Origin of the sequence: Serratia sp. SSNIH1 (assembly GCF_002935055.1) — a bacterium.
Classification (GTDB): domain Bacteria; phylum Pseudomonadota; class Gammaproteobacteria; order Enterobacterales; family Enterobacteriaceae; genus Serratia; species Serratia nevei.
Window position 1 is genome coordinate 168,216 of the sequence record NZ_CP026383.1, and the last position, 911,324, is coordinate 1,079,539.

At 59.7% G+C, this 911,324-nt stretch carries 802 protein-coding genes, 25 tRNA genes, 12 rRNA genes, 4 other RNA genes, 8 pseudogenes and 2 riboswitches (2 of these 853 cut by a window edge); of the genes and pseudogenes, 504 read left to right on the plus strand and 347 right to left on the minus strand.

Going from position 1 to position 911,324, the window contains the following annotated elements; all coding sequences use genetic code 11:
• Nucleotides 1-370, minus strand: partial view of a PTS ascorbate transporter subunit IIC gene (gene ulaA, locus C3F38_RS00855; protein ID WP_055316950.1) — the beginning only. Its footprint begins 1,028 nt before the window's first position; only the first 370 of its 1,398 coding nucleotides appear in the window; it begins with the start codon at nucleotides 368-370; the stop codon falls past the left edge of the window.
• Between the two features lie 354 nt (nucleotides 371-724).
• Between ulaA and ulaG the strand changes: the two genes are divergently transcribed.
• The 6 genes from ulaG to glpD all read left to right on the plus strand — a co-directional run bounded on the left by ulaG (nucleotide 725) and on the right by glpD (nucleotide 6,640).
• Complete coding sequence (gene ulaG / locus C3F38_RS00860; protein ID WP_047729671.1) at nucleotides 725-1,789, plus strand: L-ascorbate 6-phosphate lactonase; 1,065 nt, start codon at nucleotides 725-727, stop codon at nucleotides 1,787-1,789.
• Nucleotides 1,790-1,899: 110 nt separating this feature from the next.
• Nucleotides 1,900-2,655: an HTH-type transcriptional regulator UlaR gene (ulaR, locus tag C3F38_RS00865; protein WP_055316948.1), complete on the plus strand. Its 756-nt coding sequence runs from the start codon at nucleotides 1,900-1,902 to the stop codon at nucleotides 2,653-2,655.
• A gap of 84 nt (nucleotides 2,656-2,739) precedes the next feature.
• Nucleotides 2,740-3,066, plus strand: coding sequence for a thiosulfate sulfurtransferase GlpE (glpE, locus tag C3F38_RS00870; RefSeq protein WP_004930790.1), 327 nt, complete (start codon nucleotides 2,740-2,742; stop codon nucleotides 3,064-3,066).
• A 171-nt stretch (nucleotides 3,067-3,237) separates the two neighbouring features.
• The gene (glpG, locus tag C3F38_RS00875; RefSeq protein ID WP_104456905.1) at nucleotides 3,238-4,074 is read left to right on the plus strand and encodes a rhomboid family intramembrane serine protease GlpG; all 837 of its coding nucleotides are present in this window, start codon (nucleotides 3,238-3,240) and stop codon (nucleotides 4,072-4,074) included.
• Between the two features lie 50 nt (nucleotides 4,075-4,124).
• Nucleotides 4,125-4,883, plus strand: coding sequence for a DeoR/GlpR family transcriptional regulator (locus C3F38_RS00880; protein ID WP_004930797.1), 759 nt, complete (start codon nucleotides 4,125-4,127; stop codon nucleotides 4,881-4,883).
• A 248-nt stretch (nucleotides 4,884-5,131) separates the two neighbouring features.
• The gene (gene glpD / locus C3F38_RS00885) at nucleotides 5,132-6,640 is read left to right on the plus strand and encodes a glycerol-3-phosphate dehydrogenase (RefSeq protein ID WP_038878209.1); all 1,509 of its coding nucleotides are present in this window, start codon (nucleotides 5,132-5,134) and stop codon (nucleotides 6,638-6,640) included.
• Nucleotides 6,641-6,703: 63 nt separating this feature from the next.
• On the opposite strand, the gene glgP is transcribed toward glpD, so the two are convergent.
• The 8 genes from glgP to asd (C3F38_RS00925) all read right to left on the minus strand — a co-directional run bounded on the left by glgP (nucleotide 6,704) and on the right by asd (C3F38_RS00925) (nucleotide 19,185).
• Nucleotides 6,704-9,151, minus strand: coding sequence for a glycogen phosphorylase (glgP, locus tag C3F38_RS00890; RefSeq protein WP_055316946.1), 2,448 nt, complete (start codon nucleotides 9,149-9,151; stop codon nucleotides 6,704-6,706).
• 141 nt (nucleotides 9,152-9,292) lie between these two features.
• A complete protein-coding gene (glgA, locus tag C3F38_RS00895; protein ID WP_103767471.1) occupies nucleotides 9,293-10,723 on the minus strand; it encodes a glycogen synthase GlgA in 1,431 nt (476 codons plus the stop codon).
• A 139-nt stretch (nucleotides 10,724-10,862) separates the two neighbouring features.
• Nucleotides 10,863-12,140, minus strand: coding sequence for a glucose-1-phosphate adenylyltransferase (gene glgC, locus C3F38_RS00900; protein ID WP_055316944.1), 1,278 nt, complete (start codon nucleotides 12,138-12,140; stop codon nucleotides 10,863-10,865).
• A gap of 15 nt (nucleotides 12,141-12,155) precedes the next feature.
• Complete coding sequence (gene glgX, locus C3F38_RS00905) at nucleotides 12,156-14,138, minus strand: glycogen debranching protein GlgX (RefSeq protein ID WP_055316941.1); 1,983 nt, start codon at nucleotides 14,136-14,138, stop codon at nucleotides 12,156-12,158.
• Nucleotides 14,135-16,321, minus strand: a complete 2,187-nt coding sequence (gene glgB, locus C3F38_RS00910) for a 1,4-alpha-glucan branching enzyme (RefSeq protein ID WP_038873590.1) — start codon at nucleotides 16,319-16,321, stop codon at nucleotides 14,135-14,137. Before glgB ends, glgX begins: the two co-directional genes overlap by 4 nt.
• Before the next feature lie 475 nt (nucleotides 16,322-16,796).
• Nucleotides 16,797-17,087: a contact-dependent growth inhibition system immunity protein gene (locus C3F38_RS00915; protein ID WP_047729668.1), complete on the minus strand. Its 291-nt coding sequence runs from the start codon at nucleotides 17,085-17,087 to the stop codon at nucleotides 16,797-16,799.
• 8 nt (nucleotides 17,088-17,095) lie between these two features.
• Nucleotides 17,096-17,500 (minus strand): RNase A-like domain-containing protein, encoded by a 405-nt coding sequence (locus C3F38_RS26795; protein ID WP_341533148.1) that lies wholly within the window; start codon nucleotides 17,498-17,500, stop codon nucleotides 17,096-17,098.
• 581 nt (nucleotides 17,501-18,081) lie between these two features.
• Nucleotides 18,082-19,185 carry an aspartate-semialdehyde dehydrogenase gene (asd, locus tag C3F38_RS00925; RefSeq protein ID WP_016930397.1) on the minus strand — a complete coding sequence of 368 codons (1,104 nt, stop codon included), beginning with the start codon at nucleotides 19,183-19,185 and terminating at the stop codon, nucleotides 18,082-18,084.
• A 394-nt stretch (nucleotides 19,186-19,579) separates the two neighbouring features.
• On the opposite strand from asd (C3F38_RS00925), the gene C3F38_RS00930 reads away from it, so the two are divergent.
• Nucleotides 19,580-20,173: a YhgN family NAAT transporter gene (locus C3F38_RS00930; protein ID WP_025159894.1), complete on the plus strand. Its 594-nt coding sequence runs from the start codon at nucleotides 19,580-19,582 to the stop codon at nucleotides 20,171-20,173.
• 30 nt (nucleotides 20,174-20,203) lie between these two features.
• On the opposite strand, the gene gntK is transcribed toward C3F38_RS00930, so the two are convergent.
• The 3 genes from gntK to gntR all read right to left on the minus strand — a co-directional run bounded on the left by gntK (nucleotide 20,204) and on the right by gntR (nucleotide 23,485).
• Nucleotides 20,204-20,731: a gluconokinase gene (gntK, locus tag C3F38_RS00935; protein ID WP_033649350.1), complete on the minus strand. Its 528-nt coding sequence runs from the start codon at nucleotides 20,729-20,731 to the stop codon at nucleotides 20,204-20,206.
• A 101-nt stretch (nucleotides 20,732-20,832) separates the two neighbouring features.
• On the minus strand, nucleotides 20,833-22,149 hold the full coding sequence (gntT, locus tag C3F38_RS00940) for a gluconate transporter (protein ID WP_033636339.1): 1,317 nt from the start codon (nucleotides 22,147-22,149) through the stop codon (nucleotides 20,833-20,835).
• A 340-nt stretch (nucleotides 22,150-22,489) separates the two neighbouring features.
• Nucleotides 22,490-23,485: a gluconate operon transcriptional repressor GntR gene (gene gntR / locus C3F38_RS00945; protein WP_103791744.1), complete on the minus strand. Its 996-nt coding sequence runs from the start codon at nucleotides 23,483-23,485 to the stop codon at nucleotides 22,490-22,492.
• Between the two features lie 229 nt (nucleotides 23,486-23,714).
• Here gntR and yhfZ point away from each other — a divergent pair, with 229 nt between their 5' ends.
• The 8 genes from yhfZ to C3F38_RS00985 all read left to right on the plus strand — a co-directional run bounded on the left by yhfZ (nucleotide 23,715) and on the right by C3F38_RS00985 (nucleotide 31,006).
• Nucleotides 23,715-24,626, plus strand: coding sequence for a GntR family transcriptional regulator YhfZ (gene yhfZ / locus C3F38_RS00950; protein ID WP_055316937.1), 912 nt, complete (start codon nucleotides 23,715-23,717; stop codon nucleotides 24,624-24,626).
• Nucleotides 24,627-24,636: 10 nt separating this feature from the next.
• Entirely contained in the window at nucleotides 24,637-24,993 is a 357-nt protein-coding gene (locus tag C3F38_RS00955; RefSeq protein ID WP_038873597.1) for a hypothetical protein, read from the plus strand.
• Between the two features lie 92 nt (nucleotides 24,994-25,085).
• Complete coding sequence (locus C3F38_RS00960) at nucleotides 25,086-26,249, plus strand: YhfX family PLP-dependent enzyme (protein WP_038873600.1); 1,164 nt, start codon at nucleotides 25,086-25,088, stop codon at nucleotides 26,247-26,249.
• A gap of 48 nt (nucleotides 26,250-26,297) precedes the next feature.
• Nucleotides 26,298-27,527 carry a phosphopentomutase gene (locus tag C3F38_RS00965; RefSeq protein ID WP_038873601.1) on the plus strand — a complete coding sequence of 410 codons (1,230 nt, stop codon included), beginning with the start codon at nucleotides 26,298-26,300 and terminating at the stop codon, nucleotides 27,525-27,527.
• Complete coding sequence (locus tag C3F38_RS00970) at nucleotides 27,520-28,413, plus strand: phosphotriesterase-related protein (protein ID WP_038873604.1); 894 nt, start codon at nucleotides 27,520-27,522, stop codon at nucleotides 28,411-28,413. The genes C3F38_RS00965 and C3F38_RS00970 overlap by 8 nt, the downstream gene beginning before the upstream one ends.
• A 13-nt stretch (nucleotides 28,414-28,426) precedes the next feature.
• Nucleotides 28,427-28,780, plus strand: coding sequence for a DUF2620 domain-containing protein (locus C3F38_RS00975; protein ID WP_038873606.1), 354 nt, complete (start codon nucleotides 28,427-28,429; stop codon nucleotides 28,778-28,780).
• A gap of 10 nt (nucleotides 28,781-28,790) precedes the next feature.
• Nucleotides 28,791-30,101, plus strand: a complete 1,311-nt coding sequence (locus C3F38_RS00980; protein WP_038873609.1) for a YhfT family protein — start codon at nucleotides 28,791-28,793, stop codon at nucleotides 30,099-30,101.
• A gap of 47 nt (nucleotides 30,102-30,148) precedes the next feature.
• Nucleotides 30,149-31,006, plus strand: coding sequence for a phosphatase PAP2 family protein (locus tag C3F38_RS00985; RefSeq protein WP_223294856.1), 858 nt, complete (start codon nucleotides 30,149-30,151; stop codon nucleotides 31,004-31,006).
• 74 nt (nucleotides 31,007-31,080) lie between these two features.
• On the opposite strand, the gene C3F38_RS00990 is transcribed toward C3F38_RS00985, so the two are convergent.
• Both C3F38_RS00990 and C3F38_RS00995 read right to left on the minus strand, forming a co-directional pair.
• The gene (locus tag C3F38_RS00990; protein WP_038873612.1) at nucleotides 31,081-31,968 is read right to left on the minus strand and encodes a hypothetical protein; all 888 of its coding nucleotides are present in this window, start codon (nucleotides 31,966-31,968) and stop codon (nucleotides 31,081-31,083) included.
• A 692-nt stretch (nucleotides 31,969-32,660) separates the two neighbouring features.
• Nucleotides 32,661-33,356: a pirin family protein gene (locus C3F38_RS00995; protein ID WP_038873615.1), complete on the minus strand. Its 696-nt coding sequence runs from the start codon at nucleotides 33,354-33,356 to the stop codon at nucleotides 32,661-32,663.
• A 389-nt stretch (nucleotides 33,357-33,745) separates the two neighbouring features.
• Between C3F38_RS00995 and C3F38_RS01000 the strand changes: the two genes are divergently transcribed.
• Together C3F38_RS01000 and C3F38_RS01005 are read left to right on the plus strand one after the other, a co-directional pair.
• Complete coding sequence (locus C3F38_RS01000; RefSeq protein WP_038871421.1) at nucleotides 33,746-34,261, plus strand: GNAT family N-acetyltransferase; 516 nt, start codon at nucleotides 33,746-33,748, stop codon at nucleotides 34,259-34,261.
• Nucleotides 34,254-35,435 carry a P1 family peptidase gene (locus C3F38_RS01005; RefSeq protein WP_047729664.1) on the plus strand — a complete coding sequence of 394 codons (1,182 nt, stop codon included), beginning with the start codon at nucleotides 34,254-34,256 and terminating at the stop codon, nucleotides 35,433-35,435. The genes C3F38_RS01000 and C3F38_RS01005 overlap by 8 nt, the downstream gene beginning before the upstream one ends.
• A gap of 64 nt (nucleotides 35,436-35,499) precedes the next feature.
• On the opposite strand, the gene iolE is transcribed toward C3F38_RS01005, so the two are convergent.
• Genes iolE through iolD form a run of 4 tightly spaced genes read right to left on the minus strand, consistent with a single transcriptional unit; the run spans nucleotide 35,500 to nucleotide 40,370 of the window.
• Nucleotides 35,500-36,396, minus strand: a complete 897-nt coding sequence (gene iolE / locus C3F38_RS01010) for a myo-inosose-2 dehydratase (RefSeq protein ID WP_047729663.1) — start codon at nucleotides 36,394-36,396, stop codon at nucleotides 35,500-35,502.
• 59 nt (nucleotides 36,397-36,455) lie between these two features.
• Nucleotides 36,456-37,340: a sugar phosphate isomerase/epimerase family protein gene (locus C3F38_RS01015; RefSeq protein ID WP_055313369.1), complete on the minus strand. Its 885-nt coding sequence runs from the start codon at nucleotides 37,338-37,340 to the stop codon at nucleotides 36,456-36,458.
• Nucleotides 37,341-37,380: 40 nt separating this feature from the next.
• Complete coding sequence (locus C3F38_RS01020) at nucleotides 37,381-38,394, minus strand: Gfo/Idh/MocA family protein (RefSeq protein ID WP_038871433.1); 1,014 nt, start codon at nucleotides 38,392-38,394, stop codon at nucleotides 37,381-37,383.
• 35 nt (nucleotides 38,395-38,429) lie between these two features.
• Nucleotides 38,430-40,370, minus strand: a complete 1,941-nt coding sequence (gene iolD / locus C3F38_RS01025; RefSeq protein WP_055316935.1) for a 3D-(3,5/4)-trihydroxycyclohexane-1,2-dione acylhydrolase (decyclizing) — start codon at nucleotides 40,368-40,370, stop codon at nucleotides 38,430-38,432.
• A 545-nt stretch (nucleotides 40,371-40,915) separates the two neighbouring features.
• On the opposite strand from iolD, the gene iolC reads away from it, so the two are divergent.
• Nucleotides 40,916-42,847: a 5-dehydro-2-deoxygluconokinase gene (gene iolC / locus C3F38_RS01030; RefSeq protein WP_055316933.1), complete on the plus strand. Its 1,932-nt coding sequence runs from the start codon at nucleotides 40,916-40,918 to the stop codon at nucleotides 42,845-42,847.
• A gap of 203 nt (nucleotides 42,848-43,050) precedes the next feature.
• Nucleotides 43,051-43,887, plus strand: coding sequence for a MurR/RpiR family transcriptional regulator (locus C3F38_RS01035; RefSeq protein WP_038871441.1), 837 nt, complete (start codon nucleotides 43,051-43,053; stop codon nucleotides 43,885-43,887).
• Between the two features lie 41 nt (nucleotides 43,888-43,928).
• On the opposite strand, the gene C3F38_RS01040 is transcribed toward C3F38_RS01035, so the two are convergent.
• The 4 genes from C3F38_RS01040 to C3F38_RS01055 form a co-directional block, all read right to left on the minus strand.
• Nucleotides 43,929-44,267 (minus strand): type II toxin-antitoxin system RelE/ParE family toxin, encoded by a 339-nt coding sequence (locus C3F38_RS01040; RefSeq protein WP_038871444.1) that lies wholly within the window; start codon nucleotides 44,265-44,267, stop codon nucleotides 43,929-43,931.
• 14 nt (nucleotides 44,268-44,281) lie between these two features.
• Complete coding sequence (locus C3F38_RS01045; RefSeq protein WP_038871448.1) at nucleotides 44,282-44,551, minus strand: hypothetical protein; 270 nt, start codon at nucleotides 44,549-44,551, stop codon at nucleotides 44,282-44,284.
• Nucleotides 44,552-44,725: 174 nt separating this feature from the next.
• Nucleotides 44,726-45,547, minus strand: coding sequence for a 5-deoxy-glucuronate isomerase (gene iolB / locus C3F38_RS01050; RefSeq protein WP_047729660.1), 822 nt, complete (start codon nucleotides 45,545-45,547; stop codon nucleotides 44,726-44,728).
• Nucleotides 45,548-45,623: 76 nt separating this feature from the next.
• Entirely contained in the window at nucleotides 45,624-47,129 is a 1,506-nt protein-coding gene (locus C3F38_RS01055) for a CoA-acylating methylmalonate-semialdehyde dehydrogenase (RefSeq protein WP_055316932.1), read from the minus strand.
• Between the two features lie 556 nt (nucleotides 47,130-47,685).
• On the opposite strand from C3F38_RS01055, the gene C3F38_RS01060 reads away from it, so the two are divergent.
• Nucleotides 47,686-49,128 carry a sugar porter family MFS transporter gene (locus C3F38_RS01060; RefSeq protein ID WP_047729659.1) on the plus strand — a complete coding sequence of 481 codons (1,443 nt, stop codon included), beginning with the start codon at nucleotides 47,686-47,688 and terminating at the stop codon, nucleotides 49,126-49,128.
• A gap of 32 nt (nucleotides 49,129-49,160) precedes the next feature.
• A complete protein-coding gene (locus tag C3F38_RS01065; protein WP_038871456.1) occupies nucleotides 49,161-49,997 on the plus strand; it encodes a TIM barrel protein in 837 nt (278 codons plus the stop codon).
• A gap of 35 nt (nucleotides 49,998-50,032) precedes the next feature.
• On the opposite strand, the gene fetB is transcribed toward C3F38_RS01065, so the two are convergent.
• The 5 genes from fetB to C3F38_RS01090 all read right to left on the minus strand — a co-directional run bounded on the left by fetB (nucleotide 50,033) and on the right by C3F38_RS01090 (nucleotide 53,536).
• Complete coding sequence (gene fetB / locus C3F38_RS01070) at nucleotides 50,033-50,806, minus strand: iron export ABC transporter permease subunit FetB (protein ID WP_038871458.1); 774 nt, start codon at nucleotides 50,804-50,806, stop codon at nucleotides 50,033-50,035.
• Nucleotides 50,793-51,470 carry an iron ABC transporter ATP-binding protein FetA gene (gene fetA / locus C3F38_RS01075; RefSeq protein ID WP_047729658.1) on the minus strand — a complete coding sequence of 226 codons (678 nt, stop codon included), beginning with the start codon at nucleotides 51,468-51,470 and terminating at the stop codon, nucleotides 50,793-50,795. The genes fetB and fetA overlap by 14 nt, the downstream gene beginning before the upstream one ends.
• Nucleotides 51,471-51,660: 190 nt before the next feature.
• Nucleotides 51,661-51,948 (minus strand): FaeA/PapI family transcriptional regulator, encoded by a 288-nt coding sequence (locus C3F38_RS01080; RefSeq protein WP_055316930.1) that lies wholly within the window; start codon nucleotides 51,946-51,948, stop codon nucleotides 51,661-51,663.
• 38 nt (nucleotides 51,949-51,986) lie between these two features.
• Nucleotides 51,987-53,093, minus strand: a complete 1,107-nt coding sequence (locus C3F38_RS01085; protein WP_170310512.1) for an FKBP-type peptidyl-prolyl cis-trans isomerase N-terminal domain-containing protein — start codon at nucleotides 53,091-53,093, stop codon at nucleotides 51,987-51,989.
• Nucleotides 53,094-53,122: 29 nt separating this feature from the next.
• Nucleotides 53,123-53,536, minus strand: a complete 414-nt coding sequence (locus C3F38_RS01090; protein WP_038871468.1) for a hypothetical protein — start codon at nucleotides 53,534-53,536, stop codon at nucleotides 53,123-53,125.
• Nucleotides 53,537-54,293: 757 nt separating this feature from the next.
• Between C3F38_RS01090 and C3F38_RS01095 the strand changes: the two genes are divergently transcribed.
• The 9 genes from C3F38_RS01095 (at nucleotide 54,294) to C3F38_RS01135 (ending at nucleotide 63,315) form a co-directional block, all read left to right on the plus strand.
• On the plus strand, nucleotides 54,294-54,824 hold the full coding sequence (locus C3F38_RS01095; RefSeq protein ID WP_038871472.1) for a fimbrial protein: 531 nt from the start codon (nucleotides 54,294-54,296) through the stop codon (nucleotides 54,822-54,824).
• A gap of 91 nt (nucleotides 54,825-54,915) precedes the next feature.
• Complete coding sequence (locus tag C3F38_RS01100) at nucleotides 54,916-55,467, plus strand: fimbrial protein (protein WP_048232107.1); 552 nt, start codon at nucleotides 54,916-54,918, stop codon at nucleotides 55,465-55,467.
• 71 nt (nucleotides 55,468-55,538) lie between these two features.
• Nucleotides 55,539-58,040: a fimbria/pilus outer membrane usher protein gene (locus C3F38_RS01105; protein ID WP_158006782.1), complete on the plus strand. Its 2,502-nt coding sequence runs from the start codon at nucleotides 55,539-55,541 to the stop codon at nucleotides 58,038-58,040.
• A gap of 24 nt (nucleotides 58,041-58,064) precedes the next feature.
• Nucleotides 58,065-58,811: a molecular chaperone gene (locus C3F38_RS01110; protein ID WP_047729655.1), complete on the plus strand. Its 747-nt coding sequence runs from the start codon at nucleotides 58,065-58,067 to the stop codon at nucleotides 58,809-58,811.
• 11 nt (nucleotides 58,812-58,822) lie between these two features.
• Nucleotides 58,823-59,434: a fimbrial protein gene (locus C3F38_RS01115; protein ID WP_047729654.1), complete on the plus strand. Its 612-nt coding sequence runs from the start codon at nucleotides 58,823-58,825 to the stop codon at nucleotides 59,432-59,434.
• A gap of 14 nt (nucleotides 59,435-59,448) precedes the next feature.
• Entirely contained in the window at nucleotides 59,449-60,453 is a 1,005-nt protein-coding gene (locus tag C3F38_RS01120) for a fimbrial protein (RefSeq protein ID WP_055315447.1), read from the plus strand.
• Nucleotides 60,454-60,470: 17 nt separating this feature from the next.
• Complete coding sequence (locus C3F38_RS01125) at nucleotides 60,471-61,010, plus strand: fimbrial protein (RefSeq protein ID WP_038871490.1); 540 nt, start codon at nucleotides 60,471-60,473, stop codon at nucleotides 61,008-61,010.
• A gap of 108 nt (nucleotides 61,011-61,118) precedes the next feature.
• Nucleotides 61,119-61,742 (plus strand): LuxR family transcriptional regulator, encoded by a 624-nt coding sequence (locus tag C3F38_RS01130; protein ID WP_038871492.1) that lies wholly within the window; start codon nucleotides 61,119-61,121, stop codon nucleotides 61,740-61,742.
• Nucleotides 61,743-61,821: 79 nt separating this feature from the next.
• Complete coding sequence (locus C3F38_RS01135; protein ID WP_055316798.1) at nucleotides 61,822-63,315, plus strand: PLP-dependent aminotransferase family protein; 1,494 nt, start codon at nucleotides 61,822-61,824, stop codon at nucleotides 63,313-63,315.
• Here the strand turns inward: C3F38_RS01135 and C3F38_RS01140 are convergent.
• Nucleotides 63,312-64,229 carry a DMT family transporter gene (locus C3F38_RS01140; protein WP_057523569.1) on the minus strand — a complete coding sequence of 306 codons (918 nt, stop codon included), beginning with the start codon at nucleotides 64,227-64,229 and terminating at the stop codon, nucleotides 63,312-63,314. The genes C3F38_RS01135 and C3F38_RS01140 overlap by 4 nt on opposite strands.
• A gap of 294 nt (nucleotides 64,230-64,523) precedes the next feature.
• Here C3F38_RS01140 and C3F38_RS01145 point away from each other — a divergent pair, with 294 nt between their 5' ends.
• From C3F38_RS01145 to C3F38_RS01160, 4 genes are all read left to right on the plus strand, one after another.
• Nucleotides 64,524-65,771, plus strand: coding sequence for an SrfA family protein (locus tag C3F38_RS01145; RefSeq protein WP_038871499.1), 1,248 nt, complete (start codon nucleotides 64,524-64,526; stop codon nucleotides 65,769-65,771).
• Nucleotides 65,771-68,716, plus strand: coding sequence for a virulence factor SrfB (locus C3F38_RS01150; RefSeq protein ID WP_199767246.1), 2,946 nt, complete (start codon nucleotides 65,771-65,773; stop codon nucleotides 68,714-68,716). Before C3F38_RS01145 ends, C3F38_RS01150 begins: the two co-directional genes overlap by 1 nt.
• Nucleotides 68,713-70,893 (plus strand): virulence factor SrfC family protein, encoded by a 2,181-nt coding sequence (locus C3F38_RS01155; RefSeq protein WP_055316858.1) that lies wholly within the window; start codon nucleotides 68,713-68,715, stop codon nucleotides 70,891-70,893. The genes C3F38_RS01150 and C3F38_RS01155 overlap by 4 nt, the downstream gene beginning before the upstream one ends.
• Nucleotides 70,894-70,992: 99 nt before the next feature.
• Nucleotides 70,993-71,406, plus strand: coding sequence for a VOC family protein (locus C3F38_RS01160; protein WP_038871509.1), 414 nt, complete (start codon nucleotides 70,993-70,995; stop codon nucleotides 71,404-71,406).
• On the opposite strand, the gene C3F38_RS01165 is transcribed toward C3F38_RS01160, so the two are convergent.
• On the minus strand, nucleotides 71,403-72,086 hold the full coding sequence (locus C3F38_RS01165; protein ID WP_055316860.1) for a Crp/Fnr family transcriptional regulator: 684 nt from the start codon (nucleotides 72,084-72,086) through the stop codon (nucleotides 71,403-71,405). The two genes, C3F38_RS01160 and C3F38_RS01165, sit on opposite strands and share 4 nt — an antisense overlap.
• Nucleotides 72,087-72,247: 161 nt before the next feature.
• Here C3F38_RS01165 and C3F38_RS01170 point away from each other — a divergent pair, with 161 nt between their 5' ends.
• The gene (locus tag C3F38_RS01170; protein WP_038871515.1) at nucleotides 72,248-73,189 is read left to right on the plus strand and encodes a nucleoside hydrolase; all 942 of its coding nucleotides are present in this window, start codon (nucleotides 72,248-72,250) and stop codon (nucleotides 73,187-73,189) included.
• A gap of 9 nt (nucleotides 73,190-73,198) precedes the next feature.
• Complete coding sequence (gene add / locus C3F38_RS01175; protein WP_055313436.1) at nucleotides 73,199-74,191, plus strand: adenosine deaminase; 993 nt, start codon at nucleotides 73,199-73,201, stop codon at nucleotides 74,189-74,191.
• Between the two features lie 28 nt (nucleotides 74,192-74,219).
• Here the strand turns inward: add and C3F38_RS01180 are convergent, their stop codons facing one another.
• Entirely contained in the window at nucleotides 74,220-75,419 is a 1,200-nt protein-coding gene (locus C3F38_RS01180) for an NAD(P)/FAD-dependent oxidoreductase (protein WP_055316862.1), read from the minus strand.
• A gap of 300 nt (nucleotides 75,420-75,719) precedes the next feature.
• On the opposite strand from C3F38_RS01180, the gene pitA reads away from it, so the two are divergent.
• Nucleotides 75,720-77,219: an inorganic phosphate transporter PitA gene (pitA, locus tag C3F38_RS01185; RefSeq protein WP_103791745.1), complete on the plus strand. Its 1,500-nt coding sequence runs from the start codon at nucleotides 75,720-75,722 to the stop codon at nucleotides 77,217-77,219.
• A gap of 73 nt (nucleotides 77,220-77,292) precedes the next feature.
• Here the strand turns inward: pitA and uspB are convergent, their stop codons facing one another.
• Entirely contained in the window at nucleotides 77,293-77,628 is a 336-nt protein-coding gene (gene uspB, locus C3F38_RS01190; RefSeq protein WP_016930435.1) for a universal stress protein UspB, read from the minus strand.
• A 433-nt stretch (nucleotides 77,629-78,061) separates the two neighbouring features.
• Here uspB and C3F38_RS01195 point away from each other — a divergent pair, with 433 nt between their 5' ends.
• The 10 genes from C3F38_RS01195 to C3F38_RS01240 all read left to right on the plus strand — a co-directional run bounded on the left by C3F38_RS01195 (nucleotide 78,062) and on the right by C3F38_RS01240 (nucleotide 89,468).
• Nucleotides 78,062-78,835: an SDR family oxidoreductase gene (locus C3F38_RS01195; protein ID WP_055316865.1), complete on the plus strand. Its 774-nt coding sequence runs from the start codon at nucleotides 78,062-78,064 to the stop codon at nucleotides 78,833-78,835.
• A 102-nt stretch (nucleotides 78,836-78,937) separates the two neighbouring features.
• Nucleotides 78,938-79,846 carry a LysR family transcriptional regulator gene (locus tag C3F38_RS01200; RefSeq protein WP_038873838.1) on the plus strand — a complete coding sequence of 303 codons (909 nt, stop codon included), beginning with the start codon at nucleotides 78,938-78,940 and terminating at the stop codon, nucleotides 79,844-79,846.
• A 267-nt stretch (nucleotides 79,847-80,113) separates the two neighbouring features.
• The gene (gene uspA / locus C3F38_RS01205; RefSeq protein WP_004930988.1) at nucleotides 80,114-80,551 is read left to right on the plus strand and encodes a universal stress protein UspA; all 438 of its coding nucleotides are present in this window, start codon (nucleotides 80,114-80,116) and stop codon (nucleotides 80,549-80,551) included.
• 199 nt (nucleotides 80,552-80,750) lie between these two features.
• Nucleotides 80,751-82,094 carry an NADP-specific glutamate dehydrogenase gene (gdhA, locus tag C3F38_RS01210; RefSeq protein WP_055316867.1) on the plus strand — a complete coding sequence of 448 codons (1,344 nt, stop codon included), beginning with the start codon at nucleotides 80,751-80,753 and terminating at the stop codon, nucleotides 82,092-82,094.
• 329 nt (nucleotides 82,095-82,423) lie between these two features.
• Nucleotides 82,424-83,410 carry an autoinducer 2 ABC transporter substrate-binding protein gene (locus C3F38_RS01215; RefSeq protein ID WP_033636379.1) on the plus strand — a complete coding sequence of 329 codons (987 nt, stop codon included), beginning with the start codon at nucleotides 82,424-82,426 and terminating at the stop codon, nucleotides 83,408-83,410.
• Between the two features lie 105 nt (nucleotides 83,411-83,515).
• The gene (locus C3F38_RS01220; protein ID WP_055316869.1) at nucleotides 83,516-85,015 is read left to right on the plus strand and encodes a sugar ABC transporter ATP-binding protein; all 1,500 of its coding nucleotides are present in this window, start codon (nucleotides 83,516-83,518) and stop codon (nucleotides 85,013-85,015) included.
• Nucleotides 85,008-85,997 (plus strand): ABC transporter permease, encoded by a 990-nt coding sequence (locus C3F38_RS01225; RefSeq protein ID WP_047729644.1) that lies wholly within the window; start codon nucleotides 85,008-85,010, stop codon nucleotides 85,995-85,997. The genes C3F38_RS01220 and C3F38_RS01225 overlap by 8 nt, the downstream gene beginning before the upstream one ends.
• 1 nt (nucleotide 85,998) lies before the next feature.
• Entirely contained in the window at nucleotides 85,999-86,952 is a 954-nt protein-coding gene (locus C3F38_RS01230; RefSeq protein WP_055316871.1) for an ABC transporter permease, read from the plus strand.
• 279 nt (nucleotides 86,953-87,231) lie between these two features.
• Nucleotides 87,232-88,869 (plus strand): FGGY-family carbohydrate kinase, encoded by a 1,638-nt coding sequence (locus C3F38_RS01235; RefSeq protein ID WP_038873847.1) that lies wholly within the window; start codon nucleotides 87,232-87,234, stop codon nucleotides 88,867-88,869.
• On the plus strand, nucleotides 88,869-89,468 hold the full coding sequence (locus C3F38_RS01240) for an SIS domain-containing protein (protein WP_042785538.1): 600 nt from the start codon (nucleotides 88,869-88,871) through the stop codon (nucleotides 89,466-89,468). The genes C3F38_RS01235 and C3F38_RS01240 overlap by 1 nt, the downstream gene beginning before the upstream one ends.
• 28 nt (nucleotides 89,469-89,496) lie before the next feature.
• On the opposite strand, the gene rsmJ is transcribed toward C3F38_RS01240, so the two are convergent.
• From rsmJ to C3F38_RS01260, 4 genes are all read right to left on the minus strand, one after another.
• Nucleotides 89,497-90,243 (minus strand): 16S rRNA (guanine(1516)-N(2))-methyltransferase RsmJ, encoded by a 747-nt coding sequence (gene rsmJ, locus C3F38_RS01245; protein WP_049273186.1) that lies wholly within the window; start codon nucleotides 90,241-90,243, stop codon nucleotides 89,497-89,499.
• Between the two features lie 8 nt (nucleotides 90,244-90,251).
• Complete coding sequence (gene prlC / locus C3F38_RS01250; RefSeq protein WP_055316886.1) at nucleotides 90,252-92,294, minus strand: oligopeptidase A; 2,043 nt, start codon at nucleotides 92,292-92,294, stop codon at nucleotides 90,252-90,254.
• Nucleotides 92,295-92,412: 118 nt separating this feature from the next.
• Nucleotides 92,413-92,874: an HIT family protein gene (locus C3F38_RS01255; protein WP_038873854.1), complete on the minus strand. Its 462-nt coding sequence runs from the start codon at nucleotides 92,872-92,874 to the stop codon at nucleotides 92,413-92,415.
• Nucleotides 92,875-92,890: 16 nt separating this feature from the next.
• On the minus strand, nucleotides 92,891-93,295 hold the full coding sequence (locus tag C3F38_RS01260) for an ASCH domain-containing protein (RefSeq protein ID WP_047729643.1): 405 nt from the start codon (nucleotides 93,293-93,295) through the stop codon (nucleotides 92,891-92,893).
• A gap of 135 nt (nucleotides 93,296-93,430) precedes the next feature.
• Here C3F38_RS01260 and C3F38_RS01265 point away from each other — a divergent pair, with 135 nt between their 5' ends.
• The 4 genes from C3F38_RS01265 (at nucleotide 93,431) to C3F38_RS01280 (ending at nucleotide 98,188) form a co-directional block, all read left to right on the plus strand.
• A complete protein-coding gene (locus C3F38_RS01265; RefSeq protein WP_047729642.1) occupies nucleotides 93,431-94,273 on the plus strand; it encodes a 23S rRNA (adenine(2030)-N(6))-methyltransferase RlmJ in 843 nt (280 codons plus the stop codon).
• A gap of 130 nt (nucleotides 94,274-94,403) precedes the next feature.
• Nucleotides 94,404-95,756, plus strand: a complete 1,353-nt coding sequence (gene gorA / locus C3F38_RS01270; protein ID WP_025304617.1) for a glutathione-disulfide reductase — start codon at nucleotides 94,404-94,406, stop codon at nucleotides 95,754-95,756.
• Nucleotides 95,757-95,912: 156 nt separating this feature from the next.
• Entirely contained in the window at nucleotides 95,913-96,407 is a 495-nt protein-coding gene (locus C3F38_RS01275) for a molybdopterin-dependent oxidoreductase (RefSeq protein ID WP_033636391.1), read from the plus strand.
• Nucleotides 96,404-98,188: an ATP-binding protein gene (locus C3F38_RS01280; protein WP_038873863.1), complete on the plus strand. Its 1,785-nt coding sequence runs from the start codon at nucleotides 96,404-96,406 to the stop codon at nucleotides 98,186-98,188. Before C3F38_RS01275 ends, C3F38_RS01280 begins: the two co-directional genes overlap by 4 nt.
• Here C3F38_RS01280 and C3F38_RS01285 read toward each other — a convergent pair.
• The 3 genes from C3F38_RS01285 to C3F38_RS01295 form a co-directional block, all read right to left on the minus strand.
• Nucleotides 98,178-99,029: a helix-turn-helix domain-containing protein gene (locus C3F38_RS01285; RefSeq protein WP_055316884.1), complete on the minus strand. Its 852-nt coding sequence runs from the start codon at nucleotides 99,027-99,029 to the stop codon at nucleotides 98,178-98,180. The two genes, C3F38_RS01280 and C3F38_RS01285, sit on opposite strands and share 11 nt — an antisense overlap.
• A gap of 455 nt (nucleotides 99,030-99,484) precedes the next feature.
• Nucleotides 99,485-102,523 carry an autotransporter serine protease gene (locus C3F38_RS01290; protein WP_055316882.1) on the minus strand — a complete coding sequence of 1,013 codons (3,039 nt, stop codon included), beginning with the start codon at nucleotides 102,521-102,523 and terminating at the stop codon, nucleotides 99,485-99,487.
• A gap of 478 nt (nucleotides 102,524-103,001) precedes the next feature.
• Complete coding sequence (locus C3F38_RS01295) at nucleotides 103,002-103,655, minus strand: TetR/AcrR family transcriptional regulator (protein WP_038874652.1); 654 nt, start codon at nucleotides 103,653-103,655, stop codon at nucleotides 103,002-103,004.
• A 250-nt stretch (nucleotides 103,656-103,905) separates the two neighbouring features.
• Between C3F38_RS01295 and C3F38_RS01300 the strand changes: the two genes are divergently transcribed.
• Nucleotides 103,906-105,123: a Tm-1-like ATP-binding domain-containing protein gene (locus C3F38_RS01300; protein ID WP_055315480.1), complete on the plus strand. Its 1,218-nt coding sequence runs from the start codon at nucleotides 103,906-103,908 to the stop codon at nucleotides 105,121-105,123.
• A gap of 92 nt (nucleotides 105,124-105,215) precedes the next feature.
• Here C3F38_RS01300 and spy read toward each other — a convergent pair whose 3' ends face one another.
• On the minus strand, nucleotides 105,216-105,704 hold the full coding sequence (gene spy / locus C3F38_RS01305; protein WP_038874659.1) for an ATP-independent periplasmic protein-refolding chaperone Spy: 489 nt from the start codon (nucleotides 105,702-105,704) through the stop codon (nucleotides 105,216-105,218).
• A 535-nt stretch (nucleotides 105,705-106,239) separates the two neighbouring features.
• On the opposite strand from spy, the gene pdeR reads away from it, so the two are divergent.
• A complete protein-coding gene (gene pdeR / locus C3F38_RS01310; protein WP_047729638.1) occupies nucleotides 106,240-108,234 on the plus strand; it encodes a cyclic di-GMP phosphodiesterase in 1,995 nt (664 codons plus the stop codon).
• A gap of 16 nt (nucleotides 108,235-108,250) precedes the next feature.
• Here pdeR and C3F38_RS01315 read toward each other — a convergent pair whose 3' ends face one another.
• Complete coding sequence (locus C3F38_RS01315) at nucleotides 108,251-109,117, minus strand: crotonase/enoyl-CoA hydratase family protein (protein WP_038874666.1); 867 nt, start codon at nucleotides 109,115-109,117, stop codon at nucleotides 108,251-108,253.
• A 342-nt stretch (nucleotides 109,118-109,459) separates the two neighbouring features.
• Here C3F38_RS01315 and yhjD point away from each other — a divergent pair, with 342 nt between their 5' ends.
• The 3 genes from yhjD to C3F38_RS01330 all read left to right on the plus strand — a co-directional run bounded on the left by yhjD (nucleotide 109,460) and on the right by C3F38_RS01330 (nucleotide 112,999).
• Nucleotides 109,460-110,479, plus strand: a complete 1,020-nt coding sequence (gene yhjD / locus C3F38_RS01320) for an inner membrane protein YhjD (RefSeq protein ID WP_038874670.1) — start codon at nucleotides 109,460-109,462, stop codon at nucleotides 110,477-110,479.
• Between the two features lie 328 nt (nucleotides 110,480-110,807).
• A complete protein-coding gene (locus C3F38_RS01325) occupies nucleotides 110,808-112,130 on the plus strand; it encodes an MFS transporter (RefSeq protein ID WP_038874673.1) in 1,323 nt (440 codons plus the stop codon).
• A 101-nt stretch (nucleotides 112,131-112,231) separates the two neighbouring features.
• On the plus strand, nucleotides 112,232-112,999 hold the full coding sequence (locus C3F38_RS01330; protein ID WP_047729636.1) for a CDP-diacylglycerol diphosphatase: 768 nt from the start codon (nucleotides 112,232-112,234) through the stop codon (nucleotides 112,997-112,999).
• On the opposite strand, the gene C3F38_RS01335 is transcribed toward C3F38_RS01330, so the two are convergent.
• Entirely contained in the window at nucleotides 113,000-115,039 is a 2,040-nt protein-coding gene (locus C3F38_RS01335; protein ID WP_048232141.1) for an AsmA family protein, read from the minus strand.
• A gap of 90 nt (nucleotides 115,040-115,129) precedes the next feature.
• Nucleotides 115,130-115,921: a cyclic-guanylate-specific phosphodiesterase gene (gene pdeH, locus C3F38_RS01340; RefSeq protein ID WP_047729634.1), complete on the minus strand. Its 792-nt coding sequence runs from the start codon at nucleotides 115,919-115,921 to the stop codon at nucleotides 115,130-115,132.
• Nucleotides 115,922-116,159: 238 nt separating this feature from the next.
• Here pdeH and C3F38_RS01345 point away from each other — a divergent pair, with 238 nt between their 5' ends.
• Both C3F38_RS01345 and C3F38_RS26800 read left to right on the plus strand, forming a co-directional pair.
• Entirely contained in the window at nucleotides 116,160-117,092 is a 933-nt protein-coding gene (locus tag C3F38_RS01345) for a sugar kinase (protein ID WP_055316880.1), read from the plus strand.
• Between the two features lie 243 nt (nucleotides 117,093-117,335).
• Nucleotides 117,336-117,970, plus strand: a pseudogene (locus C3F38_RS26800) (LuxR family transcriptional regulator).
• Nucleotides 117,971-118,017: 47 nt separating this feature from the next.
• Here the strand turns inward: C3F38_RS26800 and ilvC are convergent.
• Complete coding sequence (gene ilvC / locus C3F38_RS01355) at nucleotides 118,018-119,493, minus strand: ketol-acid reductoisomerase (RefSeq protein ID WP_038874693.1); 1,476 nt, start codon at nucleotides 119,491-119,493, stop codon at nucleotides 118,018-118,020.
• 168 nt (nucleotides 119,494-119,661) lie between these two features.
• Between ilvC and ilvY the strand changes: the two genes are divergently transcribed.
• The gene (gene ilvY, locus C3F38_RS01360) at nucleotides 119,662-120,552 is read left to right on the plus strand and encodes an HTH-type transcriptional activator IlvY (protein WP_033636409.1); all 891 of its coding nucleotides are present in this window, start codon (nucleotides 119,662-119,664) and stop codon (nucleotides 120,550-120,552) included.
• An 8-nt stretch (nucleotides 120,553-120,560) separates the two neighbouring features.
• On the opposite strand, the gene C3F38_RS01365 is transcribed toward ilvY, so the two are convergent.
• From C3F38_RS01365 to C3F38_RS01405, 9 genes are all read right to left on the minus strand, one after another.
• Complete coding sequence (locus C3F38_RS01365; RefSeq protein ID WP_038874696.1) at nucleotides 120,561-121,262, minus strand: DUF2461 domain-containing protein; 702 nt, start codon at nucleotides 121,260-121,262, stop codon at nucleotides 120,561-120,563.
• Nucleotides 121,263-121,283: 21 nt separating this feature from the next.
• Nucleotides 121,284-121,817 carry a hypothetical protein gene (locus tag C3F38_RS01370; RefSeq protein WP_055316888.1) on the minus strand — a complete coding sequence of 178 codons (534 nt, stop codon included), beginning with the start codon at nucleotides 121,815-121,817 and terminating at the stop codon, nucleotides 121,284-121,286.
• Nucleotides 121,818-121,870: 53 nt separating this feature from the next.
• Nucleotides 121,871-123,415, minus strand: a complete 1,545-nt coding sequence (gene ilvA, locus C3F38_RS01375) for a threonine ammonia-lyase, biosynthetic (protein WP_038874699.1) — start codon at nucleotides 123,413-123,415, stop codon at nucleotides 121,871-121,873.
• Nucleotides 123,416-123,420: 5 nt separating this feature from the next.
• A complete protein-coding gene (gene ilvD, locus C3F38_RS01380; RefSeq protein WP_033649965.1) occupies nucleotides 123,421-125,271 on the minus strand; it encodes a dihydroxy-acid dehydratase in 1,851 nt (616 codons plus the stop codon).
• Between the two features lie 76 nt (nucleotides 125,272-125,347).
• A complete protein-coding gene (locus tag C3F38_RS01385) occupies nucleotides 125,348-126,274 on the minus strand; it encodes a branched-chain amino acid transaminase (RefSeq protein ID WP_033636413.1) in 927 nt (308 codons plus the stop codon).
• A 23-nt stretch (nucleotides 126,275-126,297) separates the two neighbouring features.
• On the minus strand, nucleotides 126,298-126,555 hold the full coding sequence (gene ilvM / locus C3F38_RS01390) for an acetolactate synthase 2 small subunit (RefSeq protein WP_038874702.1): 258 nt from the start codon (nucleotides 126,553-126,555) through the stop codon (nucleotides 126,298-126,300).
• Nucleotides 126,552-128,198 carry an acetolactate synthase 2 catalytic subunit gene (gene ilvG / locus C3F38_RS01395; protein WP_047729630.1) on the minus strand — a complete coding sequence of 549 codons (1,647 nt, stop codon included), beginning with the start codon at nucleotides 128,196-128,198 and terminating at the stop codon, nucleotides 126,552-126,554. Before ilvG ends, ilvM begins: the two co-directional genes overlap by 4 nt.
• Before the next feature lie 142 nt (nucleotides 128,199-128,340).
• On the minus strand, nucleotides 128,341-128,439 hold the full coding sequence (gene ilvL, locus C3F38_RS01400) for an ilv operon leader peptide (RefSeq protein ID WP_013814970.1): 99 nt from the start codon (nucleotides 128,437-128,439) through the stop codon (nucleotides 128,341-128,343).
• Between the two features lie 133 nt (nucleotides 128,440-128,572).
• Nucleotides 128,573-129,805 (minus strand): MFS transporter, encoded by a 1,233-nt coding sequence (locus C3F38_RS01405; protein WP_038874708.1) that lies wholly within the window; start codon nucleotides 129,803-129,805, stop codon nucleotides 128,573-128,575.
• Between the two features lie 341 nt (nucleotides 129,806-130,146).
• Between C3F38_RS01405 and C3F38_RS01410 the strand changes: the two genes are divergently transcribed.
• Nucleotides 130,147-131,670, plus strand: a complete 1,524-nt coding sequence (locus C3F38_RS01410; protein WP_055316878.1) for a YifB family Mg chelatase-like AAA ATPase — start codon at nucleotides 130,147-130,149, stop codon at nucleotides 131,668-131,670.
• Between the two features lie 28 nt (nucleotides 131,671-131,698).
• On the opposite strand, the gene C3F38_RS01415 is transcribed toward C3F38_RS01410, so the two are convergent.
• Nucleotides 131,699-132,037, minus strand: coding sequence for a DUF413 domain-containing protein (locus C3F38_RS01415; protein ID WP_019455272.1), 339 nt, complete (start codon nucleotides 132,035-132,037; stop codon nucleotides 131,699-131,701).
• Nucleotides 132,038-132,156: 119 nt separating this feature from the next.
• On the opposite strand from C3F38_RS01415, the gene hdfR reads away from it, so the two are divergent.
• Nucleotides 132,157-132,984, plus strand: a complete 828-nt coding sequence (gene hdfR, locus C3F38_RS01420) for an HTH-type transcriptional regulator HdfR (protein ID WP_038874715.1) — start codon at nucleotides 132,157-132,159, stop codon at nucleotides 132,982-132,984.
• Nucleotides 132,985-133,244: 260 nt separating this feature from the next.
• On the opposite strand, the gene C3F38_RS01425 is transcribed toward hdfR, so the two are convergent.
• From C3F38_RS01425 to btuB, 9 genes are all read right to left on the minus strand, one after another.
• A tRNA-Trp gene (locus C3F38_RS01425) sits at nucleotides 133,245-133,320 on the minus strand.
• A 51-nt stretch (nucleotides 133,321-133,371) separates the two neighbouring features.
• Nucleotides 133,372-133,448 (minus strand) — tRNA-Asp (locus C3F38_RS01430).
• Nucleotides 133,449-133,542: 94 nt separating this feature from the next.
• Nucleotides 133,543-133,658 (minus strand): 5S ribosomal RNA (gene rrf, locus C3F38_RS01435).
• 98 nt (nucleotides 133,659-133,756) lie between these two features.
• A 23S ribosomal RNA gene (locus C3F38_RS01440) occupies nucleotides 133,757-136,664 on the minus strand.
• Between the two features lie 207 nt (nucleotides 136,665-136,871).
• Nucleotides 136,872-136,947: transfer RNA gene (locus C3F38_RS01445), tRNA-Ala, on the minus strand.
• A gap of 38 nt (nucleotides 136,948-136,985) precedes the next feature.
• Nucleotides 136,986-137,062, minus strand: a tRNA-Ile gene (locus C3F38_RS01450).
• 74 nt (nucleotides 137,063-137,136) lie between these two features.
• Nucleotides 137,137-138,678 (minus strand): 16S ribosomal RNA (locus C3F38_RS01455).
• A 373-nt stretch (nucleotides 138,679-139,051) separates the two neighbouring features.
• Complete coding sequence (gene murI / locus C3F38_RS01460) at nucleotides 139,052-139,915, minus strand: glutamate racemase (protein ID WP_025921004.1); 864 nt, start codon at nucleotides 139,913-139,915, stop codon at nucleotides 139,052-139,054.
• Nucleotides 139,860-141,737: a TonB-dependent vitamin B12 receptor BtuB gene (gene btuB, locus C3F38_RS01465; protein ID WP_055312965.1), complete on the minus strand. Its 1,878-nt coding sequence runs from the start codon at nucleotides 141,735-141,737 to the stop codon at nucleotides 139,860-139,862. Before btuB ends, murI begins: the two co-directional genes overlap by 56 nt.
• A gap of 68 nt (nucleotides 141,738-141,805) precedes the next feature.
• Nucleotides 141,806-142,018, minus strand: a riboswitch (cobalamin riboswitch).
• Nucleotides 142,019-142,140: 122 nt separating this feature from the next.
• On the opposite strand from btuB, the gene trmA reads away from it, so the two are divergent.
• Nucleotides 142,141-143,244 (plus strand): tRNA (uridine(54)-C5)-methyltransferase TrmA, encoded by a 1,104-nt coding sequence (gene trmA, locus C3F38_RS01470; RefSeq protein ID WP_055317020.1) that lies wholly within the window; start codon nucleotides 142,141-142,143, stop codon nucleotides 143,242-143,244.
• Nucleotides 143,245-143,278: 34 nt separating this feature from the next.
• Here the strand turns inward: trmA and C3F38_RS01475 are convergent, their stop codons facing one another.
• On the minus strand, nucleotides 143,279-143,650 hold the full coding sequence (locus C3F38_RS01475; protein WP_033649905.1) for a YijD family membrane protein: 372 nt from the start codon (nucleotides 143,648-143,650) through the stop codon (nucleotides 143,279-143,281).
• 15 nt (nucleotides 143,651-143,665) lie between these two features.
• The gene (gene fabR / locus C3F38_RS01480; protein ID WP_004931044.1) at nucleotides 143,666-144,298 is read right to left on the minus strand and encodes an HTH-type transcriptional repressor FabR; all 633 of its coding nucleotides are present in this window, start codon (nucleotides 144,296-144,298) and stop codon (nucleotides 143,666-143,668) included.
• A gap of 218 nt (nucleotides 144,299-144,516) precedes the next feature.
• Between fabR and sthA the strand changes: the two genes are divergently transcribed.
• A complete protein-coding gene (gene sthA / locus C3F38_RS01485) occupies nucleotides 144,517-145,914 on the plus strand; it encodes a Si-specific NAD(P)(+) transhydrogenase (protein ID WP_004931047.1) in 1,398 nt (465 codons plus the stop codon).
• On the opposite strand, the gene oxyR is transcribed toward sthA, so the two are convergent.
• On the minus strand, nucleotides 145,897-146,814 hold the full coding sequence (oxyR, locus tag C3F38_RS01490; protein WP_047729624.1) for a DNA-binding transcriptional regulator OxyR: 918 nt from the start codon (nucleotides 146,812-146,814) through the stop codon (nucleotides 145,897-145,899). The two genes, sthA and oxyR, sit on opposite strands and share 18 nt — an antisense overlap.
• 151 nt (nucleotides 146,815-146,965) lie before the next feature.
• On the opposite strand from oxyR, the gene C3F38_RS01495 reads away from it, so the two are divergent.
• The 4 genes from C3F38_RS01495 (at nucleotide 146,966) to C3F38_RS01510 (ending at nucleotide 149,954) form a co-directional block, all read left to right on the plus strand.
• Nucleotides 146,966-147,697, plus strand: a complete 732-nt coding sequence (locus C3F38_RS01495; RefSeq protein ID WP_019452251.1) for a glutathione peroxidase — start codon at nucleotides 146,966-146,968, stop codon at nucleotides 147,695-147,697.
• 72 nt (nucleotides 147,698-147,769) lie between these two features.
• Complete coding sequence (locus C3F38_RS01500) at nucleotides 147,770-149,218, plus strand: dihydrolipoyl dehydrogenase (protein WP_038872702.1); 1,449 nt, start codon at nucleotides 147,770-147,772, stop codon at nucleotides 149,216-149,218.
• A 162-nt stretch (nucleotides 149,219-149,380) separates the two neighbouring features.
• Nucleotides 149,381-149,641 (plus strand): toxin HicA, encoded by a 261-nt coding sequence (locus C3F38_RS01505; RefSeq protein ID WP_048232159.1) that lies wholly within the window; start codon nucleotides 149,381-149,383, stop codon nucleotides 149,639-149,641.
• On the plus strand, nucleotides 149,628-149,954 hold the full coding sequence (locus tag C3F38_RS01510; protein WP_038872699.1) for a type II toxin-antitoxin system HicB family antitoxin: 327 nt from the start codon (nucleotides 149,628-149,630) through the stop codon (nucleotides 149,952-149,954). Before C3F38_RS01505 ends, C3F38_RS01510 begins: the two co-directional genes overlap by 14 nt.
• Nucleotides 149,955-149,990: 36 nt before the next feature.
• On the opposite strand, the gene argH is transcribed toward C3F38_RS01510, so the two are convergent.
• The 4 genes and pseudogenes from argH to argC form a co-directional block, all read right to left on the minus strand.
• Nucleotides 149,991-151,364: an argininosuccinate lyase gene (argH, locus tag C3F38_RS01515; protein WP_055317019.1), complete on the minus strand. Its 1,374-nt coding sequence runs from the start codon at nucleotides 151,362-151,364 to the stop codon at nucleotides 149,991-149,993.
• Between the two features lie 68 nt (nucleotides 151,365-151,432).
• Nucleotides 151,433-152,652 (minus strand): annotated as a pseudogene (locus tag C3F38_RS01520) (argininosuccinate synthase).
• Between the two features lie 25 nt (nucleotides 152,653-152,677).
• A complete protein-coding gene (argB, locus tag C3F38_RS01525) occupies nucleotides 152,678-153,451 on the minus strand; it encodes an acetylglutamate kinase (protein ID WP_038872691.1) in 774 nt (257 codons plus the stop codon).
• A 20-nt stretch (nucleotides 153,452-153,471) separates the two neighbouring features.
• A complete protein-coding gene (gene argC / locus C3F38_RS01530) occupies nucleotides 153,472-154,476 on the minus strand; it encodes an N-acetyl-gamma-glutamyl-phosphate reductase (protein WP_047729622.1) in 1,005 nt (334 codons plus the stop codon).
• 216 nt (nucleotides 154,477-154,692) lie between these two features.
• Between argC and argE the strand changes: the two genes are divergently transcribed.
• The gene (gene argE / locus C3F38_RS01535; protein ID WP_015379410.1) at nucleotides 154,693-155,838 is read left to right on the plus strand and encodes an acetylornithine deacetylase; all 1,146 of its coding nucleotides are present in this window, start codon (nucleotides 154,693-154,695) and stop codon (nucleotides 155,836-155,838) included.
• Nucleotides 155,839-156,096: 258 nt separating this feature from the next.
• Nucleotides 156,097-158,733 carry a phosphoenolpyruvate carboxylase gene (gene ppc / locus C3F38_RS01540; RefSeq protein WP_038872687.1) on the plus strand — a complete coding sequence of 879 codons (2,637 nt, stop codon included), beginning with the start codon at nucleotides 156,097-156,099 and terminating at the stop codon, nucleotides 158,731-158,733.
• A 108-nt stretch (nucleotides 158,734-158,841) separates the two neighbouring features.
• On the opposite strand, the gene metF is transcribed toward ppc, so the two are convergent.
• The 3 genes from metF to metB form a co-directional block, all read right to left on the minus strand.
• Entirely contained in the window at nucleotides 158,842-159,738 is an 897-nt protein-coding gene (gene metF, locus C3F38_RS01545; protein ID WP_033645217.1) for a methylenetetrahydrofolate reductase, read from the minus strand.
• Nucleotides 159,739-159,966: 228 nt separating this feature from the next.
• Complete coding sequence (locus tag C3F38_RS01550; RefSeq protein ID WP_038872682.1) at nucleotides 159,967-162,402, minus strand: bifunctional aspartate kinase/homoserine dehydrogenase II; 2,436 nt, start codon at nucleotides 162,400-162,402, stop codon at nucleotides 159,967-159,969.
• Nucleotides 162,403-162,404: 2 nt separating this feature from the next.
• A complete protein-coding gene (gene metB, locus C3F38_RS01555; protein ID WP_047729621.1) occupies nucleotides 162,405-163,565 on the minus strand; it encodes a cystathionine gamma-synthase in 1,161 nt (386 codons plus the stop codon).
• Between the two features lie 304 nt (nucleotides 163,566-163,869).
• Here metB and metJ point away from each other — a divergent pair, with 304 nt between their 5' ends.
• A complete protein-coding gene (gene metJ, locus C3F38_RS01560; RefSeq protein ID WP_004931076.1) occupies nucleotides 163,870-164,187 on the plus strand; it encodes a met regulon transcriptional regulator MetJ in 318 nt (105 codons plus the stop codon).
• 77 nt (nucleotides 164,188-164,264) lie between these two features.
• Here metJ and rpmE read toward each other — a convergent pair whose 3' ends face one another.
• The gene (gene rpmE / locus C3F38_RS01565) at nucleotides 164,265-164,480 is read right to left on the minus strand and encodes a 50S ribosomal protein L31 (RefSeq protein WP_004931078.1); all 216 of its coding nucleotides are present in this window, start codon (nucleotides 164,478-164,480) and stop codon (nucleotides 164,265-164,267) included.
• Between the two features lie 199 nt (nucleotides 164,481-164,679).
• On the opposite strand from rpmE, the gene priA reads away from it, so the two are divergent.
• The 7 genes and pseudogenes from priA to rraA all read left to right on the plus strand — a co-directional run bounded on the left by priA (nucleotide 164,680) and on the right by rraA (nucleotide 172,735).
• Nucleotides 164,680-166,875 carry a primosomal protein N' gene (gene priA / locus C3F38_RS01570; RefSeq protein WP_048233709.1) on the plus strand — a complete coding sequence of 732 codons (2,196 nt, stop codon included), beginning with the start codon at nucleotides 164,680-164,682 and terminating at the stop codon, nucleotides 166,873-166,875.
• A gap of 291 nt (nucleotides 166,876-167,166) precedes the next feature.
• Nucleotides 167,167-168,194, plus strand: a pseudogene (gene cytR, locus C3F38_RS01575) (DNA-binding transcriptional regulator CytR).
• Between the two features lie 65 nt (nucleotides 168,195-168,259).
• Nucleotides 168,260-169,180 (plus strand): cell division protein FtsN, encoded by a 921-nt coding sequence (ftsN, locus tag C3F38_RS01580; protein ID WP_055317017.1) that lies wholly within the window; start codon nucleotides 168,260-168,262, stop codon nucleotides 169,178-169,180.
• 102 nt (nucleotides 169,181-169,282) lie between these two features.
• On the plus strand, nucleotides 169,283-169,813 hold the full coding sequence (gene hslV, locus C3F38_RS01585; RefSeq protein ID WP_004931085.1) for an ATP-dependent protease subunit HslV: 531 nt from the start codon (nucleotides 169,283-169,285) through the stop codon (nucleotides 169,811-169,813).
• Nucleotides 169,814-169,825: 12 nt separating this feature from the next.
• A complete protein-coding gene (gene hslU / locus C3F38_RS01590) occupies nucleotides 169,826-171,160 on the plus strand; it encodes an HslU--HslV peptidase ATPase subunit (protein ID WP_025304663.1) in 1,335 nt (444 codons plus the stop codon).
• Between the two features lie 96 nt (nucleotides 171,161-171,256).
• Complete coding sequence (locus C3F38_RS01595; protein ID WP_015379416.1) at nucleotides 171,257-172,174, plus strand: 1,4-dihydroxy-2-naphthoate polyprenyltransferase; 918 nt, start codon at nucleotides 171,257-171,259, stop codon at nucleotides 172,172-172,174.
• A 75-nt stretch (nucleotides 172,175-172,249) separates the two neighbouring features.
• Nucleotides 172,250-172,735 carry a ribonuclease E activity regulator RraA gene (gene rraA, locus C3F38_RS01600; RefSeq protein WP_038872664.1) on the plus strand — a complete coding sequence of 162 codons (486 nt, stop codon included), beginning with the start codon at nucleotides 172,250-172,252 and terminating at the stop codon, nucleotides 172,733-172,735.
• Nucleotides 172,736-172,795: 60 nt separating this feature from the next.
• On the opposite strand, the gene zapB is transcribed toward rraA, so the two are convergent.
• The gene (gene zapB, locus C3F38_RS01605; RefSeq protein ID WP_004931092.1) at nucleotides 172,796-173,035 is read right to left on the minus strand and encodes a septal ring assembly protein ZapB; all 240 of its coding nucleotides are present in this window, start codon (nucleotides 173,033-173,035) and stop codon (nucleotides 172,796-172,798) included.
• Nucleotides 173,036-173,560: 525 nt separating this feature from the next.
• Here zapB and C3F38_RS01610 point away from each other — a divergent pair.
• The 3 genes from C3F38_RS01610 to glpX all read left to right on the plus strand — a co-directional run bounded on the left by C3F38_RS01610 (nucleotide 173,561) and on the right by glpX (nucleotide 177,096).
• Nucleotides 173,561-174,406, plus strand: a complete 846-nt coding sequence (locus C3F38_RS01610) for an MIP/aquaporin family protein (RefSeq protein WP_038872721.1) — start codon at nucleotides 173,561-173,563, stop codon at nucleotides 174,404-174,406.
• A 42-nt stretch (nucleotides 174,407-174,448) separates the two neighbouring features.
• Nucleotides 174,449-175,957: a glycerol kinase GlpK gene (gene glpK, locus C3F38_RS01615; protein WP_055317016.1), complete on the plus strand. Its 1,509-nt coding sequence runs from the start codon at nucleotides 174,449-174,451 to the stop codon at nucleotides 175,955-175,957.
• Nucleotides 175,958-176,085: 128 nt separating this feature from the next.
• Nucleotides 176,086-177,096, plus strand: a complete 1,011-nt coding sequence (gene glpX, locus C3F38_RS01620; RefSeq protein WP_048232174.1) for a class II fructose-bisphosphatase — start codon at nucleotides 176,086-176,088, stop codon at nucleotides 177,094-177,096.
• A gap of 40 nt (nucleotides 177,097-177,136) precedes the next feature.
• Here glpX and tehA read toward each other — a convergent pair whose 3' ends face one another.
• Nucleotides 177,137-178,111 carry a dicarboxylate transporter/tellurite-resistance protein TehA gene (gene tehA / locus C3F38_RS01625; protein ID WP_047729618.1) on the minus strand — a complete coding sequence of 325 codons (975 nt, stop codon included), beginning with the start codon at nucleotides 178,109-178,111 and terminating at the stop codon, nucleotides 177,137-177,139.
• 134 nt (nucleotides 178,112-178,245) lie between these two features.
• Nucleotides 178,246-179,430 (minus strand): multidrug efflux MFS transporter EmrD, encoded by a 1,185-nt coding sequence (emrD, locus tag C3F38_RS01630; RefSeq protein WP_004931102.1) that lies wholly within the window; start codon nucleotides 179,428-179,430, stop codon nucleotides 178,246-178,248.
• A 297-nt stretch (nucleotides 179,431-179,727) separates the two neighbouring features.
• Between emrD and C3F38_RS01635 the strand changes: the two genes are divergently transcribed.
• Together C3F38_RS01635 and fpr are read left to right on the plus strand one after the other, a co-directional pair.
• Complete coding sequence (locus C3F38_RS01635) at nucleotides 179,728-180,339, plus strand: metalloregulator ArsR/SmtB family transcription factor (RefSeq protein WP_038872652.1); 612 nt, start codon at nucleotides 179,728-179,730, stop codon at nucleotides 180,337-180,339.
• Between the two features lie 3 nt (nucleotides 180,340-180,342).
• Nucleotides 180,343-181,089, plus strand: coding sequence for a ferredoxin--NADP(+) reductase (gene fpr / locus C3F38_RS01640; RefSeq protein WP_038872649.1), 747 nt, complete (start codon nucleotides 180,343-180,345; stop codon nucleotides 181,087-181,089).
• Between the two features lie 11 nt (nucleotides 181,090-181,100).
• On the opposite strand, the gene C3F38_RS01645 is transcribed toward fpr, so the two are convergent.
• Nucleotides 181,101-181,520: a DUF805 domain-containing protein gene (locus tag C3F38_RS01645; RefSeq protein ID WP_038872646.1), complete on the minus strand. Its 420-nt coding sequence runs from the start codon at nucleotides 181,518-181,520 to the stop codon at nucleotides 181,101-181,103.
• A 199-nt stretch (nucleotides 181,521-181,719) separates the two neighbouring features.
• On the opposite strand from C3F38_RS01645, the gene C3F38_RS01650 reads away from it, so the two are divergent.
• Nucleotides 181,720-182,304: a DUF1454 family protein gene (locus tag C3F38_RS01650; protein WP_038872643.1), complete on the plus strand. Its 585-nt coding sequence runs from the start codon at nucleotides 181,720-181,722 to the stop codon at nucleotides 182,302-182,304.
• Between the two features lie 128 nt (nucleotides 182,305-182,432).
• Nucleotides 182,433-183,200 (plus strand): triose-phosphate isomerase, encoded by a 768-nt coding sequence (tpiA, locus tag C3F38_RS01655; RefSeq protein WP_004931113.1) that lies wholly within the window; start codon nucleotides 182,433-182,435, stop codon nucleotides 183,198-183,200.
• 65 nt (nucleotides 183,201-183,265) lie between these two features.
• Here tpiA and C3F38_RS01660 read toward each other — a convergent pair whose 3' ends face one another.
• The 4 genes from C3F38_RS01660 to cpxP form a co-directional block, all read right to left on the minus strand.
• Entirely contained in the window at nucleotides 183,266-184,255 is a 990-nt protein-coding gene (locus C3F38_RS01660) for a sulfate ABC transporter substrate-binding protein (RefSeq protein ID WP_055317015.1), read from the minus strand.
• A 186-nt stretch (nucleotides 184,256-184,441) separates the two neighbouring features.
• On the minus strand, nucleotides 184,442-185,404 hold the full coding sequence (gene pfkA, locus C3F38_RS01665; RefSeq protein WP_004931116.1) for a 6-phosphofructokinase: 963 nt from the start codon (nucleotides 185,402-185,404) through the stop codon (nucleotides 184,442-184,444).
• Nucleotides 185,405-185,635: 231 nt separating this feature from the next.
• On the minus strand, nucleotides 185,636-186,538 hold the full coding sequence (gene fieF, locus C3F38_RS01670; RefSeq protein ID WP_055317014.1) for a CDF family cation-efflux transporter FieF: 903 nt from the start codon (nucleotides 186,536-186,538) through the stop codon (nucleotides 185,636-185,638).
• Between the two features lie 132 nt (nucleotides 186,539-186,670).
• The gene (gene cpxP, locus C3F38_RS01675; RefSeq protein ID WP_004931122.1) at nucleotides 186,671-187,150 is read right to left on the minus strand and encodes a cell-envelope stress modulator CpxP; all 480 of its coding nucleotides are present in this window, start codon (nucleotides 187,148-187,150) and stop codon (nucleotides 186,671-186,673) included.
• Between the two features lie 148 nt (nucleotides 187,151-187,298).
• Between cpxP and cpxR the strand changes: the two genes are divergently transcribed.
• From cpxR to C3F38_RS01700, 5 genes are all read left to right on the plus strand, one after another.
• Nucleotides 187,299-187,997, plus strand: coding sequence for an envelope stress response regulator transcription factor CpxR (cpxR, locus tag C3F38_RS01680; protein ID WP_004931124.1), 699 nt, complete (start codon nucleotides 187,299-187,301; stop codon nucleotides 187,995-187,997).
• Nucleotides 187,994-189,388, plus strand: a complete 1,395-nt coding sequence (cpxA, locus tag C3F38_RS01685) for an envelope stress sensor histidine kinase CpxA (RefSeq protein ID WP_103767504.1) — start codon at nucleotides 187,994-187,996, stop codon at nucleotides 189,386-189,388. The genes cpxR and cpxA overlap by 4 nt, the downstream gene beginning before the upstream one ends.
• 43 nt (nucleotides 189,389-189,431) lie before the next feature.
• A complete protein-coding gene (trmL, locus tag C3F38_RS01690; RefSeq protein WP_004931130.1) occupies nucleotides 189,432-189,905 on the plus strand; it encodes a tRNA (uridine(34)/cytosine(34)/5-carboxymethylaminomethyluridine(34)-2'-O)-methyltransferase TrmL in 474 nt (157 codons plus the stop codon).
• A 61-nt stretch (nucleotides 189,906-189,966) separates the two neighbouring features.
• On the plus strand, nucleotides 189,967-190,740 hold the full coding sequence (locus tag C3F38_RS01695; protein ID WP_055317013.1) for a CHAD domain-containing protein: 774 nt from the start codon (nucleotides 189,967-189,969) through the stop codon (nucleotides 190,738-190,740).
• A 103-nt stretch (nucleotides 190,741-190,843) separates the two neighbouring features.
• Entirely contained in the window at nucleotides 190,844-191,515 is a 672-nt protein-coding gene (locus tag C3F38_RS01700; protein WP_038872629.1) for a DUF3313 domain-containing protein, read from the plus strand.
• Between the two features lie 61 nt (nucleotides 191,516-191,576).
• Here the strand turns inward: C3F38_RS01700 and cysE are convergent, their stop codons facing one another.
• The 5 genes from cysE to C3F38_RS01725 all read right to left on the minus strand — a co-directional run bounded on the left by cysE (nucleotide 191,577) and on the right by C3F38_RS01725 (nucleotide 194,760).
• Entirely contained in the window at nucleotides 191,577-192,398 is an 822-nt protein-coding gene (gene cysE / locus C3F38_RS01705; protein WP_004931135.1) for a serine O-acetyltransferase, read from the minus strand.
• Nucleotides 192,399-192,501: 103 nt separating this feature from the next.
• A complete protein-coding gene (gene gpsA, locus C3F38_RS01710) occupies nucleotides 192,502-193,521 on the minus strand; it encodes an NAD(P)H-dependent glycerol-3-phosphate dehydrogenase (RefSeq protein WP_038872626.1) in 1,020 nt (339 codons plus the stop codon).
• Nucleotides 193,521-193,991: a protein-export chaperone SecB gene (secB, locus tag C3F38_RS01715; protein ID WP_025304678.1), complete on the minus strand. Its 471-nt coding sequence runs from the start codon at nucleotides 193,989-193,991 to the stop codon at nucleotides 193,521-193,523. The genes gpsA and secB overlap by 1 nt, the downstream gene beginning before the upstream one ends.
• 57 nt (nucleotides 193,992-194,048) lie before the next feature.
• Nucleotides 194,049-194,297, minus strand: a complete 249-nt coding sequence (gene grxC / locus C3F38_RS01720) for a glutaredoxin 3 (RefSeq protein ID WP_004931142.1) — start codon at nucleotides 194,295-194,297, stop codon at nucleotides 194,049-194,051.
• Between the two features lie 28 nt (nucleotides 194,298-194,325).
• Entirely contained in the window at nucleotides 194,326-194,760 is a 435-nt protein-coding gene (locus C3F38_RS01725) for a rhodanese-like domain-containing protein (protein ID WP_038872623.1), read from the minus strand.
• A 297-nt stretch (nucleotides 194,761-195,057) separates the two neighbouring features.
• Between C3F38_RS01725 and gpmM the strand changes: the two genes are divergently transcribed.
• Genes gpmM through C3F38_RS01740 form a run of 3 tightly spaced genes read left to right on the plus strand, consistent with a single transcriptional unit; the run spans nucleotide 195,058 to nucleotide 198,902 of the window.
• Nucleotides 195,058-196,602: a 2,3-bisphosphoglycerate-independent phosphoglycerate mutase gene (gene gpmM / locus C3F38_RS01730; RefSeq protein ID WP_038872619.1), complete on the plus strand. Its 1,545-nt coding sequence runs from the start codon at nucleotides 195,058-195,060 to the stop codon at nucleotides 196,600-196,602.
• 9 nt (nucleotides 196,603-196,611) lie between these two features.
• Nucleotides 196,612-197,946, plus strand: coding sequence for a murein hydrolase activator EnvC (gene envC / locus C3F38_RS01735; RefSeq protein WP_038872616.1), 1,335 nt, complete (start codon nucleotides 196,612-196,614; stop codon nucleotides 197,944-197,946).
• Nucleotides 197,947-197,948: 2 nt separating this feature from the next.
• Nucleotides 197,949-198,902 carry a divergent polysaccharide deacetylase family protein gene (locus C3F38_RS01740; RefSeq protein WP_055317236.1) on the plus strand — a complete coding sequence of 318 codons (954 nt, stop codon included), beginning with the start codon at nucleotides 197,949-197,951 and terminating at the stop codon, nucleotides 198,900-198,902.
• Between the two features lie 40 nt (nucleotides 198,903-198,942).
• Here the strand turns inward: C3F38_RS01740 and tdh are convergent, their stop codons facing one another.
• Together tdh and kbl are read right to left on the minus strand one after the other, a co-directional pair.
• Complete coding sequence (gene tdh, locus C3F38_RS01745) at nucleotides 198,943-199,968, minus strand: L-threonine 3-dehydrogenase (RefSeq protein WP_055317237.1); 1,026 nt, start codon at nucleotides 199,966-199,968, stop codon at nucleotides 198,943-198,945.
• Between the two features lie 9 nt (nucleotides 199,969-199,977).
• On the minus strand, nucleotides 199,978-201,174 hold the full coding sequence (gene kbl / locus C3F38_RS01750) for a glycine C-acetyltransferase (protein ID WP_004931154.1): 1,197 nt from the start codon (nucleotides 201,172-201,174) through the stop codon (nucleotides 199,978-199,980).
• Between the two features lie 239 nt (nucleotides 201,175-201,413).
• On the opposite strand from kbl, the gene rfaD reads away from it, so the two are divergent.
• From rfaD to C3F38_RS01780, 6 genes are read left to right on the plus strand one after another with little or no spacing between them, the layout of a single operon-like run.
• Entirely contained in the window at nucleotides 201,414-202,343 is a 930-nt protein-coding gene (gene rfaD / locus C3F38_RS01755; RefSeq protein ID WP_047729609.1) for an ADP-glyceromanno-heptose 6-epimerase, read from the plus strand.
• 22 nt (nucleotides 202,344-202,365) lie between these two features.
• Entirely contained in the window at nucleotides 202,366-203,412 is a 1,047-nt protein-coding gene (rfaF, locus tag C3F38_RS01760; RefSeq protein WP_055317238.1) for an ADP-heptose--LPS heptosyltransferase RfaF, read from the plus strand.
• A 2-nt stretch (nucleotides 203,413-203,414) separates the two neighbouring features.
• Nucleotides 203,415-204,380, plus strand: coding sequence for a lipopolysaccharide heptosyltransferase RfaC (rfaC, locus tag C3F38_RS01765; protein WP_055317239.1), 966 nt, complete (start codon nucleotides 203,415-203,417; stop codon nucleotides 204,378-204,380).
• Nucleotides 204,377-205,543, plus strand: coding sequence for a glycosyltransferase (locus tag C3F38_RS01770; RefSeq protein WP_047729606.1), 1,167 nt, complete (start codon nucleotides 204,377-204,379; stop codon nucleotides 205,541-205,543). Before rfaC ends, C3F38_RS01770 begins: the two co-directional genes overlap by 4 nt.
• 28 nt (nucleotides 205,544-205,571) lie before the next feature.
• Complete coding sequence (locus C3F38_RS01775; RefSeq protein WP_055317240.1) at nucleotides 205,572-206,813, plus strand: O-antigen ligase; 1,242 nt, start codon at nucleotides 205,572-205,574, stop codon at nucleotides 206,811-206,813.
• Complete coding sequence (locus tag C3F38_RS01780) at nucleotides 206,810-207,787, plus strand: glycosyltransferase (protein ID WP_038872595.1); 978 nt, start codon at nucleotides 206,810-206,812, stop codon at nucleotides 207,785-207,787. Before C3F38_RS01775 ends, C3F38_RS01780 begins: the two co-directional genes overlap by 4 nt.
• Nucleotides 207,788-207,823: 36 nt before the next feature.
• Here C3F38_RS01780 and C3F38_RS01785 read toward each other — a convergent pair whose 3' ends face one another.
• Both C3F38_RS01785 and C3F38_RS01790 read right to left on the minus strand, forming a co-directional pair.
• The gene (locus C3F38_RS01785) at nucleotides 207,824-208,918 is read right to left on the minus strand and encodes a glycosyltransferase family 9 protein (protein ID WP_038872593.1); all 1,095 of its coding nucleotides are present in this window, start codon (nucleotides 208,916-208,918) and stop codon (nucleotides 207,824-207,826) included.
• Between the two features lie 8 nt (nucleotides 208,919-208,926).
• Complete coding sequence (locus C3F38_RS01790; RefSeq protein WP_055311846.1) at nucleotides 208,927-209,883, minus strand: polysaccharide deacetylase family protein; 957 nt, start codon at nucleotides 209,881-209,883, stop codon at nucleotides 208,927-208,929.
• Nucleotides 209,884-210,093: 210 nt separating this feature from the next.
• Between C3F38_RS01790 and rfaQ the strand changes: the two genes are divergently transcribed.
• Genes rfaQ through C3F38_RS01805 form a run of 3 tightly spaced genes read left to right on the plus strand, consistent with a single transcriptional unit; the run spans nucleotide 210,094 to nucleotide 213,403 of the window.
• The gene (gene rfaQ, locus C3F38_RS01795; RefSeq protein ID WP_055317241.1) at nucleotides 210,094-211,176 is read left to right on the plus strand and encodes a putative lipopolysaccharide heptosyltransferase III; all 1,083 of its coding nucleotides are present in this window, start codon (nucleotides 210,094-210,096) and stop codon (nucleotides 211,174-211,176) included.
• Nucleotides 211,173-212,300, plus strand: a complete 1,128-nt coding sequence (locus tag C3F38_RS01800; RefSeq protein ID WP_055311845.1) for a glycosyltransferase family 4 protein — start codon at nucleotides 211,173-211,175, stop codon at nucleotides 212,298-212,300. Before rfaQ ends, C3F38_RS01800 begins: the two co-directional genes overlap by 4 nt.
• 2 nt (nucleotides 212,301-212,302) lie before the next feature.
• Complete coding sequence (locus C3F38_RS01805) at nucleotides 212,303-213,403, plus strand: glycosyltransferase (RefSeq protein WP_055317242.1); 1,101 nt, start codon at nucleotides 212,303-212,305, stop codon at nucleotides 213,401-213,403.
• A gap of 44 nt (nucleotides 213,404-213,447) precedes the next feature.
• On the opposite strand, the gene C3F38_RS01810 is transcribed toward C3F38_RS01805, so the two are convergent.
• Nucleotides 213,448-214,461, minus strand: coding sequence for a glycosyltransferase family 9 protein (locus C3F38_RS01810; RefSeq protein ID WP_038872581.1), 1,014 nt, complete (start codon nucleotides 214,459-214,461; stop codon nucleotides 213,448-213,450).
• A 125-nt stretch (nucleotides 214,462-214,586) separates the two neighbouring features.
• On the opposite strand from C3F38_RS01810, the gene waaA reads away from it, so the two are divergent.
• From waaA to coaD, 3 genes are read left to right on the plus strand one after another with little or no spacing between them, the layout of a single operon-like run.
• On the plus strand, nucleotides 214,587-215,864 hold the full coding sequence (gene waaA / locus C3F38_RS01815; protein WP_025304695.1) for a lipid IV(A) 3-deoxy-D-manno-octulosonic acid transferase: 1,278 nt from the start codon (nucleotides 214,587-214,589) through the stop codon (nucleotides 215,862-215,864).
• The gene (locus C3F38_RS01820; RefSeq protein WP_038872579.1) at nucleotides 215,865-216,638 is read left to right on the plus strand and encodes a glycosyltransferase family 2 protein; all 774 of its coding nucleotides are present in this window, start codon (nucleotides 215,865-215,867) and stop codon (nucleotides 216,636-216,638) included.
• A gap of 3 nt (nucleotides 216,639-216,641) precedes the next feature.
• Nucleotides 216,642-217,127 (plus strand): pantetheine-phosphate adenylyltransferase, encoded by a 486-nt coding sequence (gene coaD, locus C3F38_RS01825; RefSeq protein WP_004931181.1) that lies wholly within the window; start codon nucleotides 216,642-216,644, stop codon nucleotides 217,125-217,127.
• Between the two features lie 3 nt (nucleotides 217,128-217,130).
• Here coaD and mutM read toward each other — a convergent pair whose 3' ends face one another.
• The 4 genes from mutM to radC (C3F38_RS01845) form a co-directional block, all read right to left on the minus strand.
• Nucleotides 217,131-217,946: a bifunctional DNA-formamidopyrimidine glycosylase/DNA-(apurinic or apyrimidinic site) lyase gene (gene mutM, locus C3F38_RS01830; protein ID WP_004931185.1), complete on the minus strand. Its 816-nt coding sequence runs from the start codon at nucleotides 217,944-217,946 to the stop codon at nucleotides 217,131-217,133.
• An 81-nt stretch (nucleotides 217,947-218,027) separates the two neighbouring features.
• The gene (gene rpmG / locus C3F38_RS01835) at nucleotides 218,028-218,195 is read right to left on the minus strand and encodes a 50S ribosomal protein L33 (protein WP_002442576.1); all 168 of its coding nucleotides are present in this window, start codon (nucleotides 218,193-218,195) and stop codon (nucleotides 218,028-218,030) included.
• 11 nt (nucleotides 218,196-218,206) lie between these two features.
• The gene (gene rpmB, locus C3F38_RS01840) at nucleotides 218,207-218,443 is read right to left on the minus strand and encodes a 50S ribosomal protein L28 (protein ID WP_004931195.1); all 237 of its coding nucleotides are present in this window, start codon (nucleotides 218,441-218,443) and stop codon (nucleotides 218,207-218,209) included.
• Between the two features lie 262 nt (nucleotides 218,444-218,705).
• A complete protein-coding gene (gene radC / locus C3F38_RS01845; RefSeq protein WP_038872576.1) occupies nucleotides 218,706-219,389 on the minus strand; it encodes a DNA repair protein RadC in 684 nt (227 codons plus the stop codon).
• Between the two features lie 183 nt (nucleotides 219,390-219,572).
• On the opposite strand from radC (C3F38_RS01845), the gene coaBC reads away from it, so the two are divergent.
• The 3 genes from coaBC (at nucleotide 219,573) to slmA (ending at nucleotide 222,075) form a co-directional block, all read left to right on the plus strand.
• Nucleotides 219,573-220,790 (plus strand): bifunctional phosphopantothenoylcysteine decarboxylase/phosphopantothenate--cysteine ligase CoaBC, encoded by a 1,218-nt coding sequence (coaBC, locus tag C3F38_RS01850; protein ID WP_038872718.1) that lies wholly within the window; start codon nucleotides 219,573-219,575, stop codon nucleotides 220,788-220,790.
• Complete coding sequence (dut, locus tag C3F38_RS01855; protein ID WP_016929680.1) at nucleotides 220,768-221,226, plus strand: dUTP diphosphatase; 459 nt, start codon at nucleotides 220,768-220,770, stop codon at nucleotides 221,224-221,226. Before coaBC ends, dut begins: the two co-directional genes overlap by 23 nt.
• Nucleotides 221,227-221,478: 252 nt before the next feature.
• The gene (slmA, locus tag C3F38_RS01860; protein ID WP_004931203.1) at nucleotides 221,479-222,075 is read left to right on the plus strand and encodes a nucleoid occlusion factor SlmA; all 597 of its coding nucleotides are present in this window, start codon (nucleotides 221,479-221,481) and stop codon (nucleotides 222,073-222,075) included.
• Nucleotides 222,076-222,106: 31 nt separating this feature from the next.
• Here the strand turns inward: slmA and pyrE are convergent, their stop codons facing one another.
• Both pyrE and rph read right to left on the minus strand, forming a co-directional pair.
• Nucleotides 222,107-222,748: an orotate phosphoribosyltransferase gene (gene pyrE, locus C3F38_RS01865; RefSeq protein ID WP_004931204.1), complete on the minus strand. Its 642-nt coding sequence runs from the start codon at nucleotides 222,746-222,748 to the stop codon at nucleotides 222,107-222,109.
• Nucleotides 222,749-222,844: 96 nt separating this feature from the next.
• On the minus strand, nucleotides 222,845-223,561 hold the full coding sequence (gene rph / locus C3F38_RS01870) for a ribonuclease PH (protein WP_025160305.1): 717 nt from the start codon (nucleotides 223,559-223,561) through the stop codon (nucleotides 222,845-222,847).
• Nucleotides 223,562-223,687: 126 nt separating this feature from the next.
• On the opposite strand from rph, the gene C3F38_RS01875 reads away from it, so the two are divergent.
• Nucleotides 223,688-224,551 (plus strand): YicC/YloC family endoribonuclease, encoded by an 864-nt coding sequence (locus C3F38_RS01875; RefSeq protein WP_038872569.1) that lies wholly within the window; start codon nucleotides 223,688-223,690, stop codon nucleotides 224,549-224,551.
• Between the two features lie 73 nt (nucleotides 224,552-224,624).
• Here the strand turns inward: C3F38_RS01875 and C3F38_RS01880 are convergent, their stop codons facing one another.
• Nucleotides 224,625-224,996, minus strand: coding sequence for a hypothetical protein (locus tag C3F38_RS01880; RefSeq protein WP_055317174.1), 372 nt, complete (start codon nucleotides 224,994-224,996; stop codon nucleotides 224,625-224,627).
• Between the two features lie 360 nt (nucleotides 224,997-225,356).
• Here C3F38_RS01880 and C3F38_RS01885 point away from each other — a divergent pair, with 360 nt between their 5' ends.
• Nucleotides 225,357-226,541: a NupC/NupG family nucleoside CNT transporter gene (locus tag C3F38_RS01885; RefSeq protein ID WP_004931212.1), complete on the plus strand. Its 1,185-nt coding sequence runs from the start codon at nucleotides 225,357-225,359 to the stop codon at nucleotides 226,539-226,541.
• Nucleotides 226,542-226,575: 34 nt separating this feature from the next.
• Here C3F38_RS01885 and C3F38_RS01890 read toward each other — a convergent pair whose 3' ends face one another.
• Nucleotides 226,576-227,010 carry a DUF3574 domain-containing protein gene (locus C3F38_RS01890; protein ID WP_055317175.1) on the minus strand — a complete coding sequence of 145 codons (435 nt, stop codon included), beginning with the start codon at nucleotides 227,008-227,010 and terminating at the stop codon, nucleotides 226,576-226,578.
• Between the two features lie 253 nt (nucleotides 227,011-227,263).
• On the opposite strand from C3F38_RS01890, the gene C3F38_RS01895 reads away from it, so the two are divergent.
• The 6 genes from C3F38_RS01895 to recG all read left to right on the plus strand — a co-directional run bounded on the left by C3F38_RS01895 (nucleotide 227,264) and on the right by recG (nucleotide 233,955).
• Nucleotides 227,264-227,881, plus strand: coding sequence for a trimeric intracellular cation channel family protein (locus C3F38_RS01895; RefSeq protein WP_025304704.1), 618 nt, complete (start codon nucleotides 227,264-227,266; stop codon nucleotides 227,879-227,881).
• Between the two features lie 211 nt (nucleotides 227,882-228,092).
• A complete protein-coding gene (gmk, locus tag C3F38_RS01900) occupies nucleotides 228,093-228,716 on the plus strand; it encodes a guanylate kinase (RefSeq protein WP_004931218.1) in 624 nt (207 codons plus the stop codon).
• Nucleotides 228,717-228,770: 54 nt separating this feature from the next.
• Nucleotides 228,771-229,046, plus strand: coding sequence for a DNA-directed RNA polymerase subunit omega (gene rpoZ, locus C3F38_RS01905; RefSeq protein WP_004931221.1), 276 nt, complete (start codon nucleotides 228,771-228,773; stop codon nucleotides 229,044-229,046).
• Nucleotides 229,047-229,064: 18 nt separating this feature from the next.
• A complete protein-coding gene (gene spoT, locus C3F38_RS01910; RefSeq protein ID WP_019452189.1) occupies nucleotides 229,065-231,176 on the plus strand; it encodes a bifunctional GTP diphosphokinase/guanosine-3',5'-bis pyrophosphate 3'-pyrophosphohydrolase in 2,112 nt (703 codons plus the stop codon).
• A gap of 5 nt (nucleotides 231,177-231,181) precedes the next feature.
• The gene (trmH, locus tag C3F38_RS01915) at nucleotides 231,182-231,877 is read left to right on the plus strand and encodes a tRNA (guanosine(18)-2'-O)-methyltransferase TrmH (RefSeq protein ID WP_048232237.1); all 696 of its coding nucleotides are present in this window, start codon (nucleotides 231,182-231,184) and stop codon (nucleotides 231,875-231,877) included.
• On the plus strand, nucleotides 231,874-233,955 hold the full coding sequence (recG, locus tag C3F38_RS01920; RefSeq protein ID WP_055317176.1) for an ATP-dependent DNA helicase RecG: 2,082 nt from the start codon (nucleotides 231,874-231,876) through the stop codon (nucleotides 233,953-233,955). Before trmH ends, recG begins: the two co-directional genes overlap by 4 nt.
• A 42-nt stretch (nucleotides 233,956-233,997) precedes the next feature.
• On the opposite strand, the gene gltS is transcribed toward recG, so the two are convergent.
• Entirely contained in the window at nucleotides 233,998-235,209 is a 1,212-nt protein-coding gene (gene gltS, locus C3F38_RS01925) for a sodium/glutamate symporter (protein WP_038872558.1), read from the minus strand.
• Nucleotides 235,210-235,449: 240 nt separating this feature from the next.
• Between gltS and C3F38_RS01930 the strand changes: the two genes are divergently transcribed.
• A complete protein-coding gene (locus C3F38_RS01930; RefSeq protein WP_038872554.1) occupies nucleotides 235,450-236,850 on the plus strand; it encodes an NCS2 family protein in 1,401 nt (466 codons plus the stop codon).
• A gap of 128 nt (nucleotides 236,851-236,978) precedes the next feature.
• Entirely contained in the window at nucleotides 236,979-238,640 is a 1,662-nt protein-coding gene (locus C3F38_RS01935; RefSeq protein WP_055317177.1) for an AsmA family protein, read from the plus strand.
• A 38-nt stretch (nucleotides 238,641-238,678) separates the two neighbouring features.
• Here the strand turns inward: C3F38_RS01935 and fabY are convergent, their stop codons facing one another.
• The 5 genes from fabY to typA all read right to left on the minus strand — a co-directional run bounded on the left by fabY (nucleotide 238,679) and on the right by typA (nucleotide 243,607).
• On the minus strand, nucleotides 238,679-239,626 hold the full coding sequence (gene fabY / locus C3F38_RS01940) for a fatty acid biosynthesis protein FabY (protein ID WP_004931235.1): 948 nt from the start codon (nucleotides 239,624-239,626) through the stop codon (nucleotides 238,679-238,681).
• A gap of 21 nt (nucleotides 239,627-239,647) precedes the next feature.
• Nucleotides 239,648-240,085, minus strand: coding sequence for a D-aminoacyl-tRNA deacylase (dtd, locus tag C3F38_RS01945; protein WP_025304712.1), 438 nt, complete (start codon nucleotides 240,083-240,085; stop codon nucleotides 239,648-239,650).
• On the minus strand, nucleotides 240,082-240,975 hold the full coding sequence (locus C3F38_RS01950) for a virulence factor BrkB family protein (RefSeq protein ID WP_055317178.1): 894 nt from the start codon (nucleotides 240,973-240,975) through the stop codon (nucleotides 240,082-240,084). The genes dtd and C3F38_RS01950 overlap by 4 nt, the downstream gene beginning before the upstream one ends.
• Nucleotides 240,976-241,026: 51 nt before the next feature.
• On the minus strand, nucleotides 241,027-241,617 hold the full coding sequence (gene yihX / locus C3F38_RS01955) for a glucose-1-phosphatase (RefSeq protein WP_004931242.1): 591 nt from the start codon (nucleotides 241,615-241,617) through the stop codon (nucleotides 241,027-241,029).
• 166 nt (nucleotides 241,618-241,783) lie between these two features.
• Nucleotides 241,784-243,607, minus strand: coding sequence for a ribosome-dependent GTPase TypA (gene typA, locus C3F38_RS01960; protein ID WP_004931243.1), 1,824 nt, complete (start codon nucleotides 243,605-243,607; stop codon nucleotides 241,784-241,786).
• Between the two features lie 370 nt (nucleotides 243,608-243,977).
• On the opposite strand from typA, the gene glnA reads away from it, so the two are divergent.
• The 4 genes from glnA to C3F38_RS26085 all read left to right on the plus strand — a co-directional run bounded on the left by glnA (nucleotide 243,978) and on the right by C3F38_RS26085 (nucleotide 248,287).
• Complete coding sequence (gene glnA, locus C3F38_RS01970) at nucleotides 243,978-245,387, plus strand: glutamate--ammonia ligase (protein ID WP_025304715.1); 1,410 nt, start codon at nucleotides 243,978-243,980, stop codon at nucleotides 245,385-245,387.
• Nucleotides 245,388-245,580: 193 nt separating this feature from the next.
• Nucleotides 245,581-246,630 (plus strand): nitrogen regulation protein NR(II), encoded by a 1,050-nt coding sequence (gene glnL / locus C3F38_RS01975; protein ID WP_055317179.1) that lies wholly within the window; start codon nucleotides 245,581-245,583, stop codon nucleotides 246,628-246,630.
• 8 nt (nucleotides 246,631-246,638) lie between these two features.
• A complete protein-coding gene (gene glnG / locus C3F38_RS01980) occupies nucleotides 246,639-248,051 on the plus strand; it encodes a nitrogen regulation protein NR(I) (protein ID WP_047729595.1) in 1,413 nt (470 codons plus the stop codon).
• A 113-nt stretch (nucleotides 248,052-248,164) separates the two neighbouring features.
• Nucleotides 248,165-248,287, plus strand: a complete 123-nt coding sequence (locus C3F38_RS26085) for a YshB family small membrane protein (RefSeq protein ID WP_015379453.1) — start codon at nucleotides 248,165-248,167, stop codon at nucleotides 248,285-248,287.
• A gap of 34 nt (nucleotides 248,288-248,321) precedes the next feature.
• Here C3F38_RS26085 and hemN read toward each other — a convergent pair whose 3' ends face one another.
• Nucleotides 248,322-249,695 (minus strand): oxygen-independent coproporphyrinogen III oxidase, encoded by a 1,374-nt coding sequence (gene hemN / locus C3F38_RS01985; RefSeq protein WP_038872540.1) that lies wholly within the window; start codon nucleotides 249,693-249,695, stop codon nucleotides 248,322-248,324.
• Between the two features lie 182 nt (nucleotides 249,696-249,877).
• The gene (yihI, locus tag C3F38_RS01995) at nucleotides 249,878-250,417 is read right to left on the minus strand and encodes a Der GTPase-activating protein YihI (protein WP_071890410.1); all 540 of its coding nucleotides are present in this window, start codon (nucleotides 250,415-250,417) and stop codon (nucleotides 249,878-249,880) included.
• Between the two features lie 734 nt (nucleotides 250,418-251,151).
• On the opposite strand from yihI, the gene yihA reads away from it, so the two are divergent.
• The gene (yihA, locus tag C3F38_RS02005) at nucleotides 251,152-251,796 is read left to right on the plus strand and encodes a ribosome biogenesis GTP-binding protein YihA/YsxC (protein WP_019452177.1); all 645 of its coding nucleotides are present in this window, start codon (nucleotides 251,152-251,154) and stop codon (nucleotides 251,794-251,796) included.
• Between the two features lie 516 nt (nucleotides 251,797-252,312).
• On the opposite strand, the gene polA is transcribed toward yihA, so the two are convergent.
• Nucleotides 252,313-255,111 (minus strand): DNA polymerase I, encoded by a 2,799-nt coding sequence (polA, locus tag C3F38_RS02010; RefSeq protein WP_055317180.1) that lies wholly within the window; start codon nucleotides 255,109-255,111, stop codon nucleotides 252,313-252,315.
• A gap of 497 nt (nucleotides 255,112-255,608) precedes the next feature.
• On the opposite strand from polA, the gene C3F38_RS02015 reads away from it, so the two are divergent.
• Nucleotides 255,609-256,505, plus strand: coding sequence for an acyltransferase (locus tag C3F38_RS02015; RefSeq protein WP_033636498.1), 897 nt, complete (start codon nucleotides 255,609-255,611; stop codon nucleotides 256,503-256,505).
• 42 nt (nucleotides 256,506-256,547) lie between these two features.
• Here the strand turns inward: C3F38_RS02015 and dsbA are convergent, their stop codons facing one another.
• The 3 genes from dsbA to C3F38_RS02030 form a co-directional block, all read right to left on the minus strand.
• Nucleotides 256,548-257,171, minus strand: coding sequence for a thiol:disulfide interchange protein DsbA (gene dsbA / locus C3F38_RS02020; RefSeq protein WP_025304721.1), 624 nt, complete (start codon nucleotides 257,169-257,171; stop codon nucleotides 256,548-256,550).
• A 29-nt stretch (nucleotides 257,172-257,200) separates the two neighbouring features.
• The gene (locus C3F38_RS02025; protein WP_047729592.1) at nucleotides 257,201-258,187 is read right to left on the minus strand and encodes a serine/threonine protein kinase; all 987 of its coding nucleotides are present in this window, start codon (nucleotides 258,185-258,187) and stop codon (nucleotides 257,201-257,203) included.
• A 98-nt stretch (nucleotides 258,188-258,285) separates the two neighbouring features.
• Entirely contained in the window at nucleotides 258,286-258,555 is a 270-nt protein-coding gene (locus C3F38_RS02030) for a YihD family protein (protein WP_004931268.1), read from the minus strand.
• Between the two features lie 148 nt (nucleotides 258,556-258,703).
• On the opposite strand from C3F38_RS02030, the gene mobA reads away from it, so the two are divergent.
• Both mobA and mobB read left to right on the plus strand, forming a co-directional pair.
• Nucleotides 258,704-259,294 carry a molybdenum cofactor guanylyltransferase MobA gene (mobA, locus tag C3F38_RS02035; protein WP_038872520.1) on the plus strand — a complete coding sequence of 197 codons (591 nt, stop codon included), beginning with the start codon at nucleotides 258,704-258,706 and terminating at the stop codon, nucleotides 259,292-259,294.
• Entirely contained in the window at nucleotides 259,291-259,809 is a 519-nt protein-coding gene (gene mobB, locus C3F38_RS02040; RefSeq protein WP_038872517.1) for a molybdopterin-guanine dinucleotide biosynthesis protein MobB, read from the plus strand. The genes mobA and mobB overlap by 4 nt, the downstream gene beginning before the upstream one ends.
• Nucleotides 259,810-259,881: 72 nt before the next feature.
• Here the strand turns inward: mobB and rrf (C3F38_RS02045) are convergent.
• The 4 genes from rrf (C3F38_RS02045) to C3F38_RS02060 form a co-directional block, all read right to left on the minus strand.
• Nucleotides 259,882-259,997, minus strand: a 5S ribosomal RNA gene (gene rrf / locus C3F38_RS02045).
• 105 nt (nucleotides 259,998-260,102) lie between these two features.
• A 23S ribosomal RNA gene (locus tag C3F38_RS02050) occupies nucleotides 260,103-263,010 on the minus strand.
• 234 nt (nucleotides 263,011-263,244) lie between these two features.
• A tRNA-Glu gene (locus C3F38_RS02055) sits at nucleotides 263,245-263,320 on the minus strand.
• A 140-nt stretch (nucleotides 263,321-263,460) separates the two neighbouring features.
• Nucleotides 263,461-265,002: ribosomal RNA gene (locus C3F38_RS02060) — 16S ribosomal RNA — on the minus strand.
• A gap of 483 nt (nucleotides 265,003-265,485) precedes the next feature.
• Here C3F38_RS02060 and C3F38_RS02065 point away from each other — a divergent pair.
• On the plus strand, nucleotides 265,486-266,175 hold the full coding sequence (locus tag C3F38_RS02065; protein ID WP_033636503.1) for a FadR/GntR family transcriptional regulator: 690 nt from the start codon (nucleotides 265,486-265,488) through the stop codon (nucleotides 266,173-266,175).
• 67 nt (nucleotides 266,176-266,242) lie between these two features.
• The gene (mdtD, locus tag C3F38_RS02070; RefSeq protein ID WP_015379462.1) at nucleotides 266,243-267,658 is read left to right on the plus strand and encodes a multidrug transporter subunit MdtD; all 1,416 of its coding nucleotides are present in this window, start codon (nucleotides 266,243-266,245) and stop codon (nucleotides 267,656-267,658) included.
• Here the strand turns inward: mdtD and rbsR are convergent.
• The 7 genes from rbsR to kup form a co-directional block, all read right to left on the minus strand.
• Nucleotides 267,655-268,656, minus strand: coding sequence for a ribose operon transcriptional repressor RbsR (rbsR, locus tag C3F38_RS02075; RefSeq protein ID WP_038876052.1), 1,002 nt, complete (start codon nucleotides 268,654-268,656; stop codon nucleotides 267,655-267,657). The genes mdtD and rbsR overlap by 4 nt on opposite strands.
• Nucleotides 268,657-268,660: 4 nt before the next feature.
• Nucleotides 268,661-269,587, minus strand: coding sequence for a ribokinase (gene rbsK / locus C3F38_RS02080; protein WP_047729590.1), 927 nt, complete (start codon nucleotides 269,585-269,587; stop codon nucleotides 268,661-268,663).
• 61 nt (nucleotides 269,588-269,648) lie between these two features.
• Nucleotides 269,649-270,536 carry a ribose ABC transporter substrate-binding protein RbsB gene (rbsB, locus tag C3F38_RS02085; protein WP_025160300.1) on the minus strand — a complete coding sequence of 296 codons (888 nt, stop codon included), beginning with the start codon at nucleotides 270,534-270,536 and terminating at the stop codon, nucleotides 269,649-269,651.
• 24 nt (nucleotides 270,537-270,560) lie between these two features.
• Nucleotides 270,561-271,529, minus strand: a complete 969-nt coding sequence (rbsC, locus tag C3F38_RS02090; protein ID WP_019455467.1) for a ribose ABC transporter permease — start codon at nucleotides 271,527-271,529, stop codon at nucleotides 270,561-270,563.
• A gap of 6 nt (nucleotides 271,530-271,535) precedes the next feature.
• The gene (gene rbsA, locus C3F38_RS02095; RefSeq protein ID WP_038876049.1) at nucleotides 271,536-273,041 is read right to left on the minus strand and encodes a ribose ABC transporter ATP-binding protein RbsA; all 1,506 of its coding nucleotides are present in this window, start codon (nucleotides 273,039-273,041) and stop codon (nucleotides 271,536-271,538) included.
• A gap of 7 nt (nucleotides 273,042-273,048) precedes the next feature.
• Nucleotides 273,049-273,468, minus strand: coding sequence for a D-ribose pyranase (rbsD, locus tag C3F38_RS02100; RefSeq protein ID WP_038876048.1), 420 nt, complete (start codon nucleotides 273,466-273,468; stop codon nucleotides 273,049-273,051).
• A gap of 171 nt (nucleotides 273,469-273,639) precedes the next feature.
• Nucleotides 273,640-275,508, minus strand: coding sequence for a low affinity potassium transporter Kup (gene kup, locus C3F38_RS02105; protein ID WP_038876047.1), 1,869 nt, complete (start codon nucleotides 275,506-275,508; stop codon nucleotides 273,640-273,642).
• A 283-nt stretch (nucleotides 275,509-275,791) separates the two neighbouring features.
• On the opposite strand from kup, the gene ravA reads away from it, so the two are divergent.
• Nucleotides 275,792-277,300, plus strand: a complete 1,509-nt coding sequence (gene ravA / locus C3F38_RS02110) for an ATPase RavA (protein ID WP_048232264.1) — start codon at nucleotides 275,792-275,794, stop codon at nucleotides 277,298-277,300.
• A 2-nt stretch (nucleotides 277,301-277,302) separates the two neighbouring features.
• The gene (viaA, locus tag C3F38_RS02115) at nucleotides 277,303-278,766 is read left to right on the plus strand and encodes an ATPase RavA stimulator ViaA (RefSeq protein WP_049200559.1); all 1,464 of its coding nucleotides are present in this window, start codon (nucleotides 277,303-277,305) and stop codon (nucleotides 278,764-278,766) included.
• Nucleotides 278,767-278,770: 4 nt separating this feature from the next.
• On the opposite strand, the gene asnA is transcribed toward viaA, so the two are convergent.
• Complete coding sequence (asnA, locus tag C3F38_RS02120) at nucleotides 278,771-279,763, minus strand: aspartate--ammonia ligase (protein ID WP_055317700.1); 993 nt, start codon at nucleotides 279,761-279,763, stop codon at nucleotides 278,771-278,773.
• Between the two features lie 155 nt (nucleotides 279,764-279,918).
• Between asnA and asnC the strand changes: the two genes are divergently transcribed.
• The 23 genes from asnC to C3F38_RS02235 all read left to right on the plus strand — a co-directional run bounded on the left by asnC (nucleotide 279,919) and on the right by C3F38_RS02235 (nucleotide 302,549).
• Nucleotides 279,919-280,380 (plus strand): transcriptional regulator AsnC, encoded by a 462-nt coding sequence (asnC, locus tag C3F38_RS02125; protein WP_004933786.1) that lies wholly within the window; start codon nucleotides 279,919-279,921, stop codon nucleotides 280,378-280,380.
• 100 nt (nucleotides 280,381-280,480) lie between these two features.
• Complete coding sequence (mioC, locus tag C3F38_RS02130; RefSeq protein ID WP_016929621.1) at nucleotides 280,481-280,921, plus strand: FMN-binding protein MioC; 441 nt, start codon at nucleotides 280,481-280,483, stop codon at nucleotides 280,919-280,921.
• A 381-nt stretch (nucleotides 280,922-281,302) separates the two neighbouring features.
• Nucleotides 281,303-283,192, plus strand: a complete 1,890-nt coding sequence (gene mnmG / locus C3F38_RS02135; RefSeq protein ID WP_033631384.1) for a tRNA uridine-5-carboxymethylaminomethyl(34) synthesis enzyme MnmG — start codon at nucleotides 281,303-281,305, stop codon at nucleotides 283,190-283,192.
• A gap of 138 nt (nucleotides 283,193-283,330) precedes the next feature.
• Entirely contained in the window at nucleotides 283,331-283,951 is a 621-nt protein-coding gene (rsmG, locus tag C3F38_RS02140) for a 16S rRNA (guanine(527)-N(7))-methyltransferase RsmG (protein WP_047729585.1), read from the plus strand.
• Nucleotides 283,952-284,590: 639 nt separating this feature from the next.
• The gene (gene atpI, locus C3F38_RS02145) at nucleotides 284,591-284,974 is read left to right on the plus strand and encodes a F0F1 ATP synthase subunit I (protein ID WP_025304739.1); all 384 of its coding nucleotides are present in this window, start codon (nucleotides 284,591-284,593) and stop codon (nucleotides 284,972-284,974) included.
• A gap of 22 nt (nucleotides 284,975-284,996) precedes the next feature.
• Nucleotides 284,997-285,773, plus strand: coding sequence for a F0F1 ATP synthase subunit A (gene atpB, locus C3F38_RS02150; protein ID WP_025304740.1), 777 nt, complete (start codon nucleotides 284,997-284,999; stop codon nucleotides 285,771-285,773).
• 49 nt (nucleotides 285,774-285,822) lie between these two features.
• Entirely contained in the window at nucleotides 285,823-286,062 is a 240-nt protein-coding gene (atpE, locus tag C3F38_RS02155; RefSeq protein WP_004093904.1) for a F0F1 ATP synthase subunit C, read from the plus strand.
• Between the two features lie 57 nt (nucleotides 286,063-286,119).
• Entirely contained in the window at nucleotides 286,120-286,590 is a 471-nt protein-coding gene (atpF, locus tag C3F38_RS02160; RefSeq protein ID WP_004933804.1) for a F0F1 ATP synthase subunit B, read from the plus strand.
• Nucleotides 286,591-286,604: 14 nt separating this feature from the next.
• A complete protein-coding gene (gene atpH / locus C3F38_RS02165) occupies nucleotides 286,605-287,138 on the plus strand; it encodes a F0F1 ATP synthase subunit delta (protein ID WP_025304741.1) in 534 nt (177 codons plus the stop codon).
• Nucleotides 287,139-287,150: 12 nt separating this feature from the next.
• A complete protein-coding gene (atpA, locus tag C3F38_RS02170; RefSeq protein WP_004933808.1) occupies nucleotides 287,151-288,692 on the plus strand; it encodes a F0F1 ATP synthase subunit alpha in 1,542 nt (513 codons plus the stop codon).
• A 59-nt stretch (nucleotides 288,693-288,751) separates the two neighbouring features.
• Nucleotides 288,752-289,615, plus strand: a complete 864-nt coding sequence (atpG, locus tag C3F38_RS02175; RefSeq protein ID WP_004933811.1) for a F0F1 ATP synthase subunit gamma — start codon at nucleotides 288,752-288,754, stop codon at nucleotides 289,613-289,615.
• A 32-nt stretch (nucleotides 289,616-289,647) separates the two neighbouring features.
• Entirely contained in the window at nucleotides 289,648-291,030 is a 1,383-nt protein-coding gene (gene atpD / locus C3F38_RS02180; RefSeq protein WP_004933813.1) for a F0F1 ATP synthase subunit beta, read from the plus strand.
• A gap of 20 nt (nucleotides 291,031-291,050) precedes the next feature.
• Nucleotides 291,051-291,470, plus strand: coding sequence for a F0F1 ATP synthase subunit epsilon (locus C3F38_RS02185; RefSeq protein WP_004933814.1), 420 nt, complete (start codon nucleotides 291,051-291,053; stop codon nucleotides 291,468-291,470).
• A gap of 290 nt (nucleotides 291,471-291,760) precedes the next feature.
• Entirely contained in the window at nucleotides 291,761-293,134 is a 1,374-nt protein-coding gene (gene glmU, locus C3F38_RS02190; protein WP_038876038.1) for a bifunctional UDP-N-acetylglucosamine diphosphorylase/glucosamine-1-phosphate N-acetyltransferase GlmU, read from the plus strand.
• Nucleotides 293,135-293,286: 152 nt separating this feature from the next.
• Nucleotides 293,287-295,116, plus strand: coding sequence for a glutamine--fructose-6-phosphate transaminase (isomerizing) (glmS, locus tag C3F38_RS02195; protein WP_047729584.1), 1,830 nt, complete (start codon nucleotides 293,287-293,289; stop codon nucleotides 295,114-295,116).
• 336 nt (nucleotides 295,117-295,452) lie between these two features.
• Nucleotides 295,453-296,493 (plus strand): phosphate ABC transporter substrate-binding protein PstS, encoded by a 1,041-nt coding sequence (pstS, locus tag C3F38_RS02200; RefSeq protein WP_038876034.1) that lies wholly within the window; start codon nucleotides 295,453-295,455, stop codon nucleotides 296,491-296,493.
• A gap of 91 nt (nucleotides 296,494-296,584) precedes the next feature.
• Nucleotides 296,585-297,541, plus strand: coding sequence for a phosphate ABC transporter permease PstC (pstC, locus tag C3F38_RS02205; RefSeq protein ID WP_055317615.1), 957 nt, complete (start codon nucleotides 296,585-296,587; stop codon nucleotides 297,539-297,541).
• Between the two features lies 1 nt (nucleotide 297,542).
• The gene (pstA, locus tag C3F38_RS02210) at nucleotides 297,543-298,433 is read left to right on the plus strand and encodes a phosphate ABC transporter permease PstA (RefSeq protein WP_019455481.1); all 891 of its coding nucleotides are present in this window, start codon (nucleotides 297,543-297,545) and stop codon (nucleotides 298,431-298,433) included.
• Between the two features lie 54 nt (nucleotides 298,434-298,487).
• Complete coding sequence (pstB, locus tag C3F38_RS02215) at nucleotides 298,488-299,258, plus strand: phosphate ABC transporter ATP-binding protein PstB (RefSeq protein ID WP_369916787.1); 771 nt, start codon at nucleotides 298,488-298,490, stop codon at nucleotides 299,256-299,258.
• Nucleotides 299,259-299,269: 11 nt separating this feature from the next.
• A complete protein-coding gene (gene phoU, locus C3F38_RS02220) occupies nucleotides 299,270-300,004 on the plus strand; it encodes a phosphate signaling complex protein PhoU (protein ID WP_016929613.1) in 735 nt (244 codons plus the stop codon).
• A gap of 168 nt (nucleotides 300,005-300,172) precedes the next feature.
• The gene (locus C3F38_RS02225) at nucleotides 300,173-301,012 is read left to right on the plus strand and encodes an ABC transporter substrate-binding protein (RefSeq protein ID WP_019455482.1); all 840 of its coding nucleotides are present in this window, start codon (nucleotides 300,173-300,175) and stop codon (nucleotides 301,010-301,012) included.
• An 81-nt stretch (nucleotides 301,013-301,093) separates the two neighbouring features.
• On the plus strand, nucleotides 301,094-301,807 hold the full coding sequence (locus C3F38_RS02230) for an amino acid ABC transporter permease (protein ID WP_048232277.1): 714 nt from the start codon (nucleotides 301,094-301,096) through the stop codon (nucleotides 301,805-301,807).
• Nucleotide 301,808: 1 nt separating this feature from the next.
• Nucleotides 301,809-302,549 carry an amino acid ABC transporter permease gene (locus tag C3F38_RS02235; protein ID WP_004933841.1) on the plus strand — a complete coding sequence of 247 codons (741 nt, stop codon included), beginning with the start codon at nucleotides 301,809-301,811 and terminating at the stop codon, nucleotides 302,547-302,549.
• On the opposite strand, the gene yieH is transcribed toward C3F38_RS02235, so the two are convergent.
• Together yieH and C3F38_RS02245 are read right to left on the minus strand one after the other, a co-directional pair.
• Complete coding sequence (yieH, locus tag C3F38_RS02240; RefSeq protein WP_048232280.1) at nucleotides 302,546-303,214, minus strand: 6-phosphogluconate phosphatase; 669 nt, start codon at nucleotides 303,212-303,214, stop codon at nucleotides 302,546-302,548. The genes C3F38_RS02235 and yieH overlap by 4 nt on opposite strands.
• Nucleotides 303,215-303,261: 47 nt before the next feature.
• Nucleotides 303,262-303,666 (minus strand): NUDIX domain-containing protein, encoded by a 405-nt coding sequence (locus tag C3F38_RS02245; RefSeq protein WP_038876025.1) that lies wholly within the window; start codon nucleotides 303,664-303,666, stop codon nucleotides 303,262-303,264.
• 235 nt (nucleotides 303,667-303,901) lie between these two features.
• Here C3F38_RS02245 and C3F38_RS02250 point away from each other — a divergent pair, with 235 nt between their 5' ends.
• Nucleotides 303,902-305,239, plus strand: a complete 1,338-nt coding sequence (locus C3F38_RS02250) for an NCS2 family permease (RefSeq protein WP_028128066.1) — start codon at nucleotides 303,902-303,904, stop codon at nucleotides 305,237-305,239.
• A gap of 35 nt (nucleotides 305,240-305,274) precedes the next feature.
• Here the strand turns inward: C3F38_RS02250 and C3F38_RS02255 are convergent, their stop codons facing one another.
• The 9 genes from C3F38_RS02255 to rpmH form a co-directional block, all read right to left on the minus strand.
• On the minus strand, nucleotides 305,275-306,327 hold the full coding sequence (locus C3F38_RS02255) for a hypothetical protein (protein ID WP_038876022.1): 1,053 nt from the start codon (nucleotides 306,325-306,327) through the stop codon (nucleotides 305,275-305,277).
• Nucleotides 306,328-306,404: 77 nt separating this feature from the next.
• Nucleotides 306,405-306,971 carry an NADPH-dependent FMN reductase gene (locus C3F38_RS02260; protein WP_025304752.1) on the minus strand — a complete coding sequence of 189 codons (567 nt, stop codon included), beginning with the start codon at nucleotides 306,969-306,971 and terminating at the stop codon, nucleotides 306,405-306,407.
• 161 nt (nucleotides 306,972-307,132) lie between these two features.
• Nucleotides 307,133-307,858, minus strand: a complete 726-nt coding sequence (locus C3F38_RS02265; RefSeq protein WP_038876020.1) for a 4'-phosphopantetheinyl transferase superfamily protein — start codon at nucleotides 307,856-307,858, stop codon at nucleotides 307,133-307,135.
• Between the two features lie 133 nt (nucleotides 307,859-307,991).
• On the minus strand, nucleotides 307,992-308,792 hold the full coding sequence (locus C3F38_RS02270; protein ID WP_048232282.1) for an MBL fold metallo-hydrolase: 801 nt from the start codon (nucleotides 308,790-308,792) through the stop codon (nucleotides 307,992-307,994).
• A 143-nt stretch (nucleotides 308,793-308,935) separates the two neighbouring features.
• A complete protein-coding gene (gene mnmE / locus C3F38_RS02275) occupies nucleotides 308,936-310,300 on the minus strand; it encodes a tRNA uridine-5-carboxymethylaminomethyl(34) synthesis GTPase MnmE (RefSeq protein ID WP_038876016.1) in 1,365 nt (454 codons plus the stop codon).
• Nucleotides 310,301-310,396: 96 nt separating this feature from the next.
• Nucleotides 310,397-312,034, minus strand: a complete 1,638-nt coding sequence (gene yidC / locus C3F38_RS02280; protein WP_038876014.1) for a membrane protein insertase YidC — start codon at nucleotides 312,032-312,034, stop codon at nucleotides 310,397-310,399.
• Between the two features lie 2 nt (nucleotides 312,035-312,036).
• On the minus strand, nucleotides 312,037-312,294 hold the full coding sequence (yidD, locus tag C3F38_RS02285; RefSeq protein WP_004933881.1) for a membrane protein insertion efficiency factor YidD: 258 nt from the start codon (nucleotides 312,292-312,294) through the stop codon (nucleotides 312,037-312,039).
• Nucleotides 312,258-312,617 (minus strand): ribonuclease P protein component, encoded by a 360-nt coding sequence (gene rnpA, locus C3F38_RS02290; RefSeq protein ID WP_004933883.1) that lies wholly within the window; start codon nucleotides 312,615-312,617, stop codon nucleotides 312,258-312,260. The genes yidD and rnpA overlap by 37 nt, the downstream gene beginning before the upstream one ends.
• Before the next feature lie 17 nt (nucleotides 312,618-312,634).
• A complete protein-coding gene (rpmH, locus tag C3F38_RS02295) occupies nucleotides 312,635-312,775 on the minus strand; it encodes a 50S ribosomal protein L34 (RefSeq protein WP_000831330.1) in 141 nt (46 codons plus the stop codon).
• Nucleotides 312,776-313,457: 682 nt separating this feature from the next.
• Between rpmH and dnaA the strand changes: the two genes are divergently transcribed.
• The 5 genes from dnaA to yidA all read left to right on the plus strand — a co-directional run bounded on the left by dnaA (nucleotide 313,458) and on the right by yidA (nucleotide 320,577).
• Entirely contained in the window at nucleotides 313,458-314,852 is a 1,395-nt protein-coding gene (dnaA, locus tag C3F38_RS02300; protein WP_048232285.1) for a chromosomal replication initiator protein DnaA, read from the plus strand.
• A gap of 4 nt (nucleotides 314,853-314,856) precedes the next feature.
• Entirely contained in the window at nucleotides 314,857-315,957 is a 1,101-nt protein-coding gene (dnaN, locus tag C3F38_RS02305) for a DNA polymerase III subunit beta (RefSeq protein ID WP_047729577.1), read from the plus strand.
• 161 nt (nucleotides 315,958-316,118) lie between these two features.
• On the plus strand, nucleotides 316,119-317,204 hold the full coding sequence (recF, locus tag C3F38_RS02315; protein ID WP_033636531.1) for a DNA replication/repair protein RecF: 1,086 nt from the start codon (nucleotides 316,119-316,121) through the stop codon (nucleotides 317,202-317,204).
• A gap of 18 nt (nucleotides 317,205-317,222) precedes the next feature.
• Nucleotides 317,223-319,637, plus strand: a complete 2,415-nt coding sequence (gene gyrB / locus C3F38_RS02320) for a DNA topoisomerase (ATP-hydrolyzing) subunit B (protein WP_055316926.1) — start codon at nucleotides 317,223-317,225, stop codon at nucleotides 319,635-319,637.
• A 124-nt stretch (nucleotides 319,638-319,761) separates the two neighbouring features.
• Nucleotides 319,762-320,577, plus strand: a complete 816-nt coding sequence (gene yidA / locus C3F38_RS02325) for a sugar-phosphatase (protein ID WP_047729576.1) — start codon at nucleotides 319,762-319,764, stop codon at nucleotides 320,575-320,577.
• A gap of 25 nt (nucleotides 320,578-320,602) precedes the next feature.
• Here yidA and C3F38_RS02330 read toward each other — a convergent pair whose 3' ends face one another.
• Nucleotides 320,603-321,544, minus strand: a complete 942-nt coding sequence (locus C3F38_RS02330; RefSeq protein WP_055312801.1) for an ornithine cyclodeaminase family protein — start codon at nucleotides 321,542-321,544, stop codon at nucleotides 320,603-320,605.
• Complete coding sequence (locus C3F38_RS02335; RefSeq protein ID WP_038876004.1) at nucleotides 321,531-322,499, minus strand: threonine/serine dehydratase; 969 nt, start codon at nucleotides 322,497-322,499, stop codon at nucleotides 321,531-321,533. The genes C3F38_RS02330 and C3F38_RS02335 overlap by 14 nt, the downstream gene beginning before the upstream one ends.
• A gap of 36 nt (nucleotides 322,500-322,535) precedes the next feature.
• Between C3F38_RS02335 and C3F38_RS02340 the strand changes: the two genes are divergently transcribed.
• A complete protein-coding gene (locus C3F38_RS02340; RefSeq protein ID WP_055316927.1) occupies nucleotides 322,536-322,856 on the plus strand; it encodes a hypothetical protein in 321 nt (106 codons plus the stop codon).
• A 132-nt stretch (nucleotides 322,857-322,988) separates the two neighbouring features.
• Nucleotides 322,989-324,269: a DUF3748 domain-containing protein gene (locus C3F38_RS02345; RefSeq protein WP_104456907.1), complete on the plus strand. Its 1,281-nt coding sequence runs from the start codon at nucleotides 322,989-322,991 to the stop codon at nucleotides 324,267-324,269.
• Nucleotides 324,270-324,299: 30 nt separating this feature from the next.
• On the opposite strand, the gene C3F38_RS02350 is transcribed toward C3F38_RS02345, so the two are convergent.
• Complete coding sequence (locus tag C3F38_RS02350) at nucleotides 324,300-324,647, minus strand: YceK/YidQ family lipoprotein (protein WP_016929593.1); 348 nt, start codon at nucleotides 324,645-324,647, stop codon at nucleotides 324,300-324,302.
• 309 nt (nucleotides 324,648-324,956) lie between these two features.
• On the opposite strand from C3F38_RS02350, the gene ibpA reads away from it, so the two are divergent.
• From ibpA to C3F38_RS02365, 3 genes are all read left to right on the plus strand, one after another.
• Nucleotides 324,957-325,370 (plus strand): small heat shock chaperone IbpA, encoded by a 414-nt coding sequence (gene ibpA / locus C3F38_RS02355; RefSeq protein WP_004933919.1) that lies wholly within the window; start codon nucleotides 324,957-324,959, stop codon nucleotides 325,368-325,370.
• Nucleotides 325,371-325,470: 100 nt separating this feature from the next.
• Nucleotides 325,471-325,899, plus strand: a complete 429-nt coding sequence (gene ibpB, locus C3F38_RS02360; protein ID WP_004933922.1) for a small heat shock chaperone IbpB — start codon at nucleotides 325,471-325,473, stop codon at nucleotides 325,897-325,899.
• Nucleotides 325,900-326,066: 167 nt separating this feature from the next.
• Complete coding sequence (locus C3F38_RS02365) at nucleotides 326,067-327,725, plus strand: putative transporter (protein WP_047729572.1); 1,659 nt, start codon at nucleotides 326,067-326,069, stop codon at nucleotides 327,723-327,725.
• A gap of 10 nt (nucleotides 327,726-327,735) precedes the next feature.
• Here the strand turns inward: C3F38_RS02365 and C3F38_RS02370 are convergent, their stop codons facing one another.
• The 4 genes from C3F38_RS02370 to C3F38_RS02385 form a co-directional block, all read right to left on the minus strand.
• A complete protein-coding gene (locus C3F38_RS02370; RefSeq protein ID WP_055317375.1) occupies nucleotides 327,736-328,116 on the minus strand; it encodes a type II toxin-antitoxin system VapC family toxin in 381 nt (126 codons plus the stop codon).
• Nucleotides 328,116-328,337, minus strand: coding sequence for a ribbon-helix-helix domain-containing protein (locus tag C3F38_RS02375; protein WP_038875999.1), 222 nt, complete (start codon nucleotides 328,335-328,337; stop codon nucleotides 328,116-328,118). The genes C3F38_RS02370 and C3F38_RS02375 overlap by 1 nt, the downstream gene beginning before the upstream one ends.
• A 74-nt stretch (nucleotides 328,338-328,411) precedes the next feature.
• A complete protein-coding gene (locus tag C3F38_RS02380) occupies nucleotides 328,412-329,662 on the minus strand; it encodes a valine--pyruvate transaminase (protein WP_038875998.1) in 1,251 nt (416 codons plus the stop codon).
• A 135-nt stretch (nucleotides 329,663-329,797) separates the two neighbouring features.
• Nucleotides 329,798-331,861 carry an alpha-amylase gene (locus C3F38_RS02385; RefSeq protein WP_055317376.1) on the minus strand — a complete coding sequence of 688 codons (2,064 nt, stop codon included), beginning with the start codon at nucleotides 331,859-331,861 and terminating at the stop codon, nucleotides 329,798-329,800.
• A gap of 195 nt (nucleotides 331,862-332,056) precedes the next feature.
• Between C3F38_RS02385 and C3F38_RS26340 the strand changes: the two genes are divergently transcribed.
• Nucleotides 332,057-332,209 (plus strand): hypothetical protein, encoded by a 153-nt coding sequence (locus tag C3F38_RS26340; protein ID WP_164491939.1) that lies wholly within the window; start codon nucleotides 332,057-332,059, stop codon nucleotides 332,207-332,209.
• 1 nt (nucleotide 332,210) lies between these two features.
• On the opposite strand, the gene ghrB is transcribed toward C3F38_RS26340, so the two are convergent.
• The 8 genes from ghrB to C3F38_RS02425 form a co-directional block, all read right to left on the minus strand.
• Nucleotides 332,211-333,188, minus strand: coding sequence for a glyoxylate/hydroxypyruvate reductase GhrB (ghrB, locus tag C3F38_RS02390; protein WP_055317377.1), 978 nt, complete (start codon nucleotides 333,186-333,188; stop codon nucleotides 332,211-332,213).
• A 73-nt stretch (nucleotides 333,189-333,261) separates the two neighbouring features.
• On the minus strand, nucleotides 333,262-334,530 hold the full coding sequence (locus C3F38_RS02395) for an MFS transporter (protein WP_055317378.1): 1,269 nt from the start codon (nucleotides 334,528-334,530) through the stop codon (nucleotides 333,262-333,264).
• Nucleotides 334,531-334,670: 140 nt separating this feature from the next.
• Nucleotides 334,671-335,636 carry a sugar kinase gene (locus C3F38_RS02400; RefSeq protein WP_038876064.1) on the minus strand — a complete coding sequence of 322 codons (966 nt, stop codon included), beginning with the start codon at nucleotides 335,634-335,636 and terminating at the stop codon, nucleotides 334,671-334,673.
• Nucleotides 335,637-335,643: 7 nt separating this feature from the next.
• Nucleotides 335,644-336,396, minus strand: a complete 753-nt coding sequence (locus C3F38_RS02405) for a sugar phosphate isomerase/epimerase (RefSeq protein ID WP_038875991.1) — start codon at nucleotides 336,394-336,396, stop codon at nucleotides 335,644-335,646.
• Between the two features lie 166 nt (nucleotides 336,397-336,562).
• Nucleotides 336,563-337,597 (minus strand): LacI family DNA-binding transcriptional regulator, encoded by a 1,035-nt coding sequence (locus tag C3F38_RS02410; protein ID WP_038875990.1) that lies wholly within the window; start codon nucleotides 337,595-337,597, stop codon nucleotides 336,563-336,565.
• Between the two features lie 126 nt (nucleotides 337,598-337,723).
• Nucleotides 337,724-338,386, minus strand: coding sequence for an OmpA family lipoprotein (locus tag C3F38_RS02415; RefSeq protein ID WP_016929583.1), 663 nt, complete (start codon nucleotides 338,384-338,386; stop codon nucleotides 337,724-337,726).
• Nucleotides 338,387-338,634: 248 nt separating this feature from the next.
• Nucleotides 338,635-339,087, minus strand: coding sequence for an N-acetyltransferase (locus C3F38_RS02420; RefSeq protein ID WP_038875988.1), 453 nt, complete (start codon nucleotides 339,085-339,087; stop codon nucleotides 338,635-338,637).
• The gene (locus tag C3F38_RS02425; protein ID WP_038875986.1) at nucleotides 339,084-339,650 is read right to left on the minus strand and encodes a DNA-3-methyladenine glycosylase I; all 567 of its coding nucleotides are present in this window, start codon (nucleotides 339,648-339,650) and stop codon (nucleotides 339,084-339,086) included. The genes C3F38_RS02420 and C3F38_RS02425 overlap by 4 nt, the downstream gene beginning before the upstream one ends.
• 196 nt (nucleotides 339,651-339,846) lie before the next feature.
• Here C3F38_RS02425 and C3F38_RS02430 point away from each other — a divergent pair, with 196 nt between their 5' ends.
• The 7 genes from C3F38_RS02430 to C3F38_RS02460 all read left to right on the plus strand — a co-directional run bounded on the left by C3F38_RS02430 (nucleotide 339,847) and on the right by C3F38_RS02460 (nucleotide 350,915).
• Entirely contained in the window at nucleotides 339,847-341,835 is a 1,989-nt protein-coding gene (locus tag C3F38_RS02430) for an autotransporter domain-containing esterase (protein WP_047729566.1), read from the plus strand.
• Nucleotides 341,836-342,580: 745 nt separating this feature from the next.
• Nucleotides 342,581-343,498 carry a glycine--tRNA ligase subunit alpha gene (glyQ, locus tag C3F38_RS02435; protein WP_004933966.1) on the plus strand — a complete coding sequence of 306 codons (918 nt, stop codon included), beginning with the start codon at nucleotides 342,581-342,583 and terminating at the stop codon, nucleotides 343,496-343,498.
• A gap of 9 nt (nucleotides 343,499-343,507) precedes the next feature.
• Nucleotides 343,508-345,577: a glycine--tRNA ligase subunit beta gene (glyS, locus tag C3F38_RS02440; protein WP_038875981.1), complete on the plus strand. Its 2,070-nt coding sequence runs from the start codon at nucleotides 343,508-343,510 to the stop codon at nucleotides 345,575-345,577.
• A gap of 308 nt (nucleotides 345,578-345,885) precedes the next feature.
• Nucleotides 345,886-346,605, plus strand: coding sequence for a DUF3053 domain-containing protein (locus C3F38_RS02445; protein WP_055315613.1), 720 nt, complete (start codon nucleotides 345,886-345,888; stop codon nucleotides 346,603-346,605).
• Nucleotides 346,606-347,145: 540 nt separating this feature from the next.
• Nucleotides 347,146-349,065, plus strand: a complete 1,920-nt coding sequence (locus tag C3F38_RS02450) for a PTS mannitol transporter subunit IICBA (RefSeq protein ID WP_038875977.1) — start codon at nucleotides 347,146-347,148, stop codon at nucleotides 349,063-349,065.
• A gap of 58 nt (nucleotides 349,066-349,123) precedes the next feature.
• On the plus strand, nucleotides 349,124-350,269 hold the full coding sequence (locus C3F38_RS02455) for a mannitol-1-phosphate 5-dehydrogenase (RefSeq protein WP_047729563.1): 1,146 nt from the start codon (nucleotides 349,124-349,126) through the stop codon (nucleotides 350,267-350,269).
• A 94-nt stretch (nucleotides 350,270-350,363) separates the two neighbouring features.
• Nucleotides 350,364-350,915: an MltR family transcriptional regulator gene (locus C3F38_RS02460; protein WP_047729562.1), complete on the plus strand. Its 552-nt coding sequence runs from the start codon at nucleotides 350,364-350,366 to the stop codon at nucleotides 350,913-350,915.
• Here C3F38_RS02460 and C3F38_RS02465 read toward each other — a convergent pair.
• On the minus strand, nucleotides 350,912-351,520 hold the full coding sequence (locus C3F38_RS02465) for a LysE family translocator (RefSeq protein ID WP_038875972.1): 609 nt from the start codon (nucleotides 351,518-351,520) through the stop codon (nucleotides 350,912-350,914). The genes C3F38_RS02460 and C3F38_RS02465 overlap by 4 nt on opposite strands.
• Before the next feature lie 148 nt (nucleotides 351,521-351,668).
• On the opposite strand from C3F38_RS02465, the gene C3F38_RS02470 reads away from it, so the two are divergent.
• Together C3F38_RS02470 and C3F38_RS02475 are read left to right on the plus strand one after the other, a co-directional pair.
• On the plus strand, nucleotides 351,669-353,135 hold the full coding sequence (locus C3F38_RS02470; protein WP_038875970.1) for a PLP-dependent aminotransferase family protein: 1,467 nt from the start codon (nucleotides 351,669-351,671) through the stop codon (nucleotides 353,133-353,135).
• Nucleotides 353,136-353,208: 73 nt separating this feature from the next.
• Nucleotides 353,209-353,571, plus strand: a complete 363-nt coding sequence (locus C3F38_RS02475; RefSeq protein WP_004933989.1) for a YibL family ribosome-associated protein — start codon at nucleotides 353,209-353,211, stop codon at nucleotides 353,569-353,571.
• Between the two features lie 11 nt (nucleotides 353,572-353,582).
• On the opposite strand, the gene C3F38_RS02480 is transcribed toward C3F38_RS02475, so the two are convergent.
• Nucleotides 353,583-354,362 carry a class I SAM-dependent methyltransferase gene (locus C3F38_RS02480; RefSeq protein WP_038875967.1) on the minus strand — a complete coding sequence of 260 codons (780 nt, stop codon included), beginning with the start codon at nucleotides 354,360-354,362 and terminating at the stop codon, nucleotides 353,583-353,585.
• Between the two features lie 102 nt (nucleotides 354,363-354,464).
• Nucleotides 354,465-355,136 carry a 6-hydroxyaminopurine reductase gene (gene yiiM / locus C3F38_RS02485; protein ID WP_055317281.1) on the minus strand — a complete coding sequence of 224 codons (672 nt, stop codon included), beginning with the start codon at nucleotides 355,134-355,136 and terminating at the stop codon, nucleotides 354,465-354,467.
• A gap of 130 nt (nucleotides 355,137-355,266) precedes the next feature.
• Between yiiM and C3F38_RS02490 the strand changes: the two genes are divergently transcribed.
• Nucleotides 355,267-355,881, plus strand: coding sequence for a histidine phosphatase family protein (locus C3F38_RS02490; RefSeq protein ID WP_055317280.1), 615 nt, complete (start codon nucleotides 355,267-355,269; stop codon nucleotides 355,879-355,881).
• A 32-nt stretch (nucleotides 355,882-355,913) separates the two neighbouring features.
• Here C3F38_RS02490 and C3F38_RS02495 read toward each other — a convergent pair whose 3' ends face one another.
• Nucleotides 355,914-357,842 carry a methyl-accepting chemotaxis protein gene (locus tag C3F38_RS02495; protein ID WP_055317279.1) on the minus strand — a complete coding sequence of 643 codons (1,929 nt, stop codon included), beginning with the start codon at nucleotides 357,840-357,842 and terminating at the stop codon, nucleotides 355,914-355,916.
• A 125-nt stretch (nucleotides 357,843-357,967) separates the two neighbouring features.
• The gene (gene sodA, locus C3F38_RS02500; protein ID WP_004934003.1) at nucleotides 357,968-358,588 is read right to left on the minus strand and encodes a superoxide dismutase [Mn]; all 621 of its coding nucleotides are present in this window, start codon (nucleotides 358,586-358,588) and stop codon (nucleotides 357,968-357,970) included.
• 417 nt (nucleotides 358,589-359,005) lie between these two features.
• Here sodA and fdnG point away from each other — a divergent pair, with 417 nt between their 5' ends.
• The 10 genes from fdnG (at nucleotide 359,006) to C3F38_RS02555 (ending at nucleotide 369,859) form a co-directional block, all read left to right on the plus strand.
• Entirely contained in the window at nucleotides 359,006-362,053 is a 3,048-nt protein-coding gene (gene fdnG, locus C3F38_RS02510; protein ID WP_100247447.1) for a formate dehydrogenase-N subunit alpha, read from the plus strand.
• 12 nt (nucleotides 362,054-362,065) lie between these two features.
• Nucleotides 362,066-362,968 carry a formate dehydrogenase subunit beta gene (gene fdxH / locus C3F38_RS02515; RefSeq protein WP_033649532.1) on the plus strand — a complete coding sequence of 301 codons (903 nt, stop codon included), beginning with the start codon at nucleotides 362,066-362,068 and terminating at the stop codon, nucleotides 362,966-362,968.
• Complete coding sequence (gene fdoI, locus C3F38_RS02520) at nucleotides 362,965-363,600, plus strand: formate dehydrogenase cytochrome b556 subunit (RefSeq protein ID WP_004934017.1); 636 nt, start codon at nucleotides 362,965-362,967, stop codon at nucleotides 363,598-363,600. Before fdxH ends, fdoI begins: the two co-directional genes overlap by 4 nt.
• Nucleotides 363,600-364,529, plus strand: coding sequence for a formate dehydrogenase accessory protein FdhE (gene fdhE / locus C3F38_RS02525; protein ID WP_038875958.1), 930 nt, complete (start codon nucleotides 363,600-363,602; stop codon nucleotides 364,527-364,529). Before fdoI ends, fdhE begins: the two co-directional genes overlap by 1 nt.
• Nucleotides 364,530-364,643: 114 nt before the next feature.
• Nucleotides 364,644-365,294 carry a DcrB-related protein gene (locus tag C3F38_RS02530; protein WP_047729554.1) on the plus strand — a complete coding sequence of 217 codons (651 nt, stop codon included), beginning with the start codon at nucleotides 364,644-364,646 and terminating at the stop codon, nucleotides 365,292-365,294.
• A 40-nt stretch (nucleotides 365,295-365,334) separates the two neighbouring features.
• Complete coding sequence (locus C3F38_RS02535; RefSeq protein WP_038875954.1) at nucleotides 365,335-365,940, plus strand: glutathione S-transferase; 606 nt, start codon at nucleotides 365,335-365,337, stop codon at nucleotides 365,938-365,940.
• 68 nt (nucleotides 365,941-366,008) lie between these two features.
• On the plus strand, nucleotides 366,009-367,403 hold the full coding sequence (gene selA, locus C3F38_RS02540) for an L-seryl-tRNA(Sec) selenium transferase (RefSeq protein WP_047729550.1): 1,395 nt from the start codon (nucleotides 366,009-366,011) through the stop codon (nucleotides 367,401-367,403).
• Entirely contained in the window at nucleotides 367,400-369,241 is a 1,842-nt protein-coding gene (gene selB, locus C3F38_RS02545) for a selenocysteine-specific translation elongation factor (protein WP_055317498.1), read from the plus strand. Before selA ends, selB begins: the two co-directional genes overlap by 4 nt.
• Before the next feature lie 82 nt (nucleotides 369,242-369,323).
• Complete coding sequence (locus tag C3F38_RS02550; protein ID WP_038875948.1) at nucleotides 369,324-369,584, plus strand: CopG family ribbon-helix-helix protein; 261 nt, start codon at nucleotides 369,324-369,326, stop codon at nucleotides 369,582-369,584.
• Nucleotides 369,584-369,859: a type II toxin-antitoxin system RelE/ParE family toxin gene (locus C3F38_RS02555; protein ID WP_055317499.1), complete on the plus strand. Its 276-nt coding sequence runs from the start codon at nucleotides 369,584-369,586 to the stop codon at nucleotides 369,857-369,859. Before C3F38_RS02550 ends, C3F38_RS02555 begins: the two co-directional genes overlap by 1 nt.
• Before the next feature lie 11 nt (nucleotides 369,860-369,870).
• Here C3F38_RS02555 and C3F38_RS02560 read toward each other — a convergent pair whose 3' ends face one another.
• The gene (locus C3F38_RS02560; RefSeq protein WP_038875943.1) at nucleotides 369,871-370,782 is read right to left on the minus strand and encodes a LysR family transcriptional regulator; all 912 of its coding nucleotides are present in this window, start codon (nucleotides 370,780-370,782) and stop codon (nucleotides 369,871-369,873) included.
• Nucleotides 370,783-370,903: 121 nt separating this feature from the next.
• On the opposite strand from C3F38_RS02560, the gene C3F38_RS02565 reads away from it, so the two are divergent.
• Entirely contained in the window at nucleotides 370,904-371,530 is a 627-nt protein-coding gene (locus tag C3F38_RS02565) for a LysE family translocator (RefSeq protein WP_055317500.1), read from the plus strand.
• Between the two features lie 52 nt (nucleotides 371,531-371,582).
• On the opposite strand, the gene C3F38_RS02570 is transcribed toward C3F38_RS02565, so the two are convergent.
• Entirely contained in the window at nucleotides 371,583-372,830 is a 1,248-nt protein-coding gene (locus tag C3F38_RS02570; protein WP_038875940.1) for an MFS transporter, read from the minus strand.
• Between the two features lie 217 nt (nucleotides 372,831-373,047).
• On the opposite strand from C3F38_RS02570, the gene C3F38_RS02575 reads away from it, so the two are divergent.
• A complete protein-coding gene (locus tag C3F38_RS02575; protein WP_038875938.1) occupies nucleotides 373,048-374,040 on the plus strand; it encodes an acyltransferase in 993 nt (330 codons plus the stop codon).
• On the opposite strand, the gene C3F38_RS02580 is transcribed toward C3F38_RS02575, so the two are convergent.
• From C3F38_RS02580 to C3F38_RS02595, 4 genes are all read right to left on the minus strand, one after another.
• Nucleotides 374,035-374,958: a GlxA family transcriptional regulator gene (locus C3F38_RS02580; RefSeq protein WP_055317501.1), complete on the minus strand. Its 924-nt coding sequence runs from the start codon at nucleotides 374,956-374,958 to the stop codon at nucleotides 374,035-374,037. The two genes, C3F38_RS02575 and C3F38_RS02580, sit on opposite strands and share 6 nt — an antisense overlap.
• Nucleotides 374,959-374,960: 2 nt before the next feature.
• Nucleotides 374,961-375,512, minus strand: a complete 552-nt coding sequence (locus C3F38_RS02585; protein WP_055317502.1) for a cysteine hydrolase family protein — start codon at nucleotides 375,510-375,512, stop codon at nucleotides 374,961-374,963.
• Between the two features lie 100 nt (nucleotides 375,513-375,612).
• The gene (locus C3F38_RS02590) at nucleotides 375,613-377,001 is read right to left on the minus strand and encodes an amidohydrolase family protein (RefSeq protein ID WP_055317503.1); all 1,389 of its coding nucleotides are present in this window, start codon (nucleotides 376,999-377,001) and stop codon (nucleotides 375,613-375,615) included.
• A gap of 127 nt (nucleotides 377,002-377,128) precedes the next feature.
• Nucleotides 377,129-377,983 (minus strand): LysR family transcriptional regulator, encoded by an 855-nt coding sequence (locus C3F38_RS02595; RefSeq protein WP_055317504.1) that lies wholly within the window; start codon nucleotides 377,981-377,983, stop codon nucleotides 377,129-377,131.
• Nucleotides 377,984-378,109: 126 nt separating this feature from the next.
• On the opposite strand from C3F38_RS02595, the gene C3F38_RS02600 reads away from it, so the two are divergent.
• The 4 genes and pseudogenes from C3F38_RS02600 to C3F38_RS02615 form a co-directional block, all read left to right on the plus strand.
• Nucleotides 378,110-379,309, plus strand: coding sequence for a cyanate transporter (locus C3F38_RS02600; RefSeq protein WP_071890395.1), 1,200 nt, complete (start codon nucleotides 378,110-378,112; stop codon nucleotides 379,307-379,309).
• 75 nt (nucleotides 379,310-379,384) lie between these two features.
• Nucleotides 379,385-380,728 carry an esterase-like activity of phytase family protein gene (locus C3F38_RS02605; RefSeq protein WP_055317505.1) on the plus strand — a complete coding sequence of 448 codons (1,344 nt, stop codon included), beginning with the start codon at nucleotides 379,385-379,387 and terminating at the stop codon, nucleotides 380,726-380,728.
• Between the two features lie 99 nt (nucleotides 380,729-380,827).
• Nucleotides 380,828-380,922, plus strand: a tRNA-Sec gene (locus C3F38_RS26090).
• A 162-nt stretch (nucleotides 380,923-381,084) separates the two neighbouring features.
• Nucleotides 381,085-382,047: pseudogene (locus C3F38_RS02615) on the plus strand (tyrosine-type recombinase/integrase); the annotation flags it as partial.
• A gap of 29 nt (nucleotides 382,048-382,076) precedes the next feature.
• Here C3F38_RS02615 and C3F38_RS02620 read toward each other — a convergent pair.
• Nucleotides 382,077-383,197 (minus strand): IS3-like element ISSen4 family transposase gene (locus tag C3F38_RS02620; RefSeq protein WP_085950818.1). Its coding sequence is split into 2 segments (ribosomal slippage): nucleotides 382,077-382,939 and nucleotides 382,939-383,197, totalling 1,122 coding nucleotides; the frame shifts between segments, so codons are not numbered across the junction.
• A gap of 72 nt (nucleotides 383,198-383,269) precedes the next feature.
• On the opposite strand from C3F38_RS02620, the pseudogene C3F38_RS02625 reads away from it, so the two are divergent.
• Nucleotides 383,270-383,509: pseudogene (locus C3F38_RS02625) on the plus strand (tyrosine-type recombinase/integrase); the annotation flags it as partial.
• Between the two features lie 36 nt (nucleotides 383,510-383,545).
• On the opposite strand, the gene C3F38_RS02630 reads toward C3F38_RS02625, so the two are convergent.
• The 6 genes from C3F38_RS02630 to nirA form a co-directional block, all read right to left on the minus strand.
• A complete protein-coding gene (locus C3F38_RS02630) occupies nucleotides 383,546-384,634 on the minus strand; it encodes an ImmA/IrrE family metallo-endopeptidase (RefSeq protein WP_055317507.1) in 1,089 nt (362 codons plus the stop codon).
• Complete coding sequence (locus tag C3F38_RS02635) at nucleotides 384,618-385,244, minus strand: hypothetical protein (RefSeq protein WP_055317508.1); 627 nt, start codon at nucleotides 385,242-385,244, stop codon at nucleotides 384,618-384,620. The genes C3F38_RS02630 and C3F38_RS02635 overlap by 17 nt, the downstream gene beginning before the upstream one ends.
• 135 nt (nucleotides 385,245-385,379) lie before the next feature.
• Nucleotides 385,380-385,820, minus strand: coding sequence for a YgiW/YdeI family stress tolerance OB fold protein (locus C3F38_RS02640; RefSeq protein ID WP_139108051.1), 441 nt, complete (start codon nucleotides 385,818-385,820; stop codon nucleotides 385,380-385,382).
• 159 nt (nucleotides 385,821-385,979) lie between these two features.
• Nucleotides 385,980-387,110, minus strand: coding sequence for a nickel/cobalt efflux protein RcnA (locus tag C3F38_RS02645; RefSeq protein ID WP_055317730.1), 1,131 nt, complete (start codon nucleotides 387,108-387,110; stop codon nucleotides 385,980-385,982).
• A 12-nt stretch (nucleotides 387,111-387,122) separates the two neighbouring features.
• The gene (locus C3F38_RS02650) at nucleotides 387,123-387,392 is read right to left on the minus strand and encodes a metal-sensing transcriptional repressor (protein ID WP_055317731.1); all 270 of its coding nucleotides are present in this window, start codon (nucleotides 387,390-387,392) and stop codon (nucleotides 387,123-387,125) included.
• A 105-nt stretch (nucleotides 387,393-387,497) separates the two neighbouring features.
• Nucleotides 387,498-388,796: an MFS transporter gene (nirA, locus tag C3F38_RS02655; protein ID WP_055317732.1), complete on the minus strand. Its 1,299-nt coding sequence runs from the start codon at nucleotides 388,794-388,796 to the stop codon at nucleotides 387,498-387,500.
• A gap of 274 nt (nucleotides 388,797-389,070) precedes the next feature.
• Here nirA and C3F38_RS02660 point away from each other — a divergent pair, with 274 nt between their 5' ends.
• Both C3F38_RS02660 and chrA read left to right on the plus strand, forming a co-directional pair.
• Complete coding sequence (locus C3F38_RS02660) at nucleotides 389,071-390,024, plus strand: chromate resistance protein ChrB domain-containing protein (protein ID WP_055317733.1); 954 nt, start codon at nucleotides 389,071-389,073, stop codon at nucleotides 390,022-390,024.
• 39 nt (nucleotides 390,025-390,063) lie between these two features.
• A complete protein-coding gene (chrA, locus tag C3F38_RS02665) occupies nucleotides 390,064-391,497 on the plus strand; it encodes a chromate efflux transporter (RefSeq protein WP_080479044.1) in 1,434 nt (477 codons plus the stop codon).
• A gap of 223 nt (nucleotides 391,498-391,720) precedes the next feature.
• On the opposite strand, the gene C3F38_RS02670 is transcribed toward chrA, so the two are convergent.
• The 10 genes from C3F38_RS02670 to C3F38_RS02720 form a co-directional block, all read right to left on the minus strand.
• Nucleotides 391,721-392,479, minus strand: a complete 759-nt coding sequence (locus C3F38_RS02670) for a Tat pathway signal sequence (protein ID WP_104456908.1) — start codon at nucleotides 392,477-392,479, stop codon at nucleotides 391,721-391,723.
• A gap of 53 nt (nucleotides 392,480-392,532) precedes the next feature.
• Nucleotides 392,533-393,453 carry a hypothetical protein gene (locus C3F38_RS02675; RefSeq protein ID WP_055317736.1) on the minus strand — a complete coding sequence of 307 codons (921 nt, stop codon included), beginning with the start codon at nucleotides 393,451-393,453 and terminating at the stop codon, nucleotides 392,533-392,535.
• A gap of 63 nt (nucleotides 393,454-393,516) precedes the next feature.
• Nucleotides 393,517-393,888, minus strand: a complete 372-nt coding sequence (locus tag C3F38_RS02680) for a hypothetical protein (protein WP_055317435.1) — start codon at nucleotides 393,886-393,888, stop codon at nucleotides 393,517-393,519.
• A gap of 141 nt (nucleotides 393,889-394,029) precedes the next feature.
• Nucleotides 394,030-394,716, minus strand: a complete 687-nt coding sequence (locus tag C3F38_RS02685; protein ID WP_055317436.1) for a hypothetical protein — start codon at nucleotides 394,714-394,716, stop codon at nucleotides 394,030-394,032.
• 13 nt (nucleotides 394,717-394,729) lie between these two features.
• Nucleotides 394,730-395,467, minus strand: a complete 738-nt coding sequence (locus C3F38_RS02690) for a HupE/UreJ family protein (protein ID WP_055317437.1) — start codon at nucleotides 395,465-395,467, stop codon at nucleotides 394,730-394,732.
• Between the two features lie 43 nt (nucleotides 395,468-395,510).
• The gene (locus C3F38_RS02695) at nucleotides 395,511-395,876 is read right to left on the minus strand and encodes a hypothetical protein (RefSeq protein WP_055317446.1); all 366 of its coding nucleotides are present in this window, start codon (nucleotides 395,874-395,876) and stop codon (nucleotides 395,511-395,513) included.
• A 267-nt stretch (nucleotides 395,877-396,143) separates the two neighbouring features.
• Entirely contained in the window at nucleotides 396,144-397,937 is a 1,794-nt protein-coding gene (locus C3F38_RS02700; RefSeq protein WP_065772197.1) for an ATP-dependent helicase, read from the minus strand.
• A complete protein-coding gene (locus tag C3F38_RS02705; RefSeq protein WP_055317439.1) occupies nucleotides 397,918-399,702 on the minus strand; it encodes an ATP-dependent endonuclease in 1,785 nt (594 codons plus the stop codon). Before C3F38_RS02705 ends, C3F38_RS02700 begins: the two co-directional genes overlap by 20 nt.
• Before the next feature lie 713 nt (nucleotides 399,703-400,415).
• Nucleotides 400,416-401,090, minus strand: a complete 675-nt coding sequence (locus tag C3F38_RS02715; RefSeq protein ID WP_233211744.1) for an inovirus Gp2 family protein — start codon at nucleotides 401,088-401,090, stop codon at nucleotides 400,416-400,418.
• A 326-nt stretch (nucleotides 401,091-401,416) separates the two neighbouring features.
• A complete protein-coding gene (locus C3F38_RS02720; protein WP_055317440.1) occupies nucleotides 401,417-401,653 on the minus strand; it encodes an AlpA family transcriptional regulator in 237 nt (78 codons plus the stop codon).
• Nucleotides 401,654-402,036: 383 nt separating this feature from the next.
• Here C3F38_RS02720 and C3F38_RS02725 point away from each other — a divergent pair, with 383 nt between their 5' ends.
• The 15 genes and pseudogenes from C3F38_RS02725 to C3F38_RS02795 all read left to right on the plus strand — a co-directional run bounded on the left by C3F38_RS02725 (nucleotide 402,037) and on the right by C3F38_RS02795 (nucleotide 412,225).
• Nucleotides 402,037-402,723 carry a hypothetical protein gene (locus tag C3F38_RS02725; RefSeq protein ID WP_104456909.1) on the plus strand — a complete coding sequence of 229 codons (687 nt, stop codon included), beginning with the start codon at nucleotides 402,037-402,039 and terminating at the stop codon, nucleotides 402,721-402,723.
• Nucleotides 402,698-403,342: a hypothetical protein gene (locus C3F38_RS02730; protein ID WP_158656485.1), complete on the plus strand. Its 645-nt coding sequence runs from the start codon at nucleotides 402,698-402,700 to the stop codon at nucleotides 403,340-403,342. The genes C3F38_RS02725 and C3F38_RS02730 overlap by 26 nt, the downstream gene beginning before the upstream one ends.
• 315 nt (nucleotides 403,343-403,657) lie before the next feature.
• Nucleotides 403,658-404,092 carry a hypothetical protein gene (locus C3F38_RS02735; protein WP_055317442.1) on the plus strand — a complete coding sequence of 145 codons (435 nt, stop codon included), beginning with the start codon at nucleotides 403,658-403,660 and terminating at the stop codon, nucleotides 404,090-404,092.
• A 59-nt stretch (nucleotides 404,093-404,151) separates the two neighbouring features.
• Nucleotides 404,152-404,991, plus strand: coding sequence for a hypothetical protein (locus C3F38_RS02740; protein WP_055317443.1), 840 nt, complete (start codon nucleotides 404,152-404,154; stop codon nucleotides 404,989-404,991).
• 58 nt (nucleotides 404,992-405,049) lie between these two features.
• On the plus strand, nucleotides 405,050-405,241 hold the full coding sequence (locus C3F38_RS02745) for a hypothetical protein (RefSeq protein ID WP_071934095.1): 192 nt from the start codon (nucleotides 405,050-405,052) through the stop codon (nucleotides 405,239-405,241).
• A gap of 442 nt (nucleotides 405,242-405,683) precedes the next feature.
• Nucleotides 405,684-406,505: a DUF932 domain-containing protein gene (locus C3F38_RS02750; RefSeq protein ID WP_023315136.1), complete on the plus strand. Its 822-nt coding sequence runs from the start codon at nucleotides 405,684-405,686 to the stop codon at nucleotides 406,503-406,505.
• Between the two features lie 69 nt (nucleotides 406,506-406,574).
• Nucleotides 406,575-407,045, plus strand: coding sequence for a DNA repair protein RadC (gene radC / locus C3F38_RS02755; RefSeq protein ID WP_055317444.1), 471 nt, complete (start codon nucleotides 406,575-406,577; stop codon nucleotides 407,043-407,045).
• Between the two features lie 12 nt (nucleotides 407,046-407,057).
• Nucleotides 407,058-407,375, plus strand: coding sequence for a type IV toxin-antitoxin system YeeU family antitoxin (locus C3F38_RS02760; RefSeq protein WP_061549934.1), 318 nt, complete (start codon nucleotides 407,058-407,060; stop codon nucleotides 407,373-407,375).
• A gap of 49 nt (nucleotides 407,376-407,424) precedes the next feature.
• Nucleotides 407,425-407,652, plus strand: a pseudogene (locus tag C3F38_RS02765) (TA system toxin CbtA family protein); the annotation flags it as partial.
• 71 nt (nucleotides 407,653-407,723) lie between these two features.
• Nucleotides 407,724-408,844, plus strand: a protein-coding gene (locus tag C3F38_RS02770) for an IS3-like element ISSen4 family transposase (RefSeq protein WP_085950818.1) whose coding sequence is annotated in 2 segments (ribosomal slippage) — nucleotides 407,724-407,982 and nucleotides 407,982-408,844 — 1,122 coding nt in all. Because the reading frame shifts where the segments join, the coding sequence is not laid out codon by codon here.
• 30 nt (nucleotides 408,845-408,874) lie between these two features.
• A pseudogene (locus C3F38_RS26805) lies at nucleotides 408,875-408,970 on the plus strand (toxin); the annotation flags it as partial.
• 216 nt (nucleotides 408,971-409,186) lie between these two features.
• A complete protein-coding gene (locus C3F38_RS02780) occupies nucleotides 409,187-409,699 on the plus strand; it encodes a DUF962 domain-containing protein (protein WP_055317595.1) in 513 nt (170 codons plus the stop codon).
• 1 nt (nucleotide 409,700) lies between these two features.
• Nucleotides 409,701-410,444 carry a nucleotidyltransferase domain-containing protein gene (locus C3F38_RS02785; protein ID WP_233211731.1) on the plus strand — a complete coding sequence of 248 codons (744 nt, stop codon included), beginning with the start codon at nucleotides 409,701-409,703 and terminating at the stop codon, nucleotides 410,442-410,444.
• A 184-nt stretch (nucleotides 410,445-410,628) separates the two neighbouring features.
• The gene (locus C3F38_RS02790; RefSeq protein WP_039568202.1) at nucleotides 410,629-411,795 is read left to right on the plus strand and encodes an MFS transporter; all 1,167 of its coding nucleotides are present in this window, start codon (nucleotides 410,629-410,631) and stop codon (nucleotides 411,793-411,795) included.
• 193 nt (nucleotides 411,796-411,988) lie between these two features.
• On the plus strand, nucleotides 411,989-412,225 hold the full coding sequence (locus C3F38_RS02795) for a DUF4282 domain-containing protein (RefSeq protein WP_019452598.1): 237 nt from the start codon (nucleotides 411,989-411,991) through the stop codon (nucleotides 412,223-412,225).
• A 51-nt stretch (nucleotides 412,226-412,276) separates the two neighbouring features.
• Here C3F38_RS02795 and C3F38_RS02800 read toward each other — a convergent pair whose 3' ends face one another.
• Together C3F38_RS02800 and C3F38_RS02805 are read right to left on the minus strand one after the other, a co-directional pair.
• Nucleotides 412,277-413,026, minus strand: coding sequence for an NAD(P)-dependent oxidoreductase (locus C3F38_RS02800; protein WP_038875909.1), 750 nt, complete (start codon nucleotides 413,024-413,026; stop codon nucleotides 412,277-412,279).
• A 93-nt stretch (nucleotides 413,027-413,119) separates the two neighbouring features.
• Entirely contained in the window at nucleotides 413,120-413,983 is an 864-nt protein-coding gene (locus C3F38_RS02805; protein WP_055313443.1) for a LysR family transcriptional regulator, read from the minus strand.
• 114 nt (nucleotides 413,984-414,097) lie between these two features.
• Here C3F38_RS02805 and C3F38_RS02810 point away from each other — a divergent pair, with 114 nt between their 5' ends.
• The 4 genes from C3F38_RS02810 to C3F38_RS02825 all read left to right on the plus strand — a co-directional run bounded on the left by C3F38_RS02810 (nucleotide 414,098) and on the right by C3F38_RS02825 (nucleotide 419,919).
• The gene (locus C3F38_RS02810) at nucleotides 414,098-414,856 is read left to right on the plus strand and encodes an SDR family NAD(P)-dependent oxidoreductase (protein WP_038875906.1); all 759 of its coding nucleotides are present in this window, start codon (nucleotides 414,098-414,100) and stop codon (nucleotides 414,854-414,856) included.
• A 260-nt stretch (nucleotides 414,857-415,116) separates the two neighbouring features.
• A complete protein-coding gene (bglF, locus tag C3F38_RS02815) occupies nucleotides 415,117-416,979 on the plus strand; it encodes a PTS beta-glucoside transporter subunit IIABC (protein ID WP_055317593.1) in 1,863 nt (620 codons plus the stop codon).
• A 14-nt stretch (nucleotides 416,980-416,993) separates the two neighbouring features.
• Nucleotides 416,994-418,397 carry a glycoside hydrolase family 1 protein gene (locus tag C3F38_RS02820; RefSeq protein ID WP_104456911.1) on the plus strand — a complete coding sequence of 468 codons (1,404 nt, stop codon included), beginning with the start codon at nucleotides 416,994-416,996 and terminating at the stop codon, nucleotides 418,395-418,397.
• A gap of 151 nt (nucleotides 418,398-418,548) precedes the next feature.
• Entirely contained in the window at nucleotides 418,549-419,919 is a 1,371-nt protein-coding gene (locus C3F38_RS02825; RefSeq protein WP_369916783.1) for a carbohydrate porin, read from the plus strand.
• Here the strand turns inward: C3F38_RS02825 and C3F38_RS02830 are convergent, their stop codons facing one another.
• Complete coding sequence (locus C3F38_RS02830; RefSeq protein ID WP_047729488.1) at nucleotides 419,920-420,519, minus strand: HD domain-containing protein; 600 nt, start codon at nucleotides 420,517-420,519, stop codon at nucleotides 419,920-419,922. It abuts the gene before it with no gap.
• 97 nt (nucleotides 420,520-420,616) lie between these two features.
• Between C3F38_RS02830 and C3F38_RS02835 the strand changes: the two genes are divergently transcribed.
• The 15 genes from C3F38_RS02835 to dppF all read left to right on the plus strand — a co-directional run bounded on the left by C3F38_RS02835 (nucleotide 420,617) and on the right by dppF (nucleotide 436,201).
• Complete coding sequence (locus tag C3F38_RS02835) at nucleotides 420,617-421,081, plus strand: MarR family winged helix-turn-helix transcriptional regulator (protein ID WP_038875900.1); 465 nt, start codon at nucleotides 420,617-420,619, stop codon at nucleotides 421,079-421,081.
• Between the two features lie 160 nt (nucleotides 421,082-421,241).
• Nucleotides 421,242-421,667 (plus strand): organic hydroperoxide resistance protein, encoded by a 426-nt coding sequence (locus C3F38_RS02840; protein ID WP_004934114.1) that lies wholly within the window; start codon nucleotides 421,242-421,244, stop codon nucleotides 421,665-421,667.
• A 225-nt stretch (nucleotides 421,668-421,892) separates the two neighbouring features.
• Nucleotides 421,893-423,587 (plus strand): kdo(2)-lipid A phosphoethanolamine 7''-transferase, encoded by a 1,695-nt coding sequence (gene eptB, locus C3F38_RS02845; protein WP_038875898.1) that lies wholly within the window; start codon nucleotides 421,893-421,895, stop codon nucleotides 423,585-423,587.
• 119 nt (nucleotides 423,588-423,706) lie between these two features.
• The gene (gene uhpA / locus C3F38_RS02850) at nucleotides 423,707-424,297 is read left to right on the plus strand and encodes a transcriptional regulator UhpA (RefSeq protein ID WP_038875895.1); all 591 of its coding nucleotides are present in this window, start codon (nucleotides 423,707-423,709) and stop codon (nucleotides 424,295-424,297) included.
• Nucleotides 424,294-425,838 carry a signal transduction histidine-protein kinase/phosphatase UhpB gene (uhpB, locus tag C3F38_RS02855; protein ID WP_055312449.1) on the plus strand — a complete coding sequence of 515 codons (1,545 nt, stop codon included), beginning with the start codon at nucleotides 424,294-424,296 and terminating at the stop codon, nucleotides 425,836-425,838. Before uhpA ends, uhpB begins: the two co-directional genes overlap by 4 nt.
• A gap of 95 nt (nucleotides 425,839-425,933) precedes the next feature.
• The gene (locus C3F38_RS02860; protein WP_038875891.1) at nucleotides 425,934-427,265 is read left to right on the plus strand and encodes an MFS transporter; all 1,332 of its coding nucleotides are present in this window, start codon (nucleotides 425,934-425,936) and stop codon (nucleotides 427,263-427,265) included.
• Between the two features lie 120 nt (nucleotides 427,266-427,385).
• Nucleotides 427,386-427,462: transfer RNA gene (locus C3F38_RS02865), tRNA-Pro, on the plus strand.
• A 35-nt stretch (nucleotides 427,463-427,497) separates the two neighbouring features.
• A non-coding RNA gene (locus C3F38_RS02870) (RtT sRNA) lies at nucleotides 427,498-427,626 on the plus strand.
• Between the two features lie 35 nt (nucleotides 427,627-427,661).
• Nucleotides 427,662-427,790: non-coding RNA, RtT sRNA (locus tag C3F38_RS02875), on the plus strand.
• A 424-nt stretch (nucleotides 427,791-428,214) separates the two neighbouring features.
• Complete coding sequence (locus C3F38_RS02880; RefSeq protein ID WP_047729484.1) at nucleotides 428,215-429,906, plus strand: glycosyl hydrolase family 18 protein; 1,692 nt, start codon at nucleotides 428,215-428,217, stop codon at nucleotides 429,904-429,906.
• 601 nt (nucleotides 429,907-430,507) lie between these two features.
• Nucleotides 430,508-432,115, plus strand: a complete 1,608-nt coding sequence (gene dppA / locus C3F38_RS02885) for a dipeptide ABC transporter periplasmic-binding protein DppA (protein WP_047729481.1) — start codon at nucleotides 430,508-430,510, stop codon at nucleotides 432,113-432,115.
• A gap of 170 nt (nucleotides 432,116-432,285) precedes the next feature.
• Nucleotides 432,286-433,305 carry a dipeptide ABC transporter permease DppB gene (dppB, locus tag C3F38_RS02890; RefSeq protein WP_043129106.1) on the plus strand — a complete coding sequence of 340 codons (1,020 nt, stop codon included), beginning with the start codon at nucleotides 432,286-432,288 and terminating at the stop codon, nucleotides 433,303-433,305.
• A gap of 11 nt (nucleotides 433,306-433,316) precedes the next feature.
• Nucleotides 433,317-434,219 carry a dipeptide ABC transporter permease DppC gene (gene dppC / locus C3F38_RS02895; RefSeq protein ID WP_038874021.1) on the plus strand — a complete coding sequence of 301 codons (903 nt, stop codon included), beginning with the start codon at nucleotides 433,317-433,319 and terminating at the stop codon, nucleotides 434,217-434,219.
• Nucleotides 434,220-434,234: 15 nt separating this feature from the next.
• Nucleotides 434,235-435,215, plus strand: a complete 981-nt coding sequence (dppD, locus tag C3F38_RS02900; RefSeq protein WP_004934132.1) for a dipeptide ABC transporter ATP-binding protein — start codon at nucleotides 434,235-434,237, stop codon at nucleotides 435,213-435,215.
• Entirely contained in the window at nucleotides 435,212-436,201 is a 990-nt protein-coding gene (gene dppF, locus C3F38_RS02905; RefSeq protein ID WP_047729477.1) for a dipeptide ABC transporter ATP-binding subunit DppF, read from the plus strand. The genes dppD and dppF overlap by 4 nt, the downstream gene beginning before the upstream one ends.
• A gap of 299 nt (nucleotides 436,202-436,500) precedes the next feature.
• On the opposite strand, the gene bcsG is transcribed toward dppF, so the two are convergent.
• The 3 genes from bcsG to bcsE are packed head-to-tail and all read right to left on the minus strand — an operon-like array spanning nucleotide 436,501 to nucleotide 439,911.
• Nucleotides 436,501-438,156 carry a cellulose biosynthesis protein BcsG gene (gene bcsG / locus C3F38_RS02910; protein WP_055313129.1) on the minus strand — a complete coding sequence of 552 codons (1,656 nt, stop codon included), beginning with the start codon at nucleotides 438,154-438,156 and terminating at the stop codon, nucleotides 436,501-436,503.
• Nucleotides 438,153-438,356, minus strand: a complete 204-nt coding sequence (bcsF, locus tag C3F38_RS02915) for a cellulose biosynthesis protein BcsF (protein ID WP_004934139.1) — start codon at nucleotides 438,354-438,356, stop codon at nucleotides 438,153-438,155. Before bcsF ends, bcsG begins: the two co-directional genes overlap by 4 nt.
• Nucleotides 438,343-439,911, minus strand: a complete 1,569-nt coding sequence (gene bcsE / locus C3F38_RS02920) for a cellulose biosynthesis protein BcsE (protein WP_047729474.1) — start codon at nucleotides 439,909-439,911, stop codon at nucleotides 438,343-438,345. Before bcsE ends, bcsF begins: the two co-directional genes overlap by 14 nt.
• Before the next feature lie 189 nt (nucleotides 439,912-440,100).
• Between bcsE and bcsR the strand changes: the two genes are divergently transcribed.
• The 9 genes from bcsR (at nucleotide 440,101) to C3F38_RS02965 (ending at nucleotide 456,136) form a co-directional block, all read left to right on the plus strand.
• Nucleotides 440,101-440,292 carry a cellulose biosynthesis protein BcsR gene (gene bcsR, locus C3F38_RS02925; RefSeq protein WP_038874033.1) on the plus strand — a complete coding sequence of 64 codons (192 nt, stop codon included), beginning with the start codon at nucleotides 440,101-440,103 and terminating at the stop codon, nucleotides 440,290-440,292.
• Nucleotides 440,293-440,295: 3 nt separating this feature from the next.
• Nucleotides 440,296-441,036, plus strand: a complete 741-nt coding sequence (gene bcsQ / locus C3F38_RS02930; protein ID WP_047729472.1) for a cellulose biosynthesis protein BcsQ — start codon at nucleotides 440,296-440,298, stop codon at nucleotides 441,034-441,036.
• Nucleotides 441,033-443,636 carry a UDP-forming cellulose synthase catalytic subunit gene (gene bcsA / locus C3F38_RS02935; protein WP_103767499.1) on the plus strand — a complete coding sequence of 868 codons (2,604 nt, stop codon included), beginning with the start codon at nucleotides 441,033-441,035 and terminating at the stop codon, nucleotides 443,634-443,636. Before bcsQ ends, bcsA begins: the two co-directional genes overlap by 4 nt.
• A 62-nt stretch (nucleotides 443,637-443,698) precedes the next feature.
• Entirely contained in the window at nucleotides 443,699-446,005 is a 2,307-nt protein-coding gene (gene bcsB, locus C3F38_RS02940; RefSeq protein ID WP_055317102.1) for a cellulose biosynthesis cyclic di-GMP-binding regulatory protein BcsB, read from the plus strand.
• A gap of 5 nt (nucleotides 446,006-446,010) precedes the next feature.
• The gene (gene bcsZ, locus C3F38_RS02945) at nucleotides 446,011-447,123 is read left to right on the plus strand and encodes a cellulose synthase complex periplasmic endoglucanase BcsZ (protein WP_080213330.1); all 1,113 of its coding nucleotides are present in this window, start codon (nucleotides 446,011-446,013) and stop codon (nucleotides 447,121-447,123) included.
• The gene (bcsC, locus tag C3F38_RS02950; RefSeq protein ID WP_055317101.1) at nucleotides 447,105-450,578 is read left to right on the plus strand and encodes a cellulose synthase complex outer membrane protein BcsC; all 3,474 of its coding nucleotides are present in this window, start codon (nucleotides 447,105-447,107) and stop codon (nucleotides 450,576-450,578) included. Before bcsZ ends, bcsC begins: the two co-directional genes overlap by 19 nt.
• Before the next feature lie 229 nt (nucleotides 450,579-450,807).
• A complete protein-coding gene (hmsP, locus tag C3F38_RS02955) occupies nucleotides 450,808-452,814 on the plus strand; it encodes a biofilm formation regulator HmsP (RefSeq protein ID WP_055317100.1) in 2,007 nt (668 codons plus the stop codon).
• 273 nt (nucleotides 452,815-453,087) lie between these two features.
• On the plus strand, nucleotides 453,088-454,374 hold the full coding sequence (locus C3F38_RS02960; RefSeq protein WP_038874048.1) for a dicarboxylate/amino acid:cation symporter: 1,287 nt from the start codon (nucleotides 453,088-453,090) through the stop codon (nucleotides 454,372-454,374).
• 259 nt (nucleotides 454,375-454,633) lie between these two features.
• Entirely contained in the window at nucleotides 454,634-456,136 is a 1,503-nt protein-coding gene (locus tag C3F38_RS02965; protein ID WP_055317099.1) for a pitrilysin family protein, read from the plus strand.
• 25 nt (nucleotides 456,137-456,161) lie between these two features.
• Here the strand turns inward: C3F38_RS02965 and ppiC are convergent, their stop codons facing one another.
• Nucleotides 456,162-456,443: a peptidylprolyl isomerase PpiC gene (gene ppiC / locus C3F38_RS02970; RefSeq protein ID WP_004934175.1), complete on the minus strand. Its 282-nt coding sequence runs from the start codon at nucleotides 456,441-456,443 to the stop codon at nucleotides 456,162-456,164.
• 109 nt (nucleotides 456,444-456,552) lie between these two features.
• Between ppiC and rep the strand changes: the two genes are divergently transcribed.
• Nucleotides 456,553-458,577, plus strand: coding sequence for a DNA helicase Rep (gene rep / locus C3F38_RS02975; RefSeq protein ID WP_004934177.1), 2,025 nt, complete (start codon nucleotides 456,553-456,555; stop codon nucleotides 458,575-458,577).
• A gap of 32 nt (nucleotides 458,578-458,609) precedes the next feature.
• Here rep and ppx read toward each other — a convergent pair whose 3' ends face one another.
• Both ppx and rhlB read right to left on the minus strand, forming a co-directional pair.
• The gene (gene ppx, locus C3F38_RS02980) at nucleotides 458,610-460,106 is read right to left on the minus strand and encodes an exopolyphosphatase (protein WP_048232357.1); all 1,497 of its coding nucleotides are present in this window, start codon (nucleotides 460,104-460,106) and stop codon (nucleotides 458,610-458,612) included.
• Between the two features lie 5 nt (nucleotides 460,107-460,111).
• A complete protein-coding gene (gene rhlB / locus C3F38_RS02985; protein WP_038874055.1) occupies nucleotides 460,112-461,398 on the minus strand; it encodes an ATP-dependent RNA helicase RhlB in 1,287 nt (428 codons plus the stop codon).
• Between the two features lie 131 nt (nucleotides 461,399-461,529).
• On the opposite strand from rhlB, the gene trxA reads away from it, so the two are divergent.
• From trxA to C3F38_RS26095, 21 genes are all read left to right on the plus strand, one after another.
• Nucleotides 461,530-461,856, plus strand: coding sequence for a thioredoxin TrxA (trxA, locus tag C3F38_RS02990; protein WP_004934187.1), 327 nt, complete (start codon nucleotides 461,530-461,532; stop codon nucleotides 461,854-461,856).
• A 400-nt stretch (nucleotides 461,857-462,256) separates the two neighbouring features.
• The gene (gene rho, locus C3F38_RS02995; protein ID WP_004934188.1) at nucleotides 462,257-463,516 is read left to right on the plus strand and encodes a transcription termination factor Rho; all 1,260 of its coding nucleotides are present in this window, start codon (nucleotides 462,257-462,259) and stop codon (nucleotides 463,514-463,516) included.
• A 296-nt stretch (nucleotides 463,517-463,812) separates the two neighbouring features.
• The gene (wecA, locus tag C3F38_RS03000) at nucleotides 463,813-464,910 is read left to right on the plus strand and encodes a UDP-N-acetylglucosamine--undecaprenyl-phosphate N-acetylglucosaminephosphotransferase (RefSeq protein ID WP_004934192.1); all 1,098 of its coding nucleotides are present in this window, start codon (nucleotides 463,813-463,815) and stop codon (nucleotides 464,908-464,910) included.
• Between the two features lie 20 nt (nucleotides 464,911-464,930).
• Nucleotides 464,931-465,983 carry an ECA polysaccharide chain length modulation protein gene (gene wzzE / locus C3F38_RS03005; RefSeq protein ID WP_048232362.1) on the plus strand — a complete coding sequence of 351 codons (1,053 nt, stop codon included), beginning with the start codon at nucleotides 464,931-464,933 and terminating at the stop codon, nucleotides 465,981-465,983.
• 85 nt (nucleotides 465,984-466,068) lie between these two features.
• Nucleotides 466,069-467,199, plus strand: a complete 1,131-nt coding sequence (wecB, locus tag C3F38_RS03010) for a non-hydrolyzing UDP-N-acetylglucosamine 2-epimerase (protein ID WP_055317098.1) — start codon at nucleotides 466,069-466,071, stop codon at nucleotides 467,197-467,199.
• The gene (wecC, locus tag C3F38_RS03015; RefSeq protein ID WP_055317097.1) at nucleotides 467,196-468,458 is read left to right on the plus strand and encodes a UDP-N-acetyl-D-mannosamine dehydrogenase; all 1,263 of its coding nucleotides are present in this window, start codon (nucleotides 467,196-467,198) and stop codon (nucleotides 468,456-468,458) included. Before wecB ends, wecC begins: the two co-directional genes overlap by 4 nt.
• On the plus strand, nucleotides 468,455-469,522 hold the full coding sequence (gene rffG / locus C3F38_RS03020) for a dTDP-glucose 4,6-dehydratase (protein WP_055313310.1): 1,068 nt from the start codon (nucleotides 468,455-468,457) through the stop codon (nucleotides 469,520-469,522). The genes wecC and rffG overlap by 4 nt, the downstream gene beginning before the upstream one ends.
• A 48-nt stretch (nucleotides 469,523-469,570) precedes the next feature.
• On the plus strand, nucleotides 469,571-470,452 hold the full coding sequence (gene rfbA, locus C3F38_RS03025; RefSeq protein WP_055317096.1) for a glucose-1-phosphate thymidylyltransferase RfbA: 882 nt from the start codon (nucleotides 469,571-469,573) through the stop codon (nucleotides 470,450-470,452).
• The gene (rffC, locus tag C3F38_RS03030) at nucleotides 470,430-471,161 is read left to right on the plus strand and encodes a dTDP-4-amino-4,6-dideoxy-D-galactose acyltransferase (protein WP_055317095.1); all 732 of its coding nucleotides are present in this window, start codon (nucleotides 470,430-470,432) and stop codon (nucleotides 471,159-471,161) included. The genes rfbA and rffC overlap by 23 nt, the downstream gene beginning before the upstream one ends.
• Entirely contained in the window at nucleotides 471,148-472,278 is a 1,131-nt protein-coding gene (gene rffA, locus C3F38_RS03035) for a dTDP-4-amino-4,6-dideoxygalactose transaminase (protein WP_038874070.1), read from the plus strand. Before rffC ends, rffA begins: the two co-directional genes overlap by 14 nt.
• Before the next feature lies 1 nt (nucleotide 472,279).
• Complete coding sequence (wzxE, locus tag C3F38_RS03040; protein ID WP_055317094.1) at nucleotides 472,280-473,530, plus strand: lipid III flippase WzxE; 1,251 nt, start codon at nucleotides 472,280-472,282, stop codon at nucleotides 473,528-473,530.
• Nucleotides 473,527-474,612 carry a TDP-N-acetylfucosamine:lipid II N-acetylfucosaminyltransferase gene (locus C3F38_RS03045; RefSeq protein WP_047729453.1) on the plus strand — a complete coding sequence of 362 codons (1,086 nt, stop codon included), beginning with the start codon at nucleotides 473,527-473,529 and terminating at the stop codon, nucleotides 474,610-474,612. The genes wzxE and C3F38_RS03045 overlap by 4 nt, the downstream gene beginning before the upstream one ends.
• Nucleotides 474,609-475,976 (plus strand): ECA oligosaccharide polymerase, encoded by a 1,368-nt coding sequence (wzyE, locus tag C3F38_RS03050; RefSeq protein ID WP_038874075.1) that lies wholly within the window; start codon nucleotides 474,609-474,611, stop codon nucleotides 475,974-475,976. Before C3F38_RS03045 ends, wzyE begins: the two co-directional genes overlap by 4 nt.
• 14 nt (nucleotides 475,977-475,990) lie before the next feature.
• A complete protein-coding gene (wecG, locus tag C3F38_RS03055; protein ID WP_038874077.1) occupies nucleotides 475,991-476,731 on the plus strand; it encodes a lipopolysaccharide N-acetylmannosaminouronosyltransferase in 741 nt (246 codons plus the stop codon).
• A gap of 366 nt (nucleotides 476,732-477,097) precedes the next feature.
• Entirely contained in the window at nucleotides 477,098-478,501 is a 1,404-nt protein-coding gene (locus tag C3F38_RS03060; protein ID WP_038874078.1) for an amino acid permease, read from the plus strand.
• 135 nt (nucleotides 478,502-478,636) lie between these two features.
• Nucleotides 478,637-478,713: transfer RNA gene (locus C3F38_RS03065), tRNA-Arg, on the plus strand.
• Nucleotides 478,714-478,776: 63 nt separating this feature from the next.
• Nucleotides 478,777-478,852: transfer RNA gene (locus C3F38_RS03070), tRNA-His, on the plus strand.
• A 41-nt stretch (nucleotides 478,853-478,893) separates the two neighbouring features.
• A tRNA-Leu gene (locus C3F38_RS03075) sits at nucleotides 478,894-478,980 on the plus strand.
• 74 nt (nucleotides 478,981-479,054) lie between these two features.
• Nucleotides 479,055-479,131, plus strand: a tRNA-Pro gene (locus C3F38_RS03080).
• 35 nt (nucleotides 479,132-479,166) lie between these two features.
• A non-coding RNA gene (locus C3F38_RS03085) (RtT sRNA) lies at nucleotides 479,167-479,295 on the plus strand.
• A 46-nt stretch (nucleotides 479,296-479,341) separates the two neighbouring features.
• Nucleotides 479,342-479,569 (plus strand): hypothetical protein, encoded by a 228-nt coding sequence (locus C3F38_RS26095; RefSeq protein ID WP_134267497.1) that lies wholly within the window; start codon nucleotides 479,342-479,344, stop codon nucleotides 479,567-479,569.
• Nucleotides 479,570-480,000: 431 nt separating this feature from the next.
• On the opposite strand, the gene hemY is transcribed toward C3F38_RS26095, so the two are convergent.
• From hemY to hemC, 4 genes are read right to left on the minus strand one after another with little or no spacing between them, the layout of a single operon-like run.
• Complete coding sequence (hemY, locus tag C3F38_RS03090; RefSeq protein WP_047729450.1) at nucleotides 480,001-481,197, minus strand: protoheme IX biogenesis protein HemY; 1,197 nt, start codon at nucleotides 481,195-481,197, stop codon at nucleotides 480,001-480,003.
• Nucleotides 481,198-481,200: 3 nt separating this feature from the next.
• Nucleotides 481,201-482,325, minus strand: a complete 1,125-nt coding sequence (hemX, locus tag C3F38_RS03095) for a uroporphyrinogen-III C-methyltransferase (RefSeq protein WP_038874084.1) — start codon at nucleotides 482,323-482,325, stop codon at nucleotides 481,201-481,203.
• Between the two features lie 22 nt (nucleotides 482,326-482,347).
• Nucleotides 482,348-483,088 carry a uroporphyrinogen-III synthase gene (hemD, locus tag C3F38_RS03100; protein WP_038874086.1) on the minus strand — a complete coding sequence of 247 codons (741 nt, stop codon included), beginning with the start codon at nucleotides 483,086-483,088 and terminating at the stop codon, nucleotides 482,348-482,350.
• Nucleotides 483,085-484,026 carry a hydroxymethylbilane synthase gene (gene hemC, locus C3F38_RS03105; protein WP_055317093.1) on the minus strand — a complete coding sequence of 314 codons (942 nt, stop codon included), beginning with the start codon at nucleotides 484,024-484,026 and terminating at the stop codon, nucleotides 483,085-483,087. Before hemC ends, hemD begins: the two co-directional genes overlap by 4 nt.
• Nucleotides 484,027-484,342: 316 nt before the next feature.
• Between hemC and C3F38_RS03110 the strand changes: the two genes are divergently transcribed.
• Nucleotides 484,343-486,895, plus strand: coding sequence for a class I adenylate cyclase (locus tag C3F38_RS03110; RefSeq protein WP_019452546.1), 2,553 nt, complete (start codon nucleotides 484,343-484,345; stop codon nucleotides 486,893-486,895).
• 36 nt (nucleotides 486,896-486,931) lie between these two features.
• On the opposite strand, the gene cyaY is transcribed toward C3F38_RS03110, so the two are convergent.
• Nucleotides 486,932-487,252 carry an iron donor protein CyaY gene (gene cyaY / locus C3F38_RS03115; protein WP_004934237.1) on the minus strand — a complete coding sequence of 107 codons (321 nt, stop codon included), beginning with the start codon at nucleotides 487,250-487,252 and terminating at the stop codon, nucleotides 486,932-486,934.
• A 78-nt stretch (nucleotides 487,253-487,330) separates the two neighbouring features.
• On the opposite strand from cyaY, the gene C3F38_RS03120 reads away from it, so the two are divergent.
• The 6 genes from C3F38_RS03120 to uvrD all read left to right on the plus strand — a co-directional run bounded on the left by C3F38_RS03120 (nucleotide 487,331) and on the right by uvrD (nucleotide 493,008).
• Nucleotides 487,331-487,537, plus strand: a complete 207-nt coding sequence (locus C3F38_RS03120) for a lipoprotein (RefSeq protein ID WP_048232385.1) — start codon at nucleotides 487,331-487,333, stop codon at nucleotides 487,535-487,537.
• Nucleotides 487,538-487,608: 71 nt separating this feature from the next.
• Complete coding sequence (gene dapF / locus C3F38_RS03125) at nucleotides 487,609-488,433, plus strand: diaminopimelate epimerase (protein WP_038874096.1); 825 nt, start codon at nucleotides 487,609-487,611, stop codon at nucleotides 488,431-488,433.
• A complete protein-coding gene (locus C3F38_RS03130) occupies nucleotides 488,430-489,143 on the plus strand; it encodes a DUF484 domain-containing protein (protein ID WP_038874100.1) in 714 nt (237 codons plus the stop codon). The genes dapF and C3F38_RS03130 overlap by 4 nt, the downstream gene beginning before the upstream one ends.
• Nucleotides 489,140-490,051, plus strand: coding sequence for a tyrosine recombinase XerC (gene xerC / locus C3F38_RS03135; protein ID WP_033654013.1), 912 nt, complete (start codon nucleotides 489,140-489,142; stop codon nucleotides 490,049-490,051). Before C3F38_RS03130 ends, xerC begins: the two co-directional genes overlap by 4 nt.
• Nucleotides 490,051-490,767: a 5-amino-6-(5-phospho-D-ribitylamino)uracil phosphatase YigB gene (gene yigB / locus C3F38_RS03140; protein ID WP_038874105.1), complete on the plus strand. Its 717-nt coding sequence runs from the start codon at nucleotides 490,051-490,053 to the stop codon at nucleotides 490,765-490,767. The genes xerC and yigB overlap by 1 nt, the downstream gene beginning before the upstream one ends.
• Nucleotides 490,768-490,845: 78 nt before the next feature.
• The gene (uvrD, locus tag C3F38_RS03145) at nucleotides 490,846-493,008 is read left to right on the plus strand and encodes a DNA helicase II (RefSeq protein ID WP_038874108.1); all 2,163 of its coding nucleotides are present in this window, start codon (nucleotides 490,846-490,848) and stop codon (nucleotides 493,006-493,008) included.
• A gap of 41 nt (nucleotides 493,009-493,049) precedes the next feature.
• Here the strand turns inward: uvrD and C3F38_RS03150 are convergent, their stop codons facing one another.
• The gene (locus C3F38_RS03150) at nucleotides 493,050-493,523 is read right to left on the minus strand and encodes a WbuC family cupin fold metalloprotein (protein ID WP_025160392.1); all 474 of its coding nucleotides are present in this window, start codon (nucleotides 493,521-493,523) and stop codon (nucleotides 493,050-493,052) included.
• Between the two features lie 446 nt (nucleotides 493,524-493,969).
• Between C3F38_RS03150 and corA the strand changes: the two genes are divergently transcribed.
• Complete coding sequence (corA, locus tag C3F38_RS03155; protein ID WP_004934262.1) at nucleotides 493,970-494,920, plus strand: magnesium/cobalt transporter CorA; 951 nt, start codon at nucleotides 493,970-493,972, stop codon at nucleotides 494,918-494,920.
• 16 nt (nucleotides 494,921-494,936) lie between these two features.
• Here corA and rarD read toward each other — a convergent pair whose 3' ends face one another.
• Complete coding sequence (rarD, locus tag C3F38_RS03160; protein WP_047729434.1) at nucleotides 494,937-495,824, minus strand: EamA family transporter RarD; 888 nt, start codon at nucleotides 495,822-495,824, stop codon at nucleotides 494,937-494,939.
• A gap of 66 nt (nucleotides 495,825-495,890) precedes the next feature.
• Nucleotides 495,891-496,361: a thioesterase family protein gene (locus C3F38_RS03165; protein ID WP_033649641.1), complete on the minus strand. Its 471-nt coding sequence runs from the start codon at nucleotides 496,359-496,361 to the stop codon at nucleotides 495,891-495,893.
• 203 nt (nucleotides 496,362-496,564) lie between these two features.
• Between C3F38_RS03165 and pldA the strand changes: the two genes are divergently transcribed.
• From pldA to rhtC, 3 genes are read left to right on the plus strand one after another with little or no spacing between them, the layout of a single operon-like run.
• On the plus strand, nucleotides 496,565-497,443 hold the full coding sequence (pldA, locus tag C3F38_RS03170; RefSeq protein ID WP_038874113.1) for a phospholipase A: 879 nt from the start codon (nucleotides 496,565-496,567) through the stop codon (nucleotides 497,441-497,443).
• Between the two features lie 43 nt (nucleotides 497,444-497,486).
• Entirely contained in the window at nucleotides 497,487-499,319 is a 1,833-nt protein-coding gene (recQ, locus tag C3F38_RS03175; protein WP_038874114.1) for an ATP-dependent DNA helicase RecQ, read from the plus strand.
• A gap of 12 nt (nucleotides 499,320-499,331) precedes the next feature.
• Entirely contained in the window at nucleotides 499,332-499,952 is a 621-nt protein-coding gene (rhtC, locus tag C3F38_RS03180) for a threonine export protein RhtC (protein ID WP_016929486.1), read from the plus strand.
• Between the two features lie 46 nt (nucleotides 499,953-499,998).
• On the opposite strand, the gene rhtB is transcribed toward rhtC, so the two are convergent.
• The gene (gene rhtB, locus C3F38_RS03185) at nucleotides 499,999-500,619 is read right to left on the minus strand and encodes a homoserine/homoserine lactone efflux protein (RefSeq protein ID WP_025304879.1); all 621 of its coding nucleotides are present in this window, start codon (nucleotides 500,617-500,619) and stop codon (nucleotides 499,999-500,001) included.
• Nucleotides 500,620-500,766: 147 nt separating this feature from the next.
• Here rhtB and pldB point away from each other — a divergent pair, with 147 nt between their 5' ends.
• Both pldB and yigL read left to right on the plus strand, forming a co-directional pair.
• The gene (gene pldB, locus C3F38_RS03190; RefSeq protein ID WP_055317092.1) at nucleotides 500,767-501,810 is read left to right on the plus strand and encodes a lysophospholipase L2; all 1,044 of its coding nucleotides are present in this window, start codon (nucleotides 500,767-500,769) and stop codon (nucleotides 501,808-501,810) included.
• Between the two features lie 4 nt (nucleotides 501,811-501,814).
• On the plus strand, nucleotides 501,815-502,612 hold the full coding sequence (gene yigL, locus C3F38_RS03195) for a sugar/pyridoxal phosphate phosphatase YigL (RefSeq protein WP_055317091.1): 798 nt from the start codon (nucleotides 501,815-501,817) through the stop codon (nucleotides 502,610-502,612).
• Between the two features lie 195 nt (nucleotides 502,613-502,807).
• Here yigL and glpQ read toward each other — a convergent pair whose 3' ends face one another.
• Nucleotides 502,808-503,887, minus strand: coding sequence for a glycerophosphodiester phosphodiesterase (gene glpQ / locus C3F38_RS03205; protein ID WP_015376272.1), 1,080 nt, complete (start codon nucleotides 503,885-503,887; stop codon nucleotides 502,808-502,810).
• Nucleotides 503,888-503,970: 83 nt separating this feature from the next.
• A complete protein-coding gene (gene glpT, locus C3F38_RS03210; RefSeq protein ID WP_047729425.1) occupies nucleotides 503,971-505,323 on the minus strand; it encodes a glycerol-3-phosphate transporter in 1,353 nt (450 codons plus the stop codon).
• Nucleotides 505,324-505,687: 364 nt separating this feature from the next.
• Here glpT and glpA point away from each other — a divergent pair, with 364 nt between their 5' ends.
• Genes glpA through glpC form a run of 3 tightly spaced genes read left to right on the plus strand, consistent with a single transcriptional unit; the run spans nucleotide 505,688 to nucleotide 509,791 of the window.
• Nucleotides 505,688-507,337 (plus strand): anaerobic glycerol-3-phosphate dehydrogenase subunit A, encoded by a 1,650-nt coding sequence (glpA, locus tag C3F38_RS03220; RefSeq protein ID WP_048795660.1) that lies wholly within the window; start codon nucleotides 505,688-505,690, stop codon nucleotides 507,335-507,337.
• Nucleotides 507,327-508,595, plus strand: coding sequence for a glycerol-3-phosphate dehydrogenase subunit GlpB (glpB, locus tag C3F38_RS03225; RefSeq protein WP_055313077.1), 1,269 nt, complete (start codon nucleotides 507,327-507,329; stop codon nucleotides 508,593-508,595). Before glpA ends, glpB begins: the two co-directional genes overlap by 11 nt.
• Nucleotides 508,592-509,791: an anaerobic glycerol-3-phosphate dehydrogenase subunit GlpC gene (gene glpC / locus C3F38_RS03230; protein ID WP_055317090.1), complete on the plus strand. Its 1,200-nt coding sequence runs from the start codon at nucleotides 508,592-508,594 to the stop codon at nucleotides 509,789-509,791. The genes glpB and glpC overlap by 4 nt, the downstream gene beginning before the upstream one ends.
• A 35-nt stretch (nucleotides 509,792-509,826) precedes the next feature.
• Here glpC and C3F38_RS03235 read toward each other — a convergent pair whose 3' ends face one another.
• The 3 genes from C3F38_RS03235 to C3F38_RS03245 all read right to left on the minus strand — a co-directional run bounded on the left by C3F38_RS03235 (nucleotide 509,827) and on the right by C3F38_RS03245 (nucleotide 511,611).
• Complete coding sequence (locus C3F38_RS03235; RefSeq protein WP_047729417.1) at nucleotides 509,827-510,390, minus strand: DcrB family lipoprotein; 564 nt, start codon at nucleotides 510,388-510,390, stop codon at nucleotides 509,827-509,829.
• 80 nt (nucleotides 510,391-510,470) lie between these two features.
• On the minus strand, nucleotides 510,471-510,905 hold the full coding sequence (locus C3F38_RS03240; protein WP_103767498.1) for a GNAT family N-acetyltransferase: 435 nt from the start codon (nucleotides 510,903-510,905) through the stop codon (nucleotides 510,471-510,473).
• 46 nt (nucleotides 510,906-510,951) lie between these two features.
• Nucleotides 510,952-511,611 carry a 7-cyano-7-deazaguanine/7-aminomethyl-7-deazaguanine transporter gene (locus C3F38_RS03245; RefSeq protein WP_047729415.1) on the minus strand — a complete coding sequence of 220 codons (660 nt, stop codon included), beginning with the start codon at nucleotides 511,609-511,611 and terminating at the stop codon, nucleotides 510,952-510,954.
• A 220-nt stretch (nucleotides 511,612-511,831) separates the two neighbouring features.
• Here C3F38_RS03245 and tusA point away from each other — a divergent pair, with 220 nt between their 5' ends.
• The 3 genes from tusA to C3F38_RS03260 all read left to right on the plus strand — a co-directional run bounded on the left by tusA (nucleotide 511,832) and on the right by C3F38_RS03260 (nucleotide 512,611).
• Nucleotides 511,832-512,077 carry a sulfurtransferase TusA gene (tusA, locus tag C3F38_RS03250; protein ID WP_025304890.1) on the plus strand — a complete coding sequence of 82 codons (246 nt, stop codon included), beginning with the start codon at nucleotides 511,832-511,834 and terminating at the stop codon, nucleotides 512,075-512,077.
• Nucleotides 512,078-512,138: 61 nt separating this feature from the next.
• Complete coding sequence (locus tag C3F38_RS03255) at nucleotides 512,139-512,336, plus strand: hypothetical protein (protein ID WP_033649649.1); 198 nt, start codon at nucleotides 512,139-512,141, stop codon at nucleotides 512,334-512,336.
• Nucleotides 512,336-512,611, plus strand: a complete 276-nt coding sequence (locus C3F38_RS03260; protein WP_048232401.1) for a type II toxin-antitoxin system mRNA interferase toxin, RelE/StbE family — start codon at nucleotides 512,336-512,338, stop codon at nucleotides 512,609-512,611. Before C3F38_RS03255 ends, C3F38_RS03260 begins: the two co-directional genes overlap by 1 nt.
• 59 nt (nucleotides 512,612-512,670) lie before the next feature.
• Here C3F38_RS03260 and C3F38_RS03265 read toward each other — a convergent pair whose 3' ends face one another.
• The gene (locus tag C3F38_RS03265; protein WP_055317089.1) at nucleotides 512,671-514,983 is read right to left on the minus strand and encodes a zinc/cadmium/mercury/lead-transporting ATPase; all 2,313 of its coding nucleotides are present in this window, start codon (nucleotides 514,981-514,983) and stop codon (nucleotides 512,671-512,673) included.
• A gap of 682 nt (nucleotides 514,984-515,665) precedes the next feature.
• On the opposite strand from C3F38_RS03265, the gene C3F38_RS03270 reads away from it, so the two are divergent.
• Together C3F38_RS03270 and C3F38_RS03275 are read left to right on the plus strand one after the other, a co-directional pair.
• Nucleotides 515,666-517,129, plus strand: coding sequence for a serralysin family metalloprotease (locus C3F38_RS03270; RefSeq protein WP_038874135.1), 1,464 nt, complete (start codon nucleotides 515,666-515,668; stop codon nucleotides 517,127-517,129).
• A gap of 55 nt (nucleotides 517,130-517,184) precedes the next feature.
• Nucleotides 517,185-517,562, plus strand: a complete 378-nt coding sequence (locus C3F38_RS03275) for an AprI/Inh family metalloprotease inhibitor (RefSeq protein WP_038874139.1) — start codon at nucleotides 517,185-517,187, stop codon at nucleotides 517,560-517,562.
• 40 nt (nucleotides 517,563-517,602) lie between these two features.
• On the opposite strand, the gene C3F38_RS03280 is transcribed toward C3F38_RS03275, so the two are convergent.
• Nucleotides 517,603-518,229: a lysoplasmalogenase gene (locus C3F38_RS03280; RefSeq protein ID WP_047729406.1), complete on the minus strand. Its 627-nt coding sequence runs from the start codon at nucleotides 518,227-518,229 to the stop codon at nucleotides 517,603-517,605.
• A 160-nt stretch (nucleotides 518,230-518,389) separates the two neighbouring features.
• Here C3F38_RS03280 and C3F38_RS03285 point away from each other — a divergent pair, with 160 nt between their 5' ends.
• The gene (locus C3F38_RS03285; RefSeq protein WP_055317088.1) at nucleotides 518,390-518,746 is read left to right on the plus strand and encodes a DUF2500 domain-containing protein; all 357 of its coding nucleotides are present in this window, start codon (nucleotides 518,390-518,392) and stop codon (nucleotides 518,744-518,746) included.
• Nucleotides 518,747-518,749: 3 nt separating this feature from the next.
• Here the strand turns inward: C3F38_RS03285 and C3F38_RS03290 are convergent, their stop codons facing one another.
• Entirely contained in the window at nucleotides 518,750-519,022 is a 273-nt protein-coding gene (locus tag C3F38_RS03290; protein ID WP_004934327.1) for a DUF1145 family protein, read from the minus strand.
• Nucleotides 519,012-519,632, minus strand: coding sequence for a 16S rRNA (guanine(966)-N(2))-methyltransferase (gene rsmD, locus C3F38_RS03295; protein ID WP_033636678.1), 621 nt, complete (start codon nucleotides 519,630-519,632; stop codon nucleotides 519,012-519,014). Before rsmD ends, C3F38_RS03290 begins: the two co-directional genes overlap by 11 nt.
• Nucleotides 519,633-519,874: 242 nt before the next feature.
• On the opposite strand from rsmD, the gene ftsY reads away from it, so the two are divergent.
• The 4 genes from ftsY (at nucleotide 519,875) to rpoH (ending at nucleotide 524,251) form a co-directional block, all read left to right on the plus strand.
• Nucleotides 519,875-521,455 carry a signal recognition particle-docking protein FtsY gene (gene ftsY, locus C3F38_RS03300; protein WP_055317087.1) on the plus strand — a complete coding sequence of 527 codons (1,581 nt, stop codon included), beginning with the start codon at nucleotides 519,875-519,877 and terminating at the stop codon, nucleotides 521,453-521,455.
• A gap of 5 nt (nucleotides 521,456-521,460) precedes the next feature.
• Complete coding sequence (gene ftsE, locus C3F38_RS03305) at nucleotides 521,461-522,132, plus strand: cell division ATP-binding protein FtsE (protein WP_004934337.1); 672 nt, start codon at nucleotides 521,461-521,463, stop codon at nucleotides 522,130-522,132.
• Nucleotides 522,122-523,075, plus strand: a complete 954-nt coding sequence (gene ftsX, locus C3F38_RS03310) for a permease-like cell division protein FtsX (RefSeq protein WP_033636680.1) — start codon at nucleotides 522,122-522,124, stop codon at nucleotides 523,073-523,075. Before ftsE ends, ftsX begins: the two co-directional genes overlap by 11 nt.
• 318 nt (nucleotides 523,076-523,393) lie before the next feature.
• The gene (gene rpoH, locus C3F38_RS03315; RefSeq protein WP_038874147.1) at nucleotides 523,394-524,251 is read left to right on the plus strand and encodes an RNA polymerase sigma factor RpoH; all 858 of its coding nucleotides are present in this window, start codon (nucleotides 523,394-523,396) and stop codon (nucleotides 524,249-524,251) included.
• 63 nt (nucleotides 524,252-524,314) lie between these two features.
• On the opposite strand, the gene C3F38_RS03320 is transcribed toward rpoH, so the two are convergent.
• From C3F38_RS03320 to panM, 3 genes are read right to left on the minus strand one after another with little or no spacing between them, the layout of a single operon-like run.
• Nucleotides 524,315-526,333: a hypothetical protein gene (locus C3F38_RS03320; protein WP_369916781.1), complete on the minus strand. Its 2,019-nt coding sequence runs from the start codon at nucleotides 526,331-526,333 to the stop codon at nucleotides 524,315-524,317.
• Nucleotides 526,334-526,376: 43 nt separating this feature from the next.
• Nucleotides 526,377-527,594 (minus strand): DUF3142 domain-containing protein, encoded by a 1,218-nt coding sequence (locus C3F38_RS03325; protein ID WP_055317337.1) that lies wholly within the window; start codon nucleotides 527,592-527,594, stop codon nucleotides 526,377-526,379.
• A complete protein-coding gene (gene panM / locus C3F38_RS03330) occupies nucleotides 527,591-527,983 on the minus strand; it encodes an aspartate 1-decarboxylase autocleavage activator PanM (RefSeq protein WP_055317336.1) in 393 nt (130 codons plus the stop codon). Before panM ends, C3F38_RS03325 begins: the two co-directional genes overlap by 4 nt.
• 405 nt (nucleotides 527,984-528,388) lie before the next feature.
• Between panM and C3F38_RS03335 the strand changes: the two genes are divergently transcribed.
• The 12 genes from C3F38_RS03335 (at nucleotide 528,389) to C3F38_RS03390 (ending at nucleotide 540,943) form a co-directional block, all read left to right on the plus strand.
• Complete coding sequence (locus C3F38_RS03335; RefSeq protein WP_025304902.1) at nucleotides 528,389-529,504, plus strand: branched-chain amino acid ABC transporter substrate-binding protein; 1,116 nt, start codon at nucleotides 528,389-528,391, stop codon at nucleotides 529,502-529,504.
• A gap of 117 nt (nucleotides 529,505-529,621) precedes the next feature.
• Nucleotides 529,622-530,548: a high-affinity branched-chain amino acid ABC transporter permease LivH gene (gene livH, locus C3F38_RS03340; RefSeq protein ID WP_038874154.1), complete on the plus strand. Its 927-nt coding sequence runs from the start codon at nucleotides 529,622-529,624 to the stop codon at nucleotides 530,546-530,548.
• Entirely contained in the window at nucleotides 530,545-531,828 is a 1,284-nt protein-coding gene (locus C3F38_RS03345) for a high-affinity branched-chain amino acid ABC transporter permease LivM (RefSeq protein ID WP_038874155.1), read from the plus strand. Before livH ends, C3F38_RS03345 begins: the two co-directional genes overlap by 4 nt.
• Complete coding sequence (gene livG, locus C3F38_RS03350) at nucleotides 531,825-532,595, plus strand: high-affinity branched-chain amino acid ABC transporter ATP-binding protein LivG (protein WP_038874156.1); 771 nt, start codon at nucleotides 531,825-531,827, stop codon at nucleotides 532,593-532,595. The genes C3F38_RS03345 and livG overlap by 4 nt, the downstream gene beginning before the upstream one ends.
• A gap of 268 nt (nucleotides 532,596-532,863) precedes the next feature.
• Nucleotides 532,864-533,565, plus strand: coding sequence for a high-affinity branched-chain amino acid ABC transporter ATP-binding protein LivF (gene livF / locus C3F38_RS03355; RefSeq protein ID WP_038874157.1), 702 nt, complete (start codon nucleotides 532,864-532,866; stop codon nucleotides 533,563-533,565).
• 44 nt (nucleotides 533,566-533,609) lie between these two features.
• Entirely contained in the window at nucleotides 533,610-534,797 is a 1,188-nt protein-coding gene (locus C3F38_RS03360; RefSeq protein WP_047729390.1) for a PLP-dependent aminotransferase family protein, read from the plus strand.
• A 188-nt stretch (nucleotides 534,798-534,985) separates the two neighbouring features.
• Nucleotides 534,986-536,305 (plus strand): sn-glycerol-3-phosphate ABC transporter substrate-binding protein UgpB, encoded by a 1,320-nt coding sequence (gene ugpB, locus C3F38_RS03365; protein WP_049195230.1) that lies wholly within the window; start codon nucleotides 534,986-534,988, stop codon nucleotides 536,303-536,305.
• A 78-nt stretch (nucleotides 536,306-536,383) separates the two neighbouring features.
• On the plus strand, nucleotides 536,384-537,271 hold the full coding sequence (gene ugpA, locus C3F38_RS03370; RefSeq protein WP_015376293.1) for a sn-glycerol-3-phosphate ABC transporter permease UgpA: 888 nt from the start codon (nucleotides 536,384-536,386) through the stop codon (nucleotides 537,269-537,271).
• Nucleotides 537,268-538,113: a sn-glycerol-3-phosphate ABC transporter permease UgpE gene (gene ugpE / locus C3F38_RS03375; RefSeq protein ID WP_019455301.1), complete on the plus strand. Its 846-nt coding sequence runs from the start codon at nucleotides 537,268-537,270 to the stop codon at nucleotides 538,111-538,113. The genes ugpA and ugpE overlap by 4 nt, the downstream gene beginning before the upstream one ends.
• A 5-nt stretch (nucleotides 538,114-538,118) precedes the next feature.
• The gene (locus tag C3F38_RS03380; protein ID WP_055317335.1) at nucleotides 538,119-539,189 is read left to right on the plus strand and encodes a sn-glycerol-3-phosphate import ATP-binding protein UgpC; all 1,071 of its coding nucleotides are present in this window, start codon (nucleotides 538,119-538,121) and stop codon (nucleotides 539,187-539,189) included.
• Nucleotides 539,189-539,926, plus strand: coding sequence for a glycerophosphodiester phosphodiesterase (gene ugpQ / locus C3F38_RS03385; RefSeq protein WP_047729384.1), 738 nt, complete (start codon nucleotides 539,189-539,191; stop codon nucleotides 539,924-539,926). Before C3F38_RS03380 ends, ugpQ begins: the two co-directional genes overlap by 1 nt.
• Nucleotides 539,927-539,986: 60 nt before the next feature.
• Complete coding sequence (locus C3F38_RS03390; RefSeq protein ID WP_048232414.1) at nucleotides 539,987-540,943, plus strand: AEC family transporter; 957 nt, start codon at nucleotides 539,987-539,989, stop codon at nucleotides 540,941-540,943.
• Here the strand turns inward: C3F38_RS03390 and C3F38_RS03395 are convergent.
• Nucleotides 540,924-541,253 carry a hypothetical protein gene (locus C3F38_RS03395; RefSeq protein ID WP_055313831.1) on the minus strand — a complete coding sequence of 110 codons (330 nt, stop codon included), beginning with the start codon at nucleotides 541,251-541,253 and terminating at the stop codon, nucleotides 540,924-540,926. The two genes, C3F38_RS03390 and C3F38_RS03395, sit on opposite strands and share 20 nt — an antisense overlap.
• 151 nt (nucleotides 541,254-541,404) lie before the next feature.
• On the opposite strand from C3F38_RS03395, the gene C3F38_RS03400 reads away from it, so the two are divergent.
• Complete coding sequence (locus C3F38_RS03400) at nucleotides 541,405-542,265, plus strand: carboxylate/amino acid/amine transporter (RefSeq protein WP_048232416.1); 861 nt, start codon at nucleotides 541,405-541,407, stop codon at nucleotides 542,263-542,265.
• A gap of 36 nt (nucleotides 542,266-542,301) precedes the next feature.
• On the opposite strand, the gene metR is transcribed toward C3F38_RS03400, so the two are convergent.
• Nucleotides 542,302-543,246: an HTH-type transcriptional regulator MetR gene (gene metR, locus C3F38_RS03405; RefSeq protein WP_038874173.1), complete on the minus strand. Its 945-nt coding sequence runs from the start codon at nucleotides 543,244-543,246 to the stop codon at nucleotides 542,302-542,304.
• Nucleotides 543,247-543,336: 90 nt separating this feature from the next.
• Between metR and metE the strand changes: the two genes are divergently transcribed.
• Entirely contained in the window at nucleotides 543,337-545,625 is a 2,289-nt protein-coding gene (gene metE / locus C3F38_RS03410; RefSeq protein ID WP_071845325.1) for a 5-methyltetrahydropteroyltriglutamate--homocysteine S-methyltransferase, read from the plus strand.
• A gap of 84 nt (nucleotides 545,626-545,709) precedes the next feature.
• Here metE and C3F38_RS03415 read toward each other — a convergent pair whose 3' ends face one another.
• Nucleotides 545,710-546,537: a dienelactone hydrolase family protein gene (locus C3F38_RS03415; RefSeq protein ID WP_038874174.1), complete on the minus strand. Its 828-nt coding sequence runs from the start codon at nucleotides 546,535-546,537 to the stop codon at nucleotides 545,710-545,712.
• 486 nt (nucleotides 546,538-547,023) lie between these two features.
• Between C3F38_RS03415 and udp the strand changes: the two genes are divergently transcribed.
• The 12 genes from udp (at nucleotide 547,024) to hemB (ending at nucleotide 557,644) form a co-directional block, all read left to right on the plus strand.
• Nucleotides 547,024-547,785, plus strand: coding sequence for a uridine phosphorylase (gene udp, locus C3F38_RS03420; RefSeq protein WP_004934432.1), 762 nt, complete (start codon nucleotides 547,024-547,026; stop codon nucleotides 547,783-547,785).
• A gap of 130 nt (nucleotides 547,786-547,915) precedes the next feature.
• On the plus strand, nucleotides 547,916-548,698 hold the full coding sequence (locus C3F38_RS03425; protein WP_047729376.1) for a tyrosine-protein phosphatase: 783 nt from the start codon (nucleotides 547,916-547,918) through the stop codon (nucleotides 548,696-548,698).
• 79 nt (nucleotides 548,699-548,777) lie between these two features.
• Nucleotides 548,778-549,308 carry a DedA family protein gene (locus C3F38_RS03430; protein ID WP_004934438.1) on the plus strand — a complete coding sequence of 177 codons (531 nt, stop codon included), beginning with the start codon at nucleotides 548,778-548,780 and terminating at the stop codon, nucleotides 549,306-549,308.
• Nucleotides 549,309-549,448: 140 nt separating this feature from the next.
• Entirely contained in the window at nucleotides 549,449-550,996 is a 1,548-nt protein-coding gene (gene rmuC, locus C3F38_RS03435; protein ID WP_055317334.1) for a DNA recombination protein RmuC, read from the plus strand.
• Between the two features lie 78 nt (nucleotides 550,997-551,074).
• The gene (gene ubiE, locus C3F38_RS03440; RefSeq protein WP_025304918.1) at nucleotides 551,075-551,830 is read left to right on the plus strand and encodes a bifunctional demethylmenaquinone methyltransferase/2-methoxy-6-polyprenyl-1,4-benzoquinol methylase UbiE; all 756 of its coding nucleotides are present in this window, start codon (nucleotides 551,075-551,077) and stop codon (nucleotides 551,828-551,830) included.
• Nucleotides 551,831-551,843: 13 nt separating this feature from the next.
• Nucleotides 551,844-552,452, plus strand: a complete 609-nt coding sequence (locus C3F38_RS03445) for an SCP2 domain-containing protein (protein WP_038874179.1) — start codon at nucleotides 551,844-551,846, stop codon at nucleotides 552,450-552,452.
• The gene (gene ubiB / locus C3F38_RS03450) at nucleotides 552,449-554,080 is read left to right on the plus strand and encodes a ubiquinone biosynthesis regulatory protein kinase UbiB (protein WP_038874180.1); all 1,632 of its coding nucleotides are present in this window, start codon (nucleotides 552,449-552,451) and stop codon (nucleotides 554,078-554,080) included. The genes C3F38_RS03445 and ubiB overlap by 4 nt, the downstream gene beginning before the upstream one ends.
• An 80-nt stretch (nucleotides 554,081-554,160) precedes the next feature.
• Nucleotides 554,161-554,424 carry a Sec-independent protein translocase subunit TatA gene (gene tatA / locus C3F38_RS03455; RefSeq protein ID WP_004934452.1) on the plus strand — a complete coding sequence of 88 codons (264 nt, stop codon included), beginning with the start codon at nucleotides 554,161-554,163 and terminating at the stop codon, nucleotides 554,422-554,424.
• A 3-nt stretch (nucleotides 554,425-554,427) separates the two neighbouring features.
• Nucleotides 554,428-554,997 (plus strand): Sec-independent protein translocase protein TatB, encoded by a 570-nt coding sequence (gene tatB, locus C3F38_RS03460; RefSeq protein ID WP_038874181.1) that lies wholly within the window; start codon nucleotides 554,428-554,430, stop codon nucleotides 554,995-554,997.
• 3 nt (nucleotides 554,998-555,000) lie between these two features.
• Nucleotides 555,001-555,771, plus strand: a complete 771-nt coding sequence (gene tatC, locus C3F38_RS03465) for a Sec-independent protein translocase subunit TatC (RefSeq protein WP_047729370.1) — start codon at nucleotides 555,001-555,003, stop codon at nucleotides 555,769-555,771.
• Between the two features lie 53 nt (nucleotides 555,772-555,824).
• Nucleotides 555,825-556,607, plus strand: coding sequence for a 3'-5' ssDNA/RNA exonuclease TatD (tatD, locus tag C3F38_RS03470; protein WP_038874208.1), 783 nt, complete (start codon nucleotides 555,825-555,827; stop codon nucleotides 556,605-556,607).
• A gap of 14 nt (nucleotides 556,608-556,621) precedes the next feature.
• The gene (gene hemB, locus C3F38_RS03475) at nucleotides 556,622-557,644 is read left to right on the plus strand and encodes a porphobilinogen synthase (RefSeq protein ID WP_033636707.1); all 1,023 of its coding nucleotides are present in this window, start codon (nucleotides 556,622-556,624) and stop codon (nucleotides 557,642-557,644) included.
• Between the two features lie 45 nt (nucleotides 557,645-557,689).
• On the opposite strand, the gene rfaH is transcribed toward hemB, so the two are convergent.
• Entirely contained in the window at nucleotides 557,690-558,178 is a 489-nt protein-coding gene (gene rfaH / locus C3F38_RS03480) for a transcription/translation regulatory transformer protein RfaH (RefSeq protein WP_004934466.1), read from the minus strand.
• A 246-nt stretch (nucleotides 558,179-558,424) separates the two neighbouring features.
• On the opposite strand from rfaH, the gene pepE reads away from it, so the two are divergent.
• From pepE to fre, 3 genes are all read left to right on the plus strand, one after another.
• The gene (pepE, locus tag C3F38_RS03485) at nucleotides 558,425-559,150 is read left to right on the plus strand and encodes a dipeptidase PepE (RefSeq protein ID WP_047729368.1); all 726 of its coding nucleotides are present in this window, start codon (nucleotides 558,425-558,427) and stop codon (nucleotides 559,148-559,150) included.
• 86 nt (nucleotides 559,151-559,236) lie between these two features.
• On the plus strand, nucleotides 559,237-560,733 hold the full coding sequence (gene ubiD, locus C3F38_RS03490; protein ID WP_048232423.1) for a 4-hydroxy-3-polyprenylbenzoate decarboxylase: 1,497 nt from the start codon (nucleotides 559,237-559,239) through the stop codon (nucleotides 560,731-560,733).
• 50 nt (nucleotides 560,734-560,783) lie between these two features.
• Nucleotides 560,784-561,485, plus strand: a complete 702-nt coding sequence (fre, locus tag C3F38_RS03495; RefSeq protein WP_004934474.1) for an NAD(P)H-flavin reductase — start codon at nucleotides 560,784-560,786, stop codon at nucleotides 561,483-561,485.
• Between the two features lie 172 nt (nucleotides 561,486-561,657).
• Here the strand turns inward: fre and fadA are convergent, their stop codons facing one another.
• Entirely contained in the window at nucleotides 561,658-562,821 is a 1,164-nt protein-coding gene (gene fadA, locus C3F38_RS03500; RefSeq protein ID WP_025304928.1) for an acetyl-CoA C-acyltransferase FadA, read from the minus strand.
• Nucleotides 562,822-562,831: 10 nt separating this feature from the next.
• The gene (gene fadB, locus C3F38_RS03505) at nucleotides 562,832-565,021 is read right to left on the minus strand and encodes a fatty acid oxidation complex subunit alpha FadB (RefSeq protein WP_055317333.1); all 2,190 of its coding nucleotides are present in this window, start codon (nucleotides 565,019-565,021) and stop codon (nucleotides 562,832-562,834) included.
• Nucleotides 565,022-565,254: 233 nt separating this feature from the next.
• Here fadB and C3F38_RS03510 point away from each other — a divergent pair, with 233 nt between their 5' ends.
• From C3F38_RS03510 to birA, 11 genes are all read left to right on the plus strand, one after another.
• On the plus strand, nucleotides 565,255-566,451 hold the full coding sequence (locus tag C3F38_RS03510; protein ID WP_055311782.1) for an MFS transporter: 1,197 nt from the start codon (nucleotides 565,255-565,257) through the stop codon (nucleotides 566,449-566,451).
• 112 nt (nucleotides 566,452-566,563) lie between these two features.
• On the plus strand, nucleotides 566,564-567,895 hold the full coding sequence (gene pepQ, locus C3F38_RS03515; protein ID WP_055317332.1) for a Xaa-Pro dipeptidase: 1,332 nt from the start codon (nucleotides 566,564-566,566) through the stop codon (nucleotides 567,893-567,895).
• Nucleotides 567,895-568,509: an IMPACT family protein gene (locus tag C3F38_RS03520; protein ID WP_047729358.1), complete on the plus strand. Its 615-nt coding sequence runs from the start codon at nucleotides 567,895-567,897 to the stop codon at nucleotides 568,507-568,509. The genes pepQ and C3F38_RS03520 overlap by 1 nt, the downstream gene beginning before the upstream one ends.
• Before the next feature lie 35 nt (nucleotides 568,510-568,544).
• Nucleotides 568,545-569,996 carry a Trk system potassium transporter TrkH gene (gene trkH, locus C3F38_RS03525; RefSeq protein ID WP_004934492.1) on the plus strand — a complete coding sequence of 484 codons (1,452 nt, stop codon included), beginning with the start codon at nucleotides 568,545-568,547 and terminating at the stop codon, nucleotides 569,994-569,996.
• 21 nt (nucleotides 569,997-570,017) lie between these two features.
• Nucleotides 570,018-570,551, plus strand: coding sequence for a menaquinone-dependent protoporphyrinogen IX dehydrogenase (gene hemG / locus C3F38_RS03530; RefSeq protein ID WP_025304933.1), 534 nt, complete (start codon nucleotides 570,018-570,020; stop codon nucleotides 570,549-570,551).
• A gap of 391 nt (nucleotides 570,552-570,942) precedes the next feature.
• Nucleotides 570,943-572,484 (plus strand): 16S ribosomal RNA (locus C3F38_RS03535).
• 140 nt (nucleotides 572,485-572,624) lie between these two features.
• Nucleotides 572,625-572,700: transfer RNA gene (locus C3F38_RS03540), tRNA-Glu, on the plus strand.
• Between the two features lie 234 nt (nucleotides 572,701-572,934).
• A 23S ribosomal RNA gene (locus C3F38_RS03545) occupies nucleotides 572,935-575,842 on the plus strand.
• A gap of 105 nt (nucleotides 575,843-575,947) precedes the next feature.
• A 5S ribosomal RNA gene (gene rrf, locus C3F38_RS03550) occupies nucleotides 575,948-576,063 on the plus strand.
• 375 nt (nucleotides 576,064-576,438) lie between these two features.
• The gene (murB, locus tag C3F38_RS03555; protein WP_055313630.1) at nucleotides 576,439-577,476 is read left to right on the plus strand and encodes a UDP-N-acetylmuramate dehydrogenase; all 1,038 of its coding nucleotides are present in this window, start codon (nucleotides 576,439-576,441) and stop codon (nucleotides 577,474-577,476) included.
• Entirely contained in the window at nucleotides 577,473-578,435 is a 963-nt protein-coding gene (gene birA, locus C3F38_RS03560; protein WP_033636716.1) for a bifunctional biotin--[acetyl-CoA-carboxylase] ligase/biotin operon repressor BirA, read from the plus strand. Before murB ends, birA begins: the two co-directional genes overlap by 4 nt.
• 45 nt (nucleotides 578,436-578,480) lie before the next feature.
• Here birA and coaA read toward each other — a convergent pair whose 3' ends face one another.
• Together coaA and C3F38_RS03570 are read right to left on the minus strand one after the other, a co-directional pair.
• Nucleotides 578,481-579,431: a type I pantothenate kinase gene (coaA, locus tag C3F38_RS03565; protein WP_033636718.1), complete on the minus strand. Its 951-nt coding sequence runs from the start codon at nucleotides 579,429-579,431 to the stop codon at nucleotides 578,481-578,483.
• 219 nt (nucleotides 579,432-579,650) lie between these two features.
• Nucleotides 579,651-580,199, minus strand: a complete 549-nt coding sequence (locus C3F38_RS03570; protein ID WP_038874432.1) for a GNAT family N-acetyltransferase — start codon at nucleotides 580,197-580,199, stop codon at nucleotides 579,651-579,653.
• 396 nt (nucleotides 580,200-580,595) lie between these two features.
• Here C3F38_RS03570 and C3F38_RS03575 point away from each other — a divergent pair.
• The 17 genes from C3F38_RS03575 to C3F38_RS03655 all read left to right on the plus strand — a co-directional run bounded on the left by C3F38_RS03575 (nucleotide 580,596) and on the right by C3F38_RS03655 (nucleotide 597,245).
• Nucleotides 580,596-580,671: transfer RNA gene (locus C3F38_RS03575), tRNA-Thr, on the plus strand.
• 25 nt (nucleotides 580,672-580,696) lie between these two features.
• Nucleotides 580,697-580,781, plus strand: a tRNA-Tyr gene (locus C3F38_RS03580).
• Between the two features lie 46 nt (nucleotides 580,782-580,827).
• A non-coding RNA gene (locus C3F38_RS03585) (RtT sRNA) lies at nucleotides 580,828-580,943 on the plus strand.
• 36 nt (nucleotides 580,944-580,979) lie between these two features.
• Nucleotides 580,980-581,054 (plus strand) — tRNA-Gly (locus C3F38_RS03590).
• Between the two features lie 6 nt (nucleotides 581,055-581,060).
• Nucleotides 581,061-581,136 (plus strand) — tRNA-Thr (locus C3F38_RS03595).
• Nucleotides 581,137-581,245: 109 nt separating this feature from the next.
• The gene (gene tuf, locus C3F38_RS03600; protein ID WP_015376315.1) at nucleotides 581,246-582,430 is read left to right on the plus strand and encodes an elongation factor Tu; all 1,185 of its coding nucleotides are present in this window, start codon (nucleotides 581,246-581,248) and stop codon (nucleotides 582,428-582,430) included.
• 260 nt (nucleotides 582,431-582,690) lie between these two features.
• Nucleotides 582,691-583,074 carry a preprotein translocase subunit SecE gene (gene secE, locus C3F38_RS03605; protein ID WP_004929916.1) on the plus strand — a complete coding sequence of 128 codons (384 nt, stop codon included), beginning with the start codon at nucleotides 582,691-582,693 and terminating at the stop codon, nucleotides 583,072-583,074.
• Between the two features lies 1 nt (nucleotide 583,075).
• On the plus strand, nucleotides 583,076-583,621 hold the full coding sequence (gene nusG / locus C3F38_RS03610) for a transcription termination/antitermination protein NusG (RefSeq protein WP_004929914.1): 546 nt from the start codon (nucleotides 583,076-583,078) through the stop codon (nucleotides 583,619-583,621).
• 165 nt (nucleotides 583,622-583,786) lie between these two features.
• A complete protein-coding gene (gene rplK, locus C3F38_RS03615; protein WP_015376316.1) occupies nucleotides 583,787-584,215 on the plus strand; it encodes a 50S ribosomal protein L11 in 429 nt (142 codons plus the stop codon).
• A 3-nt stretch (nucleotides 584,216-584,218) separates the two neighbouring features.
• Nucleotides 584,219-584,923, plus strand: coding sequence for a 50S ribosomal protein L1 (rplA, locus tag C3F38_RS03620; RefSeq protein ID WP_019456443.1), 705 nt, complete (start codon nucleotides 584,219-584,221; stop codon nucleotides 584,921-584,923).
• A 338-nt stretch (nucleotides 584,924-585,261) separates the two neighbouring features.
• Nucleotides 585,262-585,759 carry a 50S ribosomal protein L10 gene (gene rplJ / locus C3F38_RS03625; RefSeq protein ID WP_047729348.1) on the plus strand — a complete coding sequence of 166 codons (498 nt, stop codon included), beginning with the start codon at nucleotides 585,262-585,264 and terminating at the stop codon, nucleotides 585,757-585,759.
• Between the two features lie 63 nt (nucleotides 585,760-585,822).
• Nucleotides 585,823-586,188, plus strand: a complete 366-nt coding sequence (gene rplL / locus C3F38_RS03630) for a 50S ribosomal protein L7/L12 (protein WP_004929903.1) — start codon at nucleotides 585,823-585,825, stop codon at nucleotides 586,186-586,188.
• Between the two features lie 332 nt (nucleotides 586,189-586,520).
• Complete coding sequence (gene rpoB, locus C3F38_RS03635) at nucleotides 586,521-590,549, plus strand: DNA-directed RNA polymerase subunit beta (RefSeq protein ID WP_004929900.1); 4,029 nt, start codon at nucleotides 586,521-586,523, stop codon at nucleotides 590,547-590,549.
• Nucleotides 590,550-590,667: 118 nt separating this feature from the next.
• A complete protein-coding gene (gene rpoC, locus C3F38_RS03640) occupies nucleotides 590,668-594,891 on the plus strand; it encodes a DNA-directed RNA polymerase subunit beta' (protein WP_047729347.1) in 4,224 nt (1,407 codons plus the stop codon).
• Nucleotides 594,892-595,058: 167 nt separating this feature from the next.
• Nucleotides 595,059-595,505: a GNAT family N-acetyltransferase gene (locus C3F38_RS03645; protein ID WP_049202132.1), complete on the plus strand. Its 447-nt coding sequence runs from the start codon at nucleotides 595,059-595,061 to the stop codon at nucleotides 595,503-595,505.
• A complete protein-coding gene (locus C3F38_RS03650) occupies nucleotides 595,505-595,969 on the plus strand; it encodes an oxidoreductase (protein ID WP_055312783.1) in 465 nt (154 codons plus the stop codon). Before C3F38_RS03645 ends, C3F38_RS03650 begins: the two co-directional genes overlap by 1 nt.
• A 1-nt stretch (nucleotide 595,970) precedes the next feature.
• Nucleotides 595,971-597,245 carry a sensor histidine kinase KdpD gene (locus C3F38_RS03655; RefSeq protein ID WP_055317529.1) on the plus strand — a complete coding sequence of 425 codons (1,275 nt, stop codon included), beginning with the start codon at nucleotides 595,971-595,973 and terminating at the stop codon, nucleotides 597,243-597,245.
• Here C3F38_RS03655 and C3F38_RS03660 read toward each other — a convergent pair.
• The 8 genes from C3F38_RS03660 to C3F38_RS03695 form a co-directional block, all read right to left on the minus strand.
• On the minus strand, nucleotides 597,231-597,926 hold the full coding sequence (locus C3F38_RS03660; RefSeq protein WP_055312780.1) for a response regulator: 696 nt from the start codon (nucleotides 597,924-597,926) through the stop codon (nucleotides 597,231-597,233). The genes C3F38_RS03655 and C3F38_RS03660 overlap by 15 nt on opposite strands.
• 815 nt (nucleotides 597,927-598,741) lie before the next feature.
• Entirely contained in the window at nucleotides 598,742-599,875 is a 1,134-nt protein-coding gene (gene thiH / locus C3F38_RS03665; RefSeq protein ID WP_055317530.1) for a 2-iminoacetate synthase ThiH, read from the minus strand.
• Nucleotides 599,875-600,654, minus strand: coding sequence for a thiazole synthase (locus C3F38_RS03670; protein WP_038872925.1), 780 nt, complete (start codon nucleotides 600,652-600,654; stop codon nucleotides 599,875-599,877). Before C3F38_RS03670 ends, thiH begins: the two co-directional genes overlap by 1 nt.
• Nucleotide 600,655: 1 nt before the next feature.
• Nucleotides 600,656-600,856: a sulfur carrier protein ThiS gene (gene thiS / locus C3F38_RS03675; protein WP_038872928.1), complete on the minus strand. Its 201-nt coding sequence runs from the start codon at nucleotides 600,854-600,856 to the stop codon at nucleotides 600,656-600,658.
• The gene (locus C3F38_RS03680) at nucleotides 600,853-601,602 is read right to left on the minus strand and encodes a HesA/MoeB/ThiF family protein (RefSeq protein ID WP_055317531.1); all 750 of its coding nucleotides are present in this window, start codon (nucleotides 601,600-601,602) and stop codon (nucleotides 600,853-600,855) included. The genes thiS and C3F38_RS03680 overlap by 4 nt, the downstream gene beginning before the upstream one ends.
• A complete protein-coding gene (gene thiE / locus C3F38_RS03685; protein ID WP_055317532.1) occupies nucleotides 601,595-602,245 on the minus strand; it encodes a thiamine phosphate synthase in 651 nt (216 codons plus the stop codon). Before thiE ends, C3F38_RS03680 begins: the two co-directional genes overlap by 8 nt.
• Nucleotides 602,238-604,181 carry a phosphomethylpyrimidine synthase ThiC gene (thiC, locus tag C3F38_RS03690; protein ID WP_055317533.1) on the minus strand — a complete coding sequence of 648 codons (1,944 nt, stop codon included), beginning with the start codon at nucleotides 604,179-604,181 and terminating at the stop codon, nucleotides 602,238-602,240. Before thiC ends, thiE begins: the two co-directional genes overlap by 8 nt.
• 114 nt (nucleotides 604,182-604,295) lie before the next feature.
• Nucleotides 604,296-604,420: riboswitch (TPP riboswitch) on the minus strand.
• Nucleotides 604,421-604,459: 39 nt separating this feature from the next.
• Nucleotides 604,460-604,963, minus strand: a complete 504-nt coding sequence (locus tag C3F38_RS03695; protein WP_033655324.1) for an Rsd/AlgQ family anti-sigma factor — start codon at nucleotides 604,961-604,963, stop codon at nucleotides 604,460-604,462.
• A gap of 101 nt (nucleotides 604,964-605,064) precedes the next feature.
• Between C3F38_RS03695 and nudC the strand changes: the two genes are divergently transcribed.
• The 6 genes from nudC (at nucleotide 605,065) to C3F38_RS03725 (ending at nucleotide 609,440) form a co-directional block, all read left to right on the plus strand.
• A complete protein-coding gene (gene nudC / locus C3F38_RS03700) occupies nucleotides 605,065-605,832 on the plus strand; it encodes an NAD(+) diphosphatase (protein ID WP_038872949.1) in 768 nt (255 codons plus the stop codon).
• A gap of 38 nt (nucleotides 605,833-605,870) precedes the next feature.
• Nucleotides 605,871-606,935, plus strand: coding sequence for a uroporphyrinogen decarboxylase (gene hemE, locus C3F38_RS03705; protein ID WP_033636735.1), 1,065 nt, complete (start codon nucleotides 605,871-605,873; stop codon nucleotides 606,933-606,935).
• 9 nt (nucleotides 606,936-606,944) lie between these two features.
• Nucleotides 606,945-607,631, plus strand: coding sequence for a deoxyribonuclease V (gene nfi, locus C3F38_RS03710; protein WP_055317534.1), 687 nt, complete (start codon nucleotides 606,945-606,947; stop codon nucleotides 607,629-607,631).
• A gap of 48 nt (nucleotides 607,632-607,679) precedes the next feature.
• A complete protein-coding gene (locus C3F38_RS03715; protein ID WP_025160203.1) occupies nucleotides 607,680-608,270 on the plus strand; it encodes a YjaG family protein in 591 nt (196 codons plus the stop codon).
• Between the two features lie 189 nt (nucleotides 608,271-608,459).
• Nucleotides 608,460-608,732: a nucleoid-associated protein HU-alpha gene (gene hupA / locus C3F38_RS03720; RefSeq protein WP_004929874.1), complete on the plus strand. Its 273-nt coding sequence runs from the start codon at nucleotides 608,460-608,462 to the stop codon at nucleotides 608,730-608,732.
• A 36-nt stretch (nucleotides 608,733-608,768) separates the two neighbouring features.
• Entirely contained in the window at nucleotides 608,769-609,440 is a 672-nt protein-coding gene (locus C3F38_RS03725) for a DUF1481 domain-containing protein (protein WP_080479052.1), read from the plus strand.
• Between the two features lie 48 nt (nucleotides 609,441-609,488).
• On the opposite strand, the gene purD is transcribed toward C3F38_RS03725, so the two are convergent.
• Both purD and purH read right to left on the minus strand, forming a co-directional pair.
• On the minus strand, nucleotides 609,489-610,772 hold the full coding sequence (gene purD, locus C3F38_RS03730) for a phosphoribosylamine--glycine ligase (RefSeq protein ID WP_055317536.1): 1,284 nt from the start codon (nucleotides 610,770-610,772) through the stop codon (nucleotides 609,489-609,491).
• 48 nt (nucleotides 610,773-610,820) lie between these two features.
• Complete coding sequence (purH, locus tag C3F38_RS03735; protein WP_100247391.1) at nucleotides 610,821-612,410, minus strand: bifunctional phosphoribosylaminoimidazolecarboxamide formyltransferase/IMP cyclohydrolase; 1,590 nt, start codon at nucleotides 612,408-612,410, stop codon at nucleotides 610,821-610,823.
• Between the two features lie 635 nt (nucleotides 612,411-613,045).
• Between purH and C3F38_RS03740 the strand changes: the two genes are divergently transcribed.
• The 5 genes from C3F38_RS03740 (at nucleotide 613,046) to rrf (C3F38_RS03760) (ending at nucleotide 618,182) form a co-directional block, all read left to right on the plus strand.
• Nucleotides 613,046-614,587 (plus strand): 16S ribosomal RNA (locus tag C3F38_RS03740).
• A 74-nt stretch (nucleotides 614,588-614,661) separates the two neighbouring features.
• Nucleotides 614,662-614,738 (plus strand) — tRNA-Ile (locus C3F38_RS03745).
• Nucleotides 614,739-614,776: 38 nt separating this feature from the next.
• Nucleotides 614,777-614,852 (plus strand) — tRNA-Ala (locus C3F38_RS03750).
• Nucleotides 614,853-615,059: 207 nt separating this feature from the next.
• Nucleotides 615,060-617,967, plus strand: a 23S ribosomal RNA gene (locus tag C3F38_RS03755).
• 99 nt (nucleotides 617,968-618,066) lie between these two features.
• Nucleotides 618,067-618,182 (plus strand): 5S ribosomal RNA (gene rrf, locus C3F38_RS03760).
• 173 nt (nucleotides 618,183-618,355) lie between these two features.
• Here rrf (C3F38_RS03760) and actP read toward each other — a convergent pair.
• From actP to acs, 3 genes are all read right to left on the minus strand, one after another.
• Nucleotides 618,356-620,017 (minus strand): cation/acetate symporter ActP, encoded by a 1,662-nt coding sequence (gene actP, locus C3F38_RS03765; RefSeq protein ID WP_038879352.1) that lies wholly within the window; start codon nucleotides 620,015-620,017, stop codon nucleotides 618,356-618,358.
• Nucleotides 620,014-620,325, minus strand: a complete 312-nt coding sequence (locus tag C3F38_RS03770; protein ID WP_004930047.1) for a DUF485 domain-containing protein — start codon at nucleotides 620,323-620,325, stop codon at nucleotides 620,014-620,016. Before C3F38_RS03770 ends, actP begins: the two co-directional genes overlap by 4 nt.
• A 91-nt stretch (nucleotides 620,326-620,416) precedes the next feature.
• Nucleotides 620,417-622,375, minus strand: a complete 1,959-nt coding sequence (acs, locus tag C3F38_RS03775) for an acetate--CoA ligase (RefSeq protein ID WP_055317491.1) — start codon at nucleotides 622,373-622,375, stop codon at nucleotides 620,417-620,419.
• Between the two features lie 900 nt (nucleotides 622,376-623,275).
• Here acs and gltP point away from each other — a divergent pair.
• Both gltP and C3F38_RS03785 read left to right on the plus strand, forming a co-directional pair.
• Complete coding sequence (gene gltP / locus C3F38_RS03780) at nucleotides 623,276-624,592, plus strand: glutamate/aspartate:proton symporter GltP (RefSeq protein ID WP_015376334.1); 1,317 nt, start codon at nucleotides 623,276-623,278, stop codon at nucleotides 624,590-624,592.
• A gap of 276 nt (nucleotides 624,593-624,868) precedes the next feature.
• Complete coding sequence (locus C3F38_RS03785) at nucleotides 624,869-626,212, plus strand: condensation domain-containing protein (RefSeq protein WP_055317490.1); 1,344 nt, start codon at nucleotides 624,869-624,871, stop codon at nucleotides 626,210-626,212.
• 42 nt (nucleotides 626,213-626,254) lie between these two features.
• Here the strand turns inward: C3F38_RS03785 and C3F38_RS03790 are convergent, their stop codons facing one another.
• Both C3F38_RS03790 and C3F38_RS03795 read right to left on the minus strand, forming a co-directional pair.
• On the minus strand, nucleotides 626,255-629,350 hold the full coding sequence (locus C3F38_RS03790; protein WP_055317489.1) for an amino acid adenylation domain-containing protein: 3,096 nt from the start codon (nucleotides 629,348-629,350) through the stop codon (nucleotides 626,255-626,257).
• A gap of 64 nt (nucleotides 629,351-629,414) precedes the next feature.
• Nucleotides 629,415-631,025: a condensation domain-containing protein gene (locus C3F38_RS03795; RefSeq protein WP_055317488.1), complete on the minus strand. Its 1,611-nt coding sequence runs from the start codon at nucleotides 631,023-631,025 to the stop codon at nucleotides 629,415-629,417.
• A 535-nt stretch (nucleotides 631,026-631,560) separates the two neighbouring features.
• On the opposite strand from C3F38_RS03795, the gene C3F38_RS03800 reads away from it, so the two are divergent.
• The 3 genes from C3F38_RS03800 to C3F38_RS03810 all read left to right on the plus strand — a co-directional run bounded on the left by C3F38_RS03800 (nucleotide 631,561) and on the right by C3F38_RS03810 (nucleotide 637,922).
• A complete protein-coding gene (locus C3F38_RS03800; RefSeq protein ID WP_038879335.1) occupies nucleotides 631,561-633,654 on the plus strand; it encodes a TonB-dependent receptor in 2,094 nt (697 codons plus the stop codon).
• Nucleotides 633,655-633,732: 78 nt separating this feature from the next.
• Nucleotides 633,733-636,642: a condensation domain-containing protein gene (locus tag C3F38_RS03805; protein WP_055317487.1), complete on the plus strand. Its 2,910-nt coding sequence runs from the start codon at nucleotides 633,733-633,735 to the stop codon at nucleotides 636,640-636,642.
• 47 nt (nucleotides 636,643-636,689) lie between these two features.
• Complete coding sequence (locus tag C3F38_RS03810) at nucleotides 636,690-637,922, plus strand: YncE family protein (RefSeq protein ID WP_038879328.1); 1,233 nt, start codon at nucleotides 636,690-636,692, stop codon at nucleotides 637,920-637,922.
• Between the two features lie 219 nt (nucleotides 637,923-638,141).
• On the opposite strand, the gene C3F38_RS03815 is transcribed toward C3F38_RS03810, so the two are convergent.
• On the minus strand, nucleotides 638,142-640,436 hold the full coding sequence (locus tag C3F38_RS03815) for a TonB-dependent siderophore receptor (protein ID WP_055317486.1): 2,295 nt from the start codon (nucleotides 640,434-640,436) through the stop codon (nucleotides 638,142-638,144).
• Nucleotides 640,437-640,720: 284 nt separating this feature from the next.
• Here C3F38_RS03815 and fes point away from each other — a divergent pair, with 284 nt between their 5' ends.
• The 10 genes from fes to C3F38_RS03865 all read left to right on the plus strand — a co-directional run bounded on the left by fes (nucleotide 640,721) and on the right by C3F38_RS03865 (nucleotide 654,189).
• Nucleotides 640,721-642,100 (plus strand): enterochelin esterase, encoded by a 1,380-nt coding sequence (gene fes / locus C3F38_RS03820; protein ID WP_164491938.1) that lies wholly within the window; start codon nucleotides 640,721-640,723, stop codon nucleotides 642,098-642,100.
• Nucleotides 642,075-642,281: an MbtH family protein gene (locus tag C3F38_RS03825; protein WP_055317485.1), complete on the plus strand. Its 207-nt coding sequence runs from the start codon at nucleotides 642,075-642,077 to the stop codon at nucleotides 642,279-642,281. Before fes ends, C3F38_RS03825 begins: the two co-directional genes overlap by 26 nt.
• A gap of 32 nt (nucleotides 642,282-642,313) precedes the next feature.
• Nucleotides 642,314-646,258 carry an enterobactin synthase subunit F gene (locus C3F38_RS03830; RefSeq protein ID WP_060433530.1) on the plus strand — a complete coding sequence of 1,315 codons (3,945 nt, stop codon included), beginning with the start codon at nucleotides 642,314-642,316 and terminating at the stop codon, nucleotides 646,256-646,258.
• A gap of 177 nt (nucleotides 646,259-646,435) precedes the next feature.
• Nucleotides 646,436-647,692, plus strand: coding sequence for an enterobactin transporter EntS (entS, locus tag C3F38_RS03835; RefSeq protein ID WP_055317215.1), 1,257 nt, complete (start codon nucleotides 646,436-646,438; stop codon nucleotides 647,690-647,692).
• Nucleotides 647,693-648,077: 385 nt separating this feature from the next.
• A complete protein-coding gene (locus C3F38_RS03840; RefSeq protein ID WP_055311772.1) occupies nucleotides 648,078-649,283 on the plus strand; it encodes an isochorismate synthase in 1,206 nt (401 codons plus the stop codon).
• Between the two features lie 7 nt (nucleotides 649,284-649,290).
• The gene (locus C3F38_RS03845; protein ID WP_055317214.1) at nucleotides 649,291-650,919 is read left to right on the plus strand and encodes a (2,3-dihydroxybenzoyl)adenylate synthase; all 1,629 of its coding nucleotides are present in this window, start codon (nucleotides 649,291-649,293) and stop codon (nucleotides 650,917-650,919) included.
• A 3-nt stretch (nucleotides 650,920-650,922) separates the two neighbouring features.
• Nucleotides 650,923-651,783: an isochorismatase gene (locus tag C3F38_RS03850; protein WP_004930014.1), complete on the plus strand. Its 861-nt coding sequence runs from the start codon at nucleotides 650,923-650,925 to the stop codon at nucleotides 651,781-651,783.
• A 105-nt stretch (nucleotides 651,784-651,888) separates the two neighbouring features.
• Nucleotides 651,889-652,908, plus strand: a complete 1,020-nt coding sequence (locus tag C3F38_RS03855; RefSeq protein ID WP_369916763.1) for a PQQ-binding-like beta-propeller repeat protein — start codon at nucleotides 651,889-651,891, stop codon at nucleotides 652,906-652,908.
• A 121-nt stretch (nucleotides 652,909-653,029) separates the two neighbouring features.
• Nucleotides 653,030-653,650, plus strand: coding sequence for a DUF2238 domain-containing protein (locus tag C3F38_RS03860; protein ID WP_038879304.1), 621 nt, complete (start codon nucleotides 653,030-653,032; stop codon nucleotides 653,648-653,650).
• Nucleotides 653,651-653,808: 158 nt separating this feature from the next.
• Nucleotides 653,809-654,189: a hypothetical protein gene (locus C3F38_RS03865; RefSeq protein ID WP_038879301.1), complete on the plus strand. Its 381-nt coding sequence runs from the start codon at nucleotides 653,809-653,811 to the stop codon at nucleotides 654,187-654,189.
• Nucleotides 654,190-654,423: 234 nt separating this feature from the next.
• Here the strand turns inward: C3F38_RS03865 and C3F38_RS03870 are convergent.
• The 6 genes from C3F38_RS03870 to aspA form a co-directional block, all read right to left on the minus strand.
• A tRNA-Phe gene (locus C3F38_RS03870) sits at nucleotides 654,424-654,499 on the minus strand.
• A 160-nt stretch (nucleotides 654,500-654,659) separates the two neighbouring features.
• Nucleotides 654,660-655,235 (minus strand): transcriptional regulator, encoded by a 576-nt coding sequence (locus C3F38_RS03875; RefSeq protein WP_016929381.1) that lies wholly within the window; start codon nucleotides 655,233-655,235, stop codon nucleotides 654,660-654,662.
• Between the two features lie 247 nt (nucleotides 655,236-655,482).
• Nucleotides 655,483-657,204: a protein-disulfide reductase DsbD gene (locus C3F38_RS03880; protein ID WP_047729307.1), complete on the minus strand. Its 1,722-nt coding sequence runs from the start codon at nucleotides 657,202-657,204 to the stop codon at nucleotides 655,483-655,485.
• Entirely contained in the window at nucleotides 657,180-657,503 is a 324-nt protein-coding gene (gene cutA / locus C3F38_RS03885) for a divalent cation tolerance protein CutA (protein ID WP_004929657.1), read from the minus strand. The genes C3F38_RS03880 and cutA overlap by 25 nt, the downstream gene beginning before the upstream one ends.
• 109 nt (nucleotides 657,504-657,612) lie before the next feature.
• Nucleotides 657,613-658,914, minus strand: a complete 1,302-nt coding sequence (locus C3F38_RS03890; protein ID WP_038879248.1) for an anaerobic C4-dicarboxylate transporter — start codon at nucleotides 658,912-658,914, stop codon at nucleotides 657,613-657,615.
• A 249-nt stretch (nucleotides 658,915-659,163) separates the two neighbouring features.
• Nucleotides 659,164-660,600 (minus strand): aspartate ammonia-lyase, encoded by a 1,437-nt coding sequence (gene aspA, locus C3F38_RS03900; protein WP_004929659.1) that lies wholly within the window; start codon nucleotides 660,598-660,600, stop codon nucleotides 659,164-659,166.
• Nucleotides 660,601-660,969: 369 nt separating this feature from the next.
• Here aspA and C3F38_RS03905 point away from each other — a divergent pair, with 369 nt between their 5' ends.
• The 4 genes from C3F38_RS03905 to C3F38_RS03920 all read left to right on the plus strand — a co-directional run bounded on the left by C3F38_RS03905 (nucleotide 660,970) and on the right by C3F38_RS03920 (nucleotide 664,220).
• Nucleotides 660,970-661,458, plus strand: coding sequence for an FxsA family protein (locus C3F38_RS03905; RefSeq protein WP_019453406.1), 489 nt, complete (start codon nucleotides 660,970-660,972; stop codon nucleotides 661,456-661,458).
• Between the two features lie 189 nt (nucleotides 661,459-661,647).
• Nucleotides 661,648-661,941 (plus strand): co-chaperone GroES, encoded by a 294-nt coding sequence (locus C3F38_RS03910; protein WP_004952634.1) that lies wholly within the window; start codon nucleotides 661,648-661,650, stop codon nucleotides 661,939-661,941.
• Nucleotides 661,942-661,985: 44 nt separating this feature from the next.
• The gene (gene groL / locus C3F38_RS03915; RefSeq protein ID WP_004929662.1) at nucleotides 661,986-663,632 is read left to right on the plus strand and encodes a chaperonin GroEL; all 1,647 of its coding nucleotides are present in this window, start codon (nucleotides 661,986-661,988) and stop codon (nucleotides 663,630-663,632) included.
• 243 nt (nucleotides 663,633-663,875) lie between these two features.
• Complete coding sequence (locus C3F38_RS03920; protein ID WP_025305007.1) at nucleotides 663,876-664,220, plus strand: DUF4156 domain-containing protein; 345 nt, start codon at nucleotides 663,876-663,878, stop codon at nucleotides 664,218-664,220.
• Between the two features lie 81 nt (nucleotides 664,221-664,301).
• Here C3F38_RS03920 and epmB read toward each other — a convergent pair whose 3' ends face one another.
• A complete protein-coding gene (gene epmB, locus C3F38_RS03925; protein ID WP_055317243.1) occupies nucleotides 664,302-665,330 on the minus strand; it encodes an EF-P beta-lysylation protein EpmB in 1,029 nt (342 codons plus the stop codon).
• Nucleotides 665,331-665,372: 42 nt separating this feature from the next.
• Here epmB and efp point away from each other — a divergent pair, with 42 nt between their 5' ends.
• The 4 genes from efp to sugE all read left to right on the plus strand — a co-directional run bounded on the left by efp (nucleotide 665,373) and on the right by sugE (nucleotide 666,904).
• A complete protein-coding gene (gene efp, locus C3F38_RS03930) occupies nucleotides 665,373-665,939 on the plus strand; it encodes an elongation factor P (RefSeq protein WP_004929666.1) in 567 nt (188 codons plus the stop codon).
• A gap of 70 nt (nucleotides 665,940-666,009) precedes the next feature.
• Nucleotides 666,010-666,141 (plus strand): entericidin A/B family lipoprotein, encoded by a 132-nt coding sequence (locus tag C3F38_RS03935; protein ID WP_038879245.1) that lies wholly within the window; start codon nucleotides 666,010-666,012, stop codon nucleotides 666,139-666,141.
• Nucleotides 666,142-666,262: 121 nt separating this feature from the next.
• Nucleotides 666,263-666,394, plus strand: coding sequence for an entericidin A/B family lipoprotein (locus C3F38_RS03940; RefSeq protein WP_033636766.1), 132 nt, complete (start codon nucleotides 666,263-666,265; stop codon nucleotides 666,392-666,394).
• A 192-nt stretch (nucleotides 666,395-666,586) separates the two neighbouring features.
• Nucleotides 666,587-666,904: a quaternary ammonium compound efflux SMR transporter SugE gene (sugE, locus tag C3F38_RS03945; protein WP_004929669.1), complete on the plus strand. Its 318-nt coding sequence runs from the start codon at nucleotides 666,587-666,589 to the stop codon at nucleotides 666,902-666,904.
• Here sugE and blc read toward each other — a convergent pair.
• The 5 genes from blc to frdA all read right to left on the minus strand — a co-directional run bounded on the left by blc (nucleotide 666,898) and on the right by frdA (nucleotide 670,819).
• Complete coding sequence (gene blc, locus C3F38_RS03950; protein ID WP_038879243.1) at nucleotides 666,898-667,431, minus strand: outer membrane lipoprotein Blc; 534 nt, start codon at nucleotides 667,429-667,431, stop codon at nucleotides 666,898-666,900. The two genes, sugE and blc, sit on opposite strands and share 7 nt — an antisense overlap.
• Nucleotides 667,432-667,515: 84 nt before the next feature.
• Nucleotides 667,516-667,875 carry a fumarate reductase subunit FrdD gene (frdD, locus tag C3F38_RS03955; RefSeq protein ID WP_004929672.1) on the minus strand — a complete coding sequence of 120 codons (360 nt, stop codon included), beginning with the start codon at nucleotides 667,873-667,875 and terminating at the stop codon, nucleotides 667,516-667,518.
• A 12-nt stretch (nucleotides 667,876-667,887) separates the two neighbouring features.
• Complete coding sequence (gene frdC, locus C3F38_RS03960; RefSeq protein ID WP_038879241.1) at nucleotides 667,888-668,280, minus strand: fumarate reductase subunit FrdC; 393 nt, start codon at nucleotides 668,278-668,280, stop codon at nucleotides 667,888-667,890.
• A 15-nt stretch (nucleotides 668,281-668,295) separates the two neighbouring features.
• Nucleotides 668,296-669,030, minus strand: coding sequence for a succinate dehydrogenase/fumarate reductase iron-sulfur subunit (locus C3F38_RS03965; protein ID WP_033648713.1), 735 nt, complete (start codon nucleotides 669,028-669,030; stop codon nucleotides 668,296-668,298).
• Entirely contained in the window at nucleotides 669,023-670,819 is a 1,797-nt protein-coding gene (frdA, locus tag C3F38_RS03970) for a fumarate reductase (quinol) flavoprotein subunit (protein WP_038879239.1), read from the minus strand. The genes C3F38_RS03965 and frdA overlap by 8 nt, the downstream gene beginning before the upstream one ends.
• Before the next feature lie 385 nt (nucleotides 670,820-671,204).
• Between frdA and epmA the strand changes: the two genes are divergently transcribed.
• The gene (epmA, locus tag C3F38_RS03975; RefSeq protein WP_004929681.1) at nucleotides 671,205-672,182 is read left to right on the plus strand and encodes an elongation factor P--(R)-beta-lysine ligase; all 978 of its coding nucleotides are present in this window, start codon (nucleotides 671,205-671,207) and stop codon (nucleotides 672,180-672,182) included.
• Between the two features lie 68 nt (nucleotides 672,183-672,250).
• On the opposite strand, the gene mscM is transcribed toward epmA, so the two are convergent.
• The 3 genes from mscM to rsgA all read right to left on the minus strand — a co-directional run bounded on the left by mscM (nucleotide 672,251) and on the right by rsgA (nucleotide 677,631).
• Nucleotides 672,251-675,598 (minus strand): miniconductance mechanosensitive channel MscM, encoded by a 3,348-nt coding sequence (gene mscM, locus C3F38_RS03980; RefSeq protein WP_038879233.1) that lies wholly within the window; start codon nucleotides 675,596-675,598, stop codon nucleotides 672,251-672,253.
• A gap of 13 nt (nucleotides 675,599-675,611) precedes the next feature.
• Nucleotides 675,612-676,505 (minus strand): archaetidylserine decarboxylase, encoded by an 894-nt coding sequence (gene asd / locus C3F38_RS03985; protein ID WP_038879230.1) that lies wholly within the window; start codon nucleotides 676,503-676,505, stop codon nucleotides 675,612-675,614.
• Nucleotides 676,506-676,581: 76 nt separating this feature from the next.
• On the minus strand, nucleotides 676,582-677,631 hold the full coding sequence (gene rsgA, locus C3F38_RS03990; RefSeq protein ID WP_038879228.1) for a small ribosomal subunit biogenesis GTPase RsgA: 1,050 nt from the start codon (nucleotides 677,629-677,631) through the stop codon (nucleotides 676,582-676,584).
• A 240-nt stretch (nucleotides 677,632-677,871) separates the two neighbouring features.
• On the opposite strand from rsgA, the gene orn reads away from it, so the two are divergent.
• From orn to C3F38_RS04010, 4 genes are all read left to right on the plus strand, one after another.
• Nucleotides 677,872-678,417 carry an oligoribonuclease gene (gene orn, locus C3F38_RS03995; protein ID WP_033636776.1) on the plus strand — a complete coding sequence of 182 codons (546 nt, stop codon included), beginning with the start codon at nucleotides 677,872-677,874 and terminating at the stop codon, nucleotides 678,415-678,417.
• 192 nt (nucleotides 678,418-678,609) lie between these two features.
• Nucleotides 678,610-678,685 (plus strand) — tRNA-Gly (locus C3F38_RS04000).
• 66 nt (nucleotides 678,686-678,751) lie between these two features.
• Nucleotides 678,752-678,827: transfer RNA gene (locus tag C3F38_RS04005), tRNA-Gly, on the plus strand.
• A 54-nt stretch (nucleotides 678,828-678,881) separates the two neighbouring features.
• A tRNA-Gly gene (locus C3F38_RS04010) sits at nucleotides 678,882-678,957 on the plus strand.
• A 311-nt stretch (nucleotides 678,958-679,268) separates the two neighbouring features.
• Here C3F38_RS04010 and queG read toward each other — a convergent pair.
• A complete protein-coding gene (gene queG / locus C3F38_RS04015) occupies nucleotides 679,269-680,408 on the minus strand; it encodes a tRNA epoxyqueuosine(34) reductase QueG (protein WP_047729298.1) in 1,140 nt (379 codons plus the stop codon).
• On the opposite strand from queG, the gene nnr reads away from it, so the two are divergent.
• The 16 genes from nnr (at nucleotide 680,407) to C3F38_RS04095 (ending at nucleotide 699,032) form a co-directional block, all read left to right on the plus strand.
• Nucleotides 680,407-681,921 (plus strand): bifunctional ADP-dependent NAD(P)H-hydrate dehydratase/NAD(P)H-hydrate epimerase, encoded by a 1,515-nt coding sequence (nnr, locus tag C3F38_RS04020; protein WP_055311882.1) that lies wholly within the window; start codon nucleotides 680,407-680,409, stop codon nucleotides 681,919-681,921. The genes queG and nnr overlap by 2 nt on opposite strands.
• A 10-nt stretch (nucleotides 681,922-681,931) precedes the next feature.
• Entirely contained in the window at nucleotides 681,932-682,402 is a 471-nt protein-coding gene (gene tsaE, locus C3F38_RS04025; RefSeq protein ID WP_038879220.1) for a tRNA (adenosine(37)-N6)-threonylcarbamoyltransferase complex ATPase subunit type 1 TsaE, read from the plus strand.
• Between the two features lie 7 nt (nucleotides 682,403-682,409).
• Nucleotides 682,410-684,206: an N-acetylmuramoyl-L-alanine amidase AmiB gene (gene amiB / locus C3F38_RS04030; protein ID WP_038879218.1), complete on the plus strand. Its 1,797-nt coding sequence runs from the start codon at nucleotides 682,410-682,412 to the stop codon at nucleotides 684,204-684,206.
• Between the two features lie 22 nt (nucleotides 684,207-684,228).
• Complete coding sequence (mutL, locus tag C3F38_RS04035; RefSeq protein ID WP_055311883.1) at nucleotides 684,229-686,112, plus strand: DNA mismatch repair endonuclease MutL; 1,884 nt, start codon at nucleotides 684,229-684,231, stop codon at nucleotides 686,110-686,112.
• Nucleotides 686,105-687,046: a tRNA (adenosine(37)-N6)-dimethylallyltransferase MiaA gene (gene miaA / locus C3F38_RS04040; RefSeq protein ID WP_055317302.1), complete on the plus strand. Its 942-nt coding sequence runs from the start codon at nucleotides 686,105-686,107 to the stop codon at nucleotides 687,044-687,046. The genes mutL and miaA overlap by 8 nt, the downstream gene beginning before the upstream one ends.
• A 114-nt stretch (nucleotides 687,047-687,160) precedes the next feature.
• Nucleotides 687,161-687,469, plus strand: coding sequence for an RNA chaperone Hfq (hfq, locus tag C3F38_RS04045; RefSeq protein WP_004933678.1), 309 nt, complete (start codon nucleotides 687,161-687,163; stop codon nucleotides 687,467-687,469).
• Nucleotides 687,470-687,567: 98 nt separating this feature from the next.
• Nucleotides 687,568-688,848 (plus strand): ribosome rescue GTPase HflX, encoded by a 1,281-nt coding sequence (hflX, locus tag C3F38_RS04050; protein WP_004933675.1) that lies wholly within the window; start codon nucleotides 687,568-687,570, stop codon nucleotides 688,846-688,848.
• 68 nt (nucleotides 688,849-688,916) lie between these two features.
• Complete coding sequence (gene hflK, locus C3F38_RS04055) at nucleotides 688,917-690,167, plus strand: FtsH protease activity modulator HflK (RefSeq protein WP_038879209.1); 1,251 nt, start codon at nucleotides 688,917-688,919, stop codon at nucleotides 690,165-690,167.
• A gap of 3 nt (nucleotides 690,168-690,170) precedes the next feature.
• Nucleotides 690,171-691,175 carry a protease modulator HflC gene (hflC, locus tag C3F38_RS04060; RefSeq protein ID WP_004933669.1) on the plus strand — a complete coding sequence of 335 codons (1,005 nt, stop codon included), beginning with the start codon at nucleotides 690,171-690,173 and terminating at the stop codon, nucleotides 691,173-691,175.
• A 63-nt stretch (nucleotides 691,176-691,238) separates the two neighbouring features.
• A complete protein-coding gene (locus C3F38_RS04065; protein WP_004933666.1) occupies nucleotides 691,239-691,439 on the plus strand; it encodes a DUF2065 domain-containing protein in 201 nt (66 codons plus the stop codon).
• A 98-nt stretch (nucleotides 691,440-691,537) separates the two neighbouring features.
• Entirely contained in the window at nucleotides 691,538-692,836 is a 1,299-nt protein-coding gene (locus C3F38_RS04070) for an adenylosuccinate synthase (protein WP_033648701.1), read from the plus strand.
• Nucleotides 692,837-693,069: 233 nt separating this feature from the next.
• Nucleotides 693,070-693,495 carry a nitric oxide-sensing transcriptional repressor NsrR gene (gene nsrR, locus C3F38_RS04075; protein ID WP_015376391.1) on the plus strand — a complete coding sequence of 142 codons (426 nt, stop codon included), beginning with the start codon at nucleotides 693,070-693,072 and terminating at the stop codon, nucleotides 693,493-693,495.
• A 59-nt stretch (nucleotides 693,496-693,554) separates the two neighbouring features.
• Nucleotides 693,555-696,029: a ribonuclease R gene (gene rnr / locus C3F38_RS04080; protein ID WP_015376392.1), complete on the plus strand. Its 2,475-nt coding sequence runs from the start codon at nucleotides 693,555-693,557 to the stop codon at nucleotides 696,027-696,029.
• Between the two features lie 61 nt (nucleotides 696,030-696,090).
• The gene (rlmB, locus tag C3F38_RS04085; protein ID WP_038879203.1) at nucleotides 696,091-696,822 is read left to right on the plus strand and encodes a 23S rRNA (guanosine(2251)-2'-O)-methyltransferase RlmB; all 732 of its coding nucleotides are present in this window, start codon (nucleotides 696,091-696,093) and stop codon (nucleotides 696,820-696,822) included.
• Nucleotides 696,823-696,938: 116 nt separating this feature from the next.
• A complete protein-coding gene (locus C3F38_RS04090) occupies nucleotides 696,939-698,567 on the plus strand; it encodes an isovaleryl-CoA dehydrogenase (protein ID WP_047729284.1) in 1,629 nt (542 codons plus the stop codon).
• Between the two features lie 66 nt (nucleotides 698,568-698,633).
• A complete protein-coding gene (locus tag C3F38_RS04095; RefSeq protein WP_015376394.1) occupies nucleotides 698,634-699,032 on the plus strand; it encodes a DUF350 domain-containing protein in 399 nt (132 codons plus the stop codon).
• Here C3F38_RS04095 and C3F38_RS04100 read toward each other — a convergent pair.
• Both C3F38_RS04100 and bsmA read right to left on the minus strand, forming a co-directional pair.
• On the minus strand, nucleotides 699,029-699,304 hold the full coding sequence (locus C3F38_RS04100; protein WP_033638652.1) for a DUF1471 domain-containing protein: 276 nt from the start codon (nucleotides 699,302-699,304) through the stop codon (nucleotides 699,029-699,031). The two genes, C3F38_RS04095 and C3F38_RS04100, sit on opposite strands and share 4 nt — an antisense overlap.
• A gap of 122 nt (nucleotides 699,305-699,426) precedes the next feature.
• The gene (bsmA, locus tag C3F38_RS04105; RefSeq protein ID WP_038879199.1) at nucleotides 699,427-699,735 is read right to left on the minus strand and encodes a biofilm peroxide resistance protein BsmA; all 309 of its coding nucleotides are present in this window, start codon (nucleotides 699,733-699,735) and stop codon (nucleotides 699,427-699,429) included.
• 127 nt (nucleotides 699,736-699,862) lie between these two features.
• Between bsmA and yjfP the strand changes: the two genes are divergently transcribed.
• Together yjfP and C3F38_RS04115 are read left to right on the plus strand one after the other, a co-directional pair.
• Complete coding sequence (yjfP, locus tag C3F38_RS04110; protein WP_038879196.1) at nucleotides 699,863-700,615, plus strand: esterase; 753 nt, start codon at nucleotides 699,863-699,865, stop codon at nucleotides 700,613-700,615.
• Nucleotides 700,616-700,738: 123 nt separating this feature from the next.
• A complete protein-coding gene (locus tag C3F38_RS04115; RefSeq protein ID WP_055311887.1) occupies nucleotides 700,739-701,101 on the plus strand; it encodes a hypothetical protein in 363 nt (120 codons plus the stop codon).
• 96 nt (nucleotides 701,102-701,197) lie between these two features.
• On the opposite strand, the gene C3F38_RS04120 is transcribed toward C3F38_RS04115, so the two are convergent.
• Nucleotides 701,198-701,464, minus strand: coding sequence for a DUF1471 domain-containing protein (locus tag C3F38_RS04120; RefSeq protein ID WP_038879189.1), 267 nt, complete (start codon nucleotides 701,462-701,464; stop codon nucleotides 701,198-701,200).
• Nucleotides 701,461-701,682, minus strand: a complete 222-nt coding sequence (locus C3F38_RS26100) for a hypothetical protein (protein WP_134267422.1) — start codon at nucleotides 701,680-701,682, stop codon at nucleotides 701,461-701,463. Before C3F38_RS26100 ends, C3F38_RS04120 begins: the two co-directional genes overlap by 4 nt.
• Before the next feature lie 236 nt (nucleotides 701,683-701,918).
• Here C3F38_RS26100 and rpsF point away from each other — a divergent pair, with 236 nt between their 5' ends.
• The 5 genes from rpsF (at nucleotide 701,919) to C3F38_RS04145 (ending at nucleotide 703,832) form a co-directional block, all read left to right on the plus strand.
• Nucleotides 701,919-702,317 (plus strand): 30S ribosomal protein S6, encoded by a 399-nt coding sequence (gene rpsF, locus C3F38_RS04125; protein WP_004933634.1) that lies wholly within the window; start codon nucleotides 701,919-701,921, stop codon nucleotides 702,315-702,317.
• Nucleotides 702,318-702,325: 8 nt separating this feature from the next.
• Nucleotides 702,326-702,643, plus strand: a complete 318-nt coding sequence (gene priB, locus C3F38_RS04130; RefSeq protein ID WP_004933632.1) for a primosomal replication protein N — start codon at nucleotides 702,326-702,328, stop codon at nucleotides 702,641-702,643.
• Nucleotides 702,644-702,647: 4 nt separating this feature from the next.
• Nucleotides 702,648-702,875: a 30S ribosomal protein S18 gene (rpsR, locus tag C3F38_RS04135; RefSeq protein WP_000135199.1), complete on the plus strand. Its 228-nt coding sequence runs from the start codon at nucleotides 702,648-702,650 to the stop codon at nucleotides 702,873-702,875.
• Between the two features lie 39 nt (nucleotides 702,876-702,914).
• Nucleotides 702,915-703,367 (plus strand): 50S ribosomal protein L9, encoded by a 453-nt coding sequence (rplI, locus tag C3F38_RS04140; protein WP_004933629.1) that lies wholly within the window; start codon nucleotides 702,915-702,917, stop codon nucleotides 703,365-703,367.
• A 111-nt stretch (nucleotides 703,368-703,478) separates the two neighbouring features.
• Complete coding sequence (locus C3F38_RS04145; protein WP_038879181.1) at nucleotides 703,479-703,832, plus strand: DUF488 domain-containing protein; 354 nt, start codon at nucleotides 703,479-703,481, stop codon at nucleotides 703,830-703,832.
• A gap of 3 nt (nucleotides 703,833-703,835) precedes the next feature.
• Here C3F38_RS04145 and C3F38_RS04150 read toward each other — a convergent pair whose 3' ends face one another.
• Nucleotides 703,836-704,504, minus strand: a complete 669-nt coding sequence (locus C3F38_RS04150; protein WP_055317301.1) for an OapA family protein — start codon at nucleotides 704,502-704,504, stop codon at nucleotides 703,836-703,838.
• A 267-nt stretch (nucleotides 704,505-704,771) separates the two neighbouring features.
• On the opposite strand from C3F38_RS04150, the gene fklB reads away from it, so the two are divergent.
• Nucleotides 704,772-705,392, plus strand: coding sequence for an FKBP-type peptidyl-prolyl cis-trans isomerase (fklB, locus tag C3F38_RS04155; RefSeq protein WP_004933618.1), 621 nt, complete (start codon nucleotides 704,772-704,774; stop codon nucleotides 705,390-705,392).
• Between the two features lie 43 nt (nucleotides 705,393-705,435).
• Here fklB and ytfE read toward each other — a convergent pair whose 3' ends face one another.
• Nucleotides 705,436-706,101: an iron-sulfur cluster repair protein YtfE gene (ytfE, locus tag C3F38_RS04160; protein WP_055317300.1), complete on the minus strand. Its 666-nt coding sequence runs from the start codon at nucleotides 706,099-706,101 to the stop codon at nucleotides 705,436-705,438.
• Nucleotides 706,102-706,217: 116 nt separating this feature from the next.
• Nucleotides 706,218-708,170, minus strand: coding sequence for a bifunctional 2',3'-cyclic-nucleotide 2'-phosphodiesterase/3'-nucleotidase (locus tag C3F38_RS04165; protein ID WP_047729274.1), 1,953 nt, complete (start codon nucleotides 708,168-708,170; stop codon nucleotides 706,218-706,220).
• Nucleotides 708,171-708,425: 255 nt separating this feature from the next.
• On the opposite strand from C3F38_RS04165, the gene cysQ reads away from it, so the two are divergent.
• Nucleotides 708,426-709,166, plus strand: coding sequence for a 3'(2'),5'-bisphosphate nucleotidase CysQ (gene cysQ, locus C3F38_RS04170; protein ID WP_047730802.1), 741 nt, complete (start codon nucleotides 708,426-708,428; stop codon nucleotides 709,164-709,166).
• 1 nt (nucleotide 709,167) lies between these two features.
• Here cysQ and C3F38_RS04175 read toward each other — a convergent pair whose 3' ends face one another.
• On the minus strand, nucleotides 709,168-709,725 hold the full coding sequence (locus C3F38_RS04175; RefSeq protein WP_038879169.1) for a YtfJ family protein: 558 nt from the start codon (nucleotides 709,723-709,725) through the stop codon (nucleotides 709,168-709,170).
• A gap of 330 nt (nucleotides 709,726-710,055) precedes the next feature.
• Between C3F38_RS04175 and C3F38_RS04180 the strand changes: the two genes are divergently transcribed.
• Nucleotides 710,056-710,262 carry a DUF1107 domain-containing protein gene (locus tag C3F38_RS04180; RefSeq protein WP_019453363.1) on the plus strand — a complete coding sequence of 69 codons (207 nt, stop codon included), beginning with the start codon at nucleotides 710,056-710,058 and terminating at the stop codon, nucleotides 710,260-710,262.
• Nucleotides 710,263-710,329: 67 nt separating this feature from the next.
• Here the strand turns inward: C3F38_RS04180 and C3F38_RS04185 are convergent, their stop codons facing one another.
• Together C3F38_RS04185 and msrA are read right to left on the minus strand one after the other, a co-directional pair.
• Nucleotides 710,330-711,661: a hemolysin family protein gene (locus tag C3F38_RS04185; protein ID WP_038879165.1), complete on the minus strand. Its 1,332-nt coding sequence runs from the start codon at nucleotides 711,659-711,661 to the stop codon at nucleotides 710,330-710,332.
• 180 nt (nucleotides 711,662-711,841) lie between these two features.
• Nucleotides 711,842-712,483 carry a peptide-methionine (S)-S-oxide reductase MsrA gene (gene msrA / locus C3F38_RS04190; protein WP_047729272.1) on the minus strand — a complete coding sequence of 214 codons (642 nt, stop codon included), beginning with the start codon at nucleotides 712,481-712,483 and terminating at the stop codon, nucleotides 711,842-711,844.
• Between the two features lie 305 nt (nucleotides 712,484-712,788).
• On the opposite strand from msrA, the gene C3F38_RS04195 reads away from it, so the two are divergent.
• Genes C3F38_RS04195 through C3F38_RS04205 form a run of 3 tightly spaced genes read left to right on the plus strand, consistent with a single transcriptional unit; the run spans nucleotide 712,789 to nucleotide 718,672 of the window.
• The gene (locus C3F38_RS04195; protein ID WP_176602345.1) at nucleotides 712,789-714,507 is read left to right on the plus strand and encodes an autotransporter assembly complex family protein; all 1,719 of its coding nucleotides are present in this window, start codon (nucleotides 712,789-712,791) and stop codon (nucleotides 714,505-714,507) included.
• A complete protein-coding gene (locus tag C3F38_RS04200) occupies nucleotides 714,504-718,322 on the plus strand; it encodes a translocation/assembly module TamB domain-containing protein (protein ID WP_055317299.1) in 3,819 nt (1,272 codons plus the stop codon). The genes C3F38_RS04195 and C3F38_RS04200 overlap by 4 nt, the downstream gene beginning before the upstream one ends.
• A gap of 2 nt (nucleotides 718,323-718,324) precedes the next feature.
• Nucleotides 718,325-718,672 (plus strand): gamma-glutamylcyclotransferase, encoded by a 348-nt coding sequence (locus C3F38_RS04205; protein ID WP_033648686.1) that lies wholly within the window; start codon nucleotides 718,325-718,327, stop codon nucleotides 718,670-718,672.
• A gap of 53 nt (nucleotides 718,673-718,725) precedes the next feature.
• Here the strand turns inward: C3F38_RS04205 and ppa are convergent, their stop codons facing one another.
• Nucleotides 718,726-719,256, minus strand: coding sequence for an inorganic diphosphatase (ppa, locus tag C3F38_RS04210; protein WP_004933594.1), 531 nt, complete (start codon nucleotides 719,254-719,256; stop codon nucleotides 718,726-718,728).
• Nucleotides 719,257-719,516: 260 nt separating this feature from the next.
• On the opposite strand from ppa, the gene C3F38_RS04215 reads away from it, so the two are divergent.
• Nucleotides 719,517-721,070 carry a methyl-accepting chemotaxis protein gene (locus C3F38_RS04215; protein WP_038879153.1) on the plus strand — a complete coding sequence of 518 codons (1,554 nt, stop codon included), beginning with the start codon at nucleotides 719,517-719,519 and terminating at the stop codon, nucleotides 721,068-721,070.
• Nucleotides 721,071-721,115: 45 nt separating this feature from the next.
• Here the strand turns inward: C3F38_RS04215 and fbp are convergent, their stop codons facing one another.
• Entirely contained in the window at nucleotides 721,116-722,120 is a 1,005-nt protein-coding gene (gene fbp, locus C3F38_RS04220) for a class 1 fructose-bisphosphatase (protein WP_004933587.1), read from the minus strand.
• 169 nt (nucleotides 722,121-722,289) lie between these two features.
• Here fbp and mpl point away from each other — a divergent pair, with 169 nt between their 5' ends.
• Nucleotides 722,290-723,669: a UDP-N-acetylmuramate:L-alanyl-gamma-D-glutamyl-meso-diaminopimelate ligase gene (gene mpl / locus C3F38_RS04225; protein WP_033636810.1), complete on the plus strand. Its 1,380-nt coding sequence runs from the start codon at nucleotides 722,290-722,292 to the stop codon at nucleotides 723,667-723,669.
• Between the two features lie 202 nt (nucleotides 723,670-723,871).
• Here the strand turns inward: mpl and yhcN (C3F38_RS04230) are convergent, their stop codons facing one another.
• The 3 genes from yhcN (C3F38_RS04230) to argR all read right to left on the minus strand — a co-directional run bounded on the left by yhcN (C3F38_RS04230) (nucleotide 723,872) and on the right by argR (nucleotide 725,396).
• Entirely contained in the window at nucleotides 723,872-724,135 is a 264-nt protein-coding gene (gene yhcN, locus C3F38_RS04230; RefSeq protein WP_004933578.1) for a peroxide/acid stress response protein YhcN, read from the minus strand.
• A 120-nt stretch (nucleotides 724,136-724,255) separates the two neighbouring features.
• Complete coding sequence (gene yhcN / locus C3F38_RS04235; protein ID WP_038879766.1) at nucleotides 724,256-724,519, minus strand: peroxide/acid stress response protein YhcN; 264 nt, start codon at nucleotides 724,517-724,519, stop codon at nucleotides 724,256-724,258.
• A 406-nt stretch (nucleotides 724,520-724,925) separates the two neighbouring features.
• Nucleotides 724,926-725,396 (minus strand): transcriptional regulator ArgR, encoded by a 471-nt coding sequence (argR, locus tag C3F38_RS04240; RefSeq protein ID WP_004933572.1) that lies wholly within the window; start codon nucleotides 725,394-725,396, stop codon nucleotides 724,926-724,928.
• Between the two features lie 464 nt (nucleotides 725,397-725,860).
• Here argR and mdh point away from each other — a divergent pair, with 464 nt between their 5' ends.
• Entirely contained in the window at nucleotides 725,861-726,799 is a 939-nt protein-coding gene (gene mdh, locus C3F38_RS04245) for a malate dehydrogenase (protein ID WP_004933569.1), read from the plus strand.
• 66 nt (nucleotides 726,800-726,865) lie between these two features.
• On the opposite strand, the gene C3F38_RS04250 is transcribed toward mdh, so the two are convergent.
• On the minus strand, nucleotides 726,866-727,126 hold the full coding sequence (locus C3F38_RS04250) for a helix-turn-helix transcriptional regulator (protein ID WP_038879152.1): 261 nt from the start codon (nucleotides 727,124-727,126) through the stop codon (nucleotides 726,866-726,868).
• 180 nt (nucleotides 727,127-727,306) lie between these two features.
• Here C3F38_RS04250 and C3F38_RS04255 point away from each other — a divergent pair, with 180 nt between their 5' ends.
• Entirely contained in the window at nucleotides 727,307-727,663 is a 357-nt protein-coding gene (locus tag C3F38_RS04255) for a DNA-binding protein (RefSeq protein ID WP_038879765.1), read from the plus strand.
• 48 nt (nucleotides 727,664-727,711) lie between these two features.
• Here C3F38_RS04255 and ispB read toward each other — a convergent pair whose 3' ends face one another.
• Nucleotides 727,712-728,683: an octaprenyl diphosphate synthase gene (gene ispB / locus C3F38_RS04260; protein WP_047729263.1), complete on the minus strand. Its 972-nt coding sequence runs from the start codon at nucleotides 728,681-728,683 to the stop codon at nucleotides 727,712-727,714.
• Nucleotides 728,684-728,953: 270 nt separating this feature from the next.
• On the opposite strand from ispB, the gene rplU reads away from it, so the two are divergent.
• The 4 genes from rplU (at nucleotide 728,954) to cgtA (ending at nucleotide 731,806) form a co-directional block, all read left to right on the plus strand.
• Nucleotides 728,954-729,265 (plus strand): 50S ribosomal protein L21, encoded by a 312-nt coding sequence (gene rplU / locus C3F38_RS04265; RefSeq protein ID WP_004933561.1) that lies wholly within the window; start codon nucleotides 728,954-728,956, stop codon nucleotides 729,263-729,265.
• A gap of 17 nt (nucleotides 729,266-729,282) precedes the next feature.
• Nucleotides 729,283-729,540, plus strand: a complete 258-nt coding sequence (rpmA, locus tag C3F38_RS04270; protein WP_004933559.1) for a 50S ribosomal protein L27 — start codon at nucleotides 729,283-729,285, stop codon at nucleotides 729,538-729,540.
• 105 nt (nucleotides 729,541-729,645) lie between these two features.
• Complete coding sequence (locus C3F38_RS04275; protein WP_055311901.1) at nucleotides 729,646-730,617, plus strand: DMT family transporter; 972 nt, start codon at nucleotides 729,646-729,648, stop codon at nucleotides 730,615-730,617.
• Between the two features lie 16 nt (nucleotides 730,618-730,633).
• Nucleotides 730,634-731,806, plus strand: coding sequence for an Obg family GTPase CgtA (gene cgtA, locus C3F38_RS04280; RefSeq protein WP_004933553.1), 1,173 nt, complete (start codon nucleotides 730,634-730,636; stop codon nucleotides 731,804-731,806).
• A gap of 36 nt (nucleotides 731,807-731,842) precedes the next feature.
• Here cgtA and pmrB read toward each other — a convergent pair whose 3' ends face one another.
• From pmrB to dacB, 3 genes are read right to left on the minus strand one after another with little or no spacing between them, the layout of a single operon-like run.
• Nucleotides 731,843-732,904, minus strand: a complete 1,062-nt coding sequence (gene pmrB, locus C3F38_RS04285) for a two-component system sensor histidine kinase PmrB (protein WP_047729257.1) — start codon at nucleotides 732,902-732,904, stop codon at nucleotides 731,843-731,845.
• Complete coding sequence (gene pmrA, locus C3F38_RS04290; protein ID WP_019453348.1) at nucleotides 732,901-733,563, minus strand: two-component system response regulator PmrA; 663 nt, start codon at nucleotides 733,561-733,563, stop codon at nucleotides 732,901-732,903. The genes pmrB and pmrA overlap by 4 nt, the downstream gene beginning before the upstream one ends.
• An 8-nt stretch (nucleotides 733,564-733,571) precedes the next feature.
• Nucleotides 733,572-735,005, minus strand: coding sequence for a serine-type D-Ala-D-Ala carboxypeptidase (gene dacB / locus C3F38_RS04295; protein ID WP_025305050.1), 1,434 nt, complete (start codon nucleotides 735,003-735,005; stop codon nucleotides 733,572-733,574).
• Between the two features lie 256 nt (nucleotides 735,006-735,261).
• Here dacB and greA point away from each other — a divergent pair, with 256 nt between their 5' ends.
• Entirely contained in the window at nucleotides 735,262-735,738 is a 477-nt protein-coding gene (gene greA / locus C3F38_RS04300) for a transcription elongation factor GreA (RefSeq protein WP_004933539.1), read from the plus strand.
• A 112-nt stretch (nucleotides 735,739-735,850) separates the two neighbouring features.
• On the opposite strand, the gene yhbY is transcribed toward greA, so the two are convergent.
• The gene (gene yhbY / locus C3F38_RS04305) at nucleotides 735,851-736,144 is read right to left on the minus strand and encodes a ribosome assembly RNA-binding protein YhbY (RefSeq protein WP_004933536.1); all 294 of its coding nucleotides are present in this window, start codon (nucleotides 736,142-736,144) and stop codon (nucleotides 735,851-735,853) included.
• Nucleotides 736,145-736,287: 143 nt separating this feature from the next.
• Here yhbY and rlmE point away from each other — a divergent pair, with 143 nt between their 5' ends.
• From rlmE to yedF, 19 genes are all read left to right on the plus strand, one after another.
• A complete protein-coding gene (gene rlmE / locus C3F38_RS04310; RefSeq protein ID WP_004933533.1) occupies nucleotides 736,288-736,917 on the plus strand; it encodes a 23S rRNA (uridine(2552)-2'-O)-methyltransferase RlmE in 630 nt (209 codons plus the stop codon).
• A 56-nt stretch (nucleotides 736,918-736,973) separates the two neighbouring features.
• Nucleotides 736,974-738,905 carry an ATP-dependent zinc metalloprotease FtsH gene (gene ftsH, locus C3F38_RS04315; RefSeq protein WP_004933529.1) on the plus strand — a complete coding sequence of 644 codons (1,932 nt, stop codon included), beginning with the start codon at nucleotides 736,974-736,976 and terminating at the stop codon, nucleotides 738,903-738,905.
• A 92-nt stretch (nucleotides 738,906-738,997) separates the two neighbouring features.
• Nucleotides 738,998-739,834, plus strand: coding sequence for a dihydropteroate synthase (gene folP, locus C3F38_RS04320; RefSeq protein ID WP_038879140.1), 837 nt, complete (start codon nucleotides 738,998-739,000; stop codon nucleotides 739,832-739,834).
• A 4-nt stretch (nucleotides 739,835-739,838) separates the two neighbouring features.
• Nucleotides 739,839-741,176, plus strand: a complete 1,338-nt coding sequence (gene glmM, locus C3F38_RS04325) for a phosphoglucosamine mutase (RefSeq protein WP_047729249.1) — start codon at nucleotides 739,839-739,841, stop codon at nucleotides 741,174-741,176.
• 220 nt (nucleotides 741,177-741,396) lie between these two features.
• The gene (gene secG, locus C3F38_RS04330; protein ID WP_004933519.1) at nucleotides 741,397-741,732 is read left to right on the plus strand and encodes a preprotein translocase subunit SecG; all 336 of its coding nucleotides are present in this window, start codon (nucleotides 741,397-741,399) and stop codon (nucleotides 741,730-741,732) included.
• 70 nt (nucleotides 741,733-741,802) lie between these two features.
• Nucleotides 741,803-741,889, plus strand: a tRNA-Leu gene (locus C3F38_RS04335).
• 60 nt (nucleotides 741,890-741,949) lie between these two features.
• Nucleotides 741,950-742,026: transfer RNA gene (locus tag C3F38_RS04340), tRNA-Met, on the plus strand.
• 217 nt (nucleotides 742,027-742,243) lie between these two features.
• Complete coding sequence (gene rimP, locus C3F38_RS04345) at nucleotides 742,244-742,696, plus strand: ribosome maturation factor RimP (RefSeq protein WP_028127574.1); 453 nt, start codon at nucleotides 742,244-742,246, stop codon at nucleotides 742,694-742,696.
• Between the two features lie 21 nt (nucleotides 742,697-742,717).
• Nucleotides 742,718-744,226, plus strand: a complete 1,509-nt coding sequence (gene nusA, locus C3F38_RS04350; protein ID WP_019453340.1) for a transcription termination factor NusA — start codon at nucleotides 742,718-742,720, stop codon at nucleotides 744,224-744,226.
• 23 nt (nucleotides 744,227-744,249) lie between these two features.
• Nucleotides 744,250-746,937 (plus strand): translation initiation factor IF-2, encoded by a 2,688-nt coding sequence (gene infB, locus C3F38_RS04355; protein WP_004933511.1) that lies wholly within the window; start codon nucleotides 744,250-744,252, stop codon nucleotides 746,935-746,937.
• Between the two features lie 70 nt (nucleotides 746,938-747,007).
• On the plus strand, nucleotides 747,008-747,418 hold the full coding sequence (gene rbfA / locus C3F38_RS04360) for a 30S ribosome-binding factor RbfA (RefSeq protein WP_004933508.1): 411 nt from the start codon (nucleotides 747,008-747,010) through the stop codon (nucleotides 747,416-747,418).
• The gene (gene truB, locus C3F38_RS04365) at nucleotides 747,418-748,362 is read left to right on the plus strand and encodes a tRNA pseudouridine(55) synthase TruB (RefSeq protein ID WP_055317298.1); all 945 of its coding nucleotides are present in this window, start codon (nucleotides 747,418-747,420) and stop codon (nucleotides 748,360-748,362) included. The genes rbfA and truB overlap by 1 nt, the downstream gene beginning before the upstream one ends.
• 124 nt (nucleotides 748,363-748,486) lie before the next feature.
• On the plus strand, nucleotides 748,487-748,756 hold the full coding sequence (gene rpsO / locus C3F38_RS04370; protein ID WP_004933502.1) for a 30S ribosomal protein S15: 270 nt from the start codon (nucleotides 748,487-748,489) through the stop codon (nucleotides 748,754-748,756).
• A 256-nt stretch (nucleotides 748,757-749,012) separates the two neighbouring features.
• Nucleotides 749,013-751,130, plus strand: a complete 2,118-nt coding sequence (gene pnp, locus C3F38_RS04380) for a polyribonucleotide nucleotidyltransferase (protein WP_047729246.1) — start codon at nucleotides 749,013-749,015, stop codon at nucleotides 751,128-751,130.
• A 128-nt stretch (nucleotides 751,131-751,258) separates the two neighbouring features.
• Nucleotides 751,259-752,143 (plus strand): lipoprotein NlpI, encoded by an 885-nt coding sequence (nlpI, locus tag C3F38_RS04385; RefSeq protein WP_004933495.1) that lies wholly within the window; start codon nucleotides 751,259-751,261, stop codon nucleotides 752,141-752,143.
• A 122-nt stretch (nucleotides 752,144-752,265) separates the two neighbouring features.
• Nucleotides 752,266-752,340, plus strand: a complete 75-nt coding sequence (gene yrbN / locus C3F38_RS26810) for a protein YrbN (protein ID WP_223182019.1) — start codon at nucleotides 752,266-752,268, stop codon at nucleotides 752,338-752,340.
• Nucleotides 752,330-754,261: a DEAD/DEAH family ATP-dependent RNA helicase gene (locus C3F38_RS04395; RefSeq protein ID WP_038879128.1), complete on the plus strand. Its 1,932-nt coding sequence runs from the start codon at nucleotides 752,330-752,332 to the stop codon at nucleotides 754,259-754,261. Before yrbN ends, C3F38_RS04395 begins: the two co-directional genes overlap by 11 nt.
• Before the next feature lie 146 nt (nucleotides 754,262-754,407).
• Nucleotides 754,408-755,622, plus strand: a complete 1,215-nt coding sequence (gene yedE / locus C3F38_RS04400; protein WP_057523615.1) for a selenium metabolism membrane protein YedE/FdhT — start codon at nucleotides 754,408-754,410, stop codon at nucleotides 755,620-755,622.
• 5 nt (nucleotides 755,623-755,627) lie between these two features.
• Nucleotides 755,628-755,858 (plus strand): sulfurtransferase-like selenium metabolism protein YedF, encoded by a 231-nt coding sequence (gene yedF, locus C3F38_RS04405; RefSeq protein WP_170310509.1) that lies wholly within the window; start codon nucleotides 755,628-755,630, stop codon nucleotides 755,856-755,858.
• 38 nt (nucleotides 755,859-755,896) lie between these two features.
• On the opposite strand, the gene C3F38_RS04410 is transcribed toward yedF, so the two are convergent.
• Nucleotides 755,897-756,910, minus strand: coding sequence for a luciferase-like monooxygenase (locus C3F38_RS04410; RefSeq protein WP_170310508.1), 1,014 nt, complete (start codon nucleotides 756,908-756,910; stop codon nucleotides 755,897-755,899).
• A gap of 230 nt (nucleotides 756,911-757,140) precedes the next feature.
• On the opposite strand from C3F38_RS04410, the gene C3F38_RS04415 reads away from it, so the two are divergent.
• Genes C3F38_RS04415 through C3F38_RS04425 form a run of 3 tightly spaced genes read left to right on the plus strand, consistent with a single transcriptional unit; the run spans nucleotide 757,141 to nucleotide 760,384 of the window.
• Nucleotides 757,141-758,112, plus strand: coding sequence for an HlyD family secretion protein (locus C3F38_RS04415; RefSeq protein WP_033638900.1), 972 nt, complete (start codon nucleotides 757,141-757,143; stop codon nucleotides 758,110-758,112).
• Nucleotides 758,094-759,248: an ABC transporter permease gene (locus C3F38_RS04420; RefSeq protein ID WP_055317296.1), complete on the plus strand. Its 1,155-nt coding sequence runs from the start codon at nucleotides 758,094-758,096 to the stop codon at nucleotides 759,246-759,248. Before C3F38_RS04415 ends, C3F38_RS04420 begins: the two co-directional genes overlap by 19 nt.
• Complete coding sequence (locus tag C3F38_RS04425) at nucleotides 759,245-760,384, plus strand: ABC transporter permease (protein WP_033648660.1); 1,140 nt, start codon at nucleotides 759,245-759,247, stop codon at nucleotides 760,382-760,384. The genes C3F38_RS04420 and C3F38_RS04425 overlap by 4 nt, the downstream gene beginning before the upstream one ends.
• A 961-nt stretch (nucleotides 760,385-761,345) precedes the next feature.
• Here C3F38_RS04425 and cqsA read toward each other — a convergent pair.
• On the minus strand, nucleotides 761,346-762,506 hold the full coding sequence (gene cqsA / locus C3F38_RS04430; RefSeq protein ID WP_055317295.1) for an alpha-hydroxyketone-type quorum-sensing autoinducer synthase: 1,161 nt from the start codon (nucleotides 762,504-762,506) through the stop codon (nucleotides 761,346-761,348).
• 299 nt (nucleotides 762,507-762,805) lie between these two features.
• Between cqsA and C3F38_RS04435 the strand changes: the two genes are divergently transcribed.
• The 3 genes from C3F38_RS04435 to C3F38_RS26815 all read left to right on the plus strand — a co-directional run bounded on the left by C3F38_RS04435 (nucleotide 762,806) and on the right by C3F38_RS26815 (nucleotide 766,930).
• Nucleotides 762,806-765,808, plus strand: coding sequence for a non-ribosomal peptide synthetase (locus C3F38_RS04435; protein WP_057523614.1), 3,003 nt, complete (start codon nucleotides 762,806-762,808; stop codon nucleotides 765,806-765,808).
• A 198-nt stretch (nucleotides 765,809-766,006) separates the two neighbouring features.
• Nucleotides 766,007-766,519 (plus strand): pyridoxamine 5'-phosphate oxidase family protein, encoded by a 513-nt coding sequence (locus tag C3F38_RS04440; RefSeq protein ID WP_103767451.1) that lies wholly within the window; start codon nucleotides 766,007-766,009, stop codon nucleotides 766,517-766,519.
• A gap of 288 nt (nucleotides 766,520-766,807) precedes the next feature.
• Nucleotides 766,808-766,930 carry a DUF1493 family protein gene (locus C3F38_RS26815; protein ID WP_354626022.1) on the plus strand — a complete coding sequence of 41 codons (123 nt, stop codon included), beginning with the start codon at nucleotides 766,808-766,810 and terminating at the stop codon, nucleotides 766,928-766,930.
• 358 nt (nucleotides 766,931-767,288) lie between these two features.
• On the opposite strand, the gene C3F38_RS04450 is transcribed toward C3F38_RS26815, so the two are convergent.
• Nucleotides 767,289-768,167: a U32 family peptidase gene (locus C3F38_RS04450; protein WP_055317714.1), complete on the minus strand. Its 879-nt coding sequence runs from the start codon at nucleotides 768,165-768,167 to the stop codon at nucleotides 767,289-767,291.
• A gap of 11 nt (nucleotides 768,168-768,178) precedes the next feature.
• Nucleotides 768,179-769,174, minus strand: a complete 996-nt coding sequence (locus C3F38_RS04455; protein ID WP_015376422.1) for a peptidase U32 family protein — start codon at nucleotides 769,172-769,174, stop codon at nucleotides 768,179-768,181.
• A 252-nt stretch (nucleotides 769,175-769,426) separates the two neighbouring features.
• Here C3F38_RS04455 and C3F38_RS04460 point away from each other — a divergent pair, with 252 nt between their 5' ends.
• The gene (locus C3F38_RS04460; RefSeq protein WP_170310532.1) at nucleotides 769,427-769,954 is read left to right on the plus strand and encodes an SCP2 domain-containing protein; all 528 of its coding nucleotides are present in this window, start codon (nucleotides 769,427-769,429) and stop codon (nucleotides 769,952-769,954) included.
• The gene (locus tag C3F38_RS04465) at nucleotides 769,948-770,451 is read left to right on the plus strand and encodes a GNAT family N-acetyltransferase (protein ID WP_055317713.1); all 504 of its coding nucleotides are present in this window, start codon (nucleotides 769,948-769,950) and stop codon (nucleotides 770,449-770,451) included. Before C3F38_RS04460 ends, C3F38_RS04465 begins: the two co-directional genes overlap by 7 nt.
• A 568-nt stretch (nucleotides 770,452-771,019) precedes the next feature.
• On the opposite strand, the gene C3F38_RS04470 is transcribed toward C3F38_RS04465, so the two are convergent.
• The 4 genes from C3F38_RS04470 to speFL form a co-directional block, all read right to left on the minus strand.
• The gene (locus tag C3F38_RS04470; protein WP_139108048.1) at nucleotides 771,020-771,313 is read right to left on the minus strand and encodes a GIY-YIG nuclease family protein; all 294 of its coding nucleotides are present in this window, start codon (nucleotides 771,311-771,313) and stop codon (nucleotides 771,020-771,022) included.
• Between the two features lie 86 nt (nucleotides 771,314-771,399).
• The gene (gene potE / locus C3F38_RS04475; RefSeq protein ID WP_028127578.1) at nucleotides 771,400-772,716 is read right to left on the minus strand and encodes a putrescine-ornithine antiporter; all 1,317 of its coding nucleotides are present in this window, start codon (nucleotides 772,714-772,716) and stop codon (nucleotides 771,400-771,402) included.
• Nucleotides 772,717-772,778: 62 nt separating this feature from the next.
• Nucleotides 772,779-774,941, minus strand: a complete 2,163-nt coding sequence (speF, locus tag C3F38_RS04480) for an ornithine decarboxylase SpeF (RefSeq protein WP_047729236.1) — start codon at nucleotides 774,939-774,941, stop codon at nucleotides 772,779-772,781.
• A 273-nt stretch (nucleotides 774,942-775,214) separates the two neighbouring features.
• Nucleotides 775,215-775,319, minus strand: coding sequence for a leader peptide SpeFL (gene speFL / locus C3F38_RS04485; RefSeq protein WP_004933443.1), 105 nt, complete (start codon nucleotides 775,317-775,319; stop codon nucleotides 775,215-775,217).
• 433 nt (nucleotides 775,320-775,752) lie between these two features.
• Between speFL and C3F38_RS04490 the strand changes: the two genes are divergently transcribed.
• Both C3F38_RS04490 and C3F38_RS04495 read left to right on the plus strand, forming a co-directional pair.
• Entirely contained in the window at nucleotides 775,753-776,193 is a 441-nt protein-coding gene (locus tag C3F38_RS04490; RefSeq protein WP_055317712.1) for a YhbP family protein, read from the plus strand.
• A gap of 30 nt (nucleotides 776,194-776,223) precedes the next feature.
• The gene (locus tag C3F38_RS04495; RefSeq protein WP_033652768.1) at nucleotides 776,224-776,856 is read left to right on the plus strand and encodes an NAD(P)H-binding protein; all 633 of its coding nucleotides are present in this window, start codon (nucleotides 776,224-776,226) and stop codon (nucleotides 776,854-776,856) included.
• Here C3F38_RS04495 and phnP read toward each other — a convergent pair.
• From phnP to phnF, 11 genes are read right to left on the minus strand one after another with little or no spacing between them, the layout of a single operon-like run.
• Entirely contained in the window at nucleotides 776,813-777,595 is a 783-nt protein-coding gene (phnP, locus tag C3F38_RS04500; RefSeq protein ID WP_057523676.1) for a phosphonate metabolism protein PhnP, read from the minus strand. The two genes, C3F38_RS04495 and phnP, sit on opposite strands and share 44 nt — an antisense overlap.
• A 12-nt stretch (nucleotides 777,596-777,607) precedes the next feature.
• Complete coding sequence (locus C3F38_RS04505) at nucleotides 777,608-778,210, minus strand: DapH/DapD/GlmU-related protein (protein WP_015376431.1); 603 nt, start codon at nucleotides 778,208-778,210, stop codon at nucleotides 777,608-777,610.
• Complete coding sequence (gene phnN / locus C3F38_RS04510) at nucleotides 778,207-778,776, minus strand: ribose 1,5-bisphosphokinase (RefSeq protein ID WP_048232511.1); 570 nt, start codon at nucleotides 778,774-778,776, stop codon at nucleotides 778,207-778,209. Before phnN ends, C3F38_RS04505 begins: the two co-directional genes overlap by 4 nt.
• Nucleotides 778,776-779,912 (minus strand): alpha-D-ribose 1-methylphosphonate 5-triphosphate diphosphatase, encoded by a 1,137-nt coding sequence (gene phnM / locus C3F38_RS04515; protein WP_055312193.1) that lies wholly within the window; start codon nucleotides 779,910-779,912, stop codon nucleotides 778,776-778,778. The genes phnN and phnM overlap by 1 nt, the downstream gene beginning before the upstream one ends.
• Complete coding sequence (gene phnL, locus C3F38_RS04520; protein WP_047729228.1) at nucleotides 779,912-780,616, minus strand: phosphonate C-P lyase system protein PhnL; 705 nt, start codon at nucleotides 780,614-780,616, stop codon at nucleotides 779,912-779,914. Before phnL ends, phnM begins: the two co-directional genes overlap by 1 nt.
• A 16-nt stretch (nucleotides 780,617-780,632) precedes the next feature.
• A complete protein-coding gene (phnK, locus tag C3F38_RS04525; protein WP_038879071.1) occupies nucleotides 780,633-781,421 on the minus strand; it encodes a phosphonate C-P lyase system protein PhnK in 789 nt (262 codons plus the stop codon).
• Complete coding sequence (locus C3F38_RS04530) at nucleotides 781,421-782,281, minus strand: alpha-D-ribose 1-methylphosphonate 5-phosphate C-P-lyase PhnJ (RefSeq protein WP_055317325.1); 861 nt, start codon at nucleotides 782,279-782,281, stop codon at nucleotides 781,421-781,423. The genes phnK and C3F38_RS04530 overlap by 1 nt, the downstream gene beginning before the upstream one ends.
• Nucleotides 782,274-783,359, minus strand: a complete 1,086-nt coding sequence (locus tag C3F38_RS04535; protein ID WP_033636846.1) for a carbon-phosphorus lyase complex subunit PhnI — start codon at nucleotides 783,357-783,359, stop codon at nucleotides 782,274-782,276. Before C3F38_RS04535 ends, C3F38_RS04530 begins: the two co-directional genes overlap by 8 nt.
• Entirely contained in the window at nucleotides 783,359-783,940 is a 582-nt protein-coding gene (gene phnH, locus C3F38_RS04540; protein WP_055317326.1) for a phosphonate C-P lyase system protein PhnH, read from the minus strand. The genes C3F38_RS04535 and phnH overlap by 1 nt, the downstream gene beginning before the upstream one ends.
• A gap of 3 nt (nucleotides 783,941-783,943) precedes the next feature.
• Entirely contained in the window at nucleotides 783,944-784,387 is a 444-nt protein-coding gene (gene phnG, locus C3F38_RS04545) for a phosphonate C-P lyase system protein PhnG (protein ID WP_055317625.1), read from the minus strand.
• Nucleotides 784,388-785,116, minus strand: coding sequence for a phosphonate metabolism transcriptional regulator PhnF (gene phnF / locus C3F38_RS04550; protein ID WP_015376439.1), 729 nt, complete (start codon nucleotides 785,114-785,116; stop codon nucleotides 784,388-784,390). It lies immediately after the preceding gene.
• A 227-nt stretch (nucleotides 785,117-785,343) separates the two neighbouring features.
• On the opposite strand from phnF, the gene C3F38_RS04555 reads away from it, so the two are divergent.
• The 3 genes from C3F38_RS04555 (at nucleotide 785,344) to C3F38_RS04565 (ending at nucleotide 787,076) form a co-directional block, all read left to right on the plus strand.
• Nucleotides 785,344-786,399 (plus strand): permease, encoded by a 1,056-nt coding sequence (locus C3F38_RS04555; protein WP_055312195.1) that lies wholly within the window; start codon nucleotides 785,344-785,346, stop codon nucleotides 786,397-786,399.
• A gap of 105 nt (nucleotides 786,400-786,504) precedes the next feature.
• Nucleotides 786,505-786,792 (plus strand): type II toxin-antitoxin system RelB/DinJ family antitoxin, encoded by a 288-nt coding sequence (locus C3F38_RS04560; protein ID WP_013811307.1) that lies wholly within the window; start codon nucleotides 786,505-786,507, stop codon nucleotides 786,790-786,792.
• A gap of 8 nt (nucleotides 786,793-786,800) precedes the next feature.
• The gene (locus C3F38_RS04565; RefSeq protein ID WP_038879053.1) at nucleotides 786,801-787,076 is read left to right on the plus strand and encodes a type II toxin-antitoxin system mRNA interferase toxin, RelE/StbE family; all 276 of its coding nucleotides are present in this window, start codon (nucleotides 786,801-786,803) and stop codon (nucleotides 787,074-787,076) included.
• A gap of 5 nt (nucleotides 787,077-787,081) precedes the next feature.
• Here the strand turns inward: C3F38_RS04565 and nrdG are convergent, their stop codons facing one another.
• The 3 genes from nrdG to C3F38_RS04585 form a co-directional block, all read right to left on the minus strand.
• Entirely contained in the window at nucleotides 787,082-787,546 is a 465-nt protein-coding gene (nrdG, locus tag C3F38_RS04570) for an anaerobic ribonucleoside-triphosphate reductase-activating protein (RefSeq protein ID WP_038879049.1), read from the minus strand.
• Between the two features lie 167 nt (nucleotides 787,547-787,713).
• A complete protein-coding gene (nrdD, locus tag C3F38_RS04580; protein ID WP_055312197.1) occupies nucleotides 787,714-789,852 on the minus strand; it encodes an anaerobic ribonucleoside-triphosphate reductase in 2,139 nt (712 codons plus the stop codon).
• 244 nt (nucleotides 789,853-790,096) lie between these two features.
• Nucleotides 790,097-791,011, minus strand: a complete 915-nt coding sequence (locus tag C3F38_RS04585; RefSeq protein WP_047729215.1) for a LysR family transcriptional regulator — start codon at nucleotides 791,009-791,011, stop codon at nucleotides 790,097-790,099.
• A gap of 106 nt (nucleotides 791,012-791,117) precedes the next feature.
• Here C3F38_RS04585 and C3F38_RS04590 point away from each other — a divergent pair, with 106 nt between their 5' ends.
• Nucleotides 791,118-791,642 carry an NAD(P)H-dependent oxidoreductase gene (locus C3F38_RS04590; protein ID WP_055317379.1) on the plus strand — a complete coding sequence of 175 codons (525 nt, stop codon included), beginning with the start codon at nucleotides 791,118-791,120 and terminating at the stop codon, nucleotides 791,640-791,642.
• A 28-nt stretch (nucleotides 791,643-791,670) separates the two neighbouring features.
• Here the strand turns inward: C3F38_RS04590 and treC are convergent, their stop codons facing one another.
• From treC to treR, 3 genes are all read right to left on the minus strand, one after another.
• The gene (gene treC, locus C3F38_RS04595; RefSeq protein WP_055317380.1) at nucleotides 791,671-793,335 is read right to left on the minus strand and encodes an alpha,alpha-phosphotrehalase; all 1,665 of its coding nucleotides are present in this window, start codon (nucleotides 793,333-793,335) and stop codon (nucleotides 791,671-791,673) included.
• 269 nt (nucleotides 793,336-793,604) lie between these two features.
• Entirely contained in the window at nucleotides 793,605-795,020 is a 1,416-nt protein-coding gene (treB, locus tag C3F38_RS04600) for a PTS trehalose transporter subunit IIBC (protein WP_019453304.1), read from the minus strand.
• Nucleotides 795,021-795,157: 137 nt separating this feature from the next.
• A complete protein-coding gene (gene treR / locus C3F38_RS04605; RefSeq protein WP_055317381.1) occupies nucleotides 795,158-796,105 on the minus strand; it encodes a trehalose operon repressor TreR in 948 nt (315 codons plus the stop codon).
• A gap of 423 nt (nucleotides 796,106-796,528) precedes the next feature.
• Between treR and mgtA the strand changes: the two genes are divergently transcribed.
• Together mgtA and C3F38_RS04615 are read left to right on the plus strand one after the other, a co-directional pair.
• The gene (gene mgtA, locus C3F38_RS04610) at nucleotides 796,529-799,237 is read left to right on the plus strand and encodes a magnesium-translocating P-type ATPase (protein WP_055317382.1); all 2,709 of its coding nucleotides are present in this window, start codon (nucleotides 796,529-796,531) and stop codon (nucleotides 799,235-799,237) included.
• 267 nt (nucleotides 799,238-799,504) lie between these two features.
• Nucleotides 799,505-801,898 carry a beta-N-acetylhexosaminidase gene (locus C3F38_RS04615; protein WP_055317383.1) on the plus strand — a complete coding sequence of 798 codons (2,394 nt, stop codon included), beginning with the start codon at nucleotides 799,505-799,507 and terminating at the stop codon, nucleotides 801,896-801,898.
• 36 nt (nucleotides 801,899-801,934) lie between these two features.
• Here the strand turns inward: C3F38_RS04615 and C3F38_RS04620 are convergent, their stop codons facing one another.
• From C3F38_RS04620 to argF, 6 genes are all read right to left on the minus strand, one after another.
• A complete protein-coding gene (locus C3F38_RS04620; protein ID WP_055317384.1) occupies nucleotides 801,935-804,916 on the minus strand; it encodes a non-ribosomal peptide synthetase in 2,982 nt (993 codons plus the stop codon).
• 204 nt (nucleotides 804,917-805,120) lie between these two features.
• Nucleotides 805,121-805,507 carry a 2-iminobutanoate/2-iminopropanoate deaminase gene (ridA, locus tag C3F38_RS04625; RefSeq protein ID WP_004933379.1) on the minus strand — a complete coding sequence of 129 codons (387 nt, stop codon included), beginning with the start codon at nucleotides 805,505-805,507 and terminating at the stop codon, nucleotides 805,121-805,123.
• 157 nt (nucleotides 805,508-805,664) lie between these two features.
• Nucleotides 805,665-806,129: an aspartate carbamoyltransferase regulatory subunit gene (pyrI, locus tag C3F38_RS04630; RefSeq protein WP_038879023.1), complete on the minus strand. Its 465-nt coding sequence runs from the start codon at nucleotides 806,127-806,129 to the stop codon at nucleotides 805,665-805,667.
• Between the two features lie 12 nt (nucleotides 806,130-806,141).
• Nucleotides 806,142-807,077, minus strand: a complete 936-nt coding sequence (gene pyrB / locus C3F38_RS04635; protein ID WP_038879020.1) for an aspartate carbamoyltransferase — start codon at nucleotides 807,075-807,077, stop codon at nucleotides 806,142-806,144.
• Between the two features lie 297 nt (nucleotides 807,078-807,374).
• Nucleotides 807,375-808,943 carry an ABC transporter substrate-binding protein gene (locus C3F38_RS04640; protein ID WP_055317385.1) on the minus strand — a complete coding sequence of 523 codons (1,569 nt, stop codon included), beginning with the start codon at nucleotides 808,941-808,943 and terminating at the stop codon, nucleotides 807,375-807,377.
• A 195-nt stretch (nucleotides 808,944-809,138) separates the two neighbouring features.
• Nucleotides 809,139-810,158, minus strand: coding sequence for an ornithine carbamoyltransferase (argF, locus tag C3F38_RS04645; protein WP_038879014.1), 1,020 nt, complete (start codon nucleotides 810,156-810,158; stop codon nucleotides 809,139-809,141).
• Between the two features lie 162 nt (nucleotides 810,159-810,320).
• On the opposite strand from argF, the gene rraB reads away from it, so the two are divergent.
• Both rraB and miaE read left to right on the plus strand, forming a co-directional pair.
• A complete protein-coding gene (gene rraB, locus C3F38_RS04650) occupies nucleotides 810,321-810,746 on the plus strand; it encodes a ribonuclease E inhibitor RraB (RefSeq protein WP_025305115.1) in 426 nt (141 codons plus the stop codon).
• A gap of 52 nt (nucleotides 810,747-810,798) precedes the next feature.
• Nucleotides 810,799-811,563 carry a tRNA isopentenyl-2-thiomethyl-A-37 hydroxylase MiaE gene (miaE, locus tag C3F38_RS04655; protein WP_015376459.1) on the plus strand — a complete coding sequence of 255 codons (765 nt, stop codon included), beginning with the start codon at nucleotides 810,799-810,801 and terminating at the stop codon, nucleotides 811,561-811,563.
• A gap of 15 nt (nucleotides 811,564-811,578) precedes the next feature.
• On the opposite strand, the gene C3F38_RS04660 is transcribed toward miaE, so the two are convergent.
• The 5 genes from C3F38_RS04660 to pepA all read right to left on the minus strand — a co-directional run bounded on the left by C3F38_RS04660 (nucleotide 811,579) and on the right by pepA (nucleotide 819,043).
• Nucleotides 811,579-813,186 (minus strand): GMC family oxidoreductase, encoded by a 1,608-nt coding sequence (locus tag C3F38_RS04660; RefSeq protein WP_048232534.1) that lies wholly within the window; start codon nucleotides 813,184-813,186, stop codon nucleotides 811,579-811,581.
• 225 nt (nucleotides 813,187-813,411) lie between these two features.
• Nucleotides 813,412-813,915, minus strand: a complete 504-nt coding sequence (locus tag C3F38_RS04665) for a GNAT family N-acetyltransferase (RefSeq protein WP_055317386.1) — start codon at nucleotides 813,913-813,915, stop codon at nucleotides 813,412-813,414.
• A 193-nt stretch (nucleotides 813,916-814,108) separates the two neighbouring features.
• Nucleotides 814,109-816,985 carry a valine--tRNA ligase gene (locus C3F38_RS04670; protein ID WP_055315506.1) on the minus strand — a complete coding sequence of 959 codons (2,877 nt, stop codon included), beginning with the start codon at nucleotides 816,983-816,985 and terminating at the stop codon, nucleotides 814,109-814,111.
• 12 nt (nucleotides 816,986-816,997) lie between these two features.
• The gene (locus C3F38_RS04675; protein WP_019453292.1) at nucleotides 816,998-817,447 is read right to left on the minus strand and encodes a DNA polymerase III subunit chi; all 450 of its coding nucleotides are present in this window, start codon (nucleotides 817,445-817,447) and stop codon (nucleotides 816,998-817,000) included.
• An 84-nt stretch (nucleotides 817,448-817,531) separates the two neighbouring features.
• A complete protein-coding gene (gene pepA / locus C3F38_RS04680) occupies nucleotides 817,532-819,043 on the minus strand; it encodes a leucyl aminopeptidase (RefSeq protein WP_033636874.1) in 1,512 nt (503 codons plus the stop codon).
• A gap of 282 nt (nucleotides 819,044-819,325) precedes the next feature.
• Here pepA and lptF point away from each other — a divergent pair, with 282 nt between their 5' ends.
• Nucleotides 819,326-820,420: an LPS export ABC transporter permease LptF gene (lptF, locus tag C3F38_RS04685; RefSeq protein WP_055317387.1), complete on the plus strand. Its 1,095-nt coding sequence runs from the start codon at nucleotides 819,326-819,328 to the stop codon at nucleotides 820,418-820,420.
• Nucleotides 820,420-821,490, plus strand: coding sequence for an LPS export ABC transporter permease LptG (lptG, locus tag C3F38_RS04690; RefSeq protein ID WP_019453290.1), 1,071 nt, complete (start codon nucleotides 820,420-820,422; stop codon nucleotides 821,488-821,490). The genes lptF and lptG overlap by 1 nt, the downstream gene beginning before the upstream one ends.
• Nucleotides 821,491-821,550: 60 nt before the next feature.
• Here the strand turns inward: lptG and C3F38_RS04695 are convergent, their stop codons facing one another.
• Complete coding sequence (locus tag C3F38_RS04695; RefSeq protein ID WP_047729191.1) at nucleotides 821,551-822,309, minus strand: DeoR/GlpR family DNA-binding transcription regulator; 759 nt, start codon at nucleotides 822,307-822,309, stop codon at nucleotides 821,551-821,553.
• Nucleotides 822,310-822,510: 201 nt separating this feature from the next.
• On the opposite strand from C3F38_RS04695, the gene C3F38_RS04700 reads away from it, so the two are divergent.
• The gene (locus C3F38_RS04700) at nucleotides 822,511-823,227 is read left to right on the plus strand and encodes a LuxR family transcriptional regulator (RefSeq protein ID WP_047729189.1); all 717 of its coding nucleotides are present in this window, start codon (nucleotides 822,511-822,513) and stop codon (nucleotides 823,225-823,227) included.
• An 841-nt stretch (nucleotides 823,228-824,068) separates the two neighbouring features.
• Here C3F38_RS04700 and C3F38_RS04705 read toward each other — a convergent pair.
• The 8 genes from C3F38_RS04705 to C3F38_RS26105 form a co-directional block, all read right to left on the minus strand.
• On the minus strand, nucleotides 824,069-824,461 hold the full coding sequence (locus C3F38_RS04705; protein WP_055317388.1) for a VOC family protein: 393 nt from the start codon (nucleotides 824,459-824,461) through the stop codon (nucleotides 824,069-824,071).
• Nucleotide 824,462: 1 nt separating this feature from the next.
• On the minus strand, nucleotides 824,463-825,794 hold the full coding sequence (gene fucP, locus C3F38_RS04710; protein WP_049271155.1) for an L-fucose:H+ symporter permease: 1,332 nt from the start codon (nucleotides 825,792-825,794) through the stop codon (nucleotides 824,463-824,465).
• Nucleotides 825,791-827,320 (minus strand): FGGY-family carbohydrate kinase, encoded by a 1,530-nt coding sequence (locus tag C3F38_RS04715; protein WP_055317389.1) that lies wholly within the window; start codon nucleotides 827,318-827,320, stop codon nucleotides 825,791-825,793. The genes fucP and C3F38_RS04715 overlap by 4 nt, the downstream gene beginning before the upstream one ends.
• 66 nt (nucleotides 827,321-827,386) lie before the next feature.
• Nucleotides 827,387-828,100, minus strand: a complete 714-nt coding sequence (gene deoC, locus C3F38_RS04720; protein ID WP_260453045.1) for a deoxyribose-phosphate aldolase — start codon at nucleotides 828,098-828,100, stop codon at nucleotides 827,387-827,389.
• A 193-nt stretch (nucleotides 828,101-828,293) separates the two neighbouring features.
• Nucleotides 828,294-829,679 carry a GntP family permease gene (locus C3F38_RS04725; RefSeq protein ID WP_074027173.1) on the minus strand — a complete coding sequence of 462 codons (1,386 nt, stop codon included), beginning with the start codon at nucleotides 829,677-829,679 and terminating at the stop codon, nucleotides 828,294-828,296.
• Nucleotides 829,679-830,644, minus strand: a complete 966-nt coding sequence (gene denD / locus C3F38_RS04730; protein ID WP_055317390.1) for a D-erythronate dehydrogenase — start codon at nucleotides 830,642-830,644, stop codon at nucleotides 829,679-829,681. Before denD ends, C3F38_RS04725 begins: the two co-directional genes overlap by 1 nt.
• A gap of 30 nt (nucleotides 830,645-830,674) precedes the next feature.
• Nucleotides 830,675-831,442: a DeoR/GlpR family DNA-binding transcription regulator gene (locus C3F38_RS04735; protein WP_033636886.1), complete on the minus strand. Its 768-nt coding sequence runs from the start codon at nucleotides 831,440-831,442 to the stop codon at nucleotides 830,675-830,677.
• Nucleotides 831,443-831,497: 55 nt separating this feature from the next.
• Nucleotides 831,498-831,752 (minus strand): hypothetical protein, encoded by a 255-nt coding sequence (locus C3F38_RS26105; RefSeq protein ID WP_139108047.1) that lies wholly within the window; start codon nucleotides 831,750-831,752, stop codon nucleotides 831,498-831,500.
• Between the two features lie 82 nt (nucleotides 831,753-831,834).
• Here C3F38_RS26105 and C3F38_RS04740 point away from each other — a divergent pair.
• From C3F38_RS04740 to C3F38_RS04750, 3 genes are all read left to right on the plus strand, one after another.
• Nucleotides 831,835-831,919: transfer RNA gene (locus C3F38_RS04740), tRNA-Leu, on the plus strand.
• A gap of 213 nt (nucleotides 831,920-832,132) precedes the next feature.
• Nucleotides 832,133-832,657, plus strand: coding sequence for a hypothetical protein (locus tag C3F38_RS04745; protein ID WP_055317391.1), 525 nt, complete (start codon nucleotides 832,133-832,135; stop codon nucleotides 832,655-832,657).
• A complete protein-coding gene (locus tag C3F38_RS04750; RefSeq protein ID WP_055317392.1) occupies nucleotides 832,654-833,034 on the plus strand; it encodes a putative T6SS immunity periplasmic lipoprotein in 381 nt (126 codons plus the stop codon). Before C3F38_RS04745 ends, C3F38_RS04750 begins: the two co-directional genes overlap by 4 nt.
• A 21-nt stretch (nucleotides 833,035-833,055) precedes the next feature.
• Here C3F38_RS04750 and C3F38_RS26110 read toward each other — a convergent pair whose 3' ends face one another.
• On the minus strand, nucleotides 833,056-833,301 hold the full coding sequence (locus tag C3F38_RS26110) for a hypothetical protein (protein WP_139108046.1): 246 nt from the start codon (nucleotides 833,299-833,301) through the stop codon (nucleotides 833,056-833,058).
• Nucleotides 833,302-833,377: 76 nt separating this feature from the next.
• Between C3F38_RS26110 and C3F38_RS04755 the strand changes: the two genes are divergently transcribed.
• Nucleotides 833,378-833,674: a helix-turn-helix transcriptional regulator gene (locus tag C3F38_RS04755; RefSeq protein ID WP_071934088.1), complete on the plus strand. Its 297-nt coding sequence runs from the start codon at nucleotides 833,378-833,380 to the stop codon at nucleotides 833,672-833,674.
• Between the two features lie 4 nt (nucleotides 833,675-833,678).
• Nucleotides 833,679-834,998 carry a type II toxin-antitoxin system HipA family toxin gene (locus tag C3F38_RS04760; protein ID WP_055317393.1) on the plus strand — a complete coding sequence of 440 codons (1,320 nt, stop codon included), beginning with the start codon at nucleotides 833,679-833,681 and terminating at the stop codon, nucleotides 834,996-834,998.
• A gap of 217 nt (nucleotides 834,999-835,215) precedes the next feature.
• On the opposite strand, the gene C3F38_RS04765 is transcribed toward C3F38_RS04760, so the two are convergent.
• Nucleotides 835,216-838,821, minus strand: a complete 3,606-nt coding sequence (locus tag C3F38_RS04765; protein WP_055317394.1) for an AAA domain-containing protein — start codon at nucleotides 838,819-838,821, stop codon at nucleotides 835,216-835,218.
• A gap of 1 nt (nucleotide 838,822) precedes the next feature.
• Here C3F38_RS04765 and C3F38_RS04770 point away from each other — a divergent pair, with 1 nt between their 5' ends.
• Nucleotides 838,823-839,296, plus strand: a complete 474-nt coding sequence (locus C3F38_RS04770) for a DNA mismatch endonuclease Vsr (RefSeq protein ID WP_071934087.1) — start codon at nucleotides 838,823-838,825, stop codon at nucleotides 839,294-839,296.
• A 178-nt stretch (nucleotides 839,297-839,474) separates the two neighbouring features.
• On the opposite strand, the gene C3F38_RS26475 is transcribed toward C3F38_RS04770, so the two are convergent.
• Nucleotides 839,475-839,792 (minus strand): hypothetical protein, encoded by a 318-nt coding sequence (locus C3F38_RS26475; protein ID WP_055317395.1) that lies wholly within the window; start codon nucleotides 839,790-839,792, stop codon nucleotides 839,475-839,477.
• A 407-nt stretch (nucleotides 839,793-840,199) separates the two neighbouring features.
• On the opposite strand from C3F38_RS26475, the gene C3F38_RS04780 reads away from it, so the two are divergent.
• The gene (locus C3F38_RS04780; RefSeq protein WP_055317401.1) at nucleotides 840,200-840,625 is read left to right on the plus strand and encodes a putative T6SS immunity periplasmic lipoprotein; all 426 of its coding nucleotides are present in this window, start codon (nucleotides 840,200-840,202) and stop codon (nucleotides 840,623-840,625) included.
• 442 nt (nucleotides 840,626-841,067) lie between these two features.
• The gene (locus C3F38_RS04790; RefSeq protein WP_038878276.1) at nucleotides 841,068-842,066 is read left to right on the plus strand and encodes an amidohydrolase family protein; all 999 of its coding nucleotides are present in this window, start codon (nucleotides 841,068-841,070) and stop codon (nucleotides 842,064-842,066) included.
• On the opposite strand, the gene C3F38_RS04795 is transcribed toward C3F38_RS04790, so the two are convergent.
• From C3F38_RS04795 to C3F38_RS04855, 14 genes are all read right to left on the minus strand, one after another.
• Nucleotides 842,050-842,952 carry a LysR family transcriptional regulator gene (locus C3F38_RS04795; protein ID WP_038878277.1) on the minus strand — a complete coding sequence of 301 codons (903 nt, stop codon included), beginning with the start codon at nucleotides 842,950-842,952 and terminating at the stop codon, nucleotides 842,050-842,052. The genes C3F38_RS04790 and C3F38_RS04795 overlap by 17 nt on opposite strands.
• 579 nt (nucleotides 842,953-843,531) lie before the next feature.
• Complete coding sequence (gene yjiA / locus C3F38_RS04800; RefSeq protein WP_038878279.1) at nucleotides 843,532-844,494, minus strand: GTPase; 963 nt, start codon at nucleotides 844,492-844,494, stop codon at nucleotides 843,532-843,534.
• Between the two features lie 21 nt (nucleotides 844,495-844,515).
• Nucleotides 844,516-844,719 carry a YbdD/YjiX family protein gene (locus C3F38_RS04805; protein ID WP_004953088.1) on the minus strand — a complete coding sequence of 68 codons (204 nt, stop codon included), beginning with the start codon at nucleotides 844,717-844,719 and terminating at the stop codon, nucleotides 844,516-844,518.
• A 217-nt stretch (nucleotides 844,720-844,936) separates the two neighbouring features.
• Complete coding sequence (locus C3F38_RS04810) at nucleotides 844,937-847,117, minus strand: carbon starvation CstA family protein (protein WP_055317396.1); 2,181 nt, start codon at nucleotides 847,115-847,117, stop codon at nucleotides 844,937-844,939.
• 261 nt (nucleotides 847,118-847,378) lie between these two features.
• Nucleotides 847,379-848,263 (minus strand): LysR family transcriptional regulator, encoded by an 885-nt coding sequence (locus C3F38_RS04815; RefSeq protein WP_055317397.1) that lies wholly within the window; start codon nucleotides 848,261-848,263, stop codon nucleotides 847,379-847,381.
• A 27-nt stretch (nucleotides 848,264-848,290) separates the two neighbouring features.
• Nucleotides 848,291-848,983, minus strand: a complete 693-nt coding sequence (locus C3F38_RS04820; RefSeq protein ID WP_019453282.1) for an MgtC/SapB family protein — start codon at nucleotides 848,981-848,983, stop codon at nucleotides 848,291-848,293.
• A 111-nt stretch (nucleotides 848,984-849,094) separates the two neighbouring features.
• On the minus strand, nucleotides 849,095-849,250 hold the full coding sequence (locus C3F38_RS26480) for a hypothetical protein (protein WP_233211703.1): 156 nt from the start codon (nucleotides 849,248-849,250) through the stop codon (nucleotides 849,095-849,097).
• Nucleotides 849,240-849,872: an ABC transporter ATP-binding protein gene (locus C3F38_RS04825; protein WP_233211704.1), complete on the minus strand. Its 633-nt coding sequence runs from the start codon at nucleotides 849,870-849,872 to the stop codon at nucleotides 849,240-849,242. The genes C3F38_RS26480 and C3F38_RS04825 overlap by 11 nt, the downstream gene beginning before the upstream one ends.
• Before the next feature lie 586 nt (nucleotides 849,873-850,458).
• Complete coding sequence (locus C3F38_RS04830) at nucleotides 850,459-851,541, minus strand: porin (RefSeq protein WP_055317399.1); 1,083 nt, start codon at nucleotides 851,539-851,541, stop codon at nucleotides 850,459-850,461.
• A gap of 32 nt (nucleotides 851,542-851,573) precedes the next feature.
• Nucleotides 851,574-852,365 (minus strand): ABC transporter ATP-binding protein, encoded by a 792-nt coding sequence (locus tag C3F38_RS04835; RefSeq protein ID WP_055317400.1) that lies wholly within the window; start codon nucleotides 852,363-852,365, stop codon nucleotides 851,574-851,576.
• Nucleotides 852,366-852,380: 15 nt separating this feature from the next.
• On the minus strand, nucleotides 852,381-853,991 hold the full coding sequence (locus tag C3F38_RS04840; protein WP_233211705.1) for an ABC transporter permease subunit: 1,611 nt from the start codon (nucleotides 853,989-853,991) through the stop codon (nucleotides 852,381-852,383).
• A 595-nt stretch (nucleotides 853,992-854,586) separates the two neighbouring features.
• Nucleotides 854,587-855,276 carry a trehalose-6-phosphate synthase gene (locus C3F38_RS04845; RefSeq protein ID WP_047729117.1) on the minus strand — a complete coding sequence of 230 codons (690 nt, stop codon included), beginning with the start codon at nucleotides 855,274-855,276 and terminating at the stop codon, nucleotides 854,587-854,589.
• 13 nt (nucleotides 855,277-855,289) lie between these two features.
• A complete protein-coding gene (locus C3F38_RS04850) occupies nucleotides 855,290-855,700 on the minus strand; it encodes a GNAT family N-acetyltransferase (RefSeq protein WP_055317676.1) in 411 nt (136 codons plus the stop codon).
• Nucleotides 855,701-855,729: 29 nt separating this feature from the next.
• Nucleotides 855,730-857,100 carry a glutamine synthetase family protein gene (locus C3F38_RS04855; protein WP_055317675.1) on the minus strand — a complete coding sequence of 457 codons (1,371 nt, stop codon included), beginning with the start codon at nucleotides 857,098-857,100 and terminating at the stop codon, nucleotides 855,730-855,732.
• Between the two features lie 245 nt (nucleotides 857,101-857,345).
• Between C3F38_RS04855 and C3F38_RS04860 the strand changes: the two genes are divergently transcribed.
• Complete coding sequence (locus C3F38_RS04860; RefSeq protein WP_055317674.1) at nucleotides 857,346-857,654, plus strand: hypothetical protein; 309 nt, start codon at nucleotides 857,346-857,348, stop codon at nucleotides 857,652-857,654.
• Between the two features lie 424 nt (nucleotides 857,655-858,078).
• On the opposite strand, the gene C3F38_RS04870 is transcribed toward C3F38_RS04860, so the two are convergent.
• The 3 genes from C3F38_RS04870 to C3F38_RS04885 all read right to left on the minus strand — a co-directional run bounded on the left by C3F38_RS04870 (nucleotide 858,079) and on the right by C3F38_RS04885 (nucleotide 859,711).
• Nucleotides 858,079-858,477: a hypothetical protein gene (locus C3F38_RS04870; RefSeq protein ID WP_369916762.1), complete on the minus strand. Its 399-nt coding sequence runs from the start codon at nucleotides 858,475-858,477 to the stop codon at nucleotides 858,079-858,081.
• Between the two features lie 287 nt (nucleotides 858,478-858,764).
• Nucleotides 858,765-859,175, minus strand: coding sequence for a putative T6SS immunity periplasmic lipoprotein (locus C3F38_RS04880; protein ID WP_047729107.1), 411 nt, complete (start codon nucleotides 859,173-859,175; stop codon nucleotides 858,765-858,767).
• Entirely contained in the window at nucleotides 859,172-859,711 is a 540-nt protein-coding gene (locus tag C3F38_RS04885) for a hypothetical protein (RefSeq protein ID WP_055317673.1), read from the minus strand. Before C3F38_RS04885 ends, C3F38_RS04880 begins: the two co-directional genes overlap by 4 nt.
• A 448-nt stretch (nucleotides 859,712-860,159) precedes the next feature.
• Between C3F38_RS04885 and C3F38_RS04890 the strand changes: the two genes are divergently transcribed.
• Nucleotides 860,160-860,459 carry a helix-turn-helix domain-containing protein gene (locus C3F38_RS04890; protein ID WP_047572825.1) on the plus strand — a complete coding sequence of 100 codons (300 nt, stop codon included), beginning with the start codon at nucleotides 860,160-860,162 and terminating at the stop codon, nucleotides 860,457-860,459.
• Here C3F38_RS04890 and C3F38_RS04895 read toward each other — a convergent pair.
• Entirely contained in the window at nucleotides 860,449-861,366 is a 918-nt protein-coding gene (locus C3F38_RS04895) for a LysR family transcriptional regulator (RefSeq protein ID WP_047729103.1), read from the minus strand. The two genes, C3F38_RS04890 and C3F38_RS04895, sit on opposite strands and share 11 nt — an antisense overlap.
• Before the next feature lie 168 nt (nucleotides 861,367-861,534).
• Here C3F38_RS04895 and C3F38_RS04900 point away from each other — a divergent pair, with 168 nt between their 5' ends.
• The 7 genes and pseudogenes from C3F38_RS04900 (at nucleotide 861,535) to C3F38_RS04935 (ending at nucleotide 868,888) form a co-directional block, all read left to right on the plus strand.
• Nucleotides 861,535-862,233: a CoA transferase subunit A gene (locus tag C3F38_RS04900; protein ID WP_004933280.1), complete on the plus strand. Its 699-nt coding sequence runs from the start codon at nucleotides 861,535-861,537 to the stop codon at nucleotides 862,231-862,233.
• Between the two features lie 11 nt (nucleotides 862,234-862,244).
• Entirely contained in the window at nucleotides 862,245-862,898 is a 654-nt protein-coding gene (locus C3F38_RS04905) for a CoA transferase subunit B (protein WP_055317672.1), read from the plus strand.
• A gap of 14 nt (nucleotides 862,899-862,912) precedes the next feature.
• Nucleotides 862,913-864,097 (plus strand): annotated as a pseudogene (locus C3F38_RS04910) (acetyl-CoA C-acetyltransferase).
• Nucleotides 864,098-864,115: 18 nt separating this feature from the next.
• On the plus strand, nucleotides 864,116-865,039 hold the full coding sequence (locus tag C3F38_RS04915; RefSeq protein WP_055317671.1) for a 3-hydroxyacyl-CoA dehydrogenase family protein: 924 nt from the start codon (nucleotides 864,116-864,118) through the stop codon (nucleotides 865,037-865,039).
• Nucleotides 865,040-865,207: 168 nt separating this feature from the next.
• Entirely contained in the window at nucleotides 865,208-866,599 is a 1,392-nt protein-coding gene (locus C3F38_RS04925; RefSeq protein WP_055317670.1) for a GntP family permease, read from the plus strand.
• 12 nt (nucleotides 866,600-866,611) lie between these two features.
• A complete protein-coding gene (locus C3F38_RS04930) occupies nucleotides 866,612-867,382 on the plus strand; it encodes a 3-hydroxybutyrate dehydrogenase (protein ID WP_055317669.1) in 771 nt (256 codons plus the stop codon).
• 369 nt (nucleotides 867,383-867,751) lie between these two features.
• Nucleotides 867,752-868,888 carry a porin gene (locus tag C3F38_RS04935; RefSeq protein WP_038878347.1) on the plus strand — a complete coding sequence of 379 codons (1,137 nt, stop codon included), beginning with the start codon at nucleotides 867,752-867,754 and terminating at the stop codon, nucleotides 868,886-868,888.
• Between the two features lie 38 nt (nucleotides 868,889-868,926).
• On the opposite strand, the gene C3F38_RS04940 is transcribed toward C3F38_RS04935, so the two are convergent.
• Complete coding sequence (locus C3F38_RS04940; RefSeq protein WP_019453262.1) at nucleotides 868,927-869,748, minus strand: helix-turn-helix transcriptional regulator; 822 nt, start codon at nucleotides 869,746-869,748, stop codon at nucleotides 868,927-868,929.
• Between the two features lie 120 nt (nucleotides 869,749-869,868).
• Between C3F38_RS04940 and C3F38_RS04945 the strand changes: the two genes are divergently transcribed.
• From C3F38_RS04945 to C3F38_RS04955, 3 genes are all read left to right on the plus strand, one after another.
• Complete coding sequence (locus tag C3F38_RS04945; protein WP_038878350.1) at nucleotides 869,869-870,246, plus strand: hypothetical protein; 378 nt, start codon at nucleotides 869,869-869,871, stop codon at nucleotides 870,244-870,246.
• A 10-nt stretch (nucleotides 870,247-870,256) separates the two neighbouring features.
• Entirely contained in the window at nucleotides 870,257-871,132 is an 876-nt protein-coding gene (locus tag C3F38_RS04950) for a helix-turn-helix domain-containing protein (protein WP_033652832.1), read from the plus strand.
• 233 nt (nucleotides 871,133-871,365) lie between these two features.
• Entirely contained in the window at nucleotides 871,366-872,286 is a 921-nt protein-coding gene (locus tag C3F38_RS04955; RefSeq protein WP_038878352.1) for a L,D-transpeptidase family protein, read from the plus strand.
• 171 nt (nucleotides 872,287-872,457) lie between these two features.
• Here C3F38_RS04955 and C3F38_RS04960 read toward each other — a convergent pair whose 3' ends face one another.
• Complete coding sequence (locus C3F38_RS04960) at nucleotides 872,458-872,760, minus strand: hypothetical protein (protein ID WP_033651388.1); 303 nt, start codon at nucleotides 872,758-872,760, stop codon at nucleotides 872,458-872,460.
• A gap of 529 nt (nucleotides 872,761-873,289) precedes the next feature.
• Here C3F38_RS04960 and C3F38_RS04965 point away from each other — a divergent pair.
• The 5 genes from C3F38_RS04965 to C3F38_RS04985 are packed head-to-tail and all read left to right on the plus strand — an operon-like array spanning nucleotide 873,290 to nucleotide 878,662.
• On the plus strand, nucleotides 873,290-873,697 hold the full coding sequence (locus C3F38_RS04965; RefSeq protein ID WP_055317561.1) for a biopolymer transporter ExbD: 408 nt from the start codon (nucleotides 873,290-873,292) through the stop codon (nucleotides 873,695-873,697).
• Nucleotide 873,698: 1 nt separating this feature from the next.
• Entirely contained in the window at nucleotides 873,699-874,439 is a 741-nt protein-coding gene (locus C3F38_RS04970; protein WP_055317562.1) for an energy transducer TonB, read from the plus strand.
• A gap of 39 nt (nucleotides 874,440-874,478) precedes the next feature.
• Entirely contained in the window at nucleotides 874,479-876,722 is a 2,244-nt protein-coding gene (locus C3F38_RS04975) for a TonB-dependent receptor (RefSeq protein WP_047730797.1), read from the plus strand.
• Nucleotides 876,723-876,768: 46 nt separating this feature from the next.
• Nucleotides 876,769-877,419, plus strand: a complete 651-nt coding sequence (locus C3F38_RS04980; protein WP_019454931.1) for a MotA/TolQ/ExbB proton channel family protein — start codon at nucleotides 876,769-876,771, stop codon at nucleotides 877,417-877,419.
• Complete coding sequence (locus tag C3F38_RS04985; protein WP_055313405.1) at nucleotides 877,412-878,662, plus strand: phospholipase D-like domain-containing protein; 1,251 nt, start codon at nucleotides 877,412-877,414, stop codon at nucleotides 878,660-878,662. Before C3F38_RS04980 ends, C3F38_RS04985 begins: the two co-directional genes overlap by 8 nt.
• A 36-nt stretch (nucleotides 878,663-878,698) precedes the next feature.
• On the opposite strand, the gene C3F38_RS04990 is transcribed toward C3F38_RS04985, so the two are convergent.
• The 4 genes from C3F38_RS04990 to C3F38_RS05005 form a co-directional block, all read right to left on the minus strand.
• Nucleotides 878,699-879,808 carry a P1 family peptidase gene (locus C3F38_RS04990; RefSeq protein WP_055317563.1) on the minus strand — a complete coding sequence of 370 codons (1,110 nt, stop codon included), beginning with the start codon at nucleotides 879,806-879,808 and terminating at the stop codon, nucleotides 878,699-878,701.
• Nucleotides 879,805-881,187, minus strand: a complete 1,383-nt coding sequence (locus tag C3F38_RS04995) for an APC family permease (protein WP_055317564.1) — start codon at nucleotides 881,185-881,187, stop codon at nucleotides 879,805-879,807. Before C3F38_RS04995 ends, C3F38_RS04990 begins: the two co-directional genes overlap by 4 nt.
• Before the next feature lie 143 nt (nucleotides 881,188-881,330).
• A complete protein-coding gene (locus C3F38_RS05000) occupies nucleotides 881,331-882,839 on the minus strand; it encodes a CoA-acylating methylmalonate-semialdehyde dehydrogenase (RefSeq protein WP_055315462.1) in 1,509 nt (502 codons plus the stop codon).
• A 10-nt stretch (nucleotides 882,840-882,849) separates the two neighbouring features.
• Nucleotides 882,850-884,190, minus strand: coding sequence for an aspartate aminotransferase family protein (locus tag C3F38_RS05005; protein ID WP_055317234.1), 1,341 nt, complete (start codon nucleotides 884,188-884,190; stop codon nucleotides 882,850-882,852).
• Nucleotides 884,191-884,325: 135 nt separating this feature from the next.
• Here C3F38_RS05005 and C3F38_RS05010 point away from each other — a divergent pair, with 135 nt between their 5' ends.
• Entirely contained in the window at nucleotides 884,326-885,255 is a 930-nt protein-coding gene (locus tag C3F38_RS05010) for a LysR family transcriptional regulator (RefSeq protein WP_038878382.1), read from the plus strand.
• Between the two features lie 258 nt (nucleotides 885,256-885,513).
• Here the strand turns inward: C3F38_RS05010 and C3F38_RS05015 are convergent, their stop codons facing one another.
• Nucleotides 885,514-886,641, minus strand: a complete 1,128-nt coding sequence (locus C3F38_RS05015) for an iron-containing alcohol dehydrogenase (RefSeq protein ID WP_055317233.1) — start codon at nucleotides 886,639-886,641, stop codon at nucleotides 885,514-885,516.
• A 385-nt stretch (nucleotides 886,642-887,026) separates the two neighbouring features.
• Between C3F38_RS05015 and C3F38_RS05020 the strand changes: the two genes are divergently transcribed.
• Both C3F38_RS05020 and C3F38_RS05025 read left to right on the plus strand, forming a co-directional pair.
• On the plus strand, nucleotides 887,027-888,262 hold the full coding sequence (locus C3F38_RS05020) for a hypothetical protein (RefSeq protein ID WP_055317232.1): 1,236 nt from the start codon (nucleotides 887,027-887,029) through the stop codon (nucleotides 888,260-888,262).
• An 18-nt stretch (nucleotides 888,263-888,280) separates the two neighbouring features.
• Entirely contained in the window at nucleotides 888,281-888,805 is a 525-nt protein-coding gene (locus C3F38_RS05025; protein ID WP_080479038.1) for a colicin-like pore-forming protein, read from the plus strand.
• Nucleotides 888,806-888,823: 18 nt separating this feature from the next.
• On the opposite strand, the gene C3F38_RS26120 is transcribed toward C3F38_RS05025, so the two are convergent.
• Nucleotides 888,824-889,405, minus strand: coding sequence for a colicin E1 family microcin immunity protein (locus C3F38_RS26120; protein WP_139108045.1), 582 nt, complete (start codon nucleotides 889,403-889,405; stop codon nucleotides 888,824-888,826).
• Between the two features lie 45 nt (nucleotides 889,406-889,450).
• Between C3F38_RS26120 and C3F38_RS05030 the strand changes: the two genes are divergently transcribed.
• From C3F38_RS05030 to C3F38_RS05040, 3 genes are all read left to right on the plus strand, one after another.
• The gene (locus C3F38_RS05030) at nucleotides 889,451-890,209 is read left to right on the plus strand and encodes a helix-turn-helix transcriptional regulator (RefSeq protein WP_047729076.1); all 759 of its coding nucleotides are present in this window, start codon (nucleotides 889,451-889,453) and stop codon (nucleotides 890,207-890,209) included.
• Between the two features lie 220 nt (nucleotides 890,210-890,429).
• Nucleotides 890,430-891,731 (plus strand): FAD-binding oxidoreductase, encoded by a 1,302-nt coding sequence (locus tag C3F38_RS05035; protein ID WP_055317230.1) that lies wholly within the window; start codon nucleotides 890,430-890,432, stop codon nucleotides 891,729-891,731.
• Nucleotides 891,732-891,749: 18 nt separating this feature from the next.
• Complete coding sequence (locus tag C3F38_RS05040) at nucleotides 891,750-892,115, plus strand: cupin domain-containing protein (protein ID WP_047729073.1); 366 nt, start codon at nucleotides 891,750-891,752, stop codon at nucleotides 892,113-892,115.
• 39 nt (nucleotides 892,116-892,154) lie between these two features.
• On the opposite strand, the gene C3F38_RS05045 is transcribed toward C3F38_RS05040, so the two are convergent.
• From C3F38_RS05045 to C3F38_RS05060, 4 genes are all read right to left on the minus strand, one after another.
• Nucleotides 892,155-892,961, minus strand: coding sequence for an alpha/beta fold hydrolase (locus C3F38_RS05045; protein ID WP_055317229.1), 807 nt, complete (start codon nucleotides 892,959-892,961; stop codon nucleotides 892,155-892,157).
• Nucleotides 892,962-893,055: 94 nt separating this feature from the next.
• Nucleotides 893,056-894,168, minus strand: coding sequence for a class II histone deacetylase (locus tag C3F38_RS05050; RefSeq protein ID WP_047729069.1), 1,113 nt, complete (start codon nucleotides 894,166-894,168; stop codon nucleotides 893,056-893,058).
• Entirely contained in the window at nucleotides 894,165-895,352 is a 1,188-nt protein-coding gene (locus tag C3F38_RS05055; protein WP_047729067.1) for an MFS transporter, read from the minus strand. The genes C3F38_RS05050 and C3F38_RS05055 overlap by 4 nt, the downstream gene beginning before the upstream one ends.
• A gap of 139 nt (nucleotides 895,353-895,491) precedes the next feature.
• Nucleotides 895,492-896,139, minus strand: coding sequence for a LuxR family transcriptional regulator (locus tag C3F38_RS05060; RefSeq protein WP_038878402.1), 648 nt, complete (start codon nucleotides 896,137-896,139; stop codon nucleotides 895,492-895,494).
• A gap of 482 nt (nucleotides 896,140-896,621) precedes the next feature.
• Here C3F38_RS05060 and C3F38_RS05065 point away from each other — a divergent pair, with 482 nt between their 5' ends.
• The 7 genes from C3F38_RS05065 to C3F38_RS05095 all read left to right on the plus strand — a co-directional run bounded on the left by C3F38_RS05065 (nucleotide 896,622) and on the right by C3F38_RS05095 (nucleotide 904,083).
• Entirely contained in the window at nucleotides 896,622-898,334 is a 1,713-nt protein-coding gene (locus C3F38_RS05065; protein ID WP_055317228.1) for an arylsulfatase, read from the plus strand.
• Entirely contained in the window at nucleotides 898,331-899,515 is a 1,185-nt protein-coding gene (locus C3F38_RS05070) for an anaerobic sulfatase maturase (RefSeq protein ID WP_055317227.1), read from the plus strand. Before C3F38_RS05065 ends, C3F38_RS05070 begins: the two co-directional genes overlap by 4 nt.
• 129 nt (nucleotides 899,516-899,644) lie before the next feature.
• Entirely contained in the window at nucleotides 899,645-901,138 is a 1,494-nt protein-coding gene (locus C3F38_RS05075; RefSeq protein WP_033648536.1) for an APC family permease, read from the plus strand.
• Nucleotides 901,113-901,703: a DUF3156 family protein gene (locus C3F38_RS05080; RefSeq protein WP_055317226.1), complete on the plus strand. Its 591-nt coding sequence runs from the start codon at nucleotides 901,113-901,115 to the stop codon at nucleotides 901,701-901,703. The genes C3F38_RS05075 and C3F38_RS05080 overlap by 26 nt, the downstream gene beginning before the upstream one ends.
• Nucleotides 901,696-902,478, plus strand: a complete 783-nt coding sequence (locus C3F38_RS05085) for an SDR family NAD(P)-dependent oxidoreductase (protein ID WP_033648535.1) — start codon at nucleotides 901,696-901,698, stop codon at nucleotides 902,476-902,478. The genes C3F38_RS05080 and C3F38_RS05085 overlap by 8 nt, the downstream gene beginning before the upstream one ends.
• Before the next feature lie 11 nt (nucleotides 902,479-902,489).
• Nucleotides 902,490-903,287 (plus strand): MoaF C-terminal domain-containing protein, encoded by a 798-nt coding sequence (locus C3F38_RS05090; protein ID WP_055311796.1) that lies wholly within the window; start codon nucleotides 902,490-902,492, stop codon nucleotides 903,285-903,287.
• A gap of 4 nt (nucleotides 903,288-903,291) precedes the next feature.
• On the plus strand, nucleotides 903,292-904,083 hold the full coding sequence (locus C3F38_RS05095) for an SDR family oxidoreductase (RefSeq protein WP_055317225.1): 792 nt from the start codon (nucleotides 903,292-903,294) through the stop codon (nucleotides 904,081-904,083).
• 56 nt (nucleotides 904,084-904,139) lie between these two features.
• Here C3F38_RS05095 and hpaR read toward each other — a convergent pair whose 3' ends face one another.
• On the minus strand, nucleotides 904,140-904,592 hold the full coding sequence (hpaR, locus tag C3F38_RS05100) for a homoprotocatechuate degradation operon regulator HpaR (protein ID WP_004933183.1): 453 nt from the start codon (nucleotides 904,590-904,592) through the stop codon (nucleotides 904,140-904,142).
• A gap of 327 nt (nucleotides 904,593-904,919) precedes the next feature.
• Between hpaR and C3F38_RS05105 the strand changes: the two genes are divergently transcribed.
• From C3F38_RS05105 to hpaX, 8 genes are all read left to right on the plus strand, one after another.
• On the plus strand, nucleotides 904,920-905,552 hold the full coding sequence (locus tag C3F38_RS05105; RefSeq protein WP_038878411.1) for a fumarylacetoacetate hydrolase family protein: 633 nt from the start codon (nucleotides 904,920-904,922) through the stop codon (nucleotides 905,550-905,552).
• The gene (locus tag C3F38_RS05110; RefSeq protein ID WP_038878413.1) at nucleotides 905,549-906,313 is read left to right on the plus strand and encodes a fumarylacetoacetate hydrolase family protein; all 765 of its coding nucleotides are present in this window, start codon (nucleotides 905,549-905,551) and stop codon (nucleotides 906,311-906,313) included. Before C3F38_RS05105 ends, C3F38_RS05110 begins: the two co-directional genes overlap by 4 nt.
• Nucleotides 906,310-907,764, plus strand: a complete 1,455-nt coding sequence (gene hpaE / locus C3F38_RS05115; protein ID WP_033636981.1) for a 5-carboxymethyl-2-hydroxymuconate semialdehyde dehydrogenase — start codon at nucleotides 906,310-906,312, stop codon at nucleotides 907,762-907,764. The genes C3F38_RS05110 and hpaE overlap by 4 nt, the downstream gene beginning before the upstream one ends.
• A 165-nt stretch (nucleotides 907,765-907,929) precedes the next feature.
• Complete coding sequence (gene hpaD, locus C3F38_RS05120; RefSeq protein ID WP_055317224.1) at nucleotides 907,930-908,787, plus strand: 3,4-dihydroxyphenylacetate 2,3-dioxygenase; 858 nt, start codon at nucleotides 907,930-907,932, stop codon at nucleotides 908,785-908,787.
• 9 nt (nucleotides 908,788-908,796) lie between these two features.
• Nucleotides 908,797-909,183 (plus strand): 5-carboxymethyl-2-hydroxymuconate Delta-isomerase, encoded by a 387-nt coding sequence (locus C3F38_RS05125; protein WP_038878420.1) that lies wholly within the window; start codon nucleotides 908,797-908,799, stop codon nucleotides 909,181-909,183.
• A gap of 14 nt (nucleotides 909,184-909,197) precedes the next feature.
• Nucleotides 909,198-910,001 carry a 2-oxo-hept-4-ene-1,7-dioate hydratase gene (gene hpaH, locus C3F38_RS05130; protein ID WP_004933170.1) on the plus strand — a complete coding sequence of 268 codons (804 nt, stop codon included), beginning with the start codon at nucleotides 909,198-909,200 and terminating at the stop codon, nucleotides 909,999-910,001.
• A gap of 75 nt (nucleotides 910,002-910,076) precedes the next feature.
• The gene (gene hpaI, locus C3F38_RS05135) at nucleotides 910,077-910,871 is read left to right on the plus strand and encodes a 4-hydroxy-2-oxoheptanedioate aldolase (protein WP_038878422.1); all 795 of its coding nucleotides are present in this window, start codon (nucleotides 910,077-910,079) and stop codon (nucleotides 910,869-910,871) included.
• Between the two features lie 3 nt (nucleotides 910,872-910,874).
• Nucleotides 910,875-911,324, plus strand: partial view of a 4-hydroxyphenylacetate permease gene (gene hpaX, locus C3F38_RS05140; protein ID WP_038878424.1) — the start only. The gene runs 921 nt beyond the window's last position; 450 of the gene's 1,371 nt are visible here — the first part of the coding sequence; the start codon lies at nucleotides 910,875-910,877; its stop codon lies off the right edge, out of view.

A 911,324-nucleotide genomic window follows, 5' to 3' on the forward strand; every position in this document is an offset into this window, starting at 1 on the left:
TACGCCGCAGCAGTACGTAGAGAATGTTCAGCGCCAATGCCAGCAAGACCGCGTAGCCGACCCAGCTGTAGGCGTCCCCCATACGTTCGATGGTGGCCATCATCGAGGCATAGGTATCTGAAATCGCCCCGTTGATGCCGTATACCTCGGACAACTTCGCCACAACGGGTTTGAACGTGCCGGTCAGGATGCCGGAACCGGCTTGCAGCAACATGAAACCGATAATGGTTTTGATCGTGCCTTTGATAATGACCGCCGCGCTTTTGCGCAGCAACGTGTAACCCAACAGCGTAACCAACCCCAACAGCAGCGGTGCATTGGTCATCACCTGGTTAAAAAAGACGGTGAAGATGGTGTAAAGAGTTTCCATACGGCTCTCCCGAAAAGGTTGGCATGCAGGTAACGCCTTCACCATACCAATCACAATAAATCACAAAAAGATCACAAATGATTATTTGTGAACAACCTCGCAAGTTAAAAATCAATTCCACTAACATTCAATGAATTAGACGACTCACACTTTATTACCCATTGAATTTAATAGCAGTTAATCAAACGAAAAGGAGAGAGAACGCCGGCGCAGCGCGTAAATTCGGCGGCGTTTACGTGTATTTCGATCGTTGTCAGTGGAAAAAAACGGTGCTAAATTCGATCAAAACAAATCACATAAAATCTTTAAATGATTATTTATGATTTTATTATCACCACCAACGAGGAAAGACCCATGAGTAAAGTCAACGACATCACCCGCGAGTCCTGGATATTGAACACCTTTCCCGAATGGGGCACCTGGCTGAACGAAGAGATAGAGCAGGAGAACGTCGCGCCCGGTACTTTCGCCATGTGGTGGCTGGGCTGCACCGGCATCTGGCTCAAGTCCGAAGAAGGCGCCAACCTGTGCGTCGATTTCTGGTGCGGCACCGGCAAGCAGAGTCACGGCAACCCGCTGATGAAAACCGGCCACCAAATGCAGCGCATGGCCGGAGTGCGGAAGTTACAGCCGAACCTGCGCACCACCCCATTCGTACTCGACCCGTTCGCCATCACTCAGCTCGACGCCGTGTTGGCCACGCACGATCACAACGATCATATCGATGTGAACGTCGCGGCGGCAGTGTTGCAGAACTGTCCAGACACCGTCCCGTTTATCGGGCCGAAAAGCTGCGTGGATATCTGGATCGGCTGGGGCGTGCCGCCGGCGCGCTGCATCACCGTCAAACCTGGCGACGTGATAAAAATCAAAGACATTGAAATTCATGCGCTGGACGCCTTCGATCGCACGGCACTCATCACATTGCCGGTGGAACAAAAAGCGGCGGGCGTTCTACCGGACGGCATGGACCTGCGGGCGGTCAACTACCTGTTCAAAACGCCGGGCGGCAACCTTTATCACAGCGGCGATTCCCACTACTCCAACTATTACGCCAAGCACGGCAACGATCATCAGATCGATGTCGCCCTCGGCTCCTACGGCGAGAACCCGCGCGGAATTACTGACAAGATGACCAGCGCAGACATCTTGCGCATGGCGGAATCGCTGAACGCCAAGGTCGTGATCCCCTTCCACCACGATATTTGGTCTAATTTCCAGGCAGATCCGCAGGAGATCCGCGTGTTGTGGGATATGAAAAAGGACCGGCTCAAGTACGGTTTCAAACCGTTTATCTGGCAGGTTGGCGGCAAGTTCATCTGGCCGCAGGACAAAGACAATCTGGAATATCACTACCCGCGCGGGTTCGATGATTGTTTCATCCAGGAACCCGACCTGCCCTTCAAGTCTTTCTTGTAATCAATCGGTGTTGCATACGGATGCGCGCTTTTGAACGGCAATGATTCAAATCGTCAAACGGCGCGCATATAATCGAAGGCAACGACGTTTTTTCTCTCCACGGAGCCCGCATGACAGAGTCCCAACGCCACAACGCTATTCTCGATCTCTTGCAGCGCAAGGGGCAAATCTCCGTGGCGGACGTGATCGCGGCGTTTGACATCTCTCCGGCCACCGCGCGCCGGGACATCAACAAGCTGAATGAAATCGGCAAATTGCGCAAAGTACGCAACGGCGCCGAAGCCACGCAAACTCCGCGCCCGGCCTGGACGCCGCTCAATATCCACCAAACCCAGCACCTCGATGAAAAAATGCGCATTGCGGCGGCCGCGGCACAGCTCTGTCAGCCGGGTGAAAGCGTGGTGATCAACTGCGGCTCCACCGCATTTCTGTTGGGCCGTGAAATTTGCGGCAAGCCGGTTCAGGTGATCACCAATTATCTGCCGCTGGCCAATTACCTGATCGATCAGGAACACGACAGCGTGGTGATCATGGGAGGCCAGTACAACAAAACCCAGTCGATTACTCTGGCGCCTCAGGAAGGCGACGCAACCCTGTACGCCGGGCACTGGATGTTCACCAGCGGTATCGGCCTTACCGCCGAGGGTTTGTATAAAACGGATATGCTGACCGCCATGGCGGAGCAAAAGATGCTCAACTACGTCGGTAAACTGGTTGTGCTGGTTGACAGCAGTAAAGTCGGCCAACGCGCCGGCATGCTATTTAGCCGCACCGAGCAAATCGCCATGGTGATCACTGGCCGGGCCGCCGATCCGGCGATCGTTAAGCAACTGCGTCAGCAAGGCGTTGAAGTGCTGCTGGTGTGACAAAACCATACCCTTGCTCTGGTCTTAAACGCCGCAGAGTTGGTTACAATAGCGGCGTCCCCCAATTACGAGGCAGTCAGCAGTATGGAACAGTTCGAAGCGATCAACGTTGAGCAGGCGTACACCCGCTGGAAAGAGGGCAGCGCCGCCCTGGTCGACATCCGCGATCCGCAAAGTTTTGAAGCCGGGCATACGCCAGGCGCCTTTCATCTCACCAACGCCACCCTGTCGGCCTTTATGCAACAAAACGACTTCGAGCGGCCGGTGATGGTGATGTGCTACCACGGTAACAGCAGCCGCAGCGCGGCGCAGTACCTGCTGCACCAGGGGTTCGACGCGGTCTACAGCATCGACGGCGGCTTCGAGGCCTGGGCCCGTCAGTATCCGCAAGACGTGGAAACCTCTGCCTGATCCCCGCCGCCCGCCGCGCATCGGCGGGCTTCCCCTTCATTTTTATGCGCGTTTTCGCGGGTTTTTCGCAGATCCGTTTGCCAGCGCTCAGGATTTCGACGTTATAATCGGCCGTCAGGGTCGCCGACGAGCAAGCCGCGGCCAAAATCATTCACTTACGACGGAAGAGCAATGGTTAGAGTAATCGCCATATCCAACCCGCGCCTGGCGCTGGCCTTTGTCGACTATATGGCGACCCAGGGCATCCGGCTTGAGCTGCGCAACAGCGGCGAGGCGGCGGAAATCTGGCTGGCCGACGACGGCCACCTCGAACAGGTGCAACACGAGCTGCAGCAGCTTCTGGTCGATCCGCTCAACCGCCGTTATCAGGCCGCCAGCTGGCAGACCGGCCATACCGACGCCGGCCTGCACTATCAGAGCGAATCCTACCTGCACACCCTGCGCAGCAAGGCCGGGCCGCTGACGCTCGGCGTGATGGTACTGTGCATCGCGGTCTACATCCTGATGCAGGCGCTGGGCGACGACACCGTGATGTACTGGCTCTCCTGGCCGCAGGACAGCAGCCAATACACGCAGCTGTGGCGCTGGGTCAGCCATGCGTTCCTGCATTTCTCCCTGCTGCATATCCTGTTTAACCTGATGTGGTGGTGGTATCTCGGCGGCCAGATGGAAAAACGCCTCGGCGCCGGCAAGCTGTTCGTGCTGGCGGTGGTGTCGGCCTTCTTCAGCGGCTGGGCGCAATCGCTGTTCAGCGGCGCGCTGTTCGGCGGGCTGTCGGGCGTGGTCTATGCGCTGATGGGCTATGTGTGGCTGACGGGTGAACGGGCGCCGGAGCGCGGCCTGATGCTGCCGCGCGGGCTGATGGTGTTCTCGGTGCTGTGGTTGGTGGCCGGATATTTCGATATTTTAGGAATGTCGATCGCCAACGCGGCACACGTAGCCGGTTTAGTGTTAGGGTTATTGATGGCATTTTGGGATACGCGTCATCGCGCGCACAACGAACAATAACAGCCGGGAGCTGTGCCCAGCGGGCATAGCGGGCGTTTTAGGGGATTATCGTGAAGCAAACACAGCGTCATGACGCAATTATCGAGCTGGTGCGCCTGCAGGGTTACGTCAGCACGGAAGAGCTGGTGGAACATTTTGACGTCAGCCCGCAAACGATTCGCCGCGATTTGAATGACCTGGCCGACCAGAACAAGATCCAGCGTCACCACGGCGGCGCGGCGCTGCCTTCCAGCTCGGTCAACGCTGCTTATAACGATCGCAAGGTGATGTGGTCGGAAGAGAAAGCCCGCATCGCGCAGCGCGTCGCCAGCCAGATCCCGGACGGCGCCACGCTGTTCATCGATATCGGCACCACGCCGGAAGCGGTGGCCCATGCGCTGATGAACCACAAGAACCTGCGCGTGGTCACCAACAACCTCAACGTCGCCACCCTGCTGACCGCCAAGGAAGACTTCCGTCTGATCCTGGCCGGCGGCGAAGTGCGCACCCGCGACGGCGGCATCATGGGCGAAGCCACCCTGGACTTCATCTCTCAATTCCGCCTCGATTACGGCATTCTCGGCATCAGCGGCATCGATATGGACGGCTCGCTGCTCGAATTCGACTATCACGAAGTGCGCACCAAACGCGCGATTATCGAAAATTCCCGCTGCGTGATGCTGGTTACCGACCACTCCAAATTCGGCCGCAACGCCATGGTCAACCTGGGCAACATGAATCTGATCGACTACCTGTTTACCGACCAGTTACCGCCGCCGAGCGTGATGAAAATCATCGAGCAGTACGACGTGCAGCTGGAGCTGTGCTGATCCGCTGTTAACCTGCGGGGCGCGCCGCCGCCCCGTTTCCTACCCCCCCGCCCCTCTTCATCGACAGCCGTTTGCGCGCTCGCGCCATATCCATATCATTTATGTGACTATCATCACCAAACTGTTACCTCTATCACGCCTAAATGTTTTTGTTTGGTTAAGTCTTGGCTTGCTTGTTGGTTTTTGATTACAATCATGAGCGAAAACGAACACGAAAGAGCTATTTCGAACATCTGGAGGAAGATGACGTGGAAACCAAAGACTTGATCGTTATCGGTGGCGGCATCAACGGTGCCGGCATCGCGGCGGATGCTGCCGGGCGCGGGCTGTCGGTACTGCTACTGGAAGCGCAAGACTTGGCCTGTGCTACGTCTTCCGCCAGTTCCAAACTGATCCACGGTGGCCTGCGCTACCTGGAACACTACGAATTCCGTCTGGTGAGCGAAGCGCTGGCCGAGCGTGAAGTGCTGCTGAAGCTGGCGCCACACATCGCGTTCCCGATGCGTTTCCGCCTGCCGCACCAGCCGCACCTGCGTCCGGCCTGGATGATCCGTATCGGCCTGTTCCTGTACGATCACCTGGGCAAACGCACCAGCCTGCCGGGCAGCAAGGGCTTGCGCTTTGGACCAGAATCGGTGCTGAAGCCTGAACTGAAGCGCGGTTTCGAATATTCCGACTGCTGGGTCGACGATGCTCGCCTGGTGGTGCTGAACGCGCAGGAAGTCGAAAAACGCGGCGGCGAAGTGCGCACCCGCACCAAAGTGACCCGCGCATGGCGTGAAAACGGCCTGTGGATGGTGGAAGCGGTCGATATCGACAGCGGCAAAACCTTCACCTGGCGCGCCAAAGGCCTGGTGAACGCCACCGGCCCGTGGGTGAAAAACTTCTTCGACGACGGCCTGAAGCTGAAATCGCCTTACGGCATCCGCCTGATCAAAGGCAGCCACATCGTGGTGCCGCGCGTGCACGATCAGCCGCAGTCTTACATTCTGCAGAACGAAGACCACCGCATCGTGTTCGTGATCCCGTGGAATGACGAGTTCTCCATCATCGGCACCACCGACGTGGAGTACAAAGGCGATCCGAAGGACGTGAAGATCGACGAGAACGAAATCGCTTATCTGCTGAAAGTGTACAACGATCACTTCAAGAAGCAGCTGGGCCGAGACGACATCGTCTGGACATACTCCGGCGTGCGTCCGCTGTGCGACGACGAATCCGATTCGCCGCAGGCGATCACCCGCGATTACACGCTGGACGTGCACGACGAGCAAGGCAAGGCACCGCTGCTGTCGGTCTTCGGCGGCAAGCTGACCACCTACCGCAAGCTGGCCGAGCACGCGATGGAAAAACTGGCCCACTACTACCCAGGCTGCGGCCCGGCGTGGACCAAAAACGCCACGCTGCCAGGCGGTGACATCGGCGGCGATCGCGACGGCTACGCAGCCAAACTGCGCCGTGCGCACGGCTGGCTGCCGGAAGCCCTGGCGCGCCGCTATGCCCGCACCTACGGCAGCCAGAGCGAGCTGATCCTGGCCGGTGCCAACGGCCTCGGCGATCTGGGCGAAGATTTCGGCCACGGTCTGTATGAAGCCGAACTGCGCTACCTGACCGACAAAGAGTGGGTCGTAGAGCTGGACGACGCCATCTGGCGCCGCACCAAGCTGGGCATGTGGCTGGACGAAGCGCAGCAGGCGCGGGTGAAAGCCTGGCTGGCGGAACACGCGAAAACGAAAGCGCTGTCTCTGGCTTCCTGAGCCGCAGCGTAACGAAAAAAGGGCCGGTTATCCGGCCCTTTTCTTTGCGCTTTCTCTTCCGTCTTACAGCTTCACCGGCTGAATGTGCCAGATTTCGTCCGCGTATTCCTGAATGGTGCGATCGGAGGAGAAGTAGCCCATGTTGGCAATATTCAGCACCGCGCGCCGCGTCCACTCGTCCTGATTGAGATACACCTCGTCCACCTTGTCCTGCGTATCCACATAGCTGCGGTAATCTGCCAGCAGCTGGTAGTGATCCCCCAGGTTCACCAACGAGTCGAACAGGTTGCTGTAGCGCTTCGGTTCGTCCGGGCTGAAGACGCCGGTGGCGATCTGCGTCAGCGCCTGGTGCAGCTCGGGATCCTGCTCGTAGTATTGATGCGGGTTGTAACCGTTGCGGCGCAGTTCCTCCACCTGTTCGGCGGTATTGCCGAAGATAAAGATGTTCTCCTCCCCCACGTGCTCGCGCATCTCGACGTTGGCGCCGTCCAGCGTACCGATGGTCAGCGCGCCGTTCAGCGCAAACTTCATGTTGCTGGTGCCTGAGGCTTCGGTGCCCGCCAGCGAGATCTGTTCCGACAGATCCGCCGCCGGGATAATGATCTGCGCCAGGCTGACGCCGTAGTTCGGAATGAACACCACCTTCAGCTGGGTATGCACGCGCGGATCGTTGTTGATCACTTTGGCCACGTCGTTGATCAAGCGGATGATCTGCTTGGCGGCATAGTAGGCCGAGGCCGCCTTGCCGGCGAAGATCACCACCCGCGGCACGCGCTCGATCTCCGGATCGTCCAGCAGGCGGTTATACAGCGTGATGACGTGCAACACGTTGAGCAGCTGCCGTTTGTACTCGTGGATGCGCTTGATCTGCACGTCGAACAGCGCATCCGGGTTGACCACCACGTTGAGCGTTTTGGCGATGTACAGCGCCAGCCGCTCCTTGTTCTGCCGCTTGGCGCGCTGCACTGCCTGCAGGAAACTCGGGTAATCGACGTTGGCCTTGATCTCGCTCAGCTGGCTGAGATCGGTGCGCCAGGTTTGCCCAATGCAGTCGTCCAGCACCGCCGCCAGCGGCGGGTTGGCCAGCGCCAGCCAACGGCGCGGCGTCACCCCGTTGGTTTTGTTGCAGAAACGATTGGGGAACAGCCGGGCGAAGTCGGCGAACAGCGACTGCACCATCAGCTCGGAATGCAGGGCGGAAACGCCGTTGACCTTGTGGCTGGCCACCACTGCCAGCCACGCCATGCGCACCCGGCGGCCGTTGGTTTCATCGATGATCGAGACCCGCGCCAGCAGGTCGTTGTCGCCCGGCGCCACTTCCTGCACCATCTTGAGGAAGTGATCGTTGATTTCGAAAATCAGCTGCAGATGGCGCGGCAAGATGCGCCCTATCATGTCCAGCGGCCAGGTTTCCAGCGCCTCGCTCATCAGCGTGTGGTTGGTGTAGGAAAACACCTGCTCCACCACTTCCCAGGCGTCGAGCCACTTGAATTTGTGCTCGTCGATCAGCCGGTGCATCAGTTCGGGAATCGACAGCACCGGGTGAGTGTCGTTGAGGTGAATGGCGATCTTGTCCGCCAGGTTGTCGAAGGTTTTGTGCATCAGCCAATGGCGGTTGAGGATGTCCTGCACCGTGGCCGACACCAGGAAATACTCCTGCCGCAGCCGCAGCTCGCGCCCGGAGGAGGTCGAGTCGTCCGGATACAGCACGCGCGACACGTTCTCCGAGTGGTTTTTATCCTCCACCGCGGCGAAATAATCGCCCTGGTTGAATTTGCCGAGGTTGATCTCGTTACTGGCCTGCGCGCCCCACAGCCGCAGGGTGTTGGTGGCGTCGGTGTCGAAACCGGGGATCACCTGATCGTAGGCGATGGCCACGATCTCTTCGGTCTCCAGCCAGCGTGCCTTGGCGCCCTCCTGCTGCACGCGGCCGCCGAAGCGCACCTTGTAGCGGGTGTTGTGGCGCGGAAACTCCCACGGATTGCCGTACTCCAGCCAATAGTCCGGCGACTCCATCTGCTGGCCGTTGACGATGTTCTGCTTGAACATGCCGTACTCGTAGCGAATGCCGTAGCCGCGCCCCGGCAGCGCCAGCGTCGCCAGCGAATCGAGGAAGCAGGCCGCCAGGCGCCCCAGACCGCCGTTGCCGAGGCCTGGGTCGTTCTCTTCTTCCAGCAGTTCACCCAGGCTCAACCCCATTTCGTTCAGCGCGTTGTCGATGTCCTGATAGATGCCCATCGACAGCAGCGCGTTCGACAGGGTGCGGCCGATCAGGAACTCCATCGACAGGTAATACACCTGCCGTACGTCCTGCGACAGCTGGGCGCGGTTGGAGCGCAGCCAGCGTTCAACCATGCGATCGCGCACCGCGAACAGCACGGCGTTCAGCCAGTCGTGCCGGTTGGCGATGGCCGGATCCTTGCCGACGATAAACATCAGCTTATAGGCGATGGAGTGTTTCAGCGCTTCCACACTGACCGTAGGTGAGGTGTAACTAAACGGTGAAGTCATGGCTTTTTGATCCCTTTTAGGGAGCCCAGCCATTCGCCGCGGAATAGCTGGCCCCGCTGAACATGGACGCGGTACGCCGCGCCCCGACAATCAACCCAAACGGCTGCCCGCCGCGCGTCAACCCACGACGCGAAACGCGGGCTACAAACGTTGATAAAGCGACAGATACTCTTTCGCCGCCACCGGCCAGCCGAAGTCCACGCTCATGGCGTGGCGCTGAACGTGGCGCCAGTGTTTCGGCCGGCTCCACAGCACCATGGCGCGGCGGATGGCGTTGCCCAGCGCGACGGCATCGCAATCGTCGAACACGAAGCCGCTGGCGGTGCCGTCGGCCAGATTTTCCAGCGCGCAGTCCACCACCGTGTCTGCCAGCCCGCCGGTGCGGCGCACCAGCGGCAGCGTGCCGTATTTCAGGCCGTAGAGCTGCGTCAGGCCGCAGGGCTCGAAGCGGCTCGGCACCAGAATCACGTCGGCGCCGCCGATGATGCGGTGGGAGAAGGATTCGTGATAGCCGATCTGCACCCCAACCTGCTCGGGATAGTCGGCGGCGGCGGCCAGAAACGCCTGTTGCAGCACCGCATCGCCGGCGCCCAGCAGCGCCAGCTGCCCGCCCTGCGCCAGCAGTTCAGGCAATGCCTGCAGCACCAGGTCCAGACCTTTTTGGCTGGTCAAACGGCTCACTACTGCGAACACCGGCAGCGATTCGTCCACCTTCAGCCCCATGGCCTTTTGCAGATGCAGCTTGTTTTTGACCTTGCTTTTCAGATCGTCGGCGTCGTAGTGGGTACTCAGCCGCGGGTCGTGGGCCGGATCCCAAATCTTGTCGTCCACCCCGTTGAGGATGCCGCTCAGCCTGCCCTGCCGCTGCCGTTCCTGCAGCAGCCCCTCCATGCCATAGCCGAACTCCGGCCGGGTGATCTCGCGCGCATAGGTCGGGCTGACGGCGGTCACGTGGTCGGCATAAAACAGCCCGGCCTTGAGGAACGACATCTGGCCGTAGAACTCCAGGCCATAAACGTCGTAAAACGACGCCGGCAGCCACAGCTCGGTCACGTGATGGGCAGAGAACAGCCCCTGATAGGCCAGGTTGTGCACCGTGAATACCGAGCGCGCCGGGTGGCCGTTGGCGGCCAGATAGGCGCAGGTCAGGCCGGCGTGCCAGTCGTGAGCGTGCACCAGCTGCGGTCGCCAGTAGCGATCCAGCCCCTTGGCCAGCTCGCAGGCCATCCAGCCCAGCAGCGCAAAGCGGCGGTGGTTATCGGGGTAGGCATACATGGATTGATCGTGGTACGGGCTACCCGGCCGGTCATACAGCCAGGGGGCATCGATGAGATAGATGCCCACGCCATGGTAGGTGCCGTAACGCAGGCCGACCCGGCCGGCGAACGAGTCGATTTCCGCCACCAGCACGGTGTCCGGAATGCCGTTGCGTACGTCAGGGAAAGCGGGCAATAGCACCCGAACATCGGCGCCTTCGGCGATTTGCGCCGCCGGCAACGCGCCAACCACGTCTGCGAGTCCGCCCGTTTTCAGCAGGGGGAACATTTCAGAACATACGTGTAAGACCTGCATTATCACTCCTGAAAGTCGGCCAAAGGCCTCTGGATAAGAAATAAATAAAGCAGGCTTGCCGCTGTTATGCGTGCCGCGTTGCGCAAGCCATCGAACCGTTCATCAGGCGGCAGACTATCGTTCTGCCGCCCACGTTAACTCACAATTTTGACAACATTTCGCGCGTCACCAGCACGATGCCGCCTTCCGAGCGATAAAAGCGCTTGCTGTCCTCATCGGCGTTTTCCCCGATCACCATGCCCTCCGGAATGTGGCAGGCGCGGTCGATGATGCAGCGCCGCAGGCGGCAGGAACGGCCGACGTTCACGTCCGGCAACAATACGGTAGAGTCGATGGTGCAGAACGAGTTCACTCGCACGCGCGGGAACAGCACCGAATGCACCACCACCGACCCGGACACGATGCAACCGCCGGACACCAGCGAGTTCATGGTCATGCCGTGGCTGCCGGAGCGATCCTGCACGAACTTGGCCGGCGGCAGCGGCTCCATGTGGGTGCGGATCGGCCAGGCGCGGTCGTACATGTCCAGCTCCGGCGTCACCGACGCCAGATCGAGGTTGGCGCGCCAGTAGGCGTCCAGCGTGCCTACGTCGCGCCAGTACGGCGGCAGATCGGGGTTGGAAGTCACGCAGGACAAGGTAAACGGATGCGCCCACGCCGCCTGTTGCGCGGTGATTTTCGGGATCAGATCCTTGCCGAAATCGTGGCTGGAGCCGGGGGTCGACATATCCTCTTCCAATAGCTGGAACAGGTAGGCGGCATTAAAAATATAGATGCCCATGCTGGCCAGCGACATATCCGGGTTGCCCGGCATCGCCGGCGGATCGGCGGGTTTCTCCAGGAACTCGATGATGCGGTCGCTTTCATCCACCTTCATCACGCCGAATTCGCCGGCTTCGCTGCGCGGCACCGGCAGGCAGGCCACGGTGCACTGGGCCCCCTTCTCGACGTGGTCGATCAGCATGCGCGAATAATCCATCATGTAGATATGGTCGCCCGCCAGGATCACCACGTATTCGGCCTCATAGCGGCGGATGATGTCCAGGTTCTGGTAGACCGCGTCGGCGGTGCCTTTGTACCAATGTTCGGTGCTGAGGCGCTGCTGGGCCGGCAGCAGGTCGACGAACTCGTTCATCTCTTCGTTGAGGAACGACCAGCCGCGCTGAATGTGCTGCACCAGCGTGTGCGACTGGTATTGGGTGATCACGCCGATGCGGCGGATGCCGGAGTTCAGGCAGTTCGACAGGGCGAAATCGATGATGCGGAATTTGCCGCCAAAGTGGACGGCGGGCTTGGCGCGGGTGGAGGTCAAATCTTTCAGGCGCGAGCCGCGGCCGCCGGCCAGGATCAGCGCTACGGATTTAATCGGCAGCTGGCGCGCCAACATCAGGGGGTCTTTATTTTCAAACCTAACCATAGCGGACTCCTTTTATTATTTCCGTACCAGAACGCAAAGCGAGCGCGCGTCCTGGTGCCAGGCGGGTAACACCGCCCGTGAGTCTTCCTGAGTGAACGGAGCGACAACCTGCCAATCGCCTTCCGGCAACCTCATCTCCACCGTTTGCGGCGTGGCGTTGACCAGCAGCAGCCAGCGCTGCGACAGCAGGATCTGCATGAACAGATCGCCTTGCTCCCACTGCTGCGCGTCGAGCACCTGCCCTTGTGCGTTCAGCCACTGCACGCTGCCGTCGTCCTGCTGCCACCAGCGGTCCTGTTGCAACGCGGGGATCCGACGGCGCAGCGCGATCAGCGCCGCGACGTAATCGGTCAGCGCGTCATCCGCCGTGGACCAGTCGAGCCAGGTGGTGGCGTTGTCCTGGCAATAGGCGTTGTTGTTCCCCTGCTGGCTGTGTCCCTGTTCATCGCCGGCCAGCAGCATCGGCGTTCCCTGGGACAGCAACAGCGTGGCAAGCATCGCCCGCTGGCTGGCCCTGCGGCGTTGCACAATGGCGTCGTCGGCGACCAGGCCTTCCACGCCGTGGTTGTTGCTGAAATTGCGATCGCTACCGTCGCGGTTGCCTTCGCCGTTCGGCTGATTGTGTTTCTCGTTGTAGCTGACCACGTCCTGCAGGGTAAAACCGTCATGGGCGGTCAGCATGTTGACGGTGGCGTAAGGCGCTCGCCCGCGCTGGTTGTACACATCGCTGGAGGCGGCAAAACGCCGGGCGAACTGGCCGAGCGACACGCCGCTCTGCAGCCAGAAACGACGCATGTCGTCGCGGTAATGGTCGTTCCATTCGGCGAAGCGGCCGGGAAACGCCCCCACCTGATAGCCGCCGGGGCCAACGTCCCAGGGTTCGGCAATCAGCTTGCAGCGCGACAGCACATCGTCCGCCAGCATCGCCTGGAACAGCGGCGCATCGCGATCGAATCCCGGCGTGCGGCCGAGCACACTGCCCAGATCGAAGCGGAAGCCGTCGACATGGCACTCCCGCACCCAAAAATGCAGGCAGTCCATCACCCAGGCCACGCCCTGCGGCTGATCGAGCCGCAGGGTATTGCCGCAGCCGGTGTCGTTGACGTAGTCCCCTTCCGGCGTCAGCCAGTAGTAGCTCTGGTTGTCGATGCCGCTCAGCGACAGCATCGGCCCGTCCATATCCAGCTCGGCGCTGTGGTTGAACACCACGTCGAGGATCACCTCGATGCCGGCTTGGTGCAGCGCCTTGACCGCGTCGCGAAATTCGTTCAGCGGCGTGCCGTCGGTGCTCAGGCTGGCGTAGCGGTTGTCCGGCGCATAGGGCGCCAGCACGTTATAGCCCCAGTAGTTGATCAGCCCCAGCCGCTGCAGACGCGGTTCGGAGGTATGTTGCTGCACCGGCAGCAGTTCCAGCGCGGTGATGCCGAGGCGTTTGAAGTGGGCGATCATCACCGGGTGCCCCAGCGCGGCGAAGCTGCCGCGCAGCGCCGGCGGAAGCTTCGGGTGCAGCAGCGTCAGGCCGCGTACGTGCGCTTCGTAAATCACCGTCTGCCCCCAGGGCGTGGCGGGCGGGCGATCGTCCTGCCAGTCGTAGCATTGGTCCACCACCACGCATTTCGGCATCAGCTCGGCGCTGTCGTGCGGATCCGGCCGATCGTAACCGCCGTGCAGGTGCGGGTGGTCCGCCACCGGCCCTTCCACCGCGCGCGCGGCCGGATCGAGCGCCAGCTTGTTGGGGTTGAACCGCTGTCCGTTCGCCGGGTCGAACGGGCCGTAGACCCGGTAACCGTAACGTTGTCCCGGCTTGCCGCCCGGCAAATAGCCATGCCAGATATCGCCGCTGCGCGCCGGCAGCGGCAGGCGCACCTCACGCTGCTGGCCGTCGAACAGGCACAGCTCCACCCGCTCGGCATGCGCCGAGTACAGGGTAAAGTTGATGCCTTCGCCGTCGTAATGCGCGCCCAGCGGCGCGGCGCGGCCGGCCGTCAGCTCCGTCATGGTGCCTCCCGCAGCAGATAAATGGTCGCCAGCGGCGGCAGCGTCACGCAGATGGAAAAGTCGCGGCCGTGGCTGCCGACCGCTTCGGAAGAGACCCGCCCCTGATTGCCGGCGTTGCTGCCGTGATAGTGGTGCGAATCGGTATTGAGGATCTCGTGATAGTCGCCGGCGCGGGAGAGGCCGATGCGGTAGCGGTAGCGCGGCACCGGGGTAAAGTTGCTGATGGCGATCAGCTCATTGCCCTGCGAATCGTAGCGCGCGAACGCGAACACCGAGTTGTCGTGATCGTCGACCACCAGCCACTCGAAGCCGTCCGGGCGGTAGTCGCGCTCGTACAGCGGCGCCTGCTGCCGGTAGCAGTGGTTTAGATCGCGTACCAGTCGCTGCACGCCGTTATGCCAGTTATCCAGCCCTTCCAATAAATGCCAGTCGAGGCTGGTATCGAAATTCCACTCGCGCCCCTGTGCGAATTCGCAGCCCATAAACAGCAGCTTCTTGCCCGGATGCGCCCACATAAAGCCGTAATAGGCGCGCAGGTTGGCGAATTTCTGCCAGGCGTCGCCCGGCATACGGTCGAGGACCGATTTTTTGCCGTGCACCACTTCATCGTGCGAGATAGGCAACACGAAGTTCTCGGTATAGGCGTACAGCATGCCGAAGGTCATCTGGTTGTGGTGATACTTGCGGTGCACCGGATCGCACTTCATGTAATTGAGCGTGTCGTGCATCCAGCCGAGGTTCCATTTGTAGTGGAACCCCAGACCGTTGGCGTCCGGCGGCAGGGTGACGCCGGGGTAGTCGGTGGACTCCTCCGCCAACGTCACCGCGCCCGGCTGCGCCTGGCCGATAGTCTGGTTGGTATAACGCAGGAAGGCGATGGCCTCCAGATTCTCGTTGCCGCCGTAGTAATTCGGCACCCATTCGCCGTCGGCGCGGCTGTAGTCGCGATAGATCATCGACGCCACCGCATCCACCCGCAGCGCGTCGATGCCGAAGCGCTCCAGCCAATACAGCGCGTTGCCCGCCAGGTAGTTGCGCACCTCGTGGCGACCGTAGTTGTAAATCAGCGTATTCCAGTCCTGATGGTAGCCCTCGCGCGGATCGGCGTATTCGTACAGCGCCGTGCCGTCGAAGTTCGCCAGGCCGTAGGCGTCGCTGGGGAAGTGCCCCGGCACCCAGTCGAGGATCACGTTGATGCCCGCCTCATGCGCCGCCGCCACGAACGCCCTGAAATCGGCCGGCGTGCCGAAGCGCCGGGTCGGCGCATACAGCCCCAGCGGCTGATAGCCCCAGCTGCCGTCGAACGGGTGCTCGTTGATCGGCAGCAGCTCGATATGGGTGAATCCCATGTCCTTCACATAGTCGATAAGCTGCACCGCCAGCTCGCCGTAGCTGAGCCAGAAGTGGTTGTCGGTGTGGCGACGCCATGAGCCGAGATGCACCTCGTAGATGGCGATCGGCTGGTCAAAATCGTTGGCGCGGCGGCGCGCCTGCGTCGACGGCACCACCTCCGGCAGCGGCGCCACCAGCGAGGCGGTGTCCGGGCGCATCTGCGCCTCGAAGGCGTAAGGATCGGCTTTCAGCTGGGTATTGCCGTAGCAATCGACGATTTCATATTTGTACAGCTGGCCGGCCCGCACGCCGGGCAGGAACAGCTCCCAGATGCCGTTTTCACGCCGCAGACGCATCGGATGGCGGCGGCCGTCCCAGAAGTTGAACTCCCCCACCACCGAGACGCGCTGGGCGTTAGGCGCCCAAACGGCAAAGCTGACGCCGTCGACGCCATCCAGCGTGGCGAGGTGAGCCCCCAGGCGTTCATAGGGGCGCAGGTGCGTGCCCTCGGCCAGCAGCCAGCTGTCGATGTCCTGCAACAGCGGGCCGAACCGGTAGGGATCGTCGACAGTCTGTTGGTGATCGCGCCAGCTGACCTGCAGCTGATAGCGGAAAGGATTTTTGCGCCGCGGCACTACGGCGCTGAAGAAGCCGCGCGGGTCGTCGCAGTTCAGCTGTGCCAACCGCCGGCCGGTTTGCTGCTCAATCAGCCAAACCTCGGTGGCGTCCGGCAGTAGCGCACGCACCTGCAGACCGTTATCGGTCGCATGCATGCCAAGCAGAGCAAAGGGATCGGCATAATGGCCGGAGATGATCTGATCAATCACGTCACGATCGGAAAGTACAGGCATAGTCTTCTTCCTTAGATTAACAGCATGATCTAAGCACGGCTTGTTGGTTATTCCTTGGCCGTTTTGGTCATCATGCAATGCATTCGGACTCTAAAGCGTGATTGCGGTCGGTTATTGACCAATCTTTACTTTGCCGACCTGAATTTCGCTCTTTATGCTTATTTTTTGAAATATTTCAGTCATGGTGAAAAATTGTTCGCCCATGCCTTAAGCATAGCCAATGTCTGTTAAAAACTGCTCAGCATTGCTCAGGAAAATTCTTCATTAAGAAAACTGCCAGCCCGGCGGCTTCTGCATGCGGCGGCCGACGAGGAGATATGCGGGGTGGAGCCCGGTGAAACGAGGCTTGCGGTGACGTTGCCCGGCGCGGTGCGCGGCGAACAAAAAAGCGGAAAATGAGGCTTTAGGGGGCTGAAATCAGCCAGCCCCCAGGAAGTGCGGGTTTACAACAAAGTACAGAAGCAGCAGGTATCGCCTATTCCAAAGCAGAGATCACCTTCTCAAGAAACGATCGCGCTGTGTATCCCCATGGCGCTGGTGCAAACTCCCCATCAGCAAGTTCAGCAACAGCAAGTTCAAGCTGTTGTTCCCCAGGATATTGCGCCAGCAACGCTCGTGCTTCATCGACGGTTTTTCTCACTGTCGCGGTATTTTCCGTCTCCCGATAAGAGGCCAGGATCTCTTCTACAGACTCTCCAAATAAATCATAATCTTGCCCAAAAAAAACACGCACAAGTGTACCGAGATTAGCGACTGAAAAGCCCATAGGGTCCCTTATCTGATAATGGGGTAAGCGGTTAAAATGTAATATGGCTTACCGTTGTAAATCTTCTTTAGCAAGACAACTCGCACACTGTTGGACGTTAATTGAATTGCGCCTCCTTGCCTGTAGCCAAAACCAACCGCTTTACCCGCCTGATACGTGAGTTCAAGCACGTTGGCCGAAGCAGGCTGTTGCGCCCAGTGCTTAATAAGCGAGTGATTCACTCTCAACGCCCGACTAATTGCGTATTCAGCAGTACGTAAATCTGTAAACGCCGAGGCTGATTGTAAACCAGGGCTCTTTGCCAAGCGCTCCAACAATTCCTCTGAGCTTTTAGCGACATGCTTAGCAATGGTGTGCCCGCCTCCTTTGGCACCGGCTATAGACTCGTGCTCAAGCAATTTTAGTTGCCCCACCCGAAGGCAGCCACGCGCGCAACGCCTAAAGCGCTTGCAAACACCAGCGGAACGGCAATATCTACCGTTAAACCGACGTTGTAGGCCGTATCCTCGTCGGCCCCCAACATCTGAGCCAGCAAAACCGCCGACTTGTAAGTATCTGTCGTAAATGATCGACAGGTAATGATCTGATTTTAAGCGGTTTTTATGCTATCCATGCTGTGAGTGCCTACGACCACGCATCCCACTTTGGTTAACAATGTTGGGTCAGGTGCATAGCACATAACCCCAGCCCCAAGAAGTTCGACGACTCCCCCCGCCAAACCCAGCCCCCATGAGCCGATTACTCCAGGTTTCCCCTTCTGTGACCGTGCTATCCGATATCACGGCCGCTAGCTGCACGGGTGAAAGCGCAACCTGCAATCCTTCGTTGGAGATCATATCCCTATACCTGCACTATGTAGACAATGCGTTTATAAATACCACAGCACAGGTTAACTTGTAACCACACTCAGACAATACCGACATGACCCAACTCATATGAAAAAGCCCGCAATAAGCGGGCTTTGAAATACTACAGATGAACTGGCGAGTGGGGTTTACAACAGGATACGCAGCATGCGGCGCAGCGGCTCGGCCGCGCCCCACAGCAGCTGGTCGCCCACGGTGAACGCCGACAGGTATTCCGGCCCCATATTCAGCTTGCGCAGACGGCCGACCGGCGTATTCAGCGTACCGGTCACCGCCGCCGGCGTCAGTTCGCGCATGGTCAGCTCACGGTCGTTCGGGATCACGCGCACCCAGTCATTGTGCGTCGCCAGCATCTGCTCGATTTCCGGCAGCGACACGTCTTTTTTCAGCTTCAGGGTGAACGCCTGGCTGTGGCAGCGCAGCGCGCCAACGCGCACGCACAGACCATCGACCGGGATCACGCTGCCGGTGTTCAGAATCTTGTTGGTTTCCGCCTGACCCTTCCACTCTTCACGGCTCTGGCCGTTGTCGAGCTGCTTGTCGATCCACGGGATCAGGCTGCCGGCCAGCGGCACGCCGAAGTTATCGGTCGGCAGTTTGCCGCTGCGGGTGGCCTCGGTCACCTTGCGCTCGATATCCAGAATGGCGGAGGCCGGGTCCTGCAGCTCCTTCGCCACGTCGGCGTGCAACATGCCCATTTGGGTCAGCAGTTCGCGCATGTGGCGCGCGCCGCCGCCGGAGGCCGCCTGGTAGGTGGCGACCGACGCCCACTCCACCAGATCGTTGGCGAACAGACCGCCGAGCGACATCAGCATCAGGCTGACGGTGCAGTTGCCGCCGACGAAGGTTTTGATACCTTTGTCCAGGCCCTGCTGAATCACCGCGTGGTTGACCGGATCCAGGATGATGATGGCATCGTCCTGCATGCGCAGCGAAGAGGCCGCGTCGATCCAATAACCCTGCCAACCGCTGGCGCGCAGCTTAGGATACACTTCGTTGGTATAATCGCCGCCCTGACAGGTAATAATGATATCGAGCGCGCTCAGCGCGTCGATGTCATACGCATCCTGCAGCGTGCCCTGCTGGCCGCCGAAGGCCGGCGCGGCAGAACCGTGCTGCGAGGTAGAGAAAAAGACCGGGCGAATGGCGTCGAAATCGCGCTCTTCCGTCATGCGTTGCATGAGAACCGAGCCGACCATTCCGCGCCAACCGATGAAACCAACGTTTTTCATAATATCTGTTTCCCGCCCGGATAAGGGCTATGTAGGTGATAACGAGTTGTGTGCAATATCTCTTCACCTTACAAAATGTCGGCGCGGGCGCAAAGTGAATTTATTCGATGGCTGGGGATTTCTCAGCAATCCTTCTTATATACCCGTCGTCTTTCAAACTGCAGCGTTGTTACCTGCACGTAGTTACGTGGCCCATCCGTGGGCCACGCCCCAAGGGGCCGCTGCGAGCAGCGTTCAAATCTGCTCCCGGCAGATTTGTCATACCCCAGTCACTTACTTGAGTAAGCTCTTGGGGATGCGATCGCTGGGCGCCTAGCTGCAATTTGAAATCCATAGGGTATAGGCAAGGACGCGGCCGGAAAGGCCGAGGCGTTTTCCCGATCACGAGGTCACCATGACAGAGATGATTTCCGCTACGGTATTGCTGTTTTTAATTATGGACCCGCTGGGCAATCTGCCGATTTTCATGTCGGTGCTCAAGCACCTGGAACCGCGCAGGCGCCGGGTGGTGCTGATCCGCGAGCTGCTGATCGCCCTGCTGCTGATGCTGATTTTCCTGTTCGCCGGCGAGAAAATTCTGGCGTTCCTCAACCTGCGTACCGAAACCGTCTCCATTTCCGGCGGCATCATTCTGTTTCTGATCGCCATCAAGATGATTTTCCCGTCTCAGGAGGGCAACAGTTCGGGCCTGTCCGCCGGCGAAGAACCCTTCCTGGTGCCGCTGGCGATCCCGCTGGTGGCCGGGCCGTCGATTCTGGCGGCGCTGATGCTGCTGTCGCACCAGTATCCGCACCAGCTGCCCCATCTGGTGGCGGCGCTGCTGATCGCCTGGGGCCTCTCCGCGGCCATTTTGCTGATGTCGAATCTGTTCCTGCGCCTGCTGGGCAGCAAAGGCGTCAGCGCGCTGGAGCGGTTGATGGGGCTGATTCTGGTGATGCTGTCGACCCAGATGTTCCTGGACGGCGTGCGGGCTTACATGAAGCTGTAGGCGCCTGACGGCGCCGACGACGGCCCGCGCTTAGCGGGCGGTGATACGGTTGATGCAGGCGAGCGTGTCGGCGACCACGCCGTCCAGCGGCTGGTTGATGTCGATCGCCTGCACATCCGGCTCCTGCTCGCCCGGCTCTTCCAGCGTGGCGAACTGCGAAACCAGCATCTGCGGTTTGAAGAAGTGGCCTTTGCGCTGTTTCAGGCGCTCCTCAATCACCGTCTTGTCCCCTTTCAGGTAGAGAAAATGCAGGTTGCGATTGCCTTCGCGCAGGCGGTCACGATAGCTTTTTTTCAGCGCCGAACACACCAGCAGCGACACCGGATTGGTGCGTTGCATGGCGAAGATGGCGTCGTTGAGCGCAGCCAGCCACGGAGCGCGATCGTTGTCGTCCAGCGCATGCCCGGCGGCCATTTTGTTGATGTTGGCGCGCGGGTGCAGGTAATCGCCGTCCAGCATGGCGGCATCGGCTTCCCGGGCGACGGCGCTGGCCACGGCGGATTTACCGCTGCCGGACACCCCCATCAGGATAAATACGTGATTCTGCGGATTACTCATTGTGTCATGCCCTTATGGGAACTGGCGCGATCGCGCCAAATGCGTCCCAACTGATAAAGATACTCTGGAACGCCGACGCCCCGCAGGGCGTCGGATAACGATTATACGACCGTCGCCAGCAGCAGGCAGCCTACCAGGCCGCACACCGAGATGATGGTTTCCAACACCGACCAGGATTTGATGGTTTCCATGATGCTCAGGTTGAAGTACTCCTTGAACAGCCAGAAGCCCGGATCGTTAACGTGCGAGAAGATAACGCTGCCGGAACCGACCGCAATCACCATCAGCTCAGGGCTGACGCCGGTGGTGGCGATCAGCGGGGCGACGATGCCGCCGGCGGTGATTGCCGCCACGGTGGCGGAACCCAGCGCCAGACGCAGCGCGGCGGCGATCGACCAAGCCATCAGGATCGGCGAAACGTTGCTGCCTTCCATCAGGCCGGCGATGTACTGCTCGACGCCGCTGTCCACCAGCACCTGTTTGAAGGCGCCGCCGCCGCCGATGATCAACAGCATCATGGCGATGATTTTAATCGAGTCGGTGATGGTGCCCATCACTTCATCCATGGTGCGGCCGCGGTTCAGGCCGAAGGTGAAGATAGCGATCAGCACGGCGATCAGGGTCGCCATCACCGGGTCGCCGAAGAACTCGGCGAAGCGTAGCAGGCTGTGGCCCTTCGGCAACACCATTTCAGCCACCGCGCGCAGCGCCATCAGGATCACCGGCACCAGCGACGTGGCGACGCTGACGCCAAAGCTCGGCATCTCTGCTTCGGTAAAGGTTTTCGGGTTGTACAGGCCTTCCGGCACCGGCTTGTCGATGCCTTTCAGGAAGCGGGCATAAACCGGGCCGGCCAGGATCACCGTCGGGATCGCCAGCAGCGTGCCGTACAACAGGGTTTTACCCATGTCGGCATGGAAGATGGTGGCGATGGCCGTCGGGCCTGGGTGCGGCGGCAGGAAGCCGTGGGTCACCGACAGCGCGGCGGCCATCGGCACGCCGACGTACAGCAGCGGGATGCGCGCGGAGGCGGCGATGGTGAACACCAGCGGCAGCAGCAGCACGAAGCCCACTTCGTAGAACAGCGCGAAGCCGACGGTGAAGCCGGTCAGCACCACCGCCCATTGAATATGTTTTCTGCCGAACTTGTCGATCAGCGTGGTGGCGATGCGCTGTGCGCCGCCGCAGTCCGCCAGCAGTTTGCCGAGCATGGCGCCGAAGCCCATGATCAGCGCCAGGCTGCCCAACGTGCCGCCCACGCCAGCCTTGATGGAGCCGATGACCTTATCGACCGGCATACCCTGTGCGATCCCGACCGCCAGAGCAACCAGCACCAGAGAGATAAAGCCGTTCAGCTTGAAGCGGATCATCAGCAGCAGCAGCAGCGCTACGCCGCCTGCAACAATCACTAATGGCATAATTTTTCTCCAACCTTTTATCGCGACTCTCTTTACGATAGGCGTAAAGCGTGCGGTTGTTTTATTTTTAGGCTCTTTCCCGGTGTTTAAGAAGAGCTGTAGGTGTTGTTGATTCAGAGGTTCAGTCTTGCAGCAAGATGACCGCACACTCGTTGTTACCGGTATCATGATACCGGTAACAACATGAGCGCCGGAACCGGGTAAGCGGCTAAAATTCGCGTTCTGGGACAGAGATCAAACTTATGCCGGCAACGAGCGGCGGGCTTACAGGCGGGATAACCCGCGCGCCTCAGGGCGCGCTGCAAAAAGAAAGGGTGTTAAAACAGAACGTTAAAATGGCTCAGATACTGCCGCCGGAGATCACGGTGAAACCGACGTCCACCATGCGCGGGCACACCGTTTCGCCGCGCAACCGGGCCAGCAGGCGCTCGGCACCGATCTGCCCCATGCGTTCGCGCGGCGTCAGCACGCTGGCCAGCTTAGGCACCATCACCTGACCGATATCATGGCCGTGGAAACCGGCGATCGCCATGTCCTGCGGGATCGACAGCCCCTGCCGCTGGCACTCGAAGGCCGCGCCGATCGCCAGGTCATCGTTGGTGCAGAAGATACTGTCTATCTGCGGATAATCGCGCTGCGCCTGGCGCAGCAGCTCGCCGCCGGCGGAATAGGAGGAAGACCGCGCGATCATGATGCTGTACGGTTCCAGGCCGGATTCACGCATCGCCTGCTCATACCCCTGTTGTTTGATGATGGTACGTTCATCCTGACGGGCGCCGAAGTAGACCACGTGACGGTGGCCGTGCGCGATGATTTGCTGCGTCATCTGGCGCGCCGCCTCGAAGTTGTTGAAGCCCACCGCCAGATCGATGCACGGCGAGACGCAGTCCATCAGCTCCACCACCGGAATGCCCGCCACCTCGATCATTTTCAGGGTGCGCGGCGTGTGATGGCGCTCAGACAGGATCAGGCCGTCGATATTGTAAGAAAGCAGCGAGGTCAAACGCTCTTCTTCACGCTCCGGCAGGTAGCCATAGTGCGCCAGCATGGTCTGGTAGTTGTGCGCGTCAGTGACGCTTTCGATGCCGCGCAGCACTTCGGCGAACACCTGGTTGGTCAGCGACGGCAACAGCACGCCAATCGCCCGGCTGATGGCGTTGGAGAGGATGTCCGGCGCGCGGTTGGGGATGTAGCCCAGCTCATCCAGCGCGACGGCGATTTTTTGCTGCAGGGCGGCAGAAACCTGGTCGGGATTGCGCAGATAACGGCTCACCGTCATCTTGGTCACGCCCACCTTGTCCGCCACATCCTGGAGTACCGGCCGTTTTTTCTTCATTATCAATGAACTGACTAACCGTGAATGGGCAGTCATTTTAGCAAAAAAAACGGCGGGCCGATATTGTCGGTTATGCGACGGTCGACAGAACTCACAGATTCCATTCCCCGCGCCAAGCGGAAACAGATCACCGGTACGTGCACTTCATCACACATTCGCCGTAATTTTTGGATCTCTCTACGCTTTTAGTGTATCTCTGGCATAAATCTTCACTTAAATGAATATTTAAATGAGCCGCAGTCAATTTATAAAAAAAGAAGGGTTATCGCTGAGCTGTCTGGCGATGTACTTGCTGGGATGCCAATCGGGGGATCGATTAAAAACGATTGGCGAACTGGCCCGCGACAACACCCTATCCATCGGTTTGATGCAGGCGGCGCTCAAGACGCTGGAAAGCGCAGGCTGCATAACCGTACAACGCAGCGGGCGCAACGGCAGCTTCTTAACCCATGTGGACTATAAGTCGCTGCTGGATTACGCCAACATTTCCCGCGTTGTTTGCGCCATGCCGCTGCCCTATACCCGCGAGTACGAAGGGCTCGCCAGCGGATTGAAGCGCGAGTTTTCCGACGTGCCGTTCTACTTCGCACATATGCGGGGAGCGGATATTCGCGTGGAATGTTTGCGCAATGGCATTTATGACCTGGCGGTCGTCTCGCGCCTGGCCGCTGAAGAATATGCAAGCAGGCCGGAAAACGGGGTGAAGATCGCGGCGACGCTTGGGGAACAGTCTTGGGTGTCGCATCAGATCATTCGCCGCCGCGGAGATCGCTGCGCAGTGGGTAGAGTCGGCGTGGACTGCCGTTCTATGGACCAAAAGCTGCTGACGGATATGGTCTATGACCCGGCGAGGGTCGCGCGGGTGGAAGTCCCTTACCACGATTGCCTGAGCCGGCTCGAAAACGGCACCATCGATGCCGTCGTCTGGAACGTCGAGAACCGCCAGGTGTTGGCTCGATACGGGCTGGAAGCCACGCCTCTGGAAGGAGATCAACGCGTCGTGCTGGCGACGGAGGCCACCATTTTAATCCGCAGCGATGACCGGAGCACCGGGAAACTGCTGGATACTTTTGTCGATACGCACCGGGTTCGCCAGCACCAGCGTGCCGTGGTGTCAGAAGAGATTGAGCCCAGCTATTGAAGGAGACGTTGTGGAAGAGAAGATGAAGCTGCTTTGCCAGACCGGAGTGATAGATGAAGACATTTTCATCGGCATGTTGCAAGTCATTGACGATCTGGAAACGCACTGGGGGCGCCCGTTACCCGAGGAACAGGGGTGGATGGCCATCGTGCACATGGCTAACGCGCTGATGCGTTCACGGCGTGGCGAAATCATCGAACCGCTGGGCGAAGACTTTCTGCAGGAGATCGCCGCATCGGGCGAACTGACTTACCTGCGGCGGCTAAATGATGCGCTACTGGCAAAGTTCAGCGTACGGCTGCATCCCAATGAAGAAGGCTATCTACTGGCCAACCTGTTTGGCCTACGCGCCCAACAACAGCTTTGATTTTTTCACACCAAATATTCAAAAAAATGAATATTTAGACAACGATCGGTTCGATGTTTCAAAAACCGCTGTATTAAGGAGTCGCCAACCCTATGTTTTTAGATGCGCTACGCAAACAAAATCAGCCGCTGATTGACACTTCGCTCGGGCTGTTGCGACAGCACAAGCTCACGCCGGATACCTGGGTGATCGATGTGGATATGGTGGAAGAGAACGCGCGCCGCATTCTGCAAACGGCGGAAAAATATCGTGTGACGCCGTATGTGATGAGCAAGCAGTTCGGGCGCAATCCCTGGCTGACCCAACAAATTATCGCCTTGGGATTCAGCGGAGCGGTAGCGGTGGACTTCCGCGAAGCGCGATGCCTCGCCAATAGCGGCGTGCCGCTTCGCCATCTGGGGCATCTGGTGCAAATCCCGGACGGGGAAATCGAAAGCGCGCTGCGATGCCGGCCGGAAGTCATCACGGTCTTCTCATTTGACAAAGCGCACAGGATCGCCGAATGCGCCCGGCGTCTCGGCATACGGCAACGCCTGCTGCTGAAGGTATGCCAGACCGGCGACATCGTCTACCCCGGCCAGGAAGGCGGTTTTCAGCCTAACGAACTGCTTGACGTCGCCACCCGCATCACCGCGCTTGGCGGCGTGGAAATCGCCGGCGTCACGCATTTTCCCTGTGTCCTGGCGTCGCCCTCGAACGGTGAAAACCTCACCACGCCGAACTTTAAAACGCTGGTCAACGCGGCGGAAACGCTGCGCGCGGCGGGCTTTCCTATCGAACAGATTAACGCCCCGTCGGCCAATAGCTGCGACACCATCCCTGCGCTTGCCCGCGGTGGCGCGACGCATATTGAACCCGGCCATGCGTTTACCGGCACCATTCCTGCCAACGAATGTGGCGAGCAGCCGGAACGCATCGCCATGCTTTATCTGTCGGAAGTGTCTCATAACGCAGGACCGAACAGCCTGTGCTTCGGCGGCGGCTATTATCGTCGCGGCCGCCTGCGGAATGCGCTGGTTTTCGCAGGGGATGCCCTTCACGAGACGCGGACGCTGCCGTTCAAATCGGACAATATCGATTACTACCTGGGGCTAGAGGGCAATTTCGCGGTTGGCAGCCCGGTCATCATGTGCTTTCGCACACAGATCTTCGTCACCCGCAGCGACGTAGCGCTTATCCAGGGCATCAGCACGGGCCAGCCAACAATAGCCGGGCTCTACGACAGCTTGGGCAATCCTATCGTCTCACGGCAATAGCCAAACGGCACCGACGTCTTAGCCGCCAATGTCATGGGGGAACACAGCATGAACAAATTTGTAGTCCTGGTGCTCGACAGCTTTGGCGTCGGTGCCATGGAGGATGTGCCGCAAGTCAGGCCGAACGACATAGGCGCCGATACCTGCGGCCATATTCTGCAGCAATGTCCCGATCTCCGTCTGCCCGCAATGGAAAGATTGGGCTTAATCAACTCACTGGGATACCGGGCCAACGTGATGGAACCCAATCCGCAGGCAAACGTCGGCAAAGCGGCGCTGCAACATGAAGGCGCCGACTCTTTCATGGGACACCAGGAAATTATGGGAACTCAACCCAAGCAGCCCCTCAGAGTGCCGTTTGGCGAAATCATGGATGAAACAGCCGACGCCTTGCGAAAGGCGGGCTACCGGATACAGCGGCTCCCGGTGACGGCGAATACCGCATACCTGTGGGTTAACGACGCCGTGGCTGTCGGCGATAACCTTGAAACCGACCCAGGCCTGGTCTACAACGTGACCGCCAACCTGAACCTGATCGATTACGACACGGTCAGAAAAATCGGCGCGATCGTTCGGCGATGCGCGCGCGTGAGCCGCGTCATCGTCTTCGGCGGAAAAAGCACCAGCAACGAAGCCATCGCCGCAGCAGCGCAAAGCCGGCAAAACATGTACGCCGGCATCAATGCGCCGCTCTCGGGCGTCTACCGACAAGGCTTCCGGGTCGTTCATTTGGGATACGGCGTCGATGAGACCGTACAGGTCCCCGCCTGCCTAAAACGTCAAGGTATCCCCACATCCCTGATAGGGAAAGTGGCAGATATCGTCGCCAACCCCGGCGGCGACAACTTCGGCGGGATTGTCGACTCCGCGCACATCATGGCGCTTACCCTGAGCGAAGCTCAACGGCCAGGCCCCCGCTTCATCTGCAGCAATATACAGGAAACCGATTTGGCCGGACATGCGCAGGATGTGGCGCGTTATGCGGAGCGCCTGCAACTGGTGGACGGGTATCTGACGCATCTCATGTCGCTGCTGGATAAGGACGACGTGTTGGTGGTCATGGCCGATCATGGTAACGATCCGACTATCGGGCATTCGCAGCACACGCGCGAGTGCGTGCCTCTGCTGGTCTGGCGCCCGGGCGTCACCGGCATCCGGCTGGGTGATCGCGCCACCCTGTCCGACGTGGGCGCTTCCGTTTGCGAAGCCTTCGGCGCTCCCGCACCGCAGAACGGCGCCTCTTTTTTCTCATTACTGCAGGGGAACTCACATGACTGATCGGATTGAATGGCTCAACGCCAGCGGCTACACCTATGCACATGAACATCTGCATATCGATCTTTCACCGTTCAAGCATAACGATGACTGTCGCCTCGACGACTATGCTCTGCTGCGCGATGAAATGAAGGCGTTAATGGCGCGGGGCGTCCGCAACATCGTCGAAGTCACCAATCGCTATATGGGGAGGGATGTCCACTTCATCGCGCGGCTGATGCGCGATACGGGCATCAACGTGCTGCTGTCCACCGGCTATTACCAGCAGGATTTCTATCCCGAACACGTCGCCACCCGAGATGCGCAAACGCTGGCCGCCGAAATGATTGCCGAAATTGAATGCGGCGTCGACGGCAGCGGCCTGCGCGCCGGCGTGATTGCCGAAATCGGCAGCAGCGAGGGCCGCATCACGCCCGACGAAGCAAAAATGTTCCACGCCGCCGCCCTGGCTTACCACGCTACGGGCCGGCCAATCTCCACGCATACCAGTTTCAGCACCATGGGGCCGGAGCAGCTCGCTCTGCTGCAATCTTACGGTGTGCCGGCCGATCGGGTGGTGATTGGCCACTGCGACCTGAAAGACAACCTGGAAACTGTCCTGCACCTGATCGATCAGGGCGCGTGGGTACAGTTCGACACCATCGGCAAAAACAGCTACTACCCGGATGAAAAACGCGTGGCGATGCTGACCGCGCTGTCGCAACGCGGCCTGCTCGATCGAGTGATGCTGTCGATGGATATCACGCGCCGTTCGCATCTGCGCGGCAACGGCGGGCCCGGATTCAGCTACCTGCTTGACAGCTTCGTTCCGCTGTTGCTGGAGGCGGGGATCGGTCAGCAGGCCGTGACCTCAATGCTGCAACACAACCCAAATCGGTTCTTCAAATAATAAGGTGATAGCCATGAAAAAAATCGGAATTGCAGGTTTACAGCGGGAGCAGATCAAACAGGCCATCGAGACCGCCGCCCCAGGCGCTTTTGAAGTCAGCATCTTAAACGACATGGAGGCCGCCGCCCGAGTCAAAAACGGCGAGCTGGATTATTTCATCGGCGCCTGCAATACCGGCGCCGGCGCGGCGTTGTCTATCGCGATTGCCATCATCGGCTTCAACAAATGCTGCACGATCGCCAAGCCGGGCATTCGCGCAAAAGAAGAGCAAATCACGAAGTGGGTAGCGGAAGGAAAAGTCGCTTTTGGCCTTTCCGTCGAGCATGTCGAGCATGCGATCCCGCTGTTGGTTCGGCAACTGTCATAAGGAGGCGAAGATGGACCATATCCTCTCCGTCATTCTGGTATCCCTGCTGACGGGCATGACGGCGCTGTTATCTCACCGTTCGGCGGCAGTCTTTCATGACGGTATTCGCCCTATTCTTCCGCAGCTGGTGGAAGGCCATATGAACCGCCGGGAAGCGGGCAGCATCGCTTTTGGCCTCAGCATAGGGTTCGTGGCCTCCGTCGGCATTTCATTTACGCTGTCCACCGGCCTGCTGAACAGCTGGCTGCTGTTTCTGCCTACCGACATCATCGGCGTGCTGGCCGTCAACGTGTGGCTGGCATTCATTCTCGGTGCAATCTGGGGCATTCTGGTCTTCACCAGCCTGCAGCCCATCAACCAACTCCTGACCTCGCTGCCGGTAGACATCATTGGCGCGCTGGGGGAACTGAGCAACCCGGTCGTGTCAGCCTTCGCGCTCTTTCCCCTGGTCGCCATTTTCTACCAGTTTGGCTGGAAACAAAGCGTGGTCGCCGCCCTGCTGGTGCTGCTGTCGCGCCTGATCGTCGTGCGTTATTTCCCGCATCTGTTCCCGGAATCGATCGAAATCTTCGTCGGTATGGTTTTGCTGTTGGGCATCGCGATTTTCCGCGATCTGAAAGATCGGCGGGCCTCCCCAACGGGTGAAGAGACTTCGACCCCGTCGATGTTTGAGGAGCGCACACAGCGTATCATCAACAACCTGCCGCTTATCGCCATAACCGGCGCGCTGATTTCCGCCGTCGCCAGCATAAAGATCTTCGGCGGCTCTGAGGTCTCGATCTATACGCTGGCGAAAGCCTACGCGCCCGGCATCTCGCCCGCAGAGTCAGACGCCCTCCTACACCAGGCAGCGCTGGCCGAATTCATGCGCGGGCTTGGATTCATTCCACTGATCGCCACTACCGCATTGGCAACCGGGGTATATGCGGTGGCCGGCTTCACGTTCGTCTTTGTCGTCGGTTACCTTTCACCCTCACCCTGGCTTGCCGCGCCGGCGGGAGCGATCGTCATCACGCTGGAAATCCTGCTGCTCCGCTATATCGGCAAATGGCTGGGCCGATATCCTTCGGTGCGCAATGCATCCGACAATATCCGCAACGCAATGAACATGTTGATGGAGTTCGCCTTGTTGATCGGCTCGATTTTCGCGGCCATCAAAATGGCCGGGTACACGGGGTTCAGCATGGCAGCGGCGCTCTACTTCCTCAACGAAGCGCTCGGCCGCCCGGTACTGAAAATCGCCGCGCCGGTGGTGGCGGTAATTATCACCGGCATTCTGCTCAATATTTTCGGCTGGATCGGTCTGTTTGTTCCGCAGTGATCAAACCGGCGCCATTACTGAAACAACATTATGTCAGGAAGGGAATAATGATGGCTACATTAGTTCTGAACATAAGAAGAGCCGTTACCGGGCTCGCCCTGATTTGCCTGCAAAACGCGCTGGCGCATGCCGAGTCCATCGCGCCCAACAGCGATACCCGCGAACGTTGGCGGGTGGACTATGCGGATATCGGCTATCCGAACGTAGGCTTTTCTCCCTATATCAAAGGCTGGATCAACGGTTATCTTACACCTGCGGACTATCCGAACGGCGCGGCAATCCTGCCGCCCCCACCGGTTGAAGACAGCGCGGCCTGGAAAGCCGACGTGGAAATCTTTTACCAGCTTCGCAAACTGCGCGATACGCCCCGGGGCCGGGTGGCGGTGGAGGATGCCAATCTGTCCTTCGATGCCATCGGTCGGGCTTTCTCCGACGCGTTGGGTACGGAGATTTCGCGCAAGCACACGCCGCATACCCATCTTTTGCTGAGCCGGCTGCTCACGGACGCCGGCTATGCTTCCAACGGTGCGAAAAAGGCCTACGCCCGCATTCGCCCCTACTCCGCGCTACGGGTGGACAGCTGTACCCCTAAAGAACACAACGCGCTCAGCAACGATGGCGGCTCCTATCCCTCCGGGCATGCCGTAACCGGTTTCGTATGGGCGATGACGCTGACGGCGATGGAGCCACAACGCGCGACGGAACTCATGCACAAAGGTTATGAGTTTGGCCGCAGCCGGCTGATTTGCGGCGTCCACTGGGCCAGCGATGTCGAAGCCGGCCGCGTGTTAGCGGCCGGTGCCTTTGCCCGATTGCAAGCCAGCGCGGAATATCAGCAGCAATTTCGGGAAGCAAAACGAGAGATAGATCGGCTGTTACTGCAGCAGCAAACGCAAGAGCGGTAACCCTAGCCCGCGTCGATTCCCCCGTGCGCAAGCGCGGGGGAATCATGTCATGCCGTGGCGACTACTGAAGAGCATTAGGGATTAAACGGGGTGTCATATCCTGCGAATTCATAGACATACTGCAAAATCGCCGTGCCGTTTTCATCCGCCCGGTTTTCATGATCGACCAACAGGGCAGTAATGCCCTCCGCACCACGCAGATGGGCGCCGCCGAGTAACCCCGACATAGTGATTTCCACCGCATCCGGCACGCCAGGCGGCGGCGTCAACACGGGATGGCATTCAGACCAACGAATAGTGGTGCCCAAATAATCATTCAGGGTTTTGCCTCTCTCCGCCAGCAAACGCACCATGCCCTCGTACTTATCGACAAAATGATCTTTAGCGACATAGTCCTGTTTATCGGGATCGAGAACATCGTCAAAACTATTAATGCCGTGTTTGCCGGTAAAGGTCCCTTGCCAGGTATTTACATCCGTGACATGCACTTCGCCTTTGCCAGGCAGATTCATGATCTTATCCCGCACGCCGTTGGCCCAATTTGACACCGGCACGTCGGAATAATATTTAGGAAGATGATTTTCATCATAGTGCGTGTAATATCCCAGATCCCAAAAATCCTGTTCGCTGAGCTGATAACCGATAAAGCCGAGATAATTCATCGTCGCGTACTGCATTTGCTTGAACATCTGCGGGTCCGTTGAACCTTGAGTATAATATTTACCAATGCCCAAACGCTCGAAATACTCTCTTATCGAGACATTGCTTTTGGTTGTCGTTCCATCCTGGGCCCGAATAACCCGGCCAGGATACTCCACATCCTGATAAGAAGTCGCGGTTGGGTTATCATAATTTTCGGCATAGTATTGCGCTTTTTGCGGATCGATAGTGCTTTCGAAAGTGAGTATCGCATTTAAGAAATCATCATAAGTGCCGTTACGTTCATTTTTAATTTTCATCATTTTTCCTCTATCTCCAGGTATGAAACTGTTTTCTGCAAACGCCATTCATGCCATAGAAAGCCCATACACCTGAGAGCGTACATCACCAAGGCGAAGCAGTTGAAAGCGAAAATAAATTGACGAATGAAATTAATACTATGTTTAGCACGTAACTTAATTAACGACCATCCTCCAATCAACAAACCGGAACCGCCCTGGAATCGATTTATGGCCGGTTTTCTTTACATATTTCAATCATCAAACGCTATTAATCCATCAGCTCACATACATTTCACCTGAAATTAACGTTATGAAAACATCGGCGATTGCATTATGTTTGCAATTAACACGTTACCAGGAAAATATTAGCTCCTATAATAATTCAAAGACCTTTATTTAGTTGTTCAATAAATGATCTGCCTGTAAATATTATCATCAACAATGTAAAGCACGATAACTTTAATCGTATTCACCCTCGCGCCAGGAGTATAAAAATCACACAGATAAATAGGAATCAAATTTTTCGGTCAAAAGGAAGCAAACATTTTTTTTGAAACCTGGCGCGATGGGGGCGCAAGAAAAGCAGAAGGGAATAGCCGAGCCATAATGCGAAAAACAAACCAGCGCTCCAGGCGAAGCCTGAAGCGCTGGGCTGGTCATATTGCGCCACTCGCCGCATCAGCGGCCGTGCGTTCTTGATATTTACCGCTTAATCACACCGGCGGCAGATCGAACAGCAGGATTTCGCTCTCTTCGTCGGCCTGAATCGTCAGCGCCGATTCATCCCACACCGCAAACGCGTCGCTGATGCCAGCGGCCTGGCCGTTGACCGAGACCTTGCCGCGCACCACCTGGATCCAAATGCGGCGGCCAGCGGCGATCGGATACTCACCCTGTTCGCCTTTATTCAGCGCCCAACGCGACAGCGTCATATCCTGGAACACCTTCAGCGAACCGTCGCGCGCATCCGGCGACAGCACCAGCTGACGGCCCTGCGGCGCGTCGAACATGCGCTGCTCGTAGCGCGGCTCCAGCCCGACCTGATCCGGAATGATCCAAATCTGGTACAGGTGCAACGGACGATCCTGATTGGCGTTGTACTCGGAGTGACGCACCCCGGTGCCTGCGCTCATGATCTGGAATTCGCCGGCCTGGATCTGCTCCTTGTTGCCCATGCTGTCCTGGTGTTCCACCGTGCCGCTCAGCACATAGGTCAGGATTTCCATATCTTTATGCGGGTGGGTACCGAAACCCTGCCCCGCGTCGATCACGTCTTCGTTGATCACACGCAGCGCCGAGAACCCCATAAAGTTCGGATCGTAGTAGTCGGCAAAAGAGAAGGTGTGCCAGCTATCCAGCCAGCCATGATTGGCGTGGCCGCGGTCTTCCGCTTTACGTACATAAATCATATTCAACTCTCCTCAATGTTTTTTTACAGTCTAGTCCTGCGGGCAGAATAAGAAAGCGTAAAAAACTCATGCCTCTGTTCAAAAATTTCGATGGAATGAAGCGGCAGATGGGCAACGGATTTGTTGAAGGCGGAAGCGGTTGAAAAAGGGCAAAAAAAAAGCCAGCACCCGAGCTGGCTAAGTAAACACTGGAAGCAATGTGAGCAATGTCGTGCCTTCGCAGCGAGAGTATCAAGGGTTGATGCCCTCCCCGGAACGCATCGCAATAATAATCATTATCATTCGCACCTGTAAAGCGTTTTTTTTGACCCGTTCAAATAATATTGACTCAAGGCAGTAAACGGATAAATTCAGAGGTTATTCAACCGGTAAACAACAGGAGCAGCGAGATGAGCGAGATCGTGATACGCCACGTGGAAACTACGGATGCGCAAGCCCTGCATCATCTTTATTCTCAGACGCCCGTCTATCGCGATACGCTGCAGCTCCCGCTACCGTCCGTCGAGTCCTGGCAGAAGCGCCTCGCCAATCCCGAACCAGGCACGCATAACCTGGCGGCCTTCATCGACGGGCAGCTTGCCGGCCAGCTGGCCGTCATGCTGAACCAGCGCGTGCGCCGCCGCCACGTGGCCACCTTCGGCATCGGCGTCGATCCGCGCTACCACGGCAAAGGCGTCGGTAGCCGCCTGATGCAGGCGATGATAGACCTGTGCGACAACTGGGCGGCCATCGAGCGCATCGAGCTGACGGTGTTCACCGACAACCCGGCGGCCATGGCGCTGTACCGCAAATTCGGTTTCGAGATAGAGGGCACCAGCCGCGCCTATGCCATGCGCGACGGCGTATTGGTCGACGCCTACCATATGGCGCGTTTGCGCTCCGGGCAGCCGCACGGCGATGCGTAATCGTCCCCATCCGCAGGGGCCGCTGCGCCGGCCCCTGTGCATCAACCGCCGAACCTTTTTACAAGCGCTGGCCGGCCTGACCGCCGCCGTCGGCATATTCTCTCCTCTCACCCCGTTAGGTGCCGCTATGCCAACTTCCGCCGCCGGGCGCCCAGGCGCCCGCAACCTGATTACCGATGTGCCGGGCCTGAAGGTCGGCGCGGCGCAAGACAGCCGGGTGCGTACCGGCACAACGGTTATCCTGCCGGACAGCCCGGCGATCGCCGCCGTAGACGTACGCGGCGGCGGCCCCGCCACCCGGGAAACCGACGCGCTGGGTGAAGACAATCTGGTACAGACCGTCGATGCGCTGACGTTCAGCGGCGGCTCGGTTTACGGCCTGGCGGCGGCGGATGGCGTCGCGGCCTGGCTGGGGCAACAGGGCCGAGGCTACGCGCTGCGCCCGGCCCCCGGCGTGCCTGTCTCCCCTATCGTGCCCACCGCCTGCCTGTACGATCTGGCCAACGGTGGCGACAAAAACTGGCAGCTCACGCCGCCGTATCGCCAACTGGGCATCGATGCGGTCGGCAAGGCCGGGCTGGACTTTCCGCTGGGCACCGTCGGCGCTGGCTATGGCGCCATGACCGGCATGGGTAAGCTGAAAGGCGGCCTCGGCTCGGCATCTATCATTGCCGCCAATGGCGCTACCGTCGGCGCACTGGTAGCGGTCAACAGTTTGGGTGCGGTGGTCGCGCCCGGCACCCGCGCCTTCTGGGCGACCCCCTATGAAATTGACGGTGAATTCGGCAACGGCGGCGCAGCGGCGCTGGCGCAACTGCGCGCGCAGGGCGAAGATTGGATGGAACAAGAGCCGCAGGGCGGCAGAAAGAACACCACCCTGGCCTGCATCGCCACCGACCTGGCGCTGACGCGGGTGGAGTTGAAACGGGTGGCCATCATGGCGCAAGACGGCATGGCGCGCGCCATCCGCCCGCTGCACAGCCCGTTTGACGGCGACGTGGTGTTCGCCCTGTCCACCGGGCAACGCGAGGTTCAGGGCAGCCGCGAACTGGCGGTGCTGCAGATCGGCGCGCTGGCGGCGGACACCCTGGCCCGGGCGATCGCCCGTGGCGTACATGCCGCCACGCCGTGGCCCGGCAGCCAGGTCGCAACCTGGCAAACGCTCGGCGGCTAACGCTAACACGCCGCCACCAAAAAAGGGGCGCTGGCGCCCCTTAATCATGATTAACCCTCGCCGCTTAAATGCCGGCGGTTTCCCGAATATAACGGCGCGCTTTTACCGCATACTCGAACGGATTGGCCAGCGCCGGATCCTGCTCGGCCTCCACCACCATCCACCCTTTGTAACCGCGCTCGTCCAGTAGCTTGAACACCGGCCTGAAGTCGATCACGCCATCACCCGGCACGGTGAAGGTGCCCTTCTTCACGCCGTCGAGGAAGCTCAGCTTGTTGGCTTTCACTTCCGCCACCACCTCATCGCGCACGTCCTTCAGATGGACGTGGTTGATGCGCGGCAGATACTTCTCCAGGATCGCCATCATCGCCTGCTGGCTGCCTTCCGAATAGTAGGCGTGGCCGGTATCGAACAGCAGGTAGACGTCGTCGTTGACCATGCTCATGTAGCGATCGATTTCGGCCGTGGTCTGAATGCCGGTGCCCATGTGGTGGTGCAGACACACCTGCATGTCTTTGCCGGCGGCGATCTTCGCCAGCTCGTTGTAACCGTCAGCCACGCGCTGCCACTCTTCATCGCTGAAGTACGGCTTCTCTTCGAACACGCCTTTGGTGGTGCCCTGAATGCTCTTGCTCTGCTCGGAGCAGCCGATCACCCTGGCGCCCATGGCATGCAGGAAATTCATGTGGTTGATAAATTCATCGATGGTTTTGTCTTTCTGGCCGTCGGCGAAAAAGGTGCTGAACCAGGCGTTGCAGATCTGGATGCCGCGAATATCCAGCATCGGTTTCAGCACCGCCGGATCGCGCGGGTATTTGCTGCCCACTTCGCTGCCGGTGAAGCCGGCCAACGCCATTTCGCTGACGCACTGCTGGAAGGTGTTTTCCTTGCCCAGATCGGGCATGTCGTCGTTGGTCCAACCGATTGGCGCAATGGCCAATTTCACGTTGTCTTTATTCATGGTCTGCCTCGGTCCTTGGAGGGCCGCCGGTGCAAACGCCGCCGGCGAGCCGAATAAGATTATTTGCCCAACAGCTCTCTTTCGATGCGCTCTCTGGTCGCTACCGCCTGGCTCGGCATCTTTTCCGGGTAGCCGAACAGTGAGGTGCAGATGATCGATTCGCCGCCGACCTTGAAGCTGCGGTTGGCAAATTCCATGTCGCGCAGCGTCTGGAACAGGGCGTCGAAATTCACCTCGCCTTCGCCGATGCCGACGTGCTGATGTACCGCGGCGTCAACGCCCGGCGGGTTGACGATATAACGGCAATGCTTGGTGTGATTCATGGTGTCGGCGATCAGCACGTGGGAAAGATCGTCCCCGGCGTACTGCAGCATGCCGGCCACGTCACCCTGCCCCTTGTCGTAGTAGAAGGTATGCGGCCCGCTGTAGAGGTATTTGACGTGGTCGCTGCGCAGCGACTTCACCAGATCGGCGGTTTCGTTGCCCAGCTCGCAGAAGTCCCACGGGTGCGACTGGATCTCCATACGGATACCCTCGCGCTCGACGATCGGCAGCAGCTCCTCCATCGAGCGATACCACAGCTCCTCGCAGATCTCCGGTTCGTTGGGGTTACCCGCCAGTTCGGTGTTAATCACCTGCACGCCCATTTCCACCGCGATTTCGATCATCCGCCGCCAGTTTTTGACCGCCGCCTGGCGGCGATCTTCCCCCGGCCCGGACCAGCGATACACCACGATAAATGAGGAGATCTCCACGCCGGCCGCTTTCAGGGCGTTTTTATACTCCGCCATGATTTCGCGGCTGGCCTTCGGATGCTTGTAAAACGGGTTGATCTGCGGGTGCGGCGACTGCTCGATGTATTTGTAGCCCCAGTCTGCCACCTGCTGCACCATTTTGGTCACGCCCAAATCCCGTATAACGTCGACATCAAAAGCGATCTTCATGGTCACTCCTCTGCAATCGTAGGTATGGGGGACAAGCCGATTATTTGTTGTAGAACACCGGGCGCGCCGGCAAGGTCACCGGCACAATCTCGCCGCTGAGCTGGGCCGCCACGCAGGCGTCGGCGGTCACCGCGGCGGCGTAGCCGTCCCAGGCGGAAGGCCCGGTCAGCTTGCCCGCGGCCACATCGTTGATGAAACCCTGCAGCTCGACGTCATAGGCGTCGATAAAGCGATCTTTCCAGTCGGTCAGGATTTCGGTCGACAGGCGGGCGCCGCTGCGCATCTGCACCGAGGACGGCTCCGGCAGTTTGGCGATGCCGGTTTCCCCCACCACTTCGCACTGAATGTCGTAGCCGTACTGGCAGTTGACGAAGATTTCGACGTCGATGCGCGTACCCTTGGCGGTTTCAAACAGCACAATCTGCGGATCTTTCAGGTGCGGGAACGCCTTCGGGCTCTTACGCGGGAACACCACCTGCACCGACACGTAGTCATCATCGAGCAGCCAGCGCAGCACGTCGATTTCGTGGATCAGGGTATCGGTGATCGCCATATCGGTGGTGTAGGCCTCGCCGACCGTCGGGTTGCGGTGCGCGCAGTGCAGCATCAGCGGTTCGCCGATCTGGCCGCTGGTCAGCACCTGTTTCAACGCGCGATAGCCCTGGTCATAAGGGCGCATAAAGCCGACCTGCACCAGCCGCTTGCCGTGTTTCGCTTCGGCATCGACGATGTTTTTGCAGCCCTGCGCGGTCACCGCCAGCGGCTTCTCGCAGAACACCGGTTTGCCGGCGGCGATGGCCGCCAACACGAACTCTTCGTGGCTCGGCCCCCAGGAAGTGACCAGCACCGCCTGCACGTCGGCGGCCTTGATCAGATCGTGGCCGTTGTCATACACCCGCGCATCCAGCTGCAGATCGCTCACCACCTTGGCGGCGTTGTCGCGGTTGATGTCGTTTACCGCCACCACGCGGGCACCCTGCAACACTTTGCTGCAGCGACGGATATGATCGCGGCCGATGGCGCCGGTGCCGATAACCCCAATGTTCAATGTCATTTTCGCTACCCTCGAGATTTATGTATGAAAACGAATCAGTAATCGCGCGCCTTATCGATGTTTTCCTGCAGCTTGCGCGCCACTTCGACGATTTTCTCGCTGTCGGCCACCTGAGCGCCGCCCACGCGCCACCAGCTGAGATACTTGTGCACCATGGTCTTCGGCAACACCTTGATGTCCAGCAGCGTGGACACGGTTTGCCTGCGGGCGTCGGCCAGCGCGTCGAGCAGCTGCTGCTCGGTGGTGACGCGATAGGTTTTACAGCCGTAAGCCGCCGCCAGCATGGCAAAATCGACCGGCACCAGCTTGCCGTCGAGCTTGCCGCCCTCTGGATTGCGGAAGCGGAATTCGGTGGTGTAGCTGTCCATGCCGTGTTCCATCTGCAAGTTGTTGATGCAGCCGTTGGTCATGTTGTCGAACAGCACCACGTTGATCTTGCAGCCTTCCTGAATCGAGGTGACCAGTTCGGAATGCAGCATCATGAACGCGCCGTCACCCACCATTGCGTACACCTCGCGCTGCGGCTCGGCCAGCTTGACCCCCAGCGCGGCGTTCACCTCGTACCCCATGCAGGAGTAGCCGTATTCCACGTGGTAGCCGTGCTCGCCGCGGTTGTGCCACACCCGCTGCAGATCGCCCGGCAGGCTGCCGGCGGCGGCGACGATCACGCTGTCCGCCGGCAGCTCGCGGTTCAGCCCCCCCAGCACGCGGCTCTGGGTCAGCGCGGAATCGGTCTGGGCGATAAATTCGGCGAACACCCGCTCGCGATCGAGGTGATCGTCGATCTCCGGTACAAAACCCGCGCCGCCGTATTCCACCGCATAAACACGCGCGGTCTCTTCACGCTGGGCACCGCGCGCCGCGGCGATGGCGTCGCCCCAGCCGGCGCGGTAGTCAGCCTGCACCAGCAGCGCGCCCAATGCGTTCAGGGCCTCGCGGGCATCCGCCAGCACCTGCACGCCGTCGAGCTTGCCGGCGTCAAAGGCGCTGACATTGATATTGAGGAAGCTGACGTCCGGGTGTTGGAACAGCCATTTGGACGAGGTGGTGAAATCGGTGTAACGGGTACCGACGCCGATCACCAGATCGGCCTGCCGGGCCAACGTGTTGGCCGCCAGGCAGCCGGTTTCGCCGATGCCACCGAGGTTGAATTCATGGTCGCTCGGCACCGTGCCTTTGCCGGCCTGGGTTTCGGCAAACGGAATGCCGAAGCGCTCGGCAAATTCGCGCAGCGCCCGCCCGGCCTGCGAGTATTTCACGCCGCCGCCGCACACCAGCAGCGGTTTGCGCTTGGCGGTCAGCAGCGCCAGCGCGTCCGCCAACATGCCGTCGGTCGCCGGGCGGCGATCGAGCCGATGCACGCGTTTTTGGAAGAAATAGTCGGGATAGTCGTAGGCTTCACCCTGCACGTCCTGCGGCAGGCACAGCGTCACCGCGCCGGTATCCGCCGGATCGGTCAGCACGCGCATCGCGTTGATGCAGGCGCTCATCAGCTGCTCCGGCCGCACAATGCGATCCCAGTATTTGCTCACCGCGCGGAACGCGTCGTTGGTGCTGATGCTGAGATCGTAAGGCTGCTCGATTTGCTGCAGCACCGGATCCGGCTGGCGGGAGGCGTAAACGTCACCCGGCAGCAGCAATAAAGGAATGCGGTTGGCGGTGGCGGTGGCCGCGGCGGTGATCATGTTGGCGGCGCCGGGGCCGACCGATGAGGTGCAGGCGTAGATCTGCCGGCGCAGCTTCTGTTTGGCAAAGCCGATCGCCGCGTGGGCCATGCCCTGCTCGTTGCGGCCCTGATGTACCCGCAGCTCGCCGCTATCCTGTTCCAGCGCTTGCCCCAGCCCCAGCACGTTGCCGTGGCCGAAAATCGCGAAAATGCCCGCGACGAATTTGGTTTCCACGCCGTCGGCCAGCAGATACTGGTTATCGAGAAATCTGACGAGCGCCTGCGCCATGGTTAGCCTGATCTTGCCCATTTACTCACCCTTTAGATTGAGGGCCGCCCCGGAAAGGGCTCGCGCCGAGCCGACAATCCCGTGTTTGTGTTACGCGGCGGCAGCTATTATCTTGAGCAGGCGATGCCCGCTGCTCACGAAGTCGACAACCTGAAACGTGAAGCGATTATAAACAAATATATTTTTCATAAAATCACATTACAGAAGAAACATTTCATTTTGCGATAAAGATCGCATATTGCATGAAAAGCCCGTTTCATCTCGTGCTTCAGCCTTCGCTGACTTCGCGCCACGCAATGGCGGGTGACCACCGTCAGCACTCAGGATGACAGCCTTTTATCCTGTCCTCGCACTCCTTTTCAGCGCGCGCCTGGCCGCCCTTCCGTGGCCGTTTCACCGCCTTTTCCATCCCCTTACCGATGTTTTAAATGCATCACATTTTTGGGGTGTAAATTTCATTTTATATTGAAATTGAAATTTTCATTCCCCATACTATTCCCATGCTTCCTGCAGGGCGCCACGCTCGGGCCGCCGCCGGAGTTTTGCTTAAACAGAAGGAAACGGGTATGGCTACACAAGAAAAACAGCTTGATGTCATTTGTCTCGGGCGCATCGCCGTCGATTTCTATGCTCAGCAGATCGGCGCGCGGCTGGAAGACGCCGGCACATTCGCCAAGTACCTCGGCGGCTCCTCCGGCAACGTGGCCTACGGCACCGCCATTCAGGGGTTAAAATCCGGCATGCTGGCGCGCGTCGGCGACGAGCACATGGGCCGCTTTCTGCGTGAAGAGCTGCAGCGCGTCGGGGCCGATACCCGCTGCCTCATCACCGACAAGCAACGATTAACCGGCCTGGTGATCCTCGGCATCAAGGATCAGGAAACCTTCCCGCTGATCTTCTACCGCGAAAACTGCGCGGACATGGCGCTGACGCCGGACGACATCGACGAGGCCTACATCGCCTCCTCGCGCGCGCTGGCCATCACCGGCACACACCTGTCGCACCCGAACACCCGCGCCGCGGTGCTGAAGGCGCTGGAATACGCGCGCCGCCACGGCCTGCGCACCGCCCTGGACATCGATTACCGCCCGGTGCTGTGGGGGCTGACGTCGCTGGGCGACGGCGAAACCCGCTTTGTGGAATCGGACCAGGTCACGCGCGAGCTACAGGAGGTGCTGCACCATTTCGATCTGATCGTCGGCACCGAAGAGGAGTTTCACATCGCCGGCGGCAGCACCGACACGCTGACGGCGCTAAAAAACGTGCGGCGGGCCACGGCGGCCACGCTGGTGTGCAAGCGCGGCGCGCAGGGTTGCTCGGTGTTCGAAGGCGAAATCGCCGACGACTGGGCGCAGGTGAAGCTGCACGCCGGCGTGCGGGTTGAGGTGCTGAACGTGTTGGGGGCCGGCGACGCCTTTATGTCCGGCCTGCTGCGCGGCTACCTGAACGATGAGGGCTGGGATCAGGCCTGCCGCTACGCCAACGCCTGCGGCGCATTGGTGGTGTCGCGCCACGGCTGCGCGCCGGCCATGCCGACCAAACGGGAGCTGGACGACTACCTGCTGCGCGAACGGCAGGTCACGCGCCCGGACCGCGACGCACGTCTGAACCACCTGCACCGGGTGACCACCCGCAAGCAGCAATGGCCAGAGCTGTGCGTGTTTGCTTTCGATCACCGCAAGCAGCTGGCGGACATGGCGCGCGAAGCCGGCGTCGGCGAGGAACGCATTCCGCGCCTGAAAACCCTGCTGTTAACGGCGGCGCAACAGGCTGCCGCGCAGGCCAGCCTCAACGGCAACAGCGGCATTCTGGCCGACACCACCTACGGGCAGGCGGCGTTGAACGAGATCACCGGCCAGGGATGGTGGATCGGCCGGCCGGTGGAGCTGCCCAGCTCGCGCCCGCTGCGCCTGGAGCACGGCAATATCGGCTCACAATTGATCGACTGGCCGCAGGAGCACGTGGTGAAGTGCCTGGTATTTTATCACCCGCACGACGCGGCGGAACTGCGCCGCGAGCAGGATGAACTGATCGCCGACGTCTACCGCGGCTGCTGCAAATCCGGCCACGAGCTGCTGCTGGAGGTGATCCTGCCGGACAACAACCCCGACAAGGACGAACGCCATTATCTGGAGATGATTGAACACTTCTACCGGTTGGGCATTCAGCCGGACTGGTGGAAACTGCCGCCGCTGAGCGCGGAAAACTGGCGGCGGGTCGGCGCGCTGATCGACACCTACGATCCCTTCTGCCGCGGCGTGCTGATCCTGGGGCTCGACTCCCCGGAAGCGGTGCTGAAGGCGGGCTTTGCCGCCGCTGCGGATGCGCGCTGGGTGAAAGGTTTCGCCGTCGGCCGCACCATCTTCGGCCAGCCTTCGCGCCGCTGGCTGCAGGATGAAATCGACGACGCCGCCCTGATCGAGCAGGTGAAACAAAAATACCTGACGCTGATCGGTTTCTGGCGCCAGTACCGTCCGCAGGTGGGCGGCGCGCACTGACAGCGAGCGCGAGTTTACGACCCCTTAAGGCCATTTCGCCGCTTTAAGGGGATTTTTTTGCCCCTTTTCTGTGAAGTCGCGCAATGTGCGATCGAATAAATCGCTTTTTGAGGAAATGAAATTTCCGCTCCGTCTGTTAAAATACCCTGTCAATATTTCAGGCGTCAGGCCAATGCGCCTTCACCCCACTGCGAGCCGAATGGATGAACAACCCAACTCAACTTTCGCTGTTACAGGACGAGATCCGCCACCGTTATGAAACGCTGAGCAAGCGTTTGAAGCAGGTGGCGCGCTACATTTTGGATAACAGTAACAGCATCGCTTTCGATACCGTTGCCTCCATCGCCGCACAGGCCAGCGTGCCGCCCTCCACGCTGATCCGTTTCGCCAACGCCTTCGGCTTCAGCGGCTTCAACGAAATGAAGCAGGTGTTCCGTCAGCATCTGATGGAAGAGACGGCGAACTATACCGAGCGCGCACGCCTGTTCCGCCAAACCTCCACCGACGACAACGTCGCGCCGGAGAAACCGGCGGAAATCCTCAACGTGTTCACCATGGTCAACGCGCAGGCGCTGCAGCAGCTGGCGATGCAGATCGCCCCCGAGCAGCTGGAACGCGCCGTCGAGTTGCTCAACAACGCCGAAAACATCTACGTGATTGGCCTGCGCCGCTCGTTCAGCGTCGCCTCTTACCTCACCTACGCGCTGCGCCATCTGGAGCGCCGCGCGTTTCTGATCGACGGCCTGGGCGGCATGTTCACCGAACAGCTGAGCATGGTGAAACCGAAGGACGTGGTGATCGCCATCAGCTATTCGCCGTACGCCCGCGAGGCGGTGGAACTGGTGGAATTGGGCGCCAAGCGCGGCGCGCAACAGATCGCCATCACCGACAGCCAGGTCAGCCCGCTGGCCGCCTTCAGCGACGTCTGTTTCGTGGTGCGCGAAGCGCAGGTGGATGGGTTCCGCTCGCAGGTGGCTTCGATGTGCCTGGCGCAGACGCTGGCGGTCTCGCTGGCGCTGAATAACGCCCGGGACGAGTAAGGCTGGGGTGAACGCGCCCGGCAGGCTCGGGCGCGGCGGGATTATTGCAGCAACAAATAACGGTAGAGCGCGCTTTCCAGATCTTGCTTCATGCTGATGAAAAGCAGAATCTCCACCGTCTGGCCGTCGTAGTCATAAATGACGCGATATTCGCTGTCGGGATCCAATCGCTCGTGCAACCGTACCCCCATGCCCGCCAGCACGGCGTTGAAGCGATAGCGGGCAGGATCGTCCGCGATTGCCGCAAGAGACGATAACAACAGATTATCCACGAACACCCCGGCGGCGGCGGCCCCTATCGTTCCACTCTTGTAAGACTCGATGTCTTTCAGGCTCCATTCCGCCGCCGGCGCGACGGTAAAACGTATTTCCTGGGGCATCCTGCACCTCGGGCCTATTTCCGCGCGTCGCGCAGCCGCTGCAACGTTTCTTCGGGCGACAGACCGCGATGATTTTTAATCTCTTGCTTCGCCATCATAGTCAGTTTCAGCAACGCGTTGGACTGGCGCTCCAGATTGCGTTCCCGAATTTCGGCCTCTCTCTCAGCCGCCGTTTGCACAAACAGCTCAGCAACACCATTTTTTGTGACGTAAACCCCGCCTTCAAACAGATCGGGCGAACCTAATCCTTCGCGCGCCGCTTTTTGGGACATGGTAGTCGTCATGGTTTTTCCTCCTGCGCATAGGCAATCACGCTGTATCACAGCGGTTCTTTGGATTCACTCAGTCGGGGAGCAATCGCATGCGGACAGGTTATCATTTGAGCAAGAGGGAGGGCAAATTTAGGGCAAATTTATACCCTAATATAGAGAAAGCCCGGCAAGCCGGGCCTCAAGCGCTTATTGCGCGGCGGGATAGGCGTCGCCGTTAATCCAGGCGTGGTCTTTTTCCCAGGTGAATTTCCACTGCCGCACCGGCCCGGCCATCACGTTGAGATAATAGTTGTCGTAGCCCGCCAGGGTCGCCACCGGGTGATAACCGCGCGGCACTTTCACCACATCGCGATTGTAGACCGGCATGCACTCGTCGAGCGTGCGGTCGTCGGTATAGACGCGCTGCATGCAGAACCCTTGCTCCGGCTGAATGCGGTGATAGTACGTCTCTTCCAGATAGGTTTCGTCCGGCGAGTCTTCTTGATCGTGCTTGTGGCTCGGGTAGGAGCTGGTGTTGCCCTCGTCGGTGTAAACCTCCACCACCAGCAGACTGTCGGCCGGCTCGCTGTCCGGCAGAATGTTGTGCACCAACCGCTGGTTGCGCCCCTTGCCGCGCCGCTCCACGCCGATATCCGCCGGCGTGATCAGCCGTGAAGGCAGGTGGCCGCTGCCGGGCGCGCTGCACACCGCCAGCTCCAGATCGGTCTCTGCCCGCACGTCGATGCGATCGTGATGCGGCACATACACCGCGTAAGGCGGCGTGCGCTCGAACGGGCTCATGCGCTTGCCGATATGCGGGTACTCGGCGCGCAGCGTGGCGACGGAGGCGATACCGGCCACCAGCACCAGGCACAGCTCCTTATCGCCGCACTCAAGCTGCAGCGACTGCCCGGCGCCCAGGCGATAAACGTCAAAGCCGACATAGCGCCAACCGGCATTTTCCGGCGTCACATGCTGGATGCGCCCTTCGGCGTTCGGCGTCTGACATTTGGCAAGCAGTGAAGACATCTCGATTCTCCTGTTAATGATTCGTGCAAAGGCCGCTGCCCGAAGGAGCAACGGCCTGGCCTGAATATGACAGCGCTTAACCCAGCGTCGGCATGCTGAATTCGGACACCGTCTGCTGCCCGGCCGGCCAGCGCGCGGTGGCGGTCTTCATGCGCGTGTAGAAGCGCACCCCGTCGGTGCCGTGCACGTTCAGCGCACCGAACACCGAGCGCTTCCAGCCGCCGAAGCTGTGGAACGCCATCGGCACCGGTACCGGCACGTTGACGCCGACCATCCCGGCCTGCACTTCTTGTACGAACTGGCGCGCGTAGTGGCCGCTGCCGGTAAAGATGGCGCTGCCGTTGCCGAACTCATGGCCGTTCACCGTGTCGATGGCGGTACGGTAGTCCGGCACCCGCACGATGCCCAGCACCGGCCCGAAGATCTCTTCGCGGTAGATGCGCATATTCGGTTTCACATGGTCGAACAGCGTGCCGCCGACGTAGTAGCCTTCAGGATAGCCCGGCACCTGATAATTGCGGCCGTCGGCCACCAGGGTGGCGCCTTCTTCCACGCCCAGATCGATATAGCCCAGCACCTTCTTCTGGTGGGCGGACGACACCAGCGGCCCCATTTCATTCTCTTCGCCGCCCTGCTGCAAGCCCGGCCCGACGCGCAGCTGCGCGATCAGTGGCTTCAATTTGGCGATCAGTTTGTCGGCGGTATCGTCACCGACCACCACGGCGATCGGCAACGCCATGCAGCGCTCGCCGGCAGAGCCGAACGCGCCGCCCATCAGCGCGTTGACCGTGGCGTCCAGATCGGCGTCCGGCATGACGATCGCCTGATTCTTCGCCGCGCCGAAGGCCTGCACCCGCTTGCCGTGCGCGCTGGCGGTGGTGTAGATATGTTCCGCCACGGTGGAGGAGCCAACGAAACTCACCGCCTGAATGCGCGGATCGGTGCACAGCTGCGCCGCGTCTTCATTGGCGCAGTGCACCACGTTGAACACGCCGTCCGGCAGGCCGGCTTCTTTCAGCAGTTCCGCCAGGCGCACCGAGGCGGAAGGCACCAGCGCCGGCGGCTTGAGGATGAAGGTGTTGCCGCAGGCCAGCGCGATAGGGAACATCCACATCGGCACCATCGCCGGGAAGTTGAACGGGGTAATGCCCGCCACCACGCCCAGCGGCTGCATCAGCGAGAAGCTGTCGACGCCGCTGCCGACGTCCGGCGAATACTCGCCCTTGAGCAGATGCGGGATGCCGCAGGCGAATTCGACCACTTCCATGCCGCGCGTCAGTTCGCCCAGCGCATCCGAGTACACTTTGCCGTGCTCGCTGACGATAAGCTCGGCCAGCTCGTCGCGGTGCTGTTCCAACAGCGCCTTGAAATTGAACATGATGCGCGCGCGGCGCAGCGGCGTGGTGCACGACCAGTCGGCAAATGCCTGATGGGCCACGTCGATGGCCTGTTTGACTTCGGCGGCGGTGCTCTGCGTGACGTGCCGCTCAACCTGCCCGCTGGCCGGGTTGTGCACGTCAACGGTTTGATTACTGCTGCTCAGGCACACCTGCCCGCCAATAAAGTTACCCACGGTTTTCATGTCACGCCCTCTTTTCAAGTCCGCTGTCGCCTGGCCATTCGCCGGCGGCGCGGCGTTAATCGTCCCGCTCGCCAAACCCCGTCGGCAAGCCGGCTAAATCCTGACCGGATACAGCAAACTCTATTTCATTGAAAAAAAAGTTTCAAATAAATTGTTTTGGAAAATTTATTTTTAGTGCGTGAGGTCGCAATTTTGCGGTGTCGATCCGGTTGGCGCTTTCATTACCGTGCCAGGGAAAGCGCAACGGCGGAGAAGAAACCCGGGGTAATGCACACTGACTTTGCTACAGAAAACCCACGCTGTGCCTGCCCTGTCGTTGTTACCGCCAGCCCCCGTTCGCCCAAGGTGCCCGAATCGCTCGCGACGGTTTTTTTTGAACTGGATCTAAAAATCAATATTCCATTATTCACTAATTATGAAATAAATGTTCTTGTTTGTTCCAGCATTTATCGACGACATCGCCTTGATGACAGGCACGGTTCACACCCTTCCGCTCGCCCTCTTCCCGACACCCCAACCGTGCGGACGGAAGCCAGGATAAAAATCGGAGCAACACATGTCATATCAGCGTAAGCACAATACCGGCTACATATTGCGAATTTGCGGCATCGCCGCCCTGGGCGGCATTCTGTTCGGCTACGATACCGCCGTGATCTCCGGCGCGATCGAAGCATTGAAAACCTATTTCAGTCTCAGCCCGGCCGAAACCGGTTGGGCGGTCTCCAACGTAGTGATCGGCTGCGTGGTCGGCGCCTTCGCCGCCGGGCCGCTGGCGGCGCGCTGGGGCCGTAAAAAGGCGCTGATGCTGGCGGCGCTGCTGTTCACCGTGTCCGCCGTCGGCGCGGCCTTGGCCCCGACCTTCACCTGGTTCGTCATCTACCGCATCATCGGCGGGCTGGCGGTCGGCATTGCCGCCACCGTGTCGCCGATGTACATGTCGGAAGTGTCGCCGAAAGACATGCGCGGGCGCGCGCTCAGCATGCAGCAGTTCGCCATCGTCTTCGGTCAGATCGTGATTTTCTACGTCAACTTCAAAATCGCCAGCCTCGCCAGCGAAGCCTGGCTGGTGGAAATGGGCTGGCGCTGGATGTTCGCCTCGGGCGTGATCCCCTGCATTCTGTTCTGCATCCTGGTATTCGTCATTCCTGAATCCCCGCGCTGGAACGTAATGATGGGGCGCGACGATCAGGCGCTGGCGATGTTGACCAAGGTCTCCAACGCCGCCCACGCGCAAAATCTGCTGAAAGAAATCAAAGACTCGCTGCATCAGGATCAACAGCAGCAGCACCGGAAGCTGAACTACGGCGATGTGCGGGTACGTTTCATCCTGTTCGTCGGCTGCATGATCGCCATGTTGCAGCAGGTGACCGGCGTCAACGTAATGATGTATTACGCGCCGGTGGTGCTGAAAACCGTGACCGAAAACGCGCAGGAAGCGCTGTTCCAAACCATCTGGATCGGCGTGCTGCAGCTGGTCGGTTCGGTCATCGGCGCCATGCTGATGGATCGCATGGGTCGCATTCCCTTGATGCGTTATGGCACGCTGGGCGCCATCGCCGGCCTGCTGTTCACCTCGTACGCGCTCTACACCCAGGCCACCGGCTATTTCGCGCTGTTCGGCATGCTGTTCTTCATGGTGTTTTATGCGCTGTCCTGGGGCGTCGGCGCCTGGGTGCTGGTGTCGGAAATCTTCCCGAACCGCATGCGCGCGCAGGGGATGAGCATTGCCGTCGGCTGCATGTGGGTCGCCAACTTCGCGGTATCGCAGTCGTTCCCGATGATCAACGACCACCCGTATCTGTTCTCGCATTTCCACGGCGCCTTCCCGATGTGGATCTTCGCCGCCTGCTGCCTGTTCAGCTACTGGTTCATCGGCCGCTACATTCCGGAAACCAAAGGCGTCTCGCTGGAAAAAATGGAGCAGGTGGTGCTGGCCAAACGCCACCGTCACCCCCTGCCCGACGGCAAGCCGCTGCCGCTGGAAAACGGCAAATCCTGATCTCTCAACTCTGACCGCTGGAGTAATGCCTCATGACACTTGCGCTGGACCGCTTCTGCATTAACCGCAAGATCGCGCCGAATCTCGATCTGGACAGTTTTTTCCGCCTGGTGAAACGCTGCGGGCTCAGCAAAATTGAGCTGCGCAACGACATGCCCAGCGGCAAGGTAACTGACGATCTGAGCGACGCGCAGCTCAACGCGCTCGCCGCGCAATACGGCATCGAGATTGTCACGATCAACGCCCTCGGCATGTTCAATCGGGTAGACGACCCGGCGGCGCTGCTGCAGCGCGCCGAAGCGTTGCTGGCGCAGGCGCAGGCCATCCACAGCCGGGCGCTGGTGCTGTGCCCACACTGCAGCGCCGATGACAAGCGCAGCGAGCAGCAAAAACGCGACGACACCCTCGCGGCGTTGCGGTTGCTGGCGCCGCTGTTTGCGCGCTATGGCGTGCAGGGGTACGTCGAGCCGCTGGGCTTCAGCATCAGTTCGCTGCGATCGTCGCTGCTGACCCAGGCGCTCATCCGCGATTCGGGCGCGCCGTACCGCATCGTGCTCGATACTTTCCACCACTACCTGAGCGATGTGACGCAGGCCGACTTCGATGCGCAAATCCAGGTGACGCAGATCGGCCTGGTGCATCTGTCCGGCGTGGAAGACGGGCGGGATAAAGGCGCGCTGAGCGACGAAGAGCGCATTATGCTGAGCGCAGGCGATCGGCTGGAGAGCCGCCGTCAGGTACAGAACCTGGAACGCCTGGGCTACACCGGCGTCTATGCCTTCGAGCCCTTCTCTTCGCAGCTGGACAGCTGGAGCGAGGCGGATATCGAACGGGAAATCCGCCACAGCATCGCCCTACTGCAAGGGTAAAAAAACGGCCTCCGCGGAGGCCGTTTTTCATGGCGTTACTTCAGGTTGCCGACCACCAGCTGGTGGCGCTCGTTGTAAAACTTACGGTAGGCCATATAGCAGGCGATGATGGTCGACAGGCTGGCGGTGGAAAGCAGCATGAAGGTCACCATAATCTGATATTTGATCGCTTTCACCGGGTCGATGCCGGCGAAGATCAGCCCGGACATCATGCCCGGCAGGCTAACCAGCCCAACGGTTTTCGCCGAGTCCACGGTCGGGATCAGCGAAGCGCGGATGCTGTCGCGGATCAGCGCCGCCGAAGCGAACTTGGGCGTCGCCCCCAGGCTGAGCATCTCCTGAATCTTCTGCTGTTCGCTTTTGAAACGCTGGCCGAGGTTGGTGTAGCACAGCCCCACCGCCACCATGGCGTTACCGGCGATCATCCCGGAGATGGGGATCACCTGCATCGGCGTAAATTCGATGGAGCCGGTCAAGACCAGCACCGCCAGCGTCAGCACCGCGCCGGTGGTGATGGCGATAAACGACGTCACGAACGCGTGTTCGACGTACTTGCTGCGTTTCTTGGCGTTGTAGGCCGCGTTAAAGCAGATGAACAGCACCATCAATACGGTAAGCAGCGCGTTATCCAGGTCGAAAATATACTTCAGCACGTAGCCGACGATGATCAGCTGCACCACCGCGCGGCAGATGCTCCAGATAATGTCCTTTTCCAGCGCCAGCTTTTCCCGGTGGCTGATCAGGATGGCGACCACCACCAGGATCATCGACAAGCCTAAGGATTCGTTGGTGATGTTATGCTGATTCATGCTGTTGCTCCTGTTGCTCGGCGCCGTGCGCGCGCAGGGTGATCACCTCATCCGCATGCGCTATCTCTTCGGTATCGTGCGTCACCCACAGCACCGCCAGCCGGTGCTCCGCCACCAGCTGATGCACTATCTCATTGACGTTGCGTTTGTTTTCCTCGTCCAGCGCGCTGGTGATCTCATCGAGCAACAGCACCCGGGGCATAAACTGCAGGTTGCGGATCAGGGACACGCGCTGCTTCTCTCCACCGGACAGCTCGTTGATGCTTTTGGTCAGCATCGCCTCCGGCAGGCCGAAACGCGTTAGATCGGCCTTCATTTTTCGTTCATCCGGCGACTGTTGACGGATCTGGTAGGGCAGCGCCAGATTGTCGTAAACCGTATTGCCGAACAGCGCCGGCGTCTGGAAGCAGTAAGAAACCTGCTTGCGATACGCCTCCGGCGACATCTCGGCGATCGCCTGGCCGTCGAAATAGAGGCTCCCGCGGGTCGGATCCATTAAGGAAGAGATGATTTTCAGCAGCGTGCTTTTCCCGCAGCCGGAAGGCCCGGTGATCAGTTTAAACTCGCCTTCACCCAGCGTGAAAGAGACGGAGTCCAGGATCACCTGGTTGTCTATTTGATAATGAATATCATCCAATCTCAGTATGTCTTTCTTTTCCTTCATTACGATGCCAGCTCCCTACACCTGTTCCCGTCTGAGCGATAAGTATATGGCCGCAAAAAACATCTTAGCAATGCCTGCGCGGATGGCAGAGAGCGGAGAGGAGGATTGGCGGAGCAAAACGCCCCGCCAAATGATAAGATTATTTAATGATTAGCTGTAGAGATAGTCAAAAGCGACCGCCAGGGTCGAATCACTCTTTTTTTATCGCTGCCTGTTCGTCGCAGCTGTACCAGCGTAGAGAATTGTTGATGCTGCGGTGGGTGCAGTGGACCTTGCCCTCCTTTTCCAGCGCCAGCAGCAGGGTTCGGGTGGTATAAATGTTTTCGCCGCATTTATCCGCCAGCTCGCGCGTCTTCGGCCACTGCTCCGGCGGGGGATGGTGGCCCCCTGACCCTTCGACACGCTCTCTGCACAATCCTTGCAACACATTCAGCATCAGCGATTTTCTACTTTCAAACGTTTTCGGCACCTTGGCCATAGCATTCCTCCTGAGTGGTTACTGCTGAGCTCCCCCGTTCACGGCTGCACGTCAGCGATGCGCAGGGTATAAATCATGGTGGCGTCCGGGGGGATTGCCGGTGGGCTGCCCTGCTTGCCGTACGCCAGCGCCGGCGGCACCACCAGCGTGATCGAGCCGTGGCGCTGCAGCTTCTCGATAGCGGCGCGAAACAGCGGCGGATAGCGCGTCAACGGCTGCGAGATCACCGTCCCTGCCAACTCCATATCTTTGACCACCCGGCCGTCGACCAGGCTTTCGCGCACCACGATATCCACCCGATCGTCGGCGCCAATCGCCCCATTGCCGGCATAGTCCACCCGGTAGTAGAAACCGAGCGCATCCTGCTTGACGCCCTCCTGACGGGCGAAATCGGCCAGATAGGCTTTGTCGTCCAGCGGTGGCGGTGGTGCCTGCGTCTGCTGCAACCGCTGCTGCGCCGTGCGCAACGCGCTGTCGATGGCGGCCTCATCCAGCCGCAACCGCCCGGCCAGGGTATCGGCGATGCCGGCCAGCAACAGCCGGCTGTCCGCCTCCAGCCCCGCGTGCCGGTTCTCCTGCTGCAAATGCACAATGTCGCGCCCCAGAGACACGCCGGCGGCATACGCCTGTTTGTCCGCCTCGCTGGCCAGCAAGGGCGGTTCGGTGGCCTGCTGCCGCTCGGCCAGCAAAGTGTCGATCCGCTGCTGCTGCTGCGCCAACTGCGCCGCCAACCTTGCGCTGCGCTGTTCGGCCTGCGTTAGCGAAGCGGCCAATGCGCCCACCTCAGGCACTGGCGCAACGGCTTGCCGCAATCCCTTCAGGGCATCGGCCAGCGGCCGAATATCGACGACGGCCCGCTCCCGTTTCGGCGCCGCCGCGGCCTGAGCCGCCGCTAACTGCCGCTCCAACTGACGGATTTTCTCCGCCTGCTGTTGCAAAGACTGCTTCAGAGAAGTTAAACGAACGCCGTCTGCCCCGGCGATGGCAGCCGATTTGGCGGCCGGTGCGGGCACCGGTTTACGCGCGGTGTCTTCCCCGAGCGCGGCCGGCGGCGCCTGCCGTTGTTCAGCGAACTTCAACAGGGCGGGAATGCCGTCGTCGGCGGCGCAAGCGGCCCCGTTCGCCGCCAACAGCAAAAAGCCCATCGCCCATCCTTGCGCGCATCGCTTCATGGCTACAGATTCTCAACCCGGCTGGACAGATCGGACATCAGCTCATGCTCGACGTCGGCGCAGAATTTCTCGGTTTTATATTGATAAAGAGCATCAATCGCTTTACGGGTACTCTCATCCACGTTGCCGCGCACCCCGGCATATCCCGAGGCGTTGGAAAGCAGGCCGTTAAAATAGGCAATACGCTTTTGGTAACTTTGCGGATTAATATTCTTTAACGAATTAACCCGTTGTTGGCAAAGCGCGATGCGTTGTTCATCGGATTTATCATTAGGATTGTTCTGTGAAAGTTTTTTCACAGAATTCAGTTTTGTCTTGCTACCGTCCGCACAGCCAGACAGCACCATAAAAGACAGCAAAAATATAGCCAATCCCACCTTGCGGCGTCCGCCGCAAGCATTAATCATCGTTATCATTCCGTTTATAATCCTTTAATTGTCACTTAGGTCATCATTATGTGGCGAACGGCAGCGGCACATGCCTTAATTTGATTAATCAAAAGGGGTTAGACAGCGAAAAATCCCTATACCGCAATGCGATAGAATAATTCACTACCGGTGTAATTGTTATTCAATTGTTAATTAATTAGATCTAAACGCGGGTTAAACGCGAATAAGAAACCCAATCAACCGTGAACAAAAAACCATGAAACAACAATAAAAACAATTAATTATGTTTTATATTTTGTTTCTAAAGAGAAATGCATCATCTGCTGCCTAAGGGCGATATTAGCAAAACAATATTGTGAATTGTAGGTGCACCCCTATTTCCCCCGATCTAATATCTCGCATATCGTTATTTATATAGTGATTTATACTGGATAATATTTGTATACGATCTATTGATTTTAAAGCAAATATATTTCTTTTTCCTTTTGGTTTTATATTCTGAATTTGACTTAATTTAATAAAATCTATTCCCAAGCAATACTATTATTTGCAAGAATATTCCCAGCAACACGCCACACATAAAACTCGTATTTTATTTACCAGAAAATCCATTGTCGATTTTCCAAATCTCGTTATTTCTCATAAATAACGGATGTTGGCGTATTGCCCAGAGCAAAAGGATCTGGCTCCAACCGCACGGCCGGCGACATGGCGTTGCCGCCGCCGCGGGGGATTTAGATGTGCTGTTCTTTTTATTTAAAAACTCTCTACAGGAACCTGAGAAATGAAACTGAATAAATTAATGCTGGCAACCGTGATTGCTTTCGCTTCCGCATCTGTTGCTCATGCCGCATCTAATCAGGGCAGCGGTAAAGTCACCTTTACCGGCGAAATTATCGATGCGCCATGCAGCGTCGCGCCGGAATCCGTTGATCAGACCGTGCCGATGGGCCAGATCAGCAGCCGCATCCTGGCCAACCAGGGTAAATCCAGCATGCAACCTTTCAACATCGAACTGAAAGATTGCTCCATCTCCACCATGAAAAACGTCAAAGTGACCTTTACCGGCACGCCTGATCCGATCAACAGCAAACTGCTGGCTCTGAGCGGCACCGCAACCGGCGCCGGCATCGTGATCTACGACAACCTGCACTCCAAAGAAGTGGAACTGGGCACCGCGACCGACGGCCAGGGCCTGAACGACGGCGACAACTCGCTGAAATTCGCCGCTTACCTGCAGGGCAGCAGCGCCTCAAGCACCGTGGTACCGGGAGACTTCACCAGCGTGGCGAACTTCACCCTGGCTTACCTGTAATACCCCACAGGGGATGTCTCAGGGCATCCCCCGCTTTATTGCATGCCGAGGATACCGGCAAGGGAACAGGGAAAGACAGGGAGACGCCAGTATGACTATCCGCCTTTGCGGCCTGTTGCTCATCGCGCTCAGCGTTGGCAACGCGGTGGCGGCAGCGAAAAATCAGGGCCACGGCAAAGTCAGCCTGGGCGGCACCATCGTCGAAACGCCGTGCGGCATCGCCAGCGACAGCCTGGATCAAACCGTCGATTTCGGGCTGATCTCCATGAGCGACGCCTCGCAGGACGGGCAGTCGGTGCTGATCGGCAGCCGCCGCCATTTCACGATCAAACTGGTGAACTGCGAGCTGGCCAGCCAGGTGAAGCCTGACTTCATCTATCGCGCGGCCAACGTCACGTTCGACGGCACCGCCGACAGCCGGGATCCTTCTCTGCTGGGCGTTTACGGCGAGGCGAAGGGGGTGGCTATCGAGCTGTTGACCGATGCCGGCACCCCGATCCCGCTCGGCAGCACGACGGCGGATTACCAGATTGTCGCCGGCGACAACACGCTGCGCTTCGGCGCGCAGTTGCGCCTGCATCCCGACAAGGCGCGGGCGGGCGGCTTCAGCTCTCTGGCCAAATTCACCCTGTCTTATCTCTAGCGCCGGCGGGCGCTGCACAGCATTACGTATTCAGGTCGTACGGATGACCTGCTATTGGGCGCGGACTTGCCATGAGTGATTATGCTATGACGTCATTACTGACACGGAAACACCTACCTCTCCTCGTCATTCTATCTTTCCTCTGGGTGCGTCCGGCATTTTCCGCCACGGAGTTCAATACCGACGTGCTGGACATCGGCGAGCGCAGCAAAGTGGATCTTTCGCGTTTCTCCGATGCTGATTACGTCATGCCCGGCGCTTATTTGCTGGACATCAAGATCAACCAGAAAACGCTGCCCCAGCGCAGCATTCAGTATTTCCCGTCGCCGGATAACAAAAGCGGCAGCCAGGTGTGCCTGCCGCCTGACCTGGTGGAAAAAATGGCGCTGAAAGAAGAAGCGGCCAAAAAAGTCACCCTGTGGCACGACAACCAGTGCGCCGACATTCGCGGCATCAAAGGCGCGACCGTCTCCGATCGCATCGGCGGCGGCGTGCTGGCGATCACCATCCCGCAGGCGTGGATGAAATACTCCGATCCCGACTGGACGCCGCCCGAGCAGTGGGACGACGGCATCCCCGGCCTGCTGCTGGACTACAACCTGAGCGGCCAGTTAGGCAAGCAGAACCACAACAACAACACCGCCCAGAACCTAAGCAGCTACGGCACGCTGGGCGCCAATATGGGCGCCTGGCGCCTGCGCGCAGACTACCAGGCCAATTACAATCAGCAGGCCGGCGATCGCAGCACCGGTTTCGACTGGAACCAGATCTACGCCTATCGCGCGCTGCCGATGCAGGCCGCCAAGCTGACGCTGGGCGAGATCTACCTCGACTCCGGGGTGTTCGACGCCTATCGCTTCACCGGCCTCAACCTGGCCAGCGACGAGCGCATGCTGCCGCCCAACCTGCAGGGCTACGCGCCGGAAGTGCGCGGCATCGCCAAGAGCAACGCCAAGATCACCGTCTCGCAGGAAGGCCGCACGCTGTACGAAACCACCGTGCCCGCCGGGCCGTTCGCCATTCAGGATCTCAACAGCTCGGTGCGCGGTAAGCTGGACGTCAAGGTGGAAGAGCAAGACGGCACCGTCTCGACCTTCCAGGTGGATACCGCCACCATTCCGTACCTGACCCGACCGGGCTACGTGCGCTACAACGTGGCGCTGGGCAAAACCTCGGCCTACGACCACCGCACCCAGGGGCCGCTGTTTTCCGCCAGCGATTTCTCCTGGGGCCTGAGCAACGCCTGGTCGCTGTACGGCGGCACGCTGCTCGGCGGCGACTATAACGCCTGGGCGCTCGGCCTCGGCCGCGATCTGAACGTGTTCGGCGCCATGTCGCTGGACGTCACCCAGTCGATCGCCCGCCTGCCCGGCGAACCGACCGCCAGCGGCATGTCGTTCAAGCTCAACTACGCCAAACGCTTCGACGAGCTGAACAGCCAGATCACCTTCGCCGGCTACCGCTTCTCGCAGCGCAAGTTCATGAACATGTCGCAGTACCTGCAGGAGCGTTACGGCGATTACGACAAGAATTACAACGGCCGTCAGAAAGAGCTGTACACCATCACCGCCAGCAAAACCTTTATGGCGGAAGACAGCGCCAAGGCGATCACCGCCTACCTGACCTACTCGCACCAGACCTATTGGGATGCGCGAACTCAGGATCGTTACGGGCTGTCAGCCAGCAAGCTGTTCAGCGTCGGCGATATCAGCAACATCACCGCCTCGCTGTCGGCTTACCGCACCTATTACCAGGGCCGCACCGACGACAGCGTGATGCTCAACTTCACCGTGCCGATCGGCGATCGCCGGCGCGTCGGTTATGCGCTGCAAACCAACAATGGCGATGTCACGCAGACCGCGTCGTACAACGACTACAGCGATCCGGACAATACCTGGCAGGTCAGCGGCGGCTTTAATCAGTCCGGCAAATCGCTGGCACGCGGGTACTACACCCATAACGCTTCATTCGGCTCGCTGAACGCCAGCGCCTCTTACCAGCAGGACAGCTACTCGTCGATCGGCGGCTCGTTCCGCGGCGGCCTCACCGCTACCCGGCACGGTATCGCGGCGCACCAGAACTCGAGCAACGGCGGCAGCCGCATGATGCTCGACACCGACGGCATCGCCGGCGTGCCGATCAACAACGGCCGCGCCTACAGCAACCGTTTCGGGCTGGCGGTGATTTCCGACATCACCAGCTACTACAACACCGACACCCGCATCGACGTCAACAAGCTGGCGGACGACGTCGAGGCCACTCGCGCCGTGGTGCAAGGCACGCTGACCGAAGGCGCGATCGGCTACCGCCACTTCGAGGTGGTGAAAGGCAGCAAGCTGCTGGCCACCATTCGCCTCGCGGACGGCAGCGAACCGCCGTTCGGCGCCGCAGTGCTGAGCGAGAAAGGCCGCGAGGTCGCGGTGGTCAACGACGGCGGTTCGGTCTACCTGACCGGCGTGCAGCCGGAGGAAAAGCTGGACGTCGCCTGGGAAGGCCAACGCCGCTGCCGCATCGTGATCCCGGGCGCCGCCAAGCCGCTGGACCAGCTGCTGCTGCCGTGCGCCACCCTGTAATCCGTAACGCTGAGAAATAATGACATGAACAAACACCCGATAACGCTACTGACCGCCGCCGGCCTGGCCCTGAGCGCCGTACTGCCCACCGCCGACGCGGCGATATCGCTGGATCGCACGCGCGCCGTCTATGTGAGCGACGCCAAATCGATCAGCCTGAATATCGTCAACGAAAACAAAGAGCTGCCATTCCTGGCGCAGTCCTGGCTGGAGAACGAGCAGCACCAGAAAATCACCTCGCCGCTGGTGGTGTTGCCGCCGTTGCAGCGCGTGGAGCCGAGCGAACGCAGCGTAGTGCGCATCACCAAGACGCCGGAGGCGGATCGCCTGCCGCAGGATCGCGAGTCGGTGTTCTACTTCAACCTGCGCGAAATTCCGCCGAAAAGCACCAAAACCAACGTGATGCAGCTGGCGCTGCAAACGCAGATCAAGCTGTTCTACCGGCCGAAGGCCATCGTCGCGCCCAAGGGGCAGGTGTGGCAGGAAAAGCTGGTGTTCCGTAAAAGCGGCGGCGCCGTCACCGTCGACAACCCGACGCCGTTTTACATCACCCTGACCGGCATGACGCGGCAGACGCAAAAACAGGGCGGCGGCGCGATCGGCGGTTTTCAGCCGCTGATGCTGAAGCCGAAATCCAGCGAAAGCCTCAAGCTGCACGACACGGGCATGAACAGCTTCGTCATCACCTACATCAACGACTACGGCGGCCACCCCGAACTGCGCTTCGCCTGCAACGGCAACGTTTGCACCGCCGTGCCCGAGAAAAAATAAGGAGGTCCAGCATGGCTGAATTCACCGATCGACTGCGCCCGCTGCTGCTCGGCGCACTGCTGTGCGGCGGCAGCGCGCTGGCGGCAACGCCGCTGGGCGTGATCGAAGGCACCACCGGCACCGTCAGCTTTCACGGCGGCCTGCTCAGCTCCCCCTGCAGCCTGACGCCGGACAGCCGGGATCAGTCCGTCGATCTGGGCGACGTCAGCGCACGCGACTTCCGCAACGCCGGCGATCGCAGCGCGCCGGTGCGTTTTCGCCTCTCGTTCCGCAACTGCCTGCTGGGTGCGCGCGCGTTGGCGGATAACCCGGCCGGCCCGCGCAACGGCGACGCCGGCCGCCTCTATCTGCAGGGAGAGCAGGCCGCGACGCTGGTGTTTCTCGGCGAAAGCGACGTCGACAACCCGTCGCTGCTGAAGTTGAACGGCGGCGTGCAGGGCATCGGCCTGCGGCTGCAAGACCAGCAAGGCCAGGCGCTGGAGCTGAATCAACGCAGCCGCCCCTACATTCTGCAACCCGGCAGCAACACCCTGTGGTTCAGCGCCAGCGTGGAGTCCACCCAGCGGGCGGTGATGGCGGCCGGGTTCGCCGCCGTGGCGCACATTCAGGTGATTTACCTGTGAGGCTCGAGAACGCGATGAAAACTCAACTGACCAAACTCTGCCTGCCGCTGGCGATCGCGCTGGCGGCCCCCGCCGCCTGGGCCAACGGCTACGTCACGCCGGACGGCGGGCCGAAACAGTTCTATATCGATCTGAATCAAAGCAACATCACCAACCAGGTGGGGTTTACCAAAGTGTTCCCTTATTCGTTAGGTGGTCAATATACCGGTAAGGCCTACTGCGATACGCCGATCCCCAGAAGCCCGCACTTTTACAAGTCGGATTCGGCGTTGCCCCCCTCCGACTACGGCAACGGCTATTTAAAACTGAATGACTTTCTGGATTTAAAAGCCGAGGTGTGGATCGCCGGCAACAAGAAGGCCTATGTCACGGTGCCTTTTTACAACGAATCCAACGAGTATCCCAATCACAGCTGTTCGCCGCCCTATGTGCAGGTAAACAACTACGAAAGCGGCTCCAAAGGCCGCATCACCTTCCGGGTGCGCAAAAAGATCATTAACGGCGTCGAGATTAACGATCGGCAGATCATCGAGATGTACGGTCGCCTCGGCTCGACCGACGGCGGTTTCGGCCCCAATCCGATGGCGCAGGTGTTTATCCAGTCCGCGATCCTCTACGTGCCGGATAAATGCGTGGTGAACGAAGGCCAGCTGATCAACGTGGAGTTCGGCGAGATCGGCGGCAGCGATCTCAACGGCTCGAACTACCCGCAAAGCATTCCGGTGCGCTTCCAGTGCGAGGGCGGCAGCTTCGAGGACGGTACGCTGAACATCAAGCTGGCGGTGTCGGGCACGGCGGCCGCCTTCAGCAACGAGGTGTTCAAAACCGACAAGAACGATCTCGGCATCCGGCTGACGCACAACGGCCAGCTGGTTATCCCGAATGAGTTTTACCCGGTGCCGAATATCGGCAACGGCGGCTCCTGGAACCTGGTGGCGGCACCGTTCGCCAACGGCGGCGCAGAGATCGGCGAAGGGGAATTCAACGCATCGGCCACCATCGTGGCGGCATTCCAGTAACCGAGGGAGGAACGAAAATGCGTCTACGCGCTTTAGCGCTGCTGAGCTGCGTGCCCTGGTGGTTTACCGCCATGCCGGCGACGGCGAACACCGAGCTTATCGGCGCGCCGGTGCAGTTCCACGGCACCGTGGTGAGCCGCCCGTGCAATATCGAACCGCAGTCCGCCGACCAACTGGTGGAGATGGGCACGGTGATCGTCAAAACCCTGTACCGCTACGGCCACACCACGCCGGTGCCGTTCAGCATCAAGCTGACCGACTGCAAGACTACGGTGTTCAAATCCGTCAGCGTGACCTTCAGCGGCACTGAAGACGGAGAGCTGCCGGGCAAGCTGGCGATCAACAACGGGGCGAACGGCGCCGCCATCGCCCTGTTCGATCATCAGGGTGCAGATATCGATCTGAATAAGGCCACCAGCGCCGTCGCGCTGCAAAACGGCCCCAACAGCCTGAACTTCACCGCCTATGTGCAGGGACGGCCGAGTGCGATTCAGAACCAAAGCATTACCGAAGGCGAATTCACGTCCGTCGCCAATTTTGTGCTGGCGTACCAATAAGCCCGCACCGCCCCAGGGAAATCAGGAAAACGACCGGTGCGCGAACGCCGGCGATTGGCCGTCACCGTTCGCTCCGGCGCGGTGCCGCGGCCTTTTAAGGAGCCACCCATGCCAGATATTCGCTTCACGCTGTTCGACAGCGATAACTTCTACCAGCAGGGGCTGCGTCTGCTGCTGCAGGACTATCTGCACTCCCTGAACGAATGCCAGCGCCGGTATCCGCAATTCTCACCGCTGGCGCTGCAGGCGTTGGATAACATCGAAATCGTGTTCCGCACGCCGGAAGAGCGCTGGGGCTGCGCCTGCTGCTATCAGAGCCCCTACGGCATCCCGCGCCAGCGGCAGCTGACCCTGCTGATCCTCGACGACACGACCCAGCAACAGGTGAAAAACCTGCCGCCGCTGTTCAGCATCCATCGGGGCGATTCGGCCTACGCCATCCGCCTCAAGCTGCAAATGGCGTTGGAAAAATTCATCCAGCATCCGTGGATGGCGGTGCATGCCGCCGGCATGTGGAAATGCCAGGCCTGCCGCATCGCCGCGCTCAGCCACTGCGAGAAAAAGGTGCTGGGATTGATGAGCAGCGGCATGTCCGCCTGCAGCATCGCCGGCCTGCTGCAGCGCAGCCAGAAAACCATCAGCGCCCACAAGCGTTCGGCGATGCGCAAGCTGAACGTGCGCAAAAACAGTGAGTTGAATAAGGTGCTGCTGAATCAGCGGGGGCTTGGCTGAGCGACAACAGGCTCGCGAGTGACGCCAGAGTGGTTTACTCTGAATACTCATTTTCGCACTGCAAAGCGAGCCGGAATACATGCCCAGAATAGCCAAAGTCGTTGACGTCCCCGCCATCGGCGAGCTCGATCGCCTGGCGGGCCAGCTTAGCCACCAGCTGGCGCAGGCCCTGCGCCAGGCCATCCATCGGGGCGATCTGAAAGCGGGCGATCTGCTGCCCTCGACGCGACGGCTATCAGCGGCGCTGCATCTGGCACGCGGCACGGTATTGGAAGCCTTCGCTCAGCTAACGGCGGAAGGCTTTCTCGAGCCGCAGCCCGGCTCCGGCACCCGGGTCGCTCACTATCAGGCGCCGCGCCGCACGCCGCACGCCAACGTGCAGGCGAGCTCGGCGGTAGCGGTGCCGCTTTCTTCACAGGCGCAGCATCTGGCGCGCTTCGCCGCCCAGGCACGGGCGCTGCCGCCGGTACCGTTCACCGTCTCGGTGCCGATCGGTGATACCGCGCCCGACGATGTCTGGCGGCGGCTCGGTAACCGCGTCCGGGCACGCGGCCCCGGCGCCCCGTCGGGCTACGGCGATCCGCTGGGCGCGTTGCCGCTGCGCGAAGCCATCTGCGACTATGTGCGCCGTTCCCGCTCGGTAAACTGCACGCCGCAGCAAATCCTCATCACCTCCGGCACGCAACAAGGGCTCTATTTGGCCGCCCAGATCCTGCTGGACGCCGGCGACAGCGCCTGGGTCGAAGATCCCGCCTACGCCGGCATTACCGCCATTTTCGACAGCCTGTTTCGCGATCGGCACATGATTAGGGTGCCCGTCGCCGACGACGGCATCGACGTTGCCGCCGGCGTGCGTCTGGCCGCCGACGCCCGCGCCGCCTTTGTCACGCCGTCGCATCAATATCCGCTGGGCATGCCGATGAGCATGGCGAAAAGAAGCGCCCTGCTGGCCTGGGCCAAAGAGCGGCAGGCCTGGATCGTGGAAGACGACTACGACAGCGAGATGCGCTACGCCGGTCACCCGTTCCCTTCGCTGCAGGGGCTGGCGCCCGAACGGACGCTCTATCTCGGCACCTTCAGCAAGATGCTGTTCCCTTCGCTGCGGCTGGGTTACGCCGTCGTGCCGCCGCCGCTGGTCGACGCCTTTTGCGGCGCCAGGATCCTGATGGATCGCCATCCGCCCAGCGCGGATCAACACGTGCTGGCCGCCTTTATCGCCGAAGGGTATCTCGACCGGCATATCCGCAAAATGCGCGGCGTCTACGCCGAGAAACGCCGGGTGCTGATCGAGGCGATCAACACGCATATCCCCCCTGAGCTGGCGGTCGTGCAGCCCTGCGATCAGGGCATGCACATGGTGCTGTGGCTGAGGAAAGATCTCGATGACGTGCGGGTCGCCCAATGCGCCAACGAAGCCGGATTGGCGCTGCGGGCGGTGTCGCCGATGTATGCGCCCGGCCACGGTGAGCCGGGTCTGGTGCTGGGATTGGGCGGTTACGCCGACCGCCAGGTGCAACAGGCGGTGGAACGGCTCGGACAGGTGATCCTGGCCTGCGCCGGCAGCGGCGCCTAGCGGGAAAAACGTTTGGCGCCGAACACGCAAACCAGCACGCCGGCCATCACGGCGATCATCATCGGCTGGACGGTCTCATGCAGCAGCCAGCCCGCCAGCGCCAGGCCGAAGAACGGCTGCAGCAGCTGCAACTGTCCGACGGCGGCGATGCCGCCCTGCGCCAGGCCGCGATACCAGAAAATAAACCCAATCCACATGCTGAACACCGAGACGTAAACCAGCGACAGCCAGGCGGCGCCGCTGATCGCAGGCCAACCGGCCGGCGCCGCCAGCCAGGTGGCCGCCAGCGTCAACGGCAACGCCACCACCAGCGCCCAGGAGATCACCTGCCAGCCGCCGATCCGGCGCGACAGCACCGCCCCTTCGGCATAACCCAGGCCGCACAGCAACACCGCCCCGACCATCAGCGCATCCCCTTGCCAGGCACCGCCGCTCCCCTGGCTCAACGCGAAAGCGCCCACCAGCACGGCGCCGACGCCTGAAAAAGCCCAAAAAGCGGGCTTGGGCCGTTCTCCGCCGCGCAAAACGCCAAAACCGGCGGTCGCCAGCGGCAGCAGGCCGATGTACACCAGCGAATGCGCCGAGGTGGTGTGCTGCAGCGCCAGCGCCGTCAGCAGCGGAAAACCGATGACCACGCCGAGCGCCACAAACAGCAGCGGCGGCAAATCGGCCCGCGTCGGCCGCGCCTGCCGGGTGATCAGCAGCGCACACAGGGCCAGCAAGGCGGCGATCGCCGCCCTGACCGCCGTCAGAAACAGCGGATCGAGCTCCAGCACCGCCACTCGCGTGGCGGGCAGCGAGCCGCTGAAGATCATCATACCGAGGAAGCCGTTCATCCAGCCCTGGGCCGAATGCCCGACGGCGGGATGTGCAGGGGGAACAACGAGAGTTTTTTCAGACTGACTGTCCGTCATGTGAACGCTCCGCACGCCTGAGGCATACCGAAATCGGCAACCCGCGAGGCGATGTCATAGTGAAAGAGAACATCGTTCCCCGGCGTCGCTTGCCGGGGCTAGGCTCTATTTTTCAGATAAAGCGGTTCACAGACAGGTCCAGATAGCGAAATTTTCACTGTGCCGGTTGGCAAAGCGCGCCGCTAACGCCAAAGAAGGGCGTTTTTCGGGCTGTCCTTGGCCGTTTGGCGGCTCTGCCTGCGGGGTATCATGGACTTTTATGCGTTTTTGCAGAACAGGACAAGGTGCGGTGCCGTGGTGAAACCCTTCTTACGCAGTGGCAGTTTGGATGATGTGCTGGCTTTAGGCGAAAACGGGCAACCGGTCTACGCCTGCGCGCAGCAGCTGCGGGAAACCCTGCGTCTTCGCCGGCAGCAGCAGGCCGCCGACTGTCTGGCGATCCCCCAACCGAACGAAAGCGGCACCCGCATCGACTGGTATGCGCCCTTCCCCGGCAAGGTCACCTCCTGGCTGGCGGCAAGCGATGCCCAGCGCGCGCAGGCGGTGCGCCACCTGGAACACTGCCTGACGACCTTTCGCAGCCTGACGGAACAGGCCCAGGCGACCGATCACCCCAGCCATCGCCTGTTCGGCGCGCTGCTGGCCAAAGCGATGCACATGCCCGATCCCAACCACGTTTATCTGGTGGACGACCGGCCGGTGCTGACCTTCTGGGGCTTTATCAAGCCGCAGGCGCAGAGCCCGGACGATCCGTTGGCCTGCCTGCGCCCGATCGAAGCAGAGGTGAAAGTCGAAGTGGAAAAACCGGCGCCGATCGCCGCCGCTCCGCGTAAACCGGCCGTTGTCGAACCGGTAAAACCGGCCCCGGCCGCCGAGCCCGAACCGGCGCCCGCCCCGGCAGCGCCTATCGAATCCCCTGCCGCCGTTCGCCCGCGCCGGCGCTATGCTCTCTGGCTCTTTCCCGTGCTGCTGCTAGGCAGTGCGGCGCTGGCCGCCTGGCTGCACCGCTCGCCGCCGCAACCGGCGATGCCGGCGGAGGTCCAGCATCCGGCCCCGCCGGAAAAAGCCGCCGCGCCGTTGCCCAAACTGCGCTTGCCGCTGGCGCACGCGACGCTGATGCCGCCGCCACCGGCACCGGTCATCCCGCAGCCGGCGGACAAAAATGCGCTGGTGCTGCCGCCCGAGGCGGTGAAGGCCGGCTCCACCCGTTTCCTTAACGGCAAATGGCGCGCCACGGTGGCGCTGAAAGACCCAATCACCGGCAAACGCCCCGGCCTGCAATACCGTCTGAACGGCGGCAAAGGCAACGCCATCATCGCCTACGGCGACGGCGTCAGCTGCCGGGTGGCGGTCGAAGCCGGGCTGATGCAGTCCGGCAATCTGGTGATCAACAGCCGCACCAAGGCGCGCTGCAGCGACGGCAGCCGCTACCAGATCCCGGAGATCGTTTGCCGCCAGGGCGAAACCGGCGCGGCGGAGTGCACCGGCCGCTACGATGCGGACACCACCTATCCCATGACGTTCAAGCGCGAGAGTAAATGATGCTGGCACCCCTTACGGACTACAAACACGGCATTACGCTGATTCAGGACAGCGGCATTCAGTTGCTGGACTTTGCCCTGACGCCGCTGCTGGACGCCGAGTTTCCCGGCAAATTCGTGCGCAAGACCGCCAGCGGCCCGCTGCTGCGCCTGCAATGGGAGGCCGAGAGCGGCAAATACCAGCTGCCGGCCGTGGGCAACCAGGCCGCCGAAGTGGTGCGGCCGGAGTTCAGCTATCCGCTGCAGCAGTCGCTGCGCCTGCTGGATAAGCTCTGGCTGCCGCTGCCCTTCTTGCGCCACACCCCGGCGGGCCTGTTTTTGTCGGGCCCGGACAACTGGGCGCGCCTGCAGGTGGTGCAGCTGGATGAACCGGATCAGGACGGCAACCTGCTGCGCGTGGTGCTGGCCTTCGACACCCGCGCCGCCGCGCCCGGCCAAGAGACTCTGGCGCCGGGCGAAAGCGATCTCGGCACCGGGCTGAACTTCGCGCTGGCGCACCGCAACCACGAGCTGGGCGAGTTTCTCGATCTGACCTGGGTAGACGGCTGGCTGCGCGAAGCGTTCAGCCAGCGCGCCGCCGAGCGGGAGCAGCGCGCCGAAGTGGAGATCAACGCCGGGCTGAAAACCTTCGAGTATCAGGCGCACTACCTCAATCTGCTGCACATGCTCAGCCATCAGCTGGCGGTACCGCAGATAAAAATGGTGGCGGCGACGCTGCAGCAACCGGCGATCGACGTCGATCTGGTGCTGGATGTCGGCAACTCGCACACCTGCGGCGTGCTGGTCGAAGACCACCCGGAAGAGAGCAACGGCCTGAAGCAAACCTACGAGCTGCAGCTGCGTTCGCTGTCCGAACCGCACCGCGTCTACAACGAACTGTTCGAGAGCCGGGTGGAGTTTTCTCAGGCCAGCTTCGGCAAGCCGCATCTGTCGTTCCAGAGCGGGCGCGACGACGCCTTCCAGTGGCCCTCCATCACCCGCGTCGGCCGCGAAGCCGCGCAGCTGGCGCAGCGGCGAACGGGCCACGAAGGCACTACCGGCATTTCCAGCCCGCGCCGCTACCTGTGGGACGAGGAGCGCTATGCGCCCGGCTGGCGCTTCAACGAGCGGCACGAGCCGATGGCCGCCGCCGCGCCGTTGACCACCCTCATCAACGACGAAGGCGTGCCGCTGTCTGCCCTGCCGACGGCGCAACGGCTGCCGGTGTTCGCCGCCCATTACAGCCGCAGCGCGGTGATGACGCTGATGCTCGCCGAGCTGTTGGCGCAGGCGCTGATGCAGATCAACAGCATCGCCCAGCGCAGCCGCATGCCGAACGCCGCCGCGCCGCGCCGTTTGCGCGCCATCATTCTGACGCTGCCTTCGGCCATGCCGAAACCGGAGCGAGAGATCTTCCGCCGCCGCATGCAGGAAGCGATCGGGCTGGTGTGGAAGGCCCTCGGCTGGCACCCGCAGGATGCGCCGTTCGACGGCGCGCACGCCCGCTTCCCGGTGCCTCAGGTGCAGATGGAGTGGGACGAGGCCACCTGTGGCCAGATGGTCTATCTGTACAATGAAACCCAGGTGAACTTCGCCGGCCGCACCGACGCCTTTTTCGCCGCCATGGCCCGGCCCGACCGGCCGCTGGCGCCGGGTGAGCAGGCGGGAAAAACGCTGCGCATCGCCTCCATCGACATCGGCGGCGGCACCACGGATCTGGCGATCACGCACTATTCGCTCGACGACGGCGTGGGCAACAACATCAAAATCAACCCGCGCCTGCTGTTCCGCGAGGGCTTTAAAGTCGCCGGCGACGATATCCTGCTGGACGCCATCCAGCAGTTTATCCTGCCCGCCGTGCAGCAGGCGTTCGAAGCCGCCGGCGTGAACGCCGCCCCGGCGTTGATGGACAGGCTGTTCGGCAACGAAGGGCGCATGGACGGGCTTTCCACCCTGCGTCAGCAGGCCGCGCTGCAGATTTTCATGCCCGCCGGACGCGCGCTGCTCGGCGCCTATGAAGAATACGATCCGCTGGACAGCCGGGCGGAAATCGCCGCCAGCCTGGGCGACCTGCTGCCGCAGCCGCCGACGCCGCAGGTGCTGGCGTTTATCAACGGCGAGGTGCAGCGCGAAGCCGACAGCGACGCCTTCGATATTCTGCACACCCCGCTGGTGATCCGCCTGGCCGATCTGCACGCCGCCTTCTTGTCCGATCGCATCGGCATCGGCCGCTGCCTGCGCCTGCTGGCCGAGGTGGTGGCGCTGTATACCTGCGACGTGCTGCTGTTGACCGGCCGCCCGGCGCGTTTCCCCGGCGTGCAGGCGCTGCTGCGCCATCTGCAGCCGCTGCCCGCCAGCCGCATTCTGCCGCTCGAGGGCTACCACACCCGCAGCTGGTACCCGTTCAACAAACGCGGCCGCATCGACAACCCGAAATCCACCGCCGCGGTGGGTGCCATGCTGTGCCTGTTGGCGATCGACCTGCGCCTGGAGAGCTTTTACTTCAACGTCGGCGATTTCCAGCCCTACTCCACCATTCGCCATCTGGGCATGCTGGACGGCAACAACATGCTGGCGGACGATAACGTCTATTACCGCGACATCGATCTGGATCGCGCCGACTTCGCGCTCGACCCCGCCGGCAGCTTCCAGCTGCGCGGCCCGCTGCGCCTGGGCTTTCGCCAACTGGACAACGAACGCTGGCCGGCCTCGCCGCTCTATACGCTGACCATCAATGACGCCCAGCTGGCGCGCAAACTGGCCGGCGATGCGGTGATCACCCTGCGGCTGGCCATTACCGCCAGCGCCGAACAGGGCGCAGAAAGCGTCAAGATCGCGCAGGCGTTGCTGGCCGACGGCAGCCCCGTCCCGGCGCACCATCTGCAACTGAAACTCAATACCCTGGCTGCCAGCGCCTCCGGCGCGACCCACTACTGGATAGACAGCGGGAGCATTTACCCACGATGAAAGCCACCACTACCGCCCAATCGGCCCCGAACCACGCACTCAGCACCGGCATTCTGCAGGCGATCGCCTGGGTGGACGCCGCGCGCCGGCAGTCCACTCGTTTGGAACAGGAGGCGGATCGCCTGACGCTGCGCCTGCGCCGTTGCCATAACCGCGCGCTGCAATTGGCGAATGCGCAACCTGAGCAGGTCGCTATCGGCCTGTACGGCCACAACACCGCCGCCAAGGCCCACCTGCTGGCGGCGCTGGCCCCCGGCGCAGAAAGGCTGCACGCAGACGCCGCGCTGGCGGTGCGTTACGGCGCCGCCGCGCCGTCGCCGTGCGCCGAGTATCCGCTCGCCCTCGCGCTGCTCGATGAAGCGCAGTGGCTGGCCATCACGCTCGATGCCGCCGCGATGGGCGGCTTCCGGCTGGACTGGGACGCCCGCGCGATCGCCCGCCATCTGCAAGCGTTGGCGCGCCACCGCCAAACCGTCGCCCTCGACGGCCTCAGCGACAGCGATGTGCTGACGCTGTGGGATAGCCAACGCCGCCACGGCGACAAGGGGCAACAGACGCTGGACAGGCATTTCTGGCCGCAGGCCGTGGCGCTGGCGCCGCAGTTGAGCATCGACGATCGCGCGCGCCTGTTTGCGCCGCTGTGGGGAGAGGAAACAACGCTGACGGCGCATTATCGCCAGCTGGCACACACGCTGCATGCCCTCGGCGGCAGCCGACAGGTTCATGCTTCGCACCGCGCCTTGCCGCTGCTGACCGCGAGCGCCGCAGCGGAAAACGCGACGATCGTCGTGATGGCCGAACACGGCGGTGAACGGGAGATCGCGCTGAGCGATCTGACCTGGCTGACCGCCGAAGTCACCACCGTTCTACCGCAAACGGCGCAGGCGGGCCTGCCCGCCGACGTGGCGCTGATCGACCTGCCCGGCAGCCGCGCCTGCCCGCAGGCGGAACCAACGCAGCGGCTGCAACAGGCGAAACGCGCCCATTTGCTGTCCCGCTGCGCAGACGGCCTGCACGCCAACCTGCTGCTGGTGGCCGATGCCGCCGCCACGCCACAGGACGCCGCCCGCATCGGCCAGGCGCTCGCCAACTGGGTCAACCAGACTCAGGGGGAAACCCCGGCGCTGCGCCAGCGCCGCCAGCCTGGCCTGATCTGGGCGATCACACCGTTCGATCAACGCGGGGCAGGCAAAGCGCGCCCCGACGACGCCGTACAGCGCCAGGTCGGCGAGCCCGGCGACAGCTGGGCCACGCTGCTGGCGCTGGATGAACAGGATTGCCGCCGTATGGTGAGCTACCTGGCCGCCCAGGCGCGCCCGGCCCAGAAGCAAGCGCGCCTGCTCGAACAGCGCGAAGAGTTGCAGCGCGAGCTGACGGAAAGCCTGCTCGGCAACTGGCTCACCGCCATCGATCCACACGCGGCGCAGCAACGCGGCCAGCAGCTGCTGCGAGCGCTGCAGGCGCAGGCCGGCCGCCACGGCGAACTGCTGGAACGGCTGTTACCGCAGCGCGATACGTTGCGCCAGCTTTATCAGCAACAGCAGCACGCCGCGCCGGCCCCGACGGTGACGCCAGCGCCGTTCGGGCTCGATATCGATCTGTTCGGCGCACCGGAAACCCCGGCACCCGGCGAGCCCCCCGCGTCATCCTTTGCCGCGCGGGTATTCGCGGATTGGATCAACCATCTGCGCAGCCTGCCGGACAGCCGTCGGTTGCTGGAGCTGCTCGGCGTCGAAAAGCCGCACCTGGAACTGCTGGTTGATGCGCTGATCGGCGCCGCCTGCCGCCTGCGGCTCGATGATGAGCTGGAACGCGCGCTGTGCGCCGGGGGCCTGCCGGACCAGTGCGAAGATCGGCAAATCAGCCAGGCGCTGGCGATACTGGGCGACTTCGTCGCCTGGCTCGGCTTCCAGCGGCGCGATGCGGCAACGCGCCCCGAGAGCCGCGTCAATCCCGGCCAGCCGATCTTTACCCCACCGCCGCAGCCGGCGGTGGACTGGAGCCGCCAGCAGCGGTTAACCCGGCTGGCGCCGACGCCGACCAAAAACACCGCGTTTTATATCTATGACTGGCTGATTGGCCTGCAAACCCTGCTGGCGGAGAATGCGGCGACGGAAAGCGCGCTCGGCGAGGCGCAGCGCGCGGCGTTGGAAGGGATCGTGGCAACCCTGCGCTAAGCGGCGGCTCTGGCAGCAAAGCAATAGGGGGAGAAAACGGGATAAATCGGGCGTTGCCGATTATGCTGATGAGTAACGCCGCGATTCTGGGAGAAAATCATGCCCCCTTTCAGCCTGAAGACTATCGACCATGTGGTTCTGCGCGTGCGCGATATGCAGAAAAGCCTGCATTTTTATACCCAGATCGTCGGCTGTGATATCGCCAAACGGCGGCCGGATTTGGGGCTGATGCACCTGCACGCCGGGGCGGCCATGATTGATCTGGTCGACGTTAACGGCCAGCTTGGAAAAAAAGGCGGCGATGCGCCCGATCCTCACCGGCAAAATGTCGATCACCTCTGCCTGCGCATCGATCCTTTCAACGAAGACGAACTGCTGGCCTATCTGCGATCGCAAGGGATCGCCGTCGATCCTGCTGAATCGCGCTACGGCGCGGAAGGCGACGGACCGTCGATTTACTTCAGCGATCCGGACGGCAATCGCATCGAGCTTAAGGGGCCGGCGATCGGCTAGATCCTGGCGCTCCCGTTGATGTCGGCCAGCCGTTGGCTATCCACCACCCGTAGCGATTTGTTTTTAAACTGAATAATACCGTCCGCCGCGAGCTGCGCCAACGCGCGGCTCAGCTGCCTGACGGAGATCCCTAATCTGCCCGCCAGCAACTCCCTGTTTTCGAGCTGAATCTGCACGCCTTCCTGCTTTATTTTAAATAACAGAAATTTGCGCAACTTATATTCTGCCGTTAAGCCGCCGCTCGCATGCAGCAATGAAGCGTTAAGCAGCTTGTCGCTCAACTGCCGGCACATAAAGGCGAGGAAAACAGGATTGTGCATGGCCCGCTCTTTGATGACGTCAATAGGCAGCCTGAAGATCAGCGCGTCCGTAACCGCCTGAACGGTGCTGAACACCGCCCGCTGCGCCTGGGAGAACAGCTCCAGATCGCCTATCACGGAGAAATCCGTTTCGAAGGAAAAGACGATGTGCATGCCGTTCACATCGTAATTCTCAACCTGCAATTTTCCCTGCACGAGAAAAAACAGGTGGGTCAACCGATCGCTTTGCGTCACCAGGTATTCACCGGCCTCGACCCTGACCAGGCGCAAGGCGGCCAACAGCGGGGGCGAAAGCGCCGTTCGCAGATCGTGAGCTTCGATAAACGCTTCTTTTAGCTTGCTGTCACCGACAGTTTTCACGGCGATTTACTCCCAGGGCTTATCCGTTAACGTCTTGCATCCTATCTTTTCAGCTGCGCCCAGAATAGCCGGCGCGCTTCCGAACGAAACAGGACATCTGACCTTTTTTGCCTCGGACCGTCTGGGTATTTTCTCCGCAGACCCCACCCAAGGAGACTGCCATGCGACATATTTTGATAGATACCGATACCGCCTCCGACGATGCCGTCGCCTTGCTGATGGCGTTGCGCGAGCCTGACGTGAGGGTGGAAGCGATCACCACGGTCGCAGGCAACTGCCCGCTTGAACAATGCGTCAAAAATGCGCTTATCTGCGTGGAAAAAGCGGGAACCTATGCCCCTCCGGTATACGCCGGCATGGCGAAACCGCTGTTCCGCACGCGCTATCACTCGCACCACATTCACGGCGAAGACGGCATGGGCGACATGGCCTTGCCCGAACCGCAGCTGACCGCCGACCCCATGCATGCCGTGGACGCCATCATCGACTGCGCCGCACGACGCCCTGGCGAGTTGGAGATCGTCACTCTCGGCCCGCTGACCAATCTCGCGATGGCGGTGCTGAAAGCGCCCGCGCTGGCCGAACAAGTGAAAAGGGTTTATGTCATGGGCGGTTCCGGGCTGACGCCGGGCAATATTACCCCGCTGGCCGAATTTAACTTCTACGCCGACGCTGAGGCCGCCCATCTGGTGCTGAATGCCGGGCTGCCGCTCACCCTCGTCGGTTGGGAGATCGGGATGGGGGAAGCGTTTATTGACGAGGACGATATTGAACGATTGCATCATCTCGGCAAACTGGGGCGCTTTACCGTGCGCTGCAATCGCACGCTGATGGCGTTCAACGCCGGGCGCAGCGAGCGTAAAGGTTTTGATTTACCCGATCCGACCGCCATGGCGGTGGCGCTCTACCCGGACATCGTCGAGACCAGTCTGGAGGCGTATTCCTGGGTAGAATATAAAAGTGAAAGGTCTTACGGCCATTACGTCATTGATTCCACCCACCTGACCGGCGAACCGGCCAATGCCCGCGTGATCACCCGCATTAAACCCGGCCTGTTTAAAGAAAAACTGTTTTCGTTGTTATCTCAGCCGTTAATGAAATAAGTGGCCCGTATGAAATTCGATCCAAGAATATTGAAGAAAGTGGAATTGCACGTCCATTTGGATACCTGTTTAAGCTACCACTATGTCAAAAAGATCGACCCGCAAATAACCAGAACGGCCTTTAATCGGCAATTTATCGCGCCGAAACGATGCGCCGATCTCGGGGACTTTTTAAACAAGATCGCACCACAAATAGACCTCCTGCAGACGCACCAGGCGATAACGCTGGCCGTCGATGACTTGTTCGCGCAGCTGGCGGCGGATAACGTCATCTATGCGGAAGTGCGCTTTGCCCCGCTGCTGCATACCCGGATGGGGTTAAGCGGTGAAGCGGTGGTCGAGACGGTGCTCGCCGCGATGCGTGACGCCGCGCAAACTTACGGCATCGCCGCCGGGCTGATCCTGTGCACGCTGCGGCATTTCGATGCGGCCGCCAGCCTGCAAACCGCCGGGCTCGTGGTTAACTTTCTGGGCCGCGGCGTGGTCGCGCTGGATTTGGCCGCCGACGAAGCGCGTTACCCGCTGGCCAATCACGTAGCGGCCTTTCGGGCGGTGCGCGAAGCCGGCGGCAACGTCATCGCCCACGCCGGCGAGGCGAAGGGCGCCGACAGCGTACGGGAAACGCTGGATTGGCTGCAGGTGTCGCGCATCGGCCACGGCGTCAGGAGCATCGAGGATACTGCGCTTATCGGGCGCCTGGTAGCCACCGGCGTCCTGCTCGAGATCTGCCCCAGCTGCAATCTCGTCTGCAATCTGTTCGACAGCATCGACAGTCACCCGATAGACCGGCTGAAAAGGATGGGAGTGCGGCTGAACGTGAATACCGATGCGCGCACCGTCGCCGATACCACGCTGAACAAAGAGTACCAGCTGTTGCATGACGCCTTCGGCTGGCAGGATGACGATTTTAACCGCAGCAACCGACAGGCGCTGGAAGCGAGTTTTCTCGACGGCGATACTAAAATAAAATTAATGAATCAGCTCAAGACCGGGCCAATGTGACCCGGTACGTTTCAAGGCTGAGCGGCTTTTAACGCTCCTGCGCCGCCAACGCCTGGGCGCACGCCCAGGCAGAGCTCCAGGCCCACTGGAAGTTGTAGCCGCCCAACCACCCGGTCACGTCCACCACTTCGCCGATAAAATAGAGCCCCGGCGCCTTGTGGGCTTCCATCGTCTTGGAGGAAAGTTCGTTGGTGTCGACGCCGCCGAGCGTCACTTCCGCCGTGCGGTAACCTTCGGTGCCGTTCGGCTGCACGCGCCAGTTCTGCAACAGATCCACCAGCGCCGCCTGCTGCGGCGCATTCAGCTGCTTCAGCGTGGCCTCCGGCAGTTGTCCCAACGTTTGCAAGCATTCCACCAGCCGCTTCGGCAAGTGCAACGCCAGGGTGTTTTTCAGGCTTTGATTCGGATGCTGGCGACGCTGGTCATCCAGGAAGGTCGCCAAATCCAGATCAGGAAGTAAGTTAACGCTCACATACTCACCCGGTTGCCAGTAGCTGGACAGCTGCAGCACCGCCGGGCCGGACAGGCCGCGATGGGTGAACAGGATGCTTTCACGGAAGCTGACGCCGTTCTCGGCGGTGATCACCGTCGGCACCGAGACGCCGGACAGCGTCTGCACATGCTCCAGCAGCGGCTTATGCAGGGTAAAAGGCACCAGCCCGGCGCGCGTCGGCAGCACCTTGAGGCCGAACTGCTCCGCCAGCTTGTAACCGAACGGCGAAGCGCCCAGCCCCGGCATGGACAAACCGCCGCTGGCTACCACAAGTGAGCGAGCACTCACTTTTTCACCATTCAGCGCCAGCGCGTAGCCATGTTCGGTTTTCTCCACGCCCAGCACTTCGCTGCGCAGGCGCATCGTCACCTGGCCCAGTTCGCACTCTTTGACCAGCAGATCCACCACCTGCTGCGCCGAGTCGTCGCAGAACAGCTGCCCCAGCGTTTTTTCATGGTAGGCGATGCCGTAGCGGTTGATCAGATCGATGAAGTCCCACTGGGTATAGCGCGCCAACGCCGACTTGCAGAAGTGCGGGTTGTTCGACAGATAGGCCGCCGGCTCGGCATACATATTGGTGAAGTTGCAGCGCCCGCCGCCGGACATCAGGATCTTGCGGCCCGGTTTTTTGCCGTTGTCGAGCAGCAACACGCGGCAACCGAGTTGCCCCGCCTGCGCGGCGCAAAACATGCCGGCGGCGCCCGCCCCAATCACTACGACATCAAACTGTTCCACCTGAGCCTCACTTATCAAAACCACAATCGCGACAAAAGAGCGCCATATTACGCCGTTTCGCCGCCGGTCACCGCCAAATTCACGGCGGCAGATTGTAAAGCCCCGGCGCCGCCAACGCCATAGTAAGAAAATATTACAGAGGTCAGAGGAGAGTAACGCGTTGATATTCCATATTTTTGTTATAGACACGCCATCATTTCGTCATGTCCAAATCAAAAAAACGTCATATTTTCCTTTTCCCCAGCCCCGGTTGTCACTGATAATGCGCGGCGTTCATGTCCACAAACTGGCGTAACGCTTATGCTGCATTTGTTCGCTGGCCTGGATTTCCATACCGGCCTGATGTTAATTCTCGCATTGTTGTTCGTGTTGTTTTATGAAGCCATCAACGGTTTTCATGATACGGCCAATGCGGTCGCTACAGTTATTTATACCCGCGCCATGCGCTCGCAACTTGCGGTCGTGATGGCAGGTTTGTTCAACTTTCTTGGCGTAATGCTCGGCGGTTTGAGTGTTGCTTACGCCATCGTCCACTTGCTGCCTACCGATCTGTTGTTGAACGTCAGTTCAGCACACGGACTAGCCATGGTCTTCTCCATGCTGTTGGCGGCAATCATCTGGAACCTCGGCACCTGGTATTTCGGTCTGCCGGCCTCCAGTTCCCATACGCTGATAGGCGCCATCATCGGTGTCGGTTTAACCAATGCCCTGATGACCCACACTTCGGTGGTGGATGCGCTTAACGTCCCGAAAATGATTGGTATTTTCCTTTCTCTGCTGTTCTCGCCGCTGGTCGGCATGATGGTGGCGGGAGTGATGGTGTTCGCCTTGCGCCGCTATTGGAGTGGCACCAAGAAACGCCAGCGTATCCACATGACCCCTGCGGAACGTGAAAAGGTCGACGGCAAACGTAAGCCGCCGTTCTGGACCCGTATCGCACTGATCCTGTCGGCGATTGGCGTCAGCTTCTCGCACGGCGCCAACGACGGCCAGAAAGGCATCGGCCTTATCATGCTGGTGCTGATCGGCGTTGCGCCGGCCGGCTTCGTGGTCAATATGAATGCAACCGGTTATGACATCACCCGTACGCGTGATGCCGTGAGCCACCTGCAGCAATATTACCAGCAGCACGGCGACGCGCTGTCGCATGCGGTGTCGCTGACGCCGCTGGTGCCAAGCCCGGATGATGAAGCTGCACCGAACAAGCCGGCTGAGTTCCACTGCGACAGTTCGCGCGCCATGCCGGCGATCGAGCTGGCTCAGGGCATGCTGACCAACCTGCAAAGCTACGATCAGCTGACGGTTGAACAGCGCAGCCACCTGCGCCGCCTGCTGATGTGCGTGACCGACACGGCGGATAAAGTCGCCAAGCTGCCGGAAACCTCATCCGCCGACCAGCGCTTCCTGAAGAACCTGCGTCAGGATCTGCTGCAGACCGTCGAGTACGCGCCGATGTGGATCATCGTCGCCGTCGCGCTGGCGCTGTCGCTCGGCACCATGGTGGGCTGGAAACGCGTGGCCACCACCATCGGCGAGAAGATCGGCAAGAAAGGCATGACCTACGCCCAGGGCGTGTCGGCCCAGATGACCGCAGCGCTGTCGATCGGCGTGGCGAGCTATACCGGCATGCCGGTCTCCACCACCCACGTCCTCTCTTCGGCGGTTGCCGGGACGATGATCGTGGACGGCGGCGTGCAGAGCAAAACCGTGAAGAACATCCTGTTGGCCTGGGTACTGACCCTGCCAATCTCGATTCTGCTTTCCGGTGCGCTGTATTGGGTCGCGTTGAAGCTGATCTAAGCGATAAGCATCATGAGAAAGGCGGCCGAAAGGCCGCCTTTTTTTTGCCTGCATCAAGGGAAACAGGAAGGCATTAATACCAAATCATCAGCGCTATCAGGCTGATGACCACCAGGCCGCACAGGGCCGAGGTCAGCATAAACTGCCCGCGCACCCGCTCGCAGCGGCGAATAAACTCCGGATCGTGGTGCTCGACATAGCGTTGCGCAAAGATATAGCGCACCAGCCTCAGCTGCTTGCTGGGTTGCCCGTGGGCGGTGAAGAAACCGCCGCCGTCGACGTATTGGTACAGCAGCGGGTCACAGCCGCGCAATACCACCAGCAGCGCGCGCAGAGAAGAGTAATACCGCACCATGTTTACCACACACACCACACATAAGGCCCAAAACAGCGCGACGGTACTGATCATGATTGCCCCCTCAAGGCGTTGTTATCCGCGGCCATCCGCCGGGTCCAACCGCCCTACCTCATTACCCGATACTCTGCTGGAGCTTACCGCTCTCATCCCCTTTTTTGCCTGCACGGGCCACGCCCATAACCCACCGCCTCCCGAGACGTTACCGCACCGCACAGAGAGATTTGCACAGCGTGGTTCCACTCAGAGGGGAAATGATGAGGCCCATATCCATCATTGTAGGTTAATGAAACGCAAACTGGCCTGATCAGTGGATAAAATTTACCACCCCGCGCCGAAACGCCCTCCGCCGGGGCGGGCTAACGACTAACCGCCGGCCGGTGATTGGTCGGTTTTTCTGGATAGTCTATCCCGCCCTACGCCGCTGATCTTTCCCCCCACGCTGGCTAGACTCAGGTTTCCATTACGCTCATCCAAGGAAACTGTTATGGCAAACCATTCAATCAAGGGAAAAACCGTCCTCATCGCCGGCGGCGCCAAAAACCTCGGCGGGCTGATCGCACGCGATTTGGCTGAACAAGGCGCCAAAGCGGTGGTGATCCACTACAACAGCGCCGCTTCCCAAGCCGAAGCGGAAAAAACCGTCGCCGCCATTCAGGCCGCCGGGGCGCAAGGCATCGCGCTGCAGGCCGATCTCACCACCGCGGGCGCGGTCGAAAAGCTGTTCGCCGATACGGTCGCCACCGTCGGCAGGCCGGATATCGCCATCAATACCGTCGGCAAAGTGCTGAAAAAGCCGATGGTCGACATCAGCGAAGCCGAGTACGACGAGATGACGGCGGTCAACGCCAAAACCGCGTTCTTCTTCCTGAAAGAGGCGGGCAAACACCTCAACGACAACGGTAAAATCTGCACGCTGGTCACCTCGCTGCTCGGCGCCTTCACGCCGTTTTACGCCGCTTACGCCGGTACCAAAGCGCCGGTGGAACACTTCACCCGCGCCGCCGCCAAGGAGTTCGGCGAACGCGGTATCTCCGTGACGGCGGTCGGCCCCGGCCCGATGGACACCCCGTTCTTCTACCCGGCGGAGGGTGCGGACGCCGTGGCCTACCACAAAACGGCGGCGGCGCTGTCGCCGTTCAGCAAAACCGGCCTGACCGATATCGAAGACGTGGTGCCGTTCATCCGCCACCTGGTCAGCGACGGCTGGTGGGTAACCGGCCAAACCATCCTGATCAACGGCGGCTACACCACCAAATAAGTTCGACGGGGGCACAGATGCCCCCGCACCTGCTCGCGCGCAACCGCGCCATGCGGCTACACTCTCTGTCAGAAACGGCGCCAAGGAACAGCAGGTAACGAGATGGACAGATTCAATCAATACCGCGTATTCGTACAGGTGGCGGAAATGGGCAGCTTTATCCGGGCGGCCCATGCGCTGGAGGTGCCGCGCGCCTCGGTGTCCGCCGCCGTGCAACAGCTGGAAACGCAACTGGGCGTGCGCCTGCTGCACCGCACCACGCGGCAGGTGCGGCTGACCGCCGACGGCGAACAGCTGCTCGAGCGGCTGCGCCCGCTGCTGGCCGAGGTGGAAGACATCGATCAGTCGTTTCAGGCCAGCCAGCGCCAGGCCTCCGGCCGGCTCAGCGTCGACGTACCGAGCCGCATCGCCCGCCGGCTGATCGCGCCGGCGCTGCCCGGCCTGCTGCGGCGCCATCCTCATCTGCAGCTGGTGCTCGGCTCCGCCGATCGCGCCATCGATCTGGTGCAGGAAGGGGTCGACTGCGCGGTGCGCGTCGGCGATCTGCACGACAGCAGCCTGGTAATGCGCCCACTCGGCCATATCGCGCTGATCAACTGCGCCAGCCCCGCTTACCTGGGCGAATTCGGCCACCCGCGCCAGCCCGGCGATCTCGTCGAGGGACACTGGAGCATCGGCTACGCCTCGCCCAAAACCGGCCGCGAATCCCCCTGGGAATACCTGGCCGACGACGGCCATACGCAACGGCTCGAACTGCCCAGCCGGGTGGTGGTCAACAACGCCGAAAGCTATATCGCCTGCTGCCGCGCCGGGCTGGGGCTGATGCAGATCCCGCGCTACGACGTGCAACACCTGCTCGACGCCGGTGAACTGGTGGAAGTCCTGCCCGGATACCGCGCCGCTTCCATGCCGATCGCCCTGATCTACCCCCATCGCCGCCAGCGATCGCGCCGCCTGGCGGTGTTTCATGAGTGGTTTGAAAGCCTGCTGCAGCCGCATCTGGAGCGCTGATTGCACATTTAGCGCTATACTTTGTTTAATAACGCTTATAATTCAAGCGGTCAGACCGTCAGCATCTGCATAATCCATAGGCTTTTACGCCGCGCGGGTGTACAACGAAAGGTATCGGGCGGAGAGATTTTCGATGCGGCGCAGTGTGATCGCCCCAACATATCATTGCGTTATCCGAATGATACTATGGAACCAAAAGCGCCAGGCGGGTAAACGGAACGCCTGCTAACCCTTTTTAATCGGCATGTTTATGGAAGGAGTATTCTTATGGCTTACAAACACATACTGATCGCGGTGGACCTATCACCGGAAAGCAAGATCCTGGTAGAAAAAGCCGTCTCGATGGCGCGGCCGTACAACGCTAAAGTTTCTCTGATCCACGTCGATGTCAACTATTCCGACCTCTATACCGGCCTTATCGACGTCAATCTCGGCGACATGCAAAAACGCATCTCCGAGGAAACCCATCAGGCGCTGACCGAGCTGTCGCAGAACGCCGGCTACCCGATCACCGAGACCCTGAGCGGCAGCGGCGATCTGGCACAGGTATTGGTTGATGCCATCAAGAAATACGACATGGACCTGGTGCTGTGCGGCCACCACCAGGACTTCTGGAGCAAGCTGATGTCTTCCGCACGCCAGCTGATCAATACCGTGCACATCGATATGCTGATCGTGCCGCTGCGCGATGAAGAAGACGAATAAAGTAAGCACTTGCCAACTTAACTGCCCAACGCCCGCGCCCTGCGGGCGTTTTTCATGCCGCTACGCCGATTAATCGCTTGATAATCAACCGCCCTCCGATGATATAGTCGCTAAAGACACAACATCCTCCCCCGGGCATCGCCTATACCCATATCTATAAGAAATAGCGGGGGAAATTTAATGCGAAAAGGAGTTATCCATGGAATATGCCGTATCGGTAGAGTCTTTCCTGTCCTCGTTACAACGCCATAACCCCCACCAGCCGGAATATTTGCAGGCGGTGCGCGAAGTATTCACCTCGCTGTGGCCGTTTATCGAACGCAACCCGCGCTATCGCGAACAGGCGCTGCTGGAGCGCCTGGTGGAGCCCGAGCGCGTCATTCAGTTCCGCGTCAGCTGGGTGGACGATCGCGGCCAGGTGCAGGTCAACCGCGCCTTCCGCGTACAGTTCAACTCGGCCATCGGCCCTTACAAGGGCGGCATGCGCTTCCACCCGTCGGTAAATCTGTCGATCCTGAAATTCCTCGGTTTTGAGCAGACCTTCAAGAACGCGTTGACCACCCTGCCGATGGGCGGCGGCAAAGGCGGCTCCGATTTCGATCCGAAGGGCAAAAGCCAGGGCGAGATCATGCGATTCTGCCAGGCGCTGATGACCGAGCTGTATCGCCATCTGGGCCCGGACACCGACGTGCCGGCCGGCGATATCGGCGTCGGCGGCCGCGAAGTCGGCTTTATGGCCGGCATGATGAAAAAACTGTCCAACAATACCGCCTGCGTATTTACCGGCAAGGGCCTCTCCTTCGGCGGCAGCCTGATCCGCCCCGAGGCGACCGGCTATGGCCTGGTGTACTTCACCGACGCCATGCTGCAGCGCCACGGCCTGGGCTTTGAGGGCATGCGGGTGGCGGTGTCCGGCTCCGGCAACGTGGCGCAGTACACCATCGAGAAAGCGCTGGAGCTGGACGCGCGCGTGATCACCGTGTCGGATTCCGGCGGCACCCTGGTGGACGAAGACGGCTTCACCACCGAGAAGCTGGCACACCTGGCGGAGATCAAAAACCAACGCTACGGCCGGGTGGCGGACTACGCCCGCGAACGCGGCCTGACGTATCTGGCGGGCCAGCAGCCGTGGAACGTGCCGGTGGATATCGCCCTGCCGTGCGCCACCCAGAACGAACTGGATCTCGAGGCGGCGCAAACGCTGATCCGCAACGGGGTGAAGGCGGTAGCGGAAGGCGCCAACATGCCGACCACCATCCAGGCCACCGACGCCTTCCTCGACGCCGGCGTGCTGTTCGCGCCGGGCAAGGCGGCCAACGCCGGCGGCGTCGCCACCTCGGGGCTGGAGATGGCGCAAAACGCCGCGCGCATCGGCTGGCGGACAGAGAAAGTGGATGTACGTTTACAACATATCATGGCCGATATTCACCACGCCTGCGTGGAATACGGCGGCGAAGGCAAGCAAACCCACTACGTGCACGGCGCGAATATCGCCGGTTTCGTCAAGGTCGCGGACGCCATGCTGGCGCAGGGCGTGCTGTAATCCGCCTTAAAGGTGATCTTGTTCACACATCGATTAAATGCTTCAATGCCGGCCTCTGCGCCGGCATTTTTTTATGCTTTCACGCCATCCAAATGATGCCAGTGCGTTAAATTAAAGTTAATAAAAGGTTATTTATTACTTCTTAATCGGTAGTAAATTTACCACCACTAAATAATTAAACATTTATTTAACACTAAATACGCCATTATTTTACCTAAATGTGCGCAGATCACATTTCATTAACTTCAGCTACGCCCCCTCTTCCATTCCTTTGTAATCTGCAGCGGTGGAAAAACCGCCACCCCTACAGATAAAAAAAGGTACAGCTAATGAAATTTAACCTCGCATTATTAAATGCATGTGTGGTTTCTGCGTGCATGTTATCGACAACACCTGTGTTCGCCGCTGATAAGTATGAGATTGCCGTGGTCGCTAAAGTGACCGGCATTCCGTGGTTCAACCGCATGGAAGTGGGCGTCAACGAAGCGGCGAAAAAACTCGACGTCAACGCCTACCAGACCGGCCCTTCTACGCCGGATCCGGCCGCGCAGGTCAAGGTGATTGAGGATCTGATCGCCAAGAACGTCAACGCCATCATCGTGGTGCCGAACGACGCCAAGGTGCTGGAGCCGGTGCTGAAAAAAGCGCGCGACAAAGGCATCGTGGTGCTGACCCATGAATCCCCGGACCAGCAGATCGGTCAGTGGGACATCGAGACCATCGACAGTGAGAAATACGCGCAGGCCAACGTCGATGAGCTGGCGAAAGACATGGGTGGCAAAGGCGGCTACGCGATCTACGTCGGCTCGCTGACCGTGCCGCTGCACAACGCCTGGGCCGACTCCGCCATCAAATACCAGAAAGAAAAATACCCGGACATGTTTGAAGTCACCTCGCGCCTGCCGGTGGCGGAAAGCATCGACAAATCCTACGCAACCACGCTGGACCTGATGAAAACCTATCCGCAGATGAAGGGCATCATCGGCTTCGGCTCGCTCGGCCCGATCGGCGCCGGCCAGGCGGTGGCCAAGAAACGCGCCAAGGACAAAATCGCGGTGGTGGGCATCGCCATGCCGGCGCAGGCCGCCCCTTACCTGATGCGCGGCGACATCAAGAAAGCGCTGCTGTGGGATCCGAAAGACGCCGGTTATGCGCTGGTGACGGTGGCCGACCAGCTGCTGCAGGGCAAGGAAGTGAACAAAGACCTGTCGATCGAGGGCCTTGGCAAGGCTGACGTCGATATGGAACACAAAGTGATTCGGTTTAATAAGATTTTGGAAGTGACCAAAGACAACGCCCAATCGCTTGGATTCTGATTTTTCGCGTAATTTCGCCACACCGGGAAAGTAGTTAAACCCTCGTAGGGGCGCAGCATTGCTGCGCCCAGGGCTTCGGCCGCTACGCAAGCACAGGTTAACGTTATGACAGCCTCCCCCGCATTTATCACCCTGGAGAATATCAGCAAGCGATTCCCAGGCGTGCTGGCATTAGACCAGATCAACCTGACGCTGAATAAAGGCGAAGTGCACTGCCTGGCCGGACAAAACGGCTGCGGCAAAAGCACCATCATTAAAATTATCTCCGGCGTCTATCAGCCGGAAAAAGGCGCCAACATTTCGCTGGAAGGCAAACTCTTCCACACCCTGACGCCACAGCTGTCCGGTTATTACGGCATACAGGTGATCTACCAAGACCTGTCGCTGTTCCCCAACCTGACGGTGGCGGAGAACATCGCCATCCACCGTTACCTGCCCGGCGGCCGCTTCTGGGTGCGCAAGCGGGTGATGCGCCAGACGGCGCTCGACGCCATGGCACGGGTCGGCATACGCATCGATCCCGATAAAAAGGTGGAAAAACTGTCGATCGCCGATCGGCAACTGGTGGCGATTTGCCGCGCCATCGCCGCCGAGGCTCGGTTGGTTATCATGGACGAACCGACCGCCTCGCTGACCCGCCAGGAGGTCGACGGCCTGCTGCGGGTGGTCAACGAGCTGAAGGCGGCCGGCATCTGCGTGGTATTCGTCAGCCACAGATTGGATGAAGTGATGGAAGTCGCCGATCGCATCAGCGTGATGCGCGACGGCAAGCTGGTGGGCACCTGGCCGGCCAGCGAACTGGACAGCCATGAACTGGCGTTCCTGATGACCGGCCAACGCTTCCACTACAGCCCGCTGCCGCCGCTGCCGCCGGCCGAACAGGCGCCGCTGCTCGAGGTGCGCAACCTCAGCCGCGGCGATAAATACCGCAACGTCAATCTGGCGCTACGTGGCGGCGAAATCGTCTCGATCGTCGGCCTGCTCGGCGCCGGCCGCACCGAACTTTGCCTCAGCCTGTTCGGCATGACGCGGCCGGACAGCGGCGAGATCCGCATCGAGGGCCAGGCGGTGCAGCTGCACAACAACCGCGAAGCGGTGCGCCACGGCATCGGCTATGTGTCGGAGGATCGCCTGACGCAGGGGTTGATCATGGAACAATCCATCTACGACAACACCATCGTCACCGTCTTCGATCGGCTGCATACCTCGCTCGGACTGTTGGATCACGTCAAGGCGACCGAGCTGGTCAACCGGCTGATCCGCGATCTGAACATCAAAGTGTCCGACAGCGCGTTGCCGGTGAAAACCCTGTCCGGTGGCAACGCCCAGCGCATCGCCATCGCCAAATGGGTGGCGACCCAGCCGAAGATTCTGATCCTCGACTCGCCCACCGTCGGCGTGGACATCGCCAACAAAGAGGGGATCTACCAGATCGCCCGCGATCTGGCGCAGCTGGGCATGGCGGTGCTGATGATCTGCGACGAGATCCCGGAAGCCTATTACAACAGCCATCGGGTGATGGTGATGCGCAAGGGCGAACTGATCGCCGAATTCGCGCCGCACCAGAGTACCGAGCAACAGATCGCCGAGGTGGTGAATGGATAAGTCATTATTGGCCCGCCTGGCCGGGCGGCACGAGTTTTATCTCGGCCTGTTGGTGCTGCTGCTGGCGATCGGCCTGAGCGCCGGCACCGACGAATTTCTGACGCTCGGCAACCTGACCGACGTCGCCACCAGCTACGCCATTCTCGGCATCCTGGCCTGCGGGCTGTTCGTGGTGCTGATCGCCGGCGGCATCGACATTTCGTTCCCGGCGGTTACCGCCATCGCCCAGTATGTGATGGCCAGCTGGGTGATCCAGCACGGCGGCAGCTTCCCGCTGGCGTTCGCCCTGGCGATTGGCGTCGGCCTGCTGCTCGGGCTGGTGAACGGTTTCCTGGTGTACTGGCTGAAAGTGCCGGCGATCATCATCACCATCGCCACCCTTAACCTGTTCTACGGCCTGCTGGTGTACGCCACTAACGGCACCTGGCTGTACGGCTTCCCGGACTGGTTCATGAACGGCATCAACTGGTTCTCGTTCCAGGGCGCCGACGGCTACGACTACGGCCTGACGCTGCCGCTGCTGTGCCTGCTGGGGACCATCGTCGTCACCGGCGTGCTGATGAACCGCACCCGGCTGGGGCGCCAGATCTACGCGATGGGCGGCAACCGCGACGCGGCGTCGCGCCTGGGGTTGAACCTGCTGCGGCTGCATTTTTGCGTCTACGGCTACATGGGCATTCTGGCCGGCGTCGCGGCGGTGGTGCAGGCGCAGATCACCCAGTCGGTGGCCCCCAACTCGCTGCTTGGCTTCGAGCTGACGGTATTGGCGGCGGTGGTGCTGGGCGGCACCAGCATGAGCGGCGGCCGCGGCTCGTTGACCGGCACCCTGCTCGGCGTGGTGCTGCTGGCCTTCCTGCAAAACGGGCTGACGCTGCTCAGCGTCTCGGCCTATTGGCACCAGGTATTCAGCGGCGCGATCATTTTGATCAGCATCAGCACCACCGCCTGGAACGAAAAACGCAAGCTGCTCAAGGAGATCTGACATGACGCAGTTAACTCGGTTGATCCCAAGCGATCGGATCATTCGCCTGCAGGGCGCGATCATCATCGCGGTGACGCTGCTCTTCGCCGGGCTGCTCGGATCGCGCTTCTTCAGCCTCGGCAACTTCCAGTCGATCGCCTCGCAGCTGCCGATCCTCGGCCTGCTGGCGCTCGGCATGGGCATCACCATGCTGACCGGCGGCATCAACCTGTCGATCATCGCCGGCGCCAACGCCTGTTCGCTGGTGATGGCGGCGATCATCGTCAGCCATCCCGACCAGCCGCTGTTCCTGGCGCTGGCGCTGTTGGCCGGCCTGCTGGTGGCAGTGGCGATCGGCGCGCTGAACGGCGCGCTGGTGGCCTGGATCGGCGTCTCGCCAATCCTCGCCTCGCTCGGCACCATGACCCTGATCACCGGCCTGAATATCCTGCTGTCCAACGGCGCGGTGATCTCCGGCTTCCCGGCGGCGATTCAATTTCTCGGCAACGGGGCCGTGCTCGGCGTACCGGTGGCGCTGATCCTGTTCCTGCTGGTGGCGGCCGGGCTGTGGCTGCTGCTGGAGCACACCACGCTGGGCCGCAGCCTGTACCTGATCGGCTCTAACGAACAGGCCACCCGCTTCAGCGGCGTGAACACCGCACGGGTGCAGATCGCGGTGTATATCCTGTCGGCGCTGCTCGGCTGGGGCGCCGCCCTGCTGATGATGGCCAAGTTCAACTCGGCCAAGGCCGGCTACGGCGAATCTTATCTGCTGGTGACCATTCTGGCCTCGGTGCTGGGCGGCATTAACCCGGACGGCGGTTTCGGCCGTATTCTGGGGCTGGTGCTGGCGCTGATCGTGCTGCAAATGTTGGAAAGCGGCCTCAATCTGCTGGGGGTCAGCAGCTACCTGACCATGGCCCTGTGGGGCGGCGTGCTGATCCTGTTTATCGCGTTACAGAATCGAAAAGTTTAGGTTGCGCCCCGTCATTGAACGTGGCGCCGACGCAGACCCAAAATTCCGCTATCAAGGCGGAAGGTGCAGGGCATAGCGGGTCTATGTCCAAACCTGACAACGAAGAAATCGGGATTTTGGGGCGCGTCCCTTCGGGCTGGGGCCATTTAAGCGCGCAGCATCGTTATTCACCGCTTATTTGGGCCCACCAAACTTCACGGCTCACGCCTTGCTTCGCGCTTAAATGACCGCCAGCGGCGCTCACGGGCAATGGCGAGGCACAACCTTTAGGAGAAAATAATGGCGAGCTATTTTATTGGCGTAGATGTGGGCACCGGAAGCGCGCGCGCGGGCGTATTCGATCTTAATGGCCGCATGGTCGGCCAGGCCAGCCGGGCCATCGATCTGTACCGGCCGAAGGCGGATTTCGTCGAGCAGTCGTCGGATAACATCTGGCAGGCGGTGTGCAATGCGGTGCGCGACGCGGTCAACCAGGCCGACATCAACCCGATTCAGGTCAAGGGGCTGGGCTTCGACGCCACCTGTTCGCTGGTGGTGCTGGATAAAGAGGGCAAGCCGCTGACCGTCAGCCCCTCCGGCCGCACCGAACAGAACATCATCGTGTGGATGGATCACCGGGCGATCGCCCAGGCCGAGCGCATCAACGCCACCAAACACCGGGTGTTGGACTTCGTCGGCGGCATCATTTCACCGGAGATGCAGACACCGAAACTGCTGTGGCTGAAACAGCACATGCCCACCACCTGGGCCAACGCCGGTTACCTGTTCGATCTGCCGGACTTCCTCACCTGGCGCGCCACCCAGGACGCCACCCGTTCGCTGTGCTCGACGGTGTGCAAGTGGACCTATCTCGGCCACGAACAGCGCTGGGACAAGAGCTACTTCCAGCAGATCGGGCTGGAAGACGTGCTGGAACATGACGCGGCCAAGATCGGCAGCGACGTCAAAATGATGGGCGAGCCGCTGGGCCACGGCCTGACCCAGCGCGCCGCCAGCGAGATGGGGCTGATCGCCGGCACGGCGGTGAGCGTGTCGATCATCGATGCCCACGCCGGCACCCTCGGCACGCTGGGCGCCACCGGCGTCTCCGGCGAGGTGGCCGACTTCAACCGCCGCGTCGCGCTGATCGGCGGCACCTCCACCGGCCATATGGCGATGTCGCGCACCGCACGCTTTATCGGCGGGGTCTGGGGGCCATATTACTCGGCGATCCTGCCGGAATACTGGCTGAACGAGGGCGGCCAGTCCGCCACCGGCGCGCTGATCGACCACGTCATCCAATCGCACCCGTGCTACCCGGAGCTGCTGGCGCAGGCGAAAACCCAGGGGCAGACCATCTATGAGGTGCTGAACGCCATTCTGCGCCGCATGGCCGGCGAGCCGGAGAATATCGCCTTTCTGACGCAGGACATTCATATGCTGCCGTACTTCCACGGCAACCGCTCGCCGCGCGCCAACCCGACGCTGACCGGCATCCTGACCGGGCTGAAGCTGTCGCGCACGCCGGAGGACATGGCGCTGCACTACCTGGCCACCATTCAGGCCATCGCGCTCGGCACCCGCCACATCATCGAAACCATGAACCACAGCGGCTACAGCATCGACACCATCATGGCCAGCGGCGGCGGCACCAAGAACCCGATCTTCGTGCAGGAGCACGCCAACGCCACCGGCTGCGCCATGCTGCTGCCGGAGGAGAGCGAAGCGATGCTGCTGGGCGGCGCAATGATGGGCACCGTGGCGGCGGGCGTGTTCGACACCCTGCCGGAGGCGATGAGCGCCATGAGCCGCATCGGCAAGACGGTCACGCCGCAGACCAACCAGATAAAAAGCTACTACGACCGCAAATACCGGGTATTCCACGAGTTGTACAACGACCACATGAAATACCGCCGGTTGATGCAGGAGGAGGCGTGATGCAGCAGGAATGGCGGCAGGCCGTGCAGGGTTGGCAAACCTACAGCCAGGAGCTGGCGCAGCTGGGCGAGCGCCTCGACGCGCGCACCTGGCAACGGCTGCTGGCGCTGCTGGCCGACTGCCGCGGTAAAATCGCCGTCACCGGCGTCGGCACCTCGGGGATTGCGGCGCGCAAGATAGCCCACATGCTGGCCTGCGTGGAACGGCCGGCGGTCTACCTCGACGCCACCGGCGCGGCGCACGGCGATCTGGGTTTTCTGCGCGCCGACGATCTGCTGATCCTGATCTCGCGCGGCGGCAATTCCGACGAGCTGACCCGCCTGCTGCCGACGCTGCAGGCCAAGGGCGTGACGCTGATCGCGGTGACGGAAAACCCGCATTCCGCCATCGCGCAGGCGGCGCAGCTGACGATCGCCACCGGGGTGCAAAAGGAGATAGATCCGCTGAACATGCTGGCCACCACCTCAATTGTGCTGGTGCTGGCGATCTTCGACGCCGCCTGCGCCTGCCTGATGACGCGCAGCGGTTACGACAAGGACACCCTATTGGCGGTGCATCCGGGCGGCGGCGTGGGGAAAAGTTTGCGGGAGGAAAACTGAGGGCCCGACACCGCGGGCCCGGCTGACATTACAGCGGCATGTAGATATCGAAACGGTGGCTTTTGGTCAGCGTGGCGGCGTGCGCCGGCACGTCGGCCAGCGGCGGCGCGTAGTCCGGGCGTTTCACCACCACGCGCTTGGTCGCCAGGCGGCGCGCCGGCTCCAGCAGGCCGTCGGCGTCATCGTCGCTGCCCACCAGCGATTGAAACACCCGCATCTCTTTCTTCACCAGCGCGCTTTTTTGCTTGTGCGGGAACATCGGATCGAGATACACCACCTCGGGGCGCGGGCTGAGATCCGCCAGCGCCGTCAGGCTGGAGGCGTGCAGCAGCGTCAGACGCTCGCGCAGCCACGGGCCGATTTCCGCATCCTGATAGCCGCGCTGCAGGCCGTCGTCCAGCAACGCCGCCACCACCGGATTGCGCTCCAGCATCCGCACCCGGCAGCCCAGCGCCGCCAGCACGAAGGCGTCGCGCCCCAGCCCGGCGGTAGCGTCCACCACGTCCGGCAGATAGCTGCCCTTGATGCCGACCGCTTTGGCCACCGCCTCGCCGCGGCCGCCGCCGAAGCGGCGCCGGTGCGCCATGGTACCGGTGACGAAATCGACGTAGATCCCGCCGAGCTTCGGCTCGTCGCGCTTGCGCAGCTCCAGCCGCTGCGGGGTCAGTACCAGCGCCATCGGCGCGTCGTCGTCGGACGTCAGCTGCCAGCGCTGCGCCAAAACAGACAAGGCGCCGGGATCGGCGCCTGCTTCACACAATAAACACACGCTCACGTGTCGGGTTATCCTTTAATGCCGTAATGGCGCAGCATAGCATCCAGCTGCGGCTCGCGGCCACGGAAGCGTTTGAACAGCGCCATCGGCTCTTCCGAACCGCCGCGCGACAGGATGTTGTCGAGGAAGGATTTGCCGGTTTCGGCGTTGAAAATCCCCTCTTCTTCGAAGCGCGAGTAGGCGTCGGCCGACAGCACTTCCGCCCACAGGTAGCTGTAGTAACCCGCCGCGTAGCCGCCGGCGAAGATGTGGCTGAAGGCGTGCGGGAAGCGGCCCCAGCTTGGCGAAGGCACCACCGCCACCATTTTCTTCACTTCCGCCAGCGTCGGCAGGATCTGCGCCCCTTTTTCCGGGCTGTATTCGAAGTGCATGCGGAAATCGAACAGGCCGAACTCCAGCTGGCGCAGGATGAACAGCGCCGCCTGGTAATTCTTGGCCGCCAGCAGCTTGTCGAGCATGGCCTTCGGCAGCGGCTCGCCGCTCTGGTAGTGGCCCGAGATAAACGCCAGCGCTTCCGGCTCCCAGCACCAGTTTTCCATAAACTGGCTCGGCAGTTCGACCGCATCCCACGGCACCCCGTTGATGCCGGAGACGCCGGCGGTATCGATCTGCGTCAGCATGTGGTGCAGACCGTGGCCGAACTCGTGGAACAGCGTGGTCACTTCGTTATGGGTGAACAGCGCCGGCTGGTCGCCCAGCGGGCGGTTGAAGTTGCAGGTCAGGTAAGCGACCGGTTTTTGCAGCGTGCCGTCGGCCTTGCGCAGGCTGCCGACGCAGTCGTCCATCCAGGCGCCGCCGCGTTTGTTTTCGCGGGCGTACAGATCGAGGTAGAAGCTGCCGCGCAGCTCGCCGTTAACGTCGAACAGATCGAAGAAGCGCACGTCCGGATGCCAGGTCTCCACGTCTTTACGCTCTTTGGCGGTGATGCCGTAGATGCGTTTCACCACTTCGAACAGCCCTTCCACCACCCGCTGTTCCGGGAAGTACGGGCGCAGCTGCTCGTCGCTGATGGAGAACAGGTGCTGCTTTTGTTTTTCGCCGTAATAGGTGATGTCCCAGGCTTCGAGCTCGTCCACGCCATAGTGCTGTTTGGCGAAGGCGCGCAGCTGCGCCAGCTCCTGCTCGGCCTGCGGGCGGGCGCGCTTGGCCAGATCGCTCAGGAAGCCGATCACCTGCTCCGGGCTCTCCGCCATTTTGGTCGCCAGCGACTTGTCGGCGTAGGTATCGAAGCCCAGCAGCTGAGCCAGCTCGTGGCGCAGCGCCAGCGTTTCCGCCATCACTTCGCTGTTGTCCCATTTACCGGCGTTCGGCCCCTGATCGGAGGCGCGGGTGGCGAAGGCGCGGTACATCTCCTCGCGCAGCGCACGGTTGTCGGCGTAGGTCAACACCGGCAGGTAGCTCGGCATGTCCAGCGTCAGCAGCCAGCCCTCCTGCTCTTTGGCCTGCGCCATCGCCTGTGCCTGCGCCAGGGCGCTCTCCGGCAGGCCGCTCAGCTCGGCTTCGTCGGTAATCAGTTTGCTCCAGCCCATGGTGGCGTCGAGCACGTTGTTGCTGTAGGTGGAACCCAGTTCGGACAGGCGCGCGACGATCTCGCCGTAGCGCTGCTGTTTATCCGCCGACAGGCCGATGCCCGACAGTTCGAAATCGCGCAGCGCGTTGTCCACCGCCTTGCGCTGCGGCACGCTCAGCGCCTCGAACGCCGCACCCTCTTTCAGGCTACGATAGGCCTGGTACAGCCCTTCGTGCTGGCCAACCCAGGTGCCGTATTCGGACAGCAGCGGCAGCGCCTGTTCATAGGCGGCGCGCAGCTCCGGGCTGTTTTTCACCGAGTTCAGGTGCCCGATCGGCGACCAGATGCGCGACAGGCGATCGTCCGACTCCGCCAGCGGCTGACACAGATTGTCCCAGGTGAACGGCCCCGGCTGCGCGACCACGCGCTCTACCGCGGCGCGGCAGTCCGCCAGCGCGGATTGCACCGCAGGCACGATATCTTCAGGGCGGATCGCCGAGAACGGCGGCAGGGAAAACGGGGTCAGCAACGGATTTGTCATAGGGCAGTCCTGATTAGCGTTGGGGCCCGCCACGGGGGCGAGCCTTAAAATGCGTATGAATCTCTAACATGGAGCCAGACAACAGGAAAATCAATGCCCGGCGTTGATCGTTCGTGCCTTAAACGGCGCTTTGGCGGATGCGGGCGGCCAGCGCCGCCAGCCGATCGTCGTCGGCGCGCGCGGCGTCGTGGGAGGAGATATAGCCCTCGTAACGTTCGAAAAACTTCGGCGAGGTCGATTCGATCGGCCGCCACTGATCCAGCGACGCGGTGCCGTGCAGCGGGATCAGTTTGGCGTGCACATGATCGACGCCGTAGCCCTCGAACACCATGCCGCAACGGCCGACGTCGTCGAATGCGCGGTCCAGCTGCTTCGCCACCCGCTTGGTCGCCAGCATCAGCGCACTCAACACCTCGTCCGGCAGGTCAAAGGCGTAGCTCGGGTGGTGCGCCTTGGGGATCACCACGCTGAAGCCGTCGGTGTTGGGAAAGATGGACAGGAAGGCCAGATGGTCGTCGTCTTCCCAGATTTTATGGCACGGCGCCTTGCCCGCCACGATGTCGCAAAAAATGCAGCTCATCCTTTCTCCTTGTGATTCACAGCGTTTCAACCCGTTCGAACTCTTCGAACACCAGCCACATGTCCGGCGCAAAAGTGCCCTCGCGGGTAAAGAACGCCTGATGCCCCTCGCGCCAAAACGCCAGGCTTTTGTCGCCTTCGCCCTCTTTGGCCGCCATCTCGGCGGTCACCTGGTCGTAGCGCACCAGGCGCAGCGCCAAGGTTTTGATCACGCAGGCCGGTTCGCCGCGGCCGTCGAGAATAATGCTATCGTCGCCGATCATCGGCGTTTGCTCCCGGCGATAGCTCGCATAGGAGCTGCAGGTAGCGGTCTTTTCCCCGCTCAGCACCAACTGCAGCAGTTCGTCGGCCAACTCGGGGCCATCGCCGAACGCCCAGCGCGCCGCGTCGGGGTAGTTCGCCAAAATCGCCTGTTTGCTCATCGTCCTGTCCCTTTCTGTGAACGTCTGCGGCAACGGAGTCCAGTTTTTCCCGGCCAGACAGTTTATACTGTGCAGATTATAAGCCTTATTGCATTGAATGCTCCGTCTGCGGAGCACAAGGAATCGCCACCCGTCATGTTAAGTTATCGCCACAGTTTCCACGCCGGCAACCACGCCGACGTGCTCAAGCACACCGTTCAGAGCCTGATCATCGAGTCGCTGAAGGAAAAAGAGAAGCCGTTCCTGTATCTGGATACCCACTCGGGCGCGGGTCGTTATCAGCTCAGCGGCGAACACGCCGAGCGCACCGGCGAATACCTGGAAGGCATCGGCTTGCTGTGGCAGCGCGACGATCTGCCGGAAGAGCTGGCGGCCTACATGAGCGTGGTGCACAACTTCAACCGTTCCGGCACGCTGCGCTACTACCCCGGTTCGCCGCTGATCGCCCGCCAGCTGCTGCGCCCGCAGGACAAAATTCACCTGACCGAGCTGCACCCGAGCGACTACCCGCTGCTGCGCAGCGAGTTCCAGAAAGACGAACGCGCCAAAGTGCAGCGCGCCGACGGCTATCAGCAGCTGAAATCCCAGCTGCCGCCCCTGTCGCGCCGCGGCCTGATCCTGATGGACCCGCCGTATGAAATGAAGACCGATTACCAGGACGTGGTCAAAGGCATTCAGGAAGGCTACAAGCGTTTCGCCACCGGCACTTACGCGCTGTGGTACCCGGTGGTGATGCGCCAGCAGATCAAACGCATGCTGCGCGATCTGGAAGCCACCGGCATTCGCCGCATTCTGCAGATCGAACTGGCGGTGAAACCCGACAGCGATCAGCGCGGCATGACCGCCTCCGGCATGATCGTCATCAACCCACCGTGGAAGCTGGAACAGCAGATGAAAAACGTGCTGCCGTGGCTGCACAAAGCGTTGGTGCCGTCGGGCATCGGCCACCATCTGGTGAACTGGGTGGTACCGGAATAATCCCCGGCAGGGCGCGGTTCGCCGCGCCCTGCGTCCACCTATCGCAGCCATCGACGCAATCTTTGCGACAAACCCCGGTCAGGCGTTAAACTCTTACCCTCTTCAAATTCACAACTCATGGAAATCCCAGATGACGAAACATTACGATTATCTAGCAATTGGCGGCGGCAGCGGCGGTATCGCATCGATCAACCGGGCAGCCATGTACGGCCAAAAGTGTGCGCTGATTGAAGCCAAAGAGCTGGGCGGCACCTGTGTAAACGTGGGTTGTGTACCGAAAAAAGTCATGTGGCACGCGGCGCAGATCGCCGAGGCCATCCATCAGTACGGCCCGGACTACGGCTTCGACACCACCGTCAACGCCTTCGACTGGAAGAAGCTGGTCGCCAACCGCACCGCCTATATCGACCGCATCCACAACTCCTACGACAACGTGCTGGGCAAGAACAAGGTCGACGTGATCAAAGGCTTCGCGCGCTTCGTGGATGCGCACACCGTGGAAGTGAACGGCGAGACCATCACCGCCGACCACATCCTGATCGCCACCGGCGGCCGCCCGAGCCACCCGGCGATTCCGGGTGCGGAATACGGCATCGACTCCGACGGCTTCTTTGAGCTGGACGCCATGCCTAAGCGCGTCGCCGTAGTCGGCGCCGGCTATATCGCCGTGGAGATCGCCGGCGTGCTGAACGCGCTGGGCGCGGAAACGCACCTGTTCGTGCGCAAGCACGCACCGCTGCGCAGCTTCGATCCGATGATCGTCGAAACCCTGGTGGAAGTGATGAACACCGAAGGGCCGAGCCTGCACACCGAATCGGTGCCGAAAGCGATCGTCAAGAACGCCGACGGCAGCCTGACGCTGCAGCTGGAAAACGGCAAGGCATTCACCGTCGACTGCCTGATCTGGGCCATCGGCCGCGAACCGGCGACCGACAACCTGAACCTCGGCGTTACCGGGGTGAAGACCAACGAGCAAGGCTACATTGACGTCGATAAGTTCCAGAACACCAACGTCAAAGGCATCTACGCGGTGGGCGACAACACCGGCGCGGTAGAGCTGACCCCGGTCGCCGTGGCCGCCGGCCGCCGCCTGTCCGAGCGCCTGTTCAACAACAAGCCGGACGAGCACCTGGATTACAGCAACATCGCCACCGTGGTGTTCAGCCACCCGCCGATCGGCACCGTCGGCCTGACCGAACCGGAAGCCATTGAGAAGTTCGGGGCGGACAACGTGAAGGTGTACAAATCCTCCTTCACCGCCATGTACAGCGCCGTGACGCAGCACCGTCAGCCGTGCCGCATGAAGCTGGTGTGCGCGGGTAAGGAAGAGAAGATCGTCGGCCTGCACGGCATCGGCTTCGGCATGGATGAAATCCTGCAGGGCTTTGCGGTAGCGGTGAAGATGGGCGCCACCAAGAAGGACTTCGACAACACCGTGGCGATCCACCCGACCGCGGCGGAAGAGTTCGTTACCATGCGCTAACCGCTGCGGTTAGCCCATTCTCAGGCCGGTAAACACCGGCCTGTTCTTTTTGTGCGGTTTACTATTCCCTTCGCACCCGCCTGCTTTTTCTGCCATTATTCTGCCTGATAAATTAGCGGGACTGATACAACCTCCCCGCGCCTCTGGAGAACACCGATGCTGTTCAAACTATGCAAAACCCTTGCGATGGCCTGCGTGGCCCTGATTATCGCCCAGAGCAGCGCGCTCAGCTTTACCCTGGAAGTGGCGGGCAAGATCGACAACGTGACCGACCCGGTCAACAAAAGCTATCTGTTCACCGATAAGCAGCTGTTGGCAATGCCAGTGCGCAGCATCACCACCTCCACGTCCTGGACGCCACAGAGAAAATTCGAAGGGATTTCGGTGGCCGATATCCTGGAGCGCGTCGGCGCCAAGGGCGAGACGCTGACCTTCTACGCGCTGAACGATTATTACATCGACGTGCCGCTGTCCGACGTCAAAAAGTACAACATGATCCTGGCCTACAAGATGGACGGGGAAATGCTGAAGCTCAGAAACTTCGGCCCGCTGTTCCTGGTTTACCCGCGCGACGCCGCCGGGCCTGAACTGAACTCGCCGTTGTACAACTCGCGCTTTATCTGGCAAGTCGACAGGATCGTGATCAAATGAAGCTGACGACCTTTAAGAACGGCAGCAGGCTGGCGATCCCGGCCATCTTCGCCGCGCTGTTTCTGGTGGCGTCGACCGTCACGCTCTATTACTACAGCGCCACCCTGTCGAAGAAAGGGCTGTATGCCATCGCCGGCACGCAGGAGAACTACTCGTGGTCGATCGCCAAGTTCTCCATCAAGCTGGCGGAATTCGACACCTTCGTCGAGCAGCAGAGCCACGCTCCGCAGGTCGACAACGACAATCTGCGGCTGCGGTTCGAAATCCTCTATTCGCGCTTTTACGTGCTGGAAACCGTCTCCGAATCGACCCAGCCGCTGTACGCCGAGCCGGGTTACCCGGAAGTGGTCAAACAGATGCGCCTGCAGATGGATCGCATCGATAAGCTGTTGGACAGCCCGACAATCGACTTCGACCAGGTTTTCGCGGCCATGAAGGCCATCAAGCCTTACGCCATCGAAATGGCCAACCTGACCGACCACGCCGAGGTGAAGCAGCGCACCGCCGCCTATGAGGACTATATCGAGAAACGGCACATCATTTTCTATGGGCTGGTGATCGTCATGTTCTCGGTGATTGCGCTGATCGCCATCACCCTGATCGTGTTCCGTCAGCAGCGGCTGACCATTCGCCAGCAGGCCAAAGCGATCGAGGCGGAGAAAGCGACCCGCACCAAAAACGCCTTCCTCGGCGCCATCGGCCACGAGCTGCGCACCTCATTGCAGAGCGTGATGTCGGCCATCGACGTGCTGGTGAACACCCGGGTGTCGGCGGAGCATGCGGACACTTTCCAGCGGCTGGAGACCGCCGCGCAGCAAATCGAAAGCCAGATGAAAGATCTGACCGACTATGCGCACCTCGACAGCGGCATGATGGAATTGCGCATCGTGCCGTTCGACGCGCAGAAGCTGATCGCGGAGACCGCCAACGAAATCGCCACCCTGACCCGTAAAGAGCAGGTCAAACTCAGCTGCGAGGTGGAGTGCAGCCACCTGCTGGTGCACTCCGATCCGCTGCGCATCCGGCAGATTATCGTCAACCTGCTGACCAACGCCTACAAATACACCGAAAGCGGCAGCATCACGCTGCACAGCTGCCTGCGCCGCCAACCGGGCGGCAGTTCGTTGATCATCGAAGTGACCGACACCGGCATCGGTATCGAAAAAGACCAGCTCGATCAGATCTTCAAACCCTTTACCCAGTTGGATCAGTCGCATACCAAGCAGTATGCCGGCGTGGGGATGGGGCTGGCGATCGTGCACGGCCTGGTGACGTTGCTCGACGGCACCATCACGGTGTACAGCGAAATCAAGAAGGGCAGCACCTTTATCGTCAGCATTCCGGTGCAGATCAGTGAAGACGAACGTGCCGACGAGCCCGCCGCCGCCAATGCCTCTCTGCAGCAGAAGCCGCAGCAGGTCCTGGTGGTGGATGACAACAAGTCGGTGGGTGACGCCTTTGCGGCGCTATTGGACAAGCTGGGCTATCAGCACGAACTGTGCGACTCGCCGGAGCGCGCGCTGCAGAAGCTGCTCAGACGCCCTTACGACGCGCTGTTGCTGGATCTGCAGATGCCGGGCATCGACGGGGCCGCCCTGGCCAGGCAGCTGCGCAACCGTCGCGGCCCCAACCGCCATGTGCCGATCATCGGCATCAGCGCCTACACGCCGGAGCAGCTGACGGCGGACCAGCGCGCCCTGTTCGACAACTACCTGATGAAGCCGGTCCGGCTGGATGCGCTGTCGAGCGCGCTGGCCGAGGTGTTCCCCGCTAAAGATTAAAACAGCGTTGCAGTGCGGCTTCGATCACATGGAGCCGCACCGGCTTTTCATAAGGGCCGAGCACGTCGTACTCGCGCATCGCCTGAGCGATTTCCGACTCGCGTCGGTCGGTCCCCAGCTCGCCGGTCAGCACCAGTACCGGCGCATCCGGGTTGTCGGAGGCGCGGATGGTGGCGATACAGCGATCCGCCGTTTCCTCACCGATCAGCCAGTCCACCACGTAGCCGTCGAACAGGCTTTGCTGCAATGCCTGACAGAAGCTGTCGACGTCGTAAAACGCCACCGCGTTAAAGCCGCAGCCGCCGAGATACTTGGCCAGCTCATCGGCCGCCTGATGCGAATCGTCCAATACCGCGATGCTCAGCCGCTCGTCGTCGCCGAAGCCAGGCCGGATTTCGATCAGATCGACGCCGTAACGCGGGCCTGCCGGCGCCTCATCGGCGCGATAGATATGCCACTGCCCTTCCACGCGCAGCGCCACAAACTCCGCCGGCCGCCCGGCAGCAAGCTCGTCGCCGATGTGCCCGACGCAAGGTATCGCCACCCCCGCCACGACAAAGATGGCATCGCGCGCCATGTTTAGCTCGGGCGTCTCGTGTTCGGCGCTCAAATCGGCGATCGCCGCCGGCGTTTCTCCCAGCGCGGCCGCGACGCTGTTGATCTGCTCCAGCGTCCAGGGGCTTTGCCCTTTCAGTTTGCGGTGCGCATGTGAAAAACTCAGATCCAAGATGCGGCTGAGCTCTCGGGCATGCTGACGTTTTCCAATCCCGTAATGTAAAAACAGCTCCCTGACCCGATTGGCAATCGACTGTGAATCGAATTTTTGGTGATTGTTATCCATTTGTTCCTTCGATTTTTTTTACTGATTTATCAGTCGTTTTGATTATTTCTACTGAAAAAGCCACATCTAAAACTAGCATCTCATGCAATTATGCGTTAAAAACGTTGCTTGACATACCATGTTGCATCGTCAAACATGGTATCAAAAGAGACATACAGCAATACACTATAAAAAATAACACCAGCACGTTTTTTAATAATAACCATAGTAACACCAGGGAAAATTTGTTCCGTTGCCGCTACTGAGACGATGAGCACATCGCTCGGACTGCACAAGCAAAACGGGGCTTGAGCCTTTAGCGCTAATCTGTTTTACCCACTTTTGAGCCGGGATCCGTCAGGGTCCCGGTTTTTTATTGCCCTGGCGCCGCGCCATCATACGGACTCACCCCGCAGCCGCAAATAAAAACGGAGCCGGCATGCCGGCTCCGTTGTCCTTGAGATCGCCGTTGAAGGTCAGAAGCGCCAGGTGAAGCCGGCGTTGACGCTGTTGTCCTGGTGGTGCTGCGACAGCAGCCCGCCGTAGCCCAGCGACAGCGTGGCGTTTTCGTTCACCGCCACTTCCGCCCCCGCCTTCAGCACCATCCCGTCGCGCGACACCGGCACGCTGTCCACCACGAACGGCGCGTTGCCGCCGTTGAACCGCAGCCCGGTGCCTCGCTCCAGACCGCCGTACTGGTGTTGCCACCCCAGCTCGCTGCGCAGCGCCACCGTCGTGCCCGCGCTCACCTGCCATTCGGCGTCCGCACGCAGGCCCAGCGTCGACACCGTCGCATCCGTGTGCTGTTTATCCCCGCGCAAGGCCGCCGCACCGCCGCTTTCCGCGATGCCGTTGTTCTCGAAGTTCACGTACGCCAGGTTCACGAACGGCTCCAGGTTCAGCCACTCACCCTGCACGCTGTAACCCGCTTCCGCGAACAGCTGCTCGGTGCGCGCGCTGTACTTCGCCGTGTCGCGGTCCGACTGCATTCCGTAGTTCACCGACCGCTTGGTGTCGATGCGGTGCCAGGTGTAGCCCGCCCCGCCGCGCAGCGCCAGCGCCCCGAACTGCTTGTCGCCGTACGCCGCCAGGTGGTAGTTGTCGCTGTCCGCCTTCGACCCGTACCCGCCGTGCAGCGAGGTGCGGGTGTAGCCGGTCGCTACCCCCAGCCGCCAGTCGGCCGCCGCCGCCGAGTCCAGCCCTACCAGCACCCCGTAGGTCGAGGCCTGATAACCCGTGGCATTGGCGTCGCCCGACGCGTGGTCCCACGCCCCCAGCAGCTGCGCCCAGGCACCGCCCTCGTCCGCCTTGATGGCCGACGAGCTCGCCAGCCCTTCCGCCTGACGCAGACGCCCGTTCAGCGCCTCACGCAGGTAGCGGCTGTCGTTCACCAGCGCCGACGCGATATCCGCATGGATTTGCCCCGACAGCTGACGGAACGCCTGCCGCGCTTCGCCCGCCGTGCCGCTGCCGAGCAGGCTCTCGTACACCGGGTTGCCCGCCGCCAGCGCATCCGCCGCCGCCGCCACCGCCCGCTCGTTCGGCGTCTGTGCCACGCTGGCGAAGCTCGTGCCGTTGCGCCCGACGCTCAGCGTCACCCCGGTCGGCTGGTAGCTCAGCCCGGTGCCGAGGAACAGGTAGTTCGGCGCCACCGCGTCAAACTGCCCGCTCACCCCCTGCTGCGCGCTCAGGATGGTGTACTGCTGGCCCAGCAGGCTGCGTACCTCGCTTTGCGTCAGCAGGTTGGCGCTGTTCTCCAGCGTCACCGCCACCTCGCCGCCGCCGATCGTCGCCGAGCCGCTGCTCTGGATCCGATCGCTCTGGCCGTTCGGCCCCACTTCCACTGCGTAGCGCGAACCCGGCTCGAAGCTGACGTTGCCCGCCACGTTCAGGGTGCCGATCGAGTTGCCCGGCGCCACGGTACCGCCCTGACGGGCGGTCAGCGAACCGACCGTGCCGCTGCCGCCGACGATACCGCCGTTCTGTACGCTGACGGCCGAGGTGACCGAGCCGTTGACTGCCAGCCGCCCCTGATTGACCAGCGTCGGGCCGGCATAGGTGTTGGTGCCGGTCAGCTCCAGGGTTCCCGCGCCCTCTTTGGTCAGGCCGCCGTGGCCGGTAATGTTGTTGGAGTAGATTTCCCATCCACAGTGGAAGTCATCACATTTCCTGGCGTGCAGCGTACCGGCATCCACCTCGGCGCCCCTCCCCGGAATATTGGCGACAAACTGGGTCGGGCCATAGGCCACGCCCGTCGGATCCGGGATGCGGAACTCCGCAGGAATATCCTCGACGGTATAGAACATGCCCGGACCGTTGATGGCCTTGCCCAGGTTGATCATCCCCCAGCCATAGAGCGCATCGATGCCCGGCGCGCCCATGTCGGTGGCGGTGGTTTTCAACACGTCGGCAATCTGCGCCGAGGTCATGTACGGGAAGCGCTGCAACAACACCGCCACCGCGCCGGTGACGTGCGGCGTCGCCATCGAGGTGCCGTTTTTATTGCCGTAGTCCGACACCAGGTTGGCCGGATCGGAACCGTTGGCCACGGTGCTGTAGATTTTGCTGCCCGGCGACGAGACGCAGAAGCTGGCGGTATAGCCGCAGCGGGAAGAGAAGCTGCTGATGGTGTAAGGCACGCTGTTGGTCGATGCCGCATCCTGCGCCACGCTGGCAACCGACAGCCAGTTCGGCGCGATGTCCGGCACGAAGTAGGCCAGCCCGCTGATCACATCCGGTTGGTTGTAGTTGCCGTCGTTGCCGGCGGCGAACAGCACCAGAATATTTTTGCGCGCTGCGTCGATGGCGCCCTGATAACCTGCGCCGGCCAGGCTGCCGAGCAGCGGTTTGACCTGATCGAATTGTTCCTGCGCATCCTTCAGCTCAAAGTGCAGCGCGTTAGGATCGCGGCCACCGTCGGACAGAAAGTCGGGAATACTGACGCCCCAGCTGTTGTTGATCACCCGCGCACCGCTGTTGATCATCGCCTGCCAGCCGGCATTGGTGACGGCGCCGTCCAGGCCGAGAAATTCGCCGTAGGCCGGGCCGTCGTTATCGTTATCGACGCTGATCACCTGCGAATCGAAGGCCACGCCATGCATGCCGACGCCATCGCGGTTGGCGGCGCTGATGCCCGCGACATGCACCCCGTGATTGCTCAGCATGCCCTGTGAGCCGCTGTAGAAGTGGAAGGTGCCGTCGAAGTAAAAGCGGTCGCCGGCGTTAATGCCCGGCCGGTGCGGGTCGGTGTAGGCGCGATAGCCTTCGGTGACCACGTTGATCAGTTTGCCGTCGCCGGCGAACTCGGGATGGCGGTTGACCGGGGTATCGAAAATGCCCACCTTCTGCCCTTTGCCGGTATAGCCTGCGGCGTAGGCCTCATCGGCGTGGATCGCCCCCAGCCCCCAGTTGGCGTTGAATTCGGCGCTGCGCCAGCTGGCCGGATCGCCGGCTTGGCCGTTCTCTATATAGCTGGCAGCCTGCGCCCCGCCGATCGCCGTCAGGCAGATCAGCATCGCACTCCATTGTGCGCGATGAACGCCGATTTCAGGCCAGCCGAAGGCCGCCCGAGCGGATTTGACTCCTCTAAGTTTCTTCTCCATCCCAGATACCGTCCGTTGTTGTTTGCAAATGTTTTATAAGATTTTTTGTGTAACAGTTTGGTAACACCAAATAAATAAAGCACAACAATCTCAAGTGCGCTTAATGTGTCATCCGGCAGTCTGGAGGGAGGAGAGAAAGTTTCAGGGGTGAATCAGGCGAAGGAGGATAAGAAATGGCAATGACATCTCCCAGCGCCGAAGTCGCGGCATGAGGTGAGAGAAAAAATATTATGATTATGATAAATAAGAACATAATTCAGTAAATAACAAACAAGCAGAACGCCTGAAAAGTGATTAACAGGCGTCTTTTATCACTTTTAATTATAAATTTTGCCAATATTCACTCAGTGAATTATGCTGAATTTTCACTCAGCCATCGGCAAAAACTGGATTATCCTGCTGATGTTTTTTTGCTGTTCATCGCGTCTTCTTCCGCCTGACGAAGGATGGCTTTGGCCATCCATTGCGTGACGTCCTGAATATTATCCAGCTCCAGGCCCCAGATATCTTTCAACACCAGAAACACTTCCGAGCCGTAAATCAGCGAGAAAGCATGAATCACTCTCTGCAGAGAGTCCGACGGCAGTTTGCCCTGCAACGGTTCTACCGCCAGCGCCAGCAGACGCTTGCGGTTGCCGCGCACGAATTTTTCGCCCGGCGTCGCGTTCGCCCACTGCTGTAAAGAGAGCTGCAACGCCGCGCGCAGCGCCCCCTCATGCCGCTCCATCTGAGGATAGGCGAAGCTCAGTAATTGCTGAATACGCTTCAAAGCATCATCGTCTTGCGGGCGCCATTCCAGGATTGGACCCAGGCTTTCCGCCACCACGGCGCTAATCAGCGCACTTTGGGTCGGAAAGTAACGGTAGGCCGTCGCACGCGATACCTGTGCATGCGCCGCCAGTTCGGTGATCGAAGGAAACGCGCCTTCGTCATACAGCGCCATCGCGCTGGCCAGCAACAAACGGTAGGTTTTTGCCCGGGCAGAGGTCAGAGAAGGATCGAGAGGGACGGGAAAAGCATCTATCGGCACATAAACCTCATGCATCTGCACACGCTAGCACAACCGGGGACGATGCCTCTGTTGGCCGGTTGCCGGCAAAGCGCCGGCCACGTTGAAAAGCTCAAAAATGAGACAGAAGTCCCATTTTGCATCGCCTAACCCTTGCAAAAATGATACGGCCGTCTCATTATATAAATACATTAATTACTTTAACTTAATAGCCAGCACCAGGGTTCCAATAAAAATATAACATCATAATTTATAAATAAAAACTAGAAACACTCGGGAAAACCCCATGATTGATACTTCAAGTTTTGTCTATATTGCTACCACAGCAGATACCAAAGGACAAGAGTTGGAGTACGTACGGCGGCTGCTCGCTGCCCTGAATTTACCTACGCGAACCGTCGATCTCTCCACCCGTAGCCTGCCGTTTGATTCCCCCGCCGATATCAGCCCAGAGGACGTTGCCTGCCACCATCCGGCAGGCGCCGGCGCGGTCTTCTGCGCCAGCCGCGGCCAGGCGATCGCCGCCATGGCGACGGCTTTCGAACGCTTTATCCTGACGCGCCGCGATATTGCCGCCCTGCTTGGCCTGGGGGGCTCCGGTGGCACCGCCATCATCACGCCGGCCATGCAGCAGCTGCCGATCGGCCTGCCGAAAATAATGGTCTCAAGCATGGCGGCGGGTGACGTTTCCGCCTATGTCGGCGCCAGTGACATCAACATGCTGTATTCGGTCACCGATCTCGCCGGTCTGAACCGCATCTCGCGACGGGTGCTCGGCAACGCGGCGCGCCAGATAGCCGGGGCAGTACGCTTCGCCGCCATCGACTATCCCGACAACAAGCCCGCGATTGGCCTGACGATGTTTGGCGTCACCACGCCCTGCATTCAGGCGCTGGTTGCCGACCTTGAGCCGCAATGGGATTGCCTGACGTTTCACGCCACCGGCAGCGGCGGCAGAGCGCTGGAAAAACTGATCGATAGCCGCCAACTGCACGGCGCCATCGACTTGACCACCACCGAAGTGGCCGATTACCTGTTTGGCGGTGTGCTGCCCTGCAATGCAGATCGTTTCGGGGCCATCGCGCGTACCGGCATCCCTTGCGTGCTCTCCTGCGGCGCGATCGACATGATCAACTTCGGCGCGCCGAATACGGTGCCGGCTCGCTACGCCAACCGCCTGCGCCACCATCACAATCCGCAAGTGACGCTGGTGCGCACCAGCGCGCGGGAAAGCGCGTTAATCGGACGTTGGATGGGCGAAAAAATCAACGCCTGTACGGGCGAAGTGCGCTTCGTGATCCCGGCAGGGGGCGTATCGGCTCTGGATGCGCCGGGGCAACCGTTCTGGGATCCGGCGGCGCTGGCCGCCTTTACGCAAGCGCTGGAGGAGACGGTATACGCCACCGACAAACGCCGGCTGATAAAAACGCCTTATCATATTAACGACCCGCGCTTTGCACAGGCCGTTGCCGAACAGTTCCGGCACATTGTCGGCGGGGAATGATTATCACTCACTGCAGAACCTGCCGGTGATAACGCCAAATAAAAAAGGCCAGACAAATAGTCTGGCCCTTTTTTATTCACCGCGAGCGGATATTACTGACCGGAGGACATCTGCTCCTTCATTTTATTCATATGGTCCATCATCTTTTGCTCGCGTTTCTGATAATTCTCATTGTATTGTTTTTTCTGCTCAGGAGTCAGCAGGTTATACATTTTATTTTCCGCTTTGGCGCGTTCCAGCATGCGTTCGGATTGCGCTTTGCCCATCGCGTCAATTTGCGCTTTCGCCTTCGCTTCGTCAAAGCTGTCGGAAGCCACCAGATTATGCAGCGCCTGGCGTTCCTCTTTCATGCCCGGCCCGCGCTTCTGGTGCGACTCTTTCATGATATCGCGCATCTGCTGGCGCTGCTGTTCGGTCAGGTTCAGCCCAGCGAACGGGCCGCCTTTGCCTTCACCCTTGTGATGCATCATTTTCATCGGCGCCGCATCCGGTGCCGGTGCCGTCGTGTCTGCAGCGAACGCCGCAGAAGCAGAACCCAGAGCCAGCGTGGAAGCAATAAATAAAGCCGTCAATTTACGCATAATCATTTCCTTAAAAGTTTTTCTTCATCAGGAGCGCTGTACGTTAACAGGCTCATTCGTCGTCGGAGATAATAATAGGCTGATAAAATTCAAGTAATGCGAGGGTGTGTAAACTTTTTAAAACCCGTCTCGGATTTATTCACCAATTATGAGAAAACTATGAAGATGGCGTTTATTTGATGGAAATTTTAATTTCCCGGTAAAAATCCCCCCGGTGGAGTTATTTTTCCGCTTTCCCCTCACCGCTATAATTTACTCGCCTCCACGGCAACCTTGCATCAACCGTTTTCCGATAGCGGGGAGGTCGGTACAAACATCACAGGATCCGATGTTCTCCTACACTTTAAGACAACCGGCCGCCGGGTGACGTTTACACCGCAAAACTAATCATTGCTTATATAATAGTTTCCATCACCCGCCTCGCCTGTGAAAACCTGTTATATGATGCACAGATGCGCACGGCGACCACTTTCGGGCCAACAGGCTGCCCCGGAGCTGTGCTGACCGGCCGCCCGTGCTCTTTTGAGGAATCATCATGCCCGCAGACCAAGGCCCTGAGCTTCTTAACGCCCACTTCGGCACCCAAAGCCCCCACTGGCGGCTGGCGTTTGACAGCAATGCCCTGGAGCTGTCCGCCGTTAAGGGCAAAGCCCACGTCGCGGTGGCGCTCAGCGCCATGGAAGCGGCGAAAATCCGCCGCCTGACCGGCGTCACCGCCAGCCTTGAACTGACCATTACGCTCGCCGGAGAGCCGCTGCATCTGCATCTGGTGGGGCGCCGCGTCAATAACCTCGAATGGGCGGGCACCGCTTCCGCCTTCAGCGACACCCTATCCGTGGCGCGCGATCTGGTGCACGGCCTCTCCTTCGCCGAGCAGGTGGTGTCCGAAGCCAACTCGGTGATCGTGATCGTCGATCAGCACGGCCGCATCCAACGCTTCAACCGGCTGAGCGAGGAGTACACCGGGCTACGCGAACACGAAGTGATCGGCAAAAACGTTTTTCAGCTGTTTATGAGCCCGGAAGAAGCCGCCGCTTCGCGGCGCAACATCGCCGGCTTCTTCCGCAACGGTTCGTCCTATGAGGTGGAACGCTGGGTAAAAACGGTCAAGGGCGAACGGCTGTTCCTGTTCCGCAATAAGTTCGTGCACAGCGGCAGCGGCAAGAACGAGGTGTATCTTATCTGCTCCGGTACCGACATCACCGAAGAACGCCGTGCGCAGGAGCGGCTGCGGGTGCTGGCCAACACCGATCTCATCACCGGCCTACCGAACCGTAACGCGATCCAGGACAAGATCAATCACGCCATCGCCACGCGCGGCGAAGAGAGTTTCGGCCTGGTCTACCTCGATCTCGACAACTTCAAGAAGGTCAACGACGCCTACGGCCATATGTTCGGCGATCGGCTGCTGGTCGAGGTCGCGCTGGCGATCCTCGGCTGCCTGAGCCCGGACCAGGTGCTCGCCCGCCTCGGCGGCGACGAATTCTTGGTGCTGGCGCCGCAAACCGATCGCGAGCGCCTGCAAACGCTGGCGCAGCGCATCATCGACAGGCTGAAAACCCCTTTCCGTATCGGCCTGATTGAGGTGTATACCGGCTGTTCGATCGGCATCGCGCTGTGCCCGGAGCACGGCAACGATCTCGACAGCCTGATCCGCAGCGCCGATACCGCCATGTACGTCGCCAAGGAGCACGGCAAACGCACCTATACCGTCTTCTCGCCGGAGATGAACAAGCGCGTCGCCGAATACATGTGGCTGGACACCAATCTGCGCAAAGGCCTGGAGCAAAATCAGCTGGTGCTGTATTACCAGCCGAAAATCGACGCGCGCAGCGGTGAAGTGCACAGCGTGGAAGCGCTGGTGCGCTGGGATTCCCCGGAGCGCGGCCTGATTCCGCCGCTGCAGTTCATCTCCTACGCCGAGGAGTCCGGCCTGATCGGCCCGCTGGGGCAATGGGTATTGCAGACCGCCGCCGGCCAGGCGGCGCAGTGGCAAGAGCAGGGATTGAATCTGCGGGTGGCGGTCAACCTCTCCGCCCGGCAGCTGGCCGACGACAGCATCGTCAACGACCTGCTCGGGGTGCTGCGCCGTCACCGCATGGCCCCTTGTCTGTTGGACTTCGAGTTGACCGAAAGCAGCCTGATTGAAGACGAGAATCGCGCACGCGCGCTGATCACCCGGCTGCGCGAACTGGGCGCGCAGGTGCATCTCGACGACTTCGGCACCGGCTATTCGTCGCTGGCGCAGCTGGCGCGTATTCCGCTGGACGCCATCAAGCTGGATAAAAGCTTCGTGCGCGGGGTGAATTTCAACCCGGTATCGCAATCGTTGGTGCGCGCGATCGTTGCGGCGGCGGAGGCGTTGGCGTTCCGGGTGATCGCCGAAGGGGTGGAGACCGAGAGCGAAAACCACTTCCTCGACGAGGTCGGCGTGGACGAAAAACAGGGCTTTCTGTTTGCGCGGCCAATGCTCCCGGAACAGCTGGAGCATTGGCTGCAGTCCTACCGCCCGCACTCACCCTCCGCGTGAGGCGGGCGCGTTAACGTTAGCCGGCACGACGCAGGTTCAGGGTATGGCGATCCTGCAACATCACCAGCCGCTCGATGTAGGCGCGGTCTTTTTCCTCAATGGTAAAGGCCGAGTGCACCCAGTCTTCGGTAATGTCCATCAGCTCGGAACGCGTCAGCTGCAACACGCGCTGGCGCGCCCGCAGCATGGCGCGCATGCCGTTGAGCTTCGGCCGGATGGTATCTATGAAGGTGCGCGTCGCCATATAGGCGTCGCCGGGCTGGAACAGCTGGTCTACCAGCCCTCGGCTCTCGAACCACTCTGCGGTGTGCGACTCGCCGCCCCAAATCAGCTCCTCGGCCAAGCGCATGCCCGCCTTGCGCGCCACCAGCGAGTAACCGCCCATACCGGGAAACAGGTTGAACGCGATCTCCGGAAACCCCATGCGCGCGTTGTTCTGCGCCAGCACGAAATGGTGCGCCAGCGCCGCTTCAAAACCGCCGCCCAGCGCGCTGCCTTCGACCATCGCAATGCTGACCGCGCCGGTGTCGAAACCGCGCGCCGCCGCATGTACGCAGTCGATGCAGGCGCGCGCGTAGGCCATCATCGCCTCGCGCTTGCGGTTTTTGATCGCTTCGGCGAAGAACTGCAGATCGCCGCCGACGTTGAACATGTTCGGCACCAGCGAGCCGGTGACCCAGAAATCGAACCGCAGCGAAGACTCCTTCGCCGCCTGCGCCAGCGTCATGATGTCTTCGATCAGCGCCTGGTTAAAGCAGGGGCGCGGCGCAGCGCGCAGCAACATCCACATGATGTGTCGCCCCTCTTCATAGTAGGCGGACAGCTGCGACAAATTGCCCGCTTCGGTAAACGGACGACAGGTGGGGTGATTAAGCAATTTCATAAGACCTTCCAGTTTTTCTGTTGATGACGGATGAGACCGTTCCAGCCCCTACGGCTGCAGCGGAGCGGCGGGCGGCAAAAGCGCGACGCCACATCATGAGTAAACGCTTTCTCGCCGACGAAACAGATAAAAATTGGAGGTAGGGAAGTGAAAAAAACCGAGGCGCCACGGGGTTTTCATAGGAATTTTACCTATCGGCCCCTCCCCGGCATTTCATGCCGGGCGCTAACGCGCTAAGCTCGGAAAATGACCGTTTGCCGCCCCGGCGTTCAAAACGCTGCGGGGCTTTGGCTATAATCAACGCTGAAACATGCCGTTTAACGTTAAGGAAATCGTGAAGTAATGCCTACAGGACCAGACCAGGAACGCCACCAGCCCGCACAAGACACGCCGCCGAAGCCGCTTATCGCCATCAAGACCGGCCATGAGACCCTCGACCGCCGCATCGGTGGTTTTTCACGTCTGATTGAACGCATCAAAGCCTGGCCAAGCGTGGCGCACCTGCTGCGCGCCGCCGAACGCTTTAACGATCGGCTGGGTAGCCAGTTCGGCGCCGCGATTACCTATTTTTCATTCCTCTCGCTGATCCCGGTCCTGATGGTGTCGTTTGCCGCCGCCGGCTTCGTGCTGGCCTCCAACCCGGATCTGCTGGCCCGTTTGATCAACCGCATCGTCGGCAGCATCAGCGATCCGACGCTGGCCAGCACGCTGAAGAACACCGTCAACACCGCCATTCAACAGCGCACCACCGTGGGATTGACCGGCCTGGCGCTGGCGCTCTATTCCGGCATCAGCTGGATGGGCAACCTGCGCGAGGCGATCCGCGCGCAGTCGCGCGATGTCTGGGAGCGCAATCCGCAGGATCAGGAGAAAATCTACTTCAAATACACCCGCGACTTCATCTCGCTGACCGGCCTGGTGGTCGCGCTGATCATTACGCTGTCGCTGACCTCGGTCGCCGGGTCGGCGCAGGCGGCGATCGTCAATGCGCTGGGGCTGGGCGGCATCGAATGGCTGCGGCCGGCGCTGACGCTGATCGCGCTGTCGATCTCGATTTTCGCCAACTATCTGCTGTTCCTGTGGATTTTCTGGATGCTGCCGCGCCACAAACCGAAGAAAAAAGCGCTGCTGCGCGGCACCTTGCTCGCCGCCATCGGCTTTGAGGTGATCAAGTTCGTGATGACCATGACGCTGCCGCAGGTGGCGAAGTCGCCTTCCGGCGCGGCCTTCGGATCGGTGATCGGGCTGATGGCGTTCTTCTACTTCTTCGCCCGTTTGACGCTGTTTTGCGCCGCCTGGATCGCCACCGCCGACTACAAAGGCGACAAAGCGTTGCCGGAACGCGAACCTCCGGCGCGCTGAAGCCATGCGATCGTGCCGGTGTTATCGCACACACCGGCACTTTCCTCTACATACCAACTAAAAAACCAGTCAATACGTCTAAATAACGCGGCTTGTGATCCGAAAAACCAGCATAACAAACTGCCCACTCACTTTTCTTTGCCGCTTTTACAGCCATTCCCTCTGCACGAAAGCCCTTTCTCAACGTTTAACGCTGCAGAAAACAAGCCAGATAAAACATTAGTCTTTTTAACCGGTTAGTGGGGCCATTGTCCAAAGTTCCCGCGTTGAAAAGGCAGAATGCTGTCACTAAGATGGATTTTTACCCCTTCCAACAATAAGAAATATTATGCAAGCCACCATCGCACCCCCACTCGACGCCGACGACGCGTCCACACCGGTGAACTCCCGCGGGAAAGTCATCGTCGCCTCGCTGGTCGGTACCGCCATCGAGTTCTTCGACTTCTACATCTATGCCACCGCCGCGGTGATCGTGTTTCCACATATCTTCTTCCCACAGGGCGACCCGACCACCGCGACGCTGCAATCGCTGGCCACCTTCGCCGTCGCCTTTGTCGCGCGCCCTATCGGCTCTGCGCTGTTCGGCCACTTTGGCGATCGCGTGGGGCGCAAGGTCACGCTGGTCGCCTCGCTGCTGACTATGGGGATTTCCACCGTGCTGATCGGCCTGCTGCCGAGCTATGAAACCATCGGCATCTTCGCCCCTATTCTGCTGGCGCTGGCGCGCTTCGGGCAGGGCCTGGGGCTGGGTGGCGAATGGGGCGGCGCCGCCCTGCTGGCGACGGAGAACGCACCGGCCAAAAAGCGCGCGCTGTACGGCTCCTTCCCCCAGCTGGGCGCGCCGATCGGCTTCTTCTTCGCCAACGGCACCTTCCTGTTGCTCTCCTGGCTGCTGAGCGACCAGCAGTTTATGGAATGGGGCTGGCGCGTGCCGTTCATCCTCTCCGCCGCGCTGGTGCTGATTGGCCTGTACGTTCGGGTGTCGCTGCATGAAACGCCGGTGTTCGCCAAAGTGGCCAAGGCCGGCAAACAGGTGAAAGTGCCGCTCGGCACGCTGCTGAGCAAGCATCTGAAAGCGACCATACTCGGCACTTTCATCATGCTGGCGACCTACACGCTGTTTTATCTGATGACGGTGTATTCGATGACCTACGGCACCACGCCGCAGCCGTTGGGGCTCGGCTACTCCCGCAACAGCTTCCTGTGGATGTTGATGGTGGCGGTGATCGGTTTCGGCGTGATGGTACCGATCGCCGGCCTGCTGGCGGACGCGTTCGGCCGCCGCAAGACCATGATCGCCATTACCCTGCTGATGATCGGATTCGCGTTCCTGTTCCCGACCCTGCTGGGTTCCGGCAACCAGGCGCTGGTGATGGGCTTCCTGCTGTGCGGCCTGAGCATCATGGGGCTGACCTTTGGCCCCATGGGCGCGCTGCTGCCGGAGCTGTTCCCGACCGAAGTGCGCTATACCGGCGCATCGTTCTCCTACAACGTCGCGTCTATTCTCGGCGCATCCGTGGCGCCTTATATCGCCACCTGGCTGGCGGCCCACTACGGGCTGTTCTACGTCGGCATGTACCTGGCGGCGATGGCCGGGCTGACGCTGTTGGCCCTGCTGCTGATGAAAGAAACCCGCCACCAGTCGCTGTGATCCCCTACGGCCCCCTCACTGCGGGGGGCCGCACGCGTTGTTCGTTTCCTGTCATAAAACCGGGCTATGCTGGACGTTTCTCTCGGTAACAGGATTGGCCGATGTCTCTGCGTCGTGGGGTATTTGTCTGCGTTGCGCTGCTGGCGGCTCTCGCCATCGCGCTCTATTACGGGTTGAAGCCCGACCATCCCGATGCGCTGTGGCGCATCGTCAGCCAGCAATGTCTGCCCAATCAGCAGGCGCATGACAACCCGGCACCCTGCGCGCAGGTGGATGTGCCTGCCGGCTTCGTGGTGTTTAAGGATCGCAACGGGCCGCTGCAATATCTGCTGATGCCCAGCGCCAAAATCACCGGGATAGAAAGCCCGGCGGTGCTGGACGCCGCCACGCCGAATTTCTTCGCCCAGGCCTGGCGCGCGCGCCACGTGATGGCGGAACGCTATGGCAAACCGATCGACGACGGCGATATTTCACTGGCGATCAACTCGGAATATGGCCGCACGCAAAACCAGCTGCATATTCATATCTCCTGCCTGTTGCCGGCGGTAAAACAGCGGCTGGCGCAGATCGGCCCCGATTTTATCGAGCAATGGCAACCGCTGCCCGGCGGCCTGTTGGGGCATGACTATCTGGGGCGGCGGGTGACCCCTGCCGAGCTTGAACAGCAGGGCGCCTTTCGTCTGTTGGCTTCCGGCCTGCCGCGCGCCGACGGGCGCATGGGCAGCTTCGGCCTGGCGATGACCGCGCTGCCGGACGGCGATTTCCTGCTGCTGGCGACCGAGCGCAGCCTGCTGCCGTTCACCCTGGCCTCGGCGGAAGAGATCCAGGATCACGACTGCCGGCTGCTTTCACCGCCGCCGCGCGCCTGATTACTTTTTACCTTTCATCTCCCGCAGGATCTGCCCGCACTGGTTTTCCTCGCCGCCTTCACTGGGCGAGACCAGCGCCAGCAGCGCCGCCGCCGGCGTCAGCACCGCCCCCAACGCCACCGCCGCCGCGCCGCGCGCGATCAGCGGCCCGGCTTTCACCCCGGCGTCGGGGTGCTTGAAGGTGCCTTTCACGTACAGCGGCGAGCGCAGAGTCAGCACGCGCATCCCCTTGCTTTCCGGATCGATGGACAAATCCAGCCGTTCGGTGGCGAGGTTGGTGTTGCCGGTAATGTTGATCACCGCGTTCTCGGTGTCGAACACGAACAGCCGCGGCGCGGCGACGCCGCTGCGGATGCCGACGTCCGCCGCGGCGCAGTTGATGCCCACCACGTCGTCGCCGAACAGCTGCGCCACCAAATAGTTGCCGACGTTCAGGCCGAGGATCTCCATCAGGCTACGGCTGATCACCCCGTTATTGATCAACAGGCGCAGGTCGCCGTTGCTGGTCGCCAGCAGCTCGGCCACCGAATTGCCGCTGCCCGTCAGCCTGGCGTCGCCGTTCATCTGCCCGAGGCTGCGCTTCATCGCCGCTACGTTCGGCAACAGCTGTTTGAGCTGGAGTTTGCGCGCATGCATATCCACCTGGCCGCGCATCGGCTTTTTGCCGCCGTCGAGGCGCACCACGGCGTTCAGGCTGCCGCCCGCCATGCCGAAGCGCAGCGGATCCAGACGCAACTCGCCATTGTTCAGCTTCAGGTGCGTGGCCAGATCGCTCAGCGGTAAATCGCTGCCGCGTTCGATGCGCGCGGCGGCAAACTTCACGTCCGCATCCATCTTGCGCCAGCTTTGCGTATCGAACTGTGCGACCGGCAGCACCTTATCCGCCGGTTGGCGGCTCTTCTCGCCGCGCCCGGCTTTGGCGGCGTTGGAATCCGCGCCGATCAACGGCGCCAGATCCGCCAACCTCAGCTGCCGGGAGTTCACCGCGCCGTTCAGCGTCGGCCGCGGCTTACCGGCAACGTATTTCAAGTCGCCGTGAATGTCGCTGTCGCCGATTTTGCCGTCGAACTTCTGATATTCGAACACGGCGCCGCCCGGCTGATGCAGGCGGGCTATCAGATGGCCATCGGTCGCATACGGCGGCGTGTTCGGCAGCAGCACGCCGGTCAGGCCATAGAGGTCACCCAGGCTTTCGCCGGAAAATTTCAGCTGCACGTCCAGGCCGCCGAGGTTCAGCGGATCGGACAAGGTGCCCGCCACCGCAACCCGGGTGCTGCCGGAACGCACGTCGGCCTGCAGCGGGAACGGCAGATCGGCGCTCTGCAGTGACAGCATGCCGCCGATCTTGCCGCTGCCGCTCAGCGGTTCGCCGTTATATTTGCCCTTGACCTGCCAACCGAAAACGTAGTCGGGGGTAGCGGCCTTGCCGCCGCTCTGTTTGCCGGTCACTTCACTGAACGGCAGCGGTTTGCCGAGCGGATCGATAACGGCGCGGAAATCCGCCTTCAGGGCGGCGTCTTTAAAGGCGATCTGTCCCTTGTCGAACACGATGTCGTGAACGGTGAACGACCAGGCGGAAGGCGGTTGCTGCGGATCCTGGCCAGCGGCCAGATCAAACGTCCAGTTGTTGTCGCCGTTGGCCAGGCGTTCCAACGACGCATTCGGCTGCTTGAGCCAGATGCGCGGGATCAGCAGTTCTTTCCTCAGCAGCGCCAGCGGTGCGATGCTGGCGTCGACGCGCTGCAACGTCACCATGCTGTCGCCGGGCATGTTTTTCGGGTTACCCAGCCACACGTCTTCAGCGTGAATATGCGGCCAGGGCACCCAGGCGCGCCAGCCGCCCTCATCCCGGTTACGCGACCAGTCGACGCCCAGATCGCCGCGGATGGCGAACGGCCGCCGCAGTTCGGCCGACACCTTGTCGTTGATGGTGGGTTTGAGTCGATTCCAATCGAAGGTAGCGATGAAGATCGCCAGCGCGACGATCGCCAGCAGCACAATGCCGCCCAGCCAGCTGAAAACCTTTCCTGTTCTTGTCATAGGGCTCCCTCAGCACATAAACCGGGCTGCCGAATGAAAGGAAAAAGAATGAGCAGCCCCGTTTAAGCCTAGCTGAGGATAGACCGGAGTTCACGCCGGCGCGCCGGGCGCGGCGAACAGTGTCGGTACGCTGTGCAGAGTTTCAAAGCACGCCGGGCGGGAAAGATAGTAGCCCTGCGCGGCCAACGCGCCGGAACGCTGCACCAGCCGCCACTCCTGCTCGGTTTCCACGCCTTCGACGATCACCCCGTCGCTGTGCTGGTTCATCATCTTGATCAGGGTGCCGAGCAGCTGTACGCCCTCTTCCGACTGTTTGAGCAAGGTGAACAACTCGCGTGCCACCTTGATGTATTGATAGCGCCAGGCGCCGACGGCGGAGAAGTTGGCCAGCCCGCTGCCGAAATCGTCCAGCCACAGCCGTTCGCCGCCGACGATCTGCTGCAACGGGTGGTTTGACGCCGTTTCGGCGTGCTCCACCAGCTCGAAGCGCAGATAGGGCATCTCGGCGATCTGGCGTTGCAGCTCGCTATGGCGCTGCAACGCTTGCAGCGCGATGCCGTCGATATTGACCGACACCATCACCGCGTGGCGAATGAACAATGCCTGCCAGCGCTGCAACAGCGCCAGCTGTTCCTGGATCACCCGCAAACGCTGGGCAACGCCGAGCGAGGCGAAATACTGTTCCGGGGATTGCCGTTTGTCCGGCTCATTCGGGTGATATACCGCCGTCAGCAGTTCCACCGCCAGCAGCGCGCCGCTGGTGCGATAAATCGGCTGGAAGGTATACAAGCGCCGGCATTGCCGCCAGTAGCGCCGCGATTTGGCGCAGGCATAGAGGGCAAAACAGGGCGCCAGCAGACCCGAGATCAGGTTGGTTATCATCGGTACTATCGCCGTGGCGGAGAAGTGAGAGCGCTGCCGCTGTTTGTTTACCCAGCTTATCGGCCGCACCGCGTAAAACTTTAAGCATGAATTGCCGCGCGCTTTCCTCTTCGCCCTGTTGGCATGGGCCGATCGCGATCATAAAAAATTAAAACACTGTTTTAATTTATTGACTCCCTCACCGCCTTGCGTGGAGACTGGCGGCTGTTGCTTCTTCTTTAGCCAGGGCTTATTGACGATGACTATCCGAAATCTCGCCGTGATCGGCGAATGCATGATCGAGCTGTCGCAGCAGGGCGCGCAGCTAACGCGCGGCTTTGGCGGCGATACCCTCAACACCGCCGTCTACCTCGCTCGCCAAATGCCGGAACAGGCGCTGCAGGTGCATTACGTCACCGCGCTCGGCACCGACAGCTTCAGCGGCGAAATGCTGCAGGCCTGGCGGCAGGAGAAGATCGAGACCGGGCTGATTCAGCAGTTGGAAAACAAACTGCCGGGCCTGTACGTGATCGAAACCGACGCCGCCGGCGAACGCACCTTCTACTACTGGCGCAATGACGCCGCCGCCCGGTATTGGCTTGCGGGCCCCCAGGCCGAGGCGCTGTGCGCCCGGCTGGCGCAGTTCGATTACCTGTATCTCAGCGGCATTAGCCTGGCGATCCTCGCGCCTGCCGACCGCACGAAGCTGCTGGCGCTGCTGCGCCGCTGCCGCGCCAACGGCGGCCAGGTTATCTTCGACAACAACTACCGCCCGCGCCTGTGGCAAAGCCGTGAGGAAACGCAGCTAGCCTACCGCGAGGTGCTGGCCTGCACCGACATCGCCTTCCTGACGCTGGATGACGAAGCGTTGCTGTGGGGCACGCAGCCGGTTGAACAGGTGGTGGCACGCACGCAGGCGCTCGGCGTCGGCGAGATCGTTATCAAACGCGGCGCGGATGCCTGTTTGGTGTTCAGCGTGGGGGGAGAGCGACTTGAGGTACCGGCGATCGCGCTGCCGCCGGAGCGCGTAGTGGATACCACCGCCGCGGGCGACTCTTTCAGCGCCGGTTATCTGGCGGAACGCCTGAGCGGCGGCAGCGCCCAGCGGGCGGCGCAGCGCGGCCATCGGCTTGCCGCGACGGTGATCCAACATCGCGGCGCCATCATTCCCGCAACGGCAATGCCCGCATAGCCAATAAGGCGGCGGCGAGGTTACCCCGCCGCACGCACAATAGTTCCCAGAAACATTGATCAGAGGATGATTGAAAGAATTTCCCTGGCGTTGGCTTATTTCCGCCCAGAGCTGCTAAGCTCGGGTCTTGGCATTGCCGCCTTTTTGAATTTATTAGCCGAGTATAAATTTCAATCCGCCGCACTGACTAGCTGGACTTTGGTGCAGGTCGGGCTGAGCCGCCGAACGACAGGGAGGTTACCGATGGCCGTCGCATTCGCCAACGCCGTCGCCGCAAGACTGCATCTTGACGGCCGACTGCACGCCTTCAGCCAATTCAAATACGCTTATTTGACCTTCAACAAACACCGTCCCGACCGCCATCTGCTGGTCTCGAGCTACCCGCAAGAATGGCTGGACATCTACAGCGCCAATCGCTATCAGCGCATCGATCCCGTCGTGCGCGCCGCCCATAGTCGCTGCGCGCCCTTCATGTGGCACGACACCCCCGTCACCACCGAGGATCGGCATTACCGGAAGATCTTCAGCCAGGCGCGGGAATACGACATCGTGCACGGCTGCAGCTTTGTTTTGCACGATCACGACAACAACCTGGCGATCTTGTCGATCAGCGCCACGGCGGCCGATGACGCCGAGCTGCGGCAGCTGATGGAAGACGAGAGGGCCAGGCAGACCGGCTCTCGCCGCGCGAAGGGGAAATCCTCTACTGGGCCAGCCAGGGCAAAACCTACCATGAGATCGCGCTGATCCTGGGGATCAAAACCGGTACGGTGAAGTTTCACATCGGCAATGCGGTGCGTAAGCTGGGGGTCGCCAACGCCAAACACGCGATCCGGCGCTGCCTTGAACGGCAGCTGCTCGCGCCGCCGGAGGCATAAAAAAACCGGCATCACAGCCGGCTTTGTGTTCTTTACCTTGCGGAAAATCAGCCCGCAACGGCGATGCGTTTCATGTCGGTCATGTAACCACGCAGTTTGCGACCGACGGTTTCGATTGGGTGGCTGCGCACCGCTTCGTTCACGTCGCGCAGCTGCGCGTTGTCCACCGCCGTACCCGCCGCGGCTTTGCCCAAATCGCCCGCCTGCAGGGTGGTCATGAAGTCCTTCAGCAGCGGCACCGCCGCGTTGGCGAACAGGTAGTTGCCGTACTCTGCGGTATCGGAGATAACCACGTTCATTTCATACAGACGTTTGCGCGCAATGGTGTTGGCGATCAGCGGCAGCTCGTGCAGCGACTCGTAGTAAGCCGACTCTTCGATGATGCCGGCATCGACCATGGTTTCGAACGCCAGCTCAACGCCCGCTTTCACCATCGCCACCATCAGCACGCCGTGATCGAAGTACTCTTGCTCGCTGATTTTGCCTTCAAACTGCGGCGCATTCTCGAACGCGGTTTTGCCGGTCTCTTCGCGCCAGGTCAGCAGTTTCACGTCGTCTTCCGCCCAGTCGGCCATCATGCCGCTGGAGAACGCGCCGGAGATGATGTCGTCCATGTGCTTCTGGAACAGCGGCGCCATGATGGTTTTCAGCTGTTCGGACAGCGCATAGGCGCGCAGCTTGGCCGGGTTGGACAGGCGATCCATCATCAGGGTGATGCCGCCCTGCTTCAGCGCTTCGGTGATGGTTTCCCAGCCGAACTGAATCAGTTTCTCGGCGTAAGCCGGATCGGTGCCCTCAGCAACCAGCTTGTCGAAGCACAGCAGCGAACCCGCCTGCAGCATGCCGCACAGAATGGTCTGCTCGCCCATCAGGTCGGATTTCACTTCGGCAACGAAGGAAGACTCCAGCACGCCGGCGCGGTGGCCGCCGGTCGCCGCCGCCCAGGCCTTGGCGATCGCCATGCCTTCGCCTTTCGGATCGTTTTCCGGGTGAACCGCAATCAGGGTCGGCACGCCGAAGCCGCGCTTGTACTCTTCACGCACTTCGGTGCCCGGGCATTTCGGCGCGACCATCACCACGGTGATGTCTTTACGCACCTGCTCACCCACTTCAACGATGTTGAAGCCGTGGGAGTAACCCAGCGCCGCGCCGTCTTTCATCAGCGGCTGCACCGCGCGCACCACGGAAGAGTGCTGCTTGTCCGGCGTCAGGTTGACCACCAGATCCGCCTGCGGGATCAGGTCTTCGTAGGTGCCGACCTTGAAGCCGTTTTCGGTCGCCTTGCGCCAGGAAGCGCGCTTCTCGTCGATCGCTTCTTTGCGCAGGGCATAGGCGACGTCCAGGCCGGAGTCACGCATGTTCAGCCCCTGGTTCAGCCCCTGGGCGCCACAGCCGACAATCACCACTTTTTTACCTTTCAGGTAGCCGGCTTCGTCAGCAAATTCGTCGCGCGCCATAAAGCGGCATTTACCCAATTGCGCCAACTGCTGACGCAGGTTCAATGTGTTGAAATAGTTAGCCATGGTGGTACTCCGGTTTGATGTTGTCTTGCATTGTTATTTTCATTCCCCGCCCTGTCTGTGCGGAGATTCGTTAAACTCAATGTATAACAGGAAATGCGTTGCTTAAATTGATATATTGAGAACGTGATATTGCAATTTATGCAACACTCTCACTGCGAGCGTATCGATATGGATTTACGTGATTTAAAGCTGTTCCTGCATTTGGCCGAAAGCCATCACTTCGGGCGCACCGCCAAGGCGATGCACGTCAGCCCGTCGACGCTCTCCCGCCAGATCCAGCGGCTGGAAGAGATCCTCGGGCAGCCGCTGTTTCTGCGCGACAACCGTACCGTGCAGCTGACCGACGCCGGCGAACAGCTGAAAGAATTCGCCCAGCAAACGCTGCTGCAGTATCAACAGCTGAAGCACTCGCTCGGCCAGCACGGCCCTTCGCTGAGCGGCGAACTGCGGCTGTTCTGTTCGGTGACCGCGGCGTACAGCCACCTGCCGCCGATCCTCGATCGCTTCCGCGCGCAGCACCCGCTGGTCGAGATTAAGCTGACCACCGGCGACGCCGCCGACGCGGTCGACAAAGTGCAATCCAACGAGGCCGATCTCGGCATCGCCGGCCGGCCGGAAACGTTGCCCGCCAGCGTGGCGTTCACCAAAATCGGCGAAATCCCGCTGGTGCTGATCGCGCCGGCGCTACCCTGTGCGGTGCGCAGCCAGGCATTCGCCGACAGGCCCGACTGGGCCGAGATCCCGTTCATCCTGCCGGAGCACGGCCCGTCGCGAAAACGCATCGAGCTGTGGTTCCGCCGCCACCGCATCAGCAATCCGCTGATTTACGCCACCGTCGGCGGCCACGAAGCCATCGTGTCGATGGTCGCGTTGGGCTGCGGCATCGCGCTGATCCCGAGCGTGGTGGTGGACAACAGCCCGGAGCCGGTACGCAACCGCATCTCGCAGCTGGATAACATCTCGATGGTCGAACCGTTCGAGCTGGGGGTCTGCGTCCAGAAAAAGCGCCTCAGCGATCCGCTGATCGACGCCTTTTGGCGCTTGCTGCATCCCCGCTGACGCGAGATTTACAGATCCGCCGGATCGATCTGCTTCATCGTCTCTACCTGCATCAGCCAGTGGTAGAGCGGCTCAAGCTGCAAAAATGCCCCGGCCAGCAGCGGCACCAGATCGGCGCTGAACAGCTTTTCCACTTCGCTGTCGGTCACCATCACCGCAAACGACTTGCGGTTGTACCAGGTGGCGATCTCCGCCGCCTGTTCCTTCACCAGCGGGCGCTTGTAGCTCTCACCCACCAGCTCGAACGGCGGCCGGCAGCAGGCGGCCACCTCAAGGAAAGGCTGCGGCCGCTGCCTCAGCGTATGGCGGAACAGATCCATGGTCGGCTTATTGGCGCTGTAGTAGCCGAGCCCATAGCGCAGCATGTCCGGCCCCAGTTCGAAAAAGTAGACCGGCGCGTCTTTCCAGTCTTTGCTCGGACGCTTGAACGTCAGCCACATGCGGCTGCGGTAGCGCGATTTGTCATGAGAAAAGCGCGTGTCGCGATGAATGCGCGACAGCGTTTTGCCGATCGCTGGGCGAGTCTCGAACTGCGGGTCGATCGCCAACATGCCGGGAGCCAGCTGCTCCACCAGCGCGCGAAACGGCGCCAGCAGCTCGCGATCGTAGATATCGCGGTTGCCGTCGAACCACGCCTTATCGTTCTCGATCCGCACCTGCTGCAGGAAATTCAGACCCTGCTGGCTAAAGCCGGAGAAGGGTTGCGTCATAAGTTTTTCCGTTCTGACGGTTTATCGGGTGTTGCGCAGATCTTCCCTCTGCCAACGGCGTTTGATAAACACGCGCCGACGCGTGCGAAAGTAAGCGACACAGAGAGAGAACACCGCCCAGTTGCTGAATAGTGCACCGCCAACCACGCCCCCCAGCAGCATGGCGACGGTGGCGATGCCGGTCATCTCCGACGCCCACGCCGCCGCGGCGCCAAGGCAAAATAGGCCGAGCATGCCAAGGTAATATTGCAACAATACCACCCCGCTGTTTTTACCCTGCACCAGTTGGAACAGGATCAACGTCATCCACACCGCCACGATCGCGCCGCTGCCCATGAGAACGGCGGCGGAAGTCTTGCCGCTCCAGGCGGCAGCCACGTCCGTGGCCAGGCCCATCACGCCCGCCAGCCCCAACGTCAGGCATACCATCAGCAACATGACATTGCCGACGCCCGGCGGCGACAGCCGCTGGCCCGGCGTCAGGAAATGCTGCTCGAGCTGCGCATCCACGCCGGCGAACAGTGCGCGATCGCGCGCCGCGATTTGGCGTTCCATCTCCCGGCCCTGCGTCAATAAGCGGGCCAGCTGGCCGGGTAAACGCACCGGGCTCACCCCTGCAAAAAGAAGCGGAACGCCGGGTTGTCGGTTTCGTCGTGGCAATCGTAGCCCAGCGCCTGCAGGTGCCGCTCGAATTCCGGCTCGGTTTGCGCCAGTTCGAAGGCCGCCAGCACCCGGCCGAAGTCGGTGCCGTGGCTGCGATAGTGGAACAGCGAAATGTTCCAGTGCGTGCCCAGCGTCTGCAGGAATTTCAGCAGCGCGCCCGGCGACTCCGGAAACTCAAAGCTGTACAGCCGTTCGCGCAGCGGCTTCGACGGACGCCCACCCACCATGTACCGCACGTGAAGTTTGGCCATCTCGTCGTCCGACAGATCCACCACCTGATAACCGTCGGCATTGAGCTCGTCGATGATTTCCCGCCGTTCGGCGTGGCCACGCGTCAGACGCACGCCGACGAAAATGCAGGCGTTGTCGGCATCGGCGTAGCGGTAGTTGAATTCGGTCACCGAGCGGCCGCCCAGCAGTTGGCAGAACTTGAGGAAGCTGCCCTGCTGTTCCGGAATGGTCACCGCCAACAGCGCTTCGCGCTGTTCGCCCAGTTCGCAGCGTTCGGAAACGTAGCGCAGCCCATGGAAGTTGAGGTTGGCGCCAGACAGCACGTGCGCCAGACGCTCGCCCTGAATGTTGTGCTGCTGAACGTACTTTTTCAGCCCCGCCAGCGCCAGCGCGCCGGAAGGTTCGGCAATGGCACGCACGTCCTCGAACAGATCTTTGACCGCTGCGCAAATGGCGTCGCTGTCCACAGTGATTACGTCGTCCAGATATTCACGGCACAGGCGGAAGGTTTCGTCGCCGATACGCTTCACCGCCACGCCTTCGGCGAACAACCCGACGCGCGCCAGATCCACCGGCTGGCCGGCATCCAGCGCCGCGCGCAGGCAGGCGGAGTCTTCCGCTTCGACGCCGATCACTTTGATCTGCGGCATCAGCTGCTTGATCAGCACCGCCACCCCGGCGGCCAGACCGCCGCCGCCGACCGGCACGAAGACCCGATCCAGATGCGCGTCTTGCTGCAGCAACTCCATCGCCAACGTGCCCTGCCCGGCAATCACCGTCGGATGATCGAACGGCGGCACGAAGGTCATGCCCTGCTGCTGGGAAAGCTCGATCGCCTTCGCTTTGGCCTCGTCGAAATTGGCGCCGTGCAGCAGCACTTCGCCGCCGAAACCGCGCACCGCATCCACTTTGATGTCCGCGGTGGACACCGGCATCACGATCAGCGTTTTAATGCCCAGCCGTTTACCGGAGAAGGCTACGCCCTGCGCGTGGTTGCCGGCCGAAGCCGTTACGACGCCGCGCGCCTTCTGCTCCTCGTCCAGCCCGGCGATCATCGCATAGGCCCCGCGCAGCTTGAAGCTGTGCACCGGCTGGCGATCTTCGCGCTTCACCAAAATGGTGTTGCCGAGGCGCGAAGAAATTTTGCTCATGGCCTGTAACGGGGTGACCTGCGCCACCTCGTAGACCGGCGAGCGCAGTACCGCTCGCAGATATTCCGCGCCGCAGGGGGCGCTGGGTAGGGGTTGAGAGACCGCCATGCTGCTTATCCCCCCAGTTTGCTCTTGTCGCGCACCGCGCCTTTGTCGGCGCTGGTGGCCAACGAGGCGTAGGCGCGCAGCGCGAAGGATACCTGACGCTCACGGTTTTTCGGCGTCCAGGCCGCGTCGCCGCGCGCCAGTTCCGCTTCATGCCGCGCCGCCAGTTCCTGCTCGCTGACGTCCAGCTGGATGCCGCGATGAGGAATGTCGATCGCGATCATGTCGCCGTCCTGCACCAGGGCGATCAGGCCGCCGTTGGCCGCCTCCGGCGAGGCGTGGCCGATGGACAGCCCGGAGGTGCCGCCGGAGAAACGCCCGTCGGTAATCAGCGCGCACGCCTTGCCCAGCCCCATCGACTTCAGGTAGGTGGTCGGATAGAGCATTTCCTGCATGCCCGGCCCGCCTTTCGGCCCTTCGTAACGGATAACGACCACGTCGCCCGCCACCACTTTGCCGCCGAGGATCGCTTCTACTGCATCATCCTGGCTTTCATACACTTTGGCCGGGCCGCGGAAGGTGAGGATTTCCTTGTCTACGCCGGCGGTTTTGACGATACAGCCGTTTTCCGCCAGGTTGCCGTACAGCACCGCCAACCCGCCGTCCTGGCTGTAGGCGTGCTCACGGGTGCGGATGCAGCCTTCCTTGCGGTCGGTGTCCAGCGAATCCCAGCGGCAGTCCTGAGAGAATGCCTGCGTGGTGCGGATACCGGCCGGCCCGGCGGAGTACATTTTCTTGACGCTTTCGTCGCGGGTCAGCATCACGTCGTAGGCTTCCAACGTCTGCGGCAGGGTCAGCCCCAGCACGTTGTTCACCTCGCGGTTCAGCAAGCCGGCGCGATCCAGCTCGCCGAGGATACCGATTACGCCGCCGGCGCGGTGCACGTCTTCCATATGGTATTTCTGCGTGCTCGGCGCCACCTTGCACAGATGCGGCACTTTGCGCGACAGGCGATCGATGTCTTCCATGGTGAAGTCCACCTCACCTTCCTGCGCCGAAGCCAGCAGGTGCAGCACGGTGTTGGTCGAGCCACCCATGGCGATGTCCAGCGTCATGGCGTTCTCAAACGCCGCCTTGTTGGCGATATTGCGCGGCAGCGCGCTCTCGTCGTCCTGCTCGTAATAGCGTTTGGTCAGCTCGACGATGCGCTTGCCGGCGTTGAGGAACAGCGCTTTGCGATCGGCGTGAGTGGCCAGCAGCGAGCCGTTGCCCGGCTGCGACAGGCCCAGCGCCTCAGTCAGGCAGTTCATCGAGTTGGCGGTGAACATGCCGGAGCAGGAACCGCAGGTCGGGCAGGCGGAACGCTCGATCTGCTCGCTGTCGGCGTCGCTGACGTTCGGGTTCGCTCCCTGGATCATCGCATCCACCAGATCCAGCTTGATGATCTGGTTGGAGAGTTTGGTCTTGCCGGCTTCCATCGGACCGCCGGAGACGAAGATCACCGGGATATTCAGGCGCAACGCCGCCATCAGCATGCCCGGGGTGATCTTGTCGCAGTTGGAGATGCACACCATCGCGTCGGCGCAGTGGGCGTTCACCATGTATTCGACCGAGTCGGCGATCAGCTCGCGCGACGGCAGGGAATAGAGCATGCCGCCGTGGCCCATGGCGATGCCGTCATCCACCGCGATGGTGTTGAACTCTTTGGCCACGCCGCCGGAGGCTTCGATCTGTTCGGCGACCAGTTTGCCCAGATCGCGCAGATGCACGTGGCCCGGCACGAACTGGGTAAAGGAGTTGACCACGGCGATGATCGGCTTGCCGAAATCGGCGTCGGTCATCCCGGTCGCGCGCCACAATGCGCGGGCACCCGCCATATTGCGGCCATGAGTGGTGGTGGCGGAACGGTACTTAGGCATGCTCTTTTCACTCCAAATGTATTTATGACAGGCGGCGAACGAACCGCCTGGATATTCTTATCTGTCTGTCTTGTCGTTACGGATTTACCGGATCCAGCCAGCCGTATTTGTCTTCTGTCTTGCCGCTGAACAGGCCGAAGAACGCCTGTTGGATCTGTTTGGTCACCGGACCGCATTTGCCGATGCCGACCTGAATGCCGTCCACGCTGCGTACCGGCGTGATTTCCGCCGCGGTGCCGGACATGAACACTTCGTCGGCCAGGTACAGCGATTCGCGCGACAGCACCTGCTCACGCACTTCAAAGCCCATGTCTTTCGCCAGCTTGATGATCGCGTCGCGGGTGATGCCCGGCAGCGCCGAAGAGGTGAACGGCGGGGTGTAAATCACGCCGTCTTTCACTTCAAACAGGTTCTCGCCCGCCCCTTCGGAAATGTAGCCGTGCACGTCGAGCGCGATGCCTTCCTGATAGCCGTGGCGACGCGCTTCGCTGCCCACCAGCAGGGAGGAAAGATAGTTGCCGCCGGCCTTGGCCGCAGTGGGGATCGTGTTTGGTGCGACGCGGTGCCAGGAGGAGACCATCGCATCGATGCCTTGATCCAGCGCTTCTTCACCCAGATAAGCGCCCCAAGGAAACGCCGCGATAATCACGTCCGTTTTGTAACCGGCCGGCGGGTTGACGCCCATGCCGACATCGCCGACGAACACCAGCGGGCGGATGTACGCGCTGACCAGGTTGTTCTTGCGCAGCGTGGCGCGGCAGGCTTCCATCAGCTCGTCGACGCTTTGCGAAACCGGCATGCGGTAGATTTTCGCCGAGTCATGCAGGCGCTGCATATGCTCGCGATGGCGAAACACCACCGGCCCCAAGTGCGAGTCGTAGCAGCGCACGCCTTCAAATACCGACGTGCCGTAATGCAGCGCGTGCGACATCACGTGCACTTTGGCCTCGGCCCAGGGAACCATCTCACCATTGAACCAAATGTAATCGGCTTTCTTTGTCATTGTTATTTATCCTTCTCGGCGCCTCAGGCGCGTATTTGTTGTGATGTTGGCTGCTGGATCTCGACGCAGGAGACGTCCAGCAGTTTGCTTAACTGAGATGACAACAGGGCGACCGGACGTGGGCTGGCAACGGTCAATTCGATATTGATGCTGTCGGCGTTGGCCGGAGAAACCATATTCATAGCACAAACCTGAAAGCCGCGATGACGCACGACCCGCAATACGCGCTCTAACATTTCGGGGCGAAAACGCGCCTGGATAGAGAGTTGATGCTGCATCATGATATTTCCTCCAACATGGTTTCGTTGCCGGCGCCCGGCGGCACCAGCGGCCAGACGTTTTCGAGTTCGTCGATAGAGACCTGCAGCAGATAAGGGCCTTCGGTGTTGAACAGCGCCTCGAGCGCGTCCTCCACCTGATCCTTGCGGCTGATGCGCTGGCCGGGAATGCCGAAGGCGGCGGCCAGCATCAGGAAGTCGGGGTTATCGGACAGGTTGGTTTCGCTGTAGCGGCCGTCGAAGAACAGCTGCTGCCACTGACGCACCATTCCGAGGCGTTGGTTGTCCAGCAGCACGATCTTGAGCGGCAGCTGTTTACGCTTGATGGTGCCCAGCTCCTGTACGTTCATCATGAAGGAGCCATCGCCCGAGACGCAGATCACCGTATCTTGCGGGCGCGCGATCTGGGCCCCCACCGCCGCCGGCACGCCGAACCCCATGGTGCCGAGGCCGCTGGAGGTGATGAAATTCTCCGGGCGTTCGAACGTCATGTGCTGCGCGCTCCACATCTGATGCTGGCCCACGTCGGTGGTCACCACGCTGTTGGCCGGCTTGCGGGCGGACAGCTGGCGCAAGAACAATGGCGCGTAGATCGGCTGGCCGGGGTGATCGTAGCGACAGGCGTGCTCAGCTTTCAGTACCGCCACCTGCTGCTGCCAGGCGGCGATATTCAGCGGGCGCTGCAACGCCGGCAGCAACGCTTTCAGATCGCCCTGCAGGGCCACATGCGCCTGGCGCAGCTTGCTCATCTCCGCCGGATCGATATCCATGTGGATCACTTTGGCATGCGGTGCGAAGGCGTTCAGTTTGCCGGTTACGCGGTCATCGAAACGCGCGCCGACGGCAATCAGCAAATCGCACGCCTGCACCGCCAGGTTGGCAGCCTTGGTGCCGTGCATGCCCAACATGCCGAGGTACAGCGGATCTTGCGCATCCGGCGCACCCAGCCCCTTCAGGGTGGCGACGTTCGGCATGCGGGTCACGGCGATAAATTCACGCAGCGCCGGCACCGCCTGCGCCATGCCCACGCCGCCGCCGACGTACAGCATCGGTTTTTGGGCCTGCGCCAGCAGCTCGGCCGCTTCTGCCAACGCTGCCGCCGGGAACGCCGGCGCTTCGTCGACCGGCATCAGATGCGGGTGCAAGTCGCCCTGCGCCAGCTGAATGTCTTTCGGGATATCGATCAGCACCGGGCCAGGGCGGCCGCCTGCGGCGATGGCGAACGCTTCCGCCATGATGCCCGGCAGGGCGTCCAGCGATTCCACCAGGAAGCTGTGCTTGGTGCAGGCCAGAGACAGGCCGAGAACATCGATCTCCTGAAAGGCATCGGTGCCGATCAGCGCGGAACCCACCTGACCGGTGATGGCGACAACGGGAACGGAATCGAGCAGCGCATCAGCCAGGCCAGTGATCAGGTTGGTGGCGCCAGGGCCGGAAGTGGCGATGCAAACGCCGACTTTGCCGGTGGCGCGGGCGTAGCCGATGGCGGCCATCGCGGCGCCCTGTTCATGGCGACACAGCAGGTGTTCCACACCGCCGTCGTACAGCGCATCGTACACCGGCATGATTGCCCCACCCGGATAGCCGAATACGGTATCCACACCCTGCGCACGCAACGCTTGAACTACCCACTGAGCGCCATTCATAGTTATTTCCCCGCCTTATTTCGACAACCGCAGGATTTTGTTCTGTTTTTCATGCTCTGCCCCTTGCTCCACTTTTCTCTTGCCAATAAAAAACCCCCGGACCTGACGGTGCGGGGGTTCTCTTGCGATTCCGGCTTGTTTGCTAAGCCTTTCTTCGTCCAAGTGCAGCCCCGCACGGTGGGATAATAATCACCACCACGCTAATCACGACTAGGCTAATCACTTGGGCAAAGGCTTTCATAATGGGTTTGTTCACTGTGCTCATTCAGAACTAATGCTTACAGAGGTACCATAGTCGCGCGCGGCATGACAACACTTTTTTTGCGTTATTATTCGGCGCAATCTGGTCATACCTCACGCAAATCCCCCCTCTTTCACACATTGGCGCGCATGTCCGGATTTTTCACCGCGTCGGTGATCGCCTTGCCGCGCGTATCCTTGCCGAAGAACACCAACAGGGCGATCGCCACCGCCACCGTAGCGGCGACGATCGCCATCGCCAGGCCGTAATTATGCCCATGATGCTCGGCGATGGTGGCTTGCAGCGTGGCGTTGACCGAGGCGATCAGATTGCCCAGCTGGTACACGAACCCCGGCAGCACCGCGCGGGTGTTGGCCGGCACCAGTTCGGTCAGGTAGGTCGGTATCACGCCCCAGGCACCCTGCACCATGAACTGCATCAGGAAAGCGCCGATCCCCAACATCAGTGAACCGCTGGAAAACGCCCACAGCGGGATCACCGGCAACGCCAGCAGCGCGGCGATGATGATCGCTTTCTTACGGCCGATCTTTTCCGATAACGAACCGAAGAAAACGCCGCCAATAATGGACGCGATATTGTAGCTTATGGCGATGATACTGACGGTTTTAGGGTCGAAACCGTGCTGAACTTTCAAAAATACCGGATACAGATCCTGCGTGCCGTGGGAGAAGAAATTGAACGCCGCCATCAGCAGCACCAGATAGCAGCACAGCTTCCAGTGGCTCTTCAATACCGGCAGCAAAGCGGTGCTTTCTTTGCGTTCGCGCGCCGCCAGCCACACCGGCGACTCCTGCACGCAATAATAAATAAACGGCAGCAGCAGGATCGGCGCTGCGCCGATAACGAACATGCCGCGCCAGCCGACCGTTTCGAACAGCAGGCCGTACACCACCGCCGCCAGCAGATAACCGAACGGATAGCCAGCCTGGAAAATACCCGACATCAGGCCGCGTGAGCGGTCCGGTATGGTTTCCATCGCCAATGACGACGCCACGCCCCAGATGCCGCCCATCGCAACCCCGTACAACACCCGCAACAGCAAAAAGACCGTCAGCGAGGGCGCGGCGGCGGAGAGCAGCTCAAATACCGAGAAGAAGACGATATTCAACATCAGGATCGGCTTGCGGCCATACTTTTCCGCCGCGCGCCCGAAGATCAGCGCGCCGATAGGCCGCACCGCCAGCGTGAGCAGAATCGCCAACGTGACCTGTTCCAGGCCGACGTGAAAGGATTGCGCGATATCGCTGAGTAAGAATACCAGCACGAAAAAATCGAAAGCGTCGAGCGTCCAGCTTGAAAAGCTGGCGATTGCCGCGTTGCGCTGCAGCGGGGTCCAACCGAACATAGTGTTATCCCTACCGTAGAGTACGAAGTCAGGAGGCTTAGCGGCTGCCGGGCAGAATGCGGCGGCGGTCGAGGTTTGTTAAAGAAGTGATTTTTCTTTTAATCAATTGTTAAATACACCCATCAAGCCTATGGTTGCAATGCGTCTGGGCCGCTAATGTGTTGCAGCCTTCAGCGAATTGTTAATGGGTATTGCCGCAGGCTGCGAGTCTGCTCGCACAATCCCATTCGATGAGATAAAAATCGGTGATTAAGCTGCGAAAACCATCGAAAAAACACCAATAACTCCGCGCACCACCAAGATGAATCGCGCATCATGTCGCCATCAGCAAGGAGAGCGATATGTCACTGGCGGTAATCTATAGCCGCGCCATCATCGGCGTTCAGGCCCCTTCCGTGGCGGTGGAGGTGCATATCAGCAATGGCCTGCCCGGCCTGACGCTGGTCGGTCTGCCGGAAACCACGGTGAAAGAGGCGCGCGATCGGGTACGCAGTGCCCTGATCAACAACGGTTTCACCTTTCCCGCCCGGCGCATCACCGTCAATTTGGCGCCCGCCGATCTGCCGAAAGAAGGCGGGCGTTACGATCTGCCGATAGCGCTGGCGATCCTCGCCGCCTCCGAGCAATTGCCCCTCGCACCGTTGGCACGCTACGAGTTTCTTGGCGAGCTTGCGCTGTCCGGCGCACTGCGCGCGGTCAGGGGCGCGATCCCGGCGGCGCTGGCGGCGGCTGACGCCGGGCGGCAACTGATCCTCTCGGCGGACAACGCCGCCGAGGTCGGCCTGATCGCACAGTCGCGCTCCCATACCGCCCGGCACCTGCTGGAAGTCTGCGCCTTTCTGCTCGGCCAGGGCGAACTGCCGGTGGCGGCCACGCCTCCCGCTGCGGACACCGCCTGCGACAGCGCCGATCTGCGCGACATCATCGGTCAGGAACAGGCCAAGCGGGCACTGGAGATCGCCGCCGCCGGCGGGCATAACCTGCTGCTGATTGGGCCGCCCGGCACCGGTAAAACCATGTTGGCCAGCCGCCTCACAGGCCTGCTGCCGCCGCTCACGGAGCATGAGGCGCTGGAAAGCCTGGCGGTCGCCAGCTTGCAGCACCATATCCCCGCCGCCCTGCCATGGCGCCAGAGGCCGTTTCGCGCACCGCATCACAGTGCATCGATGGCGGCATTGGTCGGCGGCGGCTCACTGCCCCGCCCCGGTGAGATCTCTATGGCGCATAACGGCGTGCTGTTTCTGGATGAGCTACCGGAATTCGAGCGTAAGGTACTCGATGCGCTACGTGAACCGCTGGAATCCGGCGAGATCGTGATTTCACGCGCCAACGCCAAGGTCTGTTTCCCCGCCAGAGTGCAGTTGATCGCAGCAATGAACCCCAGCCCGACCGGGCATTATCAGGGGTTGCACAATCGCACCTCACCGCAGCAGGTATTGCGCTATCTGGCCCGGCTGTCAGGGCCTTTTCTCGACCGTTTCGATCTGTCTATCGAAGTGCCGCTGTTGCCTCCGGGTACGCTCAGTCAGCGGAAAACGCAGGGAGAAAGCAGTGAGCTGGTGCGAAAACGGGTGCAGCAGGCACGCGCCCGGCAGCTCGAACGTGCCGGTAAAGTCAACGCGCTGTTGAGCAACCGCGAAGTGGAACGTGATTGCGTTCTGCAGACGGCAGACGCCGAGTTTTTGGAGACGACATTAAACGCGCTGGGGTTATCGGTCCGCGCCTGGCAGCGCATCTTGAAAGTTGCGCGCACGTTGGCGGATTTGGCGGGGGATGTTGAGCTCAACAGGCGCCATCTCAGCGAAGCGCTGGGCTATCGCAGTATGGACCGTCTGCTGTTACAGCTGCATCGTAGTCTGGAATAGAAAATGGGGCCCGCAGGCCCCATCGTCTTTAGTCGTCGCTGTCGCTGTAATCTTCTACTGCGTCAGCCTGCGGTTTACCGCCGGACAGAGTATGGAATTTCTTCGGGCGACGTGTGCGCGCCAGATATTTAGCCCATACTTTTTCCTGCTCGGTAGCCGCTTCGCGCTCACCGCGGCACACTGCGACGAACAGCTGTTCTTCTTCAGTGGCCGGCTGGCGTTTACCCGAGTCCAACTCGTTAAACGCGTAACCGAAGCGCTCTAGCAATTGCGCCTCTTTAATGGTGAAATCGCCGTGACGGGAGAACCCGCGAGGGTAATGTTTATTATCAAAAAAACGATTGGTCGTGGTGAAGCTATCCGCCATCTGACACGCTCCTAATTCTCTTATGGCCGTGCTGTTTATGGCGCGGAGTATTAGATAGGCTTGACAGCGTGTAAAACAAAACATTTAAATCTTAACGACAAATTTTTTTGGAGATAGGTGTGGATACCGAATTACTGAAAACCTTTTTGGAGGTCAGTAGAACGCGTCACTTTGGCAGAGCCGCAGAATCTTTGTACTTAACGCAGTCCGCGGTCAGTTTCCGCATCCGTCAGTTAGAAAACCAGCTGGGCGCAAATTTATTTACCCGTCATCGCAACAATATCCGCCTGACGCCTGCCGGTGAGCGGCTTCTGCCCTATGCCGAGAGCCTGATGAACACCTGGCAGTTGGCGAAGAAGGAGGTCGTGCGTTCGCTGCAACACACCGAGTTGTCGATTGGCGCTACCGCTTCGCTGTGGGAGGCCTATCTGACCCCCTGGTTGCAGGCGCTCTATCAACAACGCGAGGCGCTACAGCTCGAAGCCAGGGTGGCATTAAGGCACTCTTTGGTAAAACAACTGCATGAAAGGCAGCTCGATTTACTGATCACCACTGAACCGCCGAAGATGGATGAATTGGCCAGCCAGCAGCTGAGCAATTTCTCATTACGCCTGTTCTCATCCGCGCATCGTGATAAACAGGCCCCAATGCCCTACATCAAGCTGGAATGGGGAGCCGACTTTCACCAACAGGAAAGCCGCATGCTGGAAGGCGATAACGTGCCGGTGCTCACCACCACCTCCGCTCACCTGACGCGTCAGCTGCTGGAAACCACGGGCGGATGCGCTTTCCTGCCCAGCCAGTGGGAACAAGAGTACCCACAGCTGGTGGCCGCCACCGAGATCCCACCGATTATCCGCCCCCTGTATGCCGTCTGGTTGCAAAACAGCGATCAACAACCTTTGATTCGGCAATTACTTAAAATACCTTTAAATACCGCAGCCTAAAGCGTTATGGCGGCCTTAAACGCCGCCATCGTGGTCATGGCTGTCTATCACGTTAAAATGCACCCATCGCCCTCTGAGAGAAGAAAATGCAAAACAGCAAGGGAATCAGGAGGTCACGGGGGTAAGGATCGGAAGAGGATGGAGCAACCAGGATCGGGCAAACATCGGCACCTAACGTCCATGTGCTCTGTTTCAAAGCGGTAAGGAAGAAAAATGATAGGCAAAAAAAAACCCTTTGCTTTCGCAAAGGGTTCTTAATATGGCAGGGGCGGAGAGACTCGAACTCGCGACACCCGGTTTTGGAGACCGGTGCTCTACCAACTGAGCTACGCCCCTAAATCTCGCTTAACATTATGCCTGCTAATAAAGCAGGCATAATTAAATAAGTGGCGGAACGGACGGGGCTCGAACCCGCGACCCCCTGCGTGACAGGCAGGTATTCTAACCAACTGAACTACCGCTCCACCGATTCTTTTACGTTGCATCTCTCGATGCCGGCAAAATCGCGCTCTGCGAATTGCGCATTACCAGTCGTCACACTGATAACGTTTATTTGATGCCTGGCAGTGTCCTACTCTCGCATGGGGAGACCCCACACTACCATCGGCGCTACGGCGTTTCACTTCTGAGTTCGGCATGGGGTCAGGTGGGACCACCGCGCTATTGCCGCCAGGCAAATTCGTTTTATTCCAACCGCTTCACTCTCGTGTCGCCATCAGAACCAATCTCGGAACTTCGCTGAAAATCTCTCTAAAAACACCTTCGGTGTTGTAAGGTTAAGCCTCACGGATCATTAGTACTGGTTAGCTCAATGCATCGCTGCACTTACACACCCAGCCTATCAACGTCTTAGTCTTAAACGTTCCTTCAGGGGCCTTAAAGGCCCAGGGAAGACTCATCTTGAGGCAAGTTTCGCGCTTAGATGCTTTCAGCGCTTATCTTTTCCGCACTTAGCTACCGGGCAATGCCATTGGCATGACAACCCGAACACCAGTGGTGCGTTCACTCCGGTCCTCTCGTACTAGGAGCAACCCCTCTCAATCTTCCAACGCCCACGGCAGATAGGGACCGAACTGTCTCACGACGTTCTAAACCCAGCTCGCGTACCACTTTAAATGGCGAACAGCCATACCCTTGGGACCTACTTCAGCCCCAGGATGTGATGAGCCGACATCGAGGTGCCAAACACCGCCGTCGATATGAACTCTTGGGCGGTATCAGCCTGTTATCCCCGGAGTACCTTTTATCCGTTGAGCGATGGCCCTTCCATTCAGAACCACCGGATCACTAAGACCTACTTTCGTACCTGCTCGAGCCGTCACTCTCGCAGTCAAGCTAGCTTATGCCTTTGCACTAACCTCACGATGTCCGACCGTGATTAGCTAACCTTCGTGCTCCTCCGTTACTCTTTGGGAGGAGACCGCCCCAGTCAAACTACCCACCAGACACTGTCCTCACCCCAGATTATGGGGCCGAGTTAGAACATCAAACATTAAAGGGTGGTATTTCAAGGATGGCTCCACGCAGACTGGCGTCCACGCTTCAAAGCCTCCCACCTATCCTACACATCAAGGCTCAATGTTCAGTGTCAAGCTATAGTAAAGGTTCACGGGGTCTTTCCGTCTTGCCGCGGGTACACTGCATCTTCACAGCGAGTTCAATTTCACTGAGTCTCGGGTGGAGACAGCCTGGCCATCATTACGCCATTCGTGCAGGTCGGAACTTACCCGACAAGGAATTTCGCTACCTTAGGACCGTTATAGTTACGGCCGCCGTTTACTGGGGCTTCGATCAAGAGCTTCGCCTTGCGGCTGACCCCATCAATTAACCTTCCAGCACCGGGCAGGCGTCACACCGTATACGTCCACTTTCGTGTTTGCACAGTGCTGTGTTTTTATTAAACAGTTGCAGCCAGCTGGTATCTTCGACTGGCTTCAGCTCCATCCGCAAGGGACTTCACCTACATGCCAGCGTGCCTTCTCCCGAAGTTACGGCACCATTTTGCCTAGTTCCTTCACCCGAGTTCTCTCAAGCGCCTTGGTATTCTCTACCTGACCACCTGTGTCGGTTTGGGGTACGATTCAATGTTACCTGGAGCTTAGAGGCTTTTCCTGGAAGCAGGGCATCAACTACTTCTGCACCGTAGTGCATCGTCATCACGCCTCAGGGTTGATATGCAACCGGATTTACCAGGTCACACCCCCTACACGCTTAAACCGGGACAACCGTCGCCCGGCTAGCCTAGCCTTCTCCGTCCCCCCTTCGCAGTAACACCAAGTACAGGAATATTAACCTGTTTCCCATCGACTACGCTTTTCAGCCTCGCCTTAGGGGTCGACTCACCCTGCCCCGATTAACGTTGGACAGGAACCCTTGGTCTTCCGGCGAGCGGGCTTTTCACCCGCTTTATCGTTACTTATGTCAGCATTCGCACTTCTGATACCTCCAGCAACCCTCACAGGCCACCTTCAACGGCTTACAGAACGCTCCCCTACCCAACAACGCCTAAGCGTCGCTGCCGCAGCTTCGGTGCATGGTTTAGCCCCGTTACATCTTCCGCGCAGGCCGACTCGACCAGTGAGCTATTACGCTTTCTTTAAATGATGGCTGCTTCTAAGCCAACATCCTGGCTGTCTATGCCTTCCCACATCGTTTCCCACTTAACCATGACTTTGGGACCTTAGCTGGCGGTCTGGGTTGTTTCCCTCTTCACGACGGACGTTAGCACCCGCCGTGTGTCTCCCGTGATAACATTCTTCGGTATTCGGAGTTTGCATCGGTTTGGTAAGCCGGGATGGCCCCCTAGCCGAAACAGTGCTCTACCCCCGAAGATGAGTTCACGAGGCGCTACCTAAATAGCTTTCGGGGAGAACCAGCTATCTCCCGGTTTGATTGGCCTTTCACCCCCAGCCACAAGTCATCCGCTAATTTTTCAACATTAGTCGGTTCGGTCCTCCAGTTAGTGTTACCCAACCTTCAACCTGCCCATGGCTAGATCACCGGGTTTCGGGTCTATACCTTGCAACTATTCGCCCAGTTAAGACTCGGTTTCCCTACGGCTCCCCTATACGGTTAACCTTGCTACAAAATATAAGTCGCTGACCCATTATACAAAAGGTACGCAGTCACACCACGAAGGTGCTCCCACTGCTTGTACGTACACGGTTTCAGGTTCTATTTCACTCCCCTCGCCGGGGTTCTTTTCGCCTTTCCCTCACGGTACTGGTTCACTATCGGTCAGTCAGGAGTATTTAGCCTTGGAGGATGGTCCCCCCATATTCAGACAGGATGTCACGTGTCCCGCCCTACTCATCGAACTCACGACCTGTGCATTTTAGTGTACGGGGCTATCACCCTTTGCTGCGCGACTTTCCAGACGCTTCCACTAACACACAAGCCGATTCAGGTTCTGGGCTCCTCCCCGTTCGCTCGCCGCTACTGGGGGAATCTCGGTTGATTTCTTTTCCTCGGGGTACTTAGATGTTTCAGTTCCCCCGGTTCGCCTCATGCCACTATGTATTCATGACATGATAGTGTGTCGAAACACACTGGGTTTCCCCATTCGGGTATCGCCGGTTGTAACGGTTCATATCACCTTACCGACGCTTTTCGCAGATTAGCACGCCCTTCATCGCCTCTGACTGCCTAGGCATCCACCGTGTACGCTTAGTCACTTAACCTCACAACCCGAAGATGTTTCCATCGTTCGCGCTGCAAACATTTGAGAGACTCTATGACAGGTTACTCTTTACCCCAGTACTTCTACGGAGGGATAAATTTCAGCCGTCATGTTTCAATTTTCAGCTTGTTCCAGATTGTTAAAGAGCAAAATACTTCGCAGCATACTGTCGCCAATATACTCTGAAGTATTGAAATACCGGACTATATGGTGGAGCTAAGCGGGATCGAACCGCTGACCTCCTGCGTGCAAGGCAGGCGCTCTCCCAGCTGAGCTATAGCCCCATACAGTCACGCGCAGTACCTTTTCCACTTCCGAGAAGTGGTAGGCCTGAGTGGACTTGAACCACCGACCTCACCCTTATCAGGGGTGCGCTCTAACCACCTGAGCTACAAGCCTATAAAGGTATTTCTGCTCGTTACTTTCTATCAGACAATCTGTGTGAGCACGCCACTCGAACTAATATCTTTAGGTAAGGAGGTGATCCAACCGCAGGTTCCCCTACGGTTACCTTGTTACGACTTCACCCCAGTCATGAATCACAAAGTGGTAAGCGCCCTCCCGAAGGTTAAGCTACCTACTTCTTTTGCAACCCACTCCCATGGTGTGACGGGCGGTGTGTACAAGGCCCGGGAACGTATTCACCGTAGCATTCTGATCTACGATTACTAGCGATTCCGACTTCATGGAGTCGAGTTGCAGACTCCAATCCGGACTACGACATACTTTATGAGGTCCGCTTGCTCTCGCGAGGTCGCTTCTCTTTGTATATGCCATTGTAGCACGTGTGTAGCCCTACTCGTAAGGGCCATGATGACTTGACGTCATCCCCACCTTCCTCCAGTTTATCACTGGCAGTCTCCTTTGAGTTCCCGGCCGAACCGCTGGCAACAAAGGATAAGGGTTGCGCTCGTTGCGGGACTTAACCCAACATTTCACAACACGAGCTGACGACAGCCATGCAGCACCTGTCTCAGAGTTCCCGAAGGCACCAATCCATCTCTGGAAAGTTCTCTGGATGTCAAGAGTAGGTAAGGTTCTTCGCGTTGCATCGAATTAAACCACATGCTCCACCGCTTGTGCGGGCCCCCGTCAATTCATTTGAGTTTTAACCTTGCGGCCGTACTCCCCAGGCGGTCGATTTAACGCGTTAGCTCCGGAAGCCACGCCTCAAGGGCACAACCTCCAAATCGACATCGTTTACAGCGTGGACTACCAGGGTATCTAATCCTGTTTGCTCCCCACGCTTTCGCACCTGAGCGTCAGTCTTCGTCCAGGGGGCCGCCTTCGCCACCGGTATTCCTCCAGATCTCTACGCATTTCACCGCTACACCTGGAATTCTACCCCCCTCTACGAGACTCTAGCTTGCCAGTTTCAAATGCAGTTCCCAGGTTGAGCCCGGGGATTTCACATCTGACTTAACAAACCGCCTGCGTGCGCTTTACGCCCAGTAATTCCGATTAACGCTTGCACCCTCCGTATTACCGCGGCTGCTGGCACGGAGTTAGCCGGTGCTTCTTCTGCGAGTAACGTCAATTGGTGAACGTATTAAGTTCACCACCTTCCTCCTCGCTGAAAGTGCTTTACAACCCGAAGGCCTTCTTCACACACGCGGCATGGCTGCATCAGGCTTGCGCCCATTGTGCAATATTCCCCACTGCTGCCTCCCGTAGGAGTCTGGACCGTGTCTCAGTTCCAGTGTGGCTGGTCATCCTCTCAGACCAGCTAGGGATCGTCGCCTAGGTGAGCCATTACCCCACCTACTAGCTAATCCCATCTGGGCACATCTGATGGCAAGAGGCCCGAAGGTCCCCCTCTTTGGTCTTGCGACGTTATGCGGTATTAGCTACCGTTTCCAGTAGTTATCCCCCTCCATCAGGCAGTTTCCCAGACATTACTCACCCGTCCGCCGCTCGTCACCCAGGGAGCAAGCTCCCCCGTGCTACCGCTCGACTTGCATGTGTTAAGCCTGCCGCCAGCGTTCAATCTGAGCCATGATCAAACTCTTCAATTAAAAGCTTGATTTGCTTCCACTCGAGAAGCGATGCTCAAAGATTTACTGCATGAATTTTACTTCAGTTAGTCACTCTTCAAGACTTGATATTTTTTTGCATCCGAAGATGCTGGATATCGTCTTGTGGAGTGCCCACACAGATTGTCTGATAAATTGTTAAAGAGCAGTGCCGAGAAACTCATCGGCGCGGGCTGCGTATATTACGCTTTTCGCCCTGAGAGTCAAGCGTTTATTTTGCTTTCTTCTCGCTGACCCGGCGGCTTGTCAGTCGTTGTTCCCGGTCAGTGGAGGCGCATTATAGGGAGTTATCGGCGGGCCGCAACCCCTATTTTCAATATTTTTTCCGACCGTTGAATGTTTAACCAAAACACCGTTAAAGCGGCAGTTTTTTCAACGATTTAAAGCCGTAGCCCTGCAAAACGGGCAATAAAGCGTCAGTATCTTCATTTAACGCCATGCAATACGCCAGATTCTCTTCCTGGCTCGAGACCAGATTTTCCTGCGTCGAGATGAGCCAGGCGGTACGACGGGCAATCGCCGCACCGGAATCCACCAGCCGGGTGCCTTCCGGCAACACCTGCATCAGCTCTTCAGCTAATAGAGGGAAATGGGTGCAGCCCAGCACGACGGTATCCGGCGGCTCGCGCATGCTCAGCCACGGATGCAGGATCTTCTTCAGCACCGGCAGCGGCACGGCTTCGCCGTGCAGCTTGGCCTCCGCCAGCTCCACCAGCTCTGAAGAGCCCAGCAGCTCAATCTTGCAGTCGGTAGCGAAACGGGAAATCAGTTCGTGGGTGTAGCTGCGCTGTACGGTGCCGCGAGTCGCCAACAGGCCGACGATGCCATTGACGGTAAGACGGGCGGCGGGCTTGATGGCGGGCACCACGCCCACGACCGGGAAACTGAAACGCTCGCGCAGGGCCGGCAAGGAGACGGTGCTGGCAGTGTTACAGGCAATGACGACAATCGCCAGAGGATGCCGCTGCTGCACTGCACCGACAATCTCCAGCACGCGCTCAACGATAAACTCTTCGGACTTCTCACCGTAGGGGAACGCCACGTTGTCGAAAGCGTATATATAGTGGAGATCCGGCAGCAACTGCCGAATCTCCTGATATACCGACAGCCCACCGACGCCGGAATCGAAAACCAGCACCGTCGGGCGAGGTGTGGCGGTGCTGTTAGAAGGTATAGCTTCCAGTGAGGTAGTATTCTCTTCCTGGAGTAGCGTAGCCATAGGCCGTCTCATAATCTTTATCAAACAGGTTGGCAATTCTACCACGAACTGTCAGATGAGATGTGACCGGATACGAAACTGCGAGATCCCACAGGCTCACACCGCCAAGTTTAACCGTCGGGCTTGGATAAACGCCATAATCCTTGTCGTAGCGCTCACCCAGGTATTGATAGGTCACCGCCCAATCAAAGTCGTACAGCTGCCAATCCAGCTCATACTTCACCTGTTGTTTGGCGCGGCGCAGCAGCACTTCGTTGGTTTTAGCATTGCGTGGGTCGACATAATCGTAGCCAATCTGATGCGTCAACGGACCGGTTTCGAAAGAAGCGGTGGCCTCTACGCCCTTAATGGTCGCCTTACCGATATTGTAATAACGGTAACTCACCGGATCGCTGTCAATCAGGTTATCGATGTCATTGCGGTAGCCGGAAACGCGCCAGGTCACCGGCCCGGTCAAACCTTCGAAGCCGCCTTCCCACTGTTTACTTTCTTCCGGCTTCAAGTTGCTATTGCCATAAGTGGTACTAAACAGCTGGTTCATGTTTGGCGCTTTAAACGCGGTGCCATAGGAAGCGATGAAGCGGTATCCTTCGATGAACTCCCAGGCTGCGCTGGTTTGCCACGTGCCGTGCCAACCGAACTCCGAATTATCGTCGCCGCGCGCGGCGGCCTCAAGCGTCACCGGCCCCACCAGTTGCTGCCCGGTCAGATAGATGCCGGTATTACGCTGGCTTCTCTCACGGCTGACGGACGCGGTGCCCGGTTTGATCTGTTGATCCTGCCAGTCGGCGCCCGCACTGACGGTGCCTTGAGCCACCTTGAAAGTATTGCCCCACTGCAGATTGTATTGCTCAGAATCATCCAGGCTGGAGGAAATCGCATACTGCCCTTTGCGCGGATCGTAATTGTAGTCTTTGCTGTGGCTGTAGCTTCCCACTAACTGCGTGGCGTAAATCCCTTCCTGATAGCGCAGCCCGGTGTCCCAAGTTTGACTATACAGTTTGCGCGTATCCGGCAGCCCGGTGATATTGAAATTTTTATCGTAAGAATAAAAGCCGTCGTAGCCCGTACGGTTGTCGTAGCCATATCCACGCACAAAGCCGCTGATTTGCTCGTTGAACCGGTGCTGTACCGCCCCATATAGCGATTTACTCATGAAGCCGTCGCGATCGGGCTGCGGAATGCTGGTGTTGCCTTCAGCCACCACATCATACCCTTTGGTATAGGTGTAATTCCCTGCCACCGTCGCCACGGTGCTGTCGCCAAGCTGTTGCTGGGTCGACGCGTCATAGGATTGATAGCCGTTGGAGCCGGCACCTGCGGAGAGCGTAGTGCCGTTCTTTTCGCGGGTGGTGATGATGTTGACCACACCACCGATGGCGTCGGAACCGTACACCGCCGAGCGCGGGCCGCGAATGTATTCGACTTTCTGCACCAGCGAAATCGGGATTTGGCTGAGATCGGAAGAGCCGCTGACGCCCGCCTGGTTAAGGCGAATGCCGTCGATCAATACCAAGACATGGCTGGAGTTGGTGCCGCGAATAAACAGTGAGCTCTTTTGCCCCAGCCCGCCGTTTTGGCCGATGTCCACGCCCGGCAAACGGCGCATCACGTCGGTCAGGCTCTTGGCCTGCCAACGATCGATATCGTTACGGGTGACGATGGAAGTCGGCGCCAGCACGGAAGAAACCGGCTGCGGGAAGCGGTTGGCGGTCACCACCAGGTTATCGCCACTCGTGGCTGTCGTGTTGTCTTGCGCCCATCCAGAAAAGGCCGTGACGGAGGAGACCACCGCCAGCAGCGTATTTTTTGTAATTGTCATGAGAAAAGCATCCAAACTTAATTGGCGGATGCCGCAGGATCATGGCCGGTAGTTCGCGACGGCCACGGACATTGCGACGTAACACCGGCAGGTCTTCGGGCTTGGGATTTGCGGGCCGCGGGCGCGACCGGCAACGGGCGATGACTTCCCATCCTGCAGTGGACAGTGTCTGCGTCGAAACGCTATCGCCGTGACTTCCCCTTACCGCTGCGCGTCAGCTCCGGATTCACACCGGATTCCCTTTTCACTCGCTGCTTGAGGCCGGACGGCAATGCTACGATCAATGCAAATAGATGTCTAGACTGCCATTAATGTTACAAATAATAAACGCGACAAAACTGGACTTCACGGGCTGATTCCCTACAATCCCCGCTGATCAAATTTGCCTGACGAGAAGAAACACATGACGCCCGAGAATTTGCCTATTGAACGTTACGATGACCAACTGGCGGAGAAAGTCGCCCGCCTGAAGACGTTGATGTCACCGTTCGCGGCGCCCGAGCCGGAAGTGTTCCGCTCGCCAGTCGACCACTACCGCATGCGCGCCGAATTCCGCATCTGGCACGACGCGGACGACATGTACCACATCATGTTCGATCAGCAGACCAAGCAGCGTATTCGCGTCGATCAATTCCCGGCCGCCAGCGAGCTGATCAACCGCCTGATGAGCGCCCTGATCGCCGCGCTGAAACCGGAACCGATCCTGCGTCACAAGCTGTTCCAGATCGATTATCTGTCGACGCAAAGCGGCAAAATCATCGCCTCGCTGCTGTACCACCGCAAGCTGGATGACGTTTGGCAACGTCGCGCCGAGCAGCTGCGTGACGATCTGCGCGCGCAAGGTTTCGACCTGCAGCTAATCGGCCGGGCGTCGAAGACCAAAATCATGCTCGACCAGGATTATGTTGACGAAGTGCTGCCGGTCGCCGGCCGCGACATGATCTACCGCCAGGTGGAAAACAGCTTTACACAGCCCAACGCGGCCATGAACGTGCAAATGCTGGAATGGGCGCTGGCGGTGACCGCCGGTTCCAAAGGCGATTTGCTGGAGCTGTATTGCGGCAACGGCAACTTCTCGCTGGCGCTGGCGCGCAATTTCGAGCGCGTGCTGGCGACCGAGATCGCCAAACCGTCGGTGGCGGCGGCGCAGTACAACATCGCTGCCAACCATATCGACAATGTGCAGATCATCCGCATGGCGGCGGAAGATTTTACCCAGGCGATGAACGGGGTGCGCGAATTCAACCGGTTGAAGGGCATCGATCTGAGCGGCTACAACTGCGAGACGATTTTCGTCGATCCGCCGCGCAGCGGGCTGGACGATGAAACGGTGAAGATGGTGCAGGCCTACCCGCGCATTCTGTATATCTCATGCAACCCGGAAACGCTGTGCGCCAACCTGGAAACGCTGCAGGCCACGCACCGGGTCAGCCGCCTGGCGCTGTTCGATCAGTTCCCGTATACCCATCACATGGAATGCGGCGTGCTGCTGGAAAAGCGCTGCTGATACGACAGGGGCGCCATCATGGCGCCCCGTTGCATTACGACTCTTGAGTCGGCGCATCCGGCGCCTTGCGCGCCTTCAGTTTCATCCCGATCCACAGCACCAGCGCCACGCAGATCACCGACGGCAGGAAGTTGGAACCGATCTGCGGGTATTCGGCGCGCACGATGGCGCTGTACATCAGCAGCCCCAGCAGGAAACAGGCCGCCGCCAGTTTCGGCATGCCGTCCGGCATGGCGCGGTTCAGGTAACGCTGATGCAGGCAGTACACCGCCAACACCAACGCGATCAGCGGGAAGATCGAAAACGGCACCACCGAGCTGAACAGCGCGGCAAACGAACCGTTGATCGAAAGGCCGGCAATCAACGCCAGCAGTAAGGTGCCATTTTCACGGCCTGGTTTTTCCATCATTTTTTACCTTTTTTATACGTGGGACACAGAAGCTTTTTCTTGTTCGCGACGATACCAGTAATACGCCCCTTTGGAGATCATCCGCAGCTGCAGCACCAGCCGTTCTTCCAGCTGCTGCCGCTGCTCGACGTCGATATCCAGCGCTTCCGCGCCGGCGCTGAACACGATGGTGACCATCGCTTCCGCCTGCGCTTCGGTAAAGCTGCGCGGCATGTGGTTTTCCAACTCGAGGTAGTCCGCCAGTTCGGCGATGAAATGCTGGATCTCGCGCGCCACCGCCGCACGGAATGCCGCCGACGTGCCGGAACGCTCGCGCAGCAGCAGGCGGAAGGCGTTCGGGTTGTTGCCGATAAATTCCATAAAGGTGGACACCGAAGTGCGGATCACGCTGCCGCCCTTGGCGATGCGTTGGCGCGCCTGGCGCATCAACTGACGCAGCATCAGGCCGCTTTCATCCACCATGGTCAGCCCCAACTCGTCCACATCGCGGAAATGGCGATAAAACGACGTGGGCGCGATGCCCGCCTCGCGTGAAACTTCCCGCAGGCTCAGACTGGCGAAGCTGCGTTCGGCGCTCAGCTGGCTGAAAGCGGCTTCGATCAGGGAACGACGAGTCCGTTCTTTTTGTTGTGCTCTGACGCCCATATGCATATCCGGATAGGTTCCATTCTCTCAGTCTAACGCCCTAGACTCGGCAATATAGCAAATTTTATTGCAACAGCATTTATACTAACGCGCTCTATCACACTTCCGCCCTGAGCCGATTGTGCTTTGCCTCAAAAAGCCTAATGGTGATTGGGTGAGCAGCGCTATGATGTTAAGATACCGTTGTAATCTTGTATAAAAAAACAGGTCTCTCCTACATGCAACAGCACTATCAATTTGATGCCATTGTGATTGGCTCGGGCCCTGGTGGTGAAGGTGCCGCCATGGGGCTGGTGAAACAGGGCGCCCGCGTGGCCGTTATCGAACGGTACAACAACGTAGGCGGCGGATGTACCCACTGGGGCACCATCCCTTCCAAAGCCCTCCGCCACGCCGTCAGCCGCATTATCGAATTCAACCAGAACCCGCTTTACAACAACTCGCGCACGCTCAGCGCGACCTTCCCTGACATTTTACGCCACGCCGATAACGTCATCAGCCAGCAGACCCGCATGCGCCAAGGCTTCTATGAGCGGAACCAGTGCAAACTGTTCGCCGGCGACGCGCGCTTCATCGACGCCAACACCGTCAGCGTCAGCTACATGGACGGCACCCAGGACACCATCCGCGCCGACCACATCGTGATCGCCTGCGGCTCGCGCCCTTACCATCCGGCCAGCGTCGATTTCAATCACCCGCGCATCTACGACAGCGATTCCATTCTCGAGCTGAGCCATGAACCGCGCCACGTGATCATTTACGGCGCCGGGGTGATCGGCTGCGAATACGCGTCTATCTTCCGCGGTCTGAACGTCAAGGTCGATCTGATCAACACCCGCGATCGCCTGCTGGCGTTCCTCGATCAGGAGATGTCGGATTCGCTCTCTTACCACTTCTGGAACAACGGCGTGGTGATCCGCCACAACGAGGAGTTCGAGAAGATTGAAGGTACCGAAGACGGCGTGATCGTGCACCTGAAGTCCGGCAAGAAGGTGAAAGCGGACTGCCTGCTGTACGCCAACGGCCGTACCGGCAACACCGATTCGCTGGGGTTGGAAAACGTCGGCCTGGAATCGGACAGCCGCGGGCTACTGAAGGTGAACAGCATGTACCAAACCGCGCTGTCGCACATCTATGCGGTCGGTGACGTGATCGGCTATCCGAGCCTGGCTTCCGCCGCCTACGATCAGGGCCGCATCGCCGCGCAGGCGATCGCTTCCGGCGAAGCCAGCGGTCACTTAATCGAAGATATCCCGACCGGCATCTACACCATTCCGGAAATCAGCTCCGTCGGCAAAACCGAGCAGGAACTGACGGCGATGAAGGTGCCGTATGAAGTGGGCCGCGCCCAGTTCAAACATCTGGCGCGCGCGCAGATCGCCGGGATGAACGTCGGCAGCCTGAAGATCCTGTTCCATCGCGACACCCTGCAGATCCTCGGGATCCACTGCTTCGGCGAGCGTGCGGCGGAGATCATCCACATCGGTCAGGCGATCATGGAACAGAAAGGTGAAGGCAATACTATCGAGTATTTCGTTAATACGACCTTCAACTATCCGACCATGGCCGAAGCCTACCGGGTGGCGGCGCTTAACGGCTTAAACCGCCTGTTTTAACGCGCTGTCGATGTAGCCCTGCATGTGCTCGCGGATCGCTTCGGCCAACTGCTCATAACGGCTGCGCAATGGGGAACCGGGGCGATACACCAATGCGATGGTGCGCTTCGGTTCCGGCTTGTAGCAATCCAGATAGCAGACGCCGTCGCGTTCGCGCTGCGGCGGCACCGCCAGTGACGGCAGTAGGGTAATGCCGCTGCCGGCCGCGACCATATTGCGCAGCGTTTCCAGACTGGTGGCGCGGAAGTGGGTATCCTCGTCCGCGCCCGCCTGGAAGCAAAAGCCCATCGCCTGATCGCGCAGGCAGTGGCCATCCTCCAGCATCAGCAGTTTCTCTCCCGCCAAATCCGGCATCGCCACGCGATCGCGCTGCGCCCACGGGTGATCGGAATACACCGCCAGCTTCATCGGTTCATCGAACAGAGGCACTTCGATAAACGCCTCGGTTTCCTTTACCAATGCCAGAATGGCGCAGTCCAGTTTGCCGCTGTCGAGCTGTGCCAGCAGTTGGTGGGTTTGCGCCTCGTGCAGGTACATTTCCAGTTTCGGGAAGGTTTTGTGCAGCGTCGGGATGATCTGCGGCAGCAGATAAGGCCCCACGGTCGGGATCAGGCCGATGTGCAGCGGCCCAGACATGGCTTCGCCCTGCTGGCTGGCCATCTCCTTCAATACTTTCACTTCGCGCAGCACGGTACGCGCCTGCTCCACCAGCAGCAGACCCGCCTGGGTGAACAGCACCTTGCGGCTGGTGCGCTCGAGCAGCATGACGCCCAACTCGTCTTCCAGCTTGCGGATCTGCCCGCTCAGCGTGGGCTGGCTTACATGGCATGAATCGGCCGCACGGCGGAAGTGCCGGTGCTCGGCCAAGGCGACCAGATACTCTAAATCACGAATATTCATTGTTTCCCTCCATTCCATGATAGCTCATGGCGATAGATAAGATAGCAATGAGCGATTAGATCTATCAAGCCCCAGCGACAATAATGTGTCCCAACGAAGCGATATCGCGCTAAATGCTAAAAATTACTTTTCCTAATTAAGGGGTTAATCAATGTTTACCAGTCAAGAAGGCAAGAAAGTTCCTCAGGTTACTTTCCACACCCGTCAGGGCGACCAATGGATTGATGTGACCACTGATGACCTGTTCAAAAACAAAACGGTCATCGTGTTCTCGCTGCCGGGCGCGTTCACGCCGACCTGCTCTTCGAGCCATCTGCCGCGCTACAACGAGCTGTCCAGCGTATTCAAACAGCACGGCGTCGACGGCATTCTGTGCGTCTCGGTGAACGACACCTTCGTGATGAACGCCTGGAAAGCCGATCAGCATGCGGAAAACATCACCTTCGTGCCGGACGGCAACGGTGAATTCACCAAAGGCATGAACATGCTGGTCGAGAAAGCGGATCTGGGCTTTGGCCCACGTTCATGGCGCTACTCGATGCTGGTGCGCGACGGCGTGGTCGAGAAAATGTTCGTCGAACCGAACAAACCGGGCGACCCGTTTGAGGTGTCCGACGCAGACACCATGCTGAAATACCTGGCGCCGGAATTCAAAGTGCAGGAGTCGGTCTCCCTGTTCACCAAACCAGGCTGCCCATTCTGCGCCAAAGCCAAACAGATGCTGCAAGAGCGCGGCATTCAGTATGAAGAGATCGTGCTGGGCAAAGACGCCACCACCGTCAGCCTGCGCGCCGTCAGCGGCCGCGCCACGGTGCCGCAAGTGTTCATCGGCGGCCGTCACATCGGTGGCAGCGACGATCTGGAAACTTTCCTGTCAGCTTAATAAGTAATAACAAAGCCAACGTGAACTTTGGCGGGCTACGGCCCGCCCTTTTTTTACCTTTCAGGAGCGGATATGAAACTGTTGAACGTTGATGTCGCGGTCATCGGCGGCGGCACCGCAGGGCTCGGCGCCTATCGCGCGGCCAAACTGTCTACCCCCAGCGTGGTGATGATCGAAGGCGGGCCTTACGGCACCACCTGTGCGCGCGTTGGCTGTATGCCATCCAAGTTGTTGATCGCCGCTGCCGAAGCGGTGCATCAAATCGAACGCGCGCCGGGCTTTGGCGTGCACCCAACCGGTAAAACCCGCATCGACGGACGCGAAGTGATGGCGCGCGTCAAGCGCGAACGCGATCGCTTCGTCGGCTTCGTGCTGGAAGGCGTGGACGAGATCCCGGCCGGCGACAAAATTCAGGGCTATGCCCGGTTTATCGACGACAACACGCTGCAGGTCGATGAGCATACGCGCATCGTGGCGCAGCGCATCGTGATCGCCACCGGTTCCCGCCCCAGCTGGCCGGCGCCGTGGAGCGAACTGGGCGATCGTCTGATCGTCAATGACGACCTGTTCAACTGGGATGATTTGCCGCAGTCCGTAGCGGTATTCGGCCCCGGCGTCATCGGGCTCGAGCTGGGGCAAGCGCTGCACCGCCTCGGCGTCGACACCAAGGTCTTCGGCATCGGCGGCGCGGTCGGGCCGCTGACCGACAGCGCCGTGCGCGATTACGCTGCGAAGGCGCTGGGGGAAGAGTTCTACCTCGACGCCGACGTGAAGGTAGAGATGATGCAGCGCGAAGGCGACAAGGTGTTTATCCGCTATCGGGATCTGCAGGGCCAACCGCAGGAGATCCTGGTGGACTACGTGCTGGCCGCCACCGGCCGCCGCCCCAATGTCGATCGGCTGGGCCTCGAAAACACCGGCCTGCAGCTCGACGCTCGCGGCGTGCCGCTGGCCGACCGCCTGACGATGCAAACCAGCGTGCCGCATATTTTCATCGCCGGCGACGCCAGCAACCAACTGCCGCTGCTGCATGAGGCCAGCGACCAGGCACGCATCGCCGGTGCCAACGCCGGCAGCTTCCCGGAGATCAATCCGGGCCTGCGACGCAGCGCGATTTCGGTGGTGTTCTCCGATCCGCAGATCGCCATGGTCGGCTCAACCTTCCGCGAGCTGAGCGAGAAGTTCAGCGCCTGCGGCTGCTTTGAAGTGGGCAACGTCTCGTTTGAGAATCAGGGCCGCTCGCGAGTGATGCTGCGCAACAAAGGCATTCTGCACGTCTACGGCGAGCAAGGCACCGGCCGTTTCCTCGGCGCGGAAATGATCGGCCCGGACGCCGAACACATCGCACACCTGCTGGCCTGGGCGCACCAGCAGCAGATGACCGTCGATCAGATGCTGGACATGCCGTTCTATCATCCGGTGATCGAAGAAGGCTTGCGCACCGCGCTGCGCGATCTGCAGGCGAAACTCAAACTCGGCACGGCCGAAATCGAGCGCTGCCAGCGCTGCCCGGGCGAATAACGCCTCCTTCTCCGTTCACACCTACCGGGCCTTCAGGCCCGGTTTTTTTGCGCAGCGCTTTCCACATTTTCCTCCCTCCTCTTGCCTCACGGCCCTTCTGCGCTCATTTTTTATACTTCAACATTGAAATGATACCAATAATGATACTAAAATGGAGGCGGCATGAACGAGATCAGGGATGACATCGCTGATTTGCAACAGCGGCAGAACAGCATCAAATTCGCCGAGTTAGCGAAAATCTGCGTGCGATGGTTTGGGCCGCCGCGCATAAACGGTAGCAGCCATCACGTTTATCGCATGCCCTGGTCAGGCGATCCGCGCATCAATATCCAACGCGGCAACAACGGCGCAGCCAAGGCATATCAGGTTAAGCAGGTCATCGCCGCACTGGCCAGAATGGAGGAAGAACATGGAAAAGCATGAACACTATACCTATCGCATCACCTGGTCAGCGGAAGAACGTGAATATGTCGGGCTGTGCGCCGAATTCCCCTCGTTGTCCTGGCTGGCCGCCACGCGTACCGGCGCATTGGAGGGTATCGAGAAAGTGGTGAGCGAAACGATCGCCGATATGCTGACGCAAGGCGAAACGCCGCCGCAGGCGCTGGCGGAAAAGAACTTCAGCGGAAAACTGGTGTTGCGCATGACGCCGGAACAACATCGCCGGCTGGCGATCGGCGCGATGGAGGAAGGCGTGAGCCTGAACCGTTATCTGTGCGCACGCCTGGCGGGGTAAAGGTTCAAGGGCGGCGCCGGGCCGCCCTTGTCGTCGTCAGGCCAAACGCTGTTTCGCTGCGGCGATTGCCGTGGCCACCTGCTGCGGTGCGACGCCGCCTTTGGCCGCACGCTTGTCCAGGCAGGATTGCAACGCCAGGATCGGGTAAACGTCGTCACCGATCGTCGCGCTAAACTGCTGCAAATCCGCCAGCGGCAGCGCTTCCAGCGGTTTACCCTGGCGAATCGCTTCTACCACCGCCTCGCCGACGATGTGGTGCGCTTCGCGGAACGGCACGCCCTTGGCGACCAGGTAATCCGCCAGCTCTGTGGCATTGGCATAGCCCTGTTCCGCCGCTTCCTGACAGCGCGGGCGTTTCACCTGGATGCCGTCCAGCACCAGCGCCGCCATCTGCAGGCAGTCCATCCAGGTGTCGAGCGCGTCAAACAGCCCTTCTTTGTCTTCCTGCATGTCTTTGTTATACGCCAGCGGCAGGCCTTTCAGCGTCATCATCATACCGGTCAGCGCGCCCTGTACGCGGCCGCATTTGCCGCGGATCAGCTCCAGCGCGTCCGGGTTTTTCTTCTGCGGCATCAGCGAAGAGCCGGAGGTCACGCGGTCGGACAGCTCAACAAACGCCGCTTCGCCGCTGTTGAAGAAGATCAGATCTTCGGCGAAGCGCGACAGGTGCACCATGCTGATGGCGGCGTTGGACAGCAGCTCCAGCACGTGATCGCGATCGGATACGCTGTCCAGGCTGTTGCGGGTCGCCGAGGCGAAGCCCAGCCAGCCGGCCAGCTGCTCGCGATCGATAGGATAAGCGGTGCCGGCCAGCGCGCCGCTGCCCAGCGGGCTGACGTCCAGCCGTTTCAGGGTATCCTGCAGACGGCTCTCATCGCGCGCCAGCATCTCGACATAGGCCAGGCACCAGTGCGCGAAAGTCACCGGCTGCGCGCGTTGCAGGTGGGTATACCCCGGCATCACCGCATCCTGGTTGGCTTCGGCGGTCTCCACCAGCGCCTGCTGCAGCTGGACGATCGCCTGATGCAGGTCGCCGATCTGCTGTTTGCACCACAGCTTCAGATCGGTCGCGACCTGATCGTTGCGGCTGCGGCCGGTGTGGAGCTTCTTGCCCAAATCGCCGACCTTCTCGATCAGCTTCTGCTCCACCCAGCTGTGGATGTCTTCGGCATCGCTTTGGACGATCGCCAAAGGATCGGCCTGGACCTCCGTCAGTAGCGCATTCAGCGCCTGCTCCAGCTGCAGTTGCTCCGTTGCCGTCAACACGTTAACGGTCACCAGCGCCTTCGACCAGGCCACCGAGCCCACGATATCCTGCTCCGCCAGGCGATAATCGAACCGCAGCGAATCGTTGAGTTGCTTGAACCGCTGATCCGCCGCCTGAGTGAACCGTCCGCCCCAAAGTGCCATATCTTACTCCTGAATTTTTATGCGAAAGGGCGCAGCATGCTGCGCCCTTGCAGAGTCACGCCAATCGATTATTTATTCTTTTTCTCGTTCAACGCACGGATGCGTGAAGACAGAGAGAACAGGCGAATAAAGCCGCCCGCGTGGCTGTGATCGTAAACTTCGTCTTCGCCGAAAGTGGCGAACTCTTCGGAGTACAGGCTGTTGGCCGATTTCTTCTGGGTCGCCGTCACCTGGCCTTTGTACAGCTGCAGCACGACTTCGCCGTTCACCTCTTCCGCCAGCGCTTCGGCAGAAGCCTGCAGCGAGCGGCGCAGCGGCGCGAACCAGCGGCCGTCGTACACCACATAGGACATCTCCAGGCCCAGCTGCTCGCGCCATTTGAAGCTGTCGCGATCCAGCACCAGCTGTTCGACGGCGCGCAGCGCCGCCACCATGATGGTGCCCCCGGGGTTTCATAGCAGCCGCGGGATTTGATGCCCACCAGGCGGTTTTCCACGATGTCGATACGGCCGACGCCGTGCTTGGCACCCAGCGCGTTCAGGGTTTCCAGGCACTGGTACGGCGACAGCGCTTTACCGTTAACCGCAACAACGCGACCTTTCTCAACGGTAACGGTCACCTGCTCAGGCTGATCCGGCGCTTCCTGTGGATCGACGGTCCATACCCAGCAATCTTTGTTCGGCGCATTCCACGGGCTTTCCAGCACGCCGCCTTCGGTGGAGATGTGCCAGGCGTTTTCATCGCGGCTGTAGATCTTCTCCAACGATGCGGTGGTCGGAATGTTGCGCTCTTTCAGGTAATCCAGCAGCGCTTCACGGGAACGCAGGTTCCACTCACGCCACGGCGCCACCACTTTCAGCTGTGGCGCCAGTGCGGTGTAGGTGGTCTCGAAACGCACCTGGTCGTTGCCTTTGCCGGTCGCACCGTGGCACAGCGCGTCGGCGCCCACTGTCAACGCCAGCTCGACCTGCGCCTTGGCGATGATCGGCCGCGCCATCGACGTGCCCAGCAGGTAGCTGCCTTCGTACAGGGCGCCGGTCTGCAGCACCGGATAAACGTAATCGCGGATAAATTCTTCACGCAGATCCACCACGTGACATTCAGAGGCACCGGACTGCAGGGCTTTTTGCTCCACACCTTCCAGATCGCTGCGCTCCTGACCGATGTCCGCCACGAACGCCACCACTTCACAGCCGCCGTAGTTCTCTTTCAGCCATGGAATGATGGCCGAGGTATCCAGGCCGCCGGAGTACGCCAGAACGATTTTTTTGATGCCTTGGTTTTGCATGATCTATTCCTTTCTAATTCTAAAATTAAGCGAGGATCCGGGTGCCAATCGACACGCCGTTAAACAAAGCAGGAAGCTGATCGGCATGGCGCCAGCTGGCGATATCCACCGGGCGGCCGAGGGTGCGGGCCGCGTCGAGCGCCGCATTCACCTTCACCACCATACCATCGGTGATGATGCCTTGCGCGATCAGTTGTTCCGCTTTTTGCGCCGTCATTTCCGCAATGCGTTGCCCCTTGCCGTCGAGGATGCCACTGACGTCCGACAGCAGGATCAGATCCGCCCCCAGCGTCGCCGCCAGCGCCGTCGCCGCCTGATCGGCGTTCACGTTCATTAACTGCCCTTCGGCGGTGATGCCGATGGAGCTGACCACCGGCAGGTAGCCGGCGCTCAGCAGGGTATTGAGCAGCGCGGGCGAACCGGGCTGCGCGTTGCCGACGTGGCCCAATGCCGGATCGAGCGGGGTCACGACCGCGCTGCCGCCATCCGCCAGGCTCAGGCCGACGGCGTTGATTTGATGTTTAATCGCCCACGCCAGCAGCGTTTTGTTGGCGGTGCCGGCCAGCGCGCCGGTGATGATGTCGATCTGATCGGCCGGCGTGACCCGCAGGCCGTTCTTTTTCACCACCGGCAAAGAGAGCTGCTTCATCAGCTCGTCCACCACGCAGCCGCCGCCGTGCACGATCACCAGCGGGCGCTGATGCTGCTGCCGGTAGCTGTCCAGCGCGGTAAACAGACGCTCCAGCGCTTCTTCACTGTCTAATAACACGCCACCTAACTTGATAATTAACGGGTTCATTGCTGTTTACTCACGCTGGTTTAAAGGAGTGACTGGGTTTCCGGGAAGCCGAAACGGATATTCAGGCATTGCACCGCCTGCGCCGCCGCGCCTTTCAGCAGGTTGTCTTCCACCGCTACGGCGATCAGATGCTCGCCCTGCACCGCAAAACCGATGTCGCAGAACGGCAGCCCCACCACCGCTTTCAGCGCCGGCACGCCCTGGTCGTACAACCGCACCAGCGGCTTGTCGTCATAGGCGGCATGATAGGCGGCGGCGACGTCCTGCGCGGTCACGCCGGCCTTCAGGCGGCAGGTGATGGTTTCAAGGATGCCGCGCGGGAAATTGCCCAGGTGCGGCGTAAAGATGACCGGCACGCCCAGGTGCGCGGCGATCTCCGGCTGGTGCCGATGAGTGAAAATACCGTACGGCTGCAGGCTCACTTCGCAGAAGCTGGTGGTCATACTGGCCTTGCGCCCGGCGCCGCTGACGCCGCTGGTGGCGTTGATCACCGGCCACTGGTCGAGGTTCAGCAGCTGCTTCTCGATCAACGGCTTCAGCGCCAGCTGCGCCGCCGTCGGGTAACAGCCCGGCACAGCAATCAGCTGCGCCTGTTTGATCTTGTCGCTCTGCCACTCCGCCAGGCCGTATACCGCCTGCTCCAGCAGGGCGCCATGCCGATGTTCGAAACCGTAGTACTGGCTATAAAAACCGGCGTCCTGCACGCGGAAGGCGCCCGACAGATCGAACACCACGCAGCCCGCCGCCAGGAAGGCCGGTGCGATATCGTGGCTGACTTCATGGGCGGTGGCGAGGAACACCACGTCGATGCCCTGCGCCGCCTTGGCAACGTCGGTCAACGGCTGCAGCGGCAGATCGACGATGCCTTTCAACTGGGGATGAAGATCGGAAAGTAACTTTCCTGCATCTGCACTTTGCGCTGAAACCGCTAAAGCGGTTATGTTCATGTGTGGGTGGCGATTCAGGTAAGCCGTGAGCTCCGCTCCGGCGTAACCGCTGGCACCAACGATCAGCGTATTCAACATGTGGCCTTTCACCTTCTAAACTGACGTGCGGTCGCTTGCGACCCAGGTAACAGGGCTAGCCAGCGTTGTTGCGCCGTTCACCCACGGAGCCAGGCGTTGATGCTTTTATAAACATCCGGGTATCGGGTTCCCTTACGCTTCGGCTTACTGTATTTTTATTCAAAATAAATGCATGAATATTGATACTATCCTAACCAAAGGCTGTCAACAGTGAAGATGAAATTACCTCCATTTATTGAGCTGTACCGGGCGTTGATCGCCACTCCGTCGATCAGCGCCACCGATGCCGGCCTCGATCAGAGCAATGAGGCGTTAATCAACTTGCTGGCCGGATGGTTTGCCGACCTGGGCTTTCGCGTCGACGTACAGCCGGTGCCGGAGTCGCGCCACAAATTCAACCTGCTGGCCAGCATCGGCGAAGGCAGCGGCGGCCTGCTGCTGGCCGGCCACACTGATACGGTGCCTTACGACGAAGGCCGCTGGACGCGCGATCCCTTCACCCTGACCGAGCACGACAACAAGCTCTACGGGCTGGGCACCGCCGACATGAAAGGCTTCTTCGCCTTTATTCTGGATGCGGTGCGCGATATCGACGCGAGCAAGCTGACCAAGCCGTTGTACATTTTAGCCACCGCAGATGAAGAAACGACGATGGCCGGCGCGCGTTACTTCGCCGCCTCTACCGCCATTCGTCCGGATTTCGCCATCATCGGCGAGCCGACCTCGCTGCAGCCGGTGCGCGCGCACAAGGGCCACATGGCCAATGCCATTCGCATCGTCGGCCAGTCCGGCCATTCCAGCGATCCGGCGCGCGGCGTCAACGCCATCGATCTGATGCACGAATCCATCGGCCGCCTGATGGAGCTGCGCAAAACCCTGCAAGAGCGCTACAACAATCCGGCGTTCGCCGTGCCTTATCCCACCATGAACTTCGGCCATATCAGCGGCGGCGACGCGGCCAACCGCATCTGCGCCTGTTGCGAACTGCACCTGGATATCCGCCCGCTGCCCGGCATGACGCTCGACAACATCAACGAACTGATGCATCAGGCGCTGGAGCCGGTAAGCCAACGCTGGCCGGGCCGCCTGACCATCGAAGAGCTGCACGCGTCGGTGCCGGGCTACGAGTGCCCGACCGACCACCGCATGGTGGCGGTGATCGAGGAGCTGCTGGGCACCCGCACGCAGGTGGTCAACTACTGCACCGAAGCGCCGTTCGTGCAACAGGTATGCCCGACCCTGGTGCTCGGCCCCGGTTCCATCGATCAGGCCCACCAGCCGGACGAATACATCGATACCGCGTTTATCGAACCGACGCGCAAACTGCTGGGCCAGCTGGTCAATCACTTTTGCCGGCAATAAACCCGACATTTAACAGGGGAAATGTTTTATGCTTTCCCCTACCTCAAAATAAGTAGTAAACAGCTAAATAAGCCACGCTGATAACCGACGCGGCGTAATTAAATTTCAGAAAATGCGCCGATTTTGATGTTTTTTTGCTAAAAATAGTGTCAATTGACGATTGGACAGGAACGCGATGTGATCAGGCTGGCGGTCTGCGCCTGACGCGTGAAATTTATTTACAAGATAAAAATCATACAGAACTGGGTCAGGGGTTATATGAACGAACAATATTCGGCAATGCGCAGTAATGTCAGTATGCTCGGCAAATTGCTCGGCGATACCATCAAAGAAGCGCTGGGCGAGCATATTCTCGATCGCGTTGAGACCATCCGTAAGCTTTCCAAATCTTCACGCGCCGGCAACGAAGCGCATCGCCAGGAGCTGCTCTCCACCCTGCAGAACCTGTCCAACGACGAGTTGCTGCCGGTGGCGCGCGCCTTCAGCCAGTTCCTCAACCTGACCAACGTCGCCGAGCAGTACCACAGCATTTCGCCCAACGGCGAAGCCGCCAGCAACCCGGAAGCGCTGGCGCAGCTGTTCAGCCGCCTCAAAGACAAAAAGCTCAGCGACAAAGAGCTACAGCACGCGGTGTCGCAACTTTCCATCGAGCTGGTGCTGACGGCGCACCCGACGGAGATCACCCGCCGCACCCTGATCCACAAGCTGGTGGAGGTCAACACCTGCCTCAGCCAGCTCGATCACAACGATCTGGCCGACTACGAGCGCAACAAGATCATGCGCCGCCTGCGCCAACTGGTGGCCCAGTCGTGGCACACCGATGAAATTCGCAAACATCGCCCCTCCCCGATCGACGAAGCCAAATGGGGCTTCGCGGTGGTAGAAAACAGCCTGTGGGAAGGCGTGCCGGCGTTCCTGCGCGAGTTCAACGAGCAGTTGGAAAACTCCATCAATTACAGCCTGCCGGCGGAAGCGGTGCCGGTGCGCTTCACCTCCTGGATGGGCGGCGACCGCGACGGCAACCCGAACGTGACCGCCGAAATCACCCGCCATGTGCTGCTGCTCAGCCGCTGGAAAGCCTGCGACCTGTTCACCCGCGATATCCAGGTGCTGGTCTCCGAGCTGTCGATGACCGAATGCACCCCGGAGCTGCGCGCCCGCGCCGGCGGTGACGAGGTGCAGGAACCGTACCGCGAAATCATGAAGCAGCTGCGCAGCCAGCTGATGAGCTCCCAGGCCTATCTGGAAGGCCGCCTGAAGGGCGAACGCGTGCTGAAGCCGCACGACCTGCTGGTGAACAACGAGCAGCTGTGGGAGCCGCTGTATGCCTGCTACCAATCGCTGCAGGCCTGCGGTATGGGCATCATCGCCAACGGTCAGCTGCTGGATACCCTGCGCCGCGTGCGCTGCTTCGGCGTACCGCTGGTGCGCATCGACGTGCGCCAGGAAAGCACCCGCCATACCGAAGCCATCGCCGAGCTGACCCGTTATCTGGGGCTGGGCGACTATGAAAGCTGGTCAGAAGCCGATAAACAGGCGTTCCTGATCCGCGAACTGAACTCCAAACGCCCGCTGGTGCCGCTGAAGTGGCAACCGAGCGCCGACACGCAGGAAGTGCTGGAAACCTGCCGGGTGATCGCCGAAGCGCCGCAGGGCTCGATCGCCGCCTACGTGATTTCGATGGCGCGCACGCCTTCCGACGTGCTGGCGGTACACCTGCTGCTGAAAGAGGCCGGCTGCCCGTTCGCGCTGCCCGTCGCTCCGCTGTTCGAAACCCTCGACGATCTGAACAACGCCGACGACGTGATGACCCAGTTGCTGAACATCGACTGGTATCGCGGCTTTATTCAGGGCAAACAGATGGTAATGATCGGCTACTCCGACTCGGCGAAAGACGCCGGCGTGATGGCCGCTTCCTGGGCGCAGTACCGTGCGCAGGACGCCTTGATCAAAACCTGTGAAAAAGCCGGCGTGGCGCTGACGTTGTTCCATGGGCGCGGCGGCTCCATCGGCCGCGGCGGCGCACCGGCGCATGCGGCGCTGCTGTCGCAGCCGCCGGGCAGCCTGAAGGGCGGCCTGCGCGTCACCGAACAGGGCGAGATGATCCGCTTCAAATTCGGCCTGCCTGAAGTCACCATTAGCAGCCTGGCGCTGTATGCCGGGGCGATCCTCGAGGCCAACCTGCTGCCGCCGCCGGAACCGAAGAAAGAATGGCGGGCGTTGATGGACGATCTGTCCGAGACCTCCTGCCGGATGTATCGCGGCTACGTGCGTGAAAACCCGGACTTCGTGCCTTACTTCCGCGCGGCCACGCCGGAGCTGGAGCTGGGTAAACTGCCGCTGGGCTCACGCCCGGCCAAACGCAAGCCGAACGGCGGCGTGGAAAGCCTGCGCGCCATTCCGTGGATCTTCGCCTGGACGCAGAACCGCCTGATGCTGCCGGCCTGGCTCGGCGCCGGCGCCGGATTGCAGGAAGCGGTGAAAGCCGGCAAGCAGGCGGAGCTGGAGGCGATGTGTCGCGACTGGCCGTTCTTCTCCACCCGCATCGCCATGCTGGAAATGGTGTTCGCCAAGGCCGACCTGTGGCTGGCGGAATACTACGATCAACGCCTGGTGGATAAATCGCTGTGGCCGCTGGGCCAACAGCTGCGCGATCAGCTGGAAAGCGACATCAAGGTGGTGCTGACCATCGCCAACGATGCGCACCTGATGGAAGACCTGCCGTGGATTGCCGAATCCATCGCGCTGCGCAACGTTTACACCGACCCGCTGAACGTCTTGCAGGCCGAGCTGCTGCACCGTTCGCGTCAGCAGGAGCAGCCGGACGCCCGCGTCGAGCAGGCCCTGATGGTCACCATCGCCGGCGTCGCCGCCGGGATGCGCAACACCGGCTAGTGAGCCTAATCGCGGCCCCGTTTATCGGGGCCGTTTTTTTATGCCTTTCCCCCACAAAAAAAGGGCGCCGCGGTAAAGCGACGCCCATTTTTCAATGGGACAAGCCTGTCAGGCTGCGGCCACCGGGCGCACGCCCAGCGTGTGGCAGATCGCGTAACTCATCTCTGCACGGTTCAGCGTATAGAAGTGGAAATCTTTCACCCCTTCGCGGCTGAGGATCTTCACCATGTCCATGGCGATGTTGGCACCGACCATTTTGCGGGTCTCCGCATCGTCGTCCAGCCCTTCGAACATGCTGGTCATCCAGCTTGGCACCCGCACGTTGGTCATGGTGGCGAAGCGCTGCAGCTGCTTGAAGTTGGACACCGGCAGAATGCCCGGCACGATTTCCACGTCGATACCGGCGGCGACGCAGCGGTCGCGGAAGCGCAGGTAGCTCTCAACGTCGAAGAAGAACTGGGTGATGGCGCGGCTGGCGCCGGCGTCGATCTTGCGCTTCAGGTTAATCAAATCGGCCTGGGCGCTCTTCGCCTCCGGGTGCACTTCCGGGTAGGCAGCGACGGAAATGTCGAAGTCGCCCACGTCTTTCAGCAGCGCCACCAGATCGGTCGCGTACATTTCCGGCTTGCCGCCGCCCGGCGGCAGATCGCCGCGCAGCGCCACGATATGGCGGATGCCGCTGTTCCAGTAATCGGTCGCGATGTCGCGCAGCTGCGCCGGGCTGGCGTCGATGCAGGTCAGGTGCGGCGCCGCCTCCAGGCCGGTGCGCTCCTTGATCCCCTTGATGATGCTGTGGGTGCGATCGCGCTCGCCGGAGTTGGCACCGTAGGTGACGGAAACGAATTTGGGTTTGAGGATGCTCAGACGATCGATCGACTGCCACAGGGTCTCTTCCATCTCGCTGGTGCGCGGCGGGAAGAACTCGAATGATACGTTAATCTGGCCGTTCAACTCCGCCAGACTCTGATTCAGCGCTTCCCGCTGGTTTGCGTGGAAAAAGCTCATACCCTGCTCACCTCTTATCGATCACTGTTTTTATTTCACTTTTATGAGCGTCTATACGTTTAGACGTCTAGATAGAAAATGCCGCATGTTGGCTAAAGAGTCAACAGGAAAATGAGGGGAATAAGATGATTAATCTTCACCCGCTCAACGAGGGAATTTCATGACGGCGGCAGGGATAAGTATGGCAGGAAAAGCAAAGGGGCGCGGTGAACCCGCGCCCGCAGAGGACTAAAGCAGCTGTGCCAGCCGGTTAAGGTCTGACTGGATCGCGCCGGCGGTCACGTCGCGGCCGGCGCCCGGCCCGCGGATCACCAGCGGATTATCGCGATACCAGCGGCTTTCGATGGCGAACACGTTGTCGCACGGCAGCAGCGAGGCCAGCGGATGCTCAGGACGCACCGCCTCCACGCCGACCCGTGCCTTACCGTTGGCATCGAAACGCGCCACGTGCCGCAACACCAGGCCCATTTCGCTGGCGGCCTCAAAGCGCTGCTGCATCTGTTGGTTCAGCGCCTCGCCGTTCTCGAAGAACTGATCGACGGAGCCCAGCTCGCAGCCCGCCGGCACCAGCGACTCGACCCGCACCTGGTTCGGTTCGATGTCGTAGCCCGCTTCGCGCGCCAGGATCACCAGCTTGCGCATCACGTCCTGACCGGAGAGATCGACCCGCGGATCCGGTTCGGTCAGCCCCTGCTGCCAGGCCTGATCCACCAGTTCGGTAAACGGCACCGTGCCGTCATACTGCAAGAACAGCCAGGAAAGCGTGCCGGAGAAGATGCCGCTGATTGCCAAAATACTGTCGCCGCTGTCGCGCAGATCGCGCACCGTATGGTTGACCGGCAGCCCGGCGCCGACGGTGGCGTTATACAGCCAGTGGCGGCCGGTTTTGGCGAAGGCGTCGCGAATTTGGCGATAGGTATCGCTGCACGAGGCACCCGCCAGCTTGTTGGCGCTGATCACGTGGAAACCGTAGCTGGCGAAATCCAGATACTGCCCGGCCAGTTCTTCGCTGGCGGTCACATCGAGCACCACCAGATCGTCGAACGGGTGTGCGCGCATCCACAAGAACAGCGACTCTTCGTCAAGTTCCTGCGCTTCGTCCTCAAAGAACGCCAATGCACGGCTGGCATCCAGCCCGTCGTAGTTCAGCAGGCTGCGGCGGCTGTCCACCACCCCCGCCAGGATAAATTCGAAACCGCTGCGCGCGGAGATATTGGTCTGCTCACGGGCGAACAGCTCCAGCCAACGCGACCCGATGTTGCCCTTGCCGAACAGCACCAGACCGATGCGCTTCTCGGCACGGAACAGGCTTTGGTGCAGCCCCTGAATCAGCAGCGCGGTCGGCCCCTGGCGCAATACCGCCACCAGGCTGATGCCATCTTCAGCCTGCCAGATAAACTCGACCGGCTGATCTTTCAGTTGCTGATAGAAACGGTGGCTGTGCAGCGGGTTCTTGCATACCCCGGCGCCGACCATCGCCACCAGCGCCAACCCTTCGCGCAGGTGCAGTTCACCCGGCAGCGCCGAGGCCTGCAGGGTCGCCAGCGCGCTGTTGACCACCTCGGAGGTGTAGCACAGCTGTATCCGATTGCGGTCAGGATGGATGCCCACCGCCAGCGGTTTGATCTGCGCGCGCTTGAGCACCAGATCCAACTCTTTCTGCGCCAGTTTGAAGTCGTGCTGAGCGGCGACGTGCAGCTCAATCAGACACACGTCATCGTGGCTGGTGACAATCTTGGCGCCGGTGCCGGACGCCAATACGCGCTCGATGCGCGTCGAGCCCTGCTCCGGCTGGTAGCTGCAGCGCAGCTGAAGATCGATATCGCTGCCGGAGACCGGCTGCAGGGTGCGGGTATGCAGCACCGGCGCCGCCAGGCGCGCCAGCTCGCTGGCTTCATCCAGGCGCAGCAGCGGCAGCAGGCAGGCGTCTTTCACCTTGCGAGGGTCGGCGCTGTACACCCCGGCCACGTCGCTCCAGATGGTGACGCGCGCCGCGCCGGCCAACGCGCCGACCTGAGTGGCAGAGTAGTCGCTGCCGTTGCGCCCCAACAGCACGGTTTCCCCGGCGTCGTTGCGCGAAATGAAGCCGGTCACCACCAGGCGCTTGCCCGGATGTTGGGCCAACAATTGTTGCAGCAGCGGATAAGAACGGCCTTCATCCACCTGCGGCTGCGCGGCGCGCTCGGCGCGCAGGAAATCACGCGCATCCAGCCAGGCCGCCTGCATATCCAGGTGGTTGAGCACCGCCGCCATCAGGCGCGCCGACCAGATCTCGCCGTGCCCGACCACTTCGGCATAGCACACCTCGTCGACTTTGCCGTCCAGCAACACCGCCAGACGTTCCAGATCCTGAATGAACTCGGCGATCAGCGGCTCGGCGCTTTCCGCCGGCAGCAGGCCGCCGATAAGATCGCTGTGATAGCGGCGCAACGTCTGCTGCACCTGGTGCGCAGACAGGCGATCGCTCTGGCTGAGCTTCAGCCAGTTGATCAACTGGTTGGTGGTACTGCCGGCGGCCGATACCACCATCATGTCGCCCGGCTGGCTGTATTCCGCCATAATCCCGGCCACACGCAGATAACACTTCACATCCGCCAGACTGCTGCCGCCAAACTTGTGCAGTTGACGCCCGCTCACCGGCCCTGCTACAGCAATTGCATTCATGCTTACCTCGTTGCCGCCGCCTGGAAAGCGCGTTCCAGATCGGCAATCAAATCTTCACTGTCTTCAATACCCACGGAAATGCGCAGCAGGCTCTCGGAGATGCCGGCCGCTGTCCGTGCCTCCGCCGCCATGCCGGCGTGGGTCATGGTCGCTGCATGCGAGATCAGGCTTTCTACGCCGCCCAGCGATTCTGCCAGAGTAAACAGCTCAAGGGCAGAGAGAAAACGGCGCAGCACCGCTTCATCGCCGTCCAGTTCAAAACTCAGCATCGCGCCGAAGCCGCGCTGCTGCCGGCGGGCGATCTCATGCCCCGGGTTTTCCGGCAGGGAAGGATGATACAGCTTTTTCACCAGCGGTTGCTGCTGTAAATAGCCGACAATCGCTTCGGCGTTTTGCTGCGCCGCCTTGATGCGCGGCGACAGCGTGCGCATGCCGCGCAGCAGCAGATAGCTGTCGAACGCGCCGCCGGTCACGCCGATATTGTTCGCCCACCAGGCCAATTCGACCGCCAGCTCGGGATCTTTGGCAATCACCGCGCCGGCCACCACGTCCGAATGCCCATTCAGGTATTTGGTGCAAGAATGGACCACCAGATCGGCACCGAGTTCGATCGGCTGTTGCAGGGCCGGGCTGAGGAAGGTGTTGTCCACCACCGTCAACGCGCCCGCCGCGTGTGCGGCGGTGCAGATCGCTGCAATGTCCACCACGCGCAGCAGCGGATTGCTGGGGCTTTCAATCAGCACCAGCTTCGGCTTTTGCGCCAGCGCCTGCTGCAGGGCGGCTTCATTACCCTGATCGACGAACAGCACGCGATAGGCGCCGCGCTTGCTCAGGCTGTCGAACAACCGATAGCTGCCGCCGTAGCAGTCGTGCGGCGCCACCAGCAGATCGCCCGGCTTCAGCAGCACGGTGGTCACCAGATGGATCGCCGACATCCCGCTGCCGGTCATCACCGCGCCGGCGCCGCCTTCCAGCTCCGCCAACGCGCGTTGCACCACGTCGCGCGTCGGGTTGCCGCGGCGCGAGTAATCATGGGCTCGGGGTTGGTTGAAGTCGGTAAAGTTATAGGTGCTGGACAGATGAATCGGCGGGACAACGCAGCCATACTGTTCGTCGTCGTTCAGGCCGCTGCGTACGGCAATCGTGGCTGGTTTACGCGTCATGGGCTCGCTCGGCTCTCGGTTCGGTGAATGAGGCCTAAAGAGTAATCGCAGGATTGATAGACGTCAATACATCTGGACATCTAAACTTCTCTGCGTATAGATTGAGCAATGGCACAATACCCGCTAAAATTATGCCGATATGACATGACGATAAGATGTTAAGCCACAATGTCCGGCCGAGGCGGGGCATTCAGTGACCCTGGTCGCGTAAAATTGACATTTATTTAGTGAGAACAGTGAAGATCGGGCATAATTGGCCGGTTTTTAGAATTTTGTAATTTTTCTGACAAAGTTAAGGTGTCCCATGGCTGAGTGGAACGGCGAGTATGTCAGCCCTTACGCTGAACACGGTAAAAAAAGCGAGCAAGTCAAAAAGATCACGGTATCCATTCCGCTGAAGGTCCTGAAAATCCTCACCGACGAACGGACCCGTCGCCAGGTGAACAACCTGCGCCACGCCACCAACAGCGAACTGCTGTGCGAAGCGTTTCTGCATGCCTTTACCGGCCAGCCGCTGCCGAACGATGAAGACCTGCGCAAAGAGCGCAGCGATGAAATCCCGGAAGCCGCAAAAGCGTTGATGCGCGAACTGGGTGTCGATCCCGATACCTGGGAATATTGAGAACCGTCCGGCGAACGCCGGCGGCAGAAACGAAAAAAGGCGCCAAAGGCGCCTTTTTCATCGGACGATAAGAAATCTTATTTCTTAGCGCCTGGTACGCTGAAACGCTTGTTGAAGCGGTCAACGCGGCCACCGGTAGCAACATCACGCTGCTTGCCAGTGTAGAACGGGTGGCATGCGCCACAAACGTCCAGGTTCAGATCGTGGCCCACGGTGGAGCGGATCTTCATCACGTTACCGCAAGAGCAGTTAGCAGTAACTTCTTCGTATTTTGGGTGGATACCTTGTTTCATGGGAAACCTCAGTTAAGGCCGTGTCGCTATCCAGCCCTGTTTCGCCAGACACCACACGTGGTTGATAATAGAATTTTGGTATCGAATTATACCAAAGGCGGCAAATTATACAGCATTAGTCGAGGCGCGCAATCGGAACCGTACATTTGCCGATGCGCCGTGTAAACTGATGCCCACTTTTTTCAATTTGGATGAGATCATGCCCGTCGTACACGTTGCCTTGCCGGTCCCCCTCGCCCGCACCTTCGACTATCTGCTGCCGCCCGGCATGCAGCCGGTGGCCGGCGCGCGCGTGGGCGTGCCCTGGGGCAGGCAGCATGCGATCGGCATCGTCACCGGCTGCAGCGACACCAGCGAACTGCCGCTGGACAAGCTCAAACCGATCGACAGCGTGATCGACGCCGAGTCGCTGTTCTCCCCTAGCCTGTGGCGCATCCTGCGCTGGGCCAGCGATTACTATCACTACCCCATTGGCGAAGTGCTGTTCCATGCGCTGCCGATCCTGCTGCGGCAAGGCAAACCGGCCGAGGCCGCGCCGCTGTGGCAATGGTTCGCCACCGAAGAGGGGCGCGCCACCCCGCCCGAAAGCCTGAAACGCGCGCCGAAACAGCAGCAGGCGCTGGCGGCGCTGTTGCAACGCCCGGTCTATCGCCACCAGGTCAGCCAGCTGGAGCTGACGGAAAGCGCCCTGCAGGCGCTGCGCGCCAAAGGGCTGATCGATCTGCGCGCTCAGGTCGCGGCCACGCACGACTGGCGCCCCAACTTCGCGGTGCTCGGCGAGCGGCTGCGGCTGAACACCGAACAGGCTACCGCCGTCGGGGCGATCAGAAGCGAGGATGAGCAGTTCGCCGCCTGGCTGCTGGCCGGGGTGACCGGCTCCGGCAAGACCGAGGTCTACCTCAGCGTGCTGGAGAACGTGCTGGCCAAAGGCCGGCAGGCGCTGGTGCTGGTGCCGGAAATCGGCCTGACACCGCAAACCATCGCCCGCTTTCGCGAGCGCTTCAACGCGCCGGTAGACGTACTGCACTCCGGCCTGAACGACAGCGAGCGGCTGGCGGTTTGGCTGCGCGCGCGCAGCGGCGAAGCCGCCATCGTCATCGGCACCCGCTCGGCGCTGTTCACGCCGTTCCGTCAGCTGGGCGTGATCATCATCGACGAAGAGCACGACAGCTCTTATAAGCAGCAGGAAGGCTGGCGCTACCACGCCCGCGATCTGGCGGTGTTCCGCGCCCGGGAAGAGGACATCCCGATGGTGATGGGCTCCGCGACCCCGGCATTGGAAACGCTGCACAACGTGCAGCTGGGCAAATATCGCCAGTTAAAGCTCACCCAGCGCGCGGGCAACGCCAAACCGGCGGCGCAGCATCTGATCGATCTGAAAGGGTTGCCGCTGAAGGTCGGCCTGTCGCAGCCGCTGCTGAAGAGCATGCAGCACCATTTAAAAGCCGGCAATCAGGTGATGCTGTTCCTCAACCGCCGCGGTTACGCCCCGGCGCTGCTGTGCCACGAGTGCGGCTGGATCGCCGAGTGCCAGCGCTGCGATCACTATTACACCTTCCACCAGCATCAGCGCCAGCTGCGCTGCCACCACTGCGACAGCCAGCGGCCGGTGCCGCACCAGTGCCCGCAGTGCGGCTCGACCCACCTGGTGTCGGTCGGCGTCGGCACCGAACAGCTGGAACATGAGCTGGCACCGCTGTTCCCCGATACGCCGATCACCCGCATCGATCGCGACACCACCAGCCGTAAAGGGTCGCTGGAGCAGCACCTGGCGGATATCCATCGCGGCGAAGCGCGCATTCTGATCGGCACGCAGATGCTGGCCAAGGGCCACCATTTTCCCGACGTCACCCTGGTGGCGTTGCTGGACGTGGACGGCGCGCTGTTCTCCGCCGACTTCCGCTCCGCCGAGCGTTTCGCTCAGCTGTATACCCAGGTCTCCGGGCGGGCCGGCCGGGCGGGCAAGCAGGGGGAAGTGCTGCTGCAAACCCACCATCCGGAGCACCCGCTGCTGCAGGTGCTGCTGCAACAGGGTTATGACGCCTTCGCCAAACAGACGCTGGCGGAGCGCAACAGCGTGTTTCTGCCGCCTTACACCAGCCACATCATCGTGCGCGCCGAAGATCACGACAACCAGCAGGCCCCGCTGTTCCTGCAGCAGCTGCGTAACCTGCTGGAAGCCAGCCCGCTGAAGGACGATTCGCTGTGGGTGATGGGCCCGGTGCCGGCGCTGCAGTCCAAACGCGGCGGCCGTTTCCGCTGGCAGCTGCTGCTGCAGCACCCGACGCGGCGCGTCCTGCAACAGCTGATGAAAAGCTCGCTGCCGCTGATCGGCACCCTGCCGCAAACGCGCAAGGTGAAATGGACGCTGGATGTCGATCCGATCGACAGCTGATCCCGGAAAAGTCCGATTTAGCTGCCGCAGTGCAAACGTTTACCCTTGAAATTGCGAGCGAACGCTAAAAAACCTTCTCAGGTCACATTTTTTATGCAAATTAGGTAACAAAGGCGGGGCGTATTCTGTTTAGAATGTCTGCGAGGGCAAATTTTGTCGCCACATCGCAGCGCGACGGAGTGCCCGAACGCGAGTGGCGCTCAATGACAACAATCTCGCCACCGCATGCCGGACATTGTGAGCAAACAGCAGTAGTGGCGTCGGCATGGGGCTGACGCAAGGAGAAAGGCGTTGGAACACAAGAAAGAGTTATCCATGGCGACCATGAAAGACGTCGCCGAAATGGCGGGCGTTTCAACGGCTACCGTATCGCGTGCGCTGATGAACCCGGAAAAGGTGTCAACGCCGACGCGCCAGAAAGTGGAACAGGCCGTCCTGGCCGTGGGTTATTCTCCTCATGCTCTGTCACGCAATATCAAGCGCAACGAATCCCGCACCATCCTGGTGATCGTGCCCGACATCTGCGATCCGTTCTTCGCCGATGTGATCCAGGGGATCGAACAGACCGCCGCCCAACAAGGCTATCTGGTGCTGATCGGCGACTGCGCGCAGCAAAACCAGCAAGAGCGCACCTTCGTCAATCTGATCATCACCAAGCAGATCGACGGCATGCTGCTGCTGGGCTCCAACCTGCCGTTCGACGCCAGCAAGGAAGAACAGCGCAACCTGCCGCCAATGGTGATGGCCAACGAGTTCGCCCCGAGCTGGAACTGCCGACGGTGCACATCGACAACCTGACCGCCGCCTTTGAAGCCGTGCATTATTTGCATCAATTGGGCCACCGGCAGATCGCCTGCGTCGCCGGGCCGGAACAGATGCCGCTGAGCCATTATCGGCTGCAGGGTTACGTTCAAGCGCTACGTCGTAATGGCATTACCGTCGAAAGCAGCTATATTACCCGGGGTGATTTTACCTACGAAGCCGGCGCGCAAGCGCTGACGGCGCTGATGGCGCAGCCGAAACCGCCAACGGCGGTATTCTGCCACAGCGACGTCATGGCGATCGGCGTGCTGTCCCAGGCGAAGAAAATGGGGCTGCGGATACCGCAGGATCTGTCGATCGTCGGCTTTGACGACCTCAAGCTGGCGCAGTATTGCGATCCGCCGCTGACCACGGTGGCGCAGCCGCGCTTCCAGATCGGCCAGCAGGCGATGTTGTTGCTGCTGGAGCAGTTGAACGGCCAGACGGTGGCCAGCGGCTCCCGGCTATTGGACAGTGAATTGATTATCAGAGGCAGCACCGCTGCCCCGAAACGCTAGTCAAATATTTTAGGGTTCAGTAACATGACGGACTTATCCTCTCATCAGGACACAGCGGAATAATAGTGGCACAAAAAGACTATGTAAGCCGTGGGCGCGCAGCAGGAGCTAAGCGTAAAACCCCCAGCCGTAAAAAACGCAGTTCTCCGAAGGTTTCCAAAACCGTGCTGGCGTTAGCCGCCGCGTTGCTGGTTGTCTTTGTCGGTGGCCTCTATTTCATTACGCACAACAAGCCGGAAGACGCGCCGTTGTTGCCTGCGCACACCACGCGCCCCGGCAACGGCCTGCCGCCGAAGCCGGAAGAGCGCTGGCGCTACATCAAAGAGCTGGAAAACCGGCAGATCGGCGTGCAAACCCCGACCGAACCGACGGCCGGCGGCGAGCTCAATTCCAAAACTCAGCTGACCGCCGAACAGCGGCAGCTGCTGGAGCAGATGCAGGCCGATATGCAGCAGCGCCCGACGCAGCTGAACGAAGTGCCGTATAACGATCCGGGCCAGGCCAACGCGCGCAGCACCCGCCAGCAGCAGCAGATGCAACAACAGCAAATGCAGCAGCAGCCGGTACAGCAACAGCAGCAGGTCAGCCAGCCGCCGCGCAACCCGTTCAGCAACGGGGCCACTACCGCGCCGGTGCAGCAGCACCCGCAGCCAAAACCGACTGCCCAGCAACCGGTGCAGGTGAAACAGCAGGAGCCGAAGCCGCAACCGAAGCCGGAGCCCAAACCGGAAGTGAAGCAGGAAACCAAACCGGAATCGAAACAGAAGTGGATGGTGCAATGCGGTTCGTTCCGCGCCACCGATCAGGCTGAATCCGTGCGTGCGCGCCTGGCGTTCGAAGGCATCGAGAGCCGCATCACCGCCGGCGGCGGTTGGAATCGCGTGGTACTCGGCCCGTACAGCAGCCGCGCCGCCGCGGACAAAACCCTTTCGCGCCTGAAGGGCGTCGGCATGTCGAGTTGCATTCCCCTCTCCGTTGGGGGTTGAAAAGCGTCAATCCCCCCCCATCTATACTCTCAATATGCCTCGTAGCGTCTGCGAAAGCAGGCGCTGCGGGGACTTCTTTCCGTCTTTAACGAGGGTCTGCTCGTGACAACAATTGTAAGCGTACGCCGCAACGGCCAGGTCGTCATCGGTGGTGATGGCCAGGCAACCCTGGGTAATACGGTGATGAAGGGTAACGTCAAGAAAGTGCGTCGCCTGTATAACGACAAAGTGATCGCCGGTTTCGCCGGTGGCACCGCTGACGCCTTCACGCTGTTTGAACTGTTTGAACGCAAACTGGAAATGCATCAGGGCCACCTGGTGAAAGCCGCCGTCGAGCTGGCGAAAGACTGGCGCACCGACCGCATGCTGCGCAAGCTCGAAGCGCTGCTGGCGGTCGCCGATGAAACCGCCTCGCTGATCATCACCGGCAACGGCGATGTGGTGCAGCCGGAAAACGATCTGATCGCCATCGGCTCCGGCGGCCCGTACGCCCAGGCCGCAGCCCGCGCCATGTTGGAAAATACCGAGCTGAGCGCCCGCGACATCGTTGAGAAATCCCTCAACATCGCCGGCGACATCTGTATTTACACCAACCATTTCCACACCATTGAAGAATTGCCTTCCAAAGCGTAAGGATCGAATACCATGTCTGAAATGACCCCGCGCGAGATCGTCAGCGAACTGGACAGCTATATCATTGGCCAAAACAAGGCCAAACGCGCTGTCGCCATTGCCCTGCGCAACCGCTGGCGCCGGATGCAGCTCAACGAGATGCTGCGTCACGAAGTGACCCCGAAAAACATTCTGATGATCGGCCCGACCGGCGTCGGTAAAACCGAAATCGCCCGTCGTCTGGCGAAGCTGGCCAACGCGCCGTTCATCAAGGTTGAAGCCACCAAGTTCACCGAAGTGGGCTATGTGGGCAAAGAAGTGGATTCCATCATCCGCGATCTGACCGATGCCGCCATCAAAATGGTGCGCATGCAGTCGATCGAGAAAAACCGCACCCGTGCCGAAGAGTTGGCCGAAGAGCGCATTCTCGACGTGCTGATCCCGCCGGCCAAGAATAACTGGGGCCAGCCGGAAGAGCATCAGGAGCCGTCTGCCGCTCGCCAGGCATTCCGCAAGAAACTGCGCGAAGGCCAGCTGGACGACAAAGAGATCGAAATCGATCTGGCCGCGGCGCCGATGGGCGTGGAAATCATGGCGCCTCCGGGCATGGAAGAGATGACCAACCAGCTGCAGTCGATGTTCCAGAACCTCGGCGGCCAGAAGCAAAAGCCGCGCAAGGTGAAGATCAAAGAAGCCTTCAAGCTGCTGGTGGAAGAAGAAGCCGCCAAGCTGGTGAACCCGGAAGAGCTGAAAGAGCAGGCGATCGAAGCGGTTGAACAGCACGGCATCGTGTTTATCGACGAGATCGACAAAATCTGTAAGCGCGGCGGCCAGAGCTCCGGCCCGGACGTCTCGCGCGAAGGCGTGCAGCGCGATCTGCTGCCGCTGGTGGAAGGCTGCACCGTGTCGACCAAGCACGGTATGGTGAAGACCGACCACATCCTGTTCATCGCTTCCGGCGCGTTCCAGACCGCCAATCCGTCGGATCTGATCCCGGAACTGCAGGGCCGTCTGCCGATCCGCGTTGAGCTGCAGGCGCTGACCACCGAAGACTTCGAGCGCATCCTGACCGAGCCGAGCGCGTCGCTGACCGAGCAGTACAAAGCGCTGATGGGCACCGAAGGCGTCAACATCGAGTTCACCGCCGACGGCATCCGCCGCATCGCCGAAGCCGCGTGGCAGGTCAACGAAAGCACCGAGAACATCGGCGCGCGTCGTCTGCACACCGTGCTGGAACGTCTGATGGAAGATATTTCCTACGATGCGAGTGAAATTAATGGCCAATCCATTACAATTGATGCGGATTACGTGCGCAGTCATCTGGATGAACTGGTGGCGGATGAAGATTTGAGTCGTTTTATCCTATAATCGCTCAATCATTGTCTTGTCAGTCATCTGTGTGGGAGGCATTGCCTCCCACAATTATTTCTAACGGACACCGCAACTCACTGACAGAAGCGAAACATGAGCTCATCAACCTCCACCACCCCGATCTCCGCCTGGCTGGAAAGTCTACGCCCCCGCACCCTGCCGCTGGCCTTTGCCTCCATCGTGGTCGGCTCGGCCATCGCCGCCTGGCACGGCAGCCTGAAACCTGAAGTGGCGCTGCTGGCGCTGTTGACCGCCGGCCTGCTGCAGATCCTCTCCAACCTGGCGAACGACTACGGCGATGCGGTCAAAGGCAGCGATAAAGAAGATCGCATCGGGCCGTTGCGCGGCATGCAAAAAGGCATGATCACCCAGGCGCAGATGAAACGGGCGCTGGTGGTGACGGTGGTGCTGATCGCCCTCGCCGGCTGTTCGCTGATCGCCGTCGCCTGCGAGCAACCCAGCGACGTAGTAGGCTTCCTGGTGCTGGGCGGGCTGTCTATCGTGGCGGCCATCACCTATACCGTCGGCAATAAGCCCTACGGGTATTTGGGGCTGGGTGACATCTCGGTGCTGGTGTTCTTCGGCTGGCTGAGCGTGGCCGGCACCTACTATTTACAAACGCACACCTTCGACAGCGTCGTGATGCTGCCGGCCACCGCCTGTGGCCTGCTGGCGACGGCGGTGCTCAACATCAACAATCTGCGCGATATCGAGAGCGATCGCGAGAACGGTAAGAACACGCTGGCGGTGCGTCTCGGCCCGCACAAGGCGCGCATTTACCATGCCCTACTGCTCGGCGGCGCGGTGCTGTGTTTCGCGCTGTTTACACTGTTCAATCTCCACAGCCCGTGGGGCTGGCTGTTCGTGCTGGCGATCCCGCTGTTGGTGCGCCACGGCCTGCGCGTGCTGCGCGATCCGACGCCGGTCGGCATGCGGCCGATGCTGGAACACATGGTCAAGGCGGCGTTGCTGGCCAACCTGCTGTTCGCCATCGGCGTGGCGCTCAGTTAAAAACTGATGATTTTGCCAACAGGGCGAATAAAGGGATATACTGAACATTCCAGCGGCAAACAGACGTAAAATCCTATGAAATACGATACTTCCGAACTTTGCGACATCTATCATGAAGAGGTGAACGTTGTTGAACCTCTGTTCTCCAATTTTGGCGGGCGTACTTCATTTGGCGGGCAGATCACCACGGTGAAATGCTTTGAGGATAACGGCCTGTTGTTCGATCTGCTTGAAGAAAACGGCCGCGGCCGCGTGCTGTTGGTCGACGGCGGCGGTTCGGTTCGCCGGGCGCTGATCAACGCCGAACTGGCGCGCCTGGCCGCCCAGAACGAATGGGAAGGCATCGTGGTGTACGGCGCGGTGCGTCAGGTGGACGATCTGGAAGAGCTCGACATCGGCATTCAGGCAATGGCGGCGATCCCGGTGGGTGCCGTGAGCGAAGGCGTGGGCGAAAGCGATATCCGCGTCAACTTCGGTGGCGTCACCTTCTTCTCCGGCGATCACCTGTATGCCGACAACACCGGCATCATCCTCTCCGAAGACCCGCTCGACATCGAGTGATTTTCGGTCATGAAAAAGGGCGCCTAAGGCGCCCTTTTCGTTGCTGCATGGCGTGAGGAATCAGACCTCTTCCATTTTGCCCAGCAGAGCACGCAGGCGATCTTGCCATACGTGCTGTTCTTCTTTCAGCTGTTGGTTTTCGCGCACCAGCGCTTCGTGGTTGCCGGAGGCAGCCTGAACTTCCTGCGACAGAGAGTTGTTTTTGTCTTTCAGCTCTTCAATTTCCATCTGCAACAAGGTGATGGTATCAATCGCCTGCTGTACTTTTGCTTCCAGTTTCTCAAATACTTCAAATGACATGCTTCAGTCCCCTCATGATAGCAAGGCGTACATCTATAAGTAGCGGCCGCAACGTCGGCTGCAGCTACTGCGAATATTGCATCGCGCTCAGTGACGCGCGCCGTTACGGAAGGCGCGCCAGTCTCGATTCGTTAAAAACGATTGTAAGTAGCCAGTCTCCGCCTGTCTAGCAACATACCGGATCATCGCGCAGTCTGTTGCAATTTTCCTGCCCCCACCATCAGCAAAAACTGAAAATCCCCGCCGCCACCGCCGCGAGTTGTTAACAACCCTCGCCAAACCACTGGTCAGATCACACTTTTATGGCTCAGAAAGAACACTAAACGACGCGAAATCGCTCAATTTTATGACGCGCCACACACATTTTGATTTCGCTATTTCTCGTTTATGTTCGTTAACGATAAATTTACATCACGTCCTTATTCAATAATTGGACGAGATGAAAAAAAACTGTGCCCATAGGCCGGATGTATACCCAACTGAGCCTATAAACCAACAACCGCCGTTTTGCAGGACAACAACATTATGAGCCAAACCACCAGTCCGACATTAAAAGGCCAGTGCATCGCCGAGTTCCTCGGCACGGCGCTGCTGATCTTCTTTGGCGTAGGCTGCGTTGCCGCGCTGAAACTGGCGGGCGCCAGCTTCGGCCAGTGGGAAATCAGCATCATTTGGGGCCTGGGCGTCGCCATGGCCATCTATCTAACCGCCGCCATTTCCGGCGCGCATCTCAACCCTGCGGTCACTCTCGCTCTGTGGCTGTTCGCCTGCTTCGACGGGCGCAAAGTGGTGCCTTACATCATTGCGCAGGTCGCCGGTGCCTTCTGCGCCGCTGCCCTGGTCTATGGGCTGTACTACAACCTGTTCTTCGACTTCGAAGCGGCTCACCACATGGTGCGCGGCAGCAACGAAAGCCTCGAACTGGCGGGCATCTTCTCGACTTACCCTAACGCGCACATCTCCGTCGGCCAGGCCTTCCTGGTAGAAACGGTGATCGCCGCCATTCTGATGTGCCTGATCCTGGCACTGACCGACGACGGCAACGGCATTCCGCGCGGCCCGCTGGCCCCGCTGCTGATCGGTATTCTGATTGCCGTGATCGGCGCCTCCATGGGACCATTGACCGGCTTTGCGTTGAACCCGGCGCGTGACTTCGGGCCGAAACTGTTCGCCTACCTGGCCGGCTGGGGCAAAGTCGCCTTCACCGGCGCACGCGACATCCCGTACTTCCTGGTGCCGATCTTCGCCCCTATCGTCGGCTGTGGCCTGGGCGCTTTCGGTTACCGCGCGCTGATTGGCCGCCACCTGCCGTGCGACGTCTGCGTGACGGAAGAAGAGCCTGATGCCAAGACCCAGCAGCGCAAAGCGTGATGGGTGCAGTTTTACACGGTTAACAACAGCAGGATAATTACCATGACTGTAGAAAAAAAATACATTGTCGCACTCGACCAAGGGACCACCAGCTCACGCGCCGTCGTGCTCGATCACGACGCCAACATCGTTGCGGTATCGCAGCGCGAATTCCCGCAGATCTATCCAAAGGCCGGCTGGGTTGAGCACGACCCGATGGAGATCTGGGCGTCGCAAAGCTCGACGCTGGTAGAAGTGCTGGCGAAAGCCGACATCAATTCCGATCAGATCGCCGGCATTGGCATCACCAACCAGCGCGAAACCACCATCGTCTGGGAAAAAGAGACCGGCAAGCCAATTTACAACGCCATCGTCTGGCAGTGCCGCCGCACCGCCGACATCTGCGAGAAGCTCAAGCGCGACGGGCTGGAAGAGTACATCCGTCACAACACCGGCCTGGTGGTTGACCCGTACTTCTCCGGCACCAAGGTGAAGTGGATCCTGGACAACGTCGAAGGCGCCCGCGAGCGCGCCAAGCGCGGCGAACTGCTGTTCGGCACCGTCGATACCTGGCTGGTGTGGAAAATGACCCAGGGGCGCGTACACGTTACCGATTACACCAACGCCTCACGCACCATGATGTTCAACATCCACGAGCTGGACTGGGATGAGCGCATGCTGGAAGTGCTGGATATCCCGCACGCCATGCTGCCGAAAGTCCGTCCTTCCTCCGAGGTGTACGGCCAGACCAACATCGGCGGTAAAGGCGGCACGCGTATTCCTATCGCCGGTATCGCCGGTGACCAGCAGGCAGCGCTGTACGGCCAGCTGTGCGTTCAACCGGGCATGGCGAAGAACACCTACGGCACCGGCTGCTTCCTGCTGATGAACACCGGCAAAGAAGCGGTACGCTCGAAAAACGGCCTGCTGACCACCATCGCCTGCGGCCCGCGCGGCGAAGTGAACTATGCGCTGGAAGGCGCAGTGTTCATCGGCGGTGCGTCTATCCAGTGGTTGCGCGATGAGCTGAAACTGATCAGCGACGCCGCCGACTCCGAATACTTCGCCACCAAGGTGAAAGACAGCAACGGCGTCTATGTGGTGCCGGCCTTCACCGGCCTGGGCGCCCCTTACTGGGATCCGTATGCCCGCGGCGCCATCTTCGGCCTGACCCGTGGCGCCAACAGCAACCACATCATCCGCGCCACGCTGGAATCCATCGCCTTCCAGACCCGTGACGTGCTGGACGCCATGCAGGCCGACGCCAACACCCGCCTGCAATCGCTGCGCGTGGACGGCGGCGCGGTCGCCAACAACTTCCTGATGCAGTTCCAGTCCGATATCCTCGGCACCCGCGTAGAGCGTCCTGAAGTGCGTGAATCGACGGCGCTGGGTGCCGCGTTCCTGGCAGGCCTGGCCATCGGCTACTGGAACGATCTGGATGAAGTGAAGAGCAAAGCGGTGATTGAGCGCGAATTCCGCCCAAGCATCGAAACCACCGAACGCAACTACCGCTACAGCGGCTGGAAAAAAGCGGTGGCTCGTGCTCAGGCATGGGAAGATCACGAGTAATCCCGAAGCTGCCGTTTCTCCAACAAGCGCTGCCTGCGGGCGGCGCTTTTTTTTGCTCCGCCCCGCCGCCACCACGCTGTGATAGACTTTGCCGATATTTTCTTCCCTTTCTCACTGACAGGTTTGCCATGAAACGTGAATTAGCCATCGAATTTTCCCGCGTTACCGAAGCCGCCGCGCTGGCGGGCTACAAATGGCTGGGACGCGGCGACAAGAACGCCGCCGACGGTGCGGCGGTCCACGCCATGCGCATCATGCTCAACAAAGTGGATATCGATGGCCGCATCGTGATCGGCGAAGGCGAGATCGACGAAGCACCGATGCTGTATATCGGCGAACAGGTCGGCACCGGCCAGGGCGACGCGGTCGACATCGCGGTCGATCCGATCGAAGGCACCCGCATGACCGCCATGGGCCAGTCCAATGCGTTGGCCGTATTGGCGGTGGGCGATCGCGGCACCTTCCTGCACGCACCGGACATGTACATGGAGAAGCTGGTGGTCGGCCCGGCGGCGCGCGGCGCCATCGATCTCGACCTGCCGCTGGCGGAGAATCTGCAGAACGTCGCCGCACAGCTGGGCAAACCGCTGTCGCAGCTGACGGTGATCGTCTTGGCCAAACCGCGCCACGACGGCGTCATCGCGCAGATGCAACAGCTGGGCGTGCGGGTGTTCGCCATTCCTGACGGCGACGTGGCGGCCTCCATTCTCACCTGCATGCCGGAAAGCGAGGTCGATGTGATGTATGGCATCGGCGGCGCGCCGGAAGGGGTGATCTCAGCCGCGGTGATCCGCGCGCTGGACGGCGACATGCAGGCGCGTTTGCTGCCGCGCCATGAGGTGAAAGGCGACAGCGCCGAGAACCGCCGCATCGGCGAACAGGAGCTGGCGCGCTGCCGGGAAATGGGTATCGAGGCCGGTCAGGTGCTGCGCATGGACCAGATGGCGCGCAACGACAACGTGATCTTCTCCGCCACCGGCATCACCAAGGGCGATCTGCTGGAGGGCATCAGCCGCCAGGGCAACATGGCCACGACCGAAACCCTGCTGATCCGCGGCAAGTCACGCACCATCCGCCGCATCCGTTCGACCCACTATCTGGATCGCAAAGACCCGGCGCTGCACGAGTTTTTGCTGTAAGCCGACAGGAGACCGCCCCCAGCAGCCGCTGAGGGCGGGTTCATCCCGCCACCGGCGTTTTGGCGGGCAGCAGTTTCCCACGCAACAGCAGCCACAGCGTCTTCACCATCAGGCCGATGAGCAGCAGGTTAGCCAACGCGAACAGCCCCCAGGCCAGCACTTGCATATCTGCCCCGCGCTGGCTCTGCAACAACCGCAGCGACGCGTTCGCCATCGCCGATAAGCCGAACGAGAAAGCCCACATGCCCGGGCTGAAGCCACCGGCAAAAAACCAACGCACCAACCTGAACATAAAAAACAGCTGCAGCAGGCCGTAGCCCAACAGGATTAAGGCGAACGTATCGAAGTCGTTGCCATTGACGCATAACCACGCGTAGCAGGCGACAAAAGCCGGAGCCAGCTGAATACCGATAACGCCGCGGGCGGCGGCCGGCAGCGCGGCTTTGGTACGCAGACGGTGGATGATGGCGGGTTCGAGGGTCAGCCATGAAATCAAACCGGCGCCAAGAAACATCATGCCGATATCAGGGTGGCCGGCGGTGCCAAACGCCATCGCGCAGATAAAGTTAGCGGCCACCGTCGGCAGGTAGAATCCCGGCGTCGTGGCCTCCGACGCGAACTCGCCGCGCCACAACGGCGCACAGCGCCAGGCCGAGAAGATGAGCTGGCCGACGGAGCCCGCGACCATCAGCCCATTCGCCAGCGGCAGGCTGTAGGGGTGCAGACCGATGGACACCAACACGCCGCCTGCCGGAAGCAGGCTGATAAAACTGAACTGAGTGTTGTTGCGAAACTCGTCACGCACCGCGCGTGGGTCAATCAGGCAGCGGCAGAGATAGATCAGCGCCAACGCCAGCCAGATAGCACTGCCGAGAAAGATGAGCGACTCACCCAGCCAGCCGGGCCCATAGCCGAGCGTGGCGGCGTATCGCCAGGCGCTGCCGAGGCCGAAAACCCCCAGAACCATCCCAAAGAAGCCGACGGGAACACGTTGAATGAACTGCAGTGATGACATAGCGAATAACCCGGAAAAATACTGTCGGTAAAGTGTATGCCGATCGCCTCAGCGCAGTAATAACCTGGGTCAAACCGGCGGCAGGACCTTAGTCGTCTTGCAAGACTAAGGCCTGCGCCGGTTCAGGAAGAGGGTTATGCGGTATGCCCCTGATGTTGCATCCGGTTGGACAGCGGCCACCAGCACAGCAGGATCAGCAGCGCCATCGCGAACATCAGCAATCCGAGGCTGAACTGCCCGGTTTGCGGCAGCATGGCAGAAAGCCAGGTCGCGAGACCCGATCCCATGTTCTGCATGCCGCCCACCAGCGCGCCCGCCGCGCCGGCCAGGTAAGGGAACGGCTCCATCGCCCCGGTGGTGGCCAGCGGGAACAGCATGCCGGCGCCGAAGAAGAACAGCGCGGCCGGCACGATCAGCGTCCAGATGTTCATCACGCCGAACCAGCCCGGGATCCACATCATCGCCCCCGCCAGCAGGCAGCTAATCACCGAATGCCACATAAGGGTGTGGAAGGTCTTGCCGTCGCGCCCGGCGTACCAGGCGCCGAAAAACGCCGCCGGGATCGGCAGAATGAACAGGATGCTGACGGTCAGGCCGCTCAGCCCCAACACGCCGCCCATCAACACGCCACAGCTGGCCTCGAATACCGCAATCCCCGCCAGCGCGCCGATCAGCATCACCAGATAGCAGCTGAAGGTGCTGTCGCCCAGCAGCTGGCGGAAGCTGGCCAGCATGCGGCGTTTTTCCGTCTGCACCGGGCGGGTCTCCGGCAACCAGCGAAACATGGCGAAGGCGACGCAGGCGCACAGCGCCAGCAGGAAGGCGTAACAGGCGCGCCAGCCGAACACCATCGCCAATGCGCCGCCGATCACCGGCGCCAACAGCGGGCTAACCAGAATCCCCATGTTCAGCAGGCTGTTGGCGTAGCGCAGCGCGGTGCCGGCATACAGATCGCGCGGCATGGTGCGCGCCATCACGCCCGCCACGCCGGTGCCCATGCCCTGAATCGCGCTGGCGGCGACCAGCATCGTCAGGTTGGTGGACAGCAGCGCGCCCAGCGCACCGACCAGGAAGATCATCATGCCGGTCAGGATCACCGGACGACGCCCGATACGGTCCGATATCGGCCCGTAAATCAGCTGGGAGAAACCGTAGGTCAGCAGATATGCCGCCATCACCCGTTGCACGGCGCCGGTGCGAACCGACAGATCGTGGGCGATATCAGCAATCACGGGAACATAAATGGTTTGCGCCATCTGGCCGACGGCGACCAACAGGATAAGCATCACCAGCAGGTGAAAATTCTCTAGTTTTCTCATTATCTTCGTTAACGTTTCAACTCGTCACAGCGTCCCGGTATGGCCGTTGCAGCAGCCAGAACGGCGAGCAGCCCTCTATGGCGGCATAAACTAATCAAATCTGATTTTTTTAGCGAGTTTCAGGCAGATATTGATCCAGGTCACACTGGCAGCAAACCCGACCAGGCTCGTAAATTAAACTGTACGCCTAACGCTTTGGAGTTAAAAATAGCGCCCTTGCAGTAGCCGCGCTTTAGCATTTAATCGATAATTCTTTTCACCAACTTGAAATAAAATAACACCATAGGGATTTGGTTCATGAAAACACCTGAGCTGATTTTATTGCAGTTAAAAGCTCTCGGCCCGCACTCGGCCAAAATGCTGGCAGAGCGTCTGGACATCACGCCGATGGGCATCCGACAACATCTGCAATCCCTGGAAAAACGTGAGTTGGTTTGTTACGAAGAAGCGCGCAGCAAGGTCGGCCGCCCGACGCGCTACTGGTCACTGACCGAGCGAGGGCACGCCTTTGCCGCCGCCGATCAGGAGCGGCTGCGGGCATCCGCGCTGCAGCTGTTTGGCGGCGCCGGGGTGGAACCGTTGCTCAGCGCGCGCGAAGAGCAGCTTTATCTGCGTTATGCCGAAGAGCTGTCCGCCGAGCGCAGCCATCAGGACCGGTTAGCCCGCCTGGTGCGCCTGAGGCAACACGACGGTTACATGGCCGAATTGTTCGACCACCCGCACGGCGCGCTGTTGGTGGAAAACCACTGCCCGATTGGCGTGGCCGGTTCCAGCTGCAGCAGCCTGTGCAATTCCGAGCTGCAGCTGTTTCACCGCCTGTTCGGCAACGACTACCGGGTAGAGCGCACCGCGCACGCCATTTCCGGCTCACGACATTGTGCTTATTTGATTCGACCACGGGAGCTTTAGAGTATGGCTGAATGGGTAAACGGCAAGGTTACGCAGGTAAAACAATGGACCGACGGGCTGCTCAGCCTGGTGGTCAATGCCCCCATCGATCCTTTCACCGCCGGGCAATTTGCCAAGCTGGCGCTGGAGATCGACGGCGAACGGGTGCAACGCGCCTACTCCTACGTCAATGCCCCCGACGACGCCAATCTGGAGTTCTATCTGGTCACCGTGCCGGAAGGCAAACTGAGCCCGCGCCTCAGCCAGCTGCAGCCGGGCTCGGACGTGATGGTAACCAAAGAAGCGGCCGGCTTCTTCGTGCTGGACGAGGTGCCCGACTGCGATACGCTATGGATGCTGGCGACCGGCACCGCCATCGGCCCCTATTTGTCGATTCTGCAGCAGGGCGCCGGCCTGGAGCGCTTCAACAACCTGGTGCTAGTGCACGCCGCGCGCTTTGCGCGTGACCTGAGCTACCTGCCGCTGATGCAGCAACTGCAGCAACGCTACAACGGCAAGCTGCGTATCCAGACCGTCGTCAGCCGCGAAGAGGCGCCAGGCTCATTGACCGGCCGTGTGCCGGCGCTGATCGAGGACGGCCGGCTGGAAGCGGCGATCGGTTTGACTATCGACGCCGAAACCAGCCACGTGATGCTGTGCGGCAACCCGCAAATGGTGCGGGATACCCAGCAAACGCTGAAAGACCACCGCCAGATGCGCAAGCACCTGCGCCGCAAGCCGGGCCACATCACCAGCGAACACTACTGGTAACCCGGCGAGGGTCAGCGGAACTTCACCGGTTCGGCTTCCGGACCGAACCGGTTATCTCCCGGCGTGCCGACGAAGGCACCCAGATCGATCATCATCATCACGATAATCAGCGTCGGAATGAAACGCCCGACGCCCCATTGCCAGATCGGCGCCAGCATCTGCCAGTTCCCCGCCGCCAGCATCCACGCCAGGATCAGCAGCAGCGCCCACCAGCCGGCCTTGTTGCGATCGTGCAGGCGCTTGACCAGCACCGCCGCCGTCGGCCACAGCAGCGCCACGATAAAGAAGGCGATGGATTGGATGGCGACCAGCTGATAATTGGCCAGCGTAAACGCCGCTGCCATCAGCGCCAACCACAGCCCCATCCAAATCCAGAAGTCGCGCCGCCCGATGCGGCCCCTAAAAGAAAAACACCACTGTTGTAACGTCATCGATTCCTGCGCTCTAAGCCTGCCCATATTCTGCGCCGCAGTGTAACATAGGCGCTGCCGGGCCGAGTTTTCCGCCTCGCATAACGCGGTGCGCCGCACAGCTTTCTCGTCAGCGAACCGATAATGGCGTGGGATCTTTGACAAGCCCCGCAGGTTATCGCTTTAATCGGAGCCATCTTTGTCCTTGATGCCATACGCCATGCTGAGAAAAACCCTCGTCATCGCCTGCCTGCTGCAGGTGGCCGCCAGCGCCTGGGCCGATCCGCCGCCCGCCGATGCGACGCCCGCCGCACCTTACCTGCTGGCCGGGGCACCGACGTTCGATCTGACGGTGGTCAAATTCCGCGAAAAATACAACCGCGATAACCCGAAGCTGCCGATTGGCGAATTCCGCGCCATTCCCGCCACCGAAGACGATTCGCCGCTGCTGACGCGCGCCGCCAGCAAACTCAACGAAAACCTGTACGCCTCCACCGCGCTGGAGAAAGGCACCGGTAAAATCAAAACGTTGCAGATCACTCACCTGCCGCTGCAGCAGGCCAATGAAGAAAAAGCCGCGCGTGCCATCGCCATCAGCTATATGGCGGCGCTGATGCGCCAGTTCGAACCGGCGTTGACGGTGGAACAGAGCCAGAACAAGGTGAACAACCTGCTGGAAAAAGGCAAAGGGTCGCGCTTTTACCAACAGCAGGTCGGCGCCATTCGCTATGTCGTCTCGGACAACGGCGATAAAGGCGTAACCTTCGCGGTTGAACCGATTAAGCTGGCGCTTTCCGAGCCGTAACGGCGCGGCATTTAATGACGAAAAGCAAAGCCTTCGCGCTTAATGATCTCTATACTGTTGGGCAGGTAAACTGCCGGTCCGGCAGTTGTCATTTCGACTCTCGCGTTTTCTAGTTGGAGGAAAAAAACATGCGTCATCCATTAGTTATGGGTAACTGGAAGCTTAACGGCAGCACCCACATGGTCAACGAACTGATCGCCGGCCTGCGCAATGAGCTGAGCAGCGTTGACGGCTGTGGCGTCGCCATCGCCCCGCCGGTGATGTATCTGGATCAGGCCAAGCACGCGCTGGCCGGCAGCCGCATCGCGCTGGGCGCGCAGAACGTGGACGTTAACCTGTCCGGCGCCTTCACCGGTGAAGTTTCCGCCAACATGCTGAAAGACGTCGGTGCCCAGTACATCATCATCGGCCACTCCGAGCGTCGCACCTACCACAAAGAAAGCGACGAAGTCATCGCCGAGAAATTCGCCGTGCTGAAAGAAGCCGGCCTGATCCCGGTGCTGTGCATCGGTGAAACCGAAGCGGAAAACGCTGCGGGCAAAACTGAAGAAGTGTGCGCGCGCCAGATCGACGCCGTGCTGAAAACGCTGGGCGCACCGGCGATGAAAGGCACCGTGATCGCCTATGAGCCGGTCTGGGCCATCGGTACCGGTAAGTCCGCTACCCCTGCGCAAGCGCAGGCCGTGCACAAATTTATCCGTGACCACATCGCCAAACACGATGCCGCGGTTGCCGCTGAAATCATCATCCAGTACGGCGGCTCGGTGAACGACAAGAACGCCGCAGAGCTGTTCTCTCAGCCGGACATCGACGGCGCGCTGGTTGGCGGCGCCTCGCTGAAAGCCGACGCTTTCGCCGTGATCGTCAAAGCCGCTGCCGCAGCGAAAAAAGCCTGATTGCCTTAGGCTTGCCATAAAAAAACCCCGGCTTGCCGGGGTTTTTTATTGCCGCTCAGCCGGCATCAGCGTTTGCTGATCTCATCGAACACGCCGCCGGTGGCGAAGTGCACCTTCTGCGCTTCGGTCCAGCCGCCGAAGGTGTCATCCACGGTGAACAGCTTCAGCTGTGGGAACTGCCCGGCGAACTTGGCCGCCACCGCCGCATCGCGCGGACGGTAATAGTGCTGTGCCGCGATGGTCTGCCCTTCCGGCGAATACAGATACTTCAGGTAGGCGGTCGCCACATCGCGGGTACCGCGTTTATCGACCACCTTATCCACTACCGACACCGTCGGTTCGGCCAGGATCGATTCACTCGGGGTGATAATCTCGAACTTGTCTTTGCCCAGCTCTTTCTCCGCCAGCAACGCTTCGTTTTCCCAGGCGATCAGTACGTCGCCGATGCCGCGCTCAACGAAGGTGTTGGTCGAGCCGCGCGCGCCGGAATCCAGCACTTCGACGTTCTTGTACAGGTTTTTGACGAACTCCTGCGCCTTGACCTTATCGTTGTTGTTGTGGTGCAACGCGTAGCCCCAGGCGGCCAGGTAGTTCCAGCGGGCACCGCCGGAGGTTTTCGGGTTCGGGGTGATCACCGACACGCCCGGCTTGAGCAAATCGGGCCAGTCGTGAATTTGTTTCGGGTTGCCTTTGCGCACCAGGAAGACGATGGTCGAGGTGTAAGGCGCCGAGTTGTCCGGCAGGCGTTTGATCCAGTCTTTCTCGATACGCCCGCGTTCGGCGATGGCGTCGACGTCATAGGCCAATGCCAGCGTCACCACGTCGGCCTCGATACCGTTGATCACCGAAGTCGCCTGTTTGCCGGAGCCGCCATGCGACTGGCGCACCGTCACCTTGTCGCCGGTTTCCGCCTGATAGTGCTTGCTGAATGCCGTGTTGTAAGCCTGATAGAACTCACGCGTCGGATCGTAGGACACGTTCAGCAATTGAATATCCTTCGCCATGGCGCCGGACGCCAACAGCACCAATGTCAGACCTACACCCCATTTACGCATCGACAGGCTCTCCCAGAAAATTAAGCGCAACCTCAATCGGTTGATTTAGCATCAGAGCCTGCCAGAAACTTTCCCGGCAATTAAAGAATAAAAAATTTTGGGATAGATGATTCCGGAATATATCGCCGACGGGCATAAAAAAGCCCCCGCGAGCGGAGGCTTTTCTGTCGTGCGGTGAGCGGCGTATCAGTACAGTTTTTTCGCCGTTTCCAGCCAGTCGCCCTTGAACGGACGCTTCATGTTTTCGATCGCGTCGATGATGTCGTGGTGCACCATTTTTTCGTTCTGGATACCGACGCAGCGGCCGCCGTAGCCCTGCAGCAGCAGCTCGATGGCGTAGGCGCCCATGCGCGAGGCCAGGATGCGATCGTAGGCAACCGGCGAACCGCCGCGTTGAATGTGGCCCAGCACGGTGGCGCGGGTTTCACGCTTGGTTTCCTGCTCGATGTGGCGCGCCAGCTCATCGATGTCGCAGATGTGCTCGGTGATCGCCACGATGGCGTGTTTTTTACCCTTGGCGATACCGGCCTTGATTTCGCACACCAGATCTTCGCGGTTGAATTCGATTTCAGGCAGCACGATGAATTCGCAACCGCCGGCAATCGCCGCCGCCAGCGTCAGATCGCCGCAGTAACGGCCCATCACTTCCACGATGGAGATACGCTGGTGCGAAGAGGAGGTATCGCGCAGGCGGTCGATCGCTTCCACCACGGTTTCCAGCGCGGTGAAGTAACCGATGGTGTAGTCGGTGCCGGCAACGTCGTTATCGATGGTGCCCGGCAGACCGATGCACGGGAAGCCTTCTTCCGTCAGGCGTTTGGCGCCCATGTAGGAACCGTCGCCGCCGATCACCACCAGCGCGTCGATGCCGCGATTCTTCAGGTTTTCAATCGCCTTGGCGCGCACGTTTTCATCCCTGAACTCCGGGAAGCGGGCCGAACCGAGGAAGGTGCCGCCGCGGTTGATCATGTCGGACACGCTATAGCGGTCCAGCTGCTCCATGCGATCTTCGTACAAGCCAAGGTAGCCATCGTAAATACCAAAAACTTCCAGACCTTCTGAAAGCGCAGAACGCACAACGCCGCGGATTGCAGCGTTCATACCCGGCGAATCACCGCCGCTCGTCAGTACACCGATTTTCTTGATCATGACTACCTCTGAACTGTGTAGATGCAATTTCTTAAGAATTCTGTCTCCGCCGATCGTCTTGAAACCTCTCCGGCTGCAGAAAACCAGCTTTACGGCTTATTGCTGGATATTATATCAAAAACACCCAGCTGAATTGATTCAAGTCACGCAATATAACGGTAAAAACACCGCATGGCACGCTGAGCTAACTCAGATATTCATGATAATACTTCGATCTGTGCCTCTATCTGATTATAGCTCCCAATGCCCCTGCCTACCCGGCGGCACCACGGAGCACGGATCCAGGTGAATGATGACGTCCGCCCCCGCAAAACGGTGCCGCAACGCCTGTTCCACCTGATCGGCCAACCGATGCGCCTCACGCAGCGGCAGCGTGTCCTCCATCTCCAGATGCAGCTGGATGAAACGCGTCGGCCCCGACTGCCGCGTGCGCAGATCGTGCGCGCCTTTCACCCCGGGCCAAGAGGAAACCACCTCGATAATCGCCTGGCGTTCGTCATCCGGCAACGCCCGATCCAGCAGCGACTGCACCGCTTCGTAGCCCATGCACAGCGCGCTATACAGGATGTAAACGCCGATGCCCAGCGCGAACAGCGCGTCCGCCCGCTGGAAGCCGTACCAGCTTAGCCCAAGAGCGATAAGAATAGCACCATTCATCATGACATCTGACTGATAATGCAGCATATCTGCGCGCACCGCCTGGCTGCGCGTTTTTCTGACCACCCAACGTTGATAGGTGACCAGAATCAGTGTGCTGATCAACGCGATCACCGTCACGACGACCCCAACGCCGGGATCGCGCAGCGTTTGCGGCGCATACAAATGCTGGAAGCCGGTGAGGAACAGAAACAGGGCGGAGCCGGAAATAAACATGCTTTGCGCCAGCGCCGCCAGCGACTCCGCTTTGCCGTGGCCAAAGGTGTGCTCGGCATCGGCCGGCTGCAGCGAATAGCGCACCACCAGAAGGTTGGTCAGCGAGGCGGCAATATCGACCAGCGAATCCACCAGCGCCGCCAGCAGGCTGACCGAACCGGTGTGGTACCAGGCGACGATTTTGATCAACAGCAGCGACGACGCCAGTGCGGTAGCGGCTAACGCAGCGGACTTTACCATGCGTGCATAGCGCTGTTCCATGAAGGGATCCCGGTCAAAAGGTGTGGCGCTCAATATAGCGAAATGTCGGATAAAAAAAACCCCGCCATCATGGCGGGGAAGACAGGGATGGTGTCTATGGCAAGGAAAAACAGGGGACTACTCAGTCGTACTTCACTTCTGGGCAGAAGCTTGTTGCAAACCAGAAATTTGTTGCTCCATCTGCTGCATACGCTGCTGATGTTTCTGGTCTAAAACACTTTTTTGCTCTGGCGTCAGCAGGTTATACATTTGGTTGCGCACCCGGGCCATTTCGACCTGGCGCTTGACCTGCTGTTGGGCCATCTTTTCCGCCTGGGCATACACGGCGGCTTCGTCAAATTTCTCTGCGGTCACCAGTTTATGCATGGCTTCCATTTCAGCTACATTGACACCAGGCAGATCGTGCCGGGCCTGGCGCATCAAATCGCGCATTTGCTGGCGCTGCTGTTCACTGAGGCTGACACCGTCGAACATATGGTGCTGGCCGGGTATTCGGGTCATCGCGTCGTTGCCGGGAGGTTGGGCTGTGTCCGGTATAGTGTCGGCAGCGAAGGCAGCGGTCGAACCAATTGCCAGCAGTGATGCCATAACTAATGCGGTCACCTTACGCATTTCAACTCCTCAAGCTTTCTCACTTTGCGAATCAACGAGGAGCAGTGTACCGCTACACCTGAAAACCTGCGTCAGTGCATGTAAAACTACGTAAAGTCATGGAATGGCAACAGTTGATGACGTATTTTGCGTCTGGAGGTAAATCATAATGAACAAGATTCTGTTAGTTGACGACGACCGCGAGTTAACCTCGCTGTTAAAAGAACTGCTTGAAATGGAAGGTTTTAATATCGTCGTCGCGCACGATGGCGAGCAGGCGTTGTCGCTGCTGGACAGCTCCGTCGATCTGCTGCTGCTCGACATCATGATGCCGAAGAAAAACGGCATCGATACGCTGAAAGAACTGCGCCAACATCACCAGACGCCGGTCATCATGCTGACCGCGCGCGGCAGCGAACTGGACCGCGTGCTGGGCCTGGAGCTGGGCGCCGATGATTATCTGCCGAAACCCTTCAACGATCGCGAACTGGTCGCGCGCATTCGCGCCATTCTGCGCCGTTCCAACTGGAGCGAACAGCAGCAGCAGGTCGACAGCGGCGCCCCGACGCTGGACGTCGATGGCCTGCAGCTCAACCCCGGCCGCCAGGAGGCCAGCTTCGACGGCCAGGTACTGGATCTGACCGGCACCGAATTCACCCTGCTTTACCTGCTGGCGCAGCATCTCGGCCAGGTTGTGTCGCGCGAACTGCTGAGCCAGGAAGTGCTGGGCAAACGCCTGACCCCGTTCGATCGCGCCATCGACATGCACATTTCCAACCTGCGGCGTAAGCTGCCGGATCGCAAAGACGGGCATCCGTGGTTCAAAACCCTGCGTGGGCGGGGTTATTTGATGGTATCTGCAACATGATCAACAGTTTGACGGCACGCATCTTCGCCATTTTCTGGTTCACGTTAGCCCTGGTGCTAATGCTGGTGCTGATGGTGCCCAAGCTCGACTCCCGCCAAATGACCTCGCTGCTCGACAGCGAGCAGCGGCAGGGGTTGATGCTGGAACAGCACGTCGAGGCCGAGTTGCAAAACGATCCGGCCAACGATCTGATGTGGTGGCGCCGCCTGTTCCGCGCCATCGACAAATGGGCGCCACCGGGCCAACGCCTGCTGCTGGTCACCAGCGAAGGCCGGGTGATCGGCGCGCAGCGCAATGAAATGCAGATCGTCCGCAACTTCATCGGCCAATCCGATAATTCAGATCATCCGAAGAAGAAAAAGTACGGCCGCGTCGAGCTGGTCGGGCCGTTCGCGGTACGCGACGGCGAAGACAACTACCAGCTGTACCTGATCCGCCCCGCCAACAGCCCGCAATCCGATTTCATCAACCTGATGTTCGACCGGCCGCTGCTGCTGCTGATCGTCACCATGCTGATCAGCGCCCCGCTGCTGCTGTGGCTGGCCTGGAGCCTGGCGAAACCGGCGCGCAAGCTGAAGAACGCCGCCGATGACGTGGCGCGTGGCAACCTGAAGCAGCATCCGGAACTGGAGGTCGGCCCGCAGGAGTTTCTGGCCACCGGCGCCAGCTTCAACCAGATGGTCAGCGCGCTGGAGCGCATGATGAACGCGCAGCAACGGCTGATCTCGGACATCTCGCACGAGCTGCGCACGCCGCTGACGCGCCTGCAGCTGGCCACCGCGCTGATGCGCCGCCGCCATGGTGAAGGCCACGAGCTGGCGCGCATCGAAACCGAAGCGCAGCGGCTGGATTCGATGATCAACGATCTGCTGGCGCTGTCGCGCGGGCAGCAAAAAGGCGAGCTGGCGCGCGAGCAGCTGAAGGCCAACGACCTGTGGGCCGACGTGCTGGACAATGCTCGTTTCGAAGCGGAACAGATGGGCAAGCAGTTGGAGATCACCGCGCCGCCCGGCCCTTGGACGCTGTTCGGCAACGCGAGTGCGCTGGACAGCGCGTTGGAAAACATCGTGCGCAATGCCCTGCGTTATTCGCACACCCGCATTGCCGTGGCGTTCAGCGCCGACAATCAGGGCGTGACCATCCAGGTTGACGACGACGGCCCCGGCGTCAGTGCCGAAGACCGCGAGCAGATCTTCCGTCCGTTCTACCGCACCGATGAAGCGCGCGACCGCGAATCCGGCGGCACCGGCCTCGGCCTGGCGATCGTCGAAGCGGCGGTCAACCAGCATCGCGGCTGGGTGAAGGCCGAAGACAGCCCGCTTGGCGGCCTGAGGTTGGTGCTGTGGCTACCGCTGCATCATCAACGTTTGTCGACTAAGACAGAACAGTAAGAGTTTGCTATCCTGCGCCCCTCGTTCACGAGGGGCCTGCAACATGCTGAACATCGTTTTATTTGAACCCGAAATTCCACCCAACACCGGCAATATCATCCGCCTGTGTGCCAATACCGGCTTTAACCTGCACCTGATCGAACCGCTGGGATTCCCGTGGGACGACAAGCGCCTGCGCCGCGCCGGGTTGGACTACCATGAGTTCACCCGCGTCAGCCGCCATGCCGATTACGCCGCCTTTCTCGCCGCCGAAAACCCACAGCGGCTGTTTGCCCTGACCACCAAAGGCACGCCGGCGCACAGCGCCGTCAGCTATCAGGCCGGCGACTACCTGCTGTTCGGCCCGGAAACCCGCGGGTTGCCCGCCGACATCCTCGATGCGCTGCCTGCGCAGCAAAAAATCCGCATCCCGATGCAGGCGCAAAGCCGCAGCATGAACCTGTCGAATGCCGTATCGGTGGTGGTGTATGAGGCCTGGCGGCAGCTGGACTATGCCGGCGCGCTGATCAAGGCATAATCCGCGACGACGCGCCATACTGGAAGCATCATCGCTGCGATGTTCTCTCCAGGAACGGCACATGGCTTTCATCGAGGATATTGTCACCCAGCGTCGCCGCCTCGAGACGGCGCTGAACGAGGCGCTGCTGCGGCTGCAGCAGGCGCAAGACAGCGAAGCGCTGCACGACCTGCGCGTCTGTCTGCGCCGCATTCGCAGCCTGTTGCGCCCGTTGCGCGGCTGCCCCGGCGCAACGCGGCTCGATCGGGCCGCCGCCGAGTTAGGGCGGCTCACGACGCCGCTGCGCGATCTCGAGGTGCTGATCGCCGAACTGGCACGCCATCGCCTCGATTGGCAGGCCAACGTGCGCCGGAGCGATCTTCAGGCTCGCTGCCGTCAACTGCTCACCCATCCGCAGCTCATCGACTTTCCCTCGCTGTTACACGCCTGGCCGCGCCGCTTCCGCCGCACCGCGCGACGCACCGCCAAATACCGCCTGAACCGACGCCTGCAACGCCAGCAACGGCAACTGCGCCGGGCATTGGCCGATACCGGCTACGATCGCCACCGTCTGCGGCTGTTGATAAAACGCCTGCGTTACGCCGCCGAAGCCTATCCGCAACGCCTTCCCCTCTCTCCCGAAGCGACGGCGTGCCTCAAAGCGGCGCAAAACGCCCTCGGCGACTGGCACGATCGGGAGGTCTGGTGCCTGCAGGCCGAGCATCAGGCGGATCTCTGGCCGTTGTTGCCCCTATGGCAAGTTGAGCAACGCCAGGCGCTGGCCAGAGCGGATACCCTACTCGCCGCCTTATCACCGGCGCTGGCGGCGAAAACCGGCGGCGCATCACGATCCTGAAAAAAGGCCGCGGCAGGGCACGCCCGGCCCCGAAAATGCCCGATGAGGCACAGATAATGCGCTATGTTTTGTAAGGGTAATCACCACTCATCTAGGAAACCATATGAAGAAACAACGCTTGAGCGTTGCCATGGCGGTTCTGGCAGCGGGCCTGTTGCTGGCGGGCTGTTCGTCCAAAGTCACCCAAACGTCTCAATATTCGGGCTTCTTGTCCGATTACAGCAAACTGCAGGAAACCACCTCGCCAAGCGGCCATAAAACGCTGCGCTGGATAGATCCAAACTACAAGGAATCCAACTACCGCGGCCTCTATTTCCAACCGGTGGTCTATTTCCCGGCGGAAAAACCGACCACGCGCGTCAGCCAGGACACGCTGAACAAAATCAAGGCGTATGCGACCCAGCGGATTAAAGCCGCGTTGCAGAACCGCTTCACCATTCTGCCCAGCCCGGCAGGCTCACGTGTGTTGGTAGCCAAACTCGCCATCACCGCCGTTTCCGCCGAAAACGAAGACATGAAGTTCTATGAGGTGGTACCGGTCGCGGCGGTCGTTGCCAGCACCATGGCGGCTACCGGGCACCGGACGCAAAATACCGCGCTGTATATCGAAGGCGAGCTGATCGACCAGGATACCGGTAAAACGGTGATGGAAGTGGTACGCAAGGCTTACGGCAAAACCGTCAACAACGACAGCACGCCGGTCACGGCGGATGACGTCAAGGCGGCGATCGACGACATCGTTACCGATATCACCAACTTCCCGAAACAGGGCTGACCGCCGCCTGAAAAACACAGGGGGAGCCGAAGCTCCCCCTGAATGGCTGCGCAGACGGCACTCAAATGCCGTCGCCGTACTCAAAGCCGTGATTGGTGCCGTTGAAGTATTGGTCCATATCCATCGACGGCGTATCGCTCTCCGGACGCCCGACGATGCGCGCCGGCACGCCGGCGGCGGTGGTGTGCGGCGGTATCGCCTGCAAGACCACCGAACCCGCGCCGATCTTCGCGCCCTTGCCCACTTCGATATTGCCGAGAATTTTGGCGCCGGCGCCAATCATCACCCCTTCGCGAATTTTCGGGTGACGGTCGCCGCTGGTTTTACCGGTACCGCCCAGGGTGACCGACTGCAGGATAGAGACGTTGTTCTCCACCACCGCCGTTTCACCGATCACGATGCCGGTGGCGTGGTCGAGCATGATGCCGCAGCCGATGGTCGCCGCCGGGTGGATGTCCACGCCGAAGGCAACGGAAATTTGATTTTGCAGGTAGATAGCCAGCGCTTGCCGCCCTTGCTGCCACAGCCAGTGACCGATACGGTAAGCCTGCAGCGCATGGAACCCTTTCAGGTAAAGCAGCGGCGTGGAGTATTTATCGACCGCCGGGTCGCGCAGCCGCACCGCAAGGATATCGCGCGCCGCCGAAACGATCATCTGGTTGTCGGACTTGTAGGCCTCTTCCACCACCTCGCGCACCGCGATGGCGGGCATGATCGGCGTCGCCAGCTTGTTGGCCAGCATATAGCTGAGCGCGCTGCCCAGATTCTCGTGCTTGAGCAACGTCGCATGGAAAAAGCTGGCCAGCATCGGTTCACAATCAGCCAGTGCTCGCGCTTCTGATTTAATGCTGTTCCAGACCTGCTCCAACTCTTCTGACGACATCACATTCCCCTCTGCCTTGCCAAACGGGCCGCTTCGCACGGTAGCGCGAAGCGGCCCAGGTCATTTGCGGGGTCAGCACGCTGCCCCGGCATATCGTTTTATGTCACGCGCTGGGTTTTTCGTCCTTTCGGGCTCGCCCCAGCAGGCTCAGCGCCGCTTCGCGTGCGTCTTTATGGCAGTAAAGCACCTGATAAATCTGTTCGGTGATCGGCATTTCCACGCCGTGCCGCTGCGCCAGCGCCAACACCTCTTTGGTATTGCGATAGCCCTCGACCACCTGGCCGATGCTGTCCTGCGCTTCCTGTACGCCTTTGCCCTGCCCCAGCATAATACCGAAGCGGCGGTTGCGCGATTGGTTGTCCGTGCAGGTTAGCACCAGATCCCCCAGCCCCGCCATGCCCATGAACGTCGAAGGATCGGCGCCCAGCGCAGAACCCAGACGGCTCATTTCCGCCAGCCCGCGTGTAATCAACGCGGTGCGGGCGTTGGCGCCGAAACCGATGCCGTCGGACATGCCGGCGCCGATGGCGATCACGTTCTTCACCGCGCCGCCAAGCTGCACGCCGATGAAGTCGGGATTGCTATAGACGCGGAAGCTCTTGCCGCAGTGCAGCAGCTGTTGCAGATCGTCGGCGAACTGCGCATCGGTCGCCGCCAGCGCGATCGCCGTCGGCAGGCCGGCGGCCAGCTCTTTGGCGAACGTCGGCCCGGAGAGCACCGCCAGCGGGATCGTCTCGCCCAACGCCTCACGCGCCACGTCCTGCAGCAACCGGCCGGTTTCCGCTTCCAGCCCCTTGGTGGCCCACACGATGCGGGCGTCCGGGCGCAGATGCGGCTTCAGCTGGCGCAGCACGTCGCCGAACACGTGGCTCGGCACCACCACCAGCACGTCGCGGCTGGCCGCCAGCGCACGCGCCAAATCGGCTTCAAGCAGCAGGGTATCGGGGAAGGGAACGTCGGGCAGAAACGCCTGATTGCAGCGATCTTGCTGCAACGTTTGAATTTGCGCGGGGTTGTGCCCCCACAGCACCACGGAGTGGCCGTTACGCGCCAGCGTAATGGCCAATGCGGTGCCGTACGAGCCGGCACCGATGACAGTCATTGAAGCATTGACGGTGTTCATCAGGCATCCTGATGTGGTGCGGCACCTTCGCCTTCCGCCTGCTGCTGCAGATAGTTCATGAACAGCGCGTCAAAGTTGACCGGTGCCAGGTTCAGCTGCGGGAATGTGCCGCGGGAAACCAGGCTGGTGATGCACTCGCGCGCATACGGGAACAGGATGTTCGGGCAGTATGCACCCAGGCAATGCGCCAGCTGCGTGCCTTCGATGCCTGCTACCGAGAAGATGCCCGCCTGTTGCACTTCGCACAGGAACGCAGTTTCTTCGCCCAGGCTCGCCGTCACGGTTACGCGCAGTACCACTTCATACACTTCGTCAGCCAGCTGGCTGGACGCGGTATCCAGATCAAGTTTAACTTCCGGCTGCCATTCCTGCTGGAAAACCTGCGGCGCATTCGGCGCTTCGAAGGAGATGTCCTTGGTATAAATACGTTGGATCTGGAAAGCCATTTCGGTGCTGTTTTGTTCTGACATGTGAGTAATACCCTTGGTTAAACGTCCTTATTGACACTCGGTGAACCGGCAAGCTGCTTAAAGCAGCGGATCCAGGCCGCCGCGAGCATCGAGTTCATATAAATCATCGCAGCCGCCGATATGCCGGCCGTCGATGAAAATCTGCGGCACCGTGGTGCGCCCGCTGCGCTCGATCATCACTTCGCGCTTGGCGTTATCGCCGTCGATGGCGATCTCGTTAAACGCCGCGCCCTTGCTGTTCAACAGCGCCTTGGCGCGATGGCAGAACGGACAGGTCGCTTTGGTGTAGATATCAATGTTAGCCATGGATTGCCACCTCAAATAGGTTAAACGGTTACTTACCGCGCACCAGCGGCAGGTTTTCTCCGCTCCAGCCGGAAATGCCGTCTTTCAGCATAGTCACCTTTTCAAAACCGGCCTTGCTCAGGTTCTCCGCCGGCTCGCGGGAGGCGGTGCCGTTGGCGCACACGACGATGATCGGCTGCGCTTTGTGTTTTTCCAGCTCGCCCAGGCTGCCGTTTTTGATTTCGCTGGCGGTCAGGTTGATGGCGTTGGCCAGGTGACCACGGCGGAAATCGTCGCGGCTGCGGGTGTCGACCACCACGGCTTCTTCTTTGTTGATCAGGCGAATAGCTTCACCGCGGGCGATCTCTTTAACCTTGGAGAAACGGCTTTTGAAGGTCATGACGATCACGGCGACCAGCAGAGCGATCCAAGCCAGGCTCAGAATAGGGTGTCTGCTTACGAATGGCATAATTTCTTGCAGCATGGGGTGTAACAACTCCCGTCAGTTAAGGGATAAATAAGTCAAGGTTCCAGAGTATACCTGCCGAGTGCGGCAAATACAGCCAATAAGCAAGCGCGATTGTAGAAACTGCGGGCTGCGCTGAGAAATTCCCGACGTCAGAGCATAAAAGCCCGCGCGATTCGCCGCAACCTTGATCTCTTTGGGCTATTTATCGCCGCCGGCGGTGTAAAATCAGCCGGTTTTTCGAGGGCGAATAGCCATGCCTGCGGCGGGCGCATGGCTATTCGCAGCTTAAAAAGTTCATAAGAGGTCAATGCAATGTCGAGCAACAAAAAACCGATGGTACTGGTGATCCTGGACGGTTACGGCCATCGTGAAGAGCGGCAGGACAACGCGATCCTGAACGCCGGCACTCCGGTGATGGATCGCCTGTGGCGAGAGCAGCCGCATACGCTGATCGCCGCTTCCGGGCTGGATGTCGGCCTGCCCGATGGGCAAATGGGCAACTCTGAAGTCGGCCACGTCAACCTGGGCGCCGGCCGCATCGTGTACCAGGATCTGACCCGGCTGGACAAAGCGATCGCCGACGGCGACTTCTTCGCCAACCCGGTGCTGACCGCCGCCGTCGATAAGGCCGTAGCGGCCGGCAAGGCGGTGCATATCATGGGCCTGCTGTCGCCGGGCGGCGTGCACAGCCACGACGAGCACATCCTGGCCATGATCAAGCTGGCTGCACAACGCGGCGCCAAAGCCGTTTATCTGCATGCCTTCCTCGACGGGCGCGACACGCCGCCGCGCAGCGCCGAAGCCCCGCTGCAACGCTGCCGTGACGCCTTCGCCGCGTTGGGCGTCGGGCGCATCGCCTCGCTGATCGGCCGCTACTACGCGATGGACCGCGACAACCGCTGGGATCGCGTGCAGCTGGCCTATGACCTGCTGACCGCGGCCAAAGGCGACTCCGTGGCCGAGGATGCGATCGCCGGCCTGCAGGCCGCTTATCAGCGCGGTGAAAACGACGAGTTCGTCAGACCGACCGTGATCCGCGCCGCCGGTGAGGCCGATGCCGCGATGCAGGACGGCGACGCGTTGATCTTCATGAACTTCCGCGCCGACCGCGCGCGCCAGATCACCCGCGCCTTCGTGAACGCGGATTTCGACGGTTTCCCACGCGCCAAACAGGTGCAGTTCGGCGATTTCGTGATGCTGACCGAATACGCCGCCGACATCGCGACCGCCTGCGCCTATCCGCCGGCGTCGCTGGCCAACACCTTCGGCGAATGGCTGATGAAGCACGACAAAACCCAGCTGCGCATCTCGGAAACCGAAAAATACGCCCACGTCACCTTCTTCTATAACGGCGGCGTGGAAGCGCCGTTCAAGGGCGAAGACCGCGTGCTGGTCAACTCACCGAAGGTCGCCACCTACGATCTGCAGCCGGAGATGAGCGCCGCCGAGCTGACCGACAAGCTGCTGAGCGCCATCCGCAGCGGCAAATACGATGCCATTATCTGCAACTACCCGAACGGCGACATGGTGGGGCATACCGGCGTGTATGAAGCGGCGGTCAAAGCGGTGGAAACGTTGGACGCCTGCATCGCCCAGGTGGTTGATGCGGTGCGCGACGTCGACGGCCAGCTACTGATCACCGCCGATCACGGCAACGCCGAGCAGATGCGCGATCCGGCCACCGGCCAGGCGCACACCGCCCACACCAGCCTGCCGGTGCCATTGATTTACGTCGGCAAACCGGCGCGGGCGGTCGAAGGCGGCAAGCTTTCGGACATCGCGCCAACCCTGTTAACGCTGATGGGAATGGAAATCCCGCAAGAGATGACTGGTAAGCCGCTGTTCATCGTGGAATAATCCTTCTCCATGAGGGAGAAGGCGTTTTTTGCACTATCAAGGGTAACCCGAAGCGCAAACGCAGGCAGCCGACCGCTGCCTGAACGCACCGCGCCAAGGATGTTCACCGCCATGTGCGCCAGCGTATTTTGCGCTGGCGTCTTGCTGTTGCCGCTCGCCGGCCAGGCGGCGGAAGACAATAAATCCCAGCTGAAAGACATCCAGCAGAGCATCGCCGAGAAAGAAAAAGCGGTGAAGCAGCAGCAACAGCAGCGCAGCTCGCTGCAGGATCAGCTGCGTCAGCAGGAAAAAACCATCGCCCAAGCCAGCCGCCAGTTGCGCGACACCCAGGGCACGCTCACCCAGCTGGGCAAAGACATTTCCGGCCTGAACGCCTCGATAGCCAAACTGCAAAAGCAGCAATCGGCCCAACAGAACCTCCTCGCCAAACAGCTCGATGCCGCCTTCCGGCAAGGGCAGCACAGCGCCGTGCAGCTGATCCTCAGCGGTGAAGAAAGCCAGCGCAGCGAACGTATTCTGGCCTATTTCGGCTATCTGAACGAAGCGCGTCAGAAAACCATCGAAGAGCTGAAGCAGACCCGCGCCGAGCTGGCGAAGCAAAAAACCACGCTGGTGGCCAAACAGGGCCAGCAAAAATCCTTACTGGGCGAGCAACAGACGCAGCAGCAAAAGCTGGAGCAGGCGCGCGGCGCCCGCAAGAAAACGCTGACCGCGCTGGAAGCCTCGCTGGAAAAAGATCAACAACGCCTGGTGGAACTGCGCCAGAACGAAGCCCGCATGCGCGACAAGATCGCTCGGGCGGAGCGCGAAGCCCGTGCGCGCGCCGAACGCGAAGCGCGTGAAGCGGCCAAGGTGCGCGAACAGGTGCGCATCAAGGAGCAGCAGGCGAAGAAAACCGGCACGACCTACAAACCTAGCGAAGCCGATCGCTCGCTGATGGCGCGAACCGGCGGCCTCGGTCGTCCGGCCGGCCAGCTGATGTGGCCGGTGCGCGGCCGCACGCTGCACGGCTTTGGCGAACAGCAGCAGGGCGAGCTACGCTGGAAAGGCATGGTGATCGAAGCCCGCGAAGGCAGCGAAGTGAAAGCCGTCGCCGATGGCCGCGTGCTGCTGGCCGACTGGCTGCAAGGCTATGGCCTGATGGTGGTGGTCGAACACGGTAAAGGCGACATGAGCGTGTACGGCTACAACCAAAGCGCGTTGGTCAACGTCGGGGCGCAGGTGCGCGCCGGCCAGCCGATCGCTCTGGTCGGCACCAGCGGCGGCCAGGGAACGCCGTCGCTCTATTTCGAAATCCGTCGTCAGGGACAGGCGGTTAACCCACTGCCGTGGTTGGGAAGATAGATTTGCGCTATGTCAAAACCCGAACAGCTCTGTTAATAGGCTGTCTGCTGCAGGTTTACGCTGCGCAGGCAGGAAAACTCTCCATCGTCATCGATGACGTGGGCTACCGCCCTCACGAAGAAAACGCGGTGCTGCAAATGCCGACGGCGATCTCGGTCGCGGTGTTGCCCAACGCGCCGCATGCCCGCCTGATGGCCACCCGCGCCCACAGCCAGGGCCGCGAAGTCTTGATCCACATGCCGATGGCGCCGCTCAGCAAGCAGCCGCTGGAGCGCGATACCCTGCAGCCCTCCATGAGCAGCGACGAGATCCAGCGCATCATCCGCAATGCGGTGAACAACGTGCCCTACGCGGTCGGCATGAACAACCACATGGGCAGCGCCATGACCTCCAGCCTGCCGGGCATGCAGAAAGTGATGCAGGCGCTCGAAAGCTACCGCCTGTACTTCCTCGACAGCATGACCATCGGCAGCAGCCAGGCGACCCGCGCCGCGGCCGGCACCGGCGTGAAAGTGATCAAACGCAAGGTGTTTCTCGACGATACCGCGAACGAAGCCGACATCCGCCGCCAGTTCAACCGCGCGGTCGAATTGGCGCGGCGCAACGGCTCCGCCATCGCCATCGGCCACCCGCGCCCGGCGACGGTAAAGGTGCTGCAGCAGATGCTGCCGTCGCTGCCCGCCGATATCGTGTTGGTCAAACCGAGCGCGCTGCTGAACGAACCGCAGGGCAATGCTGGCGGCAGCTACGTCCCACCGCCGGTCCAACCGCAAAAACCGCAGCCGAAGAACCCGTTCAGCGGCGGCATCAAGCAGTGCAAGGTCAAACCGCCGAAGGAAAAAACCAACGCCGGTACCGCGCTGGGCGTCATCGCCGACAGCATCGCCAGCTCGCCGCCGGTGACCTTCATCAAGCGTCATTGGCAGCACTGGACGCAAGCCAAACCGCAAGCATAAAAAAGGGCCGGAATTCCGGCCCTTTTCACGTTTGCCGAGATCAATCCCAGCTCAGCACCACTTTACCCGACTTGCCGGAGCGCATGGCGTCGAAGCCCTGCTGGAACTCGTCGATCGAGAAGCGGTGGGTGATGATCGGGGTCAAATCCAACCCGGACTGGATCAGCGCCGCCATCTTGTACCAGGTTTCGAACATTTCGCGGCCGTAAATCCCCTTGATAAACAGCCCTTTGAAGATGACCTGGTTCCAGTCGATCGACATGTCCGAAGGTGGAATGCCTAACATGGCGATACGCCCGCCGTGGTTCATCGCATTGAGCAGCGTGCGGAACGCCGGCGGCGCGCCGGACATTTCCAGACCGACGTCGAACCCTTCGGTCATGCCCAGCTCGGCCATCACGTCGTTGAGGTTTTCCTTGCTGACGTTCACCGCGCGGGTCACGCCCATCTTGCGCGCCAGTTCCAGACGGTATTCGTTAACGTCGGTGATCACCACATGACGGGCGCCAACGTGTTTGCACACCGCCGCTGCCATGATGCCGATCGGGCCGGCGCCGGAGACCAGCACGTCTTCACCGACCAGATCGAACGACAGCGCGGTGTGCACCGCATTGCCGAACGGATCGAAGATCGAAGCCAGTTCGTCAGAGATGTTATCCGGGATCTTGAAGGCGTTGAACGCCGGGATCACCAGGTATTCCGCGAAGCTGCCCGGACGGTTCACGCCCACGCCGACGATGTTGCGGCACAGGTGCGTGCGGCCGCCGCGGCAGTTGCGACAGTGGCCACAGGTGATATGGCCTTCGCCGGACACGCGATCGCCAATGCTGAAACCTTTGACTTCCTGACCGATCGCCACCACTTCGCCCACGTATTCATGGCCGACCACCATCGGAACCGGAATGGTTTTTTGCGACCACTCGTCCCAGTTGTAGATATGCACATCGGTGCCGCAGATCGCGGTTTTGCGGATTTTGATCATGATGTCGTTGTGGCCCAGCTCCGGCTGAGGCACGTCGGTCATCCAAATCCCTTCTTCCGCTTTCAGTTTTGACAGTGCTTTCATGGTTTTACCTTATGCAATAACGCCAAGATCCTTACCGATACGTGTAAACGCCGCCACTGCGCGTTCGATTTGCTCCGGGGTGTGGTCGGCGGACATCTGGGTGCGGATGCGCGCCTGGCCTTTCGGCACCACCGGATAGAAGAAACCGGTCACATAGATGCCTTCCTTGAGCAACGCATTGGCGAATTCCTGCGCCAGCTTCGCCTCACCCAGCATGACCGGGATGATGGCGTGATCGGCGCCGGCCAATGTGAAGCCGGCGGCGGTCATTTTTTCGCGGAACAGACGCGCGTTGGCCCACAGGCGATCGCGCAGGGCGTCGCCCTCTTCCAGCAGTTCCAGCACTTTGATCGACGCGGCGACGATCGCCGGCGCCAGCGAGTTGGAGAACAGGTACGGACGCGAACGCTGGCGCAGCCACTCCACCACTTCTTTCTTGGCGGCGGTGTAGCCGCCGGACGCGCCGCCCAGCGCTTTGCCTAACGTACCGGTAATGATATCGACGCGGCCCATCACTTCGCAGTATTCATGAGTGCCGCGCCCGTTGGCGCCGACAAAGCCCACCGCGTGGGAGTCATCCACCATCACCAGCGCCTGATACTCGTCCGCCAGATCGCAAACCCCTTTCAGGTTGGCAATCACGCCGTCCATCGAGAATACGCCGTCGGTGGCGATCAGGATGTGGCGCGCGCCGTCGGCTTTGGCCTGCTTCAGCTGTGCGGCCAGCTCGGTCATGTCGTTATTGGCGTAGCGATAGCGCTTGGCCTTGCACAGGCGCACGCCGTCGATGATCGACGCGTGGTTCAGCGCATCGGAGATAATGGCGTCTTCCGGGCCAAGCAGGGTTTCGAACAGCCCGCCGTTGGCGTCGAAGCAGGAGGAGTACAGGATCGCGTCTTCCATGCCCAAGAAAGCCGCCAGTTTCTGTTCCAGCTGCTTGTGGCTGTCCTGGGTGCCGCAGATGAAGCGCACCGACGCCATGCCGAAACCGTGGCTGTCCATTCCCGACTTGGCGGCGGCGATCAGCGCCGGATGATTGGCCAAACCCAGGTAGTTATTGGCACAGAAGTTGATCACATGGCTGCCGTCGGCAACGGCGATATCCGCCTGTTGCGCGGAGGTGATGATGCGTTCTTCCTTGAACAGCCCTTCACTGCGAGTGGCGGCAAGCTGTTGTTCCAACTGCTGATAAAAAGACGCTGACATTCGGTTATCTCCAGGATTGGGCTATTTGCGGCATATTTTACTGATTTGTAACCAAACTGACGAGAATGCGCGGGAGAGAATATTAAAATTGCAGCAGATATCACGGCAAAAGGCGGGCTTCAATGGCAATGCGGGATATTCGGAGCCCTTCCGCTGTTTGCCGCGGCATGAAATGCTATGATAACCGCCATTGAGCGTGGGGCATTGTGCCCCGCCAGCAGCTTAGCAGGGGTAACCCAATGATTATCGTCACAGGCGGCGCCGGCATGATCGGCAGCAACATCATTAAAGCACTGAACGACAAGGGATATCGCGATATCCTGGTGGTGGATAACCTGAAAGACGGCACCAAGTTCGTCAACCTGGTCGATCTGGACATCGCTGACTATATCGATAAAGAAGACTTTGTCGCCAGCATCGTGGCCGGCGACGATCTGGGCGATATCGAAGCGGTCTTCCACGAAGGCGCCTGCTCCGCGACCACCGAGTGGGACGGCAAGTACATGATGGACAATAACTATCAGTACTCCAAAGACCTGCTGCACTACTGTCTGGATCGCGAAATTCCGTTCCTGTACGCCTCCTCCGCCGCCACTTACGGCGGCCGCGAAGAGTTCATCGAAGAGCGGGAGTATGAAGCGCCGCTCAACGTGTACGGCTACTCCAAATTCCTGTTCGATCAGTACGTGCGCGAGATCCTGCCGGAAGCGGACTCGCAGATCTGCGGCTTCCGCTACTTCAACGTTTACGGCCCGCGCGAAGGCCACAAAGGCAGCATGGCCAGCGTCGCCTTCCACCTGAATACCCAGATCAACCGCGGCGAAAACCCGAAGCTGTTCGCCGGCAGCGAAAACTTCAAGCGTGACTTCATCTACGTCGGCGACGTGGCGGCGGTTAACCTGTGGTTCTGGGAAACCGGTAAATCCGGCATCTTCAACTGCGGCACCGGCCGGGCGGAAACCTTCCAGGCGGTGGCCGACGCGGTGGTGGACTTCCACCAGAAGGGCGCGGTGGAATACATCGAGTTCCCGGAGAAGCTGAAGGGCCGCTATCAGGCTTACACCCAGGCCGATCTGACCAAGCTGCGCGCCGCCGGCTACGACGCACCGTTCAAAACGGTCGCCGAAGGCGTGAAAGAGTACATGGCCTGGTTGAACCGCACCGCATAAGCTGAAGGAATTAACGCTGGGTATGAAAATACTGGTTATCGGCCCTTCTTGGGTTGGCGACATGATGATGTCGCAAAGTCTCTATCGCACCCTGAAGGCCGAATACCCGTCGGCGGAGATCGATGTGATGGCGCCGGCCTGGTGCCGCCCGCTGCTGGCGCGCATGCCGGAAGTCAATCAGGCGCTGGCGATGCCGCTGGGCCACGGCGCACTGGGGCTCGGCGAGCGCCGCCGCCTGGGGCGCGCCCTGCGCGCCAACCGTTACGATCGCGCTTACGTTCTACCCAACTCGTTCAAATCCGCGCTGGTGCCTTTCTTTGCCGATATCCCGCAGCGCACCGGCTGGCGGGGCGAAATGCGTTACGGCCTGCTGAACGACGTCCGCGTGCTCGACAAGGCGGCTTTCCCGCTGATGGTGCAGCGCTATGTGGCGCTGGCCTATGACAAAGGCCGCATTCAGCGCGCCGACGATCTGCCGCAGCAGCTGCTGTGGCCGCAGCTGCAGGTGAGCGACGAAGAAATCGCCGACACCACCGCGGCTTTCAACCTGACCGGCAGCCGACCGATCGTCGGCTTCTGCCCGGGCGCGGAATTCGGCCCCGCCAAACGCTGGCCGCACTATCACTACGCGGCGCTGGCTCAGCGGCTGATCGAGAGCGGCTATCAAATAGCGCTGTTCGGTTCGGCGAAAGACCACGAGGCCGGCGAACAGATCCGCGCCGCGCTGCAGGAAGACGCGCGCGATTTCTGCCTTAACCTGGCCGGAAAAACCCAGCTGGAGCAGGCGGTGATCCTGATCGCGGCCTGCCGGGCAGTGGTCAGCAACGACTCCGGTTTAATGCACGTTGCCGCAGCGTTGAACAAACCGCTGATAGCCTTGTACGGCCCAAGCAGCCCCGACTTCACGCCGCCGCTCTCCGACAAGGCGCGGGTTATCCGCTTGATCAGCGGCTACCACAAGGTGCGTAAGGGCGATGCCGAACAGGGGTATCACCAAAGTTTGATCGATATTCAGCCGCAGCAAGTGTTGGATGCGCTGACGCCGTTGCTTGTCGCCAGCGAGGAATAGTCATGCAGGTGTTAATCGTAAAAACGTCCTCGATGGGAGACGTGCTGCATACCCTGCCCGCCCTGACCGATGCGCTGCAGGCCATTCCCGATATCCGCTTCGACTGGGTAGTGGAAGAAGGCTTCGGCCAAATCCCCACCTGGCACCCGGCGGTGGATCGCGTGATCCCGGTGGCCATTCGCCGCTGGCGCAAGAACTGGTTCGGCAGCGACACCCGGCAACAGCGCTGCGACTTCAAGCGCGCGCTGCAAGAACGCCGTTACGACGTAGTGATCGACGCTCAGGGCCTGATCAAAAGCGCCGCGCTGATCACGCGCGTCGCCAAAGGCAACAAACATGGCCCGGACTGCAAGAGCGCGCGCGAGCCGTTCGCCAGCTGGTTCTACAACGTGCGCCATGAGATAGACAAACAGCAGCACGCGGTGGAACGCACGCGCGAGCTGTTCGCCAAAAGCCTCGGTTACGACAAACCGGGCAGCTACGGCGATTACGCCATCGCCGCGCGCTTTCTCAGCCGCCCGCCGGCCGATGCCGGGCAGTATTTGGTGTTTCTGCACGCGACGACGCGTGACGACAAGCACTGGCCGGAGCAGAACTGGCGCGAGCTGATCGCGCTGACGGCCGACTGCGGGCTGAAGATCAAACTGCCGTGGGGTGCAGAGCATGAACATCAGCGCGCACTGCGGTTGGCGGAAGGTTTTTCACATGTCGAAGTGCTGCCGAAGCTCAGCCTGCAGCAGGTGGCCGAGGTGTTGGCCGGCGCCAAGGGCGTGGTCTCAGTCGACACCGGGCTCAGCCATTTGACCGCCGCGCTCGACAAACCCAACATCACGCTTTTCGGGCCGACCGATCCCGGCCTGATCGGCGGCTACGGGCAAAATCAGCACTCGCTGATTTCGCCGGAAAAAAGCATGGCGACAATCGACGCCGATACGGCATGGCAGGCGTTGCAAAAGGTTATAGCATGAAAAAACTGCATATTATCAACCTGGGTAAAATGGGCGGCGTCGAACGCCTGTTCCTGCAGTACATCAACGATACCACCGACGGCAGCAACCAGGTCTTGTGCATCAGCGGCGACATTGGCGAAGAGATCCGCCGTCAGTTGCCTGCGCATCAGCCCGTCACCTTCGCCAACCGCCTGATCAATGCGCTGCCGTTGCGCTGCCCGCAGTTCCTGCGCAAATTTCTGCTGAAGTGGAAAATCGAGCGGGCGAACGCCGACGTGGTGATCGTCTGGGACCTGGTACCGGGGCTGGCGGCCAAACCCAAGCGCGGCAAGCTGGTTTACTACGATCACGGCTGCTCATGGCGTTACCCCAAGAATAAAAAGACGCTGAGTTTCTTCGCCATGCTGGACGGCGTCATTTCCGCCTCGCACGCGTCGAAGCGGGTGATGGAGCTGCGTTTTAATCTGCCTTGCCCAAATCACGTGGTGATCAACCGCATCAAGACGCCGGCGGGGATCGACACTGCGCCGAAAACGCTGTCGCAGCCGGTCAGGATCGGCACCGCTTCACGCCTGGTCAGCCTGAAAGGCATCAGCGTTTCATTATTGATGATGCAGGAACTGCTGCGGCGCGGGCATGACGTCACGCTGGAAGTGGCCGGCAAAGGGCCGGATCGCGCGGCGTTCGAGGCGCTGGCGGCCCGGCTTCAGCTCGGCGACCGCGTCACCTTCAGCGGTTATCAGGATGACGTCGCCGGCTTCTTCAATCGCACGCACATCTACATGAGCACGCCGATCACCGAGCCATTCGGCTTGTCCTGCATGGAGTCGCTCTATTTCGGCGTGCCGGTCATTTTCCCGCAGGTTGACGGCCAGCCGGAAGCGGTCAAGGACGGCGTCTGCGGCATTGGCCTGACGCCGTCGGTCACCGTCGAACAACACCGGCAGCTCACCGATATCGAGGTCGACTTCCCGCATGAGGTCTACGATCCGTTGACCGACAGCTTGGTCGCACCCAAGCTGCTGTCGCATCTCGACTGTGCGGATGCGGTTGAGAAATTGCTGGCGCGCGAAGCCTACCAGACTCTGAGCCGAAATGCGCAGCGCTATCCTGCGGAACATTTCAACTATGCTCAGTTCAAAGCTGAGTTCGACGACACGCTGCGATCCTTTATCGCTTAATTGAAACGTGAGCCGGAAAACACACCCGATGTTAAAACACAGAACGCCGCATCCTGCCTTCAGCTATCTTATCTATCTGGGGTGCGCCATCGCTTTTTGCACCATCCCTTTCGGTTCCGCGACCGGACGCAATCTGTTTTACGTTTCCAGCTACATCGCCTTTATCGCCGTTTGCCTGTACCCGCGCTACTACTTCAGCAACGCGAGAAATCTGCTGCTGCCCGCGCTGATGTTCAGCGTGGGCATGGGAACCATCCTCTGGATGCATCACTTCAAACAGCCGGGTGAGTACATCAATATTTATCGCTCTTATATGTCGACCGGCAAACTGCAGCTCGCGACCGCTTTCATTTTGCTGATCGCGCTCAATGAGCGGTTGTGCGTGCAGCGCCTGCTGATCGTCGTGGCTCTCGCCACCGGCCTGGCGGTCAACGGCTATTCCCTCTATCAGGGATTGCGGTTGAATATCCCGCGCGTAGAGCTCAACTTCGATCGCGCCACGGTCGCCGCCTACCTGATGACAGCCATCGATCTGGTGATGATGCAAGCCATCCTGATGCTGCGCACCCGTTACCGCCTGGCGTTGTACATCGCTGCGTTCCTGCTTTCCTTCTCTGCGCTGGTGCTCACCGGCACGCGCGCAGCCATGTTGGTCTACCCGGTAGCGATCTGCCTGTCGCTGCTGGCGACCAAGCAGCTGGTTTCCAGGAAACACAAGCTCGCGTTGGTAGCCTCGGTACCGCTGCTGCTCGTAGCCTGCGGCCTGGTGTTCAAGCCGCAGATAGAAGAACGCATTCAGGCCTTTGAGACCGACATGCGCCTGATGGATCAGCCACAGACTGAAAACTCGATCATTTCCCGGCTGTCGATGCAAACGCTGGCATGGCACACCGGTTCACAAGCCCCTTGGGGCCAATCCGCCGAGCAGCGCGGCGAAGAGATCCGTGCGATGGTCGCACAGCAACCTCGCCTGTCTGGCGTCATGCCCTACATCAACGTCCACCTGCACAACGAGCTGCTGGAAACCTACTCGCTCAAGGGTATCTGGGGCGTACTGCTGCTGCTGGCGCTCTATGTCAGCCTGTTCTTCTCTTCCTTCCGGCCGCAGCGCAACGCGCTGCTGCTAAGCGTCAGCGCCAGCCTGTTCGTTTACGGCCTGAGCGACGTCATCTTCTTCAGCACGGAAGGCACCGTCATATTCTGCCTGGCGTTGATCGCCGCCGTTCTTTCCGTCCCGAAACAGCCCCCTGTTCAGGAGCCTACCCCGTGAATCATCAGGAGCCGCTGCTCAGCGTTATCGTGCCGTTTTATAATAATGAAGCGTTCGTTATCGCTGCGCTGGATTCGTTATTTGCGCAGATTAGCGACGATATCGAGGTGGTGATCATCGATGATGGCTCCACCGACGCCTCCGGCGCGCTGGTCAGCCAATATCTGGCGCAGCGGCGGCACCCGCGCGTGGTCTTTACTTCACAGGCTAACGGCGGCATTGCGCACGCACGCAATGTCGGCTTACGGCTGGCCACCGGCCGCTATCTCACCTTCCTCGACGGCGACGATCTGCTGAGCGACGACTATCTGGCAATCCTGCGGCCTCTGCTTACCGCCGGTGAAGATGACCTGATCGACTTTAATTATCAGAAGTTCACCGAACAACCGCCGACGCCGGATAACCGCGCGACGCAGCCCGTAACCTACAACTTTTCACAGTTGGGGCTCGGCTGCCTGCAACCGCTGTTCGCACGCTCGATGTGGCATCTCTGGAGCCGCGTGTATAAACGCACGCTGCTGGAAGGGGAAACGTTCGAAGACGGCAGACGCTATGAAGACGTGATTTTCACGCCTTTTCAGTATTTCAAAACCCGCCGCATCGCCCATCTGGACTGCGAGCTCTATTTCTATCGGGATAACAGCCAAGGCATCACTCGCAATATCAAACCCAAAGATATTGAAGATCTGCTGTTCGCCATGGAGAAGATGCTGCGTTTTGTGGCGCAGCATCCCGGGGATGAGCCGCTGCGCCGGTTGGCAGCCCTGATGCTGGCCAACTGCTTTTCCGAGGTGAAAAGCATGTCGAAGGCGGTATACGGCTATTATCATTACGCGCCGGCAACGCTGAACATCCTGCGCCGCGCCGCCGATATCTGCCGCAACAGCGACGTGCCGGGCAAAAAAGTCCGCCAGATGCGCTATGCGCGAGTGGATACCTTTCTTTCGAAGCTGCGCGGGCGCAAGCCGCACTAACCGCATCGGCCGGGCGGCCGATGCGTCGTCGCTCCCTCAGCGCGTCAAAGGCACGTGCGCGACCAGCTCCTCATAAATCCGCTGCGGCTGGATGACCCCCATCGGGCTTTCTGCCTCCAGCGGCATCGTATAGCCGGTACGCGACACCTGAATGATGCGGTGCAGTTCAGTATCCTGAATCGGGCCGGTGGAGCGTGAGTCGGCGGTCACGAACAGGCTGATGGTTTTCACTTTCAACGCCACCGCCAGATGCAGCGGCCCGGTATCGCCGGTGACCAGAACATGGAAACTGTCGATCAACGTCAGCAAGCCTTGCAGCCCCGTTTTACCGATCTGGTTATCCACGCAGGCCTGCGTTTGCGGGCCGATCAGGCTCATAAACTGTTTGGCCTTGCCGTCGTCGAACGGTGCGCCAATCAGCACGATGCGCACATTTGGGTGCTTCGCCACCAGCTCATCGGCCAGCCGCGCATAGTGCGAAACCGGCCAGCAACGCGACTCTGTTGACGCCCCCAGCTGAAAACCGATGGTGGGATGCTCGCTGCTTTTGACGCCGCGCTGATAATCCACGGGAATTTCCATCGTCGGATCGTCGCTGCGGCAGCCTAAAATGGAAATCAGCTCCAGTTTGCGGCGTACGAAGTGGCCGTAATAATGGAAGATATAGTTGGTCAGCCAAGGCTCCAGCCCGCAAATGCCCGAGCTGTAGTTATCCCTGATAATGTACTTCGCCCCGGCCAGTACGGCGCTGATGATGTCATAAGGCAGGTGGGAGTGCAGAATCAGCGCCAAATCCGGCTGATGTTCGCGCAGCGATTTCAGCAACGGGCGTATCGTCTTGATCTTGCTATTCCAATACACCACGCGATCGTAATAACGGCCGTTTTCCACCAGCTCGCGGTTTTTCTTGTGCACCACCAGCGTGATGTGCGCATTGGGGTAGCGTTCCCTCATCGCCCTCAATGCCGGCGTGTTGAACATGAAGTCGCCCAATGCCGTGGTGGAATAGATAACGATATTGTCAAACTGCTGGGCGCCGTCGAACGTCGCCTTATCCTGAAAACGGCCGTACTTCGCCGTATAGCGCCGCAAGAACCAGTCGGCAACCTTGATTTTCCATTTCTTCGACATGTGCGTGCTTAGTTCGCTTTAAGTTGATAATACTCGGCCAGCGTCATGCCCACCGTACGCTGCTGCAGCCAGTCAAACAGCTGCTCCAGATCGCGGTACAGCCCTTCGATATCCTGCTCGGTTTTGAACGTCGGGCTGCCGCCCGGCATAAATTCGGAAGAGTGCAGCATAAATTCGACGTAGTCATGCCCCTGCGCCAGCGACGCCTCAGCCACGCTTATCATCTTGGCCACGTTGCCGCCACTCGGCCGCAGCCAGTTGACGGACGGCGAACGCCGCTTGCCACGCAGCCGGTCATAACCTTGCTTGAACGCGTTCATCAGCGCCGAGTGCTTGTACTGAATGCTCATCGGCACTTCCAACAGCGGCGAAGCGCCCGGTTTGGCAATGTTCTGCGGATCGATGAAATAAGCCTGCGACGGGAACCGGGTGTAATCGGTGCCGCCGTTGCCCTGCGGATTGCCCGGCGAAAACTGCCAGTTGACCCGCGGCGTCACCGAACAGTCCACCTGATAGCCGTATTCCAGCAGCAGCGAGGCATAATATTCGTTGAACGCCCAGCGGCCGGCGCGATGGCTGAGCATTTTGGTCTGAAAGGCATCTTCCAGCAGCTTGGTCATGTGATCGACCTTGGCGCGGATCTGATCGGTGGGATACTCGATCAAATAAGGCTTGTGGCGCCAGTCGTCGTCGGTGAGCGGCGTCAGCGGCGGGCTGTTCCAGGCGTGCAGGTGCATGCCCACTTCTCCCACGCCGCGGGCGATCACGTCGCGCGCGAACTCGACGTAAGCCGGATCCATCGCCATTTCATAGTTGGTGAGATAAACCGGTTTGAAGGCGTATTTTTCGCACAATGCCTGAAAGCGCGGCAAGAAACGCGTGTTTTCGGTCGTGATGCGATCGTGGTTTTGCCACAGATTATCGCCTTCGGTATCAATGGTGATGAGAAACGCCGGTTTAGTCATGAATATCGAGCCTGATATCAACAGAATGCACTATGTTACGCAGGCCGTTTCGCCAGGGCAAACGACTTTGCTGCCTGGTTTGGACAACGTTGAAGCGCATTCGTCCCCAGCCCGGCGATTTTTTTTCGGCCCGGCAAGAAAACCTTGCAACAGTAGCCACATGCGATCGGGTCATTTAGAATCAAAGATTGGTTTCCCAGAAAGCGACTCATGATGAACGACGCGCCAGCCCCAACTTCCGCCCCATCCGTACAGCGTATTTTGATCATAAAACTGCGCCATCACGGCGATATGCTGCTGGTCACGCCGGTCATCAGCAGCCTGCGGCAAAACTACCCGCAGGCGCAGATCGATGTGCTGCTGTATCAGGAAACGCAGGAGATGCTGGCCAGCAATCCGGAACTGTCGACCCTGTTCGCCATCGACCGCCAATGGAAAAAACAGGGCACCCGCGCGCATCTGGGGCACGAGCTGGCGCTGCTGCGCCGCCTGAAGGCGCAGCGCTACGATCTGGTGGTCAACCTGGCCGATCAGTGGCGCAGCGCCATTATCACGCGCCTGACCGGCGCGCGCATCCGTCTGGGCTTCGATTTCCCCAAACGCCGCGGCTTCCTGTGGCGCCACTGCCACACGCAGCTGGTGCCGGTCGACAATCACGCCCACCTGCATACCGTCGAACAAAACCTCTCGCTGCTGGCGCCGCTGAACCTGCCCGCGCTCAGTGATCATGTGACCATGAGTTACGATCCGCAGGATTGGCAGGCCTGTGAGCAACGGTTGCAGAAACAGGGCGTCGCCGGCAGTTATATTATGGTGCAGCCCACCTCGCGCTGGTTCTTCAAATGCTGGAGCGAAGAGAAAATGGCCGCCACCCTCACCGCCTTGCAGGCCGACGGCCACCAGCTGGTGATCACCTCCGGCCCCGACGCCAGAGAACAAGCCATGGTAGAACGCATTTTGGCGCTCTGCCCGCCGCAGGGCGTGATCTCGTTGGCCGGCCAGCTGACGCTGCGCCAGCTGGCCGCCCTGATCGACCACGCCAAGCTGTTTATCGGCGTGGATTCGGTGCCGATGCACATGGCCGCCGCGCTGCAAACGCCGTGTGTGGCGCTGTTCGGCCCTTCCAAGCTGACTTTCTGGCGGCCATGGCAGGCTACCGGCGCCGTGATCTGGGCCGGCGACTTCGGCGAACTGCCCGATCCGGACGCCATTGATACCGGCACCGACGAACGGTATCTCGACTTTATTCCTACAGACGCGGTGATTGCAGCCGCGCGGAGCACGCTGGCATGAAAGCATTTCGTTTGGCGATCGTTCGCCAAAAATACCGCCCGGACGGCGGGGCCGAACGTTTCGTTTCCCGCGCCCTGGAGGCGCTGGAGCAACAGGATCTCGATCTGAACGTCATCACCCGCGAATGGCAGGGTGACGCCAATTCCAACTGGCATATCCACCTGTGCAACCCGTTAAAACTCGGCCGCATCAGCCGCGAGCGAGGCTTCGCCGTGGCAGCCAGGGCGCTGTGGCAGAAAGAGCGCTTCGATCTGGTGCAAAGCCACGAGCGCATTCCCGGCTGCGATATCTACCGCGCCGGCGACGGTGTACACCGCCGCTGGTTGCTGCAACGCGCGCGCCTGCTGCCGGAATGGCGCCGCAAATGGCTGTTCTCCAATCGCTATCACCGCTATGTGATGTGCGCCGAACGCGCCATGTACGCCGCGCCGGAGCTGAAAGCCGTCATCTGCAACGCCGAGATGATCAAGCAGGAAATCATCGCCGACTTTGGCGTGCCCGCCGACAAAATCACGGTGATCTATAACGCCATCGACAATCAAAAGTTCCCGCCCGCCGACGAGGCCCAGCGCCAACGTCTGCGCGAGCAGTATCAGATCCCACAACGGGCGCACTGCCTGATCTTCGTCGGCTCCGGTTTCGAGCGCAAAGGGCTGGCCGCCGCCATCCGCGCCGTGGCGGCGACCGACAGCCACCTCCTGGTGGTCGGCAAAGACAAGGACGAAAAACGCTACCGGGCGCTGGCACAGTCGCTGGGCTGCAGCGATCGGGTTCACTTTATGGGCGTGCAGAAGCAGACCTTGCCGTTCTATCAGGCCGCGGACGCGCTGCTGCTGCCGACGCTGTACGATCCGTTCCCGAATGTGATTCTGGAAGCGATGTCATGCGGCCTGCCGGTTATCACCAGCACCACCTGCGGCGGCGCCGAGTTTATCACCCCCGGCCAGAACGGCTTCGTGACCGACGCGCTCGACGTACCGGCCATCACGGAGGCCATTCGGGCGCTGCCGCGCCAGGCGCTGGGATCATCCATGGGCGAAGCGGCGAGATTGCGCATTATGACGGCTACGCCGGCGCATCTGTCCGAACAGCTGATTTCCCTCTATAACCGGTTACTGGATTAACTATGCGTATTCTGATGATCATCGACGGCCTGCCGGGAGGCGGCGCGGAAAAAGTGGTGCTGACCCTGTGCCAGGGCATGCAGCAACAGGGGCATGACGTCAGTCTCATCTCGCTGCGCGACGTCTGCAATTACCCTATCCCGTCAGGCATTGATTATCAGGTGGTGGCCGATCGCAGCCGTGCCCCCTGGCGCAAGCTGACCGAGCTGTCGCGCCGCGCCGCCGCGCTGGATCGGGCAATAGCCGAACACGAGCGCCAACACGGCGCGTTCGATCTGGTGTTCTCCAATCTGCATAAAACCGATCGCATCGTCAGCCGCAGCAAGCGGTTGGCCGCGGATCGCCTGTGGTTCTGCATTCACGGCATTCTCTCCACCTCCTATCTCGGCCACCGCATGGGCCTGGATCGCTGGCTGAAGCAGCGCAAAATCGCCAACGTTTACCAAGGGAGAAATATCGTCGCCGTTTCACGGGCGGTTGGCGACGATCTGCAGCAGAACTTGCCGATTCGCCCACGCCGGCTGGCGGTCATCAACAACCCGTTCGACATCGACGCCATCCAGCAACAGGCGGCGGCGCCTTGCGAACTGGCCGGCCAGGACTATCTGGTGCACGTCGGCCGCTTTCACGCCACCAAGCGGCATGACCGTCTGCTGAAAGCCTATGCGCACTCGGGCATTCAGGCACCGCTGGCCTTGATAGGCACCGGGGACGACGCCAGAGTCGCCGAGGTCAAACGTCTGGCAACAGACTTAGGCATCGCAGAGCGCGTGCTATTCCTCGGTTTCCAGGCCAATCCCTACCCGTTTATTCGCCATGCCTCGCTGCTGGTGCTCAGCTCCGACAGCGAAGGGTTTGGTAACGTGCTGGTGGAATCGCTGCTGTGCGGCACGCCGGTGGTCAGCACTCGCTGCCCGGGCGGCCCTGCGGAAATTCTGGAAAAAGCCGGCATGGCTAACGCGCTGGCGGAATTAAACGAAGCGTCGCTGGCAGAAAAAATGGCGGAAATTTACGCCAATCCGCCGCAGATAAATCAACAGCAATTGCTGAGTTATGGACTCGAGCCTATTTGTCGTCAATATATTGAGCTGAAAGAAAAATAATAGAGAAATAAATAAGGCAGGGGATACCTGCCTTATTTTCTTCGTTAGCTGAGCGCCTGCATTTTCTGCCAAACCTCATCGACAGAAACATCTTCACAGTGCCCCGACTCACTCTGCAAAATATGATGACGGCCGGTCCATGGATGCCAGGAGGCTTTATCGGTATCGCCAAAGAACACCACCATGTCCTTATTCAGCGCGGCGGCAAGATGCATCTGCCCACCGTCGCTGCACAGCACCCGGTCGCATAAATCGAACCCGCCCAACAGCTCGCGCACCGAGGCCGTCGGATAAAGCGCGACGCGTTCGTTTTGGCACAGCGCCAACAGCTGTTCGGCGCGCTGCTGGTCACCGATGTCGTCCGGCGCCAGCGTGCCCTGCGGTGACCAGAAGATCAGCACGCCGGTGTGGGGATCGGCAACCAGACGGTTGATGATTTCGGCATAGCGTTCAACCGGCCAACGCCTTTTCGGGCTGCGGCTGCTGATGTGCACGGCGCATACACGTTCGACCGGCGGCAGACGCTCCTGTAGCCGTTGCGCCGCCAATTGCCGCTCTTCAGGCGTCAGAAACACCCGCACCGGCGGGATCGGAATGGATTGGTCGGTTATCGCCGATAAATAGCTGTAGGTGTGTTCGACCTGATGGAGGCCGCGGAAATCGTCCTTGCGGAACGGGCGATGAATATCTTTCGTGCCCAGATCGGCGCCGATGATATGGGTGGCGCCGGCCATTTTCGCTAAACGCAGGCTGTATTTACATGGCACCGGGTTGGCCAGAATGACCGCATCGAACTTTATTTTGCGCAGCTTCAGGAAGATCATCAGACGTTCGAAATAAACGCCCAACGTCGTTTCATTTTTCGCCTTGTGCTTGGCCTTTTTATAGACAAAGACTTTCTCGAGATGAGGGTTGTTTTTAACAACGTCCTGGCTGACTTTATTGATCAGCAGATAAACTTTTGCGTCTGGATAGGCAATTTTCACCCCTTCAATCAGAGGCGTGGTGCAAACAAGATCGCCGATGTTGTCGCGGCGAATAATTAAAATATTCTTCATTCCGAGCCTGTCGGCGAAATCGCTCGCCGGTTGTCTGAAACTGACACCCAAGGTTACCAAATTAGCGCCTTTCCCTTCCAGTTATGGTACTATTCCGAATAACCCATATAAATGAAATTGATAGAATGTTGCTGCGTTTATATCAGGTACTACTCTACCTCATCCAACCCCTGATCTGGCTCCGCTTACTGCTGCGCAGCCGCAAAGCTCCAGCCTACCGTAAACGCTGGGCGGAACGCTATGGCTTCTGCGCCGGGAAAGTCGTGCCAGGCGGCATCATGCTGCATTCCGTCTCCGTCGGCGAAACGCTGGCGGCCATCCCGTTGGTACGGGCGCTGCGCCACCGTTACCCCGCTTTGCCGATAACTGTGACCACAATGACCCCAACAGGTTCAGAACGCGTCCAGTCCGCTTTCGGCAAAGACGTACATCACGTCTATCTGCCCTACGATCTGCCCGGCTCCATGAACCGCTTCCTCGACCAGGTGAATCCCAAGCTGGTGATCATCATGGAAACCGAGCTGTGGCCTAACCTGATTAACGCGCTGCATCAGCGGCAGATCCCCCTGGTGATCGCCAATGCGCGCCTGTCGGCCCGCTCCGCCGCCGGCTATAAGAAAATTGGCGGGTTCATGCGCGATATGCTGCGCCGCATTACGCTGATCGCCGCACAAAACCAAGAAGACGGCGATCGGTTTATCGAACTGGGCCTGAAGCGCTCGCAGCTGGCCGTAACCGGCAGCCTGAAGTTCGATATCTCCGTCACCCCGGAACTGGCCGCCCGCGCCGTTACGCTGCGCCGCCAATGGGCGCCGCGCCGCCCGGTGTGGATCGCTACCAGCACCCATGACGGTGAAGAAACCATCCTGCTGGAAGCGCATCGCAAACTGCTGGAAAAACACCCCGACCTGCTGCTGATCCTGGTGCCGCGTCACCCGGAACGCTTCCCGACCGCCAAAGAGCTGGTGCAGAAGGCCGGCTTCAGCTACACCCTGCGCAGCAGCGGCGAAATCCCGTCCGGCAGCACCCAGGTGGTGATCGGCGATACCATGGGCGAGCTGATGCTGCTGTACGGCATCGCCGATCTGGCCTTTGTCGGCGGCAGTCTGGTAGAACGCGGCGGGCACAACCCGCTGGAAGCCGCCGCGCACGCCATCCCGGTGCTGATGGGCCCGCATACCTTCAACTTCAAAGACATCTGCGCCAAGCTCTCGCAGGCCGAAGGCCTGATCACCGTGACCGACGTGGATTCGCTGGTGAAGGAAGTGGAAACCCTGCTGACCGACGAAGACTACCGGCGCTACTACGGCCGCCATGCGGTGGAAGTGTTGTATCAGAATCAGGGAGCGTTGCAGCGCCTGCTGCAGCTGCTGGAACCGCACCTGCCGCCCCGGAGTCACTGAATGAGCAGCCGCAAAAGCCTGTCGGTGGTGATGATCGCCAAAAACGAAGCCGGGCTGTTGCCGGACTGTCTGCGTTCAGTCGAATGGGCCGATGAAATCATCGTGCTGGACTCCGGCAGCGAGGACGACAGCGTCGCCGTTGCCGAAGGTCTGGGCGCCAAAGTCTTCACGCACACCGACTGGCAGGGGTTCGGCAAGCAGCGTCAGCTGGCGCAAAGCTATGCCAGCCATGACTACGTTTTGATGATCGACGCCGACGAACGCGTCACGCCCGAGCTGCGGCAATCCATCGAGCGGGTGTTGAATGCGCCGGACGACGGCGCCGTCTACAGCTGTGCGCGGCGCAACCTGTTTCTAGGCCGCTTCATGCGCCACAGCGGCTGGTATCCTGACCGCGTCAACCGCCTGTACGCCAACCAACGCTATCGTTATAACGACGATCTGGTGCACGAATCGCTGAACATCGGCGGTGCCAAAGTGATCCCCCTCAGCGGCGATATGCTGCACCTGACCTGCCGCGACTTCTTCGCCTTCCAGCGCAAACAGCTGCGCTACGCCGAAGAGTGGGCCACACAGCGCCACCGGGCCGGCAAGCGTTGCGGCTACCTGTCTATCCTGACCCATACGCTCGGCGCCTTCGTCAAAACCTGGCTGCTGCGCGCCGGCTTCCTGGATGGCAAACAGGGGTTGCTGTTAGCGGTGGTCAACGCGCAATATACCTTCAATAAATATGCCGCATTATGGGCATTGGGCCGCAACTACTCAGAGAAGTGAATCATGACCAGCAAAGCCATCTATCCCGGGACCTTCGATCCCATGACCAACGGCCACCTGGATTTAGTGACGCGCGCGTCACTGATGTTCGATCACGTGATTCTGGCCATCGCCGCCAGCCCGAGCAAAAAGCCGCTGTTCAGCTTGGATGAGCGCGTGGCGTTGGCGACGCAGGTCACCTCGCATCTGGACAATGTGGAAGTGCTGGGCTTCAGCGAGCTGATGGCGCACTTTGCCGCTCACCAAAATGCCAATATCCTGGTGCGCGGCCTGCGTGCGGTGTCTGACTTTGAATATGAATTGCAGCTGGCGAACATGAACCGCCATTTGATGCCGACGCTGGAAAGCGTGTTCCTGATGCCTTCCGAAGAGTGGTCGTTCATCTCCTCCTCACTGGTGAAGGAGGTCGCCCGCCACGGCGGCGATATCGCGCCTTTCCTGCCTGACGTGGTCACCCAGGCACTGATGGCGAAGCTCGCCGCCGAGTGATGCTCAGCGCTGGCAGCGGCGGCAAAAGAAGGTGCTGCGCTGCCCGTGCTTGGCGGATTCGATCGGCGTGCCGCACGCGCGGCACGGTTCTCCCGCCCGCCCGTAAACCTGCAGCTCCTGCGCGAAATACCCCGGTTTGCCGTCCGACTGCAAAAAGTCGCGCAATGTCGTGCCGCCCTGCTCGATAGAGCGCTGCAACACCGCCTTGATGGTCTTCACCAGCAGTTCCGCTTCGGCTTTGCTCAACGATCCCGCCGGACGATCGGGCAAGATCCCGGCGCTGAACAGCGATTCGCTGGCGTAAATATTGCCGACCCCGACCACCAGCTTGTTATCCATCAGCCACGGTTTAATCAACGTGCGCTTATTGCGTGATTTTTCATACAGGTAGTCGCCGTTGAACGCTTCGCTCAGCGGTTCCGGCCCCAGGTGCGCCAACACGCTGCTGGTCGCCAAATCTTCGCACCACAGCCAGGCGCCGAAACGGCGCGGATCGGTATAGCGCAGGATCATGCCGTTGCTGATCACCAGATCGACGTGGTCGTGTTTGCCGGCTTCATCTTCGTTTTCCTCGCGCAGCATGCGCAAGCTGCCCGACATGCCCAGGTGCACGATAATCCAACCGTTCTCCAGCTCGATCAGCAGGTATTTGGCCCGGCGCTGCACGCTGAGCACCGGCCGATCGCTCAGCGTCAGGATCTGCTCGGAAACCGGCCAGCGCAGGCGCGCGTTGCGCACCACCGCATACTGAATGCTGTGGCCGACAAGATAAGGCTCTATACCGCGTCTGCTCGTCTCAACTTCCGGTAATTCAGGCATCTGGCTTCCCCTCCGACGTTTTCTACCCTTTATAAAACAAAAAACCCGGCCAAGGCCGGGTTTTTCATTAATCCACTAAAATTATTTAATTTTAGCTTCTTTGTATACTACGTGCTGACGGACAACTGGATCGAATTTCTTCAGTTCCAATTTTTCCGGCTTAGTACGCTTGTTCTTCGTGGTGGTATAGAAGTGACCAGTACCAGCAGAAGAAACCAGCTTGATCTTCTCGCGAACACCTTTAGCCATGATTCAGTTCCTTAATACTTCTCACCACGGGCACGCAGATCGGCCAGAACCGTCTCAATACCCTTCTTATCGATAACACGCATACCTTTAGCAGATACACGCAGAGTTACAAAGCGCTTCTCAGCCTCAACCCAAAAACGGTGTGAGTGCAGGTTAGGCAGAAAACGGCGTTTGGTCGCGTTCATTGCGTGGGAACGGTTGTTACCGCTCACCGGGCGCTTGCCAGTAACTTGGCAGACTCGGGACATGTCTATTCTCCAAAAATCAAATCAGCTCGAGCTTCGTATAGGGTATGGCCGCCTCGTCAGGCTTTTAGAGCCCATCTCAGCAAACTTCATACTGAGGAGACTCTCGTCATCAGGTAGAAACCACACATCAGGTCAGAAACCTGCTGAGATAGGCTCTTGCGCCAAACCCAAGATTCTCAAAGGTGGCGTAGTATACGCTCTGAAGCGTAAGTGCTCAAGTCCCGAACAGCTAAAGATCCCACAAGGATCGCGAAAAAATCGCTTAAAGCCATCCGCGCTCGGCAAAAGAGACGCATTCACCCCGACCGATCACCAAATGATCAAGCACTCGGATCTCCAATAACTGACAGGCTTTCACCACCTGTTCCGTTATCAAACGGTCGGCATGACTGGGTTCAGCCTTACCCGAAGGGTGATTATGCGCGAGAATCAGCGCGGCGGCATTAGCCTTCAACGCTTCGCGCACAATTTCTCTCGGGTAGACGACGACGCTGCTGATGGTACCAGCAAACATCTCCTGATGGCGAATAACCCGGTGCTGATTGTCTAAAAACAATACCAAAAAGACCTCTCGCTCGCGATGCGCCAGCAGGCTTTGCAGATAATGCCGGGTGACGCTCGGATTGAGCATGGCGTTTTCCTGCGACAAATGGCTGGAAAAGAAGCGCAGCGCCAGCTCGGCAATCGCCTGCAGCTGCGTATAGCTGGCGTCCCCCAGGCCTTTTTGGCTGCAAAAAGCCTGATGATCGGCCGACATCAGGTGATAAAGCGAGCCGAACCGGCGCAGCAGCTGCTCCGCCAGCTGCATCACGTGCACGCCGGGCAACCCGGTGCGCAAGAAAATGGCCAACAGTTCTGCGTCGGACAGCGCCGCCGCCCCCTGCATCAACAGCTTTTCACGCGGCGCCAGCGCGCCCGGCCAGCACGCCACAATCGGGTTGCTCATCGTATTCCTCCCTGAAAGGGCTACAGCATGCCATGTGCTGCCCGGCGCGTTCGACAGGTGTTTGATAACATTGCGAAGTGTTTCGCAAAGCACAATGTAACGCCCTGCAGCCATTGCGGAATCGCTCACCTGCACGGCGGATATGCTAAAATGGCGCATCTTTCGGCTTTCAATCGGACAATGATGATGACGGGACTTTCCGGCAAACATATTGTGCTTGGCATCAGCGGCGGCATCGCCGCCTACAAATGCCCAGAGCTGGTGCGCCGCCTGCGCGACAGGGGCGCAGAAGTGCGCGTGGTGATGACCCACGCCGCCAAGGCGTTCATTACGCCACTGACGCTGCAGGCCGTTTCCGGCTACCCGGTGTCCGACGATCTGTTGGATCCCGCCGCCGAAGCCGCCATGGGCCACATCGAGCTCGGCAAGTGGGCGGATCTGGTGATTCTGGCGCCGGCGACCGCCGATCTGCTGGCGCGCGTCGCCGCCGGCATGGCCAACGATCTGTTGACCACCGTCTGCCTGGCGACCGACGCCCCTATCGCCGCCGCCCCCGCCATGAACCAGCAGATGTATCGCGCCGCCGCCACGCAGGCCAACCTGCAAACGCTGCAGGCGCGCGGCATGCTGCTCTGGGGGCCGGACAGCGGCAGCCAGGCCTGCGGCGACGTCGGCCCGGGCCGCATGCTGGATCCGCTGGACATTGTCGACCTGGCGAACGCGCATTTCTCCGCCCCGCAGGATCTGCAACATTTGCAGGTTATGATCACCGCCGGCCCGACGCGTGAGGCGCTGGATCCGGTACGTTTCATCAGCAATCACAGCTCCGGCAAAATGGGCTTCGCCATTGCCCGCGCCGCCGCCGCCCGCGGCGCGCAGGTGACGCTGATCGCCGGGCCGGTCAGCCTGCCGACGCCGCCATCGGTCACCCGAGTGGACGTCACCAGTGCGCTGGAGATGGAGCAGGCGGTGCAACAGCGCGCCGCGCAGCAGCAGATTTTCATCTCCTGCGCCGCCGTGGCCGATTACCGCCCCGAGCAGATCGCCGATGAAAAAATAAAAAAACAGGGTGATGAAATCGTCCTCAAGATGGTAAAAAACCCCGATATCGTCGCCGGCGTGGCGGCGATGACCAAAAATCGACCGTTTGTCGTGGGGTTTGCCGCCGAAACCCAGAATGTGGAAGAATACGCGCGGCAAAAACTGGCGCGTAAGAAGCTGGATTTGATTTGCGCTAACGATGTATCGCTTGCAGAGCACGGGTTCAACAGCGACACCAATGCCCTGCACCTTTTTTGGCAGAATGGAGAAAAACGCCTGGCGCTGAGCGACAAGGCACTCCTTGGCCAACGTTTAATAGACGAGATAGTCAGCCGTTATGATGAAAAAAATCGACGTTAAGATCCTCGACCCGCGCATCGGTCAGGATTTCCCGCTACCGACCTACGCCACGCCGGGCTCCGCCGGTCTCGACCTGCGCGCCTGCCTGGACAGCGCGGTGGAGCTGGCGCCGGGTGAAACCACGCTGTTGCCTACCGGCCTCGCGATCCACATCGCCGACGCCGGCCTGGCGGCGGTGATCCTGCCGCGCTCCGGCCTGGGCCACAAGCACGGCGTCGTGCTGGGCAACCTGGTCGGCCTGATCGACTCCGATTATCAGGGCCAGCTGATGGTGTCCGTTTGGAACCGCGGCCAGAAACACTTCACCATCGAGCCGGGCGAACGTATCGCGCAGATGGTCTTCGTGCCGGTAGTGCAGGCCGAATTCAACCTGGTGGAAGAATTCGACAGCAGCGAGCGCGGCGAAGGCGGCTTCGGCCACTCGGGGCGCCACTAAGCGCCCCCCAAGGCACGATGGCCGGCAGGGAAACGTCGCCTGAACCTTGCCTTTCCGGGGAGAAGGATGTCTCTGCGGCAAAGGTTTTACCGCGACAATTGCAGCGCACACCAGGCAGCGCGGAAAAAGGCCGTTAAGGCCGCTGACCCCAGCATCGTAAAAAAGCTATCACATAAGCCGCACAGAGCCTGCTCTGCAGCGGCCGGTGCGCGGGTTTCCGTCAGTTAAGTTTTAGCAAGGGTCTAATCAGACATGGCAGAAAAAGAAAAGACGAAAAGGAATCGGCGCGAGGAAATCTTGCAGGCGTTAGCCCAGATGCTGGAGTCCAGCGACGGCAGCCAACGCATCACCACCGCCAAACTCGCCGCGAACGTGGGTGTTTCTGAAGCTGCGCTGTATCGGCATTTCCCCAGCAAGACACGGATGTTCGACAGCCTGATCGAGTTTATCGAAGACAGCCTGATCACCCGCATCAACCTGATCTTGCAGGACGAGAAAGAGACGTTTAATCGTCTGCGCCTGATTTTACTGCTGATTCTGGGCTTTGCGGAACGCAACCCGGGGCTGACGCGCATCATGACCGGCCACGCGCTGATGTTTGAACAGGATCGCCTGCAGGGCCGCATCAACCAGCTGTTCGAACGCATCGAGGCGCAGCTGCGCCAGGTGTTGAAAGAGCGTAAATTGCGCGAAGGCAAAGGCTTTATCGTCGATGAAACGCTGCTGGCGAGCCAGCTGCTGGCCTTCTGCGAAGGCATGTTGTCGCGCTATGTGCGTTCGGAATTCCGCTATCGCCCAACGCAGGAATTCGACGCCCGCTGGCCGCTGTTGGCGGCCCAGCTGCAATAAAGATAACGCCGGGCATGCCCGGCGTTTTTACTTACACCCCGTACTGCTCGCGGTAAGCGCGCACCGCCGCCAGGTGGTCCGCCATTTCCGGCTTCTCCTCCAGATAGGCGATCAGGTCCTTCAGCGTCACGATCGAAATCACCTTGCAGTGATAGTCGCGTTCCACTTCCTGAATGGCGGAGATATCCGCGCGGCCGCGTTCCTGACGGTCGAGGGAGATCAGCACGCCCGCCAGCGAAGCGCCGCTGGCGCCGATGATTTCCATCGACTCGCGGATCGCGGTGCCGGCGGTGATCACATCGTCTACCAACATCACGCGCCCCTGCAGCGGGCTGCCTACCAGCGAACCGCCTTCGCCGTGGGTCTTGGCTTCCTTGCGGTTAAAGCAGTAAGGCACGTCGCGCTCATGGTGTTCCGCCAACGCCACCGCCGTAGTGGTGGCAATAGGAATGCCTTTATAGGCCGGGCCAAACAGCAGGTCGAAATCGATGCCGGAGTCCATCAGGGCTTCGGCGTAGAAGCGCCCCAACAGCGCAAGATCACGCCCGGTATTAAACAGGCCGGCATTGAAGAAGTACGGGCTGGTGCGGCCGGACTTCAGGGTGAACTCGCCGAATTTCAATACCTGCTTGTTAAGCGCGAACTCGATAAACTGGCGCTGATAGGCTTTCATTACTGCTTCTCCTCGTCTGAATCTGCTTGGGTCTTGTCATTACTGCCGCCCGATCGCCGGGCATAAAAAAGGCGACTTCTCAGTCGCCTTAAAAAATCAGTCCGCCAGCGCCGCTTTCTGCGCCTGGAAGATGGTTTCGATGCCCCCTCGGGCCAGCGCCAATAGCGCCAACAGCTCATCGTGGCTGAACGGCTCGCCTTCGGCGGTGCCCTGCACTTCAATCATGCGGCCATCTTCCATCATCACTACGTTCATGTCGGTTTCCGCCGCGGAATCTTCCACATACTCCAGATCGCACAGCGCTTCGCCATTGACGATGCCGACGGAAACCGCCGCCACCATGCCCTTCATCGGGTTGGCTTTCAGCTTGCCGTTGGCCACCAGCGTGTTCAGCGCATCGGCCAGCGCCACGCAGGCGCCGGAGATGGAGGCGGTGCGGGTACCGCCGTCGGCCTGCAGTACGTCGCAGTCGAGGGTGATGGTGAATTCACCGAGCTTTTTCAGATCCACCGCGGCGCGCAGCGAGCGCGCGATCAGGCGCTGGATCTCCAGCGTGCGGCCACCCTGCTTGCCTTTGGCGGCTTCACGGGCATTGCGGCTGTGGGTGGAGCGCGGCAGCATGCCGTACTCGGCGGTGATCCAACCTTGCCCCTGGCCTTTCAGGAAGCGCGGAACGCCCTCTTCTACCGTGGCGGTGCACAAGACTTTGGTATCGCCAAACTCAACCAGCACTGAACCTTCAGCGTGTTTGGTATAGTGACGGGTCAGTGTCAGGGGGCGAACTTGCTGTGGTGCTCTGCCTGCAGGACGCATGGGCTCTCTCCGGCTTCAAATCAACTATTGGCTGCGCATTATACGGGCTTCGTGACGTAATGCCTATCCTGCCCGCAGCCGCGACGCTATAATCGCCCCATCTTTTCCTATTACGGGTACGCATCAATGATCCGCAGCATGACCGCCTACGCCCGGCGTGAAATCAAGGGTGAATGGGGCAGCGCAGCCTGGGAGCTGCGTTCCGTTAACCAGCGCTACTTAGAAACCTACATCCGCCTGCCGGAACAATTCCGCAGCCTGGAGCCGGTGATCCGTGAACGTATCCGTGGCCGCCTGACGCGCGGCAAAGTCGAATGCAACCTGCGTTTCGAACTGGATCCAAGCGCGCAAAGCTCGCTGATCCTGAACGAAAAACTGGCCAAACAGCTGGTTGAAGCCGCCAACTGGGTGAAAATGCAGAGCGACGAAGGGGAAATCAACCCGATCGACGTGCTGCGCTGGCCGGGCGTGATGTCCGCGCAGGAGCAGGATCTGGACACTATCAGCGCCGAGCTGATGCAGGCGCTGGACGGCGCGCTGGATGACTTCATCGTCGCACGCGAAAGCGAAGGCGCCGCGCTGAAAACGCTGATCGAACAACGCCTCGACGGCGTCAGCGCCGAAGTGGTCAAAGTGCGCGCCCAGATGCCGAATATCCTGCAATGGCAGCGCGAACGCCTGGTCAGCAAGCTGGAAGAGGCGCAGGTACAGCTGGAAAACACCCGCCTGGAGCAGGAGCTGGTGCTGATGGCGCAGCGCATCGACGTCGCCGAAGAGCTGGACCGTCTGGAAGCGCACGTGAAAGAGACGCACAACATCCTGAAGAAGAAAGAAGCCGTCGGCCGCCGCCTCGACTTCATGATGCAGGAGTTCAACCGCGAATCGAATACCCTGGCCTCCAAGTCGATCAATGCCGACGTCACCGCTTCCGCCATCGAGCTGAAAGTGCTGATCGAGCAAATGCGCGAGCAGATCCAGAACATCGAGTGATCCTGCCCCGCACGCCATCAAGCCCGCGCCAAGCGGGCTTTTTTATGGCTGCAGATCAGCGATAAGCGGCCGCCTACTCTTCGCCCATCAGCCCCATTTTCTGCAGCTGCACCGCAATGCTCCAGGTTGAACGTTCAAACTCATCGCTCAGCGCTTCCAGCGTCGCCCCGGCCGCATGGCTCTCGCGCAGCCGCAGCTTTTCCTCTTCCGGCCAAGGGAAGTAGGCATTGGCCGGCCGCCCCTCGGCCAGATTCTTCTGCCACTTCTCCTCCGACGTCAGCCGGGCTTTTTTCTGCCGTTCGGCTTCACCGTCGAACTCGCTGGCCAACGCGAACAGCAGGCGGATAGCCTCCGACGCGCAGGCCGCCGAAGCCGGTCTCAACAGCTCGCTGGTGTCGGGATTAACCCCGTTGGCCAGCGCCCTGAGCAACGTGCCGGTATTCATTGTTCGCCTCCTTATCCGAGAAGATGCACCGGTCGTGGCGCCTTGTTCAGGCATTTTTCTTTGCCTCCCTCGCGAAAACCACGCTTTACGCCATGAAAAAGCGCCAGTTGCGAGCCAGATTCCAGGCGTTTGCACGCGAGTGACAGTGATTGCATCAGGTTGCGAGCCGGCAGGCCCCTGGGGAACCGGCTCACCGGGAAGCTTATGAAAAACTGCCGGACAGCGCGTGCGGATGACATTCGGCAAGATATCCCGCATGCCATAAGTATTTTGTTCTAATTATCACGCAAGGTAATGAAAGGACGGCGATGCTGTGGCTAAATGTGTTTTTTCTCTGCCCGTGAACCGTACGGACCGTTTATGCCACAAATTCTGCAATTTATTATGGCTCTGGTGGTGATCATCGCCCTGGCGCTGCTGGTCAGCAATAATCGCAAGAAAATCCGCCTGCGCTATATCATCCAACTGCTGGTGATCGAAGGCGCGCTGGCCTATTTCTTCCTGCACTCCGCCAGCGGGCTCAGCGTGATCAAACACGTCGCCGGCTTCTTCGACACCCTGCTCGCCTACGCCGCCCAAGGATCGGAGTTCGTGTTCGGCGGCATGAGCAAGGATGGCCTGGCGTTCATCTTCCTCGGCGTTTTGTGCCCTATCATCTTTATTTCCGCCCTGATCGGCATTTTGCAGCATTTCCGCATCCTGCCGCTGATCATCCGCCTGGTCGGCACCTTGCTGTCCAAGGTCAACGGCATGGGCAAGCTGGAGTCGTTCAACGCCGTCAGCACGCTGGTGCTGGGGCAGTCGGAGAACTTCATCGCCTATAAAGGCATCATCGGCGATATCTCGCCGCGCCGCATGTACACCATGGCCGCGACCGCCATGTCGACGGTATCGCTCTCCATCGTCGGCGCCTACATGTCGATGATCGACGCGCAGTACGTGGTGGCGGCATTGATCCTTAATATGTTCAGCACCTTCATCATTCTATCGATCATCAACCCGTATCAGGTCGAAGACGAGCCGGAGCTGAAGCTGAACAAACTGCATGAAGATCAGAGCTTCTTCGAAATGTTGGGCGAGTACATTCTGGCCGGCTTCAAGATTGCGATGATCATCGCGGCGATGCTGATCGGCTTTATCGCGCTGATCTCCGCCGTCAATGCGCTGTTCTCCGCGGTGCTCGGCATCAGCTTCCAGCAGATCCTCGGCTATGTGTTCTATCCGCTGGCTTGGCTGATCGGCATCCCGGCGGAGGAGGCCCTGAAGGCGGGCAGCATCATGGCGACCAAGCTGGTGGCCAACGAATTCGTGGCGATGATTGAGCTGAAGAAAATCGCGGCGGAGCTGTCGCCGCGCGGGCTGGGTATTCTGTCGGTGTTCCTGGTGTCGTTCGCCAACTTCGCCTCCATCGGCATCGTCGCCGGCGCCATCAAGGGGCTGAACGAGCAGCAAGGCAACGTAGTTTCCCGTTTTGGCCTGAAGCTGGTTTATGGCTCGACGCTGGTGAGCCTGCTGTCAGCGGCCATCGCCGGCCTGGTGCTGTAATCCCCACTCCCGGCCGTATGGCCGGGAGTTCGCTTTAAAACGCCACACACACCGGCGCATCCACACGCATCACCGAATCCTGCGCAAACTGCTGCTTATAGCCGCTGCGCAGCGCCTCGATATTCGCCTCACTCTCTTTGCCCGGCGCATGGATCAACAGCAGCGCCTTGCTGTTCTCGCGCGCCAGCTTGCCGTCGTGGCCCAGCCACTGCCCTTTGGCATCAAAGACCGTCAGCCCGTCTTTAAAACGCGGCGTCACCTGGCTGTCGACGAAGGTTTGCCACTCGGCGGCGGTGATCGCCGGCCCCGCCGGGCGATTCAGGCCGAAGTAGAGCGTTGTTTGCATCATCGGATCGCCGGTGTGGCAAGCCGGAGCCGGTGACACAGCCTGATGGCCTGGCGCCACGCAGCCGCTCAGCAGCAGGGCGGCCACCACGGCGCCGGCGGCCAGTTTCGGGGAGTTTTTCATCTGCAGTCTCGGTTTCTCGGTTGAAGGATTAGCTGAAAAAAGCATAGTCAGCGATGGAAACCAGCGCGAAATTTCTAATGCTTTCATCAACAGCAAGATGTTAAAAAAGGCTGGTTATCGGCAATAAAAACGTATTTTGGATTAGCTAAATTAATCCGAAACGCCATCGGTGAAAAAAACTCAGTGGCGCGCGCCATCGGCGGCGATTACCCTGCCGGCCATCATTCTGACGCAAATACGCTGTGAATCCCTTATGTTACTGAGCATCCTTTATATCATCGGCATCACCGCCGAAGCCATGACCGGCGCGCTGGCGGCCGGCCGCCGCCAAATGGACATGTTCGGCGTGATCATCATCGCTTCGGTCACGGCGATCGGCGGCGGGTCGGTGCGCGATATGCTGCTCGGGCATTTTCCATTGGGCTGGGTCAAACACCCGGAGTACATCGTCATCGTCGCGATAGCGGCGATCGTCACCACCTGGGTGGCCCCCCTGATGCGCCATCTGCGCCGCCTGTTCCTGGTGCTCGACGCCGTCGGCCTGATCGTCTTCTCCATCATCGGCGCGCAGGTAGCCCTGGATATGGGGCACAGCGCCATTATCGCCGCCATCGCCGCGGTGATCACCGGCGTCTTCGGCGGGGTGCTGCGCGACATGTTCTGCAACCGTATCCCGCTGGTTTTCCAGAAAGAGATCTATGCCGGCATCTCCTTCAGCGCCGCCTGGCTGTATATCGGCCTGCAGCACCTCAGCCTGCCGCACAATCTGGTGGTGATCCTCACGCTGGTCGCGGGCCTGAGCGCTCGCCTGATCGCCCTGCGCTTCCGCCTCGGCCTGCCGGTGTTCAACTACCAGCATCCGGATCACTGATCTCGGGGCGGCAACGCGCCGCCGCCGAGGCCAAAACTGCAGAAATGTTACCCTTCGACGCGCAAATTCGCTCATTCGCCGCTTTTTCCGCGCAAAGCGGCGGGCAAAATGCGAGCTAACGCTGCACCCGGCGCGTTAGCCGTGTATACTGTGCGGAGAAAATACACATCCGCTGTTATTGGCATATCAACCGTTATCAACGAACATCATCATGGCTCAAGGCACGCTTTATATTGTCTCTGCTCCCAGTGGCGCAGGTAAATCAAGTCTGATTCAGGCTTTGTTAAAGACGCAACCGCTGTACGACACGCAGGTTTCGGTTTCGCACACCACGCGCGACAGCCGCCCGGGTGAAAATCACGGCGAACACTATTTCTTCGTCTCGAAAGACGAATTCCGCCGGATGATCGAGCAGGACGCATTTCTTGAGCACGCCGAAGTGTTCGGCAACTATTACGGCACCTCGCGCGCCGCCATCGAACAAGTGTTGGCGACCGGCGTAGACGTGTTTCTGGATATCGACTGGCAGGGCGCGCAGCAAATCCGCGCCAAAATGCCGCAGGCGCGCAGCATCTTCATTCTGCCGCCGTCGAAGGAAGAACTGGGCCGCCGCCTGCGCGGGCGCGGGCAGGATTCCGAAGAGGTGATCGCCAAGCGCATGGCTCAGGCCGTGGCGGAAATGACGCATTACGCGGAGTACGATTACCTGATCGTGAACGATGATTTCGATCTGGCGCTGTCCGATCTGAAGACCATCATTCGCGCCGAACGCCTGCGTTTGGGCCGCCAGTTGCTGCGGCATGACGCTTTAATCAGCAAACTATTGGCAGACTGAAGGCAGTTTCAGTATCATGCCCAGTCTTTTCGTCACCTGTGGAGTAGCACAAATATGGCACGCGTAACTGTTCAAGACGCTGTAGAGAAAATTGGTAACCGTTTTGACCTGGTGTTGGTCGCTGCTCGTCGGGCGCGTCAGATCCAGACCGGCGGCAAAGATGCACTGGTTCCGGAAGAGAACGACAAGTACACCGTTATCGCCCTGCGCGAAATCGAAGAAGGCCTGATCACCAGCCAGATCCTCGACGTGCGTGAGCGCCAGGAACAGCAAGAGCAGGAAGCCGCAGAGATTCAAGCGGTTACCGCGATTGCTGAAGGTCGTCGTTAATTAGACTGCGAGTCCGCCTTGTACCTGTTTGAAAGCCTGAATCTGCTGATTCAACGTTACCTGCCCGAGGAGCAGATTAAGCGCCTCAAACAGGCATACCTCGTCGCGCGCGACGCGCACGAGGGCCAGACACGCTCCAGCGGTGAGCCTTACATTACTCACCCGGTCGCCGTGGCCTGCATCCTGGCGGAAATGCGTCTCGATCACGAGACGCTGATGGCGGCATTGCTGCACGACGTCATCGAAGACACCCCAGCCACCTATCAAGATATGGAACAGCTGTTCGGCAAGAGCGTCGCCGAACTGGTTGAGGGCGTCTCCAAGCTCGACAAGCTGAAGTTCCAGGACAAGAAAGAAGCGCAGGCGGAAAACTTCCGCAAGATGATCATGGCGATGGTGCAGGATATCCGCGTCGTGCTGATCAAGCTGGCCGACCGTACGCACAACATGCGCACTCTCGGTTCGCTGCGCCCCGACAAACGCCGGCGCATCGCGCGTGAAACCCTGGAAATCTACAGCCCCCTCGCCCACCGTCTGGGTATTCATCACCTGAAAACCGAGCTGGAAGAGCTGGGCTTCGAGGCGCTGTACCCGAACCGTTATCGCGTGATCAAGGAAGTGGTGAAAGCCGCGCGCGGCAACCGCAAAGAGATGATTCAAAAAATCCTCTCCGAGATCGAAGGGCGGCTGACCGAAGCCGGCATCGCCTGTCGCGTCAGCGGGCGGGAAAAACACCTCTACTCCATCTACCTCAAGATGCACCTCAAAGAACAGCGTTTCCATTCCATCATGGATATCTACGCGTTCCGGGTGATCGTGAAAGAGGTCGATACCTGCTACCGCGTGCTCGGCCAGGTGCACAGCCTGTACAAACCGCGCCCGGGGCGAGTGAAAGATTACATCGCCATTCCCAAGGCCAACGGCTATCAATCGCTGCATACCTCGTTGATCGGCCCGCACGGCGTGCCGGTCGAAGTGCAGATCCGAACCGAAGACATGGACCAGATGGCTGAGATGGGGGTGGCCGCGCACTGGGCTTACAAGGAAAGAGAACAGGGCGAAACCGGCACCACGGCGCAGATCCGCGCCCAGCGCTGGATGCAAAGCCTGCTGGAGCTGCAGCAAAGCGCCGGCAGTTCGTTTGAATTTATCGAGAGCGTCAAATCCGATCTGTTCCCGGATGAGATTTACGTTTTCACCCCGGAAGGCCGCATCGTCGAGCTGCCCGCCGGTGCCACGCCGGTCGACTTCGCCTATGCGGTGCATACCGATATCGGCCATGCCTGCGTCGGCGCGCGCGTCGATCGTCAGCCATATCCGCTGTCGCAGTCGCTGACCAGCGGCCAGACCGTCGAGATCATCACCGCACCGGGCGCGCGGCCCAACGCCGCCTGGCTGAATTTCGTGGTCAGCTCGAAAGCGCGCGCCAAAATTCGCCAGATGCTGAAGAATCTCAAGCGCGACGACTCCGTCGGCCTCGGCCGCCGTCTGCTCAACCACGCGTTGGGCGGCAGCCGCAAGCTGGCCGAAATCCCGCAGGAAAACATTCAGCACGAGCTGGACCGCATGAAGCTGGCGACGCTGGACGATTTGCTGGCGGAAATCGGCCTCGGCAACGCCATGAGCGTGGTGGTGGCGAAGAACCTGCAGGGCGATCAGTCCAGCCTGGGCGCTTCCTCCGGCGTGCGTAACCTGGCCATCAAGGGCGCCGACGGGGTGTTGATCACCTTCGCCAAGTGCTGCCGTCCGATTCCGGGCGACCCGATTATCGCTCACGTCAGCCCGGGCAAAGGGCTGGTGATCCACCATGAATCCTGCCGCAATATTCGCGGCTATCAGAAAGAGCCTGAGAAGTTCATGGCGGTCGAGTGGGATAAAGAGACCGAGCAGGAGTTCATCGCCGAGATCAAGGTGGACATGTTCAACCACCAGGGCGCGCTGGCCAACCTGACGGCGGCGATCAACGCAGCCGAGTCCAATATTCAGAGCCTGAACACCGAAGAGAAAGACGGTCGGGTTTATAGCGCCTTTATCCGCTTGACCACCCGCGATCGCATCCATTTGGCAAACATTATGCGTAAAATCCGTATCATGCCGGATGTGATCAAAGTTAACCGCAACCGAAACTAGCGCTTATGAGTCCTGAACGCTATGCGCGGATTTGTGAAATGCTCGCGACCCGGCAGCCGGATTTGACGGTCTGCCTGGAGCAAGTGCACAAACCGCATAACGTCTCCGCCATTATCCGCACCGCCGACGCCGTCGGCGTGCATCAGGTCCACGCCGTGTGGCCCACCACCCGCATGCGCACCCTGGTTTCCTCCGCCGCCGGCAGCAACAGCTGGGTCAGCGTCAAAACCCATCGTTCCATCGGCGACGCGGTCGGTCACCTGAAAGCGCAGGGCATGCAAATTCTGGCCACCCATCTGTCTGCGCGCGCGGTCGATTTCCGCGAGGTGGATTACACCCGGCCCACCTGCGTGCTGCTCGGCCAGGAAAAAACCGGCATCACCGAAGAAGCGCTGGCGCTGGCCGATCAGGACATCGTCATTCCGATGATCGGCATGGTGCAATCGCTCAACGTCTCCGTGGCCTCGGCACTGATCCTGTATGAAGCGCAGCGCCAGCGGCAGAACGCCGGCCTGTATCGCCGCGACAACAGCATGCTGGATGAAGAAGAGCAGCAGCGTCTGCTGTTCGAAGGCGGCTACCCGGTGCTGGCCAACGTGGCCAAGCGCAAAGGGCTGCCACGCCCGCAGATTGACGAGCAGGGCCAGGTGGTCGCCAGCGCCGAATGGTGGGCGGCCATGCAGGCGACGGTGCGCAAATGAAAGGCCGCCTGCTGGATGCTGTCCCACTCACCACGCTTTCCGGGGTTGGCGCCAGCCAGGCGGGCAAACTGGCCAAGCTTGGCCTCGAGACCATTCAGGATCTGCTGCTGCACCTGCCGCTGCGCTACGAAGACCGCACTCGCCTCTACCCGATCAACGATCTGCTGCCGGGCATCTACGCCACGGTAGAAGGGGAAGTGCTGCGCAGCGACATCAGCTTCGGCCGCCGCCGCATGCTGACCTGCCAGATCAGCGACGGTACCGGCATCCTCACCATGCGGTTCTTCAACTTCAACGCTGCAATGAAGAACAGCCTGGCCACCGGCCGCCGCGTGACCGCCTATGGCGAGATCAAGCGCGGCAACCACGGCGCGGAAATCATCCATCCGGAATACCGTATTCAGGGCGAAGCCAGCGAGGTCGAGCTGCAGGAGTCGCTGACGCCGGTCTACCCCACCACCGAAGGGGTGCGGCAGGCCACGCTGCGCAAGCTGACCGATCAGGCGCTGGAGCTGCTGGGTACCTGCGCCATCGCCGAGCTGCTGCCGCCGGAGCTGAGCGGCGGTCTGATGAGCCTGCCGCAGGCGCTGCACACCCTGCACCGCCCGCCGCCGGACATCCAGCTGGCGGATCTGGAGCTGGGCAAACACCCGGCGCAAAAACGCCTGATCCTCGAAGAGCTGCTGGCGCATAATCTGAGCATGCTGGCGGTGCGCGCCGGCGCCCAGAGTTACCAGGCGCAGCCGCTGCTGCCGGACGATCGGCTGAAAAACCGTTTTCTCGCCCAGCTGCCGTTCTCGCCGACCGGCGCGCAAACGCGCGTGGTGGCCGACATCGAAGCCGATATGCAAAAAGACTTCCCGATGATGCGGCTGGTGCAGGGCGACGTCGGCTCCGGCAAAACGCTGGTGGCGGCGCTGGCGGCGCTGCGCGCTATCGCGCACGGCAAGCAGGTGGCGCTGATGGCGCCAACCGAACTGCTGGCCGAGCAGCACGCCAACAATTTCCGCCAGTGGTTCGAACCGCTGGGGCTGGAGGTCGGCTGGCTGGCCGGCAAACAGAAAGGCAAGGCGCGCATCGCGCAGCAGGAGGCCATCGCCGGCGGCCAGGTGTCGATGGTGGTCGGCACCCACGCCATCTTCCAGGAGCAGGTGCAGTTCAACGGCCTGGCGCTGGTGATCATCGATGAGCAGCACCGCTTCGGGGTGCATCAGCGGCTGGCGCTGTGGGAGAAAGGCGAAGAACAGGGCTTCCACGCCCATCAATTGATCATGACCGCCACGCCGATCCCGCGCACGCTGGCGATGACCGCCTATGCCGATCTCGATACCTCGGTCATCGACGAGCTGCCGCCGGGCCGCACGCCGGTGACCACCGTCGCCATTCCCGATACCCGCCGCGCCGACATCATTCAACGGGTGAAGAGCGCCTGTCTGGAAGAGGGGCGGCAGGCTTACTGGGTGTGCACGTTGATCGAAGAGTCCGAACTGCTGGAAGCGCAGGCGGCGGAAGCCACCTGGGAAGAATTGAAAACCGCGCTGCCAGAGCTGAAGGTGGCGCTGGTGCACGGCCGCATGAAAGCGCAGGAAAAGCAGGCGGTGATGCAGGCGTTTAAACAGGGCGAGCTGCAGCTGTTGGTCGCCACTACGGTGATCGAAGTCGGCGTCGACGTGCCGAACGCCAGCCTGATGATCATCGAAAACCCGGAGCGGCTGGGCCTGGCGCAGCTGCACCAGCTGCGCGGCCGCGTAGGGCGCGGCGCCGTGGCCTCACACTGCGTGCTGCTGTACAAAACGCCGCTGAGCAAGACTGCGCAAACGCGCCTGCAGGTGCTGCGCGACAGCAACGACGGCTTCGTCATCGCGCAGCGCGATCTGGAGATCCGCGGCCCAGGCGAGCTGCTGGGCACCCGCCAGACCGGCAGCGCCGAATTCAAGGTGGCGGACCTGCTGCGCGACCAGGCGATGATCCCCGAAGTGCAGCGCGTCGCTCGCCATCTCCATCAGCACTATCCGGAACACGCCCAGGCGCTGATAGAACGCTGGCTGCCGGAGAAGGCGCGCTACTCCAACGCATAAAAAAGGGCGCCTCAGGCGCCCTTTTCGTGATGACTCGCGATATCACCCCACCGCCGGGAACACCGGCAGCAGCAGATACAGCTTGATGACGATCGCATTGGCGATATCGATAAAGAACGCGCCCACCATCGGCACCACCAAAAACGCCACGTGCGACGGACCGAAGCGATCGGTGATCGCCTGCATGTTGGCGATCGCCGTCGGCGTGGCGCCCATGCCGAAGCCGCAGTGGCCGGCGGCCAGCACCGCCGCGTCGTAGTTTTTACCCATCACCCGGTAGGTAACGAAGATCGCGTACAGCGCCATGACCAGCGTCTGCACCGCCAGGATCGCCAGCATCGGCAGCGCCAGCGAGGCCAGCTCCCACAGGCGCAGGCTCATCAGTGCCATCGCCAGGAACAGCGACAGGCTGACGTTGCCCAGCACCGATACCGCCCGCTCGAACACGGTATAGAAACCGGTGAAGGCCAGCGTGTTGCTGAGGATCACCCCGACGAACAGCACGCAAACGAAGTTCGGCAGTTCAAACACCGTGCCGCTCAGCAGGCCGGCAATCAGCTGCCCCAGGCTTAGACAGATGGCGATCATGGCGATGGTTTCGATCATCACCAGCGAGGTGATCAGGCGGCCGCTTTCCGGCTTCTCGAAGCCGCTCGGCTGCACGCTGTCTTCCGGGGTGCCTTCCGGCGTGGAGGAGTGCTTGACCAGATAGCGCGCCACCGGGCCGCCGATCAGGCCGCCCAGCACCAGCCCGAAGGTGGCGCAGGCCATGGCGACTTCCGTCGCGTTTTCAAAACCGTAGCGCTCGATGAACAGCTTGCTCCAGGCCGCCCCGGTACCATGCCCGCCCGACAGGGTGATCGACCCGGCGATCAGGCCCATCAGCGGATCCAACCCCAGCATTTTCGCCATCCCGATGCCGATGGCGTTCTGCACGATAAGCAACCCCAGCACCACAAACAGGAACACCACCAGCACTTTACCGCCGGCGCGCAAACGCGCCAGGTTGGCGTTCAGGCCGATGGTGGCGAAGAAGGCCAGCATCAGCGGGTCCTTCAGCGACATGTCAAAACTGATTTCCCAGTTGACGAGCTTTTTCAGGGCTAACAGCAGGAGGGCCACCAGCAAACCGCCGGCGACGGGAGCAGGAATGGTATATTTTCGCAGCAGAGGAATGGTTCTGACGCACTTGCCCCCGAGGAGCAAAACCAGCGTCGCCGCGACTAACGTGCCATAAGTATCAAGATGAAACATCCAGGTACTCCATGTAAGGGAAAAGATCCAAATAAAAATAATAAGTTATAGAAAACCACTTAGTTTTTAAACTTGATGAGTGCAGGATTAAAAGTAAAAAACGCTGAGATGACAAGAAAAAATGAATGAAAATGCGACATAAGCGAGAAAGTCGGCAACATAATATTTACGCGCAACCGTTTGCTTTTGCGGGGCGGAGCATTAAAATGCCTGCTTTGCCGTATCTGGAAACGCCACACCATGAGCATGTCATCCTCCGAGCTTGATGCCGCGCGCCAAGCCGCCTCAGAACCCCGCGCCAGTGAACTGATTTATCGCCTGGAAGATCGCCCGCCGCTGCCGCAAACGCTGTTTGCCGCCGGCCAGCATCTGCTGGCGATGTTCGTCGCGGTGATCACTCCGGCCCTGCTGATCTGCCAGGCGCTGGGCCTGCCGGCACAGGATACCCAGCACATCATCAGCATGTCGCTGTTCGCCTCCGGTCTGGCTTCCATTCTGCAAATCAAAACCTGGGGGCCGGTGGGTTCCGGGCTGCTGTCGATTCAGGGCACCAGCTTCAACTTCGTTTCGCCGCTGATCATGGGCGGTCTGGCGCTGAAAAACGGCGGCGCCGACGTGCCGACCATGATGGCCGCGCTGTTCGGCACCCTGATGGTCGCTTCCTGCACCGAAATTTTGCTGTCGCGCGTGCTGCATCTGGCGCGCCGCATCATCACCCCGCTGGTTTCCGGCATCGTGGTGATGATCATCGGCCTGTCGCTGATTCAGGTCGGCCTGACCTCGATCGGCGGCGGCTACGCCGCGATGAACGATCACAGCTTCGGCTCGCCGAAAAACCTGCTGCTGGCCGGCGCGGTGCTGGCCGTGATCATCCTGCTGAACCGCCAGCGCAACCCTTACCTGCGCGTGGCTTCGCTGGTGATCGCCATGGCAGTCGGCTATCTGTTGGCCTGGGCGATGGACATGCTGCCCGCCGACGCACCGGCGGCCCCCACGGCGGCAATCACCATCCCCACGCCGCTCTATTACGGCCTGGGCTTCGACTGGAACCTGCTGCTGCCGCTGATGCTGATCTTTATGGTCACCTCGCTGGAAACCATCGGTGACATCACCGCCACCTCCGACGTCTCCGAACAGCCGGTCAGCGGGCCGCTGTATATGAAGCGCCTGAAGGGCGGCGTGCTGGCCAACGGCCTGAACTCGATGCTGTCGGCGGTGTTCAACACCTTCCCCAACTCCTGCTTCGGCCAGAACAACGGGGTGATCCAGCTGACCGGCGTCGCCAGCCGCTACGTCGGCTTCGTGGTGGCGCTGATGCTGATCGCGCTGGGGCTGTTCCCGGCGGTGGCCGGCTTCGTACAGCACATTCCCGAACCGGTCCTGGGCGGCGCGACCATCGTGATGTTCGGCACCATCGCCGCCTCCGGCGTGCGCATCGTGTCGCGCGAGCGTCTGAACCGCCGCGCCATCATGATCATGGCGCTATCGCTGGCCGTCGGCATGGGCGTCTCCCAGCAGCCGCTGATCCTGCAGTTCGCGCCGGACTGGCTGAAAACCCTGCTCTCTTCCGGCATCGCCGCCGGCGGTATTACCGCCATCGTGCTGAACCTGGTGTTCCCGCAGGAATACGAGAAAAAGTAACCCGTCCATTGACGTTCAAACGGCCGCTTGCGGCCGTTTTTTATTGTCTATCAGACCATTGCCCTTGAGATGCCCGGCCAATTGCGGCATAAACAGGGTATCTTTTTTGACCGATGCGGATGTAGACGATGAAATTTATCGGAAAGCTGTTGCTGACGTTGCTGCTGCTGATCGTGCTGGCGGTAGCGGTGCTGTACCTGGTGGGGCAAACTCGCTGGGCGGCAGGCCGCCTAAGCGCCTGGATCAGCGACAACAGTGAATACCGCCTGTCGATAGGAAAAATCACCCATTCGTGGAGCCAGCCGGACCAGATCGCTCTGGAAGACGTGCAGCTGGCGCGCAACGGCCAGCCGCAGGCGCTGGTCGCCAAACGCGTCGATCTCGGCCTCAGCCTGCGCCAAATCACCGAACCGCGCTATTTCCACAGCGTCACGCTGCGCGACGGCACGTTGAACGTGCAGCCGCAGGCGGCGGCGCTGCCTGTACAGGCCGACGTGCTGCAGCTGAGCAACATGGCGTTGCAGTCCAACGATAGCGAGTGGCAGCTCAACGCGCAGCAGGTCACTGCCGGCATCACGCCGTGGCGCCCGCTGGCCGGCCATCTGCTGGGGGACAATAACCAGTTCCAGTTCAGCGCCGGTTCGATGACGTTGAACGGCATTCCCACCTCGAAGGTGTTGGTACAGGGGGAGCAAAAACAGGGCCAGCTGCTGTTGAACAACTTCGGCGCCAATCTGGCGCAGGGCGACCTGACCGGCGTGGCCAGCCGCGCCGCCGACGGCAGTTGGCAGGTGGATCGCCTGCGGCTGAGCGGCGTGCGCATGCAGACCCCGTTAACGCTGGCGGAATTCATGCAGCGCTTTACCACGCTGCCGCCGGTCACCCTCAAGCGTTTCGATCTGATCGACGCGCGCCTGGAAGGCAAGGCATGGGCGTTTAACGATCTCGATCTGTCGCTGCAAAACGTCAGCATCGAAAAAGGCGACTGGCGCAGCGAAGACGGCTCGCTCAACGTCAACGCCGGCGACGTGATCAACGGCAGTTTCCACCTGATCGACCCGATCGCCACCCTGCGGCTCTCTTCCGCCGGCATCGCCATTCAGCAATTCACCACCCGCTGGGAAGGCGGGCTGCTGCGCACCTCCGGCAACTGGCTGCGCGCCGGCAAACGCCTGCAGCTGGATGAAGTGGCCATGGCGGCGCTGGAGTACACCCTACCGATCGACTGGCGCGAGCTGTGGCTGAAACCGCTGCCGGACTGGCTGGCGGAGGTTTATGTCACCAAGCTGACCACCAACCGCAATCTGATCATCGATATCAACCCGGCGTTCCCATTCCAGATCACCGCGCTGGACGGCTACGGCAGCAATCTGCTGCTGGCGCGCGATCGCCAATGGGGCATCTGGTCCGGCTCGCTGAACCTGAACGGCAGCGAAGCGACCTTTAACAAGATAGACGTGCGGCGCCCTTCGCTGGCGCTGAACGCCGACGCCAATCAGATCAATGTCACCGAGCTCAGCGCCTTTATGCCTAATGGGTTGCTTGAGGCCAAAGCGATCGTCGATCAGCTGCCGGGCAAACCGTTCCAGCTGACGCTGCACGGCCGCTCGGTACCGATCAACACCCTGCAGCAATGGGGATGGCAGCCGGTGCCGCTGACGGGCGACGGCAACCTTGAACTGCAGTTGAAAGGGCTGCTGAACAGCGACGGGCCATTCAAAGCCTCGTTGAAGGGCAATCTGCAGGCCACCGCCGGCGACGGCCAAGCGGTGAACCAACAACTGCCGTAATGCACTGCGCGGCCCGCCCCCAGGGCAGGGCCGCCACCTTACTCTTCCAGCGCTTCAGAGCCGCCCTGATCCAGCGGCACATCCGGCTCGGCCGGCAACACCATGTAGGTGCCTTCGAACACCGCGCCCTTGTCTTCGTCGCCGAACAGATGCACTTCGGCGTGTACGCGCGCGCGGCGGCCGCGCGCCAGACGTGCCAAATCGCCGCTCAGCGAGCCGAGATCCGCCACCGCCCGCGGCCTGCCGGTGATCGGTTTGCTGTAGCGAATGTGCGCGTCCGCCAGAATGATGGTGCCGCCGAGATGGCGCTCGCGCAGCAGCAGCCAAATCAGCCCCCAGGCGGTCAGCGTCGCCAGTGAGAACAGGCTGCCGGCGAACAGCGTGTGGTGCGGATTCTGGTTACCGATTTCCGGCATGGTGGTGACAAAGCGCTGGCCGGTGTATTGGCTGATGCGCACGCCCATCTTTTCGCTCAGCGGGATATGTTCATACCAGGCCTGCTGCAGTTGGCCGCACCAGTCGGGGCGATGCAGGATATCGTCCAGCGTCGCCACCGGTTTGATCATCAAGAAGTGACGGATCGGGGTGGTCTGCGGCGCGGTGATCTCGCCCTGATTGACGAAGCCCAGTTTGGCGAAGAAATCCACCGCGTCCTCACGGGCGCTACACACCACCCGCTTCACGCCTTCCTGCCGCGCGACGGACTCCAACGTCATCGCCACCAACGTCCCCAGCCCTTTATCCTGCAACGTCGGGTCTACCGCCAGAAAACGGATCGCCGCCTCGTTGTCGGCATTGATGTACAGCCGCCCGATGGCGACGATTTTACCGGCCTCGTCCACCACCATTTGGTGATGGGCCATGGCGTCATAGGCATCCTTTTCCGAACCCACCGGCTGGTGCAGCGGCTTGCGCAGCATTTCCCAGCGAAACTGGTAATACTCCTTCAGTTCTTGTTCTGTTACGGGTACTCGTAGGTGATACATAGACGCCTGTTCTCCGAATGCTTAGACCTGTAGCCAGAATGTCACAGGACCATCGTTGACCAGCGCCACCTGCATGTCGGCGGCGAACTCGCCGGTCTGGGTCTCTACGCCGCGTTCGCGGCACTGGCCAACAAAATATTGATACAACCGATCGGCTTCCTGCGGCGCAGCGCCGCGCGAGAAGCTGGGCCGCATGCCCTTTTGGGTGTCCGCCGCCAGGGTGAACTGCGAAACGACCAGCACGCTGCCCCCGGCCTGCTGGACGTTGAGATTCATCTTGTCGTTCTCGTCGCCGAAAATACGGTATCCCAACACGCGTTCGCACAGGCGCTGCGCTTTTTGCTCGTTATCGCCCTGCTCTACGCCCAATAACACTAACAAACCGGGGCCAATCTTGCCTACCGTCTCGCCACCCACCGTGACGCTGGCGTTTAACACCCGTTGAATCAACGCAATCATTCCTGCTGCCCTTCTGGTTTTTGTTCCTGTTGCTCCGCCTTCTGCCGGCGGTAGTCGCGGTATTCGCCGATGGTCACGGTGATTTCCGCGCCGAGTAACACGATACACCAGCTCCAGTAGACCCACAGGAATAAAATCGGGATCACCGCCAGCACGCCGTAAATCAGCTGATAGGAGGGGAACATGGTGACGTACAGCGCGAATCCCTTCTTGCCCAGTTCGAACAGCAATCCGGCCACCACCGCGCCAATCAGCGCGTCTTTGGGCGGCACGCGCACCGTCGGCACGATGCAATACAGCAGCCAGAAGGAGGTGCACGACAAAATCAGCGGAAAGATGCGCAGCACCTGATCCACCAGGCCGTTGACGCCGGTCTGCGCCAGCCAGTTGAGCGACAGCAGGTACGAACTGATGGCCATGCTGGCGCCCACCAGCAGCGGCCCCAGCGTCAGCACCATCCAGTACACGGCGAAGGAGAAGACGATCGGCCGTTTGTTCTTGCTGCGCCAGATGGTGTTCAGCACGCTGTCCACCGAGGAGATCAGCAACAGCGCGGTGACAATCAGCCCGCAGGTGCCGACGGCGGTCATCTTGTTGGAGTTGGCGACGAACTGTTCCAGGTAGTTCTGTATGACGTTGCCGGCGGCCGGCACGAAATTGGAAAAAATAAAGCTCTTCAGCTGCTCGCTGATGTCGGAAAACATCGGGAAAGCGGCGAACAGGGCGAACACCACGGTGACCAGCGGCACCAGCGACAGCAGGGAAACGTAGGCGAGATGGCCCGCCAACATCGTCAGGCCATCGTGGTCGAGGCGTTGGTACAGCAGCCGTCCGAAGGTGACGCTTGGCTTAATCGCAGAGGGCAGCTTCTTGCGGCGGAAAAACGACATGGTCACTCCTTGATGTCCGTTGATACGCCTTAAGCTTAACGCGCCCTGCGCTCATTGGGCAAAATAGGCCGGCACCACGTCGCGATCGGTGACGTGCACCGTCTTGATCCCCAGCGCCTGCGCGGCGAGGACGTTCGCCGGGTGATCGTCGAAGAACACCGCGTCGGCGGCGGCGGTGTTTTCCGCAGCCAGCACATGTTGATAGATATCAGCCTCCGGCTTGCGCATGCCGAGATCTTGCGACAGATAGAGATGATCGGCGGCGGCGGCCACTTCAGGATAGTGCTGCGGCCAGTAGTTGCAGTGCAGACGGTTGGTGTTCGACAGCACCACCACCCGGTGACCCTCGTTGCGCAGACGCTGCATGATGTCGATCACTTCCGGGCGCAGCGCGACGAATACCGCCTGCCAGCCAGTGGCGAATTGCTCGAAGCTGAGCGCAATGCCCATTTCATCACACAGCTTGCCGGCGAAGTCTTCGTCGCTGATTTCACCGCGCTCATGTTGCTGGAACACCTCACCCATGGCGAAACGATCGGACAGCACCGCCAACGGCGTGCCGCTCAAATTGCTCCACACGCCCAGCACACGCTTGAAATCGATATCGACGATCACATTACCTAAATCAAAGATATACAGCATAGTCCTCTCCTGATGGGCCGGTGAGATTTCACTGTAGCGGGAAAAGGAACAGCTGAACAGAGAGCGAACGGAAAAGCGCACAGCGCGCCGCACAAACGGGGAACAACAGAGGAAAAAACTCAGGGCGCGAGAACCGCGCCCTAAGCATGAGACACTCAATCAGCGATTAAGCGTCTTTAGGACCGCGGCTGGCACGCTTACGATCGTTTTCCGTCAGGTGACGCTTACGGATACGGATCGAGGTTGGCGTCACTTCTACCAGTTCGTCGTCATCGATGAACTCCAGAGCTTGCTCCAGGGTCATTTTGATGGCCGGAACCAGGGTAGTCGCTTCGTCAGTACCGGAAGCACGCATGTTGGTCAGCTTCTTACCGGTCAGGCAGTTTACGGTCAGGTCGTTAGAGCGTGAGTGAATACCGATGATCTGGCCTTCATACACTTCTGCACCGTGGCCCAGGAACAGCTTGCCGCGATCCTGCAGGCCGAACAGCGCGAACGCTACCGCTTTGCCCTGGCCGTTGGAGATCAGCACGCCGTTCTGACGCTGGCCCACTTCGCCCGGACGCACGTCGTCGTAGTGGCTGAAGGTGGAGTACAGCAGGCCGGTACCCGAAGTCATGGTCATGAATTCGTTACGGAAGCCGATCAGACCGCGGCTTGGGATCACGTAGTCGAGACGCACGCGGCCCTTACCGTCCGGATCCATGTTTTTCAGGTCGGCTTTACGCTCACCCATCGCCTGCATCACGGAGCCCTGATGCTGCTCTTCGATATCCAGCGTTACGTTCTCGAATGGCTCCTGCTTGCGGCCATCGATTTCGCGGAAGATAACTTTCGGACGGGAAACAGCCAGCTCGAAACCTTCACGACGCATGTTCTCGATCAGCACCGACAGGTGCAGTTCGCCACGACCGGATACGCGGAAGGCGTCCGCATCGTCGGTTTCTTCAACGCGCAGCGCCACGTTGTGCACCAGCTCTTTGTTCAGACGGTCAAGGATCTGACGCGACGTCACGTACTTGCCTTCTTTACCGCAGAACGGCGAGGTGTTGACGTTGAAGAACATGGTTACGGTCGGTTCGTCGACGGACAGCGCCGGCAGCGCTTCTACGGCGTTGGTGTCGCAGATGGTGTCGGAGATGTTCAGTTCGCCCAGGCCGGTGATGGCGATGATGTCGCCCGCTTCCGCCAGGGTGCTGTCGATACGCTCCAGACCCAGGTGACCCAGCACTTTGCCCACTTTACCGTTGCGAGTTTTACCTTCGCTGTCGATGATGGTGACCTGCTGGTTCGGCTTCACTTTACCGCGCTTGATGCGGCCGATGCCGATAACGCCCAGGTAGTTGTTGTAGTCCAACTGGGAGATCTGCATCTGGAATGGCGCTTCCAGCTCAACCTGCGGCGCAGACACGTGGTCGACGATCGCCTGATACAGCGGGGTCATGTCTTCCGCCATATCGGTGTGGTCGACGCCGGCGATGCCGTTCAGCGCAGAAGCGTAGATGATCGGGAAGTCGAGCTGCTCGTCGGTCGCGTCGAGGTTCACGAACAGGTCGAACACCTGATCCACAACCCAGTCAGGGCGCGCGCCAGGACGGTCAACCTTGTTGATGACCACGATCGGCTTCAGACCGTTGGCGAACGCCTTCTTGGTCACGAAGCGGGTTTGCGGCATAGGGCCATCCATTGCATCCACAACCAGCAGCACCGAGTCAACCATCGACATCACGCGCTCTACCTCGCCGCCGAAGTCGGCGTGTCCTGGGGTATCCACGATGTTGATACGGTAACCGTTCCAATTAATGGCGGTGTTTTTTGCGAGGATGGTAATCCCACGCTCTTTCTCCAAATCGTTGGAGTCCATTACGCGTTCGGTCGCTTCCGCACGCTCTCCGAAAGTACCGGATTGTTGCAGCAGCTTGTCAACCAGGGTGGTTTTACCATGGTCAACGTGGGCAATAATGGCGATGTTACGCAAATTTTCGATCACAGCTTTGCCTCGGGCATTAGAAATAGCGCGCTATTGTACACGTATTAAGCGAGGGACTAAACAAGATCACAACCATCTCTTATAAACAACCGCGTACCGGTCAGTTTGTGATCCCTTTCACGGTGCAAAAAGCCGCAATCGTTGCACTTTTGCACCATTCCGGTGCCCACGCTCACCCATATTGCACCATAACAGTGCAATTTATCGTTGATGGTGCATACTGTGGCTGAGTAAAACCCGCGCAGAGAGGCGATAAAAGCCTTTTCTAAAAGTTGGCACGCTTTTCGCTTTAGTCTTTTCAAGGCGAAAAAAAGCCAGTTCCACAGATTCGTTCCACGACGACGACAATGATAAACCGGGAGAGTTAAGTATGTCCGCTGAACACGTTTTGACGATGCTGAATGAGCATGAAGTGAAATTCGTAGACCTGCGTTTCACTGACACCAAGGGTAAGGAACAGCACGTGACTATCCCGGCTCACCAGGTAAACGCCGACTTCTTCGAAGAAGGTAAAATGTTTGACGGCTCCTCTATCGGTGGTTGGAAGGGCATCAACGAATCTGACATGGTGCTGATGCCGGACGCCAGCACGGCGGTTCTTGATCCGTTCTTCGAAGAACCTACGCTGATCATTCGCTGCGACATTCTCGAGCCGGGCACCATGCAAGGCTACGATCGCGACCCGCGCTCCATCTCCAAACGCGCCGAAGACTTCCTGCGCTCCTCCGGCATCGCGGATACCGTGCTGTTCGGGCCAGAGCCTGAGTTCTTCCTGTTCGACGACATCCGCTTCGGCAGCAGCATCCGCGGGTCCCACGTGGCCATCGACGACATCGAAGGCGCCTGGAACTCCGGCACAAAATACGACGGCGGCAACAAAGGCCACCGTCCGGCGGTGAAAGGCGGTTACTTCCCGGTTCCACCGGTCGACTCTTCGCAGGATCTGCGTTCCACCATGTGTCTGACCATGGAAGAGATGGGCCTGGTGGTTGAAGCGCACCACCACGAAGTGGCAACCGCCGGTCAGAACGAAGTGGCAACCCGCTTCAACACCATGACCAAGAAAGCCGACGAAATTCAAATCTACAAATACGTGGTGCACAACGTGGCGCACGCCTTCGGTAAAACCGCGACCTTCATGCCGAAGCCAATGTTCGGCGACAACGGTTCCGGCATGCACTGCCACATGTCGCTGTCCAAGAACGGCACCAACCTGTTCGCCGGCGACAAATACGGCGGCCTGTCTGAAACCGCGCTGTTCTACATTGGCGGCATCATCAAGCATGCCAAGGCGATCAACGCGTTGGCCAACCCGACCACCAACTCGTACAAACGTCTGGTGCCGGGCTACGAAGCGCCGGTGATGCTGGCTTACTCCGCCCGTAACCGTTCCGCGTCCATCCGTATCCCGGTGGTCGCCAGCCCGAAAGCGCGCCGCATCGAAGCCCGCTTCCCGGATCCGGCGGCTAACCCATACCTGTGCTTCGCCGCGCTGCTGATGGCCGGCCTGGACGGCATCATCAACAAGATCCACCCTGGCGACGCCATGGACAAAAACCTGTACGACCTGCCGCCGGAAGAAGAAGCCGAGATCCCAAAAGTGGCCGGTTCGCTGGACGAGGCGATGGCCGCACTGAACGAAGACCGCGAGTTCCTGACCCGCGGCGGCGTGTTCACCGACGATGCGATCGATGCCTACATCGAACTGCGCAAAGAAGAGATGGACCGCGTTCGCATGACGCCACACCCGGTTGAGTTCGAACTGTACTACAGCGTCTAAGCCCTACCCGCGCCGTCTGCACAGGCGGACGGCGCCCACATTTTTGTTATCGCTTTTTTGTTGCCGTGGAAACTTTCAGCCCATCTTCGGATGGGTTTTTTTCTCCACCGTATTTTCTGCAAAACTATTCCATACCGCGCCGATCCCGGATGGAGTAGGATAGATGCACTAAAAAGGTGCAGGAGTCTGCTGTATGGCAACTGGCAAGCTGCCCGATGCTGGGCAGATCCTCAATTCACTCATCAACAGCATCCTGCTGTTGGATGAGTCACTGGCGGTTCACTACGCCAACCCGGCGGCACAGCAGCTGCTGGCGCAAAGCTCCCGCAAGCTGTTCGGCACGCCGCTGCCCGATTTGCTCGGTTATTTTTCGCTGAACGTCTCATTGATGCGCGAAAGCCTGCGCGCCGGTCAGGGCTTCACCGACAACGAAGTGACCCTGGTGGTCGACGGCCGTGCGCACATCCTTTCCCTGACCGCTCAGGCGCTGCCGGAAGGCTATATCCTGGTCGAGCTGGCGCCGATGGACAATCAGCGCCGCCTGAGCCAGGAACAGCTGCAGCATGCCCAACAGGTGGCGGCCCGCGATCTGGTGCGCGGTTTGGCGCACGAGATTAAAAATCCGCTGGGCGGCCTGCGCGGCGCGGCGCAGCTGTTGGCCAAGGCGCTGCCCGATCCGGCGCTGACCGAATACACCAAGGTGATCATTGAGCAGGCCGATCGGCTGCGCAATCTGGTGGATCGCCTACTCGGCCCACAGCGGCCCGGCCAGCACATCACCCAGAGCATTCATCAGGTCGCGGAGCGCGTCTGCCAGCTGGTGTCGCTGGAAATGCCGGATAACGTCACGCTGGTGCGCGACTACGATCCGAGCCTGCCGGAAATGGCCCACGACCCGGATCAGATTGAACAGGTGCTGCTGAACATCACCCGCAATGCGCTGCAGGCGCTGGGCGAGGCGGGCGGCACCATCACGCTGCGCACCCGCACCGCGTTTCAGATTACGTTGCACGGCACCCGCTACCGCCTGGCGGCGCGCATCGACGTCGAAGACGACGGCCCCGGCGTGCCGGCGCAGCTGCAGGACACGCTGTTCTACCCGATGGTCAGCGGCCGTGAGGGCGGTACCGGCCTGGGATTATCCATCGCCCGCAATCTTATCGATCAGCATTGCGGAAAAATTGAATTCAACAGTTGGCCAGGTCATACCGAATTCTCGGTCTACCTGCCCATTCGTCAGTGAGGTTTGCTATGCAACGAGGGATAGTCTGGATCGTCGATGACGATAGCTCCATCCGCTGGGTGCTTGAGCGCGCGCTCACCGGTGCGGGCCTGAGCTGCGCCACCTACGAAGGCGGCAATGACGTGCTGGAAGCCTTGGCCACGCAAACCCCCGACGTGCTGCTGTCCGATATCCGCATGCCGGGTATAGACGGCCTGGCGCTGCTCAAGCAGATCAAACAGCGCCACCCGATGTTGCCGGTGATCATCATGACCGCGCATTCGGATTTGGACGCCGCCGTCAGCGCCTATCAGCAAGGGGCCTTCGACTACCTGCCGAAACCGTTCGACATCGACGAAGCGGTGGCGCTGGTCGAGCGCGCCATCAGCCATTATCAGGAGCAGCAGCAGCCGGTGCGCAGCCAGCCGGCCAGCGATCCGGCAGCGGACATCATCGGCGAGGCGCCGGCGATGCAGGACGTGTTTCGCATCATCGGCCGGCTGTCGCGTTCATCGATCAGCGTATTGATCAACGGCGAATCCGGCACCGGCAAGGAGCTGGTGGCGCATGCGCTGCACCGCCACAGCCCGCGCGCCAAGTCGCCGTTCATCGCCCTGAACATGGCCGCCATCCCCAAGGACCTGATCGAGTCCGAGCTGTTCGGCCACGAGAAAGGCGCCTTCACCGGCGCGAACCAAATCCGTCAGGGGCGCTTTGAACAGGCCGACGGCGGCACGCTGTTCCTCGACGAGATCGGCGATATGCCGCTCGACGTGCAAACGCGCCTGCTGCGGGTGCTGGCGGACGGCCAGTTCTACCGGGTCGGCGGCTATGCGCCGGTGAAGGTCGACGTACGCATCATCGCCGCCACGCACCAGAACCTGGAGCTGCGGGTGCAGGAAGGCAAGTTCCGCGAGGATCTGTTCCACCGCTTGAACGTGATCCGCGTACACCTGCCGCCGCTGCGCGAGCGCCGTGAAGACATCCCGCGGCTGGCGCGCCACTTCCTGCAGATCGCCGCCAAAGAGTTAGGCGTCGAAGCCAAAAACCTGCACCCGGAAACCGAAACCGCGCTGACCCGCCTGCCCTGGCCGGGCAACGTGCGCCAGCTGGAGAACACCTGCCGCTGGCTGACGGTGATGGCCGCCGGGCAAGAGGTGCTGATTCAGGATCTGCCGAGCGAACTGTTCGAAACCGCCGCGCCGGAGAGCCCCAGCCACAGTCTGCCGGACAGCTGGGCCACGCTGCTGGCACAGTGGGCCGATCGCGCGCTGCGTTCCGGTCATCAAAACCTGCTTTCGGAAGCACAGCCGGAAATGGAGCGCACGCTGCTCACCACCGCGCTGCGCCACACCCAGGGGCACAAACAGGAAGCCGCGCGCCTGCTGGGCTGGGGGCGAAATACTCTGACCCGCAAGCTTAAAGAGCTGGGCATGGAATAGGAACGGGGATGGATGATGAAAAACGCAGTCCGGCGCACAAAAAAACGCCAACCGCAGGCTTTACAGCCGGTGCGGGCGCAGTATGATCGTGTCGCACACTCTGGAGGTTGACGATGCTGGACTCATTCATCGTATTCATTTCTCAGGGCGCGGAGCTGGGCTCCGCCGCCAGCCACACCCCGCAGGCGGCGGTTGCCGCGGTGTTGTGCGCCGCGCTGATTAACTTCTTCAGTTAAAAAAACAGCCGCATCAGCGGCTGTTTTTTCATCCTCAGATCACCCGTGAGAATTGCTGGCTGCGCGCCTGTTGCCGCAGATAGCGGTCAAAACACATGCAGATATTGCGGATCAGCAAGCGCCCGCGCGGCGTGACGCGGATGCCCTGCTCGTCCCGCTCCACCAGCCCATCGCGTTCAAACGGCGCCAGCAGCTGCAGGTCTTCGGCGAAGTAAGCGGTAAAGTCGATGCCGTATTGCCGTTCGAGCGGCGGATACGCCAACCGGAAATTGCAGATCAGGGTTTTGATCAGATCGCGCCGCAGGCAATCGTCGTCCGTCAGCGCCAGCCCGCGCCACAGCGCATTACCCTGCGCCTGTACGCTGTCATAGTAACGCTTCAGCTCTTTCTGGTTCTGCGCATAGCCGTCGCCAAGCATGCTGATGGCCGACACGCCCAGCCCCAGCAGATCGCTGTCGCCCTGGGTGGTATAGCCCTGGAAATTTCGATGCAGCTTGCCTTCGCGTTGCGCAATCGCCAGCTCGTCGTCCGGGCGCGCAAAGTGATCCATGCCGATGAACTGATAGCCGGCGCCGGTCAGGAAAGCGATGCTCTGCTGCAGGATATCCAGCTTCTGCTGCGCGCCCGGCAGGTCGGCGTCTTTGATTTTGCGCTGGGCGGCGAACAAGTTCGGCATATGCGCGTAGTTGAACACGCTGAGGCGATCGGGATTCAGCTCAGCCACCCGCTGCAGCGTGAAAGCGAAGCTTTCCGGCGTCTGTTTCGGCAGGCCGTAGATCAGATCGATATTGGTCGAGCGGAAGCCCAGCGCTTTGGCCCTCTCTATCAGGGCAAAGATAAAGGCCTCGTCCTGCTCGCGGTTAACCAGCTGCTGCACCTGCTTGTTAAAATCCTGCACCCCCATGCTCAGACGGTTAAAGCCTTCGGCGCGTAAATGATCGAGCACATCCAGCTCTATCTCACGCGGATCGACCTCGATCGACATCTCCGCATCGGGCAGGAAATCAAAGTGTTCGCGCAGCAACGCCACCAGCCGGCTGATTTGCGCTTTATCCAGGTAGGTCGGCGTACCGCCGCCCCAGTGCATCTGGCCGACCTTACGGCCGGCGAACAGCGGCGCACGGCTGGCGATCTCTTGCGCCAAAACGTTCAGGTATTCGTCGGCCTTGTGCGTCTGGCGCGTCACCAGCTTGTTGCAGCCGCAGAAGTAGCACAGCTTATGGCAGAAAGGGATATGCACGTACAGCGACAGCGGCCGCTCAGGGTAGCGCGCAGCGGCGCGTTGAAACGCCGCTTCGTCGTAGCGCTGGTTAAACTCCAGCGCCGTGGGGTATGAGGTATAACGCGGCCCTGAGTAGTTATATTTTTGGATCAGGGCCAAATCCCAGACAATCGTCTGCTCTGACATGCTCACTCCTTCCGATATCTTTTTCTACCGGGCCGGGAGAGGGGCGGTTGTCTGCGCTGTCTGGCCACGGAAGCGCTGCGAAAACGCGCTTTGCGCTTAGACAGCCGCCATAGTTTACCGAATAACCACAGCAGATAACACATCAAGAGTAGGGCTATTGTCGGGATTAGCCACATAGCGCGTTAAAAGGCGTCTTTCGGATTGCCGCCTTTCAGCAGCTTCAGAATATCTTCCTGCTTTTCTTCTTCTTCGTCGTCGTCTTCGCCCAGCTCGATGCCCAGCACGTCCATCAGCACATCGATGCGATCCAGCGTCTTGTCGACATACGCTTGCTCTTCCGCGTTCAGCGTTTCACCGTCGTCGATGCGATCCAGCAGCGCGTTCAGGCGCTCGTCATTTTCCAGCTTCGCCAGCTCTTCTTCCGGCGACAGGCGCGGTTTCGCTTCGGCCTTTGGTTTCGGCTGCGGTTTGGCCTTCACTTTGGTCTCGTCGACCACCAGCGCAACCGGCACTTTACTGCCAATACGCGGGTCTTTGGCTGCCGCCGCCGATTTGTTTTTCTGGCTGCCGGACTCGACCTGGGTGCGCGAACCGGAAGCAAGGCCACGGCGCTTTTTCAGGCGTTTGCGCTCGCGCGCTTCCTGATCGAGCTCCATACGGCTTTTCTTTTTCGTTTTTGACTTCGCCGCGCTGCCGCGAGGTGCTTTTGATGGCTGGTTCATAGCGTGTGCTCTTAGGTATGTAGATTCAGTATAGAATTGCGGCGGAATCTAGCAGAAAGCGGACAAAGAAAAAAGGCGGCAGGTTAAACCTGCCGCCTATTTCGCACCTTCTCGCGAAGGGTATTCCTGTTACGCGCTCCTTGCGTACATGCAACATCCCGGTTTTTCCCTCTGCTATAACCGCATTCCTTGCCACTACGTCCTTCATCCTGAAAGAAAAATCGTCCATGGCGCAATCCATTCGCATCCGCTCTTCCCGAGCGCGCTTCCTGCGGGCATCCAAATTGCCGATACTTCACCATCCGATGTGCCTGCCGCCTATTCCGGTGCGAAAGGGTCACTTCCTTTTGCGTTCATCCTGGCACTCATTGCACGCCCTGTGCGTTCCCTGAGATTTGTCATCCTTCCCGGATGTTCCCTAATCCTGCGCAACCCTGCGTTAACGACTACTTTACGTTATTGTAGCGAAGGCTCAAGGCACCTGACGCCGATTTGGATGACATTTCCCTACAACGAAAAAACAACATGTTGTTTTTAAAATAAAAACAGAAATATCACTTTCGAATAAAGCGACATTACCCGCGATTCGAATGGCAAATGTCTCACAACCTACGCGCGGCATAACTGTCGTTTTATCGCGTCCCGCCGCTTAAAAACCGAGAAACACGCCATTTTTACCGCTGATGCAGTTATAATCGCCAACCAGTTAGCCATCCTCACGGAGACGAAAAATTTTGACCAGCAAGAACTACAACTATCATGTGACCCATTTCGTCACCAGCGCACCCGATATTCGCCATCTGCCGGGGGATGCAGGAATTGAAGTCGCCTTTGCCGGCCGTTCCAACGCCGGGAAATCCAGCGCGCTGAATACCCTGACCAACCAAAAAAGCCTGGCGCGCACCAGTAAGACGCCGGGGCGCACCCAGCTGATCAACCTGTTCGAAGTGGAAGACGGCATCCGCCTGGTCGACCTGCCGGGTTACGGCTACGCCGAAGTGCCGGAAGAAATGAAGCGCAAATGGCAGCGCGCGCTGGGCGAATACCTGCAGATGCGTAACAGCCTGAAGGGCCTGGTGGTGCTGATGGATATCCGCCATCCGCTGAAAGATCTCGACCAGCAGATGATCCAGTGGGCGGTCGACGTCGGCACCCCGGTGCTGGTGCTGCTGACCAAGGCCGACAAACTGGCCTCCGGCGCACGCAAGGCGCAGCTCAATATGGTGCGTGAAGCGGTGCTGCCGTTTATGGGGGATATCCAGGTTGAAGCCTTCTCGTCGCTGAAGAAGATCGGTGTCGACAAGCTGCGCCAGAAGCTGGATACCTGGTTTAACGAGATCCCGCCGGAAGTGCTGCCGGAAGACGAAGCCGGCGAATAAGCCCAGGCTGAACGCCAGAGCCGATGCCTCACCGCATCGGCTTTTTTATGCCCGCAGTTCAGCCACAGGCGGGATTTTTTGTTATCTAATTACAGTTCTGAAATAAAGCCATCATAAAAACTTATCGCCAGGGCAGGCTGATCTCACCAAATCACGGCGTTGAGGGAGCGGGAGCGGGAACGAAAAACGGTGCGAAGAGATAGGAAAAACGTATGGTTTGCTGCTGTTTTTACAATAAAAAACGCCCCAGTCAATACTGACTGGGGCGGCTAAATATTCAGCCAAATCCGATTACGTGAAGTAAAAGGTCTGAAAGATAGAACATCTTACCTCTGTACCCTACGCCTGTAACTCTACATCATTTTTTCGCAGGGCAAAAGAATTTTTTGTAGTTTACTTACACAATTTGCGGCGCAAGAACGGCGAAGTTGGGGAAACTATCGCCGCATCTTGTAGCTTAATTACGAAAAATGCTTAGGTTCTCGCCAGTTAGCACATCCGGCGATAAACTGGCGATCAGTGCGCCTCATCCCAGTTCATGCCGACGCCCACGTCGACCTTCAACGGCACCGCCAGCGTCATGCTGCCCTCCATCAATTGGCGGATACGTTGGCTGGCTTCTTCGATCACCGACTCGTGCACCTCAAACACCAATTCATCGTGCACCTGCATGATCGCGCGCACCAGCGGCTTCTCCTGCCCTTGCAGCCAGGCGTCGACCTCGATCATCGCACGTTTGATAATGTCGGCCGCCGTGCCCTGCATCGGGGCGTTGATGGCGGCACGCTCGGCCGCCTTGCGGCGCATGGCATTGCTGGAGCGGACGTCCGGCAGATACAGGCGGCGACCATCCAGCGTGCTGACATAGCCCTGTTCGGAAGCCTGCTGGCGGGTGCGCTCCATGTAGTCCAGCACGCCCGGGTAACGCTCGAAGTACAGATCCATATAGCGCTGGGCTTCCCCACGCGGGATCCCCAGCTGACGCGCCAGGCCGAAGGCGCTCATGCCGTAAATCAGACCGAAGTTAATCGCCTTGGCGCTGCGGCGCTGCTCACCGGTCACTTTATCCAGCGGCACGCCGAAGACTTCCGACGCCGTGGCGCGGTGGATGTCTTTCCCTTCGGCGAAGGCTTTCAGCAACCCCTCATCCTGTGACAAATGCGCCATGATGCGCAGCTCGATCTGCGAGTAGTCGGCCGCGACGATGCGGTAACCTACCGGCGCGATAAAGGCCTGGCGAATACGACGCCCTTCTTCGTTGCGCACCGGGATGTTCTGCAGGTTCGGATCGCTTGAGGAAAGACGGCCGGTGGCGGTCACCGCCTGGTGGTACGAGGTATGCACCCGACCGCTGACCGGGTTGATCATCAGCGGCAGCTTGTCGGTATAGGTGGTCTTCAGCTTCGCCAAACCGCGGTATTCCAGAATCACTTTCGGCAGCGGATAGTCGAGCGCCAACTCGGCCAGCACCTCTTCGTTGGTGGATGGCGCCCCGCCCGGGGTTTTCTTCAGCACCGGCAGCTTTTGTTTTTCGTACAAGATAGCCTGCAGCTGCTTGGTCGACGCCAGGTTGAACGGCTCTTCCGCCAGCTCGTGAGCCTGCGCCTCCAGCTCAGCCAGACGCTTGGCCAGCTCCTGCGAGTGGGCCGATAAAATGGCCGGATCGATCAGCACCCCGGTACGTTCGATATGCGACAGCACCGGCAGCAGCGGCATTTCAATCTCGTTGAACACCGTCAGCAGCTCTGCGCTCTGCTTCAGCTGCGGCCACATCGCCAGATGCAGTTGCAGCGTAACATCGGCGTCTTCGGCAGCGTAAGGCGCCGCCTGCTCAAGCGCGATCTGATTGAACGTCAGCTGGTTCTTGCCCTTGCCGGCGATCTCTTCGAAGGTGATGGTTTTGTGGCCCAGATAACGATCGGCCAGGCTGTCCATATCATGACGGCCGCCGACGCTGTCCAGCACATAGGACTCCAGCATGGTGTCGTAGGCGATGCCGCGCATCTCGATGCCGTAACGCGCCAGCAGGCTCATATCGAACTTCAGATTTTGCCCGACCTTCAGCGCTTTCTCGTCTTCCAGCAGCGGCTTGAGCGCCTCCAGCACGTAAGCGCGATCCAGCTGCGCCGGCGCATCCAGATAATCGTGCGCCACCGGCAAATAAGCCGCTTCGCCCGGCGCAATCGCAAAGGACAGGCCGATCAGATTGGCGGTCAGGGTATCCAGGCCGTCGGTTTCGGTATCGAAGGCAAACACGTCGGCCTTCTTCAGCCGCGCCAGCCAGTCGGTAAAGGTCGCTTCGTCCAGGATGGTGACATAACCGTCCTGAGACAGCTTGGCCTCCGCCAGCGCTTTCGGCGCTTCCGCGGCTACGGCCGGTTTGGCGGCGCCGGCAGCTTTCGCACCCGCGCCTTTCTTGTTTTCCAGCCATACGCCGGCTTCCACGTCCGCCAGCCAGCGTTTGAACTCGTACTGTTTGAACAGCTGTTGCAGCGTATCGACATCCGGCTCGGACACCGTCAGCTCAGCGCAGGTCAGATCCAACTCGACGTCAGTTTTGATCGTCGCCAGCTTATAGGAGAGATACGCGACCTCTTTATTCTGCTCCAGCTTGGCCGCCATGGTTTTGGCACCGCGGAAGCTCAGCGTGGCGATGCTCTCCAGATTGCCATACAAGGCATCCAGCCCGCCGATGCCCTGCAGCAACGCCTGGGCGGTTTTCTCGCCCACGCCCGGCACGCCGGGAATATTGTCCGATGAATCGCCCATCAGCGCCAGGAAGTCGATGATCAGCTCCGGCGGAATGCCGTACTTGTCGCACACTTCCTGCGGGCCGAGGATCGTGTTGTTCATGGTGTTGATCAGGGTGACGTTCGGCGTCACCAGCTGCGCCATGTCTTTGTCGCCGGTGCTGATCAGCACCGCGTGGCCGGCCTTTTCGGCCTCCAGCGCCAGCGTACCGATGACGTCATCCGCCTCTACGCCGGGCGTCACCAACAGCGGCAGGCCCATCGCCTTGACCATGTTGTGCAGCGGCTCGATCTGCGCGCGCAGATCGTCCGGCATCGGCGGCCGGTGCGACTTGTATTCAGCGAACAGATCATCGCGGAAGGTCTTCCCTTTGGCATCAAACACCACGGCAACGTGGCTCGGTTGATACTGCAACAGTAGACTGCGCAGCATATTCAGCACGCCGTACATCGCACCGGTCGGCTCGCCCGCCGAGTTGGTCAGCGGCGGGAAGGCGTGGTAAGCGCGGTAGAGGTAAGAGGAACCGTCAACCAGGATTAGTGGGTTTTCTGCAATCTGGGCCATAGCGTTTCTTTATCGTGATCGAACATAGGGGTAAGCATGCCATAGCTGGCCGCCGGAGACGAACCTTAGCGTGCATTGCGGACGAAAATGATGTGATTGTGCGCGAGGATCCGCAAGATCTTACCTGTGGATAACTTTGTGCATAGAAAAGAGACCGAATTATAACGCTGCGATTATCGTTATAACGGCGAATAAAATTCCTATTTAAATCACCGCGTTAAAAGAACGAATTCCGGCGACGCTTTATTATTGGCTTTCATTGGATTTGTGGATATAACTTTCGCCGGATTTTAATCGCACTATTAATCAAATTCGGCGCCTCAATTACCATAGCACAAGCTGGACAAGTTGCACGAAAACTCAGCAAAGGGTTATCCGATGAGACGAAAAACAGTGATTTTTAGCGGCGCTTTACCCCGGCGATTTCTGTTAAAATGCGTTTTTGTTCATGCGCTTTGGCATGCAACGATGTTCCCACCAACCGTCAGCCCATAATCATGCCAAGATTGTTAACGCCTGTTATCTTTATCATTTCCGTCATACTTACCATTCTGGTGACGGTGTTGTGCTCCATCCCCATCACGCTGGCCGGCATCGTGAAACTCCTGGTGCCCATTCCCGCCGTTTGGCGATATATCTCGGCTTTCGCCGATTTCATGATGTGGTGTTGGTGCCAAGGGCTGGCGCTGTTATTGCGCATTAACGGGCAGTTGCGTTGGGATATTGAAGGGCTGGAAGGGCTGGATCGCAAAAACTGGTATCTGCTGATTAGCAACCACGAAAGTTGGTCGGACATTGTCGTATTGTGCGTGCTGTTCAGAAATCATATTCCAATGAATAAGTACTTCCTCAAGCAGCAGCTCGCCTGGGTGCCGTTTGTCGGCCTGGCCTGCTGGGCGCTGGATATGCCATTCATGAAGCGTTACTCCCGCGCCTATTTGCTCAAACACCCCGAGAAACGCGGCAAGGATATCGAAACGACGCGCCGTTCCTGCGAAAAATTCCGTCAGCGCCCAACCACCATCGTCAATTTCGTCGAAGGTTCACGCTTCACCGAAGCCAAGAAAATTAAAAGCAATTCACCTTATCGCAATTTGCTGGCGCCCAAAGCTGCCGGCATCGCGTTTACCCTTAGCGCGCTGGGCAATCAGTTCGACAAAGTGTTGAACGTCACCCTGCTTTATCCGGAAAATAACCAGCGGCCCTTTCTGGATATGCTGTGCGGCCGCCTGACGCGTATCGTGGTGAGAATAGAGACGCTACCGATCGATGAAACCCTGCACGGGGACTACTTCAACGACAAACAGTTCAAGCGGCGCTTCCAGCTGTGGCTGAATACGCTGTGGCAGGAAAAAGACCGGTTGCTGGATAAATTGAAGCGGCAATACGGATAAAAAAACGCCGGCGATGCCGGCGTTTTTCATGTTGAATCAGGCTTATTTCTGCTGGCTGAGGAATTTAACCACATCGGCGAACTGCTTCACGTAAGCGTCCATCGAGCTGGTGTCCAGGCCATCGTTTTTAACCATGTATTTGCCGTTGACGAATACCGCCGGCACGCCGCGCAGCTGCAGATCTTCTGCGGCTTTCTCCTGTTGAACCACCAGAGATTTCACCACGAAGCTGTTCCAGGCCGCGTCATAATCTGCGGCGGTTACGCCCGCTTTCACGAAGACGTTACGGATATCGTCCGGCGTTTGCACGGTCTGGGTTTTCTGCACCGCTTCAAACATCAGCGGGCTTACTTTGTCTTCCACGCCCAGCGCCATCGCGACCGCCCACGCCTGAGTCAGCTGTTTGCCCAACGGCCCCAGGAACTCCACGTGGTACTTGGTCATTTTGGTGCCGGCAGGCAACGCTTTTTTCACGTTCTCGGACACGTGATAGACCTGCTCAAACTGGTAGCAGTGTGGGCAGTAAAAGGAGAAGAACTCCAACACCTGCGGCTCACCGGTCACCGGCTTGTCCAGGGTCACGTACTGAGTGCCATCGCTAAACTGTGCCGCCGAGGCGCTGAATGCCATCACCATGCCAACGAGCGCCAACCATATTTTTTTCATAAGACTAAACTCTCCATTGTGTTAAAGCTTCAATACATTGGCGTCAGCTGCAGAGGAGGCTCCTGCAACAGCTTAACCTGTTCATTAAACGCCGCAGTCTGAGATAACCAGAAATCAGACTCCGCCATCCACGGAAAACTCTTAGGGAAGGCCGGATCCTGCCAACGGCGAGCGACCCAGGCCAGGTAATACACCATGCGCATCGCCCGCAGCGGCTCGATCAACGCCAGCTCGCGCTGATCGAACTCGGCAAATTCGCCGTACGCCTCCAGCAAAACGTCCAGCTGCATCAGTTGGTCGCGACGTTCGCCGTGCAACAGCATCCACAGATCCTGTACCGCAGGGCCATTGCGCGCGTCATCAAGATCGACGAACAGCGGGCCATCACGCCACAGAATATTGCCCGGATGGCAATCGCCGTGCAAACGGCGCGGCTGCCAGTTCAGATGCCAGTGCGGCTTGATCGCCGCGATCAGGTTATCCGTCGCCTGCAGGAACCCCTCACGCTGCGCTGCCGGCAACAGCTCGCAACCGGCCAGCGCCTGACGCGGGGCGGTGAGATACTCTTCAATCCCCATCGTCGGCCGCTCGGCGAACAAACGCTCACCGCCGACCTGATGGATGCGCCCCAAGAAACGACCCACCCATTCCAACTGATCCAGGTTGTCTATCTCATACTGCCGCCCGCCCACGCTGGGGAACAGGGCAAAGAAAAAGCCGCCGTGCGTATGCAGCGTAGCGCCTTGCAACGCCAACGGCGCCACCGCCGGGATCTCTGCGCCGGCCAGATCCAGAGCGAACTGATGTTCCTCACCGATTTGTGCGGCGCTCCAGCGCTCCGGGCGGTAAAACTTCACCACGTAGCGTCGACGATCCTCGTCCATAAACTGATAGACGCGGTTCTCATAGCTGTTCAGCGCCGTCAGGCCGGAATCGACGCGTAGGCCAATCCCTTCTAGCGCGTCCATGATCAAATCGGGCGACAGGGTGTCGAAATTAAAAGCAGAGTTATTCATAACGTTCGTTTGATCGCTGACAGCACGGTGCCGGGAATGAGAAATAGTAGCATTAATGGCGCGTTTCACGAGCTATGCTTTCTCGCACCGCACGAAGGTCAGTCCTTAATAACCCCGCGAGCGCGCAACAGCGCCGTTTTAAAATCTTCTTCGTAATCTTTCTTCAGGCCCGGGATCTGATCCGTGCCGGCGCTGCCGCGCATTTTCAGGTGGTAAATAAGAATATCATCGCTCAGCTCGGACAACTCGCCCTGGAAGCCCGCTTCCTTCGCCAGTTTTTGCAAAAACTGCATCAAATTGAGATCGGGATCTTCCTGCCAGGCCGGGTGCAACAGCTCGATCAACTCGTTTACGCGATGCGTTTTCATCTCAATATCGTCCAATAGCATGAATAAACTCACAAAGTAACAGGCTTACCCACGCAGTGAAAGAACCGGCTTGTCAATAAAGGTAAATCCTGATGTCACGCCGGCTTTAGCGCTACAATCAGCGCATCGACAAGGCGGGATAAACGAGATGCATAAAGAAATCAGCGGCGTCATTTTGGCCGGCGGGCGAGCCACGCGCATGGGCGGTGAGGATAAGGGCCTGGTGTCGATTGGCGGTATCGCACTCTATCAGTATGTTCTGGCCCGGTTACGGCCGCAGGTGGCTTCCGTTGCCATCAGCGCCAACCGCAATCAGGCACGCTACCAGACGAGCGGTTTGCCGGTAATTGGCGATCTGACGCCCAATTTCGCCGGGCCGTTGGCCGGGATGCTCGCCGGGCTCAAGCAATCTCCCAACGAGTGGGTGGCCTTCGTCCCTTGTGATGTCCCCGACTTTCCCGCCGACTTAGTCGCGCAGCTGTGGCAGCAAAAAGGCGCAGCGCCAGCGGCCTTTGCCAGCGATGGCGAACGGGATCATCCTACGCTGGCGTTATTGCATACCCAAACAGCGCCACAGCTGGCTGACTATCTGGCGCGGGGTGAACGCAAGCTGATGCTGTTCTTGCATCAGATTAACGCACAACGCGTGGTGTTCAGCGGGCAACAAGCGGCATTTCATAATCTGAATACGCCGGAAGACTGCCGGAATTGGCAGCAAGCACGCGAGCTAAAGAAATGAATCGTTCATTGCCCCCCTTGCTGGCCATCGGTGCCTATAGCGGAACGGGAAAAACCACCCTGCTCAAACAGCTGATCCCGATGCTGAAACAGCGCCAGGTGAGGGTTGGTTTGATAAAGCATACGCATCATGACATGGATGTGGATACGCCGGGTAAAGACAGCTATGAGCTGCGCAAAGCGGGGGCCGACCAAACGCTGGTCGCCAGCGATCGCCGCTGGGCATTAATGACCGAAACGCCGGAACAACAACCTTTGGACCTGCGCTACCTGGCAGAACGTTTTGATGCCGATAAGGTCGATTTGATCCTGGTGGAAGGGTTCAAACATGAGCCGGTCAGCAAGATCCTGCTTTATCGGGCCGAGATCGGCAGACCGTTGGAAGACATGCTGGATCAGTTTGTCGTGGCGGTAGCCAGCGACCGGCCACTATCCATCGCGGCTAAGCAGTTGGATCTCAATCAACCGGAAAGCATCGCCGACTTTATTGTCGAGTGGTTGAACGGCGCAGCGTAGCTGCGCTTTTTTGCGTTTTACGCATAGCAAAAAGCCCTGAACTGATGTTCAGGGCTTTCGGCTTGGTTTGATGCCTGGCAGTGTCCTACTCTCGCATGGGGAGACCCCACACTACCATCGGCGCTACGGCGTTTCACTTCTGAGTTCGGCATGGGGTCAGGTGGGACCACCGCGCTATTGCCGCCAGGCAAATTCGTTTTATTCCAACCGCTTCACTCTCCTGAAGCCATCAGAACCAATCTGTAAACAAGCTGAATATTGTCTTGGTCTCACCAAAACACCTTCGGTGTTGTAAGGTTAAGCCTCACGGATCATTAGTACTGGTTAGCTCAATGCATCGCTGCACTTACACACCCAGCCTATCAACGTCTTAGTCTTAAACGTTCCTTCAGGGACCTTAAAGGTCCAGGGAAGACTCATCTTGAGGCAAGTTTCGCGCTTAGATGCTTTCAGCGCTTATCTTTTCCGCACTTAGCTACCGGGCAATGCCATTGGCATGACAACCCGAACACCAGTGGTGCGTTCACTCCGGTCCTCTCGTACTAGGAGCAACCCCTCTCAATCTTCCAACGCCCACGGCAGATAGGGACCGAACTGTCTCACGACGTTCTAAACCCAGCTCGCGTACCACTTTAAATGGCGAACAGCCATACCCTTGGGACCTACTTCAGCCCCAGGATGTGATGAGCCGACATCGAGGTGCCAAACACCGCCGTCGATATGAACTCTTGGGCGGTATCAGCCTGTTATCCCCGGAGTACCTTTTATCCGTTGAGCGATGGCCCTTCCATTCAGAACCACCGGATCACTAAGACCTACTTTCGTACCTGCTCGAGCCGTCACTCTCGCAGTCAAGCTAGCTTATGCCTTTGCACTAACCTCACGATGTCCGACCGTGATTAGCTAACCTTCGTGCTCCTCCGTTACTCTTTGGGAGGAGACCGCCCCAGTCAAACTACCCACCAGACACTGTCCTCACCCCAGATTATGGGGCCGAGTTAGAACATCAAACATTAAAGGGTGGTATTTCAAGGATGGCTCCACGCAGACTGGCGTCCACGCTTCAAAGCCTCCCACCTATCCTACACATCAAGGCTCAATGTTCAGTGTCAAGCTATAGTAAAGGTTCACGGGGTCTTTCCGTCTTGCCGCGGGTACACTGCATCTTCACAGCGAGTTCAATTTCACTGAGTCTCGGGTGGAGACAGCCTGGCCATCATTACGCCATTCGTGCAGGTCGGAACTTACCCGACAAGGAATTTCGCTACCTTAGGACCGTTATAGTTACGGCCGCCGTTTACTGGGGCTTCGATCAAGAGCTTCGCCTTGCGGCTGACCCCATCAATTAACCTTCCAGCACCGGGCAGGCGTCACACCGTATACGTCCACTTTCGTGTTTGCACAGTGCTGTGTTTTTATTAAACAGTTGCAGCCAGCTGGTATCTTCGACTGGCTTCAGCTCCATCCGCAAGGGACTTCACCTACATGCCAGCGTGCCTTCTCCCGAAGTTACGGCACCATTTTGCCTAGTTCCTTCACCCGAGTTCTCTCAAGCGCCTTGGTATTCTCTACCTGACCACCTGTGTCGGTTTGGGGTACGATTTAATGTTACCTAGAGCTTAGAGGCTTTTCCTGGAAGCAGGGCATCAACTACTTCTGCACCGTAGTGCATCGTCATCACGCCTCAGGGTTGGTATGCAACCGGATTTACCAGGTCACACCCCCTACACGCTTAAACCGGGACAACCGTCGCCCGGCTAGCCTAGCCTTCTCCGTCCCCCCTTCGCAGTAACACCAAGTACAGGAATATTAACCTGTTTCCCATCGACTACGCTTTTCAGCCTCGCCTTAGGGGTCGACTCACCCTGCCCCGATTAACGTTGGACAGGAACCCTTGGTCTTCCGGCGAGCGGGCTTTTCACCCGCTTTATCGTTACTTATGTCAGCATTCGCACTTCTGATACCTCCAGCAACCCTCACAGGCCACCTTCAACGGCTTACAGAACGCTCCCCTACCCAACAACGCCTAAGCGTCGCTGCCGCAGCTTCGGTGCATGGTTTAGCCCCGTTACATCTTCCGCGCAGGCCGACTCGACCAGTGAGCTATTACGCTTTCTTTAAATGATGGCTGCTTCTAAGCCAACATCCTGGCTGTCTATGCCTTCCCACATCGTTTCCCACTTAACCATGACTTTGGGACCTTAGCTGGCGGTCTGGGTTGTTTCCCTCTTCACGACGGACGTTAGCACCCGCCGTGTGTCTCCCGTGATAACATTCTTCGGTATTCGGAGTTTGCATCGGTTTGGTAAGCCGGGATGGCCCCCTAGCCGAAACAGTGCTCTACCCCCGAAGATGAGTTCACGAGGCGCTACCTAAATAGCTTTCGGGGAGAACCAGCTATCTCCCGGTTTGATTGGCCTTTCACCCCCAGCCACAAGTCATCCGCTAATTTTTCAACATTAGTCGGTTCGGTCCTCCAGTTAGTGTTACCCAACCTTCAACCTGCCCATGGCTAGATCACCGGGTTTCGGGTCTATACCTTGCAACTATTCGCCCAGTTAAGACTCGGTTTCCCTACGGCTCCCCTATACGGTTAACCTTGCTACAAAATATAAGTCGCTGACCCATTATACAAAAGGTACGCAGTCACACCACGAAGGTGCTCCCACTGCTTGTACGTACACGGTTTCAGGTTCTATTTCACTCCCCTCGCCGGGGTTCTTTTCGCCTTTCCCTCACGGTACTGGTTCACTATCGGTCAGTCAGGAGTATTTAGCCTTGGAGGATGGTCCCCCCATATTCAGACAGGATGTCACGTGTCCCGCCCTACTCATCGAACTCACGACCTGTGCATTTTAGTGTACGGGGCTATCACCCTTTGCTGCGCGACTTTCCAGACGCTTCCACTAACACACAAGCCGATTCAGGTTCTGGGCTCCTCCCCGTTCGCTCGCCGCTACTGGGGGAATCTCGGTTGATTTCTTTTCCTCGGGGTACTTAGATGTTTCAGTTCCCCCGGTTCGCCTCATGCCACTATGTATTCATGACATGATAGTGTGTCGAAACACACTGGGTTTCCCCATTCGGGTATCGCCGGTTGTAACGGTTCATATCACCTTACCGACGCTTTTCGCAGATTAGCACGCCCTTCATCGCCTCTGACTGCCTAGGCATCCACCGTGTACGCTTAGTCACTTAACCTCACAACCCGAAGATGTTTCCATCGTTCGCGCTGCAAACATTTGAGAGACTCTATGACAGGTTACTCTTTACCCCAGTACTTCTACGGAGGGATAAATTTCAGCCGTCATGTTTCAATTTTCAGCTTGTTCCAGATTGTTAAAGAGCAATATCTTAAACATGACTCGCAAGTCATCTTTAAGATTTTTTCGGCCTGTCGTGACCGGTGATAATGTCTTTCACTCATTATCGGAATGGCGTCCCCAAGGGGATTCGAACCCCTGTTACAGCCGTGAAAGGGCAGTGTCCTAGGCCTCTAGACGATGGGGACACGAAAATCCGATTAAACTGAATAACTTAATCGGTTCGTATCAGCATGAGTAACTCATGGCATCAACAGGTAGCGCTTTGCTCGTTACTTTTTCATCAGACAATCTGTGTGAGCACGCCACTCGAACTAATATCTTTAGGTAAGGAGGTGATCCAACCGCAGGTTCCCCTACGGTTACCTTGTTACGACTTCACCCCAGTCATGAATCACAAAGTGGTAAGCGCCCTCCCGAAGGTTAAGCTACCTACTTCTTTTGCAACCCACTCCCATGGTGTGACGGGCGGTGTGTACAAGGCCCGGGAACGTATTCACCGTAGCATTCTGATCTACGATTACTAGCGATTCCGACTTCATGGAGTCGAGTTGCAGACTCCAATCCGGACTACGACATACTTTATGAGGTCCGCTTGCTCTCGCGAGGTCGCTTCTCTTTGTATATGCCATTGTAGCACGTGTGTAGCCCTACTCGTAAGGGCCATGATGACTTGACGTCATCCCCACCTTCCTCCAGTTTATCACTGGCAGTCTCCTTTGAGTTCCCGGCCGAACCGCTGGCAACAAAGGATAAGGGTTGCGCTCGTTGCGGGACTTAACCCAACATTTCACAACACGAGCTGACGACAGCCATGCAGCACCTGTCTCAGAGTTCCCGAAGGCACCAAAGCATCTCTGCTAAGTTCTCTGGATGTCAAGAGTAGGTAAGGTTCTTCGCGTTGCATCGAATTAAACCACATGCTCCACCGCTTGTGCGGGCCCCCGTCAATTCATTTGAGTTTTAACCTTGCGGCCGTACTCCCCAGGCGGTCGATTTAACGCGTTAGCTCCGGAAGCCACGCCTCAAGGGCACAACCTCCAAATCGACATCGTTTACAGCGTGGACTACCAGGGTATCTAATCCTGTTTGCTCCCCACGCTTTCGCACCTGAGCGTCAGTCTTCGTCCAGGGGGCCGCCTTCGCCACCGGTATTCCTCCAGATCTCTACGCATTTCACCGCTACACCTGGAATTCTACCCCCCTCTACGAGACTCTAGCTTGCCAGTTTCAAATGCAGTTCCCAGGTTGAGCCCGGGGATTTCACATCTGACTTAACAAACCGCCTGCGTGCGCTTTACGCCCAGTAATTCCGATTAACGCTTGCACCCTCCGTATTACCGCGGCTGCTGGCACGGAGTTAGCCGGTGCTTCTTCTGCGAGTAACGTCAATTGGTGAACGTATTAAGTTCACCACCTTCCTCCTCGCTGAAAGTGCTTTACAACCCGAAGGCCTTCTTCACACACGCGGCATGGCTGCATCAGGCTTGCGCCCATTGTGCAATATTCCCCACTGCTGCCTCCCGTAGGAGTCTGGACCGTGTCTCAGTTCCAGTGTGGCTGGTCATCCTCTCAGACCAGCTAGGGATCGTCGCCTAGGTGAGCCATTACCCCACCTACTAGCTAATCCCATCTGGGCACATCTGATGGCAAGAGGCCCGAAGGTCCCCCTCTTTGGTCTTGCGACGTTATGCGGTATTAGCTACCGTTTCCAGTAGTTATCCCCCTCCATCAGGCAGTTTCCCAGACATTACTCACCCGTCCGCCGCTCGTCACCCAGGGAGCAAGCTCCCCTGTGCTACCGCTCGACTTGCATGTGTTAAGCCTGCCGCCAGCGTTCAATCTGAGCCATGATCAAACTCTTCAATTAAAAGCTTGATTTGCTTCCACTCGAGAAGCGATGCTCAAAGATTTACTGCATGAATTTTACTTCAGTTAGTCACTCTTCAAGACTTGATATTTTTTTGCATCCGAAGATGCTGGATATCGTCTTGTGGAGTGCCCACACAGATTGTCTGATAAATTGTTAAAGAGCAGTGAGTTAGGCGCTTTCGCTTGCTAACTCGAGGTGGCGTATACTACGCTTTTCACCCAGAGAGTCAAGCGTTTATTTCGCTTTCCTCTCGCTGACCCGGCGGCTTGTCAGTCGTTGTTCCCGGTCAGTGGAGGCGCATTATAGGGAGTTCTCGGCGGGCCGCAACCCCTAAATGCAAAAAACTTTTCAAGCGCGCTTTTTTTCAACAAAAGGGCGAAAAAGCGACGAATTTATGTCACTTTTTCCGGCAAACAGCCATAAAAGCTGGCGATCACTGGAGTAAAATAGAAATAACGATGTCAGTAAGGACCCGCAGCCATGCCGCTAAATGCACAACAACAGGCCGCCCAACGCAATCTTTCTTATCTGCTCGCAGAGAAACTCGGCCAACAAATTCTGGCGGGCGATTATCAGGCCGGCAGCATCCTGCCCGGTGAAATGGAACTGGGTGAGCAATTCGGCGTCAGCCGCACCGCAGTACGCGAAGCGGTAAAGATGTTAGCCGCCAAAGGCATGTTGTTGCCGCGCCCGCGCATCGGCACCCGCGTAATGCCGCAAAGCCAATGGAATTTTCTCGATCAGGATTTACTGACCTGGTGGATGACGCGGGAAAACTTCGATCAGGTGATGCAACACTTCCTTATCCTGCGCACCTCTCTGGAGCCGCAGGCCTGCGCGTTGGCGGCAAACCACGCCAGCCCGCAGCAAACCAAGCTGCTGGCGGAGCTGATGGCGGAAATGCGCGCGCTGCATACCCAGTTTGATCGCGAGCGTTGGATCCAGGTCGATACCCAATTCCACCAGCTCATCTACGAGGCCAGCGGCAACCCGTTCCTGACCTCGTTCGCCAACCTATTCAGTTCGGTGTACCAAAGCTACTTCCGCGCCATCACCGGCAATGAAGTGATCAAGCTGCGCCATCATCAGGCTATCGTCGATGCGATACTCGCCGGGGACAGCGCCGGCGCGCTCGTCGCCTGCCAGGTACTGCTGAAAGAGAAAGACTAGACACGCTCCCCGCTTATATATAGAAGAAAGAGACGAGGGACAGACGACCATTTAACCAGGACCGACCATGACCCAATCCGCGCGCAGTATGGCAGGACTACCGTGGATCGCCGCAATGGCGTTCTTTATGCAGGCGCTGGACGCCACTATCCTTAACACCGCGCTGCCGGCTATCGCCCAAAGCCTGGGGCGTTCACCGCTGGCGATGCAATCGGCCGTCATCAGCTACACGCTGACGGTGGCGATGCTGATCCCGGTCAGCGGCTGGCTGGCGGACCGCTTCGGCACCCGCCGCGTGTTCATCTTCGCCGTGACGTTATTCACCCTTGGCTCGCTGCTGTGCGCCCTGTCCCCTACGTTGAGCGTGCTGGTCGCCTCTCGCGTGCTGCAAGGCATCGGCGGCGCGATGATGATGCCGGTTGCACGGTTGGCGCTGCTGCGCGCCTACCCGCGCAGCGAACTGCTGCCGGTGCTGAACTTCGTCACCATGCCCGGCCTGGTCGGGCCGATTCTCGGGCCGCTGCTGGGCGGCTGGCTGGTCACCTACGCCACCTGGCACTGGATTTTCCTGATCAATATCCCTATCGGCCTGCTCGGCATCTTCTATGCGCGCAAGTACATGCCGGACTTCACCACGCCCAAGCGCCGCTTCGATTTCCTTGGCTTCATGCTGTTCGGCCTGAGCCTGGTGCTGATCTCTACCGGGCTTGAGCTGTTTGGCGAGCGGGTGCTGGCGAGCTACGTTTCGCTGGGTATTCTGCTCAGCGGCTTCGTGATGCTGTTCGGCTATATCGCGCACGCACGCCGCCATCCTCAGCCGCTGATCGGTCTCGACCTGTTCAAAACCCGCACCTTCTCGGTCGGTATCGCCGGCAACGTCGCCTCGAGGCTGGGAACTGGCTGCGTGCCGTTTTTAATGCCGCTCATGCTGCAGGTGGGATTCGGCTATACGGCGATCGTCGCCGGCTGCATGATGGCGCCGACCGCCATCGGCTCGCTGATGGCGAAATCCACCGTCACTCAGGTGCTGCGCTGGTTCGGCTACCGTAAAACGCTGGTCGGCATCACCGTTATCATCGGGGTACTGATCGCCCAGTTCGCCCTGCAAAGCCCGGGCATGCCGCTGTGGCTGATGATCCTGCCGCTGTTCGTGCTGGGCATGGCGATGTCCACCCAGTTCACCGCCATGAACACCATCAGCCTGGCGGATTTGAACGACGCCAACGCCAGCGCCGGCAACAGCGTCCTGGCGGTCACCCAGCAGCTGTCCATCAGCTTCGGCGTGGCAATCAGCGCAGCGGTGCTGCGTTTTTACGAATCCCTGTCGTTAGGCACCATGATCGACCACTTCCACTACACCTTTATCACCATGGGGATCGTCACCGTGGCGTCGGCGCTGGTGTTTATGTTGCTGAGAAGGAAGGATGGCCGCAATTTGATCAGCGGCCAGGAAAGCAAGAAAGAAGCGAAGGCGGCGAGTTAACGGCGGCCCACCGAGGCGCGCTCCACCAGCTCGGGCGTCAGCACCAGCACCTGGGGCGCACGCTCCGGGTTTTGCAGGCGGTTGATCAGTGCATCGATCGCCAGTTCGCCCAGCGAATCCTTCGGCTGATGAATGGTGCTCAGCGGCGGCGCCAGATAACGCGCCAACTCAATGTCATCGTAGCCCATCACCGCCATATCCTGCGGCACGGAAAGCCCGGCCTGATACAGCGCCTGATAAACGCCCACCGCCACCGCGTCGTTACCGGCGAACACCGCATGCGGCGGCTCGTCCAGCGTCAGCAGTTGGCGCATGGCGTTCACGCCGCCCTCAAACTCAAAGTCGCAATGCACTTCATACCCTGGCGGAACCGGCAGTCCGGCGCGCCGCATCGCGTTGCGATAGCCTTCCAGTCGGTGACGAGCGGTGGTTTTATCCTGCGGGCCGGCGATGCAGGCGATCTTGCGGTAGCCGCAGGCGATCAGATGATCGGTCGCCATCTCGCCGCCCAGCAGCGAGTTATCCTGAATAATGTCGTTGGCGCCCTCGAACGGCGCCCAGTCCATCATGACGATCGGCAGTGACGGGTAGCGGCTCAGGGCATCTTGCGATGGCCGGTGGTTTTCGGTGCACATCAGCAGCAAACCGTCGACGCGCTTTTGCAACAGCGTCTCCATGCTGCGGTTCATGCGCGCGGCGTCTTCTTCGGTGTTGCACAGGATCAGGCTGTAGCCGCGTTCATAGCAGCTGCGCTCCACGCCGCGCACCACTTCGGCATAAAACGGGTTGTTACTGGCGGTCACCAGCATGCCGATGGTGCGCGTCTGATTGAGCTTCAGGCTGCGCGCCAGCGCGGAAGGCGCATAGTTCAGCTGTTCCACGGCCGCCATGACCTTGTCGCGCACGCTGTCGCTGACAAAGCGATTGTTGTTGACCACATGCGAAACGGTAGAGGTTGAAACGCCCGCCAGGCGGGCGACATCTTTCATGGTGGCCAAAGGATCACCCCTGCTGCTGCAAGAAGGCGTCGATCTCTTCACGCCACGGCACCGAAGGCTGCGCGCCAGGGCGGGTCACGGCGATAGCCGCCGCGGCATGGGCGAAACGCACCGCGTCGGCCATGATCTTGCCTTCCAACAGGGCAGTGACCAGCGCACCGTTAAAGGTATCGCCGGCGGCGATGGTATCCACCGCTTGCACCTTGAAGCCGGGCACCAGTTTGCCGTTGCCGTTTTCGCTCAGCCACACGCCGCGGCTGCCAAGGGTGATGATCACCGTCGCGATACCCTTGTCGTGCAGCGCCTGCGCCGCGCGCGCCGCATCGGCGTCGTTGTCCACGGCGATGCCGGTCAGGCGCTGGGCTTCAGTTTCATTCGGGGTGATCATATCGATCATGCCCAGCAGCTCGTCCGGCAGCTCACGCGCCGGGGCCGGGTTGAGGATCACCTGCGTGTGATACTGCTTCGCCAAGCGGGCGGCAGCGATCACCGTCTCCAGCGGCGACTCCAACTGCATCAGCAAAGCGTCGGCATCGATCACTTTTTGTTGGTAGCGCGCCAGGTAATCCGGCGTCACTGCGGCGTTGGCGCCGGCATCGATGCCGATCACGTTCTCGCCTTCGGCGTTGACGAAGATCAGCGCCACGCCGGTGGTGCTGTCGGCGATGGCTTCAATCGGTTGGGTATCAATGCGATCGCTCGCCAGCTGCCGGCGGACACGTTCGCCGATGTCGTCGGCGCCCACGCAGGCGATAAAGGCGATCTCCGCCCCGCTGCGCCCGGCCGCTACCGCCTGATTCGCGCCCTTGCCGCCAAACGCCACCTTATACTGTTTCCCGATCACCGTTTCGCCCGGGTGGGGGAACTGTTCAATATTGAGTATATGGTCGGCATTGATGCTGCCAAGAACCACCAGCTTACCTGTTTCCATCGCATTGATTCCTGAATTGCGCGCCATCGTAAACGCCCCGTTCCGATGGCGCTGGTATGACTTACTGAGTGACCAGTTTCAAATCGACCGGAATGGTCGCCGGCACTTTTTCGCCTTTCAGCACTTTATCGGCGGTTTCCACACCGATCACGCCGATCTGATCGGGACGCTGCGCCACGGTCGCCGCCAGCTTGCCGCCTTCGACCGCTTTCACGCCGTCGGCGGTGCCGTCGAAGCCTACCACGATCACGTCGGTTTTACCGGCGGTTTGCAGCGCGCGCAGCGCACCCAGCGCCATTTCATCGTTCTGAGCGAACACCGCCTGCACATCCGGGTGCGCGGTCAGCAGGTTCTGCATCACGTTCAGGCCCTTGGTGCGATCAAAGTCGGCCGGCTGGCTGGCCAACAGTTTGAATTTATTCTGATCCAGCGACTGTTTGAAGCCTTCACCGCGTTCACGCGCGGCAGAAGTGCCGGCGATGCCTTCCAGCTGAATCACCTTGGCATCGGCACCCACTTTCTTGGCGATGAAGTCGCCGGCCATTTTGCCACCCACGCGGTTATCCGAAGCGATGTGGCTCACCACGTCACCCTTGCTCGCCACGCGGTCCAGCGTAATGACCGGGATCTTAGCCTGGTTGGCCATCTTGATAGCGTTGCCTACCGCATCGGAGTCGGTCGGGTTGATCAGCAGCAGCTTGGGCGCGCGCACCATCAGATCCTGCACGTTGGCCAGCTCTTTCGCCGGGTTGTTCTGGGAATCCAGCACCACCAGGTTGTAGCCCAGCTTGTTGGCCTCTTGCTGCGCACCGTCCTTCATCGAGACGAAGAACGGGTTGTTGAGGGTGGACACCACCAGCGCGATGGTGTCTTTGGCCATGGCATTGGCGCTCAGGGTGGCGCTCAGCGCGATGGCGGAAGCTAAGGTTGCCAGTTTTTTCATTTTCATCATCGTGATTCCTGTAGGGGGAGGTTACTTGTTGCTTTTGTTATCTACCAGAACCGCCAGCAGTATCACCACTGCCTTCACGATCATTTGGTAGTAGGAAGAAACACCCAGTAAATTCAGGCCGTTGTTCAGGAAGCCGAGGATCAGCGCCCCGATCAGCGTGCCAACGATGCGGCCCTTGCCGCCGGCCAGGCTGGTACCGCCCAGCACCACGGCGGCGATGGCGTCCAGCTCATAGCCGGTGCCGGCGGTCGGCTGCGCCGACGACAGGCGCGCCACTTCAATCACCCCGGCCAGCGCCGCCAGCAGGCCACACAGCGAGTAAACGATAATCTTCACTTTATCGACGCTGATGCCGGAGAGGCGGGTCGCCGCTTCGTTGCCGCCCAGGGCATAAATATAGCGGCCCAGGCGCGTATGATGCAGCATATACCAGGCGGCGATGAACACGATCGCCATGATCCAGATCGGCGTAGGCACGCCCAGCGGGCGGCCGATGCCGAACCAGCCGAAGGTGTCGGCCACGTCGGTGAAACCGGTGTTGACCGGGCTGCCGTTGGTGTACACCATGGTGACGCCGCGCAGCAGCAGCATCATCACCAGCGTGGCGATAAAGGCCTGCACTTTGCCTTTGGCGACGATCACCCCGGTGCAGGCGCCAACCGCGGCGCCCAGCGCCAATGCCGCCGCCACCGCCACCAGCGCGTTGACCTCAAAGCCGACGATCGACGCCGCCACCGCGCCGGTCAGCGCCAGCAGCGATCCCACCGACAGATCGATGCCGGAGGTGAGGATCACCAGCGTCATCCCCACCGCCATGATGGCGTTCACCGAGGTCTGCTGCAGAATATTGAACAGGTTGTTCAGGGTGAAGAAGTTCGGGCTCATGGAAGAGACCACGGCGATCAGCACCAGCAGCGCAATCAACGACTTCTGCTCTAACAGCCACTCTTTACTGAACCAGCGCTTAGCTGCGATAGTCTGGGAACTCATATCTGATTACTCCTGCTTTACGCCGTATTGCTTGCCGACGGCTGCCGCCATCAACGCTTCCTGGGTGGCCTGTTCAATCGGGAACTCGCCGCTGAGATGCCCTTCGTGCATCACCAGAATGCGATCGCTCATGCCCATCACCTCCGGCATTTCCGAAGACACCAGAATGATGCTCAGCCCTTCCTGCTTGAACTGGTTGATTAACTGATAGATCTCTTTTTTAGCGCCGACGTCGACGCCGCGCGTCGGCTCATCGAGGATCAGTACCTTCGGCCGGGTCATCAGGCCGCGGGCGATCGCTACTTTTTGCTGATTGCCGCCGGAAAGCAGACCGATCGGCTGCTCCATCGACGGCGTTTTGATATTGAACAGTCGGATGAAATCCCCCACCGCCTGCCGCTCGTCGGCCTGTTTCAGGCTGCCGTCGGCGCGGCTGAAATAGCGCAGCGCGGTCAGCGACATGTTTTCCTTCACCGACATGCCCAGCACCAGGCCGTCGCGCTTGCGGTCTTCCGAGATATAGACGATGCCGTTCGCCAACCCGTCCTGCGGCGAATGGGTGACCACGTCGCGGCCATCCAGGCTGACGGTGCCGGCCTTGCGCGGGGCGGCGCCGTACAGGATTTTCATCAATTCGGTGCGCCCGGCGCCCATCAACCCGGCCACGCCGAGGATCTCGCCGCGATACAGCGTAAAGCTGACGTCTTCAACGCCGGGGCCGGAAAGGTGGCTGACGTCCAGCCGTTTTTCCCCGCGCGGCAAATCCAGGCGCGGGTACTGCTCTTCCAGCTTGCGGCCGACCATCATCTCAATCAGCGAATCTTCCTGCAGCTCGCTCACCGGCCGCTCGGCGATAAACTGCCCGTCGCGGAATACGGTCACGTCGTCGCAGATTTCAAAAATCTCTTTCAGGCGGTGCGAGATATACACGATGCCGCGCCCTTCGGCCTTCAGCTCGTTGATCACCTTGAACAGCGAGGCAGTTTCGGTGTCGGTCAGCGCATCGGTCGGTTCGTCCATGATGATCACTTTCGATTCGAAGCTCAGCACCTTGGCGATCTCCACCATCTGCTGATCGCCGATCGACAGCTCGCCCACCAGCCGGTGGCTGCTGTAGCGCAGATTGAGACGCGCCAACAAGCGATCGGCCTCGGCGTACATGCGCTTCCAGTCAATGCGGCCGAAACGGTTGACGAACTCGCGGCCGAGGAAGATGTTTTCCGCAATCGTCAGCTGCGGGATCAGGTTCAGCTCCTGATGGATAATGCCGATGCCCGCTTCCTGCGAGTCCTTAGGCCCGTTGAACGCCACCTCTTTACCGAGAAAATACTGGCTGCCGGCGTCTTTCTGATAGATGCCGGTCAGCACTTTCATCATGGTGGACTTCCCGGCGCCGTTTTCTCCCACCAGCGCCATCACCTTGCCGGGATAGACGCTGAGGGCAGCGCCGGAAAGCGCCTTCACGCCGGGAAAGGCTTTATCAATCCCTTTCAGTTGCAGTAAAGGTTGCATACGCGCCTCAGAAAGTTACGCCGGCGCACAGGATCACGTTCGCGTAAGGCGAACACTCCCCGCTGCGGATCACCGCCCGGCTGTGCCCGGTTTGTGCTTTAAACGCCTGATGGCTGATATAGCGCACGCTGATGGTATTACCCTGGCGTTGGCCCAGTGCGGTCAGTTCAGCCAACAGTGCCTCGTGGAGCGGCGGATTCTGTTTCACGATCTCTTCCGCCAGGATGGCGCTTTCTACCTGCATCTCTTGCGTGACCGCCGCGAACACCTGCAGGAAGGTCGGCACGCCCTGCGTCAGCGCCAGATCGATGCGCTGCGTTTCCGCCGGTATCGGCAGGCCCGCGTCGCACAGGGTGAGCTGGTCGGTATGCCCCAGCCGGGCAATCACGGCAGACACGTCGGAATTCAGTAATACGCCTTTTTTCATCTTCTCACTCCGCTAGCGAAACGTTTCGCTCTCTGAGGGAGTTTAAAAAAACGGCAGGGGAAGGCAACCGGGACAATGCAGAAGTGTGATCGTTATCGAAACGTTTCGTTCACGCGCGGACAAAGCACAAACAAAAGGGGCTCAGCCATGCTGAGCCCCTTATCAGGCGGGTTAGATCTCGACCTGCGTGCCGAGCTCGATGACCCGATTCGGCGGGATCTCAAACTGATCCGGCGCGCGCAGCGCATTGCGGCTCAGGGCGACGAACAGTTTACCGCGCAGGTAGAGGTACCACGGCCGCTTGGTGAGGATCAGCGATTCATGGGACATGAAGAACGAGGTCTCCGACATGCGGCACGGCAATCCTTCCAACCCGCAGCGGTGGAACACCTCCTCGACGTTCGGCGTTTCGCGCCAGCCGTAGCTTGCGACCACCCGCCAGAAGGTCGGCGACAGCTGTTCGATGGTCACCCGACGCACGTTGTGCACGTAAGGCGCATCCTCGGTGCGCAGCGTCAGCAGCACCACGCGCTCATGCAGCACCTTGTTGTGCTTCAGGTTGTGCAGCAGCGCAAAAGGAATGACGTTGGTGGCGCGCGACATGAACACCGCGGTACCCGGCACCCGCACCGGCGGCGATTTCTCCAGCGAGGCAATCATCGCCTCCAGCGAGTTGCCGTGCTCATGCAGGCGGCGCAGCAGGCGGAAGCGCTCGCTCTTCCAGGTGGTCATAATGATGAACATCACCAGCGCCAAGGTCAGCGGCAACCAGCCGCCGGAGAACAGCTTCAGGGCGTTGGCGGAGAACATCGGCACGTCGATGATCAGCAAGATGGTCACGATGCCGATCGCCAGGAAGCGATTCCAGTGCCAGTTGTTGATCGCCACCGAGGTGACCAGAATGCTGGTCAGCACCATGGTGCCGGTGACGGCGATGCCGTACGCCGCCGCCAGATTGCTGGAGTGTTCGAAGCCGATGATCACCAGCACCACCGAGATGTACAGCGTCCAGTTGATCACCGGAATATAGATCTGGCCGGATTCCATTTCCGAGGTGTGAATGATGCGCATCGGCGACAGATAGCCAAGACGCACCGCCTGACGGGTCAGCGAGAAGACGCCGGAAATTACCGCCTGCGAGGCGATAACCGTCGCCAGGGTCGCCAGAATCAACAGCGGGATCAGCGCCCAGTCGGGCGCCAACAGGAAGAACGGGTTTTTGATCGCCTCCGGGTTTTTCAGCAGCAGCGCGCCCTGGCCGAAGTAGTTGAGCACCAGCGATGGCAACACCACGGTGAACCAGGCCAGGCGAATCGGGAACTTGCCGAAGTGCCCCATATCGGCATACAGCGCCTCGACGCCGGTGATCGACAGCACCACCGCCCCCAGCGCGAAGAACGACACCTTCTTATATTCCATGAAGAAGTTGAGCGCCCATTTGGGGTTCAGCGCCTGCAGCACTTCCGGATTCGAAATGATGCTGCGTGCGCCCAGCACCGCCAACACGATGAACCACAGCAGCATCACCGGAGCGAACAGCTTGCCGACGCTGCCGGTACCGTGCTTTTGAATGGCGAACAGCAGCGTCAGCACCAGAATGGAGAGCGGCACGATATAGGCGTCAAGCGCAGGCGCGGCGATTTCCAGCCCCTCGATCGCCGACATCACCGAGATAGCCGGGGTGATCACCACCTCGCCATAGAAGAAGCTGCCGCCGATCAGGCCCAGTATCACCAGCACCGCGGTAGTGCGCGCCGAGGTGTTGCGCCCGGCCAGCGACATCAGCGTCAGAATACCGCCCTCGCCGGCGTTGTCCGCGCGCATCACGTAGGTGAGATATTTGAGGGAAACGATCACGATCAGCATCCAGAAAATCAGCGACAGGAAGCCGAAAACCACGTCAGGACGAACATCGAAGCCGTAATGGCCGGAGAAACACTCTCTCAGCGTATAGAGAGGGCTGGTGCCGATATCACCGTAGACCACGCCGATGGCCGCCAGGGTTACCGCCGATAAGGACTGCTTATGCTCTGCGCTCATAATTCGTTTCTTTATCAGAACATCCGTTAGCGATGCATCCGCATCAGGCAAAATACGGGCTCAAAGATCCGTCACGCCCACCAGAAAGCCGCACAGTATGCACCATTTATACGGCTTGCCTACCCTTATATCAGAGCCGAAAAATAAACAAAATGTGAACCGGATATCCGGCACAACTTAGAAAAATATTACTAATCAATAAGCTATACCACTAAAAATAATGGTGGTTTATCATCGGATTATCGACCAAGATTGGCTAACTCTCGGACAATGCGACAATTATATGACGCCATCATCCCTTCTGGCAGAACGAATTTCCCGCCTCAGCAGCGCGCTGGAGAGCGGTCTTTATGAGCGGCAAGAAGCGATCCGCCTGTGCCTGTTGGCGGCGCTGAGCGGCGAAAGCGTATTCCTGCTCGGCCCGCCCGGCATCGCCAAGAGCCTGATCGCGCGCCGGCTGAAGTTTGCCTTCCGCAACGCCCGCTCCTTTGAATACCTGATGACGCGATTTTCCACGCCGGAAGAGGTCTTCGGCCCGCTCTCTATTCAGGCGCTGAAAGATGAAGGGCGTTATCAGCGCCTGACCGCCGGCTATCTGCCGGAAGCGGAGATCGTGTTTCTGGACGAAATCTGGAAGGCCGGCCCGGCGATCCTCAACACCCTGCTGACGGCGATCAACGAACGGCGCTTTCGCAACGGCAACAGCGAAGAACCGATCCCGCTGCGCCTGCTGGTCACCGCCTCCAACGAACTGCCCGAAGCGGACAACAGCCTCGAAGCCTTATATGACCGCATGCTGATCCGCCTGTGGCTGGACAAGGTGCAGGATAAACAGAATTTCCGCTCGCTGCTGGTCAACCGCCAGAACGAGAGCCAAAACCCGGTGCCGGCGGCGCTGAGCGTCAGCGACGAAGAGTTTCTGCAGTGGCAACCGCAGATCGACAAGGTGGCGCTGCCGGAAGCCTGCTTTGAGCTGATTTTCCAGCTGCGTCAGCGGCTGGACGCGCTGGAACAGGCGCCGTACGTCTCCGACCGACGCTGGAAAAAGGCCCTGCGCCTGCTGCAGGCCTGCGCCTTCTTCAGCGGGCGCGACGCCATCGCCCCGCTCGACCTGATGCTGCTGAAAGACTGCCTGTGGCACGATCTCACCTCGCTGAAGCTGCTGCAACAGCAGATCGATCAGCTGCTGACCGAATCGGCCTATCAGCAGCAGTCGATGTTGATCCAGTTGCAACAAATCCATACCCGCTGGCTGCAGGATCAGCAACAACAAAGCGATCGGCAGGCCATCAGCCTGGTGAAAAAGGGCGGCATGTTCAGCCGCAAACCGCAATACGCACCGGCCACGCCGTTCGCCGGCGGCACTCTCACTCTGCTGCTGCAAAAACCGCTGCAGCTGCATGACATTCAGGTCAACCATCTGAGCATCGAGAGCAGCGTGCTGGATAACTGGCTGCAAAAAGGCGGCGACGTGCGCGCCAAGCTGAACGGCATCGGCTTCGCGCAGCCGATCGATTTGGAGGTCGACGACCAACTGCACCTGACGGTGCTGGACGTCAGCCGCCAGCCTTCGCTGCTGGCGCTGCCGGGCAAACAGGCCACCGCCACGCCGCAGGCGCTGCTGGATGAAATGGACGCGTTGGCCCAGCGCCTGGCGGAACAGCGCCGCGCCTTCAGCCAGCATCAGCCCTGTCTGTTCACCCCCGCCGCCGGCCTGGCCAAGATCGAAGCCAGTCTGCTGCAGGTGGCAGAGCAGGTTAAACAGCAACTGCAGCAAATGCGCGGCCAGTAACCATGCTCAGTCTGGAGACGCTCGATCTGCTGCTGGCGATCACCGAAGGCGAGATGATCGAGGAGATGATCGTCGGCATGCTGGCGGCGCCGCAGCTGTCGGTGTTCTTTAAAAAGTTTCCGGCCATTCGCCGGGCGCTGGATCGCGATCTGCCACGCTGGAAACTGCAGCTCAAGGAGCGTCTGCAGGAGGCCATGGTGCCGCCGGCGCTGGCGCAGGAATTTTACCGCTACCAACAGTGCCAGCTGGAGAACAACACCCAGTTCTATCACAACCTCAACGACACGATGGAGCTGCTGCGCCAGCTGGTCTCGCCGTTTTATGAACAGGCGCGCGCGCTGGTGGACGCTGCCGATCTGCCCAACCATCCGCTGGACGACAGCTTTCAAACCCTGTTCCTGCAGCGCTGGCGCATCAGCCTGACGCTGCAGGCCACCATGCTGCACCACCAGCTGCTGGAACAAGAGCGCGAGCAGCTGATGGCGGAACTGCAGGAGCGCCTGGCGCTGAGCGGCGCGCTGGAGCCGCTGCTGTCGGAAAACGACACCGCCGCCGGCAGGCTGTGGGACATGAGCAAAGGCCAGCTGCAGCGCGGCGATTACCAACGGCTGGTGGAGTACGGCAACTTTTTGCAGCAGCAGCCGGAGCTGAAAAAGCTGGCGCAGCAGCTGGGCCGCAGCTATCAGGCCAAGGCAGTGCAGCAACAGGACGCGCAGCCCGAACCGTTCAGGGTCATGGTACAGGTGCCGGCCACGCTGCCGGAAGAAGTGAGCGGCATTCATCAAAGCGACGACATCCTGCGCCTGCTGCCGCCGGAGCTGGCGACGCTGGGGATTGAAGAGCTGGAGTTCGAGTTTTATCGCCGCCTGCTGGAAAAGCGGCTGCTGAGCTACCGCCTGCAGGGCGACGTCTGGCAGGAACAGATCCTGATCCGCCAGGTCACCCATCAGCAGCAGGATCAACAGCCGCGCGGGCCGTTTATCGTCTGCGTGGACACCTCAGGATCGATGGGCGGTTTCAACGAACAGTGCGCCAAGGCGTTCTGCCTGGCGCTGCTGCGCATTGCGCTGGCGGACAACCGCCGCTGCTACATCATGCTGTTCGCCAACCAGATCGTGCATTACGAACTCACCGCCGCCAGCGGCATCGAACAGGCGGTGCGCTTTCTCGGCCAGCAGTTTCGCGGCGGCACCGATCTGGCGGCCTGCCTGAACGCCACCGTCACCAAAATGGCGGAAAGCGGCTGGTTCGACGCCGATGCGGTGATCATTTCCGATTTTATCGCCCAGCGGTTGCCGGAGGAGGTAATAAAGAAGGTGAAACAGCAGCAGCAAAGCCACCAGCAGCGTTTCCATGCGGTGGCGATGTCCGCCTACGGCAAACCCGGCATCATGCGCATCTTCGATCATATCTGGCGCTTCGATACCGGGCTGAAAAGCCGTTTGATGCGCCGCTGGCGGCGCTAGGCGGTTAGAGCAGGCCTTCGACCGCCCCGCGCACTTCCGGCGACCACACGCCGCACTGCACCTGGCCGATATGCGACAGTTGCAACAGTAGCATCACCAAACGCGACTGGCCGATGCCGCCGCCGATGGTCTGCGGCATATCGCCGCGCAACAGCGACTGGTGCCACTCCAGCTTCATGCGCTCTTCATCGCCGGTCAGGGCCAGCTGATGTTTCAGCGCGGCGGCGTCGACGCGGATGCCCATAGAGGACAGCTCGAAAACATCCTGCAGCACCGGGTTCCACACCACGATGTCGCCGTTCAGGCCCGCCAGGCCATCCGCCGCCGGCGTGGTCCAGTCATCATAATCAGGCGCCCGCACATCGTGCGATTTGCCGTGCGACAGCTTGCCGCCGATGCCGATCAGGAATACCGCGCCCAGCTCTTTGGCGATCGCCCGCTCGCGCCCTTTGGCGTCCAGATCCGGGTAGCGCTGCAGCAGGGTTTCGCTGTGCACAAAGTGGATCTGTTCCGGCAGGAACGGAGTCAGACCATGCTCGCGGCTGACTTCCGCCTCTGTCGCCTTGATGGCGGCGTAAATGCTGCGCACGGTGCTTTTCAGGTAGTCCAGGCTGCGCTCACCGTCGCCCATCACCCGCTCCCAGTCCCACTGATCGACGTACACCGAGTGGATAGGCGTCAGGCGATCTTCATCCGGGCGCAGCGCCTTCATATGGGTGTACAGGCCTTCGCCGGCGCCGAAATCGTAGCTACCCAGGGTTTTGCGTTTCCATTTCGCCAGTGAATGCACCACTTCGAAGGTGGCGTCCGGCAGGGTTTTGACCTTAACCTGCACCGCTTTCTCGCTGCCGGAGAGGTTATCCTGCGTGCCATCGCCCAAACGGCTGAGGATCGGGGCCTGCACTTCGATCAGACCGAGCTGTTGCTCCAGCTGGCGGGAGAAGAAGGATTTGACCTGGCTGATTTGTTGTTGTTTTTGGATAAACTGTTTTTTCATTGCCGTATCTCTTGTAAACCTGTCTCTGTTGCCATCGATTAAGCAACAAAATGATACGCCAATTCAATATCCACTAATCAATATTGCCTTTTCACTTTTAATCGTTCATTTTTACCCGGACAGAATTCAACAATCGTTAATTAATGGGGGATTAAATGGCGGAAATTTATCAGATCGATAATCTCGATCGCGGCATCCTCAACGCTCTGATGGACAACGCGCGCACACCGTACGCCGAACTGGCGAAAAACTTCGCCGTCAGCCCCGGCACCATTCATGTGCGGGTAGAGAAGATGAAACAGGCCGGGATCATCACCGGCGCGCGCATCGACGTCAGCCCCAAACAGCTGGGCTACGACGTGTGCTGTTTTATCGGCATCATATTAAAGAGCGCCAAAGACTATCCTTCGGCGCTGAAGAAGCTGGAAAGCCTGGAAGAAGTGGTGGAAGCCTATTACACCACCGGCCACTACAGCGTCTTTATCAAGGTGATGTGCCGATCGATCGACGCGCTGCAACAGGTACTTATCAACAAGATCCAGACCATCGACGAGATCCAATCTACCGAAACGCTGATCTCGCTGCAGAACCCCATTATGCGCACCATCGTGCCATAACCCGCCAAATTGCATACCCACATTATCCACAGGTAGATCCCAGCCGATTCACAGCGTACAATGCAGCCACTTTGAGTGAGAAGGTTAGGATCGTTGGTTCATGGCAGACATTACTCTGATCAGTGGCAGTACGCTTGGCAGCGCCGAATACGTGGCTGAACATTTGGCTGAAAAGCTGGAAGACGCGGGTTTCTCTACCGAGATGCTGCACGGCCCTGAACTGGATGAGCTGCCGTTGACCGGTCGCTGGCTGGTGGTCTCTTCCACGCACGGCGCCGGCGAACTGCCGGATAACCTTCAGCCGTTGCTGGAGCAGATCGCCGAACAACAGCCGGATCTTTCCGAGGTGCAGTTCGGCGCCGTCGGTTTGGGCAGTTCGGAATACGACACCTTCTGCGGTGCGATCAAGCAGATCGACGATCTGTTGATCGCCAGAGGCGCGAAAAGGATCGGCGATCGTCTTGAGATCGACGTGACCGAACATGAAATTCCCGAGGATCCGGCCGAGGAATGGGTAAAAAACTGGATTAATTTACTCTAATTTGCCTAAAGATCGTGCGAACGATTGTGGATAACTATACTTAAAAGCAGGGTAAAAGCCGTAGTTATCCCAATAACAACCGTAGTGCGCTTTTTGTCCTGTGCATAACAAGCCTTTTAGATCCCAGCTTATCTGCGTCGGGATCACCGATCATTCACAGCAAACGATCCTCCTTAATCTGCTGATCTTCATCGTGAATAGTCACTTATCCACAGAGGATCGCGATCCTAATAAGAGATCTAATAAAGAGATCTTTAAATAAAAAAGATCTTCTTTTAATTACCGACGATCCTGACCACTTGGTCGATCGTCTAAACTTGAGTAGAATCCCCCACCCCAGGGCAAATAACGATCGTTCGCAATACGGCGAGGTGCAGTTCCATGTTTTATCCAGATCAATTTGACGTCATCATCATCGGTGGTGGCCATGCAGGGACCGAGGCCGCCATGGCCGCGGCACGCATGGGACGTCAGACTTTATTATTGACACACAATATCGATACGCTGGGACAGATGTCTTGCAACCCGGCGATTGGCGGTATTGGTAAAGGGCATCTGGTTAAGGAAATTGATGCACTCGGCGGCCTGATGGCGACGGCGATCGACCATGCCGGCATCCAGTTTAGGATACTAAACGCCAGCAAAGGCCCAGCCGTTCGCGCCACGCGCGCTCAGGCGGATCGCGTACTGTATCGCCAGGCGATCCGTACCGCGTTGGAGAACCAGCCCAACCTGATGATCTTCCAACAACCCGTTGAGGATCTGATCGTCGAAAACGATCGCGTAGTGGGCGCCGTCACCCAAATGGGCCTGAAATTCCGCGCCAAGGCGGTGGTATTGACCGTAGGCACCTTCCTGGATGGCAAGATCCATATTGGCCTGGAGAATTACAGCGGCGGCCGCGCCGGGGATCCTCCTTCAATCTCGCTGTCGCAGCGTTTGCGAGAACTGCCGCTGCGCGTTAACCGCTTGAAAACCGGTACGCCACCGCGCATCGACGCCCGCACTATCGATTTCAGCGTACTGGCGCCACAACACGGCGATACGCCGGTGCCGGTATTCTCGTTCCTGGGCGATGCCAGCCAACACCCGGAACAAATGGCGTGCTACATCACCCATACCAATGAAAAAACCCATGACGTGATCCGCAATAACCTCGATCGCAGCCCGATGTATGCCGGGATCATCGAAGGGATCGGCCCACGTTACTGCCCGTCGATCGAAGACAAGGTCATGCGCTTTGCCGATCGCAACGCGCACCAAATCTTCCTCGAACCGGAAGGCCTGACCAGCAACGAGATTTACCCTAACGGGATCTCCACCAGCCTGCCGTTCGACGTGCAGATGCAGATCGTCCGTTCGATGGAAGGCATGCAGAACGCGCGTATTATTCGCCCTGGTTACGCCATCGAGTACGATTTCTTCGATCCGCGCGATTTGAAGCCGACGCTGGAAAGTAAATTCATTCAAGGGCTGTTCTTCGCCGGCCAGATCAACGGCACTACCGGGTATGAAGAAGCCGCTGCACAGGGCCTGCTGGCCGGTTTGAACGCCGGGCGCTTCGCCGACGAACAGGAAGGCTGGGCGCCACGTCGCGATCAGGCTTACCTGGGCGTGCTGGTGGACGACCTCAGCACCCTCGGCACCAAAGAACCGTACCGCATGTTTACCTCACGCGCCGAGTATCGTCTGATGCTGCGCGAAGACAACGCCGATCTCCGCCTGACGGAAAAAGGCCGTGAACTGGGCCTGGTGGACGACGTGCGTTGGGCGCGTTACAGCGAGAAGCTGGAGCGAATCGAACGCGAACGTCAGCGCCTGCGCGACATTTGGATGCACCCGCACGCCGAGAACGTCGAACAGGTCAATGCGCTGCTGAAAGCACCGTTGTCGCGTGAAGCAAACGGCGAAGAGCTGCTGCGCCGCCCTGAGATGGATTATGCGCAGTTGACCGGCACCGACGCCTTCGCGCCGCCGCTGGACGACGTACAAGCCGCCGAACAGGTCGAGATCCAGGTCAAATACGAAGGCTACATCGCTCGCCAGCAGGAAGAGATCGAAAAACAGCAGCGCAACGAAAACACCGTGTTGCCGTTGGATCTCGATTACCGTCAGGTTTCGGGGCTGTCGAACGAGGTGATCGCCAAGCTGAACGATCACAAACCGAACTCCATCGGCCAGGCTTCGCGCATCTCCGGCATTACGCCGGCGGCGATCTCGATTTTGCTGATCTGGCTGAAAAAGCAGGGACTGCTGCGCCGCAGCGCATAAATCTTGCATCCAGGCGGCCGTTTGTTCATCCCGTAGCCAAACGGCCGCTGACATCACTTGCGCCCTGAATTATCATAGTCGCCTCATTGCGCCAGCTAACCATCCGCTGGTCGTTCAGCGCCTGCCAGAGGATCCGTTGTGCAAAAAAAATTAGACTCGCTGCTTGCGGCAGCAGGCATTGAGCTGCCCGATCAGCAGAAACAGCAGCTGCTGGGCTATGTCGGCATGCTGGATAAATGGAACAAGGCTTATAACCTCACGTCGGTGCGCGATCCGCAGCAAATGCTGGTGCGCCACATCCTCGACAGCATCGTGGTCAACCCGCATCTGCAGGGCTCGCGTTTTATCGATGTCGGCACCGGCCCTGGCTTGCCGGGCATTCCGCTGGCGATCGTGCGCCCGGACGCGCATTTCACGCTGCTCGACAGCCTGGGCAAGCGCGTGCGTTTCCTGCGTCAGGTGCAGCATGAGCTGGGCCTGAACAATATCGAGCCGGTGCAGAGCCGCGTTGAGGAGTTTCCGGCCGAGCCACCGTTCGATGGCGTGATCAGCCGAGCGTTCGCTTCGCTGCAGGATATGCTGTCCTGGTGCCATCACCTGCCGGCGAAAGGGCAGGGGCGTTTTTACGCGTTGAAAGGCGTACGCCCGGATGAAGAGCTGACGCAGCTGCCGGCAGGCGTTAGCCTGGAGTCTATCGTGCGGCTGCAGGTGCCTGAACTGGAAGGCGAACGCCATCTGGTGATTCTTAAGGCAAACTGAGTTTGCTTTTGATCAAACAAGCGTGAATTAAAGGCAGTACCAGGTAGAAAGATAAGCAGGCTAATTAGTTGGTCGCTTTTTTTAGTTAATTTACTTTCTATTAACACAAAAAACGCGGCTAATTAGCGACAATAGAGTAATTGCATTTGGAAATAGTCACGTTAGCAATCATGTGCGAAAGATTGGCGTTTGCTGCTAATGTTAATTGGCTGTTAGAATATTGCCCCGCTGCTTGTCAATAAAAGGTTTTCATCGGGTATACGGATTGTTTTTGAACAGTTAACTGATAATGTTTTGATTTATATAATTTTTTGATCGCTCAAATTGCTAAAGACGGTTTGGTTGACCATCGGCTATAAATCAGGAAGGGACATTACTGTGATCGGCTTCGCGTTTCTAAACGCAACGCTGGAATAATCAGACAATTAAATGCGCCCTATTATTCCGACCGTTTTCTTGTGAAAATAGGCTGGAATAGGGAAATTTAAATAATTGTTCACCTTTTCGCTACTTATCGATTGAATTCGTTGGTATGCCCCGTATAATTTGCTCGTTTTTTGCTGCTTGACTCAGGACAGCAAAAACAGTTGTATACGTCACTCAGCATACCCCCTCTGGGGTACGGAGAGAACAAACGTCATGTCTGTGTCCCTTTACAGCGGGAAAGTCGCACGCAAACTGCTGTTTTTGCAGTTAATGACTTTTGTTCTGATCAGCGTTGCTTTCTGGCTGAAAAGCCCGGAATGGAGCGCTTCGGCGCTGGCAGGCGGTCTCGCCGCCTGGTTGCCGAGTGCAATGTTTATGCTGTTTGCCTTGCGCCACCAGGCGCAAACGCCGGCGCCCGGTAGGGTTGCCTGGTCGTTCGCCATCGGCGAGGGGCTAAAGGTCGTGATCACCATCGTTTTGCTGATCGTGGCGCTGGGGGTGTTCAAGGCGGAGTTTATACCGCTAGGCCTGACCTATTTAGCGGTGTTAGTGGTGCAGATAGTGGCACCGGCCGTGATTAACAGTTACCGAAATTAACTAAATAAAGGGTAGAGGCATCATGTCTGCAGAGGGATACAACAGTCCACAGGAGTATATCGGTCACCACCTGACGCAGCTTCAGGTCGGGACTGGGTTTTGGTCGATTAACCTCGACTCGATGTTTTTCTCCGTCGTCCTCGGGGTTCTGTTCCTAGTTATTTTCCGCAAAGTGGCCAAAAACGCCACCAGCGGCGTGCCGGGTAAACTGCAAACCGCCGTGGAGCTGGTGGTCGGTTTCGTCGACAGCAGCGTGCGCGACATGTACCACGGCAAGAGCAAGGTCATTGCGCCGCTGGCGCTGACCGTGTTCGTCTGGGTGTTCCTGATGAACCTGATGGACCTGATTCCGGTGGACTTCCTGCCGTTCATCGGTGCTCATCTCGGTTTGCCTGCGCTGCGCGTCGTGCCTACCGCCGACGTGAACGTCACGCTGTCTATGGCGCTGGGCGTGTTTATCCTGATTCTGTTCTATAGCATCAAAATGAAAGGCGTTGGCGGGTTCGTTAAAGAGTTGACCATGCAGCCGTTCAACCACCCTGTATTCATTCCTATCAACCTGATTCTTGAAGGTGTCAGCCTGCTGTCCAAACCTGTTTCACTGGGTCTGCGACTGTTCGGCAACATGTATGCGGGTGAGTTGATCTTCATCCTGATTGCCGGCCTGTTGCCGTGGTGGTCACAGTGGGTCCTGAGCTTGCCTTGGGCTATCTTCCACATCCTGATCATTACGCTTCAAGCCTTTATTTTCATGGTTCTGACGATCGTCTATCTGTCGATGGCGTCTGAAGAGCACTGATTTTCTTAAAACACTTGCACTTTTAAACTGAAACAAACTGGAGACTGTCATGGAAAACCTGAGTATGGATCTGCTGTACATGGCTGCCGCTGTGATGATGGGTTTAGCGGCAATCGGTGCTGCGATCGGTATCGGCATCCTGGGTGGTAAATTCTTGGAAGGCGCTGCTCGTCAGCCTGACCTGATTCCTCTGCTGCGTACACAGTTCTTTATCGTTATGGGTCTGGTCGACGCCATCCCGATGATCGCTGTAGGTCTGGGTCTGTACGTGATGTTCGCCGTCGCGTAAGTAGAGTAACCCTCTACGACGTAACCAAACTATTAACTTTTAAAGAGGCATTGTGCTGTGAATCTTAACGCAACAATCCTCGGCCAGGCCATCGCGTTCGTTCTGTTTGTCTGGTTCTGCATGAAGTACGTATGGCCGCCGATCATGGCTGCCATCGAGAAACGTCAGAAAGAAATTGCTGACGGCCTCGCTTCTGCAGAGCGTGCCAAAAAAGATCTGGACTTAGCGCAAGCCAATGCGACCGACCAGCTGAAAACTGCTAAAGCAGAAGCTCAGGTGATCATCGAGCAAGCGAACAAACGCAAAGCTCAGATCATGGATGAAGCGAAAGCCGAAGCCGAGCAGGAACGTAACAAAATCGTGGCGCAGGCTCAGGCTGAGATCGAAGCCGAACGTAAGCGCGCTCGTGAAGAGTTGCGTAAGCAAGTCGCGATGCTGGCTATTGCCGGCGCCGAGAAGATCATCGAACGTTCCGTGGATGAAGCTGCTAACAGCGACATCGTTGATAAACTGGTCGCTGAACTGTAAGGAGGGAGGGGCTGATGTCTGAATTTGTAACTGTAGCTCGCCCCTACGCCAAAGCAGCTTTTGACTTTGCCGTTGAGCACCAAAGCGTAGAGCGCTGGCAGGAAATGCTGGCGTTTACTGCTGAAGTCACTCGCAATGAACAGATCTCTGAACTGCTGTCTGGCGCGGTTGCGCCAGAAACGCTGTCCAAGACGTTCATCGCGGTTTGTGGCGATCGGCTCGACGAACATGGCCAGAACTTTATCCGTGTAATGGCCGAAAATGGACGTTTACTGGTTCTTCCTGCCGTGCTGCAGCAGTTCATCGAACTGCGCGCCTCGCTGGAATCCACCGTCGAAGTCGAAGTGCTCTCTGCGAGCGCGCTGAGCGACGAACAGCAGGCGAAAATCGCCGCTGCGATGGAGAAACGTCTGTCACGCAAAGTTAAGCTGAATTGCAAAATTGACAAGTCTGTACTGGCCGGCATCGTTGTTCGCGCCGGCGATATGGTGATTGATGGCAGCGTTCGCGGTCGTCTTGAACGCCTGACAGACGTCTTGCAGTCTTAAGGGGACTGGAGCATGCAACTGAATTCCACCGAAATCAGCGAACTGATCAAGCAGCGCATTGCTCAGTTCAATGTAGTGAGCGAAGCTCACAATGAAGGTACTATCGTTTCCGTCAGCGACGGGATCATCCGCGTACACGGCCTGGCCGAAGTTATGCAGGGCGAAATGATCGCGCTGCCTGGCAACCGTTACGCAATCGCATTGAACCTGGAGCGCGACTCCGTCGGTGCCGTGGTCATGGGTCCGTACGCGGATCTGGCCGAAGGCATGAAGGTTAAATGCACCGGCCGTATCCTGGAAGTTCCAGTCGGTCGTGGTCTGCTGGGCCGCGTAGTTAACACCCTGGGCGCACCTATCGACGGCAAAGGCCCGATTGAGAACGACGGTTTCTCTCCGGTAGAAGCTATCGCGCCAGGCGTTATCGAGCGTCAGTCGGTTGATCAGCCTGTTCAGACTGGCTACAAATCCGTTGACGCCATGATTCCAATCGGCCGTGGCCAGCGTGAGCTGGTGATCGGTGACCGTCAGACCGGTAAAACCGCGCTGGCGATCGATGCGATCATCAACCAACGCGACTCCGGCATCAAATGCGTTTACGTGGCTATCGGCCAGAAAGCGTCCACCATCGCTAACGTGGTGCGCAAACTGGAAGAGCACGGCGCACTGGCCAACACCATCGTGGTGGTGGCGACCGCTTCCGAATCCGCTGCACTGCAATACCTGGCGCCATACGCCGGTTGCGCAATGGGCGAATACTTCCGTGACCGCGGTGAAGATGCGCTGATCGTGTACGATGACCTGTCCAAACAGGCCGTTGCTTACCGCCAGATTTCCCTGCTGCTTCGTCGTCCGCCAGGTCGTGAAGCTTACCCAGGCGACGTATTCTACCTGCACTCCCGCTTGCTGGAGCGTGCAGCGCGCGTTAACGCCGAATACGTTGAAGCCTTCACCAAAGGTGAAGTTAAAGGCCAAACCGGTTCACTGACCGCTCTGCCGATCATTGAAACCCAGGCGGGTGACGTTTCCGCGTTCGTTCCGACCAACGTAATCTCGATTACCGATGGTCAGATCTTCCTGGAATCCAACCTGTTCAACTCCGGTATTCGTCCGGCAGTTAACCCGGGTATCTCCGTATCCCGTGTTGGTGGCGCCGCGCAGACCAAGATCATGAAGAAACTGTCCGGTGGTATCCGTACCGCGCTGGCGCAGTATCGTGAACTGGCTGCGTTCTCCCAGTTCGCCTCCGATCTGGACGACGCGACCCGCAAACAGCTGAGCCACGGTCAGAAAGTGACCGAGCTGCTGAAACAGAAACAGTATGCGCCGATGTCGGTTGCACAACAGTCTCTGGTGCTGTTTGCCGCAGAACGCGGTTACCTGAACGACGTCGAAGTCGCCAAAGTGGTGAGCTTCGAAGCCGCGCTGGTCGCCTATGCGGACCGCGAGCACGCCGAACTGCTGAACCACATCAACCAAACTGGCAACTTCAATGATGAGATCGAGGGCAAGTTGAAAGACATCCTCGAGACCTTCAAGAAAACCCAGTCCTGGTAACGCCGAACGGTCCTGCTGTTGAAAGACAGCAGGCCGTCTGGCACTGAGGAGAAGCAGAGATGGCCGGCGCAAAAGAGATACGTAGTAAGATCGCTAGCGTGCAAAACACGCAAAAGATCACTAAAGCGATGGAAATGGTCGCCGCCTCCAAAATGCGTAAATCGCAGGATCGCATGGCGGCCAGCCGTCCTTATGCAGAGACCATGCGCAAAGTGATTGGTCACCTTGCGTTAGGGAATCTGGAGTACAAGCACCCGTACCTGGATGAGCGTGACGTTAAGCGCGTCGGGTATCTGGTGGTGTCTACTGACCGTGGTCTCTGCGGCGGCTTGAACATCAACCTGTTCAAAAAGCTGCTGGCGGAGATGAAAGCCTGGTCCGAAAAAGGCGTCGAAACCGATTTGGCGCTGATTGGCTCTAAAGCGGCCTCTTTCTTTGGTTCCGTGGGCGGCAACGTGGTTGCCCAGGTGACCGGCATGGGGGACAAACCTTCCCTGTCGGATCTGATCGGGCCGGTGAAAGTGATGCTGCAGGCCTACGACGAAGGTCGTTTGGACAAGCTGTACATTGTCAGCAACAAATTTGTTAATACGATGTCCCAAGAGCCACAGGTGCTTCAGCTGCTGCCGTTACCGCCAGCCGATGACGAAGAGCTGAAGAAAACGCCTTGGGATTACCTGTATGAACCCGATCCAAAAGTGCTGCTTGATACCTTGCTGCGCCGCTATGTGGAGTCGCAGGTTTATCAGGGCGTCGTGGAAAACCTGGCCAGCGAGCAGGCCGCACGAATGGTCGCGATGAAAGCCGCAACCGATAACGGCGGTAGCCTGATCAAAGAGCTGCAGTTGGTATACAACAAGGCGCGTCAGGCCAGCATCACTCAGGAACTCACCGAGATCGTTTCGGGAGCCTCCGCGGTTTAAGCTAGGTTTACGAATTACGTAGAGGATTCAAGATGGCTACTGGAAAGATTATCCAGGTAATCGGCGCCGTGGTGGACGTCGAGTTCCCTCAGGATGCCGTACCAAAAGTGTACGATGCCCTTGAGGTAGAAAACGGCACCGAAAAACTGGTGTTGGAAGTTCAGCAACAGCTGGGCGGTGGCGTGGTTCGCTGTATCGCAATGGGGACCTCCGACGGTCTGCGTCGCGGTCTGAAAGTGAACAACCTGGACCACCCGATTGAAGTGCCGGTGGGTAAAGCTACCCTGGGCCGTATCATGAACGTATTGGGTCAACCGATCGACATGAAAGGCGACATCGGCGAAGAAGAGCGTTGGGCGATTCACCGCGCGGCGCCAAGCTACGAAGAGCTGTCCAGCTCCCAGGAACTGCTGGAAACCGGTATCAAGGTAATGGACCTGATTTGTCCATTCGCCAAGGGCGGTAAAGTCGGTCTGTTCGGCGGTGCGGGCGTGGGTAAAACCGTAAACATGATGGAGCTGATCCGTAACATCGCGATCGAGCACTCCGGTTATTCCGTGTTTGCGGGCGTGGGCGAGCGTACTCGTGAGGGTAACGACTTCTACCACGAAATGACCGACTCCAACGTTCTGGACAAAGTATCCCTGGTTTACGGCCAGATGAACGAGCCACCAGGTAACCGTCTGCGCGTTGCGTTGACCGGTCTGACCATGGCGGAGAAGTTCCGTGACGAAGGCCGTGACGTTCTGCTGTTCGTTGACAACATCTACCGTTACACCCTGGCCGGTACCGAAGTGTCCGCACTTCTGGGCCGTATGCCATCCGCGGTAGGTTATCAGCCAACGCTGGCGGAAGAGATGGGCGTTCTGCAAGAACGTATCACCTCGACCAAGACCGGTTCCATCACTTCCGTACAGGCCGTTTACGTTCCTGCGGATGACTTGACTGACCCGTCACCAGCCACCACCTTTGCGCACTTGGACGCAACCGTGGTACTGAGCCGTAACATCGCTTCTCTGGGTATCTACCCGGCCGTTGACCCGCTGGATTCTACCAGCCGTCAGCTGGATCCGCTGGTTGTTGGCCAGGAGCACTACGACGTAGCGCGTGGCGTGCAGTCCATTCTGCAACGCTACCAGGAACTGAAAGATATCATCGCGATCCTGGGTATGGACGAGCTGTCTGAAGAAGACAAACTGGTCGTATCCCGTGCGCGTAAGATCCAACGCTTCCTGTCTCAGCCGTTCTTCGTGGCAGAAGTCTTCACCGGTTCTCCGGGCAAGTTCGTATCGCTGAAAGACACCATCCGTGGTTTCAAAGGCATTATGGACGGCGACTATGACCACCTGCCGGAGCAGGCGTTCTACATGGTTGGCACCATTGAAGAAGCAGTGGAAAAAGCCAAGAAACTGTAACGCCTTGAGAGGAGGGTGATATGGCTATGACTTACCATCTGGATGTAGTCAGCGCGGAAAAACAGATGTTTTCCGGCCTGGTGCAGAAGATCCAGGTGACAGGCAGCGAAGGTGAACTGGGGATCTTCCCTGGCCATGCGCCGCTGCTGACTGCCATCAAGCCTGGCATGGTGCGTATTGTTAAGCAGCACGGTGAAGAAGAGTTCATCTACCTGTCCGGCGGCATCCTAGAGGTGCAGCCGAGCGTGGTTACCGTGCTGGCGGACACTGCTATCCGTGGTACTGACCTCGACGAAGCGAGAGCGTTGGAAGCTAAGCGTAAAGCTGAAGAACACATTCGCAGCTCTCATGGCGATGTCGACTATGCTCAGGCATCCGCTGAACTGGCGAAAGCGATCGCAAAACTGCGCGTTATCGAGCTCACCAGAAAAGCGATGTAATGTTTGGGTGCCTGGCACCCAACTTTAAGAAAGCGGCCTATAGGGTCGCTTTTTTTTTACTTTAAAATAAGCATTTCAGCCCGGCGGACAGTGTGGTGTATAACCCCTGATATCGGGAAATAAACGTCGCCGATCGCCGACAGTTTTTTCGTCCCGACGCCGAATTGGCCATGATGGCGGCAGGCCAAGAGCCGTGCGGCCTGTGCCGGGTTCGTGATGAGAAATATGTAGTAATATCGTCGCTAAACGGTTTTACTTTCGTCTATCAAAATGGAGTTATCAGGTTGCTTATGTCGAACAGCGCAATGAGCGTGGTTATCCTCGCCGCGGGCAAGGGTACGCGCATGTATTCCGATCTTCCCAAAGTGTTGCATCCGTTGGCCGGCAAGCCGATGGTGCAACACGTCATTGATGCCGCGATGAAACTGGGCGCGCAACATGTTCACCTGGTATACGGCCACGGCGGCGATCTGCTGAAGAGTACGTTGACTGACGGCGCGCTGAACTGGGTGCTGCAGGCCGAGCAATTGGGTACCGGCCATGCGATGCAGCAGGCCGCGCCGCACTTTGCCGACGATGAAGACGTGCTGATGCTGTACGGCGATGTGCCGTTGATCTCCGTGGATACGCTGCAACGCCTGCTGGCGGCCAAGCCGCAGGGCGGCATCGGGCTACTGACGGTCAAGCTGGACGATCCGAGCGGTTACGGCCGTATCGTGCGTGAGCAGGGCAACGTGGTGGGCATCGTGGAACACAAGGACGCCAGCGAGGCGCAGCGCCAGATTAACGAGATCAATACCGGCATCCTGGTGGCGAACGGGCGCGATCTGAAGCGCTGGCTGGGGATGTTGAATAACGACAACGCACAGGGTGAGTTCTACATCACCGATATCATTGCGTTGGCCCATGCCGACGGCAAGAAAATCGAAACCGTGCACCCGTCGCGTTTGAGCGAAGTGGAAGGCGTAAACAACCGCCTGCAGCTGGCGACCCTGGAGCGCGTATTCCAGTCGGAACAGTCTGAAAAACTGCTGTTGGCCGGCGTGATGTTGCTGGATCCGGCGCGTTTCGATCTGCGTGGGGAACTTGTTCACGGCCGCGACATCACTATTGATGCGAATGTGATTATCGAAGGTCACGTCAAGCTGGGTGACCGGGTGAAAATCGGCGCCGGCTGCGTGCTGAAAAACTGCGTGATTGGCGATGACTGCGAGATCAGCCCTTACAGCGTGCTGGAAGACAGCGTGCTGGAAGCCGACTGCACCGTGGGGCCGTTTGCCCGCCTGCGCCCAGGCGCGGAGCTGGCGGCAGGGGCTCATGTCGGCAACTTCGTGGAAATGAAAAAGGCGCGTCTGGGCAAAGGCTCCAAGGCTGGCCACCTCAGCTACCTGGGCGATGCCGAAATTGGCGATGACGTGAATATCGGCGCCGGCACCATCACCTGCAACTACGATGGTGCCAACAAGCACAAGACGGTGATCGGCGACGGCGTATTCGTCGGTTCCGATACTCAGCTGGTGGCACCGGTGTCGGTCGGTAAAGGCTCCACCATCGCCGCCGGCACGACGGTGACGCGCGATATCGCCGAGAACGAACTGGTGCTGAGCCGCGTCAAGCAGGTGCACATTCAGGGCTGGCAACGTCCGGTGAAGAAGAAGTCATAGTGTGTTTTGCGTTGGGCTCCGTTCACGAGCCCAATACAAAACATAATAACCCCCACCATCTACAGGCTCGGGGGGCGCACGGTAAAAACCGGCAAAAATCAGGTCAAGGCATCGAAAGCGTCCATGAAGGGCGTTCATTAGGAATATAACTGATGTGTGGAATTGTAGGCGCAGTAGCGCAACGTGATATCGCAGAAATCCTGTTGGAAGGTTTACGTCGTCTTGAGTACCGCGGTTATGACTCCGCCGGTCTGGCGGTGGTCGACGAAAAAGGCAACGTCAGTCGTCTGCGTCGCGTAGGCAAGGTGCAAAAACTGGCCGAAGCGGCGGAGCAGACCGATCTGCACGGCGGTACCGGCATCGCTCACACCCGTTGGGCAACGCACGGTGAACCGACCGAGGCGAACGCGCACCCGCATGTTTCCGACTACATTACCGTGGTGCATAACGGCATCATCGAAAACCACGAACCGCTGCGCGAACTGCTGATCGAACGCGGTTATCGCTTCAGCTCCGAAACCGACACCGAAGTGATTGCGCACCTGGTGCACTGGGAACAACAGCAAGGCGGTACGCTGCTGGAAGTGGTTCAGCGCGTGATCCCACAACTGCGCGGCGCTTACGGCACTGTGGTGATGGACAGCCGCGATCCGAGCGTATTGGTCGCTGCGCGCTCCGGCAGCCCGTTGGTTATCGGCCGCGGCGTCGGGGAAAACTTCATCGCTTCCGATCAACTGGCGCTGCTGCCGGTCACCCGCCGCTTCATCTTCCTGGAAGAAGGCGACGTGGTGGAAGTGACTCGCCGCACCGTCAACATCTTCGACAAGCAGGGCAACGCCATCGAGCGCCCTGAGATCGAATCCCAGGTGCAGTATGACGCCGGCGACAAGGGCGCTTACCGGCACTACATGCAAAAAGAGATCTACGAACAGCCGCTGGCGCTGAAAAACACCCTGGAAGGGCGTTTCAGCCATGGCCAAATCAACCTGAGCGAGCTGGGCTCGCGCGCCGATGAGCTGTTGGCCAAGGTGCAGCACGTGCAGATTATCGCCTGTGGCACTTCTTACCACTCAGGTATGGTGGCGCGTTATTGGTTCGAAGCGCTGGTCGGCGTGCCGTGCGACGTCGAGATCGCCTCCGAGTTCCGTTACCGCAAATCGGCGGTGCGTCCGGGCAGCCTGATCATCACCCTGTCGCAGTCAGGCGAAACCGCCGATACCCTGGCGGCGCTGCGCCTGTCCAAAGAGCTGGGTTATCTCGGTTCGCTGGCCGTTTGTAACGTTGCGGGCTCTTCGCTGGTGCGCGAATCCGATCTGGCCTTGATGACCAAGGCCGGCACGGAAATCGGCGTAGCCTCGACCAAGGCCTTCACCACGCAGCTCACCGTGCTGTTGATGCTGGTGGCGCGCCTGGGCCGCCTGAAAGGCATGGCGGAAAGCGTGGAGCAGGAGATCGTGCACGGCCTGCAGGCGCTGCCGGCGCGCATCGAGCAGATGCTGTCGATGGATAAAGAGATCGAAGCGCTGGCGGAAGGCTTCTCCGACAAGCACCATGCGTTGTTCCTCGGCCGCGGCGATCAGTATCCGATCGCCATGGAAGGGGCGCTGAAGTTGAAAGAGATCTCCTATATTCATGCCGAAGCTTATGCGGCGGGCGAGCTGAAACACGGCCCGCTGGCGCTGATCGACGCCGATATGCCGGTGATTGTGGTGGCGCCGAACAACGAACTGCTGGAAAAGCTGAAGTCCAACATTGAAGAAGTGCGCGCGCGCGGCGGCCAGCTGTATGTGTTCGCCGATCAGGGCGCCGGCTTCGTCAGCAGCGAAGGCATGACCATCATTCCTCTGCCGCACGTCGAGGACATCGTGGCGCCGATCTTCTACACCGTGCCGTTGCAGCTGCTGTCTTACCACGTGGCGCTGATCAAAGGCACCGACGTTGACCAGCCGCGCAACCTGGCGAAGTCTGTCACCGTAGAGTAATCTGCCGCAGGTAAACTGCAAAAGCCGGCCTTAGCGCCGGCTTTTTTCATGAGCAACGCGAAAGATGACAGCGGCGCCGATTCAGGGATAAACGTTGTCATATTCAAGCGGATAGGGCGTGGACAAACGGTTTTTTTATTGCTTGGCAATTGCGCTATTTTTGATTTAACGAATTGATTTTTATATAAAACATCACCACTCAAATGCGCTGTAATATAACTGTCATATTGCGTACATTTTTCTGTCACCAAACTGTCCTATTTTCCCTCCTGCAGCAATACTTACTCTGATTAAAACGACTCGAAGTCGCTTTTAAATATCCCATTAGGAGGGATTATGAAACTGATGCGTACCACCGTCGCCAGTATTGTGGCAGCGACCTTCTCCCTGACCGCCGTGTCCGCGTTCGCTGCTGCCAGCCTGACCGGTGCAGGTGCGACATTCCCCGCTCCGGTTTACGCCAAGTGGGCAGATTCTTATCAGAAAGAAACCGGCAACAAAGTTAACTATCAGGGCATCGGCTCCTCTGGCGGCGTGAAGCAAATCGTGGCCAACACCGTTGACTTTGGCGCCTCCGACGCCCCGCTGTCTGACGACAAGCTGGCGGCCGACGGCCTGTTCCAGTTCCCGACCGTGATTGGCGGCGTGGTGCTGGCCGTGAATATCCCGGGCATTAAATCCGGCGAACTGACTCTGGACGGTAAAACCCTGGGCGATATCTACCTGGGCAACGTCAAAAAATGGAACGACCCGGCTATCACCAAGCTGAACCCAGGCGTGAAACTGCCTGACCAGAACATCGCCGTGGTGCGCCGCGCCGATGGTTCCGGCACCTCGTTCGTGTTCACCAGCTACTTGTCCAAGGCCAACGCGCAGTGGAAAGAAAAGATTGGCGCCGGTTCTACCGTTAACTGGCCGACCGGTCTGGGCGGCAAAGGCAACGACGGCATCGCCGCCTTCGTTCAGCGTCTGCCAGGCTCTATCGGCTACGTAGAATACGCTTACGCCAAGCAGAACAACCTGGCTTACACCAAGCTGGTTTCCGCCGACGGCAAACCGGTCAGCCCGACTGAAGAGAGCTTCAGCAACGCGGCCAAAGGCGTGGATTGGAGCAAGACCTTCGCTCAGGATCTGACTGACCAGAAAGGCGACAACGTGTGGCCAATCACCTCCACCACCTTCATCCTGGTGCACAAAGAGCAGAAAAACCCTGCTCAGGGCGCCGAAGTGCTGAAGTTCTTCGACTGGGCTTACAAAACCGGCGGCAAACAGGCTAACGAGCTGGATTACGCCACCCTGCCGAAAGAAGTGGTTGAGCAGGTGCGTGCGGCCTGGAAAACCAACGTAAAAGACAGTTCAGGTAAAGCGCTGTACTAACAACGCAGGGGCGCGGGTTCGCCGCGCCCCACACAGTTCTTCAGGCTCCGATCCCGGTTGGGGCTGCCAGGGTTCAAACAGAGAGTAATCTATGGCTGAGTACAAGCCGACCATCAAAGCACCGGGCAAAAACGGTGACGTCATTTTCAGCGCGCTGGTGAGACTGGCGGCGCTGATTACCCTATTGTTGCTGGGCGGCATTATCGTTTCGCTGATCTTCGCCTCCTGGCCAAGCATGCAGAAATTCGGCTTCGCTTTCCTGTGGACCAAAGAGTGGGACGCGCCGGCGGAGCAGTTCGGCGCGCTGGTGCCGATCTACGGCACCGTGGTCACCTCGCTTATCGCGCTGATCATCGCCGTGCCGGTGAGCTTCGGCATCGCGCTGTTCCTGACCGAACTGGCGCCGAACTGGTTGAAGCGGCCGCTGGGCATCGCCATTGAGCTGCTGGCGGCCATCCCGAGCATCGTCTACGGCATGTGGGGCCTGTTCGTGTTCGCCCCGCTGTTCGCCGAATATTTCCAGACGCCGGTGGGCGAAGTGCTGTCGGGCATTCCGATCGTCGGCGAGCTGTTCTCCGGCCCGGCCTTCGGCATCGGCATCCTGGCCGCCGGGGTGATCTTGGCGATCATGATCATTCCTTACATCGCCGCGGTCATGCGCGACGTGTTCGAACAGACGCCGGTGATGATGAAAGAGTCGGCCTACGGCATCGGCTGCACCACCTGGGAAGTCATCTGGCGCATCGTGCTGCCGTTCACCAAAAACGGCGTCATCGGCGGCGTGATGTTGGGCCTGGGCCGCGCGCTGGGGGAAACCATGGCGGTGACCTTTATCATCGGTAACACCTACCAGCTCGACAGCGCTTCGCTGTACATGCCGGGCAACAGTATCACCTCGGCGCTGGCCAACGAATTCGCCGAAGCCGAGTCCGGCGTGCACACCGCCGCGTTGATGGAGCTGGGTCTGATTCTGTTTGTTATCACCTTTATCGTGCTGGCGCTGTCGAAACTGATGATCATGCGTCTGGCCAAGAATGAGGGGCGTTAACATGGCGACGATGGATATGCAAAACGCAGTCGTTCTGGCGGAAAGCCGCCGCAAAATGCAGGCCTGGCGCCGGCAGAAAAACCGCCTCGCGCTGTTCCTGTCGATGGCGACCATGGCGTTCGGGCTGTTCTGGTTGATCTGGATCCTGATTGCCACCGTCACCAAAGGCTTCGACGGTATGTCGCTGGCGCTGTTCACCGAAATGACCCCGCCGCCGAATACCGCGGGCGGCGGCTTGGCCAACGCCATCGCCGGCAGCGGCCTGTTGATCCTGTGGGCGACCATCTTCGGTACGCCGCTGGGCATCATGGCCGGCATCTACCTGGCGGAATACGGCCGTAAATCCTGGCTGGCGGAAGTGATCCGCTTTATCAACGATATCCTGCTGTCCGCACCGTCGATCGTGGTGGGCCTGTTCGTTTACACCATCGTGGTGGCGAAGATGGAACACTTCTCCGGCTGGGCCGGCATCGTGGCGCTGGCGCTGCTGCAGGTGCCGATCGTCATTCGCACCACCGAAAACATGCTGAAGCTGGTACCGGATACGCTGCGCGAGGCCGCGTACGCCCTGGGTACGCCGAAATGGCGCATGATTTCCGCCATCACGCTGAAGGCGTCGGTGTCCGGCATCATCACCGGCGTGCTGCTGGCGATTGCGCGCATCGCGGGGGAAACCGCACCGCTGCTGTTCACCTCGCTGTCGAACCAGTTCTGGAGCACCGACCTGATGCAGCCGATCGCCAACCTGCCGGTGACCATCTTCAAATTCGCCATGAGCCCGTTCGCCGAATGGCAACAGCTGGCCTGGGCCGGGGTGCTGTTGATCACCCTGTGCGTACTGTTACTGAATATCCTGGCGCGCGTGATTTTCGCCAAGAAAAAGCATTCATAAAATTTTGAGCGCCGCTTTGGCGGCGCTGATGAAAAGAGAGAAGTCTTGATGAGTATGGTTACTGACGCTTCCAGCAGCAAAATTCAGGTACGCGATCTGAACTTCTACTACGGCAAATTCCATGCGCTGAAGAACATCACGCTGGATATCGCCAAGAACAAGGTCACCGCGTTTATCGGCCCGTCCGGCTGCGGCAAATCCACCCTGCTGCGCACCTTCAACAAGATGTATCAGCTGTACCCGGAACAGCGTGCGGAAGGCGGCATCCTGCTGGACGGCCAGAACATCCTGACCGACAACTCGGATATCGCGCTGCTGCGCGCCAAGGTCGGCATGGTGTTCCAGAAGCCGACGCCGTTCCCGATGTCGATTTACGACAACATCGCCTTCGGCGTTCGCCTGTTTGAAAAGCTGTCGCGCGCCGATATGGACGAGCGCGTGCAGTGGGCGCTGACCAAGGCGGCGCTGTGGAACGAAACCAAGGACAAGCTGCACCAGAGCGGCTACAGCCTCTCCGGCGGCCAGCAGCAGCGTCTGTGCATCGCCCGCGGTATCGCCATTCGTCCGGAAGTGCTGTTGCTGGATGAGCCTTGCTCGGCGCTGGATTCGATCTCCACCGGCAAGATTGAAGAGCTGATCAGCGAGCTGAAGGCCGACTACACCGTGGTGATCGTGACGCACAATATGCAGCAGGCGGCGCGCTGCTCCGACTCTACCGCATTTATGTATCTGGGCGAGCTGATCGAGTTCAGTGATACTGATAACCTGTTCACTGCGCCGCAGAAAAAGCAGACTGAAGACTACATCACTGGCCGTTATGGTTGATAGGAAGCATCATGGATAACCTGAATTTAAATAAACACATTTCCGGCCAGTTCAACGCAGAGCTTGAGCATATCCGCACCCAGGTGCTGACCATGGGCGGGCTGGTGGAGCAGCAGCTGACCGACGCCATCACCGCGATGCACAATCAGGATGGCGAGCTGGCCAAGCGCGTGATCGAAGGCGACGCCAAGGTCAACATGATGGAAGTGGCGATCGACGAAGCCTGCGTGCGCATCATCGCCAAGCGTCAGCCGACCGCCAGCGATCTGCGCCTGGTGATGGCTATCATCAAAACCATTTCCGAGCTGGAACGCATTGGCGACGTGGCGGACAAAATCTGCCGCACCGCGCTGGAAAAGTTCTCGCACCAGCACCAGCCGCTGCTGGTCAGTCTGGAATCGCTGGGGCGCCACACCGTGCAGATGCTGCACGACGTGCTGGACGCGTTTGCGCGCATGGATCTGGACGAGGCGATCCGTATTTACCGCGAAGATAAAAAGGTCGACCAGGAATATGAAGGCATCGTGCGTCAGCTGATGACCTACATGATGGAAGACTCACGCACCATTCCCAGCGTGCTGACCGCGCTGTTCTGCGCCCGTTCTATCGAGCGCATCGGCGACCGCTGTCAGAACATCTGCGAATTTATCTTCTATTTCGTCAAAGGGCAGGACTTCCGTCATTTGGGCGGCGACGCCCTGGAAAAGCTGCTCTCTCCGGGCGGTAAAGACGAAAAAGCCGACTAACCCTTTCCGGGTAATATCCTTCAAAGGCGCGGTTTCCCGCGCCTTTATTCCATCTTAAGCGCGTAAAGATAAAAAGGTTATAAACATAGCTTTTTATATTATTTCCTGACCTATGTGGCGCTTGCTAGCTTATCCGCCAGCAGGACATCAATCACTTAGGAGCTTTCTATGAAACATCGCGCTTTGGCCTTAACGTTGTTAGCCAGTCTGACTGGTCTCGCCGCCGGCGCCGCGCACGCGGACAAACTTGACGATATCAAGCAAGCCGGCGTGGTGCGTATCGCGGTGTTCGACAGCAACCCGCCGTTCGGCTACATCGACCCGCAGAGCAAGAAGCTGGTGGGTTACGATGTGGACGTTGCCGATGCGATCGGTAAAGCGCTGGGCGTGAAAGTTGAGCTACGCGCCACCAACCCGGCCAACCGCATTCCGCTGCTGGTGTCGAAGAAGGTTGACCTGATCGCCGCCAACTTCACCATTACCGACGAGCGCGCCAAGGAAGTGAACTTCAGCGTGCCGTACTTCGCCACCGGCCAGAAATTCATCGCCCGCAAAGGCGTGCTGAAAACCCCGGAAGACATCAAGAAGCTGCGCATCGGCGCGGATAAGGGCACGGTGCAGGAAATCACCCTGCGCGAGCGTTTCCCGACGGCGAAAGTGATCTCTTACGATGACACCCCGCTGGCGTTTGTGGCGCTGCGTAACGGCAACGTGCAGGCGATCACTCAGGACGACGCCAAGCTGGTCGGCCTGCTCGGTAACCTGCCGGCGGCGCAGAAGGCGGAATTTGAAATTTCGCCGTTCAGCCTGACCAAAGAGTACCAGGGCGTCGGCATTCCCAAGGGCGAAGATCGCCTGACCGCCGCGGTGAACGAGACGTTGATCAAACTGGAAAAAGACGGCGAAGCGGTTAAGATTTACGATCGCTGGTTCGGGCCGGAAACCCAATCCGCTCAACCGCGCGGCGATTTCAAAATCGCGCCTTTGGATCAGCAACCAAAAGCCTGACTTAACCGCTTGCGGTGAGATAGGCACGGAGGGGCGCAGCTTGCTGCGCCCCTGATGCATTCTGCAAGACAAGGATTGAACATGAACCTGGACTGGCTGCTGGCGCCGCAATATCTGAGCTGGCTGTGGCACGGTTTTCTGCTGACGCTGTGGCTTTCCGCCTGCGCGGGGCTGGCGGCTACATTGCTGGGCTTTGTGCTGGCGGCGATGCGCGACAGCAGCCTGCGGCCGTTGCGCTGGCTGGCGGTGGGGTACAGCTCGCTGTTTCGCAATACGCCGCTGTTGGTGCAGCTGTTCTTCTGGTACTTCGCCGCCGGGCAGATCCTGCCGTCCGCCGCCATGCAGTGGCTGAACAGCGCCCATCAGGTTGGCCCGCTTGAGTGGCCGTCGTTCGAGTTTCTCGCCGGTTTCTTCGGCCTGACGCTCTACTCCACCGCCTTTATCGCCGAAGAGATCCGCTCCGGCATTCGCGGCGTCGCCGGCGGGCAGAAATATGCCGCTCAGGCGCTGGGGCTGACCGGCTGGCAGGCGATGCGCTACGTGGTGCTGCCGCAGGCGTTGAAAATCGCGCTGCCGCCGCTGCTGGGCCAATACATGAACGTGATCAAGAACTCGTCGCTGACCATGGCGATCGGCGTGGCCGAACTCTCTTACGCCTCGCGTCAGGTCGAAACCGAAACCCTGCGCACTTTCCAGGCGTTCGGCGTGGCGACGGTGCTGTATATCGCCATCATCGCGCTGCTGGAAGGCTGGGGCATGTGGCGCCAACAGCGTAAACCGCTGGGAGGACATTGAGATGGATTTCAGCGTAATTCACGATAACCTGGGCTACCTGCTGTGGGGCACCTGGCCGGACGGGCCGCTGGGCGGCGCGGCGCTGACGTTGGCGATCAGCCTGATGGCCGGCGTGGCTTCGGCGGTGCTTGGTACCTTACTCGGCGTGGCGCTGGCGATGTCGCGCGGCGTCGCCGCCGGGCTGCTGGCGGCGGTGCTGGGCTTTTTCCGCGCCATTCCGGTCATCATGCTGATCTTCTGGACCTATTTCCTGTTGCCGATGGTGTTTGGCGTCGAGATCCCGGAAATCACCACCGTGGTGTGTGCGCTGGCGCTGATCGCCTCGGCCTATCTGGCCCATGCGGTGAAGGCCGGCATCGCCGCGATCGGCCCCGGCCAGTGGCAGGCCGGGCTTTCTCTGGGGCTGACCCGTTGGCAGACGCTGCGCATGATCGTGCTGCCGCAGGCGCTGCGCATGATGGTGCCGTCGTTCATCAACCAGTGGATTTCTCTGATCAAAGACACCTCGCTGGCTTATATCGTCGGCGTTGGCGAACTGACCTTCTTGGCGACCCAGGTCAACAACCGCAGCATGGTCTACCCGATGGAAGTGTTCCTGTTCGTGGCGCTGGTCTATTTCGTGTTCTGCCTGGCGCTCGATCTGCTGGCCAACGCGGTTAACCGCCGCTTCGGCGCGCAAACCCGCGCGCTGAAGCGGTCCTGGCGCTGGTGGCGCAACAAACCGCCGTTGCCGGCCAGTTAATCGGCCGTCAGCCGCCAGCCGCGTTCGCGCCACAGCGCGGGCAGCTGGGCCAGGTCGTCAAACGTCGTCACCAGCGGGTGGTCGATCGGCGGGTTATGCGGGTCGGCGCAGAAGTAAAAGACCGGAATGCCGGCGTTGATACCGGCCTGGGCGCCGGCGGGCGAGTCATCTACCAGGATGCAGCGCGTCACCGGCACCTGCATCCGTTCGGCGGCGTGAAACACAATAGCCGGATCCGGCTTCCAGCGCTGAATGTCATAGCCGCTGAACAACCGGTCATCAAAATAAGGCAGCATGCCGGTCAGGCCGAGCGAGTGCCGCATCTTGCTGACCGGCCCGTTGGAGACGGTGCAGACTGGCACCGTCACCTGCGCCAGCAGCTCGCGGGCGCCGGCAATCTGTTGCAGTTCGCTGTCGAACAGCCGCGTCACCTCCTGCCGATACAGCGGTTCCAACGCCTCTTTTGCCAGGTTAGTGCCCTGCTCGGCGTTGACCCGATCGATGATCTCGTACAGCTTCACCCCTTTGTATTTTTTGAACACCTCTTCCAGCGACAGATGAATGCCGTAGTGGGCGAACATGTGCACATAGGCTTTGCTGCACAGCACTTCGCTGTCCACCAGCGTGCCGTCGCAGTCGAACAAAATGCAGTCAATCTGATTCATGCGGGACAGGTTCCTTCGGATTGGCGCCGTTGAGGGGCGCTCAGCGATCACTTGATCAGGTTACGCGCCTTGAGATCGTGCAAAATCAGCGCGGCGACGTGTGAACAGTGCGGCAGATCGCGGCTGTCGCACCACCTCAGCTCGGCGATTTCGGCGGCCGGCTGCAGCTGCCCGGTAAAGTCGGCCTGATAGCAGCGAATACGCACCTGGGTGCCGTCCTGCTTGCCGTCCGCCGGGCCGGTGAACTCGCCGTAAAACGCGATGGAGTTCGGCAGCAGCGCAACGGTCAGCTCTTCGTCGATTTCGCGGCACAGCGCCTGTTCGTCGGTTTCGCCCGCTTCGCGTTTTCCGCCCGGCATATAAAACAGCGTCTTATTGTGTGAGCGCACCAGCGCCACTTTGTCGTCTTTCAGCGTAATTAACGCGAGCTTATCGATAAAGGTCGAAGACATGCGGATTCCTGTTTTTTTAGCGGGTAGGGTAAGAGATGCGATAGGCCATTTTATCGGCCGTGCCGGCAAACGGCAACGCAGCGGGCGGGCTCGGGGGATGAAAGCCTGTAAATACAAGCCGTTGACACGTTTAGCCGTAAAGACGGCGAAAAAAACCTGTGACCGGCGTCAAAAGCCCCACTTTTTGTTATAGGATAGCCGGCGACTGTCCATTCCCATTTTCGGAATTCTGATAATGACCAAACCAGTATCTGGCCTTGACGCTGAGCAAGGCTTGCTTGGGCGCGTGTTTAAACTCAAGCAACATGGCACGACGGCGCGTACGGAAACGATTGCCGGTATCACCACTTTCCTCACCATGGTGTATATCGTGTTCGTTAACCCTCAAATTTTGGGCGCGGCGGGCATGGATACCCAGGCGGTATTTGTCACTACCTGTTTGATCGCCGCCTTCGGCAGCATCTTTATGGGCCTGCTGGCGAACCTGCCGGTGGCGCTGGCGCCGGCGATGGGCCTGAACGCCTTCTTCGCCTTCGTGGTGGTCGGGGCGATGGGCATCTCCTGGCAGGTGGGCATGGGCGCCATCTTCTGGGGCGCGGTCGGCCTGCTGCTGTTGACCATTTTCCGCATTCGCTACTGGATGATCGCCAACATTCCGGTCAGCCTGCGGGTCGGCATCACCAGCGGCATCGGTCTGTTCATCGGCATGATGGGGCTGAAAAACGCCGGCATCGTGGTGGCCAACCCGGACACGCTGGTGACCATCGGCAGCCTGACCTCGCACAACGTGCTGCTGGGGGCGCTCGGCTTCTTCATCATCGCCGTGCTCTCTTCGCGCAACTTCCACGCGGCGGTGCTGGTGTCTATCGTGGTCACCACCCTGATCGGCTGGATGCTGGGCGACGTGAAATACGGCGGCCTGTTCTCCCTGCCGCCGAGCATCACCTCGGTGGTGGGCCAGGTCGACGTGGCCGGCGCGCTGAACATCGGGCTGGCCGGGGTCATCTTCTCGTTTATGCTGGTGAACCTGTTCGACTCCTCCGGCACCCTGATCGGCGTTACCGATAAAGCTGGCCTGACCGACAGCCAGGGCAAGTTCCCGCGCATGAAGCAGGCGCTGTACGTTGACAGCATCAGCTCGGTGGCCGGTTCGCTGGCGGGTACCTCTTCCGTGACCGCTTACATCGAAAGCTCTTCCGGCGTTGCCGTCGGCGGCCGCACCGGTTTGACGGCGGTGGTCACCGGCCTGCTGTTCTTGCTGGTGATCTTCCTGTCGCCGCTGGCGGGCATGGTGCCGGCTTACGCCGCCGCCGGCGCGCTGATCTACGTCGGCGTGCTGATGACCTCCAGCCTGGCGCGGGTGAAGTGGGACGATCTGACCGAAGCGGTACCGGCGTTTGTCACCGCGGTGATGATGCCGTTCAGCTTCTCGATCACCGAAGGTATCGCGCTCGGCTTTATCTCCTACTGCGTGATGAAGCTCGGCACCGGCCGCTGGCGTGAAATCAGCCCGTGCGTGGTGGTGGTGGCGCTGCTGTTCGTGCTGAAGATCGTCTTCGTCGACGGCCATTGACTGCCAAAGGGCCGGCGCCTGCCGGCCCTGAACCCCTAGACGCCCGGCGTCGCATCCGGCGCCCGATCCAACACCCACTGCAATGGCCGCCTGAAGCGCGCCTGCCAACTGCCGGCGGCATCCTCGCCCTGGGCGAAGTGCAGCGTCTGCACCTGATTATCCTCCCCGAACAGATTGGCGAAGTGCAATGCCAGCGCCTGCTCGCTGAAGTTCTGCCGATCGTAATACGCCATCACGATTTTCTTTTGCGCCGCCAGCGACTGCTGGGCCGGCTTGATCTCGCCGTTGGGGGCGATCAGGAGCGCGCCGGCGTAAAACTGCGGGTACTTCGCGATCAGGTTGGCGGCGTGCAGTGCGCCCTGGCCGCGGGCGCTGAGGTAAATCCGTTGGGTATTCAGCTTTAGCTGCGGAGCCAGCTGTTGCAGCGTACGCTGAATGGCGGTGTGGGTGCTCTCGTCGCTGTAATTCGACCAGCGGAAGCTGTTTTCCGACAGCATCTGCGTGCCGTTGATCTCGATGTACGCCACGCCCATTTCGCCGAACAGCAGCCGTTCTTCGGGGCTGATGGCGGCGGCTTTGCCGTAGGTATGCAGGAAGATCACCGTTGGCCAGCCTTCAGGCGGCGCTTCTCCGTCCGGCATCGCGTAGCTGGCCTTGCCTTCATAGTGACGGGCGTGCTGCAGATAGCGCGCTTTGGTGGCGGCCAGGATCGATTGGTAGGTGGCGGAGTGCTGGATGCTGTTGAAGGCGTCGTCCTCCAGCAGGTTGTAGTAGTACCACAGGCCGCGGTCGGCGCTCAGCTGCAGGTAACGCTCCGCCAGCTCGGTTTGGCCTTTCTCCGCCGACGATACCGCCAGCTGGTAGGGCGCCCAGACGTTGCGGCCGTCTTCGCGCATCAGCGTCAGGTACAGCGACATGGCGCCCAGCTTTTTGTCTTCCTGGTTTTGCGCGGATCGCGACAGCTGGGCGTTGAGCGCGCTGTGTGCCGGTAGCTCCAGCGGCTCTTCACCGGCGGGATAACGCATGTCTGCGGCGAAAGCGGGACTGGTGATGGAAACAAAAAATAACGCTAAGATGAAAAAATACATGATGCTATGGCTTTAATTTTCAATGAATTGACGGACTTCATGTCCTGTTGCGGCGCCCCGCGGGCGCCGCGAGACGGTCACTCCACGCGGCGAATAAAATCGCTGAACGCGGACAGCTGGCCGGTCAGGAAATCCAGCGTTCCCTGATCGCTCAGTTCACCGGCCTGTTCATCGACCTTGCTCTGGATCACGCCGCCCATAAACTCAGGTTTGTTCATTACCATCGCATCGAGGAACACCAGGATCTGGCGCAGATGATATTGGCAGCGCGCGCCGCCGATCGGCCCCATCGAGCTGGTTTGAATGGCGACCGGCTTGCCGGCCAGCGGCTGATTCGGCAAGCGAGACAGCCAGTCGATGGCGTTCTTCAACCCGCCGGGCACGGAATAGTTATATTCAGGGGTGACGATGATCACGCCGTCGGCCTGGCGGATCTGTTCGGCGATCGCCTCGACAGCGGCAGGGAAGCCTTCACCCTGTTGCATGTCGGCGTCGTACAGCGGGATATCGCGGATAGAGGGTAGCGCTTCAATGGTGACGCCCTGTGGGGCCAGCCCAGGCAGGGCGCGGGCCACCATGGCGTTGTAGGAGCCTTTGCGCAGGCTACCGAGCAGAGTGACGATTTTCAAGGCTTGGTCTGACATGGTGATTCTCCCTTTCGAATGAGCAGATTCAGCGTACAACATGGGCGAATAGTAGGCTAAAGCGCGGGTCGAGAATAGGTGATTGCTCAACATTTAGCTGTCTTTACAATTTAATCCAGCAACTTGTGCGGTAAAGACAGCGTTATCCGCTTTGCGCTGCGTTAACCGGGCGTCTTCAGGCCCGTCAGTTTAACGAAGCGCGAGGACGCCGCCGGGCTGCGCGGCGAGATTTCCCCGTCTTTGTGCAGGCCGCGGCGCTCTTCGTAGCGCCAGCACAGCAGGCGGTCCAGGCCGGGGCTGCCGGCGCAGGCCCAGCTCAGGTATTCGTCGGCGTCGCTCATCACCTGAACGTCCGGCGTGGCGCTGGAGCGCAGGTGGCCGGAGAAGGGATGCAGACGCAGCGTAGCCTGGCCGCTGTTGCCGAGGCCGGAAATTTTCAGCACGCTTTGCCGGATGCTCCACAGCTGAGTTTCTGCCTCCAGCCGATCGTCCTGCGCGCCGATCCAGGCACTTTCCGCCGGCGTCTGATGCGCGTGTTGCAGCGCGCTTTGCCGGGTACCGCGCGCCCGCATCACTTCGATATCCAGTCCCACTTTGCCCTCGTCGCTGAGCAGCACGCCCACGGTGTTGCTGGCGTAAGCGAGGCTGAAATCGGGCAGCTGATGATCGGCGAAACAGGGGCGGCCGGTCGGCGTGGTGGCGATGGGGGGCAGCGTCGGCAGACCGTACAGGTAGAACATCATTTCGGCGAGCAGAATGCGCCCTTGCAGAAAGCGCGTGCGGCGTTTAACGGAAAAGGTGCGGGTGGCGGCTATCACTTCGTCGGAGAGTCTTTGGGTATCTAGGACAGCGGAGGCCGGTGTCCAGCGGGCAAAATGACACGCCATTGTTCACTCCATGACAGAGGGTCGCTAAGAACGCAGGGGTGTTAGATTAAGACTAAGTTGAGGATTTATCATCAAAAAACACTATGCGTTTTATCCGATTTGTTGCCGATTTCAATGATGAGCGGCGCAGGCGTTATTCCAGGATCCAGCTATCGCCGGTGGCCGGCGAGATCCCTGCCGGCAGCCATAGCCGGCCCCAGGTGCCGGTACAGTGGCAGCCCATGATCTTTTCCGGCTGATGCTGCCGCAAAAAACGGCGGACGTGCCAGAGCGTGCGCGGGGAAGCGCAGCGCAGATGAAAACCGCCGATCAAGGCGTGGATCCGATCGATCCCGGTTATTTTCTGGCAGTGGCGCACGATATTGACGATCCCGCGGTGCCCACAGCCGGTCACGATCACCAGACCGCGATCCGATTTGTAAATCAGCACGCCTTCGTCGATCACGTAATCCACCGCCGCGTTTTCCCCGGCGATCACCCCGTAGGCGCGCGGTGCGGGTACCGCGATTTCGCCTGACCACATAAAGCGATCGCCGATCGCCAGCGGTTTACGGCTGTATTGCATACGATGGCGCGCGTAGTCGATATCCAAAGAGAGCTTTTTGATTTTGCGGGTGTGGCCCAGCACCTTCAGCGCCGCATAGCGCTCATCGCCGACCTGCGGGTGACAGATGATGCGGCTGTTGTCCGGCAGCCAGGCGACGCCGCCGCAGTGGTCATAGTGGCCGTGGGAGAGCACCGTTGCGGTAATACGGGAGAGATCGACGCCCATCAGCGCCGCATTGCGCAGAAAGCAGTCGTCGGGGCCGGTATCGAACAGTATGGACGTCGTCTCATCCTCAATCAGCAGGCTTAGCCCGGCCTTGGCCTGCAATAGTGGGTTGGCGCCGGCGGCGCGGCGGTTTTCCAGCAGTACCTTGAGGGTCAATGCCATGTTGACTCGTTCCTGAGAGAGATTCCTGACTTTTCAGTATAGCGTGGAGGGCGGTAGCGGCTCTGTGAGCCGGCGCGCAGAGCGCGGGAAAGAAAAACGGCCGGAACAAGGGCTTGTCCCGGCCGTGAAGGCGTCTGGCGGCGTTATTTACCGATACAGAAGCTGGAGAAGATGCGGCCCAGCAGGTCGTCGGAGGTGAATTCGCCGGTGATTTCACTCAAGGCCAGCTGCGCCTGGCGCAGCTCCTCGGCCAACAGCTCGCCCGCGTAAGCGCTCACTAACTGTTCTTTGCCTTGCACCAGGTGCTGTGCCGCCAGTTCCAGCGCCTGCAGGTGGCGACGGCGCGCCAGGAAACCGCCTTCCATGTTGCTGGTGAAGCCCATGCTCTGTTTCAGATGATCGCGCAGCACATCGACGCCTTCGCCGGTGCGCGCCGACAGGCGAATAAGTGAGTGGTTGTTCACTTCCGTCAGACCCAGCGTTTCGCCGGTGATGTCGGCCTTGTTGCGCACCACGGTGATCGGCAGCGTGCCCGGCAGGCGCGCCATAAACTCCGGCCAGATCTCCGCCGGCTCGGTGGCAGCGGTGGTGGTGCCGTCCACCATAAACAGCACTCTGTCGGCTTGTTCGATCTCGTTCCACGCACGTTCGATGCCGATACGCTCAACTTCGTCGCTGGCGTCGCGCAGGCCGGCGGTGTCGATGATGTGCAGCGGCATGCCGTCGATATGGATATGTTCGCGCAGGACGTCGCGGGTGGTGCCGGCGATATCGGTGACGATCGCCGCTTCACGCCCGGCCAACGCATTGAGCAGGCTGGATTTACCGGCGTTGGGGCGCCCGGCGATCACCACCTTCATCCCTTCGCGCAGCAGGCTGCCCTGGCGCGCTTCGCCGCGCACGCTGTCCAGATCCGCCATCACGTCGTTGAGCTGCGCCTCGATTTTACCGTCGGACAGGAAGTCGATTTCCTCGTCCGGGAAGTCGATCGCCGCTTCCACGTAGATTCGCAGGTGAGTGAGCGCTTCCACGAGCTGGTGGATGCGGGTAGAGAAGGCGCCCTGCAGCGAGTTCATCGCCGAACGCGCCGCCTGCTCGGAGCTGGCGTCGATCAGATCGGCAATCGCTTCGGCCTGCGCCAAATCGAGTTTGTCGTTGAGGAACGCGCGTTCGGAGAACTCGCCGGGCCGTGCGATGCGCACGTCGGGCAGGGCCAGCACGCGCTTGAGCAACAGATCGAGGATCACCGGCCCGCCGTGGCCCTGCAGTTCCAGCACGTCTTCGCCGGTAAAGGAGTTCGGCCCCGGGAACCACAGCGCGATGCCCTGATCGAGGGTGGCGCCCGTGGCGTCGCGGAACGGCAGATAGTCAGCGTAGCGCGGCTTCGGCAGCTTGCCGAGCAACGCCTGGGCGACGTCTTTGGCCTGGCTTCCGGAAATGCGTAGAATGCCGACGCCGCCGCGTCCCGGCGGGGTGGCTTGGGCTACGATGGTATCGGTGGTGCTCATAACGGTTCTCTCTGACGATTAAGATGCAAAAAGGCGGTCTAATGACCGCCTTTGGTGTGACTGCAAGGGTCGGCGCGCCGAACCCCTACAATACGCTTAGCTTTTTTTCTTGTCGCGGCTGTGCAGACCGCGTTTTTCCAGACCACGGTAAATCAGCTGCTGCTGCAGGATGGTCACCAGGTTACTGACGATGTAGTACAGCACCAGACCGGACGGGAACCACAGGAAGAACACTGTGAAGATCACCGGCATGAAGGTCATGATTTTCTGCTGCATCGGGTCAGTCACGGTGGTCGGTGACATCTTCTGAATGAAGAACATCGTCACGCCCATCAGGATTGGCAGGATGTAGTACGGGTCTTGCGCCGACAGGTCATGGATCCACAGGGCGAACGGCGCGTGGCGCAGCTCGACCGAACCCATCAGCATGTAGTACAGCGCCAGGAAGATCGGCATCTGAATGATCAGCGGCAGGCAGCCGCCGAGCGGGTTCACTTTCTCCGCCTTGTACAGCGCCATCATCTCTTGGCTCATGCGCTGTTTGTCATCGCCGATGCGCTCGCGCATCGCCTGCAGCTTCGGCTGCAGCATGCGCATTTTCGCCATCGAGGTGTACTGCGCCTTGGTCAGCGGGTACATGATGCCGCGCACGATGAAGGTGATGATGATGATGGAGAAGCCCCAGTTACCGATAAAGCCGTGGATGAACTTCAGCAGTTTGAACAGCGGCTGGGAGATGAACCACAGCCAACCGTAATCCACGGTCAGGTCCAGGTGCGGCGCCAGCTGGGCCATCTGGTCCTGCAGCTCCGGACCGACCCACAGGGTCGCGTTCAGCTGCTGCTGAGCGCCCGGCTGCACCACGACCGGCGTAGATTTGAAGCCGATGGTGGACAGGTTGTCGCCCGGTTTGGCGGTGTAGAAGGTGTTGTCACCCTTGGTCGCCGGTACCCACGCGGTGGCGAAGTACTGTTGCAGCATGGCGACCCAACCGTCTTTGGTGGTGACGCTCAGGTTTTCGTCTTTGTCGAACGCGTATTTCTGGTACTTGTCATCGCTGGACGAGTACGCCGCGCCGCGGAAGGTGTGCAGCGCGAAGTTGCTGCTGCCGGTGTCGCGGTGCTTAGGCAATTCGGTGGTCTGCTTCAGCTGGCCGAACAGGGTCAGCTCCAGCGGTGCCGCGCCTTTGTTGTCGATGCTGTAATCCACGCCGACCGCATAGTGGTTGCGTTTGAGCACGAAAGTCTTGGTGTAGACCGCGCCGTCTTTATCGGTGTAGGTCAGCGGGATGCGCAGCTCGTCCTGGCCTTCCGGCAGGGTGTAGCTGTCCTGTGCCGCCTGATACAGCGGGCGTTCGCCGTTGGCCGGGTTGTCCGGGCCGTTTTTACCGGTCAGGCCGCTTTGCGCCTGATAGACGAACGACGGAGTGGTTTCCAGCAGTTGGAACGGAGTCGATGAACCCAGAGTATCCGGGTAGGCCAACAGTTTAGCCTGCTCGATATCGCCACCACGGGTGTTGATGGTCAGTGACAGCACGTCGGTGTTCACGGTAATCAGCTTACCCTGACCACTGGCTGGCACGGCCTGGCTGGCGGCATCACCGGCTACTGCGTTCGAAGTCTGTTGCGTGGTCTGTGCGGCCGGCTGCGGAGCGTTGTCCGTTTGCCATGCCTGCCAGATCATGAAAGACACGAACAGCAGAGCGATGAGGAGAAGATTGCGTTGCGAATCCATCGTTAGTGTTCTCTGTTATCGTCGGTTTTTGGCGGCACCGGATCATCGCCACCTGGGTTCAAAGGGTGGCATTTTAATACGCGTTTCAATGCTAACCAACTGCCTTTTATCATGCCAAACCTGCTTAATGCCTCAATTGCGTAATGAGAGCATGTCGGCTGGAAGCGACAACGAGGCCCTAGCAGCGGACTGATGACGAGCTGATAGGCCCGCACCAGCCCGATCAGGATGCGGGAGCCTGGCGACAGTGGCGACGCCATAATTTATCCAAAGCTTCCGTCAGCGCGCGGTTATCCAAATCCGCTATCCCCTTTTTGGCCACCACGACAAAATCCATCGCCGGTAATTCGTGCTGGCGCAGGCGGAAGCTTTCGCGGGTTAGGCGTTTGATCCGATTACGCTCGTGCGCGCGTTTGACGTGTTTTTTGGCGACGGTAAGACCGATGCGGGGATGCCCCAGCTGGTTCAGGCGGCCGAGGATGGTGATTTGCGGCGTGCCAGCCCGTTGTGGCTGCTGGAAGACGAAAGTGAAATGAGTGGGAGTTAACAAACGTAACTCCCTGGGAAAAGCGAGCTTAACCACTCAGCGGGTTAGCTTTATTACTTAGAAACAGTCAGACGAGCACGGCCTTTCGCACGACGGCGGGCCAGAACTTGACGACCATTTTTGGTGGCCATACGAGCACGGAAACCGTGGCTACGGTTGCGCTTCAATACGGACGGTTGGAAAGTGCGTTTCATAGCGATTTCTACCTAAACTTAAAATAATTACTGATCAGTAAACGCGTTTGGCTACTCGGCGTGAAGATGACCGACGCCTCAATCGCAATACATAAAGAAGCGGGATTGTAATAATTGTACAGTCCTGAGTCAATTCGCATCGCGCCAGCCTACCTGGTTGTCTGCCAATAACGGAACAAAATCCGGTCTTGGCCCGTGGTCACCGCAGAATCCTGTCTGGCTAATGACGCACCATAAGGAACCAGGTATCACACGTAGGGCGAAGATTATACGGACTCGGGGTGAAATCGCAAGGATCCCCGTGAGATCCTTTGCGCGCGATCGAAGGATCCGGCGTGGATAACAGGGTATAACCGGTTGACAATGTAAAAAACGCGGCGCAGCGACCGGGATCTGCGTGGTCATCCGGCGCCGGCGGTGAAAAGATCGCCGCCGGCCGCGGCCTGTGGATAAAATGGATCTAATCTGTGAGGAAGGGGAGGATCTCTTGCTCGGATTGCGCTATGATCCGTCATTCCGATCGCGATCCCTCATGCCGGGATCGTGAGGGACACAAACCGTGAAAGGCGGTTCGCATCCCCCACAGGCAAACAGCCGATGCCGGGTATGTGTCAAAAATCATGAGTTATAAAAAAGTTGCCCGTTTCTTTTCTTTATTGATCTTGTTCGAGTGGAGTCCGCCGTGTCACTTTCGCTTTGGCAGCAGTGTCTTGCCCGATTGCAGGATGAGTTACCTGCCACAGAATTTAGTATGTGGATACGCCCATTGCAGGCGGAACTGAGTGACAATACCTTGGCGCTGTATGCGCCTAACCGCTTTGTGCTGGATTGGGTTCGCGATAAGTACTTAAACAACATCAATGGTCTGCTGAATGATTTCTGCGGCACGGATGCGCCTTTGCTGCGTTTTGAAGTCGGCAGCAAGCCGATCACGCAGGTGATCAGCCAGACCGTGGCCGCCAGCGTCAGCAGCGCCCCTGCGGCCCCGGCGGCGCGCACGGCCGCGCCTTTGCGCCCGAGCTGGGACAACGCGGCGGCGCAACCCGAGCTCTCTTACCGTTCCAACGTCAACCCTAAACACACCTTCGACAACTTCGTCGAGGGTAAGTCCAACCAATTGGCGCGCGCGGCGGCTCGCCAGGTAGCGGACAATCCGGGCGGTGCCTACAACCCTTTGTTCCTGTATGGCGGTACCGGCCTGGGTAAAACTCACCTGCTGCACGCGGTCGGCAACGGCATCATGGCGCGCAAGGCCAACGCCAAAGTGGTCTACATGCACTCGGAACGCTTCGTGCAGGACATGGTCAAAGCGTTGCAGAACAATGCCATCGAAGAGTTTAAGCGCTACTACCGTTCGGTCGACGCCTTGCTGATCGATGACATCCAATTCTTCGCCAACAAAGAGCGTTCGCAGGAAGAGTTCTTCCATACCTTTAACGCCCTGTTGGAAGGCAATCAGCAGATCATCCTGACCTCGGATCGCTACCCTAAAGAGATCAACGGGGTGGAAGATCGTTTGAAGTCCCGCTTCGGCTGGGGGCTGACGGTGGCGATCGAGCCGCCGGAGCTGGAAACCCGCGTGGCGATCCTGATGAAAAAGGCCGACGAGAACGACATTCGCCTGCCGGGCGAAGTGGCGTTCTTCATCGCCAAGCGCCTGCGTTCCAACGTGCGTGAGCTCGAAGGGGCGCTGAACCGCGTGATCGCCAACGCCAACTTTACCGGCCGGGCCATCACCATCGATTTCGTGCGCGAAGCGCTGCGCGATCTGCTGGCACTGCAGGAAAAGCTGGTCACCATCGACAATATTCAAAAGACGGTGGCGGAGTATTACAAGATTAAAGTCGCGGATTTGCTGTCCAAGCGGCGTTCGCGATCCGTTGCCCGCCCGCGCCAGATGGCGATGGCGCTGGCGAAGGAACTCACCAACCACAGCCTGCCGGAAATCGGCGATGCGTTTGGTGGCCGCGACCATACCACGGTGTTGCACGCCTGCCGGAAGATTGAGCAGCTGCGTGAGGAAAGTCACGACATCAAAGAAGATTTCTCCAATTTAATCAGAACATTATCTTCATAGCGCTATGAAATTTATCGTTGAACGTGAGCATCTGCTAAAACCGCTGCAACAGGTGAGCAGCCCGCTGGGCGGCCGCCCGACCTTGCCGATCCTGGGCAACCTGCTGCTGCAGGTGACGGAAGGCTGCCTGCTGCTGACCGGCACCGATCTGGAGATGGAGATGGTGGCGCGCGTCGCCCTGTCCCAACCGCACGAGCCGGGCGCGACCACCGTGCCCGCGCGTAAATTCTTTGATATCTGCCGTGGCCTACCGGAAGGGGCGGAGATCGCCGTCACGCTGGAGAGCGAGCGCATGCTGGTGCGGTCCGGCCGCAGCCGTTTCTCGCTGTCCACGCTGCCTGCGGCGGACTTCCCGAACCTGGACGACTGGCAAAGCGAGGTGGAGTTCACCTTGCCGCAGGCGACGCTAAAACGCCTGATTGAAGCCACCCAGTTCTCGATGGCCCATCAGGACGTGCGTTATTACCTGAACGGCATGCTGTTTGAAACCGAAGGCGAAGAGCTGCGCACCGTCGCGACCGACGGCCACCGCCTGGCGGTGTGCTCGATGCCGATCGGCCAACAGCTGCCGTCGCATTCGGTGATCGTGCCGCGTAAAGGCGTGATGGAGCTGGTGCGTCTGCTGGACGGCGGCGATTCGCTGCTGCAGTTGCAGATCGGCAGCAACAACATCCGCGCCCACGTCGGCGATTTCATCTTCACCTCCAAGCTGGTTGACGGTCGTTTCCCGGACTATCGCCGCGTCTTGCCGAAGAACCCGGATAAAACGCTGGAAGCCGGCTGCGATCTGCTCAAGCAGGCGTTTGCGCGTGCGGCCATTCTCTCGAACGAGAAATTCCGCGGCGTGCGGCTGTACGTCAGCCAGAACCAGCTGAAGATCACCGCCAACAACCCGGAGCAGGAAGAGGCGGAAGAGATCCTCGACGTCAGCTACGACGGCGCGGAGATGGAGATCGGCTTCAACGTCAGCTACGTGCTGGACGTGCTGAACGCGCTCAAGTGTGAAGACGTGCGCCTGCTGTTGACCGACTCGGTCTCCAGCGTGCAAATCGAAGACGGCGCCAGCCAGGCGGCGGCCTACGTTGTCATGCCAATGCGGTTGTGATCGATATCCGGGCTATCTTGCTTGCCATTTTACGATTGGGCAGTGCTCGCAATCCTCACGTACTCTGTGTACGCTCCGGTTGCTGTGCGCTGTCCGCTCGTAAACTGCCTGCGCCGATAACGCCCTTACAGTGAGCGCAGTTTCCCGGTGATAGAGTTGGCATGGCATTAACGCGTTTATTGATTAAAGATTTCCGCAATATCGAGGCGGCGGATTTGGCACTGGCGCCGGGATTCAACTTCCTGGTCGGCGCCAACGGCAGCGGCAAGACCAGCGTGCTGGAAGCGGTGTATACCCTCGGGCACGGCCGCGCCTTTCGCAGCCTGCAGGCCGGTCGGGTGATCCGCCACGACCAGCCGGAGTTCGTGCTGCACGGCCGCATAGAAGGTACGGAGCGCGAGCTGTCGGTAGGATTGAGCAAGAGCCGTCAGGGTGACAGCAAAGTACGCATCGATGGCAGCGACGGCCACAAGGTGGCCGAGCTGGCGCAGCTGCTGCCCATGCAGCTGATCACTCCCGAAGGTTTTACCCTGCTGAACGGCGGGCCGAAATTCCGGCGCGCCTTCCTGGACTGGGGCTGTTTTCATAACGAACCCGGTTTTTTCACCGCCTGGAGCAACCTGAAACGGTTACTGAAGCAGCGCAATGCCGCGCTGCGCCAGGTGAGTCGCTATGCGCAGATCCGCGCCTGGGATCAGGAACTGATCCCGCTCGCGGAGCGCATCAGCGAATGGCGGGCGGAATACAGCGACGCGATCGCCGCGGATATCACCGCGACCTGCGCGCAGTTTCTGCCTGAATTCGCCCTGAGCTTCTCCTTCCAGCGCGGCTGGGACAAAGAGAGCGACTACGGCGAGCTGCTGGAGCGCCAGTTCGAGCGCGACAGGGCGTTGACCTATACCGCGGTGGGGCCGCACAAAGCGGACTTCCGCATTCGTGCCGACGGCACGCCGGTAGAGGATTTGTTATCGCGCGGTCAGCTTAAGCTGCTGATGTGCGCGTTGCGCTTGGCGCAGGGTGAGTTTCTCACCCGGCAGAGCGGGCGGCGTTGCCTGTATCTGATTGATGATTTTGCCTCCGAGCTGGACACCGGCCGTCGCCGGTTGCTGGCCGATCGCCTGAAAGCCACCCAGGCCCAGGTTTTTGTCAGCGCGGTCAGCGCTGAACAAGTGACCGACATGGCCGGTGAAAAGGGCAAGATGTTCCGCGTGGAACAGGGTAAAATAGAGGTTCAACCACAGGACTAAAATGAGCGAGAAACGTTGATGTCGAATTCTTATGACTCCTCAAGTATCAAGGTATTAAAAGGGCTGGATGCGGTGCGCAAGCGCCCGGGCATGTATATCGGCGATACCGATGACGGCACCGGTCTGCACCACATGGTATTCGAGGTTGTGGACAACGCTATCGACGAAGCGCTCGCGGGCCACTGTAGTGACATTCAGGTCACCATCCATGCCGACAACTCGGTATCGGTACAGGATGACGGCCGCGGCATTCCGACCGGCATTCACCCTGAAGAAGGGGTTTCAGCCGCAGAGGTCATCATGACCGTGCTGCACGCCGGCGGTAAATTCGACGACAACTCCTATAAAGTTTCCGGCGGCCTGCACGGCGTGGGCGTCTCGGTGGTTAACGCCCTGTCTGAGAAACTGGAGCTGGTGATCCGCCGCGAAGGCAAAGTACACGAACAAACTTACAGCCACGGTGAGCCGCAGGCGCCGCTGAATGTGGTGGGCGAAACCGAACAGACCGGCACCATGGTGCGTTTCTGGCCGAGCCACCAGACCTTCACCAATGTGACCGAATTCGAATACGACATTCTGGCCAAGCGTCTGCGCGAGCTGTCCTTCCTCAACTCCGGCGTGTCTATCCGCCTGCAGGACAAGCGCACCGACCGTGAAGACCACTTCCACTACGAAGGCGGCATCAAGGCGTTTGTCGAGTACCTGAACAAGAACAAAACCCCGATCCACCCGAACGTGTTCTACTTCTCTACAGTGAAAGACGATATCGGCGTGGAAGTGGCGCTGCAGTGGAACGACGGTTTCCAGGAAAACATCTACTGCTTCACCAACAACATTCCGCAGCGCGACGGCGGCACGCACCTGGTCGGTTTCCGTACCGCGATGACCCGTACGTTGAACAGCTACATGGAAAAGGAAGGCTACAGCAAGAAGGCCAAGGTCAGCGCCACCGGCGATGATGCGCGTGAAGGCTTAATCGCCGTGGTGTCGGTGAAGGTGCCGGATCCGAAGTTCTCTTCTCAGACCAAGGACAAGCTGGTCTCTTCCGAGGTGAAAACCGCGGTTGAAACGTTGATGAACGAGAAGCTGGTGGATTACCTGATGGAAAATCCAGGCGACGCGAAAATCGTGGTCGGCAAAATCATCGACGCGGCGCGCGCGCGCGAAGCGGCGCGTAAAGCGCGTGAGATGACCCGCCGCAAAGGCGCACTGGATCTGGCCGGCCTGCCGGGCAAACTGGCGGACTGCCAGGAACGCGATCCGGCGCTGTCCGAACTGTACCTGGTGGAAGGGGACTCCGCGGGCGGCTCTGCCAAGCAGGGGCGCAACCGCAAGAACCAGGCTATCTTGCCGCTGAAGGGGAAAATCCTCAACGTCGAGAAAGCGCGTTTCGACAAAATGCTCTCCTCGCAGGAAGTGGCGACGCTGATCACCGCGCTGGGTTGCGGCATTGGCCGCGACGAGTACAGCCCGGATAAGCTGCGTTACCACAGCATCATCATCATGACCGATGCCGACGTCGACGGTTCGCACATCCGTACGCTGCTGTTGACCTTCTTCTACCGCCAGATGCCGGAAATCATCGAGCGTGGTCACGTGTTCATCGCGCAGCCGCCGCTGTACAAGGTGAAGAAAGGCAAGCAAGAGCAGTACATCAAAGATGACGAGGCGATGGATCAGTACCAGATCGCCATCGCGATGGACGGCGCTACGCTGCACACCAATGCCAGCGCACCGGCGCTCGGCGGCGAGCAGCTGGAAAAACTGGTGGCCGAACACTACGGCGTGCAGAAGCTGATCGGCCGTATGGAGCGCCGCTACCCGCGCGCGCTGCTGAACAGCCTGATCTATCAGCCGACGCTGAACGAAGGCGATCTCAGCGATGAAGCCAAGGTGAAAACCTGGATCGCTTCGCTGGTGCAGGCGCTGAACGACAAAGAGCAGCACGGCAGCAGCTATGACTTCGTGATCTTCGAGAACCGTGAGCGCCAGATGTTCGAGCCGGCGCTGCGCATCCGCACCCACGGCGTGGATACCGACTATAAGCTGGACTTCGACTTCATTCACGGCGGCGAATACCGCAAGATCTGCCAGCTGGGCGAGAAGCTGCGCGGGCTGATCGAAGAGGGTGCGTTCATCGAGCGTGGCGAACGTCGTCAGCCGGTAGACAGCTTCGAGCAGGCGCTGGAGTGGCTGGTGAAAGAGTCGCGCCGCGGCCTGTCGGTGCAGCGTTATAAAGGTCTGGGCGAGATGAACCCGGAGCAGCTGTGGGAAACCACCATGGATCCGGAAAGCCGCCGCATGCTGCGTGTGACCGTCAAGGACGCCATCGCTGCCGATCAGCTGTTCACCACGCTGATGGGCGATGCGGTTGAACCGCGCCGCGCCTTTATCGAAGAAAACGCCCTGAAAGCGGCGAACATCGATATCTGATGCGTTAATGGCTGTGAAAATCCGCGCCGGGCGACCCGCGCGGATTTTTTTACGCCTTTTTTGGCGCTGACAGCCGAGGCTGAAACGCGTTAGCATGAGAAAAAACCACTGGGAGAAGCGTTGAATGGCTATTGAACTGATTGCGATCGACATGGACGGCACGTTGCTGGATCCGCAGCACCAAATCACGCCGGCGGTAAAGCAGGCTATCGCGGCAGCGCGGCGCAAAGGGGTGCACGTGGTGCTGGCCACCGGGCGGCCTTATGTCGGCGTGCAGGACTATCTGCGCCAGTTGGACATTCAGGGCCCCGGCGATTTCTGTATAACCTATAACGGCGCACTGGTGCTGCGTGCGGTCGACGGCGCCTGCATCCTGCAGGAAACGCTGGGCTTCGAGGACTATCTGCACTTCGAACAGATGGCGCGCGAGCTCGGCGTTCACTACCAGGCGTTCGATTTCGACACCCTGTATACCCCGAACAAAGACATCGGCAAATACACCATACACGAGGCGGAAATGACCGGTATTCCGCTGAAATACCGCAGCGTGGAAGAGATGGATCGCCAGATGCGTTTCCCTAAAGTGATGATGATCGACGAGCCGGAGTTGTTGGACCGCGCTATCGCGCGCATCCCGTCGGAAACGCGCGAGCGTTATACCATTTTGAAAAGCGCGCCTTATTTCCTCGAGATTCTGCACAAGAACGTCGATAAGGGCGCCGGGGTGAGAATGCTGGCCGAGCACCTCGGCGTGGCGCGGGAAAACATCATGACGCTGGGGGATCAGGCCAACGATACGGCGATGATTGAGTATGCCGGCGTCGGAGTGGCGATGGGCAACGCGATTCCCGAGCTGAAAGCGGTGGCGCAGTTTGTCACCGGCGCCAATACCGAAGACGGTGTGGCGCGCGCCATCGAGAAGTTCGTGCTCAACGGCTGATAAAATGGGGCGCTGCGGCGCCCCTTTATATTGCCGCCAACACCCCTTTGGCGATTTGCAGATCCTGAATCGCCAGCCCGGTAAGATCGGCGATGGTGATGTGCTGCGGCTCGCTTCGCAACCGCCCGCCCTGCGCCAAGAGGGCGCCCATTTCGATGATTGGCGTTGAAGTGAGCCTAGTTTGCCGATAAGCCGTCGCGATTTCGCCATAGTCAGCACATTGCACCAGCGCATCGACCAGCAGCGCGTCCGCCTTGGCCACCAGATCGGTCGCCAGCTCCTGCTTGCCTGGCGCGTCGGCGCCCACGGCGGTGATGTGTGTGCCGGGCCGAATATCCGCCGCCTGTAAGATCGGTTCGCGGCTGGGCGTGGTGGTCACGATCAGCTGACAGTGCGCCGCCAGCTCCGCCGCGTCCTGCGTGGTCAGCACCCGAAAACCTTCTGCCTCGGCATCGCGCCGATACGCCGCCAGCGCCTGTTCGTTGCGGCCCCACACCCACACCTCGCGGCAATCGGTCACCGGTTTCAGGCATTGCAGCTGTAGCCGTGCCTGCAGGCCGGTGCCGACCATGCCGATCGCCTGAATATGCGGCGGCGCGCACAGCTCGGCGGCGATGCGGCCGGCCAGTGCGGTGCGCAGCGCGGTCAGCCAGCCCTCATCCTGCAGCAGCGCCCGGGGTTCGCCGGTCTGGGCGGAGAACGCCATCACCAACCCCTGATTGCTGGCCAGGCCGCGTTCGGCGTTGCGATAGAAACCGGCGGAGACCTTGACCACGAACAGCTCGTCGCCTTCCAGCCAGGCGGATTTGATGCAGCAATCGCCGGCGGCCTGTTCGAACAGGAAATGCTGCACCGGCGGCTGTTGCACCCGCCGCTGCGAATAGGCGATAAACCCCTGCTTCAGCAGCGCGGTTATGGCCTCGGCGTCGAACGCGGCGAGGATTTGCTGCCGGTTAAGGATGTGCATCGGCGACGGCCTTAAGGTATTTCTCCAGCACGATGTTTTTACCGCACAGCACCACCGCCACTTTTTTCCCCTGAAATTCCGGCGCCAGCCTGATCGCCGCCGCCAGCGCCACGCCGGCCGCGCCTTCGATAATCCACCGATCGCTGGCGGCGATCCGGCGCATCGCGTGTTTGATCTCTGCTTCGCTGACCAGCACTTTGCGGTCGATCAGCTGCTGGCACAGGGGAAAGGTCACGGCGCCCGGTTCGACGCCGCCGGCGGTGCCGTCGGACAGCGTTTCTTGCTCTTCCACCGGGAAGATATGGCCCGCTTCCAGCGCGCTGTACATGCTGGTGGCGTTTTCAGGCCAGCAGGCGATAAGCTGCGTGTTCGGCGACAATTGCCGCAAAACGGTGCCGATACCGGCGATATAACCACCGCCACCCACCGCCACGAACACGGCGTCCAGACCGGTGAGCTGTTCAACCAGCTCCATGCCGCAGGTGCCCTGGCCGGCGATCACCTGCTCGTCGTTATACGGCGAGATATAGGTTTTTCCCTGTTCGCGGGCGGCCTGTTCCCCGGCCAGTTCGGCGTTCAGTGCATCGCCCGGCACCAGTTCCACGGTGCCGCCCAGCGCGCGGATGGTGTCTAGCTTGATGCTCGCCGCCGTCTCCGGCGCATAAACCGTGACGCCAACGCCCATCAGCTGCCCCGCCAGGGCGACCGCCTGGCCGTGATTGCCGGTTGAGGCGGCGATCACGCCGCGCCGGCGTTGCTCGCTATCCAGCAATCGCAGCTTGTTGCTGGCGCCGCGAAATTTAAAGGAGCCGGTGTGCTGCAGATGGTCGCATTTCAGATACAGCTCACAGCCGAGCTGCTGTGAAAGCAGCACGCTGCGCTCCAGGGGCGTGACCCGTACCTGAGGGCGCAGTTGCTGATGGGCAGAAACAATGGCATCGAAGAGGGGATTCATACCGGCTCCGTAATGTTTTGGACTTAAAAATCCAGTTTGTACTTTTTTGTATTGATTGTAAACCCCGTCGCCCGACCGCCGGGCAACCCGGCCCGCCAGCGGCAACGGCCGGGGAAGCGCATCGCGTTGGCGTTGAAAATAATCATTAACCTGTCGTTTAGCGACACGATTTTTTATTTATTTGTGTTAAGGAAGCTGCTGCCGCTGACTTATTTTGATAAAGGAAATGAGAATGAAAAAAATAGCGCTCGCGGCATCCGCCTATACGGCATGGGCGCCGTTGAGTTTCGCCGCCAGGAATGCGAGCGCCTAATCGGCCGCTTATTTCCTGCCGATGCCGTCGTTCGGCTTAAATGATAAGACGCTGAAAAATAATTGCGTCATTTCGAACCGAAAAATCCTCCCGCCTTACCCGCGCAGGCCATGTGAAACGCTGTCGCCGATCCGGTAAGATGGCGACTCAGTGCCGGCATGCGCAGGAGAACCGCCATGAGCCATCGGGAAAAACAACTGACTTTCGACCCTCGCGGGCATCAGTTAACCAATATCAACGTCTGGACGCCGGACAGCCAATGGCTGGCTTATGACGTGCGCCCGCGCGGCGCCTCTTTCACCGGTCTGAGCATCGAGCGGGTCAACGTCGCCAGCGGCGCGGTGGAGGTGGTTTATCGCGCCCAGCACGGCGCCCACGTCGGCGTGGTCACGGTCAGCCCCGATGCGCCGGCGCGTTATGCCTTTATCCACGGTCCGGAGCACCCCGACAGCGCCTGGCAGTATGATTTTCACCACCGCCGCGGGGTGATCGTCAGTGAACCGGATCGCGAGTTGGTCATCACCCTCGACGCGCTGGATATCACCGCCCCCTACACGCCCGGCGCGCTGCGCGGCGGCAGCCATGTGCACGTTTTCAGTCCGGACGGCAGCCGTCTTAGCTTTACCTACAACGATCACGTCATGCACGAACGCGATCCGGCGCGCGATCTGCGCAACGTCGGGGTGGCCGTGCCGCTGCACGGGGTCAATCCGCCGAAACAGCACCCGCGCGAGTATGACGGTAGCCACTATTGCGTGCTGGTCAGCGAAACCGTGCCGCAGCCGCAGCCGGGCAGCGATCAGATCAATCGCGCCTACGAAGAAGGCTGGATCGGCCGCGAAGGTTACCGTAAGGCCGACGGCAGCCGGCAGCGCTGGGCGCTGGCGTTCATCGGCGATACGCTGTCCGCCGCCGGCGAGAAGCTGCCGGAGGTGTTTATCGTCGATCTGCCGGAGAACGATGCCGATTACGCCAGGGCGGGCGCTTTGCCGCTGCAGGGGACGGAAAGCGAGTTGCCGGCGCCGCCGCAGGGCGTCAGGCAGCGGCGGGTAACCTTTACCGGCGATCGTCGTTATCCGGGCGTGGCCGGCGCGCCGCGCCATTGGCTGCGCAGCTCGCCGGACGGCAGCCAAATCGCATTTTTGATGAAGGACGACGGCGGCGTGGTGCAGCTGTGGACGGTGTCGCCGAACGGCGGGGAGCCGCGCCAGGTGAGCCGCAGCGAGCATGACATCCAGTCGGCGTTCAGCTGGCACCCGCAGGGCGGGGCGATTGCTTTGGTGTGCGATAACAGCGTGATGCTGTGCGAGGTCGCCGGCGGCCGCCTGCAGCGTTTAACGCAGCGCAGCGCGCAGCCGCCGTCGGCGGATGCCGTGGTGTTTTCACCGGATGGCAAGAAAGTGGCGTTTATGCGCGAGATAGCGGGGTTCAACCAGATCTTTGTGGTTGAGGTGTAAGGCGGGCCTGGCGGCCCGCTGCGTGCGCGATTAGTGGGTGGCGGTGCTGTCGTTGCCTTCGCCGGGATTGCCGGTTGCCGCCAGATTCTGCTGCTCGCTGCGCAGGATGCGCGCTTTTGGCGAGTCTGCGGTGGCGTCGTTGCCGGAACGCAGATAGTCGTAAGGCAACAGTACGGTGTCCATCACCGCGGAGAACGGCAGATCCAGCGCCACCAGCGGCATCATCGCCCAGCTGGTGTTGTCGTCCTTCAGCATGTCCACGCTGGCGCGGGTGCCGGGATAGTAACCCTGATTCGGGCCGGTATGGCTCATCACGCTGGAGCAACCGCTGGTCGCCAACAACATGCAGCCCGTCGCTATCGCTTTCATCGTCGTCATTAATCCATCCTGCAGGGTTGCTGTTCCCCTAAATTAAGCTGATTTATAACATCCTGTTGCTGCTTTTAAAGAAGCAAAATCCCGCTCTGTGGCGGCTCTCTCACTTTAGTGTAAGTGGTAAAAAAACTTTCGCCTAATCGGTGCGAAGTTTTTTTGATCCTCGCCTGTTGAATTGATGAAATCAACCCCCATTTTATCATCAGAGCCGAATTGAGAATTCGCCGTAAGGGAATTCTGGCTTAATTAGCCTGTCCAGAGTGGAAGGCGTATTTATTTCAACCTCGCTGAAGTGCCTTAGGAGGCTGTTTTATGCGTAATTTTGATCTTTCCCCGCTATACCGTTCCGCCATTGGTTTCGATCGCTTGTTTAACGCGCTGGAAGCCGGTCAGAGTCAGGGCAACGGCGGTTATCCGCCTTATAATGTCGAGCTGGTGGACGAAAATCATTATCGCATCGCCATCGCGGTAGCCGGGTTTGCCGAGCAGGAGCTGGAGATCACCACGCAAGATAATCTGCTGATCGTGCGCGGGGCGCACAATAACGAACCGGCAGAAAAAACCTATTTATACCAGGGCATCGCCGAGCGTAATTTCGAGCGTAAATTCCAGCTGGCCGAACATATTCAAATTAAAGGCGCCAAACTGGAGAATGGCCTGTTGTATATCGACATGCAACGCATCGTGCCGGAAACATTAAAACCGCGCCGCATCGAAATTAAATAAATTCCCGTTTCGCCGGCAGGTACGCTGCCGGAAAATAATACCTAGCCTGCCGTCAGGGGGCTGAATAAACACATCTCGCTTAATGAAAGGAGTTGTTCCTATGCGTAATTACGATTTATCCCCGCTTCTGCGTCAGTGGATTGGTTTTGATAAATTGGCCAGTTCAATGGGTGGCCAGGAACCCCAGGGGTTCCCACCGTACAACATCGAGAAAAGCGATGACAATCACTACCGCATTTCTCTGGCGCTGGCCGGTTTCCGGCAGAGCGAACTGAATATCGAAGTGGAAGGGCCGCGGTTGACTGTCAGCGGTAAACCTACGCCGCCGGAAAAACAGGTCGAATACCTGCATCAAGGCCTGGTGTGCAAAGAGTTCCAGCTGACCTTCACCCTGGCGGAGCATCTGCAGGTGTCCGAGGCCAAATTTGAAAACGGCCTGCTGCACATCGATCTGGTGCGTCAGGTGCCGGAAGCCTTGCAGCCGCAGCGCATCGCCATCGGTGCGACGCCGGAGCTGGAAGCCAAATAACCGACTGAAAAACGGTCATCATCATGCGGGGGAGATCCAGACGGATCTCCCCCGCTGCGTTATGTGGCGCACGCCACAGTCCCCCCGTCTGTCCGATGTCATAATCCTTGTTAACTGTGTGCTTTTAACTGCGAATTCCCGATTCAACTTTGGCAAGGATGTGATCTATGAGCGATATCGCCCTGACCGTCAGCATGTTGGCGCTGGCGGCCGTCATTGGGCTGTGGATGGGGAACTGGAAGCTGTACGGCGTCGGGCTGGGCATCGGCGGCGTGCTGTTCGGCGGCATCCTGGTCGGTCACTTCGCCCAGAGTGGGCAAATCAGCCTGAACGGGGACATGCTGCACTTTATCCAGGAGTTCGGCCTGATCCTGTTCGTTTACACCATCGGTATTCAGGTCGGCCCCGGTTTCTTCTCTTCGCTGCGCGTCTCCGGTCTGCGCCTCAACGCCTTCGCGGTGCTGCTGGTGCTGACCGGCGGTGTCGTGGCGGCGGCGGTGCACAAGCTGTTCGACGTGCCGCTGCCGATCATCCTCGGCGTGTTCTCCGGCGCGGTCACCAATACTCCGGCGCTGGGTGCCGGTCAACAAATCCTGACCGATCTCGGTTCCGATCCGGCGTTGGTGGACGGGATGGGCATGGGCTACGCCATGGCCTATCCGTTCGGCATATGCGGCATTCTGCTGGTGATGTGGCTGATCCGGCTGTTTTTCCGCATCAACATCGAGCGCGAGGCGCAGGCGTTTGAAAGCAGCCTGGGCAATCAGCGTGAGCTGCTGCACGCCATGAACGTGGCGGTGCGCAACCCGAATCTGCAGGGCATGGCGATCAAGCAGGTGCCGCTGCTCAACGGTGAAGCGATCGTCTGTTCGCGCCTCAAACGCGGGGAGCTGCTGATGGTGCCGGCGCCGCACGAGCGGCTGGAGCTTGGCGACTACCTGCATCTGGTGGGCAAACGCGAAGATCTGGAAAATGCCCGGCTGGTGATCGGCGAAGAGGTGGATGCCTCGCTGTCGACGCGCGGCACCGCGCTGCAGGTGGTGAGGGCGGTGGTGACCAACGAGCAGGTGCTGGGCAAGAAAATCCGCGATCTGAACCTGAAGCAGAAGTATGACGTGGTGATTTCACGCCTCAACCGCGCCGGCGTGGAGCTGGTGGCCGGCAGCAACGTGACGCTGCAGTTCGGCGACATTCTCAACCTGGTCGGTCGGCCGGAGGCCATCGACGCGGTGACGGCAATCGTCGGCAACGCCCAACAAAAACTGCAGCAGGTGCAGATGCTGCCGGTCTTTATCGGCATCGGCCTCGGGGTGCTGCTCGGCTCCATTCCGCTGTTCGTACCCGGCTTCCCGGCGGCATTGCGGCTGGGGTTGGCCGGCGGGCCGCTGGTGGCCGCGCTGATCCTGGGGCGCATCGGCAGCATCGGCAAGCTGTATTGGTTTATGCCGCCGAGCGCTAACCTGGCGCTGCGCGAACTGGGCATCGTGCTGTTTCTGGCGGTGGTTGGATTGAAATCGGGCGGCAACTTCATCGATACGTTGTTGCACGGCGAGGGGCTGACGTGGGTCGGGTACGGCGCGCTGATCACCGCCATTCCGCTGCTGAGCGTCGGTATTCTGGCGCGCACGGTGGGCAAGATGAACTATCTGACGCTGTCCGGCATGCTGGCGGGATCGATGACCGATCCGCCGGCGCTGGCGTTCGCCAACGGTCTGCATCCCACCAGCGGCGCCGCCGCGCTGTCTTACGCCACCGTGTATCCGCTGGCGATGTTCCTGCGCATCATGTCGCCGCAGCTGCTGGCGGTGCTGTTCTGGACGCTGTAACGCTGCCCGACTACAGCCGGTAAGGCATTAACACGCCGTTGTCAGTGCCAAAATCTTTGGGGTTGCGGGAGATGAGCGTCCGGAACCCCACCTGCGCGGTGGCCCAGATAATGGCGTCCGGCAGCTTCACATGCTGTGAGTGGCGCAATTCTACGGCGCGTTCGGCAACTTCATCGGTAATAGGCAGCAGCAGGAATTGCCCTAAAAACTGGCGCGTTTTCAGCTCCAGCGTCGGCCCCTGTTTTTTGGCACCCACCATCACTTCCATCCAGGTGATGGCGCTAATAGCCGGGTTGATGTGGTATTCGGTCAGAACGTCTTTGGCTTGAGGAATGCCGTTGAGATAATCGATCAGGATATTGGTGTCGAATAACGCCCGTTGAGCCACCATTATTCCCACTCCTCGCGCTGACGATTTTCGTAGTCTACGCCATCGCCCATCGCCCCGGACCAGAGCCCGAAGGCATTGCTGGGATCTTCAACGTGGTTCTCCGCCAGATAACGGGAGACGGCCTGACGGATGATTTCGGCCCGGGGAACGTGGCGGATATTTTTCAGATTGTCGAGCTGCCGCAGGTCTTCTTCAGGTAAATCGATCACGATGCGAGTCATCGCTAGCCCTCCAAAAAAAGATATACGATATATGTATCGTATATCTTTATCGGTCAATTTTCAATCAGCCGGCGTTAGCCTTCCTGATGCGCGCGTTCGATCTCTTCCGCCAGGATCGCCACGCCGCGCTCGATTTTCTCCGGGTCGGGCACGTAGTTCATGCGCATGCACTGGTGGGTATGCGGCCAGTCGTGCTCCAGCCCCGGGAAGAAGTAGTGGCCCGGCACCATCAGCACGCCGCGCTTTTTCAGGCGCTGATACAGCACTTCGGTGGTGATCGGCAGATCCTTGAACCACAGCCAGAGGAAGATAGCCCCTTCCGGTTTGTGGATCAGGCAGCGCTCCGGCGACAGGTAGCGGCGGATAATCTCGATGGTGTGCTCGACGCGCTGTTTGTAGAACGGGCGAATCACCTCGTTCGACAGGCGCAGCAGATCGCCGCGCGCGATCATTTCCGTCGCCATCGCCGGCCCCATGCTGCCCGGCGACAGGCTGATGATGCCGTTCATGTTGGTCAGCGCGGTGATCACCTTCTCGTCGGCGATCACGATGCCGCAGCGCGAGCCCGGCAGGCCGAGCTTGGACAGACTCATGCACAGGATGGTGTTCGGGTTCCACAGCGGCGTGGCGTCGCTGAAGATGATGCCGGGGAAAGGCACGCCGTAGGCGTTGTCGATCACCAGCGGAATATCGCGCTGCTGCGCCAGCAGGTCAAGCTTCATCAGCTCTTCGTCGGTGATCACGTTGCCGGTCGGGTTGGTCGGCCGTGAAACGCAGATCATGCCGATGTCGTCGCCGATGGTGAGGTGTTCGAAATCAACGTGATACTTGAACTGGCCGTCCGGCAGCAGCTCGATGTTCGGCTTGGCGGAGACGAACAGCCCTTCGTCCAGCCCGGCGTCGGCATAGCCGATATATTCCGGCGCCAATGGGAACAGCACGCGGCGGCGCGAACCGTCGGCATAGCGGCCGGCGAACAGGTTGAACAAGTAGAAAAACGCGCTTTGGCTGCCGTTCGTCAGTGCAATATTCTGTGGCGAAATCTCCCAGCCGAGCTCGTCACGCAGCAGATTGGCCAGCGCTTCCAGCAGCGCGTCCTTGCCTTGCGGGCCGTCGTAGTTGCACAGCGCTTCGGTCAGTTTGCCCTGATCGAGCATCTCCTGGCACAGCTGTTTGAAGTAGGCTTCCATCTCTGGGATCTGCGCCGGGTTGCCGCCACCGAGCATGATGGCACCGGGGGTGCGCAGGCCTTCGTTCAGGTCGTCCATCAAACGGGTAATGCCCGCATAACGGGTAAATTTTTCGCCGAAAAGTGAGAAAGTCATAGGTGCAGCAGTACTGTTTCTTAGCAGGTAATCCCCCACCATACCGCCAGACAAATCCCGCTGCAATGCGGCCGACAAATCGACCAATGGGCACAAACTTCGCCCATTAGTCGATTAGTAGCATATTACACTGGATTATTGTGACCGTTCGCCGGCCCACACCACCATCACCTTATCGTCGCCGAGCCGGCGGCTGAAGGCGTAGTAGGCGGCGTGCGGCTGCGGGGTTTGCACGCCGCCGCCGATCGCCGGGTGGCGAGCGCGGAACTGCCCCAACCGTTGCCAGTGGGCCAGCAGCGGGGCTTTTTCTCCCAGCAGTTCACGCCAGTTCATGTCGGAGCGGGTGCCCTGCAGCGGATCGGAACCGGTTGGGCCGAGCGGGCGGCCGCTTTCATCGCCGTAGTAAATCTGCACCGCACCCGGCGCCAGCAACAGCAGGTTCGCCGCCCGCTGTTGCAGCGGCAGCGAGCCTTTGGCGTCGCCGGCGAAGAACAGCCGGGTGTCGTGTGAAGAGAGGTAGCTCAGCACGTTGAAATCCTGCAGCCGCTCGGCCATCTGCCGGTAGGTGGCGTCGATGTCGGCAAAGCAGCCCAATGCCTGCGACGCCTGGTCCTGGAAGTCGAAGTTGATCATCGCGTCGAAGCCGTTTTGGTAATAGTCGCTTTTCATCACCCCGTGGCCCCAGGCCTCGCCGGTCATCCAAAACGGCGCGTCATCCAGCGCCTGCTGCGGATGCTCCGCTTTCCACGCCGCCAATGCCGCCGTGGCGCGCTGCTTCAACAGCGCCAGCGTAGGTTTTTCCACGTGCTTGGCGGTATCGACGCGAAAACCGTCGATGCCGTAATCGCGCACCCACTGGCTGAGCCAGACGGTCAGGTAATCGCGGGTGGTGGCGCCGGGCATGTCGCGCGCGGCGGTGTCGGGTTTGTGGCGATAGAACAGTGGCAGGCCGCTGGCGCCGGGCGCTTCGGTTTTGATGTCCGGCAGGAAGGCCAGCGACATCGTCAGGTCGTCATAGCCCGGTGAGTCATAGTCGCCGATGTCGGTGCGGATCCAGTTTTTCCCCCACCATTGGCGCCAGCCCGCTTTGTCGCTGAAGTTGATGTAGTCGTTGAAGCTGTGCCAGTTTTGCCCCGGCCCGGGGCGCCAGTCGCTCCAGTTTTTCCCCAGGGTTTTCTCCACCTCTGTACCTTGCAGATACAGCGAGCCGAAGTGGAACGTCTGCATATCCGCCAGCGTGGCGTAACCGACATGGTTCACCACCACGTCGAACAGAATGCGAATGCCGCGCCGATGCGCTTGCTCGACCAGCGTGCGCAGCTCCTGTTCGGTGCCCATGTTGGTGTCGAGGCGAGTCCAGTCCAGTGCGTAATAGCCGTGATAGGCGTAATGCGGGAAATCGCCTTTGGTGCCGCCGCCAACCCAGCCGTGGATCTGCTCCAGCGGCGAGCTGATCCACAAGGCGTTGACGCCCAGCTGCTGCAGATAATCCAGCTTCTGCGTCAGGCCGGCCAGATCGCCGCCGTGAAAGGTGCCTATTTCCTGCAGGCCGTCGCTGCGGCGCCCATAGCTGTGGTCATTGGCCGGGTTGCCGTTCTCAAAGCGATCGGTCAGCACGAAGTAGACCGTGGCGTTATGCCAGCTGAACGCCGCCGGTTTCGCCGTGGCGGCGGATTCCAGCAGCAACAGGCCGCCGCTGGCGGCGGCGGGCTGCAGCGTGATTTTCCCCTGGCTCACCTGCGCCGTTTGACCGGAATAGAAATCGCGCAGCGTTTCGCCTTCGGCGAAGGTGGAGGCGACGTCGATCGTGACCGGCTTGCCGTCCCAGCGCGGGCAGCTGCGGACGGCAACGGCGGTGTTTTCCGGCGCGCTGCTCAGGCTGAGCTGCAGCGTCGGCGTGCCGCTGCGGGTGTCGATGCGCACCTGATAATCGCCGGCGCGGAACTGCCGCCAGCTGACCGGCGGATGAGTGCCGCAGGGCTGCAGCGACAGCGTCTGGTTAAGCTTCACCGCCTCGGCCGGCTGCCAGCAGTGGTTATCCTGATACAGCCGCAGCGGCAGCTGGCCTTTGGGAAGCGCGGCCTGACTGGCGAACAGCCCGGCGGCAGTTTCGTCGAAGGCCGGGAAGCCCGGCAGCGTCCAGCCGGCCAGCGCCGAAGGCGACAGCAGCATCAACAAGGGCAGGGGTAACAGTTTCATGGCTCTCCTTACGCGCGGCAGGAAGCGTTTTTTCGCAGGGTAGCGCCCAGTGTGGCAAACGGTGGAAAAATGGCCTCCTCCCTGCGGGGGTTTTTCGGGGAGGAGAGGAAGGGCGGAGCGTTTTCGGATTGATTCGGCTTGGCTTTGCGCGCGCGCTGCGGCAGATTAAACGATGAACATCAAAGGAGGTTAGCGATGACGGACAAAAACTGGCGAGAAGAGATCGTTCAGGCAATTCAGGATGCCGAATTGCAGCACTTCGCCGAAGAACATCAGCTGCAGGCGCTGTTCGCACCGCAGCAGGAAGAGCAACACAGCCGGTCATCCGCAGACCACCGGCCGTGCTGAGTTATTTCCGCAACAGCTGCGGGTTGACGCAGTTTTCTTTCACCGTGCCGGTCAACGCGGCGATCAAATTATCCACCGCACAGGCGGCCATGCCGTAGCGCGTTTCATGGGTGGCGGAGCCGATGTGCGGCAACGCCACCACGTTCGGCATGCTGAGCAGCGGCGAGTTGGCCGGCAGCGGCTCTTTCTCGAACACGTCCAACCCGGCGGCGTGGATCACGCCGTTTTGCAGCGCTTCGATCAGCGCCTGCTCATCCACCACCGGCCCGCGGCCGGCGTTGATCAGAATGCCGCTTTTCTTCATTTTCGCCAGCTGATCGCGGCCGATCATGTGGAAGGTTTGTTCGGTCAGCGGCAGCGTGATGCAAACGAAATCCGACTCGGCCAGCAGGGTATCCAGATCGCAGCGGCGCGCGTTAAAGCGCTGCTCCGCTTCTTCGTGCGTGCGGCGGGCGTTGTACAGCACCGGCATGCCGAAGCCGAAATGCGCGCGCTGCGCCAGCGCCAGGCCGATACGCCCCATGCCGAGGATGCCGATGGTTTTATGGTGCACGTCGACGCCGAACCAGTCCGGCCCGATGCTGCCGCGCCATTCGCCGGCCTTCACCCGCTCGGCCACTTCCACCAACCGGCGTGCGGTCGCCAGCACCAGGCTCATGATGGTGTCGGCGACGGTTTCGGTCAGCACCGTCGGGGTGTGCATCAGCAGCACGTTATGGGCGTTGAGCGCCTCGACGTCGAAGTTGTCGTAGCCGACGGAAACGGTCGAGGCCGCGCGCAGTTTGGGCGCCTGCTGCAGGAAGGCTTCGTCAATTTTACCGCCGGAACCGATGATCCCTTCGGCCTGCTGCAGCGCCTGGCGCAGTTCGTCGCGGTTCTCCGGCTGCAGGCCGTTGAAGGCGTGCACGGTGAAGTGCTGTTCCAGACGTTCACGCAGATCGGCAGGCAGGCTTTTGTACAATACGATAGAAGGCTTCATCACGAACTCCAGCTGGGCCAAAGGGGGCATGGCGCCCCCCCGGTTGGGTTAACAGATAAAAAGTATAACCGGATCAAGCCAATTGCGGCTGGATCTCGTTGCGGGCGGGTTTGACGATCAGCGTCAGCACCACCGCCACCACCAGTGCGATGGCCATAAACATGTAAGAGGCCGCCGGGCTGCCGGTGGCGCCATTCAGATAGCCGACGAACCACGAACCGAAGAACGACCCCAGCGCACCCATGCTGTTGATCAGCGCCATGGCGCCCCCGGCAACGTTTTTCGGCAGCATTTCCGGAATGATGGCGAAGAACGGCCCGTAGGGGGCGTACATCGCGGCGCCGGCGACCACCAGCAGGCCGTAGGAGATCCAGAAGTGGTTGGTGCCCACGGCGTAAGAGCCGAAGAACGCCAGCGCGCCGATCAGCAGCAGCGGCCAGACGAACAGCTTGCGGTTTTGCATTTTGTCCGATGCCCAGGAGACCACGATCATGGCGATGGTCGCCGCCAGGTAAGGCACCGCGGACAGCCAGCCGGCTTCCACCATGCCCATCTGCATGCCGCTGCGCAGGATGGAAGGCAGCCACAGCACGAAGCCGTACACGCCGATGCTCCAGGCGAAGTACTGCACGCACAGCAGGATCACGTTGCGCGAACGGAAGGCTTCGCCGTAGTTGCGCACGGCCTTGATGCCTTTCTGCTCTTCGTCCAGCTGCTGTTGCAGCGCCTGTTTCTCCTCGGCGCTCAGCCAGCCGGCCTGCGCCGGTTTGTCTTTCGCCAGCACCCACCAGCAGAACGCCCAAATAACCGCCGGAATGCCTTCGATGATGAACATTTCACGCCAGCCGAAGGCGTGGATCAGGTAGCCGGACACCACCGACATCCACAGCACCGTCACCGGGTTGCCGAGGATCAGGAAGGTATTGGCGCGTGAGCGCTCCGATTTGGTGAACCAGTTGCTGATGTAGATCAGCATCGCCGGCATCACCGCCGCTTCCACCACGCCGAGGATAAAGCGGATGGCGGCTAACATCGGGATATTGCTGACCACGCCGGTCAGCGAGGCGCAGCCGCCCCACAGGATCAGGCACCAGAAGATCAATTTTTTGACGCTGCGGCGTTCGGCGTAGATGGCACCGGGAATTTGGAAGAAGAAATAACCGAGGAAAAACAGCGCACCCAGAAGCGAGGCCATGCCTTTGGTGATGCCGAGATCTTCATTGATGCCGGCGGCAGAGGCGAAGCTGAAGTTGGCGCGATCGAGATAGGCCAGGCTGTAGGTGATAAACACGATGGGCATGATGTACCACCAGCGTTTGGCCGCGACAGTCGCTTTGTTCATGTTCAGTATCCTTCAGTGGTGTTGCATCCCCTTCGCCCGGCACGCTGGGCATGCAAGACAAAGGGGCAGATGCTCTCCCGACGCGTCCCGGTTGTAGGGCCAGAGGCTGACGTCATGCGGAGAAGTCGTTTTTTTTATTGTTATTCGGCCAGCGCCGCGCGGGTTGGCAGGCCTTCGCTGTCGCCGATGGCCTGGATCGCCAGCGAGCCGATTTTGTTGCCGCGCTGTACCGCCTGTATCAGCGTTTTGCCTTCCAGCAGGGCGCTGAGGGTGCCGACGGCAAAGCCGTCACCGGCGCCGACGGTATCCACCACGTTGTCGACCTTGACCGCGGCCACTGCCGCCTTGTCGCCGGCGGCGGTTTTAAACCAGGCGCCGTCCGGGCCGGTTTTGATGATCACCGCCTGCACGCCGCGTTCCAGATAGAAATCGGCGATGCCTTCCGGCGTCGATTGGCCGGTGAGGATCTGCCCCTCTTTCAGCCCCGGCAGCACCCAGTCGGCGGCGAACGCCAGCTGGTTCAGCTGCTCGATCATCACCTCGCGGCTGGGCCACAGCACCGGGCGCAGGTTGGGGTCGAACGAAATGGTTTTGCCCATGGCGCGCATTTCGCGCGCCGCATGGTGGCACAGCGCCAGCGACTCGCTGGACAGCGCCGCCGCCACGCCGCTCAGGTGCAGGTGGCGCGCGGAACCGAAATACTCAGGGTTGAAATCGGCGACCGACAGGTGGCTGGCCGCCGAGCCTTTACGGAAGTATTCCACGCTGGGATCGGTACCATCGGTGGTTTTGGATTTCACCTGAAAACCGGTGGGATAGTGGCCGTCGACCGTCACCTGCCGGTAGTTGATGCCTTCTTTTTTCAGCTGCTGCAGGGTGAAGCGGCCGAACGAATCGTTGCCGACGCGGCTGACCCAGCCGACGTTCATGCCCAGACGCGCCAGGCCGATCGCCACGTTCAGTTCGGCGCCGGCGATGCGTTTGGTGAAGGTTTCCACCTCCGCCAAATCGCCGGTTTGCGCCGCCACGAACATCGCCATGGCTTCGCCCAGTGTGACCACATCCAGGGGCGCCTGCTGCGCCGTCGTTGCCGTTAACGTTGTCATCATGGGGTTACTCCGCACGCAAAATATTGACGTAATGGCGGGTGACGGCTTCCAGGTCATCGCCCTGCAACGGGAATTCGATGCCGCGCGGCGCATCGTGCGGCAGGCGGGCCAGCAGATCGCGCCAGCTGCCGTCGGTATCGTCCAGCGCGACGGCGCGCCAGCCGCGCGGGCCTTGGGTGGCGGCTTTGACGTGCACGTAACCGACGTGGCGGGCCAGGCGCTCGGCGGCGGCGAAGGCGTCTTGCCCCACCCATAGCCAGTTGGCCATATCGAAGGTCATGCTGACCGGCAGGTGGCTATCTTCCGCGGCGTGGAAAAAGGCGTTCAGCATCGACAAAATGCCGCAGTCCGGCGTCTGATCGTTTTCGACCACCAGTTTGACCGGGTGCTGCTCCAGCGCCACTTTCAGCTCGGTAAAATCGAAGCCGGGGCGGAAATGGCCGAGGGACAACTTCAGCCGGCGCGCGTTCAGCGCCTGCGCTTCCGCCAGCAGCGCCGGCAGGTTAGGGTTCAGCGTATGTTGCGGGGTGAACAGCGCCTCAGGGGCCGAGTAGACGGCGAACAGCTGCTGGCGTTCAATCTCTTGCGCCAGGGCCGGCAGGCTGTCCAGTTCGCCGGCGGCGAACAGTTCGCGGCGGATCTCCACCCCGTCGGCGCCCGCGCCGGCGATGATGGGCAACAGCGCGCGCTGGCCGCCGTGTTGTTTGACGGTATCGGTGCCGTAGGCGCCGGTGACCACGATGATTTCTGTTTTCATTTTGACTCCTGAGGCGGCATTGTTGCCGCCGCTGCTGTTACCGGTACGTTAAATGGAACCGGTTCCAGCGGAAAGCGACAGAGTGTAAAAATATGATCGCAATCACGAAGCTGAGCAAAAAACAGCCGATGAGGGCGGGGCGGGCAACGGCCCCGGAGAAGGCAGGTTAGCGGGTGGTGGAGCCGCGGACGATCAGCTCGCCGGAGAACATCTGCTCGCCGCTGGGGGCAGCCAGGCCCTGAATGCGCTGCACCAGCCGCTCCAGCGCCGCGTGCCCCATTTGGTAGGTGGGCTGTTTCAGCGTGGTGATGCCGACGCCCGCCAGCTCCGCCCACTCCAGCTCGTCAAAGCCCAGCAGGCCGATGTCGTTGCCCCACTGAATGCCGAGCCGGCGCATGGCGCGCGCCACCTGCAGCGTCAGGGCGCCGTTGGCGGAGATCACCGCCTTGCGCATGCCGCGATGGCGGCCGCTGAAATCGCTCAGCACCTGCTCCAGCTTCTGCCGATCGTTGAGCGGCGTTTCGGCCTGCTCCGCCAACAGTGTGGGGTGCTGCGCCATGGTGTGTCTGAAAGCGTGCAGGCGTTCGAGACGGGTATTGACCGTACCGAGCGGCTCGCTGAGGAACAGGATCGCTTCGAAACCTTGTTGCAGCAGATGTTCGGTGGCGACGGTGGCGGCTTCGCGGTTGTTCAGGCCCACCACGTCGCAGGCGAAGTCGGGGATTTTGCGGTCGATCAGTACCATCGGCAGCATCGACTGTTGCAGCGTGGATAACGCTTCCTCGCGCATGCCGACCGCGTTGACCACGATGCCTTCCACCCGGTAACTGCTGAGCAGCTGCAGGTAGTGCTGTTCCTGATTGACTTCGTTGTTGGTGTTACACACCAGCAGGGTAAAGCCGTGCTGGCGGCAGGCGGCCTCGATGCCGCGCATCACGTCCACCGAATAGGGGTTGGTGATATCGGCGAGGATCAGGCCGATCAGGCGGGTCTGGCCGCCTTTCAGGCTGCGCGCCATCTGGCTTGGCCGGTAGTCGAGCTGCCGGATCGCCTGTTCGATGCGCTGTTTGAGATCGTCGGAAAGCAGGTGTTGTTCACCATTCAGATAGCGTGACACGCTGGTCTTGCCGGTTTTGGCGATGCTGGCCACATCGCTGATGGTGGCGCGTCCCGAGGCGCGCGTTGCCTTGACAGTGCTCACAGCCGATCCCTCCTGCGGTTAATTGCCAAGGAGACTACCATACCCGATGTGCGGGCGGGAGTATTGAAGGGTAAGGAGAAAATCGCAGGGAGGCGGCGGGGCGCCGGTTGCGCGCCCCGCACGGGATTACTGCAGCGGGCTGAGGGTGATCTCGACGCGGCGGTTTTGCGCCTTGCCTTCCGCGGTGCTGTTGGAGGCGATCGGGTTGTCCGGGCCGGCACCGGTGGTGCGGATACGGTTTGCCGCCACGCCCTGGGTGATCAGCGCGCTGGCTACGCCGTCGGCGCGCTGCTGCGACAGGTTCATGTTGAGCGAGCGGGAGCCGGTGCTGTCGGTGTAGCCGACAACGTTGACCGCGGTTTTCGGGTACTCTTTCAGCACCATGGCGACGCCGGTCAGGGTGTTGGCGCCCGCCGGTTTCAGCGTGGCGCTGCTGCTGTCGAAGGTCACGTTGTTCGGCATGTTCAGCACGATGTTGTCTCCCTGGCGGGTGACGCTGACGCCGGTGCCTTTCATCTTGTCGCGCAGTTTGGCTTCCTGCACGTCCATGTAATAACCTGCGCCGCCGCCCAGTGCCGCACCGGCCGCCGCGCCGATCAGCGCGCCCTTGCCGCGATCTTTCTTGGAAGAGGACAGCACGCCGACACCGGCGCCCAGTGCGGCCCCGAGGCCTGCGCCGATGCCGGATTTGCCGACTTCGGATTCGCCGGTGTATGGGTTAGTGGTACAGGCCGACAGCGTGAGCGCTACGCTCACTGCACCGGCAATAATTGCAATGCGTTTTTTCATGTTCTTGTCCTTAATGGCATCAAAATCTGTACGCGCCTGCCCAAAACGGGGGCGCAAAAAATAGGCGACGCAGGTGGGGCCCGCGTCACCGCGCTACTATGACGCGTTGACTCGCCGGCAGTTCCGGAGAAAAACGTGACAAATGATGAGCGCGGGGAAGTGCTGGGGGGAGTTATGCGGCAAAACGCCGGGCGACGCCATGCAGCGGATTCCTAATTGCGCGCATCCGGGGTGCGGATGCGCCTTTTTTAAGCCCAATGGGTTGAATTTTCGACTGCCGACCAGTTCATGATCAGCGTATAGGCCTGGGTTTCTTCATTGAACAGGCGCTGCGTCACCTGAAAGCCGTGCTTGTGGTAGAACGCGCAGGCACGCAGGTTCTGCTGGTACACCTCCAGGCTGAGCCGGCGGTAGCGCTGCTGCACGTGCGTCATCAGCGCCTGGGCGACGCCGCGGCCGTGAAACGCCCGATCGACAAACAGCGCGCCGATGAACTGCTCGTCCAGCACGCTGATAAAGCCAACGATCTCGTCGTGATGCCAGCAGGCCCAGCTCTGCGCGCGCGGCAGGTAGTTTTCCCGCACCAGCGCGGCGCTCTCACGCCAGTACTTTTCCGCCACGAACGGATGGGCGGCGATGGTGCTGGGCAGCCACAGCGCCATCAGCCGTTCGAGATCCTCCGGGCCACAGGGGCGGATCACCGTGGCTTTGGGTAGCAGATGCACCCCGTCAGATGATCGTTCACCAGCCCGCTGGCCTGCATGAAGGCGTAACAAATGGTGGAGCCGATAAACTTGAAGCCGCGCTTTTTCAGCGCCTTGGACATGGCGTCGGACTGTTCGGTTTTGGCCGGCACCTGGTTCAGCGCCTGCCAGCGATTGAGCTGCGGCCGGCCGCCGACGAAGTCCCAAATGAAGGCGACGAAATCTTCGCCGGCCGCTTCCATCGCCAGATAGGCCTTGGCGTTGGTGATGATGGCTTCTATCTTGCCACGGTGGCGGATGATGCCGCTGTCCTGCAGCAGGTTTTCCACATCCTCTGTGGTCATGGCGGCGACACGCTGCGGATCGAAACCGTGGAAAGCGCGACGGTAATTCTCGCGCTTTTTCAGAACGGTGATCCAGGAAAGACCGGCCTGTTGCCCCTCCAGACACAGCATTTCAAACAGCTCGCGCGCGTCGGTGGTGGGCGCGCCCCATTCCTTGTCGTGATACTCGAGATACAACGGATCGGCCGTCACCCAACCGCAACGTTCGTCTGCCATCCTGACTGTCCTTATGCTGTGTTTATGAACAGTAATCATCGCTCGTAGCGCCGAACTTGGCAAGCCTCTGATTGTTTTGTCATCAGCCCGCTTGACGTGACGAAAAAGCCGACAATAGTTACTACATGGCCGGTGGAAAACCGGTCAATGATAAAAACGACATTGCCTTCATTTGTAGGCTCTCAGGAGTCGATTCATGCCTCTGAAAATAACGTGCATGCCCCGCCCGGCGGCGCTTGCAGTGGCACTACTTTGCAGTGTGACCCTACCGGCTCAGGCGTACGATCAACTGTACGTCTTTGGCGACAGCCTGAGCGATACCGGAAACAACGGCCGGTTCACCTATGACGGCAACCAGCACTTGCTGTACGACGAAGCGTTGGCGCAACGCATCGGAGCGGCGCTGGTGGCTTCGGACAACGGCGGTGAAAACTACGCCGCCGGCGGCGCCGTTGCGGTGCCGGGCCTGAACCCGGTCGACAACACCCAGGATCAGGTGCAGCGCTACCTGAACCGGGTCAACGGCCAGGCCGACGGCGACGGGCTGTATATTCATTGGATCGGCGGCAACGATCTGGCGGCGGCGGCGCTGAATGCCGCTACCGCGCCCGGCGTGGCCTATAACAGCGCTGCGGCCGCCGCCGCGCAGGTGCATTCGCTGCTGAACGCCGGCGCCGGCACGGTGATCGTGCCAACGGTGCCGAACATCGGTTCCACGCCGCAGCTGATGGAATTGATCATTCAACAGGCGCTGTCGCCGGTGCAGGGGGCGGCGATCCAGGCGGCCTATGCCACGCTTAATTCGGTGGCGACGCCGGACAACGCTTCACGCACGCAGGCGATCCACGCGGCGTTGGCCACCGCGGCGAAGCAGGGCAGCGCCATTCCTCAGGTGCAGCAGGCGATCGCCGCGCAGCTTATCGCGGCGTATGACAGCCTGAGCGCGCAGGCCGCCCAGCTGACCGATTTCTATAATCAAAGTGAAGACCGTCTGCTGGCGCAGGGCGGCGGCAATATCGTTCGGGTGGACGTCAACAAGCTGTTCGCCGAAGCGATCGCCAATCCGGCGCAGTTCGGCTTCGCCAACACCGCCGGTATGGCTTGCCCGCCGGGCGTTTCCTCGGCGGTTTGTCGTTCCGATATGCCCGGCTTCGACGCCAGCCAGTCCTATCTATTCTCCGACCATTTCCACCCCAGCCCGCAGGCGCACCTGCTGATTGCGGATTATATTCAGGCGGTGTTGGATGGCCCGGCGCAGGTGGTGGCGCTGAATCAGGCGACCGCGGCGATGGCGCGCGACAGCCGTGCCACGCTCGACAGTCGCTTCCAGCAGCTGCGCAACGGCGACAACCCGCAGGGATCGCTGGGCGTGTTCGGCGGTTACGCCGGCCAGCACTACGACTATGCCGATAACCGGGCGGCGGGGGACGGCAATGCCACTACCCACAACCTGACCGTCGGCGTGGACTATCAGCTGACCGACAGCTGGTTAATCGGCGCGTTGATCGCCGGTTCCAACGACGATCAGCATCCTTCCAGCCGCTTTGATTACAAGGCGCGCGGGCTGCTGCTGTCGGCCTTCAGTTCGCTGGCGCTATTCGAGCATGGCTGGGTCAACGCCGATCTGCACTATGCGACGATGGATTATGACGACATCCGCCGCAGCATGCGGCTGGGGCCGCTGACGCGCACCGAAACCGGTTCGACCACCGGCAAGCAGTGGGGCGCGCGCGTGACCGCCGGCTATGACTTCCCGATTACTTCTTACCTGACCACCGGGCCGGTCGCGCAGTTCGCCTGGGATTACAGCCGCGTTTCCGGCTACGGTGAAGATGGCGATGACAGCACCGCCATGCGCTTCAACGATCAAACCTACCACTCGCAGATCGGCGCGCTGGGTTGGCGGCTGGATACGCAATTCGGCGTGTTTAACCCTTATGCGGAAGTGAGTTATCAGCATCAGTTCGGCGACGACGTCTACCGCGCCGGCGGTGGCTTGAAATCGACGCAAACCTCGTTCACCCGCGACAGTGCGGGCCAGGACAAAAACTGGGTGGATGTCACGCTGGGGGCCAACATGCCGTTGACGGACAGGGTATCGGCCTTCGCCACCGTGTCGCAAACCGGCGGGCTGAGCAGCGGCGAGCAGTTTATGTATAACGTCGGCGTCAGCGCGCGTTTTTGAATTGGCCATCGGCGCGCTCAACGGCGCAGGATAAGCCATAAGGTCTGATAAGGGATTTAAGCGGAGGGCGGCCTGGAGTGAATTATGCGGGCCGCAATGACGTTGGCGGAAATACAAAAAAAAAACTGATCCTATGAAAGGATCAGGTAGCCACTTGGCCAACACCAGGGAAAATTTTATTTATTATTGTATAACCAAAGATTAACTGTCAATTTGTTTCTGTGGCCCGTTTGCACCGTATTTCATCCCTCACCTTCCCTTTATGCCCAGAGCCTCGGTCCGCCGTGCGCTATCGCCTTATTTTTCACGTTAATAAGAAATAATCTGGCACTTGATCACATTATCTCTCGGTGAGGGGAGTTTTTTAGTTGATAAAATTAACAAAAATAACATTGTCGCAACTTTATCTTGTGGCAAATATAAGGATATGCGTACGTAAATCAGCCTGAATTTGGCCGGTGAGGCGAGATATAGCGTTCAGCTAATTGCTTATTTAAACGGCGGCGGGTGATGTTTTTGTTAAGTGTGCCTAATGAATTTGGCGGCGTCACGCCTTTCAGGCCGGCTCGTGGATGGCGAGGGGCCGGCCGGAGCGCCGTGTCTTCACGCTGCGGCTGACGTGTGAAAATCCAGCGCTTCTCACCCCGATTCGCACTTGTTGCCGGATTCTGGCTGTATATCTTACGGTCAAAGGGTATACTGGCCCATTCCATCTAAATCCACTTGTATCGCGTGCGAATTCAACATGCAAAAGTTTGATACCAAGACCTTCCAGGGCCTGATCCTGACACTGCAGGATTATTGGGCGCGCCAGGGCTGCACCATCGTTCAACCATTGGACATGGAAGTCGGCGCGGGAACCTCACACCCGATGACGTGCCTGCGCGCACTGGGGCCGGAGCCGATGGCCGCCGCCTATGTGCAGCCATCCCGCCGCCCGACCGACGGCCGCTACGGCGAAAACCCGAACCGTCTCCAGCACTACTACCAGTTCCAGGTGGTGATTAAGCCGTCGCCGGACAACATTCAGGAACTCTACCTGGGCTCGCTGAAAGAGCTGGGTCTGGATCCGACCATCCACGACATTCGCTTCGTGGAAGACAACTGGGAAAACCCGACGCTCGGCGCCTGGGGCCTGGGTTGGGAAGTGTGGCTGAACGGCATGGAAGTGACGCAGTTCACCTACTTCCAGCAGGTCGGCGGCCTGGAGTGCAAGCCGGTGACCGGCGAGATCACCTACGGCCTGGAGCGCCTGGCGATGTACATCCAGGGCGTGGACAGCGTGTACGATCTGGTGTGGAGCAACGGCCCGCTGGGTGTTACCACCTACGGCGACGTGTTCCACCAGAACGAAGTGGAGCAGTCCACCTACAACTTCGAATACGCCGACGTCGACTTCCTGTTCTCCTGCTTCGAGCAGTACGAGAAAGAAGCCCAATCGCTGCTGGCGCTGGAAAAACCGCTGCCGCTGCCGGCCTATGAACGCATCCTGAAGGCGGGCCATACCTTCAACCTGCTGGACGCGCGCAAGGCGATTTCGGTGACCGAGCGTCAACGCTACATTCTGCGCATCCGCACGCTGACCAAAGCCGTTGCCGAAGCCTACTACGCTTCCCGCGAAGCGCTGGGCTTCCCGATGTGCAACAAGAAGAACGAGAACTAAGAGGCAGCCATGACTCAACAGACTTTCCTGGTGGAAATCGGCACGGAAGAGCTGCCGCCGAAGGCGCTTCGTTCCCTGGCGGAATCTTTCGCCGCCAACTTCACCGCCGAGCTGGACAACGCCGGCCTGGAACACGGTGACGTGAGCTGGTTCGCCGCACCGCGCCGCCTGGCGCTGAAAGTGGCCAACCTGAGCGCGGCGCAGGCCGATCGCGAAATTGAAAAACGCGGCCCGGCGATCGCCCAGGCGTTCGACGCCGAAGGCAAACCGAGCAAAGCGGCCGAAGGCTGGGCGCGCGGCTGCGGCATCACCGTCGATCAGGCGGAACGCCTGGTGACCGACAAGGGCGAGTGGTTGATGTACCGCGCCCACGTCAAAGGCCAGTCGGCGCAGCAACTGCTGGCCGGCATGGTCAGCACCGCGCTGGCTAAACTGCCGATCCCGAAACTGATGCGTTGGGGCGACTCCGACGTGCAGTTCGTGCGTCCGGTACATACCGTCACGATGCTGCTGGGCGCCGATCTGATCCCAGGCACCGTGCTGGGCATCGACTCTGCGCGCACCGTGCGCGGCCACCGCTTCATGGGCGAAGCCGAGTTCACCCTCGACAACGCCGACCAATACCCGCAGATCCTGTTGGAGCGCGGCAAAGTGGTCGCCGACTATGAAGCGCGTAAAGCCCTCATCAAGCGCGATGCAGAGCTGGCGGCGCAGAAGATTGGCGGCAAGGCCGATCTGAGCGACAGCCTGCTGGAAGAAGTGGCCTCGCTGGTGGAATGGCCGGTGGTACTGACTGCCAAATTCGAAGAGAAATTCCTGGCGGTGCCGGCGGAAGCGCTGGTGTACACCATGAAGGGCGACCAGAAGTATTTCCCGGTGTATGACGCCGCGGGCAAACTGCTGCCGAACTTTATCTTCGTGGCCAACATCGAGTCGAAAGACCCGCAGCAGATCATCTCCGGTAACGAGAAGGTGGTGCGTCCACGCCTGGCCGACGCCGAGTTCTTCTTCAACACCGACCGTAAGAAACGCCTGGAAGATAACCTGCCGCGCCTGGAAACCGTGCTGTTCCAACAGCAGCTGGGCACCCTGCGCGACAAAACCGACCGCATTCAGGCGCTGGCGGGCTGGGTTGCCGGCCAGATCGGCGCCGACGTCAACCATGCCACCCGCGCGGGCCTGCTGTCGAAGTGCGACCTGATGACCAACATGGTGTTCGAATTCACCGATACCCAGGGCGTGATGGGCATGCACTACGCGCGCCACGACGGTGAGGCGGAAGACGTCGCCGTTGCGCTGAACGAGCAGTATCAGCCGCGCTACGCCGGCGATGCGCTGCCGCAGTCGCTGGTGGCCTGTTCCCTGGCGATCGCCGACAAGATGGACACCCTGGCCGGCATCTTCGGCATCGGGCAGCATCCGAAAGGCGATAAAGACCCGTTCGCGCTGCGCCGCGCCGCACTGGGCGTGTTGCGCATCATCGTCGAGAAAAACCTGCCGCTGGATCTGCAGACCCTGACCGAAGAGGCCGTGCGCCTGTACGGCAGCAAGCTGACCAACGCCAAAGTGGTCGACGAGGTGGTGGAATTCATGTTGGGCCGCTTCCGCGCCTGGTATCAGGAAGAAGGCCACGCGGTCGATACCATTCAGGCGGTGCTGGCGCGCCGTCCGACCAAGCCGGCCGACTTCGACGCACGCGTCAAGGCGGTGTCTCACTTCCGCACGCTGGAAGCGGCGGCGGCGCTGGCTGCGGCCAACAAACGCGTCTCCAACATTCTGGCCAAGTCTACCGAAACGCTGAACGACAGCGTGCGTGCCTCGGTGCTGAAGGACGCGGCGGAGATCCAGCTGGCGACTCATCTGGTGGTGCTGCGCGACAAGCTGCAGCCGTACTTCGCGGCGGGCAACTACCAGGAAGCGCTGGTGGAGCTGGCTGCGCTGCGCGAGCCGGTGGATGCGTTCTTCGACAACGTGATGGTAATGGCGGACGATGCGGAAGTACGCGTGAACCGCCTGACGCTGCTGAGCAAGCTGCGTGAACTGTTCCTGCAGGTGGCGGACATCTCCGTGCTGCAGTAAGCGATTCTCTGCTGTGAAAAGGCGCCTGCGGGCGCCTTTTTTTATTTCCGTTTCCTGGGCGCGAAGGCAAGGTCGCCTGGCGATTTGGGGGGCGACTTGGGGAAATTGAAGCGTCCGGTCGCCGACGGCAATGAACCTCAGTGCATTTTGCGCACGATTTTCAACCGCACCCGGCCGGGGCAATGCTCATCGCAAGCGGAATCGCGTATCGGAACGCCGCCAGTTGATCTATTCTTATAGGCGCACGGAGTGCGGAAAAAGGGGCGGAGTCCAATGAAAAAGCAGGTTTATAACAGGAGTTATGTCACATGGCGGTAGGGATCCAGAGCAGAGGTTTCGCGCGTTGGTTGGCACCGGTATTGGCATTGTTGGTGGTCATGCAATTGACCGCCTGCGGCGATAAAGAGCCGGAACAGCGCAAAGCATTTATCGATTACTTACAGAATACCGTGATGCGCAGCGGGGCGAACATCCCCACGCTGAGCGAAGATCAGAAGCAGAAGTTCGGCAACTATGCCGGCGATTACGCGATTTTGGTCGGCTTCTCGCAGCAGCTGTCCAAGTCGGTCGGTGCCAGCCTGACGCCGGCGCTGGATCAGATTAACCAGATCCGCACCGCGCAGGACTATCTGAACAAACGCGATGCGCTGCAGCAATCGGTCGGGGCGTTGAACCTGCTGGGCCAGCAGATCCAGTCAGCCAAATCACAGGCGGATACCGCCCGCGCGGCGCTGAAGCAGCCCGACGATCTGAAGGCGGTGTACAACCAGGCCTATGACAAGATCGTTACCGCACCGGCCAACGCACTGATGCCGGCGATCCCGACCACCGCCAGCTTTGTGCAGGATCTGGTGCAGGTCGGCGATTTCCTGCAGAGCCAGGGCAATCAGGTCAGCTTCAACAACAACGGCGTGCAGTTCCGCACCGCGCAGCAGGTGGCGCAGTACAACACCATGATGTCGAATCTGGTGGCCAAACAGCAGAACCTGATGAATGCGCAGAAAACCATTCAAAGCGTGACGCAATAACGCCTCCACGCACGCAGCAGGCCGGCATTGCCGGCCTGTTTTATTTCCCCTCAGCGTTTCCAATAGCTTGCTGGTTTATTGCGCAGGCTTCTGTACTACACTTCAATTAATCCATTCATTCGGCAATGTAGTTTTCTTTCATTCATCACTTCGCTAGTTCCCGGCGGGATGAGTGCTCACAGGGAAGATCAAACAGAGCGTCGCGATCGGGCGCTGCAGCTGAAAATAAATTGTGATGTTTATCACAATTTAAAAACAAACCACCAATTTAAAAATGTGACAAATGTCACGTTATTATGGGTTTTAAGGCGGTTTTTTTCTCACTGTGCTTTTTTTACACGCCATAAATGTGATCTTTGTCACTATAAAGGGTGGTTTGTTGGGGTGTTGTATGTGATTTATATCACAAAAAATCCGTGAAGTTCGCGTGACAAAAACAGCGTGATAGAGTCCGTTTCGCATACAGCGGCAACACGGCTGGATCGTCACAACAATAATCACGCGCTCTATTGTCAGCGCGTAACAATAGGGGTGTGTTTTATGTTTTCACCAGACATCAAGGTTAAAGTGCAAAACTTTGGCCGCTTCCTGAGCAACATGGTGATGCCCAACATCGGCGCCTTTATCGCCTGGGGGATTATCACCGCGCTATTCATTCCAACCGGCTGGCTGCCGAATGAAACCTTAGCCAAGCTGGTCGGCCCGATGATCACCTACCTGCTGCCGCTGCTGATCGGTTATACCGGCGGGCGGCTGGTGGGCGGCGATCGCGGCGGCGTCGTCGGCGCCATCACCACCATGGGCGTCATCGTCGGCGCCGACATGCCGATGTTCCTCGGCGCGATGATCGCCGGCCCGCTGGGCGGCTGGGCTATCAAGCACTTTGACCGCTGGGTGGACGGCAAGATCAAAAGCGGCTTTGAAATGCTGGTGAACAACTTCTCCGCCGGCATCATCGGCATGCTGCTGGCGATCCTGGCCTTCCTCGGCATCGGGCCGCTGGTGGAGGTGCTCTCCAAGCTGCTGGCGGCGGGCGTACACGTGATGGTGACGAACAACCTGCTGCCATTGGCGTCCATTTTCGTTGAACCGGCGAAAATCCTGTTCCTGAATAACGCCATCAACCACGGCATCTTCTCGCCGCTGGGTATCCAGCAGGCTACGGAAGCCGGTAAGTCGGTGTTCTTCCTGATTGAAGCCAACCCAGGCCCGGGCATGGGCGTACTGATGGCCTACATGTTCTTCGGCCGCGGCAGCGCCAAGCAATCCGCCGGCGGTGCGGCAATCATTCACTTCCTGGGCGGCATCCACGAAATCTACTTCCCTTACGTGCTGATGAACCCACGCCTGCTGCTGGCGGTGATCCTGGGCGGCATGACCGGCGTCTTCACCCTGACGATGCTGAACGGCGGCCTGGTTTCTCCGGCGTCTCCGGGTTCGATCCTGGCGGTGCTGGCGATGACGCCGAAAGGCGCCTACTTCGCCAACATTGCGGCGGTGTGCGCAGCCTTTGCCGTCTCCTTCGTGGTGTCCGCTTTCCTGCTGAAAACCTCCAAGGTGAAAGAGGATGACGATCTGGAAGCCGCAACCCGTCGCATGCAAGAGATGAAATCGCAGTCCAAAGGCGGCGCAGCGGCGCCGGCATCGGTCGATGGCGATCTGAGCACCGTGCGCAAAATCATCGTCGCCTGCGATGCGGGCATGGGTTCCAGCGCCATGGGCGCCGGGGTGCTGCGCAAGAAAGTGGCCGACGCCGGGCTGAAGAACATCTCGGTGACCAACAGCGCCATCAACAGCCTGCCGGACGACGTGGATCTGGTGATCACCCACCGCGATCTGACCGAGCGCGCGATGCGCCACGCGCCGCAGGCCCAGCACATCTCGCTGACCAACTTCCTCGACAGCAAGCTGTACAGCGATCTGGTCGATCGCTTGCTGGCGGCCAACAAAACCAGCGACAACCAGCAGAAGGTGCTGGGCGCGCTGGACGACAGCTTCGAAGCCGGTGAGCCGAACCTGTTCAAGCTGAGCGAGAGCAACGTGTTCCTCAACCTGCAGGCCAGCGACAAAGAGCAGGCGATCCGCTTCGCCGGCGAGCAGCTGGTGAAAGGCGGCTACGTCGAGGCGGAGTACGTGCCGGCGATGCTGGAGCGCGAGAAACTCACCTCCACCTACCTGGGCGAGTCGATCGCCGTGCCGCACGGCACCATCGAGGCCAAAGACCGGGTGCTGCGCACCGGCGTGGTGTTCTGCCAGTACCCGCAGGGCGTGCGCTTCGGCGAGGAAGAGGATGAAGTGGCCCGCCTGGTGATCGGCATCGCCGCGCGCAACAACGAGCATATCCAGGTGATCACCAGCCTGACCAACGCGCTGGATGATGAGAGCGTGATTGAGCGGCTGGCGAATACCACCAGCGTGCAGGAAGTGCTGGACCTGCTCGGCGGCAAAAAAGCCGGATAACAGAATCATTTTAAAGGGTGCAGCTTGCTGCACCCTTCGACATTAAGAAGGTAGAGTTATGAAAGCATTACATTTTGGCGCAGGGAACATCGGCCGCGGTTTTATCGGCAAGCTGCTGGCGGACGCAGGGGTTGAGCTGACCTTCGCCGACGTCAATCAAACGGTGCTGGATTTGCTGAACAGCCGTAAAAGCTACGCGGTGCACGTGGTGGGCGAGCAAGAACGCGTGGAGAGCGTCAACAACGTCAGCGCCGTCAACAGCGGCAGCGAGGCGGCGGTGGCGTTGATCGCTGAGGCGGATCTGGTGACCACCGCCGTTGGCCCGCAAATTCTCGGCAAAATCGCCGGCACGATCGCCAAAGGGCTGGTGCTGCGTCATCAGCAGGGCAATGTGCAGCCGCTGAACATCATCGCCTGCGAGAACATGGTGCGCGGCACCAGCCAGCTGAAGCAGCATGTGCTCGCCGCGCTGCCGCAGGACGAGCAGGCATGGGTTGAGCAGCACGTCGGCTTCGTCGATTCGGCGGTCGACCGCATCGTGCCGCCGGCGGACAGCAGCGATCCGCTGGAAGTGACGGTGGAAACCTTCAGCGAATGGATCGTCGATCAGACCCAGTTCAAAGGCCAGCCTCCGGCGATCGCCGGCATGGAGCTGACCGATAACCTGATGGCGTTCGTCGAGCGCAAGCTGTTCACCCTCAATACCGGTCACGCCATCACTGCCTACCTCGGCCAACAGGCCGGGCTGCAAACCATTCGTGACGCCATTCTTGACCCGGCGATCCGCCGCGTGGTGAAAGGGGCGATGGAAGAGAGCGGCGCGGTGCTGATCAAGCGCTACGGCTTCGACGCCGACAAGCACGCTGCCTACATCAACAAAATCCTCGGCCGCTTCGAAAACCCGTATCTGCACGACGACGTCGAGCGCGTGGGACGTCAGCCGCTGCGCAAACTGAGCGCCGGCGATCGCCTGATCAAACCGCTGCTGGGCACGCTGGAATACGGCCTGCCGCACGCCAACCTGATCCAGGGCATCGCCGCCGCCATGAGCTACCGCAGCGAACAGGATCCACAGGCGCTGGAGTTGGCGGAATTGCTGAACACGCTCGGGCCGAAAGCCGCGCTGGCGCAAATTTCCGGCCTGCCGGCGGAAAGCGAGGTTGTAGAAGAGGCCGTTGCTGTGTATAACGCCATGCACAAGTAGAATCGTGATGATGAACACCCGAGCGCAGCTTGCTGCGCTCCTGCAACCCGAGTTCGGCATCGACGGCCCTCCCCACGCCTTTCGAAAAGCGACGATGGAAGAAGCACAGGCATTTGAAAACCAGGTTCTGGAAAAGCTGAACGCGGGCAAAACGGTGCGCAGCTTCCTGATCGCGGCGGTAGAGCTGCTGGCGGAAGCGCTCAACGTGCTGGTGGTGCAGGTATTCCGCAAGGATGACTACGCGGTGAAATATGCCGTCGAACCGCTATTGTCCGGCAGCGGCCCGCTCGGGGAGCTGTCGGTGCGCCTGAAGCTGATGTATGGGCTGGGGGTGATCTCTCGCCACGAATATGAAGACGCCGAGCTGCTGATGGCGATGCGCGAAGAACTGAACCACGACGGCTCGGAATACCGCTTCGTCGACGACGAAATCCTCGGGCCGTTCGGCGAGCTGCACTGCGTGGCCGCGCTGCCGCCGGTGCCGACCTTCCTGCAGCCGGGCGAAGCGGATGAAGCGCTGATCGCCATGCAGCGCCAGCGCTATCAGCAGATGGTGCGCTCCACCATGGTGCTGTCCATTACCGATCTGATCGCCGGCATCGGCGCCAAACAACCTTCCCGGCTCTCTCCTCTCGGCCACGGCTAAGCAAAGGCCGCGCGCCACTCGTCGAACAACAACCACAGCGCGGTGGCAGCCATCAGGCCGGACATCACGCCGTTGAAGGCGCGCAGCTTCCAGGTGACCCGCAGCGCGTTGCGCAACCGGTCGCCCAGCACCGCCCACAGCAGCACGCACGGCAGGTTCAGCAGCGCGAAGCCGGCGATGACCGACAGCGTATGGACAAAGGTGGCGCCTTCGCGCGGGGTGAACAGGATCGCCACGTTGATCACCATCAGCCAGGCCTTGGGGTTGACCGCCTGAAACAGCGCGCCGTTGAGCAGGCTCATCGGCTGCGCCTGCTCTTTGGCGTCCGGCGAGGCCGCCTGGAACAGTTTCCATGACAGCCACAGCAGGTAGGCGCAGCCGATCACCGCCAGCGGGAGGCGGATGACGCCGGCCCAGCTCAGCGCCAGCGCCAGCAGCGGGATAATGATCGCCAGCTGCACCGCACAGCCGACGCAGATGCCAAGCAGCATCGGCAGGGTGCGGCGCAGGCCGAAGTTGACGCCCGACGAGGCCAGCAGCAGGTTGTTGGGGCCGGGGGTAATCGACATGACGGTGACGTAGCTGACAAAGGCGGAGTCCAGCATGGCAGGTTCCTTGAACGTGAAAATGACGGTAATAACGAGAGGATCAGCATAATCGCTGCGATGGGATGGTGACAGATTCACAAATCGGATATTGTCATGGTTACAGTTGTGAAAAATGTAAACTGTACCCATTACCTGGAGAGAAACTGTGACCCTGCTCGATGAAACCCCGGATACCCGTTACCTGCAGCTGGCGGATACGCTGGCCGAGGCCATTCGCCGCGGCACGCTGCGGCCCGGCGACCGCCTGCCGTCGGTACGGCGCTGTGCGCAAACCCATCGCGTCAGCATTAATACTGTGGTGTCGGCTTACCGCACGCTGGAGGATCGCGGGCTGATCGAAGCGCGGCCGCAGTCGGGGTTTTATGTACGCAGCACGCTGCCGGCGCTGAAGATGGCCTCGGCGCCCAGCGGGCGCATCGAACCGCCGGCGGACGACGTGCTGGCGCTGATCGACACCGTGTTTGCCGCCCAGCAAAACCCGGCTTTCACCAACATTGCGCTGGCCTGCCCGCAGACCAGCGATTTTTATCCCGGCGGCAAGCTGGGGCGCATGCTCTCCTCTCAGTTGCGCCGCCAGCCGGATCTGATCGGGCAGTACCCGTTGCCGCCCGGCAGCCTGCGGCTGCGTCAGCAGATCGCCCGCCGCTCGATGACGCTGGGCATGCTGCTGGAGCCGGGCGACGTGGTGCTGACTCACGGCTGCATGGAAGCGCTGCAGCTGGCGCTGCGCGTCACCACCAAACCGGGCGACTGCGTCGGGCTGGAGTCGCCGACCTACTTCTACCTGCTGCCGCTGCTGGCCAGCCTGGGGCTGAAAGCGCTGGAAATCCCCACCGATCCGCAGCTGGGGCTGTCGCTGGATGCGCTGGAACTGCTATTGAACGAGAAACGGCTGAACGCGGTGATCGCCATGCCGACGGTGCAAAACCCGCTGGGCTGCACTATGCCGCTGGCGGCGAAAAAGCGGCTGGCGCGGCTGATGAACGATCATCAAGTGCCGTTGATTGAAGACGGGCTGTATGCCGAGATCCAGTTCGGCGGCGCGCTGTCGCCGGCGGTGAAGGCGTTCGATCGCGACGGCTGGGTGCTGTTTTGCTCCAGCTTTACCAAAACGCTGGCGCCGGATTTTCGCGTCGGCTGGATCTGCGGCGGCCGTTTCCACGAGGCGTTGCGCAAGCTGAAGGCGGTGTCGTCGATGTCCGAGTCGCAGCTGCTGTCGGAAACGCTGGCGACCTTCCTGGAGAGCGGCGGTTACGATCACCATTTGCGCAACCTGCGCAAGCGCTATGCGGCGCAGGTGGACGAGGCGCGGGCGCTGATCGCCCGGCATTTCCCGCGCGGCACGCTGGCCACGCAGCCGGCGGGCGGGTTCGTGTTTTGGGTCGAATTTCCCCCCGGCGTGGACAGCGTGGCGCTGTTCCATCAGCTGCTGGAGGAGCAGATTTGTTTGACGCCGGGCACTTTGTATTCGCCCAGCGGGCGCTATCGCAACGCGCTGCGGCTCTCCTGCTGCTACCCGTTCAACGCGCGCTACACCCAGGCGTTGGCCCGGCTCGGCGCCAGGGCCTGCGAGATGAGCGGCCTGCCGCCCGGCATTGCGCAAGACGGGTAACGGCGCGCGCCTTTTGCTACAATGCCGGTATCGTTGATTAGCGTGCCATTTTGGGCACAACGGGCCAGAGACCATGAAAGAGAAAGAAAAGGCAGAGATCAAGCGCCTGAGCGACCTGCTGGACGCCTTGAACCACAAAGATGCCACTGTGATCCAACAGGGCAACCCTGAGTTGATCGCGCAGCACACCAAAGAGAAAGAGAAGCTGGCGACGGAGATCGAACGCCTGAAAAACGTGCGCGGCGAGAAGCTGAGCGCCGAAGCGCAGAAGCTGAGCAAGCTGCCGTTCAGCCGCGAGATCACCAAGAAAGAGCAGGCCGATATGGGGGCGCTGAAGAAGAGCGCGCGCGGGCTGATCGTGGTGCACCCGATGACCGCGCTGGGCCGCGAGATGGGCCTGAAAGCGGTCACCGGTTACGCCAAGAAAGCGTTCTGAACCCCCGGGCGTCAGACCTTGGTGGTGAAATACGCCTTGGTCTGATAGGGCACGGTGACCGTGTCCTGGCCCCGCAGTTCCTCTTCTTCCGCCACCAGCTGGCGCAACCGCTCGATAACCTGCTCCTGTTGCGGCTGCGGCAGCGCGGCGATAAAGCTGGTTGAACGCACCCGGTTGTAGATCACGTCCTCCACCGCGCCGCGGTGACCCAGCATAAACACCTGTTCCTGCAGCGGTTCAAAGCCTTTGAACGGGAAGAACTTGCGCCATTCGCCGGTATAGAAACGCGGCGCATCGCCTTCGTGGCTATCGACGATCTGATTCAATTTACGCACCCAACCGACGCGCGCATCGCGCATGTTCCACACCAGACCGAGTTTGCCGCCGGGCTTGAGGATGCGCTGGATTTCCGCCAGCGCCTGCGGCGTGGCGAACCAGTGGAAGGATTGGGCGCACACCACCGCATCGACCGACTCGTCCGGTAGCGGGATCGCCTCGGCGGTGCCCGCCAGCGTTTTCACCTGCGGCAGCGCCGCCGACAGTTTTTCCAGCATTTGCGGCACCGGTTCGACGGCGATCACCTGCGCGCCGGTTTCCAGCAGGCGCGGGGTAAACTTGCCGGTACCGGCGCCGAGATCGATGACCGTCATGCCGGCGTGCAGGCCGATAGTTTCACGCAGCCAGACGGCGATTTCCGGCGGGTAATCCGGCCGGCCTTTCACATAGCGATCGGCGTTGGCCTGATAGCCTTCGGCGGCGGCGTGATGAATCAAATGGGTCGGGGGGGTCATTACCTGGCTCCTGGCTGAAAAAACGTGCGGCTACAGTATAGGTGGAAGAATAGGGTTAACGCGGCATTCGGCGCACGTTTTTCATCTTTTACGCCCGCGATTTCAACGGCCGAGCAGGCGGCGGTTGAAGTCCTCGAGGCGCCCTTCGGCAAGCCGCGTGAGCATGGTCTTGCTCCAGCTGGCGGAGAGGCCGGCCACCGCCAACAGGCGGCGATACTGTTCCGCGTCGAACGGCATATGCCAGGCGATGGCGATGGCTTCGGCGACCGACACGTCGCTGTTGCGTGCTGCCAGCTCCAGCGGACGATCGCCGCTGACCGCGCCGGGCGACACCACCCGATACAGCCAGCCGCAGCGGCCGCTTTGCTGCATCAGCACCGAAATATCCTCGATGGCGAAGTGATAATTGAGTTTGAAGCACGGTGAGCGCGGCTGGGTGACCTGGATCAGCGCTTCGCCCCAGCGGAAGATGTCGCCCATAAACACATTGTGTTCGGTCAGCCCTTCGGTGGAGATATTCTCGCCGAAGGCCGGGGCGCAAAACTGCTCTGCCTGCGCCGGAAACTGCTCGCGCCAGCGGGCGTAATGCTCGCGCGGGTAGTGGCACAGCGCGCGGTCAGGCCCGCCGTGGTAGCTTTTTTCCGCCTGTTCGTCGCCTTCCAGGCCGAGCGGCGTGAGCCGGATGGCGCCATCCACCTGGCGTTTGGCGATGGCGCTGGGGCGCCCGCCTTCGTAGGGTTGAATATTGCCGATGTAAACGTCTGGGTGATGCATGTGCGCCTCCGTGTCTCGCGTCGAGGGCTCAGCATAGCCTGAGACGATGTCGTACACTACTCGGCATTTACCTGTACGGAAGGATGTGTTTTTCCTGTCTATAGTTAGGCCTTTATCGTCGAGAAAAAACATGCGTTTCATTGTATTGAGGCATGCGGAATCAGAATGGAACCGCTCAGGAATTATTCAGGGGCGAAGTGACAGTCCGCTGACAGAGGAGGGACAACGTCAAATCGCGGCGCTTGGCGCTCGGTTGCAGATGTTATCGCTCACTTTGCTGGTCAGTTCACCGGCCGGTCGGGCTTGTGTGACGGCGGAGAAGTTGGCGCAGATATGGGGCTGTACTGTGCAAACGGACGAACGCTTGCAGGAGCAAGATTTTGGCAAGCTGGAAGGGTTATCTTATGCGCAGGCCATGCACGATTATCCCGAAGCGACGCAATGCATCTTTGCCGGCCAGGCAGAGGCATCGGCGCCGGGAGGGGAAAATGCCTATGAGGTCGCCCGGCGTATGATGGCTTGCCTGTCCGATCTGGTTGTCGATGGACAAAATCAAACGCTTGGTGTTGTTACGCACGGCCATGCGCTGCAAGCACTGATTTGGTGGCTTAAAGGGGCTGACCCGCAGGAAGACCTTCATAGATATGGTCATCGCAATTGCGGCTACGCAATGCTTGATGTGACCGCCGCTGGTTTTAATTTGTTGAATTGGGGGATAGCAACTCACTTGTTGCCACAAAGATAGGGCGAGGAACAGATGTTCCTCGCTTGAGGGCATCAGAAGGTGGTCCAGTTCTCTTCCGCTGCGGCATTGGCGGCCGCGGGTTTTACCGCCGGCGCTTTCGGCGCGGCGGCTTTCACGGCGGCGGGTTCGGTCTGCTCCGCCAAACGGAACACCGAGACGCTCTGCAGCAGCATGTCGGCCTGTTCTTCCAGCGAATCGGCGGCGGCGGCGGACTCTTCCACCAGCGCGGCGTTCTGCTGGGTGGTGTGGTCCATCTCGACGATCGCCTGGCCAATCTGGGCGATGCCGCGCGTCTGCTCATCGGAGGCGGCGGCGATTTCAGCCATGATGTCGCGCACGTGGGTGACCGAGCGGACGATCTGTTCCATGGTGTTGCCGGTGTTTTCCACCAGTTCGGTGCCGGTTTTCACCCGGCTGACCGATTCGGCGATCAGCCCTTCGATCTCCTTGGCCGCCTGGGCGCTGCGGCTCGCCAGGCTGCGCACTTCGCTGGCAACCACCGAGAAGCCCCGGCCCTGTTCGCCGGCGCGCGCCGCTTCGACCGCGGCGTTGAGCGCCAGGATGTTGGTCTGGAAGGCAATGCCGTTGATCAGGGTGGTAATTTCGGCGATACGCTGCGAACTGCTGGAGATATCGCGCATGGTGCTGACCACGTTTTCCACCAGCTTGCCGCCCTGCTGCGCGGTCTGCGAGGCGTCGGTGGCCAGCTGATTGGCGTGATGGGCGTTGTCGGCGTTCTGTTTCACCGTGGCGGTCAGCTGTTCCATGCTGGCGGCGGTTTCCTCGACCGCCGCCGCCTGCTGCTCGGTGCGGGAAGAGAGATCGGTGTTGCCGGCGGCGATTTCCGCAGAGGCGGTAGAAACCTGGCTGACCCCCATCTGGATCTTCTCAATCATGGTGCGCAGATTTTGGCTCATGGCCGCCACCGCGTTCAGCAGCTGCCCCAGCTCGTCGCGGCGGGTGCTGGTCTGCGCCTGGCGCAGGTCGCCGCCGGCGATGCGTTCCGCCATGGCCAGCGTGCTGTGCAGCGGACGGGTGATCTGCAGCGTGATGCGCCAGGCGATAAGCACCCCGGCGATGATGGCGATCAGGGTGGTGATGCCCATTTGCAGCTGCGCCAGATTGATGTTGTTGCGCGTCTGCACCAGCTCGTCCTGCATAAAGGCGTTGACCAGCATGCCGATCGCTTGCGCGCGTTCGCCGAGCTGCCGGCTGATCTGCTGCTCGTGCTCATAGGCCGGTAGGTAAGCCGTGATGCGGTTTTTGTAATCGTCCAGGGCGGCCAGCAGCGGCTGCAGCTGCGGGCGCTGCGCGTCGCTGACCCGTCGGCTCAGGGCGTTGGCCGCGTCGCGCGCGTCGTCAATGGCCGCCATCAGCGGGGCTTCAGTTTCCTTGTTCAGGCTCAGTAGCAGGCCGCGCGCGCCGTAGCGCACCTGGGTCAGCTTCTGGTTCAGTTGGATAAAGGCCAGCTGCAGATCGCTGTTGGTCAGCTGGCGTTCCACCTGGCTCAGGCTGGCCTGCACTTCCGACATGTTCCAGCTCTGGCGCACTGCGTCTTTCGCCGTGACCGCCTGCTCAAAGACTTTTTGCTGCTGTTGATATTCCCCGATCAGCGTCACCAGACGCTGCAGATCCTTGCGGCTTTGGGCGTCCCAGTTCAGCGCCTGCCCCTGGTCTATCAGTTTGACGGCGTTCTCAATATTGGCGCGGTTGTTCTGGATGTACTCCGGCCGGTAGGTCTGGCCGTACATGGCGCGATTGTATTTGGCCTGGTTGATCTCCTCGTTCAGCCGGTTGCTGAAGTCGATGCGATCGGCGCGGGATTCGATGATGTGCAGATATTGCGCCCCGGTGCCGGCGATGACGACCGCCAACAGCAGCAACAGCGCGAAGCCGAGACCGAGCTTTTTACCTACGGTGAGATGAGTGAACTTTCCTGCTAATGCTTGCAATGCCGCCATAGCGTTTTTCCTTCTCCGGGCGAACGTCAATTGAACAAACCATCGGCAAGAAGTGGTCAAACTTTAGCGGATTTCAGGCAAAAAAATACCCGCCGGTGGCGGGTATCTTCATCAACGGGGGCGAATTACTTCTTCGCGGCGAAGCGTGCGGCGGCTTCGTCCCAGTTGACCACGTTCCAGAACGCCTTGATGTAGTCAGGGCGTTTGTTCTGATATTTCAGGTAGTAAGCGTGTTCCCACACGTCCAGACCGATGATTGGGAAACCGGAAGCGCCGGCGACGGCTTCGCCCATCAGCGGGCTGTCCTGGTTAGCGGTAGACACCACGGCCAGTTTGCCGTCTTTCAGCACCAGCCAGGCCCAACCGGAACCGAAGCGGGTGGCTGCGGCTTTCTCGAACTCTTCCTGGAATTTCTCAACGCTGCCGAAATCGCGCTCGATGGCCGCTTTCAGATCGCCGCCCAGCGTGGTGCCGGTTTTCAGGTTTTTCCAGAAGAAGCTGTGGTTGGCGTGGCCGCCGGCGTTGTTGCGCATGAAGGTGCGTTTGTCGGCAGGCACTTTATCCAGATCCTGGATCAGCTCTTCAACGCTGTATTTGGCCAGCTCAGGGTAGGCTTCCAGCACGGTGTTGGCGTTGTTGACGTAGGTCTGGTGGTGTTTGGTGTGATGGATTTCCATCGTCTGCTTGTCGAAATGCGGTTCCAGTGCGTCGTAAGCGTACGGCAGGGATGGCAGTGAATAACTCATAATCATCATCTCCAGTGGTGTATGGGCGGCGCAAAGGGCGAGCACCGCGTAAGCAGTCGGATCATTATAGTTAATTAAATGATATTGAAAATGATTATCAATGCCCTGTGAACTGTGTGGTTAATGAACGAATCGCTGCGCTAACATACTGATAGAAGAGGGCGGCGGGTGGCCGCCTCAAGCCGTCGATCCGGCGCGTGGGTTACTCTCTATACTGTAGGGAGCACCAACGCCGAAATGTATCGAAATGTGCCAATGCGTTCACTGAATGAGCACGAGTGTGTAACAACCACAAGCACGCTGTGGTAATATGGCCGGCGTTCGTAGCAAGCATAACAACAGTGACATTCGCGTTTGCCGCGCTAGCGGGGCAGGCGCATTTGAACAATGTGACAATCGAGAGTAAAGGAGACCCCCATGCAGGTCAGCAGAAGGCAGTTCTTTAAGATCTGCGCTGGCGGTATGGCAGGAACGACGGTGGCCGCGCTGGGCTTTGCCCCCGAAGTGGCGTTGGCGGAAACCCGGCAGTACAAACTGCTGCGCGCCCGCGAGACCCGTAATACCTGTACGTATTGTTCCGTCGGCTGTGGGCTGTTGATGTACAGCCTTGGTGATGGCGCCAAAAACGCCAAAGAAAGCATTTTCCATATCGAAGGGGATCCGGATCACCCGGTAAACCGCGGTGCGCTTTGCCCGAAAGGCGCCGGCCTGGTTGACTTCATCCACAGCGAAAGCCGCCTCAAGTACCCGGAATACCGGGCGCCGGGGTCGGACAAATGGCAACGTATCAGCTGGGACGACGCCTTTACCCGCATCGCCAAGCTGGTGAAAGAAGACCGTGACGCCAACTTCATCAAAACCAACGACCAGGGCGTTACCGTCAACCGTTGGCTGACCACCGGCATGCTGTGCGCCTCGGCCGCCAGCAACGAAACCGGTTTTCTGTCGCAAAAATTTAGTCGCGCTCTCGGCATGCTTGCCGTAGACAACCAGGCGCGTGTCTGACACGGACCAACGGTAGCAAGTCTTGCTCCAACATTTGGTCGCGGTGCGATGACCAACCACTGGGTTGATATCAAGAACGCGAATTTGATTATCGTCATGGGCGGTAATGCGGCGGAAGCGCATCCGGTGGGGTTCCGCTGGGCGATGGAAGCCAAAATACACAACAATGCCAAGCTGATCGTGATCGATCCGCGCTTTACCCGAACCGCATCGGTGGCGGACTTCTACACGCCGATCCGCTCCGGGACCGACATCGCTTTCCTGTCGGGCGTGTTGCTGTATCTGATGACCAACAACAAGTTCAACCGCGAATACGTCGAGGCCTACACCAACGCCAGCCTGCTGGTGCGGGAAGACTTTGCCTTCGAAGACGGCTTGTTCAGCGGCTACGACGCGGAAAACCGCAAGTACGACAAAACCACCTGGAACTACCAGTTCGACGAGAACGGCTTCGCCAAGCGCGACGTCACGCTGCAGGATCCGCGCTGCGTGTGGAACATGCTGAAACAGCACGTGAGCCGCTACACGCCGGACGTGGTGACCAACATCTGCGGCACGCCGAAGGACGATTTCCTCAAGGTGTGCGAATACATCGCCGAAACCTGCGTCGCGGATAAAACCGCTTCGTTCCTGTACGCCCTGGGCTGGACTCAGCACTCGGTCGGCGCGCAGAACATCCGCACCATGGCGATGATCCAGCTGCTGCTCGGCAACATGGGCATGGCGGGCGGCGGCGTCAACGCGCTGCGCGGCCACTCCAACATCCAGGGGCTGACCGATCTCGGCCTGCTGTCGCAGAGCCTGCCGGGCTACATGACGCTGCCGTCGGAGAAACAGACCGATCTCGACACCTACCTGAAGGCCAACACGCCGAAGGCGCTGCTGCCGGGCCAGGTGAACTACTGGGGCAACTACCCGAAATTCTTCGTCAGCATGATGAAGACCTTCTACGGCGACAAGGCGCAGAAGGACAACAGCTGGGGCTTTGACTGGTTGCCGAAGTGGGACAAAGGCTACGACGTGCTGCAGTACTTCGAGATGATGGCGCAGGGCAAGGTCAACGGCTACTTCTGCCAGGGCTTTAACCCGGTGGCGTCGTTCCCGAATAAAAACAAGGTAGTGGCTTCGCTGTCCAAGCTGAAGTTCCTGGTGACCATCGATCCGTTGAACACCGAGACCTCCAACTTCTGGCAGAACCACGGCGAGTTCAACGACGTCGATTCGTCGCAGATCCAGACCGAAGTGTTCCGCCTGCCGTCTACCTGCTTCGCCGAAGAAAACGGCTCGATCGTCAACTCCGGCCGCTGGCTGCAGTGGCACTGGAAAGGTGCAGATGCCCCGGGCGAAGCGCTGAACGACGGCGAGATCCTGGCGGGCATCTTCAGCCGCCTGCGCGAGATGTATGCGCGCGACGGCGGTGCGGTGCCGGAACAGGTGCTGAACATGCGCTGGGACTACCTGACGCCGGACAACCCGGCGCCGGAAGAGGTGGCGCAGGAGAACAACGGCAAGGCGCTGGCGGATCTGCTGGATGCCGACGGCAAAGTGCTGGTGAAAAAAGGCGAGCTGCTCAGCTCGTTCGCGCAGCTGCGCGACGACGGCACCACCGCCAGCGGCTGCTGGATCTTCGCCGGCAGCTGGACGCCGGCCGGCAACCAGATGGCGCGGCGCGACAACGCCGATCCGTCCGGCCTCGGCAATACGCTGGGCTGGGCCTGGGCATGGCCGCTCAACCGCCGCATCCTGTACAACCGCGCCTCGGCGGACCCGCAGGGTAAACCGTGGGATCCGAAACGCCAGCTGCTGGAGTGGGACGGCGCCAAGTGGGTCGGGGCCGATATCCCGGACTACAGCACCGCCGCGCCGGGCAGCAACGTCGGGCCGTTCATCATGCAGCCGGAAGGCATGGGCCGCCTGTTCGCCACCGACAAGATGGCGGAAGGGCCGTTCCCTGAACACTACGAGCCGTTCGAAACGCCGCTCGGCACCAACCCGCTGCACCCGAACGTGGTGTCCAACCCGGCGGCGCGCGTGTTCAAGGACGATCTGGCGGCGATGGGCAAATCCGACAAGTTCCCTTACGTCGGCACCACCTATCGTCTGACCGAGCACTTCCACTACTGGACCAAGCACGCGCGGCTGAACGCCATCGCGCAGCCGGAGCAGTTCGTGGAAATCGGCGAGAAGCTGGCGGAGAAGAAAGGCATCAAGCAGGGCGACACCGTGAAGGTCAGTTCCAACCGCGGCTACATCAAGGCCAAGGCGGTGGTGACCAAGCGTATTCGCACGCTGCAGGTGCACGGCCAGGAAGTCGACACCATCGGCATCCCGATCCACTGGGGTTACGAAGGGGTGGCGAAGAAAGGCTTTATCGCCAACACGCTGACGCCGTTCGTCGGCGACGCCAATACGCAAACGCCGGAGTTCAAGGCGTTCCTGGTCAACGTGGAAAAGGTGTAACGGAGACGAATTATGGCCATGCAATCTCAAGACATCATTCGTAAATCCGCCACCAATGGCTTCACGCCGGCGCCGCGCGCCCGTGACCACCAGGAAGAAGTGGCCAAACTGATCGATGTCACTACCTGTATCGGCTGCAAGGCCTGTCAGGTGGCCTGTTCCGAATGGAACGACATCCGCGACGAGGTGGGGCACAACGTCGGGGTGTACGATAACCCCGCCGATCTGACCGCCAAGTCGTGGACGGTGATGCGCTTCTCCGAGGTGGAGGAAAACGGCAAGCTGGAATGGCTGATCCGCAAGGATGGCTGCATGCACTGCGCCGATCCGGGCTGCCTGAAGGCCTGCCCGTCGGAAGGCGCGATCATTCAGTACGCCAACGGCATCGTCGACTTCCAGTCCGAGCACTGCATCGGCTGCGGCTACTGCATCGCCGGCTGCCCGTTCGACGTACCGCGCATGAACAAGGACGACAACCGGGTGTACAAGTGCACCCTGTGCGTCGACCGCGTGGACGTCGGCCAGGAACCGGCCTGCGTGAAAACCTGCCCGACCGGCGCCATTCACTTCGGCACCAAGGAAGCGATGAAGCAGGTGGCGGCAGATCGCGTCAGCGAGCTGAACACCCGCGGCTACCAGAACGCCGGTCTGTACGATCCGGCGGGGGTGGGCGGCACGCACGTGATGTACGTGCTGCACCACGCCGACAAACCGCAGCTGTACCACGGTTTGCCGGACAACCCGAGCATCAGCCCGGCGGTGACCTTCTGGAAGGGCGTGTGGAAACCCCTGGCGGCCATCGGCTTTGCCGCCACCTTCGCGGCCAGCGTGTTCCACTACGTCGGCGTCGGGCCTAACCGCGTCGACGATGAGGACGAGCACGACGAGTCGCATGACGAGGAGACGCGCAAATGAGAAAGGAAAAGCCCATTCAGCGTTACAGCGCACCGGAGCGCATCAACCACTGGATCGTGGCGTTCTGCTTCGTGTTCGCCGCCATCAGCGGGCTGGGGTTCTTCTTCCCCTCCTTCAACTGGCTGATGAACATCTTCGGGACGCCGCAGCTGGCGCGCATTCTGCACCCGTTTGTCGGGGTGATCATGTTTGCCGCGTTCCTGCTGATGTTCCTGCGCTACTGGAAGCATAACCTGATCAACCGGGAAGATATCGTCTGGGCCAAGAACATCCACAAAATCGCCATGAACGAGGAAGTGGGTGACACCGGGCGCTATAATTTTGGCCAGAAGTGCGTGTTCTGGGCGGCGATTATCAGCCTGGTGCTGCTGCTGGCCAGCGGCGTGGTGATCTGGCGGCCATATTTTGCGCCGTCGTTCTCCATCCCGCTGATCCGCATCGCGCTGCTGGTGCATTCGCTGGCCGCGGTCGGCCTGATTATCGTGATTATGGTGCACATTTACGCCGCATTGTGGGTAAAAGGCACCATTACCGCGATGGTGGAAGGCTGGGTGCCGGCGGCCTGGGCCAAGAAACATCATCCGCGCTGGTACCGTGAGGTCCGCGAGAAACGACAGGAAGATAAACCCTGATGAGTATCCGCATCGTTCCTAAAGAGCAGTTAGGGGCACAGCGTGAGAAGTCCACAACGGCGGAGAATATCCCGCCGTTACTTTTCGCCAACCTGAAAAGCCTGTACAGCCGCCGCGCCGATCGTCTGCGTCAGCTGGCGGTCGACAATCCGCTGGGCGACTACCTGAACTTCGCTGCCGAGCTGGCGCAGGCGCAGCAGCATGCGCTGCACGATAACCCGCTGGAGCTCGATCTGAGCGAAGCGCTGGCGCAGGGCGCCGCCAGCGGCAAACCGCCGCTCGATCTGAGCGTGTTCCCGCGCAGCGAGCACTGGCGCAAGCTGCTGACGTCGCTGATCGCCGAGCTGCGCCCGCAGGCGCCGGAGCATATCCTGGCGGTGCTGGACAACCTGGAGAAAGCCTCGGCACACGAGCTGGAGCTGATGGCCGACGCCTTGCTCAACCGTGAGTTCGGCAAGGTGGGCAGCGAGAAGGCACCGTTCCTCTGGGCCGCGCTGTCGCTCTATTGGGCGCAGATGGCCAGCCTGATCCCCGGCAAGGCGCGCGCCGAATACGGCGAGCAGCGCCAGTTCTGCCCGGTGTGCGGCAGCATCCCGGTTTCCAGCATGGTGCACATCGGCACCGTCAACGGCCTGCGCTACCTGCACTGCAACCTGTGCGAAAGCGAATGGCACGTGGTGCGGGTGAAGTGCAGCAACTGCGAGCAGACCCGCGATCTCAACTACTGGTCGCTGGACAGCGAGCAGGCGGCGGTGAAGGCGGAGAGCTGCGGCGACTGCGGCACTTACCTGAAGATCCTCTATCAGGAAAAAGATCCGCAGGTCGAAGCGGTGGCCGACGATCTGGCTTCGCTGGTGCTGGACGCCCGCATGGAAGAAGAAGGCTTCGGCCGCAGCAGCATCAATCCGTTCCTGTTCCCGGCGGAGTAACCGCCCGGCCCCGTTCGCGCGGGGCCGGACCAGCAATTTCAGAACGGGCTTCTGGCATTCGCCCGGGCGAGTTGCTACGTTTAGGCCATAACGCGCCAAGCGAAAGGAACCACGATGTTAAACACCCTGGCAAAATTGACCGCGGTCGCCGTGCTGGCGATGGGGCTGGCGGCCTGCGACAACAAAGACGACACCAAACCGGCGGTACCGCCACCGGACACCAAGCCGACCGTGACGCAGCCCGCGCCACCGCCGCCGCCTGCGCCGGCAGAAACCCCGCCCGCGCCGCCGGGGCTGAGCGTGTCGCTGCAGAAGGGCAAAATCACCTTCGAGCTGCCGCCGGGCTTTAGCGATCAGACGCTGAACAGCGGCATCATCAACGACAACACCTCCACCATTCAGCGCTTCCTTGACGGCAAGTCGCGCCAGAGCGCGGTTTCGTCCGAGGTGATCCCGCCGGACGACATGAAGCTCAACACCAGCGACAAAATGCTGAAAGAGCTGGCGCAGAGCGCCATCACGGTGCTGGCCGAGCGCTATCAGAATATCCAGACCATCAAAGAAGAGAACTTCACCGTCGGCAAACAGAAGTTTCGCCGGGTGGATACCGAGCAGACCGTCAACGGGCAGAAGGTGGTGTCCACGCTGGTGCTGACGGTGTTCAACAAGCGGGTGGTGACGCTGCAAATGCTGTCGCCGGCCAAAACGCCGGAAGTGCACCAGGCGCTGGTGCAGCGGATTATCGATACCCTGGCGGTGAAGTAAGGGCGCCGCGCCGCGGCCAGGACGAAGCGGAGGAGAACGGATGAAGCTTATCGGCAGTTACACCAGTCCCTTTGTGCGCAAGATTTCCGTGATGCTGCTGGAGAAGGGGATAGCGTTCGAATTCGTCAACGATCCGCCGTATGAACCCGGCAGCCGGGTGAAGGAGCTGAACCCACTCGCCAAGGTGCCGGTGCTGATCGCCGATGACGGCGAGGTGTTTTACGACTCGCCGGTGGTGGCCGAATACCTTGAGCTGCTGGCGGTGGAACCGGCGTTCTTGCCGGCCGATCGCGCCGCCGCGTTGCGCGTCCGCCAGGTGGCGGCGCTGGCGGACGGCGTGACCGAAGCGGCAGCGACCCTGTTTCGCGAAAGCCGGCGCGCGCCGGAAAAACAGGACGAAAACTGGATGCTGCGCCAGCGTGACAAACTGACGCAGGGGTTGGATGCGCTGGAGGCGCTGGCGCGGGAAAAAACGTGGCTCAATGCCGAGCGGCTGACGCTGGCGGATATCGCCACCGGCTGCGCGCTGGGCTACCTCAATTTCCGCCGCATCCTGCCCAACTGGTGCGTCGAGCGCCCGGCGCTGGTCAAGCTGGCCGAACGCCTGTTCGCCCGCGAAAGCTTCGCCCGCACCTCGCCTCCCTGAGCTTTTTTCTCCCCCGCCGCGGCGGGGTTTTGCTATGCCGATACGTCTAAACTGAAAACCGAGCGACCATGAGCACTGAATCCCACCTTCTTTACAGCCAACTGCCCGCCATCGACCGCCTGCTGCGAGAACCCGCGATTGAACCGCTGGTGGCGCAGCATGGCCAGACGCTGATCGGCGAACTGCTGCGCCGGCTGCAGGCCGAGGCGCGCGCCGCGATCAAGCAACAGCAACGTTTACCCGCCTGGTGCGACGACTGGCCGCAGGCGCTGCGGGCGGAGCTGGCCCGGCAGCAACGCCCGGCTTTGCTGCCGGTGTTCAACCTCAGCGGCACCGTGCTGCACACCAACCTCGGGCGCGCCCTGCTGGCGCAGCCGGTGAAGGACGCGGTAAGCGCGGTGATGGGGGAGGCGGTGACGCTGGAGTACGATCTGGACGGTGCCGGGCGCGGCCATCGCGATCGGGCGGTAGCGGATCTGCTGTGCCGGCTGACCGGCGCGGAGGACGCCTGTATCGTCAATAACAACGCGGCGGCGGTGCTGCTGATGCTGGCGGCGATCGCCCCCGGCAAAGAGGTGGTGGTGTCGCGCGGCGAGCTGGTGGAGATCGGCGGCGCGTTCCGCATACCCGACGTGATGCGCCAGGCGGGCTGCCAACTGGTGGAGGTCGGCACCACCAACCGCACCCATCTGAAAGATTACCGCCAGGCCATCAACGAGCAGACCGGCCTGTTGATGAAAGTGCACACCAGCAACTACAGCATTCAGGGCTTTACCGCGGCGGTCGACGAGGCCGAACTGGCGCTGCTCGGGGCCGAACAGGGCGTGCCGACCGCCACCGATCTGGGCAGCGGCTCGCTGATCGATATGGCGCAGTACGGCCTGCCCGCCGAACCGATGCCGCAGCGGCTGCTGGCCGCCGGCGTCGATCTGGTGACGTTCTCCGGCGATAAGCTGCTGGGCGGCCCGCAGGCCGGCATCATCGTCGGCAAAAAGGCGCTGATCGCTCGCCTGCAGCAGCATCCGCTCAAACGCGCGCTGCGCGTCGGCAAGCTGACGCTGGCGGCCCTGGAGGCCACGCTGCGGCTCTATCTGCAGCCGGAAAAACTGGCTGAGCAGCTGCCGACGCTGCGGCTGCTGACCCGCCCGCAGCTGGAGATGCAACAGGCGGCCGAGCGGCTGCTGGCGGCGCTGACGCCACGGTTCAGCGCCGATTTCGAGCTGCGCGCCGAACCGTGCTGGTCGCAGATTGGCAGCGGTTCACTGCCGGTGGATCGCCTGCCCAGCTATGCGCTGACCTTCACGCCGCGCGACGGCCGCGGCGCCACGCTGGAGGCGTTGGCCGAGCGCTGGCGCCGCCTGCCCCAGCCGGTGATCGGCCGCCTCGGCGACGGCCGGCTGTGGCTGGATCTGCGCTGTCTGGAACAGGAAGGGGCGCTGATCGAAGCGCTGAGCGCCTCATGATCATCGCCACCGCCGGCCATGTCGATCATGGCAAAACCACCCTGCTGCAGGCGATCTCGGGGATCAACGCGGATCGCCTGCCGGAAGAAAAGCGCCGCGGCATGACCATCGATCTGGGTTACGCCTACTGGCCACAGCCGGACGGCCGGGTGCTGGGTTTTATCGACGTGCCCGGCCACGAGAAATTCCTCGCCAATATGCTGGCGGGCGTCGGCGGTATCGACCATGCATTGCTGGTGGTGGCCTGCGACGACGGCGTGATGGCGCAAACCCGCGAGCATCTGGCGATCCTGCGCCTGAGCGGGCGCCCGGCGCTGACGGTGGCGTTGACCAAGGCCGACCGGGTGGACGCGGCGCGTGTCGACGAGGTACGCCGCCAGGTGCGCGACGAACTGGCGCGCCAGGGCTGGCCCGATGCGCCGCTGTTTGTTACCGCGGCGGCGGCGGGAGAGGGCATCGAGGTGCTGCGCGCGCATTTGCTGGCGTTATTGCCCGGCGAGCACGCGCTGACGCGCCGTTTTCGCCTGGCGGTAGACCGTGCGTTCAGCGTCAAAGGGGCGGGGCTGGTGGTGACCGGCACCGCGCTCGGCGGCCGGGTGCAGGTGGGGGATACACTGTGGCTGACCGGCGCCGACGCGCCGGTGCGGGTGCGTGGCCTGCACGCTCAAAATCAGACCGTGGAGCAGGCGCAGGCCGGGCAACGCATCGCGTTGAACATCAGCGGCGACGCCGATAGAGACCGGATCGCGCGCGGCGACTGGCTGCTGGCGCAGCGTCCGCCGGAGGCGGCGGAACGCATTCTGGTGGCGCTGGAAGCGGATCGGCCGATCCGCCATTGGCAGCCGCTGCATCTGCACCATGCCGCCAGCCACATCACCGGGCGCATTTCGCTGCTGAACGACGGGCTGGCGGAACTGATCCTCGATCGCCCTCTGTGGCTGGCGGAGAACGATCGGCTGGTGCTGCGCGATATTGGCGCACGGCAAACGCTGGGCGCGGCCCGGGTGCTCAGGCTGAGCGCGCCCAAGCGCGGCAAGCGCCAGCCGGACTACCTGGCATGGCTGCAGGCTCTGGCGCAGGCGCAAGACGATGTGCAGGTGCTGGCGCTTGAGCTGCCGCAGGGCGCGCTGTCGCTGGCGGCGTTCGCCTGGGCGCGTCAGTTGACCGACGACGGCCTGGCGGCACTGCTGGCGGACCGCGATCTGCTGATCGTCGGTGACCGGGCGCTGGCGCAGGAGCAGGTGCAACAGGCAGAGAGCCGGCTGCTGCAGGTGCTGGCGGAGTACCACCAACAGCACGCCGACCAGCTGGGGTTAGGGCGCGCCCGCCTGCGGCGCATGGCGCTGCCTCAGCAGCCGGAAGCGTTGGTGTTTATGATGATCGATCGGCTGCTGAAAGCCGGTGCGCTGCGCAATACGCGCGGCTGGCTGCATCTGCCGGAACACGGTCTGGCATTCAGCGCCGAAGAGGCGCAGCTGTGGGCATGCATCGAACCGCTGTTCGGCGACGAGCCGTGGTGGGTGCGCGATCTGGCGAGCGAGTTGGGCGAGGAAGAGAGCCGGGTACGGGCGCTGCTGCGCAAGGCGGCTCAGCTGGGCCATGTGACGGCGGTGGTGGTGGATCGCTACTACCTCAGCCGACGCATCGATCAGTTCGCGGCGCTGATCCGCGAGCTGGATGCGGAGCGGGGCGGCGCCAACGCCGCCGACTTCCGCGATCGGCTCGGCGTCGGGCGCAAGCTGGCGATCCAGGTGCTGGAGTTCTTCGATCGCAGCGGCTTTACCCGCCGCAAGGGTAACGAGCATCTGCTGCGCGACGGCGGATTGTTCGGCAACTGATTGCGTATTTTTTGTTCTCTGATGGCGGTATAATCAGGTTTAATCACTTTGATTGATGTTGATTGTACTGAGGAGCAAGACGATGAATACGAAAGTCATCACCGCTCATGTGCCGCTGCCTTTGGCTGAAAAGGTGGATGAAATGGCCGCCAAACTTGAACGTTCACGGGGATGGATAGTGAAACAAGCCCTCGCCGCCTGGCTCGAGCAAGAGGAAGAGCGCCGTCGGTTAACGCTGGCGGCGTTGGCCGATGTCGAACAGCAAAACGTTATCGATCATGAGTCGGTAGAAGCCTGGGCTGCCAGCCTGGACAGTGACGATCCGCTGCCGGTACCGCGCTGATGGCGTTAAAATGGACGAGTAAGGCGCTATCGGATTTGGCGCGTTTGTTTGAGTTTCTTGCCTTGGCTAACCGCACTGTGGCAGCGAATTCGGTGAAGGGCTTGGTCGCCGCGCCTAAAGCGTTGCTTGATAATCCTCGCCTGGGTGAAAGACTGGATGAGTTTTTACCGCAGGAAGTGAGACGTATTCTGGTCGGCCGTTATGAGATACGTTACCAGGTGCAGCCGGCAACGATTTATGTTCTGCGTATTTGGCATACCCGCGAAGAGCGATAGGCCGAATTCCCCTACCCGATAAATCTGACGGCGGCCCGGCTGACGTCGGGCGTTTGGGCGGCGAGAAACGCCTGTAAGCGTTCGATCAGCGGCCGTTTCGCCGACTCCGCCGGCCAAACCAGATAGTAGCCGTCGCCGGTGCGCACGGCGGCGTCACAAGGCAGCGCCAATAACCCCTCCTCAATGGTTCGCAGGCTCAGCGCCAGATCCCCGATCGAGATGCCGTGCCCGGCGATGGCCGCCGCATTGCCCTGTTCCAGCGAATCAAATACCTGGCCGCGTGCAAGATCGGGCGGGGCCGCGATGCCGCTTTTTTGCAGCCAGCGCCGCCAGTCGCGCCGATCGGGCGAAGGGTGGATCAGCGGGCAGGCGGCGAGATCGCGCTGCCCGTCGGCGAGCAGCGCGGGGGCGCAAATCGGGATTAGCCATTCGTCGAACAGCTTGGCGGCGGCGGTATTGGCGCCGAAATGGCCGTTGCCGAGCAGGATGGCGCAGTCGTAGGGTTCGCTGAAAAAATCCACGCTGTCGATGTCCATCCAGACGCTGGCTGCCTGCACGTCGAACGCCTGCGCCGTTTGCCTGAACCGGCTCAGGCAGTCCAGCAGCCAGCGCAGGGTCAGGGTGGAGGGCGCCTTCAGCCGCAGCAGATCGCGGTGGCTTCTGAACAGCTCGCAGGCTTGCTCGATGCGGCCAAATCCTTGTTGCAGCTCGGCGGCGAAGATTTTCCCCTGCGGTGTGACCTCGATACGCGGGCCGTTGCGCTGGAACAGCCGGCAGCCGAAGTGCTGCTCCAGCGTTTTGATGTGCTTGCTGACCGCGCTCGGGGTGAGATGCAGCTCCTCGGCGGCCAGCGTGAACGAGCCGGTACGGGCGGCGCTTTCGAAGGCGCGCAGGGCGTAAAGCGGCGGAAGGGAACTGGCCATCGCGGCGTCTCTAATAATGAGTCTGATTCACAGTAAACGACAGGATTACTCCTTTTTCAAGGCGGGGGCGACGGCATGATAATGGCGCGACGCCAACTGACTGAATGTGAGTGAAATAAAGATGAACCTGTCGTTACTGGCGGCGTATTTCGCCGCCATTTTTTTGCTGATCGCCACGCCGGGGCCGGTGGTGGCGATGGTGGCCAACACCGCAGCGCGCTTTGGCGCCCGGCGTGCGCTGTTGACCGCGCTGGGCAGCAACGGGGCCTCCTTGTTGCTGATCGGCATCGCCGCGCTGATTATCACCGGGCTGTTCGCCGTGGATATGCGCATGCTGCAGTGGGTAGGCCTGCTGGGTTGCCTGTTTATCGGCCGTATGGCGATTGTCTCGCTGTATGAGGATTTATCCGCGCGAACCCCCGATGCGCAGCCCGTTGCGCCACCGCAAAAACGCTCGGCGATCCTGAGCGGTTTTCTGGTGGGCATCGCTAACCCCAAAGACATTGTCTTCTTCGTCGCCTTTTTCCCGCAGTTCATCGCCGTCACCCCCTCGATCGGCGCCAGCCTGACGCTGCTGACCGCGCTGTGGGTGCTGGCGGACTTCGCCATCTTGCTGGCCTATATCACCCTGCTGTCGGGAACGGCGCTGCAGCACGCGCGGCGGGCGATCTCTGTCCTGTCGGCGTTGCTGCTGTTGGTAGTGGCGGTGGTGGGAGCGGGGTATGCGCTGTGGGGGCTGCTCGGCTGAAGCCGCATAAAAAACGCCGGTCGGGAAACCGGACCGGCGTTTATCGTGGCGTTTAAGCCGCGCCGGTCGGCTGCGGCGTGGGGTCGCCGTTGCGGCGTTTGCCGAGGAACAGCGCCACCAGCGTCAGCCAGCACAGGCCGCTGATGAGGTTGAACAGGTTGAACAGCCCGCTGCCGCCCCAGACGTAGGCGACCTTGGCCAGTTCGATGCCGACGGTGAACACCATCATGCTCAGCATGCCCATGGTGGCTGACACCGTGCCCTTGCTGACGTTGCTGGAGAACAGCGTCAGGCGGTACAGCCCGGCGTTGGCGAGGCCAATGCCGAAGGCGTACAGGCTCAGGCCGGCGGTCATCCACAGGTAGGCGTGGCTGGAGAACTGGGTTGCCAGCGCGGCGATCAGCAACCCCAGCAGCATCGGGCCTGCGCCCAGCTTGATCAGGCGCTCCACGCTGTTTTTGCCGGTCAGGCGCGCCAGCGTCAGGTTGCCGAGGATCAGCGCGCCGAACACCGGGATTTGCAGCAGGCCGTAGTCCAGCGTCGACAGCGACTCTCCGCTGATCAGGATCACCGGCGACTGGGCGATCCAGGCCAGCAGCGGCAGGCTGGCGAAACCGATCGCCAGCGCGCCGCACAGGAAGCGGCGGTTGCCCAGCACCTGGCGGTAGTCGCGCCACAGGTTGGCGGCGGAGAACGCCTCGCCCTGCAGCGTGGCGGTTTCCGGCATCGCTTTCCACAGGCCGTAGAAGGCGATGGCCGCCAGCGCGGCGAACAGCACGAACATGCTCTGCCACGGCGCGACGTGGATCAGCGCCGCGCCGGCCAGCGGCCCGAGCAGCGGGGCGATCAGCGCCACGTTGGCCATCAGTGCGGTGATCTTGATGCACACCGATTCTTCAAACGACTCCTGAATGGTGGCGTAGCCGACGGCGCCGATAAAGCACAGGCCGATGCCCTGCAGGAAACGCATGGCGATGAACTGTTCGATGGTGGTGACCAGCAGGATCGCCAGGCAGGCGACGATAAAGAACGCTACCCCGGCCAGCATCACCGGGCGACGGCCGCGGCGATCCGACAGCGGCCCGAGCAGCCACTGCAGGAAGATGCCGCCGGCCAGATAGGCGGTCATCGAGGTGGGCACCCACTCTTCGCCGGCGTTGAAATCCGCCACGACGGCCAGCATGCCCGGCTGAATCATATCGTTGCCGATATAGGTGGCGAACTCGAACAGCACCAGACAAAGAGGGAATAAAAGCGCCTGTCGGCCCAAACGTGCCGCAGGTGGTAATGTCGTTTTCATATTATTGTACTGATAGTAAAAGAGAAAAAGGAACTGCCAGGGCGGGAAGCGCAAACTGAGCGAGTTGTGGCGGCTATTTTGCCGCCAATTGTTCACCTTCGCAATAATAAGGTGCTGTTTAAGTGCATTCTGATATTTCGCTTTTGGGTTGTCGCCGAACGCCGTGCCCGATAACCTCTTCTTAACCTATCAATATGACACAAGATCGGGCGAGCGTTTGAGCGAGAAAATCGGCTGGATAGACAACCTGCGGGCGATGGCGTGCATGATGGTGGTGATGATCCACGCCACCACCTATTACGTCACCAACGGCGCGGCGATAGGGCTGCACAATTGGGATATCGCCAACGTGCTGAACTCGCTGTCGCGCGTGTCGGTGCCGCTGTTTTTCATGATTTCCGGCTACCTGTTTTTCGGCGACAAGAGCGCCGGCCGGCGGCATTTCACCCGTATCGCCTGCTGCATTCTGTTCTACAGCGCCATCGCGCTGATCTATATCGCGGCCTTTACCAAGATCGGCTTCTGGCCGTCGCTGCGCGCCATCCTGCAAAAGCCGGTGTTCTATCATCTGTGGTTTTTCTATGCCATTGCGGTGATTTACCTGCTGTCGCCGCTGATCAGCGTCAAGCCGGTGTCGCGCCGTTACCTGGCCGCTGCGCTGGTGGTGTTGGCGGCGATCGCCAACCCGAATACCGACAAGCTGGCCTTCGGCAACGTGCACCTGCTGCCGGTTAACCTGTATATCTACGGCGACACCTTCTACTACCTGCTGTATGCGCTGGCCGGGCGGGCGATTGGCATGATGGAGGCGCGCGGGCGCGCCGTGGGCTGGCTGGCGGCGCTGGGATTTGCGCTGTGCGTGGCGCTGATCGCGCGCGGCACCAAGCACCAGCTGTTCATCAACGGCAACTTCGCCGATACCTACTACATCTACAGCGGCCCGCTGGTGTTTATGGCGGCGGTGGCGCTGCTGGTGTGGGTGAAACACTGTTTGCCGCAGCCGATCGGCTGGTTGAGCGCGTTCTCCCGCCACTCGCTGGCGATCTACGGTTTTCACGCCCTGATCGTCAACGTGATGCGTAGCCGGCACCTGGATTTCACCGGCCACCCGCTGCTGGATATCTTCTGGGTATTCGGCGTGGCGCTGGGGCTCAGCCTGCTGCTGTCTGTCGGCCTGCAGCGGCTGGATACCCGCCGGCTGGTGTCATAGCGGCGAGCGCTGGCGCTGCTGGGCGCGGCGCAGCTGTCGCCCGGAAGAAAAGCCGGCCGCCAGCGCGGCCTTCTCCAACCCATATCCTTGCTGCAGGCGCTGTTGCGCCACCGCCAACCGCAGCTGCTCATGATATTCCCGCACGCTGATGCCGACGTGGCTGCGAAACAGCCGCGCCAGGTGGCGGCTGCTGACGTGCGCTTTTTCCGCCACCTGCGGCACCGACCAGTCGGCCTCCGGCTCGGCGGCCATCACGTCCTGCGCGCGGTGCACCGCCGGGTGCAGGTGGTTGCGGTAGCGCAGCCAGGGCGACAGCTGCGGATCGTCCCCGGCGCGGCGGAAATAGACCACCATATCGCGGGCGACGTCGCGCGCCCGGCCGGAGCCGCAGTGGCGATGGACCAGGTGCAGCGCCAAATCGATGCCGGTGGTGATGCCCGCGCTGGTGTAGACGCCGCGATCTTCGACGAAGATACGGTTCTCTTTCACCTGCGCCGCCGGCGCCTGCCGGCGGATACGCTCGATAACGTCGTGGTGGGTGGTGCACTGATAGCCGTCGAGCAGCCCGGCCTGCGCCGCCAGCAGCGCGCCGGAGCAGATGCACACCAGGGTGATGCGCTGCTGCTGCAGATCGGGCCGCAGCGTCGCCAGCCAGCGACGTGCCTGCTCGGCCTCTTCCCCGGCGAAATAGCGCTGCGAATCGCCGACGCCCGGCAGCACCAGGATGGCGCCGTCTTCCAGGCGTTCGGGCAACGGCTGCAGGCCGCTCAGCGTCATGCCGATGGAGCAGACGATCTGTGGCACCGGGCTGAGATAACGCAGGCTGAACTGCCCCGCGAGGCGCAGGGTTTCCGCCGGGCCGCTGACGTCCAGCGACAGCACATTGGGCAACAGCAGAAAATAGACGGCCTGCGACATGGTTACTCCTGTGCGAGTTGCGCCAGCGTCTCATCCACGCTGGCGATGCGGGCGAAACGATCGGCCAGTACGGTTTCAGTATGCCGCTTCAGCTGCGCGGGGGTAAAGACTTCACCGTCGGGATGGCGCATCGGGAAGGTCAGCGTCGCCTCGGTGACGAAAGTCACCCGATAACCGAGATCGGACGCCACCCGGGTGGTGGTTTCGCAGCACTGCTCGGTACGGATGCCGGAGACGATCAGGTGGTTGATATCCCGCTCGCGCAGCCAGGCGTCGAGGCCGGATTCGGTCAGCGCATTGTGCACATGCTTATGCACGGTGATATCCGCCTGGTGGGTGAGGAACGGCAGGCGCTGCACGTGGCCTGATGCCAGCGAGAACGGCCCCTGCGGCGAAACGTGCAGCACATCGACCAGCGCCGCGCCGCGTTGTTGGCAGCCCGCGATCAGGCGGGTCAGCGCCTGCTGAAACGCCGGCAGATCGTCCTCCTGCCAGAATGGACGGTGCTGGAATGATTGCTGGACATCGATGATCAATAACGCGCTCTGTGACATTTTCGGCCCTCCGCCAGTGTGTGTAGCGACTATCTTGCGCCGCGCCTTACTCTGGCAGAAGGCCAAAAACGGCCATCATGATGACAACAGCGGACCGACCTTAGGCTTTGCTCACCTGGCCGGCCACCAGACGCCCCTGATGGAAGGTGGCGCTGCGCGCCGGCAGGCGGGCGACCGCCTCGGCGGAACAGCTGGCGTTGACCAGCACGAACTCGGCGGCGTCGCCGGCTTTCGGCCAGGCGCGCTGGCCCTTATCGTCCAGCGGCAGCACGCCGCCGGTGGAGATGGCCATGGCGCGCGACAGGTGATACTCGTCGGAGCCGCGGTACAGCTGGGCATACAGGTTAGCCTTCTCCAGAATGTCGCCGGTGCCGAACGGCGACCAGTGGTCGATCACGCTGTCGGTGCCGGTCATCACGAACACCCCTTTCTCGCTGAGCTGCGGCAGCGGCATCATCAGGCCGCCGATCGGCACCGTGGAGGCGATGATGATCTGCTGCGCCGCCAGCCGGGTGGCGGTTTCCGCCAGTTCGCCCGGCGTCAGCGTGGTCAGGGCGAAAGCGTGGCTGATGGTGACCTTGCCGCGCAGCGCCGGGTTTTGCTCCACGGTGGCGATCATGTAGTTGATGGCGGCGACCCCGGCCGGGCTGGTTTCATGCAGGTGGATATCCACGCCTTTGCCGGTATCGAGGGCGATCTGGAACATGGCGTCCAGCGATTTCTCCATCGCGCCGTCGACGTTGGTCGGATCGAGCCCGCCGACGTACTGCACGCCCATCTGCATCGCTTCGCGCATCAGCGCATCGACCCTGGAGTGCAGCAGGCCGTGCTGCGGGAAGGCGACGATTTCACAGCTGAAATCCGCCCGGTGGTTTTCCAGCGCGCGCTGCAGGTGCTCCAGGCTTTTCAGGCCGCTGACCGGATCGATATTGCAGTGGCTGCGCGCCACGGTGCTGCCTTTGGACTGCAGCAGGGCGATCAGGTTTTCCGCCCGCTGCTGCGAGGTGGGCAGCAGTTTCGGGATCAGCGTCTGCTCCAGCGCGATCATGTCCATGATGGTCTTGCCCTGGCGCGGGCGCGGCGCCTGCCATGGGCCGCTGTAGAAGGTTTTGTCCAGGTGGATGTGCATGTCGCGGAACGCCGGCAGCAGCAGCTGGCCCTGCGCCTGATAGCGGGGCACGCCGGCGGGCAGGGAGGCGTTGGCGGCGTGAATGGCGGCGATCTTGCCGTCTTTGATCTCCAGTGTGTACAGCGCGGTGCGGGTGCCGATCACCGTTTCGCCGTCGTATTCAAAGCCGTCTTCCAGCCGCACCTCACTCAGGCAGTAGTGGCGATCGGTCAGGGTCATCGGTGCCGGTGCGCACTGCCCGTCGCCCGGTGACGCGGCCTGCGCCATGCCGCCCGTCAGGCCGATCACCGCGCAGGCGGTGGTGAGTTTGCCGGTTTGGCTGAGGAAGGCTCTGCGGCCCGGTTGTTGAGGGTTTTCCACGTTCGGTTCCTTAATCCAGAGGTGAGGGGTGAAACATCCCCCAATTTAGGAGAGGAACCGACCGGTTGGCAGCGACATTTGCCACTGGTGACTATTCGATTTGGTAATGATCGGCGTCTGCCTGCGTTTATTTCAACCCGCAAAACACCGCCAGCCGCTGGGCCAGCGCCAGCGTGGCGGCGGGGGCGCCGTCGCGGTAGTAGAGCGCCAGTTCGAAGCTGTCTATCGGCGGTAATCCTTCGGCCTCGCCCAGCACCCGGTGCGTGGGCAGACGGCAGCCGGCCGGCAGCAGGGTGACGCCCAGCCCGGCGGCGGAAGCGGCGGTCAGCGCCGCCAGGTTGGCGCTGCTGTAGCCGATGCGCCAGCGTTTGCCGAGGTTGTCCAGCGCCTGGCACAGCTCGTCGCGGTACAGGCCGCTGAGCGGAAATACCGCCAGCGGCACCGGCGATTGCTCGATGGCCGGGAAGGCCAGGCTGTCCAGCCATAGCAGCGGTTCCGGCCGCGCGGCGCGCGGCGGTTGCCGGCGGCGCTGCTTCACCAGGATCAGATCCAGCTCTTCGCGCGCGTAGGCGCTGTGCAGATCGGCGCTCAGGCCGCTGGCGACGTCCAGCCGCAGGTGCGGGTGTTCGCGGCTGAAGTCGGCCAGCAGCTCGGTGGTGGGTACGGCGAAATCCTCCGGCATGCCGATCCGCAGCACGCCGTCGCGCCAGATGCCGGTCAGCGCGTCGTGGGCTTCTTCATTCAGCGCGATGATGCGGCGTGCGTAGCTCAACAGCTTCACGCCTTCTTCGGTCAGCAGCACCTGATGCGAGGAGCGCTCAAACAGCGGCTTGCCCAGCATCTCTTCCAGCCGGCGCACCTGCTGGCTAACGGTGGACTGCGACAAAAACACCCGCTCTGCGGCGCGGGTGAAGCTGTTGCTGTCGCATACGGCGACGAAGCTGAGCAGCAGCTGCGGATTGAACATCGGGTAGCGATTCATTTTCCCACTGTTGGCTATTTTATTATTTAATTTCCCAATACTAGCGGCGTTGCCTACAGTAACGCAACGCTGCGGCGATCGCGCTGTGACACCGCACTCTTCATTTTGCAGTACCAGGAATATACCTTGTTAAATCATTCTGTTAATTCATCCTCTTCGCGCCGCTGGTTCAATCCCCTGCTGCTGGCGCTGGTGTTGATCGGCCTGAACATGCGGCCGCTGTTGACCTCGATCGGTCCATTGCTGCCGACGCTGCGCCAGGCCACCGGGCTGAGCTTTGGCGGCGCGGCGCTGCTGACCACGCTGCCGGTGCTGATGATGGGCCTGATGGCGTTGGCGGGTGGCGCCATCAACCGGCTGTTCAGCGAACGCAGCGCCGTGGCGTTAAGTTTATTGGCGATCGGGCTGGGCGCGCTTTGGCGCGAACTGGCCCCCGGCAGCGTGCAGCTGCTGATGAGCGCGGTGCTGGGCGGGCTCGGCATCGGGGTGATCCAGGCGGTCATGCCCGGCATCATCAAGCATCATTTCCTCAAAAGCATGGCGCTGGTGGCCGGGCTGTGGTCGGCGGCGCTGATGGGCGGCGGCGGGCTGGGCGCGGCGATCACCCCGTGGTTGATGAGCGCGGGGCACGACTGGCACAGCGCGCTGGCCTGGTGGGCATTGCCGGCGCTGGTGGCGCTGCTGGCCTGGTGGCCGGTCAGCCGCGGGTTGTCTCGCCTGAGCGCGGCGGGTGAAAACCGCGGGCCAAGCCTGCTGCGCAACCGGCGCGCCTGGCTGCTCGGCGCCTATTTCGGCCTGATCAACGGCGGCTATACCAGCCTGATTGCGTGGCTGCCGCCGTATTACATGCAGCTCGGCTGGCAGCCGCAGGCCAGCGGTTCGCTGCTGGCGCTGATGACCTTCGGCCAGGTCATGGGCGCGCTGCTGTTGCCGGCGCTGGCGCGCAATCATGACCGGCGGCCGCTGCTGCTGCTGGCGCTGATGATGCAACTGATCGGCTTTATCGGCCTGATTTACCTGCCGCAGACGCTGCCGTGGCTGTGGGTGCTGCTCTCCGGACTGGGGCTGGGCGGCGCATTCCCGTTGTGCCTGGTGCTGGCGCTCGATCACCTGCACCAGCCGGCGGCGGCCGGGCGACTGGTGGCCTTTATGCAGGGCGTCGGCTTCCTGCTGGCGGGCGTGACGCCCTACCTCTCCGGCCTGCTGCGCGACTACAGCGGCGGCTTCGTGCTGGACTGGCAGATCCACGCGCTGCTGGTGGTGGTGCTGATCGTTATCACCTGGCGCTTCCATCCGCACAGCTACCGGCGGGCGTTCGCCGAATAATATTTCTGTCATTGCCGCTCCCTATAGTGACGTTGCTTTTATTTCTGGGCGATAACAACGAAAAGGGACAATGACATGCACAACACCAAAACCCGGCTGGCGCTGCTGGTCGGCTGCATGGCGCTGAGCGCCAACCTGTGGGCCGACGCGCAGCGGGTGCAAGCGACGCTGGCCGGGCATGCGCTGCTGCCGGTGAAATCCGCCGTTTCCACACCGAAGGACGCGCCGAGCGATCTGCAGCAGAGCGGCAAGTACACCAGCGGCAAACGCGTCACCGAGCTGGGCAGCGTGGCGGGCAAATCCGCCGATCGCCTGACCGGCCTCGGCCTGCCGATCGACGGCCAGCCATTGCAAGGCCACTCCGGCATCAAACACATGCCCGACGGCACCTACTGGGTGCTGACCGACAACGGTTTCGGCAGCAAGGCCAACTCGCCGGACGCCATGCTGTACCTCAACCACTACAAGATCGATTTCAAAGACGGCACGGTTGCGCCGCTGAAGACGGTGTTCCTGCACGATCCGGATAAAAAGGTGCCGTTCCACATTATCAACGAGAGCACCGAGAAGCGTTATCTGACCGGCAGCGATTTCGATCCTGAAAGCTTCCAGTTTGCCGACGATGCCTTGTGGATCGGTGAAGAGTTTGGGCCTTACCTGATCAAGGCCGACCTGAACGGCAAGGTGCTGGCGGTGTTCGACACCCAGGTGGACGGCAAGGTGGTGAAATCGCCGGACAACCCGACGCTGACCCTGCCGGGCGCGCCGGACGGCAAGCAGAACTTCCAGGTGGCGCGCTCCAAAGGCTTTGAAGGCATGGCCGCCTCGCCGGACGGCAGCAAGCTGTACCCGCTGCTGGAAGGGGCGCTGTGGGACGGCGAGCAGTTCGAGAACGTCGGCGGTAAACGCTACCTGCGGGTACTGGAGTTTGACGTGAAACAGCAGGCCTGGACCGGCCGCAGCTGGCAGTACGTGCTGGAAGACAACCAGAACGCCATCGGCGACTTCAACATGATCGACGCCACCCACGGGCTGGTGATCGAGCGCGACAACGGCGAAGGCACGCCGGATAAAGCCTGCGCCGCCGGCGCGCCGACCGACAACTGCTTCAGCCAGGTGGCCAAGTTTAAGCGGGTATATAAAATCGCTTTCTCGGACGCCAACGTCGGCAAACCGGTCGAGAAACTGGGCTATATCGACCTGATGAACATTCAGGATCCGAACAAGCTGGCGCGCAAGCCGCTGAACGACGGCGTGCTGACCTTCCCGTTCTTCACCATCGAGAACGTGGACGTGGTGGACGCTAACCACATCATCGTCGGCAACGACAACAACTTCCCGTTCTCCTCCAGCCGCCAGCCCAATATGGCGGATGACAACGAGTTCATCCTGCTGGACGTGAAGGATTTCCTGAAGTAGTTCTCCTTGGCCGCCGAATCGCCGGCGGCCGCACGATTTCCCGCTTAGCGCAGCGAACAAACTGCGCTATAATCAGCGCCTTGCTTCTCCCTTCTCCAAGGAAGATCCTCGTCCCCGGTGGGGCGGCCGGACTTCAAATCCGGTTGGGGCCGCCAGCGGTCCTGGGCAGGTTCGACTCCTGTGATCTTCCGCCAATTTGCCTCTCCTGAACTCCACTGTCTCAAGTAAATCCCCTATAATACCCGCAATTAATGCTGATTATGTTCTCCCGAGGTCAACTGTCTCTATCAGAATCAAGTGCATTCTGGGGGCATAATGGGGGGCATGATTTATAGCCCCATTTTGAGATGCCCCCAATGAAGCTAACAGTCCGACAAATCGACACAGCCAAGCCCAAAGAGAAGCCGTACAAGCTATCTGATGGGGGAGGCCTCTATCTTGAAGTAACCACCAACGGCTCTCGCTACTGGCGTTTAAAGTATCGCTATGCGGGCAAAGAAAAGCGCCTTGCCTTCGGCGTTTATCCTGAGGTTTCTCTCGCTCAAGCACGTGAAAAGCGTGAAGCGGCGAAGAAGCTACTATCTGCTGGAAGTGATCCAGGGGAGGTAAAGAAAGCTGAGAAAATCGCTCAGAAACTTAACTATGAAAATACCTTCGAAGCTATTGCCCGTGAATGGCACCAGCTGAGAGCGGATCGTTGGTCATTACGTTATCGCGATGAAATTATTGATACCTTTGAAAAGGATATTTTCCCCTACATCGGTAAGCGTCCCATAGCTGAAATTAAGCCCATGGAATTGCTTGAAACCCTTCGTCGTATGGAAAAGCGTGGTGCATTAGAAAAGATGCGCAAAGTCAGACAGCGCTGCGGTGAAGTATTCCGCCATGCAATCGTGACCGGGCGCGCTGAATACAATCCAGCACCCGATCTCGCTACAGCCCTTGCAACACCAAAGAAAACACATTTTCCTTTCCTGACTGCCGAAGAACTCCCTCACTTTCTTAAGGATCTTGCCGGGTACACTGGCAGCGTTATTACTAAGACTGCGACTCAAATCATTATGCTAACTGGGGTGCGAACTCAGGAATTACGTTTTGCCCGTTGGGAGGATATCAATTTTGAAAAGCGGCTCTGGGAAATCCCTGCTGAAGTGATGAAGATGAAACGGCCTCACATCGTTCCGATGTCGGATCAGGTTGTTGAACTCTTTGAGTCCCTGAAGCCTTTGACGGGGCTATATCCGCTTGTATTCGTCGGACGCAATGATCGTACGAAGCCGATCTCAAAGGAAAGCGTTAATCAGGTGATTGAGTTGTTGTGACCTGCCCCCACGATTAGATACAACACTCAGTTAGTAACGTCGGAATCTTCATTCTCAGAATGACCCTTTCTCCAGCCCGCTGCAAATTCAGACGGTGTCTGATAATTCAGCGTGGAGTGCGGGCGGCATTCGTTATAATCCTGCCGCCAGTCATTAATAATTTTCCTGGCATGAACGATATCGCTGAACCAGTGCTCATTCAAACATTCATCGCGAAATCGTCCGTTAAAGCTCTCAATAAATCCGTTCTGCGTTGGCTTGCCCGGCTGGATTAAGCGCAACTCAACACCATGCTCAAAGGCCCATTGATCCAGTGCACGGCAAGTGAACTCCGGCCCCTGGTCAGTTCTTATCGTCGCCGGATAGCCTCGAAACAGTGCAATGCTGTCCAGAATACGCGTGACCTGAACGCCTGAAATCCCAAAGGCAACAGTGACCGTCAGGCATTCCTTTGTGAAATCATCGACGCAGGTAAGACACTTGATCCTGCGACCGGTGGAAAGTGCGTCCATGACGAAATCCATCGACCAGGTCAGATTGGGCGCCGCCGGACGGAGCAGCGGCAGACGTTCTGTTGCCAGCCCTTTACGACGTCTTCTGCGTTTTACGCCCAGGCCACTGAGGTGATAAAGCCGGTACACGCGCTTATGATTAACATGAAGCCCTTCACGGCGCAGCAACTGCCAAATACGACGGTAGCCAAAACGCCTGCGCTCCAGTGCCAGCTCAGTGATGCGCCCTGATAAATGCGCATCAGCAGCCGGACGGTGAGCCTCATAGCGGCAGGTCGACAGGGATAAACCTGTAAGCCTGCAGGCACGACGTTGCGACAGACCGGTCGCATCACACATCAACATCACGGCTTCCCGCTTCTGGTCTGTCGTCAGTACTTTCGCCCAAGAGCCACCTGAAGCGCCTCTTTATCCAGCATGGCTTCGGCAAGCAGCTTCTTGAGTCTGGTGTTCTCTTCCTCAAGCGACTTCAGGCGCTTAACTTCAGGCACCTCCATACCGCCATACTTCTTACGCCAGGTGTAAAACGTGGCATCGGAAATGGCATGCTTGCGGCAGAGTTCACGGGCGGGTACCCCAGCTTCGGCTTCGCGGAGAATACTGATGATCTGTTCGTCGGAAAAACGCTTCTTCATGGGGATGTCCTCATGTGGCTTATGAAGACATTACTAACATCGGGGTGTACTAATCAACGGGGAGCAGGTCAGTTGGGATACAAAGGAAGGCTGACAGGGCATGGTTTCCGCCACACGATGAGTACCATCTTGCATGAAGAAGGCTTTAACTCAGCGTGGATTGAAACACAGCTTGCGCATGTGGATAAGAACGCGATACGTGGGACATATAACCATGCGCAGTATTTGGAGGGGCGGAGAGAGATGATGCAGTGGTATGGTGATTACATTTTCAACACCCGTAACAAGGCTGATGTTGATTTAGCTAGCTGAATCAACAGCCTGAGAATAAATCCTCAGGCTTTTTTTTTAATTTACGAGACGTAAATGTAAGCCTTCAATGTTGAACCCATAAAGCTGTTTAACCTCAGAAGGATGAAGGCCAAAGACAGCAGATAACTCATTGTTATCGTAACCTAATTCGTCTTTTGCATGATCAATAATGGCTGTCAGTAGAGTAGGTTTTTCATCATTGATTGCTAATTTTACAGGTTCATCAATTTTGTATCTTTTTAATGACATTTGACGCCATATCCATTCGCTTTGGCCAGCAGTAATAGCGTTAAGGTGCTTGGCACGGAAGAAAAGGGCTGCCATAGATACACGCCAGAATGGTTTTAAAGCTGCAGCTTTCTCAATGTTGATATCTTTGAGATGCCCTAAAATTTCACCAGCGGGCATTAGTAGCTCTGCTGCAAAAGTATTAGCTTCATCTTCCATATTTGGGCTTGGTGCATTATGCATAACCAAGTGCCCAAGCTCATGAGCCAGAGTGAACCGGTAGCGATCCATCGGTTGATTTTTGTTAATGAATATCAAACGTGGAAGACCGGCAAGGCTGTAGCTCAAACCAGACAACCCCGTATCCTCCATGTCACAGTCCACTATGATAATTCCAGCTCTTTCAAGTACTTCAACCAGATTTCTTATAGGTCCTCGAGGTATATGCCAAGCCGTTCTGACATTACGTGCGACCTGTTCTATATTTCCTTCATATTCCTCAGGGTCATAGTAAGGAACAGAATATTCTGGTTCAAAATCAACAAATTGAAGAAGCTTTCTTATGTGAGCAATTCTTACATTCACTTCTGAAACAAGTTTATCCAGCACTTTCATACCAACAGATGCTTTCTTGCGATACATCGGGCTGGCACTTATGGGCCCACCATAGACCCTCTCAGACATTGTGAAAAAAGCAATCGGACAAGATAATGCCTCAGCAATAATGCTGATTTGTTCCTCAGTAACTGGCTTCAAATTTTGTTCAATTTTTGAAAGCATACCTTGAGATATAGATGTGCGCTGAGCCAATTCTTTTTGGCTCAAGCCCAACATTTTTCGACGCAACTCAATCAACTCAGGGCGTATGGCTGCTGTTGGCTTAGTCTCCACGACCATTTTCTACCTTCGGCTCTTGCTTTCTTGCCCGCTTAGAACGAACGACCGTTTTAGCAACAGGTACTGTTGTTTCGGGCTGATTAACATCAACATCCAGCTCGGATTCGAAATCCGTAATGCTGTATACATTCTCGGCTGTAAGGTCTAAAGCCCAAGCCACATACTTTCCATTTCTTTGTGTAAGGACGATTTTATCAACTCCAACACCGTCGTCACTAAGAATATAGATTAACTCAAGCCGTATCAGCCCGCCAAAAAGCTCAACATCAGGGTTGTGAAAGTCCAGTGCTCGCTGAGTAGGGTAGTTAGATGAACGCATGCTTTTGTTACCCTTCTTAACACGCACAAAGTATCGATCACCAATTAGAAATCCTTCCTGATGTGGAACTTTGACGTACTTGATGCCATCAAGCTTTGAATCTTCAATCTCTGTTTTTAGATAAAAAAGTACATCATTTCTCAAAACAGATGCTCGTGCGCGCTTATCTACTAAGCGACGAGCTACATCGTTAGCTAACCAGGATTCCCATGCGTTGTTTATAACTGAGGTGAAAGTGCGAAAGTATGGGTTGCACGCGATGTGAGCTTCTTCTTTTTCAATAAGCGCCATAAAAATTCCATGAATTATTTGTTGTGAAATGCTCTTTTAAGAGTACATCTCAACCACAAAAACAACAACAAAATATTCATAAAAAAATTCCATAATCTCTATGCCACTGAATTTAATTAAAATTATTATCTATCATCATGGTTTGCTAATTCTCTCTACTGAGATTGTTGCTGTACTGCTCAGATGGACAACTTGCCCACTCACTCGCACAAGATCTTGAGCATCGAAGTGCTGCCCGTTCCAGACTTTCTGCGGAATGCGAACTTTGATGGTGCCGGTTGGATCGCGGAAGGTGTACCACTCATCCTGCTGCTGGCTGATGACGTTGCCTTCCAGCGTTACCCACGCCCCTTCGTGCATTGACGAAACGGCCTGAATACGGCTTTGACCATTCTCCTGCTGAACTTTATGACCGGCGTACATGCGCTCAGTGGCAACGGGCTCTTTCTCTGCGGAGAAGCCCCCTTGCGCTGCCAGAGCAGGAATGGCGATGAATGAAGTGAGCAACATGCCGGTAATGTTGACGAACTGATGACGAATCTGACTGAAGTATTGTTTTTGCATAGCAGGTTCCATTTATGATTTTACATCCTCCCAGGGGGGATACTTCGATGATAAATGAGCGCCTGTGAAAGCTCAATTGCTATCCCCGGTAGGGGGATGAAAATGTGACGGGCTTCAGAGATAAAAAACCCACCGGTGGGTGGGTTCAGAGATGAGTCTTGTAAGGCGAAATCAGCGGGTCACGCCGATCCAGCCGTGATAACCCATGTAGATGCCAACCAGGGCAATCAGTACGCTTGAGAAGTACGGGGCCCGACGTGCCAGCGTATCCAGGCCGTTCCAGCGTTTTGTTGCCTGACGAACGCTGAACGCCGCAGCTGCGCCTACTGAAACCAGCGTAATTGCTAAACCGATGCTGAAACACAGTACCAGCGCGGCACCGAGCGTAAATTCTTTTACCTGAATGCAGAGCAGCAGGACGGTAATAGCTGCCGGGCAAGGAATGAGTCCGCCGGTCAGGCCGAACAGAATAATTTGCCCGGTTGTCACGCTGCGATTAGCAAAACGTTTTTTGATGTCGTTCGCATGCGCTTTCTCGTGAGCGTCCTGATACTCGCGGGAATTAACATCCAGTCCCTCCAGCGCGGAGTGATCGTGGCCGTGTTCATGCTCGCGGAACTCCACATCATAATCGTGTACATGGCCGCGATGGCCCAAAGAGAGACGAACATCGAAGCTGTGCGGCTCCGGGATCGCCAGGGCCGATTCCATAAATCCGTCTTTTTCGACGAAATCAAAGACCTGTGAAAAGGTCCCTGTTCCCCGGTTGGTGACCAGAGAGATATCGCGGGCTTCCCATTTCCTGCCGCTGAGCGAGCGTAAGCGCCAGTGAGGCGGCTGGCCTTCCTCGAAAATAGAGAGTTCAACGCTGCCATGGCCCGTATCGATAATGCGGGTTTCGTCATGATCGTGATGACCGTGGCCGTGTTCCTCTTCCTGCTCCATCTTCCACAGCTTTTCGCCACGCCAGGTGCGCCAGAACATCCATGCTGCCGTGGCAAGAATGATGATGGCGGAAATCAGCTGGAACCAGGGTTCGGCAGACTCAGCGGTGAATTTCTTGCTGACATACATCCCACCCATGGCAATTAACCAGACAACAGATGTATGAGAAAGTGTCGCCGCAAGGCCCAATAGCACAGCTTGTTTTACCGTACCCCGGATAGCCACAATAAAGGCAGCCATCATTGTTTTGGAATGCCCAGGCTCCAGTCCGTGAAGCGCACCCAGCAGAATAGCGCTAGGGATAAACAGCCAGGCATTCGCCACACCTTGCTGTAAAAGAGCAGAAAAATCAGTCATGTTTCGCTTGCCTTAAAGATACTTGGTTATCTCTTTAAATTCGCTAAGCGTACTTTCAGACCCGTGGTGGTCGGCATGAAGGGCATCCTCCAGGCAGTGATCCAGATGGTCATGAATTAAGGTACGCTTCGCATTCGTTATCGCCTTTTCCACAGCGTGCAGCTGCTGGGCGATATCCAGACACGCTTTTTCATCTTCGAGCATCTGGATGGTGCTTTTCAGGTGCCCTGCGGCACGCTTAAGTCTTTTAATAATGTCAGGGTGTGATGCGTGAACGGTCATGATTTATCCTCTCCAGGTGGAGGGGATAAGATAATGTGTATCAACGCCATGGTCACACTTTTTATCGGCTTATCCTCTCCTGCCTGATTGTCTGTTTTGCGGGAATTACTTCTCTTTCTTTGGCCATGACGGGTGTTCATCATCAATGACGAAATCATGCTCATGGGTCGATTCGTTGTGTGTTTCTGGATCGGTGTGGCTGTGAATCTGGGCATAAACTTCATGCTCAGGACGCCAAATCAGTACGGCGGTAACCAGCGACAGCGCGGCCACAATGGTCAGAGCGATGAATGAAGCCTGTGTTCCCCATGTTGCACCTACCCACCCTGCCAGCGGATACGTCACCAGCCAGCATGAATGCGACAGCGCGAACTGGGCAGCAAACAGTGCCGGTCTGTCTTCAGCCGTGGACGAGCGGCGCAGCAGGCGACCACTCGGTGTCTGAGAAAGCGAATAGCCCACGCCCAGCAGCGCCCAGAGCACAACCAGCGTGATGTAATCCTTGAGGAAAATGCCCAGCCCCAGGCCAACGACTAAAAGCACGGTACCGACAAGCATCGGCATGCGGTCACTCATTTTGTCGAGGAGTCTGGGGAGAATCAGCGCTGATACCATGGATCCGACACCGAAGAAGGCCAGCGCAATGGCGGTGGAGCGCTGCGAAAGACCAAAGTCCGCCTGAACCAGAACCACGGTGTTGACGATAACCATCGCACTCGCTGCGGCCACGGCCATGTTGAGAGCCAGCAGGCCACGCAGTCTTGGTGTTTTCAGGAAGATGCGCATGCCTCGCGTGGTTTTGTCATAGATGCTGCGGTTGACCGTCAGCGCTTTCATCTTCGGCAACGTCACAGAAACAACTAGAGCCGCTGAGGCGAGGAAGCCGACCGCCGTACCGGCAAACAAATTGTGGAAACTCATGACCGTCAGCAGCGCCGCCGCCAGCATCGGGCTGATTACGCTTTCCAGATCATAGGCCAGGCGTGACAGAGACAGCGCCCGGGTATATTCGCGTTCGTCAGGAAGAATATCCGGGATTGTCGCCTGGAAGGTTGGCGTGAAGGCCGCCGAGGCAGACTGAAGAATGAAGATCAGGATGTAGATTTCCCAGATCTGAGTGACAAACGGCAGCGCCATAGCCACGAGGGCGCGAACCAGATCCAGCGTTACCAGCATGGTGCGACGCGGGAATTTATCGGCAAAGGCCGCCGCTACCGGCGCAACCAGAATGTAGGCGCTCATCTTGATAGCCAGCGCGGTACCCAGAACCGCCCCGGCCCTGTCTCCGGCGAGATCGTAGGCTAACAGCCCCAGCGCAACGGTCGCCAGACCAGTGCCGATAAGGGCGATAACCTGTGCCATAAACAGGTGGCGGTAGGTACGATTAGAAAGAATATTGAGCATCAGGCAATCTCTTGGCTTAAATTCATATCCCCCTGGGGGGGATAGTGAAAGCATAGAGGGAGCTGAAAAAAATGACAAGCTTTATCCTGGTGGAGGGGATTAAAAGAGACCTTCGTCAGCCATTAACCTTAGATTAAAAGCTCATAAAGACTTCATCTGCGAGCCCGCTCTATAATTATTCACTGTAAATATGTAGCGTATTCTTCATTATGTTATATATTCAACATAAATCCTCAAGCGTGAGGAAACATTAAACAGAGAGTAGTAAGTGAAAATGAAATACCTCCTTCTCATCCTGTCACTTCCGACAGAAAACTCCGCCGCCCGGATGCGGATCTGGCGCGCACTTAAAGCGTCCGGAGCGGCAGTATTACGGGATGGTGTCTATCTGATGCCTAAAACAGAATCATGCAGGATGACTCTGGATGCTCAGGCAAAGGATGTCTGTGATGCTGGAGGGATGGCTTTGGTTCTTGATACTGAAGAGCCTGAAGGTTCCTGTTTCGCCAATCTTTTCGATCGTGGTGAAGATTTTGCGGTACTGCTTGTAGAGATCTCACGTGCACAGGGAGCCCTGACCGGGGGGAATGTCCAGGAAACTCTCAGACTGGTTCGCAAACTGCGAAAATCGTTTACCGGTCTTGCTGACATCGACTTCTTTCCGGGAGAGGCGCAGCGCCAGGCGGACAATTCACTCCAGGAACTGGAGCTGGCCTGCTCCCGGATATTATCACCTGATGAGCCACATATGGTGATCGGTACCATCCCGGAGTTACGCATAAGTGATTATCAACAGCGAGTTTGGGCAACGCGACGGCGTCCCTGGGTGGACAGACTGGCCTGTGCGTGGTTAATCCGGCGCTTTATTGATCCCCGGGCAACATTTATCTGGTTGGACAATCCGGCGGAATGTCCGGCCGGAGCTATCGGGTTTGACTTCGATGGGGCCACATTCAGTCATGTGGATAACAGGGTAACTTTTGAAGTGCTGCTGGCTGGTTTTTCTCTGGAACAGGAGGGGCTTTCACGTACCGGGATACTCGTGCATTACCTTGATGTCGGCGGTGCCCAGCCCCCGGAAGCTGCCGGGGTGGAAAGTATTCTGGCGGGATTACGTGAAACCTTCACCGACGATGAGCAACTGCTGAAGGCGGCCTGTCCCATTTTTGACAGCCTTCTGCTGACCTACAGCAAAAGCGCCTCCAGCGACGATAGGCCGGGTCATTAAGCCTCCGGTGTGGATCCATCAACACAGGTCATCATAGCCATGAACATCAATAACAGCAGTTCTTCAGACCCGGTATTTCCCTCTCAGCAAACACCGGCATATGAACGGCACGGAGTGTCTTTTCGCGAAGCGTTGCTGGTATGGCTGCGAGTTGCCGCTCTGAGTTTTGGCGGACCGGCAGGCCAGATCGCCGTGATGCACAGGATCCTGGTGGAAGAAAAAAACTGGATCAGTGAAACCCGTTTCCTGCACGCCCTCAACTATTGCACCCTTGTTCCTGGCCCGGAAGCACACAAGCTGGCCGTTTATATCGGCTGGTTACTGCATCGCACCCGGGGAGGGCTTGCTGCCGGGATATTATTTATTCTGCCTGGTCTGCTGGCTCTGGGGACACTGAGCTGGATTTATGCCAGCTATGGTCAGATTGGCATTGTTCAGGCACTTTTTTTCGGCCTCAAGGCTGCGGTACTTGCTGTAGTGCTGGAGGCCGTTATGCGAGTCGGTCGACGGGCACTGAAAAGCCAGGCTATGGTCGGTGTCGCTGTATTGTCATTCATCGCGATATTTGTGTTTGCTATTCCTTTTCCGTTCATTATTGCGGCAGCTGCGCTGATCGGATTTATCGGGAGTAAAACCGGGTTCAGTGCTTTTCAGCCCCGTTCAGGCCCTGGCGAGTCCGATGCAGTGGATGATTCAGGGGCAGCGATTGATGTCGCTTTTGCTCAGGAAATTCCCGAACACGTACGACCTTCACACAGGAGAGCCATTAAAGTGACGCTCCTTGGCTTACTGATATGGCTGGCGCCTCTGATGGGATTTGTCGTGACGATGGGCGTTGATAACGTTTATACCCATATTGCTATATTTTTCAGTAAGATGTCCGTACTCACGTTCGGCGGGGCTTACGCGATACTGTCTTATGTGGCGCAACAGGCTGTTGAACATTTTCACTGGCTTACCCCGGGGGAAATGTTAATCGGACTGGGGATGGCTGAGACCACTCCGGGCCCGCTGATTAGCGTTGTGCAGTTTGTAGGGTTTATGGCGGCATTCCGCGATCCAGGAGTAATCAGCCCGGTAGTGGCCGGGACGCTGGGCGGCATTTTAGCCAAATGGGTGACCTTTACTCCTTCGTTTCTGTTTATTTTTATCGGTGCACCCTATATTGAGGCATTGCGTAATAACAAGGCTCTCAACGCCGTGCTGTCCACCATCACTGCTGCTGTCGTGGGGGTGATACTCAACCTTTCCGTCTGGTTTGCCCTGCATACGTTGTTCACGCAGGTCAGCGTCGTTCGCACCTTTGGCATGGTCCTGCAGGTACCGGTACTGTCCAGCCTGGATCCCTGGTCACTTGCGCTGTCGTGTGTTGCCATGCTGGCGCTGTTCCGTCTGAAGCTGGGAATGATGACGACACTGGCCGGGTGTTGCGCCGCCGGGATCGTGCTGCATTTACTCGGGACAGGGCCCTGAGTGCTATTTAGTCTGTTAACGATAAGGCAAGAGAAAAAACCTGTCAGGTCTTGCCTGTTAACGAAAACCATTCATGCCGGATACGCTGACTCTCGGCGCTCACTGGGCGTGTACATGACGTAAAAAAGCTTCAGGTATCCCAGCGTTATACCTGAAGCAGCATAAAGAGTGTCGAAGGTGTTATCGCCGCCTCCCTGCGCAGCCCCTCCTGACGAGAAAGGTGTTAACTCAGAAGTCCCAGGCAGGTTTTCAGGCTCAACCGGGTCGCCTCAACGTCGCTGTGGATGATGGTGCACCAGTCGTCACGGTTAGCCCGAATGTCTTCGAGCCAGCTGTTCAGGGCCTGATTGAACGCCATGGTCTTCTCGCGCTGCGGCCAGCTCATCTGGTTAGCGCTGTAAATGTCCCGCCCGGACTGCGGCATCTGTACAGTTTGCTGTGTCGACATCCGGGAAGTCACTGACCAGGTATCAGAGTTACCGTTCCAGGAAGACATCACAGGGAAGCCCGCACCGCGCAAAGCGATATCCCAGGTGGCATCAAACAGGAATGTTTTCCCGTTTAACTCAAAAATCACGGTGTCATGAAACCCCTGTGTTTGCGGCAAAATGGCCAGTATTTCCGAAGGAATGGGTAAATCAGCCCAGTCAAACTGCACCAGTTTTCGCCTTGCCGTAATACCACCGGCAACCAGCAGTCGTTCGGCCGCAGCGGCTTTATGACGACAATCGCCAAAACCCTGCTCAAACAGGCTCATGCTTTGGTCATTCCATGAACCGAGCTGATAGGGTATTCGCCTGACCAGTTCAAAAATGGCTCTCCGCAATTCCGTTGAGCCACTCTGAAGTCCGAGAGATTGCAAGATCCAGCCCGGTGTTATCGTCTCCTGAGCAGAGCGACGAGTGATTATTTTTTGCCATGTTTCACTGACTCTTTCCGCCAGAGAGGCTGCCAGGGTTTCCCCCGGCAGTAATGTTGTCATCAGCAATGCTCCTGTGGTGGTGAGGAAATGTCTACGCGTCAACATATCGGGCGTTACACCTCCACGCTGCGACGAAGCGCCGACATAACCAGTGATTCACAGACCACTTCTTCATCCTGAACCCGATTAACGCCAGGGAAGACCATCCGGCTCATCGGGGACGAACGGAGTCGGTGATAGCGGGCAATCGCGCCATTCATTCCCCCCATTTGTTTGCGTCTGACCAGCCGCAGCCCGTGTTCCCGGGCGACTTCATCCATCGCACTCGCCAGGACAGGGTCGTGATTGAAGATTAAGACACCATCCCCTTTCAGCAGTCGGGCTGCACTGCGAAGGAAAGCCGTGTAATCCTGCTCAAAGTAAGCCGCCGCCTGGGAATAGATAATATCGACCTCACCGGCCTGAACGCCCCGGTTCTCCAGGGCACACAGCCCGGCAGCCGTCACGTAAGGGTGTTCTGTCACCCCTTTTGGCAGCGATTCATGCCACGGCGTGAGATTGGTGAAGTGCAGGAATGCACTCTCCCCGAGCTGCTCCCTGAAGCCCTCAGCAAGCCCGGAAATTGTCGCCTGATGGCTGGCTGCTTCTTCTGCGCGAAAACCCGCCCAGGCAGCACCAATTTCCAGGAAGGTGACGGTGCCATTTTTGTGGTGAATGTTCTTCGCGTAGTGAACGATATCGAACCCAATTTCTCGCGCCAGGCGAAACGAGCCGCCGCTGGAGGTCCAGGGACCATCAAAGCCAAAGGCAAGGATCGCTTTGAGCATCGAGCCCGTTTCCTGATGCATCATTTTCAGGAACGGAATGACTTTACGCCGCGAAGGAACCGGAACGTTCGGACGCAATTTTTTGGCCTGAAGGTCGCGATTAACGCCCATGCACAGCGTCTGCCAGTGCAGGGGATCGATACGATAATTGAGTGCAGTGAAATTCCGCGCAATCTCGCGACGCGCCTGGATAGAGTCTTTATACATAGCCTCTCCGCTAAATCTGAAGTTGATTAAATCCGGGCAGCAAACAGCTGCCGGTAACAGCGATCAGATTTGGCGGGTGCTGGGAGGACGATAAATGATGTCCGTGGTCTTAACAGGGCTACGGAGATCGGCAAGCGGTAACCATCTGTCTGCTACAGGAGAGAGGGAGATCTCCACAGAGGGCGGCTGCCCAGGGGTTTCATGGAAATGGTCTGTCTGATGATGGCCAGCATGGCCAGACTGAGGGATGTCCGAATCGTGAGAGTGATCCTGCATTGTCATGGTGACTTCTGCGTCGTGCAGATTCATCTCGTAGCCTGTCAGGCCGTTTGTACCGTGCGATGCAAACGTCCCCATCGACGACATCATCATGCCAAAGGCCATGATGACAATCATCAGAACATGACGGGGTGAACGCTTAAACATCAGGTACATCGCTGAATGCTTCTCTCAATGGACAATCACAACGGTTTAAAAAGATTAGCATCCCCCCGGGGAGGATGTAAGAGGCTGGAGTGTAAAGTCTTGTATTGCCGGGATGAATGAAATGGGCCCGCATCATGCGGGCCCGATTAATCAGATGACGCGCTTGATACTCATGTACTCCCCGTTGGTATCCAACTGGATCGTGATCGTCTGCGAACCACGGTTTCGCCAGAACCAGCCGTGCTTCCCGTCAAAAGCGGCCTGCAACACACCATCCCCTGAGGTTATCTGCCGGTCCTTGCCATAGCCGTGGTAAAACCCTTTCGGCGCGTTAACCGGATCGCCGTGCGCATCGACGTTCACTGGGCCAGAGCTCATCCACTGGTAAGCCACCCGGGCATCCTTACGCATTTCCATCTTCACTTCTGCCGCTTCATTCGGCTTCAGTGTAATCAGCAGCTGATTGCGCTGAGTTCCTGCGGCTGGCGCTTCCGGCGCACGAGTTGTGGCCGGGACGCTCAGTTCCGGGTAGTTGTTTTGCGTGATTGTCGGCGGGTTGTCCGGCACAGGGCGTTCATTTACGGGTGCTGTTTGCTGTGCCAGTGGACTCGTACCCGCTTTATCAGCAGCCGCTTCCTCTGCCAGTTGCGTTTTGATTTCACCCATCTGTTTAAGGCCCAACAGACGGCCAACGCCCGTCGGATCAATACCGTATTCTGATGGCATCACGATGGTAATCAGCAGCGTAAGCGCCACAATGGCGGCAAGGATAGTCGACTGCATCAGCTTCATCGCAGAGGGCAGTTCTGCGCGGGTCGGTAAATCGGTGTTATACATTCTCTTTTCTCCCTCAGGCTAAAACGTAGCCACAAATCTGGTAACTCATTAACAGGAAACCGGCGCTCATCATCACAACGTTGGCGGTGTAGGCATGGCGGAAAAAGCTCGCCGTCTGCCGCCAGTAGCTCATGATGATGAGGATGGCGCTCAGCGCCAGCAGCTGGCCTATCTCAACCCCGACATTGAAGGCAATCAGGTTAACGAAAAGGCCATCGGAAGAAATTTCGAACTCCTTAATTTTGGTCGCCAGACCAAAGCCGTGGAAGAAGCCAAAAATGAGCGTCGCAAGCTTCGTGTTTGGCTGAAAACCAAACCAGCGCTGGAAAGCCCCAAGGTTATCAAGCGCTTTATAGACCACCGACAAACCGATAATGGCATCAATAAGATAAGCGCTGACGCTGATATCAAAGAACGTACCAATGAGCAGCGTCGTGGAGTGCCCGACAGCAAACAGGCTGACGTACAGCCCGATATCGCGCATTTTGTAGAGAAAGAAAATCACCCCAAACAGAAACAGCAGGTGATCGTAGCCGGTCACCATGTGCTTCGCGCCAAGGTAGATAAACGGGATGATGTTAATCCCGGTGATTTCCTGGATGTACCCTTTGTCGCCTTCCGCCACGCCGTGGGCAGACGCCCCCTGGCTGTAGAAAAGCAATAACAACAAGAAAAACAGACAAGCCGAACGTGCCTGAACTGAAAGCAGGCCACCGCTCAACCGGCCCTGCATATCAAGGCTGGTATTCATAAAAACCCTTACAAATTGAATAATAACGAATTAATGGAAGTTATTACGCAGTCAGGGATCTCGGAGGGCGTTCGGGTGTGGCCTGGGGCATCCGCAGGGTTTGTTCTGAACTCAGCGCGAACGTCACCCGCATGCCTGCGTTCCAGGCCTGCAAAGCAGTCAGCGTGAATAGTTTGTTCAGATCGTGGGAATGATCGGCGTTGAGGTGATGCACATTACCGTGCGAGTGGAACAACAGCGGATCGTGCTCATTTAGTGGTTCATCGCTATCGTGCTGATGGTCACTGATGGAGGTTGTATCCTGAACGTTGTACACAGCCTGTGGTTTTGCCATAAGCGAACTGCTCAGCACGGCAACAGCCATGATGATAAGCACGATTCTGGAAATGACTTCACGGCTGATAAACACAGTCAACGGCATCCTGATGATACAAGGTAATAACCTGCGTAATGTATCCGCTATGCCGGTTTGATTTCAATAGCTGTTTTGGGTTTGGATTTATCTGGAATGTTTCAATAATTCTGGCGTCCGCTTCTGACATGCAGTGGCAGATTGAGTGGTCTGCAGGTCTGCTGTGAGGGAGAAGCAGAAATTCATAATGTTTTACAGCCAGATGGCGGTTTCTCTAACTTCGCCTTTATCAATAAAGTGGGAGCAGGTCAGATGCATAAGGTTCTATGTCTGCTGGCTGCGATGATACAGTTCGGCAATCCAAGGTGAATGTTTACCCTTTTCATAAACCATATGCAGCTCTTTTCGGGGACGAGTAACGCCTACATAAAAGAGGCGACGGGCCTCGCGAAGGGCATTATCTGAAGTTAGATCTCGCTTACTCGGGAAGTCATATTTATTTACCCCAAACATTATGGCTACATCAAATTCTCGGCCTTTTGCACTATGAAGAGTGCTAAGGGTGATGCGTCCAGTTCCTTCTACTTTCCCAGCGAATATATCCAGAGCCACATCCAGTCCCCTGAAGGGATCGGTTCGTTTCAGTAACTCAGAGATGACATCCCATTCCTGCTGAGTGTTCTGTGAGACAGCCATCCAGCCGGTGATGAGCTCATCATTTAAACGTCTCAGCCACTCGTGAGCACTTTCCGCTTTATCAATTCCGTTTCGTAAAAAAGTGATGAGCTGTACGGTCAGTAATTGTTCTTCAGCACGGCTTGCGCGGCGGCCATAAACAAGAAAGAGCGCCTGACCCAGTAAGAGGTTAAATAGTGGAGAGGCTTCTTTCCATCCCCCAGTTACCCACTGACTGCAGGCTTCGATGAAACGGGCAAGACGAGAATTGCGCTTAATGAGAGCATTACTGTCAGCACGTATTATGGCAATATTTCTGGCCTTGAACTCATCCGCAACTTTATCGCCAAGCCAGGCTGCCCGGTAAAGAACCCCGATGCGTTCAGGATGAAACCCTCTTTCAAACAACGAAGGAATTAGATCATGAGCGATAAAATGCGCCTGTGCGTCATAATCGCCATTAATTCCATGGAATCCTAACTCTCCCTCTGGATTACCATCGGGGCCAACATAATCGCGGTCTTCTCCCAGCGCCCCTAGTGATGCCCTGATAATTTTCGCGCCAGATCGATAGTTGAAGCGAAGACGGAACGGTCTTACATCTGCCCGTGAAACAAGACTATCCAGTAGCCCTGGATTTGCACCATTAAATCCGTAAATGGACTGATCTGCATCACCGACCGCAAATAATCGTATTCCACCGTTAAAGCACAGCAGCAGAACCAGCTCATGAAGAGCGTGCCCAAGATCCTGATATTCATCTACAAACAAAACAGGATAGCGCGACCGGATAGCATTACGTACCCATTCATGCTCGCTAATAATACGAAAAGCGATGAGTGGCATATCATCAAAGTCAATCAGTCCTAAGCGCCGAAGTTCTGCCTCATAACCTTCAATAAAATCTGCCAGCTCCGGATTGTTATTCCGCCAAGCCGGTAGGAGTCGGTTCACATCCCGGCGTCGTTTCTCTTCTGCAAATTTCCACCGTGCATGAGGATCTCCGACAGATCCGAATCTAGCCTGGTAAGCCACTTCAACAGCCGCGCGACTTTCATCTCTGGTCGCCACACGAAAATCATCCGGCAGCAAACCCGGTATACATCGTGAGTAGGGGATTAAAACCTGATTTAATGCAAAGCTATGCACGGTGCCAATAAAGTTCCGCTCATCGCCAATGACTTTAAAGCATGCCAGACGTCCTTCAAGTTCAGAAGCGCATTCATTGTTGTAAGTAATACAGGCCACGCCTCGGGGGTCAGCGACCTCTTCAATCAGGGCACGTGCCATGGCAGTCGTAAGTGTTTTGGTTTTCCCGCTGCCTGGCCCAGCAATAACTACGCAGTGGCCGGGGTATGTGGCCGCAGCGTACTGCTCTCTGTTCGGCAATAGCTCATTCAGAGCCTCTGAAAGTGCGCGGCGGTCAGACATTCGACACCACATATTGAATAGCTGAAGCAATATACTCCGGCGGCGCAAGCCCAGGTGCTTTTTGCTTCAGCTTGGCAGCCAACCGTCCTTTACCTATGTCAGATATCATCGCGAGAAGTTGCGTCGGGTCTGGAGCTATACCGGCACGCCATGAAGCAATCCTTGATGAACGTAACACACCAAATCCCTGTTCATCGAGGATATCAAGCAGCGCTTCTTTGAGGCCTGTCGTATTGGCTACAGCGACTTCAAATGTCTGATCGTTTAAAAAAATGCCAATCCTTTCAAATACAGGCTTACAGACTTCATAAGAACTGTTATTGAACCAATTAATATTTTCTGGGGTTAGTTTTCCCAGTTTTTCCGATACATCACTATATGCTTGCCAGATACCAATTGAACGGGTTTTACCCATCGGTTGTTTCGTACCATCCAGTGGGTCCCAGTCGGTTACGACGGAAAAAGGTAGTCCGAGGCTGGCTGCCAGCTTCACGTATGGTTCAAAATTAACTCCCGCTACGTTACATACCGTGATCCCTAGCTGGTCGAGATTGATCCCCATGGCCTGTGCGAAACCTGGAAGTAAAACCTCCTCAGCATCGCCTTCAACAAATATTACCCCGTTAGCAAAAAGCAGCTCCGATCTGGTTGCTGTTAAATATCGTTCAATGTCGTCGAGTTCTTCACTGGTTACTGGCAGATCGGCTAGGGAAAAAGCTCGGGATCGCCCTTCAGGATCCCTGCAAATGCGAACAACAGAACGAAGAGGAGCAATGGTTGCCAGCGTGGGAGAATGGCTCGTTACAATCAAAGACTGATCTTTGTCGGCATTATTGAAGAGTTTGTCAAAAACAGCGCGCTGAAGCTGTGGGTGAAGGTGTGCTTCGGGTTCTTCAATACAAAGCAGGGAGAAATTACGTTCATTCTTTTCACGTCGCCATGCAAACTCTGCTAGCTTGAGTGATATCAGAGCCACGTTCGCAGAACCTAGGCTCGCTTCAATAATGCCTCTCTTTCCATCATCAATGAACATAGAGATAGAACGCATCAATCTGAGCGGGTCAGCAGGCGCAAAACGGAGGCGGGCATCTAAATCGTGAGCAGTTCCAGCCAAGTCAAGAATGCCACCACGAAGAGAATCTTCGAGATCCTTAATTGATGGGAACTTCTCCATGGTTTCCGTTGCTGCCTGAAGCTCAGTTGCTACGCGATCCAAATCGGCTCGGCTCAGTGAAGAGAATGCATCTTCCAATAAGGGGCGTAGCGGAGAGTTTCGCCAAGAAGCAAGTTGTGCTTCTGCATCGCGTAACGCGTCCAGCATATCAATGGAGATCCGCCGCCTGACGCGTCCAGGTATGGCTCGCGATTCCTGACCTCCGCCAAAAACAATAAACTCACAGTCCTCACCCGAACGTGGAGCCCCATCGACTTCTTCCTTTTTACGAAAAATGTAGCTCAACCTTGCTACGGTAGGATCCTCTGCGATGCGAAAATCGGTCAACAGAGCTGAGAGGGAAGGGTCACTGTCGAAATCGGCGAATTCAAGGTGCACCTCAATTTGAGGGTTTGATTCAAGGTCGCAGCCATCCCAGAAATCTGACAGCTTAAGCTGCCTGGCTGAATCAGGCAGAGTGGGATCAATAACCAGTCGAATTGCGAAAAGCAGATTACTTTTACCGACACGATTTTCCCCCAATAACACAACATTACCTGCCAGGGGAATATCAGCCGCCTCAAAATTTCTAAAGTTGCGGATTCCGAGTTTTGATAAATACATAAAACTCCCTCTAAATGCATTACATAGGCTTTGGAAAGACGTTCTTCTGGCAAAAAGCTCATAAAATTTAACAGCGAAGGTTCTGAGCGATTTTACTTTATTCTTTTCTTATCATCGGCCGTTAATTGCAAGAGTTCAACACTTGGATTTAAGACTTACTGTAGTGAGGGCAGCTCACTACGTCTGCTTCTGGTACAAAGCAGTCGGTACAGCCTTTTACGCATCTGTCGCATAAAGCCAGTCAGCACATTGAGGGCATATCTTCTCTCCATGCCAGCAGATATGGCACCAGCAGCATCTCCATTGCCGCATAGACGTGTTAGCCGGTGGAAGGCGCTTTTGTGGAGGAGGTATTGTTTGTGGTGAGGTGGTTTGCTCTTGCACTGCATGGAGCTTGTTAAATCGACATGCTTTAAGCCGAGCGACATTGTTGATATGCCCTGGCAGGTGCACAAACGTTTTAGTAGTTGTCAGAGGGTCAAACTGAACACCGATCTGCAGTTTGCAGTAAATGCACTGCAATGAATCAAAATCAACCTGTTGAACAGAGTCTGGTGTAACCCATTCACCCTCTGCGGTGACGGCGTGAGTGGCTAAAACGAAGTAATTCATAATGAACCCCGGAGCAAATGAAAAAGCCAGCATGGTTAGCTGGCTTTGTGTGTGACTGAGAGATGTGGCTGGCGGTAACACCCTGACCAGCCCCTGTTCGATCAAGACTGGCTACAGCCAAATGACCGTTCCTCATTGCTGTATACTTTCGTACGTTCCTTTGCCAGGTAGCTAAGGCGGTACATTAAACTGTTATATGACTCAGAGTAGGCTGGAGGATTATTGATATTCAGGTGATAACAGGGTTTATCAGGGAAGTGAATCAGCGTTAAGTATTCAGTAGCTAACGGTAGCTTTAAAGCGCTCAACCATGCAGCCTGAATCATAGAGGCCACGTTATAATCATTCCCCGTATAATCACCAAGACCGAGAAAGGCATCCTTATTGAGGAATAACACCACATGCCAGTGTGGTTTATCACTTTTATCTTTATCGATTTCTTTAACCCAGGCGTAGCGTAAATGGCATGGATAGACTCTCATGCCATTTTTACTTTTACTCTTCAGGAATGTCTGTATACGGGAATCAAGTGCTTCAATAAAACGGGACATTAGTCCTTTATTCATATCGATAATGCAAGAAATGCTATCGCCGGTATCTTTATAATCGGGTACATGAAGGTCAACACGAATGGCTGTTGTTCTTGGATGTTCACGCACAGCGTTATGAATGACATTCGACAATCGATGTAAGTAATGAGTGTTGAATGGTGCATGGCCCATATTGAGTGTGTAGATATTATTCATTGTTTCTTTTCTCAAAATGAAGAGCATCATTGCTGATGCCATAATGTTTTAAAGGATGTGAGTGATATCACTTCAGATTGTTAGAGTGTAAATGCCATGTTTAGCTGATAAGCTTATATGAGATATATCACTAATGTGATATTAATGAAGTTTATGCAGGTAGTTATGATTGCTTATTTAGTGCAGTACTTGGTGTTGATGAGCATATTACGCATGTATAGTAGATTGTACTAACAAGTATATATTACCATACCAACACAACTGGTGTATTAAACGACCAATGCATTCTTGGATGTATTCGCATTCTATATTTAGAATTCACTCCGAAGTTAGCATGTTTTTCATAAGGAAAGGACTTACTCATTTCCCTCATTAAAGATTACAACAGAGTCAGTACGCGATAATTTAATCTTCTCCTCGATCCACTCTTTTACTTCACTTTCAATCCAGCGGGAGCTGCGACCAAACTTCACCGGCTTTGGAAACTTACCTTCATGCGCCAGCTTATAAAACCATTTATCAGATAACCCTGTCAGTTCAGTAATGAACTGCATGCTAACGAATTTATCTTCGTGAATATTAATAGTGCTCATGACATGTCTCCGTAATGTATCAGGAGGACACCGGTCGGCATCCTTTCATGTCATTGGTCGCGTATGTACGATTTTACATTTCCAGTGTTCTGGGCAGCATTTGAAAGCTGCAACCTTTTCCTGCAGATGCTCAGAAGTCACCCTGTCGTTACACTATGATAAACTGGAAGCATGAAGTCGTGCTGAAATCACACCCATAAATATGGTAAAAACCCTTCTTCTACGAGACTTTCAGGACAATCATGTACTACATTTTTTACTACATAAAAAACTATGTTGATAGCTATGAAGATAACTAGTTTTTTATCTCCTTTTTTGACTATTTTTAAACCTAACCTTATGATGGTTGACATTTAATCGAAACGTATAACAGGAAGTAACTTGTGGAAAATTCACTGCACAGTGCAATAATAAATAACAGGAGAGACCTGAGATTATTCCTGTGGTACCTGTCTGATCTGGATCTGGCCATATTGACCAATAAACTGGCAACAACAAAAAACATTTACAATGCAGATGACATATTTGGCAGTAATATTGAAATCGCCGCAGATGCAATTAATCAGGCTGTACGACTGATTAAAGATAATGAAGTTAAGAGGATCTACACACTAGATTTTAATGATTTTAAATCACTCCAGATGCCCGCATCTGAATTTTCTTGGGTAAAAAAAACACCTGATGCTTGCTACTTCACATGGCTGTTTATCAAAAGCCAGATACACGATTCATTCAAAGTGCTTGAGTTGGACGTTTTTATAGTCGGTAGAATAAGGAATCAACGCTATCCCAACATTCATGATTCCCTTTACAATAAACTGGAACTGGATGCTTATCCTGTCGATAATAAAGAGCGTCTGTCTGCTATAGAGGATTTTTTTGACCGTGCGCCTGCGACCCTCAAAGCCAGGCTCGATCTGATGCGCCAGATTCGTAACAAGTGGGAAGAGATTTATCCTTCGAGTATAAATTTCCCTCTTTCACCAAAAAAACAAGAAAAAATGCGACTGGGCCTGGGAATACATTCAGAAAGACAGAAGTCGAATGAATACCCGGAGAAAAGATCGTGAGGGGCATTATACCGGGGAAATCAATCCGGTATCTTTTACCAACCGCAGTATGCTGTCCATGCTGAGGCCGTCAGGCTCCTTTGAAAAATACATGGCTGTTAAGTTTTATTTTTTGTTCATTTATATGTTTTTAAAAGATGAATTGTTTATTCAACGTTTTAAAAAGGCATGGCAGGTACATCAGTACAGAGCAACTTCTGATACCAGAGAAAGAAAAGCATCTTTGCGTGCCCGGGTAAAGAATAAAACATCAGCACCGAATCCCGTTTCTGTACCATTGACAGTCACAACACTTACCGAACTTGCTACTATCAGTAATATGTCCTCCATACCGGAAATACAGTCTTATAACCAATATACTCCGGTCAATGAAATAACGAAAAAGGAAGAAAAGGACTGTCAGGCTCATAATACAAAGGCGCAGCACGACACCCCCGCTGATAATTCCAGCGACGGCCAGGTCACGCATATTTCCATTGGGGAAGTCCTGAAACGTATGGGGAAATTACCTCGCATTGATGAACACTCGGGAGCGATGCCAGATAAAAATCCGGGCTCAACCTCAAAAAGAATCTGGACGAGGTTGCAAAAAGCGATGATGGAAGGTGACAAGGACTAACACTGAGCATCCCCCGCGTTCTGACCCATCCCATTTCTTTTCAGACCTGTATTACCACGGTGAGATCATTCCGGACAGTTTCTGGAATGTCTCACCGCATTGATCTACAACGCCGATCGATACTTCAAATAATGATAGTCAATTCCTATTGATAATAAGTTATTGATCGCTATTTTCATAGATAATAACGATCAATTCCTGGAAACTGATCTGTAATAACGATTATCCCGCCCCGGACAAAATGCATACCATCGAATGGCCCTTTATACAACAAAAGGCCATTTTTCTTTTGTAAAACAATAGTAAGGAATCTCTATGTTGAAGATTACGTCTGTACTTCTTTTCGGCGCAGCATTGTTCAGTGGTGCTGTGCATGCAATGGGCCCGGAGCAGCAATGGGGCAACTGGTTTGGCACTGTCAATGCGATGGAGTTTGAACTTAACGCCGACAATAGCGCCGGAGAGCGTATGACGCTCACCTGCCGGGACAGTCATTTGATAGTGAGCTACAGCGGGTCAGATAAGAAGCCAATGTATATACCAGATAATGGGCAAGAAGCTATGGGAATCAATATCAATGCAGTTCATTACCCCCCGGATGAGGCGGCTTTTATAGCGCTCAAAAACACAGACAGCCATGGGCAAATTGAAATCACCCGGATGAATAAATCCGTATCTCACCCCTTCAATACCGCAGGGCTCAGGGACGCTCTGGAGGGCCTTAACTGGGAAGACTGCATCAGCCATTAACCACCCCATCCGGTAGCTCATGCTCCCGCATTGTTAATCATCAGTAAGGATATCTTTATATGGCGACATTCATTTCACGCCTAATTTTACTCTGTACGCTTTCGCTCCCGGCCTTCAGCTTTGCCATCACCATTCCCGGTAATATTCATCCAGAACGCTACACGTTCTTTCTGACAGATGGCGGTGGTGAAATGCTTCGCGAAATGAACGATGCGGCAGTCAGCGTAAAACTCAACAATAAATCTGGTTTCAGCGCGGATGCACAGAGCAAGGCGGCTACAGCGAATATCTCTCCTTTATTGTACGCAGCATCACCGCTTGAACAGAACTTTATCCGCTACGACAGTAAACCGGTTAAGGCTCTGACTTGTCTCGTAACGACCCGCACTATGCCGGGGCAGAATAAAAATTACTCATGGGAGGAAACCTATTGCCTGGATGAAACCGGTGCTGCCTACATCGGCACAAAAGGCTGGCCGTCACGTGCTATCGTCGAAAAGAGCTGCGAGGTGGGTGCTTCCGGTTGTCCTGTATATCTTGGTCTGAACAATGATCCACCGACCATGCGGAATGATGCTGCGCAATATATTCCTTACAGCAGCGATCGGGCAAGCGGGCAGAAAGAACGTAGCTCTGGGCCAAAATCAACGTCCGCTGAAACCGTCGCAGAGCAGGACGGTTATGTGGTGATTTTTGTTAAAGCCAGCAACTGTGCAGACAACAAACTGATTGTCAAAAACACAAGCTCCGGGAAAACCGCCGCAATTGAAGGATTAAGTGGTTGCTCTTTTGATCCGAAGAAAAATGCAGTAATTATCTTCCCTCAAAATGAATACGTCGGCGTCTACAGTGGTCCCACAAACGCTTCTGAGGAAATAGCCTCAGTCGATCTCCCCTAATTACTCTTCCAGTCCGGTATAAGCTTCCTGCGGTACCGGACACCTTTTGGATCAACCTATGAAAACTAAAAAATCCCCGGACGATACAACGCCAGATGCAGAATCATTTGGGCTGACCTGGCCCGTTGTTTTCAGCGTCGCAGGGCTCACACTGCTGAGAAGTAAGTCGGTCGTATGCCAGACAATAGGGGCCAGCCTGATGACCTATAGCCTGATAAGACTCATAAAAAAAATCGCCACGCTTGCCTGAAAAGTCCCAATCAGGCAACACGATTTGTGTTCTAACACCTGTACCAGACGTATTATCGCCTTTCGAAGCCCACCGGGAAGCTAACTCTCGACAAAAGCTGAAGCGTTCCTTTATCAAAGGGCTGGCTGCACTAGCAGAGGACAGAATCAATGATGATGCCTTTGTTTTATCGGTGTGCAGCAAAGCGTATGAACGCTTACCTCTGAACATAAGGCGAGTCGTTCAGTACGAATGGTGTCTTCGATACTTCAAGTACAGTAAACCCTTTATTCTGCGGCGATTACAACATCACCAAGCCGAAAAGCAAATACCACCGGCATTACCTGACAGAGAACTCTCGCCACAGCAGAGCCAGCCACCAGCCTCTCCCTGAACATTTTATCTTCCATCCAATGCCACTCTACTGGAGTGGCTTTTATGTCCGTTTTAAAAGGAATCAACTATGACCCGTTTAGCCAGCCGCTTTGGTGCAGTCAACCTTGTTCGTCGTGACCGCCCGTTAACTCGCGACGAACTGGCTCATTATGTGCCCAGTGTCTTCAGCGAAGAAAAACATGAATCCCGTAGTGATCGCTATACCTATATCCCGACAATTACCCTTCTCGATAACCTGCAACGCGAAGGTTTCCAGCCATTCTTCGCGTGCCAGACCAGAGTCCGCGACCAGAGCAAACGAGAGCATACGAAGCACATGCTGCGCCTGCGTCGTGAAGGCCAGATTACTGGCAAACAGGTTCCCGAAATTATTCTGCTGAATAGCCACGATGGCTCCAGCTCATATCAGATGCTACCGGGGTTATTCAGAGCAGTTTGCCAAAATGGGCTGATTTGCGGTGAGAGTTTTGGCGAAGTGCGCGTGCCGCATAAAGGCAACGTAGTAGAGAAAGTCATCGAAGGGGCCTACGAAGTACTGGGAATATTTGACCGTGTAGAAGAGAAACGCGATGCCATGCAGTCACTTTTGTTACCGCCGCCCGCTCAGCAGGCGATGGCGAAAGCTGCGCTGGCATATCGCTTCGGTGAGGAGCACCAACCGGTGACAGAGACGCAGATACTTTCCCCACGCCGCTGGCAGGACGAAAGCAACGACCTTTGGACCACTTACCAGCGTATTCAGGAAAACCTGATCAAAGGCGGGCTCTCGGGGAGAACAACCAAAGGAAAGCGCGCCCATACCCGAGCAGTGAAAGGTATTGACGGTGATGTGAAGCTCAACCGGGCCCTCTGGGTGATGGCTGAGAATATGCTTCAGCTTGCTTCATGATCCCTTCCACCATTTTTCCTTAACACCTTTCCGAAGATTCGGAAGGGCTTTTCTTTCTAAGGAGCAACCATGTCTACGATCAATTTATCCCCGGTATTTCCTGCAAACGAGCAGCGAGTCATCCAACGAGCATTACGTCTGCTGGAGAAATACCAGCGTCAACCGAGTGAGTCATTTACCTCCAGCAGCCTCACAAAAACCTGGCTGCAACTGCAGATGGCTCACCTGGAGCGGGAAGTCTTCATCGTGATGTATCTCGACAATCAGCATTGCCTGCTGGAGCGAGAAACACTGTTTACCGGCACGTTCAGCCATACCGAAGTGCACCCCCGCGAAGTGGTTAAATCAGCCCTGAAACATAACGCCGCTGCGGTCATTCTGGCGCACAACCATTCGTCCGGCACGACAGAAATCAGTCAACAGGACAAACATATTACTCAAAGGATTATGAAAGCGCTGGCACTAGTGGAAGTGCGCGTGCTGGATCATCTTGTGGTGGGAAACGGGGTGGTGTCTTTTGCTGAACTTGGTTTGCTTTAAAGGGAGGTTTTCATGTCATTAACACCAGCCCATGAATGGGGGCTAAAAAGCGATATTGTTCCACGTTTTGGTGCCAGATTAATTCAGGAAGGCAACCGGCTGCATTACCTGGCAGACAGGGCCGGGTTGAAGGGGAGCTTTACCCCTGAGCAGCTGCGGGATTTAGAGCGATCTTTCTCTGCGCTCACAGAACAACTTGAAAATCTGCTGCGTACTGGCGAGCTAAACCCGCGCCAGCAACACCAAGTAGTAGTTCACCTTGCCGGGTTTACATGCATAGCAGATACCTGTGGTAGCTGTGGCTACGTTTACATCACTATTTATCCTTAGCCTGGTGACAGGTAACGCTCTTCTCAGCTCTTTCTTATCAGGACCCAACATGCAAATTTCAACTGCTCCGAACATCGTGCCGGTTTCGTCACGACCATCGTCTGTCAAAGTATGGCAACAATTATTAACATACCTTTTAGAGCATCATTACGGCCTGACGATCAACGACACACCGTTCAGTGATGATACGGAGATTCTGGAACACATAGAGGCGGGAGTGAATCTTACCGATGCCGTTAACTTTCTTGTGGAGAGATTCGAGCTTGTGCGCATTGACTGACCTGCTCCCCGTTGATTAGTACACCCCGATGTTAGTAATGTCTTCATAAGCCACATGAGGACATCCCCATGAAGAAGCGTTTTTCCGACGAACAGATCATCAGTATTCTCCGCGAAGCCGAAGCTGGGGTACCCGCCCGTGAACTCTGCCGCAAGCATGCCATTTCCGATGCCACGTTTTACACCTGGCGTAAGAAGTATGGCGGTATGGAGGTGCCTGAAGTTAAGCGCCTGAAGTCGCTTGAGGAAGAGAACACCAGACTCAAGAAGCTGCTTGCCGAAGCCATGCTGGATAAAGAGGCGCTTCAGGTGGCTCTTGGGCGAAAGTACTGACGACAGACCAGAAGCGGGAAGCCGTGATGTTGATGTGTGATGCGACCGGTCTGTCGCAACGTCGTGCCTGCAGGCTTACAGGTTTATCCCTGTCGACCTGCCGCTATGAGGCTCACCGTCCGGCTGCTGATGCGCATTTATCAGGGCGCATCACTGAGCTGGCACTGGAGCGCAGGCGTTTTGGCTACCGTCGTATTTGGCAGTTGCTGCGCCGTGAAGGGCTTCATGTTAATCATAAGCGCGTGTACCGGCTTTATCACCTCAGTGGCCTGGGCGTAAAACGCAGAAGACGTCGTAAAGGGCTGGCAACAGAACGTCTGCCGCTGCTCCGTCCGGCGGCGCCCAATCTGACCTGGTCGATGGATTTCGTCATGGACGCACTTTCCACCGGTCGCAGGATCAAGTGTCTTACCTGCGTCGATGATTTCACAAAGGAATGCCTGACGGTCACTGTTGCCTTTGGGATTTCAGGCGTTCAGGTCACGCGTATTCTGGACAGCATTGCACTGTTTCGAGGCTATCCGGCGACGATAAGAACTGACCAGGGGCCGGAGTTCACTTGCCGTGCACTGGATCAATGGGCCTTTGAGCATGGTGTTGAGTTGCGCTTAATCCAGCCGGGCAAGCCAACGCAGAACGGATTTATTGAGAGCTTTAACGGACGATTTCGCGATGAATGTTTGAATGAGCACTGGTTCAGCGATATCGTTCATGCCAGGAAAATTATTAATGACTGGCGGCAGGATTATAACGAATGCCGCCCGCACTCCACGCTGAATTATCAGACACCGTCTGAATTTGCAGCGGGCTGGAGAAAGGGTCATTCTGAGAATGAAGATTCCGACGTTACTAACTGAGTGTTGTATCTAATCGTGGGGGCAGGTCATGACCAGAAGGGTTTCTCCTGGCAGGATCAAGAACATTGGCTAACACCTTTGGATGTTCATCGGGCACAGTTTAACCTTGGCTTGAGGCGTTCATAACACAGCCAGTTGGCCAGCTAGGAAAAACATGTGGGGGCACAATTGGGGGCATTAATCAAAATCGCATCTAAAAATAATCAATAAATTCAACATGATTAACAACCAAATGCGACTCCTGTGATCGCCAATCCCTGATCATTTTCCTATGCTGAACGATACGGCTATCTTTAATGCAATGAGCCGGCTCGGCCGTGCGCGCATCATTCGGAGGTCAACATGCGAAGTCTGGAAGATCAACTTGCCGCTTATGCCGCCTATCACCGCGATGCGCGCAATATCGCCACGCATTTTATCGGCATCCCGCTGATCGTCGTCAGCCTGCTGGCGCTGCTCTCCCGGCCGGCGTGGGGCGCTGGATGGCTGCCGTTTTCGCCGGCCACCGCGGTGGTTATCGTCGCGGCCCTCTATTACCTGCGGCTGAGCCTGCGCCTTGGCGGCATGATGCTGGCGTTGCTGCTGCTGTGCCTCGGGTTCGGCGCCTGGGTGGCGTCGCTGTCGACGGCGGCGTGGCTGAGCATCGGTATCGTCGGCTTCGTCATCGGCTGGCTGTTTCAGTTTGTCGGGCATTTCTGGGAGGGGAGAAAACCGGCGTTTATGGACGACGTGACGGGCCTTATCATCGGCCCGCTGTTCGTGCTGGCGGAAGCCTGCTTCCTGGCCGGCGGGCTGCGCGAACTGCAGCGGAACATCGAAATGCGCTCGGGCAAAGTGCGCAGTGGAAGGGCATGAGGTGGGCTTGATTCCTACGGTGACGGCGTTTCCGCTGCAGCAGGCTTTTATCCCGCTGCTGGAGGCGCTGACGTCGGGGCTACCGTGCCAATTCCCGGCGCTCATCCACAGCATATACCTCTACGGCAGCGTCGCGCGCGGCGAAGCCATTCCCGGCGTGTCCGATCTGGACATCACGCTGTTGCTCACCAAGCCGGCCGATAGCGAGGCGTTGCAGCGCCTTGAGGCGTGGCGGCAGGCTTTTCAGCTGGAGCAGCGGATCGTGAGCAAGGTCGACTTTGACATCGGCAGCGTCGAGGAGGCGTTGAACCCTGAGCATTGCCATTCCTGGGGATTTTGGCTGAAGCATCACTGCCGCTGCCTGTGGGGCGAAGACGTTTCCGCCGCTTTTCCGCTGTTTCGGCCCGATCGGCGCATCGCGCTGGCGGTCAATGCCGATTTACGGCCCGTGTTGGTGCGTTATCGGGAGCAGCTACTGCTGCAGGCAAGCCCGGTGCCGGATGAGAAGCGCTTAAAGCGCGAAGCGGCCAGAAAGCTGATCCGCGCCACCAACATGCTGCGCGCCGAGGGCAGCGCATTCTGGCCGACAACGTTAACCGACTATGCCGAACAGCTGCTGGCGCGCTATCCGGCACAGCAGGCTGACATGACGTACTTGCTGGCACATGCGGTTGGTGAAGCGAATGACGCCGCCTTTGTCGACCGGATGATGGATTTTCTTGCGTGGATAGAAAAGCGGCGGTAAACCGGCCGCCACGCATTATCACACCGGGTAACGGACGCCGATACCCGCCCCCTCCCACCGCACTTTTAACAAATTTGCAAAAGTCTTTTAGCCTCCCGCCTGCTTATCTTTGTTGTGATCAATGTCATACTTTCGGCATCTTAACTGTTCCCGCGCTTCGGCAGCGGTAAACCGGAGTTGTTGCATGAAAGTGAATTATCCCTTGTTAGCCCTGGCGGTGGGGGCGTTCGGCATCGGCACCACCGAATTCTCTCCTATGGGCTTGCTGCCGACCATCGCCAAAGGGGTGGACGTCTCCATTCCGATGGCCGGCATGTTGATCAGCGCCTACGCCGTCGGCGTGATGGTCGGCGCGCCGCTGATGACGCTGCTGCTGTCGCACCGGGCGCGCAGAAGCGCGCTGATTTTCCTGATGGCGATCTTTACCCTGGGCAACGTGCTGTCGGCCATCGCGCCGGATTACACCACCCTGATGCTGTCGCGCATCATCACCAGCCTGAACCACGGCGCCTTCTTTGGCCTCGGATCGGTGGTGGCCGCCAGCGTGGTGCCGAAAGAGAAACAGGCCAGCGCCGTGGCGACCATGTTTATGGGGCTGACCATCGCCAATATCGGCGGGGTGCCCGCCGCAACCTGGCTGGGTGAAACCATCGGCTGGCGCATGTCGTTCCTGGCGACGGCCGGGCTGGGCGTGATCGCCATGCTGGGGCTGTGGTTCTCGTTGCCGAAAGGCAGCGCCGGCGCGCGCCCTGACGTGAAACGCGAGCTGTCGGTGCTGGTGCGGCCGCAGGTGCTGACCGCGCTGCTGACGACCGTGCTGGGGGCGGGCGCGATGTTCACGCTCTATACCTACATCTCGCCGGTATTGCAGCACATCACCGAGGCGACGCCGCTGTTCGTGACGGTGATGCTGGTGCTGATCGGCGTCGGTTTCTCCATCGGCAACTACCTCGGCGGCAAGTTCGCCGACCGTTCCGAGAGCGCGACGCTGAAGGGCTTCTTGCTGCTGTTGGTGGCCATCATGCTGCTGATCCCGCTGCTGGCGCGCAGTGACATCGGCGCAGCGGTGAGCATGGTGATTTGGGGCGCGGCGACCTTTGCCGTGGTGCCGCCGCTGCAGATGCGCGTGATGCGCGTGGCCAGCGAAGCACCGGGGCTGTCGTCTTCGGTCAACATCGGCGCTTTCAACCTGGGCAACGCGCTGGGCGCCGCCGCCGGTGGCGCGGTGGTCTCCGCCGGTCTGGGTTACAGCTTCGTGCCGGTGATGGGGGCGATTATCGCCGGGCTGGCGCTGCTGTTGGTGTTGTTCACCAGCCGCACCGCCGCAAAAGTCGTTTACGCCAACGGCTAAGCGACAGCGTGCGGCGGTTTTTTATCCGTCGCACGCCGTTAGCCGCATAAAACATAAACGCTTATCCTCTCCCGCCCCCATTTATCTGTTCGGCATCAACTCTTAGCCGCTATCATTATCTTTGTGTATAAGTGGCCGCCGCTCGGTGCGGCGCCTCTGGGATAATGAAAGACCTGCCTAAGGAAAGATCCACATGAGAAATATCTTCTTCTTCGACGCGATGCTGACGCCAAAAATCATCACCGCCGTTTACTGGCTGGCGCTGTTGGGCGTGTTGATCAGCGGCATCGGCATGATGTTCTACGGCGAGTTCTTCCGTGGCCTGTTCGGCATCATCGTCGGCGGTGTGTTCGTGCGCGTGGCGTTCGAGATGATCATCATTGCGTTTAAAAATAACGAATATCTGCGCAAGATCGCCGAAAAACCGTAATGCTGTCCCAACGCCGGGTGCCTCCCGGCGTTGTTTCCCTTTCCGCCCAAGCTATTCGAAGCCGAGCAGGCTGAACGCATCGTCCTGTGGGGCGTAACCCAGCAGGCGACGGGTCTCTTCCAGCGATAAACGCGTGTAGCGGTTATTGGAAACCCCGTGCACCACCGCATATTGCACCCCTTCGACACGAATGCAGCGCTCCAGCAGATCGGCGGCGTCGCGATGGCTGAGAAACGCGCTCATGTCGCGGGCGCTGAGCCGATCTCCCGGGCTCAGGCTGGTGAAGTTGGCGATGCGCACCGACAGGGCAGAAAGCCCTTCCTGATGGGCGAAGTAGGCGGCGATGCCTTCGCCGAAGGCTTTACTGGCGCCGTACAGGTTCTTCGGTTTCGGCGCGTCGTCCGGGCGGATTTGATAGTCGAGCGGGTAGCCTTCCACCGCCTGCGCGCTGCTGGCGAACACCACCCGGCGGCAGCCGGCGTCTTTCGCCGCGCGGAAGATATTGAAGGTGCCGAGAATGTTGTTGTCCATCAACGAGCCGCAGAAGTCGGCGTCGGGGGAGGGATCGGCCGCCAGATGCAACACGGTGTCGATATTGGCGCAGGCCGCGCGGCAGGCGTCGAGATCGGCGATGTTGAAGCTGATGACTTCGTCGCCGGGTTGCAGATCGTTCAGCAGACTGATGTCGCGTTCCGCCAGGCGCAGCGCGTAGCGATCGCCCATTGCCTGACGAAACGCCGTGGCTACCCGGCCGCCGGCGCCGGTGATCAGAATCCGTCCTACATCAGTACGCAACACCATGATGACTGCCATCCCTACTCTCGATTAAGTGTTGACCAGTAATAATCCCCCGCGTGACTTTTGTCCAGTATTTATATTAGTCATTCTGATGCTTTATGCGGGTAATGGGCACGTTTTGCCGAGCGTTTCGACCAGGAAATTCATCACCGCGCGCACGGCAGTGGTGCGCGCCAAATCGGGATACGTCACCAGCCAAAGCTCGCGCGTTGGCGCGGCATTGGCCGTGGGCAACGGGACCAGATCCGGATCGCCATCGGCGACGAAAGTCGGCAAAACGGCGGCACCCAGCCCTGAACGCGCCGCTTGTTGCAGTGAAAACAGATCGCTGGCCTGAAAGACCACCGGACGCCCCTGCAACAGCTGTTGCAGCCATTGCTGATGCGGCTGCTGTTGGTAGTGATGGTCATAGGCGAGAAAGCGGCGCGCCGCGTCGGGTAGTGCGGCGTGCTCCGGTGCGGCATACAGCGCGTAGCGCATCATGCCTATGCGCTGCGTCAGCAGCTCTGGCTGCTGCGGGCGCACCATGCGCACGGCGATGTCGGCTTCGCCGCGATCCAGCTCGGCGAGCGCCGATTCACCCGACAGCGTGACGACGATCTGTGGAAAAGCCTGGTTAAATGCGGCAATGCGTGGCGCGAGAATATGCGCGGCGATCGACGGCGGCGCACTGATGCGCACGCCGGCCTGGGGCGCTGCGCCGGCGCTGCGCGCATGACGGGCAATAGCCTGGCTTTGCGCCTCGATCTCCGCCGCCAGCCCGGCAATCGCCTGTCCGTCCTGGGTCAACGGTGTGCTGCGCGGCAGTCGTACGATCAAACGCAGGCCGAGCGCCTGTTCCAGCGCCGCTACGCGTCGCCCGACGGTGGCGTGATCGCAACCCAGCTCCCGCGCTGCCGCCGACAACGAACCGGTGCGCGCCAGCGCCACGAAGTGTTTTAAATCCTGCCAGTCAAACATCGGTGAATTCCTGCACATTAATGATGCGATTTTCGGGAATGTTCACACGAATAACGGCGTGATTCAATGTATGAACGTTTCCTCTTAAATTGAATTATTCAATTAATGTTTCTTATGAATTTGCAATTACAGCAACGCACGGCATTGGTCACGGGCGCCAGCGAAGGGATCGGTGCCGGCATGGTCAGGGTATTGGCCGCTCAAGGTGTCAAGGTAGTGGCCACCGCACGACGCGGTGACCGGCTGCAGGCCTTGGCGGATGAGGTGGAACGGCAAGGGGCGGCGCGTCCGCAGGTGATCGTTGCCGATGTGACCGAGCCTGAGGCTCTCGCCCGTTTGGCGGCGCAGGCGCTGTGCCAGGTGGGGACAGTCGATATTCTGATCAACGCGGTCGGCGCGTTTCACCCCACGACGTTGAACGACAGCGATCGCAGCTGGGATGACGCTTTCGCTTTGAACTTCACGCCGGCCCGCAGATTGACTCAGGCGCTGTTGCCGGCCATGCAGGCGCAAGGCTGGGGCCGGATTATCAACATCAGCGGCTCGATGGAGCCGCGCAGCCTGAGCGCCGCCAGCGCCGCCAAGGGCGCATTGCATCTGTGGGCCAAAGGACTGGCCGGCGATGTGGCTGCGCAGGGGATTACCGTCAATACGTTACAGCCGGGGCGCATCAACAGTGAACAGATCCGCGAGCGCTTATACGCTTGCGATGAAGCACGCCAGGCGTTTATTGCGCAACATATCCCGATCGGCTACTTCGGCGAACCGGAAGACATGGCCTATCTGGCGGCGTTTCTTTGCTCCCCGCTCGCGCGATATATCACCGGCGCGGTGATCCCGGTAGATGGCGGCATGCATTATTTCGCGCATTGAGGTCGTTTTGCCCCCGCGATCACAGTTCGGCAATTTGCCGGCGCAAAGGCTTGCCCCGGCAAAATCCGCGGTGTTAACGTCATAACTCAACCGATTTAGGGTTGTTACTGCTACGGCAGGCAAAACCTAAACCTCGCGTTTCTGTTCCCCGATGGGGCAGAGGCCGCGAGGTTTAGGTTTTTTTTTGCGCCGAATTCCGCCTCAGCGCCAGGCCAGTGCGGGGAGGGGAGAGGCAGAACGCGAAGTCTAAGGATAACCGTATGAAATATGACACATTAGCCAGTGAGATTTTGGCCGGCGTCGGTGGCCGCGACAATGTGAAAAGCCTGGTGCACTGCGCCACCCGCCTGCGTTTCAAGCTGCGTGACGACACTCGCGCCAACGCGGCAGCGCTGAAGAAAAACCCCGGCGTCATCATGGTGGTGGAGAGCGGCGGCCAGTTCCAGGTGGTGGTGGGCAACCACGTGGCGGAGGTGTTCGACGCGGTTAACCGCGTTGGCGGGTTGGCCGAGGGCGCGCCGAGCGACGACGCGGGCGGCAAAAAAGACAACCTGCTCAGCCGATTTATCGATCTGGTGTCCGGTATTTTTACCCCGCTGCTCGGGGTGATGGCCGCTTCGGGGATCCTGAAAGGCTTCCTGGCGCTGAGCCTGGCCTGCGGCTGGCTGCTGGAGAGCGGCGGCACCTTCAAAATGCTGTTCGCCGCCAGCGACTCGCTGTTCTACTTCTTCCCGATCATGCTCGGCTACACCGCCGGGAAAAAATTTGGCGGCAACCCCTTCGTCACCATGGCGATCGGCGGCGCGTTGACGCATCCGCTGATGATGGCGGCGTTCGACGCGGCGCAGCAGCCGGGGGCGGTGCGCGAATACTTCTTCGGCATTCCGCTGACCTTCATCAACTACAGTTCGTCGGTGATCCCGATCATCTTCGCGGCCTGGGTGTCCTGCCGCCTGGAGCCGCTGTTTAACCGGGTGATCCACAGCGCGCTGCGCAATTTCATCACGCCGCTGCTGTGCCTGGCGATCACCGTGCCGTTGACCTTCCTGCTGATCGGCCCGGCGGCGACCTGGCTCAGCCACCTGCTGGCCAACGGCTATCAGAGCATTTACGCCTTTAACCCGATCATCGCCGGCGCCTTTATGGGGGCGATGTGGCAGGTGTGCGTGATCTTCGGTCTGCATTGGGGATTGGTGCCGTTGATGATCAATAACCTGAGCGTGCTGGGGCGCGACACCATGGTGCCGCTGCTGCTGCCGGCGGTGATGGGGCAGGTCGGCGCCACGCTGGGCGTGATGCTGCGCACCCGCGATGCCAAGCTGCGGGCGCTGTCCGCTTCGGCCATCGGCGCCGGGATTTTCGGCATCACCGAACCGGCGGTATACGGCGTTACGCTGCCGAACAAACGCCCGTTCATCTTCGGCTGCATTGGCGGCGCGCTGGGCGGTGCGGTGATCGGCTACTTCCATACCTCGGTCTACTCGTTCGGCCTGGTGAGCGTATTCACCTTCGCGCAGATCATCCCCGGCGGCGGCATCGACGCCACGGTATGGGGCGCGATCGGCGGCACCCTGCTGTCGTTCGTGTTCGCCGCGCTGGCCAGCTATCTGTTCGGCGTCGCACCGGCGGAAGAGACGGCGCAGCCTGAAGCCGCCGCGCCGCTTAACCGCAAGCAGGCCATCCTCAGCCCGATCGCCGGCGACATCGTGCCGCTGGATCAGGTGAACGACGCAACCTTCGCCAGCGGCCTGCTGGGGAAAGGGGTGGCGATCGCGCCGCAGCAGGGGCGCGTGGTGGCGCCGGTGAGCGGCAGCGTGGCGTCGCTGTTCAAAACCAAACACGCCATCGGCATCGAATCGGACGACGGCGCGGAGATTCTCATCCACGTCGGCATCGATACCGTGAAGCTGGACGGGGCGCATTTCACCGCCCATGTGCGGGAAGGCGAGCGGGTTGCCCCGGGCGATCTGCTGATCGAGTTCGACCAGGCGGCGATCCATGCCGCCGGCTATGACACCACCACACCGATCATCATCAGCAACAGCGATGACTACGTGGACGTGTTGACCAGCGGCCTGTCTCCGGTGCAGGAACAGGCGCCGCTGCTGACTTTATTACGCTAATTGAGGAGCAAGCGATGAACGGCAAGTTTCCGCAACATTTTCTGTGGGGCGGCGCGGTAGCGGCGAACCAGGTAGAAGGCGCGTATCAGGCCGACGGCAAGGGGCTGTCGACCTCCGATCTGCAGCCGCAGGGCATCTTCGGCGCCATTACGCCGCGCGCGGCGGGCGACAGCGGCATCAAGGACGTGGCGATCGATTTCTATCACCGCTATCCGGAGGACATCGCGCTGTTCGCCGAAATGGGCTTCAAGTGTCTGCGCACCTCGATCGCCTGGACGCGCATTTTCCCGCAGGGCGACGAAGAGACGCCGAACGAGGCCGGGCTGGCGTTTTACGATCGGCTGTTCGACGAGATGGCGAAGTACGGCATTCAGCCGCTGATCACGCTGTCGCACTATGAGATGCCTTACGGCCTGGTGAAGCACTACGGCGGTTGGGGCGATCGGCGTACCATCGATTTCTTCGAGCGCTATGCGCGCACCGTGTTCGAACGCTACAAGCACAAGGTCAAACACTGGCTGACCTTCAACGAAATCAACATGTCGCTGCGCGCGCCTTTCACCGGCGTCGGCCTGCCGCAGGAGAGCGACAAGAGCGCCATCTATCAGGCGATCCACCATCAGCTGGTGGCCAGCGCCAGAGCGGTGAAGGCCTGTCACGAGATCGTGCCGGAGGGCAAAATCGGCAACATGCTGCTGGGCGGCATTCTGTATCCGCTGAGCTGCAAGCCGGAAGATCTGCTGGAAACCCAGCGGCAAAACCGCGACTGGCTGTTCTTCGGCGACGTGCAGGCGCGCGGCTGTTACCCGGCCTATATGCAGCGCTTCTTCCGTGAAAACGGCATTCAGGTGGCGATCACCGAGGAAGATCGGCAAACGCTGCGCGAAACCATCGATTTCATCTCGTTCAGCTACTACATGAGCGGCTGCGTCACCGCCGACCCGGCGCAGTACGAGACGGCGCGCGGCAACATTCTCGATATGGTGCCGAACCCGCACCTGGCCAGCTCGGAGTGGGGGTGGCAAATCGACCCGATCGGGCTGCGCTACCTGCTCAACGTGCTGTACGACCGCTATCAGAAGCCGCTGTTCATCGTCGAGAACGGGCTGGGCGCCAAAGATCGCGTCGAGGCCGACGGCAGCATCCACGACGACTACCGCATCAACTACCTCAATGACCATCTGGTGCAGGTGGCGGAAGCGATCGACGACGGCGTCGAGGTGATGGGCTACACCAGCTGGGGGCCGATCGATCTGGTCAGCGCCTCGAAGGCGGAAATGTCGAAGCGCTACGGCTTCATTCACGTCGACAGGGACGATGCCGGCAACGGCAGCCTCGAGCGCCGCCGCAAGAAGAGTTTCTACTGGTATCGCGATGTGATCCACAGCAACGGCGCCAGCCTGAAAGACCGGCGCTAGCCTCTAAGCCCGGCGGCAAACGCCGGGCGTTAACCTAACGTTATTCGCTGCTGTTCATGATGGGAAATTCTCTCCCAGGGAATGCTGTTGCCCGCAGTCAGCCGTTATGCGGAGAAATATAATAATGATGAAAAGCTTATTACCTCGTTCCATGACCCTGGCGGCGCTGGCGCTGCTCTGTAGCCAGGCGCAGGCGGAAACGCTGCAAACCGGCAAGGACGTCGAAGCCCCCACCGCCAAATGGGAAGGGGTGGCGCTCGGCTTTGAGCCGCCGCAGCCCGGGCTGTTGGGGGATATGCTGGGGATCAGGCCGATCTTGGAGGATCACGGCTTCCACTATAATCTCGGCTACCTCAGCCAGCTGTCGTATAACGCCGGCGGCGGTTACAACCACGATAAACAGGCGTCTTACATCGACCAGTTCTCGTTGACCTTCAGCCAGGATTTGCAGGCGCTGACCGGCATTCCGGACGCGGCGATCGAAGGCAATATCGTCAACCGCAACCATGACAACAACCTGACCCGCGATCGCTTGCAGGATCCGCGCGTCGGCCTGACCGATCTGTCGCAGGAGAGTTTTGGCGGGCAGTCGATTACCCGGCTGGGTTGGTTGACCTTCAGCCGCTCCTTCCTCGATCGCCGGCTGCAGTGGCGCATCGGCATGATGAACAAGGTGCAGGATTTCGATCAGATCATCCCCTGCGATTTTCAGACGCTGACGCTGTGCGGCGGCAAGTCCGCTAATTCGTTGACCTGGTACAACTGGAACGTGCATTACTGGGGCAGCACGCTGCAATACAAGCTGACCGACGGCCTGACGCTCAAGGGCGGCGTGATGGAGCAGAACCCGAGCGCCCCCAGCCGCAGCCACGCCTGGAGTTGGTCCACCAAGGGCAGCAAAGGCTTCCTGTTGCCGATGGAGCTGGAGCTGAAAACTCACGCCGTCAACCAACTGCCGGGGGTGTATAACCTGGGCGTGCTGTTCACCAACGCGCGCCAGAGCGATCTCTATGAAGGGGTGTCCGGCGGGCCGGGCGCCAGCGATCCGCAGGGCTATCGCAGCCACGATCGCACCTGGTTCCTGTATACCGGTTTCAACCAGCAGGTGACGCGCCATGCGGATGACGTCAACCGTGGCCTGAGCGTGTTTTACAGCCTGGGGCTGGGAGATCAGCGCAGCAACTACCTGCACTGGTCTACCTCGACCGGCATCCGTTACCGCGGGCTGTTCGATGCGCGGCCGGACGACTGGCTGGGGCTCGGCGTCTCGGTGGTGAAGCTGAGCGACCGCTACAAAGACAATCAGCGTTATCTCAACCAGATGAGCGGCATCAGCGATTATCACGATCCGAACTACCGGCCGGTGCCGGGCCACTCGGTGACGGCGGAGCTGTATTACCGGGTTAACGTCACGCCGTGGCTGCAGCTGCAGCCGGGCCTGCAGTACTGGCATCACCCGGCGGGCGTCAGCGAGACGCAGGACGCCTGGGTGACGGCGTTGAAAACGGTGGTGACCTTCTGATCAGGCCGCGTCGCTCTCGCGGTAGCGCCGGCGGGCGTGTTCGAACCAGCTGGCGGGCACGTTGTGCGGTGGCTGCTGCAACCTGAGCAGCCCCTGTTCAACGATATGGCTGGCCTGGCGCCACAGCGTCGGGTCGCCTTCGGTCAGCACCTCCAGCAGGCGCTGTTTCTCGATCAGGTAGGTCTGGGCGAAGTGGCTATCGTAGTCCAGCAGCGAGCGGGTGTTGTCGATAAGATCCGCCAGCTTAATGGTTTTGGCCTGCGGCGACGCGGCGGCGCTGTGGCGTCGATCGCGGTTTTTGCGCTCGAAGCGGTTGCCGTCCTCGGCGTGGCTGACGTTGGTTAGCATCCGCACCAGCTCTGCCACCTTCGGCCCGAAATGGCTGTCGATATCGCCGAGGGTGGTGGGCGTGTCTTCCACCGTATCATGCAGCCAGGCGGCCGCCAGCATCTCTTCGGTGTGCGGTACGCTGCGCACCAGCTCCATCACCGCCTGCGGGTGGACGATGTACGGATCGTCGGTGTATTTGCGGCGCTGATCGATGGCCGCATGCGCCTTGGTGGCGTAGCGGCGCGCGCGTTCTGCAAGCGTGTTCGTCATTTCCTTTCCCTCCGAGCATCCTCTGCATGAAAAAAAGGTAGCATACCTCACAAGAAATAGCTTGCGATTACATCGTGCGCTATCTATATTCACACACATGAAAAGCACCGAGACCGAACAATCCAAGGCGAAGAACCTGCTGCAGCTCGATCAGCAGCTCTGTTTCGCGCTGTACTCCGCCAATCTGGCGTTGCACAAAGTTTATCGCAAGCTGTTGAGTCAGCTCGAACTCACCTACCCGCAATACCTGGTGATGATGGTGCTGTGGGAGCGCGATCGGGTGACGGTATCGGATATCGGCGAGCGGCTGTTCCTCGATTCCGCCACGCTGACGCCGCTGCTGAAGCGGCTGGAAACCGCCGGTTTGCTGGTGCGTTATCGCGCCACCACCGACGAGCGGCAGGTGATCATCGCCCTGACCGAAGCCGGCCGCGCGCTGCGCGAGCGGGCGCAATCGGTGCCCGAGGCGGTGATGTGCGCCACTGACTGCAGCCTGGACGAGATCGTCTCGCTCAAACAGCAGCTGGAAAAGCTGCGCGGCAGCCTGATCGATCAGATTTGACCCGCCGCCGCCGAACGCAAGAACGGCGCGGGTGGTCTACACTGGTTAATAAGTGTCAAAAATAAGTAGCGCACGATTTAATCGCAAAAGATAAATATGTGACCGGCTTTACCTCGTGGAAGCCGTAGTCATCTCGCCAACCAGCAAGAAGGAATGAACGATGTCTATTGAGAAAGTGGTTTACCGCGCGCACGCCACCGCAACCGGCGGCCGCGACGGCCGTGCGACCTCCTCCGACGGCGTGTTGGACGTGAAACTGGGCGTGCCGAAAGAGATGGGCGGCGCCGGCGGCGAAGTCACCAACCCTGAGCAGCTGTTCGCCGCCGGTTACTCGGCCTGCTTCCTCGGCGCGTTGAAGTTTGTCGCGGCGAAGGAAAAGGTCAAAATCCCGGCCGAAGCCAAGATCGACGGCACCGTCGGCATCGGTGAGATCCCGAACGGCTTCGGCATCGAAGTGCAGCTGGATATCTCGCTGCCGGGCATCGAGCGCAGCGTGGCGGAAGATCTGGTGAAAAAGGCGCACGTGGTGTGCCCATACTCCAACGCTACCCGTGGAAATATCGATGTGACTCTGAACGTTAAGTAAGATTTTTGCCGAAATCTGGAAAAAATGGAGGGTTTATCCCTCCATTTTCTTGCGTACCCTGCCTGAAAATCGTTCAAAAAAACGGTAAATTTTGTCCGTTTTGTGAGAATTCTCTTGCTTATTACCCGCAAAATAACGCTTATTGCCGGTTGGCTGAACCAGAAGCCGCAATCAGTGTCTGACTGAGTCAGAACCGCTACACCGTCCCCGGAGCCACCGCGTTACATGAACAAAGTTAAATCGCTATCACAGCAGAATTTATCGTTATTGTTAGCGATCTATATCGGCATATTTCTAAACCTGTCCGTTTTCTATCGCCGTTTTGATTCGCTGGCGCACGGCCTTCAGGGAATTAAGCTTATTTCGGCGGTGACGGAAGTCATCGCTATCGTCCTGTTTACGTTTTTCATCATGCGGCTGGTATCGCTCGGCGGCCGGCTGTTTTATCGCATCGTCGCCTCGCTGCTGGTGTTGATTTCGGTGGCCGCCAGCTACTACATGACGTTTTTCAACGTGGTGATCGGCTACGGCATCGTGGTGTCGGTGATGACCACCGACACCGATCTGTCGAAAGAGGTGGTTGGTCTGCACTTCGTGCTGTGGATGGTGGCGCTCAGCGCCTTGCCGCTGCTGCTGATCTGGAAAAACAGCCTGCGTTACACCCTGATCGAACAGCTGAAAACCCCCGGTCATCGCATCAAACCGCTGCTGGTCTTGCTGGCGGTGGTGGCGCTGGTCTGGCTGCCGCTGCGTATGCTGGACGACGAGCAAAGCGTGCAAGAGAAGCTCGCCAACATCGATCTGCCGAGCTACGGCGGCGTGGTGGCGCACTCGTACCTGCCGTCTAACTGGCTGTCGGCGCTGGGGCTGTTCGCCTATACCCGCTATGACGAAAGTCAGGATCAGAGCACGCTGTTCGATCCGGGCAAACACTTCACCTATGTGCCGCCGGCGGACATCGACGATACCTACGTGGTGTTCATCATCGGCGAGACCACGCGCTGGGATCACATGGGCATGCTGGGCTACGAGCGCGATACTACGCCGCGCCTGTCGAAAGAGAAGAATCTGGTGGCGTTCCGCGGCGAGTCTTGCGACACCGCCACCAAGCTGTCGCTGCGCTGCATGTTCGTGCGCGAAGACGGCACCGAGGACAACCCGCAGCGCACGCTGAAAGAGCAAAACGTGTTCGCGGTGATGAAGGAACTGGGCTTCTCTTCCGAGCTGTTCGCCATGCAGAGTGAGGTGTGGTTCTACAACAACACCGAAGTGGACAACTATGCGTTCCGCGAGATGATCGCGTCCGAGAAGCGCAACGACGGCAAGGCGGTCGACGATATGCTGCTGGTGGACGAAATGAAAGAGTCGCTGGCGCGTTATCCGAAGGGTAAACACCTGGTGATCCTGCATACCAAAGGCTCGCACTACCTGTACTCGCAGCGTTATCCGCGCAGCTATGCGCGCTATCAGCCGGAGTGCATGGGGGTGGATGACTCCTGCACCAAGGCGCAGCTGATCAACGCCTTCGACAATACGGTGCTGTATACCGACAGCTTTATCAGTAACGTGATCGACCAGGTGCGGGACAAGAAGGCCATCGTGTTCTATGCCGCCGATCACGGCGAGTCGATCGGCGAGAATACGCACCTGCACGGCACGCCGCGCGAAATGGCGCCGCCGGAGCAATTCCGCGTGCCGATGATGGTGTGGGCGTCGGACAAGTTCCTCGAGAACCCGCAGCACCTCAGCGCCTTTGAGCAACTGCAGGCGCAGCAACGCATCGGCAGAACGCACCGTCACGTCGAGCTGTTCGACACCGTCCTCGGTTGCCTCGGTTACACCTCGCCGAACGGTGGCATCGTGGATAAAAACAACTGGTGCCATCTCCCGCAGAATAAAACGGCGCCTGCCAGCCTGTAATCCCTCCCGCCGGGAGCCTTGCGCACCCGGTAATTTCCGCCAATACATTCTCTTCATCAATTATTCCGGTGTGTGCATACGGTATACTTGCGCACTTCCCCTTCTAACCGGAGATTTCCATGACCCTGCGCGTGGCGTTTATCGACGATCATGACATTGTGCGTTCGGGCTTTGTGCAGCTGCTGTCGCTGGAGGCCGATATTCAGGTGGTGGGCGAGTTCAGCAGCGCGGCGCAGGCGCGCGCCGGCCTGCCGGGGCTGGAGGCGGAAATCTGCATTTGCGACATTTCGATGCCCGACGGCAGCGGGTTGGATCTGCTGGCGGACATTCCCTCCGGCATCCGCGTGGTGATGCTGTCGATGCACGACAACCCGGCGCTGGTGGAAATGGCGCTGGATCGCGGCGCCAGCGGCTTCCTCTCCAAGCGCTGCAAGCCGGAAGATCTGATCACCGCGGTGCGCACCGTCGCCGGCGGCGGCGTCTACCTGATGCCGGAAATCGCCCAGCAGCTGGCGCGGGTGAGGGTCGATCCGTTGACCCGCCGCGAGCGCGAAATCGCGCTATTGCTGGCGCAGGGCCAGGAGGTGCGCGAGATCGCCGCCGCCTTGGGGCTGTCGCCGAAGACGGTGCATGTGCATCGCGCCAATCTGTTCGCCAAGCTGGGTATCAACAATAACGTCGAGCTGGCGAGACGGATGCTGAACCTGTGACGCAGCGCCTGATCACCCAGCTGGCGCTGTTTTTCATCTACGCCGCCAGCGCGTTTTGCCTGTGGGGGATCGGCACCGCGCTGATCGACCCGCCCTGGCAGGCGCTGCTGCTGTTCCCGTTCGGCCTGCGCATGGGCATTTTGCTGCAGAGCCCGTACCGTTTCTGGCCGGGGATCCTGCTGGCTGATCTGCTGCTGATGGCGCTGCTGGCGGACCAGTTCGGTTACGGCCCGGCGCTGTGGGCGTCGGTGGCGGTGCTGGTGTTGACGGTGCTGCTCAGCCTGCTGGCCTCGCCGTGGCTGTTGCGCCATCAGCAGAGCGACAGCGAATGGCGGTGGCCGCTGTTGCAGGGCGCGGTGGTGGCCGCCGCCGCCTTGCTGCAGGCGCTGGTATGGCAGCTGGTGAGTGGCGAAGGCGCCCGCGCGCTGCTGCTCGGCCTGACCGGCGGTTTCACCATCGCGCCGACCTGCCTGCTGTTGTGGCACTATTTGGCGCGCCAAATCTGGGTGCCGCTGGAGCCGGGACTGATCCACAAGCCGGTGGAGCTGCGCCTCGGCCACCTGGCCAGCTATCTGCTGCTGTTTGCGTTCAGCATCTGGCTGCAGCAGCAGGTGAACGCCGCCGAGCTGCGCCGTTTCGCGCCGTTCTGCCTGGCCATTCCTATCGTATTCATGTCTTACCGCTACGGCTGGCAGGGTGCGCTGTTGGCGACGCTGCTCAACGGCGTGGCGCTGATGGTCAACGAGCCGCCGCAGCCGGAGTCGCACCGCGATCTGCTGCTGTCGCTGCTGGCCCAAAGCCTGACCGGGTTGCTGTTGGGCGCCGGCATTCAGCGCCAGCGCGAGCTGAATCAGCAGCTGCGGCTGCGGCTGGCGGAGAACCGTCAGCTGGCGCGGGCGCTGGTGACGGCGGAGGAGCAAACCCGGCGCGAGGTGGCGCGCGAGCTGCACGATGAAGTGGGGCAGACCATCACCGTGATCCGCACCCAGGCCAGCATCGTCAAGCGCCTGGCGCCGGAACCGGCGGTGATCGGCTGCGCCGACGCCATCGATGCGTTGGCGCTGCGGGTCTACGACGGGGTGCACGACGTGCTGACCCAGCTGTGGCCGGCGGCGCTGAACAACCTGCCGCTGTCGGCGGCGGTGGCGGCGATGCTGCGGGAGTCGCTGCCGCAGGACGCGTCGCTGGTGAGCAGCCTGCAGTGGCAGGTGCCGGACGAGCTGCTGGATGAAACGCTGAAAATCACGCTGTACCGGGTATGTCAGGAAGGGGTGACCAATGTGTGCCGCCACGCCGGTGCCAGCCGCCTGGAGCTGGACGCGCGCCTGCAGCCGCGCAAAGGCGCCGCGCCGCTGATCGCCCTGACCATCCGCGACAACGGCGTGGGTTTCGATGCGGAAAACCACCAGCCGGGGTATGGCCTGCGCGGCATGCAGGAGCGCATCAGCGCCCTCGGCGGCAGCCTGCGGTTCACCGCTGAACGGGGCGCCTGTTTGAGTGTGATCTTACCCACAGTTTCACCGGCGCAAGCGCAAAACTAGGAAAAACTCCTAGCCGCGTCGGGAATCCGGCGTAATCCTCCCGCGCGCGCGAGGAGCATCATAGCGGCACTTTATTCAATCCTCTGAGGTTCCACATGTGGTCTTTCCTTAAAAGCCGCTCGGACGCGCCGCAGGTCACCGATCAACGGCAGATCGATGCCAGCTACAAATACTGGCGCATCCAGCTGATGTGCACCATGTACATCGGCTACGCCGCGTTTTACTTCACGCGCAAAAGCTTCAACTTCATCATGCCGGCGATGCTGAGCGATCTGGGCCTGACGATGTCCGACGTCGGCATCCTCGGCACGCTGTTCTACATCACCTACGGCTGCTCGAAATTCATTTCCGGCATGATCAGCGATCGCTCCAACCCGCGTTACTTTATGGGGCTGGGCCTGATCATGACCGGGGTGCTGAATATCTTCTTCGGCCTCAGTTCGTCGCTGCTGATGCTGGGCACGCTGTGGATCCTCAACGCCTTCTTCCAGGGCTGGGGCTGGCCGCCGTGCTCCAAAATCCTCACCAGCTGGTATTCGCGCTCCGAGCGCGGCAGCTGGTGGGCGATCTGGAACACCTCGCACAACGTCGGCGGCGCGCTGATCCCGCTGCTGGTGGGCTTTATCTCGCTGCACTTCAGTTGGCGTTACGGCATGATCATTCCCGGCATCATCGGCGTGGTGCTCGGCCTGCTGATGTGCTGGCGCCTGCGCGACAAGCCATCCACCCTGGGGCTGCCGAGCGTCGGCAAATGGCGTAACGACGCCATGGAGCTGGTGCAGGAATCGGAAGGCCAGGGGCTGAGCAACCGCGAGATCATCAAACGCTACGTGCTGACCAACAAGTACATCTGGCTGTTGGCGGTCTCTTACGTGCTGGTGTACATCGTGCGCACCGCGATCAACGACTGGGGCAACCTCTACCTGACGCAGGAAAAGGGCTATTCGCTGATGACCGCCAACTCGGCCATTTCGCTGTTTGAAGTGGGCGGCTTTATCGGTTCGCTGGTGGCCGGTTGGGGCTCCGACAAGCTGTTCCGCGGCAACCGCGGCCCGATGAACCTGATCTTCGCCATCGGTATCTTCCTGTCGGTGGCGGCGCTGTGGCTGATGCCAGGCGTGACCTACCTGCTGCAGGCCTGCTGCTTCTTCGCCATCGGCTTCTTCATCTTCGGCCCGCAGATGCTGATCGGCATGGCGGCGGCGGAGTGCTCGCACAAGGATGCGGCGGGCGCGGCGACCGGTTTCGTCGGCCTGTTCGCCTACCTGGGCGCGGCGCTGTCCGGCTACCCGATTGCGCGGGTGATGGAGATCTGGCACTGGAACGGCTTCTTCGTGGTGATTTCCATCGCCGCCTGCCTGTCGGCGCTGTTCCTGCTGCCGTTCCTGCGTGCGCAGACGCCGGCGCTGAAAACCGCTAACGCCTGAGTGAAATACGCTGCGCAACCCCCGGCGCAGCGCATTATGGCGCTTTTATCACCACTTGAAATGCAGGGGCAAAAAAGTGATTGACGCCTATAACCGCCAGCAGTAAGATGCGCCCCGCATCGGCGAGTAGCGCAGCTTGGTAGCGCAACTGGTTTGGGACCAGTGGGTCGGAGGTTCGAATCCTCTCTCGCCGACCACCATTCGAAAAACCTGCTTTTAAAGCAGGTTTTTTTTCGTCTGTCGTTTATGAGGATGAGTACCTCCGCAGGAGGTTCGAGCCTCGCGAAGCGAGACAACGTTGCTTCAGCAACGGCCCGCAGGGCGCGCATCCAAGATGCGCGTAATCCTCTCTCGCCGACCACCATTCGAAAAACCTGCTTTTAAAGCAGGTTTTTTTTCGTCTGTCGTTTATGAGGATGAGTACCTCCGCAGGAGGTTCGAGCCTCGCGAAGCGAGACAACGTTGCTTCAGCAACGGCCCGCAGGGCGCGCATCCAAGATGCGCGTAATCCTCTCTCGCCGACCACATTCGAAAAACCTGCTTTTTAAAGCAGGTTTTTTTTCGTCTGTCGTTTATGAGGATGAGTACCTCCGCCGATATGGCCGGCTGCGCTTTATGGCGTGCCTCAATCTGCCGTCCTCGTGAAATATATTTATCCTTTACGCTTAATTAATTCACACTCCTTATTCCCATTAGGTTCTTATTTTCATATTTAAATAAATTCATGCTTGCCAAATAAAACCCGGTTGATAGCGCTCTTGTTTTCACGTTTTTTTTACCTATAGTCTGAATGGACAACGCGGGAACTCTTATTCCCGCCGCGTGGGAAATACCGTGATTATTTATTAACGTTAATCTTCGTGGATTATTGCGGGATCATTTTGCTCCGGCAATGCGTGGCGTCGATTAACTCTTTTATGTTTATCCTCTCGGAATAAAGGAATCAGTTATGCGCAAATTTAATAAACCGCTGTTGGCGCTGTTGATCGGCAGCACGCTGTGTTCCGCGGCGCAGGCCGCCGCACCGGGCAAACCGACCATCGCCTGGGGCAACACCAAGTTCGCTATCGTCGAAGTCGATCAGGCGGCCACCGCTTATAATAATCTGGTGAAGGTAAAAAATGCCGCCGACGTTTCGGTCTCCTGGAATTTATGGAATGGCGACACCGGCAAGACGGCAAAAATTTTATTAAATGGCAAAGAGGCGTGGAGCGGTCCTTCAACCGGATCTTCCGGCACGGCGAATTTTAAAGTGAATAAAGGTGGCCGTTATCAAATGCAGGTGGCGTTGTGCAATGCTGACGGCTGCACTACCAGCGACGCCACCGAAATTGTGGTGGCCGACACCGACGGTAGCCATTTGGCGCCGTTGAAAGAGCCGCTGCTGGAAAAGAACAAACCTTATAAACAAAACTCCGGCAAAGTCGTCGGTTCTTATTTCGTCGAGTGGGGCGTTTACGGGCGCAATTTCACCGTCGACAAGATCCCGGCGCAAAACCTGACCCACCTGCTGTACGGCTTTATCCCGATCTGCGGCGGCAACGGCATCAACGACAGCCTGAAAGAGATCGAAGGCAGTTTCCAGGCATTGCAGCGCTCCTGTCAGGGCCGCGAGGACTTCAAAGTCTCCATCCACGATCCGTTTGCCGCGCTGCAAAAAGCGCAGAAGGGCGTCACCGCCTGGGATGACCCCTACAAGGGCAACTTCGGCCAGCTGATGGCGCTGAAGCAGGCGCGCCCTGACCTGAAAATCCTGCCGTCGATCGGCGGCTGGACGCTGTCTGACCCGTTCTTCTTCATGGGCGACAAGGTGAAGCGCGATCGCTTCGTCGGCTCGGTGAAAGAGTTCCTGCAGACCTGGAAGTTCTTCGACGGCGTGGATATCGACTGGGAGTTCCCGGGCGGCAAAGGCGCCAACCCGAACCTGGGCAGCCCGCAGGACGGGGAAACCTATGTGCTGTTGATGAAGGAGCTGCGGGCGATGCTGGATCAGCTGTCGGCGGAAACCGGCCGCAAGTATGAGCTGACCTCCGCCATCAGCGCCGGCAAGGACAAGATCGATAAGGTGGCTTACAACGTCGCGCAGAACTCGATGGATCACATCTTCCTGATGAGCTACGACTTCTACGGCGCCTTCGATCTGAAGAACCTGGGGCATCAGACCGCGCTGAATGCGCCGGCCTGGAAACCGGACACCGCCTACACCACGGTGAACGGCGTCAATGCGCTGCTGGCGCAGGGCGTCAAGCCGGGCAAGATCGTGGTCGGCACCGCCATGTATGGCCGCGGCTGGACCGGGGTGAACGGCTACCAGAACAATATTCCGTTTACCGGCACCGCCACCGGGCCGGTTAAAGGCACCTGGGAGAACGGCATCGTGGACTACCGCCAAATCGCCAGCCAGTTCATGAGCGGCGAGTGGCAGTACACCTACGACGCCACGGCGGAAGCGCCTTACGTGTTCAAGCCTTCCACCGGCGATCTGATCACCTTCGACGATGCCCGCTCGGTGCAGGCGAAAGGCAAGTACGTGCTGGATAAGCAGTTGGGCGGCCTGTTCTCCTGGGAGATCGATGCGGACAACGGCGATATTCTCAACAGCATGAACGCCAGCCTGGGCAACAGCGCCGGCGTTCAATAATCGGTTGCAGTGCGTTGCCGGGGGATATCCTTTCGCCCCCGGCTTTTTCACCGCCGAAAGTTTTTTTACGCCGCACAGATTGTGGCCCTCGCCGGCGCAAAACGCGGCCATCGGACTCACCCTTTTGGGTAATCCTTCAGCATTTCCTCCTGTCTTTAACGGCGATCACAAAAATAACCGTTCAGATATTCATCATTCAGCAACAAAGTTTTGGGGTTTTTTAACGGAGTTAAAAACCAGTAAGTTTGTGAGGGTCAGACCAATGCGCTAAATATGACCGCTTAGCATAAATTTTCATGCTGGAACTGTTAACAAAAGGTTTTTTTTATGTTTGTTTGCTGTTTCTCACAGTCTGCGTAAATCCCCACTGGTTATATTGACGACACCCCAAACAGTTGGCAACTTGATAGCCTCAGGGGTAAGAGCGAGAGTTGTTTGAGTGAATTCCACGCGCTCAGACGTCCCCGCCGCGATGCGTTCCATCCGGCATTCTCTCCTCGTACGCCTTCTGCCTTCGGGCGCCGATCGCACAGGCCACGCAATAAAAAATACAGGTCTGGCGGCAATTACACACATCACATCACACAATGGAGCACTAACGATGACACGTTCCTTGGGTAAATCGGGGGTTCTGAAATTCGGCATTGGGCTGATCGCGCTGACCGTGGCGGCCAGCGTTCAGGCCAAGACGTTGGTTTACTGTTCTGAAGGTTCCCCGGAAGGGTTCAACCCGCAGCTGTTTACCTCCGGCACCACCTACGACGCCAGCTCGGTACCGATCTACAACCGCCTGGTCGAATTCAAAATCGGCACCACCGAACTGCAGCCGGGCCTGGCTGAGAAGTGGGACGTCAGCGAAGACGGCAAAACCTACACCTTCCACCTGCGCAAAGGCGTGAAGTGGCAGAGCAGCAAAGACTTCAAGCCGACGCGCGACTTCAACGCCGACGACGTGGTGTTCTCCTTTGAGCGCCAGTTGGATGCGAACAACGCCTACCACAAAGTGTCCGGCGGCAGTTACGAATACTTTGAAGGCATGGACATGCCTAAGCTGATCGCCAAGATTGAAAAAGTGGACGACAACACCGTGCGCTTCGTGCTGAACCGCCCGGAGGCGCCGTTCCTGGCTGACCTGGGCATGGACTTCGCGTCCATCCTGTCCGCCGAATATGCCGACGTGATGATGAAAGCCGGCACGCCGGAGAAAGTCGACCTGAATCCGATCGGCACCGGTCCGTTCCAGCTGCTGCAATACCAGAAAGACTCCAAGATCCTGTACAAGGCATTCGACGGTTTCTGGGGCACCAAGCCGAAGATCGATCGCCTGGTGTTCTCCATCACGCCTGACGCCTCCGTGCGCTACGCCAAACTGCAGAAAAACGAATGTCAGGTGATGCCGTACCCGAACCCGGCCGATATCGCCCGCATGAAGCAAGACAAGTCCATCAACCTGATGGAACAGCCGGGCCTGAACGTGGGTTACCTGTCGTTCAACGTCGAGAAAAAGCCGCTGGATAACCTGAAGGTGCGCCAGGCGTTGACCATGGCGGTCAACAAGCAGGCGATCATCGACGCGGTTTATCAGGGCGCGGGCCAGGCGGCCAAGAACCTGATCCCGCCGACCATGTGGGGCTATAACGACGCGGTACAGGATTATGCTTACGATCCGGCCAAGGCGAAAGCACTGCTGAAAGAAGCGGGCATGGCCGACGGTTTCAGCATCGACCTGTGGGCGATGCCGGTACAGCGTCCTTACAACCCGAACGCGCGCCGCATGGCGGAAATGATCCAGGCCGACTGGGCCAAGATCGGCGTGAAAGCCAAAATCGTGACCTATGAGTGGGGTGAATACCTCAAGCGCGCCAAAGCGGGCGAGCACCAGACGGTGATGATGGGCTGGACCGGCGACAACGGGGATCCGGACAACTTCTTCGCCACGCTGTTCAGCTGCGCGGCGGCGAAAGACGGCTCCAACTACTCCCGCTGGTGCTACAAGCCGTTTGAAGATCTGATTCAACCGGCGCGCGCCGAATCCAACCACGACAAGCGCATCGAACTGTACAAGCAGGCGCAGGTGGTGATGCACGATCAGGCTCCGGCGCTGATTGTCGCACACTCCACCGTGTACGAGCCTGTGCGTAAGGAAGTGAAAGGCTACGTCGTGGATCCACTCGGTAAGCATCACTTCGAGAATGTCTCTGTAGACTGATTTCGACCGCTTTACCGGAGACGCACGAATGGACTTGCAGGGGCGCAACAGGTTTGCGCCCCTGCTGACCAGTCTCCGGCGTATGGCCGTCGAATCGTTCAAAGGCATGTGAGCGTTAATAAGCCTGGCGGACGATGAGCTGCCGGGCATTGATACAGAGAGTTCGGGATATGTTGCAGTTCATACTCCGACGTTTGGGGTTAGTTATCCCAACGTTTATCGGCATTACATTGCTGACTTTTGCATTCGTCCATATGATCCCCGGCGACCCGGTGACCATCATGGCCGGGGAACGCGGTATCTCCGCCGAGCGCCACGCGCAGCTGATGGCGGAAATGGGGCTGGACAAGCCGCTCTATCAACAATATTTCTCCTACGTGTCCAACGTGCTGCACGGCGATCTGGGCACCTCACTCAAAAGCCGCATCTCCGTCTGGAGCGAGTTCGTTCCGCGCTTTCAGGCCACGCTGGAGCTGGGCTTCTGCGCGATGCTGTTCGCGGTGCTGGTAGGCATCCCGGTTGGGGTGCTGGCGGCGGTCAAACGCGGCTCGGTCTTCGATCACACCGCGGTGGGCATCTCGCTGACCGGCTATTCGATGCCGATTTTCTGGTGGGGAATGATGCTGATCATGCTGGTGTCGGTGCAGCTTAACCTGACGCCGGTGTCGGGCCGCATCAGCGACACGGTCTTTCTCGACGACAGCCATCCGCTGACCGGCTTCATGCTGATAGACACTCTGATCTGGGGCGAGCCGGGCGACTTTATCGACGCGGTGATGCACATGATCCTGCCGGCCATCGTGCTGGGCACTATCCCGCTGGCGGTGATCGTGCGCATGACCCGCTCCTCGATGCTGGAAGTGTTGGGTGAAGACTACATCCGCACCGCGCGCGCCAAGGGCGTGAGCCGCATGCGGGTGATCGTCGTCCACGCGCTGCGCAACGCGCTGCTGCCGGTGGTGACGGTGATCGGGCTGCAGGTCGGCACCATGCTGGCCGGCGCCATTCTGACGGAAACCATCTTCTCCTGGCCGGGACTGGGCCGCTGGCTGATCGACGCGCTGCAACGCCGCGATTACCCGGTGGTGCAGGGCGGGGTGTTGTTGGTCGCCTGTATGATCATTCTGGTTAACCTGCTGGTAGACGTGCTCTACGGCGTGGTCAACCCGCGTATTCGCCACAAGAAATAAGGGGCGCTCTCATGTCTCAAATCACTGAGTCTGCAGTTAAAGGTGCGCCGAAGCCGATGACCCCGTTTCAGGAGTTCTGGCACTATTTCAAGCGCAATAAAGGGGCCGTGGTCGGCCTGGTGTATATCGTTCTGATGCTGGTGATCGCGCTCGGCGCCGGGGTGCTGGCGCCGCATGCGCCGGCGGACCAGTTCCGCGACGCGCTGCTCAAGCCGCCGGTGTGGCAAGAGGGCGGCAGCTGGCAATATCTCCTCGGCACCGACGACGTGGGCCGCGACGTGCTGTCGCGCCTGATGTACGGTGCGCGTCTGTCGCTGCTGGTCGGCTGCCTGGTGGTGGTGCTGTCGCTGATCATGGGCGTGGTGCTCGGTCTGCTGGCCGGCTACTTCGGCGGTGCGGTGGACGCGGTGATCATGCGCGTCGTCGACATCATGCTGGCCCTGCCGAGCCTGCTGCTGGCGCTGGTGCTGGTGGCGGTGTTCGGGCCGTCGATCGTCAACGCTTCGCTGGCGCTCACCTTCGTCGCGCTACCGCACTATGTGCGTCTGACGCGTGCGGCGGTGCTGGCGGAAGTGAACCGCGATTACGTCACCGCTTCGCGGGTGGCGGGCGCCGGCGCGCTGCGCCAGATGTTCGTCAACATTCTGCCTAACTGCCTGGCGCCTTTGATCGTGCAGGCTTCTCTCGGTTTCTCGAACGCCATTCTGGACATGGCCGCTCTCGGCTTTCTGGGCATGGGCGCGCAACCGCCGACGCCGGAGTGGGGCACCATGCTCTCCGACGTGCTGCAGTTCGCGCAAAGCGCCTGGTGGGTAGTGACCTTCCCCGGCCTGGCGATCCTGCTGACGGTGCTGGCATTTAACCTGATGGGGGACGGTTTGCGTGACGCTCTCGACCCCAAACTCAAGCAGTAACAGAGGACGAGAGAGATGGCGTTATTGAATGTAGACAAGCTTTCGGTGCACTTCGGTGACGAAGGCACCCCGTTTCGCGCGGTAGACCGCATCAGTTACAGCGTGGAGCAAGGCCAGGTGGTCGGCATCGTCGGTGAATCCGGCTCCGGCAAATCCGTCAGCTCGCTGGCGATCATGGGCCTGATCGATTTCCCCGGCAAGGTGATGGCCGACAAGCTGGAGTTCAACGGCCAGGATCTGCGCAAGATCTCCGAAAAAGAGCGCCGCCAGCTGGTGGGTTCTGAAGTTGCGATGATCTTCCAGGATCCGATGACCAGCCTGAACCCGTGCTATACCGTCGGTTACCAAATCATGGAGGCGCTGAAGGTGCATCAGGGCGGCAACCGCCGCACTCGCCGCCAGCGCGCTATCGACCTGCTGACCCAGGTGGGCATTCCCGATCCGGCCTCGCGGCTGGACGTGTACCCGCACCAGCTTTCCGGCGGCATGAGCCAGCGCGTGATGATCGCCATGGCCATCGCCTGTCGGCCGAAGCTGCTGATCGCCGATGAGCCGACGACCGCGCTCGACGTGACCATCCAGGCGCAGATCATCGAACTGCTGCTGGACCTGCAGCAGCGCGAAAACATGGCGCTGCTGCTGATCACCCACGATCTGGCGTTGGTGGCCGAAGCCGCGCACCACATCATCGTGATGTATGCCGGCCAGGTGGTGGAATCCGGCAAGGCGGCGGAGATTTTCCGTGCGCCGCGCCATCCTTATACCCAGGCGCTGCTGCGTGCGCTGCCGGAGTTCGCCGCCGACAAGGCGCGCCTGGCTTCGCTGCCGGGCGTGGTGCCGGGCAAATACGATCGCCCGACCGGTTGCCTGCTCAACCCGCGTTGTCCCTACGCCAACGAGCGCTGCCGTAACGAGGAGCCGGAACTGCGCAGCATTCCCGGCCGTCAGGTTAAATGTCATACACCGCTGGATGATGCGGGGAGGCCGACCGTATGAGCCAGAATCAACCTTTACTGCAGGCGATCGACCTGAAGAAGCATTACCCGGTGAAAAAGGGCCTGTTCGCGCCGGAGCGGCTGGTCAAGGCGCTGGACGGCGTCTCCTTCACCCTGGAGCGCGGCAAAACGCTGGCGGTGGTCGGCGAGTCGGGCTGCGGCAAATCGACGCTCGGCCGCCTGCTGACGATGATCGAAGTGCCGACCGGCGGCGAGCTGTACTATCAGGGGCAGGACCTGCTGAAGCCGGACGTCTCGGCCGAGAAACTGCGCCGCCAGAAGATCCAAATCGTGTTCCAGAATCCTTACGGATCGCTCAACCCGCGCAAGAAGGTCGGGCAGATCCTCGAGGAGCCGCTGTTGATCAATACCCCGCTCAGCGCCGCCGAACGGCGGGAAAAAGCGCTGGAGATGATGGCGAAGGTCGGCCTGAAGACCGAGCATTACGACCGCTACCCGCACATGTTTTCCGGCGGCCAGCGCCAGCGTATCGCCATCGCCCGTGGGTTGATGCTGAACCCGGACGTGGTGATCGCCGATGAGCCGGTGTCGGCGCTGGACGTGTCGGTGCGCGCTCAGGTGCTGAACCTGATGATGGATCTGCAGCAGGAGCTGGGGCTGTCCTATGTGTTCATCTCGCACGATCTGTCGGTGGTGGAACACATCGCCGACGAGGTGATGGTGATGTACCTCGGCCGCTGCGTGGAAAAGGGCAGCAAAGAGGCGATCTTCAACAATCCGCGCCATCCTTACACTCAGGCGCTGCTGTCGGCGACGCCGCGGTTGAACCCGGATATGCGCCGCGAGCGTATCAAGCTGACCGGCGAACTGCCCAGCCCAATGAACCCGCCGCCGGGCTGCGCGTTCAACGCCCGCTGCCGCCGCGCCTTCGGCACCTGCGTGCAGCTGCAGCCGCAGCTGAAACAGTACGGTGAGCAGATGGTGGCCTGCTTTGCGGTCGATCAGGACGAACATCCGGGGGCGTAAGGCGTCGGATTTTCCTGCTTAAATCAAACGCCGGTACTGCGCCGGCGTTTTTTATTATTCAATCAATGGGTTAGTCAGTAAACGATCGCGACAACCCGTTTTTTAAATTCTTACCTTAACGTTATTCTGACAAATCGTTATTTTTTTAAGAATCTTCGTATGAGAATAATAATCGAATAATAGAGTTTAACGGTTTGTTGTTAATAACATTCTCTCGGTCGAGCGGTTTCACTATTTTTATTATAAAAACCCAATAAAAAAGCACGCCGGCGGCGTGCTTTGGGGGGATGAGGCCGCGCTTATTGCGGGTAAGGCACCCAGTCACCGCCGTTCAGGCGAATGTAGGGCTTGCCCTGATACTGCATCACAATAGCGTTGTCGTTTTCGGAGATGACCGGGGTCTGCGGCAGCCCCTGGGTCAACGCCTGCCAGTCGACGCTGGATTCGCTGAAGACCTTGCCGTCCACCAGGCGCGACACCAGTTCAGACAGCGCCAGATAGCTGCTCGGCGTTTTGATCTGCAGCGGGCTGCCCTGATGCGGCGCCTTCATCCCAATCAGTTTGATGCCGACCGGCGTATGGGTGATGTTCGGGCTGGGAATATCGCGCAGGCCGGACATCTGCATCTTGTCGCCCACCAACGCCGCACCGTGTTCCGGCACGATCACCACCACCACTTTGCGGCCGGATTTCTCCAGCTGGTCAAGGAAGGTGTTCAGCTGATCGAACAGCTTCTGCGCGCGCGGTTGATAGTCGGCACTTTTGCTGGAGCCGACGAAGCGGTTGCCGTCGTGCAGCGGAATGACGTTGAAGAAGGTGGCGGTGCGGCCGTCACCGGCTTTTTGCTGTTGATCCAGCCAGCGGGTCAGCAATTCGAGATCGTTATAAATCGGCTCGCCGTCGAACGAGGTCAGCTCGTTGCCGATGCCGGCCTGTGACATCAGCGGTGCCTGCATGTCGCCCTGTTCACGCAGTTCTTTCAAGAAGTTGCCGAATACCCCGGAGTGATCGAGCATCAGCTGTTCCTTGAAGCCGAGCTTCGCCAGGTTGTCGAACAGGTAACACTGCTGGTTCACCGGTTGATACAGATCGTGATGCGAAAGCTGGCCGCAGCTGGCGCGCAGCAGGCGGATGGCCGCCGGGCCGCTGTAGGCGGTGGCCGAGTTGAAGCTGTCGAACATGATGTCCATCTTCGACCACAGCGGGTGATTCTGCAGGTTGGCTGCCTCCATATCGGCCCAGGCCAGCGAACAGATGTTGATCACCAGCAGATCGAACGGCTGGGCGTCGGCGGGCAAGGTGGCCGGGAACGCGGTGGCGCGGCCTTTTTCCCGCTCGTAGAACTGATTCAGGTAGGCCGTCAGATTGGCGCTGGTCGGCGGCAGGCTGTCTGCCGGCGCAGCGTCCCCCGCCGCCGGCGCCGACGTGGCCGGCGTATTGGCGCCGCCGGCCGAGGCCGTGGAGGTGGCGGGCAGCAGTGAGACCGCCGGCCCGGCGATGTTGACGATATTGAGCCACACCAGCGCCGCCACGGTGAACACCGTGACGCGCACCCACTGCGCGACGAACAGGTAGGCGATAAGCAGCACGAAGGCCGCGCCGACCATCTGCCAGTTGATAAAGCGGTTGATCAGCTCCAGCAGATACTGGGCGCTGAAGCCGGCCAGCTGCGAGCCCTGGCTGAGAATGCTGTTGATGCCCGGCAGCCAGGTGTCGTGGTAGAACAGCGCAATGCCGATCGGGATAGCGAGGTAGTGGCGCCAGCGGTGCAGGCGCGGCGATGGGATCGGCATCAGCAGAAATGCCATGAACACCAGGTTCGGCAGCGCGTGGAAATTCAGGTAGCCGAACCACAGCAGGGCGAATTTGGCCAGAAAGTAGAGGTTCCAGCCGCCCAGCCCGCGCCAGTAGCGCCACAGAGCGTTATCGGATTGCGTCTTCGAGTTTGGATTCATGGCTGCTTCTTACGTTTAATCTGAGATGAGGAGCCTGTGCGCACCCACAAACCGGCGGATTTCAAATAGCGCGGCGATAACAACAGGTTTTGCCAGTATTGACGCAAATGCGGAAAACGCCGGTGAAAGGCGTAGCCCAGCGGAATGAAGATCAGCGCGCACAGCAGGATCAGTTGCACGATGTCGTTAAGGTTCAGCATGCGGTTCCTCCTGCGGGCCGAGCGGCAGCGTGAAGGCGACCGGCTGCCGCCGTTCTGCGGGCACCTCGGCCGCTTTCACGCTGGGGCGCGGCGCGGTGCCGGCGGCGCCGGTGGCCGAAATCTGCCAGCGCCCCTGGGCCATGCGTTTGATTTCCGAAATGATATCGACGTCCTGGTGCCACACCACCCGGTTACTGAAGGCTTCATCAACCGGCAGGCGGAAGATGAACTTCAGCGCGGTATCCAAATCGTTGATGCGGCAGGTGGAGAGGAACAGCACCAGCCGCCCCTGCACGACGGTCATCACGTCGCCGAAGCGCCGCAGGTGGCACAGGGTCATCGCCTGTTCGGCGCGCAGGCCGGTGGCCGGCCGCAATGCCACCATCACCCCTTTGCCGTCCTCGGGCAGCAGCGTATTGCCCATCAGCGACAGCACCGCCTGGCTGAACGGTTCCGGCCGCATATAGCCTTTGAGCTGCAGCGGGCGCAAGCCGGCCAGCAGCGCATCGATGTCGGCGGGGACATGGCGCGAGAAGCGCTGCCCCTGAATGCCTTCGAGCATGGTCAGAAAACGCGACAGCGGCGCGACGTGCGGTACGATCAGGTTGGCGCCGCAGGCCAGCAGCAGCCGTTCGTCGCTGTAGCGCAGGCTGGCGCTCATCTCGCGTACCGCGATTTTCAGGCCGTTGCCGCGGCTGCGGCGCAGGGTGTGGATTTGGTGCGCCAGGTGATCGATTTGGTCGCTTTGGTACAGCGCGAAAATCAACGTCGCCGAGAGTCTCAGCATGCCGTGCTGCGCCAGTTCGTCGTTGCTCTCCAGCAGCTGCCAGTTGGCGGACAGCGGCGGCGCGCCTTCCAGGATGCTGCGCTCGGCCAGATACAGGCCTTCGTCGCTGCGCAAGGCGGTGGGGGAGGGTTGGCTATTTTCATCCTCACCCTGCCAGCCGCCTTCCGCGGCGTACAGCGTCAGCAGCTGATTGGCGTTGATGCCGTTTTCGGTGCTCCACCAGTTCACCAGGTATTGCGCGCTGTCCTGCTGCCATTGCAGGCTGGACAGGCCGTTCAGGATGCGATGCTGCGCGCTGAGCTGCCCCTTGAGCTTATTGATGCCGCCTCCGTGGCTGAGGATCAACAGCGTACACCCCTGCCGCCGCAGCCAGGCGGCGAGGGTACGGGTCCACTCGCGCAGCTCTTCGGTGGTGAAGGTTTGCCACAGGCTGGCGTGGGCCAGCAGGATAAGTAAGCGATTTTGCGGCCGCAGGGCGCGCATCAGATCGTCGCTCAGCTGCGTCAGCGCGGCTTTTTTCTCCGGTAATTGATACAGCGGCAGCTTCTGCAAAGCAGGCGAAGCCAGCTCGGCCAGCAGGCGATCGGGTTTATCGCCGCTGCAGATCAGGGCGACTTTATGGGTGGCAGGCTGGGCGGCGATAACCTGGCGACACAGCAGCGCGGCGTCGCTTTGCCTGTCGATATTGATCCAATAAAGCCCGGGGGCCTGCATCACCGACAGCTCTTCCCAAATCTGCCGAATGCCTAGAGAAAAAGAGTGCGCCATAGGATGTGTTCTACTTTCGTTGAAAGCCGACTAAAGGCGTTTATATTTAAAGATAGCCATTTTTATCCTGGCAATAACAAATCTCCGACGCTCTTCAACAATATTTGTTGAGAATCATCTTATTGCCTCTCTCTTTTTGTATCGTTGCTATAGTTAATTAACATAGCCTATTTTCGCCAAGGCGGAAGAATGAATCACGCACCCACCCATTTTCGTGCAGCGGCACCTGGGGAGAGCCAGGATGACCTGCAGGCGCTCAGCCAGGCTTTTTCATTGCCGAAATTAAGCTATGTCGATATTTCGCGGCAGGAGCGGTTAACGCAGATGATGACGCGCTGGCCGCTGTTGGCCGAATTGGCGCAGACCACGGGGAGCCACTGATCTATGCCGGTGATCGCGCTGCAAGGGTTGCGGGGTGGGATGGGGACGACGTCGGTCACGGCGGCGCTCGCCTGGGCGTTGCAGCAGCTGGGCGAGTCGGTGTTGGCGATCGATTTCACGCCGGACAATCTGCTGCGCCTGCATTTCAACACGCCGTTCGAGCTGGCGCGCGGCTGGGCCCGCGCGGAGCGGGACGGCGGCCGCTGGCAGGAAGGGGCGCTGCGTTACTGTGAAAACCTCGACTTTCTGCCCTTTGGCCGCCTGAATGCGGCGGAACGGCTGGAAGTGCAGCGCCAGTGTCAGCAACAGCCGGAACGCTGGCGCGACAATGTGCGCCAACTGATCGCCGGCGATCCGCAGCGCTGGATCCTGCTGGATGTTCCGGTCGGGGACGGCGTGCTGGCGCAGCAGGCGCTGCAGCTTGCCGACAGCGTGTTCGTGCTGTTGAACCCCGACGCCAACTGCCAGGTACGGCTCCATCAGCAGACGCTGCCGAACGACTGCCGTTTCCTGGTCAATCACTACTCCTCCGCCAGCCAGCTGCAGCAGGATCTGCATCAGCTGTGGCTGCAAACGTTGAGCGGCCTGTTGCCGGTGGTGATCCATCGCGACGAAGCGTTGGCGGAAGCGCTGGCGGTCAAGCAGCCGTTGGGCGAGTACCGCCCCGAGAGTCTGGCGGCGGATGAAGTGCTGACGCTGGCCAACTGGTGCCTGATCAACCTCAAGCGGGGCGTTGCGCCATGAGCCGGGTGCTGAGCCTGCTGCTGGTGCCGCCGGTGCGTCAGGCGGTGCAGATGCGCTACCGCGGCTATCGGCGCAACGGCGCGTCGGCGCTGACTGCCTTTTTCGCCACGCTGCTGGTGGCGTTGGGCTGGCTGCTGCTGCGCTTCGAATCGCCGGCCTGGCAGCGCGTGCGCGCCGGCCGCGCTTATTGGTTCCCGCATCTGTCCGCCGACCGCCCGCGCCCGGCGGATGCGCTGCGTTATCTGCTGCAGGGGCTGTGGCTGCTACTGTTTCGCAGCGGTCGCACGCCGGTGCAGCGCGACTATTTCGCCGGTTGGCGCCGCCTGCAGCAGCGCTATGCCGACTGGCTGCAGGGCCTGCCGCAACGGCTGAAGAGCGCCGGCGTGGAGCAGCGCTCGGTGGAGCGCCTCGGCCGCATGAGCCGCGGCATGCGGCGCGCGCTGTTTATTCTGGTCAGCGTGCTGGCAGCGATCCTCGCCATGCTGTGCATCTCGCAACCGTTCGATCTGCCGGCGCAGTTCGTGTTCGTCCTGCTGCTGTGGGGGATCGCGATGGTGGTGCGCCGGGTGCCGGGGCGCCTGCCGGGGTTGATGCTGATCGTGCTGTCGCTGACCGTATCCTGTCGCTACCTGTGGTGGCGCTATACCGCCACGCTGAACTGGGACGATCCGCTCAGCCTGGTGTGCGGCCTGTTGCTGCTGGTGGCGGAAACCTACGCCTGGGTGGTGCTGGTGCTGGGCTATTTCCAGACCGTCTGGCCGCTTAACCGGCAGCCGGTACCGTTGCCCGCCGATAGCGCCACCTGGCCGACCATCGATCTGATGGTGCCGACTTACAACGAAGATCTCGGGGTGGTGAAGCCCACCATCTACGCGGCGTTGGGCATCGACTGGCCGAAAGAAAAGGTGAACATCTATATCCTCGATGACGGCAACCGCCCCGAATTCCGGGCGTTCGCTGACGAAGTGGGAGTGAAATACATCGCCAGGCCGACCCACGAACACGCCAAGGCCGGCAACATCAACAATGCGCTGAAGCAGGCCACCGGCGAGTTCGTGGCGATTTTCGACTGCGACCACGTGCCGACGCGCTCCTTCCTGCAGCTGACCATGGGCTGGTTCTTCAAAGACAAAAAGCTGGCGATGCTGCAAACCCCGCACCACTTCTTCTCGCCGGATCCGTTCGAGCGCAACCTCGGCCGCTTCCGCCAGACGCCCAACGAGGGCACCTTGTTCTACGGGCTGGTGCAGGACGGTAACGACATGTGGGACGCCACCTTCTTCTGCGGCTCTTGCGCCATCCTGCGCCGCAGCGCGCTGGACGAGATCGGCGGCATTGCGGTGGAAACCGTCACCGAAGACGCCCACACCTCGCTGCGCTTGCATCGGCGCGGGCACACCTCGGCCTACATCCGCATTCCGCAGGCCGCCGGGCTGGCGACCGAGAGCCTGTCGGCGCACATCGGCCAGCGCATTCGCTGGGCGCGCGGTATGGTGCAGATCTTCCGGCTGGACAACCCGCTGCTGGGCAAGGGGCTGAAACTGGCGCAGCGCCTGTGCTACGCCAACGCCATGCTGCACTTCCTGTCGGGCATTCCGCGGCTGATCTTCCTCACTGCGCCGCTGGCGTTTTTGCTGCTGCATGCCTACATCATCTTCGCGCCGGCGCTGGCGATCGCGCTTTATGTGCTGCCGCACATGATCCACGCCAGCCTGACCAACTCGCGTATCCAGGGGAAATACCGCCATTCGTTCTGGAGCGAAATCTATGAAACCGTACTGGCCTGGTATATCGCGCGGCCGACGACGGTAGCGCTGTTCAATCCGCACAAGGGCAAATTCAACGTCACCGCCAAGGGCGGGCTGGTGGAGGAGGAGCACGTCGACTGGGTGATCACCCGGCCTTACATGTTCCTGGTGGTCCTGAACCTGGCCGGGCTGGCGTTCGGCGTCTGGCGGTTGGCCTATGGCCCGACGGACGAGGTGATGACGGTGATCATCAGCCTGGTGTGGGTGCTGTACAACATGACGATTCTCGGCGGCGCGGTGGCGGTGGCGGTGGAGGCCAAGCAGGTGCGTCAGGCGCACCGCGTGGAAATCGCCATGCCGGCGGCGATCGCGCGCGCCGACGGCCATCTGTATCCCTGCACGCTGCGCGATTACTCCGACGGCGGCGTGGGCATTGAGATGCGGGTGGAAAACGCGTTGAAAGACGGCGACAAAGCCTCGCTGCTGCTCAAGCGCGGCCAGCAGGAGTACAGCTTCCCCTGCGTGGTGACGCGCGCCTTCGGCAACAAGGTGGGGGTGCGCCTGATCGACCTCTCCACCCGTGAACACATCGATTTCATTCAGTGTACCTTCGCCCGCGCCGATACCTGGGCGCTGTGGCAGGACGGGTTCCCTGAAGACCGGCCGATCGAAAGCCTGCGCGACGTGCTGGCGCTGGGCTTCCGGGGGTATGTGCGCATGGCGGACTATGCGCCGCCGCTGGTGCGCGGTCTGCTGGTCGGGGTCACTTCGCTGACCGCCTGGGTAGTGTCGTTTATTCCGCGCGGCGTCGGCAGGGATCCGACCTTGGGTCAACAAGAAACAGTGGGTTAGCTGCGAGTTCAACCGCCCGCTCACTCGCCCGGTGAACAGGCTCCAACATTGATGATGATACGATGACGAGAAAAATAACCTGGTTAACTGCTCTGGCCTTAGGCATCAGCACCCTGTCGCAGGCCGAAACCGCCACCGCGCCGACCGTGGCGGCCCAGCCGCCGATCGCTGCGGCGGCCGATACGGCGACCGCGCCACCGCCGGCCGCCGCGCCGCAGGATCCGAATGCGCCGGTGCGCGACGTGTCGCTGCCGTTTGCGCAGATAGCGCCGCCGCCGGGCACCTTTGTTCTGCGCGGCACCCGGCCGGACGGGCAGATCGAATTCGGCGTGCGCAGCGATGAGGTGGTCTCGCAGGCGATGCTCGATATGGAGTTTACGCCGTCGCCGGCGCTGATCCCGGTGGAGTCGCACGTCAAGGTCTACCTGAACGAAGAGCTGATGGGGGTGACCACGATCGCCAAGGAGCAGCTGGGCAAGCCCAATCGCATCCAGATGGCGATCGATCCGCGCTATATCACCGATTTTAACCGCGTTCGGCTGGTGTTCGTCGGCCATTATCAGAACATCTGCGAAAACCCGGCCAGCACCTCGCTGTGGCTCGACGTCAGCAAATCGAGCGCGTTGAAGCTGCGTTTCCAGACGCTGCCGGTGAAAAACGAGCTGTCGCACTTCCCTGAGCCGTTCTTCGACAGCCGCGATAATCGGCCGCTGACGCTGCCGATGGTGTTCGCCGGCCAGCCGGATCTGGCCCAGCAGCGCGCGGCGGGCATTCTGGCGTCCTGGTTCGGCAGCAAGGCGCAGTGGCGCGGGCAATCCTTCCCGGCGCTGTACAACGCGCTGCCGACGCAGCACGCGGTGGTGTTCGCCACCAACCAGCAGCGCCCGGATTTCCTGCGCGATTATCCGGCGGTCAACGGCCCGACGGTGGAAATGATCAGCCACCCGGACAATCCGTACGTCAAACTGCTGCTGATTCAGGGGCGTGACGACAACGATTTGATCACCGCGGTGAAGGGCATCGCGCAGGGCAACATCCTGTTTCGCGGCCAGAACGTGACGGTGGACAAGGTGGAACAGCTCGCGCCGCGCCAGCCTTACGACGCGCCGAACTGGGTGCGCACCGATCGGCCGATGACCTTCGCCGAGCTGCAGCAATACGCCGAGCAGCTGCAAACCAGCGGCATCGAACCCGGCCCGATCTCGCTGACCATGAACCTGCCGCCGGATCTGTTCCTGATCCGCAGCACCGGCATCGACATGCACCTGAAATACCGTTATACGGCGCCGCGCATTCAGGACGGTTCGCGGCTGAGCGTCAGCCTGAACAACCAGTTCGTGCAGGCGTACTCGCTGGTGCCGGAACACGAGCAGGGCGCGCAGCTGCTGCGCCTGCCGCTGACGCAGGGGCTGCTCGACTCCGACAAGAACGTCAGTATTCCGGCGTTGCGGCTGGGCGCCACCAACCAGCTGCGCTTTGACTTCGATTACACCACGCTGCTGGCCAGCGGCGCGGAAGGGCGCTGCGAAACCTACTCCTTCACGCAAAACCACGCGGTGATCGACGGCGCGTCCACCATCGATTTCTCCGGCTACCGCCACTTTATGGCGATGCCGGACCTGCGCGCCTTCGCCAACGCCGGCTTCCCGTTCAGTCGCCTGGCGGATCTGTCGCAAACGCTGGTGTTGGTGAACCAGAAACCGCAGCCGGCGCAGGTCAGCGCGTTGCTGAACGCGCTAGGGGTAATCGGCGCGCAAACCGGCTACCCGGCACTGGCCTTCACGCTGAGCGACGACTGGTCGCAGGCCAAGGATCGCGACGACGATATCCTGATAGTCGGCACCATCCCGCCGGAGCTGCGCGATGACAAGAAAATCAGCCTGCTGGTGGACGCGACCCAAAGCTGGGTGAAACAGCCGACGCGGCAGCCGCCGCTGCCCACTGCGGAAGTGCTGGCGGAAGATACCAAACCGGACAGCAAGACCACCGTCAGCTCCGAGGGGGCGATGTCGGCGATCATCGGCGTGCAGTCGCCGTTCAACGACCAGCGCAGCATCGTGGCGCTGCTGGCGGACAGCCCGCGCGGCTATGAGCTGCTGAACGACGCCCTGCTGGACAGCGGCAAACGCGCCGCAGTGTTCGGCTCGGTGGCGGTGATCCGCGAATCGGGGGTGAATAGCCTGCGCGTCGGCGATATTTACTATGTCGGCCACCTGCCGTGGTGGGAGCGGCTGTGGTATGCCCTCTCAACCCATCCGGTGCTGCTGGCGGTGATCGCGGTGGTGCTGGTGGTGATCCTGGGGCTGATGCTTTGGCGCGGCCTGAAGGCCTTCAGCCGGCGTCGTCTGGCGCCTGAAGATCGGGATTGACGGCGGTGAGCGCGATGCTGCAACGCCTGTCGCTCGGCATGCTGCTGCTGTGCGCGTTCAGCGCGGCGGCGGCCTGCGAGTGGCCGGGCTGGCAACAGTACAAGCAGTACTACATCAGCCCGCAGGGGCGGGTGATCGATCCGAGCAGCCCGAACAAAATCACCACCTCCGAGGGACAGAGTTACGGCCTGTTCTTCGCCCTGGTGGCCAACGACCGGCCGACCTTCGATCGGCTGTTGGCTTGGACGGAGAACAACCTGGCGGCGGGCGATCTCAGCGCCCGTTTGCCCGCCTGGCTGTGGGGCGAGAGCGACGACAAGCAGTGGAAGGTGCTGGACGCCAATTCGGCGTCGGATGCCGATCTGTGGATCGCTTACAACCTGCTCGAAGCCGGCCGCCTGTGGAAAAGCCGGCGTTATCAAACCCTGGGGACGCTGCTGCTGCAACGCATCGGCCGCGAGGAAGTGGCCGACATTCCCGGCCTGGGCCTGATGCTGTTGCCGGGCAAAGTCGGGTTCGTGGCGGAAGATCGCTGGCGGCTGAACCCCAGCTACCTGCCGCCGCAGCTGCTGGCGCGTTTTGCGGCGCTGAACGGCCCGTGGCGCGCGATGCGCCAGGTCAATCAGCGGCTGTGGCTGGACACTGCGCCGCACGGCTTCTCACCGGACTGGGTGGTGTGGCGGGTCGGTGCCGGCTGGCAGCCGGATACCGTCAAGCCGAACGTCGGCAGCTACGACGCCATTCGGGTTTATCTGTGGGCCGGCATGCTGGCGGACGACGATGAGCACAAGGCGGCGCTGCTCGAACGCTTCCAGCCGATGGCGCAGCTCACCGCCAAACAGGGCGTGCCGCCGGAAAAAACCGATACCGCCAGCGGCAAAACCACCGGCACCGGCCCGGTCGGCTTTTCCGCCTCGATGCTGCCGATGTTGGCGACGCAGGCCGAGGCACTGACGACACAGCGGCAACGCATCAGCGAACATCCGCCGGGTGACGACGCCTATTTCAGCGCCTCGCTGACGCTGTTCGGTCAGGGGTGGGATCAACAACGTTATCGCTTTAATCGTCAGGGTGAATTGCAACCCTCGTGGGACGGCCAATGCACAACTTCAAAATAAACTGGCTGAATTTGATTCCGCTGAGTCTGGCGATGTTGCCGCAGGCACGCGCTGCGGAAGCCGTGGCGCCGGAACAGTGGTTGTTGGAACAGGTGCGTATTGGCGAGGCCGGCAACAAGGACGATCTGGTGCGCCAGTCGTTGTACCGGCTCGAGCTGATGGATCCGAACAACCCGGACGTGATCGCCGCGCGCATGCGTTTGGCGCTGCGGCAGGGCAATATGGCGCTGGCGCAGCAGCAGTTGGACAAGCTGAAAACCCTCGCGCCGCAGTCCAGCGCCTATCGCCAGGCGCAAATGAACATGCTGCTGACGCAGCCGGAAACCCGGCAAAAGCTGCAGCAGGCCCGCCTGATGGCGACCGCCGGCCGGTTGCCGGAGGCCAAGGCGCAGTACGATGCGCTGTTCCACGGCGAGCCGCCGACGCTCGATCTGGCGGTGGAATATTGGCGGCTGGTGGCGCGTTTGCCGGGGCAGGAGGCGAAGGCGTTGAAGCAGCTGCAGGCGCTGGATCAGCAATATTCCGGCAACGTGGCGCTGCGTATGTCGCTGGCGCGCATGCTGTTCAGTCAGAACCAGGACGCGCAGGCCTATGAGCTGCTGCAGAAGATTGCCGCCGATCCGGCCGGGCGCGGCGATGCCGCCGATCTGTGGCTGGACAAGGTCAAAGCGATGCCGGTCAGCGCGCAAAGCGTGGCGGCGCTCAACCGCTTCCTCGGCGTGTTCGACACCGGCGATCAGGCGACCAGCGCCCGCGAAGAGCTGGCCAGACAGCAGAAACTGTTGGCCGATCCGGCGTATCAGGCGCGGGTACGCGGCCTGGCACAGGTGGATAAAGGCGGCAGCCGGGCGGCCATTCCGGAGTTACAAAAGGCGTTGGCGGCGACGCCGAACGACGCCGAGGTGCTGGGCGCGCTCGGCCAGGCCTATTCGCGCGCCGGCAACCGCCCGCAGGCGCTGAAACTGTTCCGCCAGGCGCTGGCCGCCGACAAGAACGGCTACGACAGCGGCAAGTGGCAAAGCCTGATCAAGAGCACCGGCTACTGGCTGGCGATCGACGAAGGCGACAAGGCGCTGAAGGCCGGCAATCTCACGCTGGCCAGGCAGAAATACCAGCAGGCGCGCCAGCTCGACGACAGCAACGGCGATGCGTTTATCGGCCTGGGCGATGTGGCGGTGGCGAGCAAGGATGACGCCGCGGCGGAAGGGTTTTATCAGCAGGCGCTGCGGCGCGACCCCGGCAACGGCAGCGCGCTGCGTGGCCTGGTGAATCTCTATCAACGCCAGTCGCCGGAAAAAGCGCTGGCCTACCTCAACGGCCTGCCGCGCAGCCAACAGGCCAAACTGCGCAGCACTCTCGACGGGCTGCGGCTCGATATGTTGAAACAGCAGGCGGAGGCGCTGGCGGCACAGCAGCAGTGGCAGCAGGCGGCGGAAATCTATCGCCGCGCTCAGCCGATGGATCCCGACGACGTCTGGCTGACCTATCGCTATGCGCAGGCGCTGCGTCAGGCCGGGCAGCCGCAGCAGGCGGACGCGCTGTTCCGGCAGCTGGCGCAGCGTCAGCGCGCCAATCCGCAGTTGGCCTATGCCTATGCGCTCTACCTTTCCGGCAGCGATCGCGACGACCAGGCGCTGGCGCAGCTCAATACGCTGCCTGCGGCGCAGTGGAACGACAACATGCGCGAACTGGCGCAGCGGCTGAAAATGCAGGCGGTGATCGCGCACGCCGAACGGCTGCGGGCGGCCGGTGACGAACCGGCGGCGGAAGCCTATCTGCGCCGGCAGCCGGCGGACACCCGCATCGATTTGCTGCTGGCCGACTGGGCGCTGGCGCGCGGGGAGTATGCGGCGGCGCTGGAGGATTATCAGCGGGTGAAACGGCGCGAACCGAACAACCCGGATGCGCAACTGGGCGAGATCGAAGCCTATGTCGCGCAAGGGGATTTGGACGCGGCGCGCCAGCGGCTGAAAACCGAACCGCAGCCGCAAGACGCTTCGCTCAACAGCCAACGGCGGGTGGCCAACGCCTGGGGGGCGGTCGGCGATCCGCAGCAGGCCGAAGCGCTCTTCAGCCGGCTGAAAACGGCGGCGGCCTCGGAGCCCGTCGGGCAGACCAAGGCGCTGATCTACCGCGACGCCGCCCGTCTGGAACGGGCGCAGCGGCAACCGGAGCGGGCGCAGCAGGATTACCGCCAGGCGATGGTCGCCGGCGGCATCACGCCGACGCTGCCGCAGGGCAATGACAGCTACACCTATTTGACGCGCAATAACCCGAGTGATGATTGGTTGAAACGCGGCATCCGTTCCGACGCTGCGGATCTGTATCGGCAGCAAGACGTGAACGTCACGCTCGATCACGATTACTGGCGCTCGAGCGGCACCGGCGGCATTTCCGATTTCAACGCGCATGACACCATGCTGCAGATGGACATGCCGCTGTATGACGGGCGCGCCTTCTTGCGCACCGATACCGTGCAGCTGGACGCCGGCCGCTTCTCGACCGACGGCAGCGGCAAATACTACGAGACCTTCGGCACCTGCAATACGCAAGGGTGCCGCGGCGATGAACACCAGAAAACTACCGGCACCAGCGTGGCGGCCGGCTGGAAAAACGACCGCTGGGCCGCCGACATCGGCACGACGCCGATGGGCTTTGAGGTGGTCGACTGGACCGGCGGCCTGGCCTACAGCGGCGACTGGAACCACATCGGTTGGACGCTGGCGGCCTCGCGGCGGCCGATCTCCAGCTCGCTGCTGGCGTTCGGCGGTGCCAAAGATCCGAACACCGGCACCACCTGGGGCGGCGTGCGCGCCACCGGCGTCAGCCTGAGCGCGAGCTACGATCGCGGCGAGGCGAACGGCGTGTGGGCCGATCTCAGCGCGCACCAGATTACCGGCAAGAACGTGGCGGACAACCAGCGGCAGCGGTTGATGGCCGGCTACTACTACAAGCTGATCAACGAAGACAATCGCCGTCTGAGCATCGGGCTCAATACCATGCTGTGGCACTACCAGAAGGATTTGAGCGGCTATTCGCTGGGGCAGGGCGGCTATTACAGCCCGCAGCAATATCTGTCGCTGTCGCTGCCGGTCAACTATCGCCAGCGCACCGAAAACTGGTCGTGGGAGCTGGGCGGTTCGGTTTCGCTGTCCCATTCGAAAACCGACAGCCAGCGCCGCTATCCGCTGCAGGGGCTGATCCCGGATTCACTGCCCGATAAGTTCGCCGTCGAGGACGGCAGCGCTTCGAGCGGCGTCGGTTATACGCTGCGGGCGATCGTCGAACGCCGCCTCAGTTCGCACTGGACGCTCGGTGCCGGCATCGACATTCAGCAGGCGAAGGACTATACGCCGAGCCATGCGTTGATTTATCTGCGTTATTCCCTGGCCGGCTGGCAGGGAGATCTCGATTTGCCGCCGCAACCGCTGACGCCTTACGCCGACTTCAAGTAACCGGGAGGGGGAAGATTCGGAGTGTCGGACACCGGGGAGTTTTGTTACCCTGTGTCCGGGTCGAGTTTGTTCGCTTTAGGAAAAGACTGAAACCCGCGATTTTCTTGGCTTTGCCTGCGGCATAGCCAGATTAAAACAGCCGATGATCGAGTATACTCAGCCCGGTTCGAGGGGGCGGGGTGAGAGTCAGCCCCCTTTTTGTTTCAGCCCGATTTCACGGAGAGCAGGTTTGCGGGTCAGGCGTTCGTTAACGATTAAGCAGATGGCGACGGTGTCCGGCGTGGCGCTGGTCACGATCTGTATCTTTATCGTGATCCAGTTATTCCACTTTGTGCAGCAGCGCAGGGATGACTACGCCCAGCAACTGGAGAGTATCGCTCATTCCGTGCGCCAGCCGTTGGCGGAAGCGGTGCTGCGCATGGACGTGCCGGAAGCCAAAAAGGTGCTGAATACGCTGTTGCCGGTCGGCATTTTGAGCCGGGCGGATATCGTCTTGCCGAACGAGTTTCAGGCGCTGCACGCCAATTTCCCGCCTGAGAGGCCGGTGCCGACGCTGATCGCCCGGCTGTTTGAACTGCCGATCCAAATTTCCGTACCGCTCTATTCGCTGGAGCGGGTGCCGGCCAACCAGCAGCCGCTGGCCTATCTGGTGCTGCAGGCCGACTCGTTCCGCATGTATCAGTTTATCCTCAGCATTTTGTCGACCATGCTGTCGACCTACCTGCTGCTGGCGCTGATTCTGTCGGTGGCCATCACCTGGTGCATGAACCGGCTGATGGTGCATCCGCTGCGCGCGATGGCCAAGGAGCTGGAAAACATCTCGCAGGACGAAGCGCCCTATCACCAGCTGATGCTGCCGGCGCTGCACCAGGACGACGAGCTCGGCCTGCTGGTGCGCAACTACAACCGCAATCAACAGACGCTGGCCAAGGCGCATGCCGACATGAGTCGCCTCAGCACCCGCCATCCGGTGACCGAACTGCCGAATCCGGCGTTGCTGAACGCGTTGCTGGAACAGCATATCGCTTCCAGCCTGCGCCCCGAGCGTTTTAACCTGCTGGTGATCGGCATCGAGACGCTGCATGAGGCCTCGGGCGTGATGAGCCCGGCGATGCGTGAAGCGTTGCTGTTGGCGCTGGCGAAGAAGCTGCGCGGCTGCATCGACGAAAACGGCGTGCTGGCGCAGCTGAGCAATACCGAATTCGCCATCCTGGCCAAGGGCACCGAGCGGCCGTTCCACGCCATGCAGCTGGCGCGGCGCATCATGGCGGAGATCAACGCGCCGTTGACGCTGGAGGGGCTGGCGCTGCGGCCCAACGCCAGCATCGGCATCGCGCACTACCTCAATCAGGGGGAAAGTGCGGAACAGCTGCTGCGCAGCGCCACCTCGGCGATGATGTCCGCGCATCGTGAAGGGAAAAATCAGATCCTGTTCTTCGAACCCAGCCTGACGGAACGCACGCAGAAGCGGCTGACGCAGGAGAGCGAGATCTTGCACGGCATCGAACAGCGGCATTTTACGCTGTTCCTGCAGCCGCAGATCGACATGCAGTCCAACGAGGTGATTGGCGCCGAAGCGCTGCTGCGTTGGCAGCAGTATGACGGCAGCTATACCCTGCCGGCCGACGTTATCCCGCTCGCGGAAGAGCTGGGCGTGATCGTGCCCCTCGGCAACTGGGTGCTGGAAGAGTCCTGCCGTATCCTGGCGGACTGGCAGCAACGCGGCATTGAGCTGCCGCTGGCGGTCAACGTTTCCGGTATTCAGATGCAGGATGAGGCGTTCGTTCCACATCTGAAAAACCTGCTGGCGCAGTATCGGATCGATCCGCGCAAGCTGCTGCTGGAGATCACCGAGACGGTACGCATCGACGATCTCGACCGTGCGCTGGCGCTGCTGCGTGAGCTGCACGATCTGGGATTGTCGATCGCGCTGGACGACTTCGGCATGGGCTACTCCAGCCTGGAGTACCTGAACCGCTTGAAATCCCTGCCGATTGACTTGATTAAAATCGACCGCAGTTTCATTCAGGGGCTGCCGGCCGACGATGCGATGGTGCGCATCGTCAGCTCGATCTCTGAAGTGCTGGCGTTGCCGGTGATGGCCGAAGGCGTGGAAAACGCCGAGCAGCGCGACTGGCTGCTGAAGCACGGCATTCGCAGCGGGCAAGGATTCCTGTTTGCCCGGCCGCTGCCGCGCGAAGCGTTCGAAGCCGAGTTTTGCCGCGCGGCGCCGTGAGCGTCGCGTTACCTTTCCGGTACTTTTCCCCGTCCGAAAATCGCCATTCTTTCCCTACCTCTTTTGCGTTAGTGCAAACAAAGGCTTACGCAATTTTCAGCTTTGCACCCAGACTGACGCGTTTCAGCTCTTAAATTCACATCAACCCCGTGGGGCGGGTGCAACAAATTATTTCCATGTTGTTAAGTGGGTGTTATTTTCCGCGCAAGCGATGAACAGGCTGGATTTTTAGACTGCTGCCTGGTGCGTGTCTTCCCCCCATAGGACGTTCATATGAAAACAACAATCTTTAAGAGCCTCTATTTTCAGGTGCTGACGGCGATCACGCTGGGTATCCTGCTTGGCCATTTCTACCCTGACCTCGGCGCCGAGATGAAACCTCTGGGCGATGGCTTCGTCAAACTGATCAAGATGATTATCGCCCCGGTGATCTTCTGCACCGTGGTGACCGGCATCGCCGGCATGGAAAGCATGAAGGCGGTGGGCCGCACCGGCGCCATCGCGCTGCTGTATTTTGAAATCGTCAGCACCATCGCGCTGATTATCGGCCTGGTGATCGTCAACCTGGTGCAACCGGGCGCCGGTATGAACGTCGATCCCGGCACGCTGGACGCCAAAGCGGTAGCGGTCTACGCCGAGCAGGCCCAGCAGCAGGGCATCATTCCGTTCCTGCTGGATATCATTCCCGGCAGCGTGATCGGCGCGTTCGCCAGCGGCAACATTCTGCAGGTGCTGCTGTTCGCGGTGCTGTTCGGCTTCGCCCTGCATCGTCTGGGTGAGAAAGGGCAGCTGATCTTCAACGTGATCGACAGCTTCTCGCGGGTGATTTTCGGCATCATCAACATGATCATGCGCCTGGCGCCGCTGGGGGCCTTCGGCGCCATGGCGTTTACCATCGGTAAATACGGCGTCGGCACCCTGGTGCAACTCGGCCAGCTGATCGTGTGCTTCTACATTACCTGTATCCTGTTCGTGGTGGTGGTGTTGGGCAGCATCGCCCGCGCCAACGGCTTCAGCATCTTCAAATTCGTCAACTACATCAAAGAAGAACTGTTGATCGTGCTGGGGACCTCGTCGTCCGAGTCCGCGCTACCGCGCATGCTGGATAAAATGGAGAAGCTGGGCTGCAAGAAATCGGTGGTGGGTCTGGTGATCCCGACCGGGTACTCCTTTAACCTGGACGGCACGTCTATCTACTTGACCATGGCCGCGGTGTTTATCGCGCAGGCGACCAATACCCACATGGACATCATGCATCAGGTTACTCTGCTGGTGGTGCTGCTGCTTTCCTCCAAAGGGGCAGCGGGCGTGACCGGCAGCGGCTTTATCGTGCTGGCCGCCACCATCTCCGCCGTCGGCCATCTGCCGTTGGCCGGCCTGGCGCTGATCCTCGGCATCGATCGCTTTATGTCGGAAGCCCGCGCGCTGACCAACCTGGTGGGTAACGGGGTGGCGACCGTGGTGGTGGCGAAGTGGTGCGACCAACTGGATGAGAAACAGCTGAAAGACACGCTGAACAACAAAAACGCCGGCGCGGACAAAACGCAGCCTTCCGCCTGAATTGGCGGCGAATCACCGGCCGCAGCCGCGGCCGGTGAGGGAAACCCCCTGCCTCGTAACGATTTCTTGCATTAAAAACCCCGCTATCTATTATTTTTCACTCTAATGAGTGACATCCGCAAAGGCGCGCGGTCTAACACGATGGTACACTTTCTGCTTTCCGCCCCACTGTGAAACTCAGGGCGTATTTTTATGATTCCATTGAATGGAATACACGCATTTGCATAAGAAATTGGATAGTCATTAAGTAGGGGTTCACATGCAGGGCACCAGAATTCATCTTATAGTTGGTGGGCTGCTATTGGCTGCCGCCAGTAGCAGCGTGCAGGCTGAAGCACTACAACCCGATCCTGCCTGGCAGCAGGGGTCGCTGGCCAACGGGTTTTCATGGCAGATTCTCGACACGCCGCAGCGGCCAAGCGACCGCGTGGAACTGCGGCTGATCGTCAATACCGGCTCCCTGGTGGAGTCTTCGCAGCAGACCGGCTTCGCCCATCTGCTGCCGCGGCTGGCGTTGGCGCGCAGCGAAAGCTTTACCGCGCCGCAGCTGCGCGCCCTGTGGCAACAGAGCGTGGATAACGAGCGGCCGTTGCCGCCGGCGATCATCTCGTATGATTTCACCATGTATAACCTCAGCCTGCCGAACAACCGGCCCGACCTGCTGAAAGAAGCGCTGGCCTGGCTGGCGGACACCACCGGCAAACTGGCGATCGACGAGCATACGGTGCATGCGGTGATGAATTCCAACATCAATCCGGTCGGCACTTTCCCGCCCAATACCAAAGATGCCTGGTGGCGTTACCGCCTGAAAGGCTCGACGCTGCTGGCGCACGATCCGGCGCAGCCGGCGAAACGGCCGGTCAATCTCGAACAGCTGAAGAAATTCTATCAACAGTGGTATACCCCGGACGCCATGACGCTGTTCGTGGTCGGCAAGGTGGACAGCCGCAGCCTGGGCGAACAGATCAACAAGGCGTTCTCGCCGCTGCAGGGCAAACGTGAAACCCCGGCCCCGATGCCGACGTTGACGCCGCTGCCGCAGCAGCCGGTAAGCCTGATCAGCGAGCAGGTGAAGCAGGATACGCTGTCTATCATGTGGGATTCGCCGTGGCATCCGATTCGCGATTCGCAGAGCCTGCTCCGCTACTGGCGTGGCGATCTTGCCCGAGAGGCGCTGTTCTGGCATCTCCAGCAGACGTTGGAAAAAAGCGACCAGAAGAACCTGCATCTGGGCTTTGACTGCCGCGTGCAGTACCAGCGCGGGCAGTGCGCCATCCATCTGGATACGCCGAACAACAACCTGAACGGCAGCCTGGGCTTTATCGCCCGCGAGCTGGCCAACGTGCGTGACAACGGCCTGTCCAAAGAGGAATTCGATGCGTTGCTGGCGCAGAAAAACGATCAGCTGAGCAAGCTGTTCGCGACCTACGCCCGCACCGATACCGACGTGCTGATGAGCCAACGCCTGCGTTCGCAGCAGAGCGGGGTGGTGGATATCGCGCCGGAGCTGTATCAGAAGCTGCGCCAGGAGTTCCTGTCCAGCCTGACGCTGGAGACGCTGAATCAGGCGCTGAAGCTGCAGCTTTCTCAGGAGGCGACGCTGGTGCTGATGCAGCCGAAGGGCGAGCCGGAAATGAGCATGAAGCAGCTGCAGGAAACCTATGACGGCATCATGATGCCGGCGCCGGCGGTGGTGACGGAAGAAGCCAAACCGGCCGACACCGCGGTGGCTGCGCCGGCGACGGACGCCAGCGCGCAGTAATGCGCAGCAGGGGGCTCAGGCCCCCTCAGTTGCGGTACAGCACCTTGATGATGTGGTAACCGAACTGGGTTTTGACCGGGCCGTAAGGTTTGAGCAGTGGGATGCTGAACACCGCTTTATCGAACGCCGGCACCATCGCGCCCTTGTTGAATTCGCCCAGCGAGCCGCCGTTGCGTTTTGACGGGCAGCTCGAGTATTTGCGCGCCAGCGTGTCGAAGCTGACGCCGCGCTTCAGCTTGGCCAGCAGCTCGTTGGCCAGCTTTTCATTGTCTACCAGAATGTGCAGGGCGCACGCCGTTTTTGCCATGGTAATGCCTTTGTCGATGCGAAAATTGCGCTGATTATACCCGCTAAATCTCATCGGCGCTTTCTGCTACAATTCCCTTCCACGTTTTACAGTCGAGCAAGCCAGCACCATGCGATTAAACCCCAGCCAACAACAAGCCGTCGAATTCGTTACCGGGCCCTGCCTGGTGTTGGCCGGTGCCGGTTCCGGCAAGACGCGCGTTATCACCAACAAGATAGCCCACCTGATCCACCACTGCGGCTATCAGGCGCGGCACATCGCCGCCGTGACCTTTACCAACAAGGCCGCACGCGAGATGAAAGAGCGCGTGTCGCAAACCCTGGGGCGTAAAGAGGCGCGCGGGCTGATGATTTCCACCTTCCATACCCTGGGGCTGGAGATCATCAAACGGGAATACGTGGCGTTGGGGATGAAGTCCAACTTCTCGCTGTTCGATGACCAGGATCAGCTGGCGCTATTGAAAGAGTTGACCGAAAAGTGGCTGGAAAGCGACAAAACGCTGGTGGCGCAGCTGATCTCGACCATCTCCAACTGGAAAAACGACCTGATCGATCCTCAGCGGGCGGCGGAGTTGGCGCGCTCGGAGCGCGACAAGCTGTTCGCCCACTGCTACGGCCTGTACCACGCCCATATGCGGGCGTGCAACGTGCTGGACTTCGACGACCTGATCCTGTTGCCGACGCTGTTGCTGCAACGCAACGAAGAGGTGCGCGAACGCTGGCAGCAGCGTATTCGCTATCTGCTGGTAGATGAGTACCAGGATACCAACACCAGTCAGTACGAGCTGGTTAAGCTGCTGGTGGGCAACCGCGCGCGCTTTACCGTGGTGGGTGACGACGACCAGTCGATCTACTCCTGGCGCGGCGCGCGGCCGCAGAACCTGGTGCTGCTGAAGGAAGATTTCCCGGCGCTGCAGGTGATCAAGCTGGAGCAAAACTACCGTTCCAGCGAGCGTATCCTGAAGGCGGCTAACATTCTGATCGCCAATAACCCGCACGTATTTGAAAAACGGCTGTTTTCCGAGCTGGGGTATGGTGAAGAGCTGAAAGTGGTGACCGCCAACAACGAGGATCACGAAGCCGAGCGGGTGGTGGGGGAGCTGATCGCCCACCACTTCGTGAAAAAGACCAACTACGGCGACTATGCGATCCTGTACCGCGGTAACCACCAGTCGCGGGTGTTTGAAAAGATGCTGATGCAGAACCGCATCCCGTACAAGATTTCCGGCGGCACGTCGTTTTTCTCGCGCCCCGAGATCAAGGATCTGCTGGCCTACCTGCGCGTGCTGACCAACCCGGAGGACGACAGCGCCTTCCTGCGCATCGTCAATACCCCCAAGCGCGAGATCGGCCCGGCGACGCTGCAGAAGCTCGGCGAATGGGCCAACCAGCGCAACAAGAGTTTATTCCACGCCAGTTTCGATCTGGGGCTGAGCCAGCACTTGACCGGGCGCGGGCTGGAGTCATTGCAGCGCTTTACCCATTGGCTCGGCGGTATCGCCCAGCAGGCGGAACGTGAGCCGGTGGCGGCGGTGCGCGATCTGATCCGCGGCGTGGACTATGAGAGCTGGCTGTTTGAAACCTCGACCAGCCCGAAGGCCGCCGAAATGCGGATGAAGAACGTCAACACGCTGTTCGGCTGGATGACCGAGATGCTGGAAGGCAACGATCTGGACGAGCCGATGACGCTGACCCAGGTGGTGACACGCTTCACCCTGCGCGACATGATGGAGCGCGGTGAAAGCGAAGAAGAGCTGGATCAGGTACAGCTGATGACGCTGCACGCTTCCAAAGGGCTGGAGTTCCCCTACGTATTCCTGGTGGGCATGGAAGAGGGCCTGCTGCCGCACCAGAGCAGCATCGATGAAGATAATGTCGATGAAGAGCGGCGTCTGGCCTATGTGGGGATCACCCGCGCGCAAAAAGAGCTGATCTTCACCCTGTGTCGCGAGCGCCGTCAGTACGGCGAACTGGTGCGGCCGGAGCCGAGTCGCTTCCTGCTGGAACTGCCGCAGGACGATTTGGCGTGGGAAACCGAGCGCAAAGTGGTGAGCCCGCAGGAGCGGATGCAGAAGGGGCAGAGCCATCTGGCCAATATCCGCGCCCAGCTGGCCAAGGCCAAAGGCGGGAATTAAAAAGACAGGGCGCGAATCGCGCCCTGGTCATTTCAACGCTGTTCTTCCAACCGCAGCGTCCAGTGGACGTAGCTCTGCCAGTGGCTTTCCTGCTCCAGCGCCTCGGCGCGCAGCGGATGCTGTTCCAGCCAACCCGGCGGTAAGATCACCGTCAGTTCATCGTCCTGATTGGCGCGTAACCGCACCGCCGGCAGCGTGTCATCGCGGCGGCGGCTGGCGAAGATGATCGCCAGGCGCAAAATGCGGCACAGACGCTGCGCAGTGCGCGGCGGCAGGGCGTTTTGCTGGTTCAACAGCGACAGGTCGAGGGTGTTGCTCTGGTTTTGCAGCAGGGTGGCCAGCAGTTTTTTCTGCGCCGGGGTAAAGCCGGGTAAGTCCAGGTTGCGGATCAGGTAAGCGGCGTGTTGCGGCGCCTGCTTGAAATCGACGCTGAGGCCGAGTTCATGGATCAGACTGGCGCTGTGCAACAGTTCGCGACATCGCGCATCCAGCTGCCACTCGTTGGCGACCTGCTGCGAGAAGTTGGCGGCGAGTTGGCTGACGCGTTCGGCCTGCTCGGTGTCGATCAGGTAGCGACGCTGCAGGTTGCGGATGGTGCGGATGCGAATATCCTGCTCCACCGGCAGATGCAGCATGCCGTAAACCAGGCCTTCACGCAGCGCCCCGCCGGCCAGCATCATGCTCTCGATGCCCAGCTCCTGGAAGATGGCCAACAGAATGGACAGGCCGCTCGGGAAGACCAGCGCGCGCTCCAACGTCAACCCTTCGATCTCCAGCTCTTCCAGCTTGCCGCACTGAATAGCGCGCTGTTTCAGCTGGCGCAGTTTGGGCAGGGTGATGCGTTCATCCATGCCTTGCGCCACCATGATCTCCTGCAGCGCCTGCACGGTGCCGGAAGCGCCGACGCAGATCTGCCAACCTTGCTGGCGCAGCTGCGGTGCGATCGGCCGCACCATTTCGCGCGCGGCCTGTTCGGCGCGTTCGAAGTTTTCTTGCCCGAGGTTGCGATCGCTGAAATAGCGCTCCAGCCAGGTAACGCAGCCCATCGACAGGCTATACAGCTGCGATGCCTGTGCGCCGGTGCCGGTGACCAGTTCGGTGCTGCCGCCGCCGATGTCGACGACCAGCCGCCGATCCGGCCCGCCGGTGGTGTGCGCGACGCCGTGATAAATCAGCCGCGCCTCTTCTTCGCCGCTGATCACCTGCACCGGGCAGCCGAGGATTTGCTCGGCAACCTGCAGAAACTCATCGGCGTTGGACGCCAGGCGCAGCGTGGCGGTGGCGACGACGCGGATCTGCTCGCGCGGAATGTCCTGCAGGCGTTCGGAGAACAGCCGCAGGCACTGCCAGCCGCGTTGCATGGCCTCATGCGACAGGTGATTGTTCTGATCCAGCCCGGCCGCCAGGCGCACCTTGCGCTTGATCCGCGCCAGAGTCTGAATGCTGCCGGCTACCTCGCGCACCACCAACATGTGGAAGCTGTTGGAGCCGAGATCGATGGCAGCATAAAGCGTGCTGGAACTGAGCATGGCGATCAGCTCGAACGTTTACGGTTGCTGCGCGGCGCACCGCCGCGACGAGGCGCGGAGTTGCGACGTGGGCCGTTGCCGCCGCGCGGACGCGACAGGCGCTTCGGCGCCGGCAAATCGGTCAGCAGCGCATCGCTGTTGTACTTGCTCACCGGAATGCTGTGGTCGATATAGGTCTCGATCGCCGGCAGGTTGAGCGCGTACTCTTCACACGCCAGGCTGATGGAGTGGCCGCTGGCGCCTGCGCGGCCGGTACGGCCGATGCGGTGCACGTAGTCTTCGCAGTCGTCAGGCAGATCGTAGTTGAAAACGTGCGTGACGGAAGGGATGTGCAGACCGCGCGCGGCGACGTCGGTGGCGACCAGGATATCGAGGTTGCCTTTGGTGAAGTCGTCGAGGATACGCAGGCGTTTTTTCTGCGCCACGTCACCGGTCAGCAGGCCAACGCGGTGACCGTCGGCGGCCAGATGGCCCCAGATGTCTTCGCAGCGGTGCTTGGTGTTGGCGAAGATGATGGCACGATCCGGCCACTCTTCTTCGATCAGCGTCTGCAGCAGACGCATTTTTTCTTCGTTGGACGGGTAGAACAGCTCTTCTTTAATGCGGTGGCCGGTTTTCTGTTCCGGTTCCACTTCAACATATTCGGCGTTGTTCATCTGCTCGAAGGCCAGCTCGCGTACGCGATAGGACAGGGTGGCGGAGAACAGCATGTTCAGGCGTTGATCGGCCGCAGGCATGCGGCGGAACAGCCAACGGATGTCTTTGATAAAGCCGAGATCGTACATGCGATCGGCTTCATCCAGCACGACGACCTGCATCGCGCCGAGATCGACATAGTTCTGTTTGGTGTAATCGATTAAACGGCCGGTGGTGCCAATCAGAATGTCCACGCCGCTTTCCAGCACTTTCAGCTGCTTGTCGTAGCCGTCGCCGCCGTAGGCCAGGCCCAGTTTCAGGCCGGTGCTCTGGGAGAGCGCTTCTGCATCGGAGTGGATTTGCACCGCCAGTTCACGCGTAGGCGCCATGATCAAGGCGCGCGGCTGATTGGTCTGGCGATCCTGTTTCGCCGGGTGAGTCAGCAAATAGTGAAAAGTAGACGCCAAAAACGCCAGCGTCTTTCCGGTACCGGTTTGCGCCTGACCTGCAACGTCACGCCCGGAGAGCGTGAGCGGCAATGCTAACGCCTGGATGGGCGTGCAATTGTGAAACCCTTTTTTCTCAAGGGCTTCAAGGACTAACGGGTGCAGGGCGAAGTCGGAAAACTTCTGTTCGGTCAAGTGTGTTTTGCTCATAGTGTGGTAGAATATCAGCTAACTATTGCTTTACGAAAGCACATCCGTTGAAATAAACGCGGTGCAATAAAATCACCTTGAGTTGGTTAATGCTACACCAACAAGGTAGACATAATCCTGTGGAGTAGAACATGAGCGATAAAATTATTCACCTGACTGACAGCAGCTTCGAAGCCGATGTGCTGAAAGCGGAAGGGCCGATCCTGGTCGATTTCTGGGCTGAATGGTGTGGGCCGTGCAAGATGATTGCTCCGATTCTGGATGAGATTGCCGAAGAGTTCGAAGGCAAACTGACCATCACCAAGCTGAATATCGATCAGAACCCGGCTACCGCGCCTAAGTACGGTATCCGTGGTATCCCTACGCTGTTGCTGTTCAAGAACGGTGAAGTGGCCGCGACCAAGGTTGGCGCGTTGTCCAAAGGTCAGCTCAAAGATTTCCTGAACGCGAATCTGTAATCGGGCGGGAAGCCCAGTATCAGGCGCCTGGCGGTGATGTTCAATTCACCGCTAGACGCCTGCCAAGAAGCGTGTTAAGTTTAACCACACTGCATATAGAACTTGCCCGAAGTTTTAAATCTAAAGAGTTTGAATCTAAAGCTATACTCTGTGTCGAACCACTGGCGTTGAAAGTAAACTGAACTCAGCCCGTGTTTTGGCAATCAAACGGTTTTGCAAAAATCATTTTTAAGGTACCTTCGATCTTCAACCGTCAATGCGTGCGCCCGATGTAAGCCATTTCTTACCGCGACGGCTCTGCGCCCGGTGATCGAACGTCCAGTAAACAGGCACGCATCTCGCTGCCATACCATTCACGATACAAGTTCGAGACATACCCCGAGTTTAAGAACCCACCACTATGAATCTTACCGAATTAAAGAATACGCCGGTTTCTGAGCTGATTACTCTCGGCGAAAATATGGGGCTGGAAAACCTTGCCCGCATGCGCAAGCAGGACATTATCTTCTCCATTCTGAAGCAACATGCGAAAAGCGGAGAAGATATCTTCGGCGACGGCGTGCTCGAGATATTGCAGGATGGATTCGGTTTCCTCCGCTCTGGAGACAGTTCCTACCTCGCCGGTCCCGACGACATCTACGTATCCCCTAGCCAAATCCGCCGCTTCAACCTCCGCACAGGTGACACCATTTCCGGTAAGATTCGTCCGCCAAAAGAAGGCGAGCGCTATTTTGCCCTGTTGAAAGTCAACGAAGTCAACTACGACAAGCCGGAAAACGCCCGCAGCAAGATCCTGTTCGAGAACTTGACGCCGCTGCACGCCAATTCCCGTCTGCGGATGGAGCGCGGCAACGGTTCGACCGAAGACCTGACGGCGCGCGTACTGGATCTGGCGGCGCCGATTGGCCGCGGCCAGCGTGGCCTGATCGTGGCACCGCCGAAAGCCGGTAAAACCATGCTGCTGCAGAACATTGCGCAGAGCATCGCCTACAATCACCCTGACTGCGTGTTGATGGTGCTGCTGATCGACGAACGTCCGGAAGAAGTGACCGAGATGCAGCGTCTGGTGAAAGGCGAAGTGATCGCATCGACCTTCGACGAACCGGCTTCGCGTCACGTGCAAGTGGCCGAAATGGTGATCGAGAAGGCCAAGCGCCTGGTTGAACACAAGAAAGACGTGATCATTCTGCTCGACTCCATCACCCGTCTGGCGCGTGCCTACAACACCGTGGTACCGGCCTCAGGCAAGGTGCTGACCGGTGGTGTGGACGCCAACGCCCTGCATCGTCCGAAGCGCTTCTTCGGTGCGGCACGTAACGTGGAAGAGGGCGGCAGCCTGACCATCATCGCGACCGCGCTGGTTGATACCGGTTCGAAGATGGACGAAGTGATCTACGAAGAATTTAAAGGTACCGGCAACATGGAATTGCACCTGGCGCGTAAAATCGCCGAGAAACGCGTATTCCCTGCGATCGATTACAACCGCTCCGGTACCCGTAAAGAAGAGCTGCTCACCACCTCCGAAGAGCTGCAAAAAATGTGGATCCTGCGCAAAATCATCCATCCGATGGGGGAGATTGACGCGATGGAGTTCCTCATTAATAAGTTGGCGATGACTAAAACCAACGATGAATTCTTCGATATGATGAAACGCTCATAATTCGTTAAAAAATTCGCTGAACGCCACGCCTAGTCGTGGCGTTTTTCGCTTTTGGCGGATACGATAAGTAGCAGTAATGGAAAAGTAAGTTGTTTCCTCGACTTATTGAGAATTCTTCTTGTTTGTCGGTCGGTTTCTCGCCGGTCGGCTTTGCTGCTGTCGTTTTGTCAGCCGAAGCGAAGAAAATAGGCATGAATCACCGTTGTCATAGGAAATGACCGAAAGGTGGCGGGGGCCGATGGCACAAGCTATTGCCCGTGGTAAGCTGCCTTATCTTCTACAGAGATCTGTTAACTGTGAACTTACTCACTATGAGTACTGAAATTCTATTTGTTTTCCTGTTTTCTTTGGCTTTTCTCTTTGTTGCCCGCAAGGCGGCAAAACGTATTGGTCTGGTAGATAAACCCAATTATCGCAAACGCCATCAGGGGCTGATTCCGCTGGTCGGCGGTATTTCCGTTTATGCAGGGCTGTGCTTCGCGTTTTGGATTTCTGAACAACCTATCGCGCACGCCAAGCTTTATCTTACCTGCGCCGGCATTCTGGTGTTTGTGGGCGCGCTCGACGATCGTTTCGACATCAGCGTTAAAATCCGCGCCCTGGTGCAGGCGTTGGTCGGCATCGCCATGATGGTGTTCGCTGGCCTCTATCTGCGCAGCTTCGGCCATGTGCTGGGCGACTGGGAGATGCTGCTGGGGCCGTTCGGCTATCTGGTGACGCTGTTCGCGGTATGGGCGGCGATCAACGCCTTCAACATGGTCGACGGCATCGATGGCCTGCTGGGGGGCTTGTCGTGCGTCTCCTTCGGCGCGCTGGGTCTGTTGCTGTACCTGAGCGGCCATCATGAGCTGGCGTTCTGGTGCTTTGCGATGATTGCCACCATCGTTCCCTATATTTTGCTCAACCTCGGCATCCTTGGCCGCCGTTATAAGGTGTTCATGGGGGACGCCGGCAGTACTCTGATCGGCTTTACCGCCATTTGGCTGCTGCTGCAAAGCTCGCAGGGAAAGGCACACTCGATTAACCCGGTGACCGCGCTGTGGATCATCGCTATTCCGCTGATGGACATGATAGCAATCATGTATCGTCGTTTACGCAAGGGGATGAGCCCCTTCTCTCCCGATCGTCAACATATTCACCACCTGATCATGCGCGCCGGCTTTACGCCGCGGCAGGCTTTCGTGTTGATCACCCTGGCGGCCGCATTGCTGGCGGCGGTTGGCGTGATCGGCGAACGCCTGACTTTTATCCCAGAGTGGGTTATGTTGGCATTATTCTTGCTTGCTTTCTTCCTGTACGGTTACTGCATCAAGCGCGCCTGGCGGGTTGCGCGGTACATTAAGCGTATCAAGCGTCGCCTGCGGCGTTCGAGCGATAACAAGCAAGTATCTTAACCAGAGGCTTTTTGGCTGTGATGAATCCAGAAACAACGTCTGACAAGCATACCCCGGCGGTGGATAACGAACTCGATATCCGCGGCCTGTGCTGCACCCTGTGGCGCGGCAAACCGTGGATTATCGGCATTGCGGTGCTGTTCGCGGCGGTCGCGCTGATCGTCTCTTATCTGGTTAAGCAAGAGTGGAGTGCGACCGCCATCACGGATAGACCTACGGTGAATGCGCTGGGCGGTTACTACTCGCAGCAGCAGTTCCTGCGTAATCTGGACGTGCGCACGCTGCCGGCGACGGCCGGCGATCAGCCGAGCATCGCGGACGAAGCGTACAATGAGTTCATCATGCAGCTGGCGGCCTACGATACGCGTCGCGATTTCTGGCTGCAGAGCGATTACTACAAGCAGCGTCAGGAAGGGGATGCCCGCGCCGATGCGGCGTTGCTCGACGAGCTGATCAACAACATCCTGTTCACGCCGCGCGACGACAAGAAAGTGCCGAATGACGGCGTGAAGCTGACGGCGGAAACCGCCGCGGACGCCAACCGCCTGCTGCGCCAATACGTGGCCTTCGCCAGCCACCGCGCAGCCCTGCACCTGAACGAAGAGATCCAGGGGGCGTGGGCCGCTCGCACCACCTCGATGAAGGCGCAGGTCAAGCGCCAGGAAGCGGTGGCGGAGTCGGTTTACAAGCGTGAGCTGAACACCACACAGCAGGCGTTGAAAATCGCCGAGAGCCAGGGGATAAGCCGTACGCAAACCGACACTCCGGCCGAGCAACTGCCGGATTCGGATTTGTTCCTGCTGGGCCGGCCAATGCTGCAGGCGCGTCTGGAAGGCCTGCAGGCTTCTGGCCCGACCTATGACCTAGATTACGAGCAGAACCGCGCGATGCTGGCGACGCTGAACGTTGGTCCGACGTTGGATGAGAAGTTCCAGACCTATCGCTACTTGCGTACGCCGGAAGAGCCGGTAAAACGCGACAGCCCACGCCGGGTCTTCTGGCTGATTCTGTGGGGCGCGATGGGCGCTTTGGTTGGCGCGGGTGTTGCCTTGGCGCGTCGGCCGCGTAGTTAAAAATAATATAATAATCTGATGCAGGGCGCGTGAGCGCCCCATTCGCAGGCGGGGCCTGCGATTAACCGACCAAAAGAGATTCGCTGTGAAAGTGTTGACTGTTTTCGGCACCAGGCCGGAAGCCATTAAAATGGCGCCGCTGGTACATGCACTGGCCCAGGATGAGGCCTTTGACGCAAGAGTCTGCGTAACGGCACAGCATCGTGAGATGTTGGATCAGGTATTGCGGTTGTTTGAGATTACGCCGGATTACGACCTGAACATCATGAAACCCGGTCAGGGGCTGACGGAAATCACCTGCCGCATCCTGGAAGGGCTGAAAGGGGTGCTGGAAGACTTCAAACCGGACGTGGTGCTGGTGCACGGCGATACCACCACCACGCTGGCGACCAGCCTGGCGGCGTTCTATCAACGCATCCCCGTCGGGCATGTCGAAGCCGGGCTGCGCACCGGCAATCTGTATTCTCCCTGGCCGGAAGAGGCCAACCGCAAACTGACCGGCCATCTGGCGATGTACCATTTTGCGCCAACCGAAAACTCGCGCCAAAATCTGCTGCGCGAGCTGCTGCCGGACAACCGTATTTTCGTGACCGGCAATACGGTGATCGACGCGTTGTTCTGGGTGCGCGACCGCGTGATGAGCGATACCGCGCTGCAGGCTGGCCTGGCGCAGCGTTACCCGTTCCTCGACGCTGACAAGAAACTGATTCTGGTCACCGGCCATCGCCGCGAAAGTTTTGGCGGCGGCTTTGAGCGAATTTGCAGCGCGCTGGCGGAGATTGCCCGCAACCACCCGGAAGTGCAGGTCGTGTATCCGGTGCATCTCAATCCGAACGTCAGTGAGCCGGTGAATCGCATCTTGAAAGGCATCGACAACGTCATGCTGATCGAACCGCAGGATTATCTGCCGTTTGTCTATTTGATGACTCAGGCCTATATGATCCTGACCGATTCCGGCGGTATTCAGGAAGAGGCGCCATCGTTAGGCAAACCGGTGCTGGTGATGCGCGACACCACCGAACGCCCGGAAGCGATAGATGCGGGCACGGTACGCCTGGTCGGTACCGATGTAGCCAAAATTGTTGAAGCGGTGACCCGGCTGTTGACGGACGAAAGCGAATATCACGCGATGAGTCGGGCGCACAACCCATACGGTGACGGGCATGCCTGCCAGCGTATCCTCGAAGCTTTAAAGAACCATCAGGTGACACTATGAGTTTTGACACTATTTCGGTTATCGGCCTGGGTTATATCGGCTTGCCAACGGCGGCGGCGTTCGCTTCCCGCAGGAAAAAAGTGGTGGGTGTAGATGTTAACCAACATGCGGTAGATACCATTAACCGCGGTGCGATCCACATCGTCGAGCCGGATCTGGACAAAGTGGTCAAGGACGCCGTCGACGGTGGTTTCCTGCAGGCGGTGACCAAACCGCTGGCGGCCGATGCATTCCTGATCGCGGTGCCTACGCCGTTCAAGGGCGATCACGAGCCGGATCTGGCCTATGTCGAAGCGGCGGCGAAATCGCTGGCACCGGTGCTGAAAAAGGGCGATCTGGTGATCCTTGAGTCCACCTCGCCGGTGGGTGCCACCGAACAGATGGCGGAATGGCTGGCGCAGGCGCGCAGCGATCTCAGCTTCCCGCAACAAGCGGGCGAAGCGGCGGACGTGAATATCGCCTACTGCCCGGAGCGCGTGCTGCCGGGGCAGGTCATGGTGGAACTGATTCAAAACGACCGCGTGATCGGTGGCATGACGCCGAAGTGTTCGGAACGTGCCAGCGCGCTGTACAAGATTTTCCTCGAGGGCGAATGCGTGATCACCAACTCGCGCACTGCCGAGATGTGCAAGCTGACGGAAAACAGCTTCCGCGACGTGAATATCGCCTTTGCCAACGAATTGTCGTTGATCTGCGCCGAACAGGGGATCAACGTCTGGGAACTGATCCGCCTGGCGAACCGCCATCCGCGGGTGAATATTCTGCAGCCGGGGCCGGGCGTCGGCGGTCACTGCATCGCTGTCGATCCGTGGTTTATCGTGGCGCAGAACCCGCAGCAGGCGCGCCTGATCCACACCGCTCGCCTGGTGAACGACGGTAAACCGCTGTGGGTGGTCGACCGGGTGAAAGCGGCGGTGGCCGATTGCCTGGCCGCCACCGACAAGCGCGCGTCCGAGGTCAAAATTGCCTGCTTCGGCCTGGCCTTCAAGCCGAATATCGACGATCTGCGTGAAAGCCCGGCGGTAGAGGTCGCACATCTGATTGCCGAATGGCACGTCGGCGAAACGCTGGCGGTGGAACCGAACGTTGAACAGCTGCCGAAGTCGCTGGCGGGTCACGTGACGTTGACGCCAATCGCTGAGGCGTTGCAGCAGGCCGATGTGATCGTGATGTTGGTCGATCACCAGCAGTTCAAGGCTATCAGACCGGAAGAAATCAAACAAAACTGGGTGGTCGATACCAAGGGGGTCTGGCGTTGAAACGTATTTTAGTTACCGGTGGTGCCGGTTTCATTGGCTCCGCAGTCGTGCGGCACATCATTGAGGCCACCGGCGATAGCGTGGTGGTGGTGGATAAGCTGACCTATGCCGGTAACCTCGAGTCTTTGGCGGTGGTGGCTGATAGCGAGCGCTATGCTTTCGAGCAGGTCGACATCTGCGATCGCGCCGAGCTGGATCGGGTATTTGCCCAGTATCAGCCGGACGTGGTGATGCACCTGGCGGCGGAAAGCCACGTCGATCGCTCTATCGACGGCCCGGCGGCCTTTATCGAGACCAACGTGGTTGGCACTTACACTATACTGGAAGCGGCGCGCCATTACTGGCAGCCTTTGGCGGCGGAGAAGAAGCAGTCTTTCCGTTTCCATCATATCTCCACCGATGAAGTGTACGGTGACCTGCACGGCACCGACGATCTGTTCACCGAAACCACACCGTATGCGCCGAGCAGCCCCTATTCCGCCTCCAAGGCGTCGAGCGATCATCTGGTGCGCGCCTGGTTGCGCACCTACGGTTTGCCGACTCTCGTGACCAACTGTTCGAATAACTACGGCCCTTATCACTTCCCGGAGAAGCTGATCCCGCTGGTGATCCTGAATGCGGTGGCCGGCAAACCGCTGCCGGTATACGGCAACGGCGCGCAGGTGCGTGACTGGCTGTATGTCGAGGATCACGCGCGCGCGCTGTATCAGGTCGTGACCGAAGGCGTGGTGGGCGAAACTTACAATATCGGTGGTCATAACGAGCGCAAGAATATCGAAGTGGTGCAGACCATTTGCGATCTGCTGGAAGAGCTGGCACCGAACAAGCCGCAGGGCGTGGCGAACTACCGCGATCTGATCACTTATGTGAAGGATCGCCCGGGCCACGATATGCGTTACGCTATCGACGCCGGCAAAATCGATCGTGAGTTGGGCTGGCGGCCGCAGGAAACCTTCGAAAGCGGACTTCGCAAAACCGTGGTTTGGTACCTGAACAACGAAACCTGGTGGCGCCGGGTGCAAGACGGCTCTTATGCCGGTGAGCGTTTGGGGCTGTCAGATTAATTTAACGCCGTGCCGCTTTGCAACGGTACGGCGGGCTTTGGAGTCTGTATGAAAGGCATTATTCTGGCTGGCGGTTCCGGTACGCGTCTGCATCCGATTACTCGTGGCGTGTCCAAGCAACTGCTGCCGATCTATGACAAGCCGATGATCTATTACCCGTTGTCGGTACTGATGCTGGCGGGAATCAAAGACATTCTGATTATCTCCACGCCGGAAGATCTGCCTTCATTCAAGAGGCTTTTGGACAGCGGCGAAGCATTCGGCATTAATCTCAGCTATGCCGAACAGCCAAGTCCCGATGGCCTGGCTCAGGCATTTTTGATCGGCGAAGAATTTTTGGCCGGTGAGCCGAGCTGTCTGGTATTGGGTGACAATATTTACTTTGGTCAGGGGTTCAGTCCCAAGCTGAAAAGCGTTGCAGCGCGCACCACCGGCGCGACCGTGTTTGGCTATCAGGTGATGGATCCCGAGCGCTTTGGCGTGGTGGAGTTTGACGACCACTTCCGCGCGCTGTCGATCGAAGAAAAGCCAGTTAAACCGAAGTCTAACTGGGCAGTGACCGGCCTGTACTTCTACGATAGCCAGGTGGTGGAGTTTGCCAAACAGGTGAAGCCTTCTGAGCGCGGCGAGCTGGAAATCACCAGCATCAACCAGATGTATCTGGAGCGCGGAGAGTTGGCTGTCGAGCTGCTGGGGCGTGGTTTCGCCTGGTTGGATACCGGCACGCACGACAGCTTACTGGAAGCCAGCAGCTTCGTACAGACGGTCGAGAAACGTCAAGGCTTTAAAATCGCCTGTCTTGAGGAGATCGCCTGGCGCAATGGCTGGCTGGACGATGAGGGCGTGAAACGTGCGGCTCAGACACTGGCCAAAACCGGTTACGGCAAATATTTACTGGATTTATTGCATGCGCGTCCACGCCAGTATTGAACCGCTGCAGTGGGAGAGCGACTTCTTCCACTTGGAAAGCGCCAAGTTACATTTCGATAACTCGGCGGCGTCTGTAGCTGAAGCTGATTTGAACGCTTATGCATTGGTGCAAGCCAAAATCCCCGCTTGCCGCCTGGAGTGGGCCGATGCGCTGTCGGCGCTGGGATTCCGGCTGGTCGAAGGGGAAGTGGACCTGGCAGTGAACGTTGCGCCGGAAAGCACGACGGCCGATGTCGCTTCGGCGGCTGCGGTGCGTCTGGCCGTTCCCGAGGATATCCCGTCATTGCGCGCTGCCGCCGGTGAGGTGTTCGCCGCCAGCCGGTTTCGTGCACCGTGGTACGATCGCGCCGATAGTGGGCGATTCTATGCGACCTGGATCGAAAAAGCGGTGCTGGGTACCTTTGATCATCAATGCTTGTTGGTATTGAACAACCAGGGGCAACCCGAAGGCTTTGTCAGCCTGCGTGACATTGGCGGCCAGGAAATGCGTATCGGTCTGCTGGCGGCTTTTCCCGGCGTATCCGGCCGGGGCATTGGCACTCGGCTGATGACGGTGGCGATCGCCGAATGTCGGCGTCAAGGTATGCAGCGCCTGCGGGTCGCGACCCAGATAAGCAATATCGCCGCATTACGACTCTATCAACGACAGGGTGCCGTGATTGAAAGCACCGCGTACTGGTTATACAGAGGTAGACATGATTCCATTTAACGCACCACCGGTTGTTGGCACTGAACTGGAATATATGCAGGCTGCTATGGGCAGCGGCAAGCTATGCGGCGACGGCGGCTTTACCCGCCGCTGCCAGCAGTGGATGGAACAGCGTTTCGGCAGTGCGAAGGTGTTGCTGACGCCTTCCTGCACCGCGTCGTTGGAAATGGCCGCCATCCTGCTGGATATACAGCCGGGTGACGAAGTGATCATGCCGAGTTTTACCTTCGTTTCCACCGCCAACGCCTTTGTGCTGCGCGGCGCCAAAGTGGTGTTCGTCGACCTGCGTCCGGATACCATGAACATCGACGAAACCAAAATCGAAGCGGCGATCACCGATAAAACCCGCGCGATTGTGCCGGTGCACTATGCCGGCGTTGCCTGCGAGATGGATACCATCATGGCGCTGGCGAAGAAATATAACCTGTTCGTGGTGGAAGACGCCGCGCAGGGCGTGATGTCGACCTACAAAGGCAAGGCATTGGGCACCATCGGCCATATCGGCTGCTTCAGCTTCCATGAAACCAAAAACTACACCGCCGGCGGCGAAGGCGGCGCGACGCTGGTGAACGATCCGGCTCTGATCGATCGGGCGGAAGTCATCCGCGAGAAGGGCACCAACCGCAGCCAGTTCTTCCGTGGTCAGGTGGACAAATATACCTGGCGCGACATCGGTTCCAGCTATCTGATGTCTGACCTGCAGGCCGCTTACCTGTGGGGCCAGCTGGAAGTGGCGGAACGCATCAACCAGCGCCGTTTGGCACTGTGGCAGAAGTACTATGACAGCTTCCTGCCGTTGGCGAAGGCCGGCCGCATCGAGTTGCCGGTAATCCCGGCCGACTGCGTGCATAACGCGCACATGTTCTATATCAAGCTGCGGGATATCGACGATCGCACGGCCTTTATCGACTACCTGAAGGAAGCCGAGATCATGGCGGTGTTCCACTATATCCCGCTGCATGACTGCCCGGCCGGCGAACGTTTTGGTCGCTTTGCCGGCGAAGACCGTTATACCTCGCAGGAAAGCGCGCGCCTGGTGCGCTTACCGCTGTTCTACAATATGTCCGATGTCAATCAGCGTACGGTAATCAATACCATCCTGAGCTTCTTTGCCTGATATGTCGCTGGCAAAAGCATCGATATGGACCGCCGGCTCCACGCTGATCAAAATCGGCGTGGGGTTGTTGGTGGTGAAGCTGCTGGCGGTGGCGTTTGGCCCCAGCGGGGTGGGGCAGGCGGGTAACTTCCGCCAGTTGATTACCGTGCTGGGCGTGCTGTCCGGCGCGGGCATTTTTAACGGCATCACCAAATACGTGGCGGAGTACCACCAGGATCCGCAGCGTCTGCGTCTGGCGGTAGGCACCGCATCGAGCATCGTGCTGGGTTTTTCGACCTTGCTGGCGCTGGTGTTTCTGTTCGCCGCCGAACCGATCAGCATCGGGCTGTTCGGGCATGCCGATTACGTCGATGTGGTGCGCGCCGTCGCCTTCATTCAGATGGGCATCGCCTACGCCAACCTGTTCATGGCGGTGCTGAAAGGCTACCGCGACGCGATGGGCAATGCGCTGGCGGTGATCGGCGGCAGCCTGATTGGCGTGGTGGCTTATTACCTGTGCTTCACGCTGGGTGGCTATGAAGGCGCGTTGGCGGGGCTGGCGCTGGTGCCGGCGTTGGTGGTGTTGCCTGCCGGGCTGATGCTGTGGCGGCGCAAAACGTTGCCGCTGCGCTATCTGGCGCCGCGTTGGGACAAACTCGTGGCCGGCAATCTCGGCAAATTCACCCTCATGGCGTTGATCACGTCGGTGACGCTGCCGGTGGCCTACGTGATGATGCGTAACCTGTTGGCCGCCCATTACGGCTGGGATGAGGTGGGGATTTGGCAGGGCGTCAGCAGCATTTCCGATGCCTATCTGCAGTTTATCACCGCTTCGTTTACCGTCTATTTGCTGCCGACGCTGTCGCGGCTGACGGACAAGGGCGCCATCTCACGGGAGATCGTGCGTTCGCTGAAATTCGCGCTGCCGGCGGTAGCGGCGGCGAGCTTTATGGTTTGGGTGCTGCGCGATTTCGCTATTTGGCTGCTGTTCTCGGACAAGTTTGTCGCCATGCGCGATCTGTTTGCCTGGCAGCTGGTGGGCGACGTGCTGAAAGTCGGGGCCTATGTGTTCGGCTATCTGGTGATCGCCAAAGCGTCGCTGCGCTTCTATATCCTGACGGAAGTCAGCCAGTTTCTGCTGCTGACGGTGTTCTCGCACTGGCTGATCCCGCTGCACGGCGCGTTGGGGGCGGCTCAGGCCTATATGGCAACCTACATCGTGTATTTCGCGCTCTGTAGCTGCGTGTTCCTTATTTATCGTAGACGAGTATGACCATACTGATTCACGTTCTGGGATCCGATATCCCGCATCATAACCAGACGGTGCTGCGCTTCTTCAACGACGTGCTGGCGCCGCGTTTGCCGGCTGAGCAGACGCGGCATTTTATGGTGGCGGCCAAGGATGTGGCGGCACTGGGTGATTTCCCCGCCCTGAACATTGAGCCCTACGCAGACAAGAAAAGCCTGGCGGAGGCGGTCATCGCCCGTGCCCAGGCCGATCGCGATGCGCGTTTCTTCCTGCACGGCCAGTTCAATCCGGGGCTGTGGTTGGCGCTGCTGAGCGGCAAGATCAAGGCGCGTCAGGTCAGTTGGCATATTTGGGGCGCCGATCTGTATGAAGACGCCACCAGCTGGAAATTCCGGCTGTTCTATCTGCTGCGCCGCATTGCGCAGGGGCGTGTAGGGAACGTGTTTGCCACTCGCGGCGACGTGATTCACTACCAGCAGCGCCATGCGCGGGTGCCAGCCTCGCTGCTGTACTTCCCGACCCGCATGGATCCGGCGCTGACCGACGTTCACGTCGAGAAAAACCTGGCCGGGCCGATGACGATTCTGGTGGGCAACTCCGGCGATCGCAGCAATCGGCATATCGAAGCGCTGCAGGCGATCCATCAGCAGTTCGGCGCCGACGTGCGCGTGATCCTGCCGATGGGTTATCCGGCCAACAACGATGCCTACATCGAGCAGGTGCGCGCCGCCGGGTTGCCGCTGTTCGGCGAGAAAAACCTGCAGCTGCTCACGCAGCAGGTGGCGTTTGAGGACTACCTCAATATTTTACGCGCCTGCGATCTGGGCTATTTCATTTTCAATCGCCAGCAGGGAATTGGCACCCTGTGCCTGCTGATTCAGTTCGGCGTGCCTTTCGTGCTCAGCCGGCAAAACCCGTTCTGGCAGGATTTGGCGGAACAGCATCTGCCGGTGCTGTTCTACGGCGATTCGCTGGACGAGGCGGTGGTGCGCGAAGCGCAGCGTCAGCTGGCGGCGGTGGATAAACAGACGATCGCCTTCTTCAATCCGAACTATGTCGACGGCTGGCAGCAAGCCCTGGCGTTGGCGGCGGGAGAGCACTCATGACGTTGGCGCAATTCGGCGGCCTGTTTGTCGTCTATCTGGTCAGCCTGACGTTTATTCTGACGCTAACCTACCAGGAGTTTCGGCGCGTGCGCTTTAACTTCAACGTCTTCTTTTCGCTGCTGTATTTGCTGACGTTCTATTTCGGTTTTCCTTTGACCTGCCTGCTGGTGTTCCAGTTTGACGTCGAGGTGGTGCCGGTGGAGTTTCTGCTGTACGCCCTGCTGTCGGCGACGGCGTTTTACGCCATCTATTACGTCACCTACAAGACCCGGCTGCGCAAGCGCCGCACAGAGCCGCGTGCGGCGCTGTTTACCATGAACCGGGTCGAGACTCATATGACCTGGGTGCTGCTGGCATTGGTGGCGATCGGTACCGTTGGGATCTTCTTCATGCAGAACGGCTTCCTGCTGTTCAAGCTCAATTCCTACAGCCAGATTTTCTCCAGCGACGTGTCCGGCGTGGCGCTCAAGCGGTTCTTCTACTTCTTCATTCCGGCGATGCTGGTGGTCTATTTCCTGCGGCAGGATCTGCGCGCCTGGTTCTTGTTCCTGGTGGCGACGGTGGCGTTCGGTATTCTGACCTACGTGATCGTCGGCGGCACCCGCGCCAACATCATCATCGCCTTCGCGCTGTTCCTGTTTATCGGCATCGTGCGCGGCTGGATCACGCTGTGGATGCTGGCGGCGGCGGGCATATTCGGCGTGGTCGGCATGTTCTGGCTGGCGTTGAAGCGCTACAGCCTGGATGTCAGCGGCGCGGAAGCGTTCTATACCTTCCTCTACCTGACCCGCGATACCTTCTCGCCGTGGGAAAACCTGGCGCTGCTGCTGCAAAATTACGACAAGATCGATTTCCAGGGCCTGGCGCCGATCGTGCGTGATTTCTACGTCTTTATTCCAACCTGGCTATGGCCGGGCCGGCCGGACGTGGTGCTGAACTCGGCCAACTATTTCACCTGGGAAGTGCTGAACAACCACTCCGGGCTGGCGATTTCGCCGACGCTGATCGGTTCGCTGGTGGTGATGGGCGGTGCGCTGTTTATTCCGCTCGGCGCGATTCTGGTGGGCATGATCATCAAGTGGTTCGACTGGCTGTATGAGTTGGGCAAAACCGAACCGAACCGCTATAAGGCGGCCATTCTGCAAGGCTTCTGCTTCGGTGCGGTGTTCAACATCATCGTGCTGGCGCGCGAAGGGGTGGACTCTTTCGTGTCGCGCGTGGTGTTCTTCTGCATTATTTTCGGCGCCTGTCTGGTGCTGGCGAAGTTGCTGTATTGGTTGTTCGATACCGCCGGGCTGATCAAGGCCAGAGTGACGCGCGCCCGCGCGCTGGCGTCTCCGCCTCGGGCCAACGGTCTTTTGTAAGGGTAATGAGAACGATGGAAGCAAAGATTTCGGTGCCGCAGTATGAGCTGCGCGGTTTCAGCCTGTGGGGCTTTCGCGATATGGCGCACTGCATGGACTTTTTGTTCGACGGCGGCCGGGTAAAACAGGGCACGCTGGTGGCCATGAACGCGGAAAAGATCCTGAAGGCGGAAGAGGACCCGGCGCTGCATGCGTTGCTGGATGAGGCGGAGTACAAGTACGCCGACGGCATCAGCATGGTGCGTTCGATTCGCCGCAAATACCCGGCGGCGGACGTTTCGCGCGTGGCGGGGGCCGATCTGTGGGAAGCCTTGATGCAGCGCGCCGGCCGTGAAGGCACGCCGGTCTTCCTGGTCGGCGGCAAGCCCGGGGTCTTGGCGGAAACCGAGCAAAAGCTGCGCAGCCAGTGGAATGTCAACCTGGTGGGCAGCCAGGACGGCTATTTCAAACCGGATCAGCGAGAGGCGCTGCTCGAGCGTATTCGTGCCAGCGGCGCCGCTATCGTGACGGTGGCGATGGGATCGCCGAAGCAGGAGATTCTGATGCGCGACTGTCGCAAGGTGCATCCGCAGGCGCTGTACATGGGCGTGGGCGGCACCTACGACGTCTTTACCGGCCATGTGAAGCGTGCGCCCAAGGTGTGGCAGAACCTCGGTCTGGAATGGCTCTACCGCCTGCTCAGCCAGCCCAGCCGCATCGGCCGGCAGTTGAAGCTGCTGAAGTTTGTCGGCTACTACTACAGCGGCAAGATGTAACCCCCTCATCCGGGGCGGAAAGGGTTGTTCCGCTCCGGTCTGCTGTACCAATAATCTGCTTTTGCACGTTTCTGCCGCATATCTATAACCCCCGGCCCTAAACGCCGCTGCATTTATTCCATAAAGTTTTAAATTGCGGTTTGCTTATAGCGGCGAAATGCGAAACGATACCGCCCGGAAATTATCCCTGGCCGCTGAAGCCTGATGCGACAGCGCTGAACGATGTCCCTCTCACGGTAACTTCGCTCCGACCACCCGTTGATGCCAACCCGACCGGCAGGGGATGATTTATTCTTTTAATAATGACAATAACGACCGGCAGCGGCCGGCAGGCAAACACAACCCGAGAAAAATTATTGAGGATTTATGGCACACAAAGAAAAACCGCAAGGGCTACACCGAGGCCTTGAGGCCCGGCATATCGAGCTTATCGCTCTGGGGGGCACCATCGGTGTCGGCCTGTTTATGGGGTCGGCCAGTACGCTGAAGTGGGCGGGGCCGTCGGTGCTGCTGGCTTACATCATCGCCGGGCTGTTCGTGTTCTTCATTATGCGTTCGATGGGAGAAATGCTGTTCCTCGAGCCGGTCGCGGGCTCGTTTGCCGTTTACGCGCATAAGTACATGAATCCCTATTTCGGTTACCTGACCGCCTGGGGCTACTGGTTTATGTGGATTGCCGTCGGCATTTCGGAGATCACCGCCATCGGGGTGTATGTGCAGTTCTGGTTCCCGGAAATACCGCAGTGGGTGCCGGCGCTGATCGCCGTGGCAATGGTGGCGCTGGCCAACCTGGCGGCGGTGCGCCTGTATGGGGAACTGGAGTTCTGGTTCGCCATGATCAAAGTCACCACCATCATCGTGATGATTCTGGTGGGGCTGGGGGTTATCTTCTTCGGCTTCGGCAACGGCGGTGAACCTATCGGTTTCGCCAATTTGACGGCGCACGGCGGTTTCTTTGCCGGCGGCTGGAAAGGCTTCCTGTTTGCGCTGTGCATCGTGGTGGCGTCCTATCAGGGGGTTGAGCTGGTGGGCATCACCGCCGGGGAAGCCAAGAACCCGCAGGTGACGCTGAAACGCGCGATCAACAATATCCTGTGGCGCATCCTGATCTTCTATGTTGGCGCAATCTTCGTCATCGTCACCATCTTCCCGTGGAATGGCATCGGCACCACCGGCAGCCCGTTCGTGCTGACCTTCGCCAAGATCGGCATCGTTGCCGCCGCCGGCATCATCAACTTCGTGGTGTTGACCGCCGCGCTCTCCGGCTGCAACAGCGGCATGTACAGCGGCGGCCGCATGCTGTACGCCCTGGCCAAGAATCGCCAGCTGCCGGCGGCGCTGACCAAGCTTTCCGCCAGCGGCGTGCCGGTGAACTGCATCGCCGTCACCATCGGCTGCCTGTTGGTGGGTTCCGCGCTGAACTACATCATCCCGAATCCGGAGCAGGTGTTCGTCTATGTCTACAGCGCGAGCGTGCTGCCGGGCATGGTGCCGTGGTTCGTGGTGCTGATAAGCCAGCTCTATTTCCGCCGCGCTCATAAGGAAGCGATCAAAAATCACAGCTTTAAGTCGATCATGTTCCCGTATGTGAACTATCTGACCATCGCTTTTCTGATTTGCGTGCTGGTCGGCATGGGAATCAACCCGGATACGCGGATTTCCCTGCTGGTCGGGGCGATTTTCTTGGCCGGCGTCAGCCTGTGCTACTTCGCTTTCGGCATGCACAAGAAACATCATCCGGCTGAAAATCGGGTAGAAACGCGCCAATAAATGGTGAAAAGGGGCTACGGAGTGCGCTTTTGTGCGCGGGAGTGAGCAAAGCGTAATCAAACGCAACATTTCTGCGAAAAAGCACTAGACAGAATTGGCGTAAATCCGTAGTATCCCCTCCCGCAACGGCGCTACGCGCCCGTAGCTCAGCTGGATAGAGCGCTGCCCTCCGGAGGCAGAGGTCTCAGGTTCGAATCCTGTCGGGCGCGCCATTAAGTTTGTGCGCAGGAGCTGCGGTGGTAATATTACCGCGTGAGTAAGAAGAAGTAGTAATGGTGGCTATAGCTCAGTTGGTAGAGCCCTGGATTGTGATTCCAGTTGTCGTGGGTTCGAGTCCCATTAGCCACCCCACTTCCTAACGAAGTGAAGATTTAGCAGTATTTTGTGACAGTGCGAAGGTGGCGGAATTGGTAGACGCGCTAGCTTCAGGTGTTAGTGTTCTTACGGACGTGAGGGTTCAAGTCCCTCTCTTCGCACCACGCAAAATATCTGATAAATATAAGATTTATATGGACAACGGTCTGATAAATCAGGTAGTATGAGCAACACAAATCGGCGAGTAGCGCAGCTTGGTAGCGCAACTGGTTTGGGACCAGTGGGTCGGAGGTTCGAATCCTCTCTCGCCGACCACATTCGAAAAGCCTGCTTTTTAAAGCAGGTTTTTTTTCGTCTGTCGTTTATGAGGATGAGTACCTCCGCAGGAGGTTCGAGCCTCGCGAAGCGAGACAACGTTGCTTCAGCAACGGCCCGCAGGGCGCGCATCAAAGATGCGCGTAATCCTCTCTTGCCGACCACTCTCAAAGAAACCGACGCAAGTCGGTTTTTTTACGTCTGTCGTTTATGAAAGCAAGTTCTTCTCAGCATGACGAAGGGAACATCGACAAGCCCGTGCAGCACCGCACGGGCTTTTTGCCTTCCTGGGGGAGCATCTGGTGTCGGCCTGCAAACGTGTTGATTTTCAGCGACAATACCATCCTGCGTTGTCGTCAGGCTGAGACAAATAATTCATTGATTTTAAAAGATAAAGCTAGCTTTGACTTAAGTCGTCGTTTCGAGGCGACAACCTGATACAGGCCGCCGGCAAGGAACACCAGAGAGTGATTTGTGACGGGAAGGGAAGAGTTAAATAAAAAATCAATAATTTCAATATATTGAGCTATATTTTTCTATATGAGAGCCTCAATTTAAAAGTTGGCACGCCAAGTGCAATATCTCTTGCGTAGATGCTCATTCCACTTCTTATGTTCGCCTTAAGGCCTCATAAACCCTGGGAATGACGCAGAGCCGATTTAGGGTGCCTATCGCCCACGAGAACGATGACTAACCCGTCATCACGCTCAGGGCAGAACGTTGAGTGAGGCACCGCCCCTGTTGTCCTAGACCTGATTGCTTCTTTATACACTTGCCCTGCGGCAAGTGTTTTTTTTTGCGCTTCAGAAAGCCATTGGGCAAAAAAAAGCGCGGCATCGGCGCCGCGCTTTTCTCTCTCGGGCAGGGCGTTATTCGCCGCCGTTCTGTTTCAGCGTCAACATCAGCCCCTCACGCCGCATCTGCGCCGCTTCATCCGAACGATGCAGTTTTTCCAACGTATCGGCCAACCAGGCGTAGTCGTAGGCATCCGGGCGCTGTTTCAGCGCTTCGCGGAAGGCGTCGGCCGCTTGCTGCCACTCGCCGTGCTTCATCAGCAACTGCCCCAGCGTGCTGTTCAGCAGCGGCGTCGCGCCGTGTTGTTTCATCTGCTGACGCAGCGCCCTTTCCAACTGCTCGGGGTTGCCGGATTTCAGCCGCGGCAGCAACAGCACCAGGCGCTCGTCGTATTGGCGCTTCAGGCTGTCGAGTACAATCTCCTGCGCCAGTTCGTGGTCGTTGCATTCGATCAGGTGTTCCACCATCGCGATTTGCAGCGGCACTTCGTGACGCGTCTTGCGGCTCTGATCTTTCCACCAGCGCTTCAGGCCTTCGCTGCCTTCGTCCGCCATCGCTTGATTCATCAGCCCGATATACGCCTGTTGCTGCAATGCCTGCAGCTGTTCTTCGCTGTGGAGTTCGATTTTTCGCATCGACGGCAGCACTTCCAGCAGCGACGCATAGGCGCCGGTGCGCAGATAGGCTTGTTCCGCCAGACGCAGCACTTCCGGATGACGCGGCGCCTGGTTCAGCAGGCGATCGACGCCGTGGCGCGCGGCGTGGTTCTCGCCCTGCGCCAACTGGATACGAACCCGGGTGATGTCCACCGGCAGCTGATCGGTGTCGGCCGCTTCGGCGGCGCGCTCCAGATACTGATTGGTACGGAAGTCGTCGCCGCGTTGCTGTGCGGCCTCGGCGGCCAGCAGGTAGTTCACGACCGGCTGTTCGGCGTGGTCGGCGTTGCGCGTCATCAGCTTCTCGACCTGCTTGTAGTCGCCTTCCGCCAGCTTGATCAGCGCGGCTTTGGTTTGCTGGCGCGCGCGGGTGCGCTTGCGGCCGATAAACCAACCGCGCGTGCGGGCGCCGGTACGGAAGAGACGGCGCAGGATCCACTCGATCGCCAGCAGCACCACAAACAGCAGCACCAGCATAATCACCAGGCCGGTGACGCTGGTTTCAATATTGTAATTGTCGGTCTGGATCAGCACATAGCCCTGATGCCCGGCCAGCATCGGCCCGAGCACCACGCTGGCGATCACCACCAGGAACAGAAATAGCACGCGTAACATGGCTTAACCCTCCTGGTGAGCGGCAGGGGACTGGGTCATCAGGTTGCGCACCCGGGTCTGCATCACTTTTTCCAGCAGCGGCTGGCTTTTCAGCTGATCCGGCACGTCCATCGAGATCGACTGTTGGCTCAGGCTGTCCAGCTCTTCCAGGAAAGCCTTGGTCGCCGGATCGGTCGTGTCGAAATAGGCGCGCACCCAGGTGGACACGGTTTCCAGCGATTGCTTGTAGGTCTCGTTCTGGTGACGCGGGATGGCCTGCGCGGCCACCAGCAGGCGCGAACGGATGTTTTCGCGCAGGTAGATGTCCTGGTTCGGTGCCAGCAGCGGCTCGGCGCTGGTGTCGCGGCGACGGATGGTGATGAAGTCGGCCATGAAATTGCGCCAGCTCTTGGCCAGGTTCTGCCGCCACTCGCCGATCGAGCTGGAGAGTTCGCTGCTGTTTTGATCCATCGGCGCTTCGTCGGTATCGTTATCCGCCAGACGCAGGTTATCCACCTGATTGGACAGCTGATTGACCTTGAGGATGATGCCGTCGTAATCGACCTGGGTCAGCGTAGAAAGCGTGCTGATGTCTTCGGTAATGGCGCGGCGCACGTCGAGCAGGCTCGGATCGTTCATGTCCGCCAAGCTGGCGTCGGCGCTTTTCAGCAGCGCGGCGGCGCTGGTGACGTCCTGATCGCTCCACAGCTTGCGGCCGGCCATTTTCACCAGGAAATCGGCCTGCGCCAGCAGCCAGGTTTTAGCGTCGCTGCCGGAGATGGTCGCCACTTTTTCCTGCAGTTCACTCAGCTGGCGCGCCAGATTCGCCTGCTCGCGATCGGCGGCGTCCAGGGTTTTACCCTGCTGCTGCAACAGGCCCTCCAGCGCATTTCTTTCCTGCTGTTGGCTCTGCTTCACGCCTTCAAGCTGCTGCTGCAGCGCCTGATTGGCGGCGATCAGCTGTTGCGCCTGCTTGTGCGTGTGGTAATAGCCGCCCGCGCCGAGGGCGATGACCAGCACGATAGCGATCGCGCCGAGCACCGGGCCGGTGTTCTTTCCTTTGCGGCTGGCAGCGGCTGGCTGCTGGGAGCTCTCAACCGCGGTGGTTGGCTCTTCAACCGGGGCGGATGGGGTATTTTGTTCCGTCATAGTGGCACATCCCATAGTCAGATTATTGTAGCGCGCGGATCAGCGCGTCATTATCGGCGTTGTCAGCTACCCGAATCGTACGCCAGCCCAAGTCCCGGGCGAGGGTAGCCAGGCGTTCGCTCACTACTACCAGGCGGCAACGCAGCAGCCATGAAGAACGATAGTAATCAGGAACTAACGTATAGAGCTGTTGTAACATTTCACCGCTGGTCACCACCAACGTATCCACACCGGCGCGCTGCCAGTGGGCGCTTTGCTCGCTACCGTCGTAGTGCACCGGGCTGCGTTGATAGCATTCATAATAGCTGACGTCGGCGCCACGCTCGCTCAGCGTCGTGCCCAGCAGCTCGCGGCCGCCGTTGCCGCGCAAAATCAGCGCGCGTTTGCCTGCCAGCTTTTGCAGCGCCGGCAGCAGCAGCAGCGTTTCGCTGATCTCGCGTTCACGCGGGTATTCCACCGGCAAACTGCTGACGCAGTGCAGCGCCAGCCCGGTGGTGCGGCCGATGGCGTAATAAGTCAGGTGCGCGGGCCAGCTCAGCCCGGCGCGGCCGATGACCGAATCGGCATAGTTCACCGAATGCTGCGACAGCACGAACACCAGATCGCCGGCGCTAAGCTGCTGCAACGCTTGCGGCAGCTGCGGCAGATCGCTGCCGGGGGCGAAGTCGATCAGCGGTGCATGATAGGCAACCCGGCCGAGTGCGCGCAGCCGGCTTACTAACTGCTCGCCCGAAGGCGATGGGCGGGTTACCAGGATCGTCATGCCGGCGGATTTCCCTGGTAAACTTCGCGCAGGATCTCGCGTGCGCCGCGCGCCAGCAGCTCTTCCGCCAGCTCAACGCCCATCCGTTCGGCCTCGGCGGCCGGGCCGCGGCGTTCGCCGCGCACCATCTGGCTGCCGTCCGGCGCGCCGACCAGGGCACGCAGCCACAGGCTGTCGCCATCCAGTTCGGCATAGCTGCCGATCGGCACCTGGCAGCCGCCTTCCAGACGGGTGTTCATCGCCCGTTCGGCGCGTACGCGGGTTTCGGTGGCAGCATGGTTCAACGGCACCAGCAGAGCGCGGGTGACGCTGTCGTCGAGGCGGCATTCAATGCCGACCGCACCCTGGCCGACCGCCGGCAGGCACTCTTCGGCGCTCAGCGGGCTGCGGATGCGTTGCTCCAGCCCCAGGCGTTTCAGGCCGGCCACCGCCAGAATAATCGCGTCGTAATCGCCGTTGTCCAGCTTGGCCAAGCGAGTGCCGACGTTGCCGCGCAGGTCGCGCACGATCAGATCCGGGCGGCGTTCACGCAGCTGGCACTGGCGGCGCAGGCTGGAAGTGCCGACCACGCTGCCCTGCGGCAGCTGATCGAGCGAGGCGAAACGGTTGGAAACAAAAGCGTCGCGCGGATCTTCGCGTTCGCAAATGGTGGTCAAACCCAGGCCGGCAGGGAAATCGACCGGCACGTCTTTTATCGAGTGCACGGCGATGTCGGCGCGGCCTTCCAGCAGCGCCAGCTCGAGTTCTTTAACAAACAGGCCTTTACCGCCGACTTTCGCCAGCGGCGTATCCAGAATAACGTCGCCGCGGGTGACCATCGGCACCAACTCGACCTGCAGGCCGGGATGGCAGGCCATCAGACGTTGCTGCACATAATGTGCTTGCCAAAGTGCAAGCGGGCTTTGTCGGGTGGCAATTCGAATAATTTTGTCTAACATGCTTGTTACCGTTTTTATATTTCGCCATCCATCCTACCACTGAGAGCCAATACTGTCAGTGCAAGAAGCCGGAGGCGGAAAAAGGACAACGGAATCAAAGGGACGTGTGATGTGTTTTGGGGCAGTTAACACTGCGGGTAAATCGTTTAGGGAAGCGCTACAATAATTGTGAAGCGTTACCTCCTTTACGGTCAATCAGCAAGGTGTTAAATTGATCACGTTTCCAGCAATAAGTCGCCAAATATTCTTCTTACACTAACGGCGCTTATGGAATACGGGTTTTTTTCTAAACACCGGGATAATCAGGCGAGACGTCTTGTACCTCTACATCGAGACATTGAAGCAGAGACTGGATGCGATCAATCAGCTACGCGTCGATCGCGCCCTAGCGGCTATGAAGCCCGCATTTCAACGGGTATACAGTCTGCTGCCCACCTTACTGCACCACCACCACCCGCTGATGCCGGGTTACCTGAACGGTAACGTTCCCCACGGCATTTGCCTCTACACGCCTGATGAAACTCAACAAGATTACCTGAACGATTTAGAAGACAAATGGGGCAGCCCGTTTGACAAACCGGCCAGCGGCGAGCTGCCGATCACCGGCGTCTACTCGATGGGCAGCACCTCGTCTATCGGCCAAAGCTGCAGCTCGGATCTCGACATCTGGGTCTGCCACCAGTCCTGGCTGGACAACGAGGAACGCACCCGCCTGCAGCAAAAATGCAGCCTGCTTGAGAAGTGGGCCGCCTCGATGGGGGTGGAAGTCAGCTTCTTCCTGATCGACGAAAACCGCTTCCGCCATAATGAAAGCGGTAGCCTGGGCGGCGAAGACTGCGGCTCGACGCAGCATATCCTGTTGCTCGACGAATTCTACCGCACAGCGGTGCGCCTGGCCGGCAAACGCATCCTGTGGAACATGGTGCCGGGCGAAGAAGAAGCGCACTACGATGAATACGTGCTGTCGCTGTACGCGCAGGGCGCGCTGACGCCGAACGAGTGGCTTGATCTCGGCGGCCTGAGTTCGCTGTCGGCGGAAGAGTACTTCGGCGCCAGCCTGTGGCAGCTGTACAAGAGCATCGATTCGCCTTACAAGGCAGTGCTGAAGACCCTGCTGCTGGAAGCCTATTCCTGGGAATACCCCAATACCCAGCTGCTGGCGACGGACATCAAACACCGCCTGCATCAGGGCGAAATCGTCAGCTTCGGGCTCGATGCCTATTGCATGATGCTCGAGCGCGTGACCCGCTACCTGACCGACATCAACGATACCACCCGCCTCGATCTGGCCCGCCGCTGTTTCTACCTGAAAGTGTGTGAAAAGCTGTCGCTGGCCAAGGCCTGCGTCGGCTGGCGGCGCGAGATCCTCAGCCAGCTGGTCAGCGAGTGGGGCTGGAGCGAAGAGCGTCTGGCGATGCTGGACAACCGCGCCAACTGGAAAATCGAACGGGTGCGTGAAGCGCATAACGAGTTGCTCGACGCGATGATGCAGAGCTACCGCAACCTGATCCGTTTCGCCCGCCGCAACAACCTCAGCGTCAGCGCCAGCCCGCAGGATATCGGCGTGCTGACCCGCAAACTGTACGCGGCGTTCGAGGCGCTGCCCGGCAAGGTGACGCTGGTGAACCCGCAGATTTCGCCGGACCTGTCGGAAAACGATTTAACCTTTATTCACGTGCCGGTAGGTCGCGCCAACCGCACCGGCTGGTACCTGTATAATCAGGCGCCGGCCATGGATTCGATCGTCAGCCATCAGCCGCTGGAATATAACCGCTACCTGAACAAGCTGGTGGCCTGGGCCTATTTCAACGGCCTGCTGACCCCGCAGACCCGCCTGCACATCAAGAGCGGCAACCTGTGCGACACCGCCAAGCTGCAGGAACTGGTGGCCGACGTTTCTCATCACTTCCCGCTGCGCCTGCCGGCGCCGACGCCGAAAGCGCTGTACAGCCCGTGCGAAATTCGCCATCTGGCGATCATCGTCAATCTGGAAAACGATCCGACCGCCGCCTTCCGCAATCAGGTGGTGCACTTCGATTTCCGCAAGCTGGACGTGTTCAGCTTCGGCCAGCAGCAGCAGTGCCTGGTGGGCAGCATCGATCTGCTGTATCGCAACTCTTGGAACGAAGTGCGCACCCTGCATTTCAGCGGCGAACAGTCGGTGCTGGAAGCGCTGAAAACCATTCTCGGCAAAATGCACCAGGACGCCGCGCCGCCGGAGTCGGTGGAAGTGTTCTGCTACAGCCAGCACCTGCGCGGCCTGATCCGCACCCGCATCCAGCAGTTGGTGTCGGAGTGCATTGAGCTGCGCCTGTCCAGCACCCGCCTGGAGCCCGGCCGCTTCAAGGCGGTACGCGTCGCCGGGCAGACCTGGGGGCTGTTCTTCGAGCGCCTGAGTGTGTCGGTGCAAAAGTTGGAGAACGCGGTGGAGTTTTACGGTGCGATCTCCAACAACAAGCTGCACGGCCTGTCTATCAAGGTGGAAACCGATCAGGTGCATCTGCCGCCGGTGGTGGATGGCTTCGCCAGCGAGGGGATCATCCAGTTCTTCTTCGAAGACACCTCGGATGACAAGGGCTTCAACATCTATATTCTGGACGAGTCGAATCGGGTGGAGGTGTATCACCACTGCGAGGGCAGTAAAGAGGAGCTGGTGCGCGACGTCAGCCGCTTCTACTCCTCATCGCACGATCGTTTTACCTACGGCTCCAGCTTCATCAACTTCAACCTGCCGCAGTTCTATCAGATCGTGCAGCTCGACGGGCGCACGCAGGTGATCCCGTTCCGCAGCAACGTGCTGTCCAGCCTGTGCGTGACGGTGGCCGATGGCGCCGCGCAGCCGCTCAAACAGCAGTTCCAGCTGCATTGACGCCGCAAGGGCTCGGTTGCCGAGCCCTACATCGCCTCAGGAAAAATGCAGTTCCTCACCGGCCTGTGCGCTGGCCGCTTCGCTGAGCAGCTGATAAAACGGCTGCCCGCTGCGATCGCATAGCCAGACGCCGTCGCGGTAGTTGAAGTGGTAACCGCCGGCCTTGGTGGCGAGCCAAACCTGGTGCAGCGGCTCCTGGCGGTTGATGACAATTTTGGTGCCGTTTTCGAAGCTCAGCGTCATCACGCCGCCATTGGTTTCGTAATCGATGTCCGCATCGCCGTCAAAATCGTCCAGTGTCTCTTCAATATTCAGCATCAGCTGGTCGGCCAACTGATGAAACTCGCTGTCGTTCATATTCAATTCCTATTGCTTTTCATGATCCACCTGCGATTATAGAGACCTTGGACGCATGAATTACAGGCATTAATGCAAATGAAAAAACAACTACGCTATGCGCTGATGGCAGTTCTGCTGACCGGCCTCGCCGGCTGTGGTCTGAAGGGCCCGCTTTACTTCCCACCTGCCGATTCCGCCGGCCAAAAACCGGCCAAGCCGCCGGTGCAAACGGGCGATCAGGTGCAAAAGAACCAGCAGGAGCAGTCTGGCTCTCAGCAAAAACCGTCGATGGTCGACCAGTAACACCCTGTTTGCGGTGGCGAGCGCCGCCGCAAAATCAAGACGGATAGCGCGTCCAGATAGCGGAGTATGATATGCAGTTCTCCAAAATGCACGGTCTGGGCAACGACTTTATGGTGGTCGATGCCGTTACACAGAATGTCTATTTTTCACCTGAGCTGATCCGCCGGCTGGCCGATCGGCACCTGGGCGTCGGCTTTGACCAGATGCTGGTGGTAGAACCGCCTTACGATCCCGAGCTGGATTTTCACTACCGAATTTTCAACGCCGATGGCAGCGAAGTGGCGCAGTGCGGCAACGGCGCGCGCTGCTTCGCGCGCTTTGTGCGGCTGAAAGGGCTGACCAACAAGCGCGATATCCGCGTCAGCACCCAAACCGGGCGCATGGTGCTCAGCGTCACCGACGACGATCTGGTGTGCGTCAACATGGGCGAGCCGAACTTCGATCCGCAGGCGGTGCCGTTCCGCGCCGCCAAGGCCGAAAAGACCTACATCATGCGCGTGGCGGAACAGACCGTGCTGTGCGGCGTGGTGTCGATGGGCAACCCGCATTGTGTTTTGCAGGTGGATGATGTAAAAACCGCCAAGGTGGAGCTGCTTGGGCCGGTGCTGGAAGGGCATGAGCGCTTCCCGGAACGGGCCAACATCGGCTTTATGCAGGTGGTCAGCCGCGATCACATCAAGCTGCGCGTTTACGAGCGCGGCGCCGGCGAAACGCAGGCCTGCGGCAGCGGCGCCTGTGCGGCGGTGGCGGTGGGGATCCAACAGGAATTGCTGTCAGAAGAGGTGCATGTAGAACTGCCGGGCGGCAGCCTGCATATTCGCTGGAAAGGGCCGGGCAACCCGCTGTTTATGACCGGCCCGGCAACCCATGTCTATGACGGATTTATTCATCTATGAAGAGCGTAGAAGAACAGAGCGTCGCCGGCCTGGCGCTGGATGACGACACCGTGATGCAGTATCTGCTGCAGAACCCGGATTTCTTTATTCGCAACGCACGCCAGGTTGAGCAGATGCGCGTGCCGCACCCGGTGCGCGGCACCGTTTCGCTGGTGGAATGGCATCTGGCCCGCCAGCGCAATCACATCGAACGGCTGGAAGAAGAGATCACGCTGTTGATGGAACAGGCCAGCGCCAACGAAGGGCTGTTCGCCCGGTTGCTGCACCTGCAGGCCGATTTGGCCACCGCCGACAGCCTGCAGGACATGCTCAACCGGCTGCAGCGCTGGGCGCGCGGCTTCGGTTTGGCCGGTGCTACGGTGCGCCTGTTTGCCGAACGCTGGAAGATCGGCGCGCCTTCCGACTTCACCCACCTGGCGCTGACGCGTTCGGCGTTCGAGCCGTTCCGCATTCAGCGGCTGGGCAGCGAACAACACTACCTCGGCGGCCTGAACGGCCCCGAACTGCTGCTGCTGTTGCCGCAGGCCAAACAGATTGGCCAGATTGGCTCTGTGGCGCTGTCGATGCTGGGCGACGACGGCGAACTGGGCATGGTGATCTTCAGCAGCCGCGATACGCAACACTATCAGCAGGGCATGGGCACGGTGATGCTCAATCAACTGGCGCGCATGCTGCCGGAACTGCTGGAACGCTGGGTCGAACGCGCATGACGCCGATTGCGCCCAGCCTGCAGCAGCCGGTGGACGCTTTTCTGCGTTATCTCAAGGTAGAACGGCAACTCAGCCCGCTGACGCAGCTCAGCTATTCGCGCCAGCTGGCGGCGCTGATGCGCCTGGCGCAGGAGATCGGCGTCACCGACTGGACGGCGCTGGACGCCGCCCGGGTGCGCATGCTGGCGGCGCGCAGCAAACGCGCCGGCCTGCAGTCCGCCAGCCTGGCGCTGCGGCTCTCTTCGTTGCGCAGTTTCCTCGACTGGCTGGTCAGCCAGGGCGTATTGCACGCCAACCCCGCCAAAGGCATCCGCACGCCGCGTAGCGGCCGCCATCTGCCGAAAAACATCGACGTCGATGAAATGAACCAGCTGCTGGAGATCGATCTCAACGATCCGCTGGCGGTGCGCGATCGCGCCATGCTGGAGGTGATGTACGGCGCCGGCCTGCGCCTCTCCGAGCTGGTGGGGCTGGATTGCCGCCATGTCGACATGGCCGCCGGCGAGGTGTGGGTGATGGGGAAAGGCAGCAAAGAGCGCAAATTGCCGATCGGGCGCACCGCCGTCACCTGGCTGGAACACTGGCTGGCGATGCGCGATCTGTTCGGGCCGGAAGATGACGCGATGTTCCTGTCCAATCAGGGGCGGCGCATTTCGACGCGCAACGTGCAAAAGCGCTTCGCCGAATGGGGTGTGAAACAGGGCGTCAACAGCCATATCCATCCGCACAAGCTGCGCCACTCCTTCGCTACCCACATGCTGGAGTCGAGCGGCGATCTGCGCGCGGTGCAGGAGCTGCTCGGCCACGCCAACCTGACCACCACGCAAATTTATACCCACCTCGACTTTCAACATCTGGCGAACGTGTACGATGCCGCGCATCCGCGCGCCAAACGGGGGAAATCCTGATGCATTTTTATCGCCCGCTGCGCCCGCTGGCGGCGTTGACTTTCGATCTGGACGACACGCTGTATGACAATCGCCCGGTGATTAGACAGACCGAACAACAGTCGGTGGCCTTCCTGCAGAGCTACCATCCCGGTCTGAACAGCTTCCAGTCGGCGGATTTCCACCGCCTGCGCCAGGAGCTGCGCGAACAGGATCCGGAGATCTACCACGACGTCACCCAGTGGCGCTGGCGCGCCATTCATCTGGCGCTGAGCCGGCAGGGGCTGCGCGATGCCGACGCGGCGATCGGGGCCGATGCGGCGATGCAAAACTTCGCGCTGTGGCGCAGCCGCATCGAGGTACCGGAAGCGACCCACGCCACGCTAAAGGCGCTGGCCGCGCGCTATCCGCTGGTGGCGATCACCAACGGCAACGCCGATCCGGCACAGTGTGGCCTGGACGGCTATTTCCAGTTCGTGCTGCGCTCCGGGCCGGACGGGCGCGCCAAACCGTACCAGGACATGTACCACCTGGCCGTCGAGCGGCTGGGCGTGGCGCCCGAGCAGATCCTGCACGTGGGCGACGATCTGACTACCGACGTCGCCGGTGCGCTGCGCGCGGGGCTGCAGGCCTGTTGGATCAACGATCGGCAACGCTGCCTGATGCAGGCTGCCGACAGCCGCCTGCTGCCGCATATTGAGATTTCGCAGTTGGCATCGCTGACAGCATTGTTATAATCCCTGCCAGAACTCTGTATAAATTTCCAGTGAAAAACCCGTCAGCGGCGGGTTTTCCCTTAACCATTAGTGGTGCCTATGGACGTCTCCGATCTGCTCGACAGCCTGAATGAAAAACAACGTGAAGCCGTGGCGGCGCCGCGCAGCAACCTGTTGGTTCTGGCCGGGGCGGGCAGCGGCAAGACCCGGGTACTGGTGCATCGCATCGCCTGGCTGCTGTCGGTGGAGAACTGTTCGCCGTATTCGATTATGGCGGTAACCTTCACCAACAAGGCGGCGGCGGAAATGCGCCACCGTATCGAACATCTGATCGGCACCAGCCAGGGCGGCATGTGGATCGGCACCTTCCACGGCCTGGCGCATCGTCTGTTGCGCGCCCACCACCTGGAAGCCAACCTGCCGCAGGATTTCCAGATCCTCGACAGCGACGACCAGCTGCGGCTGCTCAAGCGCATCATCAAGGCGCTGAACGTCGACGAGAAGCAGTGGCCGCCGCGTCAGGCGATGTGGTACATCAACGGCAAGAAAGACGAGGGCCTGCGGCCACAGCACGTCGAGACCTACAACAATCCGGTAGAGGCCACCTGGCTGCGCATCTATCAGGCCTATCAGGAAGCCTGCGATCGCGCGGGGCTGGTGGATTTCGCCGAGCTGCTGCTGCGCGCGCACGAGCTGTGGTTGAACAAGCCGCATATCCTCAACCACTACCGCGAACGTTTCACCAACGTGCTGGTGGACGAATTCCAGGATACCAACAGCATCCAGTACGCCTGGATCCGTCTGCTGGCGGGCGGCAACAGCAACGTGATGATCGTCGGTGACGATGACCAGTCGATCTACGGCTGGCGCGGCGCGCAGGTGGAAAACATCCAGCGCTTCCTGAAAGATTTCCCCGGTGCGGAAACCATCCGCCTGGAGCAGAACTACCGTTCCACCAGCAACATCCTGAAAGCGGCCAACACCCTGATCGCCAACAACGACGGGCGCATGGGCAAAAACCTGTGGACCGAAGGCGGCGAAGGCGAACCGATCTCCATCTACTGTGCCTTCAACGAACTCGACGAAGCGCGCTTCGTGGTCAACCGCATCAAGACCTGGCAGGACAACGGCGGGGCGCTGAACGACTGCGCCATCCTGTACCGCAGCAACGCCCAGTCGCGCGTGCTGGAAGAGGCGCTGCTGCAGACGGCGATGCCGTACCGCATCTACGGCGGCCAGCGCTTCTTCGAACGCCAGGAAATCAAGGATGCGCTGGCTTACCTGCGCCTCATTTCCAACCGCAACGACGATGCGGCCTTCGAGCGCGTGGTCAACACCCCGACGCGCGGCATCGGCGATCGTACCCTCGACGTGGTGCGCCAGGCGGCGCGCGATCGTCAGCTGACGCTGTGGCAGGCGACGCGCGAGCTGATGCAGGACAAAGTGTTGGCCGGCCGCGCCGCGTCGGCGCTGCAGCGCTTTATCGAACTGGTGGAGTCGCTGGCGCATGAAACCGCCGACATGCCGCTCCACGTGCAGACCGACCGGGTGATCCGCGATTCCGGGCTGTTCATCATGTATGAGCAGGAGAAAGGCGAAAAGGGGCAGGCGCGCATCGAAAACCTTGAGGAATTGGTGACGGCAACGCGCCAGTTCAGCTATCAGGAAGAAGATCAGGATCTGATGCCGCTGCAGGCGTTCCTGTCGCATGCGGCGCTGGAGGCGGGCGAAGGCCAGGCCGACGCCTATCAGGACGCGGTGCAGCTGATGACCCTGCACTCCGCCAAGGGCCTGGAGTTCCCGCTGGTGTTTATCGTCGGCATGGAAGAAGGCATGTTCCCGAGCCAGATGTCGCTGGATGAAGGCGGCCGTCTGGAGGAGGAGCGCCGCCTGGCCTATGTGGGCGTAACGCGCGCCATGCAGAAGCTAACGCTGACCTATGCCGAAACGCGCCGTCTGTACGGCAAAGAGGTTTACCACCGGCCGTCGCGCTTTATCGGCGAGCTGCCGGAAGAGTGCGTGGAAGAAGTGCGCCTGCGCGCCAGCGTATCGCGCCCGGTCAATCACCGCCGCATGGGCACGCCGATCAGTGAGAACGATACCGGCTACAAGCTGGGCCAGCGCGTGCGCCACCCCAAGTTTGGCGAAGGCACCATCGTCAATCTGGAGGGCAGCGGCGAGCACAGCCGGCTGCAGATCGCTTTCCCGGGCGAGGGCATCAAGTGGCTGGTGGCGGCCTACGCTCGCCTGGAAACGGTATAAAGAGCGGGGAGAGTTGCAGGGGCACGCCCCTGCAATCGTTATCAGTGAGGGTAGCGATCGCCGACCTGCGCGGTGGCATACCAGCGCATCACCGCTTCGGTGCCTTCGCCGCCTTCCTGCGGTGCCCATTGCATGCAGTCCTCTTCGGTCAGCGCCTGATACGGGCCCTGCTTCACTTCAAACACCACGCCGCCGGCATCGACCGACAGCACCGCATGCCAGGTAAATGCCGGCATCTCCAGCACTTTGGTTTCTTCGCCGAGCAAGGTGCGCTGCGTCACGACGCCGTCATCGTTGAACTGCAGCACGACAAAACGGCCGCGCAGCGGCGTCAGCAATTCCCAGGTTTGCGGGTGACGGTGCGGGCGGATATAGGTGCCGGGTTCCATGGCGATCGCCAGGCGTTGCACCGGGTCGCTCAACTCTTCGTGTAAAGTGCGGTGCGCGCGCAGGCGGGCCACGCTGGCGGCCTGTTCGCTCATCGCGGTCAGTTCATGGGCGGTAATCTGTTTCATCATTTAAATCCGCATGCTTGTCGTACCATTAGGGTGATGTCATATTAACAACATTCTTGGTGGTGGTAAGCGATCGCCGCGACTTTTTTCAGCACGGTTTAAGCGCCATTTTTACCATTGATCATCGTGATGATTTGTTGCGCAATTATCCCGCCTAACGTGTTGACAGGCTTTTTCCTCTCGGCGTAACATGCGCGCACTATTATCATTGAGGACAGACGCCTTGGACACACCCAGTAGATACTGGCTCACTGACCTGCGCCGCAGGTATAACTTCTAAGGCTCTCCGTTTTTGCTGATAGCCTTCGTGGTTGTCGGCGACCCCGCAAAGCGTCGCTATGAGTCAGATCTCTTCATGGTCTGAAACAAATCGGTGATACGCATCCCCTCTGTTTCTGTGCTTCAACGCGTTGTCCACACCCGTTACCTTCACGGAGTTTTGGCACATGCTGAGCGCTTTTAAATTAGATAACCGCCGCTTGTCCCGTCTGGAGCTGGACGACTCGGATGATCTCACGTCATCGCTGTGGGTTGACCTGGTCGAGCCGGAAGAGGGCGAGCGTGAGCGCGTGCAGAATGAGCTGGGACAAAGCCTGGCGACGCGTCCCGAGCTGGACGACATCGAAGCCTCCGCCCGTTTCTTCGAAGACGAAGACGGTCTGCATATCCACTCCTTCTTCTACTTTGAAGATGCGGAAGATCACGCCGGCAACTCCACGGTGGCGTTCACCATCCGCGATGGCCGCCTGTATACCCTGCGCGAGCGTGAACTGCCGGCGTTTCGCCTGTACCGCATGCGCGCCCGCAACCAGACCATGCTCGAAGGCAACGCCTACGAACTGCTGCTGGATCTGTTCGAAACCAAGATTGAGCAGTTGGCGGACGAGATAGAGAACATCTACAGCGATCTGGAACAGCTCAGCCGGGTGATCATGGAAGGGCATCAGGGCGACGAATACGACGCCGCGCTGTCGACGCTGGCGGAGCTGGAAGATATCGGCTGGAAGGTGCGTTTGTGTCTGATGGATACCCAGCGCGCGCTCAACTTCCTGGTGCGCAAGGCGCGTCTGCCGACCGGCCAGCTGGAGCAGGCGCGTGAAGTGCTGCGCGACATCGAATCCCTGCTGCCGCACAACGAATCGCTGTTCCAGAAGGTGAACTTCCTGATGCAGGCGGCGATGGGCTTCATCAACATTGAGCAGAACCGCATCATCAAGATCTTCTCGGTGGTGTCGGTGGTGTTCCTGCCGCCAACGCTGGTGGCCTCCAGCTACGGCATGAACTTCGAATTCATGCCGGAGCTGAAATGGTCGTTCGGCTACCCGGGTGCCATCACCTTGATGATCCTGGCCGGCCTGGCCCCTTACCTGTACTTCAAGCGCAAGAACTGGCTGTAACCCGGCGGCGCCGGGCTCAGCGCAGCTTGCGCTGGGTATAGAGCGCGTCGAGGGTGAACAGGATCAGCGCCGCCCAGATAAAGCCGAAGGTCACCAGCTTGTCCTGGCCGACGGTTTCGCCGTAGAAGGTGACCGCCAGCAGGAACATCAGCGTCGGGCCGAGATACTGGAAGAAACCGAGCGTCGACAGGCGCAGCCGGGTGGCCGCCGCGGTGAAGCACAGCAGCGGCACGGTGGTGACGATGCCGGCGGCGACCAGCAGCAGGTTCAGCGACCACGGGTTGGCGCTCAGGTGGCTGGTGGGGCTGTCGGTGAACAGGAACAGATAGGCCGCCGCCACCGGCAGCAGCCACAGCGTTTCGATCAGCATGCCGGTCTGGGCGTCGATGGCGATTTTCTTGCGCAGCAGGCCGTAGAAGGCGAAGCTGAACGCCAGCCCCAGACCGATGATCGGCAACGAGCCGAACTGCCAGAGCTGTACCAGCACCCCGGTGAACGCCAGCGCCACCGCCACCCACTGCATGCGGCGGAAGCGTTCGCCGAGAAACAGCATCCCCAACAGCACGTTAACCAGCGGGTTGATGAAGTAGCCCAGGCTGGCCTCGAGCATATGGTGGTTGTTCACCGCCCAGATGAACAGCAGCCAGTTGCCGCCGATCAACAGCGCGGTGACTGCCAGCAGCAGCAGCCGTTTGCGATTTTGACAGGCGGCCCGCACTTTCGGCCAGCTGCGGCCCAGCGAGATCAGCGCCAGCATGAAGAAAAACGACCAGATGATCCGGTGGGTGAGGATCTCATCGGCGGGCACTTGCTGAATCAGTTTGAAATAGGCCGGGGCGATGCCCCACATAAAATAGGCGGCCAGGGCGAAGAAAATACCCTGACGCGTTTGCTTTGCGTCCATGACGTCACTCGGGTGGGGAACGTAAGATGCGGTGAGTGTACTGAAGACGCTCACCGCACACAATCATCAGCCGACCAGATAGGTGGCGGTGGCGCTCGCGATATGCAGGCCGTCGTGGTTATGCAGCTCTACGCGCGCGACGGCGACCTTGTTGCCGCTGCGCAGCACGCTGGCGGAGGCGACGAAGTGCTCGCCGCGGCCGGGGCGCAGGTAGTCGACGCGCAGATCGATGGTGCCCATGCGCGACAGCTTGGCGGCGATCTCCTCTTCGATCAGCGGCTCCAGGCGCGTCAGCACGCCGCCGGCGCAGGCCAATCCGGCGGCGACGTCAAGCACTGCGGCGATCACGCCACCGTGCAGAATTTCCTGTGCCGCGTTGCCCACCAGCTTGCGTTGGTTGGTGAAGCTCAGCTCGACGTAATCATCGTCGAAGCGGCGCAGCTCCAGGCCAAGCTCGCGGTTGAACGGCATGTGGTAGACAAAGATTTCGCCGATCTTGCGGCGGGCGGCTTCCAGGGTCAGTGGTGTGGTCGACATAGCGGGTTTCCGTTTTTCTTTTGCGTTTTAAGGGAGCTAACTGGTCAGTCCAGGTTAATGGAATGTTGATTTTATGCTTAACCTTTGTTGCTTACCAGACTATTCCAATAAAACCGACCTGCGCTGCGGTAAAGCCCCCTTTGTGTGTAAAATGGCCTGATTTTTTCCGGGCTTGCCCTTTTTCGTTGGAGTGAGGAGAGGTTATGCGCATTTTGTCAGGGATCGTTTCCGCCACGCTGCTGATGCCGGCGCTGGCATTGGCTGAGGAAGCCAAAGAGCAGCAGATTCACGATAAGCCGGCGGTGCGCGGCAGCATTATCGCCAACCTGCTGCAGGAGCACGATAATCCGTTCACGCTGTATCCTTACGATCCCAATTACCTGCTGTACACCGACACCAGCGATATCAACAAAGAGGCCATCAAGACGTACAACTGGGCCGACAAGGCGCGCAAGGATGAGGTGAAATACCAGCTTAGCCTGGCGTTTCCGCTGTGGCGGGGCATTGCCGGCGACAGCTCGGTGCTCGGCGCGTCTTATACTCAGCGCTCCTGGTGGCAATTGTCCAACCGCGGCGAGTCTTCGCCGTTCCGCGAAACCAACTACGAGCCGCAGCTGTTCGTGGGGTGGGCGACCGATTACCGCTTTGCCGGTTGGACGCTGCGCGATGTTGAAATCGGCGTTAATCATCAGTCTAACGGCCGCTCGGATCCGACGTCGCGCAGCTGGAATCGCGGCTATGCGCGGCTGATGGCGCAAAACGGCAACTGGCAGGTGGATCTCAAGCCCTGGTTCCGTTTCTCGGAGAGCTCGAGCAACGACGACAACCCGGACATCACCAAATACATGGGATACTACCGGCTGAAGGTCGGTTACGCCTGGGGCGACAGCGTGTTCAGCGTCGACAGCCACTACAACTGGAACAGCGGCTACGGCGGCGCGGAACTGGGCTGGAGCTATCCGATTACCCGCAACGTGCGCTTCTATACCCAGGTGTTCAGCGGCTACGGCGAATCGCTGATCGACTACAACTTCCGGCAGACACGGGTGGGCGTTGGTGTCATGCTGAACGATATTATGTAATCATACCCGGTGGGTGTGTACCGATGAAAAAATGGGGAAGTGTGTGTCAACCGCAGCAGTGATTAACAGAGAGTTGCTGGCCGAGCAGGTATTGCGCGATACCTTTGGCTACCAGCAATTCCGTCCGGGCCAACAAACGATTATCAACGCCGCGATCGGCGGGCAGGATTGCCTGGTGGTGATGCCGACCGGCGGCGGCAAGTCGCTGTGTTACCAAATCCCGGCGCTGGTGATGGACGGCCTGACGCTGGTCGTTTCCCCGTTGATCTCGCTGATGAAGGACCAGGTCGACCAACTGTTGGCCTACGGCGTTTCCGCCGCCTGCTACAACTCGACGCAAACCCGCGAGGAGCAGCTGGACGTTATGGCCGGCTGCCGCAACGGCACCATCAAGATGCTGTACATCGCGCCGGAACGGCTGATGATGGAAAGCTTCCTCAGCCTGCTCGATCACTGTCCGCCGGCGATGCTGGCGGTGGATGAGGCGCACTGTATTTCGCAGTGGGGCCATGACTTCCGGCCGGAATATCGCGCGCTGGGTCAGCTGAAACAGCGCTTCCCGTCGATGCCGGTGATCGCGCTGACCGCCACCGCCGACGAGTCCACCCGCGGCGATATCGTGCGCCTGCTGTCGCTGCAGAACCCGCTGGTGCAGGTCAGCAGCTTCGACCGGCCGAACATCCGCTACACGCTGGTGGAAAAATTCAAGCCGCTCGATCAGCTGTGGCGCTTCGTGCAGGATCAGCGCGGCAAGAGCGGCATTATCTATTGCAACAGCCGCGCCAAGGTGGAAGACACCGCCGCGCGTCTGCAAAGCCGCGGGCTGAGCGTCGGCGCCTACCACGCCGGGCTGGACAACGATCGCCGCGCGCAGGTGCAGGAAGCGTTCCAGCGTGACGATCTGCAGGTGGTGGTGGCCACCGTCGCCTTCGGCATGGGCATCAATAAACCCAACGTGCGCTTCGTGGTGCATTTCGACATCCCGCGCAATATCGAATCCTATTATCAGGAGACCGGCCGCGCCGGGCGCGACGGCCTGCCGGCCGAAGCCATCCTGCTGTACGATCCGGCCGACATGGCCTGGCTGCGCCGCTGCTTGGAGGAAAAACCCGCCGGACAGCAGCTGGATATCGAGCGCCACAAGCTGAACGCCATGGGCGCGTTCGCCGAGGCGCAAACCTGCCGCCGTCTGGTGCTGCTCAACTACTTCGGCGAAGGCAAGCACGAGAACTGCGGCAACTGCGACATTTGCCTCGATCCGCCCAAGCGCTACGACGGGCTGGAGGACGCGCGCAAGGCGCTGTCCTGCGTGTACCGCGTCGGCCAGCGCTTCGGCCTCGGGTACATCGTGGAAGTGCTGCGCGGTTCCAACAACCAACGCATTCGCGAATACGGCCACGATAAGCTGCCGGTGTACGGCATCGGCCGCGATCAAACCACCGAACACTGGACCAGCGTGCTGCGTCAGCTGATCCACCTGGGCTTTATCACCCAGAACATCGCCATGCACTCGGCGCTGCAATTGACCGAGGCGGCGCGCCCGGTGTTGCGCGGCGAGGTGGCGCTGCAGCTGGCGGTGCCGCGCATCCAGAGCCTGAAGTCGCGCAGCAGCGCCAACCAGAAATCCTACGGCGGCAATTACGATCGCAAGCTGTTCGCCAAGCTGCGCAAACTGCGCAAATCGATCGCCGACGAAGAAAACATTCCGCCCTACGTGGTGTTCAACGACGCCACGCTGCTGGAAATGGCCGAACAGATGCCAATCAAGGCCGGCGATCTGCTGAGCGTCAATGGCGTCGGCCAGCGCAAACTGGAGCGTTTCGGCGCGCCCTTTATGGCGATGATCCGCGACCATCTCGACAATGATGAAGACTGAGGGCGATAAATCATGCTGATGTTGTTTCTCACCGTGGCGCTGGTACATCTGATTGCGCTGATGAGCCCGGGGCCGGACTTCTTTTTCGTGTCGCAAACCGCCGCCAGCCGCTCGCGCCGCGAGGCGATGATGGGCGTGGTCGGCATTTCGCTCGGCATCGTGGTATGGGCCGGCGTGGCGTTGATGGGGCTGCATCTGATCCTGCAGAAGATGGCCTGGTTGCATCAGATCATCATGGTCGGCGGCGGCATTTACCTGTGCTGGATGGGGTGGCAGCTGCTGCGTTCCGCGCGGGCGCAGCAAGCGCAGCCGGCGGCGGAGGCCCAGGTGGCGTTGCCGAAGGCCGGGCGCAGCTTTATTCGCGGCTTCCTGACCAATCTGTCCAACCCGAAAGCGGTGATCTATTTCGGCAGCGTGTTCTCACTGTTCGTCGGCGACAGCGTCGGCGCCGGGGCGCGCTGGGGACTGTTCCTGCTGATCGTCGCCGAGACCTTCGTCTGGTTCAGCCTGGTGGCGGTGGTGTTCGCGCTGCCGGCGATGCGCCGCGGCTACCAGCGGCTGGCCAAGTGGATCGACGGGGTAGCCGGCGTGCTGTTTACCGGCTTTGGGTTACACCTGATCTTTACCCGCTGACCGGCGGTGACAAAAAAGGCCGGGCAGCGATGCCCGGCCTTTTTTGTCAGGCTTTGCGGGCGGTCGCCAGCAGCCCCGCCACCAAAATGAACAGCGAACCGAATACCCGGTTGAGCAGCTGCATCTGGCGCGGCGTTCTCAGCCAGCCGGCGATGCGCGTCGCCAGGGTGGCGTAACCGATCATCACCAGAATATCCACCACCACGGTAGTGACGCCGAGCACCAGATACTGCTCGGCCTGTGGCTGATTGGGCAAGATAAACTGCGGGAACAGCGCGGCGAGGAACACGATGCTTTTCGGGTTGGTCAGGTTGACCAGCACCGCGCGGCGGAACAGACGGCGGCGCGGCATGCTGCCCGCCAGCGCATGCAGATCCAGCGCCCCGGCGGCGCGCCATTGCTGGATGCCGAGCCACACCAGGTAGGCGGCGCCCAGCCATTTCAGCAGCTCGAACGCCAGCAGCGATTGAGAAATCAGCGCGCCGAGGCCGATGCCCACCAGTACGATGTGCGCGCTCAGCCCGACCTGCAGCCCGGCGATCGACGCGGCGGCGCCGCGATAGCCGTGGCTGATGCCGGTGCTCATGGTGTTGATGGCGCCTGAGCCGGGGGACAGGCTGAGGATAAGCGTGGTCAGCAGGTAGGTTAACCACCAGTCCAAGGTCATGGTTCTCGGCTCCCTGAAAGTGTCGTTTTGTGCCACAATGCGCCGAGGCGGCGCCGTTTTTTGTAAGAATTGAATCACAATACGCTAGTATGATTTCTTGTGCCAGCGGTCACATTTTCCGCCGGCCCCACAGGGAAAACGCTCTCGATGACCTCGTTCACTCTCAGCTCCGATGACTGGTTAACGCGTGAAACGCAGTTCGCTGCCTTCGCCACCGGGCCGCTGCTGGATTTTTGGCGGCTGCGGGAAGAGGGCGAGTTCAGCGGCGTGGACGGCGTGCCGATCCGCTTTGTGCGTTTTCGCTCCGCGCGACATCAGCGGGTGGTGGTGGTCAGCCCCGGTCGCATCGAAAGCTACGTGAAATACCCCGAGGTGGCCTACGATCTGTTCCACTGCGGTTACGACGTGGTGATCGTCGATCATCGCGGCCAGGGGCGCTCCGGCCGTTTACTGGCGGATACGCACCGCGGTCATGTGGTAAACTTCGCCGACTACGTGGACGATTTCGAGCAGCTTTGGCAGCGCGAGGTCGAATCGCGCGGTTATCGGCAGCGCTTCGCGCTGGCGCATTCGATGGGCGGCGCGATCCTGGCGCAGTTCCTGCAGCGTCGGCCGCAGGCATTCGACGCGGCGGCGTTTTGCGCGCCGATGTTCGGCATCCAGTTGCCGATGCCGGTCTGGTTGGCCGACCGCATCCTCGACTGGGCGGAGAGCCGCCCGGCGATCCGCGACTACTACGCGGTGGGCACCGGCCAGTGGCGTCCGTTGCCTTATGTGGTCAACGTGTTGACCCACAGCCGCGAGCGCTATCGGCGCAGCCTGCGCTATTACGCCGATTACCCCGAGCTGCAGGTGGGCGGGCCGACCTACCATTGGGTGCGGGAGAGCATCCGCGCCGGCCGGCAGATTATCGCTCAGGCCGGGGAGATAACAACGCCGCTGTTGCTTTTGCAGGCCGGTGAGGAACGGGTGGTCGACAACCGTTCGCATCAGGCTTTTTGTCAGGCTCTGTCAGACGCGGGGCGCCCTTGCGAAGGGGGGCTCCCGTGGATTATCAACGGCGCACGCCATGAGATCCTGTTCGAGCGGGACGCGATGCGCGCCGAAGCACTGAACGCAATCCTGCGCTTCTTTGCTCAACACTTAGGCGGCGCGCTGCCGCCGACAACTCCATCAGAGGTTAGAACATAACGCTATGTATCACGTCGTCGCTTCCGATTTAGATGGCACGCTGCTGTCTCCCGACCATACCCTGTCGCCGTACGCCAAAGAAACGCTGAAGTTGCTGACCCAGCGCGGCGTGCATTTCGTGTTCGCCACCGGCCGCCACCATATCGACGTGGCGCAGATCCGCGATAGCCTGGAGATCAGCGCCTTTATGATCACCTCCAACGGCGCGCGGGTGCACAACACCGCCGGCGAGTTGATCTTCAGCCATAACCTGGACGGGGATATCGCCCGCGATCTGTACGGTATGCTGCACGACGATCCGGAGATCACCACCAACGTCTACCGTAACGATGACTGGTTCATCAACCGCGAAAGCCCTGAGCAGGAAGAGTTCTTCCGAGAATCCGTATTCAAATATCAGCTGTTCGAGCCGGGCCTGCTTGAAACCGACGGCGTCTGTAAGGTCTACTTCACCTGCGAAGATCACGAGCGGTTGCTGCAGGTGGAAGATGCCATCAACGCGCGCTGGGGCGATCGGGTCAACGTCAGCTTCTCGTTCCCGACCTGCCTGGAAGTGATGGCGGGTGGCGTGTCGAAAGGGCATGCGCTGGAAGAAGTGGCCAAAATCATCGGCTATACGCTGCAAGAGTGCATCTCCTTCGGCGACGGCATGAACGATCTGGAGATGCTGTCGATGGCCGGCAAGGGCTGCATCATGCGCGACGCGCATCAGCGCCTGAAGGATATGCTGCCGGAGCTGGAAGTGATCGGTTCCAACGTCGATAACGCGGTGCCGCATTACCTGCGCAAGATGTTCCTCTGAAATAACAAGGGCGCCTTGCGGCGCCCTTAAAGTCAATCATAAACCGGATGACGTTGCCGAGCTGACAGAAGGCAATATCTAAAAAAACAAGGAAAATCAATTTATTGATTTTCGACTGATATCCACAAAGGAGGAAAAACCACGCTTTTTCCTTCTTTGTCAGCAATCCAAGGGCGCCTTGCGGCGCCCTTGGCATTACTTGTGCTGGCCCTGCTTCTGCAGGAACTGCACGCCCTTGTCCGGGAAGTCGGTGAACACACCGTCGACGCCGGCCTGGTTGTAAATCACGTCATACAGCTGGTTCACGTCGGTCACGTACTTCGGCAGCGCATCGGCGCGGATGGTGAACGGGTGCACCGCCAGCTTGCTGGCGTGCGCTTCTTTCACCATGTCGGTCAGCACGATGTGGCCCGGCTTGGATTGATCCGCCACGACCAGCATGTGGTAGTCCGGCCCGATGCCGTCGGCATACTGAGCGATTTTCTTCATCGCGCCCGGCTTGAACATCCAGTCGTAGTCGTATTCTACCCACTTGCCGTCGGCTTTCTGCTCGTAGGTTTCCTGCCAGTCGTTATAGGCGATCAGCTGCACCAGCTTCAGATCCATGCCCAGCTTCGGCTCCAGCTCGTTCTTGATGCGTTTGAGCTCGTTGGCGTCGAAGCACTGCAGGTAGACGTTATCGTTCTTGCCGGTGTAACCGTACTGCTTGAGCACCGCCAGCACTTTGCTGGAGATGTCTTTGCCTTCCTGTTTGTGGAACCAAGGCGCCTTGATTTCAGGGTAGATGCCGATGTTTTTGCCGGTCGAATGGTTCAGACCCTGCACGAACTCGATCTCCTCCTGGAAGGTGTGTACGCGGAAGTCGGATTTGCCCATCGGGAAGCGGCCAGGATAACCCTGTACCTTCTTGCCGTTTTCGATTTCAAAGCCTTCGGTGAACTTCAGCGATTTGATCTCCGCCAGCGTAAAGTCGATGGCGTAGTAGCGGCCGTCTTTGCGCGCGCGGTCCGGGAAGCGTTCGGCGACGTCGGTGACGCGATCGAGGTAATGGTCGTGCAGTACCACCAGCTCGTTGTCCTTGGTCATCACCAGATCTTGTTCGAGGTAATCGGCGCCCTGGGCGTAGGCCATCGCTTTCGCCGGCAGGGTGTGTTCCGGCAGGTAGCCGCTGGCGCCGCGGTGGGCGATCACCACTTTGTCCGCCGCCTGCGCGGCGCTGACCATCGAGGTGGCGAGAATGATCCCTGTCAGCAGGGCTTTGACTTGAGTCCGCATTCCGTTTTTCTCCGTGTTGTTGGGGGCAGGGTAGTAAAAAGGCCGCAGGGCGGCCTTTAAATCATGCAAAAGTCGTGTGACGCTTAACCGCGCTTGGCGGCGATTTCCGCGTGGTGTTTCTTTTCGTTCAGCATGGTCAGCAGCAGCAGGATAACCGCCAGCACGCCGCCGCCGATCATCACCATGAAGCCGCCGTCCCAACCGAAGAAGTCCACGGTGTAACCGACGATGGCGCTGGCCGCAACCGAGCCGCCCAGGTAGCCGAACAGGCCGGTGAAGCCCGCGGCGGTGCCGGCGGCTTTCTTCGGCGCCAGCTCCAGCGCGTGCAGGCCGATCAGCATCACCGGGCCGTAGATCAGGAAGCCGATGACCAGCATACAGATCATGTCCACGGTCGGGTTACCGGCCGGGTTCATCCAGAACACCACGGTGGCGATGGTCACCAGCGTCATGAAGAACACGCCGGTGGCGCCGCGGTTGCCTTTGAACACTTTGTCCGACATCCAGCCGCACAGCAGGGTGCCCGGGATACCGGCGTATTCATACAGGAAGTAGGCCCAGGACGACTTGTCCAGCGCGAAGTGTTTCACTTCTTTCAGGTAGGTCGGCGACCAGTCCAGAATGCCGTAACGCAGCAGATAGACGAACACGTTGGCGACCGCGATGTACCACAGCAGCTTGTTCGGCAGAATGTACTGCATGAAGATCTGCTTGGCGGTCAGCTCTTCTTCGTCTTTTTCGCTGTAGTCGTCCGGATAGTCGTTTTTGTACTCTTCAATCGGCGGCAGGCCGCAGGATTGCGGGGTGTCGCGCATCAGGGCGAAGGCGATCAGGGCCACCAGGATGGCGCCGAAGGCCGGCATGTACAGCGCCGCGTGCCAGTCGTTGAACCAGGCCATACCCAGCAGGAACAGCAGCGGCGGCAGGCCGCCACCCACGTTGTGGGCGCAGTTCCAGATGGAAACGATGCCGCCGCGTTCTTTCTGCGACCACCAGTGCACCATGGTGCGGCCGCACGGCGGCCAACCCATGCCCTGGAACCAGCCGCACAGGAACAGCAGGACGAACATGATGGCGATGCTGGAGGTGGCCCATGGCACGAAGCCCATGAACAACATCACCGCCGCCGCCAGGATCAGGCCGGCGGGCAGGAACACCCGCGGGTTGGAACGGTCGGAGACCGAACCCATGATGAATTTGGAGAAGCCGTAGGCGATGGAAATGCCCGACAGCGCGAAGCCGAGGTCACCGCGGCTGAAGCCTTGTTCGATCAGGTAAGGCATGGCCAGGGTGAAGTTCTTACGCACCAGATAGTAAGCGGCGTAACCGAAGAAGATCCCCAGGAAAATTTGCCAGCGCAGCTTACGGTAGAGCGGGTCTACCTTATCGCTCGGCACACGGGCGGTGTGTGCGGCCGGCTTAAAAATACTCAACATGAGCGCCTCCGATGGCTTTATCTGTTATCACATCAATATGACCTTTTACGTTCATTTGATGATTGAGCGGATATCGAATGTGGTGTTTTTGTGTTCCATAACGAGCGCCATTGTCATCAAATACGCCTGGTGTCGCTGTGACGAATGGCGCAATTGTTACACTTTCATGAAACCACGGCGGATTTTGAGCGATTCGTTAACGTTATGAAATAGAAAAACGTCCAAAAATCGTGATTATGATCACATTGATGGTTTTTTGTGGATATTTTTATTTCGTTTCATGTTCGTTATTGTTCCTTATCAAACAAAGACCCTAATAACCGTGGCTCAATAGGCTCATAACTACCGATCCTGAGGGAGCGACATGAGCAGCTATTTTGACGGCGGCGAAACGGATGTGATCATCATCGGCGGCGGTGCCACCGGTGCAGGCATCGCCCGCGACTGTGCGCGGCGCGGCTTGCGCTGCATCTTGCTGGAGCGCCACGACATCGCCACCGGCGCCACCGGCCGCAACCACGGTTTACTGCACAGCGGCGCGCGCTATGCGGTGACCGACGGCGAGTCGGCGCGCGAGTGCATTGAAGAGAACCGCATCCTGAAACGCATTGCCCACCACTGCATCGAGCGTACCGATGGGCTGTTCATCACCCTGCCGCAGGACTCGCTGGACTATCAGCAACAGTTTATCGCCGCCTGTCGCCAGGCCGACATCGACGCCGAAGCGATCGACCCGCAGCTGGCGCTGCGCCTGGAGCCGGCGGCCAACCCGGCGCTGATCGGCGCGGTGCGGGTGCCGGACGGCACCGTCGATCCCTTCCGGCTGACCGCCGCCAACATGCTGGATGCGCGTGAACACGGCGCGCAGATCCTGACCTACCACCAGGTGGTGGGGTTGCTGCGCAGCGGCGACCGGGTGACGGGCGTGCGCGTTTACGACCATCAGAATCAGCGGCGTTATGAGCTGCATGCGCCGGTGGTGGTCAACGCCGCCGGCATCTGGGGCCAGCAGATCGCCGAATACGCTGACTTGCGCATCCGCATGTTCCCGGCCAAAGGGGCGCTGCTGATCCTCGGCCACCGCATCAACAACATGGTGATCAACCGCTGCCGCAAACCGGCAGACGCCGACATCCTGGTGCCGGGTGACACCATCTCGCTGATCGGCACCACCTCGACCCATATCGATTACGATCAAATTGACAACATGCTGGTGACCCCGCAGGAGGTGGACATTCTGATCCGCGAGGGAGCGCTGCTGGCGCCCACCCTGGCGCAGACCCGCATTCTGCGCGCCTACGCCGGGGTGCGGCCGCTGGTGGCCAGCGACGACGATCCCAGCGGGCGCAACGTCAGCCGCGGCATCGTGCTGCTCGATCACGCCGCTCGCGACGGGCTGGAAGGGTTTATCACCATCACCGGCGGCAAGCTGATGACCTACCGCCTGATGGCGGAGTGGGCCACCGACAAGGTGTGTGAAAAGCTTGGCGTAAACCGCCCGTGCACCACCGCGCAGGATGCGTTGCCCGGCTCCCGCCAGTCGGCAGAGGAAACGGTGCGCAGCGTGGTTTCTCTGCCCGCCAGCATTCGCGGCTCGGCAATTTACCGCCACGGCGATCGCGCCAGCCAGGTGCCGGCGGCCGATCGGCTCGACACCAGCCTGGTGTGCGAATGCGAGGCGGTGACCGCCGGGGAAGTGCGCTATGCGGTCAACTCGCTGACCGTCAATAACCTGGTGGATCTGCGCCGCCGCACCCGCGTCGGCATGGGCACCTGCCAGGGGGAACTCTGCGCCTGCCGCGCCGCCGGGCTGCTGACGCGCTTCAAGGTCAGCACGCCGCAGCAGTCCATTGCGCAGCTGTCGCAGTTCCTCAACGAACGGTGGAAAGGCGTACGGCCGATCGCCTGGGGCGACGCGCTGCGTGAGAGTGAATTTACCAGTTGGGTTTACCAGGGGTTATGCGGGCTTGAGGCCCAGGCCGACAAGGAGCAGGAGGCGGATGATGCGATTTGACGTAGTGGTGATTGGTGGCGGCCTGGCGGGCCTGAGCTGCGCCATTGCCGTGGCCGAACAGGGCAAACGCTGCGCGGTGGTCAGTTCCGGCCAGAGCGCGCTCTACTTCTCCTCCGGCTCGCTCGATCTGCTGGCGAGATTGCCGGACGGCACGCCGGTCGAGATGCCGCTGGCGGCGCTACCGCAGCTGGCGCAGCAGGCGCCGCAGCATCCGTATGCCCTGATCGGGCCCGGTCGGGTGGCGGCGTTGTCCGCCGCCGCACAGCGGCTGCTGGCGCGCTGCGGGCTGCAGCTGCAGGGTGAGGGCGCCAATAACCATTTGCGCATTACGCCGCTGGGCACGCGCCGCGCCACCTGGCTCAGCCCGCAGGCGATCCCGACGCTGCCGCTGACCGGCCAACTGCCGTGGCGGCGCATCGCGGTGATCGGCATCGAGGGGTTCCTCGACTTCCAGCCGCAGATGGCCGCCGACTCCCTGAGCCGCGAGCTCGGCGTAGAGACGGAGGTAGCCTATCTGCACATGCCGGCGCTGGACAGATTGCGCAATAACCCCAGTGAGTTCCGCGCGGTGAACATCGCCCGGGTGCTGGATTTGATGGAAAGCCTGCCGCCGATGGCCGAGGAGCTGCGGCGGTTGGCGGGCGAGGCCGACGCGCTCTTCCTGCCGGCCTGTTTGGGATTGGAGGACGACGCGTCGCTGGCGGTGCTGCAGGATGCGGTCGGCAAACCGATCCGGCTGCTGCCGACGCTGCCGCCTTCGGTGCCCGGCATGCGTTTGCATCAGGCGCTGCGGCGGCGTTTCCAACAGCTGGGCGGCGTTTTCATGCCTGGCGACAGCGTGCTGCGCGCCGAGTGTGAAGCCGGCCGCGTCACCGGCCTGTATACCCGCAACCACGGCGATATTCCGCTGCGGGCACAGCAGGTGGTGCTGGCCAGCGGCAGCTTCTTCAGCAACGGGCTGGTGGCGGATTTCGACGGGGTGCGCGAGCCGATCTTCGGACTGGACGTGCACAGCCGCGCCGATCGCGCCGACTGGAGCCGGCGCGAGCTGTTTGCACCGCAGCCTTATCTGCAGTTTGGCGTGCGCACCGACGGCAGGCTGCGGGCGATGAAGCAGGGAATGCCGTTCGACAATCTGTATGCCATCGGCGCGGTCGCCGGCGGCTACGATCCGCTGCAGCAGGGTTGCGGCGCCGGCGTGTCATTGATCGGTGCGCTGCACGTCGCGCAGCAGATCGCCGCGGAGGAAAACGCATGAGCCTGCATCAGGACCACAGCTTTGAAAGCTGCATCAAATGCACCGTCTGCACCACCTACTGCCCGGTCGCCAAAGTGAACCCGCTCTATCCGGGGCCAAAACAGGCGGGGCCGGACGGCGAGCGGCTGCGGCTGAAAGATCCGGCGCTGTACGACGAAGCGCTGAAATACTGCACCAACTGCAAGCGTTGTGAAGTGGCCTGCCCGTCCGACGTCAAAATCGGCGACATCATTCAGCGCGCCCGCGCCGACTTCGCCCAGAGCAAGCCGACGCTGCGCGACGCCATCCTCAGCCACACCGACATCATGGGCTCGCTGTCGACGCCGTTCGCGCCGATCGTCAACGCCGCTACCGGGCTGAAACCGGTGCGCAAGCTGTTGGACAAGGCGCTGAAGATCGATCACCGTCGCGAGCTGCCGAAATACTCGTTCGGCACTTTCCGCCGCTGGTACCGGCAACAGGCCCAGGATCAGCAGCGTTATGCCGAGCAGGTGGCGTTTTTCCACGGCTGCTTCGTCAACTATAACCATCCGCAGCTGGGCAAGGATTTGATCCGGGTGTTCAACGCGCTGGATATCGGCGTGCAGCTGCTGAAACGCGAGAAATGCTGCGGCGTGCCGCTGATTGCCAACGGGTTTATCGATCAGGCCAAAAAGCAGGCCAGGGTCAACGCCGAGTCGCTGCATGAAGCGGTGCTGGAGCGCGGCATTCCGGTGGTAGCGACCTCATCGAGCTGCACCTTCACCCTGCGCGACGAATACCCCCATCTGCTGGACGTGGACACTACCCCGGTGCGCGATCGGGTGGAGCTGGCGACGCGCTATCTCTATCGCCTGATCAATCAGGGGCGCAGCCTGCCGCTGAAGCACACGCCGCTGCGGGTGGCTTATCACACGCCTTGCCATATGGAGAAGATGGGCTGGACCGCCTACACGCTGGAGCTGCTGCGGCAGATACCGGGGCTGGAGCTGGTGGTGCTGGATTCCCAGTGCTGCGGCATCGCTGGCACCTACGGGTTTAAATCGGAGAACTACGCCACTTCGCAAGGCATCGGCGCGCCGCTGTTTCGGCAGATCGAAGAGAGCGGGGTGGATCTGGTGGTGACCGACTGCGAGACCTGCAAATGGCAGATAGAAATGTCCACCAGCAAGCGCTGTGAACATCCGATCGCCCTGCTGGCGCAGGCGTTGGCGTAAAAACTCAAGGGCCGGCAAGCCGGCCCTCTGTGGGATTACTGCTTCAGCTTCAGGGTGGAGATGATGCCTTCGGCTTCGGTCTGCGCCTGCTGCTGATTGTCCGCCGGCAGCGTCACCTGAATGGTCAGCATGTTGTTGTTCAACGAGCCGATCAGGACGGAGGAATAGGCTTTTTCGCCGCTGCTGGTGATGATGCTGTCCAGCTGACGCAGCGGCACGCCGTTGACGTCGAGCGCCTTGTTGGTGATCACCTGCAGGTTGGCGTCACGCGCGCGCTGGGTATTCTCCAGGCGCTTGGCCAGAGTCTCCAGGCTGTCGGCGGTCTTGTCGCCCAGGATCACGATCACCGCGCGCTGACCAGTGCTGTCTGCGTAAACATGCATGTTGTTGGCCTGGTTACCCAGCTTGCCGCTCTGATCCGCCATGCCGACCGGCAGGGTGAACGCCAGTTTACCGTCCAGCAGGCTCACCTGCTGCCCGGCCGGTGCGCTGGCCGCCGCGCCGTCTGGCGCTGCCTTGGTGTCTTTGGTGTTGCCGTCGCAGGCCGCGAGGCCAAGCGCCAGCAGGCTGATACCCATCAATTTCGCTACTTTACGCATCGGGCTTCCTTATTCCTTTCCGGTAGGGATTCACTGTCGTATCGCAACCTATTCCAGGTTGAAATGCAAGGCAGATGTTGTCACAAGTTTTTTTCCAGTAATAGCCGATAATCAGCCACTTCGCCTTTCTTTTCCAGCTGAACAATCTGATGGTGATGGGTGAGCAGCATCGTCAGCATGGCGCGGAACCGGTTACGGGTTTTGACCGTCAGCTGGCGATAGCCCTGCGCCCGCGCCCAGCGTTCCTGTTCGGCCAGCAAGGCCTGCGCCACGCTGTGGCGACGGAAGGCCGGCAGCACGCCACCCAACCAGCTGTAGAACACCGTTTCCTGCCGTTGATAACCGAGCTTGAAACCGGCCGGCTGGCCGTCGATTTCGGCGATCAACAGGCTGGCGGGGGCGGGGCCGATGCGCCGCTGCAGATCGGCCAGGCTATGCAGGCTGCCGAATTCGGGGATGCGTTGGTAAAGGCGGTGGATTTCTTCGAGCGTGGCGGTGCGGACGATTGGGGTCATGAGCGGCCTCCAAAGGATAGGGCCGCCCAGAATAGCACGGCTCAGCTCAGCTCAGCTGCAGGCTGCCGCTGCGCGCCGCGATGCGTTTGAGCAGCATGTTCAGCAACACGCCGTACATCGGCAGGAAGAACAGCAGGCAGATCATCACCTTGAAGCTGTAATCCACCAGCGCGATCTCCACCCAGTTGTTGGCCATGAAGGGATCGCTGCTCTTGTAGAAGGCGATGAAGAAGAACGCCAGCGTATCGCTGATGTTGCCGAAGAACATCGCCGCCGCCGGCGCTACCCACCAGGCGCTGCGCTGGCGCAGGCGGTTGAAGACGTGAACGTCGAGGATCTGGCCGAGCACGTAGGCCATAAAGCTGGCGACGGCGATGCGCGCCACGAACAGGTTAAAACTGCCCAGCGCCGCGAATCCCTGCCACTCTCCCTGATAGGTGACGGTGGAGATCACGTAAGAGATGAACAGCGCCGGCACCATCACCGCCAGGATAATCCGCCGCGCCAGCGGCGCGCCGAAAATGCGCACGGTCAGATCGGTCGCCAGGAAGATAAACGGGAAGGTAAAGGCGCCCCAGGTGGTATGGAAGCCGAAAACGGTGATCGGCAGCTGCACCAGGTAGTTGCTGGAGGTAATGATGGCGATATGAAACAGCGAAAGCCAGACCAACGCCGTGAAGCGCTGCTGTGCGGTAAACGAATACATGTTGTAGCCTTTTTAGCAGTGGGGTGAGGGAACCCAGTGTGTCTTGTCAAAACAGCAAAAAACGCTGCGCGGCGGCATGATACGCGTTTGCGCAACCAATGCAATGGTTAAATTTAACGCAAACGTTAACGCATCTTGCGCAGAAAAACTACCGGCGTAAACTAGGCGCTAATGAGATGCGGCGAGCGTTCGCCGATCGTTTTTGAACGAGAAAAATTGCATGACTGACTTATTTGCCCAGGCAGACCAGACGCTCGACGCGCTGGGCCTGCGTTGTCCGGAACCGGTGATGATGGTGCGTAAAACCGTGCGCCATATGGACAACGGCGAAACGCTGCTGATTATCGCCGACGATCCGGCCACCACCCGCGATATTCCGGGGTTCTGCCGCTTTATGGAACACACGCTGGTGGCGCAGGAGACCGAGCAGGCGCCATACCGTTATCTGTTACGTAAAGGTGTATAGTTTTTAATCGTCTCGTGAGATAAGCTCCCTGCGATTGGGGAGCGTTCGAAGGGGACAAACGATGAGTATTTTACTGCTGCCTACGGTTGCCAAGATGGAAAATGAGGAGCGTACACAGGGCTATGAGCGCTGGTTTCTTGAAAGAGTTCAGGAAGCCATGGATGAGCCACGGCCCGGTATTCCTCATGATGACGTGATGGCTGAAATGGATGCTGTTATCGCTGCTGCAGAAGCCAGGATCAAAGCGAAGCAGGCATAATGCTCAACATCGAATGGACTCGAGTCGCACGTCAGGATCTGGGGGAGATTGTGGGATTTATCGCCAATGATAACCCTCTGGCGGCCAGAAAAATGAAGGCTCTCATCATGGAGGCCGTCATTCCCGCCGCCAGACATCCTCGAATTTTCCGGCGCGGCAGAGTGGACGGCACGCATGAAATCCCCCTGCATCCCCATTATCTCCTGGTTTACCAGGTGCTGGAAACTCACATCCGGGTGTTGCGGGTTTTACATACGCGCCGACAATATCCTTAATATCGCCGCTGCAATCGATAATGCCGGGTTTCCATTGAGGAACCCGGCCTGGCGCCGCGTTATTGGCGCTTTTTCAACAGCCGCAGCGCGTTGGCGGTGACCAGCGCGGTGGCGCCGGAGTCTGCCAGCACCGCCAGCCACAAACCGGTCAGCCCCAGCAGGCTGGTGATCAGGAAGACCCCCTTCAGCCCCAATGCGATGGTGATGTTTTGCCGGATATTGGCGTGGGTGGCGCGCGAGATGCGGATCATCTCCGCGACGCCTACCAGCCGGTTGTGGGTCAGGGCGGCGTCGGCGGTTTCCAATGCCACGTCGGTGCCGCTGCCCATGGCGATGCCGATGCTGGAGGCCTTCATCGCCGGGGCGTCGTTGATGCCGTCGCCGATCATCGCCGTCGGGCGCAGTTCGCTCAGTTCGGTGACCGCGCTGACCTTATCTTCCGGCAGCAGACCGGCGCGATAGTCGAGCCCCAGCTCGCCGGCGATCGCTGCGGCGGCGCGCGGGTTGTCGCCGGTCAGCATCACGCCGCGAATGCCCAGCGCGTTCAGTTCGGCTATGGCCTGTTTGGCGTCGCCGCGCAGCGTATCGCGCAGCGCCAGCAAGCCGATGGGCGCGCCGTCTTCCAGCACCACCACTGCCGTTTTGCCGGCGTTTTCCAGCTTGTCTACCTGGCTCTGCCATTGGGCGTCGAGCAGGCCCGGTGCCAGCTTGCCCGGCGCGCTGATCAGCACGGTCTTGCCGTCCACGATCCCTTCCACGCCGACGCCGGCCAGCGCGCGGCGCGCCTGCGCCAGCGGCAGCTCCGTCCCGCTTTCGGCGGCGCGGTTGATGATCGCCTGCGCCAGCGGGTGATGTGAACCGGCTTCCACCGCGGCGGCAAGCTGCAGCAGCCGCTGTTCGGTGAGCGTGCCGATCGGCAGCACGTCGGTCACCGTCGGCTTACCTTCGGTCAGGGTACCGGTTTTATCGAAGGCGATAGTTTGGATCTGGCCCAGTTGCTCCAGCGCCGCACCGCCTTTAATCAGCGCACCGCGCCGCGTGGCAGCCGCCAACCCGGACGTAATGGCCGCCGGGGTCGAGATCACCAATGCGCATGGGCAGCCGATCAGCAGCAGCGTCAGGCCGCGATAGATCCAGGTATCCCACGGCTGTGAGAACAACAGCGGCGGCACCAGGATCACCGCGACGGCCAGCAGCATAATGGCCGGGGTGTAGTAACGGCTGAACCGATCGAGGAAGCGTTCGATCGGCGCGCGGCGCTCTTCGGCCTCTTCAATCAGCTGCAAAATGCGGTCGATGGCGTTTTTGCCGGGCTCGGAGATCACCTTCATCTGCGCCGCCTGATCGACGGACAGGCTGCCGGCGGCCACTTTCTCACCCTGTTGGCGCTCGACCGGCACCGATTCGCCGGTCAGGGCGCTTTCGTCGAAGCTGGCGAAAGGATTGAGCAGCGCGGCGTCGGCCGGCAGGCGCCCGCCGGGTGCGATTTCAATCACATCGCCCGGACGCAGGCTGGCGACCGGCACGCGTTTGCGCTCCGCACCTTGCAGCAGCAGCGCATCTTCCGGCACCAGCTCCATCAGCGCCGTCACCCCGCGCCGCGCGCGGTTGGCGGCGTAGGATTCCAGCAGTTCACCGACCATAAACAGCAGCAGCACCATCGCCGCCTCGGCGGTGGCGCCGATGAACAGCGCGCCGATGGCCGCCACGCTCATCAGCGTTTCGATGGCGAACGGCGTGCCGGAACGAATCAGACGCAGCGCCTTGGCGGCGACCGGTGCCAATCCGACCAGCGTGGTGGCGATAAAGGTGATGCGGCCCAGCTCCGGGTTAACCCGATCCAGCACCCAGCTGACGACCATCAGGGTGGCTAACAGCAGCAGCGGTGCGAATTCGCCGAAGCGTGAGGTTTTCGGCGCGGCGGCTTTGGCGGTCTGAGTGCCGAGCAGGGTAAAGCCGGCTTGGGCGACCGCGTCCTGGATCCGCAGGCTGATGTCGGACTGCGCGTCGACCACCAGTTTCTCGGTGGCGAACAACACGCGCGCGCTGTCGACGCCGGGGAGTGCGGTGACGGCATTTTCGATTTTCTTGGCGCAGCTGGGGCAGTCCATACCGGTGACTTTCCAGCTGAAACGTTGGCTACCGGAAGGGGGAGTGGCGGCCAGCCTGTCGCTTTCCTCGTCCGGATCGTCGGGCGCGGCGGTGCAGCAGCCGCTATCGCCATGATCGTGATGGTGGTGGGCGTGTTCGGCCTGTGCGGCGGCGTTTTTCGGCTCGCTGCTGCAGCCATGCTGAGTTTTGCTGTGGTTGCAGCCGCATCCCCCTTCGGCGTGATGATGTTCCTGATGATTATGGTTTTGCTGGTTGTGCATAACGTCCCCCCTTCGGGCTGTTAAACGGGTTTGCTCAGCTGACTCTACACCCTGGAGTCAACTCCAGAGTCAAGCGCCGGATGAGAATTATTGCTAACGGCGTTCGAGTGTATAAAGGGGTATTCATTCAATAATGAATAATGCGAATTTAAATCTATAGGCTTTTCTTATCCCCTATTTGGGTGAAAAGCCTCACTGCCGTTAGTTTAAATAAGAAAATAATATTCCTATAGAAACTAAAAAGTCGCCTGACCTAATAATAAAGAGTTATTAACCTATAACGCTTTAACAAAATTTACCTTTTTGCCCGTACCAAGCCAGCATGATTCGCTTGTGCCTGCAGGCCGCATTGTTATTGAAGTTTGGTGCCAACTTATCCTCGTTAAGTTTCATTTGTTTTGTAAATAAACCTAAAAAGCAGCATAACAAACTTTCGTTTAGACAATAAAAGGTTGATTATTTTATGTTCAGTTTCGCGGCCCTGCCTATAATTGGAATCGATTACCATTTTTAATGGCAATCTTATTTGCTGATATATATGCATTAATTCTACCTAACACACTGCCGACAACGGCGCATAAGCCCCTTCCAGCAAGCTTAAGGTTCATTCACCGTAGCTTACGGGGAGGTTATGTCTATCTGTCTGATTGATAGCGATCAGATAATGAGTGGAATCGAACCAATGCAATCTACTAAAAAGGCAATTGAAATTACTGAATCCAACTTCGCAGCCGCTAAAACCGGCTACGATGCTGTAGCCGACCTGCTGCATTATCATGAGCGTGGCAACGGGATTCAGATTAATGGCAAGGATTCATTTTCTAACGAGCAAGCTGGGCTGTTTATTACCCGAGAGAATCAAACCTGGAACGGTTACAAGGTATTTGGCCAGCCGGTTAAATTAACCTTCTCCTTCCCGGACTATAAGTTCTCTGCCACCAACGTCGCCGGCGACACCGGGCTGAGCAAGTTCAGCGCGGAACAGCAGCAGCAGGCTAAGCTGTCGCTGCAGTCCTGGGCCGACGTCGCCAATATCACCTTCACCGAAGTGGCGGCCGGTCAAAAAGCCAACATCACCTTCGGCAACTACAGCCAGGATCGCCCCGGCCACTATGATTACGGCACTCAGGCCTATGCCTTCCTGCCGAACACCATTTGGCAGGGTCAGGATCTGGGCGGCCAGACCTGGTACAACGTCAACCAATCCAACGTGAAACACCCGGCGACCGAAGACTACGGCCGCCAGACGTTCACCCATGAGATTGGCCATGCGCTGGGCCTGAGCCACCCGGGCGATTACAACGCCGGTGAAGGCAACCCAACCTACCGCGACGCCACTTATGCGGAAGATACCCGCCAGTTCAGCCTGATGAGCTACTGGAGCGAAACCAACACCGGTGGGGATAACGGCGGTCATTACGCCGCTGCTCCGCTGCTGGATGACATTGCCGCCATTCAACATCTGTATGGCGCCAACCTGTCGACCCGCACCGGCGACACCGTGTACGGCTTTAACTCCAACACCGGTCGTGACTTCCTCAGCACCACCAGCAACTCGCAAAAACTGATCTTTGCGGTCTGGGATGCGGGCGGCAACGATACCTTCGACTTCTCCGGTTACACCGCGAACCAGCGCATCAACCTGAATGAGAAATCGTTCTCCGACGTGGGCGGTTTGAAGGGCAACGTCTCGATCGCCGCCGGGGTGACCATCGAGAACGCCATTGGCGGTTCCGGCAATGACGTGATCGTCGGCAATGCGGCCAACAACGTGCTGAAAGGCGGTGCGGGCAATGACGTGCTGTTCGGCGGCGGCGGGGCGGATGAGCTGTGGGGCGGTTCCGGCCAGGATACCTTCGTGTTCACCGCTGCCAGCGATTCTGCACCGGGTGCTTCGGACTGGATCCGCGACTTCCAGAAAGGGATCGACAAAATTGACCTGTCGTTCTTCAACAAAGAGGCGCAGAGCAGCGATTTCATCCACTTCGTCGATCATTTCAGCGGCGCGGCCGGTGAAGCATTGCTCAGCTACAATGCTTCCAACAACGTGACCGATCTGGCGGTGAACATCGGGGGTCATCAGTCGCCGGACTTCCTGGTGAAAATCGTCGGTCAGGTAGACGTCGCCACCGACTTTATCGTGTAACACAGCAACGACACGCCCGGCGCAGTCTCGGCCGGGCGTGATGTGGGAGCCCGGTATGAAAGGTACTTTAACGCGCACCGCTCTGGCGGCGGGCGGCATGATGGTGACGAGTGCGGTCATGGCCGGCAGCCTGGCGCTGCCGACCGCGCAGTCGCTGGCGGGGCAATGGCAGGTTGCCGACAGCGAACGGCAATGCCAAATCGAGTTTTTGGCGAATGAGCAAAGTGAAACCAACGGCTATCAGCTGGTGGATCGGCAACGTTGTCTGCAAAGCGTGTTTGCGGCCGAGGTGGTGGGCTGGCGCCCGGCGCCGGATGGCATCGCCCTGCTGCGGGCGGATGGCAGCACGCTGGCGTTCTTCTCGCGCGACGGCGATCTGTATCGCAATCAGCTGGGCGCCGATGATGCCTTAACGTTGAAAGCGTTGGCTTGATGTGGAAACGGGTTCGGCGTACCGAACCCGCGGCAGGTCGTTACAGGTAGAGTGAGCGCACGATCAGGAAGTGGCCGGAGAAGTAACAGAAAGCGACGATGGCGTCCGCTGCGCGGAAGGTGAAACGGTAGCGGTTGATCAGCCAAACGACGTTGGCCAGCAGCAATAGCGAGGTGCCGGTCAGCAGCGAGAAGCCGAAATCGGTGCTGCGCAGGAAATATTGTTCGCCCGCCAACCAGACCATCAGCAGCGTCATCGCCACGTAGGTGACGATCGGCCAGCGCATCTCTTCAAGCCGGGTCCAAAGGGTGGCCAGCAGCAACGCGCCTATCACCAGCAGCGCCAGCGGCAGCGGCCAGAACAGACTGAACGTCATCTGGCTGGCGAAGCTCAGGGTATACAGCAGGTGGGAGAGGAAAAAGGCGCCGATGGCGTACAGTACCCGCTCGCGCGGCAACAGGAGCAGCGCGTCGCCGATCAGCGTCGCCAGCAGGCCGAGTACGATCAGATAACCTGCCGCGCTGAGCACCGGCGCCTGCCAGGCCAACAGCAACAGCAGCAGCAGCGTGACGGGTTTGAACACCCAGCGCTGCCAGCGCGGCCCACGGTATGAGGCGTCGACGAACAGCCAACCGGAAAAGAATACGGCAAGAAACGGCCAACTCATTGATGTCTTCCTTATGTATGAGGGAGCCGCAACAACCGGCTCCAAACTGTCACCCATGTCACTTCTTATTTCAGTGTAGGTAGCCTGCCGACGATCGACAATGCTTTCTTGAGAATGCTATGTTTACGCCGATTTGGCCGTGAAGGAAATGGGGAAACCGATGAGCAAGCCACCGTTGTTTTTTGTCGCCGTGATTGCGCTGATCGCCGTGCTGGCCACGCAACGCTATTTCAAACAGCGCCAGCAGGAGGCGGAAAACGACCGTGCACCGATGCGCAGTCTGCAGGTGACGGTGAGCGACAAGCGCAGCTTCCCGGTCGCCAAAACCCGTGCGCCGCAGCGCGAACCGCTGGTCAATGAGCCGATGTATTACGAGGTGGTGTTCCGCCCGGTACAGGGCGGTGAAGACATCACGCTTCGGCTGAAACAGTGGCAATACAACCCGATAGAAAAAGGCGCGCAGGGCACGTTGAACATGCAGGGCACGCGCTTCGTCTCTTTCACCGTTAAGCCGTAGCGGTCACTTTTTCTTGATGGGCGGCTGTTTCTTCTGCCAGGCCAACAGCTCGAACACGCCAAAGATAAAGATCTTGGCTTCTTGCCAGTAGCTGATCGGCTGATCCTTCGGCTGGGTGGATTTCAGCAGCACCAGCTGCAGGCCGTGCATCACCACCATGAAGAACAGCGCCACGTCGATGAAATACTTCAGCGGCTTGGGAAACGGATGGAACAGGTTAGAGAGCAGGAAGCCCCACACGCACAGCATCAGCAGGCGGCCCAGATTAATCAGCATGGTCGGTTTTCTCTTGCGAACGAATATAAAGGCGATAGGCCACCTGGCCGGCGACTTTCTCCCGGTGCAGCTGCCAGCTGGCAGGCACGTCCGCCGCGGCGCTTTCCGCCTCGGCTTCTACATAGATCCAGGCCTCGTCGGCCAGCCAGCCTCGCTGCTCCAGCAACAAGGCGGTCTCCGCCAGCAGGCCTTTGCGAAACGGCGGATCGAGAAACACCACGTCAAACGGTTGGCCCTCGCCCGCCAGCCAGCTCAGCGCGTTGGTGTTGATAACCACCCCTTTGCCCTGCAGCAGCGCCAGATTTTTTTCCAGCTGCTGCGCCACCGGTCGTTCGAATTCCAGCAGCGTGGCGCTGCCGGCGTAGCGCGACAGCGCTTCCAGCCCTAATGCGCCGCTGCCGGCGAAACAGTCCAGACAGCGCGCGCCCTGAATCACCGGCGCCAGCCAGTTGAACAGGGTTTCGCGCACCCGATCGGTGGTGGGGCGCAGCCCCGGGCTGTTCGGCACCGGAAGCTTGCGACCGCGCCATTGGCCGCCGATGATGCGGATCTGTCCGGCTGCGGCCTGGGGCGGTTTTTTGGCCGCCGCCCGTGGCGAGAGTCTTGTCATAAGCGTTGTTTGATTTCTTTTGCGGCGCGGGGCCGCAGAGGTTAACGAAAAGTTGCCCCTATTCTACCGGTGACGGGCGTCGGGGGGAACGGTAAAACGTTGTTGTCTGATTTCACACCGGAAAGCATGCCGGATGCGTGTTGCTGCGCGAGGGAAAGTGATAGACTCGGCGGATTATTGTCAGCATATATCCTTCAGGTATGTAGGGTAAGCGAGCCTTCGGTACGGAGTAGAGTCATAACATGGCAAAAGATAAGAAACGTGGGTTTTTCTCCTGGCTGGGCTTTGGCCAGAAGGAAAAGGAAGAAGAGCAACAGCAACCTGAGCAGCCGGTAGAGCAGGCGGAGCCTCAGGCCGCGGAGACGCCGGCTGAACCGGCAGCCGCCAAGCTGGATGACAAGCTCCCCGCCCAGGAATCTGAACCTGCCGCCTCCGTCGACACCCCGGGAGAGTGGGATAACGGTCAGGCCGGCGAACAAATCGCGGAGAACCTGCCGGCGGCGGCCGAACACCCAACGTCGCAAGCGTTGGCCGAAGAGATTGTCAGCGTGACCGAGCAGGTAGTGGCGCAGCAGCAGCCGATCGTCGAGCCAGAGCCGGTTGTGGAACCTGAGCCGGTTGTGGAGCCCGAGCCGATTGTTGAGTCCGAGCCTGTCGTTGAACCTGAGCCGGTTGTTGAACCTGAGCCGGTTGTTGAACCTGAGCCGGTTGTTGAGCCCGAGCCGGTCGTCGAACCTGAGCCGGTCGTTGAGCCTGAGCCGGTTGTTGAGCCCGAGCCGGTCGTCGAACCCGAGCCAGTCGTTGAGCCCGAGCCGGTCGTCGAGCCTGAACCCGAGCAGGAAGAAGAGGAACCGTTTGAACCTGTGGTGCCGGCCGCTGCGCAAGAGCAGGAGCGCCCGACCAAAGAAGGCTTCTTCGCTCGCCTGAAGCGCAGCCTGCTGAAGACCAAGCAAAACCTCGGCTCCGGCTTTATGGGGCTGTTCCGCGGTAAAAAGATCGACGACGACCTGTTCGACGAGTTGGAAGAACAGCTGCTGATCGCCGATGTCGGCGTAGAAACCACGCGCAAGATCATCACCTCCCTGACCCAGCACGCCAGCCGCAAGCAGCTGAAAGACGCCGAAGCGCTGTACGGCAAGCTGAAGGAGGAAATGTCCGAAATTCTGGCCAAGGTCGATCAGCCGCTGGATGTCAGCGGGAAAACCCCGTATGTCATCCTGATGGTCGGCGTGAACGGCGTGGGTAAAACCACCACCATCGGTAAGCTGGCGCGTCAGTTCCAGGCGGAAGGCAAGTCGGTGATGCTGGCGGCGGGGGATACTTTCCGCGCCGCGGCGGTAGAGCAGCTGCAGGTGTGGGGCGAACGCAACCGCATCCCGGTGGTGGCGCAGCATACCGGCGCGGATTCCGCTTCGGTGATCTTCGATGCGGTGCAGGCTGCCAAAGCGCGCGGCGTCGACGTGTTGATCGCCGATACCGCCGGCCGTCTGCAGAACAAATCGCACCTGATGGAAGAGCTGAAGAAGATCGTCCGCGTCATGAAAAAACTGGACGACCAGGCCCCCCATGAGGTTATGCTGACGCTCGATGCCAGCACCGGCCAGAATGCGGTCAGTCAGGCGAAATTATTTAATGAGGCCGTGGGCTTAACCGGCATCACGCTGACTAAACTGGACGGTACCGCCAAGGGCGGGGTGATCTTCGCCATCGCCGATCAGTTCGGTATCCCGATTCGCTATATCGGCGTCGGGGAAGGCATCGAAGATTTGCGGCCGTTTAAGGCTGACGATTTTATTGAGGCACTTTTTGCCCGAGAGGATTAATACGGATGATTCGCTTTGAACAGGTCAGTAAAGCTTATCTGGGCGGACGGCAAGCGCTGCAGGGGGTCGATTTCCATCTGCGCCCGGCGGAAATGGCGTTTCTGACCGGCCATTCCGGCGCGGGGAAAAGTACCCTGCTGAAACTGATTTGCGGTATCGAACGGCCCAGCGCCGGGCACATCTGGTTTGGCGGCCACGACATCAGCCGTTTGAAAAACCGCGAGGTGCCGTTCCTGCGTCGGCAGATCGGCATGATCTTCCAGGATCACCATCTGCTGCTGGATCGCACGGTGTATGACAACGTGGCGATGCCGCTGATCATCGCCGGCGCCAGCACCGAAGACATCCGTCGCCGCGTCTCCGCCGCGCTGGACAAGGTCGGTTTGCTGGATAAAGCGAAGAACTTCCCGATTCAGCTGTCCGGTGGTGAGCAGCAGCGCGTGGGCATCGCCCGTGCGGTGGTGAATAAGCCGGCGGTGCTGCTGGCGGATGAACCGACCGGCAACCTGGACGACGCGCTGTCGGAAGGCATTCTGCGCCTGTTTGAAGAATTCAACCGCGTCGGCGTCACCGTATTAATGGCGACGCACGACACCGGGCTTATCGCCCGCCGTAATTACCGCATCCTGACGCTGAGTCAGGGCCGCATGCAAGGGGGCGCTCACCATGGCCAATAACGCAAAAACCGCCAAGAGCAAGGCGCTGCGCGGCGGCTGGCGCGAACAGTGGCGTTATGCCTGGATGAACGCCATCAAAGACATGCTGCGTCAGCCGTTGGCGACGCTGCTGACGGTGATGGTGATCGCCATCTCCCTGACGCTGCCGAGCGTGTGCTACATCGTGTGGAAAAACGTCAGCACCGCGGCCAGCCAGTGGTACCCGACGCCGCAGCTGACGGTCTACCTGGATAAATCGCTCGATGACGACGCGGCGCTGAAAGTGCTCGACGCCATCAAGGCGGAAGCCGGTGTGGAGAAGGTGAACTACCTGTCGCGTGAAGAAGCGCGCGGCGAGTTCCGTAACTGGTCGGGCTTTGGCGGCGCGTTGGACATGCTGGAAGAGAACCCGCTGCCGGCGGTGGCGATCGTCACGCCGAAGATGAGCTTCCAGAGTTCGGATACCCTCAACACCCTGCGCGATCGCGTGGCGGCGGTGCAGGGCGTTGAAGAAGTGCGCATGGATGACAGCTGGTTTGCCCGGCTGGCGGCGTTGACCGGGCTGGCGGGCCAGATCGCGGCGATCATCGGCGTGCTGATGATCGTGGCGGTGTTCCTGGTGATCGGCAACAGCGTGCGTCTGAGCATCTTCAGCCGTCGCGACACCATCAACGTGATGAAGCTGATCGGCGCCACCGACGGCTTTATCCTGCGGCCGTTCCTCAACGGCGGGGCGATGCTGGGCTTTGCCGGCGCGCTGCTGTCGCTGGTGCTCTCCGGCGCGCTGGTGTGGCAGCTGGAGTCGGTAGTCGCCGGGGTAGCCAAGGTATTCGGCACCACCTTCACCCTGCACGGGCTGGGCTGGGATGAGGCGCTGCTGCTGCTGATCATCTCCGCGATGATCGGCTGGATCGCCGCCTGGCTGGCGACAGTGCAACATTTACGCCGATTTACACCACAGTAAGATTTTTTTGGTATACTCTTCTCCTGCTGCTTTTGATCGCGTTGCGGGAGAAGAGTGACCTCAAGCGAAGTCAGCACCACATCTCTCTTCTTAGCGCACAAATTCCCTATCGGCCTGCACCCTCGTCACGTATTGTCAGCAACAATGCTTGCAAAAAAGGGTGAACTTATAGGGCGGAGTACGGTCAAAAATTAGCAGCAAATGTTAAGGTGCCCGGCGTGTGGAACCGCTTTTGCTTCAGCAACTGCCGTAGAATCAATCATTTCCCCGCTGTAATAATCACCTGCATGATTTTGTATTCTCATAGAGAGGGTTTGAATGACCAAAGAAATGCAAACTTTAGCCTTAGTACCCCAAGGTAGCTTGGAAGCCTATATCCGGGCAGCCAACGCCTATCCGATGCTGACGGCAGAGGAAGAGCGGGAGCTGGCTGAACGGCTGCATTATCAGGGCGATCTGGATGCCGCTAAGCAGCTCATCCTGTCTCACCTGCGCTTTGTCGCTCATATTGCCCGCAACTATTCAGGCTACGGTCTGCCGCAGGCGGACCTGATTCAGGAAGGCAATATCGGCCTGATGAAAGCCGTTCGCCGCTTCAACCCTGAAGTCGGCGTGCGTCTGGTTTCCTTTGCGGTGCATTGGATTAAGGCGGAAATCCACGAGTACGTATTGCGCAACTGGCGCATCGTGAAAGTGGCGACCACCAAAGCGCAGCGCAAGCTGTTCTTTAACCTGCGCAAAACCAAACAGCGTTTGGGCTGGTTCAACCAGGACGAAGTGGAGCTGGTGGCCCGCGAGCTGGGCGTAACCAGCAAAGACGTGCGCGAGATGGAATCTCGCATGGCGGCGCAGGACATGACCTTCGATCCGACGCCGGACGACGAGGCCCGCGATGGCCAGGCGATGGCGCCGGTGCTGTACCTGCAGGACAAGAGCTCCGACTTCGCCGAAGGCATCGAGGAAGATAACTGGGAAAGCAACGCCGCAGACAAACTGGCCTATGCGCTGGAAGGTCTGGACGAGCGCAGCCAGCATATCATCCGCGCCCGTTGGCTGGACGACGACAACAAGTCGACGCTGCAGGAGCTGGCCGATCAGTACGGCGTTTCCGCCGAGCGCGTGCGCCAGCTGGAAAAGAACGCCATGAAGAAATTGAAAATGGCGATCGAAGCCTGAGTCGATGCGATATTCGAAAAAAAAGCCCGGCAAGCCGGGCTTTTTCATGCCTGAAATTCGGCGTTATGGCGCCACGGCGGCGAAGTCCGGCGCCGGGCAGTCGTAGCCGAATTTTGCCGCCCACGGGTAGCGGGTGCCGGTGTTGATGTAGCGCTGATAAAGCGCCCGGCCGGTCTTGGCGTCGCGCTTGATAACCCAGCTGGCGGCGTTACACAGCACGGCGGCGTAGGCCTGGCTTTTCGGCGGCAGCAGATCGGCCGCCTGTTGCGCCAACCCCACGGCCTGCCAGCGATAGTGCAGGAAACGGTTGTCCTGTGCCGGCAGCGCCGCCTTGGCGCGCGCCGCTTCTGCGTTGTCTATCCAGCTTTTGTGCTTCAGCTCGCGAGTATCGAACGCATCCCCCAGATAGGAATAGCCGGCGCCATAGATGGCGTAGTCCGGCGTCATCTCATAGCCGGTAAATTCGAGCCCCTGGGCACGCAGCAGGTTGGCGGCGCGATAGTAAGCCTGCGCGCGCGTCAGCGGCGCGGCGGACTTATCCTTGGCGGCCTTCAGCTCGTCGGCATACTGCTGCGCCGCCAGGCGGTAGTTGGGGATATCGAAGTAGGCCTGCGCCTCCGCGGCCCGCCCGGCGCGCATCAAGCGCCGCGCCAGCAGCTCGCGCAGCTGCACTTCCGGCGTGATCTGCTGGCCGCCGTAGTCGTCCGGGTTAACCGGCTTGAGCGGCGTCGTCGGCGCCGGGACGTGTTTATCGACAAAGCCTTTCAACTCATCGACGGTCAGCACGCGCTCTGCCACATCGGCCACGTCGGCCCAGTAGAGCGCCTTGCCGCGATACAGCAGGTCCATCGCCTGCAGATAGTCGCCGCGGTTCAGCGCCAGGATAGCCTGTTCGCCGGCCACCCGGCACTCGGGCACGATGGTTTCCGCGACGAAGTCGGCGTTGCGCTGTTCGCCCCAGCTTTCGTCGGCGGGGAACGCGCTTGCCGCCTTGGCGTAGGCGGCGGTGGCGGCTTTCACATCACCGTCACGCAGCGCCATTTTGGCGCGCAGCCACCACGCCAGGCCGCTGTCGCCGGCGTTTTTCAGCAGGCTGGCCGCCATCGGATACTGCCCGGAACGGTAGGCCAATGCCGCCAGCCGATCGCTGCCGGCGAAGCCGCTTTTCACCGTGCCGTCCAGCAGCGCCAGGATCTGGCTGATGATCTGTGCGGAGCGGCCGTTGCCGTCGGTATCCGCCATCTGCAGGTTGCCGCTGCGGGCGAACAGTTCAATGGTCACCAGCTGTTGGATTAAGGGATCGCCGATAACCTGTTTCAGCGTTTCCAGATGGTCGGGATTGACCAGGAAACTGGAGACGTACTGCAGCGACTGCCCGCCGCTCGGATCGCCCTGCGCCGCTTGCTGTGCGTACAGGTGGGCGGCGGGAGCGACGTCACCCAGCCACAGGTGGATGCGCGCCTGCTGTCCGAGGCTGCTCAGCGCCAGCTGATCGGGGTCGGCGGCGCCGCTTTTCACCCGATTGATCACCTGCTGGAACGCCGCCAGCGCCTGTTCAAGTTCGGCTTTAGGCGGATGCTCGGGGGCGGGCGCCGCTTCACCAGATTCATTCATCGGCGTACCGTGGTCATTCATCAACACCCGTCCAAGCGAATACTGCGCCCGTAGCCCCCAGTCGCCCTGTTCGGCGGCCGGCAGCTTCAGCACCTGCTGGAAATACTCTGTGGCGCGCGGATCGTGGCCGGCGAAAGCGACGGCACCCAGTTGATAAAGGCGCGCGGCGTTGGACAACCCCTGAGTATTGACGGCGTCAGCCTCTTCCACCGTTTTGGCGGCGCGCATTTTGCCGATCGCCACCGTTTCCGGCGACTGCGGCATCGGTTTCGGCGGCATCGGCGGCGGCGGGGCTTGCCAGCGCGGCAGCTGCTTATCCGCCGGCACCAGCCGGCCGGCTTCGAAGGCGAAATTGCCCTCCGGCATATACAGCAGGGTGCCGTTGCGGTCGATCAGCAGCCGGTTAGGGAAATCCGGGCCGCAGGCATAGCCGTTCAGCGGCAGCGCCAGCGCGGCGCCGATCAGCATGGCCAGCGGAAGAAGGCGGCGGGTGTTCCGTGCCGCGCGCGAATCAAGGTGTGACAAGGGTGCCTCCTGGCGTCAGTTTTTGGCAGCGCAGCCAGCCCAGCGGCCGGGATTGCCCGGCGCGCAGCTGGTCGCCGCTGATGCGAATAAAGCGTTGCCGTTGCGGTGCGGATTCCAGCCGGTAGTTGCCGACCGCGTCCGCCGCCAGGCAGTCGTCGGCGCGGATGATCACCTCTTGCGGCAGCGGGGCGTCCACCGGCCCGTTGTTATGAATTATCAGATCATACAGCCCATTTTGCTGTGGCTGAGGCCTAAATTTTACCTGCCACTCGACGTTCAGCGGCCGCCGTTCGATCACCGCTCGCAGCGTGGCGAGCGACCAGGCGCGCCGATCGTCCGCCAGCGGCAAGCGGAACCAGATAATGCCGCGCAGCCGGGGCGGCGTTTGCTGCGCCAGCGTCTGCAGAAAATCGGCGATCTGCTGCGGAGCGACCGTCAGCTCGCGGCCGTTGCCCGCCACGCGCAGCGAGGATTCGCTCTCCACCTGCGCGCCCTGCGCATCAAACCCCAGCAGCGCCATGCCATAGGCCGGCAGCGCGACGCGAAACGGCTTCGGTGTGACGGCGGCGTACTGCCGCACCCAGTGCAGTGCCAAGGGGCCGTCAAACAGCCCCTGCTGCGGCGAGAGCACCGCGTGCACCTGCAGGACGGAACTGTCGGCCTGTTGCAGTACGCCGGGCAGGTTGGGCGAGCCGATCCAGGCCGGCAGGGCGGTGATGCCGAGTTGCAAAGCGGTGGGCAGCCGTTGGCGCAGCCGCTGTAGAAAGCGTTGGTAGTCCGGCAGGCGGGCGGTGGCGGCGTCATGATCGATCTCGACGCCGGTGACGGGTAGCCCGGCCGCCTGCCAGCGCTGGGTGAGCGCCAGCAGCCGCTGGATAATGGCTTCTTGGTCCAGCTGCGGCAGCTGGCCGTCGAGGCGTGCTACCAGCCAGAGCGGGCGGCCGTCCTGCTTCAGCAGGCTGAGATCGGCCGGGATTTCCCGCCAGCCTTCGCGCGGATGTACCTGCAGCGCCAGCACGCGCAGCGCGCCGAACAGATCGCGGCTGTGCGCCAGCGCATCGGCGTGCTGCGGCGTCCAAACCCGCTGCCAGACATAAACCTGCTGATCCCAGCCTGAGGCCAGGCGCAGCGCCTGCTGGCGCCCGAGGAGTGCGGCCGCCAGCCCCAGCGCAATCAAGACCAGCGCCGCCAGCCGGCGTTTCATTTTTGCCAGAGATCGCCCTGCGGTGCGAAGCCGCAGGCGCGCATGAAGTTAGCGACTTCCCCGCGTTCGCGCGGCGCCAGGCCGGCGGTCGACAGCTGCCAGTGGGCGACCTGCGGCAGCTGACGCTGCGCATCCTGCACCAGGTAAAGACCGACGCCGCGGCGGCGCGTCACTTCGCGCACCAGCAAGTCCTGCAGCTCGGCGCGGTCGTCCTGCAGCGCGATTTTCACCGCCCCCAGCAGCCGCTCGTTGAAGCGGGCGGCGAACAGCACCTTGCCGTCGCTCAGCCAGCTTTGCCACTGTTCCGGCTGCTGGTGCGGCCAAATTTTACCGAGGTCGATAAGGTCTTGCGGGGACAGCGCGGTCAGGCGCTCGATGGTCAGTTTCATGCAGAATTTCCGCGCAGCTAAATGATGCCGACAGTGTAATAGATCTTGTGCAGAGCGTTGTGTAAGTTTTTCTGTACGATTACTGTGCAATATGTTTTTTGCACGGGGCATTTTCCGAGTAAATAGTTAGTAAACGGATTGTTAACCAGCACAACGCACTACGCCTCAAGGTAAAGAGCGCAGATTTAATTCGAATTTTATCCTGTTTACACCGCTTGTTTCTGCCGGATGAAGTTGATTTGCAGAAGAAAATTCCTGTTTAATGGCATGAAAAATAAAGTCTTATTAGAAAATAATGCCGATAAAACGCCTAAATCATTATTACTTATAACAAAAGCGGTCAATAACGATCGGGCGCAGGCAAACACAACAGGTACGTTCACAACGACAGATGGGGATTTGCGGATGAAATTAACAACAGGTAAGGCACTGCTGGCGGGTTGTATTGCGATGGCCATGAGCCAGGCGGCCATGGCGAAAGACATCAAGGTGGCGATCGTCGGGGCGATGTCCGGCCCGGTCGCGCAGTATGGCGACATGGAGTTTACCGGCGCGCGCCAGGCGATTGCCGACATCAACGCCAAGGGCGGCATCAAGGGCGACAAGCTGGTTGGCGTGGAATACGACGACGCCTGCGACCCGAAACAGGCGGTTGCGGTCGCCAACAAGGTGATCAACGACGGCATTCGCTACGTGATCGGCCACCTGTGCTCCTCGTCTACCCAGCCGGCGTCCGATATCTATGAAGACGAAGGCGTGATCATGATTACCCCGGCGGCCACCAACGCCGATCTGACCACCCGCGGCTACAAGATGATCCTGCGCACCACCGGCCTGGACTCGGATCAGGGCCCGACCGCCGCCAAATACATTCTCAGCGACATCAAGCCGAAGCGCATCGCCGTGGTGCACGACAAGCAGCAATACGGTGAAGGCCTGGCCCGCTCGGTGCGCGACAGCTTGAAAAAACAGGGCACCGAAGTGGCGATGTTCGAAGGCATCACCGCCGGCGACAAAGACTTCTCCACCCTGGTGGCGCGCCTGAAGAAAGAAAATATCGATTTCGTGTACTTCGGCGGTTACTACCCGGAAATGGGCCAGATCCTGCGTCAGGCCAAGCAGGCCGGGTTGACCACCCGCTTCATGGGGCCGGAAGGCGTGGGCAACTCCTCGCTGTCCAACATCGCCGGGGCCGCTTCGGAAGGCATGCTGGTGACGCTGCCGAAACGCTACGACCAGGTGCCTGCCAACCAGCCGATCGTCGATGCATTGAAAGCCAAGAAGCTGGATCCGACCGGCCCGTTCGTCTGGACCACCTATGCCGCACTGCAGTCGCTGACCACCGGCATGGAGCGCAGCGGCAGCCAGGAGCCGGCGGACATCGTCAAGGATCTGAAAACCGGCAAGCCGGTGGAGACCGTGATGGGGCCGCTGACCTGGGATGACAAGGGCGATCTGAAAGGCTTCGAGTTCGGCGTGTTCGAATGGCATGCCAACGGCACGTCCACACCGATCAAATAAGCCATAATGATTAGGGTGGGGCGCAGCCCGCTGCGCCCGGCGGGTCGGCTTGCCGGCCCCGTCTCCCTTTACCCGCCGGTTCTCCGCCGGCGGGTTTCGCAGCCAAGGGTTCAGAGTATGTCAGAGCAGCTCCTCTATTTTCTGCAGCAGATGTTCAACGGCTTAACGTTGGGCAGCACCTATGCATTGATCGCCATCGGTTACACCATGGTTTACGGCATCATCGGCATGATCAACTTCGCCCACGGCGAGGTGTACATGATCGGTAGCTATGTCTCCTTTATCGTCATCGCCGCCCTGATGATGCTCGGCATCGACGTCGGCTGGTTGCTGATCGGCGCCGCGTTCCTGGTCTCGATCGTCATCGCCAGCGCCTACGGCTGGAGCATCGAGCGGGTGGCCTACAAGCCGGTGCGCAACTCCAAGCGCCTGATTGCGCTGATCTCGGCCATCGGCATGTCGATATTCCTGCAAAACTACGTCAGCCTGACGCAGGGCTCACGCGATCTGGCGCTGCCCAGCCTGGTGACCGGCCAGTGGGTGCTGGGGGAAAGCAACGGCTTCGCCGCCACCATCAGCACCATGCAGCTGATCATCTGGCTCGTGACCTTCCTGGCGATGCTGGCGCTGACGCTGTTTATCCGCTATTCGCGCATGGGCCGCGCCTGCCGCGCCTGTGCGGAAGACCTGAAGATGGCCAGCCTGCTGGGCATCAACACTGACCGGGTGATCTCGCTGACCTTCGTCATCGGGGCGGTGATGGCGGCGGTGGCCGGGGTATTGCTCGGCCAGTTCTACGGCGTCATCAACCCTTACATCGGCTTTATGGCCGGTATGAAAGCCTTCACCGCCGCGGTTCTGGGCGGTATCGGCAGCATTCCCGGCGCGATGATCGGCGGCCTGGTGCTGGGCGTGGCGGAAGCGCTGACCTCCGCCTACCTCAGCACTGAATATAAAGACGTGGTGTCGTTCGCGTTGCTGATCGTGGTGCTGCTGATCATGCCGACCGGCATCCTCGGGCGTCCGGAGGTTGAGAAAGTATGAAACTCAATCTGCTCAATGCGCTGATCGCCACGGCGGTGCTGTTCGTGATGGCGTCGTTCCTGATGGGCATGCAGCTCAGCCTGGACGGCACCAAGCTGGTGGTGCACGGCGCGGCGGAAGTACGCTGGATGTGGATCGGCATCGGCTGCGTCATCGTCTTTTTCTTCCAGCTGTTGCGCCCGCTGCTGCAGCAGGGATTGAAAAAAGTCTCCGGCCCGGCGCTTGTGCTGCCGAGCTTCGACGGCACCACGCCGCGGCAAAAGCTGCTGGCGGCTCTGCTCATCGTCGCGGCGGTCGCCTGGCCGTTCCTGGTCTCGCGCGGCACGGTGGATATCGCCACCCTGACGCTGATCTACGTGATGCTGGGCCTCGGCCTCAACGTGGTGGTGGGCTTGTCTGGTCTGCTGGTGCTCGGCTACGGTGGTTTCTACGCCATCGGCGCCTACACCTACGCGCTGCTGAATCACTATTACGGCCTCGGCTTCTGGGAGAGCCTGCCGCTGGCGGGCATCGTCACCGCCGCCTTCGGCTTCCTGCTCGGTTTCCCGGTGCTGCGTCTGCGCGGCGACTATCTGGCAATCGTGACGCTCGGCTTCGGTGAGATCGTGCGCATCCTGCTGCTGAACAATACCGAGATCACCGGCGGGCCGAACGGCATCAGCCAGATCCCGAAACCGACCTTCTTCGGCCTGGAGTTCAACCGCAGCGTGCGCGACGGTGGTTGGGATACCTTCCATAACTTCTTCGGCCTGAAATACGATCCGAGCGATCGCATCGTGTTCCTGTATCTGGTGGCACTGCTGCTGGTGGTGCTGACGCTGTTCGTCATCAACCGCCTGCTGCGCATGCCGCTGGGGCGCGCCTGGGAAGCGCTGCGCGAAGACGAGATCGCCTGCCGCTCGCTGGGCCTCAGCCCGACGCGCATCAAGCTGACCGCTTTTACCATCAGCGCCGCTTTCGCCGGGTTTGCCGGCACGCTGTTCGCCGCGCGGCAGGGGTTCGTCAGCCCGGAATCCTTCACCTTTGTCGAGTCGGCCTTCGTACTGGCGATCGTCGTACTGGGGGGCATGGGCTCGCAGTTCGCGGTCATTCTGGCGGCGATCCTGCTGGTGGTGTCGCGCGAGCTGATGCGCGATCTGAATGAATACAGCATGTTGCTGCTGGGTGCGCTGATGGTGCTGATGATGATTTGGCGGCCGCAGGGGCTGTTGCCGATGAAACGGCCGCAGCTGAAGCTGCAGGCGGCGGACATTCACGCGGGTAAGGGGGAGCAGGCATGAGCGTTCAACCTTTGCTGCAGGTGGAGGGCCTGTCGATGCGTTTCGGCGGGCTGCTGGCGGTCAACAACGTGGCGTTGACGCTGAACGAAGGCGAAATCGTGTCGCTGATCGGCCCCAACGGTGCCGGTAAGACCACGGTGTTCAACTGCCTGACCGGTTTTTACCGCCCGACCGGCGGCACCATCAAATTGCGCGATCGCCACCTGGAAGGATTGGCGGGGCAGGCCATCGCCCGCATGGGCGTGGTGCGCACCTTCCAGCACGTGCGGCTGTTCCGTGAAATGACGGTGATCGAAAACCTGCTGGTGGCGCAGCATCAGCACCTGAAAAGCGGCGTGTTCGCCGGGCTGTTGAAAACCCCGGCCTTCCGCCGCGCCGAAGCTGAAGCGCTGGCGCGCGCGGCGGAGTGGCTGGAACGCGTCGGCCTGCTGGAGATGGCCAACCGTTCGGCGGGCAACCTGGCCTATGGGCAGCAGCGGCGGCTGGAGATCGCTCGCTGCATGGTGACCCGGCCGGAGCTGCTGATGCTGGACGAACCGGCCGCCGGCCTCAACCCGAAAGAGACCGACGAGCTGGATCACCTGATCGTCGAGTTGCGCGATCGGCATAAGGTATCGGTGCTGCTGATCGAGCATGACATGAAGCTGGTGATGGGCATTTCCGACCGCATTTACGTGGTGAATCAGGGCACGCCGCTGGCGCAGGGCACACCGGCGGAGATCCGCAACAACCCGGACGTGATCCGGGCTTATTTGGGCGAGGCTTAAGACTGTGTCCCATCATTGTTCGCGGCATCGTCGCAGACCCAAAAACCCGCTATCAAGGCGGAAGATGAAGAACATAGCGGGACTATGTTCGAATCTGACAACGCAGAGAGCGGGTTTTTGGGGCGCGACCCGCAGGGCTGGGGCTATTTCGCCGCGCCGCTGCGTTACTCACCGTTTATTTGGCCCACCAAACCTCACGGCTCGCGCCTTGCTGCGCAGCGAAATAATCACCAGCGATGCTCACGCACAATGATGGGGCGCAGTCTTTATGTTGTCATTCAATCAGGTATCCGCCCATTACGGCAAAATTCAGGCGCTGCATCAGGTCAGTCTCACGATAAGCCAGGGCGAAATCGTGACGTTAATCGGCGCCAACGGCGCCGGTAAAACCACGCTGCTCGGCACCCTGTGCGGCGAGCCGCGCGCCAGCGAAGGCAGCATCGTCTTTCAGAACCAGGACATCACCCAGTGGCAAACCTCGCGCATCATGCGCGAAGCGGTGGCGATCGTGCCCGAAGGGCGGCGCGTCTTCTCGCGCATGACGGTGGAAGAAAACCTGGCGATGGGCGGCTTCTTCGCCGATCGCCGGCAGTATCAACAGCGCATCGAACGGGTGTTCACTCTGTTCCCGCGCCTGCTGGAGCGCCGAAGCCAGCGCGCCGGCACCATGTCCGGCGGCGAGCAGCAGATGTTGGCCATCGGCCGCGCGCTGATGAGCCAGCCGAAGCTGCTGCTGCTCGACGAGCCCTCGCTCGGGCTGGCGCCGATCATCATCCAGCAGATTTTCGACATCATTCAGCAGCTGCGGGAAGAGGGCATGACCATCTTCCTGGTGGAGCAAAACGCCAATCAGGCGCTGAAATTGGCGGACCGCGGTTATGTGCTGGAAAACGGCCGCGTGGTGTTGGAAGATACGGGGGCTGCATTGTTAGCCAACGAAGCAGTGAGGTCGGCGTATCTGGGCGGTTAATCCGCCCCCCTACGAATTAAAATAATCAGGTACGAGAAGAAGAAATGAAGACAGAAGGGTTACTCGCGCAGCGCATCGTTAACGTAAAAAGTTCGGCCATCCGTGAATTGCTTAAGCACAGCAAGATGGAACACGTCATTTCGCTGGCGGGCGGCATCCCCTCTGATGCGTTGTTCGATTTCGAAGGATTGAGCATTGCCACCCAGCAGGCGATCACCGAACAGCCGAAAAGCGCGTTCCAGTATGGCCTGACCGAGGGCAGCCCGCTGCTGCGTGAGCGCATTTGCGCGCTGTGCGCCGAGCGCGGCGTCACCGCTGATGCGGAAGAGGTGATGGTCACCGCCGGCTCGCAGCAGGCATTGGATTTGGTGATGCGCGCCATCGTCAACCCCGGCGACGTGTTCGTGGTGGAGCGCCCGACCTACCTGGCGGCGTTGCAAACGCTGGAGCTGGCGGAAGCCAGCATCATGTCGGTCTCGTCCGACAGCGACGGCATGGTGGTGGAAGAGCTGGCCGAGCTGCTGAAAACCCAGCGCATCAAGGGCGTGTACGTGGTGCCGAACTTCGGCAACCCCAGCGGCATCACCCTGAGCGCCGCGCGCCGCGAACTGCTGGTGAAGCTGGCCGCCGAACATAACTTCCTGATCATCGAAGACGATCCGTACGGCGAGCTGCGTTTCACCGAAGAGCGCCACCCGACGCTGCATCAGGTGTCGCAGCGGGTGCTGGGCAACACCGACCATATCATCTATACCTCGACCTTCTCCAAGATCCTGGCGCCGGGCCTGCGGTTGGGCTGGGCGATCCTGCCGCCGTTCCTGTTGCATAAAGTGGCGATCATCAAGCAGGCGGCGGATCTGCACGCCAGCGCGCTGTCGCAGAGCATCGTCGAATGCTACCTCGGCCTGGGCCGCCTGCCGGCGCAAATCGACAAGATCCGCGCCGCCTACAAACAGAAGGGCGAGATCCTGGCCGGTTTGGTGGAGCAGGAGCTGGGCGACTACATCACCTTCGATAAGCCGAAGGGCGGCATGTTCCTGTGGGCACGTTTCCGCCAGCCGTTCAACGCCACCGAATGGCTGAACGCTACCCTGCAGCAGGGCGTGGTGTTCGTGCCGGGGGAATACTTCTTCTCCGACAACCCGGATCGTTCGACCTTCCGCCTGTCGTTCGCCACCGCCACCGAACAGCAGATGCAGGAAGCGGTGGCGCGTCTGCGCCGTTCGCTGTAATCCTCGCGGCGGCGGAGCCCATGCCCGCCGCCGACATCAAACCGCCATCTTCACTTCACCTTGCCGTCATGTGGCTGTCATGTAACGGTTATTTTTCTGTCATCCGCGCATGGCATGTTAGCTTCCGAACAAAAAATTGATTCTTTTCGCTCACGCGCTTTTACACCAGCTTTTTTCAGGAGTTAGGCATGCTCACCTACGCTATTCGCAAAACCACGCTGTGCGTCGCGTTGACCCTGGCGGTCAGCACTCAGGCGCTGGCGGCGACCGAGATCCCGTTCTGGCATTCGATGGAAGGCGAACTGGGTAAGGAAGTGGATTCCCTGGCGGATCGCTTCAACCAGTCGCACAGCGACGTCAAGATTGTGCCGGTTTATAAAGGCAACTACGAACAGAGCCTGGCGGCGGGCATCGCCGCTTACCGCTCCGGCAAGGCGCCGGCGATCCTGCAGGTTTACGAGGTGGGCACCGCCACCATGATGGCCAGCAAGGCCATCAAACCGGTCTACGAAGTGTTTAAAGAGGCCGGCATCAACTTCGACGAGTCGGTGTTCGTGCCGACGGTAGCCGGCTATTACACCGACAACAAGAGCGGCCATCTGCTGTCTCAGCCGTTCAACAGCTCCACGCCGGTGCTGTACTACAACAAAGACGCCTTCAAGAAGGCCGGCCTGAACCCGGACCAGCCGCCGAAAACCTGGCAGGAGCTGGCGGCGGATACTGCCAAGCTGCGTGAGGCCGGCATGAAGTGCGGCTACGCCAGCGGCTGGCAGGGCTGGATCCAGCTGGAGAACTTCAGCGCCTGGCACGGCGTGCCGTTCGCCAGCGAAAACAACGGGTTCGGCGGCACCAACGCCAAGCTGGAGTTCAACAAGCCGCTGCAGGTCAAGCACATCGAGCTGCTGGAGGCGATGAACAAGAAGGGCGATTTCACCTACTTCGGCCGCAAAGACGAATCCACCGAGAAGTTTTATAACGGCGACTGCGCCATCACCACCGCTTCTTCCGGTTCACTGGCGGACATCAAACACTACGCCAAATTCAACTATGGCGTCGGCATGATGCCGTACGACGCCGACGCGAAAAACGCGCCGCAGAACGCCATCATCGGCGGGGCCAGCCTGTGGGTGATGAATGGCAAAGACGCCGCCACCTACAAGGGCGTGGCCGAGTTCCTGCAGTACCTGGCGCAGCCGGAAATCGCCGCCGAATGGCACCAGAAGACCGGCTATCTGCCGATCACCACCGCGGCTTACGATCTGACCAAGCAACAGGGCTTCTACGACAAGAACCCGGGTGCCGACGTCGCCACTCGCCAGATGCTGAACAAGCCGCCGTTGCCGTTCACCAAGGGCCTGCGCCTGGGCAACATGCCGCAGATCCGCAGCGTGGTGGATGAGGAGCTGGAAGGCGTGTGGACCGGTAAGAAAACGCCTCAGCAGGCGTTGGACGCCGCCGTGCAGCGCGGTGACGTGCTGCTGCGCCGTTTCGAAGCATCAACCAAGTAACCCTGCGTCGCGGGCCCGTCCGATCGGGCTCGCGTCTTCACGCCGATCCTTCCGTACCCGATTAATGGTCTAACTGCTATGTCATCTTCCCGTCCCGGTTTCGGCTGCAGCTGGTTGCCCTATGCGTTGGTGTTGCCGCAGCTGCTGATTACCGCCGTCTTCTTTTTATGGCCCGCCGGCGAGGCGCTGTGGTATTCGGTGCAGAGCCTCGATCCGTTCGGCCTGTCCAGCCAGTTTGTCGGGCTGGATAACTTTAAGCAGCTGTTTCAGGATCCTTACTATCTCGACTCGTTCTACACCACGCTGATCTTCAGCTTCCTGGTGGCGGGCATCGGGCTGGCGGTGTCGCTGTTCTTCGCCGCGCTGGTGGACTACGTGCTGCGCGGCAGCCGCCTCTATCGCACGCTGATGATCCTGCCCTATGCGGTGGCGCCGGCGGTGGCGGCGGTGCTGTGGATCTTTCTGTTCAACCCCGGCCTGGGGTTGATCACCCATTTCCTCAACGGACTGGGCTATAACTGGAACCATGCGCAAAACAGCGGCCAGGCGATGTTCCTGGTGGTGCTGGCCTCGGTATGGCAGCAGATAAGCTATAACTTCCTGTTTTTCCTCGCGGCGCTGCAATCGATCCCGCGCTCGCTGGTGGAGGCGGCGGCCATCGACGGCGCCGGCCCGGTGCGGCGTTTCTTCCATCTGGTGCTGCCGCTGATCGCGCCGGTGAGCTTCTTCCTGCTGGTGGTCAATCTGGTGTACGCCTTCTTCGATACCTTCCCGGTGATCGACGCCGCCACCGGCGGCGGGCCGGTGCAGTCCACCACCACGTTGATCTACAAGATCTACCGCGAAGGCTTCGCCGGATTGGATCTCTCCAGCTCTGCCGCGCAGTCGGTGATCCTGATGCTGCTGGTGATCGGCCTGACGGTGATCCAGTTCCGCTTTGTTGAACGTAAGGTGCGCTATCAATGATTGAGAATCGACGCGGGCTGGATATCTTCAGCCATGTGATGCTGATTATCGGCGTGCTGGTGGTGCTGTTCCCGCTGTACGTGGCCTTTGTCGCCGCCACGCTGGACGACAAGCAGGTGTTTCAGGTGCCGATGACGCTGGTGCCCGGCGGCCACCTGTGGGAGAACATCCGCAATATCTGGCAGGGCGGCGTGGGCAACCTCAAGGTGCCGTTCTCGCTGCTGCTGCTGAACAGCGTGATCATGGCGCTGGCGATCACCTTCGGCAAGATCGCGGTGTCGGTGCTGTCGGCTTACGCCATCGTGTACTTCCGTTTTCCGCTGCGCAGCCTGTTCTTCTGGCTGATTTTCCTCACCCTGATGCTGCCGGTGGAGGTGCGTATTTTCCCGACGGTGGAGGTGATCTCCAACCTCAACCTGCTGGACAGCTACACCGGCCTGACGCTGCCGCTGATGGCCTCGGCCACCGCGACCTTCCTGCTGCGTCAGTTCTTCATGACGTTGCCGGATGAGCTGCTGGAGGCGGCGCGCATCGACGGCGCCGGGCCGATGCGTTTCTTCTGGGACATCGTGCTGCCGCTGTCGAAAACCAATCTGGCGGCGCTGTTCGTCATCACCTTTATCTACGGCTGGAACCAATACCTGTGGCCGATTCTGATCACCAGCGACGCCTCGATGGGCACCGCGGTGGCGGGCATCAAGAGCATGATCTCCACTTCCGGCGCGCCGACCCAGTGGAACCAGGTGATGGCGGCGATGATTCTGACTTTATTGCCACCGCTGGCGGTGGTGCTTCTGATGCAGCGCTGGTTTGTGCGCGGTCTGGTTGATAGCGAGAAATAACGACGATGGCAGGATTAAAACTACAGGCGGTCACCAAGTCTTACGACGGTAAAACGCCGGTGATCAAACAGATCGACCTCGATGTGGCGGACGGCGAATTCATCGTGATGGTCGGCCCGTCCGGCTGCGGCAAATCCACGCTGCTGCGGATGGTGGCCGGGCTGGAACGCACCACCAGCGGCGATATCTATATCGATACCCGGCGCGTGACCGATCTGGAGCCCAAGGATCGCGGCATCGCGATGGTGTTCCAGAACTACGCGCTCTATCCGCACATGAGCGTGTACGACAACATGGCCTACGGCCTCAAGATCCGCGGTTTCGGCAAGGATCATATCCGCCAGCGGGTGGAGGAGGCGGCGCGCATCCTGGAGCTGGAGCCGCTGCTCAAACGCAAACCGCGCGAGCTTTCCGGCGGCCAGCGCCAGCGCGTGGCGATGGGGCGCGCCATCGTACGCGAGCCGGCGGTATTCCTGTTCGATGAGCCGCTGTCCAACCTGGACGCCAAGCTGCGGGTGCAGATGCGCCTGGAGCTGCAACAGCTGCATCGTCGTCTGAAAACCACCAGCCTGTACGTGACTCACGATCAGGTGGAGGCGATGACGCTGGCGCAGCGGGTCATCGTAATGAACAAGGGCGTGGCGGAGCAGGTCGGCACCCCGAGCGAAGTGTACCAACGGCCGGCTTCGCTGTTTGTCGCGGGCTTTATCGGATCGCCGGCGATGAACCTGCTGCCCGGCACCCTCAGCGCCGACGGCGGCCAGCTGCTGCTGGCGGACGGCATGGTGCTGCCGTTGCCGGCGGCCAAACCTCAGTGGGCGGGGCGGCAGTTGACGTTGGGCATTCGGCCGGAGCATATTCAGCGGGTGGCGCAAGGCCAGGGCGTGCCGCTGCAGCTGCAGACGCTGGAACTGCTGGGGGCCGACAATCTGGCGCACGGCCAGTGGGGCGGCCACGGGGTGATCGCGCGGCTGTCGCACGAAACCTTGCCGGCGGCGGGCAGTACGCTATATTTGCAGCTGCCTGCTCAGGCGCTGCACTTCTTTGACACCCACAGCGGATTACGGATGGATTGATGACTAGACCCTGGCCTTACCCTCATATCGTCGCCCACCGCGGCGGCGGTTCTCTGGCGCCGGAAAACACCCTGGCGGCGATCGACGTCGGCGCGCGCCACGGCCACAAGATGATCGAGTTCGATGCCAAGCTGGCGCAGGACGGGCAAATTTTCCTGCTGCACGACGACACGCTGGATCGCACCAGCAACGGTTGGGGCGTGGCGGGCGAACTGCCGTGGGACAAACTGGTGCAGCTGGACGCCGGCAACTGGTACAGCTCGGCCTTCAAGGGCGAGCGGTTGCCGCTGTTGTCGGAGGTGGCGGAACGCTGCCAGGAACACGGCCTGATGGCCAATATCGAGATCAAGCCGACCACCGGCAGCGACGATGAAACCGGCCGGGTGGTGGCGCTGGCGGCGCGGCTGCTGTGGCAAGGGCAGACCGATCCGCTGCTCTCTTCCTTCTCGGTAGAAGCGCTGGCGGCGGCGCAGCGCACCGTGCCGGATTTGCCGCGCGGCCTGCTGCTCGAGGACTGGGACGACAACTGGCGCGAGCTGACCGAACGCCTGGACTGCGTCTCGCTGCATATCGATCACAAAGCGCTGACCGCCGAGCGGGTAAAAGCGTTGAAAGACGCCGGGTTGCGCATTCTGGTGTACACCGTCAACCAACCGGATCGCGCGCGCCTGCTGCTCGACTGGGGCGTTGACTGCATTTGCACCGACCGGATAGATTTGATCGGCCCGGATTTTTAATCCGGCACCGATGAATCCCGCGACGACAAGCCTTGCCGCCGCACCACCGGAAGGAATGCGATGCCTGGCTTTATCCTGTCACTCTGGCACCAGATCGTGCTGTCTTTACCGCTGTTCGTCCTGATTGCGTTGGGTTATGGGTTGATTCGCTGGGGGAAATGGCCTGCCAGCATCACCGATGGCCTGACGCGTTTCGTGTTTTCCCTCGCCTTGCCCGCCATGCTGTTTCGCATGATGTGCGACTTCTCGCAGCGCCCGGCGGTCGACGCCCGGCTGCTGATCGCGTTCTTCGGCAGTTGCCTGATCGTGTTCGTGCTTGGCCGCCTCGTCGCCCGGCATCTCTTCCGGCTGGATGGCGTCGCCGGATCGGTGTTTGCGCTGGGCGGTATTTTCTCCAATAACGTGATGCTCGGCTTGCCGATCGCCGGCGTGATGCTGGGGGAGGCGGCGATCCCGTCGGTGGCGCTGGTGCTGGTGTTCAACGGCCTGATCCTGTGGACGCTGGTGACGGTGTCGATCGAATGGGCGCGCAACGGTTCGCCGACGCTGAGCGGCTTCGCTAAAACCGCGCGTAGCGTGCTGACCAATCCGCTGATCGTCGGCATTCTGTCCGGCACTCTGTTCAGCCTGACCGGCCTGCCGCTGCCGACCTTCGTCGATCGGCCGGTCAGCATGCTCGGCCAGGTGGCGGCGCCGCTGTCGCTGGTGGTGCTGGGGATGGGGCTTGCCGAGTACCGCATCAGCGAAGGCTGGCAGCTGAGCAGCGCCATCTGCGTGCTGAAGTTGCTGGTGCAGCCGCTAGTGATTTGGCTGCTGGCCTGGATGATGGATCTGCCGCCGATGGAAACCCGCGTTGTGGTGCTGCTGGGATCGATGGCGGTGGGGGTGAACGTCTACCTGATGTCGCGCCAGTTCAATACGCTCACCGGCCCGGCCGCCACCAGCCTGGTGATGTCCACCGTGCTGGCGGCGATCACCACGCCGCTGATCCTCACCGTTATGGGCGTACGGGCGTAGCCGGCATCGGTGCCTGCGGTACCGCCGGTGCGGTGCGATTGAACGGATCGCGCGGCTGATTGCCGTTAGGCAGCAGTTGCCCGCCGTTCGGCGTGGTTTGCATCAGCTGTTGCCGCTGATTGTCGAACTGCCGCTGTTGCTGCTGGCGGCGTTGGTCCATTTGTTGATTGTTCAACTGGCGCTGTTGCTGGGCCTGCTGGCTGCTTTGGTTGAGAACCTGCTGCTGTGAACGCAGATCGGTTACGCCGTTGGCCGCCGCAGCCAGGCCGGGCAGCCACAGCAGGGCGAACAGGATGTGAGAAGTTTTCATGATGGTTACCTCGCCTTTTTATTAAGCCTAACCCAGCGGTGAAATTTTGCCGGTAGTTTATATTTTGTTCTGATGTAAACCGCCTTTTCACCAACGCGGTGCGCATCTTCCGTTACAATCGCCCTTTCGGTCTTTTTAGGGTGAACCCATCGTGCTGCTTTTGGTTATAACCACCATTCTGTGGGCATTTTCTTTCAGCCTGATTGGCGAGTACCTGGCGGGCCACGTCGACAGCGGATTCTCGGCGCTGGTGCGCATCGGGCTGGCGGCGCTGGTGTTTTTGCCGTTTCTGCGTTGGCGCAACATCAAACTCAAGGTGATCCTGCTGTATATGCTGGTGGGCGCCTTCCAGCTGGGCATCATGTACCTGTTCAGCTTCCGCGCCTATCTGTACCTGACGGTGCCGGAATTCCTGCTGTTCACCGTGCTGACGCCGCTGTACATCACGCTGATCTACGACTTGCTGAGCGGCCGGCGTCTGCGTTGGGGCTATGTCTTCAGCGCGTTGCTGGCGGTGCTGGGCGCGGCGATTATCCGCTATCACCAGCTGAGTGAGCATTTCTGGTGGGGGCTGCTGTTGGTGCAGGCGGCGAATATCAGCTTCGCCATCGGCATGGTCGGCTATAAGCGCTTGATGGAAGTGCACCCCTTGCCGCAGCACACCGCTTTTTCCTGGTTCTACCTGGGGGCTGCGGCAGTGGCGGTGGTGGCCTGGTTCCTGTGGGGCAATCCGCAGCAGCTGCCGACCACCAATCTGCAGTGGGGCGTGCTGATCTGGCTGGGCGTGGTGGCGTCGGGGCTGGGCTACTTCATGTGGAACTACGGCGCGACGCAGGTGGATGCCGGCACGCTCGGCATCATGAACAATATGCATGTGCCGGCCGGTTTGTTGGTCAACCTGGCCATCTGGCAACAGCAGCCGCATTGGCCGAGCTTTATCATCGGCGGGGCGGTGATCGTCGCTTCGCTGTGGGTGCATCGCCGCTGGGTGGCGCCGAAACAGCTTGGCTAAGCGGGCGGGCCACCCCGGCCCGGGGGGCCCGAAAGTTTATACGCCGGCCGCCAACGCTTTGGCGCCGGTCGCGCCGGGGCGTGCGGCGTCGCGCACAAACGGCAGATGATCGCAGGCGTGCTGGCGGGCCGAGCGGATAAAGGCTTCGGTCACCGCCTGGCGCTGTTCACCGTCGCGCACGGCAGCGTACAGGCGGCTCCACAGGCCGTCACCCAGGGTTTTGGTCACCACCAGACCCTGCTGTTCGAAACTCTCCACCACCCAGTGCGGCAGCGCCGCAATCCCCATCCGCGCCGATACCATCTGGATCAGCAGCAGCGTGTTATCGACGTTCTTCAACGCCGGGCTGACGCCCGCCGGCTGCAGAAAATGCCGCCAGATATCCAGCCGTTGGCGCTGCACCGGGTAAATCAACAGCGTTTCGTCACTCAAGTCTTCCGGCTCGATGTGCGGCCTGCCGGCCAGCGGATGATCCGGCGCCAGCACCAGGCGCACCTCGAAATCGAACATCGGCGAATAGTGCAGGCCGCTGCGCGGCAGAATATCCGACGTCATCACCAGATCCAGTTCGCCCTGTTGCAAGGCCGGTTGCGGATCGAAAGTCACGCCGGAAGTGAAGTCCATCACCACCTGCGGGAAACGCCGGCGGAAGTTGTCCAGCGCCGGCGTCAGCCACTGAATGCAGCTGTGGCATTCGATGGCGATGCGCAGCGTGGTCTGATGCGGCTCGTGGCAGGCCTGCAGCGCCTGCTGGATCTGCGGCAGCACCTGCTCCGCCAGCTGCAGCAGGATCTCGCCCTGGGCGGTGAAGCGCAGGGGCTGGCTCTTGCGCACGAACAGCTTGAAGCCCAGACGTTGTTCAAGATCGCTGAACTGGTGCGACAGGGCAGACTGCGTCTGATGAAGTTGGGCCGCCGCCCCCGCCAGCGAGCCGCTGTTGCGCAGGGCCTGCAGCGTCCGTAAATGTTTCAGTTCGATCATGAGAGTCCTTCACATTGACAGTGAATAAATTGCGCTTGTGGTTAATACAGTACCTGCTGATTATGGATGTGTAAACATCTGGACGTCTAAATGGGGAATATGACGATGGCAATTTTGAATCACACACTGGGTTTTCCTCGCGTTGGGCTTCGACGTGAGCTGAAGAAAGCGCAGGAAAGCTACTGGGCCGGCAACTCAACGCAGGAAGAGCTGTTGGCGGTTGGCCGCGAGCTGCGTGCTCGTCATTGGCAGCAGCAACGGCAGGCCGGGGTGGATTTGGTGCCGGTCGGCGATTTCGCCTGGTACGATCATGTGTTGACCACCAGCCTGCTGCTGGGCAACGTGCCGGCGCGCCATCAGAATGCGGATGGTTCGATCGATCTGGACACGCTGTTTCGCATCGGCCGTGGCCGCGCACCGACCGGCGAGCCGGCGGCCGCGGCGGAAATGACCAAATGGTTCAACACCAACTATCACTACATGGTGCCCGAATTCCAGCAAGGCCAGCAGTTCAAGCTGGGCTGGACTCAGCTGCTGGACGAAGTGGACGAAGCGCTGGCGCTCGGCCATCGCATCAAGCCGGTGCTGCTGGGCCCGGTGACCTATCTGTGGTTGGGTAAGGTGAAGGGCGAGCCGTTCGACCGTCTGTCGCTGCTGAAAGAGATTCTGCCGGTTTACCAACAGGTGCTGGCCGAGCTGGCGAAACGTGGCGTCGAGTGGGTGCAAATTGACGAGCCTGCGCTGGTGCTGGAGCTGCCGCAAGCCTGGCTGGATGCGTTCAAACCGGCTTACGACGCGCTGCAGGGGCAGGTGAAGCTGCTGCTGACCACGTATTTCGACAGCGTCGGCCACAACCTCGATACCGTCCGCACGCTGCCGGTGCAGGGGCTGCACGTCGATCTGGTCGCCGGCCATGACGATATTGCCGCGCTGAGCGCCGCATTGCCGAACGACTGGCTGCTGTCGCTGGGGGTCATCAACGGCCGCAACGTCTGGCGCGCCGATCTGAGCCGCTGGTTCGAACGTCTTCAGCCGCTGGTGGGCACCCGCCCACTGTGGATCGGCAGCTCCTGTTCACTGCTGCACAGCCCGATCGACCTGAGCGTGGAAAGCCGTCTGGACGAAGAAGTGAAAAGCTGGTTCGCCTTCGCGCTGCAAAAATGCGCCGAGCTGGCGCTGTTGAGCTCGGCGCTGAACGCGCCTGACGCGGCCAAGCAGGCTGAACTGGATGCCTACAGCGCACCGATCCGCGCCCGCCGTCAGTCGAGCCGCGTACATAACCCACAGGTTGAGCGCCGGCTGGCCGCGATCACCGCGCAGGACAGCGAACGCCACAGCGCTTACGCCGAACGCGCCAGGGCGCAGCGCGAACGTTTCAACCTGCCGGCCTGGCCGACCACCACCATCGGTTCGTTCCCGCAGACCACCGAGATCCGCGGCCTGCGTCTGGACTTCAAACAGGGCCGTTTGGACGGCAACAACTACCGCACCAGCATCGGTGAGCACATCAAACAGGCGATCGTCGAGCAGGAGCGCCTCGGGCTGGACGTGCTGGTGCACGGTGAAGCCGAGCGCAACGACATGGTGGAGTATTTCGGCGAGAACCTGGACGGCTTCGTGTTTACCCAAAACGGCTGGGTGCAGAGCTACGGCTCCCGCTGCGTGAAGCCGCCGGTCATCATCGGCGACGTCAGCCGCCCGGAAGCCATCACCGTCGAATGGGCCAAATTCGCCCAGTCGCTGACCGACAAGCCGGTGAAAGGCATGTTGACCGGGCCGGTGACCATCCTGTGCTGGTCGTTCCCGCGTGAAGACGTGACCCGCGAAGTGATTGCCAAGCAGATTGCGCTGGCGCTGCGCGACGAGGTGGAAGATCTGGAAAAAGCCGGTATCGGCATCATCCAGATCGACGAACCCGCCCTGCGCGAGGGGCTGCCGCTGCGCCAATCCGACTGGGCCGCGTACCTGAACTGGGCGGTGGACGCCTTCAAACTGAACGCCGCCGTGGCGCGGGACGACACCCAGATCCACACCCACATGTGTTATTGCGAATTCAACGACATCATGGACTCCATCGCCGCGCTGGACGCCGACGTGATCACCATCGAGACCTCGCGTTCCGATATGGATCTGCTGGAAGCCTTCAAAGCGTTCGAATACCCGAACGAAATCGGGCCGGGCGTCTACGATATTCACTCGCCGAACGTGCCGAGCGTGGAATGGATTGAAGCGCTGCTGCGTAAAGCGGCGCAGAACATCCCGGCGGAACGCCTGTGGGTTAACCCGGATTGCGGCCTGAAAACCCGCGGCTGGCCGGAAACCCGGCAGTCGCTGGCCAACATGGTATTGGCGGCACAGCGCCTGCGCGAGCACGCGTGATGCCGTGCGGCGGATAAACCGCCGCTTATAGATTTACTGGTGTGATGATTGGGCGCTTCGGCGCCCTTTTTTATGCGAGGGAAATTATTTGACGCCGTGCTGGGCGAACCACGCCAGCATGCGCTGCCAGCCGTCTTGCGCCGCTTCGGCGTTGTAGCTGGGACGATAATCGGCGTTGAACGCATGCCCGACCTCGGGATACACCACGATTTCGGCCTCGGCGTTGGCGGCGCGGATCGCCTGGCGCATGGTTTCCACCGTCTCCAGCGGGATGCCGCTGTCCTGCCCGCCATACAGCCCCAACACCGGCGCCGACAGGTGGGTGGCGACGTCGACCGGCTGCTTCGGTGAATTCAGCGTTTTCTCGCCGACCAGTTTGCCATACCAGGCGACCGCCGCCTTCAACTGCGGGTTATGCGCCGCGTACAGCCAGGTGATGCGGCCACCCCAGCAAAAACCGGTGATCGCCAGCTTGCCGGCGTCGCCGCCGTGGCGGATAGCCCAGTGCGCGGCGTGATCCAGATCCGACAGCACCTGACGATCCGGCACCTTGGTGACCAACTGCTGGAACAGCTCGCCGATATCGGTGTAGTCGTTGGCGTCGCCCTGGCGGAAATAGAGTTCGGGCGCGATCGCCAGATAGCCCTGCTTGGCCAGGCGGCGGCACAGATCCTGAATATGTTCATGGACGCCGAAGATTTCCTGCACCACTAGGACGATGGGGAAGGGGCCGCTCTGGTCGGCGGGTTTGGCGACGTAGGCCGGCAGCGCGTCACCCTGAGAAGGAATGGTCGTTTGCCCGGCGTGAATGCCCTGTTCGTCGGTGATAATCGCGGAGGCGGCCAACGGCGCGGCGGCCGGGGCGAATCCCCCCTGAGCCTGTTCTAATGTCATCACATGTTCGGTTTTCATTGCGGTCTCCGTGCAATAGAAAAAAGCGCTGAGATTAACTATAGGAAAGATTACCCATTATTGGCGCTGCGTGGCGCACTTTCGGACAAGTTGATAAAAAACGGCTAATTATCTGGCTTTGCGGCATTTTTAAGCGCTTTTTATCATGTTATTACGCGTTTTGCCCTGCGTAAGTGCCATAAGGTGCGTTAGAGGGCTTTTTTACTCCTAAGCAACCGATAAGATGAGGTTATTTTGAATTGAACAGCTAAATAGTTTCAGCCGGCAACCAACGGGCAGGGAACAGCAAGGTTTGTCGGCTAGACTGAGGTTTAGCGGTGCGTTCTGGGGGCGTCACAATATTTTTTGTGATAAAAATCACAAAAAATATGTAGCATGTAATTTGTTTCTCTTTTCATAGTGACTATCGTCACGAAATTAAGCGGCGATTTTCAGTAGAGTGCGTTTTTGTTCCTCCCAATAAACATGATCCATGAGGAGTCTCGTATGTCTCAGTCTGACGTTTTTCATCTCGGCCTCACCAAGAACGATTTACAAGGGGCCCAGCTTGCCATCGTGCCGGGCGATCCGCAGCGCGTAGAGAAGATTGCCAAGCTGATGGAAAATCCGGTGCATCTGGCCTCCCATCGTGAATTCACTACCTGGCGCGCAGAGCTGGACGGCAAGGCGGTGATCGTGTGCTCTACCGGTATCGGCGGCCCGTCTACTTCTATCGCGGTGGAAGAGCTGGCGCAGCTGGGCATTCGCACCTTCCTGCGCATCGGCACCACCGGCGCCATTCAGGCGAACATCAACGTCGGCGATGTGCTGGTCACCACGGCGGCGGTACGCCTTGACGGCGCCAGCCTGCACTTTGCGCCGATGGAGTTCCCGGCGGTCGCGGACTTCGCCTGCACCACCGCGCTGGTGGAAGCGGCCAAGGCCAGCGGTGCCACCACGCACATCGGCGTGACCGCCTCCTCCGATACCTTCTATCCGGGCCAGGAGCGTTACGACACTTACTCCGGCCGCGTGGTCAGCCGTTTCAAAGGCTCGATGGAAGAGTGGCAGGCGATGGGCGTGATGAACTATGAAATGGAATCCGCCACGCTGCTGACCATGTGCGCCAGCCAGGGCCTGCGTGCCGGCATGGTGGCCGGGGTGATCGTCAACCGCACCCAGCAAGAGATCCCGAACGCCGAGACCATGAAAAACACCGAAAGCAAAGCGGTGCAGATCGTGGTGGACGCCGCTCGCCGCCTGCTGTAATCGCCTTTCCCCCAGCGGGCCGCCGACGCGGCCCGTTTTTCCATTCGCGGCGAATCTGTTACGGTGATACTCCTCAGCGCTGCGCCGATGGCCGCCGCGCGTTGTCATAACAAAAACAACGAGGACGTTTATGACCGCCCAGATCCTGCTTCATCCTTCGCTCGCGCCGCTCGACGGCGGCATCAATTTCCGCGACTTCGGCGGCAACGGCGTGGCCGACGGGCGCCGCATCAAGCGCGGCCTGCTGTTCCGCTCCGGTTCCCTCGAGCGGCTGACGGAAAACGACTGCACCTTTCTCGCCGGCGTGCCGGTGCGCTCGGTGCTGGACTACCGCGATGCCGACGAGGTGCAGGCCAAGCCGGATATTCTGTGGAGTGGCGCCGACTATCACCACGTGCCGGCTAACCCGCTGAGCAGCGAAGTCAACGCCAACCTGGAGAAGCTCACCAACGAGACGCTGGCCGCCTTCGACGCCCGGGCGTTCATGCTGGAGCTGTATCGCCGCCTGCCGTTCGGTAATGCGGCCTATCAGCGGCTGGCGCAGCTGTTGAGCAATCCTGGCGGCGGCGCCATCGTGCAGCACTGCGCGGTCGGCAAGGATCGCACCGGGGTCGGTTCGGCACTGGTGCTGTTCGCGCTGGGGGCCGACGAAGCTACGGTGCTGGAAGACTATCTGCTGACCGAAACCACGCTGGCCACTTTCCGCGAGCAGATGTTGGATCAGCTGTCTATCAAGCTGAATGCGGCGGCGCTGGAGCAATTCGCTTACGTGCTCAGCGCGCGCGAGGAGTTCCTGATAACGGCGTTGGGCTGCATCCGTCAGCAATACGGTTCCACCGACCGCTGGTTGGAAGCGGAATACGGCCTGGGCGCAGCCCAGCGCGAAGCGCTGCAGGCGTTCTACCTCGAGTAAATCGCCGCGCGTTTAGCCGGGGTTTAACTCGCCCCGGCCTATCCTAGGCGGCGAATTATCGCGTATCAGGAGCCCCGCATTGAGCCTCAATGACGTTATCAACTGGGTCAGCGACGTCGTGCGTCAGCACGAAGGCTGGGCCATTCCCATCATCTTTTTCCTGGCGTTCGGCGAGTCGCTGGCGTTTTTGTCGCTGCTGCTGCCGGCCACGGTGATCCTGCTGGCGCTGGGCGCGCTGATCGGCGAAAGCGGCATCGCCTTTTGGCCGATTTGGGCCGCTGCCGCCGCCGGGGCGTTTTTCGGCGACTGGCTCTCTTACTGGATCGGCTATCACTATCAGGACCGGGTGGCGCATATGTGGCCGCTGTCGCGCAATCCGCAGCTGCTGGCGCGCGGCCACGCGTTCTTTGAACGCTGGGGCGTGCTGGGCATCTTCATCGGCCGCTTTTTCGGCCCGCTGCGCGCCGTGGTGCCGCTGGTGGGCGGCATTTGCGGCATGCCGCAGCGTTATTTCCAGTTAGCCAACGTCACGTCGGCGATGATCTGGGCGTTCGGCATTCTGGCGCCGGGGGCATTCGGCATCAAGTGGCTCAGCCAGTGGCTGGGCTGATTTCTCGCTAAATTGCGCAGCGCCGCGCAATATTGTGCGCGGCGGGCAAAATCAGGCTGGACATCCATACAGGCTCCCCTTAACGTGACGGGCAATGGGCGTGCGAAACGTCGGAACGGCAAGGTGCAACAGGAGGCAGGGTGGATACCAGTCTGATTTATGGGATTGGCGGCGTAACGATCGGCATGCTGTTGGGGTGGTTGATCGCCAGTCTGCGGGTGCAACAGACGAATGCGCAGCATGAAACCGAGCTGCGGTTGCTGGAGCAAGCGTTGCAGCAGGCGCAGCAGGAAACGGTGGCGCGGCAGGAGGCTCTGCAGCGCCACGAGCAGCAGCTGCGGCAGAGCGAGCTGGAGCTGCGTAACCTGCACAGCCAGCTGGCGGCCGGGCATGAAAAGCTTCAACAGCTCAACCATTGGCGCAACGAATGCGAACTGCTTAACCAGGAGCTGCGTGCCCAGCGCGAGGTTAACAGCGCGCAGGAGGCCGAGCTGCGCGAAGTCACCATCCGTTTGGAAGAGACGCGCATGGCGGCGGAGGAGAAGCAGCGCCTGCTTATCAACAGCGAACAACGCCTCACCACCCAGTTTGAAAACCTCGCCAACCGCATTTTTGAACACAGCGGCCGTAAGGTGGACGAGCAAAATAAGCAAAGCTTGGATCGGTTGCTGCTGCCGCTGCGTGAACAGCTGGACGGTTTCCGCCGTCAGGTGCAGGACAGCTTTGGTCAGGAGGCGCGGGAACGTCACACGCTGACGCACGAGATACGTAATCTGCAGCAGTTGAACGCACAGATGGCGCGCGAAGCCATTAACCTCACCAAGGCGCTTAAAGGCGACAACAAAACGCAGGGCAACTGGGGCGAAGTGGTGCTGAGCCGGGTGCTGGAGGCCTCCGGCCTGCGCGAAGGGCACGAGTATGAAACGCAGGTCAACGTGCGGGTGGATCACCAGAGCCGCATGCAGCCCGATGTGATCGTGCGCCTGCCGCAGGGCAAGGATGTGGTGATCGACGCCAAGATGTCGCTGATCGCCTACGAGCGCTATTTCAACGGCGAGGATGAGGCGGAGCGCGAGGCGGCGCTGAGCGAACATATCGCCTCGCTGCGCGGCCACATCCGCATGCTGGGCCGCAAGGACTATCAGCAGCTGCCGGGGCTGCGCTCGCTGGACTATGTGCTGATGTTCATTCCGGTCGAGCCTGCCTTCCTGCTGGCTATCGATCGCGAGCCGGAGCTGATCAGCGAAGCGCTTAAGCACAACATCATGCTGGTCAGCCCGACCACGTTGCTGGTGGCACTGCGTACCATCACCAACCTGTGGCGTTATGAGCATCAGAGCCAAAATGCCCAGCGCATCGCCGATCGCGCGGCGAAACTGTATGACAAGATGCGGCTGTTCGTGGACGATATGTCCGCGCTGGGGCAGAGCCTGGACAAGGCGCAGGGCAGTTATCGTCAGGCGATGAACAAACTGAGCGAAGGCCGTGGTAACCTTATTGGCCAAATTGAAGGTTTTCGCGCGTTGGGGGTTGAGGTCAAACGGCCGATCAACCCGCTGCTGGCGCAGCAAGCCGGCGCGCAACACGATGAAGCGGAAGAGGCGAACGACGATGATGTCGCCGCGCTGCCGCAGACGAAAGACGATGACGATACCGCCGGGGAACCAGGCTTCGTTTCGCACGGCTGAGGCCGTGGCGAGGTGGGGTATTCCCCAGGCTTCTGGTACACTCATCCACACAAAATTGACTGAATAGCAGGCAGGACAATGGCAGATCAACCGCAGGAAACCACCGATTTCGGTTTTCGCACCGTCGCTAGAGACGAAAAACAGGCCATGGTGGCGGACGTTTTTCATTCGGTAGCGGCAAAGTATGACGTGATGAACGACCTGATGTCGTTCGGCATCCACCGTATCTGGAAGCGTTTCACCATTGACTGCAGCGGCGTGCGCCGCGGGCAGCGCGTGCTGGATCTGGCCGGCGGTACCGGCGACCTGGCGGCCAAGTTCTCCCGCATGGTCGGCGAGCAGGGGCAGGTGGTGTTGGCGGACATCAACGATTCGATGCTGAAGATGGGACGCGAGAAGCTGCGCGATCGTGGCATCGTCGGCAACATCAATTACGTGCAGGCCAACGCCGAAGCGCTGCCGTTCCCGGACAATTACTTCGATTGCATCACCATCTCCTTTGGCCTGCGCAACGTCACCGACAAAGACAAAGCGCTGCGCTCGATGTTCCGCGTGTTGAAGCCGGGCGGCCGCCTGCTGGTGCTGGAATTCTCCAAGCCGCTGCTGGCGCCGCTGAGCAAAGCTTACGATGCCTACTCGTTCCACGTATTGCCGAAGATCGGCGAGCTGGTGGTGAAGGATCCGGACAGCTACCGCTACCTAGCGGAATCGATCCGCATGCACCCCGATCAGGAAACCCTGAAGGGTATGATGGGCAACGCCGGTTTTGAAAACGTCACCTATTTCAACCTGACCGGTGGGATTGTCGCCCTGCATCGCGGCTTCAAGTTCTGAGAGGGAGATGCCGATGCTGTTTACCCCTCTGCTGACCGGTGCGCTGGAAACCTCGCTGAATAATCTGCTGTTTCGCGATCGCAGCATGAAAGCCGCTCGCCAACGCCTGGCGGGCAAGGTGTTGCGTATCGAACTGGAAGAGCTGGCTTCACCGCTGGTACTGGTGTTCAGCGAACTGCGCGTGGACGTGCTGGGGCAGTCTGAGGACAGCGCCGATTGCACCGTGCGCAGCCGCATTCCCGCCTTACTGAAGCTGCGCGATCGCCAGCAGTTGCCGGTGCTGATGCGCAGCGGCGAATTGACGGTGGAAGGCGATATTCAGGTGGTACAACAGCTGGTTGGGCTGCTCGATCTGGCGGAGTGGGATCCGGCGGAGTGGCTGGCGCCCTATATCGGCGATATCGCCGCCCAGGGCATTACGCAGGCGCTGGGAAAAGGCGCCTCGCTGCTGAAAGCCGGCTTTATGCGCCGGCAGCAGGACATGGCGGAGGCGTTGACGGAAGAGTGGCGTCTGGCGCCGGGGCCGCTGGAAGTGGTGTGGTTCAACGAGGAAGTTGATGCACTCGCCCGCAGCGCGGAAGCGCTGTCTGCCCGCATGGACAAGTTGGAGGGCAAGCGATGACCCCAGGCGAACTGCGCCGTTTGTATTTTATCGTCCGCGTTTTTCTCAGCTATGGGCTGGACGAACTGATCCCTAAAATGCGTTTGACGCTGCCGCTGCGCTTCGGCCGCCGGCTGCTGTTCTGGATGCCGAATCGGCACAAGGACAAGCCGCTGGGTGAACGCCTGCGGCTGGCGCTGCAGGAACTGGGGCCGGTCTGGATCAAGTTCGGCCAGATGATGTCGACCCGCCGCGATCTGTTTCCGCCGCAGATTGCCGATCAGCTGACTTTGTTGCAGGACCGGGTCGCGCCTTTCGACGGCGCGCTGGCGCGTAAACATATCGAACTGGCGATGGGCGGCCCGCTGGAAACCTGGTTCGACGATTTCGATCAGCAGCCGCTGGCCTCTGCTTCGATCGCGCAGGTGCATACCGCGCGGCTGAAAACCACCGGCCAGGAAGTAGTGCTGAAGGTGATCCGGCCGGATATCGGGCCGATCATCAAGGCCGACGTGCGCTTGATGTACCGTTTGGCCGGCTGGGTGCCGAAGCTGTTGCCGGACGGCCGCCGTCTGCGCCCGCGCGAAGTAGTGCGTGAGTACGAGAAAACCCTGCTGGACGAATTGAACCTGCTGCGCGAAGCGGCCAACGCCATTCAGCTGCGCCGCAATTTCGACGGCAGCCCGATGCTGTACGTACCGGAAGTCTATTCCGACTACTGCCGTGAAAGCGTATTGGTGATGGAGCGCATCTACGGCATTCCGGTCTCGGATATCGCCACGCTGGAGCAGCAGGGCACCAACATGAAACTGTTGGCGGAACGCGGCGTTCAGGTGTTCTTTACCCAGGTATTCCGCGACAGCTTCTTCCATGCGGACATGCATCCCGGTAATATTTTCGTCAGCTACGAACATCCGGAAGATCCTTGCTATATCGGCATCGACTGCGGCATCGTCGGCTCGCTGAACAAGGATGATAAACGCTACCTGGCGGAAAATTTCATCGCCTTCTTCAACCGTGATTACCGCAAGGTGGCGGAACTGCACGTCGACTCCGGTTGGGTGCCGCGCGACACCAACGTGGAAGACTTTGAATTCGCCATCCGCACCGTTTGCGAGCCGATTTTCGAGAAACCGCTGGCGGAGATTTCCTTCGGTAACGTGCTGCTGAACCTGTTCAACACCGCACGCCGCTTCAATATGGAAGTGCAGCCGCAGCTGGTGTTATTGCAGAAGACCTTGCTGTATGTTGAAGGACTGGGGCGCCAGCTCTACCCGCAGCTGGATCTGTGGACCACGGCCAAGCCGTTCCTCGAGAGCTGGCTGCGCGATCAGGTCGGCATCCCTGCCGTGGTGCGCGCGCTCAAAGAAAAAGCGCCGTTCTGGGCGGAGAAGCTGCCGGAACTGCCCGAGCTGTTTTACGACAGCCTGCAGCAGCATAAACTGTTGCAACAAAGCGTTGATAAGCTGACTAACCAAATGCAGGCTCAGCGGGTTCGTCAGGGGCAGTCACGTTATTTGTTCGGCGTTGGCGCTACACTCTTGGTAAGCGGCACGCTGTTGCTGCTGGGGCAAATCGAGGTGTTTCCCGCCTGGATGATGGCCGCCGGCATCGTATGCTGGGTGATTGGCTGGAAGCGAACCACCTGATTTAATTCGTCACTCTGGTAAAGTCGGCTCTATAATGCGGGCTGGCTTTGAAAGACCCTTTAAAATTAGAGGTAATTAAAATGGGCGGTATTAGTATTACGCAATTGTTGATCATCGCAGTGATCGTGGTGCTGCTGTTCGGTACCAAAAAACTGCGCACGCTGGGCTCCGATCTCGGCGCCTCGATCAAGGGCTTCAAGAAGGCGATCGGCGACGACACGCCGTCGACCCCCAACACGGCTGAGAAAAGCAGCCTGGATGACGCTGACTTCTCGGCCAAGCCTATTACCGATAAGCAGCCGGAAGTGAAACCGGAAGAGTCGAAGAACAAAGAGCAGGTATAAACCGTGTTTGACATTGGGTTTAGTGAGCTGCTGCTGGTGCTGGTGATCGGCCTGGTTGTTCTGGGGCCGGAACGGTTGCCGGTCGCGGTCAGAACGGTGTCGGGCTGGATCCGCGCGCTGCGCTCGCTGGCGGCCTCGGTGCAGCACGAACTGTCTCAGGAGCTGAAGCTGCAGGAGCTGCAGGACAGCCTGAAAAAAGCCGAACAGGCCGGTTTGCAGAACCTGACGCCGGAGCTGAAGGCGTCAATGGATGAGCTGAAAGACGCGGCGGAATCATTGAAACGCACTTACCGGGGCGAGAAAGAAGAGCTGGCGAACACCATTCATAACCCGCAGGTCACCGATCCGGAAGCCTTGCACGACGGCGTGACGCCGGCGGAAGCGGCAACCAGCGCCAGCGCGCCCGCCGCCGTGCCAAAACCGGCAGCGGAGCCTGAGGCCGTCGCGGCTGCTTCCCCGGCTGCGCCTGTGGCGGTGCAACCGGCTAAAGCACCGGTGGAAACCGCGCCGGCACCTGTCGAACCTGTTGCGGATAAAACCCCAGCGTCTCACCAACCTAGTGGCGATCGTTAATACATGGCTGTTGAAGATACCCAACCCCTTATCAGTCATCTGATAGAGCTGCGCAAGCGGCTGTTGAACTCGATTATTTGCGTGCTGGCGGTGTTCGTGGTGCTGGTGTTTTTCGCCAACGACATCTACCAGCTGGTCTCTGCGCCGCTGCTCAAGCAGCTGCCGGCCGGAGCGAGCATGATCGCTACCGACGTGGCGTCACCGTTCTTTACGCCGATCAAGCTGACCATGATCGTCTCGGTGTTCGTCTCCGCGCCGATGATTCTGTATCAGGTGTGGGCATTCATCGCACCGGCGCTGTACAAGCATGAACGCCGCCTGATGATGCCGCTGCTGGTGTCCAGCAGCCTGCTGTTCTACCTCGGCATGGCTTTCGCCTACTTCATCGTGTTCCCGCTGGCCTTCGGCTTCTTTGCCAAGACCGCGCCGATGGGGGTGACCATTGCGACCGACATTAAAAACTACCTCGATTTCGTCATGGCGCTGTTTATGGCGTTTGGCGTTGCCTTCGAAGTGCCGGTCGCCATCATTTTGCTGTGCTGGAGCGGCGTCACCTCGCCGGAAGATCTGAAGAAGAAACGGCCGTATGTGTTGGTCGGCGCGTTTGTGGTCGGCATGCTGTTGACGCCGCCGGACGTGTTCTCGCAAACCCTGTTGGCAATACCGATGTATCTGCTGTTTGAAGTGGGGGTGTTCTTCGCTCGCTTCTATACCGGTAAACGTCGCCCGCAGGCGGAAGAAGAAGACGAGGGTGACGAACCTCCAACACCCTGATCCACATTGATTGCGAAGCCGCCCATCGGGCGGCTTTTGCTTTGGAAAAAACCATGTTTGATATCGGCGTTAATCTTACCAGCAGCCAATTCGCCAAAGACCGCCAGGCGGTGGTGGAACGCGCCCGCGTTGCGGGCGTGACGGGGATGTTGATTACCGGCACCGATCTGGCGGAGAGCCGCGAGGCCGCCGAACTGGCGCAGCAACATGCGGGCTACGGTTGGTCTACCGCCGGCGTGCATCCGCACTATGCCAGCGGTTGGGATGAACACACCGCCGAGCAGATTTATGCGTTGGCCGCGTGCCCTGAAGTGGCGGCGATCGGCGAATGCGGCCTGGATTTCAATCGCAACTTCTCGACGCCCGCACAGCAGGAAGCGGCGTTCACCGCGCAGCTGGCGCTGGCGGCGGAGTTGGCGCTGCCGGTGTTTCTCCACTGCCGCGACGCACACGCACGTTTTGCCGAGCTACTGACGCCGTGGTTGGATAAACTGCCCGCGGCCGTGGTGCACTGCTTCACCGGCACCGCCGAAGAATTAACAAGCTGCCTGTCGCTGGGCCTGTCGATCGGGATTACCGGTTGGGTCTGCGACGAGCGGCGCGGCCTGGAATTGCGCGCCCTGTTGCCGCAGATCCCGGCCGAGCGTCTGTTGCTGGAAACGGACGCCCCTTATCTGTTGCCCCGGGATTTACAACCTAAACCCGCATCTCGCCGCAACGAACCCTGTTTCCTGCCCCATATCGTGCATCAGGTCGCCGTCTGGCGACAGGAAGAGCCGCAATGGCTGGGGCAAAAAACCGATGAGAACGCCCGCCGGCTATTCCGGCTGGTTTGAGCTAGGAGAAAACTATGAGCTATGCATTTCCGGGTACCTTTCCTGGTCGCCGTATGCGCCGCGTGCGCCGTCATGACTTCAGCCGCCGCCTGGTCGCCGAGAACCAACTGACGGTCAACGACCTGATTTATCCGGTGTTTGTCATGGAAGGCAGCAACCGTCAGGAAGAAGTGGCCTCGATGCCGGGCGTATCGCGCATGACGATCGATCTGCTGGTCAAGGAAGCGGAAACCATCGCCAAACTCGGCGTGCCGGTGATCTCCCTGTTCCCGGTGATCGAGCCGGGCCTGAAATCGCTGCATGCGGAAGAAGCCTATAACCCGGAAGGGTTGGTGCAGCGCACGGTGCGCGCGCTGAAAGACGCGGTGCCTGAGTTGGGCATTCTGACCGACGTAGCGCTCGATCCCTACACCACGCATGGGCAGGACGGGGTCATCGATGAGCAGGGCTATGTGATTAACGACGTGACCAAAGACATCCTGGTGCGTCAGGCGCTGTCCCATGCCGAAGCAGGTGCGGAAATCGTGGCGCCGAGTGACATGATGGACGGCCGCATCGGGGCGATCCGCGATCGTCTGGAATTGCAGGGCCTGGTGAATACACAGATTATGGCCTATTCCGCCAAGTATGCTTCCTGTTACTACGGCCCGTTCCGCGATGCGCTGGGCTCCAGCGGCAACCTGAAGGGCGGCAATAAGAAGACCTATCAGATGGATCCGGCCAACAGCGACGAAGCGCTGCAGGAGATTGCACAGGATCTGCAGGAAGGCGCGGACATGGTGATGGTGAAACCGGGCATGCCGTACCTCGACGTCGTACGCCGCGTGAAGGATACCTTCGGCGTGCCAACCTTCGCTTATCAGGTGTCCGGCGAGTACGCGATGCATATGGCGGCGATTCAGAACGGTTGGCTGCAAGAGCAACCTGCGGTGATGGAGTCGTTGATGTGCTTCAAACGCGCTGGCGCCGACGGTGTGTTGACCTACTTCGCCAAGCGTGTCGCCCAGTGGCTGCACGACGACGCGATGCGTCGTTAAGCGCCAAATGAGCCAACAAAAAGGCGCCTGAGGGCGCCTTTTGCATTACATCTTCTGGAACTGTCGGTTGTCGATGCTTTGACTGACCTGTTTGTTGATCAGGTTCAGCAACAACATGGAACGCGCCTCGCCGTCCGGCTCGGTGTAGATCGCCTGCAGCCCTTCGAATACGCCGTCGACGATCAGAACGGTGTCCCCCGGCTGCGGGGTTTCCGGATCGACATAGGTTTCGCTGGCGTGCGTGCGCAGCTCATCGATCACCTTGCTCGGGATCACGCTCGGCAACGCGCCGAAACGCACGAAGTGGCTGACGCCGCGGGTGGCGCTGATGGTGGTGGTGTGAATGCGCTCCGGGTCGAACTCCACAAACAGGTAGTTGGGAAACAGGGGTTCGCTGACCGCGATGCGCTTGCCGCGCACGATCTTTTCCAGCGTGATGATCGGGCTGAGGCAGTTTACCTGCTGCCGTTCCAGATGTTCCTGCGCTCGCAACAGCTGACCGCGTTTGCAATAAAGTAGATACCAGGATTCCATAATTTCACATGCCTTTCTGCCAGCCGGTAAGCATATCAAAAGCTATTCCGGATACATAGTGATGCAAGTTTCAGCGTGTAACATCACCTATCTCTATGAATATGCGGCTATTAGCGAGGGGTCACACACTTATCGATACGGCGCTGGTATAACAGAGGGCTGAAAATTTGTTACCGTCACAGTATGGCAAGGCGTTGCGCTACCGGCTGTGACGCTATTCATCGTTTTTGACCGAGGGGGAAAGAAATGGAGCTGTTTCTGTTGAGCAACGGCAAGCTGTCTGGCGAAGCCGAGCTGCTGGGGTACGCCAAAAGCCAACTGCTGGCGATGATTGCGCGTCGCGGCATCAAATCCGCCGTCTTTATCCCTTACGCCCTGATCCGTTATGACTACGACCAGCGTGCGCAGGAGCTGGCGCAAACGCTGGGCATCGAAGTCACCAGTATCCATCACGCCGCTTCGCCGGCGGCGGCGATCGCGCAGGCGGAGTGCATTTTGGTCAGCGGCGGCAATACCTGGTTGCTGAACCAAATGCTGCACGAGCAAGGCCTGATCGTGCCCATCCAGCGCGCAGTGCGCGAGCGTGAGGTGCCTTACGTCGGCTGGAGCGCCGGTTGCAACGTGGCCACGCCGAGCATTCGCACCACCAATGATATGCCGGTGCGCTGCAGCGTGGTGCTGCCGGCGCTGGGGCTATTCCCGGTGCAGATCAACCCGCATTACATCGACGCGCATATCAGCGGCCACATGGGCGAAACCCGTGACGAGCGCCTGGCGGAGTTCTGCGCGATCAACCCGAGTGAATCGGTGGTGGCGCTGCGTGAAGGCAGCCTGCTGCACGTTGAAGGCAATGCGCTGCGTTACTTCAGCGCTAACGGGCAGGGCTTCAAGGTGTTCCGCCACGGCGAGGAGACGCGCGAATATCAGGATACGCGTGCGTTGGCCACGCTGGTGCCGTTCAACTGCGGCTGAGAGCCACCCCGCAGCGGGCGGCATTAACAAAATTGCAGCAACAACCGTGAAGAGGGCTTATAATGCCCTCCCCACTGGCCGTTATAATGATCAGCATGAAATACCGTGACTTACGCGATTTCCTCTCGTTGCTGGAGAAGAGAGGGGAACTAAAACGCATCAGCCAGCCGATCGATCCTTACCTGGAAATGACGGAGATTGCCGATCGCACCCTGCGGGCGGGCGGCCCGGCATTGCTGTTTGAAAACCCGAAAGGCTACGACATGCCGGTGCTGTGCAACCTGTTCGGCACCGCCAATCGCGTGGCGATGGGCATGGGGCAGGAAGACATCAGCGCGCTGCGCGAAGTCGGCAAACTGCTGGCGTTCCTCAAAGAGCCGGAGCCGCCGAAAGGCTTCCGCGATCTGTTCGACAAAATGCCGAAGTTCAAGCAGGTGCTGAACATGCCGACCAAGGTGCTGGGATCCGCGCCTTGTCAGGAACAGGTATGGCAGGGTGAGGATGTTGATCTGGGCCGTATTCCGGTGATGCACTGCTGGCCGGAAGACGCCGCGCCGCTGATCACCTGGGGGCTGACGGTGACCCGCGGCCCGCATAAGGAACGGCAAAACCTCGGCATCTATCGCCAGCAGGTGCTGGGCAAGAACAAAGTGATCATGCGCTGGCTGTCGCATCGCGGCGGCGCGCTGGATTATCAGGAGTGGTGCCAGGCGCACCCCGGCGAGCGTTTCCCGGTCGCGGTAGCGCTGGGGGCCGATCCTGCCACCATCCTCGGTGCGGTCACGCCGGTGCCGGATACCCTGTCTGAATATGCCTTTGCCGGGCTGCTGCGCGGCAATAAAACTGAAGTGGTCAAGTGCCTTTCCAACGATCTGGAAGTGCCCGCCAGCGCCGAAATCGTGCTGGAAGGCTATATCGAGCCGGGTGAAATGGCGCCGGAAGGCCCCTACGGCGACCACACCGGTTACTACAATGAAATCGACCAGTTCCCGGTGTTCACCGTCACCCACATCACCCAGCGCCGCAACGCGATCTACCACTCGACCTACACCGGCCGCCCGCCGGATGAGCCGGCGATCCTGGGCGTGGCGCTGAACGAAGTGTTCGTGCCGATCCTGCAAAAACAGTTCCCGGAAATCGTCGATTTCTATCTGCCGCCGGAAGGATGCTCGTACCGCCTGGCGGTAGTGACCATGAAAAAACAGTACGCCGGCCACGCTAAACGCGTGATGATGGGCGTCTGGTCGTTTCTGCGGCAGTTTATGTACACCAAATTTGTTATCGTCTGCGATGACGACGTCAATGCGCGCGACTGGAACGACGTGATTTGGGCGATCACCACACGAATGGATCCGGCAAGGGATACCGTTCTGGTGGAGAATACGCCGATCGACTATCTGGACTTCGCCTCGCCGGTTTCCGGTCTGGGTTCGAAGATGGGGCTGGACGCCACCAATAAATGGCCGGGTGAAACCGATCGCGAATGGGGCCGTCCGATTCAGATGGATGAAAAGGTACGTGCGCGCGTCGACGAAATCTGGGATGAGCTCGCAATCTTCAGTGGCAGGGAACCGACGCTGTAGCGTCAGGCCCTGTTCTCAGCTTTGCATTGATGACCCGACAGAGGGAACGCATGACAATATTGAGCTGTAAAGTGACCTCGGTAGAGGCCATTACCGATACGGTTTATCGGGTACGTCTGGTGCCCGAGCAGCCGTTTTCTTTCAAGGCAGGGCAATATCTGATGGTGGTGATGGACGAGCGCGACAAGCGCCCGTTCTCGCTGGCATCAACCCCGACGCAGCAAGATTACATCGAGCTGCACATCGGCGCTTCGGAGCTGAATCTGTACGCCATGGCGGTGATGGATCGCATCCTGAAAGAGCAGGCGATCACCGTCGACGTGCCGCACGGCGACGCCTGGCTGCGGGAAGAGGGCAGCCGTCCGCTGGTGCTGATCGCCGGCGGCACCGGCTTCTCTTACGCGCGCTCAATCTTGTTGACCGCGTTGGAGCAGCAGCCCGATCGCGACATTTCGATCTACTGGGGCGGGCGTGAGCTGAAGCACCTGTACGATTTGAGCGAGCTGGAAGCGCTGTCGTTGCAGCATCCGAATCTGAAGGTGATCCCGGTGGTCGAGCAACCGGAAGCCGAATGGCGCGGCCGCAGCGGCACCGTGCTCAGCGCGGTGCTGCAGGATTTCGGCACGCTGGCGGAGCATGACATCTACATCGCCGGGCGTTTCGAGATGGCGAAAATCGCCCGTGAGCGTTTCTGCGCCGAGCGCGGCGCGCTGGAAGCGCATATGTTCGGCGACGCGTTTTCGTTTATCTGACCGATGCGGTGCGCAGTGAACGGGGTGGCCGAGGGTCGCCCCGTTTTTATTTGGGCGCCGGCAAACTTCAGGCATAAAAAACCCGCCCCTGACAGGCGGGAAGAACGGCAACTAAACTTGGCGGGATGCCGCGATTTGAAGTGGTGACGCGGTCATCCCAAGATAGACACAGCTAAACGCGTTCAAACACGGTGGCGATACCCTGGCCCAGGCCGATGCACATGGTCGCCAGGCCGAACTGCGCGTCGCGACGTTCCATGTTGTTCAACAGGGTGGTCGAGATGCGGGAGCCTGAACAACCCAGCGGGTGGCCGAGCGCGATGGCGCCGCCGTTCAGGTTGATCTTGTCGTCGATGCTATCCATCAGCCCCAGATCCTTGATGCACGGCAGCGACTGGGCGGCGAACGCCTCGTTCAGCTCGAACAGATCGATGTCCTGCACGCTCAGACCGGCGCGTTTCAGCGCCAGCTTGCTGGCCGGCACCGGGCCGTAACCCATGATGGAAGGATCGCAGCCGACGACCGCCATCGAGCGGATGCGGGCGCGGGCCTTCAAACCGAGCGCTTTGGCGCGCGATTCGCTCATCAGCAGCATGGCAGAAGCGCCGTCCGACAGGGCGGAAGAACTGCCGGCGGTGACGGTGCCGTTGACCGGATCGAACGCCGGACGCAGGGCCGACAGGCTTTCGACGGTGGTTTCCGGGCGAATGACTTCATCGAAATCGTAACGGGTCAGCACGCCATCGGCGTCGTGGCCGTTGGTCGGTATGATCTCGTTTTTAAAGTAACCCGCCAGCGTCGCCGCATGCGCGCGCTGGTGGGAGCGGGCGGCGAACTCATCCTGCATCTGGCGGCTGATGTTGTGCATCTTGGCCAGCATTTCGGCGGTCAGCCCCATCATCCCGGCGGCTTTGGCCACGCTGCGGCTCAGCCCCGGATGGAAATCCACGCCGTGGTTCATCGGCACATGGCCCATGTGTTCCACGCCGCCGATCAGGCTGACGTGCGCGTCGCCGACCATGATGGCGCGCGCCGCGTCGTGCAGCGCCTGCATCGAAGAGCCGCACAGGCGGTTGACGGTCACCGCCGGTACGCGGTGCGGGATCTCGGCCAGCAGCGCGGCGTTGCGGGCGATGTTGAAGCCTTGTTCCAGCGTCTGCTGCACGCAGCCCCAGTAAATGTCATCGATCTCGGCGGCGTCCAGCGCCGGGTTGCGGCTCAGCACTTCACGCATCAGGTGAGCGGAGAGATCTTCGGCGCGCACCTGGCGGAAGGCGCCGCCCTTGGAGCGGCCCATCGGCGTGCGTACGGCATCAACAATAACTACGTTTTCCATCTTTATGACCTCATGCCGGTTGGCGGGTAGCGACGTCGGACAGCGGTGTCGCCACCGGGTAGTAGCTTTCATTGCGTTCGGCCTTGGCGCGCAGACCGGCCGGCACCTGATACAGGGCGCCGAGGTGTGCGTAACGCTGGGCCAGCTCAACGTAGTTGGCGGTGCCGAGCGTATCCAGGTAGCGGAACGCGCCGCCGTGGAACGGAGGGAAGCCGATGCCGTAGACCAACGCCATATCGGCTTCCGCCGGGCTGGCGACGATCTTCTCTTCCAGGCAGCGAACCACTTCGTTGATCATCGGGATCATCATGCGCGCGATGATTTCTTCGTCGCTGATGGTCTGGCGCGGTTGGCTCACTTCGGCCAGCAGCACATCGGTCTGCTCGTCGTGGTCCTTGCGCGGTTTGCCTTTGCTGTCCTGGCTGTAGCGGTAGAAGCCCAGCTGATTTTTCTGACCGAAGCGCTGGTTGTCGAACATCACGTCAATGGCGTCGCGATAGTCTTTGCTCATGCGATCCGGGAAGCCGGCGGCCATTACCGCCTGCGCGTGGTGCGCGGTGTCGATGCCCACGACGTCGAGCAGGTAGGCCGGGCCCATCGGCCAGCCGAACTGTTTTTCCATCACTTTATCGATCTGACGGAAGTCGGCGCCGTCGCGCAGCAGCAGGCTGAAGCCGGCGAAATACGGGAACAGCACGCGGTTGACGAAGAAGCCCGGGCAGTCGTTCACCACGATCGGCGTTTTGCCCATGCGGCTGGCGTAGGCCACCACTTTGGCGATGGTGTCATCGCTGGTCTGTTCGCCGCGGATGATTTCAACCAGCGGCATGCGGTGTACCGGGTTAAAGAAGTGCATGCCGCAGAAGTTTTGCGGGCGCTTCAGCGATTTTGCCAGGTGATTAATCGGAATGGTCGAGGTGTTCGACGCCAGAACGGTGTCCTCACCGATCAGGTTTTCCACTTCCGACAGCACGGCGGCTTTGACCTTCGGATTCTCGACGACCGCTTCAACGATCACCTGTGCGCGCTCGATGCCGGCGTAGTCCAGCGTCGGCTGAATGGTCGACAGCACCTGCGCCATTTTCAGGCCATCCAGCTTGCCGCGCTCCAGCTGCTTATTGAGCAGCTTGGCCGCTTCGCTCATGCCCAGCGTCAGCGACTTGTCGCTGATGTCTTTCATGATCACCGGCACGCCTTTCAGCGCCGATTGGTAGGCGATGCCGCCGCCCATAATGCCAGCGCCCAACACCGCCGCCTGTTTCGGCGCATCCACATTCTTGGCCAGCTTTTTCGCCTGGCCCTTCACGAACTGGTCGTTAAGGAAGATGCCGACCAGCGCGCGCGCTTCGTTGGAGCGCGCCAACGGCACGAAGCTGGCGGTTTCCAGTTTCAGCGCTTCATCGCGGCCCAGCTTGGCGGCGGCTTCAATGGTTTTCACCGCGGTCATCGGCGCCGGGTAATGTTTTCCGGCGGTCTGCAGCACCATGCCTTTGGCGGTGGTGAAGCTCATCGCGGCTTCAATCGGGCTGAGCTTCAGCGGCTCCAGCTTAGGTTGACGCACGGCGCGCCAGTCCAGCTTGCCGTCGATCGCCTGTTGCAGCATTTTCAGCGCCGATTCGGCCAGTTTTTCCGGTGCCACCACCGCATCCACCAGGCCGACTTTCAACGCGTCTTTGGCGCTGACGTCTTTGCCGGCGGCGATGATTTCCAGCGCGCTGTCGTTACCCAGCAGGCGTGGCAGGCGGACGGAACCGCCGAAGCCCGGCATGATGCCCAATTTGGTTTCCGGCAGGCCGATGCGCGCGTCCGGTGAGGCGACGCGGAAATCGGTCGCCAGAATGCATTCGCAACCGCCGCCGAGCGCATAGCCGTTAATGGCCGAAATGGTCGGCACAGGCAAATCTTCCAGCCGGTTAAAGACGTTGTTGGCGAACACCAGCCACTCTTGCAGCTTTTCAGCCGGTGCGGCGAACAGAGAAAGGAATTCGGTGATATCGGCGCCGACGATAAACGCGGCTTTGGAGGAGCGCAGCAGCAGCCCCTTCAGCTCAGGTTGGTTTTCCAGCACGGTGAGCGCTTCGCCCAGGCTGGCGACGGTGCGGGTGTCCAGCTTGTTGACCGAGCCCGATGCGTTGAACACCAGCTCGGCGATGCCGTTATCGAGCCAGTGCAGTTGTAATGTTTCGCCTTGGTAGAGCATGTCTATCTCCTGAATCAGCGTATGATCTGGTATGACCAGATGTTGAGGAGTGTGGTTTTTATGTTAAAAATATGCAAATGAGAGATTGCATATTTGCTGGTCTGATCACATCTCGCCAAGTTAGTTTTTTGATTTAAAACGAAGTTATATTTTATGTGCTATCGGCATTTGCTGGAGTTTGTCGGCCCTCATACACTTGCCTGCAGCGATTTATCATTCAGACGAGGTTAAGCATGAATAAGGCGGCTTGTGTTAAACGCAGCGGCTTATGGAGCATTCCCGCCAGAACCATGACGCTGGCGTGTCTGTTGGTGTTTATGGCGCAGATGGCGACGACCGTGTACCTGCCTTCGCTGCCGACGGTGATGCGTGAGTTGGCAATGAGCCGGCGCGCCACCGAGCTGTCCATTTCGATCTTCGTCATCGGCGCTGCCTTGCCGGTGCTGTTCTGGGGGGCGGCTGCCGATCGCTTTGGCCGCCGAGCGCCGCTGACGCTTTCCCTGCTGCTTTTCATTGGCTGCAGCGGGCTGTTGGCGCTGTGCAGCAACGGCACCCAGCTGCTGGCGCTGCGCGCGCTGCAGGGTGTAGGTGCCGGTGGCGCGGCGATCATTGCGCGTATCATCGTGCGGGATAACTGGAGCGGCGACGAACTGGCGCGGCGTTTGTCGGTGCTCTCCATCGCTTTTATCACCGCGCTGGGCGGCGGTCAGTTTGTCGGCGGCCTGCTCAGCCAATATTCGCACTGGCAGATGGGCTTCGTCTTGATGGGCGCCACCGGTTTGGCCATTCTGGCGCTGATGACGACGCTGCCGCTGGAGGCGGGGCGCGATCGCGGGCCTCGCCCGGCGATGACGGCTACCTACTTCGCCATCCTGCGGCGGCCGGGATTTTTTTGGCCGGCCTGCGTCGGCGGGCTGGGTTTCGCTACCACGGTGACGCTGCAGGAGGTGAGCCCGTTCGTCATGCAACAGGGTTTTGGTCTCAACGTCACGGCGTTCGGCGCGCTGGGCTTGGTGATCGGCATCGCCTACTTTAGCGGCGCGTTGACGGTGAACCGTAGGGTGGCGCGCGTCGGCGGGAAAAAACTGATGCAAACCGGCAGCGGCATCGTGGCTCTGGCGACGGTGGCGATCCTGATATTGTGGTGGAGTGGCATTCTGGCCGGCCTTTCCGGTATGGCGCTGTTCATCGCGCTGTATTGCCTGACCATTTTTGGCCAGGCGGTGTTGTTTCCCAACAGCATGGCGATGGCGGTCAGCGACGCCAAAGAGTACGGTGCCTATGCGATGGCGCTGTGCGGCTTTCTGCAGCAGTGTCTGGCGGGCGTCGCCGCGGCCGGCGCGGTGTTGTTGGAGCACCATGGCCTGTGGGCGCTGGCGATAGCGTTGCTCGGCCTGGCCGGCTGGTTAATGGTTAAACTGCGGATGTAACGGCATTTGCAGGGAATTGCGAGCTGCTCCGCATGCCCAACGCGATGAGGTTGGTGCGTCGGAGCGCTGTGTTAAGATGACTTCTTTCGTGCTAAGGCATAAGGGTACTGTGATGGAAACGCTGGCTTCTTTGTATAACGACCACCTGGCAGAGCTGCAAAAACGCGCGCGCGAAGTGCTGGAGCGCAACAAGTTGGAGGCGCTGCTGATTCACTCCGGGGAACTGCAAAAGGTATTTTTGGACGATCATAGCTATCCGTTCAAAGTGAACGCGCATTTCAAAGCCTGGGTGCCGGTGACGTCGGTGCCGAACTGCTGGTTGTGGATCGACGGTGTCAACAAGCCGAAGCTGTGGTTCTACTCCCCGATTGACTACTGGCACAGCGTAGAGCCGCTGCCGAACAGTTTCTGGACCAAGTCCCTCGAATTGATGCCGCTGGCCAACGCCGACGCCATCGCCCAGCAGCTTCCGCCGCAGCGCGAGCGCGTGGGCTATATCGGTTATGCGCAACAGCGCGCCCGCGATCTCGGCATCCCTTCTGAGAACATCAACCCGAAAGCGGTGTTGAACTACCTGGATTTCCACCGTTCGATCAAAACCGGCTATGAGCTGGCCTGCATGCGGGAAGCGCAGAAGACGGCGGTAACCGGCCATCGTGCGGCGCATGAGGCCTTCCTCTCCGGCATGAGCGAGTTCGACATCAACCTAGCCTACCTGACGGCGACCGGCCACCGCGATACCGACGTGCCTTACGACAACATCGTGGCGCTGAACGAACACGCTTCGGTGCTGCACTACACCAAGCTGGATCATCAGCCGCCGGCCGAATCCCTGAGTTTCCTGATCGACGCCGGCGCGGAATATAACGGCTACGCCGCCGATCTAACCCGCACCTACGCGGCGCAAAGCGGCAGCGAGTTTGCCCATCTGGTGAAAGATCTCAACGGTGAGCAGCTGGCGTTGATCGATACCATCAAAACCGGCGTGCGTTATACCGACTACCATGTGCAGATGCACCAGCGTATCGCCAAGCTGCTCAAGAATCACAAGTTGGTGAACGGTCTCAGCGAAGAGGCGATGGTTGAAACGGGTATCACCACGCCGTTCCTGCCGCACGGGCTGGGCCACCCGCTGGGCCTGCAGGTGCACGACGCCGCCGGCTTTATGCAGGACGAGCAAGGCACCCATCTGGCGGCGCCGTCCAAGTATCCGTTCCTGCGCTGCACCCGCGTGTTGCAGCCGGGCATGGTGTTGACCATCGAGCCGGGTCTGTACTTCATCGACTCTCTGTTGGCGCCGTGGCGCAGCGGTGAGTTCAAGCAGCACTTCGCCTGGGATCGCATCGATGCGCTGAAGCCGTACGGCGGCATACGCATCGAAGACAACATCGTGATCCACGAAAAGCGCATCGAGAACATGACGCGCGATCTGAACCTGGCCTGATGCGGCCGTACCCGATACCGGCGGAAGCAACCTGCTTTACCGAAGAAATAAAGAAGAGCCGTTTTATCACCCTGCTGGCGCCGACCAGCGGGGTAGAAGCGGCAAAGGCGTTTATTCAGCAGGTGCGGGATGAGCACCCGGCGGCGCGGCACCATTGTTGGGCTTTCGTCGCCGGCAGCCCCGATGACTCGCAGCAGCTGGGGTTTTCCGACGACGGAGAACCGTCGGGCACCGCCGGCAAACCGATCCTCGCGCAGTTGATGGGCAGCGGTATTGGCGAAGTGACCGCCGTGGTCGTTCGTTACTATGGCGGCGTCAAGCTGGGCACCGGCGGGCTGGTGAAAGCCTATGGCAACGGTGTTCAACAGGCGTTGAAGCAGTTGGCGTTGGCACAAAAGGTGCCGGAAGCCGAATATATCTTGCAGTGCGACTATGCGCAGTTGGCGCTGGTGGAGAACTTGCTGCAGCAAACCGCAGGTCGGATCCTGCAGGGCGAATACGGCGCCGCCGTTGTGCTGCATCTGGCCTTGCCGACCACCGAGGTCGAGCTGTTTGGAAATAAATTGCGTGATCTCAGTCGCGGTAATTTGCAATTAACCCCCATTTCGCAATAATTCCTCCCAATTGAATTGCTAAGGATCGTGCTGAAATGCATTTTCGCGCCATAACCCGTATCGTTGGTCTGCTGGTCATCCTGTTCTCCGGGACGATGTTTATTCCCGGCCTGGTGGCATTGATTTACCGCGATGGGGCGGGGCGTGCGTTCAGCCAAACCTTCTTCGTGGCGCTGACCATCGGTCTGATGCTGTGGTGGCCGAACCGCAAACAGAAACACGAGCTGAAGCCCCGAGAAGGCTTCCTGATCGTCGTGCTGTTCTGGACCGTGCTGGGCAGCGTGGGGGCGTTGCCGTTCCTGTTTTCGGAACGGCCCAACCTGTCGCTGACCGACGCCTTCTTTGAATCCTTCTCGGGATTGACGACCACCGGTGCGACGACGCTGGTGGGGTTGGACTCGCTGCCGAAGGCCATTCTGTTCTATCGCCAGATGCTGCAATGGATGGGCGGCATGGGGATCATCGTGTTAGCGGTGGCGATACTGCCGATACTCGGCGTCGGCGGCATGCAGCTGTATCGGGCGGAAATGCCCGGGCCGCTGAAAGACAACAAGATGCGTCCACGCATCGCCGAAACCGCCAAAACCCTGTGGCTAATCTATGTATTGCTGACCGTCGCCTGCGCGCTGGCGCTCTGGGGGGCTGGGATGTCGGTGTTCGACGCCATTGGCCACAGTTTCTCGACCATCGCCATCGGCGGTTTTTCTACCCACGATGCCAGTATCGGTTATTACGCCAGTCCGACCATCAACACCATCATCGCCGTGTTCCTGCTGATTTCCGGCTGTAACTACGGCCTGCACTTCGCTTTGCTAAGCGGTCGCAGTCTGAAGGTGTATGGGCGCGATCCTGAATTCCGCATGTTCATCTTCGTCCAGTTGACGTTGGTGGTGGTATGCACGTTGGTGCTCTGGGGGCATGGCGTCTATAAGAGCGGTATGGAAACGCTCAATCAGGCGTTCTTCCAGGTGGTATCGATGGCGACCACGGCCGGTTTTACGACCGACAGCATCGCCAAGTGGCCGCTGTTTCTGCCTATGTTGTTGCTGTGCTCGGCGTTCATCGGCGGTTGCGCCGGCTCGACCGGCGGTGGCCTGAAGGTGATTCGTATCCTGCTTCTGTACCTGCAGGGCTCGCGTGAGTTGAAAAGGTTAGTGCACCCCAACGCGGTCTATACCATCAAATTGGGCAACCGTGCGCTACCGGAACGCATTCTGGAGGCGGTATGGGGATTCTTCTCTGCCTATGCGCTGGTGTTTATCGTCAGCATGCTGGCGATCATTGCCACCGGCGTTGACGATTTTTCCGCGTTCGCCGCAGTGACGGCAACGCTCAATAACCTCGGCCCCGGCCTGGGCGTAGTGGCGGATAACTTCACCACGATGCCGGCGGCGGCCAAGTGGATCCTGGTGGTGACGATGCTGTTCGGGCGCCTGGAAGTGTTCACATTGCTGGTGCTGTTCACGCCAACCTTCTGGCGTGAGTGAGTCTGATATAAGGAGTACGCCATGAAGGCATTGATACTTTATTCGAGCCGTGACGGGCAAACACGCGCTATCGCTTCTTATATAGCAAGCAAGCTGCAGGACACGCTGCGTTGTGAGGTGATCGATCTGCTGCAGGCGGAACAGGTCGATCTTAGCCAGTATCAGCAGGTGATGATCGGCGCTTCTATCCGTTACGGGCACTTTAACCCGGCGCTGGATAAATTCGTCAAGCGTCATGCCGAGCAACTGAATCGAATGCCGAGCGCGTTCTTTGCCGTGAACCTGACCGCGCGTAAACCGGAAAAGCGCTCGCCGCAAACCAACGCTTATACTCGCAAGTTCCTGCTGGCCTCGCCGTGGCAGCCAAAACAGTGCGCGGTGTTTGCCGGCGCATTGCGTTATCCGCGCTATCGCTGGTTCGACCGCATCATGATTCAATTTATTATGCGTATGACGGGCGGTGAAACGGATACCAGTAAGGAAGTGGAGTACACCGATTGGCAGCAGGTCGACCGTTTCGCCCAGGAATTTAGCCAGATCCAGTACGAAAAGTGACAAAAATGCGGGTTTGGCCAGCGTTTTGCCGAAAAAAACCGCGCTTGAAAAGTTTTTTGCAATTAGGGGTTGCGGCCCGCCGAGAACTCCCTATAATGCGCCTCCACTGACCGGGAACAACGACTGAGAAGCCGCCGGGTCAGCGAGAAGAAAGCGAAATAAACGCTTGACTCTCTGGGTGAAAAGCGTAATATACGCAGCCCGCGCCGATGAGTTTCTCGGCACTGCTCTTTAACAATTTATCAGACAATCTGTGTGGGCACTCCACAAGACGATATCCAGCATCTTCGGATGCAAAAAAATATCAAGTCTTGAAGAGTGACTAACTGAAGTAAAATTCATGCAGTAAATCTTTGAGCATCGCTTCTCGAGTGGAAGCAAATCAAGCTTTTAATTGAAGAGTTTGATCATGGCTCAGATTGAACGCTGGCGGCAGGCTTAACACATGCAAGTCGAGCGGTAGCACAGGGGAGCTTGCTCCCTGGGTGACGAGCGGCGGACGGGTGAGTAATGTCTGGGAAACTGCCTGATGGAGGGGGATAACTACTGGAAACGGTAGCTAATACCGCATAACGTCGCAAGACCAAAGAGGGGGACCTTCGGGCCTCTTGCCATCAGATGTGCCCAGATGGGATTAGCTAGTAGGTGGGGTAATGGCTCACCTAGGCGACGATCCCTAGCTGGTCTGAGAGGATGACCAGCCACACTGGAACTGAGACACGGTCCAGACTCCTACGGGAGGCAGCAGTGGGGAATATTGCACAATGGGCGCAAGCCTGATGCAGCCATGCCGCGTGTGTGAAGAAGGCCTTCGGGTTGTAAAGCACTTTCAGCGAGGAGGAAGGTGGTGAACTTAATACGTTCATCAATTGACGTTACTCGCAGAAGAAGCACCGGCTAACTCCGTGCCAGCAGCCGCGGTAATACGGAGGGTGCAAGCGTTAATCGGAATTACTGGGCGTAAAGCGCACGCAGGCGGTTTGTTAAGTCAGATGTGAAATCCCCGGGCTCAACCTGGGAACTGCATTTGAAACTGGCAAGCTAGAGTCTCGTAGAGGGGGGTAGAATTCCAGGTGTAGCGGTGAAATGCGTAGAGATCTGGAGGAATACCGGTGGCGAAGGCGGCCCCCTGGACGAAGACTGACGCTCAGGTGCGAAAGCGTGGGGAGCAAACAGGATTAGATACCCTGGTAGTCCACGCTGTAAACGATGTCGATTTGGAGGTTGTGCCCTTGAGGCGTGGCTTCCGGAGCTAACGCGTTAAATCGACCGCCTGGGGAGTACGGCCGCAAGGTTAAAACTCAAATGAATTGACGGGGGCCCGCACAAGCGGTGGAGCATGTGGTTTAATTCGATGCAACGCGAAGAACCTTACCTACTCTTGACATCCAGAGAACTTAGCAGAGATGCTTTGGTGCCTTCGGGAACTCTGAGACAGGTGCTGCATGGCTGTCGTCAGCTCGTGTTGTGAAATGTTGGGTTAAGTCCCGCAACGAGCGCAACCCTTATCCTTTGTTGCCAGCGGTTCGGCCGGGAACTCAAAGGAGACTGCCAGTGATAAACTGGAGGAAGGTGGGGATGACGTCAAGTCATCATGGCCCTTACGAGTAGGGCTACACACGTGCTACAATGGCATATACAAAGAGAAGCGACCTCGCGAGAGCAAGCGGACCTCATAAAGTATGTCGTAGTCCGGATTGGAGTCTGCAACTCGACTCCATGAAGTCGGAATCGCTAGTAATCGTAGATCAGAATGCTACGGTGAATACGTTCCCGGGCCTTGTACACACCGCCCGTCACACCATGGGAGTGGGTTGCAAAAGAAGTAGGTAGCTTAACCTTCGGGAGGGCGCTTACCACTTTGTGATTCATGACTGGGGTGAAGTCGTAACAAGGTAACCGTAGGGGAACCTGCGGTTGGATCACCTCCTTACCTAAAGATATTAGTTCGAGTGGCGTGCTCACACAGATTGTCTGATGAAAAAGTAACGAGCAAAGCGCTACCTGTTGATGCCATGAGTTACTCATGCTGATACGAACCGATTAAGTTATTCAGTTTAATCGGATTTTCGTGTCCCCATCGTCTAGAGGCCTAGGACACTGCCCTTTCACGGCTGTAACAGGGGTTCGAATCCCCTTGGGGACGCCATTCCGATAATGAGTGAAAGACATTATCACCGGTCACGACAGGCCGAAAAAATCTTAAAGATGACTTGCGAGTCATGTTTAAGATATTGCTCTTTAACAATCTGGAACAAGCTGAAAATTGAAACATGACGGCTGAAATTTATCCCTCCGTAGAAGTACTGGGGTAAAGAGTAACCTGTCATAGAGTCTCTCAAATGTTTGCAGCGCGAACGATGGAAACATCTTCGGGTTGTGAGGTTAAGTGACTAAGCGTACACGGTGGATGCCTAGGCAGTCAGAGGCGATGAAGGGCGTGCTAATCTGCGAAAAGCGTCGGTAAGGTGATATGAACCGTTACAACCGGCGATACCCGAATGGGGAAACCCAGTGTGTTTCGACACACTATCATGTCATGAATACATAGTGGCATGAGGCGAACCGGGGGAACTGAAACATCTAAGTACCCCGAGGAAAAGAAATCAACCGAGATTCCCCCAGTAGCGGCGAGCGAACGGGGAGGAGCCCAGAACCTGAATCGGCTTGTGTGTTAGTGGAAGCGTCTGGAAAGTCGCGCAGCAAAGGGTGATAGCCCCGTACACTAAAATGCACAGGTCGTGAGTTCGATGAGTAGGGCGGGACACGTGACATCCTGTCTGAATATGGGGGGACCATCCTCCAAGGCTAAATACTCCTGACTGACCGATAGTGAACCAGTACCGTGAGGGAAAGGCGAAAAGAACCCCGGCGAGGGGAGTGAAATAGAACCTGAAACCGTGTACGTACAAGCAGTGGGAGCACCTTCGTGGTGTGACTGCGTACCTTTTGTATAATGGGTCAGCGACTTATATTTTGTAGCAAGGTTAACCGTATAGGGGAGCCGTAGGGAAACCGAGTCTTAACTGGGCGAATAGTTGCAAGGTATAGACCCGAAACCCGGTGATCTAGCCATGGGCAGGTTGAAGGTTGGGTAACACTAACTGGAGGACCGAACCGACTAATGTTGAAAAATTAGCGGATGACTTGTGGCTGGGGGTGAAAGGCCAATCAAACCGGGAGATAGCTGGTTCTCCCCGAAAGCTATTTAGGTAGCGCCTCGTGAACTCATCTTCGGGGGTAGAGCACTGTTTCGGCTAGGGGGCCATCCCGGCTTACCAAACCGATGCAAACTCCGAATACCGAAGAATGTTATCACGGGAGACACACGGCGGGTGCTAACGTCCGTCGTGAAGAGGGAAACAACCCAGACCGCCAGCTAAGGTCCCAAAGTCATGGTTAAGTGGGAAACGATGTGGGAAGGCATAGACAGCCAGGATGTTGGCTTAGAAGCAGCCATCATTTAAAGAAAGCGTAATAGCTCACTGGTCGAGTCGGCCTGCGCGGAAGATGTAACGGGGCTAAACCATGCACCGAAGCTGCGGCAGCGACGCTTAGGCGTTGTTGGGTAGGGGAGCGTTCTGTAAGCCGTTGAAGGTGGCCTGTGAGGGTTGCTGGAGGTATCAGAAGTGCGAATGCTGACATAAGTAACGATAAAGCGGGTGAAAAGCCCGCTCGCCGGAAGACCAAGGGTTCCTGTCCAACGTTAATCGGGGCAGGGTGAGTCGACCCCTAAGGCGAGGCTGAAAAGCGTAGTCGATGGGAAACAGGTTAATATTCCTGTACTTGGTGTTACTGCGAAGGGGGGACGGAGAAGGCTAGGCTAGCCGGGCGACGGTTGTCCCGGTTTAAGCGTGTAGGGGGTGTGACCTGGTAAATCCGGTTGCATACCAACCCTGAGGCGTGATGACGATGCACTACGGTGCAGAAGTAGTTGATGCCCTGCTTCCAGGAAAAGCCTCTAAGCTCTAGGTAACATTAAATCGTACCCCAAACCGACACAGGTGGTCAGGTAGAGAATACCAAGGCGCTTGAGAGAACTCGGGTGAAGGAACTAGGCAAAATGGTGCCGTAACTTCGGGAGAAGGCACGCTGGCATGTAGGTGAAGTCCTTCGCGGATGGAGCTGAAGCCAGTCGAAGATACCAGCTGGCTGCAACTGTTTAATAAAAACACAGCACTGTGCAAACACGAAAGTGGACGTATACGGTGTGACGCCTGCCCGGTGCTGGAAGGTTAATTGATGGGGTCAGCCGCAAGGCGAAGCTCTTGATCGAAGCCCCAGTAAACGGCGGCCGTAACTATAACGGTCCTAAGGTAGCGAAATTCCTTGTCGGGTAAGTTCCGACCTGCACGAATGGCGTAATGATGGCCAGGCTGTCTCCACCCGAGACTCAGTGAAATTGAACTCGCTGTGAAGATGCAGTGTACCCGCGGCAAGACGGAAAGACCCCGTGAACCTTTACTATAGCTTGACACTGAACATTGAGCCTTGATGTGTAGGATAGGTGGGAGGCTTTGAAGCGTGGACGCCAGTCTGCGTGGAGCCATCCTTGAAATACCACCCTTTAATGTTTGATGTTCTAACTCGGCCCCATAATCTGGGGTGAGGACAGTGTCTGGTGGGTAGTTTGACTGGGGCGGTCTCCTCCCAAAGAGTAACGGAGGAGCACGAAGGTTAGCTAATCACGGTCGGACATCGTGAGGTTAGTGCAAAGGCATAAGCTAGCTTGACTGCGAGAGTGACGGCTCGAGCAGGTACGAAAGTAGGTCTTAGTGATCCGGTGGTTCTGAATGGAAGGGCCATCGCTCAACGGATAAAAGGTACTCCGGGGATAACAGGCTGATACCGCCCAAGAGTTCATATCGACGGCGGTGTTTGGCACCTCGATGTCGGCTCATCACATCCTGGGGCTGAAGTAGGTCCCAAGGGTATGGCTGTTCGCCATTTAAAGTGGTACGCGAGCTGGGTTTAGAACGTCGTGAGACAGTTCGGTCCCTATCTGCCGTGGGCGTTGGAAGATTGAGAGGGGTTGCTCCTAGTACGAGAGGACCGGAGTGAACGCACCACTGGTGTTCGGGTTGTCATGCCAATGGCATTGCCCGGTAGCTAAGTGCGGAAAAGATAAGCGCTGAAAGCATCTAAGCGCGAAACTTGCCTCAAGATGAGTCTTCCCTGGGCCTTTAAGGCCCCTGAAGGAACGTTTAAGACTAAGACGTTGATAGGCTGGGTGTGTAAGTGCAGCGATGCATTGAGCTAACCAGTACTAATGATCCGTGAGGCTTAACCTTACAACACCGAAGGTGTTTTGGTGAGACCAAGACAATATTCAGCTTGTTTACAGATTGGTTCTGATGGCGACACGAGAGTGAAGCGGTTGGAATAAAACGAATTTGCCTGGCGGCAATAGCGCGGTGGTCCCACCTGACCCCATGCCGAACTCAGAAGTGAAACGCCGTAGCGCCGATGGTAGTGTGGGGTCTCCCCATGCGAGAGTAGGACACTGCCAGGCATCAAACCAAGCCGAAAGCCCTGAACGTCAGTTCAGGGCTTTTTGCTATGCGTAAAATAAATATCCTGACAGTATCTATTGCTTTGAAAAATACCTTTTTGGCATATGTAGCTTAGTCTTATAAGGAAGAATAATGTTTTTTGTCGGGGGAATAGCCAGTTCATATATAATTGTTAGCTTCAGATTATTATTTAAATAATAAAAATGCCTATTTATTAAGGTGTTGATGAGAATTATCCGGTTATATCAAAGATAAGTCTTAATTCTTCAGTGTATTATTCGATAAATTTCACGTTAATTAAAACAAATATTAGCCAGACGCCTCGAATCGAGTAGACTAGGCGAAAGATTATTTCCGTATAGGTATTGAACGTTATGTCTACTGAAAGCGCGTCTTTAAAAAACCACAATACGTTTGCGCTCCCGGTCAACGCAGCGCACCTGGTCATAGCCGATAGAATTGAGCAGATGCTCAAGGTTTGGCAACAAACGCGCAAGCGTCAGGAGCCGCTGCTGATTCTCGGTGAAGGTAGCAACGTGCTGTTCCTGGAGGATTTTTCGGGCACGGTCATGGTCAATCAGCTAAAGGGTATCGACGTCCGGGAAGATAGTGATGCCTGGCATCTCCACGTCAGCTCCGGTGAGAATTGGCATGATCTGGTGCAATATACGCTGCAGGCCGGGATCTGCGGTCTGGAGAACCTGGCGTTGATTCCTGGATTGGCCGGCTCCGCACCTATTCAGAACATCGGTGCCTACGGCGTCGAATTGAAAGACGTTTGCGAGTATGTCGATCTGCTGGATTTCTCTACCGGCGCTATCGATCGCATTCCGGCTGCCGAGTGTGGTTTCGGCTACCGGGAAAGTATTTTCAAACACCGTTTCCAAACCGGGCATGTCATTGTTGGGCTGGGTTTACGCCTCAACAAACAGTGGCAACCCAAATTGAGCTACGGCGATCTGGCTAAGCTGGATCCCGCTACGGTGACGCCGCTTCAGATATTTGAATCCGTATGCGCCATGCGCCGCAGCAAGCTGCCCGATCCGCGTGAAACCGGCAATGCCGGCAGCTTCTTCAAGAATCCGCTGGTGAACGCAGAGAAAGCCGCAGAACTCATCGCCAAATATCCTGGCATACCGCATTATCCGCAGCAGGATGGCCAGGTGAAGCTGGCCGCCGGCTGGCTTATCGACCAATGCGAGCTGAAAGGATATCGTCTCGGTGGTGCTGCGGTACACCGCCAGCAGGCGCTGGTACTGGTGAACATCGACAACGCCCACAGCCAGGATGTGGTGGCGCTGGCGCGTCACGTACGCAAGACGGTGGCCGATAAATTTGGCGTCTGGCTGGAGCCTGAGGTGCGTTTTATTGGCGCGACCGGTGAGCTGAATGCCGTGGCGGTGTTGTCATGAAAGATACCAAGGTTCCGTTAAAACTGATCGCGCTGCTGGCCGACGGCGAATTCCATTCCGGGGAACACCTCGGTGAGTCACTCGGCATGAGCCGTGCTGCGATCAATAAGCATATTCAAACCATTCGCGAGTGGGGGCTGGATGTTTTTACCGTGCCAGGCAAAGGTTACAGCCTGCCTGGTGCCATCCAGCTGTTGGAAGCCGAGCGTATCCTCAGCCTGCTGGAAGACAAGCGTGTAAGCGTGTTGCCGGTGGTCGATTCCACCAACCAATACTTGCTGGACCGCATCGCCGAGCTGCACTCCGGTGACGCCTGCGTCGCTGAATACCAACAGGCGGGGCGTGGGCGCCGTGGGCGGCAGTGGATCTCGCCATTCGGCGCTAATTTATACTTGTCGATGTTCTGGCGCTTGGAGCAAGGCCCGGCGGCGGCCATGGGGCTCAGCTTGGTAATCGGGATGGTGATGGCGGAAGTTCTGCAGCGTCTCGGTGCCGCAGACGTGCGCGTTAAGTGGCCTAACGATCTTTATCTGAACGATCGTAAACTGGCAGGGATTCTGGTCGAACTGACGGGAAAAACCGGCGATGCGGCTCAACTGGTCATCGGTGCCGGCATCAACCTGGCGATGCGGGATACCAACGCCAGCGCCATTACCCAGGGCTGGATTAACCTACAGGAAGCGGGAATTCAGATCGATCGTAATGAGCTGGCTGCAACCCTGCTCAATGAGCTGCGTCAGTCGTTGAAACAGTTTGAGATAGACGGACTGGCGCCCTTTATCGGTCGCTGGCGTACCCTGGATAACTTTATCGACAGACCGGTCAAGCTCCTGATTGGCGAGCGGCAGATTGTGGGCATCGCCCGAGGCATCGATTCGCAGGGGGCGCTACTGCTGGAACAAGACGGGGAGATAAAACCCTTCATCGGCGGGGAGATATCGCTGCGCAGTGCGGAATAGTTAGTGAAAGGGGGACGGCAACGTCCCCTGAATCGATCGGTAGGCTTACTTTCTTAAACGCACGCTTTCAACGGCGTGGTTAGCGCTTTTGGTCATGATCAGGCTGGCTCGCTCGCGCGTAGGCAGTATATTCTGCTGCAAATTCAATCCGTTAATTTCATTCCATAATTGCGTGGCGATATTAATCGCTTCCGGTTCCGGCAATTTTGAATAGTGATGGAAATAAGAATCAGGATTGGAAAATGCGCCCTGACGGAATTTCAGGAAGCGATTGATATACCAGCTTTGCAATAGCGTCTCTGGGGCATCGACATATATAGAGAAGTCGACAAAATCGGAAACGAATACGCGATGCGGATCGTGAGGGTAATCCATACCGCTTTGCAATACGTTAAGCCCTTCCAGGATCAGAATATCCGGCTGCTCGATGACTTTATTGCCCTCGGGCACAACGTCATAGATCAAATGGGAATAAACCGGGGCGGTGACGCGTTTGGCGCCGGATTTCACTTCCGACACGAATTTCACCAGGCTATGCATATCGTAAGACTGCGGGAAGCCTTTTTTCTTCATCAGGCCGCGTTCGTTCAGCACCTTATTAGGATGCAAGAAGCCGTCGGTCGTGATCAGCTCAACGCTGCGGTGTTCCGGCCAGCGGCTCAGCAGTGCCTGCAACAAGCGCGCTGTTGTGCTCTTACCGACGGCTACGCTGCCGGCGATGCCGATGACATAGGGAATTTTTTGCCCGTCGGTGCCGAGGAATTGCTCCAGTACCGCCTGCCGCCGCAGGTTGGAGCTGATATAGAAGTTCAACAGTCGTGACAGCGGCAGATAAATCTGCGCAACTTCTTCCAACGAGAGATCTTCGTTAATCCCTTTCAGTTTAACGATCTCTTCTTCCGACAACGTCAGCGGCACCGAATCTCTCAATGCAGCCCATTGGGTACGATCGAACTGTAGGTAGGGCGTTGCTAAAGATTGATCTCTTTTTATCATAAGCCAAATTCTGCCTGTTAACGCAGGTTGGGAAAGGCGCCGGACGCCAGCTCCAGAGAATAAACAAGCTGCATATTATAGACAGCTTCGTTTTTGGCGTAGACTTTTTTCGCAAAAGTTGTCGATAGGCAGCAGTTTATGTCAATTGTGCGAAGCGGCGCGCAGTTGATAAAGAGGGGTTGCAAGGCGGTATCATCGGGGCCGGATACCGCCTGAAGGCTAGCTGGCGATGGCGCGCGAAGGTTGGTTCACGGCGAACAGGCGTTTGTAATAAATAACGGTTGGATGGTAATGCCCATCGGGCCCTGCCGCATAATCCGGCAGCTCGCCCAAACAGCGATAACCCAGGCTGCGATAAAGCGCTTCTGCCGCCGAACCGGCCTGCGTATCCAGGTACAATAGCCCGCGCTGCTGTTGCAGTGCCGCGTGCTCCAGTGACTTCATCAGCGCCTGACCTACGCCGTTTCGTCGAGCGCGGCTATGTACCAACAGCTTCACTACCTCCGCACGATTACGGCCGTTCGGCTTCTGACAGAGCTCGAGTTGCACGGTGCCAACGACGCCGCGCTCGTCACGGGCAATCCACAGCAGCAGTTCACCTTTGGCCAAGGCCGGCCGCAGACTGTGGAAGTAGCTCTCTGCGTCTTCGTGAGGGATTAAGGTGTCGTAACCGACAGAAGCGCCGTGCGTGACGGCATCGGTCAACAGGCGGGCCAATTCATCGCGGTAAATCGGTAGCGTAGCGGCGTTGATAAGCACTATTTTCATCGGTCATTCCTCCTGGGATGGGGGTAATGAAGAGAAGCAATAACTGAGCCACAGCGGCGAAAGGCATGGCGACGGCAAAAGGGCGAGGGATCAGTGTAGCCCACGCCGCAGTCCGGGGCAGGTATCCCCTTTTTGGGGCATCGATCCCGCTCACAGTTTACCTGCGTGGGTTAAGTATTTTGAGAAGCCCGACACGGAGAAAGCGGCGCTCAAGGCTTGCAAAAAGTGGATAAAATTGTAGAGAATGATTGCCGCGAGTGATGAATGTTTGCACGCCGCAGGCTGCGAATTGCATGACAGTATGCAAAATTGACTGATTTATGAGCGAAAGTGCGCGTAAAGCAATTTTTTTGTTGCATAGGTCGCCCGCTCTACCTAGAATGCGCTGCACTTGATGCCGGCTTAGCTCAGTAGGTAGAGCAACTGACTTGTAATCAGTAGGTCACCAGTTCGATTCCGGTAGCCGGCACCATTCGAGTCACAAGTAGTTAAAATCTGGTGGGGTTCCCGAGCGGCCAAAGGGAGCAGACTGTAAATCTGCCGTCACAGACTTCGAAGGTTCGAATCCTTCCCCCACCACCAAATCTTGCCTTCGGCGATTAACTGAGATGCGATAAATACCGCAACGGTTGATGGCGGGAGGAGAGGGCGAAAGCCTTCGGCAAGGTTCGAGCTGTGCAGCGCAAGGCGCAGCCGGCCCGAAGGATGCGAGCCGAGTGATGAACAATCCTGCTCCATCCCAAAATTCTACAGAAAAATCAGGTAGCCGAGTTCCAGGATGCGGGCATCGTATAATGGCTATTACCTCAGCCTTCCAAGCTGATGATGTGGGTTCGATTCCCACTGCCCGCTCCAAGATGTGCTGATATAGCTCAGTTGGTAGAGCGCACCCTTGGTAAGGGTGAGGTCGGCAGTTCGAATCTGCCTATCAGCACCACTTCTTAATTTCTCGCCCCCTGATTTTCTTTCTGTTCTGGATTCAACGAGCAAATGCTTGGTTGATGTGGTGATACCACCGATTTATCCGTGTCTTAGAGGGACAATCGATGTCTAAAGAAAAGTTTGAACGTACAAAACCGCACGTTAACGTCGGTACTATCGGCCACGTTGACCACGGTAAAACTACCCTGACTGCAGCGATCACTACCGTACTGGCTAAAACCTACGGCGGTTCTGCACGTGCTTTCGACCAGATCGATAACGCGCCAGAAGAAAAAGCTCGTGGTATCACCATCAACACCTCTCACGTTGAGTATGACACCCCGACTCGTCACTACGCGCACGTTGACTGCCCAGGGCACGCCGACTACGTGAAAAACATGATCACCGGTGCTGCTCAGATGGACGGCGCGATCCTGGTAGTAGCTGCGACTGACGGCCCAATGCCTCAGACCCGTGAGCACATCCTGCTGGGTCGTCAGGTTGGCGTTCCTTTCATCATCGTATTCATGAACAAATGCGACATGGTTGATGATGAAGAGCTGCTGGAACTGGTAGAAATGGAAGTTCGCGAACTGCTGTCCGCTTACGACTTCCCAGGCGACGACCTGCCGGTAATCCGCGGTTCCGCGCTGAAAGCGCTGGAAGGCGAAGCTGAGTGGGAAGCGAAAATCATCGAACTGGCCGAAGCCCTGGACAGCTACATTCCAGAGCCAGAGCGTGCTATCGACAAGCCGTTCCTGCTGCCAATCGAAGACGTATTCTCCATCTCCGGTCGTGGTACCGTTGTTACCGGTCGTGTTGAGCGCGGTATCATCAAAGTTGGCGAAGAAGTTGAAATCGTTGGTATCAAAGACACCGTTAAGTCTACCTGTACTGGCGTTGAAATGTTCCGCAAACTGCTGGACGAAGGCCGTGCTGGTGAGAACGTAGGTGTTCTGCTGCGTGGTATCAAGCGCGAAGAAATCGAACGTGGTCAGGTACTGGCTAAGCCAGGCTCTATCAAGCCACACACCCAGTTCGAATCTGAAGTGTACATCCTGAGCAAAGATGAAGGTGGTCGTCACACTCCATTCTTCAAAGGCTACCGTCCACAGTTCTACTTCCGTACCACTGACGTGACCGGTACCATCGAACTGCCAGAAGGCGTAGAGATGGTAATGCCAGGCGACAACGTGAACATGGTTGTCACCCTGATCCACCCAATCGCGATGGATGACGGTCTGCGTTTCGCAATCCGTGAAGGCGGCCGTACCGTTGGCGCTGGTGTTGTTGCTAAAGTTATCGCTTAATCGCTGATAAAGTTTGACGCGACACGCGGTAAAAGGGCATCATTTGATGCCCTTTTTCTACGCTGTGAACTAGAACCTATCTCATCAGCGATTTTGCAGTCATAATCATTGGTGAGATGGGCTCTTAAACCGTATTGACTGAAATACGTCATAGCGTAAAACACCGGGATAGCGCTGAAGCGGTATCCGATCGGTTTGGTTTGCCTCGCAATGCGAGGCAAAGTTGTTTGTTCTGAATCATCATTGTGACAGGTTGGTTTATGAGTGCGAATACCGAGGCTCAAGGGAGCGGACGCGGCCTGGAAGCGGCAAAGTGGCTGATCGTCGCCGTTCTGTTGGTTGTGGCTATTGTCGGTAACTATTACTACCGTGATTTAAGCCTGCCATTGCGCGCGCTGGCAGTTGTGCTGATCATCGCCGTTGCAGGTGCAGTGGCTCTGATGACCACCAAAGGCAAAGCCACCGTTGCGTTTGCCCGCGAAGCGCGTACCGAAGTACGTAAAGTGATTTGGCCAACTCGTCAGGAAACGCTACACACCACGTTGATCGTTGCCGCGGTAACCGCCGTGATGTCACTGATTCTGTGGGGGCTGGATGGTATTCTGGTCCGTCTGGTGTCGTTTATTACTGGCCTGAGGTTCTAAAATGTCTGAAGCTCCAAAAAAACGTTGGTACGTCGTTCAGGCGTTTTCCGGTTTTGAAGGTCGCGTAGCACAATCGCTGCGTGAACACATCAAACTGCACGATATGGAAGAGCTGTTCGGCGAAGTGATGGTGCCTACGGAGGAAGTGGTTGAAATCCGTGGCGGCCAGCGTCGTAAGAGCGAGCGTAAGTTCTTCCCTGGCTACGTGCTGGTGCAGATGGTGATGAATGACGCCAGCTGGCACCTGGTGCGCAGCGTACCGCGCGTCATGGGATTCATCGGCGGTACGTCTGACCGTCCTGCGCCAATCAGCGATAAAGAAGTTGATGCGATCATGAACCGCCTGCAGCAGGTGGGTGACAAGCCGCGTCCGAAAACGCTGTTCGAACCGGGCGAGCTGGTGCGCGTCAACGACGGCCCGTTTGCCGACTTCAACGGTGTGGTCGAAGAAGTCGATTACGAGAAGAGCCGCCTGAAAGTTTCCGTTTCCATCTTTGGCCGTGCAACGCCGGTGGAACTGGACTTCAGCCAGGTTGAGAAAGGCTGATCGAATAATCAGCAGCGAGTGGCGCGTTGCCGCTTGTCAAAGGCGCGAAATTGAACTACAATTTCGCGCCTTTTGTTTTTATATGCCTTGCCTGATGCATGTTGGGCGGGGTGAAACACGGGGAGCCTCTTACGAGGCGATACTACCCAAACCGAGGAAATTTAAATGGCTAAGAAAGTACAAGCCTACGTCAAGCTGCAAGTTGCAGCTGGTATGGCGAACCCGAGCCCACCAGTGGGTCCAGCTCTGGGTCAGCAGGGCGTTAACATCATGGAATTCTGTAAGGCATTCAACGCTAAGACTGACAGCGTTGAAAAAGGTCTGCCGATTCCGGTTGTTATCACCGTTTATTCTGATCGCTCCTTCACTTTCGTTACCAAAACCCCGCCAGCAGCAGTTCTGCTGAAAAAAGCGGCTGGTATCAAGTCTGGTTCCGGTAAGCCGAACAAAGACAAAGTAGGTAAAGTGACCCGTGCTCAGGTACGTGAAATCGCAGAAACCAAAGCTGCGGACATGACTGGTTCTGACGTTGAAGCGATGACTCGCTCCATCGAAGGTACCGCTCGTTCCATGGGCCTGGTAGTGGAGGATTAAGAGATGGCTAAGCTGACCAAGCGCATGCGCGTGATCCGTGACAAAGTTGATGCTACTAAACAGTATGACATCACTGAAGCTGTTGCTCTGCTGAAAGAGCTGGCCACCGCTAAATTCGTAGAAAGCGTTGACGTTGCCGTTAACCTCGGCATTGACGCCCGTAAATCTGACCAAAACGTTCGTGGCGCTACCGTTCTGCCACACGGCACCGGTCGTTCCGTTCGCGTTGCCGTATTTGCCCAAGGCGCTAACGCTGAAGCAGCGAAAGCTGCCGGCGCAGAGCTGGTAGGTATGGACGATCTGGCTGACCAGATCAAGAAAGGCGAAATGAACTTCGACGTTGTTATTGCTTCCCCGGATGCAATGCGCGTTGTGGGTCAACTGGGCCAGATCCTGGGTCCACGCGGCCTGATGCCAAACCCGAAAGTGGGTACCGTTACTCCGAACGTTGCTGAAGCAGTGAAAAACGCTAAAGCAGGTCAGGTTCGCTACCGTAACGACAAAAACGGCATCATCCATACCACTATCGGTAAGGTTGATTTCGACGCAGACAAACTGAAAGAAAACCTGGAAGCCCTGCTGGTTGCGCTGAAAAAAGCAAAACCTTCTCAGGCGAAAGGCATGTACATCAAGAAAGTTAGCCTCTCCACCACCATGGGTGCTGGCGTTGCTATCGATCAGAGCGGTCTGTCTGCTGCAGCGAACTAATCGCATTTGCGATTATCGCTTTGACTTGGGGCCGAGATTTGTCTAGAATCTTATGCCCCAAGGTTTTGCTATTGGCTATGCCGTAGGCAAAACAAAGATTTTTCGGTTGGAGCCTGGCCTATCCAGGCCTCCGTCCAAGACCGCAGGTGTATCGCAAGATACTTAATCCTTCCTGCGTAGACGGTGACAGAGCCTAAGAAAATTTTTCTTTTTTATAAAAGAATGTCTTTGCTGGATTCTGCTCACCGTGTTAAGCCGCTCGGCGTGGCGTTTTACAAAGCGCCGAGTGAAGTGAGTTCCGGGGGATTTTCCCCGGCTAATCCAGGAGCAAAAAGCTAATGGCATTAAATCTTCAAGACAAACAAGCGATTGTTGCTGAAGTCAGCGAAGTAGCCAAAGGCGCGCTGTCTGCGGTTGTTGCGGATTCCCGTGGCGTTACCGTAGATAAAATGACTGAACTGCGTAAAGCAGGTCGTGAAGCTGGCGTTTACATGCGTGTTGTTCGCAACACCCTGATGCGTCGCGTAGTTGAAGGCACTCCATTCGAATGCCTGAAAGACACGTTTGTCGGTCCTACCTTGATTGCATTCTCTCACGAACACCCGGGCGCTGCTGCTCGTCTGTTCAAAGAGTTCGCGAAAGCGAATGCAAAATTCGAGGTTAAAGCTGCGGCCTTTGAAGGTGAGCTGATCCCTGCGGCGCAAATCGACCGCCTGGCGACGCTGCCAACTTACGATGAAGCAATCGCACGCCTGATGGCAACCATGAAAGAAGCCGCTGCCGGCAAACTGGTTCGCACTCTGGCTGCAGTACGCGATCAGAAAGAAGCGGCATAAGCCACTCTTTCTTAGCCTTTGCTAACGTATTTAAACTATTTCTGAATTTTAGGAACAATTGTTATGTCTATCACTAAAGACCAAATCCTGGAAGCAGTTGCCGCTATGTCCGTAATGGACGTTGTTGAACTGGTTTCCGCTATGGAAGAAAAATTCGGCGTTTCTGCTGCTGCTGCTGTAGCTGTTGCTGCTGGCCCAGCTGAAGCTGCTGAAGAGAAAACTGAATTCGACGTTATCCTGAAAGCTGCAGGCGCTAACAAAGTTGCTGTTATCAAAGCAGTACGTGGCGCTACCGGCCTGGGTCTGAAAGAAGCTAAAGACCTGGTTGAATCTGCTCCAGCCGCTCTGAAAGAAGGCGTGAGCAAAGATGACGCAGAAGCTCTGAAAAAATCTCTGGAAGAAGCTGGCGCAGAAGTTGAAGTTAAATAAGCTAACCTTTCCGGTTGCAGCCTAGTCTTTTAGGCTGATGGCTGGTGACTTTTTAGTCACCAGCCTTTTTGCGCTGTAGGGCGCCAGTAGCGTTTCACACTGTTTGGCTGCTGGTTTCGCCTCCCAATGTTTGTTTCTATTGACGACTTAATATACCGCGGTCTTTGCACTACCAGGAGTTCTGGGGGAAGACGCGATGAAATGGTTTAAGCGTGATAGCAAGAGACATTGCGGAAAGTGTTCCCGCTTTCCGGTCGACAAAACGGTGTTGCATGAACTGTCCCTAATCGGACGGACAGATTGGGTCACTGATCAGCGAGCTGAGGAACCCTATGGTTTACTCCTATACCGAGAAAAAACGTATTCGTAAGGATTTTGGTAAACGTCCACAAGTGCTGGACATACCATATCTCCTTTCTATCCAGCTTGACTCGTTCCAGAAGTTTATCGAGCAAGATCCAGAAGGGCAGTACGGCCTTGAAGCCGCATTCCGTTCTGTTTTCCCTATCCAGAGCTACAGTGGCAATTCGGAGCTGCAATACGTTAGCTACCGTCTTGGTGAGCCGGTCTTCGACGTCAAAGAGTGCCAGATCCGTGGTGTGACGTTCTCTGCACCGCTGCGCGTAAAACTGCGCCTGGTTATCTATGAGCGCGAAGCGCCTGAAGGTACGGTCAAAGACATCAAGGAACAAGAAGTCTACATGGGCGAAATTCCGCTCATGACCGAAAACGGCACCTTTGTGATCAACGGTACTGAGAGGGTTATCGTATCTCAGTTGCACCGTAGTCCTGGCGTATTCTTCGACAGCGATAAGGGTAAAACCCACTCCTCGGGTAAAGTGCTGTACAACGCACGTATCATCCCTTACCGCGGTTCATGGTTGGACTTCGAGTTCGATCCGAAAGACAACCTGTTCGTGCGTATCGACCGTCGCCGCAAACTGCCTGCGACCATCATTCTGCGCGCGTTGAACTACACCACTGAACAGATCCTCGACCTGTTCTTTGACAAGATCGTCTTCGAAATCCGCGACAACAAGCTGCAGATGGAGCTGGTGCCAGAGCGCCTGCGTGGTGAGACCGCTTCGTTCGACATCGAAGCCAACGGCAAGATCTACGTAGAGAAAGGCCGTCGCATCACCGCTCGTCATATCCGTCAGCTGGAAAAAGACGACATTCAGAGCATTGAAGTACCGGTAGAGTACATCGCGGGCAAAGTGGTCGCGAAAGACTATATCGATACCAATACCGGCGAACTGATCTGCGCAGCCAACATGGAGCTGTCGCTGGATCTGCTGGCCAAGCTGAGCCAGTCCGGCCACAAGCGCATCGAAACGCTGTTCACCAACGATCTGGATCACGGCGCGTACATCTCTGAAACGCTGCGTGTCGATCCGACCAACGATCGTCTGAGCTCGCTGGTAGAAATCTACCGCATGATGCGCCCTGGTGAGCCGCCAACGCGCGAAGCTGCCGAAAGCCTGTTCGAGAACCTGTTCTTCTCCGAAGACCGCTATGATCTGTCCGCGGTGGGTCGCATGAAGTTCAACCGTTCTCTGCTGCGCGACGAGATCGAAGGTTCGGGCATCCTGAGCAAAGACGACATCATCGAAGTGATGAAGAAGCTCATCGATATCCGTAACGGCAAGGGCGAAGTGGACGATATCGACCACTTGGGCAACCGTCGTATCCGCTCCGTCGGCGAAATGGCCGAGAACCAGTTCCGCGTAGGTCTGGTGCGTGTTGAGCGTGCGGTGAAAGAGCGCCTGTCTCTGGGCGATCTGGATACCCTGATGCCTCAGGACATGATCAACGCCAAGCCGATTTCGGCGGCGGTGAAAGAGTTCTTCGGCTCCAGCCAGCTGTCCCAGTTCATGGACCAGAACAACCCGCTGTCCGAGATCACGCACAAGCGTCGTATCTCCGCACTGGGCCCGGGCGGTCTGACCCGTGAGCGCGCCGGCTTTGAAGTTCGAGACGTACACCCGACCCACTATGGCCGCGTGTGCCCAATCGAAACGCCGGAAGGTCCAAACATCGGTCTGATCAACTCCCTGTCCGTGTACGCACAGACTAACGAGTATGGCTTCCTGGAAACCCCGTACCGCCGCGTGCGTGACGGCGTGGTGACCGATGAAATCAACTACCTGTCTGCTATTGAAGAAGGCAACTTCGTTATCGCCCAGGCGAACTCCAACCTGGATGAAGAAGGCCGCTTCGTAGAAGACCTGGTCACCTGTCGTAGCAAAGGCGAATCAAGCCTGTTCAGCCGCGACCAGGTTGACTACATGGACGTATCCACCCAGCAGGTTGTTTCCGTTGGTGCTTCACTGATTCCATTCCTGGAACACGATGACGCCAACCGTGCATTGATGGGTGCGAACATGCAACGTCAGGCCGTACCAACCCTGCGTGCTGACAAGCCGCTGGTCGGTACCGGTATGGAACGCGCTGTAGCGGTTGACTCCGGCGTAACCGCCGTTGCCAAACGCGGCGGTGTGATCCAGTACGTGGATGCTTCCCGTATCGTTATCAAAGTTAACGAAGACGAGATGTATCCGGGCGAAGCAGGTATCGATATTTACAACCTGACCAAGTACACCCGTTCTAACCAGAACACCTGCATCAACCAGATGCCGTGTGTGAATCTGGGTGAGCCAATCGAGCGCGGCGACGTGCTGGCGGATGGCCCATCGACAGACCTGGGCGAGCTGGCACTGGGCCAGAACATGCGCGTAGCGTTCATGCCTTGGAACGGCTACAACTTCGAAGACTCCATCTTGGTCTCCGAGCGCGTGGTGCAGGAAGATCGCTTCACCACCATCCACATCCAGGAACTGGCGTGCGTGTCTCGCGACACCAAGCTGGGGCCTGAAGAGATCACCGCCGACATCCCTAACGTGGGTGAAGCTGCGCTCTCCAAGCTGGATGAATCCGGTATCGTGTATATCGGTGCGGAAGTGACCGGCGGTGACATTCTGGTCGGTAAGGTAACGCCTAAAGGCGAAACCCAGCTGACGCCGGAAGAGAAACTGCTGCGTGCGATCTTTGGTGAGAAAGCGTCTGACGTTAAAGACTCTTCTCTGCGTGTACCGAACGGCGTTTCCGGTACGGTTATCGACGTGCAGGTCTTCACCCGCGATGGCGTGGAAAAAGACAAGCGCGCGTTGGAAATCGAAGAGATGCAGCTGAAGCAGGCGAAGAAAGACCTGACTGAAGAACTGCAGATCCTGGAAGCCGGCCTGTTTGCACGTATCCACGCGGTGCTGGTTGCCGGTGGCATCGAAGCCGACAAGCTGAGCAAGCTGCCGCGCGATCGCTGGCTGGAACTGGGCCTGACCGACGAAGAGAAGCAAAACCAGCTGGAGCAGCTGGCTGAGCAGTACGACGAACTGAAATCCGACTTCGAGAAGAAGCTGGAAGCCAAGCGTCGTAAGATCACTCAGGGCGACGATCTGGCGCCGGGCGTGCTGAAAATCGTCAAGGTTTATCTGGCCGTTAAGCGTCAGATCCAACCGGGTGACAAGATGGCGGGCCGCCACGGTAACAAGGGTGTTATCTCCAAGATCAACCCGATCGAAGATATGCCTTACGATGAAAACGGCACGCCGGTAGACATCGTACTGAACCCGCTGGGCGTACCATCACGTATGAACATCGGTCAGATCCTGGAAACCCACCTGGGTATGGCTGCGAAAGGCATCGGTGAGAAGATCAACCAGATGCTGAAGCAGCAGCAGGAAGTGGCCAAGCTGCGTGAGTTCATCCAGAAGGCCTACGATCTGGGCGACGACGTTTGCCAGAAAGTTGACCTGAACACCTTCAGCGACGACGAAGTGCTGCGTCTGGCAGAGAACCTGAAAAAAGGTATGCCGATCGCAACGCCGGTGTTTGACGGTGCGAAAGAGACTGAAATCAAGAAGCTGCTGGAAATGGGCGGTATCCCGACCTCCGGTCAGATCACGCTGTTCGATGGCCGTACCGGTGAGCAATTCGAGCGCCAGGTTACTGTCGGCTATATGTACATGCTGAAACTGAACCACTTGGTTGACGATAAAATGCACGCCCGTTCAACCGGTTCTTACAGCTTGGTTACTCAGCAACCTCTGGGTGGTAAAGCGCAGTTCGGTGGTCAACGCTTCGGTGAGATGGAAGTGTGGGCACTGGAAGCATACGGCGCGGCTTATACCCTGCAGGAAATGCTCACCGTTAAGTCGGATGACGTTAACGGCCGTACCAAGATGTACAAAAACATCGTGGATGGCGACCACCGGATGGAGCCAGGCATGCCGGAATCCTTCAACGTACTGTTGAAAGAAATCCGCTCGCTCGGCATCAACATCGAACTGGAAGACGAGTAATCGTCATTCCGGCTCAGGCTCCCGGCCTAAGGGAGCCTGAGGGTGGTTGTTCAGGTCACACGGGTACCTACTGCGGTTGTGGGTACCCAACAGGTTTAACTCCGACAGGAGCCAATCCGTGAAAGACTTATTGAAGTTTCTGAAAGCGCAAACTAAGACCGAAGAGTTTGATGCGATCAAGATTGCTCTGGCCTCGCCAGACATGATCCGTTCGTGGTCGTTCGGTGAAGTTAAGAAGCCGGAAACCATTAACTACCGTACGTTCAAACCAGAGCGTGACGGCCTTTTCTGCGCCCGTATCTTCGGGCCGGTAAAAGATTACGAGTGCCTGTGCGGTAAGTACAAGCGCTTGAAACACCGCGGCGTGATCTGTGAGAAGTGCGGCGTTGAAGTGACCCAGACCAAAGTGCGTCGTGAGCGCATGGGCCACATCGAGCTGGCTTCGCCGACCGCGCACATCTGGTTCCTGAAATCGCTGCCATCCCGCATCGGTTTGCTGCTGGATATGCCGCTGCGTGACATCGAACGCGTACTGTACTTCGAATCCTATGTGGTGGTCGAAGGCGGTATGACCAACCTCGAGCGCCGTCAGATCCTGACCGAAGAGCAGTATCTGGACGCGCTGGAAGAGTTCGGTGACGAATTCGACGCCAAGATGGGTGCGGAAGCTATTCAGGCCCTGTTGAAAAACATGGATCTGGAAGCCGAGTGCGAGCAGCTGCGTGAAGAGCTGAACGAAACCAACTCCGAAACCAAGCGCAAGAAGCTGACCAAGCGTATCAAGCTGCTGGAAGCGTTCGTACAGTCTGGCAACAAGCCGGAGTGGATGATCCTGACCGTGCTGCCGGTACTGCCACCGGATCTGCGCCCGCTGGTTCCGCTGGATGGCGGTCGTTTCGCGACGTCGGATCTGAACGATCTGTATCGCCGCGTGATCAACCGTAACAACCGTCTGAAACGCCTGCTGGATCTGGCTGCGCCTGACATCATCGTGCGCAACGAAAAGCGTATGCTGCAAGAAGCGGTAGACGCCCTGCTGGATAACGGCCGTCGCGGTCGTGCCATCACCGGTTCCAACAAACGTCCTCTGAAATCTTTGGCCGACATGATCAAAGGTAAGCAGGGTCGTTTCCGTCAGAACCTGCTCGGTAAACGCGTTGACTACTCCGGCCGTTCCGTAATCACCGTAGGTCCATACCTGCGTCTGCATCAGTGCGGTCTGCCTAAGAAGATGGCGCTGGAGCTGTTCAAACCGTTCATCTACGGCAAGTTGGAGCTGCGTGGCTTGGCCACCACCATCAAAGCCGCCAAGAAAATGGTTGAGCGTGAAGAAGCCGTCGTTTGGGATATCCTGGACGAAGTGATCCGCGAACACCCGGTACTGCTGAACCGTGCACCAACCCTGCACCGTTTGGGTATCCAGGCGTTTGAACCGGTTCTGATCGAAGGTAAAGCGATCCAGCTGCACCCGCTGGTTTGTGCGGCCTATAACGCCGACTTCGACGGTGACCAGATGGCTGTTCACGTACCGCTGACGCTGGAAGCCCAGCTGGAAGCGCGTGCGCTGATGATGTCCACCAACAACATCCTGTCCCCAGCGAACGGCGAGCCAATCATCGTTCCTTCTCAGGACGTTGTACTGGGTCTGTACTACATGACCCGCGACTGTGTTAACGCCAAGGGCGAAGGCATGGTACTGAACGGTTCCAAAGAAGCTGAGCGTGTTTACCGCGCCGGCCTGGCGTCGCTGCATGCGCGCGTTAAAGTGCGTATCACCGAAGACGTCAAAAACGCCGAAGGCGAATGGACTTCTCAGACCAGCATCATCGACACCACCATCGGCCGCGCCATCCTGTGGATGATCGTACCGAAAGGTCTGCCGTACTCGATCGTTAACCAGCCATTGGGCAAGAAAGCGATCTCCAAGATGCTGAACACCTGTTACCGCATCCTGGGCCTGAAGCCGACCGTTATCTTTGCTGACCAGATCATGTACACCGGTTTTGCTTACGCAGCCCGTTCCGGCGCTTCCGTAGGTATCGACGACATGGTAATCCCGGCCAAGAAAGCGGAGATCATCGAAGAAGCGGAAACCGAAGTTGCCGAGATCCAGGAGCAGTTCCAGTCTGGTCTGGTTACCGCCGGCGAACGCTACAACAAAGTGATCGATATCTGGGCTGCAGCGAACGAACGCGTTGCGAAAGCGATGATGGAAAACCTGTCGGTAGAAGACGTGGTTAACCGTGACGGCGAAGTGGAACAGCAAGTTTCCTTCAACAGCATCTTTATGATGGCCGACTCCGGTGCGCGTGGTTCCGCCGCTCAGATTCGTCAGCTGGCCGGTATGCGTGGTCTGATGGCGAAGCCGGACGGCTCCATCATCGAAACGCCAATCACCGCGAACTTCCGTGAAGGTCTGAACGTACTCCAGTACTTCATCTCCACCCACGGTGCTCGTAAAGGTCTGGCGGATACCGCACTGAAAACCGCGAACTCCGGTTATCTGACCCGTCGTCTGGTTGACGTGGCGCAGGATCTGGTGGTGACCGAAGACGACTGTGGCACCCACGACGGCATCCTGATGACTCCGGTTATCGAAGGTGGCGACGTGAAAGAGCCACTGCGTGAACGCGTTCTGGGCCGTGTGACGGCAGAAGACGTCCTCAAGCCGGGTACGGCGGACATTCTGGTGCCACGCAACACCCTGCTTAACGAGAAGGCGTGTGACCTGTTGGAAGAGAACTCTGTCGACAGTGTTAAAGTCCGTTCCGTGGTGAGCTGTGAAACCGACTTTGGTGTGTGTGCAAACTGCTACGGTCGCGACCTGGCACGTGGCCACATCATCAACAAAGGTGAAGCCATCGGCGTTATCGCGGCACAGTCCATCGGTGAGCCGGGTACACAGCTGACGATGCGTACGTTCCACATCGGTGGTGCGGCATCTCGTGCGGCTGCTGAATCCAGCATCCAGGTGAAAAACAAGGGTAGCCTCAAGCTGAGCAACGCGAAGTTCGTTATGAACGCTGCGGGCAAGCTGGTGATCACCTCGCGTAACACCGAACTGAAACTGATCGACGAATTCGGCCGTACCAAAGAAAGCTACAAGGTGCCTTACGGTGCCGTGATGGGCAAAGGCGACGGTGAAGAAGTTAACGGCGGCGAAACCGTTGCTAACTGGGATCCGCACACCATGCCGGTCATCAGTGAAGTCAGCGGCTTCATTCGCTTCGCGGACATGGTTGACGGCCAGACCATTACTCGCCAGACCGACGAACTGACCGGTTTGTCTTCTCTGGTAGTTCTGGACAGCGCAGAGCGTACCGGTAGCGGTAAAGATCTGCGTCCGGCACTGAAAATCGTTGACGCTCAGGGCGAAGACGTATTGATCCCAGGCACCGATATGCCTGCTCAATACTTCCTGCCGGGCAAAGCGATCGTTCAGCTGGAAGACGGCATTCAGATCGGTGCGGGTGATACCCTGGCGCGTATTCCTCAGGAATCCGGCGGTACCAAGGATATTACCGGTGGTCTGCCGCGCGTTGCCGACCTGTTCGAAGCACGTCGTCCGAAAGAGCCGGCAATCCTGGCTGAAATCAGCGGGATTATCTCGTTCGGTAAAGAGACCAAAGGCAAACGTCGCCTGGTGATCTCTCCGCTGGACGGCAGCGACGCTTACGAAGAGATGATTCCGAAATGGCGTCAGCTCAACGTGTTCGAAGGCGAAGTGGTGGAACGTGGTGACGTCGTTTCCGACGGCCCAGAGTCTCCGCACGACATTCTGCGTCTGCGTGGTGTGCATGCGGTTACCCGCTACATCACCAACGAAGTGCAGGAAGTTTACCGTCTGCAAGGCGTTAAGATTAACGATAAGCACATCGAAGTTATCGTTCGTCAGATGCTGCGTAAAGGCACCATCGTTAGCGCTGGTGGCTCCGAGTTCCTGGAAGGCGAGCAGGCTGAAGTGTCTCGCGTCAAGATTGCCAACCGTCAGCTGGAAGCTGAAGGTAAAATTGCGGCAACCTTCTCGCGCGATCTGCTGGGTATCACCAAGGCTTCCTTGGCGACCGAGTCCTTCATCTCCGCTGCATCGTTCCAGGAAACGACGCGCGTTCTGACCGAAGCTGCCGTAGCCGGCAAGCGTGATGAACTGCGTGGCCTGAAAGAGAACGTCATCGTGGGCCGTCTGATCCCAGCCGGTACCGGTTACGCTTATCATCAGGATCGCATGCGTCGTCGTGCTCAGGGTGAAGCGCCGGTTGTTCCGCAAGTCAGCGCGGAAGAAGCGACGGCTAACCTGGCCGAGCTGCTCAACGCAGGCCTGGGCGGCAGCGACGACGAGTAATCGTCATCCGCGCCGCGGGCCCGGCATGCCGGGCCCATCGCCAGATAAACCGCTCCCTCGGGGGCGGTTTTTTTTCGCCTCATGCCGGGGCCGAGCAAACTTTGCTACTATGGTTACAGCAGAAATTGACCGGCGCTTTTTACCAGACAACCAAGGACAGTGCGAACATGGACAGCCTCATTACCTTCGAAAAATTGACGGCGCAACACCTGCCTTACCTGTATGAGATCCGCTTTTCCGTTGAAGAAAACCTGCTGCACCCGCATCAGATCCAGTACCTGCAGCGCAAACAGGCGCTGGAGGACATCAACCAGGGCGGCGGCTGGATCTGCAAGCATGGCGACGACTATGCCGGCGTTGGCTTCGGGCTATTCATCCCTGAACCGCTGATCGGTGGTCTGTTCGTGAAGCCGGAATACCAGTCGAAGGGGATCGGCTCCGCCTTGCTGGCCCGGGTCACTCACTGGATGTTTGAGCACGGCGCTGAAGCTATCCACTTAACCACCGATCCTGGCTCCAAAGCCGAAGGCTTTTATCAACATCACGGCTGGGCCGTGGTCGGGCAGGATGAGTTTGGCCAGGCTGAACTGGTGAAACGTAAAGAGGGTGAATAATGACAATCAAAGGATTGATGACGTTACTGCTGCTTTCGCTGTTCAGCGCACCGCTGTATGCGGCCGTTGACTATTTTTACCTGAAACCGCTCGACGGCGAGAAGATCAAGATAACCCGGCAGATGCTGGAGACAATGCCGGTGCACACGATTAAAACCTCGACCAATTTCACCCCGGAAGATACGTTTACCGGCGTTGAGTTTGCCGAGCTGGTGAAAGCCTATCACCTGAAAGGCCAGTCGGTGCGTGCTTTCGCCTGGGACGATTACTCCTACTCGATGCCGATTGACGAGATGATTAAATACCGCGTGATCGTCGCCTATCAGCGCGGTGGTAAGCCGATAGACGTTGGGGAGCTGGGGCCGTTCGCCATTATTTATCCGCGCGATGGCTACGCCGAGCTGAATAACCTGGATGTGAATGCGAAAACCGTCTGGCAAGTTAAACGGCTGGAGCTGAAATAAGATGAGCAAAAAACTGATCGGTACTCTTATCGCGTTGGTTGCCATCTTCTCCTTATTGATTTTGTTGATTGCCATTAACTTCGGCGGCGTAAAAGAGCGCTACAAGCAAATCGAGCCCAATCTGGACAACTACTCGGTGGCCGAGATCCTTTTTCTGGCGTTTGAAAGGACCAAAACCGCGCTGCTGCTCAGTGAAAACAACGACTACGACGCCTTCCAGATCAAAAAGAAAATCTTCTACTCTAAGATTCAGATCCTGGAGAGCCGTTCGACCTTCAGCGACTCTTTTTATTACGACGACGAGTTCATCAAGAATGTTGCGCTGTTGAAGCAGCAGTACCGCGTGTTGGACGATCTCTCCACCGGCTTGCTGGTGGGGCAGAAAAACAAGGGGGACATTCTCTCTTATATGGATGATATCGAGGGTACGCTGGTCGATATCCAGGAAATTATTTATCGGATACAGATTAAAAACTTTACCGAAGTGAAAGGCATCATTCAGGACAACTCGAGTAAAGCCGAGATGTTCGCCCTCTTTTCGCTGATTTTGGTGTTCCTGATGATGTTCCTGGTGCTGAGGAATGCCTTCTCGTTGAAAGAGATCATCAAGAACAAGAACATCTTTATTTCTTCCATCTACCACGAGATCGCCGGCTCGACCCAGGCCATCGTCATTGCCGCAGATATCATGGAACACGAGCTGGCGCAGGAAGAGTTGAAAAAAGAAGCCCGCCTGATCTCCTATCACGGTAATAAGATCGCCGAACAAACGCGCGAGGTGATGGATTATTCTCGGCTTGAGATGGGAGAAGTTAAAATCAATATTTCTACCTTCCGGCTGAATGAGGTGGTGGACGATGCCGTAACCGGCATCGGCGCCGGGCGCGGCAATCGCCTCGTGATTCACCGTTCGTCTTATGCCGGCCTGATTGGTTCTGATAAATACAAGCTCTACCGAATATTGGCCAACCTGCTCAGCAACGCGGACAAATTTACCCACCGGGGCGTGGTTACCCTCAATGTGAAGCTGTGCCACGGCAACCTGTATTTGCGGGTAAAAGATACCGGCATCGGGTTTAACGTCGATAACCTGGATAGGTTATATAAGGCGTTCAATCAGGGGGTGGAAAGGGAAACGCGGCAGGGGTTGGGGCTGGGGCTGACCATTATCAAAAATTACGTCACGACGATGAAAGGCACCATTAAAGCCAAATCCGTCGAAGGAGTGGGCTCATCGTTTTTGATCCGCATCCCGGTCAAACTAATTAAAGAATAGATTCGACAGCAGCAGCGAGGAGATAATCAGCGGCTTGGTCGGTTTTTCCACCAGGTGCACGTCATAGTACAGGATCATATCGCCGATGTTTTTCTCGTAGTGATTCAGCTGGCCGGTCAGAATAATAATGCGGGCGTGCGGATCGAGAACGTCTTTAATTTTTTTCACGACGCGTTCGGAGGTCTCGCCGAAATCCAACAGCCAGTCCAGAATAAACGCCTCAAAGGACTGCTGTTCCAGCGCGGCCAGCATGGCGTCCGCCGTCTGAAAGGTCTCAGTCTCGATGCCGTATCGGCTGGCGATCTTCTTCAACAGTTCGAGAATATCGCCGTCATTATCCAGGATCGCGATACGCGGGGCCGGCAGGAAGTCTATCTTGTTGACTTTGTATAGCGGAGCATCGGCGGCATGTTCCCGATTGGTGCTGATGATAAAAAGATCGTCTTTTTTGTAGGCGTAGGTTTCGTCGTTGTCCGCTTGCGTGACCGGGCACTCGTCGACCTCAATGTTGCAGCGCTTGTGAATGCTGTTCATGATAAAGACGCCGTTATGCGTCCTTTGGCCGGCAAAGGGCTCGTTGAAATACTGGAAAACCTTTTTGACTTCATCGAGGGTAATGCCTCTTTTGCCATCCAGTTTCTGTTTGGCGCTGTTGTATTGAAGGTTCAGTATGTTGGCCATCGTGGAGGCATGCTTTCTGTCGCCAACTCCTTTCAGAGTGAGCAACGCGCTGATTGCATCGATGTAATTTGGCGTTTTCTTCATGACAACCTTGGCTTTTTTGATGTTGACCGCGAGCGCTGAAAAACCTGCGCAAGAACCCGTGCTGGATTATAGATGATGCTCCGGAGCTTGCGGCGATATCAGTTTGATTTTCCTTGGCAAACTCATAAAACACTCGATAATAAATAAAAAAACACTCAAAAGACATTCACATTTAACCGTTTATGTGGTTAATTAGCGCACATACTGTGTGATTCGCGTCCTGGGGGGGTGCCAGTCTCACAAAATAAACCGCCTGCTCTTGTCCGTAAGCAGGGAGCAGGCGGCAAAAAGATCCGCGGCCAACACCAGGGCCATTGGCAGCACCGGGGATGACTACTCGAACCTCTCTTCGTCGCTGTACCTTCTTTTTCCTCTTTCCTCACTTTTCTACCGCAACAGCGTCCTCTGAGTCTCACCGCTGAGTGAGTGCCGAGCACCGTTATGCCACATGTCCTTTAGCCGACAAGACAACCTGTCCGTACACCCTTACAGGCTGCGATATGCCATATGCGCGTTGCCGCGGACGAGGGCCCGGTGTCGCGCAGGAGAATCTCCGGCGCGATCCGGGATGGGATAAGGCGGGGCCATCGAGAGGGAGACGGCCCCGGCCGGCGCCGGGTTTGGCGGCCGGCAAGGCCACTATAGCCGGCGGGCCTGCCGGCGCCAGCGCCACCGTTTGGCATTGCGCGGTCGTTCCAGCGTTTTCTTCACGCGGCGGTAAACGTTGCCGCTTATTGCGCGCTGCGTCCCAGATAATCGTCCCAGTCTTTCCACACCGGCTGCAGCCCGGCATTGCTGATGGCCTCGGCGACCTGCTGCGGCGTGCGGCCGTCGTGCGGCTCGAACTGTTCCAACTCCGGCGGTACGTCGTCGGCATAGCCGCCGGGCTGCGTCTTGGATCCGGCGCTGACGCTGTTGATCGCTACCGGGATCATATGATCGCGGAAGTACGGCGACTCACGCGTAGACAGCGACAGCTCAACGTCCGGCGCGAACAGCCGGAAGGCGCAGATCAGCTGCACCAGCTGAGGCTCGCTCATGATCGACGCCGGCTCAATGCCGCCGGCGCAGGGGCGCAGGCGCGGGAACGAGATCGAGTAGCGGCTCTGCCAGTAGGTTTGCTGCAGGTAGAACAGATGTTCCGCCAGCAGGTAACAGTCGGTGCGCCAGCTGTTGGACAGGCCGATCAACGCGCCGAGGCCGATCTTGTCGATCCCGGCGCGCCCCAGGCGATCCGGCGTGGCCAGACGCCAATGGAAATCCTGCTTCTGGCCGCGCAGATGGTGCTGCAGATAGGTGGCCGGATGGTAGGTTTCCTGATACACCAGCACGCCGTCCAGGCCCAGCGCTTTCAGTTCGGCGTACTCGTCCTGCGCCAGCGGCTGAACTTCCATCATCAGCGAGCTGAAGTGGCGGCGGATCGCCGGAATGTGCTGACGGAAATAGTCCATGCCAACCTTGGTCTGATGCTCGCCGGTGACCAGCAACAAGTGTTCGAACCCCAGCGCCTTGATGGCTTCGCACTCGCGTGCGATCTCCGCCGCATCGAGCGTTTTGCGCTTGATGCGGTTGCTCATCGAAAAGCCACAGTAGGTGCAGTCGTTGGCACACAGGTTAGAGAGGTACAGCGGCACATAGAAGCTGATGACGTTGCCGAAGCGCTGACGGGTCAGCTGCTGCGCGCGCTGCGCCAGCGGTTCCAGATACGGCGCGGCGGCGGGAGAGATCAGCGCCATAAAGTCGTCGCGCGTCAGCTTGTCGGCGTTCAACGCGCGTTCCACGTCGCGTGCGGTTTTGCCGTTGATGCGCAGCGTAATGTCGTCCCAATCCAGCTGTTGCCAGCGGCTACTGAAATCGTCGCCCATCACTGTGCCTCCTCCGGCTGGCTGAGGAAGGCGGTCAGCGGGCTTGAGGCGGCCGCACCGCGCTGGCTAGCGCCCAATCCGGCGCTGCGCGCCAGCTCGCCGGCCTCCAGCGCCAGGCGAAACGCCCGCGCCATTTGCACCGGGTCGTGCGCCACGGCGATGGCGGTATTCACCAGCACCGCGTCGGCGCCCAGTTCCATCGCTTCCAGCGCGTGGCTCGGCGCGCCGATGCCGGCGTCGACCACCACCGGCACCTTGGCCTGCTCGATGATGATCTCGAGGAAGTCACGGGTGCGCAGACCGCGGTTGGAGCCGATAGGGGCGCCGAGCGGCATCACCGCCGCACAGCCCACCTCTTCCAGCCGTTTGCACAGCACCGGATCGGCGCCGCAGTAGGGCAGCACCACAAAACCGTCTTTCACCAGCGTTTCCGCCGCCTTCAACGTTTCTATCGGATCCGGCAGCAGGTATTTCACATCGGGATGGATCTCCAGCTTCACCCAGTGGGTGCCGAGCGCTTCACGCGCCAGCCGGGCGGCGAACACCGCTTCGGCGGCGGTTTTGGCGCCGGAGGTGTTGGGCAGCAACCGGGCGCCCAACTGCTGCAGCGGCGCCAAAATGGCGTCGTTGCCGCCGCGCAGATCGACGCGCTTCATGGCCATGGTCACCAGCTGTGAGCCGGAGGCCGCCAGCGCCTCCAGCATCAACGCCGGGGTGGCGAACTTGCCGGTGCCGGTGAACAGGCGCGAGGTAAAAGTGGTATCGGCGATTTTCAGCATGTCAGCCTCCGGCGATCGCTTGAAACAGCAAAATGTCGTCACCGTCCTGCACCTGATGGTCGGCCCAGTCGGCGCGCGGGATGATGGTTTGATTGATAGCCAGCGCGGTGCCCGGCTGGTGGCGTTCCAGCTGGGTCAGCAGGGCGGCGACGCTGAGCGGCTGCGCCAGCTCCAGCAGTTGGTCGTTCAGACGGATTTTCATGCCGCGCCTCCGCATACCGGGCAGGCGCGGGCCTGGCTCAGTTGCAGTGTGCTCCAGCTCTGCTGCTTGCCGTCGAACAGCCGCAGTTTACCGCTGAGGGAGCAAGGCATGCCGGACAGCATCTTGATGGCCTCCAGCGCTTGCAGGGTGCCGATCACGCCGACCACCGGGCCGAGTACCCCGGCGGTGCGGCAGTTGCGCTGCGGTTCTTCCTGCTCCGGGTACAGGCAGGCGTAGCAGCCGTGCGCATAGGGCGGCTCGAGCACCAGCAGCTGGCCGCTGAAACCGACCGCGCTGCCGCTGATCAGCGGCTTGGCGGCGGCGATGCAGGCGGCATTGACCTCATGACGGGTCGCCATATTGTCGCAGCAGTCCAGCACCAGATCGGCGCGGGCGACCGCGTCGCGCAGCGTTTGCCCCTCCAGCCGCTGCGCCAGCGGGATGGATTCCACCAACGGATTCAGCGCCTGCAGATGGCGTTGCGCCAGCGCCGCCTTGCCGGTGGCGGTATCGGCGCTGCGGTAGAGGATTTGCCGCTGCAGGTTGGTGACGTGCAGCTGGTCGTCGTCGGCCAACAGCAGCGTGCCGACGCCGGCGGCGGCCAGATACAGCGAAGCCGGGGAACCGAGCCCGCCCAAACCGACGATCAGCACCGTGGCGCGCTTGAGCCTCTCCTGGCCTTCCGGGCCGACGTCCTCCAGCAGCAGCTGGCGGCTGTAGCGCAGGAATTCCTGATCGTTAAGCATCGTTTGGGCCCTCGCCTTCGATCAGCCGCAGCAGCTCGGCCGTCGCCGCACGCCAGTCCGGCGCCTGGGTGATGGCGCTGACCACCGCCACGCTGCCGACGCCGCACGCCAGCACCGCCGGTACGCGATCGATGCTGATCCCGCCGATCGCCACCGTCGGGTAATCCGCCAGGCCGGCGATGTGGCGTTTCAACTCCGTCAGCCCCTGCGGCGCCGAAGGCATGTCTTTGGTTTGGGTGGGGAAGATGTGCCCCAGCGCGATGTAGGAGGGTTTCACCGCCAGCGCGCGCGCCAGCTCCGCGTCGTCATGGGTGGACACGCCGAGCCGCAGCCCGGCGCGGTGAATGGCCGCCAGATCGGTGGTATCGAGATCTTCTTGGCCCAGATGCACGCCGTAGGCGCCGTGCTTGATCGCCAGCCGCCAGTAGTCGTTGATGAACAGTCGTGCTTGATAACGCCGGCCCAGCGCGATGGCGGCAGCGATGTCCTCTTCGACCTGCTCATCCGGCAGATCCTTGATGCGCAGCTGGATCGTGGTGACGCCGGCCTCCAGCAGACGAGCGATCCATTCCACGCTGTCGACGACCGGGTAAAGCCCCAGTTTGTGGGACGTAGCCGGGAAGGGGGGCGTGATATCAGTCATTGCTTGTCTCCTCTTGCAGGGTGCCGGCGCTGTGATACAGCTCGCTGCCGCGGGCGCGGAACTCGGCGGACATTTTCTCCATGCCGGTCAGCTGCACTTCGATCGGCTTGGTGGCCTCCTGGGCGGCGGCGTAGTCGCGCACCTCCTGCGAAATCTTCATCGAGCAGAATTTCGGCCCGCACATTGAGCAGAAGTGGGCGACCTTGCCGGATTCCTGCGGCAGGGTTTCGTCGTGATAGGCGCGCGCGGTGGCCGGATCGAGCGCCAGATTGAACTGATCCTCCCAGCGGAATTCGAAACGCGCCTTGGACATGGCGTTATCGCGGATCTGCGCGCCCGGATGGCCTTTGGCCAGATCGGCGGCGTGAGCGGCGATCTTATAGGTGATCAGGCCCTGCTTGACGTCTTCTTTGTTCGGCAGGCCGAGGTGCTCTTTCGGCGTGACGTAACACAGCATGGCGCAGCCTAACCAGCCGATCATTGCCGCGCCGATGCCGGAGGTGAAATGGTCATAGCCCGGGGCGATATCGGTGGTCAGCGGGCCGAGGGTGTAGAACGGCGCTTCGTGGCAGTGTTTCAGCTCTTCAGTCATGTTGCGGCGGATCATCTGCATCGGCACGTGGCCCGGGCCTTCGATCATCACCTGCACGTCGTATTCCCAGGCAATTTTGGTCAGCTCGCCCAGCGTATGCAGCTCGGCAAACTGGGCTTCGTCGTTGGCGTCCTGAATCGAGCCGGGGCGCAGGCCGTCGCCGAGCGACAGCGAAACGTCGTAGGCGGCGCAGATCTCGCAGATTTCACGGAAGTGCTGATAGAGGAAGTTTTCCTGATGGTGCGACAGACACCATTTGGCCATGATCGAGCCACCGCGCGATACGATGCCGGTCAGGCGTTTGGCGGTCATCGGCACGTAGCGCAGCAGCACGCCGGCGTGGATGGTGAAGTAGTCGACCCCTTGCTCCGCCTGTTCCAGCAGCGTATCGCGGAACATCGCCCAGGTGAGGTTTTCCGCCACGCCGTTGACCTTCTCCAGTGCCTGGTAGATCGGCACGGTGCCGATGGGCACCGGGCTGTTGCGCAGGATCCACTCGCGGGTTTCGTGAATATAGCGGCCGGTAGAGAGATCCATCACGGTGTCCGCGCCCCAGCGGGTGGACCACACCAGCTTCTCCACCTCTTCTTCGATCGACGACGTGACCGCCGAGTTGCCGATATTGGCGTTCACCTTCACCAGGAAATTGCGGCCGATGATCATCGGCTCTGCTTCTGGATGGTTGATGTTGGCGGGAATGATGGCGCGGCCGGCGGCCACTTCCTGACGCACGAACTCCGGCGTGATGTTGTCCGGCAGGTTGGCGCCCCAGCTTTGGCCCGGATGCTGGTGGCGCAGCACCTCGCCGCGAATGCGCTCGCGCCCCATGTTTTCACGGATGGCGATGAACTCCATCTCTGGGGTGACGATACCGGCGCGGGCATAGTGCAGCTGGGTCACGCACTTGCCCGGCAGCGCCCTGCGCGGCAGCGGCAGATGTTCGAAGCGCAGGTGATCCAGCCCCTCGTCCGCCAGCCGCTGTTGGGTAAAGCCGGAACTGGCGCCGCTTAGGGTGGCGGTATCGCCGCGCGCGTCGATCCAGCCGGCACGCAGCTTGGCCAGGCCGGCGTGCACGTCGAGCTCGGCCTGCGGATCGCCGTAGGGGCCGGCGGTGTCATACACCGGGATCGCCTCGTTGGGTTCATACTGTGGGGTGTCTTTGCTGCCGCCGACCAGGGTCGGGCTGAGCTGAATTTCGCGCATAGGCACCTGGATATCGCTGCGCGAGCCCTGGAGATAGATGCGGCGTGAGTTCGGGAAAGCCATGCCTTGCAGGGTGTCGATAAACTGCTGGGCGGCTTCGCGTTGCGCTTTACGGGCGCGCGGTGGATTAACGTTAGACATAGCAAGTTCCTACCAGTGTGTTGGGTTGGGAAAGTTGCTTGTCTGGAGCTCGGAGGGAGTAATGATGGTGGCCGATAAGGCAGGGCGCCCGCAAGGGGAAGGCCGTGCCTGTGGCGATAGATTACTCTTGTTCCCTTCGCGGGTATTAACCCGATCAGGTTCCGCGGATCCCGAATTAACGGTCTCAGCCTGGCTGATTCGATGAACAAATCAGGCGCTAGGCACTCCGACAAGATGCCCCCCAGTATAGGAGGGATAAGAAAAAAAACTATAAAATTTTAACGCGCGGGATCCAGCGCCTGGTCCGGCAGCGGTTGCTGCGCGGCCTCCGCTTCCAGCAGGATCAGCTTATCTTCCAGCGCAAAGCGTGCCGCCAGCGTTTCGCCGATATCCGACAGGGCCTGGTGGAATTCCAGACAAATCTCCTGATCGATATCCACTTCGGTATAGCGATCGTGGAACGCCATGATCTGTTCGGTATTGGCCCACAGCTTGGGGTAGATGTTCACCGCCAGCGACATTTTCGGACTGGCCGCGCCTTCCACTTGTTTGATAATTCTGTCATAGATATGAAAATGCCCTGCGGAGAGGTAATCCACCAGGTTGTGGCAAAAGTTCTCCAGCGCTTTTTCATTCAGCGGCGTATGCTTTTCTTTATTCGGTTTGAGGCCTACCAGCGTGCAGTAGGCGACCAGCAACTGTTTGCGGGCCTGAAGCCATTGATCAACTAATTCATTACTACCGCCAACGCGCTGAGTCAGCCTTTCCAAACGGTTGAGCATGTTTGACTCCGTGTAAGTAATAAAAGTAACCGGTAAGTTATTAAAATGTAACAAAGCCGATTTGTAGAGTGCCAGTGAAGCTGAGGTTGTGCAACAACGATATGGAACTTGCATTAACGGGCAATGAAAACGGCTGGTGGATCGTCAGCCATGAAAGCAAACTTTGGTTACCAAACGGTGAATTGCCGTCGGGGAAGGCCGCCGCCCTCGGGCTGCAGGGCCACATGGCGCGCACCATCGGTGAATGGGAGGGCGCGCCGGTTTGGCTGGTGCGCCAGGCGATGCCGCGGGAGATGGGATCGGTGCGTCAGTTGTTGGATCAGGATCGCGGTCTGTTCCAGCTTGCCGGGCGCGGCGTGCAGCTGGCGGATTTCTACCGCTCTCATCGCTACTGCGGCTATTGCGGCCATGAAATGCACCTCAGCCGCACCGAAAGCGCCTGTCTGTGCGGCCACTGCAAAGAGCGGTACTACCCGCAGATTGCACCCTGCGTGATCGTCGCCATTCGGCGCGACGATCAGATCCTGCTGGCGCAACACGTGCGCCATCGCGGCGGTATCCACACGGTGCTGGCCGGCTTCGTCGAAGTGGGCGAAACGCTGGAGCAGGCGGTGGTGCGCGAAGTGATGGAAGAGAGCAATATTGAAATCAAGAACCTGCGCTACGTCACTTCACAACCGTGGCCGTTCCCACACTCGCTGATGATGGCCTTTATGGCCGATTACCATCAGGGTGACATTCGCCACGATCCCAAGGAGCTGCTCAACGCCGGCTGGTATCGCTACGACCAGCTGCCGCTGTTGCCGCCGCCCGGCACCGTGGCGCGCCGGTTGATTGAGGACACCGTGGCGCTGTGCCGGGCAGAATAATGTACAATGGCCGGCAGATTATTAAGGGAGCCCCATAAATGACTGAGTTGAAGAACGATCGCTACCTGCGCGCGCTGCTGCGCCAGCCGGTGGATGTGACCCCCGTATGGATGATGCGTCAGGCCGGTCGTTATTTACCGGAGTACAAGGCGACCCGCGCCCAGGCCGGTGATTTCATGTCGCTGTGCAAGAACGCGGAGCTGGCCTGCGAGGTCACGCTGCAGCCGCTGCGCCGCTATGCGCTGGACGCCGCCATCCTGTTCTCCGACATTCTCACCATTCCCGACGCCATGGGGCTCGGCCTGTACTTTGAAGCCGGCGAAGGCCCGCGTTTCAGCTCCCCCGTGACCTGCCGCGCCGACGTCGACAAGCTGCCGGTGTTCGATCCGGAAGTGGAGCTGGGTTATGTGATGAACGCGGTGCGTACCATTCGCCGCGAGCTGAAGGGCGAAGTGCCGCTGATCGGTTTCTCCGGCAGCCCGTGGACGCTGGCGACTTATATGGTCGAAGGCGGCAGCAGCAAAGCCTTCACCAAGCTGAAGAAGATGATGTATGCCGAACCGGCCACGCTGCACCTGTTGCTGGACAAGCTGGCGGACAGCGTGATCCTGTACCTCAATGCCCAGATTAAAGCCGGCGCGCAGTCGGTGATGGTGTTCGACACCTGGGGCGGCGTACTGACCGGGCGCGATTACCGCGAGTTCTCTTTGCACTACATGCACAAGATCGTCGACGGGTTGCTGCGTGAAAACGACGGCCGCCGCGTGCCGGTGACGCTGTTCACCAAAGGCGGCGGGCAGTGGCTGGAGGCGATGGCCGCCACCGGCTGCGATGCGTTGGGGCTGGATTGGACCACCGACATCGCCGACGCGCGTCGGCGCGTCGGCGACAAAGTGGCGCTGCAGGGCAATATGGATCCGTCGATGCTGTATGCCTCCCCGGCGCGTATCGCAGAAGAGGTGGAGACCATTCTGGCCGGTTTTGGCCACGGCAACGGCCATGTGTTCAACCTGGGCCACGGCATCCATCAGGATGTGCCGCCGGAGCACGCCGGCGCCTTCGTCGAGGCGGTACACGCGCACTCGGCGAAATACCACCGTTAAGGATCCGATGTGACCGATATGGCGGCCCTGCGCGCCGAACAGCTGCGGCGCGCGGCTGAAGTCATTCGCTACGACGATCTGCCGGCCGAACCGCCGGCCTTCATCGCCGGCGCCGACGTGGGCTTCGAACAAGAGGGGGCGGTGACGCGCGCCGCCATCGCCATTCTGCGCTATCCGTCGCTGGAGCTGGTGGAGTATCAGGTGGCACGTATCGCCACCGTCATGCCCTACATCCCGGGCTTCCTGTCGTTTCGCGAATACCCGGCGCTGTTGGCCGCCTGGGCGCAGCTGCAGCAGAAACCGGGGCTGATCTTCGTCGACGGGCACGGTATTTCGCATCCGCGGCGTCTCGGCGTCGCCAGCCATTTCGGCCTGCTGGTCGATGTGCCGACTGTCGGCGTGGCCAAGAAGCGCCTGTGCGGCAAATTTGCACCGCTGGACGCCGCCGTCGGCGCGCTGGCGCCGTTGGAAGATAAGGGTGAACAGCTGGGCTGGGTGTGGCGCAGCAAGGCGCGTTGCAACCCGCTGTTCATCTCCACCGGGCATCGCGTGGGCGCCGACAGCGCGCTGGCGTGGGTGCAACGCTGCATGGCGGGCTACCGTTTACCCGAGCCGACCCGCTGGGCCGACGCCATCGCATCGCGTCGTCCGGCGTTTCAGCGGTGGTTGCAGCAGCATCCGGAGGTGTCGCCATGAGCGATTTCGGGTACACTGCGCCGCAGATAACGCGTAAGAGAGTAAAGCATGCTACGTAACCCGATTCATTTACGCCTGGAACGGCTCGAGGCCTGGCAACATTTGACCTTTATGGCCAGTTTGTGCGAGCGTATGTACCCGAATTACCAGATGTTCTGCAAACAGACCGAGTTCGGCGATCCGGCGGTTTATCGCCGCATTCTGGATTTGGTGTGGGAAACGCTGGTAGTGAAGGATGCCAAGGTCAACTTCGACAGCCAGCTCGAGAAGTTGGAAGAGGCGATTCCGTCGGCGGAAGATTACGATCTTTACGGCGTTTACCCGGCAATTGATGCCTGTATCGCATTAGGGGAACTGATCCATTCGCGGCTCGGCGGGGAGACGCTGGAGCACGCCATCGCCATCAGCGAAACATCGATTCGCACCGTGGCGATGTTGGAAATGACCCAAGCCGGTAAGGAAATGACCGACGAAGAGTTGGAAAGTTTGCCTGCGGTAGAGGAAGAATGGGACATTCAATGGGAAATTTTCCGCCTGTTGGACGCCTGTGAAGAGCGCGATATCGACCTGATCAAGGGGCTGCGATCCGACCTGCGAGAGGCGGGTGTCAGCAACATCGGGATAAATTTAGCGCAATAAGGCAACAAAACGTGATTTAACGCCTGATTTGTCATGCCTTAAGGCTTCACATCCGCACCCTGTCTGGTCTACATTTGGGGGGCGTAAAAAAAGTGGCTATCGGTGCGTGTATGCAGGAGAGTGCTGTCAATCGGCATATCCGTCGCACTCGATGCTTTGCAAACGATAAACACACTGTAAGGATAACTTATGAACAAGACTCAACTGATTGATGTAATCGCGGACAAGGCTGACCTTTCCAAAGCACAAGCTAAACTGGCTCTGGAATCCACCCTGGCTGCTATTACTGAGTCTCTGAAAGAAGGTGATGCAGTACAATTGGTTGGCTTCGGTACTTTCAAAGTAAACCATCGTAGCGAGCGCACTGGCCGCAACCCGCAGACTGGCAAAGAAATCAAAATCGCAGCAGCCAACGTGCCTGCGTTCGTTTCTGGCAAAGCACTGAAAGACGCTGTTAAATAAGACCGCGCCTCGGTGAAAAGATTAAACAGAGGGGCGATGGCGCCCCTTTTGTTTACTCGTCGGGTGCTCATGGCCGCCGGCATCGCCCTCGGTCTGAGCGCCTGCAGTTTCCATTCCGATATTCCCAGCTTTACCGCCAGCGGCTTTGTGGCCGATCAGGGCGTGATACGCCTGTGGCGTAAAGACGATGAGCAACATCGCCCGCAGGTGCTGGTCAGCGTCTATAGCCCCTACCGGGGGCCGGGTACCATCACCACGTTGTACACCTATCAGGGCGACGTGCTGCGCCAAATCAAACGCAATGACGCCGACGGCGATCGAGATTCCATTCAACTGCGCTTTGCCGATGACGGCACGGTGAGCTTTATGCAGCGCCAGCTGGCGACACGCCGCGAACCGCTGACCCGTGATGAAATCGCCCTGTACCAATATCAGGCGCGACGGATCCTCGAAGTGAGCAATGCGCTGCGGGCCGGCAAGGTCAAATTGCTGCAGGGGCGTTGGATGCAGGGCGAAGTGCAAACCTGCGACGGCCAGCGCTTAAAACCTGGGTTGGATGCCACCGCCATCGCCTGGATCGAAAAACGCGCCCGCAGCAGCAGCCGGCCGGTGAGTGTCGCCTGGTTGGAAGCGCCGGAAGGCAGCGAACTGCTGCTGGTAGCGAACGACGATTTCTGCAGTTGGGAACCGAAAGAAGACCAGCTATAAAAAAGGCCCCGCGCTGCGGAGCCTCTCGTCATGACCTTATACGGTCAATCACTTGCCGCGCGCAATCGCGCGATAACCGATGTCTTTGCGGCAGAAGCTGCCCGGCCACTCAATGCCTTCGGCCAGCTGGTAGGCGCGTTGCTGCGCCTGAGCCACGGTGTCGCCCAGCGCGGTTACGCACAGCACGCGGCCGCCGCTGGTGACGACGTCATTGCCTCGCAGGTTCGTTCCGGCATGGAACACCTTACCGTCGGCGCTTTCCTGCTGCGGCAATCCCTGGATAACTTCGCCGTTGCGATAGTCGCCCGGATAACCGCCGGCCGCCAGCACTACGCCGAGCGCAGGGCGTTCGTCCCAGTCGGAGCTTTTCTCGTTCAGGCGGCCTTCCGCGCCCGCCAGGCACAGTCCCACCAGATCGGAACGCAGGCGCAGCATGATGGGCTGGGTTTCGGGATCGCCAAAACGACAGTTGAATTCGATCACCTTCGGCTGACCATCGGCGGCGATCATCAGGCCGGCGTACAGGAAGCCGACGTAGGTGTTGCCTTCCGCCGCCATGCCGCGCACCGTTGGCCAAATCACCTGATCCATGGCGCGCTGGTGGATTTCGTCGGTCACGACCGGCGCCGGGGAGTAGGCGCCCATACCGCCGGTGTTCGGGCCGGTATCGCCGTCGCCGACGCGCTTGTGGTCCTGGCTGGTGGCCATCGGCACCACGTTCTCGCCGTCGACCATCACGATGAAGCTGGCCTCTTCACCATCAAGGAACTCTTCCACCACGATGCGATGACCGGCGTCGCCGAAGGCGTTGCCGGCCAGCATGTCACGCACGGCTTCTTCCGCTTCCTGCAACGTCATCGCGACGATCACGCCTTTACCGGCCGCCAGGCCATCAGCCTTGATGACGATCGGTGCGCCTTTGCGGCGCACATAGGCCAGTGCCGGCTCCACCTCGGTGAAGTTTTCATATTCGGCGGTCGGGATGCGGTGGCGCGCCAGGAAATCCTTGGTGAAGGCTTTGGAGCCTTCGAGCTGCGCGGCGGCCTGCGACGGGCCAAAGATTTTCAGGCCGACGGCCTGAAAGGCGTCGACCACGCCGATCACCAGCGGCGCTTCCGGCCCGACGATGGTCAGACCGATGTCATGGCTCTGGGCGAAAGCGACCAGCGCAGGGATGTCGGTGGCGGCGATCGCCACGTTTTCCAGATTGGCTTCCAGCGCGGTGCCGGCATTGCCCGGCGCAACGTAGACTTTATCCGCCAGCGGAGACTGGGCGGCTTTCCAGGCCAGCGCGTGCTCGCGCCCGCCGTTGCCGATAATCAAAATGTTCATCAGGGGCTCCACGAATGGCGTGCGCCGGAGCGCACGCGGCAAAAGGAATTAATGGCGGAAGTGACGCATGTCGGTAAAGATCATGGCGATGCCGTGTTCGTTGGCGGCGGCGATCACTTCGTCGTCGCGGATAGAGCCGCCCGGCTGGATCACGCAGGTAATGCCGACCGCCGCCGCGGCGTCGATGCCGTCGCGGAACGGGAAGAAGGCATCGGAGGCCATGGCAGACCCTTTCACTTCCAGCCCTTCGTCGCTTGCTTTGATGCCGGCGATCTTGGCGGAGTAAACGCGGCTCATCTGGCCGGCGCCTATGCCGATGGTCATGTTGTCACGTGCATAAACGATGGCATTGGATTTCACGAACTTGGCCACTTTCCAGCAGAACAGCGCGTCGCGCAGTTCCTGTTCGGTCGGCTGGCGCTCGGATACCACACGCAGATCGGCGGCGGTCACCATGCCGAGATCGCGATCCTGCACCAGCAGGCCGCCGTTGACGCGTTTGAAGTCCAGCCCCGCCACGCGTTGCTGCCACTGGCCGCAGGCCAGCACACGCACGTTCTGCTTGGCTGCCAGCAGGGAGCGCGCTTCCTGGGTGACGTTTGGTGCGATGATCACTTCCACGAATTGGCGGCTGATGATCGCCTGCGCGGTGGCGGCATCCAGCTCGCGGTTAAAGGCGATGATGCCGCCAAAGGCGGAGGTCGGGTCGGTTTGGTAAGCGCGCTCGTAGGCGGCCAGGATGTCGTCGCCGATCGCCACGCCGCAAGGGTTGGCGTGTTTGACGATCACGCAGGCCGGCTCGGCGAACTCTTTCACGCATTCCAGCGCGGCGTCGGTATCGGCGATGTTGTTATAGGACAGCGCCTTGCCCTGCAGCTGCTCGGCGGTCGCGACGGACGCTTCCTTTACCTCTTCTTCTATATAGAAGGCGGCCTGCTGGTGGCTGTTCTCACCGTAGCGCATATCCTGCTTCTTGATGTAGTTGAGGTTCAGGGTACGCGGGAAGCGGCCGGACGGCTGTTCGGTCTCGCCGTGGTACGCCGGCACCAGCGCGCCGAAGTAGTTGGCGATCATGCTGTCGTAGGCGGCGGTGTGCTCGAAGGCCTTGATGGCGAGATCGAAGCGGGTGGCATAGCGCAGAGAGCCGTCGTTGTTGTCCATCTCGGTAATGATGGCGGCGTAGTCGCTGCTCTTCACCACGATGGCAACGTCTTTATGGTTCTTGGCGGCGGAGCGCACCATGGTCGGGCCGCCGATATCGATATTCTCGACCGCGTCTTCCAGCGAGCAATCCGGGCGCGCCACGGTTTGGGCGAACGGGTACAGATTGACGACCACCATGTCGATAGGCTTGATGTCATGCTGGTTCATGACGGCGTCGTCCTGGCCGCGGCGGCCGAGGATACCGCCGTGAACTTTCGGGTGCAGGGTCTTAACTCGTCCGTCCATCATTTCCGGGAAGCCGGTGTAGTCGGATACTTCGGTAACGGGCAGACCGGCGTCTGCCAGCAGGCGGGCGGTACCGCCGGTGGAGAGCAGTTCAACGCCGCGCTGGGAAAGCGCTTCGGCGAATTCAACGATACCGGCTTTGTCAGACACGCTGAGCAGGGCCCGGCGGATTGGACGAGGTTGTTGCATGGTTTTATCCCTTGGCTTTGAGTCGCAATTAAAGAGCGTTACGTGAATGTCCACCTCGTTCTCTCTATAAGGAAGGTTTTTTGCCTTATAAAGGGAGGGTCAGGCACATATTCAGGTAACGCCCCCATAAAAAGGGGGATCGTCTCGTCGCGGGGAATTGTAGCGAAAACGTTTGCGTGGCGCTCGTAAATTTTCCGTACAAATCGCATCTGTGGATAACACTGTGTGCAAGTGGGTATAAGGCGGGGTTTTGCTGTGGAATGCAGCGAACGATCGTTTTTGCTGAAAATACCTGTTGCGGCCTGCGAGGAACTCCCTATAATGCGCCTCCATCGACACGGCGCAAGTGATTCACTTCACACGGTGACCGGGAAGAAAGAGAAAAAATCCTGAAAATTAGGGTTGACTCTGAAAGAGGAAAGCGTAATATACGCCACCTCGAGTTAGCAAGCGAAAGCGCCTAACTCACTGCTCTTTAACAATTTATCAGACAATCTGTGTGGGCACTCCACAAGACGATATCCAGCATCTTCGGATGCAAAAAAATATCAAGTCTTGAAGAGTGACTAACTGAAGTAAAATTCATGCAGTAAATCTTTGAGCATCGCTTCTCGAGTGGAAGCAAATCAAGCTTTTAATTGAAGAGTTTGATCATGGCTCAGATTGAACGCTGGCGGCAGGCTTAACACATGCAAGTCGAGCGGTAGCACGGGGGAGCTTGCTCCCTGGGTGACGAGCGGCGGACGGGTGAGTAATGTCTGGGAAACTGCCTGATGGAGGGGGATAACTACTGGAAACGGTAGCTAATACCGCATAACGTCGCAAGACCAAAGAGGGGGACCTTCGGGCCTCTTGCCATCAGATGTGCCCAGATGGGATTAGCTAGTAGGTGGGGTAATGGCTCACCTAGGCGACGATCCCTAGCTGGTCTGAGAGGATGACCAGCCACACTGGAACTGAGACACGGTCCAGACTCCTACGGGAGGCAGCAGTGGGGAATATTGCACAATGGGCGCAAGCCTGATGCAGCCATGCCGCGTGTGTGAAGAAGGCCTTCGGGTTGTAAAGCACTTTCAGCGAGGAGGAAGGTGGTGAACTTAATACGTTCATCAATTGACGTTACTCGCAGAAGAAGCACCGGCTAACTCCGTGCCAGCAGCCGCGGTAATACGGAGGGTGCAAGCGTTAATCGGAATTACTGGGCGTAAAGCGCACGCAGGCGGTTTGTTAAGTCAGATGTGAAATCCCCGGGCTCAACCTGGGAACTGCATTTGAAACTGGCAAGCTAGAGTCTCGTAGAGGGGGGTAGAATTCCAGGTGTAGCGGTGAAATGCGTAGAGATCTGGAGGAATACCGGTGGCGAAGGCGGCCCCCTGGACGAAGACTGACGCTCAGGTGCGAAAGCGTGGGGAGCAAACAGGATTAGATACCCTGGTAGTCCACGCTGTAAACGATGTCGATTTGGAGGTTGTGCCCTTGAGGCGTGGCTTCCGGAGCTAACGCGTTAAATCGACCGCCTGGGGAGTACGGCCGCAAGGTTAAAACTCAAATGAATTGACGGGGGCCCGCACAAGCGGTGGAGCATGTGGTTTAATTCGATGCAACGCGAAGAACCTTACCTACTCTTGACATCCAGAGAACTTTCCAGAGATGGATTGGTGCCTTCGGGAACTCTGAGACAGGTGCTGCATGGCTGTCGTCAGCTCGTGTTGTGAAATGTTGGGTTAAGTCCCGCAACGAGCGCAACCCTTATCCTTTGTTGCCAGCGGTTCGGCCGGGAACTCAAAGGAGACTGCCAGTGATAAACTGGAGGAAGGTGGGGATGACGTCAAGTCATCATGGCCCTTACGAGTAGGGCTACACACGTGCTACAATGGCATATACAAAGAGAAGCGACCTCGCGAGAGCAAGCGGACCTCATAAAGTATGTCGTAGTCCGGATTGGAGTCTGCAACTCGACTCCATGAAGTCGGAATCGCTAGTAATCGTAGATCAGAATGCTACGGTGAATACGTTCCCGGGCCTTGTACACACCGCCCGTCACACCATGGGAGTGGGTTGCAAAAGAAGTAGGTAGCTTAACCTTCGGGAGGGCGCTTACCACTTTGTGATTCATGACTGGGGTGAAGTCGTAACAAGGTAACCGTAGGGGAACCTGCGGTTGGATCACCTCCTTACCTAAAGATATTAGTTCGAGTGGCGTGCTCACACAGATTGTCTGATAGAAAGTAACGAGCAGAAATACCTTTATAGGCTTGTAGCTCAGGTGGTTAGAGCGCACCCCTGATAAGGGTGAGGTCGGTGGTTCAAGTCCACTCAGGCCTACCACTTCTCGGAAGTGGAAAAGGTACTGCGCGTGACTGTATGGGGCTATAGCTCAGCTGGGAGAGCGCCTGCCTTGCACGCAGGAGGTCAGCGGTTCGATCCCGCTTAGCTCCACCATATAGTCCGGTATTTCAATACTTCAGAGTATATTGGCGACAGTATGCTGCGAAGTATTTTGCTCTTTAACAATCTGGAACAAGCTGAAAATTGAAACATGACGGCTGAAATTTATCCCTCCGTAGAAGTACTGGGATAAAGAGTAACCTGTCATAGAGTCTCTCAAATGTTTGCAGCACGAACGATGGAAACATCTTCGGGTTGTGAGGTTAAGTGACTAAGCGTACACGGTGGATGCCTAGGCAGTCAGAGGCGATGAAGGGCGTGCTAATCTGCGAAAAGCGTCGGTAAGGTGATATGAACCGTTACAACCGGCGATACCCGAATGGGGAAACCCAGTGTGTTTCGACACACTATCATGTCATGAATAGATAGTGGCATGAGGCGAACCGGGGGAACTGAAACATCTAAGTACCCCGAGGAAAAGAAATCAACCGAGATTCCCCCAGTAGCGGCGAGCGAACGGGGAGGAGCCCAGAACCTGAATCGGCTTGTGTGTTAGTGGAAGCGTCTGGAAAGTCGCGCAGTAAAGGGTGATAGCCCCGTACACTAAAATGCACAGGTCGTGAGTTCGATGAGTAGGGCGGGACACGTGACATCCTGTCTGAATATGGGGGGACCATCCTCCAAGGCTAAATACTCCTGACTGACCGATAGTGAACCAGTACCGTGAGGGAAAGGCGAAAAGAACCCCGGCGAGGGGAGTGAAATAGAACCTGAAACCGTGTACGTACAAGCAGTGGGAGCACCTTCGTGGTGTGACTGCGTACCTTTTGTATAATGGGTCAGCGACTTATATTTTGTAGCAAGGTTAACCGTATAGGGGAGCCGTAGGGAAACCGAGTCTTAACTGGGCGAATAGTTGCAAGGTATAGACCCGAAACCCGGTGATCTAGCCATGGGCAGGTTGAAGGTTGGGTAACACTAACTGGAGGACCGAACCGACTAATGTTGAAAAATTAGCGGATGACTTGTGGCTGGGGGTGAAAGGCCAATCAAACCGGGAGATAGCTGGTTCTCCCCGAAAGCTATTTAGGTAGCGCCTCGTGAACTCATCTTCGGGGGTAGAGCACTGTTTCGGCTAGGGGGCCATCCCGGCTTACCAAACCGATGCAAACTCCGAATACCGAAGAATGTTATCACGGGAGACACACGGCGGGTGCTAACGTCCGTCGTGAAGAGGGAAACAACCCAGACCGCCAGCTAAGGTCCCAAAGTCATGGTTAAGTGGGAAACGATGTGGGAAGGCATAGACAGCCAGGATGTTGGCTTAGAAGCAGCCATCATTTAAAGAAAGCGTAATAGCTCACTGGTCGAGTCGGCCTGCGCGGAAGATGTAACGGGGCTAAACCATGCACCGAAGCTGCGGCAGCGACGCTTAGGCGTTGTTGGGTAGGGGAGCGTTCTGTAAGCCGTTGAAGGTGGCCTGTGAGGGTTGCTGGAGGTATCAGAAGTGCGAATGCTGACATAAGTAACGATAAAGCGGGTGAAAAGCCCGCTCGCCGGAAGACCAAGGGTTCCTGTCCAACGTTAATCGGGGCAGGGTGAGTCGACCCCTAAGGCGAGGCTGAAAAGCGTAGTCGATGGGAAACAGGTTAATATTCCTGTACTTGGTGTTACTGCGAAGGGGGGACGGAGAAGGCTAGGCTAGCCGGGCGACGGTTGTCCCGGTTTAAGCGTGTAGGGGGTGTGACCTGGTAAATCCGGTTGCATATCAACCCTGAGGCGTGATGACGATGCACTACGGTGCAGAAGTAGTTGATGCCCTGCTTCCAGGAAAAGCCTCTAAGCTCCAGGTAACATTAAATCGTACCCCAAACCGACACAGGTGGTCAGGTAGAGAATACCAAGGCGCTTGAGAGAACTCGGGTGAAGGAACTAGGCAAAATGGTGCCGTAACTTCGGGAGAAGGCACGCTGGCATGTAGGTGAAGTCCCTTGCGGATGGAGCTGAAGCCAGTCGAAGATACCAGCTGGCTGCAACTGTTTAATAAAAACACAGCACTGTGCAAACACGAAAGTGGACGTATACGGTGTGACGCCTGCCCGGTGCTGGAAGGTTAATTGATGGGGTCAGCCGCAAGGCGAAGCTCTTGATCGAAGCCCCAGTAAACGGCGGCCGTAACTATAACGGTCCTAAGGTAGCGAAATTCCTTGTCGGGTAAGTTCCGACCTGCACGAATGGCGTAATGATGGCCAGGCTGTCTCCACCCGAGACTCAGTGAAATTGAACTCGCTGTGAAGATGCAGTGTACCCGCGGCAAGACGGAAAGACCCCGTGAACCTTTACTATAGCTTGACACTGAACATTGAGCCTTGATGTGTAGGATAGGTGGGAGGCTTTGAAGCGTGGACGCCAGTCTGCGTGGAGCCATCCTTGAAATACCACCCTTTAATGTTTGATGTTCTAACTCGGCCCCATAATCTGGGGTGAGGACAGTGTCTGGTGGGTAGTTTGACTGGGGCGGTCTCCTCCCAAAGAGTAACGGAGGAGCACGAAGGTTAGCTAATCACGGTCGGACATCGTGAGGTTAGTGCAAAGGCATAAGCTAGCTTGACTGCGAGAGTGACGGCTCGAGCAGGTACGAAAGTAGGTCTTAGTGATCCGGTGGTTCTGAATGGAAGGGCCATCGCTCAACGGATAAAAGGTACTCCGGGGATAACAGGCTGATACCGCCCAAGAGTTCATATCGACGGCGGTGTTTGGCACCTCGATGTCGGCTCATCACATCCTGGGGCTGAAGTAGGTCCCAAGGGTATGGCTGTTCGCCATTTAAAGTGGTACGCGAGCTGGGTTTAGAACGTCGTGAGACAGTTCGGTCCCTATCTGCCGTGGGCGTTGGAAGATTGAGAGGGGTTGCTCCTAGTACGAGAGGACCGGAGTGAACGCACCACTGGTGTTCGGGTTGTCATGCCAATGGCATTGCCCGGTAGCTAAGTGCGGAAAAGATAAGCGCTGAAAGCATCTAAGCGCGAAACTTGCCTCAAGATGAGTCTTCCCTGGGCCTTTAAGGCCCCTGAAGGAACGTTTAAGACTAAGACGTTGATAGGCTGGGTGTGTAAGTGCAGCGATGCATTGAGCTAACCAGTACTAATGATCCGTGAGGCTTAACCTTACAACACCGAAGGTGTTTTTAGAGAGATTTTCAGCGAAGTTCCGAGATTGGTTCTGATGGCTTCAGGAGAGTGAAGCGGTTGGAATAAAACAGAATTTGCCTGGCGGCAATAGCGCGGTGGTCCCACCTGACCCCATGCCGAACTCAGAAGTGAAACGCCGTAGCGCCGATGGTAGTGTGGGGTCTCCCCATGCGAGAGTAGGACACTGCCAGGCATCAAACCAAGCCGAAAGCCCTGAACTGACGTTCAGGGCTTTTTGCTATGCGTAAAACGTAAAAAAGCGCAGCTGCGCTGCTTTCCCCTGCTTCTCTCCGATAAACAGCCAGAGAAAAGGCCTCGAAGGGCCTTTGATTAGGGTGTGTTTGCTTTTTTTCACTTATTATTCGGTTAATGCGAGCTGCCCTGAGAGATGCCCAGCCCGGTTTGCGAACGGACAAACTGAGCTCGGAAGCGTTCCCGCTCCTGCTGCCCGGCCAGCGAGCTATCGGTGATCGAGAACAGCCAGGTGCCGACAAAGGCCACGAACATCGAGAACAGCGCCGGATATTCATACGGGTAAATCGGCTTTTCATGGCCGAGGATCTGCACCCAGATCGTCGGGCCGAGGATCATCAGAATCACCGCCGTCAGTAGGCCCAGCCAGCCGCCAATCATTGCACCGCGAGTGGTCAAACGCGACCAGTACATCGACAGGATGATGATAGGGAAGTTACAGCTAGCGGCGATAGAGAACGCCAACCCGACCATAAAGGCGATGTTCTGCTTCTCGAACAAAATCCCCAGCGCGATAGCGACCAGGCCGAGCACCACGACGGTGATTTTGGAGACCTTCAGCTCATCGCGTTCGGTCGCCTTGCCGTTTTTCATCACGCTGGCGTACAGATCGTGGGAAACGGCCGATGCGCCGGCCAGCGTCAGGCCTGCAACGACCGCCAGAATGGTGGCGAAGGCCACCGCCGAGATAAAGCCGAGGAAGAAGTTGCCGCCAACGGCATTGGCCAGGTGCACCGCCGCCATGTTGGTGCCGCCCAGCAGCGCGCCGGTGGCGTCTTTGAACGCTGGATTGGCGCTGACCAGCAAGATGGCGCCGAAGCCGATAATAAAGGTCAGGATATAGAAGTAACCGATAAAACCGGTGGCGTAGAACACGCTCTTGCGCGCTTCTTTGGCGTCACTCACGGTAAAGAAGCGCATCAGGATGTGCGGCAAACCGGCGGTGCCGAACATCAGCGCCAGGCCGAGCGACAGCGCGGAAATCGGATCGGAGACCAAGCCGCCAGGGCTCATGATGGCGATGCCTTTCGGATGCACCTTCACCGCTTCGGCGAACAGGGTATTGAAGTCGAAGTTGACCGATTTCATCACCATCAGCGCCATAAAGCTGGCGCCGGCCAGCAGCAGCACCGCCTTGATGATTTGCACCCAGGTGGTGGCCAGCATGCCGCCGAACAGCACGTACAGCACCATCAGGATGCCGACCAGGATCACCGCTACGTGGTAGTTGAGCCCGAACAGCAGCTGGATCAGCTTGCCGGCACCGACCATCTGCGCGATCAGATACAGCGCCACCACCACCAACGAGCCGCAGGCCGACAGGGTACGGATCGGTTTCTGCTGCAGACGGTAAGAGGCGACATCGGCAAAGGTATAGCGGCCGAGGTTGCGCAAGCGCTCCGCGATCAGGAACAGAATGATCGGCCAGCCGATGAGGAAGCCGATGGAGTAGATCAGTCCGTCATAGCCCGAGGTGTAGACCAGTGCGGAGATACCGAGGAACGAGGCGGCGGACATGAAGTCACCGGCTATCGCCAGGCCGTTTTGCAGGCCAGTGATGCGCCCGCCTGCGGTATAGTAGTCCTGACGGGAACGGGTGCGTTTGGAGGCCCAATAGGTGATGTAGAGCGTGGCACCGACAAACAGGATAAACATCACGATCGCTTGGATGTTCAGCGGCTGACGATGCACTTCGCCGCCGATGGCGTCGGCATAGGCCAGATCGGGCAGCAACAGCAACGCGGCGGCGGAAAGGGCGGAGCATAGACGCTTCATTGTTTCACCTCACGCAAAATTTCTGCGGTGAGGCGATCGAACTCGCCGTTGGCGCGAAATACGTAGATCCCGGTCAAGACGAAAGAGATCACGATCAGCCCGACGCCGACCGGGATCCCGCGGGTGATGGTCGATCCGGCGGCGATCGGCGTACCGAGCCATTGCGGATCGAAGGCGATCAACAGAATAAAGCCGACGTACAGCGCCAGCGTAATCAGCGAAAGCAGCCAGGCGAACCGGCCGCGTTTTCTCACCAGCTCTTTAAAGCGCGGGTTTTCTTCAATCCCTTGATAAATGGTGTCATTCATCAGAGTGTCTCCAGTAGGTATTGATAGAGTACGCCGCGCCAGGGCCGCTCAACGGCGTGTTATCCGAATGAGTGGCCTGAAGCGGCGTAAATTATGACGGCACTTTCATTGATTGTTTTTCTTCCAACAGCTTGTCGACTACGGCCGGATCCGCCAGCGTGGAGGTATCCCCCAGGTTGCTGGTGTCGCCGGCGGCAATTTTGCGCAGGATACGCCGCATGATCTTGCCGGAGCGCGTTTTGGGCAGCGAATCTGTCCAGTGCAGCACGTCCGGCGTGGCGATCGGCCCTATCTCTTTACGCACCCAGTTGCGCACTTCGGTATAGAGCTCCGGCGTCGGTTCTTCGCCGTGATTCAGCGTGATGTAGGCGTAGATCGCCTGGCCTTTGATGTTGTGAGGAATGCCGACCACCGCCGCTTCGGCGATTTTCGGGTGCGATACCAGCGCGGACTCGATCTCGGCGGTGCCAAGACGGTGGCCGGAGACGTTCAGCACGTCGTCGACGCGGCCGGTGATCCAGTAGTAACCGTCCTCGTCGCGGCGGGCGCCGTCACCGCTGAAGTACATGCCTTTGAAGGTCGAGAAGTAGGTTTGCTCGAAGCGGTCATGATCGCCAAACAGGGTACGTGCCTGGCCCGGCCAGGAGTCGACGATCACCAGGTTGCCTTCGCATGCGCCTTCCTGCGGTGTGCCGACGTTATCGACCAGCGCCGGCTGTACGCCGAAGAAAGGCCGCGTGGCGGAACCGGCCTTCAGCTCGGTGGCGCCCGGCAGCGGGGTAATCATGAAGCCGCCGGTTTCGGTTTGCCACCAGGTATCGACGATCGGGCACTTTGCGTTGCCTATCTTGTTGTAATACCACTCCCAGGCTTCCGGGTTGATCGGCTCGCCGACCGAGCCCATGATGCGCAGCGAATCGCGTCGGGTGCCCTCGATCGCCTTGTCGCCTTCGGCCATCAGGGCGCGAATGGCGGTCGGCGCGGTATACAGAATGTTGACCTGGTGCTTGTCGATCACCTGCGACAGGCGATTGACGCCCGGATAGTTAGGCACGCCTTCGAACATCAGCGTGGTGGCGCCGCAGGCCAGCGGGCCGTACAACAGATAGCTGTGGCCGGTGACCCAGCCCACGTCGGCGGTGCACCAATAAATGTCGCCGTCGTGGTAGTCGAACACATACTTAAAGGTCATCGCAGCGTACACCAGGTAGCCGCCGGTGGTGTGCAGCACGCCTTTCGGTTTGCCGGTCGAGCCGGAGGTATACAGGATAAACAGCGGGTCCTCGGCGTTCACTTCTTCCGGCGAGCAGTCGGCGGAGACGCCCTGGGTCAGCTCATGCCACCACAGATCGCGCCCTTCCTGCCAGTAACCCGGTTTCCCGGTGCGTTGGAACACCACCACGTTAGCCACGCTGACCACGCCGGGGTTTTTCAGCGCATCATCGACGTTCTTTTTCAGCGGCACGGCGCGGCCGGCGCGCAGGCCTTCATCGGCGGTGATCACCAGCCTGGCGTTGGAGTCGATAATGCGTCCGGCGACCGCTTCCGGCGAGAAGCCGCCGAAGATCACCGAATGTACGGCGCCGATACGCGCGCAAGCCAGCATTGCGACCGCCGCTTCCGGCACCATTGGCATATAGATGGCCACCACGTCGCCTTTTTTCACGCCGAGCTTTTTCAGCACGTTAGCGAACTGGCAGACATCGTGGTGCAGCTGTTTGTAAGTCACCTTTTTGGATTGGGTCGGGTCATCGCCTTCCCAGATAATGGCGGTCTGGTCGCCGCGCTCAGTCAGATGGCGGTCCAGACAGTTGGCAGACAGGTTCAGCGTACCGTCTTCAAACCAACGAATGCTGACGTGGCCGGGATCGAACGACGTGTTTTTAACTTTGGTATAGGGTTTGATCCAGTCCAGGATTTTGCCATGCTCACCCCAGAAAGCCTCTGGGTCTTGAACCGACTGTTGATAATACTGTTGGTATTGTGCCGGATTAATCAGGGCGCGCTCTGCAATTGCAGAAGGAATAGCGTGTTTATGCAGTTGGCTCATAGCTTTTCTCCTTGAAGTTGTTAATGATATGTCAACTGAAGGTTAAGTATAGTTTGCTACGATTCTTTGTTTCTTTTTTGCGCGGCAGATCACGCAACAAAGATATTGATTTGTAATAGTTCTGTCGCATTTGCAGGACGTATCTATCTCTTTGGCGTTTAAATCATCGTAAACCCGCGTTTTTAGCCAAAAACACTTATCTAAAGAACAAAAAAGAATAAAAGAAGACGAGACTGTTTGCCTCGTGATTAATCGCGCCGGAAAGGCCTGCGTTATTTCGCGCTATAAATCTTTTTGGATTATTTTTCGTTATTAATATTCGAAGTTGGTATTAACGCGATATAACGATGGACGGCACGCCGTGAAATAACGTTTTATTAACCTTTAATTCCTGATGAAAGTTCGGGTGATACCCAGGGGTATTCACTCTGCGCCATCGTTCGATTTTTAAGCTAAATATAAAGCGGTGCTGCATTTATGGCCGAAAATGTCACTCGGTCAATTCTCATTCATTTTACTTTTGCGTAACAAAATATAAACATTTGATGCGGATTAAATATGCAGAATAGACGAAAAATAACGCATTTTAATGGCGTTCAAAAAAACGTCGTCGGCGCGGTTATGTGCTTCATTATATGAAAAATTATGTTTTTAATAACAAGTAATTATGCCGTTTGAAATAGTAACGCGAATTTTTTGTGATTCGATTCAGCGCTCAACCCTGACAAATCAAGGCTTGCAGAGCATGCCGCCCGGATGATACAGATTTATACTGCGTCGCACCCAGGGCAGGTGAACGCTTCCACTGAATTAACATAAGCCTGTAATAAATGATTAAGTATTCTTTTCTCCGTGTTGCGACTTTGTACGGCGAAAAGAGTCTTTGAGGACTTTTTGGGTATGAAAAGTGTAAAAATTAGCCTGGCTTGGCAAATCCTGATCGCGTTGGTACTGGGTATTATTGTTGGCGCGGTATTGCACAACCAGACAGAATCTCGTGAGTGGCTGGTCAGCAATATTCTCAGCCCGGCGGGTGATATCTTTATTCGCCTGATCAAGATGATTGTGGTACCGATCGTTATTTCCACGCTGATCGTCGGTATTGCCGGCGTGGGCGATGCGAAAAAGCTGGGCCGCATCGGATTGAAAACCATTATTTACTTCGAAGTGATCACCACCGTTGCCATCGTGGTGGGGTTGACGCTGGCCAACGTATTCCAACCTGGCCACGGCATCGATATGTCGACGCTGACCACGGTGGACATTTCGCAGTATGAGAAAACCACCGAACAGGTGCAAAGCGGTTCGCACAGTCTGGTGGCGACCATTCTGTCGCTGATCCCGTCGAACGTCTTCTCGTCGATGGCCAAGGGCGACATGCTGCCGATTATCTTCTTCTCGGTGCTGTTCGGTCTGGGGCTGTCGTCGTTGCCGAAAGAGACCAAAGAGCCGCTGCTGAAGGTGTTCAAGGCGGTGTCCGAGAGCATGTTCAAAGTCACCCACATGATCATGCGCTATGCGCCGATCGGGGTGTTTGGCCTGATTGCGGTCACGGTAGCCAACTTCGGTTTCGCCTCGCTGCTGCCGCTGGCTAAGCTGGTGGTGCTGGTCTACTTTGCCATCGCGTTCTTCGCCCTGGTGGTGCTGGGAGCGGTCGCCCGGCTGTGCAACCTGCGCATCTGGACGTTGATCCGTATCCTGAAAGACGAACTGATCCTGGCTTATTCCACCGCCAGCTCGGAAACGGTGCTGCCGCGCATCATCGAAAAGATGGAGGCTTACGGCGCGCCCAAGTCGATCACCAGCTTCGTGGTGCCGACCGGCTACTCCTTTAACCTGGATGGCTCGACGCTGTACCAGAGCATCGCCGCTATCTTTATCGCCCAGCTGTACGGCATCGAGCTGTCGTTGGGGCAGGAGATCGTGCTGGTGCTGACGCTGATGGTCACCTCGAAAGGGATCGCCGGCGTGCCGGGCGTCTCGTTCGTGGTGCTGCTGGCCACGCTGGGCAGCGTCGGCATTCCGTTGGAAGGCCTGGCGTTCATCGCCGGCGTGGACCGTATCCTGGATATGGCGCGCACCGCGCTGAACGTCGTGGGTAACGCGCTGGCGGTGTTGGTGATCGCCAAGTGGGAACACCAGTTCGATCGCAAGAAGGCGCTGGCCTACGAAACGGAGTTTCTGGCGCAGAAGGTGAAGCCGGCCAACCAGGCCTAATCACCGAGCATCGCCGACGTTAAAAACGCCCCGGGCAGCTGTGCCGGGGCGTTTTGTTTTTTAGCCGTCTTCTCTCAGCCACTTTCTTTTCTCCGTCCCCACTGCGCGACTTGCATCCCCGCTTAACAGAATCTAAAGTGTTACCAAATTAATAGAAATGATAATAGATGTTATTATCATTTTCATTTAATGATGTATGGAGACACACAAAAGCCGTTGAACGGCGGGGTTACGCCCGTTCGGCGTCTTTATTCGGGCTTATCAAAGGTAGGTAACATGTCGGACACCGCTTTGGCCTCTGAATGGTTGCCGCTGGCGCCAGCGCAGCTTGATTTCTGGGAAGAACACACCTTACACCCCGGGCAGGCCCTGTCCACCGTCGCACACTGCACCGAACTGTGCGGCGCGGTAGAGGAAGAGGCGCTCTGCCGGGCGATCGCCACCACCCTCGCCGAGACGCAGGCGTTTGCCCTGCGCTTTGGCGAACGGCATGGCGACGCTCCTCCGCCGTTACGGCACGATCCACGGCGTATACCGCCATTGCAACGCATCGATCTGCAAACGCACGGCGATCCCTGGCAGGCGGCGCAAAACCTGATGCGCGAAGATATCGCGCAGCGCCGGGCGCTGCACTGCGAGCCGTTAGCCGCCGCCTGGCTGATCAAGCTGGGGCCGGAGCGCTACCTCTGGTACGTACGTGCGCACCATATTCTGGTTGATGGTTTCGGTATGGCGCTAATTGAACACCGCTGCGCCGCGTTGTATGCACACTATCTGGGTGAAGGCAGCGCGGGTATGCCTCTGGGCGCCTTCGACGCCTTTCAACAGGCTGAGCTGGCCTACGCGGGTTCTGATCGATGCGAGCGCGATCGGCGCTTTTGGCAGAGCTATCTGCCGCCGTCGCAGGCGTTGCCGACGGTGCGCAAGGGCGGTGAGGCCTATGGCGTGCGGCGTCTGAGCACCCACCACCGGCTACCGGCGGCGGTATCGCAACGACTGGCGCAGCTGGCGGAGCGCAGCGGCATCAATTGGCCTGACTTGCTGGTGGCGCTGTCGGCGGCCTGGCTGTTTCAGGTGATGCCCCGCGACACCCGGCAGGGCGAGGCGTTGCCGATGTGGATGCCGGCGATGAATCGCCGCGGGCAGGCCGCCACCAACGTGCCTTCGTTGGCGGTCAACACGCTGCCGCTGCTGGTGTCACCGCCGCCAGCGGAGACGCTGGGGGGCTTTCTCACCGCTCTAACGCAGCAGCTGCGCGAGCTGCGCAGCCACGCCGGCTACCGCCTGCGCCAACTGGCCGCCGACCGCGGTGTGGATCCTGACTCGCGCTTCTTTATTTCCCCCTTCATCAACGTGCAACCCTTCGATGCGCCTCGTTTTGTCGGCTGTAGCGGCACCCGCCGCGTATTGGCCGGCGGCTCGGGCGACGGTTTTAACCTGACTTATCGCGGTCGCACCGACGCCCGCGATCTGCAGGTGGATATCGATATCTATCTGGAGCAGTTCCCGGCGGAGGATGCGCTGGACTATGGCGAGGCGCTGCAGGAATTCCTGTTGCGCGCGCTGCAGCGGGAAGCCTGGGAGCAGCCGCTGGCGGCCCTGACGGCATTGCCCGCCTGATAAAATGCGGGCGGGGAATGTCCCCGCCCAAGTGGTGTGATTTCAGCTGGCCAGCAACGCCGCCACTTCGCGCGCGTTCTTGCACGGCAGGAGGGAACTGCTTACCAGACGGGTGCCGAAAGCGTCATTGAGGCGTTCCGCCACCTGTTTGATATGCGGCAGCTTCAGCCCCATGGCGATAAACGCCGTCTCTTCTCCCCATTCCGGGCGCGGTGCCACGCCGATCGCCTGCCAGTAAATGGTCAGGATCTCTGCGCTGCGCGCCAAAGGCGCGTTCGGCGATGGGGCTGCACAGGCGTTCAGCGCCGGCGCGGTTTGCTGGTGGCTCAGGTCGGCACGGATGCGATGGCGGTCGGTTTTGCCGTTGGCGGACAGCGGCAGCGCCTCGGCATGGATAAAGCGTGTCGGAATATGGGTACAGGGCAGATAGCCGGTGGCGAAGGCGCGGATCTCGGACAGCGGCAGGGGGTTACCGTCGCGGGTCAGATACAGGGCACCGAGCGCCGCCTCGTTGTTCTCTCCGCTGGGGTAATCCACCACCACCATGTCCTGGATCGCCGGATGGCGGCGCAGCACGTCTTCGATTTCCGGCAACGAGACGCGCACGCCGCGGATCTTCACATAGCCGTTCACCCGGGTGGCGAACATGATGTTGCCGTCCGCCCGGTAGTAGCCTTGATCGCCGGTGCGAAAAGCGCGCAGCGGTTGCCCATCCGGCCCTTCGAGGGTAACGAAATCGTGCTGCTTCAGCTCCCCCTGCTCCAGGTAGCCCAACGCCAGGTTGACCCCGGCGGTATGGATGCGGCCGACCACGCCGGCCGGGCAGTGGCTGCCGTCGTCATGGCAGATGAAGTAGCGGTTGGCCGGCAGCGGGCGGCCGTAAGGCACGGTGCCGTTCTCCTGCGGGGCGATCGGGTGCCAGATGCTCCAGATGGTGGTTTCGGTCGGTCCGCCGAGCGAGAACAGCGCGAGATCCGGGCGCAAGGTGCGCAGGGTTTGTACCGTCGCCGGTTTGATGTAGTCGCCGCCTTGCGCCACCAGGCGTAGCGAACGCAGGCTATCGGCCGTTTTGCAGGTGAGCAGCATTTCCAGAATCGCGGGCACCGAACACCACAGGGTGACCCGATGCTTTTCCACCAGTTGGTTCCAGCTGATGGCGTCCTTTTCCTGATGCGGCGCCGGTAGCACCAGCGTGGCGCCGGCGCACAGCGAACCGAACAGATCGAACATCGACATGTCATGGTGCGGCGGCGTGACGGAAATGAAGACGTCGTCGGCGGTGACCGCCCAGCGCTGCTGGGTCTGGTGGACGACGTTGGCGGTGGCGCGGTTGTTGAGCACCACGCATTTGGGCTTACCGGTGGTGCCGGAGGTATACAGGTAGTAGCTCGCGGCCTGGTTGGCGCTGCGTTCAACCAGCGTTTGTTCATCCGGCAGTGCAGGCGTGCGATCCGTCGGCGCCAGCAGGGTCGCCGGCGTCACGCCAATGGGCGTCTCCAGATCGCCGCCGTGCACCACCAGCGTCGGTCGGCAGTTTTCCAGCAGGTAGGCAGTGCGTTCCGGCGGCGAGTTGATATCGACAGGTACCCAGATCACGCCCTGCAGGGCGCAGGCGAGGCTAAGGATGATCTGTTCCGGGCTGCGCGGCAGATACAGCGCGACCACGTTGCCCGGCTGCACGCCGCGATTCTGCAGATTGGCGATCGCCGTGGCGATCCGCTGGCCCAGCTCGCGGTAGGTCAGCGTCTGTTCGCCGCAGATCAGCGCGTTGCCGCCGCCTTGCGCGCCGAACAGCCGCTCGGCCAGCTGTGCCAGATAAGGATAAGGTGCGTAATTCGCTTCGCTGTCGTTGTGGCGGTAATGCGCCAGATCGATGAAGTCCCGCGGCGCGATCGCCAGATCGGCCCGTTGGCAGCTGTGCAGGATGCGTCGCTGCAATGCCGCCAGCATGGCTTCTACCTGTTCACCGTGCAGCGCCTGCTCGGCGTAGTCCACGCACAGCTGCAGGTTTTTTTCGCTGTCCAGCGTCAGGCGAATGTCGATGGCGACCTGCGGCGTTTGGGTCAGGCCGTCGTGGAAGCGCACCGGCGCCTCGGCCGGCAGCGTCTCCCAGCCCAGGCAGTTGGTCAGGATCACCGGTAGCGCCGGGCCGCCTTGGCTTTGGCCGAGCAACTGCCGCGCCAGATCGACGCCGGAAAACGTCAGGTGATCGAGCGCGCCGAGCACGTCGTCCTGCAGGGCTTGTGCGCGCTGGATAAAACCTTCGCCGTGGCGCGAATAGCGTACCGCCACGAAGCTGGAGGCGTTGCCCAGGGCACCGTCGGCGGCGGGGAATGCCACCGGCACGCCGACGCACAGCTCGCCGTCGGTGGTCCAGTGGGCCAGCGTATCGAGGATCAGCGCCGACAGCAGGCTGTTGCGCAGCAGCGCATGTGGCGATCCCAGGCGGCCGAGCTGTTTTATCGTATCGCGCGACAGCGTCAGGGTGGCGCGGCGATAGCGCGACGAGGTGAGATTGGCGAGCGGGGCGCGCCACGGCAGTGCCGACGGCGTGGTGACATCCTGCAGTTTGTCGCGCCAGTAGGCGGCATCGGCCTGACGCTGCGCCGCAGGTGCAGCAGGGGGCGGCAGCGCAGCGGCAGTCGGCGCCAGAGGGCGATCGTCAAACAGGCGCGCGATCACGGTGGAGATCCCCTGGCCGTCGAGGATCAACGCATCGAAGCTGGTGAGGATCAGCGTATCGTACGGCGATCCCGTCGGATCCTGCTGTTCGGCAAGTTGGATCACGGCGATGCGCCACAGCGGTTGGCTCGGATCGTGGCGCTGGTGGGAGTAACGCTCGCGCAGCTGTTCGACCTGGCGCTGCGCCGCTTCGCCATCAAGGGCGCGCAGATCGTGGCGATCCAGATGCAGCGTCACCTCCGGGCGTACGTGCTGCGTGCCGCGCTGCACATCGATGCAGGTGCGCAACGCCGGGTAATGCTGTACCAGCTCGGTCAGGCGCGCTTCAAGGCGCGGTACGTCCAGCTGCCGGGCGCGGTATTCGCGAAAGTCGTGCATCGCCACGCCGCCGAGCGGCCATCGATCGCTGCGGCCCAGAAGATAGGCCTGCTGCAGTGCGGTTAAAGCTGTCTCCATGGTACTTCCCTATAGTCGCTAACCGATTAAAACGAGCCGGGCGCCGCGCGCCCGGAAACCGATCTCAGTGCTGCGGCGCCAGCGCGGCGAGCAGCGTTTTCGCATGCCTTCCTACCTCGGGCGAGCGTTGGCAGATCAATGCCGCCAGCGCCGCAGGGGAGGAATGCGCCGCCAGATCCTGCGCCGTCAGCCCCGCCGCCAGATACTTGTTGAGCACCGTCAGCAGCGCGTTCACCCCGGCATCCGGCAAGGCTAACCGGCGGATGTCGTCGTGGTCACGCAAGCCGGCCTCGGGGGCCACCCGCGCCAGCAGCCGGTGCAGCACCTGGCGCACCGGCGCCTGCTGCGCCAGCGCGTCGGGCGTGCATTGCGCCAGCAGCTGCGACAGCGGGCGATCGAACGCCCCCGTTTGCCGTGCGGCCAGGTGCAGCAGCGCCCGGTAACAAGCCAGCAGGCGTGGCAGCACCTGCTCGGGGAACGCGTCGAGCCGCACGTCCCAGTTGATCAGAATGCCGTCGTCGACGTGGGCGACCTGCGCATCCAGCGCCACCTGCGGCCCCTGAGAGATGACCCAGCCGAGACGGCCGAAGGTGTCGGTGACCCGTTCGGAAAACAGCGTCTTGCCGCGGATGCCGAAACCGGCGGTAAACACCACCGGCGAAGGCTGCAGGCTGCCGTGCAGGCGCGACAGATCGCGCATCACGCTCACGCCGGGGTAATCCGCATGCTCGATCAGCTCCGCCAGCTGCGTCATCAGGCGCCGGCAGAAGGCGCTCAGGTTTTCCGTCGGGTTCAGCTCCACGCCGAGCAGCACCAGGTTAGAGAAATCGCCGATGAGGCGATGCGCGTCCTCCCGTTCGCTCTCGCGGTGGAACAGCGGCACGTTGAGCCGAAAGCGCGTCATGTTCCAACCCTGGCCGACGGCCAGGGCGAACAGTGCGAGAAACAGCGTCGAGAGCGAGGTGTGGTGCCGTTTGGCGACGTTCTCCAGCGCGCGGCTTTCCTCTGCATTCAGCTGTATGGCCAGGCGATCGCTGCGGCAGCGGTCCGGCGTGCGCAGCAGGCGCGGCGCCGGTGGCACCTGCGCCAGGCGCTCACGCCACCAACGTTGACCGCGTTCGCGCCGCTGACGCAGCGCCTCGTCGGCGTCACGTTGTGCGAGGTGATCGAAGTAGGCCGGCGGCGCGTCATGGAAGGGCACCGGTGGGCACTGGTGATAAAACGCCGTCAGATCTTCCATCAACAGGCGAAAGCTCATGGCATCGCCGGCGATCATATCGAGATCGACATGCAGGCGCCTGCGCCCTTCCGGCAACAGGCTCAGGCTGATATCGCAGGGCACGCCCTGTTCCAGCGGCAGCAGCTGGGTACTTTTTGCCTGGCGTTTGGCGGCGAGCGCGGCTGCCAGCGTCGCTGTATCGGCGTGCCGCCAGTCGTCGAGATGCAAGGCATGCCGGGGGCCGGGAGGCGCGATTGTCTGGCGGCCATCATCGGTAATGCGCAGGCGCAACAGCGGATGACGCAGGTACAGCGCATCGACGGCCTGGCGCAGTCGGGCGAGATCCAGCTCGCCGCCGTCGAATTCCGCATACAGGTGGGCGGCCATGCCGCCGAGGGGAGGAGCGGACTGTCGGCCTACCCAATAGGCGGCCTGCATCGTGGTCAAAGCTTTCATCGGGTATCCATTTTGATTCAGCCAACGAGACTGCAAGAATATATCCAAATGTTAATAGGAATGAAAATTATTATTATTTGATCCATTTGGCGCGAGGGTGCTATCTATAAGGGGTTTTAGCGAGAGCTGACGGGGGTATCGTTGGGTGTGAATAATTTACCTATATTATTCTTAGTATTGTAATGATTGCTTGTTATTACAGCGCCTGTTTTACCTGCGAAAGTATAAGGTTTTCTGGCGGCTATCGCGGCCTGCCTTACACCTTTGTTGATAATGATTTGCATTAGAAAATGCAAAATATTATCATTCTTAACATTATTTTACGTTTTTATACAAGCTGCCGGCCGCTCCGCCGGCGGCTTGGCCGTGGACGGGGCCGCACCCGTCGGGCCGCGGAAGGCATGGGTTTGCCGCAGGGATAAGCAACACAAAGGTCGGGAAGGCCGGAGCGTCATGGTCTGTGTGAGTGTCGATGTAGGTTGTGTAAAAAAAAATCAAATTTTGTGCACCTCTGGGATGAAAGGAGAAGACATCTATGGGCAAGCATTTTGCGGCTCAACGGCATGAAAGCGTAGGAAACGGGGAAAAAGCGGGGTTGAAAGCCATTGGGGCGTTTTCCTCCGTATTTTTAGGGGTTTGTTCACTGGCGATCGGTAACGTCAATGCGGCGGAAACGAAGAGCAACGAAACCTACCAGGACGCGGAAACGCTGCTGGTCACCGGTGAGAAGATCAAACGTTCCATTTTTGACACCGGCTCTAGCGTCGAAGTGTTCGACAGCAACCGCATCGCCTCGATGCCTAATGCGACACAGGTTCCCGATTTGCTGCGCATGACCCCCAACGTGGTGGATGTCGGCATCGGCAACGATCTGCCAACCGTGCGTGGCGTTGACGGCTCCGGCCCGACCACCGGTGCTGGCGCTTTCCTCAGCGGCACCCGTCCGCGCCTCAATCTGTCGTTGGACGGCCGTTCGCTGACCTATAACGAACAAGCCTACGGACCGCAATCGCTGTGGGATCTGGATCGCGTTGAAGTGTTCCGCGGCCCACAAAGTTATATTCAGGGGCGCAACGCCATCGCCGGCGCCATCGTCATGGCCAGTAAAGATCCGACCTTCGAATGGGAAAGCGCCTTCAAGGGCGGGGCCGGCAATCAGCACTCTTCACAGTTGGCGGCCATGGCGTCCGGCCCGCTGGTGGAAGATCAGCTGGCGTTTCGCGTCAGCGTCGATCGCCAGCGCCGCCGCAGCGATGCTGACCTGCCGGCCTATGAGCCGGTGGGCGATCCGCGTGAAGTGGAGGCCACCACCGCTCGCGCCAAGCTGCTGTTCAATCCGGCCGGTTTGCGCGATCTGACCACCAAACTGACCTTTAACCACTTCGGCAGCTCCGCGCCGCAGAACGAAAGCCTCAACCCGCAACCGCATCCTGCGAGTGCGCGTCACGACATCCGCCGGCCGGTGTTCAAAAGCAATGTGAACAGCGGTATCTGGGATCTGGCCTGGGAGGCCTCCGATGGCCTGGCGTTGGAAAACCGCGTTATCTATACCGATTTCAACATTAACCGTGCCACGGCTTATAAGTTGCCGTACGCCGACATCGGCGGCAAAGAGGTGCACGTGGAGCCGGTGGTGCGCTTCGGCGGCGCGGACAGTCGCCTGCACGGGCTGGCGGGGCTGCGTTATTTTCACGCCAAGCAGGATGAGTTCGTCAATATCTTCGGCGGCGCGACGTTTAAAGATAAAACCGACACTAACTCGGCCTTCGCTGAGTTGACCTATGCGCTGACGCCGCAGGTGGACGTGACCGCCGCCAGCCGTTTGGAACGCGAACATCGCAAACGCAACGGTGGCAGCCAGGCGGTGCGCATCGACTTCGACGAAACCTACACCGTGTTCCTGCCGAAGTTGGACGTGGCCTGGAAACCGACGGACACTCAAACCTACGGCGCCAAGATCGCCCGCGGTTATAACGCCGGCGGCGCGGGCATTACTCTCAGCAGTCCGATCGTCAGTTACACCTACGGTTCCGAGTATGTCTGGAACTATGAGCTGTACACCCGTCATCACCTGAAAGACGCCAACGTGGTGCTGACCAGCAACGTGTTCTACAACGATTACAAAGACATGCAGCTGCCTTATTACTTGGGTGAAAACTCCAGCGTGATCCGTAACGCAGACAAGGTGGAAACCTACGGTGCGGAAATCGGCGCCACCTGGCAGCCGCGTTGGGACTTCGAGCTGTTCGGTAACGTTGGTCTGCTGAAAACCAAGATCAAAAAGTTCTCGGGCAGCGGCGTGGAAGGGCATGAATTGGGACGCGCGCCGGCTTACACCGCCAACATGGGCGCCAAATATCAGTTCCTGAAAGGGTGGGAAGTGAGCACTAACGTGGCGTTCTCGGACTCCTATTACTCGGCGTATGACAACGATTCGCGCGGGCGTATAGGTTCCTACTGGTCGGCTAACGCCCAACTGGCCTACACCTTCGCCTATGGGCGCGCCACGCTGTTTGCGCAAAACCTGTTCGACTCCGAGCGCCGCATTATGGTTGGTGGCAACGACATCTACACCGCGACGCAGCAGCGCCCGCGCATGGTCGGCGCAGCGGTTGAGCTGAATTTCTAACGCTATCGCGATGACGGGGGACGAATGTCCCCCGTTTTATGCGCTATCCCGGCACGGCCGGGCAAAGGAGATAACGCAGTGATCGGTGATTTTGACAGCATTCTGAGCGATGAAGAGGCCCAGCGGCTGGAGAGCGCGTTTCTGGCGCTGGGCGCGACGTCAGCGAACGGCGAACGGCCGGTGAGCGAAGCCGAAGAGCGGGCATGGTTTGCCCATCTGCAGCAGGGTGACGCACGCGGGCAGCGGGCGCTGGCCTGGCGCCTGACGGGAAAGGTGAATGTTGCCCAACTGACGGCGGCGCTGCAGGCGCTGGTGCGGGAAACGCCGGGCGTGGACGTGCGCTACGTTTTTGATGACGAAAACGGTCTGGTGAAACGCCCCGCCGGCTCGGCGCCGTTGCCGGTGAGCCTTCGTCAGGTGGAGGACGAACAACACGCCATGGGTTGCCTGCTGCAGGCGCAGGCAACGCCGTTTGAACTGGAAAGCGAAGCGCCGCTGCGCTGCCTGCTGTTGCTCACGCCGGGCGATGACGTGATTTTGGGCGTGGTCTTGCATGACATCCTGGCGGAAACGCTGCCGTGGCGCCACCTGCCGGCGATGCTGTCCGCCCGTTACAACGGGGATGTGATGCCTCTGTCTTTCGCGGTGGCGCCGGTCGAGCTGGCGGAAACCTCGGAGCCGCAGCTGCCGTGGGTGCGCCAGGCGGTCTCGCTGCAGGATTACCGCAGCCCGGCGCAGCGCGCTGAAGCGTTGCCGCCGGTGGGCTCGCGCGTGGTCACGCGCATTGCTCGCTCGCTGTTGCCCGCCAACGACACGCCGCGGGCCTTGCTGGCGGCGGTGGCGGCACGGTTTGCCGAGTTCGTCGCCGCGCAGGCCGGTGGCCAAGCGGTGCAGCTGTGTGTGCCGGTGGCGGAGACGGCGGAGTGCGTCGGCCTGGAGCTGGGCCTGACGGCGGCGGCGCTGATGCGCCTGACCGTGCAGCATGGCGAGGGCGACGCCGGGCAGCGGCTGCTGGTGCAGGCCGTGGCTGAACAGCCGGACCCGCAACGGGCGCAGCTGCTGGTGGCCTGGCGCGACGATCTGGCCGCAGAGTGGCGGCTGGAAGGCGTTCACACCGAACGCCTGTTGCTGCCGCCGCTGCATACGCTGTTTGAACTGGCGCTGCTGCTGGGCTTGCCGGAGGCAGAAACGCTGACGCTCGAGCTGGTCACCGACCCGCGCCTGTCTCCCCATGTGGCGCCTTTCCTGCTGGAGCAGTTCAGCGCGTTCCTGGCCGGGCAGCGGATTGCCGTCGCCTTGCCGGCGGCTGAGGCCGCTTCCCCGGCGATGGCCGCGCCGGCGGCGAACGGCGACGCGGACGAAAGCGTTGCACCGCTGATTTTGCAGGAGTTCCGTGAGGCGCTGGTGGCGCCGGAAATGACCCTGGATGAAGACTTCTTCGATCGCGGCGGCCATTCGCTGGTCGCTACCCGGGTGATCGGTCGCTTGCTGAGCCTGCATCAGATCGAAATCAACATTAACGATCTGTTCAGCCATCCGACGGCGCGCGGGTTGGCGGGCTACGCCAAACGCCTGAACGTCGCGCAGCCGAATGCCGCGGTGGCCACCGCCGACGACCATGATCGCGCGCAGGCGCCGCTGTCGCTGGCGCAGGAATCGCTGTGGAAGGTGTATGAAGCCTTTGGCCATGACGAGATTTTCAACCTGCCGTTCTCTCTGCGCTTCTTCGATGCGGTGGATGAAACGGCGCTGCGTCAGGCGTTTATCGACGTCATGACTCGCCATACCGTGCTGCGTTCACGCTTCGTCGAGCAGCAGGGCGAGGTGGTGCAGGTGGTGGTGCCGGCCGCCGAACTGTCGGATTACCAATGGTTCCGCTTCTCTCAGGAAACGCCGGCGGGCAACGCCGCCGCCCTGTTGGCCGATGCCGGCCAGCACCGGTTCGATCTGGCCGCCGAGCTGCCGCTGCGCGTCACGCTGCTGCGCGATGCGGACAACGGCCAACAGCTGCTGTCGCTGCTGTTCCACCATGTGGTGCTGGATGAATGGTCGCTCAACCTGATGATGGATGAGCTGGGCGTCGCCTATCGCCATCGCGTCGTCGGCCAGGCGCCGCAGTGGAGCGGGCAACCGCCGCAGTTCCACACTTTCGCCCGGCAGCAGCGGGCCTCCGGGGTGCAGCAGCAACATCTGGACTACTGGCTCGACGCGCTGCGCGGCGCGCCGGTCGGCCAGCCGATCTTCCGGCAAGAAGCGTCCACTCACCCGGCGGTGCCGGCACCGGCGGACGTCAACGGCGGCTGGCTGGAGTTCGAGGTCGATCCTGCCGTGGCGGAAGGCCTGTATCAGCTCGCCCGCCGCAACAACGCTTCGCTGTTCAACGTGGTGTATGCCGGGATTATCTCGGCGCTGCGCCTGCTCGGCGGCCCGGCGGATCTGCTGGTGGGCACCTCGACCTCCGGCCGTAACGACGCCGAGTTCTTCGATACCGTCGGCTACTTCACCACCGTAGTGGTGCACCGCGTGCGCTTCGACGAGGGGCTGACGGTGGCCGGGTTGGTCAGCCAGGTGAAAAACACCATCAACGGCTCGCTGCCGTACACCGATATTCCGATCGATCTGGTGGAGGAAGGGCTGTTCGGCGTGGACGCCGACCGCAAGAACCACATGTTTGAAGTGTTTATCCAGATCCACAGCCGCATCAAGCTGAACGGCGAGTTCCGGCTGCAGGACGGCAGCGCGATCGCCTACCGTCAGGTGGAGCCGGAGAAAGCCGAATCGCTGCTCGGCCTGCAGTTTGAGGTGATGGAAGACGATCTGGCCGGGAAGAAATCCCTGCGGGTGATGATGACCTATCGCCAGGACCACTACAGCCGGGAGCAGGCCAATCTGATCGCCGACGGCGTTCAGCACGTCTTTACCCAGTTTGCGCAGCACATCGCTGGCGATATCGCTCTGGCGGCGCTGCCGCCCGGGCCGCAGGCATGACGTTGTTTCACTCTAACCGAAAGCATGATTTTCAAGGAGATAAAAGGATGTCTGGAACCCTAGCAACCCCGCGCGCGTTACTGTCGCTGCTGGTGGCGGCCTCTCTGGTGGTCGCCGGCGCCGCGCAGGCGGACGATGTCGGCATCAAACCGCAGGACATCAAGCGCGAGGCGCTGTCATCGACGGTGGTGGAGATGGCCTACAGCACCTCGCAACAGGCGCTGTTCGTCAGCGCGCCGGACTGGAAGGAAGAGGCGCGCTCCCGCGTGCTGCGGCTGGATCCCAACACCCTGGCGATCAAGGCAGAGATCCCGCTGCAGGTGAAAGGCTTCGGCGTGGCGCTGAACGACGCGGGCAATCGCCTGTACCTGACGCAGGCTTTCAACGGCGAAGTCGGGGTGGTGGACACCACCACCAACCACGCGCTGGGCAGCATCAAGCTGCTGGACAAAGCGGTGCTGGAGCAGGCTTACAAGCAGGCGGGCATCAGCGGCAAGCGTCTGGATTTCCTGTTGGCGGAGCTGAAGAAGTTTAAAATCACCGAGGACTATCTGTACCGCCTCCGCGAGATTAAATATGACGCGCAAAGCGGCCGCCTGTTCCTGCCGGGGCTGGGCTTCGGCGTCGACAGCGTGCTGTACGTGGTCGATACCAAGGCCGGCAAGCTGGAGAAAGTGATCCCGGGCTTTGGCTACAACGCGGTGGGCATCACGCTGGATGAGAAGGGCCGCCGGGTGTTCGTCTCCAACATGCAGGGGCAGGTGATCACCCTGAACGCCGACACGCTGGCCATCACCGCTACGCACGAGGTGCAGGCCGATCAACTGCTGAATCTGGTGTATGACCCGGCGAGCAATCGCCTGCTGGGCGTCGATCAGGGCATCGATCGCGACGACTACCGCAACCATCATCTGGGGCACGACTACGTGAAGCGCAGCAGCGGTCACCGGGTGTTTGCGCTGGATGCGGACAGCGGCAAGGTGCTGGCCAGCGAGCTGACGGATGAGGTGCCGATCGGCCTGCTGCTCGATGAGCGCAGCCAGCGGCTGTATGTCGCCAACCGCAAAGGCGTGCGCGTGGATCACGGCGCCGGGACGCTGACGGTGTTCGACGCCAAGACGCTCAAGCGCCTGCAAACCGTAGACCTGCCGCCGCACCCTAACAGCCTGGCGTTGGATCCGAAAGGCGACGCGCTGTTCGTGACGGTGAAAAACGACGGTGCCTCCACCAAGGCCGGCAAGCCGGAAAGCGTGGTGCGCATTCAGCTGCATACCAACTAACTGAATATAAATATAAAAAAGGGCGCCTCGGCGCCCTTTCTAGTGGCTGACAAAGGAGGAAAAAGCGTGGTTTTTCCTCCTTTGTGGTTATCAGCCGAAAATCAATGAATTGATTTTCCTTGTTTTCTATCTGTCGCCTAATGAAAGCCCGGCAACGTCATCCGCTTTGTCATTTACCTCAAGGGGTGCTGAGCACCCCTTTGTCGTTGGGTCATGTCATCAGAAGTGGGTGTTGATGCTCATGTAGTAGGTACGGCCCGGTTCGTTGTAGGTGGCCGCACCCGCGCCGGCGATATTGACATCACCGGTGTTCGGATTGCCGACGTTCTGCGCGTTGCCGGCGCGGAACTGGCGTTTGTCGAACAGGTTGTCGATGCCGGCGGTGACGCTGACGTTTTTGGTCAGGTCATAGGTCGCGCTGGCGCCGACGACGGCGTAAGGGCTGACTTCATGGGTTTCGCTGCCGGTGGCCGGTTTACCCTGGTAGTTGTACTTCTTCGGCTTCTGACGGCCGTACCAGGTCAGGGTGGACTGCATCGACAGATCCTGCGTGGCCTGCCAGCTGAGGGTCGAGTTGACGGTGAACTTCGGGATCACCGACAGGTAGTCGCCGGTGGTCTTGTTCTTGTTCTCGATCATGTAGGTGGCGTTGTTGCTCCAGGTGACGGTCTCGCTGACCGGCACGTTCAGCGAGCCTTCCAGCCCCTGCACCACCGCTTTCGGTACGTTCTCCCACTGGTAGACTGGCGTGCCGGTGCTGCTGGTGGCGATGCGAGAAGTGCCCGCTTCAATCTTGTTGTGATAATCGTTGCGGAAGTAGGTCACGCCGGCCAGCCAGCCTTCGTTATGGAACTCCAGCCCGATCTCTTTGTTGACGCTGGTCTCCGCCTTCAGATCGTCGTTGCCCAGCAGGTAGCAGCCTTTCTTGATATCTCCGGCCGTACAGCCTTGACCCGCGCTGTATAACACGTAGTTGCCGTTAGTCTGGAATAGGTTGGGTGCCTTGTAAGAACGCGCGATACCCATTTTCAGCGTGAAGTAGTCGCCCAGCTCCTGCGACAGGTTCAGCGCCGGGCTCCAGTTGTTACCGGATTCTGAATGCAGATCGTAACGCAGGCCCGGCGTCAGCATGGTGGTGTCGGTCAGCTCAATGTTGTCTTCGGCGAACAGCGAGAAGATATGCGCGGAGGCATAAGGGTTGCGATTTTTGCTGGATACGCCTTCAATGGCTCCCCCGGTTTTAGCCCCTTCAAGCGCTTGTGCGATAGAAGAGCCGTCCTTCATCCGTTGCTGGCTCCACTCGGTGCCCAGGGTGGCGGTCTGTGAAACGCCCAGCTCAAACGGCACGCTGACTTCGCTGTGCGCCAGGAAGTCGTCCAGCTTGGTAGTGCCGAACCCAGTATTGTTGACATCGAAGATACCTTCGGTGCCGCCGGCCAGCCCTTCGTTTATACGGGTGTTACGGGTGCGCTCGAACTGCACGTAGTTGTTGGTGCTCACGCCGTTGTCCCAGGCGCCGCGATGGGTCAGGCCGAAGGTTTCACGGTAGATGCGGTTGGTCTCTTTGCCGTAGTTATTCTGCACCAGGGCATTGGTGTTGGTGTTTTGGGTATCGCCGGCGTACAGGTTGCCCTGGCGGCCGTAGGCGTACTCGAATTCCAGCGACTGCAGATGGGCGAAGTCCCAGTGCAGCAGGGCGTCGATGTTTTTATCGACCACCCCTTCGCGCCCTGCAGGAACGCTGTTGGCGTAGGTGCCTACGCGTTCGGATTTATGCGATTCGTTAATGTCCCAGGCGTCGGCCTGCGTTTTGCTGTAACCGCCGAACAGGCGGAAGCTCAGGGAATCGCTCAGCGGGCCGGACAGGCTGAAGTCGGTGCGCTTGGTGGCGCCCTCCTGCTTGTGCTGCGGCACGTTGAAGTAGCCGTTCAGCGAGCCGTGCAGCGCATCGCCGGCCTTCTTGGTGATGATGTTGACCACGCCGCCCGCGGCGCCGTTGCCATAGCGCGCTGCGGCAGGGCCGCGCAGCACTTCGATGCGTTCGATCATTTCCGGCGGCACCCAGGCGGTATCGCCGCGCGAGTCGCGCTCGCCGCGCCAACCCTGGCGTACCGAGTTGCGGCTGGAGGCCGGCTTGCCGTCGATCAGAATCAGGGTGTTTTCCGGGCCCATGCCGCGGATATCGATCTGGCGATTGTTGCCGCGCTGGCCGCTGGTGGAGTTACCGGTCAGGTTAACCCCGGGCATGGTGCGGATCAGTTCGCTGATGTCGCGCGCCGGCGGGCGTTTTTTGATCTCTTCGGCGGTGATGGTGGATACCCCCGGCGCCTGCAGGTTTTGCCGGGCGGCGGTCACGACGATGGTGTCTTCGCCGCGCGGCTTTTTATCCGTGGTGCCGCTGTTTTCTTCCGTGGTGGGGGTGTCGGTCTGCTGTGCGGCGTTGGCGAACGCGGTCGCGCCCAATCCCAAGCCGATAAGAGTGGCTAAAGAATAACGTGATAGCTTGCTTTTCATCTGAGTGTCCTACCTTGCTGCCATCCCTCGCCGAACGGGGGGAAGGGCGGTTGTAGTTTTTGTGTAGTCGGAAATAGAAAATCGGCTGCGGCAAGGGATGCCATTGATGTATCCCCGATCCCTGTCCGTTGCGCGCAATACCAGCACGATCTCCAAGCCTTACACACTATTGCAAATGCAAATTATTATCAATAGTATTTGGCGTACAGTGCGTTCGGGCGGTGGCCGGCGATAGGGAAAGGTCGATGTTCCCGGTGCCGCCAACTACAAAATGGGTAGGCGTTGTGAATACAGAACTACAGTCAGAAAGCAGCAGATTATTGGCCAGCAGCAATGCGGGCAGTCCAGGGTGGTGGTTGACGGTGGCACGACGCGGTACGCCATGGGTAGAACCGGCGGGTAACGGACGCTGGCGAGCCACCTTTTTCTGGCGCGATCCTCAGGGATGCGAATTGACCTCCGCCTACCGTCGCGTGTGGATCAACATCAACTGCCTGACCGACCACCATCAGCCGAATCCGCCGCAAAGCCTGCAGCGTTTGGCCGGCACCGACGTGTGGTACTGGCAGACCGAGCTGAGCGGCGCCTGGCGCGGCAGCTACTGCTTTATCCCTTGCTTTGACGAGCGGCCGCCGGCGTTCAGCGGCGACGATGCGCACGCCAACATGCACAACCTGCGCCACTGGTGGCACCAGGTGTTCGCCAGCGCCACCCCCGATCTGCTCAACCCGTATCGCTCCTGGCAAAGCGCCAGCGGCCACAGCGTCTCCGGTCTGCATATGCCGGATGCGCCACCGCAGCCGGTATGGCGCTCGTTCGACGAGTACGAGATCGCCAGCGGGCGCTGTACGCCACCGCTGCCGGCGCGTTTGCAGCGCCATACCTGGCAAAGCGAGCGCCTGGGCAACAGCCGCGACGTCTGGATCTACACCACCGGCGACAGCAAGCCGGCCGAGCGTCCGTTGGCTATCCTGCTCGACGGCCAGTTCTGGGCGAAGCAGATGCCGGTTTGGGAGCCACTGATGCAGCTGACCCGCGAAGGGGCATTGCCGGAAGCGGTGTATGTGCTGATCGACATTATCGATCTGCCGCACCGGTCGCGCGAACTGACCTGTAAGGACGACTTCTGGCTGGCGGTGCAGGAAGAACTGATGCCGCAGCTGGCCGACTGGGCGCCGCACAGCGGCAAACCGGCCGATACGGTGGTGGCGGGGCAAAGCTTTGGCGGCCTGGCTTCCCTGTATGCCGGGCTGCGCTGGCCGCAGCGCTTCGGCGCGGTGATCGCTCAGTCCGGTTCCTACTGGTGGCCGCGGCGCGACATGCTGCAGCTGCCGAGCATTCCCGACGATGCCTGTTGGCTGATGCAGCAGGTGGAACGGCACGGCCTGGGCAACCACGGCGCGCTGAAGGTATTTATGGAAGCCGGTTCGCAGGAAAAGCTGGTGCACCGGGTCAGCGGCGAAATGGCGGCGCGCCTGAGCGACGCCGGCCATCGGGTGCACTACCGGGTGGTGGAAGGCGGGCACGACGCGCTGTGCTGGCGCAGCGGCCTGACCGACGGGCTGCAGGCGGTCTGGGCTTCCGCTTTCGCCACCGCTTATCCGGCATCGGCGACGGCAACGGCACGAGGAACACATGATGGAAAGCCTGAATCCGTTCGATGATCCACAGCAGCGCAGCCTGGTGCTGCGCAACGTACAACAACAATACAGTTTGTGGCCGGATTTCCGCGCCATTCCGTCCGAGTGGACGATCGTCTTCGGCCCGGCGGCGCGCAACTCGTGCGCCGAGTGGCTGGAACAGCATTGGCAAGACATTCTGCCGGTCGCAGCACGCGAGGCGTGACCGGCGCCAGGTAATCACGGGAGCAATAAGCAGTGTCACACACCCCTAACTCTCTCAGCGGCCCGGCGCTTGCGGGCGAATGGCCGCTGGTCGCGGCGCAACCCGGCATCTGGGTCGCCGATCAAATTTCCCCGCATCGCAATGCCTACGCGGTGGCCCACGCCATCGAACTCAACGGCCCCGTCGCCGTGGAACTCTTGCTGCAGGCCATCCTCCAGGGCTTGGGCGAGGTGGACATGCTGCGCCTGCGTTTTGCGGAACGCGACGGCGTGCCGGTGCAATGGTGGGATAACACGCTGGCGGTGCACGAGCCGGAACTTGTCGATCTGACGACGTCGCCGGACCCCGAAGCCGCTGCGCGCGCGCTGATGGACATCGATCTGGCGAGCGATTTGCGCGCCGGCAGCGGCGCGCCGCTGTATCGCCATGTGGTGATGCGCCTCGCGGATGACCGCTGGTTTTGGTATCAGCGCTATCACCATCTGCTGGTGGACGGTTTCAGCTTCACCGCCATCGCTCGCCGCGTGGCAGCGATATACACCCATCTTTGCCGCGGCGACGCGCTGGAACCGACGCCTTTCACGGCGTTCAGCGACGTGGTGGCGGAATACCAGGCTTACCGGGAGGCGCCGGCCTGGCAGCGCGACGCCGATTTCTGGCTCGAAAAAGCGCGGCAGCTGCCGCCGCCGGCCACGCTCTGCCCGCAGCCGCTGGCCGGGCAAACCCCCACGCCGCGCATCCATCGATTGGAACAGCGCTGCGATCCGCAGGCCTTCGCCGAACTGGTGCAGTGCGGCGCGCAGCAGAAGCTGAACGCCGCCGATATGGCGGTGGCGCTGCTGGCGTTGTGGGTATCGCGCCTGAGCGGCCAACCGAGCTTCAGCGCCGGTTTTATCTTCATGCGCCGTACCGGATCGGCCGCCCTGTGCGCCGCCGGCCCGGTGATCAACGTGCTGCCGATGGAAATGCACCTTGAGCCGCAGGCCACGCTGTATGAGGCCGCCGCCCGCATCAGCCGCGAGCTGAAAACGGTGCGCCGCCATCAGCGCTACGACGCCGAACAGGTGCAGCGCGATCTGGGGCGCATCGGCGACGGCGAACCGCTGTACGGCACGGTCTTCAACTTCAAAATGTTCGATTACCAGCTGGATTTCGCCGGTATCGAAGGCATCACCCACGATCTGGCCTCCGGGCCGGTGCGCGATCTGGAGATTGCGCTGTTTATCGACGAACACCATCAGCTGAAGGTGGAGCTGCTGGCCAACGCCGAGCGTTACAGCCGCCAGGAACTGCAGGCGCACCTGCAGCGGCTGCCGCTGCTGCTGGCGCAGTTCGCCGCGCAGGCAGCGTTGCCGATCGGCGAAGCCGATATGCTGACCGCCGACGATCACGCGCTGCTGGCGCGGGTCAACGACACGGCGCACCCGGTACCGGCGACCACGCTGAGCCAGCTGCTGGCGCAGCAGGCGCAAACCACGCCGGACGCGCCGGCGCTGGCGGATGCGCATTTCAGCTTCACCTACCGCGAAACGCGCGAGCAGGTTACGGCGCTGGCGCGCGAGCTGGTGGCGCTGGGCGTGCGGCCGGGCGACATCGTGGCGGTGGCGCTGCCGCGTTCGGTGTTCCTGTCGCTGGCGTTGATGGCGATCGTGGAAGCGGGCGCCGCCTATCTGCCGTTGGACACCGGTTATCCGGACGAGCGGCTGGCGATGATGCTGGAAGACGCCGCGCCGCGGCTGGTCATCACCAACCCGGCGCAGCAGGCGCGTTTCGCCGACAAGGGCGAAATCTTGCTGTATGACGCGCCGCTGGCGGCCGATCACGCCGCCGGGGTGGCGATCGCGGGCCCGACGCCGGACCATGCGGCCTATATCATCTTTACCTCCGGCTCCACCGGGCGCCCGAAAGGCGTGCTGGTCGGCCATCAGGCGATCGTCAACCGCTTGCTGTGGATGCAGCACCAGTATCCGCTGGGGGCGGACGACGCGGTGCTGCAGAAAACGCCGTGCAGTTTCGACGTCTCGGTGTGGGAATTCTTCTGGCCGCTGATGGTGGGCGCCCGGCTGGTGATGGCGCCGCCGGAGGCGCATCGCGACCCGCAGCAGCTGCAACAGCTGATCGCACAACATCGCATTACCACGCTGCACTTCGTGCCGTCGATGCTGGCGGCTTTCGTGGCCGCCCTGGACGACGACGCGGCGGTGGCGAGCTGCGCCGCGCTGCGCCAGGTGTTCTGCAGCGGCGAAGCGCTGCCGGCGGAGCTGTGCCGCCTGTGGCAAAGCCGCACGGCGGTGCCGTTGCACAACCTCTACGGCCCGACCGAAGCGGCGGTGGACGTGACCTGGCATCCGGCCTACGGCGAGGCGCTGGCGAAGGTGACCGGCGCCAACGTGCCGATCGGTCTGCCGGTATGGAATACCGGGCTGCGCATTCTTGACGCGCGCCTGCGGCCGGTGCCGCCGGGCGTGGCGGGCGATCTGTATCTGACCGGCGTGCAGCTGGCGCACGGCTACCTTGGCCGACCGGATCTGACCGCCAGCCGCTTTGTCGCCGATCCGTTCGGCGAGGGCGGGCGCATGTACCGCACCGGCGACGTGGCGCGCTGGCTGCCGGACGGCGCGGTGGAATATTTGGGCCGCAGCGACGATCAGCTGAAGATCCGCGGGCAGCGTATCGAGCTGAGCGAAATCGACCATGCCTTGCTGTCGCTGCCGGGCGTGCGCCTGGCGGTGACGCACGCGCTGGTGCTGCAGGGCACGCCGGTGGATGCCGGCGGCGATGCGCGCCAGCTGGTGGGCTATCTGGTGATGCAGCCTGGCGCGAACTGGGATGCGGAAGCCCTGCGCGCGGCGCTGGCCGACCGTCTGCCGCCGCACATGGTGCCGGTGGCGCTGGTGGAAATGAGTGATTTGCCGCTGAGCGCCAACGGCAAGCTGGATCGCAAGGCTTTGCCGCAGCCGCAGGGCGGTGAACGCAAGGCAGGACGGCCGCCGCAGGCCGGGCTGGAAAGCGAGATCGCGGCGGTGTTCGCCCGCTTGCTGCAGCGCGAGCAGGTGTTCGCCGACGACGATTTCTTCGCGCTCGGCGGCCATTCGCTGCTGGCGATGCGGCTGGCGGCGGAGCTGCGTCGCGATCTGGGCAAGGCGGTGTCCGTCGGCCAGGTGATGGTGGCGTCGCGCGTTGAGCAGTTGGCTGCCTTGCTGGCGGAAGATCGCACGCAGGAAGAGGCCGATCGCAGCGGCTTCGACAGCGTATTGCCGCTGCGCGTCACCGAGGGGCCGACGCTGTTCTGTCTGCATCCGGCGTCCGGTTTCTCCTGGCAGTTCAGCGTATTGCCGCGCTATCTCGATCAGCACTGGTCGCTGGTCGGCATTCAGTCGCCTCGGCCGGACGGCCCGCTGGCGCTGAGCGAAGATATGGATCAGGTGGTGGATGCCCACCTGCAGACGGTGTTGCAGGTACAGCCGCACGGGCCGTACCACTTCATCGGCTACTCGCTGGGCGGCACGCTGGCGCAGGGCATCGCCGCCCGGCTGCAGGCGCGCGGCGAGCAGGTGGCGTTCCTCGGCCTGCTGGATACCTATCCGCCGGAGACCCAAAACTGGGACGTGATGCTGGACGACAACGTGTTGAAGGAAGTGCAGCGCGAGCGCGAGCAGTTCCTGGCGGTGTCGCAGGATACGCTCGATCCGGCGCTGGGCGAGACGCGCACGGCGATGTTCGACAACATCGAAGCCAACTACGCCGATTCGGTGCGGTTGCTGTCGCACACGCGTACCGCCCGCTTCCGCGGCCAGGCGACGCTGTTCGTCGCCAAACGCACGCTGCAGGAAGGGATGGACGTGCAGCAGACCTGGTCGCAGTACGTCGATGCGCTGCAGGCGCACGAGCTGGACTGCGCGCATGTCGATATCGTTTCGCCGGCGTCGTTCAAAGTGCTGGGGCCGCTGCTGAACCGGATCTTGCGCACGCTGTAATCGCGCCCGTCATCTCGCCGCCAGGCACGGGGAATTACCCCGCGTGTGGCGGCGTTTCTTGCGGTTGCTCACAGTTGAATATCAATGAGTTTTATTATCATTATTGATTTCGTCATCTGTGCTAGCATAGCGCCCCGCAACTGCAGAATCCCCGTTTAAAGATGTGGTGAACAACCGATGAGTAGCAAACCCTCCATCCTGCTTGATTTTAGCCTGCTGAAAACCAACCGGGCTTTCCGCGCGGTATTCTGCGCGCGCTTTATCTCCATTGTGGCGCTGGGGCTGATGGCGATCGCCATCCCGGTGCAGATCCAGGCGCTGACCGGTTCCACCCTGCAGGTCGGGCTGGCGGTGACGCTGGCCGGCGGCGGCATGTTCGCCGGGTTGCTGATGGGCGGCGTATTGGCCGATCGCTATGAGCGGCGCCGGCTGATCCTGTTCGCGCGTTCCACCTGCGGCGTCGGCTTCATCGGCCTGTGCCTCAACGCCCTGTTGCCGTCGCCTTCGCTGGCGGCCATTTATCTGCTGGCGGTGTGGGACGGCTTCTTCGGCGCGGTGGGGGTGACGGCGCTGCTGGCGGCCACGCCGGCGCTGGTGGGCCGCGAAAACATCGTGCAGGCGGGCGCCATCAGCATGCTGACGGTGCGCTTCGGCTCGATTCTTTCCCCGGCGATTGGCGGCCTGGTGATTGCCCATATGGGCATTGCCTGGAACTACGGCCTGGCGGCGTTTGGCACCCTGTTGACGCTGCTGCCGCTGCTGAGCCTGCCGCAGCTGATGCCGCCGCCGCAGCCGCGTGAACACCCGCTGCGCGCGTTGGCGGGCGGCTTCGCCTTCCTGTTCCAGAACAAGGTGATCGGCATGGTGGCGCTGATCGGCGCGCTGCTGACCATGGCCAGCGCGGTGCGCGTGCTGTACCCGGCGATGGCGGCAAGCTGGCACATCGACGCTGCCCACCTCGGTTATATGTACGCCGCCGTGCCGCTCGGCGCGGCCATCGGTGCGTTCACCAGCGGGCGCGTGGCGCACGTGGCGCGCCCCGGCTGGGTGATGCTGCTGACGGCGATCGCGGCGTTCGCCGCCATTGGCCTGTTCGGCCTGATGCCGTGGTACAGCCTGGCGTTGCTGTGCCTGGTGGCGTTCGGCTACCTGAGCGCGCTGAACTCGCTGCTGCAATACGGCCTGATCCAGAGCCTGACGCCGGACAACTTCCTCGGCCGCATCAACGGCCTGTGGACGGCGCAGAATGTGGTGGGCGATGCGCTGGGCGCATTGCTGCTGGGGGCGATGGGCGCCTTCATGCCGCCGGCGATGAGCGCCAGCGGTTTCGGCTTCGGCGCGGCGGTGCTCGGCATCCTGTTGCTGTTCGCCATGACCGGTTTGCGCCAAGTCACGCTGCACAAACCGGAGCCACAGCCCGCCACAGAAAAGTAGTCGAACGCGTTAAGACAACGCTGTGGGATCAAATAAAAGGCTGCTCCCACCCTTGCACGTGAGCGCCGCTGGCGGTCATTTGGGCGCGCAGCAAGGCGCGAGTCGTGAGGTTTGGTGGGCCAAATAAGCGACTTGCAACACCGATGCGCGTCCAAATGGCCCCAGCCCTTTGGGTCTGCGACGGCGCCACGGTTAAGGGTGGGGCGCAGCCTGGCTTATCATCGGCATGCGTAAAACCCACAGCGTTTATGTCATGATTTCGAAATGAAAGAAGTGCTTACGTTTATTGACATAGCAAATATCGGCGAGTAATTTAGCGCGGAATCAACTCAAATGATAATCATTATTATATTGGTTATCACTTCAAATTATTGAGGGCGAAGCGATGGTTACTGCCGTGAACGACATCAATCGAAAGGAAATGCAGGAGCGCGAAGAACACCGGTTCGCCGCTGATTTTTCTCCGGCGTCGGGCTTCTTCTTTACCTCTCCTTTCCGCAGCTTGACCACCACCGGTTGTTTCAGCCGCATTCGCCTGCCGGCCGCAGACGGCGCCGACCTGAACGGCGAGTTCCAGCGCAGCGTACGGCGGGCGTTTGCCGAGGCCCGTCAGGCCGGCATCAAAAAACCGCTGCTGTGCGGCGCCATCCCGTTCGATACCCGGCAGCCTTCGGCGCTGTTTATTCCGCAGCAGAGCCGCTGGTTCGATCGCGCCGCCTTTATGGCCGGCGTTCAGCCGGCGGCGAACTGCCCTGAACTGGCCGGCGTGACGGAGTTGCCGCCGCAGCAGCCGTTTATGAAGATGGTCAGCGACGCCGTCGACGCGATGAAGGCCGGTGAGCTGGATAAAGTGGTCTTGTCACGCCTGCTGGAGATCGAAACGCGCCAGCCGGTGGATCGCCATGCGCTGATGGCGCGTGTGATTGCCCAGAACCCGCACGGTTTCCATTTCCATGTGCCGCTGGAGCAGGGCGCGCTGTTGGGCGCCAGCCCGGAGCTGCTGCTGCGCCAGGACGGCGGCCGTTTCTATTCCAATCCGCTGGCCGGTTCCGCCCGGCGCGAGGCCGACCCGCAGCGCGATCGCGAAGTGGGAGAGCGGCTGATGGCCTCGGCGAAGGATCGCCACGAGCATCGCATCGTCACCGAAAGCATGCGTGACGTGCTGGCCGGCCGCTGTCGCTACCTGAACGTGCCGCACACCCCTGAATTGTTGACCACCACGACGCTGTGGCATCTCTCTACACCGATCGACGGCGAGGCGGCGTCTCCAGACGAAAATGCCCTGTCGCTGGCTTGCTTGCTGCACCCGACGCCGGCGCTGTGCGGCATGCCGACGGCCGAGGCGCACGCCCTGATCGGCAAGCTGGAGCCGTTCGATCGCGGCCTGTTCGGCGGCATCGTCGGCTGGTGCGACGATGAAGGCAACGGCGAGTGGGTCGTGACTATCCGCTGCGGCACCGTTGACGGTAACCGGGTGCGGCTGTTCGCCGGCGCCGGCATCGTGGAAGACTCTTCACCCGAATCTGAATGGCATGAAACAGGCACCAAACTCAGCACCATTCTGCGTGCCTTTGGTATGAATCAAGGATAACGACAAGATGAGCATTGCCTTTACCCCCTGGCCGGCGGAGTTCGCCAGCCGCTATCGCGAACGCGGCTACTGGACTGACAAGCCGCTGACCGAGATCCTCGACCGCCAGGCCAACAACGACGCCCCGGCGATTATCGACGCCCAGGGCAGCCTGACCTACCGCGAGCTGCAGCAGCGTTCCGATCGCCTGGCGGCCGCTCTGCTGCGCCGCGGCGTGAAATCCGGCGACACCGCGTTGGTCCAGCTGGGCAACGTGGCGGAGTTCTATATCGTGTTCTTCGCGCTGCTGAAAATTGGCGTGGCGCCGGTCAACGCGCTGTTCAGCCATCAGCGCAGCGAGCTGAACGCCTATGCCGAGCAGATCAAACCGGCGCTGCTGATCGCCGATCGCCAGCACGGGCTGTTTGCCGACGATCAATTCCTGAACGCCTTCCGCGATGCGCATCCTTCGCTGCGGGTCGTGGCGCTGCGCAGCCAGCCCGAGGGCGAGCTGGCGCTGGCCGCCTGGCTGGACGAAGCGAGCGTCGGTTTCGTCGCGCAGCCTTCCGTGGCCGATCAGGTGGCGTTCTTCCAGCTTTCCGGCGGCAGCACCGGTACACCGAAGCTGATCCCGCGCACCCACAATGATTACTACTACAGCATTCGCCGCAGCGTGGAGATCTGCCGTTTCGACGCGCAGACCCGCTATCTGTGCGCGTTGCCGGTGGCGCACAACTACCCGATGAGTTCGCCGGGCGTGCTGGGCGTCTTTTATGGCGCCGGGCTGGTGGTGTTCGCCGCCGATCCGGACGCCGGGCAGTGCTTCCGCCTGATCGAACAGCACCAAATCAACGTGACGGCGCTGGTGCCGCCGGCGGTCACGCTGTGGCTGCAGGCGATCGAAGAGTGGGGCGGCAATGCCCAACTCGCCAGCCTGAAATTGCTGCAGGTGGGCGGCGCCAAGCTGGGCGAAACGCTGGCGGCGCGCATTCAGAACGAAATCGGCTGCCAACTGCAGCAGGTGTTCGGCATGGCGGAAGGGCTGGTGAACTACACCCGGCTGGACGACGACGAACGCCACATCCTGACGACGCAAGGGCGGCCGATGTCGCCGGACGACGAAGTGTGGGTGGCGGATGACGACGGCAATCCGTTGCCGGCGGGCGAGGTCGGGCGGTTGATGACGCGCGGGCCTTATACCTTCCGCGGTTACTACCAGAGCCCGGCGCACAACGCCGACGCCTTCGACGCCGACGGTTTCTACTGCTCCGGCGATCTGATTAGCATCAGCGAAGACGGCTACATCACCGTGCAGGGGCGGCAGAAAGATCAGATCAACCGCGGCGGAGAGAAGATCGCCGCCGAGGAGATCGAGAACCTGCTGCTGCGTCATCCGGACGTGATCAACACCGCGCTGGTGTCGATGCCGGACGCGCTGATGGGGGAGAAGAGCTGCGCCTATATCATCGCCAACGCGCCGCTGAAGCCGGTGGTGCTGCGTCGCCACCTGCGCGAGCAGGGCGTGGCGGATTTCAAACTGCCGGATCGCTTTATTCAGGTGGACAGCCTGCCGCTGACCCCGGTCGGCAAAGTGGACAAAAAACGGCTGCGCCAGCAGCTCGACGCGCAACTACAGACTCAGGCTCAGGGAGATTAATCGATGGCCATTCCAAAACTTAATGATTACGCGCTGCCGACGGCGGACGAACTGCCGCAAAATAAAGTCACCTGGCAGGTAGAACCGCAGCGCGCCGCGCTGCTGATCCACGACATGCAGCAGTATTTCCTCAATTTCTGGGGCGAAGACAGCGCGCTGATTAAACAGGTGGTGGAGAACATCGCCAACCTGCGCCGCTACTGCAAACAGCAGGGCATTCCGGTGTTCTATACCGCGCAGCCGAACCAGCAGAGCGATGAAGATCGCGCGCTGTTGAACGACATGTGGGGGCCGGGCCTGAACAAACACCCTGAGCAGCAGGCGGTGACCGCCGCGCTGGCGCCGGACGAAGACGACACGGTGCTGGTGAAATGGCGCTACAGCGCCTTCCACCGCTCGCCGCTGCAGGAGATCCTGCAGGAGTCCGGCCGCGATCAGCTGATTATCTGCGGCGTGTATGCGCACATCGGCTGCCTGACCACCGCCATCGACGCCTTCATGCGCAACATCCAGCCGTTCATGGTGGCCGACGGCCTGGCGGACTTCTCGCGCGACGAACACCTGATGGCGCTGCGTTACACCGCCGGCCGCTGCGGCCGGGTGGTGACCACCGCGTCTCTGTTGCCGGCTGCCGGTATCGCCAGCATCGATGCGCTGCGTCAGCAGATCCTGCCGCTGCTTGACGAAGACAGCGAAGACATGGGCAACGATGAGAACCTGATCGATTACGGTCTGGATTCGGTGCGCATCATGGAGCTGGCGACCCGCTGGCGCAAGATCCGCGGCGACATCGACTTTATCGCGCTGGCGCGCAACCCGACCATCGACAGCTGGTGGGCGCTGCTTTCCGAAGAGAAAGCCTGATTTTAATAACGAGAGAGGGCGGCCGAGTGGCCGCCCCGTTGGCTCTATAAGGAGATTTTGATGAATACTTTGATCACCAAGGGAAAACGTGCGGCATTCCCGCTGATGCTGCTGTCCACGCTGCTGTTCTCCAATACGCTGCTGGCGCAGACCGCGCCGGAAGTGCTGCGCAAGCCGGTTGGCAAGGGCGCCTATGAAATGGCCTACAGCCCGAGCGAGAACGCGCTCTACCTGGCGACGTCGCAGAGCCGCAAGCTGGACAAGGGCGGCATCGTTTACCGTCTGGATCCGACCACGCTGGACGTGACCCAAATTATCCATAACGACATCAAACCGTTCGGCGCCGCCGTCAACGCCAAGACCGGCACGCTGTTCTTCGGTAACACCGTCAATAACTCGGTGACCGCCATCGACGCCAAGACCGGCGACGTGAAAGGCCGCCTGGTGCTGGACGCGCGCAAGCGTTCCGAGACCGTCAAGCCGCTGGCGCCGCGCGAACTGGTGGCGGATGCCGACAGCGATACCCTGTACATCACCGGGCTGGGTGAATCCAGCGTGGTGTGGGTGGTGGACGGCAAGGATCTGACCCTGCGCGCCACCGTGACCGACACCGGCAAATACGGCACCGGCCTGGCGCTGGACGCCGCCGCCAAGCGCCTGTACGTCACCAACGCCGACGGCGAGCTGGTGACCATCGACACCCAATCCAACAAGGTGCTGTCGCGCAAGAAGCTGGATGAGTCCAAAGAGCACTTCTTCCTGAACATCAGCCTGGATACCGCTACCCATCGCGCGTTCATCACCGATTCCAAGCAGCCGCAGGTGCTGGTGGTGGATACCCGCAACGGCAACATCCTGAGCAAGATCGACGTGCCGGAATCGCTGGCGGTGCTGTTCAACCCGGCGCGCAATGAAGTTTACGTCACCCATCGCCAGGCGGGCGAAGTGAGCGTAATCGACGCCAAGAGCTACAAGGTACTGAACACCATCAAGACGCCGACCCACCCGAACAGCCTGGCGCTGTCGCCGGACGGCCAGACGCTGTACGTCAGCGTCAAGCAGGCTTCCAGCCGCGAGAAAGAAGCCACCGCGCCGGACGACGTGATCCGCGTAGCGCTGAAGTAATCCCGCGCAGGATAAGCGCACACCGAACAGGCGAAGCGGCGACGCTCCGCCTGTTTTTTTTCGCCCCAGGATCTGCGGTATAAAGAGTGCATTGATCCGTTAATCTGAAGGAACGTTGGTTATGCCCGCCTCGCGCACCCCGCTGTTGTTGTCCATTATCACCCTGCTGCTGCTGGCCGCGCTGATCCACAGCGCCATCCGCCCTTACGATCGCACCACCTGGCTGATGGAGGTGGCGCCGGTTTTGATCGCCTTGCCGCTGCTGTGGCTGACCCATCGCCGTTATCCGCTGACGCCGCTGCTCTATACGCTGATTTTCTTCCATGCGCTGATCCTGATTTTCGGCGGCATGTACAGCTACGCCCGCGTGCCGCTGGGGTTTGAGGTGCAGCAGTGGCTGGATCTTGGCCGCAACCCGTACGACAAACTGGGGCATTTCTTCCAGGGGCTGGTGCCGGCGCTGGTGGCGCGCGAGATCCTGCTGCGCGGCGGCTATGTGCAGGGCCGCAAGATGCTGGGCTTTGTGGTGTGCTGCATCGCGCTGGCCATCAGTGCCGTGTATGAGCTGATCGAATGGTGGGCGGCGCTGGCGCTGGGCCAGGGCGCCGACGAGTTTCTCGGCACCCAGGGCGACCCGTGGGATACCCAGTCCGACATGTTCTGCGCCTTGCTCGGCGCGCTATGTGGCTTGCTGCTGTTCGCCGGCTGGCAAGATCGGCAAATTCGCCGCCTGCGCCGATAAACTTTGGCAACAAAGGCGTGGCTGACGGGAGCCGCATTTAATCGCGTTTACCGCCGGTTCAGCGTATTTGTGCTATATCATGGGTTCGGAACGGCTGTTTGAATGCGAGACTGAGTTTGATCACTACCCCCCTATCCCGAAAAGAGTATGCAGTATGGATGTCGTTAACGATAGGGCTCAGCTTTACGTGGCTAAATCTTTTGGATCTCTATAACAACGACACGTTGTTCTTTCAGAAGTTAACGATTTCCGTCATCAATAACACCTCGTTCGCCGACGTTATCGCCTCTTACCTGAGGCTGATTCTGTATCTTCCTTTCGGGCTGTTGGCGATCGTGCTGACGCTGTTGTTTTGCGCCCAGCGGCTATGCGATACCCGGCTCTTCGTGCTCGCCTGGCCTATTTCTCTGGCGGTCTTCTTGGTCTTTTGGTTTGTTAACGTCGCTTTCCCCGGGCATCTCAATCTGGTGTTGGCCGCTAAATCTTGCGTACTGGCCGTGATTGGGCTGGTTCCGCCGAGGAAACGAGAGCGCGAATAATCGAACGCAGTGCGATGGAGAGTCCGTACTTCAGAAAGCGAAAAACCCGCCATAGGCGGGTTCTTCTGAATAGGACGACCGGACTCGGACAACCGGCGCTGGCGCCGCGTTGAACAGCGCTTTAGCGTTGGCCCGTAGGGTGAGGCCTTAAGGCCGAATAATCGAACGCAGTTCGATGGAGAGTCCGTACTCCAGAAAGCGAAAAACCCAGCCATAGGCTGGGTTCTCTGAATATGGTGCCCGGACTCGGAATCGAACCAAGGACACGGGGATTTTCAATCCCCTGCTCTACCGACTGAGCTATCCGGGCAACGGGCAGCATTAAACCGTATTGGCCGATGGCCGTCAACGGCTTTATGCGTGAAAGACGTTAAAACGCCTCCGGTTGCTGGCTTTTCAGGCAAAGGGCGCAAAAAATGCGCCTGTTCCGGCTATCGCCTTGGGTTGGCGGCGCCGCAAGCGCGGTTTGCTCAGCTCAGCGCCCCGTTGCGGCGGCACTGTGCCACCTGCAAGATGTCTTCCGCCAACCGTTTGGCGACCGATACGTCCTGGAGCTGGCGTTTTACCAGCAGTTTGCTCAGGCAGCCTTCCTGAATCAATTCCATTTGCTGCGCCACCATGTCGGCGTCGTCGGCGTCCATTTCGCGCAGCAGTTCGCGGGTCAGCTCCAGCGAGGTCAGCTTTTGCTGCTCCGCCAACTGATGGATCGGGTGATCCGTTTCCGGGAAGAAGCTGCAGGCAGCGATAAACAGGCAGCCGGGGTAGCGGTCTTGCTGCACGTATTCCGCCAGCACGTCATAGCGCGCCAGCAGCTTTTGCTGCGGGCTCAGGTTCTCATCCAGCAGCAGCTGGCGGCGCCAGGTGTCGATCTGCTGGCCGTGGTAGCGCAGGCAGTCGTACAGCAGCGCTTCGCGATCCGGCCAGAACCGTTTGAGATCGCCGGGCTGAACGTCGAGTTTTTCCGCCAGCATCTCTAATGTGGCGGTCGCCAGGCCCTGTTGTTCCAACAGGCCCAGCGCGGTATCAAGGACGTGTTCACGTTGCACTTGTGCTTCCTCCTCTTCAGTTCAGATCCTCAGTGTTATTTATTATACCCGTCATCTTTGGAGCCGCAGCGTTGTTGGCTGCTCACCGTTATTCGGCCCCTCCATGGGCCTCACCCCTTGCGGGGCCACTGTAGGCAGTGTTCAAATCTGCTCCCGGCAGATTTGTCACCCCAGTCACTTACTTGAGTAAGCTCCTGGGGACTCCTGTGCTTGCCGCCTAGCTGCAACTCGAAAGCTATAGGGTATATCACATCACTTTCTGCAAATGCGCGTTGAAGGCTTCCGCCTTCATAAAACCGGTGACCCGCTGGGCCGTCAGCTCCTGGCCCGCCGGATCGAAGAACAGGATCGTCGGCAATCCCAGCACCTGCAGATGCTTCAGCAGCGCCGCCTGTTCCGCACCGTTGGCGGTGACGTCCGCCTGCAGCAGCACCGCGTTGGCCAGGCTCGCCTGCACCGCCGCATCGCTGAAGGTGTATTTCTCAAACTCTTTACAGGCCACGCACCAGTCGGCGTACAGGTCCAGCATCACCGGCTTGCCCCGCGCCTGCTGCAGCGCCAGATCTAACTGCTCGACGTTGTTGATGCGGGTAAAAGTCAGGTGCGGCTGAGCCGCCTGCTGCGCCTGATCGGCGCCGAAGGCCCAGTCCTGCAACGGCCGCGCGGCGATCACCGCCGCCGCCAGCAGAAGCAGTTGCAGGACGCGTGCCCAGCCGCGCGCGCTTCTCAGGCTCAGGGCGAAGGCCCAACCGAAGAACGCCAGGCCGAGCAGGCTCCACAGGCGCAGGCCCCACAGATCGCCGATCACCCGCTCCAGCAGGAACACCGGCAGCGCCAGAATGACGAAGCCGAAGGCCTCTTTCACATACTGCATCCACGGGCCGCTGCGCGGCAGCAGGCGGTTGCCGAACAGGGTGACGATCACCAGCGGAATGCCCATCCCCAGCGCGTACAGGTACAGCGTGCCGCCGCCGGCCCACAGGTTACCGCTCTGGGCGATATACAGCAGGATGGCGCTGAGCGGCGCGGTGGTGCAGGGCGAGCAAATCAGCCCGGCCAGGGCGCCCATCAGGAACACGCCGGTCAGCGAGCCGCCGCGCTGGGTGTTGCTCCAGCTCGCCAGCCGGGTTTGCAGCGCCGAGGGCAGCTGCAGGGAATAGAGGCCGAACATCGACAGCGCCAGCGCGATAAACAGCACCGACAGGCCGATCAGCACGTAAGGGTGCTGCAGCGCCGCCTGGAACTGCAGACCGGCGGCGGCCACCACCAGCCCCAGCAGGGTGTAGGTGAGCGCCATGCCCTGCACGTAAACCACCGCCAGCGCCAGAATGCGGCCGCTGCTTTGCGGCCGGTCGCGGCCGAGGATGATGCCGGAGATCAGCGGGTACATCGGCAGCACGCACGGGGTGAAGGCAATGCCGATGCCGATCAGCAGCGCCCACAGCGGCGAGAACGGCAGGCTGGCCGGCGTAGCGGGCTGTTCGGTTGGTGCGGTGTTAACCGCCGGGAGCGGGGCGGCCGTGCCGGCGCTGACCGCGTCCAGCGGGATGATCCGGGTTTCCGGCGGATAGCAGAAGCCGGCCTCGGCGCAGCCCTGATAGGTGACGCTGAGGCTGGCGTTGGCCGCCGCCTGTTGCAGCGGCACCTGCAGATTCAGCTGCTGTTTGAAAATCGCCACTTCGCCGAAGAACTCGTCCTTGTGGCTCAACCCTGCGGGCAGGGTAAAGGCGCCGAGCGTCGCCTGCTGCGGCACCAGTTTGATCTGCTGGCGATACAGGTAGTAGCCGGGGCGGATCTGCCAGTTCAGCGTTACCTGGCTGCCTTGCTGTTTGAAATCGAAGGCGAAGGCCTGATCGACAGGCACGAACTGGCTGCCGCCCTTCGGCGCGAACAGCGAAGCCTGCGCCGCCTGCGGCAGGAAGAACAGGCTGCACAGCAGCAAAATCAGTTTAAGGAAGCGTTGATCCATAACAGGTAGTCTTTATCTCCGGCCATCACCGGCAGCACCAGCAGCTCGGGCGTCTGGTAAGGGTGATGTTGTTTCAGGGTGTCGAGCAGGGCCTGCTGACGGCGGCGATCGCTTTTGAACAGCATCTGCACTTCATATTCCTGTTCCAGTTTCCCTTCCCAGTAATACAGCGAGGTAGCGCCGGGCAGCAGCGTGGCGCAGGCCGCCAGCTTATCGCCCAAGACCCGTGCCGCCAGTTCCTGGGCGCTGGCTTCATCGGGTGCGGTACAGAGTATGACGACAGCTTCGCAATCAGACATCTTCAGCCCTCTCATCGGTTCGAATGGGCACTATACCCTGAAGGCGGATTGGCTAGAAGGCGAGTTTATCGCCAGAAGGAAAACCGGGGCCGCAGCCCCGGTCGAAGCGTTACAGCATGATGCTGCCGAGCAGGAAGCCGAATACCACGGCGAAGATCACGCCCATGGTGCCGGGAATGAAGAACGGATGGTTGAACACGAAGCGGCCGATGCGCGTGGTGCCGGTATCGTCCATCTGCACCGCAGCGACCAGCGTCGGGTAGGTTGGCAGGATGAACAGGCCGGAGACGGCGGCGAAGGAGGCGACGGCGGTCAGCGGCGATACGTTCAGCGCCAGCGCCATCGGCATCAGCGCCTTGGCGGTAGCGGCCTGCGAGTACAGCAGCGCCGAGCAGAAGAAGAAGATCACCGCCAGCAGCCACGGGTGCGCCTGAATGACGCTGCCGGCCGTCTCTTTGATCCAGTCGATGTTGGCCTGCACGAAGGTATCGCCCAGCCAGGCGACGCCGAGGATACAAATACAGGCGCTCATGCCGGCCTTGAAGGTGCTGGAGTTCAGCACCATGTCGGTGTCGACGCGGCACAGCAGGGTGGTCAGCGTGGCGACGCTCAGCATGATGATCAGGATGGCGTTGGTGGTGTTCATCAGCGGCTTGGCCACCAGGCCCAGGCCCGGGCTGTTGATGATGGCGTAGGCGACCACGCACAGCACGCCCAGCAGGAACAGCAGCACCGAGGCTTTGGCGCGCGGTTTGATCGCCAGCGCGTTGTTGCCGCGCAGGGTGATCAGGCCTTCTTCCAGGCGTTTCAGGTACACCGGATCGTTAGACAGTTTGGAGTCGAACAGCCAGGTCACCAGCAGCGACATCACCAGCACGGCGCAGAAGGTGGACGGGATCACCACCATCAGCAGGTGCAGGTAGCTGACGCCGTGGCCTTCCATCACCGAAGACATATACACCACCGCGGCGGAGATCGGCGAGGCGGTGATGGCGATCTGGGCGGACACCACGGCGGTCGACAGCGGGCGGCAAGGCTTGATGCCCTGTTCTTTCGCCACTTCGGCGATCACCGGCAGCGCCGAGAGCGAGATGTTGCCGGTGCCGGCGAAGATGGTCAGGAAGTAGGTGACGATAGGGGCGAGAATGGTGATGTGCTTGGGGTTCTTGCGCAGCAGCTTTTCGGTCTGCTGCACCAGATAGTCCATCCCCCCGGCGACCTGCATCGCGGAGATCGCCGCGATCACCGCCATGATGATGGAGATGACGTCGAAGGGAATGCTGCCCGGCTTGACGCCGATCAGCGCCAGGACCAGAACGCCCAATCCCCCCGCGAACCCGATACCGATACCGCCCAACCTGGCCCCTAAAAAGATGGCCAGCAGAACGATAACCAATTCCAAGGCTAGCATAGTGTTTACTCCTTAAAATGAGATTTCCCGTCATCCTTGAAACTGCATCGGTGTTGGCTGCGAGCGCTCACCCCAGTCACTTACTTGAGTAAGCTCCTGGGGACTTGCGCGCTTGCCGCCTTGATGCAGTCCCAATGATTTAGGGTGTAAATTGAAAATAAAACGTTAAAATTTTGTGGGCGCCGGAAAGTAAAAAGGCACGCTATCCAGAGGATTTAGCGTGCCTTTCAGGGCTACCGGGTAGGTCTGTTATTGTTCATTTTCATCCGTATAGCGTTTGGCTTTATAGGCCGGGTGCATCAGGTTCTCCACGGAGAAGATGTCATCCAGCTCGGCTTCGGTCAGCAGGCCGCGTTCCAGCACCACTTCACGCACGCTCTTGCCGGTTTCTGCACAGATCTTCCCGACGATGTCACCGTTATGGTGGCCGATGAACGGGTTCAGATAGGTGACGATACCGATCGAGTTGAAGACGTAGTGTTCGCAGACTTCTTTATTCGCGGTGATGCCGTTAATGCATTTTTCCAGCAGGTTGTAGCAGGCGTTGGTCAGGATGTGGATCGACTCGAACATCGCCTGGCCGATCACCGGCTCCATCACGTTCAGCTGCAGCTGGCCCGCTTCGGCCGCCATGGTAACGCAAGTGTCGTTGCCAATCACCTTGAAACACACCTGATTGACCACTTCCGGCACTACCGGGTTCACTTTGGCCGGCATGATGGACGATCCCGCCTGCAGCTCAGGCAGGTTGATTTCGTTCAGGCCGGCGCGCGGGCCGGAGGAGAGCAGCCGCAGGTCGTTGCAGATTTTGGACAGTTTCACCGCCAGGCGTTTGAGCGCGCTGTGCACCATCACGTAGGCGCCGCAGTCGGAGGTGGCCTCGATCAGGTCTTCCGCCGGCACCACCGGCAGGCCGCTGACTTCCGCCAGTTTTTGCACTGCCAGCGGCTGATAGCCTTCCGGGGTGTTGAGCGCGGTGCCGATGGCGGTGGCGCCCAGGTTCACTTCCAGCAGCAGCTCCGCGGTGCGGTGCAGGTTGCGGGTCTCTTCGTTCAGCAGCACGCTGAAGGCGTGGAACTCCTGGCCGAGGGTCATCGGCACTGCGTCCTGCAGCTGGGTGCGGCCCATTTTCAGGATGGTTTCGAACTCTTTCGCCTTGCGGTCGAAGCCTTCGCGCAGCTGGTTGATGGCATCGATCAGTTTCTGGTTGGAGGCGTACACCGCGATGCGGAACCCGGTCGGGTAGGCGTCGTTGGTGGACTGGCACTTATTGAGGTGATCGTTCGGGTTCAGGTACTGGTATTCGCCTTTTTGGTGGCCCATCAGTTCCAGGCCGATGTTCGCCAGCACTTCGTTGGTGTTCATGTTCAGCGAGGTGCCTGCGCCGCCCTGGAACACGTCCACCGGGAACTGATCCATGCATTTGCCTTTATCCAGCACCTCGTCGCAGGCCTGGATGATCACGTCGGCGATTTTGCGCGGGATGGTTTTGAGTTCTTTGTTGGCCATCGCCGCGGCCTTTTTCACCATCACCATGCCGCGAACGAACTCGGGGACATCGCTGATTTTGCTGTTGCTGATGTAGAAGTTTTCAATCGCACGCAGAGTGTGAACTCCGTAGTAAGCGTCTGCGGGGACTTCACGTGTTCCTAACAGGTCTTCTTCGATACGAATGTTGTTTGACATGAGAACCTTCTCTATGTGTTGCTGCCGAATTAATAATTTGTCAGGTTAAGGCTAGTAAGGGCACAGCCTAAATTAATATTGCCGAAGGCTTGGGGCGTGAAACGATTAACCAAATCGCCCGTTGCTGCCCAGATCATATGCTGGTTGGTAAGAAATGACTGAATCCAGATCACCTTATGGTGTTTAAGGATATGCCCTTTTCCGGTTCTGTGACTTCTTTCACGTTTGTGAACTTTAGCAATAAAAACCGGCTCTCGGTTGAAATGGTGGGGTGACGCCCTCATTGTAATGGTGTCGGCCGTTTACGGCCTCTTTTTTCGCGCCGTCGCCCCGTGGCGGCCGTGCTTTACCTACCAATAGGAGAACCAGGTGCGCTGGTTACCGCTACTGCTGATATTTCTGCTGGCTTACATAGAAATATCCATCTTTATCAAAGTCGCCGCCGTGCTCGGCGTGGCTGTCACCCTGCTGCTGGTGGTGTTCAGCTCCTGCGTCGGCATTTCGCTGGTGCGCAATCAGGGCATGAAAACCTTCGTGCAGATGCAGCAAAAACTGGCGGCCGGCGAAAGCCCGGCGGCGGAAATGGTGAAAAGCGTTTCGCTGGTGCTGGCGGGCTTCCTGCTGCTGATCCCGGGCTTCTTCACCGACTTCCTCGGCCTGTTGCTGCTGCTGCCGCCGGTGCAAAAATCGTTGACGCTGAAGCTGATGCCACATCTGTCGGTTTATCGCCCCGGCGGTTGGACGGGCGGCGACGCCGCTAACGGCAACACCTTCGACGGCGAATTCCAGCGCAAGGACGACGAACGCCCGGTGCTGGAACACCGCCCGGACGAGGAGCGCAAGCCCCACGATCGTTAAGCAAACGCGGCTCAGGCCGCGTTTTTCATCTCTGCAGCATCCGCACGACCAAAAATGCGAAATTTTTTTCGTTAGCCCCCTTGAAGGGGGCTGGAACGCCCCCATCTCAAATCCCACGAGGCCGGTAATAACAACCATCCGGTGTACAACCCTAAATCTGATAGAGACCTTCTTACAGGAGAGCGTTCAATGAGTATTCGTCCATTGCATGACCGCGTTATCGTCAAGCGCAAAGAAGTTGAATCAAAATCTGCTGGCGGCATCGTCCTGACTGGCTCTGCGGCGGGTAAATCCACTCGCGGTGAAGTGGTTGCAGTGGGTAAAGGGCGTGTGCTGGAAAGCGGCAACATCCAACCGCTGGATGTGAAAGTTGGCGATATCGTGATTTTCAACGACGGCTACGGCGTGAAAGCAGAGAAGATCGACAATGAAGAAGTGTTGATCATGTCCGAAAGCGACATTCTGGCAATTGTTGAAGCGTAATTGCGCTTTATCTTCTGAACTGAACGAGTTGAAGGGAAATACCAATGGCAGCTAAAGACGTAAAATTCGGCAATGACGCTCGCGTGAAAATGCTCCGCGGCGTGAATGTTCTCGCTGATGCAGTAAAAGTGACCCTGGGCCCGAAAGGCCGCAACGTAGTGCTGGATAAATCTTTCGGCGCACCGACCATCACCAAAGACGGCGTTTCCGTTGCGCGTGAAATCGAACTGGAAGACAAGTTCGAGAACATGGGCGCACAGATGGTGAAAGAAGTGGCCTCCAAAGCGAACGACGCGGCGGGCGACGGCACCACCACGGCAACCGTACTGGCGCAATCCATCATCACCGAAGGCCTGAAAGCGGTTGCTGCAGGCATGAACCCGATGGATCTGAAGCGCGGCATCGACAAAGCGGTTGTCGCTGCGGTTGAAGAACTGAAAAAACTGTCCGTACCTTGCTCCGATTCCAAAGCTATTGCTCAGGTAGGCACCATCTCCGCCAACTCCGACGAAACCGTGGGTAAACTGATCGCCGAAGCGATGGAGAAAGTGGGCAAAGAAGGCGTTATCACCGTTGAAGAAGGCACCGGCCTGCAAGACGAGCTGGACGTGGTTGAAGGTATGCAGTTCGACCGCGGTTACCTGTCCCCATACTTCATCAACAAGCCGGAAACCGGTTCTGTTGAGCTGGAAAGCCCGTTCATCCTGCTGGCTGACAAAAAGATCTCCAACATCCGCGAAATGCTGCCGGTGCTGGAAGCCGTTGCCAAAGCAGGCAAACCGCTGCTGATCATCGCTGAAGACGTAGAAGGCGAAGCGCTGGCGACCCTGGTGGTCAACACCATGCGCGGCATCGTGAAAGTGGCTGCCGTTAAGGCGCCTGGCTTCGGCGACCGCCGTAAAGCCATGCTGCAGGACATCGCGACCCTGACTGCCGGTACCGTTATCTCTGAAGAGATCGGTCTGGAGCTGGAAAAAGCCACCCTGGAAGACCTGGGCCAGGCAAAACGCGTTGTGATCAACAAAGACACCACCATCATCATCGATGGCGTGGGCGACGAAGCGACCATCCAGGGCCGCGTTGCTCAAATTCGTCAGCAGATCGAAGAAGCGACCTCTGACTACGATCGTGAAAAACTGCAGGAGCGCGTAGCGAAACTGGCCGGCGGCGTTGCCGTTATCAAGGTTGGCGCAGCCACTGAAGTTGAAATGAAAGAGAAGAAAGCCCGCGTTGAAGACGCCCTGCACGCGACCCGCGCTGCAGTGGAAGAAGGCGTGGTAGCCGGCGGTGGCGTAGCGCTGATCCGCGTTGCAGGCAAAATCGCCGCGCTGAAAGGCGACAACGAAGACCAGAACGTGGGTATCAAAGTTGCGCTGCGCGCAATGGAAGCCCCTCTGCGTCAGATCGTGGTCAACGCCGGTGAAGAAGCTTCCGTTATCGCCAACCAGGTGAAAGCGGGCGAAGGCAGCTACGGCTATAACGCTTACTCTGAAGAATACGGCGACATGATCGCGATGGGTATCCTGGATCCAACCAAAGTGACCCGTTCTGCTCTGCAGTACGCGGCTTCCGTGGCTGGCCTGATGATCACCACCGAATGCATGGTCACCGACCTGCCGAAGGCTGACGCACCGGATCTGGGCGCAGCAGGCGGCATGGGTGGCATGGGCGGCATGGGCGGCATGATGTAATCATCCCCCACACGCTTGTGTGCTGAGAACCCCGGTCAAACGACCGGGGTTTTTTTATGCCTGCGCGCCGCCGCACTGTATTTGATGATATTTTTGCCGCCCGGGGCAATTTAGCTGGTAAACTGGTAAGTCATCAGCTGTCGCTCAAGACGTTGGCCCGCTCGCGTGGCAACGGATGCTTAAGAGATGGCATCGCTTTCTGATAAGCTTTTGCGTAATTCTCAACATCGAATGGGGAACAAGATGCGGATTAAAGCCTTACTGGGTCTCTCGGCAGCGATGCTGCTGGCGGGTTGCAGCACCACTCATGAACTGACCGCTGCGGGTCAGCAGATCAAGTTCACCGACAGCAAGCCGGCGGCGGAATGCCAGCTGCTGGGGGAAGTGACCGGCACTCAGAGCAACTGGCTGTCCGGCAACGGCGGTGAAGGCAGCTCCATGCGCGGTGCGGCCAACGATCTGCGCAACAAGGCGGCGGCCATGGGCGGCAACGTGATCTACGGCGCCAACAGCCCGAGCCAGAATCTGCTCTCCAGCTTCGCACCGCTGGACAGCAAAATGGTCGGCCAGGTTTACAAGTGCCCGTAAGGCGCTGAGGCCGCAGCCGCAAAGAGATAAAAAAGAGGAATGCCACGGCATTCCTCTTTTCGTTGGGGGACTTGGCGTGCGTCACTCCTGCATCAGGCGCAGATCGATCGGCGTTTTGCTCGGTTCGCCGCCCACTTCGCGCGTCAGGCGCGGCACCAGATAACCGGACACCTTGCTCAGCAGCGCCTGCATGATGGCGCGCGCTTCATCGTCGCTGACCATGAAGTGCGCCGCGCCCTGCACCTTGTCCAGCACGTGGATGTAGTAAGGCAGGATACCGGCGTCGAACAGCGCGTTGCTGAGCGCCGCCAGCGTGTCGGCATCGTCGTTGACGTCGCGCAGCAGCACGCTCTGGTTGAGCAGCGTGACGCCGGCGAGGCGCAGCTGCGCCATAGCGCTTTGCAGGTCGCGGTCAATTTCGTTGGCGTGGTTGATGTGCGTGACCATCAGCACCTGCAGGCGCGAGGCCGACAGCAGGCGGCACAGCGCCGGCGTGATGCGCGCCGGGATCACCACCGGCAAACGGGTGTGAATGCGCAGGCGTTTCAGGTGCGGGATGGCCTCCAGCTCACCGACCAGCCATTCCAGCTCGCTGTCTTTGGCCATCAGCGGATCGCCGCCGGAAAAAATGATCTCGTCCAGTTCCGGGTGTTGGCGGATATAATCCAGTGCCTGCCGCCAGTTGTTCTTATTGCCCTGATTATCCTGATAGGGGAAGTGGCGGCGGAAACAGTAACGGCAGTTGACTGCACAGCCGCCCTTGACCAGCAGCAGTGCGCGATTGCGGTATTTGTGCAGCAGGCCCGGCACCACGCTACGCTGCTCATCGAGCGGATCGGTGGTGAACCCTGGGGCGTTGATGAACTCCTCTCTGGCGGTCAGCACCTGGCGCAGCAGCGGGTCGTTGGCATCCCCGGGGCGCATGCGCGCAGCGAAGGCGCGCGGCACGCGCAGGGCGAACAGCCGGCGGGCATCGCGCCCCTGCGGCAGTTCCGGGTGCGTATTCAGTGACAAAAGCTGCAGTAATTCATCAGGAACGGTAATAACATCGGCGAGTTGATGCAACCAATCTTCTCTATGTGCCGTACTTTGGGTTATAATGTGTGCCATTTTTTTGGCTAAGCTACCAGTTCAAATATTCAGAGGGCCATCATGGCGACTTATTCTAGCAACGATTTCCGTCCGGGTCTTAAAATCATGTTCGAGGGCGAACCTTACGCCGTCGAAGCCAGTGAGTTCGTTAAGCCGGGCAAAGGCCAGGCGTTTGCACGCGTGAAAATGCGTCGTCTGCTGACCGGCACCCGCGTGGAAAAAACCTTCAAGTCTACCGATTCTTGCGAAGGCGCAGACGTGATGGACACCAACATGAACTACCTGTACAGCGACGGTGAGTTCTACCACTTCATGCACCCTGAGTCTTTCGAACAGCATCAGGTTGACGGCAAAACCGTAGGCGATGCGGCCAAATGGCTGCAGGACAACGCAGAGTGCATCATCACCCTGTGGGATGGCCGTCCAATCGCCGTTCAGCCGCCGAACTTCATCGAAGCGGAAATCACCGATACCGATCCGGGCCTGAAAGGCGATACCGCAGGGACTGGCGGCAAGCCGGCTACCCTGAGCACCGGCGCCGTGGTTAAAGTGCCGTTGTTCGTCCAGATCGGCGAAGTGATCAAAGTTGACACTCGCTCTGGCGAATACGTCTCTCGCGTTAAATAAGTTTCAAAGCAGAGGAACCCTCGCGGTTCCTCTGTTTTATCCTATCCCCGTTCGTTGGCAGAAAACCCGCATGTTCAAGAAAACGTTGTTGGCCGTGCTCTCCCTGTTGTTCCTTTTCTCCCTTAGCAGTTGCAATACGTTTCGCGGTTTCGGCGAAGACGTTCAGCATCTCGGCGGCGCCATCTCCCGCACGGCCGGCTGATCCCACCCTTTAACCCGATGTATTTGCGTCACAAAGCCGGTGGCGATCCCACTCCCTGCGCCAATTTTGACTAAGCTTAGAAAGCCGTACTTTTTCATCAACGACAAATAAGGACTTTCTTATGCTGAAGAAAAGTATTATCGCGATCTTCTCTTTGATGATTTTGACCTCGTTGACCGCCTGTAACACCACCCGCGGTGTGGGTGAGGACATTCAGGCCGGCGGCAAGGCCATTCAGCGCAGCGCGGAATAATCCGTTCTCCACCCGGCGGCGTTCCGCGCGCGGAGGGCCGCCGCATTTCCTCCTCTTGCCTGAGCGTTAACGCTGCTGCTATCCTGCCGCAGTGCGGGTGAGGTTACCCGCCGTTCATCACCCCGCTGAACGGGACGACCCGTTTACGCGTCATTATATCGGGGACGACCCCAGTGGTAGGGAGGCCGTCTCATGGCCTGGATTATTCTGCTTATCGCCGGTTTGCTCGAAGTGGTTTGGGCTATCGGTCTGAAATACACCCACGGTTTTACCCGGCTGACGCCGAGCATCATCACCATCGCCGCGATGGTGGTCAGCATGTTGCTGTTGGCCAACGCCATGAAAACGCTGCCCGCCGGCACCGCCTATGCGGTGTGGACCGGCATCGGCGCGGTGGGCGCGGCCATCATGGGCATGGTGCTGTTGGGCGAGTCGACCAATATCGCGCGTATCATCAGCCTGTGCCTGATCGTGGTCGGCATCCTCGGGCTGAAGTTCAGCAGTCACTGATCGGCGGACTGTTGCACCCAGATCAGCGCATCGGTGGCGAAACCGTAGCCCTTGGCCGTCTGCAATAAGCTGTCGCGTACGCCGGCGTCAAGCGTCGGGGTGCGCGACAGGATCCACAGATAGTCGCGGTTTGGGCCGCACACCAGCGCGTAGCGGTAGTCCGGGTCCAGGGCAATCACGTTATAGCCGCCGTAGAAGGGGCCGAAGAACGACACTTTCAGCGCCGCGACCTGCGGTGAACCGATAAAGTAGGCTTTGCCTTCGCTTTCTTGCCATTGCTGTTTCTGCGGATTGAAGCCGCGATTGATGACTTTCAGCCCGCCGTCGGCGCGTGGGCTGTAGTGGGCGGTCACCTGCTGCAAACCGCGTTCAAAACGATGATCCAGACGCGCGATTTCGTACCAGGTGCCGAGATAACGCTGACTGTCGAAAGGGGTCACGACCTTGATGTCTTTAGGCGGGGAGACGCTGCAGGCGACGGAGAGCAGGGCGGAAAGCATGACGCTAAGCTTTGACCATAAACGCATCGGTGACTCCTGTTTACCGGGGACGAGTAGACAGTGTAGCCGATGAGAAAAGGGCGGCCAACGGGCGTTGGCCGCCTGAGCGGTTTACAGGGTGACGACGCCGATAACGGTGACCACGCTGAGGATCGCCGCCAGACCGTAGAACACCCATTTGCCGGCCGGTACGTGGATCTTCAGATCGTGCATCGCATGGTGGATGCGGTGCAGGCCGCACCACAGCGGCAGAATGATCATCAGCAGCAGGAACAGGCGGCCGATCAGGCTCTGGCAGAATGCCAGCACGCGCTCGTAACCCAGTGCTTCACCGGGGAACAGCCCCAATGGCAGCAGAATGCCGACCAGCAGCACGATGGCCGGTGCGACGATCGCGCCCCACATGCCGCCGGCGCCGAACAATCCCCAGAAAACCGGCTCGTCGGAGCGTTTAGGTGCTTGATTTATCATGTTTCCTCCGGATTAGATCAGGGCCACGGCCAGGATGACCACGCTGACGACGACCGTGACGGCCCACAGCCCTTTCACGATGGGGCCCGGCCCCATTTTCTCGCTGTTGACCACGATATTGGCGGCCTTCGGCGCCAGATCGAACCAGGTTTTGGTGTGCAGCGCCGCCGCCAGCAGGGCGACGACGTTGATCAACAGCACCAGCGGGTTCTGCAAGAAGCCGACGAAGCCGGCCCAGCTCTCGGCGCCGCCCTTCAGCGCGAACACGCCGTAGAGCAGCACGATGCTGAACCAGACCGCCAGCACCGAGGTGCCTTCACGCAGCATGTAGAAACGGTAGAAGCCGAGCTTTTGCCACCAGGTGGGCGTCATGGTGCGCACATAGGGCTTACGTTGAGTTGTCATGGCAATTTTTCTCCCTTATTGCGGCTTCAGCATGGCGATCATGAAGTCTTTGGCGCTCTCCACCTTGCCCTGCTGGATGGCGGCGGCGGGATCGACGTGTTTCGGACAGACTTCGGAGCAATAGCCGACGAAGGTGCAGCTCCAGACGCCGTTTTGGCCGTTAAGCTGCGGCATGCGCTGTTTCTTGCCGTGGTCGCGGTTGTCCAGGTTGTAGCGGTGTGCCAGCGTGATCGCCGCCGGGCCGATAAACTCGGGATTGAGGCCGAACTGCGGGCACGCGGCGTAGCACAGGCCGCAGTTGATGCAGCCGGAGAACTGGTGATACTTGGCCATCTGCGCCGGGGTCTGCACGTTCGGGCCGTCTTCCGGTTTGCGATCGTTGCCGATGATGTAAGGCTTGATCGCCTCCAGGCTTTCGATGAAGTGGGTCATGTCGACCACCAGATCGCGCTCGATCGGGAAGTTGCCCAGCGCTTCGACCTTCATGCCGCCGACGTAATCGCGCAGGAAGGTTTTGCACGCCAGCTTCGGCACGCGGTTGACCATCATGCCGCAGGAGCCGCAGATCGCCATGCGGCAGGACCAGCGGTAGGAGAGATCCGGCGCCAGGTTGTCCTTGATGTAGCCCAGCGCGTCGAGCAGCGAGGTCTGTTCGTCGTAAGGCACGGCGTAGGTGACGAAATGCGGCTCGGCGTCGCTTTCTGGGTTATAGCGCATGACTTCGATCTTCAGGGTTTGCATCTCAGCCATTTGCCTGCTCCTTATTCTTTTTCTCCTGCGCTTCGGCTTCTGCGCCGTAGACGCGTTTGGCCGGCGGCAGCTTGGTGATTTTCACGTCGCTGTATTCGAGGCGTGGCGCACCCTGCGGGTTATGGAACGCCAGCGTATGCTTGAGGAAGTTGACATCGTCACGCTCGGTGCAGCCTTCGTCCAGGCGCTGGTGAGCGCCGCGCGACTCTTTGCGGTTAAACGCGGAGTGCGCCATGCATTCAGCGACGTCCAGGCCGTAACCCAGCTCGATGGTGTACAGCAGATCGGTATTGAACACGCTGGAGTTGTCGGTGATGTTGACGCGCTTGAAGCGCTCTTTCAGCTCCGCCAGCTTATCGATGGTTTTTTGCATCAGCTCCGGCGTGCGGTAGATGCCGCAGCCTTCTTCCATCGACAGCCCCATTTCGTCGCGGATCTTCGCCCAGTTTTCGTTGCCTTCCTGCTTCATCAGGTTGCTCAGGCGGGTTTCGACGTCGCGGGTTTGCGCATCCAGCGCGCTGCCGTTGGCCGGCGCGGTTTCCAGCGCGCGGCGGGCCGCTTGCTCACCGGCGACGCGGCCGAACACCACCAGTTCTGCCAGCGAGTTGGAGCCGAGACGGTTGGCGCCGTGCAGGCCGACGGAGGAGCATTCGCCGACCGCGAACAGCCCCTTGATGCGGGTTTCGCAGTTCTGGTCGGTTTCAATGCCGCCCATGGTGTAGTGTGCGGTAGGGCGCACCGGGATCGGATCTTTCACCGGGTCGACGCCGACGTAGGCCTTGGCCAGTTCGCAGATGAACGGCAGCCGCTCCAGCAGCTTTTTCTCGCCCAGGTGGCGCAGATCGAGATAGACCACGTCGCCGCGCGGGGTGGCGATGGTGCGGCCGGCGCGCCATTCGTGCCAGAAGGCCTGGGACACTTTGTCGCGCGGGCCCAGCTCCATGTATTTGTTCTTCGGCTCGCCCAGTGGGGTTTCCGGGCCCATGCCGTAATCTTGCAGGTAACGGTAGCCGTCCTTGTTCACCAGGATGCCGCCTTCGCCGCGGCAGCCCTCGGTCATCAGGATGCCGGAACCGGGCAGGCCGGTCGGGTGATACTGCACGAACTCCATGTCGCGCAGCGGCACGCCGTGGTGGAACGCCATGCCCATGCCGTCGCCGGTAACGATGCCGCCGTTGGTGTTGTAGCGGTAGACACGCCCGGCGCCGCCGGTGGCCATCACCACCGCGTTGGCGCGGATCTGCACGCGGGTGCCTTCCATCATGTTGAGCGCCACCAGGCCGCGCGCCTGGCCGTCATCCACCAGGATATCCAGCACGAAGTGCTCGTCGAAGCGTTGGATCTGCGGGTATTTCAGCGAGGTCTGGAACAGGGTGTGCAGCATGTGGAAGCCGGTCTTGTCGGCGGCGAACCAGGTGCGTTCGATCTTCATGCCGCCGAAGCGCCGCACGTTGACCGAACCGTCCGGTTTGCGGCTCCACGGGCAGCCCCACTGCTCGAGCTGGGTCATCTCGCGCGGGCACTGATGCACGAAGTGATCGACCACGTCCTGTTCGCACAGCCAGTCGCCGCCGGCGACGGTGTCGTGGAAGTGGTAGTCGAAGGTATCGTGATCCTGAGTGACGGCGGCGGAGCCCCCCTCGGCGGCGACCGTGTGGCTGCGCATCGGGTAGACCTTAGAGATCAGCGCGATTTTCAGTTGGGGATTGGCTTCCGCTGCGGCTATTGCTGCACGTAAACCAGCGCCCCCGGCCCCAATAATGGCAAGATCGGCGTTAAAGGTTTGCACTGCATTCCTCCAATGTTCTTATTAAGAACGGCAAGTTAAATATCTATGCTTAAAATTTAGCGAACTCTTCGGGTGCTAACTAATTGAACCGATTAATGTTGCTTAAAGGTTAAGGATAGATATCTCCCACCAATAATGGGGAATTAACTATACCTAAAGTTAAGTAGTCGAAATTTGATGTGATCGATTGTTTTGTCGATTAACGCTCGACCAACAGGCTTGCCTGCCTTTTCGCGTGTTCGGCGTGCTTTACCCTTTTTAACGCGCTTTTGCCGCCTATTTATCGGAAATTGGCGTTATGGCCGGTTGTGTATCGTGAAGAATTTGTTTGGCTGCAAGGATGCGAGTAGACTGCATCCCCTGTTTGATTTCGGAGTTAATTACCATGAGCGAAACGGCAAGCTGGCAGCCTAGTGCACCCATCGCCAATTTGTTGAAACGCGCAGCGATTCTGGCTGAGATCCGGCGTTTCTTCGCCGATCGTGGCGTGCTGGAAGTTGAGACGCCCACCATGAGCCAGGCGACGGTCACCGACGTTCACCTGTTCCCGTTCGAGACGCGTTTCGTCGGGCCGGGGGCGGCAGAGGGCCTGACGCTATACATGATGACCAGCCCGGAATATCACATGAAGCGCCTGCTGGCGGCGGGCAGCGGCCCGATCTACCAAATGGGGCGTAGCTTCCGCAATGAAGAAGCCGGGCGACATCACAACCCGGAATTCACCATGCTGGAGTGGTACCGTCCGCACTACGACATGTACCGCCTGATGAACGAAGTGGACGATCTGCTGCAACAGGTGCTGGACTGCGAGAGCGCGGAGACCCTGTCTTATCAGCAGGCCTTCCTGCGCCATCTGGACATCGATCCGCTGTCGGCGGAGAAGGCGCAGCTGCGCGAAGCGGCGGCCAAACTCGACTTGAGCAACATCGCCGATACCGAAGAAGATCGCGATACGCTGCTGCAGCTGCTGTTCACCGTGGGCGTGGAGCCGCATATCGGCCGTGAAAAGCCGGCGTTCGTTTACCACTTCCCGGCCAGCCAGGCGGCGTTGGCGGAGATCAGCACCGAGGACCACCGCGTGGCGGAGCGTTTTGAGGTGTACTTCAAGGGCATCGAGCTGGCGAACGGTTTCCGCGAGCTGACCGACGGCCGTGAACAGCAGCAGCGCTTCGAGCAGGACAACCGTAAGCGCGCGGAGCGCGGCCTGCCGCAGCAGCCGATCGACTATAACCTGCTGGCGGCGTTGCAGCACGGCATGCCGGAGTGTTCCGGCGTGGCGCTGGGCGTGGATCGCCTGGTGATGCTGGCGCTGGGCGCCGAGAGCCTGAGCGACGTGTTGGCCTTCCCGGTCGGGATCGCCTGACGTTTCAGGCGGTAAGAAAAGCAAAAAGGGCCGGCATTTGCCGGCCCTTTTTTTATCGCGAGAACCGCTTACAGGCCCCCGGCGTCGCGCTTGGTGTTCGGCGCCGGCGTAGACGGCGGCGTACGGCCGTTGTTGGTCAGCCGCGACAGCGTCTCGGTGCGCACCTGGAACGGCGGGTACGGCAGCGTGATGCCGTGCTCGCGGTAGCCCGCCAGAATCAACTGGTGGATCTCGTGGCGCAGCGGCATGCGGTGGCCCATCTCGGCGGCGTAAATACGCATCTCGAAGATCTGGATACCTTGCTGCAGATCGACCAGGTAAACCTCCGGCGCCGGGTTATCCAGCACCAGCGAGCAGCGTTCGGCGGCGTTCATCAGGATCTTGGTCACCTCTTCGCTGTTGGCTTCGCCCGGTGCCGGCACGGTCAGCACCACACGGGTCAGGTTATCCGACAGCGACCAGTTGACGAACTGTTCGGTGATGAAGGCTTTGTTCGGCACGATGATCTCTTTGCGGTCCCAATCCGAAATGGTGGTGGCGCGGGTGTTGATCTTGGTGACGGTGCCGGTCAGGTTGCGGATCGTCACGGTGTCGCCGATGCGGATCGGTTTCTCGAACAGGATGATCAGGCCGGAGATGAAGTTGGAGAAGATCTCCTGCATGCCGAAGCCCAACCCCAGGCTGAGTGCGGTAACCACCCACTGCAGTTTCGACCATTCGATGCCGATCCAGGCGAAGCTGAGCACCGCGCCGAACAGCAGCAGCAGATACTTGGTGATGGTGGTGATGGCGTAGCCGGTGCCCGGCGTCAGATCCAGGTGCTGCAGCACCGCCAGCTCCAGCAGCGCAGGCAGGTTGCGCACCAGCTGCATGGTGATGATCAACACCAGAATGGCAATCAGTACCGCGCCGAGGGTGATCGGATGGGCGGTTTCCACGCCGTTGACCGTCGAGGTCACGTCCCACAGCGAGATGTTTTCCAGGAAGGCGAACGCGGAGTGGATCTCCGACCACAGCACGATCACCGACACCAGTGCGATCAGCGTCAGGATCGAACGCACCAGCCGCAGCGACTGGGCGCTGATGGTGTCCAGATCGAATTCCGAATCGTCTGGATCGATGGATCCTTCGGTGCTGTTCGGGGTGTGCGAAGTTTCGTCTTCGCCGCGGGCGCGCTGGGCCAGGATGTCGGCACGGCGCTGTTTGGCGCGATCGAAGGCGATGCGCCGCCGCTGGATCAGCATCCAACGGCGGATGATGTGATAGACAACCAGCAGCAGGAACCAGATCGCCACCGAGGTTTCCAGGCGCGCCAACAGCGCCTGCGCGGTGGTGAGGTAACCGACGGTCGAGGCCAACGCCGCCAGCAGCGGCGCCGACAGTAGCAGCCCCCAGAAGGCGCTGTTGAGCATGTTGTCGCCGGAGCCGTTTTTATCCAGATACAGCGGGATGCCGGCGCGCTTCAGGCTGTGGGTGACCAGCGCCAGCGCCAGACACAGCAGGATGAAGCACAGCCGCCCCAGGGTGTTGGCGAACTCGCGCTCTTTCAGGCTATCGAAGGTGATCAGCGCCATGATCAGCGGCACGATCAGCCAGATCGACATCTTGTAGTAGCGCATGGCGCGCGAAACCTGCTTCGCCGGCCAGCGGAAGTGCACGATGAACAACCCTTGCGGATGGGCGAAAGCGGCGCAGATCATGCAGATCCACAGGATCGGCAGCGTGGCGGTCACCCCTTTGCCGATCGCCTCCGCCACCGGGTAGTTCCAGGCGCTCTGCAGGCCGTAGCCGAGCGCGGCCCACAGCACCGGCAGCGGCATCGCCACCAGAATCGACCAGAAAACGGTGCGCACCGTCAGGAAGAATTCGTCCTGCGTCACCTTGCCGACGCGGCTGCTGGCGCGCTCGAGGAAGGCGTGATAGTGCTTGCGCGAACTGATGCTGAAAATCACCAGCAGCAGGGCGCCGAAGATCGGGATCAACGTTTCGCGGCTGGTCACCATCATCATGAAAGCACCGCCGAGCTGCGACAGCGTGTCCAGCGACAGGACGCGCGTCAGATCGTGCGCCACGTTGAGCGGGTAAGAGAAGTTGATCGGATTGACGTCCGGCACCCAGAACAGATAGCGGTGGGTGGCATCGCGAATTTCGTTCAACGCTTCGATCAGCTGGGTGTTGGCCACCTTCAGCTTGGTCAGCTCGAGGATTTGGGTGTCGCAACCGGACAGCAGCGAGTTCAGCAGCTCGCGCTGGGTGCGCAGCTGGGCATCGACGATGCGCTGCTCCTGGTTGGTCAGCGCGCTGCCGTCGTCGCGTTTGAATTCGCGCTGCGACAGTTTTTCCAGCTGGTTTTCAAACTGCAGGCGCTGCACGCGCAGCTGGGCCATGTCGCCGTCCAGCTGTTGCGGCTTGGGCATCTCCGGCAGCGTCGCCACCTGGGCGCGCAGGGTTTCCCCCAGCGCCGACGACGAGCCGAGCCACTGGGCCTGTTCGATGATGGTGCTCAGCGCCTGGCGCACCTGCAGCGTCTGCGCCGCCGCCTGCCGCTGCTGCGACGAAATCAGATCCATGCGCTGCGCCTGGCTGTTCAGCGCGGCGGACAATTCGCGGTTGATCTGCAGCTGTTGGCTGATGCTTTTTGGCAAGTCGCCGTTCTGCTCGGCCAACTGCTCGGTTTTTTCCAGCGCCAGTTCCGCTTCGCGTTGGCGCTGGGCGTTGAGGTTGTTGCGCAGCGCCTGCAGCTGAACGTCTATTTTCTCGTGGCGCTTTTTATAGACCTCTGCGCGCATGCGCGCCAGCTCCTGACGGTTGTTGGCCGACAGCTGCGCCAGCTCCAGCTCGTCCACTTTGGCTTTGCGCGCCGCGGCTTCGGTCTGCAGCAGGGCCAGGGCGGCCTGCGCGTACGGGGTGGTCGGGTTGGCGGGCTGCGCCTGCAGACGGCGCTGCACTTCGGTCAGCGCGCGGCGGGCATCGGTCTGCTGCTGCGGCAGCTGGCCGAGCGAATCGCTGATTTCCCGCGTGCGATCCTGCTCTTGCTGCAGCAGGCGCGCCTGTTCCAGCAGCAGACTGCTGGTTTGCAGGATCTGCTGTTCCAGCTCGGCGGCCGGCAGATCGTCGCCGTTCGGCAGGATCTTGTTGCTTTCCAGCACCAACTGACGGCGCAGCTCCTGCGTCATCTTAGGGAAATCGTCGATCACCTTCTGATACTGTTCGGAGCGAGTCTGCGACTCTTTACGCTCCGTCAGCCAGTTGAGGGCGCTTTGCAGCGCCTCGGTGGTCTCCGCCTGATTCGGCGCGTTTTTGCTGCTTTCCGCCTGCTTCAGCTCCTGTTTGAGCTGGTTCTCGGTCGGCACGGGGGCGGCCAGCGCCGGTTGCCACACCAGGCAACCGAGCAAAAGCGTGATGAAAAGGCGCACGGCGTCGATTCCTTTAGAGCGGGGTCTGTGGTGTTTCAGCGGCGGCCGGGATTTCGGCGAAGGCCTCACCCATACGGGTGACGGTGCCGTTATGCAGCTGCGGCGCGAACTGCACGCTGCCTGCGGTAAACAGGTTGATCACCGTGGAGCCGAGTTTGAAGCGGCCCATCTCGGCGCCTTTTTCCAGCGCGATGGCGCCTTCTTCACCGGCGGCTGGGTAGGTCCAGCGTTTGATGATGCCTTCGCGCGGCGGCGTGACGGTGCCGGCCCAGACGGTCTCGATGCTGCCGACGATGGTGGCGCCGACCAGGATTTGCACCATCGGCCCGATGTCGGTGTCGAACACGCAGATCACGCGCTCGTTGCGCGCGAACAGGTTAGGCACGTTGGCGGCGGTGAGCGGGTTGACCGAGAACAGATCGCCCGGCACATAGATCATCTCGCGCAGCACGCCGGCGCACGGCATGTGCACGCGGTGGTAGTCGCGCGGCGCCAGATAGGTGGTGGCGAACAGGCCGTTGCGGAATGGCTCGGCCAGCAGGTAGTTGCCGGCCAGCAGCGCTTCCAGGCTGTAGTAGTGGCCTTTGGCCTGGAAGATTTGATCGTCGCGGATCGGGCCGAGCTGGCTGATGGCGCCATCGGCAGGCAGCGCCAGCCAGTTGGCGTCGGCGACGATCGGGCGCGCGCCGTCGCGCAGCGGGCGCACGAAGAAGTCGTTGAAGGTGGCGTAAGACGCCAGGTCCGGATTTTGCGCTTCCTGCATGTCTACGCGGTAAAAGCGGGCAAAGGCCTTGACCACCAGCTGGGTCAGCCAGCCGGCCCGTTTGTCGGCGCCCCAGCCCGCCAGGCGGGTCAGCGCCAGCTTCGGCAACCAATATTGCAATTTAATCTTGATGCTATCCAGCACGTTAACCTCGTGAATCAGGGTAAAGGGCGCGCATTGTAACGAGGGTTCCGCCGTCGTCAATGCCCGCCCATCAGTGTCAGTCTGCGGCGTCCGTGAAGTTCTTGCGAACCTTCACCTGCGCCATGCTTTCCAGAATGCGGTGATAGTTGTCGAAACGTTCTTCCGCGATATCGCCTTTCTCCATCGCCGCGCGGATGGCGCAGCCGGGATCGGTATCGTGGCGGCAGTCGCGGAATTTGCAACCGCCTAAATAATCACGGAATTCGACAAATCCGCGGGTAATTTGTTCCGGCTCCAGATGCCACAGGCCAAACTCGCGCACCCCCGGGGAGTCGATCACGTCGCCGCCGTGTTGGAAATGGTACAGCCGTGCGGCGGTGGTGGTATGTTGCCCGAGGCCCGAGACGTCGGAAACCTGATTTACCAGAATTTGCTCATCAGACGGCGGCAGCAGCGCGTTAAGCAGGCTGGACTTGCCGACCCCCGACTGGCCGGCGAAGATGCTGATGCGCCCGGCCAGCGCCTGTTCGAACTCCGCCATGCCTTCCCGCGTCTGGCTGGAAACTTCCAGCACCCGGTAGCCAATCTTGCGATAGATATCCATCATGCCGTCGACCAGCTTGCGCGCTTCGGCGTCCAGCAGGTCAATTTTGTTGAGCACGATCAGCGGTTCGACTTCGAGCGTTTCGCAGGCCACCAAATAACGATCGATGATGTTCAGCGACAGCTCGGGCAGGATCGCCGACACGATGACGATCTGATTGATATTGGCGGCGATTGGCTTCACGCCGTCGTAGAAGTCCGGGCGCGTCAGCACCGAGGTGCGTTCATGCACCGCTTCCACGATGCCCTTCACCCCTTCATGGGTGCCCAGGCCGGGGCGCCACACCACGCGATCGCCGGTGACCAGCGATCGCAGCGTGCGGCGGATGTTGCAGCGGTGCTGAGTGCCATCCGGCGCCTCAACGTCGGCGTGCATGCCGAAACGGCTGATGACGACGCCTTCTTGCGGCTCGCCCAGTTGGGAATCATCCGGTTCCGGTTTGTTATCAGTGCGCTTCAGGCGACGCTGATGGTTCGCCTGCACGCGGCGTTGCTGACCTTTGGACAGTTTGTTCTTACTCACTGCGCCTCACTTGACTCGGTTTTATACCTTTACACGTACGGCGGCGGTAGGGGATTTCCCCGGCCGCAGCCTTGAACCCATCGGGGTATATGTCGCCCAGGGCGACCAAAAAGACTATGATACACGCTATTTTATATTAAATAACCGTTGTTAGCCGCCGGCTGCGGCGCGTCGCCACCGGCGGCGCCCGCCGTCTCGTCCGCACAGCGTTTTTCTCTCGGCTTTTAGGCAGGAAACATCATGACAGGAAACGAAAATAACCTGATTTGGATCGATTTGGAGATGACCGGGTTGGATCCCGAGCGTGACCGCATTATCGAAATCGCCACGCTGGTCACCGACGCCAACCTGAACATCCTGGCGGAAGGGCCGGTGATCGCCGTGCACCAATCCGACGAGCAGCTGGCCTTGATGGACGAGTGGAATGTGCGCACCCATACCGGTAGCGGGCTGGTGGAGCGGGTGAAAGCCAGCCGCCAGGACGATCGCGCCGCCGAGCTGGAAACGATAGCCTTCCTGCAGCAGTGGGTGCCGGCCGGCAAATCGCCGATCTGCGGCAACAGCGTGGGCCAGGACCGCCGTTTCCTGTTTCGCTACATGCCGGAGCTGGAGGCTTACTTCCATTACCGCTATCTGGACGTCAGCACCTTGAAGGAACTGGCGCGCCGTTGGAAGCCGGAAATTCTCGCCGGCTTTAAGAAGCAGGGCACCCATCAGGCGCTGGACGACATCCGCGAATCGGTGGCCGAACTGGCTTATTACCGCGAACATTTCATTCAGCTTTAAGGCGATGGCGGCCCCTCTGGGGAAAAAACGCCGTTTTTAGCCGCTTAATTCGCCAATCTGGCGCTTTAATCGGCAATCAAACAAAAAACGCGTTTTTTTGCTTTCAGGGGCTTGCGGCAAAAAGGATTTCTCGTATAATGCGCACCCCGTACCGATGAAGAATTTCGTAACGTTCCACCATCGATACGCCGGGCGGGAATAGCTCAGTTGGTAGAGCACGACCTTGCCAAGGTCGGGGTCGCGAGTTCGAGTCTCGTTTCCCGCTCCAAATTCAACAATGTCGCGATGCGGCATGATGAATAAATAAAGCAGTATCAAGCAGTACCTATGCGACGCGGGAATAGCTCAGTTGGTAGAGCGCAACCTTGCCAAGGTTGAGGTCGCGAGTTCGAGCCTCGTTTCCCGCTCCAAAAATTCAAAGGTCACGCCAGTGTTTGGTGACCGGATGCCAAAAGCATCTCAATGCGGGAATAGCTCAGTTGGTAGAGCACGACCTTGCCAAGGTCGGGGTCGCGAGTTCGAGTCTCGTTTCCCGCTCCAATTTTCTCTTCGTTTCAAACTCAAATCCAACGCCTTATTCGGCGGGGATTTTTGTCCCGTTTTACACGCCTGGTAAAAATGTTGTAAACAGAGTTATCCACAGCCTCTGTACATAAACCCGCCTGCCTGAAAAATCAACGTCATACAAATTAAATATTTATTTATTTGATTTATAAGCTTATTTATTTATCCCAAAACGTTATACCGATCACTTGCTCTTTTTGTTGCAGTTGAAAGACAACGTGTTTTTATTTTTATGCACAAATCCACAGAGTGAGACATCCGGTGAGATGGCCGCGCGGCGCACGCCGTCAGGCGTCCCTCGGCAAACCTTTTTCCACAGCCCGTATCAGCCGTTTTTTCTGCGCCGTCTGCACCTCGATGCCCTGCGCCTCGCGGCGGGCAAGCTGTTGCGCCAGCGCCCAGTGGATATGTTCGTCCAGCATGGCGTCCTGGCCCAGGCGCGTGCGCAGCGCGAGCACAATGCCGTCCTCGTAGGGCGCATTGCCCAGCGCCACGGCGATATTGCGCAGCCAGCGCAGGTGGCCGATGCGGCGTATTGCCGAGCCTTCGGTGATGCGCAGGAATTTTTCCTCCGTCCAGTTGAACAGATCGATCAGCTGCGGTGCATGCAGCGCGGCGCGTGGGCTGAAATCGTCTTCGTCGGTGAGCTGCGAAAAGCGGTTCCACGGGCAGATCAGCTGGCAGTCGTCGCAGCCGTAGATGCGGTTGCCGAGCAGCGGCCGGAATTCCTCCGGGATCGCGCCTTCCAGCTCGATGGTCAGGTAGGAGATGCAGCGCCGGGCGTCTACGGTATAGGGGGCGACGATGGCACCGGTCGGGCAGGTGGTGATGCAGGCGACGCAGCGGCCGCACTGCTCTTCCTGCGGCTTATCCACCGGCAGCGGCAGGTCGATCAGCAACTCGCCGAGGAAAAACCACGACCCGGCTTCGCGGTTGAGAATTAGTGAGTGTTTACCAACCCAGCCGATGCCTGCCTTGGCGGCCAGCGCGCGCTCCATCACCGGCGCGGAATCGACAAAGGGGCGGAAATTCAACTCGCCGCAGTAGGCCTGGATCTGATCGCCCAGCTTTTTCAGGCGCTGGCGCAACAGTTTGTGATAGTCGCGCCCCAGCGCGTAGCGGCTGACGTAACCCAGCTGCGGATTTTGCAAGGTGCTGGCAAACGCCGCCTTGGCCGGCAGGTAGTTCATGCGTACGCTGATCACCCGCAGCGTGCCCGGCAACAGTTCGTGAGGGCGCGCGCGCAGCATGCCGTGGCGCGCCATCCATTCCATCTCGCCGTGGTACTGCTTGTCGAGCCAGGCCTGCAGCTTCGGCTCTTCGAGGCTTAGGTCGGTATCGCAGATGCCAACCTGTTGGAATCCTAGCGATTGCCCCCATTGCTTGATATGTTGGGCGAGTTGATGGAAATCGAGGGGGTGCGTCATGACGGGCCACAGTGAAAAAGCATACGCTGACAGTTTACCACACTCTGTCTGGCCTGCGGATTGGATCCGTCGCTCGGAACCCGCGGCGGCGGCCTCGCTCGGTATTTCTCTTTACGATTTGATGCAGCGCGCCGGTCAGGCGGCCTACGCATTGGCGCGCAACGCGTACCCCTCCCGCGACCACTGGCTGGTGCTGTGCGGCCACGGCAACAACGGCGGCGACGGCTATGTGGTGGCGCGCCTGGCGAAGGCGGCGGGCCTGCAGGTGACGCTGATCGCCTGCGAAGGCGCACGGCCTTTGCCGCCGGAAGCCGCAGCGGCCCGTCAGGCCTGGCTGGCCGCCGGCGGTGATATTCTGCCGGCGAACAGCCGCTGGCCGGCGTCCGTCTCTCTCATTATCGACGGCCTGTTAGGCACTGGCCTTGGCAGTGCGCCGCGTGCGCCTTACGACGCGCTGATCGAGGCCGCCAACCGCCATTCGGCGCCGGTGGTCGCGCTCGATATCCCGTCCGGCCTGCTGGCGGAAAGCGGCGCGGTGCCGGGTGCGGTCGTGCGTGCCGCGCATACCGTCACGTTCATCGGCCTCAAACCGGGATTGCTGACCGGCCAGGCGCGCGACTGGGTCGGGCAACTTCATCAGAATGCGCTAGGCTTATCGGGTTGGCTGGCGAAGCAACCGGAACAGATTCAGCGGCTTACCGCCGAGGCGTTGCCGCGCTGGCTGCATCCGCGCCGCCCCTGCGCCCATAAGGGCGAGCATGGCCGCCTGCTGTTGGTGGGCGGCGACCGCGGATTCGGCGGCGCCATTCGCATGGCGGCGGAAGCGGCGCTGCGCAGCGGGGCGGGATTGGTGCGAGTGCTTACTCACATTGAACACGTTGCACCGCTGCTGGCGGCCAGGCCGGAGCTGATGGCGCAGGCGTTGGACGAGGCGACGCTGCGGCAGGCGATGCAATGGGCGGATGTGCTGGTGATTGGCCCGGGGCTGGGCCAGGCTGAATGGGGAAAAAACGCCTTGAACATGCTGCAAACCAGCGATAAACCGGCCTTGTGGGACGCCGATGCGCTGAACTTGCTGGCATTAAATCCCGAGAAACGGCAGAATCGCGTGATGACCCCGCATCCTGGAGAGGCGGCGCGGCTGTTGAGCTGCAGCACTGCCGACATCGAGAGTGATCGCTTACTTGCCGTGCGCAAGCTGACGGCGCGCTACGGCGGCGTGGCGGTGCTGAAAGGCGCCGGCACGCTGATCGCCGATGAGCAGGGGCAGATGGCGATCGCCGACGTCGGCAACGCCGGCATGGCCTCCGGCGGCATGGGCGATGTGCTGTCGGGCATCATCGGCGGTTTGCTGGCGCAAAAGCTCCCGCTGTATGATGCCGCCTGTGCGGGCTGCGTCGTACATGGCGCGGCCGGCGATCGCGTAGCGGAAAGACAAGGAACAAGAGGCATGTTGGCGACCGATTTACTGCCGGACATCCTTCATTTCGTTAACCCTGAGTGGGCAAAATAGACTTTATCGAATGAAAGAACTCGTTTTACCTCTGCCGGACGAGGCAGCGACTGTCGCTTTGGGCACCACTTTGGCCAAGGCCTGCGATCGCGCCAGCGTCATCTATCTCTACGGCGACCTGGGCGCCGGTAAAACCACCTTCAGCCGTGGTTTCCTGCAGGCGTTAGGGCATCAGGGCAACGTCAAAAGCCCGACCTACACGCTGGTGGAACCCTATGCCTTGCAGCCGCTGGCAGTGTATCACTTCGATCTGTATCGCCTGGCCGATCCTGAAGAGCTTGAATTCATGGGCATTCGCGATTACTTCGCGCAAGACGCCATCTGCCTGGTCGAATGGCCGCAACAGGGCACCGGCGTGCTGCCGGAGCCGGATCTGGCGCTGCATCTTTGCTATCAGGGCGAGGGGCGAGAGGCAAAGATCGAGGCGATTTCCACTTACGGCAGCCAGCTGTTAGACCGCATTCATGGATCACAGGGATGATGCCGCAATGACGCACGTGTTGAAAAAATTTGCGGTCATCATACTGATCGCTGTGCTGGGGCCGCTCGGCGCGCTGAACGCGCTGGCGGCGTCCTCGCTGTCCGATATCAAAGTGTCCAACGCCCAGCGTGAAGCGACGGTGTCGGTGAGCTTCAATGGCCCGCCGGACTACGCGTTTTTCCCGCTGCACGGCCCGGATCGCGTGGTGCTGGACGTTAACCAGAAGGGCAAGGTCGGCGGCCTGCCGCTCAATTTCAGCGGCCAAAACCTGGTGAAAAGCATTCGCTCCAGCGCGCCGAAAGACGCTCAGAGCGTGCGCCTGGTGTTTGATCTGACCCAGCGCGCCAAGACCCGCGTCTCCACCCGCCAGAACGGCAGCGTGCATACCGTGGTGTTCACCATTACGGCCGAAGGCAGTGCCAATACGGTGGTGCGCAAGGCGCCGGTGCAAACGCCTGCGCCGGTTGCGGTCAACCCACCACCGCGTCAGGCACCGGTCGCGGTGCGTGAAGCGCCGGAGCCGCCGCTGCGCAAAGCGCCGACGGGATCGAATCCCTTTACCAATAAACAGAGCGTCGTCGCAGGCACCGCCACCGAAGTCACGCCGCGCAGCAGCCGCGTTTCCGCCGGTTCCGGCGATCGGGTGGTGGTGGCGATCGACGCCGGCCACGGCGGCCAGGATCCGGGCGCCATTGGCCCGAGCGGGCTGAAAGAAAAGAATGTCACCATCGCCATTGCGCGCCGCCTGCAGGCGATGCTGGACGCCGATCCACAGTTCAAACCGGTGCTGACGCGTAACGGCGACTACTTCATCTCGGTGATGGGGCGCTCTGACGTTGCGCGCAAACAGGGCGCCAACGTGCTGGTCTCCATCCACGCCGACGCCGCGCCAAACCGCAGCGCCAGCGGGGCTTCCGTTTGGGTGCTGTCCAACCGCCGCGCCAACAGCGAAATGGCCGGTTGGCTCGAACAGCATGAGAAGCAGTCCGAGCTGCTCGGCGGCGCCGGCGATCTGCTGGCCAACAGCCAGGCCGACCCTTACCTGAGCCAGGCGGTGCTGGATCTGCAGTTCGGCCACTCGCAGCGCGTCGGGTACGACGTGGCGGTGAAAGTGCTGCAGCAGCTGCAGAGCGTCGGATCGCTGCACAAACGCCGGCCGGAACACGCCAGCCTGGGCGTGCTGCGCTCGCCGGATATTCCCTCGCTGCTGGTGGAAACCGGATTTATCAGTAATAGCACGGAGGAGCGGCTGCTGGGCAGTAGCGCGTATCAGGAGAAGATTGCCAAGGCCATTCATAATGGCCTGCGCAGCTACTTCCTGGCGCATCCGCTGCAAGCCGACCCAAAGGTGGAAAACCGACCGCTGGACGTCGCAGCGGCGGTTAACACCTCAACACCAGACGTGCGCCAGCCTGAGCCTATCGTCAGCTCGGCCGGCGCGAGCCGCAGCGTAAGCGGCAAGACCCAGATCCACGTGGTGAAGCGGGCGGAAACGCTGTCCGGCATCGCCGACAGCTACGGCACCACCATGGCGGCGCTGCGGGATCTGAACAAACTGAAAAAAGACGGCGTGTGGGTGGGGCAACGCCTGAAGGTGCCGGCGGGGAAAACCGCCGCCGTCACTACCGTCGCCAAGGCGAAAACGCCGGCCAAGAAGCCGTCTAAACATAAAGTGGCCCGCGGGGATACGCTCTCCTCCATCGCTTCTCGCTACGGGGTCAGCGTCGGCGATCTGAAACGGGTCAATAATCTGAAGTCGGACGTCGCGCCGCTGGATCGGACGCTGACTATTCCGCAGGCCTAGCGCCATCGCTACAGGAGTCAGCATGCCTATCCAGGTGTTACCGCCACAGCTTGCCAACCAGATCGCCGCCGGAGAGGTGGTTGAACGCCCCGCGTCGGTCGTCAAGGAGCTGGTGGAAAACTGCCTGGACGCCGGGGCGACGCGCATCGATATCGATATTGAACGCGGCGGCGCCAAGCTTATCCGCATTCGCGACAACGGCTGCGGCATCGGCAAGGACGATCTGGCACTGGCGCTGGCGCGGCACGCCACCAGTAAAATCAGCACGCTCGACGACCTGGAGGCGATCGTCAGCCTCGGTTTTCGCGGCGAAGCGCTGGCCAGTATCAGCTCGGTTTCCCGTTTGACCCTGACGTCGCGCACCGCCGACCAGAGCGAGGCGTGGCAAGCCTATGCCGAAGGGCGCGAGCAGGCGGTGACGGTCAAACCCGCCGCGCACCCGGTCGGCAGCACGCTGGAAGTGCTGGATCTGTTTTACAACACCCCGGCGCGCCGCAAGTTCATGCGCACCGAGAAAACCGAATTCGGCCATATCGACGAAGTGGTACGGCGCATCGCGCTGGCGCGTTTCGATGTGGCGATCAACCTCAGCCACAACGGCAAACTGATCCGCCAATACCGGGCGGCGAAAGAAGAGAGCCAGCACGAGCGCCGTTTGGGCAGCATCTGCGGTCCGGCGTTTTTGCAGCATGCGCTGAACATCGACTGGCAACACGGCGATCTGAGCATCCGCGGCTGGGTGGCGGATCCGGCCGGGGCGCGCCAGCTGGGTGAAATGCAGTACTGCTACGTCAACTGCCGCATGATGCGCGATCGCTTGATCAATCACGCCATTCGTCAGGCCTATCAGGATCAGCTGAAGGACGATCAGCAGCCCGCTTACGTGCTGTATCTGGAGGTCGATCCGCACCAGGTGGACGTCAACGTTCATCCCGCCAAGCACGAGGTGCGTTTCCATCAGGCGCGGCTGGTGCACGATTTTATCTACCAGGCGGTAACCACCGTGCTGCAGCAGGCCGGTCAGACGCCGCCGCTGCCGCTGGCGGAAACGCCTGACGAAGCGCCTGCGCCGGTCTGGCAGCCGGAAAACCGCGTCGCCGCCGGCGGCAACCATTTTTCTCAGCCTGCGCCGCGTCGCGAAACGCCACCACCGGCCGGCGTCGCCCGCGAGCGCGCACCGCAGCCGGGTTGGCAAACGGCGGGTGGTTACCAGAAACGCGAAGGCGAGCTGTACGGTAAACTGATGCAGCCCGCCGCCGAGCCGCAGGCCGATGCAGCGCCGGAAGTTTCGAGCAAGCCGCCGCTGTTCCCGCCGGCGAAAGCCGCAGCGGAAACGCCGTTAGCGAGCGGCCAGCACAGTTTTGGCCGGGTGCTGATGATTCACCCGCCGTGCTACGCGTTGATTGAACAGCGCCAGCAGCCGGCGTTGCTCAATCTGACGGTGGCCGAGCGCTGGCTGCGCCAGGCGCAGCTCAACCCGCCGACGGAAGGGTTGCGGCCGCAGCCGCTGCTGATCCCTGTCAAGCTGACGTTGGACAAGCGCGAAGTGGCGGCCATCGCGCGGCATCAGGCGCTGCTGACGATGATGGGGCTGGATCTGCAGGCGGATCACGGCCGTGTGACGCTGCGCGCAGTGCCTTTACCATTACGCCAACAAAATTTACAAAAACTGATACCCGAACTGTTAGGCTATCTGGCCGAACATCAGGAGATGTCGCCCGCGGTGCTGGCCACCTGGCTCGCTCGCCGCCTTGGCAGCGAACATGAGCAGTGGAACACCTCGCAAGCGATACAATTGCTGACCGACGTTGAACGACTTTGCCCGCAGCTGGTCAAATCGCCACCGAGCGGACTTTTACAACCCGTTGATTTACAGGCTGCACTGGCGGCCCTCAAGCATGACTGAAACTGAAATGACACCACGTCCCCCGGCTATTTTCATCATGGGGCCGACCGCCTCGGGCAAGACCGCGCTGGCGATCGCGCTGCGCGAACGCCTGCCGGTGGAACTGATCAGCGTCGATTCCGCGCTGATTTATCGCGGCATGGATATCGGCACCGCCAAGCCGAGCGCCGAAGAATTGGCGCAGGCGCCGCATCGGCTGATCGATATTCGCGATCCCGCCGAAGCTTACTCGGCCGCGGAGTTCCGCGCCGACGCGCTGAAGGAGATGGCCGACATCACCGCCGCCGGGCGCATTCCGCTGCTGGTCGGCGGCACCATGTTGTATTTCAAGGCGTTGTTGGAAGGATTGTCGCCGCTGCCGTCCGCCGATCCCGCGGTGCGCGAGCGCATCGAACGGCAAGCGGCGGAGCAGGGCTGGGAGGCGCTGCACCGTCAGTTACAGGCGATCGATCCGGTCGCGGCATTGAGAATTCATCCGAATGATCCGCAGAGACTGTCCAGAGCACTGGAAGTTTTTTTTATTTCGGGTAAAACTTTAACGGAACTGACTAAAATTTCGGGTGAATCGTTACCGTATCAAGTTCACCAATTTGCGATAGCGCCGACCAGCCGTGAGTTGATCCATCAACGCATCGAGCTGCGGTACCATCAAATGTTGGCGGCGGGTTTTGAGACGGAAGCGCGTGCACTTTTCGCACGGGGTGATTTGCATACGGACTTGCCCTCCATTCGCTGTGTCGGTTACCGCCAGATGTGGTCATACTTTTCTGGTGAAATTAGTTACGATGAGATGGTTTATCGTGGTATTTGCGCAACACGTCAGTTGGCTAAACGCCAGATGACCTGGTTACGGGGTTGGGAGTCGGTCCATTGGTTGGACAGTGAAAAGCCGGGAGAGGCTTTGGACTCGGTGATACAGGTTGTTAGTGCATAGGTTGGGTGATTGTGTACAATTGCTGAGTATTCAGCGCGCAAATTTTTTACGTCGTTTATTTTAGAGCCGACAGGTTCTTAGTTACAAACAACAAGCAAATAAGGAAAAGATAGAATGGCTAAGGGGCAATCTTTGCAAGATCCGTTCCTGAACGCATTGCGTCGTGAACGTGTTCCGGTTTCTATTTATTTGGTGAATGGTATTAAGCTGCAAGGCCAGATTGAGTCTTTTGACCAGTTTGTCATCCTGTTGAAGAACACGGTTAGCCAGATGGTGTACAAGCACGCTATCTCTACCGTTGTCCCGTCACGTCCGGTTTCGCATCACAGCAACAACCCGAGCGGCGGTTCAAGCAACTATCACCATGGCAACAATCCGTCTGCGCAGCAACAGCCGCAGCAGGAAAGCGATGACGCTGAATAAAGCGCGTTGCAAGTCAACCATGACGGGGAGCATAAGCAGCCGCGGGCTGTTTATGTCCCCCAAACTCACGGTGAGTGTCCGTTTGAGAGGTTGCACGCTTGTTTGACCGTTATGAAGCCGGTGAGCAGGCCGTGCTGGTTCATATCTATTTCTCGCAAGACAAAGATACGGAAGACCTCAACGAGTTCGAATCGTTGGTTTCCTCAGCCGGTGTCGAAGCTTTGCAAGTGGTGACTGGTAGCCGCAAAGCCCCGCATCCGAAGTACTTTGTCGGCGAAGGAAAGGCCGAAGAAATTGCAGATGCGGTGAAAGCCAGCGGCGCGTCTGTTGTCCTGTTTGATCATTCCCTTTCCCCGGCGCAGGAAAGAAACCTTGAGCGCCTGTGCGAATGCCGGGTGATCGATCGTACCGGGCTGATTTTAGACATCTTCGCCCAGCGTGCCCGCACCCATGAAGGTAAGCTGCAGGTGGAGCTGGCGCAGTTGCGTCACATCGCCACGCGTCTGGTACGCGGCTGGACGCACCTGGAGCGGCAAAAAGGGGGGATTGGCCTGCGCGGGCCGGGGGAAACCCAGCTTGAGACCGACCGTCGCCTGTTACGCGATCGCATCAGCTTGATTCTGCGCCGCCTGGAGCGGGTAGAAAAGCAGCGTGAACAAGGCCGACGCGCGCGGACCCGCGCCGATGTGCCGACCGTATCGCTGGTGGGCTACACCAACGCCGGCAAATCCACCCTGTTTAACCGAATAACGTCTGCCGAGGTGTATGCGGCGGACCAGCTATTTGCCACCCTGGATCCTACGTTGCGGCGCATTGACGTGCCGGACGTGGGGGATACCGTGTTGGCGGATACCGTAGGCTTTATCCGGCACCTGCCGCACGATCTGGTGGCCGCCTTCAAGGCGACGCTGCAGGAAACGCGCCAGGCATCTCTGCTGCTGCACGTCATCGATGCCGCAGATCCGCGCGTCGATGAGAACATCGAAGCGGTGAACACCGTGTTGGCGGAGATAGACTCGGATGAAATCCCTACACTGTTAGTGATGAACAAAATAGATATGCTGGACGATTTTGTGCCGCGTATCGACCGCAACGACGAAAACCTGCCGATCCGGGTGTGGCTGTCCGCCGCCAGCGGAGAGGGTATTCCGTTGCTGTATCAGGCGTTGACGGAGCGCTTATCGGGGGAGATCGCGCATTACGAATTGCGCTTACCGCCACGGGCAGGCCGTCTTCGCAGCCGTTTTTACCAGCTTCAGGCGATTGAAAAAGAGTGGAACGAAGAGGACGGCAGCATTGGCGTGGTGGTGCGAATGCCGATCGTCGAATGGCGTCGTCTCTGCAAGCAAGAACAGGACCTGATTGACTTTATCGTATGATCATATCCTGTTACATTTATGCTTCGCGAAAGCCTGAAGTACCCAATCACAGAATATGGAGCTAAAACATGGCGTGGAATCAGCCCGGTAATAACGGACAGGACCGCGACCCGTGGGGGAGCAGCAATAACAATGGCGGCAACTCTGGCGGTAACAACAAAGGCGGTCGTGATCAAGGGCCACCTGATTTGGACGATATCTTCCGTAAACTGAGCAAGAAATTGAGCGGTTTTGGCGGGGGCAAAGGCTCCAACAGCAATAGTGGCGGCACCGGCACCTCTGGTCCGGGCTTCAGCGGCCGCATTATCGGTATCGCGGCGGTGGCCGTGGTGGTGATCTGGGCCGCCAGCGGCTTCTACACCATCAAGGAAGCCGAGCGCGGCGTCGTGACGCGTTTCGGCAAGTTCAGCCACCTGGTGCAGCCGGGCCTGAACTGGAAGCCGACCTTCATCGACGACGTGCGTCCGGTGAACGTGGAATCCGTGCGCGAGCTGGCGGCGTCCGGCGTGATGCTGACCTCCGATGAAAACGTGGTGCGCGTGGAAATGAACGTGCAGTACCGCGTGACCAACCCGGAAGCGTACCTGTTCAGCGTCGTCAATGCCGACGACAGCCTGAGCCAGGCGACCGACAGCGCCCTGCGCGGCGTGATCGGCAAATACTCGATGGACCGCATCCTGACCGAAGGCCGTACCGTGGTGCGTAACGATACGCAGCGCATGCTGGAAGAGACCATTCGTCCTTACAACATGGGCATCACGCTGCTGGACGTCAACTTCCAGGCGGCGCGTCCGCCGGAAGAGGTGAAGGCGTCGTTCGACGATGCGATCGCCGCGCGTGAAAACGAGCAGCAATACATCCGTGAAGCGGAAGCTTACGCCAACGAAGTTCAGCCGCGTGCGAACGGCCAGGCGCAGCGTCTGCTGGAAGATTCCAAGGCTTATAAAGACCGTACCATCCTGGAAGCGCAGGGTGAGGTGGCGCGCTTTGCCAAACTGTTGCCGGAATACAAGTCCGCTCCGCAGATCACCCGCGAGCGTCTGTATATCGAAACCATGGAAAAAGTGCTGGGCCATACCCGTAAGGTGTTGGTGAGCGACAAAGGCAACAACCTGATGGTGCTGCCGCTGGATCAGATGCTGCGCGGTCAAGGCGCGGCGCCGGAGAGCGGCAACAAGGATACCAGCCTGATTCGCCTCAATCCGAATCCTGCGCCGGCTGCCAACAGCAGCACTCCGCGTACCAGCGGCGGTTCGATTATGGATCAGCGCCGGGCGAATGCGCAGCGTGACGACACCACTCGCGTAGGGAGAGAGTAATCAATGCGTAAGTCTTTTGTAGTTATTGTCCTCGCGGTGCTGGTGGTGCTGTACGCTTCGCTGTTCGTGGTGCAGGAAGGCCAGCGCGGCATCGTGCTGCGCTTCGGCAAGGTTCTGCGCGACGGCGAAAACAAGCCGCTGGTGTATGCGCCGGGTCTGCACCTCAAGATCCCGTTCATCGAGACCGTGAAGAACCTGGATGCGCGCATCCAGACCATGGACAACCAGGCCGATCGCTTCGTGACCAGCGAGAAGAAAGACCTGATCGTCGATTCCTATCTGAAGTGGCGCATCAGCGACTTCAGCCGTTACTATCTGGCGACCGGCGGCGGCGACGTCTCCCAGGCCGAAGTGCTGCTGAAGCGTAAGTTCAGCGACCGTCTGCGTTCCGAAATCGGCCGCCTGGACGTGAAAGACATCGTGACCGACTCGCGCGGCAAGCTGATGTCCGACGTGCGTGACGCGCTGAACACCGGCACCGTGGGTGACGGCGAAGAAGTGGCGACCACCGAAGCCGATGACGCTATCGCCTCTGCGGCGGCGCGCGTTGAGCGGGAAACCACCGGCAAACAGCCGCAGGTGAACCCGAACAGCATGGCGGCGCTGGGCATCGAAGTGATCGACGTGCGTATCAAGCAGATCAACCTGCCGGCGGAAGTGTCCGACGCTATCTATCAGCGTATGCGCGCCGAGCGTGAAGCGGTAGCCCGTCGTCTGCGCTCGCAGGGCCAGGAAGAAGCCGAGAAGCTGCGCGCCAGCGCGGACTACGAAGTGACCCGTACCCTGGCGGAAGCCGAGCGTCAGGCGCGTATCACCCGCGGTGAAGGCGATGCCGAAGCGGCCAAGCTGTTCGCCAACGCGTTCAGCCAGGATCCGGACTTCTATGCCTTTATCCGCAGCCTGCGTGCCTATGAAGCCAGCTTCAAGGACAACCAGGACGTGCTGGTACTGAGCCCGGACAGCGATTTCTTCCGCTACATGAAGTCGCCTGATACCCTGCGCAAGTAAGCGCGGCAGGCAATCTGATCGAGGGCCCGTTTACGCGGGCCCTTTCTCGTTTTTGGGGGATGCATGAACTCAACGATTTGGCTGGCGCTCGGGCTGGTTCTGGTGCTGGAAGGATTAGGGCCGATGCTGTTTCCGCAGGCCTGGCGCAAAATGATTGTGGCGATGTCGCAATTGCCGGACGCGACGCTGCGGCGATTTGGCGGTGGAATAGTGGTTGCGGGCTGCGTGATCTACTACATGTTGAGCGGCCGCACGGGTCTTTAAAGTCTAGCCCAAAATTTATGCAATCGTATGCTAAAAGTGCTGAAAATCGAAAATTACGGTGGTAGAATCCATTTTTAAGCAATCGGTGATTTTGAAAAATGGGTAAGAACGTCGTCGTACTGGGCACCCAATGGGGTGACGAAGGTAAAGGCAAGGTTGTAGACCTGCTGACTGAACGGGCTCAATATGTTGTGCGCTACCAAGGTGGCCATAACGCTGGCCACACTCTGGTAATCAACGGTGAAAAAACCGTCCTTCATTTAATTCCTTCAGGTATTCTGCGTGAAAACGTCACCAGCATCATCGGCAACGGTGTTGTTCTGGCGCCGGACGCATTGATGAAAGAAATGGGTGAACTCGAAGCGCGTGGCATCCCGGTACGCGAACGTCTGTTACTCTCTGAAGCTTGCCCGCTGATCCTGCCTTACCACGTCGCGTTGGACAACGCGCGTGAGAAAGCGCGCGGCGCGAAAGCGATCGGCACCACCGGTCGCGGTATCGGCCCGGCTTACGAAGATAAAGTGGCTCGTCGCGGCCTGCGCGTCAGCGACCTGTTCAACAAAGAAACCTTCGCCGTTAAGCTCAAAGAGATCGTCGATTACCACAACTTCCAGCTGGTCAACTACTACAAAGTTGAAGCCGTCGATTATCAGGCGACGCTGGACTACGTGCTGTCTATCGCCGACATCCTGACCGCCATGGTGGTTGACGTTTCCGAACTGCTGGACGGCGCGCGCAAGCGTGGCGACCTGATCATGTTCGAAGGCGCTCAGGGCACCCTGCTGGATATCGACCACGGTACTTACCCGTACGTCACCTCTTCCAACACCACTGCCGGCGGCGTGGCTACCGGTTCCGGCATCGGCCCGCGTTATGTGGACTACGTGCTGGGCATCGTGAAAGCCTACTCCACTCGCGTGGGTGCAGGCCCGTTCCCAACCGAACTGTTCGATGAAACCGGCGAGTACCTGTGCAAGCAGGGTAACGAGTTCGGCGCCACCACCGGCCGTCGTCGTCGTACCGGCTGGCTGGACGCGGTAGCGGTGCGTCGCGCCGTGCAGATCAACTCCCTGTCCGGCTTCTGCCTGACCAAACTGGACGTCCTGGACGGCCTGAAAGAAGTGAAGATCTGCGTGGGTTACCGCATGCCGGACGGCCGTGAAGTGGATACCACTCCGCTGGCGGCTGAAGGCTGGGAAGGCATTGAGCCTATCTACGAAACCATGCCGGGCTGGAGCGAAACCACCTTTGGCGTGAAAGAGCACAGCAAGCTGCCTCAGGCCGCGCTGAACTACATCAAGCGCATCGAAGAAGTGACCGGCGTACCGGTAGATATCATCTCTACCGGCCCGGATCGCAGCGAAACCATGATCCTGCGCGACCCGTTCGACGCATAATCAGGCTTTGCGGCATTAAACAAACCGGGCGCGTCCCGGTTTGTTTTTATCCTGACTCCCTCCGATTGCGGTTTCACGTCAAAAAATCCTTTCATAAACCCGCCTTAGGGCGCGGGATTCGCTAAATAATTAGCGACGAACTCTCCGGCTGGTTTATTATCCAATGAGTAATCTTTTGAATAGCGCCGAAAAGCGGCGTATCAGACGGGTAAAACGATACCCAGAGGTAAGATGTGCAGTTAACAAGTTTTACTGATTATGGCCTGCGGGCGTTGATCTACATGGCCTCGTTGCCGCAGGACAAGATGACCAGTATCTCGGAAGTGACCGAGGTTTACGGCGTGTCTCGCAACCATATGGTGAAGATCATCAATCAGTTGAGCCGGGTCGGTTTTGTCACGGCGGTGCGCGGCAAGCATGGCGGCATCCGTTTGGGCAAACCGGCCGAGAGCATTCGCCTCGGCGACGTGGTGCGGGCGCTGGAGCCGCTTGCGCTGGTTAACTGCAGCAGCGAGTTTTGCCACATCACCCCTGCCTGCCGACTGAAGCAGGTGCTCCAACAGGGCGTACAGAATTTCCTTGAAGAGCTGGATAAGCATACGTTGGCCGATATGGTCGAAGACAATCCGCCGCTCTACAAGCTATTGCTTGTCGAATAAAACGACGTTGAGAAGACAAGGCTCAACGTCATCCTGCTGATGACAACGGAGGAACCGCAATGTCACAAGATCCATTCCTGGAACGAGAAGCAGAAAAATACGAATCCCCCATCCCCAGTCGTGAATATATCCTGGCCCATTTGGCGAAACGTGAAACGCCGGCCAGCCGCGAAGAACTGGGCAACGAACTGGGCCTCAGCGGTGAAGAGCAGCTGGAAGCGCTGCGCCGCCGCCTGCGCGCCATGGAGCGCGATGGCCAGCTGGTGTTTACCCGCCGCCAGTGCTACGCGCTGCCGGAACGTCTGGATCTGCTGCGCGGCACGGTGATCGGCCACCGCGACGGCTACGGCTTCCTGCGCGTGGAAGGCAGCAAAGACGATCTGTACCTGTCTGCCGAACAGATGAAAATGGCGATCCACGGTGACGTGGTGCTGGCGCAGGCCTTGGGCGCGGATCGCAAAGGGCGCCGCGAAGCGCGCATCGTGCGCGTGCTGGTGCCGAAAACCAGCCAGATTGTCGGCCGCTTCTTCATGGATGCCGGCACCGGCTTCGTGGTGCCGGATGACAGCCGTCTGAGCTTCGATATTCTGATCCCGGCGGACAGCGTCAGCGGCGCGCGCATGGGCTTTATGGTGGTGGTGGAGCTGACGCAGCGTCCGACCCGTCGCACCAAGGCGGTCGGCAAGATCGTCGAGATCCTCGGCGACAAGATGGGCACCAGCATGGCGGTGGACATCGCGCTGCGCACCCATGAGATCCCGCATACCTGGCCGCCGCAGGTGGAAAAGCAGGTGGCCGATCTCAGTGAGCAGGTGCCGGAAGCGGCCAAGAAGGGCCGCGTCGATCTGCGCAAGCTGCCGTTGGTCACCATCGACGGTGAAGACGCACGCGACTTCGATGACGCCGTGTACTGCGAGAAAAAACGTGGCGGCGGCTGGCGCCTGTGGGTCGCGATCGCCGACGTCAGTTACTACGTGCGCCCGCGCACCGCGCTGGACGATGAAGCGCGCAGCCGCGGCAACTCGGTATACTTCCCGTCGCAGGTGATCCCGATGCTGCCGGAAGTGCTGTCCAACGGGCTGTGCTCCCTGAACCCACAGGTCGATCGCCTGTGCATGGTGTGCGAGATGACCATCTCCGCCCAAGGGCGCCTGTCCACGGCCAAGTTCTACGAAGCGGTGATGAGCTCGCACGCTCGCCTGACCTATAACAAGGTGTGGCACATTCTGCAGGGCGATCAGGAGCTGCGCGAGCACTACCATCCGCTGGTCAAGCACCTGGAAGAGCTGCACGCGATGTATAAAGTGCTGGATAAGGCGCGCGCCGAGCGCGGCGGCATCGCGTTTGAAACCGAAGAAGCCAAATTCATCTTCAACGCCGAACGCCGCATTGAGCGCGTGGAGCCGACGGTGCGCAACGACGCCCACAAGCTGATCGAAGAGTGCATGATTATGGCCAACGTGGCGGCCGCGCGCTTTGTCGAGAAACGCAACGAGCCGGCGCTGTACCGCGTGCACGATCGTCCGAGTGACGACCACATATCCGCGCTGCGCAGCGTGCTGAGCGAGCTGGGGCTGACGCTGGGCGGCGGCAACAAGCCGCAGCCGAAGGACTATGCGGTGCTGATGGATGAAGTGTCCGAGCGCCCTGACCACGAAATGCTGCAAACCATGTTGCTGCGTTCGATGAAGCAGGCGATTTACGATCCGGAAAACCGCGGCCACTTCGGCCTGGCGCTGGCGTCTTACGGCCACTTCACCTCGCCGATCCGCCGTTATCCGGATCTGGCGCTGCACCGCGCGATCAAATATCAGCTGGCCAAAGAACACGGCGAGCCGAAAGAGCGCTGGACGCCGACCGGCGGCTGGCACAGCGAATTCGAAGAGATGCTGCAGCTGGGCGAACACTGCTCGATGACCGAGCGCCGCGCGGACGAAGCGACGCGCAACGTCGCCGACTGGCTGAAGTGCGACTTCATGCAGGATCACGTCGGTGAAGTGTTCAGTGGCATCATCTCCAGCGTGACCGGCTTCGGCTTCTTCGTGCGCCTGAACGATCTGTTCATCGACGGGCTGGTGCACGTATCAACGCTGGATAATGATTACTATCGCTACGATAATATCGGCCAGCGCCTGATCGGCGAGTCTTCCGGCACGGTCTATCGCCTGGGAGATACAGTGGAGATCCGCGTGGACGCGGTGCACATGGACGAGCGCAAGATCGACTTCGCGCTGGTGTCCAGCACCCGCAAAGCGCGCGGTGAAGGCAAAACCGAACGCGATCGCGCCAAGAAGGGCGGCCAGCGCACGCTGCGCGACAACGGTAGCGCGGGGCGCGGCAAGCGCCGCGGCGGCAAACCGCCGGCCAACTTCGAACCGGACAGCGCCTTCCGCAAGCAGGATGACGCCAAACCCGCGGACAACGTGAAGAAGGCGAAGAAGAAAGCCAAGAAAGCGTCCGACAAAACGCGGAAAATCGCGGCGGCGACCAAAGCCAAACGCGCAGCCAAGAAGAAAGGTGCCGAGCAGGCTTAACCTGCCGCACATCGTTACCATCGGCCGGTTATCGCCGGCCGCACGAATTTAAAAGAGCATCATGAGCGAAATTATTTACGGCATTCACGCCGTCAAAGCCCTGTTAGAGCGCGATCCGCAACGCTTCCTGGAAGTGTTTATCCTGAAAGGCCGTGAAGATCGCCGCCTGCAACCGCTGATCGCCGAGCTGGAAGCGACCGGCATCGTGATCCAGGTGGCGAGCCGCCAGTGGCTGGATGACAAGGTTGAAGGCGCGGTGCACCAGGGGATCATCGCCCGGGTGCGCGAAGGGCGTCAGTATCAGGAGAACGATCTGCCGGGCCTGTTGGAGAGCGTGGAAACGCCATTCCTGCTGGTGCTGGACGGCGTGACCGACCCGCATAACCTCGGCGCCTGCCTGCGCAGCGCCGACGCTGCCGGCGTGCATGCGGTGATCGTGCCGCGCGACCGTTCCGCCCAGCTGAACGCCACCGCCAAGAAAGTGGCCTGCGGCGCCGCCGAGAGCGTGCCGCTGATCCGCGTGACCAACCTGGCGCGCACGCTGCGCCTGCTGCAGGAAATGAACGTCTGGGTGGTGGGTACCGCCGGCGAAGCCGACCATACGCTGTATCAGAGCAAAATGACCGGCCCGATGGCGCTGGTGATGGGCGCGGAAGGCGAAGGCATGCGTCGTCTGACCCGCGAACACTGCGACGAGCTGATCAGCATCCCGATGGCCGGTACCGTCTCTTCGCTGAACGTGTCGGTCGCCACCGGCATCTGCCTGTTCGAAGCGGTGCGTCAGCGCGGCTGATCCTCCTGACGGGGGCCCTGAGCCCCCGTTAATTCCCCCTCTTGTGATCCCGCTTTCGGCAGAAATCTCTGCGCCGACCATACTTACTCCTGACGCTTTTCTCAGGGAGCACTCTCATGGTCTGGACTACGCACACCGTTTTTAACCAACCCAAGCCGCTGGGCAACAGCAACCTGTTTCTCTCCGATACGCCGCTGCGCGAAGCGTTGCAGCGCGAGCAGGGCGGCTGGGACGCCGAGGTATTGGCTTCGCTGGGCCAGCAGCTCGGCACCCAGGAGTCGCTGGAGCTGGGCCGCCTGGCCAACGCCAATCCGCCGGAGCTGCTGCGCTACGACGCCACCGGCCAGCGGTTGGACGACGTTCGCTTTCACCCCGCCTGGCATATCCTGATGCAGGGGCTGATCGCCAACCGGGTGCACAACCTGCCCTGGCAGGAGGATGCGCGCATCGGTTCCTTCGTGGCGCGCGCCGCGCGCTTTATGCTGCATGCGCAGGTTGAGGCCGGTACGCTGTGCCCGGTGACCATGACCTTCGGCGCTACGCCGCTGTTGCTGCAGGCGTTGCCGGCCGAGTTTCGCTCCTGGTTGACGCCGCTGCTGTCGGATCGTTATGACGCTCATCTGCTGCCGGGCGGGCAAAAGCGCGGCCTGCTGATCGGCATGGGCATGACGGAGAAGCAGGGCGGCTCCGACGTTTTGAGCAATACCACTACCGCCGCGCCGCTCGGCGCGCGCGGGCCGGGTGAAGCCTACCGGCTGGTGGGGCACAAGTGGTTCTTCTCGGTACCGCAGAGCGATGCGCACCTGGTGCTGGCGCAGGCCGAAGGCGGGTTGTCCTGTTTCTTCCTGCCGCGCATTTTGCCGGACGGCAGCCGCAACGCCATTCGCCTGGAGCGGTTGAAAGACAAACTGGGCAACCGCTCCAACGCCAGCAGCGAAGTGGAGTTTCAGGACGCCACCGCCTGGCTGTTGGGGGATGAGGGTGACGGCGTGCGGCATATCCTGAAGATGGGCGGCCTGACCCGTTTCGACTGCTCGCTCGGCAGCCACGGCCTGATGCGCCGCGGGCTGTCGGTGGCGCTGTATCATGCGCTGCAGCGGCAGGCGTTCGGCAAGCTCCTGATCGAACAACCGCTGATGCGCCAGGTTTTGGCGCGCATGGCGCTGCGGCTGGAAGGGCATACCGCGTTGCTGTTCCGGCTGGCCCGCGCCTGGGAAAGCCGCAGCAATGAGGGCGAGCTGATCTACAGCCGCCTGCTGACCCCGGCGGCGAAATACAGCATCTGTCGCCAGGGCATGCCGTTCATCGCCGAGGCAATGGAGGTGCTGGGCGGTATCGGCTACTGCGAAGAGAGCGAGCTGCCGCGCCTGTATCGCGAGATGCCGGTCAACAGCATCTGGGAAGGTTCCGGCAACATCATGTGTCTGGACGTGTTGCGCAGCCTGCACAAGCTGCCGGGCGCGCTCGAAATGCTGCAGTTCGAGCTGCAGCCGGTGCGCGGCCAGAATCGCTTGTTCGATCACGCCTGGCGGCAGTGGCAGCAGCGTGCGCGGCAACCGCGTGAAGAGATGGGGCGGCTGCTGACCCAGCAGCTGTTCGACCTGTGCTGTGCCGCGCAGCTGCTGCAGCACGCCAGCCCGCAGATAGCCGACGCCTGGTGCCACCTGACGCTGGATCACCGCGGCGAGAGCCTGCTGTCGGCCGGGGTGTGCGAACTGCTGCTCAACCGCGCTATCGGCGGTTAGGGAAAAGGGTGGCGCGCGGCGGCGAAAACCTTTTTAATTCAGCCTCACTCTGACAGGAAAATGCACATGGATATTCTCAGCGCGTTGGCGGCATTCGCCTCTTATTTCTTCAGCGGTTTCGCCATGATTTTGGTGTTTCTGTTCGTCTATACCCGCATCACTCCGCACGACGAATGGGCGCTGATCAAGGCCGATAATCAATCCGCCGCCTTTGCTTTCATCGGCGCTTGCCTGGGGTATGTGATCCCGTTGGCCAGCGCGGCGATCAACTCGATCAGCCTGCTGGATTACCTGCTGTGGGGCGTAGTGGCGCTGGTGGTGCAACTGCTGCTGTTCGCGGCCGTGAAGATCTACATGCCGCGCATCAGCGACAAGATCGAAGCGAACCACCTGGCCGCCGGGATTTTCCTGGGGGGCGTCTCCGTCAGCGGCGGCGTGTTGAATGCGGCTTGCATGAGCTACTAAAGGTATAAGATTGCCGAGGCGCGCCAGCCAAGCGGGTGCGCCTGTTCTTCCATCCGCAGGATGCGGTAATAGCTGGCGCCGTGTTGGCCGGCGGTGCGAGCGATGGCCTGCTCCGCCTCCTGCGGTGAACCGGGCAGATCGTTAAAGGTGATCTCGGCGATTTCACTGAGCGGCGTCACGCGATCGGCGGGCGCCAGCTCGGCGGACTGTGCGCCGGTGCTGAGCAGCCCTACTGAAAGCAGGAGGGAGGTGAGTGCGGTGGAGCGTTTCATGGCGTTCCCCTTCGTCAGATCCTGAATCGCATCCGCAACATGCGGCATGCTGTCCGACAGTGTGCAACACCCTACTTCAGCCTGTGCAAAGCCAGTGTAAATCTGCTTAAAAAACCCCCGCCTTACCGATACAGAATCGCCTGGGAATACCATTGGCCCGGCACGATGGTTTCGCTGTTCATGATGATCACGTAATACCGGGCGCCGGCGGCGGTGGCCTTGCGCTGGATCTCCGCTTCCACGTCCATCGGGCTGCCGCGCACCACGGCGGTGACGGTACCTATCTTCACCAGCTCGGCGGTCTGCGCGCGGACGATCTCCTGCGCCTGTGCGGTGGGCGGTGGCGGCGGCTTCGGCGTGGTGGTCATGATGCCGCAGGCGGAAAGCTGTGCGGCCAGCGTCAGGGCGATGAGTGTGCGGACAAGCGTCATGGTGACCTCGAAAGAGCCGGTACGATGGCTTCAGTGTAACGCAATATAAGCTGGAACAGATTGAGCTAACGCTGGCTGGCGCAAGTTTGTCATGATGAATGCCAACAGGTGAGTTGAGGATGAACGGATGATTGAAATTCATGACGAGCGGGCGGGCGATATTGCGGTGATCCATGCGGTCCCCGCAGGGCACTATCACCGGCCTTTGCCGACGGTGTTCTTCTGTCATGGCTATACCTCGTCGAAAGAGGTGTACGCGTACTTCGCCTATGCGCTGGCGCGCGCCGGTTTTCGGGTGGTATTGCCGGATGCCGATCGGCACGGCGAGCGGTTCGACGGCGATGAGGCGCGGCGTCTGGCCACGTTTTGGGAGATCCTGCGCAGCAATATCGACGAGCTGCCGCAGATCAAGGCGCATTTCGAGCGGCTCGGCCTGATTGCCGACGGGCGTATCGGCGTCGCCGGCGCCTCTATGGGGGGCATGACCGCGCTTGGCGCCTTCGCGCGCTTCCCGTGGATCCGGGCGGCCGTCAGCCTGATGGGTTCCGGCTATTACCGTGCGCTGGCGCAAACGCTGTTTCCGCCGTTGGGCGAAGAGGGCGAGGCCCTCTCGCCGGCGGCGTTTACGGCGCGCACCGCCGTGCTGGCGGAGTATGAGCTGGAAGGGCGCTTGGCGGCGATCGCCGGGCGGCCGCTGCTGCTGTGGCACGGCGAGACGGACGACGTGGTGCCGGCGGCGGACAGCCTGCGTTTGGCGGCTGAACTGCGGCAGCAAGGCGCGGACGGCCGTTTGACGTCGCTTATCGAACCGGGGGTGAAGCACCGAATCACGCCGCTGGCGCTGTCCGCCACGGCCGACTTCTTCCGCCGCGAGCTGTAATGCTCCGCCGGGCACGATGCCTGGAATTGCACCGCTCTGTGCCTGCTGTTTCGGCCATCGTTTGGCCGAATGAAGGGGAGAATGTCAGCGTGAATTCTTTCAGGGCAACAAGGAGCAGAGGGCATGATAAAAAGCATCGGCAGTACGGCCGGTTTAATGGGAACGATGAAAGCGCGCGCTGAGCTTAACTCAGCGGCCTTCAGCGAGATGTTGGGGGCCGCCGACGGCAAGGCGCGGCAAAACCAGGCGAATCCGCTGTCGCGCATCACCGCGCAGACGGTGCATAACATGACGGCGCTGTTTGCCTCCGCGCCGAAAGCGGCAGCCACTCACGCCGCAGCGGCCGATACGCTCTCGTTCGAGCAGCGGGCGACCCTGACGGGCAGCGCCGAGCTGTTGCAAACGCGGACAAATTATCTGCAGATGGCGCTGCAATTACATAATCCGGGCAAGGCGTTCAGCATGCCGGTGCTGCTCAAACTCTGATGAGGGAAGCGGAGCGCCCAACGGGCGGCGCTCCGGTACGGACTGAACGGGCTTTCTGATGAAGCCCTGGGGATTTCCCTGGCGTGGCGTGCGTTTTTAGCGGTACAGCTCGGCGCTGACGTGCATCGTGCTGTTGTCGCCCGGTTCGTGCAGGGCGATGATGCGATAAGAGCTTGCGCCGCGTTGATCGGCGATTTTGCTGACCTGGCTGCTGGCGTCATCCGGCGAAACCACGTTCTGGTTCAGGGTGACGAAGCCGACGCTCTGGCGTTGATCGGCCTGGTGCGAGGTGATCTCCGTTGCGGCCATTAGGTTGGCGGAAAACAGGGCGGCCAGCGCCGTTGCGAGAATGATGCGTTTCATAGTGCCTCTCTTAACCCTTTGCCGTTACGGCCTGACAGCGAATGTCGCTGCGGCAAAAAGTCATTTATCTGCATTGAATAACCTGAAATCTCTTTCGTCGCGCTGTCTGCGGCGGATATGGTTAATTTTAGTCCGTTGTGGCGGATTAAAAAGCGGGGGCTTTTGATGACCTCTTTCAAAAAAAGTGAAATAGATTTGTGACTCAGCGCTGATTTCATTGAAAGATTTTTGAAACCGATGGATCGGCGTACATAGGTTCTCCCACGAGCAAATCGTGCTATTTCCCATAGCGCCTCGCATTAACGCGAATAAAACCCACGCAGTCCTTGAGTTTCCCGCCCTGCGTCAGTATGATTACGCGTCATTTTTCAGCCGCACACTAAACACGTTCCTTGCTTCCATGGGCCGCGGTTGACCCTGACAGGAGGCTGAATAATCCGTAAGGAGCAATTCGATGCGTCATTACGAAATCGTTTTTATGGTCCATCCTGACCAAAGCGAACAGGTTCCGGGCATGATCGAGCGTTACAGTGCTACCATCACTAACGCGCAAGGTCAGATTCACCGTCTGGAAGACTGGGGCCGCCGTCAGCTGGCTTATCCGATCAACAAACTGCACAAAGCTCACTACGTTCTGCTGAACGTTGAAGCGCCGCAGGAAGCGATCGATGAGCTGGAAACTAACTTCCGCTTCAACGACGCCGTTATCCGCAGCATGGTTATGCGCGTTAAGCACGCGGTAACTGAAGCATCTCCGATGGTTAAAGCGAAAGACGAACGTCGTGGCGATCGCCGCGAAGACTTCGCTAACGAAACCGCAGATGATGCAGATGCTGGGGATTCTGAAGAGTAATTGCCGCCGTGACGGCTAATCGTCTGGTTTTGTCGGGCACTGTGTGCAAGGCGCCGGTTCGAAAAGTGAGTCCTTCCGGGATACCGCACTGCCAATTTGTGCTAGAGCACCGTTCGCAGCAGACGGAAGCCGGATTCAGCAGACAAGCATGGTGCCGAATGCCCGTGGTTGTCAGCGGACAACAGTCACAAGCACTAACTCAAAGATTAACGGTCGGCAGTCAGATTACCGTGCAAGGCTTTGTAAGCTGCCATCAAGGGCGCAACGGGCTGAGCAAATTGGTTCTGCATGCCGAGCAGATTGAATTGATAGATTCTGGAGACTAGCCAAATGGCACGTTATTTCCGTCGTCGCAAGTTCTGCCGTTTCACCGCGGAAGGCGTTCAAGAGATTGACTATAAAGACATCGCTACGCTGAAAAACTACATCACCGAAAGTGGTAAAATTGTACCGAGCCGTATCACCGGTACTCGTGCAAAATATCAGCGCCAGCTGGCCCGTGCTATCAAGCGCGCGCGCTACCTGTCTTTGTTGCCGTACACTGATCGTCATCAGTAATCGGCCACTGTCCATTAACGACTTTGAGAGGATAAGGTAATGCAAGTTATTCTGCTTGATAAAGTAGCAAACCTGGGCAGCCTGGGTGATCAAGTTAACGTTAAAGCGGGCTACGCTCGTAACTTCTTGGTACCACAGGGCAAAGCTGTTCCTGCTACCAAGAAAAACGTTGAGTTCTTCGAAGCACGCCGTGCTGAACTGGAAGCCAAACTGGCTGACGTTCTGGCTGCTGCTGAAGCTCGCGCAACCAAGATCAACGAACTGGGTTCAGTCACCATCGCTTCCAAATCTGGCGACGAAGGTAAACTGTTCGGCTCTATCGGCACCCGCGACATCGCTGACGCAGTGACTGCGGCAGGCGTTGAAGTTGCCAAGAGTGAAGTTCGTCTGCCGAACGGCGTTCTGCGTACCACTGGCGAGCACGAAGTGCACTTCCAGGTACACAGCGACGTGTTCGCACAGCTGAATGTAGTTGTGGTTGCAGAAGCGTAATTTACGCTGCTGTTAACCCGGTTAAAACGCCAGCCTCGCGCTGGCGTTTTGCTTTTCTGCGCCCGGCAAAACGCGCTACGCTTGAAGACGGGATGAAAAGGAGAGCGTGCGATGGCAAAGATTACGCTACAGCGGGTTTATGATTTCAGCGCGCCGGCGCCGGAACACTGTTATCTGATAGACAGGCTATGGCCGCGCGGCATCAGCAAGGAGCGGCTGACGGGCGTGCAGTGGCTGAAACAGGTGGCGCCGGATGACGAACTGCGCAAGTGGTTCCATCAGCATACCGACCAGTGGGCGGTCTTCGAGGCGCGTTACCGCCAACAGCTGGCGGCCAACGACGCCTGGCAGCCGCTGGTGGCGCTGTTACGGCAGGGGCAAACGCTGACGCTGCTGTATGGCAGCAAAGATACCGAGCACAACCAGGGCGTGGTGCTGCGCGAGTTTTTGCTGGCGCAGCTGTAGGGATTAGCGTTCCCGGCGGTAGCTGCCGTCGGCCTGGCGGCGGAACAGCGCCTGGCTGTTGTCCACCGTGGTGACCGACAGCGCGTTAATCACGCCGTTGGCGTCGCGTTCGATGCGCACTTCCTGGCCGGCTTTCATGTTGCTCAGCGGCTTGTCGCCGCCTTCCACCTGCGCCATGGCGAACACTTCATTCACCGGCAGATTGTTGTCGCGAAACAGCTGGGCCAGGGTCTGGCCGGGCTGGATCTGATAACGCTGCCAGTTGCCCGCCAGCGTTGGTTCGTTGGCAGACGTGGTGCCGCCGTTTTGCAGATCGGCCTGCAGCGGCACGCTGGTTTCCTGCTGGGAAACCGGGAACGGCTGTCTTTCGGGCGAGTACGGCCACAGCAGGGCCAGCAGCAGGATGATGCCGAAGATCAGCACCCAGCGGCGGTGGAAGTAGGGCAGCGGCTCCATCCAATGGAAACCGTCCGGCAGATGCCAGACTTTGGCCAGCAGCGCTTTGACCTGCTGCATTTTGTCGTTGGCCGGCGGTGGCTCCGATGGCGGTTCCGCGCCTTCAGACGTGGGTGCGGCGCCCGGTTTCAGGCGCTGGCTGACATTCAGCCAGGTGCGCAGCAGCGGCTGGTAGATGCGGGTGGTTTTCCTTCTCCTGGGCGCGATTCTGCCCATGGTGACCTCTCTTCGACGGCGTAGTAATTAGCGCGGCGCGGCAAGCGCCCCGCCTGCCCGATATCCTGCTTTCAGTATAGTCCGCTAACTGATTGAAGCGAAAGGCAGCTGAGCGGCAGAGCCGCGGTTTGCGGCTGCGGGCGTTAACAGAAGGTTATTGTTTCTTTTTCTACGACAAAAGTCATCATTCTCCACACAAGATTTTACCCGACATTGACGCGCTGTTATGCTGCGCTTTCGACTTTTTACAGACTTAAGGAAAACCCCATGACAACCCCTTCTTTTGACAGCGTTGAAGCGCAAGCAAGTTACGGGATTGGTTTACAGGTCGGCCAGCAGCTGCAAGAGTCCGGGCTGGAAGGTTTGCAACCGGAAGCTTTGCTGGCGGGTCTGCGTGACGCGCTGGAAGGGAATGCCCCGGCGGTTCCGGTAGACGTGGTGCACCGTGCGCTGCGTGAAATCCACGAGCGTGCGGACGCGGTGCGCCGCGAGCGCCAGCAGGCGATGGCCGTTGAAGGCCAGAAATTCCTGGACGACAACGCCAAGCGCGACGACGTGACGCTGACCGAGTCCGGCCTGCAGTTCTCCGTGCTGGAGCAGGGCAACGGCCCGATCCCGTCCCGTCAGGATCGCGTGCGTGTGCACTACACCGGTCGTCTGATCAACGGCGATGTGTTCGACAGCTCGGTTGAGCGCGGCCAGCCGGCAGAATTCCCGGTCAGCGGCGTGATCCCAGGCTGGATCGAAGCGCTGACCCTGATGCCGGTCGGCTCCAAATGGCAGCTGTATATCCCGCACAACCTGGCCTATGGCGAGCGTGGCGCTGGCGCGTCCATCCCGCCGTTCAGCGCGCTGGTGTTCGACGTCGAGCTGCTGGAAATCCTGTAATCCCACCGAGGATTGCTCTGGGCGCCTTCGTGGCGCCCTTATTTTATGCGCCGCGCAGCGCGCGCGGGAACAGCAGGTTGTTTTCCAGGCTGATGTGCTCCATCAGATCGCCGATGAACTCGTCGATGCCGGTGTACAGCGCTCGCCAGGTGGTGCAGGCGCCCTCCGGCGGCGTGACGTTATCGGTGAGGAACTTCACCACTTCCAACTGCTCACCCACCTCGTCATGTTCATGCTCCATCACCGAGATCGGTCCGGCGGCCTGCGGCCCCATGCCCTGTTTGATCAGCGGGAACAGGATCTGTTCCTCTTTCATCATGTGATTCTCCAGATCCAGGCGGATCCGGTTCAGCTGCTTCGCCAACCCGCGCGGGCAGCTGGGCTTGTCGCCGTGCACGCGTTCGACCTTTTCCGCCATCAGCACCAGTTCTGCCAGCTGCTCGCGGTGCCGCTGATGAAAGCGTGGCAGAATGTAGTCGATCACCTCACCGAGCGGCGCCGTGCGCCAGTCCCGGCTTGGCTCCGGCGTGGCGGCCAGGGCGGCCAGTTCGTTTTCCAGCCTGTCGATATCTAACCTTCTGCGCTCGGCGGCGCGTGCCAGCGATTGCCGGCCGCCGCAGCAGAAATCCAGCTGATGCTGGCGAAACAGACGGGATGCACGGGGAATGGCGATAGCGAGCGCGCCAAGGGATTGATTGCGGTAATCCATGGTAGTGCCTCTTTAAACGAAGGAATCTTATAACGTGCATTTTAAATGCAATTTAAAGGGCGCGCCAGCGGGAAAATCGAAGAGAAGGTGGCCGGGGTGAGGCCCCGGCCGGGTGATTATTTCGCGCTGAGATCGATGCGATACACCGCGAAGCCGATGCGGTCATTGCCCTCGGCGGTCATCGGATATTGAGCGTGCTCCTTGATAAACGCCGTCGCTTTGTCCGACGGCGAGGTCTCGAAGCGGATATCCAGCGGCTGCTGGCTGCTGAAGGTCGCCAAACGCCAGTTGTTGTCCGCCTGCGGATGCACCGCGCCGTGTCGCTGGGTTTCGGTGCTGATGTAGGCCGCCAGCACTGAACGGTTCTCATCCGGCGAAGCGAAGGCGATGTGTTTGTCGCCGGTGCCGGCAAATTTGCCGCCGTAGGCGCGGTAGTTGTTGGTGGCGACCAGGAAGGTGGCGTTCGGATCGATCGGCTTGCCGTTGAAGGTCAACTGCTTGATGCGCTCTGCCTTATCGTTGATCAGCTGGCATTCACCGTCGTAGCGCGCCGGCTGGCTGACGTCGATCTGGTAATTGACGCCGTCGATCACGTCGAAGTTATAGGTGCGGAAGCCGTCCCAGTTGATCAAGCCCTGCGGCTTGGCGCTGTTGACGTCGATCTGGTTGAACTGGCCGGCGGAGCACTCCAGCCACTCTTTCACCTCTTTGCCGCTGGCCTTCACCACCACCAGGGTATTGGGGTAGAGATAGAGATCGGCGGCGTTGCGGAAGGTGAGTTGGCCCTTTTCCACTTCGACGAAGCTGGCCGGATCGTTCTTACGGCCGCCGACCTTGAACGGCGCCGCCGCCGACAGCACCGGCAGATCGGCCAGATCCGGATCGCCCTGAATGTAATGTTCAACGTAGGCTTTCTGCGCATTGTTGACGATCTGCACCGTCGGATCGTCCTGCACCAGCGCCAGATAGCTGTACATGTTGCCGTCGGATTTGCCGATCGGCTGGCTGACGAACTCGCGCGTGCCCTTGTGATCGTCCGCCAACACCTTCACCAGCGCGGCGTCTTCCGCCGCCAGCGATTTCTTGTTCTCTTTGTCGTAGATCGGCCGTGCTTCCGCTTTGGCGGCGGTCACTTTCCAGCTACCGCTATCGTTGTTGAGCTGCAGGTCGACCACGCCGAGATGATCGCCCCATTGGCCCGGCATCACCGCCGGTACGCCGTTCAGCAGGCCCTTATCGATATCCGCGCCTTTGATGTTGGCGAAGTCCTTGCTCGGGAACACCGCATGGGCGTGGCCGAACATGATGGCGTCGATGCCCGGTACCTGGCTGAGGTAGTAGACCGAGTTTTCCGCCATTGCCTTGTAAGGCTCGCTGGACAGCCCGGAATGTGGGATCGCCACCACCAGATCGGCGCCCTGTTTACGCATTTCCGGCACGTAGCGTTTGGCGGTGGCGGTGATGTCGTCCACCGTCACCTTGCCCTGCAGGTTAGCCTTGTCCCACACCAGGATCTGCGGCGGCACGAAGCCGATGTAGCCGATGCGCAGCGTATGCGCCTTGCCGTCGCGGTCTTTCACCGGCGTATCGACGATGATGTACGGCGTGAACAGCGGTTTTTGCGTTTTGGCGTCGATGACGTTGGCGTTGATATACGGGAACTTGGCGCCGGCGATGGCGTTTTTCAGGTAGTCCAGCCCGTAGTTGAATTCATGGTTGCCGATGTTGCCGACCACATAGTCCAGCGTATTCATCGCCTTATAGACCGGATGCACGTCGCCCGGTTTCAGCCCCTTGGCCGCCATGTAGTCGCCGAGCGGGCTGCCCTGAATGATGTCGCCGTTGTCCACCAACACCGCGTTGGTAGCCTGCTGGCGCGCCTGCTGGATCAGGCTGGCGGTGCGCACCAGGCCGAATTTATCGGTTGGCGTGTCCTTGTAGTAATCGAAGTCCATCATGTTGCTGTGCAGGTCGGTGGTTTCCAGCACGCGCAGGTCGACGGTGGCCGCCTGCGCCGAGGCGCACACCAGCAGCGCAAGCGCGGACAGCGTCAGGGGATGCTTCATCATTTTGGGCTCTCTCCATTTCATTATTCGAGTGTTATCGCAGAGGGAAATGTAATTAACATTGCTTGCCACAGCAAACTGTGAAGTGTGGCAGAAAACGGCGGCAGGTAACGCGGGGAAGTTCACAGTTGTGCCCAACAAGATCTGATGAATTCCTGGGGGTTAGCCGGTTGAGATGGATATTCGGCGTAAAAAAAACTAGTCTGCTAGCAGAGACAGGGGGAAATTTCCCACGGAGATGCAGAGTTGAGGTGCATGATGTTAGAGCGAATTTGCCAACTGTCCCGCGAGGCGGGGGCGGCGATCATGGCGGTGTACGACGGTGAACAACCGCTTGATGTCGCACAGAAGAACGATGATTCACCGGTGACGGCGGCCGATCTGGCGGCACATCACATCATCAAGCGCGGCCTGGCGGCGCTGACGCCCGAGGTGCCGCTGCTGTCGGAAGAAGATCCGCCGGCGTGGGAAGAGCGCCGCAACTGGACGCGTTACTGGCTGGTCGATCCGTTGGACGGCACCAAAGAGTTCTTGCACCGCAACGGTGAGTTCACGGTCAATATCGCCCTGATTGAAGACGGGCAGGCGGTGATGGGGGTGGTGTACGCCCCGGCGATCGACGTGCTGTATCTGGCGGAGCGCGGCAAGGCCTGGAAAGAAGAGAAGGGCGTGCGGCAGGCGATCGGCGTCAGCAACGCGCATCCGCCGCTGGTGGTGGTGAGCCGCTCGCATATCGACGACGAACTGAAAGACTATTTGCAGCAGCTGGGTGAGCACCAGACCGTGTCCGTCGGCTCCTCACTGAAGTTCTGCCTGGTGGCGGAAGGCAAGGCGCAGCTCTATCCGCGCTTCGGGCCGACCAACATTTGGGATACCGCCGCAGGGCATGCGGTGGCGGTGGCTGCCGGGGCGCAAATTCACGATTGGCAGGGCAAGCCGTTGCTCTATACCCCGCGTGAATCTTTCCTCAACCCCGGCTTCCGGGTGTCGCTGTTCTGAGTTAGTTCGCCAACAGCTGGTGCAGCTTGGACATTACCTGCTGCACCTCTTCCGGCGTCAGCGCGCCGTCTTTGGCGAACTGAATGCGCCCTTGCTTATCCAGCACCACAATAGCTGAGCCTTTCGGCTGCAGATCCCAGGCCTTGCGCACGTTGCCGTCGCTGTCGACGATAAACTGCGACCACGGGAACTCCTTCTTGCTGTCCTCAATGCTGCTGCGCACGAACATCGCGGTGCCCATCAGGGCATCGTCGGTGTTGACGATTGTCGTCGTTTGGTAACGATCGTGTGGTAGCTTCGCCTTCTTGATCGCTTCAATCAGTGGGTCGTTCATGTCTTTGGCGGAGCTGCGGCCGGCAATATGTTGTATCACTCGCACTTTTCCACTGAGCTGCGCGCTGTTCCAGTTCTGGTAGCTAAAATTACCGTCAGCGTAATTGAGCTCTCCTTTGTCACTGACGCCGACCGGCGACACGCGCTGCTGGAGCTGGAAGTTGTGCGCGGAAGCGAAAAGCGGGGCGAGCAGCAGGGATACCATCAGCATGCGACTTGTTTTCATGCTTTCTCCTTGTAATGAGTGGAATTTGTGCGACAGCACTTCGACAGCCTAAAGCATAGGATGTGATAAGAGGTCTGTCCTGTTAACCGGATCGCAGATTTTCCCTTGGTTCGCTAATCATCAGATTTTGAAGGGATATACTGAAAACGTTATAAATTATCATATACAATTCTGTCAAAAAGTGTAAATCCAGCGTAGATCACCGGGCAGAAGTGAACGTTCTGGTCTTTACTGGGTCTACTACATGCAATCAAGTTGCGTTCTGAATTTCGAGGCTGCCACCTTTGGCGGCTCGCTGAGCGCATGGATCAACGGGAGGAGCGTAAAAGAATGAGAATCTTCCAGCGTTATAACCCTTTGAAAGTGGCAAAGTACGTTAAGACCCTGTTTCGCGGAAGGCTGTATATCAAGGACGTGGGCGCATTTGAATTCGACGAGGGGAAAATCCTGCCGCCGAAGATTCGTGACAAGCGCCATTTCAGCGTGATGTCTGAAGTGAACCGCCAGGTGCTGCTGTTGCAGGCCGAGTTTGGCTGAACACTACGCTGACAGCGATAAAAAAATGCGGCCCCGATGGGGCCGCTGATGTTTTTGCCGGCTGGCGTCAAGCCGCCGGGGTGTCTTCCGGGGCTTTCGGCAGTACCGCCGCCGGTTTGTCGCTCAGCCGGGTGACCAGCAGCTGGTCTATCTTGTAGCTGTCGATATCCACCACTTCGAACTTGTAGCCGGCGTATTTGACAAAGTCGGTGCGTTTCGGGATCTTGCGCAGCATATACATCATAAAGCCGCCGATGGTCTCGTAGTTGCCCGCCTGCGGGAACTCGTCGATGTCCAGCACGCGCATCACGTCGTCGATCGGCGTGCCGCCCTCAATCAGCCATGAGCTTTCGTCGCGCGCCACGATCTGCTCTTCCTGGCCTTGGCCAACCAGATCGCCCATCAGCGTGGTCATCACGTCGTTAAGGGTGATGATGCCTACCACCAACGCATATTCATTGAGGATCACCGCGAAGTCTTCGCCGGCGGTCTTGAAGCTTTCCAACGCTTCGGACAGCGTCAGCGTATCCGGCACGATCAGCGCCGAACGGATCTGCACGCCGCTGCTCAGCACCAGGCTCTGGTTACCCAGCACGCGGTTCAGCAGGTCTTTGGAATCGACGTAGCCGACCACCTGATCGATATGGCCGTCGCACACCAGGAACTTGGAGTGCGGATGGGTCGAGACCTTCTCCTTGATGCTCTCTTCGCTTTCGCGCAGGTCGAAGTACACCACGCTTTCGCGCGAGGTCATCGAAGACGGCACGGTGCGCGATTCCAGTTCGAACACGTTTTCAATCAGCTCATGTTCCTGCTTGCGCAGCACGCCCGCCAGGGCACCGGCTTCCACCACCGCGTAGATGTCGTCGGAGGTAATGTCGTCCTTACGCACCATCGGCAGCTTGAACATGCGGAAGATCAGGTTGGCCATGCCGTTGAAGAACCACACCAGCGGGCGGAAGATCATGATGGAGAAACGCATCGGGTTGATGATCCGGACGGCGACCGTCTCTGGTGCAATCATACCGATGCGCTTCGGGGTCAAATCGGCGAACAGGATAAACAGGCTGGTCACCAGCACGAAGGAGCAGATGAAGCTGACCTGTTCCGCCAGTTCGGGCGACAGGAATTTAATGAAGAATTGTTGGAAGGTGCCGGAAAACGCCGCGTCGCCGACGATACCGCCGAGGATGGCCACGGCGTTCAGGCCGATCTGCACCACGGTGAAGAAGATGCCCGGGGTTTCTTGCAGTTTAAGCACTCTGGCTGCGTTGACGTTGCCTTCGTCTGCCATCAGCTTCAGTTTGATCTTGCGCGAGGCGGCCAGAGAGATTTCCGACAGTGAGAAAAACGCACTCACCGCGATCAGAAAAAGAATCAGTAAAATACTGTTTAACATAATCTATCCATACGTGCCGACGGGATGCCGGCGCTCTTGAGGAAGGGTAGTACATAGTAAAAAAAGCAGCGATAACAACCAGAAGGGAAGCTATCGGGCCGCAGAAGCGGCCCGCATAGTATAGCAGTTGCCCCACAGGGGCCGCCAGCGGTTAAAAAAGTGCCGCCGGCCGGCATCGGATCAGCCCTGCGGCGGCAGGCAAACGCCGATGCCGCCCAGCCCGCAGTAGCCTTCCGGGTTTTTGAACAGGTACTGCTGATGATCGTCTTCCGCGTAATAGAACGGCAGCGCCGGCGCGATCTCGGTAGTGATGACGCGCTTGTCGCCCGCTGCGTCCATCGCCTGCTGGAAGCGCTGCAGGCTGCTTTCCGCCTCGGCCTGCTGCTCCGGGCTCAGCGTGTAAATCGCCGAGCGGTACTGGGTGCCGACGTCGCCGCCCTGGCGCATGCCCTGCGCCGGATCGTGATTTTCCCAGAATACCTGCAGCAGCTGTTTGTAGCTGATGACCTGCGGATCGAACACCACGCGCACCACTTCGGCGTGGCCGGTCTGGCCGCTGCACACTTCGCGGTAGGTCGGGTTTGGCGTATAGCCGCCGCTGTAGCCGGCGGCGGTGCTGTAGACGCCCGGCTGCTGCCAGAACAGGCGCTCGACGCCCCAGAAACAGCCCATGGCGAAGATCGCCACCTCCATGCCTGCCGGCACCTGGGTCATCGAGTGTTCGGTGACCACGTTGAGCGTTGCGACAGGCATTGGCGTGGTGCGGCCAGGCAGCGCGCTTGCCTTATCGACGGTTTGTGATTTATCAAAAAATGGCACCACGGTTGACTCCTGTTGTCACAGTAAGAATTGACCCTACATGGGGGCGGTTCGGTTGTATCTCACCGCGTCTTTGCCCACAATAAGTGGCAAGTTGGGTTTATGTATAAGCTTAACGCAGTATTTTGAGCGCCAAAAGTGAAGAATTCGCCTGTTGCGCGGCGGTGGCAAAGCGCGGCGGGCGGCGTCCGGAACAAGGCTGAAGAGGGCTGCCGTCATGATAGCACGGAGTCTGCCCTGGCCCCGGAGCGAACACCATAACAGGAAAGTAAAATCAATAAGGAGAACACGTGCCAAAGTACCCGGTCATGTGCTTGATAGCTGTGTTGCTTGCGGCACCTGCAGCCTACGCAGCGAACGTGCGGTTGCAGGTGGAAGGGTTAAGCGGAGAGTTGGAAAAAAACGTTCGGGTGCGCCTGTCGTCGATCACGCCTGAAGAGGTCGGCACCGACGGTCGCTTCCGCGCACGGGTGGATGAGGCGGTGCGCCAGGGGCTGCGCGCGCTCGGCTATTACCAGCCGACCATCGAATTTACGCTGGACGATCGGCCGGGGATGTCGCGCCCGGTGCTGCATGCCAAGGTCAATCCGGGCGAACCGGTGCGTATCGCCGGCGCCAACATCGTGCTGGAAGGCGGCGCGAAGACCGATGAGGACTACCTGGCGCTGGTAAAGAAGGACCGGCCGACCATCGGCGAGATCCTCAACCACGGCAAGTATGACAGTTTCAAAGGCTCGCTCACCGGCCTGGCGCTGCGCAAAGGCTATTTCGATGCCGATATGACCAAAAGCCAGCTCGGCGTGGCCGAAGATTTGCACAAGGCGTTTTGGGATATCGATTTCAACAGCGGCGAACGTTACCGCTTCGGCAAGGTTAAATTCACCGGCTCGCAAATCCGCGAAGACTATCTGCAAAATCTGGTGCCCTTTCATCAGGGGGATTACTACAGTTCGGAGGATTTGGCCGAGCTGAACCGCCGTTTGTCCGCCACCAACTGGTTCAACTCGGTGGTGGTATCCCCTGATTTCAATGATGCCAAAGAGAACAAGATTTTGCCGTTGGACGCGCTGGTGACGCCGCGCACGCGCAACACCGTCGAGACCGGTATCGGTTACTCCACCGACGTCGGCCCGCGGGTGAAAGGCACCTGGAAAAAGCCCTGGCTCAACGATCGCGGGCATAGCCTGGAAACCAGCGCCAGCGTGTCGGCGCCGGAGCAGCAGCTGGATCTGACCTACAAGATCCCGCTGCTCAAGAACCCGCTGGAGCAGTATTACCTGCTGCGGGGCGGCCTCAAGAACGTCAATCTTAACGACACCAAGTCCGTCACCTCCAAAGTGGTGGCCTCGCGCAACTGGGATCTCTCCAGCGGCTGGCAGCGGGCGATCAACCTGACCTGGCGCTGGGATAACTTTACCCAGGGTAGCGTCAGCAACACCACCATGCTGCTGTATCCCGGCGTCAGCTTCAACCGCACCCGCTCGCGCGGTGGCCTGATGCCGACCTGGGGCGACAGCCAGCGCTACTCTATCGACGTGTCCGACACCACTTGGGGTTCCGGCGTGGACTTCGCGCTAATGCAGGCGCAGAACGTGTGGATCCGCACACTGGCCGACAAGCACCGTTTCGTGGCGCGCGGCCAGGTGGGCTGGATCGAAACCAACGATTTCGACAAGGTGCCGCCGGATCTGCGCTTCTTCGCCGGCGGTGACCGCAGTATTCGCGGCTACAAGTACAAAGACATTTCGCCGCGCGATGACGACGGCAAGCTGACCGGCGCCTCCAAGATGCTGACCGGCTCGCTGGAGTACCAGTACAACGTGACCGGCAAATGGTGGGGGGCGATGTTCGTTGACTCCGGTGAAGCGGTGAACGATATCAAGAAAAGCAACTTCAAGACCGGCGCCGGCGTAGGCGTGCGCTGGCAGTCGCCGGTGGGGCCGGTGAAGCTGGATATCGCCGCGCCTGTGGGAGACAAGGACACCCACGGGATGCAGTTCTACATCGGTTTGGGGCCTGAACTATGAGCCTGGTTAAAAAGATTTGTCTCGGATTTCTGGTCGTTCTGCTGTTGCTGATCGGCGGCCTGGCCTTCCTGATAGGCACCACCACCGGTTTGCATATGGTCATCAACGGCGCGGCGCGCTGGGTGCCGGGGCTGGAGATCGCCGGCGTCAGCGGCGGCTGGCGCGATCTGACGCTGAAGGGCGTGAAATATCAGATGCCGGGCGTGACGGTCAACGCCGGGCAGTTCCATCTCTCACTTGACCTGTCCTGCTTTAAACGCAGCTCGCTGTGCGTCAATGCCTTGTCCGCCCAGGATGTGGACGTGGCGGTGAACACCAAAGAGATGGCACCTTCCGCGCCGGTGGAGGAGAGCAGTGAGCCGACCACCAATCTCAGCACGCCTTACCCCATCACGCTGCGCCTGTTGGCGTTGAACAACGTCAAGGTCACCGTCGACGACACCGCCATCTCTCTGGCCGAGTTCCGCACCGGCGCGCAGTGGCAAGAGCGCGCGCTGACGTTGATGCCGACCAAGATCGGATCGCTGCTGATCGCCTTGCCGAAAACCCCGCAAAACCCGCTGCCGGAAGCGGTGCAGCCGGCGGTCGAGGTGGCGAAAAAGGTCGGCGAGCAGGTTACCGACGCGGCGAAGCCGGCACCTCAGCCGGAAGAGAAGCCGCTGGGCGAAACGCTGAAAGAACTGTTCGCCAAACCGCTGTTGCCGGATCTGCCGGACATCCGCCTGCCGCTGGATATCACCGTCAAAGAGATCCGCGGCGAGCAGCTGCGCTTGACCGGCGATACCGACGTACTAATCACGAGCCTGTTACTGCAGGCCAGCACGCAGGATCAGCATATCCAGCTGGACAACTTCGACGTGAAGTCGCCGCAGGGCACGCTGTCGGTGCAGGGGCAGGCAACCCTGACCGGCGACTGGCCGGTGGCCCTGACCGCCAACAGCGCGCTGAATATCGAACCGCTGAAAGGTGAGAAGGTGAAGCTGAACATCGGCGGTGGGCTGCGTGACGAGCTGAACGTGGCGCTGAACCTGTCCGGCCCGGTCGGCGCCCAGCTCGATGTGCAAACCCGGCTGGCCGAAGCCGGCCTGCCGCTGGCGCTGACGTTGCAGAGCAAGCAGTTGAAATGGCCGCTGAGCGGCGAGGCGCAGTATCAGGTCAACGATTTCCGCCTGCGCTTTAACGGCAAGGCGACCGACTACGCGCTGTCGACGCGCGCCAATCTGAAAGGCCAGGATCTGCCGCCGGCGGTGCTGACGCTGGACGGCAAAGGCAACGTCGAGCAGTTCAAGCTGGAGCGCCTGCGGCTGGCGGCGCTGCAGGGCAATACCGATCTTACCGCGCTGGTGGACTGGAGCAAGGCCATCAGCTGGACCTCGCAATTGACGCTGAGCGGCATCAATACCGCCAAGCAGTGGCCGGAATGGCCGGCGAAGCTGGATGGCAAGATCACCACGCGCGGCAGCCTGCACGGCGGCAGCTGGCAGCTGCAGGTGCCGGTGCTACAGCTGGACGGCAACGTGAAGCAGAATAAGGTCACGGCGCGCGGCACGCTGAGCGGTAACGCCGCCGGGCAGTGGAAAATCCCCGGCATCGATCTGGCGCTGGGGCGCAACCAGCTGAACGTCAAAGGGCAGCTGGACGAGAAGAGCTGGAACCTGGACGCCAACATCGACGCGCCGCGTTTGGACGGCGCGCTGCCGGGTCTGGGGGGCACCGCCAAAGGGATGCTGAAGCTGCGCGGCAATCTGCAGGCGCCGCAGCTGCTGGCGGATTTGACCGCTTCCGGCTTGCAGTGGCAGGCGCTGCGCATCAACCGCGTGAAGATCGATGGCGACGTGCGCTCCACGGATCAGATCCAGGGGCAGTTGGCGGTACGCGTCGAACAGCTGAAGCAGGATGCGCTGGAGGTCAGCCTGCTGACCCTCGACGCCAAAGGCAGCGAGAAGCAGCACCAGCTGCAGCTGAAGATTGACGGCAAGCCGGTCTCCGGCCAGCTGGCCCTGCAGGGCAGCTTCGATCGTCAGCAGCAGCGCTGGCGCGGCAATCTGAACAACACCCGTTTCGATACGCCGGTCGGGGAATGGCGCCTGACGCGCGCCATCGCGCTGGACTACCTGAACACCGAGCAGAAAATCAGCGTCGGGCCGCACTGTTGGCAGAACCCGAACGCCGAGCTGTGCGTGCCTAAGACCATTGAAGCCGGCCAGAGCGGCCAGGCCAGCGTGGTGCTCAACCGGTTCGACCTGGCGATGATCAAGCCGTTCCTCGGCCCGGACACCGCCCTGAGCGGCGTGTTCACCGGCCGGGCTGACGTCAACTGGAAGCCGGGCGGCGCGCTGCCGGAGGCGAAAGTCACGCTGGCCGGCAACGGCGTCAAGGTGGTGCAGCAGGTGCAGGGCAACGCGCTGCCGATCGCCTTCGATACGCTGACCCTCAACGCCGGCCTGAATAACGGCCGCGCGCAGGCCGACTGGCGGATCAAACTGACCAACAACGGCCAGTTTGACGGCAATATCCAGGTGGCGGATCCGCAGGTGCGGCGCACCATCAGCGGCAACGTCAATATCACCAACATCTCGCTGGCGCTGATCAACCCGGCGCTGATGAAGGGCGAAAGCGCGGCGGGCATGCTGAACGCCAACCTGCGCCTGGGCGGCAGCGCGCAGAAGCCGCTGGTGTTCGGGCGCTTGGCGTTGGATCGGGCGAAGGTGCAGGGGCACTGGATGCCGTTCGACATGACCGACGCGCGGCTGGCGGTGAATTTCAACGGCATGACCTCGACGCTGGAAGGGTTGCTCAGCACCACGCGCGGCCAGCTGAATCTGGCGGGCGATGCCGACTGGCGCGATATCAACGCCTGGCGTGCGCGCATTGCCGCCAAGGGCGACAAGCTGCGGGTGACGGTGCCGCCGATGATCCGCATCGACGTGTCGCCGGATCTGGTGTTTGAAGCCACGCCGCAGCTGTTCTCGCTCAACGGTAAGGTCGACATTCCCTGGGCGCGCATCACGGTGCAGGAGCTGCCGGAAAGCGCGGTGGGCGTCTCTTCCGACGAGGTGATGCTGGACGACCAGCTGAAGCCGATTCAACCTAAGACCGCGTCGATCCCGATCAACAGCAATCTGATGATCCACGTCGGCAACGACGTGCGGCTGGACGCGTTCGGCCTCAAGGCCCGCCTGAAGGGCGATTTGAAAGTGGTACAGGACAAGAAAGGGCTGGGCCTCAACGGCCAGATTGACATCCCTTCCGGCCGATTCCATGCTTATGGTCAGGATTTGATCGTGCGTAAAGGGCAGCTGATGTTCTCCGGCCCGCCGGATCAGCCGCTGCTGAATATCGAGGCGATCCGTAACCCGGAATCCACCGAGGACGATGTGACCGCCGGCGTGCGGGTGACTGGCCTGGCAGATGCGCCGAAGCTGGAAGTGTTCTCCGATCCGGCCAAATCGCAGCAGGAAGCCTTGTCTTATCTGCTGCGCGGCCAGGGCTTGAGCAGCTCCGGCGCCGACGGCAACGCCATGACCTCGATGTTAATCGGCATGGGGGTTGCACAAAGTGGTCAACTTGTGGGTAAAATCGGCGAGGCATTCGGCGTGAGTAATTTGGCTCTGGACACTCAGGGGGTTGGCGACAATTCCCAGGTTGTCGTGAGCGGCTATGTCCTCCCAGGCTTACAAGTAAAATATGGGGTGGGCATTTTCGACTCGCTGGCCACGCTGACGTTGCGTTATCGCCTGATGCCTAAGTTGTATCTTGAAGCGGTGTCTGGTCTCGACCAGGCATTAGATTTGCTCTATCAGTTTGAGTTTTAGCGATGCGAATAATTGTCTACGGCAGTTTACGGCGCAAACAGGGAAACAGCCATTGGATGACCAACGCCCAATGGCTCGGCGAGCACGAGCTCGAAGGCTATCAGATTTATAATCTGGGCCATTACCCGGCGGCGATCCCTGGAGAGGGCACGATACATTGCGAGGTGTATCGTATTAACTCATCGATTCTGGCAGAGCTGGACGAACTGAAAAGCAACACCAAGGACTATAAGCGCGAGCTGATTCAGACGCCTTATGGGAGTGCGTGGATCTACCTGTACAAACACAGCGTGGACGGTTACCCGCGGATTACCAGCGGCGACTGGCTGAAGCGTCTCGACGAGCAGTAAGAAAAAAAACACCGCTCAATGAGCGGTGTTTTTTCATCGGACGGCGGCTGGCATTACTTCTTGGCAGCGCGTTCGAAGGAGGCGATGATTTCCGCTTTAGCCGCGGCAGCGTCTGCCCAGCCTTCCACTTTCACCCATTTGCCTTTTTCCAGATCTTTGTAGTGCTCGAAGAAGTGAGCGATCTGGGCTTTCAGCAGTTCCGGCAGGTCGTTCACGTCTTTCACGTGATCGTACTCTTTGGTCAGCTTGCTGTGCGGTACCGCAACCAGCTTGGCGTCTTCACCGGCTTCGTCGGTCATCTTCAGCACGCCAACCGGACGGCAGCGGATCACGGAGCCCGGCTGCAGCGGGTATGGGGTTGGGACCAGCACGTCAACCGGGTCACCGTCCAGAGACAGGGTGTGGTTGATGTAGCCGTAGTTACACGGGTAGAACATCGCGGTGGACATGAAACGGTCAACGAACAGCGCGCCGGTTTCTTTGTCGATTTCGTATTTGATTGGATCGGCGTTGGCCGGGATTTCGATTACTACGTAGATGTCTTCCGGCAGGTCTTTGCCAGCAGGGACCAGATTCAAGCTCATGTCGGTTTCCTTTAATCATCAAACCAGAAATGGAGTGGCGGCTATTATAGCGGACTCTTTTGCGATTTCCTGCCCTTTTCATCGTTGAAAACCCTGCGTGCCGGCGCACGGAGAATTTCCAGATTAATCCCGCCGCAGCATGAAGTTTTGCCTTCGCCTGCCGATAACTTCAACAAACAATAATGAGCCGGCAAAGCTGGCTCCGCGTTTTGCCACCCCTACTACGTCTGATCTCACTATTCTGAAGCCGGGAAGAACTCATGCTAAAAAAGATTACGGTGAAGGCTGGGCTGATCGCCCTGCTGAGCCTGATGACCATGCTGCTGATCATGGTCAGCGTTATTGGCGTCAACGCGATTAACGAAGGATCGCGTTCGATCCATACCCTTAACCAGATCCTCGGCGAAGAGCTGGGCTCGCTGGCCAACAGCTCCAACCTGACGCTGCGCGCCCGAACCGCCGCTTCGCTGGCGGTGCGCCAACGGGAGATCGGCCAGGTCGATGTCTCCGACGCCACCGTGGGCCGCATCTACGGTTACCTCGAGCAGTCGAACAAGGAAATGGCGCGCTTTGTCGGCGTCGGCACCGTGACCGATCGCGGCCGTGAACTCTCCAACCGCCTGCAAAACAGCTACCGCGCCTATCTGGAGCAGGGCGTGAAGCCGATGGCCGCCGCCATCAAGGCCGGCAAGATCGATGAGTATTATCACATTCAGGAAACGCGCATCTCCGCGCTGAGCATCGCGTTCGAAAAGGATCTCACCGATTTCCGCAGCTTCGCGATGAAGCTTGGCGCGCAGCAGGTGTATGACGCGGAAAACAACGCCAGCACCAAGATCTCGCTGATCGTGGTGGCGGGCCTGCTGAGCGTGCTGCTGGCGGTGCTGGCCTGGTTCGCGCTACGGGTGATCATTCTGCGCCCGCTGGACGAGTCCATCGCGCAGCTGGAACACATCGCCGGCGGCGATCTGACCCATGAGATCCGCGGCGAGGGCGATACCGAGATGGGCCGCCTGGTGCGGGCGATGCAGCGCATGCAGCAGGCGCTGGCCAGTTCGGTCAGCAAAGTGCGTGACGCCAGCAGCCAGATCGACACCGGTTCACGCGAACTGGCGGCCGGCAACCTGCACCTGGCGCAGCGCACCGAAGAATCGGCCGCTTCGCTGGAAGAGACCGCCGCCAGCATGGAACAGCTGACCTCGACGGTGAAAATGAACGCCGAGAACTGCGAGCAGGCCAACCAACTGGCGCTGAGCGTGTCCGATATCGCCAACCAGGGCAGCGACGTGGTCAGCCAGGTGATGAGCAAGATGCAGGCGATCACCGACAGCTCGCGCCGCATCGCCGACATCATCAGCGTGATGGACGGCATCGCCTTCCAGACCAATATCCTGGCGTTGAACGCGGCGGTAGAGGCGGCGCGTGCCGGCGAACAGGGCCGCGGTTTCGCGGTGGTGGCCGGCGAAGTGCGCAATCTGGCGCAGCGCAGCGCCCAGTCGGCGAAAGAGATCAAAGGGTTGATCGAAGCGTCGCAAAACCGGGTGCAGGAAGGCGAGCAGATGGTGGAGTCGGCGGCGCAGACCATGAGCGGCATCACCGGCGAAGTGGGCCGGGTCACGGCGCTGATGCGTGAGATCTCGGCGGCGACGCGCGAACAAAGCAGCGGCATCGAACAGGTGAACCTGGCGGTGGCGCAGATGGATCAGGTGGCGCAGCAGAATGCGGCACTGGTGGAAGAGTCGGCGGCGGCGACGCGCTCGCTGGAAGATCAGGCTCAGCTGCTGGCGCAGAGCATGGCGGTGTTCAAGCTGTAAGGCGATAAGGGTTCGGCGCGGCGCCGAACCCTTGCAAAGAACGCGTTACTCGTCCGGGTTTTCGGCGATGAAACGTTCTGCGTCTTCTACCATCGACTTGGTGCCGACGAAGAATGGCGCGCGCTGGTGCAGTTTCACCGGCGTGATGTCCAGAATGCGGTTTTTGCCGTCGCTGGCCTTACCGCCGGCCTGTTCGGCCAAGAACGCCATCGGGTTGCATTCGTACAGCAGACGCAGCTTGCCTTGCGGGTGGCTGGCGGTGCTTGGGTAGATGTAGATGCCGCCTTTCAGCAGGTTGCGGTGGAAATCCGCCACCAGAGAACCGATGTAGCGCGAGGTATAAGGGCGCTGCGTCGCTTCATCCTGCTCCTGGCAGTACTTGATGTATTTCTTCACGCCGAGAGGGAACTTGATGTAGTTGCCTTCGTTGATGGAATACATGTTGCCGCTCGCCGGGAAGCGCACTTTCTCGTGGGAGAGGCAGAATACGCCCAGAGACGGGTCGTAAGTAAAGGCGTGGACGCCGTAACCGGTGGTGTACACCAGCATGGTGGACGAACCGTAAACCACATAACCCGCTGCGACCTGGGCGCTGCCCGGCTGCAGGAAGTCTTCTTCGGTCACCGGCGTGCCGACCGGCGTGATGCGACGGTAGATAGAGAAAATCGTACCGACCGAGACGTTGACATCGATGTTGGACGAACCGTCCAACGGATCCATCAAAACGACATATTTGGCATTTTCAGCTCGCTCGCCGTCGAATATCACGATTTCATCTTCTTCTTCGGAAGCGATACCCGCAACTTCACCACGCGCTTTCAACGCCGCTTTCAGTTTTTCGTTCGCGTACAGGTCCAGTTTCATCTGAACTTCGCCCTGTACGTTGGACACCCCGCTGGTTCCCAGAATATCAACCAGGCCGGCCTTGTTGATGTCGCGGTGAATGATTTTGGCGCCCAGTTTAATTGCAGAAAGTAACGCGGTCAGCTCGCCGGTGGCGTGAGAGAAGTCGTGCTGTTTCTCGACGATAAATTCGCCTAACGTTTTCATGACACAATCCCTGAATCTACGGATGGATAGCGGCCTGTTAACAAACCGCCAACGTTTTCGCGTGCAGTGTAGCCCAAAGATGCGCGCCATTCATAGGCAAATCCATTTCTTCTGGACGATTCTGAGCGTTAGAATATGCCGACATTCGATGCACTCACATGAGAAACCTATGCGCATTCACATTCTTGGGATCTGTGGCACCTTTATGGGCGGGTTGGCGATGCTGGCGCGCTCACTGGGGCATGACGTCACCGGTTCGGACGCCAACGTCTATCCGCCGATGAGCACGCTGCTGGAGAACCAGGGGATCGATCTTATTCAGGGTTATGATCCAGCCCAGCTGGATCCGGCGCCGGATCTGGTGATCATCGGCAACGCCATGACGCGCGGCAACCCGTGCGTGGAGGCGGTGCTGGAGCGTGGCATCCCTTACGTTTCCGGCCCACAGTGGCTGCACGACGCCGTGTTGCGCGATCGCTGGGTACTGGCGGTTGCAGGCACCCACGGCAAAACCACCACCGCCGGCATGGCGACCTGGATCCTCGAGGCCTGCGGCTACCAGCCCGGCTTCGTCATCGGCGGCGTGCCCGGCAACTTCGACGTTTCGGCTCGCCTAGGCGGCAGCCCGTTCTTTGTGATCGAGGCCGACGAGTATGACTGCGCGTTCTTCGACAAGCGCTCCAAATTCGTGCATTACAGCCCGCGCACGCTGATCATGAATAACCTGGAGTTCGATCACGCCGATATCTTCGACGATCTGAAAGCCATCCAGAAACAGTTCCACCACCTGGTGCGCCTGGTGCCGGGCAAAGGCAAGATCATCCTGCCGGACAACGACAGCCACCTGAAGCAGGTGATGGCGATGGGCTGCTGGAGCGAGCAGGAGCTGGTGGGGGAAGAGGGCACCTGGCGTGCACAGAAGTTGACGCCGGATGCCAGCCATTACGCGGTGTTCCTCGACGGCGAACAGGTCGGCGAAGTGAACTGGGCGCTGGTGGGCGAGCACAACATGCATAACGGCCTGATGGCCATCGCCGCCACCCGTCATGTTGGCGTACAGCCGGCGGACGCCTGCCGCGCGTTGGGCGATTTCATCAACGCCCGCCGCCGTCTGGAACTGCGTGGCGAAGCCAACGGCGTCACGGTTTACGACGACTTTGCACACCATCCGACGGCGATCCTCGCCACTCTGGCCGCGTTGCGCGGCAAGGTCGGCGGCACGGCGCGCATTCTGGCGGTGCTGGAACCGCGCTCCAACACCATGAAAATGGGCATCAGCAAAAACGATCTGGCGCCTTCGCTCGGCCGCGCCGACGAAGTGTTCCTGTTCCAGCCGCACCACATTCCGTGGCAGGTGGCGGAAGTGGCGGATGCCTGCGTGCAGCCCGCGCACTGGAGCGCGGATCTCGACACGCTGGTGGACATGGTGGTGAAAACCGCACAGCCGGGCGATCACATTCTGGTGATGAGCAACGGCGGCTTCGGCGGCATTCACGATCGTCTGCTGGACGCGCTGGCGAAAAAGCAGGAACCGAAAGTCACCTACTGATCGCTCAGCTGCATCAGTCACATCAAGGGTCGCATTCGCGGCCTTTTTTACTTTTACGCCATAAAAAAGCCCTCGCGAGCGAGGGCAACGGGGTTCGTCGGATAGGACGACGAGAGGGTCTCTGGGAAATCGGCGTTTGCGTCAGAACTCGGCAGTGGCAGTGACGAGGGTAATCAGCTCTGCAAAGCCGTTCCCAGAGTTGTTATTTGTAAATCTCGGCGGTGGCGTGGTAGTTGCCTTCATTACGCGCTTCGATCACGCGGTAGGCGGTCGCGCCTTTCGCGTCGGCTTTCTCAGATAACGCCTGGCGAATGTCGGTCGGCGCGCCGTCGATGCCGCTGACGGTAATGGTGCCGATAGATTGCAGGTTGGCGGTCTGATCGTTAGTCACCAGCTGGGCGGCAGAAGCGCCGAAGGAGATGACAGACAGCAGGCCGAGTGCAGCAACAGTAGTTTTCATGTTCATGATAGCGATCCTTGGTCATAACAGCCTGGAAGGGCTTGGCAGCGATTTTTATTCTTGAAGGCCGTTACGACAGCGTTTGATTCCAGAGATGTATTGCCCGTTGCCGGGTAATGCCGGTACTTATTTGTAGATTTCAGCGGTCGCGTGGAAGTTGCCGTCATTGCGGGCTTCGATCACGCGGTAAGCGGTCGCCCCTTTGGCGTCAGCTTTGTCGGACAGCGCCTGGCGAATGTCGGAAGGCGCAGCGGCAACGCCGCTCACGGTGATCACACCGGCCGGCTGCAGTTTTGCGGCCTGAGTTGCGTCAACAGATTGTGCTGCAAATGCACCAAATGAAAGCATGGACAGAACGCTCAGGGTTGCAACGGTAGTTTTAATTTTCATCATCTCACCTCATCGTATTTTTTTATCAGTTCCAACGAACTGTGATTCAGTTCACGAAAATGAGTATACAGCTAGTAACGCTAAAAATTAATAGTCCGCTAACAGTTTCTAGTGAAACTTTAACCGCATGATCCTTATTTTTTATAACCATAAGGAATAAAAAACGCTCATAAAACGATCTTTTGATGCTAAATTTATGTAATTTCAATGAGGTAAGTGCTTTTGACCAAAAGTGCGGAAGATCACAGTGGGTACTGCTGGTTACATGGAGATGTCATGGAAATGTGTTGCTGAGGGATAAAAACGCAGTGTTAAACGCGGTTGAAGGCAGGGAAGGTAACGCGGGGGTTGTTAAAGAAGCGCTAACAAAGTGCAGGCTGCAGCCGCACTTTGTTAGCGCCAGGTTTCACAGCTCTTGCTCGAACACGCCCAAAATAGCTTCATGCAGTTTCTGAGCGGTAAAGCCGTTGGACGGGGTGACGAAAATCGTATCGTCGCCGGCAATCGTGCCGAGGATGCCCTGGGATTTACCCAATGAGTCGAGCAGGCGAGCGATCAGCTGCGCGGCGCCCGGGCTGGTGTGGATCACCACGACGGCGTCGTTATGGTCGACGTCCAGCACCAGATTCTTCAACGGGCTGGTGGTGGTCGGCACGCCGAGTTCGGCAGGAAGGCAATACACCATTTCCATTTTGGCATTGCGCGTACGTACCGCGCCGAACTTGGTCAGCATGCGCGATACTTTGGATTGGTTAATGTTTTCGAAGCCTTCTTCTTGCAGCGCCAAAACGATCTCGCCTTGAGAACTGAATTTTTCTTCTTTCAATAACGCTTTGAACGTCTTGATCAGATCTTCCTGTTTTGCGGGATTACGCATTTTGCACCGTGGAATGTTGATAGTGGAAGTCATGATTATGCATATAGATGAATTTTTATGCAACAAAGGCCGACCCAAAGAAAATAAACATGACCGGGCGGCGAGGAAAGGACGGCATTTTAACAAAATCCGGCAGCGATGAATATGCCCTTTTGACGACGGAAAATCGGCCTGCGGTGGTAAATAAAATGTTATTAAAATGATGTTGTTCTGATGTTGCGTAAGGGTGTAATGTAACGGCCGGTTAACTTGCTCGTGAATAACCTCGCACTATTTTTGATTAATGTGCGCTATGCCCTTCATGCGTAAGCGATTTAATCTAAAATGGGCGCGACAGCGGCCGTTTTATTACACCTGCAGGCAAGAATTGGCTAATTTATTGTTTTTAAAGGTGTAATAACTTAAGGTCCGTAACCAACACATTCACGGCGCTTTATATATTTAAGATAATAAAGGAGTATAGGATGAAAGTTGCAGTTCTCGGTGCTGCTGGCGGTATCGGCCAGGCCCTCGCCCTTCTACTCAAAACCCAGCTTCCTTCAGGTTCTGAACTCTCTCTCTACGACATTGCCCCCGTTACCCCAGGCGTTGCCGTCGACTTAAGCCACATCCCAACCGCAGTTAAAATCAAAGGCTTCAGCGGCGAAGACGCGACCCCGGCTCTGCACGGTGCGGACGTGGTGCTGATTTCCGCCGGCGTGGCCCGTAAGCCGGGCATGGATCGTTCTGACCTGTTCAACGTTAACGCCGGCATCGTGCGTAACCTGATTGAGCAAGTGGCGAAAACCTGCCCGAAAGCCTGCATCGGCATCATCACCAACCCGGTTAACACCACGGTCGCCATCGCGGCGGAAGTGCTGAAAAAAGCCGGCGTTTACGACAAGAACAAACTGTTCGGCGTGACTTCGCTGGATATCATCCGTTCCAACACCTTCGTGGCCGAGCTGAAAGGCAAGCAGCCGGAAGAGCTGAACGTGCCGGTCATCGGCGGCCACTCTGGCGTGACCATCCTGCCTCTGCTGTCGCAGATCCCTGGCGTGAGCTTCACCGATCAGGAAGTGGCGGATCTGACTAAACGCATTCAGAACGCCGGCACCGAAGTGGTGGAAGCCAAAGCCGGCGGCGGGTCTGCAACGCTGTCCATGGGCCAGGCGGCCGCACGTTTCGGTCTGTCTCTGGTGCGTGCGCTGCAGGGCGAGAAAGGCGTAGTGGAATGCGCTTACGTTGAAGGCGACGGCAAATACGCTCGCTTCTTCGCACAGCCGCTGGTACTGGGCAAAAACGGCGTTGAAGAGCGCAAAGATATCGGCACCCTGAGCGCCTTCGAGCAGAAAGCGCTGAACGAGATGCTGGACGTGCTGCACAAAGATATCGAGCTGGGCGAGAAGTTCATCAATAACTGATCGTTGCCGATAGTCAGCCGATAAACGCCGCCGGACGCTGTTCCGGCGGTTTTTTTTGCCCCGCGTTCACGATTTGATGCGTGCCTTGCGATCCAGCAGGCAATCGCTGCGCGGATCGTAATAGCGGCTTGGCCAGATCTCCGAAGGGTGGATGCCTATCGCTTCGGCGATCAGCCACTCCCCCTTTGGCCACGGGCGCGACAGCGCGTTGGCCAGCGTTGATGAGCTTAATCCGGCCTTGCGCGACACTGCCGCCAGCGTGGTGCCCTGCTTGCGGAGCGCCGCGATGATATCTGCCGGATGCCAATCTGGGTTCCTTGAATTCATGTTTACATTCCTTTTCTGATTAGCCAAAGTTGCGTTAGTGGTATAACTAACGGGTCAAGGTTAGGCGTTTGCACGACGTGAATCGCTTATTCAGAAATCAGAATACCATTAAATTTCCAAAAAAATACCCAAGTAATTTCCAAAAATGACGTTGCCCACTATTGCCCAGAGATGATGGCCATGAAAAACGAGTGGTTTGCCGCCAAGGAACTGACAGGCATCGCAGGATTACCTTCCTCACCACAGGGAATTAATCTGATGGCCCGGCGCGAAGGCTGGATCAGCCGCAGGCGTAAAGGCGTGCAGGGAAAAGCGTTGGAGTACCATATCGACAGCCTGCCTTCAAACGTGCGTAACCTGCTGGTGCTGAAGGAGGATGGGGCGGTATATGACGTAGAGCGTCAGGATCCGTTGGCGGTCTGGATCGAGTATTACTACCATTTGACGGAGAGCGAGCGCGAGAAAATGGTGGCTTTCCTGATGCGGGAAGGGATCGGCGGCCTGTTGGCGCGCATCGACGAAGAGAGCAATAGCTAGACAGGCCCGCATACGCGGGCCTGATGGATTTTAAGAAATATTTATTTCTTAAAAGTCGCGTTGCACCGCCAGATGGGCCAGGCCCTCCAGCGCCGTACGGTGCTCCGATGCCGGCAAGACCTGCAGCGCGGCGATCGCCTTGTCGGCTTCTTCCTCGGCGCGTTTGCGGGTGTACTCCAGCGAACCGCATTGTTGCATTGCCTGCAGTACCGGCTCTAACAGATGACGGCCATTGCCTTGCTCAATCGCACCGCGGATCATGTCACGCTGCGCGTCGTCGCCGTTGTGCATCGCGTGCAGCAGCGGCAGGGTCGGTTTCCCTTCGTTCAGATCGTCGCCGGTGTTTTTGCCCAGGGTGCTGCCGTCGGCACTGTAGTCGAGCAGATCGTCGATCAGCTGGAAAGCGGTGCCGAGGTAGCGGCCATAGTCTTGCAGCGCCTGCTCTTGTTCGGCGCTGGCACCGGACAGGATCGCCGACGATTGCGCTGCCGCCTCGAACAGGCGGGCGGTTTTGCTGTAGATCACCCGCATATAGCTTTCTTCGCTGATGTCGGGATCGTGCACGTTCATCAACTGCAGCACTTCGCCTTCGGCGATGACGTTGACCGCCTCCGACATCAGCGCCAGCACGCGCAGGGATTCCAGGCTGGTCATCATCTGGAAGGCGCGGGTATAGATAAAGTCGCCGACCAGCACGCTGGCGGCGTTGCCGAACGCCGCGTTGGCGGTGGCTTTGCCGCGGCGCATGTCCGATTCGTCGACGACGTCGTCATGCAGCAGCGTGGCGGTATGAATGAATTCGATCAGGGCGGCGACGGTGACGTGCTTGTTGCCTTCATAGCCCAACGCGCGCGCCGCCAAGACGGCGATCATCGGCCGGATGCGCTTACCGCCACCGCTGATAATGTAATAGCCAAGCTGATTGATGAGCGTGACATCGGAATTCAGCTGTTCGAGAATTGTTGCGTTCACGGCCGCCATATCTTGCGCGGTTAACTCGGTAATTTGATCTAGGTTCATTGTGTTTTTTTCAGCTGTGTTTCTCTTCACCGCGTTGAGATCGCTGCTCACATCGGTACATGGCGGTAACTGTCCCTATGATTGTACTTGAAAAACGGTTCAGATAAACGCCACGAAAGAAACTGCGCTTTTTTTCTTCTTTTTTCTCCTTCTGGTCTTATTCTGCTCTTGTCATGCGCTGCTTTTTTGCGTAGAATTCGCGCCCTATTGTGAATATTTATAGCGCGCTCTGAACTAACACAGTCGGGCACGCGGAAAGCGGAGTTTTATATGTACGCGGTTTTCCAAAGTGGTGGTAAACAACACCGAGTAAGCGAAGGTCAGACCGTTCGCTTGGAAAAGCTGGACATCGCAACTGGTGAAGCGGTTGAGTTTGACCAGATTCTGATGATCGCTAATGGCGAAGATATCAAAATCGGCGTTCCTTTCGTCGATGGCGGCAAGATCAAAGCTGAAGTCGTTGCTCACGGTCGTGGCGAGAAAATTAAGATTGTTAAGTTTCGTCGTCGTAAGCACCACCGTAAGCAGCAGGGCCACCGTCAGTGGTTCACTGACGTTAAAATCACCGGCATCAGCGCTTAAGTTAGGAGAGCGGATTAATGGCACACAAAAAGGCTGGCGGCTCGACTCGTAACGGTCGCGATTCAGAAGCTAAACGTCTGGGCGTAAAACGCTTTGGCGGCGAAGCAGTACTGGCAGGCAGCATCATCGTTCGTCAGCGCGGCACCAAATTCCACGCTGGTACCAACGTGGGTTGCGGCAAAGACCACACTCTGTTTGCTTTGAAAGACGGTAAAGTCAAATTCGAAGTTAAAGGCCCGAGCAATCGTAAATTCATCAGCATCGAAGCTGAATAATTTTTCGAGCCTTACGAAATAGATGTAAGCCCCGCAATTCGTTGCGGGGCTTTTTACATTTATGGGCTGCCTGGGGGTTGGCCTCTCAGCGTTGGCGAAGGTGATATGGATACGAAGCAGCAGGTCGGCGTTGGTATTTCCCTGGCGTTAACCACGGCGGTTTGCTGGGGCGCGTTGCCGATCGCGATGAAAGAAGTGTTGACGGTGATGGAGCCGTTTACCGTCGTCTGGTATCGCTTTACCATGGCCGCCATCGGTTTGGGCGCGATCCTCGCGGTGCGCGGCAAGCTGCCGCCGCTGACGATGTTCCGCCAGCCGCGCTGGCTGCTGCTGTTGGCGATCGCGACGGCGGGGCTGCTGGGCAACTTTGTGTTCTTCAGCTCCTCGCTGCAATACCTGAGCCCGACGGCGTCGCAGGTGATTGGCCAGCTGTCGCCGGTGGGCATGATGTTCGCCAGCGTGCTGATTTTAAAAGAACGCATGCGTATCACCCAGGTCATAGGCGCCCTGATGCTGATCGGCGGGTTGATGCTGTTTTTCAACGTCAGTCTGATAGAAATCTTCACCCGGCTGACGGACTACACGCTGGGCGTTATGCTGGGCGTGTGTGCGGCGATGGTTTGGGTGAGCTACGGCGTGGCGCAGAAGGTATTGCTGCGACGGCTGGCTTCGCCGCAGATCCTGGTTATGTTGTACACTTTATGTGCGATAGCGTTGTTCCCTCTGGCCAAACCCGAGGTGATTTTCCAGCTTAGCGGCTGGCAATTGGCGTGCCTGCTGTTTTGCGGCGCCAACACGCTGATCGGCTACGGTGCGTTGGCAGAGGCGATGGCGCGCTGGCAGGCGGCGCAGGTGAGCGCGTTGGTGACGCTGACCCCGCTGTTTACCCTGCTGTTTTCAGATTTATTGGCGTTGGCCTGGCCCCAGGCATTCGCCGCGCCGACGTTGAATGTCGTCGGCTATGTTGGCGCGTTTGTGGTCGTGGCGGGCGCCATGTTTTCCGCAATTGGTCACCGGTGGTGGCCGCGACGGGCAGAACCCCCCCTGGTTGCTCCTTTGAAGCAGCCCGGTGAATGATTTACGGAGACGGTAAATGAAGTTTGTAGATGAAGCAGCGATTCTGGTCGTTGCAGGCGATGGCGGCAACGGATGCGTCAGCTTCCGCCGCGAAAAATATATCCCCAACGGTGGGCCTGACGGCGGTGATGGCGGCGACGGCGGCGACGTCTACCTGCTGGCGGACGAGAACCTCAACACCCTGATCGACTACCGTTTTGAGAAGTCTTTCCGCGCCGAGCGCGGCCAGAATGGCCAGAGCCGCGACTGTACCGGTAAACGCGGTAAAGACGTCATCATCAAGGTGCCGGTCGGCACGCGCGTGAAGGATCAGGGCACCGGCGAGATCCTCGGCGACATGACCCGCCACGAGCAAAAGCTGATGGTCGCCAAGGGCGGCTGGCATGGCCTGGGCAACACCCGTTTCAAATCTTCGGTCAACCGTGCACCGCGTCAGAAGACGCTGGGTACCGCCGGTGAAGCGCGCGACCTGTTGCTGGAACTGTTGCTGCTGGCCGATGTGGGCATGCTGGGCTTGCCGAACGCCGGCAAATCGACCTTCATCCGCGCGGTGTCCGCCGCCAAGCCGAAGGTGGCCGACTATCCGTTTACCACGCTGGTGCCGAGCCTGGGTGTAGTGCGTATGGACCACGAGCAGAGCTTTGTGGTCGCCGACATTCCGGGGCTGATCGAGGGCGCCTCCGAAGGCGCGGGCCTGGGCATTCGCTTCCTTAAACACCTGGAGCGCTGCCGCGTGCTGCTGCACCTGGTGGACATCGCGCCGATCGACGAATCCGATCCGGTGGAAAACGCCAAAGTCATCATCAACGAGTTGAACCAATACAGCGAAAATCTGGCGCAGAAGCCACGCTGGCTGGTGTTCAACAAAATTGATGTGATTGGTGAGGAAGAAGCCGCCGAACGCGCCAAGGCGATTGTGGAAGGCATGGGCTGGGAAGGGAAGTACTACATGATCTCCGCCGCCAATCGCGAAGGCGTCAACGCGCTGTGCTGGGACGTAATGAACTTCATCAACACCCAGCCGAAAGCGATGGCGATCGAAGAAAGCGCGCCGGAAAAAGTCGAATTCATGTGGGATGACTACCACCGCGAGCAAATCGCGGAAGTGGAAGCCGAAGCAGAAGATGACTGGGATGACGACTGGGACGAAGACGACGACGAAGGCGTCGAAATCATTTACCAGAAGTAATTCGGTGATAAAGGGCTCAGCAACGCTGGGCCCTTGTTATTTGAGCGCCTTTTCCGGCAGCCAGCACTGGGCGTCCAGGCCGCGGGCATCGCGGCGGTTTTCCAGCGTCAAACGCCCCTGGTGCAACTGCACGATGCGGATCACGATATTCAAGCCCAGCCCGCTGCCGCCGTAGCGTTGATCCATGCGGCGAAACGCTTGCGTCAGCTCCCCGACCATCTCTTCCTTGATCCCCGGGCCATCGTCGATGACCTGCAGCAGATAGCCGCTGTCCTGCGGCGTTAACCGCACCTGTATCGCGCCGCCTTCCGGGCCGTAACGGTGGGCGTTTTCGACCAGGTTGCGCAGCAGCAGCCGCAGCAGCACCGGATCGCCGTTCACCGCAGCGGTGGCCGGCAATTGCCAGTCCAGCGTCTGCGCGCGTTGGGCGGTCATTTCGCCGAGTTCTTCCTGCAGCGGCTGAATCACATCGGCCACCCAATCGAAATGCTGGTAATGACCGCTGGCGAAGTCTTGCCCGGCGCGCGACAGCATCAGCAGTTGCTCAACGGTGTGCATCAGCTGATCGATGCGGGCGATCAGCGCCTGGCTGCCTTTGACGCCCTGTTTCTCCATCAGTTCCAGATGCAGGCGAATGCCGGCCAGCGGCGTGCGCAGCTCGTGGGCCGCGTCGGCGGTGAACAGGCGTTCCTGCTGGATGGTGTTGTCCAGCCGCGAGAACAGCTGATTGAGCGCATTGGTGACCGCCACCATTTCCAGGCTGTCGCTGTTGATTGGCAGCGGCGTCAGGTTATCGGCAGAGCGCTTTTCCAGCCGCTGCTGCAATTGGTTGAGCGGGCGGGTGATCCAGCTGATGGCCCAGAATGACGCCAGCAGCGTGACGATCATCATGATCAGCGACGGCGCCAGCAGCGACGCGATGGCCTCGGCTATCTCGGTATCGACGCGCTCGCTGCGCACTTTGGCGGACAAGGTTTCGTCCACCAGGAAGCTGATCTGTTCCTGGCTTTCGTGCCACAGCCAGAAGGCGCTGATGAGCTGCGTGACCAGCAGGATCAGCGCCAGCATCAGCAGCAGGCGGCGGCGCATGCTGATCATGAAGAAGGTTCCAGACGGTAGCCGATGCCGCGCACGGTGCGGATGCGATCCTTGCCCAGCTTGCGGCGCAGGTTGTGGATATGCACTTCCAGCGTGTTGGAGCCCAAATCGTCTTGCCAGGTGTAGAGATCCTGCTGCAGGAGTTCACGGTTGACCGTTTGGCCGGCGCGCATGATAAGACGCGCCAGAATGGCGAACTCTTTCGGCGTAACCTCCACCGGCTGCTGCTGCAGGTAGACCTGCTGGCTGGAGAGGTTCAGCTGCAGGTCATCCACCTGCATCAGATTGTCGCTGTGGCCCTGGTAGCGCCGCAGGAGGGCGCGCACGCGTGCCTGCAGTTCGACCAGCGCGAAGGGTTTGACCAGGTAGTCGTCGGCGCCGGCGTCCAGCCCGTCGACGCGATCTTCCAGGGCGTCGCGGGCGGTCAGGATCAGCACCGGCAGATCGATCTGCTGGCGGCGCCATTGCCGCAGCAACGCGGCGCCGTCCATGTCCGGCAGGCCGAGATCCAGGATCACCATGCTGTATTGGCTGGTGATGAGCAGGCTGTTGGCCTCCGCCGCCGTTGCGGCACAGTCGCAGACGTAGCCTTCGCCGGTCAGCGCCAGCGCCAGCCCCTGTTGCAGCAGTTCATCATCCTCAACGACCAACAGCTTCATGACGATCCTCAGTTGTTTTGGTAAATATCCCGATACAGGCGGCTTTCGAAGCGTACCAGCGGTGCGCGGCGCTGTTTCTGATCTTCCGGCGGTACGGCGTAGCCGGAAAGATACTGCACGAAGGCCATGCGCTGGCCGCTGGCGGTGGTGATGAAGCCCGCCAGGTTGTACACGCCCTGCAGCGCGCCGGTCTTGGCCGACACTTTGCCGTCGACGCCGGCTTCGTGCAGGCCGCCGCGGTAGCGCAAGGTGCCGTCATAGCCGGACAGCGGCAGCATCGAGATGAAGTTCAGCTCGTTGTCGTGCTGCGCGATGTACTGCAACGCCTGCATCATGGTCGCCGGCGCCAGCAGGTTGTGGCGCGACAGGCCGGAACCGTCGGCGATGATGGTATTGCCCAGATCGATGCCGGCCTTCTGGCGCAGCACCTGCCGTACCGCATCGGAACCGGCTCGCCAGGTGCCCGGCACGCCGAAGCGTTCGTGGCCGATGGTGCGGAAGACGGTATCGGCGATCATATTGTCCGATTTCTTCAGCATGATCTTCAGCAGATCGTGCAGCGGCGCCGACTGGGTTTGCGCGATCACCGTGCCGGTGATGCCGGGGCGCGTCTGGCGTTTCAAATGTCCGTCGATTTGGATGCCGGCCTGCGTCAGCTCGTCTTTCAGGATGGCGCCCGCGTAGCTGGCACCGTCCTGGATGGCGAAGGCCAACGGCAGCGGTTCGCTGCGCTGCGTCAGGCAGCCGGTCAGGGTAAAGCGGTTCAGCTCGCCCGGCACCACGTCCAGTTCGCAGTACTGCGCGTCAGCGGAGCCGCGCGCCAGGGTGCGCACCTGGCTAAACATATTGACCGGATAATAGGAGGCGACGCGGATAAACGCCATGTCGCCCGGGTTTGGCGCGCTGTAGAGCGAGACCGAGAAACAGTTGCGATCGACGATGGCGGCGGCCGGCGGCGCGCTGAAGCACTGCGTCAGATCGTTCCACGGCCAGCCGGGCGCTTTGTCATGGCTGGCGAAGACCGAAGTATCGACCAGCACGTCGCCGCTGATTTGGCGCACGCCCTGTTTCTTCAGGACGGCCACCATATTGCGCAGGCTCTGGCGTTTGAAGGTCGGATCGCCGCTGAAGCGGGCGATCAGGTTGCCGCGCAGCACGCCGTCGCGAATATCGCCCTGGCTCTCCAGCGTGGTGGTGAAACGGTAATCGGGCCCGAGTTGCAATAGCGCAGCCAGCGCCGTCAGCACTTTTTGGGTACTGGCCGGCAGCGCCATCTGCTGAGAGTGGTAATCGATCGTCGGCGCGCCGGCGCCGATCTTCTGAACGACCAGGGCAAGGTTGGCCCCATCAGGCAGATATTGTGTGTACTCTTCAACCGGGGCCGCATTCGCATTCAGAACAAATGCGCAAGCCAATGCACTGACAATTCGTGAAAAACGCATAATCTCGGGATAACAGCTGGATAACGTGCCGTCATACTACGGTGCAATCAGGGAAAAAGTAAACGATGACCCTCAAGGAACTCTAGGCTAAAATGCGTATCAAAATGCAAAACCGATCTTGGCTTGGGCCCCGTTCCGAGTCAGGTTTCTTTTGTTTGTCGCCTGGAGGCGGGTGGCGGTATGCCAACCGTGTTTTCATACGAATACGTCAGGATGACGGTTATTTGAACAGGAAAGATTTAGAGGTATTTATACGATGAACCAAATTCCGATGACCTTGTTTGGCGCTGAAAAACTGCGCGAAGAGCTCGAATATCTGAAAAGCGTGCGCCGTCCGAAAATCATTGCGGACATCGCGGAAGCGCGCGAGCACGGCGATTTGAAAGAGAATGCCGAGTACCACGCCGCCCGCGAACAGCAGGGTTTCTGCGAAGGTCGCATTCAGGAAATCGAAGCCAAGCTGTCCAATGCTCAGGTGATCGATATCACCAAGATGCCGAACACCGGCCGGGTGATCTTCGGTGCCACCGTATCGGTGATGAACCTGGACAGTGAAGAAGAAGTGACTTACCGCATCGTTGGCGACGATGAGGCCGATTTCAAGAAAAATCTGATTTCGGTAAACTCGCCGATGGCGCGCGGCCTGATCGGCAAAGAGCAAGATGATGTGGTGGTGATCAAAACCCCTGGCGGCGACGTCGAGTATGAGATCCTGAAGGTTGAGTATCTCTGATCGAGGCCGTTGGTCATTAATGCGCCAACGTTTTGTAAAGATAGGAAAAAGGCCGCAAGCGGCCTTTTATCTTCGTCAGGCGCATGGCACCTTTTCGTTAACCTGATGGTTATTAACGCGGTAGACTGATCTTGCGCTCTTTCGACGGGCGGTAAAGAATAAGCGTGCTGCCGATAACTTGCACATTGCAGGCGCCCGTTTCACGCACGATAGCATCGGCGATCAGGGTTTTGGTTTCGCGATCTTCAGCGGCGATTTTCACCTTGATCAGCTCATGATGCTCCAGAGCCTGTTCAATTTCAGCCAGCACCCCTTCGGTAAGACCGTTATTGCCCAGCATCACCACCGGTTTTAACGGATGCGCCAGGCCTTTCAGGTGCTGTTTTTGTTTGTTATTCAGATTCATTGTCTTTTTTGCTTAAGTTGGGATTGAAAACGGTACATTCTACCGCCATCTCATGTATATCACCAAATCGGTCTTCACCGGTGTGAGTCTACGTGAGCAGCGACCCTGACATAAGACTCTTTTTATGATAGTTGGAAAACGAGATGGCTAATAAAAAGCGTTCGGCTAGCTCCAGTCGCTGGTTACAAGAACACTTTAGCGATAAATATGTACAGCAGGCACAGAAAAAGGGACTGCGTTCCCGTGCCTGGTTTAAACTTGATGAAATACAGCAGAGCGACAAACTGTTCAAACCGGGCATGACCGTGGTTGATCTCGGCGCCGCACCGGGCGGCTGGTCGCAGTATGTGGTCACCCAAATCGGCGGTACCGGGCGCATCATCGCCTGTGATATTTTGCCAATGGATCCTATCGTTGGCGTCGATTTCCTTCAGGGCGATTTTCGTGATGAACTGGTGCTGAAGGCGCTGTTGGAACGAGTAGGTGAGAGTAAGGTTCAGGTGGTCATGTCCGATATGGCCCCGAATATGAGTGGCACCCCGGCGGTCGATATTCCAAGGTCGATGTATCTGGTGGAGTTGGCGCTGGATATGTGTCGTGATGTCCTCGCACCAGGCGGAAGTTTCCTGGTGAAGGTGTTCCAGGGAGATGGCTTTGACGAGTACCTACGGGAAATTCGCTCCCTGTTTACGAAGGTTAAGATTCGTAAGCCAGACGCTTCCCGCGCTCGTTCGCGCGAAGTGTACATTGTAGCGACAGGGCGCAAACTGTAGTACCCTAACGCTGTTTGTTAACACAGTTGTAAGATGAGGTTAATCCCTTGAGTGACATGGCGAAAAACCTAATTCTCTGGTTAGTCATCGCGGTAGTGTTGATGTCTGTATTCCAGAGCTTTGGGCCCAGCGAGTCGAATGGCCGTAGGGTGGATTACTCTACCTTCATGTCCGAACTGACCCAGGACCAGGTTCGCGAAGCGCGAATCAACGGACGTGAAATTAACGTTACCAAGAAAGACAGTAACAAATACACGACCTACATCCCTGTCAACGATCCTAAGTTGCTGGATACGTTGTTAACGAAGAATGTGAAAGTGGTCGGCGAGCCGCCTGAAGAGCCGAGCCTGCTGGCTTCTATCTTTATCTCCTGGTTCCCGATGCTGTTGCTGATCGGGGTCTGGATCTTCTTTATGCGGCAAATGCAGGGCGGCGGCGGCAAGGGCGCGATGTCCTTCGGCAAGAGCAAGGCCCGCATGCTGACGGAAGACCAGATCAAGACCACTTTCGCCGATGTCGCCGGTTGTGACGAAGCGAAAGAAGAGGTGAGCGAACTGGTGGAATACCTGCGCGAGCCGAGCCGTTTCCAGAAATTGGGCGGCAAGATCCCGAAAGGCGTGCTGATGGTTGGCCCGCCGGGGACCGGTAAAACGCTGCTGGCGAAAGCGATCGCCGGTGAAGCGAAGGTGCCGTTCTTCACCATTTCCGGTTCCGACTTCGTCGAAATGTTCGTTGGTGTGGGTGCATCCCGCGTGCGCGACATGTTCGAACAAGCGAAGAAAGCCGCGCCGTGCATCATCTTCATCGATGAAATCGACGCCGTCGGCCGCCAGCGTGGCGCCGGCCTGGGTGGCGGTCACGATGAGCGCGAACAGACCCTGAACCAGATGCTGGTTGAGATGGACGGTTTCGAAGGCAACGAAGGCATCATCGTCATCGCGGCCACCAACCGTCCGGACGTGCTTGACCCTGCGCTGCTGCGTCCGGGCCGCTTCGACCGTCAGGTCGTGGTCGGGCTGCCGGATGTGCGTGGCCGTGAGCAGATCCTGAAGGTGCACATGCGCCGCGTGCCGTTGGCTGCCGATATCGACGCCTCCGTCATTGCGCGCGGTACGCCGGGCTTCTCCGGTGCCGACCTGGCTAACCTGGTCAACGAAGCGGCGCTGTTCGCCGCCCGCGGCAACAAGCGCGTGGTGTCGATGGTGGAGTTCGAGAAAGCCAAAGACAAGATCATGATGGGTGCGGAACGTCGCTCCATGGTGATGACCGAAGCGCAGAAAGAGTCGACCGCGTATCACGAAGCGGGCCACGCCATCATTGGCCGCCTGGTTCCTGAACACGATCCGGTACACAAGGTGACGATCATTCCTCGTGGCCGTGCGCTCGGCGTGACCTTCTTCCTGCCTGAAGGGGATGCGATCAGCGCCAGCCGTCAGAAGCTGGAGAGCCAAATCTCCACCCTGTACGGCGGTCGTCTGGCGGAAGAGATCATCTACGGGCCGGAAAAAGTCTCTACCGGTGCGTCGAACGACATCAAAGTGGCGACCTCCATCGCCCGCAACATGGTGACCCAGTGGGGCTTCTCCGAGAAGCTGGGGCCGCTGCTGTATGCGGAAGAAGAGGGTGAAGTGTTCCTGGGCCGTTCCGTGGCCAAGGCGAAGCACATGTCGGATGAAACCGCGCGCATCATCGACCAGGAAGTGAAGTCGCTGATCGAGCGTAACTACACGCGTGCTCGCTCGCTGTTGATGGAAAACATGGACATCCTGCACTCGATGAAGGATGCGCTGATGAAGTACGAAACCATCGATGCGCCGCAGATCGACGATCTGATGAACCGCAAAGACGTGCGTCCGCCGGCAGGTTGGGACGATGCGAACAAAGGTAACAGTTCCGACAACGGCGGCACCCCGAAAGCCCCGACGCCGGTAGATGAGCCGCGCACCCCAACGCCGGGCAACACCATGTCCGAACAGCTCGACAAGTAACAGCGGCTGTGTAATAACATCAAACCCCGGTACGCCGGGGTTTTTTTTTGCCCGGCGGGCAGTGAACCAGGCAACAGTAAGGTGGACCAACCATGCAGTTAACCGTGCGCGACATGACGCTCAACCTCTCCCATCCGCAGGTGATGGGTATCCTCAACGTGACGCCGGATTCGTTTTCCGACGGCGGCCGCCACAACACACTGAACCAGGCGCTGCTGCACGCGCATGCGCTGATTTCGGCCGGTGCCACGATGATCGACATCGGCGGTGAATCGACCCGGCCGGGGGCGGCGGAGGTGAGTGAAGAGGAAGAATTGGAACGGGTCGTGCCGGTAGTGGAAGCGCTGGCGCAGCGCTTCGAAGTCTTCATCTCGGTCGATACCTCGAAAGCGGGCGTGATCCGCGAATCGGCACACGCCGGCGCACACCTGATCAACGACATTCGCTCGCTGCAGGAGCCAGGTGCTCTCGCGGCGGCGGCGGAAAGCGGCCTGCCGATTTGCCTGATGCACATGCAAGGGCAGCCGCGCACTATGCAGCAGGCGCCGCACTACGACGATCTGATCGCTGACGTTCAGGCGTTTTTCGAGCACCATATTCGGCGCTGCAACGAGGTGGGGATAACAAATCAGAAATTGCTGCTCGACCCAGGCTTCGGTTTCGGTAAAAATTTGGCGCACAACTATCAGCTTCTGGCACGGTTGTCGGAGTTTCATCGTTTCGGTTTGCCGCTGCTGGTCGGCATGTCGCGCAAATCGATGATAGGACAACTGCTGAACGTGCCGCCGGATCAACGGGTTATCGGCAGCGTGGCCTGCGCGGTGATCGCAGCGATGCAGGGCGCGCAGATTGTCAGAGTGCATGACGTTAAAGAAACCGTCGAGGCGATGCGTGTCGTCGAGGCAACACTTTCAGCTAAGGGACAGTAAAGACATGAGCGAGCGCAAATATTTTGGCACCGACGGCATCCGTGGCAAGGTTGGGGACAGCCCCATCACGCCGGACTTCGTGCTGAAGCTGGGCTGGGCGGCGGGTAAAGTACTGGCGCGTCACGGTTCGCGCAAGATCATCATCGGTAAGGACACGCGCATCTCCGGTTATATGCTGGAGTCCGCGCTGGAGGCCGGCCTGGCGGCCGCAGGATTGTCCGCCTCCTTCACCGGGCCGATGCCCACCCCGGCGGTGGCTTATCTGACGCGCACCTTCCGCGCCGAAGCCGGCATCGTCATCTCCGCGTCGCATAACCCGTTTTATGACAACGGCATCAAGTTCTTCTCGATCGACGGCGCCAAGCTGCCGGACAACGTCGAAGAAGCAATCGAAGCCGAGATGGAAAAACCGCTGACCTGCGTGGAGTCCGCCGAGCTGGGTAAAGCCAGCCGCATCATCGACGCTGCCGGCCGCTACATCGAATTCTGCAAAGGCACCTTCCCGAGCGAGCTGAGCCTGAAGGGGTTGAAAATCGTGGTCGACTGCGCCAACGGGGCGACTTACCACATCGCGCCGAGCGTGCTGCGCGAGCTGGGCGCCACGGTGATCGCCATCGGCGTTGAGCCGGACGGCATGAACATCAACGAAAAATGCGGTGCCACCGACGTGCGTCAGCTGCAGGAGCGCGTACTGAAGGAAAAAGCGCACGTGGGCTTGGCGTTTGACGGCGACGGCGATCGCGTGATGATGGTGGACCACCTGGGCAACAAGGTGGACGGCGATCAGATCCTGTACATCATCGCCCGTGAAGGCCTGCGTCAGGGCCAGCTGCGCGGCGGCGCGGTCGGCACCCTGATGAGCAACATGGGGCTGGAGCTGGCGCTGAAACAGCTGGGCATTCCGTTCGCTCGCGCTAAAGTGGGCGACCGTTACGTGCTGGAGAAGCTGCAGGAGCTGGGCTGGCGCATCGGTGCGGAAAACTCCGGCCATGTGATCCTGCTGGACAAAACCACCACCGGCGACGGCATCGTGGCCGGGCTGCAGGTGCTGACCGCCATGGTGCGCAACCACATGAGCCTGCATGATCTGTGTAGCGGCATGAAGCTGCTGCCGCAGATCCTGGTCAACGTGCGCTTCGCCGGCGATCACAATCCGCTGGAGTCCGACGCGGTGCGTAAAGTCGCCGAGCAGGTGGAAGCCGAACTGGCCGGCCGCGGCCGGGTGCTGCTGCGCAAATCGGGCACCGAACCGCTGATCCGCGTGATGGTGGAAGGCGAGGACGAACAGCAGGTGACCGCGCTGGCACATCGCATCGCCGACGCGGTGAAATCCGCAGGTTAAAACAGACAGTTAGCCGCCGGGCTCGGCAAAGCTGAGCCCGAAGAGGCGATTGTTGGCGTTTTTTTCCGCAAACGCGCCGGCGGCTGCAAATTGCCCTTGCGCGGGTTGGCGGCTTTGGTTAGTATTCACACCCGCTTCAGTAGGCAGTTTATAAAAACGCCTGCTTGATGAGTGTGAAGCATTTGGCATGCGGTGAGGCCGCAAGGATACGGGTACTACTATGTACGAAGCTCTTCTGGTAATTTTCCTGCTGATCTCAATCGGGCTGGTCGCTCTGATTATGCTGCAGCAAGGTAAAGGCGCTGATATGGGAGCCTCTTTCGGAGCAGGTGCATCAGGCACGCTGTTCGGTTCGAGTGGTTCCGGTAACTTTATGACCCGCATGACTGCTGTGCTGGCGACGCTGTTCTTCGTCATCAGCCTGATTCTGGGCAACCTCAGCAGCAACCAAAGCAAGAAAGGCAGCGAGTGGGAAAACCTGGGTCAGCCAGTGAAAACTGAGCAGACAACCGCGCCGGCAGCACCTGCCAAGCCGAGCAGCGATATCCCGCAGTAAGCCGCAACAAAGTTTGAAAACGGTGGTTGTGAACTCGAAAGAACAACGGCCGTTAGCAGTAAGAATCAGTACCGAGGTGGTGGAATTGGTAGACACGCTACCTTGAGGTGGTAGTGCCCTAACGGGCTTGTGGGTTCGAGTCCCATCCTCGGTACCAAATCCCAGAGATAACTTGCAATTTTGCGATTATCGGCGTAGTATTTGCCACGTTTTCGGACGCGGGGTGGAGCAGCCTGGTAGCTCGTCGGGCTCATAACCCGAAGGTCGTCGGTTCAAATCCGGCCCCCGCAACCACTTTCCTTTAAGTGTTTATTTTCAAATACACTTTTCGATTGAAACCCGCTTTTCTCGATCAACATTTGAAAATGACACTTGCTCGAAAGTTGTACCGAGGCCGCCTAGCGGCAAACAGGGTCCAGTTGCATAAAGCCCCGATTTTTCGGGGTTTTTTGTTATTTGGCAACAGAATCACTGGGCTATTTAGCCCTTTTTTTATGTCTTGGGGGTGGGCTTGTCCACATTAGAGCAACAGTTAACAGAGATGCTTTCGGCACCGGTAGAAGCGTTGGGCTTTGAGCTTGTAGGCATCGAATTCATTCGTGCGCGCCAATCGACGCTCCGCATCTATATTGATAGTGATAACGGCATCAATGTTGATGATTGCGCTGATGTCAGCCACCAGGTCAGCGCTGTATTGGACGTCGAAGATCCAATCACGGTCGCTTACAACTTGGAAGTCTCCTCTCCTGGCCTTGATCGCCCGATGTTCACCGCAGAGCACTATACGCGTTTCCTCGGTGAAGAAGTCAGCCTGGTCCTGCGCATGGCGGTACAAAACCGTCGCAAGTGGCAGGGTATTATCAAGTCTGTCGAAGGCGAGATGATCACGGTTACTGTGGAAGGGAAAGATGAAGTGTTCGCGCTGAGCAACATCCAGAAAGCGAACCTGGTACCCCACTTTTAAAGTTTGGAAGAGGCAACTAGGATGAACAAAGAGATTCTGGCTGTTGTTGAAGCAGTTTCCAATGAAAAATCCCTTCCGCGCGAGAAGATTTTCGAAGCGCTGGAAACTGCATTAGCCACCGCAACCAAGAAAAAATACGAGCAGGAAATCGACGTGCGCGTCAGCATTGACCGCAGAACCGGCGATTTCGATACCTTCCGCCGTTGGGTCGCCGTAGATGAAGTGACTCAGCCAACGCGTGAAATCACGCTGGAAGCCGCTCAGTTTGAAGACCCGAGCATCGAGCTCGGCGGCTATGTTGAAGATCAGATCGAATCCGTGACCTTCGACCGCATCACCACCCAAACCGCCAAGCAGGTTATCGTGCAAAAAGTGCGCGAAGCCGAGCGTGCGATGGTGGTTGACGCTTTCCGTGAACACGAAGGTGAGATCGTCACCGGCGTGGTGAAGAAAGTGAACCGTGACAGCATCGCGCTGGATCTGGGCAACAACGCCGAAGCGGTGATTGGCCGTGAAGACATGCTGCCGCGCGAAAACTTCCGTCCGGGCGACCGCATTCGCGGCGTACTGTACGCCGTGCGTCCTGAAGCTCGCGGCGCGCAGCTGTTCGTCAGCCGTTCCAGTTCGGAAATGCTGAAAGAACTGTTCCGCATCGAAGTGCCGGAAATCGGCGAAGAAGTGATTGAAATTAAAGCGGCAGCCCGCGATCCTGGCTCCCGCGCGAAAATTGCAGTGAAAACCAACGACAAGCGCATCGACCCGGTCGGTGCCTGCGTAGGTATGCGCGGTGCGCGCGTTCAGGCCGTGTCGAGCGAGCTCGGCGGCGAACGCATCGACATCATCCTGTGGGATGACAACCCAGCGCAATTCGTCATCAACGCCATGGCGCCGGCCGACGTCGCGTCGATCGTGGTAGACGAAGATAACTGCACCATGGATATCGCCGTTGAAGCCAGCAACCTGGCGCAGGCGATCGGCCGTAACGGCCAAAACGTGCGTTTGGCTTCCCAGCTGCTGAAACAACACCGCGGTGACGATCGTTGGGAACTGAACGTGATGACGGCGGACGACCTGCAGGCCAAACACCAGGCCGAGGCTCATGCCGCTATTGATACCTTCACCAAGTATCTTGATATCGACGAAGATTTCGCCACCGTACTGGTTGAAGAAGGCTTCTCCACGCTGGAAGAGCTGGCCTACGTGCCGATCAAAGAGCTGTTGGAAATCGACGGTCTGGATGAAGATACGGTTGAAGCATTGCGCGAACGCGCCAAAGCTGCATTGACCACGCTGGCCCTGGCACAAGAAGAAAGCCTGGGCGACAACAAACCGGCCGACGATTTGCTCAACCTGCCGGGTCTTGAGCGCAGCATGGCCTTTAAACTGGCCGCGCGTGGGGTTTGTACGCTGGAAGATCTTGCCGAGCAGGGTGTTGACGATCTGGCTGATATTGAAGGGCTTAGCGATGAGCAAGCCGGTGAGCTGATCATGGCTGCACGCAATATCTGTTGGTTTGGCGACAACGCGTAATAACTGTAGCAGGAAGGAACAGCATGACGACAGATGTAACCGTAAAATCGCTGGCAGCAGAGATTCAGACTCCGGTTGATCGCCTGGTACAGCAGTTTGCTGATGCAGGGATCAACAAGTCCGAGTCGGACTCTGTTACCCAGCAAGAAAAAGAAACATTGCTGGCGCACTTGAACCGTGAACACGGCAGCGCGCCGGGTAAACTCACTTTGCAGCGCAAAACGCGCAGCACCTTGAATATCCCGAGCACCGGCGGTAAAAGTAAATCGGTGCAAATTGAGGTCCGCAAGAAACGCACTTATGTAAATCGCGATACGCAGGAAGCCCAGTTGGCTGAAGCGGCAGAGCAGGCACAGCGTGAAGCGGAAGAGCAGGCACGGCGCGAAGCGGAAGAGCTCGCAAAACGCGAAGCGGAAGCGAAGCGCGCTGCCGAAGAGCAAGCCAAACGTGAGGCCGCGGAGATTGCTAAGCGTAATTCAGCGGAAAAAGAAAAAGTGACCAATCAACATACCGACGAAATGACCAAGCCAGCTCAGGCGGAAAAAGCACGCCGTGAAGCCGAAGCCGCTGAACTGAAACGCAAAGCGGAAGAGGAAGTGCGCCGCAAGGTTGAAGAGGAAGCCAAGCGCGTGGCAGAAGAAGCCCGTCGCATGGCCGAAGAGAACGGCGAGAAGTGGGCCCAGGCAGACGCGGCAAGCGCCGCGGTTGAAAGCGCCGACTATCACGTGACCACCTCTCAGCACGCCCGTGCCGCAGAAGACGAGAACGACGCCAAAGTTGAAGGCGATCGTCGCAGCCGCACCCGCGGCGGCAAAGCCACCAAGCAGAAGAAAGGCAACAAGCTGTCCGAGTCCAAAGCGGACCGCGAAGAAGCGCGTGCCGTTACCCGTGGCGGTAAAGGCAAACGCAAGCCTAGCGCTCTGCAGCAGGGCTTCAATAAGCCGGCGCAGGTGGTTAACCGTGACGTGGTGATCGGCGAAACCATCACCGTGGCCGAGCTGGCCAACAAGATGGCGGTAAAAGGTTCTCAGGTCATCAAAGTGATGATGAAGCTGGGCGCCATGGCCACAATCAACCAGGTTATCGACCAGGAAACCGCACAGCTGGTTGCCGAAGAGATGGGCCACAAAGTTATCCTGCGCCGTGAGAACGAGCTGGAAGAAGCGCTGATGAGCGACCGTGATACGGGCGCTGCGGCCGAGCCGCGCGCGCCGGTCGTGACCATCATGGGCCACGTTGACCACGGTAAAACCTCTCTGCTGGACTACATCCGCTCCACCAAAGTGGCGGCGGGCGAAGCCGGTGGCATTACCCAGCACATCGGTGCCTACCACGTAGAAACCGAGAACGGCATGATCACCTTCCTGGATACCCCGGGCCACGCCGCATTTACCTCGATGCGTGCTCGCGGTGCTCAGGCGACTGACATCGTGGTTCTGGTGGTGGCGGCCGACGACGGCGTGATGCCACAGACCATCGAAGCTATCCAGCACGCGAAAGCGGCGCAGGTGCCGTTGGTGGTTGCGGTGAACAAAATTGACAAGCCGGAAGCCGATCCGGACCGCGTTAAGCAGGAACTGTCTCAGTACGGCGTTATGCCGGAAGAGTGGGGCGGCGAAGCGCAGTTCGTCCACGTGTCCGCGAAAGCCGGTACCGGTATTGACGAGCTGCTGCAGGCTATCCTGCTGCAGGCCGAAGTGCTGGAGCTGAAAGCGGTTCGCAGCGGCATGGCGAGCGGCGTGGTGATCGAGTCCTTCCTGGATAAAGGCCGTGGCCCTGTGGCTACCGTGCTGGTTCAGGAAGGTACGCTGAACAAGGGCGATATCGTCCTGTGCGGCTTCGAATACGGCCGTGTGCGTGCGATGCGTGACGAACTGGGCCGTGAAGTGACCTCCGCCGGCCCGTCTATCCCTGTGGAAATCCTGGGTCTGTCCAGCGTGCCTGCAGCGGGTGACGAAGCGACCGTGGTGCGCGACGAGAAGAAAGCGCGTGAAGTGGCGCTGTACCGTCAGGGCAAATTCCGCGAAGTCAAACTGGCGCGTCAGCAGAAGTCCAAGCTGGAAAACATGTTCGCCAACATGACCGACGGCGAAGTGTCCGAGCTGAACATCGTACTGAAGTCCGACGTACAGGGTTCTTGCGAAGCGATCAGCGACTCGCTGCTGAAACTCTCCACCGATGAAGTGAAGGTGAAGATTGTCGGCTCCGGCGTAGGTGGTATCACCGAAACCGACGCGACGCTGGCTGCGGCTTCCAACGCCATCATCCTGGGCTTCAACGTGCGTGCCGACGCTTCTGCGCGCCGCGTAATCGAAGCGGAAAGCCTGGATCTGCGTTACTACTCCGTGATCTATAACCTGATCGACGAAGTGAAGCAGGCGATGAGCGGTATGTTGGCGCCGGAATACAAGCAGCAGATCATCGGCCTGGCCGAAGTGCGCGACGTATTCAAATCGCCTAAGTTCGGCGCTATCGCCGGCTGTATGGTTACCGAAGGGACCATCAAGCGTCACAACCCAATCCGCGTACTGCGCGACAACGTAGTTATCTATGAAGGCGAGCTGGAATCCCTGCGCCGCTTCAAAGATGACGTTAACGAAGTCCGTAACGGCATGGAATGTGGTATCGGCGTTAAGAACTATAACGACGTGCGCGTCGGCGACATGATCGAAGTGTTCGAAATCATTGAGATCCAACGCACCATCGCTTAACGATTGCACATCTGCTTATATCTGTTTACGGGGGGGCTTTGTGCCCCCCGATTTGTCTGGAGAATCCAAAATGGCAAAAGAATTCAGCCGCGGTCAACGCGTGGCGCAAGAGATGCAGAAAGAGATTGCGATCATTCTGCAGCGTGAAGTGAAAGATCCGCGCGTCGGCATGGCGACCGTTTCCGGCGTGGAAGTGTCTCGCGACCTGGCGTATGCCAAGGTTTACGTCACTTTCCTGAACGTGCTGACCGAGAACCACGATCCGGATCTGGTCACCAACGGCATTAAAGCGTTGCAGGACGCTTCCGGCTACATCCGCACCCTGCTGGGCAAAGCGATGCGCCTGCGCGTGGTGCCGGAGCTGACCTTCGCCTACGACAACTCCCTGGTGGAAGGCATGCGCATGTCCAACCTGGTGACCAACGTGGTGAAGAACGACGCCGAGCGCCGTTCCGCCTCAGGCGATGACAAGGAGGATTAATGAGTCGCCCTCGTCGCCGCGGCCGTGATATCCACGGCGTGCTGTTGCTGGACAAGCCGCAGGGTTTGTCGTCCAACGATGCGCTGCAAAAAGTAAAACGCCTGTACAACGCCAACCGGGCGGGCCATACCGGCGCGCTCGATCCGTTGGCGACCGGCATGCTGCCTATCTGTCTGGGCGAAGCGACCAAGTTTTCGCAATACCTGCTCGATTCCGACAAGCGTTATCGGGTGATCGCCAAGCTGGGGCAGCGCACCGATACCTCCGACGCCGACGGCCAGATCGTGCAGGAGCGCCCGGTGAGTTTTACCCAGGCGCAGCTCGACGCGGCGCTGGACACCTTCCGCGGCGATATCCAGCAGGTGCCGTCGATGTATTCGGCGCTGAAATACCAGGGCAAGAAGCTCTACGAGTATGCGCGCCAGGGGATTGAAGTGCCGCGCGAAGCGCGCAGCATCACGGTGTACGAGCTGCAGTTTATCCGCTGGGAAGGGGATGAGCTGGAGCTGGAGATCCACTGCTCGAAAGGCACCTACATCCGCACCATCACCGACGATCTCGGCGAGCTGCTGGGCTGTGGCGCGCACGTGATCTATCTGCGCCGCCTGCAGGTGGCGACTTATCCGATCGCGCGCATGGTGACGCTGGAACAGCTGAACGCTTTGCTGGCGCAGGCGCAGGAACAAGACATCGCACCCGGCGAACTGCTCGATCCGCTGCTGATGCCGATGGACAGCCCGGTTGAGAACTATCCGGAAGTGAATTTGCTGCCGGTGGTGGCGGGCTACGTCAAGCAAGGGCAACCGGTGCAAGTGGCCGGCGCGCCGGCTTCCGGCATGGTGCGTATCACCGAGGGTGAAGAGCGGAAATTCATCGGCGTTGGCGACATTGCCGAGGACGGTCGCGTGGCGCCGCGCCGCCTGGTGGTCGAGCATTTCGACTGACGGCGGGGCACTGCGTCACCTTGCGATCGCACTGCGCTAAGAGTAGAATGGCGCAGCTTATGCATTGGGTTGCTGAATTAGAGATCGGCGCCTGTTTTTATTATCTATAATCTGGAGTATTACAATGTCTCTAAGTGTTGAAGCTAAAGCTCAAATCGTAGCTGATTTCGGTCGTGGTACTAACGACAGCGGTTCTACCGAAGTTCAGGTTGCCCTGCTGACTGCGCAGATCAACCATCTGCAAGGCCACTTCTCCGAGCACAAAAAAGATCACCACAGCCGTCGTGGTCTGCTGCGTATGGTTTCTCAGCGTCGTAAGCTGCTGGACTACCTGAAGCGTAAAGATGTAGCACGTTACACCAGCCTGATCGAGCGTCTGGGTCTGCGTCGCTAATCTAGCAAGTTTCAGTGGAAAGGGGCCTATTTTGGCCCCTTTCTTCTAGGAAGCATAAGCAAATCAGGTTAATGTATTACTGATGTTTCCAAACAGGTTCTTCCGTTACAGAGGTTCGCGCGGCTAATGAGAGGCTTTATCTCCCGCCTGAGATAAGGATTGTCATTAGTCGCGAGGATGTAGTGAGAAGGCAAATCGAGTCACAGGCGTGTCGAGTCGTCAATGCGATTGCGCGCCGCTTATCAAGGATATAATTTTGCTGACACCGATCATTCGCAAATTCCAGTATGGCCAGCATACCGTCACCATCGAAACCGGTATGATGGCTCGTCAGGCCACCGCCGCCGTTATGGTGAGCATGGATGATACCGCCGTATTTGTTACCGTGGTTGGCCAGAAAAAAGCCAAGCCGGGCCAGAGCTTCTTCCCGCTGACCGTTAACTACCAAGAGCGTACCTACGCCGCCGGTCGTATCCCGGGCAGCTTCTTCCGTCGCGAAGGCCGTCCGAGCGAAGGCGAGACGTTGACTTCCCGTCTGATTGACCGCCCGATCCGCCCACTGTTCCCGGACAGCTTCCTGAACGAAGTTCAGGTGATCGCGACCGTGGTTTCCGTTAACCCGCAGGTGAACCCGGACATCGTTGCGATGATCGGTGCTTCCGCAGCCCTGAGCCTGTCCGGTATTCCGTTCAACGGCCCAATCGGCGCAGCGCGCGTGGGTTACATCAACGACCAGTACGTCCTGAACCCAACGACTGACGAACTGAAAGAAAGCCGTCTGGATCTGGTGGTTGCCGGTACCGCAGGTGCGGTGCTGATGGTTGAATCCGAAGCGGACGTGCTGAGCGAAGACCAGATGCTGGGCGCCGTGGTGTTCGGCCACGACCAGCAGCAAGTGGTTATCGAAAACATCAACGCGCTGGTTGCCGAAGCCGGCAAGCCGAAGTGGGATTGGCAGGCGCCTGCGGTCAACGAAGCGCTGCACGCGCGCGTGGCTGAACTGGCCGAAGCTCGCCTGGGCGACGCTTACCACATCACCGAAAAACAAGAGCGCTACGCTCAGGTTGACGCGATCAAAGACAGCGTCGTTGAAACCCTGCTGGCGCAGGACGAGACTCTGGATGCCTCTGAAATTCAAGACATCCTGGGCAACGTCGAGAAAAACGTGGTGCGCAGCCGCGTACTGCGTGGCGAGCCGCGTATCGACGGCCGTGAAAAAGACATGATCCGTGGCCTGGATGTGCGCACCGGCGTACTGCCGCGCACCCACGGTTCCGCGCTGTTCACCCGTGGCGAAACTCAGGCGCTGGTTACCGCGACCCTGGGCACCGCGCGCGACGCACAGAACCTGGACGAGCTGATGGGCGAAAAGACCGACAGCTTCCTGTTCCACTACAACTTCCCTCCGTACTCCGTGGGCGAAACCGGCATGGTCGGTTCACCTAAGCGTCGTGAAATCGGTCACGGTCGCCTGGCGAAACGCGGCGTATTGGCTATGATGCCTAAACCAGAAGATTTCCCGTACACCGTTCGCGTGGTGTCTGAAATCACCGAATCCAACGGTTCTTCTTCCATGGCTTCCGTGTGCGGTGCGTCTCTGGCACTGATGGACGCCGGTGTGCCAATCAAGGCTGCCGTTGCGGGTATCGCGATGGGCCTGGTGAAAGAAGCCGATAACTTTGTGGTTCTGTCCGACATTCTGGGTGACGAAGATCACCTGGGCGACATGGACTTCAAAGTGGCCGGTAGCCGCGACGGTATCACCGCGCTGCAGATGGACATCAAAATCGAAGGCATCACCCGCGAAATCATGCAGGTGGCTCTGAACCAGGCCAAGGGCGCACGTTTGCACATCCTGGGCGTGATGGAACAGGCTATCAGCACCCCGCGCGGCGATATCTCCGAATTCGCACCGCGTATTCATACTATCCGCATCAACCCGGATAAAATCAAAGACGTGATCGGTAAGGGCGGTTCCGTTATCCGCGCACTGACCGAAGAGACTGGCACTACCATCGAAATCGAAGATGATGGTACAGTTAAAATCGCTGCGACCGACGGTGAGAAAGCGAAATTCGCTATCCGTCGTATCGAAGAGATCACGGCAGAGATCGAAGTGGGCCGTATCTACCAGGGTAAAGTGACCCGTATCGTTGATTTCGGCGCGTTCGTCGCTATCGGCGGTGGTAAAGAAGGTCTGGTACACATTTCTCAGATCGCCGACAAGCGCGTCGAGAAAGTGACCGACTATCTGCAGATGGGTCAGGAAGTGCCGGTTAAGGTGCTGGAAGTTGACCGTCAGGGCCGCGTGCGTCTGAGCATCAAAGAAGCGATGGCGCCGGAAGCGGGTTCACCTGCGCCTGAAGCAGAATAACTGTATAGATAGTTTTACAGCTCCCCGCCATGGGGTTGGGAGCTGTTCGTATCGCGCGGGTAGGATGCCCGCGTATTAGCAAACGGAGGACAGGACGTTCATCCAATGTTTGTCTTCGGGAGTGGGAAATGAAGCCTTTCTTGCGCTGGTGTTACGTTGCGACAGCACTCATGCTGGCAGGATGCAGCAACCATGATTGGCGTAAAGACGAAGTTTTGGCGATCCCGTTGCAGCCAACGTTGCAGCAGGAAGTGATCCTGGCGCGCATGGAACAAATTCTTGCCAGCCGGGCACTGACGGACGACGAACGCGCACAGCTTTTATATGAGCGCGGTGTGCTGTATGATAGCCTCGGGTTACGTGCATTAGCGCGCAATGATTTCTCGCAGGCGCTGGCGATACGTCCCGACATGCCGGAAGTTTTCAACTACCTGGGCATTTACTTAACGCAGGCAGGCAATTTTGATGCTGCCTATGAAGCGTTTGATTCTGTACTAGAGCTTGATCCAACTTACAATTACGCGCGTTTAAACCGGGGCATCGCACTGTATTATGGCGGCCGCTTCCCGTTGGCGCAGGATGATCTGCAGGCGTTTTATCAAGACGACCCAAACGATCCCTTCCGTTCGTTATGGCTGTATCTGGTGGAGCGAGAAATCGATCCCAAGAAGGCCGAGGTAGCGCTTCAGCAGCGCTATGACAAAGCGGACAGAGGGCAATGGGGATGGAATATTGTCGAATTCTACCTGGGCAAGATCAGCGAAAAAACGCTGATGGAACGCCTCAAGGCAGATGCAACGGATAACACTTCGCTCGCTGAGCATCTCAGTGAAACTGACTTCTATTTGGGTAAACACTACCTGAGTCTGGGGGACAAGGACACCGCTTCGGCGCTGTTCAAACTGACGGTGTCTAACAACGTTCACAACTTCGTTGAGCACCGCTATGCATTGTTGGAATTGGCGCTTTTGGGCCAAGAGCAAGACGACCTATCGGAATCGGACCAGCAATAGCTGACGAACACCTATCAGCCTGATGGACATTGGTTTTTAACCAAAGTTATCGCCTTCACGGGCGAGGGCTTTTTTGTTCGTTTTATAATCTAATTTGAGCCGGTTCACACTTTTCAATGAAAATGACTGAAAATTTTCTCGACGAGTTATGTAGACTGGCTGCCATTATTAATGAGGCACGTGTACATGACGACTGAGTTTGAAACCTCTTTTGCTGATCTGGGGCTGTCTGCTCCAATCATTTCCGCCCTGAACGATCTGGGCTATGAAAAACCATCTCCGATCCAGGCTGAGTGTATTCCTCACCTGTTGAACGGCCGCGACGTGCTGGGCATGGCACAGACCGGTAGTGGTAAAACTGCAGCGTTCTCGCTGCCGCTGCTGCACAACCTGCAGGCAGACCTGAAAGCACCTCAGATCCTGGTGCTGGCACCGACCCGCGAACTGGCGGTTCAGGTTGCCGAAGCGATGACCGATTTCTCCAAACACATGAACGGCGTCAACGTGGTAGCCCTGTACGGCGGCCAGCGTTACGACGTGCAGCTGCGCGCTCTGCGCCAGGGCCCGCAAATCGTTGTGGGTACCCCAGGCCGCCTGCTGGACCACCTGAAGCGCGGCACCCTGAACCTCTCTAACCTGAGCGGTCTGGTGCTGGATGAAGCCGACGAAATGCTGCGCATGGGCTTTATCGAAGACGTAGAAACCATCATGGCTGAGATCCCGGCTGAACATCAGACCGCGCTGTTCTCCGCCACCATGCCGGAAGCGATCCGTCGCATCACCCGCCGCTTCATGAAAGAGCCGCAGGAAGTGCGCATCCAGTCCAGCGTGACCACCCGTCCGGACATCAGCCAGAGCTACTGGTCGGTCTACGGCATGCGTAAAAACGAAGCGCTGGTGCGTTTCCTGGAAGCTGAAGACTTTGACGCGGCGATCATCTTCGTCCGTACCAAGAACGCGACCCTGGAAGTGGCCGAAGCGCTGGAGCGCAGCGGTTACAGCAGCGCTGCGCTGAACGGCGACATGAACCAGGCGCTGCGTGAGCAGACCCTGGAGCGCCTGAAAGACGGTCGTCTGGATATCCTGATCGCGACCGACGTTGCGGCCCGTGGCCTGGACGTTGAGCGCATCAGCCTGGTTGTCAACTATGACATCCCGATGGACTCCGAGTCTTACGTTCACCGTATCGGCCGTACCGGTCGTGCGGGCCGTGCCGGCCGCGCGCTGCTGTTCGTGGAAAACCGCGAACGCCGCCTGCTGCGCAACATTGAACGCACCATGAAGCTGACCATCCCGGAAGTGGAACTGCCGAACGCAGAACTGCTGGGCGAGCGTCGTCTGGCCAAGTTTGCCGCAAAAGTTCAGCAGCAGCTGGAAAGCAGCGATCTGGATCTGTACCGCGCACTGCTGACCAAACTGCAGCCGGAAGAAGAGCTGGATATGGAAACCCTGGCCGCAGCGCTGCTGAAAATGGCACAGGGAGAACGTCCGCTGATCCTGCCGCCGGATCCGGTCTTCAAGCCGCGTCAGCGCCGCGAGTTCAACGACCGTGACGATCGTCGCGGTGATCGTGGCGACCGTCGCGACAGCCGTGATAGCCGTGACGGCGACCGTCCGCGTCGCGAACGTCGTGACGTTGGCGAAATGCAGCTGTACCGCATCGAAGTGGGCCGTGACGATGGCGTAGAAGTCCGTCACATCGTTGGCGCTATCGCTAACGAAGGCGACATCAGCAGCCGTTACATCGGTAACATCAAGCTGTTTGCCTCCCACTCCACCATCGAGCTACCAAAAGGCATGCCGGGCGAGATCCTGAATCACTTCACTCGCACCCGCATCCTGAACAAGCCGATGAACATGCAGCTGCTGGGCGATGCACAGCCGTTCGAACGTCGCGAGCGTCGTGACGGTGGCAACGGTGGCGAGCGTCGTGGTAACGGTCGTCCGTTCAACGGCGAACGTCGCGAAGGCGGCCCACGTCGTTCCTTCGGTGAACGTCGTGAAGGCGGCAACGGCGGCGAGCGTCGTGGCGGTAACTTCAACCGTGACGGTAAGCCGGCGCCACGCCGTGATGACGCAGCACCTGCTGCACCACGTCGTCGTTTCGGCGACGCGTAATCGCTGATTCACCGTTCGCGGTGAATCGCTCTGAAAAACCAGCCTGCGGGCTGGTTTTTTTATGCCTGAAAGTTGCCGTCAAACGTCCCTGAATGGCGTATCATTCATAAGGTTTTTTCTTACGGATGATATGCACGGGAGATGCCATGAGTTGGCAGCAGTTCAAATCTCAATACCTGGTGCGCTTTTGGGCGCCGCTGCCGGCGGTGATCGCCGCCGGGATCCTTTCTACCTACTACTTTGGCATGACCGGCACTTTCTGGGCGGTGACCGGCGAGTTCACCCGCTGGGGCGGCCATGTGCTGCAGTGGTTCGGCCTGCACCCCGAGCAGTGGGGCTATTTCAAGGTTATCGGCCTGCAGGGCACGCCGCTGGAGCGCATCGACGGGCGCATGATCATCGGCATGTTCGCCGGCTGCATCGCCGCCGCGCTGTGGGCCAACAACATCAAGCTACGCCAGCCGCAGCACCGCATTCGCATCGTGCAGGCGCTGCTGGGCGGCATTATCGCCGGCTTCGGCGCGCGCCTGGCGATGGGCTGTAACCTGGCGGCGTTCTTCACCGGTATTCCTCAGTTTTCGCTGCACGCCTGGTTCTTCGCGCTGGCGACCGCCGCGGGTTCGTACTTCGGCGCCAAATTCACGCTGCTGCCGATGTTCCGCATCCCGGTCAAATTGCAAAAGGTGAAGGCCGCCGCGCCGCTGACGCAGAAACCTGAGCAGGCGCGCCGCCGCTTCCGGCTGGGCATGGCGGTCTTCGGCCTGGCGGTGGCCTGGTCGCTGTGGACGCTGTTCGATGCGCCGAAGCTCGGCATCGCCATGCTGTTCGGCATCGGCTTCGGTCTGCTGATCGAGCGTGCGCAGATCTGCTTCACTTCGGCGTTCCGCGATTTGTGGATCACCGGCCGCACCCACATGGCGAAAGCCATCATCCTCGGCATGGCGGTGAGCGCCATCGGCATCTTCAGCTACGTGCAGCTTGGCGTGGCGCCGAAGATCATGTGGGCCGGCCCGAATGCGGTGCTGGGCGGCTTGCTGTTCGGCTTCGGCATCGTGCTGGCCGGCGGTTGCGAGACCGGCTGGATGTACCGCGCGGTGGAAGGGCAGGTGCACTACTGGTGGGTGGGGCTGGGCAACATCATCGGCGCCACGCTGCTGGCCTATTACTGGGACGATCTGGCGCCGGCGCTGGCGACCGACTACGACAAGATCAACCTGCTCGACACCTTCGGCCCAATTGGTGGCCTGCTGGTGACCTATCTGCTGCTGGCGCTGGCCTTCGCCGCCATGCTGTGGTGGGAGAAACGCTTTTTCCGCGCCCGGCCTGAGGCGCAGGTGGTGAATTTGAGGAGCCTGCCATGAAAGAGATGACGATAGTGCCGGACTACCGGCTGGACATGCTGGGTGAGCCTTGCCCGTACCCGGCGGTGGCGACGCTGGAGGCGATGCCGCAGCTGAAGCCGGGGGAAATCCTGGAGGTGATCAGCGATTGCCCGCAGTCGATCAACAACATTCCGCTCGACGCGCGCAACCACGGCTACAAGGTGCTGGATATTCAGCAGGACGGGCCGACCATCCGCTATCTGATCCAGCGTTAACGCCGAGGCGGTGGGGTTCCCCACCGCCTTTTCGCGTTTTATCCCTTCACGACGTCGCCTTGCACCCCGGCGACAATCTCGAACGAACGCAGCCGCGCCTGGTGATCGAAGATCTGGCCGTTGACCATGATCTCGTCGGCATCGGTTTCACGCAGCAGCGTTTGCAGCCCGTGGCGCACCGTTTTTTCATCGCCGACGATCGACATCCGCAGCGCCTGCTCGACGCCATATTGCTCGCCGGCGGTCCACAGCGCGTGGATGTTATCCACCGGCGGCGGCAGCGGGCCGGGCGAACCGCGGCGCAGATTGATGAACTGCTGCTGCATCGAACTGAACAGGAAGCGCGCGTCGCTATCGCTGTCGGCGGCGACGACGTTGACGCACACCATGGCGTGCGGCTGCGCCAGCTGTTTGGACGGTTTGAAGTTCTCGCGGTACAGCTGCAGCGCCTGGAACAGCATATCCGGGGCGAAGTGCGAGGCGAAGGCGAACGGCAGGCCGAGCTGCGCCGCCAGCTGTGCGCTGTAGAGGCTGGAACCCAGCAGCCAGAGCGGCACGTGCAGCCCCTGGCCCGGCACCGCCTGCACCGGCTGGCCGGGCTGCGCGTCGCAGAAGTAGTTTTGCAGCTCCTGCACGTCGCGCGGGAAGGTATCCACATCGCCGGACAGGTGGCGGCGCAGCGCCATCATGGTGCGCTGATCGGTGCCGGGCGCGCGGCCAAGCCCCAGATCGATGCGCCCCGGATAGAGCGACTCCAGCGTGCCGAACTGTTCGGCGATCACCAGCGGCGCATGGTTCGGCAGCATCACGCCGCCGGAGCCGAGGCGAATGCTCTGGGTGCCGGCGGCCAGATAGCCCAGCAGCACCGAGGTGGCGGCGCTGCCGATGCCGGTCATGTTGTGGTGCTCGGCCAGCCAGTAGCGCCGGTAGCCCCAGCGTTCGGCGTGCTGCGCCAAATCCAGCGAACAGTGGAAAGCGTCGCGCGCCTTGGCCCCTTGCGGGATTGGCGATAAATCCAGTACCGAAAGCGGTACGGCAGTGTTTTCAGTCATGACATCGTCCATCAGAGAGTGAATCGCTTAAAGGGCGATTGCAGGAATCTGCATACCAAAAAGCCTAAAATGATGCTTTTTAGTGTTAAAAGCATAATCCAATTTATAGTTATAAAAGAGGAGATATGTGCTTGTGATATCCTCATGAGAGCAATGGTGTTTTTTGGAGCAATTTGAAACATGGAAATGATGATCCCCGCCCGCCGCTTACCGTTCCGGGAGCTGACATAATGAAAAAAAAGACGCTGTTTACCCTGTTGCTGATGTTGGCGGCGATCGCATTGGCGATCCTGTTCCGCGCGCACAATCAGGATCTGTTGCTGCAGGGTGAAGTGGATGCCCCCGAAGTGATCGTCGCTTCCAAAGCGAAAGGCCGGGTGGTTGAACGCCTGATCGAACGCGGCGACGACGTGAAAAGCGGCCAGCTGATCATTCAACTCGACAGCCCCGAACTGATGGCGCAGCTGCGTTCCGCGCAGGCGACGCGCGACGAGGCCAAGGCGCAGCTCGAGCTGTCGCTGCACGGCACCCGTGAAGAGAGCATCCGCAACCTGCGCGCCAACCTGGCGCAGGCCGAGGCGCAGTACCGCAATGCGCAAAACGACTACAACCGCAACCTGAGCGTGGCCGGCAAAGGCTATATCTCGAAGTCCGAGCTGGACGCTTCGCGGCGGTCGCGCGACACCGCCTTCCAGCAGGTGCAGGCGGCCAAAGCCAACCTGGATGAAGGCATCAACGGCGACCGTGTCGAGCAGCGGCAGCAATATGCGGCGGCGCTGCGGGCGGCGGAAGAGAATCTGCTGCAGATCCAGGCGCAGAGCGACGATCTGCAGGTGAAAGCGCCGGTAGACGGCGAAGTGGGGCCGATCCCGGCCGAAGTGGGCGAATTGCTGAACGCCGGCAGCCCGCTGGTGACGTTGATCCGGGTGCCGGACGCCTACTTCGTGTTTAACCTGCGTGAAGACATCCTGGCCCACGTGCGCAAAGGCGACAAGGTCAAACTGCGGGTGCCGGCGCTGAAGGACAAAATGATCGACACCGAAGTGCGCTACATCGCGCCGCTGGGGGATTACGCCACCAAACGCGCCACCCGCGCCACCGGCGACTTCGACCTGAAAACCTTCGAAGTGCGCCTGTATCCGTCACAGCCGGTGGACGGCCTGCGTCCGGGGATGAGCACCTTATGGCAATGGAAAGAGTAAGGGCCGGCTGGCGCTGCTTCAGTCACGCGTTCGACAAAGAGTGTCGCGTCGCCTTTCGCAGCCCGGTGGTGCACTGGCTGAGCTGGATCTTTCCGCTGATCCTGTTTGTGCTGATCAGCAGCAACTTCTCCGAAGGCACGCTGCTCGATCTGCCGGTCTCGGTGGTGGACAGCGATCACAGCCCGCTGTCCAAATCGCTGACGCGTCGGCTGGACGCCGGTTCGCACGCCCACGTTGAGGCTTACGGCGGTGGGTTACCGGAGTCGCTGAGCCGCCTGCGCAGCGCGCAGGATTACGCGTTGCTGTATATCCCGCCGGACCTTGAGGCCAACGCGCTGTCGGGCAAACAGCCGAGCGTGGTGATGTACTACAATGCGTTGTTCTACGGCGCCGGGCTGTACTCCACCCAGGATTTTGGCGGCCTGATGAACGAAATCAACGCCAACACCCGCAGCATCATCGCCACCGAGATGGGCAAAACGCTGCCGCCGTTGGCGGACGTGACGCTCTCCTACGGCAGCCTGTTCAACGCCAGCGGCAGCTATATCTATTACCAGCAGTTCGCCGCCACCATCCATCTGCTGCAGCTGTTCGCGGTGACCTGCATGATCTACGTGCTGGCGCGCAGCAAGTCGCTGCTGCAGGCCAAGCCGTTCAGCCTGGCGCTGCTCGGCAAGCTGGCGCCTTACACGCTGTGTTTCACCACCCTGCTGATGGTCGAGATCGCGGCGCTGGTGGGCATCTTTGACGCCCGCGTCAGCGGCAATCCACTGTTTATGCTGTTGATCGGTCTGTTCTACGTGATGGCGGCGCAGAGCATCGGCCTGCTGCTGTACACCTTTACCGGCAGTACCATCACCGCGTACAGCCTGATCGGTATTTTGGTCAGTATCGCGATGACCTTCTCCGGCATGGCGGTGCCTGAGCTGTCGATGCCGCTGCCGGCGCGCATCATTTCCAATGTCGAACCGCTGACCCACGCGCTGTACGCGATGTTCGACGTGTTCCTGCGGCAGGTGCACGCCAGCGCCATCTTCAGCGTGTGTGCGCTGTTGGCGGTTTACCCGCTGGTGGCCGCGCTGCTGGTGCGCAATCGTCTGCCGGCACGGCTGGCAAAAGAGGGGAACGCCGGATGAAGCTCTATTGGCAAACCTTCGTTAAGGTGCTGCTCGGCATGCTGGAGCGGCCGGTGTGGCTGATGCTGATCCTGTCGCTGTGCATCATGAGCATGGTGTACGCCAACCGCACGGTGTGGGATCTGCCGGTGGGGGTGGTCGATCAGGATCACAGCACCGCCAGCCGCCAGCTGATCCGCCAGCTGGACGCCACCTCCAAGATCGCGATTGAAACCTACGACAGTCTGGAGCAGGCGCAGCGCGATCTCAGCTGGCGCAAGCTGTTTGCGGTGATCATCATGCCGGTGGATCTGGAGAAGAAAATCCTCAGCGGGCAGAACATCGTGGTGCCGGTGTACGGCGACGCCACCAACCGCCTGGCCAACGGCCAGATCCAACAGGACGTGGTGGCGGCCTATCAGCAGCTGCTGACGGAGTACAACAACGGGCTGCTGCTGCGCAGCGGCTTCAGCGAACGGCAGGCGCAGATACTGCTGACGCCGATACTGGGGCAAACGCTGGACGTGTTTAACCCCGGCATCAGCTTTGCGGCGATCATCTTCCCCGGCCTGCTGGTGATGCTGTTGCAGCACTCGCTGCTGATCGCCTGTATCCGCGTCAACATCGCCATGAAGAGCATGCCCGGCGGCAAGGCGCCGCTGGCGGCGCACCTCGGCGGGCTGACGGCGCTGCTGCCGATCTGGCTGTTCCTGTCGATCGTGCTGTTCGTGCTGTGGCCGTGGGTATTGGGCTATCGGCAGACGGCGAACATCGCCGAACTGCTGCTGCTGACCTTCCCGTTCCTGCTGGCGGTACTGGGGCTGGGCAAGCTGGTGACCGAGTGCCTGCGCAGCGTCGAGATGATCTACCTGACGCTGGCGTTCATCACCACGCCGATCTTCTACCTGTCCGGCACCATCTGGCCGCTGCAGTCGATGCCGGCCTGGGTGCGCGCCATCTCGTACAGCATTCCCTCCACCTGGGGCACCAAGGCGATCGCCGGCGTCAACCAGATGGGGCTGTCGCTGAACGAAGTGTGGGGTGACGTGATGATGATGCTGGTGCTCGGCGTGGTCTACACCCTGCTGGGCTTCGGCGTCGGCTTCTTGCGCAACAGCGTGGCGCTGCGCGGGATGTTCAGGAAGCGACGGGCGTAGGGGGGAGTATCTTGTTGTTATAGCGTGAAAATTCGGTGATTCTGCTTTATTGCTATAGATGGTTTTTTTATTTATTAGATTTCAAAGAGTTATGTGACTGCCCCGATGCTTAAATCGCGGTGAAATCTCGTAGATGTTGAAATCCATTTAATTCAATTAGATATATTTATAGTGTTCCCCGCGAGAGCGGGGATAAAACGAAAATTTGTTGTACCGAGCGGCATTCTGCGGGGGATCGTCTTGCCCCTGGATGTAACACGCTCATCGTTGTCACAGATCAAAAAATTAGACTCTCGGGTTACCATTAGCCGTTCTCTGAGAATTAATAAAATTTTTCTAAATTAATCCGTTACGCTGGAAGTCTCAAACGCTACTTGAATTCACATCAAGCTATTAAGATAATTATCGACTTTGTTGATAAAATATACTGCCGACTTAATCGTGGTCAGCAGTTTGAAGAGGGGACTTGAGGTTCCAAGGCGATACACCGAATTTCTGCCGCTTCATCACTTCCTTCTGCTCAATTTCCGATAGCTGGACTGAAGGAGAATGCTGAAGAGCATTCAAAAGATTTCGTGGGTGATGACTCTCTTCCTGATGCTTTAGGGGACCGCTTGGACGATACAATGAGCAATGGTGAGTTTGATGCAAAGAGAGTTGGATAGCTCTAATTAAACCCTGTTTCACAGGTAAGATACCGACCGAGAAGTTTGACTGCTTCCACTCGTTAAATTATAGGAATAAATGGTAACGGCAAAAATAAAATTGCATCCACTATGCCAGAATCCCCAGTTTTTTCTGATGTCTTAAGTATTCAATATTATTACAAGCACGCTGACGGTTGATATTCAATATATTAATTACATAAACTCTCTCTTAACTGGTATGACAGAGAACATAATACTTGCGAGCTTGAATATCAACCGTGCGAAATCAATAACTTGATATATAACTCCAAAGGCTACATTACAGATGTCTGATTTGATTTAAATTGACTAAAGGCGTCAACTATTCGGTCAAGGTCATTTTCACTGAGATTGGCGTTAGCTGCCATCCTGATTTTTGACTTTTTCTTTGTAGTAACTGGATAGCAGAAGGTACAAGCCAATATTCCTTTCTCTTCCAAATGATTTTTAAGAGAAAGTACATTTTTCTCTGAACCCGCTTCCAAAGCAATGATTTGCTCACTACCACCGGATACATCGTACCCTAGATCAGCCAGAGCAGTTCGGATATATTTGGCGTGAGCATGCAGTCGCTCTCTTTTCTCATCGGCTGATTTAATATGTTCAATAGCATCCATAAACCACTTTAGATCATGGTTCATAACGGAGGAACTGAATAGGGAAGGATGCGATTCCAATTGGAAGTAGTCTTTAAATAGGGTGAGACACGTAATTAATCCGCCACGTCCAGCAAATGTTTTAGCCAAACTTGCCGTGACAAAATCCACGCGCTTGGTTAATCCCAGCGCATAAACGATACCACGTCCTTCTGGGCCATGTGTGCCTACGGAATGAGACTCGTCGACAACGATCACGCAGCCAGTTTCTTCTGCCAGAGCGACAAAATCCTCTAAAGGACACAAACTTCCGTTTGTACTATACACTGAATCGACAACGATCACTCCGGGGCCGTAGGACGCTATTTTTTTTCTCGCGCCTTCAACACTATTGTGAGCAAAAGCATAGGATTTGGCGTTTGCCAAACGTACTCCATCGTGCAGGGACATATGGGCGAGAATGTCTATATAAATCGGAACATTTTCATTGGCAATTGCTTGAATCAAGCCAGTATTGGCGGCATAACCAGACTGACACATGATACTGTCTTCACTGCCAAAGAACTCGCTAAATGCCCGTTCCACTTCCGCCTGATAACTTGTTTCATTAAGAAAGACGGATGACATTATTTTCTCACCCATTCGGTTCTCGTGATTTCCTACATTGAGTGATTCCTCGTCACAAAGACAAAGGTAATCATTGGTGCAAAGTATTACATCATTCACTCCATTTTGATTTATTTTAAATAAATGAGTCCCTTGCCATTCAGTGTGGAATCTTTCCTGAAAACGTTCGTTAATCCTGTTGTTTAAAAATCCAGGGAGGGGTTTTCTTTTCATTGCGGTAATTCCTATTGATGAGGGAATACTTTGTATATGTAATGGGGGTTGTTTTGTCAAATCTATCGATAATCTTCTCACGCAAATGATGAAAAGATTAACATTAACCATGATTGACTATATGAAAATCAGCCATCAGCCCATTATTAGATTTTCTCCATTTTTCCGACATACTGGGTATGTCGTACAAGCACAGCTATAATATCCAAGAGAGGAAGATGTAGGTTGTCTCTGTAAATATATATTTGCAGAAGGGGGCTGGATGTTTTTTTTCATGAAACATAAATCAGGATTTAAACATGTGTAAATCCCAGAATAATGTTGTGAAGCAATTTATAAATCAAGCGATTGAATCGAAAGATAAGATCGCGATTGAGTATGGTAATACCATAATGACCTATGAGCAATTGCATAAAGAAAGCGATCGATTATGTAGTTTGCTTCGATTGGCACAGGTCGCACCTGGAAACAGTGTACCTTTAGTTGTACAGAGGACGCCGGAGTTTATTATCGGCATGCTGGCAATAGCCAAGGCAGGCGCGGCCTATATCCCTATTGATATTCATAATCCACAAAAACGCATTGCGCAGATTATTGAGCAGTCCAATTCCCCTGTCGTTCTGTTAGGAAATCATGCATTTACTTCACATGTTGAGCTTGCTGGCGTACCGGTAATTGCGATAGACAAAGCGTATCCAGACCTGGCGCGTGATCCTTGTATCCCGACCTTGTCTTCTGCGGATGAGGCCGCGTATGTGATATTTACCTCTGGCACCACAGGTATACCGAAGGGCGTGATGGTTTCTCACGGTGCGCTTCATAACCTGGTGAACTGGCATAACGTAAACTTTGCTGTGGATGCTCAGTGCCGTAGCACACTCATTGCCGGTATTGGTTTTGATGTTGCCCAGTGGGAGGTATGGTCGCCGCTGATTTGCGGCGCCACGCTGGTTCTGCCGGATAGCGAGGAAACGCGACTCTGCCCCGATGCCTTGCTGCGTTTTTTTGCCCTTCAACGTTTGACACATGCTTTTGTACCAACGGTGTTTGTTCCTGACATTGTTAACCTGCCTCAACCTGCTGAACTTACGTTGCGATACCTGTTTACCGCTGGTGAAAAGCTAAGTCCTGTCAATGTTTCCCATCTTGACTACCCACTAATTGATTACTATGGTCCCACCGAAGCGACCATTTTCACGACCTGCAATACAGTCATATGCGCCAGCAAAAATCAACCACCAAGCATTGGTGTGCCTATTGCCGGAGCGGAAGTTTTTATTCTGGATAAAGAGTTGCAACCGCTTGGTGTCGGCCAGCCCGGTGAGTTGTTTATCGGCGGCCCCGGTTTGGCCATTGGTTATCTGAATGACATTGAAATGACGCGCCAGCGCTTTATTACCTCACCGTTTTCTCCGGGTAAGCGGATCTACCGCAGCGGCGATCTTGCATGCTGGTTGCCTGGCGGGCGAGTACAATATCTGGGTCGGTTGGACGAGCAGGTGAAAATTCGTGGTAACCGTATAGAGCTGGGGGAAATTGAGAATGTGTTGCTGCAGCATCCGACGGTGAAAGGGGCTGTTGCATTGGTGGTGGGGGAGCCAGACAGGGAAAAACGCATCTTGGCTTTTGTGGCTTCGCCTCACAATGATGCACCTGAACTTCAGGAAAAGTTGCGTCAGCACATCGCTAATGCGTTGCCGGCTTATTTCATGCCATCGGCAATAGTGGTACTGCCTCGTTTGCCCCTGACAATAAATGGCAAGGTGGATAAAGGGGCACTATTGGCGCATGAGCAGCAACGACGTGCTGAGCGTGTAAGACCTGAATCCAACTTTAGCGAACGTGAAGCGCTTCTGGCAGAAATCTGGGCATCGTTACTGGATGACGTTTCACCTGGTCTGGATGATGAATTCACGCATTTGGGCGGCCATTCTCTGACAGCAGCAAAAATGGCGGTCGTTATTTCCGAGAAAATGGGCGTCCAGACATACGTACATGATATCTATGATCATCCTACGATCCGCTTATTAGCTAAAGCGTTGGAAGAACGTAGCAGAACACCATCTGTTGCTACATCTACTGAACCGCTACGCATTTTGCAAGACGATATATTCCTGCCGGATGATATTTATATCGATCCACATTTCGACGAATATCAAGTCACTGCTCCGCGCTGCATTTTGTTGACTGGGAGCACGGGCTTCGTTGGTAGCCATCTTTTGTCTGATCTGATGCGAACTACCGAAGCGAAAGTCTATTGCTTGATTCGCGCGCAAGATCTGCAAACAGCACAGCTGAGGTTATCAGATACGCTAGCGCACTATCATATTTTGCTGACTGAAGCACAACGTGTGCGAGCCGTTCCCATCTGTGGTGATATTTCGAAGCCTCGTTTGGGGATGTCAGTGGAGGAATATCGACGGTTAAGTCAAGAAGTGGACATTATTTATCATTCAGGCGGGGCTATAAACTTCATCCAACCTTATAGCTATCTGAAGCATATAAATGTGCAGGGCGTTCGGGAAATTATTCGCTTTGCCGCCGAACAACGAACCAAACCTGTGATGCTGTTGTCCTCAGTTGCTGTTTTCAGTTGGAAACCACAACATTCTGAAAGATGGATAATGCATGAAGATGACGATATAGATCTGAACCTGCCTGAGGTTCTCACTGATATCGGCTATGTACGCAGCAAATGGGTCATGGAGAAAGTTGCAGGCCTGGCAGTTGCCCGCGGTTTGCCGATGATTACCTTTCGGCTTGGGTACGCGACCAACCATAGTGAAACAGGTGTTAGCGCAGAATACCAATGGTGGGGCAATCTGGTGAAAACCTGTCTGGATTGCGGCATTGTGCCCGCCTTGCAGGAATTCCGTGAAGGGCTTACCACTGTCGATTACATTACCAGCGTGATTACCTACGTGAGTCGCAATCCGCAGGCTATAGGAAAAAAATTCCATCTGACCCCTGAACCTGAGGATAGTCTGACGCTTGACGAATTTTTTAGCCTGTTGGAACAATACTTCGGTTTCCATTTTCATCGTCAGCCACTGCCAGAATGGTTTGCCCATTGGGAAGAAGATCCTGAATCTCCCCTTTACCCCATACTGGGCCTGATTAGAGAAAATGCGTCTGGGGGGCAATCAACCATTGAGCTATACCAAAATACGTATCAATGGGATAAACGAAATGTGAAGCAATTCTTACAAGGCAGCATGATTCAAGAACCGCAATTTACTCGCCAGGTCTTGGCGCGCTATTTGCGGCAGTCAATCGGTTACCAAGGCGAGAATATTAACTAATACGCACGATGCGCTGTTAAGCCCTTGTCCCCGAGGGCGAGGTTACGAAGAGCATTTTCACGACAGACATCAATAATGTCGGAATGGATGGGCTTTGGCTTATTGTAGGTCATGTCAACTCACTGCATCCGGCGATCGTTTAAAGGATAAATATTGACACGTTACCATTTTCAACGGCCTAAATGAGCGAGGTTGATTATGTCACTGGTAGAAAGAAGTTTATATTTACTGCAAAACACTCGGTTCTTCACGCTTGCCAGTCGTTCGTTAGTTGGGGATGTTTGGGCTAGCACAGTCAGTTATGTTGCAGCATTTGAACCAATCCGAATAATTTGGTGTTCGGACCGCTTATCTAAGCATTCGGAGAATATCCGTGAACATGCTCAGGTTAGCGGGGCAATATTTCGTGCTGATTTGCAAGGGGTTTCTCCTCTCGGTTTGGATGGTGCGCAATTTGTCGGCTTTTGCCATGAAGTCCCAGAATCGGAAAGTGTAGAAGTATATAGTTATTTTTCCTCAACTCAATTCCCAGATGAAGCATTACGTGTAGCAATGATGCCGCCTTTCGAAGAGTTTACAGGAAATGGTACTCGTCGATTTTATGAATTGAGGATTACTGAATGGTGGCTGTTAGATATTGATCTGTGGCTGGAGAAACGACAAGATCGCCGAATCTCGTTGGATATAAGCCTGATAGCCGCGCCGTTATAGGTCATAGTCTTTCAGGATTGGCATCCTTCCCAACCTAAAGAACTGAAGGATGCCATCATGATGGAGAAGCACAGTAAATTTGTGCCGCCTGATTAAAGATGATCTCTGCGATGAATGTCGGTTCTACCACGCTTGAAAGCTGGGTGCGCCAGTTCAGGCGATATCGGAAGGCCCGAAAGTGCCGGTGACCGCGGACACGTGCTTGCGAGAAGATCTCAAGTTTGGTTGGGATGACGGTGACGATGCGATCAACACCTACCTGGCAATATGGACGTAGAGCTGGCCGGCATGGAGTTCTTCCACTATTTCACCCCGGAGTTTCTCTGTTCCAAGCTGTCCGAACAGCCGCTTAGACCGCTCACGACCAAATTATTGGTTGAATCGGCCAAAGCAGGGTGTTGGTTGCATTAACAGAAAAACGTGAAACTAACCATAAATAGAGCACATTTAGCATAATTCGTACAATATACCAGCAGAACCGTCCGTTATGCCCGCCATTTTCAGAAGCTAAATATTAGCTGAACAACCCACTATACGAAGCCAACGTGGACATCTGCTATCTAGATGCTGCTCAGTATCAGGAGCTGACGAGCTCACTCGGCGTATATGGTTTGCCAACTTCGCGAGTTCTAAATGTACCCATAACAATGCAGTTAACGGCTTACAGTGCGGGTAAGCGAGAGGGGCAAAGTGAGTGAAGGTGAAAAGAAAACGGGGGAAAAGTGTGTGGCGCAACACCGGCGGCAGAGCGCCGCCGGCGCTTACCTCGCTAAGACACCAACTCCAGCCCCGCCACGCGGCGCCAGTAGCCGTTGCAGTCGGCGTGGTCGGTCAAGGCCAGCGGCTGCTCGCCGCGTTCGTTGGCGCGGAAGGCATCGATTTGCGCCAGTGTCTCGGCACCCTGCGGCGACAGCCGCACGATGTCCACCAGTCCCTGCATGCTCGGGAGCTCGTTGCCGAGGTTGTAGCAGTAGCCGCTCATGGTCTGGATGCCGTTGAGCACGAACACCCGCTGCTGTTCCTGCGAGCGCATCATGCGGCCCTGCGGATACTTGATGCAGCAGGTTTCGCATTCGTCCTTGCCGCGGTTTTCCGAGCGGGCGGTGAAGCAGCGCGCCGAGTAGGCCAGCGGCAGGTGGCCGTAGCTCAGCACCTCCACCTCGAAATCGTGGCGGAAGCCCAGCTCGTCGCACTGTGCCAGCAGGTTGGCCAGCCAGTCGCGTGAAAGTTCGACCGGCATGCACCAGCGCATCATGCCCTGGCGGCGCAGCAGGCGCAGGGTATAGGCGTTGTAGCAGTTCAGCGCATGACCGGCGACGAACGGCAGGCCGCGTTCCGCCGCCATGTTCACCGCGCCCAGATCGTTGGCTTCAAACAGGAACTCGCCGTTCTCCACATAGCGTTTCAGCTCATTCAGCTCGGAGGGCGCCTGCAGCAGCGCCAGCGTGGAGATCACCACCTGCTTGCCGCTGCGGGCGATTTCGCGCGCCAGCGCCAGCCAATCGCCGACCTTCATCTCGCGCCGCTTGGTGCAGACGCTCTCGCCGAGATAAATAATGTCGGCGCTGCTCTCCGCCGCCTGTTGATAGAACGCCGCGATGTCGTTTTTTGGCCAGTAGTAGAGTACCGGCCCCAGTGCGTATTTCATGTTTCCTCCGGCTACTGCCATTTGCGGTGATAGGCGCCCAGCGTGGTTTGGGTGCCCTCGGACATCGCGCCCAGCGTCTCCATCCAGGCGGCGTCGGCGCGGTAGGCGGCGGGATCGGCCTGGCAACGGTCGATCGCCTGGCGCCAGACGCGCGCTACCTGGCTGACGTAAGCCGGGCTGCGCTGGCGGCCTTCGATCTTCACCGAGGCGATGTTGGCGGCCAGCAGCTCCGGCAGCAGCTCCAGCGTATTGAGGCTGGTGGGCTCTTCCAGCGCGTGGTAGCGCACGTCGTCCACCAGATAGCGGCCCTTGCACAGCGTCGGGTAGCCGGCGTTTTCATGATCCTGATAGCGGTCGATCAGTACGTCGTTCAGGCGCGACTCCATGCCCTGCGGGGTTTGCTGCCAGCGCACGAACCGCGCCGGCGAACAGGCGCCGACGGTGTTCGGCGACTCGCCGGTCAGGTAGGAAGAGAGATAGCAGCGCCCCTCGGCCATGATGCACAGGCTGCCGAAGGCGAACACTTCCAGCGGCACCGGGCTGGTGCGCGCCAGCTGTTTCACCTGATGCATCGACAGCACGCGCGGCAGCACCACCCGGCCCACCTCGAAGTTGCGCTGGTAGAAACGGATCGCCTCTTCGTTGGTGGCGGAGGCCTGCACCGAAACGTGGCGCTCCAGCTGCGGGTAGCGCTGGGCGGCGTATTCCAGCATCGCCAGATCCGCCAGAATCAGCGCGTCGGCGCCCAGCTGGGCCGCCATATCCACCGCGCGCTGCCAGCGGGCGTAGCCGTCGGGATGGGCGAAGGTGTTGATGGCGATATGCAGCTTGCGGCCGTGGCGATGCACGTAATCGACCGCTTCCTGCAGCTTTTTCTCGGTGAAGTTGAGGCCGGCGAAGTGGCGCGCGTTGGTATCGTCTTTCAGACCGATGTAAACGGCGTCGGCGCCGTTATCCACCGCGGCCTTCAGGGCCGGCAGGTTGCCGGCGGGACAAAGCAGCTCCATAGATTTATCCTGGCTTAGCCGTGCGCCCGGCCGGGCGCACGCTGTCTTTAAAGGTTGCCGACGGCGGTGTTCCGCCGGCAAACGCGAATCGGGGAGGCCATTTTAGGCAAAGGGGCGCACACAGGTTTTGATTTGGGGCAGCTTATGGCGTATTGATAAACATGGCGGTGAAATGCACTATTTGTTGATATAGACCGCTGAAGCCGCGCGGCAGTGTGGCAAAATAGCGGTAGTCCGTATTGAAAGGAGTGGATGACCGTGTTGGAACAACTACGAGCACGCCTTGTGCGCCAGGGGCCGTCGCTGCTGCGCATCCCGCTGAAATTCACGCCGTTCGCCCTGCAGCGCCAGCTGCTGCAACAGGTGCTGAGCTGGCAGTTCCGCCAGGCGTTGGCGGATGGCGATCTGGAATTTCTCGAATCGCGCTGGTTGAAGATCGAAGTTCGCGATCTGGCGCTACAATGGTTTATGACGGTAGAAAACGACAAACTGGTGGTCAGCCAGCACGCCGAAGCGGACGTCAGCTTCAGCGGCGACGCCAACGATCTGATCCTGATCGCGGCGCGCAAGCAAGATCCGGATACGCTGTTCTTTCAGCGTCGGCTGCAGATTGAAGGGGATACCGAATTGGGCCTGTATGTGAAAAATTTGATGGACGCCATCGAGCTGGAAAGCATGCCTGCGCCGCTGCGCATGGGGCTGTTGCAGTTGGCTGATTTTGTCGAAGCAGGGTTGCAGGAGGGCACGGCGCCGGCTTCCCGTGTGGCGGTATCATGCTGATCCGCGTAGAGATACCGGTAGATGCGGCGGGCATCGATGCCTTGCTGCGCCGCGCCTTTGGCCGCGACGACGAAGCCGATCTGGTGCAGCAGCTGCGCGAAGACGGCCTGCTGACGCTGGGCGTGGTCGCCACTGACGACGAAGGCGGGGTGGTGGGTTACGCCGCGTTCAGCCCGGTAGACGTGGCCGGCGAAGACCGACAATGGGTGGCGCTGGCGCCGCTGGCGGTAGACGAAAGCCTGCGCCGCCAGGGGCTGGCTGAAAAGCTGGTTTACGAAGGCTTGGATTCGCTGAACGAATTCAGCTACGCCGCGGTGGTGGTGCTGGGCGATCCTGTTTACTACGGCCGCTTCGGTTTTAAACCGGCCGCCGCCTATGGCCTGCATTGTCGCTGGCCGGACACGGAAAGCGCGTTCCAGGTCTACTCGCTGGCGGAAGACGCCCTGAATGGCGTCAGCGGCGAAGTGGCTTTTTCGGCGCCGTTTAATCGCTTTTAACGACCGGCAATAGATACTCCAACGACAGCGGCGGGTGACTCACCAGCCGCTCTTTTTGTATTTTGCTCAGCTGTTTGAGCTGGCAATTCAGGTCACCTGTGGGGTCTATGCGTCTGAGTGGGACGGATGGTGATACCAAACAGGGAACCTATAATTCCCCCTAAAATGCAAAGATGTCACCTTACCCCGTTCTTGTTTGCCGAACCCTTTTTTGAGTGCCACTTTTAATTGATTGATTTAAAGTCATATTTTTAAACTCTTTAAAAAAGGCTTTTTGAACGGAGATTTCGATTTTCCTCCATCAATCAGCTGATTAGCGCTAATATGCAACGGTGCACTGCCGTACAGGCAGCTTAGAAAATCTTGCCGTCATAGGTGGTATTAAAAGCGATGTGCACTGCCGTATAGGCAGCTTAGAAATACGACGGCACCGGCAATTTCGACCACACGACGTTCACTGCCGTATAGGCAGCTTAGAAATTCGGCGGCCGGCCGCGAGCGTCTAGCCATCAGTTCACTGCTGTACAAGCAGTTTGAAATAGAAGGGATAAAACTTTACCGACACCTGTTAACCAGGAAGCAAATACTCCAACGACAGCGGCGGGTGACTCACCAGCCGCTCTTTTTGTATTTTGCTCAGCTGCTTGACGCGGTATTCCAGCTTCAGCGCCGTTGAGCGATCCCCCACCTGGCAGTGAAACGCCAACGTCAATTCCCCTTTGCCGCGCAGCGCCTTGGCGCCTTTGCCGGCCTGATGCTGCGCCAGGCGGCGCGCCACGTCGGTGGTGATGCCGGTATACAGCATGCCGCTCGGTAAACGCAGCATGTAGAGGTGCCAGAGAGTGGGGAAAGTGTCGGTCATCGTACGCCGTTTCGGTGGCCAGGGTCGGCGTATGATGGCATGTTTGCCATCACAATCCCATCCCCGGCCGCCGGTGCCCTACCGCTTTACCCCTTTTTACCCGCCAGCTCGAAGCGCGGCGAGACGATGCCGTACAGCGTCCAGCCGAGGAAGGTGGCGATGGCGCCCCACATCATCGCTTCTTCACCGGAGCTGTAGAGCGCGTAGAAGCTGTACAGCGCGCCGATGCCGGCGATGATATTGGCGATGCGCGCCTTGTTGTCCGGCACCTTCGCCACTTTCTGAATGATGACCAGCGCCGCCATCGACAGGATGTAAGGGATGATGTTGGTCACCACCGCCAGGTTCACCAGCACGTTGAACTGCTTGTTCAGCGATGGGCTGATGGTCATCAGCGACAGGCCGCTCTGGATGACGACGATGGTCAGCATGCCTTTAACCGGCGCGTCGGCCTTGCTCAGCTTGGAGAAGATTTTCGGGAAGAAGCCGCTGTCGGCGGAGGATTTGAACACCTGAGCGATGGTGAACTGCCAGCCGAGCAGCGAGCCGACGCAGGACATGACCATCAACGCCATGATGATCTTGCCGACCGTCGGGTTGAACATGTGCGAGAACGCCAGCCCGAACGGGGCGGTGGAGTTGGCCAGATCCATGTTCGGCACGATGCCGGCGATCACGTTGGTCGAAACGATATAAATCACCGCCGCGCTGAGGGTGCCGCCCAGTACGGCGATCGGCACGTTGCGCTCCGGGTTTTCCACCACGTCGGTGTTGGCGCAGGCGGATTCCAGCCCCAGGAACGCCCACAGGGTCATCGAGATCGAGGCGCCGATGGCTTCAAAGGTCGGCACCTGATGCGGGTTCCAGGCGGCGACGTAGGCGCTGCCGCTGAACCAGTACCAGCCGATGACCGAGATGCCCACCACCGGAATGATCACGCCCCAGACGGTGATGCCGCTGATTTTGCCGGTGATGCGCGCACCGCCGAAGTTGGCGACGGTTGCCAGCCACAGCACGCCGATGGTGGCGATACAGATCCCGAGCGGGCTGAGCGTAGCGCCAAACAGCTCGGTGCCGTAGCCGACGGCGGAAATGGCGATGGCGATGTTGGCGATCAGCAGCGAAACGCCGTAGGTGTAGTTCGCCATAAAGTTGCCTGATTTGCCGAAGGCGTATTCGGCGTAGCCGCCCATGCCGCCGGATTTACGGCTGAACATGCCGCATTTGGCGAAGGCGTAGGCCAGCGCCATCGAGCCGACGGCGGTCACCAGCCAGGAAACGATCGAAATCGTGCCCACTTCGGCCAGCTTGGTCGGCAGCATAATTATGCCGGAACCCATCATATTCACGGCGGTCAGGATCGTTAATTGTACGACCCCCATTTTATTATTGGACTTACTCATGATCATTTTCTCTTTTAGGATGCGATCCGGGCGGCGGGAATCATCGCCGCCCCGTAAGGTGTTTAATTTTTCATGACGTAGCCGTAAGCGCGGTTCCAGCCGTCCTCATCCTGTTGGATATAAACGCCCTGCAATTCCGGCGCGAATCCCGGCAATAAGTTGATGCCTTCTTCCAATGCCAGGAAATAACGCTGCGCGGCGCCGCCCCAAATTTCACCGGGCACCACGCACAGCACGCCCGGCGGGTAAGGCAGGGCGCCTTCGGCGGCGATGCGGCCCTCGGCTTTAGCCAGCGAGACTAATTCCACATTGCCGCGCACGAACTCGGTATTGGCGTCCTGCGGATTCATCACCACGCGCGGGAAATAACTTTTACGGAACATCTCTTTTTGCAGCTCTTTAACGTCGTAGCTGACGTAAAGGTCGTGCATTTCCTGGCACAGCTGGCGGATGGTGTAGTTTTTGTAGCGCTGCTGGTGGTTTTTATAGACCGCAGGCAGCACCTCGCTGAGCAGAGAGTTCTGCTCGATGTGCTTCTCGAAGCGGGCGATCAGGGCCACCAGATGTTGCATCTTGGCGATGTCTTCCGCCGGCGTCAGCAGGAACAGGATCGAGTTGAGATCGCATTTTTCCGGCACGATGCCGTTTTCACGCAGGTAGTTGGCCAGAATGGTCGCCGGGATGCCGAATTCGCTGTAGCTGCCGGTGGCGGTATCGATGCCCGGCGTGGTGAGCAGCAGTTTGCACGGATCGACGAAGTACTGCGATTCGGCATAGCCCTCAAAGGCGTGCCATTTTTCGCCGGGTACGAAGTTGAAGAAGCGCAGATCGTTGGCCATCGCCGCAGTGTCATAGGCCTGCCACGGCTTGCCGTCGATCTGATCCGGCACGAACGGTTTGATCATCGTGCAGGTGTCCAGCAGCATTTTGCGCGCTTCGATCCCCACGCGCACGCACTCCTGCCACAGGCGCTGGCCGCTTTTGCCCTCGTGCATCTTGGCGTTGACGTCCAGCGCGGCGAACAGCGGATAGAACGGGCTGGTGGAGGCGTGCAGCATAAAGGCGTTGTTGAAACGCTTGTGGTTGCAGTAGCGGCTCTGGCCCTTGATGTGCCTGTCTTTTTTGTGGATCTGCGAGGTCTGCGAGAAACCGGCCTGCTGTTTGTGCACCGACTGGGTGACGATGATGCCGGGATCGTTCTCGTTCAGCTCCAGCAGCAGCGGCGAGCAGTCTTTCATCATCGGAATGAACTGCTCATAGCCCACCCAGGCGGAGTCGAACAGGATGTAATCGCACAGGTGGCCAATCTTGTCGACCACCTGGCGGGCGTTGTAGATGGTGCCGTCGTAGGTGCCGAGCTGGATGATCGCCAGGCGGAACGGGCGGGCTTCGTTGGCGCGTTCCGGCGCCACTTCGCGGATCTGTTGGCGCAGGTAGCGTTCGTCGAAGCAGTGCGCGTCGATGCCGCCGATAAAGCCGAATGGATTGCGGGCGGTTTCCAAATACACCGGCGTGGCACCGGCCTGGATCAACGCGCCGTGGTGGTTGGATTTATGGTTGTTGCGGTCGAACAGCACCAGGTCGCCGCGCGTCAGCAGGGCGTTGGTCGCTACCTTGTTCGAGGCCGAGGTGCCGTTGAGCACGAAGTAGGTCTTGTCGGCGTTGAACACCTTGGCGGCGTGCTGCTGCGCGGCGCAAGGCGCGCCTTCGTGGATCAACAGATCGCCCAGTTTGACGTCGGCGTTGCACATGTCGGAGCGGAAAAGCGTTTCGCCGTAGAAGTCGAAGAACTGGCGGCCCGCCGGGTGTTTGCGGAAGAACTCGCCGCCCTGGTGGCCGGGGCAGGCAAAGGTGGCGTTGCCCATTTCTACGTATTGCGTCAGCGTGTTGAAGAACGGCGGCAGCAGCTCGCTCTCATATTTGGCGGCGGCGGCCTCCAGCTGTTTGCCGTAGAACTGGGTATTCTTGCCGCACAGCTCAAACACGCCGTGCAGCGCCGGCAGTACGGCGTTATCCAGCTCTTCTTCGCAGCAGACGGCGACGAACAGCGGAATGTTCAGGCCGTGCTCTTCGATGCGCGCCAACATACCCTGCGTGACGTCGTCTACCGACAGCACGATGGCAGCGACGTCATTAAAATCGCTGTGATGCACATCGACGATGTCGCGTTCTGTTTCAAAGCAGCCGAGGGTTTGGGTGTTGGCGGCAATTTTTAATTTTTTCATTTTTCTCATTCTTCAGGCAAAGGCAGTCCGCCGGCAAATAATTCCATTTGCCGTTAACGCCTTCACGAAAATAAAGGTGTGTGAGAACCCAGCGATGCCGAAAGGCATTAACTGTGTTCGCTGTTTTATTTAGCTTGGATGCGCTTGGCCGAAATTAAGAATGAGTTGCGTGTCCTTCCCGGCTAGCGAGAAAGAGATATTATCACCGGTGTGCGGAGAATAATTAAAAACGCAATGACACTCTTATCAACGGCGTAAGAGCGAGGGGGAGGGTTATCTGTAGTTGAAGAATGCGAAGCTAAAGCAGCTGCGATGAGCCATCATCATAATATGGGTTGTGCGCCTGATATGCGCCATTTTTCGGTTATTGTTTTCCATTTTCTAATCCACCTTGCTGAGTGAAAAGATGGCGCTATTTTAACGCAAGGTGGGCTAAAAATCGTGATGAAAGTCACATAAATGCCGGTGTTTATAAATAACTATTCACCTGTTATGCAGTGGGTTGCATAAACAGCGTTCAGGCGGGCCAATGGGCATGTAAACGAATTGCTAATCGGTGCCGGGGTGGTGCGCTAATTTTGCATGCCGTCAGGATAGGAAAAATAAAATCGCGCGATTAACCGGTTGCATAACGATCAAATAAATCCGTCTTGTATTTTTTATGTTATAAATCCGCTTCGGGATTAAATTAATAAAAATGCATTTATTGTGTTTTTGTATTCACTTTTGGTTTTTGATGATTATCGTTATTTGTGACTCGCCTCAACAACGCAGGGTAAGATGAGGCGAGTGAACAGGGAGGCGAGTAACCTTGAATACCCCAGAACAACGGCAGCAGATTGCGGATTTCATCGGCAAACAACACGTCTTGACGATGTGCGCCGGCGACGGCCTCGACATGTGGTGCGCCAACTGTTTTTACGTGTTCGACGCCGCGGCGATGGCGCTGTGGCTGATGACCGAACCGCACACCCGCCACGGCGGGCTGATGCTGAACAACGGCCGGGTGGTCGGCACCATCGCGCCGAAGCCAAAAAGCATCGCGCTGATCCGCGGTGTGCAGTATCGCGCCGAGGCGGTGCTGCTGAGCGGCGAAGAAGCCGAGGCGGCGCGCGCGCGTTACTGCAAGCGTTTCCCGATCGCCAGGGCGATGAAGGCCTCGGTTTGGCGGCTGGATCTGCACGAGGTGAAGATGACCGACAACACCCTCGGCTTCGGCAAGAAGCTGCATTGGGCGCGGTCTATACTTTAAGTCGACGTATTGATTACAACGGGAGATTGCATGGCGCGAGCACTGTTAGTCGGCGCAACCGGGCTGGTGGGGCGAGAGTTGTTGCAGCTGTTGCAAAGCGATCCGCAGATAACGGCCATCGTGGCGCCGACGCGCACGCCGCTGCCGCCGCACGGCAAGCTGACCAACCCGGTCGGCGATGCGCTGTTCGAGCTGCTGAGTAGCCTGCAGCAGCCGGTTGATCTGGTGTTCTGCTGCCTGGGCACCACCCGCCGGGCGGCGGGCAGCGCCGATGCCTTCCGCTACGTCGATTATCAACTGGTGGTGGAGAGCGCGCTGACCGGCCGCCGTTTGGGGGCGCAGCACTGTCTGGTGGTGAGCGCATTGGGCGCCAACGCGGATTCCACCTTCCTGTATAACCGCACCAAAGGCGAGATGGAGCAGGCGCTGCGCGAACAGCACTGGCCGCGCCTGACGCTGGTGCGGCCTTCCATGCTGGTGGGGGATCGCCCCGCGCCGCGCCTGATGGAGCGCCTCACGCTGCCGCTGTTCAGGCTGCTGCCCGGCAAATGGCGCGCCGTCTCCGCCAAAGACGTGGCGCAAACGCTGCTGCAACAGGCGTTCACGCCGGGCGAAGGGGTCAGGGTGCTGGAGTCGGATCGGCTGCACTGCTACCGAGGCTGACGCTGAGGTGATCGAACGCCAGCTCCAGCCCGGTGGGCAGCTCGTTGTCCAGCAGCCACCGATCGAGATGATGGCTGATGTGCGTCAGCAGCGTGCGTTTGGGCTGCAGCAACCGCTGCGTCTCCTGCGCGCGGGTCAGATCGTTGTGGTTGCGCGGCGCCTGCGGCTGAGGCGGCAGGCTGCAATCGAGCACCAGCAGATCCAGCGCCACGTTTTGCAGATAGTCGGCGGTGGCCGGCGGCAGGCCGACGGTGTCGGTCAGGTAGGCCAGCGCAGCGCCCGCCGCCTGGATCAGATAGCCGTGGGTCAGTTTGGAGTGTTGCAGCGGCAGCGGGGTGATGCGCATGCCGCCCAGCTCGACGGTGGCAAAGGGCGCCAGCGGCGGCTGAAACGCCAGAATGCCGGGGTGTTTGAACAGGTCATCGCAGCCCTGTTCATCCGGCGGGCCATACACCGGAATGGAATTTCCGCACCCCCAACGCAAAGGAAATAACCCCTGAACGTGATCCATGTGGTAATGTGTCAGTAAAAAACGTTGAATTTGCCCCGCCGAAAACCGCCGCTCCAAAGCCGGCAATCCCGCATCCAATAAGGTCGTTTCCCCCTGATAGTTAAGCATGGCGCTGCACGCTCGCCGCCGAAATGCCGGCTCGCGCCGCGCCCGTTGGCAGATCAGGCAGTCGCAGCCGAACACCGGCACCTGCTGCGCGCCGCCGGTGCCGAGAAAGGTCAGTTGCATCGCTCCCCTCCGTTAAAGGTACTTCTGCGCAAAGCGGTTGATGTCGCGAAAATCCGCCAGCCGCGCCTGCAACGTGGCGTGATCCCAGTGCCACCACTGGCTGCGTTCGATACGCTCTATCAGCGCATCGTCGAAGCGCATGCCGATCTTTTTGGCCGCCACGCCGGCGACGATGCTGTAAGGCTCCACGTCCTTGGTGACCACCGCCGCGCTGCCGATCACCGCGCCGTTGCCGACGCTGACGCCCGGCATCAGGATGGCGTTATGGCCGATCCACACGTCGTGGCCGACGGTGACGTGGTGCTCGCGCCGCCAGTCGAAGAACGCCGCGTCGTCTTCCCCCAGCCCGTATTCGGAGGCGCGATAGGTGAAGTGGTGCTGCGCGATGCGCTGGTAGGTCGGGTGGTTGCCGGGATTGATGCGCGCATAGGAAGCAATGGAGACGAACTTGCCGATAGTGGCGTAAAAGATCTGGTTGTGCCCGGCGGTGTAGGAGTAGTCCCCCATCTCCACCTCTTCCAGGATCGCATCGTCGGCCAGATGCACATATTGGCCGAGCCGGGTGCGGTTAAGGGTCACGTTGTCGCCGATTTTCGGCTGGGCAAAGTCGTTCATGGCGTCGCGTCCTGAGCTTGTCGGGTGGCGGTAGGCAGCAGCGCCAGCAGCGCCGCCAGGGTGTCGTCGAGTGGGCCATCGTTGTGCAGCACCCGGCAGCCGGCGGGCAGACTCTGCTGATATTCCGCCGCCCGCGCCAGCCGCTGCTCGATCTGTTCGGCGCTTTCTCGCCCGCGATCCTGCAGGCGCCGGCGCAGGATCGCGGCGCTGACCTGCAGACACACCGGCAGCAGCTGCGCACCATAGCGCTGCTGCGCCTGCGGCAGGTGGGCGCGCGAACCGTTGACCGCCACGTCGATCCCCTGCAGCAGCCAAAGATCCACTTCGATCCCGAACGCGTAGTGCTGTTGGTGGGCCTGCCAGTCGAGCGCGAACAGCCCCTTGGCGCGGCGGCGCAGAAATTCCGGTTCGCTCAGCGCAATATGATTCTCGCAGCCGGCGTCCGCCGGCCGGGTGATGTAACGATGCGCCACCAGCGGCGCACTGTCGGCGTCGGCCCGCAGCGCGGCCAGCAGGCTGTCCTTGCCTGCGCCGGAAGGCCCCATCAGGTAGATGAGCCGCGCCATCAGAACACCTGCCTGCCCTGGCGCCACACGTTCTGCACGTAAACGTGCTCACCGTGCGGCCGCGCCAGCACCAGATCCGCCCGCAATCCTTCGGCGAGGGTGCCGCGATCCTGCAGATCCAGCGCCCGCGCCGGGTTGCGGGTGATCATGCGCACCGCCTGGGGCAGATCGTAGGCGTTGCGCTCGTCCGCCGCGAGGCGAAACGCCGCGTCCAGCAGGCTGGCCGGGTAATAATCGGAAGAGAGAATATCCAGCACCCCCAGCGCCGCCAAGTGGTGCGCCGCCACGTTGCCGGAGTGGGAACCGCCGCGCACGATGTTCGGCGCGCCCATCAGCACCTGCAGGCCCTGCTGGTGCGAGGCGCGGGCGGCCGCCTCGGTGGTGGGGAATTCGGCGATGGCGCTGCCCAGCGCGCAGGACTCGGCCACGTGCGCGGCGGTGGCGTCGTCATGGCTGGCCAGCGAGATGCGGCGGGCGCGGCAGTGGGCGGCGATCGCCTCGCGGTTCGGCGCGGCCCAGCGGGCGGACAGGGCGACCTGCTCCTCCTCGTACTCGCTCATCTGCTGGTCGTTGAGGTGGTATTTGCCCTGATAATATTCGCGGTATTTTTCGCGCGAGGCGAACTGGCGCTGGCCCGGCGAGTGGTCCATCAGCGACACCAGCGACACGCCCGGCTTGTCCATCAGCTGTTCGAACAGCGGCAGGGTGCTCTCGTGCGGCAGCTCGCAGCGCAGGTGCAGCCGGTGCTCGGCGCGGTTCACCCCGGCGCGCTGGCTGTGGATCACCGCATCGATCATCTTCTGCAGGTTTTCCAGCCGGTGGCCGCCGTCGCGCACGTCGCCGATCGCCACCGCGTCCAGTACCGTGGTGATGCCGTTGGCCACCATCAGCGCGTCATGGCTGCTCATCGCCGAATGGGCCGGCCAGTCAACGTTCGGACGCGGGGTGAAGAACTTGTCCAGGTTGTCGGTATGCAGCTCGATCAGCCCCGGCAGCAGCCAGCCGCCGTCGCCGTCCAGCGCCTGCGGCAGCCGGCTCGGGCCGTCGGTGAAGCTGCGGATCACGCCGTCCTGCATCTCCAGCGAGCCTTGCACCACCTGGTCATCCAGCACCAGCTTAACGTTATTGACGATCATCAGAGGGCCTCCAGCGCCTGCGGCGCCTGCATGTCATAAAGCCGGTCGGCGACCTGTTGGCGAACGCCTTCATCGTGAAAAATGCCGACGATCGCCGCGCCGCGCGCCTTGGCGCGTTCGATAAGCTGCACCACCGCCGCGCTGTTGCGGCTGTCGAGCGAGGCGGTTGGTTCGTCCAGCAACAGGATGGGGTAATCGACGATAAAGCCGCGCGCGATGTTTACCCGCTGCTGCTCGCCGCCGGAGAAGGTGGACGGCGCCAGCGGCCACAGGCGCTGCGGCACGTTGAGCGCAGCGAGCAGCGCTTCGGCGCGTTCGCGGCACTCGGCGCGCTCGACGCCCTGTTCCAGCAGCGGCTGCATCACCACCTCCAGCGCGCTGATGCGCGGGATCACCCGCAGGAACTGGCTGACCCAGCCCAGCGTATGGCGGCGCACCGCCAGAATTTGGCGCGCATCGGCGCTGACCATGTCCAGCCAGTCGCCCTGGTGGTTGATCCAGATATGGCCGCTGTCCGGCAGGTAGTTGGCGTACAGCGAGCGCAGCAGGGTGGATTTGCCGCTGCCGGAGTGGCCGTGCAGCACCACGCATTCGCCGCCGTGGACCGTCAGGTTGGCGTCGTGCAGCACCGGCAGGCGGGTGCCGTACTGCTGGTGCAGCACGAAGGTTTTACTGAGATGTTCAACTCGGATTTGCATAGTCATCTGTTATCGCCTTGGGTTACGACAGCACCGAAGAAACCAGCAGCTGGGTGTAAGGATGGTGTGGATCGTCCAGCACCCGGTCGGTCAGGCCGCTCTCCACCACTTCGCCCTGTTTCATCACCAGCAGGCGGTGGGCCAGCAGCCGCGCTACGCCGAGATCGTGGGTGACGATCACCGCCGCCAGCTGCATTTCCACCACCAGGTTGCGCAGCAGATCGAGCAGGCGCGCCTGCACCGATACGTCCAGCCCGCCGGTCGGCTCATCCATAAACACCAGCTTGGGGTGGGTGACCAGGTTGCGGGCGATTTGCAGCCGCTGCTGCATGCCGCCGGAGAAGGTGGTCGGCAGATCGTCGAGGCGCGACAGCGGGATTTCGACGTCTTCCAGCCACTGGCCGGCCTGGCGGCGAATGTCGCCATAGTGGCGCTGGCCGATGGCCATCAGCCGCTCGCCGATGTTGCCGCCGGCGGAGACCTGCGGCCGCAGCCCGTCGAGCGGGTGCTGGTGCACCACGCCCCAGTCGGTGCGCAGCAGGCGGCGGCGATCGCTCTCCGCCATGGCGTACAGATCCTGTTCCTGGCCCGCCTGTGGGCGGTAAAGGATCTGCCCGCGCTGCGGCGCCAGCCGCGCCGAGATCGATTTCAGCAGCGTGGTTTTGCCGGAGCCGGATTCGCCGACGATGCCCAGCACTTCGCCGGGGTAGATGTCGAACGACACGTCGCTGAAGCCCTTGCCGGGGGCGTACAGGTGGGTGAGCCGGTTCACCGACAGCAGCGGAGTGGTGCTCAAAGGGGTGGAAGTCATCAGTGCTGCGCCTCTTGCGAAGATTGCGCCAGCTGCTGCCGGCAGTAGTCGGTGTCCGAACAGACGAACATGCGGTTGCCTTGATCGTCGAGCACCACCTCGTCCAGGTAGCTGTGGCGCGAGCCGCACAGCGCGCAGGGTTCGTCCCACTGCTGCACGCTGAACGGATGGTCGTCGAAGTCCAGGCTCTCCACCTTGGTGAACGGCGGCAGGGCATAGATGCGTTTCTCGCGCCCGGCGCCGAACAACTGCAGCGCCGGCATCATGTGCATTTTCGGGTTGTCGAATTTCGGGATCGGCGACGGATCCATCACGTAGCGATCGTTGACCTTCACCGGGTAGGCGTAGGTGGTGGCGATGTGGCCGTAGCGCGCGATGTCTTCATACAGCTTCACCTGCATCACGCCGTACTCCTCCAGCGCGTGCATCTTGCGGGTCTCGGTTTCGCGCGGTTCGATAAAGCGCAGCGGCTCCGGGATCGGCACCTGATAGATCAGGATCTGGTCTTCGCGCAGCGCGGTTTCCGGAATGCGATGACGGGTCTGGATCAGCGTGGCCTCCGGCGTGCGTTCGGTGGTTTCCACCCCGGCGACGCGCTGGAAGAAGCGGCGGATCGACACCGCGTTGGTGGTGTCGTCGGCGCCCTGGTCGATCACCTTCAGCACGTCGGCGCGGCCGATGACGCTGGCGGTGAGCTGAATGCCGCCGGTGCCCCAGCCGTAGGGCATCGGCATCTCGCGGCCGCCGAACGGCACCTGATAGCCGGGGATCGCCACCGCCTTGAGGATGGCGCGGCGGATCATGCGCTTGGTCTGCTCGTCCAGATAACCGAGGTTATAGCCGATCAATACTTCACTCATCGCGGGCCTCCTGACGCTCGCTGTATTCCTGGCGCAGCCGCTTGAGCAGCGCCAGTTCGGCCTGGAAGTCGACGTAGTGCGGCAGCTTGAGATGGGAGACGAAGCCGGCGGCCTCGACGTTGTCGGCGTGGGCCAGCACGAACTCTTCGTCCTGCGCCGGGCCGGCGACGCCTTCGCCGTAGTCCGGGCTTTGCAATGCGCGGTCCACCAGCGCCATCGCCATCGCCTTGCGTTCGGCGCGGCCGAACACCAGCCCGTAACCGCGGGTGAAGTGCGGCGGGTGGTCCTTTGGATCGACGAAGCCGTTGACCATTTCGCACTCGGTCAGCAGGATTTCGCCGATATCGATGGCGAAACCGAGCTCTTCAGGCACGATCTCCACCGAAACGTGGCCGGTGCGGATCTCGCCGGCGAACGGGTGGTTGCGGCCGTAGCCGCGCTGGGTGGCGTAGCCGAGCGCCAGCAGAAAACCTTCGTCGCCGCGCACCAGCTGCTGCAGACGCGCCGAGCGCGAGCAGGGGTAAACCGGCGGGTTGCGGGTAATGTCGTCCGGCGTGCTGCCGTCGTCCTGTTCCTCGCGCGCCAGCTGTTGGCGGCACAGCAGATCGAACACGTGGCTGCAGTTGTCCGGCAGCGGTTCGTCGGCCTGCGGCGCGCGCGGCGCCTCGCCTTCCGCCAGCAGCGCGAAGTCCAGCAGCCGGTGGGTGTAGTCGTAGGTCGGCCCCAGCACCTGCCCGCCGGGCAAGTCCTTGTAAACCGCCGAGATGCGCCGCTCCAGCCGCATGTTTTCGCTGGCCAGCGGCTCGCTGACCGCCAGGCGCGGCAGGGTGGTGCGATAGGCGCGCAGCAGGAAGATCGCCTCCACCAGATCGCCGCTGGCCTGTTTGATGGCCAGCGCCGCCAGCTCGCGATCGTAGATGCCGCCTTCGGTCATCACCCGATCCACCGCCAGGCCCAGCTGCTGTTCGATTTGTTCCGCGCCGATCGCCGGCAGCGCGTCGTCGCCGCGCCGCAGCTGTTCCTGCAGCTGATGGGCGGCCTCAATGGCTTTTTCGCCCCCTTTTACCGCTACGTACATCAGCACACCTCCACGCGGGTGGTCCGCGGGATCGCCAGCAGGCGATCGCCGCAGGTCAGCAAAATATCCAGCCCCAGCGGGAAGCGCTGCGGACGGTTGACCAGATAATCCAGCAGCGCCGGCGGCAGGCGCGGCGCAATCAGGCGTTGGCTCTCGATGCCGGGGCCGGTCAGGCGCAGCGCGGTGCCGTTCACCAGCTCGCCGAGCTGCACGATGACCGTGGCGCCGAACTCCGGCGAGATTTCAGTGCCGTGCGGCAACGCCTGCAGATCGGCGGCCTGCAGCTGCTCATCGAACAGGGCAAAACAGACCTCCTGCGCCGTGGCGGCCAGCGGCGCACCGCTGTGAAAACGAATGTTTGTTAGCACTTGCTCACTTTTAAGCGCCGCACACAGCTGCAGCGGCGTTTCCTGATCGGCCAGCGTCAGCAGCGCGGCGGTGCTGGCGGCGTTCAGCGGCGCCCAGGCCGGGCCGCCCGGCAGCGTCACCCGGTGGCCCGGTTCGCTCAACGCTTTAAGAATCAAACGGAAAGCGTGCTGCGATTGGTCTATCGGTTGCTCAAAACCGGTCAATAAACTCATGGCTTAATCCCCTCGCACCAGCGTAAAGAAATCCACCCGGCTGGCGGCGATCGCCCGGGCGCGCAGCTGGCGCTGTTCGTGCTGCAGCGCGGCCAGCGGCGCAATCAGCTGTTGTTGCAGGCGTTCGCCGTGTTCCGGCTGTTGCAGCAGCGCATCGGCCAGCGCACACAGCTCGGCGTGCGCCTTGTCGCGCCCGGCGATATAGCTGTAGCCGTAGCCGCCGTTGTCCAGCTGCACCACCGCGCGAGTGACCGTCATGTCCCCCAGCACGAAGCGGCGGCCGGTGGCGCCCATGCGCCCCTGCAGCTGAGTCAGGCCGATCTCCGGCGCGCGGATGCTGCGGTAACCCGGGCTGAGGTTCAGCGCCTGCCAGTGGCTGCGCAGCTGTTCGGGCCGGCTGTGCGCCAGCACCGACATCCAGCGTTGTCTCGACTCTAAGGCTTGCATTCAGTGCTCCATCGTCAGTTCAATCATGTCGGCGCGGGCCAGGCTGACGGAGTATTCCGCCACGTCTTCGCCGCCGCTGCGGACGTTAAGGGTGCGCACGCACAGCAGCGGCGCGTGGGTGGCGATCTCCAGCAGCCGGCTCTCTTTGGCCTGCGCGCGGCGCGCGCTGATGCGCGTCTGGCGGCGGGTCAGCGGCTGCTGCAGGTGCTGTTCGATAAACTGGTGCAGCGAACCGCTGTGGAACTGCTGCAGCGCCGGCCACCAGTCCAGATCGGGCAGATAATGGTCGATCACGCTCATCGGCACGCCGTTGACCCGGCGCAGGGTGCGCAGGTGGATCACCATTTCGCCTTCTTCCCGCGAGAGTGCGCTGGCGACATGCCCATTGCACGGGCGCAAGACAGCGAGTAAGCGCTCACTGGTGGGGTGGCTGCCCTGCTCGAACAGGTTCTGGCTGAAGCGGGTGTTGGCGTGCAGCGGGTAGTCGTAAGGCCGCATCAGCACCAGAATGCCGACGCCGTGGCGGCGCTGCAGCCAGCCGCGCTCTACCAGCTGATCCACCGCGCGGCGCAGCGTGTGGCGATTGACCTGGTAACGCTCGGCCAGCTGCTGTTCCGAAGGCAGGTAGTCGCCGCAGCGGTATTGCGTGCGCAGCTCCTGTTCCAGCTGTGCGGCGATCTGCTGATAGCGGGTGGGGTAAGTGGTCGGATGTCTAGATAACTCCATCATAATAAAAACCTCGTCATGCCGATGGCGGTGCGATGAAGGCGGAAGCGGTGCGTTTCATCGTGCGTCTACCCTGTGGTTTTCAAGTTGGCATCATGGTGCCGGGCGCAGATGACAATCGCGTTACGCGGCGGTGGCGAACAGATGAACTATTTAGGACAGCCCGGGCGTGCACGGGCGGCGGCGGCGCGCTATGCTGGCGCCACTGTTGACTGACTCTGGCCGCTACCATGCCGCAACCGCTGAACGCCCCTGAACACGCCCCACGCGCCTGGCCGCTGTGGAAACCGATCCTGTTTCTGCTGGTGGTGGCCGTCGGCCTCTACTACGTCAAATGGCAGCCTTACTACGGCAAGGCCTTCGTGGCGGCGGACAGCCACTCGATCGGCAAATCGATCCTTGCCGACGGCGCCGCCAGCCCCTGGCTGGCGGCCTGGCAGTACGCGCTGGTCTACTTCACCGCGGTGTGGAAGGCGGCGCTGCTCGGGGTACTGCTAGGTTCTCTGGTGCAGGTGCTGATCCCGCGCGACTGGCTGGCGCGCACGCTCGGCCACCGGCGTTTTTCCGGCACCGTACTGGGGGCGCTGATCGCGCTGCCGGGCATGATGTGCACCTGCTGCGCCGCACCGGTTGCCGCCGGCATGCGCCGCCAGTCGGTATCCAGCGGCGCCGCGCTGGCCTTTTGGCTCGCCAACCCGGTATTGAACCCGGCGACGCTGGTGTTCATGGGGTTTGTGCTCGGTTGGCCGTTCGCCGCCATCCGCCTGGTGGCGGGCGTGGTGATGGTGCTGGGCATCGCCTGGCTGGTGCAGCGCGTGACCGCCAACGACCCGCAGCCCGCCGCGCCGCAGCCGCCGCTGATGACGACGCAGAGCGACGAGCGGCCGTTCCTCGCCCGCTGGGGCAAAGCGCTGTGGGCGCTGTTTTGGTCGACCATCCCGATCTATGTGCTGGCGGTGCTGGCGCTGGGGGCGGCGCGGGTCTGGCTGTTCCCACACGCCGACGGCGCCGTTGACAATAGCCTGCTGTGGATCATCGGCCTGGCGATCGTCGGCTGCCTGTTCGTTATCCCCACCGCGGCGGAAATCCCGATCGTGCAGACCATGATGCTGGCGGGCATGGGCGCCGGCCCGGCGCTGGCGCTGCTGATGACCTTGCCGGCGGTCAGCCTGCCTTCGCTGCTGATGCTCAACAAAGCCTTCTCCGCCCGGGCGCTGTGCCTGACGGCGGCGCTGGTGGCGCTGTGCGGTGTGCTGACCGGCGTGGTGGGGATGGGGTTGGTGTAAAATGTTCGAAAAACGACCGTTTATCTCGATATCGTTGTCACAAATGTGCTAACGTTTCTGTTCAAGATTTAGTGTCGCCATCGTGTGATTGCAGGAGGAGCAAAGATGGAAAGTCGCATCCAGTTTCGCATCGAAGATGAAACCAAGCGTTTGGCGCAAAAGGCCGCGGAAGCTAAAGGAACGACATTGAGTGAAGCCTGCCGCCGTTTGGCGGAGCAAATGGCTGATGAGCAACGGGCCGCGGAGGAGCACGAAAATTGGTTGAAAGATAAGGTGGATGCAGCTTTTTCCCGTCTGCATGAGGGTAATGCTGTCTACCTTAGCCAACAAGAAGTTGAAGAAAGCATGGATGCCTTTAAGGCAAAAATTAGAGCGAAATACGACCGAAAATAGGGATCGTTATGCGTATCGAATGGGATAATGCAGCGCTACGGGACAGGGAACGTATTTTTGAGTTTCTTTATATTTTCAATCCACAGGCGGCAGTGCAGGCTGATAACGAGATAGATAAAGCGGTAAAGCGTTTGCTGGATCATCCTGAGTTAGGTAAGCCTTGGTATGGGAAGGCACGTAAGTTGCTAATTAACAAGGCCTCCCTGTTGCTGGTGTATATCATCGTCGATGATGTTATTAAGGTTTTCTCGATTGCCCACCAGCGTGAGAAATTTCCAAACTAGCGTTGTCAACGCAACCTATGCACCACCTGGTTGCTGCTGCCGCGCCAGATCAGCGCCGGGTCTTTCAAATCCTGCACGAACTTGCCGTCGATCAGCACATTGATCCTGTCCACCACCTGCATTTGCTGCGCGTCCAGCTCCGCCAGCCGGTAGCCGGTCCACAGCCAGATATCCTTGCCGGGGCACTCGGCGCGCACCCGTTTCACCAGCGTTAAGATGCTCGGCACGTTGGCCGGGTGCAGCGGATCGCCGCCGGAGAGCGACAGCCCCTGGCGCGGCACGCGCGTATCGTTCAGATCGGCGATGATGCGGTCTTCCAGCGCCGGGGTAAACGGCTGGCCGGCGTTGAGCCGCCAGGTACTTTTGTTGTAGCAACCGGGGCACTGGTGCACGCAGCCGGCGACAAACAGCGTGCAGCGGGTGCCGGGGCCGTTGACGACGTCGATTGGGTAATACTGGTGATAATTCATGTGAGGCCTGCCCATCAGGCTATTTTACTGGCCATTTTGCCTCCAGGCAGTGCTGCCAATCCTCACGTACTGCGTGTACGCTCCGGTTGGTGCGCGCTGGCCGAAGGCAAACCGGCTGCGACAATCACGCCTGATGAACAGGCTTCTGCATAGGCTGCGCGGCGCTTTCAGCCGAGCTGCCCGTTGCCGAGGTGTTTCACCCGGCGTTTCACCTCTTCCTGCTTGCCGGCGTTGAACGGCCGGGCATCGGGGCTGCCGAGGTAGCCGCACACCCGGCGGGTGACCGAGACCTTGGCCGAGTCGTGGTTGCCGCATTTCGGGCAGGTGAAGCCTTTGCTGGTGCAGGAGAATTCACCGGTGAAGCCGCATTCGTAGCACTCGTCGATCGGCGTGTTGGTGCCGTAGTAAGGCACCCGGCTGTAGCTGTAGTCCCACACGTCTTCCAGCGCCTTCAGGTTATGCTGCAGGTTCGGGTATTCGCCGTAGCAGATGAAGCCGCCGCTGGCCAACGGCGGGTAGGGCGCTTCGAAGTCCAGCTTGTCGTACGGATTGACCTTCTTCTCCACGTCAAGGTGGAAGCTGTTGGTGTAATAGCCCTTATCGGTGACGCCCGGCACCACGCCGAAATCGGCGGTGTCCAGCCGGCAGAAGCGATCGCACAGGTTTTCGCTCGGCGTGCTGTAGAGGCTGAAGCCGTAGCCGGTCTCGTCTTTCCAGGCGTCGACGGCGGCGCGCAGGCGCGCGACGATCGCCACCGCTTTGGCGCGCAGCGCCTCGTCGTCATACACGTGATTTTCGCCGCCGAACAGCGCGTTGATGGTCTCGTGCAGGCCGATGTAGCCCAGCGAAATCGAGGCGCGGCCGTGCTTGAAGATGTCGGCGATGTTGTCGTCGGCCTTGAGCCGCACGCCGCAGGCGCCTTCCATGTACAAGATTGGCGCCACCCGCGCCTTGATGCCTTCCAGCCGGGCGATGCGCGTCATCAGGGCCTTTTTCGCCAGCTGCAGGCGCTGATCCAGCAGCGCCCAGAAGAGCGACTCATCGCCCATCGCCTCCAGCGCGATGCGCGGCAGGTTGAGGCTAATGACGCCGATGTTGTTGCGGCCGTCGTGCACCAGCTCGCCGTCCTGCTCGTAGGTGCCGAGGAAGCTGCGGCAGCCCATCGGCGTTTTGAACGAGCCGGTGACCTTCACCACCTGATCGTAGTTGAGGATGTCCGGGTACATGCGCTTGCTGGCGCACTCCAGCGCCAGCTGTTTGATGTCGTAGTTCGGATCGCCGTACTGGTGGTTGAGGCCGTCGCGGATGGCGAACACCAGTTTAGGGAACACGGCGGTCTTGCGGTTTTTGCCCAGCCCGGCGATGCGGTTTTTCAGGATCGAGCGCTGGATCAGGCGCGACTCCCAGCTGGTGCCGAGGCCGAAGCCGAAGGTGACGAACGGCGTCTGGCCGTTGGCGGTGTGCAGGGTGTTGACCTCGTACTCCAGCGACTGGAAGGCGTCGTAACACTCTTTCTCGGTGCGCGCCATGGCATAGCCTTTGGCGTCCGGGATCTGCCACTCTTCCGCCACCTGCAGGTGTTTGCGGAAGCTCTCGTCGACGAACGGCGCCAGGATTTCATCGATGCGGTTGATGGTGGTGCCGCCATAAATATGGCTGGCGACCTGGGCGATGATCTGCGCGGTCACGGCGGTGGCGGTGGAGATCGACTTCGGCGGCTCGATTTCGGCGTTGCCCATCTTGAAGCCGTTGGTCAGCATGCCTTTCAGATCGATCAGCATGCAGTTGAACATCGGGAAGAACGGCGAGTAGTCGAGATCGTGGTAGTGAATTTCGCCGCGTTCATGGGCCAGCACCACGTCGCGTGGCAGGATATGTTGCTTGGCGTAGTGTTTGGCGACGATGCCCGCCAGCAGGTCGCGCTGGGTGGGGATCACCTTGCTGTCCTTGTTGGCGTTCTCGTTCAGCAGCGCGCGGTTGCTCTGCTCGACCAGGCCGCGAATTTCCTGGTTCAGGCGGCCGCGCAGCTCGCGCGCCACGTCGCGATCGTGGCGGTATTCGATATAGGCGCGCGCCAGCTGTTTGTACTCGCCGGCCATCAGCTGGTTTTCCACCGCCTGCTGGATCTCGTGGATATCGACGCGCGGCTGCTGCTCCATGCGCTGAGCGACCACGCGGGCGACGGTGGCGCAGTAGTCGGCGTCGACCACGCCCACCGCCAGCGCGGCGCGCTCGATGGCCTGCGCGATGCGCGCTTCGTCAAAAGGTACCTGGCAACCGTCCCGCTTAATCACTACTGGTTTCACGTTGTACTCCTTGTTCCCCGAGGGAGCGTTCATACCCGCCTGGCGTGGCGAGCAACCGTCAAATTTCGCTTATCCACAGGGCAAAGCCGCAGCGCGCAAGGGCTGTGGCGGCGTGTGGATGATTTTGTGGATAACTACTATATATAGGTGTTCGCAATTCTTAATGCACTATATATAGATATTGGCGAGATTCTTTTGATGTAGAACAAGGAAAACGGAAGAGCGTGCGCAAGCTGAACAGTCGTCAATCGCCCGCCGGCCGATCGCGAAAATGTTCCAGCAGAAAATCCACCCAGACGCGTACCCGCGGCGGCAGATCCGCCGAGGCGTAATAGAGCCACAGCTGCACCGGGCGCGGCCAGCACTCCGCCAGCACAGGCCGCAGCGTGCCCTGCTCGAAGTGCTTTTCAAGGTACCAGCGCGCCAGGTTGACGATGCCCAGCCCGGCCAGCGCCGCATCCAGCAACATTTCCGGGCGGCTCACCACCAATCGGCCGTTCAAATCCAGCGCCAGCGTTTCGCCCTGATGGCGCAGCTGCCATTTGACGTGGCGGCCGTTGCTGGGGTTGCGGTGCCGCAGGCAGTCGTGCCGCAGCAGGTCGTGCGGCGTTTGCGGTTCACCGTACCGCGCCAGATAGTCGGGCGACGCCGCCAGTGCCATGTGCATCGGGTAGAGCGGGCGCGCCACCAGCCGGCTGTCGGGATCGACCCGGCTGCCGATGCCGACGTCGAAGCCTTCGCCCACCAGATTCACCACCCGGGCATCCAGCGACAGATCGAGATCGATCTGCGGGTAGCGTGCCAGAAATTGCGGGATCAACGGCATCAGCATCTGGCGGCCGAAGCCGGGGATCATCGTGACGCGCACCACCCCGGCCGGCGCCTGCCGTTCGCCGCCGGCGCTTTCCAGCGTCGCCGCCAACGCCTGCCACAGCGGCGCCACCTGCGCCAGCAGCGCTTTGCCCTCGTCGGTCAGCAGCACGTTGTGGGTGTTGCGCTGAAACAGCCGCAGCGCCAGCTTCTCTTCCAGCGCGCGGATATTTTTGCTGACCGCCGCCGGCGTGACGCCCAGCTGGCGTGCGGCGGCGGAGAAATTTTGCGCCTGCGCGGCGGCGAGGAAGGCCGGCAGCAGGCGGTGCACGTCAAAGGGCAGCGACATAGTGGTTGATACTTTCGGTTGAAATTGAAGTGACCTTGAACAGCCTACACCCGAAGCGGCAGAAATGGAAAAATGCCTCATCTTCTTTACGTTCAAGGAATCATTTATGTCACGCATTTTAGTGTTAACCGCCCACCGCACCCCCGACGAGTCGCGCATCAACCAGGCGCTGATCGAGGCCGTGCGCCCGCTGCCTAACGTGACCGTGCACGAGCTGATCCGCGCTTACCCGGATTACCGCATCGACGTGGCGCGCGAACAGGCACTGCTGGAAAGCCACGATGCGGTGGTGATGATGTTCCCGTTTTTCTGGTACAGCTCGCCGGCGATCCTGCGCGAATGGCAGGACGCGGTATTAACCTATGGTTTCGCCTACGGCAGCGAGGGCACCAAACTGCACGGCAAGCCGCTGCAGCTGGTGGTGAGCACCGGCGGCAACGCGCAGGCCTACACACCGGCAGGCTACAACCGCTATCCGGTGCAGGATCTGCTGCTGCCGTTCCACGCGCTGGCTAACCTGACCGGCATGGATTATCTGCCGCCGTATCTGGTGCAGGGCGTGACCGACATGAGCGATGAGCAGTTGGCGCAAGCGGCCGCCGGGGTGGTGGCGCTGATGGGGACATTGTAGGGCGCAGCGCTCGCCGCGCCCTGCGGGGTCAGTCTTCGAGCAGCCACCACACCGCTTCGAACGGCCGCAGCGTCAGCGCCTGCGGCTGATCCGCCGAGTCGCTGTAGTTGCTCATCAGCGGGCGCCACTGGGCGGAGGCTTCCACGCCTTCCGCCGCCCAGGCCAGCGGCTCGCGGCTCAGGTTGGCCACCACCAGCAGGCGCTGGCCGTTCCAGCTGCGCTGATAGCACCACAGCGCCGGGTGATCCGGCGCCAGATCCTGATAGTCGCCGTGGGTCAGCAGCGGATACTGCTTGCGCAGGGTGATCAGCTGGCGGTAGGCGTAAAACACCGAGTCGAGATCGGCCAGCGCCGCGTCGGCGTTGATCTGCGGGTAGTTCTCGGCGCAGCCGATCCACGGCGTGCCGGTGGTGAAACCGGCGTGCGGCGCGGCGCTCCACTGCATCGGCGTGCGGCCGTTGTCGCGCGATTTGTCGGCCAGGATCGCCAGCAGTTCGGCGTCGCTGCGGCCCTGGGCGCTAAGTTCTGCGTACATGTTCAGGCTTTCCACGTCGCGATACTGCTCGATGGCGCGGAAGCCGGGGTTGGTCATGCCGATCTCTTCACCCTGGTAGATATAAGGCGTGCCCTGCATGCCGTGCAGCACCATCGCCAGCATTTTGGCGGCCGGCACCCGCAGTGCGCCTTCATCGCCGAAGCGCGACACGATGCGCGGCTGATCGTGGTTGCACCAGAACAGCGCGTTCCAGGCGCGGTTATGCATTCCTTGCTGCCAGTGGCAGAAGATCTGCTTTAACGCCACATAATCCGGCGCCGCCCGCGTCCATTTTTCGCCGCCGGCGTAGTCCACCTTCAGGTGGTGGAAGTTGAAGGTCATCGACAGCTCTTCGCCGCTCTGCGCCGCGTACTGCCGGCAATGCTCGAGCGTGGTGGAGGACATCTCGCCCACCGTCATCAGGCCGCGCGGCTGAAACACGTCGCGGCTCATCTCCTGCAGGAACTCGTGGATGCGCGGGCCGTCGGTGTAGAAGCGGCGGCCGTCGCCCTGGCTGTCGGACGGGAAGTCCTGCTGCTTGGACACCAGGTTGATCACGTCGAGGCGCAGCCCGTCGACGCCTTTATCCGCCCAGAACTGACACACTTTCTTCAGCTCTTCGCGCACCGGCGGGTGTTCCCAGTTGAGATCCGCCTGCTCGGTGGCGAACAGGTGCAGATAGTACTGGCCGCTGTCGGCGTGCCACTGCCAGGCGTTGCCGCCGAACTTGGAGCGCCAGTTGTTCGGTGGCGTATCCCCCTCGCCGTCGCGCCAGACGTAGAACTGGCGATACGTGCTGTGGCGATCCTGCGCGGCCTTGAACCACGGGTGCTCGGTCGAGGTGTGGTTGAACACCATGTCCATCACGATGCGGATGCCGCGCCGGTGGGCGGCGGCGACCAGCTGCTCGAAGTCCGCCATGGTGCCGTAAGCCGGATCGATGGCGCAGTAGTCCGCCACGTCATAGCCGTTGTCCACCTGCGGCGATACGTAGACCGGCGTCAGCCAGATGGCGTCGACGCCCAGCTCCTGCAGATAGTCCAGCCGCCGCGTCACGCCGGCCAAATCGCCGTAGCCGTTGCCGGTGCTGTCCTGAAAACTCTTCGGATAAATTTGGTAGATGACGCCGTTCTGCCACCAGGGGGTTGGGTTGTTCATAGCTGTATACCTTTGAATCGTGACAACGGGCCCGTACCCTTCATCTTTCAAACTGCAGCGTTGTTGGCTGCTGGCGCTGCACCCCAGTCACTTACTTGAGTAAGCTCCTGGGGATTACGAGCCTCGTCCGGAGGCTCGCCCTTTGGGCCAGCGCAGGCGCTGTTCAAATCGGTTCCCGACCGATTTGTTGCACCCTTGCCGCCTAGCTGCAGCTCGAAAGCTATAGGGTATTTCCAGCCCCTACATTCATGTTGCGTATTTTGCGTCAATTAAACCGGCAGCTCGCCGCGGGCGGCCTTGCGCTTGTAGACCATGATGGTCAGCACCAGCGGGATGACGATCGCCACCAGAATTGCCAGCGAGTAAATCAGCCAGAACTGCGGCTTGATAGACAGGATGCCCGGCAGGCCGCCGACGCCGATGCCGTTGGCCATCACGCCGTCCAGGCCGCAGATAAGGCCTGCGATGGCGGAGCCGATCATCGCGCACAGCATCGGGAAGCGGTATTTGAGGTTGATGCCGTACATCGCCGGTTCGGTCACGCCGAGGTAGGCGGAGATCGCCGCCGGCACTGAAATTTCACGCTCGTTGGCTTTGCGGCTGATGATGATGATGCCGAGCACCGCCGAGGCCTGCGCGATGTTGGACAGCGCAATCAGCGGCCATACCGGGGTGCCGCCCATGCTCTGGATCATCTGCATGTCGATGGCCAGCGTGGTCTGGTGCACGCCGGTGATCACCAGCGGTGCATACAGGAAGCCGAACAGCGCGGCGCCCACCGGGGCGAAGCTGCCGGTCATCACCGCTTTCACCGCCCAGGCGACGCCGTCGCCGATCATGCGGCCGAACGGCCCGATCAGCGCGTGCGCCAGGAACACCGCCAGCAGCAGCGAAACCACCGGCACCACCACCAGATAGAGATAGTCGGGGACGATCTTTTTCAGCCGGGTTTCGATCCAGCCCAGCGCCATGCCCGCCAGGATCGACGGGATCACCTGCGCCTGATAGCCGACTTTCTGGATAACGAACCAGCCGAAGTTCCACACTTCCGGCGTTTGCTGGCCGAGCAGGTAGGAGTTCATCAGCTGCGGCGACACCAGGGTGACGCCCAGCACGATGCCGAGCACCGGCGTGCCGCCCATCTTTTTCACCGTCGACCAGCAGATGGCCACCGGCAGGAACATGAAGATCGCTTCACCGAGCAGCCACAGGAAGTCGTAAACGGTTTTCCACGCCGGGTGCATCTGCGCCAGCGTTTGGCCGCCGGACATCGGGATGTCGCCGATCACGTTGCGGAAGCCGAGGATCAGACCGCCGCTGATCAGCGCCGGCAGCAGCGGGAAGAAGATCTCGGCGAAGTGGGAGATGGTGCGCTCGGTCCAGGTCATGTTCTGGCGCGCGGCGACCTTGGCCTGTTCTTTGTCGGCCTCGTTGACGCCGGTGCTGGCGATCAGCGCCTGATAGTAGTCGCCGACGTCGGTGCCGATCACCACCTGGAACTGCCCGGCGTTGGTGAAGCAACCTTTGACCATCGGCAGCTCTTCGATTTCTTTGGGGCTGGCCTTGCTGGGGTCATTGAGGACGAAACGCAGCCGGGTAATGCAATGGCTGACGGTGGCGATGTTCTCGCGGCCGCCGACCAAAACAATCAGGCGATCAATATCCTGCTGTTTTACTTTGCTCATTATGGGATACCTGCAGAGGTGTTGACTGAGTAATCATCAAAGCTTAGCCACTCGGCTTTTTGAATGAAATGGGAACGTTCCCGGTTTGGGGCGAGGATCACAAAATGACAAAAAATGGTCAAATTCCAAGCAGTTCGTCAGGAAAGTTTGCTGGGCACCACCAGGCGGCGGATCCCCTGTTCGCCGCTGAGCTGCGCCAGCAGCTGCTGCGCCGCCAGCAGGCCGGCGCTGCCGTAGCCGAACTCGACCGACAGGGTATCGGGGAACAGGAAGCTGAGCAGCGGGGTGTTGCCGATGGCGCACACCTGAATGGCGTGCGCCGGCTGTTGCTGAAGGTATTTGATCGCCCCCAGGGCGATGCTGTCGGAAGCGCAGATCAGCGCGCTGGTGTGCGAGTCGATCACTTCGGCGGCGTGCTGGAAACCGCTCTGGTAGCTCAGCTCGCCCAGCGTGGCGCGCGGCGTGAGCTTGAGGCGTTCACAGGCGTCGAGGTAGGCCTGATAGCGGCGCTGGCCGGTGGTGGCGTCGCTGAGCTGCACCCCCAGATAGCCGATATGCCGGTGCCCTTGCTGGTGCAGGCGGTCCATCAGCAGGTTCACCGCGCCGGCGTCGTCGTAGCAGACGGACGAAAAGCCGTCGTATTCACGCACCATCACCACCATTTTTTCCTGCCACGGTTTGAGCATCGCCGCAGTCAGGCCGGTGAAACCGAACAGGATCACCCCGTCGACGTTGCGCTGGCGCAGCACGTGCAGGTGCTCCTGCACCAGGCGGGTTTCGAACTGGCTCTCCATCACGATCGGGTCGAAGCCCTGCTGATACAGCAGCGGCAGCATGGTGCGCACCGCCTGGTTTTCCGACGGTGAATCGAGACGGGAAACGATGATGCCCACCACCTTGTCGCTCTGGCCGCGCATGGCGCGCGCCGACTTGGAGGGGGTAAACCCTTGCTGACGGATCACCGCTTCCACCCGTTCGCGGGTTTGCGGGCTCACGCTGCCTTCATTGTTCAGCACGCGTGAGACGGTGGATTTGCCTACGCCGCTCAGGCGTGCGATGTCCTTGATGGTCAGCCGGTTTTGCATGGTTTACTTTTCGTTGAAGTGGACAGGCGTAACATAAAGGCCTGTAAAACAATGCCCGTCAGCATAGCTCATTTTCCGACGCGGATCTTGATGCAAAACGGGATTGTGACATTGCGATGAACGGCCGCTCGTGCCGCTCTGTTTTTCCCTTTACCGGAGGTTATACCCCATATGGACCCCGACCCGACTGCTTTAGACACTCACTCGGTTCACCGGTAAAACCTCTCCGCCTGGCGCTGCTGTTTTACCGGTGAAGTACACACGGTAACCGGTGGCGCGCGCTTCGTCGTTCGCTCCTGCTGCTGAAAAAAAGAATAAGGATCTGCATTGGCAGAGGCTTTTTGGCGTGCCCGCCATCCGCCCGGCCGATGACGATCCCCGTTTACCCGCTGCCGTGAGGCACCGGGCGACGAGGTGCGAACCATGAAACTGAAAAAACTCCCCCGTCAGCTGCTGGGCCTGTTCGCCCGCGGCCTTCCGCGCCGTTTGGTGCGCCGCGACAGCCTGCTGGACAGCGTCGGCGGCGCTGCGCGCGATATGCCGGCCGGCCTGGCGCAGCAGCGGCTGGAATGCGCCGCCGCAGAGACGATGCAGCTGTTTGAGCGTTTCCACAGCCACCCGGAAGGCATCACCGCCCATGAGGCGGAGCAGGTGCGCCAGCGCTGCGGCGAGAACGTCATCGACGATCAGCAGAAAGAGGCCTGGTGGCAGCACCTCTGGCACTGCTACCGCAACCCGTTCAACCTGCTGCTGACCGCGCTCGGCATGATTTCTTATGCCACCGAGGATCTGACCGGCGCCTTGGTGATCGCGCTGATGGTGCTGATCTCCACGCTGCTGAACTTCATCCAGGAGGCACGCTCCAACCGGGCGGCCGACGCGCTGAAGGCCATGGTGAGCAACACCGCCACGGTGATCCGCAGCGATGCGCTCACCGGCAAGAGCGAGCACGTGGAGCTGCCGATCGCGCAGCTGGTGCCGGGCGATATCATCAAGCTGGCGGCCGGCGACATGATCCCGGCGGATCTGCGCGTGCTGTCGGCCAAGGATCTGTTCATCAGCCAGGCGGCGCTGACCGGCGAATCGCTGCCGGTGGAAAAATCCGCGGCGCCGCAGACGTTGGCGGCCGATCCGCTCGATTGCCAGAACCTGTGCTTCATGGGCACCAACGTGGTCAGCGGCACCGCGCTGGCGATGGTGATCGGCACCGGCGGCAACACCTATTTCGGCCAGCTGGCGCAGCGCGTCACCAGCCAGGATGAGCAGCCGAACGCCTTCCAGAGCGGTATCAGTAAGGTCAGCTGGCTGCTGATCCGCTTTATGCTGGTGATGACGCCGATCGTGCTGCTGATCAACGGCTACACCAAGGGCGACTGGTGGGAAGCGGCGCTGTTCGCGCTGTCGGTGGCGGTCGGGCTGACGCCGGAAATGCTGCCGATGATCGTCACCTCGACGCTGGCCAAAGGGGCGGTGAAACTGTCGCGCCAGAAGGTGATCGTCAAACGCCTGGACGCCATCCAAAACTTCGGCGCCATGGACATTCTGTGCACCGACAAGACCGGCACCCTGACCCAGGACAAGATCGTACTGGAGCGCCATACCGACGTGTTCGGCGCCAGCAGCGAGCGGGTGTTGCGCTACGCCTGGCTGAACAGCTTCTACCAGACCGGCCTGAAAAACCTGCTCGACGTGGCGGTGCTGAGCTGCGCGGAGCAAAATCAGCAGCCGGAAGCGCTGCAGCACTACCGCAAGGTGGATGAGATCCCGTTTGACTTCGTGCGCCGCCGCATGTCGGTGGTGGTAGCCAAGGACAACGAGTATCACGAGCTGGTGTGCAAGGGCGCGCTGGAAGAGATGCTGGCGATTTGCAGCCACGTGCGCCATGAAGACGAGGTGATCCCGCTCAGCGAGGCGCTGCTGGTGCGCATTCGCCGCATCACCGACGATCTCAACCAGCAGGGGCTGCGGGTGGTGGCGGTGGCCAACAAGATCCTGCCGGCGCAAACCCACGAATACGGCGTGGCGGACGAGTCGGATCTGATCCTCGAAGGCTACGTCGCCTTCCTCGATCCGCCGAAGGAGAGCACCGCGCCGGCGCTGGCGGCGCTGAAACAGAACGGCGTCACGGTGAAGATCCTCACCGGCGACAACGAGCTGGTGGCCGCCAAAGTGTGCCGTGACGTCGGGCTGGCGGCCGAGCACCTGCTGCGCGGCAGCGAGATCGAGCAGATGGACGACGAGCAGCTGGCGCAGGCGGCGGCGCGCACCACGGTGTTCGCCAAGCTGACGCCGCTGCACAAGGAGCGCATCGTCAAACTGCTGCGCCGCCAGGGGCACGTGGTGGGCTTTATGGGCGACGGCATCAACGACGCGCCGGCGCTGCGCGCGGCCGATATCGGCATCTCCGTCGATTCGGCGGTGGACATCGCCAAGGAAGCGGCGGACATCATCCTGCTGGAAAAAAGCCTGATGGTGCTGGAGCAGGGGGTAATCGAAGGGCGCCGTACCTTCGCCAACATGCTGAAATACATCAAGATGACCGCCAGCTCCAACTTCGGTAACGTGTTCAGCGTGCTGATCGCCAGCGCCTTCCTGCCGTTCCTGCCGATGTTGCCGCTGCACCTGTTGATTCAGAACCTGATGTACGACATCTCGCAGATCGCCATCCCGTTCGATAACGTCGACGACGATCAGATCACCCAGCCGCAGCGCTGGAACTCCGCCGATTTGGGGCGGTTTATGGTGTTCTTTGGGCCGATCAGCTCGATCTTCGACGTGCTGACCTTCAGCCTGATGTGGTGGGTATTCAAGGCCAATACGCCGGAAATGCAGACGCTGTTCCAGTCCGGCTGGTTCGTGGAAGGGCTGCTGTCGCAAACGCTGATTGTGCACATGATCCGCACGCGCAAAATTCCGTTTATCCAGAGCCGCCCGTCCTGGCCGCTGTGCATCATGACGCTGGCGGTGATCGCCACCGGCATCGGCCTGGTGTTCTCGCCGCTGGCCGGCTTCCTGCAGCTGCAGGCGCTGCCGCTCGGCTACTTCCCGTGGCTGGTGCTGATCCTCGCCGGTTACATGGTGCTGACCCAGTGCGTGAAAGGCTGGTTCGTGCGCCGCTACGGCTGGCAATAACCCGCTCGCCCCCTCCGGCCGGGAGGGGGCAACTGTGATCCCGTCCGCTTTTTCACCGCAACGGTTGGACATCTGTTCTGTGCTGCGTCTTTATCTACAGCGTTGGCTGTTTTCCCCTGCGCCTTTCAAGCCACCGCGTTGTTGGCTGTACGCCCGCCCCCCAGTTACTTAGCAGACCTAAGCGCCTGGGGATGCGGGCGCTTGCCGCCTAGCGGTGGTTTGAAATTCATTGGGGATATTTTGTTTTTTTCCTCTGAGGAATTTCCGATGCACAGACCTTTCCGTTATACGCTACTGGCTTCATCGTTATGGTTTTCTTGCGGCGCGCTGGCGCAGCCGGCGGGCGATCTGCCGCTGATGCCCTGGCCGCAGCAGGTGGAAGTGACGCAACCGGCGGGCAAGCTGATTTTGGATCACCAGTTGTCGTTAAGCGTCCAGGGTGACGACTTGGGCGACGCGCTGCCGCGCTGGCGCCAGCGTATCGAACTGCAGACCGGCTGGACGCTGGCACCGGCGGGTGAAGCGAAGGGCGGCGCGGCGATCAAGGTGGTGATCAAGGACCGGATGGCGGCGCAGCCGCTGCCGGGCAGCGACGAAAGTTACCGGCTGGCGGTCACGCCGCAGGGCGCCACGCTGACCGCCAACACTCGCTTCGGCGCGCTGCGCGGCATGGAAACCCTGCTGCAGCTGCTGCAGACCGACGGGCAAAACACCTTCCTGCCGCTGGTGGATATCCGCGACGTGCCGCGCTTCCCGTGGCGTGGCGTCTTGTTGGATTCGGCGCGCCATTTCCTGCCGCTGCCGGACATTCTCCGCCAGCTCGACGGCATGGCGGCGGCCAAGCTTAACGTGTTCCACTGGCACCTGACCGACGATCAGGGCTGGCGCTTCGCCTCCGAGCACTACCCCAAACTGCAACAGCAGGCCAGCGACGGCCAGTTCTACACCCGCGAGCAGATGCGGCAGGTGGTGGCTTACGCCACGGCGCGCGGCATTCGCGTGGTGCCGGAGATCGACATGCCGGGGCACGCCTCCAGCATCGCGGTGGCCTATCCCGACCTGATGAGCGCGCCGGGGCCGTATCGCATGGAGCGCGAGTGGGGCGTGCATAAGCCGACGCTCGATCCGACCCGCGACGAGGTGTATCAGTTTGTCGATACGATCGTCGGCGAGCTGGCGGCGATCTTCCCCGATCCCTATCTGCACATCGGCGGCGATGAGGTGGACGCCGGCCAGTGGCGGGCGTCGCCGTCGATTCAGGCGTTTATGCAGCAGAACGGGCTGGCGGATACCCATGCGCTGCAGGCCTACTTCAACCAGAAGCTGGAAAAGATCCTCGAGAAGCACCAGCGGCAGATGGTCGGCTGGGACGAGATCTACCACCCGTCGCTGCCGCGTTCGATCGTCATTCAATCCTGGCAGGGGCAAGACTCGCTGGGTGCCAGCGCCCAGGACGGCTATCAGGGCATTCTCTCCACCGGTTTCTATCTCGATCAGCCGCAAAGCACCGCCTATCACTACCGCAATGAAATTCTGCCGCAGCCGCTGGGGATCGAGACGGCGGTGCAGCCCGGCGAGCAGGCGCAAAGCTGGCGCTTCAGCATGCCGCGTCTGAAGGGCAGCGCGGTGGAGGGCAGCTTCACGCTGATCGAGGGTAAGCAGGGCTGGCGCGGCTTTATCGATTTCAACGGCAAATCGCGCCGCGCGGTGCACGACATCGTCTGGCGCACGCCGCAGCAGGTGACGTTCCGCGTCGATACCTGGATGGGCGACACGCGGCCGGTGTTCACGCTGCAGCAGGACAAGCTCAGCGGCTATACGCTGGTCGGCAACGTGCGTTACCCCACCCGCGGCGACAAGCTGGCGGCGGTGCCGGCGGGCAAGATGCCGGTGGTGCCGGACGAGAAAGGGCAGGCCAACATGCTCGGCGGCGAAGCGGCGCTGTGGGCGGAAAACGTGCGCGCGCCGCTGCTCGATCTCAAGCTGTGGCCGCGCGCCTTCGCGGTGGCGGAGCGGCTGTGGTCGGCGCAGGACGTCACCGACGAAAGCAACATGTACCGGCGACTGGCGGCGATCGACGCCTGGTCGGTGGTGTCGGTCGGCCTGCAGCAGCACGCGGAAACGGCGCGCGAATTCACCCGGCTGAGCAACAGCGTGCAGATCCTGCCGCTGCAGATCCTAGCCGAAGCGGTGGAGCCGGCGCAGTATTACACCCGCCAGCACCTGAAGTTCCAGGCCGGCAACTATCACCAGTTCGAACCGCTGAACCGCTTTGCCGATGCGCTGCCGCCGGAGAGCGGCGCGGTGCGCGACATGCATGCCCAGGTCGCGGCCTTGTTGCAGGATAAGCGCGATAAGGCGGCGGCGCAGGCGCTGCGGGAACGGCTGCAGCGTTGGCAGGCGAACGGCGCGGCACTGCAGACGGCGATCGCGGGCAACCGCACGCTGCGCGATCTGGCGCCGGTGGCGCAGGACGTCGATGCGTTGGCCACGCTGGGCTTAACGCTGCTGGATCGCCATCAGCAGGGCAAACCGCTGAGCCGGGCCGAGGCAGAGCAAGCGCAGCACCGGCTGGATGCGGCGGCGCAGACGCGCGACGAAGTGGTGATTGCGGCGGTGTACCCGCTGGAGGCGCTGCTGCGCGGGCTTAAAATGGAGTGAGGGTGACGGGGCTCGACGAGCTGAGCCCCGGTTTTGTTACGCTCGTAGCGAAAGCGGCGCATACCCGATGGCGTGCTGCAGGTAATTCAGCAGCAGCTGGCGGGTGAAGTGCGGCTCATCGATGCCGCTGCCCTGCAGGAAGCGTTGCAGGTTGCTGCAATCCCACCGATAGGTGTCTTGATAGAGCTCCACCGTCGATAGCTCGTCTACCATAGGATCTTTGAACAGGCTGAGCAGCGGGTACAGCGGCGCGTCGCTGTCGTTTTCCCATTGCGCCCGCCACTGCGCGAAAGGCAGAGGGTGGAAACGATAACCGAACTCGCGCTCCAGCAGGCTGAAAAACTCGCGCAGCGTCAGGTTATTGTCGCCCTGGTGGATCAGGTTGAATTTATGCCTCAACGCCTGCGGGTTGCGAGAGACGTGGGCGATGGCCTGCGTCATGTAATCTACCGTGGTCAATCCTTCGCGCAGATCCCGCAGATCCGGCACCGTGCCGCTGCTGATGCAGGTTTTCACCAGCCGCCCCCACCATTGATAATCGGCGTTGACGCCGGTGCGGCTGTGGCAGGTGGCGTAGCCCAGGCGGAAGGTCATCAGCGGCAGGCCCTGCGCCGCCGCCAGATCGGCGATCTTCTCCATCACCCATTTGCTGCGCACATAGCCGATATCGCGGCTTACTGCCTGCAGGTTTTGATCGATATCGTCGTTTTCACGCATCACCCGCTTGCCGGTATGCAGATGCCCCCAGCTGTATACGGAGATGGTGGACAGCAGCATCAGCGGTTTGGTGCGGGTATGGGCCGCGAAGCGAATGATTTCCCGCAGGCCCTGCACGTTGTCGCGCTTCATGTAGGAATAGGGCTGGATAAAATTCACCGCGCTGGCCGAATGGTAAACCAGGTCGATATCTTGGCTTAACGCCCTGTAGGCCGCAGGCGTCAGCGAAAAGTCGTGTTCCGCGACGTTGCCAGGCACGATATGAATGCGCGCGTGCTGGCTGGCGTTCAGCGCGATCCGGTAGCGCTGCAGCACCGCTTCCAGCCGCCGCATCGGCGGCGTTTCGGCGCCGTCGCGCACCAGGCAATACAGTGCGGCGTCGGTGGTGCGCAGCAGCTCGGCCAGCAAATGTGCACCGACGAAACCGGTGGCGCCGGTCAGTAAAATGGCGCGCGGGGCGCTGATTTGCCGCGTATCGAACGTCGGGTTGATGGTGATGCCTGGCGGCAGAAAGACATCATCCTGCAGGGCGCGTGTCGGATCGCCGTCTTGACGCCGAGGCTTGCTCTCCTGGCGCTGCAACATCGCCTGCGTCAGTTGCTCCAGGCTCGGATATTCATAGATGTCATGCACATAGCTTTTGACCGCGAACGCTTTACCCAAATCTGTCGCTAACCTGGCCGCCATCAGAGAATGTCCGCCCAGCGCGAAAAAATCATCGTCGGCGCGGATATGATCCACTTTCAGCAGCGTGCGCCACAGATCGGCGACGATCCGCTGGTGGCCGTCGAGCGGTTCAGCAGGGGCCGGCCGAGCCTCGGGCGCCAGGGCCAACAGCGCCGCCTGGTCGATTTTACCGTTGGCGTTGATCGGCAACCGATCCAGATGCCGGTACTCGGCGGGCAGAGAGTAGGCGGGTAGCTGATCCTGAAGCTGCTGTTTAACCCGTGCAATGAGATCGCCGCCGGGATCTTCACCGGTCAAAAACGCCAGGATCCGCTTGTCGCTCGGATTGTCCGTTTGATTGACGAGGGCGATGGCGGTTTTTACGCCGGAGACCTGCGTCATCAGGCTGCCGATTTCATCGAGTTCCACGCGATTGCCGCGGATTTTGATCTGCGCGTCGAGGCGCCCGAGGAACTGAATCTCACCGTTCGGCAAGCGGCGCGCCCGATCGCCGCTGCGGTACAGGCGTTGGCTGCCGATGTGCGGCGAAGTGACAAAACGTTCGGCGGTCAGCTGCGGGGCGTTCAGGTAGCCGCGCGCCAGGCAGGTGCCGCTGATGCAAAGCTCGCCAGGTTCGCCGTCGGCAACCGGCTGCAGCCGTTCGTCGAGGATGAAGACCTGGGTATCGGCGATGGGCCGGCCAATCGTGGACGGCGGGTTCTGCGTCGCACAGCGCACGCGGTTGTAAGTGGCGAAGATGGTGGCCTCCGTCGGGCCGTAGTAATCCACCACTGCATAGCCGATGCCGCGCAGCGTGACTGGGTTCAGCTTTTCACCGGCGGTGAACAGGTATTTCAGCGCCAGCCCGGCGGGCTGCGGCGCGCCGATGACCTCCGGCACCAATACCGTAGGGACAAAGGCGTGGGTGAGGCGATGACGGGCGAAGAAGGCCAGCAATGCGTCCGGCTGCAGGCGGGTCTCCTCGTGCGGCAGATACAGGGTGCCGCCGCAGATCAGCGGCGCCCAGATTTCCCATTGCGCCACGTCAAAACCGACGCCGGCAATCAGCGTGGAGCGGCTGTGTTCATCCATAGCGAACCGTTGGTTATGCCAGAGGAGCAGGTTTAACAGCGAACGATGTTCAATCATCACGCCTTTAGGCGTACCGGTGGTGCCGGAGGTGAAAATAATATAGGCAAGCGCGTCGGAGTCTGGCGGGGGAAATAGAGCTTCGTAATCTTTATTCAGGGAAATATTATCAATGGAAAGGGTTTTACGTGAGGGAGTGGCGATACTTTCATGAATTTCATGATTGCTGAACAGAATTATCGGTGAGCCACTTTTTTCGATAATATTGCGAATGCGCCGCTCGGGATAGCGGGCGTCAATGGGAATATAGCAGGCTCCGGCCTTGGCGATCGCCATCATGCCGATCGGCAATTCCACCGTACGCTGCGCGACCAGCGGCACGGCATCGCCGGGCCGAACCCCTTCCTGTTTCAGGCGCGTGCACAGTGCGCTGCTGGCTTCATCCAATTGACGGTAGGTCAGGTGTTTATTATCGCCGACGATGGCGGTTTTTTCCGGATAACGGGAAACCTGTCGGATAAAATAATCCAATACGCTAGGTGCCATGGTTATCTCCTGTCATTATTCACGGGGTGAAAGAAATGAAACAGCAATGACCCGGCCGGGTGAAAAACAATTATAGGCGTATTTTTATTGTGGAATTGTAAATGTGAGCGATATTACGCTATCGCTATAAATTAATTGAATTAATAAAATTCTTATCAATAAAAACGGCCAGTCTGCACTGGCCGTGATTCGCGTGCGTGTCGATTAACGACGCACGGCGATGGCTTCGATTTCGATCTTCACGTCTTTTGGCAGACGCGCCACTTCCACGCAGGAGCGGGCCGGGAACGGCGCGCTGTGCTCGGTGAAGAAGGCTTCGTACGCGGCGTTGACGGTGGCGAAGTCGTTCAGGTCTTTCACGAACACGGTGGTTTTCACGATGTCGGCAACGATCAGGCCGGCGGCTTCGACGATCGCTTTGACGTTTTCCAGCGACTGGCGCGCCTGAGCGGCCACGTCGTCGGCGACGGCGCCGGTTTTCGGATCGACCGGGATCTGGCCGGAAGTGATGATCATGCTGCCCAAATCAACGCCCTGCACGTAAGGACCAATGGCTGCCGGGGCGAGTTCAGTGCTGATATTACGTGACATGTTTTCTCCTGATAGACCCGTTGTCTTTCACGCCGCCGCGCGGTCGGCCGCAGCGTAAAATTCGGTGGGTAGCAACGTGGGTAGAGTTATTTTCAGGCATCCATTATAGGGAGTGACGCGCAGATTAACAGCGCCGCTCCCGCTAAAAGGGCAGAATTCAGTCGGCCTGCAACACCACCTGATGCTCGAACTCTTTCTCGCAGTAGCGGCACTTCAGGTGCACTTCGCCGTCGCGCGGCTTCACGCTGAAGCTCGACGCCACCGGCTCGCTGCGGCTGATGCAGTTGCTGTTCGGGCAGGTCAGCACGCCGTCGATGTGATCCGGCAGGCTGAGGGTCAGTTTGCGCACCACTTCATAGTTATCGATGCGGTTTACCGTGGCCTTCGGTGCGTACATCGCCAGCTGGTTGGCCTGCTGCTCGGTCAGGAAGGTGTTCTCGATCTTGATCAGATCCTTGCGGCCCAGCTCGTTGGAGGGCAGGTTCAGGCCGATGGTGATGCGCTGGTCGGTGGCGGTCAGCTTGAACAGCGTCAGCAGTTTGAAACCGATCTGCGCCGGAATGTGGTCGATCACCGTGCCGCATTTGATCGCTTCGACCTGCAGTTTATTGTCGTGAGTCATGGCGGTTCCCCCTTAAAGAGCCAAATCTGCGTTAAGCACCAGCGCCAGCAGCGCCTGGCGGGCGAAGATGCCGTTGCCCGCCTGCTGGAAGTAGTAAGCGTACGGCGTTTTATCCACGTCGGTGGCGATCTCGTCGATGCGCGGCAGCGGGTGCAGCACCTTGAGGTTGGCGCGCGCGCCGGCCAGATCCGCAGCGCGCAGCACGAACTGCGCCTTCACGTTGGCGTACTCGGACGGATCGAGACGCTCTTTCTGTACCCGGGTCATGTAGAGAATATCCAGCTCCGGCACCACTTCTTCAATGCTGCTGTGCAGGCTGTACTCGATGCCTTTCTCTTCCAGCATTTTCAGGATGTAGGCCGGCATCGCCAGCGCGTCCGGGGCGATGAAGTAGAAGCGGTTGCCTTCGAACTTGGCCAGCGCCTGGGTGAGCGAGTGCACGGTGCGGCCGTACTTCAGGTCGCCGACCATGGCGATGCTGAGGTTGCTCAGGCGGCCCTGGGTTTCCTGGATGGTGAACAGATCCAGCAGGGTCTGGGTCGGGTGCTGGTTGGCGCCGTCGCCGGCGTTGAGCACCGGCACGTTGCCGGAGAATTCAGCGGCCATGCGCGCCGCGCCTTCCTGCGGATGACGCATCACGATGGCGTCCACGTAGGTGCTGATCACCGAGATGGTGTCGGCCAGGGTTTCGCCTTTCTTGCCGAGCGAGGTGTTGCTGCCGTCGGCGAAGCCCACCACCGAGGCGCCGAGGCGGTGCATCGAGGTTTCGAACGACAGGCGGGTACGGGTCGAGGCTTCGAAGAAGCAGCTGGCGATCACCTTGTGTTTCAACAGTTCCGGCTGCGGGTTGGCTTTCAGACCGGCGGCGGTGCGCAGCACCAGCTCCAGATCCTCGCGGCTGAGATCGTTAATAGAGATGATGTGTTTGTGATACAGCGGGTTGGCCATTTTTCACTCCTCCTCGACGCGTGCCCGTGGCGCGGGACTTTGGGATATTCTCAAGGCAAAAAAAGCCCCTCAATGAGGGGCTTGAAACGATCGGTTTAGCAACAGGAGAAACAACGGCAGCTGGCCGCCGATAGGCAGTCGGTTTTGTCGATTGTGGCTAACAAAACAAACGTCGTTTTTCATGCTTTCTCCTGGCAAATTGTGGCGCATTATACTCGCGCTTTTCGCCACTGCAAGCGCTAAAACGCCGTTTTTTGCCGCCCCGCAATCGATTGGCCGGCGATGGCCGCCCGCCGGCTATTTGCTGACGCGATCGTAGTAGACCATGTCGGCGTTCAGCCCCTGCTGGTAGCCTTTGACGTTGTCGCGCAGCACCACTTCGGTTTTGGCCTGATCGATAAACACGTAAGGCGAACTGCGCTGCAGCTCCTGCTGCATGGCGGTGTACAGCGCGCGGCGCTTGGCCGGATCGGCTTCGGCCAGCGCCGCCAGCGTCTGCTGGTTCAACTGCGGGATCTGCCAGCCGTTCAGCCCGGCCACCGTGCTGCTTTTGCCGTCGTTGTAGGCGAAGGCGCTGGCGTTGGAGTGGGCGTCGAAGTAATCCGGGATCCACAGGCGGATCGCTGCCTGATGCTGCCTGGCGCGCACGCGGGAGTAAACCTGGCTGCCCGCGGCCGGCAGCAGCTCTACCTTCACGCCGGCGGCGGCGAAGCTGCCCTGCAGCGCCTGCGCGATGGTGATGAACGGCGGCTTGTTCTCCACGTCCAGCGTAAAGGCGGCGTGGGTGATGCCCGCCTTGGCCAGGATGGCTTTCGCCTTGGCCGGATCGTAGCTGAACGGGTTGGTCTCCAGCACGCCCGGCAGCCCGACCGGCAGGAAGCTCTGGTGCACGAAGTATTGGCCCTTCAGCAGATCCTTCGTGATGCCCTGATAATCCACCAGGTAGCGCGCCGCTTCCCAGAAGGCCGGGTTGTTCAGCAGCGGATTGGCGCCGTTGCCGGTGTTGAACACCAGGTAGTTTTGCTCGGCGGACGGGATCTCCAGCACCTTGACGCCCGGCTGGTTTTTCAGCGTGTCGGTCTGATCGGCGCCCAGTTCGCGGGCGATATCGGCGTCGCCCTGCTGGATCAGCAGGCGGCGGGTGGCCGGATCCGGCACGTTTTTAATAATGATGTTTTTCAACTGCGGCTTGTCGCCCGGCGTGGTGGGGTTGGCGTCCAGCACGATCGCCTGGTGCGGCTGATAGACGCGCATCTTGAACGGGCCGCTGCCGGCGGAGTGCATTTTCAGCCAGGCGTTGCCGAAGTCGCCGTCTTTAACGTTGGCCAGCGCCGCCTTGCTGTCGACGATCGAAGCGATCGGCGTCGAGAGGATATTCAGCGCCACCGCCGGGCTGACGTCTGCCGTCCAGCGCAGCTGCACGGTATGTTCGTCGATCTTCTTCAGCTGCGCGTCAATGTTGTCCGGCTGCCAGCCGAGCACGTTGAGGATGAACGCCGGTGATTTGTTCATTTTGATCGCGCGGCTGTAGGAAAAGATCACGTCGTCGGCGGTTAGCGGGTTGCCGGAGGCGAACGCCGCCTGCGGCCGCAGTTTCACCGTCAGCGTTTTGGCCGCCGCATCGCCCTGCCAGCTTTCCGCCAGCACCGGCGCCACCTTGGCCGGATCGTCGCGATCCGCCTGCACCAATCGCTGGTACAGGCTGGGCACCGTCTGGATGCTGGAGAGTTCGTTGGCTTCCGCCGGATCGAGGCTGACGATGTCATCCAGCGATTGCACCACCACCAGCGTATTCGGCGGCGTGGCGGCTAACGCGGCGGCGGGCAGGGCGGCGAGCAGGAACAGCGGCAAGAGTTTGGCTTTCATCGGTGTGTATCCCCTGAAGGCGCCGCCAGGCGGCGCTGAGAACGGTTTGTTATCGTTGGTTTTTACGGCGCGGGTGCCGTCGGCCTGTCACGGTAGAACCTTTGCCTGCGGCGGGCAAAGGCCAATCCGCTATTTGATATTCCAGGAATATATTAGCCGCCCTGGCCGGGGGCGCCAGGGCGGAGGGGAGGCGTGTCAGAGGGTTTCGCTCAGCGTGGCGACCAGCACCGCCTTGATGGTGTGCAGCCGGTTTTCCGCCTGATCGAACACCACGCTGTGCGCCGATTCGAACACTTCGTCGGTCACTTCCATGCCGCCGTGCAGATCGTACTGCTGCGCCATCTGCTTGCCGAGGGTGGTTTGGTCGTCGTGGAACGCCGGCAGGCAGTGCAGGAACTTCACGTTCGGGTTGCCGGTCAACTTCAGCATCGCCATGTTGACCTGATACGGCCGCAGCAGCGCGATACGCTCCTGCCAGGTCTCTTTCGGTTCACCCATCGACACCCAGACGTCGGTGTAGAGGAAGTCGGCGTCCTGCACCCCTTCTGCGATGTCTTCGGTCAGGGTGAGTTTCGCGCCGGTTTGCTGCGCCAGCGCCTGGCATTCGGCCACCAGCTCCGGCTGCGGCCAGCAGGCCTTCGGCGCCACCAGCCGCAGATCCATGCCCGCCAGCGCGGCGGCTTCCAGCAGCGTGTTGCCCATGTTGTTGCGCGCGTCGCCGACGTACGCCAGTTTCACTTCGCTCAGCGCCTTGCCCGGCAGATGCTCCTGTACGGTGAGCAGATCCGCCAGCAGTTGGGTGGGGTGGAACTCGTCGGTCAGGCCGTTCCACACCGGCACGCCGGCGTGTTCCGCCAGGGTTTCCACCAGCGCCTGGCCGTAGCCGCGATACTGAATACCGTCGTACAGGCGGCCCAGCACCCGAGCGGTGTCTTTCATCGACTCTTTATGGCCGATCTGGCTGCCGCTCGGGCCGAGGTAAGTCACCTGCGCGCCCTGATCGAATGCGGCAACTTCGAAAGAGCATCGCGTGCGGGTCGAGTCTTTTTCGAAGATGAGCGCAATGTTTTTGCCCTGCAGCCGGCGCTGTTCCTGCCCCTGCTTCTTGGCCTGCTTCAGATCGGCCGAAAGCCGCAGCAGTGCCTGCAGCTCGGCGGGGGTGAAATCCATTAACCTCAGAAAGTGACGTTGGTATAACGCATTGCCGGTGCTCATAGTCCGATTCCCTGATTGTTTAATTGAATTAAAATTCACTTTATATGTATGAATATTCAATTTCAACCCCGACGAGGAAATCTTTCACGTTTATCGTGGAAGCAATGTCGGCGGTGTGTGAAAATAGAAGGAATGAAGGCCATTTGACTTGAGGATATAGGCATGGCAAACCGCGAATTGCTGGAAGAACAACGTGAAGAGACCCGCCTGATCATCGAAGAACTGCTGGAAGACGGCAGCGATCCGGACGCGCTCTACACCATCGAGCACCATCTGTCCGCCGAGAAATTTGAGGTTCTGGAGCAGGCCGCCGTTGAAGCCTTCAAGCTGGGCTACGAAGTGACCGACGCCGAAGAGCTGGAAGTGGAAGACGGTTCGATGGTGATGTGCTGCGACGTGATCAGCGAAGTCGGCCTGAACGCCGAGCTGATCGACGCTCAGGTCGAGCAGCTGGTGGCGCTGGCGGAACGCTGCGGCGTCAATTACGACGGCTGGGGCACCTACTTCGAAGATCCGAACGGTGAAGACGGTGAGGATGACGAAGACGGCGACTACATCGACGAAGACGACGACGGTAAACGCCACTGATTAACCCCGCTTATTCACTTGGGCCGGCTCTCGCCGGCCCCTGATAAACGCCATGACATACCAATCCCTGTTAGCCCCGATTTTAAGCTTCCTGCACTGTGAAACTCCCGACGCCTGGATTGACGCCGCGCGCCGTCCGGAAAACCTGCAGCTGTTGCTGACCGACCACCTGGTGTGCGAGCTGAAGGCCGCGCAGACCGGCATGTGGTTGATCCGCCGCTACGTGGCGGACAAAGAGAGCGGCGACGCGCTGTTGGCGCTGCTGCGCCCTTACGAGGCGTTTCTGCACGAGGCGCAGGGCGCGCCGGACACGCTGTTCCGCCAGGGCCAGTTCACCCGCAAGATCCTGCCGAAAAACGGCTCGGCCTACGGCCAGGATCTGGCGGATCGCATGGTGCTGTTGATCAAGGAAGAGTTGCATCACTTCTCGCAGGTGCTGGAGATCATGCAGGCGCGCGGGATCCCGTATCGCAAGATCACCGCCAGCCGCTACGCCAAGGGCATGATCCGCGAGATCCGCACCCACGATCCGGCAACGCTGATCGACAAACTGATCTGCGGCGCTTACATCGAAGCGCGATCCTGCGAACGCTTCGCCAAGCTGGCGCCGCACCTTGACGACGAGCTGAACCGCTTTTACGTCTCGCTGCTGCGATCCGAAGCGCGCCATTATCAGGACTACCTGACGCTGGCGGAACAGATCGCCGGCGGCGACATCAGCGAACGGGTGGCGCATTTCGGCCGCCTCGAGGCTGAGCTGATCCTGTCGCCGGACAGCGAGCTGCGTTTCCACAGCGGCGTGCCCGCCGCCGCCTGAGGTTGAGGCGCACCCTTACTGCGGCGCGCCCAGCAACAGATCCACCGCCTTTTCCGCCAGCATGATGGTCGGCGCATTGGTATTGCCGCTGGTGAGCTGCGGCATCACCGAGCAGTCGATCACCCGCAGCCGTTCAAAACCGTGCACCCGCAGCTGCGGATCGGTCACCGCGTCCTGCGGCGACGGCCCCATGCGGCAGCTGCCCACCGGGTGATACACCGTCTTGCAGAAATTGCGCACGAAGGCTTCCAGCTGCGCCTCGTCGCGCGTCCACTCCGGCTGCGGCATCAGCAGATCTTTGATCAGCGGCTTCAGCGCCGCGGTTTGCAGGAAGCCCAGGCCGAACTTCACCGCGCGCACGCTGCCGGCCAGATCGTCCGGGTGGCCGAGGTAGTTGGCGTGCAGCTTGACCGGATCGCGCGGGTTGCAGCTGCGCAGCAGCACTTCGCCACGCGCCTTCGGCTGCAGGTAGCCGACCTTGAGCGTGAAGCCGTGAATGTTCGGCAGCGGCTCGCCGGGCACGTCGTCCCAGTTGTCCAGCATCGGCAGGAAGTGGATCTGTACGTCCGTACGGCCATCGCCCCGGCTGTCGGTGAAGGCGGCGCCTTCCAGCACGTTGGACGAGAGCACGCCGCTGCGAAACGCCAGCCACTGCGCGCCGTGGCTCAGCGCCTGCAGGCCGCGATCGGCGCCGAACAGGCTGATCGGTTCGCGGGTGCTGACGTTGATCGACATGTGCAGATGGTCGTGGAAGTTTTTGCCCACCGGCAGATCCGCCCGCACCTCGATGCCCAGCTGCTGCAGGTGGTCGCGCGGGCCGATGCCGGACAGCATCAGCAGCTTCGGCGAACCGACCGCGCCGGCGCTGACGATCACCTCTTTGGTGGCGCGCGCGGTCACTTCCGCACCGCCGTTCTGGCTGTAGACCACGCCGGTGGCAACGTTGCCCTCGAAGGTCAGCCGATGCGCCAGCGCGTTCAGTTTCACCACCAGCCGCCGTTCGTCGCGCACCGCCTTCAGGTAGGTGCGGGCGGTGCTGGCGCGTTCGCCGTTGTGGGTGGTGGTTTGGTAGAAACCGACGCCGTGCTGGCTGTCGCCGTTGAAGTCGTTGCGATAGGGCAGGTTCAGCTCCTGGCCGGCGCGGATAAACGCCATGCTGAGCGGGTGGCGGTAGCGGTTTTCGCTGACCGGCAGCAGCCCGTCGGCGCCGTGGTAGTCGTCCGACAGGCTTTCGTTGGCCTCGGCGCGTTTGAAATAGGGCAGCACCTCACGGTAGCTCCAGCCGGTGCAGCCGTAGCGTTCGGCCCAGTCGTCGTAGTCCTGCGGCTGGCCGCGCAGGTAGATCATACCGTTGACCGAGCTGCTGCCGCCCAGCACCTTGCCCTGTGCGATCTGCATGCGGCGGTTGTTGGCGTGCGGTTCCGGTTCCGTCTCGTAGGGCCAGCTCTTTTTGGCGATGATCTTGGCCACCCCGGCCGGCATTTTGATGAACAGGTTATTGTCGTCGCCGCCGGCTTCCAGCAGCAGCACCCGCGCCTGGGTGCGGCGGATCAGCTGCGCCGCCAGCACGCAGCCGGCGGAACCGGCGCCGACGATGATGTAATCAAAGGTATTTTCCGACATGACAGCTCTCCGTGCGCGATTGGGATACTGGCAGAGTAACGCGGGGGGAAAAGCGGTCAATTTGCGATCGTTAATTTATTAACGAACTTCACATTAAATTTACATGGTGGTTTTTAACGTCAGTTTATCTGCTTGAAAAGCGGCGTTATAGCGAGTTTTACTGATTGATTGCGATATTAATAAAATGGCGCAGCAAGCTGCGCCATGATAGAGAGACGGGGGCGATTACAGCGTTTTCAGCATGGTGACTTCGCAATCGACGTGGCCGGTAGCGCCCATCGCGTGGTCGATGTGCTCGAAGCCCAGGTGTTCGTACAGCGCAACGGCCTGCGTCAGGCTGGCGGTGGTCTCGAGGTAACAACAGCGGAAGCCGTGCTGGCGGGCGAAATCCAGCGCCTGCAGCGCCAGGCGTTTCGCCAATCCCTTGCCGCGCAACACCGGCAGGAAATACATCTTCTGCAATTCGCAAATATCGTCTGCGCCGCCCTGCAGCGGCGCGATGCCGCCGCCGCCGGCGACCTGGCCGTCCACCTCGATCACCCAGTAAGCGCTGCGCGGCAGGCTGTAGAGCTGATACAGGGCGTCCAGATTGGGATCGGAGACGGTATAGCCTTTATCCGCCGTCAGGCCGTGCTCGGCGGAGACTTCGCGAATGACGTGAGCAATGGCGGGATTGTCTTCCACCGTGATGGGGCGCACCAGCAGGCGCGCCGGGGTTGCTGTTGTCATGTTTACACTCGCCATTGAAAGAGACCACGTTCGTTTTTATCGCAGCACGAAACGCGCCGGGGGTTATTTCCCGGCGGCGTCCCTGCAGCAGTAATATCTTGTAATAACATCTAACCCGGCCCGGATGCAACGGCGATAAAAAAACAGCGGGGAAGACCCCGCTGTTTTTCAGGCGTTGGCGTGAGCCGGTGGATTACAGCGCGGCGATGGTCGCCTGCTGTTCCTGCAGCTTCACTTTGCCTTCTTTGCAGGCCGCCAGACGATCGCGCTCTTTGGCGACCACCGCTTCCGGCGCGCGCGCCACGAAGCCTTCGTTCGCCAGCTTGCCTTCGATCGAAGCGATTTCCGCATCCAGCTTGCCCATCTCTTTCGCCAGGCGCGCGATCTCGGCGTCCTTGTCGATGAAACCGGCCATCGGGATCAGCAGCTCGGCGCCGTCCACCAGCTTGGTGACGGAGACCGGGCCTTTATCACCGGCCGGCAGCAGCGCGATGGATTCCAGGCGTGCCAGACGGGCGATAAAGCTTTGGTTCTCCTGCACGCGGCGCTGGGCGTCGGCGCTGCAGTTGCGCAGCAGCACGTCGAGCGCTTTGCTTGGCGCGATGTTCATCTCGGCGCGGATGTTGCGCACGGCGATGATGGTTTGCTTGATCCACTCCAGATCGTTCAGCGCCTGCTCGTCTTCCAGCGCGGCGTCGTAGGCCGGGAACGGCTGCAGCATGATGGTGTCTGCGGTCGTGCCGGTCAGCGGCTTCACGCGCTGCCAGATGGTTTCGGTGATGAACGGAATGATCGGGTGCGCCAGGCGCAGCAGCGCTTCCAGCACGGTGATCAGCGTGTGGCGGGTGCCGCGCTGTTCCGCTTCGCTACCGTTGCTCACCACCGGCTTGGTCAGCTCCAGATACCAGTCGCAGAACTGGTTCCAGGTGAATTCGTACAAGATGTTGGCCGCCAGATCGAAGCGGTAGGTGTCCAGCGCTTCGCGGTAGGCTTTCACCGTGCGGTTGAATTCGGCCAGGATCCAGCGATCCGCCAGCGACAGCACCTTCTCGCCGCCGTTGAAGCCGCAGTCGTGCGCTTCGGTATTCATCAGCACGAAGCGGCTGGCGTTCCACAGCTTGTTACAGAAGTTGCGGTAGCCTTCCAGGCGCTTCATGTCCCAGTTGATGTCGCGGCCGGTCGAGGCCAGCGCCGCCAGGGTGAAGCGCAGGGCGTCGGTGCCGTGCGGCTCGATGCCGTTCGGGAACTGCTTCTCGGTGCGCTTGCGGATTTTCTCCGCCAGCTGCGGCTGCATCATGTTGCCGGTGCGTTTTTCCAGCAGATCTTCCAGCGAGATGCCGTCGACCATGTCCAGCGGATCGATCACGTTGCCTTTGGACTTGGACATCTTCTGGCCTTCGTCGTCGCGGATAAGACCGGTCATGTAGACGGTCTTGAACGGCACCTGCGGCTTGCCGTTTTCATCCTTGATGAAGTGCATGGTCAGCATGATCATGCGCGCGATCCAGAAGAAGATGATGTCGAAGCCGCTGACCATCACGCTGGTCGGGTGGAAGGTTTTCAGCGCCTCGGTCTGCTCCGGCCAGCCCAGGGTAGAGAAGGTCCACAGGCCGGACGAGAACCAGGTGTCCAGCACGTCTTCGTCCTGGGTCAGCACCACGTCGGCGCCCAGGTTGTTCTCGCTGCGCACTTCTTCTTCGCTGCGGCCCACGTAGACTTTGCCGTTCACGTCATACCAGGCCGGGATGCGGTGGCCCCACCACAGCTGACGCGAGATGCACCAGTCCTGAATGTCGCGCATCCAGCTGAAGTACATGTTTTCGTACTGCTTCGGCACGAACTCGATTTGGCCCTGTTCGACCGCTTCCACCGCCACTTTGGCCAGCGGCGCGGTGCGCACGTACCATTGGTCGGTCAGCATCGGCTCGATCACCACGCCGCCGCGGTCGCCGTAAGGCACCGTCAGGTCGTGCGGTTTGATCTCGTCCAGCAGGCCCAGATTATCGAAGGCGGCAACCACCGCTTTACGCGCCGCGAAGCGCTCCAGGCCACGGAACTCGGCCGGGATCTCGTTGCAGTAGTCGGTGCAGACTTCGCCCAGGGTGTTGAACACTTCCGCTTCCTGGCGGATGTCACCGTCGAAGGTCAGAATGTTGATCATCGGCAGGCCGTGGCGTTTGCCGACTTCGTAGTCGTTGAAATCGTGCGCCGGGGTGATCTTCACGCAGCCGGTGCCTTTTTCCATATCGGCGTGTTCGTCGCCGACGATGCGGATGCGGCGGCCGACCAGCGGCAGAATGATCTCTTTGCCGATCAGGTCTTTATAGCGCGGATCTTCCGGGTTGACCGCCACGCCGGTATCGCCCAGCACGGTTTCCGGACGGGTGGTGGCGACCACCAGGTAGTCTTTGCCCTCGGCGGTTTTCGCGCCGTCGGCCAGCGGGTAGCGCAGGTGCCACATGGAGCCTTTGGATTCGCGGTTTTCCACTTCCAGATCGGAGATGGCGGTGCGCAGCTTCGGATCCCAGTTCACCAGGCGCTTCCCGCGGTAGATCAGGTCTTCTTTGTGCAGACGGACAAACACTTCGCGCACCGCGTTCGACAGGCCTTCGTCCATGGTGAAGCGCTCGCGCTCCCAGTCCACGGAGTTGCCCAGACGGCGCATCTGGCGGGTGATGGTGCCGCCGGACTCCGCCTTCCACTGCCAGATTTTGTCGATGAACGCGTCACGGCCGTAGTCGTGGCGGGTTTTGCCTTCTTCCGCGGCGATCTTGCGCTCTACCACCATCTGGGTGGCGATGCCGGCGTGGTCGGTGCCCGCCTGCCACAGGGTGTTTTTACCCTGCATGCGCTGATAGCGAATCATGGTGTCCATGATGGTCTGCTGGAACGCGTGGCCCATGTGCAGGCTGCCGGTGACGTTCGGCGGCGGGATCATGATGCAGAAGCTTTCCTGGCTGGTGTCGCCGTTCGGCTTGAAGTAACCCTGATTCTCCCAGTGATCGTACAGCTTCTGTTCGATCTGTTTTGGGTCGTATGCGGTGTCGAGCTGACTGTTTGTCTTTTCCATTCTTTATCGTATTCAGTGAGTTGGCGGCGTAGCCGTGGTCAAATGGAAGCCGACGCTGCGATAGGCCTTGTAACGGTCGCGCGCCAACTGTTTCAGAGTGTCTTCGTAAGGAACGAAGTCTACCACTTCATGGAAAGCGGTAGCAAAATCGGCAAACTGCGGCAGCAGGGCGATCAGCAGGTCGCGCGGGGCATTGCCGCGCTTGCCGGGCCAGCACAGTTCCACCGGCGCGCCGTAGTGCGGCCCTTCGCCGGCCAGGTTGTGCGGCACGAATTCATGCGGCTCGCGCTGCCACAGCGCTTCGTCCAGCCGCTGGGCCTGCTCTTGGCTCTCGCAGGCGATCAGCACCCGCTTGCCGGCACGCCAGCGTTCGGCGGCAACGGCGCAGGCCACGGCCTCATGGGCGCTGAGCGCGCCTGACGGTTCCGCGTTGTCGAGCAAATAAAACGTCGCCTGTTTCATTAAGGATCCACCGCTGCCGATAAAAAAATGTAGGGGCACAGCATGCTGTGCCCCTTGGGATTATACCTGAATTACCGCTCAGATTTAATCGTCGCCGTTCAGGCCTGCACGGTTGAGCAAGAACTGCGACAGCAGCGCCACCGGGCGGCCGGTCGCGCCCTTGGCTTTACCGGAGCGCCAGGCGGTGCCGGCGATATCCAGGTGCGCCCAGGTGTACTTGCGGGTGAAGCGCGACAGGAAGCAGGCGGCGGTGATGGCGCCGCCAGGGCGGCCACCGATGTTCGCCATGTCGGCGAAGTTGGAGTCCAGCTGCTCGTAGTACTCGTCGGCCATCGGCAGGCGCCAGGCGCGGTCGCCGGCCTGCTCGGAAGCGCCCAGCAGCTCGTGTGCCAGCGGATTGTGGTTCGACATCAGGCCGGTGATGTGATGGCCCAAGGCGATCACGCAGGCGCCGGTCAGGGTGGCGATGTCGATCACCAGCTCCGGCTCGAAGCGCTCGACGTAGGTCAGAGTATCGCACAGCACCAGACGGCCTTCGGCGTCGGTGTTGAGCACCTCGACGGTCTGGCCGGACATGGTGGTCAGCACGTCGCCCGGACGGTAAGCACGGCCGCCCGGCATGTTTTCACAGCCGGCCAGCACGCCGATCACGTTCAGCGGCAGGTTCAGCTCCGCCACCACGCGCATCACGCCGTACACGGTCGCCGCGCCGCACATGTCGTATTTCATCTCGTCCATGCCGTCGGCCGGTTTGATCGAGATGCCGCCGGAGTCGAAGGTCAGCCCTTTACCGACCAGCACGATCGGCTTAGCGTCCGGATTTGGGTTGCCCTTATATTCCATCACCGACATCAATGATTCGTTCTGCGAACCGGCGCCGACCGCCAGATAGGCGTTCATGCCCAGCTCTTTCATCTGCTGTTCGCCGATGACGCGGGTGGTGATGTGGGTGCTGAAGGCGTCCGCCAGCTGACGGGCCTGCGAGGCCAGGTAGCCGGCGTTACAGATGTTCGGCGGCATGTTGCCGAGATCTTTGGCTGCCTTGATGCCGGAAGCCACCGCCAGGCCGTGCTGGATGGCGCGCTCGCCGCTGGTGAGCTCACGGCGGGTCGGCACGTTGAACACCATTTTGCGCAGCGGACGGCGCGGCTCCACCTTGTTGCTTTTCAGCTGATCGAAGGTGTAGAGCGTCTCTTTGGCGGTTTCTACCGCCTGACGCACTTTCCAGTAGGTATTGCGGCCTTTCACGTGCAGTTCGGTCAGGAAGCAGACCGCTTCCATCGAGCCGGTGTCGTTGAGGGTATTGATGGTTTTCTGGATCACCTGCTTGTATTGGCGCTCATCGAGCTCGCGCTCTTTGCCGCAGCCGATCAGCAGGATGCGCTCGGAGAGAATGTTGGGCACATGGTGCAGTAGCAGCGTCTGCCCGACCTTGCCTTCCAGTTCGCCACGGCGCAGCAATGCGCTGATATAACCATCACTGATTTTGTCGAGTTGTTCTGCGATAGGGGACAGGCGGCGCGGTTCGAAAACGCCGACTACAATACAGGCACTGCGCTGTTTTTCCGGGCTACCGCTTTTTACACTGAACTCCATGCACTCTCCTGAATCTTAAAGACAAAGGCGGACGCTACGGCTAGAATAACCGACTCCGTAACGATCTCCTGCCATTTGAGTTAACGGATTATGTTAACCTGAACGGCATAAATTGCTCTGTTTTGGCGACTATAAGCAAGTTCCTATAGGACACCCAAACGGCTTGATGTTGTAATACTATTTTAGCTGTGAAGGTTGCCATATGATGAGAATAAATGGCGGATTAACGATGAAATTATCGATTTTCCTGCAAAAAGACAAGTTTTCACAGGCGTAATAAGCGTGATCATCATAAGATATCTGGTACGGGAAACGCTCAAGAGCCAAATCGCCATCCTGTTCATCCTGCTTCTGATCTTCTTTTGTCAGAACCTGGTCAGGGTGTTGGGCGACGCGGTGGACGGCAATATCCCGACAAACTTAGTACTCTCCCTGCTCGCGTTGGGCGTGCCGAAAATGGCGCAGCTCATCCTGCCTTTGAGCCTGTTTCTCGGCTTGCTGATGACGCTTGGGCGGTTGTATACCGAGAGCGAAATCACCGTTATGCACGCCTGTGGGCTGGGCAAACGCACCCTGATTATCGCCGCCATGATCCTGGCGCTGTTCACCTCTGCGGTCGCGGCGGTGAACGTGTTTTGGGCCGGCCCCTGGGCCTCGCGCTCTCAGGACGTGGTGGTGAACGAAGCCAAGGCCAACCCGAGCATCGCCGGGCTGGCGGAAGGGCAGTTCAAACCCTCGCAGGACGGCAACGCGGTGCTGTTTATCGGCAACGTGAAGGGCAGTACCTTCAACGATGTGTTCCTGGCGCAGCTGCGGCCGAACGGCAACCAACGCCCGTCGGTGGTGGTGGCCGAGCACGGCAACATCGTGCAGCAGAAAGACGGTTCGCAGGTGGTGACGCTCGACAAGGGCACCCGCTTTGAAGGCACCGCGCTGCTGCGCGACTTCCGCATTACTGACTTCACCGACTACAAGGCGGTGATTGGCCACCGCACCGTGGCGGCGGACAACACCGAATCCGAACAGATGTCGATGCAGACGCTGTGGGAATCCGACGATCCGGACGCGCGCGCCGAGCTGCACTGGCGCCTGACGCTGGTGGTGTCGGTGGCGCTGATGGCGCTGCTGGTGGTGCCGCTCAGCGTGGTGAACCCGCGCCAGGGCCGCGTGCTGAGCATGCTGCCGGCCATCCTGCTGTATCTGATCTTCTTCCTGCTGCAGACCTCGCTGCGCTCCAACGCCGGCAAGGGCAAGCTGGATCCGATGCTGTGGCTGTGGCTGGTTAACGGCGTTTACTTTGCGATCGCGCTGGCGCTGAACCTGTGGGATACCGTGCCGATGCGCAAGCTGCGCGCACGCCTGAGAGGAGCGGCCTGATGTTTGGCGTATTAGACCGGTATATCGGTAAAACGATTTTCAACACCATCATCATGACGCTGTTCATGCTGGTGTCGCTGTCCGGCATCATCAAGTTCGTCGATCAGCTGCGCAAGGTCGGCCAGGGCGAGTACACCGCGCTGAGTGCCGGCATGTACACCCTGCTGAGCGTGCCGAAAGACATCGAGATCTTCTTCCCGATGGCGGCGCTGCTTGGCGCGCTGCTCGGCCTGGGCCAACTGGCGACGCGCAGTGAACTGGTGGTGATGCAGGCTTCCGGCTTCACCCGCCTGCAGATCGCCGGCTCGGTGATGAAAACCGCCATTCCGCTGGTGCTGCTGACCATGGCGATCGGCGAGTGGGTGGCGCCGCAGGGCGAGCAGATGGCGCGCAACTACCGCGCCCAGCAGATGTACGGCGGCTCGCTGCTCTCCACCAAGAGCGGGCTGTGGGCGAAGGACGGCAACGACTTCATCTACATCGAACGCGTCTCCGGTGATAAAGAACTCTCCGGCGTGAACATCTACCACTTCAACGACCAGCGTCGCCTCGAGACGGTGCGCTATGCCGCCACCGCCAGCTTCGAGAACGGCCTGTGGCAGCTTTCGCAGGTGGACACCTCGGATCTGACCAACCCGAAACAGGTGACCGGTACCCAGACGCTGACCGGCGAATGGAAAACCAACCTGACCCCGGATAAGCTGGGCGTAGTGGCGCTGGATCCGGATTCGCTCTCCATCAGCGGGCTGCACAACTACGTGAAGTACCTGAAGCAGAGCGGCCAGGAATCCAACCGTTACCAGCTCAACATGTGGAGCAAAATCTTCTCGCCGCTGTCGGTGGCGGTGATGATGCTGATGGCGCTGTCGTTCATTTTCGGCCCGCTGCGCAGCGTGCCGATGGGCATCCGCGTGGTGACCGGCATCAGCTTCGGCTTCCTGTTCTACGTGCTGGATCAGATCTTCGGCCCGCTGAGCATGGTCTACAGCATGCCGCCGGTGCTGGGTGCGCTGCTGCCGAGCATGCTGTTCCTGCTGATCAGCGTGTATATGCTGCTCAAACGCAAGTAGCAGGGCGATCGGTAGTGAAGAAAGGCGTGGCCGCGGGGCCGCGCCTTTTTTGTTGGGGGATCAGCCGACGCTCAGCAGCGCGATGCCGGCATCCTGATAGGCCTGCGCGTCTTCCGGCAGGCGATCCAGCACGAGAGTGTCGATCTGGGCAGGGGAGGCGAACTGCGCCAGCGAGGTGTTGCTCAGCTTGGAGTGATCGCACACCACGATCACCTGATTGGCATGTTCCACCATCGCGCGCTTGGTTTCGGCCAGCATGATGTCGGCCACGCAGGCGCCCTGTTTCAGCGACAATGCGTTGGTACCCATAAACGCCTTGTCGATGTTCAGCGTATCCAGCAGCGAACGGCCGCTGATGGCGACCGCGCAGTGATAACCCTTTTTGACGATGCCGCCCAGCAGGATGATCTGGATCGATTCGACGTCTTCCAGACTCTTGGCGATCATGAAATCGTTGGTGACCACGGTCAGGTTGCGGCGCTGGCGCAGATGGCGGGCGATCTGCAGGGTGGTGGTGCCGGTGTCCAATACGATGATGTCGCCGTCTTCCACCAGGCCGGCGGCCAATTGACCGATTTGCTCCTTGGCGCTGAGGTTCACCTCTTCACGCTGATCGGAACCGACCTCGAAGCTGGCGCGGGTGCGCAGAATGGCGCCGCCGTGGGTGCGTGTCAGCATACCGGCGTCTTCCAGAATGCGCAGATCGGTGCGGATGGTGGCGCCGGAGACGTTAAAGCGCGAGCTCATTTCCCCCACGGAGAGCTTGCGCTTCTCCTTGAGAATGGCGAGGAGTTTTTCCTGGCGCTCTTCTGCGAACATGCTCACTCATTCACTCCTGACAGGCACAATGGACGTGCGGCTAATATACCCCGCGTATCGGCGGCAGGCAAAGCGCTTGCCGGCTGCCGCTGGCAATATTCCACCGGGCGTTATCCGTGCAAGGTGCGAAGGTTACGGCGCGTCGATCCTTTTTGGTATAGTCAGTTCAGCGGTAGGTTGGGAAGAGGGAGCTGACAGCCAATGGAAGATGAATATAATCTCAGCAACATTATCGGCAAGCGCCTGGAAGCGGCGTTGGGGGAGTTAGGCGATCTCCTGTGGGCGTATGTAGTGTTATCCAAAAAAGACATTGCCTGCATCTTTGGGGTTACCAACTACCCGAGTGAATGGGTAAAAAAGTATCAAGAGCAGGGGTTGCAGTATATTGATCCGGTGGTGCTTACCGCCCGCAACCGCCTGACCCCTTTCGCCTGGGACGAGCAAATCATGGCTGACGCGGGGCTGCACTTTCCCGAGTTGTTCGAACAGGCCCGCGAGTTTGGCGTAACGCACGGCTATACCTTTGTGCTGCATGATTACAACGACAATCTCGTCACGCTTTCCTTTGCCTTCAACGTTGAGCAGAGAGCGGAAGCCATCCAGGCACTCACCGATCGTAAAGGTGATATTTCGGTATTGCTGGCCTCAATCCATGAGTCGTACCTGGCGCTGTCCCCACTGTCAGAAAAAAACGCCGCATCCCTGGAGCGTAACGCCCGCTTTACCGACAGAGAAAACGAAATCCTCTATTGGGCCAGCGTGGGTAAAACCTACCAGGAAACGGCGATGATCCTGGGCATAAAGACCGGCACCATCAAGTTTCATATGTCCAACATAGTCAAAAAGTTGGGGGTAACGAATGCCCGACATGCCGTGCGCCTGGGGATGGAGCTGCGGCTGATTAAACCGGTTGAGTGATGCGCAAGCAGGCTCGCGGCTGGCGTTTCGGTGGGAGGCTGCGCCGGCGACCAGGCAGAGCCAAATCAGCCGAGATAAGCCTAAAGGTAGAAAATACTGGATAGGAAATAGATTCTTTCGATTCAGGGAATGACAGGCGGCAGCCGGTATTGATTTGGTACCGTGGTGATTCTAGAGAAGGAAGTAATAGAGTACCGGTCCCGATCTCTACGATGTGAAATAATAACCAGACTGAACTGATAAAGGTCTAGTGAGGGACTGTACTTTAGTCTAACTGGTTTCCCACCCGTCAAGGCGATACACTTCCCCGGTAATGTTTTGATAAAAAATACAAAAAAAAACCTGACCGCGTAGGGCCAGGTTGCCAATATTGGCCAACACCAGGGAAAATTTTCTTGCACTATCTTAAAGCTATTAACTCCGCATAGGCAAGCGATCTCAGCTGGTTTTTAGGTATTAACTAGCCATTTTGTTAGGTATGTACGCTATTTTCTGGTGATTTAAGATAAAGCTCATCTAATAGAATTACTCTTTCGCCTTTGCGAACGCTATTACGATTTTTTATTTCCTGCCTGATATTCATCAATGAAAAAATAGTGTTCTCGGAATGTTAAGCAAACTCACTCTTTATTGGCTGACACATGGATATGCAATTATTTGCAGTGTTGCCATTGCGGTTGGGGATTATTTGGCGCTGTCTGGTAGGGGGATTAAGGAAATGTAGGCGATGGCCGATAAGGTGCATGGCTATGGCGGTAAAGGCTCGCGAGCTGACAAAAAAGCGAATGAGGCCCGATGGCTTATAACCGCCATCGGGCCTTGTGCTATGTGGGAAGAAACATTACAGCGGTTGGCTGAACTCCACCCGCTCACCGTCCGGCCCGGCGATCATCAGATAACGCACGCCGTTGGCACCGCTGGGCTGCAGCGTCGGCCCTTCAATCACCGGATACCCCAGCTCCGCCAGCCAACGCTGCGTGGCTGCCAGATCAGTGACCCGCAAAGCGATATGGTCGATACCATAGGCGCTGGCGGGGCGAGTCAGCCCTTCGTCAGGTAGCTGGTATAACTCCAGCGTTAGCTCACCCAACTGCAAAAACTGTACGGCGACGGGGCCGCCGAGCGCCAGCGTTTGTCGGGGTTCGAAACCGAGTGAACGATAGAAGCCGGCGGCTCGTTCGATATCGGCGCAGCGCAGACCGACGTGCATCAACCCGTTAATCCGGTGTGCCATATCAAATCCCCTTGCGCGCGCAGTAGAAGCCATAGAAGGCGACGTAGGCGAAGCAGACCAGCGGTACTGCGAAGGCGATCTGCATATCGCCGCCGTTGAGATCGGAGATGATGCCCATGATTAACGGCACCACCGCGCCGCCGATGATCGACATCACCACGATCGAACCGGCCACCTGAGTTTCTTCGCCCAGCCCTTTGATCGTCAGGCCAAAGTTGGTTGGCCAGCACAGCGCCATGCAGAAGTTGACGCCCATGATCGCCACCACCGCCAGCAGGCTTTGGATGTTGACGGCCAGCAGCAACAGCAGCACGCATACCGAACAGAACACGCCGAGCAACCGCGCCGGGCTGAACTTTTTCATCAGCGCGGTGGTGACTACCTTGCCGGCCGAGTAACAGACCAGCGTGGCCAGCAGCCAGTAGGTGGCCGAATGCTCGGTTGCCCCCTGTTCAATCATCTGTACAAAACGAATGGTGAAACTCCACAGCCCTACCTGCGCGCCGACATACAGGAACTGCGACAGCACCCCCAATCGGAAGCGCGGCAGCGCCAGCAGGATCTTCAGCGACTGCATCAGCGGCTTGCCCGCTCCCTGGTGCGAGCGTTGGGTTTTGCAGGCGGGGAATTTCACCGCCACGAAGATCAGCGCCAACACGATCAGCACGCTGCCGATGATCAGATAAGGTGTGACCACCTGCGACACCATCTGGGTGCGTGCCGCTTCGGCCGCCGCCGGTGGCATCTGCAGCAGCTCGGCGTGGCTGGGATCGTTTTTGCCGAACACCAGCTGCTGGCCGATCAGTACGCCAAAAATGATCCCCAGCGAGTTGAAGATCTGCGAAAAGTTGATGCGCTGGGTGGAGGTTTCCAGCGGCCCCAGCAGGCTGGAGTAGGTATTGGCTGAGGTTTCCAGGAACGACAGCCCGGTAGCGATCACCCCCAGGCAGGCCAGGAAGGCGCCATAGGTCATGATCTGCGCCGCAGGAATAAACAGGAAACAGCCGAGTGCGTACAGGCACAGGCCGATCACGATCGCCACCTTGTACGAGTAGCGTTTGATCACCGCTGCGGCGGGCAGCGCCATTACGAAGTAACCGAGGAAGAAGATCGACTGCACCAGCGCGGTCTGGGTATCCGACAGATCGAAGCCTTTTTTGAACTGGGCGATCAGAATATCGTTCAGGTTGCCGGCCATGCCCCACAGGGCGAACAGGCAGCAGACCAGCATCAGCTGCAGCCAAGGCGTGGCGGGCAGATAGGCGCTGCGGTCGATACTTTCGGCCGCGGCGTGCTGCGCGATGTCGCCCTTGTTAATCAGAGAGTCGCTCATTGCGGTGTTCCTTCATCCGGAGAAAAAGAGAACGAGCTAATAACGTCAAGCTGTTCGTAGAGGGGTTGCGCCTGGCGGTAGAGCTGTTCGAACAGCTCGAAGCAGCGCAGGTAGTGTTCGTGCTGGCGTGGATCGGGGGTAAATTCGCGCTCGATGCTGACGGTGCGGCTCACCCCCTGGGCGAAACTGCTGAACAGCCCGACGCCGACCCCGGCGACGATCGCGCAGCCGGTGGTGCCGTTCTCCTGATTGCGTGTCTGCAGCAGCGGCAGGTTATAGACCGAGGCTTTGATCTGCAGCCACAGCGGGCTGCGTGCGCCGCCGCCGGAGGCGATCATTGCCTCCGGCTCCTGTGCGTGGCGCCTGAGCTGCTGCAGATTACGCAGGGAGGCCAGCGCTACGCCTTCCAGCACCGCGCGGTAGAGATGCGGCTGCCTATGCTTGCGCTGCAGGCCGAAGAACTGCGCGCGCGAGTTGGTGTGTTCCGCCAGCCGCTCGCCGGTCAGGTAGGGCAGGAACAGCAGCCCCTCGGCACCCGGCGGCACCTCGGCCGCCATATCGAGCATCTGCTGATGGCTGAGTTGGCCGGCGCTCAGCGCCGAACGCGCCCAGCGCATGGCGTCGCCACCGGCGTCGAGCAGGGTAAAACCGCCCCAGGCCGAGTTGGCCAGGTGCAGGTTGTTGACGCCGGCGGAGAGCAGCGGGTGTTCCGAGACCACGGTGAGCAGCGTGGAGGTGCCGGTGCTGTCGGAGGCGATGCCGGCCTGATAGACGCCGGAGCCGAGCAGGGTAGCGGCCATATCCGCCGTGCCCGCTACCACCGGCACCCCCGGCGGCAGACCGGTCACGCGTGCCGCTGCGGGCGTAATGTGGCCAATCACCTCGCTGGAAAGATGGATGGCGGGCAGCTGATCGGCGCGCAGCCCGAACTGCCGCAGCGCCTCTGGCGACCACTGCAGCGTGGCGCTGTCCATCAGGTAATAACAGGAGGCTTCGCTGTAATCGGTGGCGCGTACGCCGCAGAGCCGGAAATTGACGTAATCCTTCGGCATCAACACCGTGGCGATGCGTTCCCACTGCGATAGGTGATGCTCGCGCAGCCAGGCCAACTTGAACGCCGGCCAGGCGGCGGTGGGGGGATTGTTCAACAGTTCAAGCCAGGGCTGCGGCGGCTGTTGGTGGCTAAAGCGCGCCACCTGCGGCTGCGCGCGTTTGTCGTTCCACAGCATGGCGCGATCGACGACCAGCTCGCCGTCGGCATCGAGCAAAACCGTGCCGTGCATCTGCCCGCAGGCACCGACGGCGGCGATACGCGGCCAGTATTCGGCGTAGCGCGCGTGCAGCTCCTGCGTACATTGGCAAACGCACTGCCACCACAGCGAAGGCGATTGTTCAGACCAACCGGCCTGCGGCGTGATCTGTTCGTACTCGCGCTGCGCGAAGCCAAGGATTTTCCCGGTGTTGGCGACCAGCCCGGCGCGGGTGCTGCCGGTGCCGATATCAAGGGTAAGAAGTAAATCTTTCATTGTTATCACTCCCGTGGCGGATGGCGCGGGCCACCCGCAGAAGCGTGCGCAGGGATCGCGCAGGATTTAGTTATCGTTCAGTTCCGGGAACAGGCCTGGATCCTGTTCGAGCTGCTCCAGCACGCGCTGGGTGGCCGCCGCGCTCATGCCAAAGCGGCGTACGCCCAGCCGATACAACGCGCGCACCGTGTCCAGATCGCGAATGCCGCCGGCCCCTTTGATCTGGATGCGGCCACGCAACTGATCGGCGATGATCGCCACTTTCTCCACCGTGGCGCCGGTCGGCGCCCAGCCGGTGGAGGTTTTCACCCAGGCCATGCCGACCTCGACGGCGATATCGCACACCCGACGGATCTGCTGCTCGTTCAGATAGTGCGTCTCCAGAATGACTTTGGCCGGTACCGGCGCGGCGGCCTCGACTACCCGGCGCAGATCTTCGCGCACATAGTCGTAATCCCCCGACAGCACCTTGCCGATGTTCACCACCATATCGACCTCGCGCGCGCCCTCGGCGATCAGCTGGCGTACCTCCTGCACCTTGAGGTCGGTAGTCTGCCCACCGCCGGGAAAGCCGACCGGCCCGCCAATCATCACGTCCGCCTGACCGCCCTCCGGCAGCAAAGTGCTGAGGAAACGCGTCCAGCACGGCAGCACGTGCACCGAGATGATGCGATAGCGGCTGGCCAGCGCGGCGCAGTGGCGCACGTCTTGCTCGGTATTGGTGGCCTGCACCGCGCTCAGATCGATCAACCTGGCCATGCGTCTGGTTGTTTCATTCATTGCGTTTATCCTTCTTTTGTTTTCATTTGATTTTATTTATTCACCTTATTCTCTTTCATATGGCTTTAAAATCAGCATTTGGTGAAATTGTGATCGGATCTGCGGTTTTGTGGTGAGGGGCGTGAAAGGGAGAAGAAAAAAAAGGGCGCGATCTAACAGATCGCGCCCTGGGGTTGACGTTGGGGGGGAAGCGTTACAGCAGCCAGTCCAGCAACACCACGCCGCACAGGCTGATGGCCCAGGCGATAGTGGTGGGCACCGACCACACCATCATCTGCTGGCGCACGTCCTTGATGCCCATCATGCGGTTGACCACCCAGAACATGCTGTCGTTGAAGTAGCTGAAGAACAGCGCGCCCAGGGTGGCCGCCTGCGCCGCCGCCAGCATATTGACGCCGGGCAGCAGGCTGACGATCGGCGCCGAGATCGAGGCGGCGGTGATCATCGCCACCGTACCGGATCCCTGTATCACCCGCACCAGCGTGGCGATGACGAACGGGATCAGCACCGGCGAGATCGGCAGCCCGGCAACCTGCTCCGCCAGCTGCGTGCCGGCGCCGCTCTCGCGCAATACCGCCCCCAGCGCGCCGCCGGCGCCGGTGACCAGCAGGATGATGCCGGCGGTCTGCAGGCCTTCTTCCAGGCGCTCCAGCGTGTCGTGTTTATTGGCGTGCGGCATCAGGGTGTACACCGCCAACAGTACGCTGATCGCCAGCGCGATCATCGGCGAGCCGAGAAACGCGAAGCTTTGGCCCCACAGGCTTTCCGCCAGCCAGCCCATGCCCTCGCGCTTGGCCAGCATATTGTTGACCGCATTGACGAAGATCAGCCCGATCGGCGTCAGGATCGGCAGCAGCGACAGCATCAGGCTCGGCAGCGCCTTGCCCTCTTTCTCCGCCAGATACTGCTGATGCGCGGCGCGCAGATCCTGCGGCGCTTCCTCTTCCTGCGGCATAAAGTCCGGGTAGCGCGCGCCCAGCCAGCGCGCATACAGCACGATGCCGATCACGCAGGGAATGGCCAGCACCAGCCCGGCCAGCATCATGGCGCCGATATCCACGCCGAAGATGCCCGCTACGCCCAGCGGCCCCGGCGTCGGCGGCACCGCGTGGTGGGTGAGGATCAGCCCGCCGGCCAGCGCGACGCCGAGCGTCAGCAGGTTGCGCTTGCCCTTTTTCGCCAGCGCCTTGACCAGCGGATAAAGGATGACGAACGCCGAATCGACGAAAATCGGGATGCTGACGATATAGCCGGTGATGGCCAGCGCCCACTCCTCGCGCCTTTTGCCCAGCCACTTGATAAAGCTGTAGGCGATCTGCTCGGCGGCGCCGGAGACCTCCAGCACCCGGCCCATCATCACCCCCAGCCCGATGACGATGCCGATGCTGCCGAGCGTGGAGCCGAAGCCCTTGGTGATGGCGTCGACGGTTTGCGTGGCGCCCATGCCGCCGGTAATGCCGGCGATGGAGGCGGCGATAAGCATGGCGATCAGCGCATGCACGCGGGTGCGCAGCACGAGGAAGATCAGTGCGAACACCGCCACCGCCAGCCCGATGATTGGGGTATACATCGCCATGATCAGCCCCCGCCTTGCGGCATGTCGTCGCGGATAAAGGCGCGGATCGCCTGCTCGAAGCTTTCATCGGCGATAAAGCCCAGCTGCTGTGCCCGCCGGGTGTCGAACTCGCCCGGCCAGCCGGCGACGATGCGGTTGATGGCGGCGTCCGGCTCGAATCGCACCCGTGCGGCGACGGCGTCACCGGCCACCGTGCGCAGCGCTTCGAGCATCTCCCGCACGCGCACGCTGATGCCGGGCAGGTTGAGCGTGCGCAGCGCGCCGAACGCCGAAGCGGGCAGCGTGGCGGCGTGGATGAAGTTGCTCACCACCGCAGCCGGGCTGGAGAGCCACAGCGCCAGCTCGGCGTCTACCGGGCACACCGCCGGCTCACCGTGCAGCGGCTCGCGGATGATGCCGCTGGCGAACGACGATGCCGCCTTGTTCGGCTTGCCCGGCCGCACGCTGATGGTGGGCAGGCGCAGCACGCGGCCATCGACGAAGCCTTTGCGCGCATAGTCGTTGATCAGTAGCTCGCACATCGCCTTCTGCGCGCCGTAGGAGGATTGCGGGGTGACCGCACTCCGATCGTCGATCACCGGCGGCAACTCGCCGCCGAACACCGCCAGCGAACTGGTGAAGATGAACTTCATGCCCGGCGCCCGGTGGCGCGCCGCTTCCAGCAATTGGCGGGTGGCGTCGAAATTGACCTGCATGCCGAGATCGAAATCGCTCTCCGCATGGCTGCTGACGATGGCTGCCAGGTGGAACAGCACGCCGCAGTCGGCATCGATCAGCCGCTCCGCCGCGCCGGGCTGCGACAGATCGAGCGCCAGACACTGCAGGCGCGTATCCGGCAGCGGGGCGGGCGGCGGGGTGATGTCCGCCAGGATCAGCGTGTCGAAGGCCAGCGGGCAACTGCCGTGCAGCAGCGCTTTCGCCAGCCGCTGGCCGAGAAAACCGGCGCCGCCGGTGATGACGATGTTCATATGGTGCTCCTTTCCCTAGCGTTGTTGTTATCAGAGTTGGACGTTGTGCAGTTGCAGACCGCGCTCGCGCAGCAGCTGCTGCGCCTCCGGCGGCAGCGCGGCGTCGCAGATGATGTCGCTCAGCGCCTCCAGCGGACAGACGCGGAACATGCCGTATTTGCCGTACTTGCTGCTGTCGGAGACCAGCACCCGGCGGCGGGCGACCTCCAGCAGCGCCTGCTTGACCAGCACCTTCTCCTCGTGCGGCGTGGAGAGGCCGTGCTCCAGATCCCAGGAGCTGGTGCTGATGAAGGCCACGTCGATATTCAGGCTGCGCAACAGCATGGCGGCGCTGTTGCCGACGCAGGAGTAGTTGCGCTGATCCACTTGGCCGCCGGTGTGGAACAGGCTGAGCTGCGGGCGATTCATCAGGTGCTGGATGATGGAGAAATCGTTGGTGACTACCGTCAGATTGAAACGCTCCGCCAGGCTGCGGGCGATCTCGAAGGTGGTGGTGCCGGCGTCCAGATAGACCACCTGACCGTCTTCCACCAAGCCGGCGGCGTATTTGCCGATCTCGCGCTTGTGGCGATGGTGCAGCTGCGCCTTCTCGCAATAGGCCAGCTCCTGGCGCAGCGCCTCGCTCAGGCGCACGCCGCCGCTGACGCTGACCACCTTGCCTTGCTCTTCCAGCACGCGGATATCGCGCCGCACCGTCATGTGGGAGACGCTCATCAGCTCCGACAGCGCGCTGATGCTCGCCAGCTGGTATTCATGCACATAGCGATAGATGTAATCGCGGCGTTCGGACGGGATCATGTTCGCTCCTGTGGCCCCGGCGGCGGCAGGGGCGCCGCGAAGCTGTTATTTTTTGTTATGGAGGAACATCTTCAACCATCGCGATTAACAAGTAAGCGACAGTTATCACAAATGCCAGCGTGGGGGTTGGGGTGGTTTCGTTATTTAACTTTATGATTAATTGTTTGTTATTGGGTTTTATCGGCGTTTTGTCGTGCAACACTATCTTGTGATAATTAATGTGATGCGCCACAAGGCTTGTGAAGCAGGCGGGGCGGGAAAGCGGCGAGGAAGGGCAGGCAAACGTGCGCTGCGGCGCTTTTTTCAACACTTAACTCATTGAACAACGGATAAGTGTTGCACGCGGATCGCTGAAAGGTATAATGCACCCGTTTTCCGCATACTACTTCAGTGCCGAAGTGGCGAAATCGGTAGACGCAGTTGATTCAAAATCAACCGTAGAGATACGTGCCGGTTCGAGTCCGGCCTTCGGCACCATTAAGTACCGCGCGAACAAGAAGCCACCGAAAGGTGGTTTTTTTGTGCCTGTAATCTGCCTGCCGCAATTACCTACCCACTTTACTCTGTATTGACGTATTTCCCATTTCAGTAAAAACCGGATCTTCCTGATGCTTTCCTAAGGCCTATCTGATTGACCTTAAAGACTAAAATGGCGTTTCATTGAACCCTTTCGGATCAAGGAATTCCAGGATGGAGCCGCAACAGGAAGGGATCACGCGCGCGTTAACGCCGGGCGAAATCAATCTGGCGCGTTCAGTGTTTGGCAGCACCATTTTCTATCAGAGCGTGTTGGTTCACTGCGACAGCTACCTGCCGTTTGGATTGCAGAATCAGTACACGGCGATGAGCCCGAATGGGGAGTTGTACTTTCGTAGGTCACTTTATGAAAGAGATTATGCGAGCCAAGATCCTGAAGCTCAGCATCTTTTCATTCATGAGATGGCACACGTTTGGCAGCACCAGAAGGGCATGTGGGTACGCACCCGTGGGCTTCTCAGTTGGGCGGTGAGCTATCAATATCGGCTCGATCGGTTGTTGTTGCGTGAGTATAGTATGGAGCAGCAAGCATCTATAATTGCAGACTATTTCTATCTCAAGAAGTTTGGCGTTAACGATTTTATCGGTTTATACGGTAGGAATTACTCAGGGATAGTAGACAGAAGTACATTGTCAAAATTTCAACCCATAATCAGAAGCGCAGGGCTGCCACTATGAAAAAATTCCTCTTACTCTTTATTCCTCTTTTTATCTCTGGTTGCCCTATGGGGGATAAAGTCAATTTACGCCCGGCAAAAGCAACGACTGTAGGTAGCAAGATCTGCGTTTTTGTCGATAAGAATGACATGGAAAGAGTAGAGTCCATTCTCAGGGTAGCTATATGGAAGTATGGCAATGACAATTATGTCTATGAAAAGTCATATGCAAACACGCCTGTCGCATTGGAACCGGGGAAGTGCGTGCCCGGCATCGGTGAGTATGATTTTATCCCTGGTGAAGGATACAGTGTTATTGTTAGTACGCCTTTGCATCCTTATGAGACCGGGTTTATCGTGTGGAAACGGGGTGAAGAGGTTATGTTGGAGCCGTATTAGGTTTTAATGTGAACATGCGAGTTAGCCGCTCAGGAATTTTGGTTGCACTGGAGAACGGACTGGCGATTTCATAAAGTGGCTTACTTTTTCAATAACTGCTGCATTGACCCGCGCTGATGAGCACCAGAGAAGATCGCCAATGCCCGGAGTAAGTTTTGCCAGCGCTACTGCATAGTAAGCACTCCGTTCCGCAGCTAGCTTGCCCTCCAAATTAACAGCATATAAGCTGTATTGATGACAAAACACCCTATGAGCTGTATTTTGCATTTACAGCCTATAAGGTGTAACGTGAGCAAAATAGCTTATAATCTGTACACAGCGATAAGCCAGCGAGCCGCTATTTATGAATACCGTCTATCCGTTAAAAACACTGAGCCAGCTACGCCCTTTGCTGGTGGGGTTTCGTAAAGCAAAAGGCCTGACGCAAAAAGACGTTTCGGAGAGGCTGGGCGTTACTCAACAGACCTATGCGCGCCTGGAGTCAAACCCTGCTTCAGCCAGTCTGGAGCGCCTTTTTAGGGTGTTTAATGTGCTGGGGATTGAAATGGTGCTTTTCTCAGCGCTTGCCTCCCCGGGATGTGAAACGGAAGAAACCTCTACAACTCATATAGACTCGCCTGCAAGACGGGAACAGTGGTGACGAGATGCGTCGTTCGCAACAACGGTTAGCTATCTGGATGAACGGTATTCCGGTGGGATATTGGGAAAAGCGTAGAGGTGAGGATCGGCTTGAGTATCTGCCAGAGTGGATTGCAGATAGTCAGGGGAGGCCTTTGTCGCTTTCTTTGCCTTTCACGCCGGGGAATCAGCCTTATCGCGGTAGCGTGGTGCGCGATTATTTCGATAACCTGCTGCCAGATAGCGAGGGGATCCGCCGACGTTTGGCTATGCGCTATCATGCCGACAGTCTGGACCCTTTCGACTTATTGGCCGAACTGGGCCGCGACTGTGTTGGTGCCATACAGCTTCTCGATATCGGTGAGCAACCTGCGGATATATTTTCCATCAGGCAACGCCCGCTGGCAGAGGCGCAAATCGCCGAAATGCTCCGCAATACCACCACGACGTTACCGGGGCGACAGGGGCAGGATGACGATCTGCGTTTATCCATCGCCGGCGCCCAGGAAAAAACGGCGCTGCTGTGGCATGACAACCAGTGGTGTTTACCTGAGGGAAATACGCCGACCACGCATATTTTCAAATTAGCGCTAGGTCTGGTCGGAAACATGCGGGCCGATATGAGCACGTCCATCGAGAATGAATGGCTCTGCTCCCTGATTGTTGAAAACTATGGTGTGCCAGTAGCAAGTACCCATATTGCGCAGTTTGAAGATCAAAAGGCACTGATCGTTGAGCGTTTTGACAGGAAACTATCAAGCGATAAACAGTGGTGGATCCGCCTGCCGCAAGAGGATATGTGCCAGGCTCTGGGCGTTTCGCCGCTGAGGAAGTATCAATCAGACGGTGGCCCCGGCATTACCGATATTATGGAAATTCTGAGTCGCTCGGAACAGGCTGAAACAGATCGCAGGCACTTCTTTAAAGCGCAGATTATTTTTTGGCTGCTGGCCGCGACAGATGGCCACGCAAAGAATTTCAGTCTTGCGCATTTACCCCAAAATCGTTACCACCTGACGCCACTGTACGATGTGCTATCGGCCTGGCCGCTGATTGGCCCGGGCAATAACCAGATAGCCTGGCAGAAGTGCAAACTGGCGATGGCCGTTCGAGGGAGCAGTAACCATTACCTGCTTAGCCAGATCCGACGCCGCCACTGGATAAAACACGGTGAAATAACCGGGTTAGGCCAACAGGAGGTTGAATCCATTATTGAAGAGCTGCTGGCAGCAACCCCGGGAGTGATTGATCGTGTCATTGGACTGCTACCTGATTCGTTCCCAGCCGAATTAGCGGAATGCATTTTTGAGGGTATCAGGCAGCAGTGCGCGCGGTTGGTAGGGTGATAGTGATAGTGCGCGGTACGGTCAGGGCCATGCATAGCATGTTACTGAAGCTGATCTGTTAGTTTCTGATTATTGTGGGAAGCATCAATAATGTGCCTGGCTTCCGGTTAAAGTATTTCTCGGGTGAAAGGTTTTTGATTATTATTCCGTAACTCATCACCCTAAAGCCGAGCACCTTTGGCGAATGCTCGGCTTCAGGTTGACTTACAGGTTTATTTTAAATTAAATGTGAACTTTTATATTTATTTATAAAATCAGTATCATGCAGCTCTACACTGGTTTCCCTGCGTATGGCTAACCTCTGCCATTCCTCTCTCTCGCAATAGCGTCTATAGCCATGAGAGAGCCAATTCCAACTGCCCAGAATCACTCGTTCTCCATCGATGATAATCAGTTTCTCGTGCGTCCCTTCCGGTAGACGAATGACGTTATCGTGGCCTAACAATTCGCAATACTGTGCAACTAACGCCGGTTCGCTATCCTCATTCTGATAGTTCTGTCGGTAGTAGCCGTAGTAAACTTTCACATTAACGCCGCGGCGCTGAGCTTCAGCCAATAGTTTTAGCTGCGGTGGTTGGCCAAATCCGCTTTTTTCCCCATAGCGAATCCACGGTGATATCACGATTAACTCTTTTTCGCACATGGCAGCTAGGGCGGTAAAGGCCGCTATGTGCTCGCAATCGTGATAATAGGCCAAGCGATGAGGACTATTTTGCAAGGTATCGAACTGCGGGTGCTGTGAGCCGAATTCCAGTAAGAAATCTTCCGCTACTGCATTGGCCAGTGTTTTTAAATAGCCCCCGGCTCTGACCAATCGCTGATAATTGCCAACGATAATGAATTGTTGTTTTGCACGTGAGACCGCCACGTTCAACATATTTGGCGCTTTATTCTGGAAAATTTCACCATCACGGGCGTGATAAATTACCGGGCTATAAATGATTACTTCAAAACCTACCCCCTGAAATTGATGCACGGTGCCGATTCGGGGGGAGGAATAGTGATTCAACCGTTTGCCAAGGCGCTGTATTAACAATATTTTCTGATTGGAATACGGGGTAACGATACCGATATCTTGTGTCAAGTCATAGCCGGCGTCTTCCAGTTTATCGAGCAACTGTTCGATGGCATCGACTTCATCCGTGTTGGTATTGACCGCACTGCCTTTTTGCCCTTCGACGCTATAGAACATCAAATGATGCTCGCCCATTTCTTTAAAGGCCTCGCTAATGCGAGTTTTGGCCGGTGCCGTTTCAATACTGATGCCGCGATAACCTGCTAATTTACAGAACAGATTGGCGATCGGTGTTTGGCAGCGGCGATGTTCATCCAGGACAATGCCGTTGCCAATATCGCTGACGTGTCCCGATTGCGTGCCGGCCGCACGGTGATAAGCGGTGACTGTCATTGGTGAGATTCGTTCGAAAAGTGTGTTGTCCTGAGCGAAATATTTCTCACGTATCTGGTTTTGCCCGGCTTCAGATAAATTGCGTATCGGCTCGATTTGCAGGGGGTCACCGACCACCATAGCGCGCTCACAGCGGCTTAACAGGGGAACTAATGATTCTGCGGACATCATCCCAGCCTCATCGCAAAGCGCTAAATGCCATGGCTTATGGCCGTTAAGATCGTTAAGCCATTGATAGCCTGCGGCCTTGCGTGCGGAAACCAATGTGGTGGCCATCACCGGGTAAACGAGCGACAACAATCGGTAGAACTGGTCGAAGCGATCTTTCCACCAATAAAATTTTGGGGCTTTGCCATTGCCAAGCAGGCTTCGCCAATGGCTTAGCACGTCTTCCAGCTCATTTTTCTGCTTTAACTGCTCTTGCCAGAGATACCCAATGGAGGCAGCGAACATGCTACGATGGGTTTTGATAAAGCGCTGACGAAGGATGTCGCACCATGAGCCTTCCGGAAAATGCGTTTGCAGTGCATTGGCTTTTTGCCGGGCGTTTTCGAGCTGTATCTGGAGATCGATGACCGCCTGTACGTCTTCCCTCAATGCATCCAGCGCAGCGCTGTGCTGCGGGTCCGGAGCAGGTTCTTGCAGAGTGTTTAAATGGGCACATAATTCCGCGTTGTTTTCCAGCGAGTTTGTCGCCGTAACCAGTTGTGCAAGAACGGCATGGGGCTGGCCCGCCAATTTAAAATACTGAAATTCTTCCGGATAAAAGCTTTCCAGTTTTTGACGGGTTGCCGTGTGGCGTGCAGAGAAAAGCCGGGCGAACAAGGCGGCGAGGCCCGTTTGAGGATAGCTACTGTAGCCTTGTTCCAGCGGCGAACGCAGTGGGCTTGTTTGCATCCACTGAACTATTTCATTCCAGCTATGGGGCAATGGCCACGTCGCTTCTAACGCTTTCGCGTGTTTTTTGGCATTGATGCGTTTGGTATATTCGCGAGAAATGCTTTCCTGATGCGCTTCAACCTGAACCAGCAATTCCGTTAAATGCTGGGGGCCTGATACTGCGGAACTCAATCCATGCTCGTTAGCCACAGTAGAGAGCTGTTGCAGGCGTTGCTCGAAATAGGCCTGGAACGCCGTCAGATCAGGATATGAGAGCAGGGCCTGTTTGGCTTGCTCGACGCTATCTTGATATTGGGTAAAACAGTGGAGGATTTCCGCCTGACCTGTTTTCAACACGCTGGCATGGGCCGTTTGCAGTTGTTCTTCATACACTTCGCTTTGCCATGAATGCAGTAAGGCGTCCAATCGCAGTAATTCTTTATTGATTTGCTCTTTAGAGCCAGCTTGGAACCACAACCAATTCAGATCCTGCGTAAGCGGGTCTTGGCGTAAGTCGTCGATGATATTTTCAACCGCTTTAATGGCCGTTGACGTGACCAGCATACCCAGATTGACATCATCATCGTTTATTAACCGAAGCGCTCTTTCGACAATCTTTTGCGCAATCAGCGATTTAAATAACGTCGTTTTACCCGTGCCGGGGGCGCCTTGCACGGCAACCAGAAGTTCATCCTGATTAATAGCCTGGATGGCCTGCATTTGCCCATGGCCCAACGGCCAGGTCTCTTCAAAGAGGCCGCAGGTCGCGACATCCCGATAATGAACAGGATGTTGTTCGTCATGGTTGTAGGTCAAATACCGTTCCAGCGGCGGATAGGCACACTTGTTATCGCTGTCGCACAGTGCTTCGTAGTCTTTGCCATCACTTTTCGTTTGTTCGTCGTCGTTGTGAAGCGGGGCGATGAGCAGATTGAAGCCCGATTCCGGAACGGCATAATGGTGGTTGGAAAGTTTACTTTTCAACCACTCTTCCAGCGCGCTGAAAGCTGAAAAGAAGCTCTCGAACTTGGTGCTGGTCAGGGCGCCGACCAGGCTCATCATGTGCCGGTTTTCACCCAGCTCGGCAATGTCGGTGTTCAGAATCTCCCGGCAAGCGTAAGGCATGGCTTGAACACGCAAACCGTCCTTTACCGGGAGCAGGATTTTATCGGTAGTTTCATCACGAAAAAGCGATTCGGGGAGTTGGGCCATAAACAGCGGCAAAAAGAGGGCGTGTTTTTGATTTCTTGCCTTTTCTTTAATACGCAGGATGGGGAACATAATTTGCAAAGGTTCAATATGCTCTATATTCCCTTTCCCATCTTTCTTGACAAAGCGCTTGCGCAGGTAGGCAAGGGTTGCCGGTGGCAGAGTGATAAAAACGCCGCGCTCATTCTCATCGCAATCTTGTGCGGACAGCATTAACTGTTGGGATTCATGCAGTTCACTAGCAGATATTTTGCTTTTTTCGACACCGTTTAGCTTTATATACTCTTGCCATGCTTCCAGAACGATTCGTGAATCTTTACTTATCATTGTGAGCATTCCTTGCACAAAAGCTTCCTTTTTAGTCCCTGCACGTCATCATATCAATAAAAATATTTTATATAATACGTGCTGTGTTGAGGCTTGTGAAGCCTATCTGCACGTGCGGGGCTTTAGGTATCGACTACATGTCAGTAGCATGCCTGGTAAACCCGATATCGTCATGCCTCGCTATAAGTTATGCATCTTTATTCATGGGTGCTTTTGGCACCGTCATGATGGATGCAAGTATGCTACTACACCTAAAACGCGCCCAAAATTCTGGATGAAGAAATTTGCAACCAACAGACAACGTGATATTCAAGTTAAGATGCGACTACATGCTGCCGGGTGGCGCGTATTCGAAATCTGGGAGTGCGGTTTCAGAAACCGAAATGAGGACTCAATAAACTGGCTACCAGAGTACATTCGCAGCGATATCGCTATGCTAAGCTGGCCAGATTATGTCTGTAGTGGGGATAGATAGCGATAATCCGCTTGTTAGACCTCTTTGACGTAATAACATTGCTGTATGCGGCACTTTTTCGTCTACATAGGCCATATCTGACTGTTCATACCGAAAAAATCGTACTTACTAGAAATTTCTATTCTGATAAGAGTGAAGGGCGGTGCAAACGGGCATCGCCCTGGCAGGTTGTTCTATGTTAGCCGCAGGTTTCCATCTCCCGCAACGCCCGCCCATAAAGATTACACAACGCAGGAACCAGATGCGCCGTGGCATTGAGATAGCGATTCATTTGCTCCCAGTCTTCGGTATCCAATTGCGGGGCCTTTTGCAGTAAATGGCCGAACAGCATCAGGCCGTGGCACAGCCCTTCCGCCTGCTCGGCAGAGAGTGCGGCCAGGTCTAAAAGTTCTGAAGGGTTAAAAGCGCTGAGATCGAGGTGGTTAAACAGTTGGCGATAAAGGGTGAGGGTGTTGGGGATGGTTTCAGAAGCGTTGGGTAAGTTTGTGTTTTCCATATCGGCTATTTCCATTGGGAGAGAAATACCGCTACCAGAAGAGACGCTAAACTCGGGTGGTAGCTCGAACGGCGTTAGCGTACCGGCCCCAACGGATACCGGCCTTCCCGGAGGAAGCACCGTCCGAGCCACCATTGTTTGGGTGCGCATCGGCATGCTCGAATTTATACCATATTCGAACAGGGTTGGGGGATTCGGAACGCTAACTCCGGCTGCGGATTTTGCCGCAGCGAAAAAACTATAGCGTTATCAGTAAAAGGAAAAAATAAGCTGTATGGAATTACAGTTTATTTACTTTTAGGATTGGAATGTACCTCGCAATTCGGCATGTCATCTTTGCGTTGAATTATCGTTCATCCATTCAAGGATAATATTTCTTCATTAAGATTTATAAATAATGGAATATGATGAAAGCTAATTTTTTACTGGTCATTGCAGGATCGATATTGTTAAGTGCCTGCACAGGCGATCGTCTCGATCAGCGCTATGCGCCGGATATCCCTATCTTTGCCCATGCTAAAGCGAATGGCGACATCTGCATCTATCCGTCACCAAAGGAAAACGAGAGGCAAGATACGCTCTATCTCACTGGTGATACGGATGAGAAATTGATTGAGGTGGGGAATCAGAATCTGAAAAAGGGCATTTGTGTTACGCAGAACGATTACCCGTTTCAGGAAAATCATATCTACAGCATGAGGCTAAATTTTGTGCCCATTGATAAGCGCAGAAATCTACAGGATGTTTCCGGCAGGGCCTTTATTGCCCACTTCAAAGTGAAAAAGCTCAACGGCGCTTACGAAATTGAAAACATCACACGGGGCAGCAGGTAACGCAGAGACAAAATGAAACGGATCTCCCCCCTTGCATTTACCTTCCTGCTTGCCGGCATCTCGATCTACCGATTGGATGAGGCGCAGAGCCGCACGTTCAAATTCTTCGATCCGCTGCGGGATGTCGCCCCCAATCAGTGCGTCCCGTTGAGATAGCGATTCATCCGCTCCCAGCCTTCGGCATCCGGCTGCGGGTGCTTGTGCAGCAAATGGCCAAACAGCATCACCCCGTGGCATCGCCCTTCCGCCTATTCGGCAGAGAGGGCGGCCAGCTCTACGAGTTTTGAGGCGTTAACACCGCTGAGATCGAGATGGTTAAAACAGCCGGCAATGCAGTTCTTTTATATAGAATTTTAATGATGGCTATCAGTTTTGCTATATAGCCGACAGGCGTAACTCGTCGTAGTCTCTGGAATGTCATCCCGAATGCGAGGTATCACTCATGAAAGGTAAAATTGCTTTAGAAGAACATGTTTCTACCCAGGAAAATAATCGCTTGTGGGATTCAAAAAGCGAAGCGCTGCGAAATGGCCGTCATTATATGGATAATGTTGAAAAACGCCTTTTGGAAACCGAACTGCGCTTAAAGGATATGGATGCTTGTGGCATTCGTCATGCTATTTTGTCACTGACATCGCCGGGGGCGCAGTCGATTCTTGATGCTGCTGCGGCAACTCATTTCGTAACCCGCACCAACGATTATATTGCCGAATATTTTGTTCAGCCTCATCCCGATCGTTTCAGTGCTTTTGCGACGGTGGCGCTACAAAATCCTCAGGCGGCTGCGGATGAACTGGAAAGATCGGTGAAAAAGCTGGGTATGAAGGGGGCATTGATCAACGGTTATACCAATATGAACGGCACCGAGGAGGGGCGCTATTTGGATGATCCTGCGGTAGAAGTATTTTGGCAGAAAGTGAGTGAACTTAATGTGCCTGTCTATCTGCACCCCAGGGAGCCACTGCCTGCCGCCTGTGGAATTTATCGCGGCTATGAAAGCTTGGTCGGTTCAGCCTGGGGTTTTGCAACGGAAACCGCAGTACACGCGATTCGTCTGATGATGAGTGGATTATTCGATCGCTATCCGAATATTACCATTATCCTTGGGCATCTTGGGGAGGGGCTGACATTTATGTTACCGCGCACGGCTCATCGTCTGGAAAAACAGTTTGAGGGCATCGGTCTGGGAATCAACCAGCACCCCTTAACGGATTACCTGACGAATAATTTCTACGTCACGACGAGTGGTCACTTCACGACCAGTGCCCTGCATAACGCCATTGAAGTGATGGGAAAGGATCGGGTCATGTTTTCTGTTGATTATCCTTATGAGGATATGTGCCAGGCGGCTGATTGGTTCGATCCATTAATCCTGGACGCCGATGTTAAACAGAGTATTGCGTACGGTAATGCCCGTCGAGTCTTCACCCTGCCTGAGTGAGTTGAGCTAATTGTTGGCGTAGCCAGATCAGACCCGGGTCGTGATGATATCTCTGGTGCCATACCTGGCGAATGGTGAAAGAGGGGCAGGGCATGGGTAATGGCCAGGCAACACATGAAAATGCCGCCGCACACCAGGTGGCAACTTGTTCGGGAACCGTCGCCAGCAACTCAGTACTGGCTACAATGTTTCCCACGCCCAAGAAGCTAGGGAGCAGCATTTTAGTGCGCAGTTGAATGCCACTGCGTGCCAGGTAGCGTTCCATCTCTGCATGCCCGGTACCGTCCCACTGCACCATGACCTGTTGTTCTTTAAGCCATGACGCCAGTGTTGGTGCTTGTCTGATACGCGGATGTGTCGTGCTGCTCAGACAAACATAGTGTTCATCAAACAGCCTCTGTTGGTAAAAACTTTCCGGAATATCGATTAGATAACCGATTACAAGGTTTACGTCGCCGGACTCTAGCGCGGAGTAAATATTGTCATCAATATGCCTGATGGCAAATTTAATTTGGGTGGCCCCCTGGCGTTTACATATATCAAGCAGGCGGGGAACCAGAGCAATTTGGCTTATATCAGCCATTGCGATGGTAAAGCTTCGCTGACTGGTGCGGGGATCGAAAGGCAATGAGCTCATGAGCTGATTATCCAGCAGATCTAAAATCGTAGATATGGTGGCAAATGCCTGCTGCGCACCTGGTGTGGGCGCCATCTTTTGTCCGACCCTGACAAACAGCGTGTCGTTAAACTCTTCCCGCAAGCGCTTAAGCAGCAGGCTACCCGAAGGTTGGCTCAGATCTAACTGATCGGCAGCCGAAGAGACATTGCCGCTCAGATAGAGAGCACGAAAGAAATAGAGCATTTTCAAATCCAGTTCTTTACGCATGGTTTATCTAGTCACCTTATTTATTCGTGAAAAAACGGCGCGTTGTCTTAAGCGGTAGTTGCCAAAAAGTATTTCTTAATTGAAATAGGTGGCCTGCGTTTGCTGGGTATATTAGCGTAATGCGTCACTACCGCCGCCGTTTACCTTCACTTTTTGAGAAATAGATAATATTACCTGGGCTTGCTGAGCGATTATCCTCATTTCAGAATATACGAGCAGGTGTCGTTCTATTACACCAGGTTGTTATTTTAACATCTTAAGAAGCACAGTATGCCTTGCATAGGGAGGGGCTATGGGTTGCGTAAAAAATAGGATTATGTAGCCTCGTTTTAAAATTATTCTCTATTTTAAAATGGATAATGACTAGTATCGGCGCGTTCTTCAGTGCTATTCGCTATCATGCGAATAAATAATCACCGAAGGGGGGGTATACGTGCTGCTTGCGGTGGCCCGCTAAAACTGGCCGCCGCTTGAGCGTTTTTTGCTAGGTGGTAACGAAAGGCAGAGCAAAAGCGGGAACGGCTCAAACGCAGGCAAGTCGTTGGAGCTCACCCACAGGCCCCAACAGTCAAACCCTGCTTACCCCAACCCCCCAATCCTGCCCCGAATCTCCTCCTCCGGCAGATCCACGCCGATAAACACCAGCGTACTCTTGCGCTCTTCCTCCGGCAGCCATTCCCGATCCCAGTCGGCGTTATACAGCCGCTGCACGCCCTGGAATAGCAGGCGGCGCGGCTCGTCTTCGATAGACAGAATGCCTTTGTAGCGCAGCAGGTTATCGGCGTATTCCAGCAGCAGGCCTTCCATCACGTCGGAGATTTGCATCAGCGGCAGCGGGCGCTCCAGCGTCACGACAATTGAGCGGATGTCGCTCTGCGGCTGCGGGATGCGGCGGAACAGCGGGGCGGGCGGCGTCAGGTTCAGTTTGTCGTTCAGCGTAAAGCCTTCGATGTCGAACAGCACGCTCAGATCGATATCGCCGTGCGTCACCTGGTAGACCGGCGCGCGGGCGTTCATCCGCTGCAGCCGCTGGATCAGCGCTTCGCAGTCCGGCGCCACGTCGGTTTTGGTCAGCAGGAGGCGGTCGGCGTAGCCCACCTGCGCCTGAGCGATGCTGAACTGGCTCAGCTGCTGGTCGGCGTGCGCCGCGTCCACCAGGGTGATGATGCCGTCCAGCAGGAAGCGCTCGCACAGGATCTCGTGCGAGAAAAAGGTCTGGGTAATCGGGCCGGGATCGGCCATGCCGGTGCATTCGATGATCAGCCGATCGAACGCCAGCCGGCCGCTGTCGACGCCGTCCAGCAGATCCAGCAGCGCGTCCGCCAGTTCGTTGGACTTGCTGCAGCAGATGCAGCCGTTGCTCAATGTGGTGATGCGGCTGGCGCGATCGCCGATCAGCGCGTCGTCGATCGGCACTTCGCCGAACTCGTTCTCGATGACCGCGATTTTATAGCCGTGTTCGGCGTTCAGGATGTGGCGCAGCAGGGTGGTTTTGCCGGCGCCCAAAAAGCCGGTCAGGATGGTGACTGCAATGGGTTTCATACGGGTCCTTGTGACTGCGGGTTAACAGCAGCGCATGCCGCCTTTGCCGTCGCCGCCGTAGCGCGCTTGCTGGCGCTCGCGGAAAAATTCTTTATAGGTCATCACCGGCTTGTCCGGGTGGTTGTCTTTCATGTGCTGGACGTAGGTATCGTAGTCAGGCACGCCCACCAACATGCGCGCCGCCTGCCCGAGGTACTTTCCCGCCTGGCCGAGATTTCCGAACATAAGCCTTCTCCAACTTTACCCTGCATCACTACAGCGCTTGCTTAAGCCTGATATTAGGGGAAGCCGGGGGATGGGGTTCCCGCAGGGATGCCCCACCTCCGGGTCGCCCCGGGTATCTCGATTGCATCGCGCCGCACGCCTGGCGTCTTGTGATGCACAGGCCGTGCGGCTTTGGGTACTGCTTAACGTTATTATGCAGGGTATCCGTTAAATCACATCAATGCTGGATCGAAACTTTGACCTCCCCCTCAGTTACGCCGTCGGCGTGCGCGGCCTGCTGCACCGGCACGTAAGGCGTTTCCTGGTCGGTGCGTTTCGGGTTCTTGTGCGCCGCCAACGCGGTTTTCACCCCGTAGAAGATGATGCTGTACACCACCAGCAGGAACAGAATGCTCAGCCCGGCGTTGGTGTAGTTGTTCACCACGATGTGGTTCATGTTGGCGATCTGCTGGGCGCTCAGCTCGGCGCCGCCTTCGGCGATCTTGCGTTTGTACTCACCGGCCAGGAAGAAGAAGCCTTCCAGCTGCGGGTTGTCGCTGAACAGCTTCAGCCCCAGCGCGTAGGTGGTGCAGATCAGCAGCCACACCGCCGGTAGCACGGTCACCCAGATGTATTGGGTGCGCTTCATCTTAATCAGCACCACGGTGCCCAGCACCAGCGCCACGGCGGCCAGCATCTGGTTGGAGATGCCGAACAGCGGCCACAGGCTCTTCACGCCGCCGAGCGGATCCACCACGCCCTGATACAGCAGGTAGCCCCACAGCCCGACGCAGCCGGCGGTGCCGATAATACCAGCCACCAGCGAGTCGGTTTTCTTCAGGAACGGCACGAAGTTGCCCAGCAGATCCTGCAGCATAAAGCGGCCGGAGCGGGTGCCGGCGTCCAGCGCGGTCAGGATGAACAGTGCCTCGAACAGAATGCCGAAGTGGTACCAGAAGCCCATGTTGGCGCCCGGAATGATCTGATGGAACACGTGGGCGATGCCCACCGCCAGCGTTGGCGCGCCGCCGGCGCGGTTCAGCACTGAAGGTTCGCCGATGTCGGTGGCGGTCTGCAGGATCTGTTCCGGGCTGATGACGAAGCCCCAGGAGCTGACCGCCGCCGCCGCGTGCACGGTCACGTCCTTCAGCGAAGCCATGATCATCGGCGCGTCTTCGGTGCCCAGGCGGTGCAGATCCGGCATGGTGATGCCCAGCGCCGCCGGCGGGGTGTTCATGGCGAAGTACAGGCCCGGCTCGATGATGGAAGCCGCCACCAGCGCCATGATGGCGACGAAGGACTCCATCAGCATCGCGCCGTAGCCGATAAAGCGCGCGTCGGTCTCATTGGCCAACAGCTTCGGCGTGGTGCCGGAGGCGATCAGCGCATGGAAGCCGGAGACCGCGCCGCAGGCGATGGTGATGAACAGGAACGGGAACAGGGTGCCTTTCCACACCGGGCCGGTGCCGTCGACGAACTGGGTCACCGCCGGCATTTTCAGCTCAGGGTTGAGGATCACGATGCCGATCGCCAGCCCGACGATCACGCCGATTTTCAGGAAGGTGGCCAGGTAGTCGCGCGGCGCCAGGATCAGCCATACCGGCAACAGGGCGGAGATGAACGCGTAGCCGATCAGCGTGAAGGTGATGGTGGTGTCTTTAAAGGTCAGCGCCGGGCCCCAGTACGGGTCGTGCGCCACCACGCCGCCGAACCAGATGGCGGCCACCAGCAGCACGATGCCGATGATTGACACTTCACCCACGCGGCCGGGGCGCAGGTAGCGCATGTAGATGCCCATAAACAGCGCGATCGGCACGGTGGAGCAGACGGTGAACACCCCCCACGGGCTCTCCGCCAGCGCTTTCACCACGATCAGCGCCAGCACCGCCAGGATGATGATCATGATCAGGAAGCAGCCGAACAGCGCGATGGTGCCCGGTATTGGCCCCATCTCTTTTTTGATGATCTCACCGAGCGAGGCGCCGTTGCGGCGCGAGGAGATGAACAGCACCATAAAGTCCTGCACCGCCCCCGCCAGCACCACGCCGCCCAGCAGCCACAGCGTGCCGGGCAGGTAGCCGACCTGCGCGGCCAGCACCGGCCCCACCAGCGGACCGGCGCCGGCGATGGCGGCGAAGTGGTGGCCGAACAGCACGTTCTTGTTGGTCGGCACGTAGTTCAGGCCGTCGTTGTTGACCACCGCCGGGGTGGCGCGGCCGGCGTCCAGCTTCATCACCTTGGTGGCGATGTACAGGCTGTAGTAGCGGTAGGCCACCAGATACACCGCCACCGAAGCGACGACGATCCACAGCGCGCTGATGTGTTCACCGCGGCGCAGCGCCACCACGCCGAGGCAGGCTGCGCCGAGTATCCCCAGCAGCATCCACGGAATGTGCTTTAAAATCCCCTCTCGTTTCATGAGGTATCCTTAATTCCAGTCTGCAAAATATGAATGAACTCATCCGCTTGTAAGAGATGTCAGAGTGGCGCGGTGAGCCGTAGCGTCTTTCCCGAGGTAAGGCGGGTTTAGGAACAGCTCATCATCGCCGGGGGTAGGGGGGGAAGACAGGCGTATTTCGGTCAGCGGTCAGATTCGCCGGGTGAACGGTTGGATTGACGGGGTGAGCGGTTGGCGGCCTGAACCAGAGAATCGGCCGCCGGCGGGCGGCAGCCTGTCTCCTCAAACCGTCTGCATGGCCTGCAGCAGGTGGATAAACGCGGCGCTGAGCGGCGGCGTGGCCGGCTCATGGCGGGTAAAGACGTAAAAGCGCGCGCTGATGTCGATCTCCTGCGTCGGGATTTTCTGCAGGTGCAGCTGCGGGGCGTAGTGTGCGACCACCCGATCGCTCAGCAGCGCGATATAGCCTTGCTGCCTGACCAGGCACCAGGTCGCCAGAAAGGAGTCGGTCTCGACGATCTGGCCATGCGGCGTGTAGCGTTCGGCGATCTCGCGGATGGCGGCATGCCCCACCGAGCAGGAGCGCGGCACCACCCATTTGGCCTCGGCCGGCGGCTGCCCGGCTGCGGTAAGATCGCCTCCCTGATAGAGCGAGAAGCGCTCGCTTTTCAACGCCTGCATGGCCAGATCGGCGCCGCCCGCCGCGCCGTTCAGGCTGCTGACCGCCAAATCCAGCTCGCAGTTTCGCAGCCGGGCCAGCAGGCCTTCCGGGCCGTCTTCCACCACCGTCACCCGGGTATGCGGGTAGCGGCGGTTGAAGCCTTCGAGCACCTGCGGCAGATAGCACAGCAGCGGATCGACGCTCATCCCCACCCGCAGGCGCTTCTCGCCGTCAGCGCTCAGGCCGCGCAGCTCGTCAAACGCGTTGAGCAACTGATTGGTGGCGGCGTCTATCCGCCGGTAAAACAGCTCGCCGACCGCCGTCAGGCGCACGCCGCGGTTGCTGCGCTCCAGCAGCCGCGCGCCGACGGTCATTTCCAGCTCTTTCAGCACCCGGCTGAGCGTCGGCTGCGAGATGGCCAGCTTTTTCGCGGCCTCGTGCAAGCTTCCACAGTGGACAATGTCTTTGAACATCGTCAGATGCGCCAGTTTTGGCATGGTTTTCATGGTTGATCTCCCTGGAAGTGAACGGCATCAGCCGGAGCCGGCGATGCGGCTGTAATAGGCCTGTTTCATCATGCTGTCGTTCAGCAATTTATTGATGGTCTGGTCGAGCACCGGCGTGGTGACGGAGGCCGGCATCAGCGTGGCGGTGATCTCCACGTCGTCGTCGCCAAAGGGTTCGATATCCAGATGCGAGATAAAGCAGTTTTCCCCTTGCAGCACCTGTTTGAATTTGGCCAGCGCCTCACGCTGCTCATGCTCGAAGGCAATGACGCAAATCTGGTAGGTAGACTCGCCGTTAACGTCATTGAAGGGCTGTTTGTTGACCATATTGACCAGCGGGCGCAACAGGGTGTTGGCGGCGAGCACGAACAGCGTGGCGGCCAGCGCATCGCCGTACAGGCCGCAGCCGGCGCAGGCGCCGACCGCCGCGGAGCCCCAGAGCGTGGCGGCGGTGTTCAGGCCGCGGATGTTCATCCCTTCTTTCATGATGGCCCCGGCGCCGAGAAAGCCGACGCCGGAGACCACGTAGGAGATGACGCGCACCGCGCCGCCGCTGCCGTCGATGGTCATGGCCAGGTGGACGAAGATCGCCGCGCTGGTGGCCACCAGCGTATTGGTGCGCAGCCCGGCGGTGCGCTGGCGGAACTGTCTTTCGTAGCCGATGGCGGCGCCCAGGACGGACGCGGTCAGCAGCGTCAGCAGTGTATGAATGAAATGCATGATAATAACTCGATGTATTATCCGCTTATCATGAGCCACCCGTGGTGGGGTGACTCTTGATAAACAGGTAGTTAAGTTGGCGGGATCCGTCCCGCCAGGCCAGGGCGGCGCTCAGTACGCGGCGGCGATCTGCCGGCTGAGCGTCTCGCTGATTTTGTCCGTCAGCGGCTGCATCCCCTCGCGGGTGCGCGCCTCGCGGCGCTGCGTGATGTGATAGCAGCCGTCGAGGGTGCCGGCGCCCAGCAGGAGGATGCGGTCAGACATCATCACCGCCTCCTCTACGCTGTGGGTCACCAGCACGATGGAGCGGGTTTTGATCTGGCGCGTGCTCCAGATATGCAGCAGATCGCTGCGCAGGTGTTCGCCGGTATAGACGTCCAGCGCGGAAAACGGCTCGTCCAGCAACAGCAGCATCGGTTCTACCGCCAGCGCGCGCGAAGCCGACCCGCTGGCGCATGCCGCCGGAAAGCTCGCGCGGGTAGGCGTCGCGGTAGGGCGTGAGCCCGACCAGATCGAGCATTTTCAGCGTCTGGGCGTCGACCACCTGCGGCGGCAGATCCTGCGCCTGCAGCCCGAAGGCGATATTTTGGTAGACGTTCAGCCACGGGAAAATGGCGAAGGTCTGAAACACCATGTTGATCTGCGGATTCGGCCCCGAGACTTTTTTATCCCCCAGCATCACGGTGCCAAGATCCGGCGCGATCAGGCCGGAAAGCATGCGCAGCAGGGTGGATTTACCCGAGCCGGACTGCCCCAAAATGCTGACGACCTCGTTGTCGTAAAGGCGCAAATTGATTTCATTCAGCACCAGACGTTTTTCTTTACCGGTAGGCTGAACGCTTTTGCTGACGTTATTGACCGTCAGCAGCGTGGTTTTTTTTACCATCATGATCCGTCTCCACCCAATTAAAAATATGGGCATGGAAAAAGGGCCGATATTTATCGCCGGGCAGGTGTAAAATAAATGCGGGTGCAAATAAGCCTGACCGTTATCGGACTGTTAATAAGCGTATGCTGGAAGGATTAGCCTGTCAGGCGCGCCGGAGCGGCGTGCGCGCAGGCCATGCGCTGAAGGGGTAAAGCGAAGGGATGTGGTAACTGACGCATATCCTGACACTTTCAGGATGCAATGGGATGACTATTGCTCCTGTGACCTCAGCGATTCCAACAATAAAATAAACAACCGACTGTCGCCGTCCATATCATTCTCCCGTTATTTTTCGTGTGGCCATAATACGCGTGCCATAGCCTGTTATTCAATGTGGTTACGCCGAATTATGGCGGCAAAATGTAATTTAATATGAATGCGGGAAAGATTTTCTTTATTCATTAAACGGGGCGTAAACAGAAAGTGCCAGAATGAATATAGGCATCATTTTATGGAAATATAAACCTGAGTTAAACGAGAGAATAAGGGGGCGGGCGAAAGTTAAATCATGAACCGGCCGGAGAGCGTCCTCCGGCCGGGATGGGGATCAGAACTGATACATGATGCCGGTTTCGACGATGTCGTCGGCGCCGGCGCCGACAGCGTTCTGCCGTTGCAGCAGGTTGAGTTTGTACTCCACGTAGGTCGACATGTTGGCGTTGAAGCTGTAATTCAGCGCCAGATCCAGGTATTTGACCAGATCGGCGTCGCCAATGCCGGGCAGGTTGCGGCCGCGCGTTTGCAGGTAGGCCAGCGAGGGCGTGACGCCGGAATCGAAGTGATACTGCGCGACCGCCTCAATAGCGTCCGCGCGGGGGGCGAAGCCGGCGTAGCGATCGCCGTCGACGTAGGTCATGTTCTCGGTATGCGCGTAGCTTGCCGCCAGGTAGAGGTTGTCCTGGTCGTATTTCAGCCCCAGGGTCCAGGCCCGGGCGCGATCGCCGTCAGCCAGGCCGAAGCGCTGTTGCGCCAGCGTGCGCGCAGAGTTGGCGTAGGCGGCGCCAACGTTGAGCCCCACGCCGGTGTCGTAGGTGGCGGAAAAGGCGTAGCCATCGCCGTTTTGCGTCTGGATATCCTTCGCCCGTTGAGCGTCGTCCCCCCGATTCTTCCCCTGATATTGCAGGCCGAGATCCAGGCCGTCAACCAGGCCGCCCAGGCTGCGATTGTGGTAGGTCAGCAGGCCGTTGGCGCGGCCGGTCATAAAGTTGTCGGCCGCTTCGTAGCTGTCGTTGCCGAATTCAGGCAGCACGTCCGTCCAGCCGGCCACGTCATACAGCAGGCCGTAGTTGCGGCCGTAATCCAGGCTGCCCCAGTGGCCGAACGCCAATCCGGCAAAGCCCAGGCGGGTATAGCTGTCACCCGGCCCGGCGCTCTCCGGCTGATCGAGCCCTGCCTGATATTCCCATTGGCCATACCCCGTCAGCGCGTCGCCGATCTGCGTCTCGCCTTTGAAACCGAAGCGAGTATAGGAGCGGTCGCCGTTATTGTCGGCGTCGCTGCTGAAGTAATGCACGCCGTTCAGCTGGCCGTACAGATCCAGTTTATTGCCGTCCTTATTGACGATTTCCGCGCCGCTGGCGGCGGCCGGCAGCAGGATGAGCAGCGTCATCAGCACGCTTTTATGGTTCATTTCAGTTCCCCAAGTGGATGAAAACAGGGCCGTTAACCGGCCGATTGCGCTTGCGCGATTTTTTTGTACAGGCAGCTGCGGATCCGATCGGTGAGGTGCCGCAGGCTTTCCCGGTTGCGCGCCGCACGCGGGATATTGACGCTGAATTCGTCGTCGATCCGTTTGCTGGTCGCGTCCAGGATCAGCACCCGATCGGACATCAGCACCGCTTCTTCGACGTCGTGCGTCACCATCACCATGGCGCGCGTGCGCAGCCGGTTGTCTCCCCACAGCGCCAGCAGGTCGCCCCGCAGTTTTTGCGCGGTAAAGATATCGAGGGCGGAGAAGGGTTCGTCCAGCAGCAAGAGATCGGGCTCTACCGCCAGCGCCCGGGCGAAGCCCACCCGTTGACGCATGCCGCCCGAGAGCTCGCGCGGCCAGGCGTGCTCATAGCCGGTCAGGCCCACCAGGCGCAGCAGCGCTCCCAGCCGCTCGGCGATCGTCTGCGGCGGCAGCCGTTGCGCCAGCAGCCCGAAGGCGATGTTGTCGTACACCGTTAGCCAGGGATAGAGCGCGTAGGACTGAAACACCATGCCGACGTTGGTGCTCGGGCCGTCGACCGGTTTGCCCGCCAGCGTGAGCGTGCCGCTGTCCGCTGGGATCAGCCCGGCCAGCATGCGCAGCAGCGTGGACTTGCCCGAGCCGGATTGCCCCAGAATGGTGACGAACTCGCCGGCGTGTACGGTCAGCGTCACGTCGCGCAGCACGGGTTTGGGGCGCTTGTTTTCGCCGATAAACGTCTTGTTCAGTCGGCGGGCGCTGATAATTACCTCTTGAGTCACCATGTGGTTCCCCCTTGATCAGTCATATTTGAATTTGGTTTCCGCGATGCGATACAGCGGTTGCCAGACGAAGATGATGCACAGCGCCACCAGCGCGCACATGGCGGCGCAGCCCAGCGCAGACTCCGGGTTCTTGCCGGCGTCGGTGACCACGGAAATGAACGCGCCCAGCCCGGTGGCGCTGAGGGTGGTGCTGCCCCACTGGATCACCTCGGCGGCGATGGCGCTGTTCCAGGCGCCGCCGGCGGCGGAGATGATGCCCGTCACGATGTAGGGGAAAATTGCCGGCAGCATGTAGTAGCGCCACCAGCGGAAGCGACGCAGCCCGAAGGTTTCGCTGACTTCGGTGATCTGCGTTGGAATGGCGGAAACGCCGGCGATCACGTTAAACAACACGTACCACTGGGTGCCCAGCATGATCATCGGGATGGCCCACCAGCCGAGATCCTGATGATAAATGGCGATGAAGGCGGCGATCAGCGGGTAGAAAATGTTGGGCGGAATGGCCGCCAGGATCTGGATGATCGGCTGGAAGATCTTCACCAGGCGCGGATTCAGGCCGATCCACACCCCCAGCGGCGTGAAGATCGCCACGCTGAGCAGCATGGCCGCGGCCACGCGCGCGGTGGTGAGCAGCATCCACTCCGGCAGCATGGCGAAGTACTGTTTGGGGAAGTATTCCCACAGCCGGTAACCGAACCAGACGCAGGCCAGCACCACGCCGAGATACCACAGGCTGCGCCACAGCCAATTGCCTTTGGCGGCGAGGCGAAACAGGCGGTGCAGGCCGAGGGCGTACCACAGCCGCGGCAGCTTGAACAGCCACAGGTCAGCCAGCGCGCGCAGCGTGCGGCCGAGCGCCGTGCCGACGTGCGAGAAGGCCAGGTTGTTGTAGAACCACGGATTGCCGAGCGGCCGGCTGGCGGTGACGTCTTCGTATTTGAAGCGCGCGGTATAGCGCACCAGCGGGCGGAAAACCAGCTGATCGAGCAGCACGATGTTGGCGGCCAGCGCGACGATCGCATACAGGATCGCCGGCACGTTCTGCTGCGCCAGCGCTTCGGCGATGTAGGAGCCGACGCCGGGCAGTTCGACCGAGCGATCGCCGACCGGAATGGCTTCGGAGGCCACCAGGGCGAACCAGGCGGCGGATTGCGACACCATGGCGTTCCACAGCAGGCCCGGCACCGAATAGATGAATTCCAGCCGCCAGAAGCGTTGCCACGGGTTGTAATTGAAGCTGCGTGCGGCTTCATCCAGCTCCTTGGGCACGATGCGCAGCGTCTGATACAGCGTCAGCATCATGTTCCAGGCTTGGCCGGTAAACACCGCGAAGATGGCGGTGCACTCCAGCCCCATCACGCTGTGCGGGTAGAGGTTGAGAAAATACACGGTCGTGAAGGTCAGGAACCCCACCAGCGGCACCGACTCCATAAAGTTGACGAAGGGCAGGATCACCCGGCGCAGCGGCGTATAGCGCGCGGCCAGCACGGCGAATACCACAGAAAACAGCAGCGACCAGGCCATGCCGAGGAGAAAGCGCATGCTGGTTCTGAGCGAATAATAAAGCAGGTTCCAGGCATCAAGACTGATGGCAGAGACGTTTTGTTCATTGAAGTCACCGTGCATGTCACCCCAGGCACGAATAAAAAAGGCAATGAAAAAAACACCGATGGCGATAACGATAAAGTCGTTTAAATAAGACTTTCTGAAAATAGATGTACCCCGGTTATTTTGCATAACGCAATACCTTATTTTTCCCATAAGAAATCCGTCGGCGCTCGGGTAATAGGCCCGGCGACACCAGATAAATACCGCCGTAGCGGTTGAGACAGACGTTGTTTTCGCAGCGGGGCGATGGGTGGGCCGGCAGAGCGGGAAAGGCCGTCAGAAGGGGAGCGGTTGCCGCATTCCGTGTCTTTCAGAATGCAACCTGGATGGCATTACTGAAAGACGCCCAATAGCATTAGCGTAAAACTAAAACTTTCATCGCCCATGGGGCCCTCCTCGGTTTAAATATGGCAGGGAGAGGGTAATGTGTTTCGCCAATAAAAAGCAATTGGCGGAATAGGGTTTTTACGGTTGATGTGTAACAGGATAAATATTCATTTTTTAATCGCTATATCCGGAAAATGAAATAACGCATGGTGATGGCAATAAAGGCGGTAAAAATAAATCGCGGCGAAATAAAACGGCGCGCCTGAAGGGGGCGCGCCGCCGTAAATCAATAAACCTGCCTGCCGTTGATGCCGGCGGGGAAAATACCGGTGGCGAAAATATGCCCGTTGGCCTGGATCTGATCGTCGGGCAGCATCTCCAGCGGGAACTCGGCCGCCAGGCAGCTGAGAAAGGCGTTGCGATCGTCGGTGGTGGTAAAGCCGATCAGATCGTAGAACAGCAGCGAGGCGATCAGCTGGCGATGTTCCGGGATGCGCCGCAGCAGCGCCGCCGACGGGAACGGCAGGTGGAAGAAGAACGCGCAGGCGTTCAGCAGCCCTTGCTCCTTCAGCGCCTGGGCGCAGGGCAGCAGCTGGTAGTCGTCGATGCAGACGGTGTCGCCGGGGCACAGGTGCTCGCAGGCGATATCGGCAAACCGGCGGTTCAGCTGCCGGTAGGCGCGGTAGTTTTCCGGCGTGAAATGCGCCTTCTCCGGCTGGTTGTGGAACACCGGCCACAGGCCGTCGTGGTAATAGCCCTGATAGTGGCGGCGAAACTCCTCGATCGACAGCGGAAAGGTCACCTGATCGTAACCGGCGCGTTGGCGGCAACTGATCGGGCGCTGCGCGAAATTCTGCACGTCGCCGTTCCAGCCGAGCCACAGCCCCGGTTCGGCGTCGGCCGCCAGCGTCTGGCCGGCGCAGGCCAGATCCTTACCGTCGCACTGCTTGTTGGAAATCAGCACCAAACGAGACATGGGGGCCTCCTTATCAGTGAAGGGCGCGCAGGGCGTGCGCCGAACCATCGGCGCGCCAGGGCGCTTGCAGAGCGGGCAGCGTGACGCGCAGGCCGCGCAAGGCCGGATGCGCCAGGCAGCAGCGCGTCAGCCAGCTTCCCAGCCCGATGCCGCGGTATTCGGCGCTGACGAACAGTTCACTCACCGACGCGAAGGTGGCGTAATCGGTCACCATGCGGGCGAAACCGAGCAGGTGGCGCTTGCGGTACAGGCCAAAGCACAGGCCGTGGTGCACCAGGCGCTCGGCCGCCGCCCGATCCGGCAGGCTGAGGAAACGCTGGATCGCCTCGATATCCAACAACTGCCGATCGGTGCTGATATGAAAAACGCCTTTGCGCCAGCAGAGCAGCGGCTGCACGGGCGCCCGTTGCGGTTGCATATTCATGATTATCCTTAGGTTAATGAACCGGGTGGTTACAGCATCCAGCCGAGTTCGGCGGCGGTGACCTGTTCCTCGAAGCGGCGCAGTTCGGCGCTTTTGCAGGTGTGCCACAGGGTGCAGAACGCCGGGCCGAGCAGTTCGCGCAGCGGATCGCTGTGGCGGAACAGCGCCAGCGCCTCCTGCTGGCCGAGCGGCAAGGGCGCGGCGTTGTCGCTCTCGCAGCCGTTGGCGGCGGGCGGCAGCGGCAGCGGGTGTTCCAGCCCGTGCAGCAGGCCGCCGAGCATCACCGCCAGCGCCAGATAGGGGTTGGCGTCGGCGCCGGCCAGGCGGTATTCGATGCGCTGGTTGGCGCTGTCGGCGCAGGGCAGGCGCAGCGCCACCGTGCGGTTGTTGTGGCCCCAGGAAGCGCGCAGCGGCACGTGCATGCCGGGGCGGAAGCGGCGAAACGCGTTGATGTTGGGTGCCAGGATCGCCATCGACGCCGGCATCAGGGCCAGCATGCCTGCCATCGCCTGCTGCATGTTGTCGCTCAGTTCACCCGGCGCGCCGGTCAGCAGGTTCTCGCCGTGCTCGTTCTGCAGGCTGATGTGAAAATGCAGCCCGCTGCCGGCGGCGTGGGCGCAGGGCTTGGCCATAAAGCAGGCGTGCTGATGATGCTGCTCGGCAATCTGCCGCGTCAGGCGCTTCAGCGCCATGATCTGGTCGCAGGCTTCCAGCACGCGCCGGCTGTGATGCAGGTTCAGCTCGTATTGGCCGGAGGCGGCTTCGGCCACCACGCCGGTCAACGGCAGGTTTTGCAGGCGCGCGTGCCGTTCGATGTCGCTCAGCAGCGCATGGTGGCGCTCGGGCGCATCCACCGCGAAGCTCTGCGTCGGGCAGGTTTCCGCCTCGGCGGGGCGCTGCGGATCCTGCAGGTAGAACTCCAGTTCGGCCGCCACCACCGGGAAGCAGTTGCGCTCGTGCAGGCGCTTCAGCACCCGTTGCAGCACCACGCGCGGTTCCAGCTCGCAGGCGCCGCCGTCGGCGTTTTGCATCGTCAGCAGCAGCTGAGCGTGGCGTTCGGGATCGCGCGCGCAGGGGCGCAGCGTGCCGGGCACCGGCAGGCACAAACGGTCCGGCTCGCCCGCCCGTTGTCCCAGCCCGCTTTCTTCAATCACCCGGCCGTGCAGATCCAGGGCGTAGATCGACAGCGGGAAGTAGCAGCCTTTCTCCAGCCCAAAGGCTTCGGCGATCGGCAGGCGCTTGCCGCGCAGCTGGCCGTTCAGATCGTGCAGATAAATATCCAGCTGTTCGGTCTGTGGATAACGCTGCAGGTAGTGTTCCAGCTCTTTGCGAAAGGTGCGCGTTGGCGAAGCGGGCAGCTCCGCCAGCAGCGGATTGAAGCCGATGATATTAGCATGCATGGCGCGCTCCAGAACGAAGACCGGTCACGGCCAGAGGCAGGGATAAACGCATGAGACAACTCTCTTGTGAGGCCATAGCGGCGATGTGAAAAGGGTATCTGCGGCGGCAAAAACTGTCTGTAAAAACGCCGTAACGTTAACGGGGCGCGGAATAAAAATGCCGTAAAGAGTGCGGCGGCGTTGGCGGGTTGGCCGCGCCGGCACGGTCTATACTGGCGAGACGGGCCGTTGAAGGAGAGATAACGATGAAGAAAATAGGGCTGCTTATCGCCGCGCTGGCCGCGTTCCACGCCACCGCGTCTTCCCCACAGGCGTGGGCCGAGAGCGAACGGGCGATGCGCGCCGCCTGCCTGAAAGCCAGCGGGCTAAAAAACGCCAGGGTGGAAGGGGATATTATTCACTACGGTGATGACGTCGGCTATTCGGCGCTGTTTATCGGCGGGCGCTACCCGCAGCCGTTTATGAAAAACCAGCCGGGCAGGGAGCTGTGCTTATATCAGCGCGCCACACAGAAGGCGGCGGTGCAGGCGGTGCAGGCGGTGGAGGGGGATTAGACCGACTTCAGGAGATAGTTCAGGAGACACATGATGATTAAGAGTGCTCCTTGTAACATTAATAATCTGAAATCATTACGGATCCAATTTTTTAACCTTGGTGATGTAGCTGCTCGAACGAAATCGTAGGTTTTGGGACTTAGCCAAACGTTGCGAGTCAGTTTTAATTTCCGGTTGTTCAAAATCCAACGAAACCACTGGGCTTTTAGTGAAACACCGATGAAGTTAAGGTTGTCCGCTATCACGACAAAAAGTGGAACAGGGTGTTTACTCACCACATAGTGTTGATAAAAGAGATCAAACTCTTTTTTATGAAGTCGATAGTAAATAAATTGGATAATAGCGATAAGAAGGAAAAGAAAGAATAGTAATACCACTAAGAGTTTTATCTCTTTTATGTAAGACTCAATATAATTGATCATTTTTATACGCTGATTTTGATGAGATAAATAAAAATACAGCCCACGGTAGTAATAATGGCTTCTACGAGCAAAAGTATAAAGTCCATCGTCAGCCACTTCTGTAGCTCAGGAGAGGCGGTTTTTTGCACGAAATCGTAGGTTTTCGCATCGAGCCAAACTTGATCCCTTATTTTTATTTTTTTCCTTTTCAGAATCCAAAGAAACCACTGTGCTTTCAATGAGGTTCCAAGCATGCCGAGGCTATCGGCAAAGGCGACGTAGGGCGGAATAAAATGTCCGCTGCCGGCGTAACGTTGATAGAAAGCATCAAACTCTTTTTTATGGCGACGGTAACCAATGAACTGGATGAAGGCGCTTAAAACCAGCAATATCAAACACGATATGACGATAAATTTCATCATTCACCTACCACTAACGTCGTCAAATAATCGGAACCCATGCCACCCAGTGTGGATCCTGCTGCGCCGCCTATAGCGGCTCCAGCGATACCACAAACGATCACACCTGTTCCTGCTGTTGCTGCACCTAACACAATTGAACAGGCTGCAATCGCAAGACCTGCACCTGCATTCCCTACCCAAATCCCCACCGCAGTACTTGCCGCAAAATGACTGTATCCCTTCACCGCGATCTTGGCGCACTCCTGTTCACGGCCGAAGTATCATCTGAAAATGCAATGATGGGTAGCTTAATGATTGCTATGTAATTGTGCCTTTCCATTACGCTCGATGCTTAAAGTAAAGGTTCTCATGTATTTACGCCTTTCCGTGTCGTTATTCATCGAGACGCCGAGCAAGACCGAGTATTCTCCCGCAGCCCAGTTTACCTGCGGATAAGTGGCGCATTGTCCCGGTTTCAGGTCGGGCAACGGAGTGACTTCTGGTGAGGCCCAGACGATATGCCATTGCTGTTGTTCCTGTCGTGAGACGATCACCCCCCGGTTTTGCAGGCTGTCGCCGCGGCGAACGCTGTTGATAGGCACGGCAAAGCAAGGTTGGTTGTCTTTGAGCGAGACATCCAACGGATGGTACCAGGGCTGAGTGGATTGGCAGCCGTTCAGTAGCAGTGCGCACAGTAAAGAGAGATAAAGTTTTGTCATAGCAAGGTGTTCCGGTTCTTTGGATTGTTCAGGAAAGCTCGCAATACCCATTTATAACGTTTTTTGATGTCTGGCCCAATAATGCCGCTGTAGTTGGTGATTACTTGAAAGCCATTGCGCCCGAATTTAGTGAGATAGAAATAGTCTGCAATGATACTTGCCTGCGCCTCCATTCCATAATCGGATAGAAGATGATAATTGGGCAAGGAATACTGATAGGACACCGCCCAACTAGCCAACCCGCGCAGGCGTACGTTCATGCCTAATTGATATTGCCAGACATGCGCCATTTCATGGATAAACCAATGCTGATCGTAGGCGTTTGCCGTGGCAAAGTCTTCTTTGAAGTGTTTGGGCATAAAATAGAGCGTGCCATTTGGTGTTACGGCCGTATCTTCATGCTGTAAGCCGAAGGGGAAATAACTGCCGTTATGGACGCGAACGCGTGAGTAATCGACAGCATTTTTGTAGAGCTGCCTGGCCAATGTGATTTCACCGGCCGTAAGCTTTCTTGACTTTCCGTGAGTTGTGGCCATGGTTTTAATCCGTTAAAACATGAAAAAACACCATAACGAAAGTTCAGACATGATTAACCCACTTTGTCACAATCTTTTGCGTTCGCTCACAAGACGGAAAGGCAAAAGTGTGTTTGGCGTAATTAATTGATTGATATGGGGAATGACTTTATTATTTTTATATTCATTCATAAATAAAAAACCGGGTTGCGTGCTTTATTACCTCGCCAAACCCGCATGTTTTCATCTCTTTCCGATGCTGATGTCGCTGTTCCCGTCTCTCGTTGCATCCCCTGTTCAAGCCGTAAGGCAATAAGCACTTTCTTTTGCCAGCTGCCAGGCAAAACGCCAATGGCGGTCTGGAGAGAATTATATATTCCAGTCTATCGTTTATATAGATTTCAATCTATAATCTGGCGATGCCATGTGGACGGTAATGACAACGTAAAGAGTTTTCAAGGAGTAACCCATGAGCACCCTAAAGCAACTGCTGGCCTCCCGCTCCCCGGAGAGCCGCCGGCGTATCGAAGAAATGGCCGAAGAGATGCTGTTTGAAACGCACCTGCATCAGCTGCGGGAAGCGTTGAATATTTCCCAACAGGAACTGGCGAAAACGCTGGGCATTTCTCAGCCTTCGGTCGCGGCCATCGAAGGGCGCGGTAATGAGCTGAAAATTTCGACCCTGAAACGCTACGTGGAAGCGATGGGCGGCACGCTGCGCCTGGACATTGAACTGCCGGGCGGCAAGCACGTCGGGTTTACGGTTTAAGCGCAGGCTGCCCGCCACTCCCCGCCATCTCCCGTTCGATTACCGTCGCCAGCGCCTGCGCGGCGGAAGAGAGTTGGTGCTGCGCCAGGCGGATCAGGCCCACGCGCCGTTCGATGATCGGGCCGATCAGCGGCACGCAGACCGCCCCCAGCTCATCCATCTGTTTCTCGCACAGCGCCGGCACCGCGCTGGCCCCGAGGCCGTTGGCCACCATGCGCCCGACCGTCACCAGCTGGTGGCTTTCAAACGCCACCTCCAGCGTTCGCCCGCTGCGGGCCAGCTCCTGCTCCAGCAGCAGCCGCACCGCCGATGGCCGCTGCAGGGTGATGAAATCCAGCGTCAGCAGCTCCTTCCAGCTTACCTGCGCCTTGCGCGCCAGCGCCGAATCCTTCGGCACCACCGCCAGAAAGCGATCGCGGCACAGCGGGGTGAAGTGCAGGGTGTCGCTCGGCTCCGGCTCGAAGGCGATGCCCATCTCCACCCGCCCTTCGCGGATCATTTCAAACACCTGCTCGTTGATGACGTCGTGCACCGCCACGTTGATGCCGGCGTAGCGATCGCGAAACGCCTTGAGGATAGGCGGCAGCGGGTTGCCGGCGAACGACGGCATGGCGGCGATCGCCACCTTGCCCATCTGCAGGGTGAAGCGCTGGCGCATCGCCTCTTCCGCGTTGTCCCAATCCGCCAGCAGCTGGCGCGCCATCGGGAAGAAGCTTTCGCCCTCCGGCGTCAGCGTCACCCGGCGGGTGGTGCGCAGCAGCAGCGGCCCGCCAAGCGCCTCCTCCAATCCACGGATCGCCAGGCTGAGCGCCGGCTGAGAAATATTCAGCCGCTCGCTGGCCTGGGCGAAGTTCAGAGTGTGAGCTACCGCTAAAAACGCGCGTAACTGTTTGATGCTCATTTTCATTTTGGCTGGTGTTAACTCTTTGTTAATTGTCGGTTAACGAATGATTGATAAAAATTCTAAATGAATGTGGCATAAAAACAAAATTAACAAATCATTTTTGTGACCTGAAGATGCCCTCACGCAAGCCAGGGCATTTCGCCCTGCGCCGCAACATGCAGGGGCAACGATATGGCAGGGCTCGACAAACGCGTCGGCAGCTACCAGGAAGCGCTGGCAGGCCTGACGGACAACATGACGGTGCTGGCGGGCGGCTTTGGCCTGTGCGGCATCCCGGAAAACCTGATCGAAGAGATCCGCCGGCGCGGCGTGCGCGGGTTGACGGTGGTCTCCAACAACTGCGGCGTCGACGGGTTCGGCCTCGGGCGGCTGCTGGAAACCCATCAGATCCGCAAGGTGGTGGGATCTTACGTCGGCGAAAACGCGCTGTTCGAGCAGCAGGCGCTCAGCGGCGAACTGGAGGTGGATCTCACGCCGCAGGGCACGCTGGCGGAGAAGATCCGCGCCGGCGGCGCCGGCATCCCGGCATTCTTCACCGCCACCGGTTACGGCACGCCGATCGCCGAAGGCAAAGAGGTGCGCGAGTTCAACGGCCGCCCTTACATCATGGAAACCGCCATCACCGGCGATTTCGCCATCGTGAAAGGCTGGAAGGCCGATCACTTCGGCAACGTCATCTACCGCCACACCGCACAGAACTTCAATCCGCTGATGGCGACCGCCGGGCGCATCACGGTGGTGGAAGTGGAAGAGATCGTCGCGCCGGGCGAGCTGGATCCGGCGGCGATCCACACCCCCGGCATCTATGTCGATCGGCTGATCCAGGGCACCTTCGAAAAGCGTATCGAACAACGCACCCTGCGGGCATAAGGAGAATTCGCATGCTTACCCGTGAACAAATGGCGCAGCGCGTGGCGCAAGAGCTGAGGGACGGTTACTACGTCAACCTGGGCATCGGCATCCCGACGCTGGTGGCCAACTACGTGCCGGCGGGCATGGACGTGATGCTGCAGTCGGAAAATGGCCTGCTGGGGATGGGCGAGTTCCCGACCGAGCAGCAGCTGGACGCCGACATGATCAACGCCGGTAAGCAGACGGTCACCGCGCGCCTCGGCGCGTCGATCTTCGATTCGGCGCAGTCGTTCGCCATGATCCGCGGCGGCCACGTCGATCTGACCGTGCTGGGGGCGTTTGAAGTGGACGTCGAGGGCAACATCGCCTCGTGGATGATCCCCGGCAAGATGGTCAAGGGCATGGGCGGCGCGATGGATTTGGTGGCGGGGGCGGAGAACATCATCGTGGTGATGACCCACGCCGCGAAAGGCGGCGAGTCCAAGCTGCTGCCGCGCTGCACGCTGCCGCTGACCGGCGCCCGCTGCATCCGCAAGGTATTGACCGATCTGGCCTATCTGGAAATTGAAGACGGCGCCTTCGTGCTGCGCGAGCGCGCGCCGGGCGTCAGCGTGGCGGAGATTGTCGCCAAAACCGCCGGCCGGCTGATCGTGCCGGAGCATGTGCCGGAAATGCGTTTCTGAAACGGGAGGTGAATGTGCAACAACGTGAAGTGGTGATTGTGGCGGCGACGCGCACGCCGGTCGGCAGTTTTCACGGCGCGCTGGCGCCGCTGACGGCGGTGGAACTGGGCACGGCGGCGGTGCAAGGGCTGCTGGCACAAAGCGGGGTGGCGCCGCAGCAGATCGATGAAGTGATCCTCGGCCAGGTGCTGACCGCCGGCTGCGGGTAGAACCCGGCGCGCCAGACCGCGCTGAATGCCGGGCTGCCCGTGACGACGCCGGGGCTGACCATCAACAAGGTGTGCGGCTCCGGTTTGAAGGCGGTGCATCTGGCGGTGCAGGCGATCCGCAGCGGTGACGCCGAGGCGGTGATCGCCGGCGGCCAGGAGAGCATGAGCCGGTCGCCTTACCTGATGACCGGCGCGCGCGCCGGTCTGCGTCTCGGTCACGCGCAGATGGTGGACAGCGTGATCCACGATGGCCTGTGGGACGCGTTCAACGACTACCACATGGGCATCACCGCCGAGAACCTGGCGGAGAAATACGCCATCAGCAGAGAAGAACAAGACCGGTTCGCGCTGCGCTCGCAGCAGAAGGCGCAGGCGGCGCAGCAGGCCGGGCGTTTCGCGCAGGAGATCACGCCGGTGACGGTGCCGCAGCCGAAGGGCGAAGCGCTGCGGGTAGAGCGCGACGAACAGCCGCGCGACACCAGCCTGGAGGCGCTGGCGCGGCTGCGCCCGGCGTTTCGCAAGGAGGGGACGGTGACCGCCGGCAATGCCTCGTCGCTCAACGACGGCGCCGCCGTGGTGCTGCTGATGAGCGCGGAAAAAGCCGCCGCGCTGCGTTTGCCGGTGCTGGCGCGCATCGCCGGTTACGCCTCGTCGGGCGTCGATCCGGCGATCATGGGCATCGGCCCGGCGCCGGCCGCGCGCCGCTGCCTGGAAAAAGCCGGTTGGCGGCTGGAGGAGGTCGATCTGATCGAGGCCAACGAAGCTTTCGCCGCGCAGGCGCTGGCGGTGGGCAAAGAACTGGGCTGGGAGGCGGAGCGGGTGAACGTCAACGGCGGAGCGATCGCGCTGGGGCATCCGATCGGCGCGTCCGGCTGCCGCATTTTGGTGTCGCTGCTGTACGAAATGCAGCGCCGCGAGGTGAACAAGGGGCTGGCGATGCTGTGCATCGGCGGCGGGCAGGGCGTGGCGCTGGCGGTAGAGCGCCCGTAAACAACCGAGGAAGGCACGATGCAGTCATCTGACTATGCGGTACTGGGCGCCGGGCTGATGGGGGTGGGCATCGCCACCCACTTTATTCGCCACGGCCATGAGGTGCTGCTGTATGAACCGGATCCGCAGCGCCGGGAGGAAGCGTCGGCAGTGGCGAGCGGCATTCTGGCCGAGCTGAGCGACGTCGGGCAGTTCGATCGCGGCGAACGCGACGCGGCGCTGGCGCGGCTGCGCGTGACCGGCGATCTGAACGCGGTAGCGCGCGCCCGGCTGCTTATCGAGGCGATCCCGGAACGGCTCGAGCTGAAGCACGCGCTGTATGAGCAGTTGGAAGGGCTGATCGCCGACGACGCGGTGATTGCCAGCAACACCAGCGGCCTGCCGCCGGACGAGCTGGCGGCAAGCATGACCTATCCGCAGCGGCTGCTGATCGCCCACTTCTGGCACCCGCCGCACCTGATCCCGCTGGTGGAGATTGTGCCCGGCCGTGCCACCGATCCGCGCCATCTGGCGGCGGTGCAGGCGCTGCTCGGCGGGATGGCGCTGGAGGCGGTGCTGCTGGAGCGCGCCGCGCCGGGGTTTGTCGGCAACCGACTGCAGTTTGCGGTGCTGCGCGAGGCGCTGCACATCGTCCACAGCGGCATCGCCAGCGCCGAGGTGGTGGATCAGGTGATGCGCGCCTCGCTGGGGCGGCGCTACGCCATGGTCGGCCCGCTGGAGGCCGCCGACATGACCGGGCTGGCGACGGTGGCAGACATCGCCCGCCACCTGTTCCCGGAACTGGCGACCGGCGACGAGATGATGGCGCTGGTGGAACAGCGGCTGCAGCGCGGCGATACCGGCCAGCGCAGCGGCCGGGGATTTTATCTTTGGGATGACGCACGCAGGGAACGCATTCAACGGCGACGGGCGCATCAGCTGCGCTTTGCGCTGAAACCGTAATTTCGCACGCCGTACCTGACAATAACAACAACCACCCCAATGGATTTCGGGTTGCAGCTAGGCGGCAAGCGCGTGAATTCCCAGGAGCTTACTAAAGTAAGTGACTGGGGAGAACGCACGCAGGCAACAACGCTGCGGCACGAAAGACGCAGGGGAAAGAGGTGACCGATGAGCGTTTTGATTGCCCTGGCAGCACTGGGATTACTGATGCTGGCCGCCTACCGCGGCTACAGCGTGATTTTGTTCGCCCCGATCGCCGCGCTGGGCGCGGTGCTGTTGACTGACCCCGGCGCGGTGGCGCCGACCTTCACCGGGCTGTTTATGGAGAAGATGGTCGGCTTCGTGAAGCTCTACTTCCCGGTATTCCTGCTGGGGGCGGTATTCGGCAAGCTGATCGAGCTGTCCGGCTTCTCCCGTTCGATCGTCGCGGCGGCGATCCGCATTCTCGGCCGACGCCACGCCATTCCGGTGATCGTGCTGGTGTGCGCGCTGCTGACCTACGGCGGGGTGTCGCTGTTCGTGGTGGCGTTCGCGGTCTATCCGTTCGCCGCCGAGCTGTTCCGCCAGAGCGGCATCCCCAAGCGGCTGATCCCGGCCACCGTGGCGCTCGGCGCCTTTTCCTTCACCATGGACGCCTTGCCCGGCACGCCGCAGATCCAAAACATCATCCCGACCAGCTTCTTCGGCACCAATGCCTGGGCCGCGCCCTGGCTGGGGCTGATCGGCTCGCTGTTCATCATCGCGGTCGGTCTGCTGTATCTCGAACGCCAGCGGCGCAAGGCGCAGCTGAAGGGGGAGGGGTATGGCACCGATCTGCTGAACGAGCCGGAAACCCCGGACGACATCAACCTGCCGAACCCGCTGATCGCCATCCTGCCGTTGATTTTGGTCGGGGTATTCAACCTTGGCTTCACCCATTGGATCCCGCAGTGGTACGGTGCCAGCCACGAGCTGACGCTGCCGGGGCTGGCCAAGCCGATCACCACCGACGTGGCGAAGATCACCGCCATCTGGGCGGTGGAAGCGGCGCTGGTGTCGGGTATTCTGCTGGTGGTGGCGTTCGGCTTTCGCAATATTCGCGGCCGGCTGGCGGAAGGCAGCAAGACGGCGGTCGGCGGCGCGATCCTGGCGGCGATGAACACCGCCTCTGAATACGGCTTCGGCGCGGTGATCGCCGCGCTGCCGGGCTTTTTGGTGCTGTCGCAGGCGCTGTCGGCGATCCCCAACCCGCTGCTGAACGAAGCGATCAGCGTCACCCTGTTGGCCGGCATCACCGGATCGGCCTCCGGCGGCATGAGCATCGCGCTGGCGGCGATGTCCGACAGCTTTATCGCCGCCGCCCATGCGGCACAGATTCCGCTGGAGGTGCTGCACCGGGTGGCCTCGATGGCCAGTGGCGGCATGGACACCTTGCCGCACAACGGCGCGGTGATCACCCTGCTGGCGATCACTGGCCTTAGCCACCGGCAGGCCTATGGCGGCATCTTCGCCATCACCCTGATCAAGAGCGCCGCAGTGCTGTTCGTTGTCGGCGTGTTCTACCTGACCGGCATTGTTTAAAGGAGCGATACCATGAGTGTACAAGGCAAAACCGCGCTGGTGACCGGCTCGACCAGCGGCATCGGCCTCGGGATTGCGTCCGTGCTGGCCGCCGCCGGCGCGCGCGTGATCCTCAACGGCTTCGGCGATGTGGAAGCGGCGAAGGCGCAGGTCGCGCGGCTGGGCGCCCCGCCGGGGTATCACTGCGCCGATCTCGGCGATGCGGCCCAGATAGCGGACATGATGGACTATGCAGAACGCGAGTTCGGCGGCGTGGACATTCTGATAAACAACGCCGGCATTCAGCACGTGGCGCCGCTGGATCAGTTCCCGGTGGAGAAATGGAACGCCATCCTCGCCATCAACCTGTCGGCGGTGTTCCACACCTGCCGATTGGCGCTGCCGGGGATGCGCGAGCGCAACTGGGGGCGCATCATCAACGTGGCGTCGGTGCACGGGCTGGTGGCGTCGAAAGACAAGTCGGCCTATGTGGCGGCCAAGCATGGCGTGGTGGGGTTGACCAAGACGCTGGCGCTGGAGACCGCGCGCACGCCCGTCACCTGCAACGCCATTTGCCCCGGCTGGGTGCTGACGCCGTTGGTGCAGCAGCAGATCGACAAACGCATTGCCGCCGGGACCGACCCGCAGCGGGCGCGCGATGAGCTGTTGGCGGAGAAGCAGCCTTCGCAAGCGTTCGTCACGCCAGAGCAGCTCGGCGAGCTGGCGCTGTTCCTGTGCAGCGATGCGGCGGCGCAGGTACGCGGCGCCGCCTGGAACATGGACGGCGGTTGGCTGGCGCAGTAGTGAATTCTCTCTCGGAGCGCGCAACGCGCTCCGTCGTTATTTCCTGCCATAAGTTAATTCCCCTGCGTGACGGTTTACCTGCGGCAATAATATTTATTTGTTATTTGCTATTTTTATTCCCGGATAATCACGCCGGTTTATTTTGGGTGAAACGTGCGGATTGGTTTATTTCGTGCTGAGGTTATTACATTATTTTTCTTTGCGTTACAGATGAACACGTTTTTGCTGAAATTAAATCCAACCTGAAATAATGACAGGTTATGGCGTGAATTTTTATATCTTGCGTGCGCTGTTCACATCGGTTAATTATTTCTGCGTGGCTTAAGACCACCGTGTTTATAACAATAATTTTTTCGGGCAGGGGTAATAATGAGAAAAAATACAACGCCAATATTCATTGGCGGCGTCTTGCTGTCGGCGTTATCCGCCGGCGCACAGGCCGAGATCACCATTCTGGATAAAAACCCGCAGAGCAATGTGTTGCTGGCGCCGCTCAGTATAAAAGTGGGCGGCAGCATTCGCCCCGAGTGGATCTTCAATAACGGCCCGGAGCCGGGCTATGACAAAAACGGCCACGACGGCGGCACGCGTTTTCGCTTCAGCGGCGACTATGCGCTGACGCAGGACACTTCAATCATCGGCTATTACGAGTGGGGCGTCGATCTGGCGCACGCGCTCAGCTGGGACGGGCACTATAACGAAGACGGCAAGCGCGACTATCAGCGCCAGCTGTACGCCGGTTTCAAAGACGATCGTTACGGCACCCTGACCTACGGCCATCAATACGGCATCTATTATTCGGTGGTCGGCATCAAAAGCGACGTCTGGGATAACGATGGCCATGCGGGCGGCACCGGCATCGGTATTTCCGGCGATTATGACGGCGGCAATAAACCGAAAAACAGCATCAAGTACACCAATGATTTTGGGCCGGTAACGCTGTATGCCAACTATTTATTACCGGAAGACGATCTGCACACCGCGGATAATCTGATTTATCGCCGCAAGGGCGGGGGCGGGCTGGGCTTCGATTACAAGGTGACGAAGGATTTCACCTTCAGCGCGGCCTACAGTTATACCGACGCGAAGATCAAAGACAATCTGTACAGCGAAAAGGATTATCACCAGCAGCTGTCCGGCACCGCGTTAACCTGGCAGCCGAACAACTGGTACATCGTCGGCACCGCCAGCTACTACAAAGACTATGTGCCGAGCACCCGCCAGCGCACGCTGTCGCACTTCTTCGCCGGTGACGGCTACGGGCTGGAAGGCTTCGTCGGTTACACCTTCAATATCGACAAGCCGTTCCTCAAATCGATCCAGCCTTACGTGGCGGCGGACTCGCTGCGGCTGAAGGGGGACGAGGCGTATCATGCCAACCACGTTTACCTCGGCGCGGGCACCACCATCGGTTATGGTCTGTCGGTGTATGTGGAGCGCACGCTGGCCAACAGCAGCGACAATGAGCCGGACTCCACCTGGATTACGGTGTTCTACGACTTCTGATTCTCACCTGCTTCAAGCCGGCGTCTGCGCCGGCTTTTTCACATGGTAATTGCGCCGCCCAGGGTCTCTCCAGAGGCGTTGCGCTCTGCCAGGTAGCGCGCCGGCGGTTTGCCTACCGCCTTTCTGAACATGGTGACGAAGCCGCTGGCGCTCTCGTAGCCCAGATCCAGCGCCACCGTCTGTACGCTCTCGCCCTGCGTCAGGCGCTGCAGCGCCAGCATCACGTGCAGCTGGCGCCGCCAGTGGCCGAAGCTCATGCCCATCTGCTGTTGCAAGGTGCGGCTGAGGGAACGCTCGCTCATGCCGATGCGCTGCGCCCACTGCCCGAGGGTGGATTTGTCCGCCGGGCTGCTCAGCATGCCTTCGGTCAACTGCCGAATGCGCGCGTCGTCGGACACCGGCAGATGCAGGTTCTCGATCGGCGCGGCCGCCAGCTGGTCCAGCAATACCGCCGTCAGGCGCCCCTCGGCGCCCTGTTCGTCGTAGAGCGGCTCGAAGGTGCTGGCCTGCAGCAGCAGCTCGCGCAGCAGCGGCGAGACCGACAGCGTGCAGCAGTTTTGCGGCAGACCGGCGGCGGCATGTTGATCGACGAACAGGCAGTAGGCCTCGGTGGAGCCGGCCCCCTGGGCGTTGTGCAACACGTTGCCCGGCATCCACAGCGCGCACTGCGGCGGCACCAGCCACAGCCCGTTTTCCACTTCGCAGCGGATCATGCCGCGTACCGTGTAGATCAGCTGCGCCTTCTGATGGCGGTGCGGCTCCACTTCCCAGTCCTGTTCGAGGGTCGAACCTTGCAGGGCAAACAGCGGGCGTGGCACCTGATCGATATCCAGACAGTGGCGGGGGATCTGTACTTTCATGAGAACAATTCTCAATTTGGCGGAATTGAAAAGTATTATGTCCTGATTGCGCAATGTGGTCTAGCGCCGGTGCCGATAAAGTAAGCGCCAGTCCTACACCCTTTCCTGAGGAAACTGATTATGTCATTGGATACCGCCGATTTTCCGCTGGTATGGATGCGCCAAAACGGGCGCGATACCCAGGCCGAACTGGCCGAATTCAGCGCGCTGCTGGCGCGCGCCGAACCCTTTGTCCTGATGACCGACCGCAGCGTCGGCGATGAAGAACAAGAACATGACCGCGATGCCCGCACCCAGGTCGCGCTGTGGAAACGCGATAACCGCGAGGCGCTGAAGCTGTGGGTGAAAGGCATGATCATGCTGGAACCGGACGACGCCAAACGCGCGGCGGCGGAAGAATTCGCCGAATACGGCGCCAAGTTCTGGGGTTATCCGGTGCTGGTGGCCGCCGATGCAGCCGCAGGGCGGGTATTGGCGCAGACGTTATTGTTAAAATAAGGGGAATACCATGCACCAGCAACAGGTGATTGAACAGCTGCTGGCCTGGATCGAGCAGAGCCTGGATCAGCCGCTGACGCTGGACGACATTGCCGCCAAGTCCGGCTACTCCAAGTGGCATTTGCAGCGGATGTTCAAGCAACATACCGGCCATATTCTCGGCACTTACGCCCGCCGCAGAAGGCTGACCGCCGCCGCGCGCGAACTGCGCCTGACCGGCACCAGCGTGGCCTGCATCGCCGATACTTACCAGTTCGATTCGCAGCAGACCTTCACCCGTTGCTTCCGCAAACAGTTCGGTCTGCCGCCGGCCAGCTATCGCCGCAGCCAGGATTGGTCGAGCTACGGCCTGCAGCCGCCGCTGCGGCTGACCGAAACGCCGTTGCCGCAGGCCGATATCGTGACGCTGCCCGCCATGCAGCTGGTGGGCAACACCCAGCGCCGCAGCTTTACGCTGGGGCAGCTGGCGGCTTCCAAGTGCGAGCTGCGCCGCCACGCCTGGCGGCAGCTGCTGCAGCCGCAGGCGCTGCCGGAGGTGGTATACGGCCTCACCAGTCTGGAGGTTGACAGGCAACGCCGGGGTAATCCGCGCATGGCCTATACCGCCGCTCTGCCGGACGAAGGGGCGATGGGGGAGCGGGTGACTATCGAACAGGGGGAGTATGCCCGCTTCACCTATCAAGGGCAGGCGGAAGGGTTACAAAACTTTATCGTGCGGCTGTACGACACCGCGATGCCGCAGATGAACGCCGTCCGCCGGCCGGGGCAGGATATCGAGCGTTTCTACCCGGCGCAGGAGGGCAGCTGCCCGCTCGGCGGCGCGGCGATCCGCTGCGAATATCTGATCCCTATTCGGCGGGTGGAAGCGTTGGCCGCCGCCGGTTAGGCGGCGGTTCTCGCAAAAAGTCGCCTTCGTGGCGCGTCAGGTTACAAAAAATTGCGATATTACATCGGTAATGGTTCACACTTTGATTGATGTGCACATATAATGCGCATCCGGTCAAATCCCCCCTGGTTTTTCAGGCCGCAGCGCCGTTGGCTGCCGGCTGAAATGCAACGGGGTAAAGTGGCCGTAGAAACCGATATCCATAATCGCCAGTGGCCTTGACCAACACGAAGATGAAAATGAGCATTCGCGCGTTATTAACCCTGTTTACGGCACTGGTTGCATTCAGCCAGGCTGCCTTCGCCGTCGTCTACCCGCTGCCGCCAAAAGACAGCCGTTTGGTGGGCGAGAATATCCAAATCACCGTACCGGAAGACAGCAAACTGCCGCTGGAAAGCTTCGCCGCCCAGTATCAGATGGGGCTGAGCAACATGCTGGAGGCCAACCCGGGCGTGGATCCGTTCCTGCCGAAGGCCGGCAGCACCCTGACCATCCCGCAGCAGCTGATCCTGCCGGACGCGCCGCGTGAAGGCATCATCATCAACAGCGCCGAGATGCGTCTGTACTACTACCCGAAAGGGTCCAACACCGTGGTGGTGCTGCCGATCGGTATCGGCCAGCTGGGTAAAGACACCCCGCTGAACTGGACCACCACCGTACAGCGCAAGAAAGATGGCCCAACCTGGACGCCGACCGCCAAGATGCGCGCCGAATATGCAGCCGACGGTGAAATTCTGCCTGCGGTGTTCCCGGCCGGCCCGGATAACCCGATGGGGCTGTATGCGCTGTATGTCGGCCGCCTGTATGCGATTCACGGCACCAACGCCAACTTCGGCATCGGCCTGCGCGTGAGCCACGGCTGCGTGCGTCTGCGCGCCGACGACATCAAGTACCTGTTCGAGAAAGTGCCGGTCGGCACCCGCGTGCAGTTCATCAACGAACCGATGAAAGCCACCGTCGAACCGGACGGCTCGCGCTACGTGGAAGTGCACAACCCGCTGTCGGCCAACGAAGAGCAGCTGCAATCGAAAGATCCGGTGCCGCTGACCATCTCCGCGCCGGTCGGCAAAGTGCTGATGGACGCCGGCGTCAACCAGAGCGAAGTGGACGCGGCGATCAAGGCCCGTTCCGGTATGCCGGTGAAAGTGAACTGATCGCCTCGGGCTTCAGTGACAATGCCAAGAAGACGCCTGCGGGCGTCTTTTTTTATGGCCTGAAGTGCTGTCAGGATATTTACGCCGGGCGCGTCACCGTGATTAACGGTTTTTTATTCCCCGCGCGTCAGAAATAAAATAGCCGCCGTGTCGGCGGCCATTTTATTTCTATTACAGGCTGCCGCCGACTGAGGTCGAGGTGGAGCCGATAGTTTCACGGAAATGTTTTGCGTAGTCCGCCACTTCCTGCTGCGTATGCGTCAGGCCATAAAGCCCCAGCCCCACACCGCCTGCAACGCCGCCGATGAGGGTGCCGACCAGTTGGCCGACGGCACCGGCAATAAAGCCACCTGCGCCTGCGGATTTGCCTGCAATCAGCGCGCCGGTCATAGCGCCGTCCAGCAGCCCATCCCAGGCCGCGTTCAGATCGCCACCGCTAACGTACTGTTCTTCATATTGACTAAGTACTTTCATATACAATCCTTATAAATAAAAGGGTGACTTAGTGGGTTTGATTAAATTCGAAAATAACGCCGTAGCGCTATTTCACTTTAAAAATATAACAGCTGATAATCTGTTGGCAATAATATATCCAATGAGAAATATTGTTTGGTTATATATGCGAATATTTATTTTTTGTCGATATTTTTATGACAGGGGTTGAGAATGTTCTTGGTTAAAAAAGGCGATATCACTGGAGAACCCATCATGCCCTTATTGCGGACGGGCTGAGGCGATTTCCTCTTGTCGTTGCCGTGGGCCCGCTGTGGCTGTCACTATTTTCACATTTCAGGCTCTGCTACCCGTTAGGCGAATGCGTCCGCCCTGTGATTATTCCATTAAAAACTATAACTAATTAATGGGTTATATCTCCGCGCTCGGCTCCCGTCATTGAAAGAATTCTCGCAAAAAATCCACACTGTGAAAATAAGATCACACAAGCGTAACAAAAGGTAAACAAACCCCTCCTATATTGGCTGCTTCGCTTTTGGGAGGGAGTGTCATGCGTAACTGGAACGAACCGAAAAAGAATAAAGCGCACATCGAGCTGATCCCGATGATCGACGTGATGATGTTTTTATTGGTGTTTTTCGTCTTGATCAGCCTGAACGTCATTCCGGCGCTCGGGCTGAAAACGCAGCTGCCGTCTGCCGGCAGCGCGCAGCAGCTGAAACCGCAGAAAAAAGCGATCGTCACGCTGGGGGCCGACGAGCAGCTGCAGCTGGATGGCCAGCCGATCGCGCTCGGCGCGTTGGTTAATACGCTGAAGCAACAGCAGCAGGCCAACCAGACTACCACCATCATCGTCAACAGCGACAAGGGCGTGGCGGTCGAGCGGCTGGTGGCGGTCATGGACAACCTGCGCCAGGGCGGTTTTCTCTCCGTCTCCATCGCGACACGGAAGCTGTGACATGTATCTGCTCTATCGCTCACGTCATCTTTTCAGCTGGCTGCCGGCGCTGATTGTCGCCGGTTGCCTGCTGTTCGCCAGCCAGCAGGCGGCGCTGAAGATCCAGCCGCGCTACGACGAAACCGCCATCGAACTGGCGCTGGTGGAGCCTGAACCGGCGCCTGAACCTCAACCGCAAACGCCGCCGGACCCCCAGCCCGAACCGCCTCCGCCCGAGCCGGAGCCGATCCCCGAACCGGTGGTGCCGGCGCCGGAACCGATCGTGGAAGCCAAGCCGGTGCCGAAACCGCAGCCGAAGCCCAAACCGGTGAAGGAGAAAACCAAACCGGTAGAGAAGCCTAAAGCGACGCCGGCGCCTGCCGCCCCGCGCGCGCTGGTCAGCAAACCGGCGGCGCAGCCCGCCCCGGCCGCCCCGGTGGCGCCGAAGGTGAACGCGCAGGCGATTGAAAACGGCTATCTGCTGGCCTTGCGCCGCGAGCTGGAACAGCGCAAGCGCTACCCGAGCGGTCGCCAGGCCTCGCTCGAGCGCCCGCAGGGCAACGTCGAAGTGTGGCTGGAGGTCGATCGCAGCGGGCGGGTGCTCTCTTCCGGCATCGCCAACAAAGCCGCCAGCATGCTGCTGAACCGCGCGGCGATGAGCAGCCTGCAAAGCATCAGTTCAGTGAAGCCGTTCCCGAGCGAGGCGTTCGCCGGGCAAACAACCAAAAGATTTACCGCAACGCTCAATTATCAGGCGCCTTAGCGCAAGGGTTAATCGTTTGATTTTTATGGGATGCACACAATGAAATCGTTTAATCGTTCTGGGATCTATCTGGCGGTGATGTCGGCGATGCTGCCGGGTGCCGCGCTGGCGGCCGACGCCACCGATGTCGGCACCATCAGCGTCAAGGGGCAGTCGCTCGGCGGCGGCATGATGGTGCAGGATGACAGCGCCAAGGCGCGCTCCACCGTCACCAAAGAGGCGATGGACAAAATGCCGTCGGCGGCCAACGCCATCGACAAGCTGAAATACACGCCGGGCCTGAACGTCAACAGCAATGACGCCAGCGGCCTGAGCGGCGTGGACTACACCATGCGCGGCATGAACTCGGATCAGATCGGCCTGTCGATGGACGGCATTCCGATCAACGACTCCGGCAACTACGCGGTGTACCCGAACCTGCTCGGCGATGCGGAAAACCTGGAAGAGGTGTTCGTCACCCAGGGCTCTTCCGAAGCGGACGGCCCGCACATCGGCTCCAGCGGCGGCAACATCGGCCTGGTAACGCGCCGCCCGGCGAAAGACTTCGGCGGTTTCGTCAAGCAAACGCTGGGCAGCAACAGCCTGAGCAAAACCTTCGCCCGCCTGGACACCGGCGAGTACAACGGCTTCAGCAACTGGCTCTCCTATTCGCACACCGAAGCGAAGAAGTGGCGCGGCGAGGGGCGGCTGTACTCCGACAAGTTCGAGATGAACTCGCTGTATGAAGACGGCAACGGCAACAGCAGCAATCTGGTGATGAAGTACAACCGCCAGAACAACACCAACTACAACACCCTGAGCAAGGCGCAGTTCGAAAACGACGGCCGTGACACCGACTATGCCACCACGCCGGAGTACAACAACAAAGGGCAGTTGAACAAGTATTACAAGATTGAACGCAACCCGTTCGAAAACTTCACGCTGTCGTTCACCCAGAAGCTGCAGCTGCGCGATAACCTGTCGCTGACCCTGCAGCCGTATTACTACTGGGGCAACGGCGGCAGCTTCAACGGCCAGACGGCGTCGGTGCTGTCCAACACCTCCAGCAAGGCCGGGCAGTACGATCTCAGCAACCTGAAATCCAACACCTATTACCGCCCGTCGTGGACCCAAACCTGGCGGCCGGGCATCACCACCAAGCTGAAGTGGGACATCAACGAGCAGCACAGCCTGGACGTCGGCTACTGGTATGAGCGCGCGCGTCAGCTGCAGACCCAGCCGTTCATCAGCATCAAGGGCGACGGTAACCCGTCGCAGATTTGGGGCCAGCCGGGCGGATCCGATCAGGTGAAGGATGCCAACGGCAACACCGTTCAGGGGCGCAACCAGTACACCATCACCCCGGCGCAGAAGGTGTGGCTGCAGGACACCTGGTTCGCCACGCCGGACTGGACCTTCGTCGGCGGCCTGGCCTATCAGTACGTGGAGCGCAAAGGGGACAACCGCGGCAGCCTGTACAACGTGCCGGAGAAGCGCAAAGCCACCTATCATGAATTCCTGCCGAACTTCAGCGCCAGCTATAAGGTGAATCAGGAAAACCAGGTGTTCTACAACCTGACGCGCAACATGCGCACGCCGCCAAACTACGTGCTGTACAACGTCGGCGACTCGCTCAGCACCAAGCCGGAACTGAGCTGGAACCACGAACTGGGCTGGCGTTTCCAGCAGGAAGACATGCTGCTGAGCGCCACGCTGTTTTACATGCGCTACAGCGATCGCCAAATCTCCACCACCAACTCGGCCGGCGACTACGAGATGATGAACATCGGCAACGTGGAGAACAAAGGGCTGGAGCTGGAGTGGAGCGGCCAACTGCCGCATAACTTCAACTACTACACCTCTTATACCTACACCGAGTCGAAGCAGAAGAGCGACATTGTCAGCAACGGCGGGCTGCCGCTGCCGACCTCCGGCAAAGAGGTGCCGAACGTGCCGAAAAACCTGCTGAACATGACGCTGGGTTATGACGACGGGCTGTATTACGGCAGCGTCAGCGGCAAGTACGTCAGTTCGTTCTACGGCGATCTGACCAACGACGAGAAGATCGGCGGCCGCACGGTGTTCGATCTGGCGGCGGGGGTGCATCTGCCGGTGGACAAGAAAATCGTCAAAAGCGCCGCGCTGCGCTTTGGCATCAGCAACCTGTTTGACAAGGAATACCTGACCTCGGTGCGCACTACCACCTTTAACGCGGCGCCTTACGGCGGCGTGAAGGCCAGCACGCCGTATTACAACGTCGGCGAAGAACGCACCTTCAGCGTCTCGCTGGAAGCCACCTTTTAACTGAATATCCCGCCGCCTGACGGGCGGCGGGGAAGAGGAGCCCTGTATGGACGCCAATCTGTTGCACGACATTATTTTCTACGTGATGTACGCCGCACTGGCGATCGCGCTGGTGATCATCATCGAACGCACGCTGTACTTCGCCTATACCCAGCGCCAGGCGCGCCGGCTGGAGCAGGCGCTGACGCCGGACGTGCGTCGCGCCGCCGATCTGCCTGACGAGCTGACCCAGCGCAACAGCCTGCCGATGGCGGTGATCGCGCCGGTATTGGCGCAGAAGCACCGCGCCGGCGACCGCGAGGCGATCGGCGATCTGATCGACGCCCAGTACCTGCTGAGCAAGCCGCCGATGGCGCGCGGCCTGTGGCTGCTGGAAACCGTGGTCACCGCCGCGCCGTTGCTGGGGCTGCTGGGCACCGTGATGGGGATCATCGAAACCTTCAAGGCGCTGGCCGCCTCGGGGGTGTCCGAGCCGAGCCTGGTGTCGGCCGGGATGGGCACCGCGCTGTATGCCACTGGCCTCGGCATCGCCATCGCGCTGCTGTGCCTGGTGGCCAACAACTTCCTGCAGAGCCGCATGGAGCGCATCAACGAACTGCTGAAGGTGCTGTTGATCCGCGCCGGCCAACCGGCCAGCCGCCCGGAGAGCGGCAGCGGCGAACAATGGGTTGACAGCGGAGCGCCGCGCTATGCCTAATGGTCATCCAGTACGGCGGCCGCTCGGCCGCCTTTATACGGCATTGTGGGGCGGTTGTTTGTTGATGTTGAGCCAGAGCGCTGCGGCGCGTTTTGCGATTCCCGGCTATGAGCTGGTGTACACCGCACCGGTGGAAACCGCGCTGCAGGCCGACGACCTGCGCAACACCGCCGAGGTGTGGCGCGAGATGTTCGACGCGGCGAAAACCCGTATCGATCTGGGGCAGTTCTACGTGGCGAATCAGGACGGTTCGCTGCTGGACGGCGTGCTGCAGCACCTGAAGGCGGCCGGCGAACGCGGGGTGAAAATCCGCTTTTTGGTGGAAGATAAGGGCATTCGCATTTCTACCGCCGAGACGCTGGAACGGCTGAAGGCGATCCCCAATCTGGAGCTGCGCATTATTCCTTACCAGAAGCTGAGCGGCGGCATCCTGCACGCCAAGTATCTGCTGGTGGACGGCGAGCAGGCGTTCGTCGGCAGCCAGAACTTCGACTGGCGCGCGCTGGAGCATATTCACGAAACCGGGCTGCGCATCAGCGACGCCAAGGTGGTGGGGCAGATCCAGGCGATCTTCGAGCAGGATTGGCAGGCGCAGGCGCTGCTGGCGCAGGATAAGCCGGTGGCGCCGCTGCCCGATTCGCCGACGACGGCGCCGCCGCAGGGCAACTATCTGGTGGCCAGCCCGCGCGCCTACAACCCGGCGGGGGTGATCGACTCGCAGGCCGAGCTGCCGCGCTTGCTGGCCGGCGCCAAGCGGCGGGTGCGGGTGCAGGTGATGGATTACGCGCCGCTGTCGTTCGGCCCCGAACGCAGCCGCCCCTTCTACGCGGTGATCGACAACGCGCTGCGCAACGCGGCGGCGCGCGGGGTGCAGATCGAGCTGATGGTGGCCAACTGGAACACCAAAAAGCCGGATATCGCCTGGCTGAAGAGCCTGGCGCTGGTGCCGAACGTGCAGATCAAAGTGGTGACCATACCACCGGCCAGCAGCGGCTTCATTCCGTTTGCCCGCGTGATCCACAGCAAGCTGATGACCATCGACGATGAGATTGCCTGGGTGGGCACCAGCAACTGGACCGGCGGCTATCTGGACAACTCGCGCAATCTGGAGCTGGTGATGCACAGTGCGGCGATGAGCGGGCGGTTGGACCAGCTGTACCAACAGCTGTGGAACAGCGTCTACGCCGAACCGTTGCGGCTGGATTACGACTACCCGACGCCCAAGCCGGGCGGCGAATCCTGATAAGCAGGGCGCGGTTAATCCCCGCGCCCTGTGTTTTTACCGACGCCAGCCGGCCTTCTCCAGCGCCGTCACCAGCTGCTCGGCGCTCAACCCTTCCGCCCGGTGGCCGTTGCCGCTCACGCTATTGGCTGCCAGCAACGCATTCACGATCGCTTCCTCCACCGCTTCCGCTGCTGCGGCGAACAGCGCCGAAATGTAGTCGTTGTTCACCATGTGCAGCGGCGTGGTGAAAGCGCCTTTATTGGCGTAGTCGGCGGGCGGCAGGCCGTCGTTGCCGGTAGCGAAGGCGATGAAAATGTCGCCGCTCGAATCCTCGGTGCCGCCGCCGGTGCGGGCGATGCCGATGCTGGCGCGCTGCGCCAGCCGCGCACACTGGTGCGGCAGCAGCGGCGCGTCGGTCGCCAGCGCCACCACGATGGAGCCCATGCCGGGATGCGGCAACTGCGGCGTGAACGGCGAGGGGAGATGGCCCAGATGCCGGCCTACCGGGTAACCGCCGACCAGCAGCGACTCGCGCTTGCCGTGGTTGGCCTGCACGATGGCGCCCACCGTCCAGCCGCCCTGATCGGCGGGCAGGCGGCGCGACGCGGTGCCGCTGCCGCCTTTGAATTCATGGCAGATCATGCCGCTGCCGCCGCCGACCGCGCCTTCCTGCGGCAAGCCGCCCCGGGCCGCCTGCTGCGCCTGGCGCACGTGCTCGGCCTTGACGTGAAAGCCGTTGATGTCGTTGAGCAGGCCGTCGAAGGTTTCCATCACCACCGGCATATTCCAATACACCGCGTTGTCGCCTGCGGGCAGCGTTTCACGCTCCAGCGCGATCAGCGCATCGCGCACCACGCCCACACTGTGGGTGTTGGTGAAGGCGATCGGGCTGGTCAGCAGGCCCGCTTCGCGCACCCATTCCAGGCCGGTGGCGTCACCGTTGCCGTTCAGCACGTGCACGCCGGCAAAGCAGGGGGCGTGGCGGGCGGAGCCGGGGCGCGGTTCGATCACCGTCACGCCGGTGCGCACGCTGCGCCCGTCCGCCAAATCGGCATGAATGCTGGCATGGCCAACGCGCACGCCGGGCACGTCGGTGATGGCGTTCAGCGGGCCGGGCGTGCCCTGTCCGATGATAATGCCCAGATCCTGAGCGCGCTGCGTCATGGTTGTTCTCCTTCTATTGAGGGGGCGGCGAGGGGCGCCGTCTGGCGGCCGCGCAGATGGTTCAGCGCCAGCCCGAAGCCGATAATGCCGGCAATGATAATAAAGTCTTTCAGGCTGCTGGCGATCAAAATCGTCCACAGCACGTACAGGCAGCACAGCAGCGCCACCACCACCGGCAGCGGCCACAGCGGCATCAGGTACGGGTGGTGGAAGTGGCGGCGACGGCGGCTGATCAGCGCCGCCACCGCCATGATGATGTACACCAGCAGCAGCAGGATCACGGTGAACGAGGTCAGCGATTCGAGATCGGAGCAAAACGCCAGCAGCGCCGACGGCACGCCGAACAGCAGGGTGGCGATCCAGGGGGTGCCGAAGCGCGGGTGGATGATTTTCAGCGCCCGGTTAAACGTCGGCAGCCAGAAACCGTCGCGCCCGCTGGCGAACATCATGCGGCTGAACTGCGCCACGATGGCGATGATGGCGTTGAACACCGACAGATAAATCGCGCCGCTTACCACCCGCGCCAGCGTCGGGCCGCCGAGCTGGGTGACCACATAGCCGACCGGATCGGCCTGTTTGGCCATCTCGGTCAGCGACGGCGAGCCGATCAGCAGGGCGGTGAACGGCACCAGTTCCACCAACACTACGATGACCAGCGTCAGCATGATCGCGATCGCCATCGGCCTACCCTGTTCGCGCATGTCTTCTGCCATGTACACCGCCGCGCCGTAGCCGTTGTAGGAGAACAGCGCGACCCCGACCATGGCGACGATCGGCGGCAGCGACACCGGCGCCAGGCTGCCCTGCGCGTCCAGCATCACCGGCGCGGTGAGGATCTCCGTGCTCTGATGCGGGTGGCTGAAGCCGAGCCAGGCGATCAGCGCCAGCACCGCCACTTCCACCACCAGAAAGGCGCCGGTCAGCAGGGCGTTGGCCTTGATGTTGAAAATGGCGCAGATGCCGCCGACCAGCACGGTGAGCATGCCGGCGGTCGAGGCGTCGAACTGAGTGCCCAGCGCGGTGTTCAGGTAGGGCACCGCGCCGGTGGCCAGCACCGCCGGCACGAACAGCGAGGCGCTGAGGATAAACAGGTAGGTCTGCAACCCGCACAGGGTGCCGAACAGGCGCTTGATGATGCTGTACTCACCGCCGGCGCTGGGGTGTGCGGCGCCGAGCTCGGCATAGCACAGCGCGATGGCGGCGGCGACGCAGGCGGCGATCAGAAACGACAGAAAGGCGCCGCTGCCGGCGCTGGCGATCGCCAGCGGGGCGATGACGAAGATGGAGCTGGCCGGCGTCACGCCGGACGCGGTGATCATCACCACGTCGAGGACGCTGAGATTGCCTTTGAAGGTGTGTTCAGGGGCGGACTCTTTCATTGGGAACTACTCCATTAACGCTTGGGTGAATTGTTGTTGCCGCCAGAAGGGCGACTCTGTTGTCCTGCGTAAAGATGAAATGGAGCGCGTGGAAATACCGGGGAAGCGAACTTCCCCGGAAGGGACTTTTCGTTATGCTGGGATTACCCCTGTCCCGACGGGAAGCTGAAGCTGGCGCGCCGGGCATCGCCGGAGGCCGGCCAGCGCTGGGTCACGGTCTTGCGTTTGGTGTAGAACCTGACGGCGTCCGGGCCGTAGGCGTGCAGATCGCCGAACAGCGAGCGCTTCCAGCCGCCGAACGAGTGGTAGGCCACCGGCACCGGCAGCGCCACGTTGATCCCCACCATGCCGACCTGAATGCGGCTGGAGAAGTAGCGCGCCGCTTCGCCGTCGCGGGTGAACAGACAGGTGCCGTTGCCGTATTCGTGGGCGTCGATCAAGGCCATCGCCTCCGGCAGCGACGCCGCGCGCACCACGCCGAGCACCGGGCCGAAGATCTCCTCCTGATAGATGCGCATGCCGGGCGTTACGCGATCGAACAGCGTCGGGCCGAGGAAATACCCCTGGCTGGGGCGGCCGTCGGCGCCGATCACGCTCAGCTCGCGGCCGTCCACCAGCAGCTCGGCGCCTTCGGCCACGCCCTGATCGATATAGCCTTTTACCTTCTGATAATGCTGTTGGGTCACCAGCGGCCCCATGTCGTTGCGGTTGTCGCTGCCGGGGCCGACGCGCATGGCGGCCATCTGTTGCCGCAGCCCGGCGATCAGCGCTTCGGCGGTGCCGTCGCCCACCGCCACCACCAGCGGGATGGCCATGCAACGCTGGCCGCAGGAGCCGAAGGCGGCACCCATCAGCGCGCCGACCGCGCCGGGGATATCGGCGTCCGGCAGCACCACCGCGTGGTTCTTGGCGCCGCCCAGCGCCTGCACCCGTTTGTTTTGCGCGCAGCCGGTGTGATAGATGTGTTCCGCCACCGGCGTCGAACCGACGAAGCTGATCGCTTTGACGCGCCCGTCATGCAGCAGCGTCTCCACCGCTTCGCGATCGCCGTTGACCACGTTGAGCACCCCCGGCGGCAGCCCGGCTTCCGCCGCCAGCCGTGCGATATACAGCGCGGCGGAAGGCACGCGCTCGGAAGGCTTCAGCACGAAAGTGTTGCCGCACGCCACCGCCATCGGCCACATCCACAGCGGCACCATCGCCGGGAAGTTGAACGGCGTGATGCCCGCCACCACCCCCAGCGGTTGAAACTCGCTCCAGCTGTCGATGCCCGGGCCGGCCTCTTTGCTGTGTTCGCCCTTCAGCAGTTCCGGCACATAGCCGGCGTATTCGATATTCTCGATGCCGCGCTGCAGTTCGCCCAGGGCGTCGCTGAGCACCTTGCCGTGCTCGGCGGTGATCAGTTGGCAGATGGCATCGGCGTGCTGCTCCAGCAGATCCTTGAGCTTCATCATGATGCGTGCGCGCTTCAGCGGCGGGGTGTCGCGCCAGGCGGGATAGGCCTGTTCGGCGGCGGCGATGGCGCGCTCCACCGTGGCGCGGTCGGCCAGCTGCACCTCCTGCGCTGATTGGCCGGTGGCCGGGTCGTAAACCGGCTGGCTGCGTTCGCCGCCGGCGGCGGGCTCGCCGTTGATCCAATGGGTAATGGTCATGGTTCTCTCCTTATTCGGTGGCGTTGAGGGCGTCGCCCACGGCGTTGATCAGCGCATCGATCTGCGCTTCGCTGCTGATGAACGGCGGCGCCAGCTGCAGGGTGTCGCCGCCGTAGCGCACGTAAAATCCGCTTTCCCAGCAGCGCATCGCCGCGTCGAAGGGGCGCCGCGCCGGTTCGCCCGGCCGCGCCGCCAGCGTAATGCCGGCCGCCAGGCCGATGTTGCGAATGTCGGCGACGTGTTTGGCTCCTTGCAGGCTGTGCACCGCGCGCTCGAAGTAGGGCGCCAGCGCCTGTACGCGCTCCACCATCTGTTCGCGCTGTAGGATGTCCAGCGTCGCCAGCGCGACCGCGCAGCTGACCGGGTGGGCGGAGTAGGTGTAGCCGTGCGGGAATTCGAGCTGGTAGTCCGGCTCGCCGCCGTTCATGAAGGTGTGGTAGATCTCCGGCCGCACCACCACCGCGCCCATCGGCTGCGCGCCGTTGGTCACCTGTTTGGCGATGTTCATGATGTCCGGCGTGACGCCGAACGCCTCGGCGCCGGTCATCGCGCCGCAGCGGCCGAAGGCGGTGATCACTTCGTCGAAGATCAGCAGGATGTCATGCTGGGTACAGATTTCGCGCAGGCGCTGCAGGTAGCCGACCGGCGGCACGATCACCCCGGCGGAGCCGGAGAAGGGTTCGACGATCACCGCGGCGATCGTTGAGGCGTCGCGCAGCGCGATGATGCGGTTGAGCTCTTCCGCCAGCTCCGCCCCCTGTTGCGGCATGCCGCGCGAAAAGGCGTTGCCGGCCAGCAGGGTGTGCGGCAGGTGGTCCGCTTCGGCGCCGGCGCCGAACGTCTTGCGGTTGCCGGCGATGCCGCCGACCGAGATACCGCCGAAGTTAACGCCGTGATAGCCCTTTTCCCGGCCGATAAAGCAGGTTTTGCCCGCCTGGCCTTTGGCGCGCCAGTAAGCGCGCGCCATTTTCAGCGAGGTGTCCGCCGCTTCCGATCCGGAGCCGGTGAAGAACACGTAATCCAGCCCCGCCGGCGTCAGTGCCTTGATCTTGTTGGCCAGTTCGAACGACAGCGGGTGGCCGAACTGAAACGCCGGTGAGTAATCCAGCGTCGCCAGCTGGCGCTGGGCGGCGTCGGTGATTTCCTGCCGGCCGTGCCCCAATCCGCAACACCACAGTCCGGACAGGCCGTCGAAAATCTTTCTGCCGTCATGGCTGGTGTAATACGCTCCCGCGGCTTGAGTAATGATGCGAGGCTGCGCTTTAAAATTACGGTTGCCGGTAAAAGGCATCCAATGGGCCTCTAACCCTTCGGCATCGAGACTATTTAGCGGGTGATTTTCAGCGGCCATGTTTTCCTCCGAACAGGAAAATAAGAGCGATTAATGAAATAAACCGAGTTGTTAACGAATTGTTGTGCGAAATTGACTATGTACCGCTTGTTCTCTACTGTGAATAATCATATGTCGAAACTTACTTAAGGTTTTATGCAAGTAAAAAAGCGCGCGCTGTTAGGGCAATTGTCGGATATGGATCTGCGTTTGCTGCGGGTATTCAAGGCCGTGGTCGACTGCGGCGGCATGAGCGCCGCCGAACTGGAGCTGAACATCAGCCTGTCGACCATCAGCAAGCACATCAAGGATCTGGAGCAGCGGCTGGGCCTGACGCTGTGCCAGCGCGGGCGCGAGGGCTTTGCGGTCACCGACGAGGGGCTGTTGATCTACCAGGAAACGGTCAACCTGCTGGCGGCCACTGAGGCGTTTCGGCGCGGGGTGGACGAGGTGCACCAGCGCATGGGCGGGCAGCTGCACGTGGCGATATTCGACCATACGGTCAGCAATCCACAGGCGCAGATCGGCCGGGCCATTGCGTTATTCAGTGAGCGTGCGCCGGAGGTTTCTTTGCAAATGTACGTGGAGCCGATTAATACCATTGAACGCGGCGTCATTGACGGGCAATTTCAGGTTGGCGTTATTCCCATGCACCGCAGCGCGGAAAGTTTATCTTATCATTCGTTATTCAGTGAGAGGATGTTCTTATATTGCGGCGCGCAGCATGAATTATTTTCCGCCCCCCATGAAACGTTAAATTGGGATCTGCTGCACAATTATGCCTTCGCCGGATTAGGCTACCATTCGCCGAATATGGAACTGAGCCTGCAGCAACATTTGCATCGCAAGGCAACGGGGTTCGCGCAGGAGTCGATCGCCACGCTGATCCTGTCCGGCAAATACGTCGGCTTTTTGCCGGATCACTACGCGGCGTTTTTCGTGGCGCAGAATATGATGCGGGCGATCAAACCGGCGCTGTTCCGCTATCACTGCGAATACTCCAGCGTGCTGCGCCGCTCGCCGGTGCCGCAGCGGGTGGTGAAGCTGTTCCATGAGTGCCTGCTGGCAGCCCACGGAACAGCGTGACGCTTACTGCTCTTTCTTCTTGCCGAAGATCCTGATCAGCGCGCCGACCAGGATGCCGACCGCGATGCCGGCGAAGATCCAGCCGATGATGCCCATTTCCTTACTCCTGCTAGTGCGTTGATCTGATTATACCCGTCATATTTGAAACTGCATCTGTGTTGGCTGCGAGTGCGTACGCCGGTCACTGACTTGAGTAAGCTCCTGGCGAGCCACCTCTTGCCGCCGGGATGCAGCTCCAACTATTTAGGGTAGAAATAATCATTCGACGCGAAACGCCTCTTCGATCATCCGTTGCCGCTGTGCCGGCGCATAGTCGATCCAGGAATTCTTGCTGTTGGATTTCTCCAGCGCCACCGCCAGTTCCTGGCCGGAAATCGGCAAATCGTCCTGCCAGAACGGCGCGATGGCGTGGCGGGTGATGAAATCGGTCAGGTAGCTCTCCGGGCTGCCCTGCCAGTGCGGGTACAGGCGCGCGGCCAGCTCGGCCATCAGCGCGCGTTGCTGCGGCTGTTCGCTGCTTTCCAGCAGGGCAAGGAACGGCAGCAGCAGGCGGCCACAGACCTGGCCGTGGTGGTAGTCGCGCAGCGCGCCGATCTCGCCGGCGATGCCGTGGATCACCCCCAGCCCGGCGGCGCTCAGCGTCAGCCCCCCAAGGTACGAAGCTTGCATAATCGCTTTGCGCGCCGCGTCGCTGCGGTTGAGCGCCGGCCAGGCGGCGAGGAAGTGGCGGATGCCGCTCAGCGACATGTCGCGCGTCATGGCGCCGGCGGTTTTCGACAGATAGGCCTCGAACAGGTGGGTGAAGGCGTCGATGGCGCAGTAGGCCAGCACCTTGTCCGGTGCGCCCGCCAGCAGCTGCGGATCGAGAATGGCGGTGTGCGGCACGAAGTTATTGTGGCGCAGCGAGGCCTTCACTTTGCTGACCTGGGTGTCGGTGATCACCGCGTTCTGCGTCACCTCGCTGCCGGTGCCGGCGGTGGTAGGAATGGCGATCAGCGGCAGGGTGGCGCCGCTGATTTTGCTGTCGCCCACTTTTTCCATATAGCGCAGCGTCGGCAGCGGATGCTCTACCAGCGCGGAGAACGCCTTGGCGGCATCCAGCACGCTGCCGCCGCCGATGGCCACCACGCGCCGTGCCTGGCCGCGCCAGCGCGCCACCCAGGCGTCTATTTCCTGCGGCGACGCCTCGTGGCTGACGATCTCGGTGCCGATGAGCAGCGGCGTCAGCGATTCGCGCAGGCCGGCGTACACCGGACCGTTGAGAAAAGATCGGCAGCTGAACAGCAGCGTCGGCTGCGGATCGGCAAGCAGCAACGGCGGCAGTTGCTGGATGCTGCCGTGGCCGAACCAGGTCTGGCGGTTGGCGATGATGTGGCTGACGGACATGAGGTCTCCTTGACGGCGTTGCAGGGCGCGATGCCACAGCATAAGCCAGCGGGCGCGGAGCGGCTAGATACATTGGTTAATGGAGTTTTATCTCCGCGTATGCTTAGCATTTCTTGGCTTGTGTTTGCGCCTGCAGGCAGGGGACTCCTGGCTGCAGGCACCCGATAAATAACATTATATTAAATAGTGTTTTTTATTTATCGTGTTGATTTTTAAATGTTTATTTTTAATTGCGGTGAGGCGTGATTCATATAAGAGTTGTGCCATTTTTCCAACAAATGAGAATGATAATTATTTGATTGAGGTGAAGACAAGGACGGCATAGAGTATTTTTACTGTATGTATAAACAGTTAACGACATAAATAATAATGAGGGAACGCTATTATGGCTCGATATGAAGATACTACTCAGTATGAACGCGACGTTATGACTTCTTTGGGGTACCACTGGCGGGGAGAAGGCTGGCAACGCGGGTTTGATCTTTCTGATGGCGATATGGTTGTTGAGGCGTGGGTGGGTGACCGATTGCCGGAGAGGCAAAAGGAGCTCAGTAATATTACGCATTTGTGGGATCAAAAAATTAGCGATATTAATAAACCGATTAGCGCTTTTGATCAGGAAGATGATGACATTATTCCATTCAGTGAGAAGGCAAAGAACAGTTTTCGAGCCGATTCCGACAAGGCGATTAAATTTTCAGCAGATAAAGAAAACGATCTGACGAACCAAATTAGTGAGATGCAAAAAGATATTGATGATCTAAGTAGTAAACTCAAAAATAAATCGCAAACGCCGCTAGAAAAAGCGAGCCTTGAAGCTATTATCGCGAAGATTAAAGTGGGTAAGGAGCGTTTAGATGTTCTGCGTAATGAAGCAAAAAAAAGAAAAGTACATCAGGAGTATTTAAAACTAAATAATGAAAATTGGTTTTTATCCAGAGAAAAACCAACGTCGGGGGTTAAACAACAACAAAATTCAAACAGAATTAAAATGGGGATGCAGCTAGATGAGGAAAAAAAGATACAGTCTGCCATCGATGCCAATATGAGAAATACGCAACAATATGAAAATGACCTGCGGAATAAAGAGAGTGAAGTCAATCGCCTCAAGAGTTTAGATCTTTCTACCGAAGAAGGGATCAATCGTGCGGAGAATGAGGCGCGCAAAAATGAACAAAGCGCTCAGCATGCACTGAACGATGCGAAAGATCGGATTAATCAGGCGAACGGTGAAAAAGCGAGGGCGGAGAATGTCGGCAGAGAGCATGAAAGAAAAGCCGCTCAGGCTGAAGAAAAAAGGAAAAAACACAGTCAGCTGCTTGATGATTTTGTAAGATGGAATTCGGAAGTCGATTATGGGAAAAAAGCCTGGTGGAAAGAGTTCAATGCCGCAAGTGACTTGATCTCGAACCTGGAAAAAGAGCGCGATGATGCATTAAGCGTCATGAATGCATCGAGAGAGTCGGCGAGCCGAGCCGCAAACCGCCAGCAACAAGCTACCCGAGATCAGGCCAACGCCGAAAGTGCGCTTAACAGCGCGCGTAAAACTCTGGCGGATGTGCAGGCGAAAAAAGCGATGATTGCCAAAGAGAAAAAAGAGGCGGAAACCAAGGCTGAATAGGAGCGTGTAAAAGATGCAATCAAGTTCACGGCGGATTTCTACAAAACGGTAACTGAAAAGTTCGGCGAACATTCGTCAAAGGTCGCTAAAGAGCTTGCTGAAGCGGCTAAAGGAAAGTCGATTAAAAATGTGGACGATGCATTAAAAGCCTTCGAGAAACATAACAACGTTTTGAACAAGAAGTTTGGCGTGAAAGATCGAGAGGCTATTGCAAAAGCTATGGAGTCGGTCAATCGCGATCAGATGGCCAAGAGCTTGGCAAAATTCAGCAAAGCATTTAATTATATCGGGAAGACCATAGATCGTTACGATACCGTAGTGGCTATTGGAAAAGCTATTGAAACTAACAACTGGCGGCCGGTATTTATTCAAATAGAGGCGTTAGCGGCAGGAAGAGCTGCAACGGCGCTCACGGCTTTTTCTTTCAGTATCATCCTTGGCACGCCGATGGGGTTTTTAGGTTTTGCGATAATTACGACACTTGTGGGCGCTTTTATCGATGAAGCGTTAGTCGAAAAAATAAACAAGGAGCTGGGGATTTAACAGTTTAACATAGGAGCCCTAATTTCTTTTTAGGGCTTTTAAAATAGATAAAGAAAAGTAAATAACTGATACGGGAATGGCGAATGCGAAACAAAATAACTCATAAACCACTTGAATGCTGCCACCCACAGAGCTGACAAAAAAATCATGCTGCCAAAATTTCTTATGGGAATAACGTAGTGCTGTTTTCTCGATAGCAAATTTTGCAAAAGGATAGAGAACGCAGCTGGCAACAGAAAGCGAGATAATTAACTTTAATCGGCTATCTTCAGGATTTTTACTCCATGCATAGTAAGCGACAGCAGTGATAACAAGCCCCCATAGAATATGCTTTAAGTAATATTTTAAAGTCATCCAACATATCCCTTTTTTCATATGGTTATATCCATTGCTATTCATGCAGTGTACCACAGAATTTTTATTGGGACATGGGAGTCTGTTATAGCTCGGGAATGCAGCGACCCTCTTACCTTGCAAAGCCACCGCTTTCCCCGCTGCGGCAACTTGTGAGTTGTTTAACATGTAAACGATCGCGTTCTTGCATTTCGGCGCGCCGGATGCTTTTTTTAACAGTACCGGCCGTTGTGCGGCCAACCCCATCCGAAATCGGTAGGTTGTTAATGTATTAATAATGGCGAGGCGGGTATGGATATTCAGGTTGAACGCTTGTCTGCGGTGATCGATGCGGTGGCCAGCCCGCGCTTTTATCCCAGCCTATTGAATTGGCTGGAAGGGTTTTTCGCCTTCGACAACGCTATCGTCTATGCCTTCGAACGCGGCCGGCCGCCGCGCTGCCTGATCAAAACCGAGCGGGAAAACAGCGATGCGGTTAACCAGATCTACCAACAGGGCGCCTATCTGCAGGATCCGTTTTACCGCGCGCTGAACGACGGCGGCGAAGGCGAGGTGCTGACGCTGCGCCAGCTGGCGCCCTGCGGGTTTTATCACAGCGACTATTACCGTAATTTTTATCGCAAGACCGGCTGGCACGATGAGGCCGGCGTGCTGCTGCAGCTGACGCCGGAACGCGGGCTGGGGGTGTTCTTCGGCTCGGCGCGCCGCACGGTGGCGGTGCGCTACCCGCAGCGGGCGGATCTGCGCAGCGCGCTGACGCTGGTGAAAAGCGTGGCGCGGCTGCATGGCGAAGTGGTGGCGGCACCGGCCGAGGCCGACACGGGGAACGACGATGGCGCGCAGGCGCGTTATCTGCTGACGCCGCGCGAGCGCGAGATCGTCGATCTGATCCTCGCCGGCTGCGGTTCGCAGCAGATTGCCGACCGGCTGTTCATCAGCCTCGGCACGGTAAAAAATCACCGCAAGAACATCTACGGCAAGCTGAACATCGGCTCGCAGGCCGAACTGTTCAGCCTGTTGCTGACCGCCCCGCAGCGCCGCAGCGCGTGAATGTATCGATCTATCCCCTATAGCTTTCAAGCTACAGCCAGGCGGCCAGGACGAGCGTCCCCAGGAGCTTACTTAGGTAAGTGACTGGGGTGAACGTCAGCAGCCAACAACGCTGTAGTTTGAAAGATGAAGGGGACGAATGTCCCTAAGGGGACATAGCGGCACGGCTGCCGCCTCCCGATAATCCGATGTCATGGCATAGGCAATCGGGAGTGCGGCAGTGAACAACGAAATCGAGTCCTTAACCTACTACGCGGCGACCAAAAAATACGATCTGCGCTTCCCGACGCTGGAAGAGGATCTGGACGTCGACGTGGTGATCATCGGCGGCGGCTTCTCCGGCATCAACACCGCGCTGGAGCTGGCTGAGAGGGGCATCACCAACATCGCCATTCTCGAAGGCCGCTATCTGGGCTACGGCGGTACCGGGCGCAACGGCGGCCAGGTGATGGCCGGCATCGGCCACGATCTGGAGAAGATCAAGCGCCACGTTGGCCCGGCCGGGCTGGAAACCATCTTCAAAATCAGCAACCTCGGCGCCGGCATTATCCGCGAGCGCATCAAGAAATATGACATCGACGCCGACTTCTGCTTCGGCTACGGCTATCTCGGCAGCAACGCGCGCCAGGAGAAGACCCTGCGCGGCTGGCTGAAGGAATTCAAGGCGGTAGCGCCGCAGGAGGTGATTGAGCTCTACACCGGGGCGGAGGTGAAGCAGGTGGTGGGCTCCGACGCTTACACCTGCGCGCTGAAACACATGGGCGGCGGCCACGTGCATTCGCTCAACCTGCTGCTGGGCGAGGCCAAGGCGCTGAGCGGCTACGGGGTGAAAATCTTCGAGAACAGCAGCGTGCTCAACGTGGAGTATGGCCCGCGCATCACGGTGCGTACCGCCATGGGCTCGGTACGCGCCAACAAGATGCTGTGGGCCTGCAACGGCTTCCTCAACGGCATGGAGCCGCAGATCTACCGCAAGACCATCAATACCTACGCCTTCCAGCTGGCCACCGAGCCGCTGTCTGACGATCTGATCCGCCAGATCAGCCCGATCCGCGGCGCCTACAGCGACATCCGCCCGGTGATCGACTATTACCGGGTGACCAACGAAAACCGGCTGCTGTTCGGCAGCGCCACCCGCTTGATCGAATATTTCCCGTCGGATCTCAAGGCCTGGAACCGCAACCTGATGCTGAAGGTGTTCCCGTACCTGAAAGACGTGAAGATCGATCTGGCCTGGGGCGGCCCGCTGTGCTGCAGCGCCAACCTGTTCCCGCAGATTGGCACGCTGCCGGATCGCGATAATGTGTTTTACGTACAGGGCTACTCCGGCTTCGGCGTGACGCCGAGCCACATCGTGTGCAAGGTGTTGGCGGAGGGCATGAGCGAAGGATCCGATCGTTACGATCTGATGAGCTCAATCCCGCACGTCAACATCTTCGGCAAGGACAAGCTGCGGCGGGTGATGACCACCGCCGGTAAGGTTTGGCACCAGACATCCGGCTACTGGAAAGGCCGCCGTTAACCCTCAGAGGAGAATCACATGAAACCGTTACTGCTTAAACAACCGCTGCCGGAACTGCTGGAGATCGGCAGCGTCAGCAACCTGGGCGCCACGGTGATCGCCGGCACGCCAAACGTCGGCGTGGCCAGCATTTTCGGCGAACCGACCGACAACCTGAACTGCGGCGTGTTCAGCTGCACCCGCGGCAGCTTCGTGATGGAGTATCCGTTTGCCGAGCACGCCACGGTGTGGGAAGGCTGCGCGACCCTGACCAACGAACGCACCGGCGAATCGGTGCAGTATCAGGCAGGCGATTCCTGGTTCGTCGAGAAGGGCACCCCGGTGCGCTGGGACATCACCTCGGATCGCTTCGTCAAACACTACCTCGCCATCGTCGAAGGCTGACGCCGTCATGCCCCCCTCGGCCCGCTGAGGGGGAACGCCTTAGCCTAACGCCCGCGCAATAAAATTGGTCACCCGCTTGAGGATTTGATCCTTATTGGTTTCGTTAAAGCTCTCGTGCCGCCCGCCCGCATTGATCATCCGCTCGAAATCGTCGCCGCGCAGACGATCGAGCGCGGTTTGCGTTTCGCTCATCAGCACCAGCCGATCGTCGTCGCCGTGGATCCACAGCGTGGGTAGCGCGCCGAAGCTCGGCCCGGCGTTGATGGCGGCGAGGATCCGCTGCATGGCGCGCAGGGTGGGGCGCTTGAACGGCCCGTGCCACACCAGCGTATCTTCCTGATAGGCCGCGCCAACCGCCGGATCGCGCGCCAGGGTGGCGGTATCCAGCGGCGCGTCGGGGATCGTCGGCAGTTCCGCCAGATCGGAGATCGCCGTTCTGTCGCCAAGCAGCGGGCCGGACAGCACCAGCGCACGCACCTCCTCGCCGTACCGCTGCACGTAGCGGGTGGCGATCATGCCGCCCATCGAGTGGCCGATCACCACCAGCGGCAAGGTGGAGTATTGCTGCCGGAAATGGCTGACCACGCGCTGCACGTCGTCGACCACGGCGTCATAATCCTCGATCAGCACGCGTTCGCCCTGCGACAGGCCGTGGCCGAGATGGTCGGGGCCAAACACCCGCGCGCCCTGCGCCTGCAGCGTGCGCGCCACGTATTGGTAACGGCCAAGATGCTCGCCGTAGCCGTGTATCAGCAGCGCCAGATAGCGCGGCTGGTCATTTCCCCAGTCGTGCACGGCGATGTCGCCGTGACGGCCTTTGATAAAGCTGACGGTTTGTTCGGACATGTTATTGTTCTCATGGTGGTAGGGTTGCCCTTCAGCGTAGCGGCTGGCGGCGAGGTTGTCAGGGGCGCCGGGTGCGGCGCCCGCAGAGAGGAGGTTACAAACCGAACTGGCGCGCCAGCTCGTCGAGCGCTTCGCGCTGGAAGCGGTTGAAGGCGTCGCGCGGCTGCTGTTGCTGGATAAACGCCAGCAGCGGATCCTGCACTTCAGTGCGCACGCCGCTCAGCTGTTCCATCACCGCCAGCCCGCAGAACGGCACGTAGGATTCGGCGTAGCCGCCTTCGTGCACCATCACCAGTTTGCCGCCGCACAGCCGGTCGGCGGCGTCCTGCACCAGCGCCGTCATGGCGCGGAAGCTGTCGCTGTGCAGCTGCATGCGCGCCAGCGGATCGAGGGCGTTGGCGTCGTAGCCGCAGGCGACGATGATCAGCTCCGGCTCGAATTTTTCCAGCGCCGGGATGATGATGCGCCGCATGGCGTGCAGATAGCCGTCGTCGCCGGCGCCGGCCAGCATCGGCACATTAACGTTGCAGCCTGCCCCGGCGCCTTCACCGCGATCCCGTTCGCCGGAATAGCCTGCCGGGAAGCAGCCGTCCTGATGCAGCGACAGCGTCAGCACGTCGCCGCGCTGCCAATAGATGTGCTGGGTGCCGTTGCCGTGGTGCACGTCCCAGTCGAGTACCGCCACCTTGCCGAGGCCATGGCGGGCCTTGGCGCGCTCGATAGCGATGGGAATATTGGCCAGGAAGCAGAAGCCCATCGATTGATCCGGCAGGCAGTGGTGGCCCGGCGGACGCGACAGCGCATAGGCGTTATCCAGCTCGCCCTGCAGCACCGCCTCCACCGCCGCGCAGGCCAGCCCGGCGGAGAGCTTGGCGATTTCATAGCTGCCCGGCCCCAGCGGCGCTTCCTCTCCCAGCAGGCCGCCGCCGCTGTCGCTCACCTGTTTGAAACGCTGCAGGTAGTGGGCGGGGTGAATGCGCAGCAGGTCTTCTTCCGTCGCCGGTTCGGCGCTCAGCAGGGTGAGCCGGCGCGACAGGCCGGACACGTCCATCAGGTTCTTCATGCGCCGTTTGGTTTCCGGCGACTCGGCGTGGCCGGCGCCCGAAGGCGGTTGCACCCAGCCGCCGACCGGCAGGGTGGTGGCGTGCAGGCCGGTGCTGTGCCAGAAACAGCGTTCATCAAACAAGAAACCGGTTGTTCTTTTCACCTTTCTCCTCCTGTTATACGGCGCGGTCCGCGCGGTGAAGCCAGCGAAATCAACAGCAGCGACAGCAGCGCGCAGCCCAGCGCGCCGAACAGCAAGGCGTTGAAACCGCCGGAAAATTCGATCAGAGAGCCGGCCAGCGTCGGGCCGATGGCCATGCCGCCGCCGATCACCAGGTTGATGCCGTTCATCAGCTTGCCGTCGTTATCCAACCCGGCGACCCGCGCCAGAATGAACGGCAGCACGAAGGTCCAGGTGAATTTGAACAGTAGAGCGGCCAGGGCGAAGCGCAGCAGCAGGGGTTGGCCTGTCAGCAGCGCCACGCTGGCCAGCAGCAGGGCGTACCCCAGCACGATCAGGCGTGCGCCGCCGAAGCGCACGCCGATCAGCGCCGCAGCCCCCGCGCCGGCGATGCCGAGCAAGGTGGCGACGGCCAGCACCTGGCCGCTGTGGGCCGGCGACAGCCCGGCGCCGGCGGCGATGCCGCCGATAAAGGTCCAGACCGCGCTCAGGCTGATGTAAAAGGTCAGCACCGCCAGCACGGCGCACAGCTTGCGCGCCGGCGAGGCGGCGGGGCCGCTGCGGGCGGTGCGGGCGGCGGTGAAACCGTTGGGGAACGCCGGGATGAGCGGCAGGCAGCACAGCATGATGGCCGCCAGAATCAGGTAGACCGCCATCAGGCCGAAGTGCGCGAACAGCGGCGGCAGCACCAGCAGCCCGACCGCGCCCAGCACCAGCTGGCCGAGCACCCAGAAGGCATAGACCCGACTGGGATTGGCGGTGCCGGCGGCGCAGGTGATGCACAGGATCATCAGGGTGCCGCCCGCCAGTGAGGCGATAAAGCGCAGCGGCAGCAGCAGGGTAAAATCCTGCACCAGCGCCGAAGCCAGGTTGCCGACGATAAACACCAGCGCCGACAGCGTAGCGATCCGCCGCCAGTTGATGCGCCCGATCCACCACCACGCCGGCAGCGTGGCCAGGCTCATGGCGCCGAGTTCGGTGGAGAACAGGTGGCCGATCTGCGCCGGGCCGAGCTGCCATTGTGCGGCGAGCTGGGCGGCCACGGCGGGGGCGGTCATCAGAATGCCCGGCGCGATGGCGGCGAAGACGATAATGGCGGTCAGCAGCCGCGGCGGACAGGGGAGCGCCGCGCCGACGGCGGGCGCGGAAACTGAATCACTGGACATAAACCTTTTCCCCAAGCGTTGAGTGACGATGAAATATCCCGCCCGGCCCGATTGCGGGCAGGGGGAGGCCGCGCCATAAATGGCGAATATGTTTTGGCATTATTTTCCGGCCGCCGGCAGCGGCGGCCGTTATCGGGCGTTAACCGTGGGCGAGAAAGCCGCCGGCGACCAGTTCGGTGCGGTTCACCACGTCGGTTTTGGCGAAAATATTGCGCATATGGGTTTTCACCGTGGACAGCGAAATGCCCAGCTTCAGGGCGATGCGCTTATTGCTGGCGCCTTCGCGCACCATGTTGACGATCTCTTGCTCTTTGGCTGTCAGCAGCTGCGCCTCGCCGTCGGGCAGCAGATCGCGCGTCGCCAGCTCGATCAGCGGCAGCACCGCGCGCAGGCGGCCGCGCTCCACTTCAGTGAACGGCGTATCGCGGATCAGCGATACCCCGGCGACGATGCGCTTGCGCTGGCGGATGAAGATCTCCGTCATGTCGCGCATGTCGTTCGGCAGCATAAAGTCGTGGTAATAGCGGCGGTTGCCGGCGATCGCCGCCGGACTCATGCCGACCATGGTGATGTCCTGGCGATGGAAATTGGCCGGCTGCAGCGGATCTATCTGCTGGAAGTGGTTCAGATACTGCTGATGCGTTTTATCGGGCATGCCGTGCAGGATGTAGTGATCCGGCCGCAGGTCGCGATCGACCAGATAAAACACCCCGGCGGACACCGGGATCAGGTGCGTGATGGTCGCCAAACAACTGTTGATAAAGGCATCGGATGCGGTGCTGTGCATGATTCGTGTTCCTCCCTTTATCATTCAATCTGGAGAAGGTTGGCGGTCAAGATATGAACGATACAAGCATAGTTGTAGCAATTTGGCAACACAATAAAAACATATTAACAACGTGAGGCCGATTGCAATAAAACACATAAATAACAAGATGACACTGCGTTAATCAGGGCTTTTCAGTTCGGATTTATCGCGATTTTCATTAATAGGTTAATGAAATAGTTCACCGCTTTTCCCGCTGAATTTACAGCGCTTTTCAATGTTTGCCCGGGTGCAGCCCTCGCCGCCCTGCGCGTGCTACAACCGGCACGAATGGAGCCGTTCCTCGTTCTTAAGAACGATAGCCAGGCTTTTCCGCCGCTTCCTACACTGCGAATTGAAGATAGCGCCAGGCGGCGCCAAACGTATAAGACGAAAAAATGATGACCTTTCTCGGGCTGAGGCGTCGGGTTGTTCAGTCCGCATGACCATACGGGGAACGAACGATGCAGAAAAAAACGTTGGCGGTGGCGTTGAGCGGCGCCTTATCGGGCCTGGCGCAGGGGGCGGATGCCGATCGCCCCAATGTGCTGATCATTCTGGTGGACGACATGGGCTACTCCGACATCAGCCCGTTCGGCGGCGAGATACCGACGCCCAACCTGCAGGCGCTGGCCGAACGGGGCGTGCGCATGAGCCAGTACTACACCTCGCCGATGTCGGCGCCGGCGCGGTCGATGCTGATGACCGGCAACACCAATCAGCAGGCCGGCATGGGCGGCATGTGGTGGTATGAGAGCACCGCCGCGCAGCCGGGCTATGAAATGCGGCTGACCGACCGCGTGACCACATTGCCGGAGCGTTTTCGCGACGCGGGTTACGCCACCATGATGGCGGGCAAATGGCACCTGGGCTATGTCGACGGCGCCAAACCGACCGATCGCGGCTTCGAGCGCGCCTTCGCCTTTATGGGGGGCGGCACCAGCCATTTCGACGATGCGAAACCGCTGGGCACCGTGGAGGCGTTCCATACCTTCTACACCCTGAACGGCAAACGCGTGTCGTTGCCCAAAGATTTCTATTCCAGCAAGGCCTATGCCGATCAGCTGGAACAGTGGATCCGCGATACGCCGCAGAGCAAGCCTGTCTTCGCCTATCTAGCGTTTACCGCGCCGCACGATCCGCTGCAGGCGCCGGATGACTGGATCGCCAAATTCGACGGCAAATACGACGCCGGTTACCAGCAGGCCTATCAGCGGCGCATTCAGCGCCTGAAGGCACTGGGGCTGATCTCCGATCGCACGCCGATGCCGACGCTGGCGCTGGATAAGGCCTGGAACGCGCTGACGCTCGAGCAGCAAAAATATGAAGCCAAGACCATGCAGGTATACGCGGCGATGATCGCTTACATGGACGATCAGGTCGGCGCGGTGCTGAATACCCTGAAGCAGACCGGCCGTGACCAAAATACGGTGATCGTGTTCGCCACCGACAACGGCGCCAACCCCGCCAGCGGCTTCTACTACGGCTCGAAGCCGGAGTATTGGCGGCAGTTCGACAACAGCTACGCCAACCTCGGCCGCAAGGGATCGTTCATCTCTTACGGGCCGCACTGGGCCAACGTTAGCAACGCGCCGTACGCTAACTACCACAAAACCACCAGCGCGCAGGGCGGCATCAATACCGATTTCATCATCTCCGCGCCGCGGCTGAAGGGACGCGGCGGCATCGACCACACGCCGATGGCGGTGTATGACATCGCGCCGACGCTGTACGACTATGCCGGCATCGACGCCAACAAACCGCTGAAGGCCAAAGCGACGCTGCCGATGGTCGGCGTCAGCTTCAAGCGCTATTTCAGCGGCGAGGCCGACGGTGTACCGCGCGCGACCTACGGCGTGGAACTGCATAACCAGGCCGCTTATGTGGACGGCGTCTGGAAGCTGCGGCGGTTGGTGAAGGCTGGGCCGACGGCGCAGATGGCGCCGTGGGGGCTGTTCAACCTGCATGACGATCCGCTGGAAACGCGCGATCTGGCCGCCGCCAACCCGGATCAAGTCAAACGGCTGAGCGAGGCGTATCGCCGCTTTGCGCAGCAGAGCATGGTCATTGAAGCCAAAGGTGCAGCGATCGACTACCTCGGCGTAGACGCCAGCACCGGCGGCTACATCGGCCTGGATCCGCAGACCCACAAACCGTTGCCGCAGGCGGCGCCATGAATCTGGCCCAGCTGCGCGCGCAGCAGATCCCGGTAGAGAGCGAACCGCGCGCGGCGGCGCCTTTTCATTTGCTGGTAAAGCCGATCGGCGCCGGCTGCAACCTGGGTTGCCGCTACTGTTACTACCCGCAGCGCCAGCAAGAACGGACGCGCAAGATGGACGACGACCGGCTGGCGGAATTTATCCGCGGCTACATCGCCGCCCAGCCGCGTTACAGCCGCGAGATCAACTTCGTCTGGCAGGGCGGTGAGCCGCTGCTGGCGGGGATCGGTTTTTACAAGCGGGCGCTGGCGTTGCAACGCCGCTATGCGCCGCCGGGCGTGCGGATCAGCAACAGCCTGCAGACCAACGGTACCCTGCTGAACGACGCCTGGTGCCGGCTGTTCCAGCAGCATCACTTTATCCTCGGCGTCAGCCTGGACGGCGACCGCGAGGTGCAGGACGCGCACCGGCCGGACAAGCGCGGCGGCGCCAGCTATGACGCCACGCTGCGCGGCATTGCGCTGTTGCAGCGCTATCAGATCGACTTCAACCTGCTGATGGTGGTGCATGACGGCGTCGCGGACCGCGCCGAGGCGATCTACGATCATGCGGTGGCGATCGGGGCGCGCTATCTGCAGTTTCAGCCGCTGATGCTGGAAGGGGATGCGCCCACCGCCGGCTATAGGCTGAGCGCCGCCAACTGGGGGCGCTTCATGCTGGCGGTATACCGCCGTTGGCGCAGCCGCGGGCACGTCGGCCAGGTCTTCGTGATGAACATCGAGCAGGTCTACGCGCAGTATTTCACCCACGTCAGCCCCAGCTGCGTACACGCCGAACGCTGCGGCGGCAATCTGGTGATGGAGCCGGACGGGCGGCTTTACGCCTGCGATCATCTGATCAACGCGCAGCACCTGCTTGGCCATGCCGATCGCCACACGCCGCTCGCCATCCTGGCGGCAAGGGCGGCGGAGATGCCGTTCGGTAAAAACAAGAGTCTGCGCCGCGAGTGCCAACGCTGCAGCGTGAAAAGCGTCTGCCAGGGCGGCTGCCCGGCGCATGTGGGCGAAGATCGCTACAACCGGCTGTGCGCCGGCTATTACGCCTTCTTTTCCGCGCTGCTGGCGCCGCTGCGCGCCTACCCGCGCAGCCCGCAGGGGGCGATGCAGTGGCGCACCGCCGTGAGCGCGGCCGCAGGTTGAAACCGTCTCATCCTTAAGGACGATAGTCAGCATTTTCCTTTCCTCTCTATAGTGAGATTACCGCCGCTGGCGGTGAAAAACCTGCAAGCACCTGCATGCATCAGGCCAAAACTATAAGAGGAAATAACCATGAACCTGTCGTCGCGGTTGCACGCCCACCTGGCTCGAGGCAAGGTCGGCTTTCCCACCACCCTGGCCAGTTCGGTCGGGGTGATCATGGCCAGCCCGGTGATCCTGACGGTCACCAGCGGCTTCGGCATCGGCGGCGACACCTTCGCGCTGGCGATGCTGATCGCCTTCATCATGATGCAGGCGCAGCTCACCACCTTCTCCGAAGCGGCAGCGCTGCTGCCGACCTCCGGATCGGTTTACGACTACATCTCCTGCGGCATGGGGCGCTTTTTCGCCATCACCGGCGCGCTGTCGGCCTACCTGATCGTGCACATCTTCGCCGGCACCGCCGAGACCATTCTCTCCGGCATCATGGCGCTGGTGAACTTCGAGCACCTCAATACCCTGATGGAAAGCCACAACGCCTCCTGGATGGTCGGCGTCGGGCTGGTAATCGTGTTCGGCCTGCTCAACGCGTTCGGCATCGAGGCCTTCGGCAAGGCGGAGATCGTGCTGACCTTCGCCATGTGGAGCACGCTGGTGATTTTCGGTATCGTCGGGCTGCTGTCGCCGCATGCGGTGCCGCTCGAGGGCTGGTTCGGCAGCACGCTGAGCCTGAACGATCCCTTCGCGGTGTTCAGCCTGATCGGCATGGCGATGTTCATGTTCGTCGGCTGTGAGCTGGTGACGCCGATGGCGCCGGAGATCAAGCGCTGCGATCGGGTGATCCCGCGTGCGATGGCGCTGGGGCTGTGCGGCGTGGCGGTGTGCATGGCGCTGTACGGCGCGGCGCTCAGCCACCAGGTGGAAAACGTGGTGATCGACGCCGCCAGCGGCACGCGCCTGCTGGAAACGCCGATGGCCATCCCGGCGTTCGCCGGCCAGGTGATGGGCCAGTTCGGCAAATACTGGCTGGGCGTCGGCCTGCTGTTGGCGGGCGCGGCGACCATCAACACGCTGATGGCGGCGGTGCCGCGCATTTTGTACGGCATGGCGCTGGACGGCGCGCTGCCGCGCATGTTCGCTTATCTGCACCCGCGCTTTAAGACGCCGGTGGTCGGTATTCTGGTGGCGGTGTTGATCCCCTGCGTACACGCCTTCGCCATTCAGGGCAACCTCGACAGGATCATTCCGCTGGTGCTGGCGGCGGTGTGCGCCTGGGGTGTGGCCTACCTGCTGGTGACCTGTTCGGTGGTGATCCTGCGCGTACGCCGCCCCGATCTGCCGCGCGCCTATAAATCGCCGTGGTTCCCGCTACCGCAGATCGTTTCCAGCGTCGGCATCGTGCTGGCCATCGTTTACATCACGCCGCCGGGAATGAACCCGAGCGACATCTACATTCCTTTCGGTTGGATGATCGGCCTGACCGCCGCCTATGCGCTGTTCTGGACGCTGTGCGTGCAGAAAGTGAATCCGTTCAAGCCGGTGCCGGTCGAGCAGGTGCTGGAGAACGCGTTCGCCAAGGGTGAAAACGAGGAGGCGCAGTTTGATCGGCTTACTTCCCTCACTTAATCGCGCCTGGCGGCGAGCGCCGTCGGGCTATCGGCCGGGCGCCGCGCTGGATCGTCTGGCGCGCAACCTGGAACCCTACGCGTGCGAACGCCTGGCGCCGAGCCTGCTGCGGCTGACGCTGCCGCAGGGGCCACAGATCGAGATCGGCGAACAGGTCCAGGGGCTGTTTATGGCGCATATCGTCAGCCACCGCTTTCGGTTGCAGGGCCCGTGCGCGATGCAGCCTCCGCTGACGCTGGACGTGGTGACCGGCGGCTGGCTGCGGCGGCGCGGGGTGCGTTATCTGCTGCGCCAGCGCCATGCGGCTGCGCAGCGGGTGCTGGACGGCCTGCAGCGTTACCCGCAGATCGGCGAGACGCTGGCGCAGCTGGATTTTCGCCGCGTGCGGCTGACGGTGAACGACGGGCGTTGGCAGGTGGAGATTGAGCATTTCGCCGCATCGGAGGTGGTCAGCCGTTTGCCGGCCGGCCGCCGCTACCTGCGGCTGGATGCCGAACAGCGGCGGCTGCTGTTGAGCAGCCTGCTGATGATCGGCCAACTGATGGAGAAGCTGAATCATGAATAGAGTGGTTGTGATTACCGGCGGCGGCACCGGCGTCGGCGCCGCCTGCGCCCGTCTGCTGGCGGCGCAGGGCGATCGGGTGTTCATCATCGGCCGCCGCCCGGAACCGCTGGCGGCGCTGGCGCAAGAGATCGGCGCGCAGGCGCTGGTGGGCGATGCCGCCAGCGGCGAGAGCTGGAACCACGCGCTGCTGCCGGCCATTCTGCGCGAAGCCGGGCGCATCGACTGCCTGATCGGCAGCGCCGGCGGCATGGGCTTCAAGCGCATCACCGAGATGACCGACGCGCAGTGGCAAGGGGCGATGGACAGCAACCTCAACAGCGCTTTCGCCAGCGCGCGCGCCTGCCTGCCGGAGCTGATTAAAAGCGGCGGCAACCTGCTGTTCGTGGCCTCGATCGCCTCGCTGGCCGCCGGGCCGGAGGTCTGCGGCTACGTCACCGCCAAGCACGCGCTGATCGGGCTGATGCGCTCCATCGCCCGCGATTATGGCCCGCTGGGCGTGCGCGCCAACGCGGTGTGCCCGGGCTGGGTGACCACGCCGATGGCGGACGAAGAGATGCAACTGCTGATGGACGCCCATCAGATTTCGCTGGAGCAGGCTTACCAGATGGTCTGCCGCGACGTGCCGCTGCGCCGCCCGGCCAGCGCCGAGGAGATCGCCCGCGTCTGCCGTTTCCTGTGTTCCAGCGAAGCTTCAATCATTACCGGCGCAGCGCTGGTGGCCGACGGCGGCTCCACCATCGTCGATGTGCCGACCCTGGCTTTCACTTCCCTGTAAGGAGCATTTCCATGAGTTCAGAAGCGGTATTCATTCAGGTTGGCGCGCTGGCGGAAGGCTTTGCGCCGCACAGTAATACGCTGGAACGGCAGCACGGGCTGGCGGGCACCACGCTGACGCTGCGTTTTCGCGACGGCGCGACGCAGCGCTGCCGGTTCACCGACGAGCAGACGCTGGAGTGGGGGGAACGGCGCAGCGTCGCCTATCGCGCCACCAGCATTCGCCCCGGCGTGCTGTTCATCGATTTTCTCGATCCTGCCCGCGCCAACGCCAGCATTACGCTGGTATGCGACCGCAATCAGGGCAACTTCACCGCGGTGTACGGCCAGCTGCCGGACGAAGCGCAAGCGCGGCTCGACGCCTTCAGCCGGGTGGAGCAGGGGCTGCCGCTGACCGCGGTCGAGGCCGAATTCCGCTTCGGCACGCTGGATGACGCCGACGTGGCGCCACCGGGCTTTACCGATGAGCTGATCGGCATGCGCAACATGTACACCTACAGCCCGACCGAACGGTACGAGCACATCTACCTGAACGATAACTTCTACGCCTGGCAGTGTCTGGACGGGGTGGAGAAAGGGCTGGCGGACGTCGATCGCTGCCACTACGTGAAGGTGGCGGAGCAGCTTTATCTGTTCGTCTGGCGCGAGAAGATCATACCGACGCTGGGCGTGGTGATGATCGATCTGCAGGGCATGCGCACCGACGGCAAGATCCTCGGTTATCAGGGCAGCGATTTCAGCGCACTGAGCAACTTTGCGGTCGGCGCCCATGCGCAGGTGTTGAACACCACGCGCCACCCGCGAGGATAGGGCGATGAGCGTAACCTATGCGGCCGACGCCTTTGCGGGGCAGGCGGTGCTGGTGACCGGCGGCGCTCAGGGCATTGGGCTGGCGATCGTCAGCGCCTTTGCCCGGCTGGGCGCGGAGGTGACGATCGCGGACGTGCAACTGCCGCAGGCACAGGCGGCGGCGCAAACGCTGCGGGGTGAAGGGCTGAGCGTGCAGGCGCTGGCTTGCGATCTGGCCGAACCGGGGCAGATCGCCGAGCTGGTGACGGCGGTAGGTGAGCGGCATCAACGGCTGGACGTGGTGATTCACAACGCCGCTTACTTTCCGCTGACGCCGTTCGCCGCCATCGACGCGGCTCTGCTGCAACGCACGCTGAGCGTCAATCTGATGGCGCCGTTCTTTCTGGCGCAGGCGGCGCTGCCGTGGATGCGCCACCGGGGCGGCGGCTGCCTTCTGGTGACCTCGTCGGTGACCGGCCCGCGGGTGGCCTACCCGGGGCTGGCGCACTACGCCGCCTCCAAGGCCGGGGTGAACGGGTTTATTCGCGCGGCGGCGCTGGAGCTGGCGGCGGAGAAAATTCGCGTCAACGGCGTGGAGCCGGGGATGATCCGCACGCCGGCGATGGCCAACCTGGGCGACGCGCAGGTGAATCAGGCGATCGCCGCCTCGGTGCCGCTCGGGCGGCTGGGGGAACCGGAAGACATCGCCGCGGCGATGGTGTTTCTCGCCTCGCCGGCGGCGGCCTACATCACCGGTCAGACGCTGGTGGTGGACGGCGGCGCGCTGTTGCCGGAAACGAATGCTCTGCTTACCTGACGCTGCAGCGTTGTTGGCTGCAACGTCAATTAATTTGAGAATTCCGGTTGGTTAAATCACTGCTTGGCGGGATGCGCGGTGACGTTGGCGGGCAGGCTGTCGCCCAGGGTGATCAGCTCGTCCAGCAGCGTCATCAGCTGATCCATTTTCTGCCGCGAAAAAGCGGCTTCAATCTCGGCGTAGCCCTGTTCCACCTGGTGGCGCGCCACTTCATACAGATCCTGGCCCTGCTGGGTCAGCGACACGTACAGCTTGCGCTGATCGTTGACCGGCTTCAGGCGGAAGATCAGCTTGTCACGCTCCATGCGCGACAGAATGCCGGTCAGGCTGGGGCGCAGAATGCAGGTTTCCGCCGCCAGTTCGTGGAATTCGATCGAGCGGCTGTTGGCCAGCACGCGGATGATGCGCCACTGCTGTTCGGTCAAATTGTGGCTTTTCAGGATCGGGCGGAAGAACCCCATGGCGGTTTCACGCGCCTGCAGCAGGGCGATGGTTAACGATTCATGCATAAGTTTGGCCTTAGCTATCAAGGTGTTCGTTGTTACGGCGCTCGTTATGGGGGCGCCTGCCCCGCAAAGCCCGATTTTGTTAATAACTTAATAGTAGCCAAAGTTACCCGTAGGGATAAAGCAAAAATGCGGGGCGCAGCGAAAAATGGCGATAAAAATGATTAATGCATTGAATAATCACGCTAATGTTCGTTATTTGTGAATATTTTGTTATCACGATCACAAATCACTCCAAGCGCATTGCGTAAAAGCTGCACAGCGTATAAAAGTAATCATTAATATGTTAATGAATGCCGGTTGTCATGTTTTGCCATTGGAGGAGTTCGCATGAAAGGCACCGTATTTTCCGTTGCGCTGAACCACCGCAGCCAACTGGACGCCTGGGATCAGGCGTTTCACCAGCCGCCGTATCAGACCCCGCCCAAAACCCCGGTCTGGTTTATCAAACCGCGCAACACCCACCTCGCCAACGGCGGGGCGATCCCGTTTCCGGCCGGTGAAACCGTGCACAGCGGCGGCACGCTGGCGGTGATCATCGGCGATACCGCGCGTAAGGTGCCGGCGGCGCAGGTGAGCCGTTATCTGGCCGGTTACGCGTTGGCCAACGACGTCAGCCTGCCGGAGAGCAGCTTCTACCGCCCGGCGATCAAGGCCAAATGCCGCGACGGATTCTGCCCGCTGGGGGAGATCGGCCAGTTGGCGAATGCCGATCGGCTGGAGATCGTCACCGAGATCAACGGCGTGGAGCAGGATCGCTGGTCCACCGCCGATCTGGTGCGCTCGGTGCCGGAGCTGATCGCCGCCATCAGCGACTTTATCACCCTGCAGCCGGGCGATGCGGTGCTGATCGGCACCCCGCACCAGCGGGTGGAGATCAAACCGGGGGATGAGGTGACGGTGCGCGCCGCCGGCCTGCCCACGCTGACCAACCGCGTCACCCAGGCAGGAGCCGCATCATGAAACATGCCCGTATTCGCCATCATGGCCAGATCTTCAACGTGCAGGTGGACGAGCAGCTGCGCGTCACGTTGCCGAACGGCGAGGTGCTGCAGGAGCGCGAAGTGGAATGGCTGCCGCCGGCGCAGGGCACGGTGTTCGCCCTGGGGCTGAACTATGCCGACCACGCCAGCGAGCTGGAATTCAAGGCGCCGGAAGAGCCGCTGGTGTTCCTCAAGGCACCGAACACCCTGACCGGCCACCGCCAGGTGTCGGTGCGCCCGGCCGGCGTGGAGTATATGCATTACGAAGCCGAGCTGGTGGCGGTGATCGGCAAGACCGCGCGCAACGTCAGCCGCGAGCACGCCATGGAGTATGTGGCGGGCTACAGCCTGTGCAACGACTACGCCATTCGCGATTACCTGGAGAACTACTACCGGCCGAATCTGCGGGTGAAGAGCCGCGACACCCTGACGCCGATCGGGCCTTACATCGTCGATCGCGACGACGTCGCCGATCCGCACCGGCTGGCGCTCAGCACTTACGTCAACGGCGAGCTGCGCCAGCGCGGCAGCACCGCCGACATGATTTTCGACATTCCGTTCCTGATCGCCTACCTGAGTGAATTCATGACGCTGCAGCCGGGCGACATGATCGCCACCGGCACGCCGAAAGGGCTGGCCGACGTGCAGCCGGGCGACGAAGTGGTGGTGGAGATCGAGGGCATCGGCCGTCTGGTTAACCACATTATCAGTGAAAAAGATTACGAGGAGAGCCTGCGATGAAAACCATCAACCACTGGATCAACGGCAAGAACGTCGCCAGCAAAGAGTACTTCACCACCACCAACCCGGCGAACGGCGAGGTGCTGGCGGAGGTGGCCTCCGGCGGCCAGCTGGAGATAGACCAGGCGGTGGCGGCGGCGAAAGAGGCGTTCCCCAAGTGGGCCAACACGCCGATGAAAGAGCGCGCGCGCCTGATGCGCCGCCTGGGCGAGCTGATCGACCAGAACGTGCCGCAGATCGCCGAACTGGAAACCGCCGACACCGGCCTGCCGATCCACCAGACCAAAAATGTGCTGATCCCGCGCGCTTCGCACAACTTCGAGTTCTTCGCCGAGGTGTGCCAGCAGATGAACGGCAAGACCTACCCGGTAGACGACAAGATGCTCAACTACACGCTGGTGCAGCCGGTGGGGGTGTGCGCGCTGGTGTCGCCGTGGAACGTGCCGTTCATGACCGCCACCTGGAAAACCGCGCCTTGCCTGGCGCTGGGCAACACCGCGGTGCTGAAGATGTCCGAACTGTCGCCGCTGACCGCCGATCGCCTGGGCGAGCTGGCGCTGGAGGCCGGCATTCCGGCCGGGGTGCTGAACGTGGTGCAGGGCTACGGCGCCACCGCCGGCGACGCGCTGGTGCGCCATAAAGACGTACGCGCGGTCTCCTTCACCGGCGGCACCGCCACCGGCCGCCGCATCATCGAAAGCGCCGGGCTGAAGAAATTCTCCATGGAACTGGGCGGCAAGTCGCCGGTGCTGATCTTTGAAGACGCCGACATCGAGCGGGCGCTCGACGCCGCGTTGTTCACCATCTTCTCGATCAACGGCGAACGCTGCACCGCCGGTTCGCGCATCTTCATTCAGGAGAGCATCTACCCGGAATTCGTCAAACGTTTCGCCGAGCGCGCCAACCGCCTGCGCGTGGGCGATCCGCAAGATCCCAACACCCAGGTGGGGGCGCTGATCAGCCCGCAGCACTGGGAAAAAGTCTCCGGCTATATCCGCCTCGGGGTGGAAGAAGGGGCGACCCTGCTGGCCGGCGGCCCGGACAAACCGGCCGGCTTGAGCCACGGCAACTTCCTGCGCCCCACGGTGCTGGCGGATGTCGACAACCGGATGCGCGTGGCGCAGGAGGAGATCTTCGGGCCGGTGGCCTGCCTGTTGCCGTTCAAATCAGAAGAAGACGGCCTGCGCATGGCCAACGACGTGGAGTACGGTCTGGCGTCGTACATCTGGACGCAGGATGTGAGCAAGGTTCTGCGCCTGGCCCGCGGCATTGAAGCGGGCATGGTTTTCGTCAACACCCAAAACGTACGCGATCTGCGCCAACCGTTCGGCGGCGTGAAAGCCTCCGGCACCGGCCGCGAAGGCGGCGAATACAGCTTCGAAGTGTTCGCCGAAATGAAGAACGTGTGCATTTCCATGGGTGATCACCCGATCCCTAAATGGGGCGTTTGATAGCGTCTCTGGCGTTTAAAATTGACAAACATCCCCTAAATAATTCGAGTTGCAGGAAGGCGGCAACTGAGCGAGTCCCGATGAGCTTACTCAGGTAAGCGATTCGGGTGAGTAAAGGCAGCCAACGCATCTGCCGCTTGAAGTATGACGGGGATAGGAGGACTTATGGGTAAGTTAGCGCTAGCCGCCAAGATTACACATGTTCCATCGATGTATCTGTCGGAAATCCCTGGGAAAAACTTTGGCTGTCGGCAGGCGGCCATCGACGGCCATAAAGAGATCGGCGCGCGTTGCCGCGAGATGGGCGTCGACACCATCGTGGTGTTCGACACCCACTGGCTGGTAAACAGCGCCTATCACATCAACTGCAGCGCGCACTTCTCCGGCGTGTACACCAGCAACGAGCTGCCGCACTTCATTCGCGACATGACCTACGACTACGACGGCAACCCGGCGCTGGGGCAGTTGATCGCCGACGAGGCCTGCAAGCTGGGCGTGCGCGCCAAGGCGCACGACATCCCGAGCCTGAAGCTGGAATACGGCACGCTGGTGCCGATGCGCTACATGAACGCCGACAAGCATTTCAAGGTGGTATCGATTTCGGCGTTTTGCACCGTGCATGACTTCGCCGACAGCCGCCGGCTGGGCGAGGCGCTGAAAAGCGCCATCGAGCAATACGACGGCACCGTGGCGGTGCTGGCCAGCGGCTCGCTGTCGCACCGCTTCATCGACGATCAGCGCGCCGAAGAGGGCATGAACAGCTACACCCGCCAGTTCGATCAGCAAATGGACGAACGGGTGGTCAAGCTGTGGGAAGAGGGGCGCTTTCGCGAGTTCTGCGAAATGCTGCCGGAGTATGCCGATTACTGCTACGGCGAAGGCAACATGCACGACACCGTGATGCTGCTGGGCCTGCTCGGCTGGGACCAATACGACGGTAAGGTGGAGTTCATCACCCCGCTGTTCGCCAGTTCCGGCACCGGGCAGGTTAACGCCGTGTTCCCTTTGCCCGCTGAAGCCTGAGGTGTGTGAATGCCCCATTTTTACGCTGAATGTACCGACAACATCCGCCGCGAGGCGGATTTGCCCACCCTGTTCGCCAAGGTCAACGAGGCGCTGGCGGCGACCGGCATCTTTCCGCTGGCCGGCGTGCGCAGCCGCGCCATCTGGCTCGACACCTGGCAGATGGCCGACGGCAAGCAGGACTACGCCTTCGTGCACATGACGCTGAAGATCGGCCACGGCCGCACTCTGGAAAGCCGCCAGCAGGTGGGTGAGATGCTGTTTGCGCTGATCAAGGAACACTTTGCCGCGCTGATGGCACAGCGTTACCTGGCGCTCTCTTTCACTATGGAAGAGCTGGATCCGGTGCTGAATTACAAACAGAACAATGTCCACGCGCTGTTCAACAAGGCGTGAATAAGGGGTCGTAAATGCTGGATAAAGAGCAGGTTAACCGCGCCGTACAGCGCCTGCATCAGGCGGAAAAGAGTCGTGAACAGATCCGCGCGCTGTCGCTCGATCATCCCGAGATCACCATCGAAGACGCCTATGCCATTCAGCGGCAGTGGGTGGAGCTGAAGATCGCCGAGGGGCGCACGCTCAAAGGCCACAAGATCGGCCTGACCTCGCGCGCCATGCAGGTGAGCTCGCAGATCACCGAGCCGGACTACGGTGCGCTGCTGGACGACATGTTCTTCAACGACGGCAGCGACATTCCGATCGATCGCTTTATCGTGCCGCGGGTGGAGGTGGAGCTGGCGTTCGTGCTGGCCAAGCCGCTGCGCGGGCCGAACTGCACGCTGTTCGACGTCTACAACGCCACCGACTACGTCATTCCCGCGCTGGAGATCATCGACGCGCGCAGCCACAACGTCGATCCCGAGACTCAGCGGCCGCGCAAGGTGTTCGACACCATCTCCGACAACGCCGCCAACGCCGGGGTGGTGATGGGCGGGCGGCCGATCAAGCCGGATGCGCTGGATCTGCGCTGGATCTCCGCGCTGCTGTACCGCAACGGCGTGATTGAAGAATCCGGCGTGGCGGCGGCGGTGCTCAACCACCCGGCCAACGGCGTGGCCTGGTTGGCCAACAAGCTGGCGCCGTATGAGGTGGAGCTGGAAGCGGGGCAGGTGATCCTCGGCGGCTCCTTCACCCGGCCGGTGCCGGCGCGGCGCGGTGATACCTTCCACGTCGACTACGGCCCGATGGGCTGCATCAGCTGCCGCTTCGTCTAAAAAGCAGGCTCGGCGAACCGGGCCGCAATAAACCGGGCGGGCCATGCGCTACGCCCGCTTGTCAGGGAGAATGCGATGTTAACCAACCACTTCAAGCGTGCACTGCAGGAAAAACGCCCGCAGATCGGGCTGTGGCTCGGGCTGTGCAGCAGCTACAGCGCCGAGCTGCTGGCCGGCGCCGGTTTCGACTGGCTGCTGATCGACGGCGAACATGCGCCCAACAACGTGCAAACGGTGCTGGGGCAGCTGCAGGCGGTCGCGCCTTACCCGAGCCAGCCGGTGGTGCGGCCACCGTGGAACGACGCGGTGATCATCAAGCAGCTGCTGGACGTCGGCGCGCAAACCCTGCTTATCCCGATGATTCAAAACGCCGAACAGGCGCGCGACGCGGTGCGCGCCACGCGCTATCCGCCGCACGGCGTGCGCGGCGTCGGCAGCGCCCTGGCGCGCGCTTCGCGTTGGAACCGGGTGCCTGATTACCTGCAGCAGGCCGATGAGCAGATGTGCGTGCTGGTGCAGATTGAAACCCGCGAAGCGGTGAAAAACCTCGACGCCATTTTGCAGGTGGAAGGGGTGGACGGCGTGTTTATCGGCCCGGCGGATCTCAGCGCCGACATGGGCTTTGCCGGTAATCCGCAGCACCCGGAGGTGCAGCACACCATCGACGACGCCATCGCGCGCATCCGCGCCGCCGGCAAGGCGCCGGGCATTTTGATGGCCAACAAGGCACTGGCGCAGCGCTATCTGGAGGCCGGCGCGCTGTTTGTCGCGGTGGGGGTGGATACCACCCTGCTGGCGCGGGCGGCGGAAGCCCTGGCGGACGAATTCAAACGGGGCGGGGCACAAGCGCCTTCATCGGGAGTCTACTGAACCATGAACCACGTCGATTCGCTGCAGCCGGCCAACCCGGCGCAGCAACATAAAGCGTTAACCGCCGCCGAGCAATCGGTGATTAAAAAGTTGTTTCGGCGCCTGATCATTTTCCTGTTCGTGTTGTTTGTTTTCTCTTTCCTCGACCGTATCAACATCGGCTTCGCCGGGCTGACGATGGGCAAAGATCTCGGCCTCAGCTCGACCATGTTCGGGCTGGCGGCGACGTTGTTCTATGTCACCTACGTGATCTTCGGCATTCCGAGCAACATGATGCTGAGCCGGGTCGGCGCGCGGCGCTGGATCGCCACCATCATGGTGCTGTGGGGCATCGCCTCCACCTGCACCATGTTCGCCACCGGGCCGACCAGCCTGTACGTGCTGCGCATGATCGTCGGCATCACCGAGGCCGGTTTCCTGCCGGGCATTCTGGTGTACCTCACCTACTGGTTC

What these genes read in the sequence shown, in the direction of transcription:
- ulaG (WP_047729671.1), top strand. Translation starts at nt 725, where the DNA reads ATGAGTAAAGTCAACGACATCACCCGCGAGTCCTGGATATTGAACACC.
- ulaR (WP_055316948.1), top strand. Translation starts at nt 1,900, where the DNA reads ATGACAGAGTCCCAACGCCACAACGCTATTCTCGATCTCTTGCAGCGC.
- glpE (WP_004930790.1), top strand. Translation starts at nt 2,740, where the DNA reads ATGGAACAGTTCGAAGCGATCAACGTTGAGCAGGCGTACACCCGCTGG.
- glpG (WP_104456905.1), top strand. Translation starts at nt 3,238, where the DNA reads ATGGTTAGAGTAATCGCCATATCCAACCCGCGCCTGGCGCTGGCCTTT.
- glgP (WP_055316946.1), bottom strand. Translation starts at nt 9,151, where the DNA reads ATGACTTCACCGTTTAGTTACACCTCACCTACGGTCAGTGTGGAAGCG.
- glgA (WP_103767471.1), bottom strand. Translation starts at nt 10,723, where the DNA reads ATGCAGGTCTTACACGTATGTTCTGAAATGTTCCCCCTGCTGAAAACG.
- glgC (WP_055316944.1), bottom strand. Translation starts at nt 12,140, where the DNA reads ATGGTTAGGTTTGAAAATAAAGACCCCCTGATGTTGGCGCGCCAGCTG.
- glgX (WP_055316941.1), bottom strand. Translation starts at nt 14,138, where the DNA reads ATGACGGAGCTGACGGCCGGCCGCGCCGCGCCGCTGGGCGCGCATTAC.
- glgB (WP_038873590.1), bottom strand. Translation starts at nt 16,321, where the DNA reads ATGCCTGTACTTTCCGATCGTGACGTGATTGATCAGATCATCTCCGGC.
- C3F38_RS00915 (WP_047729668.1), bottom strand. Translation starts at nt 17,087, where the DNA reads ATGGGCTTTTCAGTCGCTAATCTCGGTACACTTGTGCGTGTTTTTTTT.
- asd (WP_016930397.1), bottom strand. Translation starts at nt 19,185, where the DNA reads ATGAAAAACGTTGGTTTCATCGGTTGGCGCGGAATGGTCGGCTCGGTT.
- C3F38_RS00930 (WP_025159894.1), top strand. Translation starts at nt 19,580, where the DNA reads ATGACAGAGATGATTTCCGCTACGGTATTGCTGTTTTTAATTATGGAC.
- gntK (WP_033649350.1), bottom strand. Translation starts at nt 20,731, where the DNA reads ATGAGTAATCCGCAGAATCACGTATTTATCCTGATGGGGGTGTCCGGC.
- gntT (WP_033636339.1), bottom strand. Translation starts at nt 22,149, where the DNA reads ATGCCATTAGTGATTGTTGCAGGCGGCGTAGCGCTGCTGCTGCTGCTG.
- gntR (WP_103791744.1), bottom strand. Translation starts at nt 23,485, where the DNA reads ATGAAGAAAAAACGGCCGGTACTCCAGGATGTGGCGGACAAGGTGGGC.
- yhfZ (WP_055316937.1), top strand. Translation starts at nt 23,715, where the DNA reads ATGAGCCGCAGTCAATTTATAAAAAAAGAAGGGTTATCGCTGAGCTGT.
- C3F38_RS00960 (WP_038873600.1), top strand. Translation starts at nt 25,086, where the DNA reads ATGTTTTTAGATGCGCTACGCAAACAAAATCAGCCGCTGATTGACACT.
- C3F38_RS00965 (WP_038873601.1), top strand. Translation starts at nt 26,298, where the DNA reads ATGAACAAATTTGTAGTCCTGGTGCTCGACAGCTTTGGCGTCGGTGCC.
- C3F38_RS00970 (WP_038873604.1), top strand. Translation starts at nt 27,520, where the DNA reads ATGACTGATCGGATTGAATGGCTCAACGCCAGCGGCTACACCTATGCA.
- C3F38_RS00975 (WP_038873606.1), top strand. Translation starts at nt 28,427, where the DNA reads ATGAAAAAAATCGGAATTGCAGGTTTACAGCGGGAGCAGATCAAACAG.
- C3F38_RS00980 (WP_038873609.1), top strand. Translation starts at nt 28,791, where the DNA reads ATGGACCATATCCTCTCCGTCATTCTGGTATCCCTGCTGACGGGCATG.
- C3F38_RS00985 (WP_223294856.1), top strand. Translation starts at nt 30,149, where the DNA reads ATGATGGCTACATTAGTTCTGAACATAAGAAGAGCCGTTACCGGGCTC.
- C3F38_RS00990 (WP_038873612.1), bottom strand. Translation starts at nt 31,968, where the DNA reads ATGATGAAAATTAAAAATGAACGTAACGGCACTTATGATGATTTCTTA.
- C3F38_RS00995 (WP_038873615.1), bottom strand. Translation starts at nt 33,356, where the DNA reads ATGATTTATGTACGTAAAGCGGAAGACCGCGGCCACGCCAATCATGGC.
- C3F38_RS01000 (WP_038871421.1), top strand. Translation starts at nt 33,746, where the DNA reads ATGAGCGAGATCGTGATACGCCACGTGGAAACTACGGATGCGCAAGCC.
- C3F38_RS01005 (WP_047729664.1), top strand. Translation starts at nt 34,254, where the DNA reads ATGCGTAATCGTCCCCATCCGCAGGGGCCGCTGCGCCGGCCCCTGTGC.
- iolE (WP_047729663.1), bottom strand. Translation starts at nt 36,396, where the DNA reads ATGAATAAAGACAACGTGAAATTGGCCATTGCGCCAATCGGTTGGACC.
- C3F38_RS01015 (WP_055313369.1), bottom strand. Translation starts at nt 37,340, where the DNA reads ATGAAGATCGCTTTTGATGTCGACGTTATACGGGATTTGGGCGTGACC.
- C3F38_RS01020 (WP_038871433.1), bottom strand. Translation starts at nt 38,394, where the DNA reads ATGACATTGAACATTGGGGTTATCGGCACCGGCGCCATCGGCCGCGAT.
- iolD (WP_055316935.1), bottom strand. Translation starts at nt 40,370, where the DNA reads ATGGGCAAGATCAGGCTAACCATGGCGCAGGCGCTCGTCAGATTTCTC.
- iolC (WP_055316933.1), top strand. Translation starts at nt 40,916, where the DNA reads ATGGCTACACAAGAAAAACAGCTTGATGTCATTTGTCTCGGGCGCATC.
- C3F38_RS01035 (WP_038871441.1), top strand. Translation starts at nt 43,051, where the DNA reads ATGAACAACCCAACTCAACTTTCGCTGTTACAGGACGAGATCCGCCAC.
- C3F38_RS01040 (WP_038871444.1), bottom strand. Translation starts at nt 44,267, where the DNA reads ATGCCCCAGGAAATACGTTTTACCGTCGCGCCGGCGGCGGAATGGAGC.
- C3F38_RS01045 (WP_038871448.1), bottom strand. Translation starts at nt 44,551, where the DNA reads ATGACGACTACCATGTCCCAAAAAGCGGCGCGCGAAGGATTAGGTTCG.
- iolB (WP_047729660.1), bottom strand. Translation starts at nt 45,547, where the DNA reads ATGTCTTCACTGCTTGCCAAATGTCAGACGCCGAACGCCGAAGGGCGC.
- C3F38_RS01055 (WP_055316932.1), bottom strand. Translation starts at nt 47,129, where the DNA reads ATGAAAACCGTGGGTAACTTTATTGGCGGGCAGGTGTGCCTGAGCAGC.
- C3F38_RS01060 (WP_047729659.1), top strand. Translation starts at nt 47,686, where the DNA reads ATGTCATATCAGCGTAAGCACAATACCGGCTACATATTGCGAATTTGC.
- C3F38_RS01065 (WP_038871456.1), top strand. Translation starts at nt 49,161, where the DNA reads ATGACACTTGCGCTGGACCGCTTCTGCATTAACCGCAAGATCGCGCCG.
- fetB (WP_038871458.1), bottom strand. Translation starts at nt 50,806, where the DNA reads ATGAATCAGCATAACATCACCAACGAATCCTTAGGCTTGTCGATGATC.
- fetA (WP_047729658.1), bottom strand. Translation starts at nt 51,470, where the DNA reads ATGAAGGAAAAGAAAGACATACTGAGATTGGATGATATTCATTATCAA.
- C3F38_RS01080 (WP_055316930.1), bottom strand. Translation starts at nt 51,948, where the DNA reads ATGGCCAAGGTGCCGAAAACGTTTGAAAGTAGAAAATCGCTGATGCTG.
- C3F38_RS01085 (WP_170310512.1), bottom strand. Translation starts at nt 53,093, where the DNA reads ATGGGCTTTTTGCTGTTGGCGGCGAACGGGGCCGCTTGCGCCGCCGAC.
- C3F38_RS01090 (WP_038871468.1), bottom strand. Translation starts at nt 53,536, where the DNA reads ATGATAACGATGATTAATGCTTGCGGCGGACGCCGCAAGGTGGGATTG.
- C3F38_RS01095 (WP_038871472.1), top strand. Translation starts at nt 54,294, where the DNA reads ATGAAACTGAATAAATTAATGCTGGCAACCGTGATTGCTTTCGCTTCC.
- C3F38_RS01100 (WP_048232107.1), top strand. Translation starts at nt 54,916, where the DNA reads ATGACTATCCGCCTTTGCGGCCTGTTGCTCATCGCGCTCAGCGTTGGC.
- C3F38_RS01105 (WP_158006782.1), top strand. Translation starts at nt 55,539, where the DNA reads ATGAGTGATTATGCTATGACGTCATTACTGACACGGAAACACCTACCT.
- C3F38_RS01110 (WP_047729655.1), top strand. Translation starts at nt 58,065, where the DNA reads ATGAACAAACACCCGATAACGCTACTGACCGCCGCCGGCCTGGCCCTG.
- C3F38_RS01115 (WP_047729654.1), top strand. Translation starts at nt 58,823, where the DNA reads ATGGCTGAATTCACCGATCGACTGCGCCCGCTGCTGCTCGGCGCACTG.
- C3F38_RS01120 (WP_055315447.1), top strand. Translation starts at nt 59,449, where the DNA reads ATGAAAACTCAACTGACCAAACTCTGCCTGCCGCTGGCGATCGCGCTG.
- C3F38_RS01125 (WP_038871490.1), top strand. Translation starts at nt 60,471, where the DNA reads ATGCGTCTACGCGCTTTAGCGCTGCTGAGCTGCGTGCCCTGGTGGTTT.
- C3F38_RS01130 (WP_038871492.1), top strand. Translation starts at nt 61,119, where the DNA reads ATGCCAGATATTCGCTTCACGCTGTTCGACAGCGATAACTTCTACCAG.
- C3F38_RS01135 (WP_055316798.1), top strand. Translation starts at nt 61,822, where the DNA reads ATGCCCAGAATAGCCAAAGTCGTTGACGTCCCCGCCATCGGCGAGCTC.
- C3F38_RS01140 (WP_057523569.1), bottom strand. Translation starts at nt 64,229, where the DNA reads ATGACGGACAGTCAGTCTGAAAAAACTCTCGTTGTTCCCCCTGCACAT.
- C3F38_RS01150 (WP_199767246.1), top strand. Translation starts at nt 65,771, where the DNA reads ATGCTGGCACCCCTTACGGACTACAAACACGGCATTACGCTGATTCAG.
- C3F38_RS01155 (WP_055316858.1), top strand. Translation starts at nt 68,713, where the DNA reads ATGAAAGCCACCACTACCGCCCAATCGGCCCCGAACCACGCACTCAGC.
- C3F38_RS01160 (WP_038871509.1), top strand. Translation starts at nt 70,993, where the DNA reads ATGCCCCCTTTCAGCCTGAAGACTATCGACCATGTGGTTCTGCGCGTG.
- C3F38_RS01170 (WP_038871515.1), top strand. Translation starts at nt 72,248, where the DNA reads ATGCGACATATTTTGATAGATACCGATACCGCCTCCGACGATGCCGTC.
- add (WP_055313436.1), top strand. Translation starts at nt 73,199, where the DNA reads ATGAAATTCGATCCAAGAATATTGAAGAAAGTGGAATTGCACGTCCAT.
- pitA (WP_103791745.1), top strand. Translation starts at nt 75,720, where the DNA reads ATGCTGCATTTGTTCGCTGGCCTGGATTTCCATACCGGCCTGATGTTA.
- uspB (WP_016930435.1), bottom strand. Translation starts at nt 77,628, where the DNA reads ATGATCAGTACCGTCGCGCTGTTTTGGGCCTTATGTGTGGTGTGTGTG.
- C3F38_RS01195 (WP_055316865.1), top strand. Translation starts at nt 78,062, where the DNA reads ATGGCAAACCATTCAATCAAGGGAAAAACCGTCCTCATCGCCGGCGGC.
- C3F38_RS01200 (WP_038873838.1), top strand. Translation starts at nt 78,938, where the DNA reads ATGGACAGATTCAATCAATACCGCGTATTCGTACAGGTGGCGGAAATG.
- uspA (WP_004930988.1), top strand. Translation starts at nt 80,114, where the DNA reads ATGGCTTACAAACACATACTGATCGCGGTGGACCTATCACCGGAAAGC.
- gdhA (WP_055316867.1), top strand. Translation starts at nt 80,751, where the DNA reads ATGGAATATGCCGTATCGGTAGAGTCTTTCCTGTCCTCGTTACAACGC.
- C3F38_RS01215 (WP_033636379.1), top strand. Translation starts at nt 82,424, where the DNA reads ATGAAATTTAACCTCGCATTATTAAATGCATGTGTGGTTTCTGCGTGC.
- C3F38_RS01220 (WP_055316869.1), top strand. Translation starts at nt 83,516, where the DNA reads ATGACAGCCTCCCCCGCATTTATCACCCTGGAGAATATCAGCAAGCGA.
- C3F38_RS01225 (WP_047729644.1), top strand. Translation starts at nt 85,008, where the DNA reads ATGGATAAGTCATTATTGGCCCGCCTGGCCGGGCGGCACGAGTTTTAT.
- C3F38_RS01230 (WP_055316871.1), top strand. Translation starts at nt 85,999, where the DNA reads ATGACGCAGTTAACTCGGTTGATCCCAAGCGATCGGATCATTCGCCTG.
- C3F38_RS01235 (WP_038873847.1), top strand. Translation starts at nt 87,232, where the DNA reads ATGGCGAGCTATTTTATTGGCGTAGATGTGGGCACCGGAAGCGCGCGC.
- C3F38_RS01240 (WP_042785538.1), top strand. Translation starts at nt 88,869, where the DNA reads ATGCAGCAGGAATGGCGGCAGGCCGTGCAGGGTTGGCAAACCTACAGC.
- prlC (WP_055316886.1), bottom strand. Translation starts at nt 92,294, where the DNA reads ATGACAAATCCGTTGCTGACCCCGTTTTCCCTGCCGCCGTTCTCGGCG.
- C3F38_RS01255 (WP_038873854.1), bottom strand. Translation starts at nt 92,874, where the DNA reads ATGAGCTGCATTTTTTGCGACATCGTGGCGGGCAAGGCGCCGTGCCAT.
- C3F38_RS01260 (WP_047729643.1), bottom strand. Translation starts at nt 93,295, where the DNA reads ATGAGCAAACAGGCGATTTTGGCGAACTACCCCGACGCGGCGCGCTGG.
- C3F38_RS01265 (WP_047729642.1), top strand. Translation starts at nt 93,431, where the DNA reads ATGTTAAGTTATCGCCACAGTTTCCACGCCGGCAACCACGCCGACGTG.
- gorA (WP_025304617.1), top strand. Translation starts at nt 94,404, where the DNA reads ATGACGAAACATTACGATTATCTAGCAATTGGCGGCGGCAGCGGCGGT.
- C3F38_RS01275 (WP_033636391.1), top strand. Translation starts at nt 95,913, where the DNA reads ATGCTGTTCAAACTATGCAAAACCCTTGCGATGGCCTGCGTGGCCCTG.
- C3F38_RS01280 (WP_038873863.1), top strand. Translation starts at nt 96,404, where the DNA reads ATGAAGCTGACGACCTTTAAGAACGGCAGCAGGCTGGCGATCCCGGCC.
- C3F38_RS01285 (WP_055316884.1), bottom strand. Translation starts at nt 99,029, where the DNA reads ATGGATAACAATCACCAAAAATTCGATTCACAGTCGATTGCCAATCGG.
- C3F38_RS01290 (WP_055316882.1), bottom strand. Translation starts at nt 102,523, where the DNA reads ATGCTGATCTGCCTGACGGCGATCGGCGGGGCGCAGGCTGCCAGCTAT.
- C3F38_RS01295 (WP_038874652.1), bottom strand. Translation starts at nt 103,655, where the DNA reads ATGCATGAGGTTTATGTGCCGATAGATGCTTTTCCCGTCCCTCTCGAT.
- C3F38_RS01300 (WP_055315480.1), top strand. Translation starts at nt 103,906, where the DNA reads ATGATTGATACTTCAAGTTTTGTCTATATTGCTACCACAGCAGATACC.
- spy (WP_038874659.1), bottom strand. Translation starts at nt 105,704, where the DNA reads ATGCGTAAATTGACGGCTTTATTTATTGCTTCCACGCTGGCTCTGGGT.
- pdeR (WP_047729638.1), top strand. Translation starts at nt 106,240, where the DNA reads ATGCCCGCAGACCAAGGCCCTGAGCTTCTTAACGCCCACTTCGGCACC.
- C3F38_RS01315 (WP_038874666.1), bottom strand. Translation starts at nt 109,117, where the DNA reads ATGAAATTGCTTAATCACCCCACCTGTCGTCCGTTTACCGAAGCGGGC.
- yhjD (WP_038874670.1), top strand. Translation starts at nt 109,460, where the DNA reads ATGCCTACAGGACCAGACCAGGAACGCCACCAGCCCGCACAAGACACG.
- C3F38_RS01325 (WP_038874673.1), top strand. Translation starts at nt 110,808, where the DNA reads ATGCAAGCCACCATCGCACCCCCACTCGACGCCGACGACGCGTCCACA.
- C3F38_RS01330 (WP_047729636.1), top strand. Translation starts at nt 112,232, where the DNA reads ATGTCTCTGCGTCGTGGGGTATTTGTCTGCGTTGCGCTGCTGGCGGCT.
- C3F38_RS01335 (WP_048232141.1), bottom strand. Translation starts at nt 115,039, where the DNA reads ATGACAAGAACAGGAAAGGTTTTCAGCTGGCTGGGCGGCATTGTGCTG.
- pdeH (WP_047729634.1), bottom strand. Translation starts at nt 115,921, where the DNA reads ATGATAACCAACCTGATCTCGGGTCTGCTGGCGCCCTGTTTTGCCCTC.
- C3F38_RS01345 (WP_055316880.1), top strand. Translation starts at nt 116,160, where the DNA reads ATGACTATCCGAAATCTCGCCGTGATCGGCGAATGCATGATCGAGCTG.
- ilvC (WP_038874693.1), bottom strand. Translation starts at nt 119,493, where the DNA reads ATGGCTAACTATTTCAACACATTGAACCTGCGTCAGCAGTTGGCGCAA.
- ilvY (WP_033636409.1), top strand. Translation starts at nt 119,662, where the DNA reads ATGGATTTACGTGATTTAAAGCTGTTCCTGCATTTGGCCGAAAGCCAT.
- C3F38_RS01365 (WP_038874696.1), bottom strand. Translation starts at nt 121,262, where the DNA reads ATGACGCAACCCTTCTCCGGCTTTAGCCAGCAGGGTCTGAATTTCCTG.
- C3F38_RS01370 (WP_055316888.1), bottom strand. Translation starts at nt 121,817, where the DNA reads ATGGAACGCCAAATCGCGGCGCGCGATCGCGCACTGTTCGCCGGCGTG.
- ilvA (WP_038874699.1), bottom strand. Translation starts at nt 123,415, where the DNA reads ATGGCGGTCTCTCAACCCCTACCCAGCGCCCCCTGCGGCGCGGAATAT.
- ilvD (WP_033649965.1), bottom strand. Translation starts at nt 125,271, where the DNA reads ATGCCTAAGTACCGTTCCGCCACCACCACTCATGGCCGCAATATGGCG.
- C3F38_RS01385 (WP_033636413.1), bottom strand. Translation starts at nt 126,274, where the DNA reads ATGACAAAGAAAGCCGATTACATTTGGTTCAATGGTGAGATGGTTCCC.
- ilvM (WP_038874702.1), bottom strand. Translation starts at nt 126,555, where the DNA reads ATGATGCAGCATCAACTCTCTATCCAGGCGCGTTTTCGCCCCGAAATG.
- ilvG (WP_047729630.1), bottom strand. Translation starts at nt 128,198, where the DNA reads ATGAATGGCGCTCAGTGGGTAGTTCAAGCGTTGCGTGCGCAGGGTGTG.
- ilvL (WP_013814970.1), bottom strand. Translation starts at nt 128,439, where the DNA reads ATGAAAGCCTTTGCCCAAGTGATTAGCCTAGTCGTGATTAGCGTGGTG.
- C3F38_RS01405 (WP_038874708.1), bottom strand. Translation starts at nt 129,805, where the DNA reads ATGTTCGGTTGGACCCCGCTGCAGCGCAACGCGGCAATCGCCAGCTTT.
- C3F38_RS01410 (WP_055316878.1), top strand. Translation starts at nt 130,147, where the DNA reads ATGTCACTGGCGGTAATCTATAGCCGCGCCATCATCGGCGTTCAGGCC.
- C3F38_RS01415 (WP_019455272.1), bottom strand. Translation starts at nt 132,037, where the DNA reads ATGGCGGATAGCTTCACCACGACCAATCGTTTTTTTGATAATAAACAT.
- murI (WP_025921004.1), bottom strand. Translation starts at nt 139,915, where the DNA reads ATGGCTACGCTACTCCAGGAAGAGAATACTACCTCACTGGAAGCTATA.
- btuB (WP_055312965.1), bottom strand. Translation starts at nt 141,737, where the DNA reads ATGACAATTACAAAAAATACGCTGCTGGCGGTGGTCTCCTCCGTCACG.
- trmA (WP_055317020.1), top strand. Translation starts at nt 142,141, where the DNA reads ATGACGCCCGAGAATTTGCCTATTGAACGTTACGATGACCAACTGGCG.
- C3F38_RS01475 (WP_033649905.1), bottom strand. Translation starts at nt 143,650, where the DNA reads ATGGAAAAACCAGGCCGTGAAAATGGCACCTTACTGCTGGCGTTGATT.
- fabR (WP_004931044.1), bottom strand. Translation starts at nt 144,298, where the DNA reads ATGGGCGTCAGAGCACAACAAAAAGAACGGACTCGTCGTTCCCTGATC.
- sthA (WP_004931047.1), top strand. Translation starts at nt 144,517, where the DNA reads ATGCAACAGCACTATCAATTTGATGCCATTGTGATTGGCTCGGGCCCT.
- oxyR (WP_047729624.1), bottom strand. Translation starts at nt 146,814, where the DNA reads ATGAATATTCGTGATTTAGAGTATCTGGTCGCCTTGGCCGAGCACCGG.
- C3F38_RS01495 (WP_019452251.1), top strand. Translation starts at nt 146,966, where the DNA reads ATGTTTACCAGTCAAGAAGGCAAGAAAGTTCCTCAGGTTACTTTCCAC.
- C3F38_RS01500 (WP_038872702.1), top strand. Translation starts at nt 147,770, where the DNA reads ATGAAACTGTTGAACGTTGATGTCGCGGTCATCGGCGGCGGCACCGCA.
- C3F38_RS01505 (WP_048232159.1), top strand. Translation starts at nt 149,381, where the DNA reads ATGAACGAGATCAGGGATGACATCGCTGATTTGCAACAGCGGCAGAAC.
- C3F38_RS01510 (WP_038872699.1), top strand. Translation starts at nt 149,628, where the DNA reads ATGGAAAAGCATGAACACTATACCTATCGCATCACCTGGTCAGCGGAA.
- argH (WP_055317019.1), bottom strand. Translation starts at nt 151,364, where the DNA reads ATGGCACTTTGGGGCGGACGGTTCACTCAGGCGGCGGATCAGCGGTTC.
- argB (WP_038872691.1), bottom strand. Translation starts at nt 153,451, where the DNA reads ATGAACCCGTTAATTATCAAGTTAGGTGGCGTGTTATTAGACAGTGAA.
- argC (WP_047729622.1), bottom strand. Translation starts at nt 154,476, where the DNA reads ATGTTGAATACGCTGATCGTTGGTGCCAGCGGTTACGCCGGAGCGGAG.
- argE (WP_015379410.1), top strand. Translation starts at nt 154,693, where the DNA reads ATGAAATTACCTCCATTTATTGAGCTGTACCGGGCGTTGATCGCCACT.
- ppc (WP_038872687.1), top strand. Translation starts at nt 156,097, where the DNA reads ATGAACGAACAATATTCGGCAATGCGCAGTAATGTCAGTATGCTCGGC.
- metF (WP_033645217.1), bottom strand. Translation starts at nt 159,738, where the DNA reads ATGAGCTTTTTCCACGCAAACCAGCGGGAAGCGCTGAATCAGAGTCTG.
- C3F38_RS01550 (WP_038872682.1), bottom strand. Translation starts at nt 162,402, where the DNA reads ATGAATGCAATTGCTGTAGCAGGGCCGGTGAGCGGGCGTCAACTGCAC.
- metB (WP_047729621.1), bottom strand. Translation starts at nt 163,565, where the DNA reads ATGACGCGTAAACCAGCCACGATTGCCGTACGCAGCGGCCTGAACGAC.
- metJ (WP_004931076.1), top strand. Translation starts at nt 163,870, where the DNA reads ATGGCTGAGTGGAACGGCGAGTATGTCAGCCCTTACGCTGAACACGGT.
- rpmE (WP_004931078.1), bottom strand. Translation starts at nt 164,480, where the DNA reads ATGAAACAAGGTATCCACCCAAAATACGAAGAAGTTACTGCTAACTGC.
- priA (WP_048233709.1), top strand. Translation starts at nt 164,680, where the DNA reads ATGCCCGTCGTACACGTTGCCTTGCCGGTCCCCCTCGCCCGCACCTTC.
- hslU (WP_025304663.1), top strand. Translation starts at nt 169,826, where the DNA reads ATGTCTGAAATGACCCCGCGCGAGATCGTCAGCGAACTGGACAGCTAT.
- C3F38_RS01595 (WP_015379416.1), top strand. Translation starts at nt 171,257, where the DNA reads ATGAGCTCATCAACCTCCACCACCCCGATCTCCGCCTGGCTGGAAAGT.
- rraA (WP_038872664.1), top strand. Translation starts at nt 172,250, where the DNA reads ATGAAATACGATACTTCCGAACTTTGCGACATCTATCATGAAGAGGTG.
- zapB (WP_004931092.1), bottom strand. Translation starts at nt 173,035, where the DNA reads ATGTCATTTGAAGTATTTGAGAAACTGGAAGCAAAAGTACAGCAGGCG.
- C3F38_RS01610 (WP_038872721.1), top strand. Translation starts at nt 173,561, where the DNA reads ATGAGCCAAACCACCAGTCCGACATTAAAAGGCCAGTGCATCGCCGAG.
- glpK (WP_055317016.1), top strand. Translation starts at nt 174,449, where the DNA reads ATGACTGTAGAAAAAAAATACATTGTCGCACTCGACCAAGGGACCACC.
- glpX (WP_048232174.1), top strand. Translation starts at nt 176,086, where the DNA reads ATGAAACGTGAATTAGCCATCGAATTTTCCCGCGTTACCGAAGCCGCC.
- tehA (WP_047729618.1), bottom strand. Translation starts at nt 178,111, where the DNA reads ATGTCATCACTGCAGTTCATTCAACGTGTTCCCGTCGGCTTCTTTGGG.
- emrD (WP_004931102.1), bottom strand. Translation starts at nt 179,430, where the DNA reads ATGAGAAAACTAGAGAATTTTCACCTGCTGGTGATGCTTATCCTGTTG.
- C3F38_RS01635 (WP_038872652.1), top strand. Translation starts at nt 179,728, where the DNA reads ATGAAAACACCTGAGCTGATTTTATTGCAGTTAAAAGCTCTCGGCCCG.
- fpr (WP_038872649.1), top strand. Translation starts at nt 180,343, where the DNA reads ATGGCTGAATGGGTAAACGGCAAGGTTACGCAGGTAAAACAATGGACC.
- C3F38_RS01645 (WP_038872646.1), bottom strand. Translation starts at nt 181,520, where the DNA reads ATGACGTTACAACAGTGGTGTTTTTCTTTTAGGGGCCGCATCGGGCGG.
- C3F38_RS01650 (WP_038872643.1), top strand. Translation starts at nt 181,720, where the DNA reads ATGCTGAGAAAAACCCTCGTCATCGCCTGCCTGCTGCAGGTGGCCGCC.
- tpiA (WP_004931113.1), top strand. Translation starts at nt 182,433, where the DNA reads ATGCGTCATCCATTAGTTATGGGTAACTGGAAGCTTAACGGCAGCACC.
- C3F38_RS01660 (WP_055317015.1), bottom strand. Translation starts at nt 184,255, where the DNA reads ATGCGTAAATGGGGTGTAGGTCTGACATTGGTGCTGTTGGCGTCCGGC.
- pfkA (WP_004931116.1), bottom strand. Translation starts at nt 185,404, where the DNA reads ATGATCAAGAAAATCGGTGTACTGACGAGCGGCGGTGATTCGCCGGGT.
- fieF (WP_055317014.1), bottom strand. Translation starts at nt 186,538, where the DNA reads ATGGAACAGCGCTATGCACGCATGGTAAAGTCCGCTGCGTTAGCCGCT.
- cpxP (WP_004931122.1), bottom strand. Translation starts at nt 187,150, where the DNA reads ATGCGTAAGGTGACCGCATTAGTTATGGCATCACTGCTGGCAATTGGT.
- cpxR (WP_004931124.1), top strand. Translation starts at nt 187,299, where the DNA reads ATGAACAAGATTCTGTTAGTTGACGACGACCGCGAGTTAACCTCGCTG.
- cpxA (WP_103767504.1), top strand. Translation starts at nt 187,994, where the DNA reads ATGATCAACAGTTTGACGGCACGCATCTTCGCCATTTTCTGGTTCACG.
- trmL (WP_004931130.1), top strand. Translation starts at nt 189,432, where the DNA reads ATGCTGAACATCGTTTTATTTGAACCCGAAATTCCACCCAACACCGGC.
- C3F38_RS01695 (WP_055317013.1), top strand. Translation starts at nt 189,967, where the DNA reads ATGGCTTTCATCGAGGATATTGTCACCCAGCGTCGCCGCCTCGAGACG.
- C3F38_RS01700 (WP_038872629.1), top strand. Translation starts at nt 190,844, where the DNA reads ATGAAGAAACAACGCTTGAGCGTTGCCATGGCGGTTCTGGCAGCGGGC.
- cysE (WP_004931135.1), bottom strand. Translation starts at nt 192,398, where the DNA reads ATGTCGTCAGAAGAGTTGGAGCAGGTCTGGAACAGCATTAAATCAGAA.
- gpsA (WP_038872626.1), bottom strand. Translation starts at nt 193,521, where the DNA reads ATGAACACCGTCAATGCTTCAATGACTGTCATCGGTGCCGGCTCGTAC.
- secB (WP_025304678.1), bottom strand. Translation starts at nt 193,991, where the DNA reads ATGTCAGAACAAAACAGCACCGAAATGGCTTTCCAGATCCAACGTATT.
- grxC (WP_004931142.1), bottom strand. Translation starts at nt 194,297, where the DNA reads ATGGCTAACATTGATATCTACACCAAAGCGACCTGTCCGTTCTGCCAT.
- C3F38_RS01725 (WP_038872623.1), bottom strand. Translation starts at nt 194,760, where the DNA reads ATGCTGCAAGAAATTATGCCATTCGTAAGCAGACACCCTATTCTGAGC.
- gpmM (WP_038872619.1), top strand. Translation starts at nt 195,058, where the DNA reads ATGTCGAGCAACAAAAAACCGATGGTACTGGTGATCCTGGACGGTTAC.
- envC (WP_038872616.1), top strand. Translation starts at nt 196,612, where the DNA reads ATGAGGGAGAAGGCGTTTTTTGCACTATCAAGGGTAACCCGAAGCGCA.
- tdh (WP_055317237.1), bottom strand. Translation starts at nt 199,968, where the DNA reads ATGAAAGCACTGTCAAAACTGAAAGCGGAAGAAGGGATTTGGATGACC.
- kbl (WP_004931154.1), bottom strand. Translation starts at nt 201,174, where the DNA reads ATGTCAGCGTCTTTTTATCAGCAGTTGGAACAACAGCTTGCCGCCACT.
- rfaD (WP_047729609.1), top strand. Translation starts at nt 201,414, where the DNA reads ATGATTATCGTCACAGGCGGCGCCGGCATGATCGGCAGCAACATCATT.
- rfaF (WP_055317238.1), top strand. Translation starts at nt 202,366, where the DNA reads ATGAAAATACTGGTTATCGGCCCTTCTTGGGTTGGCGACATGATGATG.
- rfaC (WP_055317239.1), top strand. Translation starts at nt 203,415, where the DNA reads ATGCAGGTGTTAATCGTAAAAACGTCCTCGATGGGAGACGTGCTGCAT.
- C3F38_RS01770 (WP_047729606.1), top strand. Translation starts at nt 204,377, where the DNA reads ATGAAAAAACTGCATATTATCAACCTGGGTAAAATGGGCGGCGTCGAA.
- C3F38_RS01775 (WP_055317240.1), top strand. Translation starts at nt 205,572, where the DNA reads ATGTTAAAACACAGAACGCCGCATCCTGCCTTCAGCTATCTTATCTAT.
- C3F38_RS01785 (WP_038872593.1), bottom strand. Translation starts at nt 208,918, where the DNA reads ATGTCGAAGAAATGGAAAATCAAGGTTGCCGACTGGTTCTTGCGGCGC.
- C3F38_RS01790 (WP_055311846.1), bottom strand. Translation starts at nt 209,883, where the DNA reads ATGACTAAACCGGCGTTTCTCATCACCATTGATACCGAAGGCGATAAT.
- rfaQ (WP_055317241.1), top strand. Translation starts at nt 210,094, where the DNA reads ATGATGAACGACGCGCCAGCCCCAACTTCCGCCCCATCCGTACAGCGT.
- C3F38_RS01800 (WP_055311845.1), top strand. Translation starts at nt 211,173, where the DNA reads ATGAAAGCATTTCGTTTGGCGATCGTTCGCCAAAAATACCGCCCGGAC.
- C3F38_RS01805 (WP_055317242.1), top strand. Translation starts at nt 212,303, where the DNA reads ATGCGTATTCTGATGATCATCGACGGCCTGCCGGGAGGCGGCGCGGAA.
- C3F38_RS01810 (WP_038872581.1), bottom strand. Translation starts at nt 214,461, where the DNA reads ATGAAGAATATTTTAATTATTCGCCGCGACAACATCGGCGATCTTGTT.
- waaA (WP_025304695.1), top strand. Translation starts at nt 214,587, where the DNA reads ATGTTGCTGCGTTTATATCAGGTACTACTCTACCTCATCCAACCCCTG.
- C3F38_RS01820 (WP_038872579.1), top strand. Translation starts at nt 215,865, where the DNA reads ATGAGCAGCCGCAAAAGCCTGTCGGTGGTGATGATCGCCAAAAACGAA.
- coaD (WP_004931181.1), top strand. Translation starts at nt 216,642, where the DNA reads ATGACCAGCAAAGCCATCTATCCCGGGACCTTCGATCCCATGACCAAC.
- mutM (WP_004931185.1), bottom strand. Translation starts at nt 217,946, where the DNA reads ATGCCTGAATTACCGGAAGTTGAGACGAGCAGACGCGGTATAGAGCCT.
- rpmG (WP_002442576.1), bottom strand. Translation starts at nt 218,195, where the DNA reads ATGGCTAAAGGTGTTCGCGAGAAGATCAAGCTGGTTTCTTCTGCTGGT.
- rpmB (WP_004931195.1), bottom strand. Translation starts at nt 218,443, where the DNA reads ATGTCCCGAGTCTGCCAAGTTACTGGCAAGCGCCCGGTGAGCGGTAAC.
- radC (WP_038872576.1), bottom strand. Translation starts at nt 219,389, where the DNA reads ATGAGCAACCCGATTGTGGCGTGCTGGCCGGGCGCGCTGGCGCCGCGT.
- coaBC (WP_038872718.1), top strand. Translation starts at nt 219,573, where the DNA reads ATGATGACGGGACTTTCCGGCAAACATATTGTGCTTGGCATCAGCGGC.
- dut (WP_016929680.1), top strand. Translation starts at nt 220,768, where the DNA reads ATGATGAAAAAAATCGACGTTAAGATCCTCGACCCGCGCATCGGTCAG.
- slmA (WP_004931203.1), top strand. Translation starts at nt 221,479, where the DNA reads ATGGCAGAAAAAGAAAAGACGAAAAGGAATCGGCGCGAGGAAATCTTG.
- pyrE (WP_004931204.1), bottom strand. Translation starts at nt 222,748, where the DNA reads ATGAAAGCCTATCAGCGCCAGTTTATCGAGTTCGCGCTTAACAAGCAG.
- rph (WP_025160305.1), bottom strand. Translation starts at nt 223,561, where the DNA reads ATGCGTCCTGCAGGCAGAGCACCACAGCAAGTTCGCCCCCTGACACTG.
- C3F38_RS01875 (WP_038872569.1), top strand. Translation starts at nt 223,688, where the DNA reads ATGATCCGCAGCATGACCGCCTACGCCCGGCGTGAAATCAAGGGTGAA.
- C3F38_RS01880 (WP_055317174.1), bottom strand. Translation starts at nt 224,996, where the DNA reads ATGAATACCGGCACGTTGCTCAGGGCGCTGGCCAACGGGGTTAATCCC.
- C3F38_RS01885 (WP_004931212.1), top strand. Translation starts at nt 225,357, where the DNA reads ATGCCACAAATTCTGCAATTTATTATGGCTCTGGTGGTGATCATCGCC.
- C3F38_RS01890 (WP_055317175.1), bottom strand. Translation starts at nt 227,010, where the DNA reads ATGAAAAACTCCCCGAAACTGGCCGCCGGCGCCGTGGTGGCCGCCCTG.
- C3F38_RS01895 (WP_025304704.1), top strand. Translation starts at nt 227,264, where the DNA reads ATGTTACTGAGCATCCTTTATATCATCGGCATCACCGCCGAAGCCATG.
- gmk (WP_004931218.1), top strand. Translation starts at nt 228,093, where the DNA reads ATGGCTCAAGGCACGCTTTATATTGTCTCTGCTCCCAGTGGCGCAGGT.
- rpoZ (WP_004931221.1), top strand. Translation starts at nt 228,771, where the DNA reads ATGGCACGCGTAACTGTTCAAGACGCTGTAGAGAAAATTGGTAACCGT.
- trmH (WP_048232237.1), top strand. Translation starts at nt 231,182, where the DNA reads ATGAGTCCTGAACGCTATGCGCGGATTTGTGAAATGCTCGCGACCCGG.
- recG (WP_055317176.1), top strand. Translation starts at nt 231,874, where the DNA reads ATGAAAGGCCGCCTGCTGGATGCTGTCCCACTCACCACGCTTTCCGGG.
- gltS (WP_038872558.1), bottom strand. Translation starts at nt 235,209, where the DNA reads ATGTTTCATCTTGATACTTATGGCACGTTAGTCGCGGCGACGCTGGTT.
- C3F38_RS01930 (WP_038872554.1), top strand. Translation starts at nt 235,450, where the DNA reads ATGAGCATGTCATCCTCCGAGCTTGATGCCGCGCGCCAAGCCGCCTCA.
- C3F38_RS01935 (WP_055317177.1), top strand. Translation starts at nt 236,979, where the DNA reads ATGAAATTTATCGGAAAGCTGTTGCTGACGTTGCTGCTGCTGATCGTG.
- fabY (WP_004931235.1), bottom strand. Translation starts at nt 239,626, where the DNA reads ATGTATCACCTACGAGTACCCGTAACAGAACAAGAACTGAAGGAGTAT.
- dtd (WP_025304712.1), bottom strand. Translation starts at nt 240,085, where the DNA reads ATGATTGCGTTGATTCAACGGGTGTTAAACGCCAGCGTCACGGTGGGT.
- C3F38_RS01950 (WP_055317178.1), bottom strand. Translation starts at nt 240,975, where the DNA reads ATGTCGTTTTTCCGCCGCAAGAAGCTGCCCTCTGCGATTAAGCCAAGC.
- yihX (WP_004931242.1), bottom strand. Translation starts at nt 241,617, where the DNA reads ATGCTGTATATCTTTGATTTAGGTAATGTGATCGTCGATATCGATTTC.
- glnA (WP_025304715.1), top strand. Translation starts at nt 243,978, where the DNA reads ATGTCCGCTGAACACGTTTTGACGATGCTGAATGAGCATGAAGTGAAA.
- glnL (WP_055317179.1), top strand. Translation starts at nt 245,581, where the DNA reads ATGGCAACTGGCAAGCTGCCCGATGCTGGGCAGATCCTCAATTCACTC.
- glnG (WP_047729595.1), top strand. Translation starts at nt 246,639, where the DNA reads ATGCAACGAGGGATAGTCTGGATCGTCGATGACGATAGCTCCATCCGC.
- C3F38_RS26085 (WP_015379453.1), top strand. Translation starts at nt 248,165, where the DNA reads ATGCTGGACTCATTCATCGTATTCATTTCTCAGGGCGCGGAGCTGGGC.
- hemN (WP_038872540.1), bottom strand. Translation starts at nt 249,695, where the DNA reads ATGTCAGAGCAGACGATTGTCTGGGATTTGGCCCTGATCCAAAAATAT.
- yihI (WP_071890410.1), bottom strand. Translation starts at nt 250,417, where the DNA reads ATGAACCAGCCATCAAAAGCACCTCGCGGCAGCGCGGCGAAGTCAAAA.
- polA (WP_055317180.1), bottom strand. Translation starts at nt 255,111, where the DNA reads ATGGCCCAGATTGCAGAAAACCCACTAATCCTGGTTGACGGTTCCTCT.
- C3F38_RS02015 (WP_033636498.1), top strand. Translation starts at nt 255,609, where the DNA reads ATGCCAAGATTGTTAACGCCTGTTATCTTTATCATTTCCGTCATACTT.
- dsbA (WP_025304721.1), bottom strand. Translation starts at nt 257,171, where the DNA reads ATGAAAAAAATATGGTTGGCGCTCGTTGGCATGGTGATGGCATTCAGC.
- C3F38_RS02025 (WP_047729592.1), bottom strand. Translation starts at nt 258,187, where the DNA reads ATGAATAACTCTGCTTTTAATTTCGACACCCTGTCGCCCGATTTGATC.
- C3F38_RS02030 (WP_004931268.1), bottom strand. Translation starts at nt 258,555, where the DNA reads ATGAAAACGCATCGCGTAAACGAGTTGATCGAGCTGTTGCACCCGGCC.
- mobA (WP_038872520.1), top strand. Translation starts at nt 258,704, where the DNA reads ATGCATAAAGAAATCAGCGGCGTCATTTTGGCCGGCGGGCGAGCCACG.
- mobB (WP_038872517.1), top strand. Translation starts at nt 259,291, where the DNA reads ATGAATCGTTCATTGCCCCCCTTGCTGGCCATCGGTGCCTATAGCGGA.
- C3F38_RS02065 (WP_033636503.1), top strand. Translation starts at nt 265,486, where the DNA reads ATGCCGCTAAATGCACAACAACAGGCCGCCCAACGCAATCTTTCTTAT.
- mdtD (WP_015379462.1), top strand. Translation starts at nt 266,243, where the DNA reads ATGACCCAATCCGCGCGCAGTATGGCAGGACTACCGTGGATCGCCGCA.
- rbsK (WP_047729590.1), bottom strand. Translation starts at nt 269,587, where the DNA reads ATGGAAACAGGTAAGCTGGTGGTTCTTGGCAGCATCAATGCCGACCAT.
- rbsB (WP_025160300.1), bottom strand. Translation starts at nt 270,536, where the DNA reads ATGAAAATGAAAAAACTGGCAACCTTAGCTTCCGCCATCGCGCTGAGC.
- rbsC (WP_019455467.1), bottom strand. Translation starts at nt 271,529, where the DNA reads ATGAGTTCCCAGACTATCGCAGCTAAGCGCTGGTTCAGTAAAGAGTGG.
- rbsA (WP_038876049.1), bottom strand. Translation starts at nt 273,041, where the DNA reads ATGCAACCTTTACTGCAACTGAAAGGGATTGATAAAGCCTTTCCCGGC.
- rbsD (WP_038876048.1), bottom strand. Translation starts at nt 273,468, where the DNA reads ATGAAAAAAGGCGTATTACTGAATTCCGACGTGTCTGCCGTGATTGCC.
- kup (WP_038876047.1), bottom strand. Translation starts at nt 275,508, where the DNA reads ATGAGCGCAGAGCATAAGCAGTCCTTATCGGCGGTAACCCTGGCGGCC.
- ravA (WP_048232264.1), top strand. Translation starts at nt 275,792, where the DNA reads ATGACGCCATCATCCCTTCTGGCAGAACGAATTTCCCGCCTCAGCAGC.
- viaA (WP_049200559.1), top strand. Translation starts at nt 277,303, where the DNA reads ATGCTCAGTCTGGAGACGCTCGATCTGCTGCTGGCGATCACCGAAGGC.
- asnA (WP_055317700.1), bottom strand. Translation starts at nt 279,763, where the DNA reads ATGAAAAAACAGTTTATCCAAAAACAACAACAAATCAGCCAGGTCAAA.
- asnC (WP_004933786.1), top strand. Translation starts at nt 279,919, where the DNA reads ATGGCGGAAATTTATCAGATCGATAATCTCGATCGCGGCATCCTCAAC.
- mioC (WP_016929621.1), top strand. Translation starts at nt 280,481, where the DNA reads ATGGCAGACATTACTCTGATCAGTGGCAGTACGCTTGGCAGCGCCGAA.
- mnmG (WP_033631384.1), top strand. Translation starts at nt 281,303, where the DNA reads ATGTTTTATCCAGATCAATTTGACGTCATCATCATCGGTGGTGGCCAT.
- atpI (WP_025304739.1), top strand. Translation starts at nt 284,591, where the DNA reads ATGTCTGTGTCCCTTTACAGCGGGAAAGTCGCACGCAAACTGCTGTTT.
- atpB (WP_025304740.1), top strand. Translation starts at nt 284,997, where the DNA reads ATGTCTGCAGAGGGATACAACAGTCCACAGGAGTATATCGGTCACCAC.
- atpE (WP_004093904.1), top strand. Translation starts at nt 285,823, where the DNA reads ATGGAAAACCTGAGTATGGATCTGCTGTACATGGCTGCCGCTGTGATG.
- atpH (WP_025304741.1), top strand. Translation starts at nt 286,605, where the DNA reads ATGTCTGAATTTGTAACTGTAGCTCGCCCCTACGCCAAAGCAGCTTTT.
- atpA (WP_004933808.1), top strand. Translation starts at nt 287,151, where the DNA reads ATGCAACTGAATTCCACCGAAATCAGCGAACTGATCAAGCAGCGCATT.
- atpG (WP_004933811.1), top strand. Translation starts at nt 288,752, where the DNA reads ATGGCCGGCGCAAAAGAGATACGTAGTAAGATCGCTAGCGTGCAAAAC.
- atpD (WP_004933813.1), top strand. Translation starts at nt 289,648, where the DNA reads ATGGCTACTGGAAAGATTATCCAGGTAATCGGCGCCGTGGTGGACGTC.
- C3F38_RS02185 (WP_004933814.1), top strand. Translation starts at nt 291,051, where the DNA reads ATGGCTATGACTTACCATCTGGATGTAGTCAGCGCGGAAAAACAGATG.
- glmU (WP_038876038.1), top strand. Translation starts at nt 291,761, where the DNA reads ATGTCGAACAGCGCAATGAGCGTGGTTATCCTCGCCGCGGGCAAGGGT.
- glmS (WP_047729584.1), top strand. Translation starts at nt 293,287, where the DNA reads ATGTGTGGAATTGTAGGCGCAGTAGCGCAACGTGATATCGCAGAAATC.
- pstS (WP_038876034.1), top strand. Translation starts at nt 295,453, where the DNA reads ATGAAACTGATGCGTACCACCGTCGCCAGTATTGTGGCAGCGACCTTC.
- pstC (WP_055317615.1), top strand. Translation starts at nt 296,585, where the DNA reads ATGGCTGAGTACAAGCCGACCATCAAAGCACCGGGCAAAAACGGTGAC.
- pstA (WP_019455481.1), top strand. Translation starts at nt 297,543, where the DNA reads ATGGCGACGATGGATATGCAAAACGCAGTCGTTCTGGCGGAAAGCCGC.
- pstB (WP_369916787.1), top strand. Translation starts at nt 298,488, where the DNA reads ATGGTTACTGACGCTTCCAGCAGCAAAATTCAGGTACGCGATCTGAAC.
- phoU (WP_016929613.1), top strand. Translation starts at nt 299,270, where the DNA reads ATGGATAACCTGAATTTAAATAAACACATTTCCGGCCAGTTCAACGCA.
- C3F38_RS02225 (WP_019455482.1), top strand. Translation starts at nt 300,173, where the DNA reads ATGAAACATCGCGCTTTGGCCTTAACGTTGTTAGCCAGTCTGACTGGT.
- C3F38_RS02230 (WP_048232277.1), top strand. Translation starts at nt 301,094, where the DNA reads ATGAACCTGGACTGGCTGCTGGCGCCGCAATATCTGAGCTGGCTGTGG.
- C3F38_RS02235 (WP_004933841.1), top strand. Translation starts at nt 301,809, where the DNA reads ATGGATTTCAGCGTAATTCACGATAACCTGGGCTACCTGCTGTGGGGC.
- yieH (WP_048232280.1), bottom strand. Translation starts at nt 303,214, where the DNA reads ATGAATCAGATTGACTGCATTTTGTTCGACTGCGACGGCACGCTGGTG.
- C3F38_RS02245 (WP_038876025.1), bottom strand. Translation starts at nt 303,666, where the DNA reads ATGTCTTCGACCTTTATCGATAAGCTCGCGTTAATTACGCTGAAAGAC.
- C3F38_RS02250 (WP_028128066.1), top strand. Translation starts at nt 303,902, where the DNA reads ATGACCAAACCAGTATCTGGCCTTGACGCTGAGCAAGGCTTGCTTGGG.
- C3F38_RS02255 (WP_038876022.1), bottom strand. Translation starts at nt 306,327, where the DNA reads ATGTATTTTTTCATCTTAGCGTTATTTTTTGTTTCCATCACCAGTCCC.
- C3F38_RS02260 (WP_025304752.1), bottom strand. Translation starts at nt 306,971, where the DNA reads ATGTCAGACCAAGCCTTGAAAATCGTCACTCTGCTCGGTAGCCTGCGC.
- C3F38_RS02265 (WP_038876020.1), bottom strand. Translation starts at nt 307,858, where the DNA reads ATGGCGTGTCATTTTGCCCGCTGGACACCGGCCTCCGCTGTCCTAGAT.
- C3F38_RS02270 (WP_048232282.1), bottom strand. Translation starts at nt 308,792, where the DNA reads ATGGCATTGACCCTCAAGGTACTGCTGGAAAACCGCCGCGCCGCCGGC.
- mnmE (WP_038876016.1), bottom strand. Translation starts at nt 310,300, where the DNA reads ATGAGCACCACCGATACCATCGTAGCCCAAGCCACCCCGCCGGGACGC.
- yidC (WP_038876014.1), bottom strand. Translation starts at nt 312,034, where the DNA reads ATGGATTCGCAACGCAATCTTCTCCTCATCGCTCTGCTGTTCGTGTCT.
- yidD (WP_004933881.1), bottom strand. Translation starts at nt 312,294, where the DNA reads ATGGCGTCGCCACTGTCGCCAGGCTCCCGCATCCTGATCGGGCTGGTG.
- rpmH (WP_000831330.1), bottom strand. Translation starts at nt 312,775, where the DNA reads ATGAAACGCACTTTCCAACCGTCCGTATTGAAGCGCAACCGTAGCCAC.
- dnaN (WP_047729577.1), top strand. Translation starts at nt 314,857, where the DNA reads ATGAAATTTATCGTTGAACGTGAGCATCTGCTAAAACCGCTGCAACAG.
- recF (WP_033636531.1), top strand. Translation starts at nt 316,119, where the DNA reads ATGGCATTAACGCGTTTATTGATTAAAGATTTCCGCAATATCGAGGCG.
- gyrB (WP_055316926.1), top strand. Translation starts at nt 317,223, where the DNA reads ATGTCGAATTCTTATGACTCCTCAAGTATCAAGGTATTAAAAGGGCTG.
- yidA (WP_047729576.1), top strand. Translation starts at nt 319,762, where the DNA reads ATGGCTATTGAACTGATTGCGATCGACATGGACGGCACGTTGCTGGAT.
- C3F38_RS02330 (WP_055312801.1), bottom strand. Translation starts at nt 321,544, where the DNA reads ATGCACATCCTTAACCGGCAGCAAATCCTCGCCGCGTTCGACGCCGAG.
- C3F38_RS02335 (WP_038876004.1), bottom strand. Translation starts at nt 322,499, where the DNA reads ATGAATCCCCTCTTCGATGCCATTGTTTCTGCCCATCAGCAACTGCGC.
- C3F38_RS02345 (WP_104456907.1), top strand. Translation starts at nt 322,989, where the DNA reads ATGAGCCATCGGGAAAAACAACTGACTTTCGACCCTCGCGGGCATCAG.
- C3F38_RS02350 (WP_016929593.1), bottom strand. Translation starts at nt 324,647, where the DNA reads ATGACGACGATGAAAGCGATAGCGACGGGCTGCATGTTGTTGGCGACC.
- ibpA (WP_004933919.1), top strand. Translation starts at nt 324,957, where the DNA reads ATGCGTAATTTTGATCTTTCCCCGCTATACCGTTCCGCCATTGGTTTC.
- ibpB (WP_004933922.1), top strand. Translation starts at nt 325,471, where the DNA reads ATGCGTAATTACGATTTATCCCCGCTTCTGCGTCAGTGGATTGGTTTT.
- C3F38_RS02365 (WP_047729572.1), top strand. Translation starts at nt 326,067, where the DNA reads ATGAGCGATATCGCCCTGACCGTCAGCATGTTGGCGCTGGCGGCCGTC.
- C3F38_RS02370 (WP_055317375.1), bottom strand. Translation starts at nt 328,116, where the DNA reads ATGGTGGCTCAACGGGCGTTATTCGACACCAATATCCTGATCGATTAT.
- C3F38_RS02375 (WP_038875999.1), bottom strand. Translation starts at nt 328,337, where the DNA reads ATGACTCGCATCGTGATCGATTTACCTGAAGAAGACCTGCGGCAGCTC.
- C3F38_RS02380 (WP_038875998.1), bottom strand. Translation starts at nt 329,662, where the DNA reads ATGACTTTCTCACTTTTCGGCGAAAAATTTACCCGTTATGCGGGCATT.
- C3F38_RS02385 (WP_055317376.1), bottom strand. Translation starts at nt 331,861, where the DNA reads ATGAAACTGTTACCCCTGCCCTTGTTGATGCTGCTGTCGCCTTCGGCG.
- C3F38_RS26340 (WP_164491939.1), top strand. Translation starts at nt 332,057, where the DNA reads ATGACGGACAAAAACTGGCGAGAAGAGATCGTTCAGGCAATTCAGGAT.
- ghrB (WP_055317377.1), bottom strand. Translation starts at nt 333,188, where the DNA reads ATGAAGCCTTCTATCGTATTGTACAAAAGCCTGCCTGCCGATCTGCGT.
- C3F38_RS02395 (WP_055317378.1), bottom strand. Translation starts at nt 334,530, where the DNA reads ATGAACAAAGCGACTGTCGCGGCCAAACGCTGGTGGTACATCATGCCC.
- C3F38_RS02400 (WP_038876064.1), bottom strand. Translation starts at nt 335,636, where the DNA reads ATGACAACGTTAACGGCAACGACGGCGCAGCAGGCGCCCCTGGATGTG.
- C3F38_RS02405 (WP_038875991.1), bottom strand. Translation starts at nt 336,396, where the DNA reads ATGAAAACAGAAATCATCGTGGTCACCGGCGCCTACGGCACCGATACC.
- C3F38_RS02415 (WP_016929583.1), bottom strand. Translation starts at nt 338,386, where the DNA reads ATGAAAAAACGCATTGCAATTATTGCCGGTGCAGTGAGCGTAGCGCTC.
- C3F38_RS02425 (WP_038875986.1), bottom strand. Translation starts at nt 339,650, where the DNA reads ATGGCAGACGAACGTTGCGGTTGGGTGACGGCCGATCCGTTGTATCTC.
- C3F38_RS02430 (WP_047729566.1), top strand. Translation starts at nt 339,847, where the DNA reads ATGCCTCTGAAAATAACGTGCATGCCCCGCCCGGCGGCGCTTGCAGTG.
- glyQ (WP_004933966.1), top strand. Translation starts at nt 342,581, where the DNA reads ATGCAAAAGTTTGATACCAAGACCTTCCAGGGCCTGATCCTGACACTG.
- glyS (WP_038875981.1), top strand. Translation starts at nt 343,508, where the DNA reads ATGACTCAACAGACTTTCCTGGTGGAAATCGGCACGGAAGAGCTGCCG.
- C3F38_RS02445 (WP_055315613.1), top strand. Translation starts at nt 345,886, where the DNA reads ATGGCGGTAGGGATCCAGAGCAGAGGTTTCGCGCGTTGGTTGGCACCG.
- C3F38_RS02450 (WP_038875977.1), top strand. Translation starts at nt 347,146, where the DNA reads ATGTTTTCACCAGACATCAAGGTTAAAGTGCAAAACTTTGGCCGCTTC.
- C3F38_RS02455 (WP_047729563.1), top strand. Translation starts at nt 349,124, where the DNA reads ATGAAAGCATTACATTTTGGCGCAGGGAACATCGGCCGCGGTTTTATC.
- C3F38_RS02460 (WP_047729562.1), top strand. Translation starts at nt 350,364, where the DNA reads ATGGAAGAAGCACAGGCATTTGAAAACCAGGTTCTGGAAAAGCTGAAC.
- C3F38_RS02465 (WP_038875972.1), bottom strand. Translation starts at nt 351,520, where the DNA reads ATGCTGGACTCCGCCTTTGTCAGCTACGTCACCGTCATGTCGATTACC.
- C3F38_RS02475 (WP_004933989.1), top strand. Translation starts at nt 353,209, where the DNA reads ATGAAAGAGAAAGAAAAGGCAGAGATCAAGCGCCTGAGCGACCTGCTG.
- C3F38_RS02480 (WP_038875967.1), bottom strand. Translation starts at nt 354,362, where the DNA reads ATGACCCCCCCGACCCATTTGATTCATCACGCCGCCGCCGAAGGCTAT.
- yiiM (WP_055317281.1), bottom strand. Translation starts at nt 355,136, where the DNA reads ATGCATCACCCAGACGTTTACATCGGCAATATTCAACCCTACGAAGGC.
- C3F38_RS02490 (WP_055317280.1), top strand. Translation starts at nt 355,267, where the DNA reads ATGCGTTTCATTGTATTGAGGCATGCGGAATCAGAATGGAACCGCTCA.
- C3F38_RS02495 (WP_055317279.1), bottom strand. Translation starts at nt 357,842, where the DNA reads ATGGCGGCATTGCAAGCATTAGCAGGAAAGTTCACTCATCTCACCGTA.
- sodA (WP_004934003.1), bottom strand. Translation starts at nt 358,588, where the DNA reads ATGAGTTATTCACTGCCATCCCTGCCGTACGCTTACGACGCACTGGAA.
- fdxH (WP_033649532.1), top strand. Translation starts at nt 362,066, where the DNA reads ATGGCCATGCAATCTCAAGACATCATTCGTAAATCCGCCACCAATGGC.
- fdoI (WP_004934017.1), top strand. Translation starts at nt 362,965, where the DNA reads ATGAGAAAGGAAAAGCCCATTCAGCGTTACAGCGCACCGGAGCGCATC.
- fdhE (WP_038875958.1), top strand. Translation starts at nt 363,600, where the DNA reads ATGAGTATCCGCATCGTTCCTAAAGAGCAGTTAGGGGCACAGCGTGAG.
- C3F38_RS02530 (WP_047729554.1), top strand. Translation starts at nt 364,644, where the DNA reads ATGTTAAACACCCTGGCAAAATTGACCGCGGTCGCCGTGCTGGCGATG.
- C3F38_RS02535 (WP_038875954.1), top strand. Translation starts at nt 365,335, where the DNA reads ATGAAGCTTATCGGCAGTTACACCAGTCCCTTTGTGCGCAAGATTTCC.
- selA (WP_047729550.1), top strand. Translation starts at nt 366,009, where the DNA reads ATGAGCACTGAATCCCACCTTCTTTACAGCCAACTGCCCGCCATCGAC.
- selB (WP_055317498.1), top strand. Translation starts at nt 367,400, where the DNA reads ATGATCATCGCCACCGCCGGCCATGTCGATCATGGCAAAACCACCCTG.
- C3F38_RS02550 (WP_038875948.1), top strand. Translation starts at nt 369,324, where the DNA reads ATGAATACGAAAGTCATCACCGCTCATGTGCCGCTGCCTTTGGCTGAA.
- C3F38_RS02555 (WP_055317499.1), top strand. Translation starts at nt 369,584, where the DNA reads ATGGCGTTAAAATGGACGAGTAAGGCGCTATCGGATTTGGCGCGTTTG.
- C3F38_RS02560 (WP_038875943.1), bottom strand. Translation starts at nt 370,782, where the DNA reads ATGGCCAGTTCCCTTCCGCCGCTTTACGCCCTGCGCGCCTTCGAAAGC.
- C3F38_RS02565 (WP_055317500.1), top strand. Translation starts at nt 370,904, where the DNA reads ATGAACCTGTCGTTACTGGCGGCGTATTTCGCCGCCATTTTTTTGCTG.
- C3F38_RS02570 (WP_038875940.1), bottom strand. Translation starts at nt 372,830, where the DNA reads ATGAAAACGACATTACCACCTGCGGCACGTTTGGGCCGACAGGCGCTT.
- C3F38_RS02580 (WP_055317501.1), bottom strand. Translation starts at nt 374,958, where the DNA reads ATGTCGCAGGCCGTCTATTTTCTGCTGTTGCCCAATGTGCTGTCGCTG.
- C3F38_RS02585 (WP_055317502.1), bottom strand. Translation starts at nt 375,512, where the DNA reads ATGTCACAGAGCGCGTTATTGATCATCGATGTCCAGCAATCATTCCAG.
- C3F38_RS02595 (WP_055317504.1), bottom strand. Translation starts at nt 377,983, where the DNA reads ATGAATCGCTACCCGATGTTCAATCCGCAGCTGCTGCTCAGCTTCGTC.
- C3F38_RS02605 (WP_055317505.1), top strand. Translation starts at nt 379,385, where the DNA reads ATGCACAACACCAAAACCCGGCTGGCGCTGCTGGTCGGCTGCATGGCG.
- C3F38_RS02630 (WP_055317507.1), bottom strand. Translation starts at nt 384,634, where the DNA reads ATGGTCGTGGAGACTAAGCCAACAGCAGCCATACGCCCTGAGTTGATT.
- C3F38_RS02635 (WP_055317508.1), bottom strand. Translation starts at nt 385,244, where the DNA reads ATGGCGCTTATTGAAAAAGAAGAAGCTCACATCGCGTGCAACCCATAC.
- C3F38_RS02640 (WP_139108051.1), bottom strand. Translation starts at nt 385,820, where the DNA reads ATGGAACCTGCTATGCAAAAACAATACTTCAGTCAGATTCGTCATCAG.
- C3F38_RS02645 (WP_055317730.1), bottom strand. Translation starts at nt 387,110, where the DNA reads ATGACTGATTTTTCTGCTCTTTTACAGCAAGGTGTGGCGAATGCCTGG.
- C3F38_RS02650 (WP_055317731.1), bottom strand. Translation starts at nt 387,392, where the DNA reads ATGACCGTTCACGCATCACACCCTGACATTATTAAAAGACTTAAGCGT.
- nirA (WP_055317732.1), bottom strand. Translation starts at nt 388,796, where the DNA reads ATGCTCAATATTCTTTCTAATCGTACCTACCGCCACCTGTTTATGGCA.
- C3F38_RS02660 (WP_055317733.1), top strand. Translation starts at nt 389,071, where the DNA reads ATGAAATACCTCCTTCTCATCCTGTCACTTCCGACAGAAAACTCCGCC.
- chrA (WP_080479044.1), top strand. Translation starts at nt 390,064, where the DNA reads ATGAACATCAATAACAGCAGTTCTTCAGACCCGGTATTTCCCTCTCAG.
- C3F38_RS02670 (WP_104456908.1), bottom strand. Translation starts at nt 392,479, where the DNA reads ATGACAACATTACTGCCGGGGGAAACCCTGGCAGCCTCTCTGGCGGAA.
- C3F38_RS02675 (WP_055317736.1), bottom strand. Translation starts at nt 393,453, where the DNA reads ATGTATAAAGACTCTATCCAGGCGCGTCGCGAGATTGCGCGGAATTTC.
- C3F38_RS02680 (WP_055317435.1), bottom strand. Translation starts at nt 393,888, where the DNA reads ATGTACCTGATGTTTAAGCGTTCACCCCGTCATGTTCTGATGATTGTC.
- C3F38_RS02685 (WP_055317436.1), bottom strand. Translation starts at nt 394,716, where the DNA reads ATGTATAACACCGATTTACCGACCCGCGCAGAACTGCCCTCTGCGATG.
- C3F38_RS02690 (WP_055317437.1), bottom strand. Translation starts at nt 395,467, where the DNA reads ATGAATACCAGCCTTGATATGCAGGGCCGGTTGAGCGGTGGCCTGCTT.
- C3F38_RS02700 (WP_065772197.1), bottom strand. Translation starts at nt 397,937, where the DNA reads ATGTGGTGTCGAATGTCTGACCGCCGCGCACTTTCAGAGGCTCTGAAT.
- C3F38_RS02705 (WP_055317439.1), bottom strand. Translation starts at nt 399,702, where the DNA reads ATGTATTTATCAAAACTCGGAATCCGCAACTTTAGAAATTTTGAGGCG.
- C3F38_RS02715 (WP_233211744.1), bottom strand. Translation starts at nt 401,090, where the DNA reads ATGATGCTCTTCATTTTGAGAAAAGAAACAATGAATAATATCTACACA.
- C3F38_RS02720 (WP_055317440.1), bottom strand. Translation starts at nt 401,653, where the DNA reads ATGAGCACTATTAATATTCACGAAGATAAATTCGTTAGCATGCAGTTC.
- C3F38_RS02730 (WP_158656485.1), top strand. Translation starts at nt 402,698, where the DNA reads ATGAATACCCGGAGAAAAGATCGTGAGGGGCATTATACCGGGGAAATC.
- C3F38_RS02735 (WP_055317442.1), top strand. Translation starts at nt 403,658, where the DNA reads ATGTTGAAGATTACGTCTGTACTTCTTTTCGGCGCAGCATTGTTCAGT.
- C3F38_RS02740 (WP_055317443.1), top strand. Translation starts at nt 404,152, where the DNA reads ATGGCGACATTCATTTCACGCCTAATTTTACTCTGTACGCTTTCGCTC.
- C3F38_RS02745 (WP_071934095.1), top strand. Translation starts at nt 405,050, where the DNA reads ATGAAAACTAAAAAATCCCCGGACGATACAACGCCAGATGCAGAATCA.
- C3F38_RS02750 (WP_023315136.1), top strand. Translation starts at nt 405,684, where the DNA reads ATGACCCGTTTAGCCAGCCGCTTTGGTGCAGTCAACCTTGTTCGTCGT.
- radC (WP_055317444.1), top strand. Translation starts at nt 406,575, where the DNA reads ATGTCTACGATCAATTTATCCCCGGTATTTCCTGCAAACGAGCAGCGA.
- C3F38_RS02760 (WP_061549934.1), top strand. Translation starts at nt 407,058, where the DNA reads ATGTCATTAACACCAGCCCATGAATGGGGGCTAAAAAGCGATATTGTT.
- C3F38_RS02780 (WP_055317595.1), top strand. Translation starts at nt 409,187, where the DNA reads ATGCGAAGTCTGGAAGATCAACTTGCCGCTTATGCCGCCTATCACCGC.
- C3F38_RS02790 (WP_039568202.1), top strand. Translation starts at nt 410,629, where the DNA reads ATGAAAGTGAATTATCCCTTGTTAGCCCTGGCGGTGGGGGCGTTCGGC.
- C3F38_RS02795 (WP_019452598.1), top strand. Translation starts at nt 411,989, where the DNA reads ATGAGAAATATCTTCTTCTTCGACGCGATGCTGACGCCAAAAATCATC.
- C3F38_RS02800 (WP_038875909.1), bottom strand. Translation starts at nt 413,026, where the DNA reads ATGGTGTTGCGTACTGATGTAGGACGGATTCTGATCACCGGCGCCGGC.
- C3F38_RS02805 (WP_055313443.1), bottom strand. Translation starts at nt 413,983, where the DNA reads ATGTTTGACTGGCAGGATTTAAAACACTTCGTGGCGCTGGCGCGCACC.
- C3F38_RS02810 (WP_038875906.1), top strand. Translation starts at nt 414,098, where the DNA reads ATGAATTTGCAATTACAGCAACGCACGGCATTGGTCACGGGCGCCAGC.
- bglF (WP_055317593.1), top strand. Translation starts at nt 415,117, where the DNA reads ATGAAATATGACACATTAGCCAGTGAGATTTTGGCCGGCGTCGGTGGC.
- C3F38_RS02820 (WP_104456911.1), top strand. Translation starts at nt 416,994, where the DNA reads ATGAACGGCAAGTTTCCGCAACATTTTCTGTGGGGCGGCGCGGTAGCG.
- C3F38_RS02825 (WP_369916783.1), top strand. Translation starts at nt 418,549, where the DNA reads ATGACCCTGGCGGCGCTGGCGCTGCTCTGTAGCCAGGCGCAGGCGGAA.
- C3F38_RS02830 (WP_047729488.1), bottom strand. Translation starts at nt 420,519, where the DNA reads ATGACGAACACGCTTGCAGAACGCGCGCGCCGCTACGCCACCAAGGCG.
- C3F38_RS02835 (WP_038875900.1), top strand. Translation starts at nt 420,617, where the DNA reads ATGAAAAGCACCGAGACCGAACAATCCAAGGCGAAGAACCTGCTGCAG.
- C3F38_RS02840 (WP_004934114.1), top strand. Translation starts at nt 421,242, where the DNA reads ATGTCTATTGAGAAAGTGGTTTACCGCGCGCACGCCACCGCAACCGGC.
- eptB (WP_038875898.1), top strand. Translation starts at nt 421,893, where the DNA reads ATGAACAAAGTTAAATCGCTATCACAGCAGAATTTATCGTTATTGTTA.
- uhpA (WP_038875895.1), top strand. Translation starts at nt 423,707, where the DNA reads ATGACCCTGCGCGTGGCGTTTATCGACGATCATGACATTGTGCGTTCG.
- C3F38_RS02860 (WP_038875891.1), top strand. Translation starts at nt 425,934, where the DNA reads ATGTGGTCTTTCCTTAAAAGCCGCTCGGACGCGCCGCAGGTCACCGAT.
- C3F38_RS02880 (WP_047729484.1), top strand. Translation starts at nt 428,215, where the DNA reads ATGCGCAAATTTAATAAACCGCTGTTGGCGCTGTTGATCGGCAGCACG.
- dppA (WP_047729481.1), top strand. Translation starts at nt 430,508, where the DNA reads ATGACACGTTCCTTGGGTAAATCGGGGGTTCTGAAATTCGGCATTGGG.
- dppB (WP_043129106.1), top strand. Translation starts at nt 432,286, where the DNA reads ATGTTGCAGTTCATACTCCGACGTTTGGGGTTAGTTATCCCAACGTTT.
- dppC (WP_038874021.1), top strand. Translation starts at nt 433,317, where the DNA reads ATGTCTCAAATCACTGAGTCTGCAGTTAAAGGTGCGCCGAAGCCGATG.
- dppD (WP_004934132.1), top strand. Translation starts at nt 434,235, where the DNA reads ATGGCGTTATTGAATGTAGACAAGCTTTCGGTGCACTTCGGTGACGAA.
- dppF (WP_047729477.1), top strand. Translation starts at nt 435,212, where the DNA reads ATGAGCCAGAATCAACCTTTACTGCAGGCGATCGACCTGAAGAAGCAT.
- bcsG (WP_055313129.1), bottom strand. Translation starts at nt 438,156, where the DNA reads ATGAATCCAAACTCGAAGACGCAATCCGATAACGCTCTGTGGCGCTAC.
- bcsF (WP_004934139.1), bottom strand. Translation starts at nt 438,356, where the DNA reads ATGCTGAACCTTAACGACATCGTGCAACTGATCCTGCTGTGCGCGCTG.
- bcsE (WP_047729474.1), bottom strand. Translation starts at nt 439,911, where the DNA reads ATGGCGCACTCTTTTTCTCTAGGCATTCGGCAGATTTGGGAAGAGCTG.
- bcsR (WP_038874033.1), top strand. Translation starts at nt 440,101, where the DNA reads ATGAATCACGCACCCACCCATTTTCGTGCAGCGGCACCTGGGGAGAGC.
- bcsQ (WP_047729472.1), top strand. Translation starts at nt 440,296, where the DNA reads ATGCCGGTGATCGCGCTGCAAGGGTTGCGGGGTGGGATGGGGACGACG.
- bcsA (WP_103767499.1), top strand. Translation starts at nt 441,033, where the DNA reads ATGAGCCGGGTGCTGAGCCTGCTGCTGGTGCCGCCGGTGCGTCAGGCG.
- bcsB (WP_055317102.1), top strand. Translation starts at nt 443,699, where the DNA reads ATGACGAGAAAAATAACCTGGTTAACTGCTCTGGCCTTAGGCATCAGC.
- bcsC (WP_055317101.1), top strand. Translation starts at nt 447,105, where the DNA reads ATGCACAACTTCAAAATAAACTGGCTGAATTTGATTCCGCTGAGTCTG.
- C3F38_RS02960 (WP_038874048.1), top strand. Translation starts at nt 453,088, where the DNA reads ATGAAAACAACAATCTTTAAGAGCCTCTATTTTCAGGTGCTGACGGCG.
- C3F38_RS02965 (WP_055317099.1), top strand. Translation starts at nt 454,634, where the DNA reads ATGCAGGGCACCAGAATTCATCTTATAGTTGGTGGGCTGCTATTGGCT.
- ppiC (WP_004934175.1), bottom strand. Translation starts at nt 456,443, where the DNA reads ATGGCAAAAACGGCGTGCGCCCTGCACATTCTGGTAGACAATGAAAAG.
- rep (WP_004934177.1), top strand. Translation starts at nt 456,553, where the DNA reads ATGCGATTAAACCCCAGCCAACAACAAGCCGTCGAATTCGTTACCGGG.
- ppx (WP_048232357.1), bottom strand. Translation starts at nt 460,106, where the DNA reads ATGCTCAGTTCCAGCACGCTTTATGCTGCCATCGATCTCGGCTCCAAC.
- rhlB (WP_038874055.1), bottom strand. Translation starts at nt 461,398, where the DNA reads ATGAGCAAAACACACTTGACCGAACAGAAGTTTTCCGACTTCGCCCTG.
- trxA (WP_004934187.1), top strand. Translation starts at nt 461,530, where the DNA reads ATGAGCGATAAAATTATTCACCTGACTGACAGCAGCTTCGAAGCCGAT.
- rho (WP_004934188.1), top strand. Translation starts at nt 462,257, where the DNA reads ATGAATCTTACCGAATTAAAGAATACGCCGGTTTCTGAGCTGATTACT.
- wzzE (WP_048232362.1), top strand. Translation starts at nt 464,931, where the DNA reads ATGAATCCAGAAACAACGTCTGACAAGCATACCCCGGCGGTGGATAAC.
- wecC (WP_055317097.1), top strand. Translation starts at nt 467,196, where the DNA reads ATGAGTTTTGACACTATTTCGGTTATCGGCCTGGGTTATATCGGCTTG.
- rfbA (WP_055317096.1), top strand. Translation starts at nt 469,571, where the DNA reads ATGAAAGGCATTATTCTGGCTGGCGGTTCCGGTACGCGTCTGCATCCG.
- rffC (WP_055317095.1), top strand. Translation starts at nt 470,430, where the DNA reads ATGCGCGTCCACGCCAGTATTGAACCGCTGCAGTGGGAGAGCGACTTC.
- rffA (WP_038874070.1), top strand. Translation starts at nt 471,148, where the DNA reads ATGATTCCATTTAACGCACCACCGGTTGTTGGCACTGAACTGGAATAT.
- wzxE (WP_055317094.1), top strand. Translation starts at nt 472,280, where the DNA reads ATGTCGCTGGCAAAAGCATCGATATGGACCGCCGGCTCCACGCTGATC.
- C3F38_RS03045 (WP_047729453.1), top strand. Translation starts at nt 473,527, where the DNA reads ATGACCATACTGATTCACGTTCTGGGATCCGATATCCCGCATCATAAC.
- wzyE (WP_038874075.1), top strand. Translation starts at nt 474,609, where the DNA reads ATGACGTTGGCGCAATTCGGCGGCCTGTTTGTCGTCTATCTGGTCAGC.
- wecG (WP_038874077.1), top strand. Translation starts at nt 475,991, where the DNA reads ATGGAAGCAAAGATTTCGGTGCCGCAGTATGAGCTGCGCGGTTTCAGC.
- C3F38_RS03060 (WP_038874078.1), top strand. Translation starts at nt 477,098, where the DNA reads ATGGCACACAAAGAAAAACCGCAAGGGCTACACCGAGGCCTTGAGGCC.
- C3F38_RS26095 (WP_134267497.1), top strand. Translation starts at nt 479,342, where the DNA reads ATGAAAGCAAGTTCTTCTCAGCATGACGAAGGGAACATCGACAAGCCC.
- hemY (WP_047729450.1), bottom strand. Translation starts at nt 481,197, where the DNA reads ATGTTACGCGTGCTATTTCTGTTCCTGGTGGTGATCGCCAGCGTGGTG.
- hemX (WP_038874084.1), bottom strand. Translation starts at nt 482,325, where the DNA reads ATGACGGAACAAAATACCCCATCCGCCCCGGTTGAAGAGCCAACCACC.
- hemD (WP_038874086.1), bottom strand. Translation starts at nt 483,088, where the DNA reads ATGACGATCCTGGTAACCCGCCCATCGCCTTCGGGCGAGCAGTTAGTA.
- hemC (WP_055317093.1), bottom strand. Translation starts at nt 484,026, where the DNA reads ATGTTAGACAAAATTATTCGAATTGCCACCCGACAAAGCCCGCTTGCA.
- cyaY (WP_004934237.1), bottom strand. Translation starts at nt 487,252, where the DNA reads ATGAACGACAGCGAGTTTCATCAGTTGGCCGACCAGCTGATGCTGAAT.
- C3F38_RS03120 (WP_048232385.1), top strand. Translation starts at nt 487,331, where the DNA reads ATGAAAAAACAACTACGCTATGCGCTGATGGCAGTTCTGCTGACCGGC.
- dapF (WP_038874096.1), top strand. Translation starts at nt 487,609, where the DNA reads ATGCAGTTCTCCAAAATGCACGGTCTGGGCAACGACTTTATGGTGGTC.
- C3F38_RS03130 (WP_038874100.1), top strand. Translation starts at nt 488,430, where the DNA reads ATGAAGAGCGTAGAAGAACAGAGCGTCGCCGGCCTGGCGCTGGATGAC.
- xerC (WP_033654013.1), top strand. Translation starts at nt 489,140, where the DNA reads ATGACGCCGATTGCGCCCAGCCTGCAGCAGCCGGTGGACGCTTTTCTG.
- yigB (WP_038874105.1), top strand. Translation starts at nt 490,051, where the DNA reads ATGCATTTTTATCGCCCGCTGCGCCCGCTGGCGGCGTTGACTTTCGAT.
- uvrD (WP_038874108.1), top strand. Translation starts at nt 490,846, where the DNA reads ATGGACGTCTCCGATCTGCTCGACAGCCTGAATGAAAAACAACGTGAA.
- C3F38_RS03150 (WP_025160392.1), bottom strand. Translation starts at nt 493,523, where the DNA reads ATGAAACAGATTACCGCCCATGAACTGACCGCGATGAGCGAACAGGCC.
- corA (WP_004934262.1), top strand. Translation starts at nt 493,970, where the DNA reads ATGCTGAGCGCTTTTAAATTAGATAACCGCCGCTTGTCCCGTCTGGAG.
- rarD (WP_047729434.1), bottom strand. Translation starts at nt 495,824, where the DNA reads ATGGACGCAAAGCAAACGCGTCAGGGTATTTTCTTCGCCCTGGCCGCC.
- C3F38_RS03165 (WP_033649641.1), bottom strand. Translation starts at nt 496,361, where the DNA reads ATGTCGACCACACCACTGACCCTGGAAGCCGCCCGCCGCAAGATCGGC.
- pldA (WP_038874113.1), top strand. Translation starts at nt 496,565, where the DNA reads ATGCGCATTTTGTCAGGGATCGTTTCCGCCACGCTGCTGATGCCGGCG.
- rhtC (WP_016929486.1), top strand. Translation starts at nt 499,332, where the DNA reads ATGCTGATGTTGTTTCTCACCGTGGCGCTGGTACATCTGATTGCGCTG.
- rhtB (WP_025304879.1), bottom strand. Translation starts at nt 500,619, where the DNA reads ATGACCTTGGACTGGTGGTTAACCTACCTGCTGACCACGCTTATCCTC.
- pldB (WP_055317092.1), top strand. Translation starts at nt 500,767, where the DNA reads ATGACCTCGTTCACTCTCAGCTCCGATGACTGGTTAACGCGTGAAACG.
- yigL (WP_055317091.1), top strand. Translation starts at nt 501,815, where the DNA reads ATGTATCACGTCGTCGCTTCCGATTTAGATGGCACGCTGCTGTCTCCC.
- glpQ (WP_015376272.1), bottom strand. Translation starts at nt 503,887, where the DNA reads ATGCGGACTCAAGTCAAAGCCCTGCTGACAGGGATCATTCTCGCCACC.
- glpT (WP_047729425.1), bottom strand. Translation starts at nt 505,323, where the DNA reads ATGTTGAGTATTTTTAAGCCGGCCGCACACACCGCCCGTGTGCCGAGC.
- glpA (WP_048795660.1), top strand. Translation starts at nt 505,688, where the DNA reads ATGAGCAGCTATTTTGACGGCGGCGAAACGGATGTGATCATCATCGGC.
- glpB (WP_055313077.1), top strand. Translation starts at nt 507,327, where the DNA reads ATGCGATTTGACGTAGTGGTGATTGGTGGCGGCCTGGCGGGCCTGAGC.
- glpC (WP_055317090.1), top strand. Translation starts at nt 508,592, where the DNA reads ATGAGCCTGCATCAGGACCACAGCTTTGAAAGCTGCATCAAATGCACC.
- C3F38_RS03235 (WP_047729417.1), bottom strand. Translation starts at nt 510,390, where the DNA reads ATGCGTAAAGTAGCGAAATTGATGGGTATCAGCCTGCTGGCGCTTGGC.
- C3F38_RS03240 (WP_103767498.1), bottom strand. Translation starts at nt 510,905, where the DNA reads ATGACCCCAATCGTCCGCACCGCCACGCTCGAAGAAATCCACCGCCTT.
- C3F38_RS03245 (WP_047729415.1), bottom strand. Translation starts at nt 511,611, where the DNA reads ATGTATTCGTTTACCGCACAGCAGCGCTTCACGGCGTTGGTCTGGCTT.
- tusA (WP_025304890.1), top strand. Translation starts at nt 511,832, where the DNA reads ATGACTGACTTATTTGCCCAGGCAGACCAGACGCTCGACGCGCTGGGC.
- C3F38_RS03255 (WP_033649649.1), top strand. Translation starts at nt 512,139, where the DNA reads ATGAGTATTTTACTGCTGCCTACGGTTGCCAAGATGGAAAATGAGGAG.
- C3F38_RS03260 (WP_048232401.1), top strand. Translation starts at nt 512,336, where the DNA reads ATGCTCAACATCGAATGGACTCGAGTCGCACGTCAGGATCTGGGGGAG.
- C3F38_RS03265 (WP_055317089.1), bottom strand. Translation starts at nt 514,983, where the DNA reads ATGCACAACCAGCAAAACCATAATCATCAGGAACATCATCACGCCGAA.
- C3F38_RS03270 (WP_038874135.1), top strand. Translation starts at nt 515,666, where the DNA reads ATGCAATCTACTAAAAAGGCAATTGAAATTACTGAATCCAACTTCGCA.
- C3F38_RS03275 (WP_038874139.1), top strand. Translation starts at nt 517,185, where the DNA reads ATGAAAGGTACTTTAACGCGCACCGCTCTGGCGGCGGGCGGCATGATG.
- C3F38_RS03280 (WP_047729406.1), bottom strand. Translation starts at nt 518,229, where the DNA reads ATGAGTTGGCCGTTTCTTGCCGTATTCTTTTCCGGTTGGCTGTTCGTC.
- C3F38_RS03285 (WP_055317088.1), top strand. Translation starts at nt 518,390, where the DNA reads ATGAGCAAGCCACCGTTGTTTTTTGTCGCCGTGATTGCGCTGATCGCC.
- C3F38_RS03290 (WP_004934327.1), bottom strand. Translation starts at nt 519,022, where the DNA reads ATGCTGATTAATCTGGGCCGCCTGCTGATGCTGTGCGTGTGGGGCTTC.
- rsmD (WP_033636678.1), bottom strand. Translation starts at nt 519,632, where the DNA reads ATGACAAGACTCTCGCCACGGGCGGCGGCCAAAAAACCGCCCCAGGCC.
- ftsY (WP_055317087.1), top strand. Translation starts at nt 519,875, where the DNA reads ATGGCAAAAGATAAGAAACGTGGGTTTTTCTCCTGGCTGGGCTTTGGC.
- ftsE (WP_004934337.1), top strand. Translation starts at nt 521,461, where the DNA reads ATGATTCGCTTTGAACAGGTCAGTAAAGCTTATCTGGGCGGACGGCAA.
- ftsX (WP_033636680.1), top strand. Translation starts at nt 522,122, where the DNA reads ATGGCCAATAACGCAAAAACCGCCAAGAGCAAGGCGCTGCGCGGCGGC.
- rpoH (WP_038874147.1), top strand. Translation starts at nt 523,394, where the DNA reads ATGACCAAAGAAATGCAAACTTTAGCCTTAGTACCCCAAGGTAGCTTG.
- C3F38_RS03320 (WP_369916781.1), bottom strand. Translation starts at nt 526,333, where the DNA reads ATGCTGATCGGCGCCGCGCTGGCGCTGCCGCTGAACGGCTATGCCTGC.
- C3F38_RS03325 (WP_055317337.1), bottom strand. Translation starts at nt 527,594, where the DNA reads ATGAAACGCCGGCTGGCGGCGCTGGTCTTGATTGCGCTGGGGCTGGCG.
- panM (WP_055317336.1), bottom strand. Translation starts at nt 527,983, where the DNA reads ATGAAACTGACCATCGAGCGCCTGACCGCGCTGTCCCCGCAAGACCTT.
- C3F38_RS03335 (WP_025304902.1), top strand. Translation starts at nt 528,389, where the DNA reads ATGAAATTAACAACAGGTAAGGCACTGCTGGCGGGTTGTATTGCGATG.
- livH (WP_038874154.1), top strand. Translation starts at nt 529,622, where the DNA reads ATGTCAGAGCAGCTCCTCTATTTTCTGCAGCAGATGTTCAACGGCTTA.
- C3F38_RS03345 (WP_038874155.1), top strand. Translation starts at nt 530,545, where the DNA reads ATGAAACTCAATCTGCTCAATGCGCTGATCGCCACGGCGGTGCTGTTC.
- livG (WP_038874156.1), top strand. Translation starts at nt 531,825, where the DNA reads ATGAGCGTTCAACCTTTGCTGCAGGTGGAGGGCCTGTCGATGCGTTTC.
- livF (WP_038874157.1), top strand. Translation starts at nt 532,864, where the DNA reads ATGTTGTCATTCAATCAGGTATCCGCCCATTACGGCAAAATTCAGGCG.
- C3F38_RS03360 (WP_047729390.1), top strand. Translation starts at nt 533,610, where the DNA reads ATGAAGACAGAAGGGTTACTCGCGCAGCGCATCGTTAACGTAAAAAGT.
- ugpB (WP_049195230.1), top strand. Translation starts at nt 534,986, where the DNA reads ATGCTCACCTACGCTATTCGCAAAACCACGCTGTGCGTCGCGTTGACC.
- ugpA (WP_015376293.1), top strand. Translation starts at nt 536,384, where the DNA reads ATGTCATCTTCCCGTCCCGGTTTCGGCTGCAGCTGGTTGCCCTATGCG.
- ugpE (WP_019455301.1), top strand. Translation starts at nt 537,268, where the DNA reads ATGATTGAGAATCGACGCGGGCTGGATATCTTCAGCCATGTGATGCTG.
- C3F38_RS03380 (WP_055317335.1), top strand. Translation starts at nt 538,119, where the DNA reads ATGGCAGGATTAAAACTACAGGCGGTCACCAAGTCTTACGACGGTAAA.
- ugpQ (WP_047729384.1), top strand. Translation starts at nt 539,189, where the DNA reads ATGACTAGACCCTGGCCTTACCCTCATATCGTCGCCCACCGCGGCGGC.
- C3F38_RS03390 (WP_048232414.1), top strand. Translation starts at nt 539,987, where the DNA reads ATGCCTGGCTTTATCCTGTCACTCTGGCACCAGATCGTGCTGTCTTTA.
- C3F38_RS03395 (WP_055313831.1), bottom strand. Translation starts at nt 541,253, where the DNA reads ATGAAAACTTCTCACATCCTGTTCGCCCTGCTGTGGCTGCCCGGCCTG.
- metR (WP_038874173.1), bottom strand. Translation starts at nt 543,246, where the DNA reads ATGATCGAACTGAAACATTTACGGACGCTGCAGGCCCTGCGCAACAGC.
- metE (WP_071845325.1), top strand. Translation starts at nt 543,337, where the DNA reads ATGGGGAATATGACGATGGCAATTTTGAATCACACACTGGGTTTTCCT.
- C3F38_RS03415 (WP_038874174.1), bottom strand. Translation starts at nt 546,537, where the DNA reads ATGAAAACCGAACATGTGATGACATTAGAACAGGCTCAGGGGGGATTC.
- udp (WP_004934432.1), top strand. Translation starts at nt 547,024, where the DNA reads ATGTCTCAGTCTGACGTTTTTCATCTCGGCCTCACCAAGAACGATTTA.
- C3F38_RS03425 (WP_047729376.1), top strand. Translation starts at nt 547,916, where the DNA reads ATGACCGCCCAGATCCTGCTTCATCCTTCGCTCGCGCCGCTCGACGGC.
- ubiE (WP_025304918.1), top strand. Translation starts at nt 551,075, where the DNA reads ATGGCAGATCAACCGCAGGAAACCACCGATTTCGGTTTTCGCACCGTC.
- C3F38_RS03445 (WP_038874179.1), top strand. Translation starts at nt 551,844, where the DNA reads ATGCTGTTTACCCCTCTGCTGACCGGTGCGCTGGAAACCTCGCTGAAT.
- ubiB (WP_038874180.1), top strand. Translation starts at nt 552,449, where the DNA reads ATGACCCCAGGCGAACTGCGCCGTTTGTATTTTATCGTCCGCGTTTTT.
- tatA (WP_004934452.1), top strand. Translation starts at nt 554,161, where the DNA reads ATGGGCGGTATTAGTATTACGCAATTGTTGATCATCGCAGTGATCGTG.
- tatC (WP_047729370.1), top strand. Translation starts at nt 555,001, where the DNA reads ATGGCTGTTGAAGATACCCAACCCCTTATCAGTCATCTGATAGAGCTG.
- tatD (WP_038874208.1), top strand. Translation starts at nt 555,825, where the DNA reads ATGTTTGATATCGGCGTTAATCTTACCAGCAGCCAATTCGCCAAAGAC.
- hemB (WP_033636707.1), top strand. Translation starts at nt 556,622, where the DNA reads ATGAGCTATGCATTTCCGGGTACCTTTCCTGGTCGCCGTATGCGCCGC.
- rfaH (WP_004934466.1), bottom strand. Translation starts at nt 558,178, where the DNA reads ATGGAATCCTGGTATCTACTTTATTGCAAACGCGGTCAGCTGTTGCGA.
- pepE (WP_047729368.1), top strand. Translation starts at nt 558,425, where the DNA reads ATGGAGCTGTTTCTGTTGAGCAACGGCAAGCTGTCTGGCGAAGCCGAG.
- ubiD (WP_048232423.1), top strand. Translation starts at nt 559,237, where the DNA reads ATGATCAGCATGAAATACCGTGACTTACGCGATTTCCTCTCGTTGCTG.
- fre (WP_004934474.1), top strand. Translation starts at nt 560,784, where the DNA reads ATGACAATATTGAGCTGTAAAGTGACCTCGGTAGAGGCCATTACCGAT.
- fadA (WP_025304928.1), bottom strand. Translation starts at nt 562,821, where the DNA reads ATGGAAAACGTAGTTATTGTTGATGCCGTACGCACGCCGATGGGCCGC.
- fadB (WP_055317333.1), bottom strand. Translation starts at nt 565,021, where the DNA reads ATGCTCTACCAAGGCGAAACATTACAACTGCACTGGCTCGATAACGGC.
- C3F38_RS03510 (WP_055311782.1), top strand. Translation starts at nt 565,255, where the DNA reads ATGAATAAGGCGGCTTGTGTTAAACGCAGCGGCTTATGGAGCATTCCC.
- pepQ (WP_055317332.1), top strand. Translation starts at nt 566,564, where the DNA reads ATGGAAACGCTGGCTTCTTTGTATAACGACCACCTGGCAGAGCTGCAA.
- C3F38_RS03520 (WP_047729358.1), top strand. Translation starts at nt 567,895, where the DNA reads ATGCGGCCGTACCCGATACCGGCGGAAGCAACCTGCTTTACCGAAGAA.
- trkH (WP_004934492.1), top strand. Translation starts at nt 568,545, where the DNA reads ATGCATTTTCGCGCCATAACCCGTATCGTTGGTCTGCTGGTCATCCTG.
- hemG (WP_025304933.1), top strand. Translation starts at nt 570,018, where the DNA reads ATGAAGGCATTGATACTTTATTCGAGCCGTGACGGGCAAACACGCGCT.
- murB (WP_055313630.1), top strand. Translation starts at nt 576,439, where the DNA reads ATGTCTACTGAAAGCGCGTCTTTAAAAAACCACAATACGTTTGCGCTC.
- birA (WP_033636716.1), top strand. Translation starts at nt 577,473, where the DNA reads ATGAAAGATACCAAGGTTCCGTTAAAACTGATCGCGCTGCTGGCCGAC.
- coaA (WP_033636718.1), bottom strand. Translation starts at nt 579,431, where the DNA reads ATGATAAAAAGAGATCAATCTTTAGCAACGCCCTACCTACAGTTCGAT.
- C3F38_RS03570 (WP_038874432.1), bottom strand. Translation starts at nt 580,199, where the DNA reads ATGAAAATAGTGCTTATCAACGCCGCTACGCTACCGATTTACCGCGAT.
- tuf (WP_015376315.1), top strand. Translation starts at nt 581,246, where the DNA reads ATGTCTAAAGAAAAGTTTGAACGTACAAAACCGCACGTTAACGTCGGT.
- secE (WP_004929916.1), top strand. Translation starts at nt 582,691, where the DNA reads ATGAGTGCGAATACCGAGGCTCAAGGGAGCGGACGCGGCCTGGAAGCG.
- nusG (WP_004929914.1), top strand. Translation starts at nt 583,076, where the DNA reads ATGTCTGAAGCTCCAAAAAAACGTTGGTACGTCGTTCAGGCGTTTTCC.
- rplK (WP_015376316.1), top strand. Translation starts at nt 583,787, where the DNA reads ATGGCTAAGAAAGTACAAGCCTACGTCAAGCTGCAAGTTGCAGCTGGT.
- rplA (WP_019456443.1), top strand. Translation starts at nt 584,219, where the DNA reads ATGGCTAAGCTGACCAAGCGCATGCGCGTGATCCGTGACAAAGTTGAT.
- rplJ (WP_047729348.1), top strand. Translation starts at nt 585,262, where the DNA reads ATGGCATTAAATCTTCAAGACAAACAAGCGATTGTTGCTGAAGTCAGC.
- rplL (WP_004929903.1), top strand. Translation starts at nt 585,823, where the DNA reads ATGTCTATCACTAAAGACCAAATCCTGGAAGCAGTTGCCGCTATGTCC.
- rpoB (WP_004929900.1), top strand. Translation starts at nt 586,521, where the DNA reads ATGGTTTACTCCTATACCGAGAAAAAACGTATTCGTAAGGATTTTGGT.
- C3F38_RS03645 (WP_049202132.1), top strand. Translation starts at nt 595,059, where the DNA reads ATGGACAGCCTCATTACCTTCGAAAAATTGACGGCGCAACACCTGCCT.
- C3F38_RS03650 (WP_055312783.1), top strand. Translation starts at nt 595,505, where the DNA reads ATGACAATCAAAGGATTGATGACGTTACTGCTGCTTTCGCTGTTCAGC.
- C3F38_RS03655 (WP_055317529.1), top strand. Translation starts at nt 595,971, where the DNA reads ATGAGCAAAAAACTGATCGGTACTCTTATCGCGTTGGTTGCCATCTTC.
- C3F38_RS03660 (WP_055312780.1), bottom strand. Translation starts at nt 597,926, where the DNA reads ATGGCCAACATACTGAACCTTCAATACAACAGCGCCAAACAGAAACTG.
- thiH (WP_055317530.1), bottom strand. Translation starts at nt 599,875, where the DNA reads ATGGGCGACGATTTCAGTAGCCGCTGGCAACAGCTGGATTGGGACGAC.
- C3F38_RS03670 (WP_038872925.1), bottom strand. Translation starts at nt 600,654, where the DNA reads ATGCTGAAAATCGCCGATACCACTTTTACCTCGCGCCTGTTCACCGGC.
- thiS (WP_038872928.1), bottom strand. Translation starts at nt 600,856, where the DNA reads ATGAAAATCCGTCTGAACGACCAACTGCTGGAGCTGGCGCAGCCGCTC.
- C3F38_RS03680 (WP_055317531.1), bottom strand. Translation starts at nt 601,602, where the DNA reads ATGCTTAACGATCAGGAATTCCTGCGCTACAGCCGCCAGCTGCTGCTG.
- thiE (WP_055317532.1), bottom strand. Translation starts at nt 602,245, where the DNA reads ATGACTGATATCACGCCCCCCTTCCCGGCTACGTCCCACAAACTGGGG.
- thiC (WP_055317533.1), bottom strand. Translation starts at nt 604,181, where the DNA reads ATGTCTAACGTTAATCCACCGCGCGCCCGTAAAGCGCAACGCGAAGCC.
- C3F38_RS03695 (WP_033655324.1), bottom strand. Translation starts at nt 604,963, where the DNA reads ATGCTCAACCGTTTGGAAAGGCTGACTCAGCGCGTTGGCGGTAGTAAT.
- nudC (WP_038872949.1), top strand. Translation starts at nt 605,065, where the DNA reads ATGGAACTTGCATTAACGGGCAATGAAAACGGCTGGTGGATCGTCAGC.
- hemE (WP_033636735.1), top strand. Translation starts at nt 605,871, where the DNA reads ATGACTGAGTTGAAGAACGATCGCTACCTGCGCGCGCTGCTGCGCCAG.
- C3F38_RS03715 (WP_025160203.1), top strand. Translation starts at nt 607,680, where the DNA reads ATGCTACGTAACCCGATTCATTTACGCCTGGAACGGCTCGAGGCCTGG.
- hupA (WP_004929874.1), top strand. Translation starts at nt 608,460, where the DNA reads ATGAACAAGACTCAACTGATTGATGTAATCGCGGACAAGGCTGACCTT.
- C3F38_RS03725 (WP_080479052.1), top strand. Translation starts at nt 608,769, where the DNA reads ATGGCGCCCCTTTTGTTTACTCGTCGGGTGCTCATGGCCGCCGGCATC.
- purD (WP_055317536.1), bottom strand. Translation starts at nt 610,772, where the DNA reads ATGAACATTTTGATTATCGGCAACGGCGGGCGCGAGCACGCGCTGGCC.
- purH (WP_100247391.1), bottom strand. Translation starts at nt 612,410, where the DNA reads ATGCAACAACCTCGTCCAATCCGCCGGGCCCTGCTCAGCGTGTCTGAC.
- actP (WP_038879352.1), bottom strand. Translation starts at nt 620,017, where the DNA reads ATGAAGCGTCTATGCTCCGCCCTTTCCGCCGCCGCGTTGCTGTTGCTG.
- C3F38_RS03770 (WP_004930047.1), bottom strand. Translation starts at nt 620,325, where the DNA reads ATGAATGACACCATTTATCAAGGGATTGAAGAAAACCCGCGCTTTAAA.
- acs (WP_055317491.1), bottom strand. Translation starts at nt 622,375, where the DNA reads ATGAGCCAACTGCATAAACACGCTATTCCTTCTGCAATTGCAGAGCGC.
- gltP (WP_015376334.1), top strand. Translation starts at nt 623,276, where the DNA reads ATGAAAAGTGTAAAAATTAGCCTGGCTTGGCAAATCCTGATCGCGTTG.
- C3F38_RS03785 (WP_055317490.1), top strand. Translation starts at nt 624,869, where the DNA reads ATGTCGGACACCGCTTTGGCCTCTGAATGGTTGCCGCTGGCGCCAGCG.
- C3F38_RS03790 (WP_055317489.1), bottom strand. Translation starts at nt 629,350, where the DNA reads ATGGAGACAGCTTTAACCGCACTGCAGCAGGCCTATCTTCTGGGCCGC.
- C3F38_RS03795 (WP_055317488.1), bottom strand. Translation starts at nt 631,025, where the DNA reads ATGAAAGCTTTGACCACGATGCAGGCCGCCTATTGGGTAGGCCGACAG.
- C3F38_RS03800 (WP_038879335.1), top strand. Translation starts at nt 631,561, where the DNA reads ATGGGCAAGCATTTTGCGGCTCAACGGCATGAAAGCGTAGGAAACGGG.
- C3F38_RS03810 (WP_038879328.1), top strand. Translation starts at nt 636,690, where the DNA reads ATGTCTGGAACCCTAGCAACCCCGCGCGCGTTACTGTCGCTGCTGGTG.
- C3F38_RS03815 (WP_055317486.1), bottom strand. Translation starts at nt 640,436, where the DNA reads ATGAAAAGCAAGCTATCACGTTATTCTTTAGCCACTCTTATCGGCTTG.
- C3F38_RS03825 (WP_055317485.1), top strand. Translation starts at nt 642,075, where the DNA reads ATGGAAAGCCTGAATCCGTTCGATGATCCACAGCAGCGCAGCCTGGTG.
- entS (WP_055317215.1), top strand. Translation starts at nt 646,436, where the DNA reads ATGAGTAGCAAACCCTCCATCCTGCTTGATTTTAGCCTGCTGAAAACC.
- C3F38_RS03840 (WP_055311772.1), top strand. Translation starts at nt 648,078, where the DNA reads ATGGTTACTGCCGTGAACGACATCAATCGAAAGGAAATGCAGGAGCGC.
- C3F38_RS03845 (WP_055317214.1), top strand. Translation starts at nt 649,291, where the DNA reads ATGAGCATTGCCTTTACCCCCTGGCCGGCGGAGTTCGCCAGCCGCTAT.
- C3F38_RS03850 (WP_004930014.1), top strand. Translation starts at nt 650,923, where the DNA reads ATGGCCATTCCAAAACTTAATGATTACGCGCTGCCGACGGCGGACGAA.
- C3F38_RS03855 (WP_369916763.1), top strand. Translation starts at nt 651,889, where the DNA reads ATGCTGCTGTCCACGCTGCTGTTCTCCAATACGCTGCTGGCGCAGACC.
- C3F38_RS03860 (WP_038879304.1), top strand. Translation starts at nt 653,030, where the DNA reads ATGCCCGCCTCGCGCACCCCGCTGTTGTTGTCCATTATCACCCTGCTG.
- C3F38_RS03865 (WP_038879301.1), top strand. Translation starts at nt 653,809, where the DNA reads ATGTCGTTAACGATAGGGCTCAGCTTTACGTGGCTAAATCTTTTGGAT.
- C3F38_RS03880 (WP_047729307.1), bottom strand. Translation starts at nt 657,204, where the DNA reads ATGGATCAACGCTTCCTTAAACTGATTTTGCTGCTGTGCAGCCTGTTC.
- cutA (WP_004929657.1), bottom strand. Translation starts at nt 657,503, where the DNA reads ATGTCTGATTGCGAAGCTGTCGTCATACTCTGTACCGCACCCGATGAA.
- C3F38_RS03890 (WP_038879248.1), bottom strand. Translation starts at nt 658,914, where the DNA reads ATGCTAGCCTTGGAATTGGTTATCGTTCTGCTGGCCATCTTTTTAGGG.
- aspA (WP_004929659.1), bottom strand. Translation starts at nt 660,600, where the DNA reads ATGTCAAACAACATTCGTATCGAAGAAGACCTGTTAGGAACACGTGAA.
- C3F38_RS03910 (WP_004952634.1), top strand. Translation starts at nt 661,648, where the DNA reads ATGAGTATTCGTCCATTGCATGACCGCGTTATCGTCAAGCGCAAAGAA.
- groL (WP_004929662.1), top strand. Translation starts at nt 661,986, where the DNA reads ATGGCAGCTAAAGACGTAAAATTCGGCAATGACGCTCGCGTGAAAATG.
- C3F38_RS03920 (WP_025305007.1), top strand. Translation starts at nt 663,876, where the DNA reads ATGCGGATTAAAGCCTTACTGGGTCTCTCGGCAGCGATGCTGCTGGCG.
- epmB (WP_055317243.1), bottom strand. Translation starts at nt 665,330, where the DNA reads ATGGCACACATTATAACCCAAAGTACGGCACATAGAGAAGATTGGTTG.
- efp (WP_004929666.1), top strand. Translation starts at nt 665,373, where the DNA reads ATGGCGACTTATTCTAGCAACGATTTCCGTCCGGGTCTTAAAATCATG.
- C3F38_RS03935 (WP_038879245.1), top strand. Translation starts at nt 666,010, where the DNA reads ATGTTCAAGAAAACGTTGTTGGCCGTGCTCTCCCTGTTGTTCCTTTTC.
- C3F38_RS03940 (WP_033636766.1), top strand. Translation starts at nt 666,263, where the DNA reads ATGCTGAAGAAAAGTATTATCGCGATCTTCTCTTTGATGATTTTGACC.
- sugE (WP_004929669.1), top strand. Translation starts at nt 666,587, where the DNA reads ATGGCCTGGATTATTCTGCTTATCGCCGGTTTGCTCGAAGTGGTTTGG.
- blc (WP_038879243.1), bottom strand. Translation starts at nt 667,431, where the DNA reads ATGCGTTTATGGTCAAAGCTTAGCGTCATGCTTTCCGCCCTGCTCTCC.
- frdD (WP_004929672.1), bottom strand. Translation starts at nt 667,875, where the DNA reads ATGATAAATCAAGCACCTAAACGCTCCGACGAGCCGGTTTTCTGGGGA.
- frdC (WP_038879241.1), bottom strand. Translation starts at nt 668,280, where the DNA reads ATGACAACTCAACGTAAGCCCTATGTGCGCACCATGACGCCCACCTGG.
- C3F38_RS03965 (WP_033648713.1), bottom strand. Translation starts at nt 669,030, where the DNA reads ATGGCTGAGATGCAAACCCTGAAGATCGAAGTCATGCGCTATAACCCA.
- epmA (WP_004929681.1), top strand. Translation starts at nt 671,205, where the DNA reads ATGAGCGAAACGGCAAGCTGGCAGCCTAGTGCACCCATCGCCAATTTG.
- orn (WP_033636776.1), top strand. Translation starts at nt 677,872, where the DNA reads ATGACAGGAAACGAAAATAACCTGATTTGGATCGATTTGGAGATGACC.
- nnr (WP_055311882.1), top strand. Translation starts at nt 680,407, where the DNA reads ATGACGGGCCACAGTGAAAAAGCATACGCTGACAGTTTACCACACTCT.
- queG (WP_047729298.1), bottom strand. Translation starts at nt 680,408, where the DNA reads ATGACGCACCCCCTCGATTTCCATCAACTCGCCCAACATATCAAGCAA.
- tsaE (WP_038879220.1), top strand. Translation starts at nt 681,932, where the DNA reads ATGAAAGAACTCGTTTTACCTCTGCCGGACGAGGCAGCGACTGTCGCT.
- amiB (WP_038879218.1), top strand. Translation starts at nt 682,410, where the DNA reads ATGACGCACGTGTTGAAAAAATTTGCGGTCATCATACTGATCGCTGTG.
- mutL (WP_055311883.1), top strand. Translation starts at nt 684,229, where the DNA reads ATGCCTATCCAGGTGTTACCGCCACAGCTTGCCAACCAGATCGCCGCC.
- miaA (WP_055317302.1), top strand. Translation starts at nt 686,105, where the DNA reads ATGACTGAAACTGAAATGACACCACGTCCCCCGGCTATTTTCATCATG.
- hfq (WP_004933678.1), top strand. Translation starts at nt 687,161, where the DNA reads ATGGCTAAGGGGCAATCTTTGCAAGATCCGTTCCTGAACGCATTGCGT.
- hflK (WP_038879209.1), top strand. Translation starts at nt 688,917, where the DNA reads ATGGCGTGGAATCAGCCCGGTAATAACGGACAGGACCGCGACCCGTGG.
- hflC (WP_004933669.1), top strand. Translation starts at nt 690,171, where the DNA reads ATGCGTAAGTCTTTTGTAGTTATTGTCCTCGCGGTGCTGGTGGTGCTG.
- C3F38_RS04065 (WP_004933666.1), top strand. Translation starts at nt 691,239, where the DNA reads ATGAACTCAACGATTTGGCTGGCGCTCGGGCTGGTTCTGGTGCTGGAA.
- C3F38_RS04070 (WP_033648701.1), top strand. Translation starts at nt 691,538, where the DNA reads ATGGGTAAGAACGTCGTCGTACTGGGCACCCAATGGGGTGACGAAGGT.
- rnr (WP_015376392.1), top strand. Translation starts at nt 693,555, where the DNA reads ATGTCACAAGATCCATTCCTGGAACGAGAAGCAGAAAAATACGAATCC.
- rlmB (WP_038879203.1), top strand. Translation starts at nt 696,091, where the DNA reads ATGAGCGAAATTATTTACGGCATTCACGCCGTCAAAGCCCTGTTAGAG.
- C3F38_RS04090 (WP_047729284.1), top strand. Translation starts at nt 696,939, where the DNA reads ATGGTCTGGACTACGCACACCGTTTTTAACCAACCCAAGCCGCTGGGC.
- C3F38_RS04095 (WP_015376394.1), top strand. Translation starts at nt 698,634, where the DNA reads ATGGATATTCTCAGCGCGTTGGCGGCATTCGCCTCTTATTTCTTCAGC.
- C3F38_RS04100 (WP_033638652.1), bottom strand. Translation starts at nt 699,304, where the DNA reads ATGAAACGCTCCACCGCACTCACCTCCCTCCTGCTTTCAGTAGGGCTG.
- bsmA (WP_038879199.1), bottom strand. Translation starts at nt 699,735, where the DNA reads ATGACGCTTGTCCGCACACTCATCGCCCTGACGCTGGCCGCACAGCTT.
- yjfP (WP_038879196.1), top strand. Translation starts at nt 699,863, where the DNA reads ATGATTGAAATTCATGACGAGCGGGCGGGCGATATTGCGGTGATCCAT.
- C3F38_RS04115 (WP_055311887.1), top strand. Translation starts at nt 700,739, where the DNA reads ATGATAAAAAGCATCGGCAGTACGGCCGGTTTAATGGGAACGATGAAA.
- C3F38_RS04120 (WP_038879189.1), bottom strand. Translation starts at nt 701,464, where the DNA reads ATGAAACGCATCATTCTCGCAACGGCGCTGGCCGCCCTGTTTTCCGCC.
- C3F38_RS26100 (WP_134267422.1), bottom strand. Translation starts at nt 701,682, where the DNA reads ATGAAATCAGCGCTGAGTCACAAATCTATTTCACTTTTTTTGAAAGAG.
- rpsF (WP_004933634.1), top strand. Translation starts at nt 701,919, where the DNA reads ATGCGTCATTACGAAATCGTTTTTATGGTCCATCCTGACCAAAGCGAA.
- rpsR (WP_000135199.1), top strand. Translation starts at nt 702,648, where the DNA reads ATGGCACGTTATTTCCGTCGTCGCAAGTTCTGCCGTTTCACCGCGGAA.
- rplI (WP_004933629.1), top strand. Translation starts at nt 702,915, where the DNA reads ATGCAAGTTATTCTGCTTGATAAAGTAGCAAACCTGGGCAGCCTGGGT.
- C3F38_RS04145 (WP_038879181.1), top strand. Translation starts at nt 703,479, where the DNA reads ATGGCAAAGATTACGCTACAGCGGGTTTATGATTTCAGCGCGCCGGCG.
- C3F38_RS04150 (WP_055317301.1), bottom strand. Translation starts at nt 704,504, where the DNA reads ATGGGCAGAATCGCGCCCAGGAGAAGGAAAACCACCCGCATCTACCAG.
- fklB (WP_004933618.1), top strand. Translation starts at nt 704,772, where the DNA reads ATGACAACCCCTTCTTTTGACAGCGTTGAAGCGCAAGCAAGTTACGGG.
- ytfE (WP_055317300.1), bottom strand. Translation starts at nt 706,101, where the DNA reads ATGGATTACCGCAATCAATCCCTTGGCGCGCTCGCTATCGCCATTCCC.
- C3F38_RS04165 (WP_047729274.1), bottom strand. Translation starts at nt 708,170, where the DNA reads ATGATGAAGCATCCCCTGACGCTGTCCGCGCTTGCGCTGCTGGTGTGC.
- cysQ (WP_047730802.1), top strand. Translation starts at nt 708,426, where the DNA reads ATGTTAGAGCGAATTTGCCAACTGTCCCGCGAGGCGGGGGCGGCGATC.
- C3F38_RS04175 (WP_038879169.1), bottom strand. Translation starts at nt 709,725, where the DNA reads ATGAAAACAAGTCGCATGCTGATGGTATCCCTGCTGCTCGCCCCGCTT.
- C3F38_RS04180 (WP_019453363.1), top strand. Translation starts at nt 710,056, where the DNA reads ATGAGAATCTTCCAGCGTTATAACCCTTTGAAAGTGGCAAAGTACGTT.
- C3F38_RS04185 (WP_038879165.1), bottom strand. Translation starts at nt 711,661, where the DNA reads ATGTTAAACAGTATTTTACTGATTCTTTTTCTGATCGCGGTGAGTGCG.
- C3F38_RS04195 (WP_176602345.1), top strand. Translation starts at nt 712,789, where the DNA reads ATGTGCTTGATAGCTGTGTTGCTTGCGGCACCTGCAGCCTACGCAGCG.
- C3F38_RS04200 (WP_055317299.1), top strand. Translation starts at nt 714,504, where the DNA reads ATGAGCCTGGTTAAAAAGATTTGTCTCGGATTTCTGGTCGTTCTGCTG.
- C3F38_RS04205 (WP_033648686.1), top strand. Translation starts at nt 718,325, where the DNA reads ATGCGAATAATTGTCTACGGCAGTTTACGGCGCAAACAGGGAAACAGC.
- ppa (WP_004933594.1), bottom strand. Translation starts at nt 719,256, where the DNA reads ATGAGCTTGAATCTGGTCCCTGCTGGCAAAGACCTGCCGGAAGACATC.
- C3F38_RS04215 (WP_038879153.1), top strand. Translation starts at nt 719,517, where the DNA reads ATGCTAAAAAAGATTACGGTGAAGGCTGGGCTGATCGCCCTGCTGAGC.
- fbp (WP_004933587.1), bottom strand. Translation starts at nt 722,120, where the DNA reads ATGAAAACGTTAGGCGAATTTATCGTCGAGAAACAGCACGACTTCTCT.
- mpl (WP_033636810.1), top strand. Translation starts at nt 722,290, where the DNA reads ATGCGCATTCACATTCTTGGGATCTGTGGCACCTTTATGGGCGGGTTG.
- yhcN (WP_004933578.1), bottom strand. Translation starts at nt 724,135, where the DNA reads ATGAACATGAAAACTACTGTTGCTGCACTCGGCCTGCTGTCTGTCATC.
- yhcN (WP_038879766.1), bottom strand. Translation starts at nt 724,519, where the DNA reads ATGAAAATTAAAACTACCGTTGCAACCCTGAGCGTTCTGTCCATGCTT.
- argR (WP_004933572.1), bottom strand. Translation starts at nt 725,396, where the DNA reads ATGCGTAATCCCGCAAAACAGGAAGATCTGATCAAGACGTTCAAAGCG.
- mdh (WP_004933569.1), top strand. Translation starts at nt 725,861, where the DNA reads ATGAAAGTTGCAGTTCTCGGTGCTGCTGGCGGTATCGGCCAGGCCCTC.
- C3F38_RS04250 (WP_038879152.1), bottom strand. Translation starts at nt 727,126, where the DNA reads ATGAATTCAAGGAACCCAGATTGGCATCCGGCAGATATCATCGCGGCG.
- C3F38_RS04255 (WP_038879765.1), top strand. Translation starts at nt 727,307, where the DNA reads ATGAAAAACGAGTGGTTTGCCGCCAAGGAACTGACAGGCATCGCAGGA.
- ispB (WP_047729263.1), bottom strand. Translation starts at nt 728,683, where the DNA reads ATGAACCTAGATCAAATTACCGAGTTAACCGCGCAAGATATGGCGGCC.
- rplU (WP_004933561.1), top strand. Translation starts at nt 728,954, where the DNA reads ATGTACGCGGTTTTCCAAAGTGGTGGTAAACAACACCGAGTAAGCGAA.
- rpmA (WP_004933559.1), top strand. Translation starts at nt 729,283, where the DNA reads ATGGCACACAAAAAGGCTGGCGGCTCGACTCGTAACGGTCGCGATTCA.
- C3F38_RS04275 (WP_055311901.1), top strand. Translation starts at nt 729,646, where the DNA reads ATGGATACGAAGCAGCAGGTCGGCGTTGGTATTTCCCTGGCGTTAACC.
- cgtA (WP_004933553.1), top strand. Translation starts at nt 730,634, where the DNA reads ATGAAGTTTGTAGATGAAGCAGCGATTCTGGTCGTTGCAGGCGATGGC.
- pmrB (WP_047729257.1), bottom strand. Translation starts at nt 732,904, where the DNA reads ATGATCAGCATGCGCCGCCGCCTGCTGCTGATGCTGGCGCTGATCCTG.
- pmrA (WP_019453348.1), bottom strand. Translation starts at nt 733,563, where the DNA reads ATGAAGCTGTTGGTCGTTGAGGATGATGAACTGCTGCAACAGGGGCTG.
- dacB (WP_025305050.1), bottom strand. Translation starts at nt 735,005, where the DNA reads ATGCGTTTTTCACGAATTGTCAGTGCATTGGCTTGCGCATTTGTTCTG.
- greA (WP_004933539.1), top strand. Translation starts at nt 735,262, where the DNA reads ATGAACCAAATTCCGATGACCTTGTTTGGCGCTGAAAAACTGCGCGAA.
- yhbY (WP_004933536.1), bottom strand. Translation starts at nt 736,144, where the DNA reads ATGAATCTGAATAACAAACAAAAACAGCACCTGAAAGGCCTGGCGCAT.
- rlmE (WP_004933533.1), top strand. Translation starts at nt 736,288, where the DNA reads ATGGCTAATAAAAAGCGTTCGGCTAGCTCCAGTCGCTGGTTACAAGAA.
- ftsH (WP_004933529.1), top strand. Translation starts at nt 736,974, where the DNA reads ATGGCGAAAAACCTAATTCTCTGGTTAGTCATCGCGGTAGTGTTGATG.
- folP (WP_038879140.1), top strand. Translation starts at nt 738,998, where the DNA reads ATGCAGTTAACCGTGCGCGACATGACGCTCAACCTCTCCCATCCGCAG.
- glmM (WP_047729249.1), top strand. Translation starts at nt 739,839, where the DNA reads ATGAGCGAGCGCAAATATTTTGGCACCGACGGCATCCGTGGCAAGGTT.
- secG (WP_004933519.1), top strand. Translation starts at nt 741,397, where the DNA reads ATGTACGAAGCTCTTCTGGTAATTTTCCTGCTGATCTCAATCGGGCTG.
- nusA (WP_019453340.1), top strand. Translation starts at nt 742,718, where the DNA reads ATGAACAAAGAGATTCTGGCTGTTGTTGAAGCAGTTTCCAATGAAAAA.
- infB (WP_004933511.1), top strand. Translation starts at nt 744,250, where the DNA reads ATGACGACAGATGTAACCGTAAAATCGCTGGCAGCAGAGATTCAGACT.
- rbfA (WP_004933508.1), top strand. Translation starts at nt 747,008, where the DNA reads ATGGCAAAAGAATTCAGCCGCGGTCAACGCGTGGCGCAAGAGATGCAG.
- truB (WP_055317298.1), top strand. Translation starts at nt 747,418, where the DNA reads ATGAGTCGCCCTCGTCGCCGCGGCCGTGATATCCACGGCGTGCTGTTG.
- rpsO (WP_004933502.1), top strand. Translation starts at nt 748,487, where the DNA reads ATGTCTCTAAGTGTTGAAGCTAAAGCTCAAATCGTAGCTGATTTCGGT.
- nlpI (WP_004933495.1), top strand. Translation starts at nt 751,259, where the DNA reads ATGAAGCCTTTCTTGCGCTGGTGTTACGTTGCGACAGCACTCATGCTG.
- C3F38_RS04395 (WP_038879128.1), top strand. Translation starts at nt 752,330, where the DNA reads ATGACGACTGAGTTTGAAACCTCTTTTGCTGATCTGGGGCTGTCTGCT.
- yedE (WP_057523615.1), top strand. Translation starts at nt 754,408, where the DNA reads ATGAGTTGGCAGCAGTTCAAATCTCAATACCTGGTGCGCTTTTGGGCG.
- yedF (WP_170310509.1), top strand. Translation starts at nt 755,628, where the DNA reads ATGACGATAGTGCCGGACTACCGGCTGGACATGCTGGGTGAGCCTTGC.
- C3F38_RS04410 (WP_170310508.1), bottom strand. Translation starts at nt 756,910, where the DNA reads ATGACTGAAAACACTGCCGTACCGCTTTCGGTACTGGATTTATCGCCA.
- C3F38_RS04415 (WP_033638900.1), top strand. Translation starts at nt 757,141, where the DNA reads ATGAAAAAAAAGACGCTGTTTACCCTGTTGCTGATGTTGGCGGCGATC.
- C3F38_RS04420 (WP_055317296.1), top strand. Translation starts at nt 758,094, where the DNA reads ATGGCAATGGAAAGAGTAAGGGCCGGCTGGCGCTGCTTCAGTCACGCG.
- C3F38_RS04425 (WP_033648660.1), top strand. Translation starts at nt 759,245, where the DNA reads ATGAAGCTCTATTGGCAAACCTTCGTTAAGGTGCTGCTCGGCATGCTG.
- cqsA (WP_055317295.1), bottom strand. Translation starts at nt 762,506, where the DNA reads ATGAAAAGAAAACCCCTCCCTGGATTTTTAAACAACAGGATTAACGAA.
- C3F38_RS04435 (WP_057523614.1), top strand. Translation starts at nt 762,806, where the DNA reads ATGTGTAAATCCCAGAATAATGTTGTGAAGCAATTTATAAATCAAGCG.
- C3F38_RS04440 (WP_103767451.1), top strand. Translation starts at nt 766,007, where the DNA reads ATGTCACTGGTAGAAAGAAGTTTATATTTACTGCAAAACACTCGGTTC.
- C3F38_RS26815 (WP_354626022.1), top strand. Translation starts at nt 766,808, where the DNA reads ATGGAGTTCTTCCACTATTTCACCCCGGAGTTTCTCTGTTCCAAGCTG.
- C3F38_RS04450 (WP_055317714.1), bottom strand. Translation starts at nt 768,167, where the DNA reads ATGAAATACGCACTGGGGCCGGTACTCTACTACTGGCCAAAAAACGAC.
- C3F38_RS04455 (WP_015376422.1), bottom strand. Translation starts at nt 769,174, where the DNA reads ATGGAGCTGCTTTGTCCCGCCGGCAACCTGCCGGCCCTGAAGGCCGCG.
- C3F38_RS04460 (WP_170310532.1), top strand. Translation starts at nt 769,427, where the DNA reads ATGACCGTGTTGGAACAACTACGAGCACGCCTTGTGCGCCAGGGGCCG.
- C3F38_RS04465 (WP_055317713.1), top strand. Translation starts at nt 769,948, where the DNA reads ATGCTGATCCGCGTAGAGATACCGGTAGATGCGGCGGGCATCGATGCC.
- C3F38_RS04470 (WP_139108048.1), bottom strand. Translation starts at nt 771,313, where the DNA reads ATGACCGACACTTTCCCCACTCTCTGGCACCTCTACATGCTGCGTTTA.
- potE (WP_028127578.1), bottom strand. Translation starts at nt 772,716, where the DNA reads ATGAGTAAGTCCAATAATAAAATGGGGGTCGTACAATTAACGATCCTG.
- speF (WP_047729236.1), bottom strand. Translation starts at nt 774,941, where the DNA reads ATGAAAAAATTAAAAATTGCCGCCAACACCCAAACCCTCGGCTGCTTT.
- speFL (WP_004933443.1), bottom strand. Translation starts at nt 775,319, where the DNA reads ATGGAAAACAATAACCGAAAAATGGCGCATATCAGGCGCACAACCCAT.
- C3F38_RS04495 (WP_033652768.1), top strand. Translation starts at nt 776,224, where the DNA reads ATGGCGCGAGCACTGTTAGTCGGCGCAACCGGGCTGGTGGGGCGAGAG.
- phnP (WP_057523676.1), bottom strand. Translation starts at nt 777,595, where the DNA reads ATGCAACTGACCTTTCTCGGCACCGGCGGCGCGCAGCAGGTGCCGGTG.
- C3F38_RS04505 (WP_015376431.1), bottom strand. Translation starts at nt 778,210, where the DNA reads ATGAACGACTTTGCCCAGCCGAAAATCGGCGACAACGTGACCCTTAAC.
- phnN (WP_048232511.1), bottom strand. Translation starts at nt 778,776, where the DNA reads ATGGCGCGGCTCATCTACCTGATGGGGCCTTCCGGCGCAGGCAAGGAC.
- phnM (WP_055312193.1), bottom strand. Translation starts at nt 779,912, where the DNA reads ATGATCGTCAATAACGTTAAGCTGGTGCTGGATGACCAGGTGGTGCAA.
- phnL (WP_047729228.1), bottom strand. Translation starts at nt 780,616, where the DNA reads ATGACTATGCAAATCCGAGTTGAACATCTCAGTAAAACCTTCGTGCTG.
- phnK (WP_038879071.1), bottom strand. Translation starts at nt 781,421, where the DNA reads ATGACTTCCACCCCTTTGAGCACCACTCCGCTGCTGTCGGTGAACCGG.
- C3F38_RS04530 (WP_055317325.1), bottom strand. Translation starts at nt 782,281, where the DNA reads ATGAGTGAAGTATTGATCGGCTATAACCTCGGTTATCTGGACGAGCAG.
- C3F38_RS04535 (WP_033636846.1), bottom strand. Translation starts at nt 783,359, where the DNA reads ATGTACGTAGCGGTAAAAGGGGGCGAAAAAGCCATTGAGGCCGCCCAT.
- phnH (WP_055317326.1), bottom strand. Translation starts at nt 783,940, where the DNA reads ATGAGTTTATTGACCGGTTTTGAGCAACCGATAGACCAATCGCAGCAC.
- phnG (WP_055317625.1), bottom strand. Translation starts at nt 784,387, where the DNA reads ATGCAAGCCTTAGAGTCGAGACAACGCTGGATGTCGGTGCTGGCGCAC.
- phnF (WP_015376439.1), bottom strand. Translation starts at nt 785,116, where the DNA reads ATGATGGAGTTATCTAGACATCCGACCACTTACCCCACCCGCTATCAG.
- C3F38_RS04555 (WP_055312195.1), top strand. Translation starts at nt 785,344, where the DNA reads ATGCCGCAACCGCTGAACGCCCCTGAACACGCCCCACGCGCCTGGCCG.
- C3F38_RS04560 (WP_013811307.1), top strand. Translation starts at nt 786,505, where the DNA reads ATGGAAAGTCGCATCCAGTTTCGCATCGAAGATGAAACCAAGCGTTTG.
- C3F38_RS04565 (WP_038879053.1), top strand. Translation starts at nt 786,801, where the DNA reads ATGCGTATCGAATGGGATAATGCAGCGCTACGGGACAGGGAACGTATT.
- nrdG (WP_038879049.1), bottom strand. Translation starts at nt 787,546, where the DNA reads ATGAATTATCACCAGTATTACCCAATCGACGTCGTCAACGGCCCCGGC.
- C3F38_RS04585 (WP_047729215.1), bottom strand. Translation starts at nt 791,011, where the DNA reads ATGTCGCTGCCCTTTGACGTGCACCGCCTGCTGCCGGCCTTCCTCGCC.
- C3F38_RS04590 (WP_055317379.1), top strand. Translation starts at nt 791,118, where the DNA reads ATGTCACGCATTTTAGTGTTAACCGCCCACCGCACCCCCGACGAGTCG.
- treC (WP_055317380.1), bottom strand. Translation starts at nt 793,335, where the DNA reads ATGAACAACCCAACCCCCTGGTGGCAGAACGGCGTCATCTACCAAATT.
- treB (WP_019453304.1), bottom strand. Translation starts at nt 795,020, where the DNA reads ATGAGCAAAGTAAAACAGCAGGATATTGATCGCCTGATTGTTTTGGTC.
- treR (WP_055317381.1), bottom strand. Translation starts at nt 796,105, where the DNA reads ATGCAAAACCGGCTGACCATCAAGGACATCGCACGCCTGAGCGGCGTA.
- mgtA (WP_055317382.1), top strand. Translation starts at nt 796,529, where the DNA reads ATGAAACTGAAAAAACTCCCCCGTCAGCTGCTGGGCCTGTTCGCCCGC.
- C3F38_RS04615 (WP_055317383.1), top strand. Translation starts at nt 799,505, where the DNA reads ATGCACAGACCTTTCCGTTATACGCTACTGGCTTCATCGTTATGGTTT.
- C3F38_RS04620 (WP_055317384.1), bottom strand. Translation starts at nt 804,916, where the DNA reads ATGGCACCTAGCGTATTGGATTATTTTATCCGACAGGTTTCCCGTTAT.
- ridA (WP_004933379.1), bottom strand. Translation starts at nt 805,507, where the DNA reads ATGTCACGTAATATCAGCACTGAACTCGCCCCGGCAGCCATTGGTCCT.
- pyrI (WP_038879023.1), bottom strand. Translation starts at nt 806,129, where the DNA reads ATGACTCACGACAATAAACTGCAGGTCGAAGCGATCAAATGCGGCACG.
- pyrB (WP_038879020.1), bottom strand. Translation starts at nt 807,077, where the DNA reads ATGGCCAACCCGCTGTATCACAAACACATCATCTCTATTAACGATCTC.
- C3F38_RS04640 (WP_055317385.1), bottom strand. Translation starts at nt 808,943, where the DNA reads ATGAAAGCCAAACTCTTGCCGCTGTTCCTGCTCGCCGCCCTGCCCGCC.
- argF (WP_038879014.1), bottom strand. Translation starts at nt 810,158, where the DNA reads ATGAGCACCGGCAATGCGTTATACCAACGTCACTTTCTGAGGTTAATG.
- rraB (WP_025305115.1), top strand. Translation starts at nt 810,321, where the DNA reads ATGGCAAACCGCGAATTGCTGGAAGAACAACGTGAAGAGACCCGCCTG.
- miaE (WP_015376459.1), top strand. Translation starts at nt 810,799, where the DNA reads ATGACATACCAATCCCTGTTAGCCCCGATTTTAAGCTTCCTGCACTGT.
- C3F38_RS04660 (WP_048232534.1), bottom strand. Translation starts at nt 813,186, where the DNA reads ATGTCGGAAAATACCTTTGATTACATCATCGTCGGCGCCGGTTCCGCC.
- C3F38_RS04665 (WP_055317386.1), bottom strand. Translation starts at nt 813,915, where the DNA reads ATGACAACAGCAACCCCGGCGCGCCTGCTGGTGCGCCCCATCACGGTG.
- C3F38_RS04670 (WP_055315506.1), bottom strand. Translation starts at nt 816,985, where the DNA reads ATGGAAAAGACAAACAGTCAGCTCGACACCGCATACGACCCAAAACAG.
- C3F38_RS04675 (WP_019453292.1), bottom strand. Translation starts at nt 817,447, where the DNA reads ATGAAACAGGCGACGTTTTATTTGCTCGACAACGCGGAACCGTCAGGC.
- pepA (WP_033636874.1), bottom strand. Translation starts at nt 819,043, where the DNA reads ATGGAGTTCAGTGTAAAAAGCGGTAGCCCGGAAAAACAGCGCAGTGCC.
- lptG (WP_019453290.1), top strand. Translation starts at nt 820,420, where the DNA reads ATGTTTGGCGTATTAGACCGGTATATCGGTAAAACGATTTTCAACACC.
- C3F38_RS04695 (WP_047729191.1), bottom strand. Translation starts at nt 822,309, where the DNA reads ATGTTCGCAGAAGAGCGCCAGGAAAAACTCCTCGCCATTCTCAAGGAG.
- C3F38_RS04700 (WP_047729189.1), top strand. Translation starts at nt 822,511, where the DNA reads ATGGAAGATGAATATAATCTCAGCAACATTATCGGCAAGCGCCTGGAA.
- C3F38_RS04705 (WP_055317388.1), bottom strand. Translation starts at nt 824,461, where the DNA reads ATGGCACACCGGATTAACGGGTTGATGCACGTCGGTCTGCGCTGCGCC.
- fucP (WP_049271155.1), bottom strand. Translation starts at nt 825,794, where the DNA reads ATGAGCGACTCTCTGATTAACAAGGGCGACATCGCGCAGCACGCCGCG.
- C3F38_RS04715 (WP_055317389.1), bottom strand. Translation starts at nt 827,320, where the DNA reads ATGAAAGATTTACTTCTTACCCTTGATATCGGCACCGGCAGCACCCGC.
- deoC (WP_260453045.1), bottom strand. Translation starts at nt 828,100, where the DNA reads ATGAATGAAACAACCAGACGCATGGCCAGGTTGATCGATCTGAGCGCG.
- denD (WP_055317390.1), bottom strand. Translation starts at nt 830,644, where the DNA reads ATGAACATCGTCATCACCGGCGGCGCCGGTTTTCTCGGCCAGCGGCTG.
- C3F38_RS04735 (WP_033636886.1), bottom strand. Translation starts at nt 831,442, where the DNA reads ATGATCCCGTCCGAACGCCGCGATTACATCTATCGCTATGTGCATGAA.
- C3F38_RS04745 (WP_055317391.1), top strand. Translation starts at nt 832,133, where the DNA reads ATGGAGCCGCAACAGGAAGGGATCACGCGCGCGTTAACGCCGGGCGAA.
- C3F38_RS04750 (WP_055317392.1), top strand. Translation starts at nt 832,654, where the DNA reads ATGAAAAAATTCCTCTTACTCTTTATTCCTCTTTTTATCTCTGGTTGC.
- C3F38_RS26110 (WP_139108046.1), bottom strand. Translation starts at nt 833,301, where the DNA reads ATGCAAAATACAGCTCATAGGGTGTTTTGTCATCAATACAGCTTATAT.
- C3F38_RS04755 (WP_071934088.1), top strand. Translation starts at nt 833,378, where the DNA reads ATGAATACCGTCTATCCGTTAAAAACACTGAGCCAGCTACGCCCTTTG.
- C3F38_RS04760 (WP_055317393.1), top strand. Translation starts at nt 833,679, where the DNA reads ATGCGTCGTTCGCAACAACGGTTAGCTATCTGGATGAACGGTATTCCG.
- C3F38_RS04765 (WP_055317394.1), bottom strand. Translation starts at nt 838,821, where the DNA reads ATGATAAGTAAAGATTCACGAATCGTTCTGGAAGCATGGCAAGAGTAT.
- C3F38_RS26475 (WP_055317395.1), bottom strand. Translation starts at nt 839,792, where the DNA reads ATGGAAAACACAAACTTACCCAACGCTTCTGAAACCATCCCCAACACC.
- C3F38_RS04780 (WP_055317401.1), top strand. Translation starts at nt 840,200, where the DNA reads ATGAAAGCTAATTTTTTACTGGTCATTGCAGGATCGATATTGTTAAGT.
- C3F38_RS04790 (WP_038878276.1), top strand. Translation starts at nt 841,068, where the DNA reads ATGAAAGGTAAAATTGCTTTAGAAGAACATGTTTCTACCCAGGAAAAT.
- C3F38_RS04795 (WP_038878277.1), bottom strand. Translation starts at nt 842,952, where the DNA reads ATGCGTAAAGAACTGGATTTGAAAATGCTCTATTTCTTTCGTGCTCTC.
- yjiA (WP_038878279.1), bottom strand. Translation starts at nt 844,494, where the DNA reads ATGAAACCCATTGCAGTCACCATCCTGACCGGCTTTTTGGGCGCCGGC.
- C3F38_RS04805 (WP_004953088.1), bottom strand. Translation starts at nt 844,719, where the DNA reads ATGTTCGGAAATCTCGGCCAGGCGGGAAAGTACCTCGGGCAGGCGGCG.
- C3F38_RS04810 (WP_055317396.1), bottom strand. Translation starts at nt 847,117, where the DNA reads ATGAAACGAGAGGGGATTTTAAAGCACATTCCGTGGATGCTGCTGGGG.
- C3F38_RS04815 (WP_055317397.1), bottom strand. Translation starts at nt 848,263, where the DNA reads ATGAAAACCATGCCAAAACTGGCGCATCTGACGATGTTCAAAGACATT.
- C3F38_RS04820 (WP_019453282.1), bottom strand. Translation starts at nt 848,983, where the DNA reads ATGCATTTCATTCATACACTGCTGACGCTGCTGACCGCGTCCGTCCTG.
- C3F38_RS26480 (WP_233211703.1), bottom strand. Translation starts at nt 849,250, where the DNA reads ATGATGTCTGACCGCATCCTCCTGCTGGGCGCCGGCACCCTCGACGGC.
- C3F38_RS04825 (WP_233211704.1), bottom strand. Translation starts at nt 849,872, where the DNA reads ATGATGGTAAAAAAAACCACGCTGCTGACGGTCAATAACGTCAGCAAA.
- C3F38_RS04830 (WP_055317399.1), bottom strand. Translation starts at nt 851,541, where the DNA reads ATGAACCATAAAAGCGTGCTGATGACGCTGCTCATCCTGCTGCCGGCC.
- C3F38_RS04835 (WP_055317400.1), bottom strand. Translation starts at nt 852,365, where the DNA reads ATGGTGACTCAAGAGGTAATTATCAGCGCCCGCCGACTGAACAAGACG.
- C3F38_RS04840 (WP_233211705.1), bottom strand. Translation starts at nt 853,991, where the DNA reads ATGCACGGTGACTTCAATGAACAAAACGTCTCTGCCATCAGTCTTGAT.
- C3F38_RS04845 (WP_047729117.1), bottom strand. Translation starts at nt 855,276, where the DNA reads ATGTCTCGTTTGGTGCTGATTTCCAACAAGCAGTGCGACGGTAAGGAT.
- C3F38_RS04850 (WP_055317676.1), bottom strand. Translation starts at nt 855,700, where the DNA reads ATGAATATGCAACCGCAACGGGCGCCCGTGCAGCCGCTGCTCTGCTGG.
- C3F38_RS04855 (WP_055317675.1), bottom strand. Translation starts at nt 857,100, where the DNA reads ATGCATGCTAATATCATCGGCTTCAATCCGCTGCTGGCGGAGCTGCCC.
- C3F38_RS04860 (WP_055317674.1), top strand. Translation starts at nt 857,346, where the DNA reads ATGAAGAAAATAGGGCTGCTTATCGCCGCGCTGGCCGCGTTCCACGCC.
- C3F38_RS04870 (WP_369916762.1), bottom strand. Translation starts at nt 858,477, where the DNA reads ATGATGAAATTTATCGTCATATCGTGTTTGATATTGCTGGTTTTAAGC.
- C3F38_RS04880 (WP_047729107.1), bottom strand. Translation starts at nt 859,175, where the DNA reads ATGACAAAACTTTATCTCTCTTTACTGTGCGCACTGCTACTGAACGGC.
- C3F38_RS04885 (WP_055317673.1), bottom strand. Translation starts at nt 859,711, where the DNA reads ATGGCCACAACTCACGGAAAGTCAAGAAAGCTTACGGCCGGTGAAATC.
- C3F38_RS04890 (WP_047572825.1), top strand. Translation starts at nt 860,160, where the DNA reads ATGAGCACCCTAAAGCAACTGCTGGCCTCCCGCTCCCCGGAGAGCCGC.
- C3F38_RS04895 (WP_047729103.1), bottom strand. Translation starts at nt 861,366, where the DNA reads ATGAAAATGAGCATCAAACAGTTACGCGCGTTTTTAGCGGTAGCTCAC.
- C3F38_RS04900 (WP_004933280.1), top strand. Translation starts at nt 861,535, where the DNA reads ATGGCAGGGCTCGACAAACGCGTCGGCAGCTACCAGGAAGCGCTGGCA.
- C3F38_RS04905 (WP_055317672.1), top strand. Translation starts at nt 862,245, where the DNA reads ATGCTTACCCGTGAACAAATGGCGCAGCGCGTGGCGCAAGAGCTGAGG.
- C3F38_RS04915 (WP_055317671.1), top strand. Translation starts at nt 864,116, where the DNA reads ATGCAGTCATCTGACTATGCGGTACTGGGCGCCGGGCTGATGGGGGTG.
- C3F38_RS04925 (WP_055317670.1), top strand. Translation starts at nt 865,208, where the DNA reads ATGAGCGTTTTGATTGCCCTGGCAGCACTGGGATTACTGATGCTGGCC.
- C3F38_RS04930 (WP_055317669.1), top strand. Translation starts at nt 866,612, where the DNA reads ATGAGTGTACAAGGCAAAACCGCGCTGGTGACCGGCTCGACCAGCGGC.
- C3F38_RS04935 (WP_038878347.1), top strand. Translation starts at nt 867,752, where the DNA reads ATGAGAAAAAATACAACGCCAATATTCATTGGCGGCGTCTTGCTGTCG.
- C3F38_RS04940 (WP_019453262.1), bottom strand. Translation starts at nt 869,748, where the DNA reads ATGAAAGTACAGATCCCCCGCCACTGTCTGGATATCGATCAGGTGCCA.
- C3F38_RS04945 (WP_038878350.1), top strand. Translation starts at nt 869,869, where the DNA reads ATGTCATTGGATACCGCCGATTTTCCGCTGGTATGGATGCGCCAAAAC.
- C3F38_RS04950 (WP_033652832.1), top strand. Translation starts at nt 870,257, where the DNA reads ATGCACCAGCAACAGGTGATTGAACAGCTGCTGGCCTGGATCGAGCAG.
- C3F38_RS04955 (WP_038878352.1), top strand. Translation starts at nt 871,366, where the DNA reads ATGAAAATGAGCATTCGCGCGTTATTAACCCTGTTTACGGCACTGGTT.
- C3F38_RS04960 (WP_033651388.1), bottom strand. Translation starts at nt 872,760, where the DNA reads ATGAAAGTACTTAGTCAATATGAAGAACAGTACGTTAGCGGTGGCGAT.
- C3F38_RS04965 (WP_055317561.1), top strand. Translation starts at nt 873,290, where the DNA reads ATGCGTAACTGGAACGAACCGAAAAAGAATAAAGCGCACATCGAGCTG.
- C3F38_RS04970 (WP_055317562.1), top strand. Translation starts at nt 873,699, where the DNA reads ATGTATCTGCTCTATCGCTCACGTCATCTTTTCAGCTGGCTGCCGGCG.
- C3F38_RS04975 (WP_047730797.1), top strand. Translation starts at nt 874,479, where the DNA reads ATGAAATCGTTTAATCGTTCTGGGATCTATCTGGCGGTGATGTCGGCG.
- C3F38_RS04980 (WP_019454931.1), top strand. Translation starts at nt 876,769, where the DNA reads ATGGACGCCAATCTGTTGCACGACATTATTTTCTACGTGATGTACGCC.
- C3F38_RS04985 (WP_055313405.1), top strand. Translation starts at nt 877,412, where the DNA reads ATGCCTAATGGTCATCCAGTACGGCGGCCGCTCGGCCGCCTTTATACG.
- C3F38_RS04990 (WP_055317563.1), bottom strand. Translation starts at nt 879,808, where the DNA reads ATGACGCAGCGCGCTCAGGATCTGGGCATTATCATCGGACAGGGCACG.
- C3F38_RS04995 (WP_055317564.1), bottom strand. Translation starts at nt 881,187, where the DNA reads ATGAAAGAGTCCGCCCCTGAACACACCTTCAAAGGCAATCTCAGCGTC.
- C3F38_RS05000 (WP_055315462.1), bottom strand. Translation starts at nt 882,839, where the DNA reads ATGACCATTACCCATTGGATCAACGGCGAGCCCGCCGCCGGCGGCGAA.
- C3F38_RS05005 (WP_055317234.1), bottom strand. Translation starts at nt 884,190, where the DNA reads ATGGCCGCTGAAAATCACCCGCTAAATAGTCTCGATGCCGAAGGGTTA.
- C3F38_RS05010 (WP_038878382.1), top strand. Translation starts at nt 884,326, where the DNA reads ATGCAAGTAAAAAAGCGCGCGCTGTTAGGGCAATTGTCGGATATGGAT.
- C3F38_RS05015 (WP_055317233.1), bottom strand. Translation starts at nt 886,641, where the DNA reads ATGTCCGTCAGCCACATCATCGCCAACCGCCAGACCTGGTTCGGCCAC.
- C3F38_RS05020 (WP_055317232.1), top strand. Translation starts at nt 887,027, where the DNA reads ATGGCTCGATATGAAGATACTACTCAGTATGAACGCGACGTTATGACT.
- C3F38_RS26120 (WP_139108045.1), bottom strand. Translation starts at nt 889,405, where the DNA reads ATGGGGTTGGCCGCACAACGGCCGGTACTGTTAAAAAAAGCATCCGGC.
- C3F38_RS05030 (WP_047729076.1), top strand. Translation starts at nt 889,451, where the DNA reads ATGGATATTCAGGTTGAACGCTTGTCTGCGGTGATCGATGCGGTGGCC.
- C3F38_RS05040 (WP_047729073.1), top strand. Translation starts at nt 891,750, where the DNA reads ATGAAACCGTTACTGCTTAAACAACCGCTGCCGGAACTGCTGGAGATC.
- C3F38_RS05045 (WP_055317229.1), bottom strand. Translation starts at nt 892,961, where the DNA reads ATGTCCGAACAAACCGTCAGCTTTATCAAAGGCCGTCACGGCGACATC.
- C3F38_RS05055 (WP_047729067.1), bottom strand. Translation starts at nt 895,352, where the DNA reads ATGTCCAGTGATTCAGTTTCCGCGCCCGCCGTCGGCGCGGCGCTCCCC.
- C3F38_RS05060 (WP_038878402.1), bottom strand. Translation starts at nt 896,139, where the DNA reads ATGCACAGCACCGCATCCGATGCCTTTATCAACAGTTGTTTGGCGACC.
- C3F38_RS05065 (WP_055317228.1), top strand. Translation starts at nt 896,622, where the DNA reads ATGCAGAAAAAAACGTTGGCGGTGGCGTTGAGCGGCGCCTTATCGGGC.
- C3F38_RS05070 (WP_055317227.1), top strand. Translation starts at nt 898,331, where the DNA reads ATGAATCTGGCCCAGCTGCGCGCGCAGCAGATCCCGGTAGAGAGCGAA.
- C3F38_RS05075 (WP_033648536.1), top strand. Translation starts at nt 899,645, where the DNA reads ATGAACCTGTCGTCGCGGTTGCACGCCCACCTGGCTCGAGGCAAGGTC.
- C3F38_RS05085 (WP_033648535.1), top strand. Translation starts at nt 901,696, where the DNA reads ATGAATAGAGTGGTTGTGATTACCGGCGGCGGCACCGGCGTCGGCGCC.
- C3F38_RS05090 (WP_055311796.1), top strand. Translation starts at nt 902,490, where the DNA reads ATGAGTTCAGAAGCGGTATTCATTCAGGTTGGCGCGCTGGCGGAAGGC.
- C3F38_RS05095 (WP_055317225.1), top strand. Translation starts at nt 903,292, where the DNA reads ATGAGCGTAACCTATGCGGCCGACGCCTTTGCGGGGCAGGCGGTGCTG.
- hpaR (WP_004933183.1), bottom strand. Translation starts at nt 904,592, where the DNA reads ATGCATGAATCGTTAACCATCGCCCTGCTGCAGGCGCGTGAAACCGCC.
- C3F38_RS05105 (WP_038878411.1), top strand. Translation starts at nt 904,920, where the DNA reads ATGAAAGGCACCGTATTTTCCGTTGCGCTGAACCACCGCAGCCAACTG.
- C3F38_RS05110 (WP_038878413.1), top strand. Translation starts at nt 905,549, where the DNA reads ATGAAACATGCCCGTATTCGCCATCATGGCCAGATCTTCAACGTGCAG.
- hpaE (WP_033636981.1), top strand. Translation starts at nt 906,310, where the DNA reads ATGAAAACCATCAACCACTGGATCAACGGCAAGAACGTCGCCAGCAAA.
- hpaD (WP_055317224.1), top strand. Translation starts at nt 907,930, where the DNA reads ATGGGTAAGTTAGCGCTAGCCGCCAAGATTACACATGTTCCATCGATG.
- C3F38_RS05125 (WP_038878420.1), top strand. Translation starts at nt 908,797, where the DNA reads ATGCCCCATTTTTACGCTGAATGTACCGACAACATCCGCCGCGAGGCG.
- hpaH (WP_004933170.1), top strand. Translation starts at nt 909,198, where the DNA reads ATGCTGGATAAAGAGCAGGTTAACCGCGCCGTACAGCGCCTGCATCAG.
- hpaI (WP_038878422.1), top strand. Translation starts at nt 910,077, where the DNA reads ATGTTAACCAACCACTTCAAGCGTGCACTGCAGGAAAAACGCCCGCAG.